This window comes from Micromonospora haikouensis (assembly GCF_000876225.1).
GTDB classification, from domain to species: domain Bacteria; phylum Actinomycetota; class Actinomycetes; order Mycobacteriales; family Micromonosporaceae; genus Micromonospora; species Micromonospora haikouensis.
The window spans coordinates 1,089,928-2,012,673 of the sequence record NZ_JXSX01000001.1 but is presented as its reverse complement, the minus strand read 5'-3'; the positions used below and the strand labels follow the sequence as shown (position 1 = coordinate 2,012,673).

The following is a 922,746-nucleotide window of genomic DNA, read 5'->3' as shown; positions in this document are numbered from 1 at the left end:
GCCCGGTGCCGGGGCGGAGGCCGCCGACGTCTTCTCCGACAAGCACCGGATGCGGCTGCTCGCCGCCGACGCCGGCCTGCCGAACCCGGCGTACGAGCTGGTGGGCGGGCCGGCGGAGGCGGTCGAGTTCGCACGCCGGCACGGCGACCGCTGCGTGCTCAAGCCGACCCGGCGCTCGGGCAGCCTCGGGGTGCGGCTGGTCGCCGACCCGGCCGAGATCCCGGCCGCCTGGGCGGCCACCGCGGCCCCCGAGGCCCCGCCGGAGGCCACCGACCGGGGGCTGCCCACGCAGGTCCTCGCCGAGCAGGTGCTCGACGGCCGGGAGCACAGCGTCGAGCTGCTCGTCGCCGACGGCGAAGTGATCTTCGGCAACGTCACGGACAAGCGGGTGCTCCCCGGTCCCCTGCCGGTCGAGACGGGGCACACCGTGCCGTCGGCGCTGCCCGGGGCGGCCCGCCGCGACCTGCTCGACGCGGCGGGGCGGCTGTGCGCCGCCGCCGGGTTCCGCACCGGGGTGCTGCACAGCGAGTGGATCGTCGTCGACGGCGTGCCGCACCTGGTGGAGTGCGCCGCCCGGCTCCCCGGCGACATGATCACCGCGCTGATCTCGATCGGCTACGAGTTCGGCTTCATCGACGCGTACCTGCGGGTGTTGCGCGGCGAACGGCCGGCGCTGCCGACCCGGCCGACCGGGGCGGCGGCGGTGGAGTTCCTGCTCGCCGACCCGGGCACCGTCACCGGCGTCGAGGGGCTGCGGCCTGCCCGCCGGGTGCCCGGGGTGCTGGAGGTGCAGCTCGACACCGCCGTCGGCGCGACCGTCGCGCCGGTCACGTCGTCGGGCCGGCGCAGCGGGCACGTGCTGGCCTGGGGCGTCGACCCGGCCGAGGCCGAGCGGGCCGCCCGCGCCGCCGCCGCCGAGATCCGCGTCACCGTCGCCTGACGGGCCGCCGCCGCGCAGCCGCCCAGGCGACCGGGGCACGGGCCGACCGGGGCACGGGTTGCTAGGGACACAGGTCGGCGGGCAGCAGCTCGGTCAGAGGGTGCGGCCGAAGGAGAGGCAGCTCGGGTAGTCCCGGTAGAAGCCGAAGTTCGGGATGCGCTCGTAGCCGGCCGCGTGGTAGAGCGCGATCGCCTCGGGCTGCTTGTCGCCGCACTCCAGGACGAGCTGCTTGCGCCCGTGCTCGCGGGCGGACCGCTCGACGGCGGCGAGCACCGCCCGGGCCACGCCCCGGCCCCGCGCCTGCGGGCTGGTGTACATGCGCTTCAGCTCGGCGGTCTCCCCGTCGTCGCCGTGGCTGCGCCAGCCGCCGCACCCGACCGGCTCGCCGGCGAGGTAGGCCACCAGGAACGCGCCGTGCGGCGGCACGAACTCGGCGGCGTCGACCGGGGTGTCGTCGCCGCTGCCCCCGTACCGCCGGCCCAGGTCCGCCAGGGCGGCCCGGATGAGCTCCTGGGCCTGCGGGGAGTCGAAGCGGTCCGGACGGATCTCGATCTCGCTCACGGGGGAAAGGGTACGTCGCCGGCCGGTCCCCTACCGGAAGTGGTCCCAGCCGGTCGGGCCGTCGTACGCCTCGCCGTCGACGGTCACGCCGGTGCCCTCCGTCACCCGGCCGACGACCCGCCACGGGTCGGGCAGCGCCACCGCCGGGGGGAACGTGGCCGCCAGCGCGTGGTCGTCGCCGCCGGCGAGGATCCAGGAGTACGGGTCGACCCCCAGCGCCTGGGCGGCGTCGCGCATCTGCCGGGGCACCTCGAAGGCGTCCCGCCGCACGTCGATGCCGACCCCGCTGGCGCGGGCCACGTGCCCGAGGTCGGCCAGCAGCCCGTCCGAGACGTCGATCATGGCGGTGGCCCCGAGCCGGGCGGCGTGCGGCCCGGCCGCGTACGGCACCTCGGGCCGCCGGTACGCCTCGACCAGGAGCTTCGGCGTGCGGAAGCCCCGGGACAGCACGGTGTAGCCGGCGGCGGCGTACCCGCTGCGGCCGGCGAGCGCCACGACGTGCCCCGGGCGGGCCCCCGAGCGGACGACCGGGGCCCGGCCGCCCAGGTCACCCAGGGCGGTGACGGCGATCGTGAGCGTGGGGCTCGCCGACATGTCGCCGCCGACCACGCTCGCGCCCACGGTGGCGGCCTCGGCCCCGAGCCCGTCGGCCAGCTCCTCGGCCCAGGTCGGGTCGAGGTCCGCCGGCATGCACAGGGCCACCAGCAGGGCGGTCGGGGTGGCACCCATCGCCGCGATGTCGGCCAGGTTGGCCGCCGCCGCCCGGTGCCCGACGTCGCGGGCGGCGGACCAGTCCCGGCGGAAGTGCCGCCCCTCGACGAGCACGTCGGTGGAGGCGACCACCCGGGCGTCCGGCGCGGCCAGCACCGCCCCGTCGTCGCCGGGCCCGAGCAGGCAGGACGCCCCCTGGGGCAGCCGGGCGGTGACCCGGTCGATCAGCCCGAACTCGCCGATTCCGGTCACGCTCATGCCCGCTCCCCGCCGCGCCCGTGCCCATCGTGGACCCGGGACGGCCCCGCGCCCCGCCCGCCGTGGACCCGGGATCGTCCCGCGCCCCGCCCGCCGTGGACGCGGGATCGTCCCGCGTCCCGCCCGCCGTCGCGCCCGTCGCGCTCGCTCACCGCTTCTCCTTGGCCACCGATAGGGATCAGACCTGGTCCGTAAGGTAGTTTCACCCTTCGGGCCGCCCAGCGGCGGCGACGGACGGAGGTCGAGTCGTGGTACAGGCGTACATCCTCATCCAGACAGAGGTGGGTCGGGCGCGTGACGTGGCCGGCCTGATCGGCGACCTTCCCGGCGTGGTGCGGGTCGACGCCGTCACCGGGCCGTACGACGTGGTCGTGCTCACCGAGGCCAACACGGTCGACGAGCTCGGCAAGCTCATCGTCAGCAACGTGCAGATGGTGCCCGGCATCACCCGCACCCTCACGTGTTCGGTGGTGCGCCTGTAAGTGGACGAGATCACTTCCTCCTCCGAGTCCCCCGCCGGGGCGGGGACGAGCGACGACGCCGGCGCGCCGCGCCGGGACCGGGCCAACCGCAGCGCGGCGCTGCTGGCCACGCTGGTCGCGGTGCCGGTCACCGTGGCCGTGGCCGGGTTCACCTTCGCCAAGCTGACCCCGGACGCCCCGGCCGCCGAGCCGGGTCCGGCGGCGACCAGCGCCGGGCCGCGGTCCACCGCGCCGGTCGAGATGGCCGCCCCCCGGTTGGCCGAGCGGCCCGCCACGGTGTGCCGCGCCCTGACGTCGCAGCTCCCGTCGACCGTGCGCGACCTGGCCCAGCGGCCGGTCACCGCCGGCCCCGAGCAGAACGCCGCGTACGGCGACCCGGCGCTCACCATCGCCTGCGGCGGCGCCGAGCCGGAGCCGGGCGACACCGACGACATCTGGGTCGTCAACAAGGTCTGCTGGTACGCGGCCGAGGGCCCGGACGCGACGGTGCTCACCACGCTGGACCGGGAGACGGCGGTGCGGGTGACCGTGCCCCGCACGTACGGGGCGGCCCTGCAGTGGGTCAGCCCCATCTCCGACGTGGTGATCGCCTCGGTGCCCTCGGGCGGCGACGCCCCCGGCGGCTGCACCGGCTGACCAGCAGCCCCCGCCGGCTGGCCAGTCCTCACCGGCTGCGGCGGCTGACCGGCCACCGCCGTCGGCCGCGCCTGCCGGTCGCCCCGGCGGCTGCGCGCGTTCAGTGCAGGCCGACGCCGCGCCGCTGGGCGGTGCGGATCAGTCGGTTGACCAGCTTCGGATACTCCAGCCCGGAGGCGGCCCACATCAGCGGGAACATCGACGTCGGGGTGAAGCCGGGCATCGTGTTGATCTCGTTGAGGTAGACGTCCAGGTCCGGGGTGACGAAGAAGTCGACCCGGGCCAGCCCGGCGCAGTCCAGGGCGGCGAACGCCCGGACGGCGTACTCCTGGACCTGCCGGGTGACGTGGTCGGGCAGGGTGGCCGGCAGGTCGTACTCGGGCTCGGAGAGATACTTCGCCTCGAAGTCGTACCAGTCGTGGTCGCCGCCGGCCCGCACCTCGGCCAGGACGGACGCCTCCGCGCCGCCCCCGGCCTCGCCCTCCAGCACGCCGCACTCGACCTCCCGGCCGACGATCGCGCCCTCGACCAGCACCTTCGGGTCGATCTCCCGGGCCGTGGCGACGGCGGCCTCCAGGTCGGCCCAGTCGTCGACCTTGGTGATGCCGAACGACGAGCCGGCCCGGGACGGCTTGACGAAGACGGGCAGCCCGAGCCGCTGCTTGTCCTCCTCGGACAGGGTGACCCCGCTGCGCAGCACCGCGTACGGGCCGACGGGGATGCCCTCGGCGGCGCAGAGCTTCTTGGTGAACTCCTTGTCCATCGCGGCGGCGGAGGCGAAGACGTTCGCCCCGACGTAGGGGATGCCGGCCATCTCCAGCATGCCCTGGATGGTGCCGTCCTCGCCGTACGCGCCGTGCAGCACGGGGAAGACCACGTCGACGTCGGCGAGCACCCGGGGCCCCTCGGCGGGGTCGAGCACCAGCAGCCCGTTGCCGGTGGGGTCGGCCCGCAGCACGAGGTCGGCGCCGGCCTCGGCGGTGATCTCCGGCAGCCGCCGGGCGCTGATCGCCAGCTGGGCCGGGTCGCCGCTGGTCAGCACCCACTTGCCGGCGCGGGTGATGCCCACGGGGACCACCTCGAACTCGTCCGGGTCGAGCGCGCTGAGCACGCTGCCGGCGCTGACGCAGGAGATGCCGTGCTCGGGGCTGCGGCCGCCGAAGACGAGGGCCACACGGGTCTTGCCTGGGGTGGTCACTCGGTCACCCTTTCGTTCGCGACTGCGAGGCTCGTGGTGCTCGCCGGTGGCGCTCACCCGGATGACCTTACTGTGCGTGGCCGGACAACGGAGTTGATACCCGGGGAGAAGCGGCAGCACTGCGCAACCGGTCAACAGTGCATATACGCTGCGTAATCACACCACGCCGGACAGCGGCTCCCGGCGGGCGGCAGGCGGCGCGTCAGAGGCCGTAGCGGCGGCCGACGGCGATCACCTTCACCCGCTGCCGCCCGGCCCGCACCATGCCCAGCGCCATGAACGCGCCGGCGATCCGGTCGGCCGCCTCCCGGCTGCTCGCCCCGACGACCTGCCGTCGCCGCTCGGGGGCCTGCCGCTCGTCGCGGCGCACGTCGTCCACGGGGCGGACGTCGGTGAGCACCACCAGGAACCGGGTCACCGCCGGCCTCCCGCAGCGCCCCACGCCGCCCGGCCGGGCGACCCCTCCGGCTCCGCGGTGGTCGCCGCCAACCCGCCGGAGCGGTCCCGGCAGACGTACGCCAGGTGGGCGTGGATCCACGCGTCGTCGTTGTCGCGCAGCACGGGGTGTGCGCACCAGCGGCACCTCGACACCCGGGGCCAGCAGGCGGTCACCGTCATCCGAGTCCCTTCCGGTGCGTCCCGGGTGGCGGCACGCGGCGATCGGGTACGGGGGAGAAAACCCGATCGCCACGCGCCCCATCCCCTCCGGTCACTCACCACCGCCGTCGCCACGACAACCGGCAGTGAGGAACTGGTCACAGGTTGACATGTGGACTGGCGTGAATGCAACTCTCATCGCCGTTCTCTCATGTGCACACTCCCGGTCACGTATGTCACCATCGACGCATGGCACCGAAGACGGCCCGGGCCCGACGGCTCGGCATCGCGCTGCGTACGCACCGGGAGGCGGCCGGCCTCACCCTCGAAGCCGCCGCCGACGAGATCAACAGCACCCGGAGCACCCTGTCCCGGTACGAGAACGCCCAGACGCTGATCAGCCCCGCCACGGTGCGCGCCCTGCTCACCCTGTACGGGGTGGGCGCCGACGAGCTCGCCGCCGCCGTCCAGCTCGCCAAGGACGCCCGCAAGCCCGGCTGGTGGGTGTCCTATTCGTACCTGCTGGACCGGCGGACCATCGACTTCATCGCGCTCGAGGCCGAGGCCACCGGCATCGCCAACTTCGAGCCGTCGGTGGTGCCCGGCCTGCTCCAGACCGCGGACTACATCCGGGGGGTGATGCGGGGCGGCCCGCACACCCTCAGCGACGAGCAGGTCGAGCAGCGGGTCCACCTGCGACTCGACCGGCAGCAGCGGATCACCGGCGACGATCCGGCGATCCTCGACGCGATCATCGACGAGGGCGCCCTGCTGCGCCCCGTGGGCGGCCAGGCCGTGATGGAGGCGCAGCTGCACCACCTGCTCAAGATGGCCGAGCTGCCCAACATCACGGTCCAGGTGATCCCCCTGTCCGCCGGCTACCACCGGGGCACCCGGGGGTCGCTGCACATCCTGGAGTTCCCCGACCCGGAGGACCCGCACATCGCGTCGGTGGAAACGGTCGCCGGCCAGATGGTCCTCGACCGGCCCGGTGACCTGCGTACCTGCACCAAGATCATGGAGCACCTGCGGACGGTCGCACTCAGCCCCGCGGCCACCCGGGACCAGCTCCTCCGACTCCTGAAAGGACGGTAGAACATGACCCCGACGACGAGCGCGGCCCTCGCCACGGCGCGATGGCGCAAGAGCAGCCGCAGCGGCGACGAGGGAGCCTGCGTGGAGATGGCGGTCGTACCCGGCGCGGTGGCCGTCCGCGACTCGAAGGACCCGACGGGCCCGGCGCTGCTCTTCCCGCCGACCGCCTGGGCCGCGTTCGCCGCCGCGCCGCCCCTGACCTCCCGGCGCCCCTGACCGCCGCGCGGGCCGGCCGGGGGGTCCCGTCCCGGCCGGCCCGCGCGGCCCCCGTCGTGGTCCACCCGCCGTCCGGTCCGCACCGCCGGCCGGCGGGTGGGCCACCACCTCGTTCCGGCCCGCCGGCACCCCGACCGAGCCGGAGCACCGGGGCGCGGTCCGCCGCCGTCAGCCGGGCCGGCGGGCGGTCACCGCGGTCGCGTCCAGTTCCTCGTCGTACGCCACGGACGGCGTCAGCCCGAGGTCGGCCAGCGCGGCGCACAGCACCTCGACCTGCCCTGCGCCGGCCTCCACGGCCAGGTGCCCGCCCGGCGCGAGCCAGTGCACCGCCCCACGCGCCACCCGGCGCAGCACGGCCAGCCCGTCCGACCCGCCGTCGAGCGCCACCGGCGCCTCGTGCAACCGTGCCTCGGGCGGCATGAGCGCCACCGCCTCCGTCGGCACGTACGGGGCGTTGGCCACGATCAGGTCGAGCCGGCCCCGCCATTCGGTCGGCACCGGCTCGTACAGGTCGCCCTGGTAGACGGGCACGCCGAGGTGGGCGAGGTTGCGCCGGGCGCACGCCACGGCGGCCGGGTCGAGGTCGGCGGCGGCCAGCCAGCGGGGACGCAGCCGCCCGGCGAGCACCAGCGCGGCGGCACCGGACCCGCAGCACAGGTCCAGCACGGCCGCGCCGGGCCCGGTGACCGCCGCGGCGGCCGACACCAGCAACGCGGTACGCGCCCGCGGCACGAACACGCCCGGGTCGACGCCGACCCGCAGGCCGCAGAACTCGGCCCAGCCGAGCAGGTGCTCCAGCGGCAGGCCGGCGACCCGCCGCTCGACCAGGTCGGCGAGCCGCTCGGGAGTGTCGGCGGCGGCGGCGAGCAGCTCCGCCTCCTCCTCGGCGAAGACGCAGCCGGCGGCGCGCAGCCGCGACACGAGCGCGTCCGTGGACGGGGCGTGAGAAGGGGATCCTTCTCTGCCGGATGCGTTGATCGGGGACTTCCTCTCAGGCAGGCAGGGCGGCGGTGACGTCGGCGACCAGGTCGGCGGTGTCCTCCACGCCGCAGGAGAGCCGGACGAACCCGGGCGGCGTGTCGTCGCCCCACTGCGCCCGCCGGTCGGCGGTGGTGTGCAGCCCGCCGAACGACGTGGCGGCGGCCACCAGCCGGGACGCGGCGAGGAAACGGGCCACCCGCCCGGCGTCACCGAGGTCGAACGACAGCACCCCGGGCATCCGACGCAGCTGGGCCGACGCCAGCGCGTACGCCGGGTCGCCCGGCAGCCCCGGCCAGCGCACGCCGGTGACGTCGGGGCGGCCGACGAGCAGCCGCGCGAGCGCCTCGGCGTTGGCGCTCTGCCGGGCCAGCCGCAGGTCCAGCGTGGCCAGCGAGCGGTGCGCCAGCCACGCGTCGAACGCCCCCGGCACCGCCCCGGTCATGGTGCGCCAGGCGGTGACGGGGTCGAGCAGCCCGGCGGAACGGGTCGCCACGTACCCGAGCAGCAGGTCGGAGTGGCCGGTCAGGGCCTTCGTGCCGGAGGCGACGACCACGTCGGCGCCGAGGTCCAGCGGGCGCTGGCCGAGCGGGGTGGCCGTGGTGTTGTCCACCGCCACCAGGGCCCCGGCGGCGTGCGCGGCGGCGGCCAGGGCAGGCACGTCGGCGACGTCCAGGCCGGGGTTGGCCGGCGACTCCAGCAGCACCAGCCGCACCCCCGCGAACGACGGGTACGGCCCGGCGGTCGGCGCGAACAGCACCCGCACGCCGATCCCGGCGAGGGTGTCGGTGGCGAACGCCCGCACCGGGAAGTAGCCGTCGGCGGGGAGCACCACCGTGTCGCCGGGGCGCAGCACGGCCAGCAACAGGCCGGTGATCGCCGCCTGCCCGCTGGCGAAGACGCGCACGTCGCCGCCCTCCAGCTCACCGATGGCCGCCTCCAGCAGCCGCCGGGTCGGGTTGTCGGGCCGGCCGTACCCGTTCGGGGTCGCCGCCGGGCCCTGCCGGGGGTCGAGGTGGTAGGGCGCGGCGAAGACCGGGCCGGGCAGGAACGGCTGCCCCGGGGCGGGCTCGGGCAGGCCGGCCCGCACGCACCGGGTGCCGTCGCCGTCGGTGCTGTCGGTGCCGATGCGTTCGCCGTCGGTGCCTTCGCCGTCGGTGCCGGGGGTCGTCACGCGGGCCGCCTCACTCGTACGACTCGGGCTTGGCGGTGCGGCTCATCAGCGCGTCGACGGCGAGCCGGGGGTCCATCCCCTCGTGGCAGATCCGCTCGATCTGCTCGGTGATCGGCATCTCCACCCCGTGGGCGCGGGCCAGGTCCCGGATCGCCAGGCAGCTCTTCACGCCCTCGGCGGTCTGCCGGGTCGCCGCCTGGGCCTGCTCCAGGGTCTCGCCCCGGCCCAGGTGCTCGCCGAAGGTGCGGTTGCGGGCCAGCGGCGACGAGCAGGACGCCACGAGGTCGCCCATCCCGGCCAGGCCGGCGAAGGTGATCGGGTCCGCGCCGAGCGCCACCCCGAGGCGGGCGGTCTCGGCGAGCCCCCGGGTCATCAGCATCGCCCGGGTGTTGTCGCCGAAGCCCATCGCGGTGGCGATCCCGTACGCGAGGGCGATCACGTTCTTCACGGCCCCGCCCAGCTCGCAGCCGATCACGTCGTCGTTGGTGTACGGCCGAAAGTACGGCGTGCGGATCGACGCCTGGACGAGCTGGGCGCGGCGGTCGTCGGTGCCGGCGACCACGGTGGCGGCGGGCTGCTCGGCGGCGATCTCGGGGGCGAGGTTGGGGCCGGAGACGACGACCACCCGGTCCGGGGTGACCCGGGCGGTCTCCACGATCACCTCGCTCATCCGCTTGGTGGTGCCCAGCTCGATGCCCTTCATCAGGGACACCAGGGTCGCTTCCGGGTGCAGGTCGCCGACCCATTCGGCGAGGTTGCCGCGCAGCGTCTGCGACGGCACCGCGAGCACCACGATCTCCGCGCCCCGGATCGCCTCGGCGGCGCTGCCGGTGCCGGTGACCCGGTCGGGCAGCCGCAGGTCGGGGAGGTACTCCGGGTTGTGCCGGCGCAGCCGGATCGCCTCGGCCACCGGCTGCCGCCGGGCCCAGATCGTCACGTCCCGGCCGGCGTCGGCAAGGATCTTGGCGAAGGCGGTCCCCCACGACCCGGCCCCCAGCACCGCCACGTGGCCGGTCACGCCGCGTCCTCCCGCCCCCGCGTCGGGCGGGCGGCCCCGGCGGCCCGCGCCGGTCGTTCCCACAGCGGCGGCGGCGTCCCGCCCCGGATCTCGGCGAGCTGGTCGCGCAGGCGCAGCATGATGGTGTCGGTCATCTCTTCCAGGGTGGCCTTGGTGGGCGTGGAGCCGGCCCACCGGCTCAGGTCGACGGGCGGCCCGGCGACGACGGTCACCGGGATGCGGGGCCGCAGGCCCAGCCGGTTGTTGCGGGGGTCGAAGAGCCGCTCCGGACCCCACATGGCGACCGGGATCACCGGCGCGCCGGTGGCCAGCGCCAGCCGGGCGGCCCCGGTCTTGCCCCTCATCGGCCACAGGTCGGGTTCCCGCGTGGTGGTGCCCTCCGGGTAGATCACCACCGCGCCGCCCTCGCGCAGGGCGGCGACGAGGGCGTCCAGGGACTTGACGGCGTCGACCGTGCCGCGCTCGACGGGGATCTGGAGGCAGCGGTGCAGGATCCAGCCCACCACCGGCACCCGGAAGACGCTGGCCTTGCCGAGGAACCTCGGCCAGCGCCCGGCGTCGTAGACGAAGTGCGCGGAGACCAGCGGGTCGGCGTGCGAGAGGTGGTTGGGGACGATGATGATGCCGCCGTCGTGGCGCAGGTGCTCCATGCCCCGCCAGGTGCGCCGGGTCCAGACCGTCATGACGGGCTTGACCAGCACCACGGCGAACCGTTGCCAGAACCCCAGCCTGCGCCGCGTCACCCTGCCTCCTCGTAGCCCCGACCCCACGCCGCACCCGCCCGTGCCGCCCGCAGCGAAATCATGCCTGCTCGCCCCCGGTACGGCCAGTGAGGGTACCGCCGGGGTGACTGGCAGGATTGTGCCGTGCGGCAGCGGACCTGGACTGTGGTGGTGCCGGTGAAGCGCCTCGGCGTGGCGAAGAGCCGGCTGCGGGGGGCGCTGCCGGGCGTACCCCATGAGGAGCTGGCGCTGGCCCTGGCGGCCGACACGGTCGCCGCGGTGCGGGCGTGTCCGGCGGTCGCCGGGGTGGTGGTCGTCACCCGCGACGCCCGCGTGGCGGCGGCCGTCCGCGCGGCGGACGTGCGGGTCGTGCCGGACGCGCCGGACGCCGGGCTGAACGCGGCCTTCCGGCTCGGCGCGGTGATCGCGGCCGACGGCGGGGGGTGGGTGGCCGGGCTCACGGCGGACCTGCCGGCGCTGCGCCCGGCCGAGCTGGCCGCCGCGCTGCGCGCGATCGCCGCCGGCCCACCGGGGGTACGCCGGTTCGTCGCCGACGCGCCGGGGGCCGGCACGGTGCTGCTCGCCGCGCCGCCCGGTGTGCCGCTGGACCCCCGGTTCGGGGTCGGCTCGGCCGGGGCGCACGAGGCGGGTGGGGCGCTGCCGCTGGCCGGCGACTGGCCCACCCTGCGTCGGGACGTCGACACCGCCGCCGACCTGGCCGCCGCCGCCCGGCTCGGGCTCGGGCCGCGCACCGCCGCCCTCACCGGCGTGACCCACCTGGTCGACGGGACCGGCGCGACCGAGCCGGCCGGCCGCGCGGGCTGAGCCGCCCCCCGCGCCGGTGTACGGTGCTGGCATGCAGGGCACCGTGGCCACCTACGACGCGGCGACGCGCAGCGGCATGCTGTTGCTCGACGACGGCACCGAGCTGGCGTTCCCCGCGCGGGCCTTCGACGCCTCCGGCCTGCGGCTGCTGCGGCTGGGCCAGCGGGTCCGGGTCGAGACCGACGCCACCGGGGAGATCGTCCGGGTGACGTTGCCGACGATGCCGTGAGCTCCCCACCCAAGTTCATTTTGCGTTAACCCGTTCCGGGACATTATGAGCGGGTGAGCACCCCTCGCGAGCACCCCACCGGCCCGGCCGCCGACCACCGACGCGCCGACGACCGTCCCACGCCCGGCCACGACCGACCCGAGCCCGCCGACGACCGACCCGAGCCCGGCGAGCCGGCGCGACGGCGCAACGGGTCCCGCCGACGCGGCACCGACGGCCGGTTCCGCCCGCACGACACGCCGACCGACCCCGCCGGGACGACCGGAGCGGCGAGCTCCACCGGCCCCGCCGGGACGACCGGCCCCGCCGCGATGACCGGGGGCGGACCGGCGGCGGCAGGTGCCGACCCGGCGACCGGCGACCCGCCGGCGGCCCCGCTGGGCCGGGCGGCGGCGTCCGCCGGGCTGGAGGAGGTGCTCGACGTCGACCCCCTGACGGACGACGAGCCCGCGCCGCCGAAGCCGCTGCCCGAGGACCGGTTCCTCAACCGGGAGCTGTCCTGGCTCGACTTCAACGCCCGGGTGCTCGCCCTGGCCGAGGACCCGCGCACGCCGCTGCTGGAGCGGGCCAAGTTCCTGGCGATCTTCGCCAGCAACCTCGACGAGTTCTACATGGTCCGGGTCGCCGGCCTGAAGCGCCGCCAGTCCGCCGGGCTGCCGGTGCGCGGCGGGGACCGGCTGCCGCTGCGTACCCAGCTGGAGCGGATCGGCGAGCGGACCGCCGAGCTGGTCGGCCGGCACGCCTCCTGCTTCGTCGACGACGTGCTGCCGAAGCTCGCCGCCGAGGACATCCGCATCCTGCGGTGGACGGACCTGGACGCGCCCGAGCGGGAACGGCTGCGCACGTACTTCCGGGAACACATCTTCCCCGTGCTCACGCCGCTCGCGGTCGACCCGGCGCACCCGTTCCCGTACATCTCCGGGCGGTCGCTGAACCTGGCCGTCGCGGTCCGCGACCCCGACGGCGGCTCGGAGCTGTTCGCCCGGGTCAAGGTGCCGAACAACGTGCCGCGCTTCGTCCGGGTCGACCGGGAGTCCCCCGGGGTGCGGGTGCTCCCGGTCGAGGAGCTGATCTCGGTGCACCTGGGGCAGCTCTTCTCCGGCATGCAGGTCGTCGAGTGCCACCTGTTCCGGGTCACCCGCAACGCCGAGGTGGAGGTCGACGAGGACCGCGACGAGGACCTCCTGCAGGCCCTGGAGCGGGAGCTGGCCCGCCGCCGGTTCGGCCCGCCCGTGCGGCTGGAGGTCGCCGCCTCGATCTCCGACCACATGCTGGAGCTGCTCGTCCGCGAGCTGGACATGGACAGCCACGACGTGCTGCGGGTACGCGGTCTGCTCGACCTGTCGGCGCTGTGGCAGCTCTACGGCGACGCCGACCGCCCCGACCTGAAGGACCCGCCGTTCGTGCCGGCCACCCATCCCCGGCTCACCGAGGGCGAGGTGCCGCGCAGCGTCTTCGCCACCCTGCGCGACGGCGACGTGCTGGTCCACCACCCGTACCACTCGTTCGCGACCAGCGTGCAGCGTTTCGTGGAGCAGGCCGCCGCCGACCCGGACGTGCTGGCCATCAAGCAGACCCTCTACCGCACCAGCGGGGACTCCCCCATCGTCGACGCGCTGGTCGACGCCGCCGCCGCCGGCAAGCAGGTGGTGGTGCTGGTGGAGCTGAAGGCCCGCTTCGACGAGGTGGCCAACATCGGCTGGGCGCGCACCCTGGAGCGCGCGGGCTGCCACGTCGTCTACGGCCTGGTCGGCCTCAAGACGCACTGCAAGACCGCCCTGGTCGTGCGCCAGGAGGGCAACCAGATCCGCCGGTACTGCCACATCGGCACCGGCAACTACCACCCGAAGACCGCCCGGCTGTACGAGGACTTCGGCATGCTCACCGCCGACCCGGAGATCGGCGCGGACCTGACGGACCTGTTCAACGTGCTGACCGGCTACAGCCGGCAGACCGCGTACCGGCGGTTGCTGGTGGCGCCGCAGGGCATCCGGCGAGGGCTGATCGAGCGGATCGAGCGGGAGATCAGCCACGTCCGGCTCGGCATGCCCGGGCTGGTCCAGTTCAAGGTCAACTCGCTGGTCGACGAGGAGGTCACCGACGCGCTCTACCGGGCGTCCCGGGCCGGGGTGCACGTGGACCTGCTGATCCGGGGCATGTGCACGCTGCGCCCGGGGGTGCCGGGGCTGTCGGAGAACATCCGGGTCCGCTCGATCCTCGGCCGGTTCCTGGAGCACTCCCGGATCTTCCGCTTCGGCAACAACGGCTCCGCCGAGTTCTGGATGGGCTCGGCCGACCTGATGCACCGCAACCTCGACCGCCGGGTGGAGGCGCTGGTGCAGGTGAGCGACCCGGTGGCCCGCGCCGAGCTGGACCACGTGCTCACGGCCGCGTTCAGTCCCGACGTGGAGGCGTTCGAGCTGCACGGCGACGGCTCCTGGACGCGGCGCACCGGCACGGAGCAGGCCCAGCCGGCCCATCTGCAGGACCTGCTGCTGCGCCGGGTCGGCGGCACGGCCGGATGAGCCTAGGCTGAGCGGATGCCGGAGGGGGAACGCGTGATCCGGGCGGCGGGCGGGGTGGCCTGGCGGCAGGCCGATGGCGGCGTGCTGGTCTGCCTCGTGCACCGCCCCCGCTACGGCGACTGGTCGCTGCCGAAGGGCAAGCTGGAGCCGGGCGAGCACCCGCTGCTGGCCGCCGTGCGGGAGGTCGCCGAGGAGGCCGACGTGCGGGCGGTGCCGCAGGTGCGGCTGCCCACCGTGCGCTACCGCAGCGAGGGCCGGCCGAAGGTCGTCGACTACTGGTCGATGCGGGCCGTCGACACGGGCGGCTTCCAGCCCGACACCGAGGTCGACGGCATCCGCTGGCTGCCCGTCGGGGAGGCCGCCCGCCTGGTCAGCTACCCGCACGACGCCGAGGTGCTGACCGCGTTCGCCGCCCTCCCGCCGGTCACCGCGACGGTGGCCCTGGTCCGGCACGCGCAGGCCGGCCAGCGCGGCACCTGGTCCGGGCCGGACTCCGCCCGGCCGCTCGACGCCACCGGCTGGGCCCAGGCGCACGCCCTCGCGCCCCTGGTGGCGCTGGTCCGCCCGACCCGGCTACTGTCCGCGTCCGCCCGCCGCTGCGTGCAGACCCTCGACCCGGCCGCCGCCCTGCTCGACCTGCCGGTCGAGGTGACCGGTGACCTGGACGAGCCGCGGCCCGGCCAGGACCCGCACGAGCGGGCGCTGGCCGCCGCCGCCTGCCTGGCCGAGCTGGCCGCCGCCGGGGGCGCGGCCGGGGCGTGCAGCCAGGGCAAGGTGATGCCCGGCGCGCTGGAACGCCTCACCGGCCGCGCCGGCGACTTCACCACCTCCAAGGGCGGCGGCTGGCTGCTCGCCTTCGCCGCCGACCGCCTCCTCGCCGCCGACCGCTGGTAAGGAAGGGCCCTACCTGTCGCATCCGGGCGCGGGCGTCACGGCAGGGCCAGGGTCACCGCGACCGGGAGGTGGTCGCTGGCGATGCTGCGGGGCGCCACCGGGTCGGCGGCGCGCATGCCCGCCGAGACCAGCACGTGGTCGATCTGTTCGCGCGGCTCGTCCGCCGGGCTCGTCGGCAGGGGCCGGGCCGAGGCGAGGGCGTCCACCAGCCCCGCACGGGTGAACTCCGCGTAGCCCGGGGCGCCCGGCTCGGTGTTGAGGTCACCGGCGACCACGAGGGGCAGTCCGGCGGCGTACCGGAGGGCGAAGGCCGCCACCGCGCGGGCCTGCGCCACGGGCTCCCGCCCCGGCGGCGGCTGCAGGTGGGTGGCGACCACCGCGAGGCGTACGCCGCCGCCGAGGTCCACGGTGACGCCGAGCGCCTGGGCTCCGGTGGGCGCGCCCGCCGGGGCCAGCCGCTCGCTGCGGGCCGCCGCCAGGGGGAACCGGCCGAGGACCGCGTCGCCCCAGAGCGGATCGGCGGCGGGCGCGAAGACGTACGACATGCGCAGCCGCGCCGCGAGCAGGGCGAGGGTGTCGTGGCCGCCGTTGAGCAGCCAGCCCCGGTCCACCTCGCCGAGGACCACCACGTCGGGGCGCTCGCGCGCGACCACCCGGGCCAGCCCGTCGGGGTCGAAGCGACCGTCCAGTCCGAACCCCATCCGGATGTTGTAGGCCACCACCCGGACCGCCGCCGGGGGCGTGCCGGGCCGCAGCGGGGCGAAAGCGCCCGACGGCAGTCCCGTCGCGACGAGCACGACGAGACCGCCGGCCGCGGCGATTCCCCGCACCCACCGTCGGGGCGGCGTGGACGTCGCCCTCCGGGGCCCACCGAGGGCCACGGCGGCGACGAGGCCGGCCATCGCGACCGGCACGGCGGCGTTGGGGTAGCCGAGGTCGTAGGCGGCGTAGTAGCCGACGGCGGCGACGGCGAAGAGCAGCATGCCCAGCACCGCCGCGAGGCCGGGCCGACCCGGCGCGACCCCGGGGGTGGACGACGCGGCGGCAGACGACGGGACAACGGACGGCGCGGCACCGGCGGACGGCACGGCGGCGACGGGCGGCACAGCGGCGGGTGGTGCGGCGACGGGCGGCACGGCGACGGGCGGTGCGGCGGCGGGCGGCACGGCGTCGGCGAGGGCGAGACAGGCTCCCGTGCCGGCGGCGGTCAGCACGACCGCCGGCCCCAGCAGCCCGGCGTCGCGGGTGGCGAACAGCACCGCCCCGACCACCAGCGCCAGCGGGCCGGCCAGCCGCCAGCGCCCCCGGGGCGGCCGGGCCAGCGCGGCGAGCAGGAAGATGCCGACCGCCCAGGCCGGCAGGGTGGGCACGTCGCCGGCTTCCGGTGGCCAGGAGAGCCCGCCGCCGGGGCCGCGCCAGTAGGAGGCGGCCGTCGCGGCCGCCGCCGGGGAGAGCGCCACGAGGCCGGTCAGCAGCAACGCCGGGCCGGCGAGCAGCCACGCGTGGGCCCCGCCCGGTTCCGCCTGCCGCGCGGGACGGGCCGCGACGACCAGGAACACCGCCACGAGGGCCACGCTGCCGGCCCACCCGACCGGGCCACCCCGCCAGACCAGGTCGTACGTGCCGAACACCGCGTGCACGACCGCGCCGAGGGCGATGCCCAGCGCCAGCCCCGGCACCGGCCGGCCCGTGGTGGTGGCGGTGCCGGCCAGCCAGAGCAGTCCGGCGAGGAGGCCGACGGTGGCCAGCCAGAGCTGCGTACGGCCGCCCGGTGCGGCGGTGAGGGCGAGCCGCGCGCCGCCCAGCGCGACGGCGGCGGCGAGCGTGACGGGCCGCACCCCGAGCCGGCGGACCAGCGGCGGGAACGCGAGCGCGAGCACGAACCAGCCCAGCGCGAACGCGCCGAGCAGCTCGGCGGGGGTGGTGGCGGCCTGCCCGAAGATGGTGATGACCGACGGAAGGAAGACCCGCAGCACGTCGGTGAGCACGACGATGCCGAGGGCGAGCGCGGCGGTGCTGAGGTGGCGGTAGCGCACGGGCTGCCTTTCGCCGACCGTTCGAGGGGTTCGGCGATTCTCCGCGCGGGGCACGCCGCCGGTCAACGGTGGGGACGGCGCGGGCTGTCCGGCCCACGCGCGCCGCGGGGCGCCCACCGTTCGGGTGGGCGCCCCGCGGGACGGTGCCGGCCGGTCAGCGCTTGGTGGCTGCCTTCTTGGCCGGGGACTTCTTCGCCGGCGCCTTCTTGGCCGCCGTGCTCTTGGCCGTGGTGCTCCTGGCCGCCGCCGTGGTGGTCTTCTTCGCCGCGGTCGACTTGGTCGCCGCCGCCGACTTCTTCGCCGGGGCGGCCTTCTTGGTGGCGGTCTTGGCCGCCGTCGTCTTGGTCGCCTTCGCCGGGGCGGCCTTCTTCGTCGCGGTGGTGGCCTTCGCGGTGGTGGCCTTCGCCCCCGTCGCCTTGGCCCCGGCCGCCTTGGCCGTGGTGGCCTTCGCCCCGGCGGCCTTGGCCCCGGCCGCCTTCGCGGTGGTGGCCTTGGCCGTGGTGGCCTTGGTCCCGGCCGCCTTGGCCGTGGTGGCCTTGGCGGTCGTCGCCTTGGTGGCGGCCGTGGCGGTCTTCTTCGCCGCCACCGTGGCCTTCGGCACCTTCCCGCTGGCCACCATCTCCTTGAAACCGGCGCCGGCCCGGAAGGTCGGGACGGATGTCTTCTTGACCTTCACCGCCTCGCCGGTACGCGGGTTGCGCGCTGTTCGCGCACCCCGGACGCGCTTCTCGAACGCTCCGAATCCGGTGATCGCCACCTTCTCGCCCTTGGTGACCGCCGCCTGGACCTCAGCGAGGACCGCGTCGAGCGCGGCCGTCGCCGTCTTCCGGTCCCCCAGGCGAACGGCGAGCGCCTCGATGAGCTCGGCCTTGTTCACGACTTCCTCCCGATTGTGCAACTGACTCGACGCGAGCCATTCTGCGCGCACGGTATGCCCTGTGCTGCCTGGACACAAACATTCGGTGGAAAAAAGCCCTTGTGTCGTAACGGATTCGCCCCCACCGGCGAGGCCGGTGGGGGCGGAAACCGATGCGGGATCGGGCGTACGGCTATGCCACGGAGGGCAGGAACGGCCTCCGGCCGCGCTCGTAGGAGGTGATGTCGGGCTCGTGCCGAAGAGTGAGTCCAATGTCATCCAACCCCTCCATCAGCCGCCAGCGGCTGAAGTCGTCGAGGGGGAAGGACCAGGTGGCGTCCCCGGCCCGGACCTCACGGGACGCCAGGTCGACGGTGACCGGGGTGGCCGGGTCGGACTCGACGAGGGACCACAACTCCTCGACGGCCCGCAATTCCAACTCGACCGGCAGCAGACCCTCCTTGAGGGCATTGCCGCGGAAGATGTCGCCGAACCGGGGCGAGACCACCGCCTTGAACCCCCAGTCGCGCAGCGCCCACACGGCGTGCTCCCGGGAAGACCCCGTGCCGAACTCCGGGCCCGCCACAAGAATCGACGCACCCGAATACGCGGCATCGTTCAACACGAATGAAGGGTCCTCCCGCCACGCGTTGAAGAGCCCGTCGGCGAATCCCGTCCGGGTCACCCGCTTGAGGTACACGGCGGGGATGATCTGATCCGTGTCCACGTTGGAACGGCGCAGCGGCACGGCGGTGCCGGTGTGCACGGTGAACTTGTCCATCTGTGCGGCTGCCCTTCTACAGGTCTGCGGGGGCGGCGAGCCGGCCGACCACGGCGGTGGCGGCGGCGACCGGCGGCGACACCAGGTGGGTGCGTCCGCCCCGGCCCTGGCGGCCCTCGAAGTTGCGGTTGGAGGTCGAGGCGGAACGCTCACCCGGGGCGAGCGTGTCCGGGTTCATGCCCAGGCACATCGAGCAGCCGGCGAACCGCCACTCGGCCCCGGCGTCGGTGAAGACCTTGTCCAGCCCCTCGGCCTCGGCGGCCTCCCGGACGGCGGCCGAGCCGGGCACCACGAGCATCCGTACGCCGTCGGCGACCGTGTGTCCGCGCAGCACGTCAGCGGCGGCGCGGAGGTCCTCCAGGCGGCCGTTGGTGCAGGAGCCGACGAAGACCACGTCGACGGAGAGGTCGCGCAGCGGAGTGCCGGGGGTGAGGTCCATGTACTCCAGCGCGCGGCGGGCGGCGGCCCGCTCGGACTCGCCGGCGAACTCCTCCGGGTCGGGGACGGCCGCGCCCAGCGGCGCACCCTGGCCCGGGTTCGTGCCCCAGGTGACGAACGGCGTGATCAGGCTCGCGTCGAGGGTCACCTCGGCGTCGAACGTCGCGCCCTCGTCGGTGGGCAGGCTCCGCCAGTACTCCACCGCCGCGTCCCAGTCGGCCCCCTGGGGCGCGTTCGGCCGCCCCTTGAGGTACGCGAAGGTGGTCTCGTCCGGCGCGATCATGCCGGCCTTGGCGCCCCACTCGATCGACATGTTGGCGACGGTCATCCGCCCCTCCATGGAGAGCGCGCGGATCGCCTCGCCCCGGTACTCCACGATGTGGCCGCGGCCACCGCCGGTGCCGACCTGGGCGATGAGGGCGAGCACCAGGTCCTTGGCGGTGACGCCGGGGCCGAGCTGGCCGGTGACGTTCACGGCCATCGTCTTCGGGCGGGCCTGCGGCAGCGTCTGGGTGGCCAGCACGTGCTCGACCTCGCTGGTGCCGATGCCGAAGGCGAGCGCGCCGAAGGCGCCGTGGGTGGCGGTGTGGGAATCGCCACAGACGATCGTCATGCCGGGCTGGGTGACGCCGAGCTGCGGACCGATGACGTGCACGATGCCCTGGTTGGCGTCGCCGAGCGGGTGCAGCCGCACGCCGAACTCGGCGCAGTTGCGGCGCAGCGTCTCGATCTGGGTGCGGGAGGTGGGGTCCGCGATCGTGAGCAGGTCGCCGCGCCGCTGCGAGAACGCCGGGTCGGCGTACCCCGTGGGGGTGTTGTGGTCCTCGGTCGCGAGCGTGAGGTCGGTGCGGCGCACGCGGCGGCCGGCGAGCCGCAGGCCGTCGAAGGCCTGCGGGCTGGTGACCTCGTGCAGCAGGTGCAGGTCGATGTAGAGCAGGTCCGGTTCACCGTCGGCGGACCGGACGACGTGCGCGTCCCAGACCTTCTCGGCCAGGGTCCTCGGTCGAGTGTCTCCCACCATCTGGACATCCTAAATTCTGGGAGGTAAATTTCGGCTTGTGGGACACAGTATGAGCGGTGTCGGCGTTCTCGACAAGGCGGTGGTCATCCTGGCCGCCTGTGTCGACGGCGCCAGCCTGGCCGAACTCGTTGAACGCACCAAGCTGCCCCGGGCCACCGCGCACCGGCTGGCACAGGCGCTGGAGATCCACCGGATGCTCGTCCGGGACACCCAGGGCCGTTGGCGCCCCGGCCCCCGGCTCGGTGAGCTCGCCAACGCCGCGCCGGACGTGCTGCTGACGGCGGCGGAGCCCCTGCTGGCCGCGCTGCGCGACGCCACCGGGGAGAGCGCCCAGCTCTACCTGCGCCGCGCGGACGAGCGGATCTGCGTGGCCGCCGCCGAGCGGGCCAGCGGGCTGCGGGACACCGTCCCGGTGGGCTCGGTGCTGCCGATGACCGCCGGTTCGGCGGCGCAGATCCTGCTGGCCTGGGAGCCGCCGGAGGCGGTGATGCCGCTGCTGCCCCGGTCGAAGTTCACCGGACGCACCCTCGCCGAGGTGCGCCGCCGGGGCTGGGCGCAGAGCGTCGCCGAGCGGGAGGCGGGTGTGGCGAGCGTCTCGGCCCCGATCCGTGACCGCACGGGCCGGGTGATCGCCGCGATCAGCATCTCCGGCCCGATCGAACGCCTCGGCCGCCGCCCCGGCGAACGCCACGCCATGGCCGTCGTCCGAGCCGGCCAACGCCTGAGCGGCCTCTAACCCCCACCCTGCCCCCACCCCCACCCCCGCCCCTCCCCCTTTGCCCCCGGTGATCAAGAGATTTGCGTCATCTGTCGCACCGAACCTGACGCAAATCTCTTGATCACCGACACGAAGTGGGCGGGGGCGGGCAGGGCGGGGTGGGTGAAATGGGGGAAGGCCCGGCTCACCGGGGGTGAGACGGGCCTTCCTGGGTGTAGCCCCGACGGGATTCGAACCCGCGCTACCGCCTTGAGAGGGCGGCGTCCTGGGCCGCTAGACGACGGGGCCAGAACTTTGCTGCTTCACCACCCTGCCGGACGGTGCCGCTGTAGTCTAGCGACGGGCCCCGGGGGTGAGCGCACAGGGGTGCGCGTCGCGCCACGGCATCCCGGGCCGGCACGCGACAGGCCGCCCGCACGAGAACGGGCCGCACGAGAACGGGCGGCCGGCACGAGACAGGCGGGCCCGCACGAGGCAGAACGCCGGAACCAAACAGGCCCCGGCACCGAAGCAGGCTGGCACGAAGCAGGCCGGCACCAGGCCGACCGCCGGCACGACGAAGCCTGGGACGCAAATCAGCCCGCCTCACCACAGTGAGACGGGCTGGAGAACCTGTAGCCCCGACGGGATTCGAACCCGCGCTACCGCCTTGAGAGGGCGGCGTCCTGGGCCGCTAGACGACGGGGCCAGAACCTGTCTTGCTCCACCGCCCTGCCGAGCGGTGCCGCTGAAAACTACCAGAGATCATTCAGGCCCGCTTGCGCGGGCCGGAGCGCTCTCCGACTTGATCCAGCGACCGGCACTCTCACGAACGCCGGTTGCTGGGGTACCAGGACTCGAACCTAGACTAACTGAACCAGAATCAGTCGGGCTGCCAATTACCCCATACCCCATTGGCACCTCGCGGTGCCGTTCGGCGCCTTGCGGCACCGGAGAGAAACTTTACCCTCCCGCTCCCCACAGGCCAAATCGGGGGCCCGAAACCGCATCTGGCCTGCGGCTTCGGGCTTCCCGACGACTCAGGTCACCGGGACGACCGGGTTGCTCAGCTCCCCGATCCCCTCGATACGCACGGTGACCGTATCCCCCTCCGTGAGCGGGCTAACCCCGGCCGGCGTGCCGGTGAGGACGACGTCCCCGGGGAGCAGCGTCATCACGTGCGAGACGTACGACACCAGGGCCGGCACGTCGAAGACCATGTCCCGGGTGCGGCCGAGCTGGCGTACCTCCATCTCGTCCGGGTTGCGGCCGACCTCGCAGCGGACCTCCAGGTCGGTCACGTCGAGCCCCGTGGTGATCCACGGGCCGATGGGGCAGAACGAGTCGAAGCCCTTGGCCCGGGTCCACTGCCCATCGGAGCGCTGGAGGTCCCGCGCGGTGACGTCGTTGGCGCAGGTGTAGCCGAAGATGGCCCGCTCGGCGGCGGCCCGGTCGGCCCGGCGGGCCCCCGGCGCGCCGATCACCACGGCCAGCTCGGCCTCGTGCTCGACCTGCTTGGAGAAGATCGGCAGCCGGATGGCGTCCCGTGGCCCGATCACGGAGGTGGACGGCTTGAGGAACAGCAGCGGCTCCTTGGGCACGTCGTTGCCCAGTTCGGCGGCGTGCTCGGCGTAGTTACGGCCGACGCAGACCACCTTGCTGGGCAGGATCGGGGAGAGCAGCCGGACGTCGGAGAGCGCCCACCGGGCGCCGCTGAACTGGATCTGGCCGAACGGGTGACCCTCGATCTCGGCGACGGTCAGGCCCTCCGGGCCCGCCCCCGGTTCGCCCTCGACGACCCCGAACGACATTCCCTTGGCATGAGCGAAACGAGCGATACGCACCAGGCCAATCTAGCCCGCCCGCCCCGGGCGGCACCGGCGCCGGCCGCTTGGCGGCGCGCGGCGGGCCAGCGTACGCCGGATGCCGCCGCCGCGGGCCGGGTTCGCCGCTTCGTACCCGCACGGCGGGGAGCCGCACCTAGCGTCGGCTACCGGAGGTTCGTTCGTATGCCTGCATCGAGACGACACCACAGGGCCCTCGCAGTGTTCGTGCACTGCCTGGGCATTCTCGCCGCCGTGCCGGCGCTGCCCACGGTGGCCCCGAAGCCCGCCACGCCCGCGGCCACCGCACCCGGAGCCGCCCCGCCACAGGGGTCGCTCCGGGCGGCGGCGGCCACGATGGCGCCGACGCCGACGGACACCGCGACCCCGACGGGCACCGCGACGCCCGCGGCCCCCGCGCCGCCGCCGCTGGTCTCCCCGTCCGTGATCGTGCCGACGCGGGGCGCACCGTCCGCCGTGACGGTGGCGGTCACGCCGGCCGGCACGCCGGCCCCGGGCTACCAGGTCCAGGTGCGCAACGCCAGCAGCATGCCCGTGGCCACCACCGTGCGCCAGGAGCTGCCGCCCGGAACGTCGGCGACCTGGGTCACACCCGGGGGGCGGACCAGCCGCTCGGCCACCACCACGGAGGTGACCTGGCAGCTGCGGCTCCCGCCGCGCAGCACCACGACCCTGCACACGGCGCTCACCACCGCCGCGCCGGGCCGCGCCCTGTCCGCACCGGCCTGCGCCTTCGCCGCCGGCGGCGACCGGCCGTACGACTGCGCGACCGCGACCTGGGACCGCTCACCGGTCCCGGTGGCCCAGGCCACGAACGCGCCGGCCTGGCGGCGGCCCGCGGCGCTGCTCGCCGCGCTGGCCGGGGTGTTCCTGCTCACGGCCGGCGGGCTCTGGTGGTGGCAGCGGCACCGCCGCGCCGGGGCCACGGCCGCGTCGACCGGCGGGCGCACCGGATCCGGCGGTGCGGGGAACCGGCCCGCCGGTGCGGGGACCGTCTACGCCGGCACCGGCGCGGGGTCCTCCGGCACGGCCCCGGCGGCGGCACCCGGCCAGGGCGGACAGCCCCGTCCGGTCGCGCCGGTCGCCGTGGCCCGCCGGCGCAGGCCCCCGGTGTGGCTGCTGGTGGGGGCGGCCGCCGCGGTCCTGGCCGGCGTGGTGCTCGCCGCGACGCTGACGGCCACCCGACGGGTCGCCGCGATCGACACCACCAAGCAGCCGAGCACCGGCGCGTGGGTGGGCCACAGCACCACCGGCGTGATCGGTGTGCCCCTGCGGGAGCAGGCGCTGGAGTTCACCGTCTACCGGATCGCCTGCCCCTCGACGCCGTCGACCGCCGGGCGGCAGTGCCAGGCCACGGTCGGGGTGCGCAACCTCACCCCCGAGCAGCAGACCTGGCACGGCGAGATGCAGCGGGCGTACCTGCCGGGCGGCACCTGGGTCAGCGCCGACGAGGCCGCCACCCGACTGGCCAACCAGGGGCGGGACGTCTTCGGCCAGCCCCTGGCCGCGGGCAGCCGGCTGGTGCTGCCGCTGGTGTTCACGGTCGACGGCACGGACCGGCCCAGGCAGCTGGAGCTGCGCAGCGGGGTGTTCTCCGCCGGGGTCCGGGTCGACGTGCCCTGACGCGGGGCCGGCGGGGGCGGCCGGGCGGCGGCCGTACGCTGGTCGGGTGACCGCCGCCCTCGCTCCCGCCGCGCCGCTCGACCTGGCCGACTGGCAGGCGCGGCGGCGGGCCCACGAGGAGCGGGTCGACGCGTGGCTGGCCCCGCACCTGGCCCGCCGCCGCGCCGGGCGCAAGCACCCCGTGGAGGACTTCCTCTTCACCTACTACTCGCACCGTCCCGCACAGCTGCGCCGTTGGCACCCGGGCGCGGGGGTCGTGCTGCGCGGCGCGGACCCGGCCGAGTTCGGCCGGGACTACCGCGCCACGTCCGCCGGGCTCACCCTCGACACCGACGCGGTACGCGCCCGGCGGGCCGAGTCGGTCGACTGGATCCGTGCCCTGCTCGCGGCGACGGCGGGCCGGCCGGCGCACCTGGGCTGCTTCGGGATGCACGAGTGGGCGATGGTCTACCGGCAGACCCAGGAGGAGGTACGCCACAACGCGTGGCCGCTGCGGCTCAGCCCGGCGCGCACGGCCGAGGTCGTGCAGGAGCGGGGCGTACGGTGCAGCCACTTCGACGCGTACCGGTTCTTCACCGCGCCGGCCCGGCCGCTGAACGTGCTCACCCCGACGCGGGAGCGCCAGCACGAGCTGGAGCAGCCGGGCTGCCTGCACGCCAACATGGACCTGTACAAGTGGGCGTACAAGCTCTCCCCGCTGGTGCCGAGCGAGCTGGTGGCGGACGCGTTCGCGCTGGCCCGCGAGATCCGCACCCTGGACATGCGGGCCAGCCCCTACGATCTCGCCGCGCTCGGTTACCCGCCGGTGCGGGTGGAGACGCCGGAGGGAAGGGCCGAGTACGCCGCCGCCCAGCGGGGCTTCGCCGAGCGGGCGGCCGGCCTGCGGGCCCACCTGCTCGCCGCGCTGGGCGCTGCCTGACACACCCCGTTTCGCACCTTTCATCACTTTTTGTGCTCGTCGTTCGTTGGCTCGCTGTACACGCGAGGCCGAGGAAACGGGAGCACCATGACCAGACGATCACTCGCCGGGCGGGCGCGGGGCCTGATCCTGCGCACCGCGCCCGGCATTCCGCGCTCCCGCCGCGAGGCGCGGACGTCGTTGGAGGCCCTGGCCACCCTGCGCGGGCAGGGCTGGCACCGGTCCGTGGGGGCAGCACCCGTCGACGGCGAAGGCCGGCCGCTGCCCTGGCTCAGCTACTCCGCCGTGCGGTGGCTGGACGAGGTGCTGCACCCCGGCGTGCGGGTGTTCGAGTACGGCTCGGGGTCGTCTACGTCCTGGTTCGCCCGGCCCGGCCGGGTCGGCGAGATCGTCTCCGTGGAGCACGACGCGGCCTGGTTCGCCCAGCTCCCCCAGCCGGCCAACGGGGAGATCCGGCACGTGCCCTGCGCCGACGGCTGGTGGGACGGCTCGGCGGACTCCCCGTACGTGACGGCGATCGCCGACGGGGCCCCCTGGGACGTGGTGGTGATCGACGGCGCCTCCCGCACCGTCTGCGCCCGGGTCGCGCCGAAGTACCTGGCCCCGTCCGGCATGGTGGTCCTCGACGACACGGACCTGGCGACGACCGACCCGGCGGCGGCGGAGCTGGCCGCCCACGGCCTCGGCCGGCTCGACCTGTGGGGCTTCAAGCCCGGCGTCCAGCGGATGACCTGCACCTCGGTCTTCAGCTGGGACTTCAACCACTGGCTGCTGCCGGGGCCGGCGCACCACCACACCCGCTGACGGCGGGCCGGCGGCGCCGCGCGCCGACCTCCACCGACCGCCCCATCCACACCCACACCCACCCACCACTTCTCCGCCCTTTGCTCTGCACCCGCGGGCGCAGCGGTCACCGACGGTGACTGTTGCGTATCAAGGTGCAGAGCAAAGGGACGGAAACGAAGGGTGGCGGCGGCGGGGCGGTCAGCCCGAGCGCGCGGCCCGGCCGAGGATCAGGACGTGGCGCAGCTCGTCTGCGGCACCGGGTTGCTGGAGCCGGCGCTGGCGAGGAACCCGAAGGTCGCCTCGGCACCGGGGGCGAGGCCGCCGTTCCAGCCCACGTTCCGCGCGGTGACCGCGGTTCCACTCTGCGTCACGTCGGCGTTCCACGCCTGGTTGATCCGCTGGCCGTCGGCGTAGCCGAACCGGACCGTCCAGCCGCCCAGCGCGGCGGTGCCCGTGTTGCGCACGGTCACCTCGCCCTGGAAGCCGCCCTGCCACTGCCCGACGATCCGGTAGACGGCCGTGCACCCGCCGCCGGGGTTCGAGGTCGGGGTGACCGGCGGCGACAACGTCGGCGTGACGGACGGGGTGGGCGTCGGCGTGGCCGTGGGGGTCGCGCTGGGGGTGGCCGTGGGAGTCGCCGTGGGAGTGGTGCCGGTCAGCGCGGCGACCACCGCCGGGTACCAGCGGTCCGACATCTTCTGGTCACCGGCGGCGTTCGGGTGCACCCCGTCGTAGGTGTCGGCGGCGGTGCTGAAGCCCGTCCACTGGTCGACGACCACGATCGGCGACTGCGCGGTGGTCTTGCCCGCCGCCCAGCCGTCGATCGCGCTGTTGAGCGCCACCACCCGCTGCCCGCACTCGGCGCAGCTCGCGGGGGCCATCGGAATGATCTTCGCGACGATCACCCGCATCGCCGGGTTGCTGGCCCGCATCTGGTCGACCAGCTTGGAGTACGCGGCCAGGATGGTCGCCGGGGCGATGTTGCTCCACACGTCGTTGGTGCCGAAGTGCATGAGCACGACGTCCGGGTCGGTGGCGGAGAGCCAGCCGGGCAGCAGGTTCTGGTTGGCGACATTCGTCACCAGGTACCCGCCGTGGCCCTCGTTGTCGCCGTCGTACGGCTGGCCGCAGCCCTGCGGGCCGAGGGTGCCGACGAAGTCGACGTTCGTGTGGCCGGTGGACTGGAGGCGGTTCCAGAGGATGGAGCGCCAGCAGCCGGGCGAGCCGGTGATGGAGTCGCCGAGGGGCATGACGCGCACCGGGTCGGCGGCGGCCGGCAGGGCGGGCGGCGCGGCGACGAGCCCGAGCAGCAGCGTCAGCGGCACGGCCGCCAGGGCGGCGAGGAAGGCGGAGAGGAAGGGCTTTCGGGGCATGGCGGAGGAACTCCTGTCACGTGGCGTCGTACGCGGTCGGTGACGGCCCTGTTGCTCCCGGAGCCATTCCAGCAGACCCGGGCGTCGCGCTCAACCGCCTCCCACGTTCCGCCCCGAGCCGCCACGGCACGGACGGAGCCGCCACGGCACGGACGGAGCCGCCACGGCACGGACGCCGCAGCGCGCGGCGCGGTCAGTCGCCGTCGACCCGGCGGTCGCGCTTGCGCTGCGCCTGGCGCTTCTTGTCGGCGAGGCGGCGTTCCTTCGCGCCCCGCGACGGGCGGGTCGGGCGGCGCGGCGGGGGCGGCGGGGCGACCGCCTCGCGCAGCAGGGCCGCCATCCGCTCCCGGGCCGCCTCCCGGTTGGCGAGTTGGGCCCGGTGCTCGCTGGCGGCGATGGTGAGCACCCCGTCGACGAGCCGGCCGGCCAGGCGGTCGAGGGCCCGGGCGCGCAACGGCTCGGGCAGGCTCGGTGAGCCGGCGACGTCGAAGCTCAGCTCCACCCGCGAGTCGGTGGTGTTGACGCCCTGCCCGCCCGGGCCCGACGAGCGGGAGAAGCGTTCCCGAAGCTCGGCGGCCGGCACCACCAGCCGGTCGGTCACCCGCAGTCCGTCGTCCACGTGAGCAGGCTAGCGCCCCGCCCGGGCACCGTGCGTGGCCGTGGGGGTCGCCGAGGGGCCCGGCGCCGGTCCCGCGCGGTCGTCACCGGAGCCGGCGGCGTACGCGACCGCACCGACGAGCAGCAGCGCGATCACGCCGACCTTCGTGGTGACGGCCCGGATCAGCCCGAAGGCGGCGCGGCGCGCGCCCGGGACGGTGTTGCGCGCGGTGCGGTAGTCGGCCCATCCGCGGCGGGCCCGCGCGTACGCCGACCCGACGCCGCATCCGACGAGGAGGCCCACCACCAGCAGGGCCGCGATGACTTCTCGCTCCATCCTCGCGAGTATCCATACTCAGCGTGATATTTCCATGGGCCGATGATCCCACGCCCAATATCTGCCAATTCTCCCCTCCGCGCCGCCCGGGAGCGCGGCCCGGCCCAGGTCAGCCGCCCTTTCCGATGATCGCGTCGGCGCTCTGCTGCACCTGCTCGATCGGGATGGCGAAGCCGATGCCGATCGAGCCGCTGCCGTCGATGGTGGCGATGGCGGTGTTCACCCCGACCACCTCACCTCGGGCGTTGACCAGCGGGCCGCCGGAGTTGCCCGGATTGATGGACGCGTCGGTCTGCACGGCGCGGTGCCGGTTCGTGCCGAGGCGTACCTGACGGTCGAGCGCGCTGACGATACCCGCGGTGACGGTCCCGGCCAGCCCGAGCGGGGACCCGACCGCGAGCACCGGCTCGCCGACCCGGGTGGCGCCCGGCTTGGCCAGCGGCAGCGGGGCCAGGCCGGCGTCCGGCGGCACCCGCAGCACGGCCAGGTCGCTGCCGGGCTCCCGGCCGACGACCTCGGCGGCGAACCGTCGGCCGTCCGGCAGTTCCACCGTCACCGCCCCGCCGCCCCCCTTGGCGAGGATGTGGTCGTTGGTGATCAGGTGCTGCTGGTCGTCGATGGCGAACCCGGACCCGGTCGCCGAGCTTCCGGCGGCCCCGCCCACCAGCACCGACACCACCCCCGGCACGGTGCGCTCGGCCGCGGTCACCAGCTCCGCCGGCACCGGCGCGGCCGACGCCGCCTCCGGGCCCGGCACGTCGGGTGAGTCGGCGACCCAGGCGCCGGCCGCCGCACCGGACAGGGTGGACAGCGCCACCACCCCGGCGGCGGCCAGCAGCCGGCCCTGCCAGCTCCGCCGCCGGTCGGCCCCGCCCCCACCGGGTACGTCCCGACGGCCACGCCCGTCGGGGTCGAGCTCGGGCGAGACGAACCACGGCCCGCGCGGCTCGCCCAGTCCGGTCTGTACTGCCATCCGCTGCTCCTCACGTCCACGTCTGTCGGGGAGGTCCGGCCGGCTCGGGCCGGCCGGTGGGGGCCGCCGCGTTCAGGGCAGCCGGGAGAACCACCGCATCGATCCCGCCGCGGCGCCCATGGCCAGCACCAGGCCCAGCCCGATGAACCGGGCGGAGACGTCCTGCCGCTGGGTGCGGTAGCCGACGGAGGTGCCGATGTCGTCGTAGACCGCCCGCAGTTCCTCGCGGCTGGTCGCCTCGTGGAAGCCGCCGCCGGTGGAGTCGGCGACCGCCTTCAGGGTCTGCCCGTCCACCGGCACCTGGATGGGCCGCCCGCCCCGGTCGACGAACCCGGACGGCGTGCCGAACGAGATGGTGTGCACCGGCACCTTCGCGTCGACGGCCTCGGCGGCGGCCTCCATCGGGTCCATGCCGGAGGTGTTCGCGCCGTCGGAGAGCAGGATGATCCGGGCTGGCGGCAGGTCCTTCGCGGCCTGGCTGTCCAGTGCCCGCACCGCGCCGAGGGAGGTGTTGATCGCCTCCCCGATGGCGGTGCCCTGCACGCCGGTGCTGCCCTCGGCGAGGCGTTCGATGCCGTCGTGCAGGGCCTCCCGGTCCGTGCCGGGCGGCACCAGCACGGCGGCGCTGCCGGCGAACGCGACCAGACCGACGTTGAACTCTTCGGGCAGGCCGTCGACGAAGCGCCGGGCCGCGTCCTTGGCGGCGCTGAGCCGGTCCGGTTCCACGTCGGAGGCGAGCATCGAGGTGGACACGTCGACCGCCACCATGACGGTGGCCCGTTCCCGGGGCACCCGCACCTCGGCGCTGGGCCGGGCGAAGCCCACCACCAGCAGCGCCAGCATGGCCAGGAACAGGCCGGCCGGCACGTGCCGCCGCCACGCGGGGCGGTGCGGGGCCACCCGGTCGAGCAGCCGCAGGTTGGTGAAGCGGACCGCGTACCGGCTGTGGCGGCGCTGGGCGAGCAGGTAGCCGACGGCGAGCGCGGCGACCCCGAGCAGCAGCCAGAGCCGCAGGGGCGACTGCCAGGTCACGCGGCACCTCCCGACAGCGCGCCGGGGCGGGCCGTCCGGCCGGTGCCGCTGGCCGCCGGGGCCAGGGCGAGCCGGCGCTGGGCGTGCACGTGCCGGACGATGTCGGCGCACCAGTCGCGGTCGGTGCGCAGCGGCAGGTGGGCCGCCCCGCACCGGCGCAGCACCTGGCGGATCTGGTCGCGCTGGGCGAGGGCCGCCTCGGCGTACCGCTCGCGCAGCCGGCGGTCGCCGGTGAAGACCTCCCGCCGGCGGCCGGTCTCCGGGTCGACCAGGGTGATCAGGCCGACGTCCGGCAGTTCCAGCTCGCGCGGGTCGGTCACCTCCACGGCGAGCACCTGGTGCCGGACGGCGAGCCGGCGCAGCGCCGCCTCCCAGGGCGGCGGGTCGGCCGGGTCGTCCGGTAGCCCGTCGAGGAGGTCGGAGACCACCACGACGAGGCCGCGCCGGGTGGCGGCCCGGCCCACGGCGACCAGCCCGTCGGCGAGGCCGGGCGCGGCGGGCGGGCCGGCGGCCGGGTCGGTCGCGGCGGCGCGCGGCGCGGCCAGCAGGGCCCGCAGCAGACCGAGCAGGTGGGTACGCCCGCCCCGGGCGGGGAACCGGCGCAGCCCGGGCGCGCCGAGCAGTTGCGCGCCGAGCCGGTTGCCCGAGCCAGCCGTGAGGAAGCCGACCGCCGCCACGGCGGCCACCGCCAGCTCGCGCTTGTCCAGCTCGGCGGTGCCGAACTCCATGCTGGGGCTGGCGTCGACCAGCAGCCAGGTGGTCAGCTCCCGGTCGGCGTCGACCTCGCGGACGTGCGGGACGGTGGTGCGGGCGGTGACCGCCCAGTCCATCCGGCGCACCTCGTCCTCGCCGGGCCGGTACTCGCGGCTGCCGGCGACCTCGCTGCCGGGCCCGGGCAGCAGGCCCCGGTGCTCGCCGTGCAGCAGCCCGTCGAGGCGGCGGGTGACGGTCAGCTCCAGTCGGCGCAGCCGCCGGTCCGGCGCGAGGTCGGCCAGGGTCGGGTCCGGCGGCACCGGCCCCGATCCCCCGGCGGCACGCGCTCCCCCGGCGGAGCCGGCGGGCGGGGCGGCCGGGCCCCTCACGCCGCCGCCAGGTCGGTGGCGTATCCGGTGTGGTGGGCGGCGACCCGGGGCGGGGGCACGGCGGCGACCAGCCGGTGGACCACCGCCTCGGCGGCGACCCCGTCGGCGACCGCGTCGAAGGAGAGCACCAGCCGGTGGGCCAGGACGTCGACCGCCAGTTCCCGGACGTCCTCGGGCAGCACGTGGTCGCGGCCCCGCAGCAGCGCCTGGGCGCGGGCGGCGGCGACCAGGCCGAGGGTGGCCCGAGGGCTCGCCCCGTACGCCAGCAGCGGCGCGATCTCGGGCAGCCCGAACCGGCCCGGGTCCCGGGTGGCCAGGATCAGCCGGACGACGTACTCGGCGATGGCGTGGTGGACGAACACGTCGCCGGCCCGCCGCTGGAGCGCGCGCAGCCGCTCGGGGTCGAGGACCCGGCGCGGGGTGGGCCGGTCGGTACTCATCCGGTAGAGGATGGCCAGTTCGTCGGCGTCCCCGGGGTAGTCGACGACGATCTTCATGAGGAACCGGTCCCGCTGCGCCTCGGGGAGCTGGTAGACCCCCTCCGACTCGATCGGGTTCTGGGTGGCCAGCACCAGGAACGGCGTGGGGACCGGAAAGGCGCGCCCGCCGATGGAGACCTGCCGCTCGGCCATCGCCTCCAGCAGCGCGGACTGCACCTTCGCCGGGGCCCGGTTGATCTCGTCGGCGAGCACGAGGTTGGCCATGATCGGGCCGAGTTCGACGTCGAAGCTCTCCTTCGACGCCCGGTAGATGCGGGTGCCGACGATGTCGGAGGGGACCAGGTCCGGGGTGAACTGGATCCGGGAGAAGGTCCCGCCGACCACGGTCGCGAGGGTCTGCGCGGCGAGGGTCTTCGCCACGCCGGGGACCCCTTCCAGGAGGCAGTGGCCGCCGGCGACGAGGGCGGTGAGCAGGCGCTCGACGAGCCGATCCTGCCCGACGATCACGCGTTTGACCTCGAAGAGGGTCTGTTCCAGCTCGACGCCGCTCGGATCGGGATCGACCGCGGTGGGCAGGCTGGCCAGGGTGTCCGAGATGTCCGTCACGGTGCTTGCTTCCCGTGCCGGCACCCGGGCAAACGTCGGAATTCGAGCACCTTACCGGGCCGAACCGGGACGAGGACCGTCATCCGCCACCGAAGGCCGCAGGGGGCGCGGACGGCGCGAGGGTGCCGGCCCCGTCGCCGGGACCGGCACCCTCGTCCCGCGTACGGGTCAGGGAGTGAACACGGCCAGGTGGAACGGCCGGTCGGCCGGAGCGCCGGTGGAGTCGTACGTCTGCACGAAGACCCCGTTCGGCGTGGCCAGCCGCGGCGCGACCGAGATCTCGCCGGCCGGCGGGATGCAGCACGAGTCCGTGGTGCCGATCGTGGCCACGAAGGCAGCGCTGGTCAGGCTGCGGTTGAAGATGACCTGGTACTGGCCGGGGCCGTACTTGGTCGCGGAGACGGCGTCCCGCGAGCGGAGCAGGGTGCCGGCGCTGCTGACGACGGCGAAGGACGTGGAGCCGTTGACGTAGGACGGGCTCACCCCCTTCTTCATCGCCGCCTTGGCCGCCGCCGCCTCGGCCACCGTCGGCTGCGGCTGTCCGGACGGCGCGGCGGCGCGTTCGCCCGGCTGCCCGGACTGGGCCGCGGGCCTGGCCGCCGTGGTGGTCTGGGCGGCGGCGATCCCGCCGCCGGCCAGCGTCAGCACCAGCGCGCCGAACGTGACCGCGACCGCCCTACGGGAAATGATTCTTGCCATGACAGGTCCCCCTTGTTGACCGTGTCGACACGACCGACTCGCGAAACAACGAGCCGGTTTTATCCGAGCCTGCCAACACCGCAAAATTGTCGCCTGAGCGACCGCCGCCAAGCCGGCTGGAGAAGCACCCACACCCGCCTTGAGCAGCCAATATTGCCGTGCACATCGAGGCTGGAACCAGGTGGAAAGTAGCACCGGCAAAAGCGCGTGGTCAATGGCAGACGGCGGCGTTTCAGACTGTTTCAGCCCGCCCCCCGAATTGCGAAACATGAACGCTCGACAATTCATGATGGGGCCTCCCCGGCGCGGGTGGCGTCGCCGGTCGAGCACTGCCGCTACGGTGTCGACGTGCTCACCTACGCCGACACCCGCGCCCGCCCGGCCGGTCGCGCCGCCCGGATCCGGACCTGGCTGTGCTGGCTCGCGGTGACCCCCGGGCTGGTGTGGGCGGCGGTACGCCTGCCCGGCCTCGAACGGGGGCCGGCGGTGCAGGCGGTCGCCTTCACCCCGTACGTCGCGGCCTGGACGCCCGTGCCGCTGCTGCTCGCGCTCGCCCTGCGGCGCCGCTGGCCGGCGGCGGTCGCGGCCCTGGTCGCGGTGGCGCTGATCGCCGTGGTCGCGCCCCGGGCCGTGCCGTCGGCGCAGCCGCGGGCCGGCGGGCCGACGCTGCGGGTGCTCACCGCCAACCTGCTGGCCGGCGCCGCCGACGCCGGCACCGTGGTCGGCCTGGTGCGCGACCTGCGGGTCGACGTGCTGGCCGTGCAGGAGTTCACCCCGGGCGCGGCGGCCGAGCTGGACCGGCTCGGCCTGGCCGGGCTGCTGCCGCACCGGCAGCTCAACCCGCAGGTCGGCACCGTCGGCTCGGGGCTCTACGCCCGCTTCCCCATCGCCGGGGGCGGCATCCGGCAGCACCGCGGCGGCTGGGGCTTCACCCAGGCGTACGGGACGCTCACCCCGCCGGGCGGGCCGCCGGTGCGGGTCGAGTCGGTCCACCCGGCGGCCCCGTACGCGCTGGACCAGGTCGGGTTCTGGCGCACCGACCTGGCGGCGCAGCCGCCGGCCACCCCCGACGCGGGGCTGTCGATCCTCGCCGGGGACTTCAACGCCACCCTCGACCACGCCCCGCTGCGCGACCTGCTCGCCACGGGGTACGCCGACGCGGCCGACGCCACCGGCGCCGGGCTCGTCGGCACCTGGGGCCCGTACGACGGCGACCCGATCCCGCCGGTGACGATCGACCACGTGCTGGTGGACCGGCGGATCGCCGTCCGGTCCGTGTCGGTGCGCGCGGTGCCGGGCAGCGACCACCGCGCGGTCCTCGCCGAGCTGCGCCTGCCCGCCGCCTGAGCCGCCCTACACGTGGGCGCGGTCCAGGCCGTAGGTGAGGGCGTCGACGAGGGCGTGCCAGGACGCCTCCACCACGTTGGGGTGCACGCCGACGGTGGTCCAGTCGCGGCCCGCCCCGTCGGCGGTCTCCACCAGCACCCGGGTCACCGCGCCGGTGCCGTGGCTGCCCTCCAGGATGCGCACCTTGTAGTCGGCCAGCTCGAAGTCGCGCAGCTCCGGGTAGTGCCGGGACAGGCCGACCCGCAGCGCCTCGTCGAGCGCGTTGACCGGCCCGTTGCCCTCGGCCGTGGCGATCAGCCGCTCGCCGCGTACCCGGATCTTGACGGTGGCCTCGGAGACCACCGAGCCGTCCTCCCGGTGCTCGACCAGCACCCGATACGACTCCAGGGCGAACGGTCGGACCGGGGCGGCGTCGGGCAGCTCGGAGCGGACCAGCAGCTCGAACGAGGCGTCGGCGGCCTCGAAGGACCAGCCGCCGGCCTCCAGCTCCTTGACCCGCCGGGTCACCCGGGACAGGGTCTCCGGATGGCCGGCCAGGTCCAGGCCCAGCTCGCGGCTCTTCAGCTCGACGCTGGCCCGGCCGGCCATCTCGGTGATCAGGATCCGCATGTCGTTGCCCACCACGGTCGGGTCGACGTGGTTGTAGAGCAGCGGATCCACCTTGATCGCGCTCGCGTGCAGCCCCGCCTTGTGGGCGAAGGCGGCGGCCCCGGCGTACGCCTGGTGGGTGTCGGGGGCGATGTTGGCGATCTCGGCGATGGCGTGGGAGACCCGCACCATCTGCTCCAGGCAGCCCTCCGGTAGGACCGGCAGCCCGAGCTTGAGCTGGAGGTTGGCGGCGACGGCGAAGATGTCGGCGTTGCCGGGGCGCTCGCCGTAGCCGTTTGCGGTGCCCTGCACGTGGCGCACGCCGGCCTCGACGGCGGCGATGGTGTTGGCCACCGCGCAGGCGGTGTCGTTCTGGGCGTGCATGCCCAGGCGGGCAGGGTCGACGCCGGTGCGGGCGGTCAGGTCGGCGATCGCCGCGCTCACGTGGGAGGGCAGCATGCCGCCGTTGGTGTCGCAGAGCACCATCACCTCGGCGCCGGCGGCCAGCGCGGTCTGCACGACCTCCGCGCCGTACGCGGGGTCGTGCCGGTAGCCGTCGAAGAAGTGCTCGCCGTCGACGAAGACCCGCCTCCCCTCGGCGACGAGGTGGCGCACCGTGTCCCGGATCATCGCCAGGTTCTCCTGCGCGGTGGTGCGCAGCGCCCGCTCGACGTGCCGCAGGTCGGCCTTGGCCACCAGCGCGACGGCCGGGGTCTGCGCGTCGAGCAGCGCCCGCACCTGCGGGTCGTCGGCGACGGCGACGCCGGCCTTGCGGGTGGCCCCGAACGCCACGAGCAGGGCGTGTTTCAGGTCGAGTTCGGTGCGGGCCCGGCGGAAGAACTCGGTGTCCTTGGGCACCGCGCCCGGCCAGCCGCCCTCGATGAAGCCCACGCCGAACTCGTCGAGCAGTCGGGCCACGGCGAGCTTGTCGACCACCGAGTAGGTGAGCCCCTCGCGCTGGGCACCGTCGCGCAGCGTCGTGTCGTACAGCTGGAACGTCATGGAGAGTCCTTTCGGGCGCGGGCGGGACGGGTGGGGTGGCGGAGGGGGACCAACAAAAAGACCCCCCGCGGATGCGGGAGGTCTGCGCGCTCGGCGAGTCGGTTGCCGGGCGCGCTAGTTGCCAATAATGACGACGGTGCTGGTCACGGTCGCCACTCTGCCACCCGCACCCGGGTTTCGGGAGGAACAATCCACATGCCGGGACGGTCACGGAGGGTGGCCATACCGCAGGTGGCGTCGACCGCGGGGCGAAACGCGCCGCTGGTGATCGACTTCACAAGTCATCCGGCCGCTATCGAGCCGAAACACCGCTGCGGCAGTATCTGGAACCGATCAAGTTACCGGCCCCGTGCCGCTGTCAAGGAGGACCCCGTGCTCACTGTCGGTGACCGCTTCCCCGAGTACGAACTGACCGCCTGCGTCTCGCTGGACGCCGACCGGGCGTTCGAGTCGATCAACCACAAGTCGTACGAGGGCAAGTGGCGCGTCGTCTTCTTCTGGCCGAAGGACTTCACGTTCATCTGCCCGACGGAGATCGCCGAGTTCGGTCGGCTCAACGGCGAGTTCGCCGACCGGGACGCCCAGGTGCTCGGCGTGTCGGTGGACAACGAGTTCGTCCACTACGCCTGGCGCAAGGACCACCCCGACCTGCGTGAGCTGCCGTTCCCGATGCTCAGCGACATCAAGCGCGAGCTGACCGACGCCTGCGGCGTGCTCGGCGCCGACGGAGTGGCCCAGCGGGCCACCTTCATCGTCGACCCGGACAACGAGATCCAGTTCGCCATGGTGACCGCCGGCTCCGTCGGCCGCAACGTCTCCGAGGTGCTGCGCGTGCTCGACGCCCTGCAGACCGACGAGCTGTGCCCCTGCAACTGGAACAAGGGCGGCGACACCCTCGACGCCACCAAGCTGCTCGCCGGCGCCGGGGCCTGACGATGGGCCTCGACGCGATCAAGGCGGCCCTGCCCGAGTACGCCAAGGACATCAAGCTCAACCTGGGCTCCACCGTCGGCGCCACCACCCTCAAGCCGGAGCAGGCGTGGGGCACGGCGCTGGCCTGCGCCGTCGCCGCCCGCAACCCGGTCGTGCTGCGGGAGATCGCCGCCGAGGCGGCCACCCACCTCACCGCCGAGGCGGTCGAGGCGGCCAAGGGCGCCGCGACGATCATGGCGATGAACAACGTCTACTACCGGGCCAAGCACCTCATCGGCGACGAGAACTACGCGTCGATGCCGGCCCGGCTGCGGATGCAGATCATCGCGCGGCCGGGCGTGGAGAAGGGCGACTTCGAGCTGTGGTGCCTCGCCGTCTCGGCGATCACCGGCTGCGGGGTCTGCCTGGAGTCGCACGAGAAGACCCTGCGCGCCGCCGGGTTCACCCGGGAGCAGGTGCACGAGGGGCTGCGCATCGCCGCCGTCGTGCACGCCGCCGCCGTGGCCCTCGACGCGCAGGCCGCGCTCGCCTGAGCCGTACGCCCGGGGACACCCGCCGGCGCCGCATCCCCGCGGCCCCGGCGGGTGTCCGCGTGTAGGCGGCCCGGGGCCCGGGTAGGTGGTTGTCCGGAGACGACCCCTCCGAGACGACCACGACGGTCGGGGCAGGAGCACCCATGGACAGGCTCGACCCGCACGCCGCCACCGGCACGCCCGACCCGATGCGGCACGGCGACCAGGGCGCGATCGCCGGCGGCGCCCCCGCCGGGGCGTTCGACCCGTGGAGCTACCGCGACCGGCCCTCGGTCGCCGACGCCGACCTCGTCGGCTACCACGTCGAGGCCACCGACGGCGGCATCGGCAAGATCGACAGCGCGAGCCACGAGGTCGGCGGCAGCTACCTGGTGGTCGACACCGGCCCCTGGATCTTCGGCAGGAAGGTCATGCTGCCCGCCGGCACGGTCAACCACGTCGACCACGACGCCCGCACCGTGTTCGTCGACCGGGAGCGCGACCAGATCAAGGCCGCCCCCGAGTACGACGAGGACAGCCACGGCGACCCGGCGTTCCGCGACCGGCTCGGCGGCTACTACGACGAGAGCTACGGCAACCTGCCCCCGGGCACCGCGCGCTGAACGCCGTCCACCGTAACGGCCGGTGGGGTTCCGGCCCACCGACCGTTACGGTGTCAGCGTGGACGCGACCGAGGACAAGCGCAGGATCCCCTTCACCGCCCTGTTCAACTTCCGCGACGTCGGCGGCTACCCGGCCGACGACGGGCACGCGGTCCGCTGGGGGCGGCTCTACCGCTCCGACTCCCCGCACCGCATCGACGGCCCCGACCGGGAGGCGTTCGCCGCCCTCGGCGTGCGCACCGTGATCGACCTGCGCCGCCCGACCGAGGTGGCCCGGGACGGCCGGGTCCCGGAGCTGCCCGGGCTCGCCTACCGGCACATCCACCCCGAGCACGCCGACTGGGCGGAGGCCCAGTACGAGCCCGGTACGAGCCTCGCCCGCTTCCTCGCCGACCGGTACGCCGACCTCGCCGGCACCGGCGCGGCCGGGCTCGCCGAGGCGGTCGGGCTGATCGCCGACAGCGCCGCCGAGCCGGTCGTCGTGCACTGCGTGGCCGGCAAGGACCGCACCGGCATCGTCTGCGCGCTGACCCTGTCGGCGCTGGGCGTGAGCGACGCCGACATCGCGGCCGACTACGCGCTGAGCACCGAGGCGTCGCAGCGGTTCAGCGCCTGGGTGGCCGCCACCATGCCGGACGCCCGGGACCTGCCGGCGCCCTATCTGGCCTCGCCCGCCGAGGCGATGACGCTGTTCCTGGCCGAGCTGCGGGAGGGGCACGGCTCGGCGGAGGGCTACCTGCGGCACGCCGGCGTCACCGACGCCCAGCTCGCCGCACTCCGCGCGCACCTGCTGGAGTGAGCCGGACCGGCCGGCCGCCCCGCCCAGCCCGGCCTGGTTAAGAAGGGCCCCTCCGCTACGCCAATCGTCAAGAAGGGGCCCTTCCTTGCACCTACAGGCGGGTCACCCAGCCGTGCTCGTCGGCGGCCCGGCCGCGCTGGATGTCGACGAGCCGCTGCTGCAACGCCGTGGTCACCGGGCCCTGCCCGCCGTCGGCGACGAGGAACTCGCCGTCGGGGTACTTGACCCGGCCGATCGGCGTGATCACCGCCGCCGTGCCGCAGGCGAACGCCTCGCGCAGCCGGCCGCTGGCCGCGTCGGCCTCCCAGTCGGCGAAGCTGACCGGCCGCTCCTCGACCCGGTGGCCGGCCTCGGCGGCCAGGGTGAGCAGCGCGTCCCGGGTGATGCCGGGCAGGATGGTGCCGGTCAGCGGCGGGGTGACGAGGGTGTCGTCGTCGTAGACGAAGAAGACGTTCATCCCGCCCAGCTCGTCGACGTAGCGGCGCTCCACCGCGTCGAGGAAGACGACCTGGTCGCAGCCGGCCTCGATCGCCTCGGCCTGGGCGGCGAGCGAGGCGGCGTAGTTGCCGCCGCACTTGGCCGCGCCGGTGCCGCCGGGGGCGGCGCGGGTGTAGTCCGGCGAGACCCAGACCGTGACCGGCTTGACCCCGCCCGAGAAGTACGACCCGGCCGGGGAGGCGATCACCACGTAGAGGTATTCGTTGGACGGCCGGACGCCGAGGAAGACCTCGCTGGCGATCATGAACGGGCGCAGGTAGAGGCTGGCCCCGTCGCCCTCGGGGATCCAGTCCCGGTCGATGTCGACGAGCCGGCGCAGCGAGTCGACGAACAGCTCCGGCGGCAGCTCCGGCATCGCCATCCGGCGGGCCGAGTCGACGAACCGGGCGGCGTTGGCCTCCGGCCGGAACATGGTGATCGACCCGTCGGCGAGCCGGTAGGCCTTCAGCCCCTCGAAGATCTCCTGTGCGTAGTGCAGCACGGCGGAGGCCGGGTCCATCGGGATCGGCCCGCGCGCCTCGACCCGGGCGTCGTACCAGCCCTTGCCCTCGGCGTACCGGATCGTGACCATGTGGTCGGTGAAGACGCGGCCGAACCCCGGGGCCGCGAGCAGGGCCGCCCGTTCGACGGCGGATACCGGCGTGGGATTCGGACGGATCTCGAAGTCGAGCATGTCACCACCGCTCATCGCGCGTGCCTCCCTGGGGAACGACGGCGCGCGGGACCGCACGCCGGAGGAAAGTGCTGCCAGAAACCTACCCCGAACGCTCGTTCAGCGGGTAGCGCCAACCGACGGGCGGTGGCTTCTGACAGGGGTGCCGGCGGTGCCGGCCGCCGGGTGCGCGACGGCTACCCGGTCGTTCAGGCCACCGCGTAGCCGGCGAGCCGGTCGCCTACCTCGGCGGTGCGCAACGGTACGCCCGCGCCACGGTTGGCCAGCTCCGTGCCGACGGCGGCGGTGACCCGGGCGGCGGCCTCGGCGTGCCCGAGCTGGTCGAGCAGCAGGGCGGCGGAGAGCACGGCGGCGACCGGGTCGGCGACGCCCTGGCCGGCGATGTCCGGCGCGGAGCCGTGCACCGGCTCGAACATCGACGGGTACGCCCCGGACGGGTTGATGCAGCCGCTGGCGGCCAGCCCGATGCCGCCGGTGACGGCGGCGGCGATGTCGGTGAGGATGTCGCCGAAGAGGTTGTCGGTGACCACCACGTCGTAGCGCTGGGGCTGGGTGACGAGGAACATCGCGGCGGCGTCGACGTGCTGGTATTCCGTGGCGACGTCGGGGTGCTCGGCGGCCACGGCCTCGAAGGCGCGGGCCCACAGCGACCCGGCGTGGGTCAGCACGTTGGTCTTGTGCACCAGGGTCACCTTGCGCCGCTCGCGGCGCGACGCCCGGGCGAACGCGTCGCGGATGACCCGCTCCACGCCGTGCCGGGTGTTCAGGCTCTCCTCGGTGGCCACCTCGGCCGGGGTGTCCCGGTGCAGGGAGCCGCCCGCCCCGGCGTAGAGCCCCTCGGTGCCCTCGCGGACCACGACCAGGTCGACCTCGCCGGGCTTGACGTTGGCCAGCGGGCCGGCCACGCCGGGCCACAGCCGCGAGGGGCGCAGGTTGACGTACTGGTCGAAGGCGAAGCGGAGCTTGAGCAGCAGGCCCCGCTCCAGCACGCCCGGCGGGACGGTCGGGTCGCCGACGGCCCCGAGCAGGATCGCGTCGTGCCCGGCCAGCTCGGTCAGCACCGAGTCCGGCAGCACCTCGCCGGTGCGGTGGTAGCGGGCCGCGCCGAGGTCGTAGGCGGTGGTCTCCACCCCGGGGAGCACGGCGTCGACGACCTTGAGGGCCTGCGCGACCACCTCGGGTCCGATTCCGTCACCGGCCACCACCGCGATGCGTGCCACGTCCTCAGCTCCCTCGCCTCGTCGTCTTCGCCCAACGGTACGGCCCCGTCCCGCCTCCCGGTACGAGCCTTCCACAATTCGGGAAAGCGGAATGCACAGCAGGCTCCCAGGTGGGATTCATGGTGCGGTCAACTTCCCTGCATAGGGTCGGTGGCGAACGGGTCACGGGGGCCCGGACGGGTGGTCGCCGCGGTGCTGCGGCGCCGTCAGCGAAGGAGCGGCAGCGATGCGCATCGACGAGCAACCCCGGCAGCGCTGGGTCGACCAGCAGCCGCGCACCCGCTGGGTCGACCAGTCCGCCTTCGCCAGCCGCCGCCCCGACCTGCGGCTGGGCACCCGCAGCCACCGCCTCGACGCCGCTGGCGGCACCGCCGTCGACCGGATCGCCGTGCAGCACACCGTCCGGACCGGGACCGCCGAATACTCGCTGCTGCTCAACGCCCCGAGCTGGCTGGGCCGGCGCGGGGTCGGCGAGGCGCTGGCCGACGCCGTCGCCGAGCTGCGCGCCGTCGACCTCACCTACGGTCCGACCCGCCCCGACAGCCTGGTCTCGCGGCTGCGCCGGGGAGAGATCAGCCCCGAGTCGTACGCGCCGCTGGCCGACCTGGTCGACCGGTGCGCCGCGATGCGGGCGGCCACCGACGGCTGGTTCGACGCGTGGGCGGTGCCCGGCGGCTTCGACCCGAGCGGCCTGCTCGGCGGCTGGGCGGTGGAGCGGGCCGCGGCCCGGCTGCGCGCCGCCGGCATCCACGACTACGCCGTGCTCACCGGCGCCGACCTCGTCGTACGCGGCCACGCCCCGCACGGCGGGCCGTGGCGGGTGGCGGTGCACCACCCGACCGACCCCCGACGCGCCCCGCTGGCGCTGGAGATGACGGCCGGCGCGGTGGGGACCTCCGGGGTGACCGGCCGCCGGGGACACGTGGTCGACCCGCACACCGGGGAGCCGGCCGACCAGCTCGACGCCGCCACCGTGATCGGCCCGGACCTGGCGGTGGCCGACGCCTACGCCACCGCGCTCTACGCCGCCGGCCCGGCGGGGCTGGCCTGGTTCCGCAACGGATCGGACTACCGGGCGCTGTTCGCCCACCGCCGGCGCTGAGGCCATCGGGGCCATCGAAGCCACTGCGGCGGCTGGGGCCTGAGCCCGCCGCCGCAACCGACCCGCGCCACCCGCACCGGCCGGCCTTCGCATCCCGGCCGCCGGGTGGTCGGCGATCGGCCCCCACGGTCTCGGCAACGACCGTGGGGGCCGATCAGCGACGAGTGCGCGTGGCTCGCGCAATCGAGGGGTGCGGGACCGGCCGGGCCCGAGGTCAGACCACGCCACCCGAAGACGGGCCGACGACCGAACTCAGCCAGTGACCGCACGAGTACGCTAGCGAATCGACGCAACTCGACGCAAGAGTCTCCACAGCGGACCGTCTCCGGGGGACGGTCGGAAGATTCGCGGTTGACCTGCGGTGGGGTCGCGGTGACTTCCCGGCCACAAGATGGCACGCTGTCCGCCGTGAGTTTCGATCTGAGCGTGTGGGCCCTCCCGGACGGGGCCACGCCCGCGGACGTGCGGGCAGCGGTGCAACGGTGCCGGCAGGGGCAGCACGGCGAACGTTACCCGGACCCGCGGGTCGTCGCCTTCTACCGGGCGATCACGGCCAGCTATCCCGACCGGCCGGCCGGCCCGGGTTCACCGTGGGAGGTCGTGCCGCTGCACGCGGCGAACGACCACATCGAGATGAACCTCAACCCCGCCTGCGAGGACCAGGTGCTGCTCGACATCGAGCGGCTGGCCGGCGAGTACAACCTGATGCTCTTCGACTACCAGGACGGTTCGGTCTATCCGCCGCCCGCCCGCACCCGGCGCTGAACCGGCCCGTCCGCCGAACCGACCCGACCCGATCTGACGCGGTACGACACGACGCGGGGCCCGGCCGATTCGGCCGGGCCCCGCGTCGTCCCAGGTGGACCGTGCGCGACGGTCCACGGTGGACGGAGACTACTCGTCGCGCAGGTCGGCGGCGCTGGCCGAGGTCGCGCCGATCGAGTCGGCAGCCGAGGTGAGCAGGTCGGCGCCGAGGGCCTGGTCGACCGTGAGGGTCATCAGGGTCTCGCCGCCGGCCTCCCGGCGGGCCACCTGCATGGCAGCGATGTTGATGCCGGCCTCGCCGAGCAGCGTGCCGACGGTGCCGACCACGCCCGGACGGTCCACGTAGCGCAGGAAGAGCAGGATGCCCTCCGCGCCGATCTCCACGTCGAAGCCGTCCACCTCGGTCAGCTTCAGCACGTCGCGGGCGCCCGCCGCGGCGACCGTGCCGGAGACGCTGACGGTGCGGCCGTCGGGCAGCGCGCCGCGGACCGTCACCAGGGTCGGGTGGTCGGTCGTCTCGGCCTGGCTGGCCAGGTTGACCTCGACGCCCCGCTCGGCGGCGAGGTGCGGCGCGTTGACGTAGGTGACCTGCTCCTCGACCACCGAGCTGAACAGCCCCTTGGTCGCGGCGAGCTTGAGCACCGACACGTCGTGGGCGACGGCCGCGCCGCGCACCTCGACGGTGACGCTGGCGGCCACCCCGCCGGCCACGGCGGTGAACGCCCGACCCAGCTTCTCGGCCAGCGGCAGCAGCGGGCGGATGTCCTCGGCGACGACGCCGCCGGCCTGGACGTTGACCGCGTCCGGCACGAACTCGCCCTGCAGGGCCAGCTTCACGCTCTTGGCCACGGCGAGGCCGGCCTTGTCCTGCGCCTCGGCGGTGGACGCGCCCAGGTGCGGGGTGGCCACCACGTTGTCGAAGGCGAACAGCGGCGAGGAGGTGCACGGCTCCTTGGCGTACACGTCGACGCCCGCGCCGCCGACGCGGCCCTCGGCGATCGCGTCGGCCAGGGCCTGCTCGTCGACCAGCCCGCCCCGGGCGGCGTTGACGATCCGCACGCCCGGCTTGACGATCGCCAGCTCCTTCTCGCCGATCAGGCCCACGGTCTCCGGGGTCTTCGGCAGGTGGATCGAGATGAAGTCGCTCTCCCGCAGCAGCTCCTCCAGCCCGACCAGGCGCACGCCGAGCTGGGCGGCGCGGGCCGGCTGGATGTAGGGGTCGTACGCGATCAGCCGGGTGCCGAAGGCGGCCATCCGGGACGCGAAGAGCACCCCGATGCGGCCGAGGCCGACGACGCCGACGGTCTTGCCCTGCACCTCGACGCCGGTGTACTTGGACCGCTTCCACTCGCCGGCCTTGAGCGCGGCGCTGGCGCTGGCGGTGTTGCGGGCCACGGCGAGCAGCAGCGCGACGGCCTGCTCGGCGGCGGAGACGATGTTGGAGGTGGGGGCGTTGACGACCATGACGCCCCGCGCGGTGGCGGCCGGCACCTCGACGTTGTCCAGGCCCACACCGGCCCGGGCGACCACCTTCAGCCGCGGGGCGGCGGCGATCGCCTCGGCGTCGATCTGCGTGGCGCTGCGCACGATCACCGCGTCGGCCTCGGAGAGCGCGGAGAGCAGGGCCGGGCGGTCGGTGCCGTCGACGTGACGGACGTCGAAGTCGTGGGCGAGCACCTCGATGGCGGCGGGGGCGAGTTCTTCGGCGATCAGTACGACAGGATTCATCGGTCCTCGTAGAGGTCGTATGGCGGTCGGCCGGGGCGACGGGGCGCCGCGCTGCGCCCTGCGCTGGTTCGTGCCATGGCCGTCAGGTGCCGGCTACGCACCTACCCGCGATCGTAGGGCGCGGGCCGCCCGGCGTGCCCCGGACGCTGGGGTGAGTGCCCTCACAAACCCGACATGTCAAGGGTGTTAAGGCTGGGTGAAATGACACGGCGACCCGCCCGACGCCGGGGAGAGCGTCGGGCGGGTCGCCGCGGTGCGGGCAGTGCTCAGGCGGTCTCGGTGATCGGCCGGTCGACCCAGCTCATCATGGACCGCAGCTTCTGGCCGGTCGCCTCGATCGGGTGCGCCGCGCCCTCGGCCCGCCACTTGGCGAAGTTGGGGCGGCCGTTGTCGTCCTCGGCGATCCACTCGCGGGCGAACTCGCCCGACTGCACCTCGGACAGGATCTTGCGCATCTCCTCCTTGACCCGGGCGTCGACGACGCGCGGGCCCCGGGACAGGTCGCCGTACTCGGCGGTGTCGGAGACGCTGTAGCGCATCCGGGCGATGCCGCCCTCGTACATCAGGTCGACGATCAGCTTCAGCTCGTGCAGGCACTCGAAGTAGGCGATCTCCGGGGCGTAGCCCGCCTCGGTGAGCACCTCGAAGCCGGTCTGCACCAGCGCCGCCGCGCCGCCGCAGAGGACCGCCTGCTCGCCGAACAGGTCGGTCTCCGTCTCCTCCTTGAAGGTGGTCTTGATCGCGCCCGCGCGGGTGCCGCCGATGCCCTTGGCGTACGCCAGGGCCAGGGCGAACGCGGTGCCGCTGGCGTCCTGCTCGACGGCGACGAGGCAGGGCACGCCCTTGCCGTCGACGTACTGGCGGCGGACCAGGTGACCCGGGCCCTTCGGGGCGACCATCGCCACGTCCACGTCGGCCGGGGGCTTGATCAGGTCGTACCGGATGTTGAAGCCGTGGCCGAAGAAGAGCGCCTTGCCCGGGGCCAGGTTCGGGGCGATCGCCTCGGTGTAGAGGCCGCGCTGCGCGGTGTCCGGGGCCAGGATCATGATCACGTCGGCCTCGGCCGCGGCCTCCGCCGGGGTGAGCACCCGCAGGCCCTGCTCCTCGGCCTTGGGCCGGCTCTTCGAGCCCGCCGGCAGGCCGATCACCACGTCGACGCCGGAGTCGCGCAGCGACAGCGCGTGGGCGTGGCCCTGGCTGCCGTACCCGATCACCGCGACCTTCTTGGCCTGGATCAGGCCGAGGTCGGCATCGTCGTCGTAGTACACCTCAACGCTCATTGACTTCCCTTTCGTACGGCGGCCCGGGTATGGCCCGTCGTGGCTTGTGCGGTCGGTAGTGGCGGGGAATCAGGCGGCCCGCAGGGCCGGGCCCGCGGTGATCGAGCGCGAGCCGCGCCCGATCGCCACCGTCCCGGACTGGACCATCTCCTTGATTCCGTACGGTTCGAGGTCGCGCAGCAGCGCGTCCAGCTTGTCGGGGGTGCCGGTGGCCTCGATCGTCAGCGTGTCGGGCGCGACGTCGACCACCCGGGCGCGGAACAGGTTGACCGTCTCCAGCACCTGGGAGCGTGCCGCGCGGTCGGCGCGGACCTTGACCAGCAGCAGCTCCCGGGCGACCGAGACCTGCGGGTCCAGCTCGACGATCTTGAGCACGTTGACCAGCTTGTTGAGCTGCTTGGTGACCTGCTCCAGCGGGGACGACTCGGCGTTGACCACGATGGTGATCCGCGAGACGTCCGGGTTCTCGGTCTCGCCGACGGCGAGGCTGTCGATGTTGAAGCCGCGCCGGGAGAACAGCCCGGAGACCCGGGCCAGGACGCCCGGCTTGTTCTCCACCAGCACGGAAAGCGTGTGCATCGTCATAGTTAGATGTCGTCCTCGTCGAAGGCCGGGCGGACGCCGCGGGCGAACATGATCTCGTCGTTGCTGGTGCCGGCGGCGACCATCGGCCACACCATCGCGTCCTTGCCGACCACGAAGTCGATCACGACGGGGGCGTCGTTGATCGCCATCGCGGCCTCGATGGTCTTGTCGACGTCGGCGGCGTTCTCGCAGCGCAGGCCGACGCAGCCGAGGGCCTCGCCGAGCTTGACGAAGTCGGGGATGCGGTGCTTGTGGGTGCCCAGCTCGGTGTTGGAGTAGCGCTCGTTGTAGAACAGCGTCTGCCACTGCCGGACCATGCCGAGGTTGCCGTTGTTGATCACGGCGATCTTGACCGGGATGCCCTCCAGCGCGCAGGTGGCCAGCTCCTGGTTGGTCATCTGGAAGCAGCCGTCGCCGTCGATCGCCCAGACCACCGTGTCCGGCCGCCCGACCTTGGCCCCCATCGCGGCCGGGACCGCGTAGCCCATCGTGCCGAGGCCGCCGGAGTTGAGCCAGGTGCCCGGCTTCTCGTACGAGATGAACTGCGACGCCCACATCTGGTGCTGGCCGACGCCGGCCACGTAGACGGCGTCCGGGCCGGCGATCTTGCCCAGCCGCTCGATCACGTACTGCGGGGAGAGGGTGCCGTCGGCCGGCTCCTCGTAGCCCAGCGGGTAGCGCTCACGCAGGTCGTCGAGCTGGGTCCACCAGTCGCCCAGGTCGGCCGGTCGCCCGGCGGCCCGCTCGGTGGTGACCGCCGCGATCAGCTCCTCGATCACGTGCTTGGCGTCGCCGACGATCGGCACGTCCGCGTGCCGGTTCTTGCCGATCTCGGCCGGGTCGATGTCGGCGTGCACGACCGTCGCGTCCGGTGCGAAGGAGTCCAGCTTGCCGGTGACCCGGTCGTCGAACCGGGCCCCCAGCGCCACGATCAGGTCGGCCTTCTGCAGGCCGTAGACGGCCGCCACGGTGCCGTGCATGCCGGGCATGCCCAGGTGCTGCCGGTGCGAGTCGGGGAACGCCCCGAGCGCCATCAGCGTGGTCACCACCGGGATGCCGGTCAGCTCCGCCAGCCGGCGCAGCCCCTCGGTGGCCCCGGCCTTGAGCACGCCGCCGCCGACGTAGAGCACCGGCCGGCGGGCGCTGGTCATCAGCCGGGCCGCCTCCCGGATCTGCTTGCCGTGCGGGTGCAGGGTCGGCCGGTAGCCGGGCAGGTCCAGCGTCGGCGGCCAGGAGAAGGTGGTCTGCGCCTGGAGGACGTCCTTGGGGATGTCGACCAGCACCGGGCCGGGACGGCCCGTCGAGGCCAGGTGGAACGCCTCGGCGAGCACCCGCGGGATCTCCTCGGCCGTCTGGACCAGGAAGTTGTGCTTGGTGATCGGCAGGGTGATGCCCTGGATGTCGGCCTCCTGGAAGGCGTCCGTGCCGATCGACGGCCGCGCGACCTGGCCGGTGATCGCCACCATCGGCACCGAGTCCATGTACGCGTCGGCGATCGGGGTGACCAGGTTCGTCGCGCCCGGGCCGGAGGTGGCCATGCAGACGCCGACCCGGCCGGTGGCCTGGGCGTAACCGGTGGCGGCGTGGCCGGCGCCCTGCTCGTGCCGGACCAGGATGTGCCGCACCGTGGAGTCGTAGAGCGGGTCGTACGCCGGCAGGATCGCCCCACCCGGGATGCCGAACACGACGTCGACGCCGAGCGCCTCGAGGGACCGCACGAGGGAACCGGCCCCGGAGAGCTGGACCGGCTCGGGCTGCCGTACGGCCGGGGCGGCCGGGACGGCGGCGGCGCGGCCGGTCGCCGCGGCGTCGGTCGCGGGCTCGGCGCCGGCGCGGGCCCGGCGGGCGGAGTGGGCGAGTGTCTCTGGCGTGGGTCTCGTCATTGCGGTTCAGGCCTTCGGCTGGAGTGGCTGGTGCTCTGCAAGCGTGCGACGCGGGCGGGTGCCCGCCCCGATGCGATGGTCCGATGGCAATAAAAACGGCCCTCGTGCAGACATGCACGGGGCCAGCGCACTCTCGACGACGGAGAGTGCGCTCAGGTAAGTACTCGCGGAGACCGGTTCGACGACATGCGGTCAAGCCTGCCGCATCTCACGCGATGAGTCAACTGATCCCACATTTTGGTTAACGGATGTCGGCGCGTCCTGCCCCGACGCGCCGTCGGCACCCGCCGCGAGCTGCGCGGACCCCTCCCAGCCGGCCCGTTGCGCGGGCCCGTCCCAGTCGGCGCGCTGCGCGGGCAGGCGCGCCGGTCGCACCGGGGCCGGCGGGGCAGCCGGTGCCGACACCGGGGTCGGGGTCGGGGAGCGGCGGGCCCCGGGCGAGGTCGCGGCCTCCAGCATCGCCTCCAGGTGCTCTGCGGGCACCCCCCAGCCGAAGAGCGCGCCCTGGCCGAACCGGCAGCCGGCGGCGACCACGGCGGCCAGCTCGGTGGGATTGGTCACCCCCTCGGCGATCACCTCCAGCCCGAGCTGGTGCCCCAGGCGCATCACGATGTCCACCATCGGGGCGAAGGGCGGGCCGTCCGCGCCGGCCGGACGGACCGGCTCGTGCTCGGCCACCAGCCCGTGATCGATCTTGAGAATGTCGATCGGCAGCCGGCGCAGCTGGCCGAGTGACGAATATCCCGCGCCGAAGTCGTCGAGGGCGATCCGGACGCCGGTGCGCCGCAGCGCGGTCAGCCGCCGGATCAGCTCGTCGAGATCGGTGGCGACGGCGTGCTCGGTGACCTCCAGCACCAGCCGCTGCGGCGGCACGTGGTGGGCGCGCAGCGCGTCGGCGACCTGCACCACGTACTCCGGGGCGTGCAGTTCCCGGGGCGAGACGTTCACCGACACCCAGACGTCGTGCCCGTCGGCCAGCCAGCGGGAGAGCTGGTAACACGCCTGGTGCAGCACCCACGCGCCGAGCTTGGCGATCATCCCGCACTCCTCGGCCAGCGGGATGAACTCGTCCGGGCGCACGTGGCCCAGCTCCGGGTGGTGCCAGCGCAGCAGCGCCTCCGCACCCACCGGGCGCACCGAGGGCAGCGACGCCACCGGCTGGAAGACCAGCCGCAGCTCGTCGCGTTCGATCGCCCCGCGCAGCTCGTGCTCCAGCGTGGTGCGGCGGCGCAGCAGCTTGTCGTACGCGCCGTCGTAGTGCTCGATCCGGTTCTTGCCACGCTGCTTGGCATAGCGCAGGGCCAGGTCGGCGTGGCGCAGCAGCAGCTCCGTGTCCGGCTCGTCGGGCAGCCCGGCCACCCCGATGCTCACCGACAGGAAGACCGGCCCGCCCGGCTGGTCGTACGGATCGCCGAGCACCCCCAGCAGCCGCTCGGCGATCCGCCCCGCCTCGGCCGGGCGACCCGGCACGAGCACCGCGAACTCGTCCCCGCCGAGCCGGGCGGCCAGGTCGTCGGGGCGCAGGTTGCCGCGCAGCCGCCGGCCCACCTCCGCCAGCACCTCGTCGCCCACGTCGTGCCCGCGCATGTCGTTGACGTTCTTGAAGCCGTCGAGGTCCAGCCCGAGCAGCACGCACGGGTCACCGGAGCCGGTGGCCTGGTGCAGGGCGCGCAGCAGCCCCCGCCGGTTGGCCAGGCCGGTCAGCGGGTCGGTGTGCGCCAGCTCGCGGAAGTGCGCCTCCCGCTCGGCCAGCCGGCCCGCGTAGCGGCGCACGTCGTGCAGGGCCAGGTATTGCCGGGCCACCAGGGCGAAGCCCTCCAGGCTGCCGGCGACGATGCCCAGCGCGTCGAACCGGCCGCCCTGGAGCAGGTGGTACATCGCGGAGGCGGCCATCGCGCCCATCGGGACGAAGGCGTACGCGCCGTCGGAGCCGATCAGGTCGACGTCGAGCTGCCCCGGCGGGTCGGCCCGGCGCACGACCAGCGCGGCGGTCAACAGCCCCGCCGCGAGCAGCGCGGCGCCGGCAAGCACCATGCCCGGCACGGCCTGGCAGAGCCCGCCGGCGATGCCGAGCCCGCCGGAGGTCACCGCCGTGATCCCGGTGCCGAGCAGGGCCAACCGGCGGCGGGGCCGGGCGGCGCGCAGGAGCACGATCAGGGTGAGCCCGGCGGTGAGCGCGACGCTGACGGTGGCCAGCAGGATCGGCGCGCAGGCCATCGGGGTGGCGGTGCCGAGCAGCCGGGTCGGCTCGGAGAAGAGCACCCAGCCCACGAACCAGAGCGCGGTGGCCATGGTCACGCTGTCGAGGACCAGGCGGGCCGTCGCCGCGCGGGTCACCCCCGCGCCGGGCAGCCGCAGCAGGCCCGCGCCGAAGGCGAGCGCGCTCGCCGCGACCCCGATCGAAACCAGGGTGGCCCAGCCGGTGCGCTGCCCCTGCCGGTGGGCCAGGTGCTCGCCGGTCAGCGCCACGGTCAGCCCGACCGCGAGGCCGGCCACCGCGAAGCCCCCCGCCACGGCGACCAGCCCGGCGGCCCGCCCGCACTGGCGGCCGCCCCGCCGGGCGGAGGCGACCAACAGGGCGGTCGCGCCGGCGGCGACGAGCCCGCTCAGCACCGCGACGGCGATCATGCCCGGGGGGAAGTGCACGCTCCCAACTGTGCCGGATGCCCGCTGTCCGTGGGGGGCCGGGTGTGCATCTGTTGGGACACGGGGCCGCGCCCCGGCGGCGGCCCGTCCGGCGGTGCAAGACTGGTACCCATGCCTGAGCTGCGGTCGAGGACCTCCACCCACGGTCGGACGATGGCCGGCGCCCGGGCCCTCTGGCGGGCCACCGGGATGACCGACGACGACTTCGGCAAGCCGATCGTCGCCATCGCCAACAGTTTCACCCAGTTCGTCCCCGGCCACGTACACCTCAAGGACCTCGGCGGCCTCGTCGCCGACGCGGTCGCGGAGGCCGGCGGGGTCGGCCGCGAGTTCAACACCATCGCCGTGGACGACGGCATCGCCATGGGCCACGGCGGCATGCTCTACTCGCTGCCCAGCCGCGAGCTGATCGCCGACGCCGTCGAATACATGGTCAACGCGCACTGCGCCGACGCCCTGGTCTGCATCTCCAACTGCGACAAGATCACGCCGGGCATGCTGCTGGCCGCGCTGCGGCTCGACATCCCCACCGTCTTCGTCTCCGGCGGCCCGATGGAGGCCGGCAAGACGGTGGCGATCGAGGGGATCGTCCACTCCAAGATCGACCTGATCGACGCGATGATCGCCTCGTCCAACGAGGCGGTCACCGACGACCAGCTCGGCGAGATCGAGCGGTCCGCCTGCCCGACGTGCGGCTCCTGCTCCGGCATGTTCACCGCCAACTCGATGAACTGCCTCACCGAGGCCATCGGCCTGGCCCTGCCCGGCAACGGCTCGACGCTGGCCACCCACGCCGCCCGCCGGTCGCTGTTCGTCGAGGCCGGGCGCACCGTCGTGGAGATCGCCAAGCGGTGGTACGACGGCGACGACGCCTCCGTGCTGCCCCGGCAGATCGCCAACCGGGCCGCGTTCGAGAACGCCGTCGCCCTCGACGTGGCCATGGGCGGGTCCACCAACACGATCCTGCACCTGCTCGCCGCCGCGAGAGAGGCCGAGCTGGACTTCTCCGTCGCCGACATCGACGCCGTCTCCCGCCGGGTGCCCTGCCTGGCCAAGGTCGCGCCGAACTCCCCGAACTACCACATGGAGGACGTGCACCGCGCCGGCGGCATCCCCGCCATCCTCGGCGAGCTGGACCGCGCCGGGCTGCTGCACCGCGACGTGCACTCCGTGCATTCCCCCTCCCTCGCCCAGTGGCTCGCCGACTGGGACGTGCGCGGCGGCTCCGCCACCCCGGAGGCGATCGAGCTGTTCCACGCCGCCCCCGGCGGGGTACGCACCACCGAGCCGTTCTCCACCACCAACCGCTGGTCGACGCTGGACACCGACGCGGCCAGCGGCTGCGTGCGGGACCGCGAACACGCGTACAGCGCCGACGGCGGGCTGGCCATCCTGCACGGCAACCTCGCCCCGGACGGCTGCGTGGTGAAGACCGCCGGCGTGCCCGAGGAGTGCCTGACCTTCCGCGGCCCGGCCAAGGTCTACGAGTCGCAGGACGACGCCGTCACGGCGATCCTGGCCAAGGAGATCGTCGCCGGCGACGTGGTGGTGATCCGCTACGAGGGCCCGAAGGGCGGCCCCGGCATGCAGGAGATGCTCTACCCGACCTCGTTCCTCAAGGGGCGGGGGCTGGGCCGCTCCTGCGCGCTGCTCACCGACGGCCGGTTCTCCGGCGGCACCTCGGGGCTGTCCATCGGGCACGTCTCCCCCGAGGCGGCCTCCGGCGGCCTGATCGCCCTGGTCGAGCCCGGCGACGAGATCGTCATCGACATCCCGGGCCGGACGATCGAGCTGAACGTGCCCGACGACGTGCTGGAGGCGCGGCGCATCGCGCAGGAGAAGCGCCCCAAGCCGTACACGCCGGCAGACCGGCAGCGCCCGGTGTCGGCGGCGCTGAGGGCGTACGCGTCGATGGCCACGTCGGCCAGCGACGGCGCGTACCGCCGCGTGCCGGAGTGAGGTGAAAGGAGGGGCCCCTTGTTGACGCCTGGCGTCTAGCGGGGCCCCCTTCTCACCGCCCGGCGGTCCCCGCCCGGGCAGGCCCGGGTGCCTGCGGCACGCCGGCCGCGGCCGATCGTGGACAGTTCCCGCACGCAGCGAACGGCAACTGTCCACGATCCACTCTCATGGAAGCGAAGGTCTCCGCTGGCCGGTCGGCGGTGGATGCCGGCTCAGCGGTTCCGGGTCAGGGCGATGAATCGGACCACCTCGGGTCAGAGGCTGGCGAACTCAGGAAAGCCCTCCAGCTCGGGGCGGCGGGCACCCGGTCGAGGATGGCGTCCACGACCTCCAGCAACTCCACCGTGCCGCGCGCCACGTAGACCCCGGGCCGGCCGGCGAACGAGCGCGCCCACTCGTGCGGTGCAACCCCGAGGGTGGCGAGCACCTGATCGTTGCCGGGGGTGATGCCGGAGAGCAGCACCGGGTAGTCGTCGATGAAGGCGCAGATCGATACCCTCGGCCTCCAAGCCGTCGTCACCATTGGCACATCGCCCGCCGGCACCAATAGGCATCGATTCCGTGGGATCCTCTGCATGGCGGACAATTGAACGGCGGTCGATCGGGATGCAGATCAACGACATCGGGCTGTACTACCCGTACTTCCACGTCCGGGACGACACCTGGCTGAAGGCCGCGGCGCTCTACCTGCCGCAGGTCGCGCGAATCCGACCGCCGGGCTATCCGGTACGCGACTCGGAGACAGCCAATGTGCTGCGTGCCGAGCTCGACTTCCTTCTCGACGTCGACCCAGGCCCGCAGGCCGCGAGCACAGCCCGGGAGTTCGGCGAGCTCGTTCAGCAAGACACCGAGGCGCTGGAGCGCTACCTGCTCCCTGACTACCCGGGAGGCGGTGGCTTTGGGATAGAAGTCGATAACCCGTGGTTTCAGGATGAGGCACGTTTCGCGTGGATCCACGCCAGCCAGCTGGGAGACAACAGGGCGTTCATCGAACTGCTGCGCGATCGCGGGCTCGCGACGATGACACGGTTCGATCCCCTGACGGGGATACGGGACGACGCGCAATGGGTGGGAATGCACCCGCGCCTGGTGGCCGTGTACTCCTGTGCCTTGGCGCAGCGGATCTCCCGGGCCAACCAACTGCTACCAGTGACGCACGATCTACGGCTGTTCGCTCTGCCCGAGGACTGGACAGTGCAGGAGTTGGGCGCGGCGCTGGTGAATACCCGGCCGCCCGGTGCCTCCTCATCCAGCAGTTCGGTGCTGTACGCCGGCGCGGCGCTCCAATCCGTGCTGCCCGCAGGCCTGGAACACGTGCCCGCACAGGACATCGTCCGAGCACGGCGGACGTTGGCCGCCGAGTTCGATGCGTTTCGTGTGCACCTGACGGGCTTGGCGGAGGAGTTCGCGCGGCTGGACGGTATCGAGGATCCCGAGATCCTCAGGGCGCGGCTAGCGGCAATGGTCGAGTTGGACCTGCGCAGCTCGGTCCGGGAACTCGAACAGGGCCTACGCGCGCTGCGCATGGAGCCGATCAGGGCGATGTTCGGCTTGAAGTCCCTGGAACTGCCGACGGTGGCGGCCCTTGCCGCGCATGCCCTGAACTTCTCACCGATGATCGGCGCTGGCGGACTGCTCGCCGTCCAGGCCTTCACGGCTGTCCGTGCGGCCCGTAAGTCGGCAGGTGAGCGGCGCTCCAGTGCGGCCGGCTACCTGCTCGGGCTCCGCGCCCAACTCGATCCGCCGAGTGCCCTGGAGCGCGCCCGACGGATCGTGACCGGCAGGGGCTGATTCAGGACTCGTGCTCGGTGCGGCGGAGGGTTCGCCGTACGCCGGGGTGACAGGTGGCGAGGCGGTTGACGGTGACCACGGTGGTGCTCAAGGTCATGTCGGGGAGGTGGGGGTGTCCCGGGCGCGGGATACCCCCACCTCCCCGACATGACGCGTCGCTGAGCGACGCGGCGGCCGGCGGCCGTCAGGCGGTGGCCGCGCCCTGCAGCAGGCCGCGGGCGTACGCGATGGCGGCCGGGGTGTCCGGGAAGACCAGCCCGTCGCGGCGCAGCTCGTCGGCCACCCCCAGCGTGGCGAGCACCTGGTCGTGGCCGGGGGTGATGCCGGAGAGCAGCACCGTGATCCCCCGGCCGCGCAGCCGCCGGATGGCGTCGCCCAGCACGTGTGCCCCGGTGGCGTCCAGCGCGGACACCCGGGACATCCGCAGGATGACCACCCGCACGTCGGCGACGTCGGAGAGCTGGAGCAGGAAGGTGTGCGCGGCGGCGAAGAAGAGCGGCCCGTCCAGCCGGTACGCCACGATGTGCTCGTCGAGCAGCGCGTGCTCCTCGGCGCTGTGCTCGCCCCGGTCGAGGGGCACCTGCTCCAGTCTGGCGCTGCGGGCCACCGCGCGCAGCGCGATGACGATCGCGACGGCGATGCCGACGGCCACGGCGGTCACCAGGTCCCAGATCACGGTGACGGCGAAGGTGAGCACGAGCACCAGCGCGTCGCCCCGGGTGGCGCGCGCGAGGGCCAGGAGCGAGGCGGCCTCGACCATCCGTACGGTGGTGGCGAGCAGCACCCCGGCGAGCGCCGCGAGGGGGATGCGGCCGACGAGCGGCGCGGCGGCGAGCACGATCGCGGCGAGCGCGACGGCGTGGGTCAGCGCGGCCAGCTTCGACGACGCCCCGGCGCGCACGTTCACGGCGGTGCGGGCGATGGCGGCGGTGGCCGGGATGCCGCCGAACAGCGGGGAGGCGAGGTTGGCCAGCCCCTGCCCGAACAGCTCCTTGTCGGGGTCGTGCCGTTCGCCGACGGTCATCCCGTCGGCGACGGTGGCCGACAGCAGGCTCTCCAGGGCGGCGAGGGCGGCGACGGCGAGCGCGGAGGGCAGCAGTACGCCCACCGCGCCGGGGTCGAGGAAGCCCAGCGACGGCGCGGGCAGCCCCTGCGGCAATGCGCCGATGCGGACCAGGTCGACCGGCGCGGTCTCCGCGAGGATCGTCGCGGCGGCGACCCCGAGCAGGGAGAACGGCACGCCGGGCCGCCAGCGGCCGCCGAGCAGCATCAGCGCCGCGACGCCGAGGGCCACCGCGAGGGCCGCCGGCCGGGGGTGTACGACGAACCGGGCGACCGCGTCGGCGGCCACCGCCCACACCCGGTCGCCGTGCGCGTCGGTGACGCCGAGCGCGGCGGGCACCTGTTGCAGGGCGATGACCACGGCGATGCCGGCGGTGAAGCCCTCGATGACGGGGGTGGGCAGGTAGCGGACGTACCGGCCGAGGCGGGCCAGCGCGAGGGCGATCAGGACGAGGCCGGCCAGCGCGCCGACCATCAGCACCCCGGCCGGGCCGAACTGCTGCACCACGGGCACCAGCACCACGGTCATCGCGCCGGTGGGGCCGGAGACCTGGAGGTTGGAGCCGCCGAAGACGGCGGCCACGGCACCGGCGACGACGGCGGTGACCAGCCCCGCCTGTGCGCCGAGCCCGGAGGTGACGCCGAAGGCGAGGGCCAGCGGCAGGGCGACGATCGCCACGGTGAGGCCGGCGAGCAGGTCGCGGCGGGGCGAGCGGCGTACCGCGTGCCAGTCGGCGCGGCCGGGCAGCAGGCCGAGGACGCGCTCGCGGACGGCGACTGCCGCGGAGGTGGCGGCTGTGGCGGCGCTCACCGGGCCGCGCCGGGCCGCGAGCCGGTCTCCCCGCTGGAGGCCGGAGCCGAGCCGGCAGCCGGCACGGCGTCGGCGCGCAGCTCGTCGAGGAGGGCGTCGCGGTCGGTGAGGACCGCGCCGAGGATGCGCCGCCCGGCGGCCAGCAGGTCGGCCACGTCGGGGGTGCTGAGGGAGTACATGACCAGGGGGCCGTCGCGGTGGGAGGCGACCATGCCAGCGCGGCGCAGCACGGCGAGCTGCTGGGAGAGGTTGGACGCCTCGACGTCGATGGCGGCGAGCAGGTCGCGGACGGGCTTCGGCCCGTCCTGGAGCAGTTCGAGCACGCGGATGCGCACGGGGTGCCCGAGGGTGCGGAACAGCTCGGCCTTGGCCTGGTACAGCGGCACGGACACCTGGGGACCCCCGGCTCGACGACCCATACGTGAAGACTTTACCACTTGCAGAAGTCTTCAAGTCGCGAGCCGGGGCACCCCGCGCCCCGGTCAGGCCGTCGGGACGAACCGGACCGCGTCGGCCACCACGTACCCGTCGGTGGCCTCCGTGCGGATCAGCACGCTGCCCGCCGAGCCCGCCGCGAACTCGTACGCCCCGAGCGACACCCACTGGCCGCCCGAGCCGCGCTGGTCCACCGTGCGGGTGGTCACGCCCCCGGCGTGCGCCACGTCCACCGGGACGTTGCTCGCCCGGTTCGGATCGGCCGTCCAGCGCAGGTGGACCGTCCACGTGCCGGCGGCCGGCAGCGCCGGGGTGAAGCGCAGCCGGTTGACGCCCTTGCCGGTGTTGCCGTCGTGCTCGTAGTCGGTGCCGTAGTAGCCGCCGACGGCGGTGCTGCCCACCCAGGCCCCGCCCCGGGTCACCCCGGCCGAACGGTTGTCGACCACGATCTCGCCCTCGGTGACGGGCGGCCAGGTGAGGATCTGCCCGTCGGCGCGCAGCCGGGCCTGGAGTGCGCCGACGTCGACCCGCTGCGCCGGCACGCCCGCGTCCAGGGCCAGCTTCGCCGCCGTCGCGGCGGACTGGGCGAGGATCATGAACACCGGCTCCATCCGGATCGAGCCGTACGCGATGTGGCTGGCCGCCAGGCAGACCGGGACGAACAGGTTCGCGCACTGCCCCTGCGCGGGCACGATCGACCGGTAGCTGACCGGGTACGGCCCCGGCACCCCCACCTGCACGTCACCCTCGTTCTTCACCACCCCGTTCACCACCACCCGCTGGCAGTTGTGCGAGTCCATCGTGTAGCTGGCCAGGCCGACCGAGTCGGCGACCCGCACCGCGCCCCGGCAGTCCCGCTCCGTCATCACGTAGTCGGCGAGCATCCGCCGCGCCTCGCGGACGTACAACTGGGGTGGCCAGCCGCCGGTGGCGGTGAACTCGTCGGCGGCCAGGCCCCAGGCGGCGGTGTCGGCCCGGACCGACGCCGGCAGCCGGGGGTCGTTGGCCAGGAACCACAGCAGGCCCTGCTGGTACGCCCGGTGCTCGGCCACCATGCTGTCCCGCTGCGCCCAGGTGGCCGTCGGATACCCGTGGCTGGCCCCGATGAAGTCGGTGGAGAACGCCCCGGTGTTGTTGGAGTCGGTCTTGCCGCCGCCGACGCTCTGGGTGGTGAAGAACGGGCCGGTGTAGCCGGCCTGCACGTAGCGCAGCAGCAGCTCGTAGTCGGCCGGGTCGTAGCCGGCCGGCTTCGGGAACGGGATCCGGTCGGCGGCCCGGGTGAGGCACATCCGGAAGTTGTACGCCTGGATCCGGTCGTCGCCGGTGCCGTTGGGCGCGACGGGGGCGGCGGAGATGCCGGGGAGCAGGCCGCTCGCCGCGTTGCCCGGCACCACGTACGGGTCGACGGGCAGGGTGAACTGGTGCGCCCCGCGCAGCTGCACCCCGTTGATCGTCTCGCCGTACACCGAGTTGGCCTCCCGGCCCACCGTGTACGACACCCCGGCCGCCGCCATGAGGTCGCCCTCGTACGTGGCGTCGACGTACATGCCGCCCGCGAAGAGCTGCCCGTTGTCGGTGGCCAGGCCGGTGAGCCGGTCGCCGGCGCGGGTCACGGAGGTGAGCCGGGTGTCGAGGTAGACCGGGATCGCGTGCTCGGCGAGCAGGTCGGCGAAGACGGCGGCGGCGACGTGCGGCTCGAAGACCAGCCGCATCGGGGAGGTGGGCGTGACGGCCGTGCCGGCGTACTTCGCGTGGACCCGGCGGTAGAACTCCCCGGCGAGGCCGCCGATGGCGGCGCTGGTGCCGCTGTCGGTGTAGCCGAGGCCGCCGGTGGTCAGCCCGCCGACGTGGCCGCCCGGCTCCACGATCAGCGCGGTGCGCCCCAGCCGGCGCATCTGCACGGCGGCCATGATCCCGGCCGACGTCGCGCCGTAGACGACCAGGTCGGCGGTGACCGTGGCGGCGGCGAGGGCGGGCAGGCCGAGGCCGGTGGCGGGGGCGGCGACGAGGAGGGTGGCGCCGCCGAGGCGCAGCAGGTGGCGGCGGTCGAACGAGAGCGGCATCGCGCAGGCCCTTCGGGGAAAGGGGAAGGCGCGCGCCGCCGCACCTCGGGAACGCATCGACTCTCGTGCATGAACTCGGCCACTGTCAAGCGCCTGCGGGGTGTTTGGAGGGGCCCCTTCCTATACAGGAAGCGTCAACAGGGGCCCCTCCTTGCACCTCAGTTGACCGTGCGCAGGACCGGGCTTGTGGTGAGCGCGGCGGCGTCGAGCGGGCGCGGGGCCCGCACCGTGAACGTCGCCGACTCCCCCGGCAGCAGCGTCACCAGGGCCTCGTCGACCTCGGCGGCCGGGTCGAGCCGGTCCGGGAACAGGGTCAGGTCGCGCAGGAACGTGCGGGCGGTGACGCGTACCCGCTGCCCGCCGTCGACCTCCTCGACCGTGGCGTCGTACTCGGCCGCCGGCCAGTCGGCGTCGCGGTCCTCGGCGAAGAACCAGAACGCCCGCCCGGCGTCGCCGTCGGCCTCGGCGACCAGCAGCTCCCGCCGGGCCTGCTCCGGCCGGGCCAGGTCCGCCGGCAGCGCCAGCTCCACCGTCGCGTACGCGGGCACGTCGAGGTCGTACGTCGACTTCGCCCTCGGCTCGCCGTCCGCCGTGACCCGGGTGACGGCGGCGGGGGCCCGCCACGGCCGCCCGGTCTCGTTGACGGCCACCAGCGCCAGCCCGCCGTCGCGGGGCTGGACGGTGAGCAGCCGGTCGGCGTACGCACGGCGCAGCGCGTACCACAGCGGTTTGCGCCGGCCGTCGCCGTCGACGGCCGCCCAGGAGGTGACCGGCCAGCAGTCGTTGAGCTGCCACACGATGGTGCCCATGCACACCGGCCGGTGCGAGCGGAAGTGCTCCACCCCGAGCTGGATGGCGCGGGCCTGGTTGAGCTGCGTGAAGTAGTGCCACTCGGCGAAGTCGGCCGGCGGGGGCAGGTGCGCGTCCAGGCCCCGCTGGAGCTTCGCGTCGCCGTCGATGGCCTTCTGGTGGTGGGCCATCCCCGGCGAGTCGGGGGCGAGCGGGTCGTCGGAGATCGCCCGGCGCAGCGTCGCGTACGCCGGGGGCGCCTGGTAGCCGAACTCGGCGACGAACCGGGGCAGGTACTCGCGGTACTTCGTGTAGTCGTCGGTGTTCCACACGTCCCAGATGTGCATGCTGCCGCGCGCCGGGTCGTTGGGGTGGACGTCCTCGCTGCCCGACCAGGGGCTGCCCGGCCAGTACGGGCGGGTCGGGTCCAGCTCGGCGACGACGCGGGGCAGCAGCTCCAGGTAGTAGCCCCGGCCCCAGGTGCGGCCGGCGAGGCGCTCCTGCCAGCCCCAGTCGTGCCAGGCCCAGATGTTCTCGTTGTTGCCGGTCCACAGCACCAGCGACGGGTGGGCGGCCAGCCGGGTGACCTGTTCGCGCGCCTCGGCCTCCACCTCGGAGCGGAACGGCTCCTCCTCCGGATACGCCGCGCAGGCGAACAGGAAGTCCTGCTGCACCAGCAGCCCGAGGGAGTCGGCCAGCTCGTAGAAGTCCTCCGACTCGTACCGGCCGCCGCCCCACACGCGCAGCAGGTTGATGTTCGCCCCGACGGCCTGGTCGAAGCGGTGCGCCAGCCGCGCCCGGGTGACCCGGTTCGGGAACGCGTCGTCGGGGATCCAGTTGACCCCCCGGGCGAACACCGGCACGTCGTTGACGACCAGGGTGAACGCGGAGCCGTGAGCGTCGGGTGCGGTGTCCAGGCGCACGGTGCGGAAGCCGATCCGGCGGGACCAGGCGTCCAACTCCCGGCCGTCGGCGGCGTGCAGGGTCACGTCGAGGGGGTGCAGCGGCTGGTCCCCGTACCCCCGGGGCCACCACAGCGCGGGGTCGCGGACCTCGACGGTCAGCACGGCCGTGCGCTCCCCCGCCGCGACGACGGCCTCGGCGGCGGACCCGGCCACCGTCGCGCGGACGGTGACGGGCTCGTCGGCGGCGCGCTCGACCTCGACGACCACCTCGACCCGGCCGACGCCGTCGGCGACGGTGACCAGCGGCCGGACCGTCGCGAGCCGGGCCGTGGACCAGGCGTGCAGGCCGATGTCCTGCCAGATGCCGGCGGTGACGACCGTCGGCCCCCAGTCCCAGCCGAAGTTGCAGGCCGTCTTGCGGATGAAGTTGAAGGGCTCGGGGTACGCGTTGGGCCGGTCGCCGAGCCGGTCCCGGTGCGCCTCGGCGTAGCGGTACGGCGAGTCGAACCGGACGGTCAGCGTGTTGGCCCCCGGCCGCAGCGCGTCCGCCACGGCGAACCGGTAGCCCCGGTGCATGTTCTCGGCGCGGCCGACCTCGACGCCGTTGACGGCGAGCGTGGCGACCGTGTCGAGGCCGGCGCAGACCAGGTCGACCCGGTCGGCGTCGCCGGCCGGCGCGTCGAACGTGGTCTCGTAGACCCAGTCGGTGCGCCCGATCCACGCCAGCGCCGTCTCGTTGTCGTCGAGGTACGGGTCGGGGATCAGCCCGGCGGCGAGCAGGTCGGTGTGCACGCAGCCGGGCACGGTCGCCGGGACCGACCGGCCGGCCACCTGCGGCGGCACCTGGCCGCCGGCGACGGCCCGCAGCAGCCAACCCTCGTGCAACGATTGCCGGATCAAGACTTCACCGCGCCTTCCATGATTCCGCGGACGATCTGACGCCCGCCGACGAACAGCATGACCAGCAGGGGGATCGTGGCGACGAACGCGCCGGCCAGCACCCGCCGGTAGATCACGTAGTTGCCGCTGGCCAGGTCGGAGATGGCCACCATCGAGGTGGGGAAGTCGGTGCCGCTGAGCGTGATCAGCGGCCACTGGAAGTCGTTCCAGGTGGCCACGAACGTGAGCAGGCCGAGCACCGCGAGCGCGGGCCGGATCGCCGGCAGCACCATGCTCCAGTAGATCCGCATGGTGGTCGCCCCGTCCACCCGGGCCGACTCGATTAGCTCGTCGGGGACGGAGTTGACGATGAACTGCCGCATGTAGAACACGCCGAACGCGGTGACCAGGCCGGGCGCGATGACGGCGAGCAGGGTGCCGTTCCAGCCGAGCTTGCCCATCACGATGTAGAGCGCCACGATGCCGAGCTGGTTGGGCACGGTGAGGGTGAGCACCACGAACAGCATCAGCCACCCACTGCCCTTGAAGCGCAGCTTGGCGAACGCGAACCCGGCCAGCGAGCAGAAGAACAGCACCGAGGCGGTGACCACGGTGGAGACGATGAAGCTGTTGATCAGGCCGGCGGCGAAGAAGACGTCCTGGAGGGAGAAGACCTCGTCCAGGTTGACCAGGAACTGGTTGCCGGGCACGACCGCCGGGGGGATCTTCGCGAGGGCCTCGTCGTCGCTGGTGGCGATGACGAACATCCAGTACAGCGGGAAGACCGAGAACAGGATCGTCACGGCCAGCAGCAGGTACGTCCCGAGGCCCGCCGGGGTGTCCTGCGGGGCGCGGCCCATCAGCCGGGCCCGGCTGCCCCGGGGCGCGGGGGCCTGCTCCACGGGCCTCGGCGCGGTGTCGACACTCATTTGCGCCCTCCGGACAGGCGGCTCGTCAGCCAGGTGTTGATGCCGGCGACGACGAGGATGATCAGGAACAGGGCCCAGGACATCGCGGCGGCGTAGCCGAGGTTGAGGTCCTTCCAGCCCACCTTGTAGATGAGCTGGGCGATGGTCTGCCACTCGCCGTTCGGGCCGCCGGTGGCCGCCTGCGCGTTGAGGTCGAACAGCATCGGCTCGGTGAAGAGCTGGAGTCCGCCGATGGTGGAGAGCACGACGGTGAACACGACGACCGGCTGGATCATCGGCACGGTGATCCGCCAGAGCTGCTTCCACGGGCCTGCGCCGTCGATGGCCGCCGCCTCGTAGACGTCGCGCGGGATGGACTGCATCGCCGCCAGGTAGAGCAGCGCGTTGTAGCCGATCCACTTCCAGTTGACCATGGTGGCGACGGCGATCCAGGAGTGCAGCTTGTCGGCCCGCCAGTCGATCGGGGCGTCGCCCCCGCCGAACGGGCCGAGCAGCCAGTTGGCCATGCCGAAGTCGCGGGAGAAGAAGACGCTGAACACCATCGTGGAGGCGACGATCGGCGTGACGTACGGCAGCAGGATGCCGACCCGCCACCAGGTCTGGGCGCGCAGCCTGCGGTTGAGCAGCGAGGCGATCACCAGGGCGAGCAGCAGCTGCGGCAGCGAGGAGAGCAGGAAGATGCCGAACGTGTTGTAGAGGGCGTTCCAGAAGTCCTCGTCGCCGGCGAGCCGGGCGAAGTTGTCGAACCCGGCCCAGTACGGCAGCGTCGGGTCGTCCAGCTCGTAGTTGCGCAGCGACACCACGCCGTTGAACAGCAGCGGGAACAGGCCGAAGACGGCGAACAGCAGGAAGAACGGCGCGATCATCAGGTACGGCATGTAGCGCATGTCGAAGCGGTACAGCCGGTTGCGCCAGGTGAGCCGCCGCTCGTCGGCCCCGGATCCGCCGGTGCCGCGCTCGGGCGCGGAGCGGGGGGACGGTGGCGCGGCGCGGGTCGTGGACATGGGGACGCTCCAGGGCCGGTCGGACTGTCGGGGGTGTCGGGGAGGGCGTCGCCCCGGCCCCGCGCCGGGGGGCGACGCGGGGGCCGGGGCGGCGACCGGTGGCGGGGCCGGGCCGCCCCGCCACCGGTCGCCGGGGCGTCAGGACCTGCTGGCCTTCTCGGCCTCCTTGACCGCCTCGGCCCAGGCGGCGTCCGGCTTCAGCGTCCCGTTCTCCACCCGCCGGATGACGTTCTCCACGTTCACCCGCGTCGGGCCGTTCTTCTTGCCCTGGTACTGCGGGGTGAGGCCCTGCGCCATCTTCGGGAAGATCTGCCCGACCGGGGCGTCGTTGAAGAACGGGTTCTTGAACTCGGCGATCGCCGGGTCGGCGTAGAGGGCCGGCTGCGACGGCAGGTTGCCGACCTTCTTGAAGATCTCGATCTGCTGCTCCGGCTGCACCAGCCACTCCAGCAGCTTGTACGCCTCGTCGACGTTCTTGCTCTGCTTGGGGATGGTCAGGAACGAGCCGCCCCAGTTGCCGCCGCCGCCGGGCACGGCCGCGATGTCCCACTTGCCCTCGGTGCCGGGGGCGGTGTCCTTGATGTGGCCGAGCATCCACGCCGGGCAGGCGAGGACGGCGAACGCGCCGCTGGTGAAGCCCTTGTCCCAGTCGGCCTGGAAGCTGACGAGCTTGGCGGAGATGTCGGCCTGCAGCGCCTTGACGGTGTAGTCGAAGGCGACCTTCGGGCCGCCGTCCATCTGGAGCTGCTCCTGCTCGTTGTAGAAGCCGGCCTGCTGCTGGCCGAGGATCGGGTTGAACAGGTTCGTGCCCGAGTCGATGAACTTCTTCTTGGTCTTGCCGGTGTACTGCTGGCCGACCTCGATGAACTTGTCCCAGGTGGGCCACAGCGCGGAGACCTGGTCGCGGTCGGTGGGCAGCCCGGCGGCGGCGAACAGGTCGGTGCGGTAGCACATGGCCAGGCCGCCGACGTCGGTGCCGAGGCCGATCTGGGTCTTGCCGTCGGCGGAGAGCGTCTGCTTCCACTTCCACGGCAGGTACTTGCTCTCGAACGAGCCGGCGCCCTTGTCGAGCAGGTTGACGAACTTGTCGGACTGGCTGCGGAACTGCACGACGTAGCCCTCGTCGATGGCGGCGATGTCCGCCGCGCCCGAGCCGGCGACCAGCTTCTTCTGCAGGTCCTCGTGCTGGGCGTTGTACTCGCCCGAGTTGAGCTGGATCTTGACGTTGGGGTGCTCGGCCTCGTACTTGGTCTTGAGGTCCTGGAGCCCGAAGTCGCCCCAGAAATTGATCTTCAGGGTGACCGTGCCGCCACCCGCGTCGTCACCGCCGGTGGTGCTCCTGCCGCTGCACGCGGCCACCATGGTCAGGCCGACCGCCCCCACGGCGACCGCGCGGGCCCAGTGGCTCCAGGACCGTCTCATGTCTTCCTCCGAGCAAGATGGAAACGCTCCCGACATCGAGAGACGTTGACTGAACCGGATAAGTGACGCCACCGTACGGGCCGACCCCACCAGTGTCAACGGCCGGTTAACTGGGTGCCTGTTCCGTAACCTTTCGGTGCCCTGCGCAGGCTTAACCGCGCAAGCGCAGCCCCGGGGCCGCGCCACGCACGGGGCCCGGCCCCGACCGCCGGCCCCACCCGGTTGCAGTAGCGTGAGGGCCGCCGGCCACCCCGGCACCGTGCACCCGCCCCGGGGCGGGCCGAGCAAGTGGAGGAACACGCCGGTGAAGCGGCCGACCATCGCCGACGTCGCGCGGCGGGCCGGGGTCTCCAAGGGCGCGGTCTCGTACGCGCTGAACGGGCAGCCCGGCGTCTCCGAGGCGACCCGCCAGCGCATCCTGGCCATCGCCGCGGAGATCGGGTTCAGCCCGAGCAGCGCCGCCCGGGCGCTCTCCGGCGCCAGCGCCAACGCCGTGGGCCTCGCCCTGTGCCGCCCGGCCCGGATACTCGGCATCGAGCCGTTCTTCATGGAGCTGATCAGCGGCGTCGAGGCCGAGCTGTCCGCCCGCTCGTACGCGCTGACCCTCCAGGTGGTCGCCGACCCCGACGCCGAGATCGCGGTCTACCGCCGCTGGTGGGCCGAGCGCCGCGTCGACGGGGTCTTCGTCTGCGACCTGCGCACCGACGACCGGCGGGTGCCGGCGCTGGAGGAGCTGCAACTGCCGGCCGTGGTGATCGGCGGCCCCGGGCACACCGGCGGGCTGGCCCACGTCTGGTCCGACGACGCCACGGCGCTCGTGGAGACCGTGGAATACCTGGTCGCCCTGGGGCACCGCCGCATCGCCCGGGTCGGCGGCCTGCCCTCGCTGCTGCACACCGAGGTCCGCAGCGACGCCTTCACCGAGGTGTGCGCCCGGCTCGGGCTCGACGAGTCGGTCACGGTCTGGTCGGACTACACCGGCGAGGAGGGGGCCCGGGCCACCCGGCGGCTGCTCAGCTCCCCGCACCGCCCCACCGCCGTCATCTACGACAACGACGTGATGGCGGTGGCGGGCCTGTCCGTGGCCCAGGAGATGGGCCTCACGGTCCCCGGCGACCTGTCCATCGTGGCCTGGGACGACTCGCCCCTGTGCCAGCTCGTGCACCCGCCGCTGACGGCGCTGGGCCGGGACATCCCCGCGTACGGCGCGCACGCCGCCCGGCAGCTGCTCCAGGTGATCGCGGGCGAGCCGGTCAGCGGCGTGCAGGGCGAGACGGCGCACCTCACCCCCCGGGGCAGCACGGCACCGCCCCGGGCGCGGTGAGCAGGGCCAGGGTTCACTGAACCGGTTAAGCAGTCACCGGGACGCCGACGGGAACTCCTCGAAGTACGCCTCCACCCGCTCGGCGGTCGCCGGGCGGGCCAGCGCGTGGCCCTGCCCGTACCGGCAGCCGGCCCGCGCCGCCGCGTCCACCTGCGCCGGGGTCTCCAGCTCCGCCGCGACGACCTCCAGACCGAGGCGTTGGCCGAGGCCGACCACCACGTCGGTCAGCGGCGGTCGCACCGGCCCGCCCGCACCGGCCGCGTCGGGTCGGTGCGCGGACGACGCCGCCGGGGCCAGCTTCAACAGGTCGACCGGGAGCCGGCGGAGCTGGGCCAGCGAGGCGTGCTCGGCCCGGAACCCGTCCAGGGCCGTGCGGACGCCGAGCGACCGCAGCCCGGCGAGCCGGGCCACCACCGCCGGCAGCTCCGGGCCGACGCGGGGCTCGGCCACCTCGACCACCAGCCGGTCCGCCGGCACCCCGTGTGTGGCCAGCACCGCCGCCGTGCGGGGCAGGAAGTCCGGCGCGGTCAGCTCCCCCGGGGTGACGTTCACCGACATCCACAGCCGCCGGTCGCCGGCCGACCAGTCGGCGAGCTGACGGCACGCCCGGTCCAGCACCCAGCGGCCCACCTCGCCGATCAGGTCCAGGTCCTCGGCGACCGGCAGCAGCTCGGCCGGCAGCACCGTGCCCAGCACCGGGCTGCGCCAGCGCAGCAGCGCCTCCGTGCCCACCGGCAGCCGGTCGGCCAGCCCCAGCACCGGCTGGTAGACCAGGTCCAGCTCGCCCCGGGCCACCGCGCCGGGCAGCTCCCGCTCCAGGTCGAGCCGGCGCACCAGCTGCTCCTCCAGGTACGCGTCGTACCACTCGATGCGGTCCCGCCCGAGCTGGGCGGCCCGGCGGCGGGCCAGGTCCGCCTGGCGCAGCACGTCGTCGGGCCCCGCGCCGCCGACCTCGGCCAGGCCGACGTTCGCCTGCAACCGGACCGCCTCGTCGCCCGCCATCCGGTACGGCTCCGCCAGCGCCGCCAGCAGCCGGGTGCCCAGCCCGTACGCGAGCACGGGGCCCACGTCGGTGAGCACCGCGAACTCGTCGCCCACCAGCCGGGCCACCAGGTCCTCCGGGCCGGCCACCGCGCGCAGCCGGCGGGCCACCTCGACGACGACCGTGTCGCCGAACGCGTGCCCGCGGCCGTCGTTGACCGCGCCCAGGCCGTGCAGGTCGACCACCAGCAGCGCCCCCGACCCGCCCCGGCGGGCGCGCAGCTCGCGCAGCAGCTCCCGCCGGTTGGCCAGCCCGGTGAGCTGGTCGGTCGCGGCCAGCTGGTGCACCGCGCGTTCCAACCGGCGACGCTCGCCGACGTCGCGCACGTGCAGCACGAGCGCGCGGACCTCGGGCACGCCGCGCTGGTCGCTCACCGTCGACTCGGTCTCCCGCCACGCCCCGCGCCCGTCGCGCATCCGCGCCGGCAGCAGCGTCGGCCGGTCGCCGGCGAGCACCCCGTCGAGCAGCCGCGCGATCCGCCCCGCGTCGTCCGGGTGCAGCAGGTCGGCGAAGTGCCGGCCGAGCACGTCGGCGTCGGTGAGGGCGAAGAGCCGGGCCGCCGCCGGGGACTGCCAACGCACCCGCAGCGCGTCGTCCAGCAGCAGGATCAGGTCGTTGCCGCCGGAGACCAGCGCGCGGAAGTGCGCCTCCTGGGCGGCGAGCCGGCCGGCGTACCGGCGGTTGTCGGTGGCGGAGATCAGCTCCCGGACGACCAGCGGGGGAATCACCGCCAGGCCGATCAGGACCATGCCGGTGCTGAACGGGCCGTATGCGGCCAGGTGCCCGGCGGCGGCCAGGGTGGCGATACCCGCGGGCGCGCTGACCCGGGGCCAGACCGGCGGCGGGCCCCCCGCCCGCCTCGGGTCGCCGGCGGCCACCCGCCGAACCCCGGCTGCGGTGAGCAGCACGCCGGCCACCAGCGGCGGCACGGTCGCCAGGGCCGCCCAATCCGGCGCGCCGTAGGCCAGCAGCACGATCAGCGCGAGCAGGCCGAACTGGGCGGCCCCGGTGCCCAGGAGGCAGATCGCCGCGCCCGGGCGGCGGCGCCAGTCGGCCAGGACCGCCACGCCGACCGCCGCGAAGCCGAACCCACCGGACGCCACCGCGATCCGGGCGGCGAGCGGGGCCTGCTCCGTCGGCAGCAGCACCCAGGCGGCGAAGTGCAGGCTCAGGCCCAGGCTGACGATGTCCGTCGCGTGGCGCACCCGGGCGCGCGCCGCCAGCCGGGACCGGCCGGGCAGCAGGAGCAAACCGACGGTGTGCAGCACGGCGGCGAGACCGAGCCCCGCCGCGCCGACGGCGACGCGCAGGCCGGCGGCGACCAGCGGCAGCACCGCGACGGTCAGCCCGACGGAGAGCACCGCCGCGTGGAGCAGCCCGGCGGCGGGCCGCACCCGCGGGCCACGCCACGGACCGGGTCGCGCGACGTCGTCCCCGGCGGGGTCACCGCCCCGGGCCGGAACGACCAGCCGGGACAGCCGGGCCCCGGCGAGGGCGCTGCCGGCGGCCCCGGCGAGCGCCACCACGGCCAGCGGCGGGACCGCGCCGACCAGCCCGGCGAGGACGAGCAGCACCACCGCCGCCAGCACCAGCAGGTCGGCGGGGCGCAGGCGGACAACGCCTGAGGGGTACGCGACGGGCACGGCGGTCGCCTTCGTGAGGGGGCACGGGCGGATGCGGTACGGCGGTGCGTCCCGGCACGGTGGTTGCGGTCACCGGGCCGGGATGATCGGCGGTGTCGCCCGGTGGACGGGCCCGCCAGCGGCATGGCATGGCGCGGCGGGTGGACCCGCCCAACACGGGAGAACGATTCATCGTCACCGCCGGACGCGGACGCGGCGGACCGGGTGGGCGTGATTCGGGTCACTGCCCCCCGCCGGCCATCCGCCGCCCGGCCGGCGGATCGCACCGGCCGGGTGGGATCATCTCCGGGTGCGTACCGAGACCGTCCGCTTCCGCCACAACCAGGCGATCCTGGTCGCGGCGGTGATCGCCTTCATCGGGGCCCTGCCGCTGGCCAGCGCCGGGTGGTATTTCGTGCCCGTGCTGCTCGTCCCGCTGGCGATCGGGGTCTGGGCCTGGCGGGCCGGCACCGAGGCCGACGCCCGGGAGCTGCGCCTGCGGGCGCTGGCCGGGCAGCGCCGGGTCGCCTGGGACCGGGTCGTCGAGCTGGGCGCCGACGCCCGGGGCCGGGCGGTCGCCCGGCTCGACGACGGCGAGCTGCTCGTGCTGCCCGGGGTGCGCGGCAGCGAACTGCCCCGGCTCGTCGCGGCCACCGGCCAGAACCTGCCCGGCCGGGCCGCCTGACCCCACCGCCGTGGGCCGGTCGGTCAGTAGCCGTCCGACACCGCGTTCACCAGCGGCTCCCCCGCGGCGAAGCGCCGGACCTGCTCGGCCACCAGCCGGTACGCCCGGGGCAGCAGCCCGCGCACCGAGCCGGCGACGTGCGGGGTCAGCAGCACGTTCGGCAGCTCCCACAGCGGGTGGTCGGCGGGCAGCGGCTCCGGGTCGGTGACGTCCAGCGCGGCCCGCAGCCGCCCGGTCGTCAGCTCGGCGACCAGCGCGTCGGTGCGGGCCACCGGGCCGCGCGCCGCGTTGACCAGCAGCGCGCCGTCGGGCATCGCGGCGAGGAACTTCTCGTCGACCAGGCCGCGCGTCGCGTCGGTCAGCGGCACCAGCACCACCACCACGTCGGCCTCGGGCAGCAGCGCCGGCAGCTCGTCGACCCCGTGCACCCCCTCGGCGGGACGCGGCGTGCGGGCGACCAGGGTGAACGTCACCTCGAACGGGGCGAGCCGGGCCCGCACCGCCGCGCCGATCGAGCCCGCCCCGACGATCAGCACCCGCTTGCCGGCCAGCTCGTCGGTCGGGCAGAGCCGGTCGTAGGCCCACTCGCGGCGGGACTGGGCGAGGGCGAAGGCGGGGAAGCCGCGCACCTGGGACAGGATCGCGGCGACCACCCACTCGGCCGTGCCGACGTCGTGCACGCCGCGCGCGTCGCAGAGCGTCACCCCGGGCGGCACCCGGCCCGCCCAGGCGTCCGCGCCGGCCGAGAGGAGCTGCACCACCCGCAGGTCGGGCAACCTCCCGAGCAGGGCGGTGGCGTCCACGCCGGAGAGGAACGGTGGCACCCAGAACCGGACGCCGGCCACCTCGGAGGGCAGCCGCGACGGGTGCTCGGCCACCTCGACGGTGACCCCGGGCGGCAACTCGCCGAGCAGGGCGCGGCCGGCGGGGTGCGGAATCCATACCTTCACGGACGCCGACGATAGCCGGTGCGGGCCCCGTCACGGCACCGCCGGGCGGCTAGGCTGGGCCGGGTGAGCACCGGAGCCCCGTACCCCCGCAAGAGCCCGCTGCGGGCGGTCGTCGCGGCGTCCTGCGCGGCGCTGCTGCTGGCCGCCGCCGGGTGCAGCTTCGGCGAGCCGGAGCCGGACCCGGCCGGCGAGCCGCCCAACCTGCCCACCCCGTCGGCCTCCGCGCCCGCCGGGGCCGGCCAGCAGGTGGTCACCACGGTGCTGGCCAAGGGGCTGCGGGTGCCGTGGGGCATGGCGTTCCTGCCCGACGGCGGCGCCCTGGTCACCGAGCGGGACAGCGGCCGGATCCTCCAGGTCGGCCCCGGGTCCGGGCGCGACGGGCTGACCGTCACCGCCGTGCGGACCGTGCCCGGCGTGGTGCCCGGCGGCGAGGGCGGGCTCATGGGGATCGCGGTCTCCCCCACCTACGCGACCGACCAGACGATCTTCGTCTACCACACCGCCGAGAACGACAACCGCATCGTCAAGCTGGACCTCGACGGGGCGCCCACCCCGATCCTGACCGGCATCCCCAAGGCCGGCATCCACAACGGCGGCGGGCTCGCCTTCGGGCCGGACGGCTTCCTCTACGCGAGCACCGGCGACGCCGGCAACCGGGAGGCCGCGCAGGACCAGAAGAACCTGGGCGGCAAGATCCTGCGGATCACCACCGCCGGCAAGCCGGCCCCGGGCAACCCGTTCGCCGGCTCGCCGGTCTGGTCCCTGGGCCACCGCAACGTGCAGGGCCTGGCCTGGGACGCCGGCAAGCGGATGTACGCCGTCGAGTTCGGCCAGAACACCTGGGACGAGATCAACCAGATCACCAAGGGCGGCAACTACGGCTGGCCCCAGGTCGAGGGCCAGGCCGACGACCGGCGGTACGCCGACCCGCTGGTGCAGTGGCGCACCACCGACGCCTCCTGCTCGGGCCTCGCGGCGACCGACCGGCTGCTGGTCACCGCCTGCCTGCGCGGGCAGCGGCTGTGGCTGGTCGAGCTGACCGACACCGGCACGGTGCTCGGCCAGCCCCGGGAGCTGCTCACCCGCCGGTACGGCCGGCTGCGCGGCGCGATCGCCGCCCCCGACGGGTCGGTCTGGGTCACCACCTCCAACCACGACGGGCGGGGCCAGCCGGCACCTGAGGACGACCGGATCCTGCGGCTGGTCTTCACCGACGGCGGCGCGGGCCGCAGCTGACCCGCCGCCGGACGCAGGCCGGAATCCCGGGTTTGCCAAGATCCTTCACTGGGCAGGTCAGAATCTCAGCATGGACGGGCAGGAGAACGAAGAGCGCAGCGCCGGCAAAGCCGCGCCCCGCACGGCCGGGCGCGGCCGGGTCCGCCGGCTGGGGGTGGTCCTCGCCGTCCTGGTGATCTCCCTGGCCGGGGCGGTCATCGGCACCCTCGCCGGCGGGCGGGTGCACACCGACATCGGGCCGTTCCGCGCGGAGCTGAGCCTCACCCCGTCGCTGGAGGGCGGCACCACCGTCGACATCCCGCCGCTGGGCGCGCTCCAGCTCGACAGCCACGACGGGCCCACCCACCTCACCGTCGGCCTCGGGGCCCTCGACCAGCGGCGCACCGAGGCGCTGATCGACGACCCGGCGAGCATCAGCCGGGCCAGCCAGTCCGCCGTCACCGACGTCCGCAACGGGGTGCTGCGCCTCGGGCTGCGCACCGTCGGCGCGGCGGTGCTGGTCACCCTCGTCCTCGCCGGGCTGGTGTTCCGCGACACCCGGCGCACCGCCTGGGCGGGCGGGCTGTCGCTGCTGGTCACCGCCGGCAGCCTCGGCCTGGCCGCGTCCACCATCCGCCCGCAGGCGATCGAGGAACCCCGGTACGAGGGGCTGCTGGTCAACGCCCCGGCGATCGTCGGTGACGCCCGCCGGATCGCCAACGACTACACCAAGTACGCCGAGCAGCTCCAGCGCCTCGTCGGCAACGTCAGCCAGCTCTACACCACCGTCTCCGCCCTGCCGGTGTACGAACCGGCCCCCGGCACCACCCGGGTCCTGCACGTCTCGGACATGCACCTCAACCCGACCGGGTGGCAGCTCATCCGCACGGTCGTGGAGCAGTTCGGCATCGACGTGGTGATCGACACCGGCGACATCACCGACTGGGGCAGCGAGCCGGAGGCGTCGTTCGTCGGCTCGATCGGCCTGCTCAAGAAGCCGTACGTCTACATCCGGGGCAACCACGACTCGGGCAAGACGGCCGCGGCGGTGGCCCAGCAGCCCAACGCGATCGTGCTGAACAACTCGACCACCACCGTCGCCGGGCTGACCATCGCCGGCATCGGCGACCCCCGGTTCACCCCCGACAAGGAGACCTCCCCGGCCGGCAGCGGCCTCACCAAGCAGGTGGCCGACCAGGTGATCGGGGCCGGCGACCAGCTCGCCGTCACCGTGCGCGAATCGCCCAAGCCGGTGAACATCGCACTGGTGCACGACCCGGCGTCGGCGGGGCCGCTGTCGGGCACCTGTCCCCTGGTGCTCGCCGGGCACACCCACGCCCGGCAGGTCTCCAAGCTGCCGCAGGTGCCGGGCCAGATGCCGACGCAGCTGATGGTGGAGGGGTCCACCGGCGGCGCGGGGCTACGCGGCCTGGAGGGCGAGAAGCCCACCCCGCTGTCGATGACGGTGCTCTACTTCGACAAGGAGAAACTGCTCCAGGCGTACGACGACATCACCGTCGGCGGCACCGGTCAGGCGCAGGTCAACCTGGAGCGACACGTGGTGCAGAACCCGAAGGCCGGCGACCAGGTGCCGGTCACCCCGACCCCGACCCGCTGACCCGGCTGCCCGCCCACCCCGCTCGCCCCTGCTCACCCCCACTCACCCCCGGCGCTCCACTACCCTCGCCGCCCGAGCGCCCGCGCGGGCCGCCGGTACGGGGCAGCACTGGCCCGGCCGCCGGTACGGGGCAGCACGGGCCCCGACCTGCGGGCCGCGGACCTGCCGTGGACCTGCCGCAGGCCCTACCGCGGACCTACGAAGCCACGGTCAACCGTGACAGTGTGTCACCGAGCAGCGCCTGCCGACCCACCCCGTCGCCCCCTTTGCTCTGCACCCATCGACGCAACAGTCACCCTCGGCAATCACCCCACCAGAGGTCGATCGGGGAGTGTCAACCGTTTCCCCTGATCAGCGGCAGTGTTGCGTCGATGGGTGCAGAGCAAAGGGAGGGCAAGGTGAGGTGAGGCCGACGGAGAAGGTCACGGAAAGCTACAGAGCAGCTTGGACCACGGAGCGCAACGAACCGCAGCCGTTGGGCGCAGGACCGGCGGGACCGGCGCGGGGCAGCAGGCGGCGGCGGGAGCGCAGCGAGGGGCAGCGGCCGGGGCGGGGCGGGGCGGGGGTCAGCGCAGCGAGAGGGCGGCCAGGGCCGCGTTGACGATGCTGCCGGGCAGCAGGTCGTGCAGCTCGTACAGCTCGCGGACGCTGCCCGACTGGCCGAACTCGTCCACGCCGAGCGGCACAGCCGGGGCGCCGACGGCCGAGCCGAGCCAGGCCATCGCGTGCGAGGCCGCGTCGTGCACCGTCACCACCGGCACCCGGTCGACGAACGCCGACCGCAGCGCCCCCGGCACGCTCGGCACGGTGGCCGTCCGCACCCCCTGGCGCAGGGTGCGCTGCCACGCCCGGTAGAGGCGGTCCAGGCTGGTCACGTCCACCACGTGCGCGGCCACGCCCTCCTCGGCCAGCTCGGCGGCGGCGGCCAGCACCTCCGGCAGCACCGCGCCGGAGGCGGCGAGCTGCACCACCGGCGCGTCGGCCAGCTCCGGGTGCGCCGCGTGCGCGTCGACCAGCCGGTACGCCCCGGCGACCGCCTGCCGGCGCAGCACCGCGTCGCCGAGCCGCGCCCTGGCCGCCTCGAAGGGCGCCTGGTCGATCGGGCGGGTGCTGAGCCGGAAGTAGTACGCCCCGTCCTCGACCGGCGCGGCCGTGCTGGCCGGCGTGCCCCCGGCGGCGATCTGCCCGAGGGCGTCGCAGAGCAGCCAGTCGAGGGTGGCCGCGTACGCGGGCTCGACGAACGTCACGCCGGGCAGCTCCAGCCCCACCGACGCGGTGATCGTGGACTGGTGCGCGCCGCCCTCGGGGGCGAGGGTGATGCCCGACGGGGTGCCGGCGACCACGAACCGGGAACCCGAGTAGGTGCCGTAGAGGAACGCGTCGAGGCCGCGCAGCACGAACGGGTCGTAGACGGTGCCGACCGGCAGCAGCGGCTGCCCCGACAGGTCCCACGACAGGCCGAGCTGGCCGAGCAGCAGGAACAGGTTCATCTCCGAGATGCCCAGCTCGATGTGCTGCCCAGCGGGGCTCTCGGTCCAGCGCAGCATCCGGTCCTCCGTCCAGGACCGCTGCTCGGTCGGGGCGAACACCCCCGTCTTGTTGATGAACCCGGCGAGGTTCGTCGAGGTGGCGACGTCGGGCGCGGTGGTCACCAGGTAGGGGGCGACGGCCTCGTCGCGGGCCAGCTCCACCAGCACCCGACCGAAGACCTCCTGGGTGGAGACGGGCCGGTTCGCGCGTACCCTCGTGGTTTCCGGGACGGTGACCGGCAGCGCCCGCCCGGCCGGCGGTCGGGACAGCGCCTCCCGGCGCGCGCCGGCCCGGATGCCGGCCGGCGACGCCGGGTCGAGGCGGTCCCACTCGGTGGCGGGGGTCAGGCCGTGGGCCGCGCGCAGCGCGTCGACCTGCTCGGTGGTGAGCAGCGCCGAATGGTTGCGGGGATTGCCGGCGATGGGCAACCCCCAACCCTTCACGGTGTACGCGAAGACGACGCTGGGCCGGTCGGTGACCGCGTCGCACTGGGCGTACGCGTCGAGCATCGCCTGCAGGTCGTGCCCGCCCAGGTCGGTGACCAGCGGGGCCAGCTCGTCGTCGGCGACGTCGGCGATCAGCTCCGCGATGCCGGCCGGCGCGCCGTCGCAGAACCGCTCCCGCAGCGCCGGCCCGGCCAGCCCGAACAGCGACTGGTACTGCTCGTTGGGCATCGCGTCGATCCAGTCGCGCAGCGCCTCCCCGCCCGGCCGGGCGTACGCCTGCGCGAGCCGGCGGCCGTACTTGACCTCGACGACGTGCCAGCCGGCGGCTTCGAACTGGCCGCGCCACTGGTTGATCCGCACCCCGGGCACGACCCGGTCGAGGGACTGCCGGTTGAAGTCGACCAGCCACATCACGTTGCCCAGGCCGGTGGTCGCCGGGTCGGCGACGGCCTCCCAGATGTTGCCCTCGTCCAGCTCGGCGTCGCCGATCAGCGCCACGAACCGGGAGCGGGGGCGCGCGCCGAAGTGCGCGTCGACGTACCGGCGGGTGACGGCGGCGAACAGCGGCGCGGCGGCGCCGAGGCCGACGGAGCCGGTGGAGAAGTCGACGCCGTCGGGGTCCTTCGTGCGCGACGGGTACGACTGGAGGCCGCCCCGGGCGCGCAGCCGCGTCAGGTAGGACCGGTCGAGGTTGCCGAGCAGGTATTGAATCGCGTGGAACACCGGGGAGGCGTGCGGCTTCACCGCGACCCGGTCGGCGGCGTCGAGGTGGGCGAACCACAGCGCGGTCATCGCCGTGACCAGCGACGCGCTGGACGCCTGGTGCCCGCCGACCTTCACCCCGTCGCCGGTGTCCCGGTCGTGGTTGGCCGCATCGACGATGCGGGTGGCGAGCCAGAGCACCCGCCGCTGGATCTCGTCGAGGACGTCGAGGTCGTGCTGGTTCACGGGTTGCTCCATCCGGGCGTCGCCGTTGACGCCCCGCGAGGGGGGTGGGGGTGTGGGGGTGTCAGGAGGGGGCCCTTCCTATGCAGAAAGCGTTAGGAAGGGCCCCTCCTTGCGTCTCAGGCGCCGAGGCGGGAGAGGATCAGCTCGCGGACCGTCTTCGCGTCGGCCTGGCCGCGGGTGGTCTTCATGACCGCGCCGACCAGCGCGCCCGCCGCCGCGACCTTGCCGCTGCGGATCTTCTCGGCGATGTCCGGGTTGGCGGCGATCGCCTCGTCCACGGCGGCGGTGAGCGCGCCGGTGTCGGAGACGACCTCCAGGCCCCGGGCGGTCATGATCTCCGTCGGGGAGCCCTCGCCGGCCACCACGCCCTCCAGGACGCTGCGGGCCAGCTTGTCGTTGAGCTTGCCCGCGTCGACGAGGCCCTGCAGCTCGGCGACCTGCGCCGGGGTGGCCCCGACGTCGGCCAGCTCCACGCCCGTCTCGTTGGCGCGGCGGGACAGCTCGCCCAGCCACCACTTGCGGGCGGCGGCGGGGGTGGCCCCGGCGGCGACGGTCGCCTCGATCAGCTCGACCGCGCCCGCGTTGAGCACCGACTGCATGTCGGCGTCGGACAGGCCCCACTGCTCCTGGAGGCGGCGGCGGTGCAGCCGGGGCAGCTCCGGCAGGGCCGCCTTCAGCTCGGCCACCCAGGCGGCGTCCGGGGCGAGCGGCACCAGGTCCGGCTCCGGGAAGTAGCGGTAGTCCGTCGCGGTCTCCTTCGACCGGCCCGGGGTGGTGTCGCCCGTGTCCTCGTGGAAGTGGCGCGTCTCCTGGGTGATCCGGCCGCCCGCGTCGAGCACCGACGCCTGCCGCAGCATCTCCGAGCGGACCGCCCGCTCCACCGAGCGCAGCGAGTTGACGTTCTTGGTCTCGGTGCGGGTGCCCCACTCCTGACCGGGCAGGTTGAGGGAGGTGTTGACGTCGCAGCGCAGCGACCCCTCCTCCATCCGCACGTCGGAGACGCCCAGCGAACGGATCACGTCGCGCAGCTCGGTGACGTACGCGCGGGCCACCTCGGGGGCCAGCGCCCCGGTCCCGGGGACCGGCTTGGTGACGATCTCCACCAGCGGGATGCCGGCCCGGTTGTAGTCGACCAGCGACTCCGTCGCGCCGTGGATGCGGCCGGTGGCCCCGCCCACGTGCAGGGTCTTGCCGGTGTCCTCCTCCAGGTGCACCCGCTCGATGCCGATGCGGACCAGCTCGCCGCCCACCTCGACGTCGAGGTAGCCGTCGACGCAGAGCGGCTCGTCGTACTGGCTGATCTGGAAGTTCTTCGGCATGTCCGGGTAGAAGTAGTTCTTCCGGGCGAACCGGCACCACGAGGCGATCGAGCAGTTGAGCGCCAGGCCGATCCGGATCGTCGCCTCGATCGCCGCCTTGTTGGCCACCGGCAGCGACCCGGGCAGGCCCAGGCAGACCGGGCAGACCCGGGTGTTGGGCTCGCCGCCGAAGTCCGTCGGACAGCCGCAGAACATCTTGGTGTTCGTGCCCAGCTCGACGTGGGTCTCCAGGCCGATCACCGGCTCGTAGCGGGCGACGACGTCGTCGTACGCGGGCAAGGTCGTCGTGCTCATCGGTGCTCCTGCCTCACAGTGCCGGTGGGGTGAACGTGCCGACCGCGGACTCCAGCGCGGCGGCGACCCGGTACATCCGGTCGTCGGCCATCGTGGGGGCCATGACCTGCAGGCCGACCGGCAGCCCGTCGGAGAGGCCGCACGGCACCGAGATGCCCGGCCCGCCGTACAGGTTGGTCGGGATGGTGTAGAGGTCGGCCAGGTACATCTGGTACGGGTCGGAGGTGCGCGCGCCGATCGGGAACGCCACGAACGGGGTGGTCGGCGAGATCAGCGCGTCGACCCGCTCGAACGCGGCGGTGAAGTCCCGGGTGATCAGGGTGCGGACCTTCTGCGCCTGCCCGTAGTAGGCGTCGTAGTAGCCCGAGGAGAGGGCGTACGTGCCGAGCATGATCCGGCGCTTGACCTCGGGGCCGAAGCCGGCGTCCCGGGTCAGCGACATGACCTCTTCGAGGGACCGGTTGCCGTCGTCGCCCTCCCGCAGCCCGAACCGGACGCCGTCGAAGCGGGCCAGGTTCGAGGAGCACTCGCTCGGGGCGATCAGGTAGTAGGCCGGCAGCGCGTACTTGAAGTGGGGGCAGGACACCTCGACGATCTCCGCGCCGAGCTTGGCCAGGGCGTCGACGGAGTCGCGGAACGCCGCCGCGACGCCCGGCTCCGCGCCCTCGCCGGAGAACTCGGTGACCACGCCCAGCTTCACGCCGGTCAGGTCGCCGGTCGCGCCGAGCCGGGCGGCGGCCACCACGTCGGGCACCGGCTGCGGGATGGAGGTGGAGTCGCGCGGGTCGTGGCCGCCGATGGCCGCGTGCAGCAGCGCCGCGTCGAGCACCGTACGCGCGCACGGGCCGGGGGTGTCCAGCGAGGAGGAGAACGCCACCAGGCCGTAGCGGGAGGTGCCGCCGTAGGTCGGCTTCGCGCCGACGGTGCCGGTGACCGCGCCCGGCTGGCGGATCGAGCCGCCGGTGTCCGAGCCGATGGCCAGGGGCGCCTCGTACGCGGCGAGCGCGGCGGCGCTGCCGCCACCGGAGCCGCCGGGGATGCGGTCGGTGTCCCACGGGTTGCGGGTCGGCCCGTACGCCGAGTATTCCGTGGAGGAGCCCATCGCGAACTCGTCCATGTTGGTCTTGCCGAGCATCACCGTGCCGGCGGCGCGCAGCCGCTGCACGATCGTCGCGTCGTACGGCGGGCGCCAGCCCTGAAGGATCTTCGACCCGACGGTGGTCGGCACGCCCTTGGTGGTGAGCACGTCCTTGACGGCGACCGGCACGCCCGCGAGCGGGCCGAGTTCCTCACCGGCGGCCCGGCGCTCGTCGACGGCGCGGGCGGCGGCGAGCGCGCCGTCGGCGTCGACGTGCAGGAAGGCGTTCACCCGGCCGTCGACGGCGGCGATGCGGTCCAGATGGGCCTGGGTCACCTCGACGGCCGAGGTCTGGCCGCCGGCCACGAGGCCGGCGATCTCGACGGCGGTCAGCTTGGTCAGGTCGGTCATGACGCCACATCCTCGTCCAGGATCCGCGGGACACGGAACCGCTGCTCCTCGGCGTCGGGCGCGCCCGACAGGGCCTCGGCCGGGGTCAGGCCGGGCACCACCACGTCCTCGCGCAGCACGTTGGTCAACGGCACGGAGTGGGACGTCGGCGGGATGTCCGCCGCGGCGACCTCGCCGACCTGGGCGACCGCCTGGAGGATCGTGTCGAGCTGGCCGGCGAAGGTGTCCAGCTCCTCCTCCGTGACGGCGAGCCGCGACAGTCGCGCCAGGTGCGCGACCTCCTCGCGGGAGATGGCGGCCATCAGTGCCCCCTTCTGGCTGTCCTGCTGCATCTGGCGGTGGCTTGCCGCGCGCCGGCAACGACGATGACACGCGGTGACCGCAGCGAGTCTATTGCCCGGCACCGGCCGGGCGTCCCCGACTCCCCCTGCGGCCGGCGCGGCGGCGGGGTCAGCGGGCCTGCGGGGGCCGGCTCTCCGCCTCGCGGGCCGCCGGCCGCAGCGGCCGGTAGCGGGCCAGCCAGTCGGTCAGCTCCCCGGCGGGCATGGGCCGGGCGTAGAACCAGCCCTGCGCCACGTCGCAGCCGGCGGCGTGCAGCAGCCGCCACGTCCGCTCGTCCTCCACGCCCTCGGCGACGACCCGCAGATTGAGCGCCCCGGCCAGCTCGATCATCGACCGGACGATCGCGGCGTCGTCGGCGTCGTCGGCCATCCCGAGCACGAACGACCGGTCCACCTTGACCTCCGACAGCGGCAGCCGGCGCAGGTGCTGCATGCTGGAGTAGCCGGTGCCGAAGTCGTCGAGCGCGATGGCCACGCCGATGGCGTGCAGCCGCGAGATGGTGGCCAGCACCCGCCGGGGGTCGGCCATCAGCGCGCCCTCGGTGATCTCCAGTTGCAGCCGGTCGGGCCGGACGCCGTAGCGGGCCAGCCGGTCGGCGATCTGGTCGGCGATCTCGCCGGTGTGCAGGTCCCGGACGCTGACGTTGAGCGCGGCCCGCAGGGTGATCCCGGCCGCCGACCACTTCGCGAGCTGCTCCACCACGTCGTCGACGACCCGGCGGGTGAGCAGCCGCATCACGGCGCTCTGCTCGGCGACCCGGATCAGCTCCTCCGGGTCGACCATGCCCCGGCGCGGATGCCGCCAGCGCAGCAGCGCCTCGACGCCCACGACCTCGCCGGTGGCGATGGCGACCTGCGGCTGGTAGTACATCGTGATCCGACCGGCGCCGTCGGCGTCGCCGCGCGCCGGCCCGGCCTGCGGCGCCGGCCCCACGGCGTCCGCCCCGCCCGGCTCGACGTCGGGCTCGGCGGCCCGCCGGCGGATCGGGTCGGCGGCGGTGACGATCCGGTTGATCAGGTCGTCGGGGTGGTCCGGCTCCGCGCGTTGCCGGTGCCGGCGGGCCCGCCACCGGCCCGGCCCGGCGGGTGCAGGCCGTCCCGCGTCGACCGGCCCGCCCGCCGCCGCGGGGAGGGCCGCCGGCAGCGCGGCCCCGTCGCCGCCGCGCGCGCCGACCGGCGCGTCGCGCTCCGCCGACCCGACCGGCCCCGCCTCGAGTACGCGCCGCAGGTCGGCCAGGAGCCCCAGCCGCTCGGCCGAGTTGTGGTCGGACTCGGCGGCGTAGACGGCGATGGTGTCGTTGCGGTGCTTGGCGTCGTACATGGCGACGTCGGCGTGGCGCATCAGCGTGGCGAAGTCCTCGCCGTGTTCGGGATACATGGCGATGCCGATGGAGCCGCCGACGTCCAGCGGCAGCCCGTCCAGCGACACCGGCTCGGCGAGCGCGGCGACCAGCCGCTCGGCCGTGGCGCGGGCGGCGTCCACGCCGGCGAGCCCGGTGCTGACGATGGCGAACTCGTCCCCGCCGAGGCGGGCGAGCAGGTCCCGCTCCCCCACCGCGCCGGCCAGCCGGGCGCTGACCTCGATCAGCAGGCGGTCGCCGACGGCGTGGCCGAGCGCGTCGTTGACGTTCTTGAACCGGTCCAGGTCGATCAGCAGCAGCGCGAGCTGGGCGTCCGGTTCGTTGCGCGCGGAGCGCTCGGCGTGCAGGTGGACCTGCTCGGCGACCTCGGCCAGCAGCGCCTTGCGGTTGGGCAGGCCGGTGAGCGGGTCGAGCGCCCCGAGATGCTCCTGCTCGGCGGCGAGCCGGGCCATCCGGTACACCGCGAACAGCGGCACCAGCACCAGCGGGATCAGCGCGGCGCTGGCCCGGGCGGCGGCCACCAGCACCGGGGCGAGCAGCAGCAGCGACCCGGTGGAGATCAGCTCGTACCCCAGGCCGGACCGGACGCCAGGCCACCAGCGGTCCGCGAAGCGCAGCCGGATGGCGGTGCTGACCAGGCCGTAGTTGACCGCGAACCAGACGGCGGTCGCCGCGCCCACCGCCAGCACGTCGACCGCGCGCAGCCGCCCGCCGGCGAAGATGCTCCCCGGCCCCAGGGCGGTGACCGCCGAGGCGGCGGCGAGAGCGCAGGCGTACTGGGCGGCGTTGAAGCCGGAGCGCCACGCGGCGTGCCCCATCCGCCAGCCGGAGACGACCACCGCCACGGTCTGCACGGCGACGGCGGGGCCCAGCCCCCAGCCGAGCAGGATGGCGAAGGTGAAGCAGGTGGACGGGAAGACCGCCGACGACTGCCGCCGCCCGGGCGGCACGAACGGCCGCGCGTCGCAGACGACGGCGAGCGCCGCCATCGTCCAGAACGCCGCCGGCAGCTCGGCGAGCCGGCCCGCCAGCGCGGCCAGCGGCCCGGCGGAGAGCAGCACCGCCAGCGCGGCGACGGCGGCGACGAAACCGAAGAAGGGCGTCGCGCGTCCCGGCGGGACGGAGTTTCGCGGATCGGCGGCCTCCATCGCACCTCCCGGGCAGCGGTCGCGGCGGGCCCTGCGCCCGCCGTGACCACCATGAAACGCCCTGGGTGCCGCTTTTCAGAGATGACAGCCGCGAATCGGTCCTAGTCGTAACTAACTTGGTATACGCGGCCAGGTGCGGTCAAGGTGCACCGGCGGCCGCCCGCTGCGGGCCCGCTCGGGTCACTCGCCGACCTGGGCCACCTCCCGGGCCGCGTCCGGGCCCTGGTCGAGCAGGACCCGGAAGCCGTCCTCGTCGAGCACCGGCACCTTCAGGGTGGCCGCCTTGTCGGCCTTGGACCCCGGGTTGTCGCCCACCACCACGAAGCCGGTCTTCTTGGAGACCGAGCCGGTCACCTTTCCGCCCCGCACCTGGATCGCCTCGGCGGCCTGGTCGCGGGAGAACCCGCTCAGGGTGCCGGTCACCACGACCGTGAGCCCCTCCAGCGGGCGCGGCCCCTCGTCGCCGGCCTCCTCCGCCATCCGTACGCCCGCCTCGGCCCACTTGCGGACCACCTCGCGGTGCCAGTCGACGGTGAACCACTCGACGATGCTGGCCGCGATCGTCGGGCCGACGCCGTCGACCGAGGAGAGCTCCTCCTCGCTGGCGGCCTGGATCGCCGCCATCGACCGGAAGTGCCGGGCGAGGGCCTGGGCGGCGGTCGGGCCGACGTGCCGGATGGAGAGCCCGACCAGCACCCGCCACAGGTCGCGTTCCCGGGCCACGGCGAGGTTGTCGAGAAGCTTGGCGGCGTTGCTGCCGAGGCTGCCGTCCTTGTTGACGAAGAACGGCGACCGGGCCAACTGCTCGGCGTCGAGCCCGAACAGGTCTCCCTCGTCGGTGATGACCTGCGCGTCGAGCAGCGCCGCCGCGCCCTTGTAGCCGAGCACCTCGATGTCGAACGCGCCCCGGCCCGCGAGGTGGAAGACCCGCTCGCGCAGCTGCGCGGGGCAGCTGCGGCTGTTGGGGCAGCGGATGTCGACGTCCGCCTCCTTCTCCGGGCGCAGGGCGGTGCCGCAGGAAGGGCAGTCCGCTGGCATCTCGAACCGCTTGGCGTCGGCGGGGCGCAGGTCGACCACCGGGCCGAGCACCTCGGGGATCACGTCGCCGGCCTTGCGGATCACCACCGTGTCGCCGATCAGCACCCCCTTGCGCTCCACCTCACGGGCGTTGTGCAGAGTGGCGTAGGCGACAGTGGAGCCGGCCACCAGGACCGGCTCGAGCAGGGCTCGCGGGGTCACCCGGCCGGTGCGCCCGACCTCCACCTCGATGTCGAGGAGCTTGGTGTTGACCTCCTCCGGCGGGTACTTGAAGGCGATCGCCCAGCGCGGGGCCCGGCTGGTCGAGCCGAGCCGGCCCTGGATGGAGACCGGGTCCACCTTGACCACGACCCCGTCGATCTCGTGCTCGACGTCATGCCGGTGCTCGGCGTAGTACGCGATGAACTCGGCGACGCCGGCCAGGTCGGGCACGACCCGCCAGCGGTCGCTGGTGGGCAGCCCCCACGAGCGCAGCGCCGCGTACGACTCGGACTGCGCCGTCGGGGTGTAGCCGCGCCGGGCACCGATGCCGTGCACCACCAGCCGTAGCGGCCGGGAGGCCGTGATCCGGGGGTCCTTCTGCCGCAGGCTGCCCGCGGCGGCGTTGCGCGGGTTGGCGAAGGGCGCCTTGCCCTGCTCGACGAGGCTCGCGTTGAGGTCGGCGAAGCCGGCGATCGGAAAGTAGATCTCGCCGCGCACCTCGACGAACTCGGGCACGTCGGGGAAATCGTCGGACGGCGTCAGCCGCGCCGGCACGTCGCGGATGCTGCGGACGTTGGCCGTGACGTCCTCGCCGGTGCGCCCGTCGCCCCGGGTGGCGGCCCGCACCAGCCGGCCCTTCTCGTAGGTGAGGTTGATCGCCAGCCCGTCGACCTTGAGCTCGCAGAGGTAGGGCACCGGGCCGCCCGCGTCCCGCTCCACCCGCTCGGCCCAGGCCGCCAACTCCTCGTCGGCGAACGCGTTGTCGAGCGAGAGCATCCGCTCGGCGTGGGTGACCGGCGTGAAGTCGGTGGAGAAGGTGCCGCCGACCCGCTGGGTCGGCGAGTCGGGGGTGCGCAGGGCGGGGAACTCGGCCTCCAGGGCCTCCAGCTCGCGCAGCTGCCGGTCGAAGTCGGCGTCGGAGATGGTGGGGGCGTCCAGCACGTAGTAGCGGTACTGGTGTTCGGTCAGCTCCTGGCTGAGGGTGGCGTGCCGCTCCCGCGCCTCGGGGGTCGGCTCGGGGCCCGCCGCCGCCTCCTGCGCCGGGCTCACCTGCTGTGGAACGGCTTCCTCGGACATGCTGCCGGCTTCGGACACCGTGTCGACCTCCCTGTTCACGCTACCCCCGCACCGTATCGGGACGGTGGGACAATCCGCGGCCTGGGCGGAGCAGCCGGCGTCACGCGAGGGAACATGGGCAGTTGCGGTGCCTAGGGAGCTGAGTCACCAACGACATCACCCCCGCCACCGGTCCACCCGCCGCCAGCCCCCGCCGCCGAGCCACCCACCGCCCAGGCCACCCGCCACCAGGCCACCCCCACCCCGCCATGATCGTCTGCTGACGATGGAGACGACACGCCGACGCCCGTCTCCATAATCAGCAGACGATCATCGCTGGCTTCGGCACACAGCCTGCCCTGTCGCTGCGTCTCCCCGGGAACGCTGCACCATGTCCGATGCGCTCCGGCCGGCAACGAGTCGGCATCAGCGTGTGCGGGTCGACCTGCGGCCTCCAGCCTGCGCCCGACCCGCCTCAACTGGGAGCGGTCGGGACAACGCGAGCAGCGCGTTCACGCCGCCACATTGCCCCACCGCCCTACCGCCACAACGCTGCCGGGCCGCTGGCGCACCGTCGAGCATGTCGCCGCCCGTGGTCGGGCTGCCTCGCAGGGCGCTGATGTCGTATTCGACTCAGCTCCCTATGTGCCGGCAGCAGTCATCCGCCCTCGACCCGCCGCCGGCTCGCGGGCGGGTCGAGAGGCAGGGGAAGAGAGCAGTCAGGGAAAGAGAGCAGTCAGGGGGAGAGCCGTCGGGGGCGAAGAGAGAGGCAGTCGGCCGGGGAGCAGTCAGTCGAGTCCGGCGGCGAGGGCGGCGAGCTGGTCGGCGTACTCGATGCGGGTGGCCCAGTCGGTCGGCCAGGCCGGCAGGCCGTGCGCCGCGCCGACGAACGCGCCGGCCAGGGCCGCGATGGAGTCGGAGTCGCCGGCGGTGGTCGCGCCGCGCGCCAGCGCACCGACCGGGTCGTCGGCGTGCCACAGCGCGCAGAGCAGCGCGGTCGCCAGCGCCTCCTCGGCCACCCACCCCTCGCCGGTACGCCGGCACGGGTCGTCGCCGTCGTCGGGGCGGGTCAGGGTGGTGGTCAGGCGGCCCAGGGCGCCCAGGCACTCGTCCCAGCCCCGGGCGATGAACTCCTGCGGCGAGTCGACGCCGGGACGCTGCCACAGGTCGCCGAGCCAGTCCGACCGGTAGACCCGGCGCTGCTCCCGGGCCCGGTCGGTGAGCAGCGCCGGGAGCTCGGCCAGCGCCGCGCCGTCGCGCAGCAGGCGGACCGCGTACGCCGTCAGTTCGCTCGCGGCCAGCCCGGTCGGGTGGCCGTGGGTCAGGCCCGCCTGGAGCTGGGCGAGACCGGCCAGGGTGTCCAGGTCGACGGCGAGCAGCCCGACCGGGGTGACCCGCATGTTGGCCCCGCAGCCCTTCGAGCCGGCCACGGTGGCCTCCTGCCAGCGCACCCCCCGGGACAGCTCGGCGCAGGCCCGCAGGCAGGTCATGCCCGGCGCGCGGTTGTTGTCGGGGCTGACCGCCCAGGCCAGGAAGCGCTCGCGGAGCAGCGGCTCGACCGCCGCCGGGGTGAGCGCGGGCGCGTCGTGCAGCGCCCAGGCCACCGCGAGCGCCATCTGGGTGTCGTCGGTGACCAGCGCCGGGTCGCCCTCCAGCTCCCGGGGGCCGGACGGGCCGTAGCGGCGGTGGATCTCGGCGACGGTCAGGAACTCGGTCGGGCGGCCCAGCGCGTCACCGTAGGCCAGGCCGAGCAGCGAGCCGGAGGCCCGCCGGAGCGAGGAGTCGATCACCCGTGTGATCATGCCGCGCCCCGGCGATCCCCGCCATGCGACGGGACACAGGCGGGCGGGTCAGTCCCAGCAGAGGCAGAACGGGTGGCCGGCCGGGTCGGCGTAGACCCGGAACCCCTCCCCCTCGCCGTCGAGCCGGCGCGCGCCCAGCGCCAGCACCGCCCGCTCGGCCGCCTCGACGTCGGTGACGGTGATGTCGAGGTGGAGCTGCTGCGGCCGCTCCGGGTCGGGCCAGGTCGGCGGGCGCAGGTCGGGGGCGCGCTGGAAGGCCAGCCGGGGGTGTTGCCCCACCGGGCCGCCGAGGACCACCCACTCGTCGCCGTCGGAGTCACCCTCCGCCACCGGCAGGCCCAGCAGCTCGGCGTAGAACGCCGCGAGGGCACGCGGATCGGGGCAGTCGACGACCGTGCTACGCAGTTGTCCGATCATGTGCGTCATCCTGCCCGCAGGGTGCGACAGGAAACCTCAGTCCTCGGCGAGCCGCCGGCCCGCGTCGCGGCACGCCGCGAGCACCGCCCGGACGTGCTGCGGCGTGGCCCCGGCCAGGCCGCAGGCGGGGGTGACCACCACCTGCTCGGGCAGCCGGCGACGCGGGAAGCCCAGGCGGTCCCAGAGCTTGCGTACCCGGTCGGCGACCTGGGCGGAGGTCGGCGCGCGACCGCCCGGCGGCGGGGTGGCCGGCGCGGCGCCGGCCAGCAGCCCGAGCCCGGCGTCGATCGCCTCGCCGAGCGGGTCCAGGTCCTTCACCAGGGCGAGGTCGAGCGCGACCCCGGCCGCGCCGGCCGAGCGGATCAGCTCCAGCGGCACGTCCGGCGCGCAGCAGTGCACCACGACCGGCACGCCGACGGCCTCGACCACCGTGCGCAGCAGGTCCGCCGCGTCGGGCTGCGGCACCGGCCGGTACGTGCCGAAGCCGCTCTCGGTGGGCACCCGCCCGGCCAGCACCGTCGGCAGGGACGGCTCGTCGAGCTGGAGCAGCACCGAGGCCCGGGGCAGCCGGCGGGCGACCGCCGCGAGGTGGGCGCGCAGCCCCTCGGCGAGGGAACCGGTGAGGTCCCGCACCGCGCCGGGGTCGCGCAGCATCCGGCCGCCGATCGGCAGGTCGATGCCGGCGGCCAGGGTGTACGGGCCGGCGGCCTGCACCTTGACCGGGCCGGCGTACTCCTCGGCCTGCTCGGCGAGCTGGTCGAGGTCGCGTTCCATGAGGTCCCGGGCCCGGCGCAGGTCCCGCCCCGGGCGGGGGGCGACCCGCCAGCGGGCCGCGTACAGCTCGACGGGCAGCTCGACCAGCAGACCGCCGGTGCGGCCGATCAGGTCCGCCCCGGGGCCGCGCGCCGGCAGCTCGGGCAGGTGGGGCAGGGCGGGCAGCTCCCCGAGGACGATCCGCTGCGCCTCCGCGATGTCGGTGCCGGGCAGCGAACCGATGCCGGTCGCCGCGCCGACGGGCCAGGGCCACGCGCTAGCTGTCACGGGCGAAGGGTAGCCGGTCGGCCGCGGGTGGCACGCGGCGATGGTCGCGAAGCCGGGCAGCGCGCACGCGGCGCTGGTCGCGCGGCCGGGACCGCGTCAGCCGGCGATGGTGGCCGAGCCGAGCACCACGTCGCCGGCCGGGTCCGGCCGGTACGCGACGACGGCCTGGCCGGCGGCGACCCCGCGCACCGGGCGACGCAGCTCGGCGCGCAGCGTGTCGCCGGTCAGCTCGACGGTGGCGGGCACCACGTCGCCGTGGGCGCGCAGCTGCACCTCGCACTCGATCGGCCCGGCCGGGCGCTCGCCGCCGGTCCACACGGGACGCTCGGCGCGCACCGTGGAGACCTCCAGCGCCTCGGCCGGCCCCACGGTGACGGTGTTGGTCTTCGGGGTGATGGAGAGCACGTAGCGGGGGCGGCCGTCGGGGGCGGGCCGGTCCAGGTGCAGGCCCCGGCGCTGCCCCACCGTGTACGCGTACGCGCCGGTGTGGCTGCCGACCACCGCGCCGGTGAGCGCGTCGACCACCTGGCCCGGCGTCTCGCCGAGCCGGCCGGCGAGGAAGCCCCGGGTGTCGCCGTCGGCGATGAAGCAGATGTCGTGCGAGTCGGGCTTGTCGGCGACGGCGAGGCCGCGCCGGGCCGCCTCCTCGCGGACCTGGGCCTTGGTCGAGTCGCCGAGCGGGAAGACCGACCGGTCGAGCTGGGCGCGGGTCAGCACCGCGAGCACGTACGACTGGTCCTTGGCCGCGTCGACGCTGCGGCGCAGCAGCCCGTCGGGGCCGAGCCGGGCGTGGTGGCCGGTGACCACCGCGTCGAAGCCCAGCGCCACGGCCCGGTCCAGCACCGCCGCGAACTTGATCTTCTCGTTGCAGCGCAGGCAGGGGTTCGGGGTGCGGCCGGCCGCGTACTCGGCGACGAAGTCGTCGACCACGTCGGCGTGGAACCGGTCGGCCATGTCCCACACGTAGAACGGGATGCCGAGCACGTCTGCGGCGCGGCGGGCGTCCCGCGAGTCCTCCAGCGTGCAGCACCCGCGCGCCCCCGTGCGGTACGTCTGCGGGTTGCGGGCCAGCGCCAGGTGCACGCCGGTGACGTCGTGCCCGGCCTCCACGGCCCGCGCCGCCGCCACGGCGGAGTCGACCCCGCCGGACATGGCCGCCAACACCCTCACCGCGTCACGCTCCCTTCCCCGGCTTCGAGCCTACCGGGGCGCGCGCAGGGCGGCGGCGCGGCGGGCCCGCTCCACCGCCGCAGGCAGGGCCGCCACGAGCGCGTCGACGTCGGCCTGGCCGCTGGTGTGGCCGAGGGTGAAGCGCAGCGAGGATCGGGCCCGGTCGTCGTCGGCGCCCATCGCGATCAGCACGTGGGAGGGCTGGGCCACCCCGGCCGAGCAGGCCGAGCCGGTGGAGCAGGCGATGCCCTGGGCGTCGAGCAGCAGCAGCAGCGCGTCGCCCTCGCAGCCGGGGAAGGAGAAGTGCGCGTTGCCGGGCAGCCGGTCGTCGGGGTCGCCGTTGAAGACCACCTCGGGTACGGCGTGCCGGACCCGCCGCACGAGGTCGTCACGGAGGGCGGCGACACGGGCCGCGTACTCCTGCTGGCCCTTCACCGCCGCCTCGACGGCGACCGCGAAGGCGACGATGCCGGCGGTGTCGAGGGTGCCGGAGCGCACGTCGCGTTCCTGGCCGCCGCCGTGCAGCAGCGGGGTGGCCGCGACGTCGCGGGCGAGCAGCAGCGCGCCCACCCCCGCCGGGCCGCCGAGCTTGTGCCCGGTGACCGTCAGCGCGGAGACGCCGCTGGCGGCGAAGTCGACGGGCACCTGGCCGACCGCCTGGATCGCGTCGGTGTGGAACGGCACCCCGTGCTCGGCGGCGACGGCGGCCAGCGCGGCCACCGGCTGGAGGGTGCCGACCTCGTTGTTGGCCCACATCGCGGTGACCATGGCGACGGCGTCGCCGTGGTCGGCCAGCTCGGCGCGCAGCGCCTCCGGGTCGAGCCGGCCGGCGGCGTCCACCGGCAGCCAGCCCACCTCGGCGCCCTCGCGTTCGGCCAGCCAGTCGACGGTGTCGAGGACGGCGTGGTGCTCGACGGCGCTGGAGACCACCCGGCGGCGGGCCGGGGAGGCGGCCCGGCGGGCCCAGAAGATGCCCTTGACCGCCAGGTTGTCGCTCTCCGTCCCGCCGCCGGTGAAGATCACCTCGGAGGGGCGGGCGCCCAGCGCGGCGGCCACCCGCTCGCGGGACTCCTCCACCCGACGGCGGGCGCGCCGGCCCGCCGCGTGCAGTGACGACGCGTTGCCGACCTCGCGAGCGGCGGCCACGTACGCCTCCAGTGCCTCGTCGAGCATCGGAGTCGTCGCCGCGTGATCCAGGTATGCCATCGCCGTTCAGCCTACTGACCGGCCTCGCGCCGGCCCGACTCCGGAGGTCACCCGCGCCCCGGGGCGGCAAGACCCCGGGGCGTGACCGCTCACACCGGGACGGCGGTGACGACGATGTTGTCCCGGTATCGGCGGGTCTGCGGGTCGAACGGGCCGCCGCAGGTGATCAGGGTGAGCCGGGGGCTGCCGTCGCGGGCGAAGTACCGGTCCAGCGGGATCTTCGTCTTGGCGTACTCCTCGCGGGCGACGACCCGGTACTCGCGCGTCGTCCCGTCGCCGCCGGTGGCGGTGACGGTGTCGCCCCGGTCCAGCTCCCGCAGCCGGAAGAACGCCCCCTTGCCCTGTTCGGCGCTGTCCACGTGGCCGGCGATCACCACCGACCCGGCGTCGGCGGACAGGCCGGGGCCGTACCGGTACCAGCCGATCCGGTCCACGCTGGGCGGGACCTCGAACTCGTCGGTGCGCGGGTTGACCCCGACCGGGTCGACGCGGGCGGTGACGTCGATCGCCGGGATGCGCAGCCGCACCGGCGGCACGGTCGCGTCGCCGGCGGGCAGCTCGCCGGCCGTGACCGGCACCGACGGGCCACCGGGGGCGCTCGCGCCCGGCGACGGGGTGGCCACGGCCAGGGCCGCCGCGTCGTCCGCGCCGACGTCCTCGGCGGGCTGCGAGCCGCAGGCGACCACGGCGGCGACGGTGAGCGCGGCAGCGCCGGCGGCCATCGCCGCCAGCGCGCCGCGGTTGCGCACCGTCACCGGCGGGACGTCCGGGCCGTGGCGGCCACCCGCGCGCCGCCGCCGACCAGCAGCAGGACGCCGGCACCGGCCAGCACGTACCACCAGGTCTGCACGCCGGTGCCGGCCTGGCCGCCGGTGCCGCTGGGCACGCCGCCCGGGGCGGAGTGCAGGCCGGTGATGGTCTGCGCGACCAGGTCGAGGTTCTTGGCCTCGGCCGAGCCGATCGCGTAGACGATGGTTGCGGTGCCCTCCTTCAGGTCCAGGTCGGCGGGGCCGATCGCCACGGTGTCGGTGCCGGCGAGCACCACGTCGGCGGAGACGGTGCCGGCGTCGACGTCGGCCTTCGCCTCGTTCGGGTTGGTCAGGTCCTCGAAGACGGGCTTTCCGCCGGCCCGCACGTCCACGGCCGGGGCGGCGGCGGTGTGCCGGACGATCAGCCGGGCCTTGCCGGCGTCGACCTTGGCGGTGTCGTTGGCGAACGGCGTGATCTTGGGCTTGCCGGCCTCGTCGAGGTGCGCGGCGAGGCTGATGTTCGCCCCGCCCGGCACCTCGGCGTCGTCGACGGTGAGGATCGCCTTGTCGAGCGCCTCGCCGGGCTTGGTCAGGGCGATGTCGTACGCGCCCTGCTCCAGGTCGAGCGGGCCGGCCACGTCGCCGGGCTTGAAGTTGTCGAGGGTCTTCTTGCCGTTGACGTACACGTCGACGGGGGTGTCCGGGATGCCGTGCACGACGGAGACCTTGCTGGTGGCGGCGTAGGCCGGCGTGGCGGTGAGGGCACCGGCGCCGGCGAAGGTCAGCGCGGCGACCGCGCCGCCCGCGGCGACCCGACGGAAGTACGAGAGCTGCATGTCTGCCTCCTGGTGGTTCATGCTGGTTCGTCAGGCCTGGCTTGCAGAACGGGTTACGCCGGCTCCCGCCGCCCCGGATGCGCCCTCCGCCGACTTCTTTTTCTTTCCGGCGGGCGCATCCACGGGGGCCCTCGACGGCGAAGAGCAGGTGAGACAGGTGCGGACGCACGAGGCGCGAAGGTGGGGCGATGACGGCGGGGGTTACAGTCGGGCATGCTCCACGGAAGGCGAACCGCCCGGTGACAGCGGTGCAACAGGAACCCGAGCCACCACCCCAGGACGACCTCGCCGAGCGGTTCCGCGCGGGTGACGAGGCCGCCCTGCGCCAGGCGTACGACCGGTACGGCCGGGCGGTGCTGCACCTGGCCACCAGCACGCTGGCCAACCGCAGCGACGCGGAGGACGTGACCCAGGCGACCTTCGTCGCGGCCTGGCTGGGGCGGGACACCTTCGATCCGTCCCGGGGGTCGCTGATCGGCTGGCTGCTCGGCATCGGCCGGCGCAAGGTCGTCGACCGGCTGCGCGCCTCCGCGCGGGAGAACCGCGTGGTGGAGACGGTGCGGCAACTGCCCGATCCGGCCCCGACCGGCCCGGACCCGGACACGGTCGTCGACCGGCTGGTGGTGGCCGACGAGCTGGCCCGGCTTCCCGACGACCAGCGTCGGATGCTGGAGTTGGCGTTCTACGACGACCTGACGCACCAGCAGATCGCGACGGTGACCGGCGTGCCGCTGGGGACGGTCAAGAGTCACATCCGGCGAGGTATGGCGAGCCTGAAACGCAGATGGGAGGTGGACGGTGCAGCACCTGGACCGCGACCGGCTGGTCTTCCTGGCGCTCGGTGAGAGCGAGGCGGACGATGGTGAGGCCCGCCACCTCGACGCCTGCGCGCACTGCCGGGCCGAGGTGGACGGCCTGCGGCACGTCGCCGGCCTCGGTGCCGGCACCCAAGGGCTGGGCGACCTGCCCGACCCGCCCGAGCACGTGTGGCAGGGGATCGTCGCGGAGGTCGCGGCGGCCGAGGCGCTGCCGTCGCTCGGCGACCGCCGCGCCGCCGGGCCGCCGGCGACCGCCCCGACGCCGGAGACCGGCGCGGCCCGGCCCGGCCGGGCCGGTGGGCGGCGTCGCCGGTTGCCCCGCTGGGCGGTCACGGCGGTGACGGCGGCGGCCGCCGCCGCGGTCGGCGTGGTGGGCACCTTCGCCGTGCTGTCGGGCTCCGCCGACGAGCCCCGGCCACCGGAGCGCGTGGTGCTGGCCAGCGGGTCCCTGACCGCGTACGGGACGACGCCGCGCGACGCCAGCGGCGACGCCCGGGTGTTCACCGACAACCAACTGCACCTGCACGTGGCGAATCTCCCGGCGGTACCGGGGTACTACGAGGTCTGGCTCATCGACCCGGCGACCATGCGGATGTTCTCGGTCGGCGTGCTGAATGCCGGCACGGGGGACGCGCTGCTACCGTTGCCGCCAAACGTCGACCTCCGGACCTACTCGGTGGTGGACGTCTCCGCTGAGCAGTACGACAACAAGCCCGCCCACTCCGGCGACAGCCTGCTGAGGGGCACCCTGACGGGCTGATCGGCGGGCCGGATCAGCTCCCCGGCCCGCCGATCAGCTCCCCGTAGACAGGCAACTGCGGAAGGGGGCCACCCGATCCCGGGTGGCCCCCTTCGGCGTTGCGCCCGGGTCGCCCCGGGGTGGCTCACTTGCGCTTGCGGATCTCCTCGGCGGCCTGCGGCACGACCTTGAACAGGTCGCCGACCACGCCGAAGTCGGCCAGCTCGAAGATCGGGGCCTCGCCGTCCTTGTTCACCGCGACGATGGTCTTCGAGGTCTGCATGCCGGCCCGGTGCTGGATCGCGCCGGAGATGCCCAGCGCGACGTAGAGCTGCGGGGAGACCGTCTTGCCCGTCTGGCCCACCTGGAACTGGTGCGGGTAGAAGCCGGAGTCGACGGCCGCCCGGGACGCGCCGACGGCCCCGCCGAGCAGGTCGGCCAGCTCCTCGACCAGCTTGAAGTTGTCCGCGTTGCCGACACCACGGCCACCGGAGACGACCACCGACGCCTCGGTGAGCTCGGGGCGGGAGCCCTTCTGCTCGGCGACGCGGTCGACGACCTTGGCCAGCTTGTCGGCGTCGCCCACGGTCACGGTGAGCTGCTCGACGGCGGGGGTGGCGGGGGCCGGGGCCGGGGTGAGCGAGTTCGGCCGCACGGTGACCAGCGGCAGGCCCCGGGTGACCTTCGACGTGACGATGGTCGAGCCGGCGAACGCGACCTGCGTGGCGGTGCCGTCCGCGGCGAGGGCGACCACGTCGGTCAGGATGCCGTTGTCCAGCTTGACGGCCAACCGGGCGGCGATCTCCTTGCCCTCCTGGGCGGAGGCGAGCAGGACGGCGGCCGGCTGCACCCGCTTGACGAGGTCGGCCAGCACGGTGGCCTTCGGGGCCACCAGGTAGCCGTCGATCTCCTCGCTCTCGGCGGCGTAGATCTTCTCCGCGCCGTACTCGCCCAGCTTCGCGCTCAGCGCCTCGGCCGCGCCGGGACCGCCGAGCACGACCGCGCTGGGCGTGCCGAGCTCGCGGGCGAGGGTGAGCATCTCAAGGGTGACCTTCTTGACGCCGAACTCGCGGGTGGCTTCGACGACGACGAGAACCTCAGACATGACCTGCACCCCTCACACGAACTTCTCGGTGGCGAGGAACTCGACCAGCTGCGCGCCGCCGGAGCCCTCGTCGGTGACCTTCGCGCCGCCGGAGCGCGGCGGGCGCTTGCTGTGCTCCAGCACGGTGCTGGTCGCGCCGTCGAAGCCCACCTCGGCCGGGGCGACGCCGAGGTCGGCCAGGGACAGGGTCCGCACCGGCTTCTTCTTGGCGGCCATGATGCCCTTGAAGGACGGGTAGCGCGGCTCGTTGATGGTGTCCCAGACGGAGACGACGGCCGGGGTCGAGGCGGTGACCACCTCGTAGCCCTCCTCGGTCTGCCGCTCGACGGTCAGGGTGGAGCCGTCGACGGTGAGCTTGCGCGCGCCGGTCAGCGCGGCGACGCCCAGGCGCTCGGCGATCATGTGCGGCATGACCTGGACCCGGCCGTCGGTCGACTCGGCGCCGCAGATCACCAGGTCGGCGTTGAGTTGACCGAGGGCGGCGGCGAGCACCTTCGAGGTGGCCACGGCGCAGGACCCGTGCAGGGCGTCGTCGACGACGTGCACGGCGGCGTCCGGCCCCATCGACAGCGCCTTGCGGATCGACTCGGTCGCCCGGTCCGGACCCATGGTCAGGACGGTCACCTCGCCGCCGTGCGCCTCCTTGATCTTCAACGCCTCCTCGATGGCGTACTCGTCCATCTCGTTGATGACGTTGTTCGCCGAACCGCGGTCGACGGTGTTGTCGTCAGGACGCAGGTTGCGGTCCGCGCCCGAATCGGGCACCTGCTTGACGAGTACGACGATGTTCATCGCGCTTCGACGACCCCTCCTGTTGGTGTGGCGATCCCTCGCCAGGTCACGGGCGCAGCCTCCCGCGAAACTTAACGATCGGTCAACCACGGACTGCTGTGCACTTGCCCACGCGCCAATGTTACCCACAAGTAGCATCGGCTCCCGGGGGCCTCAGGGTGACACAGCTCACCGCGCGCCCGGCCTCCGGGGCGCACACCGGACACGCGCGGACTCAGGCCGGCTCGGCCAGCGCGCCCCGGATCCGGTCGATCACCTCGGCCTCGGCCGGCGTCACCCCCCGGTGCGCCCGCGCCACCTGGTCGGCGGCGGCCAGCACCAGCGACCGGTACGCCGCCACGTCCCCCGGCGACTTCGCGCGCAGGATCTCCACCGCCCGGCCCAGCGCCGGCAGCACCACCGCCTCGACCTCCAGGGCCGAGTCCCGGGGCAGCCTCGGCAGCGGGCCGGTCGTCAGCGCCTCCTTCACCGGGCCGCTCGCCCCCGCCATCGCCCCGGACGCGGCGAAGCTCTCCCGCAGCATCGCGAACATGCCCGGGTCGGCGTTCGACACCAGGAAGACCGCGCCGAACGCGCCCGTCTTCAGGGTGAGTCGTTCCTCGTCCGTCAGCGGCTGGCTCATGGTCACGGAGTGTAGATGTAGGGCGTGGTGGTGGTGACCGGGACGAGACCCAACCGCTGCAGGATCGGCCGGCTGTCCTCGGAGGCGTCCACCTGCAGCAGGGTCCGGCCCCGCTGGGCGGCGAGCCGCGCCCGGTAGCCGACCAGCGCCCGGTAGATGCCCCGGCGTCGCCACTGCGCGAGCGTCGAGCCGCCCCACAGCGTCGCGAAGCCGGTGCCCGCCACGTAGCGCACCCAGCCGGCGCTGACCACCGTCTCCCCCGCCTCGGCGACCACCACCGTGATCGACTGCGGGTCGGCGGCGATCTCCTTCTCCAGCCCGTCGGCGAGGTGATCCCGGCTCTCGCCCCAGACCTCCTCCTCCATGGCCATGATCCGGTCCAGGTCGGCGCGGGCCGTGACCTCGCGCAGGCGTACCCCCTCGGGGGCCACCGGGAGCGTGGCCGCCAGCGGCGCGACCGGGCCGATCACGACGGTCTCCCGCTCCTGCGGCACGAACCCGGCGGCCCGCAGCCGGTCCGGCAGGTCGGCGGGCTCGTCGTGGCCGTGCAGCTTCCACTCCACCGACTCGCCCCGGGCCCGGAACAACTCCACCTGGCGGGCGATCAGCGCGTCCAGCGCCGCCCCGGTCAGGCCACCCAGGTCGCGGTACGTCAGGAAGCCCCCGTGGTCCAGGCCGAGGACGCGCACCAGCGGCCCGTCCCGCTCCACCGTCACGCCCTCCGGCAGCGGGTCCGGAGCCCACGCCTTGAGCTGGTTGTCGTACGCCTCGCGCAGCGTCGTCGCATCAAGATCAGTCACCCGTCCAACCTATGCCCTGGACAAAGCGGATAATCGGCTGCGTGTGGGAGACGGTACGGCGGTGGTTCGACCCGCGGGAGCTGCGGTCGGTGGGCAGCACGCCCGACTACCGCTTCTCCCTGGCCAACGAGCGGACGTTCCTGGCCTGGCTGCGCACCGGGCTGGCCCTGGTCGCCGGCGGGCTGGCCGCCGCCCAGTTCCTCCCGCCGCTGCCGCTGGCGCACCTGCGCGAGGCGATCGCCGTCGCGCTGCTGCTGCTCGGCGGCACCGTCGCCGTGCGCGCCGTGGACCACTGGGCCCGCACCGAACGCGCCATCCGGCTCGGCGAGGAACTGCCGGCGTCCCGCTTCCCCGCCGTGCTCGCCCTCGCCGTGGGGCTGGGCGCGGTGCTGCTGGTCATCGCGGTGCTGGCCCGCGCGATCGGCGGCCGGTGACGGTCGGCGGCCGGTGACGGTCGGCGGCCGGTGACGGTCGGGCCGGGCCCGGCCGGCGACCCGGGGCTGCAACCCGAACGCACCCGCCTGGCCTGGCGGCGCAGCCTGCTCGCGCTCACCGCCGTCACCGTGCTGACCGTCCGGCTGGCGCTCACCGGGGACGCCACCGGGGCGGTGCTGGCCGGCGCGGCGGTCGCCGGCTGGGCGGCGGCCCTCGCCCTGTGCTGGGGGCGGGCCGTCGGGTCGGGGCCGGTGCGCGCCACCTCCCGCACCATGCCGGCGCTGGCCCTCGCCGCCGCGTGGCAGGCCACGCTGGGCGTGCTGCTGGTCCTGCGCGGACTGGGGTGACGGGCGCGGGTGCGCCATGATGGGGAGATGGCCCGCCTGTACGTCCTGCTCTTCCTGGTCCAGATCGCGCTCGCGGTGTGCGCGCTGATCAGCTGCCTCTCCGCCGAGGAGGGGGCGATCCGTGGGCTGCCCCGGATCGCCTGGGTGCTGATCATCCTGTTCTTCCCGCTGGTCGGCTCGATCGCCTGGTTCATCGCCGGCCGGCAGCGCCCCGCCCCAGGGCCGGGCGCGACCCGGTCGGCCCCCGGCGGCCCGCGCCGGCCGCTCGCCCCGGACGACGACCCGGAGTTCCTCGACTCCCTGGCCGAACGCACCCGGCGGCAGGACGCCGAGCTGTTCCGCCGCTGGGAGGAGGACCTGCGCAAGCGCGAGGACGACCTGCGCCGCCGCGAGGGCGACCCGCCCCGGGAGGAGAACCGCCCCGAGGTGTGACCGGGCCGCCCCCGGCAGGCGTCAGACGCGACGCCGCAGCGCCCGGACCGCCAGCGGCGCGAAGACGGCGGCGAGCGCGACGGCCCAGATCATCGCCTGGATCGCCGGGCCGACCACCGGGCCGCCCACCAGCAGGCCGCGCAGGGCGTCGGCCAGGATCGTCACCGGGTTGACCTCGACCCAGTGCTGGAGCCAGCCCGGCATCCGGTCGGTGGGGACGAAGACGTTGCTGGTGAAGGTGAGCGGGAAGATCACCGTGAACCCGAAGATCTGCACCTTGTCGGGCTCGCTGACCAGCACCCCGACCAGCACCGAGATCCATGCCGCGGCCAGCGAGAACGCGAGCAGCAGGGCGAACGCGCCGAGCAGCCCGAGCACCCCGTTGCCGAGCCGGAAGCCGAGGATCGCCCCGACGCCGATCAGCAGCGACACCGACCACGCCTGCTTGACGGTGTCGGCGAGGATCCGCCCGGCCAGCGGGGCCCAGCGGGCGATCGGCAGGGCGCGCAGCCGGTCGAACACCCCCTTGGTGAGGTCGTTGTTGAGCCCGAACCCGGTGGTCATCGTGGCGAACAGGGCGTTCTGCACGATGATGCCGGGCAGGGCGAACGTGAGGTACTCCCCCGGCGAGCCGGAGATCGCCGTGCCGAAGACGTACGTGAACAGCAGCACGAACATCACCGGCTGGATGCTGAGGTCGAGCAGCTCCATCGGGTTGTGCTTGATCTGCACCAGGCTGCGCCAGGCCAGGGTGAGGGTGTGCCGCACCCCGGCGCCCACGCCGAGGCGGCGGGCCGGGGTGAGCGGGGCGGTGACGGTGGCGGCGGTCATGCCGGCGTCCTCTCCAGGTCGGCCCCGGACGGGGTGTCGTCGCCGGTCGGCGCGTCGGGCTCGGCACGGTGGCCGGTGAGGTGCAGGAAGACCTCGTCGAGGCTGGCGCCCCGCAGGGCCAGCTCGGCCACGGGGATCTCGGCGTCGTCGAGGCGGCGGACCACGGCGGGCAGCACCCCGGGGCCGTTGACCGCGACGGTCACGGTGCTCTGGGCCACCTCGGGACTGGCGGCGGCGGCCTCCCCCGCGATGGCCACCACGGTCGCCAGGTCGGCCGGGTCCGCCGGACGGATCGCGAGGACCTGGCCGCCGGTCTTGGCCTTCAGCTCCTCCGGGGTGCCCTGGGCGATCACCCGCCCGTGGTCGACCACGGCGATCTCGCTGGCCAACTGGTCGGCCTCCTCCAGGTACTGCGTGGTCAGCAGCACCGTCACCCCGTCGGTGACCAGGCCGCGCACCGTGTCCCACAGGTCGTTGCGGCTGCGCGGGTCGAGCCCGGTCGTCGGCTCGTCGAGGAACAGCACCTGCGGGCGGCCGACCAGGCTGGCGGCCAGGTCGAGGCGGCGGCGCATGCCGCCGGAGTAGGTCTTCGCCGCCCGGTCGGCGGCGTCGGCGAGCTGGAACCGGGCGAGCAGCTCCCGGGCCCGGGCCCGGGCGTCGGCCCGGGACAGCCCGAGCAACCGGCCGATGAGCAGCAGGTTCTCCGTGCCGGTGAGCGCCTCGTCGACCGAGGCGTACTGGCCGGTGAGACCGATGAGCTGGCGCACCCGGTGGGCGTCGCGGCGCACGTCGTACCCGCCGACGGTGGCGTGGCCCTCGTCGGCGGCGAGCAGGGTGGCGAGCACCCGCACGGTGGTGGTCTTCCCGGCCCCGTTGGGCCCGAGCAACCCGTACACGGTCCCGCTGGGGACCGCGAGGTCGACTCCGGCGAGGGCCGTGGTGGCGCCGAAGCGTCGCACCAGGCCCTCCGCCCGGATCGCGTACGTCATGGAAACTCCCGTCGTCTGTGCATGTGTCACGCCAACTGGCCGACGGCACTGACAAACTGCCGAGCCTCGGCTGACGTTACGACGACAGACGCCGGGAGTCCCCCGAATTAAGCGGTGGCGCTCAGGCCAGGTTCGACGAGCGGGGGTACGCGTCGGCCGGGTCGGTGAGCACGTTGACCAGGTACGGCACGCCCGAGGCGAAGGCCCGCTCCAGGGCCGGGGCGAGGTCGCCGGCCTTCTCCACCGTCTCGCCCGCCCCGCCGAGGGCCTCGACGACCTTGTCGTAGCGCAGGCCGGGCTGGAGGTCGGCGGCGACGTCGTAGCCGTACATGGCGCGCATCGGGTGCTTCTCCAGCCCCCAGATGCCGTTGTTGCCGACCACGATCACGACGGGGAGCTTCTGGCGCACCAGGGACTCCACGTCCATCAGCGAGAAGCCGGCCGCGCCGTCGCCCATCAGCACGCAGACCTGCCGGTCGGGGTGGCTGACCCGGGCCCCCATCGCATAACCCAGGCCGGTGCCGAGGCACCCGTACGGGCCCGGGTCGAGCCAGGTGCCGGGCTGCGCGGGCTCCAGGTACTTCCCGGCGTACGAGACGAAGTCGCCGCCGTCGCCGATGGTGATGGCGTCGGGGTCGAGCACCCGGCGCAGCTCGCCGTAGACGCGGGCCGGGCGGATCGGGTCGGTCTCGGCGGCCATCGCCTCGGCGTCGCGGGCCTTCGCGGCGTCCTCGGCCTCGCGCAGCCGCGCGACCCAGTCGTCATGGTCGGCCCGGTCGCCGGGGTGCTCGGCGAACGCGGTGAGGATCAGTCGCAGGTCACCGGCGGGCGAGGCGGCCGGGGTGACGTGGGTGGCCCGCTGGCTGGGCGCGTCCACCACGTGCACCACCCGGGCGTCGCCGAAGTCGCCGAAGGCGAGCCGGAAGTCCAGCGGGGTGCCGACCACGACGACGACGTCGGCGCCGGACAGGGCGACCCGGCGGGCCTTGGCGAAGGCCAGCGGATGCGACGGGGGCAGCGCGCCGCGCCCCATCCCGTTGGTGAACACGGGCACCCGCAGCGCCTCGGCGGCGGCGCGCAGGGCGTCGACGGCGTCCCCGGCGTACACGTCGGAGCCGGCGATGATCACCGGGCGGTGCGCGGCGGCGATCAGCGCGGCGGCCCGGGTCACCTCCTCCGGGTCGGCCTCGATCGGGGCGGGCGCGACCGCCTCGGGCAGCTCGGCGTCGCCGACGGAGAAGATCGCCTCCAGCGGGAAGTCGAGGAAGACCGGGCCCCGGTGCGGGGTGAGCGCGGTGGTCAGCGCCGCGCCGACCGCGCGCGGGATGTCGTCGGCGCCGAACACCGTCTCGGCGTGCTTGGTGACGGGGGCGACCAGCGGCAGGTGGTCCATCTCCTGGAGGCTGCCGGAGCCCCAGCGGAACTGCGGGGCCCGGCCCCCGAGCACCAGCACCGGCGAGGCGTTGAAGAAGGCGCTGGTCAGCCCGGAGACGCCGTTGGTGACGCCGGGGCCGGCGGTGAGCACGGCGAGGCCGGGGCGGCGGTTGAGCTTGGCCACCGCCTCGGCCGCGAACACCGCCGACTGCTCGTGCCGCACGTCGTAGAGCGGGAAGCCGGCGGTGTGCGCCGCGTCGTAGAGCGGGAAGACGTGCCCGCCGGAGAGGGTGAACATCTCGCGTACGCCGTGCGCGCGCAGCGCCGCGAGCGCCAACTGTCCGCCGTGACCCTCGACCCGCTCCGTCATCGCCGCTCCCCTCACCGTGGCCGGAGTCACACGCTACTGGCCGGTAGGCGGAATGTGAACCGGGCTCGGGTCAACGGCCGGTGAAGTCGGGCTTCCGCTTCTCGACGAAGGCGGCCATGCCCTCACGCCGGTCGTCGGTGGCGAACAACGCCGCGAAGAGCTGGGTTTCCCAGGCCAGGCCCGAGGTGAGATCCATGTCCAGGCCGGCGTCGACCGCCAGCTTCGCCGCCCGCAGCGCCTGCACCGGCCCGTTCAGGTACGGGGTGACCAGCTCGACGGCGGCGGCGTACACGTCGGCGGCCGGCACGACCCGGTCGGCCAGGCCGATCCGCAGCGCCTCCTGGGCGTCCACCATCCGGCCCGACATGATCAGGTCCTTCGCGCGGGCCGGGCCGACGAGCCGGGCCAGCCGCTGAGTGCCGCCCGCGCCGGGGATGACACCCAGCTTGATCTCCGGCTGGCCGAGCTTCGCGTCCTCGGCCACCACCCGCCAGTCGCATGCGAGGGCCAGCTCGCAGCCGCCGCCGAGGGCGTAACCGGTGATCGCGGCGACCACCGGCTTGGGGATCCGGGCGAACGCGCCGAGCGCGCTGGACAGGTCCGCCGCCCGCTCCGCCATGTCCACGTAGGACATGACGGCCATCTCCTTGATGTCCGCTCCGGCCGCGAAGACCTTCTCGCCGCCGTACACGATGACGGCGCGGACCTCGGGGTCGGCGGTGGCCTCCGCCGCGGCGGCGCGCAACTCCTCCTGGACCTGCTTGTTCAGCGCGTTCATCGGCGGCCGGTCCAACCGGATGGTGCCGATGCCGTCCTTGGTCTCCAGCCGCACGAACTCGCTCACACTTGCCCTCACTTCCTCGTCGAAGTCGCGTGCCAACCTTACGGCCCGGATCGTTGGGGCAGATAGTCTGATGTCCGCCCCGCCCCACCGGAGTCCGCCATGGTCACGTACTACGACGACAGGTCGGTGCAGGTCACCTCCACTTCCGTGCGGGTGGACGGCCGGACGTACCCGCTGGCCGAGATCAGCATGGTCTGGCACCTGCGCGGCAGCCGGTCCTGGCGGGTGCTCGCCGGCCGCGGCGCGATCGGCGCGGCGCTCGCCGGCCCGCTGGTCGCCGCCGCGCTGGGGGTGGCGCTCGCGCTGTGGCTGCACCGCTCGCTGACCGTCACGATCGCCATCGTGGGAGCCTCCGTGCTGGTCGGGCTCGCCGTCGGGCCGGTCGCCGACTTCCTCTTCGAGCACCTGGACCGCTCGTACGCCCGGGGCAGCCGCCAGTTGGAGCTGTGGGCCCGCTGGCGGGGCCAGCCGGTGCGGCTGGTGTGCACGGGCGACGCGCTGCGCTTCGGGCAGATCTACCGGGCGGTGCAGCGGGCGGTGGAGGCCAGCCCGGCAGGGCAGGCGGAGCGGTTCGGTCAGACCGGCGGCCGCCCGCCGGGGAACGCCGTCAGGCCGTAGCGCCCGGCCCGCACCGCACCTCGCCGGCCGGGGGGAGGCGGCTCCCGCGCCGCCCCGGACCCCCAGCAGGGGCTTCAGCCCGACTAGCGAGCTGATGTCGTGGATGGATCAGGCCCCGGGGCGGGCGGCGCTGTGCGGCGTTGTGTGGTGCCGTGCGGTGCGGTGCGGTGCGGTGGGGTGGGGTGGGGTGCCGTGCGATGCGGGGCGGGGCTGTGCGGTGGGGTGCCGTGCGATGCGGGGCGGTGCTGCGTGGGGCGGGGCTGTGCCGTGCGGTGCTGCGTGGTGCGGTGCAGTGCGGTGCAGTGCGGTGTCCGACCGGGGAGGGATGCCGTGCCCGGGCGGGCGATGTCGTGGATGACTCAGCTCCCTAGGACCCGAACGTCCCTCGCCGGGCTGGGCGAGCGCGCCCGGCGGCGGTTAGGCTTGGTGATGGCCATCTATTACCAGGACGACGCGGTGCAGGTGACCTCCGAGTCGATCCGGGTGGGTGGCCACACCATCGCGCTCGCCGACGTCACGTACGTCTGGCACGCGCGCGGACGCACTACCCTCGCCGTCCGCGGCCGGGTGATCGGCCGGGGCGTGCTGGTGCTCCTGCTGTCGCTGCCGCCGCTGGTGGCGCTGGTCTGCGTGGTGTCGCTCGCCTGGTCGGCGCAGGACCGGGGCAACTGGACCCTCGCCCTGATCATCCTGGCCGCCTGCGCGGTCGGTGCGTTGGCCCTGGTTCCGTTCCTGGAGCTGCCGCTCGGCTGGCTGGACCGCTCGTACGAGCGCGGCAACCGGGTCAACGAGCTGTGGGTGCAGCACCACGGGCGGGAGGTGATGTTGCTGAGCACGCCGGACGCGCTGCGGTTCGGGCAGATCTACCGCGCCGTGCAGCGGGCCGTGGAGCAGCAGGGCGACAGGGGCTGACCGGGACTGACCGGGCGGCACTGGTCCGTCCGACGCACACTGGGAGGCATGGTGATTCCCCTCCCCCGGCCGTCCGCCGTCGTCGGCCTCACCCGCACCGCCCTCGACCAGGCGCTCGGCTCGGCCGCCTCGTTCGCCGCCGTCCCGGCCCGCGCTTTCGCGGTACTGGACGGGGTGGAGGCGCTGCTGCACCGGATCAACGGGGTGGTGGACCGGATCGAGGGGACGCTGGACCGCACCGACCGGGTGCTCGACGACGCCACCGAGGTCGCCGCCGCCGCGGCCGTGGTCGTCGGCGAGGCCGAGCGGGTCTCCGCCGCCGCCGGCACGGTGGTCGCCGAGGCCGACGCGGTGGCCCACCGCGCCGCGGGGACCGTGACCGCCGCCGCCGAGGCGGCCGGCACCGCCGCCGAGCTGCTGGCCGCGTACGAGCCGGCGCTGCGCCGGGGCGCGCCGATGGCGACCCGGTTCGTCGAGCAGCTCAGCCACGAGGAGGTGACCGCGGCCATCCGCCTCGTCGACGAGCTGCCCAAACTCAAGGAGCACCTGACCGCCGACATCCTGCCGATCCTGGCGACGCTGGACCGGGTGGGCCCCGACCTGCACGACCTGCTCGACGTCACCCGGGACCTGAAGCTCGCCGTGGCCGGCATCCCCGGCCTCGGCATGCTCCGCCGCCGGGGCGAGAAGCTGACCGACGAGTGAGTCGCCCCGGCGGGTGAACCGGCCGGACGGTCAGCTCAGGCCGGCGGGGCGTAGAGCTGGTCGATCTCGGCCCGGCTGGGCAGGGCCACGGACGCGCCCAGCCTGCGTACGCAGGCCGCGCCGGCCGCCGCCGCCCAGTGCACCGCCGCCCGCAGGTCCCGCCCCTCGCCCCAGGCCACCGCGAGCGCGGCCGTGAACGCGTCCCCGGCGGCGGTCGAGTCGACCACGTCGACCCGCACCGCCGGGACGTGCACCGGCGCGGCGTCGCGCTCGACGTACCAGGCGCCCTCGCCGCCGAGGGTCAGCACCGCGCGGGGCACCAGCGTGAGCAGGGCACCCGGGTCGTCGCGCCCGGCGCCGGTGAGCGTCCGCGCCTCGTTCTCGTTGACCACCAACAGGTCCACGGCGGCGAGCAGCTCGGCCGGCACGTGCCGGGCGGGCGCGGCGTTGAGGATCACCCGGGTGCCGGCGGCCCGGGCGGCCAGCGCGGCCTCCGTCACCGTCGCCACCGGGATCTCCAGCTGGGCGACCAGGACGTCCGCGTCGCGTACGGCGGTCAGCTCGCCCTCGGTGAGGCCGGTGAACGCGGCGTTCGCCCCGGGGGTGACCAGGATGGCGTTCTCGCCGTCGGCGCTGACCATCACCAGGGCGACGCCGGACGCCCCGTAGACCACCCGGAGGTGGCCCGTGTCGACGCCGGCCGCCGTGATCCGGGCGCGCAGGGTCACGCCGAACGCGTCCGAGCCGATCGCGCCGAGGAAGGCGCAGGACGCACCGGCCCGCACGGCGGCGACCGCCTGGTTGGCCCCCTTGCCGCCGGGCACCATGACGAAGTCGCTGCCGAGCACCGTCTCCCCGGGGCGGGGCAGGGCCCCGGCGGTGGCCACCAGATCCATGTTGGCGCTGCCCACGACGGCGACGCGGGTCTGCCGCACGGTTGCCTCCCTTGCTCCGGCCGCTCCGATGCGCCCAACTCGCGACTCAGGCGGCGCGGGCCGTCCAGCGGGCGCCGTGCCGCTCGACCGTCAGCGGCAGGCCGAAGGTCTTGGCGAGATTGTCGGCGGTGAGGGTGTCGCCGAGCAGTCCCTGGGCCACCACGGCGCCCTCGCGCAGCAGCAACGCGTGGGTGAAGCCGGGCGGGATCTCCTCGACGTGGTGGGTGACCAGGACCAGCGCCGGGGCGTCCGGATCGTGCGCCAGCTCGGCCAGCCGGGCCACCAGGTCCTCGCGCCCGCCCAGGTCGAGCCCGGCGGCGGGCTCGTCGAGCAGCAGCAGCTCGGGGTCGGTCATCAGCGCGCGGGCGATCTGCACGCGCTTGCGCTCCCCCTCGGACAGGGTGCCGAAGGGCCGGTCGGCGAGGTGCCCGACGCCGAGCTGACCGAGCAGGGCGCGGGCCCGCGCCTCGTCGCCGGGGTCGTAGCTCTCCCGCCAGCGCCCGACCACCGACCAGGCGGCGGTGACCACCACGTCGGCGACCCGTTCCTCGGCGGGCACCTGCCCGGCGAGGGCGGCGGTGGACAGGCCGATGCGCATCCGCAGCTCGTTGACGTCGGTGCGGCCGATGCGCTCGCCCAGCACGTGGGCGACGCCGGTCGTCGGGTGCAGCCGGCCGGCGGCCAGGTTCAGCAGCGTGGTCTTCCCGGCACCGTTCGGGCCCAGCACGACCCAGCGTTCGTCCAGCTCGACCCGCCAGTGCACGTCGTGCAGCAGCGCGGTGCCGGACCGGCGTACGCCGACACCGTCCAGGCTGACCACCAGATCCGCGTCCACGGGGGTGGCGGCGGGGGCGGCGCCCGGGGCGCCGGGGATCAGGTCACCAGTCACCCGCCCATCCAACCACGCACCGCCGCACCGCCCCCCCCACGGGCAGCGTCCACACCCTAGGGTGGGGCGCCGTGTCGTTGGTCACCGCACGGGGGAGGCGCGGATGTCACACCGGGAGCACATCGGATGAGCGCGGTCATCGAGATCGCGGGGCTGCGCAAGACGTTCCACGGCCCGTACCGGAGCCGGCACGTCGCCGTGGACGGCTTCGACCTGCTGGTGGGGCGGGCAAGACCACCACGCTGCGCGCCCTGCTCGGCCTGGTCCGGGCCGACTCCGGCCGGATGCGGCTGTTCGGCGAGGACGTCCCGCGTGCGCAGGCGCGGGTGGCCGCCCGGGTCGGCGCGATCGTGGAGACCCCGCAGTTCTTCGGCAACTTCACCGGGCACCGCACGCTGCGGCTGCTCGCCCTGGCCGGTGGGGTGCCGACCCGGCGGGTCGACGAGGTGCTGGCACAGGTGGGGCTGCTCGACCGGGGCGAGGACGACGTGCGGGGCTACTCGCTGGGCATGCGGCAGCGGCTCGCGGTGGCCTCGGCGCTGCTCAAGGAGCCGGAGCTGCTGATCCTCGACGAGCCGGCGAACGGGCTGGACCCGGCCGGCACGAGTGGCTGGTCCGCGTGCCGGAGCCCGACCGGGCGGCGGAGCTGCTGCGCGCCGCCGGCCTGGCGGTGGACGAGCGCCCCGAGCACCTGGTGGTCGGCGGGGTGTCCGACGCCGGCGAGGTCAGCCGGCTGCTCGGCGAGCAGGGGCTGTGGGTACGCGAGCTGGTCCCGCTGCGGCCGGACCTGGAGAACGTCTTCCTGGAGCTGACCGACGGCGGCGTGCGGGACGAGGAGGCGGGGGCGTGAACCTGGTCCGGGCCGAGTGGGAGCGGCTGGCCACACGCCGCTTCGTGCGACTCATGCTGGTGCTGCTGGTGCTGGCGTTCGCGGTCACGGCGGTGACCACGCTGGTGGGTTCGCACCGGCCGTCGCCGGACGAGATCGTCGCGGCGCAGCAGTCGGCGGCGCAGCAGCGGCAGGCGCTGGAGGACACGTTCCAGCAGTGCCTGGCGGCCGTACGCGGGACGCTGCCGCCGGAGGAGGCCCAGGACTACCCGCCGAACTGCTCGGTGTTCGACCCGGGCCAGCGCGACCGGCTGCCCGTGGCCGCCGACCATCTGCAGGGGGTGTTCACCTTCGCCGACCAGGCCCGGCCGCTGCTCTACTTCCTCGTCGCGTTCCTGGTGCTGTTCGGGTTCCTGGTGGGGGCGTCGTACATCGGGGCGGACCTGTCCACCGGCGGGGTGGCGAACCTGCTGATCTGGCGGCCCCGGCGGCTCGCCGTGCTCGGCGCGAAGCTGGGCACCCTGCTGGGGGCGCTGACGCTGCTGTCGGTGCTGGCCTCGGCGGCGTACCTGGGGGTGTTCTGGCTGATCGGGCAGGGCGCCGGGCTGCCCGGGGCGACGGGCGGCGACTTCTGGCCTGGGCTGGGGCTGATCTGGCTGCGCGGGCTGGTGCTGGTGCTGCTCGCCGCGGCGGCCGGCTTCGCCCTGGCCACGCTGGGCCGGCGGACGGCCGCCGCGCTCGGCGCGGTGACCGCGTACGCGGTGGTGTGGGAGCTGGGCCTGCGGGTGGTGGTGGAGGTGGTGGGCCTGCCGCGCGGCGAGGACTGGATGCTCTCCACGTATCTCGACGCGTGGCTGACGGGCGAGGCCCGGCTCTCCGACGCGACCGCCTGTCGGGGGGTGAGCGGCTACTGCGACGGCAACTACCAGATCGGCTGGGTGCTCGGGCTGGCGGTGCTGCTGACGCTCGTCGGCGTGCTTACCATGGCGGCGTTCGGCGCGTTCCGCCGCCGCGACCTCATCTGAGCTGCCGCAAGGTCAGGCAACACCTTGCAGCACCCCGCGCAGTGGTGAAGAATTCCTTCACATGAGCCGCGCGGGGTCAGCCCACGGTGCTGCCGAAGACCTCGTCGCGCACCGCGTCCAGGGCCGTGCGCAGGGCACCGTGCAGGATCGGCTCCTCGGTCAGCCCGGTCGGCACCACCCGGGGGCGCACCAGGGTGATCGCGGCCACCTCGTGCTGCACCCGCTCGGCGAGCGCCGCCCCGCCGGCCTGACCGACCTCGCCCGCGAGCACCACCAGCGGCGGGTCGAGCACCACGCAGGTGCTCGCCACGCCCAGGGCCAGCCGGCGGGCCAGCTCGTCGAGCAGCGGGCCGCCTGCGGTGCCGGCGGCGATGGCCGCGCGCACCGCGTCGGCCGCCGAGTCGGCCGGCAGCCCGTGTTCCCGGGCCACCGCGAGCACCGCGTCCGCCCCGGCGAGCTGCTGGAAGGCCGGCTTGGCGCGGCGCGACACGTCGCGCGGGATGGGCACGCCGGGCACCGGCAGGTAGCCGATCTCGCCGGCCGCGCCGCTGCTGCCGTGGTGCAGCCGGCCGCCGAGCATGATCGCCAGGCCGACGCCCGCGCCGACCCAGACCAGCACGAAGTCGCGGTTCTCCCGGGCCGCCCCCGACTGCGCCTCGGCCACGGCGGCCAGGTTGACGTCGTTCTCGAAGACCACCGGCGTGGCCAGGTCCTCGCGCAGCGCGGCGAGCAGGCCCCGGTGCCAGCGCGGCAGGTTGAACGCGAACGTGATGTCGCCGCTGGCCGGGTCGACCAGGCCGGGGGTGCCCAGCACCACCCGGCGCACGCTGGACAGCTCCGCGCCGGCACCGCTCGCGGCCTGCACGACGGCGTTGTGCACCACCCCGACCGGGTCGTCGGTGTCGCGGGTGGACTGCTCCACCCGGGAGACGACCGCCCCGGTGATGTCCGCGCAGGCGGCCACGACCCGCTCGGCGCCGACGTCCACCCCGACGACGTACGCCGAGCCCGGCCGGACGGCGTACAGCTGGGCGTTCGGGCCCCGCCCGCCGGCCTGCTCGCCGACCCGGGCGACCAGGCCGCGTTCCTCCAGCCGCTCGACGAGCTGGGAGGCGGTGACCTTGGACAGCCCGGTCAGCTCGCCGAGCCGGGCCCGGGTCAGCGGTCCCTGCTCCAGCAGCAGCTCCAGCGCCGCGCGGTCGTTGAGCGCCCGCAACAGGCGGGGGGTGCCGGGCAGCCGGGTCGCACTCATGCCACGTCCTCAATTTTTCGTAAACTTTGCTAACCAAACCGACACGCGGGTGACCGTAGCGTAACGGCCACCCCGAACCTGGGTACTCGGACGACCCGGCACCGGCCGACGCCTCCGGTACGACGGCCGCGCCCGACCGGGCACGGCAGAGGGGAGACCTCCGTGGGGACCGATCCTGGACTGCGCCGGCTCGCGCTGGGCACGCTGCTCGCCGCGTACCCGGGGCCGGTCCCGCCCGGCTGGGCGGTCGACCTGGTCGCCGAGGGCCTCGCCGGGCACACCCTGTTCGGCACGAACGTGCACGACCCGGCCCAGGTGGCGGCGAGCACCGCCGCGCTGCGCGCCGCCCGCCCCGACGTGCTGGTCGCGATCGACGAGGAGGGCGGGGACGTGACCCGCCTCGCCCACGCGACCGGCAGCCCGTACCCGGGCAACGCCGCCCTCGGCGCGGTCGACGACCCGGCGCTGACCGGGCGGGTGTACGCGGCGATCGGCGCCGAGCTGGCCGCCCTGGGGATCACCGTGGACCTCGCCCCGACGGTGGACGTGAACACCGCCGACGAGAACCCGGTGATCGGCACCCGCTCCTTCGGCGCGGACCCGGCCAGGGTGGCCGTCCACTCGGCCGCCGCCGTCGCCGGCCTCCAGTCGACCGGGGTCGCCGCCTGCGCCAAGCACTTCCCCGGCCACGGCGCGACGGTCGCCGACAGCCACCACGAGCTGCCCACCGTGGAGGCGTCCCCGGCGGTGCTGCGCGAACGCGACCTGCCCCCGTTCGCGGCGGTCGTCGACGCCGGCGTCGCGTCGATCATGACCGCGCACATCCGGGTGCCCGCGCTCACCGGCGCCGGCCCGGCCACCTTCAGCCGCGCGGTCCTGGTCGACCTGCTCCGCCGTGAGCTGGGCTTCACCGGGGCGGTGATCACCGACGCGCTGGAGATGAAGGGCGCGGCGCTGGCCGCCGGCGGGGTCGGCCCGGCCGCCGTCCTGGCGCTCGCCGCCGGGGCGGACCTGCTCTGCATCGGCGCGCGGGTCGACGCCGGCCTGGTCGAGCGGGTCGCCGCCGAGATCGTCGCCGCGCTGCGCGACGGCCGGCTCGACCGGGCCCGGGTCGAGCAGGCCGCCGGCCGGGCCGCCGCGCTCGCCGCCGGAACGCGGGCCGCCGCGCTCGCCGCCGCGACCCGGGCCGCCGGCCCGTCGCCGATCACCCCCACCGACCTGGGGTACGCCGCCGCGCGGCGCGCCGTCCGCGTGGAGGGCGACGTCGCCGGGCTGGGCCGGCCCCTCGTCGTGCGGCTGGACGCCGCGACCACGATCGCGCAGGGGCGGGTGCCGTGGGGCCTCGGCCCGCACCTGGCCGGGTCGGAGGAGATCCTGGTGCCGGCCGCCGAGGCGGACGCGGCGGCCCTGCGTGCCCGCGCCGGGGAGCGGCCGATCGTGCTGGTCGGCCGGCACCTGCACCGGCTGCCGGGCGGCGCGGCGCTGGTGGACGCGCTGGCCGCCGCCCACCCGGTGGTCGTGGTCGAGATGGGCTGGCCGGGGCGGTGGCGGCCGGCGGGCGCCCGCGCGTTCGTCACCACGTACGGCGCGAGCCACGCCAACGGCCGCGCCGCGGCACAGGCCCTCGGCCTGACCCCCTGACCGAGCCACCGCCACCGGGACCAGGCCGGGGGCGGAGGGCCATGATCGTCTGCTGTTCCGCGAGAGAAGCCGCGGCGTGTCGTCTCACCAACCGACAGACGATCATCGACTCCACGGCCCACTCTTGAACGTGTTCAAAGTGTGCCCTACGCTGAGGGCGACCTGAATTTGAACGTGTTCAAGGAAGGTACCGGGATGGACGTCAAGGTCTGGATGTACCTGGTCTACCTCGCGGTCAGCATCGGCCTGACCGTCTGGGTGGCGCGGTCGCTGTCCCGCAACGGGCTGGTCTTCCTGGAGGAGGTCTTCGCCGACGAGCGGCTGGCCCGCGCCGTGAACAGCCTCCTGGTGGTCGGCTTCTACCTGCTCAACCTCGGCTACGTGACGGTGGCGATGCGGCACCGCGACCCGGTCACCGGCACCAGCCAGGCGATGGAGGAGCTGTCCCTGAAGGTGGGGCTGGTGCTGCTGGTGCTCGGCGCGCTGCACTTCTTCAACGTGTTCGCGCTCGGCCGCTACCGCCGGGGCCGGCTGCGCCAGCTCGCCACGCACCCCCCGGTGGCACCCGTCGCCCGGCTCGCCCCACCGCCCGCCCAGCCGGGCCCGCACGCGCCGTACCCCGCCGCTCCGCACCCCGCCGGCCCGCACCCCGCCGGCCCGCGGCCTGCCGGGCCCCCGGCCGCTCCGCACGGTGGCGCGACGGGCGCCGGCCCGGTCCCGCCGGCCCGATGAGCGGGCACCCGGCCGTTCCGGCGGGCGACGCCGGTCCCACCGCACACGGGGGCGGTGGGACCGGCGGCCTCACCGTCCTCTACGACGCGCACTGCCCGCTGTGCCGGACCGCCCGACGCTGGCTGGCCACGCGCGCCCAGCTCGTACCCCTGGAGTTCGTGCCGGCCGGGTCGGTCGAGGCCCGGCGGCGCTTCCCCGGCCTCGACCACGACGCCACGCTGCGCGACCTGACCGTGGTGGCCGACACCGGCGAGGTGTACGCGGGCGACGGGGCATGGTTCGCCTGCCTGTGGGCGCTGGCGGACCACCGGGCCACGGCCGAGCGGCTGGCCCGGCCGCACCTCATGCCGCTGGCCCGGCGGGTGGTGGCCGCCGCCTCGTCGGTCCGCGGGCTGGTCCGCGAAGAGTGGGACGGATCGGTCGGCCCCGACCCGGGATACGGTGACGACGATGACCGAGCAGACTGCGCCGACGACCGCTGCGGGCGAGGCGGCGACCGTCCGGGGTGAGCAGACGCGGCGGCTGATCCTGGACACCGCGCTGCGGATGTTCCGCGAACGCGGCTACGCCCGCACCACCATGCGCGCCATCGCCCAGGAGGCGGGCGTCGCGGTCGGCAACGCGTACTACTACTTCGGGTCCAAGGACCACCTGATCCAGGAGTTCTACGCGGGCACGCAGGTGGAGCACCGGGCCGCCGCGGCGGCGGTGCTGGCGCGGGAGACCGAGTTCGGGCAACGGCTGGCCGGGGTGCTGCACGCCGGCATCGACGTGCTCACCCCGTACCACGAGTTCGCCGGGACGTTCTTCAAGACCGCGGCCGAGCCGACGTCGCCGCTGAGCCCGTTCTCCGCCGAGTCCGCCGCGCCCCGGCAGGCGTCGGTGGCGCTGTTCCGCGAGGTGCTCGACGGCTCGACCGCGAAGGTCGACCCCGAACTGCGCCCGGAGCTGCCCGAGCTGCTCTGGCTGGCGTACCTGGGGGTGGTCCTCTACTGGGTGCACGACCGCTCCCCCGGGCAGGCGAAGACCCGGCAGCTCGTCGACGGGGCGGTGCCGCTGGTCGACCGGCTCGTCGGCCTGTCCCGGCTGCGGGTGCTGCGGCCGGCCACCCGCCAGGCGATCACCCTAATCCGCACGCTGCGTCACTGACGCTCGATCCGGCGCCACGCCAAGTCGCAGGTCAAGTCCACTAGACGACACCGCCGACCCGCCGACTACCCTTGCCCACCGCCGATCTCATTACGTAGCGTCATGGGCGGGACGGCGGCCGGCGGGAGCGACCGGCCGCGCCGAGGGAGGACCTGGGGGGAGGCCGCGCGGACCGTGGATCCGGCCCGGGATCCACGGTCCGCGCCCGGCTCACGGGGGATAGACCCCGTACGACCGCCAGCCCCGGTCCGGGAAGCCGGCGGCCTCCGCCACCCGCGCCGACGCGCCGTTGGCCGGGTCGTGCCGGTAGGTCGGCACGGCCCCCTCGTCGAGCACCCGCCGGGCGGCCTGGGCCACCAGCCGCCGGGCCAGCCCCCGGCCCCGGGCCGCCCGCACGGTGCCGACGGCCAGCTCGTGGCCGTGCGCGTCGTGCCGCTTGATCGCCACGCCGGCCAGGTACCGCCCGTCGGCGTCCCGCACCACCAGCACCTCGCGGTCGAACAGCCCCAGCCACCGGGGCAGTCCCGGCTCGGTCGGCGCGATCCACTCCCCCACCTCCGGCAGCGGGGCCGGGGCCAGGGTCCACCGGAACACGTCGTCGTTGGACACCCAGCGGGGGTGCGCGACGGCGACCGGCAGGCCGGCGAGCAGCCGCCGGTGCGACCGGGCGGCGAGCGCCCGGACCTCCGGGACGTGCCGGGGCGCGACCGAGAGCACCGTGCCGCGCCCGTCGCCGACCGCGATCGCCGGGCGGAGCCGGCCGTCCCAGGCGGGTAGGTCACGCCGGTACGAGCCGACCACGTGCAGCCCCGGGCCCGGCGGCCACTGCCCGAGCCAGGTCACCAGGTGCAGGTACAGCCGCCGGTCGCCCACCGGTCGCCTCCCTCCGCAGCGCCCGCCGGGGGGCGCCGACATGATCACGGTACGCCGGTGGGCTCGCGATGGTGCGCGGGTTGGTTGAGGCCCGGGGCGGACGGGTAGACGTGGGGCGGCACCGCCGCCGGCCGGCGGTGCGTCGTCACGCTGCCGACGGCGGGAACCTGAGGCGCTCCGACCACGTCATATCTATTTCCATACATGTACAACTTTATTTGGGACGGTATGGTCATGCCGAAACTGCCTGAGGACCGACACGAGCAGGACGCCGAGCGGCGCTGGCGGGGTACGCGCGGGTGGTTCCCGGCACAGCCGGCATACCGGGAGGCCCGCAACGTGCACGGCGTGCGGCCGGCGCTGTCCTGGGCGGAGCTGAACCGGCTGCCGGCCGGCTTCTCCACCCGGCGCGGCCTCACGGCCCGCTGACCCGCCCCGAACCGACGCGGGCCGGGTGGGCTCAGAGCTGGGCGGCGATGGCCTTCGCGCTGTCCACGTCCGGGCCGGGCAGCGGGACGAAGACCGTCCGCCGGTAGTACTCCAGCTCGCGGATGCTCTCCCGGATGTCGGCCAGCGCCCGGTGGGCCAGCCCCTTCTTGGGCTGCCCGAAGTAGACCCGCGGATACCAGCGCCGGCACAGCTCCTTGATGGAGGAGACGTCGATCATCCGGTAGTGCAGGTGGGCGTCGAGGCGCGGCATGTCCCGGGCGATGAAACCCCGGTCGGTGGCGATCGAGTTGCCGCACAGCGGCGCGGAGCGGGCGTCCTTCACGTGGCTGGTGACGTAGTCGAGCACCAGGTCCTCGGCCTCGGCGAGGGTCACGGTGGAGCGCCGGACCTCCTCGGTCAGCCCGGACTTGCCGTGCATGGTCCGGACGATCTCCGGCATCGCCGCCAGCGCCGCCTCGTCGGCGTGGATCACCACGTCGACCCCGTCGCCGAGCACGTTGAGGTCGGGGTCGGTGACCAGCGCGGCGACCTCGATCAGGGCGTCCCTGCCGAGGTCCAGCCCGGTCATCTCACAGTCGATCCAGACGAGGAGATCAGCCACGCGCACAGCCTACGCGCAGCCCACACCCTCGCGCCTCGGCACCGTACGCGGGATGGACCGCTAGGGTTTCCCCGTGCCAGCTGAACCGATCGCGCCACCCTCCGTGACCGTCGCCGAACCGGGCGGCCGCCGGGTCCGCCGGCTGGTCACGGTGCTGGCGCTGGCGGCCGTGCTGCCCGCGCTGTACCTGCCGGGCCTGAAGCACGACTTCCTCGATCTCAAGATCTACATGCGGGCGATGGACTGGTGGGCCGCCGGCCACCCGCTCTACGACTACGTGCAGCCGGACCGGGTGCAGGGCGAGCTGTACTTCACCTACCCGCCGGTGAGCGCGCTGCTGCTGCGCCCCTTCGCGCTGCTGCCGCTGGGGCTGACGATCGCGGTCTTCACGGTGCTCACCGTGCTCGGCGTGGTGGTGACCACGCGGTGGCTGCTCGCCCCGGTCGTCGCCCGGCACGGGCTGCCCCGGGTGTTCACCGTCACCGTCGGCGTGCTGCTGGTCTTCGCCGTGGAGAGCACCCGGGAGACGATCACCTTCGGCCAGATCAACATGCTGCTGGTCGTGCTGATCCTGGCCGACCTGCTGTTCGCCGTGCCGCAGGGGCGGCGCTGGGCGGGCGTGGGCGTCGGGCTGGCCACCGCGCTGAAGCTCTACCCCGGCATCTTCATCGTCTACCTCCTGGCCACCCGGCGATGGCGGGACGCGGCCGTGGCCTCGGCGACCGCCGCCGGCGCCACGCTGCTCGCCGCGGCCGTGGCACCGGCGGACTCGTGGCGGTTCTTCACCCACGAACTGTGGGCGACCGACCGGGTCGGGCGCACCGACTACACCGGCAACCAGTCGCTGTTCGGTCTGCTCAGCCGGCTCACCGCGCCCGCCGAGCCGAGCCGGGTGCTGTGGCTGGCGCTGGCCCTGCTGGTCGCCGGGTACGGGCTGTGGCGGGCCGCCCGCGCCGCCCGCGCCGGGGACGCGCTGACCGGCCTGACGCTGACGGGCCTGGTCGGGGCGCTGGTCAGCCCGATCACCTGGACCCATCACATCTACTGGTTCGTGCCGGCGGTGGTGCTGCTGGCCGACGCGGCGCTCGGCACGGACCCGACGACGCCGGCCGGGGCGCGGCGGCGACGGTGGCTGGCCGGCCTGGCCGTCGGCACCGGCGCGCTGATCGTCTACGGGGTGGTGTCGTTCCACGACTGGGGGGTGGCCCCGGTGCCCACCGACTCGCCCGGGGAGTTCCTGGCGCGCAACACGTACGTGCTGCTGAGCCTGCTGCTGGTGGTGGCCCTGCCCGTCGCCCGCCCCGCCCCGGCGTCCGCCCACCAGGGCGAAAAATCGCGCCAAATGGACACTTCTCCCGAGTAGCGTCGTTACCGGTTAATCTTACCCATACCTCGGGCATCCCCCGTGGCACCGATCCCCCGGTGCAGGCGGCCCTCCGTGTCGGCAGCACGGAGGGCCGCTCGCTTGCCGCGCAAGGAAGGGCCCCGCTTGACGTCCACGGTCGAGAGGGGTTCCCCTCTCACCTCCCCGCGAAGCCCCCGGATCAGGGGTGCCGGCGGCGGGCGCTGGGCGCGGCGGGGCGGATGCGGCGCGGCTCGACGCGTACCGGACGGGTGGTGGCCTCCGGCGCGGCCGGCGGCCAGGCCGGCGGACCCGCAGGCGCCGACGACGCCGGCCCCGAGGGCGACGCCGGGCGGGCCGGGGCCAGGTCGGCGAGGGTGACCGGGCGGCGGGCCGGTGCCGGCCCCAGCGCGGGGCGGGGCCGCTCGGCCGACGCACCCACCGCGACCAGTTGCCGGTCGGCGACGACGGCCGGGGCCGGCACGGGGCGCGCGCCCAGCCCGCTGAGCGAGGTCACCCCGAGCCGGTCGGCGAGCACCGGGACCTGGTCGGGCTCGACCACGAAGACCACCTCGCGCGGTCGCGCCGGGCGCAGCAGCAGCGCGGCGGACGCCACCAGCAGGACGCCGAGGACGCCCAGCAGCCAGGCGGCCGCCGGGAACCAGTCGGCGGTCGCGCGCGCCTGGAGGGCGACCACCCCGAATCCCACGGTGAACCCGCCGGCGGCGTCGGAGTGCCGGGACAGGACGCCGAGCACACCCGCGGCCAGTAGCGCCGGGAGACCGATGGTGAGCAGCAGCATGCCGGCGAGCGCGCGAGCGATCCGCATCCGTGTCGTTCCCTTCCGTGGCCTGAGTACCCGGCCGACCTTACCGGCGCAAAAGGCGCAATCGGCCCGATATCAGCAGCAACGGCGTACGACGGGGGCCGGAAACGGGCCGGCCCGCCGGGTGGACCGGCGGGCCGACGGGCGGGAGCCCGGGGTCAGCTCGTCGCGGCAGGACCCCGCCGGGTGCGGGCGAACGCGAGCCCGCCGAGGACCAGCCCGGCCAGCCCGGCGACCAGCCCCGCGACGCCGAACGCGAGGCCCGCCCCGCCCTCGGAGTCGTCCTCGTCGTCCGCCGCCGCCGCGGGCGCCGCCGGAGCCGGGGCACCCTCCGTCGGGGCGGCAGCGGTCAGGGTGAGCACCGGGGCCGGGTTCTCCGGCTCCTCCGCCCCGGCGGTCGGCTCCTCGATCCAGCGCACCACCGTGCCGTCGGAGTAGGTCTGGAGCGCCTTGAACACCATCGTGTCCACCTGCGGCAGCGGCCCCATCGACACCGGGAACTCCTGGAACTGGCCCGGCTTCACCGCCGCGTCCCCGGTCGCCGTCCAGGTGATCTTCGCCACCGCCTCGGTGACCTCGCTGCCGTGCACCTGCACCGGCGGGTCGACCTTGCGCTTCTCCACCGCCACCGTCCAGCCCGGCACCGGCATCGTCGACACCGAGCCGACCGGCGCGTTCTCCGGCAGCACCACCTCGACCTTGGTCGTCGAGGCCTCGTCACCCTCGTTCGGCACCCGGAACGCGAACCGGCCGTAGCCGCCCTGCGTCGCCTCCTTCGGGTTGACCGAGACGTGCGCCGAGGCGGGCGCGGCCACGCCGAGCACGACGGCGGCGACGGCGCCGAGGGCCAGGGCGGCGGCGGTTACGGAACGCCGGTGACGGAGCATGGGAATACCTTTCGTTAACGGATCGGCACGGTGGCGCTCACCGTGGCCTGGTCGATGTCCGAGATCCGGACGGTGAAGCGGAACTGCCACTCCCCCGAGGCGGGAAGGTTGATCTCCCCGGATGCGTGGTTGTCGGTCAGCGGCAGCAGCGGGATGTCGATCGGCTCGATGCCCGCCGACGGCAGCGCGGCGGTCGCCTTCCACTCGGCCACCGGCTGCGGCCGGTTGTCCGACGTGTACGCGTACAGGTGCATCGAGTTGTTGCCCCGCCCGGCCGGGTCCAGCTCCACCTGGAGCGAGTAGATCGGGCTGGACAGCGTGGTGGTGAAGAACGTGTCCGGCGTACCGGCCACCTCGGCGGCGCTGCGGGCCGGCGGGGTCTGCACCAGGGTCGCCGTCACGCCGAGCACCACGGCCGTGATCGCCAGCTCGACCCAGACCGCCCGGCGCACCGGGGCCGGGTGGGCCGCGGCGGTGCGCCGGCGCACCAGCGCCCGGGAGTACGCGGCCACGCCGATCACCAGCGCGAACAGCACGATCTTGGCCAGCACCAGCCGCCCGTACGTGGTGTCGACCAGGGCCGACGGGGTGGCCACCTCGATCAGCGCCTGCACGGTGCCGGCGAGCAGCAGCGCCGCGACCGACAGCGCCGCCCAGCGCGACCAGACGGGCAGGATCGCGCCCAGCTCCCGCTCGTCGGCCAGGCGCAGCAGGAAGCCGCCGAGCATCACCAGCCCGCCCAGCCACACGGCCATGCTGCCCAGGTGCACCGCGTCGACCACCACCGACACCGCAGGTGCGGGCGAGGCCGCCGGGTGCCCGGCCAGCGGCCAGGTGAACAGCGCCGCGCCGCCGAGGACCGCCAGGATGATCGCGTCGGTGCGCCCCACCGGCCCGGCGAAGAGCGGGCGGAGCAGGAACGCCGCCGCCGCGAGCAGGCCGAGCCGGACCAGGTGCGCCGTGCCGTACGTGCCGCCGAGCACGTCGCCGAAGCCCGCGCCGGTCACGTCGAACAGCCCGCCGCCGGCGGTGTAGGGCACCTGGAGCCACAGCTCGGCCAGCGTGGCGAACGCCAGCACGCCGAGCCCCACCCAGGCGAGCCGGGCCGGGCCGCGGCGGTCGAGCCGGCGCGGCCACAGCGCGCCGAGCACCAGCGCGGGGCCGACCAGCAGGAGCAGGCCGGCGTAGCCCAGGTACTTGGCGACCTTGACGCCGGTCTCCACCACCGGGTCGGCCCGGGTGTCCGACCCGCTGTCCGTCGGCGGGGTCGACGGCGCGCCCACCGACCAGGTGAACGCGCCGGAGATCGGGTGGTTGTCCGCCGAGATCACCCGGTAGCTGATCAGGTACGTCCCGCGCCCCGCCGACGGGTCCACCGGGATGGTCACCACCGTGTCGGAGAACGACGGCTCGCCCCGGTCGGCCCGCGCCCCGTCCGGGGCGATCACCCGGATCTTCCCGGCCACCTTGCGCACCGGCTCGCTGAACGTCAGCACCACCTCGGACGGCGCGCTCGGCACCACGGCGGAGGCGGCCGGGCTGCTGCTCACCAGCACGGCGTGGGCGCTCACGGGGGTGGCGGGGGCCAGCAGCAGGGCGACGACGGTGACGAGCAGACCGGCGAGCGCGCCGAGGCGCGCGAGCCGGCGGTGGGGCCGGAGAGTGGCAGCAGTCATGCCGGCCATGCTCGCCGATGAACCGGCCGATCGGCGAGCCCCAGCGGGCGGTTCGGCTCGCCGCCGACGCGCCCCAGGGCCCACAGCAGGCCCGCCTGCACGACGGCAGCCAGGTGCCCGGCCTCGTGCACCAGGGCGGTGGTCGAGTTGGCGATGTCCAGCGCGCTGGTGGCCGCCAGGCAGAGCGCCAGCACCAGGGCCACCGGCAGGAAGGCCCGGGCCCGCTCCGGCCGCCACGCCGCGAGGGCGAAGCCCACCGCGAGCGCCACGTCGAACGAGGCCATCTCCCGGCCGGTGTGCGCGTCCGCGCCCACCCCGAAGCCGCCGACCAGGACGGGCAGCGCCACGGCGAGCTGGGCGACCGCGGCCACCGCCACGGCCACCCGCAGGAGCTGGCGTCGGGCGCGCACGGTCGCGGCGGCGGCGGCCCGTGCCGTGGCCCGCTCGGCGGCGACCGCCGCCAGCACGGACGCCGTGAGGTCGGGCACCCGCACCGGGCGCAGCCGGGTGAGGCGGGTCACCTGCTCGGCGCTGGCCAGCCAGGACCGGCAGTCGGGGCAGGAGCCGGTGTGTGCGTCCAGCGCCGCCGGCGACGCCTGCGGGTCCTCGCCGTCGAGCCGCGCCGACAGCGCCACGCGGACGTCGTCGCAAGTCATAGGAGGGTGGTCGGGCAGCGCACCGAAAAAGTTCCCGGAGTGTGCCACGTCATCGGAAGGGTCGAAGGACCCTGCCCACCGCCGGCACGCCGCGTACCGTGGTCTGACGTGATCCCCGCGCCGCGCGAGCCCGCCGCCGACGGTCCCACCGACCCGGCCCGCGGTCGTGCCCCCGACCCGGCGACCGCACGCGAGCCCGACCCGGCGACCGGCTGGGCGCTGGCCGCGCGCGACGGCGACCCGGCCGCCCAGGCGGCGTTCGTCCGGGCCACCCAGGCCGAGGTGTGGCGGTTCGCCGCCGCGCTGGTCGACCCCGACACCGCCGACGATCTCACCCAGGAGACCTACCTGCGGGCGTTCCGGGCGTTGCCCGCCTTCGCGGGGCGGTCCAGCGCCCGCACCTGGCTGCTCGGCATCGCCCGCCGCGCCTGCGCCGACCACCTGCGCGTCGTGGTCCGCCGCCGCCGGCTCGCCGAACGGCTGGCCAGCCACGCCCACACCGACCTGCCGCACCCGGACCCCGCCGGGCAGCTCGGCGCGGCCGACCTGGTGCGCCGGCTGCCCGCCGAGCGGCGGGGGGCGTTCGTGCTCACCCAACTGCTCGGCCTGTCGTACGCCGAGGCCGCCGCCGTGGAGGGGGTGCCGGTCGGCACCATCCGTTCCCGCGTGGCCCGGGCCCGCCACGACCTGGTCGAGGCGGCCGGCGACGCGCTGGCCGGATGACCGGAAACGCCGGCCGTGACCGGGAACTCCTGCGCGACGGGGAACCTCCGTCGGGCCCGGGACGACCAATGACCGTGACCGCATCGAACACCGGGGCCGCCCGTTGGGCCGCCGTCCGGCCCTGGCTCGGCGTCGCCGCCCGGCTCGGCCTGGCCGCCGTCTGGCTGATCGCCGGCGGGGCCAAGGTCGGCGACCTGGCCGCCTCCGGGCGTGCCGTCAACGCGTACCAGGTCATGCCGTACGACGTCGCGACGGTGATCGGCGCGGCGTTGCCCTTCGTCGAGCTGGCCCTCGGGGCGCTGCTGCTGTTCGGCCTGGCCACCCGCCTGGCCGCCGGGATCTCGGCGACACTGCTGGTCGTCTTCGTCGCCGGCATCGCCTCGGCCTGGTCGCGCGGCCTGGCCATCGACTGCGGCTGCTTCGGCAGCGGCGGGCAGCTCGCCGCCGGGCAGGCGCCGAGCTACCTCCCGGAGATCCTCCGGGACCTGGGATTCCTGGCCCTGGCCGGGTTCCTGCTGATCTGGCCCCGCACCCCCGTCTCCGTCGACGGCTGGCTCGCGGGCCCACCGGTGGAGGACGATGATGAGTAGTCGCAAGGGGCAGAAGGACGCCGCCCGGGTGGTCCGCGAGCAGCTGGCCCGGGAGCGCCGGCGCAAGCGCACCCTCTGGACGTCGCTGGTGGCGGTCGCCGTGCTGGTCATCGCCGGCGGGATCGGCTGGGCCGTCTGGTCCAGCCAGCGCTCCGACACCTTCACCGCCCCGCCGGGCGCGAACGAGGCCGGCACCGGCATCGCGTACGGGACGGGCCCGGTCACCATCGACCTGTACGAGGACTTCCTCTGCCCCGCCTGCAACCAGTTCCAGCAGACCAGCGGCGCGACGATCGACCAGCTCGTCAGCGAGGGCAAGGCGCGGGTGGTGTTCCACCCCGTGGCCTACCTCAACCGGTTCTCCACGACCGAATACTCCACCCGCTCCTCCGCCGCCTCCGGCTGCGCCGCGAAGGGCGGCAAGTTCCAGGAGTACGCGAAGGCGCTGTTCGCCAAGCAGCCGCCCGAGGGCGGCGCGGGGCTCAGCGACGACGAGCTGGTCGACATCGGCGCGGGCGTCGGGCTGAACCGGGACGACTTCGCCTCCTGCGTCTCCGACGGGACGTACAAGGCGTGGACCGAGCACGTCACCGACGACGCGAGCCGGGCCGGCGTCACCGGCACGCCCACCGTCAAGGTCAACGGCGCGGAGGTCGCCGACCGGTCGCCCGCGGGCCTCACGGCGGCGGTGGCGGCGGCCAGCAAGTGAATCCCGCCCCGCCCCGCAGCGCCGGGCTGGGCCGCCCGGCCGGGCTGGACCGCCGCGCCGGCGCGGCCGGGCCGGCCGTCGCCCGGCTGGTCGGCGTGCTCGCCGGGCTGGCCGCCGTCCTCGCCACGGCGACGCCGGCCGCCGCGCACGGCGGGGAGTCACCCGACGGCACGGACTACCGGGCCGAGGTGACCGGCGTCGCGCCGGCCCGGCCCGGGTTGACCGCCCGCGTCGTGGAGGGCGGGGCGCGGCTGGAGCTGGTCAACCGCACCGGGCGGCCGATCGAGGTGATCGGCTACACCGGCGAGCCGTACCTGCGCGTCGGGCCGGACGGGGTGTACGAGAACAGCCGCTCCCCGGCGACGTACCTCAACCGGACCCTCGCCGGGGACACGGCCCTGCCCGCCCAGGCGGACCCGGCCGCCGCCCCGGACTGGCGGCGCGTCGGCGACGGGCCGACGGCCCGTTGGCACGACCGGCGGGCCCGCTGGCAGGAGTCGGCCCCGCCGGCGGTGGTGCGCGCCGACCCGACCCGTGAGCAGCGGGTGCGGGACTGGGTGGTGCCGCTGCGCGACGGCGCCGAGCCGGTGGAGATCCGGGGCACCCTCGACTGGGTGCCGCCGCCCGACGCGTACCCCTGGTGGGTGGCGGCCACGCTCGGCTTCCTGCTGGTCGGCTCCGCCGGGCTGCTGGCGGCCGGCACCCCGCTCGGGGCGCGGGCGCTCGCCGGCGCCGGCGCGGCGCTGGCGGCGGGCGGGGTCGCGGCGATCGTGTTCACCGTGGGCCGGGAGCTGGACGCGGGCGCCACGGGCGTCGGCGGAGTGCTGCTGGGCCTGCTCGGCGGGCAGATCTGGGCGCTGCTCACCGGCCTCGGCGCGCTCGCGGCGGGCGGGTACGCGCTGGCCCGCCGCCCCGCCGCCGACTTCGCCCTCGCGCTGGCCGGGGCGTGCCTCGCCCTGTTCGCCGGGGTCACCAACGTCGCCGTCCTCGCCCGCTCGGTCCCCCCGCTCCCCTGGCCCGGCGGGCTGGCCCGCACCCTGCTCGTCCTGATCCTGGCCACGGGGGCCGGCGCCACGGCGGCCGGCCTGCTCCGCCTCCGCGCCGCCGCCCACCCGGCCGTCCCCGCCCCGGCGGAGCCGGTCAGGGGGTGAAGCCGTAGGGCAGCTCCAGGCGGTGCGCCGCCAGCAGCTCCCGGTCGGCCAGCAGCTCCCGGGTGTCGGCGTCGGCGACGATGCGCCCGCCGTCGAGGATCACCGACCGGTCGCACAGCTCCAGCGCGTACGGCAGGTCGTGCGTGACCATCAGCAGGGTCACCGGCAGGCCACGCAGGATCTCGGCCAGCTCCCGGCGGGCCGCCGGGTCGAGGTTGGACGACGGCTCGTCCAGCACCAGGATCTCCGGGTGCATGGCCAGCACGGTGGCCACCGCCACCCGGCGGCGCTGCCCGAACGACAGGTGGTGCGGGGCCCGGTCCCGGTGCTCGCCCATCCCCACCGCCGCGAGGGCCTCGTCGACCCGGGCGGCCAGCTCGGCCCCGCGCAGGCCCAGGTTGGCCGGGCCGAACGCCACGTCCTCGGCGACCGTGGGCAGGAAGAGCTGGTCGTCCGGGTCCTGGAAGACGATCCCGACCCGGCGGCGGATCTCCGCGAGGGTGTCCCGGTCGCGGCTCACCGTCAGCCCGCCGACGCTCACCGAGCCCTCGGCGGCGGTGAGGATGCCGTTGAGGTGCAGCACCAGCGTCGTCTTGCCCGCGCCGTTGGGCCCGAGCAGCGCCACCCGCTCGCCGCGCGCCACGGTCAGGTCGACCCCGTGCAGGGCGACGTGCCCGTCCGGGTACGCGTACCGGACGCCGCGCACGTCCAGGGAGGGGGGAGCCGGGTTCTGCACGTCCCCGATCATGTCAGGGCGACGGCGGTCGCGGCGATCCCGGCCGCGACCAGCGGCACCGTCGCCCCGACCAGCCACTGCCCCGCGCTCGCCGCGCCCGCGCCCTGCCACACCGCCGGCATCCGGCCGGAGTAACCGCGCGACAGCATCGCCAGGTAGACCCGCTCCCCGCGCTCGAACGCGCGCAGGAACAGCGCGCCGACCCCGGCGGCGAAGCCGCGCAGCTGCCACAGGAAGCGCGGGTCGTCGCCCCGGGAGACCCGGGCCACCCGCATCCGGCGGGCCTCGCCGACCAGCACGTCCAGGTAGCGGAGCATGAACGTGGCGATCTGGGTGACGATCTGCGGGCAGCGCAGCCGGTCCAGGCCGACGATCAGGTCCCGCGTCGTCGTGGTCGCGGCCAGCAGGAGCGACGCGAGCACCCCCAGCGTGCCCTTCGCGACGATGTTCCAGCCGCCGAGCAGCCCGTCGACGGACAGGGCCAGCCCGGCCACCTCGACCCGCTCGCCCGCACCGAGGAACGGCAGCGCGACCGCGAAGAGCACGAACGGCAGCTCGATCGCCGCGCGGCTGAGCAGCCAGCCCGGCCCGACCCGGGCCAGCGCGGCCACGGCGGCGACCAGCAGGGCGTACCCGCCGAACGCCCAGAACGCCGTGCGGGGGGTGGCCACCACGGCGAGGGTGAACAGCACCATCGCGGCGATCTTCACCTCCGGCGGCAGGCGGTGCACCGGGGAGGTCGCCTCCCGGTAGAGCACGTGCGCGTGACCGGCCCCCATCGTCGGGTCGCCTACCGGGACCGCGCGACGCGCGACGCGTCGGCGGCCGGGCTCTCTGCGGCCCGGCCCTGCGGCCGGTCGGCGGCCGGCTCGCCGCCGGACACGTCGGCCGTCGGCGGCTGTGGGCCGCGGCGGCGCAGCAGCCAGAAGACGCCGCCGCCCACGGCGAAGGTGAGCAGCACGCCGAGCACCCCGGACAGCCCGGTGGAGAGGAAGTCGTTGTCGAGGCCGCGGACGCCGTAGTCGGCCAGCGGGCTGTCGGCCAGCTCGTGGTCGCGCTCCTGCTGGGCGGGGCAGCTGCCGCCCGTGATCTCCCCCTCGGCGTCGACCGTGCAGCCCTTGAGCAGCGACGAGTCCAGCCCGTCGGGATGCGAGGAGGCGTAGTTGCTCACCACGCCCGCCAACAGCAGGGCGACCAGCAGCCCGCCGACGATGAAACCCCAGGGACGCTTGCTCATCGGGCACCTCCGGCGACCGGGACGACGGGAGCCGGCGCGGCCGGCCTGAGGGCGCGCAGCGCGTACACCAGATCGGGGCGGACCTTGGCGACGGTGACCACCGTGGTCGCGGTGATCAGGCCCTCGCCGATGCCGATGAGCAGGTGGACGCCGGCCATCGTGCCGGCCAGGCCGGCGAGGTTGCCGCCCAGGTCGGTGGTGCCGCCCAGCCAGTACTGGAGCACGAAGCCCTGGGACGCGACCACGACGCTGACCAGCGCCGAGACGAAGGCCGTCACGGCGAGGCCGGCCGGGGTGCGCGGCAGCACCCGCAGCAGCAGGGCGATCAGCAGGTACGCCGCCGCGGTGCCGAGGACCGCCATGTTGGTGACGTTCAGGCCGAGCATCGCCACCCCGCCGTCGCCGAAGACCAGCGCCTGCACGACCAGCACGACCGCCACGCAGAGCGCGCCGACCCACGGGCCGACCAGCAGCGCGGCGAGCGCGCCGCCGAGCAGGTGGCCGCTCACCCCGGCGGTGAAGATCGGGAAGTTGAGCATCTGGACGGCGAAGATGAACGCGGCGACGAGCCCGGCCATCGGGGCGAGCCGGTCGTCGAGGTCGCGCCGGCCGCGCAGCACGCAGAGGGTCAGCACGGCCAGGGCGAACGCGGCGAAGACGGCGGCGACCGGGCCGTTCACGATGCCGTTGGAGATGTGCATCGCCAGGGTTTCCACTCGACCTCCCGGAGGCCCGGCGGGAGCGTCCACGCCGGCTCGGCCCAGCCTATTTCCATGGATGGGCTGTTGCCAATCCCTGGCAACAGCGTCGAGGCGCTGATCACCGCCCGGCCGGGACCGCCGCGCGGGGCCGGGACGCGCGCGGGGCCGGGGCCGCCGCGCGCGCCCCGCCCACCGCGCGCGCCCCGCCCGCCATGTCGGCGACATGGGGCCATCACCTACCCCGGGATCCCGCGATGTCGGCGACATGGCGGGCGGCGTCGGACCGGCAGCCCGGGGCGGCGTCGGACCGGCAGCCCGGGGCGGCGGTAGGGTTCGGCCATGACCGCGCCAGCCCGCCTCAGCCCCGGTGACCCCGCGCCCGAGTTCAGCCTGCCGACCGACACCGGCGAGACCCTCTCCCTGGCCGACCTGCGCGGCCGGACGGTGATCCTGTACGCCTACCCCGCCGCGATGACCCCCGGCTGCACCAAGCAGGCGTGCGACTTCCGCGACTCGCTCGCCTCACTCCGGTCCGCCGGCTACGAGGTGGTCGGCATCTCGCCGGACAAGCCGGAGAAGCTGGCGAAGTTCCGCGAGCGGGACGCCATCACCTTCCCGCTGGTCGCCGACACCGACCGGGCGGTGCTCACCGCCTACGGCGCGTACGGCGAGAAGCAGTCCTACGGGCGCACGGTGACCGGGGTGATCCGGTCCACCTTCGTCATCGACCCCGACGGCAAGATCGAGCGGGCGCTCTACAACGTCAAGGCCACCGGCCACGTCGCCAAGCTGCGCCGCGACCTCGGCCTCGACTGAGCAGCCCGGCGGCCGGGTGACCCGGCGACGCCCCCGCCGGAGGCCCCACACCCCCACGCCCCGCGCCGCACGCCGGGTCACAACGGCAAGCAGCGAGATGGCCGGGGCGCCACCCGCCGTCGATACTTTCCTGGTAGCGATCAGACTACGGCCGGTCACGCCGGGGATCGCGGGCCCGTCGCACGTGGGCACCGGGACGAGGACGGCTGCCGGCATCCGCGCGGGGAAGGGGCAGCTGTGGACTACGCCGAAATCGTGCACCTGGTGAACACCGATCCGGTGGCCCAGACGTTGCTGGAGTCGCCGGTCGCGATGCGGCTCGGCTACGTGGGCCTGGACGGTCACCCGCGCACGGTGCCGGTCGCGTACCTGTGGAACGGCGAGGCGTTCCAGTTCGCCAGCCCGACGACCGCGTACAAGGTGCGGGCGATCGCGGCGCATCCGCAGGTCTCCTTCAGCGTCGACACGTACTCGGCGGAGGTGCGGCGGAAGGTCGCGGCGCAGCTCGGCCCGACCGTCTCCGACTACACGCCCGTCGTCATGCTGGTGCGCGGCACGGCGTCCATCGAGGTCCACCCCGGGGTCCCGGACGTGCACGTCAAGGCGTCCTGGCGGATGTTCGCGGACAAGAGCCTGGCCCCGGGCTGGGAGCAGCAGAAGCGCGCGCACACGACCGACATGGCGGTGATCACCATCAAGCCGACCCACGTCACGCTGTGCGACTTCGTGACGCGGTTCCCGCCGCCGGTCGAGATCAACGCGCCCGCCCACGACCCGGCGCACGGCGGCAGCGGCGGCGCGCCGGTCCCGGTCACCTGAGTCCGGGCGGGATCCGGGCGGTCCGCCTGCCGGACGGTGCTAACACGAGGGACGCCGAACCCTCTAGACTCCTCGGGCAGGCGGGAGTGGTGGAATTGGGTAGACACGCAGGATTTAGGTTCCTGTGTCCGTGAGGACGTGGGGGTTCGAGTCCCCTCTCCCGCACCACGGGTTCCATCACGCGCGTCATCGCGGTCGACGGGTCGGTCGATGCTCCGGCCGGCTCCGTCGCGACCCGCCGGCCCCAGTAACCCGTCCGGCACCTGGTGCGGCTGTTGTGCGTGTCACGATCGTGCGGCCGGCGGGTGACGGCGGGGCCAGGATGGCGACGTGAGCCTGCGTTTCGTCCTCGACCCCGACCTCACCGCCGAGCTGCGCGCACAGATCGTCGCCCTGTGGGTGGACGTCACCAACGCCGGCGGCGCGGTCGGCTTCGTGCCGCCGGTCACCGCGGCCGACGTCCGCCCCGTCGCCGAGGCGACGTTCGCCGGCATCGTCGGCGGCCCGGACCGGCTGCTCGTGGGCTACGACGGTGACCGGCCGCAGGCCGTGCTGGTCTTCGCCGACAACCGGTTCGACCTCAAGGCCCACTGGTGCGTGCTGAAGCGGGTGATGGTGCACCCGGGCACGCAGGGCCGGGGGTACGGGTCGGCGCTGATGCGGGAGGCGGAACGGCTCGGCCGGAAGCTGGGCCGGGAGGCGCTGCACGTGACCGTGCGGGGCGGGCTGGGACTGGAGTGGTTCTACACGCGGCTCGGGTACCGGGAGGTGGGCCGGCTGCCGGGGGCGCTGCGGGTCGCCCCGGGCGACGACCGCGACGAGATCCTCATGTGGCTCGACCTCACCGCCGGCGGCCCCGCTCCTGGGAAGGCGTCGCGGTAGTCCGATCAATGGCCGGTTGCGGTGCAATCGCGGCGGCGTGTCGGGTAGCGGAGCCAGCCAACATCCCCGCCCGGCCAGGTGGGGACGCCGACGAGACTCCGGGTCAGTTGCCGCAGCCGGCGGCGGGCGCTTCGGCGGCGAGCGGCACGACGGGCGCGTCCGGGGCCGACGGGCTGGATGAGGCCGGGGCGGCCGACGGCGACGGGCGCGGGGACGTCGCGCGGGGCGTCGGCGAGGCGCTGGGCCGGGGCGACGCCGAGCGCGCGGCCGGTCGACCGCCGCCGGCCGGCGCGCCGCCGCCGTACATCCTGACCGTGCCGCGCTGGACCTGCCCGGGCGTCAGCCGGACGCCACCGGCGGTGACGCGGTGGCCGTAGACGTCGGTGACCCGGATCGAGTACGGGCCGGGGCCGGCACCGGACTCGACCAGCCAGTAGTTGTAGTCCTGCCGGGCGGCGGCCCGCCACCCGCCCGAGTCGCCCTGGCGCACCTCCACCGCGCGCAGCGGGTTGCCGTGGTCGGCGACCAGCACGGCGAACCAGTACCGCGAGGCGCCCTCCTTGATCCGGAACGTGAGCGGGCCGGGCAGCGGCGGGTCGACCACCGCGCGGTAGCTGACGGAGACGATGCCCTGCACCGGGTCGGCGATCCGCGCGAACGCCTCGCGCGAGAGGTCCAGGTGACCGGGCGCGCACTCGGGGCACTGGTCCATGACGAGGACGCGGACCGTGCCCTTCGGGCCCGTCACGTCGAGGTGGCCCCCGCAGGCCGCGCCGGCGGCGTACTCCGTCGGGCCGAGCGCCACGTAGAGCCGGTTCGCCGGGGCGCTCGGGTAGGAGCAGTTGCCGCCGGCGCCTTTGGAGTCGTAGAAGGTGGCCTTGCCCTTGTGGACGGTCCCGCCGACCGGCGGCGCGGCGGCGACCGGCGCGGCGACACCGAGCGGGACGGCGGCGGGCGGGGCGGCGCAGGCCGGGGTGGCGCCGGCGCGCAGGGCGAGGGTCAGGCCGAGGACGCCGGCGAGGACGGCCACCCCACCGGCGGCGAGCCAGCGGGACCGGCCGGGACGCGGGGCGCGGCGGCGGCCGGGGCCGCCGGCGGGATGGGGGGCGTCCGTGGGCGCGCTTCCGTCGGTCACGCCGGTCGATGCTGCCGGACCCCCGGCGTCGGGGACAAGCCGGCTAAGCCAAAGCTAAGACGCCGGGCGTCACCAGGCGGCCCCGATGCCGTCGCCCGGATACCAGTGCCGGGCCGGGGTCTCCCGGTACGCGAGGAACCGCCGGCCGGTGCGTTCGGCGTGCTCGGCGAGGACGTTGGTGGTGGTGACGTTGTCGGTGAGCAGCAGCGCGCCGGGGGCCAGCTTCGGCTCGACGGCGTCGAACTCGCGCTTCTCGTGGGCACGGCTGTGGTCGCTGTCGTGCAGGAAGAGGTCGACGGGCCGGTCGAGCGCGCCGATCGAGGCGACGGAGTCCCCGACCACCAGGTCGACGACCCCGGACCAGGGCGCGGTGCGGGCCAGGTAGCCGGCCTCGGGGTTGATGTCCAGCGAGGTGACCCGGCCGGGGTGGCCCTCGTCGGCGTTGCGCAGCAGGGCCGCCGCCAGCACGCAGCTGCCCAGCCCCTTGTCGACGCCGGTCTCCACGACGTGGGCGGGGCGGGTGGCGCGGACCATCGCGTACCAGCCGATCCGGCGCGCGTAGCGGACCTCGCGGTCGGCCAGGCCCCGGCGGGCCGCCTCCGCGGTGGCCCGCTCGATGTGCCGACGCAGCTCGTCGTCGCCCTCGATCTCGGCGAACCAGCCGCGCACCCGGCCCACCGGCACGTCGCAGACGACGCTGACGAACCAGGACAGGTGGTGCCGGCTCAGCTTGGTCAGCTCGTACGTGTAGTTGTGGTGCTCCCGGGAGGTGACCAGCCAGCGGGCGGAGGCGCGCAGCACCTTGGCGTCGTGCCGGGCCACCCGGGCGAGCCGCTTGGGGAAGGCGGCGACCGGGGCGAGCCGGGTGCGGGCGATGGCCCGCCGGAGCTTCGTTGCGTCCACGGGAGGGTTGTACCAGGTCCGGGGAAACAACGGGTGGCGAACTTCACGGTCGCCCGGCCCCGGACCGGCCGGTACGGGCACGTGCGGGGCGCGGCGCGTCGATAGCATCGCCGCCATGTCCCGTCCCGAGCAGGTGGCCGCACCGACCCCGGGCGGCCCGCCCGACCCGCCCGCCGCAGCGTCCACGCCGGAGGGTGCCGGGGCGCGCCCGAAGCGCCGCCGGTGGGGGCGGATCGCGCTGGTCGCGCTGCTCGCCGTGGTGCTGCTGGGCGCGGGTGGCGCGGTCGCCGGGGCGCTGTGGCTGCGGTCGGTGGAGCGCGGCGTCGACCGGGTCGACGCGTTCGCCGAGGTGCCGGAGCAGGAGCGGCCGGCGGCGGTGGCCCGGGGCGCGCTGAACGTCATGGTCCTGGGCAGCGACTCGCGGGACCCGGACGGCACCCAGGGGTCGCGCACCGACACGATCATCGTGGCGCACCTGCCGAAGGACCGGTCGAGCGCGGAGCTGATCTCGATCCCCCGGGACACCTGGGTCCCGGTCCCCCGCTCGGCCGACGGCCGGCACGGCGGCCGGGAGGCGAAGATCAATGCCGCGTACGCCTGGGGCGGGGTGCCGCTGATGGTGCGGACGGTGGAGCAGTTCACCGGCGTCCGCATCGACCACGTGGTGCTTGTCGACTTCGCGGGGTTCCGGGAGATCATCGACGCCCTCGGCGGGGTCGAGATCACCTCGGAGAAGACGTTCACCTCCATCCACCCGCCGTTCCGCACCTTCCGGCAGGGGCCGCAGCTCATGGACGGCGAGACGGCGCTGGACTACGCCCGGCAGCGCAAGCAGTTCGCCGACGGCGACTTCGCCCGGATCCGGCACCAGCAGCAGGTCATCAAGGCGATCCTCGACCGGGCCGCGTCCGGCGGCATCCTCGCCAACCCCGGCCGGCTCAACGCGTTCGTGCGGGCCACGTCGGATTCGGTCTCCGTCGACCGGGGCATGTCGCTGCTGGACATGGCGACCCAGCTGCGCGGGCTGCGCGGCGGCAACCTGTTCTTCTTCACCTCGCCCAGCCGGGGCACAGGCACCGTCGGCAGCGAGAGCGTCGTCTTCGCCGACGACCGCCGGGCGCGCACCCTCTACGACGCCGTCCGCCGCGACGCCGTCAAGGAGATCGTCGCCGCCGGCTCGTGACCGCCCCGGCGGAAGGGGTGGACCGGCCGACAAAGGTGGGGCTGGGCCTACCCTCGGAGTGGACCCAGCCGGCTGGGTCGGCCGCTGCCGCCGCCCTAGCGTGACGGCATGACGACGAACCGATCCCCGCACCTGGCGGCGGCGCTGCGCCGCCCCGGATACCTGGTCTCCTGGTGGCCCTGGCGGGCCCTGGCCTACGCCGGCACGACCGTGCCGGTCGCCGGGGTGCTGGCGCTCGGCCTCGGCGTCGTCGTGGCCCCGGCGGTGGCGGTGCTCAACGCGGTCCGCCAGGGTCGCCCGGTCGAGCTGCCCGTCGTCGTCTTCCTCGCCGTGGCGGGGCTGGCCCTGGCTGCCGTGGCCCCGCTGGTGAGCGCCCCGGTGGCCGGGTTCGAGCGGTGGCGCCTCGGCGTGGTCGACTCCCGCCCGCTGCCCGCCCGGCGGCCGTTCTCCGGCGACGTCGTGGGCACCCTGGCCGCCCGGTACACCGACGCCGCCGCCTGGCGGGAGGTGGCGTACGCCTGCTGGCTGGGCGCGGTGGTGCCGGCGGCGTACTGGACGTTCGCGGTGCTGGCCCTGCTCGACCTCACCCTCCTGGCCAGCCCCTGGCTGGTCGACGGCACGAACGACGTCGTCGTGGTGTGGACGACGGTCGACACGCCCCGCGAGGCGGTGCCGTACGCGATCGGGGCCGCCCTGTTCCTGCCCGTGCTCTGGTATCTGGCCGGGCTGCTCGTCGCCGGCCAGGCCACGGTCGCCCGCCGGCTGCTCGCCGGCCCGCCCGCCGAGCCGGCGGCGCTGCGCGAGGTCACCCGCTCCCGGGCCCGCCTCGTCGACGCGTACGAGGCGGAACGCCGCCGCATCGAACGCGACGTGCACGACGGGGCGCAGCCCCGGCTGACCAGCCTCACCGTCCAGCTCGGACTGGCCCGGCTCGACGTACCCGACGACTCGCCGGCCGCCCGGCCGCTGGCCGTGGCGCACGAGCAGGCCAAGGAGCTGATGGTCACGCTGCGGCAGATCGCCCAGGGCATCCGCCCGCAGCAGCTCACCGAGCTCGGCCTGGCCGGCGCCGCCCGGCAACTGGCCGGCGAGGCCGCCATCGGAGTGGACGTGCACGCCGACCTGCCCCGGCCGGTCCCGGAGCCGGTCGAGACCACCGCCTACTACGTGGTGTCCGAGGCGCTGGCCAACGTCGCCTCGCACGCCGACGCGGCCCACGCCGAGGTGCGGCTCACCCAGACCGACCGGCACCTCGTCGTCGAGGTCGAGGACGACGGCCGGGGCGGCGCGGACCCGGCCCGGGGCACCGGGCTGACCGGCCTCGCCGACCGGGTCGCGGCGGCCGACGGGCGGCTGCTGCTGGCCAGCCCGGCCGGCGGACCCACCCTGGTCCGGGTGGAGCTGCCGTGCCGACCGTGACCCGCGTCGTGCTCGCCGAGGACGAGGTCCTGCTCCGGGAGGGCCTCGTCGCCCTGCTGGGCCGGTTCGGCTTCGAGGTGGTCGCCGCCGTCGGCTCCGCTCCGGCCCTGCGGGACGCGGTCGAGGCCCACCGGCCGGACCTGCTCGTCACCGACATCCGGATGCCGCCGCACCACCGCGACGACGGGCTGCGCGCGGCGGTCGCCCTCCGGGGCGGCCGTCCCGGGCTCGCCGTCGTGGTGCTCAGCCAGTACGTGCAGTCCGAGTACGCGTCGGCGCTGCTCGACAGCGGCGACGGCCGGCGGGTGGGATACCTGCTCAAGGACCGGGTGGCCGACGTCACCGAGTTCGCCGGGACCCTGCGCCGGGTCGTCGACGGCGGCACCGCCATCGACCCCGACGTGGTCCGGCACCTGCTGCACCGCCCACGCGACCCGCTGGCCGCCCTGACCGCCCGGGAACGTGCGGTCCTCGCGCTCGTCGCCGAGGGGCACTCCAACGCGGCGATCGCCGCGCGGCTGCACGTCACCGAGGCGGCGGTCGGCAAGCACGTCGGCAACATCCTGGCCAAGCTCGACCTGCCGCCCAGCGACGACACCAACCGCCGGGTGCTGGCCGTCCTGGCCTACCTGCGCGGCACCCCGTCCTGACCGGCCCCGCCCGGCTCGCGCCGCCGGGGAACGGGAACGTCGCGCCGCCGGGGCCGGGGAACGTCGGACCCGGTCCGTAGGCTGCCGCCCATGCCCGACGACCTGCCCCGGCTGCTGGCCGCGCTGCCCGCCGGAAAGCTGCCCCCCGGCCGCCTGATCACGCCGCAGGCGGGCGGGCCGCCGCGCTACTGGCTGAGCGACGCTGCGGCCGAGCCCGAGATGTGGGCGCAGTTCCGGCGCAACCACCCCGGCACGGGGCTGTGGCCGCTGCTGCTGAGCGGCCTGGGCGGCCAGCCGCACCGCCCCTGGGTCGACGGGGAGGTGGCCCCGGTCCGCCGGCCGCCACGGGGCGGCCACGACCCGGCGGAGCTGCTGGCGCACTGGTGGGACGGCTGCGTGTCCGAGGACGACGACCCCGAGCTGGCCGAGGCCACCGCCCCGTTCGGCCGGCGCTGGCCCGGCCTGGCCGCGTCCGGCGAGCCGGAGGGACCGGTCGGCGACGTCGCCGACGACCTGGTGGACTTCCTGCTCAGCGACACCGAATACCTCGGGGAGACCCGGCTGGGGCTGGTGCCGGCCGCCGGCGGCGCGGACGCGCCGGCCGCCACCGGCTGGACGGGGCCGGTGCACCACCTCGACTCCGGTGGCCAGCTCACGGCGGTGCTGCACAGCTGGGCGGAGCGCTTCGGCGCGCTGGTGGTCGGGGTCGGCTTCGACACCCTCCACCTCAGCGTGGCCGCCCCGCCTACCACGCCCGAGCACGCCCTGCGCGTCGCCGCCGAGCACCTCGCCTTCTGCCCCGACAACGTCCGGCAGGGCAGCGGCTCGCTGGCCGCGTACGCGGAGGAGATCCGGGGCATGCAGAGCTGGTCGTTCTGGTGGGACTGACCGTCGGCGGCCCACGTCCCGCGCGGCGTCAGCCGCCGGTGCGCCGCCGGGCCGCCAGCTCGTCGAGCAGCGCCGCGTGGGCCGGCTTCGGCCGGAAGTCGGCGTCGAAGAGGCAGGCCGCGCCATAGCCCTGGTGGTAGCCGGGGATCCAGCTGCGGGCGTCGGTGAACCCCCACACGGTGACCGACGCGCAGGCCGCCACGTCCAGGCAGGCGCGCAGCACCTCCCGGTAGACGGCCGCCTGGCGGCGCAACCCCTCCGCCGTCGCGGGGAGCCGCACCCGCACGTCCAGCTCGGTGACGGCGACGCGCACGCCCAGCGCGGCGAAGCGGCGCAGGTTGCCCCGGACGTCCTCGGGCGGACGCTCGGCGTCCAGGTGCCCCTGGAAGCCCACCCCGTCGACCGGCACGCCGTCGGCGCGCAGCCGCCGCACCAGGTCCAGCAGCGCGTCGGCCTTCGCGGTCCGCCCCTCGGTGCCGTACTCGTTGACGAACAGCCTGGCGTCGGGGTCGGCCTGCCGGGCCCAGCGGAACGCGTCGGCGACGTAGCCGGGGCCGAGCTTGCGCAGCCAGAGGGTGTCGCGCAGGGAGCCGTCCTCGGCGAGCACCTCGTTGACCACGTCCCAGGCCCACACCCGGCCCCGGTAGTGCGCGACGACGGCGGTCACGTGCCGGCGCAGCACCTCCCGCAGCCGCTGCGCCGGCCAGTCCGGGGACACCCAGTCCGGCACGTCGTTGTGCCAGACCAGGGTGTGGCCGTAGACGGCCTGGCCGTTGCGGCGGGCCAGGTCGACGATCTGGTCGCCGCCGGCCCACGCGTACACGCCGGGCGAGGGCTCCAGGTTGCGCCACTTCATCGCGTTCTCGGCGGTGACCGCGTTGAACTCGGCGGCGAGGACCCCCGGGTAGGCGGGGTCGAGGTTGAGGCCCCTCGGGTCGACGGCCGTGCCGATCAGCGTCCCGGCCGGGGCGAGGCCGCGCAGCGTGCCGGCCGCCGACGGGGTGTAGGCCGGGGCGGACCGGGCTGCCCCGGCCCCGCCCGGGTCCCCGGCGCGGCCGGTGCCGACGGCGGCCATGCCGGCGAGCAGCACGGTGGCGACGACCAGCGCCGCCGCCACCAGCAGGCCGGCGGCGGTGAGCGGGCGCGGCCGGGTCACCGCCGGAACCGGCCGGGGCCGGGTGGGCGCGCCGGCCACGGCCTCGGCGGCGGCGTCGTCAGGGTGGGGCAGCGACGCCCGATCGAGGCTCCGGCCGCCGTCACCCACGGGCCCAGGGGGCGGCTGTGAAGTTGCGCCGGGCGCGCTCGGCGTAGATCGCGCGGGGCAGCTCCGGCACCTCCTCGGTGGTGAGCAGGCCGGTCAGCGTGCGGGTCACCGCCGCCGCGTCGCCGGGCACCCGGGGCGTGCGCAGCGCCGCCGGCTGCCCGATCTCGTCGAGGAAGTCGTCGCACTTCTGCTGGTACGGCACGAGCGTGAACGGTACCCCCGCCAGGTAGGCGAAGACGGCCCCGTGCAGCCGCATGTGCAGCCCGAGGTCGCAGCGCTTCATCTCGTCCCAGCAGGCCCGCACGCCGTCGCGGGCGGTGACGACCCGCACGTCGCAGTGCCCGGCGACGGCGGCCCGCAGCCGCTCGCCGACCCGCTCGTCGCCGTGCAGCGGGTGGGTGTTGAACACGAACACGGTGACGTCGACGGGCTCGGCGCGCACCAGCGTGCGTACCCCCTCGACCAGGGCGTCCTCGCGGCGGCGCACGTCGGCGTCGGCGGCCTCGTGGTCGACGCCGAGCAGGGTCACGCCGAGGCGGGCCCGGCCGGTGGGGCGCGGCCGGCGCGGCGGGACCGGCTCGCCGAGCGCCTCCGGCAGCAGGCCGGCGAGGTCACCGGCGGGCACCAGCACGCCCGGGTAGCCGGCCCGTTCGAGGACCTCGGCGGAGGCGATGTCGCGTACGCCGATGAAGGCGACCCGGCGCAGGACGCGCAGCAACCGGCGCTCGGAGGCGGCGGAGACGAACGGGCCGACGGAGACCCCGACGGCGGCCATCGGGTGCCCGGACACCCCGGAGAAGAGCGAGAAGACCTTCTTCTCGCTCAGCGGCCCCATCTCGCGGAACACCGACCCGCCGCCGAAGACCAGCATGGTGGAACGGCGCAGCAGGGCGGCCTTGTTGAGCACCCAGCCGGCCCGGTCGGCGGTGCCGCGCGAGCGGTACCAGCGCGGGTCCATGCCGGTGCGCTCCGGCGGCAGGTCCACCATGGGCGGCGCGGCGAAGACGGGCTCCTCGGCTCCCCAGTAGACCCGCGTCGCCCAGTCCATGACGACGCAGAACGCGTTGTCGCCGACGTTCTCCATGCCGTAGTAGCCGACGACCAGAGGCCGGCGGGCCACGGCGGCCGGCGCGGGACGGGTGGGTGCCGGTTCAGGACGCACGGGGAGCCTCCCTGCTCAGGCGCCTGCGCAGGTCGCGCCAGGTGGGCAGCGGGGCGTCGCCCACGACGCCCCGCCGGGCGGCGACCCAGAGCAGGCAGCAGAGTACCGCCTCCGCCAGCACGGTCGCCCCGGCGGCACCGCGCACGCCCCACGCCGGGACGGCCACCGCCAGCGCCGCCAGCAGCACCAGGGCGCCCACGGCCTGGTACACCACCTTGCGGCGCAGCAGCCCGCCGCTGGTCAGCAGCGCGGCCACGGCGGCGCCGCCGAACCGGAACGGCACCGCCAGCGCCAGCACCGCCAGCACCGGCGCGGCGTCGCGGTATGCCGGGCCGAACACCAGCGGCAGGGCCACCAGGCCGCCGACCGCCACCGCCGCCGCGACGACCGCGCCGAGCGCGACCATCCCGGCGCTGCCCCAGCGGTACGCCAACAGCACCGCCTCGGCGTCCGAGCCGGCCCACCGGTGCAGCTTGCCCAGCAGGTACTGCTGGTAGACGACCCGGGGGACCAGGTAGACGGCGGTGAGCACGGCCATCGGCACGGCGAGCAGGGCCGCCTCCGCCCCGCCGAGCAGCTCGGCGGCGAGCACCGTGCCGAAGTGGATGCCGAGCAGGTAGCAGACGTTGCCGAGCACGTACGGGGTGGCCGCCCCCAGCAGCTCGCCCGGCCGGGGGCCGGCATCGACGTCCCCGGCCGGGACGGCGGGGGCGGCGGGGGCCGGGTGGCCCTCCAGCGGCATCGCGCCGCGCCGGAACTCGCGGGAGGCCAGCAGGCAGGCGGCGACCGTCGCCACGGCGACGACCGCGTACCCGGCCGCCGCGGCGACGACCGACAACCCGGCCGCCCAGACCGCGCCGGTGACCAGCACCCGGCCCAGGTGGGGGGCCAGCTGGAGGGCGGACAGCCCCCGGTAGTCGCCGCGCAGCTGCCGCACCGAGCCGGCCAGGGCGAGCGCCGCCTGGGCCACCACGACGGTGGCGAGCAGGGCCCGCACCGCCGCCGCCGTGGTGTCGGGCAGCTCGGCGGCGCTCCAGGCCAGCACGCCGAGCAGCAGCGCCGCGCATACCGCGCCGGCCAGCCGCAGCGACGGCCCCACCCAGCGGTACGCCCGCGCGCCCTCCTGCCCGAACACCTGCAACCACAGCTCGGACACGCCGAAGACGGCCACCGGGGCGGTCAACGACACCACGGCCAGCACGGCGGTGAACGAGCCGAAGTCCTCCCGGGTGAGCGTGCGGGCGAGCAGCACCTGGCTGCCGAACGCGGCGACGGTGACGCCGGCCTGACTCAGCCCCAGCAGGCCGACCTGGGCCAGCATGGTGGCCGCCCGACCGCCCCCGGGCTTCGGGTGCGGCCCGGGGCCGGAATCCGGCTCCCGCCCGCGCTGCGGCTCTCCGCCGCGCCCCGAGTCAACGGCCGAGGCTGACAAGCCACTTGCCCGTCTCGCTGAGGGTGCGCAGCGCCTTGATGCCCAGCGCCACGCCGGGTGCCCGCGACGGGCGGTACATGTCGACCAGCCGGAACCAGAAGACCAGCCCGCCGAGGCGGCCCCGGGTGATGTTGCCGTCGTGCCGGCGGAACCGGACCACCGGGTGGGGCAGGTGCCGGGGGTGCACGCCGGCGCGCAGCGCCCGCAGCATCAGCTCCACGTCCTCGAAGAGCCGGAAGCTCTCGTCGTACCCGCCGATGTGCTCCAGCACCCGCCGGTCGATGGTGGTGCCGGAGTGCTTGAACGGCAGCCGGGGGCGGGTCAGCACGCCCAGCAGCATGGTGCGCGCCGAGGCGTACTCGGGCAGCCGGATGCGCCGGGAGGCGTCGCCGCGCACCTCGTGGTAGTCGACGTAGACCCAGCCGCCGCCGGTGGCGGTGAGCAGGTCGTGCAGCCGGCCCAGCGCGTCGGCGGAGAGCTCGTCGTCGGAGTCCAGCACCGTGATGTACCGGCCGGTCGCGGCGCGCAGGGCGACGTTGCGGGCCCGGGCGATGCCGCTCGGCGGCAGGCTGAGCACCCGGACCCGCCGGTCGGCGGACACGCCCGCCTCCGCCAGGACCCGGGTGACCGGGACGGCCGAGCCGTCGTCGACGACGACCAGCTCGAAGTCGCGGTGATGGTTGGCTAGCACGCTGCGCACGGCGTCGACCAGCAGTTCGGCGCGGTCGCGGACCACGATGCAGACCGAGAACGTCGGCACCACGGCCGCGTCGTCCCCCGCGTGCGGTGCCCCGTCCGCGTCGTGCTCACCCTGGACGGACGCCGGCAGTGGATGCCTCATCGAGCCGCCCCTCCTCCCCCCGTTCGACATCGGCCGTGACCGTGGCGTCGCCGGACGACGTGCCCGTCGCGCCGCCCAGCGACAGGATCACCAGCTGCCCGAAGAGGAACAGCCACATGAAGTACGGGTACGCCATCGGCTTCTGCGTGAGCCCGAAGAGCACGAAGACCGCGTACAGCACGCCGAGCGCCCAGCGCTGCGCCGGATCGACGCACCACCGCCGGACGACGACGTAGAGGCCGGCGACGATCCCGACGACCGCGACGAGGCCGACGACGCCCCAGACGACGAGGACGCGCAGCAGGTCGTTGTGCATGTCCCACGGCTCGTAGCCGAACCCGAAGAGCCAGACGTCCGGCGTGGACCGGTGCAGGACGCGGGCGACGTCGTTCCAGATGGCACCCCGGCCGTGCATGAACGTGTCGGAGCGCACGTCCAGCGAGCCGACCTCGGTCAGCGCCACCCCGGCCCGTTCCCGGACGGCGTCGCCCGCGAGCGCGACGGCGACCCCGCCGGCCGCGACCAGGCCGGCGGCCACGGCCACGACCCGCCGCCGGCCGACGCGGGTGCGCAGCGTGGCCCGCAGGGCCCCCAGCCGCCGCGCCTCGAAGGCGGCCACGATCACCAGCAGGCAGCCGATGGTGAGCCGGTGCAGCGACACCGCGCCGGTGGCCACGAAGAGGCCGACCAGCGCGTACCGGCGCAGCGGGGTCAGGCGCAGCCGGCCGCCGGGCAGCCCCAGCCGGTCGCCGAGCACATAGCAGAGGAAGACCGAGAACATCAGCAGCCGGCCGAGCGACATCGGGTGGTAGTAGCCCCCCGACGCCCGGCCGATCTTCTGGCCCGGCAGCTCGAAGTAGAACGAGTAGGGCACGACGCCGGCGACCTGGAGCCAGGCCAGCGCGCAGTGGACGACCGCGCCGGCCAGCACGACGGCCGCCACCACGGCCAGGCGGCGGACGGGGAACCGGGCCGGGCGCATCAGCGCCATCCCGATCAGCGCCACGGGGGCGAAGCTGACCAGCAGGCGCACCGCCTCGGCGGGGATCGCCGTGGCGGGGTCGAGCCGCGGGCCGTAGATGGGATAGCGGCGGATGTCGAACAGGGCCAGCAGGTCGGCGCGCGGTCCGGCCGCCAGGTAGCTGAACCCGGAGACGACCAGCAGCAGGGCGAGGGCGAGCAGCATCGCCTGCACGGGGCGCGGCGGCAGCCGGCGGGCCGCGAGCACCGCCGCCGCGAGGGCCGCCAGCATGCAGCCCGCCCCGACGGCGCTGAGTAGGACGCCCAGGTCGACGCCGCCGCCCGCGTCCCGCTCGCCGATGTCGAGCAGGGGCTTGACCGCGATCAGCGCCAGCGCGGCGGTGGCGAGGTGACCGGCGGCCCGGTCGAGCCGCTCCGGCGCGCCGCCCCGAAGCCGGGTGCCGGGGGCGGTGAGCGGCGCGGGACTGTCCACCTTGTCCAACCGTCGGTAAGGAGCAAAACACCAGGACGATACCAACGCGGGGGCCCCGCCCGCTGACCCCACGGCCGTCCGGCGGGGCGCGCGGGCGACGCGACCCCGCCTTGCGGCGCGGTGTCCCGTCCGGCAAGCTGGTCAGCCGTGTCGAGCCCCCCACCCCGCCCCGGCCCGATCGGTGTGGTGATCGCCGCCCACGACGAGGCGAACGTCATCGGCGGCTGCCTGGACGCGCTGCTCGCCGACGCGGGCACCGACGCCGGCGTCGAGCTGGACGTCGTCGTGGTGGCCAACGGCTGCACCGACGACACGGCGCGGGTGGCCGCCGCGCGGCCCGGCGTACGGGTGGTGGAGCTGGCCGAGGCGGGCAAGGCGGGCGCGCTGAACGCCGGGGACGCGGTGGTGCGCGGCTTCCCCCGGTTCTATCTGGACGCCGACGTGGTCCTCGGCCCCGGCGCGCTGCGGGCGATGGCCGCCGCGCTGACCGCCCCGGTGGACCCGCCGCTGGCCGTGACGCCCCGCCGGGAGATGGTCACCACCGGCCGGCCGCTGCTGGTGCGCGCCTACTACGCGATCAACACCCGGTTGCCGATCTTCGCGGACGCGCTGTTCGGCCGGGGTGTGCTGGGCGTGTCGGCGGCGGGACGGGAGCGCTTCGACCGGTTCCCGGCGGAGATCGCCGACGACCTCTTCCTGGACTCCCGGTTCGCCTCGGCCGAGAAGCGCGAGGTGTCGGCGGTGGCGTCGCTCGTGCAGACCCCCCGGACGCTGCGGGACCTGGTCCGCACGCTGGCCCGGGTGCGGGCCGGCAACGCCATGCTGCGCGCCTCGCATGCCGGGATCCGGCCGTCGGTCCCGTCGTCCTGGCTGCGCGACGTGGTGCTGCCCCGCCCCTGGCTCGCGCCGGCCGCCGTGGTCTACGTGGCCGTCACGCTCGCCGCCGCGCTGCGCGCCCGCCGCCACCCGCGCGGCGCGTGGGGCCGGGACGCCTCGACCCGCTGACCGCCCTGGCGCGACGGCACGGGGCGCGGCCGGCACGGCGGCGCGGCGGGCCTGGAGCGCACCCGGCGCTGCGGCGGTTCAGCGGCGCGATCGGCGCCTCGCCAGCAGCACCACGCCGATCGCGAGCGCGGCGAGCAGTGCGCCGCCGAGCCCCGAGAAGAGCACCGTGGGCAGGTTGGACTGCTCCGGTGCCGCCGCCGTGAGCTGCTGCCGGTCGGCCGCGCTCCGCCGGTACGCCTCGGCCAGCTCGTTGCCGTTGCCGCCCCGGGCGACGGCGTCCAGTTGGGACACCGCCGTGGCGTCCCGTCCGGTGAAGTACGCGTCGAGCCCGCGCCGGTAGAGCCGGTCGGCGTCGCCGAGCGTGGGCGCGACCCCGGCCTCGGCGAGCAGTTCCCGGGCGGCGGTGACCGGCACGACGGCCCGGTTGGCCCCGCCCGCCCCGGACCGGTCGTTGGTGAGCACGCCGACGACCCGGCCGGCCGGGTCGAGGGCGACGCCGCCGTGGGAGTAGATGCCGATGTCGTCGCCGATCCGGAACAGCGGCACGGTGCCCTGGCCGGTGTCGGTGGCGGTGACCTGCACGGTCTTCGAACGCAGCGTGTAGGTGGCGTCGCGGAAGTCGGCGTCGACGGTGTGGTAGCCGGCGACCACCACCACGCCGCCCGGCGTCAGCGCGGCGGCGTCGCCCAGCTCGACGCCGGGCAGGTCGGGCCGGGCGACCTTGACCAGGGCGAGGTCCCCGGCGTCGGCGGCGCGGGTGCGGACCACCTCGCCGGCGATCGCGGGGGTGCCGGTCAGCCCGCCGGTGGCCTGGTTGAGCTGCACGAAGACCTGGCTCGACGGGGGGCGGTCCGGCTCCTTACCGGTGAACCGGGTGCCGGCCGTCCGCGACCGGACCCAGCCGTCGAGCGCGCCCGAGGTGAGCTTCTTCCCGGCGACGAGGATCCGGCCGAGGGTGTAGAGGGCCCGCTCCCGGGCGACCGGCTCGTCGGGGGCGACGCACTGGCCGTTGGTGAGCACGTGCCCGGCGGGGTCGACCACGAGGCCGCTGCACCGCCGCTGGAACGTGACGGGCGTCGGGTTGAGCAGCGCCCCGGTCCGCCCGTCGCGCAGGTATCCGTTGAAGACGGCCTCGACGAAGACGAGCCCCGGCGCGGCGGTGGCGAGCGCCCGTTCCTGCGCGCTGTAGGGGGCCGCCTGGCTCCACGGGCGGAAGCCGGCGGCGGGGGTGGCGGTCGGGAACGCCCCGGCGGGGCCGGCCGGCGGCGGCGCGTCCGCGCCCCGGGTGACGGCCCAGACGGCGAGCCCGCCGCCTGCGGCGAGCACGGCCAGGGCCAGCGCCGCGACGCCGAGCCGCAGCCCGGTGCGCGGGCGGGACGGCGGGGACGGCTGGATGCGCCGGGCGGGCGACGCGAACGGGTCGTGCGGCGGCCCGGGGTCGGCGGGCCCGGGGTGGGCGGCCGGCGGGTCCGCCGGTGGGGTCGCGACGACCGGCGAACCGGTGGCGTGCGCCGCCCAGACCGGCGGCGCCCCCGAGCTGGGCGCACCGGACACGGGCACCCCGGAGCTGGGGATCCCCGAGCCGGGCGGGCCCGAGATCGGGACGCCCGAGGCGGGGATACCCGAGGCGGGCTGGCCGGAGGCGGGCACGGCCGAGCTGGGCACGCCCGAGGTCGGGGTGGCCGGGGCGACCGGGGTGGTCGCCGGCATCGCCCGGGTGGCCGGGTCGCCGACGGGCTCCAGGTGGGGCGAGCGCAGCGGCATGCCGAGCAGCCCGAAGAGCTTGTCGGCGGCGTTCTCCACCTCGGCCGGATAGGCCACCCAGGGGCGGGCGGCGGCGAAGTCGGCGTTGACGTAGCGGGGGCCGCCCGGGGTCTGCGCGAGGGTGTCCGCCGCGTTGGTGAACGCCTCCCGCCAGGGCTGGTCGGCGGCGGCGGCGCCCTCCAGCACGGCGACGGTCAGCAGCCGGTCCTGACTGTCCACCGCCCACCAGGCGCTGCCGACCTGGCAGACGCCCGACGCCTCGGTGAACCTGTACGGACCTTCCGGCTGCATGCCCCACTCCTCTGTTCACCCGCCGTGCGGATAGTACCGAGGCGGCACGACGCGGGAGGCCGTCGCGGGGTTGCCCCTGAAAGTTTTCATGCATAGGGTCGAGACATGAATGAAGGAGGCACGGTCGGGGCGTCCGCCGACCGGGTGCTCGACCTCTTCCAGGGCGTCCGGCTCACCCCGACGCAGCGGCGCATCGCGCACAGCCTGGTGCAGCACGCCGCCGCGGCGGCGTACCTGTCGGCGGCCGAGGTGGCCGAGCTGGCCGGCGTCAGCCAGCCGTCGGTGACCCGGTTCGCCGTGGCGCTCGGCCACGACGGCTACCCGGCGCTGCGCCGCCGGCTGCGGGAGCTGACCGGCACCGGCGGCGCCGGCGAGCCCTCCGGCGGCGGCAACGAGCTGCAACGCGCCGTCGGCACCGAGGTGGCCAACCTGGAGCGGCTGGCCGGCGAGCTCGCCGACACCGACCGGATCGCCGCCGTCGGCAAGCTGCTCGCCGCGAGCCGCCCCCTGCCGGTGCTCGGGCTACGGGCCGCCGCGCCGCTGGCGGCGTACTTCGCGTTCTTCGCCGCGAAGGTGCACCCCGACGTGCGGGTGCTCGACGACGGCGGCAGCCTGCTCGCCGACCGCCTGGAGCAGGCCGCGGCGGCCGGCGCGACCGCCCTGCTGGCCTTCGTGCTGCCCCGCTACCCCCGGGAGACCCTCGACGCGCTGGCCGAGGCGCGGGCCGCCGGGCTGACGGTGGTGGCGATCACCGACTCACCGGTCAGCCCCGCGACCGAGCACGCCGAGGTGGTGCTCCCGGCCGCCGTCGGCACCGACCTCGTGTTCGACCTGCACACCGCACCGATGACCCTGGCGATGGTGGTCCTGTCGGCCATCTGCGACGCCGCCCCCGCCGAGACCCAACGCCGGCTGGAGGCGTTCGAGTCCTCCGCCGCCCGCCGCCAGTTGTTCCTCGGCTGAGAGGAGAGACGAGATGCCCCAGCCCGTCCGCGCCGCCCGGGGGGCCGCGCTCACCGCCCGGGGGTGGCCGCAGGAGGCCGCCCTGCGGATGCTGATGAACAACCTCGACCCGGAGGTGGCCGAGCGCCCCGACGACCTGGTCGTCTACGGCGGCACCGGGCGGGCGGCGCGGGACTGGCCGTCGTACCACGCGCTGGTGCGCACGCTCACCGACCTGCGCGACGACGAGACGATGCTGGTGCAGTCCGGCCGACCGGTCGGGGTGCTGCGCACCCACGAGTGGGCCCCCCGGGTGCTCCTGGCCAACTCCAACCTGGTCGGCGACTGGGCCACCTGGCCGGAGTTCCGCCGCCTGGAGTCCCTCGGCCTGACCATGTACGGGCAGATGACGGCCGGTTCGTGGATCTACATCGGCACCCAGGGCATCCTCCAGGGCACCTACGAGACGTTCGCGGCCGTCGCCGCGAAGTTCGCCGGCGCCCGCGGCGACGGGCAGCAGCACGGAGGCGGCACCCTCGCCGGCACGCTGACGCTCACCGCCGGCTGCGGCGGGATGGGCGGGGCGCAGCCCCTCGCGGTCACCATGAACGGCGGCGCGTGCCTGATCGTCGACGTCGACCGGTCCCGGCTGGACCGCCGGGTGCGCGACCGCTACCTCGACGAGGTCGCCGACTCCCTCGACGACGCTCTCGACCGGGTGCTCGCCGCGAAGCGGGACCGCCGGGCGCTGTCGGTCGGCGTCGTCGGCAACGCGGCCACGGTCTTCCCCGAGCTGCTGCGCCGGGGCGTGGCGATCGACGTCGTCACCGACCAGACCAGCGCGCACGACCCGCTGTCGTACGTGCCGGAGGGGGTGGAGCTGGCCGACGCGCCCGACTACGCGAAGGCGAAGCCGGCCGAGTTCACCGACCGGGCGCGGGCGTCGATGGCCAAACACGTCGAGGCGATGGTCGGCTTCCTCGACGCCGGCGCGGAGGTCTTCGACTACGGCAACTCGATCCGGGGCGAGGCGCGCCTCGGCGGGTACGAGCGGGCGTTCGACTTCCCAGGCTTCGTGCCCGCGTACATCCGGCCGCTGTTCTGCGCGGGCAAGGGCCCGTTCCGCTGGGCGGCGCTCTCCGGCGACCCGGCCGACATCGCCGCCACCGACCGGGCGATCCTCGACCTGTTCCCCGAGAACGAGTCGCTGGCCCGGTGGATCCGGCTGGCCGGCGAGCGGGTCGCGTTCCAGGGCCTGCCGGCGCGGATCTGCTGGCTCGGCTACGGCGAGCGCGACCGCGCCGGGGTGCGGTTCAACGAGATGGTCGCCTCCGGCGAGCTGTCCGCGCCGGTGGTGATCGGCCGCGACCACCTCGACTGCGGCAGCGTCGCCAGCCCCTACCGGGAGACCGAGGCGATGGCCGACGGCTCCGACGCGATCGCCGACTGGCCGCTGCTCAACGCGCTGGTCAACACGGCCAGCGGGGCGTCCTGGGTGTCCATCCACCACGGCGGCGGGGTCGGCATCGGCCGGTCCCTCCACGCCGGCCAGGTCTGCGTCGCCGACGGCACCGCCCTGGCCGGGCAGAAGATCGAGCGGGTGCTCACCAACGACCCGGCGATGGGCGTCATCCGGCACGTCGACGCCGGCTACGACGCCGCCCGCGAGGTCGCCGCCCGCACCGGCGTCCGCGTCCCGATGGCCGAGGCGCAAGGAGGGGCCCCTTGTTGACGCATCCCGCAGGTGAAGGGCCCCCTCCTAACCACAACGACAACGAACGCCGGTTCCGCGAGCTGTGGGACCAGATCGCGCCGATCGGCCGCGACGCCGGCAGCGGCGGCTACCTGCGGTACGCGTTCACGACCCCCGAGCTGGCGCTGCGCGACTGGTTCCGGGCGCAGGCCGACCGCCGGGGCATGCCGGTGACCGTGGACGGCAACGGCAACCTCTTCGCCCGCTGGGGCGAGCCCGCCGCGCCCGGGGCGGTGCTGACCGGCAGCCACTTCGACTCGGTGCCGCACGGCGGCGCGTACGACGGGCCGCTCGGCATCGTCAGCGCGTTCCTCGCCGTGGACGAGCTGCGCGCCGCGGGCGTCACCCCGTCCCGGCCCCTCGTGGTGGCCGCGTTCGCCGAGGAGGAGGGGGCCCGGTTCGGCGTACCCTGCCTGGGGTCGAGGCTGCTCACCGGCGCGCTCGACGCCGACCGCGCGGCCGGGCTGCGCGACGCCGACGGGGTGAGCCTGGCCGAGGCGCTGGGCGACCGGCCGGCGGGCCCCCGCCCCGACCTGCTCGGCGGCTGGTCGTGCTTCGTGGAGCTGCACGTCGAGCAGGGCCGCGCGCTGGTCGACCAGGGCACGCCCGTCGCGGTCGCCAGCGCCATCTGGCCGCACGGCCGCTGGCGCTTCGACTTCCACGGCGAGGGCAACCACGCCGGTACGACCCGGATGGCCGACCGCCGCGACCCCATGCTCACGTACGCGTTCACGGTGCTCGCGGCCAACAAGGAGGCCCGGCTGCGCGGCGCGCACGCCACGGTGGGCCGGGTCCGGGTCGAGCCGAACGCCACCAACGCGATCCCGGCGCGGGTGACCGGCTGGCTGGACGCCCGCGCCGCCGACCCGGAGACCGTCGCCGGCCTGGTCGAGGCGGTCCGCGCGAAGGCCGCCGAGCGGGCCGGGCGCGACGGCACGGAGGTGACCGTGACCGAGGAGTCGGCGACCCCGCTGGTCGGCTTCGACGGCGACCTCGGCGGGCGGCTCGCCGCGCTGCTCGACGCGCCGGTGCTGCCCACCGGGGCGGGCCACGACGCGGGCATCCTCGCCGGGCACCTGCCCACGGCGATGCTGTTCGTGCGCAACCCGACCGGGGTGTCGCACTCCCCCGCCGAGGCGGCCACCGACGCCGACTGCGCCGCCGGGGTCACCGCCCTGGCCCGGGTGCTGACGGAGCTGACGGGCCGATGACCGGGGAGCCGCGACGATGACCGCCACCCGCTGGCTCGCCGAACACGCGTGGCTGCCCGACCGGCCCGGGCCCACCGCCGACGTGCTGATCGAGGCCGACGGCGGCCGGATCACCGCCGTCACCCCGCTGTCGGCCGGCGGCGCGCCCACCGCCGGGGTCGAGGTGCTGGCCGACGCCGTACGGCTGCCCGGGCTGACCCTGCCCGGCCTGGCCAACGCCCACTCGCACGCGTTCCACCGCGCCCTGCGCGGGCGCACCCAGGGCGCGGACGGCGGGCCGGGCGGGCGGGGCGACTTCTGGAGCTGGCGCGACCGGATGTACGAGGTGGCCGCCCGCCTCGACCCGGACAGCTACCTGGCCCTGGCCCGCGCCGCGTACGCCGAGATGGCCCTCGCCGGGTTCACCTGCGTCGGCGAGTTCCACTACCTGCACCACGGCCCCGACGGCACCCGCTACGCCGACCCGAACGCGATGGGCGCGGCCCTGGTCGAGGCCGCCGCCCAGGCCGGCGTCCGGCTCACCCTGCTCGACACGCTCTACCTGACCGCCACCGTGGACGGCGCGCCGCTCGCCGGCCCGCAGCGGCGCTTCGGCGACGGCGACGTCGATGGGTGGTCCGACCGGCACGACCGGCTGGCCGCCGCGCCGCACGCCCGGATCGGGGCGGCGCTGCACTCGGTGCGGGCGGTGCCGGCCGACCAGATCGCCACCTTCGCCGCCCGCAACGAGGGGGTGCCGCTGCACGTGCACCTGTCCGAGCAGCCGGCCGAGAACGACGCCTGCCGGGCCGCGCACGGGGTCACCCCGACCCGGCTGCTGGCCGACCGGGGGGTGCTCACGCCCACCGCGACCGCCGTGCACGCCACCCACCTCACCAGCGCCGACGTGACGCTGCTCGGCGACGCCGGCACCGGCGTCTGCCTCTGCCCGACCACCGAACGGGACCTGGCCGACGGGATCGGGCCGGCGCGGCGGCTCGCCGACGCGGGCGTCGCCCTGAGCCTGGGCAGCGACAGCCACGCCGTCGTCGACCCGTTCGAGGAGGCGCGGGCGGTGGAGCTGGACGAGCGGCTGCGCACCCGCCGCCGGGGGCACTTCGCCCCGGCGGAGCTGCTGACCGCCGCGACCGCCGCCGGGCACGCCGCGCTGGGCTGGGCCGACGCCGGCCGGCTCGCCGTCGGGGCCCGCGCCGACCTGGTGACCGTGCGCCTGGACAGCGCCCGCACCGCCGGGGTGCCGCCCGTCGGTGCGTTCTTCGCGGCGACCGCCGCCGACGTCGCCTCGGTGGTCGTCGACGGCCGGCAGGTCGTCGCCGACGGGCGGCACCTCACCGTGGACGTGCCCGCCGAGCTGCGCGCCGCCATCGGGGCGGTGACCCGGTGATCGGCAGCCTGCTGGTCGACGACATCGGCGAGCTGGTCACCAACGTCGCCGGCACCGGCGACGGCGGCCCGCTCGGCCTGCGCCGCGACGCCGCCGTGCTGATCGAGGACGGGCGGGTCGCCTGGGTCGGGCCGGCGCGCTACGCGCCCGCCGCCGACCGCCGTATCGACGCGCAGGGCGGCGCGGTCCTGCCGGGCTTCGTGGACAGCCACGCCCACCTGGTCTTCGCCGGGGACCGGGCCGCCGAGTTCGCCGCCCGGATGGCCGGCGAGCCGTACACGGGCGGCGGCATCCGCACCACGGTCGGCGCGACCCGCGCCGCCTCCGACGGCCAACTGCGGGCCACCGTGCGCCGGCTGGTCGGCGAGGCGATGCGGCAGGGCACCACCACGATCGAGACCAAGAGCGGGTACGGCCTCACCGTCGCCGACGAGGCCCGGTCGCTGCGGATCGCCGCCGAGGTGACCGGCGAGACCACGTTCCTCGGCGCGCACGTCGTCCCCGCCGAGTACGCGGGCCGCCCCGACGACTACGTGGGCCTGGTCTGCGGGCCGATGCTCGCCGCCGCCGCGCCGTACGCCCGCTGGGTCGACGTGTTCTGCGAGCGGGGCGCGTTCGACGCCGACCACGCGCGGGCGATCCTCACCGTCGGGCAGGCCGCCGGGCTGGGGGTGCGGCTGCACGCCAACCAGCTCGGGCCCGGCCCGGGGGTGCAGCTCGGCGTCGAGTTGGGCGCGGCCAGCGTCGACCACTGCACCCACCTGTCCGACGCCGACGTCGACGCGCTCGCCGGCTCGACGACCGTGGCCACGCTGCTGCCGGGGGCGGAGTTCTCCACCCGGTCGCCGTACCCGGACGCGCGGCGGCTGCTCGACGCGGGCGTGACCGTGGCGCTGGCGACGGACTGCAACCCCGGGTCGTCGTACACCTCGTCGATGCCGTTCTGCGTCGCGCTCGCCGTACGCGAGATGCGGATGACCCCGGCGGAGGCCGTGTGGGCCGCGACCGCCGGGGGCGCGCGGGCGCTGCGCCGCGACGACGTCGGGGTGCTGCGGCCCGGCGCGCGGGCCGACCTGGTCGTCCTCGACGCCCCGTCCCACCTGCACCTGGCCTACCGGCCCGGTGTTCCCCTGATCAGCCAGGTCCTGCACAACGGAGTACCGCAATGTCGATCGTGACCGTCCAGCCCACCGGGGTCTCCCCCGCCGACGTGCTCGCCGTGGCGCGCGGCGCCGCGAAGGTCGTCCTCGACCCGTCCACCGTGGCGGCGATGGCCACCAGCCGGTCCATCGTGGACGGCATCGAGGCCGCCGGCCGCCCCGTGTACGGCGTCTCCACCGGGTTCGGGGCCCTGGCCAACACGTTCGTCGCCCCCGATCGGCGGGCCGAGCTGCAGCACGCGCTGATCCGCTCGCACGCCGCCGGGGTGGGCGCGCCGATGCCGCGCGAGGTGGTCCGGGCGATGATGCTGCTGCGGGTCCGCTCGCTGGCGCTGGGCCGCTCCGGGGTCCGCCCGCTCGTCGCCGAGGCCCTGGTCGACCTGCTCAACGCCGACGTCACCCCGTGGGTGCCGGAGCACGGGTCGCTCGGCGCGTCCGGCGACCTGGCCCCGCTCGCGCACTGCGCGCTGGTGCTGCTCGGCGAGGGCTGGGTGCTCGGCCCGGCCGGCGAGCGGCTGCCCGCCGCCGAGGCCCTGGACGCGGCCGGGCTGGCCCCGGTCGAGCTGGCCGCGAAGGAGGGGCTGGCGCTGATCAACGGCACCGACGGCATGCTCGGCATGCTGCTGCTGGCGATCCGCGACGCGGCCCACCTGTTCACCATGGCCGACGTGACGGCGGCGCTGGCCATCGAGGCGATGCTCGGCTCGGAGCGGCCGTTCCTGCCGGAGCTGCACGCGATCCGGCCGCACCCCGGCCAGTCCGTGTCGGCCGCGAACATCCACCGGCTGCTCCAGGACTCCGCCGTGATGGACTCGCACCGCGATGACCTGGCGCACGCCGTGCAGGACGCGTACTCGATGCGCTGCGCGCCGCAGGTGGCCGGGGCGGCCCGCGACACGCTCGACTTCGTGCGGGCGGTGGCCGACCGGGAGCTGGTGTCCGTGGTGGACAACCCGGTGGTGCTGCCCGACGGCCGGGTCGAGTCGACCGGCAACTTCCACGGCGCGCCGCTCGGCTTCGCCGCCGACTTCCTGGCCATCGCCGCCGCCGAGGTCGGGGCGATCGCCGAACGGCGGGTGGACCGGCTGCTCGACGTCACCCGCAACCGGGACCTGCCGGCGTTCCTCTCCCCCGACGCCGGGGTCAACTCGGGGCTGATGATCGCCCAGTACACGGCCGCCGGGATCGTCGCGGAGAACCGCCGGCTCGCCGCGCCCGCCTCGGTGGACTCCCTGCCGACCAGCGGCATGCAGGAGGACCACGTGTCGATGGGCTGGGCGGCGACCAAGAAGCTGCGCACCGTGCTGGACAACCTGACGAGCCTGCTCGCCGTGGAGCTGCTGGCCGCCGTGCGGGGCCTCCAGCTGCGCGCCCCGCTCACGCCGTCCCCGGCCGGGCGGGCGGCCCTCGCGGCGCTCGGCGGGGCCGCCGGTGAGCCGGGGCCGGACGTCTTCCTCGCCCCGCTGATGGAGGCCGCCCGCGCCGTGGTGGCCGGGCCGGAGCTGCGGGCGGCGATCGAGCGGCAGATCGGCCCGCTGGGCTGAGCGTCGCCGTCCCGCCCGGCGGCCCGCCGTCCCATCCCGCCCGCCCAGCGCCCCGCCCCCGCCCCGCGCCGCCTCAGCTCCCGAGGATCGCCACGCCGATCAGGACCGGCACCGCCGCCACGGTGGACAGCAGCACCGCGTCCCGGGCCAGCACGACGCCCCGGTCGTAGCGGACCGCGTAGACGAAGACGTTCTGCGCGGTCGGCAACGCGGCCGTGACAGTGCAGGCCAGCACCGTCGGCTGCGGCAGCCCCAGCGCGTGCCGCGCCACGAGGTACGCGACGACGGGCTGGGCCAGGGTCTTCAGCGCGACGGCCAGCCACACGTCCCGCCCGGTGTCCCCGGAGCCGGGCCGGGGCGCGCCGTGCAGCGACAGCCCGTACGACAGCAGGGCGGCGGGCACGGCCATCGCCGCCACCAGCTCCACCGGCCGCAGCACGGGCTCCGGCGGCAGCCAGCCGGTCAGGTTGACGGCCAGGCCCAGGGCGCAGCCCACCGTGACCGGATTGGCCAGCGGCGCGACCACCGACCGGGCCACCGACCGCCGACCGCCGACCGCCGTGTCCAGCACGGCGAAGGCGACCGGTGCCATCACGACGAGCTGGAACATGATGACCGGCGCGATGAACGACGCGTCGCCGAGGACGTAGACCGCGACGGGGATGCCGATGTTCGCCGCGTTCACGTACGACGACGTGAGCGCCCCGATCGTGGCCTCCGCCGCCGGACGCCGCCACAGCAGCCGCGCGACCAGCACGAACACCGTCGCCACGACGGCGGTGCCCGCGACCGTGACGACCAGGGCGGCCGAGAAGACCTCGCGCAGGTCGGCGTGGGCGACCGTGTCGAACAGCAGCGCCGGGGCCGCGACGAAGAACGCCACCCGGGACAGCACGGTGGACGCCCCCGGCCCGAGCACGCCGAGGCGGCCCACCAGGTAGCCGACGCCGATGACGGCGCCGATGACGGCGAAGCCCGTCAACACACCAGGCACGTCGCCACCCGGCCGACCGCCGCCCGCCCCGCCGTCAGGCCGCCGGCGGCAGCACCTTCGCGACCAGCTTCGCCAGCTCGCGCAGCGCCTTGCCCCGGTGGCTGATCGCGTCCTTTTCCTGCGGGGTCAGCTCCGCGTTGGTGCGGTCCTGGCCGTCGCCGAGGAAGATCGGGTCGTACCCGAAGCCGCCCTCGCCGCGCGGCGCGCGCAGCAGCCGACCGGCCTGGCGGCCGTCGACCAGGTGCTCCTTGCCGCCGGGCAGCACCAGGGCCACCGTGCAGACGAAGGACGCGCCCCGGTGCTCGTCGGGCAGGTCGGCGATCTGGTCCAGCACCAGCTCCAGGTTGGCCCGGTCGTCACCGTGCTTGCCGGACCAGCGGGCGCTGAACACCCCCGGCATGCCGTTGAGCGCGTCCACGGCGAGGCCGGAGTCGTCGGCGATGGTCGGCAGGCCCGTGCGCCGGCAGCCCTCCCGCGCCTTGATCAGCGCGTTCTCGCCGAAGGTCAGGCCGGTCTCGGGCAGCTCCGGGTATTCCTCGACGTCGTCGAGGCCGAGCAGGGCGACCCGGTGCGCGCCGAGCGCGCCGTCGAGGATCCGCTGCAGCTCGACGAGCTTCTTGCGGTTACGGGTGGCGAGCAGAACCTTCGTCATGACAGTGCCTTCCGCTGGGCCTCGGCCAACTCCGCGCAGCCGGCGACGGCCAGGTCGAGCAGGGCGTCGAGCTGGTCGCGGGCGAAGACGCCGGACTCGCCCGTGCCCTGCACCTCGACGAACTCGCCGGTCCCGGTGCAGACCACGTTCATGTCGACCTCGGCGGCCACGTCCTCTTCGTAGCAGAGGTCCAGCCGGGCCTCGCCGGCGATCACGCCGACGCTGACGGCGGCGACGGAGCGGTGCATCACCTTCTCCGGCCTGCCGGCCAGCGCCTTGCGGGCGGCCAGCCAGGTCACCGCGTCGTGCAGCGCCACGTACGCCCCGGTGATGGCCGCGGTGCGGGTGCCGCCGTCGGCCTGGAGCACGTCGCAGTCGAGGACGACGGAGTTCTCGCCGAGGGCCTTGAGGTCGATGGCGGCCCGCAGGCTGCGGCCGATCAGCCGGGAGATCTCGTGGGTGCGCCCGCCGACCTTGCCCCGGACGCTCTCCCGGTCGGAGCGGGTGTTCGTGGCGCGGGGCAGCATCGCGTACTCGGCGGTCACCCAGCCGAGCCCGGAGCCCTTGCGCCAACGGGGCACCCCCTCGGTGACGCTGGCGGTGCAGAGCACCCGCGTCCCGCCGAACTCGACGAGCACGGAGCCCTCCGGGTGGGTGCTCCAGCCCCGGCTCAGGGTCACCGGTCGGAGTTGGTCGGGCCGCCGCCCGTCAGGTCGCGCCATCCCTGCACCCTATGCGGTGCGGCGGACGGGTCCGCCGCGGGTCCCGCCCTGCGCGCTCGCGTCGGCGCACGCCGGATCGGCGCGCTCGCCGGCCCAGCGGTTAGGAGGGCACCCTGTACAACAGAGTGCGTTAACAGGGGCCCTTCCTTACATCCAGGCGGCCGGCAGGACGCCGGCCGGCTCCCCGGCGGACCGCACCGCCCGGTAGTGGCCGATCAGCTCGTCGCCGACGGCCGACCAGCTCCGCCGCGCGACGAGGGCCCGCGCGGCGGCCCCGTACGCGGCCCGACGGGCGGGGTCGGCGGCCAGTTCCGCGACGGCGTCGGCCAGCGCCACCGGGTCGCCGGGCGACACCAGCAGGCCGGTGACGCCGGGCTGGACGAGGTCCACCGGGCCGCCGCTGGCGGGTGCGACGACCGGCACCCCGCTGGCCGCCGCCTCCTGGATCGTCTGGCCGAAGGTCTCGTGCGGCCCGGTGTGCACGAACACGTCGAGGCTGGCGTAGAGGCGGGCCAGCGCCGCGCCCTGCTGCACGCCGAGGAAGGTCACCCCGGGCAGGGCCCGTTCGAGGTGCCGGCGGGCCGGGCCGTCGCCGGCCACCACCACGCGCACTCCGGGCAGCCGCGCGGTGGCCGCGAGCAGGTCCACCCGCTTCTCCGGGGCCAGCCGGCCGACGTACCCGACGAGGACCCGGCCGTCCGGGGCGAGCGACCGGCGCAGCGCCGGGCAGCGGTGGTCCGGCCGGAAGCGCTCCGCGTCGACGCCGCGCCGCCACAGCCAGATCCGCTCGACGCCGTTGGCGATGAGGTCGGCGGCGGCCCGGGTGGACGGGGCGAGGGTCCGCCCGGCCGCGTTGTGGATCTCCCGGAGCCGCCGCCAGGCCGCCGCCTCACCCCAGCCGACCCGGTACGCGCGGGCGTACGCGGCGACGTCGGTCTGGTAGACGGCGACGGTGGGCAGCCCGTGCCGGGCGGCCAGGGTGGCGGCGCGGGCCCCCAGCACGAACGGGCTGGCGAGGTGCACCACGTCCGGCCGGTGGGCCAGCAGCGCCTCCGCGAGCCGCCCGCCGGGCACCCCGAGCCGGAACCCCCGGTAGCGGGGCAGCGGCACGCTCGGGATACGCACCACGGGGTACGGCTGGCGGTCGGCCGCCGCCCGGCGCGCGGCCGGCGGGGCGGGCGCGATGACCAGCGGCTGGTGCCCCCGGTGCAGCAGGTGCTCGGCGCTGCGCACGACGGAGTGCGCCACGCCGTTGACGTCCGGGGGAAACGACTCGGTCACGATGGCGATCCGCATGGCCTCACCGTGCGGGCGGCACGGATGCGCCAGGCGACGGGCCGCTGACGGCCCGGCGAACAGTACGGCACAACCCGGCGGCGGTGCCGCCCGGCGGGTCAGACGTCGTAGCAGGCGCCCGCGCGGACCACTTCCAGCGGCCCGTCGTACGCCGTGCCGGCCGCCTCGACGGTGAGCGCCTCGCTGCCCCACGCGGCGACCAGGTGGGTCAGCAGCAGCCGCCCCACGCCGGCCTTGGTGGCCGCCTCGCCGGCCTCCCGGCCGGTCAGGTGCAGGTCCGGCGGGTTCTCCACCCCGTCGAGATAGCTGGCCTCGCAGAGGAAGAGGTCGGCGTCCTGGGCCAGCCGCAGCAGCGCCTCGCAGGGCGCGGTGTCGGAGGAGTAGCAGAGCACCCGGCCGTCGTGCTCCAGCCGCACGCCGTACGTCTCGATCGGGTGGTTCATCCGGTCGACGGTGACGGTGAACGGGCCGATCGGGAAGGTGCCGGGCTGGAGGCCGTAGAACTGGTAGACGTCCTCGACGGTGCTGTCCTCCTGGCCGTAGGCCAGGGCGAGCCGGTCCGGTGCGCCGGAGGGGGCGTAGACGGGCAGGGCCGGGTACGGGCCGTCCGGGGCGTACCGCCGCACCACCACGTACGAGGCGGCGTCGAGCATGTGGTCGCAGTGCAGGTGGGTGAGGAGGATGGCGTCCGGGGCGTGCAGCCCGGCGTAGCGCTGGAGGGTGGAGAGCGCGCCGGAGCCGAAGTCGACCAGCAGCCGGAAACCCTCGGCCTCGACCAGGTAGGCCGAGCACGGGGAGTCTGGTCCGGGAAAGCTCCCGGCACAGCCGAGGACGGTCAGTCTCATGGAGTCGTCCCGCTGTCACATACCGTAGTCGTCACGTCGGCCGCCGCTCCGTCGATGATCTTTACCGACGCGTACGACACGCTGCGCAGCCTACGCTGACGCACCCCGGGGCAAGAATCATCTGCTGGAAGTTGTCACGAACGTGACACCCCCGGCCCGCCTCCGGGTCAGTGACGACGAACGGGCCGCGCCGGTCACCCGGTCACGGCCCGTCAGCGTCGACACGCCCGTCAGCGCCCCGTCGGGCCCGTCGGCTGGCCCGTCGTCACGCCCAGAGCTGCCCTTCCAGGGCCTCCTCGGCGTCGGCGAGGGTGCCGCCGTACGCGCCGGTGCTCAGGTATTTCCAGCCGCCGTCGCAGACCACGAACGCGACGTCGGCGCGGCGGCCGTCGCGGACCGCCTCGTGCGCCACCGCGAGGGCGGCGTGCAGGATCGCCCCGGTGGAGAAGCCCGCGAAGATCCCCTCCACCTCGACGAGCTGCCGCGTGCGCAGCACGGCGTCCCGGGTGCCGACGGAGAACCGCCGGGTCAGCACCGTGGCGTCGTAGAGCTCCGGGACGTAGCCCTCGTCGATGTTGCGCAGCCCGTAGACCAGCTCGCCGTAGCGCGGCTCGGCGGCGACGATCTGGATGCCGTCGACCTTCTCCCGCAGGTAGCGGCCGGTGCCCATGAGCGTGCCGGTGGTGCCCAGCCCCGCCACGAAGTGGGTGATCGTGGGCAGGTCCTGGAGCAGCTCCGGGCCGGTGGTCTCGAAGTGCGCCCGGGCGTTCGCCTCGTTGCCGTACTGGTAGAGCATCACCCAGTCGGGGTGCTCGGCGGAGATCTGCTTGGCGGTGGCGACGGCCTGGTTCGAGCCGCCGGCGGCCGGCGAGAAGATGATCTCCGCGCCGTACATCCGGAGCAGCTGGACCCGCTCGGTCGAGACGTTCTCCGGCATGACGCAGACCAGCCGGTAGCCCCGCAGCTTGGCCACCATGGCCAGGGAGATGCCGGTGTTGCCGCTGGTCGGCTCCAGGATCGTGTCGCCGGGGCGCAGCCTGCCGTCGGACTCCGCCCGGCGGACCATGAACAGGGCCGCCCGGTCCTTGATGCTGCCGGTCGGGTTCCGGTCCTCCAGCTTCGCCCACAGCCGCACCGGCGGTGCCCCCTCGGGCACCACCGGCGACAGCCTCGGCAGCCCCACCAGGGGCGTGCCGCCGCAGGCGTCCAGCAGGCTGTCGTAGCGCGCCATCGCCGGCCGCCTCAGCGGACGACGGCGCGCGGGGTCACCGAAGGCGGAACGACCGCCGCCGCGGCGCTGTGCGAGGCGATCGCCGCCGCCGCCGCGAAGCCGAACGCGCCGCCGGCCACGGCCGGCAGGATGGTGACGCTGTCGCCGTCGTTGAGCTTGGCGTCGAGCGCGCCGAGGAAGCGGACGTCCTCGTCGTTGACGTAGACGTTGACGAACCGGTGCAGCGCGCCGGCGTCGGTGACCAGGCGGGCCCGCAGGCCGCCGTGCCGGGAGTCCAGGTCGGTCAGCAGGTCGCCCAGGGTGTCGCCGGCGCCCTCGACGACCTTCGCGCCGCCGGTGTACGTACGCAGGATGGTGGGGATGCGAACCTCGATGGCCATGGTGTCTCGTACTCCTTGTTCGGGTGTGCGGTCTGCACGGTGACGGGAAGAGAGGGAATGTCGCGGGGCCGCTGGGTCAGCGGTCGGAACACTCGTAGTCGACCGTCGCCGGGCTCTGCCCGAACATGTAGGACTGGACGGCGTGCGGGTCCACGGCGGCGTCCACGATCTCCACCGGCTCCTCGGTCACCACGCCGTCGACGATCCGGAAGGAGCGGATCTCCTCGGTGTCGGGCTCGCGGGTGGAGACGAGCAGGTAGTGCGCCCCCGGCTCGCCGGCGAAGGAGATGTCGGTGCGGGAGGGGTAGGCCTCCGTGGCGGTGTGCGAGTGGTAGATCACCACCGGCTCCTCGTCACGGTCGTCCATCTCCCGCCACACCCGCAGGTGCTCCATCGAGTCGAACTCGTAGAACGTCATGGAGCGGGCGGCGTTCTCCATGGGGATGTGCCGGGTCGGGGTGTCACTGCCGGCGGGACCGGCGACCACGCCGCACGCCTCGTCCGGGTGGTCCCGACGCGCGTGGGCGACGATCGCGTCGATGATCGACCGGTCGATGCTCAGCACGCCGCCCAGCCTAGCCCCTCGCCGACGCCCGCAGCGAGGTGGCACGGGTCACGGTCAGTCGATCATGGCGTTGAGCAGGGATTCCTGGAGATAGCCGAGATAGGCGTAGACCGAAAGCTGGAACACCCGGCTCGACGACGGGTCGGCGGCGACCGCCTCGTCCAGCTCCGCGCCCAGGTCCGTGCCGTCCTTGATCTCCAGCCGGACGCCCATTGCGAGGCGGGCGTCGTTGAGGGCCCGCAGCCACGCCTCGGCCGCCTCGGCGTCGAGCTGCACCTCTCCACCGGCGGAGTCGGGCAGCGCGGCGAGGATCGCCCCGGCCTGGTCGATCTTGCCGGTCTTCAGGTCGCCCTCGGTGTACTTGCGGAACTCCGCCGTGCCCGCCGAGTCGTCCGGGTAGACCTCGGGGAAGAGCCGGCCGACCACCGGGTCGGTGTGGTCGAAGCCCTCGGTGAGCAGCCCCACCACCTCGGAGGCCACCTTGCGCAGCACCCGGACCTCGTCAACGGCCAGCGTGGCGACGTATCGCTCGCCCCGGCGACGGAACATGCTCACGACCTCTCCACCGTGGCCCACAGCCCGTACGCGTGCAGCTGCGCCGCGTCGTGCTCCATCCGCTCCCGGGCCCCGCTGGAGACCACCGCCCGCCCCTTGTGGTGCACGTCCAGCATGAGCTTCTCGGCCCTCTCCCGGCTGTAGCCGAACAGCTTCTGGAAGACCCAGGTCACGTACGACATCAGGTTGACCGGGTCGTCCCACACGATCGTCACCCATGGCCGGTCGGAGACCGGCACCTCTTCGGTGTCCGGGGTCTCGACCGGCGCAACCTGCGGAGCCGCCATGCCCCCCATCGTGCCACCGGTCGCGGGGAAGCGATGAACCGGAACGCCGGACGGGCCCGGATCGGCCGCCGGGCCGGCGCACCGGGCCGGCCCGGCCGGGCACCGCCGCCGCGCGGCGGGCCCGCCGTCAGGCGAGCAGGATGCCGTGGTCGAGGGCATCGGCCAGCACCGTGGTGAGCGAGAGGCGGACCGCCTCGAACCGCCGGGACACCTCCCGGGTCAGCTCCAGCTCGACCTCGCGCAGCGCCCGCTGCGCCCAGGCCCGGGCACCGCCCGGGTCGTCGTTGCCGGGGCCGCGCCAGCGCTGCCAGCACGGGCCGGAGAGCGCCACGGCGACCGGCGGGAGCACCTCGGCGCGCTCCGCGCCCGGGTAGCCGCGCAGCGCGTCGGCCGCGCCGAGGCCGGCCAGCTCCGCCACCGCGGCGGTGCTGGTGACCAGCAGCACCCGGTCGAGGCCCCGGCCCGCCGAATGGTCGTCGAGCCCGAACCGCACGGCCTCGACGATCCGCCGCCGTACGCCGTCGGAGACCGGGCCGCCGAGGACCCGCTCGGCGGCGTCGTCGCAGATGCCCCGCACAGCCCGGTCGCACAGGGCGGTGGCGAGCAGGGAGAGCGCCTCTAGCTCCCGGTCGAGCAGTTGCGGCAGCCCCGCGCACCCGACCCCGAAGACGATCTCCTGCACCACCCGCAGGTGCGTGTCGGCCAGCTCCAGGGCGACGTCCTGCCGGATCCGCTGGGCGCAGGAGCGGGCCTGCCGCTCGAGCTGCCCGGCCCAGTCGGTCGCCTCCGCGCCGGGCAGCACCGGCACCCGGTCGTGCGCGCCGGGCGGCTCCGGCGGCTGGGCGCTGCCCCGGCGCAGCCCCTCGTCGGCGGCCCACCCCACGATGGCCCGGCGCAGCGCATCGATGTCGTCCGGGCGGGCCGGGTGCCACCGCGCCCGGGCCAGCCCGGGCACGGCGGCGAGCAGCGCGGCGCGGTGCGCGGCGACCACCGCCCCGGCCGGATCCACCGGCCCGGCCAGCTCGGACGGCCCGGCCAGCTCAGCCAGCTCGGGCGGCCCGGTCGGCTCGGGCGAGTCAGCCGGCGCGGGCGGCGCGGCCCAGCCCGACAGCCCCGGGGTGACGACGACGAAGACCTCTGCCGACGAGCCGGCGACCTCGGCCAACAGGTGCCGCTCGGCGGCGGTGAACGCCTGGTCGGCGGCGATCACGAAGAGCAACGCCCCGGCCCGGCCGACCGCGTCGAGCAGCAGCCGCCCGCCGGCGAGGCCGAGGGTCCCGGTGTCGGGCGTGTCGACCACGGCGAAGCGCCGCAGCAGCGGCTCGGCGACGGTCAGCTCGACCCGGCGCGGCGGCCGGGCCAGCGCCGGGCCCGCCGCCGAGCCGTCCGGCGCGTACGCGTGCGGCTGCCGGTAGCCCGGCACGTACGCGGCCCGCGTCGACACCCGGGCGTGGTCGACCAGCAGCCAGCTCCCGGGTGGCACGGCGAGCCGCTCCGGGGCGAGCCCCAGCAGGGCGGCGAGCACGTCCCGGCGCGCGGCGCCGGCCGGGCCGGCGGCGACCACGGCGATGGGCTCGCCCGCCGGCGGCTCGGTGACCCCGAGCCGGGTGGGCAGCGGGGCGCGGCGCGGCAGGGTGGCGGGACCGCCCGGCTCGTCGGGCACGTCGACCCCGGGGAGAGGGCCCGGCTTCATCAGCGGCCTCCCGGTGCGGGCGGCCGCGGGGGACCCGGCCGCGTGGATCATCCGGCGGTGGCACCCGGATGCGGGAAGATTACGCCTTTGGGACAGCCCGACCGCGCCCGTCGGATACTCACCGGTAATCGACAGGTTACTCAACTTCTCCGCGTGACGGTGCCCGCACGGACGGATGACGGTCGATATGCTGCCCGGATGAGTCGGTGGGACTTCGTCGGCCGCCGCGCCGAGCTCGACCACCTGCTGGTCGCGGCGACCGGCGCGGCCGAACGCGGGCTCTTCCTCAGCGGCTCCGCCGGGGTCGGCAAGAGCCGGCTGCTGCGCGAGGCGCTCGCCGCCGTCCCCGCCGACGGGCACGCCGTCTGGTCGGTCTCGGCCAGCGCCACCACCGCTGCCCTGCCCTTCGGCGGCATGGTCCAGGTGCTTCCCGCCGAGCCGCCGCAGGGGCTCTCCCCCGCCGGCGTGCTGCGCTGGGCGGTCGGCCAGCTGCAACAGCAGGCCGCCGGGCGTCGCATCGTGCTGGCCGTCGACGACGCGCACCTGCTCGACCCGCCCTCGGCCGCGCTGGTGCACCTGGTCGCCCGCGCCGAGAACACCACGGTGATCGGGACGCTGCGCGACGGCGAGCAACTGCCGCTGCCCATCCGGGCACTGTGGACCGACGGCCTGGTCGACCACGTGGAGCTGGCCCCGCTGGGGCGCTCCGACACCGTCGGGCTGCTCGCCGCCATCCTCGGCGGCCCCGTCGACGCGGGCTCCGCCGACCGGCTGTGGCGGCTCTCCGGCGGCAACCCGCTGCTGCTGCGCGAGCTGGTCATGGCCGCGCCGGCCGACGAGCTGACCCGCACGTACGGCGTCTGGCGGTGGACCGGGCGGCCGGCGCTGGCCCCCAGCCTCACCGACCTCATCGACACCCGCATCGGGCGGCTCACGCCGGGGGTGCGGGCGGTGCTGGAGCTGGTCGCCTTCGGCGAGCCGCTCGGGCTGCACCTGCTCGACCAGGCGGTGGAGCCGGCCGACGTGGAGACCGCCGAGGAGCGCGGGCTGATCGCGGTGGAGCACAACGACCGCCGGATCGACGTGCGGCTGGCGCACCCGCTCTACGGGGAGATGATGCGCCGCCGCTGCCCCGTCAGCCGCACCCGCCGCCTGCAGGCCCGCCTGGCCGAGCTGCTGGAGGCGGTGGGGGCCCGCCGGCGCGACGACCTGCTGCGGGTGGCCGTCTGGCGGCTCGACTCCGGCACCGCGCAGGACCCGGCGCTGCTGCTCGGCGCCGCCGCGCAGGCGTTCGCCCGGTACGACGTACCCCTGGCGACCCGGCTGGCCCGGGCGGCGCTGGACGCCGACGGCGGCTTCGACGCCGCGGAGCTGCTGGCCACCCTCCTGATGTTCGCCGACCGGCCGGAGGAGGCGATCGCGATGCTCGACTCCGTCGCGCCGGACGCGAAGGAGCAGGCGAGGTGCGTGCGGTGGCTGACCGTCCGCGGGATGGTCAGCTACTGGGGGCTCAGCCGGGAGTCCACCGTCGACGAGATCGCGGCGCGCGGCGCGGAGCTGGGTGACGCCGCCGGCCAGGCCCGGGTGCACGCCTTCGAGGCGATCATGCGGCTGCACCGGCTGGACACGGCGCGGGCGGTGCGGCTGGCCCAGGCGGTGCTGGACCGCCCGGCCGCCGGCGTGGCCGCCCGCGAGCTGGCCCGCTGCACCCTCGCCCACCTCCAGGCCGCGCAGGGGCAGTTCGCCCGCAGCGGCGCGGCCATCGGGCAGGTGCAGGCCGAGGCCGCCCGCTGGCGCGGCGACATGCCCTACCTCCAGCTCGCGCTGGAGCTGGCCCGGGGCACCCGGCTCGCGCTCGCCGGCGACCTGGCCGGCATCGACGCCATCGTGGCCGACGAGTTCGCCGACCTGGCCGGGGCGGGTGACTTCCGGCTCGGCACCGGCTATCTGGCGATCCTCCGGGCGTACGCGGCACGGCTGCGCGGCAGCAGCGGCACGGCGCTGAAGACGGCCCTGGAGGCGTGCGCGGTGCTCGCCACCAGCCGGGTGTACGCGGGCCTGGCGCACGCCGAGCGGGCGCAGGCGGCGGCGCTGCGGGGCGACGCCGCGCACGCCGCCGAGGCGATGGCCGAGGCGGACCGCACCCACGCCCCCGGGATGGCGGTGCTCTACCCCTGGCTGGAGCAGGCCCGGGGCGCGGTGCTCGCCGTGGGCGGCGACCCGGCCGGCGCGACCAAGCACCTCGCCGCCCTCGCCGACCGGCTCCGCGACGACGGGCTCATCGGCCACGAGCTGCTCGTCCTGCACGACCTGGTGCGGTTGGACGCCGCAGCCACGCCCGTGGGGCCGACCTGCACCGACGGCGGCCGGCGGACGGTCGCCCAGCGGCTCGCCGAGCTCAGCGAACGGGTCGACGGCCCGCTGCCGCCGCTGCTGGCCCGGTACGCCCGGGCCGCCGTCGCCGGCCCGGCCGACGACCTGCTCGCGGTCGCCGACGGCCTCGCCGCGCTGGACCTGCGGGTCTGGGCCGCCGAGGCGGCCGCGACGGCGGTGCACCGGCTGCGCGCGGGCCGCTCCGGCGCGGCGGTCGCCGCGCACGAGCGCCTCGGCGAGCTGCTCGGGCTGTGTGACCAGGTCGACACCCCCGCGCTGCGGCTCGGGGAACCCGCCCTGACCGACCGGGAGTGGGAGGTCGCCCGGCTCGCCGCCGAGGGGGTCACCAGCCGCGCCATCGGCGAGCGGCTCTTCCTGTCCAGCCGCACGGTGGACAACCACCTGCACCGGATCTACCACAAGCTCGGCGTGACCGGCCGGGCCGAGCTGCGTGCCGCCCTGCGCTGGCTGCCCGGCTCCGCCGGCGGGCGGATCTCCCCGGGCTCCGCCGGCGGCCAAACCCTCCCCGGCCCCGACGGTGGACGGCCCTTCCCGGGCCAGGAGGGCGAGCCGGGGAGGTGAACTCTAGGCTGGGCAGGTGAGCACCTTTCGCCCCGCGCTGCTGACCGACCACTACGAGCTGACCATGGTCAGCGCCGCCCTGGCCGACGGCACCGCCGACCGCCCGTGCGTCTTCGAGGTCTTCAGCCGTCGGCTGCCCACCGGCCGCCGCTACGGAGTGGTGGCAGGCACCGCCCGGCTGATCGACATGATCCGCGACTTCCGCTTCTCCGCCGACGAGGTCGACTTCCTGCGCCGCACCGGCGTCGTCGACGACACCGGCGCCGACTGGCTGGCCCGTTACCGCTTCACCGGCGACATCGACGGATACGCCGAGGGCGAGCTGTTCTTCCCCGGCTCGCCGATCCTCACCGTCTCCGGCGGCTTCGCCGAGTGCGTCGTGCTGGAGACGCTGGTGCTGTCGGTGCTCAACTACGACTGCGCGGTCGCCGCGGCCGCCGCCCGGATGGTCACCGCCGCGCGGGGCCGCGCGCTGATCGAGATGGGCTCCCGGCGGGCCCACGAGGAGGCGGCCGTCGCCGCGGCGCGGGCCGCGTACCTCGCCGGGTTCCGGTTCACCTCCAACCTGGCCGCCGGCCAGCGCTACGGCATCCCGACCGCCGGCACCGCCGCGCACGCGTTCACCCTGCTGCACGACGACGAGCGGGCCGCGTTCGCCTCGCAGGTCGCCACGCTGGGCAAGGACACCACGCTGCTGGTCGACACGTACGACATCAGCCAGGGCATCCGCAACGCCATCGCCGTGGCCGGGCCCGAGCTGCGGGCCGTCCGGATCGACTCCGGCGACCTCGCGGTGATCGCCCAGCAGTCCCGCGAGCTGCTCGACTCGCTCGGCGCCACCGAGACGAAGATCATCGTCTCCGGCGACCTCGACGAGTACGCCATCGCCGCGCTCGCCGCCGAGCCCGTCGACATGTACGGGGCGGGCACGGCCGTCGTCACCGGCTCCGGCGCGCCCACCGCCGGGCTGGTCTACAAGCTGGTCGAGGTGGCCGGGCGGCCGGTGGTCAAGCGCTCCGAGCACAAGGCCACCATCGGCGGCCGGAAGGTCGCGGTACGCCGGCACAAGCCCACCGGCACGGCGACCGAGGAGGTCATCGTGCCGCAGGGCGTGCCCGACCGGCAGCCGCACGACCGGCTCCTGCAGCGGACGTACGTGGCCGGCGGCGAGCCGGTCGAGCCGCCCACGCTGGACGAGTCGCGGGAACACCTGCGGCAGTGCCTCATCTCGATTCCCTGGGAGGGCCTCAAGCTCTCCGCCGGTGACCCGGCGGTCCCGGTGACCGTCGTCCCCGCCGGCTGACCGCCCCGCCCGCCACCGATCTATTAGCGAAGGAGCACCCCTGGCATGGCGAACGCGCTGATCATCGTCGACGTGCAGAACGACTTCTGCGAGGGCGGCTCCCTCGCGGTGGCCGGGGGCGCCGGCGTCGCCGCGGGGATCTCCCGGCTGCTGGCCGCCGAGCCCGACCGCTGGGACCACGTGGTGGCGACGAAGGACTACCACGTGGACCCGGGCGCGCACTTCGGCAACCCGCCCGACTACATCGACTCCTGGCCCGCGCACTGCGTCGTCGGCACGCCCGGCTCGGAGTTCCACCCCGAGCTGGCCACCGACCGGATCGAGGCGATCTTCCACAAGGGCGAGCACGCGGCGGCATACTCCGGATTCGAGGGGCACGCCGCAGACGGCGAGCGCCTCGCCGACTGGCTGCGCGCCCGCGGGGTCGACCGGGTCGACGTGGTCGGGGTCGCCACCGACCACTGCGTCCGGGCCACCGCCCTGGACGCCGCCCGGGAGGGGTTCGCCACCACCGTGCTGCTCGACCTCACCGCCGCCGTGGCACCCGAGACCCTGGACGTCGCCCTGCGGGCGATGGACGGCGCCGGGGTGGCGATGACCGGCACGCCGGTGATCACGGCCACCTGAGCGGGTAAACCACTGGCGGGTGTCACACCCCCGGTCGAGGATGTCGGGCGGAGGTGTCCCACCGTCGTGAACATGTCGCCCTACCGGCAGGCGCTCGCCCTGCCCGGCCTCCGGTCGCTGCTGCTGGTGTCCGTGCTCGCCCGCGTCCCGCTCACCGCGACCGGGGTGACCATCACCTTCCACGTGGTGCTCGACCTCGGCCGGGGCTACGGCGCGGCCGGCCTGGTCGGTGCGGCGATGACCGTCGGCGCGGCGCTCGGCGGCCCGCTGCTCGGCCGGCTCGTCGACCGGCGCGGCCTACGGCCGGTGCTCGTGCTGACCACCGTCGCCGAGGCGATCTTCTGGTCCACCGCGCCGACGCTGCCGTACCCGGTGCTGCTGCCGGCGGCGTTCGTCGCCGGCCTGCTCGCCCTGCCGATCTTCTCGGTGATCCGGCAGTCCATCGCCGCGCTCGCGCCGCCCGAGCACCGCCGCCCGGCGTACGCGCTGGACTCGATGTCGGTGGAGCTGTCGTTCATGGTCGGCCCGGCCCTCGCCGTGGCGATGTCCACCGCCGTGTCCGCCCAGGTCACCCTCTACGCGGTCGGCGCGGGCATCGTCGCCGCCGGCGTCACCCTCTGGCTGCTCGACCCGCCCACCCGCGCCGCCGACGAGCCCGCCACGCAGCGGCGACGGGTGCCCCGCCGGGAGTGGCTGACCGGCAGGCTGGTCGCCGTCCTCGCCGTGAGCCTCGCCACGACCCTGGTGCTCGGGGGCACCGACGTCGCGGTGGTCGCCGTGCTGCGTGCCGGCGGCGAGGTCGGCTGGACCGGGGTGGTGCTCGCCGCGTGGGCGGTCGCGTCGCTGGTCGGCGGCTTCGCGTACGGCGCGGTCAGCCGCCCGGTCTCGCCCCTGGCCCTGGTCACGGTGCTCAGCCTGTGCACCATCCCCGTCGGGCTCGGCGGGGCGCACTGGTGGCTGCTCTGCCTCGCCCTCGTCCCGGCCGGGATGCTCTGCGCGCCGACGCTCGCCGCGACGGCCGACACGGTCAGCCGGCTCGTCCCCGCCGACGTGCGGGGCGAGGCGATGGGCCTGCACGGTTCGGCGGTGACGGTCGGCATCGCCCTCGGTGCGCCGCTGGCCGGCGCGGTCATCGACGCCTCCGCCCCGCCGTGGGGCTTCGTGGTCACCGGCGCGATCGGGCTGCTGGTCGCCGCCGCCGTGCTCCCCGCCGAACTGCGCCGCCGCACCACCCCGACCGTGGCCACTCCGGCCGTGACCACTCCAACGGTGGCCGCCCCGGCTCCCGCGGCGGACCCGATCCCGCCGCTTCCGGCCGAACCGGTCCCCGCGTCACCGGCTCCTGCTGCACCGGCCTCCGCCGCCACCGGCGTCACCGGTTGACCCGCTGGGCACGGTGACACGGCGTGCACGGTGACACGGCGTGCACGGTGGAGGGCCGGGGCCGACCGTGCCCGGCTCCGGGCGGTCAGGCTTGATCCCTCCGCCGGTCACGGTCGGCCCCGGCCGTCGGTGGTCGCCCCGGGTCGCGGGCCGCGAAGGCCAGTCGGCACCGCCGCCCCGCACCTGATCGCCCCGCCATGTCGGCGACATAGCGGTATCCCACCCCCTCCAACCCCGCCATGTCGCCGACATGGCGAGCGACCCAAGCGGGCTGGCCCGAGAGCTGGCCCGGGACGGGGCAGGCGGGGGCGGGTTGGCCGGGGCCACGCCCGGCTGGAGCTCCACCCGTCGCGCGCCGCCCAGTCGTCCCGGTGATCAAGAGAAAAGCGTCAAAGTTGATCGCGACGATGACGCAAACCTCTTGATCACCGCAGTGGGGGCGCCCGGTGCTCGCCCCTCGCCCGGAAGACGGGTGGCGGGAGGCGGGAGGCGGGTGGGTGGGTGGCGGGTGGGTGGGTGCGCGGCCCGCAGGGCACGCGGCGGGGCAGGCCGTGGGGGCACCGCGGTGGGGCAGCGCGTTCGGGGCAGCGCCTGGCGTCGGGTGGAAGGGCCCGGACGGCGACGGGCGCCGCACCCCTGGGGGTGCGGCGCCCGTCGTACGAGTTGACCGGGCGGGTCAGCGCTGGTCGAGGTTGCCCGCCTTGTCCTCCTGGTAGCTGGCCCCGTTGTCGGATTCGCTGGTCAGCGGCTTGGAGCCGCCCTCCGGCGGGCCGGCGAGGCTCTGGCCGGCGGCCAGCTCGGGGAACTTCGCGTCGAACGCGGGGCGCTCGGAGCGGATCCGGGGCATCCGGTCGAAGTTGCGCAGCGGGGGCGGCGAGGTGGTCGCCCACTCCAGCGAGTTGCCGTGGCCCCACGGGTCGTCGACCTCGACCACCGGGCCGGTCTTGTACGACTTCCAGCAGTTCCAGATGAACGGCAGGGTCGAGATGCCGGTGATGAACGCCCCGATCGTGGAGATCATGTTGAGCGTGGTGAAGCCGTCCTGGGGCGCGTAGTCGACGTACCGCCGGGGCATGCCCTCGTTGCCCAGCCAGTGCTGCACCAGGAACGTGGTGTGGAAGCCGATCATGGTCAGCCAGAAGTGGATCTTGCCCAGGCGCTCGTCGAGCATGCGGCCGAACATCTTCGGGAACCAGAAGTAGATGCCGGCGAAGACGGCGAACACGATCGTGCCGAAGAGCACGTAGTGGAAGTGCGCCACCACGAAGTACGAGTCGTGCACGTGGAAGTCCAGCGGCGGGCTGGCCAGGATCACGCCGGTGAGGCCACCGAAGAGGAAGGTCACCAGGAAGCCGATGGCGAAGAGCATCGGCGTCTCGAAGGTGATCTGGCCCCGCCACATGGTGCCGATCCAGTTGAAGAACTTCATGCCGGTCGGCACGGCGATCAGGTAGCTCAGGAAGCTGAAGAACGGCAGCAGCACCTGGCCGGTGGAGAACATGTGGTGCGCCCAGACGCTCATCGACAGGGCGGCGATGGCGATCGTCGCGGCGACCAGCCCCTTGTAGCCGAAGATCGGCTTGCGGGAGAAGACCGGGATGACCTCGGTGATGATGCCGAAGAACGGCAGCGCGATGATGTACACCTCGGGGTGGCCGAAGAACCAGAAGAGGTGCTGCCACAGCATCGGGCCGCCGGTGGCCGGGTCGTAGACGTGCGCGCCGAGCAGCCGGTCGGCGGCGAGCGCGAAGAGCGCGGCGGCCAGCAGCGGGAAGATCAGGATCGCCAGCAGGCTGGTGACCAGCATGTTCCAGGTGAAGATCGGCATCCGGAACATCGTCATGCCGGGGGCGCGCAGGGTCAGGATCGTGGTGATCAGGTTGACCGCGCCGAGGATGGTGCCCAGACCGGAGATGGCCAGGCCGACGACCCACATGTTCGCGCCGACGCCCGGCGAGTGCTCGGCGGTGCTCAGCGGGGTGTACGCGGTCCAGCCGAAGTCGGCCGCGCCACCCGGGGTGATGAAGCCGGCGGTCGCCATCGTGCCGCCGAACAGGTAGAGCCAGTACGCGAAGGAGTTCAGCCGGGGGAACGACACGTCCGGGGCGCCGATCTGCAGCGGCACCACGTAGTTCGCGAAGGCGAACACGATCGGCGTCGCGAAGAACAGCAGCATGATCGTGCCGTGCATCGTGAACAGCTGGTTGTACTGCTCCGGCGACAGGAACTGCAGCCCCGGGCGGGCCAGCTCGGCCCGCATGATCAGCGCCATCAGGCCGCCGATCATGAAGAACGCGAACGCGGTGACCATGTACATGATCCCGATCTGCTTCGCGTCCGTGGTGCGCAGCAGCCGCGCGATTGCCGACCCCTTGACCGGCTCTCGGACCGGCCAGGGCCGGGTCACGACCGGCTTGGGTGCGACGGTGGTCACGAGTGGCCTCCGGTTCTGGGTTGTCCCGCTCGGCACGCCCTGGTTATCTGCGAGCCGTCATCCGCAAGGAGGATAGTCCCCGGCAGGTGGGGGTGCCGCGTGGGGTGGCCGGCTACGATCACGCCCCGTTCGCGCGCGCTCGCGCCGGCGCGACCGACGGCCCCGCGCGCCCGTCGTCGGCGTCAGGGCAGATGCGGCGGGCGGCGAACACGCGGGCGCGACCGACCGCCCCACCCGCCGGGGCGACCGACGACCCCGCTCACACCGGCTTGACCAGCAACCCGTAGTGCGCGCCGAAGATCTCCGCCCCGCGCCGGCGCAGGAACGGGTCGCGCAGGGCCGGCGGCACGTCGCGGGTGCGGTTGCGGTCCCGGGTCCGGTCCCGCACCCACTGGGTACGCGGCCGACGGCGGCTCTCGTACGCGACCAGCGCCTCCTCGACCGTGTCGGTGGTGGTCAGCGACTCGGCCAGCACCACGGCGTCCTCCAGGGCCATGGCGGTGCCCTGCGACAGGGTGGGCGCGGTGGCGTGCGCGGCGTCGCCGACGAGCAGCACCCGCCCCCGGGACCACCGGCCCAGCTCGACCTCCTCGGTGATGCCGACGTGCACCTGCTCCAGGGCGTCGAGCACCTCGGGCACCGGGCCGGCGTACGCGCCGAACAGCTCGGTCAGCCGCGTGATGGGGTCGGCGGGGGCTACGGTGCCCACCTCGTCGGCGTAGCAGTAGAGCCGGCCGGCCCCGAGCGGCACGACGAGGAAGCCGGCCTGCTGGCCGAGCAGGGCGGTCCACTCGTCGACGCGCGGGCCACCCCGGACGACGCCGCGGTAGACGACGTGCCCGGCCGGGCGGGGCGCACCGCCGAGCGCGGCGAGGGCGCGCACGGTCGAGCGGGGGCCGTCGGCGCCGATCACCAGGTCGTACTCGGCGGTGGTGCCGTCGGCGAAGGTGATGCCGACGGCGGCCGGCAGCGGCTCGACCTCCCGCACCTCGACGCCGTGGCGGACCTCGCCGCCAGCCCCGGTGAGCAGCACCCGGTGCAGCTCCGACCAGGGCAGCGCGCGGCATTCGCCGACGTCCGCCCAGAGCGAGCCCAGGTCGACCTCGCAGAGCGGGTCGCCGGCGGCGTCGAGGAAGCACTGCCGGCGGATGATCTGCCCGAGGGGACGCACGGGGCCGTCGAGGTCGAGCCCGCGCAGGGCGCGGGCCGCGTTGCCGGGCAGGTAGAGACCGGTGTCGACGAGGGCCGAGGCCGGCAGGCGCTCGGTGACGTCGGGCCGGAGGCCCACCCTCCGCAGTGCCCGGGCCACGGCCAGACCGGCGATGCCCGCACCGACGACGAGGATGCGCAGGGGGGAGCCACCCATCGTGGTGTACGCCTCCGGGGGGTAGCGGCACGCGTTGGAGGCAAGACACTACTCGGTGCGATCGACGCACGCCAGGGCCGTTCGTCTCGGGCGGGTCGACCCTCGACGGGTTGCGTCGATTGCCGGGGGACGGCCCACGGACCGGCCGGCTGGGCGAAAAAGTTGTTCCGCGAGGTGAACGCCGTTCCGTCGGTACGCCGATCCATCGACGACCACTAAAGTGTTGGGGGTGACGGCGGACGACGCGCACCGGGCGGTGAAGTCGGCCGGTCGCGCGCTGGACGTGCTGGAGGCGCTGGCGGCGGCCGGCGGCCCGCGCCCGCTGGGCGAGCTGAGCCGGACGCTCGGCATCCCCAAGAGCAGCCTGCACGCGCTCCTGCGCACCCTGCTGTCGCGGGGCTGGGTGGAGACGGACGACGGCGGCGGCCGGTTCGCGCTCGGCCTGCGGGCCCTGGAGGTCGGCGCGGCGTACCTGGGGCGCGACGGCGCGACGGGCCTGCTGGGCGGCGTGCTCGACCGGCTGACGGCCCGGTTCGGCGAGACCGCGCAGCTGTTCCGGCTCGACGGCGGGTCGGTGGTGCTGCTGGCCCGGCGGGAGTCGCCGCACGCGCTGCGCGCGTACCACCCGATCGGCTGCCGACTGCCGGCGCACGCCACGGCGGCGGGCCGGGCGCTGCTCGCGCAGCGGCCGGACGACGCGGTGGACCGGCTACTGAGCTGGCCGCTGCCGGCCCGGACGGCGAGTACGGCGACGGGGCCGGCGTGGCTGCGCGCCGAGCTGGCGGCGGTGCGCGAGCGGGGCTGGGCGGCGGAGGCGCAGGAGTGCGACCCGGGGCTGGGAGCGGTCGCGGTGGCGGTGCCGCTGCGGCAGCCGGCGACGGAGGCGATCGCGCTCTGCGCGCCGGTCGCGCGGCTGGGGCCGCAGACCCGGGCGCGGATGGCCGCCGCGCTGGTCGAGGCGGCCGCGCGGGTGGGCGCGGGGCGCCCACTGCTGGCCGGGGATTCGTGGCCGCCGTTCGACGGGCCGAACGGCGATCCTCCGCTAGCTTAACCGTTTCATTTGCGCAACGGTTTCAAACATGTAAATGTGTCGGCGGAGCGTGGGAGCGCTCCCGCGCCCACCTCCAGACCGCACCGCACCCCCGACCCGTCCCGAGCGTTTCGCCGTCGCAGCAAGGAGCATCATGAAGCGTCCACTCCGCGCACTCGCGGCCGCCGGCCTCCTCGCGGCCGCCTCGATCGTCGCCGTCGCCGTCGGCGGCACCGCCTCCGCCGACACCCAGATCTGCGAGCAGTTCGGCTCGACGGTCATCGGCGGCAAGTACGTCGTGCAGAACAACCGCTGGGGCACCACCGCCCAGCAGTGCATCAACGCCACCAGCACGGGCTTCGAGATCACCACCCTCAACGGCAGCAGCCCGACCAACGGCGCGCCGACCGCGTACCCGTCGATCTTCGTCGGCTGCCACTACACGAACTGCTCGCCGGGGACCAACCTGCCGGTGCAGGTCAGCCAGATCAGCAGCGCCCCCAGCAGCATCAACTACCGCTACGTCAGCGGGGCCATCTACAACGCCTCGTACGACATCTGGCTCGACCCGAGCCCCAAGCGGGACGGGGTGAACCAGATGGAGATCATGATCTGGCTCAACCGGCAGGGCCCGATCCAGCCGATCGGCTCCCCGGTGGGCAACGCCAACATCGCCGGTCGCAACTGGGAGGTCTGGCGCGGCAACAACGGCGGCAACAACGTGATCTCCTACGTCGCGTCGTCGGCGATCCCCAGCCTGAGCTTCGACGTGCTGCACTTCATCAACGACACCCGCAACCGCGGGGCGATCACCAACTCCTGGTACCTGACCAGCATCCAGGCCGGCTTCGAGCCCTGGCAGGGCGGCGCCGGGCTGGCCGTGACGAACTTCTCGCAGAGCGTCAACACCGGCGGCACCCCGCCCACCACCAACCCGACCCCGCCCCCGGGCACCGGCGCCTGCGCGGTGAAGTACACGGCCAACTCGTGGAACAACGGCTTCACCGCCGACGTGCAGATCACCAACACGGGCACGGCGACGCTCAACGGCTGGACGCTCAACTACAACCTGCCGGGCGGGCAGCAGATCACCGGCTCGTGGAACGCCACCGTGTCCCAGAGCGGCTCGGCCGTGACGGCCCGCAACATCAGCCACAACGGCACCCTCGCCCCGGGCGGCACGGCCACCTTCGGCTACCAGGGCACGCTGAGCGGCGCGTACTCGTCGCCGAGCAGCTTCACCCTCAACGGCATGACCTGCACCCGCTCCTGACCAGCCACCGCACGACGGGGGCGGCCCGGTCTCGGGCCGCCCCCGCGCCGTGGGTCGGGCCCGCCCCCGGGTGGACGTCAGCCGCCGAGGGCGTCGATGTCGCGCATCTCCTCGGCGGTCAGCGAAAAGCCCCAGATGTCGGCGTTGGTGCGGATCCGCTCCGGGGTGACCGACTTCGGGATCACCACGATCCCGTGGTCGACGTGCCAGCGCAGCACCACCTGGGCCGGCGACACGTCGTGCGCGGCGGCGATCCGGGTCAGCACCGGGTCGGACAGGTCTGTGGTCTTGAACGGGCTGTACCCCTCCAGCACCACGCCCCGGTCCCGGTGCTCGGCGTGCCGCCGCCGGTCGTACAGCGCGGGACCCCAGCGGATCTGGTTGACCGCCGGGACCTCCCCGGTGGCCTGGATCAGCTCGTCGAGCTGCGCGGTGCCGTAGTTGCTCACCCCGACGGCGCGGGTCAGGCCCTCGTCCCGCGCGGCGAGCAGTTCCCGCCACACCGGGATGCTGTCCGACGCCGCCGACGGCGGCCAGTGGATCAGCCAGAGGTCGACGTGGTCGAGGCCCAGGGCGCGCAGGCTGGCCTCGATCGTCTCGCGCTCCCGACCCACCCGGTCGGGCGGCAGCTTCGTGGTGACGAAGACGTCCTCCCGGCGCAGGCCGCTGTCGCGGACCGCCCGGCCCACCTCCGCCTCGTTGCCGTACATGGTGGCGGTGTCGACGTGCCGGTAGCCGGCGTCGAGGGCCGCGAGCACCGCCGCGTGCCCGGCCTCGCCGGTGGCCTGCCAGGTGCCGAAGCCGAGCAGCGGCATCCGCACGTCGCCGGGAAGCAGAACGGTGGGCTGGTCGAGGGTGTCCATGGCCGCTGTCCTACCCCTGATCGGGCCGGCCATGCCGCCCACGGACGACCGGCACACCGCACCGCGACGACCGGCGCACCGGCACCGCGACGACCGGCGCAACCGCACACCGGCCTGCGCGCCCGTCCGGTTCGACGGAGAATGCGGGGGTGGCCGACCGCCTGGAGGAGTACCGCCGCCGGCGGGACGCGCAGCGGACCCCCGAGCCGGTGCCGCAGCGTCCCCCGCGCCGCCGCCGGGGTGCCGGCGACGGGCGGCGGGCCCGGTTCGTGATCCAGCAGCACCACGCCCGCCGGCTGCACTGGGACCTGCGGCTGGAGCACGAGGGCGTGCTCGCCTCCTGGGCGGTGCCGCGCGGGCTGCCCCGGGAGCCGGGCCACAGCCACCTGGCCGTGCACACCGAGGACCACCCGATGGAATACCTCGACTTCCACGGCGAGATCCCGGCCGGCGAGTACGGCGGCGGGAAGATGATCATCCACGACGCCGGGACGTACCGCAGCGAGAAGTGGCGCGACGACGAGGTGGTCGTGGTGCTCGACGGGCGGCGCACCAGCGGCCGGTACGTGCTGTTCGCCACGGGCGGGCGGGACTGGCTGGTCCGCCGCACCGATCCCGCGCCGCCGGGCTGGAGCAGCATGCCGGAGCTGGTCCGCCCCATGCGCCCCACCCGGGCCGCCGGGCTCCCGCGCGACGCCGCCGACTGGGGGTACGAGCCCCGCTGGGACGGCGTCCGGGCGACGGCGTACGTCTCCGGCGGCCGGCTGCGGCTGAGCGACGACTCGGGCGGGGACGTCACCGGGGCGTACCCGTGGCTGCGGGAGCTGGCCGAGGAGCTGGCACCGACGGAGGCGGTCCTCGACGGCGTGCTGGTCGACATCGACCGGCGCGGCCGGGTGCGGCCGGCCCGACCCGGCGGCGGCCGGCGCTCCGACCCGGCGGGGCAGTACCTGCTGTTCGACCTGCTCTGGCTGGAGGGCGCGCCGAGCGCCGACCTGCCGTACGCGCGCCGCCGCGAGCTGCTCGACGGCCTGGCCCTGGCCGGCGCGCACTGGCAGACCCCGCCATGGTTCCCGGGCACCGGGGTCGAGGCCCTGCGGGCGGCCCGCGAGCAGGGGCTGCCCGGGGTCGTGGCCAAGCGGCTGGACTCGGCGTACGAGCCGGGGCGGCGCAGCCGGCGCTGGCTGAGCATCGACGCGACCACCGCCGCCAGCATCGACGCGACCTGACAGCTCCGAGCCGAGGGCGGGAGAACGCACCGTGTACCTGACGCACCTGGAGTGCCCGCGCTGCGGGCGGGCGTACCCAACCACGGAGCCGCAGAACCTGTGCGCCTGCGGCTCGCCCCTGCTGGCCCGCTACGACCTCGCGGCCGTGGCCGCCGCGGTCACCCCGGAGCGGTTCGCGCTGCGCCCGGCCGACCTGTGGCGCTACCGGGAGCTGCTGCCCGTGGCCGACCCCCGGCACGTCACCACGCTGGGCGAGGGCTGGACGCCGCTGCTGCGCGCCCCGGCGTACGGGGCCCGGATCGGCATCCCCGACCTGATCGTCAAGGACGAGGGGCTCACCCCGACGGGGTCGTTCAAGGCGCGGGGCGCCGCGGTCGGCGTGAGCCGGGCCCGGGAACTGGGCGTACGGCGGATCGCCATGCCCACCAACGGCAACGCGGGCGCGGCCTGGGCGACGTACGCGGCCCGCGCCGGCCTCGCGTCGACCATCGTGATGCCGCTGGACGCGCCGGCCATCTGCCGGCGGGAGGTGCTGGCCGCCGGGGGCGACCTGCGCCTGGTCGACGGGCTGATCAGCGACGCCGGCCGGCACGTGGCCGCGCTCGTGGCGGCGGCCGGCGGCGCGGTCTTCGACGCCGGCACGCTGCGCGAGCCCTACCGGCTGGAGGGCAAGAAGACCATGGGGTACGAGATCGTCGAGCAGCTCGGCTGGCAGGTGCCCGACGTGATCGTCTACCCGACGGGCGGCGGGGTGGGGCTGATCGGCATCCACAAGGCGATGCAGGAGCTGCACGGGCTGGGCTGGATCACCGACCGGCCGCCCCGGCTGGTCGCCGTGCAGTCGACCGGCTGCGCGCCGATCGTGCGCGCCTTCGCCGCCGGGGAGGACCGGGCACGGCCGTGGGCCGACGCGCGCACCGTCGCGTACGGGATCACCGTGCCGGCGCCGCTCGGCGACGAGCTGATCCTGGCCGCGCTGCGGGCCAGCGCCGGCACCGCGATCGCGGTGGACGACGCGGAACTCCTGGCCGACCTGCGGCACTTCGGCGCGGACGAGGGGCTGCTGCTCTGCCCGGAGGGGGCGGCCTGCCTGACCGCCGCCCGGCACCTGCGCGAGGGCGGCTGGATCCGGGCCGGCGAGCGGGTGGTGGTGCTCAACACCGGCGCCGGGCTGAAGTATCCGGAGACGGTGGACGTCTCGGCGGCCCCGGTCGTGGCCTGACCGGCCGGGCGCAGCGGGCCGGGTCAGCTCGTGGTCGGGTCGGTCAGCCGCCACGCGGCGTTGACCAGCCCGATGTGCGACAGCGCCTGCGGCGTGTTGCCCAGGTGGGCGCCGGTGCCCGGGTCGATCTGCTCGGGCAGCAGCCCCACGTCGTTGGCGTGCCCGAGGAGTTGCTCGAACAGCCGCCGGGCCCGGTCCCGCTCGCCGGTCAGCACCAGGCACTCCACCAGCCAGAACGAGCACAGCAGGAAGCCGGCGGGGTCGGTGGACCAGCGCCGCACCAGGCCGTTGCCGGCGCCCAGCTCGCGCTCGACCGCCTCGATGGTCGCGCGCATCCGGGGATCGGTCGCGTCGGCGAAGCGCACCAGGGGCAGCAGCAGCGCCGAGGCGTCCAGCTCCGGCGAGCCGAAGGCCCCCGTGTACGCGCCGACCCGCTCGTTCCAGCCCTCCCGGAGCACGGTTGCGCGGATCTCGTCGCGGGTCGCCGCCCAGCGGCGCGGGTCGGCCCGCCCGCCGAGCTGCGGGGCCAGCGCCACCGCCCGGTTCAGCGCCACCCAGCAGAGCACCTTGGACGACAGGTAGTGCCGGTCGGCGTCCCGGGTCTCCCACATCCCCCGGTCCGGCAGCCGCCACGTCACGGCCACCTGGTCGGCGAGGCCGACCACCATCTCCGCCAGCTCGTCGGCGAGAGTGTCGCCGAGCTGCTCGTGCAGCCGCCAGACCGCCGAGATCACCTCGCCGGGCACGTCGAGCTGCCGCTGCCGCCAGGCGTCGTTGCCGAGGCGGACGGGCCGGCTGTCGGCGTATCCCCGCAGGTGGAGGCAGTCGTGCTCGGAGAGGTCCCGCTCCCCCTCCAGCCCGAACAGCACGGGCACCGGCGCGTCGCCGATGCGGCCGATCGAGCGGGCCGCCCAGGCGAACAGGCGCGACGCCTCCTCCGGGCAGGCCGCCACCCACAGGGCGCGCATCGTCGCCGCGAAGTCGCGCAGCCAGGAGAACCGGTAGTCGTAGTTGCGGTCGCCGCCGAGGCGTTCCGGCAGCGAGGTGGTCAGGGCCGCGGCGACCGCGCCGCTGCGGGCGTACGTGAGGCCGGTGAGCACCACCGCGCTGTGCCGCACCTGCGGGACGTACTCGCCCTCGTAGTGGTGGGACTCGCGGAACGCCTGCCACGCCCGGGTCGTGTCGGTGAGCGCGGCGACCGGGTCGAGGCGCACCGGCGGGTCGCCGTACGCCGGGGCGTACGCGAGGGTGAAGCCGACGGTCTCACCGGCCGCGACCGCGAACTCCTGCCGGACCCGGTCGCGGTCCGCGCGCAGGGCGGGCCCGGTCCCGGCCAGCACCAGCACCGCCGGGCCGGCGGCGGCCAGCACGCTGCCGTCGGCCTGCTCGTGCAGATACGGCGTGAGCAGGCCGTGCTCCGGCCGGGGCGCGAGGTCCAGGCCCATCCGGACCCGGCCGGTGAGCCCCTCGACGACCCGCAGCAGCACGGCCGGGGAGTTCATGCCCAGCTCGTGGCCGCGCGCGCCGGCCTCGGCGGCGAGCGCGTCGGTGACCGCGACGCTGCCGGAGGGGGTGTGGTGGACGGTGCGCAGCACCAGCGTGTCCGGCCGGTACGCCCGCTCGACCCGCGACGGCGCGAGCGGGGCGAGCCGCCAGTGCCCGGCCGCCGGGTCCAGCACCCGGGCGAGGACGGCGGACCCGTCGAACCGGTCCGGGCACCACCAGTCGACCGAGCCGTCCCGGCCCACCAGCGCGCCGGAGCGGCAGTCGGACAGGAACGCGTAGTCGGAGATGGGCGGCTGTTCCACCCGGCCGGGGTACCCGCGCCGGCCCGGATCAGGCAGCGGGACCCGACCCGGGCGGCGGACCGGTCAGGCAGTACGGCGCGGACCGGGCGGCGGGGCCGGCCCGGCGCGCGGGCGGGCCGGGCCCCGGCCGTCGGCTCAGGAGGTGGGCGGCTCGTCCTCGCCGGCCGCCTCCGCCGCGTCGGCCTCCTCCTTGGTGTGGTGGACGGCCTGGTCGGCGTGCTCGGGCGGCCCGTAGACGGTGTAGAGCACCAGCGGGTTGGGGCCGGTGTTGACGAAGTTGTGCTTCGTGCCGGCCGGCACCACCACGAGGTCGCCCTGGGCGACCTCCTTCTTCTCCCCGGCGACGCGGGCCTCGCCCGTGCCGCTGACGAAGGTGAGGATCTGGTCGATGCCCTCGTGGACCTCCTCGCCGATCTCGCCGCCCGGCGGGATCGTCATGATCACCAGTTGGGTGTGCTCACCGGTCCACAGCACCCGCCGGAAATCCGGGCTCTTCTCGGCGACGGTCGCGATCGTGAAATGCTCCATGGCCCGCACATACCCGGTCCCGCCCCGCGTCACGCCGGGAACGACGGATGGTGGAATTTCCCACTGATCCGAGGTTTGGACCCGCCCGGACCGGGCATCGAGGTCTCGACCGACGCACCCGTTCGGTCGAGCCAGGTCCCCGCCGGCGTACCGCCGTACGGCTGCGGTGGTGGGAGACGGCCGGAGCGCGGCGACGTTACGACCCCCGGGTCGCGGCGGCGCCGTGCGCTCCTGTCCGGAGCCGGCCACCGAGCGCCGTCCGATCACGGACTCGGGCCGCCCGCGCGGCCAGCCGGCGCGCGTCAGCGGTCGCGGTGCAGCCAGGCCAGCAGGTCCGGTGGGGCGAGGGCGGCGGTCCGCGCCCGGTAGCGGGCCAGCGTCGCCGCGTCCAGCAGTTCCCGGCCCTGCCCCGAACGGCCCCGCCGGAAGAAGGCGTTCCGGTCCTTCAGCACCCCCGCCGGATCCGGGACCAGCAGGTCCGCCCGCTCGCGCATCCGGTCGAAGGTGGCCGCCTCGACCAGCTCCGGCCAGCGCGGCTGCGCCACCTCGACGCCGAGCCGCCCGGCCAGGGCGCGCATCCGCCCCGCCAGGTCGGCCACCAGGTCGTCGTAGTGCACGAGGGTCACGTTGGGCCGGTCGCGACGCCCCCAGGCGTCGCCCAGGTGCCACAACACCCCCTGGAGCGAGTCCAGCTCCGCGCGCGGGTCGACCTCGCGGTCCACCCACCGTCGCAACGACTCCACCAACGGGGTACGCGGGGCGGGCGGCCCCGCCGGGGCGGGCCGGCCGGTCAGCTCCGCCAGCCGCGCCCGGTCGAGGTTGCCGCTCTGGTGCCAGAGCGAGACCGCCATGTCCAGCGGGTGCCGGGCCACCACCACGTAGTGCGCCCGGTCGTCCAGGGGCACCCCGTCGAGCGGGGTGTGGGTCTTGACGAACCGGCGGTGCCGCTGGGCGGCGAGCCGGGCGTACACCTCGTCGCGGGGTTCGGCCAGCCAGTCCAGCCAGGGCGAGAGGTGCGACAGCGGGGCCGGCAGGTCGGGCGTGCCGAACACCAGCAGGGCGCAGATCATCTGCATCCAGGTGGTGCCGCTCTTGGACCGGGTGCTGATGACGATGTCGCCGTCGCGGAACGGGAATCCGGCCCAGCGGGCGCTGTCTTCTTCGGACGATCGGTAGCGAAAGGGCGCGTCGGGCATCCGGGGATCGTACGATCGCCCCTGGCCGGACGCCCGGCATTTGCCGCAGGCCCTGTGACGAGCGCCGATGTGTCGCTACATTGAAGTATGGTGCCCGCCCACGGGAGCCGGGCGGCGGAACCGGTCTACCATCCCATCCTCGCCTGCCACCGCGGCGAACTGGAGGCGCTCCGCCACCTCGACAGCGCCACGGCCGCCCTGATCGCCCCGGTCCTCGACGTGTCCATCCTGGACCGCGCCCTCGCGGAGGCGTTCACCCGGCTCCCGCCCGGGCTGCTGCCGGCGGTCGACGTCACCGCCCTGCCCGACGGGCCCGACGCCGAGCTGGCCCGGTGGAACGTACCGCTGGTGCCGGTGGCCGGGCTCGCGGACAGCGACGCGCGGCTGGCCGCGCACGGCGTGGCGGCCCGGGCGTACGCCGGGCGGTTGGTGGTGCGGCTGCGGGCCCGCAGCGACCGGTATGGTCCGGACGCCGCGACGGCCTCGGTGGAACGGATCTGGCGGATCACCCGGCTCGTGCCCGAGCAGTGCGAACTCCTCGTAGACGCCGGGGACGTCTGCTGCCCGGCGGACGTCCGGCTGGCCGAGCCGCGCGTCCGACGACTGGTGGACTGGGCGCGGCGGCACGCCTGGCGGTCGGTGACGGTGGCGGCCGGTGGGCTGCCGCCGACCGGGTCCGGGTTCCCCACCGACGAGCCGGTCCGCCTGGAACGCTGGGACTGGCTGCTCTGGCGTCGGCTGGCCGACCTCGGCGTCCGGTACGGCGACTACGCGGTCGGCTGCGCGGTGCCCGGCGGCGAGCCGCTCTCCGACCGCCTGCCCACGGTCCGCTACACCACCGACCGGGAGTGGTGGCTCTACCGCTGGTCGCGGCGGGGCGGCCGGGGCGACGAGCGGGTGGCCGACCTGTGCCGGACGCTGGTGTCGGCGGCGCACTGGCCGGCGGCCGGGGCGGCCTTCTCGTGGGGTGACCACGAGATCCTGCGTCGGGCCCGGCGGGTGGCCGGGGCCGGCTCGACGACGAACTGGGCGGCCTGGAGCACCTCGCACCACCTGGCCCACGTGCTGCACCAGCTCCGGCACGGCGGCGAACGCCGCCCCACCGTACGGCCCGCGCGCGCGGCGGGCCGGCGCGGCGAGGGGCCGGCTATTTCTCGGTGAAGCCGAACTGCACGACCCCCTCGTCGTCGACGGTGGCGTCGACCGAGGTGTCGGTGAGCAGGTCGGCGGCGTCGGAGTCGAGGAAGATCCGGGCGCCCTGGTGGTCGACCACCTGGTCGCCCTGGACGGGCTCGGGCACCAGTTCGATCGTGAGCGAGCCCGCGTCGGTGTCGGCGGCGATGCGCAGGCCACCGCCCTCGGCGACGTCCTCCTGGGCGGCCAGGTCGCGGATCACCAGCACGGCGTTGTCGGTCATGGTCAGCATGGGGCACTCCTCGTGGATTCTCGGTCGCGGTCGGCGCAGACCGGGCTCAGCCCGCGGACGATCACACGGGGGAGCTCGGGTGACGGCAGGGCCGTCACCGGGCGGAACGGGGCTGCTCGGCACACGCCCCTGCACCCACCGTGCCCGCTGCGGCCGCATCCGTCAAATGGAACGAGTTCGATCACCCCTTGCGGCGGAACCGGCTCCGAGCTGCCCGGATGCTCCCTAGGCTGAAGCCATGGACGACGCGAGGCGGTACGCGGCCGAGTTCGTCGGCACCCTGCTGCTGGTCTTCTTCGGCGTGGGCAGCGCGGTCTTCGCCCAGGTCCAGGGCGGCGTGGTGGTGGTCGCCCTGACCTTCGGCTTCATCGTGCTGGCGCTGGTCTACACCATCGGCCCGCTCTCGGGCTGCCACGTCAACCCGGCGGTGACCCTGGGGGTGCTGCTGTCGGGAAAGATCTCCCCGGTCGGCGCGGTGGCGTACTGGATCACGCAGTTCGCCGGTGCCACGGTGTCCGCTTTGATCATCTGGGGGCTGACCCGGTGGGGCGGCGTGGTGGACCAGACCGGCGCGCTCGGCACCAACGGCTACGGCGCGCACATCAACCTGGGCGGCGCGGCCGTGCTGGAGACGGTGCTGACGTTCCTGTTCGTCCTCGTCGTGCTGGTGGTGACCAGTCGGGCCGAGCATGCCGGGTTCGCGGGGCTGGCGATCGGGCTGGCCCTCGCAGCCTGCATCGCCGTCGGCCTGACCCTCGACGGCGCCTCGGTCAACCCGGCCCGGTCGTTCGGCCCGGCGGTGTTCGAGGGTGGCGCGGCCCTGCGGCAGCTGTGGGTGTTCGTCGTCTTCCCGCTGCTCGGTGGCGCGCTGGCCGCCCTCGCGGCACCGCTCGTGGTGCGGCGCAACCCGCACTACCGCGCCGACCCGGAGGAGCCCACCGGCCCCGCACCGAGGACCGCCTGACCCGGCCGACGGGCGCAGGACCGGGACGAAAGACGCCCGCCTGCGCCGCCGGGAACCCCCGGCACCTCCCGATTCGGCACTAACCTTCGCCCGATGGGGTTGGCCGGCAGAATTCTCCATGGCAGCATCAGCGCATGCAGCGTTGCGCCGCAGGCCCCGAACGGGTGGAGGCGTCACCTGTCAGACCGGCCCGGGCCCCTTCCGGGTGCGGAGGAAGGGGCCCGGGCCCACGGGCGCCCCACGGATCGACGGGCGCGTCAGGCGCCGGGGCGGTCCGGCGGGCGCACCGTGGCGGCCGGGTCGCCCCGCTCGATCAGCAGGTCTATCTCGGCGGCCCGCAGGCCGCGCAGGGCGAGCACCCGCCGGCCCCAGCGGTGCAGCCGGCAGGGGTGTGGGCTGGCGTCGTTGCGGCAGACCGTCCCGCCGGACCAGCGCCGGGGGGCGTGCACCACGACCGCCCGCACCGCGAACTGGGCGTCCTCCCCCGTCACGTACGGCGGCAGTGGAATGTCCCACAGCCCGTCCCCGGACTCCTCGCGGGCACCGGGGACGGCTGCGGAACGGACGGCACGGGTGGGGGTGGCGGTGCTGCTCATCGGGCAAGCCTCCACAGAGGACGGACGGACCAGGTCAGCGGACAACCTACGACCGTCCAGAGGCGGCATGACGGACAAACTGTCCCGACCGGCGGGTAGGCGCCGACCACCCGGAACCGGCTCAGCGCAGCGCCACCGCCTGCAGGTTGACGTTGCCGCACCCGCCGAAGGTGGCCTCGACGGTCCAGGTGAGCAGCAGCTTCGCCCCCTTCGGGGCCCGGAACCGCACGGTGAACTCGGCGGTGTGCGTGGTGTGCGGATCCTCCAGCCGGCGGACGGTCGTGGCGCCGCCGCTGGACAGCCGCGCCTCCAGCCGGCCGCGCGCCATCCACAGGCCGGCGTAGAGGCGCACGGTGCGGGCCTCACCCCCGCCGTCCACGGCGAGCGCGAAGCCGCTGCCGACGCCGCAGGCGGAGACGCCGGTCGTGGTCGCCGTGGACGACGTCACCGGCGAACCGTCGCGCCAGCTGAACGTCTCCGGGCTGACGTCGTGGCCGACCCGGTCACCACGGCCGCCCTCGTCGGCGATCTCCCCCGAACCGTCGCGCTTGCGGACCGTCGAGTCGGCCCCCCGCAGTCCCCAGTGGACCCAGTCCCGGGTGCCCGCCGCGGTCAGGTCGACGTCGGCCGGCACGTCGGCCTGGGCGACGTCGAGGTGGACCGCCGCCGGTTGCGGCGCCACCGGACTCGACGGCGACGGCGGCGGGGCGGTCGGGGTCCGCTGCCGGGGACGCAGGCCGGGCGTGGCCGCGTCGGCCGGCGAGCCTGGGCGGTCCACCACCGGGAACCCGCCGCTGGGCCGGCCCGCGGGGGCCGGCAGCACGGCCTCGTCGTCCGGCCCGGCGGCGGGGCCGCCCGGCGCGGCGGCGTACACCCCGAGGGCGACGAGACAGGCGAGCACCACCAGGCCCTCGACCGCCCACCGCCGGCGCTGCCGGGCCCGGGCCAGCCGACGCTGCTCCGAGCGCGTCCGGCCGTCGGCCGGCTCCCCGACCCGGTACGGCGGGTCGGGCACCCCCCGTCCACCAGGGCCGACGCCCCGCGTGAGGTCTTCCTGCGCCACCTGGCCTCCACTCCCCACCCGGTGTCCCGGTCCCGGCGACCGCCGCACACCGGCGTGAGCCGTATCACGTTGGCACCACCCCCGCCCGGACGCCAGGGGTGTCCCGCCGGGCGTTTCCACTTCGTTACCGTCCGGTAGGGACCGGCGCACGACCGGATCACCGGCGACCGGGCGGGCTGCGCCACGGTGCCGGTTCACCGGACGGGCGCGGGAACGTCGGCGGGGGTCAGCCGGACGGGCGCCGACGTCGCGGCGAGACAGGCAGGGCGCACCGCGACGCGCCGAGGCGGTGGTGGCGCCGCCGGCTGCGCTGAGCGTACTGGAGGTCACGTTAAGCGCGAAAGCGGCGAAGTCCACGAACCGGGGCGGGCCCCGGTCGAGCCGCCGGTCAGCCCACCTGGAAGCCGAGGGCCCGCGCCAGCAGCACCGCCTGCTCGGCGTCGATCAGCGCGCCGGCCCGCTGCACCGTCGTCGGATCCAGCGCCGACAGGTCGCTGCCCCGCAGGTCGGCGCGCAGCAGGCGGGAGCCGTGCAACTGGGCGCCGGAGAGGTCGACGCCGGTCACCGTGGCACCGGTCAGATCGGCACCGGCCAGGTCCGCCTCGCGCATCCGGACGTCGGTCAGGCGCACCCCGCGCAGGTCGGCACCGGGCAGCGCCACGAACGACCAGTCGCCGCCGTCGACCCGCAACGGCCGCAGGTCGCACTGGTCGAAGCTGCTGCCGACCAGCTTGCAGCCCGTGAACTCGGCCTCGAACAGGTTGCACCGCTTGAACACGCAGCGGGTGAAGGCCGAGTCGACGTGGCGGGAGGCGTTGAACGCCACGTTGCCGAAGACGCACTCGGTGAAGACCGCACCCCGGCTGACCGCCTCGGTCAGGTCGACGTGGAAGAACTCGCAGCGCACGAAGTGCCGGTCGGCCAGGTCCTCGGCGTACCAGTCGTCGTGGCGGAAGGTCGCGTCCTCGGTGGGCTCCGGCACCCGGCCAGCCTAACGGCGGCCACCGACGTCTTCCGCGCGGCGCGTACCGGCTAGTAGGTTCGGTGGGTGAGCCTGGCCCTGCGCACCGACCCCGACCGCATCGGCTTCGACCCCGCCCGGCTGGCGCGGATCGACGAGCACTTCGGCAGGTACGTCGACGACGGCCGGCTCGCCGGCTGGCAGATCGTCGTCACCCGCCGGGGCGAGATCGCCCACTCCGCCACCTACGGCATGCGCGACCGGGAGGCCGGGCTGCCGGTCGAACCGGACACCATCTGGCGCGTCTACTCGATGACCAAGCCGATCACCTCCGTCGCGGCGATGATGCTGTGGGAGGAGGGCCGCTTCGAGCTCACCGACCCGATCGGCCGCTGGCTGCCCGAGTTCGCCGACGTCCGGGTCTACGACAAGGGGCCGGTGACCAAGCCGTACACGGTGCCGGCGGTCGAGCCGATCCGGATCTGGCACCTGCTGACCCACATGTCCGGCCTGACGTACGGCTTCGCCCAGGTCTCCGTCGTCGACGGGCTCTACCGGGCGGCCGGCTTCGACCTCGGCGTGCCCGTCGGGGCCGACCTGGCAGCCGCCAGCCAGGGGCTGGCCCGGCTGCCGCTGCTGTTCCAGCCCGGCACCGGCTGGAACTACGGGGTCTCCACCGACGTGCTCGGCCGGCTGATCGAGGTCGTCTCCGGGCAGCGCCTCGACGAGTTCCTCGCCGCACGCATCTTCCGGCCGCTGGGCATGACCGACACCGGCTGGTGGGTCGAGGAGGCCGACGCCAAGCGGCTCGCCGCGCTCTACTTCCCGCACCCCGCGACCGGGCAGGCCATCCGCGCCGACGCGCTCGGCCGGCTCGCGCTGACCGCACCCGACTTCCTCTCCGGTGGCGGCGGGCTGGTCTCCACCGCCGCCGACTACCACCGGTTCACCCAGTTCCTGCTGCGCGGCGGGGAGCTGGACGGCGTACGCCTGCTCGGGCCCCGCACGGTGCGCTTCATGACCCGCAACCACCTGCCCGACGGCCGCGACCTGGCCTCGTACTCGCCGACCGGCTTCGCCGAGACGGTCCTCGACGGCATCGGCTTCGGCCTCGGCTTCGCCGTGGTGCAGGACCCGGTCCCGTCCCGGGTGCCGAGCAGCGCCGGCGAATACTACTGGGGCGGGATGGCCAGCACCGCGTTCTGGGTCGACCCGGCGGAGGAGGTCACCGCCATGCTGTTCACCCAGCTCATGCCGTCGAGCACCCATCCGCTGCGGCCCCAGCTGCGCCAGCTCGTCTACTCCGCCCTGGTCGACTGAGCCGGGTCGGTGGGCCCGCCGCCCGCCCCGTCGTCGACGCCGGGGAAGCGCGGCCGGGATCGCCGGAACGGCACCGCCGGGCCCGGCCGGCTCCTAGCCTGGGGCCATGAGCAACGTCGTGGTGTTCGGCGCCGGGGGCACGGCGGGGTCGCGGATCACCGCCGAGGCGGTCGCCCGGGGCCACCGGGTGACCGCAGCCGTACGCCGCCCCGAGGCGACCAGCTACCTGCCGGCCGGGGTCGACCTGGTGACCGGGGACGTCACCTCGGCGCACAGCGTGCGGGAGCTGGCCCCGGCCGCCGACGTGATGGTCGTCGCCGTGGGCGGCGACGAGGGCCGGGCGCTGTGGCGGGACGCGGCCGAGAATCTCGTCACCGTGCTGCGGGAGGTGCCGAACCCGCCCCGGATCATCCACGTCGGCGGCGGGGCGACCCTGCTGACGCCGGGGGGCACCCCGTACCTGGAGGAGCCCGACTTCCCCGAGGAATACCGGGACTCCGCCCTGGGCCAGGCCGACGCCCTGGCCTGGTACCGCTCGGCTGCCGACGGGGTCACCTGGACGTACGTCTCCCCGCCGCCGCTGGAGTTCCACCCCGGTGAGCGCACCGGCCACTACCGCACCGGCCTCGACGAGCCGGTGACCGACGAGCGGGGACGCGCGGCCCTGAGCTACGAGGACCTGGCCGTCGCCGTCGTCGACGAGATCGAGAACCCGCGCTTCGAGAACATGCGCTTCACCGCCGGCTACTGAGCCCGCCGGCTTCAGTCGGCGAGGCGGGCCGGGAAGCCGCCGGTGGCGATCGGGCCCCAGCCGTCGATGGTGACCCGGATCAGCGACTTGCCCTGCCGGACCATCGCCGCCCGGTACTCGTCCCAGTCGGGGTGCTCGCCGGCGATGCTGCGGAAGTATGCGACCAGCGGTTCCAGCGCCTCGGGCAGGTCGAGCACCTCGGCGGTGCCGTCCACCTGCACCCACGGCCCGTCCCAGTCGTCGGAGAGCACGCAGGCCGAGACGCGCGGGTCCCGCCGGATGTTGCGGGCCTTCGCCCGCTCGGGGTAGGTGGAGATCACCAGCCGGCCCTCGGGGTCCACCCCGCACGCCACCGGGGAGGACTGGGGGCGGCCGTCGGACCGGGTGGTCATCAGCAGGACCCGGTGCCGGGGACGGATGAAATCGATCAGGGCGGCCCGGTCGACCCGGGTGTTGCTCGCGATGCTGCGTGCCATACCCGTTTCTACCAGCAGCGCCGTCAGCTCGGCCGGGCGGTGCTCCGCCCGGCCGCCGGCTGGGCGGGCACCCGGGGACGCACCGTGGGCCGCCAGGCCCGGCCGTTGGCGTAGATCACCCGGAAGCCCAGGTACGCCGCCAGCGGCGCCCAGTGCGCCGAGCCCATCCGCAGCTCGGCGGCGTTGTGCCGCTGCCCGTTGGCCAGCACGTCGAGCAGCACGGTCTCGAAGGCCGCAGACTCCACCCAGTCGACCTCCCGGGTGAACCCGCAGATCAGCGCCGCGCCGGTCTCGTCGAGGAAGTCGCGCAGCGCGGCGTCGGACGCCCGCAGCACCGAGCAGCTGCCGAAGTAGAGCCGGCGGCCGTCGCAGCGGCCGGCCATCCGCTCGGCGACGTCGGAGAGGTCGACCGAGTCCCAGTCGGTGAGGCAGAGGCGGCTCGGCTCGCCGTGCATGGCGAAGAAGCCCACCCGGTAGTCGGCGTACTGCTTGAGCAGCCAGCGGTCGAGGAAGTAGAACAGCTCGTCGCGGGTCGCCGCGTCCTTGTGGATGAAGCGGATCTTGCCCAGCCGTTCGAGGAGTTCCAGGGTCGGCAGGACCGAACCGCGTTCGTTGAGGTCACGGTGCCACTGCCCCTCGACACAGAAGACACCACCGCGCGCCACCAGCCACCTCCCCGAGCCCCCGCTGACGTTACCGCCAGCCGCCGCCACCTCGGGGATCACCCTCCGTACGACCCGACGCGACCCCGCATCGTCCTGCCGTGGGATCCCCGATCGCGCTCGATCAGGGGAGAGTGGCGTCACTGGCGGCGGGAGGCCACTCGATCCGTGATCGGGCACGACCTGACCACGCCGCACCCCCGCACTGTCCTGGAGACAAGCGATCCTGGGAGCAGTCGGCCCCTCCGGGGGCGGGATCTTCCAGGGTCGGAGCCGACGGGAGCCTCCGCGAGTCCAGGCCGATCGCGATGCGTACCCGGATGGGGTCTTTCGCAGCGGGTCGGAGCGGAAACGGCCCGGTCGCGAGGGGCAACCCCCACGACCGGGCCGACGCGACGTTCCCCGTCAGCTCGCCCGAGGCCAGCGCGGCGCGGCGGCGTTGGGCGGCACCGGCCGGCTGGGCAGGCCGGGCCGGACCACGGGCCGCCCGGTGGGCACGGAGACCCGCCCAGGCGCAGGGGGCACCCGTCCAGGGGGTGTCGGCACCCGCCCCGGCGGTGTCGGCACCCGCCCGGGAGGTGTCGGCATGCGCCCCGGGGGCGTCGGCATGCGCCCCGGCGGTGTCGGCATCCGTCCGCCGGACGCGGAGACCCGGCCCGGCGGCATGGGCGTACGCCCGCCCGGGTTGGCGGCGCGGCCCGGGGGCGTCGCGCCCCGCCCGGACTGCGTGGCCGCCGGGTGGGCGGCGGGCCGGTCGGCGCGCGACGGACCGGTCGCCGTGAACGGGAACGGCACGTGCACGAACGGGTTCCCGTGCCGGATCAGGGCGTCGATCTGACGCCCGTTGAGGCCGTGGGCCTCCAGCACCCGCCGGCCCCAGCGGTGCAACCGGCAGGGGTACGACGCTCCGTCGTTGCGGCACAACGCCCCCGACGGCCACTCCTCCGCGGTGTGCACCACCACCGCCCGGACCGCGAGCCGGACGTCCTCGGGTGTCAGGGACGCCGGGACCGGCACCTCACCCAGCACTTGGTCGATGGGATCCGTCGACTGCTCACCAACTCGCACGGCAGGCCTCCCGCAGCTCGGCAGCGGTGCGGCCGACCCGCCGCACCACATCCTCGCGCAGTGGTACGGCGCGCGGGGGCGATGAGTTCAATCGCGGTAGGCGGTCAGCAGATCCTCCGCCGACAGCGCCCGCACCCCGTCCACGTCGACCCCGGCGCGCGACACCGCGACCAGTTCCGTCCGCTCGTCCGCGCCGGGCAGCAGCGACCGGTGCAGCAGCAGCCGCCCGAGGTCGTGACCGTCGAACGCACGCCGCTCCAGCCACTTGATCGAGCCCACGAAGGTCACCCGCCGGGCTACCGGCTCCCGGTCCGCGCCGACGAGGCCGATCTCGGGGTTGTTCGTCCGGGTCCAGAACCCGCCGACGGCCGATGTTCCCTCCGGCAGCCGGTCGGCGGGCAGCCGGCGCAACGCCTCCCGGACGGCGGGTTCGATCGCCCGCCCCCGCCAGGTCGTCCAGGAGGTGGTGATCCGGGCCAGCGTCAGGTCGCCCCGCCCCCGTGAAACAACCAAGTTCGACGAACCAGCGGCGATACCAAAGTCATGACGGTCAGGTGGCGGTATCCGGGGCGGATGATCACGCAATGTCGCTGACATGGAGTCGATCAAGGGCGCGCGGCGGCGCCAGATCGGGGCGCGGAGGGCTCAGAGTTCCGCGTCGTGGACCAGGATGGCGACCTGGACGCGGTTGTTCAGGTCGAGCTTGGTCAGCAGGCGGGACACGTACGCCTTGACCGTGGCCACGCTCATGAACAGCTCGGCGGAGATCTCGGCGTTGGTCCGGCCCCGGCCCAGCGCCAGCGCGACCTCCCGCTCCCGCTCACTGAGCACGGCCAGCAGCCGCCGCGCCCGGTCCCGGCGGGGGTCACCCCCGGCCGGTTCGGCCGCCGTGACGTGCCGGATCAGTTGCCGGGTGACCGTCGGCGACAGGGTGGCCTCGCCCGCCGCCACCCGGCACACGGCGCGGACGATCTCGGCGGGCGGGGTGTCCTTGAGCAGGAAGCCGGCCGCCCCGGCCCGCAGCGCCCGCAGCACCTGGTCGTCGGCGTCGAACGTGGTCAGCACCAGCACCTCCGGCGGCCGGGGCAGTGCGCGCAGCGCCTCGGTGGCGGCGAGGCCGTCGACGCGGGGCATCCGGATGTCCATCAGCACCACGTCGGGCGCGCAGGCGGCGACGGCGGCCGGCACCTGGTCGCCGTCGGCGGCCTCGCCGACGACCCGCAGCTCCGGCGCGCCGCCGAGGATCATCGACAGCCCGGCCCGGACGAGGGCGTCGTCGTCCACGATCAGCACCCGCACCGGCTGCGGGGAGCCTTCCCCGCCCGTCATGCCGGCCACGGCAGCCAGGCGGTCAGCCGGAAGTCGCCCGTCTCGTCCCGCCCGTGCGTCAGCCGCCCGCCGGCCAGGCTGACCCGCTCGGCGACGCCGATCAGCCCCGTCCCCGCGCCCGGGATCGCGGCCCGCTCCCCCGCGCCGACCGGCCGGCCCGACTGCGGGTGACCGCCGACCGGCCGGCCCGGCAGCGGGTGACCGCCGACCGGCCGGCGGTTGCGCACGTCGACGGTCAGCCCCGTCCCGGCCGCGCCGGCCAGCCGGACGGTGACGGTGGCCCCCGCCGCGTGCTTGCGGGCGTTGGTCAGCGCCTCCTGCACGATCCGGTACGCCGTGCGCCCCAGCCCCGCGGGCACCGCCCCGGGGTCGTCGACGGCGTCGTCGACCTCGACCCGCATCCCGGCCGCCCGGGACTCCCCGACCAGCGCGGGAACGTCGGCCAGGGTCGGCTGGGGGCGTTCCACCGCCGGGCCGGGCGGCGCGTCCGGGCCGGCGGGGACGGGGGCGGGTTCGTCGGCGCGGAGCACCCCGATCACGTCGCGCAGGTCCGCCAAGGCGGCGTGGGCGCTCTCCCGGATCACCCCGGCCGCCCGGGCGACCTGCTCGGGCGGCGCGTCGGGACGGAACTCCAGCGCCCCCGCGTGCAGGCTGAGCAGCGAGATCCGGTGGGCGAGCACGTCGTGCATCTCCCGGGCGATCCGGGTCCGCTCCAGGTGCCGGGCCTGCGCGACCCGCAACTGCTGCTCGGCCTCGGCCCGGTCGGCCCGCTCCCGCAGGGACAGCACGAGCTGCCGGCGGGCGCGGACGAACATCCCCCAGGCCAGCACGGAGCCGAGGAAGACGATCGCCCAGGCCACCTCGCCCCAGAACCCGAACCCACGCTCGGGGCGCACCGCCGCGTAGCTGAAGCAGGTCAGCACGTTCGCGCCGACCACCAGCGCGGCCTGCGGGAACGGCCGGTGCACCACGACCGTGAACATGATGATCAACAGGGCGACCCCGGCGGTCGCCGAGAACAGCCCGAGCGGCAGGGTGGCCACCGCCAGCCCGACCGGCCACCGGCGGCGCAGCCAGAGCGCCGCGCAGGCGAGCGGGCCGAGCACGTTGTCGAGACCCTGCAACCACTCGTGCGGCAGCGGCCCGGCCAGCGCCGGCTCGGGCTGGGCGGCGTCCCAGGCGACGGCGACGGCCCAGCCGAGGGCGAGCAGGAACATGTGGGTGTCCACCAGCCAGTCGCGGGTGGTCCGCCGGGGCCGCGCCCCGGACGCCGCGTCGGTGAGGGCACCCGGCAGCAGCCAGGGATGATCCGGTACGGCGGCGCTGGTCATCGCCCCATGCTAGGCAGGGCCGCCGGCCGCCCGACAGCTACCAAAGTCGACGCCGGGCGTGGCCGGAGGTCGACGGGCGCTCGACCGCCGGCCGCAGCGCCCCGCCGGGTGGCGCGGGCAGGCTCGACCCATGATCGAAGTAGCGCACCTGACCAAACGGTACGGCGGGCGCACCGCCGTCGACGACGTCAGCTTCACCTGCGCGCCGGGCAGCGTCACCGGCTTCCTCGGCCCGAACGGCGCGGGCAAGTCCACCACGATGCGGATGCTCTGCGGGTTGACCCCGCCGACGGCGGGCACCGCCACGGTCTGCGGGGTGCCGTACCGGCGGCTGGCCAACCCGGGCCGGGAGATCGGCGTGCTGCTGGACGCCTCCGCGCAGCACGCCGGCCGGACGGGGCGGGAGGTGCTGGCGCTCGCCGCCGCCGTCATGGGAGTGCCCCGGCGGGAGGTCGACGTGAAGCTCGACCTCGTCGGGCTGGGCGCGGCCGCCGCCCGGCGCCGCGTCGGCGCGTACTCCCTGGGGATGCGCCAGCGGCTCGGCCTGGCGCATGCGCTGCTGGGCGACCCCCGGGTGCTGGTCCTGGACGAGCCGGCCAACGGCCTGGACCCGGAGGGGATCTTCTGGATGCGCGGCCTGCTGCGCGACTTCGCCGACCGGGGCGGCACGGTGCTGCTCTCCTCCCACCTGCTGCGGGAGGTGGAGGCGGTGGCCGACCGGCTGGTGGTGATCGGCGGCGGCCGGGTGGTCGCCCAGGGCGGCACGGAGGAGCTGCTCGCCGACGCCGGCACGCTGGTGCGGGCGCGCGACGGCGCGGCCCTCGGGCGGGCGCTGGCCGCCGCCGGCCTCGACGCCACCCCCGGCCCCGGCGGCGGCCTGCTGGTGCGGGCCGACCCCGACCCGGTCGGGCAGGCCGCGGCGGCCGCCGGGGTGGCCCTCACCGAGCTGCGCCCCGCCGGTGGCGGCGGCCTGGAACAACTCTTCCTCACCCTCACCGGCGGCACGACCACGAAGGAGACCACCGCATGACCGCGCAGACCGTCCCCACGGCACCCGCCGTCGCCGAGCCGCGCCACCCGGGGGTACGCGGGCCGTCGCTGACCCGGTTGACCGCCGTCGAGCTGCGCAAGCTCGCCGACACCCGGGCCGGCCGGTGGCTGCTGGCCGGCATCGCCCTCGTCTCCGTCGTGCTCGTCGTGGTGCAGCTGTCGGTGCTGGCCGACGAGGAGCAGACGTTCACCGAGTTCTTCGTGCCACAACTGCTCCCCGCCGGCCTGCTCCTGCCGGTGCTGGGCATCCTGTCGATCACCGCGGAGTGGTCCCAGCGCACGGCGCTGACCACGTACGCGCTGGTGCCCCGCCGGGAGCGGGTGATCGTCGCGAAGCTGGCCGCGGTGGTGCTGGCCGCGCTGGCGTCGGTGCTGGTCAGCCTGGCCGTCGCCGCGCTCGGCAACCTGGTCGCCGGTGCCACGGGCGGGGCGGCCGACTGGTCGTTCGAGGGCTCCCGGCTGCTGCACGCGGTGCTGTTCGAGGTCACGAACGTGCTGATGGGCGCGGCGTTCGGCCTGCTGCTGCTGAGCACCCCGCTGGCCGTGGTCAGCTATCTGCTGCTGCCGACGGTGTGGACGCTGCTGTCCGGCATGATCGCGGCGCTGCGCGAGCCGGCCCGCTGGCTGGACACCGCCCGCACCATGGAGCCGCTGCTCGGCCCGGAGGTGACCGCCGGCCAGTGGGGGCGGCTGGGGGTGTCGCTGCTGGTCTGGTTGGCGCTGCCGCTGGCGGCCGGGCTGATCCGGACGCTGCGCCGCGAGGTGTCCTGACCCGGCCCGGCCGGGCGGGCCGGGCGAGCGGGCCGGGCCGGCCGGGCGGGCCGGGCGATGTCGGCGACATGGCGGTGTCCGGGACGGATGATCACGCCATGTCGCCGACATGCAGTCGATCAACCAGCGACGATTTCGGCCCCGTAAAGTTTCCCGGCGCTCTCCCGCTGTTCACGCCGACGCCGATAGCATCGCTGACCATGAATACAAGGAGCGTCACCCGCTCGCGATCCGGGCGGCTGATCACGGCGTTCGCACTGGCCGTCACGGTGCTGACACCCGTCGTGGCGAGCACCTCCGCGTCGGCGGCGACCACGCTGACCGTGGCACAGGCGCTGGCCGCCCAGGACGGCCGCACGGCCACCGTCACCGGGTACGTCGTCGGGCAGCCGACGGCGACGACCACGGTGATCACCTCCGGCTACACGGCGGACACGGCGATCGCCATCGCCGACAGCGCCGCCGAGACCGGCACGGGCAGGATGCTCTACGTCCAGGTGACGGCCGCCTACCGCAGCACCTTCGGGCTGCTGACCAACCCGGGGCTGCGCGGCCGGCAGGTCACCGCCACCGGGGCGCTGACCGCGTACTTCAGCCACGGCGGGCTGAAGAACCCGACCGCGATGAGCCTCGGCGGCGCCACCCCGGGCCCGACGCCGACGCCCACCGCGTCGCCCAACCCGTCGCCCAGCCCGACCGGCGGCGGTGGCCCGTACGACTCGACGTACTACGCCAGCGCGATCGGCAAGACCGGCACCGCGCTGCGCAGCTCCCTGCACGCCATCATCAGGACGCAGACGAAGCTCAACTACGACCAGGTGTGGGAGGCGTTGAAGGACACCGACCAGGACCCGGCCAACGCCAACAACGTGCTGCTGCTCTACAGCGGCCGCTCGCAGAGCAAGACCAGCAACGGCGGCGACGCCAACGACTGGAACCGCGAGCACGTCTGGGCCAAGTCGCACGGCGACTTCGGCACCGCCACCGGCCCCGGCACCGACGTGCACCACCTGCGCCCCGAGGACGTCTCGGTCAACTCGACGCGCGGCAACAAGGACTTCGACGCCGGGGGCAGCGGGGTGTCCGAGTGCACCGGCTGCTACTCCGACGCCGACTCGTTCGAGCCGCGCAACGCGGTCAAGGGCGACGTCGCCCGGATGATCATGTATATGGCGATCCGGTACGAGGGCGACGACGGCTGGCCGAACCTAGAGATCAACAACTCGGTGTCCAACGGCACGTCCCCGTACCACGGGAAGCTGTCGGTGCTGCTCGCCTGGAACCTGGCCGACCCGCCGGACGCCTTCGAGAAGCGCCGCAACCAGGTCATCTACGATCGCTGGCAGGGCAACCGCAACCCGTTCGTCGACCACCCGGAGTGGGCCACCGCCATCTGGGGCTGACCCCGCCCGGGGCCACCCGGTTGTCGCGGATCACCCCGCCCGGTCGTGAGATGGCGACCGGGGCGGGGTAGGACAACCGGGTGGCACGGCCCGGCCGCGCGGCCTCCGCGCGCCCCGGGCCCCTGACGATGGGAGAGACGGCCGACATGGCGAACACGGTTCCCGACATCGCGCTCAACGACGGCAACACCATCCCCCAGCTCGGCTTCGGGGTCTACCAGATCGCGCCGGAGGACACCGCCGAGGCCGTCGGGCGGGCCCTGGAGATCGGCTACCGGCACATCGACACCGCCGAGATGTACGGCAACGAGGCCGAGGTGGGCCAGGCGGTGCGCGCCTCCGGCCTGGACCGGGACGAGGTCTTCGTCACCAGCAAGCTGAACAACGGCTTCCACCGCCCCGACGACGCCCGCCGCGCGTTCGACTCCACCCTCGCCGCGCTGAAGATGGACCACATCGACCTGTTCCTGATCCACTGGCCGCTGCCGACCCTCTACGACGGTGACTTCGTCTCCACCTGGAAGGTGCTGGAGGAGTTCCGGCGCGACGGTCGGGCCCGCTCGATCGGCGTGTCCAACTTCCAGGTGCCGCACCTGGAGCGGCTGGCCGCCGAGGCCGACGTGGTGCCGGCCGTCAACCAGATCGAGGTGCACCCCTACCTCGGCAACGAGGAGGTGCGGGCGTACGGCCACGCGCACAACATCCTCACCGAGGCGTGGTCGCCGATCGCCCAGGGCGCGGTGCTCGACGACCCGACCCTCGTCGACGTCGCCGAGGAGGTCGGGCGCACCGTGCCCCAGGTCGTGCTGCGCTGGCACGTGCAGCGCGGCGACATCGTCTTCCCCAAGTCGGTCAACCCGAAGCGGATGGCGGAGAACTTCCAGATCTTCGACTTCGAGCTGGACGACGCGACGATGGAGCGGATCACCGGCCTGGACCGGGGCGAGGCGGGCCGGCAGGGCCCGAACCCCGACACGTTCGACTACGTGCCCGCCTGAGCGGGCGACCCCAATGGCGGGCCTGCCCCGGCAGGCCCGCCATTGGCGCGTCCGGGCGGGGCCGTCAGCGGTCGAAGGTGTCGGGCAGGTGGATGCGGTCGGCGGGCACCCCGGCGGCGAGCAGCCGCAGCCGCGCGCCGGCCACCATCGGCGGCGGCCCGCACAGGTGCACCTCCTGGTCGCCCGCGTGGTGGCGCAGGGCGACGGTGAGCGCGTCGCCCTGCTCGGCGGGGCCGGCCGCCGGGTCGTGGGAATACGCGGGCACCACCGTCAGCCACTCGTGGGCGGCCTCCAGCTCGGCGAGGGTGGCCCGGTCGTAGAGGTCGGCCGGGGTGCGCGCCCCGGCGACCAGGGTCACCCGCCGACCGTCCGGGGCGGCGGCGAGCTGCTCGACGAGGGCGCGCAGCGGCGCGAGCCCCGTGCCACCGGCGACGAGCAGCAGGTCGTGCCAGGGGCTGGGGTCGAGCAGTAGGCTGATCCCGCAGGGCGGGCCGAGCAGGAGCGGCTCGCCGGGGCGTACCCCGTCGACGAGGGTGCCGGAGACGGTGCCGGCGGCGACGGCGCGCACGTGCAGCTCGACCGTGCCGTCGGGGCGGGGCGCGTTCGCCGGGGAGTACCACCGCCAGGCGCCGGGCCGGCGCGGGGCGCAGACGGGAACCGCCTGCCCCGGCCGGTACGGCAGCGGCCTGCGCGGGCGTACGGTGAGCACGGCCACGCCGTCGGTGGCCCGGTCGTGGGCGACCACCTCGGCCCGCCACCACGCCGGCCCGTCGCCGACTCGGGCGGCGGCCCGGCGCACGGCGGTGACCGCCCGACGCAGCCCGCGTTCCCAGCCGCCGGCGAGGGCGGCCGTCCAGTGTGCCCGGTTCTCCCGGGCGACGGCGGCGAGCAGGGCGTCGCCGAGCAGGTCGGCGTGCTGCGGCAGCAGGCCGACGCCGCGGTGGGCCCGGGCCAGGACCGCCAGCGCGGCGGCCCGCCCGGCCGTGTCGTCGACGCCACCGGCCAGCCGGCCCAGCGCGGCGAAGACCACGGTGTGGTCCCGCTCGGGCAGCAGTCCGGGCAGGCGGTCACTCACGGTGTCCAGGAAGTTGGCGGCCGCCCGGTCGACGGCGGCGGCGGTCGCCGCCCAGGACGGCCCGAGGTCGGCGCTCACCGCCCGGATCGTCTCCGCCACCCTGACTGTCGGCCCCGCTCGCAGCTCGGTCGTCTTCACGGCGATGGGTACGGACGGTGACCATCGATGGTTCACCCCCTTGACCGAGGGTGATCAGTCGATCACCCCTGCGGCGGTTGGCGCTCCCGCCACTCCCGGGCCAGGATCGCGAAGACGAGCCGGTCGGCCCACTCCCCGCGGAACAGGTAGCTCTCGACGTGGCGCGCCTCCTGGCGCATGCCGAGCCGCGCCATCAGCCGGGCCGACGCCTCGTTGCGGGCGTGGCACCGCGCGTAGGCCCGGTGCAGCCCGAACTCGCCGAACCCCCAGTCCAGCAGGGCCGTGGCGGCCTCCGTGGCCAGCCCGCGCCCGTGGTGGTCGGGGTGCAGGACGTACCCGAGTTCGGCGGTGCGGTCGGCCGCGCTGCGCCAGACCAGCTCGACGGTCCCGATCACCCGCGCGTCGGCGACCACGGCGAGGGCCAGGCAGTCGCCCTCGGCGCGCAGCGCGTCCTCGCCCGCCATGGCGGTCACCGAGGCGAGCGCCTGCGCGCGGGTGCGTGGCCCGGCGTCGAGCATCCAGCGGGTGACGTCGGGTCGGCTCTGGTAGGCGTGCACGTCGTCGAGGTCGTCCAGCGCGACCGGGCGCAGGGCCAGCCGCGCGGTGCGGATCGGATAGGTCGGACGGAACATCGACCGATCGTAGGGGCCTGGGCGCGGCCCCGCCGCCCCTGGACGGTCGGACGGCCGCATCGGACCGGTCGGCCATATTCATCGACGGCCATCGACCAATAGGCTGCCGGTCATGCGTGCCCGTCGCGTCACCGCCGCAGCCGCCGTCGCCGGCCTGCTGAGCCTGCTCGCCGTCACCGCCGCCCGCGCCGACGACGGCCCGGCCCTCACCACGCCCGGCGCGCCGGTCGTCGTGGCCAACGAGCCGCACCAGCTCACTCTCACCTGGGCACCGTCGGCGTGGGTGGGCGAGCCGGGTGGCACCGAACCCATCACGTACGAGGTGCTGGTGCCGCTGGGCCCCAACACGTACCGGGGGCTGGGCAGCACGCAGACGCCCTCGATCACGCTGACCGCCCTGCCGCCGGGCACCGAATACCGGGTCGCCATCCAGGCCCACACCATCGGCGGCTACTCCGACACGTCGGCGACCACCGACCTGCGCACCGCGTACGGCCGGGCCAAGGTCAGCTACCTCAACCTCGACTGGGCGCCCACGGACAACCAGATCCAGTTCGTCGCGCAGGTCGTCAACACCGGCACGCAGCCGCTCGACCTGCGCACCGTGCGGGTGGACTACCACCTGACCTTCGAGGGCGGCAACACGTCCCTCGTGACGGAGTGCGACTGGGCGGCGCTGGGTTGCGACAGGATCCAGCGGCAGCTGTTCTTCTACCTGCCGCCCGCGCCGCCGCCCCCGCCCCCGGGCAGCAGCCCCACGCCGGTCCCCACCGCGACGCGGTACCCGGTGCCGGGCACGCCCGTACCCGGCCACGTCCGGCTCACCTTCACCGGCGGGACCCTCGCCCCCGGCGAGTCGAGCGGGCCGATCCAGCTCCGCTTCCACCGGCAGAACTGGACCGCCGTCGACGAGCGGGACGACCCGAGCTGGCGGGCCGCCACCGGCACCTGGACCGACAACAGCCGGATCACCGTCGACGTCGACGGCGTCCGCGAGTTCGGCGACCAGTACGCCGGCTGAGCCCGGCCGGAACTACTTTTAAGTAGGTTGGCAGCCCGCTGCGCGTATCCCCCTGATTCGCCCCGCCCTGAGGTAGCTTCTACTCCGCGCGCGACACCCTTCTTGGACGACGCATCCCGATCGTCCACATTCACTTTCCCTCGTGAAGGGCCCGACGTCGGACATGGGCGAACCCCTCGAACCTTACGTACCCGACCCCACGCTCAGGGCGGCGCTGGAGGACTTCGGGCAGCAGTGCGACCGGGAGATCAGCGTCCCGCCGCAGACGCGCCTCGACCGGGGCTACGGAGGCGGCACACTCTTCGTCGCGCGGCTCACCGAGCCGGCGCCGCCGGGCCGGGAGCCCACCCGGAAGGTCTTCGTCAAGGTCCTGCCGGCCCGCTCGCGACACCGGGAGGTGCGCGGCCCGCAGTGGTCACGGGCCACCGCGCGCGCCACCGTGGGCGACTTCGCCCGGCAGCACCTGGCCGAGCAGATCTTCCCGCCGATCGACCTGCGCGACGGCCGACGGCTGATGTTCCAGGAGCCGACCAGCGACTTCCAGGAGACGACCGACGGCGGCGCCCAGGTGCGGGGCCTCGACGAGCTGGACGGCGAGGACCTGCTCGCCGCGTTCCGGGCTGTGCTGGAGGCGGTGCTGCACGAGTGGAACAGCATCCCACCGGCCCCCGCAACGGCCGGCCCGCCGGCCCGCGAGACCACCCTCGGCCCGTACCTCGAACGGGAGCTGAGGGCCGCCGGCGCGTGGGAGAAGATCCACCACGCGATGAGCATCTTCGGCTTCCACGGTGGCGCAGAGTCGCTGCTCATCGACTCGCGGCCCCTGCCGAACCCGCTGCGGACCGTCGACCCCGCGTCGCCGCACCACCGCCAGCCGGTCCGCTTCCACGCCGGCTTCGCCCACGGCGACCTGCACGGCGGCAACGTGCTCGTGCCCTGCGGGGCCGACGGCCGGCCGCACCCCGAGCGGTTCTCGCTGGTCGGGTTGAGCGCCGTCGACGCGGAGGCCCCGCTGACCCGCGACGTCGCCGCCCTGCTGCTGGCCACCGTGCTTCGGTACGTCCCCGGCCTCACCCGCGACGAGTCCGAGGCGCTGATCGACTATCTCGTCCACCCCCAGCGGGGGCGACCGGGCACGCTACCCGCGCCCGTCGCGGAACTCGTCCGGATCGCCGACGAGGTGGGCACCGCGTACGCTCAGCCGCTCGCGGGCGCGGCGATCTGGCGCAGGCAGGCCCGCCTCTCCCTGATCGCCCAGGCGCTGACCTGCACCACCTTCGAGGACCTGCGGCCCGACCGGGGCCTGTGGTGCCTCCGGCTGGCGGCCCGTGCCATGCAGGCCCACATCGAGGAGAACCCGATCCCGTACGTGGCCGCGACGGCACCGCCCGCTGATCCGGCCGCTCCGGTCACCGCCGTGGGCAGGTGGCCGGTGAGCCCGCCGGACGCCGTTGCTCCCGCCGTCCCGGCGGTGCCGACGGGGTCGCCGGGAGCGTCACCGCGCCAGGTGCTCCTCTGGTGCATGCTCGCGGCAGCGCTGCTAGCCCTGGCAGGCGTCACAGCATGGGCGCTGGCCCCAGGCCACACCTGATAGATCTTGGAAGCGAACGGCCCCTCCAGGGGCCCAGGACTTCCAAGATCTACCCCAATCTCCCGTGCAGGTGGTCGAGGATCGCCTGGTTGGCCTGCCAGCCGTCGGGGAACTTCACCGGCACGTCGAGGTGCACCGGCTCGGTCGACGGGTGCGCGTCCAGCAGCTCCGCGATGCCCGCCCGCGCCACCACCACGCACGCGTGCCGGTGCCGGGACGTCAGCACGCACAGCCGCCCCGACTCCAGGTGGAAGGCGGTCGCGTCCCGCCGGCCCGACAACGGGTGCAGCACGATCGTCACGTCGTACTCGCGGCCCTGGAGCCGGTTGGCGGTGTCCACGGTGATGCCCGCCCCGGCCGCGCCCAGGTGCGCGCGGATGGCGGCGACCTGGTCGCGGTGCGCGGCCCCCACGGCGATCCGGTCGGCGGTGACCGGCGCGCCGGCCGGCGCGTGCTCGGAGACGGCGACCGCGCCGCGCGCCAGCACCCGCAGCGCCAGCGCGGCGCACGCGGCGGCGGCCTCGGAGTCGGTACGCGGGGTGTGCCGCTCCGGCAGTTCGTACAGCGCCCAGCCCGTCGACGCCGCCAGCTCCACCGCCGCGTCGACGGCGTCCCCCGGCCCGGCGTCGGTGAACGCGAGCACCCGGTCGTCGCGGCCGGTGCCCGCCCGGAACCCGGTGAACGGGTAGAACGCCGCCGCGACCACCGGGGCCGCCGACGCGGGCAGCCGCCACGACACCGGCAGCCGGTGCACCGGCAACTGCGGGTTGTGCCGCAGCAGCACCGCCACTGCGGACTGCATCGGGTCCCAGGTCAGGCCCGTCCAGCGCACGGTCTCGACCGTGGAGAACGGGTCGAGCTGCCCGGGATCCCCCACGAACAGGGCCCGCTCGAACCTGCCGGCCACGCGCAACAACGCGTCGGACCGCATCTGGTACGCCTCGTCCACGATCGCCCACGGCCAGCAGCCCTCGGTGACCATGGCCCACTTGGCGGCCGTACCGATGACGACGGCCGGCTCGCCGAGGTCGGCGACCTTCGCGGCCACCTTGACCGTCGGGTGGTCCTTCACCCGGTCGGTCGGCCTGTATTCCGTGGCGGAGAGCCGGCCGATGCGCAGCCCGGGGGCCTTGCGGGCGAGCCGGTCGATGAGGTCGTCGACCTGCTCGTTGGTCTGCGCGACGATGATCAGCGGCTCCCCGGCGGCGGCCAGCTCGACGGCGGCGCGGACGACGAGGGTCGACTTGCCGGCACCGGGCGGCGAGTCGACGACGACCCCCCGGTGGTCACCGGTGCGCAGGTCGGCCAGCACCGCGTTGACGACCCGCTCCGCCTCGACGGACGGCGGCACCTCCAGCCCGAGCATCGACTCTCCCCCCGTGGTTACCGGAGATTACGCCCGGTCAGGCCGCGCAGGAACGCCAGCCCCTCGACGGCGAGGGCGTCGGGGCCGGCGGCGAGGGGCCGCCACACGGACATCGGCACGGCCAGGGCCTCGGCGGTGAACGACTCGACGTTCACCTGGCCGGAGTAGCCGATGCCGGTCAGGGCGTCGAACATCCCCGACCAGTCGAGGTGGTCGCCGCCGGGCACCCCCCGGTCGTTGCCGCACACCTGGACGTGCGCGAGGTGGTCGCCGGCCAGCCGGATCGCGGCCGGCAGGTCGCGTTCCTCGATGTTCAGGTGGAAGGTGTCCAGCGCGAGGCCCAGCCCGGGTACGCCGTCCACCACCTCCAGCGCCTGCTCGACGGTGTTGAGCAGGCTCGTCTCGAACCGGTTGAGCGGTTCGAGGGCGATCGTCACGCCCTGCCCGGCCGCCTCCTCGGCCAGCGGCCGCAGCCGCGCCACGAGGCGTGCGGTGGCGGCCCGCCGGGCGTCCGCGTCGAGCAGCCACCGCCGGCCGGCCGGGGCGTAGAGCGGGCCCGCCACCACGGCGGCACCCACCCGGCCCGCGACCCGCACGCAGTGCCGGACGAATCCTTCCGTACGCCGCAGCACCTCCTCGTCGTCGGCGAGCAGGTCGTGCTCGGGCAGCAGGCCCGCGCAGACGGCGGGGGCCAGCTCCAGCCCGGCGAGCAGGTCGGCCGCTGACGCGGGGTCCCAGTCGCCGGGCGCCTGGACGGTCAGCTCGATGGCGTCGAAGCCCCACGCCCTGATCCGGGGGGCCAGCCGGGCGAGCGCCCGGTCGGTCAGCGGGGCCGCCCACGCCCACGTGTTGATGCCGATCCGCATCCGCACCCCCTCGCCGCAAGATCGTCGGAACCGTCGACTGTAGAGCGTCACCGCCCGGCCGCACGGCCCGGCCCGGCCCCCGATCCTCGCCTCGGTGATCAAGAAGTTTGCGTCATCGTCGAGATCAACTCTGACACTTTTCTCTTGATCACCGAGGCGGGAGGGGGAGGCGGCGGGGTCCCGTCAGCGGGGTCGCCGGGGCTGGCAGGTGGAGACGGTCCTCGGGGACTCCGGCTAGGGGCAGCCAGAGGCGGGCGATGTCGACCATGGCGGGCGGGCCGCAGACGTACACCTGTTGGTGGGGTCGGTGGTTGCGCAGGGCGAGGGTGAGCGCGTCGCCCTGCTCGGTCGGATCGGCGTGCGGATCGTGGGAGACGGCGGGCACGATGGTCAGCCAGTCGTGGGCGCGCTGAAGCTTGTCGAGGGCGATCGCGTCGTACAGCTCGGCGAAGGTGCGCGCGCCGACGACCAGCGTGACCCGGCGACCGTCGGGGGTGGCGGCGACCTGCTCGACCAGGGCGCGCAGCGGGGCCAGCCCCGTGCCGCCGGCCACCAGCAGCAGGTCGCCGTCGCGCAGGTGCAGGCCGGTGTCCCGGGGTGGGCCGAGGCGCAGCAGTTCGCCGGGGCGTACGTCATGGACGAGGCTGCCCGAGACGGTGCCGGCGGCCACGGCGCGGACATGCAGCTCGACGGTGCCGTCGGGGCGGGGCGCGTTGGCCGGGGAATACCAACGCCACTGCCCGGGATGGCGTGGGGTTTGGACGGGGACGGCCTGGCCGGGGCGGCACGGCAGCCGCGCCCAAGGGCGCAGGGTCAGGATGGCGATGCCGGGGCACGGCCGGTCGTGGCCGATCACCCTCGCCGGCACGCCGTCACCGGCCCACACCTCGGCGACGCTCATCGGGCCACCGCCCGGCGCGCGTGGGCAATCCGCTCGCCGGGCAGGTCGGCCGCCCAGCACACCCCGACCAGGTAGTCACCGATCCGCCGGCGCTGCGCCTCCGACAGGCCGAGCCCGCCCCAGGCGTCCGCCGGCTCATCGGCGAGCGCGGCGGTCAGGCTCGCCGTCAGGTGCGCGGCGATCCGGGCCAGATCCACCCCGACGAGGTACGGGGACAGCTCCGCGTCCGCCGCCACCAGCCGCAGCCACCGACGGACGATCTCGGCCGGCGTCACGCCGCGCCGCCCGTCGCCTGGTGGCCCTGTGGGGAGGTCCGCTGCGGTGATGCCCATGATGTCTGCGCCCCTGGATGTTGTGCCGGTCGGAGTGGGCACCGGGGCGGGCGGGGACGAGGTCGCGTCGTTCGGGTCGACACGCCCCGGAACCCAGCACCCGCCCCGGGCCATGCGGTCGACAATCAACGCTGGCCAGGGGTTCTGCCATGTGTTGATGATCGTGAACGCCATACACACTCGGCATTCAGCCAACTACACGCAGCAGCCGAGCGTGTGAGCATCCTCGATATGCGCGCTACGTATACCGATCCCCCACGGAGCGGGTTGACTGGATACGCTCGACTTCGGACTCAGCCGCCCGCGATTGGCGAGGTTCCCGGTGACACCTGCGAACTGCCCACGCTGTGGCGGGCGACTCGCCCGCGACAACGACAGCGGACGCTGCACGCCCTGCCAGGCCGCCGAGCGAGACCGGCTCAGCACGCCGCCGGTGGTGCCCGCTTCCTTCTGGGAGCACCAGCCGGTACGACAGGCGCTCGCCGAGCGGCACCTCGGACGGGTGATCAGGGCGTACCGGTGCCATCCCTACCACGGGCGGCACCCGCTGCCGCAGACCGTGGTGGGGGGATGGATGGGGATCACCCAGGCGCAGTTGAGCCGAGTAGAGAACGGTCCACCGCTGGTGCACCTGGACCGACTGGCCCACTGGGCAGGGGTATTCGGCATCCCTGCGGCCTACCTGTGGTTCACCCCGCCGGGCCGGAGCCACATGACGGGTGCTGCCACCAGCAGGCGGGAGCCACAGCCCCCGGGGCCAGACAAGGGCCGGCGAGCGCTATTGGCTGGCATCGCCGCCGTAGCGGCGGGCGCGGGCCTGACCGGCAGCACGGACATCATGCAGCCCCGACGCATCGGCGCTGCGGATGTCGCGCGCCTGAATGCCGTGCTGACGCTCTATCGATCGGTGGATCGCGAATGCGGGGGCGGCCTGCTGTATCAGGAGGTGGCCCGCTTCGCTGAGTCGGTGTACCGCATGCTCGACTGGACGCACCCGGCCGGGCTCACCCCGCGTCTGGTGGCAGCAGTCGCGGCAGCCCGCCAGTTGGCCGGCTGGACGGCTTTCGACGCGGGTAGGCACGATGACGCCCAACGGCACTTCGTCGCTGGCGAACGGGCCGCCGTCACCGCTGGAGATGCGCCACTGGCTGCGATGATCCGCTATGCGCAGGCCAAGCAGCTTCAACACCTTCGGCACAACCAGGATGCCCTCGCGACGCTTCAACTCGCGCACGCCCAACTCGGATCGCAGGCCACCCCGGCGGTCAAGGCCCTTTTCTGGGGCGCGGAAGCCGCCTCCGTTGCCGCGCTTGGCGATCATCAAACTGCGGTGACCACCTTGGGCAAGGCAAATGATCAGTTCGATCGCATCAGCCACGAACGTGAGCCTGGGTGGATGGGCTTCTACGACCGGGGTGAGCTGCTCGCCCAGTACGGCCGCGTCTACCGGGACGGGGCGCGGCAGGACAGCAGACACGCACCCGAGGCGGTGCGTTGGACCGAAGACGCCGTCGCGGCGTTCGACTTGGCCAACGTGCGCAGCACGGTGTTGAACGAGGTCGGGTTGTGCAGCGCGCTCTTCCTCGCTGACCAGCCGGAGCGAGCCCTCGCAGTGGGTGCCCGGGTGCTGGAGCAGGCACGTGGGATCAGCTCCCGACGGGTGATCGATCGTGTCGTCAACCTGCGCCGAGATCTGGCACGGCATCGGGAGCTTCCGGAGGTGGCCGCGTTCGAGCGAGCGCTCACCGCCCGTGCTGCGGCCGCTGCATGAACGGGCGGTTCTCGGAGCAGGTGATGACGGAGGCAATGCGAGATGTCGCGGGCATCTTGGGTGTTCCCTGCGGGGACGCACAGTTGCTGCGGTTGACCAACAACGCTGTCTTCGCTCTGCCGAGTTCGGGCGTCGTTATCCGGATCGCCCGTACGCACCGGCTCCGCGACCGGGTACCGAAGGTCATCCGGCTTGCACGCTGGTTCGCCGACATCGACGCGCCGACGGTCCGCCTGGCACCGGGCATTGAGCAGCCGATCGAGGTCGGCACCCTGGTCGCTTCGGTCTGGCAGTACGTCCCGCCGGGATCGCCAGCCCCAGCGGTAGAAGACCTCGGCCTGGTGCTGCGGGAGTTTCACGCGCTCGACGTGTCACCGATTTCGCTACCTGCCTGGGACCCTATAGACGATGCTCGCAGGCGACTGGCCGAGGCCGACGGCCTTCATGGCAGTGACCGCGACTTCCTTATGCGGTGGTGCGACCGCCTAGAGCCACGTGTCACCGCGCTGAACCAGCGCACGGAACGGAGCCTGATCCACGGCGACGCGCATGTCGGCAACCTGCTCATGGAGCCATCGGGCCGGACGGTGATGTGCGACTTCGACGCCACCTGTGTTGGTCCATGGCAGGTTGATCTGGCGGCGGTCGCGGTGGGCGAACACCGGTTCGGGCGCACGGGGGCACACGAGACGCTGGCCGTCGCCTACGGCTACGACGTGACCTCCGATCCTTCATGGGCCCTGCTACGGGAGGCACGCGAGTTGAAGATGATCGCCGCCGCTGTGCCGCTGCTAGCCACGTCGGAGGAGATAGCCGCTGAGTTCGGGAGGCGGCTCCGGACCGTCCGCGAGAACGATCACGGGACTCCCTGGACAGCCTTTGCTGATCTCATCACGACGAAGAAGCCGGGAAAACTTCAGCTGGAGGCCGGTCGACGGTCGGGAAAGTGACCTTCCGCTGTCAACGTGTTGCCGAGCGAGGGAATCGCGGAGCAGCGGTGACCTCTACCTGGGTGTTCACGCAAGCGACGGCCCGCTCTACGTTGGGGATCGCTACCGTCGCCAGCTCTCGGCGAACCGGCAGCGTCCAGGATGGTGTTGGTCACCGCCATCCCGCACTACAGCTGGCGCTGTCCGCCGCGAGTGGTAGGAATGACGCGTGCAACAGACATGGTCACCGCGACAGGATGCGGGCGCATGGCGATGATCAGCAACTTCGGGAGGCCGAGAGCTGGTCAACCAGCCCCGTTGAATGAAACGGTTTCCAACCAAATGAAACGGATGCGTCGAGCATCCACCAAACCCGAGCTACTCGTCCGCCGAGAACTGCACCGCCGCGGTCTGAGGTTCCGAATCAATCACCCAGCTCTGCCCGGACGGCCTGACATCGCCTTCACCAGAGCACGCATCGCGATCTTCATTGATGGATGCTTCTGGCACCAGTGCCCGCAGCACGGGATGCTACCGAAGAACAACCGTGAGTGGTGGCAGGAAAAACTGCGCCGCAATGTCGAACGGGATCGGGAGAAGGACGCGGAACTTCTGGCGCTCGGCTGGCAGGTTCGGCACTTCTGGGAACACGAGGATCCTGCAGACGTGGCGGAAGTGATCGAACAGGCATGGCGGCATCCACACGAGCCACGGCAACCTCCCTCATGATCGCGACGTAGGTTGTGACATCCTGGTCCTCAACTGGTAGAGATGACGGAGGTGGCGCATGCCCAACAAGACGTGGTTCGACGTCGCACCGTCGGCCGCACGCCTGACCAGTTCGCTGCGCGACATCGGCTACGACTTCCCGACCGCGGTGGCGGACATCGTCGACAACAGCATCGCCGCCAGCGCGTCCCGGGTCGAGGTGATGATCGAGTTCGCCGGGTCAAGAACGCGGGTGTACATCGCTGACAACGGACGCGGAATGTCTCCCAAGGCGCTGCTGGAGGGGCTTCGGCTGGGCACACGCCGGACTTACAAATCAGGTGAACTCGGACGGTACGGACTCGGACTGAAGACCGCATCCCTGTCGCAATGCCGCTCGGTGGCCGTGGTCTCGCGGAGCAGCCCTGATGTCGTGCGCACCTCGGCCCGGGTTCTCGACCTCGACATCGTCGAGGAGTGGGACCAGTGGGTGGTGGTCGACCCCGGCTCAGATCCGGACGTCGCCAGAGCTCGCCAGTGGCTGACCGAAGGGACGGGGACCGTCGTCCTGTGGCGGAATCTCGACCGCGTACTACCGGAGAACCGCCCCGAGGGCGGCTGGGCGCGCCGGCGCCTCGAAGCGCTGGCATCGAAGACGGCAGAGCACCTGGGAATCGTATTCCATCGATTCCTCGAAGGGGCAGGTAAACGCGATCCGATCATCATCACTGTCAACGGTCAGAAGGTTCGACCTTGGAACCCATTTGCTCCCGACGAAAAGGATCGCTCCGAGCTTCCGCCGCAGCGCTTCGAGATCAACGTCGGTGACGTCTCAGGTCACGTTGACCTGAGACGCTTCATCCTGCCGTCCCGGGACAAGTTTTCCAGCCCAAGCGAGTTCGAGCGACTGTCCGGACCACTGAACTGGAACCGACAGCAGGGGCTCTACGTCTACCGCGCCGACCGGCTGGTGCAGTGGGGTGGCTGGAGCGCCATTCGCGGTATTGACGAGCACACCAAGATGGCCCGCGCCTCAATCGACTTCAGTACCGACCTCGACTCGGCCTTCAACATAAACGTCGCGAAAATGCGGGTATCGCTACCGGCGCAACTGCGTCAGATGCTGGAGACCCCCGTAAATGAACTGTGCGTCTATGCCAACGATGCGTACCGCAAGAGCGCCCGCGCGAAGAAGAAGCCCGTTCCTCCGGACTTGAACACGACCGCGGACGTACGGTCCGCGACCCAGGCGGCGGCGACTGCCGGACTCGCACTGAGAGCTGCGGCTATGCAGTCCGGGGAATGGGCTGCCTGGCAGCGGATCGCAGCGACGCTGCAGAGGGAGGCCCCGGAGATCGCCCAATCGCTGGGGCTGGAACCGTGAACCGCTGCTGCCCGAATCAGAAGAGTCGTAGCGGGTCCGCGCGCGATTCAGCGCAGAGCTTCTGAAGCGGACAGGCGTTGCACTCGGGCTCCACTGGTCGGCACAGGCTGTTGGCCAACTCGACCAGGCCAAGGTGGGCTCGTCGGGCGTCCGAGTCAATCCCGATCATTCGCGCAATCTCCAAACGACCGTCCGTGAGCCGATTCCGGCGATCGACAGGATCACCACTGAAACGCGCGGCAATCCGAAGCACACCCTTCGTCACGAGCACCGGCTCTTCGGAGTTTTCGTCGCCGTGGGCTGGAACCACGAGAATCGCGAGGTCAGCCACCGACTCGGCGAGGCCCGGAACCTGCCGAAGCTGATCATCGTCCTGAAGCAGCTCCGGGTTGTCGGCGAGCCGTCCGGCCAGTTCCAGAATCGCCCCGGCTCGGCCTGGCCGACCTGCCCATCTGCTGATCTCAAGCAGCTCGGCCTCCGCGAGTACGGTCTCCTGCGGCTCACGCCAGCGGGCCAGAAGGGGCCAGATGAAGCGCACCACCTCAGCCGGCGCACGGTCCAGTAACATCTCGGCCTGAATCACCTGCCAACGGGTTGCTGCCCTCAGCCACGGAAGACCACGGACCGCAGCGCTGTCGAACCATGCGGCGAGAAGCGCAGCGATATCCTGCGTCGTCGCGGGAACGGGTCGCGGATCATCCAGGGCTGCACGGACGGCACCAGCGAGGTGTTCCCCGAGTAGCGGAGGAACGGCGTTGCCGATCTGGCGAAATGCCGCCGATGGCGGCCCGGCGAAGCGGAACCAGTCCGGGAACGTCTGAAGTCGTGCGGCTTCACGAACGGTGATGGTGCGGTTCTGCCGCGGATGGATGTACCAGTACCCGTCCTTGGCAATATGCGCAGTGATCGTGCGGGACAGATTGTGTTCGTCGAGTCGCTTGTACTTGTCGTCGAAGATGTCCTCGCGGTAGCGCTTGACCTCGTCCGGAAGGTCCCGGTACCTCGTGGTGGCATCCATCGCCTCGAAGGCCCGAGCGTCGTCTTCCCGGACGGGACGCGTGATGTGGTCGAAGATCTTGTTCGCATCAGCATCCGGCACCGACTTGCGCATGCGCCGTTGGAACTCGCTGTGCGGTTGGTCGTACTCACTCCAGCCCTCGGCACCGCCCGCCGGTCGCCATCCGCCTTCAACCTCCGGCAGGTCGCCGATGGCGTTCCACACAGTCACACGCTCGCGCTGCTCCTGAGGCCAGCTAAAGGCCACGCCGTCACGGAGAGCCACCAGTATGAGCCGCTGACGAAACTGCGGAACGCCATAGCGAAAGGTCTCGACCGAACGCTCCTCCACCGAGTAACCGATCGACTCCAGCTCATGGACCATGGTCCGGAGGATGAACATCTCCTTGTCCAGTGCCATGTCTGGCACGTTCTCCATGAGAACAGCCCGAGGGCGGGCGATGCGAGCAATCTCAAGATAGGAGCGCCACAGGTCCCTGCGCTCGTCGTACGGGTCACGCAGCCCGTGACGCACCCGGTGTCTGATCTTGGAACGTCCCGCCTTGGAGAACGGCTGACAGGGAGGACCGCCAGCAAGAAGCTCCACTCCCGCCGCCTTGATCAGGTCAGCCACCTGCCGAACCCGCTCCGGGTCTCCGAGGTCCCAGTCGACACTCAGCCCACCATGATGGTGCCGGTGGGTCTCGATCGCCTCCTCGTCGTGATCCACCGCGATCACAACCTGGTAGCCAGCCGCTTCCAATCCCAGGCTCAGGCCGCCAGCGCCGCTGAAGAGATCGGCAGCCAGCCGGCCACCGCCGTCCCTGAGCTTGGATGCCAGGAGAAGAAGCTGATCCGGCTCCGAGCAGGCTTCAGGGTGAGGGGCGAGGCGGACAAAAGGACCGCGGACCAGCTTGACCCCGTACCCACGACGACGAACAGGGGCGGCGGTGTGCTGGTCTTCAGTGGTCACGATCAGGCAGATTACCGCCAGGCCGCGCGGGGCGAGGACGCCCCGTCCCGACATTCCGCCGAAACATCAGGCGTTGCTGTCAACCCGACCGTTGGCCCGAGCCACAACCAACCGTCCGGCGGAAGATTCATGGGCAAATCCTGCATATCCATCATAACGCAAGAAAGGATCTTGATGCGCCATATGAGAGCAGCTTCGCTCCCTGTACTCTCGCTGTCCGTCACGCCACAACGCCGCGAGGGGTGACTGGTCCACGGACGGCAACAAGCGTGACGTGCGGCGGCGCCCGAACTCCGTGCCCAACTGGAGCCGACCTGCTTTGAGCTACGACATCGCCAACCCCGACCCCGCGGGAACCATCACCTCGCTCCGGTCCTTTGGGTACAGCGTCGAGGCTGCCGTGGCGGACCTCGTTGACAACAGCGTCTCGGCCGGCGCTCGGCGAATCGACGTCTACTTCACCTGGGCGGGTCCCGCATCATGGGTTGCGGTGGTCGATGACGGCAAAGGCATGACGACCGAAGGCCTCGTCAGCGCCATGACCATCGCCGCGCGGGGCTCCTTCAAGCCTCGCGCATCCGACGATCTGGGTCGCTTCGGGATGGGCCTGAAGAGCGCCTCGTTCTCGCAGGCTGCCCGGCTCACGGTTGCGACAAGCTCCGAGGCGGGTGCGCCCGAAGCTGTCCGCACTTGGGACCTGTCAGTCGTGTCCGCCACCGGCGAGTGGCGCCTGCTGCATGGTACCGATGACGAGACCACCCAGACGCTGGTCCAACTGCGGCCGGACGGAGGCGTTGGCACGACGGTCATCTGGCGGAGCCTGCACCGGTTCGATGTCGGTGGCCTGACTGCGGAGGACACCCGAGCTCAAAGGCAGTTCTACACCGAGGCGACCCGGGTGGAGGAGCACCTCGGTATGGTCTTCGCCCGCTTCCTGTCCGGCCGGAACCGAATCACGATGACGGTCAACGGCACTCCAGTGAAGGCATGGGATCCTTTCCTCAGTGGGCATCCGTCGGTTCAGCGACTTCCCACGGAGGATCTGCCCGTCGGTTCGCACACTGTGCGGATCGAGCCGTTCATCCTGCCGCATCCACGGAAGCTGGACTCCGAGCAGCAGGAACAGGCTTCCGGTCCCGCCGGATGGCTTGACCAACAAGGCTTTTACGTCTACCGGCGGGACCGATTGATCCTCGCCGGCGACTGGCTCGGCATCCGCGGCTTCCGACGCGACGAGCGTTACAATCTCGCGCGGATCGTCGTGGACGTCCCCGCCGAGGCGGATGCAGAATGGGCCATCGACGTACGGAAGTCCGCAGCGGTGCCCCCGGTGGGTGTACGACGCCATCTCCAGCGCATCGGTACCGCCACCCGCAGCAGGGCAGCAGAGGTGCTCAGCCACCGTGGTCGGATTGCCGCCCGCACTCACGGCGCGGAGTTCATCTACGCATGGCGGGTGGACAAGCGCGATGGCTATATTCGCTGCCGCATCAACCGGGACCACCCTTTGGTTCGGGAGGTGATGCAGGGCGGACCTGACTCCGCGGTGAACGCCAAGGCGCTAATCCGGCTCCTAGAAGAGACGATTCCGGTTGCCGCGCTACGGATCATGCATGACGGCGACGTGGCGGACGACCCCGAGCCGTTTCTGGGAGCCGCACCGAAGGAGGTGGGGGACGTGGCGAACCGCATTTACGCCGCCTTCATTACACAGGGCCGGACGCCCCGCGAGGCGAAGGAGCGACTCGCGCTTATGCCGCCCTTCGACCAGTTCGACGGTTTCTGGCAGCAACACTGACAACCCCGCCGCCATCAACTTCAGCATCAGACCAACGGGGAGAGCCACATGACCGCGCAGCCTCAGGACAACGACGATGCCATGGAGCAGGCAATCCGGTTGGTGCTCGCAATGCTGCCCCAGGACCGTCAGGCGAGGCACGAGGAGATCGCAGAGTGCGTTGATCCGATCTGGAGGATGCAGCGCTCTCGGGGGCAGCAGCTTGACCGGGATGTCCTGCTCAAGGAGATCGAGTCTCGGGTTGCGGTGTGGCAGGACGACTCACTTGGTTTGAAGGACGATCGCAACCACGTTGAGTGGCTCACCGAGGCCCAACTGGAGCGCAACTGGGACTTCTGGGAGCGCTACCGCCGCTATCTTGAGGATGTGCGGCTGATGCCACCACGGGTTGTCCGTCGCTTGGACCAAAGCACGGACCGTATTCTGCGCCAGATCGAGGACCCCGGGCGTCCGGGCGCTTGGCGTCGTACCGGCCTAGTGGTCGGCCAGGTGCAGTCGGGCAAGACCGGCAACTACATCGGCTTCGCCTGCAAGGCGGCCGATGCCGGTTACAAGCTCATCGTCATCCTGGCCGGCATCCACAACAGCCTTCGCAGCCAAACCCAGCTCCGGATCGACGAGGGCCTGCTCGGCTTTGACACGCAGTACCAGCAGCGCTCCGACCAAACCACCAACACGGCACGCATCGGTGTCGGCGTGATGCCCGGCGTAAAACGCCTCAAGATCGCCTCCCTGACGAACAGCTCAGAGGGCGGGGATTTCAAGCAACAATTCGCCAGGAACCTGAATCTGCCGATCGGAGACTATCCCGTCGTCCTGGTGATCAAGAAGCACAAGAGCATCCTTGAAAATGTTCGTAAGTGGATAGTCGAGGTTGAAGGTGTGCCCGCAGGGGACGGAAGGTCCAAAGTCGTACGGGACATCCCCCTCCTCGTCATCGACGACGAGGCGGATCACGCATCCGTCGACACGACCAAGGACGACGACACCGACCCTTCGACGATCAACCGATCGATCAGACATCTACTCAACAGCTTCGACAGGGCAGCGTACGTCGGATACACCGCGACGCCCTTCGCCAACATCTACATAAAGCCGAAGGCGGAACACGACACGTTCGGGCTCGACCTGTTCCCGGAGAGCTTCATCGAGAGCCTGCCCGCTCCCTCGAACTACCTCGGACCGGAACGGGTGTTTGGTCTCAAGGCCACGGATCCTGACGACGACGGGATCAAGGCACTTCCGATCTTCCGGCCTGTCGATGACTACGAGGCCTGGATGCCTCGCCGGCACAAGAAGGAATGGGCACCGCCCGAGGATCTTCCTTCCTCGCTGCGCCGAGCGATCGACACCTTCATCCTGACCTGCGCTGCTCGTCGGGTACGGGGACAGGGGACCCAGCACAACTCGATGCTCATCCACGTCACACGGTATGTCAGCGTGCAGAACCGGATTCGCGACCAGATAGACGAATACGTCAGCCTGACGCGTGACCGGCTCCGCGACGGCATGGGCGGTGAAGCGGCTCACACACTCGACCTGCTCCGAAGCCTGTGGGAGAAAGACTTCAGTTCCACCAGTGCGATGTTTCCAGCCGGGGCTGCCTCGCCGGTTCAATGGAGCGAAGTCGAGAAGGAGTTGCGACCGGCGCTCCGTAAGATCGAGGTCCGGGCAGTAAATGGCAGCTCCCGCGATGCACTCGAATACTACGAGAAGCGCAAGGCTGGCCTGTCCGTCATTGCTGTCGGCGCGGAAAAACTATCTCGTGGGCTTACGCTGGAAGGTCTCAGTGTCAGCTACTACCTTCGCGCGTCGAATATGTACGACACGCTGCTACAGATGGGCCGCTGGTTCGGCTACCGCCCTGGCTACGAAGACCTGTGCAGGCTGTACACGACGTCGGACCTCTTCAACTCGTATGGGGAGATCACTGCGGCAGACAATGAGCTCCGTCAGGACTTCGCGGAAATGGCGCGCCTAGGGCAGACACCGGAGAGTTTCGGACTGCGCGTTCGCGCTTCTCCAGCCGGGCTCGCAGTAACCGCCGCTAACAAGATGCGACGCAGCGTCAAGGTGCGGCTCAGCTATTCCGGCGAGCTCCCAGAGACGACGGTCTTCAGCCTTCACCCCGAGGCTGTCCGGCGAAACTTCGAAATCCTCGAACGCTTCATCACCGCCTTAGATGAACAGAGTCCCGAGGTGGACGGGACAAGCCTTGTATGGCGAGGCGTCTCGCCCACGGAGATCATCGACGGATTTCTCGACGGATACATCTCTGACCGCGGCTCCTACCGCGTGCGCCCAGCGCTCATCGCGCAGTACATCCGTCGCTGCATCGCAGTGGGCGAGCTGTCACGATGGACCGTGAGGCTGGTGGGCACACCGATCGGCACGCCGCGGAATATCGGCGCTCATCCACTACGTCTCGTGACCCGTTTCCGGCAGGACGGTCTGGATTCGGAGGCAGGGCGCTACACCATCAAGCGGGTGCTTAGTCCTGCGGATGAGAGCAGGGACCTTCCCGACGAACTCCGAGAACGCGCCTTGGAAGCGACTATTACCGCTCGCCGCCTTGAGGCCGACCGCAAGGGCAAGGCGGAGACGTTCAAGGAGCCTACCGTTCCCACTGGGCAGCCGCTCAGGAGGTTTCGACCTGTGCAGGAACCACTGCTCCTGATCTACCCGATCGAACACCCTGAGGCAAGAGCCAACGCGGACCTTCTTCCATTGGTTGGTTTTGCGATCAGCTTTCCGTTCTCGGAGCACCCGACCGAGACCGAGTACGTGGTCAATGATGTCTGGAGGCAGCTGGAGATCGATATCTATGATGACGAGGACCCCGACGAGTGAGGGTAAGCGAAGAAGACTGGGCGCCTCTTGAGGCTGAGCATCACCCGTACGGCATCATCGCCCGGCGTCTGTTCCCGCGATCCCGGCACGACATCTTCCTGGCGGTCCAGCAGCCGACGGGAAGGCGCGTGCTCCTCGTACGGGTACCAGCGTCCGCAGGGCAACCGGTGGCCCGACGCTATCCGTCATTGCCCAGCACCCGAGGTCTTGCGATCGAGTTCGCGACGGCTCCGGACGGGAGCACCGAGCTTCAGGTAATCCTTACGGCCGACGAGCAGCGCGAGGTGTTCAATCCGTTGATTGCCGACGTCGCCACGACGGCATACACAGCAGAGGGTCCCGCTGAAGCTCTGACTGCGGCTATCGAACGCTTTGAGCACTGGCGCCGTCTCCTCCAGTCCATCCGCGACACCGGGCTCAGCGAAGAGGCACGGCAAGGTGTGTTCGGGGAGCTTGTCGTCCTACGCGACCACCTATGTCCGGTACTACCGTTTGGCGAGGCGGTGTCGGCTTGGCGCGGGCCGATGGGGGCAAATCAGGACTTTGAATTGACAACCTGCGCCATCGAGGTCAAGACCGGGACGGGAAGAAGCCCCCGGAGCATCGCCATTGCGAGCGAGCGGCAACTTGATGAAACCGGCACGGATCTCCTCCTGCTGGCCCACCTTTCACTGGACGAACGTCGGGGCGGCTCCGGTGAGTCGCTCAACGCCGTCGTCGACTCCCTCAGGGAAACGTCGCCATCGATGGCAGCGCGAGCAAAAATTGATGATCTGCTCATCCGTGCAGGCTACCTCTCCGAACATCGGCACCTGTACGACGAAGTCCGCTACACCGTCCGATCAACGGAGTTCTGGCACGTCACCGAAGAGTTTCCGCGCATCACGGAAGCCGATCTTCGGCCGGGGGTCGGGGGCTGCCGCTACCGAATCAGCACGGTCGGACTGGACCACTATGGTGTATCCGCTGAACGGTTCGCCAGCATTGTCAAGGGGGAGGCATGAGCCAGAGCAGTCTGTCGGCCTACGCGCAGGAACTCGTCGCCGACGTGCTCGCCACGGCCGAGGCGGAGAACGCCACTGCTCCAGACACCTTCACCCGCCGGGTGTTGGATGAGCTGGAGCAGGCCGGCGAGGTGGAGAACACCTTCACTGCTTACCACAAGGCGATCGGTCTTGAGGTCAACGGCTACGGGATGAATGATTCCCTTGGGACCTTGGACCTGTTCATCACCCACTTCAGCCTTCAGCCCGAGGGAGCTCGCCTGACCCGAAGCCAGGCGGAAGGACATTTCAAGCGGCTGCAGACCTTCGTCCGCAGGTGTCGTGATGGAATGGCCAAAGACATCGATGAATCGTCTGATGTGCATGACATGTGCGTTGCTGTGCAGAAGGCTCTACCCGATGCTCCGCGGATCCGCCTGTTCCTCCTGACGGACACCGTCAGCGCAGTCTCGACGCTGCCGCCCCGCGAACTGGACGGCCTCGCCGTCACTCATGAAGTCTGGGATCTCACCCGGCTCCACCGACTGGCGTCCTCGGGAACTCTCAGCGAGCCAATCGCAGTCGAGTTCGATCCACCGTTGCCCTGCCTCGCCACGCCCGAGACCGACCGCAACTACTCGGTCTTTCTGGCCATCATCCCGGGACAGAAACTGGCAGACCTCTACGGCCAGCACGGCACGCGGTTATTGGAGCTGAATGTTCGTTCGTTCCTGCAGACCAAGGGCGGGGTCAACAAGGGAATTCGGGATACTCTCCTGCACAATCCGGACCGTTTTCTGGCCTACAACAACGGCATCACCGCCACCGCCTCAACTGTGGAGTTCACTGAACTTCCTGAGGGCGGTCAGGCGATCAGCATGATCCACGATCTACAGATCGTGAACGGCGGTCAGACAACGGCCTCGATTCACTACGCGCACACCCGCGACAAGGCGGATCTCAGTCGCGTTCACGTACAGATGAAGCTGACCCGGGTCTCCCCTGACCGTCTACAGGAGATCGTTCCAGAAATATCCAAGTATTCGAACACTCAGAACAAGGTCACGGTCGTCGACTTCAGCTCCAATCATCCGTTCCACGTGGCCATCGAGCAGGTCACGCGCTCGCTTTGGGCGCCGGCATCCGACGGTAGCGGGCAGGAGACGAAGTGGTTCTACGAGCGCGCCCGAGGGCAGTACACCGATGCTCTAGCCCGCGAACGCACCCCCGCGAACCAGCGCAAGTTCAGAAGCCTGCATCCAACTGGCCAGAAGTTCACCAAGGCTGATGCGGCCAAGTTCATCCACTCCTGGGGCGGCCTTCCCTACCTGGTCAGCCGAGGGGCCGAAAAGAATTTCCGCGAGCTCATGGTACGTATGGGTGAGAGCGTCCCCACCGTCAACGTGAGCTTCGCGCAACGCCTGCTTGCCAAGGCGATCTTGTTCAAGGCGACTGACAAGATCGTCGCGGCGAGAGACTTCGGCGGCTACAAGATCAACATTACGTCGTACACGATCGCCCGCTTGGCAGAGGCCACCAACCGGCGCGTCGACCTGGATCGCCTCTGGCGGGAGCAGGGTCTGTCGCCTGCGCTCGCTGCCGCCTTGGACGATCTGTGCGTGTCCGTTCGCGAGGTGATTGTCAATCCGGTCAGGGGTGGCACGAACATCGGTGAATGGGCGAAGCGCCCGGACTGCTGGGAGGCCGTACTCGCTGTCCCGTGGACCGTCCCCGACGATCTTCTGGCCGAGTTGACGGACCAGCCGCTTGAGGACAGTGCTCCGCCGGATCAGGATGACACCACCGGCGGTGTTGTCGCCCAAGTGATGGCTGTCTCCGCCCCCGAATGGTTCGCCCTGGCCAGATGGGCCAAGGAGACGAGGAATCTCCATCCCTGGCAGCGACAGTTGGCTGAGACCGTCGGCCGCTACATCAACAACAGCTGGCCGATCGTCGATAAGCAGGCTTCCCAGGCAATGCGGGTCCTAGCCGAGGCACAGCGGCTCGGGTTCAGAAGCAACCCTTAAATCGTGGGTAATGAATGAGTATCAGAGGAGCCCTGTGACCAGCGCACCATTCGGCGATCTCCCTCCCGAGGCGTACCACGACGCATCCTGGGTCCAGGTGCTGCCTTGGCTCACTCATCACACTCCCGCAACCGCCCGGGAGCTCATCGAGCTCACTCCCTCCCCAGACTGGTGGCTCACAGAATCACCCGCGGTCACGACGATGACGGCCGAGCACGAGGCCCTCTGTCGTCACCTTGCCCGGCTCTTCCTGGTGCGCCACTCGGACGAGGCTTTCGGGCCAAGCTTTCCGACGGTCCCCCGCAGCTTGCTCCTGTCCGCCCTATCGACAGGAGCTCGGGCCAAGACCGCGTTCCAGAGGCTTCAGGTGCAGACCTTCTCTGACCTGGAGTCAATGTCAGTCAGGCACCTGTATGACGTCCGTGGCACGGGCCAAGGCACAGTCGAGGAGGTCATCTCCGCGCTCGTATCAGCCGCCATCATCCGCTCGGGTGACTTGACCTACGGAGATCTCCGAGTTGACGATGATCAGACGGGTCCTATGTCGGCGACGGCGCTGCCCCCTGCACAGGCTCAATTGCTTGAGGACCTTGGGCAACTGGCAGCGTGGCATCATATTCGACAACGCGGCGAGCAGCCCCTACTGAAGGTCATCATCGAGGACGGCGCGCCTGAGCAGATCCAAGAGGTGGCGCTCCGGCTGAACTCGCTGACCGCCGGAGACATCGCCCTAGTGACCGGAACTTCGGATCCCGTCCTCGAATTCACCGCACTCCTGTCCGAACTCGATGACCGGCAGTTGCGCATCCTGCGGGACAGGTTTTTCGGCAGGCCCCCGAAGACGCTCGCCCAGCTTGCGAGCGAGTTCGATGTTTCACGCGAACGTGTGCGCCAGATCGAGAACAAGATCAGGGAACTGCTCACCCGGACCTTCCACTTTGGCACCAGCATCGGCAACCTCCTCGCCAGTCTCCGAGCTGAGATCCAACCGATTGCTGCCCTTGATCGCTTGATCACGCTGCACCCTGATCTTGCCCGCGACGTTCCAAGCATCAACGTACCGCTCTGGCTTGTACTGGACCGCCTGGATGACTACTTCGAGGTGACCGACGGATGGGCTGCCACGCCCGACGTCAATTCGGCCCGCGAGCAGACACGGACGCTGCTTGAGGATTTCGCAACTGAGCATGGTGTGGTTGACCTCGCCGCAGTCACCGCAGCCACCGCCATGCCTGGAAATGAGCTTCTCGACTGGTTGACCTGGTGCGGCTACACGCTGCACAACAAACAGATCCTGACCCGTATCCGATCACTCAACGACCACGCGGCAGGGCTCCTGGCAGCAATGGGCGAGCCTCTCCACGTCGACGAGCTGCAGCGGCATATAGGACGAGACAACAGCATTCGTAGCCTCGTCAATCAGCTGGGCGAGGACGAGCGCTTCGTCAGGACAGACCGGGCGACGTGGGGGCTAGCCAGCTGGGAGGTGGAGGAGTACACGTCCATCCGGCAGCAGATCGGCCTGGAGCTCGCTGCGGCGGGAGGCGAAATCGAAGTCAGCCGGTTGATCGAGTCCATCACCGGCCGTTTCGACGTGTCACCCAGCAGCGTGCAGGCGTACGCCGGAAACGGCGACTACGAGATTGTGCAGGGCATTGTGCGACGCCGGGAATCGCCCGCCGCACCGCGGAAGACCCCTGCTGCCACCCGCCGCCTCTTCCAGCACGACAACTGGTGGAAGTTTCGCATTACCATCACCCGGGACCACCTTCGTGGTTCCGGCTTTCCTGTCCCCTCTGGCGTGGCCAAACTCGTTGGATGCTCGCAGGGAGAGGTGGTGGAGCTGGAGTCGGACCTCGGCACCCAGAGCATCCGATGGACGGGACTGCAGCCTGCGAGCGGCACCATCAAGCGGTTTCTGGACCGCCTCGAAGCACGCGAGGGACAAACGGCCTTTCTCGAGTTCGGTCCATACGGTCGCTTCAACGTCTCCGTCAAGGATTCTGCCAGCCAGGAGGCCAACCATCTGGACCAGGCTGTGGCGTTGATCGGAGCGGAGAAAGTCGGGACGCCGGAAGAGGCGAGGATGGCGCTCGCCGAAGCAGTTGGTCTTCCCCCCGACGCGAAGCCCCGACGCATTCTTGCAGCCTATCGACAGCGAGGTGACGACGACCTCGCGGGGCTCCTTGAGCAGGTCTGGACACGCCCCAGGCATCGGTGGGCGAACCCGGCAGGAAGTCCTGATCGCGCCGATACCAGGACAGGACAGCACAGCGGATCCGGCGACGCAGTTGACGTAGCCGCAAGCTCGGCTCAGGACAATGCACAAGACGAAGACAGAGACGTGGAAGGACTGAGCGACAGTGGATCTGCGGATCAGGACGATGATCAGCTCTCATCGGGCATCGGTTGGGTGTCGGTTCCAGAGGGATACCGCAGCGTCGGTTGGGTCCGGCCACACGAAGCGGAGGCCGCTGTGCTGGCTTATCAACTGCATGCCGATGTTCCGGTACACGACGGAGAAGACGTGACAGGCTGGGCCAGATACGTCGACGACAGCTACGAAGCCCTGAAGTTCCGAGCGAACGTCAAATTAGTCAGGTCATGGAAGCATGGAGAGCGGGCCGTCTGCTGGATCCGCGAACGGGAAGCCTCCAGCATCACCCAAGCGGCGGCCGAGGAGCGCTCGGTGTCGATTCTCGGCCCTGATGACTCGACGATGGGCCTCGTCGAGTACTTCCCGACGGGCAGCGCAGAGGCCGAAAGATACAGGAGCACGACCCGGCTTCTGCGTGCGCAAGCAGGACCGCAGGGCTGATGTGGAGGGTCGCTGGTGACCCGTCGCGGGACGCTCGAAATATCCAACTGGGCCGCCATCCCCACCCGGAAGTGGAGATGGCGGCCCTCGACGTCCGGTCAGGAGCCCGTAGGAAGACCGTCAGCCATCGCTTGTTCCTCGTCGGGTGAAGAGCTGTGACCAGCCGGCAGGATGAGCCCGCCCGCCTCGCTGCCCTGTGACCGCATCAACCGTAGGCCGCCGCGCCCTGCCTACCCGCTTGGTTGGCTCAGCTGTGCTGCGCCCGGTGGAAGATCGGTTGGGTGATCGTCCTGGTGAACTGCGGGCCCACGAGGTAGCGCTTCCCGGGGAGCCAGCCGTGGGAGTTGTCGCCGACCACGACGCCGAGCCCGGTGTGGCGGTCGAAGTCCGCGAACCGCGGGCCGCCGCTGGAGCCGCCGCCCATCACGCACTCGGTGCCCCACTGGCCGGGCGGCTCCGGCCAGTCCTCGGTCGCCTGCTGCTCCACCGCGGGGCCCGTGCAGTAGGCGAGGCGTTCACCGGTGTATTCGGGCAGGCCCTCGCGGGCCTTGTCCGAGCTGGCCCGTGGGTAGCCGAACTGGTGCACCACCCGCGCGCCGGGCACGTCGTAACCGATCCGCTGGGCCGCGCCGACGGCGTCCTGCACCCGGCGTCCGTCGCTGTTCGGGTGGAGCACCACGAACGCCTGGTCGTACGAGTCGTAGAGGCTTTCGATCTGGTCGTTGCGCAGCCACGTCGAGGGGGCCACCGAGAGACGACCGACGAACATGCCGTACGGCGCCCGGCCGTCCCGGTAGCCGGGGACGAACAGCACGTTGCTCGACCACTGGTTGTCCTCACCGATCAGGTCGGTGTTGTTCACGCAGTGGGCGGCGGTCACCACGGTGCTGCGGTTGGCGCTGTCGAGCACGGTCGCCGTGCAGCTGCTGTCCTCGCCGTGGTCGGTGAAGAAGAGCCTGCCGACGGTACGCGAGACGGCGTTCGCCCGCGTCCACGGCGCGCCGTCCGGCCTGGAAACGGCGGGCACCTCCGCCGACGGGGTCCTGAGCGCGGCGATCCGCTGCGGAGTCCAGTACGCCAGCACGGCCTGCTGCTCCGCCGCGGTCACGGCCACGGCGTGGGTGGCGACGGGACCGGGCTTGGCGGCCACGGGCTGCGGGGCGGTCCCGGCCAGGGTGGTCGTCACGAGCACGGTGATCGCGCCCGCGACGCCGGCGCGGCTGCGCCAGCCAGAAGTTGGCTCAGATGTCATGGCGGGAAGCGTAGGAACGAAATGTCAGGAACTGGTTCGCCAGACGCCTGGCGCGGCGCACGCCCCGGAGTGACAACGAGACCTTGGACAGTTGTCGTCACCGGCGGACTATTCAGTCACCGGCGGACGACAACTGTCCAAGGTCCGGTAGGGGCGGTCGGCGGATGCCCACGGTCCGGGTAGAAGCGGTCAGCGGACCGGGTCGTGGGTGCCCCGGGGCACGTGCGGCTTGCAGCGGCGCAGCCGCTCGGCGGCCATCCGCCCGCCCACGGCCAGGCCGTGCCGCTCGACGGCGGCCAGCCCGTACGCGCTGCACGTCGGGGTGTAACGGCACTGGCCCGGCCAGCGGTGCGACAGCCACCGCCGGTAGCCGAGGATCGCGGCCCGGCCGGCCCGGTCGACGGCCGGCGCGCGGGTCGCCCCGGCGGCCACCGAGCCGAGAGTGAGCAGGAACGAGAAGAGCCCGAAGTCGCAGCAGTCCGGGCCGTCGCAGTCGCAGTCGGTGCAGGAGTCGACGCCGCGCCGCTTCTTCTTGCGGTGGCGGTCCCGCTTGAGGTTGAGCATGCCGACGATGGTGCGACACGCGCGCCACCTGACCGAACGGAGGAGTCAGGACCAGACGGTGCGGCGGAGCCCCTCGTGGGCGGCGCAGACGTCGGGCCGCCCGCCGGTGAGGGTGAGCGCGCCGTCGCGGCACTGCACCAGATAGCCCGTGCCGGCCCAGAAGTCCTGCCCGCAGTCGAAGTAGTCGCAGACCCGCACGTCGGGCCGGCGGATGCGGGAGCCGCCGCAGTAGTCGTACCCGAAGGGGTTGGCCGGCGCGCCGCAGAGCCGGTCGCGCTTCGCGGCCGGCGGACCGGCGGGCGGCGAGGCGGTGGACGACGCGGCGGTGGACGACGCGGTGCCGTGCCGCGGCCTCGGCGACGCCGTCGGGCCGGGCCGGGCGGTAGGGAGCACGGCCGCCCCGGGGGTGGGCGCTGCGGTGGCGGCGGCGGCGACGTCCGAGCCGGGCCGCACCGGCGGGTCCGACTCGAACAGCGCCACGGGCACCAGCAGCGCCGCGGCGGCGGCCACCGCGACGGTACGCCGGCCGCCCGGCACGAGGGAGGTGATCCGGGCCTGCGCGGGAGTGGCGATGGCGGGGCGGAACGGCCGGGTCTGGTCGTGTTCGGCGATCAGCTCGTCGAGCTGGGCCAGGACCGCGCCCCGCTGCTCGATGGCCTCGGCGAAGGCAAGGGTGAGGGTGAACCGGAACTCCGCGGCGGCGTCGGCGGGCAGCAGCAGGCCGGAGGTGCGCCGCCGGTCGAGGACCTGGATCAGCGTGACCGGCGCCGCCGGGTCGTGGGCCAGGCCGGTCATCCTCCCGTACGCCCAGTCGCGCCGGCCCCGCCCGCCGAGCAGCACGAGGCGGCGGTCGGTGAGCACGGCGAGGCCGGCATCGGTGACCTTGACCCCGTCGGGGCGGCGGTGGTGCAGCGCGGACCGGCCGGGGTCGACGCACAGGTCGGGGGCGGGGAGCACGGCGGTGTGCCGCAGCTCGACCAGTTGCACGGCGGGCAGCGCCCAGAACACCCGCTCGCCGGGGGCGAACTCCAGGGGCAGGCCGGCCCCGGCGGTGGCCTGCCGGCCGAAGTCGGCCGCCGCCGCGCGCAGCCGCCGCAGCTCGTCGTCGCGTCGCCGCCAGGCCCGCTCGGCGTCGCGGTACGTCCGCTGCCGCCGCTCGTTCTGCCGGTGCGCCCACCGGTACCGCCACGTGGGGGCCGCCGAAGGCCGCCAGGTAAAACCCGTCGAATCAGTCTTCGCCACGCCGACTCCTTCGCCGCGCGAGCCACCAACCGGGGTGTCACCGGGATCAACGGCAGCGACGAACCAGACGGACCCGCCAAAACAGGCTAATCACCCGATCGGTGGACCAAACAGCACGGTGGGTGGATGACAGCGCGTCGATTCATGTTCCCTGCCGGGGACCGTGTGGGGAGGTGGATCACTGGGTATCGCCTTCCGCAGCCGGGCGCGGCGGGCGTGCCGGCACCGCCGACGCCGAGGAGGAGCCGTGGCCGACCCGGACCAGCACCCGCGCGTGGTGATCGGGGTCGACATCGGCACCACCAGCACCAAGAGCGTCGCGTACGACACCGACGGGCGGCAGCTCGCCAGCCACTCGGTGGGCTACCCGCTGGACGAGCCGCAGCCCGGCTACGCCGAGCAGGACCCGCTGCTGATCTTCGACGCGGTCGTGGAGACGGTCCGCGCGGTGGTGACCGAGCTGCCCGGGCCGGTCGCGGGGCTGTCGTTCAGCACCGCGATGCACAGCCTGATCGGGCTGGACCCCGACGGGCAGCCGCTGACCCCGTCGGTGACGTGGGCGGACTCCCGCGCCAGCCGACAGGCCGAACGGCTGCGCGCCGCCCGGTCGGGGCTGGCGCTGCACCGGCGCACCGGCACCCCGGTGCACCCGATGGCGCCGCTGCCGAAGCTGGTCTGGTTCGCCGAGCAGGAGCCGAAGCTGTTCGAGCAGGTCGCGCACTGGGTCGGCATCAAGGACTACGTGCTGCTGCGGCTGTGCGAGGCGCTGGTCACCGACCACTCGGTCGCGTCCGCCAGCGGCCTGATGGACATCCAGACCCGCGCCTGGGACGCCGAGGCGCTGCGCATCGCGGGCATCACCGAGGAGCAGCTGCCGCAGCTCGTGGCGACCACCACGGTCCTGCCGGGGCTCACCGCCGAGTACGCCGCCGCCACCGGGCTGCCGGCGGACACCCCGATCGTGGTCGGCGCCGGGGACGGGCCACTGGCCAACCTGGGGCTCGGCGCGGTGCGGCCGGGCGTGGTGGCCTGCTCGATCGGCACCAGCGGGGCGATGCGGGTGATGGTCGAACGCCCCGCCGTGGACCCGCTCGGCGGGGTGTTCTGCTATGCGCTGACCGAGGACCGCTGGGTCGTCGGGGGCGCGATCAACAACGGCGGGATCGTGCTCCAGTGGGCCGGCGACGCCCTCGCCCCCGAGCTGGGCGAGGACTCCGAGGAGGAACTGCTCGCCCTGGCCGCCCGCGCCCCCGTCGGTTCCGGCGGGCTGATCATGCTGCCGTACCTGCTCAGTGAGCGCGCGCCGCACTGGAGCGCGCTGCCGCGCGGGGCGTACGTGGGGCTGACCCACGGCCACCGCCGCGAGCACCTGGTCCGGGCGGCCCTGGAGGGGGTCTGCCAGCAGCTCGCCCTGGTGCTGGCGTCGGTGCGGTCCGCCGGCAACGAGGTGCGGGAGGTGCGGGCCAGCGGCGGGTTCGCCCGCAGCCCGCTGTGGCGGCAGCTGCTCGCCGACGCCCTCGGCCTGCCGGTGCGCTTCCCCGCCGGGCACGAGGGGTCGAGCTTCGGCGCGGCGCTGCTGGGCATGCAGGCCCTCGGCCTGATCGCGTCCGTCGACGTCGCCGCCGACCTGGTCCGCATCGACGAGACGGTACGCCCCGACCCGGCCGCCGCCGCCACGTACGCCGCGCTGCTCCCCCTGCACGCCGAGCTGTACGACGCGCTCGTCCCGACGTTCACGTCGCTGCGGCGGCTGGCCCCGAGCCTCCCGCCGGAGCCACCCCCCACCGCCCCACCCATGTGATCGCCCGTGCCGCCGCCGGCACGGACGCCGTCCGAAGGTCGTGATAACCGTGGTCACACTGCTCGCCGCACCGGCGGAACCCCTGACCGACGCCGGTGACGCCCAACTGATCGTCGCGGCCGTGCTGGGCATCGCCGCGGTGGTGGTCCTGATCGCCTGGGGCAAGGTCCATCCGTTCCTGGCACTGATCCTCGGCGCGGGCGTGCTCGGCGTCGCCGCCGGGGTGGGGGCCGAGGCGATCGTCACCTCGTTCAGCGGCGGCGTCGGCTCCACCGTCGGCGGGGTGGGACTGCTGATCGCCCTGGGGGCGATGATCGGCGGCCTGCTCGCCGAGTCCGGCGGCGCGGACGGCATCGTCACCCGCATCGTCGACCGGGTCTCCGGTCGGGGGCTGCCGTGGGCGATGGCCGGGGTGGCCGCCCTGATCGGCCTGCCGCTGTTCTTCGAGGTCGGCGTGGTGCTGCTGGTGCCGATCGTGCTGCTGGTCGCGAAGCGTACCGGCGTGTCGCTGATGAAGGTCGGCATCCCGGCGCTGGCCGGCCTGTCGGTGCTGCACGGCCTGGTGCCTCCGCACCCGGGGCCCCTGGTGGCGATCTCGTCGCTCAACGCCGACCTGGGCCTCACGCTGGGGCTCGGCCTGCTGATCGCCGTCCCGACGGTGATCGTCGCCGGCCCGGTCTTCGGCAACATGATCTCCCGGTACGTGCCCGCGACCATTCCCGAGGCGCTCCTGCCCACCCGCACGCCGGCCGCCGTCGGCGGGGCGGAGCGGGGGGCTGCGGAGCGGGGGGCGGCCGGGCGGCGGCAGGCCGACGTGGACGGCGAACTGCTCACCGAGGACGACCTGGTCAACCCGGGCACGGGCCGCCCCGGCGCGCCGGTGGACGACTCCGGGACCGAGACCGCCCGGCGGGCCCCGAAGTTCTGGCCGGCGGTGATCACGGTGCTGCTGCCGGTGGTGCTGATGCTGCTGCGGGCCATCGGCGAGCTGACCCTGGCCGAGGACACCGCGGGCCGCCGGGTACTCGACATCGTCGGCACCCCGATCGTGGCGCTGCTGGCCGGGGTGATCGTGGCCATGTTCACCCTCGGCTTCCAGGCCGGCTTCAGCCGCAAGCAGGTCTCGTCGGTGCTCGGCGGGTCGCTGCCGCCGATCGCCGGGATCCTGCTGATCGTCGCGGCCGGCGGCGGGTTCAAGCAGGTGCTGGTGGACGCCGGGGTGGGCAACCTGGTCGCCGACGCGGCGAAGGACGCCAGCCTGTCGCCGCTGCTGCTGGGCTGGCTGGTCGCCGTCGGCATCCGGGTCGCCACGGGTTCGGCGACGGTGGCCACGATCACCGCCGCCGGCATCGTCGCCCCGCTCGCCACGACCATGGACCGGCCGGGGGTCGCCCTGCTGGCCCTGGCGATCGGCTGCGGGTCGTTGTTCTTCTCGCACGTGAACGACGCCGGTTTCTGGCTGGTCAAGGAGTACTTCGGGCTGACCGTCGGGCAGACCATCAAGAGCTGGTCGGTGCTGGAGACGATCATCTCGGTGGTCGGCTTCGCGGGCGTGCTGCTGCTCGACCTGCTGTTGTGACCTGATCGCCGGTGCCGGCCGGGGCTCGGATGGTCGTCGCGCGGGGCGCCGAGTGGGCCGCCTCCCCGGTGACCCGGGCCGGCGATCGGGTACGCGCTCCCTGGGGAGCTGATGTCGTGGATGACTCAGATCAGGGTCCCCGGACAGGTCGCCGGCCGGAAGCGCCCCAGCACCCGGGCGCGCGCCCAGTGCCCGACCGTGATGTCGTAAACGACTCAGCTCCCTAGGGGCCGGAAGGACTGAGGCCGGAGGGACCGAGGCCGGAAGGACCGAGGCCGATCCACCATGGACCAGCCCCGGCCTGCGCCGGGCGATGACCAGGCCAACAGCGGGGCGACAGGCGGGCCGACAGCCGAGCGACGGGCAGGCAGACAGCCGGGGGCGGCGCGACGGAAGCCGGGGCGCGCCGGGCGGAAGCCGGGGCGCGCCGGGCGGAAGCCGGGGCGCGCCGGGCGGAAGCCGGGGCGCGTCGGGTGGAAGCCGGGCGGGGTCAGGTGCGGTTGCGGGCCGCCGGGGTGAGGGCGGCGCGCAGGCCGGCGAGGCCGGTGGGGCGGCCGTACCGCCAGCCCTGGCCGTGCACGCAGCCGATCGCGGTGACCGCCTCGTGCTGCCGGTCGGTCTCCACCCCCTCGGCCACCACGGTCAGGTCGAACGCGTCGGCGAGCCGGGTCACCATCTCCACCGTGGCGTACGCGCGGGAGTCCTCGCCGAGCCGGGCCACGAACGACCGGTCGATCTTCAGCTCGGTGGCCGGGATGCGGTGCAGGTAGCTCAGCGACGAGTAGCCGGTGCCGAAGTCGTCGATGGCGATGCGGATGCCCAGCTCGCGGAGCTGGCGCAGCCGGTCGAGCACGGCGTCGCTGCCCTCGATCAGGGCCGACTCGGTCAGCTCCAGGGTGAGCGCGCGGGGGGCGAGGCCGGCGCCGGCGGTGGCCGAGGTGACGGTGGCGATGAGGTCGGGCCGGCGCAGGTGCGCGGCGGCGATGTTGACCGCGACGGTGGCGTCCGGGTTGCGGTCCCGCCAGGTGGCGGCGGCCCGGCACGCCTCGTGGATCACCCAGCGGTCGATCGGCAGGATCAGCCCGGTCTCCTCGGCCAGGGGCAGGAAGCGGGCGGGGGTGAGCAGCCCCAGCCGGGGGTGCCGCCAGCGCACCAGCGCCTCCGCGCTGCGCACCTCGCCGGTGGCCAGGTCGACGATCGGCTGGTATTCCAGGTGCAGCTGCTCCTCGTCGACGGCGCGGCGCAGGTCGGCGATCAGCTCGGCGCGGCCCACCGCCGCCTCCCGCAGCGCGGCCGTGCACGTGCGGTACGCGGACTTGCCGGCCGCCTTGGCCGCGTACATGGCGATGTCGGCGTCGCGGAGCAGGTCGGTGTGGGAGGCGTGCTGCGGGCCGTACTCGGCGATGCCGATGCTGGCCGAGGGGTGCACGCCGGCCTCCTCCTCGCCGGGCGAGGGTTGCAGGGCGTCGAGCAGCCGTTCGGCCAGGTGCTCGGGGCGGACCTCCCGGTCGCCGTCGACGAGGACGGCGAACTCGTCGCCGCCGAGCCGGACGACGGTGCCGTCGTCGGCCACGGCCGCCTTCATCCGGCCGGCGATGCTCGTCAGCAGGTCGTCGCCGGTGACGTGCCCGAACCGGTCGTTGACCTGCTTGAAGCCGTCCAGGTCGAGCAGCAGGACGGCGACCGGGGGCCCGTCGCGCAGCGCCCGGCGCAGCCGGCGGGTGAAGGTCAACCGGTTGGGCAGGCCGGTGAGCTGGTCGGTGTAGGCGAGCCGGCGCAGCCGGGCGACGAGCCGCAGGTTCTCGTTGGCGGCCAGCCCCTGCCGCAGCGCGAGCACCCCCAGCAGGGCCATCATGCCGACGAAGACCAGGTGCGGGGTCTGCCCGGTGGGCCGACGGGCCAGCACCACCGCCACGATCGCGCCGCCCACCGGCAGGTAGGGCAGGGCGACGCGCCACCACGGCGGCAGCGGCGGCTCGACGGCCTCCTCGGCGGCGTCCCAGGCCGGGGGCGACGGATAGTGGGCGGCGACGCCGATCAGCAGGTAGCTCAGCGGCCAGCACACGTCGATCGGATGGCCGGGGGCGTAGCTGCCGTGGGCGAACAGGGAGACGTACGCGGCATCGGCGACCGCCCGGGTGCCCAGGCTCGCCCCGATCGCGGCGAGCGGCCGCCACATCGGGCGGGCCGGGCCGGCCACCGCGACGAGGATGGTCAGCTGCATCAGGTCGAGCATCGGGTAGAGCAGCCCGAAGGTGCGCAGCGGGTCGGCCAGGTCGGCGTCGGCGATGTCCCGGAACACCACCACCCAGCCGATCGGGATGAGGGCGAGCCCGACGATCACCCCGTCGAGCACGGTGCGGGCGCGGCCGACGACGTTGCGGGACGTGGCGGCGCAGCAGAGCAGCGCGGCGGTGCCGGTGCCGATGCCGAGGGTGAACAGCGCGCCGATGAGCACCGTGTGCGGCAGGGCGTCGTCGCCGAGCCGCTGGACCGTCCACACCGTCCGGCCGAGGGCGGCGAGGCCCATGGTGACGGCGAGCAGTACCCAGAACCGGCGCAGCGGCGGCGGATGCCGGCGGGCGGCCCGGACGCAGGCGTGGCCGGCCCAGCCCGACACGGCGATCGCGGTGAGGTCGCTGACCAGGGCCGCGCCGGGCAGGGCTGCGACCAGCCAGGTCAGCTCGACGAGCAGGATCGCCGCGGCCACGGCGAGCCCGGCCCGGCCGGGCCGGGCCGCCCCGGCGGGAGCGGCGCAGGCGGGACGTGCGTCGTGGGGCAGCACAGTGTCGTCCGGCTCTCTCTCCTGCGCGCACCCTCGACGGCGAGGACCGGTGATTGACGGCGAACCACGAAAGCGTAGCCAGCGGCAGGGCGGGCCGCCAGGCGGGTGCACAGAGGACGGTGGCGCGGCCCCGGACCGGAGCGACGGGTCAGGCCCACTCCTCCGCCGGGTCGCCGTCCGCCGGCCCGGCCGCCGGGCCGGGGGCGGGATCGGAGAGGACGGGGACGGCGACCGGCGGGCCGCCGTGCGTCCACGGGGTCTCCTCCGGGGTGGGGAACGACCCCGCCGGCAGGAACCCGTCCGACAGGGTGGTGAGGCAGAGCCGCTCCCCCACCTCCGGCACCGTGCCCGGCGGCGCGGTCAGCCCCCGGCCCATCCCGCCGGAGAGCTCCAGCACCACCTCGGTCTTGCCGTCGGCCGCCGGGGTCAGGAACACCACCCGCGCCTTCTGCCCGGGCCGGGCCGGCGAGTACAGCGTCGCGCCGACCGGCACGGCCACTGGCTCGGTGGTCACCACCTGGATGCGGGGGCGCAGCACCGGGCGCTTGCCGGTGTCGTCGACCCGCGCCGGGTCGGCGAGCGTCACGTCCCCGACGAACGCCTCCCCGGTGAGCCGGTGCTCGGCCATCACCAGCGGGTCGTCGTAGGCGCGCTGGACCGCGTACGAGGCCGCGGCCCGCTCCAGCCGGTGCAGGCGCACGGCCGCCGCCACCGCGCCGTCGCGGCGCGGCTGCGGCCCGCCGCCGGCGTCGACGTGCTCCGCGTGGCCGGTGAAGGCGTCCCGGTCGCCGGCCCACCGCCCCGCCACCCGCGCCCCCGGCGGCAGGGCGGCCAGCAGCCCCAGGCCGCGCCACACCAGCTCCCAGGTGGGCGCGAGCTGGCCGCGCAGCGCCAGCTCCAGCTCCGCGTACGCGGACCGCCGCGCCGCCTCGTCGTCGTACGCGGCGGCGTACGCGGCGATGGCCGGGGCGAGCACCCGGTTGTCGAACTCCGGGTCGGTGGCCGGGCCGGCGGGCGGGCAGCGCGCCGGGTCCTCGGCGCGGGCCGCCGCCTGTGCCCCGGTGAGCCCCGGCGGCGGGTCGAGCCAGCCCAGCACCGCCGGCAGGTGCTGGTCCTCCACCGCGCTCTGCCCGGTGGCCCAGTGCAGGGTCAGCGCGTCGGTCAGCGCCAGCAGCGCCGACGAGCCGGGCTGCTCGGCCCGCTCGGCGAAGAACGTCAGCCAGCGCCCGAGCAGCGGCACCGCCGGGTGCACCGGGTAGTCGCCGTCGGCGCGGCGGAACCGGGTGGAACGGCCGAACAGCCGCAGGAACGTCACCCCGCCCGGGTTCGGCACGACGAGCTGCGGCGCGTCGAGGTACCGGTGCCGGACGTCGCGGCCCCGGTCGACCGCGACCGCCTCCGTGTCGCCCCGGAACGAGTCCAGATAGGGCAGCACGATCCCGGCCAGCTCGGCGGCGAACGCGAACCGCTGGTCGCGGTTGCGCGGCTGCGGCACGATCAGCAGCCGGGCCGCGTCGGGGGCGTCGCCGACCAGCGCCGCGAGGGGGGCGTTCGCCTCGCCCGCCATCGTCAACGGCACCAGCACCAGCGGCCGGTCCGACAGGTGCAGGTGCCGGACGGTGGCCACCGGCTGCGCCACCCCGGCGGCGAGCGCCTGGGCCTTCGCGAGCGCGCGCAGCGTACTCATGCGGGCTGACCGGCCAGGGCGTCGGCGCGCAGCCGGGCCGCGGCCCGCAGCAGCGCGGCGGCCTCCGCCTGCCCGGGCGCGCCCGGGTCGGAGCCGGCGGCCAGCGCGAGGACCTCGGCCACCGTGGCGACCCCGCCGAGCGCCTCGCGGACGGGCCGGCCCAGCGCGGCCGTCTCGGCCCGGGTCTCGTGCCGGCAGAAGTACGCCAGCTCGCAGGCCGCGAGGCAGTCGGGGGCGTAGCGGGCCGGCACCGACGCCAGCGACCGGCGCAGCCGCTCGGGGTCGGTCGACGGGTCGGCGGTGAAGTCGGCGGGCAGCCGGGCCAGCAGGTCGTCGACGCGGGCCATCCGGTCGAGCTGGCGGCGCAGCACCAGCAGTTGCTTGCGCACGTCCACCAGGCTGGCGACGGGCCGGTTGGCGAAGTCGCGCGGACAGACGAGCACCACGTCGGAGGAGACCAGCGCCGCGTCGTGCCCCTCGGCGGCGAGCAGCTCGCGCAGCGCGAGCACGTAGACGGCCGACTGGATCGCGGCGGCGGCCACCTTGCCCGGGTCGGCCTGCCCGTCGATCACCGGGAACGACTTGATCTCCACGACGTGGAACCGGCCGGCGAGGCGGGCCGCCACCAGGTCCGGTTCCAGGTGCACCCGCTGGCCGGCGACGTCGAGGCCGAGCAGCGGGTGGTCGAACAGGGCGGCCGGGTCGTCCGCGCCGGTCGGCGCGGCGGCGGCCAGCGCGGCGCGGGACCGCGCGGCCCGGCCGGGCTGGCCGGTGGCGTCGGGCGGGCCGGGCTGGTCGCCGCGGTCCTCCGCGCCCAGGTCCGTCCAGGTCGCCGGGCCGCCCGGGTCCACGCCCAGCCGCTCGGCGACCAGCCGCAGCAGCTCGGCCCCGCCGTCGGCCTTGACCTGCGCCTCGAAGGCGTTGCCCCGGGTGATCGCGAAGCGGGACTGCCCGAACCGGGCCGGGAACCCGACCCGCTCCGCCAGCCCCGGCTTGTCGGCCCCCGCGCTGTCCAGCACGGCCCGGCGGTCACAGCCGGGGTTGCCGGTCAGCGCGGCGATCGTCCGGGCGTTGTGCCGGCGCGGCGCACCGCCGCCCCGGATCTCGGCCAGTCGCCGCGCGGTGCTCGTCACGACACGCCACCTTAGGCGGTCCGCGCCCGTTCGGCGCGGGCCGCGCCGCGCCAGAGCAGCACGGCCACCGCGACGGTGGCGGCCAGCGCCGCCCCGGCCATCGCCCAGAGCACCGTACGCAGGCCGGAGGTGAAGCCCGGGTCGGCGAGCCGACCGGCGGTGGTGCTGGCCAGCACCGCCCCGACCACCGCGATGGCGATCGTCTCGCTCGCCAGCCGGGCGGTGTTGATCATCCCGGCGCCGGTGGCCGCCCGCCCCGGCTCGACGCTGCCGATCGCGATCGCGTCCAGCAGCCCGATCGACAGGCCGATGCCCACCCCCATCGTCAGCAGCGGCCCGGCCAGCGACGCGGTGCCGCTGTCCGGGGCGATGACGGTGGCCCAGGCCGCCCCGGCCGCGACCACCACCACGGAGCACACGATGACGGCCGGGGCCGGCACCAGCCGGGTCAGCGCGCCGCCGAGCAGGGGCAGCACCAGGGTCGGCGCGGTGAGCAGGATCAGCGTGCCGCCGGCCGCGCCGGGGCTCAGCCCGACGACGGTCGTCAGGTACGACGGCAGGTAGACCAGCAGCGGCACCAGCACCGCGACGATGGTGGCCGCCGCCAGGCAGACGCCGACGAACCGGGGGTTCGCGAGCAGGGCCAGGTCGAACATCGGCGCGGCGCGGCGGCGCTCCACCCGCACGAAGAGCACCAGCAGGGCGACCGCCGCGACGAAGGCCACCACGATCACCGGGGCGGACCAGCCGAACTCGGGGCCCTGCACGAAGCCGAAGATGAGCAGCAGCAACGCGGCCGTGAACGACACGGTGCCGGGCCAGTCGACCCGCCCGGCGTGCGGCTGGCGGGACTCCGGCAGCAGCGGCACGATGCCGAGGACCGCGCAGGAGACAAGCGCGGGGACGACGAACACGGCCCGCCAGCCGAACGCCTCGATCAGCAGCCCCGCGATGGACGGGCCGAACGCGAGGCCGGCGCCGATGGCCGTGCCGAACAGGCTGAACGCGCGGGCCTGCCCCGCCCCCTGGAACGCGCCGGCCAGCAGGGCGGCGGCGCTGGTCGCGGCGGCGGCCGCCCCGATGCCGGCGAGCACCCGGGCCGCGTCGAGCAGCACGATGTCGTCGACGAACGCGCCGGCCAGCCCGGCGACGGCGAAGAGCGCGAGGCCGGTGGCGTAGACGCGGCGGCGGCCGAGCAGGTCGGCGAGCGCGCCGGTGGCGAGCATGAAGCTGGCGAAGGTGGCGTTGTAGCCGTTCACCACCCACTGCACCCCGGCCAGCCCGGCGTCGAGGTCGCGGCCGATGTCGGGCAACGCGACCGACGCGCCGGTCAGCGAGATCGGCAACGAGATGGTGGACAGCAGGACGGCGACCAGCACGACGGCCGGATGGTTGCGCACGATTCTCCCCGTTCTTCGCGGCGGCCCCAGCCTAGGTGTCGCCGGCGGGGCGGTACCGGGTTCGGGGCGGAGATCACAGCGCATCGCCGCAGGCCGGGGGCCAGCGGTCGGCGGTCGGATCAGCGGGCGGCGGCCCGGCCAGGGGTCAGCGGTCGGCGGAGCGGTTCCAGGGCGAGCGGGGCAGGACGGTGCCGGCCAGCGGACGGCGGGCGCGGCGGCGGTGCCGGCGGCCCGGGGTGCAGGGCGGGCGGGAGGCGGTGCGCGCCGGCAGCTCCGGCACGGTGGCCTCGGGCACGGTCACGGGCTGAGGGGCGGTCACGGGGTGGCCGTCGGTCAGGGGACGGCGACCGATCAGCCAGCAGAGGAAGCGGGCCATCGGCGGATCAGCCCACCGGGAGGCGCGCGGCCTCGGCGGCGGAGATGTCGTACTGGGCGCCGCAGAAGGTGCACTGCTGGGCGTAGCGGGTGCGGATCGGGATCAGCGGGATGAAGAAGAGGGTGAACTTCGTCGACCGGCGGCTGATCACCTGGGCGGCGTGGTTGCCGCAGTTGCGGCACACCTGCTGCGCCACGCCCGACCGGTCGACCTTGGTGCGGAGCCCGAATATGAAGAACATCGCCCCGCAGTACCCACCCGCCGCGCTCCTTGCACCTGTGATCCCTGCCAACGGGAGAAACAAGATCGTGCTCAATCCGGGAAAGAGTGGTCTCGCCCGGCATCGGAAGCCACTCGATCCCTGATCGAGCACGATCTTCAGCCTAGGCGGCTGGTCACCACCCGACAGCAGAAGCGGCGGGGCGGCCAAGGGAGCCGCCCCGCCGCCGCTCACCACTACTGCTATGTTGACGCCGCTACCCGGTCGGGTGCGTCAGGAGACCGGGGTCGGGTCCGGGAGCCAGATCGGCCGCCAGTCGGGCAGCTCGTGGAACCGGACCAGCTCGCCGAACCCCGCGACCGTGCCGCTCCACGCCGCGTACGGTGGGTTCTGCTCGTCGAAGCCGCTCTGCACGAAGGTGAGCTTGGTCCTGCCCTGCGACTCGGCCAGCTCCCAGGTGGTGACGCCCGTCGGGCCCCAGTCGATCGACATCCGCCGCCCCGGTTCCAGGTCGACGACCTTGGCCGCGTAGCCGGACTCGAAGCCGCCCATGGCGTACCGGCCGCCGATCCAGGGCTCGATGCCGATCGGGTAGCCGAACCAGGCGCTGGCCTGCGCCGAGTCGGTCAGCGACTCGTACACCTTGGCCAGCGGGGCGGCGATGAGCAGCTCCCCGCGCAGGTCGGCGGAGGTGAAGTCGGTGCGCGGCAGGAGCTGGCGGCCCTCCAGGTGGGCGGCCAGGTTGGCGATCGCCAGCGCCCAGTACGTCTGGAGCACGCCCCGGATCGTGCTGCCGCTCATCGCCTCGGCGAAGTCGAAGTGGCTCTGCCGCAGGGTGAGGATCGTCGCGTCGCCGTCCGGCTCCAGGGTGAACTCGGTGGTTGTCTCCACCCCGTCGAGCAGCCAGCCGAAGCGCAGCGTGCGCTCGTCGGCGTGCAGCAGCCGCTGGTGCGGGGCGTCGCCCTCGGGGGTGTAGCGCCCCCAGAACGCGTACCGTTTGGGCAGTTCCACCTCGGCGTGCTCGGCCAGCCAGACGCGCAGCTCGGCCGGGTCGGTGAGCGCCCGGTGGACGGTCTCGACGGGTGCGGCGAGGCGGGCGCGCACGGTCATCGGTTCAGTCACGGTCTTCTCCCTTGGGATAGCAGGCCACGGCGAGCTTGAAGGCGTCCCCCTCGGCGCCCCCGTAGCGGGTGAACAGGTCTTCCAGGGCGGTGCGCAGGTCGGCGAGGAACTCCTGCCGGCGCTCGGCGGGCACCCGGATCTCCCCGGAGACGCCGATCGACGGCAGCTCGGGGGCCGCCCGGTCCAGCGCCGCTACGTCGGCCTGGACCTCCTCCATGAGGTCGAGCAGGTGGCCGAGGCTCAGCTCGTCGCGGGCCCGGCGCAGCCCGCCGATGCGGCCGACGAGCCGGGGCGAGAGCCAGTAGGAGCGGGCGGCGGCCTGGTAGATGCCCTCGCTGATGCCGCGCACCTTGCGCTCGGACACCTGCTCGGCCAGGCCGGCCGCGACGAGCTGCTTGACGTGGTAGTAGACCCGCTGCGGGGTCTGGCCGAGCCGGGCGGCGACCTCGGTGCAGGTGCCGGGCTCGGCGAGTTCTTGTCAATAGGTTCGACGAAAGGGGACGGCCGCGCGGCCGTCCCCTTTCGTCAGCGCCCGCCGGTCAGGCGGACCAGTCCGGCCGCAGCGGGTAGCCGTTCACCCCGCGCGGGCCGTTGCGCGTGGCCAGCACCTGGTGCAGCTGGATCTCGTTGCGCTCGAACGCCAGCCGCGATCCCGCCATGTAAAGTCCCCACACCCGGGCGGTGCCCTGGCCGACCTCGGCCACACACTCGTCCCAGTGCGCCACCAGGTTGCGGCACCAACCGGCGAGGGTCAGCGCGTAGTGCTGGCGCAGGTTCTCCTCGTGGTGCACCTCCAGCCCCGCGTCGTGGATCTCGCTGATCAGCCGCCCGGGGCCGGCCAGCTCGCCGTCGGGGAAGACGTACCGGTCGATGAACGCGCCCGAACGGTGCGGGGCCCGGTTGTCGGCCCGGGTGATGCAGTGGTTGAGCAGCCGCCCGCCGACGCGCAGCCGGCCGCCCAGCGCCCGGAAGTAGGCCGGATAGTTGCGCACCCCGATGTGCTCGGTCAGGCCGATCGAGGAGATCACGTCGAACTGCTCGCGCGGGGCGTCCCGGTAGTCCAGGTGCCGCACCTCGGCCAGCTCCGACAGCCCCTCCCGCTCGATGGCCGCCTGCGCCCACTGCGCCTGCGCCCGGGACAGGGTCACGCCCAGCGCCTTCACGCCGTATTCCCGGGCCGCGTGCCGGACCATGCCGCCCCAGCCGCAGCCGACATCGAGCAGCCGCATCCCCGGCTTCAGCCCGAGCTTCCCGGCGACCAGGTCGTACTTCGCGGCCTGCGCCTGCTCCAGCGTGTCGTCGGGGCTGCGGAACACCGCGCACGTGTACGTCATCGACGGCCCGAGCACCAGCTCGTAGAAGGCGTTCGACACATCGTAGTGGTGGGAGATGGCGGTGCTGTCCCGGGTGCGGGAGTGCCGCAGCCCGTTGACCATCCGCTTCCAGCGCGGCGCGGCCTCCTGCGGCGGGGGCGGCGGCGGCATCAGCCGCTCCCAGCCCAGCCCGCGCACCAGGGCCAGCCCCTCGGCCAGCGACGGCGGGCGCAACTTCAGCTCGTCCTTGAGCACCCGCAGCGCCTCGTACGGGTCGCCGGGGTGCACGCCGCCCAGTTCCAGGTCGCCGCTGACGTACGCCCGCGCCATGCCCAGGTCGCCCGGGGCGGTCAGCAGGTAGGACAGGCCCCGCTCGGAGCGGACGGCCAGGGTGATCCCGGCGTCGGCCGGGCCGACGGCGCTGCCGTCGTACCCCGTGATCCGGACCGGTAGGGCCCCGGCCGTGACGGCACGGACCACGTCGGCCACGGTCGGGGTCGCGCGCCGGCTCCCGGCCGGCGGGACGGACGGGACGTCGGCCGCCCCCTGTTCTCGGTCAATCAGGCTCATTTTCGCGCTACCGCCTTCTCGTAAAGTCCGGTGAGCCGGTGGTCCGGGTCGTAACGGTCCTTCACCGCGCGCCAGGTGTCCCCGCCGTAGAGCCGGTCGAACGCCTCGCGGTCGTAGTACGCGTCCGAGTAGAGCGACTTGTGGCCGCCCGCGTCGGACACCGCGCGCTCGACCAGCCGGTTGACGTCGCCGTCGGCGGCGCCCCCGGTGATCGGCACGGTCCCCCAGAAGCCGATGTTGACGTAGTTCTGGCCGGGACGCAGCGGATATAGCGGCCAGGCCCGCGCCGAACCGGGGCCGGCCGGCTCGCGCAGCCGCAGCGGGCAGAGCCAGACCGGGGACATCCGCACCTCGCGGGCGAACCAGCGCAGGAAGCCGGCCGTGCCCTCCAGGGGGATCTCCACGTCCTGCACCACCCGCTCGCGGGCCGGCTGGCCGCGAAGCCGGTCGATGCGGGCTGCCACCTGGTGCCGGTGCTCCAGCCGGACGAGGCGGTGGTAGACGTCGCTGCGCCGCAACCGGGCCGGCCAGAGCCTCCGCACGACCGGGTGCTGCGCGCCGAACGCCGCCGAACACCAGAACCAGTCGGTGTCCCACCGCCACAGGTAGTCGTGGGTGGTCAGCCAGTCGCGGGTGCGCCGGGGCAGCGAGCGGTAGTAGATGCCCTGGCCGGTGTAGTCGCTCACCTGCGGCGCGTCGTCGGTGAAGGTCGCCAGCACGAGGTACGCCTCGCCAGGGCTGAACATCACCCCGTCCATCGCGTCGACCGGCTCGCCGGCCCAGGAGCCGGTGGCGGTCACCTCGCCGATCGCCGAGGTCAGCGCGTCGAGGTCGGTGAAGCGGACGTTGCGCAGGGCCACGTACCGGCGGACCGGGGCCAGCTCGATACGCAGCCGGGTGGCGTAGCCGAGGCTGCCCAGCGAGTTGGGGAAGGCCGCGAAGAGGTCGGCGTGCTCCCCGTCGGGCCGGGCGGTGACGATCTCGCCCGCGCCGGTGAGGACGTCCAGCTCCAGGACGGACTCGTGCGGCAGGCCGTGCCGGAACGACGTGGACTCGATGCCCAGCCCGGTGACCGCGCCGCCCAGGGTGATGGTGCGCAGCTGCGGCACCACCAGCGGCATCAGCCCGTGCGGCAGGGTCGCGGCGACCAGCCGCTCGTAGGTGCACATGCCCTGCACGTCGGCGGTGCGGGCGACCGGGTCGACGCCGATCACCCCGCCGAGGCCGCTGACGTCCAGGCCGGGGACGCTCGGGGCGGATCTCGGGCGGAACAGGTTGGAGGTGCGTTTGGCGAGTCGAACGGTCTCGCCGGCGGGCACCGCGGCGTACGACCGCCGCAGCAGGTCCACCGCTCCGTCGTGGTCAACTGCATGATCCACACGGCCTGCGCGCATGAGATCACTCTACGCGCGAACGATCGTTCCGGTGGGGACGCTAACCTGGGGCGCATGCCGAAAGCCGTCTGGAACGACCTGGTGATCGCCGACAGCGACGACACGGTGGTGGTCGAGGGCAACCACTACTTCCCCCGCGCCGCCCTGCGCGACGACGTGCTCCGCGACTCCGGGACGCACACGTTCTGCCCGTGGAAGGGCACCGCCTCGTACTACACGCTGGAGCACGACGGGCGCAGCAGCGCCGACGCGGTCTGGTACTACCCGGACCCAAAGCCGGAGGCCGAGATGGTCCGCGACCGGGTGGCGTTCTGGAAGGACGTCTCGGTCGTCGACTGAGCCGGCCCGCGCCGGCGCAGCAGCAGGGAGAGCCCGGCCGCGCCGATCGACAGCGCGCCCGCGACGTACCAGGCGACGGCGTAGTCGCCGAGCCGGTCGCGGACCAGCCCCGCCCCGGTCGCGGCAAACGCCGCGCCGAGCTGGTGGGCGGCGAAGACCCAGCCGAAGACCACCGCGCCGGACGCGCCGAACCACTCCCGGCACAGCGCCACCGTCGGCGGGACGGTGGCCACCCAGTCCAGGCCGTAGAAGACGACGAACACCAGCATGCTCGGCTCGGCGGTGCCCGCGAAGAGGCTCGGCAGCACCAGCAGCGACGCGCCCCGCAGCGCGTAGTAGGCGCCGAGCAGCAGCCGCGCGTCGAACCGGTCGGTGAGCCAGCCGGACGCGACCGTACCGACGATGTCGAACAGCCCGACCAGGGCGAGCAGCCCGGCGGCGGTGGTCTCGGCCATGCCGTGGTCGTGGGCCGCCGGCACGAAGTGGGTGCCGACGAGGCCGTTGGTGGTCGCGCCGCAGATCGCGAAGCCGCCCGCGAGCAGCCAGAACGGCCGGGTCCGCGCGGCGGCGGCCAGCACGCCGACCGCCCGCGCCGCCGCGCCGCCCGTCGGCGGCGCGGGCGGGACCACCTCCGCCGCGCCGTAGGCGGGCACGCCGAGATCCGCCGGGTGCTCCCGCAGCAGCCACCCCACCAGGGGTACGACCGCCAGCGCGGCCCCGGCGACGACGAGCGCCGCCGCGCGCCAGCCGTGGTCGCGGACGAGCACGGCGACCAGCGGGAGGAAGACGAGCTGGCCGGCGGCCCCGCCTGCGGTCAGCACCCCGGTCACCAGGCCCCGCCGCGCGACGAACCAGCGCCCGGTGACGGTCGCCACGAAGGCCAGCGCCATCGACCCGGTGCCCAGCCCGACCAGCACGCCCCAGCACAGGACGAGCTGCCAGCTCGCCGTCATGAAGACCGTCAGCCCGCTGCCGAGGGCCACCAGCGCCAGGGCGACGGTCACCACCCGGCGGATGCCGAAGCGGTCCATCAGGGCGGCGGCGAAGGGGGCGGTGAGCCCGTAGAGCAGCAGGTTGACCGAGACGGCGGCGGAGACGGTGGCCAGCGGCCAGCCGAACTCGGCGTGCAGCGGGTGCAGCAGCACCGAGGGGGTGGCGCGGAAGCCGGCCGCGCCGACCAGCGCGACGAAGGCGACGGCCGCCACGGCCCAGGCCGGGTGGAAACGACGGGTACGGGTCACGCACCGAGTCTCGGGCCCCGACCACCCGGCGACGAGTGGCCGGAATGCCATGGTGCGCAATAATCGGGCCATGACGTTCGCCCCGCACCGGGTCGCGGTGCTCGCCGTGGACGGGGTGGTCGGCCTCGACCTCGGCACCCCCGCCCAGGTCCTCGGCGCGGCCCGCACCCCCGACGGCGACCGCTTCTACGCGGTAAGCACCTGCACGGCGGGCGGCCACCCGGTCCGCAGCACCGCCGGCTTCCAGGTGCTGCCCGACCACGGGCTGGAGCTGGTCGCCGCCGCCGACACGGTGATCGTGCCCGGGGTGCACGGCGGCGGGCCGATGACCGACGGCACGGTGGACCCGGCCGTGGCGGCGGCGCTGCGCGACGCCCACGCCCGGGGCGCCCGGGTCATGTCGATCTGCACGGGCGCGTTCGTGCTGGCCGCCGCCGGTCTGCTCGACGGCCGGCGGGCCACGACCCACTGGGCGTACGCGGGGCTGTTCCGCCGGCTGCACCCCACGATCGAGCTGGACCCGGAGGTGCTCTTCATCGACTCCGGCGACGTGCTCACCTCCGCCGGGGTCGCCGCCGGGATCGACCTCTGCCTGCACGTCGTGCGCACCGATCACGGCAGCGACGTGGCGAACCGGGCGGCCCGGCGTTGCGTGGTGCCGCCGTGGCGAGACGGCGGGCAGGCCCAGTACATCGAGCGCCCGGTGCCCCGCGACCCGGCCAACGGCACCGCCGCCACCCGCGAGTGGGCCCGGCAGCGGCTGCACGAACCGGTGGCCCTGCGCGACCTGGCCGCACACGCCCGGATGAGCGTGCGCACCTTCACCCGGCACTTCCGCTCGGAGACCGGGCTCAGCCCGGCCCAGTGGCTGCTGCAGCAGCGCACCGACCACGCCCGGCTGCTGCTGGAGACGACGGACCTCAGCGTCGAGCAGGTGGCCCACCGGTCCGGCTTCGGCACCGCCACCGCACTTCGCCAACGGCTGCACGGCCGGGTCGGCGTCTCCCCGTCGGCATACCGCAGGGCCTTCCGGTCCCGCGCCTGACCGGCCCCTCTCGGCCCCTTTCGACCCCTCTCGGCCCGGCCCGCCGGCCCACCTGGACACCGCCCCGCCGGCCACTGGCCGCTGGTCGCCGCCCACCCACGCCGGTCGCCGGCCTGGGCAACGACGCAGCTGACCCAGCTCGGTGACACGGCGTAACTCCCCGACCGCCGCGCACGCCCACCCGGCCGAGCTGACGTTGCGTTACCCTCCTCGCACCTCGCCCCACCGACCTCCTTCCCTTTGCTCTGCACCCACCCACGCAGCACCGCCGTTGAACTGGCCAGACGCCAAAGTCGCCAGCCTTCGGGTGAGGGCGAGCCGATCGCGCAGCGTGAGCGTTGCGTATGCGGGTGCAGAGCAAAGGGAGGCGCACGGGTGTGCGGCCCCGGCGGCTGCGGTTGCGGCGTGTCACCTGCCGGTTGGTGGGGGGGTGGCTAGCGCCGAAGGCGATCCGGCTCGGCGCTCGGGCGCGGCTCCTGGCCCAGCCGAGCCTGCCGGAGCTGCCGGGCCGCCAGGCCGCCGCCGCGCCGTCGCCGGGTCAGGCACGGTGGGCGTGGAACTGCGGGCGCAGGGCCCGCAGTTGGGCCAGGTGCTTCGGCAGGTGGACCCGGGCGTGCAGGTCGAGGGTGCGGGCCCAGGGCAGGGTCTCGTCGACCCGCAGGTCGACGTCCTCGTGCAGCCTGGTCTCGACCGGCGTCTGCGCCGCCGGGCCCAGCCGGTCGACCAGCGCGCAGAGCCGCCGGCTGGTCTCCCGCAGCCGGTCGGCCAGCCCGCCCAGCGCCGCCGAGCCGCCCGCAGTCGGCCCGACGCCGCCTGCACCCGGGTCGGCGTACTCGGCGACGAGGGCGTCGAGTTGGGGGCGGTGGATGGCGTCCAGGTCGTAGTACGCGAACGGGGAGCCGGCGAGCACCGCCTCGGTCGCCTCGCTCATCAGCTCGTCGTTGGCCACCAGATGCGCCACGATCTGCTCGGCGCTCAGCTCCCCGTCGCCGGGCGGCTCGAACCCGCCGGCCGCCACCTCGGCGAGCACCTCGTCGTACGCCCGCCGCAGAGCCTCGCTGTCCACGGTCCCAGTCAACCCCGGTGCCGGCCCGGCCGGGCAGCGCTACCGCACCGGGGTCACCCGGACGGGACCGGGTCGCCGGCGCAGCCGGGCCGGCGGGCGCTCAGCGGCGGCCCCGGCGGGCGCGCAGGTAGTCGCTGACCACGTACTCGCCGAGGTCGTCGAGGTCGGGGGTGAACATCCGGCCCCGGGACCGGCGGGCCACCGCGTCGACGAAACGGCGCAGGCCCGGGTCCTCGCCGAGCATGAACAGGTTGAGCATCGCGCCGGCCCGGGTCAGCCGGTCCACCTCCCGGATCGTCGCCGCGATCGTCTCGGACAGCGGCGGCCAGTGGAAGTACGCCTGGCCGTCGTCCGGGTCGAGGTGGGCGGTGGGCTCGCCGTCGGTGACCACGAGGACCACCGGCTCCGCGCCCGGGTGCCGGCGCAGGTGCCGCCCCGCCAGGCGCAACGCGTGCTGGAGGTTGGTGCCCTGCTGCAGGTCCGGCTCGACGGCCGCCAGCTCCGCCTGGGTCAGCGGCGCCGCCTGCCGGCCGAACCCGATGATCTGCAGCGCGTCCTGCGGGAAGCGGGTCGCCATCAGGTGGGACAGGGCCAGGGCCGTCTGCTTCATCGGCCCCCACCGCCCCTGCGAGATCATCGAGTACGACAGGTCCACGCACAGCGCCACCGCCGCCGACGCCCGGCGCTCCGTCTCCGCCACCTCGAAGTCCTCGGCGGCGAGTTGGACCGGCACCGACGGCCCCGCCCGGCGGACCGCCCGGTGCAGGGTGCGCACCACGTCGATCGGCTGCTCGTCGCCGTACTCCCACTGCCGCGACGCCCCGCTGACCTCGCCGGCCGCGCCCGCCGTACGCAGGTCGTGCTGGCCGCGCGGCCCGGCCGTCAGGTCGGCGAAGACCTGGCGCAGCGCGGTGCCGGCGAGCCGGCGCAGCGCCTTCGGGCTGAGCGTCAGCCCGTCGGCGTCCCGGGTCACCCAGCCCTGCCGGCGCAGCTCCCGCTCCAGCTCCCGCAGCCGGCGCACGTCGTCGGCCGCGTCGCGGCCCAGCGTCCGGGCCACCGCCTCGACGTCCACGTCGTCCAGGGTCGCGCCGGGATGCTCCTGGTCCAGGGCGTCGAGCAGCTCGTCCAGCTCGGCGATCTCGGCGAGCGCCCCGGTCGCCTCGCCGTAGCCGAGCGGCTGCTCGCCGCGGACCCGCTCGCCCCCGCCCCGGTGCAGGTCGGGGCGCAACGCCCGCAGGTTCGCGTCGAGTGCGGCCAGCTCACCGGCCAGCCGTTCGCCGAGGGACTCGCGCATCAGCCCGGCCAGCTCCTCGCGCTGCCGGTCCGACAGCGACCGCATCAGCCGCTCCCCGGCCGCCGCCCGCCGGGCCAGCACGTCGACCAGCTCGTCGACGTCTCTCGGCTGCTCCGGGAAGAACTCGCCGTGGCGGCGCATGAACTCGGCGAACGCGTCGGTGGTGTCCTCCGACCGGGCGTGCCGGGCCAGCAGGTCGTTGAGGTCGCGCATCATCTCCGCGAGCTGCCGCTGGACCTGCGGGCCGCCTGCGGCCCGCGCCGCGTCGCGCAGGCCGGCGAAGCGCTGCTCCAGCACGTCGCCGCGCAGCCCGTCGAGGATCCGCCGGTACGCCTGCCGGGCCTCCTCGCTGGCCCACTCGTAGCCCGCCAGCTCCCGCACGGCGCGGGCGGTGGACCGGGGCAGGTTGTCCAGCACCGCCTCGGCGAAGCGGGCCGCCTCGTCGTCGCGCCCGCGCAGCTCGTCCCGCTCGGCGGCGAGGGCCTGGTCGAGCAGCGCCCGGGCCCGGGTCACCGCCCCGTCGAGGTCGCCCCGGCGCAGCGCCTCGCGGCGCAGCCGGCGGGCCCGGGCGGCGAGGTCGTCGAGGCCGCCGCGCCCCTGCGGGCCGCGCCGCAGCAGGTCGCGCAGCGCCTCGCGGAGGTTGCCGCCGGCCAGCACCTCCGCGCCGACCGAGTCGACGGCGGCCCGCACGTCGTACGGCGGGGCGAGCGGGTCGGGGCCGCCGCGCCACTGGCCGTACCGGAACCGGTTGCCGGCCACCTCAGCCCCGGCCGCCGTAGACGGTGCGCCCGGAGTCGGTGACGTCCTTGCCCAGCCGGCGCGTCAGGTGCAGCCCCTCCAGCACGAACTCGACGCCGGCCGCCGCCTGCTCCGGCGTCGGCGCGTCGCCCAGCCCGAGCCGGTCGAGGGCCTTGGCCAGCCCCGGCACGGTGCCGACCTGGCGCAGCAGCTCGGCCGAGGCGACCAGCTCGCCGGTCTCCACGACCCGGCCGTCGTCCACCAGCGCGGTGAAGCCGGACAGGTCCAGCCCGGCGAGCCGGGCCCGGAACGTGTCGGCGGTCGCGGTACGCAGCAGGTGGGCGAGGATCTCGACCTCCCGCCCGTCCTCGCCGCTCTCGAACTCGACCTTGCCGCGCAGCGTCGAGGTCACCGACACCGCGTCGCCGACCCGGGCGACGGGCGCCTCCTCGCGTACCCCCTCGGTGCTGGCATCGGCCGCGAGCAGGCCGGAGCGGCGCAGCGCGGCGGCGGCGACGGTCTCGGCGGCGGCGATCGCGAACCGGGCCGAGACGCCGGAGCGCTGGTCGACCGACGGTGAGTCGCGCACCGCGCGGGCGAACCGGGCCAGCACCTCCAGCACATGCTCGGGCACGTCGGCGACCAGGTCGGCCTCCTGCCGGATCAGGGCCAGCTCCAGCTCCAGGCCGAGCGGGTAGTGGGTGTGGATCTCCGCGCCGAAGCGGTCCTTGAGCGGGGTGATGATCCGGCCCCGGTTGGTGTAGTCCTCCGGGTTGGCGCTGGCCACCAGGAGCAGGTCCAGCGGCAGCCGCAGCTGGTAGCCGCGCACCTGGATGTCGCGCTCCTCCAGCACGTTGAGCAGCGCCACCTGGATGCGCTCGGCGAGGTCGGGCAGCTCGTTGACGGCGAAGATGCCCCGGTTGGTGCGCGGCACCAGCCCGAAGTGGATGGTCTCCGGGTCGCCGAGGGTGCGCCCCTGGGCGATCCGGATGGGGTCGACGTCGCCGATCAGGTCGCCGACGCTGGTGTCGGGGGTGGCCAGCTTCTCGCCGTACCGCATGCTGCGGTGCAGCCAGGCGACCGGCAGGTCGTCGCCGGCCTCGGCGGCCAGGGCGCGGGACGCGGGGGTGAGCGGGTGCATCGGGTGCTCGTTGAGCACCGAGCCGGCGATGACCGGGGTCCACTCGTCGAGCAGCGCCACCAGGGAGCGGATCAGCCGGGTCTTGCCCTGGCCGCGCTCGCCGAGCAGCACCATGTCGTGGCCGGCGAGCAGCGCCCGCTCGACCTCGGGCAGCACCGTGTCGTCGTAGCCGACGATGCCGGGGAAGCGGTCCCCACCGGCGCGCAGCCGGGCGAGGAGGTTGTCGCGGAGTTCCTGCTTGACCGTGCGGTAGTGGTGCCCGGCGGCCCGCAGCGCGCCGAGGGTGCCGGGCAGGTCGGCGGGCGGGACCGGGAGAACCTGGTTGGGCTCAGTCACCCGACCCACGCTAGCGCGCCCACGTTGCAAGGAGGGGCCCCCTGTTAACGCATCCTGTAGAGGAAGGGCCCCTTCCTAACCGCCGTGAACGGCGGACCGGCGCGACGAGACGGATCACCGATTGACAATCCGATAGGCGCGCATCGATGGTTGGAGCGCTCCCAACCACACCGTTCGCCGCTCCCGTCCCGGAGGCCGCCATGAACCGTCCGCGTCCCAGACTCCGCTCCGGCCTGCTGGCGCTGGCCGGCGCGCTGCTGCTCGCGCCCGTCGCCGGCCTCGCCTCGGCCGCCGAGGCGGCGGGAGCGGCCGGCACCCCCGGAGCCGCCGCCCTGGGCATCCCGGCGCCGCTCTGGACGCCGGCCCCGACACCACCCACGACGCCGACGAGCCCGCGCCCGACGCCGACGCCGACCACGGGCGCACCGCACCCGACGGACTACCCGACTCCCACGCCGACCACGGGCGCGCCGTACCCGACCGACTCCCCGACTCCCACGCCGACGCACCCGACCGATCCGCCGAGCCCCACGCCGACGACCGCCATCCGCTGCTCGGCGACGTGGCGGCTGGTCAGCGACTGGCCGGGGGCCTTCCACGCCGAGGTGACGGTGCACAGCACCGGCACCGCGCCGGTGGCCCGCTGGGCGGTGCGCCTGCCGCTCGCCGACGGCCAGGGCGTGCGCGACATCTGGAGCGCCACGATCTCCTCGACCATCGACGACGTGGTCACCATCAGCAACGCCGACTGGAACGGCCGGATCGCCCCGGGGGCCAGCACCGCCTTCGGGCTGATCGGCACGGGCCCCGCCACCGCACCCGCCCTGAGCTGCATCGCCGTCTGACGGCCGCACGACGGCCGGGGCAGCGCCGACGATCTGTCGCTGTCCCGGCCGCCGGCGCGGCGATAGGGTCGGGACCGTGACCTACCTTGCCTCGGACGAGCGCTACCAGACGATGACCTACCGGCGCAGCGGGCGGAGCGGGCTGCGGCTGCCGGCCGTGTCGCTCGGGCTGTGGCACAACTTCGGGCCGGATCGGCCGTACGAGCGGCAGCGGGACATCGTCCGGCGCGCCTTCGACCTCGGCATCACCCACTTCGACCTGGCCAACAACTACGGCCCCCCGCCCGGATCGGCGGAGGAGAACTTCGGCCGGATGCTCGCCACGGACCTGAAGCCCTACCGGGACGAGCTGGTGATCTCCAGCAAGGCCGGGTACGACATGTGGCCCGGCCCGTACGGCGAGTGGGGCTCCCGCAAGTACCTCATTGCCTCGCTCGACCAGTCGCTGCGCCGGATGGGGCTGGACTACGTCGACATCTTCTACTCGCACCGGTTCGACCCGGACACCCCGCTGGAGGAGACGATGGGCGCGCTGGACGCGATCGTCCGCTCCGGCAAGGCCCTCTACGTCGGCATCTCCAACTACGACTCGGAGAAGACCGAGCGGGCCGCCGCGATCCTGCGGGACCTCGGCACGCCGCTGCTGATCAACCAGCCGTCGTACTCGATGCTCGACCGCTGGACCGAGCGCGACGGCCTGCTGGACACGCTGGAGCGGGTGGGGGCCGGCTGCATCGCGTTCAGCCCGCTCGCCCAGGGGCTGCTCACCGACCGCTACCTGGGCGGCATCCCCGAGGACTCGCGGGTGCGCACCAGCGTCTTCCTCAACGAGAGCGACCTCGACGAGCAGAAGATGGCCACCATCCGGGCGCTCGGCGAGGTGGCGGCGCGACGCGGGCAGTCCCTGGCCCAGCTCGCGCTCGCCTGGGCGCTGCGCGACCCGCGCATGACCAGCCTGATCATCGGCGCGAGCAGCGTCGCCCAACTGGAGGCGAACGTCGCCGCCCTGGACAACCTGGACTTCACCGCCGAGGAGCTGGCCGAGATCGACGGCCACCTCGGCTGAGCGTCACCATCGGGCCCCGCCACGCTCCCCACGGTGGCGAGCACCCGCGCCCGGTCGGGGCTTCGAGTCTTGATCGACGGTTGTCCTACCCGGAGCCTCGCCCCCATCGATCACCGGGCCTGCCACACCCGCCCTGAGCTACAAAACCAGCTTGGAAAAGGCTCATGGTGTGGATGTTCGTATTAAGCGGTGTGACCCCTCCGGCGGGTGGGTGATTGACAACGCCACCCGCCGGAGGACTCGTCACAGTCGAATCAGTGAACTCTGCACGGCGCGAATGGTCGAAGGACTAGCAGTTGGCGCTGTAGCACTTGCAGACGTTGGTCGAGGTACGACAGTCGGATTTGCACGTGTACAGGATCCGCCTCATGCAGGTAATGGTGACAGAACCACTGATGTCGATATAGCAGCCGCAGTAGGAGCCCCACCACTGGGACCCCGGGTCGCATGCACATTCCGAGGCGCGGGCCTCCACCTTGGGTACGACCGCCGACAGGACCCTGTCGCTCAAACGCTCTACCAGTTTGAACATTACTACCCTCTCCCGTGAACGAGACTCCACCTTGCGACAACTGGACAGGCGGAGGGCTGGTCGATGACGCGACTGACCGACATGCACGGCTGAGACAGCCAAGCGGAATCGCTTCGCCTTGGGAAGCCACACGGTGCCGCGAGCCCAGCCAGATATCCCCCGAATCTCAGTGGCGGCTCGGTTAGCCTGTTGCGGTTGTCGATGTGTCGGACCCTAGCAGAGTGTCATACGAGCCGCTGCCCCTCGTGGTCGGCGCTGCGCTGGGCGACGGCGGGCGTGGCTCTGGCGGTATGCTCCCGATCTGTTTGTGGGCGCGTCCTGACGGCCGACGATAAGTGCCGCTCCCACCCAGCCGTCAGCGACGAACGGGTGGCTTCCGGTTCCGCTCAGATCGCCGCCACCCCTACGACAGGCAGGAGCCCACAGTGGAGGACGCCACACCCAAGTCGGGCGAAGCTGCGGAGGAGTCCCCGAACGGGGGTGCGGTCGGGCGCCTCAGGGACGCCTTCTCGCTCGCGTGGGACTCCTCTCGCGGCCTAATCGTGCTCCGCCTGCTCCTCACCCTGGTCGGGGGCGCCATTCCGGTGGCGGCCGCCTGGTTGACCAAATCCGTTCTGGACCGACTCGCCTCGGGCACCACTGTGTCGATGCGAGACGTGCTTCCGATAGTCCTTGCGCTCGCGGGGGTCGGCGTCACCGGCATAATCATCACGCAATCCGGCGGATACGTGCAGGGGCGTATGGGGCGGGCGATCGAACTCGTGGCCCGAGAAAGGTTCTATCAGGCCGTCATCCGGATTCCCGGGCTCTCCAAGTTTGAAAATCCACACTTCCACGACCGCCTGCAGTTGGCCGGCGCCGCGTCGACATCGGGCCCCACGCAGCTTTTCGAGCAGTTGCTCGGCTTCGGTCAGGGAGCCCTCGTGGTAGGTGGCTTCATCGGCACCTTGCTGGTGCTCAGTCCCTGGACGGTCCTGGTCGTGTTGATTGCCGCAGTTCCGACACTGCGCGCCGAACTGATGCTGGGTCGCCACCGCGTCAGGATGATGACGGAGATCAGCAGATCGCAGCGACGCGAAATGTTCTACGCGGACCTGCTAACCAGCGTGGTGGCGGCCAAGGAGATTCGCCTGTACGGGCTCGGCGAGCTGTTTCGCAATCGGATGATCTCCGAGCTTCGGGACGTCAACTCCGAGCACGAACGGATGGACCGGCGGGAACTCCTGGTGCAGGGACTGCTCGGGCTGATGGGGGCGCTGGTAGCGGGCGGAGGCTTGGTGTGGGCGGTGTTGGCGGCACTCGCGGGCGACCTGAGCATCGGGGACGTCTCCGTCTTCATCGCGGCGGTCGCCGGAGTGCAGAGCGGGTTGAGCCGACTGATCCAGAGCGCTGCCGGCGCTCACGAGGCGGGCCTGATGTTCGATCACTACCGCTACATCGTGAGGTCCGAGCCGGAGGCCTCCACCCCGGTCGGCGGAGGGGAAATTCCCGTGCCGACCCTGCGAGGGGGAATCGAATTTCGGGACGTGTGGTTCCGCTACGGCGACGATCTCCCCTGGGTCCTCCGTGGCGTCAATCTCACCATCCCGGCCGGAGCGGCGACCGCCCTGGTCGGACTCAATGGTGCCGGGAAGAGCACCATCGTCAAGCTGCTCTGTCGCTTCTACGACCCGAGCCGGGGGGCTGTTCTCTGGGACGGGATCGACGTCCGGCAGCTGTCCCTGGCGGAGCTGAGACACAAGACGCGTGCGGTGTTCCAGGACTTCATGCAGTACGACCTGACGGTCGCCGAGAACATCGGAATCGGCGACGTCACGGCGATCGGAGACCGGAAGCGGATCGTCGAGGTGGCCGAGACGTCCGGCTGCGACGACTTCATCGCCCGTCTCCCGGGTGGCTACGACACGATGCTCTCCCGGATGTTCTTCGACTTCGCGGACAAGAACGACACGTCGACGGGCGTCGTGCTGTCCGGTGGCCAGTGGCAGCGACTCGCGATCGCCCGGGCTCTGATGCAACGGCAGAGTGAGCTGCTGATTCTGGACGAGCCGAGCGCCGGCCTCGATGCCGAGGCGGAGTACGAGCTGCACTGCCTCCTGCGGAACTATCGGCACGGTCACACCAGCGTGTTGATCGCTCACCGCCTCAGCACGATCCGGGACGCGGACAACATCGTCGTGATCTCCGAGGGGCGAGTCGCCGAGCAGGGCACCCACGAGCAGCTCATCGGGCTCAGCGGCATGTACGCCCGCCTGTTCGGTATGCAGGCGAGTGGTTATGCCGACGACACCGACGTGCCGCCCGGGGAGGGGAAGTACGCCCGCGCGTAACCGCGGCCGCTCACCGTTCCGGTGCCGCAGCCACGCCTCGGGTGAGCACCGGGCGTATCACCACTCCGAGCACCCGACCGAGCGCGAAGTAGCCCGCTTGTTTGGAATCGTAGCTTCGACGGCCGGCATCCCCGACCACGACGATGCAGTCGGGCGGTACCACCTCTTCGGGGACCGTCGTCAAGGCGGGAACTTCCCTACGCGGGACCGGATCGCCGGGGAGGGCGAGAACCCGTTTGATCATCCATCTCCGCGCCAGCGGGTCGACATCGTGCTGGGCCGCTGCCGGGCCATCGTCCCGCGCAGGCTCCTGAATGACGACCACCTCGCCGATCCGCAGCGAGTGCGGAGCTCTCCTTTTCACGAGAACCCTGTCGCCGTCGCGGTAGGTCGGCTCCATCGACCGACCGGTGACCGTGACGAGAGCATAGCGGCGGCGGGCCAGGCTCAGGGTGAGCGTCGCAGCGGCCGTGGCCGCTGCGACGCTCACGAGCCACCACAACCCGTGTCTCACTGAGCAACTGCCTCCGGAAGAGCTGGCAGTTCGTCCGGGGAGACGCTGGCGCCGACGATCCGGGCCCCTGCGGAGAGCAGGATGAAGCTAGGGAACGCAGCCACCTGGAAGGCCTTGCTGACCGGGCCGCCGAACGGCTGGATCGCCACCTGGGCGAGCGGCGACAACTCGGCCTTCATCGTCTCCAGCTTCTCCTCTTCACCGACGAGGAAGACATAGATCAGGTCACGTGGAAGGCTGTAGTTCTTCAGTCTCTCGACGAAGGCCGGAAGCTGCTCTGCGCAGGCAGGGCAGGTGGCCGAGAGGAAGGCGACGAGGGCGCCCTGTTCCAACGAGGCATCGGTGACGTGCACGCCCTCCGTGGTGATCGCCGAGAACTCCCCGACCCTCGATCCCGGTGCAAGCTTGATGGGCTCCATGGCCTGATCGTGGTTCGGTAGGGCGGCAAGTTGTTCGGTGTGCTGGCGGAGGCGGCGGATGACGCCGAGCGTGAAGAGCAGGTTGAGCAGGCACAGCAGCCCAAGAAAGACGACGGCAGCGGCGAGTACGGTCACTTGTTTCTCCAGTCGAAGGGCGGCGAATTCCTGTGTGGCAGGGGCGACTATGGTTTAGCCAGGTCCGCGATCTCTCGTGCGTTGATGATGAGAATGGCGAACACGCACCCGGCCGAGATCATCAGTAGGCTTTCCCAGGAGGCGTACGAGCCCGGTGTAGCCATTTTTGAGGCACCGACGAGCCCGGCCGCCGCCACGGCCAGGACAACAAGGTTTCTGAGCATTTCCAGCCGGCCCGCGGGCTGGGGACTTGCGCCGAAGCAATAGCAAGGCTCCCGCGAATCGCGCCTCATCATCAACAAAATCGACCCGGTGAAGAAGAGCAACAGAATGCCGGCGAGGGCGAAGGCACCGGCTGCGAGCGCCGGCACCATCACGCAGAGCGTGACCATCACCTCGGCCAGCACCACAGCGATGGCCAGCGCTGGGGCAAGGCGCGTCGTCACCGGGAGGCTTCTGGGCAACGAATCACGAAATTGCCGGAACGCGCCCGGTCGCCACACCTTACTTGCCGCCGCAAGCCCGAAGACAAGTGCTATCGAAGCCTGGCAGGCTATCACGATCCCACCTGGCCAGAGTGCCCGCATTGGCGATCACCTTCGCCCAATCAAATTTTTGCCGTCACCCGCCGGGCCGGCAGGCATTGCCGAACATACATGATCACGCCGGATGTCGGGGGGCATGAGGTTCACCCACTTCGACGCCCGTCGCTGTCGGCGGACGTTTCTCGGGATGTGCGTTCGGCGCGACGGGGCAGCGAGCAGGGCGGGTAGGCAGGCAGGTCAGACGGGTACCCCCGCACTCGATCCACACCCGCCCACTGACCGAACCCAGCCCATCGATCACACCCACTGCGCGACACGCGACCAACACACAACGCTCCCCGACTCTCCAGCCATAGCTGGTGGATTCGGCGTCTTCGCTGATAGTGGGCCCGTTCAGCGCGGCACTGATGGCGGCATCACCATCGTGACCATCGATGGATCTGGCCGAAGGGTCGGGTGGTGGTGATCAGGTGTGCCAGGAGACGGCGGACCTCGCCGAGGCCGTGTCGTAGCCCGCCCCCTCCGGCAGGGGTGGCGGTTCTGGATCCAGGAGCGAAAGCTCGCGCTACCGCGCCGATTCGGCCTTGAGCCCGGTCAGGAAGCTGGACCACGAGCTGCCGTCAAAGGCGAGCGTCGGGCCGCTGCGGTCCTTGGTGTCGCGGACGTCGACCGCGCCGCCGACGAACCGCACCTCGACACACGCCGCGTTGTTGGAGCTGCGGGAGGACTTGAACCAGCCACGGTCGGGGGTGGGGCGAGGGGCCATCACGTCATCTCCTTCGCGATCCGCCGGATCAGCGCCAGCGACTCGTCCGAGCCTAGCGCCCGCTCCCGCGCCTCGGCGAAGGTCACCACGTAGTCCGCGACCCGGCTCGACTGGTCGATGATGTCGCTGGAGGTCAGCACCTCCTGCCAGACCAGGTCGGGCAGCCGGGGCGACGGGAACGACAGGATCTGGAACGGGCCGCCGAGCGCGGGGTGCGCCCCGGCGGCGAACGGCATCACCCGGATCTCGATCTGTTCGGGGCGCTCGGTGAGCAGCCGGTCGAGGTGGTCGAGCTGGGCGCGCATCACCTCCGGGCCGCCCACCTGCTGCCGCAGCACGCCCTCGGCGATCACGGTGGTCACGCGGATCGGGTGGTCGTCGCCGAGCCGCCGCTGCCGCGCCATCCGCGCGGCGACCCGCCGGTCCATCTCGGTCAGCCGGACATAGGTGTTGCCGCCCCGGATGACCGCACGGGCGTACCCCTCGGTCTGCAACAGGCCGTGGAGCAGCTCGTTGTCGTAGGTGCGGATGTGCTCCGCGCCCGCCTCGTAGCCGAGGAAGCGGAGGAAGTCGGCCGGGAAGAGCTGCGAATACTGGTGCCACCAGGCCCGCTGCATGGCACCGACCCGCAGCTCCTCCAGCTCGGCGGCGTCGGACGGGTCGATCTCGTAGATCTTGACGAGCTGGGCCAGCCGGTCGCCCGGCAGCTTGACCCGCCCGGCCTCCACCCCGGAGATGTACGCCTGCGTGATGCCGCTGGCGCGGCCCGCCGCGACCGCCGTCATGCCCACCTCCTCGCGGCGCTCCCGCAGACGCAGCCCCAGCTCCCACGCCTGCACCGTGGGCGACGCGAGCGGCGGCGTCGACTTGCGGCGGGTTCTTGCGGCGTTCGTCGTCATCTCAACCCCATCCGTTCACGGTCACAGGCACATCGGCGACCATAGTCCAGAGACTCGCCGCGCGCTATGCCCTTGATATAAGCATCGTGGTCGGCGATGCTCTCTCCGGGACCTTCACCGAGGAGGCAGCATGTTGAACGAGGTCAGGTGGATTGGTCTGGAGCCGGAGGTGCGGCACGCGTTCTCGCTCTGCCGGGTGCTCGAGGCGGGCACGCCCGACGAGTGGTACGACCTGCTCGGGGTCGTCCGGGTGCCCGTCGACCGGCAGGTGCCGGACAAGCTGCGCGACGGGCTGTTGCCCTGGGCCCTGGCCACCCTGGCGGCCGGCGGATACGGCTTCGGGCGCTACCACGCCGGCTACTCGACGCTCGACGAGGACGGCGAGCCGGACAAGTCCTTCGCCAGCGAGGACATCAACTGGTCCGGCAGCGGCGTCCTGGTCCCCGCCGATCAGCCACCCGGCTCATGATCCGCTCCAACGTGGCGGCTGACAGCCCGCCCTTGACCCCCGATATAGGTCGAACATATGTTCGACCGATGGCCCTCGTCGGAGAATCCCACCAGCGACAACGGCCGGGAGGGCCGGGCCAGGAGGGCAGACCAGGGCCTACGATCGTCCGCATGGACACGGCGATGACCGAACGGGCCGCACTGGTCGCCCTACTTCGTCGCCCCCGCGTGAACTGGTCGGAGACGGCCCTGGACATCCAGGACAACGGCAGCGCCAAGGCCGTCCTGGACCGCACGATCGGCCACTCCGACACCCTCTTTCCCGACGATTCGACCACCGACCTGATCGACGCCGCCGCCACCGAGATCGTTGGCTGGCAGGCAGACGGGATCGGCGTCCACGCCTTCTTCGACGCCACCTACCCGGCCCAACTGCTCGGCATCCGGGAGATGCCGCCGCTTCTGTTCAGTCGAGGTGACCTGCGCCTTCACGACCGGGCGGTGGCCGTTGTCGGCAGCCGCAGGGCAAGCGCGGACGGGCTACGGATCGCCCGTGCCGTCGCCACCACCCTCGCCGGGCGCGGGGTGACCGTGGTCAGTGGGCTCGCCAGCGGCATCGACACGGCCGCTCACTCCGCCGCGCTGGAGGCAGGGGGGCGCACCGTCGCCGTCATCGGCACCGGCATCCGTCGGTACTATCCGCCGGACAATCGACGCCTACAGGACCACATCGCCGACGTCGGGCTGCTGATCTCCCAGTTCTGGCCCGATGCCCCGCCCAGTCGGCAGAGCTTCCCCATGCGCAACGCCGTGATGAGCGGATACGCGGTCGCGACCGTCGTCGTCGAGGCGGGCGAGACCAGCGGAGCAAGGATCCAGGCCCGGCTCGCCCTCCAGCACGGCCGCCCCGTCGTCCTGACCAGTCAGGTCATGCGGTGCGACTGGGCCAGGGCGTTCGCCGAGAACCCCGGGGTCTACGTCGTCCACGGCACCGCGCAACTGCTGGAGGCCGTCGACGACATCCTCAGCTATCAGCCCACCGAAGCCGGCTTGGAGAACTTCCCTGACTTCGCCCTCCGCTGACCAACGCTGGAGCACCATTCACCGGTACGTCGAAGTCCAGCGCGGCTACCTACGCAACCCGCTGCCGGCGTACCCCTGGATCTGTCCCACATGCCGGGGGGTGCGCGGCGAGGGTTACCCGCTCTGCTTCCGCTGCCAGTCCCACCTGAGCCGCTCGGCCGGGATCCTCGCGGACCTCGTGCTCCCGATCTCCTACTCGCCACGCACCTGGCAGCACCATCACAACCTCAGGGCGTACAAGGGCACGGCCCGTTCCGAGCAGGCTCGACGAAGCCTGCTCGCCGTCTTGCTGCTCTTCCTGCGCGACCACCTCGCCTGCGTGGCGGCCCGCACCGGCGCACCGCCAACACATGTCATCACCGTCCCCAGCACCCGCCGCCCCGGCATTCATCCGCTCACCGACCTCGTCGGCAGTCGGCTCCACCTGCCCTGGATCGACAGCGCGGTCAACCCGAGGTATGGGGCGGACGACCACGACTTCCACGCCGACTGGTTCGCCCCGGCCATTCCCTCGTCCCCATCGCCGATCCACGCACTGATCCTCGAGGACACCTGGACGACCGGTGCCCGCGTGCAGTCACTGGCCCACGCCCTGAAGGTCGCGGGTGTCGCCACGGTCGCCGCGATCGTTCTCGGCCGCCATGTGGATCCGACCTACACGCCGGCAAAGCGGCTGATGGAGGCCATCGCCGATCCGGTCTTCGACCCCGCCCGCTGCGCAACGGAGAACGGCTGACAGCACGCCGAAGCCCAACCTCGGCTGAGGCAGCTCACCAGACCCGGCGGCGGCCGGCGCGGTGGTTGCGTACTCCGCAGGGGCGGCCGGGTGGCGGGGCGGCGGGCCGGCGCAGACGTACGACCAGGGCGGCCAGCAGCACGACCAGCGTGACCGCCGCGCCGGCCGCGACCGGCCACCCGCCCGGGCCGAGCCGGCTCACCGACGCCACAGGCACCCCGGGCGCGCCCCCGACGGTATCCCCGGCCGGCGCGCCCAGCGTGCCCGCGTCGGCGGCCAGCACCTCCGGGGCGGCGGCCGGCTCAGACTCCCCCGCCGGGGCGACGGCGGCCGGCGCCGGTTTCCCCCCAGCCGGGCCGCCGCCAGGGCCCGCAGCTTCGCGGTAGACCACGTCGGAGCAGGAGTAGTAGGTGTCCTGGGTGTCGGAGTTCTGCCAGATCGTGTAGATGAGGTGCCGCCCGGCGCGGCCCGCCGGCAGCCGGCCCGTCATCTGGTACGCCCCGTCGCGGATCGGCGGGTCGGTCGCCGTGAGGAACGGCTCCGCCTCCAGGTCGACCCAGGTCAGCCGCCGCTTCGCGTCGTAGTCGTCGACGGTCGAGTAGAGCCGGAACGTGCCCCGGTGCGGGATCGTCGTGCGGTAGCGGAAGGTGAACTTCGCGCCCGCCGTCAGCTCGGTCGCCGGCCAGTCGGAGCGCGCCAGGTCCAGCCCCTGGTAGGCGGACAGCCCGCCGCTGCACAGCTCCCCGTCGGGGATGCGCTGCCGGTCCCGCCCGTCGATGCGGGCCACCCGGATGTTGTCCCACTCGCGGACCGCCGCGCCGGCCGACACGGCCGCCCGGCAGGCGGGGGTCGCGGCGTGGGGGCCGCCGGGCCGGCACGCGGCGGCGCGGCTCAGCGGGTCGGTGGGGGCCCCGTGGGCGTATGCCGGGGGCGCGGCGAGCGCCACGGTCGCGGCAGCGACCGCGGCGGCGGCGAACATGCGGCGTACGGCCATGGTGTCGACCTCCCGCACAGTGGTACGGACGCGGGGCGGCAAAGGTTCGACGGGCGCTGCCCCTACCTGCCCGTGCCCGCCGCGCGGAACGGCTGGGCCTGCCAGGCGGCCGGGTCCTCGGGTCGACGGGGCGGGTGGGCGCAGAGGACGTACGAGTCGGGGGCGGTCGCGCCGTGCCGGCCGCCGAGCGTCGCCATGATCGCCCGGTGCACGTCGCGCGGGTCGACGCGCGGGTCGGCCGGGGCGGCGTACCCGACGAGCGACCGGGCGCCGACGGGCCCGTCCCGCAGCACGACCCTGGCGTACGGGTCGCCGGTCGCCTCCCGGAGCACCCGCTCGCTTTCGGCGAGGTCGATCCAGGCGGAGTCGATCTCCACCCAGTTGTCGCCGCGCTCGACCCGGTCGAGTCCGACCAGGTCACCGAGCCGGTCGTAGTCGATGTCCCGCTCCGCCGCCGTCAGCAGGATCCGCTCCATCGACCACAGCAGCTCCGCCGCCTCGTCGGTGGTGACGTGCCGTACGTCGTGGGTGAGGCCGACCACGACGGTGGGCCGGGTACGCAGGATGACGAGCTGCACCGGGCCGGTGGTCTGCGTCTCCAGGCCGCTCTCCACCTCGGTGCCCCGCACCGGCACCCCGGCCCGCCCGTCGAAGACGCCGCCCCGGGAGGTGCTCATGTCGTTGATCACCAGGTCCCGGTGCCGTTGGCAGCCCCGCTGGGAGCCGATCGACTGGACCAGCTCCTCCACGGCGGTCGCGTCGAAGTAGGCGTACTGGTAGGCGTTGAAGATGTTGAGGTGCGTCTGCCGCAGGGTCTCGTGGAACGAGGGGGCCGGCGCGAACGGGACCAGCGCGCTCTGCGCGATGCTGCCGACGAAGTCTTGCATGCGGGGCAGTGCCCGGTTGCTGTAGAGGGCCTCCAGCATCGCCCGGTCGGTGTCGGTCCACCAGCACAGCAGCGTCGCCGTCGTGGTGACGAGGACGCTGGCCGGGGTGACCCTGGCCCGCTTGGCGATCTCGGCGAGGGCCGCGGCGACGGGGGTGGAGCGCAGCGTCGCGAGCCGGTGCTCCGGCGGCCCCTGGCGGCGGGCCGGGGTGGAGACGAGGCAGGGCGGCAGGGTGTGCAGCTGCCGGCGCCAGTAGTCGAGCGTCCTCGCCATCCGGCGGCGGGCCTCGGGGGTCCGCTCGTACTCGGCCTGGTCGGCGGGCTGCCAGGCCGGCGGGGCCGCCGTGCGGTCGGCGGGCGTGGCGACGAGCCCGACGAACTCGTCCAGCACGATGTTCGCCCCCACCAGGTCCGCGACGGTGTGGGAGAACTCGAAGACGGCCCGCACCGGCACCCCGGCGTCGGTGGTGACCGCCATCCGGACGGGGAAGTCGGCACCGTGGTCGAACGGGCGGGGCGGATCGGTGATCCAGGTGCGGTCGCGCGCCTGCGGCCCGAGTTCGAGCAGCGTCACCTCGACGTGGCCGGACCGGGACACCACCTGGGCCCGCTCGACGCCGGGACCCGCCTCGTAGACCGTCCGCAGCCCCTCGTGGCGGGACACCAGCGCGCCGGCCGCTTCGAGCACGTCGTCGACGGTGCGGCCGGCGGGCAGGTCGGCGTGGACGACGAACACGGCGCCGGTGCCCTCGTTCGGCATCCAGTCGAAGACGTTGCTCTGCCCGTGGGGCATCGGCCAGCGGCCCGCGCGGTGCCCCGCGAACGGCACCCGCACCGTCCGGTGGAGGGTCGAGGTCTCGGCCGTGGTCACGGGGCCACCTCCAGCTCGGTCTGGTCGGTCTTCTCCTCGGCGGGCACGGGCGTCGGCTTCGGGCGGGTCAGCAGCCGCAGCCCGGACAGCAGGATCACCAGCGACAGGACGGCCAGCAGGACGCGGTAGTCCACGACGCCGATGAGGACGGCGGCCACCCCGATGCACGCCGTCTGCGGGACCGTCACCAGCATGCCCGCCGTGGTGAAGACCCGGCCCAGCAGCCGCGAGGGGGTGTGCCGTTGCAGCAGGGTGTTCCAGCCGATCGAGAACCAGGTGACCGCGAGCCCGATCCCGATCGCCCCGCCCAGCACGACGGGGGTCGCGCCGACGGCCAGGGCGGCGCAGCCGAGCCCCAGGCCGACCAGCGCCCCGCCGATGGCCCGGGCCTCGCCGGCACGGCGCAGCAGCCACGCGCCGGTGAAGCCGGCGGCGATGGAGCCGATGCCCTGGACGCTGACGATCACCCCGAAGAACGCGGCCGGTCGGTGCAGCCCGTCCTCGACCACCACGAAGATGATCGGCTCCAGGAACCCCACCGCCCCGAACGCGACGGCGCTGACCAGGGTGACCTGGGACAGCAACGGGACCGACCGGATGTGCCGCAGGCCGGCGAGCAGCTCCGTGCCGAACCGTTCGCCGGTGGGTTCCGGCGGCGACTCGGCGACACGTACGGACGCGAGCGCGGTGATGGCGGCGAGGAAGGTCAGCGCGTCGATCAGCGCCAGCAGGTGGCCGCCGAACGCGGCGTAGATGCCGGAGCCGACCAGCGGCGCGAGGATGCGGGTGAACCCGAACAGCGTGCCGAACGCCGCGTTGGCCGACGGCAGGTCACGGTCGGGCAGCAGGTCCTTGAGCAGGGCGTTGCGCCCCGCGGTGAGCACCGTGGCGACGCAGCCGTGCACGATGGCGACGGCGTAGATGATCCAGGTGTCCTCGGCGCTGCGCACCCCGAGCAGCGCCAGCACCACCAGCCCGGCGATGCCGTTGGTGACCATCAGCAGCGTCTTGCGGCGTACCCGGTCGATCTGCCGCCCGGCCAGCGGGGCGAACAGCACCGGCAGGCCCATGGCCAGGAAGACCACGCCGGCGGCCGAGTTGCTGCCGGTGAGGTCCTTGACCCAGATGCCGAGGGCCAGCAGCAGCGCGGTGTCGCCGAAGCCCGACAGTGCGTCGCCGATGTACAGCCGCCGAAACCGGCCGTCCCTGAACGCGGTCACTCAACTCAGCGCCTCTCGGTGGTTGGCGGGGCGGCCGACGGGTTCCAGCCGCACCTGAAGGTGGCGATAGCCGTGGACCAGGTTGGAGCGCAGCGGCACCGGCTCCCCGAGCACGGCCACCGCCCCCGCGAACTCGGCCAGGGCGAGCAGCAGCGCCCGCAGTTCCAGCCGGGCCAGCGCCGCGCCCAGGCAGTGGTGCGGGCCGTACCCGAAGCCCAGGTGGTTGGCGGCGCGGCCGGGGCGGAACTCGTCGGGGGCGTCGAAGTGGCGGGGGTCCCGGTTGGCCGCCGGCAGCCACGCCACGACCGCGTCGCCGGTCGACACCCGCTGGCCGGGCAGGTCGACGTCGTCGGTGGCGACCCGCAGCACGTGCATCGCGGGCGACGTCCACCGGATGACCTCCTCGACGACCGGCCCGACGAGGCCCGGGTCGGCCCGCAGGCCAGCGAGGGTCCCCGGGGACGTGGCGAGCGCGTGGAAGCAGCCGGCGATCGCGTGGCGGGTCGTCTCGTTGCCGCCGACGAGGACGTTGTCGCAGTTGAGGAGCACCTCGCGCAGGTCGAAGCGGCTGTCGGCGGCCAGCGCGCTGATCAGGTCGTCGCCCGGGCTGCGTCGCCGGTCGGCCACCAGGTCGGCGAGGTAGAGGATCATCTCCGAGTGGGCCGCCTCCGGCGACATCCGGTCGAAGGTGCTGTCCGCGCCGCCGAACGCGTGGTTGGTCAGCTCGATGAGCATGTCGCGGTCGTCCGCCGGCACGCCGAGGATCCGGCAGACGACGCTCGCCGGGATCACCGGCCCGAGCGAGGCGGCGACGTCGACACCGCCGGCCGAGACGGCGTCGGCGACGAGCCGGCGCACCTCCTGCCGGACGACGTCGTCGAGGGACTCGGCCATCGCCCGGGACAGGAACGGCATGATCACGCTGCGCAGCCGGCCGTGCTGGGGTCCGTCGGCGACCACGAGCATCCCGCCGCCCGCCTTGTCGGGGTGGTCGCGGTCGAAGCCGATCATCATCCCGTACTCGGAGGTGAACGGCGCCTTCGGCGCGAGGATCGCGCGGCACCCGGCCAGCGAGAACACCGACCAGAAGCCGCCCGGCGACGTGCCGGCCTCGCTCCACAGCACGGCGTCGCTGGCGGCGTGGTCGCGCCAGCGGGCGAACCGGCCGGGGTCGAGGTAGAGGTCAGGGTCGCCCAGGTCCATCGCCGTGCCCCCTCCGCTCGGTCCCGACCAGGTCGGTGGTCTCCCCGGCCGGGTCGGTCGTCTCGCGGGCCAGGTCGGTGCTCTCGCGGGTCAGGTCGGTGATCTCCCGGGCCAGGTCGGCGAAGGCGGGCCGGCGGAACACGGTGACGATCCGCAGGTCCACGCCGAACCGCCGGTGCACCGCGCCGACCAGGTGCAGGGCCTTGATGGAGGTGCCGCCCAGCGCGAAGAAGTGGCTGTCGGCGGCGACGTCGGCGACCCCCAGCAGGTCCCGCCAGATGTCGGCGAGACCGGCGGCGACCGGGTCGTCGGCGGTGGCCGGTGCGCCGGGTGTGGGCGAACCGTCGGCCGGGGCGACCGGCGTGTCCGGATCCGGGGCCGGGGCAGCGGCCGGATCCGGGGCAGCGGCGCGGCCCAGCTCCGCCAGCAGCGCCGGCCGGTCCACCTTGCCGTTGTTGGTCGTCGGCAGCCGCCGCACCCGGTGGCAGCGCGCCGGCACCATGTACGCCGGCAGGTTGGCCCGCAGGAACTCCCGCACCTCGCCCGGGTCGGCCGGGCCGGTCAGCACGGCGACCAGCTCCACGGCGTCGGCGGCGGCGACCGCCAGCACCGCGCCCTCGCCCACCCCGGGGCAGTCGCCGAGGACCCGCTCCACCTCGCCCAGCTCGACCCGGAACCCGCTGACCTTGACCTGGTCGTCGCGGCGGCCGAGGAACACGACGCCGCCGTCGGGCAGCAGCCGCACCAGGTCCCCGGTGCGGTAGAGCCGCGCGCCGGGCTCGACGGCGTACGGGTCGGCGACGAACGCGGCGCCGGTGCGCCCCGGGTCGCCCACGTAGCCGTCGGCCAGCCCCTGGCCGCCGACGTACAGCTCGCCGGTGCCGCCGGGCGCGACGGGGGCCAGCCGGTCGTCGAGGACCCGCAGGTACGTGCCGTCGATGGCCCCGCCGATCGGCAGGACACCCCGGTCCAGGTCGGCGGCGGTCACCTCGTGGGCGGCGGAGAAGGTGGTGTTCTCCGTCGGCCCGTACGCGTTGACGAGGTGCTGCGGCGCGCCGGCGGCCAGCATCCGCCGCACCGGCTCCAGCGCGTACTGGTCGCCGCCGATGAGCAGCACCCGCAGTCCGGCGAACGCGTCGGGCACGTGCGCGACGATGGCGTTGAGCAGCGCGTTCGTGGTGAACATGACGCTCACGCCGGTGTCGGCGAGGAACCGCCCCATCCGGTGCGGCGACAGGGCCACCTCGCGGGGCACCACCGCCAGCGTCGCGCCCGCGCACAGCGCGCCCCAGACCTCCAGGGTGGCCGCGTCGAAGGCGGTGTTCGACAGGTGCGCGACGACGTCCTCCGGGTGCAGGCTCAGGAAGTTGGAGCGCGGCACCAGCCGCAGGATCGCCTCGTGCGGCACCACCACGCCCTTCGGCGTCCCGGTGGAGCCGGAGGTGTACATGACGTACGCGGGATGCCGGACGGTCACCGGCACCGGCGGCGACGCGGGCCGGTCGGCGGCCCCGGCCAGCGCGGCGGCCAGGTCGACGGTCGGCACCCCGGCCGGCACGTGCTCCTGCGCGCCCGGCTGGCACAGGGCGAGCCGCACGCCGCTGTCGCGCAGGATCGTCCGGCTGCGGGCGGGCGGCTGGGCCACGTCGACGGGCACGTACGCCGCCCCGGCGCGCAGCACGGCCAGGAACGCGGTGACCGCGTCCGCGCCCCGCTCGGCGGCCACGGCGACCCGGTCCCCCGGCCGTACGCCCGCCTCGACCAGGTGCCCCGCGAGCCCGGCGGCGGCGGCGTCCAGCTCGCCGTAGCTCAGGCTCTTCCCGCCGTGCCGGACGGCGACCGCCTCCGGGTAGGCGCGCGCCCGCTGCGAAACCAGCTCGTGCACCGGCCGGTCGACGGGCTGGCGGGTGTACCCGCCGGGGACCCGGCCGGCGGGCCGGGACGGGGCCGACGCGACCGACGGAGCCGCCGCGACCGGCGCGGGCGGGGTCTCCGGGACGGACAGCGTCGCCGCGACGGGGGCGTCCGGGGCGGCGCTGAGCCGGGTGAGGTCGGCCAGCAGCCGGCCGTGCAGCTCCTCGGCCCGGCCCCGGGTGAACAGGTCCGCGGCGGCCTCCAGCGCCGACGTCGCCGACGTCGCGCCGGTGGTGACCGTCCACAGCAGCTCGTACTTGGCGGTGCCGGTCGACAGGACGTCGCGGGCGGCGGTGGCCCCGGCCGGGGCCCAGTGCCAGGCGCGGTCGTCGACGTGCGAGATGCTGACCTGGGTCAGCGGGTGCCCGGCCGCACCGGCGGCGGCGGTCGCGTCGGCCACCAGCTCCTGCAACGGCGTCCACTGGTAGGCCAGCGCCGCGCTGACCTGCCCGCGCACCTGCGTGACGAGCTGCCGGAAGGTGGTGTCGGGCCCGACGCGCACCCGGACGGGCAGGACGTTGACGAACATGCCGACCGTGTCCTCGTCGTCGGCCGTCCGCCCGCCCAGCGGCGCGCCGACCACGACCTCCGGCGCATGCGCCGCGCCGCCGGGCGCGGCGACCCGGGCGAGGAACGCCGCGTACGCGGCGAGCAGCACCATGAACTCCGACGCCGCGCAGGCCGTCGCCAGTTCGGTGAGGCGGGCCACCAGCGCGGCGTCGACCGGGGCGGTCACCACCTCGCCGGCCGGGCCCACCACATCGGGGCGCGGCCGGTCGGCCGGCAGCGCCATCCGGCCGCCCAACCCGGCGAGCTGCCCCCGCCAGTGGGCGCGCGCCGCCGCCGCGTCGGGGCGTCCGGCCAGGCCCCGGCGGCGCAGCGGCGGCAGGTCCCGGGCCAGGCCGACGCGTTCGCCGTACGACTGCTGGAGCTGGCGGTCGAGCAGGTCCAGCGAGTGCTGGTCGGCGATCAGGTGGTGCAGGGTGAGCAGCAGGACCGCGCGGTCCCCGGGCTCGGTGACGAGGCAGGCGCGCGCCAGGGGCGGCACGTCGGTGGGCACCGGGCGGCGGGCCTCCTCCGCGACGTACCGGCGGGCCTCGGCGGCGGCCCGCGCGGGCTCCTCCCCGGACAGGTCCACGACCGTCCACGGCAGCGCGGCGGCCGACCGGACCAGCCGCCGGCCGTCCGCCGTGAAGCAGGTGCGCAGCGCCTCGTGCCGGTCCACCAGGTCCTGCAGCGCGGCGCGCAGCGCCTCGGCGTCGACGTCGCCGGCGAACCGGTAGCGCACCGGGACGCAGTACAGCGGCGAGCCCGGGTGCAGCCGGTCGGAGAACAGCAGCCGCTCCTCGGTGGGCGACATCGGGGTCTCCCGCGCCGACGGCGCGTGCCGGGCAAGGTGCGCGGCCACGTCGACGGGCCGCCGGCAGGTGAACAGCAGGTCCAGGTCGACGGCGATGCCGGTCCGCCGGCGCAGTTCGAGGGCCACCTCGACGGCCTGGAGGGACTGCCCGCCGAGGTCGAAGAAGTCGGCGGCCGGGTCGATCCGGTCCCGCCGCAGCACCTGCCCGAAGGCGGCGTGCACGATCTCGGCGTACGGCGCGGCGTCGGCCGTCGCCGGCTGGTTGTCGATACTCACGCGGTCCTCCCCGCGTCGGCACCGGCGTCGCGCCCCGCCCCGGCGCCCGTGCCGGTGCGCCGGACCAGGTGGTCGCCGAGGACGAGCGCGTCCAGGGTGGACCGGGCGAACGTGGCGACCGCCTCGGCGGGGGTGCGGACGATCGGCTGACCCCGCAGGTTGAACGACGTGTTGACCAGCACCGGCAGCCCCGTCCGGCGGCCCATCTCGCGCAGCAGCCCCCAGAACAGCGGCGCGGACTCGCGCTGCACCACCTGCACCCGGGCGGACCCGTCGACGTGGGTGACGGCGGGCAGCCGGTCCCGGTAGGGCTCCCGCACGCCGGTGACCATCAGCATGTGCCGGAACGCCGCCTGCGTCCCCGGCGGGATGTCGAAGTAGGTGGCGGCGTCCTCCACGGGCACCGCCGGGGCGAACGGGCGGAACTCCTCGCGCTGCTTGACCACCGTGTTGAGGTGGGCGCGCATCGTCGGCGAGCGCGGGTCGGCGAGGATGCTGCGGTTGCCCAGGGCGCGCGGGCCGAACTCCATCCGGCCCTGGCACAGCGCCACCGTGGCACCGCCCTCGATCAGCGCCACGGTCTCGCGGACCAGGTCCTCCTCGGCGTGCCGCGCGACGGCGAAGCCGGGGCCGAGGTCGCGCAGCGCCGCCGCGACGTCGGCGGCGGCGAGGTCGTCCCCCCAGTACGGCATGTCCATGCCGGCCGGCGCCGCCGGCCGCGCCTCGCGCAGCGCGGCCAGGGCCGCGCCCAAGGCGGTGCCGTCGTCGCCGGCGGCCGGCTGCACGAACACCTCGTCGAAGAGGCCGCTGCGCAGGATCACCCCGTTGGCGGAGCAGTTGAGCGCGACGCCGCCGGCCAGGCAGAGCCGGCGCAACCCGGTGCGGCGGCGGTACTCGGTGAGCACGTGCAGCAGCGTCCGTTCCAGCGCGTCCTGGAGGGCGGCGGCCACGTCCATGTGGTGCTGCGCCAGCTCGGCGTCGGGCTCGCGCGCCGGGCCGAGCTTCTCCTCCAGCCGGCGCAGCACGCCCTGGTGCGTCTCGCGTTCCATCGGGGACTTGTTGGCCGACAGCAGCGGCACGGCGAACCGGCCGTCGGGGTCGAGCCGGACGAACTCGTCGAGCGGGCCCCGGTAGCGCTGCCGGTCCCCGTACGGGGCCAGGCCCATCACCTTGTATTCGTCCATGCCGGGCTGGAAGCCCAGGTAGTGCGTGAAGACGCTGTAGAGGATGCCCAGCGAACTCATGATCGGGTAGCTGCCGCACTGGTCGAGCGACGCGCCCCGGCCCTCGAACACGGTCAGCGACTCCTGCTCGCCCATGCCGTCGGCCACGACCACCAGCGCCTCGTCGAAGCCGCTGAGGTAGTAGCTGCTGGCGGCGTGGGCCACGTGGTGGCGCACGTGGACGAAGCAGGGTTCGGCGACGGCGGGCGGGTAGTGGGCGCGGAAGGTCTCCCGCTGGACGCGCTGGGCGTACACCTCCTCGTACCACCGGGTGGCGAGGTGGTCGAGCCGCCAGACGGGGGACGGCTCGTACCGGAAGCCGTGGGCGACGACCTCGACGTCGCGCATCGTCGCACCGGCCGCCCGCAGGCAGGCGTCGATCGCGTCGCGGGGGAAGCGGCCGGTGCCCTTGTCGCCGTCGTAGCGTTCCTGCGCGGCGGCGGCGATCACCCCGGTCTCGTCGACCAGGGCCGCCGCAGAGTCGAGGCCCTGGACGATCCGTTGTTCCCGCCGCCACCCGTCGCCGAGTATCGCGCGCTTGAGCGCCGTGCCGCGGTCGAGGCCGCTGAATCCCAGCGTCAGCATTGTCGTCAACCTTCGTTCGCAGGGGTGGGTTCGGGCAGGTGCGCGGCCAGTCGGCCGGGGGTGGGGTGCAGCATCAGTTCCAGGACCTCCAGGTCGACGCCGAGCGCCTCGACGCCGTGCACCAGCCGCATCGCCGTGAGCGAGTCCCCGCCGAGGTCGAAGAAGTCGTCGTCGACCCCGGCGGGCACGCCGAGCACCTCGCCGAACAGCGCGCACAGCCGGGCCTCCCAGGCGGTGACCGCACCGGCATCAGCCTCGGGTCTGGCGGCTTCGGCGGCCGGCGGCAGCGGCGCGGGCAGGGCGGCGCGGTCGAGCTTGCCGTTGGGCGCGAGCGGCAGCGCGGCGAGTTCGACGAGCGCCGCCGGCACCAGGTACGCCGGCAGGCCCGCCGCCAGCTCGGCGCGCAGCCGGGCCGGGTCGAACGGGGTTCCCGGCTGCGGCACCACGTAGCCGACGACGCGGCGGATGCCCGGCACGTCCTCCCGGACCGTCGTCGCGGCGGCGGCCACGCCCGCGCAGCGGGCCAGCGCGACGTCGATCTCGCCCAGCTCGACGCGGAAGCCCCGCACCTTCACCTGCTGGTCGTCGCGCCCGTGGAACACCACCTGGCCGGCGGCGTCCCAGGCCGCCCGGTCGCCGGTGCGGTACATCCGCTCCCCCGGGCCGCCGAACGGGTCGGCCAGGAACCGCCCGGCGGTCAGGGCGGGCCGGCCCAGGTAGCCCCGGGCCAGGCCGACGCCGGCCAGGTAGAGGTCGCCCACCACGCCCGGCGGTACGGGGCGCAGGCAGCCGTCGAGCACGTGCACCCGGGTGTTCCAGATGGGCCGGCCGATCGGCACGTACGCCGGGCGTGCGCCGGCCGGCACGGGCCAGTACGTGACGTCCACGGACGCCTCGGTGGGCCCGTACAGGTTGTGCAGCTCCGCGCCGCAGGTGGCGTGGAAGCGGTGCGCCAGGTCGGGGTCGAGGGCCTCGCCGCTGCAGATCACCCGGCGCAGGCCGGCGCAGTGCGCGGCGACCGGCTCGGCCAGGAACGCGGCGAGCACCGACGGCACGAAGTGTGCGGTGGTGACCCCGTGCCGGGCGATCAGCCGGGCCAGCCGGGTCGGGTCGCGCTGTTCCTCGGCGTCGGCGACGACGACCGCCGCGCCGGTGGACAGCGGCCAGAACATCTCCCACACGGACACGTCGAAGCTGAGGCTGGTCTTGTGCAGGACCCGGTCGGCGGCGGTCAGCCCGTACTCCTGTTGCATCCAGCGCAGCCGGTTGACGATGCCGGCGTGCGGGACGACCACCCCCTTGGGCCGCCCGGTCGAGCCGGACGTGTAGATGACGTAGGCGGGGTGCTGAGGGCGCAGCGGCGCGCGCCGGTCCCGGTCGGTGGGTGCGGTGGCGGGTTGCCGGTCGAGCAGGTCCACCACGGCCGGGTCGTCGACGGCGACGCAGCGGTCGGCGGGGCAGCCGTCGGCGACCAGCTGTCCGGCGGTGTCCCGGGTCGCGACGACGCAGACGGCCGCGCTGTCGCGGACCATGAGCGCCCGCCGCGCGGCCGGGTAGTCCGGGTCCACCGGCAGGTACGCCGCGCCCGCCTTCACGGCGGCGAGGATCGCCACGAGGCTGGCCGGGGAGCGGGGCAGCCCGACGGCCACCACCCGCTCCGGGCCGGCCCCGCGCCCGATCAGCAGGTGGGCCAGCCGGTTGGCGGCGGCGTCGAGGGCGGCGTAGGTCAGCTCCTCGTCGCCGCAGCGGACGGCGACCGCGTCGGGGGTGCGCCGCGCCTGCGCCTCGACCAGGCCGACGAGGGTGCGCGGCGCGGCCGGGTCGTCGGCGGCCTCTACCGGGTGGGCGGTGTCGTTGGCGTCCGCGAGCAGGCGCAGCTCCGCGCCGGTGAGCGGGGCGAGCCGCGCGACCGGGGTGCCCGGTTCGGCGACGACCGCCCGCAGCAGCGCCGCCAGCCGCTCCAGCACCGCCGTCGCCGTCGCCGCGTCGACCAGGTCGGGCTGGTGGCTGACGCGGACGCGCATCCGGGTGCCGGGCAGCACGACGACGGCCAGCGGGTAGTGGGTGGCGTCGCGGCCCGCCACGGCGGTGATCCGGGCCTCGCCCACGGCCGGGGCGCCGTCGAGCGCGACGGGGTAGTTCTCGAAGACGTACAGGGTGTCGAACAGGGTGCCCTGGGTGCCGGCGAGCCGCTGCACCGCGCCCAGCCCGAGGTGCTGGTGCGGCACGAGGGCCGACTGTTCGCCGTGCAGCCGGGTCAGCAGGTCGCCGAACGTCTCCCCCGGGCCGGTGCGCACCCGCACCGGCAGCGTGTTGAGGAACAGCCCGACCATCTGCTCGACGCCCGGCAGGTCCGGCGGGCGTCCCGCCACCGGCGTGCCGAACACCACGTCGGCGCGGCCGGTGAGGTAGCCGAGCAGCACGCCCCAGGCCCCCTGGAGCACGGTGTTCACGGTCACGCCGCGCGACCGGGCCAGGGCGGTCAGCGTTGCCGTCAGCTCCTCGTCCAGCTCCAGGTCGACGTCGCGCGGCAGCGCCGTCGGGTGCGCCGCGCCCGGACCGGCCAGCAGGGTCGGCTCGGCCAGCCCGCCCAGCGCCTCCCGCCACGCCGCCTCGGCGGCGGACCGGTCCTGCCGGGCCACCCACGCCAGATAGCTGCGGAACGGCACGGGCGGCGGCGGGGCGGCGGCCCCCCGGTGGTGCTCGTACAGGGCGATGAGGTCGCGCACCACCAGCGACAGCGACCAGCCGTCGAGGAGGATGTGGTGGTGGGTGAAGTCGAGGCGGTGCCGCTCGGCGTCGAGCCGGACCAGGCTGAACCGCAGCAGCGGCGGCCGGGCCGGGTCGAACCGCCGCCGCCGTTCGGTGTCGGCGATCCGGGCGGCCTCGGCGTCGCGTTCCGCGTCGGGCAGCGCCGACAGGTCGGTCTCCTGCCACGGCAGCTCCACGCCGTCGCCGATGACCTGCACCGGCGGGCCGGCGAGCCGCTGCCGGAACGCCGCCCCGAGGTGCGGATGCCGGGCGAGCAGGCCCTGGGCGGCGCGGCGCAGCGCCTGCGGGTCGAGCCGGCCGGTCAGCTCCAGGGTGAGCTGGGCGGTGTAGACGTCCGCGCCGGCCCCGGCGTACGTGGCGTGGTAGAGGATGCCCTCCTGCAGCGGCGCGAGCGGCAGCAGGTCCGTCAGGCGCGGGTACTCGGCCCCGATGGCGTCGAGTTCGGCCTGCCCGACGTCGACCAGGTCGAAGTCCGACGGGATCCGGCCCGCCGCCGGGGTCGCCGCGCTGTCGGCCAGCACCTGTAGCGCGCGCAGCCACGCGTCGGCCAGCTCGCGGACCCGGTGCTCGGGCACGGCGTCGCCGGCCCAGGTCCAGGTGGCCCGCAGGTGGGGCCCGTCGGCGGCGTCCACGGCCACGGCGTTCAGCGACACGGCGTGCGGCAGCGGCATGTCCGCGTCGACGTCGCCGCCGAGGGCGTCCTGCGCGATGGGGGTCCAGTCGGCCTCCGCCGCGCCGCTCAGCCGGCCCAGGTAGTTGAAGCCGAGCTGCGGGCGGCCCAGCCCGGCGAGTTCGGGGCCGGTGGCCGGGTTGAGGTGGCGCAGCAGCCCGTACCCGATGCCGTTGTCGGGCACGGCCCGCAGCCGCTCCTTGACCTCCCTGACGACGGTGCCGACGCCCGCCCCGGCCGCCCACACGTCCGCCCAGTCCACGCCGGCCGGGTCCACCCGCAGCGGGAACAGGCTGGTGAACCAGCCGACGGTGCGGGCGAGGTCGACGTGCTCGGTCAGCGGCTGCCGGCCGTGGCTCTCGACGTCGACGAGCAGCCCGCCGGGCCGGGCGGACGCGACCGCGATGGTCAGCGCGGCCAGCAGCACCTCGTCGACCCCGGCGTGGTACGCGTCGGGGACGCGGCGCAGCAGCGCCGCCGACAGCTCCGCCGGCACGGTCTGGGCCAGGCTGCGGGCGGTGCGGGCGGTGTCCCGGGCCGGGTCGGCCGGGCGGGTGCCGACGGGCGGCGGGGGTGCCGCCAGCGCCCCGCGCCACAGGTCCAGCTCGGCGGTGCGCGCCGGCCGGGTCGCCTCCTCGGCGAGCAGCGCCGACCACCGCCGGAACGAGGTGGTGACCGGGGCCAGCTCGGGCCGGGCGCCGGCCGACGCGGCCGCCCACGCGGCGGCCAGGTCGGGCAGCAGGATCCCCCAGGAGGTGGCGTCGACGGCGAGGTGGTGGGCGGCCAGCAGCAGCCGGCCCCGGGCCTGCGGGCCGGCGTCGAACCAGACGGCCTGGAGCATGACCCGCGCGGCCGGCGCGAGCCGGGCCTGCGCCGCGCGGGCGTGCGCGGCCACGACCGCCCGCAGGGCCGGCTCCGGATCGGCCGGGTCGACGGGCACCCGGGTCAGCACCGAGGCGGCCGGCACGCTGCCCGGCGCGGCCACGTCGAGCCGCCACGGGCCGTCGGGGCAGGACGGCCGGTCCAGCCGCATCCGCAGCGTGTCGTGCCGGTCGAGGACCGCCTGCACGGCGGCGCGCAGGTCGGCCTCGGTGAGCCCGGCCGGCACGCGCACCACCATGGACTGGTAGTAGCCGTCCACCGGCCCGCCGGCCGCCCGCAGCCACTCCATGATCGGCGTCGGGTCCAGCTCGCCGACCCCGTCGTCGGCGCGGGCGACGGCGGCGTCGCGGGTGCGGTCGGCGGCGACGTCGGCGGCCAGGTCGGCGGCGGCGGCCAGCCGCGCGACGGTCGGGTGGGCGACGACGTCCCGGGGCCGGATGGCCAGCCCCGCGCTCTGCGCCCGGCTCACGAGCTGGATCGACGAGATGCTGTCGCCGCCGAGGCCGAAGAAGCTGTCCCCCACGCCGACGGTGGGCACGCCGAGGACCTCGGCGAACAGGTCGCACAGCAGCTTCTCGGTGGCCGTGCCCGGCAGGTCGTCGCCGGGGGCGGGCTCCTGGCCGGGCGCGGGCAGGGCCAGCCGGTCGACCTTCCCGTTGGGGGTCAAGGGCAGGGCCGCGAGCCGCACGAAGATGTTCGGCACCATGAACTCGGGCAGGTGGGCGGCGACGAAGGCGCGCACGGCCGCCGGGTCGGGGGCGGGTCCGCCCGCCGTCCCGACCAGGTACGCGACCAACTGCCGGCCGCCCGTGCCGACCTCGCGGACGACCACCGCCGCCTGGGCGACGGCGTCGTGGCGGGTCAGCACCGCCTCCACCTCGCCGGGCTCGATCCGGTGCCCCCGCACCTTCACCTGGTCGTCGACCCGGCCGACGAACTCCAGCTCCCCGTCGGGACGCCAGCGCACCAGGTCGCCGGTGCGGTACATCCGCTCGCCCGGCCCCGAGTACGGGTCGGCGACGAACCGGGTCGCGGTCAGCCCCGGCCGGCGCAGGTAGCCGCGGGCCAGCGCCCGCCCCGACACGTACAGCTCGCCGGCCACCCCGGCGGGGACGAGCCGCAGGCTGTCGTCGAGGACGTACACCTGGCAGTTGCGGACCGGGCGGCCGATGGGCACGGCGGCCCCGGCCTCGACCCGGTCGGCGCGCAGGTCGGCGCTGATGGTGGCGCACACCGTCGTCTCGGTCGGGCCGTACGCGTTGACCATGCGGCGGCCCGGCGCCCAGCGGGTCACCAGTTCGGCGGGCAGCGCCTCGCCGGCCAGCACCAGGGAGCGCAGGGTCGGCAGCGGCTGCACGGCGAGCTGGGTGAGCACCGCCGGGGGCAGCGTCGCGTGGGTGACCCCGTGCGCCCGGACGCACTCGGCGAGCGGCTCGCCGACGAGCAGCCGCTCGGTCGGCACGACCAGCGCCGCGCCGCAGGTCAGCGCCATGCACAGCTCCCAGAACGAGGCGTCGAAGCTGGGCGAGGCGAACTGGAGGACCCGGGCCCGCCCGTCGACGCCGAGGTGGGCGGCCTGGGTGGCGGCGAGGCTGCTGACGCCCCGGTGGGTGACGACGACGCCCTTGGGGCGGCCGGTGGACCCGGACGTGAAGATCACGTACGCGGGGTGGGTCGGCAGCAGGGGGACGCGGCGGTCCCCGTCGGTCGGGTCGCGGTCCGGGCGGGCGGCCAGCTCCGCCGCCAGCGCCGGGTCGCGCAGGTCGAGACGGGGCAGCCCGGCGGCCTCGGCGGCGACGCGGGCCACCGGCGCGGCGTCCGCCCCGGCGAACACCACGCAGGCCGGCTCGGCGTCGGCCAGCATCTGCTCGACGCGGGGGCGCGGGTACTCCGGGTCGACCGGCAGGTAGCCGCCGCCGGCCTTGGTGACGGCGAGGATCGCGGTGACGAGGTCGATGCCGCGCGGCAGGGCGAGCGCGACGAGCCGCTCCGGGCCGATCCCCCGGGCGACGAGCGCGTGGGCGAGCCGGTTCGCGTCGGCGTTCAGTTCGGCGTACGTCAGCTTGCGCGCGCCGCAGCGCACGGCGACCGCGTCGGGGGTGCGGGCGGCCCACGCCTCCACCAGGGCCGGCAGCGTCGCCACGGGCACCGGGTCGGGGTTGCGGGACTGGGTCGACAGCCGGTGCCGCTCCTCGACGCCGAGCAGGTCGAGCCGCCCGGTGCGGGTCGCCGTCGCGGCGGGCAGGTCCGTCAGCAGCCGGGTGAACCGGCGCAGCAGGCCCCGGGCGAAGGCCGCCGGGAACAGGTCCGGCCGGTACGACAGCCGCAGCCGCAGCCGGGTGCCGGCCGCCGCGTTGAGGCTCAGCGGGTAGTGGGCGGCGTCGTCCGCGCCCGCTTCGACGCGCAGCGGCCCGCAGCGCAGCTCACCGGACTCGGGGAAGTTCTCGAACGCGACGCAGGTGTCGAACAGCTCGCCCGTCCCGGCGACCTTCTGCACGTCGGCGAGGCCCAGGTGGTGGTGTTCGATGAGGTGCGCCTGCTCGTGCTGGATCCGCGTCAGCAGCGCCGACAGCGGTTCGTCGCGGCGCAGCCGCACGCGCACCGGCACGACGTTCATCAGCAGGCCGACCATGCTCTCCGCGCCGGCCAGCTCGGGGGGCCGCCCGGACACGGCCGCGCCGAACGTCACGTCGGAGCGGCCGGTGAGCTGGCCGACGAGCAGCGCCCACGCGGCCTGGACGACGGTGTTGACGGTGAGGTCGTGCCGGCGGGCGAACGCGACGAGGTCCGCCGTCTCCTGCGGCCCGAGTTCGCCGGGCAGGCTGCCCGGCCAGACGGGGGCGCGGGTGGGGTCGGCGGGGGCGACGAGGGTCGGCCCGTCCAGGTCGGCCAGCGCCGCCCGCCAGGCCGCCTCGGCGCGCGGCCGGTCCTGCGCGGCGAGCCAGGCGAGGAAGTCCCGGTACGGCACCGGCGGCGGCAGCGCCGCGCCGTCGCCGCCGTGCTCATAGAGGGCGCACAGCTCGCGGATCAGCAGGGACGTGGACCAGCCGTCGAGCAGGATGTGGTGGTACGTGACGACGAGCCGGTGCCGGTCGCCGTCGACGCGGATCAGCCGGAACACGATCAGCGGGGCCCGCCGCAGGTCGAACCGGCGGCCCTGGTCGGCCTCGGTGTGCCGGGCGAGGGCGGCGTCGGGGTCCTCCCCCGGCTCGACGGTCACCTCCGTCCACGACAGGCCCGCCCCCGTGGTGATCACCTGCACGGGCGCGCCGGAGCGGCGTTCCCGGAAGCTGGCCCGCAGGTTGGGGTGCCGGCGCAGCAGCCCTTCCGCCGCGGCGCGCAGGGCGGCGGCGTCCAGCCGGCCGTGCAGGTCGAGGATGAGCTGCGCGGTCTGCACCTCCGGGCCGGCGCTGCGCTGCCAGGAGTGGAACATCATCCCGGCCTGCAACGGCGCCAGCGGCAGGATGTCCTCGATGTTCGACGTCGTCATGACACCGCTCCCTGTTCCGCCGCGAGTTCCTGCTCAAGGTCGTCGATCTCGTCCTGGGTCAGCGAGACCAGCGGCAGGTCCGCCGGCGTGTGACCGCCGGCGGACGGTGTCGCCGAGCTGGCCACGACGGCCTCCAGGGCGGCGTGCCAGTCGTCGGCCAGGTCGGCCACGTCGGTCTCGGCCAGCAGCCCCGCCGGCCACGACCAGGTGGTACGCAACTGCGGCCCGGCCGGGCCGTCGACAGTGACGGCGCCGATCTCCAGGGCGTGCGGCACGGGGTCGCCCGGGTCGGCCCCGCCCCGCAGCACGAGGCCCTCCTCCGCCGGACCCCAGTCGTCCGGCTCGGCGGCGGGGAACCGGCCGAGATAGTTGAAGGCCACCTGCGGGGCCGGCATCCGGGCGAGCGCGGGGCCGGTCCGGGGGTCGAGGTAGCGCAGCACGCCGTACCCGCCGGCCGGGGGCAGGGCGTTGAGCTGCTCCTTGACGCGCTTGACGGCGGCGCTGACGGTCGGGCCGCCGGTGCGCGCCTGCGCCCCGTCGACGGGGCCCGGGTCGAGCCGGACGGGATGGATGCGGGTGAACCAGCCGACGGTGCGGGACAGGTCGGCGTCGGGCACGAGCCCGTCGCGGCCGTGCCCCTCCAGGGCGACCAGCACCCCGTCGGAGCCGCCCCGGCCCCGCCGGGCCAGCCAGGGCGGCAGCGCCAGCGCCAGCGCGCTGAGCAGGATCTCGTCCACCCCCGTCCGGTAGGCGGCCGGTGCGGTGGTCAGCGCGGCGGAGGTGCAGGCCGGCGACGCGGTGCGGGTGACGCTGCGCAGCCGCCCGTGGACATCGACGCGGCGGTCGAGGGGCCGGTCGCCCAGGGGCGGGTCGGGCCGGTCCAGCAGCCGCGTCCAGGCGGCCAGCTCGTCGGCGCGGGTCGGCGCATCGACGCGGTCTGGCCCGTCGTCGCGCGTCGGCCCGTCGTCGCGGGTCGGCTCCCCGGCCAGGGCCGCGACCTGCCGCGCCCAGCTGCGCAGCGTGGTGCCCGCCGGCTCCAGCTCCGGCCGTCGCCCCGCGTCGAGCGCGGCGCAGGCCGCGCGCAGGTCGGCCAGCAGGATCCGCCACGACACCCCGTCGACGGCGAAGTGGTGCACGACCAGCAGCAGCCGGTTCCCGACTGCCGGGCCGGCGGCGAACCAGACGGCCTGCACGAGCACGCCGTCGGCGGGGCGCAGCCGCTCGCGGGCGGCCCGCGCCTGCGCGGCGATGAGCGCCGGCCGGTCGGCCGCGTCGGCGTCGGCGAGGTCGACGACGCGCAGGCAGTCGTCGGCGCGTACCGCCCCGGCGGGTGGGATCTCCAGCTCCCACGGCTCGTCGCCCGGCCCGGTGCGGGCCCGCATCCGCAGCGCGGGGTGGTGGTCGAGCAGCGCCTGCACGGCCTCGCGGACCCGCTCGACGGTCTGCCCGGCGGGCACCCGCACCAGCATCGACTGGCTGAACGCGTCCAGCGGGCCGCCGAGTTCCTCCCGGGCCCAGGCCATGATCGGCGTCAGTGGCACGGTGCCGGTGCCGTCGTCGGCGGGGCCGCCGTCGGCACCGTCCACGGTGGTCGCCACGGCGGCCAGGGCGCGCACGGTGCGCTGCTGGTAGACGTCCTTCGGCTTGAGCTGCAGGCCGGCGCGGCGGGCCCGGCTGACGAGCTGGATGGACATGATGCTGTCGCCGCCGAGGCCGAAGAAGCTGCCGTCGATGCCCAGCTCCGGCACGCCGAGCAGCTCGGCGAAGAGGTCGCACAGGATGCGTTCGGCCGGGGTGCGGGGGGCCGGGCCGGTGAGCGACCCGTCGAGTTCGGGCTCGGGCAGCGCCGCCCGGTCGACCTTCCCGGTCGGGGTCAGCGGCAGCGCGTCGAGCACCACGAGCCGCGCCGGCAGCAGGTACTCGGGAAGCTGGTGGCGCAGCCACTCGCGGACCTGCGCCGCCGTGAGGGTGGCGGAGCCGGCGGGGGTGACGTAGCCGACGAGCCCGGCGCGTCCCGCCTCGTCGGGGCGGGTCACCACGACGGCCGCGCCGACGTCCGGGTGCCGGGCGATCGTCGCCTCGACCTCGCCGGGTTCGACCCGGAAGCCCCGGATGTTGACCATGTTGTCGACGCGGCCGGCGTACTCCAGGTCGCCGTCGGGGCGCAGCCGCACCCGGTCGCCGGTGCGGTAGAGCCGGCCGCCGGGCGGGCTGGCGTACGGGTCGGCGACGAACCGCTCCGCCGTGAGTCCGGGTCGCCCCACGTACCCGCGCGCCAGCCGCGCGCCGCCGACGTAGAGTTCGCCGACCGCGCCGAGCGGCACGGGCACGAGCATCGGGTCGAGGACGTGGGCGGTCAGGCCGGCCACCTCGCGGCCGATCCGGCTGAGGCCGTCGCCGACGTCGTCGGGCCCGAGGGTACGCGCGGTGACGTGCACGGTGGTCTCGGTGATCCCGTACATGTTGACCAGTCGCGGGCGGTCCCAGCCGTGCCGGGCGGCCCACCGGCGCACCGAGGCGTGCTCCAGGGCCTCGCCGCCGAAGACCACCCAGCGCAGCGCGTGGGGCCGGTCGGACCGGGAGTCCACGTCCTCGAACTGGGCGAACGAGGAGGGGGTCTGGTTGAGCACGGTGACCCCGGCGTCGGTGACCAGGCGGTGGAAGTCCTCGGGGTTGCGGGAGACCCAGTAGGGCACCACGACGACCCGGCCGCCGGTGCTCAGCGCGCCCCAGATCTCCCACACGGAGAAGTCGAACGACGAGCTGTGGAACATGGACCAGACGTCGTCGGGGCCGGCGGTCAGGAACTCCTCGCCCCAGTGCAGCAGCCGGGCGACGGCGGAGTGCGGGACGGTGACGCCCTTGGGGCGGCCGGTCGAGCCCGACGTGTAGATCACATACGCCGCACTGTCCCCTGTCGCCGGCACCGGCGGCGGGACTTCACCGACCTCGGCCGCAGCCTCCCCGTCGACCTCCACCACCCGCCACGGACCCGACGGCAACCGACCCGCCGCACCCACACCCCCCAACACCACCGACACACCCGAATCCGCCAACATCCACGACAACCGCTCCGCCGGATAATCCACATCCAACGGCACATACGCCCCACCAGCCTTCAACACCCCCAGACACCACACCACCAACTCCACCGACCGCCCACCACACACCCCCACCAACGAACCCCCACCAACCCCCAACCCCCGCAACAACCCCGCCACCACATCCGACCGCGCACCCAACTCCCCATACGTCAACACCACCTCCCCACACACCACCGCCACCGCACCCGGCGACCGATCCACCCACCGACCCACCAACTCGTGCACCAGCAGCGCGCGATCGGCCGGCGCCGGGGGCGGCGCGGCCGCCGCCGACCAGGAGGCGAGCAGGGACCGCTCCGCCGCGCCGGCCAGCGGCTCGCGCAGGTACCGGCGGTCCGGGTTGGTCACCATGTCCCACAGGGCGGCCACGAACCAGTCGCGCAGCAGCCGGACCTGCTCGGCCCGGACGGCGTCGGTGTGGAAGTCCATGGCCAGCAGCACCCGGTCGGAGACCGGGTCGCGGACGACGCCGATGTTGAGCGGGAAGTTCGTCGGCTCGGCGCGGACGGTGGAGAAGCTGCCGATCTTGCCGTCGAGGATCTCGGTGCCCCGGCCGGAGAGCATCTCGGCCATCACGTGGAAGTGGTTGTAGACGAAGTTGACGTTGACCGGCTGGTCCATGCCGAGCCGGCGCTGCATCTCGGCCATGGGGAAGCGGCGGTGCGGCAGCATGTCGCGCTCGGCCGCGAAGACCGCGGCGATCAGGTCCGTCCACGTGCCGTCGGGCAGCGCCAGCCGGAACGGCAGCGTGTTGAGGAACAGTCCCCGCACGTCGTCGCCGCCGGCCTCCTCCGGCCGGCCGTTGGCGGTCACGCCGACCAGCACGTCCGTCGCGCCGGTGGCGTAGCCGACCGTACGCAGGCAGGCCGCGACGAAGAGGGCCTTCAGCGGGGTGCCGCACCGGTTGGCCAGGTCCCCGAGCGCCGCGCAGAGCTCGGGGCTGAGCACGGTCTCCACCGAGCCGTAGCGCTGGCGGGCGTCGGTGGAATACCACCACTCGCCCAGGAAGCGCTGCTCGCCGGGCAGCTCTGGCACGGGCCCGTCGGGCCAGCGCAGCAGGCGGGTGTCCGGCGGTTCGGCCAGCCGCTCGCGCCAGAACCGTTCGGTCTCGGTCGAGGTGAGGGCGGCGCGTTCCAGCTCGACGAAGTCGCGGTACTGCGCGGTCAGCGGCGGGTCCGCCGGCTCGACGCCGTCGCGCAGGCCCTGGTAGACCCGCATGATCTCGCTGAGCGTGGAGTGCAGGCTCCAGCCGTCGAACACGGCGTGGTGCTCGGTGAGCGTCCACTGGAACACGTCGTCCGAGCGGCGGTGCACGTGCATCCGCAGCAACGGCGGGCGGTCGTGGTCGAACGGGGTGACCCGCTGGTGCTCCAGGTAGGCCCGGACGATCTCGTCCTGCGCCGCCTCGTCGAGGTCGCGCAGGTCGTCGCAGCCGACCGGCAGGACCGCCTCGGCGTGCACGAGCTGCAGCGGTTCGCTGTAGTCGGTGAGCGACAGCGCCGTACGCAGGATCGGGTGCCGGCGCACGACGTGCGCGACCGCCCGGGAGAAGGCGTCGGCCTCGAACGGCGCGCGCACCTTCATGCTGTCGACGTTGTGGTACGGCAGCCGCTCCGGGTCGCGGGTCATCTCGTAGACCATGCCGACCTGCAACGCCGTCATCGGGTACGCGTCGACGAGCCCGCCCGGCAGGTGGGCCCGGTCGGCGGCGTCGACCAGCTCGAACGGGCGGCGCGTCGGGGCGTCGGGGACGTCGACGACCGTGCACACGGCGGCGAGTTCGGCGATCGTGGGGCGATGGAACAGCTCCTGCAGCTCGAAGGAGATGCCGCTGGCGCGGGCCGCGCCGAGCACCCGGATGCTGCGGATCGAGTCGCCGCCGAGGTGGAAGAAGTTGTCGTGCCGGCCCACCTGGACGGGGCCGAGCGCGTCGACCCAGATCTCGGCGAGCCGCCGCTCCACCGGGCCCTGCGGGGGGACGTAGTCGCCGCTGCCTGCGGGGCGGGCCTCCTCGACGGGGTCGGGCAGCCGCCGGTGGTCGGTCTTGCCGCTCGGCGTCAGCGGGATCGCCGCCAGCTCCACGAACCGCGCCGGCACCATGTAGTCGGGCAGCCGGTCCGCCAGCCACTGCCGCAGCTCGGCGACCGCCACCGTCGACCCGGCCTCCGGCACCACGTACGCGATGAGCTGCGGGGCCCCCGCGTCGTCGGGCCGGATGGTGACGGCCGTGCCGGTGACGCCGGGGAACTGGTGGGCGACGGCCTCGATCTCGGTCAGCTCCACCCGGAAGCCCCGGATCTTGATCTGGCTGTCGGCGCGGCCGGCGTACTCCAGGGTCCCGTCGGGACGCCACCGGGCCAGGTCGCCGCTGCGGTAGAGGCGCGCGCCCGGCTCGTCGCCGACCGGGTCCGCCACGAAGCGTCCGGCGGTCAGTCCGGGCTGGCCGAGGTAGCCCCGGGCGACCCCGGGCCCGCCGACGTACATCTCGCCGATGACGCCGACCGGGCAGGGCCGCAGGTTCCCGTCGAGGACGTGGATCGCCAGGTCCGCCAGCGGGCGGCCGATCTGGGTGAGGGCGCGGGTCAGGTCGTCGGGCCCGACCTCGCGGAACGTGTTGTGCACGGTGGTCTCGGTGATCCCGTACATGTTGACCAGTCGCGGCCGGTCCCAGCCGTGCCGCCCGGCCCACCGGCGCACCGACCCGTGGTCCAGGGCCTCACCGGCGAAGACGACGTAGCGCAGCGCCAGCGGCAGCGGGTCGGCGAGGCGGGCGTCGGCGGCCTCGAACTGGACGAACGCGGACGGGGTCTGGCTGAACACGGTCACGCCCGCGTCCCGCACGAGCGCGTACAGGTCGTCGGGGCTGCGGGAGACCCAGTAGGGCACCACGACGAGCCGGCCGCCGCTGCCCAGCGCGCCCCACGTCTCCCAGACGCAGACGTCGAACGACGAGCTGTGGAACATGGACCAGACGTCGTCGGGGCCGAAGGTGAAGTCGCGGGCGGCCGAGGCGAACAGCCGGACCGCGTTGCGGTGGGTCACGGTGACGCCCTTGGGGCGGCCGGTCGACCCCGACGTGTAGATCACATACGCCGCGCTGTCCCCCGACACCCGCACCGGCGGAACCTCGTCGACCGGCTCCACAGCTTCCCCGTCGATTTCCACCACCCGCCACGGACCCGACGGCAACCGACCCGCCGCACCCACACCCCCCAACACCACCGACACACCCGAATCCGCCAACATCCACGACAACCGCTCCGCCGGATAATCCACATCCAACGGCACATACGCCCCACCAGCCTTCAACACCCCCAGACACCACACCACCAACTCCACCGACCGCCCACCACACACCCCCACCAACGAACCCCCACCAACCCCCAACCCCCGCAACAACCCCGCCACCACATCCGACCGCGCACCCAACTCCCCATACGTCAACACCACCTCCCCACACACCACCGCCACCGCACCCGGCGACCGATCCACCCACCGACCCACCAACTCGTGCACCGTCAGGTCGGCGTCGTCACCCGCCGGGTCCACCGCCGCCGACGTCTGGGCCGCCGACCAGGACCGGATCAGCGACCGCTCGGCGGCGTCCGTCGCCGCGAGGCGTCCGATCGCCAGCCGGGGCTGCGCGAGAGCGCTCGACAGCAGGTGCGACCAGTGCCGGAAGAAGTGCTCGACCGAGTCGCGGCCGAACAGGTCCGTGCAGTACTCGATCTCGATGTCGAAGCGGTCGCCGACGTCGTAGACGGTGAACGTGAGGTCCAGCTTCGCCGTGTCCGTCGGCACGAACTCGCGGGTGAGGAACGACCCGCCGGCTCCCGCCCCGGCTCCGCCCGCGGCGCCGGCCCCGGCCGCCGGCCCGGTCTCGTGGAACGCGAACAGCACCTGCACGAGCGGGCCGTGGCTGGGCACCCGCTGCGGCACGAGGCGGTTGACGAGCCGGTCGAACGGCACGTCGAGGTGCTCCAGGGCCTCCAGCACCGACTCCTGGGTGCGCGCCACGACGGCCTCGAACGTCGGCTCGCCGCCCAGGTCGGTGCGGGCCACCATCGTGCCGGCGAACAGGCCCACCACGTCCAGGAACCGGGTGTCCCCCCGGCCGGCGACCGGCGAGCCGACGACGAGGTCGGTCTGCCCGGTCTGCCGGTGCAGGAAGACGTGGAAGGCCGCCAGCAGCACCACGTACGGCGTGACGCCGCTGCCCGCCGCCAGGGCCCGCACCCGGTCGCGGACGCCGGGCTCCACGGTGAACCGCAGGGTCTCGCCCCGGTAGGTGAAGTCGCGGGGCCGGGGCCGGTCGCGGCCGAGTTCGAGCAGTTCCGGCGCGCCCCGCAACTGCTCGACGCGCCGGTCGAGGTCCCGCTGCGCCTGCGGCCCGGCCAGCCATTCCTGCTGCCGGGCGCAGTGCTCGACGTACGCGGCCCGGGGCGGGGGCGGGACGGGAGCACCGCCCAGGCCGGCGGCCAGGTCGCGTTCGACGATCTCCAGCGAGAGGCCGTCGACGGCGATGTGGTGGAACGTGAGGTGGAGCAGCCGCACCTGGTCGTCAACGGCGAACACCGCCGCGCGGACCAGGGGCCCGGTGCCCAGGTCGAACGGTCGGCGGGACACCTCCCGCACCACCTCGGCGCACCGGGCGTCGCGCTCGGCGGCCGGGCAGCCGGTGAGGTCGTGCACCTCCAGGGGCAGCTCGCGGGCCGGCAGCAGGCGCTGCACCGGCTCGCCGTCGACCTCCGCGAAGGCCGTGAACAGCGCGTCGTGCCGGGCCAGCAGGCGGCCGACGGTGGCGACGACCTCCGGCAGCGGTACGGCGTCCCGCAGCCGCCACGACACCGGCACGTGGTAGGCGGCGCTGGCCGGCGCCAGCCGGTCGATGAACCACAGCCGCTGCTGCTCGCTGCTCAGCGGCCAGCGCCGACCGTCCTCACCCATGGAACGCGGCGTTCTCGGCCTGGTCCATGGCGAGGGCGAGGCTCTTCGGCCGCATGTCCTGCCAGTTCTCCTCGACGAAGCGCAGCGCGTCGTCGCGGCCGCCCGGCCCCCATGCCACGGTCCAGCCCGCCGGCACCTCGGCGAATTCCGGCCACAACGAGTGCTGCGACTCGGCGTTCACCAGCACCAGGAAAGTGCCGTCCGCATCGTCGAATGGATTCATGATCCGCCTCCGGTCCACATCGATGCCGCAGGGAGTCCACATAGCCCCCGGAAGCGGCCGGGGAGAATCCTGCCGGGCGATAGCGGCGGCGGCCAGAAATTGCCACTTCACCAAGTGGCAGTTGGTGTAAACGGTTTCGGCGAGAGCGCGCGGTCGGACCGGCAGCCCACGGGAAGGCCGAGGTCGGGCGGGCAGGCCGGAATCGCCGACGGCGGAATTCGCCGGAGGGGAAGCGGGGGGTGAAAGGCGGCTACGCCGGGTCGGCCACCGGAATCAGCGAGACGATCTGCAGCTCACTCGCGCTCGGATCGGTGAGGGTCACGACGTCGACCAGCGTCGTCCGGTGGTCGCTGGAGAGCCGGATGCCGCGCCGGGACCGCAGGGTGCACCCGTTCGCGGCGTGGGCGTTCCACAGGCAGCGGGCCTCGGGGTTGGTCGCCAGGCAGGCGTCGACCAGGGCGGCGATCCCCGCGTCCTGGGGGTGCAGCGCCTGGGCGATACGCATCTGGGTGAGCATCGGCGCCGCCCAGTCGGTGTCCCAGTTGACCAGCCGGCGGCGCGCGTCGGCGTCGGTGAACAGCCAGCGGGGATAGCTGGGATCGCTGCGCAGCCAGGGATAGTAGGCCTCGCACACCTCGTTGTGCAGCACCACCCGCGCGTACCGGTCGAGGACGTAGGTCGCCCAGCGCTGCCCCTCGACGAACTGGCGCAGGGCGGGGCCGAGGACGACGGCGGTCGCGCCGACCGGCGACGGCGGCGGCATCCGGCCGACTGCCAGGAGATACAGCAGCTCCCGCTCGTGCCGGTCGAGGCGCAGCGCCTCGGCGACGGCGTCGAGGAAGGCTTCCGAGTAGTTGGCCCGCACCCCGCGTTCGAGGTTGCTGTACCAGACGACGCTCACCCCGACGATCTCCGCGACCTCCTCCTGGGTGACGTTCGACCGACGGGCTCGGCGGCGCCGGGCGAGGAGCCGGTCGTCGGGCACCAGCCGGTGCCGCCAGGCTTTGACGCAGGCGGCCAGCTCGCTGTTCTGATCTGCCGAGACCTGCCGAATGGCAACCATTTCTCCCTCGTCCTGGCGCAGCCGTGAATGATAGTTTCCACGCATCTGGACCTGCACCGAAATGGAACAACGGCCACCGGTCACACGGCTCTCCCGAGAGCCGGAAGCAGGGTGGATCGATCGGTCGACGGCTGCCCGTCGCCGGGACCGAGGGATCCCGCGTACGAGACTTTAGGCCGAATAGGCCAAAGCCCGTTCGCGACGGCACGGACACAATCGTGTCCAGTGACTGTCACGAATGTGGATGCTACCGCTCGGGGACCCGGACACCAATAGCTGAGTATCGCTCGGATCACTGTGCGGTCACCCCCTCCGGCGATTCCCCGCCACCTGCACCCAATCGTCATGGACTTGGCCGCACTGCCCCCTTGGCCACGTCCACGGGAGTGCGCACTACTTGCCCGTGATGGCCCTGTTGCGTAGATAGTGACCCGCACCGCCGCCCGCGCCGCCTGCCCCCGCGCCGACCGAGGGGCAGCAATACATTCAAGTGCGGCTCTCCATTCGCGGGTCGACAATTCGCAGCAGATTGCGTCGACCCGGCGCGCGCCGTTCGGCACGCCGTTTCCCGGCGCGGATATGAGTCGCGAAGAACCCCGGAGTCCCAATCGCCACAGTTGCGGCCGGCTTCCCGTCCGGGGCGCATATCCCCTGGTAGAGGCGGTTTCCGCGCGCCGCGAGACGCACGCCATACGAAACGCGGGAGAAACGAGAGCTGGCTAGCGTCCCCGATCGTTGAACATTTCCACTCCTTTCCGGGGAGACACTTTGAAGGTACGAACATCGAGGAGCATGCGCATTCTCCTCGCGGTGGTCGTCTCGCTGACGGCCCCGGCCGCGCTGGCCGCCCCGGCCGGCGCGGCGTCCCCCACCACAGCCGCACCGCCCCCCGCCGCACCGGCGGGCCTGCCCGACCCGACGGCGCGCGGGCCGTTCGGCTACCAGGCCGTCCAGGAGGCCAAGCTCGGCCTCGCCAGCATCCAGGAACCCAACTCCGCCGGGGCCGACCCGACGCCGGGGACGGCCCAGGCGGCGGAGCAGGTCGAGATCCGCGGCCAGCTCTACACACCGGACTGGGCCAAGCGCACCACCCCGTCGCCGCTGATCGTCCTGGTGCACGGCAACCACGGCTCGTGCGACTCCGGGCAGAACAGCGCCCAGCTCACCTGCGCCCAGTTCAAGCACAACGAGAACGGCTACGCCTACCTCGCGGAGAACCTCGCCACCTGGGGCTACACGACGTTCTCGGTGTCGCAGGACCAGCTGATGATGCGGCAGGACAGCAGCAAGGGCAAAGGCATGCACAGCCGGCGCATGCTCATCGCCGCCACCCTGGACGCGCTCAGCGCCGCCAACCGCGCCGAGGGCCTGCCCGTCGACGAGCACACGACCGTCGGCACCACGCTCTCCGGTCACCTCGACCTCACCCGCATCGGCCTGATGGGGCACTCGCGCGGCGGTGACGCCGTGTCGAGCTTCATCGACTACAACCGCATCCGCACCGACGGCCCGCGCTACCCGCTGCGCGGCGTCATCTCCCTCGCGCCGGTCGACTACGAGCGCAAGGCCCCGTACGGCATGCCGTACCTGACGATCCTGCCGATGTGCGACGGCGACGTGTCCAACCTCCAGGGCGCGCGGCTGTTCGAGCGCAGCCAGTACGTCAACCCCGGCGACCCCTTCCCCCGCATCCAGGTCGAGCACCTCGGCGCGATCCACAACTGGTACAACACCGTCTGGTACGCCGACGGCGGCGCGGACGGCCAGGGCAACAACGACGCGGCCTGCGGCAACTCGGCCCCGTTCGCGACGAACAACATCCACCCGAACAACCTGCGGCTCAGCGGCGCGGCCAGCTACACCGACCCCGACCTGAACTACAAGATCGACAACTCGGATCCGCTGAACCCGGCCGTGAACACCAAGTTCTCGGGCGACGCGGCCCGCATGGGCGACCAGGAGAAGCTGGGCCTGGCCACGATGGCCGCCTTCTTCCGCCGCTACGTCGGCGGCGAGGGCGCGTTCCAGCCCTACCTGACCGGCGAGCTGGCCAACACCGACAGCGGCCTGCAGGTCCCGGCGACGGCCTGCCCGACCAGCCCGTCCGGCACGGCCATCCCCTGCAACGAGCGGGTCAACACCAGCTACTTCGCCGCGCCGCAGGAGCGGGTGGACGTGATCCGCCCCGAGGTGGAGAACCCCCTCGGCCTCAACGCCCTCGGCGGCCCGCTGACCGGCAGCGGCTTCGCCGACCCGTACGCCCAGGCGGCCGGCGTCACACCGAAGCCGGCGGCGACGGCCGGCGGCTACGACTGGTGCAACCCGGAGCCCCAGGACTTCGCGCCCGCCCAGCTCGGCAAGACCGGGCTGCCGACCGCCGCCAAGCCCTGCCCGCTGCCGGCGGCCGGCGCGCTCGGCGGGCAGAACGCCACCCGCGAGAACAGCCCGATCAACCACTCCTACGGCCGCCAGCTCACCCTCGCCTGGGAGCCGACCTCCACCGCCACCCTCACCGCCGCGATCCCGGCCGCGTCCAAGGACGTACGGGGCCTCAAGGCGCTGGCCCTCAGCGCCGCCGTCAACTTCTTCGACACCCGCAACCCGGGCGCCGACAACCGGGGCGACAACACCCGCGACACCACCGTCAACGGCACCCCGACCAGCCCGGTCTGGCCCAACGAACTGCCCACGTCGTACGACCCGGCGTCGACCACGCAGCGCTTCGTCATCGCGCTGAGCGACACGGCCGGGCACGAGGCCACCGTCGACGCCGGTGACCCGCGCTGGGGCAACGCCCTGCACATGTCCACCGGCACGAACACGCCGAACACGCACATCGTCCTCGACCAGATCCGCGTGCCGCTGAGCGAGTTCGCCGCGCAGGGCGTCGACGTCGGCTCCCTGGCCAAGCTCGAACTCCGCTTCGGGGCGGGCGACATGCCGAAGTCCGGCTCGATCCAGCTCGCCGACGTACGCTTCCAGGAGAGCGCGGCCGGGGCGCGGCTGCTGTCGGACGGCAACCACGCCAACGGCGCGGGCTACGGCAAGTCGGCCCTCGGCGGCCCGGACCCGGCGACCTACCTCGCCGCGTACGACAACACCCCCGGCAAGGTGGCGCTGGTCGACCCGGTCGCGAACCCGCGCGGGAACACCACCTGGACCGTCGACGACGACGGGAAGCAGTGCCCCACCGCCCAGTTCACCTCGATCCAGGCGGCCGTCGACCACGCCTCGCCGTGGGACACGATCGTGGTCTGCGCGGGCGTCTACCAGGAGTCCTCGACGCCGGTGAACCACGCGTCCAACCCCGTGCAGGCCGGCGCGCGCAACGGCCTCACCATCACCAAGCCCCTGAAGATCAAGGGCGCGGGCGCGGACAAGGTGACCATCGAGCCGGACCAGTCGCTCGGCACCCTCGCGGGCGACCAGCCCTACCTGCGCGACGGCGGCGGCAACGTGATCACCGTGTCGCGGCAGTCGCTCGGCTCCACCGACACCAACGAGATGTTCGTCGACATCTCCGGCGTGACCGTCACCTCCGGCGACGTCTGGGCCGAGGCGGGCATCGCCTTCTTCGGCGCGGCCGGTCGCGTCGCGAACAGCGTCGTCGGCCCGCTGCGGGCCGCCACCACCGCGCAGGAGTTGGCCGAGCACCCGCACGGCTGGGGCATCGTCAAGACCGGCGTGATCCGGGGGGCGGGCGCCGCCACCGTCGAGAGCGAGGTGACCGTCACCGGCAGCGTCGTCAACGGCTACCAGTCGGGCGGCATCCTGTTCGACGGCGCGCGGGGCACGGACGGCAGCCCGGACAACACCGCCCGGACCGGCATCCGCCACCACGGCTACGTGACCGGCACGGTCGTCGCGGGCGCGTCGAGCAGCGTGTTCCCGCAGGTCGGCATCCGGTACGCCAGCGGGGCAACCGGCTTCGTCAACGACAGCCGGATCACCGGGAACTACCACCCGCCCGCGCCGGAGAAGTCCTACGGCATCCTGCTGACCGACGCCGGCACCGACAGCGTTGGGGCGCTCACCGCCTCCGGCGACATCATCACCGGCAACGGGTTCGCGGTCTACAACGCCAACGCCGACAACACGGGCGTACGCGAGGCAGCCCCGTTCGTGGTGACCGGCAGCTACCTCGGCAAGCGCGCGCCGCTCGCGGGCAGCCCGGCGGACCCGCGCACCGGGGTCGAGGCCGTCTCCGGCCCCGACAGCACGGGCGCGGCCACCGTCACCGTCGCCAAGCGGCTGCCGAAGCCGCCGAAGGCGGTGCCGACCGGGGTGGGCCGAGTCGCCGACCGCGCCCCGTGGGCCCAGGTCGCCGACCCGGGGCAGGGCGCGGTGTTCCAGGTCGGGACGACGGTGCACCCGCTGATCCGGGGCACCGACGACTTCGCCATCGCGTCGGCGACCCTGCTCGTCAACGGCACCAGGGTCGGCACCAGCACCGTCGCCCCGTACCTGTTCGACTGGACGCCCAGCGCCAAGGACGCCGGCCGGCAGGTCAAGCTCCAGGCGCTGGTCGTCGACTCGTCCGGGCGGGCGACGCTGTCCAAGACGGTGGTGGGCACGGTAGCCCCCGTGACGCCGCCGCCGACGGTGCAGCTCGGCAAGGTGACGACCGACGCCAAGGCGGGCACGGCGACGATCACCGCCACCGTCAACACGGCCGGCACGCTCACGCTCACCGGCGACAAGGTGGTCGCGGTGACCAAGCAGGTGGGCAAGGCGGGCACGGTCACGCTGACCGTGACGGTCGCGCCCGCGTACCGGCAGCAGTTGGTGAAGGCGGGGCGGCTCGACGTGACGGTCACGGTCGCGTTCGGCAACGCGACGGGGCAGCGCGCGAGCAAGACCGTGCAGGTGCGACTGCTCAAGAAGTGACGATCCGGCACGTCTCGCACTGACCGGAGGGGTCCCGCACCAGGGGCCCCTCCGGCGGCGTCCGCCGCGGCGGCCTACCCGCCGTCGGGCGTCGGCCCCGGCCGGTGCAGGGCGTCGGCCAACTCCGCCGCCACCCGCTCCGGCTCGGCCAGGCAGCGCCACGCGGGCACCCGACGCACCGGGCCGGAGCCTCCGGTGATGTCGAGCCGGGCGAGCACCTTGCGCAGCACCCTGCCGTCCGGATCGCCGGCCGGGTCGTCGACCACGACGGCCAGCTCGGCGTCTTCGCGGCGTACCACGAGGTCGACAGGCTGCCCCGCCACGGGGACGTCCCGCCGCACCGTGAGCCCGGCGTTCCGCAGGGCCCGGTGCAGGCGGTCCGCCGGCACGTTCCCGGCGTCCGGCTGGGTGTCGGCGGCGTCGCCGGCCAACGCCAGGGCCGTCAGCAGGCCCCGCTGGCCCGACCACCACGACCGGTCGCCGACCACGACGAGCTGGGACCGGGCCCGGGTGATGGCGACGTTCCACAGGTTGGTCTGGTGCGCCAGCCAGCCCCGGGTGCGGTCCGGGACCCCGTGCGCGCCGACCGGCGAGACGACCATGATGTCCCGTTCGCTGCCCTGGAACTTGTGGATCGTCGCGCAGAGCAGGTTCTCGGTGAGACCGGCGGCGCGCAGGACCGCCGCCAGGCGACGCTGGTGCGCGGCGAGCGGCGTGACCACCCCGATCGAGGCATCGGGGTACGCCGCCCGCAGGCCCGCCACCTCGGCGACGACCGCCTCGGCCTCGACCGGGTTGAACCCGGAGCCGGTCGTACCGGGGCTGAACCTGCCGGGCACGTCGCGCCAGCGCACCGCCGGTTCGGCCGGAGCGGCCAGCCGGGCCGGATCGGTCAGCACGGTGAGCCGGCCCTGGTAGACCTCCCGGTTCGGCACGTCCACGATGTCCGGATGGCACCGGTAGTGCTCGTCGAGCAGCTGCGTCGTGGCCGCCGCGGCGGCGAACGCGTCGTACGCGGAGTGGGCCGTGTAGGTCAGCCGCCGCGCGGTGAGCCAGCCGGTGCTCAGGCCGGCACGGGCCCGCTCGGCGACGTCGTCGGACTCGGGCAGGTCCACCACGGGCGCGAGCTGGCGCGGATCGCCGATGAGCAGTGCCCGCTTCGCCCGGTAGAGCATCGGCAGGATCGCGGGAATGGTGCACTGCGCCGCCTCGTCGATCACGACGAGGTCGTACAGGGCGGGGCTCCTCTTCAGGCGGCGGGCCGAGAGCGCGGTCACCGCCCAGCCCGGCAGCACCCGCAGCAGCTCCGGAAAGTAGGACCAGCTGTCCGACTGCGGCCTGGCCATCTCGTCGGCCCGGTCCTGGAGCACCCGCGCCCCGGCGGCCACCCGGCGGGCGATCTGCGCCCGCAGCAGGTCGATGCTGCGGGCGGGCCGTTCGGTGCCGATCAGGTCGACAAGCCGCCGCCAGGAGGCTTCGGCGTCGGGCAGCTCGCCGAGGCGTCGTAGGCGTTCCCGCCAGCGCAACTCAAGCACCGCCCGCTCGGCGAGCGCCGCGACGGCGTCCCGGTCGACGACCTGGTACGACCGCAGCCGCCACCGGTACCACCAGCCGAACCACCGGCTGGCGAGCGCCCGGTCGGTCAGGTGGACGAGGTGCGCCAGCGCCGTGTCGTCGGCCGGCAGCGGGACCGCGTCCGGGTCCGGGACGGCGGCGCGTTCGGTGGCCAGGTCGGCGAGGTCGCGTTCGAGCAGCCGCCGCTCGTCCAGCGCCGCGCGGAGCCCGGTGGCCTCCTCGGCCAGCAGCCGCAGCTCGTGCAGCGGGGTCCGGTCGTCCGGCGCGGTGGCCCGCTCGGCCGACGGGTAGGCGGCCAGGATGTCGGCGAGGTGCTTCGGCTCCTGCATCCGGTGTTCCTTGTTGCCCGTACGCAGCAGCAGGCCCGGGCCGATCAGGCCGGTCACCCGGTCGAGCACCGAGTCGACCGCTTGGTTGCTGGTGGAGCCGATCAGCACGCTCTGGCCGGCGGCGGTGGCGGTCGCCAGCAGTGCGGTGACGAGCTGGCTCTTGCCGGTGCCCGGTGGCCCCTGGGCCACCGTCAACGGCTGCGACATCGCCGCCCGGATGATCTCCTCCTGCGCCTCGTTCGTCGCGCTCATCGCCACCGTCACCACGGGCGTCGAGCCGGGCCCACCCGGGCTCGCCGCTGCCCCGTCCGGGCGGAGCGCCAGCGCGCCCAGCGCCGTCCCCTCGATGAGCTTCGGATTCTTGATCATGGCGCGCAGGTCGTCGGCGAGCTGCCGCTGCGGCGACTCCGCCGCGTCGACGGTGTAGAGGATCGCGGCGTTCTGCACCCCGTTCACCGGCCCCGGCCGGATGGTGCCGCCGAGCAACGCCGGGTCCAGCTCCGTCATTGGGCTCAGCCCGAACGTCTTCACCAGCACGTCGACGGTGGCGGTGAGGGAGGCGGGGTCGCCCGGCACGAACGCCTGCTCGACGCGTTGCAGCAGCTCGTCGCCCTCCACCTCGGAGAGCTGGAACAGGTCGACGAGGGCGGCGCTGGGGCGAGGCGGGAAGGACGCGTGCAGGACGTCGTCCGCGCCGATGGTCACATCGCAGACCAGAAGCGGCGCTAGCTGGATCGCCTTCTGCCGGGCCGGCCGCACGGCGACGACGGGATAGCCGTACTGCAGCTCCCTGCCGTCGGCGCGGGCCCGCGCGGCGAGCCTGGCCGCCGTACCGCCCAGCCGGACGGGCGTCTCCGAGGTGAAGACGGCCTCGGACCCGGGTGGAGCCGCGACGTACGTGGTGGTCGCCCGGGGGTCGATGAACGACTGCAGCACGGTCGACCGCTGCATGCAGTTGACGTAGTAGGTCACCAGGCGACGCCACTGGTCCGCGTCGAACGCCGCCTCGTCGGCAGGGCTCGCCGTGACGGCGGCGGCGCGCGTCGCCTCGGCGGCGGACCCCGGCGCGGTCGCCAGCCGGATCGGCTCGGTGACGCCCTCACTCGACTCGACCGTCTTGTGCTGGCGGCGGCGGGCCATCTCGGTCGGCACGTACCGGGAAAGATCATTGGTGGTGATCCACCCGTCGTCGGACGGCCCTTCGGCTGCGCCCCGCAGACCGTCGAGGAGCACCTCGGTGAAGACCGACGGGCGGTCCGGGCCCTGCGCCTTCGACGCCTTCTGATGGGTGCTGGAGGTCAGGATGAAGGTGCCACGCTGGCGCTTGAGGCGCCGCGGTTCCTCCCGCACCCCGCCCCGGAACCGGTTGCGGGCCGTGAACGCGCCGGAAAAGCAGCAGTCGAGCAGGACGACCTTCTGGCTGGCCTTGGTGTCGTTGAGCAGGTGGCGCAGCATGCCGTCGGTGTCGAACGCGGTCGCGTGCAGCTGCCCGCCGACCGTGTCGGTCGCCGCCAGGAACAGCGACTGCCCGTCGCCGTGCAGCACCCCGTGGCCGGAGTAGTAGAGCAGCGCCAGGTCGCCCGTGCGCCGCGCGCCGTAGAACTCCTCGACGACCTGACGCAGATGCGCCGCCGGCAGATCCAGTGCCGCGCGTACGCTGTCGAACTCGCCGGCACCGTCGAGCAGTGCCTTGAGCTGCGCGACGTCCTGCCGCACGGAGGGCAGCGGCGCGAGCTCGCGGTCGGCGTGGCAGGTGGCCGTGCCGAGCAGCAGGGCGTGCCGACCCATCAGGGGCGCGCCCGCTCGATCGCCGCCCGCACCGTGGCGACCAGCTCGTCGGTCTGCCGGTGGGTCGGCCGGTCGATGGTCAGCTCGATGTCGCCGACCCGCAGGTGCACCCGGCGGCCGGTGTGGCGTTGGAGGAACGCCAGGACCACGTCGACCAGCGCCTGCACGTAGCCGGGATCCGCGCCCGCCAGCACGGTCACCACGCCGAGCGCCAGCTCCGCGACGCCCTTGGTGTGCGGGTCTGTCACGGGCTGCTCGACGCGCTCCACCTCCCCGATCTCGCGGAGGTCGTCCGCCAGTTCGTCGGTCAGCTCGCCGAGGACGAACTCGTCGTCGTCGGTGAGCGGGGTGAAGTCGATCCGGATGCGGACGTGGGACATCCAACCTCCTGGCTGAGCGGTGCCGATCAACCTACGGAAGAAGGGCCGCGTCGGGATCCTGTCTGTCGGTTTGCCGATCAAACGTCCACTACCGACCAGTCAGTTCTGTTGGATGGCCGAGCGCCGCAGCCGCTGCCTCTTGGCCCACGCCGACGCAGCCGTCCTGGTGCCCGACCAGGTATAGCCCGCAGTCAGTCGGCCGCGTCGCTTTGGGCAGCGGAGCCCCGTTCGAAGAGGCGCTGCCGTTCGGCTGCCACCACCGCTCGGACGAGTTCAGCCTCTGACAGGTCCACCGCCTCCGGGCTGGAATCGGCCATGTCGCTGACCCGGGCGAAGTCGTTGAAGATCCGCTTCTTCCCGGCCAGGAGTTCGGTGATCCGCTCGTCGACGCTGTCCTCGGTGAGCAGCCGGTGGACCTGCACCGACTGCACCTGCCCCATCCGGTGCGCACGGGCGATGGCCTGTGCCTCGGTGGTGGGCTTGAGCTGAGGTTCGCAGATGACGACGACGGATGCCGACTGGATGTTGAGCCCGACACCGCCGGCAACGATCTGGGCCACCAGGACGGCACCGTGCCTGGCGGCCGAGAACTGGTCGACCATCTGCTGGCGCTGCGCGGCTGGCACCGACCCGGTGAGTGGCCCGAAGACCGGGCCGGGCAACGACCGGGCGACCAGACTGAGCACCTCCCTGAAGTGGGAGAACACGATGACCCGACGCTCGTTCTCCTCCGCCTCGCGGACGATCTCGATAAGGCGCTGCAGTTTTGTGGACTGGGCTCCCTGGAGCATCGCCGCCTGGCGCATCTCCATGAAGTTGCCGCGCTCGACCGCACCGCGATACCGCGAACTGTCAGCCGCCGACAGGGGAAGCCACTCCTCGACCTCGATGAGCTCCGGGAGTTCGGTCAGCACGTCCTCCTGGTTCCGTCTCAGGTACGCCGGAGCGATCTGCCGGCGAAACGTCCGAGGCGACAGGTCGGTGGCGTCGACGGTGAGATCCGGTCGTACGTAGGAGGCCAGGTTGCGGAACTCGTCGACCTTGTTCTCCAGCGGCGTGCCGGTGAGCAGAATCGCCCTGTCCGCGCGCGTCACGAGTCGCCTCGTCCGCCTCGTCCGCTGTGCCTGCGGGTTCTTGATGTAGTGGGCCTCGTCGACGACGACGCACGCCAGGTCGCGGAGTTCCCCCAGCGCAGGCTCCCACCAGGCCAGTGTCTCGTAGGTCGTGACGGCGACACCGCCGTCGCGCATCCACGTGCGAGCCGCGCGGTCGCGTTCCGGCCCGTGGACCCGGCATACCTTCAGCTTCGACTTGTGGGAGACCTCGCGCATCCAGTTGGTCACCACAGCGGCCGGACAGATCACCAGGAAGTGCGTCTTGCCCCTGCTTTTCAGGTGTGCCAGCACCGCGATCGCCTCGACGGTCTTACCGAGGCCCATCTCGTCCCCGATGATGACCTTGCGCTGCACGAGGGCGAAGCGGGCAGCGAAGCTCTGGTACCCGCGCAGCGACGCCGTCAGATGCTCACCGTTGAGCGCCTGGTCGCGCACCGCCTGGATGATCTCTTCAGGAAGATCACCGTGCACCGCGTTCTCGTCCTCGGTGACGAACCCCAACTCGGCGAGCATGGCGAAGTAGTCGGCGGGCCGGGCGAGGAAGTCTTCCCACGGGTCCGCGCCGACGCTCGTGCGGCCGGATGCGGAAGACATGCCAAGCAACTCGGCTCGCCGCTTGACGGTCTGGATGCTCTCTGTCAGCCCTGCGACGGCAAGCTGCCTGATCGGGACGACGAGCAGGTGGGTGGTTTCGCTGCCGAGCGCTGCCCGCAGTGGCGCGAGTTCGGCAGCCCGTTCGAGGTCCGCAGCGGCTCCCCGGGTCTGGCGACACGCGTCCCAGTCGGCGAGGCGGCGCAGCAACTCGGTGGTTTCCGGACGGCGGCGGTTGATGTCGATGCGGACCGGCATCTCTTCGTACGTCGTCTGCCAGAGGGCCTGCGCCGCCCCGAGCATCCGCCGCGCGGACGTCTCCCCCACGCCCGGCAATGCCTGAAGCGACCGGCCGTGGCTCAGCACCTCCTGCACAGTGCTGATCCCCGCCTCGGTGAGCGCACCCAGTCGGAGACGATCACGGGTAGCTGTCTTCAACGCCTCCGTGGGCATTTCCTGAAGAACCCGTTGCACCTCGGCGCGTCTGACCTTCTCGCCTGCCGCCTGTGCCGCCGACCGGTATGCGGCCTCACCTGCGACGACCTTGGTGATGGCATCCAGCGCCTCCGGCAGGCCGCTGATGACCGACCGATCCAGGAGCTCGGGTGCCGGGCCGCGGTGTCCGGAGACGAGGCCGAAGCGCAGGGCGGGATCGAGCAGCGCCGGGAAACCGAGCCGGCGTGGGTCGACGGATGCGGTGAAGGCACCGAGCCGTTCCAGCCGACGGGGTCCATGGCCCCGGAGGACCGCCTCGTGGTGACGGCGCAGAAGCATGCCCGCCTGCTCCGCCGCGTGCTTCCTCTCCGCCCCGGTGAAGAAGCGACGCATGCCGAGCGCGGGGGCGACCTCGGCGATGAGGCGGGGGATGTCCGTGGCGAGGACGCGCAGCAACGCCTGTTCGCCGCTCGTCGGCACGGGGAGTGTGGCGCGTGCCCAGAGCCGCCCGACCACACCCGCGTCACTCGCCCGGAGTGCGAGCACCTGCCAGGCCGCCTGACCAGCCCGACCCACCATGACGCTGCGCGCCTGCAACGATCGCTCATCGTTGCTGGCCGCGTCCTGCACAGCCCGATGCCAGTTCTGTACTTCCTCGGCACGGTGACTCCACTGCCTGAAGTCGGCCGTGAGGCGACGAATCTCTTCGCGCTCCGTCTTGTTCATGCTCACCGCAGATATCGAGGGGTTTAGGGACGGTATCGTAGTGCACCCCTTACCCGAACGGGCTCTCCGAGGACCGCTGTCGGGAAGCTGACGCACGGCGTCTGTGGCATCTGCCGAGCTGTGCCGATTTCCCGGTCGTCAGTAGTGTCGGTGCTCGCCCGTAGGCTCTACGGGTTGTCGGTCTGGAGGTGACTGGTGCGGCTCGAGGATCTTTCGCCCGGCCTCCGGGTCAGCGGGGTGGTGCCCGGCGAGACAGTCTCGGTGCTCGCGGCGCAGTGGCACGGCCAGACTGCCGTCGAGCTGACCTACAAGACCCTCGACGGCAGTCTGCGCCAGCAGGTGCTCTTCCGGGCCGACGAGACCAAGCTGAGCCTCTCCGACGCGGGCAGCCGCCCGTTCGACGCCGACGCTCAGGACTTTCGGCTGGTCGCCGAGGCCCAGCGGATCTCCCTGGCCGGGTTGTTCGACCCGATGCTGGCGGTGGCCACCAGCGACGTGCGGCCGTTGCCTCACCAGATCCGTGCCGTCTACGGCGAGATGCTCGACCGCATGCCGCTGAGGTTCCTGCTGGCCGACGACCCCGGCGCCGGCAAGACGATCATGGCGGGCCTCTACATCAAGGAGCTCCTGCTCCGCGACGACGTGAAACGCTGCCTGATCGTGGCGCCCGGCGGGTTGGTCGACCAGTGGCAGGACGAGCTGTTCTTCAAATTCGGCCTGCGCTTCGACATCCTCTCCACGGCCATGGTTGACGCCGCCCTCGGGTCGAGCGTGTTCGAGCAGCATCCGCTGCTCATCGCGCGGATGGACCAGCTCGCGCGCAACGACGGCCTGGCCTCGCACCTCGACGACGCCGAATTCGACCTCGTCGTCGTCGACGAGGCGCACCGGATGGGCGCGCACTACTTCGGCGGCAAGGTCAACAAGACCCGGCGTTTCCAGCTCGGCGAGAGCCTGCGCGACCGCACGCGTCATCTGCTGCTGATGACAGCCACGCCGCACGCGGGCAAGGAGGAGGACTTCCAGCTCTTCCTCACCCTGCTCGAACGCGACGGCTTCGAGGGCAGGTTCAACGCCGGCGTCCACAACGCGGACACGAGCGGGCTGATGCGCCGCATGGTCAAGGAGGACCTGCTCACTTTCGAGGGCAAGCCGCTCTTCCCCGAACGCATCGCCCAAACCATCCCCTACGAACTGACCGCTGACGAGCAGGGCCTCTATGAGCGCGTGACTGAATACGTGCGCGAGGGGATGAACCGGGCCGAGCGGCTGGACGACAAGCGCCGTAACACGGTCGGCTTCGCATTGACGGTGCTCCAGCGACGCCTGGCCTCCAGCCCAGAGGCGATCCATCAGTCCCTGGTGCGCCGCGCCCAACGACTCAGGCGACGCCGAGACGACCTGCTCCACGGCCGGGGCGTCGGCGACGAGCCCACCCCGATCGATCCGCAGGACTGGGACGACGACGAGCACAGCGCCGAGGAAGTCGAGCAGCTCGAAGAGGAACTGCTCGACTCCGCAACGGCAGCCCGCACGATCGCCGAACTCAACACCGAGCTGGCCGAGCTCGACGAGCTCATCCGGGTCGCCCGCCGCGTCCGTGAGCTCGATACGGACCGCAAGTGGGTCGAGCTTCGCAAGATCCTGGTGGACAACGACCTCATCAATCCCGACGCCGACACACCACGCAAGCTGATCATCTTCACTGAGCACCGCGACACCCTCGACTATCTGGCCCGCAAGATCCGCTCGCTCTTCGGCAGGCCGGACACGGTGCAGGCCATCCACGGCGGGGTCCGCCGTGCCGACCGTCGGGCCGTCACCGAGGAGTTCACCAAGAACCCGGGCTGCCAGGTGCTCCTGGCTACCGACGCGGCCGGTGAGGGGCTCAACCTTCAGGCCGCCCACCTGATGGTCAACTACGACCTTCCGTGGAACCCCAACCGGATCGAGCAGCGCTTCGGCCGAATCCACCGGATCGGGCAGACGGAGGTGTGCCGGCTGTGGAATCTCGTGGCCGCCAACACCCGCGAGGGCGAGGTCTTCACCCGGTTGTTGCAGAAGGTCGAGGAGCAGCGCAAGGCCTATGGCGGCAAGGTCTTCGACGTCTTGGGCGCAGCCTTCGACGAAACGCCCCTGCGCGACCTGTTGATCAAAGCTATTCGTTACGGCGACCTCCCCGAGACCCGCGCCAAGATGGAGCAGGTCATCGACGCGTCGGTCGCCCACGGCCTCAAGGAACTCCTCGAGGAACGCGCGCTCACCCACGACGCCATGTCGGACGCCGACCTGGCCCAGGTGCAGCGGCTCATGGAGGAGGCCCGCGCCCGCCGGCTGCAACCCCACTACATCGAGTGGGCCTTCCGCCTCGCCTTCCAGCGCCTCGGCGGCCGGCTCGCCAGGCGCGAGCGTGGCCGCTACGAGATCACCCATGTTCCGGCTGCCGTACGTGCCGTCACCAGGCACGGGCCGGTGGCCACCCGCTACGAACGGGTCACGTTCGAGCTCGACTGCATCGAGGTGGCCGACAAGCCCCGCGCCGACCTGCTCGCCCCCGGCCATCCCCTCCACGACGCCGTAGCCGAACTCACCATCACCCAGCTCCGGCCGGTTCTCGATCGGGGCACCGTCCTCGTCTCCCCGGAGATCGAGGAGCCGGCCCTCCTGGTAGGCGTGGTCGAGGAGGTGGTCGACGGCACCGGGGAGTCGATCTCCCGCCGTTTCGGCTACGCCTACGTCGACGCCACCGGCCAGGTCAGGCCAGCCGGACCTGCGCCGTACCTCGACTGCGTGGCCGCCCCGCGAACCCCGGCTGTCGCCGCTGCACTGAAGCTGCCATGGCTTGGTGAGGCCGAGGCCCGGGCCCGCACCTGGATCATCGGGCACCAGCTCAAGGACTATCTGGCCGAGGTCTCGCCCCGCCGCCTCGCCGAGATCGAGCGCACCCGGGCACGGGTCGACCAGCGCTTGGCGCACGAGTCGAACCGGCTGACCGGGGAGGCGATCGCCGCCCAGGAGAAGGAGCAAGCCGGCACGAAGCCGAAGGAGAGCTCCGACAGCCTGATACGCAAGGCGCAGGAGCTCCAGGTCCGCCGGCAGGCCCGGCTGGCGTTGCTCGACCAGCAGGCTCAGTTGGTGACCAAGCCGCCGCGCATCATGACGGCCGCGCTCGTGCTGCCGTTGTCGATGGTCGACGCCGAGATCCCCGCCGAGGCGCCGATCCATGCCAAGGAAACCAAGGCCGTCGAGCGGCGCGGCGTCGAGCTGGTGCTCGCCGCCGAGCGCGCGCTCGGCCGGGAGCCGCGCGAACAGGCATTCAACAACCCGGGGTACGACATCCTGTCCATCCCCACCGACGGCAGCGCCTCGATCCGCATCGAGGTCAAGGCCCGCATCGAGGGTGCTGAGGACTTCTACGTCACCCACAACGAGGTCGTCACCGGCAAGAACGCCGTCCCCCACTACCGGCTCGCACTGGTCACCGTCAGCAAGGCCGGCCCCGAGCACGACCAGGTTCGGTACGTCGCCGACCCCTTCGCGGGCGTCAGCTTCGGCGACCTCGCCGCGACCGGCATCCGGGCCAGCTGGACCAAGGCCTGGGCCGCCGGCTCGGCACCTTTCTGAGTTATAAAGCTAGGGGACACCTCAGTTCGGCGAGGTCTAGTTGTCAGGGCGTCTCGGACTGCAAGGTGGCGACCAGGGATCGACGGGCACCTCGTATACGAGCCGGTAGCGGTCACCGGGAAAGACGATGTCGGCGGTCTCCACTGCGGTCTGCCCGGCGTAGTAGGTGCGCTCGACCGCGATCACCCACATGCCGCCGCGCCGGTCGAGTCCGAGGGCCTCCGCCTCTTCGGGCATCGCCGGCCGAGTGGTGACCTCTTCCACGAACCTGTCGATGGCCACGCCGATGAAGTCCATGCGGGCAACCACACCGATGACCGGACCTTGCTCCGGGTACTCGACCTGCGTGCCGCCGGTGATGGCCAGCGGCTCGTACGAGTAGGCGAGCTGGATGGGGACCCCGTCAGCCAGGTAGCGGTACCTGGTGAACATGACCGGCTCGTCGGGCTGTATGCCGAGCCGCTCTGCGGTCTGCGGTGCTGCCGGGATCCTCTCGCTGTGCGCCTCCCAGCTCGGCCGCCTGTCTGCGGCTTCGCTGTCCCGGGCGAACGGCGAAGTGCTGCCGATGCGCTTGCGCATGTCCCGAGAGTGGGCACGACGCACGAGCTGTGTCCGGTCGCGAACGTAGTTGCCCGACCCGCGCCGCCCCTCGATGAGTCCTTCGCTGCGGAGCAGCGTGAGGGCGTGCTTGACGATCGTGGTGGAGAAGCCCCAGCGCTGCTGGAGTTCCTTCTCGGTGGGGAGCTTGTCGCCGGGGGCCAGCTCGCCAGAGAGGATCCGCCTACGCAGGTCGTCAACGACTCGCAGGTAGTTGGGCGGTTCCTTGCCGGCCATGGATGACCCCTTGGATTTGCCGCACCGGCTTGCGTCAAGACGACCACGGCAATGATTCAGTTACGCGCGGATACCGTCGACCTTGAGGCTGTCAGTGAAGGTCGCCCACGCAACCGGGTCGAAGCTCAGCACGGCGGCCGCAGGGAACTTCGAGTCACGCACGTCGATCTGAGCACCCCGGTCGCGCACCTCGACGCACTGGCCATTGTTCCCGGATCGGGTCGACTTGCGCCAGAGGTCACGCCTCATGCCTGATCAGCTCCTTGACGAACTTGACGGACTCGGCCGGCGAGCGTGCCAGCGTCTTCAAATTGTCGTACGCGTCAGTCAGCCGCGCCAGGTCGCGAGCCGATTCGAGGAACAGTTCACCGGCCAGGGTCTCGACGTAGCCCAATGGTGGCTCGTCCTGCTCGAAGGCGAGCAGGGCGAAACCGCTGCTGACCGCCAGGTGGGCGCCGGCCTCGAAGCGTAGGACCTGGATGGTCACGTTGGGCAGGCGGCTCAACGTGACCAGTTGGTCAAGCTGCTCGCGTAGGACCTCCGGGCCACCGACCTCCGTGCGCACCGCCGCCTCGGACAGGATGGCGTGCAGCCGAAGCGGCGCGGGCTCGCGATGCAACACCTTCTGCCGGGTCATCCGGGCGGCGACGCGTTGGCTGATGGTGTCCTTGTCGGACTCCCGGCCGATCATGTTGACCTCGCGGGCATAGCGCTCGGTCTGCAACAGCCCCGGCACCAACATAGGCTCGAAGTTCTTCAGCTCGGCGGCCTCTTCCTCGTAGGCGATGTACGTCGCGTACCGGCCGCCGAGGCGCTGCCACCATCCTTCCTCGCGCAGGTCGCGGGCCTGTTCGAGCAGGGACGTGGCGGGCTCCTCGTCGATTCTCATGCCGTACGCGACCAGCAGCTCCATGACGTCGCCCGCACGGGGCTTGATCTCGCCGGACTCGATCCGGCTGATCCGTGACGACGAGCAGCGGACGAGCTTCGCCGCGTCCTCACCGGTCAGACCTTTGGCGTCGCGGAGTTTGCGCAGCTCCCGGCCGAGGCGGCGGGAGCGCGGTGTCGCTGGCGTGAATCGAGGCATGTCGCGATTCTGCCTCAGACCCGTCCACTCGTGTGCCCCGAGTCCGATGCTAATCGGAGATTGACGCAGAACAAGGACTTGCCTTGCATCACTTGATGCGCAACCCTGGACACATTACGCCCACGGATCGCTCCGCAGCGTGAGGTTCGCGGAGCAGGTCAAGCTGCACGGCCGAGGGCGGCGCGGCAACGCCCGTTTTCCCGCCCTGCCAGAGGTGAGAGTGATCGTGATGTCCGAAGTTGTGTCGATCGTGTTCGGCGGGTTGGTGCCGGGGTTCCTGCTCGGGCTGCTGGCCTTCCGGGTCAAGTCGCGGTGGTGTCCGCGCTGCGGGGAGTCCACGTTGGCCATGCCGCCGACGGAGCGGGAGCGGTGACCCGGCCTACACGGCGCACCGGCGACGAGCCGCCGATCGGGCGGCGGGTGGCGGAGCTGCGCGTCAGCCGGGGCATGAGCCAGCAGGTCTTCGCCGACCGGATCGGCAGGTCGAAGAGCTGGGTGGACAAGGTCGAGCGCGGCGTCCGTACCCTCGATCGGTTCTCGGTGATCGAGACGGTGGCCGCAACCCTCGGGGTCGCCCCGGCCGTCCTGCTCGGCGGCAGGGCCCAGCGGGGTTCGGCCGCCGGCACCGACACCGGCAGCGCCGTGGAGCGGGTGCGCGAGGCGTTGGCGCGCTACGACGTACCAAGAATCGGTGGCGACGGCCCGCCGGCGTCGTCGCCGCGCCAGCCTGCCGACCAGATCGGGTACGCCTGGACGGCGTACCGCAACGGCCACCACGCCCAGGTGTTGCGGATGCTGCCCGACCTGCTCGCCGACGCCCGCGCGGCTGGCGACGCGTCCGCCGCCGACCTGCCGGTGCGGGTCTATCGGCTCGCCGCCCAGGTGCTGGTCAAGCTCGGCAAGGCCGACCTGGCGTGGCTGGCGGCCGACCGGGCGATGAGCGGGGCCGCCGACGATCCACGGCTGGCCGGCCTGGCAGCGGTCTCCGTCTCCCAGGCGCTCCGGGCGCTACGTCAGGGCAAGCTGGCGATGGGTGCCGCCGCGGCCGCCGTGCACCGCCTCGACCTCGTACGGTCCCGGGCGTTCCTGCCGGAGGAGCCCGCGCTGACAGGAACCCTGCTGACCGAGGCCGCTCTCGCCGCCGCCTCGTGCGGGGCCGTCGCCGCCGCTGCCGAGTTCACCGAGCGGGCGGCCCAGCTCGCCGCCAGCCACGGCGAGCGGCATCACGACGACCACGACGGCATCGGGTTCGGCCCCACCACCGTCGAACTCACCCGCGCACTGACCGCCATGCGCCTCGGCGACCACCATCTGGCCGTCGCCGCCCACCGGCGAGCCACCGGCGACGACGCATGGCGTCTGCTCCCCGCCGAGCATCGGGCCGCCCACCTCGTCGACATCACCCGCGCCCACCTCGACCTCGGCGACCATCATGCCGCCGGCCGCGCCCTTGTCACCGCCGACGGCATCGCCCCGGCCGAGACCCGCCTTCGCCCCGCCGCCCACGCCGCGCTGACCGCCGTGCTCCGCGCCGGCCCCACCGCCGCCGACGTGGCCCGCCTCGCCGCCACCGTCGGCCTGACCCGCAGGTGACCGATCTTCCCGTTCGACGTCGGCCATCTGAAATGAGGGCGGCCTCGGTCACGCGCCTTCACGCACAGGCCGTCGCTGCCTCTGGGCAGGCAGCCGCTGCATCAACTCCTGCCCCAGCGGCCACGACTGGTCCTGGTCGAGGATGGACTGAGCCAGGCAGGCCAGGCCGAGGGCAAGGGGCCATGACGCCGATCCTCTGATCTCTTCCGGCAGCATGGCCAACGGCTTCCTCGGGTTCCATCTCGTGATCGGTGCCAGGTCGACGGCCAGCACCTCGGTGACGTAGGGGCGCTCGACGAGCCGGACAGCCCGATCGAGCACCTCGTCGCTGGTGAGTTGGAGCAGGGTGACCACGCAGAATTCCGGCATGGCACCCCGGCTGACCCACCGACCGTGCCCCACGATCGCGCTGACCTCGATGTCCTGCTCGCTGATGTGGCATTCCTCCCGCAACTCCCGCTCCGCACCGCGGCGGACGATGTCTCCGAGCGTCAGCCCGGTGCCTTCCTGTGGCACGTCGCGGGGTTCAAGAGCGCCAGAGCCGGACGGGGCGATGAGGCCAGGGCTGCCCACATTGTCCTTGGCCTGGGCCACGAGGATCAGTTGGCCGTCCGCCGTGAAGGCCAGCGAGGACACGCCGACAGTGAGCCCTTTCCAACCTGATCTTGCAGGTCAGGCTGGTAGCTCTGGGCCGCCGATCGATGAGGGCGAGGCTCCAGGTAAGACAGCAAATCGACCAAAACCCGATGCCCCGACCGGGAGCCTCGCCTGTGCTGTCTTACCCGTCCACGATCTCGTTGTCCAGCCGGACCCTAAACCACCTGGCCGATCGCATCCGAAGCCACCGCCACCAGCGCCGATCCAGGTGGCGGCGCCTCGACGCGGGACGGCAGGCACTTCTCGCCCTGGCTCATCTGCGCAACGGCGACACCTACACCCGCCTCGCTGCCGGATTCACCGTCGGCGTGAGCACCGCATGGCGGTATGTCCAGGAAGCGATAGCCCTGCTCGCGACGGCCGCCGATGACCTGGCCACCGCCATGCACCGGATCCGCCGACTGGCGTACGCGATCCTGGACGGCACCCTGATCCCGATCGACCGGGTCGCCGACCAGAAGCCGTACTACTCCGGGAAACACAAGCGCCACGGCGTGAACGTGCAGGTCATCGCGGATGCCGCCGGCCGCCTCGTCTGGGCTTCACCGGCGCTGCCCGGCTCGGTCCATGATCTGACCGCCGCCCGCACCCACGGCATCATCGAGGCGCTGACCAGCGCGAACGTGATGACCTTCGCCGACAAGGGCTACCAGGGTGCTCGCGGCAGCGTGCGTACCCCGTTCAAACGGCACCGCTTTCGGCCGAAGCTGTCACGCCGGCAGAAGGCCGTCAACCGGGCACACGCGAAGATCCGCGCCCGTGGCGAACGCGCGATCGCCACCCTCAAGACCTGGAAGGTCCTGGCCAAGCTGCGCTGCTGCCCACGGCGATCGACTCCGATCGTGCAGGCCATCCTCGTTCTGCACCACGTCGAAGCCAACCGCTACGCAGGATGAAAAGGGCTCAGTGTTGGCGAGTCGGCTGCGCCGAAAGGTCAGCAGTTTCCCACCCTGGTCGAGGATCAACTCCCTTCCCCGCAGAAGCGGCAGCTTCCTACCCGTTCCCCATACGTCGAACGGAGCCATCAGGTTGCTGCAAAAGAAGTCGAAATAGCGGCCGGGCCTCAGCTTGACAGCCGCGTCCTCGTCACCGGATGGCACATCGGAGGCCAGGCCGATAATGTCACCGTTGTACATGGCAGCGACGCGGGCACGACGCGCAAGAAAGTCGAACGACCAGATCCTGAGCTCGCGAGGGAGGCGATATGGCGAGGTTTCAAGCTCGGCCCTGACGGGCTGGTCGCGGAGCCGCGCGCACTCTTTCGCCATGACCACGCCGACGTCGTGTGCGCTTTTGACGATGGTCCCCAGACTGCTGAGTTGACTCGACAGGTCGCTGTAGTCGTCGCCGTCCCGCGACTGGAACCGCACCAACCGGGCCCGGCGACGATTGGCACGGATTTCCAGCACGGAAACGAAACAGCCGGCAGTTGCCGCCAGCACGCTGATCGCAACAGGAGGGTTGTGGATCGCGGTGGCGGCCCCGAAGGAGGTCAGCGCAATTCCCGCAGTGGTGACCCGATAGCGCCACAGACTTCTACGCCAGATGCTCATCGTCGTCACGACTTTCCTCGCAATTCCCAGCATCCGCGCCTCTCCCTGGTGCGCCCTGACAGCGGCAGCCGCATTGTAGCTACGCGACGAAAGCACCTCTGGGGCCACGAAGTCCGCTTGAGGAGAGTGGAATGCATTTGTCATGGTTGATAGCAATTCGGGGACACCAACGTTGGTACGTCGCTCTGCTAACGCCGAAAAGGTGCCGGTGGTGACGTGCGGGCGAAACAGCAGGCAGGAGGCTCCACGCGGAGCCCACAGCCGACCGCCGCCCGCAGGTAGGACCGCCCCGCCTCCGGCAACGCCGTGCGTCGACCCTCACCATCGACGGCCACTACCGCCTACCGCCCCCTGCCCCGCGATCTTGCAGTTGCGGCCCCGACAAAAGGAACAACACGCCCTATCGTGGGGCCGCAACCGCAAGATCGTGGGTGGGGCTGGGAGATCTTGGAGCGAAATGGCCCCTCCAGGGGCCGAAATCTTCCAAGATCTGCCGAATCCTCGTCTTCAACCCCGCCAGTTACACCTCACGGGGCGTGGTCGACGCGGCGCGCTGCCGCGTCCGGTGTTCGCGTACCTTGCGTCGGTTGCCGCACTCGGCCATCTGGCACCACACCCCCGTCCGGTTGCGGGCGTGGTCGTAGAAGACCCACCGGCAGTCCTCGGCCGGGCACATCTTCAGCCGACCCCAGGTGCCGTCGAGCGCGGCGACGGCCACCACGCCGAGCAGCCCGGCCAGCACCGCGTCGATGCCGGCACGCTCGGGGACGAACTGCGGCGTCGCGGCGTCGGCGAACCGCAGGTGTACGGGCAGCCGCGCGGCGACGCGGTTGAGCCGCTCCAGAGCCGCCGGGGCGGGGGCAGCAACCCGGGGGGCGGAGGGCCCGAGGGGGACAACAGCGGCGGCCCCGGTGCCGGCGATGGTGTCGCGCAGCGCCTCGCGCAACTCCACCGCCGCCCGCCGGTCCGCCTCGGTCAGCGCGGGCGGCACGCCCGGCCGGGTTGACCCACCAGGCCGGGGCGACCCAGCAGGGAGAGCGGCAAGTGACGAAGCGGCGGCGAGCCAGCCGGCCAGCCCTTCGACCGTGTCGAGCTCGTCGACGCCGCGCTCCAGATCGAGCGTGTTGACGAAGGACCGGACGACCTCCAGCCGGCCGGGTGCCTCCTGGCGCTTCACGGTCCCACCTCCCACATCGTCCCATCCCACACGTCGGTAACCACTCAAGAAGTTTAGAGGTTACAGTCGGCATCGCACCGGGTACCACCGTCCGCAACCGGACCGACACGCACGACGACCACGCCGAGGTGACTCCATGACGGCATCCGCCGACCTGAACCCCTCGTCCGCCGACGAGCGGGACGCCCATCCCGACGAGCGGGAAGCCCACCGCGAGGAGCGGGACGCCCGCCCTGACCCCGACGAGGAAGCGCCCGACCCCGGCGCGCGACGGCTCGGGCTGCTCGCCGTGTGCGTCGCCACCGCGCTGTGGGGCTTCGGCGGCACCGTCGCCAGCGACCTGTTCGACTCCGGGCTGCGCCCCGCCGAGCTGGTCGCCGCCCGTACCCTGATCAGCCTCGCCGGGCTCGGCCTGCTGCTCGCCCTGGCCCGCCGCCGTCCCGGCACGCCGAGGCGCACGGAGCCGATCGACTGGCCGCTGGTCGTCGCGTTCGGCCTGGCGATCGCCGTGGCCAACGCGTGCCTGTTCCTGGCCATCAGCCACCTGCCGGTCGCGGTCGCCATGGTGTTGCAGAATCTCGCCCCGGCGTTCGTGGTGGGGTGGCTGGTGGTGCTCGGCCGGTGCCGGCTCGGCGTCGCGATCGCCCTGGGGCTGGTCGTCGCCCTCGCCGGGGTGGCCCTGGTGGTGGAGCTGCCCACCACGCCGCTGGGCGAGGTGAACCTCCTCGGGGTCGGCTTCGGCATCGCCACCGCCGTCGGCGTGGCCGCCTTCTCGGTGCTGGGCAGCCGGGCCACCCGCAGGTACGGCGCGCTGCGCGCCAACACGTACGCGTTCGCCGTGTCCAGTGTAGCCTGGCTGCTCTACTTCGCGCCGCAGGGCGTGCCGGAGATCGTCGGGCGGCACGACCTGCTGCCCGGGGTGCTCTTCGTCGCGATCCTGGGCACCCTCGCCCCCTTCGTGCTCTTCTCCTGGGGCACGGCCCGGGTCGGCCCGCACGCGGGGGCGGTGAACATCTGCCTGGAGCCGGTGTTCAGCGCGGTCCTCGCCTGGACCTGGCTCGGCCAGTCGCTCAACGCCGTCCAGATCGCGGGTGGCCTGCTGGTCATCGGCGCGGTGGTCCACCTGCAGCGGCTCCGGGTCGGCTGAGGAGGCCGGTTACGCGCCACCGGCCGCCGCCGCTTCGCGCCACTGCGGCGGCAAGTACCCACTGTTAGCCTGAGTGGACACTCGGCGACGGTCAGGGGAAGGTCGTGCAGCTACGGGTCCTTGGGCCAATCGAGATCACCCACGAAGACCGCCGGCTCGACATTCCCGGGCTCCGCGCCCGCACGGTCCTCGCCATCCTCGCCGCCAACCGGGGTCGGGCGGTCCAGGTGGAGGATCTGATCGACACGGTGTGGGACGGCCATCCCCCGTCCACGGCCCGTTCCCAGATCCAGATCTGCGTGTCGCAGCTCCGCCGCCTGCTGGGCGAGGTCGGCCGCAAGGACGCCCTGGAGACCCGCTTCGGCGGCTACCTGCTGCGGCTGGCCCCCACGGAGCTGGACGCGGGGCGGTTCGAGCTGCTCGTCGCCGAGAGCCGGCACCTCGGCGGCGAGGGCCAGGTGGCCGAGGCGGTCGCCCGGCTGCGGGCCGCCGACGCGCTCTGGTACGGCGCGACCCTGGCCGGCGTGCCCGGCGAGCCGGTCGAGGCGTGGCGGCGGGGGCTCGACGAGCGGCGCGGCGCGGCCGTCGAGGAGCGGATCCGGCTGGAGCTGACGCTCGGCCGCCACGACGAGCTGGTGGGCGAGCTGGAGGCGCTGATCGCCCGGCATCCGCTGCGGGAACGGCTGCACGCCCACCTCATGCTCGCGCTCTACCGGGCCGACCGGCAGGCCGACGCGCTGAAGGCGTACCGACGGGCGCGGGCGCTGTTCGTGGAGGAGCTCGGCATGGAGCCGAGCGCGGAGCTGGGCCGGCTGGAGCGGGCCATCCTGTCCCGCGCGCCCCAGCTCGACCTTCCGGCGACGCCCGCCGCGTCCCCGGTCACGCCGCCCGTCGCCGCCACGGGGCCCGCGTCGCCGGGTGCGCACGGTCCGGACGTTCCACACCAGCTGCCGGGGGACCTGGCGGACTTCACGGGCCGGCAGAAGCTCGTCGGCGAGATCCGCGACCTGCTGACCGCCGAGGCCGACCCGGGGCACCGGGGGTTCGCCCCGCTCGCGGTGATCACGGGCCCGGGCGGGGCGGGCAAGACCAGCCTGGCCGTGCACGTGGCGCATTCGCTGGTGGACCGGTTCCCCGACGGCCAGCTCTACGCCAACCTCGGCGGGCCGTCGCCCAGCCCGGAGCGCCCAGCGGAGGTGTTGGACCGCTTCCTGCGGGCGCTGGGCGTGGCCGGTCCGGCGATCCCCGACAACCTGACCGAGCGGATCGGGTTGTACCGCAGTCGGCTCGCCGGGCGGCGGGTGCTGATCCTGCTGGACAATGCCGCCGACGAGACGCAGGTCGCGCCGCTGCTGCCGAACACGGACGGCTGCGCGGTCATCGTGACCAGCCGGGCCCGGCTCGGCACCCTCGCCGGCTCGCACGAGGTCGACGTGGATGCCCTGACGCCGGAGCAGAGCGTGGCCCTGTTGCACCAGATCGTGGGCGACCGGATCGCCGCCGAGCCCGTGCAGGCCGACGAGCTGGCGCGGCTGTGCGGGTGGCTGCCGCTGGCGCTGCGCATCGCCGGTGCCCGCCTGGCCTCGCGGCCGCACTGGCGGGTGAGCCGCCTGGTGGACCGGCTGCGGGACCAGTCGCAGCTCCTCGACGAGCTGGTCCACCGCGACCTGTGCATCCGCACCACCATCGGGTTGAGCTACCACAGCCTGCCGGAGCGGTCCCGGCGGCTGCTGCGGCGGCTGGCGCTGCTCGACTGCGAGGACTTCCCGCTGTGGGTGACCGCGCCGCTGCTCGACGAGCCGCCGTCGGTGCTGGAGGACCTGCTGGAGCAGCTGGTCGACGTGCGGCTGCTGGAGGCGCACGGCCACCCGCAGAGCGGCTCGACCCGCTACCGGCTGCACGACCTCGTCCGGGTCTTCGCCCGCGAGCGCCTCCTGGCCGAGGAGCCGGCCGGGGAGCGCGAGACGCTGGTGCGGCACGTGCTCGGCGCCTGGCTCGCCGTGGCCGAGGAGGCACACCGCCGGGAGTACGGGGGCGACTTCACCATCGTGCACGGCGCTGCCGCCCGCTGGCCGGTGCCCCGTACGGTCACCGACGGGCTGCTCGGGCGGCCGATGGACTGGCTGGAGCTGGAGCGGCGCAACCTGGTCTCCGCCGTGCGGCAGGCCGACGCCCTCGGCCTCGACGAGCTGTGCTGGGATCTCGCGTTCACCCTGGTGACGCTCTTCGAGGCCCGCAGCTACTTCGACGAGTGGGCGGAGACCGCCGACATCGCCCTGTCGGCGACGCGGCGCAGCGGCAATCGGCGCGGTGAGGGGATAACGCTGCACTCCCTCGGCGCGATGCACATGTTCCTGCGGGACCCGGGGCAGGCCGAGCGGATGTTCACCGCCGCGCTGCGGATCCTGCGTCCCCTCGGCGAGCGGCACGGGGTGGCGCTGGTGGAACGCAACCTCGCCTACCTCAACCGGCTGCGCGGCGACGACCGGGCGGCCCTGCGCGGGTACGAGGCGGCGCTGGCCGGGCTGGGCTCGGTCGGTGACCTGGTGGGCCGGGCGCACGTGCTGGTGAGCATCGCGGGGATCCGGCTGGAGCAGGGCGATCCGGCCGCCGCCCAGGCCCTGTTGGGCGAGGCGCTCACCATCTGCCGGGACGCGGGGGCCCGGCGGGTCGAGGCGCAGGTGCTGCACCGGCTCGGGGAGCTGTATCTGCGCTCCGGCGAGCTGCGCCGCGCCGAGGAGTCGTTCCAGGGCACGCTCGACATCGTGCGGGCCGCCTCCGACCGCACGGGTGAGGCGTACGCCCTGCACGGTCTCGGTGTCGTGTACGGCCGCGACGGGCGGCTCGCGAAGGCGCGGGCGATGCTGACCCGGGCCCGGCAGATCGCCGGTCAGGTCGTCGAGCGGGTGGTGGAGGCGCAGGCCCTGTACGAGCTGTCCCAGTTGCCCGACCGGGACCGGGCGGAGGCGGCGGACCAGCTTCGCCGGGCGGCGGACATCTTCGGGGAGTTGCAGGCGCGGGTGTGGCACGCCCGCGCGCTGCGCGCCCTCGCGGACGTGTCCGGGTAGGCGCGGGGCGGGGCCGCCCTGTCCCACCGGCGGCCCCGCCCCGCGCCCACCGCACGGGCCCGCCCGTCTCACCGGGCGGGCCCGTGCGGTCTCACCGCCGTGGTTGGTGGGCGGGCGGCGCTCCCCAGCCGGTCTCGTCCATCGGTGCGACGGTGTGCCCGGCCGGGGCGCCCCAGCCGGTCTCCGGCACCAGGTCGGGCGTCGAGGCGGTGCCGTGACCGGCGGGCACCGCGACGGCGAGGACGGCGGCAGTCGTCGCCAGCAGCAGGCGGATCATCGGTTACCTCCACGGGGATGGGTGCGGATCGCGTCTGTCACCTGTGTCCCCGGCCGGCTATCGAAGTCCTATCCCCGGGCTAACCGATCTGCGGGCCGCGCCGCCCGCCCGCCGGATAGCCGGGCCATAGCCGACCGAAGGGCAGCCGGGGATTTCCTCCGACGTCAGCCGCCACCGCCGACGTGGCGAACGGAGCCGGAGTCGAGGAGACCGCAGTGACGATCATGCAAGAGAGCACCACGATGGAGACGGTCGCGGACGGTTCGGCCGCCCGTCAGGTGGACGCCGTGCTGCCGCCGGCCGGCAGCCTCGCCGGGCTGGACCACGTGCAGGCGCTGACCGCGGTGGCGCTGGAGACCCTGCGGGAGGTGACCCTGGACCGGCCCGGCCCGGTGACCGCCGGTGGTCCGGCGGCGGTGCGGGAGGCCGCCCGGCGTTCCCTCGGCGGGCCGCTGCTGCCGGCGGAGCCGGGCTATCCCCTGGAGACGTTCCGCCGGTTCGTGCGCGACTACGCCACCTGGTCGGTCGACGTCAGCCACCCGGCCGCGGTGGCCCGCATGCAGTGCCCGCCCACCCCGGTCGCCGCCGCCGCCGAGCTGGTGGTGGGCATCCTGAACCAGTCCCTGCACGCCTGGGAGAGCGGCCCGTACGCCCTCGAACTGGAGCGCTACGTCATCCGCGAGCTGGGCGAGCTGGTCGGCTACGGACCGGACGCGGGCGGCACCATCACCGCGGGCGGCAGCATCTCCAACCTGATGGCCGTGCTGGCGGCCCGCGACCGGGTGCTGGCGCAGCGGTGCGGGTGGCGGCCCTTCGCGCAGGGCCTCACGGGGCTCGACAAGCGGCCGGTGGTGCTGGCCACCGACGCCACCCACTTCTCCATCGGCCGGGCGGTGGGCATCGTCGGCCTGGGCGAGGACATGATCGTCCGGGTGCCGTCCGACGAGCTGGGGCGGCTCCTGCCGGACGAGCTGGAGCGCACGCTGGCGGGCCTGCCGGAGGACGTGGTCCCGGTGGCGGCGATCGCCTGCGTCGGCGCCACCGACCAGGGCTGGGTCGACGACGTGGCGGCGCTGGCGGAGGTGACCCGCCGGCACGGCGTGTGGCTGCACGCCGACGCCGCGTACGGTGGCGGGGCCCTGTTCTCCCCCCGGCTGCGCCCCCGGCTGGAGGGCATCGCCGAGGCCGACTCGGTGACGCTCGACCTGCACAAGTTCGGCTGGACGTCAGCGACTTCCGGCATCTTCCTGGTGCGCGACGCGAGCGTCATGACGCCGCTGGCGCAGCAGACCACCACGCTGAACGCCGACGACGACGCCGAGGCCGGCTTCATCGGCCTGTACGGCAACTCGGTGCAGGCGACCCGCCGCGCGGAGGCCTTCAAGATCGCCGTCACGATGAACGCGCTGGGCCGCGACGGGATGGCCGCGATGGTGGACGGCTGCCACGACCTCGCCCTCCACGCCGCCGACCGGGTCGAGGCGGAGCCGGCCCTGGAGCTGGCCGCCCGGCCGTCCATGAGCACGGTGCTGCTGCGCTACCGCCACGACGGCGACGCCGACGCCTTCAACGGCGAGCTGCGGCGGCAGCTCATGACCCGGGGCGTCACGCTGCTGGCCCGCACCCGGGTGCGCCGGCCCGACGGGTCGTCCCCGGTCTTCCTCAAGCTGATGCTGCTCAACCCGGCCACGACCACCGCCGAACTTGACCGCGTCATCGACGACATCCTCGCCACCGCCGCCGACCTGGAGCGGTCGGTGCGGGCGAGCCGCTAGCGCGGCGGGCCCTCCCGCCGCCTTCGAGCAGAGAGAAACAGGGGAGACATGACTACCATCGACGCCTCTGCGCGGCCCGCCGACCCGGACGGTGCCGTCGTCCCCGCGCCGCGCCGCACCGTCGCCACGCAACCGCACGGGCCCGCCGGCGCCGCGCCGCACCGCACCGCACCCGCCGAACCGCACCAGCCGACCGTCACCGCGCCCCGCCGCCCCGGAACCCGGGCCGGCGGGCCGGCGGGGGCCGACCAGCGGCCCGGCCGGCTGACGGTCGCCGAGCGGGACACCCGCGACTCGGCCGACAACAGCGTCCGCGACTCGATGCGGCGGTTGCCCGGCTTCGCCCAGCTCCCGCTGACCTTCCTCACCGGCCGGCCGCACACGGGGCAGCGTCCGCTGCGGCTGACCCCGACCGTCCACCTGGTCACCGCGACCGTGTCCGTCGCCGCCGGCCTGGCGGCCACCGGGGTCGGTTTGGCCCTGTCGGGCTGGTGGCTCGCGCTGCTCCTGCCCGGCTGGGCGAGCACCCTGCACGGCGCGCGCAACCTGCGCATGATGGTGTTCCACCAGTGCGCCCACCGCAACATGTGGGCCCGCAAACGCCCGGACCAGATCCTCGGCAAGATCGTCGCCGGGGTGCTGATGGTGCAGCACTTCGAGCGCTACAGCGCCGAGCACGTGGCCGACCACCACGCGCTGCACCACATGACGCTGCGCGACCCGACCGTGCAGGCGTTCCTGGTCAGCCTGCGGCTGCGCCCCGGGATGACCCGCCGGCAGATGTGGCGGCGGGTGCTGGGCCGGCTCGCCTCGCCGGTGTTCCACGCCCGGTTCCTCTGGGCCCGGATCCGCTCCTACAGCCACGCCGCCAGCCGCACCGAGCGGGCCGTCACCGCCACGGGGTACGCCACCGTCGCCGCGCTCGCCACGGTCGCCCACGCCTGGCCCCTGGTGCTGGTCGGCTGGGTGCTGCCGATGACCGTGTTCTTCCAGATCAGCAACACCCTGCGGCTCTGCGTCAAGCACACGTTCCCGGCCCCCTGGCAGACCCAGCGCCGCGGCAAGGGGTACTTCGCGAGCCTCACCAACGCCATCTTCATCGGCGAGCCCGCCCCGGCGAGCTCCCTGCGGGGCGGGGCCGCGGTGCGCGCCTGGGCCCGCTGGTGGACCCGGATGCTGCTGGTCCACTTCCCCTCCCGCTACCTGGTGCTCACCGGCGACACCGTCTGCCACGACTTCCACCACCGCCGCCCGATGAGCCGGGACTGGGCCAACTACATCTTCGCCCGGCAGGCCGACATCGACGGCGGGCACCGGGGCTGGCCCCCGTACCGGGAGATCTGGGGCCTGATCCCCGCGATCAACCTGGTCCTCGACTCCCTGGCCGAGGCCGACCCGGACGAGTTCGACCCGCAGCGCCTCGCGGAGACCAGCGACCGCGAACTGTTCGCCGCCTTCGACGACTGACCGGCCACGCGGCGGGGCCGGCGCGGCCCCGCCGCCCACCACCCACGACACGAGGGCCCGACGGCCCGGACGGGAGCATCATGGACACCACGCGACACCTCGTCATCCTCGGCGTGGCGGGCAGCGACGCGCACGCCGTGGCCAACCACCTGATCGCGATGCACCTGCGCGAGCACGGCTTCGACGTGGTCAACCTCGGCGTCTGCACGCCGCTGACCGAGTTCGCCGACGCCGTCGACGCGCACCCCGAGGCGGAGGCGGTCATCATCGGCAGCCTCAACGGGCACGCGCACGCGGACCTGCGGGACCTGCCGGCCCTGCGGGCCGCCGGGCGGCTCGCCCGCCCGGTGATCCTCGGCGGGAACCTCTCGGTCGGCAGCCACAAGGCCGACGACGTGCACGACCGGCTGCGGGCCCTCGGAGTCGACCACATCCTGGAGAACCCCTACGAGCTGCCGCTGGTGCTGGACCTGCTGCGCGCGTCCGCGCCCGGCGCGACCCGGCGCGCGAAGAAGCGCAACGCCCGGTCCAGGGCCGGCGTGCGGGCGGCCCACCCGCAGGGCACCGGCACGCGCGCGACCGGCCAGCGGGAGTCCCGGACGGCGGTGGGCAGCCGTGGCTGACTGGGCCGACCTGCACCTGGCGGACGCCACCGCCGACGGCCTGCCGTCCTGGGCGGAGACCGTGGCACACCTGCGCGACAGCGGGGCACCGACCGCCGTGGCGGCGCTGCGGGCGGCCCGGCGCGCCGGCCGACCGATCGTGCAGCCCCGCTGCGGCGTCGGGTCGCACGACGCCATGATCGAGCTGCTGCGTTCGCTCGCGCCCGCCGGTCCGGGCATGCTGACCGTGACGATCGACTCGTTCACCCGGCTGCGGCAGTTCGACCACGCCGCCCGGGTGCTGCGGGAGAACCCCGCCGACCTCAACGGCTATCCCCTGGTGACGCACGGCTGGCAACGCGGCCGGGAGCTGGTCGCCACCGTCGACGTGCCGCTGGAGATCCGGCACGGCTCGCCCGACCCCCGGGACCTGTTCGCGGTGTCGCTCGCCGCCGGCTTCACCTCCTTCGAGGGCGGCGGGATCGGCTACAACATCCCGTACTGCAAGGACGTCCCGCTGGCCACGTCGCTGGAGTGCTGGCGGCAGGTCGACGCGGTCTGCGGCCGGCTCGCCGAGGCGGGCGTGCTCGTCGACCGGGAGCTGTTCGGCACCCTCACCGCCGTGCTGGTGCCGCCGTCGATCAGCCTCGCCGTCACCCTGCTGGAGGCCCGCGCCGCCGTTGCGCAAGGGGTGCGCTGCCTGTCCATCGCCTACCCGCAGGGCGGGGAGGTGCACCAGGACGTCGCCGCCCTGCGGTCGATCCGCGAGCTGGCCGCGCGGTACCTGCCGGCGGACGTCGAGGTCTACCCGGTGCTGCACGAGTTCATGGGCGTCTTCCCGCGCGACCGCCGGGCCGCCGACGCGCTCGTCCTCTACGGCGGCCTGGTCGCCCGGCTCGGCGGCGCCGACAAGGTGATCAACAAGACCAACCAGGAGGCGTACGGGATCCCGGACGCCGCCGCCAACGCCACCGGCATCCACACCGCCCTGCTCGGCGGCTCCGCGCTGCTCGACTTCGTCCGCCTCGACGAGGACCGGGTGCGAGAGGAGATGCACTGGCTGCAGCGCGAGGTCGCCGAGCTGGTCGATCCGGTGCTCGACGGCGACGACCTGGCCGGCGCGATCGTGGCGGCGTTCGACGCCGGCCGGCTCGACGTGCCGTTCAGCGCCAGCGTCCACGCGCGGTCCGAGGTCGTCCCCGGCCGGGACCACACCGGGGCGATCCGCTACCGGGGGGCAGGCAACCTGCCCTTCTCCGCCGAGGTGCGGCGGCACAACGCCGACCTGCTGCGCCACGGGGCGGGCGACCCCGGCCGGTTCATCGAGACGGTCAGCGCCGACATCGACTACTTCCTGCACCACGAGCGGGCGTTCCCGGTGCCGGCCTGAGCGCCCCGACCGTCGACTGCCCTCCCGACAGCCCGCACCCGAAAGCCCGAAAGGACAGCAGAATGCACTCTCCGAACCAGCAGCCGGACCCGGGCGCGGCGGCAGCCGTCCGGGCGGCCGACCGGGCCCACGTCTTCCACTCCTGGTCGGCGCAGGCGCACATCGACCCCCTGCCGGTGGCCGGCGGGGAGGGCGTGCACTTCTGGGACTACGACGGCAACCGCTACCTGGACTTCTCGTCGCAGTTCGTCAACCTCAACATCGGCCACGCCCACCCCCGGGTGGTCGAGGCGATCCAGCGGCAGGCCGCCCGGCTGTGCACCATCGCCCCGCACTTCGCCAACGACCAGCGCTCCGAGGCGGCCCGGCTGATCGCCGAGCACGCGCCGGGCGACCTGAACCGGGTGTTCTTCACCAACGGCGGCACGGAGTCCAACGAGCACGCGGTGCGGATGGCCCGGCTGGTGACCGGTCGCCCCAAGGTGCTCAGCGCCTACCGGTCGTACCACGGGGCCACGCACACGGCGATGCACCTGACCGGCGACCCGCGCCGGTGGCCCACCGACACCGGCACGGCCGGGGTGGTCCGCTTCTTCGGGCCGTACCCGTACCGGTCGGCGTTCCACGCCGAGACCGCCGAGCAGGAGTGCGCGCGGGCGCTGGAGCACCTGGAGCAGGTCATCCAGTTCGAGGGGCCGACGACCATCGCCGCCGTGCTGATCGAGACCATCGTCGGCACCAACGGCATCCTGGTGCCCCCGGACGGCTACCTGCCCGGCGTCCGGGCCATCTGCGACCGGTACGGCATCCTGTTGATCACCGACGAGGTGATGACCGGCTTCGGCCGGACCGGGGCGTGGTTCGGGGTGGACAACTGGGGCGTCGTGCCCGACCTGATCACCTTCGCCAAGGGCGTCAACTCCGGGTACGTCCCGCTCGGCGGCGTGATCATCTCCGACCGGGTCGCCGCGGAGTTCGCCGACCGCCCGTACCCCGGCGGCCTGACCTACTCCGGTCACCCGCTGGCCTGCGCCGCCGCCGTGGCGACGATCCGGGCCATGGAGGACGAGGGGATCGTCGAGCACGCCGCCTGGCTCGGCGAGCACGTCCTGGGCCCCCGGCTGCGCAAGATGGCCGAGTCGCACCCGAGCGTCGGCGAGGTGCGGGGGCTCGGCGCGTTCTGGGCGGTGGAGCTGGTCCGCGACCGGCGGACGCGGGAGATGCTGGTGCCGTTCGCCCCCACCCCGGCCCAGGCCGCGCCAATGAACGAGCTGGCGGCGGCCTGCCGCCGGCGGGGCCTGTGGCCGTTCACCCACTTCAACCGGGTGCACGTGGTGCCGCCCTGCGTCATCTCCGAACAGGACGCCCAGCGGGGGCTGGACATCCTCGACGAGGCGCTGGAGGTCGCCGACCACTACGTCGATGCCTGACCGGCAGGCCCCCACCCCCACCCACCCCCACCCCACCCTCATCGGCACGGTGATCAAGAGGTTTGCGTCATCGTCGAGATCAACTTTGACGCATTTCTCTTGATCACCGAGCCGAGGGTGGGGGTGGGGTGGGGACGGAAATGCCCCGCCCGGAATCGGGCGGGGCATTTCTCGTGTTGAAAGACCACCGGGTCGCACGTTACGTGCGGTCGGTGGAGCCGAGGGGACTCGAACCCCTGACCCCCACACTGCCAGTGTGGTGCGCTACCAGCTGCGCCACGGCCCCTTGCTGTTCGCCCCCGGTCTCCCGGGCACGGAGAGAACTATACACACGCCCGCCCGCATGGTCATCTCGCGGGGCCCCTCCCCCGCGCGCGTCAGTTGAGCGCCACGTCGGGCGGGAAGTGGGCGACGGCGGCCATCATTCCGCCCTGCCGGCGCAGCACCATCGGCCACAGGTCGTCGGGGCGGTCGACGAACGCGTCGCCGGGCAGCGCGTCCAGGACGAACCAGGACCCGTCCTCGATCTCCTGCTCCAACTGGCCCGCGCCCCAGCCCGAGTAGCCGGCGAAGACCCGGATGCCGCCGATGCTCTCCCGCATCCGCTCCGGGTCCACGGAGAGGTCGATCGTGCCCACCGCGCCGGAGACCTGGTGGAAGCCCCGCAGCCGCTTGACGGGGTTGCGCATCCGGGCCAGGCAGATGGCCGAGTCGGGTTGGACGGGACCGCCCTCGAACAGCACCGCCGGCTCCCGCGCCAGGTCGCTCCAGTCGCCGAGGACGTCGGCGACCGGCACCTCCGTGGCCCGGTTGAGCACCACGCCGAGCGCGCCGCCCGGCTCGTGGGCCACGAGCAGCACCACCGTGCGGTCGAAGTTCGGGTCCTTGAGCGTGGGGGTCGCGACCAGCAGCCGTCCGGTCATCGAGTCCATCGCCCGCCCGCCGATCGCCTGGTCCTCTCCCTGCATGTCGGACATCCGTCAGCCGCGCGCCGGGACGCGGAGAAGGCACCCCGGGACGACGACGCCGCCGGGCCGGGCGGAACCGACGTCGTGGCCGGCATGGGGGGTGGCCTGCCCGACCCGGTCGGCACGGGACGCCGGGCTCATCCGTGCTGTCAACGCCATGCCTGGCACCATAGCCTGCGCCCGGGGCGCTGGCTAAGGTCTGACCGGTGGGTGATCGAGTGGGATCGAAGGGGGCGACGATGGGTCCGACGGCGGACATCGCGGTCATCGGCGGTTCGGGGCTCTACGCCCTGCTGGAGGGCGCGACCGAGCACCGGGTCCAGACGCCGTACGGCGAGCCCTCGGACCCGGTCACGATCGCCGAGGTGGGCGACCGGCGGGTGGCGTTCCTGCCCCGGCACGGGCGCGACCACCGGCACCCGCCGCACCTGATCCCGTACCGGGCGAACCTGTGGGCGTTGCGGGCGCTCGGGGTGCGGCAGGTCCTCGCCCCGTGCGCGGTCGGCGGGCTCCGCCCCGAGCTGGGGCCGGGCACGTTCGTGGTGCCGGACCAGTTGATCGACCGCACCAGCGGGCGGGTGCAGAGCTACTACGACCGGGGCGCGGTGCACGTGGCCTTCGGCGACCCGTACTGCCCGGTGGGGCGCCGGACGCTGCTGGACGCGGCGGCGGGCCGCGGCGTGCCGGCCGTCGACGGCGGGACGATGGTGGTCGTGGAGGGGCCGCGCTTCTCCACCCGGGCGGAGTCGCGCTGGTTCACCGCGATCGGCGGGGCGGTGGTCAACATGACCGGGCACCCGGAGGCGGTGCTCGCCCGCGAGCTGGCCCTCTGCTACACCCCGATCGCGCTGGTCACCGACCTCGACGCGGGGGTGGAGGCGGGCGAGTCGGTCACCCAGGAGGAGGTCTTCCGGGTCTTCGCCGAGAACACCGACCGGCTGCGCGGGGTGCTGCTGGACGCCGTCGCCGCCCTGCCGGCCGGGCGGGACTGCCCGTGCGGGCGGGCGCTGGACGGGATCAAGCTGCCCTTCGCCCTCCCGTGAGCCCGGCCGGGCTCGCGGGAGGGCGAATCGCCTGGTAGGTGGGGCTTTTCCCGATAGATTCGGCGGGTGGCAACGGTCCGCGAGACGACGTACGAGCTGCTGCGGGCGCTGGGCATGACCACCGTGTTCGGCAACCCCGGCTCGACGGAGGAGCCCTTCCTCCAGGACTTCCCCGCCGACTTCCGGTACGTCCACGCCCTGCACGAGGCGTCCGCCGTCGCCATGGCCGACGGGTACGCCCAGGCCACCGGCCGCCCCGCCCACGTCAACCTGCACACCGCGCCGGGCACCGGCAACGGCATGGGCAACCTCGTCACCGCCTGGCACAACAAGACGCCGCTGATCGTCTCGGCCGGTCAGCAGAGCCGGGAGATGCTGCTGCTGGAGCCCCGGCTGGCCAGCCCCCGGGCGGCCGAGCTGACCCAGCCGTACGTCAAGTGGAGCCACGAGCCGGCCCGCGCGCAGGACATCCCGGCGGCGTTCATGCGGGCGTACGCCACGGCGGTGCAGCCGCCCGCCGGCCCGGTCTTCCTCTCCCTGCCGCTGGACGACTGGGCCCGGCCGGCGGACGGGCCGCCCGAGGTGCGCACCGTGGCCACCCGGTACGCCCCCGACCCGGCCCGGCTGCGGGAGTTCGCCGCCCAGGTGGCCGCCAGCCGCAGCCCCGCGCTGGTGCTCGGCGGGGCGGTCGACCGGGCCGGGGCGTGGCCGGCGGCGGTGGCGCTGGCCGAGCGGCTGGCCGCCCCGGTCTGGGCCGCGCCCGCCCCCGAGCGGACCCCGTTCCCCGAGGACCACCCGCACTACCGGGGCGTGCTGCCGTACGCGATCGGGCCCCTGGCCGAAGCGCTGGCCGGCCACGACACGGTGCTGGTGGTCGGCGCGCCCGTGTTCCGCTACTACCCGCACGTGCCGGGCGACTACCTGCCCGCCGGCACCCGCCTGCTGCACGTCACCGACGACCCCGACGAGACGGCCCGCGCCCCGGTCGGCGACGGCCTGCTCGCCGACCCGGGCCTGGCCCTGGCCGCCCTGGTCGAGCTGCTCCCGGCGGCCGACCGACCGCCCCCGCCGCCCCGGCCGGACCCGGGGCCGCCCGACCCGGGCCCACCGGTGAGCCCCGACGCGCTGTTCGCCGCCCTGGCCCGGCACTGGCCGCCCGACGGGGTGCTCGTGCAGGAGTCACCGTCCAACCTGGCCGCGCTGCGCCGTCGGCTGAGGATCACCCGCCCCGGGTCGTACTTCACGATGGCCAGCGGCGGCCTCGGGTTCGGGCTGCCGGCGGCGGTCGGGATCGCGCTCGCCGAGCGGGACACCGGGCGGGGCCGGCCGGTGGTCGCGGTGATCGGCGACGGGTCGTTCCACTATTCCGTGCAGGCGCTGTGGACGGCCGCGCGGCTGCGCCTGCCGCTGGCCGTCGTGGTCCCGGTCAACCAGCAGTACGCGATCCTCAAGGCGTTCGCCGAGCTGAAGCACACCCCCGGGGTGCCCGGCCTGGACCTGCCCGGCCTCGACGTCGTCGCCGTGGCCCGGGGGTACGGCTGCGCCGCCACGGTCGTCGAGGAGCTGGACGGGCTGGGCGACGCGTTGGGCGCGGCCCTGGCGGCGGACCGGCCCACCGTGCTGCCGGTGCCGATCAGCACCGAGGTCCCGAAGCTGCTCTGAGCGCCCTCGGGGCCGCGCTGCACCTCGGGGCCGCCCGCATCCTCGGGCCCGCGCTCAGGGGCGCAGGACCAGCGGCGCGCCGGTGACCACGTCGAGCACCGGCCGGTTGCCCAGCGGGGCCTTCAGGGTGGCGGTGACCGGCTCCAGCTTGAGCAGGTCGACGCACATGCCGGTGCCGCGGACGACCCCGCCGCCGACCACCACCACGTCGTCGCGTTCCTGCACGAGCGGGGTGATCCCGGTGTCGCAGGCGCCCACGCCGACCCGCCAGGTCAGCTTCGCCCCGTCGACGGACCGCAGGTCCTGCGCGCTGACCACCCCTTCGGGTGCCCGGCCCGTCGGCGCGACCGGATCGGGCGGGGCGGCGGGCTCGGCGACGGCGAGCCGGGCCACCTTCGTGGTCAACTCGTCGACGGTGAACAGCCACGCCGGCACCTGCGCCTCGCCCCGGCTCGTGCGCACCGGCGCGGTGCCGAGCGTCACGGCGGTGACGGTGAGCGGCACGCAGGCCGACGACGGCGCGCTGCTGACCGGGTCGTTCGGGCCGACGCTGTGGCCGTACGGCCCCTCCCCGACGGTCGGACCGTCGGGTCCCGGCTCCACGACCGGGCCGGAGCCGGGCTTCGCCGGCCGGCCGGGGCCCCTCGGCCGCCCCTCGCACGGCGGCGGGTCCCCCTGGTCGAGCTGCCGGTACGCCTCGGCGGCGCTGAGCAGCCTCACGGTGAGCGTCCCGTCGGGGAAGCGGATCGCGCCGTCGGCCGGCCGGGTGGTGGGCACCTCGATCTGCTCGCGGTACCAGCCGTTGCGGAACGCCTGCTCGGTGTCGGCGCTGAACCCGGGGTCGCCGAGCAGCACGGTGGGCTCCTGCAGCGGCAGGTAGCCGCCGGTCCAGGCAGCACCCGGCCGCCACGCCCCGGCGACCTCGTCGGCCCGCTGCCCGAACTCCGCGAAGCGCTGGTCGGCGCTGCCGGCGGGGCCGCCGCCGGTGGACGGCTCGGAACCGGCCGGCGCGCAGCCGGCCGCGACGACCAACAGGGGCAGCCCCACCAGGGCGAGAACACGACGCATACCGCTACGACGCGCCCGCCCGGGCTGCGGTTCCCCGTGATACGACGATGCGCCCCGGCCGGGTGGCCGGGGCGCATCGCCAGGTGGTGGAGGTGCCGGGAATCGAACCCGGGTCCTTCGCCGGTTTGTCAGGGCTTCTCCGAGCGCAGCTCGCTATGCCTCTACTCGGCCCCACCGCTCACGCGAGCAAGTTGGTGTGACGGGCCCAGTCGCTGATTGATCTCGCCGCACGGACCCCGCGACCGGGTCCGGTTGGCCAGCCTTCTAGCTGATGCCGGCTAACTGGGTCGAAGGCGCTCCCAGGCCGACAGACTTAGCTACTCGCCTCAGGCGGCGAGAGCGAAGTCAGCGCGATTGTTCTTGGCGCTTATTGGTTTCCGACGACCGATTCTCGAGACGACGTCGGCTTCCTCGGCTCGCTTCCCCTGCCGCAACGTACGAAGTCGAAACCAGTCACCCCCTCGACGGGCCGCCGGTGTGGCGGCACCACCAAGACTAACGCCTGCCGCAACGGGATTCATCCCCGAGCCCCGCCCCGGCGCGCCGAGACGGACAAACGGGACGTGTCAGTCGCCCATGCCCTTGCCGCGCCGGCCCGCGGCCCGGGCGATCTCCCGTTCCGCGTCCCGCTTGGCCAGGTCCTGGCGCTTGTCGTACGACTTCTTGCCCTTGGCCAGGGCGATCTCCACCTTGGCCCAGCCGTCGGAGAAGTAGACCTGCAACGGGACCATGGTGAGGCCGCCCTCGCGGGTCTTGCCGATCAGGCGGTCGATCTCCAGCCGCTTGAGCAGCAGCTTCCGGGTGCGCCGGGGCTCGTGGTTGGTCCAGGTGCCCTGCGTGTACTCCGGGATGTGCATGCCGTGCAGGAACAGCTCGCCGTTGCGCTCCTGGGCGAACGCGTCGACCAGCGACGCCCGCCCCGCCCGCAGCGACTTCACCTCGGTGCCGGTCAGCGACATGCCCGCCTCGTACGTGTCGAGGATGGCGTAGTCGTGCCGCGCCTTCTTGTTGGAGGCGACGACCTTGCGCCCCTTCTCCCGTGGCATCGGTGCCCCTCCCCTCGTGCGATACCCGCCCCGGCCCGGACGGCGGGCCGGAAGCGGAGATCATGCTACCCGAACGACAAGGGCCCCCCGGCGCGGATTATTCCGCGCCGGGGGGCCCTCGGCTGTCGCCGGCAGACCCGGTAGGCGACTAGACGCGCAGGTAGAACCGGAGGGTAACCCAGCCGGTGACGGCGCTGACCAGCGCGCCGACGCCCGCCATGATCGGGAACATCAGGAAGATGTCGCTCCAGGTCACCGGGGAGAACAGGCCCTGCAGCGCGCTCAGGGAGCCGTCGAACAGGAAGAACTTCAAGGCGATCAACGCGCCCAGGCCGAGGAACGAGCCGATCAGACCGGCGACCACGGCCTCCAGGACGAACGGCGCCTGGATGAACCAGTTGGACGCGCCGACCAGCTTCATGACCGCCACCTCGCGCCGCTTGCTGTACGCGGCCACCTGGATGGTGTTGGCGACCAGCAGCAGGGCGGCGATGGCCATCGCGATCGCCCCGGCCAGGGCGATGTTCTGGCCGGCGGTGAAGAGGTCGAAGATCTTGTCCAGCAACCGGCTCTGGTCGACGATCTCGTCGACGCCCTCGGTGTCCTTGTACTGGTCGTAGATGCTCTTGTACTGCTCGGGGTTGACCAGCGTGAGCCGGAACGACTCCGGCAGCTGGTCCGGCTTCACGGCGGTGACCAGGTCCGGCGCGTCCTGGTACATCTCCTGGAAGCGCTTGTACGCCTCGTCCTTGTTGACGTAGAGGACCTCCTTCACCAGGGAGTCACTCTTGAGCTTCGTCTCCAGGTCGGTGCGCTGCTGGTCGGTGACGTCGCTCTTCAGGAAGATCGAGACCTGGATGTTCTTGTAGTACAGGTCCTTCATGTCGTCGACCTTGCTGTACACCAGGCCACTGACACCGAGCATGGTCAACGACACGGCCAACGTGATGATCATCGCGATGGTCATGGTGACGTTGCGCCACAGTCCGACCAGTACCTCGGACAGGACGTATTTCACGCGCATCGGGAATTCCTCCGGGTCTCCGGCGTGAGGTGTTCGTCGTCAGGCTGCACAGGGGTGGAGCGCCGGCTCACCCGTAGACGCCGCGGGCCTGGTCACGCACGATGCGGCCGCTCTCGATCTCGACGACCCGGCGGCGCATCTGGTTCACGATGTTCGAGTCGTGCGTGACCATCACGACCGTCGTACCGGTGCGGTTGATCCGGTCCAGCAGGCGCATGATCTCGATGGACGTGTCCGGGTCGAGGTTTCCGGTCGGCTCGTCCGCGAGCAGGATCAGCGGGCGGTTCACGAACGCCCGCGCCACGGCCACCCGCTGCTGCTCACCACCGGAGAGCTCGTGCGGGTAGCGGTGCTCCTTGCCACCGAGCCCGACCAGCTCCAGCACCTCGGGCACGACCCGGCGGGCGACCGCCTTGGTCTTGCCGATCACCTCAAGGGCGAACGCCACGTTCTCGTACGCGGTGCGGTTCGGCAGCAGCCGGAAGTCCTGGAAGACACAGCCGATGGAACGCCGGAAGTGGGGGCGCTTCCACGACCGCATCGAGGTCACGTCCTTGCTGTTCACGATGACGCGCCCCTTGTTCGGGGTCACCTCGTGCAGCAGCAGCTTGATGATGGTGGACTTGCCGGAGCCGGATGGGCCGATGAAGAAGACGAACTCGCCCTTCTCGATCGAGACGGACACGTTGTCGAGCGAAGGCCGGGACGCCTTCGGGTACGTCTTCGTCACTTGCTCAAGCTGAATCACGGGTGGTGAGTCTACGCGGTGTAATCGATGAGCCAAGCCCCGCGCCCCCGTGATGCGGGGCGCGTCGTCAAAACGCCCGGTTAGCAGGAGATCGACGACGCGCTCCGCCCACGGGTGATCACGCAGCGTCGCTGGAGAGCTGACGCTGCTTGCGCCAGCGGATGCCGGCCTCGATGAAGCTGTCCAGCTCACCGTCGAAGACCGCGCTCGGATTGCCCGTCTCCTGCTCGGTTCTGAGATCCTTCACCATCTGATACGGGTGCAGCACGTACGACCGCATCTGGTCGCCCCACGAGCCGGCGGCGTCGGTCTTCAGGCCGTCCAGCTTGGCCTGCTCCTCCTGCCGCTTGCGCTCCAGCAGCCGGGCCTGGAGCACCCGCAGCGCGGACGCCTTGTTCTGCAGCTGGGACTTCTCGTTCTGGCAGGTGACCACGATGCCGGTCGGGATGTGGGTGAGCCGCACGGCCGAGTCGGTGGTGTTGACGCTCTGCCCGCCCGGGCCGGAGGAGCGGTAGACGTCGACCCGCACCTCGTTCTCGGGGATGTCGATGTGGTCGGTCTGCTCGGTGACCGGCAGGACCTCCACGCCGGCGAAGCTGGTCTGCCGGCGGCCCTGGTTGTCGAACGGACTGATCCGCACGAGGCGGTGGGTGCCCGACTCCACGCTGAGGGTGCCGTAGGCGTACGGGACCTTGACCGCGAACGTCGCGGACTTCAGGCCCGCCTCCTCGGCGTACGAGGTCTCGTAGACCTCGGTCGGGTAGCCGTGCCGCTCGGCCCAGCGCAGGTACATCCGCAGCAGCATCTCCGCGAAGTCGGCCGCGTCCACGCCGCCCGCGCCGGCCCGGATCGCCACCAGCGCCTCCCGCGAGTCGTACTCGCCGGAGAGCAGGGTGCGGACCTCCATGTCCTGGATGCTCTTGGTGAGCGCCCCGATCTCGGTTTCCACCTCGGCGAGCACGCCGGGGTCGTCCTCGGCCTCGGCCAGCTCCAGCAGCACCCGGGCGTCGTCGAGCCGGGAGCGCAGGCTGCCCAGCTTGTTGATCTCGCCGTTGACGTAGGACAGCTGGGAGGTCACCTGCTGTGCCTTGGCCTGGTCGTCCCACAGGTCCGGCGCGGAGGCCTGCTCCTCGAGCCTGGCCTTGTCCTCGTGCAGCCGGTCGATGTTGAGCACGGCCTCGATGTTGCGCAGGGTGGCGTCGAGTTCCTTGAGCTGTTCGGCGTAATCGGCAGCGGTCACGACTGACAAGCGTACTGCGGTGGCCCCGGGTGGGCTTGCCAGCCCCGCGGTCACGAGCCAAAACTCTCCCCGGTGCGGGCGGGGAGCAGCCTGGAGACCGACCGCGCGGCCCGGTGGCGGGGTGGCGGGCCGCGCGGTCGACGCCGTCAGCCGACCGGGGCGGTCTTCAGCCAGGACAGGGCGGCCTTGTGGTAGGCGACGGCGAACTCCAGCGCGCTGGCGTCGAAGTTGTCGCCCTCCTTCTTGGCGTTCTTCACCTGTTCCCGCACCCGGGCGAGGGCCTCGGTGTGATATTCGTTGGCAGAGGCCTGCAGATTGCGCAGCTGGTTGGCCGAGTGCAGGCTGCCGAAGGCGATCCGCAGGGCGATCGGGTTGCGGATGGTGTCCCGCCCCGGGTCCTCGGCCAGCCACCGGGAGAACATCCGCTTCCCGGCCGCCGTGATCGCGTACGGCTGGCTGGAGCGGGGGCCGGGCTTGCCCAGCCGCACCAGACCACGCTCGGCCAGCACCGGTAGCTCCCGGTAGACCTGGCTGCGGGTCATCGACCAGTACGGGGCGAGCTTGCGCTCGGCGGCGGCCATCAGCTGACCGCCTGTCATGGGACCCTCGTGGAGCAGCCCGAGGAGGGCCGCCGCCGTGGGGTTCACTCCGGAATCCGCCATGCCCATTACGCTGCCACTTTGCCGACCCGGCGTCCAGGATTTGCCACTTTCGCCACCCGGACGGCTTCCAATGTGCACTGTCGGCCGGCGACAGTCCGTTAAGGGACGGTGACCTGACGCGCGCCGGGGCGGTCGGGAAGGCCCCCCGTACGACGGAAGGCGTCGACAGGGGGCCCTTCCTCACGCTCAGCCCATGTGGGGGTAGGTGTGGTCCGTCGGGGGGACGAAGGTCTCCTTGATCGTCCGGGGGGACATCCAGCGCACCAGGTTGTGCCAGGAGCCGGCCTTGTCGTTGGTGCCGCTGGCGCGGGCGCCGCCGAAGGGCTGCTGCCCGACCACCGCGCCGGTCGGCTTGTCGTTGATGTAGAAGTTGCCGGCCGCGTACCGCATCTTCTCGGCCACCGCGTCGACCACCCGGCGGTCGGTGGCGAAGATCGACCCGGTCAGCGCGTACGGGGCGATCGACTCGGCCTGCGCCACCACGTCGTCGAAGCGGGCGTCGTCGAAGACGTGCACGCCGAGGATCGGCCCGAAGTATTCGGTGGTGAACGTCTCGTGCGCGGCGTCGGAGCACTCGAACAGGGTGGGCCGGACGAACCACCCGACCGAGTCGTCGGCGGTGCCGCCGGCCAGCACGGTGCAGGAGGGGTCGCCGGAGATCAGCTCCAGCGCGGCGGTGTGCCGGTCGAACGCCCTCGCGTCGATCACCGCCCCGCCGAAGTTGGTGAAGTCGGTGACGTCGCCGTAGGTCAGCGAGTCGGCGGTGGCGGCCAGCCGGTCCCGCAGCCCGCCCTCCCACAGCGACCGGGGCACGTACGCTCGCGACGCGGCCGAGCACTTCTGGCCCTGGTACTCGTACGCGCCCCGGATCAGCGCGGTGTGCAGCGCGTCGACGTCGGCGCTGGCGTGCGCCACCACGAAGTCCTTGCCGCCGGTCTCGCCGACCAGGCGGGGGTAGCCCCGGTAGCGGTGGATGTTCTCGCCGACGGTGCGCCACAGGTGCTGGAAGACCTTCGTGGAGCCGGTGAAGTGGATGCCGGCCAGGTCCGGGTCGGCGAGCACCACGTCGGAGACCTCCTCGCCCCGCCCGGTGACCATGTTGATCACGCCGGGCGGCAGGCCGGCCGCCTCGAACAGCCGCATGGTGAAGTGCGCGGCGAACTGCTGGGTCGGGCCCGGCTTCCAGACCACCGTGTTGCCGAGCAGGGCCGGCGCGGAGGGCAGGTTGCCGGCGATGGCGGTGAAGTTGAACGGGGTGACCGCGTAGACGAAGCCCTCCAGGGGACGGTGGTCGAACCGGTTCCACACCCCCGGCGAGGACAGCGGCTGCTCCTCCAGCAGGCCCCGGGCGAAGAACACGTTGAACCGGAGGAAGTCGATCAGCTCGCACGCCGAGTCGATCTCGGCCTGGACGGCGGTCTTCGACTGGCCGAGCATCGTGGCCGCGTTGAGGGTGTCCCGCCAGGGGCCGGCGAGCAGCTCGGCGGCCCGCAGGAAAATCGCCGCGCGCTCGGCGAACGGCAGCGCCCGCCACATCGGGGCGGCGGCCTTCGCGGCGGCGACGGCGGCGCGGGCGTCGTCGTGGGTGGCGTGGCCGGTGACGCCGAGCACGTGCGCGTGCCGGTGCGGCTGGACGACGTCGATCGGGTCGCCGCCGGCCATCCGCTGCTCGCCGGCGATGGTCATCGGCAGGTCGATCCGCTCGGCGGCCAGCTCGGCCAGCCTCCGCTGGAGCCGTTCCCGGTCGACGCCGCCCGGCTCGTAGGTGCGGACCGGCTCGTTGTGCGGCTCGGGTACGGAGAACACGGCGTCCATCAGCGCTCCTGGCGATCTCGACAGCGGTGGCGAAACCGGACCCGCGGGCGGCCGGCCGGGTGACCGGACGCCGGGCACCGCGCGGTGTACCGGTCGCGGCGGCGGGACCTGCGCCGATTCTTCCACGGGCCGGCCCGTCCCCCGCCCCGGCGGCCCGCCGCCCCGCCCGGCCCCGGGAGCGTCAGCCGCCAGCCCTCTGCGCCAGCATGGCCCCGGCCCGGCGGCGGGCCCGGCGCGTACCCTGGATGGCCGGTGACCAGCCCGCCGCGTCCCGGCAGCGCCGGCGCGGGCCCGGGCGCCCGTCGAAGGGGAGACGATGAGCAACCAGCCCGGCAGCTCCACGGCCGAGGAGCCGGACCAGCCGGTGGAGACCGACCCGGCCGCCGAGCGGGAGCCGGCGGCCGAGCCTCTCCAGGCCACCGGGGGCCCGATCGCCCGCGCCCCCGGGGCGGCCGTGCTCGCGCTGCTGGCGGTCGGCTGGCTGGCGGCGATGCTCTGGTCGACCCGGGCGGCGATCACCTCCGCCCAGGCGGGCGTCACCGCGATCAGCCTCTCCGCGTTCGCGCTGCCCGGGGTGATCTCGGCCGCGCTGGTGGCCGGCGCGGCGGTCGCCCTGGCGGTGACGAACCTGCTGGCCCGGCGCGGCGTGGACCGGGCCACCCTGCGGTTCGTCGTCGCCACGGGCGCCGGCCTGCTCGTCGGGCTCGCCGCCGCCGTGGTGATCAACCTGACCTACTTCGACAACGCGACCACCAACGTCATCGCGGGCACCGCCGCGGCGGCGGCGACCATCGGCGGCGCGGTGGCCGGCGCCGGCAACGCCCGGGTGGCCGGGGCGGTGGTCGCCGCCGCGCTCGGGGCGCTGGTGTTCGTGGTGGCGTTCAGCCGGGCCCGGGATCCCCTGTTCGACCTGTTCGGGGCGGGCGACACCCAGGAGTCCCTGGTCACCGCCGCCAAGTGGGTGTCGCGGACGGAGTCGCTGCTCGCCGGCCTGCTGGCGGGGCTGCTCGCCTTCGCGTACCTGACCTGGGCCCGGCGCCGCGCCCGGCGGCGCGACCCGGCGGCGGGCGACGTCCGCTGGCCCGGCTACCTGCTGGCCGGGGCCGGTCCCGGCCTGCTCCTGCTGCTCGCCGAGGTCGTCATCCGGATCGGCGGGCGGTCCCTGCTCGACCTGGCCGGCGCGCTGAGCGAGGCGGACTCCGTCGCGCAGACCTCGCTGGGCACCTCCCGGATCGACAACGGCATCTGGGTGCTCTTCGTCGGCGCGCTCACCGCGCTGATCGCCTTCGGCCGCACCCTCGGCCCGACGCCCGACGACGAGGCCGCCGGGGAGGACGACGAGGCGGAGGCCGTGGAGGCGAGCGCCGACCGCTGAGGGGTGCGCCGGGCGGCAGCGGACCGCCGGGGCGGTCGGGCGCGACGCGGGTCAGGAAGCGGCGCGGAGGAGTTGCTCCAGCTCGGTGACGTCGTACCACTCCAGCTCGTGGTCCTCCGCGCCGTCGACGGTGAACTGGGCGTCCGGGTCGCCGGCCAGGGCCTCGGCGGCCACGGTGGCGGCGGCCGACACGTCGGCGACCGCGTCGTCGCCGTCCACGTGCAGGGCGGCGACGGCCGACACCGGCACCGGGCGCACCAGCCGGACGGCGCTGGAGCCGAGCACGTCGTCGGTGCGGCGCAGCGCCGCCGCCGGCACGTCGACCGAGATCACCACCCGGCGGCGGGGCGCGGCCGGGTCGTCGCGCAGCAGGAGCAGGGCGTCCTGGGCGGCGCGGGTGAAGGCGACGTACTCCAGCTCCTCCTCGTCGCCCTCGGCGTACCACTCGCGCAGGGCCGGGGTGACGGCGTGGGCGTCCGTCTCGGGCAGCCCCTGCTCGGGCAGGCGGGCGAGCATGGGCACGATCGCCGGCACGTACACCCGGACAAGCTCGTCGTTCACCGGTGGTCTCCCTCCGCCTCCGGGCCGACGTGCGTGGGCCCGGGCGCCGATCATGCCGTACGCCGTGACCGTCATACACCGCGCACCCGGCCGGCGGGAAGCTGCCGCGCGGGCCGTCCGGGTGGCGCGTCGGCCGGCGCGGGGCGGCGTTGTCGGCAGTGGGTGGCAAACTGAAGCAAACGATCCCAACCCCGGGAGATTCCGTGGAGCCGAGGTTCCTGCTGCTCTCCGACGTGGCCGCCGAGCTCAACGTGTCGGACTCGCAGGTCTACCACATGGTGCGCAGCGGCGAGCTGCCCGCGATCAAGATCGGTGGCCGGGGGCAGTGGCGCGTCGAGCGGGCCCGGCTGGAGGAGTACATCCAGCGAAAGTACGCCGAGACCGCCGAGTGGGTCCGGGGCAACCCGCTGACCGACCGCGACCCGGAGTAGCCTCCCCCGCACCCCGCGCCATTGACCGGGGCCGCTGCGTGGCCGAGAATCGATGCTGTCGAAGGCAAACGAAGGCAAACGCAAACATCGGGGGTTGCGATGATCGAGTCCCGCCGGCCCGGTCCCGTCCGTCCCCCGGTGCGGGTGCGCCCCGCGCCGCCGCTCGACCCGCCCTTCCTGGAGGAGCCGGCCGAGGGCTTCCCCCGCCCGGTCGCCGCCCAGCTGGCCCTCGACCTGTTCGAGGCGCACCGGCTCGCCCCGCGCCGGCCCACCGGCCGGCCGTACGACCCGCGCCCCACCCCCGGCGGCCCCGGCCGGGCCACCCCGACCGCCCCGCCGCCGTCCGCGCTGGTGACCGCCACCCCGGAGGCCACCCGGGCCGCCCAGCGGTTCGTCGCCACCTGCCTGGAGATCGTCAACGGCTACCGGCCGCCCGGGCAGATCCGCCCGCTGACCGAGCCTGGCCGGGCGGCCGACGTGGCGCAGGAACTGGCCACGGCAGCCGCACACACCGGCCCGGTGCGCCGCCGCTCGACCCGACCCACCGTGCGGCTGCGCCGGCTGCGGGTCTGCGAACCCCGCCCGGCGGCCGTGGAGGCCGCCGCCGTCCTGACCGCCGCCACCGGCCGCACCTGGGCGATGGCGCTGCGCCTGGAGCACCGCCGGGGGCGCTGGCTGTGCACCGCCCTCCAGGTCCTCTGAAGTCAGCGCCGGTGCTTTCGCTCCCCGCCGGGGTGAAGCCCCATGATCGTCTGCGGTTCCTGGCGAACTCGTCCGGCGTGTCGTCTCACAACCAGCAGGCGATCACGCTGGGCGGCGGAGCCCGCCGACGCGGACGGGCCCCGGCGTTCTCGCCGGGGCCCGTCGGTGTCGCGGTGGGTCAGTTGCCGCCGTTGGCCGCGCCGTGGCAGCGCTTGTACTTACGGCCGGAGCCGCACGGGCAGGGCGCGTTGCGGGACGTGTTGCCGGACGAGTCCGCCTGCCCAGAGGCCGTGCGGCGGGTCGAGCTGGCCGCCGTCGCCTGCCCGCTGCCACCGAACGCTGCCGGGGCGCGCTGGGGCTCCGGGGCCGGCGGCGGGACCGGCCGGGCCGGGCGCTCCGCGCGGGGCTTACGCACCGGCGGGGCCTGCTCCTCCGGCCGCTCCACGGCGACCGCGCCGGCACCCGCCTCGCCGTCGATGGTCGGCGCGGAGTATTGCAGACCCTGCTGCTGGGGAGCGCGGCCCAGGCCCTTGGCCTTGATCTCCACCGGCTTCTCCAGCAGCTGCACCTCCTCGGCCTCGGGCTCGGCCTCCTGGACCTGCACCTCCAGGTTGTAGAGGAAGCCGACCGTCTCCTCCTTGATGCCGTCCATCATGGTGGCGAACATGTCGAAGCCCTCGCGCTGGTATTCCACCACCGGGTCGCGCTGGGCGTACGCCCGCAGGCTGATGCCCTCCTGGAGGTAGTCCATCTCGTAGAGGTGCTCGCGCCACTTGCGGTCGATGACCTGGAGCAGCACCATCCGCTCCAGCTCACGGGTGCCGTCGGTGCCGAGCTGCTCCTCGCGCCGGTCGTACGCGGCGTGCGCGTCGTCCTTGAGGCGGGCGAGCAGGAAGTCCTGGTCCATGCCGGCCCGGGAGCCGAGCTCCTCCTCCAGCTCGTCCAGGGTCACGCCCACCGGGTAGAGCTGCTTGAGGCTGGCCCAGAGCTGCTCCAGGTCCCAGTCCTCGGCGTACCCGTCGCTGGTGGCCCCCACGACGTACGCGCCGACGACGTCGTCGATCATGTTGCGCACCTGGTCGGAGAGGTCCTCGCCGTTGAGCACCCGCAGGCGCTCGGCGTAGATGACCTGGCGCTGCTTGTTGAGCACCTCGTCGTACTTGAGGACGTTCTTGCGGATCTCGGCGTTCTGGCCCTCGATCTGGGCCTGCGCGCTCTTGATCTGGCGGGTGACCATCTTCGACTCGATGGGCACGTCCTCCGGGATGTTGAAGCGGTCCATCACCGCCTCGACCGCGCCGGCCCGGAACCGCTTCATCAGCTCGTCCTGCAGGGACAGGTAGAAGCGGGACTCGCCCGGGTCACCCTGCCGGCCGGCCCGGCCACGCAGCTGGTTGTCGATGCGCCGGGACTCGTGCCGCTCCGTGCCCAGCACGTAGAGCCCGCCGGCGGCGGCGACCTCCTCCGCCTCGGCGTCGCAGGCCTGCTTCCACTTGGGCAGGACCTCCTCCATCGCCTTGGCATACTCCTCCTCGTTCTCCGCCGGGTCGAGGCCGCGCTGGCGCAGCTCGTTGGCGGCGAGGAACTCGGCGTTGCCGCCGAGCAGGATGTCGGTGCCCCGGCCGGCCATGTTGGTGGCCACCGTGACCGCGCCCTTGCGCCCGGCCTGGGCGACGATCTCGGCCTCGCGGGCGTGGAACTTGGCGTTCAGCACGGAGTGCGGGATGCCCCGGCGGCGCAGCAGCTGCGAGATGATCTCCGAGTTCTCCACCGAGACGGTGCCCACCAGCACCGGCTGGCCGGCCTGGTGCCGCTCGGCGATGTCCTCCACGACGGCGTTGAACTTGGCCTTCTCCGTCTTGTAGATGACGTCGGCCCGGTCCTGCCGGACCATCGGCCGGTGGGTCGGGATGGTCACCACGCCGACCTTGTAGACCTTGTTGAACTCGCCCGCCTCGGTCTGCGCCGTGCCGGTCATGCCGGAGAGCTTCTCGTAGAGGCGGAAGTAGTTCTGGAGGGTGATCGTGGCCAGGGTCTGGTTCTCCTGCTTGATCTCCACCCCCTCCTTGGCCTCGATCGCCTGGTGCATGCCCTCGTTGTAGCGGCGGCCGTGCAGGATGCGGCCGGTGAACTCGTCGACGATCAGGACCTCGCCGTCGCTGACGATGTAGTCCTTGTCGCGCTTGTAGAGCTCCTTGGCCTTGATCGCGTTGTTGAGGTAACCCACGAGGGGGGTGTTCACCGACTCGTAGAGGTTGTCGATGCCGAGGCGGTCCTCCACCTTGGCCACGCCGCGCTCGGTCACCGCGATGGTGCGCTTGGCGTAGTCGACCTCGTAGTCGCCCTCGCCGTCCTTGCCGGGCTGGAGGCGGGCCACCACGCCGGCGAACTCGCCGTACCAACGGGCGGAGTGCTCGGCCGGGCCGGAGATGATCAGCGGCGTGCGGGCCTCGTCGATCAGGATCGAGTCGACCTCGTCAACCACGGCGAAGTTGTGGCCGCGCTGGACCAGCTCGTCCTTCGACCAGGCCATGTTGTCGCGCAGGTAGTCGAAGCCGAACTCGTTGTTGGTGCCGTAGGTGATGTCGCACTCGTACGCCGCGCGGTGCTCGCTCGCCGGCCGGTTGGGCAGCACCACGCCGACGGTCAGGCCCAGGAACTCGTGCACCCGGCCCATCCAGGCGGCGTCGCGCTGGGCCAGGTAGTCGTTGACCGTGACCACGTGCACGCCCTTGCCGGACAGCGCGTTGAGGTAGACCGCCATGACCGAGGTCAGGGTCTTGCCCTCGCCGGTCTTCATCTCGGCGATGTTGCCGAAGTGCAGCGCCGCGCCGCCCATCACCTGCACGTCGTACGGCCGCTGGCCGAGCACCCGGGCGGCCGCCTCGCGCACCGTGGCGAACGCCTCCGGCAGCAGGTCGTCGAGGGTCTCACCGTCGGCGAGCCGCTCCCGGTACTGGTCCGTGAGACCCCGCAGCTCGTCGTCGGTGAGGTTGACGTAGTCGTCCTCGATCGAGTTGACGGCGGCGGCGATGGCCTTCAGCCGGCGCACCATGCGGCCCTCGCCCGCGCGTAGGACCTTTTCCAGAATCGACACGGATCAACGCTCCCCTAGACAGTCTCGACCCATCGTAGGCGCTTCGTCGGCCCGATGGTCACTGGTGGCGGCGGTCTGATCGGCGAGAAACCGACATAACACTCCGACCGCCGGCCGGGCGGCGGGATATCCGGTTACGCCCAGCGCGAAAGATCCGGCACGATGGCTCGGGTGGAACCCGTGGAGCTCACCGAGGACGGCCTGCTGCTGAGACCCTGGCGGGCGGCCGATGCGGACGCCGTGCACCGGGCCTGCCAGGATCCGGACATCCAGCGCTGGACCACCGTACCGCGACCGTACCTGCCGGAACACGCCCGCGCCTTCGTCGGCGAGATCAGCGCCGGGGACTGGCGGGCCGGGACCCGCGCGCCGTTCGCCGTCTGCGACGCCGCCACCGGCGAGCTGCTCGCCTCGTGCGGGCTGGTCTCGGTGGACCGGACGACGGACACCGGCGAGGTCGGCTACTGGGTCGCGCCGTGGGCCCGGGGCCTGGGCGTCGCCACCCGGGCCACCCGGGCCCTCGCCCGCTGGGCGTTCGACGCGCTGGGGCTGCGCCGGCTGATCTGGCAGGCCGAGATCGGCAACCACGCCTCCCGGCTGGCCGCGCTGCGCGCCGGCTTCCGGGTCTCCGGCGAACTGCGGCTGGCCGACCCGTCGCCGGGCGGGCGGCCGGAGGGCTGGGTCGGCTCCCTGTTCCCCGAGGACCTGCCCGCACCGGGCAGCGCGGGCCCCGCCGGGCCGGACTCCCTCGACGCCCGCCGGGCCGGCGTCTTCGGCCGGGCGCAGCCCACCCTGTTCGCCACCGTCGCCGGGCGGGAGCTGCGGCTGCGGCCGATCGAGGAGGGCGACCTCGACGCGATCACCGAGACCTGCCGGGACCCGCACACGGTCGAGTGGACCACAGTGCCGGCCCCGTACGAGCGGGCGGACGCCGAAGGGTTCAGGCGCGACGTCGCCGACGCGGCCTGGGCGCGCGGCACCGGCGCGTACTTCACCGTCGCCGACGACGAAGACCGGTACGTCGCCTCGGTCGACCTGCGGATCGCCGCCGCCGACCCGGTGCAGGGCATGGTCGGCTTCATGACCGCGCCGCACGCCCGGGGCCGGGGGTACATGCCGGCCGCCACCGCCGCCCTGGCCGCCTGGGGCTTCACCACCCTCGGCCTGGCCCGCGTCGAGTGGCGCGCGCTCGTCGGCAACACCGCCTCCCGCCGGGTCGCCGAGAAGGCGGGGTTCACCATGGAGGGCACCGCCCGGGGCTTCCTGCCCACCCGCGCCGGCACCCGGGCCGACGCCTGGGTCGCGTCGCTGCTGCCCGGGGACCTGGCCGCGACCACGCCCAGGCCGACCGGGAGCGGGGCATGAGCGCGCCCCGCCTGCCCGACACCATCGAGGGCGACGGGGTGCGGCTGCGGCCGTACCGCGTCGAGGACGTGCCGGACGTCGCGGCGGCCTGCGCCGACCCGCTCACCCAGCGGTTCATCTCCGGCATGCCCAGCCCGTACACGGAGGCCGACGCCCGGTGGTGGGTGACCGAGGGCGCCCCGGCGGCCCGGGCTGCCGGCGGGGCCTCGTACGCGATCGCGGACCCGGCCACCGACCGGCTGCTCGGCGGCGCGGGCCTGGGCAACCTGGTGCCGGTGCGGGGGCAGGCGGAGCTGGGTTACTGGGTCGCGCCGTGGGCGCGGGGTCGCGGCGTGGCCACGGCCGCGACCCGGGCGCTCGCGGCGGCGGCCTTCGCGCACGGCACGGCCCGCATGGAGCTGCTCACCCACCCGGAGAACACGGCCAGCCAGCGGGTCGCGCTCGCCGCCGGGTTCCGGCACGAGGGGGTACGCCGGGCGGCGAACCTGGCGCGCGGCGGCGGCCGGCAGGATCTGGTCTGCTGGGTACGCCTTGTCGACGACCCGCCCGGCCCGGTGCCCCGGCTCCTGCCCGACCTGCCCGGCGGCCGGCTCACCGACGGCGTGGTGACCGTGCGCCCGGTCGGGCCCGACGACGCGGAGGCGCTGTTCGCGCTGCACAGCCTGCCCGAGGTCGTCGCGAACCGGGTGCCGCCGCGCGCCCCGACGCCCGCCGAGGTCGAGCGGCGCTGCCGGCTGGCCGGCACCCGCTGGCTGGCCGGGGAGGCGGCCGACCTGGCCATCGTGGACGCGCACACCGGCGAGCTGGCCGGCGGGTGCATGCTCTACCACGACGAGCAGGCGACCGGGCAGGCGATGGTCGGCTTCAGCCTGCTGCCCGCGGGGCGGGGGCGGGGGCTGGCCACCCGGGCGGTGCGCCTGGTCACGGGGTGGGCGTTCGACGGGGTGGGGCTGGCCCGGGTCTGGGCGGGCACCCGCCCGGAGAACGCGGCCTCGCAGCGGGTCCTGGAGCGGGCCGGCTTCACCCGGGAGGGCCTCCTGCGCGGCCGGCTGCCCGGCCCCGACGGCACCCGCGTCGACTCGGTCCAATACGCCCGGCTCGCCACGGATCCGCCCGGCTGACCGGAGCCGCCCCGCCGACCCCGTGCAGGGGTCGGCAGGGCGGCCGTCGGGTCAGGTGTCGAGGGAGATGATGCCGTAGTCGTAGGCGTGTCGCCGGTAGACGACGCTGGGGCGGCCGGACTCCTTGTCGTGGAACAGGTAGAAGTCGTGCCCGACCAGTTCCATCTGGAACAGCGCGTCGTCGACCGTCATCGGCTCGGCGGGGTGGACCTTCGCCCGGGCGATGTGCCACGGCTGGTCGTCGGGTTCCTCCTCGAACCGCTCGGCGACGGCCGTGGCCGTGCCGGCGCCGTCGAGGGCCGCGACGGGCGCCCCGAGGCCGGCGACCGGCAGGTCGGCCGTGGCCGCCGCCACGGAGATCGGCGCGTGCCGCCCCCGGTGGACCCGGCGGCGGTCCGCCGCGCGGCGCAGCCGGTTGTCCAGCTTGGCGATCGCGGCGTCGAGCGCGCTGTAGAAATCGTCGGTGCAGGCCTCGGCCCGAATCACCGGACCACGGGAAACGCACGTTATCTCGACCCGCTGGCAATGGTCGGACTGGCGCGGATTGCGCTCGTGGAACAACTCGACATCGACGCGAATAAGCTTGTGATCGTAACGTTCGATCTTTGCGAGCTTCTCGGCTACGTGCACCCGGTAATGATCCGGGACCTCGACGTTGCGGCCCTTGACCACGATGTCCACGTGACCTCCCTTGTTCGGACGGTCTTCGATCCGGAAATCCCGGTCGGCTCGCCTTCTGGGAGACCCCACGCTCGGCGTCGACCGGGTCAGTGCGGCTACGCCTCCTCTCACCGCCGGGGGCGGGTGGGAATGCCTTCCTACCCCCGACACGAAAACGCTAACCCCTGTTCGCCCGGCAGTCACCCCCCAACGCGCAAAGCCTCAGAATTTTCACAGCTGACACACGGTCGGGTGAATCAGAATTACGTTGGGTCACGGAAGCCGGCGTTTCTCCGTGGCCGCGAGAACGGCGGCGACCGATGGTGACAGTCCGGTCGCGGTGAGCACCCGCGCGGCGGCGGCCAGCGTGACGCCGGTCGTGACGATGTCGTCGAGCAGGACGACCACCGGCGGCGGCGAGCCGGCGCGGGCCGGAGGCGCGGCCACGCCCGGCCGGGCCCGGAACGCCGACTCCGCCGCCCGGGCCCGGCCCGCGCTGTCCAGGGTCGCCGAGTCCGGCCGGGGCAGCGCCCGCAGCGGCCGGACCACCCGGGCGGGCCAGCCGGCCCCGGTGAGCCGGACCGCCGCGTGCCGGGCCAGCCGGCCGAGGTGGTCGCCGTAGCGGGCGCGGGCCGCCGCCGCGGTGTCCGGCACCGGGACCAGCAGCACCGGCCGCGCCGCGCCGACCGCGCCGGCCACCACCTCGGCGAGCAGCCCACCCAGCGGCCGGGCCAGCCCGTGCCGGCCCCGTTCCTTGTACGCCAGCAGCGCCTCCCGCAGCGCCCCGCCGTACGGGCCCAGGGCCACGCACGGGGGCAGCCCCGGCGGGGCGGGGGTGGGGCGTACCGGTCGGGGGCGCAGCGCCGCCAGGGCGGCCACGCAGCCGGGGCAGAACCCGTGCCGGGCCGCCCGGTGCTGGCGGCAACCGGCGCACTCCACGGGCAGCACCAGGTCGGTCAGGTCCGCCCAGAGGCGCATCAGTAGAGGAAGAACGGGGCCGTCGGGTTGCCGGCCTGCGCCCCGGCCGGCGGCGGGGTCACGTCCCGCACCTCGTCCCGCTTGATCGTGTCGAACGGGCTGTTGCGGTAGGCCACCCCGTTCGCCTCGTACATCAGGTTGCCGTTGGGGAACGGCGCCACCGCGTTCAGCGGGTACGACGACAGGTGGGTGACCCGGGCGCCGACGTCGCGGCGCAGCGGCGTCTCCAGGGCCCCGTCCACGCTGATGTCGTAGATCGCCGGACGGCCGGCCGAGCCCGCCAGGTGCAGGGTGTTCTCCCCCGCCCAGTCGACGGCGGAGAGGTCGGTCAGCGAGGTGGCCAGCCGGCGGGCCGGGCCCACGGAGACCACGCCGCCGTTGAGGTTGACCGCCGCGACGTACAGCGCCCCGCCGACGACGACGGCGATCCGGTGCCCGTCCAGCGATGTCGCCACCGCCGTCACCTTGCCCTCGGCGGTCAGCGGGACGGCCCGCAACTGGGCGCCGGAGTCGAAACGGTAGAGCGCGCCGTCGGCCACCACCAGGCCCTGCGGCCGGTCGGGGGCGGGCGAGCGCAGCCACACCGGCTGGCCCATCGCGGTGAACGTGCGGGTGCCGCGCTGGACGATCGACACCGGCGCCGCGCCGACGCCGACCACCAGCCGCTGCCGCTTGTCCGCCCCGGCGGTCACCAGCGCGGCGCGGATCTCGTCATGGGAGCGGCTGAACCCGGCGGCGACGACGCCCTTGTTGACGGCCTCGGTGACCGGTGCGGCGCCGAGTGGCTCGCCGCCGCCGAAGTCGAGCGGGTGCACCGCGCCGTCGTAGACGCAGAACCGCTGCGGGTTGCCGCCGAGCGGGTACGCCGGCCGGTCCCGCCGACGCTGGCCGAGGTCGGGCACGGTCACCCGGGTCTGGTTGTGGATCCGCAGTTCGAGCTGGCCGTCCAGCTCCGGCAGCGACCAGGCGAGCTGGTCGACGAACTCCTCCACCCGCCGGTCGTCCGCGTCCACGGGCATGTCGAGGTTGACCTCCCACCGCCCGTCGGCCCCGGTCGCGTTGTTGATCAGTCGGGTGCCGTCGGGCAGCCGGCTCGTGCCCGGCCCCAGCCACTCCGACGGCCCGGCGGTCAGCCACTTGACCACCTCGGTGACCCGCCGCTCGTCGGGCACGGCCAGCGGCAGGTAGCGCTGGTCGGGCACCAGTTGGGTGCGGCCGGTGTTCCAGAAGTAGACGATGTGGGTCTGGTAGTACTGGCGCAGCGCCTGGTCGCTGAGCAGCAGCACGTTCGGCGGCGGGTCGGCGACGTACCAGCCGGTGTCCGGCTTGTCCTCCTGGGCGGCGGCGCGCAGCTCGAAGCGGTATTCCGTCTCGGTGGCCACCGGCGGCATGAGGGTGCCGTCGGCGCGCAGCAGGCCGATCTGCTGCACCCGCAGCGTGACCCGGGTGCCGTCGGTGCTGTCGGTGATCACCGGTGTCTCGCGCAGCCGCACCACGGTGAGGGCCACCTCGCTGGGCTGCTTCTCCTGGATCCGGCTGCGCCCCTCGGGGGCGACGAACTGCTTGACCCGGTAGTAGGCGCGGTCGGCCTCCCCGGCCGCGGCGGAGAGGAAGTTGGTGACGAAGGCCGCGCGGTCGGTGCCGCTGGCGAGGCGGTTCGGCGGCTCGTCCCGGCGGAAGCTCGACGAGCCGGACTTCGCGGCGGTGACCTGCCCGTCGACCCGGACCTCGGACCGCTCGGGGATGCCGCAGCCGGCCGCCCCGGTGAGCAGGAGCACCCCGGCGAGCAGCCCGGCGAGCCGGCGGCGGGTCACGAACCCACCTCGGCCCGGTCCTCGGCCCCCGCCGCCGGGCCGATGGCCAGGGCGCCGCCGGGGCCCGGGCCGATGGCGAGCAGCCCGCCGGCCCGGGGGCCGCCGAAGGGCAGGGTCGCGTCGGCGGGCACGAGCCGCAGCGGCGACGTGGTCAGCCGGTCGCCGGCCCGGGCCGGCAGGGTGAGCCGGAACTGGGCGCCCTGGCCGGGCGAGCCCCACGCCTCCAGCCAGCCGCCGTGCAGCCGGGCGTCCTCCAGGCTGATGGACAGGCCGAGGCCCGTGCCGCCGGTCTGCCGCGCCCGGGACGGGTCGGCCCGCCAGAACCGGTTGAAGACCAGCTTCTCCTCGCCCGGTTTGAGACCGACCCCGTGGTCGCGGACGGTGACCGCGACGGCCGCCCGGTCCTGGCCGAGGGTGATCCGGACGGGCTTGCCCTCGCCGTGCTCGACGGCGTTGCCGACCAGGTTGCGCAGCACCCGCTCGACGCGGCGCGGGTCCACCTCGGCGATCACCGGGGCGTCCGGCAGGTCGAGGTCGATGGTGACACCGACCCGCTCGGCCAGCCCGGCCAGCCGGTCGGCGACCCGGTGCACGACCGGGACCAGGTCGGTCGGCTCGGCGTCCAGCATGGCGAACCCGGCGTCGAACCGGCTGATCTCCAACAGGTCGGTGAGCAGCTCCTCGAAGCGGTCCAGCTCGGCTTGGAGCAGCTCGGCGCTGCGGGCCACGGCCGGCTCGAACTCCTCCCGCTCGGCGAAGATCAGGTCGGCGGCCATCCGGACGGTGGTCAGCGGGGTGCGCAGCTCGTGCGAGACGTCGGAGGTGAACCGGCGCTGCAACCGGGACATCTCCTCCAGCCGGAGGATCTGCCGTTGCAGGTTGGTCGCCATCTGGTTGAACGAGGCGGCCAGCAGCGCCAGGTCGTCCTCGCCGTTGACCACCATCCGCTGGTCGAGCAGGCCGGCGGAGAGCCGCTGGGCGGTGCGGGCGGCCACCCGCACGGGCGTCACCACCAGCCGGGTCACCAGGGCGGCGAGCAGGCCGAGCAGCAGCACCAGGGCCGCCCCGGTGGCCACCACGGTGGCCCGGGCGTCGGTCGCCGTGGCGTCCTGCCGGGTCAGCGGGACGAGGTAGTAGAGCTCCACCTGGCCGAACCGGGTCGGCACCGGGGAGCCGTACACCAGGTATTTCGTGGTGTCGCCGGTGAGCCGGCCGGTGCGGATCTGGCTGGCGATGTTGCCGTCGGCGACGGTGGCCCGCAGCTCCCGGCTGATCAGCGGGCGGACGTCGACGTCGGGCGAGAAGCGCGGCTCGATGATCCCGGTGTAGTTGTCGGCGGTGATCGCCACCACCACCCCGCTGGTCTGCTGCGGGTCGCCGCCGGCCAGGTAGTTGACCGTGCCGTCGATGGTGTCCTGGAGCTGGGCCTCCTGCGCCTGGCTGAACAGGCTGAACTGCTTGGCCGCGTAGTCGCTGCCGCTGCTGAGCCGCAGCCGGACGTCGGTCTCGGCGTTCTCCAGCAGGATGTTGGTGATCTTGTCGGCGATGAGGTAGGCGAAACCGCCCACGAGCAGGCTGGACGTGACCAGTGTGATGGTCACCACCCGGAGCTGGAGCGAGCGGCGCCACGTCTGGTGCGCGCCCGCCAGCAGCCGCGCCACCCGCCCGGACAGCGCGCGCCACAGCTCCCGCGCGGCGGGTGGCCGGCGGGTGACGGTGGGTGCGGGACCGGGAGGCGGGGAGGTGGTCACAGTGCGACCAAGGCTATCCCGTGCCCGCCTTGTAGCCCACGCCCCGCACCGTCAGGATGATTTCCGGCCGCTCCGGATCCGGCTCGATCTTGGCCCGCAGCCGCTGCACGTGCACGTTGACCAGCCGGGTGTCGGCGGCGTGCCGATAGCCCCAGACCTGCTCCAGCAGCACCTCGCGGGTGAAGACCTGACGCGGCTTGCGGGCGAGCGCGACCAGCAGGTCGAACTCCAGCGGCGTCAGCTTCACCTCCTCGCCGTTGCGGCTCACCGTGTGCGCCGGCACGTCGATGCTGATCTGGTTGCCGGGCGGACCGATGGTCAGCAGCTCGGGGGCCACGTCCTCGCCCCGGCGCAGCCGGGCCCGCATCCGGGCCACCAGCTCCTTGGGCTTGAACGGCTTGACCACGTAGTCGTCCGCGCCGGACTCCAGGCCGAGCACCACGTCCACCGTGTCGCTCTTGGCCGTCAGCATCACGATCGGCACGCCCGACTCGCCCCGGATCGCCCGCGCCACGTCGATGCCGCTCATGCCGGGCAGCATCAGGTCGAGCAGGACGATGTCGGGCCGGTTCTCCCGGAACGCGGCCAGCGCCCGTTCCCCGTCGGCGACGAACGAGGGCAGGAAACCCTCGCTGCGCAGGACGATGCCGAGCATCTCGGCGAGCGCGGGGTCGTCGTCGACCACCAGTACCCGGGCTCTCATGGGATCTATACTTCCATCCCCGTTCCGGTCGGTGGGACCGGCACCGTCCCGGGAGTCGCCGGCGGGCTGCCAAGGGGCCGTTGGCGGGTGGCCGGTCAGCCGAACAGGGCCCGCCCCCAGTGGTCGCCGCCGTCGCGTACGCCGGGCGGGCAGGCGAAGATGCCGCTGGAGACGTGCCGCAGATACTCGTTCATCGCGTCGTTGCGGGCCAGCCGGGTCTGGATGGGCACGAACTGCCTGCGCGGGTCCCGCTGGTAGGCGATGAAGAACAGCCCGGCGTCGAGCCGGCCCAGCCCGTCGGAGCCGTCCACGAAGTTGTAGCCCCGCCGCAGCAGCCGCGCCCCGTCGTTGGCGTCGGGGTGGGCCAGCCGCACGTGCGACGTCGCGGCGATCATCGGCTGGCCGTCGTCGCCCTTCGCGGCGAAGTCGGGCTCGTCGAACTCGTCGCCCCTGCCCAGCGGCGCGCCGCTGCCCTTGGCCCGGCCGACGATCTGCTCTTGCTCGACCAGCGAGCTGCGGTCCCAGGTCTCGACGAGCATCCGGATCTTCCGGGTGACCAGGTACGACCCGCCCGTCATCCAGTCCGGGCCGTCGCCGGGCTGCACCCACAGGTGCTCGCGCAGCAGCCCGCCGTCCTCGGCCTTGAGGTTGGCCGTGCCGTCCTTGAAGCCGAACAGGTTGCGCGGGGTCGCCTGCCCCGTCGAGGTCGACGAGGTGCGCCCGAACCCGAGCTGCGACCAGCGGACGCTGACCACGCCCATGCCGATGCGGGCCAGGTTGCGGATGGCGTGCACCGCCACCTGGGGGTCGTTGGCGCAGGCCTGCACGCAGAGGTCGCCGCCGGAGATCTCCGGCCGCAGCGCGTCCCCGGCGAAGTGCGGCAGGTCGACCAGCGCGGCGGGCCGGCGGTCGGCGAGGCCGAACCGGTCCCGCCCCTGGGCGTCGCGGAACAGCGTCGGCCCGAAGCCGACGGTGAGGGTGAGCTGGGACGGGGGCAGCCCGAGCGCCTCGCCGGTGTCGTCCGGCGGGGCCTCCGGCACGCCGCCGACCGCGCCGATCACCCCGGCGTCCTTCCCGGCGGTCATCCGGGCGGCGGCGGCCGTCCACTCGCCGAGCAGCTCGACCAGGCGGGCCCGGTCCTTGGTGACCACGTCGAAGGCGACGAAGTGCAGCCGGTCCTGGGCCGGGGTGGTGATGCCGGCCTGGTGCTCGCCGTGGAAGGGCACCGCACCGGCCGCCGCGCCCTGATTCGCCGAGGCGTGCTCCGCCCCGCCCCGGACCAGAGCGCCGGCCCCGGCGGCGACGCCCGCCACCCCGGCGACCCCCGCGCCGGCGAGCGTGATCGCCCGCCGCCGGGACAGCCTGCTCGCGCTCATCGCTGCACCCCTCCCTGCTCGTCGGCGCGTGCGCCGGGGACGTACGTCACCGGGCGACGACCGCGGCGACCTTGCTGATCGGCTCGGCCAGCGCGTTGATGCTGTCGGACAACTCCTTCAGCTCGGCCTTGCTCAGCGCGGTGTGCAGCTTCCAGCCGTCGCCGTCGCGGTGCTTGCCGAGCGCCGTCTCCACGTTGGCGAACTCGGCGTCGAGCTGGGTGACCAGCTCGGGGGCGCGCTGCTCCAGGGCCGGGCGCAGCGCCGCGATGGCGGCCTTCGAGCCCTCCAGGTTGGCGTTGAAGTCCCACAGGTCGGTGTGCGAGTACCGCTCCTCCTCGCCGGTGATCTTGCCGCTGGCGACCTCGTCGAGCAGCGCCTTCGCGCCGTTGGCGAGCTGGAGCGGGGTGAGCTTCTCGGCGTTGGCCTTGGCGACGATCGCCTTGACGTCGGTGAGCAGCCGGTCGGCGATCGGGCCGTCGGCGCTGATGTCGCCGGTGGTCCACAGGTCCTTCTCGATCCGGTGGAAGCCGGTGAACTCCATGCCCTCCTCGACGACCTCCTCGCGGCCGTCGATCTTCGGGTCGAGGTCGCCGAAGCTCTCCGCGACCGGCTCGATCCGCTCCCAGTAGGTGCGGGCCACCGGGTACAGCGCCTTGGCCTTCGCCACGTCGCCGGCCTTGACGGCGGCGACGAACTCCTCGGTCTTCGTCAGCAGCGCGGCGGTCTGGCTGTTCACGTACCGCTGGTAGCTCGCGGTGGCCTCGGCCAGCGCGGCGTCGGGGGCGACGGTCGCGGCCGTGCCGCTGACCTTCAGCGCCCCCCGGATCCCCTTGCCGCTCATCCCGGGCTTGCAGGCCGTCTCGTACGTCCCGGCGGGCAGCTCCACGCGCAGCTCGCGCTTGAGCCCGGGGGCGATGTTCTCGACCTCGCCCATCACCCGGTCCCCGGCGGCGTAGACGTAGAACTCGGTCACCTTCGCGCCGGAGTTCGTCACCTCGAAGACGGTCTGGCCGGCGGCCAGCTCGGTCCGGCCGACCTCGCAGGCGGTGTCGCTCGCCTTGACGGCGATCGGGCCGCCGTCGGCCGTGCCGGCGTCCTTCTCCTGCCCGCCGCAGGCGGCGAGGCCGGTGGTGGCGAGCGCGCCGGCGGCGGCGAGCACCAGGAAGCGGGTGGTACGCATCGGGGTTTCTCCTCGGGATGGTCAGGCGCGCGGCGACGCGGGCGCCGTTCCGGTGGGCTCGGTGACGCCGGCGGAACCCGCCGACGGGGTGGGCGCGCTCGCGCCGGCGGGAGGGGCGGGGCGGCGCAGGAAGAGCACCAGCACCGGCACCGCGTACGCGACCCAGGCGACCGTCTCCAGCACGCTCGGGGCGGGGGTGACGTTGAACATCCCGGCGAGCAGGGCGGCGTACCAGGTGCTCGGGTCGAGCGTCGCGCTGATGTCGAAGGCCAGGTCGTTGAGGCCCGGCAGGACGCCGGCCTCCTGGAAGTCGTGCACGCCGTACTTGAGGATGCCGGCGGCGACCAGGATCAGCAGCGCGCCGGTCCAGGTGAAGAACGTCGACAGGTTGATCCGCAGGGCGCTGAAGTAGAGGCCCACGCCGATCGCCACGGCGCTGGCAATGCCGGCGAGCAGGGCCAGCAGCGGGCCGCTGTCGCCGGCCGCGCCCTGGGCGGCGGAGTAGAAGATGAGCGCGGTCTCCAGCCCCTCGCGGATCACCGCGAGGAAGGCCATCCCGGCGACCGCGAGGGAGCCGACCGCGAGCGCCTCGGTGAGCCGGCCGCGCAGCTCGCCGGCGATCGTGCGGGCCGCCCGGCGCATCCAGAAGATCATCCAGGTGACGAAGACGACGGCCGCCACCGAGGTGACCGCCTCGAACAGCTCCCGGTCCTCCGAGCGGGCCAGCAGCGAGGTCGAGGTGTATTCGATCAGCCAGCCGAAGAGCACCGACAGCGCCACCGCGAGCCCGACGCCGCCCCACACCTGCGGCAGCCGGTCCCGGCGCTGCGACTTCACGAGGAAGGCGACCAGGATGCTGACCACGAGGGTCGCTTCCAGGCCCTCGCGCAGGCCGATCAGGTAGGTGGCGAACATCGGTGCTCCGTGATCGATCAGGTTGCCTCGGTTAACTTAGGGCAGCCATACCTTCCTCCCGTCGACCCGGCTCCGTCAAGTTGTTCTTCGCCACGTCACCCGCCCGGCCACGGCGCACCGCGGGGCCGCCGCCGCGGCCCCCGTACGCGAAGGGACCGGGCCCGCCGCCGCGCGGCCGACCCGGTCCCTGTCGTGCTGGCTCAGTACCGGTAGTGCTCCGGCTTGAACGGGCCCTCCGGGGAGACGCCCAGGTAGGCGGCCTGCTCCTTGGTCAACGTGCTCAGCTTCGCGCCGAGCGCGTCCAGGTGCAGCCGGGCGACCTTCTCGTCGAGGTGCTTCGGCAGCACGTAGACGCCGATCGGGTATTCCTCGGTCTTGGTGAACAGCTCGATCTGGGCGATCGTCTGGTTGGCGAACGAGTTCGACATCACGAAGCTCGGGTGGCCGGTGGCGTTGCCCAGGTTCAGCAGGCGCCCCTCGGAGAGCACGATGATCGCGTGCCCGTCGGCGAACCGCCACAGGTCGACCTGCGGCTTGATGTTGATCCGCTCGACGTCGGAACGCTTGGCCAGGCCGGCCATGTCGATCTCGTTGTCGAAGTGCCCGATGTTGCCGACGATGGCCTGGTGCTTCATCCGGGCCATGTGCTCGTTGGTGATGACGTCGAAGCAGCCGGTGGCGGTGATGAAGATGTCGGCCTGCTCGACGACGTCGTCCAGGGTGGAGACCTGGTAGCCGTCCATCGCCGCCTGGAGGGCGCAGATCGGGTCGACCTCGGTCACCACGACCCGGGCGCCCTGGCCGCGCAGCGACTCGGCGCAGCCCTTGCCCACGTCGCCGTAGCCGAGCACGACGGCCATCTTGCCGCCGATCAGCACGTCGGTGGCCCGGTTGATGCCGTCGATCAGCGAGTGGCGGCAGCCGTACTTGTTGTCGAACTTGCTCTTGGTGACCGAGTCGTTGACGTTGATGGCCGGGAAGAGCAGCGTGCCGGCGCGGTGCATCTCGTAGAGCCGGTGCACGCCGGTGGTGGTCTCCTCGGTCACGCCCTTGATGCCGGCGGCGATCCGGGTCCACCGCTGCCCGTCGGAGGCGAGGGAGCGGTGCAGCACCTCCAGGATGACCGCGTACTCCTCGGAGTCGGCCGACTCCACCGGCGGCACGACACCGGACTTCTCGAACTCGACGCCCTTGTGGACGAGCAGGGTCGCGTCGCCACCGTCGTCGAGGATCATGTTGGGGCCCTGGCCGTCGGGCCAGTCGAGCACCCGCTCGGTGCACCACCAGTATTCCTGGAGGCTCTCGCCCTTCCAGGCGTAGACCGGGACGCCGGCCGGCGCGTCGGGGGTGCCGTCCGGGCCGACGACGATCGCGGCGGCGGCGTGGTCCTGGGTGGAGAAGATGTTGCACGACGCCCAGCGGACCTGCGCGCCGAGCGCGACCAGGGTCTCGATCAGCACGGCGGTCTGGATCGTCATGTGCAGGGAGCCGGTGATGCGCGCCCCGGCGAGGGGCTGCGCCTGCGCGAACTCGCGGCGGATCGCCATCAGGCCCGGCATCTCGTGCTCGGCGAGCTGGATCTCCTTGCGCCCGAACTCGGCGAGCGACAGATCCGCCACCTTGTAGTCGCCCTCGGCGAGGGTGCTCGGCCGGGCCTCGGACGGCGTGCCGTGGTGGGCCGCCGGGAGGGTGCTGGTCATGGAAGCTCCTGTCGAACGAACGAAGTGCTGCGCGACCCTCCACCTTACGCGCGGAGACGGACAGCGCACGGGGCGGTCGGTCGCGAGCGGACTGTCCGCCCACGGTCCGGCCGCCCCGTGCATCCCCCCGGTTTGGTTCCCCGCGCGCCGCCGGACCTTCGTCGCGGTGACGCTGCGCACCTAAGAAGTTACCCGGAGACAGCACATCGTCAAGCCATTTCGGAAATTCCCGATTTGTGTCGTCGGATCCGCCAGGCCGGCCCCGCCTCACCCGCCACTGTCGGCCGCCCCGCCGCAGGCAGGCCGGACGAGCCGGAGACAGGCCCGGCCAAGCCGGACCCAAGCCCGGCTTTAGCCGGCCCCGAGGGCGCCTCGGTCCAACCCGCTGGTCGCCACGTACGCCTCGCCCTCGCCGTCGAGGACGAGCGGCCCCGCGTCGGCGGGGCCGATCGCGGCCTGCCCCGGGGCGAGGGTCACCGCGCCCGTCCCGTCGTCGGCCGAGACCTTCCCGGCGCGGCAGAGCACCACGCGGGGCCCCGGCACCGCGAGCCGCACCGGCGCACCGGCCACGACCGCCCGGTACAGCGCGAAGTCGTCGACCGGCACCGGCCAGCGCACCACGCCCGGGGCCACCTGCTCCGGGGTCACCAGAGGGTCGCCGAGCACCTCGAAGCGCAGCACCCGCAGCAGCTCGTCGACGTCGACCCGCTTCGGGGTCAGGCCGCCGCGCAGCACGTTGTCGCTGGCCGCCATGATCTCCACGCCGGTGCCGCGCAGGTAGGCGTGCAGGTTGCCGGCCGGCATCCAGATCGCCTCCCCCGGCGCGAGCCGCACGTGGTGCAGCAGCAGCGCCACCAGCACCCCCGGGTCGCCGGGATAGTGGGCGGCCAGCGCGTGCGCCAGCGCCGCGTCCGGCCCGGCGGCCTCTGCGGCGAGCACGGCCTCCACCAGCCCCGCCCGCTCGGCCTCCGGCCAGCTCAGCAGCAGCCGGACGGCCTCCCGCAGCCCCGCCGGCCCCTCGTGCAGCGCCGCCACCACCGGCTCCAGCGCCCGTACGCCGAAGGCGGCCAGCGCCGCGGCCGACACCGCCGGGTCGCGGAAGCCGCACAGCGCCGAGAACGGCGTGAGCGCGACCAGCAGCTCCGGCTTGTGGTGGGGGTCGGCGTAGTTGCGCTCCCCCACCGGACGCGCCGCGTCGGCCGCGTACCCGGCGCGGGCCTGCTCCGCGTCGGGGTGCGCCTGCAGGCTCAGCGGGGTGTCGGCGGCGAGCACCTTGAGCAGGAACGGCAGCCGGGGGCCGAAGCGGCGCACCGACCGCTCACCGAGCCAGCGCCCCGGCTCAGCCGCCAACACGTCGAGCAGGCTCACCGGCTCGCCGTCGCGCTGCACGCTGGCCGGGGCGCCCGGGTGCGCGCCCAACCACAGCTCCGCCTCCGGCCCGGGGCTCGGCACCGACCGCCCCTGCAACCCGGCGATCGCCGAGCGCGAACCCCAGGCGTAGTCCCGGATCGGGCCGTGCAGCTGTTCCATGGTCAGCCCCCGGCGTGCGACTCGTCCGCGCCGGCCACCGCCGCCTTCGGCGTGGCGGCCTCCGGCGTGGCGACGGCGGTGTGCGCGGCGGCGCCGGTGCCGGCCCGCTGCGCGGTGGCGGACCAGATGTCCGGCTCCAGGTAGATCACCCGGGCGACGGGGACGGCCGCGCGGATCCGCGCCTCGACGGCGTTGATCCCCCGGGCCAGCTCCTCGGCGCTCTCGCACGCCGGCACCGCGATCTTCGCGGCCACCAGCAGTTCCTCCGGGCCCAGGTAGAGCGTCTTCATGTGGATGATCCGCTCCACCTCCGGGCCGTCGGTGACGGCCCGCTCGATGGTCGCCACGTCGGTCGCCTCGGCGCCCTCGCCGAGCAGCAGGCTCTTGGTCTCGATCGCCAGGGTGACCGCGATGACCACCAGCAGGACGCCGATCATCGCCGTGCCGGCCGCGTCCCACATGCCGTTGCCGGTGATCAGGGTCATCCCGACGCCGAACAGGGCGAAGACCAGACCGACCAGCGCGCCGAAGTCCTCCAGCAGCACCACCGGCAGCTCGGGGGCCTTGGACCGGCGGATGAACCGCACCCAGGACTGGTTGCCCCGGATGAGGTTCGACTCCACGATCGCCGTGCGGAAGGAGAAGCTCTCCATCACGATCGCCGCCACCAGGACGACGACCGGCACCCACTGCCAGCTCTCGATCGGGTGCGGGTCGGCCGCCTTGTGCCACGCCTCGTAGAGCGCGAACAGGCCGCCGAGGCTGAACAGCACGATGGCCACGATGAACGCGTAGACGTAGCGCTCCCGGCCGTACCCGAAGGGGTGCTGCGGGGTGGCCTCGCGCCGGGCCCGCTTGCCGCCGAGCAGCAGCAGGCCCTGGTTGCCCGAGTCGGCCACCGAGTGGATCGACTCGGCGAGCATCGACGAGGAGCCCGTCAACAGGAACGCGATGAACTTCGTGACCGCGATGCCGACGTTGGCCAGCAGGGCCGCGACGATCGCCTTCGTGCCGCCGTTGGCGCTCACCGCTGTCCCCGTTCGATGCCGCACGTGCTCACTGGTTTGCCAGCTCCTTCATCTCGGTGATGGCCGGAACCGCCATCGGGTCCAGCCCGTGTGCCAGGGCGAGGTAGACGGAGGCGAAGTCGGGCACCGCCACCAGCGAGGCGAGCCGCTCCAGCGCGGAGCCGCCCTCGGCCGTCACCACGTCGCAGCGGACCCCGCGCCGCTCGGCGAGCGTCTGCACGGCGTCGGCCCGGCGCTCCTCGACCGCCAGCGGCTCGTCGGCGTCGTCCTCGGCGTTGAGCCCGCCGTCGCGCAGCAGCACCAGCCGCAGCCGGGTGCCGTCGCCGTCGGACTCGCCCGGGTCGGCGAAGATGTCCCGCTCCCCCTCGGCCAGCCCGCCGAACACACCGTCGAGCAGGCCGACGCGGCCCCGGCCGGCCTCGCCGAGCGCCCCGCTGACCACCGGGTAGCGGGCGTTGGCCGACAGGGTGTCGCCGAACCGGCGGGCCGCGACGGTCGCCAGCGGCGACGAGCCCCAGACGATCGGCACCGAGCCGGCCAGCCCCAGGGCCAGCGACTTCGCCGGGTTGACGAACGACTCGGCCGTGGGACGGCAGCGGTCGGCGTCGGCGTCGAGCCGCGCCGCCGTCTCCGCGAGATCCGCCTCGTTGACCTTCACGAGCCCGAGCGTACGGGCGGCGAGCAGAACCGGCACGGTGAGCGCCCACAGGCTGGCCCGGGCCGGGGCGCGGCGGGGCACCGGGATGAACGGCGCCCGGGCCCGCTCGGCCACCGACTGCAACTGCGAGTCGGGCGCGCCGACGGCGACCAGGCGGGCCCCCCGACGGTGGGCGGCCTCGGCCGCGCCGAGCGCCTCGGGGCTGCGGCCGGAGGCGCTGACCGCGATCACCACGTCGGCCGCGCCCACCCAGCCGGGCACACCGGCGCTGCGGTGCGGGATGACCGGCACCGGGCAGCGCGGCCCGGCGACCGTGGCCAGCACGTCCCCGGTACGCCCGGCGGTGCCGATGCCGGCGATGACGACCGCCCGGGGGCGGCCCTCGTCGGCGAGCACGGTGAGGTTGGCCTCGGCCGCCAGGGCGGCGGACTCCCGCACCTGCGCCCCGGCCGAGGCCATGAACCGCAGCATGCCGCCCGGGTCGTGCTCGGCGAGGGCGTCCGGGTTGTCCAGCAGGGCCTCGTCGGCGTGCCGGTGCCCGCTGACCCCGGCCGTCCCCTCCATCACGACTGCTGCGCGGGTCCGCCGCGCGCCTCGTCGAGCAGCAGCACCGGCACGTCGTCGCGCACCTCGAAGATCCGCCCGCACTCGGTGCAGGTCAGCGTCTGTGCCCCCGCGTCGTAGTCGAGGGGGGCGTGGTGTGTGTCCGGACAGGCGAGGATCTCGAGCAACTGCGGGTCCAGGGCCACGGTGCGGCTCCTTCCACGGGTGCGTAGGCGGCGGTCGGCGGTGCCGGCCGGCGCAGGGGATCTTATCGGCGAACCCGGTCGAGCACCTCGTCGCGGAGGGAGATCATCCGTTCCTCGGTCGGTGCCTCGACGTTCAGCCGCAGCAGCGGCTCGGTGTTGCTGGCGCGCAGGTTGAACCAGGCGCCGTCGGGGAAGCTCAGGGTCAGCCCGTCCAGCTCGTCGACCGCAGCCTGCGGGTACGCGGCACGCACCTGCGCGATGCTCGCCGCCTGGTCGGCCACCGTGGAGTTGATCTCGCCGGAGGCGACGTAGCGCTCGTACTCGCGGGCCAGCTCGGACAGGGGCAGGGCCTGCCCGCCGAGCGCCGCGAGCGCGTGCATGGCGGCCAGCATGCCGGTGTCGGCAAACCAGAACTCACGGAAGTAGTAGTGGGCGGAGTGCTCGCCGCCGAAGACGGCGTTGGTGCGGGCCATCTCGGCCTTGATGAAGGAGTGGCCGACCCGGGTCACCACCGGCTCGCCGCCGTGCTCGCGGATGATCTCCGGCACCGCGCGCGAGGTGATCGGGTTGTGGATCACCGTGGAGCCGGGGTGCTTGGCCAGCTCGCGGACCGCCACCAGGGCGGTGATCGCCGACGGGGAGACCGGCTCGCCGCGCTCGTCGACCACGAAGCAGCGGTCGGCGTCGCCGTCGAACGCCAGCCCCAGGTCGGCGCCGTGCTCGCGGACGGCCCGCTGGAGGTCGACCAGGTTGGCCGGGTCCAGCGGGTTGGCCTCGTGGTTGGGGAAGGTGCCGTCCAGCTCGAAGTAGAGCGGCACGATCTCCAGCGGCAGCGCGGGCAGCACGGCGTCGCCGAGGACGCTGGGCACCGTCCAGCCGCCCATCCCGTTGCCCGCGTCGACCACGACCTTCAGCGGCCGGATGCCGGACAGGTCGACCAGCTTGCGCAGGTGGGCCGCGTACTCCGGGCGCAGGTCGCGCCGCTGCGTCGGCCGCGTCGGCGCGCCGGCCGGACGGGCGGCCCCGGAGTCGAGCAGGGCCTGCGCCCGGTCCCGGATCTCGGCCAGCCCGCTGTCCTGGCCGATCGGGCGGGCGCCGGCCCGGCACATCTTGATGCCGTTGTACTGCGCCGGGTTGTGGCTGGCCGTGAACATCGCCCCGGGCAGCCCGAGGGTGCCGGAGGCGTAGTAGAGCATGTCGGTGGAGGCGAGCCCCAGCTCGATCACCGAGCGGCCCTCGGCCCGGACGCCCGCGGCGAACGCCTCCGCCAGGCCCGGCCCGCTGGCCCGCATGTCGTGCGCGATCACGACCGCGTCGCCGGGCTCACCGGCGGCGGCGAGCACCTGCCCGAAGGCGGCCCCCAGGGCCTCGGCGACCCGTTCGTCCCATTGGTCCGGCACCGTCCCACGGACGTCGTACGCCTTCACGATCCGGGACAGATCAGACACGCGCTTCGCTCCTTCGCCGCAGGTCGCCAACGGCCTGAGCGTATCGGAGCACCGGGGGGCCGCCGGCCTCAGCCGGGCAGGCGCGGCATGATCGTCGTCGCGTCGCCCCCACCGGCGGGCGCGGGCGGCTCGCCAGGCCCCGACCCGCCACCGCCGGCGGGCTGCGCCGCGCCGCCGCCGTAGACCCCGCCGGTGGGCGGCGGAGCGGCCGACGGACCGGGGCGGGCGCCGTAGACCCCGCCGGACGGTGGCGCGGCCGGCCGGCCGTACACCCCGGGGGTCGGCGGCGTCCGGCCCGGCGTGGGCGGCGCGGGGGTCGCCGACCGGTAGGTGGTGCCGCCGGGGTTGCGCGGCAGCGGGACGCCGGGGACGGCGTCGGCGTCGGCGGCCGGCTCCCGGTCGGCCCGCGACCGGCGCACCAGCAGCACGATCAGGCCGACGCCCAGCACGACCAGGCCGACGCCGAAGAGCATGATCCAGGACAGCCCGCCGGAGCCCTCCTCGGCCGCGGCCACGGTGCCGGGCCCGCCGGCCTCGGCGGCGACGGCGGCCAGGGTCGGCTCCCCGGCCGTCGGCGCGTCCGTCGTGGGCTCCGCCGTCGGGCTCGGGCTCGGGCTCGGCGACCGCGACGGGCTGCGGCTCGGGGTGGGCGACGGGCTCGCGGCCCGCGGCCCGACCACCTTGGCCGCGACGGCGTCCCGGCCGATGGCCCGGCCCCGCCCGTCGAGCGCCTCGCCGACCACCGTGAGCCGGCCGCCCGGTGCCCCCGCCGCGAACGTCAGCCGGTAGCGCATGGTGACGCCCTTGCCCTTGCACAGGGTCGGGTTCGTCGGGGCGGACCGGCCCGTGGCGACCGCTCCCCCGCCGCCGGAGACCGGCACCGGGACCCAGCGGCCCCCGAGGCTCACCTGCGCGGTGACCTGGTTGGCGGCGAGGCCGGCGAGACTCAGGCCCAGCCCGGTGCGCAGCACCACGCAGCCCTCGGTGCGCTTGCGCACCTCGACGTTGACCGCGCCGGGCGAGCCGCCCGGCCGGAAGCTGTCGGTGGCGCGCACCCGCACCGAGTCGCCCTCGGCCAGGGCCGGCGACGCCCCGGCGGCCACCAGGCCGCCCAGCATCACGCAGACCGCCGCGAGCCGCGTCGCGTGCCGACGTAGCGCCATGATCACCGCCGTTTCTCCCTTCCGGGTCCGCGGGTCAGGTTACTACCGGTCGCCGATCGCGGCTCGGCGCGGAAAGGCGGGGCCCCTTGTTGACGCCTGCGGTAGAGAAGGGTTCCCTTCTCACACCCCGCTGCGGCTCGCGAGCGCGGCGCGGCAGAGCCGGTCGGCGGTGCGGGTGGTCTCCGGCAGCCGGTAGTGGGGGGTCAGCGCGAGCACCCGGGCGCACGCGTTCTCCAGCCCCATCCGGTGCCCGACGCTCACGAAGACCGGCTTCACGCCGTCCCTCGTGCGCAGCACCCGGCCCACCACTTCCCCGCCGTCGCACAGCGGGGACCAGGCGCCACGCGCCCCGGCCGGCGGCTCCCACCGGCCCACCAGCGGCGTCTTGCCGACCCCGATCGCCGGCAGGCCGGTGACCACGCCCAGGTGGCAGGCGAGCCCGAACCGGCGCGGATGGGCCAGCCCGTGCCCGTCGCAGACCAGCAGCTCGGGGCGGACGGTCAGCAGCTCCAACGCCGCCAGCAGGGCGGGCAGCTCCCGGAAGGCGAACAGCCCGGGGACGTACGGGAAGGCGGGCCGGCCCACGCTCACCGCCTGGTCCACCACGGCCAGCGTCCGGGCGTCCAGCACGGTGACGGCCGCCGCGAGCCGGTCGCCGCTCTCGGCGTACGCGACGTCGAGGCCGGCCACCGTCGCGGGCGCGGCGGGTCCCGGCCCGGTGAGGTCCACCAGCGGGCGCAGCCCGTCCTGCACGGCGAGCGCCTCGGCCTCGGTCCGGGGCGGCGGGGCGGCGACCGGGGTGTCCACCCGGTGATCGTAGGCGGCGCCCCACGCCCCCGGCGCGGCGTGCCGCCGCGGCGACACACCCGTCCGGTCCAGCCCGTCCTTTCGCACACCTGTCGGGTAATTTCTTCTGGTCCGACAACCGGTCACCGACAGGAGAAGCTCCGCGCATGGGCAAGAAGACGATCCACGTCTCCGACTTCAGCGGCACCGTTCTGCAGCCGGACGACGAGGTGGTCCGCGTCGTGGTGCTGGAGCACCCCGACCTGGTCGCCGGGCCCGTGCAGCTGGACGCCACCGCGACGGAGGTGGAGAGCATCGACGACGCGGCCCTGGACGTCGCGGTGGTCGAGATCCACGACCGGCACGGCGGCGGCGAGCCCCGCCGGGTGGTGCTGACGGCCAGCGAGTTCGACGCGATGGCCACCGACGTGCCGATGGCCCAGTTGCTGAAGACCGCCGAGCGGGTGCGCCCGCCGAAGGCCCGCAAGGGCGCCGAGAAGGTCGACTACGGCACGATCGAGCACGCCGGCAAGCCGCACCGGGGGCGGGTCACCGAGGAGGAGGCCCGGCTGGTCCGGGAGCAGCTCGACGAGGTGAACAAGCGGCTCGCCGACGCCGGCATCCGGCAGGTCGACCCGGCCGACCCGGAGCACGCGGCCCGCTACGGCTTCCCCGCCGAAGACTGATCCCCGCCGCACGTCGGGCACGCACCCCCGTGGCGCGTGCCCGACGCGGTTCAGGCCCGCTTGCGGGTCAGCTCGGCCAGCGCGCCCTCCACGGCGGACTCCATGGCGTCCTTCTTTAGGCCGAGCCCGCCGAGCACGCCGTCGCCGCCCTCCTCCTCCAGCAGTGCGAGTAGGATGTGCTCCGTGCCGACGTAGTTGTGCCCCATACGCAGCGCCTCCCGGAACGTCAGCTCCAGGACCTTCTTGGCCCGCGCGTCGAAGGGGACCAGCTCCGGGACCACGTCGGCCTGCGCCGGCAGGGTCGCGGTGACGGCCTCCCGGACCCGCTCCAGGGGTACGCCCCGGGCCGCGATCAACGCGGCCGCCAGTCCCTCCGGCTCGGCGAGCAGGCCGAGCACGACGTGTCCCGGGGTGATCTCGGCGTTGCCGGCGGCGCGCGCCTCCTCCTGCGAGGCCAGCACCACGTTGCGGGCGCGCGGGGTGAACCGGCCGAAACCGGCGCTCGGGTCGAGCGTGGCGGCGGTCTCCGCCTTGGCGGCGGAACGCTTCTGGGCGGCCTGCTTGCTGACCCCCATGCTGCGGCCGATCTCCGTCCAGGACGCGCCGGAGCGGCGGGCCTGGTCGACGAAGTGGCCGATGAGGTGATCGGCGATGTCGCCGAGGTGGTCGGCGACCACGACCGCGTCGGCGAGCTGGTCGAGCACGTCGGGGCGGGCCTTCTTGATCCCCGCGATGAGGTCGTCGAGCCGGACCGAACTGGGAAGCTGGGCGTATTCCGTCATGCGTCAACCATAGGTTGACGCACCTCGGATCGTCAACCCGAGGTTGACGATCACGCCTCCACGAGCGCGGTCTGGATCAACTGCTGCCCCTCCCGGCGGCGGACCAGCACCCCCCGGCCCGGCGGCAGCGGACGCGGGCGCAGGCTCCCGAGGATCGCCCCCTCCCCCCGGTCGCCCGACATCAGCAGCCCGGCCGAGCCCAGCTCCCGCAGGGTCTGCAGCACCGGCTCGTAGATCGCGCGCCCCGCCCCGCCGCTCCGCCGGGCCAGCACCACGTGCAGGCCGACGTCCCCCGCCACCGGCAGCAGCTCCCGCAGGGCGTTCAGCGGGTTGGTCCCGCCCGCCGCCATGAGGTCGTAGTCGTCCACCAGGACGAACAGCTCCGGGCCCCGCCACCAGCTCCGTTCGCGTAGCTGCTGCGGGGTGACGTCCGGGCCCGGGAGCCGTTCATGCAGGACGGCACGGATCTCCGCGACCGTCTGGGCGAAGGACTGCTCGGAGGGGGCGTAGTCGAGCAGGTGCTCCCCCTCGACGGCGCCGAGCAGGCCCCGCCGGTAGTCGGCGAGCACCAGCCGGGCCTCGGCCGGGGAGTGACGCGCGGCGACCTGCCGGGCGACGAGCCGGAGCAGGTTCGTCTTGCCGCACTCGGCGTCGCCGAAGACGACCAGGTGCGGGTCGGTCGCCGGGTCGAGCACCACCGGGCCCAGCGTCGCCTCGTCCAGCCCGATCGGCAGGCCCCGCTCCCCGGCGGGGCACGCGCGGTCCAGCTCGGCGACCGTCAGCCGCAGCGGCAGCAGCCGCACCGGCGGCGCCGCCTCCCCCGGCCACGCCGCGGCCACCCCCGCCACCAGCTCGGCCGTCGCCTCCGCCAGGTCGGCGACGCCGTCGCGGCCGTCGACGCGCGGCAGGGCGGCCAGGAAGTGCGCCCGATCGCCCGCGAGGCCGCGCCCGGGGGACCGCTCCGGGACGTTCGCCGCCGCCCGCCGGCCCATCTCCGACTCGTACGGGTCGGCGAGGCGCAGCTCCAACCGGGTTTCGAGGCGGTCCCGCAGACCGGGCCGGAAGTCGCCCCAGCGGCCGGAGGTGACGAGCAGGTGCACCCCGTAGGTCAGCCCACGGACGGCGACGTCGGCGACGGCCTCCTCCAGCTCCTCGTGCTCCCGCCGCAGCGTCGGCCAGCCGTCGACCACGAGGAACACGTCGCCGAACGGGTCGTCGGGATGCGCGCCCTCGGCGCGCAGGCGGCGGTAGGCCGCCATGGACTCGATCCCCAGCTCCGCGAACCGGTCCTCGCGCCGGTCGAGGATCCCCACCACCTCGGCGACGGTCCGGCCCACCGCCTCGACGTCACGCCGCCCGGCCACCCCGGACACGTGCGGCAACCCGGCGAGGACGCCCAGCCGCCCGCCGCCGAAGTCGAGGCAGAAGAACTGCACCTCCCGGGGGCTGTGGGTCAGGGCCAGCGCGGCCACCACCGTCAGCACCAGCGTGCTCTTGCCGGTCAGCGGCGCGCCCACCACGGCGACGTGCCCGCCCGCGCCGGCCAGCTCCACAGTCAGCGGGTCGCGACGCTGCTCGTAAGGTCGGTCGACGACCCCGACGGGCACGGCGAGGAACCCCGGCAGGTGGGCCGGCTGCCCGGGGGCGCTCGGGTCGACCGGCGGCAGCAGCCCACCCAGGGTGGGCGAGGCGTCCAGCGGCGGCAACCAGACCTGCCGGGCACGGGGTCCAGCGCCGCGCAGCCGGCCCACCACGACGTCCGCGAGGCTGTGCCCGGCCAGATCGGGCGGCGGCGGCTCCGCGTAGCCGGTGCGCAGGCCCACCGGCCCCGAGACGTACGCCGCCCGGAACCGGACCGGATCACCCGACCCGGTGCGCAGGTAGCCGCTCCCGGGGAGCGACGGCAACCCGTACGCGTCGGGCACCCCGATCACCAGCCGGCTCTCCTGCGCCGTGAACGTCCGCAGGGCGATCCGGTACGACAGGTAGTTGTCCAGCCCGCGCAGCCGGCTCTCCTCGACCCGCTGGCCGGCCAGCAGCAGGTGCACGCCCAGCGCGCGGCCGACCCGGCCGATCCGGGCGAACAGCTCGCCCAGGTCCGGCTGGACGGTGAGCAGGTCGGCGAACTCGTCGCAGACGACCAGCAGCACCGGCAGCTCCACCAGCTCCGCACCGGCCGCCCTGGCCTGCTCGTACGCCCACCAGTTCGGCAGCGTGCCGGCGGACCGCAGCAGCTCCTGCCGGCGGGCCAGCTCGCCGCCGAGCGCGTCCCGCAGCCGGTCGACCAGGGCCGGGTCCTCGGCGAGGTTGGCGACGTGCCCGGCGACGTGCGGCAGCCCGTCCAGCCCGGCGAAGGCCGCGCCGCCCTTGAAGTCCATCAGCAGCACGTTGAACCGGGCGACGGAGTGCCGGGCCGCGAGCCCGAGCACGAGCGCCCGCAGGAGCTCGCCCTTGCCCGACGCGGGCGCGCCGACCAGCACTCCGTGCGGGCCCATCCCCTCCCGGGCGGACTCCTTCAGATCCAGCAGCACCGGCCGGCCGTCCTCCGCCACGCCGATCGGCAGCCGCAGGAAGTCCGGGCCGAGCGGCTCGTCGGCGCCCGCGAAGTCGACCAGCGCCGCGTAGTCCGCCACGCCGATCAGGGCCAGCGCCTCGTCGGTGTGCCCGGAGAACGGCACCCGCCCCCGCCGGCCGGCGACGGCCTCCTCGGGCTCCCGCGCGTCCGACCACGCCTGCGCGATCAGCGACACCATGAGCCCCGCCTCGTCCACCGCGCCGGGGGCCTCGGTCTCCGGATCGGCGTCGCTGACCGTCAGGTCCGGCAGGGCGATGCGGAAGGTGCGCCGGCCGTGGATCGCCCAGCCCGGCAGGTTCGCCGGCAGCCGCCCCGCCAGGTCGGGGCTGACCCGCGACTCCTGCGGCTGGGACAGCCGGGTCTCGATCCTGGCCTGCGGCAGCTCCAGCAGCTCCTCCGGGATCGCCCGCCAGCTGCGCTCGACGACGGCCACGTGCACGCCGTACCCCAGGCCCTTGTTGGCCAGGTCGACCACCCGGGCGGTGAAGTCCGGCAGCAGGGCGGCGAAGTCCTGCCAGCGGTCGACCACCAGGAACACGTCCGGGTACGGCCCGCCGTCCAGGGTGGCGCGCCGGGCGCGCAGGCCCGTCGGCGACTCCAGCTCGTAGCGGCGGAACAGCTTCTTGCGGGCGAGGACGTCCCGCTCCAGCCGGTCCAGCAGCGCGCCGACCTCGGCGACCTCGTCGTCGCCGACGACCTCGCGCACGTGCGGCAGGCGGCGCATCGGGCCCAACCAGTTCCCGCCGGACTCCAGGCAGTGGAAGGCCACCTCCTGGTCGGAGTGGGTCAGCGCCAGCCCGCCGACGATGGTGCGTAGCAGCGTGGTCTTGCCCGTCCCGGCCCGCCCCACCACCAGCAGGTGCCCCTCGGACGAGGCGAGGTCGAGCCAGAGCGGCTCGCCGGCCGGCTGGTCGAGCCGGTGGGCCTGGCCGACCGGCACCTTGAGCAGCCCGCGCCGCCGCCAGTCGACCGCGCAGAGCCGCACGTCGTCGGTCGGCTCCAGCGGCCCGAGCAGGTCGCCGAGGCGCAGGTCCCGGTGGTCGCGGCGCTGCCGCTGGCGGTGGTGGCCCTCCCGCGACAGCGCGATGTGGATCTCGTCGCTGACCTGCCCGAACTGCGACGGCGACTGCGACGTCGTGCGCCTCGGCAGCTCCATCCGCACATACCGCCACAGGTCGTCCGGGGTGATCCGGCCCTGGCCCGTGAGGTCGGCGGCACCGGTGCTGAGGCCCTGGATGACCGTCTCGGTGAACGCCGAGCGCAGCCGGGGCGCGGCCCCCGACGCGGGGCGGCCGTCGTCGGCGCGCTCCACGGAGTTGGTGGCGGTGATCACGTACCGGCCGTACCCGGTCTTCAGCTCGCCGTCGATGGCCAGGTCGTCGGTGGTCTTGAGGCCCTGCCCCTCGAACGCCCCGCTGTAGCAGCAGTCGAGCAGGAGCACGAAGCTCGCCGCGTCCGACTCGTCGAGCAGCTCGCGGACGAACGACGCCGACACCGCGGTGGAGGAGAGCCGGTCGACCTCCGTGTTCGACACCGCCAGGTGCAGCCGGCCCCGCTTGCTGCTGCGCACCCCGTGACCGGAGAAGTAGAGCAGGACCAGGTCCTCCGGGCCGGCCGCGCGCAGCATCGACTCCATGGCCCGCTCGATCGAGCTCTTCGACTCGTTCTCCAGCAGCATGGTCTGGTCGAACGCGCCGATGTCCGCGTCGGCGAGCAGGCTCAGCAGGTCCCGCGCCTCCTCCCGGGGCGCGTACAGGTCGCTCAGCGCCTCGTCGACGTACCGGTCGTTGGCGATCAGCAGGGCGCGGCGCTGTCCCACGGTCAGCCCCCGGCGGCGGCACCGCCGCTCGTCCCCGCCGGCGGCAGCGCGCCCGGCCCGGCAGGCGGGGGCGGGTCGGCCAGCAGCGCGACGAGCTGGGCGACGAGCGCGTCGTCGACCTTCGTCGCCCCGGTGATCACCAACTCCCGGTCACCCCGGCGCAGCCGGACCGACCGGGCCTTGATCCGGTCGGCGTAGGCCACCGCGATCAGCGCGATCGTGCGCATGGTGGCGGCCGAGAAGAGGCCGCCGACGGCCAGCATCCCCAACTCCCAGGCCTGCTGCGACTTGCCGTGGGTGGTCGCGGGCGACTGGGCGTACGCGACGCGTAGCCCCCGCACGGACCGCAGGTCGTCGGCGAGCCCGCCGGTGAGCTGGTCGACCCGTTCGGCGGAGACCGCCGCGGCAGGCTCCACGAGCAGCTGAAGCTCCGACATGCGCACCTCCGTCAGACGGGCGGGATGTCCACATTCAACACCACCGACGCCAGTCCGGTGGGCCCGTGCCACCCGGGGCGGACCCCGGCCCGGCGCGCCCGGATAGGGTCTGGCCCATGCGGCTGCACGTGGGATGCGCGATGTGGGCGCACCGGTCGTGGCAGGGGCGCTTCCTGGCGCACCCGCTGCCCGCCCAGGAGCGCCTGCGGCACTACGCCGGCTGGTGCGACGCGGTCGAGGGGAACACGACGTTCTACGCGACCCCGAGCCGGGACGCCGTGGCGTCGTGGGCGCGGCAGACCGGGCCCGACTTCCGGTTCGTGGTCAAGCTGCCCAAGCTCGTCACCCACGAGCGCCGCCTCGCCGACGCCGACGCCGAGCTGGGCGCCTTCCTCGACGCGATCGAGCCGCTCGGGCCCCGGGCCCACGCGCTCTGGGTCCAGTTGCCGGGGTCGTTCGCCCCGGCCGACGTGCCCGCGCTGGCCCGGTTCCTGCGCCGGCTCCCCGCCTCCCACCGGCAGGCCGTGGAGGTGCGCCATCCCGCGTTCTTCGCCGACGCCCACGCGGCGCGGCTGCTCGAGGAGACGCTCGCCGTCACCGACGCCGAGTGGATCCCGTTCGACACCACCGCGTTCTTCGCGAGCCCGCCGACCAGCGACGCGGAGCGGGAGGCGTGGACGAGGAAGCCGCGCCTGCCGCTGCGGACCCGCGCGCTGACCGACCGGCCGATCGTGCGGTACCTCGGCCGCGACGACCCCGAGCGGACCGTCGACGGCTGGCGGCACTGGGTCGACGTGGTCGCCGGCTGGCTGCGCGAGGGCCGCTCGCCCACCGTGTTCGTCCACACCCCGGACAATGCCGACGCGCCCGCGCTCGCCCGCCGGTTCCACGACGAGGTGCGCGGGCGCGTGCCCGGCGTCGAGGCGCTGCCCGAGCCGGTGCCGGTCGGGCCCCTCACCCTCTTCTGAGTGCCCCGGAGGGCTGCCCGGTGCCGCCGGGCAGCCCCCCGGGACCGGTCAGCGCCCGGTGGGGGTGAGCCTGATCAGCTCCCAGCCGCCCTCCGGCACGTCGTCGGTCGGGTCGGTACGCAGGTTCATCGGGTTGGCCATCCCGAGGTACAGGGTCGAGCCGTCGGCGACCATGGTGCGGAAGCCGTAGTTGAGGTAGTTGCCCAGCCCCTTCGTGTCCACCGCGGTGGCGGGCCGCAGGCTCGACTCGAACACGTACAGGTCGCCGCCGTAGAGCTCCGGGTCGATCTCGATCGGGTCCAGGTCGTCGCTGAGCCCACGCGCCGCGTTGGCGAAGCCCATCTGCCGCGCGGCCTCGGGCAGCAGGTCCTTCGCGAGGTAGCTCCAGTCCATCGTGCCGACGAACAACCGGCCGCCGGCGACGGCCATGGTCCAGGTGTAGTTGGTGTAGACGTTGCCGAACCCGCTGTGGCCGTACTTCGGCTTGTAGCCGGTGGGGGTCCACTTCCAGGCGCCCGCGCCCTCGTTCGCCGCCGGGTCGTACGCCGGCAGCACCCGCTCCCCGTAGAGCAGCTCCACCTTCTCCCGGTCGGTGTCGAACCGCTTGCCCCGGAAGATGCTCACCGGGCGCTGGGTGTTCTCCAGCATCGCCCGCGCCGCGGTCTCGTCGGCCGGCGGGTACAGGTCGGCGACCACGCTCGTCGACTTCATCGGGACGTGCATGGTCCCCCAGTAGAGGTAGCCCTGGTAGGACATCAGCGCACCGAGGCCGTACGTGCCGGCGATGACCGGGTCCGGCTCGTAGGACGCCGCGCTCCAGACCTGCTTCCAGCCGGCGGTGTCCTCCTCCGTCAGGCCGGGCGCGCCGTCGGCCAGCGGCGGGCTCATCCAGACGCCGGCGACGGCGGGGTTGGCCTCGTCGGCCGGCGTGACGCCGGGACGGCCCCAGCCGGCGCGAGCCGTCGAACGCGCGGCGAGCGACCCGCCGGTCGCCGCCGACCAGGTGCTGACGAAGACCCGACCGTCGTGCTCGGTCAGGTCGGCGATCTGGGCCGGCAGCTTGCCGACCTCGACGAAGTTGAACGGGTTGGTCCGGTCGCCGGCCCAGCGCAGCATGTACCCGCCGTCGCGGCCGTTGGCACCGACCCCGACGCCCGCGTAGAGGACGTCGCCGGCCACCAGGAAGTGGCGGATGTTGCCGTACTTGGTGAAGTTGGCCGAGCCGAGGTAGTCGCCGGTGACCGTGTCGAAGGCGAACATGTTGACCGTCTGGCCGAGGGCCGGCCCGGCGAGCAGGACCACGCCCTGGTGCGTTCCGCCGGCCCGCAGGCCCAGCGTCCTCTTCAGCCTGGACGCGTCGTCGGGCGACGCGTTCATGATGACGCCGGTCTTCTCCGTCTGCACTTTGGAGGCCAGGTCGTAGACGTACACCCGGGGCTGCCGGTGGTCGCCCACGTTTGTCGGCATGGTCGGGTTCTGTACGACGATCTGACTGCTCGCGAACTCGCAGACATAGTCGTCGTTCAGCCGCGGGTTCGGCAGGGAAAGAGTCGAACCCGTTACGATGCAGTTAACATTTGCTCCGGTACCGAACCACAGGCGATTGTTGGCCTGGGCGAGCGACCACACGTACGCCTGGTTGACCTTGGCCTGCCCCTGCGCACACGGCGGGCCGGCCGGATAGGGCTGCCCGATCCCGGCGAAACATTCGTCGGGAAGTGCCTTTCCGAGCAACTCGTGCTCGAATGTCGTCGACGCCCGCGGCAGCAGCCCCGGCTCCCCGGGAACCGCCGCCGTGGACGGCGCGGCGGCGAGAACCGGCAGGACGCCGAGCGCAACGGCGGAGAACAGCCGCCATCTAGACATTCTGGGCCGATGCATCAATGCCCTCTCTCTCGACACAATCTCTTCGTCGTGATGCATTGACGATCACCGGACACGACGAAAGCGACACTCACCGTAATCGGAGGATCGCCAACTCGGGCGCGGCAAAACGTCTACGGCATCACTGCCGGGAGTCCGGCAGAAATCCGGCTGAATGACAAAAATGGATATCCGGCTCGGATTCCGAGCGCCCACAGCGTACCGCCGAGGACTGCTCCTGTCAGCCGGTCCCCGGTGGACGCGAATGGCGCCGGCGAATGCCCGGCCACTCCGGGAGAACAGAAGAAGGCCCTGGCCTGGTGATTCACACCCCAGGCCAGGGCCTTTCCGCCGGTACGCCGCCGGGGCCGGGGCCCGCGAGGCGGAGAAGAACGGGACTTCCGGTCAGTCCCGGATCCACTGCTGGTTGGCCCCACCGGCGCACTCCCGGGCCGCCGGCCCGGCCGCCGCGGACGGTTCGGCGGCGCGGGCCGACGGCACGGTATCGATCATGGTCAGGCCGGCACGACCACCTGCGCGGGGGCCGACCGGTTGGTGGTGGTGCCGTCGCCAAGCTGCCCGGAGATGTTGTTGCCCCAGCACCACAGGCCACCGTCGGTGCGGATCGCGCAGCCGTGGTAGGTCACGGCGAAGCCGTCGGTCCAGGTGGTGGCGGTGCCGATCCGGGTCGGGGTGTTCCGGTGGGTGGTGGTCCCGTCGCCCAACTGCCCGGAATTGTTGTTGCCCCAGCACCACAGGCTGCCGTCGGTGCGGACCGCGCACGACGAATCGACGCCGGCGTCGACCCGGGCCCACGTGGTGGCGGTGCCGACCTGGACCGGCGTGGTCTGGAAACCGGTGCCGCCACCGAGCTGGCCGTACCCGTTCTCGCCCCAGCACCACAGGCTCCCGTCGGTGCGGACCGCGCAGGTGTGCGCGTAGCCGGTCGTCACGCCGGCCCAACTGGTCGCGGTCCCCACCTGCGTCGGCGTCGACCGGTAGCTCAGGATGCCGAGGCCGAGCTGGCCGTCCGTGCTGTCGCCCCAGCACCACAGGGTCCGGTCGGTGCGGACGGCGCAGGTGTGCGCGTATCCGGTCGCGACGCTCGCCCAGGTGGTCGCCGTGCCGACCTGCAGCGGGGTGGTCGTCCAGTAGGGAGACGAACCGGTGCCCAGTTGCGTGTTGCGGTTCAGGCCCCAGCACCACAGGGTGCCGTTGGTCCGGACGCCGCAGGTGTGGTTGGCGGCGACGCTGACGCTGGCCCAGTTGGTGGCGTCACCGACCTGCACCGGGGCGGTGCGCCTCGTGGAGGTCCCGTCACCGAGCTGCCCGTTGGAGTTGCCGCCCCAGCACCACAGCGTCCCGTCGGTGCGCACCCCACACGTGCTGCTGGTGCCGGCGTCGATGCGCGCCCAGTTGGTGGCCGCACCGACCTGGACCGGGGTGGTGCGGTTGGTGGTGGTCCCGTCGCCGAGCTGGCCGCTGAGGTTGTCGCCCCAGCACCACAGCCTCCCGTCGGTGGGAATCGCGCAGGTGTGCGCGTTGCCCGCGGCGACCCGGGAGACCGACGCGGCGGCGAGCGAGGTGGTCAGCGAGCCGCGCTCGGTGGAGCCGCTGCCCGCGACGGCCGGGCCCGCCGTGGATCCGATCGCGAGCGCCGCGATCCCGATGGCTGTCGTCGCCGCGGCGACGGCTGTTCTCGCCGCCCGCCCCCAGCGCGCCCACCGGCTGCCGTCCTGATGTTCGATCATGTGCTGTTCTCCCCACAAAACGTCGTTTCCTGCACGGCGGAGGCGGCGTTGCCCCGGCAGGCCGCCAGCGGCCCGCCACGTCGATAAGTTGACCTTATTGATCGGCCAGCGTCAATTTATAGCCTGTCGGGGCACCGCCGGATCCACCGTTTCGTCCGCGACGTTCAGCGGGTCAGCTACGGCTCCACTTCTGGCTGGCCGCCCCGGTGCAGTCCCAGATCTGGGTGCGCGTCCCGTTGGCCGTACCGCCGCTGACCAGGTCCAGGCACCGGCCCGAACCGACGGCGGTGATCGTGCCGTCGGCGTTGAACCGCCACCGCTGGTTGGACTGGCCGTTGCAGTCCCAGATGATCACCGAACTGCCGTTGGCGGTGGCACCGCCGTTGACGTCGAGGCACTTGCCGCCGAAGACCCGCAGCTCCTGAGCCGCGGTCGAGGTCCAGGCCTGGTTGCTCTGGCCGTGGCAGTCCCAGATGATCGCCGCAGCGCCGTTGGCCTGCGAGCCGCCGTTGACGTCCAGGCACCGGCCTGCGGTGGTGTTGCGCACGGCCGAGGTGCCGCCCGGCGGCGGGGTGGTCGGGCTGGCGGTGGGCGACGGCGTCGGACCCGTGCTGTCGAACTGGGTGAAGAACCGCCACACCTCGCCCTTGGTCCAGGTCCGGACCCCGCTGTCGCCGCCGCCGTCCACCGGGCCGGGGGTGTGGCCGCCGTCGAACGCGGCCCACACCACCGGATAGCCGGACCGGCAGCCGGAGTAGGTGGTGGTGACGTGGGTCAGGCTGCCCGCCCTAGGCTCGGGCGGGTTCTGCGCCGTGCACCCGTTGTTGCGCACGAACGTGTCGCGCAGGGACCGGCCGGCGGAGACGTTGAGCACCGGGTCCCCGATGCCGTGGATCCCCATGTAGGCGATCGGCTGGGTGCCGCCGCTGCAGCCGCTGAGCTGCCCGCCGGAGTAGACCGCGACAGCGCGGAAGACGTTCGCCCGGGAGCAGGCCAGGGAGTAGCTCATGCCCCCGCCGTAGCTGAAGCCGAGCGCGAACAGCTGCGTCGTGTCGACGCACAGGTCCGCCTCGATCTGCCTGATCATGTCGTCGACGAAGGTGACGTCCTGGCCGCCGGGGTTGGCCCAGCCGTTGCCGTTGCCCTGGGGCGCGACGAAGATCGTGCTGTTGTTCGCCTGCTGGCGCAGCCCGTAGTAGGACCAGGCCGCCCCGTCCGTCCCGCCGGAGTCGACGTCGTTGGCGGTGCCGCCGTTCCAGTGGAAGCCGAAGATCAACCGGTAGGGGTGGTTCCGGTCGTAGTTGTCGGGGATCCGCAGGATGAAGCTGCGGTTCTGGCCACCGCTCTGGATGGTCCGCTGGCCGCTGGTCAACGTGGGCGCCTTGCCGCACCCCGCGGTGGCCGCGGCCGCCCCGAGGCCCGCGGCCGACGCGGCTCCGCCCAGGCCGCCGGCCAGTGCCGTCGCGCTCACGCCGGCGACGAGGATCGCCGCCGCCGCGATGGTTCCGAGAATTGGTCTGCGCTTCGCCATGATGGGCTCCTGCCACTCGGCATGGACTGATTCAGGTGCGGGGTCCACGGCGCTCCCCTGCCGCCGCTCCTGATGGCGCACACCGCTGGGGAGACGCCGGGAGAGGCGCACGACGTGCCCGCGGTGCCCGGCTCCGCCTCCGCAGGCTCCATCTCCGGTCTCGCTGCCCATGCAGGACCAGATGGTCTTCGAATCGTCGACGGCATCCGTACCGCACGGAGCCGGACGCAGCCCGGACCGTCCGCTGGCGTCGAACCGATTCGGCAAGACCCTAGGACCATCGAGTGAGATATGTCAATGCCATGTCCGGCAGGTTGCGGCCCCGACAACCCCGTACGCTCAGTCCTCCCCCTCGACGAGCGCGAACCCGTGCCCCGGCAGACACCGCGCCCGGCACCCGGTCCGGAACATCCGGCTGCCCTCGGGCGCGCCCAGCGGATCGGGCAGGAAACGGGCCAGGGTCAGCTCCGGCCGGTCGAGGTACCCGACGGCCAGCATCGGGCCGGCCAGGAACAGCTCCCCGACCTCCCCCGCCGGCACGGGCCCGAAGCCGGCGTCGAGAACGTGCCACCGGTGCTGCGGCAACGGCGTCAGCACCTCGCCCCCCGGCACCACCGCCGCCATCATCGAGGTCTCGGCGAAGCCGAACAGTTCCATCTCGTCGGCCCGGCCGGCGTTCCGGTCGATCCGCAGCGACCACCGTGCCGGCCCCGCCGTCTCGTCGTCCCGGGCACCCGCGCCCGGCGCCTGCCCCGCCGGCAGGAGCAGTTCCGCGCCGGTGAGCAGCGCGCGCGTCGCCGCCACCACGCCCACCAGCGGGCCCGTCGACGCCGGCACGCTAACCCGGTCCCCGTGGCCCGACGGCGGCAGGCCACAGGCGCCGGCCAGCCAGCTCAGCTGCGAACCACGCCACACCACACCCACCGCGCCGTCGGCCAGCGGCACCACCAGGGACGGCCCGGGCTCGTCCCCCGCCGGCACGGCCAGCGACTCCTCGGTGCGGCCGTTGGCCTGCCAGAACGCCCCGGTCACGCTCCGCCAGCGCTGCCGGACCACCGGCCACCCGCCGGGCGTCGCCGCCCCCGCCGGGGTCAGCACCAGCTCCGGCTGCGCCTCCCGCACCGCCGCGTCCGGGCGGCTGCCGACACACAGGACACAACTGGCTCCGGCGGCCAGCACCGCGAGGGCCGCCGCGACCAGGTCCTCGGCGCGTTCGCCGACGACGGCGACCCGCCGGCCGGGGCCCGCCCCGGCCGCGACCAGCCGGTCGGCGACGTCGTCGATCGACTCCCACAGTCGTCGGTAGGACAGCCGCAGGTCACCGACACACAGCGCCGGCGCGTCGGGCTGTTCCCCCGCGGCCTTGCGGAGCAGACCGACGAGGCTGACGTCGGTGGCGAGGGAGCGGGTCGGGTCGCCGGCCCGCGCCACGCCGGTCAGCTCCGCCACCTGCCGGCCACAGGCCTGGATGGTGCCGGCGAACGGCATGGCCCGCCACCCCGCGGGCGGCCGTCGACCGATGGGCCAGACCGCGAAATCCCGGGCCTGGCTGACCACCAGTTGAAAGTAGCGGGACTCCCTCCACCCAGACATGCGGCGCTCCCAGTTCCGGAGACTGGCCCGGCATACACCCCGCCGGCGCGAGGCCGGGAGAACACCGGGCGAAACCTCGACGACATCCGACCGAACCAACCTAGGCGACGCCGGTCACGGCCCGGTCATGCCTCACGGTGCGCGCCGCGCGGGTCGTCAGCGGGCGCTGGGCCGGTCGTCCATCGGCTTGATCAGCCGGGCGGCGGTCGCCTTGCGGATCGCGTCCACCCGGGACACCGCCTGCAACTTGGCGTAGATGTTGGTGAGATGCCGCTTGACCGTGGCCTCGGTGATGAAGAGCCGGCTGGCGATCTGCGCGTTGCTCATCGCCTCCGCGGTGAGCCGGAGGACCTCCAGCTCCCGCGAGGTCAACGGCGTGCCGTTCGTCCGCGGCTTCTGCCGGTCCAGCCGCTCCACCGTCTCGCGGGAGACCGCCAGCAGGACGCTCTGCGTGGGCCGGCGGACCACCGAGCGCACCGCGGCGACCAGGTCGTCCCGCAGGATCGTCTTGAGCAGGTACGCCACGGCGCCGGCCTCCAGCAGATCGTGCACCATGTCCGGGTCGTCGTGCATGGTCAACACGATCACCCGGGTCTCCGGTGCCACCCGTCGGGCCTGCCGGATCACCGCCGCCGCGCCCGGGCCCGGCATCTCCACGTCGAGCAACAGCACGTCCGGGCGCAGGCGCATCACGAGGGCCAGCGCCTCCGGGCCGGAGGACGCCTCACCGACCACCGCGAACTCAGGCTCGGTGGAGAGCATCTCCCGGATGCCGTCGCGCAGCAGGGTGTGGTCGTCGGCCAGGCACACCCGGATCTGGGACCGGTCCGCGTCGGTCACAGGCCCGCCTCGGCGAACGGGATCCGCACCTCGACCCGGGTGCCCTGCCCCGGCGCGCTGATCAGCTCGACCTGCCCGTGCAGCAACAGGGCCCGCTCGAACATCGACGGCAGGCCGCCCCGGGCGCGGTCCGGATCTGTCGTGTCGAACCCGCACCCGTCATCGACGACCGTGGCGGCCACCGCGTTGTCTCCCACGTCCACCGCGATGTCCAGTCGGCTCGGCGCGGCGTGCCGCAACGCGTTGCGGGCGGCCTCCCGCAGGATCAGGTAGAGCTCCTCCAGCACGTCGGGCGGGAGCACCTTGAGGTCGCCGTTGGTCACCAGCGAGAACTGCACCGCGGGCGGGACGTTGGCCTCCAGGTAGCCGCGCAGGGTGCGTTCCAGGCCGTATTCGCCCACCGAGCGGCGGAGCTCGGCGGAGAGGCCGCGCACCGTGCGGACCGCCTCGTCGAGCGACTCGATGGCCGAGTCGATCTTCGCGCGGGCCTGTTCCGGGTCGCGGTCGGCGTAGTGCCGGTGCAGGTCGAGCCGGTGCAGGGTGAGCCCCATCTCGTGCAGGACCCGGTCGTGCAGCTCGCGGGCGATCCGGGTGCGCTCCTCCTGCCGGGACGCCTGCAGCTTCTCCATGAGGAAGCCCACGTAGGACAGCGAGGCCAGCGCGACCCGGGCCATGATCGCCTCGTGCAGCGCGCGGCTGAGTCGCAGCGCCCCGGCGCTGTCCGTGGCCGGCAGGCCACGCGTGATGATCGGCAGCATCACCTCGAACAGCGTGGTCGCGGCGCGGAGCGACTGGACCGGGTGGATGCCGCGCCGGGCCCGGTCGGCACCGATGTCGACGGCGAACAACCGGGACTCGCCGACCAGGTCCATCGGTGGTGCGTCCGTCATGGACACCCGGGCCGCGACGTCGCTGAGCACCGCCTGCACCTGGGCCGCGAGCTGCGCCAGGACGTCTGGGCCGTTGGCCAGGTCACTTTCCTGTTGACGCAGTGAGTGTTGAAACGCTTCGACAATCTCGCGCGCCATCGAGGACAGTTCGGCCTCGGCCACGGGCTGCATCGCGTACGGATTCGCCACGGACCCCCCCGCTGTCTCGCCAGAGGCTACCACGGTAGCGCGCCTGTCGCGGAGCGTAGACCCTCGGCGAACAGTGACGAAGATAACCGTCCACTGGTGACACTGCCGGTCGCCCGCCGGCCCCGTCGTCAGCCGGGGAACAGCCCCAGCACGCTCAGGTGCACGGCGTACTGGCTGGCCATGAAGAGCCGGTACGGGCGGCGCTGGAGCCACCGTCCGGTGGCGCCGGCCCCGGTGAGCAGGCAACCGACCACCCCCGTCGCGCCGATGGCCAGCATCACCGCCGGCAGGAGCAGCACCGGAGCCAGCACCAGGGCGCCCGTCAGCAGCACGCCGCCGGCCACCACCACCAGGACGGCCATCAACCGGCGGGCGGGCCGGTCGCCCAGCAGCACCGGCAGGGTGCGCCGGCCGGCCGCCCGGTCACCGGCCACATCGGAGAGGTCCTTGGTGGTGCCGCCCAGCGCCATCCACAGCGACATCGCCACCGACAGCACCACCAGCTCGGGACCCACCGGGCCGCCGGACGCGGCGGCCCCGGCCAGGTAGGTGACGATCCCACCCGAGGCGACCACCAGCACGAAGCCGAACATGTTGCCCTTCTGCGGCCGGGGACCGGCCGAGTAGAGCCAGCCGAGGGCCAGCATCAGCGCCACCAGCCCGGCCAGGCGCGCCGAGACCGCCGCCGCCGACACCAGGGCGAGCCCGGCCAGGGCCACCACGATCCGCCGGGCGACGCCGACGGGGAGCGCCCCGGTGGCGAGCGGACGCGGCGAGCCGTTGCGCCGGTCCTCCACCTGGTCGGACAGCCCGTTCAGCAGGTAGACGAACCAGGTCGCGCAGAGCCAGGCGAACGCGCCGACCAGCAGCGACCCGGGCCGGGTCAACACCGCCTGCGGGGCGGCCACGGCCGCGCCCGCGAGGAAGCGCAACTGGAAGACGACCTGGACGACGGGGCGGGCCTCCCGCCAGCTCGCCGCCACGTGCCGGCAGCCTTCCGCGACCGCCACCGACGACGGCCGTACGACACCGACGGACCGGGAGTACCGGTCGAACCGAATAACCGAGTGGTAGGTCATGTGAATATGGTGGGCGGGAAACGCGTTACCCGGTTCACCCGAGTCACTCACTTACGCCTACGACGTAGGTAGCAGGGCACCTACCACCTAACGCCACTTCCGTCGCCACATTGATAGCGCCACCTTGGCCTCCACCGCGCAGGCAATTTACGGTCGGCAGGGCACCCACAGCCCGTGAACGACAGAGCGTGGTGGAACACTATGTCAGACATCGCAGTCACGTCGAGCGCCGAACTGCTCGGCGGATTCCGGATCACCATCGACGGTCGCACCGTCACCAACTGGCGGGCCGGCAAGTCCCAGGCGCTCGTGCAATACCTGCTGCTGCACCGGGGCCGACCGGTCAGCCGGGACACCCTCCGCTCGGCGCTGTGGCCGCACCTGCCCCCGTCGGCGGGGGCCACCTCGGTGAAGGCCGCGGTGCACGGGGCCCGGCGCGCCCTCTGCCCAGCGGGCGAGCGGCACGCCGCGGTGCGGATCGCCTCGGTGGACGGCGGCTACCTGCTCGAGGCCGACCAGCTCCGGATCGACGTGGCCACCTTCGAACGCCGGATCGCCGCCGCCACCGCCGCGGTCGCCGCCGGCGACCGGTTGCTGGCCGCCGGGCACCTGCGGCGCGCGGTGGAGGTCTACCGGGGCGACCTGCTGCCCACGCAGGACGCGGAGTGGGCGGTGGCCGAGCGGGAGTGGTGCCGCGTCCGCGCCCTGCACGCCCTGCGGCTCCTCAGTGACCTGGCCCTGGAGGCCGGGGACTGGTGGGCCGCGATCCGCTGGAACCGCCGGGCGTTGGAGGTGGACCCGTACGACCCGGCGGCCTTCACCGTCCTGGCCGACTGCCACCGCCAGCTCGGCATCACGGCGGCGGCGCTGCGCTGGGACGAGCTCGCCCAGAGCCGGCTGGCGCAGGTGTGACCCCTGCAAGGACCGACCGCACACCCATGGAGGGAGCAGCATGACCATCACGATTCCGCTGGAGCACCCGGCCCCGATCCCGTCCGCACCGCCCCGGGCCGCCGGTGACCGGCTCTCGGCCGGCCCGCCGGTGACGGACCCGGCGCCGCCCGCCCGCAGCTCGCTGGGCAGCCGGTTCCGGCAGGCCCTGCACCGCGTCCGGCGAAACCTGCTGGCGGTGGCCGACGACTGCCCCCCGATCCTGCTGTACACCGCGCACCGCAACTGAGACCAGCCACACCGTCCCTGTCCGAGGGCGTTCCGCACGTCGTGCCAGACGTGCGGGGCGCCCTTTTTCTCTGCCGATTTCCCACTGCCGAGAAAGCCCATGGGCTGATGGTCGTAGATGCACCTTCCACCTTTGAGGAAATCCCACCCGAATGAGGATGCGCCACCTTGGCCGGAGGAATCGACGTCCCTAACGTCGTTGGCACCGGTATTCATCGACGTCGACCACGGCGTCGGGAGTGAGGGGGAGAGGCCGAATGGCCGCTGATGGGCAGAGAGTTTCGGTCGTCATACCGAACTACAACTACGAGAAGACGCTCGGTGCGTGCCTGGACGCCGTGTTCGCGCAGACCCACCGGCCGTACGAGGTCATCGTCGTCGACGACGGCTCCACCGACCGGTCCCGCGACATCGCGGCCCGGTACCCGTGCCGGGTGGTCGACGGCGGAGGCAACCGGGGTGTGTCGGCGGCCCGCAACATCGGCGCACGGGCGGCCACCGGCGACATCCTCTTCTTCGTCGACTCCGACGTGGCGCTGCGCGCCGACGCGATCGCCAACGCCCTGGCGGTGCTCGCCGCCGACCCGACCTGCGGCTGCGTGCACGGCACCTACGACACCCAGCCGCTCTACGACGACGGGCCGATCGAGCACTACAAGGTGCTGCACGCGCACTGGTGGCGGCGGCGCAGCGTGGGCCGGGTCAACACGGCGATCTTCGCGCTGGCCGCGGTGCGGCGGTCCGCGTTCCTCGCCGCGGGCCCGTTCCACGAGGAGCTGCGCGACGCCGAGGACGTCGAGTACAGCGAACGGCTCGCCCGGGTCACCGGCATCAGGCTCACCGACACCGTGGTCGGCCGGCACGACGACTGCGCCCGGTTCGGGGACATGCTGCGCGAGCAGTACCGCCGGTCGCTGCCGCTGGCGGCGTTCGCCGGGGCGCACCGCATGCGCGCCGGCAGCGTCGCGGTCAATCCCGCCCTCGGCGTGCTGGCCGCCCCGCTGGTGCTGGCCACCCTGCCACTGGGGCTGCTGCACCCGGCGCTGCTCGCCGTGCCGCTGGCCTGCTTCGGGCTCTTCCTGCTCGCCGACCCAGGGCTGCTGCCGTTCGTCCGGCGCGAGCGCGGCACGGCCTTCCTGGCATGGTTCGTCGGCGTACACCTGGTGGCCCAGCTCGCCATCGTGGTCGGCGCGGCGGCCGGCCTGGTCGCCCGGCTGCGCGGCACCGGCAGCCCCCGCCCCCTGCCCCTCGCGGCGGGTCGGTGATGGGCCGGCGGCGGTTGTGGCGCACGGCGCTCACGGCGGTCTTCGTGGTCGCGGTGCTCGGCGGCGTCGCGGTGGCCCTGCGCGGGCAGGAGTGGTCGACGCTGGGCCGGCTGCTGCGGCCGGACACCGCCGGATGGCTGCTGGCCGCGCTGCTGGTCACCGGGGCCGGCCTGCTCTGCGGCATGCGGGCCTGGACGCTGACGCTGGCCTCGGTGGGTGCGGAGGTGCCGTCCCGCACCGGCGTACGGATGTTCTTCGTCGGGTTCCTCGGCAAGTTCGTCCCGGGCCGGCTGTGGGGCCTGCTGGCCCAGCTCCGGCTCGGCGACGCCGCCGGGGTCAGCCGGGGCCGGATGGCCGGCACCTACCTGGTGAACCTGGTCGTGGTGCTGCTGACCGGCGGCGCGGTGGGGCTCCTGGTGGCCCCGGCCGTGCTCGGCACCGGCGCCGGGCTGGCCTGGCTGCTCCTGCCGGTGGCCCTGCTGGTGGTGCTGGCCGTCCGGCCCGGGCTGCTCGACACCCTGGTCCGGCTGGCCGCCCGGGTCGCCCGCCGGCCCCAGCCGGCACCGCTGCACCGGCCCGCCGAGGTCCGACGCTCGATCGGGTGGCAGACCCTGTCCTGGGTGCTCTCGGGGGTGCACCTGTGGGTCGTCGCGGTGCTGCTCGGCGCGGACGCTCGCGCCGCCCTGGCGGCGGCGGTCGGCGCGTTCGCCCTGGCCACCACCGCCGGCACGTTCGCCATCTTCGTGCCGGACGGCGCCGGCGTGCGGGAGGTGCTGGTCGTCGCGGCCCTGTCCACCGTCCTGCCCCTGCCGGCGGCGGTCACCGCGGCGGTGGCCAGCCGGGTGCTCAGCACCCTCGCCGAGGTGCTCACGGCGGGCCTGGCGCTGCTCACGGTCGCGGTCTCGGACCGGCTCGCCGCAAGGGGCCGCGCCGCCACCCCACCCGCCGGGGCGGACGCCCGGCTCACCCCGACCCCCGGCTGACCCCCACCGGGCGCAACCACCCCGACTCCACCACCACTGCTCCACCACCACCCCCGCCCCACCACCACCTCCGTGAAACCCCGCTGAGGAAAGGACCCCTCATGACCGAGCTACTGACCATCGACGACGCGGAGCAGCTCTCCGTCGCCGAGGTGCAGGACCTCTACCGCAAGCACGTCAACAAGAGCCAGGTCAGCCTGATGACCTCGTTCGGCTTCGGCCGGGAGCTGGTCGACCACGCCGAGGGCCCCTGGATCCACACCCGGGACGGCCGGCGGATCCTCGACTTCACCGGCGGCGTCGGGGTGCTCAACCACGGGCACAACCACCCCCGGATCCTGGCCGCCCGGCAGCGCTTCCAGCAGCAGCGGCGGATGGAGGTGCACAAGACCTACTTCTCGCCGTACCTGGCCGCCCTGTCGCACAACCTGGCCGCCGTGTTCCCCGGCGACCTCGACATGTCGTTCCTGCCGAACTCGGGCGCCGAGGCGGTGGAGGGCGCGGTCAAGCTCGCCTACAAGTACCACGGCGGCAAGCGCAACACGATCATGCGCAGCGACATCAGCTTCCACGGCAAGCTGCTCGGCTCGGGCAGCCTCACCGGCAGCTCGCAGAACCACTTCACCTTCCCCGGCATCCCGGGCGTGGTGAGCTTCCCGTACGACGACCTGGCCGCGGTCCAGGCGGCCGTCGACGCGACCCGGGACCGCCGGGGCAAGTGCGACGTGTACGCGATCCTCATCGAACCCTTCAGCGCCTCGACCATGCGCTGGTGCTCGGAGGAGTTCCTGCGCGGGCTGCGTGAGCTGTGCACCCGCGAGGACATCGTGCTCATCTTCGACGAGATCTACACCGGCTGGGGCAAGACCGGCACGATGTTCTACTTCATGCGCTACCCGGGGCTGATCCCGGACGTGGTGACCACGTCGAAGTCCTTCGGCGGCGGCAAGTCCTCGATCTCCGCGTACGTGGCCCGGCGGCCGATCTTCCACAAGGCGTACGAGAGCTTCAACGACGCGCTGCTGCAGAGCACCAGCACCACCTACTACGGCTTCGGCGAGGAGACGGCCACCGCGATCGAGGCGATCAACGTGGCGGTGGAGGAGGACTTCCCCGCCCGGGCCCGCGACATCGAGCGGATCCTGGGTCCCGGGCTGGCCCGGATCGCCAAGGAGCACCCGGACGCGGTCGCCGAGGTCCGCGGCGCGGGCGCCCTGTGGGGGGTGTTCCTCGACGCGCCGCGCGTGCTGGACCTGGTCACCAAGCTGGCGCCCAGCGGCCTGGCCAAGGACCCGCAGTTCGGCACGAAGCTCGTCACCTGCGCGGTCATCAGCGCCCTCTACCGGGACCACGACATCTACACGTACTACACGCTCAACGGCAAGAACCCACTGGTGGTCGGCCCGTCGCTGGTGACCGGCACGGCCGAGGTGGAGCACTTCCTCGACCGCCTGGACCAGACCCTCGCCCAGGGCCTGCCCCGGCTGGTCACCCGTTTCGTCAAGGAGAAGGTGTCGTCGCTGTGGTGAATCAGAACGCAAAGACGGTGGTGGTGACCGGCGGCAGCGGAATGCTGGGCGGGCACCTGGTGCGGGCGCTGGCCGCCGACGGCTGGCGGGTGCGCGGCCTGGACGTGCGCGACCCGATCGAGCCGGTGCGGGGCGTCGAGTACACGGTCGCCGACGTGCGGGACCGGGCCAGGGTCGGTGCCGCCCTGGCCGGCGCGGACGCCCTCGTGCACACCGCCGCCGCCCTGCCCAGCTACCCCGAGGACGAGATCCGCTCGATCATCGTGGGCGGCACGGAGACGGTGCTGGACGCCGCCGCCCGCGCCGGCACGGCCCGGGTGGTGCACGTCTCCTCGACCGCCGTGTACGGCCTGCCGAACGTGGTGCCCACCACCGAGGAGTACCCGCGCGAGCCGGTCGACCCGTACAGCCGGGCCAAGGCCGGCGCGGAGGAGGTCGCCGAGCGGTACCGCGCGGCCGGCATGGTGCTGCCGATGCTGCGGCCCAAGACGTTCCTCGGGCCGGGCCGGATGGGGCTGTTCTCGATGCTCTTCGAGTGGGCCGAGGAGGGCCGCAACTTCCCGGTGCTCGGCAAGGGCGACGTGCGGATCCAGATGCTGGCGATCGACGACCTGGTCGACGCGGTACGCACCGTGCTGCACGCACCGGACGACGTCGCCAACGACACGTTCAACATCGCCGCCGACCAGTTCGCCACCCTGCGGGAGGACTTCCAGGCGGTGCTGGACGCCGCCGGCCACGGCAAGCGCGTCGTCTCGGTGCCGGTGCGCCCCGCCGTCGCCGCGCTGGAGCTGCTGCAACGGCTGAAGCTCTCCCCGGTCTACGGACGCCTCATCCACAAGCTGCGGGCCGACTCCTACGTCAGCGTCGACAAGGCCCGCGACGTGCTGGGCTGGACGCCCCGACTGTCCAACCGCGACGCCATCCTGCGCACCTACGACTGGTGGCGGGCCAACAACCGCACCGCCGCACCGACCTCGTCCGGCCGGACCAGCCGGGACCCCTGGAAGCAGGGCGCCCTCGGCCTGGCCAAGGCCATCTTCTGATCGGCACCGGAGGTTACCGTGACTGTCCTCGTCGACCCGCCGACCCTCGACCGGCCCGCCCCGGTCTCCCCCACGGCCGCCCTGTCCACCGGCTCCCGCGCCACCGACCGCAACCTGGTGCGTGACCTGATCACCCTGATCCGGCCGCACCAGTGGGCGAAGAACCTGCTGGTGGTGCCGCTGGTGCTGATCGACACCCCCCGGCTCGGCCTGGGTGTCCTCGGCCGGGTGAGCTGGGCGGTGCTGCTGTTCACCCTGGTCTCCGCGCTGGTCTACGTCTGGAACGACGTCTACGACCGGCACCGCGACCGGGCGCATCCCACCAAACGCAACCGACCGATCGCCTCCGGCCGGGTGAGCGTGCCCACCGCGTACGCCTTCGGCGCCCTGCTCGCCACCGCGCTGGTCGCGGCGGTGGCGTTCGGACCGGCGTTCCCGTGGTGGCCGCTGGCGGCCTACCTGACGCTGAACGTCGCCTACAGCAGGGGGCTCAAGCACCTGCCGCTGCTGGACGTGCTCGTGGTGGCCGGTGGCTTCCTGCTCCGGGTGGTGCAGGGCTACCTGGCCGCCGGGGTCGCCGTGTCGAGCTGGCTGCTGATCGCCGTCTTCTCCCTCTGCCTGCTGCTCATCCTCGGCAAGCGGCGGCACGAGATGGCCGTCGGTGGCAGCGCCCACCGGCCCTCGCTGGCCGGCTACTCGGTCCAGTACCTGGACCTGCTGATCGTGCTCTGCGCCGCGGTCGCGATCAGCGGGTTCCTCGGCCACGTGCAGGCCACCATCCCCACCCCGTACCAGGCGCTGGCGCTGGTCGGCTCGACCCCGTTCGCGCTCTTCGCGGTGGCCCGCTACCTCCAGGTGGTGGTCGTCGACGGCGACGGCGGCGAACCCACCCGGGTGCTGCTGAAGGACCGGGCGATGCTGGTCAACGCCCTGCTGTGGGGCGTGCTGATCGGCGGCGTCCTGCTCGTCACCCAACACCCGGCCCTGCTCGCCCTCGCCCACTGACGATCCCGACCCACCTCACCCACCCCCTCCTGAGGAGACAGCCCCATGACGACCCCGACCGCGAACCCGCTGGTCTCGGTGATCATCCCGAACTACAACTACGGCAACTCCATCGGCAAGTGCATCGACGCCGCGCTGGGGCAGACCTACCAGCCGATCGAGGTGATCGTGGTCGACGACCACAGCACCGACGACTCGCTCGCCAAGGCCCGCCAGCGGCCGGTGACGGTGCTCCAGACCCCGCGCAACAGCGGGGTGGCCGTCGCCCGCAACACCGGCGCCGCGGCGGCCCGCGGTGAGATCCTCTTCTTCGTCGACTCCGACGTGGCGCTGCGCCCGGACGCGGTGCAGCTGGCGGTCGCCGAGCTGGCCGCCCACCCCGAGTACGGCGCGGTGTGCGGCATCTACGAGGAGGACCCGCTGATCCGCGACAGCGTCGTCGAGGAGTGCCGGGTGCTCCAGGCGTACTGCTGGCGGATGGCGTCCCTCGGCGAGGTCAGCTTCCTGTTCTCGTCGCTGACCGCGATCCCCCGCCGGGTCTTCGAGGAGGTCGGCCCGTTCAATCCCCGGCTGCGACAAACCGAGGAGGTCGACTACGGCGAGCGGATGTCGGCCCGCCACCAGATCATGGTCACCGACCGGGTCCGCGGCTGGCACGACGACGACGACGAGCTGTGGCCGCTGCTGCACAAGCTCTACCGCCGGGCCCGGCTGCGGGTGCCGTTGTTCGCCCGGCGGCGGCGCTTCGCCAAGGGCTTCGAGAGCCCGGCCCGCTCCTTCGGCACCGTGGCCGCCCTCGGCGTGCTCGCCAGCCTGCCGCTGGCCGTGCTGTACCCCGCCTGGCTGCTGCTCACCGCCACCTTGTTCGGCATCTCGCTGTCGGCGGACGCGGAGATGTACCGGCACGTGCGCCGCCGCAAGGGCCTGCCGTTCCTGGCCGTGTTCACCGCCGTCGCCTTCGGCACCAACGTGGCGATCGCCGCCGGCATCGCGGTCGGCGCCCTGCAGTGGCTGGTGTCCCGCGACTTCCGCCGGCTCTACGACGCCGACTGGTCGGCCGCCCGCACCCCGTCGTCCCCGACGATGGTCGGGACCACGGCATGAGCCTCCTGCTCGACCCCGTCCCCGGCGCGGCCACCGCCGCGCCGGGGACCCCCGGGGTCACCACCCCCGCCGCACCACAACGCCACGCCGCGGTCAAGCCGGGGTGGCCGCGCCGGGCCCGCTGGCTCGCCGCGCTCACCGCCTGCTGGGCGGTGTTCCTCCTGACGTTCCTGCTCCTCACCGGTGGGCACTGGTGGTGGCGTCCCGTCGAGCTGATGCCGCCGCTGGTCTTCGTCGCGGTGCCGCTGCTGCTGCTGGCCCTCGCCCCGCTGGCCCGGCCGGCGCGCGCTCGGCTCGCCGTCGCCGCGGTGTGCTGCCTGGTCGTCGGCTTCGACGTGTCCGGCCTGAACCCGGCCGCGCTGTCCGGCGGGCCCACCCCGGCCCCGCCCGGCGCGGTCCGGGTGTTCTCCTGGAACACCGAGTACTGGTACGACGGGTCCGACCCGCAGCGCTTCCACGACTACCTGGCCGCCCAGCAGGCCGACGTCTACCTCCTCCAGGAGTACGTCGGCTGGGACCTGGACCGGCACCGGCCGGTCCGGGTGGACCACGTCGCCGAGCTGCGCCGGCTCTTCCCCGACTTCCAGGTGGTGGCCGTCGGGGAGCTGCTCACCATGTCCCGCTACCCGATCGTGGCCTCGCGGGCCCTGGACGGGCTGCCGTACCTGAGCGACCCGGTGCGGCACGGGGTGCCGGCGGACTCGGACTTCGGCGACTACTACCGGCACAAGGTGCTCCGCACCGACCTGCTCGTCGACGGCCGGGTGCTCTCCGTCTACAACGTGCACGTGCCGGTGCAGCTCGACATCTCGATGGACCCCACCGACCCCGAGTTCACCGAGTTCATGCGGGCCCAGGAGGACCGCCGGCAGGCCCACTACCGGGCACTGCGGGCCGACCTGGCGGGCAACCGGAACGGGCAGCTCGTCGCCGGCGACTTCAACGCCACCTCGGCGATGGGCGAACTGCACGACCTCGCCGGTGGGATGACCGACGTGGCCGAGGCCAGCGGCCTTCTCTACCCGGCGTCCTGGCCGGACAGCAAGCCGTGGTGGCGGCTGGACTGGGCGTTCGTGTCCGGCCCGATGCAGTCCCACGACTACCGGATGGTCGGTCCGCAGGGCCTCTCCGACCATCTCGGACAGCGGTTCACCGTCTCCCTCACCGGCACCGGCTGACCGGCTCGCGCGGCCACCGGCCGGCCCCGTCCCGCTCCCCCGCCCGGGGAGCGGGACGGGGTTTCTGCGTGGACAGACGGCGACCGGGCAGGGATTCCCCTGCCCGGTCGCCGACGCGGGTCCGGTTCAGCAGGCCTCGTCGAGGCGCTTGCGCAGCTCGGTCGGGAGGTCCAGGTCGACCGCGGCGAGGGCCTCGTCGAGCTGGGCCACCGAACTGACCCCGACGATGGGTACGATCGCCGGCTCCCCGCCGATCAGCCAGCTCAGCACCACCTGGTTCACCGTGACGCCCAGCTCGTCCGCCACCTCGCGCAGCGCCTGGAGCCGCCGCTCGGTGCCCGGGTGCTGGTAGTGCTCCGGCAGCGGCTTGTCCGACCGGGTGTACGAGCCCCACAGCAGGGTGCTGTACGCGAACATGGTCAGCTCCCGGCTGCGGACGAGGTCCAGCAGCTCGTCGCTGGCGTGCACGTGCCCGCCCTCGGGCAGCGCCGTCGCCGGGCGGGGCAGCAGGTACGAGTAGCGCTGCTGCACCGCCGTGTACGGCGTCCAGCCCTTCGCCTCGGCCAGCGCCCGGGTCTCGGCCAGCCGCCAGGCGGCGTGGTTGCTGGCCCCCAGCGTCCGCACCTTCCCCTCGGTCACCGCCTCGTGGAACGTCGCCAGGGTCTGCTCGTCGGGGGTGTCGCGGTCCTCCCGGTGCGAGTAGTACAGGTCCAGGTGGTCCACGCCGAGCCGCTGGAGCGAGCCGGCCAGCTGGGTGCGGATCACCTCCGGGGCGAGCCCCTCGGCCCCGCCGTGCGCGCCGGGCCCGGAGCCCACCTTCGACGCCAGCACCAGGCCGTCCCGGCCGCCCCGGCGGGACAGCCACCGGCCGAGCACCGTCTCGCTCTCGCCGCCGACCCCGTTGGGGACCCAGAACGAGTAGCAGTTGGCGGTGTCGATGGTGGTGCCGCCCGCCTCGACGAAGCGGTCCAGGATCGCGAACGAGGTCTCCTCGTCCACTTCGGTGCCGAACGCCATCGCGCCGAGGCAGAGCTGGCTGACCTGGATCCCCGCGCCGCCGGACAACTCGCGTTGCCTCATGAGTCCCTCCCAGAGTGTGACGGTCCGTCGCGCCCAGGATAGGGACGGCAACCCTCCGCAGGCCCGCTGCTGATCGATATCTACGACCTTCGGCGCAGGGTAGATGGCACCCAGGGCGCATCTGTGCCGACGGCGGACGTCGCCACCTTGTTGCCGCGGTTGCCGGCTTCCTACAGTCGCCGCAGGGCACCGGCCACAGCGGTGCGGTGCCCGGAAGGAGGATGACACCATGCGGGTCGGCCTGGTTCCCGGCGTGTGGTCGTACGGCCTCGGCTCGGTCTCCACCGTGCTCTCCGTGTACGAGGCGGTTCGCCTCGCGGGGCACACGCCGGTGCTGTTCGCCAGCCCACACTTCCGGCCCCTGCTGGACCGGCTGGGCGTGCCGGCGGTGCCGATCCCCGGGCCGGAGACCGCGCCGTACCCCGACGCGGCGACCGCCCTGCGCCTGGACGACCTGCTGTCCCGGTCCGCGTACGCCGACCCCGACCTGGTGGAGACCGTCCTGGCCGCGCAGTTGCGGGAGTTCCGCGCCCGCCGGGTGCAGGTGCTGTTCCACGACTACGACCTGACCACGGTGGTCGCCGGGTCGCTCGCCGGCATCCCCGTGGTCACCCCGGTCACCTGGCCGGACCACCGTCTCTTCGGGCGGGGCAGTGACGGCTGGGCGCCGGTGGAAACCCGGGCGCTGGCCGCGTTCCGGCCGGCGCTGAGCCGCAGCCGGGCACCGGAGCCCCAGTCCCTGTCGGAGGTGCTCTTCACCTGGAGCACCCGCCTGGTCTACCCGCTGGCCCCCGAGATGGACCCGCTGGTCGCGCGGCACAGCACCGGCGAGTACGTCGGCCAGCTCACCGCCGCGTCCCTGGACCGGCACCTCGTCACCGGGCCGGTGGACTGGCCCCGGCCGGGGCAGCGCGGGCTGCTGGCCTACACCAGCGGGCCGCCGTTCGACGCCGACTGGTACTACGAGCACTGCCTAGCGGCGTTCGAGGGCTCGGACGTCGACGTGCTGATCGCCTCGGGCAGCACCGACACGGCCCCGCCCCGGGTGTCGCCGCAGGGCAACGTGCAGGCGTGGCCGCTGCTGCCGCTGCGCAACCTGCTCGGGCGGGCCAGGGCCCTGCTCTGCCACGGCGGCCGGGGCACGCTCGCCAGCGCGGTGCACGCCGGCGTGCCGCTGCTGGTCTTCCCCGGCGGGGACCCGGAACGCGAGTACTTCGCCGACATGCTGGCCCGCCAAGGGCTGGCCGCCAACTGCGGGGACGACGACTGGCGTCCGGAGCGGCTCCGGGAACTCGTCGACCGCGCCGGCAGCGTCCGGCCGTCCCGCCCCGGCCGGGCCGCCGCGCCGTCGACCGGTCCGGCCCGCGTCGTCTCGATCATGCAGGAACTGACCGCCGACCCGGTCCGGCTGTTGTCCCGCGCCGGCTGATTCCGCACCGACGTCCGACCGACAAGGAGAACGACCGATGACCGGGCACCCTGGTGACCATCCGATCGACGACCACTACGGCGACGAGCTGACCCTGCGGCTGTCCGCGGTCACCGACACCCGCGCCCTGGACGACGGCGAGGCCCTGCACACCTTCATGCGCGACCTCGTCGCCCGCATCGGCATGACCGTGATCGCCGGGCCGCTGGTGGCCAGCGAGGACGGCCCGCCGCACCAGGCCGGCAAGTCGGCCGTGGTGATCCTCGCCGAGTCGCACGCCGCCATCCACACCTATCCGGGGCTGCGGGAGGTGTTCGTGAACATCTTCTCCTGCAAGCCGTTCCGCGAGGCCGACGTGCTCGACGAGCTGGCCGGGCTGGTCGGCGGGTTCGAGATCAGCGAGCGGTCCCTGACCCGTCGGGGTGAGAACTGGCCCCGTGCGCTCGGGCCGGCGGCCCGGCTGTGGCGCAGCCAGCGGCTCGCGGCGGTGGGTGCCTGACGGGCGGCGCGCGGCGCGGGGTGGTTCCGGAAGTTTCGAGGATCCGGCTCCGGATCACCCCTGCCCGCCCCGCGAGGGCGCATGACCATGCGGAACGCGATCCGCAGGCGCCACGGCCGGCCCGCCGGAGGCCGCCCTCGGCCCGCGCCCCGGGAGGAACAAGTTTCGGGAATATTTCGGAAAATCGTTGACAGACCCAAATTCGGCGTCTTACGTTCGTCATCGACGGTTCTCAATGCTGTCGATGTCACCCCCCGCGACCCCGTCCCGGTCGCACCCGAGGACCGCCCGCCCACCGTGTGGTAGGACGCCGAACGACCGGCTGCCGCGCCTGGCCGCCGACAGCCCGCCGGGTCGCACCGCGGCGCTGGCCACCACCAGCTGTCACGAGGAGGAACACGCTAATGAACCACACCTCGACCAGACCGCGAAGGGGCAGCCGACTGCGGCTGCTCCTCGGCGCCGCGTGCGCCGCAGCGCTGGCCGTCACCGGCACGTTCATCGCCTCGCCCAACGCGTACGCCGAGGCCGACCGGACGCTCACCTCCAACCTCACCGGCACGCACAACGGCTACTACTTCTCGTTCTGGAAGGACAGCGGCAACGCCAGCATGACGCTGCGCGCCGACGGCCGCTACAGCAGCAGCTGGGACAGGAGCACCAACAACTGGGTCGGCGGCAAGGGCTGGGCCACCGGCACCCGACGGACGGTCAGCTACTCGGGCAACTACAACCCGGGCAACAACAACACCTACCTCGCCCTGTACGGCTGGACCCGCAACCCGCTCATCGAGTACTACGTGGTGGAGAACTTCGGTAGCTACAACCCGAGCAGCGGCGCCACCAGGCTGGGCACGGTGACCACCGACGGCGGCACCTACGACATCTTGCGCAGCCTGCGGGTCAACGCCCCGTCGATCGACGGCAACCAGACGTTCTACCAGTACTGGAGCGTCCGCCAGAACAAGCGCAGCAGCGGCACCATCACGGTCGCCAACCACTTCGACGCCTGGGCCCGCGCCGGCCTGAACCTCGGCACCAACCACAGCTACCAGATCATGGCCACCGAGGGCTACCAGAGCAGCGGCAGCTCCGACGTCACCGTCTGGGAGGGCGGCGGGAGCAACCCCACCACCGGTCCGACCAGCGGCCCGACCACCCCGCCCGCGGGCGGCAACTGCACCGCGGTGCTGTCGCCCGCCGAGCAGTGGGGTGACCGGTTCAACCTGAACGTGGCGGTCAGCGGCACCAACAACTGGGTGGTCACCCTCGGCCTCGGCGGGGGCCAGAGCATCCAGAACAGCTGGAACGCCTCGGTCAGCGGCACCACCGGCACCGTCACCGCCAGGCCGAACGGCAACGGCAACAACTTCGGCATCACGATCATGGCCAACGGCAACTGGAACTGGCCGACGGTCACCTGCCGGACCGGCTGACCCCGGCCCGGACGAACCGAGCGGGTGGCGTGCCGGCCGAGCCGGCGCGCCACCCGTCGCCGTACGCGGCACGCTCACCCGGTCGGCGTGGCCCTGGTCTGCAGCCCGACCCGCAGCGCCTCGACGACGAGGTCGAGCAGCTCCTCCCGGTGGGAGACGCCGCCGGGCACCAGGCGGAGCAACTCGGCACCCACCCGGCTGAGCAGTTCGTCGGCGAGCGGCGCGATCGCGGTCACCGAGCCGGCGAGAACGTGCAGCACCTCGGTCAGCGGGGCATCCGGCCGGCTCGCGACTCTCGCGGCCAGCACCGCACGGGCGCCCCGGACGCCGAACGCGCCGTCCGGGCGCGGCAGGAGGACTCCGCTGTCGATCAACGGGCGGGCCAGGCTCGGGTCGGCGCGCAGCACCTGGTCGATCGTCCGCTCCGGCAGGATGAACTTGCCGATCACCCCGTCCGGGTCGAGCAGGGCGCAGATCGTCTCCAGGGAGAGGCCCCGCCCCTGCAGGAGCGCCACGGTCCGCATCCGGTTGAGGTGGGGAAGGTCGTAGTAGGGCGTCCTGCCGATCCGGTTCGGCGGCTGCAGCAGCCCACGGGTGTGGTAGGAGCGGATGGTCCGTGGGGTGAGCCAGACCTCGGCCGCAAGTTGATCAATGGTCATCAATATAATCCCCTGCCTCCACTCGTTGCCGCAACAGCCCGGCATCCAGGTGACGGCCGGCCGGTGAACCTCGGCCCGCCCACTTTCTTCCGAACTGCGGCATCAGGTCCGAGAGATCGACGGATCACCGGTCGTCCGCACGGACCCACCGATGCCGACGGAGAGGTCCGGACATCCCGCCGGGCCCACACCGAGTGGCTTACGCCGGAGCCCGTCGGACGACATTCCCCATCCCCCGGACCGTGATTGTGGCAGCGCCGCTATAAGCAAAACATAAAGGGTTCGACAGGCGTTCGTCGCGCGCGTCGGCCTACGCATGGACGCATGCCGCCAACCGGCCGAGCCGACGATACCCGTAAGGCACCCGGGCCGAGCACAACGCGTCACTCCGCGCCACCCCGACCGGGATGTTCGTGATGCATACCTGGTGGCGCTTCGCGGGCCTAAAGAGGTTCTGCGACGCAATGCCACTTCTGTGGTCACACGCGGACACACCCGGCCCGAGCCGCGACAGCCTCCGGCCAGACGGACGAAGCCGGCACCGAGCCATGGCATCTGGCAGGAGAGACCCGCCGTACGCAGCCGGCCCAGCGTGCGCGCCGTCGAATTCCCACGCCCCAACGATCAACCAGGCGGCGTCAACCCCGGCGGGCCGATTATCCACGCCGAGCAATTTGTGCGTCGCCCGGCCGCCTGCGCCAACCGGGAATCCAGCCGCCCCTGCCGCCGTCGCCAACTCCGCCCCGGCGTCCGAGAATTCACCCCCATTGAATCCGCTCGTCGAATTGGATACACCACCAGCCACCCACCGAACAGTTGTCGGTCGATGGGTTGAAAGGAGAAGCAGACCAACCCTTCGGACCATCCCCGGAGGATGATCGGCTGAGCAGAGAATCGCCTACACATTCACCTTGCCCCATGTCGTGGAAAGGATCGCTTCCATTTATTTGAGCCTCGCCGGTTGCTGCCGATGCTTGTCGGTGTCCGTCCCCCACGAGGGCTCCATGGAGGTCCCAGGATGAACGTTCCGACCAAGCTCCGGCGCGACGGCCAGAGCATCCGCACTCTTCTGCTCCAGCTGACGCTGGCGGTAGCGATGATCTTCGCGGCCACCGCGGTGGCCGCGCCCGCCCAGGCCGGTCCCAAGACGGCGCCCACCACCAGCACCGAGGCCGCGGTCGGTTCGGCCGCCGCGCCGACCGCCGTGCCGTCCGGGGCCAAGGTGCTCGGCAAGGACTCGGTGTTCGGGCCGGCGGCGTCCTACAGCTACAACGTGTACTACTACCCGCCCAACTACGTCGAGGCCTACTACACCGTGTACTCGGGAGCGGTCAGCTTCGGCGTGTACTGCTCGGCCTGGGGCTGGGTCGACGGCCCCTACGTCGGGGTCGGCTCCTGGGTGAGCCGCGTCGACTGCGGCGCGTACGGGCCGGCGACCGCGTTCCGGTTCCAGACCATCGGCTGATCCCGAACCCGCTCGACCGACAGCAGGCGCGGCCCCCCGGTTCTCCCCGGGGGGCCGCACCCGTACCCGCGTCGAGCCGGCCCGCCACCGCCCAGCGGCCGGGGCCGGCGGTCAGTTCGTGCTCAGCGCCTCGGTCGGCGCGAGCCGGGCGGCCCGGACCGCCGGGTAGACACCCGCCAGCACGCCGGTGCCGACCGCCACCGCGAGCCCACCGAGCAGGGCCGTCGGCGGCAGGACGGCCGGCCACCGCTCGACGACGGCGTAGCCGGCGGTGACCGCCGCGCCGAGCAGGATCCCCAGCGCGCCGCCGATGCCGGTGAGCAGCACGGATTCGGCCAGGAACTGACTGGCGACGTGCCCGCGGCTGGCACCGAGCGCCCGGCGCAGCCCGATCTCCCGGCGGCGTTCGAGCACCGAAATGATCATCGTGTTGGCCACCCCGATCCCGCCGACCAGCAGGGCGACCGCGCCGAGCCCCAGGAACAACGAGGAGTACGCCTGCTCGACCAGCCGTTGCGCGGCCAGCGCGTCGGACGGGCGGGAGACGAGCACCTCCTCGGGCCGCTGCGGGTTCGCCGTACGCCCGAGGACCGCCCGCACGTCGTCGACAGCCTCGTCGTCCACCCGGACGAAGATCGCCTGGGGACGCCCGTCGAAGCCGAGGTAGCGCTGCGCCGCCGGCCAGCCGACCAGGACCGAGTTGTCGATCTCCGGAGCGAGCGGGAGCCGGTCGAGCACCCCGACGGTCACGTACCAGCGGTCGTTGATCCAGACCGGCGGGGCCGGTTCCCCCGGGTGCGGCTCGATGCCCAGCAGCTCGCTGGCCCGCGCGCCCAGCACCACGGCCGGGTACTGCTCGGTGACCCGGTCGAGGAACACCCCGGCGCGCATCGTCGACCTCAGCACGGCCGGCAGGTCGAGTCGGGCGGCGGCGACCGCGAGGCCGTTGGTCTCGCCCTCCGGCACCAGGTTGGTCCGCCGCACCCTGGCCGCGGTGTAGCCGATGGCGGAGGCCGACTGCACCGGTTCGATGCGTTGGATCATCGGCACCGACTCCGCGGGAAGCTGCGCCCGTTCCCCGGTGACCAGGTTCTGGCCGGGCGTGACGGTGAGCAGGTTCGGCCCGAGCGCGGCCAGGCCCGCCCGTACCGCCGCCTGGTTGGACGCCGGGATCCCGAGCACCGCGATCAGGGCGGCGATGCCGATGGCGATCCCGAGGGCCGCCAGCACCGTGCGCGCCGGGCGGGCCCGGATGCCGACGGTGGCGAGCCCGAGCAGGTCGGGCACCGACAGCCGGGCGGGCGGTGGGAGTCGTACGGTCATCCGGTCACCGTGCCCGGCCGGGTCACGTCGGCGCGGATCTGCCCGTCGAGCATCTCGACCCGGCGGGGGAACCGGCCGGCGATGCCGAGATCGTGCGTGATCACCACGATCGTGGTGCCTTCGGCGTTGAGCTCCCGGAGCAGGCCGAGCACCTCCGCGCCCACCCGGGAGTCGAGGTTGCCGGTGGGCTCGTCGGCCAGCACGATGCTGGGACGGTTCACCACTGCCCGGGCGATCGCGACCCGTTGCCGTTCCCCGCCGGACAGCTCGGTCGGCAGGTGGTCGGCCCGGTGCGCGAGCCCGACCCGGGCGAGGGCCTCGTCCGCGCGGGCGCGCCGCAGCCGGGCGGGGACGCCCCGGTAGAGCTGCGCCGTGACCAGATTCTCCCGGGCGCTCAACCCGTCGGTCAGGTGGAACGACTGGAAGACGAACCCGATCCACGAGGCCCGCAACGCGGAGAGCCGACGGTCGGTCAGCCGGTCGACCCGGTGGCCGTTGACCGACACCGTCCCGGCCGTGGCCCGGTCGAGGGTGCCCATCAGGTGCAACATGGTCGACTTGCCGGAACCGGACGGCCCGACGACGGCGATCATCTCGCCCGCGTGCACACGGAGGTTCGCCGCCCGCAGCGCGTGGACGCCGCCCGGATAGGTCCTGGAGGCGTTCTCCAACTCCAGCACGGCGGTCATCCCGCGACCACCACCGTCAGTCCCTCGGCGACCCCGTCGCCGGAGACCTCGACCATGCCGTCGGCGAACAGGCCCAGCTCGACCGCGTGGTAACGCTGCTCGCCCTCGGCCGCCTCGATCCCGTAGCCCCCCTCGCGCAACGCCACGAGGGCCTCGATCGGCAGGGCGAGCGCAGCCGCCCGCCTCGCGCCGTCGAACCGGACGGTGACCGGACCGGCGTCCACCTTGGTGGCCAGCGCGGAGTCGGTGAAGTCGATCGTCACCGTGAGCGCGGAGCGGTCCTCCTCGTCGGCGCCGGCGGCGACCGACCTGACCGTGCCGGTCGTGGACCGTCCGTCGGCCAGGTCGAGGCGGACCTCCGCGTCGGGGCGCGCGAACCGGCGCTGCGCCCCCGCCAGCCCCGCCGTGACCAGCCGCCCGACACCGGTCACGTCGAGCACCTCACCCTGGGCCGAGCCACCGAGCTGCCCGGTCACCCTGTCGACCCGCACCTCGGCGGGGAGCACCACGACGTCGCCGAGGGCGAGTCTCCCGGTCTCCGGCAGGCCGAGCTTCCGCTGCCACCTGCCGAGCGCCCGCCGGGTGCCCGACCGGAACGTGCCGTCCACCGTGCCGACGTCGTAGCCGAGCGCGTCGAGGTTGCGCTCCAGGACCAGGACGTCGGGCCCGGAGGACACCCCGTCGCCGATGTCCCGGTACATCGGCGTGTCCCCGACCAGCAGCGGGACCGGGTCGGCGTCCACCGAGTAGAGCCGTTCCCCCCGCCCGACCAGCGCGCCGGGGCTGGGCAGCCAGGTGATCGTGCCGGCCCGGCGGCCGGTCACCGGGCTGCTCCGCCCGTACCCGACGGTGCCGTCGACCACGATCCGCTCGACCAGGTCGGTCCGGACGACCGTCGCGGTACGCCGGGGCGTGGCCTTCCGCGCCGGCTCGGCGGAGACGTGCTGCAGCCGGCTGTACGCCGTGGCGCCGCCGGTGGTGAGCACGGCCATGGCCACGACACCCCCCAGCAGCCAGCGGCGTCGCCGCTCGCGCCGGATCCGCACCGGCCCGCCGCTGCGGTCGGCGGTCGCCGCGCTCACGATCCGGCACCCGGCGTGGCCGGCAGATAGCCCGCCTCCTGCCGGCACTCACGCAGCTTGGCCAGGACGGTCGGATTGTCGATGTCGATGCCCGGCGGGATGGCCAGCGATCCGGAGCCGCCACCGGAGTGCGGATCGGGGTCCGGATAGTCGAACCCGTCGGCGCGCATGCACCTGGCCAGCGCCCGGGCCTGCTCCAACTCCTCCTCGCTGAGCGGCTTCGGATTGCCGCCGTTGGGCAGGTGCTGGCGGCACTGCTCCAGCGCGGCGAGTTCCCGCTGCTGCTGGCCGGGGGGTTTGGTGGAGTCGACCTTGCCCGAGTCGTGCCCCGAGCCGCCGCCCAACTCGCTGCTGTCGCCGTTCGCGTCGAGATCGACTCCCTGATCCCTCATGCACCGCCGGAACTCGTCCTGGTTCGCCTCCTGCGGCGCCTGGGAGACACCGGACACCGACGCGACCTCCCTACCGCCGACCTTGGCGGAACAGCCGGTGGCCAGCAGCGTCACCAGCAGAATGGGCGTCAACCACTCACGACTCATGGCGTTCCTCTTTTCCGGGTCCTCTCCCGATCAGGATCATCTCCAGCTCAGGAAGATGTCATTGTTGCCAACAGGTGTACCAGCGAGCTGATATCGGCGGCGTAAGCGGCACTTCTTATCTCGAACTTAGAATCGAGCGGTGCACACTGGAGCGAGTTTCTACGAGAAGGGATCTCAATGCGCGTGCTGATCGTGGAGGACGAGGCGGTACTGGCTGAGGCGACGGCCGAGGGACTACGCCAGCAGGCCATGGCGGTGGACCTGTGCGCGGACGGCGCGACCGCGCTGGAGCTGATCAGCATCAACCGCTACGACGTCGTCGTCCTCGATCGCGACCTTCCTGTGGTGCACGGCGACGACGTCTGTCGGGCGATCGTCTCGGCCGGTGGCGAGGCCAGAGTGATCATGCTGACCGCCTCGATCGGCCTGGACGAACGGGTGTACGGGCTCAACATCGGCGCCGACGACTACCTGACCAAGCCGTTCGCCCTCGCCGAACTCGTCGCCCGGGTCCAGGCCCTCGGCCGGCGTGCCAGGCCGGCGCTGCCGCCGGTGCTGCGCCGCGCCGGCATCGAGCTCGACGTCCCCCGGCACCAGGTGCTCCGGGACGGACGATTCATCCCGCTGTCCCGAAAGGAATTTGCCGTACTGGAAGTCCTGATGCGGGCCGAAGGCACCGCGGTCAGCGCCGAGGAACTGTTGGAGAAGGCATGGGACGAACACATCGATCCGTTCACGAACGCGGTTCGAGTGACAATGATGACCTTGCGCAAGAAGCTGGGCAGCCCGGCGGTGATCGAGACGTTGTCCGGAGTGGGTTACCGATTGGGCGGCTAGTCCTGCGTCGCCTGTCGGTCAAAGGCCACCTGGTCCTCATGTGCGGGGGGATCTTCCTCCTCAGCGCCGTCGTCCTACTGACGATCAACTACGTCCTGTTCCGGGCGGCGCTGCCTCCGGTCGTCACCGGACGGATCGACACCGCAGGCCCGAACCCGACGTCGTTGGTGCGACCGCTCAACGTCGAGACAGCGACCGAATACCGGATCGACGTCCTCAACACGCTGCTGGTGCAGTCCGGCGTGACGCTCGCCATCACCCTGCTGCTCGCCCTGCTGGTGGGCTGGATCGTCGCCAGCCGCATGCTGCGGCCGGTGCGGGTGATGGCCGAGGCGGCGCGCCAGTTCAGCGCGGAGAACCTGCACGAGCGCATCCGGATGCGGGGACACCGCGACGAGCTGACCGACCTCGCCGACACCTTCGACGAGATGCTCGACCGGCTGTCCGCCTCGTTCGACAGCCAGCGGCGGTTCGTCGCCAACGCCTCGCACGAGCTACGCACCCCACTGGCCGCGCAGCGCACCCTGGTCGAGGTGGCGTTGGCCCGCAGGAGCACCGACCCGGACATGCGGGGCCTGTGCTCACGCCTGCTCGCGATGAACATCCGGATCGAGTCCCTCATCGAGGGGTTGCTGGTGCTGGCGCGCAGCGACCGCGGGCTGGACCACCGCACTCCCGTGCGGCTCGACGAGGTGGCTGCCGGGGTGATCGACGCGCAACGCACCCGCGCCAGCCAGAACGGCCTGCGCATCCACGCCGACCTGACCCCGCAGGTCGTCAACGGCGACCGGGTGCTGCTGGAGCGCCTGGTGATCAACCTGGTGGACAACGCGATCAAGTACAACCACCCGGGAGGGCAGGTCTGGGTACGGGTCGGTTCCCCCGGCCCCGTGCTCAGGGTCGACAACACCGGGCCGGTCGTACCGGTCGACCAGTCCGCGGCGCTGTTCGAACCGTTCCGGCAGCTACGCCGGGGCCGGGACAGCGCGGATCACGGGGTGGGGCTGGGGCTGTCGATCGTCGCCTCGATCGCGCGGGCCCACCGCGGTTCCGTGCGGGCCCAGCCGCGGCCCGCGGGTGGACTCGTCGTCCTGTTCGACGTGCCGGGATCCGCTCCGACCCAGCCACGGACCAAACGGTACGTCGGCGCGTCGACCGCGTCGGACAGGGCCCACCCGGACAGGTCGGCGCGCAGCTGAGCCGGCCGATCCGTTACCGCCGGCCGGCACGACGGAGCCTGCGGCGTACGCCGCCGTCGACCCGGGTCCTGACCCGCGCCAGGATCTCCTCGTACCGGCGGTCCGCGCGCGTGCTGAGCGCCTCGGCCTGCTCCAGCATGGCGACGATCGTCTCGATCGCCGTGGCCAGGACCTGCCCGTCGTCGAGCTCGTCGGGGCTGCGGCTGTTCTTCATGCTGGTCGGCCGGAGCTCCGCCAGGTCTCCCACGACCCGGCACGGATAGTCCCGCAGCTCCTTGATCTGCTGCTCCGCCAGGTCGACCACCCATCCGGCCCGGTCCAGGCCGACACCGAACTTCAGCCCGTCCTCGCGCTGGCGCAGCACGGAGTCGACCAGGTGGCGCTGCACGACCTCCTGGTACGGCCTGCGGAGCGGGTAGCGGTCGCCCAGCGCGAGGTTGACCCGGCGCAGCACCTCGGCCTCGGCCGCACCCAACGAGGGGTTCGAGGTGGGTGCCTCCAGTTCGCACAGGTCGTCGGGGATGCCCATGATGCCCGCGAACCGGTGCCACAGGGTGTCGTACGGGGCCCCGGGAGGCGGGACGGTCACCAGGTGGCGCCGCTCGGCGGGCACCAGGTCGCCCCAGCGACGGAGCATCCGGTTCGCGGTGTAGTTCTCCCAGAACGTCTCGAACTCGCCGCGTTCCACCGCGCCGAGGAAGGCGCCGAAGCGCCAGCCGCTACGGGCCCGGATGCTCTGCTGCCAGGTCGACGGGAGGGTACGCCACAGGTCACGTCCCGCCACCACGACGTGCACCTCGGCGGGCCGCAGGCTCTCCACGGCCCGCGCCGCCTGCGCGCTGCTCGCCCCGCCCAGCCCTTCGTTGCTGATGATCACGTCGCCGGGCCAGTCGCGGGCCTTCGCGGCCAGCCGGTCCCAGGTCCAGCGCAGGTCGGCGTCGCGCCAGGGCACCTGGCGCAGGTCGGTCATGGCCGCGTCCTGCGCCCGGGCGCTGGCCGGCAGCAGGATGCCGGCCCGCTTCAGGGCCCGCCTGTTGCGCCAGAGCACGTGCTGCACGAAGGTGCTGCCCGTCTTCGGGGCGCCGATGTGCAGGAAGACGCGTCTGGCCATGCTGCCTCCCGTGGGCGGATCGGGGGTGGCCGGTGCCGGCCCGGCTCGTGGGCGCCCAGGGTGACATACGAAGGTGGCGAACAGGTGTCGTCGCGAGAGCCCGCGCCCAGCGTCAGCGCTGCGGCAGGACGAGCAGCGTCACGGAGTTCGCCGGGTAGGTCGCGCTGACGCCGCCACGGGTCACCCGGAGGTCCTCACCCCGGACGATCGAGGTGAGGTCGGCCGGGCCGTAGGTGAACCGCTGCGCCGTGTCCCCGCCGCGGAACCCGGCGAGCGCCAACCGGGACGTCAGGTCGCCGCCGGTCTTGTTGACAACCATGACGGTGAGCGCCCTGTCGCACGAGCGTTGCGCGGCGTAGACCGCGAGCTGCCCCTGGTCGCTGCTGACCGCCGACACGCTCACGTCGCCGAACCTGCTGCCGGCCCCGTCGTAGTTCCGGTACATCCGGAAGGCGTACGCACCGGGGTCGGTCGGCTTCGGTTCGCCCCAGATGGTGGCCAGGTCCAGACCCTCGCGCCCGAAGATGCCGAGCACGTCGGCCTGCGCGAGCGCGCCGTTGATGTCGTCCAGCGCACCCCAGTTGTATTCGGTGATGGCGACCTTCGTGCCGGGGTAGTACTGCGCGACCCACGCCTTCATCTGGCGGATGAACTGCAACGGCGGGGCGTTCACCCCGCCGGGGCCGATCCACGACTCGTCCACGTACGTCGGATCCCACAGCGACCGGGTGGACCGCAGCCGCAGCGCGTTGGCCTCCGGGTCCCTGCCGCCGCTGATCTGCGGGTAGTAGTGCTGGTCGAAGTAGTCGAGGAAGCGCTTCCCGCCGTGGGCGTCGCCGAAGTCCTTCATGTTCTTCAGGTACCACTGGGAGAGGTTCAGCCCACCGTGCGCCGCCGCGTCCGCACCCGGCGCGCAGCCGTCCACGCCGGACGCCACCCATTCGCAGTAGCCCCAGCCGGACGGCCCGAGCACCTTCGCACGCGGGTCGGCGGCCTTGATGGCCGCGGCGGTCGCCGTGCCCTTGCCGCCCAACTCGTCGTAGCTCACCGGCTCGGGGTGGACGTCGCGGTGGGTGGAGCTCCACAACACCGGCTCGTTGTCGAGTTCGTAGATCGACACGCCGCCGCGCGCCGCCGGGCCGAACCGGTCGACGAGATGGGACACCATCTCGCCCGCGAACGACGCGCCGGCCGGGATCGACGTGTCCGTGGGGACCGCCCCGGTCAGGTTCGTGTCGGCGTGCCGGCCGTTGCCACAGTTGGGGTCCCACTGGTCGAACGAGTCCTGCTCCGGGAAGCGGGTGGCCGGGAAGCCGCAGGCGAACGGATGCGACGAGGGCGAGTCCTTCGCCACCCATCCGATCAACGGCACGGCGACCACCTGCCTGGTCCCCTGGTCGCGGTTCCGCTGGACGAACGCCTCGACCGTGTTGTCGGGCCCGGCCACGATGTTCTCGAAGTACCAGTCACTGCCCGTGTTGTAGGTGTGGTTCTTGAAGTTGTAGCGGCTGCTCGCGTTGCCGCCCCAGCGGGCCACCGGCGTGCCGAGTTCGGCGACGAGCGCGGGGTCACCGCCGTTCATGCCGTAGATGTCGGGGCTGATCGGGTGCCGGGCAGCGGACACGTCCACGGCCAGGGTGACCCCCTCGGCAGCCGCCGCCGGGCCGGCGACGGCCTGGGTGGTCAGCAGCCCCGCCACGAGAGATCCGGCCACACCGATCGCCGTGGCGGGACGCGGCCTGCGCCGTCGTCGTGCACCCATCAGAGGCTCCCGTCGCCGGTCGGCCCGGGACGGACCGAACCCACATACACATTATCGTCCATCTATACGATGGCCATCGATTCCCGCTGATTGAAATAATCGACGGACGTCTCGCGCCACCACCCACGAGAGAGGAGCAGCCTGTGTACGGGGGCTCTCTGTTCCGCCGCCTGTGGCCCGCCTTCGTGGCCGCCGCCGCCCTGCCGGTCGCGGTGCTGGGCGTAGGCCTGGCCACCACACCCGCGGCCGGCGCCGGCACCGTGTCGACGCTGGCCAGCAGCGTCCCGCCACCGACCCCGGCCAGCACACCGGCGCCACCAGCCCCGCCCGCGCTGCTCACGGCCACCCAGGTGACCTCGACGTCCGTCACCCTGAGCTGGACCGCATCCGTTCCCGGCTGCTGCGCCATCACCAACTACACCATCATGTATCCCGAGCCGTTCAGCGACGTCATCCCGACCACGATGGTCGGAAACGTCACCACGGCCACGCTCAACATCTCGCCGACCCACCAGTACAACATCAGGGTGGCGGCCAGGGATTCGACGGGACACACCTCCCCCTGGTCGAACCAGATCATCGTGGTGGCTCCGGCCACCGACAGCGGCCCGGACACCGTGCCACCGGGCTCGCCGACGAACCTGACCAACCGCAACGGCACGCTGTACTGGACGGCCGCGCCGGACAACGTCGGCGTGACCGGCTACCACGTCTACAAGTTCGACGGCTGGTACACCTCCACGCTGCTCGGCACCGCCACGTCGACGACCTACCAGCTGCCGCCCTCGGCCACGACGGGACCCGGCCCGCACATCCAGTTCTACGTACGCGCCAGGGACGCCGCAGGAAACCTGTCGGCCGCGTCCAACACGGTCGACGCGACCAGCTCGACGCCCCCGGCCGACCTCCCGCCGACCGCGCCGAGGGACCTGGCGGTCAGCCGGATCACGTCGACGTCGGCCACCCTGACCTGGACGGCGGCCGAGCCCGGCTGCTGCGACGTCACCGGGTACACGATCGGATACTTCCAGGCGTTCTACGACCTGGGGGAAACCGTCCGGGTCGGCAACGTCACCACAGCCACGATCACCCTCAAGCCGGCCACGCAGTATCTCGTCGTCGTGAACGCCAGCGACTCGGGCGGGCACAGTTCGCCGTCGTCGAACTCGCTCACCATCGTCACCCCGGCGACCGACACCGGCCCCGACACCGTGCCGCCGAGCGCCCCGGGGACGCTGACCGTCACCGACGTGACCACCACGTCCGCCAAGCTGAACTGGACACCCTCGACCGACAACGTCGGGGTGACCGGCTACAACGTCTACCGCTGGGACGGGGTCTTCAACTCGACGCTGGTGGCCACCGTGCCGGGCACCAGCTATCAGCTGTCGATCGCGCCGTCCGTGCCCAACCGCTACTACGTACGGGCCCGGGACGCGGCGGGCAACGTGTCGATCGCGACCAACGAGGTCCGGGTCAACCCGACCACTCCACCAGCCGACCCCACCTGCGCCGTGACCTACCAGAAGCAGTCGGAATGGCCCGGCGGATTCGTCGCCGACGTCACGATCAAGAACACCGCCACGGCCGCCGTCGACGGCTGGAGCCTGGCCTTCACGTTCCCGGGTGACCAGCGGATCACCACGCTCTGGAGCGCCACCTACACCCAGTCCGGCTCCGCCGTCACGATCCGCAACGCCAGTTGGAACGGCACGCTCGCGGCCGGCGCGAGCGTCTCGTTCGGCTTCCAGGGTTCGTGGAGCGGCAGCAACGCGGTCCCCACGGGCTTCTCCCTCAACGGCACACCCTGCCGGTCCTGACGACGCCGGATATCGTCGGTCGACGGGGACCGGCGAGCCGGTCTCCTCGCACGCCGCAGGTGCCCGGGCGAGGCGCGGGATCGCGCCTTCGAGAGAACGTGGACGGGATCCGGTTCCGTGGACTCCACTACCGAAAGGACATCGCTGACCTCGCCGCGCGCGAGTGGCCGCGCGGTGCCCGGTGGCTTCGTGCTGGGCAGCTACCTGACGGGGACCCTCGCCGCCCGTTTCTTCAGGAGCCACATCCTCGTCGCGGCGCGCGTGCTGACCTTCGTGGGCCTGTCGGCCGGCCTCCTCTTCGCGACGCTGCGCGACCTCCACCCCGTCGCGGTCTTCGCCGTCTGCGTCTTCGTGGGAATCGGAAACGGCCTGACCACCCCCGTCGTGAACCTGGGGGTGATGTCCGACCACCCGAGCCGCGCCGGAACCGCGACGGGCCTGTCCGCCGCGACGGCCATCGGAGGCGGCGCGCTGATCTCCTCCGTCGCGGGTGTCGCCCTGGGCACGTCCGGCTCGCCCCGGACGCTGCTGACCCTGCTGCTGGCCTCGGCGTCGCTCGCCCTGGTGGCGGCGCTCTGGGCGGCGGCGGACACCGACCGCCGGTGGGGCTGGCATGGCGTCGGGCGCGTCACCGTGCAGCCACCACGCCGACACACCATGACAGCCCGCGTCCTCCCGGCGTTACGGTCACCACCGGCTACCCCGACGAGGCGCCGGGCGCACCGGGCTGAGCGGTCACCGGGGATGCTCGGCCAGCCGGTCGCGGAGCCGGGGGTGCCGGAACTGGTACGCGGCACCGACCCGCCGCAGCACGCCCCGGTCGACCGCGTCGTCGAGGAAGGCCATGGTCCGCCACGGCAGGTGCCCCCGGGCCGCGAGGACGACCCGGGCGACCGTGTACCTGGCCCAGGCACCAGCGCCGATCCAGCCGACGATGAACGCGGTCGCGACCATTATCGGGCGGACGGTGCCGAACAGGATCGCCGGCGGTACGCCGAGCAGGATCGTCGGCGGTACGACCATCAGTCCCGCCGCGAGGTCGCCGCGCAACGTCGAGGTCGGACTGACGACGCGGGACGGATCGGCAGGCACCACGAGCTCCCGGGTCAGGTCGCGTTCTCTGCGCCGCCAGTTCAGCCGGACGAATAGGGCGGCTGCCGTCAGCAGCAGGAGCACGCCCGCCGTGATGACCAGCGGGCCGGCCCCCGGCACGGCCAGCAGGACCAGCCCCGCCAGCAGCGGCACGGCCAGCGTCGTGGTGGAGACGAGGGCGTACCAGAGGGTGGCCCCGAGCCGGCGGAAGCTCATCTTCGTGCGGAACGGGGTCTCGCTGGCGACCCAGCCCAGCCGCGTGCGGGCCCGCCGGCTCGCCCCGATCAGGCCCAGGGCCGTCCCCATCGCCAGGCCGGCGGTGAGGCTGTGCCCGAGCCCGACGAACAGTCCGTAGAGCGCGATGAGCAGCGGGGTCCAGAGGGTTCGCTGGTGCCGGACGGCCCGGTCGAGTCGCCACCAGGCGATCTCGTGCGTGTCGGTCCGGCGCAGGTGCCGGGCCAGGAAGGACAGCGCCCGTTCCACATCCTGACGGTGCCACCGTTCGTCGGAGTCCCGGCGGCTCGTCGGGGTCGGCTCGGCCGGATAGACCGCCGGCAGCAGACCGTCGATGAGATGGTCGGCGATGGCGTCCCGGTCCGGAAAACGGGCCCGGTCGCCCAGTTCCCGCGGATCGGCGACGGTGGCGGCCGGGTCGGCGGTGGCGGCCGTGGGTGTCGTCGTCGCGTAGATGGTGTGGGCCAGCCAGGCCATCAGCGGCGTCCGCAGGGCCTGGGCGAGCGGGGCGTCCGGGTCGTTCGCCAACTCGGCGAAGGCCCGATGCCACCGCCCGGTTCCGCCTGCGGGGGCGAGGTAGTTCCGGGCCTCGGCCAGCGTGAGTGGCAGCACCTCCACCACCGCGGCCCGGGACAACCCGCAGCCGGCGGTCCGGACCGCGTCCTGGTACGGCTCGACGCGGCTGGTCACCACCAGCGGCTCTTCGGCGCCGAGGCCGTTCAGCTCGGTGAGCGCTGTGCCGAGCAGCCCGTCGCCGATCATGTCCAACCCGTCGAGGACCGGCAGCACCAGCCGACTCTCGATCAGGTGGGTGGCCATCGTCCGACGGTCGCGCGAGCGGCCCGGGGCCGGGGCCGGTCCCCCCAGGTGGGGATGATCCTGGGCCAGCCGCTGCGCCATCCACTCCCGCAGGTGCTGCTCGCCCGGGTGCCAGGTGTCGGCGGGCAGCAGCACCGGGACCGGCTGGCCGGCCAGGCGGTCCCGCAGCAGATCGCGCACGAGCCGGGTGGCCAGCACGGTCTTGCCCGCACCGGCCGTACCCAGGATCACCAATCGTCGGTGCGGCAGCCGCCGGGCCAGAAGACCGGCGAGGTCGTCCAACCCGCCGGTCGGGAGCCGGTCGTCGGTGAGCCCGACCGACGACCAGTCGACGTCGGCCATCGCCGAACCGGCGGCGGCGGTCACCGCCCAGCGGACCGGCAGCGGGCGGCGCAACACCTGGCTGCGCTCCTCGTCCCGCCGTCGCTCGGTCTCCACCTGTCTCGCCAGGGCCTCCAGGGCCTTCGACACCAGCACGTCGTTGGCGTGCGTGGGCGGGGCGCTCCGGTAGCTGACCTGGTTGACGATGTTGTGGTTACCGAAGGCAGCCGGCCCGTGAGTGGTGATCCCGGAGTAGCTGGCCTGGTGGACGCTGGTACCCGGCTCGGGTGACGGTGCCACCTGGTCGGTACGGGGACGATCCTGCGCCATCGTCAGGGTCGGTGCGGGGTCGCGCCGTCGGCGGAACCGTACGTGGTGACCACGTTGCCGTTGCCGAACGCCGCCGGCCCATGCGCCGTGATGTGCTGGAAGGTCTGACCACCAGCGGAGGACTGGTGCGGGGCGACGGCTGGTGCGGGCTGATCCGGGGTGGCAGCGGGGACGGGCTGTTCTGCGGTGGCTGCGGCGGCGTTCTCGCCCGGCAGGTGGATCCAGGCGACGGCGTCGAAGCTCTTCTCCGGCAGGCTGGCGGTAACCCGCAGGAAGTGCTCTGGCCGCAGGTCACCATAGTGCCGGACGACATCCTGGTAGAGCCGGTCCGACACGATCAGTGCCACCTGCGCGTCGGGGAACCGCCGCAGGGCGGCCTTGAGCTGCGGTGAGTCGACCAGCCGGCAGACCGTGACGACGGCCTCGCCGGGAAAGCCGTTCCCGCCGTCCAGATGGACCAGACCCTCGTGAACGCCCATCCGCAGCCGGATGCGTGCCTCCGGGGCCAGGCCATGGTTGTGCTCGCGGAGCAACCGGTCGACGGTCGGTGCAAGCCGGGTCACGACCGTCCGCTCGCTGGTGCCCTGCGGCAAGATCGCGAGCTGCCCGTCGCCGCTCGGCTGGACCAGCCAGCCGTCCGGGCGTAGGCCCAGCTCCTCCCGGGCCTGCTGCATGATCCTCGGCAGGGCCTGCTGGACACGCCACTGGAGCACGTTGTCCCGCCCGCTGTACCGCTCCACGTCCACGGTGAGGACGAGGTGCCGGCTCGGGTCCGCGATGTCAGACACCCATTTCACCCTCCGCTGGGCACACCGGTCAGTCGCTTTGTTTCTACCACCCCTTGGCGAAGCGAATCCCCGCACAGTGAGGCCTTTTCATCGCGATGGCCTGGTCATGATGGGCTCGGAGGTGAGGTTCCCCCGGTTCACCGGAGGACTTGATATCGATGCCAGGCGGGCGACACCGACAGCCGGGGCCGGTCCTCAGCAACGCCCGCTGCCGCCCGTGGCACCCCACCGGCAGCCTTTCATCAGGTGCACCGCGACGAACGTCATGACAGCCACCGACGTCCACAAGCACCGCGCCGCGTCCCGCCAAACGGCGACCGGGTACAACGGCTCCCGGGCATCCACCGAGCACCACGCCACCGACGCGGAAACGAGAAAGGCCCCGACCCAGGGTGAAACCCCAGGTCAGAGCCTTGCTGCTGGTGCGCCGCCAGGGACTCGAACCCCGAACCCGCGGATTAAGAGGTTGATCTTGATCGAGTCGTCTGGTCCAACGGGGTCACGTGAATCCATCTGTTCACGGTCAGGCCCCAGCTTCAGCGGAACGGCGTCCAGCCCAGTCCATCGCGCGCTGGCCCCGTCCCATCGCGCCCGAGCACCCACGGAGACACCGCATGGATCGTCAACAACCAGCTGGCCACGGACTCACGGTAGGCCCTGGGCCATGCTGACGCAGAACCACTCACACGGACTGGACCCACTCTCACTCACCGATCTGGGGGGTCACACGTACCTGAACGTCCTACAACGACGGTCGGTCGAGCCATGTCTCGACGCAAGGTCGGCACCTAGAGTGTTGCGGTGCTGACCCTCGGCGTCGACCTCGCAGCGGCGGACGAACGTACGGCGATGGCGACCATCGAATGGCTGTCGGACCGCGCAGTGGTGCGAGACGTGGTCCTCGACGTGGGCGACGCCCAGATCGTCAAGGCCAGCCAGGACGCGGACAAGGTCGGGCTGGACTGCCCGCTCGGCTGGCCGGAACCCTTCGTCGCGCTCGTCACCGCCCACCGGTCCGGCCACGTCACCATCGCCGACGGCGATGCCGCACGGTGGCGGCGTCGCCTGGCCTACCGGTTGACCGACGAGGTGGTACGCGAGACGACCGGCATCATTCCGCTCAGCGTGGCCGCGGACCGTATAGCCCATGCCGCCTTCCGGTGCGCCGGGCTGTTGGCGATGCTGGCCGCCGCCGGACACGACGTCGACCGGCGCGGCGACGGCAAGATCGTCGAGGTCTACCCGGCCGCGGCCCTGTGCCGCTGGGGACTGACGTACCGCGGTTACAAGGGACGGGGCCAGAAGGCACAGCATGCCGACCTCGTGACCGCGCTCTGCGCGGCCGCACCGTGGCTGGAACTGGGTGCTTTCGAGGCGCTGTGTCGACGCAGCCACGACGCCTTTGACGCGGTCGTCGCGGCCCTCAACGCACGTGCCGCCGCGATAGGCAGGGCGACCCGGCCCGACGACGAGCAGCGGCAGGTCGCAGGGGTCGAGGGCTGGATCGCCCTGCCCACGGGGCCGCTCAGCGACCTTGTCGACGGCACCGGAGCAGGCGGGAGGCGCTCATGACCTCGGGGCTGAGTTGGCTGGACACTTCTCGCGAGGATCAGCAACGCATGCGCGAGTTGCTCAAGCTCTTCAGCGACACGGAGAGCCGGGACGAGTTGGGCATCGGTCAGGTCCGCGACGCGTTCAGCGACCTGCTGTTTCCCGGCACGTCGGTCCTGCAGAACCGGGCACGGTACCTGTTGATCGTGCCCTGGTGCTACCAGGAGGCGCAGCGGCGTGGGCTACGTAGTGACCGCCTCGCCGCGCGGGTCGACCGCAACGAGCGGAAGGTGATCGCCGCGCTGCTGCGCGGCAGCGACACGGAGGGCATGATCGGCAGGCGTGCCGGAGTCGGGGTTCGCACCCTGCCCTCGAACATCTACGCCGTTGCTCTCCAGGAGTACGGCATCCGCAGCGGTGAGGATGACACGGCACCGGACCGACGGCTGGTATCCCGGCTGGCCGAGGCTGATGAGCTGACCGAGCGGTCGCGCGGTAGCTGGCATCCGACCCTGCCCGGGGCGCCGGCGAACTTTCCGCAGGAGGTCGAGGGTGGGCTGAGGTTACTCCCGGACGAGGCTCGTTGGCTGCGCGAGCGGATCATCGACGCGGTGCCTGGCACCCTGCTGGCGTACTTGCTCGATCCCGCGCATCGCCCTGGGTCGGAGGGTGATGCGCCGTGGGACGAGCCGGTGGCGCTGGCCGCGCCGGAGCCGATCGGTTCCCTGGTTCGGGACGCGCAGCGCTTCTCGCTGGCGATGCATGGTGCGGCGTTGTTGTACAACCTGCTCGTCGCCGAGCGGTACGAACGGGCGGGCCTGTCCGAGCTTGAGGAGCCGGCGGCTCGCTACCGCGACAGGCTGTCGGCATGGAGCGATGGGGTGTCGGCGGAGCAGAGCCTTAAGGGCTGGGATCGGTCGGGGATGTGGACGCGGCTGATCGAGAGGAATCCCCGGATCAGCACGAACGTCAAGGCCCGGCAGTTCATCGAGCGGTGGCTCGACGCGGTGACCAGCGGGGCTGCCGGCGAGGCGGCCAGCGACCCGGCCCTGCGGGATCTCGTCGGCGAGCGGGAGCGGTCGGTGAAGAAGGGCCAGTCGCGGTTGGTCAACGACAAGTTGTTGCGTACGTGGAGTGGCGCGTCCGGCAGCCGACGGCTGGTGTTCCGTTGGCCGCAGGTCCGCCGGATCCTCACCGACATCCACGACGGTTACGCTGCGAGTCCTTCGGAGGCTGCCGGTGCTCGCGCCTGACTCCCGCGCGCTGCTGCTCGACTCGTTGCGCCCACCGCCGGGGGCGCGGTTGTCCCGGGCGATGGCGTTGACGTTCACCCTGGATCTGGAGAGTCTGCTGATCGCACCGTTGGCGTTCGCCGCGCATGGCCTGCGGGAGTCGGCGGACCCGATCGCGGTCATGGAGGGTGTACGGCGCTGCGCGGACCGTATCGACGTGTTCTGTCAGGCGGGGCAGATCGTGGTGCCGTCAGGGGCGTCGGCGCTGTTGGCGTTCGTCGAGCCGATGGTGCACCAGGTGCACCGCCCCAAGCCGGGTCACCTGTTCCACCCCAAGCTGTGGGCGCTGCGGTTCCTCGACGACACGACGGGAGAGGTGTCGCTGCGGCTGCTGGTGCTCAGCCGCAATCTGACCAAGGATCGCAGCTGGGACGTGTGCCTTCGGTTGGATGGCGTGCCCGGCACCCGCCCGAGGAAGGACAACCGGCCTCTGGTCGACCTTCTGCGGCATGCGGTGCGGCTGGCGGTCACGCCGCTACCGGCCGCCCGGCACGCGGCGATCGAGGCGCTGTGCGAGGACCTGCGTCGCGCCGAGTGGAAGCCACCCGAGGACGCACGGGGGATCGTCTTTCACGCCTTGGGGGTGCCTGGTAGCCGCCCGCCAGACTTCGCGGGGACGCGTCACCTGGTCATCTCGCCGTTCTGCACGCCGGGTGGCCTGAACCGGTGCGCGCCCAGCGGGGCGCTGTCGGTGGTGAGCCGGCAGGAGGCGCTCGACCGTCTGCCCGAGGAGAGCCTGGCCGGTTCCGAGGCGTTCGTGGTCAGCGCCTTGGCCGGTCTGCCCGCCGAGGAGGCGCCGCCGGGCCAGGAGGTGCTGCACGGGCTGCACGCAAAGGTGTACGTGGTGGAGAAGGGCCACCAAGCGCGAGTCCTGCTCGGCTCGGCGAACGCCACCGACGCGGCGTTCGGCGGCAACGTCGAGTTGCTGGTGGAACTGGGCGGCAGCCGGAACCGGTGGGGGATCAACGCCCTCCTCGGTCCCGACGCCAGTTTCCGGGAGATCCTCGAACGGCACGAACGCCAAGACGTCACGGAGCCGGAACCCGACACCGGTTTCCTGCGTGATCTCATCCGGGACATCGCCGCAATACCCGTGTCAGCCACCGTCACGACCTCAGCCGACGGCTACGAGATCCGGCTCGACTCGCAGGAAGTCGTTCCTGAGGTGACGGGTGTACGGATCACCGCGCAGTTGCACACCCGCCGTGGGGAAGCTGTGCCGCTGGTTCCGGGCCACCGGGTGTCCGCGGTGTTCACCGGGCTCGCGTTGGCCGACATCACCCCGTTCGTCCTGGTGATCGCTGAAGACGACACGGGTCGGGAGCAGACCGTCGTCCTCGCCACCCTGCTCGGTGACCCGGCCCATCGGCTCGACCACGTCCTCGCCCAGCAGATCGACTCGCCGGAGAAGTTCCTGCGATTCCTGCTGTTGATGCTCGGTCTCGGCACCGAGGCTGCCGCCGCCGTGAGCGGCGACGTCGGCGGGCAGGGCATCTGGCGTACCGGCGGCACCGGCATCCTCGAACTGCTGCTCAACGCTCTCGTGGACCGCCCGGAGCAGCTCGACGACCTGGCCCGGTTGGTCACCCGTATCGAAGCCGACGGCGACAGCAGACGGCTGCTGCCGCCCGGCTTCACCGAGCTGTGGCGGGTCATCGACCAGGCACGGGACGCGAGCGCAGAGGCGGTGGGCCGGTGAAGCGGTACGACGCGGGGCCGGTCATGGCCGGCCTGAAGGACTTCCAGCGCGCCACCGTCGCTCATGTCGTCGACCGGTACTTCGGTGCCGACCCGACCCGCCGGTTCCTCGTCGCCGACGAAACCGGACTCGGCAAGAGCGTCGTCGCCCGGGGCGTCATCGCCCAAACCCTGCAACGACTGCAGGACGACGACAGCGTGGAACGGGTGGACATCATTTACGTCTGCTCCAACCAGGACGTCGCCCGGCAGAACATCGACCGGCTACGGGTCACCGCCGACAAGACCGTCACCCTGTCCAGCCGACTCACCCTGCTCGCCAAGCACGCACACCGGCTCAACGCCGCGACCGCCACCACCGGCAAGCCGCTCAATCTGATCGCGTTCACCCCTGGCACCTCCTTCGACCAGGGCTGGCGCACCGGTGCCGTAGAGGAGCGGGCGCTGATCTTCCTGCTCCTCGAACAGGCCCACTCGTGGGGCGGCTGGCGAACCCGAGCCGCGCTGCGCGCGTTGCAGGCGACCGTCGCCACCCCTGAGAAGTTCGAGAATCAGTGCAACAGGCTCTGGGAGCAGCTCGACGGAAGAATCGACCCGACGATCGCCGAGGGATTCCTGCGTCGTGCCCGCCACGGCGGCCTGCTCGACGAGTTCGACGCGCTACTCGACGGCATCGGTCGACGCCCCGCCCTACCTGACGCTCTGCGGGAGAAGGCCCGCAAGCTCACCGGTGCCCTGCGAACGGCGCTGGCCACCGCCGGTGTCGAGGTCCTCGACCCGGACCTGGTCATCCTCGACGAGTTCCAGCGGTTCCGGGAGCTCCTCGACCCGGACGGTGGCGACAGCGCTGAACTCGCCCGGCACCTGTTCGACCATCGAGCCGCCCGGGTGCTGCTGCTGTCGGCCACCCCGTACAAACCGTTCACCTTCGCCGAGGAAGCCGGCGCCGGCGAGGACCACTACCGCGACTTCCGGCAGGTCCTGCGCTTCCTCACCGACGACGAGTCCTGGCACGCCGACGTGACGAAGACCTTCGAGGCGTACCGGGACGCCCTGGTCCGCGGCGAACCCTGCGGCGACCTGCGCGACCGGCTACGCGCCCTGTTGTTGCGGGTCATGTGCCGCACCGAACGGCCCGCGCTGGGCCAGGACGGGATGCTGAGCGAACACCTCGACCTCGCCGACGACCTCGACACCCGTGACGTGCGCGGCTACGTGGCGATGCGTCGGGTCGCCGACGCCGTCGGCGCACGGATGTCGGTCGAGTACTGGAAGTCCGCCCCCTACTTCCTGAACTTCCTCGACGGCTACCAACTCGGCGACAAGGTCCGAAAGGCGCTCGACGGCAAGCCGGACCCCAACGTCACCGCGCTGCTGGCCACCGCGCAACTGCTCGACGCCGACACGATCGACCGACGAGAACCCGTCGATCTCGGCAACGGCCGCCTACGGCGACTCGCCGCGGACACCGTCGACCGGGGCTGGTGGCGGCTGCTGTGGCTGCCCCCGTCCCTGCCGTACCACACGCTCGACGAACCGTTCGCCACCGCGGCGGCCGAAGGCATCACCAAGCGGCTGTTGTTCTCCTCCTGGAACGCCACCCCCACCGCGGTGGCTGGACTACTCAGCTACGAGGCCGAACGCCGGCTCGGCGGCCACGGGGAGGGACACCGGCACCTCGACTACCGCACCGAGAACAACCGCCCAGCGGCAATGAGCGCCCTGGCAATCTTCTGGCCCCATCCCGCCCTGGCCACGCTGTGCGACCCGCTGGCCCTGGCCCGGCAGCGACCGGACGAGACCGTGCCGCTGGCCGTGTTCGAACGCGAGGTGCGGGAGCGGCTGCTCGCTCGCGCTTCCACCGATACGGCGGTCACCGAAGCGACCCCGGCCGAGCCGTGGGAACTGGTCTTCCGGTGGCCCGGCGCCGGCCCCGGCCCGGACGACGCCGCTGCCGCCCTGGGGACCTCCGCCGACGAGGACGCAACGGCCACCGGCCTGGACCGGCACGTGGAGCGAGCCCGGGAGCTCGCCAGCAACGCCCGCTACCCGGCAGCGGACCATCTCCACGGTCTGCTCGGCAGCGTCGCGGAGATCGGCATGCACGGGCCGGGCAACATCGCCTGGCGGGCGCTGTCCCGACTGATCCACCCCGACGATGCGGTCACGCCAACCGGGCACTGGCGCGCCGCGGCGGTATTGGCCAACGGGCTGCGGTCCCTGTTCAACCGGCCTGAATCCGCCCAGCTGCTCGACAGCCTGTCGATGGGTCCGGTCTACTGGCAGGCGGTGCTGCGGTACTGCGCCGCCGGTGATCTTCAGGCCGTCCTCGACGAGCACCTGCACACCCTACGTAGCGGTACCGCCGACACCCGCCTCGACGACAAGAACCTCTGCCGACTCGCCGACGAGGCACGGCAGGCGATCGCCAGCCGACCGTCAACCTACGAAGCCTTCAACCCACACCGCCCCGCCGAGCGGATCAAACTGCCCGGCCGGTTCGCGCTGCGCTATGGCGGCCGCGGCGAAGAACAAGCCCAGGCCGACCGCAAAGCAGTCGTACGCCGAGCCTTCAACAGCCCCTTCTGGCCGTTCGTCGTCGCCACGACCAGCGCCGGCCAGGAAGGCATCGACTTCCACCAGTGGTGCTCCGCCGTCGTGCACTGGAACACCCCCGCCAACCCCGTCGACTTCGAACAACGCGAAGGCCGGGTCCACCGCTTCGGCGGACACGCCATACGCCGCAACATCGCCACCGCACACCGCGCCGAAGCCCTACGCTCCCCCGAACCCGACGTATGGAAAGCCCTCTACGACGCGACACGAGCAGAATCCGGAGAACTGGGCGACTTCGCCCCGTACTGGGTGTTCCCCGGGCCCGCGAAGATCGAACGACACGTCCTGCCCTACCCACTCAGCCGCGACCAGGCAAAACTCGACCGGCTCAAGTCGGACCTAGCGGTGTACCGGTTGGCGTTCGGCCAGCCACGGCAAGAAGACCTCCTCAACCTGCTCCGACGCCACACCACCGACAGGACCGACACGACCGAAATCCTGAACCTACGACCGGCCCCCGAAAGATTGCCTCAGTGACAGACCAAACCAGCCGGCTTCCTTGACCAGCGGACTTCACAGCATGCAGCGGGGCGAAGCCCCACTGGACCAGCAGCTTCAACACTAACGTCCGCACAGGATCACCAGGTCAGCCCCAGGAGTCTTGGAGTGAACCGCCTGACAGTCGTCGGGGACGTCAGCGGGGCGGCCACTCCCCGCGGTTGAGTCGTGTCAGCACGTCGTTCGCCTCCTTGAAATGCCAATTGCACACCCGTCCGAAACCGCCCACCGCGGAGGACTTGCAGACCTGCAACAGGGACGTCGCGTACTCGATCCAGTTTCGGTGCGGTGACGGGGCCTCCCAGTCGAACGGGTCGGGATCATCGCTGGCCTGGGCCGCGAGCAGGATCGCCCGGCCGCTGAGGAACTTGGTGACGAGCGGGGTCTTGCCGGTGCGGTCCTGCTGGAGGATGCGACAGGCATCGAAACAGTCGAAGGCCCGGCGGGTGCGTTCGGCCACCGCAGTGGCGTCGTGCTGCCCCTCGGTGAGGTCGGCCCGCCTCAGGTAGATCGAGCCGAGCGCCTGCAGGAGATCCACGTCGGTGAAGTTCTCCAACAGCAACTCGCCGAGCATCGAGGAACTCTCGTCCTCCACCACCATGGCGTCCTGCTGTTCCACGCCGTCGCCGTCCGCCGGCTCCGCGACCGGGCCGCCGTGGGACAGTTGCCGTAGCTGGGTTCTCACCTCCGAGCTGAGCTGGTCGGCGACCGATCTGTGGAAGACCGAACCGTACCGTCGGATGGTGAGGTACCGGCCGATGTTACGGGAGTAGTCGTCCCCGATGATCTCGTCGAAGACCCGGTCGACCCGATCCCAGTCGACCTCCTCGTCCAGTTCCAGCGCGACCCGGTGGCGAAGCAGGGCGAAATCGGCGGGAAGCGAGCGCTCCTGGATCTCGTCGTCGAGCAACTGCCGGGCGTCCGTGAGCATCTGTTGGCGCTTCGACCCCGGCAGGCGGTTGTCGTACTGGGCCTGGGTCACCGCGCTCTCCACCGCGCCGTAGACCGCCCGGAGCCGGTCGTGCGCGTTGGTCGCCATCGTCACGAGCTTCTGGTATTCGGCAATCGCCTCGCCGTGCTCCCAGATGTAGCGGTGGAAATCGGCGATGGACGCCACCAGGGCCGGATTGTGTGGCCACCGATCTTCGGCCCGCCGAAGCAGCTCCCAGACCGCGCTGTTGTCGACATTCCTCCGCCAGATCACCGACTGCCACCGCTGGTACTGCCGTTCGAGGTGCACCTGCATCCGGCAGAGTTCGATCGACGGTCCGTACACCCGCTCGTGCCCCAGCAACGACCTCCGGCGCTTGCGGTACGCCTCCTCGAGCCGCTGCTCCTTGATCCCCCGGGGCAGCCGGCTGAAGTCCTCTCCCTCCCGGGCCGACGCGACGGTCAGGTTGCCCTCCTCGGACCACAGCGTGCGCATGCACCACAGGTCGAGCACGGCATGGGCCCGCGTCATCGGGCCGTCCTGGTGACGCAGCCATTCCTGAGCGATTCCGGCTTCCCGCTTCAGCTGCGTCCGGGCGCCGCCCGGCGCATCCCGTGGCGGGCTCCACAGGATGACCGTCCGGAGCGCCTGAAGCCAGAGCAGATAGGCACGGGCAGCGGTCTCGCCGCCGGCGGTGGAGACGCTCAGATCGCGGCCGGTCTCGGCGAGGCTCAGCGCTCGGCGCGCCTCCGTGAGCGCCTCCTGGAGCTGGTCGTTGACCCGCAGGGTACGGGCCAGGAACAGGTGCGCCTCGACCTGCGCGATCAGCAGGGCCTGCTGACCCTCCCGCTCCTCGGCGTCGCCCTGCAACAGCAGCGACAGGGATCGGCGCGCGGCGGTCAGCCGCCGGTCCGTCTCGACCAGACCACGGAAGGTCCCATGCATGAACCGCCAGACCGCGACGCGAACGGCGACCGGCCACGGAGCGTGCGGCTGCCACGCCGTCGTGAGCTGGTCAAGCACCCCGGTGACGAACGCCTCCTGGTCGTCGGCCGCCCGGAGCTCCAGCGCCAGCACCGAGGCGGTGTCGATGTGCCGGGAACACCAGAGCGCGAGTTCGTCGGCGCGCGTGGAGAGGCCGAGTCCGGTCTCCGTACGCGCGAACGCCCGGCGCAGGCCGCTGATCCGGTCGGCGTGACTGTCGGCGCACCGCGCCTGCAGGCGACCCAGGCGATGCTCCATCTGCAGCCGGGTCATCCGCTGCCGGGTGTCCCGCGCCTCCGGGAGGAGCGTGAATATCTCCTCGGCCTTCCCCCAGGTGCCCCGGGCCTGGTCCCGCCGGCCGGCGTCGACCTGGGCCTCCGCGGTGTTGAGCAGCCAGGAGAGCACCACCAGCACGCGGTCCGTCCGGCTGGCGCCGGCGGTGACGGCTCCCTGGTAGAGGGCGTCGGCCGCCCGCTCCCGCGCGGCGAGCAGACTCGTCGTCGACCGGAGCCGCCGGCCGGCCAGGAACAGGGTCGCGTCCACGGACTTGAGCAGGTGATAGGACACCAGGTCGGCAGGACACGCCACGATCGCGTCGGCGACCTCGGACGCGGCCCGCACGAGTCCGTCGAGTATGCCGGCGGCCATGCCCTGCTGCCGTGCGGCCACGGTCAGGCGCGCCGCCGCCGCGAGGAGACGCTCCAGGTCGGCGGTGTCCGGCGAGAGATCCGATTCGACGGCGTCGACGGTCACCGGCGAGGTCGACCGCTCCGGGACGACGCTGAGGTACACCGCGTCACCGTCGTACGCATTGATCACGGAGAGCGCGTCACGCAGCCGCGGTAGCCGGCCGGCGGCGTTCTCGTCGATCCACCCGACCGCCCACCGGACCGCCTGGACGAGTTCCGGGACGCGGTCCGGAATCAGCTGGCTGATCGTGGTCTGGAGCGCCGTGCCGGCCCTGGCCAGTGCCTCGTCCAGCTCGTCCGGAGACGCCTCGCGCTCGGGTCCGGGAAGCGTGCCGATGGTCCGTCGGATCGTCGCCATGCCCGCCGAGTCCATGCCCTCGGCGCTCTCGTCGACACCGAGCAGGACGAGCAGGAGCAGGCGCAGGGTGTTCCGGCTGGCCGGGCCGATCCCGTAGGACGGCGCACCGTCCCGGGCCTCGGTCCGCAGGACTCGGGCGTCCGTGAGCTGCTCGATCTGGGCCCGGAAGCCCACGTCCGCAGATTGCAGGACCTGATGGCTGACCGGCAGCCCCTCGGTCAGCGCCCAACAGATCAGGACAGCCAGCGGCCCGTGCCGGCGCCCGGTCGGCGACGGCTGCCGCAGCTCCAGGCCACCGGCGTCGCGCAGGGCCCGGAGCACCGTCGGCACGGAGCGGTTCAGCAGCGCGTCGACCAGGTTGCCGGCGACGAGTTCGCCGGTGTCGGTCAGCTGATGGTCGGCGATGAACCCGTCCACCCCGTTCACCAACACCCCGGGCAGCCGGACCAGCGGATCATTCAGCCGTCGCAGGACCTCGTGCTTGAGGTCGAGGCCGTCGAGCTCGATCTGCTCCGCGTCGAGCAGGTTGCCGAGCAGCTCGACCGCCTCGTCGTCGGAGAGTTCGCCGAGCGGGATCGGTGGCAGGTCACGAAGTTGACCGTCGCCGGTCAGGTCCAGTTTGGTGCGGGCCTTGACCACCGTGACGGCCCGACGGAAGTAGGGATCCTCCAGCAGGGTGTCCAGTTCCGCCCGCACCGCTGCCGGGTCGGGCCCGAGCCGTGTGCAGTCGATGTGGATGAGCAGTTTCCGGTCGCCCACCTGCTGCATCAGGCTGGTCACCAGCCGTCGGCGGCGCCCGTCCAGGCTGGCCATCGCCGCCGGCTCGATCGCGTCCCGTTCGTCGAGATGTTCGCCCAGCGCCCGGGACAGGCTCTCCAGCACCGGTTCTTCTGCGGTGGCGATGGGGATCTCCAGCCCGAGCAGGAGATCCTCCTCGTCGAACGCCCCGCGGGACCGGACCTCGGCGATCAACTGGTCGGCGAAGTGGTCCTTACCCGCCTTGAGCGGACCGGTGACGGTCAGCACGCCACCCGTGACGACCCGGTTGGCGCCGAGATGGAGTTCGCGCTTCCGCCCGACGAACCGGGCATCCCGCTCCGGCCAGGCCAGCAGGCCGGGCAGCCCTCGTTGTCCACTGAACGGACTGGCGGGTGGCCTGGTGGCCAGGACGTTTCTGGTGACGGGCGGTGGTCGGTACCGACGGTTCCGCAGCCACGGGTCGTCCTCCCAGGCCGCGTGGTTGGTTCTCGGCTCCCCCTCGAGCAAGGTCGCGGCGTGCGCCAGCACCGTATTCGGCGACAGGCTCCGCCCCTCCCCGGGCGAGCCTTCGAAGGCGGCGAGAAGCGCGGCGGTGAACGGGGTGAACTCCTCGTCCAGCCGCGCGTTCCGGGCCGGCACCGCGTCGGTGGCCGCGATCAGCAGCCAGCCGGCCGCCTCGTCCACCGCCTGAATCTCGGCTTTGAGACTGCCGGCGGCGGCCCCGGAATAGCAGCAGTCGAGGATGAGCAGTTTCCGAGCGGCCGCCGATGACGCGGCGGCTTCGGTCAGCTCGGGAATGGACAACAGTGTGCTCGGCTGGCTCCGGTTGGCGTCCGAACCGGCCAGATAGAGCGTGCCGCCGTCGTAGAGGGCGTGTCCGACGAAATAGATGAGCAGAATTCCGTCGTGATCCGCGATCCGGGCCGCGTTGGTGACCGAGTCGAGCATGTCGGCCTTGGGCAGGTCGGCCTCGACGACGAGTCGGTAGCTGCCGTGTAGCCCCCACAGTTCCGGGTCGGCGAACGAACGGCGCAGTGCGCCGGTGTTCCGTGGCGCGGCCGGCACCGGCTCCAGCGACGTGTTCGGGTAGGTCTCGACCCCGAACAGCACCGCCGCCGACTGCGAGGGATCTACCCGATCCGACCCACTGACCATCGGAACCTCCTATCGGCGACCGCCGCCCCCTCTACTCGGCCGACCTGAGCGCCGCCACCACGGCGTCGACGTCTCCACTGATGCTCACCGTCTCGTGGCGGGCGCCATCGGGCAGATCGGTCCGGGTGATCGTCACGGAGATCTGCTGGCCGGCGCGGCCGCCCCACCGGCTCTTCAGATAGTCGTAGAGGGCCTGCACGGTGAGCGGGAGCAGGACGTTCTGCCCGACGAACTCGATCACCTCGGCCGCACCGAGCGTCTCCGGGCGGGGCGGCGGAAAAATTGTCCTGACCCGCGCCTGTCGGGTTCGGGGATCGGCGGCCAGCACCGACACGACGCGGCGGTTCTCGTCACTCTCGCCACCACGCACGTCAATCAATAACCGCATCGCCACCCCTTCACCCCGCCGGCAGAGCCATCGTCCATTCTGGCAGGCGAGGTCAACATCCCGCGATCGGATGATCATTGAGAACCTTCGTGTCGCTGTCCACCGCGACCGCGCACCCGCCGAGCACGCGGATGCACGTTGGCCCGGGGCGTACGCCGACAGGCGATAACCGCCGCCCCAAGACGGAGCCCAATGCTTCGGGCCAATGGTTCACCAAGTTGGTCCGGCGGCAGTCACGAACCCGCCGCCGGACCAGCCGGTTACCGCTGTCGCGCTTTCCTCCACGCCGCCGCGAACACCGGCTCCGGTTCCCACAGCCCGTCGTCGGGTCGCTCGACGAGCACGTCGAAGTACCGCAACGCCTCCACCGACCGCGCACCGCCACATTCGGTTACCTCGAGCCAGGTGGCCAGGTCTTCGCTGCTCATCGGAGCGTTGTAGTCGAGCAGCGAGTCGAACGCGGCCGCCGGCGTCGGGTTGTTCGCCAGTCCGACCTGGTCGACGAACACACCGGCGACTTCGGCGCTGTTGAGCCTTGCTGCGGTGATCGCATCGCACACGCGGCGGGCGGTGCGTTCGGTGACCGCGAGCCGTGCGGCGTCGTCGAGTAGCACCGTCCATCCGCCGGTGGCCTCCAGCAGCATCTTCTGGCTGGCCGCGTCACCGAAACACGAGATCTCGTTGTCGACGACCCACGACCGCAGCCCGCCCGGCGACAGCCGTCGCAGCACGATCACCCGGTCGGTGACTTCCCCCAGCGGCGGAGCGTCGTCCTTGGTGAACAGTTCGCTGACGCTGGCGTCGACGACCGCGACCAGGGAGCGGGTCACCCCTGCTGCCGGCAGCAGGGTGTCGACCTGAAGCAGTTCGTTGAGCGCGTTGTCGAGCCTAGTTGTTGACAGGTCGCTGAGCACGACCCGGTGCCGGTCACCGGGCGCCCCACCGCGCAATTCCCGCCGGTAGCCCGCTGGTCCCCTGGTCACATGCAGGGTGAATCGCGCCCCGATCATGTCCGCTTCCTCGGTCAGCCGTGCCGCGACTCGGTCGATCCCGGTCGCCTGCGTGCCGACGACCACCCACAGGTGGTTGCCCCGTTCGGTCGAGGTGGCCAGCTGCTTCTCGGTCACCGGCGAGATGCGGCCGTCGGTCAGCGTGCGGCGGGCCTGCTCGGCCGACAAGGTGGTGACAACGTTACGCCATTCCAGCGCGCACAGCTCTTCCTCGATGGTCTCCGCGGTGCCGAGAAGACGCAGCACGTTGCTGGACCGCAGCCGCCACCGGCCGCCGGTTTCCGACAGGACCCCGAGGCCGCTCATCTCCGACAGCAGCGACCGGAACTCGTCGGCTCCCTGGTCGGCGAACCCTTCCGGCCACCATGCCAGGCACTCGTCCCGCAGCATGTTCGTGGGGATGGCGTGGTCGGCGCCTTTCTCCAGCGCGGAGAGGGCGACGACGAGCGCGATCAGCTTGTACCGCGAGTCGAGGTTGAGGGTCAGGTGCACTGTCTCACGGATCTTCTGCCGGACGGCGTTGGAGCCGATCACGCGCTCCAGGTCCTCGTCGCGGATGCGGTACCGCGGCCCTTCCAGGCCCCGTCGGCTCAACGCTTCCCGCACAAGCTCCTCGCCGACCATCTGCAGCAGCTTCGGCTGGTAGTTGCAGTAGGCGAGGACCCGGTGGATGAGCTCATCGGAGTCGAAGGAGATCCCGAGGGTGTCCATCGGGGTGAACATCAGATCGTGCGCCGCGGCCGGTGTCAGCGGGCCGATGGCGATCGGGTCGCCGAAGTGCGCGCTGGCGAGCGGCTGGTTGGGTAGGTGCGCGAACCGCTGGGTCTGCTGTACCGATAGGTGACATGTGAGATGGCTTGCCCTGCGGCAGGCTGGAAGGATGTTGCTGTGCCCAAGCCCTACCCCCGAGAGTTCCGTAGCGTCGTGCGTATCGCTCGTGACCGTGAGGCGGGAGTGACGGTCAAGCACATCGCGAACGACTTCGGGGTGCACCCGATGACGCTGTTCAAGTGGCTGCGTCAGGCTGACGTTGACGCGGGAGTCAAGCCGGGTGTCAGCGGCGGCGAGTCAGCCGAGCTGCGCAAGGCCCGCAGGCGGATCAAGCTGTTGGAGCAGGAGAACGAGGTCCTACTGCCAAGGTGTCGCTGGACTGTCGCCATGCCTGGTCCTCGACTTCGACCGGCCTAGCCTACGGTCCACGGCCATCGGGCAGACACGGCAGCACCGGCGAGTCAGCCGGCACCCGGAGCGCCGAGGCCCAAGGCGGGCAACTGACGGCCGATGATCGGCTCGGTCAGGGTGGGATGGTCGAGGTACACCGACGAGTTCAAGACCCAGGGCTCGTTGTTTAGCAGCGCCAGCCGGTCCCGCAAGACCAGCTTTTCCGTCTGGTCCCACGCCGGATTGCGGCTGATGACGGAGAACAGGTCCCACAGGTCGATATCCTGTTCGGCCCGGCAGGACCTGAGCGCACGGTGTAGGTCCCGGTCGGTCAAGGTCGCCGGGCGGGTGGCGCCCAGTAGTTGCTGGAGCGGGGCGGGTGCAGGCTGTCCCGGTCCGAGCCACACCTCGTGCAACGCCTGCCAGGTGGCTGAATTGGAGGTCCTTGCGGCGATTCGCGTGCAGAGGCGGGCGAGGACCGTTGGTTCCGCTAGCAGACCCGCCCGTCGCAGTACCCTGTCCGCCTCGACCTGCTCGTGGTCTTCGCCTGAGATCCATGACCACCGGGTGACTCGTTCGGCGTGGGTCCGGAAGCAGTGGTCGGTCGTACAGGCGGACAAGGCTGCGACGGCCGTCGGGCAGGTGATCGTGTCGGTCACCGAGGACCCGACTGCATAGGTTAGGACCCGGTGGGCCAGATCCGGTGCTATCCCTTCGCCCCCGTGGCGCAATTCGTGGTCGCATATTGGCAGCAACAGCACGCCGGCCACGGTGTCGCGGCGTTGGAACTGGTCGGGCTGGGCCCGATGCAGGATGTCCAGAATCGTGCGGAGCGGGCCGGTGTGCGACCGTGAGGAGCCGGGCAGACACCAGTGCAGCGTAGAGAAGGGGAACCCCTCGTGCCGGATTCGTTCGGTCAACGCGCCGCTCTCCACGTACGCTTCGACGTCGATGAGCGTGACGCCTTGCTCCATCCATCGGTTCTCAGCCTCCAGCCATGGGGCGAAGTCCAGTCGCTGCGGAGCGTTGGTGGCGGAGAGCCGAAGTTCCACGAACGGCCAGGGTAGGAGCTCTAGCCGCTCCCTGCCATGAAAGACTTCAACGACACCGGCGAGCCCACTCGCGTCAACGGCATGCGGAGCGTCCGCACACAGCAGCGTCACGTGATACCAGTCGTGCCATCCAGCGTGCGCCTGGGCGGGCATGCTCCGTAGGTCGCGGTAGTGCGCCATGGCGTCGATACTCCGGGCGCCGGAGAGCGGCCAGCCGGTGCCGTCAAGTTCCAAGTTCGAGACGAGACCGTCACCATCCGTGCCGTGCAGGATGCTCCACATCGCCCGCCCCCAGGACGGGAGGCCGGTCGGGTCCTCGTGGAAACTCGATCGCCGCACGACGTGTGGGTTCGACCGTGCCAGGTACTCGGCCAGCGCGGCTCCGTCAACGACTTGAGGCACCGCCACATCGGGAAGCATCCAAGTCAGTTGCTCCGGGGACGCCTGGTCTAACAGCGCGCGCGCCGCCTCGGCTGACCAACGGAAGTCCCGCTTGGCAAGCAGGTTGAGCAGTTCCCAGCAGGTGTCGTTCGCGACCTCGTCCGTGCGGGATAGGCCGACACGTTCCGCCAGCGCGCTTAGCCACTCCTCGCTGGCCGGTGCTGCGACGGCGAGGTATGCGAGTTTTTTCAGGTCGTTTGTCCACAGCTCCGTGGTCTGCTCCATGCTCGGCCAGAAGTGGTGGAAGTACGGGTCGTTGACGGACAAGCCGCTGTCCGCGACGAGATCGATCGCCAGCCGTAAGCCCCGACCACGCAGCGCCTCGACTCCGCTGTGCGCGCGGTGGTCCAACTCCTGATACGCGACCACCACCGTGTCACGGAGCTCACCGATTCTCTCGTCCTCGCTGCTGAAGATCGCCGCCGCCAAGAAGCGGCACACGTCACGCCAGTACGCCGAGCGGGACACCGCCCGCAGCCGTTGGGCAATCCGGCTTCGGGTCCCCCGGAGCAGGTGGGATGCGGCCAGGAACTCGGCCAAGGGCCGGATCTGAAAGCCGATCGTGTCGCTGTCGACCCCGACTAGCAGCACGAGTCTCTGTCGGGCGAAGCGGATGATCTTCTCAACGACCGCCTCGACATTCCCAGACGCCGGCGCGGCCCCTTCCACGGAGCTATGCACGATGGCACGGAACCGGTCGAGCGAGAGTGCGTTGCTCCTCTGGTCTGACTCACCGCTGAGCTGAAGGACGAACGCCGCCCGCTGGTGCACCACATCGATAAGCGGTCGGAAATCGTCAAGGAACTTACCGAGCTCCCCGCCCCGCATCCGCTCCCGCTGGTAGACGTGGTCGTAGTAGGCCGCGAATAGGTTGTACCGCTCGCGGGGCAGGTCCTGTCCCCCATCGAGGAGGGAGAGGATCAGAGAGACGTGCAGCGGGCTGTAGAGTAGATCCCTGATTTCGGTCTGGAATGCGACGGTGCGAAAGCGCTCCAGTAGCCTACTGTCCTCAAGGGTGGCGGCGATCAACTGCTCGGCGTAGGAGATCGCGTCGATGGGCCCGAGCGGTTCGAGCTGCCAGAGTTTGAAGCCCAGCCGCTCGAGGTCCTTCTCGTAGGACTGGGGTCGGCTAGTCACGACGATCGCTGTGTCGAGCTGGCTCATCCGCACGTCGTCCAGGAACTCTGCGATGTGCTCCGCTGTGGCGGCCTGCCGGAAGAAGGCCATCTCGTCGTAGCCGTCGATGATGAGAAGCGTCGGGTTCGTGTACGCGAACTGCCGCAGTGACGGAACGTCGACCGCTGTCTTGATCAGCGTGGCGTACCGGCGGGCTAGGAAGTGCCAGACGGACCGATCCGCCTCCTGGGACTGCTCGAGGTGCTCTGCGAAGGCTACTGCGTCGACCCAGAAGGGGAACCGGGCGGTGCCGGGCATGGGCAGCGCCAGCCTTCGGAGCGCAGCGGCGACGCGCGAGCTCTCCTGCAACGCCGCTGGGGAGAGCAACTGCGGGTCGACGGCATCCAGGAGCGCGGCCCGGTGCACTTGCGCGAGGGTCTGGACCAGGGTGGTTTTGCCCTGCCCGGGGCCGCCAGTTACAACCACTTTGGTCGCGCCGGTGAGCTCGGTGAGTAACTGGTGGAGGGCGTACCGCGAGTCGTCATAGCCGGTGACCGGGCCTGACGTCCCAGCCAGGCGGACGGGGACGTCAACGTAGACGGACGCGACGCTGGTGGGACTGAGCCGGGGGGTCAGGTAGCTGGTGAGTCGGGCTGCGCTGTCCCGGACGAGTTCACGTTGGAGGATCGCAGGTACCGAGGCTGCGAGGATCGGTTCGGAGTTGAACCGGCGCAGGGTCGCGTGGAGCAGTTCACCCGGTGTGATCAGCCACCGGTACTTCGTGCTCAGCCCGTCGCTCTCGTCGAGCATCGCGCCGAGCTGGTCGTAATCCCAGGGCACTGCGAAGAGTAGGCCGTACCGCTCCCGGAACCCGGCGAGCAGGCCGACCACCTTGTCCTTACCTCCACCACTGCTGGGGCTCAGCACGGCATTGGTGGCGTAGATGTATGCGTCGGGTATCCGCCTGCTCGGGCTCTTCTCGTACGCCGATAGCTCTGACCGGAGGTGCCGGGCGGCCCAAGCTTGCTGCGCTGCGGTGTCGGGATGCGGACGTTGCAGGAACTTAGCCTGGACGACGAGGTAGCCGGTCTTCTCCTCGCCGGTGCAGGGATCGCGCAGCAACCCCTCGAAGGTCGCTTCCCTGCCCCCGTCCGGGCCGTCGCCCCAGATAAGGGCCGTAGCGCCGAAGTAACGCACGGTCAGCGCCTGGACGATGTGTTCGAACTGCCTCGGAGAGAGTCGCTCCCACGCGTAGTCGGCCACGCTCAGGCTCCAGAGAGCACGGCGGACCGTGCGGGCGCTGGAGGCTGCGGGAGAAACATCTCGTCAATCATGGTGATAATCCCGGATCAGATCAACCCGTGCACAGGGAGGGGCAGGCCGGGCCATCGCCTGCCCCTCCCTGTGCACGGGCCAGGAGATCTCGGGCTGCGCGATCGACCGGTGCATACCCGCTCCCGCAGGTGCCGGTTCACCAGCAGGGGCGCCAACGCCCATCGGCGATGGCCGCAACGAATTACGCCTATCTTTTTGCAAAGGTCAAGTCGTTTGACACAGCGGCCAGCCGGCGACGCTGCCGGCTGGCCGCTGCTGATGACGGGCGTGCATGCTCGTGCGACTTATGCCGGCTTTGTCACGCTACGCCGACGCGGGACGACTGATGCCGTTGCTTCCGCTGCGGCGTGTGAGAGTTCGGGGAGGACGGCGCCGTAGAAGGTGGCGGTGAAGTGTGGGCTGGAGTGGCGGAGTCGGTTGGAGATGACTTTCATGTGGACGCCGGCGGCGAGGCCCATGGTGGCGGCGCCGTGGCGGAGGTCGTGGAGTCGGATGGGTGGTAGTCCGGCTTGGGTGGTGAGGTGGTGGAAGTGGTCGGTGACGTCAGCGGGGTGAAGCCGACCGCCGGTCGGGGTGGTGAACACCAGTCCGGTCTTGGTCCAGGTGGTGCCGGCGGCGAGGCGTTCGCGGTTCTGTTGGGCGCGGTGGGTGCGCAGGACGGTGGTGGTTTCGGTGTCGAGGGCGATGGTGGCTTCGCTGTCGGTGGTTTTGGGGGTGTCGATGGTGGTGGCCCAGCCTTGTTGGACGAGTTGCCAGCGGACGGTGAGGGTGTTGGCGTCGAGGTCGAGGTCGTCCCAGTGCAGTCCGCAAGCTTCGCCTCGGCGGAGGCCGGTGAAGGTGATGAGGTGGTAGAGGGCGTAGAGGCGGTCGCCGGCGTCATACGTGTGGTCGAGGAACCGTCCGGTGTGTTCGGGGGTCCAGATCATGACCGGGCTGGGGGTCTTGCCGGTGTCGCGCCAGGTGCGGACGCGTTGGTCGGTCCAGACGGTGGGCTTGGGTGCTCGGGCGGCGGGTAGCTCGACCAGGAGGGCGGGGTTGAGGTCGAGGTAGCGGTGGCGGCGCATCGCGTCGTTGAGGGCCTTGCGGAGGGTGGCGTGGATGAGGTGCATGGTCCTCGGTCCGACGACCCGCTGGTTCTTGACCTGGTCGCGTTTCGCTTGGTCGCGGCTGGCGCGCAGGGTGGCGATGGTGGTGTTGCGTTCGGCGATGGCCTCGTACATGGCGTCGATGTGGCCGGGGCGGAGCCGGTCGATGCGCAGGTGCCCGAGGTGCGGGATGAGGTGTAGGCGGATGTGCCCTTCGTAGGAGCGGACGGTGCCTTTCTTGATGGTGTTGCGGCCGGTGAGCCAGTCGGTGAGGTAGTCGGTCATGGTGGGGAGTTCGGTGGGGGTGATGTCGAGGTGCAGGGTGCGGCGGACCTGGTCGGGGGTGGGGATGGGTGCGCCGGTTTTGACGGCGGTTTCGATGAGGTCGCCGGTTTTGACCATGACGTGGGGGTCGGTGGGGTCGGGGACGGCGAGGGCGGCGCGGATGCGGTCGAGGGTGGTGTCGGCGTCGGTTTGGGTGGGGTAGGGGCCGTGGCGGAGTGTGCGGCGGGTGCCGTTGGCGCGGGCGGGTAGGTCGATCTGCCAGTGCCATTGGCCGTGGTTGCGGGACCAGCCGCCGCCGGGCCGGCGCAGATCGGGGCAGGAGCGTCCCAGCCGGCGGCCCGTGTTGGTGTCGCGGCAGCCGCAGCGTTTGAACGTGGAGCCTTTCATCCGTCGTCTCCGGGGTGCTCGACGTGGTGCCGCCAGCGGTGGCGGGTGTAGTCCGCTGGTGGCGGGGTCGTCGCATCCACGCTCGACACTGCGCCGGGATCAAGTCGCCGACCGCCGTCGGGATCCGGGGCAGGCTGGTCGAGGAGGAGGAGTCGGAGGAGGCCGGCGACGGGGACGATGATGCGGGTGCCGGCGCGGATCAGTGGCGTGGGGAAGGTGTCGGTGGCGGCGAGCCGGTAGGCCTGGGACCGGCTGATACCGAGTACCGATGCGGCGGTGGGCAGGGTGGTAGCGGCGCCGAGCGCGCGGATCCGCTCGACGGTCCACGGCACGTTGGTAGGCGTGTGGTGGCCGGCCGGTTGGGTGTGGGGGTCTGGAGTGGTGTGGGCGTTCATGGGAAGGGGTCTCCTGACTGCGGTGGATGCGGTGCAGAGGTACGCGAGGTGGTAGGCGTGGCGGGTTCCGGTGCTGCCGACGGGGTGCTGCGGTCGGCGGGCTCAAGAATCTGCTGATCGGTGGGTGGGGCTGGTGGGGGTTGGTCGGCTTTGAGGATCTTCAGTAGTTGGGATGCGCGGGTGTTGGACACGGTGTGGCCGGTGGCGCGCAGCGCGGTGGCCAGGGCGGCACGGGTGAGCGGCCGGCCTTCGGCGGCGAGGTCCTCCTGGGCGTGCCTGGCGACCAGGAGCAGGACGTCGGTGTCGGTGGGGTGGATGGACGGTCCGCGCCGCGACGGCCGGTGCCGGCGGACCGGTCCCCCGGTCCAGGGGTGGTCCGGTCCGGTGTGCGGGTGGTCGTTGCGGGTGTCGTGGACGGTCCGCGCGGGCAGACGCCGGTCCCCGGTCGGCAGGGTGGGCTGGGCGTCGGTGCGGTCCGCCGGAAGCTGGCTTGCGGTAGCGGCGGACGGGTCCGCTAGTAGGGCGGTGGACGGATTCGTTCCGGCTGGTAGGGGTTCGGATGGGGTGTTGGTGTAGCCGAGGGCGATCTTGACCATGACCAAGAACCCGAGCGCTGGCACGGCCGCAGCGGTCCAACCGATCGGGGACGGCTCGGCCTCCACGACCTGCGCCGCAAGCGACAACGTCACCGCGCAGGCCAACACCGCCGCCGGGAACACTGTTGAGACCTGGGCTCGTTTGCGGCGGCGCAGTTCCAGGCCGGAGGCGATGGACATCAGCTCCAGCACGATCGCGTCCGCCCACGCCAACCACCCCGGCTGACCATGCGCGGCGGCGACGTTGTGGACGTGGGTGAAGCTGGCCGCACCCGCCGCCCCACCAATCGCCAACATGATCACGACCTGAACGAAACCCTCCACCGGACTCCGTCCCGGACCGGCGTTCGGATCACCGGGTGCGGTCGTGGCCGACCACCTCCCCCGGCCGGACCACCAACACGCCCCGTCCGCCCATGCATGCGGACCGGACCAGCGGACGGGCGGTCCCCGCGCGCCGGACCAGGAACGTGGACCTCTCGGTCCGGGAACGGTCCGCGGACCAGCCACGCGGGCGCCGGGACGATACCTCCGCCCGCTCGCTGTCAGGGCTGTCCGAGGCTGTCACCGGGCTGTCAGCAGCCTCCGGCGAGACGCTGACAGCCCAGTGACAGAACGACCCCGTGGCCGTCGTCTCGCACGCCGGCCACGCGATGAAGGGGTCCGGGGAGGTGTCGTCGGTCATGTCTCCTCCCTTGTCGGGTCACGGTCGTCGAGGACCCACATCGAAAGGTCAGCCAGCGTGGACCGTGGTCTGCCGTCGCCGGCCACCGCCCATACCGCCTCGGCGGGGCACAGGCCCGCCATGGTGGCGTGGTCGCGGGCACCGGTAGCCGCCGGCACCCGCGGCGGCGTCTCGGCCAACATCCGGCGCAGGTTGCGTTCCCGGGCAGCGGAGTGCAGCCAGAACAACACCGGCCACGCCCGCCCCAACGCGGCGAACCACTCCCGGTAGCCGACCAGCTTCCCGGTCAACACCGACAGCGGCTCACCACCGGTGTCGTACTCCACGAAGAACGGCACCCGGCCACCCCGCACCACCCACAGGCCATAGCCGTCCGGACGCACCCGGGGCTGGTAGGCGCGTACCAGAGCCGGATCCCCTGGCCGGGTGAACACCCCCGACCGCCGGCACGCCGCCTCCGACAACCACTCCCCCAACCGCACATCCGGATGAGTGCGGGCGTAGCCGGCGAGGCCGGTGAAGAAGCCGTTCACCCCGAGGCGGTGCTCCAGGGTGCGGCTGGATGTCCAACGGCGCCGCTCCACTCGGGCGTGATCACGCCGAGGCGGACGCTCGTCACGGCCGGCGGCGACGACCTCCGCGCCGAGCTGATCGATGACGTAGTGGTACGGGTACGAGCCACCGTCAGCGCGCTGCGGGCGGAACCGCGCCACCAACCGCAACCGGTACAACGTCCGCAACCGCCGCTGACAGAAATCCAGCGACGGGAACAAGGCATGCGCGATCTGGAACGACGTCAACACACCGTGGTCGTAGAGCCAGCCCAGCAGCACACGGTCACGGGCGGTCAGCTGGGACTGAACCCGAAGAACCGGATCATCCACCGGTCACCACCTCCCCTCCTGTAGGGAATGCCAGCCCCAGGGGGAGAGACCCGAAACCACGCAGGGTCTGTCGCAGGACAAGCCGACAACGCTGACAGCCGGCCTGACCTGCGGTGTAAGACACGACAGGGGGTCCGTTCCGACGTCCGGTCGAAGACTGACCTCAACACCGACACCAACCCGGACCCCGCAACGGGCACTGAAACGGAATCTGTCACCGCCACCGGCACCAAACCGGAGCACACAGAGACGAGATGGGCGACGAACACAACAACTCCTTGATCGAGAACAATGAAGATGGGCGACGACACTCACGACGCCGCAGGAGTACGCAGCCACAGGCGAGCGCGGTGGGCTACGGAAAGACACGCTGTGGAGTTGTCAACGAACACAGGACCCGGCGCACCAGCCGACCCAAGGGGCGGATGAGGACAGCAACGACCGACACGACCACCACAACGGCGGTCGCGGCAGCGGGAACAGCGGTAGCAGGTAGCGGCGGAGCAGGGCGGCAAGCAGCCACACCGACAACGGGCTCGTCTCGGCCTGACGCAGATGCTCTGGCGGCCGCACCATCGCAACGGCCCGATGGAGCGTCGGCTCAACCAGCCGGAGAAAGATCCTTCATCGTGAACCCCCTAACGCCCAGAACCATCGACGGCCCGCCCACCCCGGACCCCGAACGACCGGCAGCGCTCCCAAAGAAGCGTCACCAGACCGGCCGTTCGAACCCGGCGGACAGGCGCCATGCGGTCACGTGCGTACCAGTACGCCTCCGCCAGCAGCACCCTGTCAACCAGCATCACCAGCAGCCAAACGCAACGTTCCCCGGACCCAGCCGGACGCAATGGCACCCGTTAACCCGCGCTGGCACCCAGTAGCACGGAATCCCGGCCGAAACAGGCAGAAAAATCTTGACCAGCCGGATCAGATGTCTCACATCGCGAGACGACGCTCTCGTCAATAGACCGGTCAGAGCCACGTCGCCGCTTCCCAGTTGCCGCAACCGCATGCTGGACCAGCAAGACAGCATGGGCGGGCCGGCGGATGGGGCCCACCCCGGCAGCACCTCCACCTACAGCGTGAAGGCATACTCCGCCGACAGGCCTTCGACCTCAGCCTGATGTGGCACTACCTACCCGAAACCCCGCGACGACCCCGCGCACAGCCGGCGAGATCCACGAACAGGCGAGATCCACGAACAGGCGAGATCCACGAACAGGCGAGATCCACGAACAGGCGAGATCCACGAACAGGCGAGATCCACGAACAGGCGAGATCCACGAACAGGCGAGATCCACGAACAGGCGAGATCCACGAACAGGCGAGTTCACGCCCCCTCATGACCGATGAGGATGCACAGGGAATCGGGCCACCCAATTCGCAGGAGACCCATTCCCCATTAAGACAATACTACCATCCCGCGCTTTGCAACTCCTGCCGTATCCGCTTGGTCAATGCGATCTTTGCCACACCTTCGGCCGGCGCTAGCTCCCCATGAAGTCGGCTCCATTCCCGTGATTCTTGCCCCCCGTCCAGTCGTCTAGATACGGGATCTGCGCCGAGGTCGATCGTTAAGAGACCGAAGGACTTTGCAATATCCTGCACCCGCGTGCACCAAATATCGAATAGCCCGATAACCTCGCTGGAGCCATAGGCTCGTAGCAGCGCATCGACAGTCGGATCAGTTACTAGATGAAGATGCTTGGGGGCATCATCCTTATCCAGCACCCCTTTTGGGTGACTAAGGGATGTCTCGTAACTCGGTGATGGCGTTGCCGGTCAACGGTGTCGGTGTCATCCGAGCAGGATGATGTTGTGGAGGTGGGCGATGCCGGAAGCGGTGTCGGTCAATGTGCTGGCGGCGCGTCGGTAGTCCCGGAGGATCTTGAAGGTCTTCATGCGGGCCAGGGCGTGTTCGACCTGCGCCCGGATCGTGCGGTGGTGCTTGTTCAGGTCCTTCTTCCAGTCGGGTAGTTCGGTGCCGTCGGTGGGTTTGCGGTACGGGATGATCACCTCGGGGTTGCCGCGGTAGGCGCCGTCGGCCATGACGGGCCGTCCGGCCAGTTTCTGGTCGATGCCGGAGGTGCGGTAGGCGATGGTGTCGTTACGGTTGCCCGGCTGCGGGTCACCCAACGCGACGACCAGGCGGGTGTGGGCGTCGATGGCGACCTGCAGGTTCGTCGAGTAGCGGTAGTTCTTGCTCGGGGCGGCCAGCCGGTGGTCCCGGGTCGGGACCAGGGTGCCGTCGACGATGGCGATCTGTTCGATCCGGCGTCGGCGGACCGGGGCCAGGGCGAGCAGGGGGCCGAGGGTGTCGATGACCCGGTGGGCGGCGGAGTGCGACACCCCGAACAGCGGGCCGATCTGCCGCATGGTCAGGTTCGTGCGCCAGTAGGCGGCGACCAGCAGCACCCGGTCGGCGAGGTCGAGGGACCACTGCCGGCCCGGCCGCCCGTCGGCGATGGCGTCCCCGCCACGTTCGGCGACCAGCCTGACCAGCCTGCGGAACTGGGCGGGCTGCAGCCCGGTGAACGGGAAGATCCACTCCGGGCGAGCCGCCGTGATCACCTGCACCACAACATGATCCACCATGGATCCACCGCCGAGTTACGAGACATCCCTTAGCGTTGGCCCAGAAGGAAACCCGGTGAACCTCTTTCAAGATCTCAACATAAGCTAACGCCTGCCGCTCTTGTCGTCGCTGTTCACGGGCCAATCGAAGATCGTGTTCACTCTTCCGCTTGGCCAACTCCTGCTCGTGCCGATGTCTCTCCGTTGCAAGGTTCTCGGCATGCTGACGACTCCTTTCGCTTGTCTTGAAGGATGCGACGATTCCCGATATGCCAACAAGCGCACCGAAGCCGCTCGCCGTAACCGGTACTACCCAGTCCCAGGCCATGTCTCATTCTCACATGGGACGCAATGTTCGGAAGTGCCGTCCCAGGGCGGTCACGCGCCGATCGCGGTGCTCCGGGTAACCGACTTCTCGTCAAGAGGGCCGAGCGGGTGGAAACCTGAGACGAGTGCGCCAGACGACGGCTTATCGCCAGGCGCGAGCAATGGCCGCGACGGGTGCGCAGGGGCTGGTCGCAGATCTGCCATGCCAGTACCGACCGAGCTCACCGTCAAGCTGCACAGGTCTGCCACCGACCAGGCGCGGCGGGAAACTTGCCGTATCACGCAACGTGGCGCTCGTGCCGTGCGGCCTCTCAACGCTTGTCCGACCAGGCTTACGGGTGGTGGTTCGGGGTGTCGAGGATCAGCAGGAACCGGGCTTTGGTGTTGCTGTCGGCAAGCGTGAGCGTTTCGTCCAAGGCGGCTTGTGTGGCCATCGTCGGTGGCGGTGTGGATGTGTGGTGGTGTTCCCAGCCGGCAACCGTCTCGGGTGCCACCCCGAGGTGGCGGGCGAAGTCGTCGACGGTCATCCGGAGCGCCTCGCGGAGCGCGCGGGTCTCCTGTCCGGTCCACTGGCCGACGACCACAGTCCCGCACCCGCAGTCACCCGTCGCCGCGTGACTGGCCCGGGTGGCGGTTCGGCCAGCGCGTCGCTGGCGTTCCTCGTCTCGCGCCTGCGCCTGCTGGGTGTGGAAGTCCCGTACCAGCGCGGCCATCTGGTCGAACGCGGCCAGCAACGCCCCCCGTGCGTCGACCGCCCGGTCAGCGTCCTGCCAGAACCGACGAACACTGGCATCCCGGCCGATCTCGGCGTTGGCGACCGAACTGCGGGAGTAACAGATGCTCCTGGCCAGTTGCATCTGCGTCAGCCCCCGCTCGGCACGCCACGCGGCCAACCGCCGACCGAGATCCCTACGCGCCTCGGCCACCTGCGGCTGACTGATCAGCCCCGGAAAGCGCAGACCCGACGCATACCGACCGTCCATGGCCGGCTGCGTGACCCTCACATTCGTCATCGGGCTCGCCGATCGGAAAGCCGGTACACCTGGCGCAGGCCTGCCCCGGTCGACGGCACACCGGGTCCAGCCGCAGGGCGGCCCTGCAAGACATCCGACGGGGTGATGAGCACTTCGGCGGGCCCCGCGAGGACCGCGACAGCACCGCTCGTGTCGTCGTGACGGACCAGCGCGGTGACAGTCTCGGCGTGGACGCTAACAGTCACCCGCACCGCCGCTCGGGCCATGATGACCGGGCCGGCCGTCGTAGCAACCGATACCGGACGGCCCGGGTCGGCACCGGGAGCCGGTAATATCCGGAGACCTTCTGGTCCGGGTTCCTCCGGGCTCACTTCAGGATCCTGAGCGTGTCCCTGGACGACGGAACACCCGAGATCGGCGTTGGCCGTTTTCCGGGGACCTTGTCCCGCAGCGCCGTGCGGTTCGGCTCGAACGGCCACCGGCGCTCCCCTCGTTCGAGCTTGCCGATGTAGCGGGCGTCGGCGGTGCTGCGGCGTCCCGTGTGCGTGTGGGTGTTGACCGCGTCGGCAAGTTCCTGTCGGGACATCGGCCGTCCCGAACCGGACGGAGACGGCAGCGTCAGGCGAGCCGCGCGCAGCAGGTTGTTCGGCCCTGGGTGATAGGCCACGACGTCGTTCTCCTGATGTGCTCGTGTGCTCTCGTAGCCGGCGACCGGCCGGGGATGAAGACCGGCCTTGTCACCGCTTGCGCACGGTCAGGTGGAGATCCTGAACGGCCAGGTGGGTGAGGTCAGGTAGCTGGTCCTCGTCGAGGGTGACCCCGTGCAGGTTGCCGAGCCCGGTCTTCAGGTCGTGCAGGCCGTTACCTCGCAGGTCCGCGCCATGGAGCTGACAGGAGTCGAGTTCCAGGCGGGCCAGTTGGCAGGACCGCAGGACGGTGTTGGGTAGGCGGCAGGACGACCAGGTGGCGTCGGTAAGAAGGCAGTCCACGAAGGCCACGGCTCCGGCTGCGGCGACCCGGGTGAACGACGCGTAGTCGAAGCGGCATCCCTCGAACAGCACGTCCTTCAACCGGACATCAGTCAGGCGGATGCCGGTGAACCGGGAACCGGTGATGGCGCAGCGCTCGATGCTGATGCCGGACAGAGTGGTGCCGGAGAAGTCGGCACGGGTGATCTCGCAGCCGAAGAGGGACCCGCCCTCCCAGCCACTCTCACTCACATCGACGCCGACGAGCCGGCTACCACGGATAGTAACGCCGTCGAGGGTGCCGCCACGCCAGGAGACGTTCTCGATGGTGGCGTCGCTGAGGTCGTCGGTTGGGTCGCTGATGGTGTCGAGATCGTCTGGGTCCAGCTCCGGGAGCAGTATCCGCAGTTCGCCGACTGTCGTGGTCCGCATATGGTCCTTTACCTGATTCCGAGGGTGGTGCGAGACGGGCCGGCCGCCGCACCACCCGAGTGTCGGGAGTTCGCTGTCAGCGCTTCTTCTTGTTCCAGTTGTCCCAGCCCGGGCGGCTGTCGAATTTGCCACGGTTGTCCCAGGTGGGCCGGTTGTCGAACTTCGCGGCGTCGATCGACGCTACCGCCCGGGAGGTTGCGACACCGAGACGGTCGAGGTGGTGCGGCGGAGCGTTGACGAGTGCGGCGAGGGCGTCGGTCATGCTGGTCCTCCGGTCTGGGTGAGGTGGTCCGCGGCGGCGCGGACGAGGGCCTGTCGGGTGGTGCGGCAGAAGTTGGTCTCGCGGACGGTGAAGCTGCCGTGTTCGAAGTAGCGGTTACCGGCCTGTCCACCACGGCAGAAGTCGTAGAACCCGCACCGGTCGGCGCAGTCGTTGAGCGCGGTGACGAACTCGGTCACGTAACGCAGACCGCCGGCCCGGCCGATCATCGCGATGATCGGTTCCTCGACCACGTTGCCGGCAATGAAGTCCCCGTACTCGGAATCGGTGATGCCGAGCAGCTCCGGTGACAGGAGCACGACCTGGCCGTCCCAGGACACCGTGGGAATCGGTTCATGGGCTGTGTGGTCAACGTGTCCGGCGCGGGCGGCGGTGAGATAATCGGCCAGCCGGTCCAGGTCACGGATACGCAGCCCGCTACCGGCGGTTCGGCGTTGCACGAGCCGCCGCCAGAAGCGGTACGCGGCCTCCTCCGTCACCGGTTGCCGGGCGGCGCCTTCCTGCTCCTCGATGTTGAAGCCCACAGACTGGCACCCAGGCAGGTCGGTGAAGAAGTCAATGAGGTCGTCGGCGTGGTCGATGGTCTCCGGGGTGACGACGCAGATCACCGAGTACTCCAGACCCGCGTCAGCGAGCATCTGAACGCCGCGCATCGTCCGGTCGGCCGTCTGCCTACCAGCGCGGTCGACCCGGTTGCGGTTCAGGGTGCCAGGTCCGTCCACGCTGACACCGATCTCGAATCGGTAAGCGGTGAACAGGTCACACCACCGCTGGTCGACCAGGGTGGCGTTGGTCTGGATCTCGTGACGCACCCGCCCCGTCCGCCGAAGCGGCTCGAAGGCGGTGAGCAGGTTCCGGAAGTGGCCGATCGGCGTGGCAGTGGGCTCACCTCCATGCCAGACGACGCTGACGGGATGCTCGCTGCCCTGCTGCGCGATCGAGGTGGCGCAGGCCCGCGCCACCTCCACGGTCATGAGACGGCGGGACCGGCGGTCAGGCAGGTAGCAGTAGGCGCAGTCGAGGTTGCAGAAGCTTGTCGGCTGCACGACCAGGGTGTGAAACACCTCAGCGATCGCCGACCGCCCTACAGCGGTGATCACACCGATGCCGCTCACCATCACGCCTCCCTCGAAGACACTGGTGCGCCGGTCGTCGCCCCGGCAGAGGTGGCGCGTCGCCTGGCCCAGTCGACGAAGCGGTCGAACAGGTCCTCGCAGTTGCTCGTCTCGCTAACGTCCGGCTGGCTCAGGTCGTCGATGGCCTCGTGCAGACATCCGGCCAGATAAAGGAACAGGCCGATCCGATTGCCCGCGTACTCCGCCAGGAGCGCGCTCCTGGCCCCGTCGCAGGGCCATGGATGGCCGCAGGCGCGGCAGCCCCAGTGCGGACGCGAGGGCACATGCTCGTGGCCCATCGGGCTGCGACGGCCCGCCGCAGTCGCCGGAGGGCTTTGGTCGACGCTCACCGGGGAAGCTCCCGTCGGGTGCGCTGCGCGAAGAACCGACGCCACACGTGGGTCAACAGCGGCGGATCCGCCGTCCTCGCCGGCATGGGTTCTGTCGACGCCGGTGGGCCGGGCCGCTCCTGCTGACCGCTCGCGAAGCGGGAGACGTACACGGTCATGCCCGCTCCCCCGTCACGACGCGTCCTTCGCAGCGGTGGGTCCACCGGGATCCGGTTGACCCACCGCTGCCGGCCGGTGGCTCGGCAGCGAGGTGACCGCCACCCGCCCACGCAGCCCTTCTGGCGGTACGCGAACGAGGAGTCAACGGTGCTGCCGGCGGACTGGCCGGTGACGGCAGTTGCGGAGGCCTCGGGTCGCGCTCCGGCCTGTCACCGCTCGGCACATCCATCCGAAGCTCCCTGCTCTGAGACTGCCGCTGACCTACCGGCGCGCCCTGAGAAGGCGGCCCGGCACACCCACCCTCGCCCGGGGCAGGGCGTGCACGGAATGTCCTGTCGGTGCACCGCCGGTGCACCTGCGGTAACCCCAGGTGCCGCTACGATCACCAGGCAGGAGACGGTCCCTGTCGGGAGGACGTGCGATGGCTCCGATCACGACCTGGACCGGCCGGGATGCCACCGCCCTACGCCAGGCGGCGCGGATGAGCGTCACCGCCTTCGCCGAGCACCTGGGCGCGGCCCGCCGGACGGTGGCCAAGTGGAGCAGCCAGGGCGACAACGTCATTCCCCGCGCCGACATGCAGGCCGCGCTGGACACCGTGCTGGCCCGAGCCACACCCGACGTCCGCGAACGCTTCGCAGCCCTGCGGGCGACGGGCACCAACGGTGCAGCCGCGAGCACCACGCCACCGCGCACCGGCCCGGATGCCGATACTGGTGAGGACAGCCACCACAGCTTGGACCCGGATGGTGACGTGCAACGGCGAGACTTCCTGCGCAGCGCTGCGGTCAGCGTCGCCGCTGCCCCCGGCGTCGCGCCGGTGCTCGACGCGCTCGTCTCGCCCCGGCAACAACCCGCCACGGTGTTGTCCGTGCAGCAGCTCTCCGGCAAGGTGGCTGCCGTCAAACGCGACTACCAGGCCTGCCGATACGAACGGGTCCTCGACCGGCTCGGCACGCTGTTACCTGCTCTCGAACCTGCCAGGGCGGACGCGGAGGGCACGCAGCGAAGGCAGGTCGACGTCCTGGTCGCCGAGCTGTACCACGTCGTGGGTAGCGTCCTGCTCAAGCTGGGCGACCGTGGGATGGCCCTGGTCGCCGCAGAGCGGAGCACCCGCGCCGCCGCAACGAGCCAGGACCCGGTGGCCGTCGCCGCGAGCGCACGGATCATGACCCACGCCCTGATGAGCAACAACCACGACGAGCAGGCCGTGACCCTCGCCGCAGACGCCGCCGGCGTACTCGACCGGGGCACCCGCCTCGCGTCGACCGACGCGGTCGCCGTGTACGGCGCCCTCGTCCTACGCGGGGCCGTCGCCGCAGCCCGCCGCGACGACCGGGACACCGCACACACCATGCTCGACGAGGCCACCCGCGCCGCGACCCGACTCGGCTACGACGGCAACGACCGGTGGACCGGCTTCGGCGCCACCAACGTCCTGCTGCACCGGGTCAACATCGCACTCACCCTCGGCGACGCCGGCACCGCCATCACCATCGCCCGCACCATCCCCCTCGGCAAGGTGACCCTCGCCGAACGCAAAGCCACCCTCTACGTCGACGTGGCCCGCGCCTACACCCAATGGGGACGCCACGAACAGGGCCTCAACGCCCTGCGCACCGCGTACGAGGTAGCACCCGAAGAGATCCGCTGCCGCCCAGCGGTCCACCGCCTCGCCAACGACCTCGCCCACCTCGCCACCGGCCCGGTACGCGCCGCAGTCGTCGACTTCACCCAGACCGCCGGGATCCCCCGGTGACCCCAGGGCACCTCCAGATCGTCGTCTGCGCCGCCGGTCCCGCCCCCGACGTCACCACCCTGATCAACACCGCACACGAGCAGTCCTGGACCACGGCGGTCACCGCCACACCCCACGCGACCAGATTCATCGACATCCCAGCCATCGAAGAACTGACCGGGGCACCCGTGCGATCCGACTACCGGACATCCCCAGGTACCCGCCGCTCGCTACCCACCGCCGACGCACTGGTCATCGCACCCGCGACCTACAACTCGATCAACAAGATCGCCCTCGGCCTCGCCGACAACTACGCCATGACCACCATCGCCGAACTCATCGGACGACACGTACCCACCGTCATCGTCCCCTTCGTCAACACCGCCCTCGCCACCCGACACCCCTACCGCCGCGCCGTAGCCAGCCTCCGCGACGAAGGCGTACACATCCTCCTCGGACCCGACCACGACTGGGAACCACACCCACCCGGCACCGGCAACGACCGCCGGCTCACATTCCCCTGGACCACGGCATTCCACGCAGCCGCCGCACTCGCTGAGAAAGCACAGCCGCAGAAGTAACGGCCGCTGGGCCGGGTGAATCCGGATCACCTCCGTCGACCGACGGCCCGACGCCCACACCACCCGACCAAGCAGCAAGATCATCAAACAGCGGGCGGACGCACCACAGGCGATGCTGGGGTCCGCCGACATGCCGTTCGTCCAGCGGAAGCCGGAACGGTCCAACGGCTCCCGAGCACCCACCGAGACACCGAACCACCGGCAGAAACGCCAAAAGGCTCCGACCCAGGGTAAAACCCCAGGTCAGAGCCTTTTCGGTGGTGCGCCGCCAGGGACTCGAACCCCGAACCCGCGGATTAAGAGTCCGCTGCTCTGCCAGTTGAGCTAGCGGCGCCCGCTGACAACGCAGAGCAGGTTAGCACCTCCCCGGAGCGCACCAGGTCACCCCGCCGACCGGGCCCCGCACGATGGGCCGGAACTGCCCGGGGCCGGGCCGAGTCGGCCCGGCCCCGAGTTGCCGGTCAGTTGCGAAGGCTCCACTGCTGGTTCGTGCCACCGTTGCACGACCAGAGGATGATCTTCGTGCCGTTGGCGGTGGCGGCACCGTTGGCATCGAGGCAGAGTCCGGACTGGACGTTGGTGAGGGTCCCGTTGGCGTTGAGGTTCCACTGCTGGTTCGTGCCGCCGTGGCAGTCCCAGATGATGACCGTGGTGCCGTTGCTCGTGCCCGCGCCGTTCGCGTCCAGGCACTTGTTGCCGTACCCGGTCAGTTGCTTGCCGGCGGTGTAGGCCCACTGCTGGTTCGTGCCGCCGGCGCAGTCCCACAGTTGCACCTGGGTGCCGTTGGTGGTGGAGGAGTTCGGCACCTCGACGCAGCGGCCCGACTGGCCGCCCACGAGCCGGCCACCCTGCTGGCCGCTGCCGGTGCCCTGCTGCCGGACGATCGAGCTGGACTCGGCCGACCGGTTGCCCTGTGCGTCGAGGACGTAGAGCCGGTACTCGCCCTGCGACGTCGGCACGGCGATGGACGTGTCGGTGCCGCCGGCCCTGGTCATCGTCGGGCCGGCGGTGAAGGTGGTGGTGCCGGCGGGAGCCAGCCAGACCGCCCTGGTCGCGTCGCCGGCGCTCCGGATCGGAATCGACGCCGTTCCGCTGGTGACGTAGGTGCTGGCCGGCAGGACGTGGTTCGGCAGGGACAGGTTGGCCGCCGGGACGATGTCCCGGAACGCGTCCTCCAGGCCGGAGTTGGCGGCGATGCCGTACGCCGGTGCCGGCCAGACGTAGTCGGAGGAGACGATGATGTCGTTGACCGTGCTGTTGGGCAGGTTCTTGTTCGAGACCTTGTTGATCGGGCCGTAGATCTGCGTGATGCTCAGGTCGTGCTTGCGCCCGAAGTCGTCGGAGTTGATGAGCCAGGTGACGTTCTTGTCCACGCTCAGGACGTTGTCGCGGAAGGTGATGTACGCCGACCCCTCGTCGGGATGGAGGCCGTACTTGTGCCCGGACGGCACGCCCTGGAGATAGTTGTTGGTGATCGTGGTGCCCGGTTGGCTGCCCAGCGTGTAGATGGGCGCCGTGTCGCTGAGGCGCTGCACCGTGTCGATGATGTGGTTGTGGCTGATGGTGTTGTTCCGCGCCGTCGTGGTCGGCCGGTTCGGCGCGATCGAGCCCGATGACCCGTCGAAGTTCCACCAGCCCCAGCCGAGCGTGATGCCCGACCACGGTGACTTCTCGATCCGGTTCCGCTGCACGGTCAGGGTGTCGACGAAGTACGCCGAGATGGGGCTGTGCCCGTTGAACAGCACCGCGCTGTCGTAGAGGTAGTTGCTCCTGATGTCGATGTTCTTCGGCAGCCCCTCGACCTGCGGCGACCACTTCTCCCGGTTGGTCGACGTCCCGTCGCCGATGTAGACGTGCTGGGGATGGCCGACGGTGATGGCGGAGCCGGCGACGTCGTTGGTGAAGTTGCCGATCAGCTGGCTGTTCTGCACGTCGTTGACCATGTTGATGCCGTCGGCACCGGTGTGCTGGACCCGGTTGCGTTGCAGGAGGATCCCGTCGGCGTTCTCCACCTGGATCATGCCGGGGGTGACGTCGACGTTGCGGTAGTAGTAGTCGTGGAAGTTCCGCTTCGCGTACGCCTGCGCCCCGAGGTTGCCCTGCTGCGCCTGCTTGAACGACGAACCGGCGACGTTGAACAGGTTCCAGTCGGAGTGCTGGACGGTGAGGCCGGAGAACGTGATGTTGCGCGCGTGGCTGCTCGTCGAGGTGCCGGCGACCCGCAGCAGGGTGGTCACGTTGTTCGGCGCGAAGACCGACGCGGTCGCCATGTTCTCGGCGCTGCTCTTGTAGTAGTAGAGCGTCCGGCTGCCCTTGTCGAAGTAGAACTCACCCGGCGCGTCCAGGAACTCGTAGGCGTTCATCACCTTGTGGCTGCCGCCCGTCTGGGCGTTGCCGTTGAACGCGCCCTGCGCGATGGCGGCACCCGGCTGCTGGAACAGCGCCACCCGGTTCGCGCCGTCGGAACTCGTGGTCACCTGGCGGACCCCCACGATCGCCGTGGTCCAGGTCGTCGCCGTCTCGATCTCGATGTCGTCGGCGTTGCGGGCGACGGCGGGGAAGTCGTTCAGGTTGTACTTGGCGCCGTCGCACTGCGAGCCCGACTCCCAGGCCCACGCGGCCTGCCCGGCCGTGATGGTGTACGTCCCGTAGCAGCCCGCCGAGCCGATCGTCTTCGACGCCATGTACGCCCGCTTGTCGTTGACGTAGAGCGCGCGCAGCTTGTTGGCGCGGTCGAGCGGCGCCTTCCAGATGTTGCCGCTGTGCTGGGTCCACCCGGTCACCTGCACCCCACCTTCGAGAACGGGGGTCTCATTGGGGTAGGCGGAATAGCTGACCCGGTATCCATTGGTGCCGGAGTCACCGGCCCCGAACTCGATCGTGCTGTTCACCGGGTAACTTCCACCGCGCAGGTACACCTGGATGTCGCCCGTCATGCTGGAATTCACCGCACGGACGGCGTCCCGCGCACGTTGCAGTGTCCGAAATGGCGATTGGAGCGTTCCCGGGTTGGCGTCGTTTCCGTCCGGGGCGACATAGTAGGTCTGTTGGACGGCGGCCGAAGCGGGCAGCTGGTTCGCGGCGACCGCCGGCAGCGTGGAGGCGACGACCAGCGCCACGGCCAGCAGTGACCTTCGAGCGGTAGAGACGGCTAGCTTCACGTACCATTCCTTTCACTTACCGCCGATAGGACATCTTCGCTGGACACTCGTCCTCGGGGCGCGACGATGGACCACCGCACGAAAAATGGTCGACGGGGGGAGAGAATGCGGGGCGATTCCGACCATGGTGGTTGCTTGACAAAGGAGCAGCAAGAACAGGCGCGAGGCCACGTACGATTCGAGCGAGAAGCACCGACCGGCGGCACCTATCGTGCCGTCGGGAACGCCCGCTGCCCGCTCACGCCCTCTTGCCCATGGTCACAGAATTCTGCCTTGCAGCGTAGACGTCATACGTTTGCGGCGCAACCGTCAGATAGTCCGTCGACTATGCATAATCGTGGTCGGCCCCACCGACTGCCGGAGGGAGCAACGACGAGGCGACGGGCGATGCCGGGCGGGCGGCGAGGAGGCCGTCGCATACCAGGCACGCGGCACCGGCTGGACCCGCCGAGGCGGCGGGCCGCGAACCACCATCGGCGTACGCGAAGAAGGCCCCGACCGGCGGATCAAGAGTCCGCCGCTCTGCCAGCTGGGCCAGCGGCGCTCGGTGGGAACGGGCCGAGACGTCAGCGCGCTCGCACACCGGCCCGGCAGGGCAGGGGCGGCCTGGCCTCAGCGCCGGCGTGACCTGCCCGGTCGCGGCTCCGGACGGGTCCACCACCAGATGTACGCCCCGGGACGCCGGCAGCACGGCCGGCGACTCCCGGTGCGGTGGCATCGGCGAAGACGGTGGTGGCGAGAATCCGGCGGACCGTGGCACTTTCGCCTCTCGTTCCCGGTGGCAGACCTTCCTAGGCTCCCTCCCGACACGCGTCAACGGGAACGCAGAGAGGCTTGATCGTGCTTCGCTATGTCATGCCGGTGGTGATCGGGCTGGTCTACGTCGGGCTCAACTCCCTCGTGCCGGAGCCGCACCGGCGGCGCCTGAACGCGCTCGTCGTCACCGGCGCCGGGGCCGCCTACATCAGCGGTGGTGGGTTCGGGCTGTGGGAGCTGGCCTTCTGCGCGCTGCTGCTGGTGGTGGGCTACGCCGGGCTGACCTCGTACACCTTCATCGGGGTCGGCTGGCTCCTGCACACTGTCTGGGACGTCGTGCACCACCGGCGCGGCACCCCGATCATCCCGTCGCTGCACGACTCATCCTTCGGCTGCGCGCTCTGCGATCCGGTCATCGCGCTCTGGTGCTTCACCGGCGGCCTGTCGGTCACAGATCTCTTCGACCGGGTCACGCGTCGGGCGGCCGACGCGCGCCCGACGGCCACCGCACGGCCCTGACTGGTTGAATTTCCGCCATGCACACCGTGGCCGTGCTCGCCCTCGACAGCGTCGTCCCCTTCGACCTGGCCACCCCGATGGAGGTCTTCCACCGCACCCGCCTGGCCGACGGCCGCGCCGGCTACCGCGTCCTCGTCTGCGCCGCCACGCCGACGGTCACCACGGGGGCGTTCAGCATCACGGTGCCGTGGGGCCTGGACGTCCTCGCCGACGCCGACACCGTCGTCGTGCCGGGTGTCTCCGACCCCGCCGCCGCGACGCCCACCGCGGTCCTCGACGCGCTGCGCGCCGCCGCCGCGAACGGCGCCCGGATCGCCTCGATCTGCGGCGGCGCGTTCACGCTCGCCGCCACCGGCCTGCTCGACGGACGCCGCGCCACCACGCACTGGCTCGCCACCGACCAGCTCGCCGCCCGGCATCCGCGAATCCAGGTCGACCCCAACGTGCTCTACGTGGACAACGGCCAGTTCCTCACGTCCGCCGGCGCCGCCGCCGGGCTCGACCTGTGCCTGCACCTGATCCGCCGCGATCACGGTGCCGCCGTCGCCGCCGACACGGCGAGGTTGTCCGTCATGCCGCTGGAACGCGCGGGCGGACAGGCGCAGTTCATCACGCACGAACCACCGGCCCCCGAGGGGGCGCCCCTGGAGCCGCTGCTGGCCTGGATGCGCGACAACGCCCGGTGTCAGCTGACCCTCGCCGACATCGCCCGCCACGCCGGCATGAGTACCCGGACGCTGAACCGGCGCTTCCGCGACCAGACCGGCACCACCCCGCTGCGGTGGCTGCACTGGGTCCGCGTCCACCAGGCGCAGCACCTCCTGGAGACCACGGCCCTTCCCGTGGACCGGGTGGCGACGCAGGTCGGTTTCGGCTCCACCGCTGCCTTCCGAGACCGCTTCAAGCGGATCACCGGCACCAGCCCGCAGGCGTATCGGCGTAGCTTCCGCAGCGGGTGACCGCGAACGTGGTGCCGTCTCCGCAAGCGGGCCGTCGGTCCACAAGAACCAAGAAGACCCTGGCCGGCTAATGCCAGGTCAGGGTCTTGTCGTTGGTGCGCCGCCAGGGACTCGAACCCCGAACCCGCGGATTAAGAGTCCGCTGCTCTGCCAGTTGAGCTAGCGGCGCTCGTTGGCAACGGAGAGAACCCTAGCACGCCTCCTGAGCGGGGTTCCAATCCGATACCCGGCTCCACCCTTCGGGCACGCTTAACGGACAAAAGCCCCCCAATCTCTCACGATTGGCGGCGCGGGCGGTGGCCGATGGCCGTCATGCGGCACGATGTCCGCCAGGTACGCGAGAACAGAGGTGGGAATGGGCATGTTCGCGCGGGCCGGGGCGACGGTAGGCGCCCTGAGCCTGATGGCGTCGCTGGCACTGACCGGGTGCGGCGACGACCAGAAGAAGGCGGAGTTCGTCGACGGTGCGCCCGCCGTCGGCAGCAGCGTCGCCGCCGAGACAGGAACGGCACCGGCCGATCCGGCCACGAGCGCCGACCCGACGCTCAAGGTCAGCCCGGCGGACGGGGCGAAGAACAGGCCGGTCAGCACCGAGATCTCCGCGAAGATCCCCGAGGGCGGCAAGGTGACCGACCTCACCCTCACCGCCGCCAACGGCGACAAGGTCGAGGGCCGCTGGCGCGCCGACGGCTCCTCCTGGGTGCCGAACAAGCCGCTGAAGTTCGGCACCCGCTACACGGCCACCGTCAACGCCGCCGGCGCGGGCGGCGAGACCAGGCAGGGCACCAGCACGTTCACGACGATGGCCAAGCCGAAGTCGATGATCGCCTCCGGGCTCTACCTGTTCGACGACAAGACGTACGGCGTCGGCATGCCGGTCGTCACCGAGTTCCACCCTGGTATCCCGGAGAAGGACCGGGCCGCGGTGCAGAAGCGGATGTTCGTCCGCACCGACCCGCCGCAGCCCGGCGCGTGGCACTGGGTCTCCAACGGCACCCAGGCCTACTACCGGGCGCCGGAATACTGGAAGCCCGGCACCACGATCAGCGTACGGATCGCGCTGGCCGGCATCCCGCTCAGCAACGGCAAGTACGGCAACGTCGACCGGAGCGCCACCGCCAAGATCGGTCGGGCGTTCGAGATGAAGGTCGACAACGCCACCAAGCAGATGAGCGTCTTCCAGGACGGCCAGCTCCTCCGGAAGATCCCGGTGAGCCTGGGCAAGAAGAGCACCCCCTCCTCCAGCGGCACGATGGTGGTGATGGAGAAGAAAGAGTCCACGGTCTTCGACACCCGCGACGACCCGGACCCGGCCAACCGGTACGTCACCGAGATCGACTTCGCCCAGCGGCTCACCTGGGGCGGCGAGTACATCCACGCCGCACCCTGGTCCGAGCACGTGCAGGGGCGGCAGAACGTCTCGCACGGCTGCGTCAACGTCTCGATGGCGCAGGCGAAGTGGCTCTTCTCCCAGACCCGGGTCGGGGATCCGATCACGATCAAGGGGACCGAGCGCAAGCTCGTTCAGGGCAACGGCTGGACGGCCTGGAGCCTGAGCTGGTCCGAGTTCGTCAAGGGCAGCGCGCTGCCGGTGCCGGAGGGCGGCGCCGGGCCGGCGCTGGCCTGACAGGACCCGGCACGGGGGCGGGCACCGGTATTCCGGTGCCCGCCCCCGTCATTTGCGAGCATCATTCGCCAAGTGCGGCTTTTCGCCAGATTCAGACATCATGGTTCGAGTGTTTCTCTTCACCCCCGGCAACGAGTATCCGTTTCCGTGCGTCAGTGAGAGACGATGGGCAACCGGGGCACCACGACAGTGAGGGAATCATGCGCGCAACCCAGGACCAGTTGACCCGGCGCGGTGGTCGACGCCGCGTCTTCGCGGCGGGGCTGCTCGCCGCCGTGTTGGCGCTCACCAGCGCCTGCACCGACGGCGAGGGGGGCAAGCCGTCGGCCTGGCAGGGGGGCGGCGAGAGCGCACCCAAGGCCGCGGCGACCATCACCGAGCCCGCGGCCGATGCGAAGGACGTGCCGGCGTCCACCGCCATCGCCTTCACCACGAAGGAGGCGAAGGACACGGCGGTCGAGCTGAAGGACTCGGCCGGCGCGCCCGTCGAGGGCGCGCTCGCCGCCGACGGCAAGAGCTGGCTGCCCGAAGGTGTCCTGAAGTACGGCGAGACCTACACGGCCACCGTCACGGCGACCGGCGACGACGGCAAGCCGGCCCAGGCGACCAGCACCTTCACCACCATGGCCAAGCCCGGCAAGCAGGTACGCGTCAGCAGCTTCCTCGGCGACAACCAGGTCGTCGGCGTCGGCATGCCGCTGATCGTGAAGTTCAGCCGCGCCATCCCCGAGGACTACCGCGACGACATCCAGCGGCGGATGACGGTGACCTCCACGCCGGCCCAGGAGGGCATCTGGCACTGGGTGAGCCCCACCGAGGTCCGCTACCGGCCGAAGGAGTTCTGGAAGGCCGGCAGCACCATCTCGTACCGGGTGCAGGCCGGCGGCCTCCCCCTCGGCGACGGCTGGTACGGCCGGGCGGACCTGACCGTCGACATCAAGACCGGCCCGGCGGTGATCATGACGGTCGACAACAAGACGAAGCGGATGACCGTCACCAAGGACGGCAAGGTGATCAAGACCATTCCCGTGAGCCTCGGCAAGAAGAGCACGCCGTCGTCCAGCGGCACGATGGTGGTCATCGAGAAGCTGCGCAAGACGGTCTTCGACACCTTCGAGGAGCTCGGACCCGAAGAGGGCTACCGCACGAAGATCGACTACGCGCAGCGCCTCACCTGGGGCGGCGAGTTCATCCACGCCGCGCCCTGGTCCGAGGGCCAGCAGGGCAGCGTCAACGTCTCGCACGGCTGCGTCAACGTCTCGATGAAGAACGGCGCCTGGCTGTTCGACAACACCCGCATCGGCGACCCGATCACCGTCAAGGGCACCGAACGCAAACTCGCCAACGGCAACGGCTGGACCGACTGGAACATGAGCTGGGACGAGTACGTCAAGGGCAGCGCTCTCCCGTACGACCCGGACGCCGCCGCCTCGCCGAACGCCGAGGACGCCCCCGGCGACACGACCGAGTCACCGAGCGCCGAACCGACCGCCTGACCCTGGCCCCCGGGGCTCCGGCCCTGGGCGGCAGCGCGGCAACGACGAAGGCCCCCTCCGAGCGGAGGGGGCCTTCGTGCTGAGGGTGACTGATGGGAATTGAACCCACGACAACCGGGACCACAACCCGGTGCTCTGCCAACTGAGCTACAGCCACCATGCGCTCCGCTCCGGCGGGCCGGGCGGCGTGCGGGACTAATAATAGCCTCACCCCCGCCACCCACGTCCACCGGGTTCCCTGCCCCCATCCCGCCCCGGACACGTCGACGGGAGATCTTGGTACGAAACGCCCCCTCCTGGGGCCGTTTCGTACCAAGATCCACGATATGTGCGCCTGTCGCTACGGGGCGGCGATGGTCGGATCCGCGCCGGGGTCGCCTTCCCGCTGCAACTGCTCCTCGAACATGACGAACGTCCGCCGCCTGACGCCCTGGACCAAGGCCCGCTCCTCTGCCGTCAGAGCACGCCGCTCAGCGGCAGCAACATCCTCAATGGCCCGCACAGTCTCGTACAGCGCGAAGATCGGCCCTTCGCCCCGCAGATAGTAGCCGCGGTACGCCTCCACCTCCTGAACGAAATCTTCCTGGGAACACGCGAAGACCTCACCACCGACCGCAAAGACTATTTCCGCAAATAGCTCGTCTTCCCTGCTCCACCCGCCATCATCTATGGAAACTCGCCACACGCAAACTCCACCATCAGGCGATGATACGATCTTCACCGGCGATGCGTAATATCTGAAATATGAAGGAAGGACGAGGCCGGGCGTAGGATTCATACACTTTCCTATAAAGTGGAGGCTAACGCGTTCCAGAAGAGTTCCTGCTGGCGCCTGATGATACCACCGGCAATCGCCGACTCTCGCGTCGTCAACACCCGACCCTCCTCAAGCGCCAGGGCCTCGATGTCTCGCTTGACTTCGAAGAGTGAATGCTCCCAAACGGCCACCTCGTCCAACGCAGCCAGGTGCAGCCGAAACTCCGCCACATGATCATTGGACAACCTGAGCAACAATTGAACGTCGCGATAACCACTCCCCTGCGGATTTCGGAAACGGTCGTTGAACTCCACGATCCGCACCGCAGGATGCTCTCGCAGCCGGCCGAGGGCTCGATACAGATCGCCAAGCGAATCGAACTCAACCTTTGCTGCGGCAAGATCGGTAAGCCGCGAGGCCTCCCCCTTGTACTTCTTGATCTTGTCTTCGGCGCGCTGCCTACTCTTGGGCTCGACCCGCCAGCCCGCCACGCCAACCGAGCGATCGCCCTCGTGCGCAAGTTGCTGCGCGAGTACGATCAACTCCTGCTGCGCGACCACTGCTTCCCGATAGAGGCTGTCAAGGTATTCAGACTGGTATGTGGTATCCGTTCGGCGGACATAGTCGAATCCTGGCTGGACCGCGCCACCTGCCTCTGGCGCGAGGCTCTCACTGACCCTCCGCTGCTCGTCGGTAAGAGGCGTCGGATCCGGTTTCGATACGCCCCCGCTCTGGGGAGGTGCGCCCATTTCTTCAACCTCATCCACCACAGACTGGAGCACTTCGACGGCCTGCGGGTGACTTGCCAGATGGTGCAGCGTAATCGGGCGCGCAATCAACGATCTGGCCAACTCCGGCGTCGCCAGTATCAGCCGCACCAACTTCGGGTCCGCCACCAACTGCTTCACCAGCGTCTCGGCCAGACATGGTTCACTGGCCGGTGGGGACTGCCAGGTCTGGTCCAGCATGCGTCGGACGCGACGGTCCTCAAAGAGCGCGGACAGATCTTGCGCTGCCACCTCGGTCAGCTGCGGTACAAGTCGCCGCAGCGTCGGCCCGTCCATTTCTGTCGCCAGTTCGACCGGCGTAACGCCTGTGATGAAGATCTGGTCAAGGTCAGAGTTGGCCGCCACTACCCTTCGCGGAGAGATCCCACGCGACCTCAAGATCGTTCGTGCCTCTTCGCGAGTGCGGCGCACCTGGTCGCCCGCAAGGTTCGATTCAATCGGACCTCGCGAGGGAGTACCGCCGGGGCTACCGATGCCGTCCCCCTGCGCCGGCAGTGGATCGGGCGAACCGGGGCCTTCGAGCAGGTGCAGGCGGTTGACGTACAGCTCGTCGTCCGTGGGGTCGTCGGGGCTGGGCCGCCACTCCCGGGACCGGTCCTCCGGCTGCGGCCGTTGCCGCTGCTCCGTCACCTCGGCGCGCTGGCTGAACTGCCCCGGCCCGACCCCGGCGAACGGCATCGGCCGCCCGTCCGGCCCGCGGACCAGGGCGTCGATGCCGGTCACGTTGTGCGGGGCCGGCAGCCCGCTGTGCATGTAGATCGGCATGTCGGACACGATTCCGCTCTGCGGATCCAGGTAGAGCACGCCGCCGTTCTGGTTGAGCGCCACCCAGGCATGCGACCCGCCGCCCTCGTACGTGGTGATGAGGAACGCGTAGCTGCCGTGCCCTCCGGCGCGTAGCTGCCTCTCGATGCTGCCGAATCCCCGGTTGACCACACTCCACCTGTCGCCGGCGGGAGTGCCGTCGTCGGGGTCGACGAGCTTCTGGAAGCGCCCTCCGGTGGCGTCCTCGACGCGCCCCGGGCCGCCGAGCTCGCCGCCGAGCGGCCGGCTGATGTCCCCTGCGGCGTACGCGTCGAAGGTGCGGGGCGCGGAGACCCGGGGGCGACCGTGCATCCACGTCTCGTACAGGGACAGGGTGCAGTCCAGGCAGTTGATGCCCCGGGTCGGGTCGGCGGCCGGCCCTCCGTCGTTGGCGAGCCGGAACCAGCCGCCCCGTCGGGGGTCGGCGGTGCGCAGGACCCGCCCGCCTGCGTCGCGGGGCATCGCGCGTTCGAGGTCGGACTGGTGCAGCGCCAGCGGGGGCCGGAGCCCGCCCCACTGCCCGTACCGGCGGGACCGGTCGATCGGCGGCGGGTGGTCGTCTCCGGTCAGCGCCGAGGGGCCGTCGGTGTCCACCTCCCCGACGACGAGTGTCGGATCGTCCGTGTTGATCGAGTAGAAGTCGAGGGGGTCGCTGACCTCGACGAACTGCGGCGTGACCGTGCCGGCGAGCACCGCGTCGGCCAACTCCCGCGACTCGTGGGCGGCCCGCTCGTCCGCCACCGCCATCCGGTGCCACGACGTCGCGAGGTAGTCCTGCCCGCGTTGCTTCAGGCTGAGCGCGTAGGCGGCGTACTCGCTGGCGCGCCGCTGGAAGAACTCGTACCGGGAACGTAGCTCCTGGGAGTCGTCATACCGCCGGTTGTCCTCGTGCAGGGCGCGCTGCTGGTGGAAGCGGGCCTGGTAGCGATGCCGGTCGTATGCCTCGCGTTCGGCCCGCTGCCTGGCCTGCCACTCGGGTGACCTGCGCGGCGGCGGGACGGGATGGTCCGCGGACCGCGACCGCGGATCCAGCGAGCGCAGCAGCGGAAAGCGGGGCGGCGGCGGGAGCGGGCCGTCGTGTCCGGGGGCCGCCGGCCTGGCCGGGCCCGCCGGGCCCGTGCCGACCGTCGGCGGGGTCACCGGGGGCGGCGCGACGGTGCCGCTCGTCGAGGCCGGCGGGTGGGGCGTCGTCGGAGTCCCCGGCGCGCCGCCGGTGTGCGGCGCGATGCCGTCGGCGACGGTGGCAGCGGCGACGGGCGCGGGCAGGGCGCCGGCTCCCCGCGTGTCGAGCTGCGGCGGCTCGACCGGGGCGACCGCGGACAGCGTCGGGCTGACCGTCGCGCGGGAGATCCCCGGCCCGTCGGTCGCGCCGGGCGTGGCCGGCGACTGCGCCACCGGCTCCGTCGGCACCTGCGCCGACGCGGTCGACACGTGGCCGAGGTGACCGCCGTCGACCGGGCCGGAGGCGTGGGCGGCCACGAGCGACGACTCGGGTAGGGACGACGGGTGGTGCGTCCGCAGCGCGTCGCCGGCCGCCTCGACCGTGGCCGGGGCGACGGGGCCGGGCCCTCCCCCGTCGCGGGGAAGCGGGACGGGGGGACGCTCCGGGTCCGCGCCGAGGGCGCCGTCGGTCGGGGCCGGAGCGGGCGTCGCATCGGTCGGAGCCGGGGCGAGCGCGCCGAGGTCGGGTGTGGCGAAGGACGCCCCCGCGAGAGCGGCCATCCGGCCGTCGAGGCGATGCTGCAGCGCCGCGTCGGTCTGCGCGGTGGTCGACCCGGTGGCCCCGGACGCGGCGGCCCGCGCCGCGTCCTCCAGCGACACCAGGCCCTGCCCGGTGGCGAGGTTGGCCGCCTGGTCGGCGATCATCTCGCCGGTCATCTCCCGGCCGAAGTGCTCGCCGACCCGGGCCGCCCGGCCGGTCGCGTGCCGCCCGAGGCCGGCCAGCGGCGCCGCCGCCCCGCCCGCCAGGCCGCCGAGCGCGGACATCCCCGCGTCGGTCAGGTCCAGGCCGTGCCGGCGGCCGGTCGAGTTCTGGTACGCCTGCGTGGCGAGCGTGATCCCCGACTCCTCGGCTGCCTCCTCCAACCCGCCGCGCGCCGCCTTCCGGGCGAGGCCGCGCATGCCGCCCTCGGCCACCCGCTTGGCGGCGCGCTCGCCGGCCTCCTTCAGGCCCTGCTTGAGGGTCTTGCGGGCGAGCTGGGCCAGCAGCTTCTTGAAGATCTGCTGCACGACGAAGCGGCTGGCGGCGATCGCGGCACCGGCGGCGGGCGAGGCGGCACCGGCGGTGAGCACCGCCGCCACCGCGAGGGAGAGCAGCTCGACGACGAGGATGCCCAGCTCGATCCAGACTTCGAGCTTGGCGCCCTCGATGTCGCAGCCGCACTCCTCGACGAGCCGGCCGAGGTCACCGCTGACCGCCAGCAGCACCGGCAGCGGGGCCTCGTCGCCCTCGGCCACCCGCTTCCAGGCCGCGTCGAACGCCTCCGCGACCGCACCGATCCCGCCGTACCCGCTGCGGACCTCATCGGCGGCGGCGACCGCGTCGGCGCGCGGACCGGCGAGGGCGTCGGCCACGGCGTACCACTGGTCGGCCAGGTCCCAGACCGCCTTCTCGTTGCCCTCCGGCCACTCGACCCCGATCACCCAGTCGAGCGCCTCGTAGACCCAGCCGGGCAGCTCCCAGGGCGCGTAGTCCAGCGGGTGCGGGATAGGGCTCGGCAGCAGGGTCACGGGGGCCTCCGAGTGGTCAGCGCCCGGCGGGCCGCTGGTCGGAGATCCGGTCGAGTCGGCCGGCGTTGTGCGCGTCGGTGCGCACGGAGTTGTCCACCGAGCGCACGACGTCCTCGCCCAGGTGCTCCAGCGCCCGACCGAGGCCCGCCCAGGCCCGCAGCAGCGTCTCCTCGAACCCCCGGTACTGCTTCTCGAACGCCGCGCCGATGTCGTCGCGCCCCCAGGGGCGGGCGGCGCTGGCCGCCGCGAGCTGGCCCCCCACCTGGGCCCGCCGGTCGGTGACGGCCTCACCGGCGGAGGTCAGGTCGGCCCCGCCGCGCCGCGCGCGGCCCGGATCCAGCCAGAGCTGCCCGTCGGTCACGTCGGTCGCTCCCCGCCCCGCATGACGGCGTCGGCCCGGCCCAGCAGGGTGTCGAAGTCACCGGTGCGGAGGAACTCCATCGCCCCCGACCCGGCCGGCAGGTAGCCGGCCACCAGGTCCTGGGTGGCGGCGACCGCTGCAACGGCGGCGCGGTGCACCGTCGAGGTGATCTTGCGGCTCAGGGCCCTGGCATCGCGGGCCTGGAGAGCGGCGGGGGTGAGCTCCACCGAGACGACGTCGCCCCGGGCACCGGCCACCACGGTCACCTGACCGTCGTCGGAGCGCGCGGTGACCCGCAGCTCCGCGAGCCTGGACCGCAGCTCGTCCAAACCGGAACGGAGCTGGCGGTATTGCCCGTGCACCTCGTCGAACCGGGCTCGCAGCGCCCGGTTGGCCTCCCGGTCCACGCTCTCGGCCAACGCCGACCTCCCCGTCACCCTCGGTACGGCAGACCATACCGGGCGCCACGGATTCCGTGGGGTCCGGTAACTTCGGGTGGGTGATCGACCGTCAGCAGGCCGAACAGCTCGCCACCGTCTGGGCCCACCGGGACTCCCAGCGCCTCGGGCACGAGTGCGCCCCGCTGGTCGAGGAGTTCGACCTCGGTTACCTGATCACGTCGACGGTGACCCCGTCGGCCGCGGTCCCCCCGGGCGACCTGCCGACCACGGTGGTGGACAAGGAGACCGGCGAGGTCTCGACGTGGCCGCGCCTGCCGTTCCCCGCCGTGCGGGAGATGTACCGGCGCAGCCGGCCGGCGCAGCCCGCGCCGCGCACCGTCGACCCGGCGAGTCAGTTGCTCCGCGAGATCCGTCGCCTGCCGACCCCCGGCACGGCCGCGCACCTGACCGTGGGCGGCCGGATGCACCGCGCGTGGGGTGCCAAGGGCGAGGCGGTGCTGCGGCACCACCGGCTCGTCCGGGAATACCTGGACGCGCAGCCGCCCGGCCACCTGGTCCGGGGGGTGGACCGGCACGCCGAGCTGATCGTCGTGTCGGACGTCCTGCACGAACACGACCACCAGCGCGCCGCCGAAGGCCGGGCCCCGGCGACCCTCGACGAGGCGCGGGTCCTCTTCGCGGGCAGCCAGTTCGAGCTGTACTGGGTACGCGAGCCGCGCGACCCGGCGGGCGGGCCCGGCGACCGCCCCTGCGACTCGTGCCTGCGGTTCCTGGTGCACATGAACGTGCTCCCCTGGTCCGACCTGGGATTCCGGCAGCCCCGGGTGCCGGATCCGGCTCCGGCACCCGAGCCGGGCCGCTTCCCCGACGAGGTGGCCCACGCCCTCGTCGCCGCCGGCTGGGCCCCGCACGTCGGGGACGAGATCATGGCCGCCGCCGCCGTGCGGGACGTCACGGCCGTCGCCGGGGCCAACCACACCCACGTCGCGTTCCCTGCGGCGGTGGAGGCCATCACCCGGTTCCCCGGCCTGATCGGGTCTCGACGCGGCCCCGGCCAGCAGGTGTGGATCTCGCGGTTCGACATCATGCCGCACCTGGTCGCCCACAACGCCGACACGCTCGCGGACTTCGCCGCCGTGCTCGGCGTACGGCTGTTCCCCCTCGGCACGGAAAACCAGGAGAGCATCATCGCCGTCGACGAGCGGGGCCGGGTCTTCGCGCTGGACCAGGCCGGCGAGTGGTTCCTCGGCGACGACATCGACGCCGCCCTGACCACCCTGCTGCTCGGCCGGGCCCCCGCCCGCGTCCACGACGACGGCACCTGGTGACGCCAGCCGACGAGAGCGACGCCGCCGGCCGGAGGCGCTACAACTGCACCCCGGTGAGGACGAGCACCCGCGCGTCGGTGTAGTCGTCCATGGCGCTGCGCAGGCCCTCCCGCCCGACGCCGCTGCCCTTCACGCCCCCGTACGGCATCTGGTCGGCCCGGTACGACGGCACGTCCCCGACGATCACCCCGCCGACGTCGAGGACCCGGTGGGCGGCGAAGGCGACGTCGAGCCGGTGGGTGAACACGCCGGCCTGCAACCCGTACGCGGAGTCGTTGACGGCGGCGAACGCGGCGGCGTCGTTCTCGACCCGGGCGACCACGAGCACCGGCCCGAAGACCTCCTCGGCGCACACCTTGGCGTCGGCGGGCACGCCGGACAGCACGGTCGGCGGGTAGGTGGCTCCCTCGCGCCGCCCGCCCACCTCGATGGTCGCCCCGGCCACCACGGCCTCGTCGACCCACGCCTCGACCCGCTGCGCGGCCTGGACCGACACCAGGGGGCCGACGTCGGTCAGCGGGTCGGCCGGGTCGCCGGTGCGCAGCGCCTCCACGGCGGCGACCAGCCTCGGCAGGAAGGCGTCGTAGAGCCACTCGTGCACGTACACCCGCTGCACGGCGATGCACGACTGGCCGGCCTGGTAGTTGGAGAAGGTGGCGATCCGCTGCGCGGCGAAGGTGAGGTCCTCGTCGGTGTTCCAGTCCTCGCAGATCACCGCCGCCGCGTTGCCGCCCAGTTCCAGGGTGACGTGCTTGTCGGGCGCGGCCCGGCGGATGGCCGCGCCGACCGGCCCGGAACCGGTGAACGACACCACCGGCAGCCGCGGGTCGGCGACCAGCTCGGCGGCCCGCTCGTTGGGCAGCGGCAGCACCGCGAACATGCCCGCGGGCAGCTCGGTCTCGGCGAGCAGCTCGCCGAGCAGCAGCGCCGACAGCGGGGTGGCGGGGGCCGGCTTCACGATGATCGGCGCGCCGACGGCGATGGCCGGGGCGACCTTGTGCGCGACCAGGTTGAGCGGGAAGTTGAACGGCGCGATCCCCAGCACGGGCCCCTTCGGCGCCCGCCGGACCAGCGCGATCCGCCCGGTTGCGGCGGGGTCGGTGTCGAGGCGTTGCAGCTCGCCGGAGAAGCGGCGGGCCTCCTCGGCCGCCCAGCGGAACGTCGACACCGCCCGCCCCACCTCGGCCCTCGCCCACTTGACCGGCTTGCCGTTCTCGGCGGTGATCAGGTCGGCGATCTCGTCGGCCCGTTCGGCGAGCCGCCGGGAGACGTGGTCCAGGGCCGCCGCGCGGGCGTGCGCGGGCAGGGCCGCGGCCCGCGCCGCCACTGCGGCCGCCGCGGCGACGGCGGCCTCGACCTGGTCGGGCGTGGCGAGCGTGGTACGCCCCACCGGGCGACCGTCGTACGGGTGGGTGACGGTCAGCTCGCCCTCGCCGTGTGCGGGGCGGCCGGCGACGAAGAAGGCTCTCGGCTCCACACCTCGGCAGCGTAGCCGAGCCGCCGCCGCACGGTAACCAGCAATTCCCACACGGAAACAGTCGCTCATGCCCTTGTCTGCCGCGAATTCAGTAGCGAAGATGGCAGTCAGATTCCGATAACCTCCGCTGTCCGCATCCCCGGCATCCCTCGGAGACACCTGATGAGCGACCAGCAGCAGCTGCGCAACTTCGTCAACGGCGAGTACGTCGATCCTTCCGACGGCGGGTACGCCGACCTGGTCGACCCGTGCACCGGCGAGGTCTTCGCCCAGGCACCGGTCTCCGGCGCGGCGGACGTGGACGCGGCCATGCGGGCGGCCTCCGCCGCGTTCGAGACGTGGCGGGACAGCACCCCCGGCGAGCGGCAGAAGGCGCTGCTGAAGCTCGCCGACGCCGTGGAGGCGCGGGCGGCCGAGCTGGTCGACGCCGAGGTGCGCAACACGGGCAAGCCCCGCCAGCTCACCGCCGAGGAGGAGCTGCCGCCGGCGGTGGACCAGTTCCGGTTCTTCGCCGGGGCGGCCCGGCTGCTGGAGGGCCGGTCCGCCGGGGAGTACATGGCGGGCCACACCTCGTACGTGCGGCGGGAGCCGATCGGCGTGTGCGCCCAGGTCACCCCGTGGAACTACCCGCTGATGATGGCGGTGTGGAAGATCGCCCCGGCCCTCGCCGCCGGCAACACGGTGGTGCTGAAGCCGTCGGACACCACGCCGGTGTCGACGCTGCTGCTGGCCGAGATCGCCGCCGAGTTCCTCCCGCCGGGGGTGTTCAACGTGGTCTGCGGCGACCGGGACACCGGTCGTACCCTCGTGTCGCACCCGACCCCGCAGCTGGTGTCGATCACGGGCTCGACCCGGGCGGGCATGGAGGTCGCCTCCGCCGCCGCGCCGGACCTGAAGCGGACCCACCTGGAGCTGGGCGGCAAGGCCCCGGTGGTGATCTTCGACGACGCGGACGTGGCGGCGGCGGCCGAGGCCATCGCCGTGGGCGGCTACTTCAACGCGGGCCAGGACTGCACGGCGGCGACGCGAGTGCTGGCCGGTCCGGGCATCCACGACGACTTCGTGGCGGCGCTCGCCGAGCAGGCCCGCAACACGCGCACCGGCGCGCCGGACGACGCCGACGTGCTGTACGGCCCGCTGAACAACGCCAACCAGCTCGCCCGGGTCAGCGGCTTCGTCGACCGGCTGCCCGACCACGCGAGCGTGCAGACGGGCGGGTCGCGGGTCGGCGAGCGCGGCTTCTTCTACTCCCCCACCGTCGTCTCCGGGGTGCGGCAGGCCGACGAGATCATCCAGCAGGAGGTGTTCGGGCCGGTCATCACCGTGCAGCGCTTCTCCGACGAGGACGAGGCGGTGCGCTGGGCCAACGGCGTCGACTACGGCCTGTCGGCGTCGGTGTGGACGCGCGACCACGGCCGGGCGATGCGGATGACCCGCCGGCTGGACTTCGGCTGCGTCTGGGTCAACACGCACATCCCGTTCGTGTCGGAGATGCCCCACGGCGGGTTCAAGCACTCCGGGCACGGCAAGGACCTGTCGGTCTACAGCCTGGAGGACTACACCCGGATCAAGCACGTCATGCACAACATCGAGGGCTGACCAATGCCGTCCTCGGAGGAGCTGCACAAGCGGCGGGGCGCGGCCGTGGCGCGGGGCGTCGGCAGCGTCGTCGGCGCGTACGTGGACCGGGCCGGCGGCGGCACGATCACCGACGTCGACGGGCGGGAGTGGATCGACTTCGCCGCCGGCATCGCGGTCACCAACGTCGGAAACTCCGCGCCGCGCGTCGTGGCGGCGGTCCGCGAGCAGGTCGAGCGGTTCACCCACACCTGCTTCATGGTCGCGCCGTACGAGTCGTACGTGGCGGTGTGCGAGCAGCTCAACGCGCTCACCCCGGGCGGCTTCGAGAAGCGCTCCGCGCTGTTCAACTCGGGCGCGGAGGCGGTGGAGAACGCCGTGAAGATCGCCCGGCACGCCACGGGGCGGCCGGCGGTGGTGGTGTTCGACCACGCGTACCACGGGCGGACCAACCTGACGATGGCGCTGACGGCGAAGAACATGCCGTACAAGCACCGGTTCGGGCCGTTCGCCGGGGAGGTCTACCGGGTGCCGATGTCGTACCCGCTGCGCGACGGGGGGCTGTCCGGGGCCGAGGCGGCGGCGCGGGCCATCGAAACGGTGGAGAAGCAGGTCGGGGCGGAGAACGTGGCCGCGCTGCTGATCGAGCCAATCCAGGGCGAGGGTGGTTTCGTCGTACCCGCGCTGGGGTTCCTGCCGGCGCTGCGCGAGTGGGCGACGGCGGCCGGGGTGGTCTTCGTCGCCGACGAGATCCAGACCGGGTTCTGCCGCACCGGCGACTGGTTCGCCTGCGACCACGAGGGCGTCGTGCCGGACCTGGTGACCCTGGCCAAGGGCATCGCGGGCGGGCTGCCGCTGGCGGCCGTGACGGGCCGGGCCGAGCTGATGGACGCGGTGCACGCGGGCGGCCTCGGCGGCACGTACGGCGGCAACCCGATCGCCTGCGCGGCGGCGCTCGCGTCGATCGAGACCATGCACGAGCTGGACCTGGCCGCCGCCGCCCGCCGCATCGGCGCGATGCTGGCCGACCGGCTGCGCGCCATCGCCGCCCGCGACGCACGGATCGCCGAGGTACGCGGCCGGGGCGCGATGCTCGCCGTGGAGCTGGTGCAGCCGGGCACCCTGGTCCCGGACCCGGCCGCCGCGGCGGCGGTGTCGGCGGCCTGCCACGCCGCCGGCCTGCTCACCCTGACCTGCGGCACGTACGGCAACGTGCTGCGCTTCCTGCCCCCGCTGGTCATCTCCGACGCGGAGCTGGCCCGGGGCCTGGACATCCTCGACGCCGCCTTCGGCTGAGCCGGGTTCTGCGGGGCGGCCGGCGACCTGTCATCGGTCGCCGGCCGCCCCGCCACCCGGCCTGAGCGCAGCACCACATTCAGCGCAGCACCTCGACCACGTTGCGCCGTACGACGTTCTTCCCCGGCTCCCGCACCAGCTCCATCGCGGCGGCATTGAGCAGCACACAACTGCCCGACGGGCCGGTAACCACCACGGTCACCGCACGACCGTTGTCCAGGTTGGTCACCCGCAACCGCGTACCCACCGGAAAGCGGTCACTCGTCGCCGCCGGCGCACCACCCTCCGCCGAGAACGTCACCGAACCCTGGCAGGCGCTCGGCCGTGCGGGTGGGGCCGCCGTCGCACCCCCGGGCTGGGCACCGGGCTGGGCCGTTGCCCCGCCGGACTGCGCGGGTGTGCCGCCGCCGTCGAGGCGTTCCACCACGTTGCGCCGCACGACGTTCTTGCCCGGCTCCCGGACGAGGTCCATCGCGGCGGCGTTCAGCAGCACACAACTCCCCGACGGGCCGGTAACCACCACCGTCACCGCACGACCGTTGTCCAGATTGGTCACCCGCAACCGCGTACCCACCGCAAACCGGTCACTCGTCGCCGCCGGCGCACCACCCTCCGCCGAGAACGTCACCGAACCCTGGCACACGCTCTGCCGCGCCGGTGCCGTCTCGGCGAAGCCGAGGCCCGTCCCGACCGCCACCACCGCCGAGGCGACCACGGCCGCCCCCGCCGCCAGGACATGCGTCCGCCGTACCCTCACGTGCCTCTCCCGTCGTCCGATGATCGGCCTACGCCGAGCGGTACGGACTGGGAGCGCTGCCGGGTTCAGCCATCGGTCAGGAAGGTTTCCGATTCCGGGGCCGACGGCGTGTCCGCGCAAGGGCTGTCAGGAAGGGGCCCTTCCTATACCGAAAGCGCTAACAGGGGCCCTTCCTTCTCAGCGTCAGGCGATCTGGCGCAGGTCGTTGCCGTAGTCGAAGATGATCCGGAGCCGCGCACCCAGCGCCGCCGCGTAACGGCTCAGGGTGGCGACCTCGTTGACGTCGAGATCGCCGTTCTCGATCTGACTGACCCGTCCCGGCGTCACCCCCATCAGCTCGGCGACCTGGCGCTGGGTGAGCCCGAGCCGCTTGCGCTCCTCGGCGAGGTGGAAGGCGCTCACCCATGCCTCGGTCCGGGCCCGCTCCTGCTCGTACGCCCCGTCGTCGTCGCGGAGTTCCTCCCGGACGTTCTCCCAGTCGTGGAACTCGGTCACGTCTTCCCCCTTCGCTGACTCTCATGGTGCAACCATGCCTTGTAGGCGATCTCGGCCAGCGGGATGTTCTCCTGGTACCACCGGGTCCAGTTGTGCGCCTTGTTGCCGGCGACGAGCAGCACCGCCTGGGACCACGGATCGAAGACGAACAGCACCCGGACTGCGACGTCCCGCCCGGATCTCGGCCGCAGCTCCTTGAGGTTGCTGATGCTCGACCCGCGCAGGGTGTCCACGAGCGGGCGGCCGAGCGCCGGCCCTACCTCCGCGAGCATGTCGACCGCGACGCTCACGGATCGGTAGGTGTCCAGGTCGGTCCGCCGGAGTTCGCGGAGCCATTCCCGGACTTCCCCGGTGACCCGCACGGACCAACGCCGACTCGCTGCCGCACCCATGCCGAAACTATAGCTCAGGCTAAACAAGCGCAGGTCGCACTTCGGTGCTACCGGGTCACCGGTCCTCCATGCCCCAGGGGGAGCCGTAGCCGGTGAGCAGGTCGAGGAACGGGCGCGGGGGCAGCGCCTCGGGGCCGATGACCCCGGCCCCCGACCACTCCCCCGTGGCGAGCAGTTCCAGGGCGACGACCGGGTTGACGGCGGTCTGCCAGACGACGGCCTGGTGGCCGTACTCGGCCATGGACCACTCGTTGTCGACGACGTGGTAGAGGTAGACCTCGCGGGGCTCGCCGTCCTTCCCGACGCCCGTGACCCAGGTGCCGGCGCAGGTCTTGCCGCGCATCCGGTCGCCGAGGGTGGCCGGGTCGGGCAGGGCGGCGGCGACCACGTCGCGCGGGGACATCCGCACGCCGCGCACGGTGACCGGCTCGGTGGAGTCGAGGCCGAGCTTGTGCAGGGTGCGCAGGACCTCGATGAACTCCTCGCCGAGGCCGTACTTGAAGGTGACCCGCCGGGCGTCGACCCAGCGCGGGATGAGCAGCACCTCCTCGTGCTCGACGTTGACGCACTCGACGGGGCCGATGCCCTCGGGGAAGTGGAACACCTCGGGCTCGCTGAACGGTTCGGTGGTGAACCAGCCCCGGTCGCGTTCCCAGATCACCGGCGGGTTGAGGCACTCCTCGATGGTGGTCCAGATGGAGAACGACGGGGCGAAGTCGTAGCCCTCGACCGTCAGGTTCGCGCCGTCGCGTACCCCGATCTCGTCGATCTCGGCGAACAGCTCGTCGGCGGCGTAGCGGGCGAAGACGTCGGACAGGCCCGGTTCGACGCCGATGCCGCACAGGGCGAGCCGGCCGGCGGACGCCCACCGGTCGGCGACGGCGAACTGCTCGTCGCCGAGCTTCACCCCGGTCTCGGCGTAGGGGCGCTTCGGGTGCGGGTGGGACAGGGACATGGCCATGTCGAGGTAGTCGGCGCCGGCCGCGTACGCGCCGTCGAAGATCGGCATGACGAAGCGCGGGTCGACGGCGTTGAGCACGTGGGTGATCCGGTGTTCGCGGCACAGCGCGGCGACGGCGTCGGCGGAGGAGGCGTCGACGGTCGCGGCGACGAACCGGTCGCCGTGGCCGGCGACGGCCCGCGCGGCGCGGGCGGCGTCGGCGTCGGCGACGACCATGGTGTCGAAGAATGTTCGGCGGGCGGCGATGGCGGCGGCGGCGGAGCCGACCCCGCCGGCGCCGACGAGCAGGATACGCATCAGGAATCGAACCCCAAACCAAGACGATCGAGCGTACGGAGCCACGGGTTGCGCCGGCCGTCGCGCGCGTCGGCGCGGGCCAGCGACCAGCGGGTGAGGTGGATGCCGGCGGCCCGGACGGGCTCCGGCGGGAACGGCAGCGGCTTGCCCCGGACGAGGGCGAGCCGGGTGAGCGGGGTGTCCGTGCCGGCGAGCAGGTCGAGCATGACGCGCGCGCCGAACCGGGTGGCCCCGACGCCGAGGCCGGTGTAGCCGGCGGCGTAGGCGAGCCGGCCGTCGTAGGCGGTGCCGAAGAACGGGCAGAACCGGGTGCAGGTGTCGATGACGCCGCCCCAGCGGTGGCTGAACCGGACGTCGGCGAGTTGCGGGAACGTGGTGAAGAAGTGCTCGGCGAGGGCGGTGAAGGTGGCGGGGCGCTGCTCCAACTCGGGGGCGACCCGGTTGCCGTGGTGGTAGACGGCGTCGTAGCCGCCGAACAGGATCCGCCCGTCGCGGGTGATCCGGTAGTAGTGGAACTGGTTGCCGGTGTCGGCGAGGCCCTGCCGGTTGCGCCAGCCGATCGCGTCGCGCTGGGCGTCGGTCAGCGGCTCGGTCATCAGCGCGTAGTCGTAGACGGGCACGACCCAGGCCCGCAGTCGCCGCAGCAGCGGCGGGAACGCGTTGGTGGTGAGCACGACCCGGCGGGCGCGGACGACGCCGGGGGCCTGCTCGACGCCGCCGGCCGTGCTGGCCGCCAGGGCGGCGGCGTCGCCGCGCAGCCCGGTGACCCGGGTGTGCTCGTGGATCCGGACGCCCAGGTCGAGGCAGGCACGGCGCAGGCCCCAGGCGAGCTTCGCCGGGTCGAGCATGGCCACCCGGTCACGGTCCCACATCCCGCCGAGGTACGTCGGCGAGTCCACCTCGGCGCGCACCTCGTCGCGGCCGAGCAGCCGCACGTCGTGGCCGAAGCCGCGGGCCAGCTCCGCGTCCTCGGCGAGCCCGTCGAGCTGGTACGGCCGCACGGCCACGGCCAGCTCGCCGGTGCGCTCGAAGTCGCAGTCGATGCCGTACGCGTCGACGGTGGCGGCGATCGCGGCGAGGTTCTCCCGGCCGAGGCGTTCCAGCTCGGCGACCTCCCCGGGGAACCGGGCGACGCCGTTGGCGAGGCCGTGCGTGAGCGAGGCGGAGCAGAACCCGCCGTTGCGCCCCGACGCGGCCCAGCCGCAGGTGCCCGCGTCGACGAGCAGCACGTCGGCGTCGGGGTCGGCCTGCTTGGCGAGCAGGGCGGCCCAGAGCCCCCCGTACCCGCCGCCGATCACCAGCAGGTCGGCGGTGTGCGCGCCGGTCAGCGGGGGCAGCGGGTCGGGGCGTTCGGGCCGGTCGAGCCAGTACGGTACGGGCGCCGCGTCGGCGAGCGCCCGGCCGGTATGCGGGAGGATCATGACGGGCTCTTCGCCCGCCGGCCGGTCGCCGGTGCGACCGGGAGGGTGTGCCGGCGGGCCCGCCGCCCGCGCAGCGAGCTGAGCCCGACGAGCAGCAGCGCGATGGCGAACATGGCCGTGCCGATGACGTTGACCTGCGGCGGGATGCCCCGCTGGGCGGCACCCCAGACGTACATGGGGAACGTGACGGTGGTGCCGGCGTTGAAGTTGGTGATGATGAAGTCGTCGAAGCTGAGCGAGAACGCCAGCAGCGCGGCGGCCACGATGCCGGGGAGCACCAACGGCAGGGTGACCAGGCGGAACGTCTGCCACGGGCTGGCGTACAGGTCGGCGGCGGCCTCCTCCAGCCGGCGGTCCATGCCGGCGAGCCGGGCCTTGACGGTGACCACCACGAACGACACGCAGAACATGACGTGGGCGATGACGACGGTCCAGAAGCCCTGCGGCACCCCGGCGGAGACGAACAGCGCCAGCAGCGAGGTGCCCATGACCAGCTCGGGGGTGGCCATCGGCAGGAAGATCAGCACGTTGATCCCGGAGCGGCCGGTGAACCGGTGCCGCACCAGCGCGAACGCCATCAGCGTGCCGAGCACGGTGGCGACGACGGTGGCGATGAAGCCGATCTGCACGCTGCGCACCACGGCGTCGCACATGTCGGAGGTGGCGCAGGGCTGCCGCCAGTTGTCGAGGGTGAACTCGTTGAAGTCGTACGACAGGCGGCTCGACGGGCGGTTGAACGACAGGGCGGCGACCACGGCGATGGGCAGCGACAGGTAGCCGAGGACGAGCAGGGCGACGCCCATCACCCAGTGGTCGGCGAGCCAGCGGGAGACTCTCACAGCACCTCCTCCGTGCCGGCCCGGCGCAGGTAGACGAAGACCACCGCGAGGATCGCCGCCATCAGCAGGAACGACAGGGCCGCGCCCTGCGGGTAGTCCAGCCGGACCAGGAACGCCGAGTCGATGACGTTGCCGATCATGTATTCGTTGGGGGTGCCGAGCAGCTCGGCGTTGATGTAGTCGCCGGTGGCCGGGATGAAGAACAGCAGCGTGCCGGCGATCAGGCCGGGCATCGACAGCGGCAGGGTGACCCGGCGGAACGTCTGCACCGGGCTCGCGTACAGGTCGCCGGCCGCCTCCAGCAGCCGGTAGTCGAGCCGCTCCAGGCTCGCGTACAGCGGCAGGACCAGAAACGGCAGGAAGTTGTACGTCAGCCCGAGCACCACCGCGACGGGGGTGGCGAGCAGCCGGCCGTCGGGGCCGAGCAGGTGCACGTCGCGCAGCAGCCCGACCAGAGCGCCGTTGTCGGACAGGATCGTCTTCCAGGCCAGGGTGCGCACCAGGAAGCTGGTGAACATGGGGGCGACGACGCAGACCAACAGCAGGTTCTTCCACCGGCCGGCCTTCTGGGCGATCGCGTACGCCAGCGGGTAGCCCATCAGCAGGCCCAGCACGAGCGCGATCCCGGCGTAGAGGAACGACCGGCCGAGCTGCGGCCAGTACGCCTGCACCGCGTCGGGGTAGTTGCCGAACGCCCAGGTCAGCGCGTACCCGGTGGAGAGGGAACCGCTGGGGTCGTAGAGGCTGGCGGCGGCGAGTTGGAACAGCGGCACGGCGAAGAACAGCAGCAGCCAGGCCGCGCCGGGCAGGAGCAGCAGGTACGGCAGCAGCCGGTGCCGCCCGCCCCGGGGCGGCGGCGGGGGCGTCGCCGGTTGCCCCGTCGACGTGGGCACGTGGGCCAGCGCGGTCACGAGGACGCACCCACCGGCTCGTCGAGCAGCCCGGCGGTGGCGTCGTCCGCGCCGGGCGGGCGGGGCAGCAGGAACGCGTGCCGGGGGTCCCAGTGCGCCACCACGGACGCGCCGACGGGCACCCGGCCGCCGAGCCCGCTGTTCGCCGCGAACGCGGTCAGTTCGCTGCCCCACCCGGTGCGCACCAGATACTGGGTGCTGACCCCCACGTACGAGGCGTCGGTGACCACCCCGGTGACGTACTGGTGGCCGGCGGGGACCCGGTCGGCGGCGTCGACGAGGTGCAGCTTCTCGGGGCGTACCCCCAGGTAGACCGGGCCCGAGGCGACGCGGGCGCGGCCGGCGGGCACGGAGTAGCGCGCGCCGTGGGCGGTGACCGGCACGTCGGACCCGGCGGGCCCGGCGGCCTCGGCGGCGAGCAGGTTGGACTGGCCGAGGAAGTTCGCCACGAACGCGGTGGCCGGGTACTCGTAGATGTCGGCGGGCGCGCCGAGCTGCTCGATCTTGCCGGCGTTCATCACCGCGACCGTGTCGGCCATGGTCATGGCCTCCTCCTGGTCGTGGGTGACGTGCACGAAGGTGATGCCGACCTCGGTCTGGATGCGCTTGAGCTCGATCTGCATCTGCCGGCGCAGCTTCAGGTCGAGCGCGCCGAGCGGCTCGTCGAGCAGCAGCACCTGCGGCCGGTTGATCAGCGCCCGGGCGAGCGCGACGCGCTGCTGCTGCCCGCCGGAGAGCTGGGCGGGCCGGCGGTGGCCGAAGTCGGCGAGCTGCACCAGGGCGAGCATCCGGTTGACCTCGGCGTCGACCGAGCGGATGCCGCGCCGACGCAGCCCGAACGCCACGTTGTCGAAGATGTCGAGGTGCGGGAAGAGCGCGTAGCTCTGGAACACGGTGTTGACCGGCCGCTTGTACGGGCGCAGCCGGGCGATGTCCCGGTCGCCGAGGAGCACCTGCCCGCTCGTCGGCTGCTCCAGGCCGGCGATCATGCGCAGGGTGGTGGTCTTGCCGCAGCCGGACGCCCCGAGCAGGGCGAAGAACGAGCCCTGCGGGATGGTCAGGCCGAGGTCGTCGACCGCGGTGAAGATGCCGAACCTCTTGGTCAGGTTGACCAGCCGCAGGTCGCCGGCCGGCGCGTCGTGTCCCGTCGTCTTCGCGCTCATCCCCGTCACGCCCCGATGACCTGCTGGAACTTGCCCTCGAACTCCTTCTCCTGCTTCTCGTCCAGGGCCATGAACACCTTGGACTTCGACAGCAGCGCCTCGTCGGGGAAGATCAGCGGGTTGGCGGCCAACTCCGGGTCGATCTTCTCCATCTCGGCCTTCGCGCCCTGCACGGGGCAGATGTAGTTGACGTACGCGGCGAGCTTCGCGGCGACGGCCGGCTCGTAGTAGTAGTTGATCAGCTCTTCGGCGTTCGCCTTGTGGGTGGCCTTGTTGGGCACCATCATGTTGTCGCTGAAGAGCATCACGCCGGAGTCGGGCGCGACAAACTTGATCTTGTCGTTCTCCCCGGAGAGCTGGATGATGTCGCCGGACCAGCCGACGCACGCCGCGATGTCGCCCTTGGCCAGGTCGGGGGCGTAGTCGTTGCCGGTGAACTTGCGGATCTGCCCGGAGTCGACGGCCCTCTTGAGCTTGTTGAGCGCGTCGTCGAACTGGGCGGTGGTGAAGTTCGCCGGGTCGTGCCCGTTGGACTGCATCAGCAGGCCCATCGTGTCGCGCATCTCGGACAGCGCGGTGACCTTGCCCTTGAGGTCGGGCCGCGTCAGCAGCTCGTCGACGGTGCGGATCTCCTTGGTGACCGACCCGTTGTACGCGAGGCCGGCCAGGCCGGACTGCCACGGGACGGCGATCCGGCTGTCCGGGTCGAAGGAGCGGTTGAGCAGCGACGGCAGCAGGTTCGCCGCCACGTTGGGGATCTTCGCCGGGTCGAGCTTCTGGATCCAGCCGAGCCGGATCATCCGGGCGGCCATCCAGTCGGTGAGCACGATGATGTCCCGCCCGGTGCCCTGACAGGCCGCGAGCTGGTTCTGCACCTTGCCGAAGAACTCGTTGTTGTCGTTGATGTCCTCGGTGTAGGTGACCTGGATGCCGGTCTTCGCGACGAACGCGTCCAGGCTGGGGCGCTTCGATTCGTCCTTCTCGTCGACGTCCATGTACTGCGGCCAGTTCGAGAACGCCAGCTTCTTCTCCGTGCCGGAGAGGTCTTCGCTGACGCAGCCGGCCTCGGTCTGCACGGCGCCCTTGGTGCCGCAGCCGGCGAGCGCGCCCGCCGTGGCGAGCATCGCGGCCGAGCCGAGGGTGCCGGTGAGCAGACCACGCCGGGTGAGGGGCCGGAGGGGAGTTCGCATGTGACGACTCCTAGGGGGTCATCGTCGGCGGGCGGGACGGGGGAGGCCCGACGGCGGGAGGGTCTTCAGGCGATGGACGACTGATCCTGACATGAGCCGACCTGCCTCACAAGGGATTCCGTTGCGGGCATAGCAATGCACCACGAATTACGCCAGACTGCGCCGGGGCACTACGATCCCGGAGGAGAAGCGGACATGGGGAGCTGACGATGGTCATCCGACAGCAGGAGAGCGGCGGCGGGGGTCGACGCGTCGCCGTGCGTGAAGGTGCCAGTCACGCTCTGTTGGACGACGTCGCCAAGCAGATCATCGAGCAGCTCCAGGAGGACGGCCGCCGGCCGTACGCGACGATCGGCAAGGCGGTCGGCCTGTCCGAGGCGGCGGTGCGCCAGCGGGTGCAGCGGCTGCTCGACGCCGGGGTGATGCAGATCGTCGCGGTCACCGACCCGCTCCAGCTCGGCTTCCCCCGGCAGGCCATGATCGGCCTACGCACCGACGGGGACCTGGAGACGGTGGCCGACCGGCTCGCCGAGTTCGAGGAGGTCGACTACGTGGTGATCACCGCCGGGTCGTTCGACCTGCTCGCCGAGGTGGTGTGCCGCAACGACGCACACCTGCTGGAGATCCTGCAGCGGCTGCGCGCCGTCGACGGGGTGCTCGCCACCGAGGCGTTCGTCTATCTCAAGCTGCGCAAGCAGACCTACAGCTGGGGCACCGCCTGAGCCTGCCCGACGAAGGCCCGCCAGGCGGCCGGGGCGAAGCTCAGGATGCCGCCGTCGCGATCCTTGCTGTCGCGCACCAGCACCCGGCCGGGCAGGTTGTCGGCCACCTCGACGCAGTCACCGCCGTTGTTGCTGCTGCGGGTCGCGGTGCGCCACCGGGCACCGGCCAGCGCGCCCATGGGTGCGTCCGTCGGCGCGTCGGTCAGCTCCACGTCGTCGCCACCTCCCTGATCAGCTCGATCGACTGGCGGCGGGGCAGCGCCTCGCCGGTGACGCTCTCCCACCTGCGCCCCAGGCTAGCAACGTCGACCGGGTCGCTGACGACCTGACCGCGTAGCTGGTTGTCGATATAAGCCAATTCCGTCCCGTCGGGCAAACCGGCAAGGACGAACGGCCCGGCCAGCCCGGTGTGCCACGGGTTCTCGGCCGGGATCACCCGCACCTGCACGTGCTCCCGCCCGGCCAGCGCCGCGAGGTGGGCGACCTGCCCGGCCATCACCGCCCGGTCGCCGACCACCCGGCGCAGCACCACCTCGTCGATCACCGCGACGAGTCGCGGCGGGGCCTCGGCGTCGAGGATCGCCTGCCGGTCGAGCCGGCCGGCGACGATCCGCCCCACCTCGGCCGGCGGCAGCAGCCCGCCGGTGCTCAGGACCGCCCGCGCGTACGCCTCGGTCTGGAGCAGCCCCGGCACCAGCAACGGCTGGTAGGAGCGGATCGAGATGGCGACCTGCTCCAGCTCGGCCCACTTGCGGAACCAGGGCAGGTCCCGGCGGCGAAACGGCTCCGGCCACAGCTCGGCGGCCTCCCGACCGAGCACCTTGGCCACCGCCAACCGGGTGCGCGCGTGCGGGATGCGTCCCTGCGACACCCACCGGCCGGCCGTCTTCGGATCGACCCGGACCTTGCCCGCCAGCGACTCGGCGGTCTCCCCCACGGCGGCCATCGCCACCCGCAGCGTCTCGTTGCCCATCGCACCTCCTGTCGCGGTCACGTGTAGTGGGCACCATAGCGACGCAGGGTGCCGGCGGTGGGCCCGAAACGGCAGGTGGCGGCGGGACCTGTTCCGCACGTCTCGTGCGCATTCGAAATGGGTGTCGAACGCCCGGCCAACGCCCCGACAACGTCCACCACCCACCGGACTACCGGCCCCGTCCCTACCCACCCGCCCGGCCGCCCCGCCCCCGCCTGGCCGGCCGCCCGACCCTGCCCGCCGGACTGCCCACCCACCCACCCGCCTGCCTGGCCAGCCGGGCCGGGTGGCCGGGCCGGGCGGGTAGGCGGCTGGGTGGCCGGGCCGGGCGGCCGGGCGGGTAGGCGGCTGGGTGACCGGGTGGCCTCAGGGGCGCCCACCCGGCGAGGCGAAGGTCCCTCGCGCCACTAGGGAGCTGATGTCGTAGATGACTCACCCCAGCCCCAGCCCTCACAGCCCGAGGACCGGGACCGGGCGAGGCGGGGGCGGGGGGCGGGGGCGGGGGCGGGTGAATCTTGGAAGATTCCGGCCCCCGGAGGGGCCATTTCGCTCCAAGATCTGCGTTTCGGGGCGGCCGGGGCGGCGGGCGAGGCGCCCGGAGGGTGGCGTGGGGGCGGCCGCGGGTGCGTGGGGATGCGGCTGGGAGCGGAGGATGTGGCCGGGTTGGCGGATGTGGCTGGAGTGGCGGGAGTGGCGGCCGAGGGTCAGTGACGTGGGGATGTGGCGGGAGTGGCGGCCGAGGGTCAGTGACGTGGGGATGTGGCGGGAGTGGCGGCCGAGGGTCAGTGACGTGGGGATGTGGCGGGGTTGCGGGGATGCGGCGGGGGGCGGTCGGGGGCGGGTGATGTCGTTGGTGACTCAGCTCCCTAGGGCCGACCGCTTGCCCGCACCCGGCCGTCCCGCGCAACGTCACCGACCGGGGAACGACAGGACCCGCGCGGCCAGCGAGACCCGCACGGCACGGGAGGGCCGCAGGATCCACGCGGGCCCTAGGACCCGCACGGCCCGGGAGAGCCGCAGGACCCGCACGGGCCGCACGGACCGCGAGAGCCGGAAGAGCCGGGAGAGCCGCAGGGAGCCGGGAGATGCGAGAGATCAATCACGATGCGGATTCCGTTGCCCACAGCGCCACAGCGCGCCGAATCCGTTGCCCAGCGGGTCAAGCGCCACCGATACCACTTGCCTTTCGGCGTGCGGCTATGGGATAACCGTGGGCAGAGCGGCCGGTGTCACCCCTGACCGGCCCGAGACCCGATGGGGCTGACATGGCCAACGCCACCGACCACCTCTGGATGCACTTCACCCGGATGGCCAGCTACTCCGCAGGCGAGGTGCCGACGATCGTGCGCGGCGAGGGCGCGTACGTGTGGGATTCGCAGGGCCGCCGCTACCTGGACGGGCTGGCCGGCCTCTTCGTCGTCAACGCCGGCCACGGGCGCACCGAGTTGGCCGAGGCCGCGGCGAAGCAGGCCGGCGAGCTGGCCTACTTCCCGCTGTGGTCGTACGCGCACCCGAAGGCCGTGGAGTTGGCCGAGAAGATCGCCTCGCTGACCCCGGCCGACCTGAACCGGGTCTTCTTCACCACTGGCGGTTCCGAGGCCGTCGAGGCGGCGTGGAAGCTGGCCCGGGCCTACTTCAAGCGGACCGGCAAGCCCAACAAGTACAAGGTCGTGAGCCGCTACATCGCGTACCACGGCACGTCGATGGGCGCGCTGTCGATCACGGGGCTCCCCGGCATCAAGACCGACTTCGAGCCGCTGGTGCCCGGCGCGGTGAAGGTGCCGAACACGAACCTCTACCGGGCCCCGGAGCACGGCGACTCGCCCGAGGCGTTCGGCCGGTGGGCGGCCGAGGAGATCCGGCGGGCGATCGAGCGGGAGGGGCCGGACACCGTCGCGGCGGTCTTCCTGGAGCCGGTGCAGAACTCCGGCGGCTGCTTCCCGCCGCCGCCCGGCTACTTCGAGCGGGTCCGCGAGATCTGCGACGCGTACGACGTGCTGCTCGTCTCCGACGAGGTGATCTGCTCGTGGGGGCGGCTCGGCGAGTACTTCGGCGCGGTCCGCTACGGCTACCGGCCGGACATCATCACCACCGCGAAGGGCATCACCTCCGGGTACGCCCCGCTCGGCGCGATGATCGCCAGCGACCGGCTGATGGAGCCGTTCCTCACCGAGACCGGCATGTTCGCCCACGGGGTGACCTTCGGCGGTCACCCGGTCTCCTGTGCGGTGGCCCTGGCCAACCTGGAGGTGTTCGCCCGGGAGGACCTGATCGGGCACGTCCGGGCCAACGAGGACGCCTTCCGCGCCACCCTGGAGAAGCTGCACGACCTGCCGATCGTCGGCGATGTGCGGGGCGACGGCTACTTCTACGGCATCGAGCTGGTGAAGGACAAGGCGACCCGGGCGACGTTCGACGAGGCGGAGTCGGAGCGGCTGCTGCGCGGGTTCCTCTCCACCGCGCTGTTCTCCGCCGGGCTCTACTGCCGGGCCGACGACCGGGGCGACCCCGTCGTGCAGCTCGCGCCGCCGCTGATCGCCGAGCAGCAGCAGTTCGACGAGATGGAGCAGATCCTGCGCGCGGTGCTCACCGAGGCGTGGGCCCGGCTGTAACCGCCGAGCCGACGCGAAGCCGGGCCGTCGCATGCGCTACCAGGAGCTGTCGTACTGGCTGTCCACCGTGGACGAACCGTTGACGCCCCGCCCGCCGCTGGGCGGGGACGCCGACGCGGACGTCGTGATCGTCGGGGCCGGGTACACCGGCCTGTGGACGGCGTACTACCTCGCGCTCGCCGACCCGGCGCTGCGGATCACGGTGCTGGAGGCCGAGATCGCCGGGTACGGCGCGTCGGGGCGCAACGGCGGCTGGTGCTCGGCGCTGTTCCCGACCTCGCTGCCGGCGCTCGCCCGCCGGCACGGCCGCGACGCGGCGCTGCGGATGCAGCGGGCCATGCAGGCCACCGTCCGCGAGGTGGGGCGGGTGGCCGACGCCGAGGGCATCGACTGCGACTGGCACCTCGGCGGGACGGTGACGCTGGCCCGCAGCGCGGCCCAGCTCGGCCGCGCCCGCGCGGAGGTGGCGCAGGCCCACGCGCACGGCCTGACCGCCGACGACCTGGTGCTGCTCGACGCGGCCGAGGCCGCCGCCCGCTGCCACGCCGACGGGGTACGCGGAGGGACGTACACCCCGCACTGCGCCGTGGTGCACCCGGCCCGGCTGGCGCGCGGGCTGGCCCGGGCGGTCGAGCGTCGGGGGGTGACCGTCCACGAGCGGACGCCGGTGACCGCGATCCGGGCCGGGGCGGCCGTGACCCCGGCCGGGGCGGTCCGCGCGCCGGTGGTGGTGCGGGCGACCGAGGGGTACACGCCGGGGCTGCCCGGGCAGCGGCGGGTCGTCGCGCCGGTCTACTCGCTGATGGTGGCCACCGCGCCGCTGCCCGAGGAGACGTGGGCGCGGATCGGGCTGGCCGAGCGGGAGACGTTCTCCGACCACCGCCACGTGATCATCTACGGGCAGCGCACGGCCGACGGCCGGCTGGCCTTCGGCGGGCGGGGCGCGCCGTACCACTTCGGGTCCCGGGTGCGGCCCGAGTTCGACCGGGAGCCCCGGGTGTTCGCCGCGCTGCGCCGGACGCTGGGCGAGCTGTTCCCGGCGCTCGGGCCGCAGGTGCCCGTGACGCACACCTGGGGCGGCCCGCTCGGCGTCGCCCGCGACTGGTCGGCGTCGGTGGGGCTGGACCGGGCGACCGGGCTCGCCTGGGCCGGCGGGTACGTCGGCGACGGGGTCGCGACGACGAACCTCGCCGGGCGTACCCTCGCCGATCTGATCCTCGGCGCGGACAGCGACCTGACCGACCTGCCGTGGGTGGGACACCGCTCGCCGCGCTGGGAGCCGGAGCCGCTGCGCTGGCTGGCCGTCAACGCGGGCCTGCGGGTGATGCTCTCCGCCGACCGGGCGGAGCTGCGCACGGGCCGACCGGCCCGGCGGGCCGCCGTGTTCCAGCGTTTCCTCGGCCACTGAGCGGCCCGGCGCGCGCCTCCGCGCCGCGCCGACGGGGGGCACGGTGGATCGGCGGTCAGTGGTTCGGCGGGATCACCCGCAGGTGGCCACGGCGGCCCGTCTGCGGGTTGTGGTGGTGCTGCGGCGCGCCGCCCTGGTCGTCGCTCGGCGGGCGGGGCGGCGCGGGCCGGGCGGCCTCGCGGACGGCCTCGGCGAGGGCGACCAGGTCGTCGGCGCTGGGCGGCGGGGGCTCGAACTCGCCCTCGTGGCGGACCACGTTCCAGCCCCGGGGGGCCGTCAGGCTGCGCGCGTGGGGCTCACAGAGGTCGTACGTGTGCGGCTCGGCGAAGGCCGCGAGGGGCCCGACCACGGCCGTCGACTCGTTGTAGACATAGGTCAATGTGGCGACCGCTTGCCGGGGGCAGCCGTTTCTTGAGCAGCGCCGTGGTGACCTCACGGCGGGAGGGTATCTCCATTACCGGGTCCGGCGCACCGGTTCGCGTTGCGACACGCCCGTCATCGAGATCACAATTCGCAACATCCGACGCGTCGGGCGGTGACGGGCGGGGTCGGCGCGCCGCGACAGCCGCACAGCCGTGGGCGGGGCGACTCGGCGGGCTACCCTGTGCGTCATGACCAGTCCGGAACACCGCCGCCCCGGCCCCGGCCGGCGCGCCCACCGTGACCGGCACGGGCGGGGCCTGCGCGGGCGGCTGGTGCCGGCGACCGTGCCGCTGGCCCGGACCAAGGCCGAGGTCTTCGACGACCTGGTGCTCGACACGGTCGAGACCCTGGAGCGGCGGTTCGCCAAGGAGCTGGCCGGCGTGGAGTTCGCGGTGGAGGACGTGCCGCCGGACCTGAACGTCTACGACTCCGACGTGCTGGAGGACGGCGAGGTGCCGCTGGCCCGGCTGCTGCCGGGGCGCCCCGGCCGGCAGGAGGTCCCGCCCCGGATCGTGCTCTACCGCCGGCCGCTGGAGTTCCGGGCCATGGACCGGGAGGACCTGGCCGACCTGGTGCACGACGTGATCATCGAGCAGGTGGCGAACCTGCTGGGCGTCGACCCGGACGAGCTGGCGTAGCCGACCGGCTCCCGGCCCCGCCCGCCCAGCCGCGCCCCGCAGCCCCGCTGCGCCCCGGCGCGCGCCCCCCGACGCGCGCTCCGGACGCCCGGGCCGGGCGGCCCCCACCGCCCCGGCCCGGCATCGCTCAGGCGGCCCGCCGCTTGAGCTTGCGCCGCTCCCGTTCCGAGAGCCCACCCCAGATCCCGAACCGCTCGTCGTGGCCGAGAGCGTATTCCAGGCATTCGGTCTTGACCTCGCACCGCGAGCAGATCCGCTTCGCCTCGCGGGTCGAGCCGCCCTTCTCGGGGAAGAACGCCTCCGGGTCGGTCTGGGAGCAGAGTGCCTGCTCCTGCCACTCCGGCGCGTTTCCGAGCAGGTCGGCCACCTCAAGCTGGCCGTCCATCTAAAGATGCCTCCTTGTCGCGCACCGGCGTCGTCGCCGCTGCAACCCCCCACGCGAAAGGCGTGCGTGTCCGTCCGGTCCCCATTTGTTGCGTTCCGTGCGAACAACCCCATTCAAATTACACGCGTGTAATGCGTGCGCCGTCAAGCCGAACTTGATAATGGAGTCGCCCTCCCGACACGCCGTGGACGGCCCTTGCGGCCGTCCGGCCTCGCAACCTGCCCTATCGATTCAGACCCCGGACGAGTAACGCCCTCCCCGGCGAGTTGCCCGAGTTTTCTTGCCGCGGCGGCCCGCCGGCCGGCTCCCCGAAGCCGCCGGCGCGGCCCCGGGGGGCGGGGCTACGACGCGATGCTGATCTTGGTGGGGCACAGGTTAACGCGACTTGGCCGAGACTGCCCATCGGGCCCGCAACGCCGACAGCGCCCCGTCCACATGGTGGACGGGGCGCAGCGGTCGGAACTGAGCGGTGGGTCAGATCGCCACCGAAGGTGCGCTGGTGGGCCAGGTGAACTCCGCGACCGTCCCCCCGGCCACGGTGACCGTCCCGGCGGGTGTGTCCTCATCCCACCAGACGGTATAGAGCCCTGCGGCAAGATCCGGGTAGACGGCACTGTGGAAGGTGCCGTCCTGCACGATGCGCTCACGCACCGCGACGTGGGTGCGCGGCGCGTCCGCCCCGTCGACCCGACTGATCTCGATCTCCCGGCCGTGCAGTTCCCGGCCCGTGTAGATGATCAGGGCACCCGTGTCGCCACCCAGATCGAGGACGACGGTGCCGGTCTCCGTCGGCCCGTACGCGTGGTGATGGTGGTGGGAGTGCATCGGTTCGCTCCGTCCGGGTCAGGACGACGCCGGCGGGTTGTTGAACCCGTCGTACGGCGTGCCGAGGAAGGGGAAGTTGCGCAGGAACGGGGCCGTCACGTCGGCGGCGCTCAGGCCCGGGGTGACCGCGCCGGCCGCCGCGTCCGGGGTGAACCCCTTGTCGACCAGCGGCACGGTGACCCCGGCGATGGCCCGCAGCGCGATGCTGACCACGTCGTCGGCGACCCGCCGCCCGTTCGGGAAGCCCGCCAGGTCCCCGCCGAGCACCCCGAACCGGTCCGGCTTGGCGCTGGGCCTGATGGCCGTGTTCAGCCGCAGCATGTCGGCCTGGACGTCGCCGGTGTTGTTGGAGAAGCCCTGGATCAGCCCGGCCGGGATGCCGGTGAGCAGGATCGCCAGCAGGTCCGCGCGCGGCTTCTTCGTCTTGTTCAGCGCGTCCAGCTTGGGGAACACGCCCGGGTAGAGCACCGGGAGCAGGGCGGCCAGCTCCGGCTGCTCGACGAACTTCGCGAACCGCTTGTCCTCGGTGGGCGGCAGCGTGTTCCACTCGTCCTTCTTGGACATCGGCACGATGACCTCGTTGAACAACGGGTTGCCGAGCCGTGACACCTGCACGAACGGGCCGGTGGCGGTGTCCTTCGCCGAACCGTTGCCGAGGATCCGCGCCTGCTGGCGCGACGCCGACGTCCACACGCCGATGACCGAGGCGCGGTCGTGCGTGCCGTACCGGTTGGCCCGGCGGCGCACCCGGCTCAGCGGGACCTGCACGGCGAGGGTGTGCACGTTCATCCGGTCGGTGGCGTTGACCGGCTCCCCCTCGGCCTTGAACAGCTTCTTGCCAGCCACGTGCAACTGCTGGAACGGCCGCAGGGTGCCCAGGTCGAAGATCGCCCCCAGGTCGACGAAGAACCCGTCGGCGCGTTGCCCGGCGAAGACCTTCTCCCCCGTCGACAGGCTGAACGTGGCCTGCCGGGCCAGGGCCGCGTAGTTCGGGGTGGACAGCGGGCCGACGTTGCACGGCGGGCACGCCAGCTTGTTGGCCAGCCGGTGCTCCCTGCCGTCGGCGATGCGGGTCAGCGAGTAGAACTGCTTGCGGTTCCAGTTCTTGCTGTCCAGCGACTCGATCGGCCCCGTGTTGTAGAGAAAGCTGTTCGGGTTCGTGATCTCGGTGGTGAATTCGAACCGGTAGGTGACGTCCGGCTTGCCGTCGCCGTCGTTGTCGATATGGATCTCGTACCGCACGTCGTCGCCGAACTCGAAGAAGTTCGGGCCGCCGGAGGGGAGCTGCAACGGCACGTAGTTGGCGATCAGCGTGACCGAGTCGGGACGGTCGGGGCTGACGAACGCGTACAGGTCGGAGCTGTCGGCGACCGGATCTTTCGCGATCTCCGGGGCCTCGCGGTGGGAAGACATGGCGGACCAACCTCACTGGGCAGCAAGCGATCAGGGGAAGAGTGGAGAGGGCCGGCGCCGGGAGCCGCGCCGGAGAGACGGGACCGGGCCGGCGTCAGCGCTTGCCGGCGGCGCGCCGCAGCCGGTCCGCCAGGCCGCGGTCGCGTACCTCGATCCGGGACGTGCCGACGAAGACGTCCATGGCGTCGCCGCCCCGCAGGTGCACGACGATGGGCTCGTCCTTCTTCCCGCCGGACGACGGGGAGTTCTGCGCCGCGGACAACCCGGGCACGGTGAGCGCGGCGGCCCCGAGGGTGGCGCTCGCCGCGGCGGTCAACGTCTGCCGGCGGGTCAGTCGCGGCCAACGCCGCTTCCGCTGATCACTGGACATGGGCAACCTTTCCGGCGCGCGGCGCGTCCGCGCCCGCGGTGACGAAAGGCGGGGCCGGCCGACCGCCGGGCCCGCAGGGGGCCGCCGACCGCGGCTCTGGCCTCAGCCGCCGCCGGCAAGCAGTGGTACGGCCCGCACGCCGGAAAGGTTCGACGCTACGGCCGAAGGTGACCGTACGCGGTCGTCCGCTTGCGCGCCGGTCGTCCGGCCCGCGCCGCGATTGCCCGCAACTGCTCCTCGGTGCGCGCCGAGCCGTTGCCCGAGCCGGCCATCCGGGAGATCGTCTCCTCCATCAGGGTGCCGCCCAGGTCGTTGCAGCCGCCGTTGAGCATCGCCGCCGTCCCGGCGTCGCCGAGCTTCACCCAGGAGCACTGGATGTTGTCGATCCGGCCGTGCAGCAGCAGCCGGGCCATCGCGTGCACCGCCCGGTTCTCCCGCCACGTCGGGCCGGGCCGGGCGATGCCGGCGAGGTAGATCGGGGCGTTGGTGTGCACGAACGGCAGCGCCACGAACTCGGTGAACCCGCCGGTGCGGTCCTGCACCCCGGCCAGCACCCGGAAGTGGGCCAGCCACTGCCCGGGGTGGTCGACGTGGCCGTACATCATGGTGGAGCTGGACCGGATGCCCAGCTCGTGGGCCGTCGAGACCACCTCGACCCAGGCGGCGGCCGGCAGCTTGCCCTTGGTGAGCACCCAGCGCACCTCGTCGTCGAGGATCTCGGCGGCGGTGCCCGGGATGGTGTCGAGGCCGGCCTCGCGCAGCCCGGTCAGCCACTCCTTCACCGGCACGCCGGCCTTCGCCGCCGCCGTGACGATCTCCATCGGCGAGAACGCGTGCACGTGCATCCCCGGCACCCGGGCCTTGATCGCCCGGATCAGGTCCGCGTACCCGGTGACCGGCAGCTTCGGGTCGATGCCGCCCTGGAGGCAGACCTCCGTCGCGCCGGCGGCCCACGCCTCCTCGGCCCGGTCGGCCACCTGGTCGACGGAGAGCCGGTACGCGTCGGCGTCGCGCTCCCGCTGGGCGAACGCGCAGAACCGGCAGCCGACGTAGCAGACGTTGCTGAAGTTGATGTTGCGGTTGACGACGTAGGTGACGTCGTCGCCGACGGTGTCGCGGCGCACGTCGTCGGCGATCCGGCACAGCGCGTCCAGCGCCGGCCCGTCGGCGGCGAACAGGGCGAGCGCCTTCGCCTCGTGGGCCGGCGTCAGCAGCGCCGCCGGGTCGTCGGCGGCCAGCCGCAGCCCGGCCCGCAGCTCGGCGTTTCCGGCGCCCTCCCCGGCCGTCGCTGCCGCTCCCGCCGCCGCTGCCGCCCCTGCTCCCGCCCGGCTCGCGTCGGCCTGCGCGGCCACCTCCGACCAGTCGCCGTAGACGTTGTCGAAGTCACCGCGCCGGTCGCCGGTGCGGCCGGTGGTGTCGATGGTGGCGTGCAGGTCGGTCCGCCCGCCGCCGAACACCTCCTCCGGCTCCTGCCAGGGCCGGCCCTGCGGACGGGCCGACTCGACGGCGAGGCCGGTCGCCGGATCGGCCAGCGCGGACACGTGCGGCAGCAGGCGCGGATCCAGCCACGGGTCGCCGGCCCGGACGTACTCGGGGTAGATCGTCAGCCGCTCGCGCAGTGTGAAGCCGGCCTCCGCCGTGCGCCGGGCCAGCTCGTCGAGCTGCGGCCAGGGGCGTTCCGGGTTGACGTGGTCGGGGGTCACCGGCGAGACGCCGCCCCAGTCGTCGATGCCGGCGCGCAGCAGCAGGGCGTACTCGCCGGCGATCAGGTTCGGCGGGGCCTGGATCCGGGCGCCGGGGCCGAGCAGCACCCGGGCCACCGCCACCGTGGCGGCGAGGTCGTGCAGCTCGGCGTCGGGCATGCCGCGCATCGCCGTGTCCGGCTTGGCGCGGAAGTTCTGCACGATCACCTCCTGGAGGTGGCCGTACGCGCGCTGGGCCCGGCGGATCGCGAAGAGCGCGTCGACCCGCTCGGCCGGGGTCTCGCCGATGCCGATCAGGATGCCCGTGGTGAACGGCACCCCGACCCGGCCGGCGTCGTCGAGCACCCGCAGCCGCACCGCCGGCTCCTTGTCGGGCGAGCCGAAGTGCGGGCCGCCCGGCTCCGACCACAGCCGCGTCGCGGTGGTCTCCAGCATCATGCCCATGCTCGGCGCGACGGGCTTGAGCCGCTGGAGCTCCGACCAGGAGAGCACCCCGGGGTTGAGGTGGGGCAGCAGGCCCGTCTCCTCCAGCACCGCCACCGCGCAGGCGCGCAGGTAGTCGAGGGTCGAGTCGTAGCCGCGCGCGTCCAGCCACTCCCGGGCGGCCGGCCAGCGCTCCTCGGGCCGGTCGCCGAGGGTGAACAGCGCCTCCTTGCAGCCCTGCGCCGCGCCCTGCCGGGCGATGGCGAGCACCTCGTCCCGGTCGAGGAAGGCGGCCGGCAGCCGGTGCGGGACGGTGGCGAAGGTGCAGTAGTGGCAGCGGTCCCGGCAGAGCCGGGTCAACGGGACGAAGACCTTCTTGGAGTACGTGACGACGTCGGGGCGGCCGGCGTCGCGCAGCCCGGCGTCGCGGATGTCACCGGCGACGCGGAGCAGCTCGTCGAGGGCGGCACCCCGGGCGGCGAGCAGGGCGGCGGCCTCGTCGACGTCCAGCGCGAGCCCGGAGGCGGCCCGGCGCAGGGCGCGCTCAATGCTGGCCGCGGTGGGGCGGGGCTCGGTGCGATCAACCATCCGCCCAGCCTATGCGCCCTGCCGCCGGCCCTGATCCGCTGGCCAGGCCACCTTCGACGCGACGGCCTCCCCGGACACGGCCGGTGACGGGCGAGCGGCGACCCACGGCGGCTCCCCGGGCTGACTGTCCGTCACGTCTGGCTGACCCTGCCAGACGTCCCTCGCTCCCTTTGCTCTGCACCCATGGGCGCAACACCGGGGGCAGGCTGGGCAGATGCAAGGCCATGGATGGCGCGGGTTCGGCGATCCCGTCGCGGTACGTAGTGCGTTGCGTATCCGGGTGCAGAGCAAAGGGGGCGGACCGGGATGGCGCGCTCCGACCTCGGGAAGTGACGCTCTGCCACGCGGCGGTGACCGTTGTGCCCAAAAGCGCGTCGGGTGGGCTCCCCGGCGGCCGCGACCGGCCGGGGAGCCCACCCGACGGGCGGCGGTTCAGTCCTCGCGCGGGAAGCGCTGGGTGCGGTCGGCGTCGGAGTTCCGCTCGCCGCCGGACGCGCCCGGCTCGCCGGGCTGGCGCGGGATCGCCTGGGTCGGGTCGGCCGACGGCGGCTGCCCGAACGGGGGCGCGGCGGGCGCCATGGGCTGCGGCGGGGGGAACGGCGAGGCCGGCTGCGCGCCCGCCTGGGGCGGCGTGAACGGCGGGCCGGACTGCGGCGGGGCCGGGTACGGCGGTGCGGAGGCCGGGGGCGCCGAAGCCGGTGGCGCGGAGGCCGGGGGCGCGGAGGCCGGGGCGGCCGGGGCGAACGGCGAGGTCGGCTGCCCGTGCGGGCCGGACTGGCCGGCGAACGAGCCCGGCTGGCCGGGGGCCGGGAACCCACCCGGCTGGCCGGCGGAGGGGTAACCGGGCTGCTGCCCGGCGACCGGGTAACCGGGCTGCTGCCCGGCGGACGGCCAGCCGCCCTGCTGGCCCGGGCCCCAGCCCTGCGGGCCGCCCTGGCCCGGCTGACCGGGCTGCTGCGGCCAGCCCGGCTGCGGCTGGCCGTACACGCCGGGGGCCGGCTTCGGCTTCGGGGTGAAGTAGAGGGCACGCCAGACCCGGAAGACCACGAACGCCCCGGACGCGAAGATCGCCAGCCAGGCGGCCCGGGTCAGCAGGCCGAGGAACGCGTCGAGCACCTCCGCCTTGGCGAGCCGGTCGACCGTCCAGATCAGCAGGGTGAGCGCGGCGAGAAGGGCGGCGAAGGCGTACTCGCCCAGCGCCACCTGGACGATCAGCTTCGCCCGCTGCGCCACGGGGGCGACGTGCGTGGCGAGCAGCACGGCCAGCACCGGCAGCACGGCCGCCTCCAGGCCGGCGAACGAGAAGAAGCCACTGCCCGCCCGGCTGTAGAAGGTGCTGTAGTCGGCCGGGGCGAGCAGCCGGATCAGGCCGACGAACAGCAGAACGGCGTTCGAGCCGAGCAGCGCGAGCGCGATCAGCTCGCGTAACGGGTCGGTGAGCCGACGGGCCGGGGTGGCGGGGTGGGACGCGGGCGCCGCGTCACCGGACGCGGGCTCGGCGGGGCTGGTCACGAACTCCCCCTCGGGGCGGTAACGGACAGTTGCCGACGTGAGCCTAGTCTCCCCGGGCACCGGCGACCCCGGCGCGGGGCGTGCGGGAGGATGGGCGGCATGCGCATCGTCGTACTGGCCGGCGGCATCGGGGGTGCCCGATTCCTGCTCGGCGTCCGGGCGTACGCCCGCGAGGTGGGCGCCGGGGTGACCGCCGTGGTCAACGTCGGCGACGACCTCTACCTGCACGGGCTCAAGGTCTGCCCCGACCTTGACAGCGTCATGTACACCCTCGGCGGCGGGGCCGACGCCGAGCGGGGCTGGGGCCGGGCCGACGAGACCTGGACGGTGAAGTCGGAGCTGGCCGCGTACGGCGCGGAGCCGACCTGGTTCGGGCTCGGCGACCGGGACGTCGCCACCCACCTGGTGCGCACCACCATGCTCACCGGCGGGTATCCCCTGTCGGCGGTCACCGAGGCGCTGGCGACGCGCTGGCAGCCCGGCGTACGCGTGCTGCCGGCGACCGACGACCGGCTGGAGACGCACGTGGTGGTGAGCGACCCCGACGGCGGCGGGCAGCGGGCGATCCACTTCCAGGAGTGGTGGATCCGGTACCGCGCAGGCATCCCCACCCACCGGTTCGTCTTCGTCGGCGCGGAGGCGGCGAAGCCCGCGCCCGGCGTGCTCGACGCGATCGCCGCCGCCGACGTGGTGCTGGTCGCGCCGAGCAACCCGGTGGTGAGCGTCGCGCCGGTGCTGGCCGTGCCGGGGCTGCGCGAGGCGCTCGCCGACGGGCCGGCCCCGGTGATCGGGGTTTCCCCGATCATCGGCGGCGCGGCGGTGCGCGGGATGGCCGACCGCTGCCTGGCCGTGCTCGGCGTCGAGTGCAGCGCCGCCGGGGTGGGCGCTCTCTACGGCGCCCGGTCCTCCGGCGGGCTGCTGGACGGCTGGCTGGTCGCCCCCGAGGACGCCGACGCGGTGGTGCCGGGCGTGCCGGTCCGGGCGGTCCCGCTGCTGATGACCGACGAGGCGGCGACGGCGGCGATGGTGCGGGCGGCGGTGGAGCTGGCGTGAGGCTGGAGATCCTGCCGGTGCTGGGCATCGGCGACGTGACCGAGGGTGACGACCTGGCGGCGTTGATCGCCACTGCCGCGCCGTGGCTGCGCGACGGCGACGTGCTCGTGGTGACCAGCAAGATCGTCTCCAAGGCGGAGGGGCGACTGGTGGACGTGCCGGCCGACGGGCCGGAGCGGCTGGCCGCCCGCGACGAGGTGCTGGCCGCCGAGACGGCCCGGGTCGTGGCCACCCGGGGCGCGACCCGGATCGTGCAGACCCACCACGGCTTCGTGATGGCGTCGGCCGGCATCGACGCCTCGAACGTCGACAAGACCCGGCTGGTGCTGCTCCCGCAGGACCCGGACGCCTCGGCGCGGGCCCTGCGGGCGGCGCTGCGCGAGCGCTACGACGTGGACGTCGCGGTGATCGTCACCGACACGATGGGCCGGCCCTGGCGTAACGGCCTCACCGACGTGGCGCTCGGGGTGGCCGGGATGCCGGCGATCCGCGACCACCGGGGCGAGGTCGACCCGTACGGCAACGAGCTCCAGCTCACCCAGATGGCGGTGGTGGACGAGCTGGCCGGCGCCGGCGAGCTAATCAAGGGCAAGTGCGACCAGGTCCCCGTGGCCGTGGTGCGCGGGTACCTCACCGCGACCGCACCCGACGACGGCGTCGGCGCGCGGGCGCTGGTCCGCGACGCGGAGCTGGACCTGTTCTCGCTCGGCACGGCGGAGGCGCGCGCCGCCGGGCTGGCCGCCGCCGCGACCCTGCCCGACGGCCCCGGCGCGGCCCCCGCCGAGCCGGCGGCGGTGGCGCGGGCCATCGCCGCGGTGGCCGGCGTGGTCGCCCCCGGCACGGTCTTCACCCCCGTCACCGACGACGAGGTACGCGCCGCGCTGGCCGCCACCGTGCCCGGCTGGCCGCAGCGGGCCACCGGCCTGGTGCTCGGGGAGCCGCCGACGCCGGTCGACCCGGCCGGCCTGGTGCGACTCGGCGCGGACCTGCAACGCCTGCGCACCGCCCTGGCCGCCGAGGGCGTCCCGTCGACCCTGCTGCCGCCCCCGCCGGGCAGCACGGCCGCCGCCTGCCTGGCGCTCTGAGGCCGCCCAGCCCGGCGCTCCGGCTGCGGGGTCGCCCGGGCGGGGTCACGCGTCGAGGATGGCGCGGCCCAGCGGGGTGAGGGTGTGCAGGACGGTGTTGCGGTCACGGTGGCTGACCAGCAGGCCGGCGTTGCGCAGCACGGTGGCGTGCTGGCTCGCCGCCGCCGGGGAGATGCGCAGCCGGCGGGCCACCTCGCCGGTGGTGCAGCCGGCGTCGGTGGCCTCCAGCACCGCCGCCCTGGTGCGGCCGAGCAGCGCGGCCAGCGCCTCCCGCCCGGTGCCGGCCCGGGCCGACGCGCCGCCGCCGGTCGCCGCCGTGACGAGCCCGCCCAGCCGGTCCACCGGGTAGACGAGCACCGGCGGCAGGTCCGGGTCGGCCAGCGCCACGGGGGTGCCGGCGCAGAAGAACGACGGCACCAGCAGCAGGCCCCGGCCGTCCAGGTGCAGCTCCCGGCTCTCCGGGTAGCCGTGGATCTCCAGCACCCCCGACTCCCAGCGGGCGAGCGGGCGGAAGCTGTCGAGCAGCCCTTCGACGCCGCCGTCGAGCAGGGCCCGGGCGCGCCGCATCCGGTCCGAGTCGATCGCGGCCTGGATGTGCGCCCAGTACGGGCTCAGCGCCAGCTCGCGGTACCGCTCCATCGAGTCGGTCAGGTGGCGCAGCATCTCGGGCTCGCCCCGGGCCAGTGCCCCCGCCGAGGCGGGCAACGGGTGTTCCCCGGCCATCCGGGTCATGTCCCGGTGCAGCAGCCGCACGGGCGTGCTGCGGATGGCCTCCAGCCCTTCCGCCAGCCCCTGGAGCCCCTCGTGCGGGGTGAGGAAGTCGGGGAAGTAGCCGCGCCCCGGGTTCAGCGCGAACAGCAGCCGCATCGGCTCCGTGCCGACCTGCCGGCGCAGCTCCCGGGAGACGCCCCGACGCCAGCCGGAGGTCAGCGGGTCCGGGCTGCGGACCTGGAGCACGTGCACGCTGAGGATCAGCTCCCAGAGCGGGTCCGCGCCCGGGGCCACCCGGGTCCGGAGGATGTCGTCGGGCGAGAAATAGATCTTCAGCATTGGATCGCTCCCGTGCGGCGGGCAGAGGGGGGAGACACTGCCGACCGTTCGCACTGTACCCGGGCGGCAGTTATCTCCACTTTTAAGCGTGGGATGAAAAACCTCGACGTCCCCGGTCAGCCTTCGGCATGCTCTGGGTTGTCCCGCACGGGCCGTCCGTCATCGACGCCGGCCCGGCCACCGGGGCCGGGGAGGATCCGGCGGACGGGCGGCACCACGAGGGTCTGCGGCCCTTGCTCCGCAGAGGTGTCCCCGTCCGCCAACCCGGCCGGGCCGAGGCTCGCCCGCCCGGTTCCGCGCGCCCGGTCAGCCGATCCAGAGCGCGACCCGGTGGTCCTCGTCCGTGACGTACCAGCAGCGGCCGTCGGCCTCGGCCAGCCCCTCCACGTGGTGGAACGGCGCCAGGTCCGCCACCAGTTCGCCCGGCACGAGGTGCCCGGCCGCCTTCTCCAGCCGGAACCGGACGTGCCGCGAGGTGACGTCGCCGCCGTGCGGGTGGTCGTCGAGCAGCACCGAGCCCTTGCCCAGCGCGTCGATCGAGCCGACGATCGCCGCGTAGCCGCTGTCGGACAGCGGCACGAGCGCGCGGAAGCCGGTGAGCGCGCCCGGCGGGGTGACGCCGCTCAGGGCGTATGCGCCGAGGGCCCGGGGCCAGTCCCCGCCGTCGAACATCTCCGGCACCCCGGCCACCTCGACCAGGATCGGCTCCCCGTCGGTGGTCACCGGGAAGCGCAGGCCGAGCAGCACCGTCCCGTGCGGGGTGAACGCCGCCGCCTCGACGTTGAGCGGCAGGTCTCCCTCGGCGAGCCGGCTCACCCAGCCCTTCGCCCGGGCGGTACCCCGGGCCACCGTCTCGGCGATGAACCGTTCCCGCACCCGCCGTCCCGGCGGCAGCGTGGTCAGCTCGGCGGCGGCCAGCGCGTCGTTGACCGCCCGGTGCAGCCGGAACCGGTTTCGCACCACCCGCACCGGCAGCCGGCCGCCGATGGCGTCGTCCTCGCGGAACCGGGCCACGAACGCGCGGCGGGGGCGCAGCGGGCCGGCCTTCGAGCCGAAGTGGGAGCCGAAGACGTACACCCAGCCGTCGTGGTGGGCCAGCGCCTCGCCGTCCTCGGTGCGGCCGTTCTCGGTGCCGGCGTCGGCGTCGACGTGGTGGGCGGACCACTCGCCGTCGTCGTGTTCGAGCAGCAGGGCGAGGCACTGCTCGACCGGGCCCTCGTCGAGGACGGTCCAGAAGCCGCGCCGGGCGCGGTGGGCGGCGAGCACGGCCGGCGAGCGCACCGGAAGCAGATCGCTGGCCTCGTTGCCGGCGACGACGAACTCGACAAGTCGCAAGGTCACCCGCATAGGGTGGCACCCGTGCCAGACGCAAGGAAGGGCCCGCAGCCAACGCATCCCGTCGAGCCGGCATCCCCGCTTGACGCCCATGTCCCCAGCTACGCGGCGCTGCACGGCGACGCGACGCGCGTACTCGAAGGGTGGACGCCGACCGGGGCGGCGGCCGGCGCGGCCCGCGACCGCACCCTGGAGTTGCTGGCCGCCGGGCCGGCGGCCCTGGCCCGGGAGCACCGGGCGGGCCACGTCACCGCCAGCGCGCTGGTCCTCGACCCGACCGGCGGGCGGGTGCTGCTCTGCCTGCACGGCAAGTTCCGCAAGTGGGTGCAGCTCGGCGGGCACTGCGAGCCCGGCGACCGGACCCTGGCCGGCGCGGCGCTGCGCGAGGCGGGCGAGGAGTCGGGCATCGCCGGCCTGGTCGTCGACCCGGTCCCGATCGACGTGGACGTCCACAAGGTCGCCTGTCAGGGTGGGTCGCTGCACTACGACGTCCGGTTCGCGGTCTTCGCGCCGACGGGCGCGACGGAGCAGGTCAGCGACGAGTCCGAGGCGCTCGGCTGGTTCCCGCCGGACCGGCTGCCGGAGCCGCTGGCCGGCGGGACCGCCCAGCTCGTCGCCCCGGCCCTGGCCGCCCTGCGCCGCCGCCGCGGCTGACCCGGCCCGCGCCGGCCGGCAGCGGACCCCCAAGCGGCGGCCGGGCGGTCGGACAGCGGGCGGCGGGGCGGCCGGACAGCGGGCGGCCTGGCCGCCGGGGCAGCCGCCCGCCCGGCGCGGGGTCAGACCAGGTTCTCCTCGCCCCGGTCTTTCAGCTCGTCGACCAGGGCCTTCACGTCCTGGGCGCGGTCGCGGGGGCAGACCAGCACGGCGTCGGGGGTGTCGACCACGATCAGGTCGTGCACGCCGAGGGCGGCCACCAGCCGGCCGGAGTGCGGCACCACGACCAGCCCGCTGGCGTCGCGCAGCAGCACGCCCGGCTTGGCGTCGGTGCCCAGGACCACGTTGCCGGCCGCGTCGGCGGGCAGGACGTCGCCGAGGGTGTGGAAGTCGCCGACGTCGTTCCAGCCGAAGTCGCCGGGGACGGTGGCCACCCGCCCGGCGGTCGCCGCGCCCTCCATCACCGCGTAGTCGACGGAGATCTTCGGCAGGGTCGGCCAGACCGTGCCGAGGACGTCGTCCTGCTCGGGGGTGCCCCACGCGGCGGCGATCGCGGTGATCCCGGCGTGCAGCGCCGGCTGCTGGCGGGCCAGCTCCGCCAGGAACACGTCGACCCGCCAGACGAACATGCTGGCGTTCCAGAGGTGGTGCCCGGAGCGGAGGTACGCCTCCGCGACCTCGGCGGCCGGCTTCTCCTTGAACTCCAGCACCGGCCGCAGTGGACCGTCGGCGGTCGGGTCGCCGGTGTGCAGATAGCCGTAGCCGGTCTCGGCGCGCGTCGGGGTGATGCCCACCGTCATCAGCAGCCCCTGCTCCGCGCCGGTCACCGCCTCGGCGACCGTGGCCCGCCAGACGTCGGCGTCGCGGATCAGGTGGTCTGCGGCGAAGGAGCCCATCACCGCGCCCGGCTCGCGCTGCGCGATCACCGCCGCGGCGAGGGCGATGGCCGCGCAGGAGTCGCGGGGCGAGGGCTCGACGAGGATGTTCTCCTCGGGCAGGCCGGCCAGTTGCCGCGCCACCGCCGCGACGTGCGCGGCTCCGGTGACCACCAGGGTGCGCTCCGGCGTGGTCAGCGGCGCCAGCCGGTCTACCGTGGCCTGGAGCAGGGACGCGGGGGTGCCGGTGAGCGGGTGGAGGAACTTGGGATGGCCCGCACGGGACAACGGCCACAACCTTGTGCCGCTGCCGCCCGCCGGGATGACGGCGTAGAGCATCAGCACATCATGCCCGAACCCGCACGCTACGGGCGCATCGTCACGCCGCGCGGCGTCAGGCGCGGGCCCGCGTCCACGCCGCGATGTGCACCTCGGCGCTGGACTCCCAGGTGAACTCCTTCGCCCGGTCGAAGCCGGCCTTGGCCAGCGACAGCCGGCGCTGCTCGTCGTCGAGCAGGGCGGCCAGGTCGGCGGCGATCTGCTCCGGGGCCTCGCTCGTGTACGCCACCGCGTCGCCGCCGACCTCCGGCAGCGACAGCCGCGGCGTGGTCAGCACCGGGGCGGCGCAGGCCATCGCCTCCAGGATCGGCAGGCCGAACCCCTCGCCGTACGACGGGTAGGCGGCGACCAGCGCGCCGCCGAGGAAGCCGGGCAGGTCGGCGTAGCGCAGGTAGCCCGGGCGCAGCAGGCGCAGGTGCGACGGCACCTCGGCGACGGCCCGGTCGATGTCGTCGTCGTGCCCCTGACCGCCGGCGACCACCAGGGCGGGCGGATCCTGCCGGTCGGCGACCGCGCGCGCCCAGCCCCGGATCAGGTTCGGGACGTTCTTGCGCGGCTCCTTCGCGCCGAGGAACGCGACGTAGCTGCTGTCGCCGAGCCCCAGCCGGGCCCGGACCCGGGCCTTCTCCTCCTCGCCGGGCGCGTGGAAGGCGGCGTGGTCGACCCCGTGGTAGGCCACGTCGATGCGGGTCGGGTCGGCGTCGAGCAGCCGGATCAGCTCGTCGCGGGTGGCCTTGCTGGGCACGATCACCCGGGCGGCCCGGCGCAGCGACGTCTTGATCGCGCTGCGGAAGAACGTGCGGCGGGACTTGTCGTAGTGCTCCGGCTCGGTGAAGAAGGTCGCGTCGTGCACGGTCACCGTGACCGGACAACCCGCCCGCAACGGGCAGGTGTAGAAGGGCGAGTGCAGCACCTGCGCGCCGACCTGCTGGGCCAGCAGCGGCAGACCGGTCTGCTCCCAGGCGAGCCGGGCCGGGCGGTGGGCCACGGCGGCGGGGGCGGCGACGATCTCCGCGCCGGGCAGCATCCGGGAGTAGCGCTCCAGGTCGGTGCGCAGGCCGACCACGGCCAGGTCGACCCCTTGGCCGCACACCTTCCCGAGGGCGCCGAGCAGGCCGTCGACGTATCGACCGACGCCGCCCCGGTCGGCGGGGACACTCGTGGCGTCGATGAGTACGCGGGGCGGACGACCGGCGGTCACGGGGCGACTCCTTGCGGTGGCGAATCTGTGGGGAACAACACTCCGGGCAAGCCTACGCCGGAGCCCGGCCCGGTCGCTGACTGCGACCCGACCGTTCGCCGACTTGTCACTGTCGTGGGATACGGACTCCGGCGGCGTATCGTTCGCGCCGATGGCCGACAACATTGCCCGGGTGTTCGCCGCAGCGATCGCACCCGACCCCGCGCAACCCCTGCTGACCTGGTATGACGACGCCACCGGCGAGCGCACCGAACTGTCCGGCGCGACGCTGGCGAACTGGGTGGCCAAGACCGCCAACCTGCTGACCGACGAGGTGGCCGCCGGCCCGGGCGAGTCGGCCGGGGCGCTGCTCCCGCCGCACTGGCAGACCGCCGCCGTGCTGCTGGGCTGCTGGTCGGCCGGGCTGGTGGTGGCCGACGCGCCGGGCCCGGTGGAGGTGCTCTTCGCCGCCGCCGACCGGGTCGGTGAGGCCGACGCCTGGCCGGCCGCCGAACGGTACGCGCTGGCGCTCGCCCCGTTCGCCCTGCCGCTGCGCGAGGTGCCCGCCGGCTTCGCCGACTACGTGGTCGCCGTGCGCGCGCACGGCGACCACTTCACCCCGTACGCCGCCGGTGGGCCGGCCGACGCGGAGCTGCTGAGCCGGGCGGCGGCCCGGGCGGCGGAGCTGGGGCTGGCCCGGGGCGACCGGGTCCTGCTGGACGTGACCGCCCACCCGGACCCGGTCGACTGGCTGCTCGCCCCGCTGGTGGCCGGCGCGTCGACGGTGCTGTGCGCCAACGCGGACCCGGCCCGGCTGCCCGCCCGCGCCGAGACGGAACGGGTCACCCGCACCCTGACCTGACGGGCACCCGACGTCAGGAGCGGGCCGGCGCCTCCGGGGCGGGCCGGCGCTGGGCGAACGCGGCGAACGCCGTCAGCGACTCCGGGTTGGCCAGGGCGCCCTTGGCCGCCGCGTCGTCCACCGGCGTGCCGGTGAGGATCTTCTTCACTGGCACCTCCAGCTTCTTCGCGCTCAGGGTGCGCGGGACGGCCCGGACCTGGTGGATCTCGTCGGGGACGTGCCGGGGCGACAGGGCGGTGCGCAGCTCGCGGCAGATCTTCTTCCGCAGCGCGTCGTCGAGTTCGAGCCCGTCGGCGAGCACCACGAACAGCAGCAGCTCCCCCGCGCCGCCCTCGTCGTCCTCCAGGTGCACCACCACCGAGTCGACGACCTCGTCGAGGCCCTCGACGACGGAGTAGAACTCGGCGGTGCCGAGCCGCACGCCGCCCCGGTTGAGGGTGGCGTCGGACCGGCCGGTGATCACGCAGCCGCCCCGCTCGTTGATCGTGATCCAGTCGCCGTGCCGCCACACGCCCGGGTAGAGCTCGAAGTACGCCTCCCGGTAGCGGGACCCGTCGGTGTCGTTCCAGAAGCCGACCGGCATGCTCGGCATCGGTGCGGTGATCACCAGCTCGCCCAGCTCGCCGAGGACCGGCGTGCCGTCGGCCGAGCGCGCCTCCACCCGCGCGCCGAGCGCCCGGCAGGTGATCTCCCCGGCGTGCACGGGCAGCAGCGGCACCCCGCCGACGAAGCCGGTGCACACGTCCGTGCCGCCGGAGAGCGACTGGAGCTGGAGGTCGGTGCCGACCGCCTCGTAGACCCAGGTGAAGCCCTCGGCGGGCAGCGGCGCGCCGGTCGAGCCGACGCCGCGCAGCGCGGACAGGTCGGCGACCTCGCGCGGCACCAGGCCGGCCTTGCGGCAGGCCAGCAGGAACGGCGCGGAGGTGCCGAAGTAGGTGGTGCCGGTCTCGGCGGCCAGCCGCCACAGCCCGCCCAGGTCGGGGTGACCCGGGTTGCCGTCGAACAGCACGATCGCCGCGCCGACGGCCGGCGCGGAGACCAGGAAGTTCCACATCATCCAGCCGGTGGTGGTGAACCAGAAGAACCGGTCGCCCGGGCCCAGGTCGTGGTGCAGGGCGAGCATCTTCAGGTGCTCCAGCAGGATCCCGCCGTGGCCGTGCACGATCGGCTTGGGCAGCCCGGTGGTGCCGGAGGAGTAGAGCACGTACAGCGGGTGGTCGAACGGCACGCCGGCGAAGGTCAACGGCTCGTCGGTCGGCGCGGCCAGCTCCGCCCACGGCAGCGCGCCGTCGGGGGCCGGGCCGGCCGGGTCGAGGTACGCGACGGCGACGGTGTGCTCCAGCGACGGCAGGGCGGCCCGGATGGCGGCCACCTCGCCGCGCCGGTCGACGGGCTTGTCGCCGTACCGGTAGCCGTCGACGGCGACGAGGACCTTCGGCTCGATCTGCCGCCACCGGTCGGTGACGCTGCGGGTGCCGAACTCCGGCGCGCAGGACGAGAAGATCGCGCCGAGGCTGGCGGTGGCCAGCAGCAGCACGTACGTCTCGGGGATGTTGGGCGCGTACGCGGCGACCCGGTCGCCGGGGCCGACGCCGAGGCGACGCAGCCCGGCCGCCACCCGGCGGACCTGCTCGCGCAGCCCGGCGGCCGTCAGGGTCTGCGGCGCGCGGGTCTGCCCGTGCGCGATCACCACCGGGTCGTCGTCGCCGAGACCCGGCATGCGCAGCACGTTCTCGGCGTAGTTGAGCGTGGCCCCGGGGAACCAGCGGGCGCCCGGCATCGCCGGGTCGGCCAGGGTGGCCGTCGGCTCGGTGTGCGCGACGACGCCGAAGTGGTCCCAGACGGACCGCCAGAACCCGTCGAGGTCGGTGACCGACCACTCCCACAGCGCGGCGTAGTCGGCGAACTCCAGCCCCCGGTGCTCCGCCAGCCAACGCAGGTAGGCACCGATCCGGGACCGCTCGCGCACGTCCGCCGGCGGTGTCCACAGCACGTCACCCACAGCTCCACCCTCCTCCAGGCCCCGAACCGCCCCGTTACATGGGCCGTGATGCCATCTTGCCCTATGTCGCAGCGCCATTGTCCGCCCCGGTACCCACCACCGGGGCGTGCCCGCCCCACACCCCCGCCGCCCGCGCTGTGTGGGCGGCGCCAGGAGGGGCGGATCAGCCCTCGCGGTGGGCCTGGATGGCGCGGCGGCGGGCCAGGCGGTGGGCGCGCCGGATCTCCGCCTCCCGGTAGCGGCGCTCGTCCTCCGGGGTCTCCGGCAGCACCGGCCGGACCGGGCGGGGCAGGCCGCCCACGTCCACCCCCACGAAGACCAGGTACGCCGTGGCGACCGGGACCGGCTCGTCCTCGGCCGAGTCCCAGCGCTCGGCGACCACCCGCACGCCCACCTCCATCGAGGTCTGCCCGGTCCAGTTCACCTGGGCGTGCGCGTGCACCAGGTCGCCCACCCGGACGGCCTCGGAGAACACGATCTCGTCGATCGCGGCCGTCACCGCCGTGCCGCCGCTGTGCCGGGCCGCCGCCGCGCCCGCCACGTCGTCGACGAACTTCATCAACACCCCTCCGTGCACGGTCCCGTACAGATTGACATCGACCGCGGTCATGATGCGACTGAGCGTGACGCGGGAGTACGACGTGGGTTTGCCCTGCGGGGACGCAGCGGGATGCGGCGCGGTGGAGAGGTGATCTGTCATGCCGGAAACGGTACGGTGCGCCAATGCGACATCTCTGGAGCTTCCTCGCCGGGCTGGTGGTGGCGCCCGTCACCTGGGTGCTGCTCGCGCTCGGGCAGGACGGGTCGACCCGCACGATCACCCGGTGGGTGGAGATCGGCACGTTCAACACGGCCAACCTGATCGAGCCGGGCGTCTACCTGGCCGTCGCCGGCGTCCTGCTCGGCCTGCTCGGCACCCTGCGTGTCTCGCCGCTCGGCCCGCTGGTCGCCGGGCTGCTGCTGATCGCCCCGTACGTCGGGATGTTCGTCGCGCCGTTCGAGGTGCGCGACCGCGTCCCCGAGGGCTGGAAGGCGCTGGGCGACCCGCTGCCGCTGTTCCTGCCCGTGCAGAACGGCACGCTCTTCCTGGTCGGCGCGCTGCTGCTGATGGCCACGTTCAGCCGGCAGCGGTGGCGGCGCTGGCCCCGGCCGGCGGCCGGTCCCGTGCCGGCGCAGCGGCCGGAGGACGCCGCGACCAACACGTTCACGCTCACCGACTGGCCGTCGGGCGGCAGCGCGGCGGAGCAGGACACCGCGCCGCTCACCCTGGGCTACCCGGACCAGCCGCCGCCGGAGCCGTTGCCCCGCCGCACGGCCGGGGAGTCCCCCTGGTCGGCCCCGCCGCGCCGCCCGGAGGACACCACCACCGAGCTGCGCTGACGAGACCGCCGTCGGGCACGGGGCGCGGACGGGGCCTCCCCGGCCACCGCACCCGTGCCCGGCGAACCGGGCGGCCCGTGCCGCCGCCGACGGGTCAGCCGCGCAGCAGCTGGCGGGCCATCACGATGCGCTGGACCTGGTTGGTGCCCTCGTAGATCTGGGTGATCTTGGCGTCCCGCATCATCCGCTCGACCGGGTAGTCGCGGGTGTAGCCGTACCCACCGAGAAGTTGCACGGCGTCGGTGGTGATCTCCATGGCGGCGTCGGAGGCGAAGCACTTGGCCGCCGCGCCGAAGTAGGTCAGGTCGGCGTCGCCCCGCTCGGACCTGCCGGCGGCGGCGTACGTCAACTGGCGGGCCGCCTCCAGCTTCATGCCCATGTCGGCGAGCATGAACTGGACGCCCTGGAACTCGGCGACCGCCCTGCCGAACTGCTTGCGCTCCTGCACGTACCCCTTGGCGTAGTCGAGCGCGCCCTGCGCGATGCCGACGGCCTGCGCGGCGATGGTGACCCGGGTGTGGTCCAGGGTCTTCATGGCGGTGGCGAAGCCGGTGCCCTCCGCGCCGATCATGCGGTCGGCGGGGATGCGGACGTTGTCGAGGTAGACCTCGCGGGTCGGCGAGCCCTTGATGCCGAGCTTCTTCTCGGGGGCGCCGAAGCTGACGCCCTGGTCGGACTTCTCGACCACGAACGCCGAAATGCCCTTCGATCGGGCTGTGGGATCCGTCACGGCGAAGACGGTGTAGAAATCCGACACTCCGGCGTTGGTGATCCACCGCTTCACGCCGTTGAGCACCCAGTGGTCGCCGTCGCGGACCGCCCTGGTGGTCATCGACGCGGCGTCGCTGCCGGCCTCCGGCTCGGACAGGCAGTAGGAGAACATCGCCTCCCCGGCCGCCACCGGGGTCAGGTAGGCGCGCTTGAGCTCGTCGGAGCCGGCCAGGATCAGCGGCATGGTGCCCAGCTTGTTGACCGCCGGGATCAGCGAGGACGAGGCGCAGGCCCGGGCGACCTCCTCGATCACGATGGCCGTGGCCAGGGCGTCCGCACCGGCGCCGCCGTACTCGACGGGGATGTGCGGGGCGTGGAAGTCGGCCGAGCGCAGCGCGTCGTAGGACGCCTTCGGGAACTCGCCCGTCTCGTCCGCCTCGGCGGCGTGCGGCGCCACCTTCGCCGCACAGACCTCACGCACCGCCTCGCGGACCGCCTCGTGTTCCTCGGGCAACCGGTAGACGTCGAACGACTGCTCTGCGGCCATGTCGGCCCCTCCCCTTCACGGCTATCATGCCCAGTCTGTAGCGTCTCGGAACCGCCGACCGCGCAGACTGAAGGATAGCGACCAGCGCTCGGTTGATCCTTACCGCCGCGTAGGCTCGGGCCTGACCGAGGCGTCGACGCGACACGGCGCGCGGAGGTCGACGCGGCACGGCGAGCAGAAAACGACACAATTCCCCTTCGGTGCCGGCCAGGCGCCGCAGCCGAATGCGACGCGAGGAAGCGCCGCCAGCGCGAGCGGAGAAGACAGGCGTGACGATCCCGTACCCGAACACCCAACCGATGCCGGCCATCGCCGCGGTCACGCCGCCGTCGGGCGCGGCCCGGCCCCGGGTCACCTTCCTCGGCACCGGGTACCTCGGTGCGACGTACGCCATCTGTTACGCCGAGCTGGGCTACGAGGTGCTCGGCTTCGACGTCGACGCCGACAAGATCGCCAAGCTGAACGCGGGCGAGGTGCCGATCCACGAGCCCGGCCTCGACGAGCTGCTGCGGCGCAACCTGGCCGCCGGCCGGCTGCGGTTCAGCACCGACATCGCCGAGACGGCCGACTTCGGCGACGTGCACTTCATCTGCGTGGGCACCCCGCAGCGGGCCGACGGGATGGGCGCCGACCTGTCGTACGTCGAGGCGTCCGTCACCGGCCTCGCCCAGCACCTGACGCGCAAGGCGCTGATCGTCGGCAAGTCCACCGTGCCGGTGGGCACCGCCGAGTGGGTGGAGCAGCTCGTCGGCAAGCACACCCCGGCCGACCTCGGCGTCGAGGTGGCGTGGAGCCCCGAGTTCCTCCAGGAGGGCTTCGCCGTCGACGACGTGCTGCGCCCCAACCGGATCGTGGTCGGCGTCAAGAGCGACTGGGCCAACGGCATGCTCTACGCCGCCCACAAGGGTGTCTTCGACCTGGCCGCCACCGAGGACCGGGAGGTCCCGCTGGTGGTCACCGACTTCGCCACCGCCGAGCTGGTCAAGGTCGCCGCGAACGCCTTCCTGGCCACCAAGATCTCGTTCATCAACGCGATGGCCGAGGTGTGCGAGGTCGCCGGCGGCGACGTCACCCAGCTCGCCAAGGCCATCGGGTACGACCCCCGCATCGGCAACCGCTTCCTCCAAGCGGGCCTCGGGTTCGGCGGCGCCTGCCTGCCCAAGGACATCCGCGCGTTCCAGGCCCGCGCCCAGGAGCTGGGGGCCGGCGAGGCGCTGCGCTTCCTGCACGAGGTCGACCTGATCAACCTGCGCCGCCGGACCCGCGTCATCGCGCTGGCCGCCGAGCTGCTGGGCCGCCGCGCCGGGCCCGCCGGCCCGGACCTGTCCGGCACCCGGATCGCCGTGCTCGGCGCCACGTTCAAACCCAACACCGACGACGTACGCGACGCACCGGCGCTCGCCGTCGCCGGGCTGCTCGGCAAGGCCGGGGCGGACGTGCACGTGTTCGACCCGCAGGGCGCGGAGAACGCCCGCCGGGTGGCCCCCGAGCTGACGTACGAGTCCACGATGGCCGACGCGGTGACCGGGGCGGACCTGGTCTGCGTGCTCACCGAGTGGGCCGACTTCCGCAACGCCGACCCGGTGGCCCTCGGCGAGCTGGTCGCCGGCCGCCGCGTGGTCGACGGCCGCAACTGCCTCGACGCGACACTGTGGAGCCAGGCCGGCTGGGAGTACCGGGGCATGGGCCGCCCCTGACCCCCGACCGACACCGGTGACGGCCGGCCCCGGACCTCGTCCGGGGCCGGCCGTCGCACGTCGGGGCCCCGGGCCCGTCGCTCCGATCCCCCGGTCGGCCGCTCCGGTCAACCCGGCGGCGGCCCCGGTCGACCCCGGCGGGCTCCCCGGTCACCCATTCGTCACCGCCGAACCGCCGACAGGTGTCGAAATCCGCGCCGGCTCAGGGCATGCTGCGACAGTGGTAGTCCACAGTGCGGGCCGGCCGGGTGGAGGGGTGTCGTGCAGACCTTTCAGTGCTCCTCGTGCAGTCGGGAGATCAAGCCGGCCGCGCAGTGCCCGCACTGCGGCGCGCACCAGCCCCAGTGGGCCGGGCACCTCGCGGAGGTCGAGCGCTCGATCGCGGAGATGAAGGCCCGCGAGGCCGCCATCGCCGCCGAGCAGCGGCAGATCGCCGCGAAGATGCAGGCCGCCCTCTTCCAGCGGGACATCCTGACGCACGCCGGCGAGGAACGCCTCAAGCAGGCCGCCCGCCCCCGGCGGGTGCTGCGCCGCCGCCCCGGCCGCCGCCCGCCGACCGCGACGACGGGAGCCCCGCCCCGGGTGCCCCGCCAGGGCGCCGCCGCGCCCCCGCCGAAGGACCCGCCGCCCCCGCCGCCGTCGACCGCCCGCTGGCTGGACGCCGACGACCCCGAGAATCCGCCGGAGGCGTCGTCCCGCGAGGTGCAGAACATCCCCCTCGGGCTGGGCGCGCTGCTGCTCGCCGTGGCCGCGGTGGTCTTCGCCGTGGTGGCCACCAGCTCGATGGACGCCCTGTCCCGGCTGGGCGTCCTGCTCGTCGCCACGGTGCTGCTGCTGCTCGCCCCGCCGGTGCTGGCCCGGCGGGGGCTCACCTCGACCGCCGAGACGATCTCCGCCGTCGGCCTGCTGCTGGTGCCCCTCGCCGGGTACGCGCTGTGGGCGGTGGACCTCATCGGCGGCGGGGGCGCGTCCGGTGCCGTCTTCGCCGGGGTGATCTTCCTGGTCACCGCTGCCGTCGGGTTCGGCTACGCCCTCTTCACGGGGCTGCGCGCGCCCCGCTTCGCCACGGTGCTGGCCGCGCAGCCGGTGCTGCCGCTGCTGGCGTACGACCGGGTGTCCGGGCCGGCCGGCTGGGCCCTGGTGCTGACCGTGGTCGCCGTGGTCGACCTCTGGCTGGCCCGGTCCCCGGTGACGGTGGAGCGGCCGGTGCGTCAGGACCTGCCGGGCGGCCGGATGGCCCCGCCCGCCCCGCCGCCCCGGCGGCCCAGCGAGGACGACCGGCCCGCCGGAGCCGACCCGTCCGCCGAGGACGCCGTGCAGGACCGGCCCACCCGGGGCGGCCGGCCCGGCGGGGAGCGGCGGCCGGAGGGCGACCCGGAGGAGGCCGGCGAGGTGCTCGACGCCTCCGGCGGGGTGCCGGCCGGCGAGCCGCCCACCCGCCCGGTGCCGGCCCTGCGCGAGCTGACCTGGCTGCTGCACGGCGTCGCGGTGGTGCTGGCCCTGGCGTACGCGGTGACCGCGCTGCTGCGCGCCGCCTCGGTGCCGACGGCGGCCGGGGCGGGCGCGGTGCTGCTGCTGGCCGCCCTGGTGGGGTTGGGCGGCGCGCTGGTGCTGCGCCGGCCGCCCCTGCCGGATGTGGCCGCCGGCGTGCTCACCCTCGCGGTGGTCGGCGCGCTGGGCCGGGTCGCGGCGGTGGCCTTCCCCGGGCGGGCCCTGCTGCTCGTCGCCGCCGTCATCACGGTCACCGGCCTGGCGGTGCGGGCCCTGCCGGAGGCCGCCCGGCGCGGCCCGCAGCTCGCCTCGGCGGCGGCGCTCACGGTCAGCGGCCTGGTGGTGGCCGTCGGCGCGCTGCGCGCCGGGCTGGCCCCGGCCCTCGCGGCCGCCCCGGCCTGGGCGGCCGACCTCGACCGCTACTCCGCCGAGCTGGCCGCCTCCGTCGGCCCGGCGGCCTGGCAGCTCGCCGCCAGCGCCTTCCTGCTCACCGTCGCCGCCGTGCTGGCGCTGCCCCCGCAGATCCGCCGCGAGTTCGCGGTGGCCGGGGCGGCGCTGACCGCGCTGGCCGTCCCCGCGTCGTTCGGCCTGGGCTGGGCGGCGGCGCCGTGGCCGATGGTGGTCGCCGCGGTCGGCATCGGCGCGGTCGGGCTCACCGCCACGACGACCCGGTCCGCCACCGTGCACGCGGTCGCCGCCACCGTCGTCGGCCTGCTCGGCGCGGGCGCCGGGCTGGCCCGGCCGGCGCTGACCGCCGCCGTGCTGCTCGCCCTCTTCGTGGGCGGCGCGCTGGTCGCGGTGGTGCCCCGGGTCCGGATGACCGCCGCAGCCGCCGCGGACACCGTCGCCAACTGGGCCGCGGGCGGGGCGGCGTTCGCGCTGCCGGGGGCGGTGGCGGCGTTCGTCGCCGCGACCGTGCCGACCGACCCGACGCCGACCCCGGCGAGCCTGCGCGTGGTCACCGTGCCGGTGCTGGCGGCGAGCTTCCTCGCGGTCTGTGTCACCCTCGGCTACGCGGCCCTCGTGCAGGTCTCCGAGCGGCGCATCCCCATGCCGCTGGCGTTGGGCACCGGGCTCGGGGCGCTGGTGGTGACGGCCGCCGCGTTCACCGCGCCGGGGGCCACCGCCGCCGACGCCTGGGTGGGCGCGCTGCTGTTCGTGGCCGGACTGCTGGTCTTCCTCGCCCCGTCGATCGACGCGGGGCGGCGTGCAGACCTGACGCTCGACGGCTCCGACCTGGCCACGGCGGCGGTCACCGCGGCGCTGGTCGCGACGCTGGTCCGGGTCGCGGCGGTGCTCACCCCGGGCGGGCAGCTCGTGGTGGCCGCCGCGCTGGTGGCGGCGGTCGCGGCGGTGGCACGGGCGATGCCGGAGGAGTGGCGGCGCGGGCCGATCCTCGGCCTGGCCGTCGGCGGCGCCCTGATCGGGCTGCTCGCGGGCTGGAGCGCGCTGCGCGGCGGCTGGGGCGTGCTGGCCACCCCCGGCCCGATCTGGGCGGGCGACCTGTCCGGCTGGCCGGCCGCGCCGACCGGCGGGTCCACCTGGCAGGCGCCGGTCGCCCTGGCCCTGCTCGGCGTCGCCGCCGGGGTGCTGCTGCCGCATCCGTGGAGGCACGACGTCTCGGGTGCCGCCGCCGTCCTCGCCACCATCAGCCTCCCGGCCGCCTTCGACCTGCCCTGGTGGTCCCCGGTGGTGGTCGGCCTGGCGGTCGCCACCGCCTTCGGGACGGCCGCCGCCGCGTCGCTCGATCCGCGCGCCGGGCTGTCCCGGGCGACCGTGGCCGGGGCGGTCGCCCTGCACGCGGCCGGCGCCGGGCTGGTCCGGCCGTGGACGACCGCGCTGGCGCTGGGCGGGATCGTGCTCGTCGGCGTGGTCGTGGCGGCCCTGTCCCGGGTGTTCGCCGCCCCGCTGGTGGACGACGTGGAAGCGGACGGGATGCCGCCGCACCTGGTGCAGATCGGGGGGATCGCGGCCGGGGCCGCGCTGCTCGCGCTCCCCGGCGCGGTGGCCGCCCTGGCCGCCGACTTCGGCCGGTCACCCGAGGTGGTGCTGACGGCCGCGTTGGCCGCGTCGAGCCTGGGCCTGGCCGCGGTCGCCGCGGTCCGCCGGCAGGTCCCGCAGTATCTTCCGTACGCCAGCGCGGCCGTCGTCGGCGGCGCGACCGTCAGTGCTGCCGCCGCCATCGTGGCCGGGCTGCCCTCCGGCGTGTACGCGGCGGCCGCCGCGCTGCTCGGGGTGCTCGCCGAGCTGGTCCGCGCGTCGACCGTGCCGCCGGCCGGCTCGGCGCAACGGGTCCGGCGCTGGACGGTGCTGCTCGACGGCGCGCTGCGCCGGGCCCCCGACGACGACGGCACGGCGGTGCGCTGGCGGGTCAGCCCGGCGGCGGGGGCGCTGGCCGCCGCGGCGCTGCCCGTCGCGCTGGCCGTGTTCTCGCTCGCGCCCGCCCTGGAGGTGGCGCTGGTCGAGCCGTACCGGGCGCTGAAGCGGGTGTGGCAGGGGCCGCCGCCGGAACTGCTCGCCCCGCCCGCCGACGCGGTCGACCCGACGCACGTGCTGACCGCGCTGCTGCTCACGCTGACCGCGGCGCTGGCCGCCGTCGGGCTCAGCGGCGGGCGACGGTCCCGGGCGGTGCCGGTGGTGCTGCCCGGGGCGGCGGTGACCCTGCTGATCACACCGACCGCCCTGGGCCACGGCTGGCCGGTGAGCGTGCTGGCCGCCCTGTCGGTGTTCACGATCTCGATGCTGGGGCTGGCGCTCAGCCCGCCCCCGCCGATCGCGGAGCGGGCGCGGTCGCTGCGTACCGCCCGGGTGCTGGTCTTCGTGATCGGCCTGGCCGGGGGCGGGGCCGGGCTGGTGGGCAGCCTGGCCACCCGGGAGTTGACCCTGTTCACGCTGGGCGGGGCGGTCGGCGTGGGCGTCGTCGCCGCCCTGTACGGCACCACGCAGCGGGCCCGCATCCTCGGCTGGCTGTTCGCCTCGCTGACGGCGCAGTTGTTCGTGCTGGTCGTCGGCCTGGTGGCGGGCCTGGCCGCGGTCTGGTCCGCGTTCGGGGTGCTGGCCGTCGGGGCGGCCCTGCAGGTGTTCGCCGCGACCCTGCCCCGGCTGCGCCGGCCGGAGGCCCGGCGCGAGGCGGCCACGGTGGAGTGGAGCGGGTTCGCCGCCGCGCTGATCGCCCTGGCGCTGGCCTTCGACTCGCCCCGGCACATCGCCGCGCTGCTGGCCGCCTGGGGCGCCGTGCTCGGAGTGGCGGCGGCCCGGCCAGGGCGGCAGCCGGTGGAGCGACGGATCCTGTTCTGGGCGGTGGTCTTCTGCGAGATCGTCGCCTGGTGGATCCTGATGCGGGTCGCCGACGTGGCGCTGCCGGAGGCCTACACCCTGCCGTTCGCGGCGCTGGCCCTGCTGGTGGGGGTGCTGGAGCTGCGGCAGCGGCCGGACCTGTCGAGCTGGGTGGCGTACGGGCCCGCCCTGGTGGCCGCGTTCGTGCCGACCCTGGCGATCGTGCTGGCCACCGACTCCAGCATGCTGCGGCAGGTGCTGCTGCTGCTCGGCGCGGTGGCGGTGCTGATCTTCGGCACCACCAGCCAGCAGCAGGCCCCGGTGATCGTCGGCGCGACGGTCACCGCGATCGCGGCGGTGCACGCGCTGTTCAGCCTGGGCCCCTGGCTGGTGCTGATCCCGGTGGGGCTGGTGCTGCTGGTGCTCGGGGCGAGCAACGAGCGCCGCCGCCGCGCGCAGGACCGCCTCCAGACGGCCCTGCGCGGCATGAAATGACGATCAGGTCAGGGTGGCGTGGAGGGCGGCTTCCTTGTCGGCGACGAGCTGCTCCAGGCTCGCCTGGTAGGCCACCATGCGCGCCCGCAGCTCCTCGTCGGCGGCGGCGAGGATGCGGACGGCGAGCAGCCCGGCGTTGCGGGCGTTGCCGATCGACACGGTGGCCACCGGCACGCCGGCCGGCATCTGCACGATGGACAGCAGCGAGTCCATCCCGTCGAGGTGCTTGAGCGGCACCGGCACGCCGATCACCGGCAGCGGGGTGACCGAGGCGACCATGCCGGGCAGGTGGGCGGCCCCGCCCGCCCCGGCGATGATCACCTTGAGGCCCCGGTCGGCGGCGGTGCGGCCGTACTCGATCATCTTGCCGGGGGTGCGGTGGGCGGAGACGACGCCCACCTCGTAGCCGACCCCGAACTCGGCGAGGGCCTCCCCGGCGGCCCTCATGGTCGGCCAGTCCGAGTCGCTGCCCATGATCAAACCGACGGTGGTCATGCCGGCGTCCCTTCCGTCAGCCAGTGGGCGGCCCGGGCGGCCCGCGCCCGCACGTCCGCCAGGTCGTCGCCGAGCACCGTGACGTGCCCGATCTTGCGGCCGGGTCGCACCTGCTTGCCGTACAGGTGGACCTTCGCGCCCGGCTCGGCGGCGAAGAGGTGGTGCAGCCGCTCGTCGATGGAGATGCCGCCCGGCTGCCCGCCGAGCACGTTCGCCATCACCACGACGGGGGCGGCGAGCGAGGTGTCGCCCATCGGGTAGTCGAGCACGGCCCGCAGGTGCTGCTCGAACTGCGACGTGCGGGCCCCCTCGATCGTCCAGTGGCCCGAGTTGTGTGGACGCATGGCCAGCTCGTTGACCACCAGCCCGGCCGGGGTCTCGAACAACTCCACGGCGAGCAGGCCGACCACGCCGAGCGCGGTGGCCAGGTCGATGGCGAGCTGCTGGGCGGCCACGGCCAGCTCCTCGGGCAGGCCCGGCGCGGGGGCGAGCACCTCGACGCAGATGCCGCCCACCTGCACGGTCTCCACCACCGGGTACGCGGCGACCTGCCCGAACGGCGAGCGGGCCACCTGCACGGCCAACTCCCGGCGCAGCGCGACCCGCTCCTCGACGATCAGCCGGGTGCCGCCGGCGAGCAGGGTGGTCGCCAGCTCGGCGGCCTGCGCGGCGTCGTCGACCAGCCAGACGCCCCGGCCGTCGTAGCCACCCCGGGCCGCCTTCAGCACCACCGGCCAGCCCTGCGCGTCGCCGAAGGCGACCAGGTCGGCCGGCTCGGCGACGGGCCGCCACGCCGGGTTGGGCGCGCCCAGCTCGCCGAGCCGCTCCCGCATGACCTGCTTGTCCTGGGCGTGCAGCAGGGCGTCGGCGGGCGGAAAGAGCTTCACGCCCTCGGCGGCGAGGGCACGGATGTGCTCCGTCGGCACGTGCTCGTGGTCGAAGGTGACCACGTCGCAGCCCTTCGCGAAGGTGCGCAGGGCGGCGAGGTCGGTGTGGTCGCCGTACTGGACGTCGGCGGCGACGAGGGCCGCCCCGTCGTCCGGGGCCTGCGCGAGCACGCGCAGCGACTGACCGAGGGCGATCGCGGCCTGGTGGGTCATCCGGGCCAGCTGGCCGCCCCCCACCATGCCGACAACTGGCAGACCGGTTCGGGTATCCATCTCGCGGGCCAGCCTAGCGGCGGCTCCGCCGCCGGCGAGGATCGGGGCGAGGGGTGTGAGCGGGGTACCCCGCTATACCGGATGCGTCAACAAGGGGCCCTTCCTTACAGCTGGGCGAGGAGGTCGTCGACGGTCGTGACCGGGCGTTGGCAGACGAACCCCCGGCAGACGTACGCGGTGGGCCGCCCGTCGCGCATCGGCCGGTCGGCGAGCAGCGGCACGCCCGGCTGGTCGGGGCGGCCCGCGACCAGCACCGCGCCCGGCGGGGCGTGCCGGTACGCGGCGGCGACGAGCGGGTCGCCCGCCGGGTCGTCGGTCACCACGGCGATCTCGAACGGGCCGGACAGCAGCGCCTCGCCGGCCGCCGCCGCGTACCCGGTGAACCGGGCGTGCCGGGCGACGATCGGCGCGACGGTGGCGAGGGCCGCCTCGGCGGCCTCCCGGTAGCGGGCCTCCCCGCTCAGGGCCGCGTACGTGACCAGGGCGGCGGCGAGCGCGGACCGGCCGGACGGGGTGGCGTTGTCGTGCGGGTCGGCCGGCCGGGCCACGAGCTGCTCGGCGTCGTCGGCGGTGTCGTAGAACCCGCCGCCGGGGGCGGCGAACCGGGCCAGGGCGGTGTCCAGCAGGTTGCCGGCCAGCTCCAGCCAGCGCCCCTCGCCGGTGAGCTGGTGCATGGCGCAGAACGCCTCGGCCACGCAGCCGTAGTCCTCCAGCACCCCGGCCGGCTCGCCGACCACGCCGTCGCGGGAGACCCGGCGCAGCCGGCCGTCGACGAGGTGCACGCGGGCCAGGTGTTCGGCGGCGTCCCGCAGCGCGCCGTCGGCGACGATCGTGACGCCCTCCAGCAGGTTGGCGTCGGCCTCGTCGCCGCCCGCGCCGGTGCCGGTGCCGGTGCCGAGGGTCTCGACGAGGCGGACGAACTCGGCGAGCGCGGTGATCGCCAGCCCGTTCCAGGCGGCCACCACCTTGTCGTCGCGGGCCGGCTGGGGGCGGGTGTCGCGGGCCGCGAGGAGCCGCCCGACGACGTCGCGCCAGCGGCCCCGGATCGCCGGGTCGGCGTCGTCGACGTCCCGGGCCAGCCGCAACACGCTCGTGCCGTGTTCGAAGGTGCCGGATTCGGTGACCGCGAAGAGGTCTGCGGCCCAGTGGCCGTCGTCCTCGCCGAGGACCTCGACGAGCTGGGCCGGGGTCCAGGCGTACGTGAGCCCCTCGACGCCCTCGGTGTCGGCGTCCAGCGCGGACGCGAAGCCCTCGCCGGGCCGGTGCAGCTCGTCGGCGAGGAACCGGGCGGTGTCGCGGGCGACGCGCCGGGCGAGCGGGTCGCCCGTGAGCCGCCACAGGTGGGTGTAGACGCGCAGCAGCAGCGCGTTGTCGTAGAGCATCTTCTCGAAGTGCGGCACCGTCCAGTGCCCGTCCACGGAGTAGCGGGCGAAGCCGCCGGCCAGCTGGTCGTGGATGCCGCCCCGGGCCATCGCCTCGGCGGTGTGCCGGGCGATCTCCAGGCTCTCGGCGGAGCCGGTGCGCTGGTGGTGACGCAGCAGGAAGAGCAGGTTCAGGTGTGGCGGGAACTTCGGGGCCCCGCCGAAGCCGCCGTTCTCCCGGTCGTACTCCCGGGCGAGCTGGGCGACGGCGGCGTCGAGCAGGTCGGCGGTGAGCGGGGCGGTCGGGCCGCCGACGGCCTGCGCCCCGCCGATCGCCTCGACCACGGCGGAGCCCTGTTGCAGCACGGCCTCGCGCTGCTCCCGCCAGGCGGTGCCGACCGACTCCAGCAGCCGGACGAAGTTGGGCTTCGGGAAGTAGGTGCCGCAGAAGAAGGGGGTGCCGTCCGGGGTGGCGAAGACCGTCATCGGCCAGCCGCCCTGCCCGGTCATCGCCTGGGTGGCGGTCATGTAGACGGCGTCGACGTCGGGGCGCTCCTCGCGGTCCACCTTGATCGCCACGAAGCCGTCGTTGAGCAGCTTGCCGACGGCCTCGTCCTCGAACGACTCGTGCGCCATCACGTGGCACCAGTGGCAGGCCGCGTAGCCGACGGAGACGAGCACCGGCACGTCGCGCCGCTTCGCCTCGGCGAACGCCTCGTCGCACCACGGCCACCAGTCCACCGGGTTGTCGGCGTGCTGGAGGAGGTACGGGCTGGTGGCGCTCGCGAGTCGGTTCACCCGTCGACCATATCCACCGGGCGGCGGTACCGCGCCGGCCGCCCGCAGGTCTTCCCCCATTCACGTTCATGTATTTATATCGGTGCATGCCCGGCGACGGTCGCCGGCCCGCCGAGGAGGCACGCATGCGCCGATCCCGTTCCCTGCCCGCGCTCACGTCGATCGCGGTGCTCGCGGCGCTCGTCGCCGCCGGCCCCGCCGAGGCCGCCGTCGACCCCGGTGCCCGGGTCTCGGCGACCACCGCCGTCGGCACGCACAACGCGTACGACAAGGGGACGTACGACTACCTGGCCCAGGCCCTCGACGCCCGGCCCGGGATGATCGAGCTGGACGTCTGGCCCGACATCGTCGCCAACCAGTGGCGGGTCAGCCACTCCAACCCGCTCGGCAACAACAACAACTGCGTCGCCGCCACCAGCGCCACCCAGCTCTACACCGGCACCCGCAACAAGAACCTCGAACACTGCCTCGACGACATCCGGCTCTGGCTCGCCGCCCACCCCGACGCCGGCCCGCTGCACCTCAAGCTGGAGCTGAAGACCGGCTTCAGCGCCCGCACCGGGCAGGGGCCGGCGCAGCTCGACGCGCTGCTCGCCGCCCGGCTCGGGTCAGCCGTGTTCCGCCCCGCCGACCTCCTGGGCGGGCACGCGAGCCTGGACGCCGCCGCCCGCGCCGACAACTGGCCCACCCGGCAGCAGCTCGCCGGCCGGGTCGTCGTGCACCTCATCCCCGGCACCGTCGAGGAGAGCAACCCCACCGACAAGCTGTGGACCGACATCGAGTACGCCCAGCACCTCGCCGCGCTCGCCGCCGCCGGCACCCTCGGCTCGGCGCAGGCGTTCCCGGCCGTGCACCGCGCCCAGGCCGGCGACCCCCGCACCCGGTACGCCGACACCGCCCTGCGCCCCTGGTTCGTGGTCTTCGACGGCGACGCGTCGGCGTACGTCACCGGCGGCATCGACACCGCCTGGTACGACACCAACCACTACGTGCTGGTGATGACCGACGCGCAGAACGTCCCCCCGGCGGTGGGGAACACCGATCCCGGGGCGGCGGCGGCCCGGGTGGCGCAACTGGCGCGGGCCCACGCGAGCATCGCCTCGGCCGACTGGGCGGCCCTGCCCAGCGTGGTCGACGACGTCCTCCCCCGCGGCTGACCCATCCGCGCCACAACGCTACCGAGGGCAGCCATTCGATCGCTCTGCGCGTAACGTGCGACGTGGTGCCTGTCGACAGTGGCGACGGGCACCACCCAGCCCCCTACCTGGAGCGGTCATGACCGAACAGTCGTTCGCCGCCCGCCTGCGGCAGCTCCGACACGAGCGTGGACTGTCGCTGCGCGGCCTGGCAAAGCTCACGTACCACGGGAAGTCCTACCTGCACGAGCTGGAAACCGGTGCGAAGGCACCCAGCCCGCAGGTGGCTCGCCGGCTCGACGACGCCCTGCGCGCCATGGGAGAACTCGTCGCGCTGGCCGGCACCCGCCCAGGCCTGCGCCGCCGCGAACTCGTCGCCGCCGGCCTGGCCGCAGCGCTGCCCCACTCGTTACTCACCCACGGTCGACGCATCGGCGCGGCCACCCCCGCTCGGCTCCTCGAACGCACCGCACGCCTGCGCCGCCTGGACAACCATCTCGGCGGTGCCGACACCTACCACCTGTACGCGGCCGAGGTCGATGCGACCGCGCGCCTTGTCCGCGAAGGGTCCTACCGCGACGACACCGGCCGCCAACTCCTTGCCGTCCTTGCCGAGCAGGCCCAACTCGCTGGCTGGTCCGCCTTCGACGCCGGCCGCCACGATGACGCCGAGCGGCTCTACCGGCTGAGCCTCTCCGCCGCGCATGACGCGCACGACGCGGCACTTGCGGGCAATGGGCTGGCGTTCCTGGCTTATCAGCAGCTCGCCCTCACCGGCCAGGCCACCGACACCGCCACCGCAGCCTGTGAAAGGGCGGGCACGACCGCCACGCCACGGGTACGGGCGCTGCTGCACCTACGTGCCGCCTGGGCCCATGCTCTCACTGGTGACGATGGGGCCACCCACCGCCATCTCGATCTCGGAACCGCCTGTCTCGCCGAGCACGATGGTCGCGCCGAACCCGACTGGGTGTACTGGGTCGACGCCACAGAGGGCGAGATCATGACTGGCCGCTGCTGGGCGGTGTTGCACCGGCCAGTCCGAGCAGTCCCCGTCCTTGAGCGGGCGATACTGCGCTTCGATGACACGTACGCCAGAGACAAGGCCCTCTACCTGTCCTGGTTGGCGGACGCCTACCTCGACGCCAACGAGGTCGAGCAGGCCTGCGCAACCGCTGCCCTGGCGGCCCGGCTCTCGGCCGACGTCGGCTCGCCCCGGCCTGGGCAGCGGCTGGAAGCCGTCCTCAACCGGTTGTCGCCGCACGCAGCACTGCCCTGCGTCATCGAACTCCGCGCTCTCGTCGCCGAGGCCGCTAAACGGCCACCGAGCGTGCCACCCACGCCAGGTAATCGGTAGAGCCACGCACGATCGGCACAGCGGTCACCTGAGGGTTGCTCCACGAATGCTCGTCGAGCAGATACCGCTCCAACTCCGGGTAGCGGGCGGCGGTGGTGAAGAACAGGATTTGCCACTCCTCGCCGATGCCCCGCTCGCCGTGGTGCCAGAACACGCTGGTCACCGGCCCCACGACCTGAGCGCCGGCGGCGAGCCGGCCGGCCACCGCGCCCTCGGCGAGAAGCACGCCACTATCGCGGCTGTCCGTCGCCGTGGCCACCTGGAGATAGTCAGTCATCAAGCTCACCATATCGGGCTCATTCGTCTGCGGACGGGGCGGACAAGCTGCGGACGCAAACCTCCTGGGCGTGTCCGGGCACCGATCCCAGGCTGAACAGGAAGGCGAGGCACGGCCGACCGAAGGAGCCCAGGTCACATGATCGACAACGCGCCGTCCGGTACGCCGGCCACGTGCCGGAGCCGGGCTCCGCCGCCCGTCGGTAGACTTACCCGGCCCGTGAGCTGCCCGATTCCCGATCACCAGGAGAGCGCAACCATGCAGGTATCCCAGGCCCTGGACATCATGGAAGCCCTCTTTCGTGCCGCCGAGCACCCGGACATCACCGCCGTCGAGCGGTACGGCCGGGACGACCAGCCGGGCGGCCAGTCCCCGCCGGGCGTGAAGGTCGTCCACCGGTCCGGATCGACCGGGATGCTCTGGGCCGCCGTGCCGCCGCGGGACGCCGCGGCGGTGCCGCCGCCCGACGAGATGCCGCCGCCGAGGCTGCGCGCGGCACGGGTGCTCGTGTTCGCCCACCGGCTTCTCGACGCCGCACGGCCAGAGCAGTTCGCCGGCTGGGAGCTGTGCCGTCAGCCCGGCGTCGAAGTGCCGGTTGCCGCAGCTCTCCGGATCACCGCCCACGACAAATCGGTGATCTACCTTCGTGGCACGTCCGCCAGCGGAGCGGGTGCCGAGCCGGCACAGGACCCTCACCCGGACTATCTGATCCCCGAAAGAGTCCAGTCATGGCACCTCAGAGTCAGTGCTCCGTCTGCGGAGCCCGCGTCGGCGTAGCCGTCGGCAAGTCCTGCCCGTCCCACCAGGCGCAGGGCAGCCGAGGCACCTGCCCCGGCAGCGGCCGCTCCACGGTGTGAACATGGCGGCCCCGTGCTCGACGAGCACATGGCCGCTTCATAACCGGGTCAGGAGGCGCCGTCGGCGCGCAGCGGCACGACGTTCGCCTGGGACGTGTCCACCAGTGACCCGAGCACCGCGCTGATCTTGTCGGCCGGCATCGGCTTGAAGAAGTGGTAGCCCTGGGCGGCCGTGCAGCCCAGCTCGGCCAGGGCGAGCCGCTGCTCGGCGGTCTCCACGCCCTCGGCGACCACCCGCAGGCCCAGCTCGTGGGCGAGGCCGACGGTCGCCCGGACGATGGCCGCCGCCTCCGGCGAGTCCGCCATCCGGATCACGAACGACCGGTCGACCTTCAGCTCGTCCACGGCGATGCGGGTCACGAACGCCAGCGACGAGAAGCCGGTGCCGAAGTCGTCCACGGCGAGCTGCACGCCCATCGACCGCAGGGTGGCCAGCACCTCGTCGATGACCTCCAGCTCGCTCATCACCACCGTCTCGGTGATCTCCAGCACCAGCCGGTGCGGCGGCACCTGGTGGCGGCGCAGCGCCTCGCCGATCTCGGCGGGCAGCCGGGGGTCGAGCAGGCTGCGGGCCGACAGGTTCACCGAGATCGGCACGTCGAGGCCGGCGCGGGCCCACTCGGCGGCCACGGTGAGCGCCTTGTCCAGCACGTACCGGGTGAACGTGCCGAGCTGCTCGCTGTTCTCCACCGGCCGGATGAAGTCGCCGGGGCCGAGCCAGCCCCGGCGCGGGTGCCGCCAGCGGATCAGCGCCTCCACCCCGGTCGGCGCGCCGGTGGCGAGGTCCACCGCCGGCTGGAGCGCCAGCACCAGCTGGTCGTCGGCGGCGAGGGCCTCCCGCAGCTCCGCGAGCAGCGCAAGCTGGTCGGTGCTCGCGGCGTCCTTCGAGCTGTCGTACGCGGCGACGCTGCCGCCGCCCTCCTTCGCCTGGTACATCGCGATGTCGGCCCGGCGCAGCAGCTCCGTCAGGTCGGCGGTGCCGGCGTCGGCCACCACCACCCCCACGGACACCTCGACGGACATCCGCACCCCGGCCACCTCGGTCGGGGCGGCGAGCCGCTCGGCGATCTCCCGGGCCTGGCGCAGCGCGTACGCCATGGGTGCGGTCCGGGCACCGACCACCGGGACCGACGTCAGCAGCAGGGCGAACTCGTCGCCGCCGAGGCGGCCGAGCAGGTCCCCGGAGCGGGTCAGCGCGCCGAGCCGGTTGGCGGTCAGCCGCAGCAGCTGGTCGCCGGCGGCGTGCCCGAGGGTGTCGTTGACCTCTTTGAACTGGTCGATGTCGAGCAGCAGCAGGGCCACGGGGTGGTCGTGCGCGCGCTGCCGCAGCGCCTGGTCGCCCTTGCCGAGCATGGCGGCCCGGTTGAGCAGGCCGGTCAGCGGGTCGTGCACCGCCTCGTACGACGAACGGGCGGTGACGAGGCGCAGCTCGCGGTGGGTGGCGGCGTCGTGCAGGGCGGCGGCGAGGGCGTCGGAGTATGCGGCGGCGGCGTCCTGCTCGCGGGCGTCGGGCGGCGCCGAGCCGGGGAACCGGACGCGCAGCTCGCCGACCCGGCTGCTGCCGACGGTCAGCGGGCGGACCAGCTCGTGCGGGCCGGCGGCGGAGCCGGTGGGCGGGTCGATCTCCCGGTCGGTCACCCGACCGCCGCTGTCGCCCCGGTAGCGTCGCCACCGGCCGTCGCCCCGCGCCACGTCCACGTCGACCAGCTCGGCGCCGAAGAGGGTCAGCGCGCCGGTGACGGCCGCGGTGGCGACGCCCCGCTCGTCGAGCTGGTTGAGCGCGGCGGTGGCCTCGGCGAAGGCCCGCCAGGTGCGCCGCTCCTGGTCGGCCCGCAGCCGGTGCCGGTAGGTCTGCTGGAGCAGCCAGAACACGGGCGGGAACGCGAGCAGCCAGCGGGCGTCGAGCTCCAGCAGCGCCACGGCGGCCAGGCCGACGGCCACGTTCCCGACGAACATGAGCAGCTTGCCGCGCAGCGCGGCGAGCAGCGGCGGGCCCATCGGCACGCCGTGCCGCAGGGCGACGGCGACCCCGCCGAGCCAGGCGGTCGCGAGCAGGTACGTCACCGCGCCGGCCGCCAGCGCCAGCGCCAGCTCCGGGGTGGGGGTGGCCAGCAGGGGCGCGCCGAGGGCGCTGGTTACCGCGACGGCGAGGGCGGTGGCGGCGCTCAGCGAGGCGGCGATGCGGACGGTTTCCAGCGGCGGCTGACGGTCGGCGGCCAGGGAGAGCAGCGCCCAGGCCAGCCCGGCGCCGACGAGCGTGGTGGCCGGGAGCCAGCCGGCGGGGACCAGGTGGAACCCGACGACGAGGGCCGCCTCGCCCCAGGTGGTGCTGACCATTCCGGAGGCGGTGCGGAAGCGCAGCCGGGCGAGCTGGGCGACCACGACGACGGCGACGCCGATGCCGAACCGGGCAGGTGCCGGGATCGGGTCGTCGGGCGGCAGGTGGGTGGGGAGGGTGAGGCCGATCGCGGCGGCCACGAGGGCGGTGAGCGCCACGGCGACGGTCAGGACGAGGACCCGGTGCGGGGTGCTCCGTTCCGTCGACCGGTCGGGATCGCCGACGGCGCGCCCCGGCGGGCCGGATTCGGTGTTGGCCCGCACCGGCGGGCCGGGATCGGCGCTGGCCGGCTCCGGCAGGCCGAGCGGATCGTCGGCCCTGGCGGAGGTCACCGACCTCCCCCGTCCGCCGGTCGCCGCACCGCGCCGCGGGCAGCCGGTCGCACCGCACCGCGGCGGGCGGTCCCGCGCACCGCACCGCGGGCAGCCGGGCAGCGCACCGCAAGACGGGCGGCCCGTCGCACCGCACAGCGGGCAGCCGTCGCTGACCCGGTCATCGGTGCCCCCTCCCGCGCGCGGCCCGGGGACTTTTGGTCCCCCGGCGGAAGGCTAAGCCAAAGCCGGGAAGCGCAACAGGGGGCGACGGCCGGCTTCGGCGTGAATCACGCCCCGATCACCCGTTTCCGTGCTGCTGGGGGCCCTTCGGGGCGGTCGAGCGTGAGTCGTGCCCCAAGGTCCCGTCTGTCGGATCGACGACTGTAGCGTCGACCCGCCCCGCGTCGGTGGCCGCTGGCCCGCCCCCGACGGCGGCGTCCACCCGGCCCGCGTCGGCGGGCTCGCCGGGCGCGGGGAAGTGGTCGGGCAGGCGGCGCAGCCGGGAGTTCATGTTGCGGATGAGCAGCACGGTGGCGGTGCCCAGCAGCACGATGAGGAACAGGCCCATCGGGCCGGCCAGGCCACCCGTACGCGTGTCACCGAAGTTGTTCTGCGCGAGCACCTGGGCGGCGGTCAGCATGGTGTTCCTCCGGGTCGTGGCAGGACCCCAGGGTAGCCCGGCCCCGGATCGGCGGTCACGGCCGGCTCAGTGAGCCGCACGGGCCGCACGGCCAGCGCGGCTCCGGCCAGCGCGGCTCCGGCCGGCACGCCCGGCTCAGCAGGCATGGGCCGTCTCGCGGACCCCGGCGAAGAGGTCGGACTCGGGCAGCGGGCTGTCCACCACCGAGCGGGCGAGCTGGAAGTCCTCCGTGGGCCAGGCCTGCCGCTGGAGCTCCATCGGCACGTGGAACCAGAAGCCGTCCGGATCGATCTGGGTGGCGTGGGCGCGCAGCGCGTCGTCGCGGACCGGGAAGTAGTCGGCGCACTCGACGCGGGTGGTGATCCGGGGGCCCTTGTCGGGCCGGTCCTCCCAGCGCTTGAGCCACTCCTCGTAGGGCGACGCGAGGCCGGCGGCGAGCATGCCCTCGTGCAGCGCCAGGATCTTGCCCTTGGAGAAGCCCACGTCGTAGTAGAGCTTCAGCGGCTGCCAGGGGTCGCCGAGGTCGGGGTGACGCTCCGGGTCACCGGCGGCGTCGAACGCGGCCATGGTGATCTTGTGGGTCATGATGTGGTCGGGGTGCGGGTAGCCGCCCTCCTCGTCGTACGTGGTGATCACGTGCGGACGGAACTGCCGGATCAGCCGCACCAGCGGGCCCGCGGCCACCTCGACGTCCTGGAGGGCGAAGCAGCCCTCGGGCAGGGGCGGCAACGGGTCGCCCTCGGGCAGCCCCGAGTCGACGAAACCCAGCCAGGCCTGCTCGACGCCGAGGATGGCGCGGGCGGCGTCCATCTCGGCGCGGCGGATCTCGGCGATGTTGGCCCACACGTCCGGCCGGTCCATCTTGGGGTTGAGCACGCTGCCGCGCTCGCCACCGGTGCACGTCACGACCAGCACGTCGACTCCCTCGGCGACGTACTTCGCCATGGTCGCGGCACCCTTGCTCGACTCGTCGTCGGGATGCGCGTGGACGGCCATGAGACGCAGCTGCTCTGCCACTTGCGGCGCTCCTCGTCTGTGCCCACCGGCGCTGCCTGCCGGCGTCGCCCGCCGACCTGTCATCCTTACCTCAGCGAAGGTGACTGAGGACTCGTCCACGAGCCGGCGCCGGGCTGGAAAGATTGGACTCTGCCATTCTTGCCGATGGGGCCGACAACAACGCCAGGAGACCGCCGCCGGTGACCGAGACGCACGCCACAATCACGCCGGGTGCGCCCGTGTTCCCGCCGGGCCGCTACGGCCGGCGCAGAGAGCCGGGCCGACGCCGGCCGGCGCTGGTCGCGCTGCTCGCGACAGCCCTGGTGGCGACACTCGGGCTGGCGGCGTTCAGCATGTACGGCAAGTACGGCGACCCGACCTACGACGCCCAGGTGATCACGTACACGGACATCACCGACTCCCAGGTGGTGGTCGACTTCCGGGTGACGGTCCCGGCGGGCGGCTCGGCGACCTGCGTGCTGCGGGCCCGCTCGCACGACGGGGCGGAGGTGGCCCGCGAGGAGGTCACCGTGGCCGCCCCGCCGGGCGAGTCCCAGGCCGCCGCCCGGCACCGGCTGGCCACCACGGCCCGCCCTTTCATCGGTGAGGTGGTGCGCTGCCGACCGGCCGACTGAGCTGCTGAGACGCCACCGCGCCACGCGCACCGCGGGCCCCGCCGCCGGCACCCGCGGTGATCGTCCGCACCCGGACGGGCACGGCACTGGTAACTTGGTAGTTCACCCGTCAGCCAGTCCGCACAACCGAGGAGATCGCCTGTGTCCAACAACGGGAACGAGGCGCCCGCCACCTGGCTGTCCCAGGACGCGCACGACCGCCTCCAGGCTGAGCTCGACGAGCTGATCGCCAACCGGCCCGTGATCGCGGCCGAGATCAACGCGCGGCGCGAGGAGGGCGACCTCCGGGAGAACGGCGGCTACCACGCCGCCCGCGAGGAGCAGGGCAAGCAGGAGGGGCGGATCCTCTACTTGAAGGAGCTGCTCCGCACCGCCAAGGTCGGCGAGGCGCCGAGCGCCGACACGGTCTCTCCGGGGATGGTCGTCACGATCTACTTCGACGACGACACCGACGACACCGAGACCTTCCTGCTCGGCTCGCGGGAGATCTCCTCCACCACGGAGCTGACCGTCTACAGCCCCGAGTCGGCGCTGGGCAAGTCGATCCTGGGCAGCCGGCCCGGCCAGACGGTGACCTACACCGCGCCGAGCGGCGCGGACATCAAGGTGACGGTGGTCAGCTTCGAGCCGTTCACCGGCTGACCCGGCGGTCGCGCCGGACAACCGTCAACAAGGGCCCCTTGTGCACCAGAATGCGTCAACAAGGGGCCCTTCCTTGCACCAGCGGCAGCAGCTCAGCGGTCGGCGGCGAAGACCACCTGGTAGCCGCTGGCCCGCAGGGCGCTGATCAGCGTGTCGGAGTGCTCGACGCCCCGGGTCTCCACCGACAGCGCCACCTCGACCTCGCCGAGCCGCAGGTGCGGGTTGGCCCGCTGGTGCTCCACGTCGACCACGTTCGCCCGGTGCTCGGCGATCTCGTGCAGCAGCGAGGCGAGCTGCCCGGGACGGTCCGAGCAGCGCACGGTCACCCGCAGGTAGCGTCCGGCCGCCGCGAGCCCGTGCTCGATGACGCGCAGCATCAGCAGCGGGTCGATGTTGCCGCCGGAGAGCACCGCCACCACCGGTGTCTCGACCTCCAGCACGCCGGCCAGCAGCGCCGCCACCCCGACCGCGCCGGCCGGCTCGACGACCTGCTTGCCCCGTTCCAGCAGCATCAGCAGCGCCCGGGAGATGTCCTCCTCGGAGACCGTGACGATCTCGTCGACGAGCTTGCGGACGTGGTTGAAGGTGATCTCCCCCGGGCGGCCCACCGCGATGCCGTCGGCGATGGTGCTGAACGCCGGGAGGCGTACCGGCTCGCCGGCCGCCAGCGAGGGCGGGTAGGCCGCCGCGCCCGCCGCCTGCACCCCGACCAGCCGCACGTCGGGCCGCAGCGCCTTCGCCGCCACCGCCATGCCGGAGATCAGGCCGCCGCCGCCGACCCCGGTGACGATCGTCCGCACGTCGGGGCACTGCTCCAGGATCTCCAGCGCCACGGTGCCCTGCCCGGCGATCACGTCCGGGTGGTCGAACGGGTGGATGAGGATCGCCCCGGTCCGCTCGGCGAAGGTCTGCGCCGCCACCAGCGACTCGTCGACGGTGTTGCCCATCAGCTCGACCTGCGCGCCGTACCCCTTGGTGGCGGCGACCTTCGGCAGCGGCGCGTTCACCGGCATGAAGACCGTGGCGTGCGTGCCGACCAGCCCGGCCGCCAGCGCCACCCCCTGGGCGTGGTTGCCGGCGCTCGCGGCCACCACCCCCCGGTCGCGCTCCGCCGCCGACAGCCGGGAGATCCGCACGTACGCCCCGCGCACCTTGTACGAGCCGGCGCGCTGCACGTTCTCGCACTTGAGCCACACCGGCCCGCCGAGCGCGGCGCTCAGCGGGCGGGAGGGCTCCAGCGGGGTGGTGCGGGTGACGCCGGCGAGCAGCTCCCGCGCGGCGCGTACCTCGGCGAGGCCGACCAGTTCCGTCATGCCCCGATCGTGCCACCCGACCCCGGCGGGAGCTGCGGCGACGTCGCCGACACCCCGCCCCGCGACCAGCCGGGGTGACCGGGCCAGGCGGGTGCGGCCCGGGCGATCCGGTCCTGCTGGGCGGCGGAGATCCAGCGGAGCAGCACGATGAACGAAACCCCGGCGACCAGGCAGGCGGCGCAGAGGAGCAGCCGGGTGTCGAGCGTGTCCTGGTAGTAGCGGACGTAGCTGCCGAACTCCACGTCGTTGCGGGGCCACTCGGTCAGCCGCTCGTACCGCCGGCTGTCGTCCCGGGCGACGAGGATGTCGCCGACGGTGAACGCCAGCCAGGCAGCCCACCAGACCCCGACCAGGGCTGGCGTGGTCCGGCGCGGCAGGCTGTCCCGGGCCACGTTCGCCACCATCCGGGCCGGTACGACGAGGTTGGCGAGGGGCACCAGCCAGCCGGCGATCGCCCAGCCGGCGCCGAGGCTCGGCAGGGCACCCGGAAACGCGTCGAGGTTCGTCCGAGCCCGCCACGTCCAGATGATCACCAGGACGCCGGCGACCAGCACGGCCAGCGCGTACGGCAGCCCGAGCAGCACCTCGGCGAGGGCCGCGACCATCACCAGGTCGCGGTCTTCCCGCTCGCCCGCGACGCGGGCCATCCGCACGCCGACCAGCGGGAACAACGCGCCCGGCAGATAGAGCACGGTGGCCGCGCCGACGGCGACCGCCGCTGCGGTGCCGAGACCCCGAACGGGGTACGTGGGCACGTTGGGCAGCACCGGGGGCTGACCGAAGGGCGTGCCGCAGCGTCGGCAGTCGGGGTCTTCCGGGGACGTCGGGTCCCCGCAGGTCTGGCATTGCACTTCGGAACCGCCCAGGGGTGTGTGCCTGCGGGACGCACACACGTTAGGCGATCACGCGACGGCTGGTGACCCCGTGCCGACGCGGGGGTAGCCGGGGGCGTGCCGGGCCCACGGGGCCTGCATCTCGAACTGGCCGGCGACGCCGAGCAGCAGCAGTTCCGAGCCGGGCGGGCCGACGAGCTGCACCGCCACCGGCAGCCCGTCGGGACGGCGGCCCACCGGCACCACGATCGCGGGCAGGCCGGCGATGTTCCACGGGGCGGCGAACGGGGCGTACCGGATGCTGGCCTTCATGTTCGCCGCCCAGGACCGGCCCGACCAGCCGGCGGCCTCCGGCGGCGGCCCCGCCAGCGCCGGGGTGAGCAGCAGGTCGACCGAGTGGTCGGCGAAGAAGCCGACGGACCGCTCGCGCCAGGCGACCCGGTCGGACTCGCGGACGTACCCCCGGCGTTGCGCCCACTCCCCCAGCGCGACGTGCCGGCGGCTGCGCCGCTGGAGGGCGCGCGGGTCGAGCCCGGCGGCCCGCACGTCGGCGGCGGCAGCGGCGAACCAGGTGGCGATGCCGGCCAGGCCGAGGCGGGTCGGGTAGACCGGGTCGGCGGGTACGGTGTCGTGGCCGGCGGCGGCGAGCAGCCGGCCGGCGGCGGCGACCGCGTCGCGGTTCGGCGCGTCCGGGGCGACGCCGCGCACCGGGGACCGCAGCGAGACACCCACCCGCAGCCGCTGCGGCGGGACCAGCTTCTCCTGCGGGCGGCCGGCGAGCACCTGGAAGCCGACCGCGGCGTCGGCGACCGTGGACGTCAGCATGCCGTGCTCGGTGAGGCCGAACCAGTCGTCGGCGCCGAGCTGGCAGGGCACCACGCCCCGGCCCGGCTTGAGCCCGACGAGGCCGCAGCAGGCCGCCGGGATGCGGATCGAGCCGAGACCGTCGTTGCCGTGCGCCATCGGCACCAGCCCGGCGGCCACCGCCGCCGCCGCGCCGCCGGACGAGCCGCCGGGGGTGCGCCGCGGGTCCCACGGGTTGCGGGTGACCGCGCTCGCGTCGTCGGTGAGCGCCCACAGGCCCAGCTCGGGCATTCGGGTCACCCCGAGGATCACCGCGCCCGCGCCGCGCAGCCGCCGGACCACCTCGTGGTCGGCCTCGGCGACGGCGCTGCGCACCGCCGCCGAGCCGTGCCAGGTGGGCAGGCCCGCGACGGCGGTGTTCTCCTTGACCGCGACCGGCACGCCGGCCAGGGGGAGGTTGGCCAGCTCCTCCTGCTCGTCGACCTTCTCCGCCTCGGTGATCGCCTCGCCGCCGCGCACCGTGCGGAACGCGGCGAGGTCGGCGTCGGCTCGGGCGATGTGGTCGAGGTGGTCGGCCACGACCTGCGTGGCGGAGACGTCACCCCGGCGTACGCCGCGGGCGATCTGCTTCGCGGTCGCGCCCACCCAGGTCGGCATGAGGTCCTGCACGGCCACCCTCCCTCACCAGCGGTCAGCCCAGTGCCTGCTCCAGATCGGCGAGCAGGTCGTCGACCGTCTCGATGCCGACAGACAGTCGCACGAGATCACCGGGAACTTCAAGCGGCGAGCCGGCGGCACTTGCGTGTGTCATCCGGCCCGGGTGCTCGATCAGGGACTCCACCCCGCCGAGGGACTCGGCGAGCACGAACAGCTTGGCCCGGTTGCAGATCTCGACGGCGTACTCCTCGCCGCCGGCCGCCCGGAACGAGATCATGCCGCCGAACCGGCGCATCTGCTTGGTGGCCACCTCGTGACCGGGGTGCGACGGCAGGCCCGGGTAGATCACCTGGGCGACCTTCGCGTGCCCGTCGAGGTACGCGGCGATCCGCTCGGCGTTGTCGCAGTGCCGGTCCATCCGTACGCCGAGGGTCTTGATGCCGCGCAGCGTCAGCCACGCGTCGAACGGGCCGTTGACCGCGCCCATCGCGTTCTGGTGGTAGCGCAGCTCCTCGCCGAGCGTCCGGTCGGCGGCGACCAGCGCGCCGCCGACGACGTCGGAGTGCCCGCCGACGTACTTGGTGGTGGAGTGCACCACGACGTCCGCGCCGAACGCGATCGGCTGCTGCAGGTACGGCGAGGCGAACGTGTTGTCGACCACCAGCAGCGCGCCCGCGTCGTGCGCGACGGCGGCCAGGGCGGCGATGTCGGCGATGCCGAGCAGCGGGTTGGTGGGCGTCTCCAGCCACACGATCCGGGTCGCGCCGGGCCGGATCGCGGCCCGCACGGCGTCGACGTCGGAGACCTTCGCCGGGGTGTACGCCAGCCCCCACCGCTCGGCCACCTTCGCGAACAGCCGGTACGTGCCGCCGTACGCGTCGTCGGGGATGACCACGTGGTCGCCCGGCTTGCAGACGGTACGCAGCAGGGCGTCCTCGGCGGCCAGGCCGCTGGCGAAGGCCAGCCCGATCGCGCCGCCCTCCAGCGCGGCGAGGCACTCCTGGAGGGCGTCGCGGGTCGGGTTGCCGGAGCGGCTGTACTCGTAACCCTGCCGGGGGGCGCCGACGGCGTCCTGGGCGTACGTGCTGGTCTGGTAGATCGGTGGGATCACCGCGCCGGTGCGGGCCTCCGGGTCCTGTCCGGCGTGGATCGCGAGCGTCTCGAAGCCGTGGTTCATGCCGCAGACGTTAGCCGGTGGGAAGGAGGGGCCCCTTGTCAACGCCTACGGTAGAGAAGGGTTCCCCGCTCACCGCATCCCGAGCCGGCCGCGCCTTCGTGAGGTTGTCCGACCGGTGTTCCATACTTGGCGGGTGACCTCGACCGTGCCGCTGCCCTCGCGCCTGGTCGGCGCAGCAGACCGGATCCCGCCCTCCCTGGGGCTGCTGGCCGGCCCGGAGCACGGGCGGGTCAGCCTTCCGGTGCGGCTGGCCTGGTCCGGTCCGGCCGACTTCGACGTCAGCGACCCTCGTGAGCGCCTGACGCTCTACTGCCTGTTGCTCGACTGCGGCCAGCGGGACGACCTGATCCGGTACGTCAACGCCACTCTGCTCCGACACGACTGGCCCCGCATCCGCCGGTTGACCTCTCGACGCCTGATCGCTCTCTGGGAACACCGGCTGCCCGGTCTCGCCGCCCTCTGATGGAGGAGCTGCACCGCCAGTTGCTGAGAATAGGTTTCGACGCTGGCGACGATCTCGGTCTGGTGTTGGCGGGTGGCTACGCCATGTGCGCGCATGAGCTGGTGAGCCGGCCGTCACAGGACATCGACTTCGCCAACGCCTCGGCGCTGCCGCTTTCGACCGTGGTGAGCCGGCTGGCCGATGCCTATCGGCATGCTGGCTTCTCTGCCCAGGCCATCGAGGTCAGCCCTGCACGATCGAGCCGCGCACCGGGACTTCATCGACATCCACGCCGCGAACGCACAACTCAGCTGGACCGAGCTCGAGGCTCTCGGCGCGCGTCACACCGCAGGATTCTCGCTGGATGAGTTGGCAGACCGGCTCGGTGCTGTCGACGAGCGTGACCCTCGCACATTCCTGACCTACGGCCTGACCGAGCCGGACCTTGATGAGCTGCGACGCTGGGCATTGCGGTGGGAGGCCGACATCAGGGCCCGCCTGGCGAACGGTGAGACCGGCCCGCCAGGCGTTGCCGACGACGAGTGGGACACCTATCTCGATCGGTGGTGACGTGTCTGGGGCAACGTACGGCGCGAAGCCGCAGTTCCGGTGCGGCGGGGGGCCGGGGGCGCGGCTAGCCTGGCCGGATGGGCGGGTGTGTGTTCTGCGGGATCGTGGCCGGTGACGTCCCGGCGTTCCGGGTCGCCGACACCCCGGAGGGGGTGGCGTTCCTCGACACCCGGCCCGTGTTCAAGGGCCACCTGCTGGTGGTGCCGCGCACCCACCTGGTGAGCCTGGCCGACCTGCCGGCGGGCGAGCTGCCCGGCTACTTCGGGCTGGTGCAGCGGCTCGCCGTGGCCGTCGAGGCGGGCCTGGGGGCCGGCGGCACGTTCGTGGCGATGAACAACAAGGTGTCCCAGTCGGTGCCGCACCTGCACACCCACGTCGTGCCGAGGACGAAGGGCGACGGCCTGCGCGGGTTCTTCTGGCCCCGCACGCGCTACGCCGACGACGCCGAGGCCGGGGCGTACGCCGAACGGGTCGCCGCCGCCCTGGCCTGAGGCCCCGCCCGACGGGCGTCGGTTACCCACCGCCGGGGCGGGTAAGGAACCGGGGCCCGGCGGTGTTGCACGCGGGGAGAGGTACGAGAGGAGTTCCACCGTGTTCCTTCGTCGCATGTCCGCCGAGCTGCCCACCCCCGACCGGGCCCTGCCCGGCCGCCCGATCGCGATGCCGATCGGCGACCGCCACGAGGTGCTCGGCTCCTCGCTGAAGGGGCCGTTCCCGGCGGGCGCGCAGGTCGCCGTGTTCGGGATGGGCTGTTTCTGGGGTGCCGAGCGGCTGTTCTGGACCCTGCCCGGCGTGCTCACCACCTCCGTCGGCTACGCGGGCGGGATCACCCCGAACCCGACGTACGAGGAGGTCTGCTCGGGCATGACCGGGCACACCGAGGTCGTCCAGGTCGTCTACGACCCCACCGTGATCAGCTACGAGGACCTGCTGAAGGTGTTCTGGGAGAACCACGACCCGACCCAGGGCATGCGCCAGGGCAACGACGTGGGCACCCAGTACCGGTCGGCGATCTACGCCAGCACCGACGAGCAGCTCGCCACCGCCACCGCGTCCCGCGACGCGTTCGCGCCGATCGTGGCGCGGGCCGGCAAGGGCGAGATCACCACGGAGATCGACCGGCTCGGCGACTACTATTTCGCCGAGGACTATCACCAGCAGTACCTCGCGCCCACCAAGAACCCGAACGGGTACTGCAACCACGGGCCGAACGGGCTGAGCTGCCCGGTGGGCGTGGCCCGCACCGCCGGCTGACCCCACCGACCGAGCGCGCGACGGCCCGGACGCGTGTCGCGTCCGGGCCGTCGTCGCCCCGTCACGCGGGGCGGAGCACGACGGTCCAGGTGGTCGTGGTGGTGCTGGCCGCCGCGGCGGTCGCGCTGAGGCCGCCGTACGCGCCGGTCGGCACCGACGCGCCCGAGTCGGCGAGCAGCCCGGTGACCCGTCCCCCGCCGGTCTGGGAGCTGTTGCTGCGCACCTGCACCCCGGGCGGCGGGGTCAGCGCGGTCGACGTGGCGTCGCCGTGCAGCCAGTACGACACGCCCCACCCGCGCTCGGCGGCGACCGGGGCGGTCGGGGTGACCCGGGTGGCGGAGCTGGCCGGGTCGGCGGCGCTGGCGAACGCGGCCACCGGGGCGGCCGGGTCGGCGCCCCGGTAGGCGGCGAGCACCAGGTTGCCCTTCGACTGCTTGCCGAGGGTGACCCGCAGGGTCGTCCCGGCGTCACCGGCGGCGGCGACCTTCCACCAGGCGGTGGTGGTGGCGTAACCCCCGTCGAGGCGGTCCAGTCGCGTCCAGCCGGTCACCCCGGTGGGCTCCCCGGTGTCGGCGTGGGTGTTCTGGCTGAGGAACAGCAGCAGGGTGTCCCCGGGCCGGACTCCGGCGGGCACGACGACGGAGTGGTTGGTGACGTTCGCGTTGGCGGTGGCCTGCCCGACGTACGAGATCAGCTCGGGCAGCGGCGCGACGGTGACGTCCCGGGTGGCGGTGCCGGTGGCCCCCCGGTCGTCGGTGACGGTGACGGCGACGCGGTAGGTGCCGGCCTGCGCGTACGTGTGGGTGGTGGTGGGGACGCTGGCGGTGCCGGCGGTCGCGCCGTCGCCGAAGTCCCACGCGTGGTCCTGGACCGCGCCGTCGGGGTCGGTGGAGCCGGCGGCGGAGAAGGCGCACACCAGCCCGGAGCAGGACGCGGCGAGGTCGGCGCTGGGCGGGGTGTTGGCCGCGCCGCCGGGGCCCTTGACGAGCCGGATCCAGTCGATGTCCCCGGCGAAGTAGTCGCAGGTGACGTTCACCCCGTCGCAGGAGCTCTTGCCGCCGATCGAGAACTGCCAGTTGTTGGCGATCGTCCCGGTGGGGCCGGTGAGCCGGCTGGTGCGCACGCCGTCGACGTACATCTCGACGTAGCTGGCGGTGCGGTTGCAGGTGACGGTGTGCCACTGCCCGTCGGCGATGGACGTGCCCGTGTAGCCGGTGCGGGTCGACCCGTCGCCGCCCCGGAACATGCACCGGGGCTTGCCCTCGGGGGCCTCGAACTTCCAGTAGCCGCCGGCCGTGCCGCCCTGCCCCTTCTGCATGATGTTGCCGAAGGACTTCGTGGTGCGGTAGCGGATCGAGAACGAGAAGTCGCCGGCCTCGGGGTTGAAGTCGTTGCTCGCCGGCACCAGGTTGACGTGCCCCGGCACGTACTCCTTGTCGGCGGGGTTGTGGTAGGCGAAGCGGTGGGCGGTGGCGCCGTCGTAGCGCGTCCCGGCCACCACCTCGTCGCCGATGCGGCCGTGTCGGCCGTTGCCGCTGCTGTCGGTGAGCACCGTGGCGCCCGCCGGCTCGTCCATGCTCCAGAAGGCCACGGTGCGGGTGGCGACGGCCTGCGCGGGGGCGACCCCGGCCAGCACGCCGGCCGCCGCGACCACCGTCGCCAGCGCCAGCCGGCCGGCGGTACGCACGCCGCGTCCGGTCCGCACGCCTGTCCGTCGCGTCGCGCGCATGGTCATCGCCTCCTCGTGGGCCCGATCTCACCCTGGCACGGCGACGTTCGGCGCTGAATGCCCCGTCCGGGGGACAACGGGTCACCGGCGGCGGGCGGGGCGCGGCCGTCCGGCCGGGTGCGGTCGGCCGTGGGCCCGGCGGCGTCGCACCGATGCGGGGTTTCTCACAACCGGCCGGGCAGGCTGGGCAGGCAGCCACGCGGGGCGGCGGTGGACCGGGCGGCAGCGCCGGCGGGCGGCGGCACGTCGGGGCGCGAGGGCGCGCATCTTAGCAAGCACGTAACGCCGACGACATCATCTCAACAGGCGAGCGGGGCTCACCTCTGGCAGCATTGTCTGGCATGTGCGGACTGGCTGGGGAGTTCCGCCGTGACGGCTCACGGGCCGACGTCGCGGCGGTGGAACGCATGGCGGCCACGATGAGCGACCGGGGCCCCGACGACAGCGGCGTGTGGTCCCAGGGGGCGGTCGCCCTCGGCCACCGCCGCCTCAAGATCATCGACCTGTCGGCGGCGAGCGGGCAGCCGCTGGTCGACCCGGCGTCGGGGCTGACCGGCGTCTTCAACGGCTGCGTCTACAACTACCGCGAGCTGCGCGAGGAGTTGCAGGCCAGGGGGCACCGCTTCTTCTCCTCCGGCGACAGCGAGGTGGTCGTCAAGGCGTACGCCGAGTGGGGGCTCGACTTCGTCGACCACCTGGTCGGGATGTTCGCCGTGGCGATCAGCGAGCGGGACACCGGCCGCCTCGTGCTGGCCCGCGACCGGCTCGGCATCAAGCCGCTGTACGTGGCCGAGTCCCCGGGCGTGGTGCGCTTCGCCAGCACCCTGCCCGCGCTGCTGGCCGGCGGCGGCGTCGACACCGCCATCGACCCGGTGGCGTTGGCCCACTACCTGAGCTTCCACAGCATCGTGCCGCCGCCGCGCACCATCCTGCGCGGGGTCGCCAAGCTGCCCCCGGCCACCGTCCGGGTCTACGAGGCCGACGGCACCACCCACGAGCGGGTCTACTGGGACCCGGCGTTCACCCGGCGCGGGGAGCGGGCCGGCTGGTCCGCCCGCGACTGGGAGGACGCCCTGCTGGAGTCGCTGACCACGGCGGTGCGCCGCCGGATGGTCGCCGACGTGCCGGTCGGCGTGCTGCTCTCCGGCGGGCTGGACTCCAGCCTGGTCGTCGCCCTGCTCGCCGAGCAGGGGCAGCGCGGCCTGGCCACCTTCTCCATCGGCTTCGACGCCGTCGGCGGCCGCTCCGGCGACGAGTTCGTCTACTCCGACATCGTGGCGAAGACGTTCGACACCGACCACCACCAGATCCGGGTGGCCGCCCGGGACCTGCTGCCCCCGCTGGAGGCGGCCGTGGCGGCGATGAGCGAGCCGATGGTCAGCCACGACTGCGTGGCGTTCTGGCTGCTCAGCCAGGAGGTGTCGCGGCACGTCAAGGTGGTCCAGTCGGGCCAGGGCGCGGACGAGATCCTGGGCGGCTACCACTGGTACCCGCCGCTGGCCGGCGTCGACCGGGAGCGGGCCGTCGAGACGTACGCGAAGGCGTTCCTCGACCGGGACGCGGCCGGGCTGGCCCGGGTGCTGGACCCGGCGTGGCTGGCCGACGGCGACCCGGCGCGGGAGTTCGTGGCCGCCCACCTGGCCCGGCCCGGCGCGCAGACCGCCGTCGACGCGGGCCTGCGGATCGACACCCAGATCATGCTGACCGACGACCCGGTGAAGCGGGTCGACAACATGACCATGGCGCACGGGCTGGAGGCCCGGGTGCCGTTCCTCGACCACGAGTTCGTGGAGCTGGCCGCGACCTGCCCGCCCGAGCTGAAGCTGGCCCAGGGCGGCAAGGGCGTGCTGAAGGAGATCGGCCGCCGGGTCCTGCCGCACGAGGTCATCGACCGGCCGAAGGGCTACTTCCCCGTGCCGGGCCTCACCCACCTGGAGGGCAAGCTCCTCGACCGGGTACGCGACGCGCTGCACGCGCCCGCCGCCCGCCACCGCAACCTGTTCCGCACCGAGTACGTCGACGCGCTGCTGGCCGACCCGAACGCCGAACTCACCCCGTTGAACGGAAACAAGCTGTGGCAGCTGGGACTCCTGGAAATGTGGCTCCAGAGCCACGGAATCGACTGACCGTGAGCGACACCCTGGCGACCGGGACGGCGCGCACCGACCGGGAACGGGTGCTGGGCCGCCGCCGCGAGCGGGTGGGGCCGGGCGGTGACCCGGTGGCACCCGCCCCGACCCCGCCGGACCCGGACGCGCCGGACTCCCCGGACGGCTCCGGCGCGCAGCCCGAACGGGACGGCCCGCCGCCGGGCGGCGGCGTGGTGCTCGACTGCGGCTGGGGGCGGCTGGTGTTCGGCCAGACGTTCACCGAGCAGGCCGCCGTGGCGGCGGTGCTGCGCTCGGAGGCGGCCGGGGCGCGGGACATCTGCATCTACCTGCGCGACCCGCACGTGCTGGTGTCCCGGCTGCCCGACGAGTTGTTCATCGACCCGTCGCTGACGTACCGGCTGCGGCTGCCCGCGGCCCCGGCCGCCGCCGACGAACGCGACGGGCTGCCCGGCCTGCGGATCCGGACGCTGCGCGACGCCGACGACGCGGACGCGGTGAACCGGATCTACGCCCGCAACGGCATGGTCACCGCCCCGGTCGACGTGCTTGTCGACAACGCCCGCACCGACCGGTTCCTGCACCTGGTCGCCGAGGACGCCACCGGGGACGTGGTCGGCACGATCACCGGAGTCGACCACGTCGCGGTCTTCGCCGACCCGGACAACGGGGCGAGCCTGTGGTGCCTCACCGTGGACTTCAACACCGCGCCGCCCGGCACCGGCCAGGCGCTGCTGACCGAGCTGGCGGCCCGGCTCACCGCGCGCGGCCGGGCGTTCGTCGACCTGTCGGTGCTGGCCGAGAACACCGGGGCGATCCGGCTGTACGAGCGGCTCGGCTTCTACCGCACCGCGACGCTCTGCGTGAAGCGGAAGAACCCGATCAACGAGCGGCTGTTCCTGCCGGCCGCCCCGAAGGGGTACGACCGGCTCAACCCGTACGCGAAGATCGTCGCGGACGAGGCGATGCGCCGGGGCATCCGGGTGGAGGTCACCGACCCGGAGTGGGGCGAGCTGCGGCTGAGCAACGGCGGCCGGACGATCGTCACCCGCGAGTCGCTGTCCGAGCTGACCTCGGCGGTGGCGATGAGCCGCTGCGACGACAAGCGGGTCACCCGGCGCATCCTCACCGAGGCGGGCCTGTCGGTGCCGGCCGGGCGCACCGCGACCGGCGACGACGCCGACGTCGCGTTCCTCGCGGAGGTGGGCCGGGTGGTGGTGAAGCCGGCGCGCGGCGAGCAGGGCAACGGCATCACCGTCGGCGTACGCACGCCGGAGGCGCTGACCGCCGCCGTGGCGCTGGCCCGCAGCTTCTGCCCGGACGTGCTGATCGAGCAGATGCGCGACGGCGAGGACCTGCGGGTGATCGTCATCGACCACGAGGTGGTGGCCGCCGCCGTCCGGCGGCCCGCCCAGGTCACCGGCGACGGGGTGCACGACGTCGCCGAGCTGATCGAGCGGCAGAGCCGCCGCCGGGCCGCCGCCACCGGGGGCGAGTCGCGCATCCCCGTCGACGACATGACCCGGGAGGTCGTCGCCGAGGCCGGCTACGAGCTGAGCGACGTGCTGCCCGAGGGCACGGTGCTGGCCGTACGCCGCACCGCGAACCTGCACACCGGCGGGACGATCCACGACGTGACGGGCGAGCTGCACCCGGCGATCGCCGAGGCGTGCGTGGCGGCCAGCCGGGCGCTGGACATCCCGGTCACCGGGCTGGACCTGCTGGTCAGCGCCCCGGACGACCCGGAGCACGTGTTCATCGAGGCGAACGAACGGCCGGGCCTGGCCAACCACGAGCCGCAGCCGACCGCCGAGCGCTTCGTCGACCTCCTCTTCCCCGGCACGCGGGCACCGCAACGCCTCTGGACACCGGCGGGTGCGGCAAGCTCTCAGGCATGACCGCACGCAAACCCGTCCCCCTGAAGATCGACCTGGACTACCTCCGCCAGGTGCTGGTGGAGCTGCTGGAGATCCCGAGCCCGTCGGGGCGCACCGACCACGTGCAGCAGTACGTGGGCGAGCGCCTCTCCGCGCTCGGGATCTCCTCCACGCTGACCCGGCGCGGCGCGCTCAGCGCCTGCCTGCCGGGGCCCCGGGAGACCGGGGCGGACCGGGCGATCGTGGTGCACACCGACACCATCGGCGGCATGGTGAAGCGGCTCAAGGAGAACGGCCGGCTGGAGCTGATGCAGGTCGGCACGCACAGCGCCCGGTTCGCCGAGGGCGCGCACGTGCGGATCTTCACCGACGACCTGGACCGGGTGATCAGCGGCCAGGTGCTGCCGCTGAAGGCCAGCGGTCACCGCTACAACGAGGCCGTCGACCTCCAGGGGGTCGGCTGGGAGCAGGTCGAGGTGCGGGTCGACGAGCCCGTGGCCGACGAGGCCGGGCTGCGGGCGCTCGGCATCGACGTCGGGGACTTCGTGGCGTTCCTGCCGAATCCGACGATCACCCCGAGCGGGTACGTCAAGTCCCGGCACCTGGACGACAAGGCCGGGGTGGCGGCGGTGCTGACCGCGTTCAAGGCGCTGGTCGACGCGGGCGTCACCCCGGCGGTGACCGCGCACCTGCTGGTGACGGTCACCGAGGAGATCGGCCACGGGGCGAGCCACGGCCTCGACCCGGACGTCGCCGAGATCGTCTCCGTGGACGCCGCGGTGGTCGCCCCCGGGCAGCAGTCCCGGGAGAACGCGGCCACCCTGGCCATGGGCGACGGGGTGGGGCCGTTCGACTACCACCTGACCCGCAACCTCGCCGCGATCGCCCGCGAGCACGGGGTGGACCTGGTCCGCGACGTCTTCGAGTTCTACCGCTCGGACGTGGCGGCGGCGGTGGAGGCGGGCGCGCACGCCCGGGTGGCGCTGCTCGGCTTCGGGGTGGACGCCACCCACGGCCACGAGCGCACCCACCTCGACGGGCTGGGTCACCTCACCCAGCTGCTCTGCCTCTACCTCCAGAGCGACCTGGTGTTCCCCGAGTGGGACGCCGAGCCGGAGGGCGACCTGGCCGACTTCCCGTCGCTGTCGGTGCAGCCGGCCAGCGAGGAGGGGCCGCGCGAGGGTCCGATCGGCATCGCCGACTGACCGCTCCGGCAGCGCCCGTCGGGGCCGCCCCGGCCGTGCCGGCCGACCGCGCCTGAGCCGCTGGTCGAAATCCGTTGCCGACGCCCCCGGGAAGTGGATAGCGTGGCGGTACACGGGAAAGGAGGTGGTCCAGACTTGTATAGCAATCGGACTCGTGAGGTGGCTGTCCGCTAGCCGCTGTCCTCGACAGTGAGAACCTGCCCGCCGCGAGGCGGGTGCACGATCGTCGAGACCGTGTGGCAGCGGTGCGGCGAAACCACGACAGCCACCCGACCCCCGGGGTGCCGGCCAAGTCCAGCCGGCCCGTGCGCGAGCACGGAAGCCCCGGGGGTCGCTTCATGTATCCGCCGGGGAGAGCGCCGTGTCCATGCGTGAACTGGTGGTGCTCGGGACGGCCAGCCAGACCCCGACCCGGGCGCGCAACCACAACGGGTACGTGCTGCGCTGGGACGACGAGGTGATCCTCCTCGACCCGGGTGAGGGCAGCCAGCGGCAGCTCCTGCACACCGGCGTCACCGCCACCGACCTGACCCGGATCTGCGTCACCCACTTCCACGGCGACCACTGCCTCGGCCTGCCCGGCACCATCCAGCGGCTCTCCCTGGACCGGGTCCCGCGCCCGGTGGCGGTGCACTTCCCGGCCGGCGGGGCCGACTACTTCGCCCGGCTGCGGCACGCCAGCTCCTTCCACGAGACCGCCGAGCTGGCCGTCGAGCCGATCAGCGCCGACGGGCAGCGGGTCGCCCTGCGCGGCGGCGGCATCCTGGAGGCCCGCCGGCTGCGGCACCCCATCGAGACGTACGGCTACCGGCTCGTCGAGCCGGACGGCTGCCGGATGCTGCCGCAGCGGCTGGCCGCGTACGGGATCGCCGGGCCGGCCGTCGGCGAGCTGCGGCGCGTCGGCCACCTCGACGTCGGCGGGCGGCGCGTCACCCGCGACGAGGTGAGCGTGACCCGCCCCGGGCAGCGGTTCGCGTTCGTCATGGACACCGGGCTCTGCGACAACGTGTACGCCCTCGCCGAGCACGCCGACCTGCTGGTCATCGAGTCGACGTTCCTGGCGAGCGAGGCCGCGCTCGCCGCCGAGGTCGGGCACCTCACGGCGGGCCAGGCCGCGCGGGTGGCAACCGAGTCGGGGGTACGCACGCTGGTGCTCACCCACTTCTCCCAGCGCTACGGCGACGTCCGGCGCTTCGCCGACGAGGCCCGGGAGCACTTCGCCGGTGAGCTGGTCGTCGCCGAGGACCTGGCGACCGTGCCGGTGCCGCCCCGGCGGGTACCCTCGGCCGGGTGACGATCACCCTCCGCCACGCCACCGTCGACGACCTGCGCGCCGTGGGGGCGCTGCACCAGCGGTCCCGGGTGGCGGCGTACTCGTCGTTCCTGCCGGCGGAGGCCCTCGCCGACCCGACGGAGGAGGCCATGGGGTGGTACTGGGTCGAGCGGTGGACCTGGGAGCGCGACGACCACCTGATGACCGTCGCCGAGCGCGAGGGCCGGCTGGTCGGCTTCAGCTACGTGGGCCCGGACGACGCGGGCGACCCGGCGACGGGGCTGCTCAACGCCATCCACCTCGATCCCGGCGAGCGGGGCCGGGGCACGGGCCGGGCGCTGATGGACGACGCGCTGGCCACCATGCGCGACCGGGGCTGGGCGCGGGCGGTGCTGTGGGTGCTGGAGGGCAACGTGCCGGCCCGGCGCTTCTACGAGCGGGGCGGCTGGCAGCCCACCGGCGAGAGCCGGGAGGACCGGATCGGCGCGGCCCTCACCCGCCAACTCTGCTACGCGCGTGAAGTGTGAGGAAGGGCCCCTGTTAACGCATACGGGCGGCCTCATGAGCCGTCCTGGTCGGAGTCGACCGAGAAGTTGAGTACGCCGAGGTAGCCGTCGCCGTCCGCGACGACCTTCATCAGCATGCTGTCGGCGTAGATCGTGTCGTTGTCGTTGAAGGTGTCCCGCCCGGTGTGCGCCGAGTACGGCGCGGCGGCGTACACCTTGGTGTTGAGGGCCTCGTCGAACATCATCTGGGTGGTCAGCACCCGGTTGTTGTCGACGTGCACCATGGCGTGGATGTGCGTGGTGCGGCCCCGGTACCAGCCCGGCCAGATGGTGGTGAACTCGACGATCCCGTCGGAGTTGGTGACCTGGGCCCCGCGCAGGTAGCGCTTGTCGTCGGTGGGGGTGAGGTCGGCCGCCGACCCCTCGGAGCCGCCGCCCGGTGCCGCGCCGCCGCCGGGCGCACCGCTCGGCGGGGTCCCTCCGGCCGGGCCGCCGCTGGGCGGGGTGCCGCCGGGCGCGCCGCTGGGCGGGGTGCCGCCGCCCGGGGCCCCGCCCGCGCCGGAGGACTGCGCCTCCGCACCCGAGTACAGCCCCTCGGCGTCGCAGTGCCAGATCTCCACGACGGCGTTGGCCAGGGGCCCGCACTGCTCGCTGTCCTGCACCCGGATCGCCACCCGCAGCCGGGTGCCCTCCCGGTCCTCCCGGATGTCGCTGCGGATCTTGTCGGCGTCGAAGTAGTACGGGCCCTGGGTGGTGCTCGCCGTCAGCGTGCACGTGCCGGCCTCGGCGAACAGCGCGGTCAGGTCGGCAGACGTGCTGGCGGTGGCCTGCGGGGAGACGGTCTCGCCGGTGGACGTGGTGACCGTGCCGCCGCTGTCCCGGCCGCAGGCCGCCAGCAGGCCGGCCAGCCCGACCGAGCCGATCCCGGCGATCAGCCGGCGGCGGCTGACCCGCTGCCCTTCGTGGTGGTCGAGGTCGTGGCGCATGGGTTCCTCCCGGGGTCGGTGCTCGTCGGCTGGTCCCGACGCTAGACACGCCCGGCCGGCGCCCTCTGTGCCCCGCTTGTGGCCGGGCTGTGAATGGTCGACCGGCGGTCGGCCCCGTCGGTCGGCCCGCCGATCCGCCCGAGGGTCGGCCCGACCGGCCGTTATACCGGACGCATACCGGCGGCTCGCATGCTCGCGGCAGTCCGGCCGGCACGGGCCGGGGCAAGGGAGAAGGTTGCATGCGACACCGAGCAACGAGCCGGCTGCTGGCCGGCCTGACCGTCGTCGCCGTGACGGCGGTCGGCACCGGGCGGCCCGCCGCCGCCGACCCGGCCGCCGGGGCGCCGCCGGCCGCCGCCGCGCAGATCACGACCGCACAGCTCTCGGCGACCACCGCGGGCCGGGTGACGACCGCCGTCGCACCGGCGGTCGTCGCCTCCCAGTCGAAGACCGGGTTGGCCGTCATGAGCCCGTGGAGCCTGCGGCCCGCCGTCGAACCGAACCTCACCGACGCGCAGCGCGTCGCGTTCGAGGACCAGATGATCAACGACCTGGTCGAGGCCAAGGTCAAGACGGTACGGCTGGAGATCGCCGCCCCCGGCGAGACGGCCGTCGACTTCACGCTCTACCGCCGGCTGATCGACAAGCTGCCCAGCGATGTCAAGGTCATCGCGGTGCTGAACTTCGCCCTGGTCGAGGGCGGGGTCAGCAACAGCGGGGTGCCCGCGAGCGAGCCCTACCTGTACCAGTTGCAGGATTCCGTGGCGGTCAGCCAGTACCCGGAGTACGGCACCACGACGAAGTTCATGAAGGTGTGGATCGACAAGGCGCTGTCGGTGGTCACCACGTTCGGCAGCCGCCTGGCCGCCGTCGAGGTGCTCAACGAGGCCAACAAGCTGTACCACCCCGGCACCGCCGCCCACCCCGGCCCGTACGTGGTGCCGGGCGACGCGTACGGCCGGCTGATCGGGAAGTTCTACCGGTACTGCCGGCTCGCCGGCAGCAAGCCCTGCGGCAGCACGGTCAAGGTGATCACGCACGGGATGCACCCGGGGATGGACGGCGGCGACTCCGGCACCGCCAACGACGACACCAATCACCTGAGCGGGGTGCTGAGCTCCGCCTCGGTCGCCGCGTTCCGCTCGGCCAACGGCGGGGCGTGGCCGTTCGACGGGATCGGCTACCACCCGTACCCCTTCGCGATGGGGCTGAGTCTGCCCGGCGGCTACGCCAACACCGCCACCTCGACGCTGCTGGCCGGCATCAACGGCCGGCTCGACGCCGTCCGGGCGGTGCTCACCGCCGCGGGCGTGCCGCAGTCCACCTCGCTGTTCTGGCTGACCGAGGTCGGCTTCAACTCCAACGACGTGTCCGCGTCGACGCTGGAGGAGAAGGAGGCCAAGCAGGGCCAGTACGTCAAGGACGTCTTCACCGCCCTGGCCAACCGCGCCGACACCGCCCAGGCGATCTGGTACCGCTACCACCAGGGCAACGCCGACGCACCGGCGGAGAACTGGGGGCTGGTGGCGCACACCGACCGCGTCTACTCGAACCTGCCGCCCCGCTACAAGCGGGCGTACTGCGACTTCGTCTGGGAGCGGGGGGTCGGCGCCACCGAGCACTGCCCGCGCCCGAAGGAGGTCGTCTGGCGCACCCGCTTCAACAACGTGCTCTACCCGGTCAGCTACTGGGAGATGCCGCAGTACGTGGTGGACGCCGGGGCGTCGTACCCGTCGTGGCAGCTCCAGCAGGACATCGGGGGGCAGGTCAAGCAGCTCAGCGGCTACTGCTCGCCGATCGACCCGTACGGTTGCTCGACGTCGGACTACAGCCGGTTCCCGGTGCCGTCCGCCCGGGACGCCTCGGCGCGGTTCCGGGTGCGCTTCACCGGGCTCGGGGGCACCGGCCCCTGGTCGGACTGGCTGTCGTACGCCCCGCTGATCGGCTCGGGGGCCGGGGTCTACGGGCCGGCCTCGGGGGCGACGCTCAACTTCAAGACCCAGTACGTCTCGTTCCCGGTGGCGGTGCCGACCCAGTGGCTGCGTGACAACCCCGGGGGCCAGCCGTTCATGCGCTTCCACCAGAACACCGCGAACGGCGGGTGGGTCCGGCTGTGGAGCCGGCCGAGCATGCCGAGCACGCCGGCCAACTTCCAGGAGACCGCCGACCACGTCCTGTACGTGTTCAACCTCAGCGTGACCGCCGACTCCAGCCGGTCGTTCACCGCCGGCCCGGTGCAGTTCCTGTTCGGCATCGCTCCGGCGGCCTGCGCGACCGACGTCGCACAGTGCCTGCCGACCAACACGGCCGAGACCATCACGTACTCGTTCAACCACTCCTAGCGCCACGGTGGGCGGCGGCGTCGCGCCGCCGCCCACCCGTCGGGACACCGTCGGCATGTCGGCGGGCGGGCCTACAATCATCGACTGGGTTGATCGTCAGGTTGGGCTCGCTCCGCCGGCTGTCGTGGGGGTTCGGATACTCGTTCGCATTCTCGGCCCGGTCGAGGCGGAGCTGGCCGGCGAGCCGGTCCCGCTGGGGCCGCCCAAGCAGCGCGCGGTGCTCGCCGTCCTAGCGCTCCGGCCGGGTCGGCCGACCGCCGTCGCCGACCTGGTGGACGCCCTGTGGCCCGCCGCCCCACCCCGCTCCGCGCTGAAGAACCTGCAGCTCTACGTGCACCAGCTCCGCAAGCTGCTCCCCGGCGGGCTCAGCTTCGGCAACGGCGCGTACCGGCTCGACGCGGGCGCCTACCGCCTCGACGCCGACGAGTTCGACGCCCGGGTCACCGTGGCCCGGCGGCTGGCCGCGGGCGGCGACCTGGCCGCCGCGCGCGACGCGTACCACGATGCCCTGCTCTGGTGGCGCGGCCCGGCGCTGGCCGACCTCGTCGGCCGGGGCCTGCTGTGCGGTGAGGCCGCCGCGCTGGACCAGGGCCGGCTGCGGGCGATCGGCGAGTCGGTGGAGACGGTGTTGCGCCTGGGCGGGCACGAGGACCTGCTTCCCCGGCTCGCCCGCCTGGTGGCCGACCATCCGCTGCACGAACGCTTCCGGGAGCAGCAGGTGCGCGCGCTCCAGGCGGCCGGCCGGCATGCGGAGGCGGTCGCCGCGTACCGGGACGCCGAGCGGGTCCTCGCCGACGACCTCGGCGTGCCCCCCGGCCCGGCCCTGCGGGCGCTGGCCCCCGGGCTGCGCCGCCCGGCCGCGGCCACCCCGGCACGGGTCAGCCGGCCCGTGCCGGCGGAGCTGCCCGCCGACGTTCCCGACTTCACCGGGCGGCACGAGCAGGTCGCCGACGCCGTCGCCTTCCTCGGCCGGCCGCCGGCCGCCGCGATGCGGATCTGGGCGCTCTCCGGCACCGCCGGGGTCGGCAAGAGCTGCCTCGCCGTGCACGTCGCGCACCGGCTCCGGCCGCACTTCCCCGACGGCCAGCTGCACGTGGGCCTGCACGGCCAGGGCGCGCACCGGGTCGATCCGGCGGACGTGCTGGCCCGCTTCCTGCGGGCGCTCGGCATGACCGACCAGCAGCTCCCGGTCGAGCTCGACGAGCGGATCCGCTGCTACCGCAGCCGGCTGGCCGACCGCCGGGTCCTCGTGGTGCTCGACGACGCGGCCGACGAACAGCAGGTGCGACCGCTGCTGCCCGGCGGCCCGGGCTGCGCCGCCGTCGTCACCAGCCGGATGCCGCTGGCCGGGCTGGCCGGGGCGCGGACCCTGCACCTCGACGTGCTCGACCGGGAGCAGGCCGTCGAGCTGCTCGCCGCGGCGGCCGGACCCGCCCGGGTCGCGGCCGAGCCCGCGGCGGCCGGCGCGATCGTCGAGCTGTGCGGCCGGCTGCCGCTGGCCGTCCGGGTCGCCTCCGCCCGGCTGGCGACCCGGGGCCACTGGAGCCTGAACCGGTTCGCCGACCGGCTCGCCGACGGCCGGCGCCGGCTCGACGAGCTGCGCGTCGGCGACCTCGACGTCCGGGCCAGCTTCCAGCTCAGCTACGACGGCCTCGACCCGGCCGCCCGCCGGGCGTTCCACCTGCTCGCCCTGCTCGACCAGCCCACCGTCTCCGGCTGGCTGGCCGCCGCGCTGCTCGACGCCGACCCGGCCGACGCCGAGGACACGCTGGACCAGCTCGTGGACGCCCAACTGCTGCAACTGACCGGCGCCGACCAGGACCGCTACCACACCCACGACCTGCTGCGGGTGTACGCGGCCGAGCAGGCGGCCGTCGCCGAGCAGGCGGGCGACCGGGCGGCGGCCCTGGACCGCGTCTTCGCCGCCTGGGTGGCCGCCGCCGAGCGGTCCGCCGCCGCGCTGACCGGTGCCGCCGGGGCGGGCCGGTTCGGGGCGGAGGCGCGCCGCTGGTTCGCCCGGGAACAGACCGACGTCGTGGCGGCCCTGGGCCAGGCGCACCGGACCGGGCGGTGGGAGGTGACCTGGCGGCTGGCGCGGGCGTTGACCATGTTCCTGGCCGAACGGTCGCAGTGGAGCGCCTGGCAGGTCACCCACGAGCTGGCCCAGGACGCCGCCTACCGGGCCGGCAACGCCGACGTGGCCGCCGACCTGGCCGAGCGGCTCGGCGACCTGTACCGGGACCGGGGCCGGTTCGACCGGGCCGAGACGTACTTCCGGCGGTCGCTGGAGCTGGCCGAGACGATCGGCAGCCCCGTGCGCAGGGCGTACGCGCTGCGCGGCCTCGGCGACGCCCGGTGGGGGCACGGCGACGCCGAGGGGGCCGTCGGCCGGTACGTCGAGGCGCTCCCGCTGTTCGAGGCGGCCGGGGAGCACCAGGGCAGCTCGCACGCGCTGCGCGGGCTGTCGGTGGCGTACCGGGGGCTCGGCCGGCTCGACGAGGCGCTGGACGTCGCCCGCCGCAGCGTCGGCGCGTTCCGGGCCCTCGGCGACCGGTCCGGCGAGACGTACGCGCGACGCACGCTGGGCGGCATCCACCTGGACCTCGGGCACCTCGACGAGGCCGAGGAGTGCTTCCTGCACTGCCACGCCGACTTCGAGCGGCTCGGCGACCGGCTGGGCATGGCGGCGGCCCTGCTCGGGCTCGGCATGACCCAGGTGGACCAGGGCAGGCACGACGAGGCGCGGGAGACGTACCACCGCTGCCGGGAGACCTTCGCCGAGGTCGCCGACCCGCTCGGCGAGGCGTACGCCCGGCGCGGGCTGGGCGACGCGCTCACCGGGTCCGGCCGGCTGGACGAGGCGCAGGCGGAGCTGGCAGCCGCCCTGGCGGTCTTCGTCGCGCACGCCGACCTGCGCTGGGAGGCGTACGCCCGGACCAGCCTCGGCGCCCTGTTCCTGGCCCGGGGCGAGCCCGCGACGGCCCGGGAGCACCTCGACCGGGCGCTGGCGATCTTCGGCCGGATGGGTGCCCGGCTGTGGTCGGCCCGCGCCCGGGAGCTGCTCGCCCGGGCCGGCGGGGACGGGGCCGGGCCGCCGCCCGGCTGACGGCGCGGTCGGCCGCCACCCCGATATACCGGCGCTATACCGGGGGCCGACATCCTCGCCCGGAAGGCGCCCGGCGCACGTGCCGGGGCCGAGTTGCGGAGGCAGGATGAACAGCTTCGGATTCCGGCGTCGCCGCCGGGTCGCCCTGGCGCTCGTGCCGGCGCTGGCCGGCACGCTGCTGGCGGCGTTGGGCCCGGCGGCCCCCGCGCGGGCCGCAGAGGGGGGCGACCTGGTGATCGCCAACGTGCTGTGGCGGGTCGCCGTCGGTTCCCGACCCGACCTGATGACCACCAACAACCCCGCCGAGCGGGACCAGTTCCCCGTCGACGGGCAGACCCACTACGTGCCGAAGCACGCGGGCTCCGGGCGGTCGGCGCTCTACCGGCTGCACAATCCGAACTGGAACGGCGGCTCCGACCACATGGACTCCCGCACCGCCGGCGAGGCCGGCTTCGGCACCGAGTACGCCCTCGGGTACCCGTACACCTCGCAGGCCGCCGGCACGCAGCCGTACCTGCGCACCTTCAACGGGTGCACCGGCGACCACGGCACCCGCTCGCAGAACGAGGGGCCGAAGTCCTGCTACGGGGACGAGTCGGCCAGCTACGGGTACGCCTGGCCCCGGTACCTCAACACCGCGACGTCGCTGGCGTCGCTGAGCGCGGGCGGGGTGACCATCTCGTCCAACCGGGTCACCGGCGGGGCGCTGTGGAACTGGACGCACAACGGCACCCAGTACATCAACAACCTCGACTACGGCCGGCAGCTGCAGTCGTCGCTGTTCTTCTCCCGTGACGGGGTGACGGCCAACCCGACAGAGGCCGGCGACACCTGGTCGAACCCGGCCTGGCCGGCGTACCGCCGGCACGGGTCTCCGCTGCTGGCGCTGAACACGGACACCGCGGCGAAGACCCAGTCCACCCGGTCCGTGCCGATCGACTTCGTCCCGCAGAACTTCGGCGGCGGCGAGCAGAACCCGGCGATCTACCGGGACTTCCAGCTCGGCAAGGACATCACCCTGGACTGGGGTGGGCTCGGCCCGGTCGCCCGGTACCAGACCGTGCTGAACTCGCCCGCCCTGACCTACCCGGGCATCGAGGTCCCGACGGCGTACCTGCGGGCCGAGTTCAACCGCTACTTCACCTACGACGCGGTCAGCCAGACGCTGACCGAGCGCACCAACTTCGGCCAGTGCTCCGACGCGAGCTACTTCTCCTGGACCCCGCCGAACCGGGGCGGGGTGATCATCGCCAACGCCGACCTGACCAAGGCGATGGCGGTGTACGGCGCGAACACCAGCCAGGGCGGCTCGGTGTCGGAGATGCGGATGTACAAGTTCATCGGCGGCGGGTGCGGCACGGGCACCGGCGAGTTCGACATCGCCTCGTCGAAGTTCACCGTGCTGCGGCACGGGAACGTCGGGGCCGGCGAGAAGCGCTTCAACAGCTGGGTGATGACCGGGTCGGTCGGCCAGATCCAGGGGTGGATGAACACGCTGCGGTCCTGGGGGGCGGCGTGACCGCCGCCTGATTGGTAAGGAAGGGCCCCCTGTTAACGCATACGGTAGAGAAGGGTTCCCCTCTCACCCTCACCCCCGGTGCGCCGATCCAGCCGGCCGACGGTCAAGGCGGTGATCCGGTACCCGTTCGGGCTGAAGTTGGCGTGGGTGACGTCGTGGCCGTCCTGCACCCGGTCGGAGGCCGCCGGTGGCGGGCTGGCCGCGGCCGGGCTACTTCACGGAGCTGTTCTTCACCGTGTCGGCAAGGGCCTTCAGTCGACCAGCCCCGCGCGGAACGCGGTGATCGCCAGTTGGACCCGGTTGCCGGCCGCGAGCTTCTCGAAGAGGTGCGTGACGTGGCTCTTCACGGTCGCCTCGCTCATCCGCAGGCACCCCGCGATCTGCGCGTTGGTCGCGCCCCGCCCGATCTCGACCAGGACCTCGCGTTCTCGTCCGGTGAGGCCGCCCAGCCGGGCCAGGGCCTCGCGCCGGCGGCGGGTGCGGTCGTCCGCGGTGATCCGTGCGATGACTTGCCGGGTGACGCTGGGTGACAACATCCCGTCTCCCGTCGCGGCCAGGCGTACCGCGCGCAGCAGTTCGGTCGGCGGTGTGTCCTTCAGCAGGAAACCGCTGGCACCGGCCTCCAGGGCCCGGAACACGTCGTCGTCGGTGTCGAACGTGGTCAGCATGATCACCGGCGGTGGGTTCGTCCGGGTCTGGAGCGCCGCCGTCGCGGCGACACCGTCCATCCCGGGCATGCGGACGTCCATCAGGACGACATCCGGACGGTGCCGGGTCACCGCGTCCAGCGCGGCGCGTCCGTCTTGCGCGTCGCCGACGACGGTTAGATCGTCCGCGGTCTCCAGAATCAGCCGCAGACCCGCACGCACCAGCGCCTCGTCGTCAACGAGCAGGACCGAGATCATCGGGCTTCCACGTCCCGCGGCTCTCCCGCCGGAAGCACCACGAAATCCCTGGCGGACATCACGACCGGCAGCTGCGCCCACAGCCGCCACCCGGTCCCGGCCGGGCCGGCCGTCAGCGTTCCACCGGCCAGGCGCACGCGTTCCGCCAGCCCCACCAACCCCGCCCCGGAACCCGGCAGGTCCAGCGCCGCCTCGCTCACCGGGTTGGCCACGGTCACCGTCACCGCGTCGACCGACCGTACGACGGTCACGGTCACCTCCGCACCGGACGCGTGCTTCCGCGCGTTCGTCAACCCCTCCTGCACGACCCGCTGCACCACCCGCGCCGCCGGCGCCGGCAACGGCCCCGCACTGTCGCGCACCACCACGCGCTGCCCGGCCGACCGGGCGTCGGCGACCACGGAGTTCAGGTCCGCGTACGGCTGCGCGTCGGCCCGCAGAACACCGAGCACGCTACGCAGCTCGACGAGCGCCTCGCGGGCGGTCACCCGGATCAGCCCGGCGCCTTCCCGGACGCGTTCGACGCCACCGTCCACGGTCAGTTCCAGCGCCCCGGCGTGCAGGGCGATCAGCGAAACCTTGTGCGCCAGCACGTCGTGCATCTCCCTGGCGATGCGGTTGCGCTCCACGATACGGGCACGTTCCTCGCGTACCGCCAAGTCGGCGTCGGCCCGCTCGGCCCGCTCGCGCCACGCTTCCCGCAGTGCCCGGCGGGTGCCCAGGTGGACGCCGAGCCCGACGGTCGCGGCGGCCACGACGGCGGCGAACTCGGCGTCCCACCAGTCCAGACGCCCGGCCTTCACCGAGTTCAGGCCGCTCGCCCCGGCCCAGCCGACCACCACCAGCCACCAGACGTGGCGGCGGGATGCGTAGAGCCCGGCGGCGAACAGTCCGACCAGCAGCGGCCCCTCGTTGCCCGACAGCGCGTAACCCAGCGCTGCGATCACCACGACGGCGTACGGGTGGCTCCGGCGCCACCACGTGGCGAGTGCGGCCAGCGTGCCCGCGGCCCCGACGACCGGCAAGGGAAGCGGCGACCACGGCGTCGTGACCGCCAGCGTGGTGAGGACCAGGCAGGCGGCCACGATCAGCGCGTCACCCACCCGCTGGCGGCCGAACCAAGATCGTGTCGTTCGCCAGGACGTCAGCCGCATGGGTCGCAGCATAGGCATGCCGCGCCCCGCGTCACCTGCCCCTCAGGTCTAGGCCGTACTCCGACTTTGATCGCGGTCCGGCCTCGACCGCGCGGCGATGCGCCCGGCTCGGGCCGACCGCGACACTGGCTGCGCCCTGCCCCCGGAGAAGGAGGACCTGTGCGTCTTCGAAGCGACTCGACCCCACCGTCCGCGCCTGGCGGAACACTCCCCCGGCGGCAACAGCCGGCCCGGCGAAGACCGCAGGGCGGTGCCGGCACGGTGCAGGCGCTGGCGGCGGGCGTGGTGGGGCTGGGGTTGGTGGCGGGCGTGTTGGGGGCATTGGTTGCGGGCGTGGCGGGCGTGGTGTGGGCCGCCCCCGCGTACGCAGCCCCGCCCCGTTGTGCCGCACCGACCACGAGCGCGGCCTCCGCGTACTTCGAGTCCGTGATGCCGGAACAGTTGCGTAGGACGGGGACGCCGGGAGCGGTCGTGTCGGTGGTCTCCGGTACAGACGTCGCATACGCCCACGGCTTCGGTCACGCCGACGTGGCTGCCGGCACCGGGATGGATCCGGAGCGGACCCTCGTACGTATCGCGTCGATCACGAAGTTGTTTACGGCGACGGCGGTGATGCAGCAGGTCGAAGCCGGTCGACTGGACCTGGACGCGGACGTGAACTCGTACCTCACCACGTTCCAGATCCCGCAGACCTACCCGCAGCCGATCCGGCTGCGTGACCTGATCGACCACACCGCGGGTTTCGAGGATCGCCTCATCGGCACCGGCGCCCGCACCGCCGACGGCGTCGTGCCGCTGGGCGAGTACCTGGCGAAGAACGTCCCGGCGCGGATCCGGCCGCCCGCAGTGGTGCCGGCGTATTCGAACTACGGGGCGGCACTGGCCGGTTATCTCGTGACGCAGGTCAGCGGTGAGCCGTGGGACGCCTACGTGCAGCGGCATCTGCTGACGCCGCTGGGCATGACGCACAGCACCGCGTCCGAGCCGTTGCCCGCGGCGCTGGCCCCCGACCTCGCGAAGAGCTACGGCGAGGGTGGCGCGCCGGTGCCGTTCATGTTCGACCAGCTCACGCCGGACGGCTCGGTCAGCGCGACGGCATCGGACCTGGCGAAGTTCATGATCGCGCAGCTCGGCCGGGGCGAAGGCATCCTGAAGCCGCAGACGGCCGCGCTCATGCGGACCCGGTCGTTTCCCGCGGATCCCCGGGTCGGTGGGTACGCGCACGGCTTCATGGACCGGGTGCTCAACGGGCATCGGGTGCTCATGCACGGCGGCGACTGGGAGGGGTTTGAAAGCGTGCTAGTGCTGGTGCCGGACTGCCGGCTGGGGCTCTTCCTGTCGGTCAACTCGCTGGAGGGGGCCGGCGCGCTGAACGAGGTCGTTCACGGGTTCCTCGACCGGTTCGCGCCCGGATCGCCGCCGGCGGTGTCCGGGTCGCAGCGCGCCGTGGTGCCGCAGGCGGGCTTCTACGCCCCGGCCCGGCGTAACGTCACCGGCGTCGAGAAACTGCTCACATTGCTCGATCCGGCGCGTTTGACGGTGACCGACGCCGGAGCGCTCCGGTTCAGAGAAAAGACGTGGACGCCCCAGGGTGACGGTTCCTACCGGGCCGGCGACGACCGTCTGGTGGTCGTGGACGGGGGCCGGTACGTGATGACCGACGGGGCCGCGTTCGAGCAGATCAGTGGCGCGCAGACGTTGCCGGTCAACCTCGCGGTGCTGGCCGGATTCGTGGTCGTGGCGCTCAGTGCGCTGGTGGTGCCAGGTGCCTCGGTGGTACGCCGGGTACGTGGCCGTGCCGACGGCGCACGTTCGTGGCGGCTGTCGCGCGGGTTGGCGGCCCTGGCGATGGTGCTGGGGCTCGGGTTCCTGGCCGGGCTGGCAACCGCCCTGTCCGGCAGTACCAGCACGTTTCTGCCCGGCGCGCCGGCGGGCCTGCGCGCCCTGCTCGTCGTACCGATCGTGGTGTTCGCGCTGGGGCTCGGTGCCGCCGGCACCGCGATCACCGGCTGGCGTGAGGCATCCGTCGCGGCACGCGTCCACCAGGGGGTGCTGCTGGCCGGGGTCGGGGCCCTGGCCTGGTTCTGCTGGCAGTGGAACCTGATCGGCTGGCAGTTCGGCTGAGGGGTCGCCGCGGCGGCCGTCCTCCCCGAACGGAGAAGGTCCCCAGCTTCACGCTGGGGACCTTCGGCGGCGTTCGGGGGAATCAGCCCAGCGGGCTGCTCTTCTTCGCCAGGTCGACGAAGGACTGCCAGGTGCCGGGGGTGAAGCGGAGGGTGCCGCCGTCGCGGTCCTTGGTGTCGCGCACCAGCACGACGCCCGGCATGTTGTCCGCGACCTCGACGCAGGACCCGCCGTTGCCGCCGGACCTGGTCGACTTCCGCCACCGCGGGGTCGTCATCGACTCCATGACTTGGCCACCTCCTTGATCAGTTCGATGGACTGCCGGCGGGAAAGCGCCTCGTTCCGCACGATCTCCCACGTCTTCGCGAGCCTAGCAACGTCGGCGGGCGCATCGACGATCTGCGCGTTGAGCTGGTTGTCCGCGTGCGCCACCCGCGCGCCGTCGGGCAGCTCGGCGATGATGAACTGGCCGGCCAGCCCCAGGTACATGCCGGCATCGACGGGCACGACGTGCACCTGGACGTGTTCCCGCGTCGACTGTTCGGCAAGGTGGTCGAGCTGTTCCGCCATGAGCCCCGGCTGATCGAGCACGGGTCGGCGCAGCACGCTCTCGTCCACCACGGCGATGAACTGCGGCGGGCGCTCGCGCTCCAGAATCTCCTGCCGGTTGAGCCTGGACGCGACGATCCGCTCCACCTCGTCGGCGGTGAACCGCCCGCCCGCGAGCGTCGCCCGCGCGTACCGCTCGGTTTGGAGCAGGCCCGGGAGGTACGACAGCTCGAACCACCGCAGCGTGGTCGCCTCGCGCTCGAACTCGATCCATTCGCGCAGCCAGACCGGCTCGGCGTCCAGTTTGGCCAGTTCGCGGAGCATCCGGCCGAAGCGGTCACCGAGCTGGTAGTGGTCGTCGACCGCCTTCATGTACTCCTTCGTCGGCGGGCGTCCCCCCGTCTCGACGGAGCTGACATGCGAGCCGGAGTAACCGATGGCCCGGCCGAACTCTTCCTGGCTGGTCCCGAGCGACGCTCGGAACAGTCGCAGCTCCCCGAGCACGTAGTTCGTGGCAGTGCCCACCCATCCCCCAGTTTCGGCTCGTCCTCGTCGGCGTGTCCCGCACGCCCGCCCGGTCAGGCCGCTGACCTGCGCGGACCGGGCGAGCACGTATCGAGAGTAACGACACCATCACCAGACTGTCACCACGCGGATTCGCTTTCGGCCCGGAGGCGGAGGCCAGTTCTGCGCCGGGGGTCGCCCGGTCCTTCCGCGAGCTGGCGACCCCCGCCTACACCACGAGGAGGAGAGGGAATGAGCCCTGAACGGGGACAGGCGTCGAGAGTGAACCCGCTGGTCACCGCCGGCGACGTGCTCACCCTCCAACCGTGCGACTACTGCATCGGGCAGACGGTGCTGTCGTTGCAGGTCACCTACGTTCCTCGGTACGCGAACTTCCTGGCGTCGCGGTGGGTGCGGCTCGAAGGACTGGAGTTGCGCCCCGACGGAACGCCGTGGCGCGAGCGCGTCGTGATGGTCCGGGTACAGGCCATCATCGACGCCCCGACGGCCCGCCCGGGGCCCGAGGCGCGGGAGCGGTGATGGCCGCACACCCGCCGAGGTACGCGGGCGGCCCGTGCTTCGTCTGCGGCGAGCCGTGGCCGTGCTTCGAGCGGCAACTGTCGACCCTCGTGGAGTTCGCCGGCCGGGGCGAACTGCTCGTGGCGTACATGGGGGATTGGTACCGCCTGGGGGTCGAGGAGCGCCAGCGGCGCGGCCTGCCACCCGACCCGGGCATGGAGCTGCGGCACCTGGGGTGGCTCGACATGGTCCTGCCCGCGCAGGGCGAACAGCGCAGCGGTGATGTCTGAGGCCGCGCCGCCCAGAAGGCCGATGCCAGACGGCCTGAGGCCGATGCCGGGCGACCTTCTGCACGTCACCCGCGCCGCCAGCGTCCAGACTGCGGTGGCTGAACCACGCCGCGAGGGCACCGGCCCCGCCCAGCCCACCGGTCACGCGGACTTCGGCTCAGCCGAGGCGTCGCGCGTGACCGGCGGCTGCCGCTGCCAAGGCCGGCGTTAAGAAGGGGCCCTTCCTCTACCGAAAGCGTTAATAAGGTGCCCTTCCTTACAGCTTCAGCGGGCGCCGAGGTGGGCCAGCAGGTCCTGCCGGGTGAGCACCCCCTTGGGCTTGCCGTCGACCAGCACCAGCGCCGCGTCGGACTTCTCCAGCAGGGCCACCGCCTCGCTCACCGGCTGGCCGCCGCCGATCATCGGCAGCGGGTCGGCGGTGTGCCGCTCGATGGTGTCGTGCAGGTGCGCCTGGCCGGTGAACAGGGCGTCCAGCAGGTCCTTCTCGGCGACCGAGCCGGCGACCTCGCCGGTGACCACGGGCGGCTCGGCCTTGAGCACCGGGAGCTGGGAGACGCCGTACTCGCGCATGTAGTCGATGGCGTCGCGGACCGTCTCGGTCGGGTGCACGTGCACCAGCTCGGGCAGCCCGCCGGGCTTGCCGGCGAGCGCGTCGGCGACGGTCGGCTCGGTGCCGGAGTTGTCGAGGAAGCCGTACCGGGCCATCCACGCGTCGTTGAAGATCTTCGACAGGTAGCCCTTGCCGCTGTCGGGCAGCAGCACCACGATCACGTCGTCCGGGCCGGCGTCGCGCGCCACCTCCAGGGCGGCGACCACGGCCATCCCGCAGGAGCCGCCGACCAGCAGCCCCTCCTCGCGGGCCAGCCGCCGGGTCATCTCGAACGACGCCTTGTCGGAGACCTCCACGATCCGGTCGGCGATGTCCCGGTCGTACGTGGTGGGCCAGAAGTCCTCGCCGACGCCCTCCACGAGGTAGGGCCGGCCGGTGCCGCCGGAGTAGACGGAGCCCTCCGGATCCGCCCCGACGATCTTCACCCGGCCGTCGGAGGCTTCCTTCAGGTAGCGGCCGATGCCAGAGATGGTGCCGCCCGTGCCCACCCCGGCGACGAAGTGCGTGAGCTGGCCGTCGGTCTGCTTCCACAGCTCGGGGCCGGTGGTCTCGTAGTGCGAGCGCGGGTTGGCCGGGTTGCTGTACTGGTCGGGCTTCCACGCGCCCGGGATCTCGCGGGCCAGCCGGTCGGAGACGTTGTAGTAGGAGCGCGGATCCTCCGGCGCGACGGCGGTCGGGCAGACCACCACCTCCGCCCCGTACGCCCGCAGCACGTCCTGCTTGTCCTGGCTGACCTTGTCGGGGCAGACGAACACGCACCGGTAGCCCTTGAGCTGCGCCACCAGGGCCAGGCCGACGCCGGTGTTGCCGCTGGTCGGCTCGACGATCGTGCCGCCGGGCCCGAGGATGCCGGCGGCCTCGGCGTCCTCGACCATGCGCAGCGCGATGCGGTCCTTCACCGAGCCGCCCGGGTTGAGGTATTCCACCTTCGCCAACACGGTGGCCCGGATGCCCTCGGTCACGTTGCGCAGCCGCACCAGCGGGGTGTTGCCGATCATCTCGACGACGTTGTCGTAGTAGTGCACCTCGTTGTGCCCTTCGTTGCGGCGCCGGCGACGGCGGCCGGGCAGACGTTGATTCGACGCCCAGGGTACGTCCCGTCAGGGCACCACATGGCCCGGGATGACGGAGGCCCGGCGGACCTCCCACTCCAGGAACCGCTCGGTCTCCGCGAGCACCGCGCCGGCCAGCCAGGTCACCATCACCGCGTCGTCGGCCAGGCCGAAGACCGCCAGCGGGATCTCCGGGAGCAGATCGATCGGCGAGACGATGTACGCCGTCGCCGCGGTCATCAGGGCCAGCCGGAGGCCGCCGTCGTACTCGCCGCGGGTGGTGGCCCGGATCATCCGGGGCAGCGCCGCCAGCCGGGCCCCCAGCGACGGGCCGCCCCGTGCCCCGGCGGTCAGTGCCCGGGCCAGCGCCGCGAACGCCGCGCCGCGCTTCAGTGTCTTCCCCATCTCCACGCCCCTTCCGACTCCACAGCGTGCCGTGTCCCCGCAAGGGGTACCCGCAACAGTCGCCTCCCAGCCAGAAACCGGGCAGTACGACGACAGCGGCGTGTCGTACCGGCGCGATAATGTCGGTGCATGGGGGTCGCTGGGGTCGCTGGTTCCGTCGCACCGGCCGGTCCGCGCGAGCAGTCCGCTCCGCGCTGGCAGCTCGGCCCACGCTGGCAGCGTGCGCGGCGGGTGGCCCGCGTCGCGGCGATCGGCACGGGCGCCACCGCCGCGGCCGCCGCGGCGACGACGGGCGTCCTGCTCGGCCAGGCCCGGCAGGCCCGCCGCACCATCCCGATGGCCGAGGCGCCCCCGCCCCGCTGCGACGGCGTCTACGGCGCGAAGCTCCCCGGCCCGCCGCTGACCATGGTCGTCCTCGGCGACTCCTCCGCCGCCGGCTACGGCGTGCACCGCCGCCGGGAGACGCCCGGCTCGCTGCTGGCCACCGGGCTGTCCCGCCGGCTGCACCGGCCGGTCCGGCTGCACCGGTTCGCCGTGGTGGGCGCCATCTCCTCCGGCCTGAAGCCGCAGGTGGAGGCCGCGCTGGAGGTGTCGCCCGACGTGGCGGTGATCCTGATCGGCGGCAACGACGTCACCAACCGCACCCCGCCGGCCCTGGCGGTGCGCTACCTGGTCGACGCGGTCCGCGCGCTGCGCGGGGTCGGCTGCGAGGTGGTGGTCGGCACCTGCCCCGACCTCGGGGCGATCCAGCCGATCCAGCCGCCGCTGCGCTGGCTGGCCCGGCGGTGGAGCCGGCAGCTCGCCGCCGCCCAGACGGTGGCGGTGGTCGAGGCGGGCGGCTGGACGGTCTCCCTCGGCGACCTGCTCGGCCCCCGCTTCGTCGCCGAGCCGACCCGGATGTTCGCCTGGGACCGGTTCCATCCCTCCGCAGAGGGGTATGCGGTGGCCGCCGCCGCGCTGCTGCCGACGGTGCTCTCCGCGCTCGGCGGGGTGCAGGAGCGCCGCCCCGGGCTCGCCCGCGGCGAGGGCGTCCGGTCGCTGCCGGAGGCGGCCCAGGAGGCGGCCCGGCACGCCGGCACGGAGGTCAGCGCCACCCAGGTCCGGGGCCGCGACCGCGGGCCGGGCGGGCGGTGGGCGCAGCTGCGTCGGCGGGCCTTCTTCGGCGTCGGCGCGGTGCCGCAGGCCGGCCCGACCGCCGACTCACCCACACTGGAAGGACGGCCATGACCGAGCAGGGCGGCAGGCGCGGTGGTGGTGACCGGGGGCTCGGCGCGGAGCTCGCCGTCCGGCTGGGCCGGGCGGCGGCGGTGTCCCTGGTCGCCGGGACGATCGGCGGCGCGGCCGTCCTGGCCGGCGAGGCGTTCCTGGCCCGCAACCGCCCGTACGCGCAGCCCGAGCTGGGCCTGGCCCTGCGCGCCACGATCGGCCGGGCCGGCGCGCCGCCGCTGCGGCTGGTCCTGCTCGGCGACTCGTCCGCGTTGGGGGTCGGGGTGGCCCGGCTCGGCGACACCGTCGGCGGCCAACTGGCCAACCTGCTCGCCGAGGGGCCGACCGGCCGGCGGGTGCACCTGTCCAGTGTCGGGGTGTCCGGCTCCCGCTCCACCGACCTGGCCACCCAGGTGGCCCGGGCGCTGCTCGGCCCGCGCCCCGACGTGGCGGTGGTCCTGATCGGCGCCAACGACGCGACCGCGCTGCGCAGCCCGGCCGAGGCCGGGGCCTACCTCGGGTCGGCCGTGCGGCGGCTGCGCGAGGCGCAGGTCGAGGTGGTCGTCGGCACCTGCCCGGATCTCGGCGCGGCCCGCGCGATCGCGCCGCCGTTGCGGCAGCTGGTCGGCTGGTCCGGCCGGCGGATCGCCCGCGCGCAGACGGCCGCCGCGCTCGACGCGGGCGGCACGGTGGTCGACCTGGGCACGGAGACCGGCCCGGTGTTCCGGGCCGACGCCGGCACGTTCTGCCACGACGGCTTCCACCCGTCCGCCGACGGGTACCGGATCTGGGCGCACGCCCTGCTCCCGGCCGTCGCCGCCGCCGCGAACGTCGCCTCCCGCCAGTGATCGGGCCGACCCTGGTGCGCGGCGGTCAGGGGTGACATTTCCCGCTGGTCGCTCCGCTTCCCGGTAGGTTACCGCCAAGTTAACGTTGGTTCATGCCGACTGAGTCGTCCCGCGACGCCGTCATCGTCGCCACCGCCCGCTCCCCCATCGGTCGGGCGCACAAGGGTTCCCTGCGCGACGTCCGCCCCGACGACCTCGCCGCCACCATCGTCCGGGCCGCCCTGGACAAGGTCCCCCAGCTCGACCCCACCGAGATCGACGACCTCTACCTCGGGTGCGGCCTGCCCGGCGGCGAGCAGGGCTTCAACATGGCCCGTGTGGTCGCCACCCTGCTGGGCCTCGACGGCCTGCCCGGTGCCACGCTCACCCGCTACTGCGCCTCGTCGCTGCAGACCACCCGGATGGCGATGCACGCGATCCGGGCCGGCGAGGGCGACGTGTTCGTCTCCGCCGGGGTGGAGACCGTCTCCCGGTACGCGCGCGGCAACTCCGACGCGCTCCCGCCGGAGGCGCAGGCGCTGGTCGGCGGCGGCTGGGAGAACCCGCGCTTCGCCGCCGCCCGGGAGCGCTCGGCGCGGCGGGCCGAGGGCGGCGCGGAGGTCTGGGCCGACCCCCGCTCCACCGGGGAGCTGCCCGACATCTACCTGGCCATGGGGCAGACCGCCGAGAACCTCGCCCAGGCGTACGACGTGAGCCGCGCCGACATGGACGCGTTCGGCGTACGCAGCCAGAACCTGGCCGAGAAGGCGATCGCCGACGGCTTCTGGGCCCGGGAGATCACCCCGGTCACCACGCCCGACGGCACCGTGGTCGACACCGACGACGGCCCCCGTCCCGGGGTGACCCTGGAGGGCGTCGCCGGGCTCAAGCCGGTGTTCCGCCCCGACGGCCGGATCACCGCCGGCAACTGCTGCCCGCTCAACGACGGGGCCGCCGCCGTGGTGATCATGAGCGCCCAGCGGGCCCGGGACCTCGGCCTCACCCCGCTGGCGCGGATCGTCTCCACCGGCGTCACCGCCCTCTCCCCCGAGATCATGGGCCTCGGGCCGGTGGAGGCGTCGAAGCAGGCCCTGCGCCGCGCCGGGATGACCATCGGCGACGTCGACCTGGTCGAGATCAACGAGGCGTTCGCCGCCCAGGTCATCCCCTCCTACCGGCAGCTCGGCATCGACGAGGAGAAGCTGAACGTGATGGGCGGGGCGATCGCCGTCGGCCACCCGTTCGGCATGACCGGCGCCCGGATCACCGGCACGCTGCTCAACGCGCTGGAGTGGCACGACAAGAGCATCGGCCTGGAGACGATGTGCGTCGGCGGCGGCCAGGGCATGGCCATGGTCCTCGAACGCCTGAGCTGAGCCGCGCCATGCCTCCCGGCGCTCGCGCTGCCCGCGCGGGTGACCGGGAACGCGGGCCTTAGAGCGCGGGTGACCGGGAGCGCGCGGGTCAGAGCACGGACCGGGTCGCCGTCACCTCGGCGGCGGCCCGGTGCAGCACCGCGTCCGGCGGGGCCGCCGCCAGCAGGTCGGCGGCGACCACCCGGAGCTGGTCGGGCAGGGCGAGGTCGTTGTCGAGCCGGGGCACCGCCCGGCGGGGCTGCCCCTCGGCGTCGGCGGCGAGGTTCGCGATCTCCTGCACCAGCCGGTGCACCAGGTCGGCCCGGGGCACGTTGCCGCCGCCGGCCGAGGCCGCCCAGCGCGGCTGCTGCCAGTGCCCGACCTGACGGACCAGCAGATCCACCGCCCGGCCCAGTTCCGCTGCGCTCACCGCGCCGAGTCTACGGACGCCGGGCCGACGTACCCCCTGCGGTCGCCGCGCGCCCGGCGCAGCCGGCGGCGGCCGGCGGACGCCCGGGCCGGAACACGACGGCGCCCGCCGCCGCGAGATCGCGGGGCGGGCGCCGTCGAGCGACGAGGGTCAGTCGTCGCCCTGGAAGTAGCTCAGCAGGCGCAGGATCTCGATGTAGAGCCAGACCAGGCTGACCAGGATGCCGAACGCCGCCGTCCAGGAGTAGCGCTGGGGCAGCCCCATCCGGACGCCCTCCTCGACCTCCGCGAAGCTGAGCACGAAGCTCAGCGAGGCGACCACGATGCAGACCAGGCTGAAGCCGATGGCCAGCGGGCTGCCGTCGCGCAGGCCGGTGTTGACGCCGAACAGCGCCAGCACCAGGTTGATCAACATGACCGCGAACAGGCCGACCATCGCCGCGACCATGCCCCGGACGAACTTCGGGGTGGCCCGGATGACCCGCGCCTTGTAGAGCATGGCCATCAGGAAGAACACGCCGAAGCTGGCCACCACGGCCTGGAGCACGATGCCGTCGTAGAGCGAGTTGAACGCCTTGCTCACCATGCCGACGAAGACGCCCTCGACGACGGCGTACGCGATGACCAGCGCCGGGTTCGCCATCCGGGAGAAGGAGATGATCAGGCCGAGGACCAGGCCCACGACCGCCGCGCCGATCCAGGCCACGCCGAGCAGCGCGTCCGGGACGAGCACCCAGGCCGCCGCGGCGGATGCGCCGAGGATGCCCAGCAACACGACGGTCTTGACCACCACGTCGTCGATCGACATCGGCGTCACGGTGGGCGGCGCGGCCGGGTAGCCCGTCGCGCCCGGGTACTGCTGCGGATAGCCGGGCTGCCCGTAGGGCCCGGTCGGGGCGTACCCGGTGGCCCGTTCCCGCTCGGCCGCCTGGCCGAGTCGGGCGAGCACCGGGTTCGAAGTCTTCACTGTCAGGCCTCCCTCAGGGGGTCGTCGCACGTGAACGTGCCCTTCCAGGGTAGACGCCCCGCTCGACGCCGTGGAGATCACCGACCGGCGCAGGAGCTGTGAAGAAGCTGAGAGACCCGCCGGTGAGGCCCTCGCCGGCACCGGCGCGGATCACCGTGCTGCGCGTGCCCGGGGCGGGGGTCGAACCCGCACGCCTTGCGGCAGCCGCTTTTAAGGCGGCCGTGTCTGCCGTTCCACCACCCGGGCTGGGCGGCCCCGCGCGTCGCCCACGCGCCGGTGCAGTGTCACCGTAGCGGGTCCGCCACGACCCGGCGTACCCCGCCGGCACTCCCGCACTAGGGTCGACCCGTGAGCAGCGCAGCCCCCACGGCCCCCGACGCCGCCCCCGAGCAGGCAGTCCGTTCCGACGTACCGGCCCGGGCCGCAGGCCGGTGGGTCCGGCTGCGGGCCGCCGTCGCCCGGCACCGGGCCGACCTGCTCGTCGGGCTGCTGTTCACGGCCCTGGCGGGCTGGGTCACCCACGGGCTCTGGCCCGACCCGTCCGGCCGGGTGCTGGCGCTCAACCCCGAGGACCAGACGCTGTACGAGTGGTTCCTGGCCGTCGACTCGCGCGCCCTGCTCGGCGACTTCGGGCTGCTCACCGACCGGCTCAACGCCCCGGACGGGGTCAACCTGATGGCCAACACCACGGTCATCGCACTCGGGGTGGCCTTCGCCCCGGTCACCCTGCTGTTCGGCGCGCCGGTCACCTTCGCCCTGCTCGCCGGGCTCAACCTCGCCGGCACCGCCCTCGCCTGGTACCTGCTCTTCACCCGCGTCCTCGGGGCGCAACGGCTCGCCGCCGCGCTCGGGGCCGGGCTGTGCGGCTTCGGGCCGGGCATCGTCTCGCAGACCAACAGCCACCTGCACATGACCGCCCAGTGGCTGGTGCCGGTGATCGTCTGGCTGGTGGTCCGGCTGCTGCGCGCGGCCGACCCGCTGGGCGGGCCGGACCGCCGCCGCATGCTCACCTCCGCCGTCGGCCTCGCCGTCGTGGTCAGCGTCCAGGTGTTCGTCGGCGAGGAGGTGCTCTTCCTCTGCGCGCTGACGCTGCTGGTGATGGCCGTCGCGTACGCGCTGGCCGACCGGGCGCTGCTGCGCCGGGCGCTGCCCGGCTTCGCCGGTGGGATGCTGGTCGCCGCCGGGCTCGCCCTGCTCGTGCTGGGATACCCGCTGTGGTTCCAGTTCGCCGGCCCGCAGGGCGTCGCCGACGGCATGTTCAGCCCGCACTACTTCTCGGCCGACCTGGTCAGCTGGTGGACGCTCTCCCCGCTGTCGGCGGCCGGCAGCGACGAGGCGGCCCGGCTCACCACCGGCCCGGCCGAATACAACACCTTCCTCGGCTGGCCCCTGCTCGTGGTCACCCTCGGCTGCGCGGTCTGGCTGGGCCGCCGCCCACTGGTGCTCGCCTGCGCGGCCGGGGCGCTGGTCATGGGCGCCCTGTCGCTCGGCCCGGACGTGGTCGTCCGCGGCGACCGGACCAGCATCCCCGGCCCGTACGCCCTGCTGGCGGGCCTGCCCGTGGTGGACGGGGCGCTGCCGATGCGGTTCGCCCTGGCGGTGCTGCCGCTGGCCGGCACCCTGCTGGTGCTGGCCGTGGACCGGGCGCTGCGCGGCACCGGCCGGGCCCGCCGGCTGGTCCCGGCGGCGGTCGGGCTCGCGCTGCTGCCGGTCCTGCCGGCCCCCCTGCCCACGGCCGAGCGGCCGGCGCTGCCGGAGTTCATCTCGGCCGGCCACTGGCGGGAGTGCGTCCGCCCCGGCGGGGTGCTGGTGCCGGTGCCGCTGCCCACGCCGAAGGAGCCGTGGCCGATGCGCTGGGCCACGGCCGCCGACGCCGCGTTCGGCATGCCCGAGGGCTTCTTCATCGCCCCGTACGGCAAGGGCGGCACGGCCGCCATGGGCACCTGGAAGCGCCCCACGTCGTACCTGCTCAGCGAGGTGGCGAAGCGGGGCGGCCGGCCGGCGATCGGCGACCGGGAGCGGCGGCAGGCGGCCCGGGACGCCGACCGCTGGGGCGCGTCCTGTTTCGCGGTGGCCGACGGCACCCGCCACGCCGACGACCTGCGGGCGACCCTGGACCAGCTCTACGGCCCGGCCGAGCGGGTCGCCGACGCCTGGATCTGGCGGGTCTGAGCCTTTCTCACCTCGGCTGGGACGCCTCGGCGAACTCCTCGCGCGGGTCGTGCAGCTGACCGAGCGCGACCACCTCACGCTTGAGGAAGAACGCCAGCGACCAGTCGACCACGACCCGGACCTTGCGGTTGAACGACGGGATCCGCGACATGTGGTACGTCCGGTGCATGAACCACGCCGGCCAGCCGGTCATCTTGATGCCGTAGACCTGGGCCACGCCCTTGTGCAGGCCGAGGCTGGCCACGCTGCCCGCGTGCTTGTGCTTGTAGTCCACCGGCTGACGGCCACGGATCACGTTGGCGATGTTGTCGGCCATCCGGGCGGCCTGGCGCACCGCGTGCTGGGCGCTGGGCGAGCAGAAGTTGCCCGGCTCCTTGGTCAGGTCCGGCACCGCCGCGCAGTCGCCGGCGCTCCACGCGCCCTCGATCACCCGGTCGCCGTCGACGACCTGGAGGGTCGGCAGGCAGGTGACGCGGCGGCGCTCGTCGCGCGGGAAGTCGGTGGCGTCCAGCATCGGCGACGGCTTGACGCCGGCCGTCCAGACGATCGTGTCGGAGCGGAAGCTGTCGCCGTCGGAGAGCTTCACCACCCCGTCGACGCAGGACTCCAGGCGGGTGTCCAGCCGGATGTCCATGTTCCGCTTGAGCAACTGCTGCACCGTGTACGCGCCCATGTCCCGGTCGACCTCGGGCAGCACCCGCTGGGTGGCCTCGACGAGCACCCAGCGCATGTCCTCCGGCTCCAGCTCCGGGTAGTAGCGCAGCGCGTCGCGGGCCATGTCCTCCATCTCGGCCAGCGCCTCGATGCCCGCGTACCCGCCGCCGACGAAGGTGAACGTCAGGGCGCTGCGGCGCACCTGCGCGTCCTGCGTGGCCGCCGCCACGTCGAGCCGGTCCAGCACGTGGTTGCGCAGGTAGATGGCCTCGCCGATGGTCTTGAAGCCGATGCCGTGCTCGTGCAGGCCGGGGATCGGCAGCGTGCGGGAGACCGAGCCGGGGGCCACCACGACGTGGTCGTAGGGGATCTCCCGGGTCGGGCCGCTGATCGGCTGCACGGTGGCGACCTTGCGGTCGTGCTCGATCCGGGTGACCGTGCCGGCCACCACCTTGCACCGCCGCAACTCCCGCCGCAGCGGCACCACGGAGTGCCGGGGGGAGATGTTGCCGGCCGCCGCCTCCGGAAGGAACGGCTGGTACGTCATGTGCGGCTGCGGGTCGACGACGACGACCTCCGCCTCACGCGAGGAGAGCTTCTTCGACAGGCGAAGGGCGGCGTAGAGACCGACGTGCCCGGCACCGACGACAAGGATCCGCTTCGGATTCACGCCTACCATCTTTCCCCGGCCGGCTCCGCTAACCCCTTTCGAGACCCCCCTTTGTGACGGAGCACAACACCTGTGACCTGCACAACGTGCATTCCCGTTCCGTCATTTGCGACGCAGCAGCCACCCCAGCAACGCGGCCACCGCCACCGCCACCAGCAACCCGACGACCGTCACGCCGAGGTGCCCCCGGTCGGGCCCGGCGTCGGCGACCTGGACGAGGAGCACCCCCAGCACCGCCGAGGCGAGCAGCACCCCGCCGGCCCGGGTGAGCCAGCGCACGACCAGCTCCGGGTCCACCACCGCGTCGTACGGCAGCAGCGCCGCCAGCGCCGCCAGCGAGTGGGCGAGGTAGAGGGCAGCCGCCACGGCGAGCAGCCGCCACAACGCGACCGGGCGGCCGTATCCCTCGGTGGCCAGCAGCCAGCCGCCGACCGCGACGAGGGCGGCGAACGTCGGCCAGATCCGGCGCGGCCCGATCGCCGGCAGCAGCGCCACCAGCACGAGGGCGGCCAGCGGGCGGCCGGTGAGGACCTGCGCCGGGTACGCCAGCAGCAGCCCCGCCAGCGTCGCGCCGAAGATCCCGGCGCGCACCAGCAGCGGGGCCGCGCTGACCCGGTTGACCGCCGAGCGGGCCGCCCGGGCGCGTTCGGTCACCACCTCGACCGGGTTCACCGGCACCGCCTCTCGTCACCCGTCGGCCGGGCTGTCCCGTTCACCGGCCGGGCTGTCCCGCTCACCGGCCGCCCACCCTCGGGGCGGTGGCGAGCCGGGCCACGTCGCGCAGCACCTGGTCGAGGCTGCCCGCGCCCGCCCAGCGGACCACCGGCACGCCGTGCTCGCGGAGCTGGCCGATCATCGTGTCCCGGTCGATCCGCCACAGCCGGAACGCCACCTCGGACCAGCCCTGCCGGCCCGGCGGCGGCAGGTCGTCCGGGAGCGTGTCCACCGCCACCACGAACCGCCCGGAACGGGCCATCCGGGCCAGCATCTGGGCGGACCGCTCGTCCAGCAGCGGGGTGAGCACCACCACCAGCGCGTCCGAGGAGAGGATCTGCGGCCCGAAGACCTGGTCGTACGGCTCGTGCGGCGACGCCTCGGCGCGCACGTCGAGCAGCCACTCCAGCAGCGTGAGGTATTGCCGGCGGCCGGTGGCGGGGCGCAGCCGACGGGCCGCCGGGCCGTACTCCAGCAGCGCCACCCGGTCGCCCCGGTGCAGGTAGTGCTCGCCGATCGCGGCGGCGGCCCGCACGGTGGTGTCCAGCACCGACGCGGCCCCGCCGACGCCACCGGAGCGGCCCGCCTCGGCGAGCACATCGAGCAGGACGACCACCTCGGCGTCCCGGTCCGACAGGGTGGCGGCCACGTGCAGCTGCCGGGCCCGCAGCGACACCCGCCAGTCGACGCGGCGCAGCCGGTCGCCGGGGCCGAAGACCCGCACCCCGGCCAGCTCGCCGCCCTCGCCGGGCCGGCGGGAGTGGTGCGCGCCGACCAGGCCGGCGGCGCGGGGCATCGCCTCCACCGCCTCGAACGGCTCCGTCTTCGGGTACACCCGGAACCGGACCGGCTCGGTGATCGCCGCCCGGGAGACCAGCATCCCCCCGGCGGCGGCGACCCGCGCCCCGGCCGGGCCGATCGGATGCCGGCCCCAGCGCCGGGCCTTCCCGGCCAGCTCCAGGTCGACGGCCGTGCCCGTGTCGACGACGGTCACGAAGGGCCGGTCCACGCCGCTGCGGGACAGGTCGACCCGGGCCCCGCCGAAGCCGGCCCGCTCCACCAGCAGCCACGGCGAGACGCGGGTGCGCACCACCGCCACGTCGTAGCCGACCGTGTCCGGGTTGCCGACGCTGACCGTGCCGGTGAACTCGCCGCCCTCGACGAGGTGCCCGTCGTCCGCGGTGATCCACAGCTGCGGGCCCGCCGTGGGCCGGCGGCGCAGCGCGTACGCGGTGCCGAGCGCGAACGGCGCGGCCAGCACGACCAGGTCGACCCGGCCGAGCAGCACCCCGGCGATCAGCAGCAGGCCCGCCAGCAGCACCGCCCGGCCCAGCGCCCGGGTGGGCGCCCAGCCCGCCGCCTGCGGCCCCTCGGGGGTGGACACGGCCGTCAGCGCCCCGGCCGGCCGGCCGCGTAGCTCGGCAGCGCGCCGCTGGCCGGGGCCGGGGTCTGGTCGAGCACCTCCCCGACCACGAAGGACGGGTCGACGCGGCGCAGCCACATCTCCGGGCGCAGCGTGATCCGGTGCGCCAGGGCCGGTGCGGCCACCTCCTTGACGTCCTCGGGCACCACGTAGTCCCGGCCGGCGAAGACCGCCCGCGCGCGGGCCAGCAGCAGCAGCGCCAGCGAGCCGCGCGGCGACGCCCCGACCAGCACCGACGGGTGCTCCCGCGTGGCCGCGGTGAGCGCCACGATGTAGCGGCCGATGGAGTCCTCCACCACCACGTTCTCCAGGGCGACCTGCATGGCCCGCAGGGTGGCGGCGTCGACGACCGGGGCGATCTCGGCCTCCTCGCGGCGGCGGCCCATCCGCCGGCGCAGCACCTCCCACTCCTCCTCGCCGTCCGGGTAGCCGAACGACACCCGCAGCAGGAACCGGTCGAGCTGCGCCTCCGGCAGCGGGTACGTCCCCTCGTACTCGATCGGGTTGGCGGTGGCCAGCACGTGGAACGGCTCGTCGAGCCGGTATGTGACGCCCTCCACCGAGACCTGCTTCTCCTGCATCGCCTCCAGCAGCGCCGACTGGGTCTTCGGCGGCGTCCGGTTGATCTCGTCGGCGAGCAGCAGGTTGGTGAAGACCGGGCCGGCGCGGAAGGAGAAGTCGCCGCTGCGCTGGTCGTAGAGGAAGGAGCCGGTCACGTCGGCGGGAAGCAGGTCGGGGGTGAACTGGAGCCGGCGGAAGTCCAGCCCGAGCGCCTGGGCGAAGGAGCGGGCGGTCAGCGTCTTGCCCAGGCCGGGCAGGTCCTCCAGCAGCACGTGGCCGCCGGCCAGGATGCCGGCGAGGACCAGCTCCAGGGCCTCCCGCTTGCCCACCACGACCGAGCCGACCGCGTCCAGCACCGCCCGGGCCAGGCGGCCGACCTCGGCGGCGGGCACGGTCCGGTCCACGTCCTTCATCAGATCTTCTCCAGTTCGGCGACGATCGCCGCGAGGTCGCGCGGCGACGGGGTGCGGCGGGGCGGGGTGTCCAGGAACGTCGAGAGCCGGTCGCCCAGCAGGGCGCGGGCCCGCGCCGGGTCGGACTCGCGGGTCACGCCGTGCCGCTGGCGCAGCCGCTCGTCGGCCAGCTCGCCGAGGCGGGGCAGGATCCGCTCGGCGAACCGCTGGGGGTTGCCCGACGACCAGTCCAGCGGCCGTTCCCAGCCGTTGATCGCGGCGCGCAGCGCGTCCCGGGCGGCCCAGTGGTAGTGGCCGTCCTCCTCGCCCGCCGGGATGCGGGCCCCCGACCGGGGCGGTGGCGGCGGGGCGAGCGCGGCGGTGACCCGACGCACGGCGAACAGGGCGAGGACCCCGGCGACGACCACCCACAGCGAGAGCTGCAACCCGACGGCCCGCAGGCCGGCTACCACCACGGCGGTCAGCGCCCCGGCGATTGCGAGGGCCTTCAGCGCGCCGCCGACCCGGCCGCCCCGGGCGGCCCGCTCCTGCGCGGGCTCCTCCTCGGCGGAGCCGAGCAGGTCGTCGATGCTGGTGCTCACGCCGGCCCCCCGGCGGCGGTGCCGGCTCCCGTGGCAGTGCCCGCTCCGGCGGCCCCGGCCGCGACGGTCGTCCCGGCCGCTATCGCCGTCAGCTCGCCGCGCAGCCGGCGCAGCGCGGCGCGGGCCTGGTCGCGGGTGCGCTCGTCGACCGGGCGGGTCGCGTACCGGGCCTCCCGGTAGACGTGGGCGAACTCGGCCAGCACGTCGGCGCTGACGATCGCCGGCACCCCCGCGTCGGGGTCGCCGCGCAGCAGGCGGGTCACCAGGTCGGTGGGCGTGTCGCCGGTGTGCCGGGCCACCCCCGCCGCGTCGGCGGCCTCCTCCAGCCGCACCCAACAGGCGATCACGGCCGTGCGCGGGTCGACGTCGGCGTCGTCCAGCTCGACCAGGCCGGCGTCGAGCGCGGCCACCACCTCGCGGGCGGTGCCCTCGGCGGTACGCCGCGCCCGGTCGGCCGGCAGGGCCCGCGAGGTGCGGCGGGCCACCCCGCGCAGCAGCGTCCAGCCCACGTAGCCGAGGGCGACCGCGATCGCCAGACCGAGCAGCACCATCGCGACGGTGCCCAGCCACTCGGGGATGTGCGCGCGGGTGGCCTCCCCGGCGTCGCGCGGCTCCACCGGGATCGACGGCGGCGGCTGCGCCGTCGGGTACTCCGGCACGTACGGGATGTTGTCGGCGGCGGGCGGGATGCGGCTCGCGCCGAGCGACGAGTGTCCGGCGGCCACCGCGGCGGCGGCGAGCAGGGCCGTCACCGCGACGATCGGCCACCACCTGCGCAGCACGCTGAGGTCCATCGGCACCGCCCCACGCCCGTCAGTCCACTCCGGCCAGTTGCTTCGCCCGGGCGAACACGTCGTCCAGCATCCCCGGTGTCAGCCGCCCGGTGAACGTGTTCTGCTGGCTGACGTGGTAACACCCCAGCAGCGCCGGTACGGCCGTGCCGGACCAGTGTGCCCCATGGCCGAACGCCGGTCGCGGGCTGGGCGGGCGCACGCCGTACACCTCGCGGAGCGCCGGCCACCACGCGGCCCACGCGAACGCACCCAGCGCGACCACGACACGCAGGGTGGGCCGGATCAGCGCGACCTCCCGGTGCAGCCACGGCGCGCAGGTGTCCCGCTCCGCCGGGGTCGGCTTGTTGTCCGGCGGCGCGCAGCGCACGGCGGCGAAGATCCGGGTGTCGCGCAGCGCGAGGCCGTCGTCGGCGGCGACGCTCGTCGGCTGGTTGGCCAGGCCGGCGCGGTGCAGGGCGGCGAAGAGCACGTCGCCGGAGCGGTCGCCCGTGAAGATGCGCCCGGTGCGGTTGCCGCCGTGCGCGGCGGGGGCCAGGCCGAGGATGCCGATCCGGGCGTCGGCGATGCCGAAGCCGGGCACCGGCCGCCCCCAGTAGGTCTGGTCGCGGAAGGCCGCCCGCCTCGTGCGGGCGACCTCCTCCCGCCAGGCGACGAGGCGCGGGCACGCGAAGCAGTCGCTGACCGCGCCGTCGAGGTCGACCAGGTCGGTCGCCCGCGCGGCGCGGGCGACCACCTCGTCGGGGGTACGGGCCTCAGCGCCGGGGGCACGGCCCTCAGCGCCGGGGGTGCGGGCCTCAGCCAAGCTTCGCCCGGAACAGCTCGAGGGTGCGGGCCCAGGCGCTGGCCGAGGCCCGCTGGTCGAACGCCTCCGGCCGGTCGTCGTTGAAGAACGCGTGCCGGCTGCCCGGGTAGTCGTAGAGGGTGCAGGTGCCGCCGGCCGCCTCGATCGCGGCACGGGCCGTCTGCACGCCCGGTGCGGCCGAGGTGCCGTCCTCCTCGGAGCAGTGGATGATCGCCGACTTGCCCGCGTAGTCGGCCCACTCGGGGCGCATCTTCTCCCACGGCAGCATCGGATAGAAGCCGGCCGTGGCGACGATCCGCTCCGACAGCGTCGCCGACCACAGGGCCAGGCTGCCGCCCGCGCAGAAGCCGACGCAGCCGACCTTGCCCGCCACCTCGGGCCGCCCCGCCAGGTATTCCGCCGCGCCGGCGATGTCCTTCGCCGCCTCGTCCATCTGCAGGCCCATCAGCAGCCGCCGGGCCTCGTCCGGCTCGCCGGTCGACTCGCCGTGGTAGAAGTCCGGGGCGAGCGCCACGAAACCGGCCTCGGCGAAGCGGTCCGCCACCGACCGGATGTGGGGCACGAGACCCCACCACTCCTGGATGACGATGACCGCCGGGTTGGCCGCACCGCCGGAGGGTATCGCGAGATACCCCTCGCTCGTCCCCCCGTTGCTGGCGAAGCTCACCATCTCGCCCATCGGCCCGTCCTCCTCGCGGTCAGTCATCGTTGGCTGGTCGCAGGGTGTTCCTACGTGCCGTGAGCCTGCCACGCCGCGACCGCCGCCGGAAGACGCCTGAGCAGTGGCGTTCACCTCCTGTTTCGCTGCCGGTGACTCCTGGGTCAGGCCGCCTTGCGGGTGAGGCAGAGCAGGTAGCCGGTGCTGCCCGGCTTGATGTTGTAGAAGAAGTAACCCGCCTGCCCGGGCTGGAGGAACGGCTCGCACGCCTCGCCCGTGCGCGCCTGCGCCTCGGTCTGCCCGTCGAGACGACCGACCACCGTGTACACCGCCTCCGTCGACGTGCAGGCCACCACCTCCGCGCCGCGGGCGTCCTTGCGCTCGCCCTCGGCCACGTCCGGCAGCTCGGCGAGGCAGTCGCCGGCCTTCGCCTTCGCGGTCGCGTCCTCGTCCAGGGCGGCGGCCACGGCACCGCCGAGGCCGAACTTCAGCGCCGCCACCACCCCGACGGCGAGCAGCGCGGCGACCACGCCGACCACCTTGCGGGCCACGGACCGCCTCGGCTCCGACGGCCCGCCCCCGTCCTCGCCCGACCCGTCCTGCTGCTCCGCCGCCGCGCCCGCGCCCTGCCCAGCTCCGCTCCCGCCCTGCCCGGTCTCACCCTTGACCTGCGCGGCCTCGGTCGCCGCCGGCCCGTTCCCGGCCTGCTCGGACCCGGGCTGTTCGGGCTCGGACTGCTCGGGGTCCCGGGCCGCAGGCGGGTCGGCGGGGCGCGGCGCGTCCTCGGGCGGCGCGGCGGGGTGCGGGGCGACCGGCTCTGGCACGGGAGTTCCTTCCGAGGGGATGGACGAGCAGACGACACCGTAGCGACCAAGATCGGAGAACGTGGTCCCGCACGACTCGTCCGTTCAGCCATTTGTAAGGAAGGGCACCCTGTAACGCTTTCTCTACAGGAAGGGCCCCTTCCTGACGCCCCGCACGCCGCCGAAGCACCCACCCGCACGCACGCACGCGCACGTACGTGCGCACCCGCGCCGGTTCCCCCGCACCCGAGGGCACGGGGGAACCAGTGGATCTTGGACGCTTCGTGTTCGTTGAGAACGGAAAGTGTCCAAGAATTGGAGCTGTCGACGCTGGCGGGCGGTCAGCGGGAGGGCGTCGAGGTGGGTGTGGCGGTCGGCAACGGCCCGAGCGTGGCCTCGCCGGGTGGGGCCGGTGCCGGGGCCCGCCCGGCCGGCTCACCGGGCGGAACCGGGGCGGACTGCCCCGTCGTCGCGCCGTCGGTCGGCGTCGGGGCAGGCAGCACGGGCGCCGCGCCGTCGGACGGCGTCGCGCCGCCGGTCGGCGTGGGCAGCGGCGGGCCGGCGGGTGCCGGGCGCGCCCCGACCGGTCCGGCCTGGAACGGGGCGTTCTCCGGGCAGTACGGGTAGACGGGCAGCGCCCGCCCCGACTCGGGCAGCCCCGCGCGCTCGCACTCCGGGTAGCCGATCCGGATCGGGTTGCCGTTCTGGTCGAACAGCCGGGCGTTCTCGACGAGGCGACCCTCGCTGTCGTAGACGAAGACGTCGCCGATGTACGGCGCGTCCACCGAGGTGGACTCGTAGCCGGACTCGTTCCAGCCCAGCCGGTCGTCCGCGTCGACGAAGCCGACGAACGCGAAGACGGCCAGGATCGCCGTGCCGGCCCACAGTGCGATCCGGGGCCAGCGGGTCAGCGCGGCGGTGCGCCTGCCCAGCCACACCGAGGCGACCACGCAGACGCCGAGCAGCAGCAGCGCCGCGAGCGTGCTCCCGCCCAGCCTGGGCAGCAGTCCGAACGGCACACCCGTCGTGACGACGGTGATCAGCATGGCCGCCAGGTAGCCACGCAGCACCCACCAGGCGGGGCGGAGCAGGCGCAGGTACTCGCTCGCCGAGGCGTACCCGAGGATCGGGCCGACCCGGACGTCGGCCGCGCGCAGCCGGGCGCGGACCTGGGCCACGGCGGCGGCCGCCCGCTGGTCCAGGTTGCGCGCGGCGGCCGGACCCCCCGCGCCGGCCGCCGTGCGCAGTTCCATGGCGTACGCCTCGGGCGCGCCCAGCCGGTCGACCAGCGACCCGTCTCCCTCGGCGGCGACCTCGGCGAGGTGCTCCGGAAGGTCTTCGGTCAACTCGTCGCGGACCTGGGGCGGCAGGTCCGCCAGGGCGGCCCGGACCCGGGTCACGTAGTCCGCGATCTCCTGCTCCATGACAGTCACGCTGCCATCCCCCGATCGTCGAGCAGAGTGTCCATGGTGGTGGCGAACGAGCGCCAGAGCTTGCCGGAGCGGGTCAGCTGGTCCCGGCCGGCGGCGTTGAGCGAGTAGTACTTGCGGTGCGGGCCGGACTCGCTCGGCACGACGTACGTGGTCAGCAGGCCGGCGGCGAAGAGTCGCCGCAGCGTGCCGTAGACGGAGGCGTCGCCGACCTCGTCCAGGCCGGCCTCGCGGAGGCGGCGCAGGATGTCGTAGCCGTAGCCGTCCTCCTCCCGGAGCACGGCGAGGACCGCGAGATCCAGCACGCCTTTCAGGAGCTGCGTGGTATCCACGCATCGCACACTACTGTGCAGTGCGAAGTACCGTCAAACGACGCCCCGGGCCTCGGCCGTCCAGGCCAGGAAGCGCTCGAACAACTCCTGGGGAGTCGGGGCCGGATTCGGGTTGAGCCGAACCAGGTCGCCGGTCGCCTCGAACAACTGCCCCGCCAGGTAGACCGACAGCCCGACCCGGTCGCGGCGGTACTCCATGAGCAGCAGCAGCCGGGCCGGCTGACACGGCCAGGGCGCGGCGCACACCCGGCACAGCCAGAGCGGACGCATCGGGGTGTGCGGCCGGACGGCCCGCCCCTGCCGGTCGTGCACGGACGAGCGATTGGAAGTCGACATACCCAATACAGTGACCGACTCGTTGACCCGGGTCAAGGAGTCGGGTCACCTCTCTACCGTCCGTTTCATGGAGCTGGTGGGCGCGCATGAGATCCGGATCATGCTGGGCGGCATCAGCAAGCAGCGGGTCTACGTGATCACCAGCCACCGGAACTTCCCCGAACCGGTGGCGGACCTGATGCAGGGCAAGGTGTGGTTGAAGGCCGACGTGCAGGCGTGGATCAAGCAGCACCGGCCCGATCTCGCGTCGGACTGAACGACCCCCAGCCCAGCGGCGGAAGGCTGCGGCCAAGGTCGCGCTCGAACACGGATCGAGTGGCATCCGGCGCGCGCGAGGCCACTCGATCCCGGATCGAGCACGGTCTTGAAGCTTTTCTTACCTGTCGATTACGCGTTCCGGCCCGGCCGATCGGGACGAGCCGGACGGGCCGTACCCCCGGGCGGACGGCACTTCACGGCGAAGTGTCCGGCACGACGGAGGAACCCGATGGCGGGCAGTAGAAAGCGGAAGAGAGTCCGAGGCAGCCGGGTGGTGGCGGTGGTGGCGGCCGTCGGGGCGGTCGGCGCGCTCACGGTCACGTTCGTCTCCGGAGGCGGCCGGGGCAGCGCCTCGGCGGAGGCCAACCTCAACGACTTCGTCCCCATCGAGCGGGTCGCCGCCAACGTGCCGACACCGCGGCTGGGCCCTGACGCGTCCAAGGGCGTCTTCACCGTGGACTGCGGGACCAACCGCAACGGCAAGTTCAGCCCGGACAATCCGGTCGCCCAGCCCGGGATCCGTAACGGGGCGGAGCACCTGCACGACTTCGTCGGCAACCTGGCGATCGACGCCAACACCCCCGACGCGGTGCTGGCCGCGTCCGGGACCACCTGCCGCAACGGGGACCGCTCGTCGTACTTCTGGCCCGTCGTGCGGATCGACAAGTCGGTGCGGGCCAACCTGGACACCCAGGCGCTGGGCGCGGTGCAACCGGCGGCCTCCTGCCCCCGGGTCGCCGACCGGCTGCCGGCGGTGCCCGCGTCCGCCCGCGACAGCGTACGGCGTGACCTGGCCGCCCTCGACCGGCAGCTCGCCTCGGCCAACGCCCGGCTGGCCGCCAGCCGGGGCCGGATCGACCAGCGCCTCAACCAGTCCGTGATCGGCGCCCTGCGCGCCGAACGGGCAGAGACGATCAAGCGGATCTCCCGGACGATGAGCGGTGCCGGCAGCCGTCCCCGTGGCCTGGTGTCGCTCGTGGACTGCGAGGTCAGCTACGACGGCCTGCACGCCACGCACCGCGCGGTGCCGGCGACGGCCAGCGGCGCGAGCCCCGGCGTGCGCTGCCCGAGCGTCCGCGACAAGCTGCCCGGGGTGCCGGCGTCGGCCCTCGACGAGGTCAACCGCAACCTCGACCTGCTCGACCAGCAGATCGCGGAGGCGAACGAGCGGCTGGTCACCACGAAGGGTCAGGGCGGCCCGAACTTCGCGCTGAACGCGATCGTGGGACCGTTGCAGTCCAAGCGCGTCGCCACCCTCGACCGGATCGCCATCGCGATCGGCCGCACCGCGCCCCGGCCGCAGGGGCTGGAGGCGCTCGCCGCCTGCACGCTCGACGAGCGCCCCGTGGGCGGCCAGCCCGGCGGCAACAACGGCGGCAACGGGAACAACGGCGGCAACAACGGCAACGGCGGGAACGGGAACAACGGCGGGAACGGCAGCGGCAACAACAACGGCGGGGACAGGCCGCTGCCGGAGCCGCAGGGGCCGAACCTGGAGCTGCCGAACAACACCGGCCGGATCGTGCAGCCGTCGAAGGTGCTGATCGAGTACCGGGGCAACCCGGGCGCGAAGGTCACGGCGATGCCGAGGTTCCTGCGGGCGCTGACCGGCGACGCCAAGCCCACCAGCCGGGGCCCGGCCAACGCCCGCGCCACCTGGACCTGTTCGGGCTTCGCCGACCGGCTGTCCGACCGCTACCCGATCTGCCCCGACGGCAGCCAGGTCATGCGGGTGCAGGACTTCCCCGGCTGCTGGGACGGCCGGAACACCGACAGCGAGAACCACCGGGCCCACCTGGCCTTCGCCGACCCGACGACCGGGGCCTGCCCGCAGGGTTTCGTGGCGATCCCGCAGCTGCGGATCAGCATCTCCTACGACATCCCGCGCGCCGTGCAGCTCCGGGGCCAGTACGCGCTGGACTCGTTCCCGGAGGAGAACCACAACCCGTTCTCGGACCACAACGACTTCGTCAACGTCAACTCCGAGAAGCAGATGCGCAGGATCGCGGCCTGCCTGAACGAGGGGCGTCGGTGCTCCTGACCGGATGACCGCCCGAGCGGGCCGGGCGTCAGCCCGGCCCGCCGGCCCGTTACTGCAGGCTCCAGGCGATGCCGTCGAGGATGTCGTGCTCGCTCGCCACCACCGTCGACATGCCCGCCCGCTCCATGATCGTGCGGAGCACCAGGGCACCCGCGCCGATCACGTCGGCCCGGCCCGGGTGCATCACCGGGATCGCCAGCCGCTGTTCGCGGGTCTTCGCCAGCAGGTCGGCGGTCACCTCCGCCACCGCGCCGTACGACACCCGGGCGTGGTGGATGCGCTCCGGCTCGTACTCCGTGAGGCCCTCGGCGATGGCCACGACGGTGGTGACCGACCCGGCGAGCCCGACCAGGGTGGCGGCCTGCCGGCCCGGCACGGCCTCCAGCGCGCGGTCCACCGCGACGGTGATGTCGGCCTGCGCGGCGGCGATCTGGTCGAGGCCGGGCGGGTCGCCGAGCAGGTGCCGCTCGGTCATCCGGACGCAGCCGATGTCCATCGAGATCGCGGCCTCGACGCCGCCGGCCCGGGTGCCGACCACGAACTCGGTGGACCCGCCGCCGATGTCGATGACCAGGTACGGCTCCAGGGCGTCGGCGGGCAGGCCGCGCACCGCGCCGGTGAAGGAGAGCCGGGCCTCCTCGTCGCCGGTGACCACCTCGGGCGCGACGCCGAGGGTGCGCTCCACCATCGCCCGGAAGTCCCCGGCGTTGGAGGCGTCCCGGGACGCCGAGGTGGCGCACATCCGCACCCGGTCGACGCCGAGCGTGTCGATCTCGGCGGCGTACGAGGCCAGGGCCACCCGGGTCCGCTCGATCGCCTCGGGGGCGAGCCGACCCGTCTTGTCGACGCCCTGGCCGAGGCGGACGATCTCCATCCGGCGGCTCAGGTCGACCAGCGGCGCGTCCGGCCCGGCGGACGGGTCGGGCAGGTCGGCGACCAGGAGTCGGATCGAGTTCGTCCCGCAGTCGATGGCGGCCACACGCGTCGTCACGGCAGCAACCCTACGGCAGCGGCCCCGCCGCGCCACCCGCGACGGGGCCACGGGGGTCCCCGGCGGGCCGCCCCGGCAGAGAGCCGTGGCGGGAGCGGCGGAACAGCTCGGGCAGCCAGCCGAGCGCGCCGACCAGCAGCAGCGCCGCCAGCAGGGGCAGCCGCCACCACCAGCGCACGGTGGCCGGGGGCGGGTCCGGCTGGTCGGCCACCCAGGGGCGGGCGGTCTTCGACCAGGCGAGGAACGCGTCGCCGACCGGCAGGACGCCGATCGCGTACCGGCGGGTGGTCGGGGTGTCGACGGGCAGGCCGACGAGGTCGCCGTAGTTGGCCAGCGCGCCGGCGAGCGCGGCGTCGCCCTGGGACTGGGCCGCGCCGAGGGTGACCACGGTCGCCGACAGGCTCACCCCGAGCACCAGCGGTCCGGAGTCCACGTCGGCCGGCCCGGCCAGGCCGTCCGGGTATTCGCGCACAGCCGGGCCGAGCCCCAGCGGGGACGCCACGAACCGGTCCCGGAAGGTCAGGTACTGCGCGCGGGCGAACGCCGGGTCGACGTCCACCAGGAACCGTTGGATGACGCTCTGGGAGGTGGCGCGGGCCACCTCGGCCGGCGCCCCGGTGACCGGGTCGACCCGGTGCGGCAGCAGGCCGGTACGCGGGTCGAGGCGCTGCCGCACGCCGTCCAGCCAGCGGGCCACCGTGCCGGCGAACCGGGGCGGCGGCGGGGCACCGGGCGGGGCCTCGGTGGACGGCGCGCCGGGCGATGGCGCACCGGGCCGCACCGGATCGGGCGGCGGCGCGCCGGAGGGCAGCAGCGCGTCGTGCAGCCGCAGCGAGGCCACCGCCACGGTCGAGTCGACCGGCCACGCCTGCCCCGGGTACGCGGCCAGGTACGGCGTGCCGGACGCGTCGAACGCCGTCCCGATCGCGGCGGACGCCTCGGCGAACCGGGCCACCTCCGCCGGGTCCCGCCGGTCGGCCGGTTGCAGGGCGAGGATGCCGCCGCGCAGCCAGTTCGTCCAGCCCTGCCAGAAGATCCCGTACGCGGGGGTGAGGCCGGGGTCGAACGGGGCGGTGCCGGCGGGCGACTCCAGCCGGGCCAGCGCCCAGCGCGCCTCCCGCAGCTCGCCGGCCCGCCGCCCGGCCGGCTTGCGCAGGCCCAACTCGACGCGGGCCAGCCCGTACAGGGCGTGGGCGAAGAACCAGCCCTCCGGGAACAGCGCCTGGGCGTCCTCGCCCGCGCCGTCGTCGAGGGCGGCGCGCAGGAAGGCGAGCTGCCGGGCCACCCCGGGCGGCTCCCCGTCCGGGCCGGCGGTGGCCGGGACGACGAGGCGGGCGACCCCGAGGAGGGCGGCGGCGGTCAGCAGCACCGCGCACACGCGACGGACGATCCCCATCCCGCCAGCGTGCCCCACGTGATCAAGAGATCAGAGGCGCAGCAGCATGCGGGTGTTGCCGAGGGTGTTGGGCTTGACCCGTTCCAGGTCCAGGAACTCGGCGACACCCTCGTCGTACGAGCGCAGGAGCTGCTCGTACACCGGCTGCGGCACCGGCGCGCCGTCGATCTCGCGGAAGCCGAACGAGCCGAAGAACCGCGTCTCGAAGGTCAGCACGAAGATGCGGGCCACCCCGATCTCCCGGGCCGCGTCGATCAGCTCGCCGACGATGCGGTGCCCGATCCGCCGCCCCCGGTACGCCGGGTCGACGGCCACGGTGCGGATCTCGGCCAGGTCCTCCCACATCACGTGCAGCGCGCCGCAGCCGACGACGGTGTCGGCGTCTGCCGCGACCCGGAACTCCTGCACGTCCTCGTAGAGGGTGACCGTGGCCTTGCTGAGCAGCCGCCGGTCGTCGGTGTAGGTGTCGACGAGCCGCCGGATGCCGCGCACGTCGGAGGTGCGGGCGCGGCGGACGAGAACGGTGTCGGTGGTCATCTCACCCCGCCGCCGGGACGTCCACGCACGGCCCGGCCGCCCACCACTTCTCCACCAGCGCGAGGGTCTCGTCGCCGAACGGGTTGACCCCCGGGCCCGCGCCGAGCGCGTGGCCGAGGTGCACGTGCAGGCACTTGACCCTGCCGGGCATGCCGCCGGCCGACACGCCGTCGATCTCCGGCACGTGCCCGATCGCCTCGCGGCGGGCCAGGTAGTCCTCGTGCGCCGCCCGGTAGCGGGCGGCCAGCTCCGGGTCGGCGGCCAGCCGCTCGGCCATCTCCTTCATCAGCCCGGCCGACTCCAGCCGGCTGCACGCGGCCGTCGCCCGGGGGCAGGTCAGGTAGAACAACGTCGGGAAGGGCGTGCCGTCGGCCAGGCGCGGGGTCGTCTCCACCACGTCGGGCAGGCCGCAGGGGCAGCGGTGGGCCACCGCCCGGGTGCCGCGCGGCGTGCGCCCGAGCTGGGCGGCCACCGCGGCCAGGTCGGCCTCGGTGGCCGGCTCCCGCTTCGGCGGGGGTACGGAGTCCGCCGCCGGGTCGGGCGGGGGTACGACAGTCACGGTGCCCATCTTTCGTCGGTGCGCGGGAACGTCTGCGTGCGGGAACGTCTGCGTGCGGGAAGTGGCACGCTCACTGGCCCGGGCGGTCGGCGTTCGCGGCCCGCACGCTCGACCACAGGGTGTCGTACCAGGGATCGGGGGTCACCGGCCGGGCGGGGGCCTTCCCGCCGCCCGCGTCCCGGGCCGCGCCCGCCGGGTCGTTGAGCACGATCACCGGGACCTCGCCCGGGTAGACCATGTAGAACCGCTCCCGGGCCTGGATGCGGATGTACTCGTCGTCGCGCCACTTGGCCGCCTCGGCGGCGCGCTCGGCGATGAGCTGCCGCTGGGCGGCCTGGGCCGCCTCCATCCGCTCGATGTCCGCCTGCTGGTCCAGATAGACCCGGACCGGATAGGTGTACGCGAGGGCGAGCGCGATGAGCACCGCGAACAGCACGGTGGCCCGGCCGGTGAAGCGTCGGGGGTGGGGTGCGGAGAGCCGCTTGACCGTGCCACCGGCGGCGGTGCGCCGCGCGGCGGCGGGACGGTTCGCGGAGCGTACCGACTCGGTGGCGCGTGCCGAGCCGGGTGACCGGCCGGCGGCGCGTGCCTCCACGCGGACGCCGTCGCGGACCGACGCCCGGGCGCGGGCCCCGCCCGGCCGGCCGGACTGACCCGGCCGGCGGACGGGACGCTGACCACCCGGTGTGCGGCGCTGCTGCATCGTCACACCCCTCCCCCGAGGCCCAATGGGTGTCTCAGGCCGAACGGTAACGCGGGAACGCGCCCGCACCGGCGTACCGCGCCGCGTCGGCCAGCTCCTCCTCGATGCGCAGGAGCTGGTTGTACTTGGCCACCCGGTCCGAGCGGGCCGGGGCGCCGGTCTTGATCTGGCCGCAGCCGGTGGCCACCGCCAGGTCGGCGATGGTGGTGTCCTCGGTCTCACCGGAGCGGTGGCTCATCATGCACTTGAAGCCGGCCCGGTGGGCCAGCTCGACCGCGTCGAGGGTCTCGGTCAGCGAGCCGATCTGGTTGACCTTCACCAGCACGGCGTTGGCGGCCTTCTCGGCGATGCCCCGGGCGATGCGCTGCGGGTTGGTGACGAACAGGTCGTCGCCGACGATCTGGATCCGGTCGCCGATCGCCGCGGTCAGGGTGGCCCAGCCGCTCCAGTCGTCCTCGGCCAGCGGGTCCTCGATGGACACGATCGGGTAGTCGCCGACGAGCTTGGTGTAGTAGTTGCTCATCTCCTCGGCGGACTTCGCCGCGCCCTCGAACGTGTAGGTGCCGTCGTCGAAGAACTCGGTGGCGGCCACGTCCAGGGCGAAGACGATGTCGGTGCCGAGCCGGTAGCCGGCCTTGTCGACCGCCTCGGCGATCAGGTCCAGCGCGGCGGCGTTGGTGGGCAGGTTGGGGGCGAAGCCGCCCTCGTCGCCGAGGCCGGTGGAGAGGCCCTTCTTCTTCAGCACCGACTTGAGCGCGTGGTAGACCTCCGCGCCGGAGCGCAGCGCGTCGCGGAAGGTGGGCGCGCCGATCGGCGCGATCATGAACTCCTGGACGTCGACGTTGGAGTCGGCGTGCGCGCCACCGTTGAGGATGTTCATCATCGGCACCGGGAGCAGGTGCGCGTTGGGGCCGCCCAGGTAGCGGAACAGGCTCAGCTCGGCGCTGCCGGCGGCGGCCTTGGCCACGGCCAGGGACACGCCGAGGATGGCGTTCGCGCCCAGCTCGCCCTTGTTGTCCGAGCCGTCGATGTCGATCATCTTCTGGTCGATCAGCCGCTGCTCGCTGGCCTCGTAGCCGATGAGCTGGTCGACGATCTTGTCCTCGATGTTGGCGACGGCCTTCTCGACACCCTTGCCCAGGTAGCGGTCCTTGTCACCGTCGCGCAGCTCGACCGCCTCGAACGCGCCGGTGGAGGCGCCGGACGGCACCGCGGCGCGGGCGATCGTGCCGTCGTCGAGCCCGACCTCGACCTCGACCGTGGGGTTGCCCCGCGAGTCGAGAATCTCCCGGGCGACGATTCCCTCGATGGTTGCCACTGAGTCGCTCCTCGTTTGTGTGGTTCCGGTCCGGTATGGGCCGCGACGGTGCGGCTGAGGCAGGTGTTGAACGCAGCGTATCGGGCGACGGCGCGGCGCACCGCGTCGCCCGGCGCTTCCGGCGGGACGGTGCGGGTCGGACATTCCCGGATTCTCGGCCCTCAACCGGCAACGGGTTTGCGCGACGTGGACCCGATCGACAAGGCTGGTGGCCATGCCCGCCGCCTCGACCACGTTCCGCGCGCTCGCTCTGTCGGTCATCGCGTCACTCTCGGTCACCGGCTGTCAGGCCCTCGACGACGCCGGTCAGGCGGTCGGGCGGTCGGACCTGGTCAACGACTTCGCCGCCCGGCTGGACCGGGCGCTCGAACTCACCTACTCGGCCGAGTACCAGCTCCCCGGCGGCCGGACCGCCACCATCGCCCAGGCGCAGGACCCGGCCCGGTCGGCGTACACCTGGCCGGGCGGGAAGTTGACCGTCACCGCCGACGCCACCGCCCGCTGCGAGACCGGCACCGCGAAGGCCGTCTGCACGCTGCTCGCCCCGCCCCCGCCGAACGCGCGGCCGTCGGTCGAGCTGTTCACCGAGGCGAAGCGGCGCGGCCTGGTCACCCCGCCGGTGGTGGTCGGGCTGCTCACCGAGGCCGCGCTCGACCCGCAGGCCGTCATCAAGGAGACCGATACCACCCTCGCCGGGCACCACGCCGCCTGCGTGGAGGTCAAGCGCTCGGCCGGCGACTTCACCGCCTGCATGACCACCGAGGGCGTGCTCGGCAGCTTCACCGGCAAGGTGGACGGCACCCCGATGGAACTGGCGCTCGACCGCTACACCGACACGGTCGACGGGGCGAGCTTCGAGCTGCCGGCCGGCGCGGGTGTCGTGGACCGCCGCACCGCCGACTCGTGACGGAACACCCCGCGGGCGCGTTCGTGGCGGGGGCACCGCACGACGGCCCGCCGCAGCCCGGTGACCTCGCCCTCGTGGTCTCCGGGCGGAAGCTGCTGACCGGCCCCGACGGCCACTTCCCCCGCGTCGGCGAGCTGCCCGCCGGCACCGGCTGGGTCCCCCTCGGCACGCTCGACGGCGTGCCCGCCTGGGGCGCGGACGCGACCGACGACCAGCCGCCGGAGGGCAGGTGGCGCAGCTGGCGGTCGCTGGCCGCCGCGCTGCCCGCCCCGCTGGCGGACCTGGCCGGCCGGGCGCTTGCCGTGCTCACCTTCCGCCGCACCCACCGCTGGTGCGGGGCGTGCCGGGCCGAGCTGGCCGACGTGCCGGGCGAGCAGTCCCGCCGCTGCCCCGGCTGCGACCTGTACGTGCCGATCCGGCTCTCCGCCGCCGTCCTGGTCGCCATCACCCGCCCCGGGCCGACCGGCGGCCCCGACGAACTGCTGCTGGTCCGGCACGCGTCCGGGCCGACGGCGCTGTGGGCGCTGGTCGCCGGGTTCGTGGAGGCCGGCGAGTCGCTGGAGGACGCCGCGCGCCGGGAGGTCGGCGAGGAGGTGGGGCTGGGCCTCGGGCGGCTCACCTACTTCGGCAGCCAGCCGTGGGCGCTGTCCGGGCCGGGCGTGCTGCTGGCCGGGTTCACCGCGACCGCCGCCGACACCACCGCCGAGCCGGTCGTCGACGGTCGGGAGCTGACCGAGGCCCGCTGGTTCCCGCTCGACCGGCTGCCGGCGGAACTGCCGCCCGCGTACTCCATCTCCCGCTGGCTCGTCGACCACGTCGCCGCCCGCCCGGCGGGCTGACCGCCCCGGCACCGGGGGCCGTCCGGCCCTGACCGCGCCGGCCCGTCCCGACGGATGCTGACCCGGGCGGCCCGCCCACGGTGTGCAATGGCGGGAGGACGAGGTGGGGGCGGTGGCGGTGCACGCGACCGGAGCGGCACGGGACGAGGGGTGGCTCGCGGCGACCGACGCGGCGGCGCTGACCGTCGCCGACGCCCTCGCCGCCCTCGGCGGCGACCCGCAGGGCCTGACCCCCGACGAGGTACGCCGACGGCGCGACCGGGTCGGCCCGAACGCGGTACGCACCCACCGGGTGTCCGCCGTCGCCGTGCTGGCCCGCCAGTTCCGCTCGGCGCTGCTCGGCCTGCTGCTGGCCGCCGCGACGGTCTCGTTCTTCGTCGGCGAGCGCACCGACGCCGTGGTGATCGGGGTGATCCTCGCGGTCAGCGTCGGCCTCGGCTTCGCCAACGAGTACCGCGCGGAGCGGGCCGGGGCGGCCCTGCACGACCGGGTCCGGCATGTCGCGTCGGTGGTGCGCGCCGGCCGGGTGGAGACGGTGGACGTCGTCGACCTGGTCCCCGGCGACGTGGTGCGGATCGGGCTGGGCCAGGTCGTCCCGGCCGACCTGCGGCTGATCGAGGCCCACCGGCTGGAGTGCGACGAGTCGGCGCTCACCGGCGAGTCCACCGCCGCCGTCAAGGACACCGCTCCGGTGCCCCCCGGCACGCCGCCGGACGACCTCGCCTCCTGCGCGCTGATGGGCACCGTGGTGCGGGCCGGCTCGGGCGTCGGCCTGGTCGTCGCCACCGCCGGGCACACCGCGTTCGGCCGGATCGCCGTCGGGCTGGGCACCCGGCACGGCGAGACCGAGTTCCAGCAGGGGCTGCGCCGGTTCTCGCTGCTGCTGGCCCGGGTGGCGGGCGTGCTCACCGCGCTGATCTTCGTGATCAACCTGGTGCTGCACCGGCCGGTCATCGACGCCGTGCTGTTCAGCCTGGCCATCGCCGTCGGCATCACCCCGCAACTGCTGCCCGCGATCGTCACCGCCAGCCTGGCCGCCGGCACCCGCGCGCTGGCCGCCCGGCGGGTGCTGGTCAAGCGCCTGGTCTGCGTGGAGGACCTGGGCAACGTCGAGGTGCTGTTCACCGACAAGACCGGCACGCTGACCGACGGGCGGCTCACCCTCGCCGAGGCGCTCGGCCCGGACGGCCGCCCCGCCGACCCGCCCGACGCCGCCGCCCCGGACGCCGCCCGGCCGCCCGACGCCGCCGGCCCGCCGGACACCGCCGGCCCCGGGCCGCTGCTCGCCGGGCTGCTGGCCAACGAGTCCGGGCCGGACGGCTCGGACGGCAACCCGCTGGACCGGGCGCTCTGGCAGGCCCCGGCCGCCGCCGCCCAGCCCGTCGACGCGTACCGGCGGGTGGCGGTGCTCCCCTTCGACCACCAGCGCCGCCGGGTCAGCGTCCTCGTCGACGGGCCGCACGGGCGGCTCCTCGTCACCAAGGGCGCGGCCGAGGAGCTGCTGGCGCTCTGTGTGGACGTACCGCAGCAGGCGCGGGACGCCCTCGACGCGCGACTGGCCGACGGCGGCCGGGTGGTCGCGGTGGCCAGCCGGCCCGCGCCCGACCTGGCCGGGCTCGACCCGGCCGACGAGCGGGACCTGCGCCTCGCCGGCCTGCTGGTGCTGCGCGACCCGCCGAAGGCCGACGCGGCGGGCGCGGTGCGCCGGCTCGCCGCCCTCGGCGTCACCGTCAAGGTGATCACCGGCGATCACCCGGCCGTCGCGGTGCGGGTCTGCGAGCAGCTCGGGCTCCCCGTGACCGGGGTGCTCACCGGGACGGACCTGGCCCGGCTGGACGACGCGGCGCTGCCGGCGGCGATCGAGCGGGCCAGCGTGTTCGCCCGGGTCTCGCCGGAGGACAAGGCCCGGCTGGTGCGGGCCCAGCGCACCGCCGGCCGGGACGTGGCGTTCCTCGGCGACGGCGTCAACGACGCGCTCGCCCTGCACGCCGCCGACGTCGGCATCTCCGTCGACACCGGCACCGACGTGGCCCGCGACGCCGCCGACGTGCTGCTGCTCGACAAGGACCTCGACGTGCTCGCCGACGGGGTCACCGAGGGCCGGCGGATCTTCGCCAACACCATCAAGTACGTGCTGATGGGCACGTCGAGCAACTTCGGCAACATGTTCAGCGCGGCCGGGGCCTCGGCCTTCCTGCCGTTCCTGCCGATGCTGCCCGGGCAGATCCTGCTCAACAACCTGATCTACGACCTGAGCCAGATCGCCATCCCCACCGACCGGGTGGACGCCGACCAGCTCGCCCGCCCCGCCCACTGGGACGTGCGGGAGATCCGCCGGTTCATGCTGACCTTCGGGCCGCTCAGCTCGCTGTTCGACTTCCTGGCGTTCGCCCTGCTGCTCGGGGTGCTGCACGCCGGGCCGACGGAGTTCCGCACCGGCTGGTTCGTCGAGTCGCTGGCCACCCAGACCCTCGTCGTCTTCGCCATCCGCACCCGGGCCAGCCCGTTCTGGCGCAGCCGGCCCAGCCGGCCGCTGCTGGTCGCCGCGCTGGCCGCCGTGGCGGTCGCCTGGCTCATCCCGTACCTGCCGGTCGCCGGGCCGCTCGGGTTCAGCCCGCTGCCGCCGCTGTTCGTGCCGGTGGTGGCGGCGCTGACCGTGGCGTACCTGGGGCTGGTGGAGCTGGCGAAACGGACCCTGTTCGCCTCCTCGGACCTGCTCCGCCCGCCCGACCGGGCCCCCGGCCCTGCCGGCCCGCCCGGACTGCCCACGCCGCCCGGCCCGCGCCGCTCGCCGGAGGCGAGCCGACGCCGGCGCACCCACCGGCGGGCGGGTCGCTTCACCACCCGCTGAGCAGGGTGCGGAGGTGGCGTGGGGGCGGGCAGTCGTGGGCGAGCATCGCGTCGTGCCACTCGCGCACCGACACGCCGGCCGGGCGCAGGGCGGCGATCTCGGCGACCTCGCTGTAGCCCACGAAGTAGGTGGAGAGCTGCGTGGAGGTCAGCAGCGCCCGCCGCCACTTGCCGGCCGCCTCGCCCTCCTCCTGGAAGCCCCGGCCCGTCATCAGCGCCATCGCCTCGGCCTCGGACAGGTCGTCGCAGTGCACGAGCTGGTCGAGCAGGGCGTTGATGGTCATCCGCAGCTGCATCTTGAGCTGCTGCAGCCGCACCGGCAGCCCGCCGTAGCCGAGGCCGGCCATCAGCTCCTCGGTGTAGACCGCCCAGCCCTCGACGAACGGGCCGGACCTGGCCAGCGCCCGCACCCGGGTCGGGCCGACGTGCCGGCGGGCGTGGGCGAGCTGGAGGAAGTGCCCCGGCATCGCCTCGTGCACCGTCAGGTTGCGGATCATGTGGTCGTTGTATTCCCGGTAGAACGACTCGACCCGGGCCGCCGGCCAGTCGGCCGGGGTCGGCGCGATGCAGTAGAACGTCGGCACGGGCGCGATCTCCAGCGGGCCGGGCGAGTCGCAGTAGGCCACCGCCACGCCCCGGGCGAACTCCGGCATCTCCTGGATCACGCACGGGTCGTCGACCAGCGTCACCAGGTCGTGCGCCCGGACGAAGTCCGTCGCCTCGTCGAGGGTGACCGAGGCCAGATCCACGATCGTGTGGTCGTCGGGGTGCTCGGCGGCCAGCAGGTCGAGCGCCCGGCGCACGGTCTCGTCGTCGGCCGGGCCGCCGACCAGCTCGACGGCCGCCTCGCGCAGCTCGGCGGTGACCCGGTCGAGGTTGGCCCAGGCGCGACGCTGCACCTCGGCGGCGCCCAGCTCGGTGTCGAGCGTGTGCCACAGCCGGGCCTCCCAGCGCCGCCGGCCCAGCCTCGGGTCCCGCCCCGGGCCGGCGTCGGCGGCCAGCCCGGCGCGCAGCCACGCCACGAACTCGTCCAGCGCGGCGATCGCGGCCGTGGCGGCGGGCTCCACCCGGTCGTGCAGCCCCGGCTCCTCGGCGAGCAGCCGGGGCACCTCGTCGCGGACCAGGGCCGCCGCGCCGGTGAACTGCCCCACCGCCGTCTCGGCATGCACCCGGGGCACGTCCCGCAGCGTCGCGCGCGCGGTCGCCAGCGCGTCCGGTACGGCGGCGAGCCGCCCCGCCAGGCTGGTCAGCCGCACGTCGGCCGGGGCGAACGGCCGGGCGAGCAGGGCGTGCAGCAGCGGGGCCGGGTTGTGCCGCAGCGGGTCCCACTCGTGGCTGCGGATCTCGTCGGACTCGAACAGCTCCCGGTCGACCAGGGCGGTGAGCAGCGCGTGGTCGACGCTCTCGTCGGTGTCGAGGGAGTCGGGGTCGATCTCGGAGAGCACGTCTGCCGCGTCCCTCAGCATCGCCTGGTCGGCGGCGACCGCCTCGGCGGAGACGTCGGGCAGGCGGTCGTCGTAGCGGTGGTCCCCGGCGGAGGTGGCCAACCCGGGCCGGCTCTCCAGCAACGCCTCGACGATCCGCTCGGCGAGCGGCACGAACGCTTCCATGGCCCGAACCCTACCGACCACCCCCGACACCCGCTCCCCGACGAGATCTTGGTGCGGAACGGCCCCGCTGGAGGCACTTCCTATCAAGATTCGCGAGCGGGCCGGGTCAGGGGTGGGTGGTGGTGCGCTCGGCGGCGCGGATCGCATCGGCGTACGCCTGGGTGGCGCGGCGCAGCGCCGCCTCCGGGTCCAGGTCGGCGGCCCGGGCCGCCGCCACCGCGGCCAGCAGCTCCGCGCCGAGCCGTGCCTCCGCGCCGAGCCGTGCCTCCGCGTCCGCCGCCGGCAACGGGACCGTCAGGCCCGCGCGCCCGGCCCGGTCGAGGATCTTGGCGGCCAGGGCGAGGGCGGGCAGGCTCGGCGCGATGCCGTCGAGCACGGAGTCGCGGGCCTTCTCCGCCCGCTTGATCCGCTCCCAGTTGGCGGTGATCTCGTCGAGCGTCGTGGCCCCGTCGTCGGCGAAGACGTGCGGGTTGCGCCGGATCATCTTGTCCACCAGGCCGCCGGCCACGTCGTCGACGGTCCACCGTGCGCCGTCGGGCAGCTCCTCGGCCATCCGCGCGTGCAGCAGCACCTGAAGCAGCACGTCGCCCAGTTCCTCGCGCAGCGCGTCGGTGTCGTCCGCGCCGATCGCGTCGTACGCCTCGTAGCACTCCTCGATCAGGTAGCCGGCGAGGCTGCGGTGCGTCTGCGCCCGCTTCCACGGGTCGCCGCCCGGCGAGGCCAGCCGGTCCATCACCTCGACCGCGTCGAGCAGCCGGGCGCCCGGCGGGTCCCACGAGCCGTACATCAGCTCCAGCTCGGCCAGGCCCGGCTCGCGGGCCAGCCGCAGGCCCAGCTCCCGGGCCAGCGCCTCGTCGCCGGCCGGCCCGGCCAACCAGACGACCGCGCCGTGCGCCGCCGCCGCGTGCAGCAGCGCCGGCACCGCCGGGCCGTCGGGCACGGTCACCTCGGCGCCCGCCGCGCGCACGGCCGCCGTCAGCTCGCTCTCCGCGCCGGCCAGCACCGGGTTGCCGCGTACGACGTCCCAGGCCGCCGCCGTCAGCAGCCCGACCGGGAGCCGGGGCGAGGTGACCAGCAGGACGACCCGGGCGGTCATCCCTGGGGCGCGGCCGGGGCGCTCGGCTCCGCCGGGGCCTGCGGGGTGGAGATGTCGGTCACCGGGCCGTTCTGGTTGATGTACGGCAGCGAGTAGAAGACCAGCGACTGGCCGGTGCTGACCACCGACGGGACGCCGACCGGCCGGAACCGGGGGTTGATCGACGCGCCCGCCTTCTCGGCCTCCTGCTGGAGGGCGTTGCTGAGCGCGGTGGCGGCCCGCACGAAGCCGCCCTGGCTGCCGGGGCCGCCGCTCTCCCCGAACGCCTGCCGGACCTGCGCCACGGTCATCCCCGGCTGGATCGCCCCGGTCTTGGCGATGGCCTGGTAGACCGCCATGACCGCCTCGTCGCTCACCTCGGCCGTGGGCAGCTTCGCGCCGAGCGCGCCGGAGATGTCCACCCACTCGCCCCAGAGCTGGACGTACTCGGTGGAGGCCGGCATCTGGAGCTGCTGCTCCAGCTGCTCCGGCTTGACCTCGTCGGCCACCGTGACGCCCTGCTCGGCCACCACCCGCTTGCCCAGCTCGATGCTGACCAGCAGGTTGAGCACGTCCTGCCGGGTGACCGAGGAGCGCAGCTGCTCCGGCGACGGGGTGGCCCCGCCCTGCCCGGCCTGCGCCCGGATCGCGTCGGCGTACTTGGCCTGGGCTTCGTCGTAGATCTCGTCCACCCGGTCGACGGAGTACTTCGCGTCGCCGACGTACGCGGCGACGTCCGGCGCGGCCTTCCCGCACGCGGCGAGGGAGAGGACACCGAGGGCCGCGACACTGGCGGCGGCGATGAGACGGCGAGCACGCATGACCGTCACTCTCTCATGCGCCCCCACCGGCCGTGACGCCGCCCACCACGCAGTGCCGCCCCGGCCCCGCCGCCCGGCCCTGCCCCCGCCCCCGCTCACCGGGCGCCCGCCCCGGCCGGCTGGGCCACCGGGGCCGGGTCGCCCAGCACGTCCTTCAACAGCTGGGCGCACCACTCCAGCAGCGCCTGGTCGCGCAGCGGCTCGCCGCCGATCCGGCGGGTGCTCGGCCGGGGCACGCTGACCTGGTCGAGCGCCGACTTGTAGACCGAGTCGGGGTGGTAGCGCTTGAGCCGCAGCTGCTTGGAGTCGGGCAGCGGCAGCGGGCCGAACCGGAGGTGCTTGCCCTGCATGCTCACGTCGGTGAGGCCGTAGCGGCGGGCCAGCAGCCGGAACCGGGCGACCGCCACCAGGTTCTGCACCGGGGCGGGCGGCTCGCCGTAGCGGTCCGTCATCTCGGCGACGACCTCGCGCAGCCGGTCGGCGTCGCGGGCCTCGGCGAGCTTGCGGTACATCTCCAGGCGCAGCCGCTCCACGCCGACGTAGTCGTGCGGCAGGTGCGCGTCCACCGGGAGGTCGATCTTGACGTCGGTCTCCTCCTCGGGGCGCTCGCCCTTGAACGCCTGCACCGCCTCGCCGACCATCCGGACGTACAGGTCGAAGCCGACGCCCTCGATGTGGCCGGACTGCTCGCCGCCGAGCAGGTTGCCCGCGCCCCGGATCTCCAGGTCCTTCATCGCCACGTACATGCCCGCGCCCAGCTCGGTGTGCTGGGCGATGGTGGCCAGCCGCTCGTGGGCGTGCTCGGTGAGCGGCTTCTCCGGCGGATAGAGGAAGTACGCGTACGCCCGCTCGCGGCCCCGGCCCACCCGGCCCCGGATCTGGTGCAGCTGGGCCAGGCCGAGCAGGTCGGCCCGCTCCACGATCAGCGTGTTGGCGTTGGGGATGTCGATGCCCGACTCCACGATCGTGGTGCAGACCAGGACGTCGAACTCCTTCTCCCAGAAGCCGACCATGACCTTCTCCAGGGCCTCCTCGCCCATCTGGCCGTGCGCCACCGCGACCCGGGCCTCCGGCACCAGCTCCCGGATCCTCCGCGCCGCCTTCTCGATCGACTCGACCCGGTTGTGCAGGTAGAACACCTGCCCGTCGCGGAGCAGCTCGCGGTGGATGGACGCGGCCACCTGCCGCTCGTCGTGCGCGCCGACGAAGGTGAGCACCGGGTGCCGCTCCTCCGGCGGGGTGGCGATCGTCGACATCTCCCGGATGCCGGTGATCGCCATCTCCAGGGTGCGCGGGATCGGGGTGGCCGACATGCTCAGCACGTCCACGGAGGCGCGCAGCGTCTTCAGGTGCTCCTTGTGCTCGACGCCGAAGCGCTGCTCCTCGTCGACGATGACCAGGCCGAGGGACTTGAACCGGGTCGCCGTCTGGAGCAGCCGGTGGGTGCCGATGACGATGTCGACGGTGCCGTCGGCGACCATCTCCAGCGTCCGCTCGGACTCCTTCGGGGTCTGGAAGCGGGAGAGCTGCCGGATCTGCACGGGGAACTGGCTCATCCGCTCGGCGAACGTGTTGTAGTGCTGCTGCACGAGCAGGGTGGTGGGCACCAGCACGGCCACCTGCTTGCCGTCCTGCACCGCCTTGAACGCCGCCCGCACCGCGATCTCGGTCTTGCCGTACCCGACGTCGCCGCAGATCAGCCGGTCCATCGGGACGGTCTGCTCCATGTCCCGCTTGACCTCCTCGATGGCGGCCAGCTGGTCCGGCGTCTCCTGCCAGGGGAACGCGTCCTCCAGCTCCCGCTGCCACGGGGAGTCCGGGGCGAACGCGTGCCCCTTGGACGCTTTCCGGGCGGCGTAGAGCTGGATGAGCTGGGCGGCGATCTCCTTGACCGCCTTGCGGGCGCGCGCCTTGGACTTCTGCCAGTCCGCGCCGCCCATCTTGTGCAGGGTGGGCTGCTCGCCGCCGACGTAGCGGGAGAGCTGGTCGAGCTGGTCGGTGGGGACGAACAGCCGGTCACCGGGCTGGCCGCGCTTGCTCGCCGCGTACTCGATGACCAGGTATTCGCGGCTCGCGCCGTTGACGGTGCGCTGCACCAGCTCGACGTACCGGCCGATGCCGTGCTGCTCGTGCACCACGTGGTCGCCGGCCTTCAGCTCCAGCGGGTCGATGGTGTTGCGCCGCCGGCTCGGCATCTTGCGCATGTCCCGCGTCGAGGTGCCCCGGCCGCCGGTGACGTCGTTGCCGGTGAGCAGCACGAACTTCGCCGCCTCGGCGACGAAGCCGCCGGTCAGGCCGCCGCAGGTGACCAGCACCTCGCCGGGGGCGGGCGCGGCCGGCACCTGCTCGACGAACCGGGCGCCGAGGCCGGCGTCGCGGATCACCTCGACGGCCCGCTGGGCGGGGCCGTGGCCCTCGAAGACCAGCGCGACCGACCAGCCGTCGCCGGCCCAGCGCTTGAGGTCCTCGGCCACCCGGTCGGTCTCGCCGTGGTAGAGCGGGGCCGGCTGGGCGGCCAGGGTCACCGCGATCGCGTCGTCGGGCGTGACGTCGACCTCGGTCGGCGCGTCCTCCCAGGGCTGCCGGGCGGGGGCCGCCGCGTCGGCGTCGGCCAGCCCGAACGGGGCGAGGGTCCACCAGGGCCGGCGCAGGGCGCGGGCGTGCGCGCGTACGTCGGCCAGGGTCTTGAAGGCGGCGGCCCCGAGGTCGACCGGGGCCTGGCCCCCGACGGCCGCCGCGGCCCAGCTCGCCTGGAGGAACTCCTCGGAGGTACGCACCAGGTCGTGCGCCCGGGTGCGGATGCGCTCCGGGTCGCAGAGCAGCACGTGCGTGCCGGCCGGCATGCAGTCGAGCAGCAGCTCCAGGCTCTCGCCGCCGAGCAGCGCCGGGGTCAGCGACTCCATCCCCTCCACGGGGATGCCCTCGGCCAGCTTGTCGAGGATCTCGGCCAACTCGGGGTGCTCGGTCGCCAGGGCGGCGGCCCGCCGCCGCACGGCCGGGGTGAGCAGCAGTTCCCGGCAGGGCGGGGCCCACAGCAGCGGGGCGGCCTCGATGGTGCGCTGGTCGGCCACGGCGAAGGTGCGGATCTCCTCCACCTCGTCGCCCCAGAACTCGACCCGGGAGGGATGCTCGTCGGTGGGCGGGAAGACGTCGAGGATGCCGCCGCGCACCGCGAACTCGCCGCGCTTGGTGACCAGGTCGACCCGGGCGTACGCCATGTCGGTGAGCCGCCGGGCGACCTCCTCCAGGTCGGCCTCGTCGCCGGCGGCCAGCCGCACCGGCTCCAGGTCGCCGAGGCCCTTGAGCTGCGGCTGGAGCAGCGACCGCACCGGCGCGACGACCACCCGCAGCGGCCCGGTGCGCCCGTGCGCGTCGGCGGCGTCGGGGTGGGCGAGCCGGCGCAGCACGGCCAGCCGGCGGCCGACGGTGTCGGAGCGGGGCGAGAGCCGCTCGTGCGGCAGCGTCTCCCAGGACGGGAAGACGGCGACCTGCTCGGGCGGCAGCAGCCCGCCCAGCGCCGAGGCCAGGTCGTCGGCCTCCCGGCTGGTCGCGGTCACCGCGAGCACGGGCCGCCCCGCGCCCCCGGCGGGCTCGGCGGCGGCTCCCCGACCGGCGGCTCCCGGGTCGGCGGCGACGGCGGCCACGGCGAACGGCCGCAGCGCCGCCGGGGCGGTGAGGTCCAGCCCGTCGACCTGCGCGGCACCGGTACGGGCCAGGTCACGCGCCCGGGCCAGCCCGGGGTCGGCCAGGGCGGCGGCGAAGAGTCCGGTGAGCAATCTGATCACTTCCCAGTGGCACGGTGACGGCACACGGCGGAGCCCCCGCGCCCGGCGGGGACGGGGGGTCGACAGCACCCCAGCCTATCCCCGCTTGACCGGCGACCCGGGCACGTGGTCGAGTCCGGGGCATGACGGGACGGCGACGGCTGGTCGAGTTGAGCCACGTGATCAGCGACGGCATGACCACGCTGCCCGGCTGGCCGGCGCCCCGGGTCACCGAGTGGCTGACCCGGGAGGCGTCCCGGGCGAACTACGCCCCGGGCACGGAGTTCCAGGTCGGGCGGATCGAGATGATCGCCAACACCGGCACGTACGTGGACACGCCCGCGCACCGGTGGGCCGACGGGGCCGACCTCACCGGCGTCGGGCTGGACCGCCTCGCCGACCTGCCGGGGATCGTGGTCCGGGTGCCCGCCGGCACCCGCGCGGTGGATCGCCCGCTGCTCGCCCCGCACAAGGTGGCGGGGCGGGCGGTGCTGCTGCACACCGGCTGGTCCACGCACTTCGGCACCGACCGGTACGCCTCCCCCGACGCGCCCTACCTGACCGGGGACGGCGCGGCGTGGCTGGTCGAGGCCGGGGCGGCCCTCGTCGGCATCGACTCGATCAACATCGACGACATGAGCCCGGCGGCCCGGGGCGAGCGGCCGGCGCACAGCGGCCTGCTGGCGGCCGGCGTCCCGATCGTGGAGCACCTGACCGGCCTGGACGCGCTGCCGCCGACCGGCTTCCGGTTCACGGCCGCCCCGCCGATGGTGGCGGGAATGGGCACGTTCCCGGTCCGCGCCTTCGCCGTCCTCACTGAATAGAACGTCGTCGCCTGGCCTCGCCCCACCGGGCGCGGACCGGGAGATCTTGGTGCCAAACGGCCCCTCCAGGGGCCGAAACTCACCAAGATCTGCCCGATCTCTCCCCGTCAGCGACGTCGCCACGCCGCCATCTGGCACCAGCGCGTCGCCAACGGAGACCTTGGACACTTACGGCTCCCGGGGAACCGGAACCGTCCAAGATTCACGTGGTTCCCGACGCCGCTGGCGGGTCGCCGGTCAGGCGGCCCGCGTCGCCTCCGAGTCGAGGCCGGCCAGCAGCCGGCCGGACAGGTCGACCAGGGACCGGGACTGGGCCAGGTCGATCGGCCAGCGCTCGACGTCCGCCCCGGCCGAGAGTTCGAGCAGCAGGCCGGACGGCGGGGTGGGGCCGACGTCCATCCGCCACAGGCCGAGCCGCACCTTAATGACCTCGTCGCCACGAACCGCGGCGTCGACCAGGCCGGACAGGTGCAGGCCGCTCGACACGGCACAGTCGGGGCCGCGCAGACACCAGGACGAATGGGCGAAGTTCGGTAGGTTACGCATGGGCCGGGGTCCTTCCCGGTCAAGGCCCGGGACTGGAGTGCCACCTCCACCCCGGGCCGCTCTTCATCCGCCGGGCGAACCTGCCACGGAAGTAAGCCCATGCCTGCGTACACGAAGAAACAGCGACTCATCGACGCCCTGACCAGCCGGATCGAGTCGGGCGATAACCCACCGGGAGCCAAGCTGCCCTCCGGCACGGAGCTGTGCGCCGAGTTCGACGTCTCCCGCCAGGTGGTCCGGTCGGCCGTCGACTGGTTGAAGGCGCGCGGACTGGTCGAGGGCGCCCCGGGCGCGGGCGTCTTCGTGCGGGAGCCGGACGGTCAGTAGCGCACGCTGATCCGCCCCTCGACGGCGTCGACGACGACCTCGCCCCCGTACGGGACGATCTGCTGCGGGTCGGTGTGGCCGAGGTCGACGTCGAAGACGACCACCGCGTCCGGGGCGTACTCGGCGAGCGCCCGGGTCACCGCCGCCCGCTGCGCGTCGGCGTACGCCCGGCGCTGCTCAGGCGTGTGCGGGCGGTCGAAGTCCCACGCCTTGGCCCGGCCGACGAGCACCGCCGGGAAGCCCGCGAGCAGCCCCCGCTCCCCCAGGTTGCGCAGGATCCGGTACACCTCGGTCGCCGACGGCAGCTCCTCCGAGGTCTCGACGATCAGCACCTCGCCCGCGTGGTCGGCGACCCCGCCGACCCGGTCGGTGGCCAGCAGCCAGTGCAGGATCTCCAGGTTGCCGCCCCAGGTCCGGCCCCGCACGACCCGCGCCGGCCCCTGCCAGTGCCAGCCGCCGCCTGGGAACATGGGCGGCTCGGCGGCGAGGGTGGCCGGGTCGCGCCAGTCGTTCGGCTGGTCGCCCCACTCGGGGGCCGGCGCGAGGTCGTACCAGCCGGGGGTGAACAGGGCGGCGCGCAGCGAGTCGGCGGTCACCGGGTGCAGCGCGCCGGGCCGGCCGAGGTGCACCAGCACGGACCCGCCGTGGTACGCGACGATCCCGAGCCGGTGGAGGTGGTTGAGCAGGTTGGTGTTGTCCGAGTAGCCGAAGTAGGGCTTCGGGTTGGCCCGCAGCACGGCGTCGTCCAGGTGCGGGGTGACCGTGATCAGGTCGTCCCCGCCGACCGTGGCGAGCACGGCGGTGACCGTCTGGTCGGCGAAGGCGGCGCTGACGTCCCGGGCCCGGTCGCGCGGGTCCGCGCCCAGTGCTCGGGTGGTCGGGTACTCGACCGGTTCCAGGCCGAACTCCTCGCGCAGCCGGCGCAGGCCCAGCTCGTACACGTGGGGGAAGACCGCCGGCAGCCCGGCGGAGGGTGACACGACCGCGACCCGGTCGCCGGGCCGGGGCTTCGGCGGATAACGCAGCGACTCCATGATCGGACGCTACCGGCCGCCACCACCGCTTTTCGGCCTCGCGACGGCGGGGATGGCGAACCACCGCAATCCGCGCATCTTGCCCCTAGGCTGGCCGTGTGGACGAGGAGCCGGACATCCCGGTGCGCGCGTGGCTGCCCCGCACCGCCGCGCTGCTGCTCGGCACCCTGGCCCTGGCGACGGGGTTCATCGCCGCCTACGTGGGGGCGCTGCACGACCCGACCCCGCGCGACGTGCCGGTCGGGGTGGTCCTCGGCGACCAGCGCGCCCAGGCGGTCATGGCCGCCGTGCGCCGCGAGACCGACAAGATCGAACCCATCGAGTACGACGATCCGGCCGCCGCCGACGACGGGCTCACCGGTCGCGAGGTGTACGGCGTGCTCACCTCCACCCCGGAGGGCGGGCTGCTCCTCACCACCGCCAGCGCCGCCGCGCCGGCCGCCACCGAGGTGGTCGACCAGGTGTTCGCCGAGGCCGCCCGGCGGGGCGACCTGCCGCTGACGGTCACCGACGAGGTGCCGGTGGAGCAGAGCGACCCGCGCGGTCTCGTCCCGTTCTACCTCGCGGTCGGGTACGTCCTCGGCGGCTACCTCGCCGCCACCGCGCTGGGCCTGCGCACCGGCACCGCGCCCCGCAGCCTCGCCCGCGCCGGGCTGCGCATCGCCGCGTTCGCGGCGTACGCGGTGGTGCTCGGCGTGGCGGGCGCGCTCGTCGTCGGCCCGGTGCTGGACGTCTGGCACCACGACGTGCCGGCGGTGGCGGCGGTCGGTGCGCTGGCCGTCTTCGCCGCCGCCATGATCGCCTCCGCCGTGCAGGGCTGGCTCGGGCTGCTCGGCACCGGGCTCGTCATCCTGCTGCTGGTGGTGCTCGGCAACCCCGGCTCCGGCGGCATCTACGCCCCCGAGTTCCTGCCCACCTGGCTGCGCGGGATGCACCGGTGGAACGTGCCCGGGCTCACCACCGACCTGATCAAGTCGGCGGTGTACTTCGACCGCCGGTCGATGGGCTGGCCGCTGGCCGGGCTCGCCCTGTGGGTGGCGGTCGGCGTCGTGGGATTGCTCACGGCCACCCTGGTCCGGGGCCGGCGCGCTGCCGCCCGCCACCCGGCCAACACGCCTCCCACCAGCGACGATGCGCCCCCGCGGACCGAGCGCGGTTAGCAGGGGCACCCTGTACGACAGAAGCGATAACAAGGGGCCCTTCCTTTCGAAGGGGGCGGCGCGGATACGATCCAGGGAGTCGGACAGCGCTGTCCTTCGTCCCCGGCGTAAGGAGCGCACCCGTGACCGACCAGCACGACCACGACGGCCCGGACGCCGCACTGCGGGCCGACATCCGCCGCCTCGGCACGCTGCTCGGGCAGACCCTCGCCCGGCAGGAGGGCCGCCCGCTGCTCGACCTGGTCGAGGAGATCCGGGCCCAGGTCCGTTCCGACGCCCCGGCCGCCGCGCAGCGCCTCGGTGGGCTCGATGTGACCACCGGCACGAAGCTCGCCCGTGCCTTCTCCACCTACTTCCACCTGGCCAACATCACCGAGCAGGTGCACCGGGCCCGCGACCTGCGCCGCCGCCGGGCGGTCCAGGGCGGCTGGCTGGACCAGGCGGCCAAGATGATCGCCGAGCGCGGAGTGCCCGCCGAGGAGATCGCGGCGGCGGCCCGCCGGCTCGCCGTACGCCCGGTCTTCACCGCCCACCCGACCGAGGCGGCCCGCCGGTCGATCCTGTCGAAGCTGCGCGCCGTCGCCGACGAGCTGGACGCCGAGACCGCCAACGCGATCCTCTACGGGGCCAGCGACGAAGGGCCGGCCAACCGCCGCCTGGCCGAGCTGCTGGACCTGATGTGGCAGACCGACGAGCTGCGGCTCGACCGGCCGGACCCGACCGACGAGGCCCGCAACGCCATCTACTACCTGCGTGATCTCTACGCCGAGGCCGCCCCGCAGGTGCTCGACGACCTCGCCGACACGCTGCGCACCCTCGGCGTGGAGACGTCCCCGACGGCCCGCCCGCTGACGTTCGGCACCTGGATCGGCGGCGACCGCGACGGCAACCCGTTCGTCACCCCGCAGGTCACCGGCGAGGTGCTGCGCATCCAGCACGAGCACGGCATCGCGGCCACCGAGGCGGCGATGGAGCACCTCATCAACGAGGTGTCCGTGTCCCGCCGGCTGCGCGGGGTGTCGCTGGACCTGTCGGCCAGCCTCGCCGCCGACCTGGACGCGCTGCCCGAGGTGGCCCCCCGGTTCCGCCGGGTCAACGCCGAGGAGCCCTACCGGCTGAAGGCCCGGTGCGTGAAGGCGAAGCTGGCCAACACCCGGGAGCGGCTGCGCCGGGGCACCCCGCACGTGCCGGGGCGCGACTACCAGGGCGCGGCGGAGCTGATCGCCGACCTGGAGCTGCTGCGCGCCTCGCTGGCCCGCAACGCCGGCCAGCTCACCGCCGTGGGCCGGCTCGCCTCCACCATCCGCACGGTGTCCGCGTTCGGCCTGCACCTGGCGACGATGGACGTGCGGGAGCACGCCGAGAAGCACCACGAGGTGCTCACCCAGCTCTACGCGGCCGTCGGCGAGGTGTCCGACTACCCGTCGCTGACCCGCCTGGAGCGCACCAAGCTGCTCGCCGACGAGCTGACCGGCCGCCGGCCCCTGTCGACGCTGGACACGCCGCTGACCGAGAGCGCGCGCAAGACGTTCGACGTGTTCTCCACCATCCGCGACGCGCAGGACCGGTTCGGCTCCGAGGTCATCGAGTCGTACATCATCTCGATGACCCTCGGCGTCGACGACGTGCTCGCGGCGGTCGTGCTGGCCCGCGAGGCCGGGCTGGTCGACGTGCACAGCGGCCGGGCCCGGATCGGCTTCGTGCCGCTGCTGGAGACCCCCGCCGAGCTGAACGCCGGCGGCGAGCTGCTCGACGAGCTGCTGTCGCTGCCGGCCTACCGGTCGCTGGTGGCGGCCCGGGGCGACGTGCAGGAGGTGATGCTGGGCTACTCCGACTCCAACAAGGAGGCGGGCATCACCACCAGCCAGTGGTCCATCCACCGGGCGCAGCGGGCGCTGCGGGACGTGGCCGCCCGGCACGGCGTGCACCTGCGGCTGTTCCACGGCCGGGGCGGCACCGTCGGGCGCGGCGGCGGCCCCACCCACGAGGCGATCCTGGCCCAGCCGTACGGCACCCTCGACGGCGCGATCAAGGTCACCGAGCAGGGCGAGGTCATCTCCGACAAGTACACGCTGCCGGCGCTGGCCCGGGAGAACCTGGAGCTGACCATGGCCGCCGTGCTCCAGGCGACCCTGCTGCACACCGCGCCCCGGCAGCCGGCCGAACAGCTGGAGCGCTGGGACGCGTCGATGGACGTGATCTCCGACGCGGCGTTCCGGTCGTACCGGTCGCTGGTGGAGGACCCGGACCTGCCGGCGTACTTCTGGGCGTCCACCCCCACCGAGCTGCTCGGCGCGCTGAACATCGGCTCCCGCCCGGCGAAGCGGCCCAACACCGGGGCCGGCCTGTCCGGCCTGCGGGCCATCCCGTGGGTGTTCGGCTGGACGCAGACCCGGCAGATCGTCCCCGGCTGGTTCGGGGTCGGCTCGGGGCTGGCGGCGGCGCGCGAGGCCGGCCTGGAGGACGTGCTGGCCGAGATGCACCGGAACTGGCACTTCTTCCGCACGTTCCTGTCGAACGTCGAGATGATGCTGACCAAGACCGACCTCAGCATCGCCCGCCGGTACGTGGAGACCCTCGTGCCGAAGAAGCTGCACCCGATCTTCGAGAAGATCGAGCAGGAGTACGAGCTGACCAAGCGGGAGGTGCTGGCGGTCACCGCCTCGCCGGCCCTGCTGGAGAACTCGCCGGTGCTCCAGCGCACCCTCGCGGTGCGCGACACCTACCTGGAGCCGCTGCACCACCTCCAGGTGGCGCTGCTGCGGCAGTACCGCGACTCCGGCGCGGCGGGCCGGGCGGTGGCCACGGCCCCGGGCGGGCGGCGGGCCCCGAGCGACGGTACGGCGCTGGAGCGGGCGCTGCTCACCACTGTCAACGGCATCGCCGCCGGCATGCGCAACACCGGCTGAGGTGTAAGGAAGGGCCCCCTGTCAACGCATTCCGCATAGCAGGGGGCCCTCTTCAACGCCCGCCGGCAGGCGGGGCCGGTCCCTCGGGAGCGGGCAGCCGGGAGCGGCGTCAGAAGTCGCCGCCACCGAAATCGCCGCCACCGAAGTCACCACCGCCGAAGTCGCCGCCGCCCGAGAAGTCGCCGGCGGTGCCGTAGTCGCCGCCGCCGAAGTCGCCCGCGGTGGCGTAGTCGCCGCCGCCGAAGTCACCCCCGAAGTCCGCGCCGTCGCCGAAGCCCTCCTGGTAGCCGGCCTCGTAGCCGGGGTCGGCGAACGCCGGAGAGAAGAGCGCGTCGGCGATCAGCATGCCGCCGAGCACGCCCGCGCCCGCGCCGAGCGCCGTCTTCCACCACGGGGTGGAGTACCAGCCGGCCGGCACGGGGCGGCCCTGGTAGCGGCCGCCGGGGTAGTAGTAGGGCGTGCCCTGGCCGGGCTGCGGGCCGGCCCGGAACGTCTGCCCCTGCACGTTGACCTCGCGCTCGCGGGTGAGCTGGCCGGTGCCCTCGGCGGAGGCCAGCGGCGGCAGCTCGGGACCGGGGTCGATGCCGAGCGCGATACGGGCCGCGCGGGCGTACGCCAGCCCTTCGAGGGCGGTCTCCCGGGCCAGCCGGTACTGGTGGACGGTGCGGGCCTGCTCCAGCTGGCTGCCCGCCGCGTTGTACCGCTCACCGGCGTCGACGAGGGCCTGGCGCACGGCCGGGGAGTCGCCGTGCAGGTTCATCACCTGGCCGCCGAGTCGCTCGTACCAGCGCTGGGCGTCGGCGCGCACGTCGGCCAGGCTGCGCGCCTCGCGGGCCGCGCTCTCCCGGCGCCACCAGACGAAACCGCCGACGAGCAGCGCCACGAGGATGACCGCGAGCAGAATTTCCATGCCTTGAAAAGTACCCGGGGCGCGCCCGTCGTACGCGTTTGGCAAGCTCTGGTGATGAGCTTCTCGACGCTGGCCGTGGTGGTGCTCTGTCTCGGCGTGGGCGGCGCGCTGGGCTGGTTCGCGGCCCGGTCCCGGTCGGCGGCCGACCTCGCCCGGCTGGAGGCCACCCTGGCCGCGACCCGGGAGGGCGAGGGGCGGCTGGAGCAGTCGATGCGGGCGCTGAGCTACGAGGCGACCGCGCAGTCGCAGGAGGCGGTGGCGCGGGCGGTGGCGCCGCTGCACGAGACGCTGCGCCGCTACGAGTCCCGGGTCGCCGAGCTGGAGCACGCGCGGGTCGACGCGTACGCCGAGCTGCGCGAGCAGGTGCGGGCGATGGGCGCGGTCTCCGGCGAGCTGCGCACCGAGACCAAGCAGCTCGTGGCGGCCCTGCGCGCGCCGCAGGTGCGGGGGCGCTGGGGCGAGCACCAGCTGCGCAGGATCGTCGAGGCCGCCGGCCTGCTGGAGCACTGCGACTTCAACGAGCAGGTCACCGCCGCGACGGACCACCAGGGGGTACGCCCCGACCTGGTGGTCCGGCTGCACGGTGGCCGCTCCGTGGTGGTGGACGCGAAGGCGCCCTTCGACGCGTACCTGACGGCGATGGAGGCCCGCGACGAGCGGGGGCGGGACACCCACCTCGACGCGCATGCGCGGCACCTGCGGGCGCACGTCGACGCGCTGGCGGCGAAGACGTACTGGGCGGCGTTCGACCAGACCCCGGAGTTCGTGGTGCTGTTCGTGCCAGCCGACCCGTTCCTCGACGTGGCGTTGCAGCGCGACCCGACGCTGCTGGAGCACGCGTTCGCCCGCAACGTGGTGCTGGCCACCCCGGCGACCCTGGTGGCGCTGCTGCGCACGGTGGCGTACTCGTGGCGGCAGGAGGCGCTGGCCCGCAACGCGGTGGCGGTGCACTCGCTGGCCCGCGAGCTGTACGGGCGGCTGTCCACGCTGGGCGACCACGTGGGCAAGCTGGGGGCGTCGCTGGGCGGGGCGGTGACCGCGTACAACAGGGCGGTCGGCTCGCTGGAGGCGCGGGTGCTGGTCAGCGCCCGCAAGCTCGCCGAGCTGGGCGTGTCGGACCGGGAGCTGACCGCGCCGCCGCAGGTGGAGGTGGCCCCCCGCCAGCCGCAGGCCCCCGAGCTGCTCGGCGGGGCCGACGGGCCTGACCTGCGGCTCGACCGCCTGACCGGGCCGTCCCCAGTGGACCCGTAGACCCGACCTCGATAGCAGCACACATGTGACAATGCGCGCCTATGCATGTCACGAAGTGGTCACAACGTACCGGCCGGTAGTGACACCAGCCACAGCCAGCACAAAGGATTTCGCTCACGCGCGCCCTGTGACTTCAGGGCCCTGTTCTCTGGAGGAAAAGAGAACGTGAGCAGACCCCGAAACCTGAGCCGGCGCACCTCCGCCGGGCTCTTCGCGTCGGTCGTGGCCGCCGGCGCCATGACCGGCGTCGGTGGCGCCGCGACCGCGAGCGCCGCCCCCGCCACCGACACGGAGGCTCCGCAGGCCACCGCCGTGGAGACGCTGGGCGCACACGACGCCAAGCTACTGAGCGAGGCCGAGGCGAAGCACGCCAAGACCGTCACCCTGATCGTCGCCACCGACAAGGGCGAGGCGAAGGACGTCGCGGACGCGGTGCGGCAGCTCGGCGGCACGGTGAGCCGGCGCTTCGACTCCATCGGCTACGTCCTGGCGAAGGTCCCCACCGCGAAGGTGCTCAAGGCCGCCACGCTCCCCGGCGTCGCCGCGGTCGACCTCGACGAGACCATCCAGCTCCCCGACCCGGCCCCGGAGGCCGCGCCGGCCGGCGCGAAGGTCGCCGCGCAGGGCGAGACCCTGGCCGGGCCGGGCGCCGACACCGGCGCGGTGAACCCGTACATGCCGACCAACGAGACCGGGGCGGAGGCGTTCAAGGCCGCGCACCCGGCGTGGGACGGCCGCGGCGTCACCATCGGCATCATGGACTCCGGTGTGGACCTCGACCACCCGGCGCTCCAGACCACCACCACCGGCGAGCGCAAGATCGTGGACTGGGTGACCGCCACGGACCCGCTGGAGGACGCCACCTGGCGCGCGATGATCACCGAGGTCTCCGGCCCGAGCTTCACCGCGGGCGGCGCGACGTGGACGGCCCCGGCCGGCAGCTACCGGTTCAACACGTTCCGCGAGTCGATCACGGCGGGCAGCGACCCGGCCGGTGACGTCAACCGCGACGGCGACACCACCGACACCTTCGGCATCCTCTACGACGCCACGACCCACGACATCCGGGTCGACGCCAACGGCAACCGGGACTTCACCGACGACCCGGTGATGCGCCCGTACAAGGAGAAGTTCCAGGTCGGGCGCTTCGGCACGGACAATCCGGCCACCGCGGTCCGCGAGCAGATCCCGTTCGTCGTCGAATACCGCGAGGACGTCGACACGACGCCGGTCGGCGGCCCCGGCCTGGTCGACTACGTCAACATCGGCATCGTCGAGTCGACCCACGGCACGCACGTCGCCGGCATCACCGCCGCCAACGACATGCTGGGCAACAGCGCGTTCGACGGGGCGGCCCCCGGCGCGAAGCTGGTCTCGGCCCGCGCCTGCTCCTGGGGCGGCGGCTGCACCGCCGCGGCGCTCACCACCGGCATGGCCGACCTGGTGATCAACCGCAGGGTCGACGTGGTCAACATGTCGATCGGCGGCCTGCCGGCGCTCAACGACGGCTCGAACGCCCGCTCCCAGCTCTACAACGAGCTGATCAACACGTACGGCGTGCAGCTGTTCATCTCGGCCGGCAACTCCGGCCCCGGGCTGAACACCGTCGGCGACCCGTCGGTGGCCGACAACGTGGTCAGCGTCGCGGCGAGCATCAGCAAGGACACCTGGCTGGGCAACTACGGCTCGGTCGTGGCCAAGGACAACGCCCTGTTCAACTTCTCCTCGCGCGGCCCGCGTGAGGACGGCGGCTTCAAGCCGAACATCGCGGCCCCCGGCTCGGCGATCTCCACCGCGCCGACCTGGCAGGCCGGCAACCCCGTCCCCGAGGCCGGCTACCCGCTGCCGCCGGGCTACCAGATGCTCAACGGCACCTCGATGGCGTCCCCGCAGGCCGCCGGCGCCGCCGCGCTGCTGCTGTCGGCCGCCAAGGCGACCGACAAGGGGGTCACCCCGGCCGCGCTGCGCCGGGCCGTCTACACCTCGGCCAAGCCCATCGCGGGCGTCGCGACGTACGCGCAGGGCTACGGCATGTTCGACGTGCCGGGCGCGTGGGCACTGCTGGACAAGGGCGTGCAGACCCGGTCGTACGTCTCCGACGCGCCCGTCTGCACCGAGCTGTCGGCGAACCTGACCCGCTACGACAAGGCCACCGGCACCTTCGTGCCGAACCCGCACCGGGGCACCGGCGTCTACAACCGCTGCGCCGTGGCGCAGGGCGGGCAGCCGCTGAAGAAGTCCAAGACGTACGAAGTCAAGGTCACCCGCACCAGCGGCCCGAACAAGAGCCTGCTGCACACCGTGACGCTGCGCGGCAACGACGGCACCTTCAGCGCGCAGAAGCAGGTGTGGCTGCCGCTGAACAAGACCCTCACGATCCCCGTGAAGGCCAAGCCGACGACCCCCGGGGCGCACGGCGCGCTCCTGGTGATCGACGACCCGGCCACCTCGGTGGTCGACTTCGAGGTCTCCACCGTCGTGGTGGCCGCCACCGACGTGGCGAAGCCGGCCTACTCCTTCTCGGCCGAGGGCTCGGTCGAGCGGAACAGCTCCACCTCGTACTTCGTGACGGTCCCGCCGGGCGCGGGCGCGATCCAGGTCAACCTGTCCGGCATCGCCACCGGCTCGCAGACCCGGTTCATCGCGTTCAACCCGTACGGCGTGCCGGTGGAGAGCACCGCGAGCACCGCCTGCTACACCAACTTCTCCAACGCCGCCGCCTGCAAGCCGCAGGAGCGGGACTACCAGAACCCGATCGCCGGGGTCTGGGAGTTCGAGGTGGAGTCGCGGCGCACCTCGCCCGCGCTGGACAACCCGTACCAGCTCCAGGTGCGGGTCCAGGGCGTCGCCGTCTCGCCGGCCGTGGTCGAGCTGCCGTCGGTCACCGCCGGCGCACCGACCGAGGTCACCTGGGGCCTGACCAACACCTTCGGCCCGGTCTCGGTGACCGGTCAGGGTGGCCCGCTGGCCAGCGTGCACGCCGAGCGGCCGACGATCGCCGAGGGCGCGCAGCAGGAGTACCTGGTCGAGGTGCCGGCCGGCGCGGCCAGCTTCACGGCCCGCATCGGCAACACGGCCGACCTGGGGGCCGACCTGGACCTGTTCGTCTTCCGGGGCACCACCGAGGTCGGCCGCTCGGCCGACGGCGACTCGGAGGAGGCGGTGACGCTGACCAACCCGCCGGCCGGCACCTACCGCGTCCTGGTCGACGGGTACGCCGTCGACGGGCCGGGCACCAGCACCGCCTACGACTACCGGGACTCGTTCTCGGCGGCGTCGCTGGGCACGCTGACCGCTCCGGCCACCCCGCTCTCCCTGGCCAACGGCGCCACCGCCGCCCTCACCGGCACGGTGACCGCCCAGTCCGCCCCGGCCGCCGGTCGGGCGCTCTACGGCGACCTGGCCGTCACCACCACCGAGGGCGCGGTCGTCGGCCGCGGCTCGGTCGCGATCGGCGCGGTCAACTGATCCGCGCCGCCTGACCACCCTCCGCCTCACCACAGGAGCCCGTCCCCGCCCCCGCGGGGGCGGGCTCCTGTCGGTACCGGGCCAGGGGCCCGGCTCGCGGGTCAGGAACGGCGGGCGGACTCCACGACGAACGGGATCCCCTGCTGGCACGTGCTGAGCAGGTCGGGCTTGGCCCGGCCGGTGACCTCGACCTTGGCGCCCGCGGTGAGCACGTCGGCGGGGCCGCCGATGAGCTGGTAGCCGTCCAGCAGGCGGCAGCCGGGCTCCACGCCCGCCTCCACGGTGCCGGTGAGCGTGGTGGCCCCGACGCCCGGCGGGACGCTGGGGCGGCCCGGCTTCGGCGGGAGGCTCGGGCGGCCCGGGGGCACCGAACCGGACGGGGCGGACGGGTCGACCGGGTCGGCGCTGGGCGCGTCGGTCACCGCGGCTCCTCCGGAGGGGCTGGGGGCGGCGCTGCCGTCACCGGTGCCCTGGCCGCCGCAGGCGCTCAGGGCCGCGCAGGTGACCAACGCGGCGACGATGGTCCGAGGAGTCTTCATACCGATCAGACGCTTCCCGCCGCTGATCCGTTCCCGCCCTGGCGGCCCGGCCCGGTCAGGCGCGGGCCGAGGCGGCGGCGGCCTTCATGTCGCGCTTGAGCTCCTGCGGCAGCGAGAAGGTCAGCCGCTCGTTGGCGGTGACCACCTCGTCGACGTCGGTGAAGCCCCGCGCGGCGAGGTGCGCCAGGACCTCCTGGACCAGCTCGTCGGGGACGCTGGCCCCGGAGGTCAGGCCCACCGTGCGGGCCCCCTCCAGCCAGGCGTCGTCGATCTCGTGGGCAAAGTCGACGAGGTGGCCGGCGCGGGCCCCGGCGTCCAGGGCGACCTCGACCAGCCGGACCGAGTTCGAGGAGTTGCGCGAGCCGACGACGAGCACCACGTCGCAGTCGGGGGCGATCTCCTTCACCACGTGCTGGCGGTTGGAGGTGGCGTAGCAGATGTCGTCGCTGGGCGGCGACTGCAGCAGCGGCAGCCGGGACTTGAGCCGGGCCACGGTCTCCAGCGTCTCGTCGACCGACAGCGTCGTCTGGGAGAGCCACACCACCTTGCTCGGGTCCCGCACGGTGACCTTGTCGGCGTCGTCCGGGCCGTCGACGAGCTGGATGTGCGCGGGGGCCTCACCGGCGGTGCCGATGACCTCCTCGTGCCCCTCGTGGCCGATCAGCAGGATGTCGTAGTCCTCGGCGGCGAACCGCTTGGCCTCCTGGTGCACCTTCGTCACCAGCGGGCACGTGGCGTCGATCGCCTTGAGCGAGCGGGCCTTCGCCTGCTCGTAGACCTCCGGGGCGACGCCGTGGGCGGAGAAGATCACGGTGGCCCCCTCGGGCACCTCCTCGTTCTCCTCCACGAAGATCGCGCCCTTGGCCTCCAGGGTCTGCACCACGTGCTTGTTGTGCACGATCTGCTTGCGCACGTAGATCGGGGCGCCGTAGAGCTTGAGCGCCTCCTCGACGGTCTGCACCGCCCGGTCGACGCCCGCGCAGTAGCCGCGGGGCTTGGCCAGGAGCACGCGCTTGCCGGTCCGGGGAGTCGTCTCAGCCTGAGTCACCCGCCCATCGTACTGCCGCACCGACAGGCGGCACCGGCTGCGCGGGCCGCCCTCCCGGCGTCCGTAGGGTGGGGGCGTGAGTGCGGATGAGAGCGGGCGCAGCAGCTCCGACGAGCCGTGGCCGGTGCGGGTCGTCAGCCAGAAGGTGGGCGCGTGGATCGCCCGGCTCGGCTGGGTGTGGGTCGACGGGCAGGTGGCGCAGATCAGCCGCCGACCCGGGGCCAGCACGGTGTTCCTCACCCTGCGCGACCCGTCGGCCGACCTGAGCCTCACGGTCACCACCAACCGGGACGTCCTCGACGCCGGGGCCCCCGAGCTGCGCGAGGGCGCCCGGGTGGTGCTGCACGCCAAGCCCGAGTTCTACGCCGCCCGGGGCACGCTGAGCCTGCGCGCCGACGAGATCCGCCAGGTGGGCCTCGGCGAGCTGCTGGCCCGGCTGGAGAAGCTCAAGAAGCTGCTGGCCGCCGAGGGGCTGTTCGACCGGGCCCGCAAGCGCCGGCTGCCGTTCCTGCCGGGCCGGATCGGGCTGATCACCGGCCGCGCCTCGGCCGCCGAGCGGGACGTGCTGACCAACGCCCGGCGGCGCTGGCCGGCGGTCGAGTTCCGCACGGTCAACGTGGCCGTGCAGGGGCCGGGCGCGGTGCCGCAGATCGTCGACGCGCTGAAGGCGCTCGACGCCGACCCGACCGTCGACGTGATCGTCATCGCCCGGGGCGGCGGCGGCATCGAGGACCTGCTGCCGTTCTCCGACGAGGCGCTGTGCCGGGCGGTCTTCGCCTGCCGTACGCCGGTGGTCAGCGCCATCGGCCACGAGACGGACGCGCCGCTGGTCGACTACGTCGCCGACGTGCGGGCCTCCACCCCGACGGACGCCGCGAAGCGGGTCGTGCCCGACCTGGCCGAGGAGCTGCGCCTGATCCGGCAGGCCCGGCAGCGGGTCGAACGCGCGGTCCGCAACCTGGTCGACCGGGAGGCGCACCGCCTCGACGGGCTGCGGTCCCGGCCGGTGCTGGCCCGGCCGCAGGTGATGGTGGAGCAGCGGGCCGCCGACGTGACCGCGCTGCGCCAGCGGGCGGGGCGCACCCTGCACCACCGGCTCGGCGCGGCCCAGGACGAACTGCGGCACACCCTGGCCCGGCTGCGCGCCCTGTCCCCCGCCGCGACCCTGGAGCGGGGCTACGCGATCGTCCAGCGCGCCGACGGCCACGTGGTGCGGGCGGCCGGAGAGGTGGGCCGGGGCGATGCGCTGCGCGTCCGCCTCGCCGAAGGCGAGCTGGCCGCCACGGTCGACGGCTGAGCCGCGCGTGACCGCGGGGCGGGATGTGCTGGGATGGGACGGATGACTGACGAGAAGAACGCCGGGCCGGACGAGCGGCTCAGCTACGAGCAGGCCCGCGCCGAGCTGGCCACGGTGGTGGAACGGCTGGAGACGGGCGGCACCTCGCTGGAGGAGTCGCTGGCGTTGTGGGAGCGCGGCGAGAAGCTGGCCGAGGTCTGCCAGCACTGGCTCGACGGCGCGCGGGCCCGCATCGACGCGGCCCGGCGGCAGCCGGACGCCTGAGGCGGACGTGGCTGCGGGGCGGCGCTGTCGCCGCCCCGGCACACCCGTCAGTTGAACAGGTTGTACAGCTCCTTCGGGGCCTCGACGACCTGGTCGGCCGGCGGGCGCTGGGCGGCGGTCGCCGCGCCGTAGTCGGCGTACGTGATCCGGATGTCCTGGGCCTTGTTCTGCCCGGACGCCGGGATCTGCACGACCAGCTCGCTGAGCCGGCCCTGCGGGTCCAGCTTCGCGGTGAACGGCACGGACTGGGCCTGCTGCCCGAGCGCCTTGATCAGCTCGGCGTTCAGCGAGCCGGCCTCGGCGGCCTTCGTCACGTCGATGGTGCCCGCGTACGCGCCCTCACCGGTCTGCCGCACCTCGGTGACGCCCTGGGTCAGCACCTCGCTGCCGGCCGGGTCGACCTTCTCGAAGTCGAAGCCCAGGTTGCGGTTGCCCTTGATCCGGCTCTGGTCGAGGTGCTGGTACTTGCCGAGGTTGAGGCCCTGCACACCGGGCAGCTTGGCCGCCTGGCCGCCGAGGTCGAGCTTGACCCAGCTGTCGGGCTTGAGGTGCACCAGGTCGAGCTTCATCGAGACGTCCGAGGAGGCGTCGCCGATGCTCAGCTTGATCTGGGCGCTCTGGCTAGGCTGGTGCACCTGCCCCTCGGCGGTGGTGCCGACGCCGGTCATGGTGAACCGGAAGTTGCCGTTGCGGATCTCGTTCGTGGAGTTGAGCAGGGCCTGCTTGGCGTCGCCCGTGCCGGGCGAGGCGCTGCCGGGCGAGGCGCTGCCTGCTGCCGCGCTGCCGGAGACCGTGGGGGACGCGGAGGCCCCCGCCTCGCCGGTCCCGGTGCTGTTGCAGGCGGCCAGACCAGGAGTGAGCAGCGTCGCGGCGAAGACCGCCGCGCTGAAGCGTCGAATGGTCACGTGAACCTCTCCAAGTGGGTCGTCCGGCCCGCGTGGGCGCCGGAGGGAACGCCTACTTCTGTTCCCTGTTGCCGGGTTCCGCAATCCCCGCGCGGTTCATCCGACCCACCGTCCGCAGGTGGAAGGGTGGCGGACGCCGCCCTCCCACCTGCCCCGGATCAGTTCTTGAACATCTCGTAGAGCTGGTCGGAGGCCTCGACGACCTTGTCCGCCGGCGGCTGCTGCACGGCGGTGGCCGCACCGTAGTCGGCGTACGTGACCTTCAGGTCCTGCGCCTTGGCCGAGCCGGCGGCCGGCACCTTGACGAGGAACTCCGTGAGCCGCCCCTGCGCGTCGAGCTTCGCGGTGAACGGCACGGCGCTGGCCTTGTCCGCCATGCCCTTGACGATGTCGGCGTCGAGGACGTCCGAATCGGTGACCTTGGTCGCGTCGAGGGTGCCCTCGTACGTGCCCTCGCCCGTCTTCTTGACGTCGGTGATCGCCTTGGTCAGCGCCTCGCTGCCGGCCGGGTCGACGTCGGCGAAGTCGAACTGGAGATCCTTGGCGTCCTTGATCTTCGAGCGGTCGAGGTGCTGGTACTTGCCCTTGCGCTCCTTGGCCCCGGGGATCGCGTCGGCCATCGGGCCGGAGATGTCCAGCTTCACCCAGCTGTCGGTGTCGATGAAGACGAAGTGCATGTCCATCGAGAAGTCCTCGGTGGCGGCGTCGCCACCGGTCATCTTCATCTCGGCGCTCTTCGACGGCATGTGCACCGTGCCGCTGCCGTTGAACTCGCCGCCGGTGATGGCGAAGGTGAAGTTGCCCTTGCTGAGCTCCTTGGTGGAGGCGAGCAGAGCCTCCTTGGGGTCGGCGGGCGCGGCCGGGGCGGCGGACGCCCCACCGGCAGCCGGCTCGGCGGCCGTCGAGTTGTTGCAGGCGGTCAGGGCGGGGACGAAAAGGGCGGCGGCGAGGACGCCGACGCTCCACCGTCGAATGATCACGTCGTTCTCTTTCCGAAAGGCTGCCCGGCCGTATCGCGCGGCCGGGGTCGAGCCGGGGCAGCCTAACGGAAAGGTCGGACGCTCGCCGTCCCCCGCCGGCCCCGGCCCCCACCCCGACTTGGCCACTCTCCGTGACGCCTGCGCCGTGGTCCAGGGCGAGCGGCCGGGCTGACTCCCCGTAGCGCCCCGCCGCCCCCACCAGACACCGCACGCCCCCTTTGCTCTGCACCCACGCACGCAACACCTATGCGAACTGGCCAAACGCGCGACGGGTGGAGCGAAGGAGACGGCAGCAGCGTCGCGCTGCGTGCCCGTTGCGTATTCGGGTGCAGAGCAAAGGGGTGCACGGGGCAGGTGCGTCGCCGAGCGGCGAGAGTCACGCTGTGTGATGTGCGTTCGATGGTGGCGCGGACCAGGTCGAGCCGAGAGGGCCGCTGCCGTGGACTGAAGCGGCACGGCACGGCGGACCAAGAGGGCCGTAGGCCGCGGGCCGCGGACGGGTGCGGCACGGCGCACGGTGCAGCGCGGCGCGGTGGCGCTGGCTAGCGAATTGCGTCGGCGAGCCGGCGCAGCTCGTTCTCCCGGGCGTCCCCGACGACGATCACGGTGCGGCCCGGTTCGAGCAGCACCAGGGCCTGCTCGTTGCCCCGGGCGGTGTACCGCTGCCAGTTGCGCCCGCCCACCTCGGTGGGGCCCTGGGGCTGCCCCTCGGCCGTCAGCTCGGCCGGGAGCAGCCGCTCCGGCGGCACGTTGCTCTGCACCAGCTGGGCGCCCCGTCCCTCCGGCGTCAGATAGCCGATCCGCAGGCTGGATCCGCCCTCGACGGTGCGGTAGCTGGCGCTGACCGTCCGCCAGTCGGAGTCGAGCCCGGCCGGCTGGCTCACCGGGAACGCGTTGGCCGCCCGGGCCTGCTCCACGGCGGGGGCCGGGTCGACGGTGCTCGGCTGGTCACCGCCGAGGAATCCCCGGTAGAAGGCGAGCAGCAGGGCGATCGGGACGAGCAGCACCAGCAGGGAGATCGCCATGTCCTTCGGCGACCGCTCGGACCGGGCCTTCTCCCGACCCGGCGGGCCCGGCGGCAACGGGCTCGGCGTCGACGGCATCGACGGAGTCGGCTCGGCGGGGCTGTGCTCGGCGGGCTGGGCGGGATCCACCCGGCCATTGTTCCAGCCCCGGGTCGCCCCGCCACGAACCGCCACCACGCGAGTGACCGGGGTGATACGTCCCACCGCCCGGTTGCCGGGAAGCTGGCCACCAGCGCCCCGGCCCGGCGATAGGTTGACCAACGTGTGAGGATCAGCGACAAAGCCGGCGGCGGCGACGGCCGCATGCCGCCGGTCCACCCCGCAACGTCGCGAGGAGGAGGCCGTCATGACGAGCACGAGGACGCGTACCCCCCAGGATCTCGACCGCAACCTTGCCCTCGACCTGGTCCGGGTCACCGAGGCCGCGGCGATGGCCGCCGGCCGGTGGGTCGGGCGGGGCGACAAGGAGGGCGGCGACGGGGCGGCCGTCGACGCCATGCGCAAGCTGATCAACTCGATCCCGATGCGGGGCGTCGTGGTGATCGGCGAGGGCGAGAAGGACAACGCGCCGATGCTCTTCAACGGCGAGGAGGTCGGCGACGGCACGGGCCCCGAGGTCGACGTCGCGGTCGACCCGATCGACGGCACCACCCTGATGAGCAAGGGCATGCCCAACGCGCTGGCCGTCCTCGCGGTGGCCGAGCGGGGAGCGATGTTCGACCCGAGCGCCGTGTTCTACATGGAGAAGCTGGCCGTCGGCCAGGAGTACGCCGACGTGGTCGACATCAACGCCGGGGTCGCCGAGAACCTGCGCCGGATCGCCAAGGTCAAGGGCACCGACGTGTCCGAGGTCACCGTCTGCGTGCTGGACCGGTCCCGCCACGACGACCTGGTCACCCAGATCCGCCGCACGGGGGCGGGCATCCGGTTCATCTCCGACGGTGACATCGCGGGCGCGATCGCCGCCGCCCGGGGCGAGTCGGACGTCGACGTGCTGATGGGCATCGGCGGCACCCCGGAGGGGATCACCGCCGCCTGCGCCCTCAAGTGCATGGGCGGCGTCATGCAGGCCAAGCTCTGGCCGCGCGACGCGCAGGAGCGGGAGAAGGCCCTGGCCGCCGGGCACGACCTGGACCGGGTGCTGTTCACCGACGACCTGGTCACCGGCGACAACTGTTTCTTCGTGGCGACCGGGGTCACCTCCGGCGACCTGCTGCGGGGCGTGAGCTACCGGGCCGGCGGAGCGTACACCCAGTCGATCGTCATGCGCTCGAAGAGCGGCACGATCCGGGTGATCGACTCCTACCACCGGCTGGAGAAGCTGGCGCTGTACTCGGCCGTCGACTTCGACGGCCGCCCCCTCGCCGAGCAGGAGTGACCGCCACCGGGACGATGTCCCCGCCGACCCTGCCGGTCGCCCGCCGGATCACGGCCGTCGGGCTGGCCACCGCCTCCGGGGTCACCGTGGCCGTGCAGTCCCGGATCAACGGTGAGCTGGGCGTACGCCTGGCCGACGGGATCGCCGCCGCGGTGGTCTCGTTCGGCCTGGGCCTGCTGGTGCTGCTGGTGCTGGTGCCGGCCACCCCGAGCGGGCGGCGGGGCCTGGCCACGCTGCGGGCGGCGCTCGCGGGCGGCTCGCTGCGGCCGTGGGAGTGCCTCGGCGGTGCCTGCGGGGCGCTCTTCGTGGCCGCCCAGGGGCTGACCATCGGCGCGCTCGGCGTGGCGGTGTTCACCGTGGCGGCGGTCGCCGGGCAGTCCGGCAGCAGCCTGCTCGTCGACCGGGCGGGGCTCGGCCCCGCCGGCCGGCAGGCGGTCACGCCGAATCGTCTGGTGGGCGCGGCGCTGACCGTGCTGGCCGTGCTGCTGGCGGTCGGCGACCGGCTCGGCGACCCGGCCACGCTGGGCCTGGCGCTGCTGCCGCTGCTGGCCGGGGTGGGCCTCGCGTGGCAGCAGGCGGTGAACGGGCGGGTCCGGGTGGCCTCCGGCAGCGTCCTGGCCGCGACGCTGGTCAACTTCGCGGTCGGCACCGGGGTGCTGCTCGCCGCGTTCGTGGTGGAGGTGGCCGTCCGGGGCCGCCCAGGCGGCGGCCTCCCGACCGAGCCGTGGCTCTACCTTGGCGGCCCGGTCGGCATCGTCTTCATCGCGGTCGCCGCCGCCGTCGTGCGGTTCACCGGGGTGCTGCTGCTCGGCCTGGCCACCATCGCCGGGCAGGTCGTCGGCGCGGCCCTGCTGGACGTGGTGCTGCCGACCACGGCGTCGCACCCGGGGGTGAACACGCTGCTGGGTGCCGCGCTCACCCTGTTCGCCGCGCTGCTCGCCGCCTTCGGGCCCCCGGCCCGTCGGTAGCTCCCCCCGACCGCAGCTCCCCGCTCACCGCAGCGGGCGACGGGGGCCAGGGGCGGCGCGCAGGGCCGCGACGGTCTGCGCGAGCGCGCTGCCCAGCGGAGTCGGCTCGACGCCGAGGGTCTCGGTGGCCGCGGTCGAGTCCATCAGGAAGGGCCGGTCGAACTGGTACGCCGTCTCGCGTAGCTCCCGCGCGAACGGGTTGGCCAGCCCGCCCAGCCACAGCGCCGGGTACGGCAGCCGGGCGAGCCTCGGGGCGGGGGCGCCGACCAGGGCGGCGGCCCGCACGGCCAGCTCGCGGGCGGAGACGGCGGGCGGGCTGGGCACGTGCCAGGCCCGGCCCCAGGCGCGTTCGTCGGCGGCGGCCCGCACGAGGGTACGCGCGACGTCGTCGACGTACGTCCAGGTGTGCGGGGCGTCGAAGTCGACGGGCAGCACCGCCCGGCGTCCGTCGAGCACCCGGGGCAGCAGCATCATCGGCAGCGACAGCGCGCCGACGCCGAGGTAGTCGGAGCCGCGCACCTCGGTCACCCGGACCCGCCCCGCCCGGTGGGCAGCGACCGCCTCGGCCCACATCCGGTTGCGGACCTGCCCCTTCGTGCCGCCCGCCACCGTCGGGGTGTCCTCGGTCATCGGTCCGTCGACCGGCCCGTACCCGTAGAGGTTGCCGACCGTGGCGAGCACGGCCCCGGCGCGCCCGGCGGCGGTGAGCAGCGCGGCGGCCAGCGGCGGCCAGTCCGTCGGCCAGCGGTGGTAGGCCGGGTTGGCGCAGTTGTAGAGCGCGACCGCGCCGTCGGCGAGGGCGGCGAGCCGGTCCGGGTCGGCGGCGTCGGCGGCGACCCGCTCGACGGCCGGGTGCTCCGGGCCGGTGCCGCGCCGGGTGACCACCCGGACCCGCTCGCCGGCGGCTGCCAGGAGGTGGGCGGTGGCGGTGCCGACGGGTCCGGCGCCGACGATCACATGCAGCGACATCACAGGTCACCCTTCGAATCGGGGGTACGAAACGAGAGCAGCGCTCTCGATCTGGTGCACCCAGCATGACGCCCGGACGGGAGCACCGTCAAGAGCAGTGCTCTCTTATTTGATCCGCGCTCTCCGGCGTGGCAGAGTGGGGGCATGCCCGCTCCCTCGATCCGCGCCCGCGTACGCGCCGAGATGCTCGACGAGATCAAGGCCGTCGCCCGCCGCCATCTCGCCACCGACGGCGCCAACCTCAGCCTGCGCGCGGTCGCCCGGGACATGGGGATGGTCTCCTCGGCCCTCTACCGCTACTTCCCGAGCCGCGACGACCTGCTCACCGCGCTGATCGTCGAGGCGTACGACGCGCTGGGGGCGGCCGTGGAGGCGGCCGACGCGGGCGCGGACCGGCTCGACCCGCGCGGGCGCTGGCAGGCCGCCTGCCGGGCGGCCCGGGACTGGGCCCTGGCCCGTCCCGCCGAGTACGCCCTGCTCTACGGCAGCCCGGTCCCCGGTTACGCCGCCCCGGCCGACACGCTCGGGCCGGCGATGCGTCCACCGGCCGTGCTGGTCGGCATCGTCCGCGACGGGCTGGCCGCCGGCCGCATCGCCGCCCCCGACCCCGGCGAGTTGCCCGAGCCGCTGCGGGCGGACCTCGCGGAGATCGCCGCCGCCCTCGCCCCGGGGCTGCCCGAGGCGCTGCTCGCCCGCTGCATGGCCGGCTGGACGCAGCTCTTCGGGCTGATCAGCTTCGAGCTGTTCGGCCGGATCGACCGCACCCTGCCGCACCGCGCCGAGTATTTCGCGCACCAGACCGGCCTGATGGCCGACCTCATCGGCCTCCCCCGCTGACGGGGGCGTGATCAGGGGGCGTCGGAGGAGTGGCCCGGGAAGAGGTGGGCGGAGGGGTCGATGGCGACGGCGGCGTTGTTGACCGCCGTCGCGGCCTCCCCGAAGCCCGTGGCGATGAGCCGCACCTTGCCCGGGTATTCGGTGATGTCCCCGGCGGCGAAGACCCGGGGCAGGTTCGTCGCCATCGCGCTGTCCACCAGGATGTGCCGGCGGTCCAGCCGCAGCCCCCACTCGGCGATCGGGCCGAGGTCGGCGGTGAAACCGAGGGCGGCCACCACCGTGTCCACGGGCAACGTCTCGGGCGCAGCCCCCTTCACGGTGATCTCCGCGCCGGTCACCGCGCTGTCGCCGTGCAGCCGGGTGACCTCGGCGTTGACGACGATCCGCACGGACGACCGCTGCACCCGGGCGACGGTGGCGGCGTGGGCGCGGAACCGCTCCCGCCGGTGCACCAGGGTCACCGAGCGGGCCAGCGGCTCCAGCGCCAGCGCCCAGTCGAACGCGGAGTCGCCGCCGCCGACGATCAGCACGTCCCGGTCGGCCAGGGCGGCCGGCTCCGGCACGAAGTAGACGATCCCCGTGCCGGTGAAGCTGTCGGCGACCGGCAGGGGGCGCGGGGTGAAGCTGCCCAGGCCACCGGTGACGACCACCGCCCCGCAGGCGAGCTGCTCGCCACCGGCGAGGCCGAGCACCGGCTGCCCGTCGGTGTGCGACAGCTTCTCGGCCCGGGTGCCGAGCAGGTATCTCGGCTGGAACGGCGCGGCCTGGGCGACCAGGTTGGCCACCAGGTCCCGCCCCTTGACGGCCGGGAACCCGGCCACGTCGAGGATCAGCTTCTCCGGGTACATGGCGGTGATCTGGCCGCCGGCCTCCGGCAGCGCGTCGACCACGGCCACGGAGAGCCCCCGGAACCCGGCGTAGTACGCGGCGAAGAGCCCCGTCGGACCCGCACCGATCACTGCGACATCGACCTCGGGCATGGCGTACCGTCGCTTTCCGCTCACGGATCAACGCGTGCTGATGCCGACGGTAGGCGCGCGCCGGGTCCGGATCAAGCACCGTCCCACGTCGGGCGCGGGCCGGGCGCGGCCCGACGCCGGGTGAGAAGGGTGCCCTTCTCCACCGCAGGCGTCAACAGGGGGCCCTTCCTTACGCCCGCAGCGTCGGGGAGCCCAGGTCGTACGGGTCGTCCTCGACCCGGCGGCGCCGGAAGAGGATCGCGGCGACCACGCCGCCGACCAGCCCGAACAGGTGGCCCTGCCAGGAGATCCGCTCGTCGGTGGGGAGGATGCCGAGCAGCTGCCAGCCGTAGAGCAGGCCGACCAGCAGCACGACGGCGAAGTTCCACCAGCTCCGCTCGACCACGCCCCGGGTGAGCAGGACGCCCAGGTAGCCGAAGATGACGCCGCTGGCCCCGACCACGACCGAGTTGGGTGAGCCGGTGAACCACACGCCCAGCCCGCTGACCAGCACGATGACCAGGGTGGACCACATGAACCGGCGGAAGCCGGCGGCGAGCACGAAGGTGCCGAGCAGGATCAGCGGCACGCTGTTGCTGTAGAGGTGGTTGAAGTCGGCGTGCAGGAACGGCGAGAAGAGCACCCCGTCGAGCCCGTCGATGTGCCGCGGGATGATGCCGCCGGCCAGGTCGAGGTCGATGCCGAGGCCGACGTCGAGGGCCTCCACCAGGAAGAGCACCGGCACGACGGCGCACATGGCGACGAAGGCGCGGCCGATCGAGGCGTAGAAGGCCTCGGTGCCGAAGCGTCGCGGGTCGCCGCCCGGGGGGCCGTCGTGCAGGGTCATGCCCAAACAGCTATCAGCAATCCCGCCCGGCCGCCACCCGGGCGGCGGGGCCGTCGGGGGAAACGACGACGGCGGGGTGGGCGTCGGAAACGCGCCCGCCCCGCCGTCGCGGTGCTCGGGAATGCGGTGCTCAGCGGATCAGTACCAGCCCTCGCTCTGCGACTGGCTCCACGCCGAGCACGGCGAGCTGTAGCGGCCCTTGATGTAGCCGAGGCCCCACTTGATCTGGGTGGCCGGGTTGGTCTCCCAGTCGTCGCCGACCGAGGCCATCTTGCTGCCCGGCACGGCCTGCGGGATGCCGTGCGCGCCGGACGAGGAGTTGTGGGCCTTGGGGTTCCAGCCGCTCTCCTTCGTCCAGAGCTTGTCCAGGCACGGGAACTGGTCGATGCCGAAGCCGGCGTCGATCATCAGCGCGCAGCCGATCTTGCGGTTGCCGCCGTACTCGCTGCACGAGGCGGGGATCGGACCGTCGTACGGCTTGCCCGCCTTGGCGGCGGCCGCCTTCTCGGCGGCCTTCTTCGCCGCCGCCTCGCGCTCGCGCTTGCGGGACGCCGCCTCGGCCTCGCGGGCCCGCTCGGCGGCCTCCTTGGCCGCCGCGGCGGCCCGCTTCTCGGCCTGGTACTCGGCGGCCCGCGTCTCGGCGGAGACGATCCGGTGCTGGGCCTGCCGCTCGCGCTGGTAGTCGAACTCGGCCAGGTCCACCTGCAGGCCGACCTGCGCGGTCAGGCCCTGTTGCTGGGTTTCGCGGTCTTCGCCCAGATAGAAGCCGCCGGCAACGCCCACGGAGAGCAGTGCGACGGCGGCGGTACGGGCACCGAACCGGCTCCACAGCCGACTCACGAAGTGGTCCCTTCGTCGGGGGCAAGGACACGGCGCGACCCTGGCCCGAGGAGGGACCCGGCCCGCGCCGTGAGCGCCCCGACCCTGCCGGTCGCAGCCGACGCACTCGCCCCCGCCGCTCCTCGCCGTCGGGTGCCCGACGGGAACGGACGATCTTGGCGGCGCGTGGACGCTCGATGGACACCATCGCGCACAGTGAGGCTGATGGGAAACCACCAGCCCCAATTGTGACCTGGGCCACAGGCAGAATCACGCTAAAGGGTGACTAGACAGGCATGATCTCGGTCAGAATGGGATCTCCTCTAACAGATCCGTCACCATCGCCGCGATCGGCGACCGCTCGGACCGGTTCAGCGTGACGTGCGCGAACAGGGGATGCCCCTTCAGGGTCTCGATCACCGCGGTCACGCCGTCGTGCCGGCCCACCCGCAGGTTGTCCCGCTGGGCGACGTCGTGGGTGAGCACCACCCGCGACCCCTGCCCGATCCGGGAGAGCACGGTGAGCAGGACCCCCCGCTCCAACGACTGGGCCTCGTCCACGATGACGAAGGCGTCGTGCAGGCTGCGGCCCCGGATGTGGGTGAGCGGCAGGACCTCCAGGATCCCCCGGGCCATGACCTCCTCCAGCACGTTCTCGTGCACCACCGCGCCGAGGGTGTCGAAGACGGCCTGCGCCCAGGGCGACATCTTCTCCGTCTCGGAGCCGGGGAGGTAGCCCAGCTCCTGGCCGCCGACGGCGTACAGCGGGCGGAAGACGACCACCTTCTTGTGCCGGCGGCGCTCCATCACCGCCTCCAGGCCCGCGCACAGCGCCAGCGCCGACTTGCCGGTGCCGGCCCGGCCGCCCAGCGAGACGATCCCGATCGACTCGTCCAGCAGCAGGTCGAGGGCGACCCGCTGCTCGGCCGAGCGGCCGTGCACGCCGAACGCCTCCCGGTCGCCCCGGACCAGCCGGACCGTCTTGTCGGGCAGCACCCGGCCGAGCGCGGAGCCGCGCCCGGAGTGCAGCACCAGACCGGTGTGGCAGGGCAGCCCCGCCGCGCCGTCCAGGTCGAGGGTCTCGCCGGCGTAGAGCGCGGAGATGTCGTCGTCGCCCAGCGCCAGCTCGGCCATCCCCGTCCAGGTCGGGTCGCTGGCCTGGCCGTGCCGGTACTCGTCGGCGCGCAGCCCGACCGAGGCCGCCTTCACCCGCAGCGGCATGTCCTTGCTCACCAGGGTCACGTCCCGCCCCTCGGCGGCCAGGTTGAGCGCGACCGAGAGGATCCGGGCGTCGTTGGACTCGTTGCGGAAGCCGGGCGGCAGCACGCCGTCGTCGGTGTGGTTCAGCTCCACCCGCAGGGTGCCGCCGGCGTCGTTGGCGGGCACCGGCCGGTCCAGCCGGCCGTGGCGCACGCGCAGCTCGTCCAGCATGCGCAGGGACTGCCGGGCGAACCAGCCCAGCTCGGGGTGGTGCCGCTTGCCCTCCAGCTCGGAGATGACCACGAGGGGCAGGACCACCTCGTGCTCGGCGAACCGGTGGAAGGCCGCCGGGTCCGAGAGCAGGACCGACGTGTCCAGGACGAACGCCTGGCCGGCTGGTCGGGGCTCCTCGGGCTCGACCGGGGTCGCCGCGCGGCGGCTCCGGGTGGCGCGGCGGGTCGTGGCAGTCGCGGCCGGGGTCTGGTCGGCACCGGCGGGGGTACGGCGAGTCGTCACAGGCCTGCTCCGGCGAATGGGCACCCGGCCATCCGCGTTCCGCCTCGTCCGGTGCCCGGGGACACGGGGTCGGATGCGGGCCCCGTGCGCGAGGTCGCAGATCCGGGCTGGCCGGCTGGCCCGGGGGGAATCCCGCGCCATGACTAGACGCTAGCCGCGCCACGGCGTCCCGGCTAGGGGTTGACCCGTGGATCTCGGGAGTCGGACCGGTGAACGGGCACGGCGGACCGGCCGGGATGCATGCCCCCTGCGCGCATCCCGGCCGGTGGGACCACCGTCACCGGTCTGACGTGGCCCCGGCGGTGCGCGTCCGCCGCGGACGTCGCACCGGGTTCGTCGGCCGGCTCAGTTCTGCCACCGGACCAGGACGGCGGGGTGCCGGCCGCCGACGGCCGCCGTGGTCCCGGCCGTCGCCCGGACAGCGGCGGTCGCCGTGGTGGCGACCGCGACGGCACCGGCCGGGTGCGCCGGCGGGCCGGGGACGGGCGCCGCGGAGACGGCGGGCGCGGCGGAGGCGGCGAAGGCGGAGCCGGTGTACGTGGTGCCCTGCCGCGCGGTCGGGCCACGCCGGACGGCCTGCGGAGGGCCAGCGAGGGCCGAGGCGATGGCGGCCTGGGCCTCCCGGCGGCGGCGGTTCCAGGCGCCCCGGTCGCCGTCGAAGTAGCCCTGCCGGTAGCCGAACCGGTAGCCGATGCGGTAGCTGAGCTGGCCGTGCAGACGTCCGGCGGCGTAGCTGGCCGAGCCGAGGACGAGGACGAGGACGACTGCGACGAAGGGGCTCACCGCTCCTCCGGTCCGGTGCCGGCGGGGTCGGCTCCGGGATTGGTGGGGCCGGCTCCAGGGCCGGCGGGGTCAACCTCGGGGTCGGCGGTCAGGAGCCGCTCCAGGTCGTCCGTGCTGACCTCCTCGACCAGCTCGACGCTGATCCGGCAGCCGTCGAGCACGAGCTCGGCGACGGAGCAGCGGCGGATCTCGCCGCCGGCGTCGTAGACCCGGACGCTGAGCTCCGGGCAGTTGAGGTGGGTCCGCCAGGCGTCCCACTCCGCCCGGTCGCCCACGTTGAGCGACAGGTAGCGGCAGCCGCGGGCGAGGTAGAGCCGCCAGGGGGCGCTCAGCCCCGCGGCCACTCCCTCCGCGACCAGGCCGAACGCCTGCTCACGGGTGGCGAGTTCGGTCACCGCGCCCCCCTGAGGACGGGGAAGGGACGCAGGCGAGCACCAGTCGTCTCGTGCACGTGACACACGGTAAACTGTCCCATGGGCGTGACAGTATCAGCTTTTCGTCCGATTACCCCGCCACTGACGTGCTCCTATCCTGCGCAGGTGATACGCCTTGAAATCGCCCTCACGAAGGGCCGGGAACGGCCAGTTACGCGTGTCTCATTCACGTGACATAGGCGTGCCCGGCGTCCCCAGTGGATCCGGCTGGCCGTACCGTCACGGGGTGACCGAGAGCGCTCACGCCAGGAAGATCGCCTTCGCCGCCTTCGTCCGCCGGGCCCTCGACGACGCCCGGGCCATGCGCGCCTGGAGCGGCACCGAGGTCTCCCGGCGCACCGGGGTCTCCCGGCAGACCATCAACCGCTGGGTGCGCGGCGACTGGGCCAGCGACCCCGAGGCCGAGCGGGTGGTCGCCTTCTGCGAGGGGCTCGGCCTCAACCCGACGGCCGCCTTCGCGGCCCTGGGTTGGGAGCGCGCCGCCACCCCACGGGCGGCCACCGCACCGCCCCCGATGGACCCGGACGTGGAGGCGCTGCTGCGCCGGCTGGTCGACCCCAACGTCTCCGACGCGGAGAAGTTCCACATCCGAGAAACCATTAGATACCTCGCGTATCGCCCAAGTCTCCCGGTAGATGTCCGAAAAAGGGGTAATCGGGCGGGCTAGTTCCTCAGATGGCGAAAGAACGGCAAGCCGTACCCAATCGTTTCGCTCCGGGGCCGGAACGGGCACGCTAGCGTCCTATCCGTACTGCTTGGGCTCGTCGTCGGCGGGGGGACGGGACAAGGCCGAACCCAGCCCTGCGGGACAGAAGGAGGGGTCTGTCGATGACCCTGAAGTGGTTCGCAGTCGTGGTCGCGGCGGTGGCGCTGACCTCGGCCGTGACCGGCAACGTGGTGATCGGCGTGGTCGGCGACGGGGAGCTTCCCGTGGTCGCCAACCTCCTCGCCCTCACCACCGCCGGCACCGCGGTCGTCCTGGCCGTCGTCGCCGAGCTGCACGAACGGCTCAACGACCGGATCAGCGCGCTCACCGAGTTCCTGGTGGCCCGGCTCACCGAGATCGAGACGCGCACCGGCGACCGCAACGCCGGCTTCGTGGAGGGCTACCTGCTCAGCCACGGCCAGGACGCCGAGGTCCTGCCGTTCGGGCGCCGGGGCCGGGGGGCCGCCGAACGCTGACCTAATCCTGGCCGTAGCGCCTCGTCTCGACCACGAATGAGTGGCCCGCGCCGGGGTACGCTGTCGCGCGTGCCGCCGTTGAATCTGGGCAACCAGCAGCCGAAGACCCCGCTGGACGCCGACCAGGCCTGGCAGGCGACCGCCGGCCGGGCGTCCGACACCGTCCTCTTCTTCGACTTCGACGGCACACTCGCGCCCGTCGACGACGACCCGACCGCCGTGCAGCCCGCGCCGAAGGTGCTGGCCGCGATCGAGGCCCTCGCGCCGCTGGTGCGCCGGGTCGCCATCGTCTCCGCCCGCCCCGTGGAGTTCCTCCGCGACCACCTCGGCGGGCTGGCCGGCGTCGACCTCTACGGCCTCTACGGCCTGGAGCACAGCCACTCCGGCGGCGAGACCGTCACCGAGCCCGCGGCGCTGCCCTGGGTGCCGACGATGCAGGAGCTGGCCGACCTCGCCCGCGCCGAGCTGCCGCCCGGCGCGCTGGTGGAGTTCAAGCGGCTCTCCGTGGCACTGCACTGGCGCACCGCCCCCCAGCTCCGCGAGGTCGTGGAGAAGTGGGGGCAGGCCCAGGCCGAGCGGCTCGGGCTACGCGTGCAGGCCGGCCGGATGGTGCTGGAGATCAAGCCCCCGGTCGACCGCGACAAGGGCATGGTGATCGGCGAGGTGGTCCGGGACGCCGGCGGGGCATGGTATTTCGGCGACGACGTCTCCGACATCAAGGCGTTCGCGGCGCTGCGCGCCCGCGCCGCGGCGGACCCGGAGTTCCTCGGGGTCTGCGTGGCCGTGGCCAACCCGGAGACCGGCCACGAGGTCGCCGAGGCCGCCGACCTGACGATCGACTCCCCCGCCGCCCTCGGCGACTTCCTCACCGAGGCCCTGCCGCGCCTGCGGTGAGCCCGGCCCCGCCCGGTCGGGCTCGGGGCCGGGCGGGTCACACGCCGAAGCGGCGCTGCCGGTTGGCGTAGGAGCGCAGGGCGCGCAGGAAGTCGACCCGGCGGAAGTCGGGCCAGTTCAGCTCGCAGAAGTAGAACTCCGAGTGGGCCGACTGCCAGAGCATGAAGCCCGACAGGCGCTGCTCGCCGCTGGTCCGGATGATCAGATCCGGATCCGGCAGGCCCCGGGTGTAGAGGTGCTCGGAGATGTGATCGACGTCGAGGGTCTCGGCCAGTTCCTCCAGCGTGCCGCCGGCCGCCGCGTGCTCGTGCAGCAGCGAGCGGACGGCGTCGGCGATCTCGCGCCGGCCGCCGTACCCGACGGCGATGTTGACCTGCGCGCCGCCGGTGCGCTGCCGGGTGCGTTCCTCTGCGGCCTTGAGCGCCGCCGCGTGGTGCGCCGGGAGCACGTCGAGCGCGCCGACCATGCGCAGCCGCCAGGGGTTGCCCTCCTCGGCCAGCTCGGTCGACAGATCCTCGATGATCTGCAGCAGCGGGTCCAGCTCCTCCGCCGGGCGGGACAGGTTGTCCGTCGACAGCAGCCACAGCGTCACGTGCCCGACGCCGGCGGCGTCGCACCAGCGCAGCAGCTCCTTGATCCGCTCCGCGCCCATGCGGTGCCCGTCGTTGGGGTCGACGAAGCCCATCTCCCGCGCCCAGCGACGGTTGCCGTCGCACATGACGCCCACGTGCCGGGGCACCGGCTTGCCCGCGAGCGTGGCCGTCAGCCGCCGCTCGTACACGGAGTAGAGGAGATTCCGCAGAGTCATCACTTGCAGAGTAGCGACCCCGCGCGCGCTTCAACCCTTCGGTGGCCGATGCCGCGCCGAGAGACCGGCACCGATCATCGCGAGGGTCCGCGCGTCCAGCCGGCCGTCGCCGAGGCCCAACTCGACGACGGTGCCGAAGACCCGCTCGTCGCGCCGGGCCGCCCGGACCGCCGCGTCGACGACCCACCGGCGGCGGGCGAGCCAGGCCGCGGCCGAGCTGTGCCGCAGGTGTACGCCGAGGCGGCGGCGCAGCGCGGCGGCGTAGTCGCGGGCGGCGTGGGCGGGGTCGTCGGCCGCCGCCGCGCCGGCCAGCGCGCCGGAGAGCAGCGCGTAGAAGATCCCCTCCCCGGTGAACGGGTTGATCAACGACAGGGCGTCCCCGGCGAGCAGCAGCCGCCCCCGGCCGGGCGGCGGGCGGTGCGTGGACAGCGGCAGGTGGTGGGCGCGCAGCCCGGTCACCGTCGCCGGGTCGACGTCGGGCAGCAGCGCGGCCAGCCGGTCCAGCAGGTGCGCCCGGGTCAGCGGCTCGCCGCGCAGCACCTCCCCGTACCCGACGTTCGCCCGCCCGTCGCCGATCGGGAACGACCAGGCGTACGCCGGCCAGCGCGGGCCGGAGGTGACGATGAGCTGCTCGGGCGGGCCGGGGCGGGCCGGCGCGTACCCCCGGATCGCCAGGGCCAGGTGGCGGTCCGGGTTCACCGGGTGGCCGAGCGCCCGCCGCAAAACCGACGACGCGCCGTCCGCCCCGACCACGGCCCGCGCGGTGATCTCGCCGTCGAGCACCACCCGCCCGTCGCGCGGCTCGACCCGCCGCACGGCGTGCCGGCGCAGCTGCGCGCCGGCCGCGACCGCCGCCGCCACCAGCCGGGCGTCGAACACCTCCCGGGGCACCGTGTACGCCGGCCGGGGCAGTGCCCGCGCCACCGCGTCCCCGCCGGGGCCGACCAGCCGGATCCGGGGCAGCGGCGCGTACCCGTCGACGGCCCCGGTGACGCCCAGCCCGGCGAGGACGTCCAGCGCGTGCGCGGCGACGCCGTCCCCGCACGCCTTGTCCCGGGGGAAGTCGGCCCGGTCCAGCAGCAGCACCCGGGCACCGGCCCGGCGGGCGGCCAGCGCGGCGGCCGCACCGGCGGGACCCGCCCCGACCACCGCCACGTCGTACTCGTCGCTCATGGCGCCTCCCCTGTCCCCGGGCGGCTCACCCCCGGTGTCGGCGTGGCCTCCGCCCGGCCGGCGCGCCACAACCCGTACAACGCCAGGACGGCGGCGGCGAGCAACGGGGCGCCGTCGCGGACCAGGCCGTCGACGCCGAGCAGCCACCAGCACAGCGGCAGGTCCACGGCGAGCACGCCGAGGGTGACCGCCACCAGCAGGCGGCGGGCCCAGCGCCGGCCGCGCAGCAGGAAGGCGGTGCAGAACAGCACGACGTAGCTGACCGCGATGCCGGCGGCGAACCAGAACAGCACGGCGGGGACGGCGGCCGGCCGGCCGTCGAACACGACGCCGACGGCCACCAGGGCCGGGACGAGCATCAGCGGGCTGTACGTGAACGCGGCGGCCCGGCTGGTGAGCAGCCAGCCGGTGACCGGGGGCCGCTTCGGGGCGACCTCCCGCCAGGCGATCGTGCCGCCCTCGACGACAAGGCCCCTGCGGTGCCGGACGAGGTGGCCGGCGACGGCGTCGGAGCGGTACAGCAGCCAGACCACGGCCACGCAGAGCGCGGCGAGCAGGGCGAAGCCGAGCAGCCCCGGCAGCGGCGGCACGCCCTGCCTCGGCACGACCAGCCGGCCGACGGCGAAGACGGTGGTGACGGCGAGGATCAGCCCGAACGGCCGGGCCACGGTGCGGCCCCGGTTCACGTGCCCGATCAGCAGCAGGAAGCCCAGCGAGCGCAGCATCGCCCAGCCGGTGCGCACGGCCAGCCCGAAGCCCTGCTCCGGGGCGTACCACCAGTTGAGCAGCTCGACCACGACGGTGGCCGCCGCCGTGACGGCCAGCAGGGTGGTCAGGGCCCGGACGGCGGACGGCCGCCGGACCTCGGTGGTCGCGGCGGCCGTCCTCATGGCATCCGATGGTGCCCGGTGCGGGCAAGCGTCACACCTACCGGCGGGGCTGTTCCTGGTCGAGCCGGGCGCGCAGCGCGTCGAGCTCGGCCCAGAGGACGCCGGGCAGCTTGTCGCCGAACTTCTCGAACCACTCGGTGATCAGCGGCAGCTCCTCGCGCCACTCGTCCGGGTCGACCTTCAGGGCGATCCGGACGTCCTCCGGGGTCATGTCGAGGCCGTCGACGTCCAGCGCGTCCTGCGCGGGAACCATGCCGATCGGGGTCTCGACGGCGTCGGCGCGGCCTTCGATCCGCTCGATGATCCACTTGAGCACCCGGGAGTTCTCGCCGAAGCCCGGCCAGAGGAAGTTGCCCTCGGCGTCCTTGCGGAACCAGTTGACGTAGTAGACCTTGGGCAGCTTGGCCTCGTCGCCGTCGGTGCCCTTGCCCATCTCGATCCAGTGCCGGAAGTAGTCGCCGGCGTGGTAGCCGATGAACGGCAGCATCGCCATCGGGTCGCGGCGCACCACGCCGACCGCACCGGACGCGGCGGCGGTGGTCTCCGAGGACAGGGTCGCGCCCAGGTAGACGCCGTGCACCCAGTCCCGGGCCTCGGTGACCAGCGGGATGGTGTCCCGCCGCCGGCCGCCGAACAGGATCGCGTCGATCGGCACCCCGTTGGGGTCGTAGTAGTCGTCGGCGAGGATCGGGCACTGCGTGATCGGGGTGCAGAACCGGCTGTTCGCGTGCGAGGACAGGCCCTCGCTCTGCGGCGTCCAGTCGTTGCCCTTCCAGTCGACCAGGTGCGCCGGCGGCTCGCCCATGCCCTCCCACCAGATGTCGCCGTCGTCGGTGAGGGCGACGTTGGTGAAGATGGAGTTGCCCCGGTCGAGGGTGCGCATCGCGTTCGCGTTGGTCTTCCAGTCGGTGCCCGGGGCGACGCCGAACAGGCCGTACTCCGGGTTGACCGCGTAGAGCCGGCCGTCCGGGCCGAAGCGCATCCAGGCGATGTCGTCGCCGATGGTCTCGACCTTCCAGCCGGGGATGGTCGGCTCCAGCATGGCCAGGTTGGTCTTGCCGCAGGCCGACGGGAACGCCCCGGCGACGTGGTAGACCTTCCCCTCCGGGGAGGTGATCTTGAGGATCAGCATGTGCTCGGCGAGCCAGCCCTCGTCCCGGCCCATCACGCTCGCGATCCGCAGCGAGTAGCACTTCTTGCCGAGCAGCGAGTTTCCGCCGTAGCCGGAGCCGTAGGACCAGATCTCCCGGGTCTCCGGGAAGTGCGAGATGTACTTCGTCTCGTTGCACGGCCACGCCACGTCCTGCTGGCCCGGCGCGAGCGGGGCGCCGATCGAGTGCAGGGCGTACACGAAGTCCGCGTCGTCGCCCATCGCCGCCAGGACCTTCGCGCCCATCCGGGTCATGATGCGCATCGAGGCGACCACGTACGGGCTGTCGGTGATCTCGACGCCGAACATGGGGTTCTCGGCCTCGACGGGGCCCATGCAGAAGGGGATGACGTACATGGTGCGACCGCGCATGCAGCCGCGGTAGAGCTGCGTCATCGTCCGCTTCATCTCGGCCGGCGCCATCCAGTTGTTGGTGGGGCCGGCGTCCGCCTCGTCCACCGAACAGATGAACGTGCGCTCCTCGACGCGGGCGACGTCGGAGGGGTCGGTGCGGGCGTAGAACGAGTTCGGCTTCTTCTCCGGGTTGAGCCGGATCAGGGTGCCGTTGGCGACGAGTTCGTCGGTGAGGCGACGCCACTCCTCGTCGGACCCGTCCACCCAGACGACCCGGTCGGGAGTGGTCAGTTCCGCTACCTCACGGACCCAGGCGAGCAGTTTGGGGTGGGACGTCGGGGCCTGATCGATCCCCCGAACGGTGGCCGGAGCAACCATGACACATCTCCTTGTGGTCGACGCTGACCGGACTGCGGCATGCACGAGTGGTGACGGCGCGAGGCGTCGCCTTCGTGGAAACCTGGGATTGGCCTCAGCGTAAACCGGGCGACGTCGCGAGTCAGTGGGACTGGTTGTGAAGAACTGCACAAGGTGCGGTCACGCTGCGGCATCGCGATCTGATACCCGCTTTCACGCGCAGTTTCACGCAAATTCTTCCGCGACCTTCGCCGAGGTCCGGGCCCTGCGGGAACCGAAGGGCCGCGCGCGACGGGTGGTGCGGATGAGGGTTGCGGTGACATCGGCGAAGTGCCGACGGAATGCGCGAAGCTGTGCGCGGATGCGCATTCCCGAAACGATCCGCGAATAATCACCCGGCCGGTTACGCTCCGCCCGGCCCCGGCCCGCCCGGTCACGCCACCGGCCCGCCCGGTCGCTGCTACCCGCCCGCGCAGCGGGCAACCGGTACGCTCAGCGGGTGGCCGCGACGATGACCGGTGACCAGCCAGGGTCCCCGCCGACCCGACCCGGCATGGTCCGTGCCCTCATCGACCGCTTCGGTCACCTGATCCGCGAGCTGAGCAAGTTCGCCACCGTCGGCAGCGTCGCGTTCGTCGTCGACATCGCGCTGTTCAACTACCTCGCCAACGCCCGGGGCGTCGAGCAGGTCACCGCGAAGACGATCTCCACGGTGATCGCCGCGAGCGTGGCCTTCGTCGGCAACCGGTTCTGGACGTGGCGGCACCGCCAGCGCTCCAACCCCGCGCGCGAGTACGCGCTGTTCTTCTTCTTCAACGGCGTGGGCATGGGCATCGCGGTGGCCTGCCTCGCCATCAGCCGGTACGGCCTGGGCGCCATCTGGCCCGGTGTCTTCCAGACCGCCCTCGCCGACAACATCGCCAGCTTCGTCGTGGGCACCGGGCTCGGCACGCTGTTCCGGTTCTGGTCGTACCGACGGTTCGTCTTCGCCGAAGCGGGAACCCCGAAGGTCGCGGAAGCGGGAACCCGGACGGCCACGGAGGCGGCGACCGACCGGGATCCTCCGGCGTGACCCGCCGCCCATCTCGTCCGGCCGGACCGGCCCGGCCCGCCCACTCGCCTAAGGTGTTGCGCATGCGTCTTGTCCGTCTGCTGCCTGAGCGCTGGCAGAAGTTCATCCACGAGGCGCTCAAATTCGGCGTCGTCGGCGGCATCAACACCGCCATCAATTACGCGGTGTTCAACGCGCTGGCACTCACGGTGTTCCGCGACGGCCAACTCAAGGCGACCGTCGTCGCCACCATCGTGGCGACGATCACGTCGTATCTGATGAACAGGCACTGGACGTACCGGGATCGCCCGAAATCGGCATTGCGTCGCGAGTACGCCCTTTTCTTCCTGTTCAACGCGACCGGCCTCCTCATCGAACTCGGCGTTCTGGCGGCGGCCAAGTACGGCCTCGGCATGACCAGCCTGCTCGCCCTCAACGTGGCGAAGACCGGCGGTGTGCTGCTGGCCACCCTGTTCCGCTTCTGGTCCTACCGGACGTTCGTCTTCCAGCCCGCCCCCGCCGAACCGGCGGCCGACACCTGGCACACCATCCCGCGCGACGAGTGGGACACGATGGCCGAGCTGGACCCGGTGGCCGAGCTGGCCGAGTCCGTCACCGAGCTGGAGGAGTCCGAGCCGAAGCCGGGCCCCGCCGGGCGGCCGGCGGTCGGCCCCGACGAGCCCGCCACCGCGTACGGGGTCCCGACACCCGCCCAGGGCCGGCCCGCGCCGGCCGACGCGGGGCTCGGCAACACGGGGCTCGGCAACGCGCTCGACGGCGAGCTGGCGGCCGAACTCGCCGAGGAGATGCACGCCGGCACCCGCCGACGCCGGCGCTGAGTGAGGTGGCAGAGGTGACGAGGGTGACCGCAGCTCCCGAGCCGACCGCGCCCGCCGGGGCCGCAACCGCTCCCGAGCAGGCCGCAACTCCCGGACCGACCGCACCTCCCGAGGTGACTGCGGCTGCCAAACCGGCCGTGGCTCCCGAGCAGGCCGTGGTTCCCGAGCAGGCCGTGGTTTCCGAGCAGGCCGTGGTTCCCGCACCGGCCGGGGGGAACGGGGCGGTGGCCCCGAACGAGGGGGCGGGCGCGACGGAGACGACGGGAGCGAACGAGGCGACGGGCCCGGCGGGCCCGGCGGAGGTGACCGGACCGGCCCGGTCGGGCACCGGCGCGCCGGCCGAGCTGTTCTTCGAGGACCTGACGCCCGGGCGCACCTTCGACCTCGGCGAGGTGCGCGTCGACGGCGCCGAGATGGTCGCCTTCGCCCGCCGGTTCGACCCGCAGTGGTACCACGTCGACGCCGAGCGCGCCGCCGCGAGCCACCACGGCGGGCTGATCGCCAGCGGCTTCTACACGGTCAGCCTCTTCATGCGCGCGTACGTCGACCACGTGCTGGCCCGGGCCGCGGCGGACGCCTCCCCCGGCCTGGAGGAGCTGCGCTGGCTGGCCCCCGTCCGCGCCGGCGACCGCCTGGCGGCCCGCCTCGACGTGATGGGCGCCCGCCCGTCCACCGCCCGCCCCGGGCTCGGCACCGTCAGCCTCAGCGGCACCATGTTCCGCCTCGGTCCCGACGGCCAGCCGGCACAGGAGGTGCTGCGCACCCGCTTCCGCGGCTGGTTCACCCTCCGTCCCGGCTGACCGCACCCGTCGGGTCGGCGCGCGGGGCAGCCGGATCAGGCCGACGGGTCCCGCAGCGGCTTGCCCTCACGCATGTCCGCGAGGATGTCGCGCATCTCGCCGTCGCCGAGGGAGTGCCGGTCGTGGTGCGCCTCGACCAGCTCGTACAGCTTGGTCTGGACCTTGTCGACGTGCGGGACGTCGGTCAGCACCGACTGGCCCCGCTCCCCGGCCGACTCGATGGTCAGGGTGCCGCAGCCGAGCAGCCGCTCGACGAAACGCTGGCTCATCGCGTGGTCGTTGATCCGGGTGAGCGGGATGTCCCGCCGGTCCCGGGAGAGGACGCCCTGCTGGAGCAGCACCCGTTCGTTGGTGAACAGGTAGTGGGTGCTGCGCCAGACCAGGAACGGCCAAAGCCCGAACCAGAGCACCAGCAGCACCGCCAGCCCCGCGAGGACGTACAGCGCAATGGTCGCGGCGTCACCGTCCGGGAGCAGGATCCAGCCCGCCACCACCGCCGCGACGGCGAGCACCAACACCAGGACCGGACGCACCACGGCCTTCCAGTGCGGGTGCAGGTGCAACACGACGTGCTCGTCCTCGGTGAGCACGTCTTCGGGAAACGCCACGCCGAACCTCCTCGCCAGAAACCGGACGAGCTGACCGTAGCGGGTCGACGCCCCCGCGCGGATCACCCGGTGCGGTGGTTCCCGGACGGGCCGACCTTCCCTTCACCGCAGATGCAGGACGTCGCCCGCCGCCAGGGTGCGCGGGCCGGCCGGCGTGTCGACCAGCAGTCGGCCGTCGGCGTCCACGCCGGTCGCGGTGCCGGTCACCTCCTGCCCGCCGGGCAGCAGCACCCGCACCGACCGGCCGACCGTCGCGCAGGCCGCCACGTACGCCTCGCGCAGCCCGCTGCCCACCGCGTCGCCGCCGGCGCAGCGCCAGCGGTCGTACCAGTCGGCGACGGAGCGCAGCAGGGCGCGCAGCAGCGGGTCCCGGTCGGTGGCGACGGCACCGGCGAGCTGGAGCGAGGTGGCCGGCAGGCCGGTCGGGTTCGCCGGCAGCTCGTCGGCGCGCAGGGTGACGTTGAGGCCGATGCCGAGGACGATCGCCGGGGGCTGCTCCGGTGTCGGGCCGGGCACCGCCTCGGCCAGGATGCCCGCGCACTTGGCGTCGCCGATCAGCAGGTCGTTGGGCCATTTCAGGGCGGCGTCCAGCTCGGCGAGCCGGGCCACCGCCTCGACGAGCGCGACGCCGGCGAGCAGCGGCAGCCAGCCGTACCCGGCGGCGGGGACCGCCTTCCAGCCGCGCTCCGCGACGGCCTCGCCGGGCCGCAGCAGCACGCTGGTCGCGATGCCGGCGCGGGCCGGCGACTGCCAGACCCGGTCGCGGCGCCCTCGGCCGGCGGTCTGCCGCTCGGCGACCACCACGAGGCCCTCCGGCTCGCCGGACCGGGCGGCCTCGGCCACGTCCGCGTTGGTCGATCCGGTCTCGGCGCGCAGCTCCAGCCGGGCCCACGGGCCGTGCGGGGCGGTCAGCGCGCGGCGCAGCCGGGCCGCCGACAGCGGCGGGCGGTCCAGGTCGGTGTACGGCGAGCCGGGCATCCCGCCAGCCTACGGCCCGCCGGTGCGCGGCGGCGCGTGCCGGCCGTTCGGCGACGGGTGCCGGCCGGCTGTTCGGTGGCGGATGGCGGCCGCGGTCGGGTGCGGTGCTGGTCCGGCGCGGTTACTGAGGCGTACTGCACACCGTCGGCCACCTGAACCATCGTTATATTCCGTGGGTGACCAACGAGACCGGGATCAACATCCACAGCACGGCGGGCAAGCTGGCGGACCTGGAGCGACGGGTCGACGAGGCGGTGCACGCCGGGTCGGCGCGCGCGGTCGAAAAGCAGCACGCCCGGGGCAAGAAGACGGCGCGGGAGCGGATCGAGCTGCTGCTCGACGAGGGGTCCTTCGTCGAGCTGGACGAGTTCGCCCGGCACCGGTCCACCAACTTCGGCCTGGAGCGCACCCGCCCGTACGGCGATGGGGTGATCACCGGCTACGGCACGGTCGACGGCCGGCAGGTGTGCGTCTTCGCGCAGGACTTCACGGTCTTCGGCGGCTCCCTCGGCGAGGTGTTCGGCTCCAAGATCGTCAAGGTGATGGACCTCGCCATGAAGATCGGCTGCCCGGTGATCGGCATCAACGACTCCGGCGGGGCCCGCATCCAGGAGGGCGTGGCGTCCCTCGGGCTCTACGGCGAGATCTTCTTCCGCAACGTGCGGGCCAGCGGCGTCATCCCGCAGATCTCCCTGATCATGGGCCCGTGCGCGGGCGGCGCGGTCTACTCCCCGGCGGTCACCGACTTCACCGTGATGGTCGACCAGACCTCGCACATGTTCATCACCGGCCCCGACGTGATCAAGACGGTCACCGGCGAGGACGTGGGCATGGAGGAGCTGGGCGGCGCGCGGACGCACAACGCGCGCAGCGGCAACGCGCACTACCTCGGCGCGGACGAGGACGACGCAATCGACTACGTCAAGGCGCTGCTGTCGTACCTGCCGTCGAACAACCTGGACGAGCCGCCGGTCCTCGACGCCCCTGCGCTCCTCGACATAACGGACGCCGACCGGGAGCTGGACACGCTCATCCCCGACTCGGCCAACCAGCCGTACGACATGCACCGGGTCATCGAGCACGTCCTCGACGACGGCGAGTTCCTGGAGGTCCAGCCGCTGTACGCGCAGAACCTCGTGGTCGGCTTCGGCCGCGTCGAGGGCCGGCCGGTCGGCGTGGTGGCCAACCAGCCGATGCACTTCGCCGGCACCCTCGACATCGCCGCGTCGGAGAAGGCGGCCCGGTTCGTGCGCACCTGCGACGCGTTCAACGTCCCCGTGCTGACCTTCGTGGACGTCCCCGGGTTCCTGCCCGGCACCGGCCAGGAGTGGGACGGCATCATCCGCCGGGGCGCGAAGCTCATCTACGCGTACGCCGAGGCGACCGTCCCGAAGGTCACCGTGATCACCCGCAAGGCGTACGGCGGGGCGTACGACGTGATGGGCTCCAAGCACCTCGGCGCGGACCTGAACTTCGCCTGGCCCACCGCGCAGATCGCGGTCATGGGCGCGCAGGGCGCGGTGAACATCCTGTACCGGCAGGAGCTGGCCGCCGCCGAGGACCCGGCCGCCGTGCGCGCCGAGAAGATCGCCGAGTACGAGGACACCCTCGCCAACCCGTACATCGCCGCCGAGCGCGGGTACGTCGACTCGGTGATCCCGCCGCACGAGACGCGTACCCAGATCGTCCGGGCGCTGCGGGTGCTGCGCACCAAGCGCGAGACGCTCCCGCCGAAGAAGCACGGCAACATCCCGCTCTAGGTGCAAGGAAGGGCCCCCTGTCAACGCATTCTGCAGAGCAGGGGCCCCTTCCTGACGCCCCGGCACCCGCGGGCCGCGCCACCCGCGAGCCAGCTGCGGCGGGGGCGGCGGACGTCAGCAGGCCGGGTTGGCGGCGAGGCACATCCGGCGGGCCGCCGCGCGGCCCAGTTCGAGCAGCTCCGTGTCGCCCGTCCGGCGGTCGGCCGCCGGCAGGTCGAAGCCGAGCCCGCTCGCCGGCACGATCACGGTGACCAGGTCACCGACCCTGACCAGCAGCAGGGTCTCCGTCGACGGCTGCAGATCGAGCGGCTTCCCCGTCGCCACGTCCACGGGAGTCGACGAGGTGCGCTGCAGAACGACGGCCTGGTCGCCGGCGAAGTTGCCCGAGGCGGCCCGCCAGGTGTGCGTCACCGAGACCGTGACAGCCCCACCGACCCACTGCATCGGCCGCGACTCGTGCCAGGTGTCGCACGCCGCCATCGTCGCGGTCAGGTCGACGAACAGCCGGGTGGCGGCCCTCGGGGGAAGGCGGTAGACGTCCTGGGTGAGGACCCAGAGGCCGGCCGGCTGGTCCTGGTCGGGCGCGGCCCTCTGGAGCAGGGTCTGCGACCGGGAGTACCGGGACACGGGCGGCTCCGCCGCCAGCCCCCTTTCCCCGGCGCACGACTGGAGCAGCGGGTCGATCCGTACCGGCTCCTGGAGCCCCGAGTCGCCCAGCCGCACGTTGCTCGGCACGCCCACCTCGGTCGGGTCCAGCAGGGCCTCCTGCGGGATCTCGGCCCGGCCGGCCGGCTCCGCGCCGTTCGAGGAGAGCCGCTGGCCCGCCGGTGGCGCGAGGTGCCCGGCCCGGCCGCCGGCCGCCACGGCGAAGCCCGAGAGCACGGCCAGCACGGCGGTCGCCGCCGCCAACGCCGTACGCCGGCTGCGGCGGCGGGCCCGGGCGCGGATCTCCGCCGGTTCGAGCCAGCGTACGTCCCGCAGGTCCCGCCGCATCCGTTCGGCGAACGTCAGGTCGGTCGGCTGGTCAACGTCGTGGTCGTCAAGCATCGGCGGCCTCCTCCAGGTCAGAGACGGCGAGCAGCCCGGCGAGCGCGGTGCGCCCCCGGGAGAGTCGAGCCTTCACGGTGCCGACCGGGGCGGCGGTCTCCCGCGCCACCTCGGTGACGGGCATGCCGAGCAGGTAGTACAGCGCGAGGGCGGTGCGCTGCTCCTCGGGGAGCTGACGCAGCGCGGCCACCACCGCGACGGTGTCGGTGCTCGGCGCGGGCGTGCTGTCGTCGGCGCCGTGCCGCAGGTACGCCCGCGCGCGGCTGCGCAGGCTGCGCCACCGGCTGACCGCGATGCGGGAGGCGACGACGCGTACCCATGCCTCCGGGTCGTCGTAGCCGGCCACCGTCGACCAGCGTTGCCACGCCCGGATGTACGCCTCCTGCACGGCGTCCTGCGCCTCGGCGAGGTTGCCGGTGAGCGCGTAGACGAAGCCGAGCAGCCGTTGCCGGCTGCCCCGGTAGAACTCGTCGAACCCGTCGACTTGCGGCATTCGTTGTCTCCCCCGCGTCCAATCGCAGGGGACACGCGCGGGACGGGTCGGTCGGTTGCCTGATCGCGCCGCCGGTTCGGGGCGGCACACCTGCCGGTCGGCCCGCCCGTTCCCGGTGGTGCGCCTTCCCGGGCGGGTCGGGGCCGTCAGACGGTCAGGCCGGCGTCGGCGAGGATCGGGCCGGCCAGCAGCGCCGCGCCGACGACCAGGGCCAACAGGTTCACCAGCGCGAACAGCGCGACCCAGAACAGCGGCGGGAACGGGGTGAGCCGGGCCAACTGGTCGGCGTCGGACTCCGGCATCCGGCCCCGGGAGCGCAGCCGCTGGAGCTCGACGACGGGCCGTACGCCGCCGAGGAGCAGGAACCACACCGACGTCCAGGCGAAGGCGGCCTGGACGTCCGGCGAGGCGTACCAGGAGACGGCGAGCACCACCCCGCCGGTGGCCAGCAGCGACACCGCGCCGAAGGCGTTGCGGACCATGACCAGCATCGCCAGCAGCAGCGCCACGGCGATCCAGAGCAGCAGGGTGATTCGGTTGCCGCCGAGCAGCCAGGCGCCGGCGAGGCCGACCAGGGACGGCGCGACGTAGCCGGCGAGCAGGGTGAGGATCATGCCGGGGCCGGTGGGGCGGCCGGCGGAGAGGGTGAGCCCGGAGGTGTCCGAGTGCAGTCGGATGCCGTGCAGCCGGCGGCCGGTGAGCAGGGCGGCGAGGGCGTGTCCGCCCTCGTGGGCGATGGTGACGGCGTTGCGGGCGATCCGCCAGGGCAGCCGGGTGGAGACCACCGCCAGCGCCACCGCGGCGGTGACGACGACGAGCAGCGGTGGCGGGTCGGGCTGCGCGGAGAACAGCTTGTCCCAGAGCGTGCCCAGCTCGTCGATCGCCACCATGGGGCGCGAGCCTACCGGCCCCGGCCGGGGCCGGGTCGTACCGCGTCGAGGGTGAAAGTTTCCTTTGAACATCTTGTGATCTAGGGCAACTAGCTCCAAAGATGGATGTCAATCGAATGGCGTCCCTCTGGAGGAACCCATGATCCGTACCGGATTCACGCTGCGCCGACTGATCGCGGCGGGGATCACCGCCGTAGCGGCAGCGGCCACCGCCCTCGTCGCCACGACGGGCCCGGCGGCCGCCGCCACCACCGCCGGCGTCGATGTCTCCCACTACCAGGGGTCGATCAACTGGACGAGCGTCCGCAACGCGGGCATCGAGTTCGCGTTCATCAAGGCCACCGAGGGCACGAGCTACAAGGACCCGAACTTCAACGCCAACTACGTGAACTCCTACAACGCCGGGGTGATCCGGGGGGCGTACCACTTCGCCCGGCCGAACATCTCCTCCGGCGCCACCCAGGCCAACTACCTGGCCAGCAACGGCGGCGCGTGGTCGGCGGACAGCCGCACCCTGCCGGCCGCGCTGGACGTCGAGGCCAACCCTTACAGCGGCGGCACCTGCTACGGCCTCAGCACGTCCGGGATGCGCAGCTGGATCCAGGACTTCCTGAACACGTACCGGTCCCGCACCGGCCGGTACGCGGTCATCTACACCACCACGAGCTGGTGGAACCAGTGCACCGGCAGCTGGACCGGGCCGTGGGCCAACCACCCGCTGTGGCTCGCCCGCTGGTCGAGCACCCCCGGCACCCTGCCGGCCGGCGCACCGGTCTGGAGCTTCTGGCAGTACACGGCGTCCGGCAGCGTCTCCGGCATCAGCGGCAACGTCGACCGCAACTACTGGAACGGCGACCGCAGCCGGCTCATCGCCCTGGCCAACAACACCTGACCCGCGCCTGATCCGCACGTCTGATCGGCACGTCCGTGGCGGCGGTCGGCGGCAGCGGGATCGACTGCGACCGTACGGTCGACGGTCGGTCCGGCTGCCGCCGGCTCGTCACTGCCCGGCACTCGTCAGCCGGCACTCCCCTACCAGGCCCGGGTGACGGTTCGCGCCGGCAGCGCGTCCTCCCGCACCACCGTGGCCCGTCGCGTCAGGCGCCAGGCGGCCACCCCGGCGACGGTGACCGCCACGACACCGAACATCGCGAACAGCACCGGAAGCCCCACGCTGACCAGCAGCAGCACCACGTCACCGAGCGCGACGAGCATCCACAGTGCCAGCCGGGGCCGCGCGTCCCTGCGTCGGTATCCCATGTCGCACCTCCTTGCGTCGTCCGGGATCAGATACCCCGTTCGACGCAAGGTCATGCGAGCCGCTTTCACGGCGGTGGGAATCGCCTGCTCAGCGGGCCGGGTCGCGGGTCGCGGCAAGCGAACCGGCTCCGGCCGGGCGCTCTGTCCTTCCGGCCGGGCGCTCAGTCGACCCGGTCCGGCTTGAAGCCCTTGGCGATCCGGTCGAAGTCGGCCAGCCGCGCCTGCCAGTCCTTGTTGGCCACCTCCCAGCGGAAGGCGTACCCCCGGTTCTTGGCGGTGACGAAGCCCCGGTTGCGGACGTGGATGCGGGTGTTGTCCCGGGTCTCCAACCACTCCCAGTCCGCGCACGTCTTGTAGTAGTCGCAGCGCTCGATGCTCAGATACTGGTAGCCGTTGACGTAGTTCTTCCGGTTCGGTTCCTGCCGCTTCCAGTCGGCGTAGGCGTCGTCCAGCGGGGTGTTCGTCCACTGCACCAGCAGCTCGCCCACCCCGTCGCGCTCGTCGAACACGATCGTGTTCTGTCCGACGTTGCGCCGCGTCCAGCCCTTCGGCAGAGGCAGCGAGAAGCCCGCCGGGTCCTTGTGCAGGACCCAACCCTCGGGCAGAGCATTCGGGTCGACCGACGGGCTCGCCGACGGCGTCGGGCTGGGCGGTGCGGCGCTGCTGGTGGCCGGCGCGGGCGAGGACGGCGCGGCGGCCGACGGCGTCGCCGAGGACAGGCCCGCCTGCGGGTCGCCGGGCCCCGGGTCGTCGTCGCCGCCCCGGCCGAGCAGCGGCACCGCCACCAGCAGGCCGAGCAGCAGCACCGCGACGAGCGCGCCGACCAGCAGGCTGCGGCGGCTGCGCTCAGGCTTCGTACCCGAAACGACTGCGGCCCGGCCCGTCGACGAGGGTGCCGGGCCGGCGGCCGCCGGCAGCACCGACGTCGGCGTGGCCCGCTCGCGGGCCCGGTCGGCCCACTCGCGCGGCGGCCCGGCCTTCCCGCTCGACGAGCCGGTCTTCTCGCTGGACGGGCCGGCGTCCTCCTGCGGCCGGTCGGCCTGGTCGCGCGACCGGTCGGCCTGATCGCCGGAGGCGTCGGCCTGGTCGCCGGAGGGTTCGGCCCGCTCGACGGACGACGCGGACGACGCGGGCGGCGACACCGGCACGGCGGGGCCCGGGTCGACCCGGGTGTCGTCGACCTGCCCGGCCGGAACGGCGTCGACCTTGTCGACCCCGTCGACCGCGCCCCCGGTGCCCGTGACCTCGCCGGAACCGGCCTCGTCGGCCTCCTCGGCCGGTGGCTCCTCGCCCCCGTCGACCGGTGCCCCCGCGACCCGGTCGGCGCCGGTCGCGGCGACCGGACCGGGGAGCTTCGCCGTGGGGTCGGCCGCCCGTGCGCCGGTGTCCGCGACCTTCGCCGTCGGCGCGGCGTCCGTGCCCGACGCCGGAGGGTCGACCTTCGCGGTCGGCGCGGCGTCCACCCCGGGCGAGGGGACCTTCGCGGTCGGCGTGGCGTCCGTGCTCGGCGGGGAGACCTTCGCGGTCGCGTCGTCGCCGGCCGCCGCCGCCGCGCCGCCGGCGACGAGGCCACCCCCCGGGGTACGCGGCGCGGGCGGCACGGCCGGCCGGCTCGTGCGCGGCTCGGCGGGGCGGGGTGCGGGCACCACCGGCGGTCGCGGCTCGCGCGGCCCGTTGGGCCCCGGCCGGCGTACGCCGTCGAGCAGCGAAATCGTCTTGGAGCGCCGCCCGGCGGCCTTCCGCAGCAGCCGCTCGGCCACCTCGGCGTCGATCCGCTCGGCCGGATCCTTGCGGAGCAGCCCGTTCAGCACCGGCTTCAGCGGGCCGGCGTTCCTCGGCGGCGGCATCGGCTCGGTGGCCAGCGCCGCCAGGGTGGCGATCGCCGACGGCCGGGCGTACGGCGACTTGCCCTCCACCGCCGCGTAGAGCGTCGCGCCCAGCGACCAGAGGTCGGCCTCCGGCCCCGCCGTGCCGTCGCGCGCCCGCTCCGGGGCGATGTACGCCGGGGAACCCAGCACCATGCCGGTGCGCGTCACGTTCGGGTCGCCCGGGATCGTCGCCAGGCCGAAGTCGGTCAGCACCACCCGACCGTCGGTGCCCATCAGCACGTTGCCCGGCTTGACGTCCCGATGCATCACGCCGGCCTTGTGCGCCGCCTTCAGCGCGCCCAGCACCCCCAGGCCGATCTCGACCGCCTTGGCCGGCGTCACCGGCCCGTCCTCGGCGATGGTGTCCTGAAGGGACTTCGACGCCACGTACTCCATGACGATCCACGGATCGCCGTCGGTGCGCAGCACGTCGAAGATGCGGACCACGTTGATGTGGTTGAGCCGCGCGATCGCGCGGGCCTCCCGCAGCGAGCGCTCCCGCATCTCGCGGCGCTCCTCCGGGGTGAGGCTGGGCGGCGGGACCAGTTCCTTGATCGCCACGTCCCGGTGCAGCACCTCGTCGCGCGCCTTCCACACCCGACCCATGCCGCCCTGGCCGAGCGGCGAAATGAGCCGGTACCGGTCGGCGACGAGTTGGGGAAGCGCGTTCGACATCGGTGGAGACGGTACCCGGCGGCGGCCCGCCGCACACCGCCGGCACGCCACTGTGCGACGAAGGTCAAGTTCGCGACGCGTACGCTGGATGGCATGTCTGCCGATGAGCCGCTGTTCCGGGTGACCCGGGGCGTGCCGACCGCCGAGGAACTGGCCGCGCTGGTCGGCGTCATCGTGGCCCGGACCCGCCCCACCGCCGCCCCCGCACCGGCCGCGCCAGGCGCCTGGGCACGCAGCGGCCGCTCCCGCGGCACGGCGCTCGCCGCCGGCCCGGGAGCCTGGCGCGCCTCCGGCCTGCCCCGCTGATCCTCCGGCCGCCGTCCGGCACGCCCCGCCGCCGTCGGGGGCTCCCGGAGGTCGGCGACACCCGTTAGCCTCACTCAGGGAAACGGTGTCGTGACGGGTAGGGAGGGCCGATGATCCCCGAGGAGGACCGCCCAGCGCCCTGGTTGAGCGGCTACGGCAGCATCGAGGCCGACATCCGCCAGATGCGCGAGTTCGCCGACAAGCTCCAGGCGGAGGTCGAGCGAAACTACGCTCCGCACCTGTCGTACATCGCGGACGACATGAAGGCGCAGATCCCCAACCCCGCCGACGCCTTCGTCGAGCTGGTGCAGTTCCTCAAGGCACACAACGAGACCCAGCAGGCCACCGCCACGATGGTCTGGTCCGTCGGTGGGGCCACCGGCCACCTGGCCGCCGCAGCCGGCCGGATCGCCACGCAGTACGCCGACTCCGACGCCTTCTCCGCTGCCCGCGTCTCCGACGTGGAACGGGCCCTCGCCAACCCCGGCGGAGCCGGGCAGGGGCGACCCAGGCCAGCCCTGCCCGATCCGACCGGCCCGGACAGCGGGCCGGGGCGGGCGGTGCTGCCATGATCGAGCGGGGCAGCGGCCGGACGTCCGGCCTCACCGACTGGCGGTTGATGGACCTGCTGAGCATGTGGGCCTGCGTCCAGGACCACGACACCGCCGGGCACTGGAAGCAGGTCGCCGGCTGGCGCAAGGTCTGCGACCTCGCGCAGGCACACCTGGGCCGGCTCAAGGAATACCGGCGCGGCCTCGCCGAGGCGTGGCCCCCGGCGACCAACGCCGCCGCCCGGGCGTACCTCGGCGAACTGGACGACCTGATCGACAAGGTGCAGCGCACCCACGACGCGGCAGCCGCGAACTACGACGCCCTCGCCGCCGCCACCCGAGCGATCAGCAGCGCCCGCGCCGAACTGAAGCCCCTGCACGACGAGTACGTGGAGAAACTCCAGCAGAAGCGGACGTACGAGGCGACCGCCGCCGATCCGAAGGCGGCGATGGGCGCCCGGGTGCCGGACAAGCCGGTGACCGACGCCGACCTGGAGCGACTCAACGTCCAGGCCCGGAACCTGATGTACGGGTTGAGCGGCGAACTACAACAGGCCCAAGTAATGCTCCGCCAACCTCCAACTCCACACCGCCCCGGGAGACAGCCAAACAACCCGGACACTTACGAAAGCACAGGCATTCCTCCAGTTATCCCGCCCGTGTTGCCAGTGTCGATTCCAACAACTAGTAGACCAATACTCCCAAGTGGGCAGCAGACAGGAACCAGTACGGCCTCTGTCCCGAGTGCGCCCCACACTGGCCCCATTCTCGGCGGAATCGGAAATGGACCCGCTACCTCGTCAGCGAACTCCACTTCTCTTGGCGCCACACCACCACTGACATCTAGCCCTCCGGGAGTCAGCGCCACACCTCCGCCAAACTTTCCGCCAGCCATCGGGAACTCAGGACGAGGCGGCATCACCGGATCAACACCTGGCCAACCTCGCCCAACCCCTCCAACACGATCACCTTTCCCAAGCGGCCTAATCGGAGGCACGCCCGGGCTCGGGACCAATCAGCCTTCGAGCAACAGTTCCTCGCGAAGAGTTAATCCGATCGGAGGTGTGATCGGAGGCGGCGGAGCTGGCACTTCGCCAACCGGCGCCGCAGGTACTCGCCCTAGCGCAGGGCGGGGACCACACTTCAACATGACCCACGCGGCACCACCGATCGGCGCTCCGCCAGGCGTAGTTAACACCTCAGGGCTGAAGGGAACATCGCCACATCTACCTCTCCAAGAAACAGATGAGGCCGATGCGCTCCATTGGGACCCTGACCACCCATGGGCGACCGCCGAGGGTGTCCCCCCTGTAGTCCGTCCGTCCGAGAAGGACGGGCCAATTGACCCAGGGCCGGCCATTGGCTTTGACCGGTGAGGAGTCTCTTACTATCGGGCGCCACCATTACGATCCTATCTGCACTGACGGCCACTACCACACATAATCCAACAGCGGCGCACACCGCCCCCCCACCGGCTGGCATGATGCAGATACGAGCGGACCAGTGGCACCTTCGTTACCTGAAGGCTGCAGAGGCCCAGAGAATCACCCAGGGGGAAGGAGTTGTAGTCGCAGTCCCTGACACTGGCGTCGATGCACACCCCGACCTTCGTCGCAACCTCCTCGCAGGAATTGACGCAATTCCTGGAGGCGACGGCGAAGGGCACAGAGATCGCAACAGCCATGGCACCAGCATGGCAGGGCTAATCGCGGCACACGGACAGGGCGCGAATGGCGCACTAGGGATAGCCCCCAAGGCAAAGATCCTGCCGATCATGTCTTCCGATTCGGATAATCTCGGCAACGCAGACGGCCTGGCCGTTGGGATAGAGTTTGCTATTTCGCGTGGGGCGGACGTGATTAATGTTTCCAGCGGAGGCGGCGCCAGCGTCCGACTCATCAAGGCAATCAGAGATGCGATCGCTGCAGACATTGTAGTCGTCGCAGCCGCCGGAAACACCCCCGAAGACATCACAGTTGGCTACCCAGCCAACGAGGAGGGCGTCATCGCCGTTGGCGGAATAGATCGGCAGGGGAATCATGCGTCGATCTCCGTTGTCGGCTCGAAAGTTTCCCTGGTTGCTCCGGCGGTCGATATTTACAGCACTAGTTATGGCGGCAAGTACTCCAAAGGGACCGGCACTTCCAGTGCCACTGCGATAGTCGCGGGGGCCGCTGCTCTTGTCCGGTCCAAATACCCCGACCTGCCGGCCTCGGAGGTCGTCCACCGCCTCACTGCCACCGCCGTCGACAAGGGGCCGCCCGGCCGTGACGACGAGTACGGCTACGGAGTCGTCGACCTGGTGGCGGCGCTCACGGCAGACGTACCCCCTCTGGGTTTCGAGTCGGCGACGGCGGGTGCGCCAGGCGCGGGCGGGCCGACCACGACGGCGGTCGCGGAGCCGGCCGACGATGGTGACGACGGGTCTACGGCTCGTGGCCTGGCCACGTTGGGGGTGATCGTGGCTGCTGCGGGAGCCTGGGCGCTGGTCGCACGGCGCCGACGACTGAGCGACGACCCGCCGCCGCGGATTAGCCGGTGAGCCGTCAGCAGTGACGCCATGTCGGCGACATTGGGGGGTTGGAGCGGGCGGGATACCGCGATGTCGGCGACATGGAGTCGATCAACGGGCAGGGCAGCACCCGCCGACATGGAGTCGATCAAGGCGACAGCGAGGGTCGCGGCCAGGCAGAGGCGGCGCAGGTGGTGGAGGCGGTAGCGTCGGCGGCGTGTCGAACTCGATTGCGCTCCGACTCGTGCTCGCGTCGGCGAGCCCTGCCCGTCGCAAGCTCCTGCATGCCGCCGGCATCGAACCCGATGTGCTGGTCAGCGGGGTCGACGAGTCTCAGGTGGTCAGCGAACGGGCCGAGGACCTGTGCCTGGAGCTGGCCCGGCTGAAGGCGCAGGCGGTCGTCGGCCGGCTGCGGCCCTCCGCCGACGAGCGGACGCTGGTGCTCGGCTGCGACTCGGTGCTCGCCTTCGACGGCGAGATCCTCGGCAAGCCCGCCGACGAGGCCGACGCGACGCGGCGTTGGGAGCGGATGCGGGGGCGCACCGGGGTGCTGCACACCGGGCACTGCCTGATCGACGTCATCCACGAGACGCGCGCCGAGGCGGTCGCTTCGACCACCGTGCGGTTCGCCGAGGTCAGCGACGAGGAGATCGCGGCGTACGTCGCGACGGGTGAGCCGCTCGCGGTGGCCGGCGCGTTCACCATCGACGGGTTGGGCGGGGCGTTCCTGGAGGGTGTCGACGGGGATCCGGGCACGGTGGTCGGGCTTTCCCTGCCGCTGCTGCGTCGTCTCCTCGGCGAGCTGGACCTGCGGATCATCGACCTGTGGACGAAGGTCGCGCCGGGCGGCCAGGAGGTCGAGGCGCTGGGTACGGTCCGGTCATGACGACGAAGTCGCTGCCGCTGACCCCGGAACTGCACGCGTACGTGGTGGCCCACGGCTCCGCCCCGGACGAGGTGATGCGGGACCTGGTCGAGGAGACCCTCGCCGCGCTGCCCGCCGAGGCGAGGATGCAGGTGGCCCCGGAGCAGGCGGCGTTCCTGACGTTCCTCACCCGGCTGGTGGGGGCGCGGCGGGCGGTGGAGGTGGGCACCTTCACCGGGCTGTCCTCGCTGGCGATCGCGCGCGGGCTGGCCGAGGGCGGGCGGTTGACCTGCTTCGACATCTCGGCGGAGTACACGGACGTGGCACGGCGGTACTGGGCGCGGGCCGGGGTCGACGACCGGATCGAGCTGCGGATCGGGCCGGCCGGGGACACGCTGCGGGAGCTGCCGTACGAGCGGCACCTGGACTTCGCGTTCATCGACGCGGACAAGGTCGGCTACCCGGTCTACTGGGCGGAGCTGGTGCCGCGCATGCGCCCGGGCGGGATCGTCGCCGTGGACAACACGCTGCGCGGGGGTCGGGTGCTCGCCCCGAGCAACGCCGACGACCGGGCCGTCGCCGCGTTCAACGACGAGGTGATGGCCGACGTCCGGGTGGAACCGGTGCTGCTGCCGATCGCCGACGGGCTGACGCTGGCCCGGGTGCGCTGACGACGGCCCTCGGCCGACCGATCGCTCCCGCTCACCGACGCTGGGCTGCCCCGCCACACCCCGATCACGGTGGGGTGCGGCGGGGCACGGGTGTTTGGAGGGGGCCCTTCTTTGCAAGTTCAGCGGACGCTGCGGGCGAACTGACGGGCGGCCCAGGCGACGCCGGCGGCGGCCAGCACCGCGATGATGCTCAGGCCCTGCCAGACCTTGTCGTTGCCGAGGTCGCCGGCGAAGAGGGCCCGGGTGCCGTCCACGGCCCAGGAGAACGGGTTCCACTCGGCGACACCCTGGAGCCAGCCGGGGGCGAAGGTGAGCGGCAGCAGGATGCCGGAGAGCAGCAGCACCGGCTGGGCCACGGTGTTCATCAGCGGGGCGAGCGCGTCCTCGCTCTTGACCTTGAGCGCGACGCCGTAGGAGACGGCCGAGGTCATCAACGCGATGAGGGCGAGCATCAGGTACGCCAGGAGCAGGTCGCCGATGAACACGCGCAGCTCGAACAGGAGCGCGAGCACGGTGATGATGACTGCTTGGGCGAGCAGCGACACGACGTCGCGCAGGGACCGGCCGAGCAGCAGCGCGAGCCGGCTGACCGGGGTGACCCGGGACCGTTCGATGACCCCGGCGCGCAGCTCGGCGATCAGGCCGAAGCCCTGGAAGAGGCCGCCGAAGATGGCCAGCAGCACCAGCAGGCCGGGCACGAAGATCTTGTACGCCTCGGCCTGGGTCGGCGCGTTCAGCGCCGGCTTGAGCAGCGGGGCGAAGAGCAGCAGGTACATCACCGGCTGGAAGACGCCGACGAAGACCCAGACCGGGTTGCGGAGCAGGAGCTGCGTCTGGCGCTGGAAGACGAGCCAGGTGTCGCGGGCGAACTTCATGATCGACTCCGGGGAGGTCAGGACTCGCGCAGCGAGCGGCCGGTCTTGGTGAGGAAGACGTCGTCGAGGCTGGGGCGGTGCAGCTCGATGGAGTTGAGCGCGAGACCGGCGTGGTCGAGCCGGCGCAGGACCTGCGGGATGGCGGTCGCCCCCTCGTCGACGGTCAGCCGCAGGCCGCCGCCGTCGACGGTCTCCAGCTTGGCGACGTACGGCTCGGTGTCGAGCAGTTGGGCGGCCTGGCCGGTGGTGGCGACGTCGAGCCCGACGAGCAGCACCTCGCCGGAGATCTCGCGCTTCAGCCCGGTCGGGGTGCCCTCGGCGACCACCTCGCCGTGGTCCATGATCGCGATGCGGTCGCAGAGCGCGTCGGCCTCGTCGAGGTAGTGCGTGGTGATGAAGACGGTCATCCCCTCGGCGCGCAGCCGGCGGATCTCGTCCCACATGTGGGCCCGGCTCTGCGGGTCGAGGCCGGTGGTCGGCTCGTCGAGGAAGACGATGCGCGGGTCGTGGATGATGCCGAGGGCGATCTCGACGCGGCGACGCTGACCGCCGGAGTAGGTCTTGCACTTGCGGTCGGCGTACTCGGTGAGCTGGAAGGCGGCGAGGGCGCGTTCGGCGCGGCGGCGGGCGTCGGCCTTGCTGATGCCGTACATCCGGGCGTGCAGGACCAGCTCCTCGCGGGCGGTGGAGTCGTCCCAGGTGCTGCCGCCCTGGGCGACGTAGCCGATGCGGCGGCGCACCTCGGCGGGGTCGCGCAGCAGGTCGGCCCCGGCGATGGTGGCCTGGCCGCCGTCGGGGGCGATGAGGGTGGCCAGCATCCGCAGGGTGGTGGTCTTGCCGGCGCCGTTGGGGCCGAGGAAGCCGAAGATCTCCCCCTCGGCGACGTCCAGGTCGACGCCGCGGACGGCGTCGACGGTCTTGTGCTGTCGACCGGCGCGGGAGCGGAACGACTTCCGCAGCCCTCTGGTCTCGATCATCTTCGCTCCTGGTCGTCCTTGGCCGGACGGGACCGGCCTTTCCCCCGGGGACGCCACGCGACACGGGTGGCCCCGAAACTCCGGCGAGGCTAACGCGATATAACTTCTCTAGTCAACTTTGATTATTCTCCTCGCGCGCCCCTTCCCCGACGCTCCAGTCGTCCCGCCCGGCCAGCCCCTCCGGCAGGTACGGCACGCCGGCCTCGATCCGGTCGGCGACCCGCTCGCACCAGTCCGCCTCGGCCTCGCCCCGGGCGATCCACAGCTCGTACGTCCAGCTCACGCCCACCGGCTTGGAGTCGCGGATCCAGGCGGACGCCATCGAGGCGCGCATGCTCTCCACGCCGGCCCGCAGCACCTGCCCCCGGCTGCGCAGCGCGGCCGCCGCCTCCGGCCTGGGCAGCGCCGGCAGGAACGCGAACGCCGCCATGAACGGGTCGTTCGTCTGATGATTGCCCCACCACAGGTCGCGCAGCAGGGTCTCGAACTCGTCGACCCCCTTCGGGGTGATCTCGTACGTCGTCCGGGCCGGCCGGACGCCGACCTGCTCGGTGGCGACCTCGCGCAGCAGCCCCTCCTCGCCGAGCTTGCGCAGCGCGTGGTAGATCGAGCCGGGCTGCACGTTGGCCCACTTGTCGGCGCCCCAACTGAGCAGCTCGCGGCGGACGTCGTAGCCGTGCACCGGCTGCATCCACTTGACCAGGCCGAGAATCATCATCCGAGTGGCAGACACCGGAGAAGCGTATTAGGCAAGTTTGACTATCGGCGGCGGGACAGTGCCACATCCCACACTGAGCGATCGTTAGGGTCGCGACCTCGGCCGATAAACTCCCCGTCAGTAACATCCCGGGAGGAGGCACGAGGTGCGCAAGGTACTCATCGCCAACCGAGGCGAGATCGCCGTCCGCGTCATCCGCGCCTGCCGCGACGCCGGCCTGGGCAGCGTCGCCGTCTACGCCGACTCCGACCGGGACGCGCTGCACGCCACCCTGGCCGACGAGGCGTACGCCCTGGGCGGCGACACCGCCGCCGAGACGTACCTGCGGATCGACAAGCTGATCGCCGTCGCCGCGCAGGCCGGGGCCGACGCCGTCCACCCCGGGTACGGCTTCCTCTCCGAAAACGCCGACTTCGCCCAGGCCGTCCTCGACGCGGGCCTGACCTGGATCGGCCCGACCCCGCAGGCGATCCGCGACCTCGGCGACAAGGTCACCGCCCGGCACATCGCCCAGCGGGCCGGCGCGCCCCTGGTCCCCGGCACCCCGGACCCGGTCGCCGACCACGACGAGGTGACCGCGTTCGCGGTCGAGCACGGCCTGCCGGTGGCTATCAAGGCCGCCTTCGGCGGCGGCGGGCGCGGCCTCAAGGTGGCCCGCACCCTGGAGGAGATCCCGCACCTGTTCGAGTCGGCCACCCGCGAGGCGGTCGCCGCGTTCGGCCGGGGCGAGTGCTTCGTCGAGCGCTACCTCGACCAGCCCCGGCACGTCGAGGCGCAGGTCCTGGCCGACCAGCACGGCAACGTGGTCGTCGTCGGCACCCGGGACTGCTCGCTGCAACGCCGGCACCAGAAGCTCGTCGAGGAGGCCCCCGCGCCGTTCCTCACCGACGCCCAGCGCGCCCAGATCCACGACAGCGCCAAGGCGATCTGCCGGGAAGCCGGCTACCACGGCGCCGGCACGGTGGAATACCTGGTCGGCGCGGACGGCACGATCTCCTTCCTGGAGGTCAACACCCGCCTCCAGGTCGAGCACCCGGTCACCGAGGAGACCGCCGGCATCGACCTCGTGCGCGAGCAGTTCCGCATCGCCGACGGCGAGCGGCTGCGGCTGACCGAGGACCCGACGCCGCGCGGACACGCCATCGAGTTCCGGATCAACGGCGAGGACCCGGGCCGCAACTTCCTGCCCGCCCCCGGCACGGTCACCGCGCTGCGGCTGCCCACCGGGCCCGGCGTCCGGGTGGACACCGGTATCTCCGCCGGCGACGTGATCGGCGGCAACTTCGACTCGCTGCTGGCCAAGGTGATCGTCACCGGCGAGACCCGCACCGAGGCCCTGGAGCGGGCCCGGCGGGCGCTGGACGAGATGGTCGTCGAGGGCATGGCCACCGCGCTGCCGTTCCACCGCCTGGTGGTGCGCGACCCCGCGTTCACCGCCGCGCCGTTCACCGTGCACACCCGGTGGATCGAGACCGAGTTCGACAACACCGTGCCGCCGTTCACCGCCGTCGCCGGCCCCGCCGAGGGCCCGGCCGAGCGGGAAACCATCGTGGTCGAGGTGGGCGGCAAGCGGCTGGAGGTGACGCTGCCCGCCGGCCTCGGCGCGGGTACGTCCACCGCCGCGCCCGCCGCGCGGAAGCCGGCCCGCCGGGGCGGCGGGGCCAAGGCCGGCGCGGCGGTCGACGGCGACGCGCTCACCTCGCCGATGCAGGGCACGATCGTGAAGATCGCCGTCGCGGACGGGGACACCGTCGCAGAGGGTGACCTGGTCGTCGTGCTGGAGGCGATGAAGATGGAGCAGCCGCTGCACGCGCACAGGGCGGGCACGGTCAGCGGGCTGTCCGCCGAGGTCGGCGCGGTCATCACCGCCGGCTCCCCCATCTGCACGATCGCCTGAGGCGCACGGAGGAGCCGCGTACCGGCCCGGGGTGTTTTCCGCGACCACCGCGGGCGGCGAAGCCCAGGTCCGGCAATGATGGCCGGGTGCGGTTCCTTCATGGCGCGGTCCCCGCGCACGACCTGACCTACAACGACGTCTTCATGGCGCCGGCCCGATCCGAGGTCGGCTCCCGGCTGGACGTCGACCTGGCCACCTCGGACGGCACCGGCACCACCATCCCCCTGGTGGTGGCGAACATGACGGCGGTGGCCGGCCGGCGGATGGCCGAGACCGTCGCCCGGCGTGGCGCGATCGCGGTGATCCCGCAGGACATCCCGATCGACGTGGTGGCCAACGTGGTCGGCTGGGTCAAGCGGCGGCACCTGGTGCACGACACGGCGATCACCCTCGGCCCCACCGACACCGTCGGCGACGCCATCCACCTGCTGCCGAAGCGGTCGCACGGCGCGGTGGTGGTGGTCGACGAGGCCGGCCGCCCCCTGGGCGTGGTGACGGAGGCGGACACCCTGGGCGTGGACCGGTTCGCCCAGCTCCGGCACGTGATGTCGACCGAGCTGCACACGGTGCCGGCGGATGCGGACCCGCGTACCGGATTCGACCGGCTCTCGGCGGCCCGGCGGCGGCTCGCGCCGGTGGTGGACGGCGACGGCCGCCTGGTCGGGGTGCTGACCCGCAAGGGCGCGCTGCGCGCGACCCTCTACCGGCCGGCGGTGGACGACCGGGGCCGGCTGCGGGTCGCGGCGGCCGTCGGCATCAACGGCGACGTCACCGGCAAGGCCGCCGCGCTGCTGGAGGCCGGGGTCGACACCCTGGTGGTGGACACCGCGCACGGGCACCAGGAGCGGATGATGTCCGCGCTGCGGGCGGTGCGCAAGCTCGACCCGGGCGTCCCGGTCGCGGCCGGCAACGTCGTCACCGCCGACGGGGTACGCGACCTCGTCGAGGCCGGTGCCGACATCGTGAAGGTGGGCGTCGGGCCGGGCGCGATGTGCACCACCCGGATGATGACCGGCGTGGGGCGGCCGCAGTTCTCGGCGGTGCTGGACTGCGCGGCGGCGGCGCGGGAGCTGGGCCGGCACGTCTGGGCCGACGGCGGGGTGCGGCACCCGCGCGACGTGGCGCTGGCGCTGGCCGCCGGCGCGTCGAACGTGATGATCGGGTCCTGGTTCGCCGGCACCTACGAGTCCCCCGGCGACCTGTACACCGACGCGGACGGCCGGCGGTACAAGGAGAGCTTCGGGATGGCCTCGTCGCGGGCGGTGAGCGCGCGTACGGCCGAGGACGGCGCGTTCGACCGGGCACGCAAGGGGATCTTCGAGGAGGGCATCTCGTCGGCCCGGATGTATCTCGACCCCGACCGTCCGGGCGTCGAGGACCTGATCGACGAGATCATCTCCGGGGTACGCAGCGCGTGCACGTACGCGGGTGCGCGCACTCTGGCGGAGTTCGCGGAGCGGGCGCTGGTCGGGGTGCAGAGCACGGCCGGCTACACCGAGGGGATGCCCCTCCCGACGAGCTGGTGAGCCCGCCGAGGTGCGCGCCAGGTGAATTACTCGCCTGTCTAACTATTATCGGGTGCTAACTTTTACCCATGGAGCACGTTTCGCCCGCATCACCGGCGCGGGCAGTCGCGCCCGGCACCCAGGCGAGCCCGGCGGACAGCGGGACGACGCGCAACGGGGCTGCGGGCCGGCCGGCGGCGGACACCGAGACGGTGGCGGCGCTACGCGACATGCTCCGGATCGCCGGGGACACCCGCGCCGCGCTGGCCCGGCGGCTGGGCATCGGGGCGACCGACGCCGCCGCGATCGAGCACCTCGTCGCCAGCACGGAGCCGCTCGGCCCCGTCGAGCTGGGCAACCGGCTGGGCATCCGGTCGGCGTCGGCGACCAGCCTGGTCGACCGGCTGGTGCAGGCCGGGCACGTGGCGCGGGCACCGCACCCGCGCGACCGGCGGCGGCTGTGTCTCCAGGTCACCGACCACGCCGCCGAACAGGTGGTCGAGGCGCTGCGGCCGATGCTCGTCGGGGTGGAGCGGGCGGTCGGTCGGCTCTCTCCGGAGCAGGCGGCGGCGACCGCCGCGTTCCTGCGCGAGATGGCCGAGGTGATGCGCGAGTACATCGACGCGACCCCGGCCGAGCCGGCGCAGCGGCGCGCTCCGCGCTGAGCCGGCGTCAGCCGAAGCCGAAGCCGGGGCGTCGGTCGAAGCCGGGCCGGCGTCAGCCGAAGCCGAGGGGCGTCAGTCGAGGCCGGGCCGGCGTCAGTCGAAGAGGCGGCGGATGACGTTCCGGGCGGCGGCCTCCGGGTCCGGGCCGGTGCGGGGCGGGAGCGCCCCGGCCAGCCAGAGGGTCGCGAATCCGTGCACGATCGACCAGGCGGCGAGGGCGTCCGCTTCCTGGTCCGGGTCGGTGCCGTCGCGCGGGAGGGCGGCCACTCCGGCCCGCAGCGCCACGCCGGCCCGCTCGCGGGCGGCCGCCACCTCCGGGTCGTCGCGGCGGTAGAGCTCCGGGCGGAACATCACCTCGAAGTGGGCGCGGTGCCCGACCGCGAAGCGGACGTACGCGACACCGGCGTCGAGCAGGTCGCCGGCCTCGCGCAGCGCCCCGGCCAGCAGGTCGAAGCCCTCGACGGCGAGCGCGGTGAGCAGCCCCGCCTTGTCGCCGAAGTGGTGGGCGGGGGCGGCGTGCGAGACCCCGGCGCGGCGGGCCAGGTCGCGCAGGCTCAGGGCCGCCGGCCCGGCCTCGGTGATCGCCTCGACGGCGGCGGCGAGCAGGGCGCGACGCAGGTCACCGTGATGGTAGCCACGCTGTCCGGTCATGGCCGAAGCCTAACTTGTCGTTGACAAGATGGCGAGGCGGGCGCAATCTAGCCAGTGACAAGTTACCCCTGACCGAGGAGGTTCCCATGGCACCCCTGATCGCCCTCGTCGCCGGATTCACCCTGGCCCGGCTGGCCGGGCTGCTCGGCGTGGACGCCCTGGACGGCTGGCACCCCGCGCTGCGGGTCGGGCTGGCGGCCCTGTTCGCGCTCACCGCGTTCGCCCACTTCACCGGCCGCCGGGCCGACCTGATCGCCATGGTGCCGCCCCGACTGCCCCACCCGGGGCTGCTGGTGACCGTCACCGGCGTGCTGGAGCTGGCCGGCGCCGTGGCGCTGCTCGTGCCGGCCACGGCGGGGTGGGCGGCGGCCGGGCTGGGGCTGCTGCTGCTCGCCATGTTCCCGGCCAACGCCTCGGCCGCCCGGCGCGGGCTGACCCTGGCCGGTCGACCGGTGACCCCGCTCGTGCCTCGCGCGTTGCTCCAGGTGGTCTTCCTCGCCGCCGCCGCCGCTATTTCGTTTGGGGCCTGACTATCAGGGGGCTAACATGAGCGCATGGACCTGATCGGGCTGCGGGACGTGCCGCTGGGCCGGCTGCTGGTGACCGCCGGTCACATCGTCGGCCAGCGGTGGAACCGCTACCTCGCCGAGGAGCACGGTCTGACCCAGGCGGGCATGGCCACCCTGATGACCCTGGCCCAGCACGGCGAGCTGCCCCTCCGGGCGGTCGCCGAGGCCGGCTTCATCCGCCCGGCCACCCTCACCGGCATCGTCGACACGCTGGAGCGGGACGGCCTCGTCGAGCGGCAGCGCGACGACACCGACCGGCGCAGCGTGCGGCTCGTCCTGACCCCCGCCGGCCGGGAACGGGTCGCCGCACTCATCACCCTCATGCAGTCCGGCCGACCGCTGACCTCGGTCGACGCAGACCCGGCGAAGGCGGCCGTGATCCGGCAGTTCCTGCTCGAGGTCATCGGCAGTGGAGAGGAACCACAGATGACGCCCCACGACACGAGACCGGAGACCTCTGCGTGCTGATCCGGCTGCTCCGCGCGTACCTGCGCCCCTACCATCGGCCACTGGCGGCGGTGCTGGCGTTCCAGTTCGTCGGCACGATGGCCTCGCTCTACCTGCCGAGCCTCAACGCCGACATCATCGACCAGGGCGTGGCCCGGGGCGACACCGGCTACATCATGCGTACGGGCGGCTGGATGCTGCTGGTCAGCCTGGTGCAGATCACCTGCTCCACCGCCGCGGTCTACCTCGGCGCGCGCACGGCGATGGGCTTCGGGCGGGACGTCCGCGCCGAGCTGTTCGCCCACGTCAACCGGTTCTCCGCCCGCGAGGTGGCCCGCTTCGGCGCGCCCTCGCTGATCACCCGCAACACCAACGACGTGCAGCAGGTGCAGATGCTCGTGCTGATGAGCTGCACCATCCTGGCCGCCGCGCCGATCATGAGCGTCGGCGGGGTGGTGATGGCGCTGCGGGAGGACATCGGGCTGTCCTGGCTGATGCTGGTCAGCGTCCCGGTGCTGGCGGTCGCGCTCGCGCTGATCATCCGGCGGATGGTGCCCGGGTTCCGGCTGATGCAGACCCGCATCGACGTGGTCAACCGCGTGCTGCGCGAGCAGATCACCGGCATCCGGGTGGTCCGGGCGTTCGTCCGGGAGCCGTACGAGACGGAGCGCTTCGGCCGCGCGAACGCCGACCTCACGGCGACCGCCCTGCGCACCGGCCGGCTGATGGCCCTGATCTTCCCCATCGTGATGCTGGTGCTCAACGTCTCCAGCATCGCCGTGCTCTGGTTCGGCGCGGAACGCGTCGACGCCGGTCAGATCCAGGTCGGTGCGCTCACCGCCTTCCTGCAGTACCTCATGCAGATCCTGATGGCCGTCATGATGGCCACCCTCATGCTGATGATGGTCCCCCGCGCCGCGGTCTGCGCCGAGCGGATCGTCGAGGTGCTGGACACCGACTCGACGGTCGTCCCGCCGGCCGCACCGGTGACCGAGGTGACCGTCCGAGGCGAGCTGGAGCTGCGCGACGTCCGGTTCCAGTATCCGGGGGCGAGCGCGCCGGTGCTGCACGACATCTCGTTCACGGCGCGCGCGGGGCGCACCACGGCCGTCATCGGCAGCACGGGGGCCGGCAAGACGACCCTGCTGACGCTGATCCCCCGACTGGTCGACGCCACGGCCGGGGCGGTGCTGGTCGACGGGGTGGACGTGCGCGACCTCGCCCCGGACGAGCTGTGGCGGCGGATCGGGCTGGTGCCGCAGCGGCCGTACCTGTTCAGCGGCACGATCGCCAGCAACCTGCGGTACGGCAACCCGGATGCCACCGACGACGAGCTCTGGGCCGCCCTGGAGGTCGCCCAGGCGCGCGACTTCGTCGCCGAGCTGCCCGAGGGGCTGGACGCCCCGATCGCGCAGGGCGGCACCAACGTCTCCGGCGGGCAGCGGCAGCGCCTCGCGATCGCCCGCGCCCTGGTGCGCAAGCCGGAGATCTACCTGTTCGACGACTCGTTCTCGGCGCTCGACCTCGGCACCGACGCCCGGCTGCGGGCGGCGCTGCGGCCGGTCACCAGGGACGCGGCGGTGGTGATCGTGGCCCAGCGGGTCTCCACGATCGTCGACGCCGACCAGATCATCGTGCTCGAGGACGGGGGCATCGTCGGGATGGGCCGGCACGCCGAACTACTGGAGAACTGCCCGACGTACGCGGAGATCGTCGCGTCCCAGCAGACGGCGGGGGTGCCGGCATGACGGCCGTACCGGACCAGCGGCCCGTCGGGGCGGCGAAGGCGGAGCCGGCCACGCCGAAACGGCTGCCCCCCGGCGGCCAGCGCGGCGGCCCGCCGTGGATGGGCGCCGGCATGCCGGCCGAGAAGTCGATGAACTTCGGGCCGTCGGCCCGGCGGCTGCTGCGCCGGTTGCGGCCCCACCGCCTCCAGCTGATCGTCATCGTCACCCTCGCGCTGGTCAGCGTCGGTTTCAGCGTGTACGGGCCGAAGGTGCTCGGCCACGCCACCGACCTGATCTTCAGCGGGGTGATCGGCCGGCAGCTACCGGCCGGGACCACCGCCGAGCAGGCGGTCGCGGCGGCCCGCGCGGCCGGCAACGACAACTTCGCCGACATGCTGGCCCGGATGGACGTGGTGCCCGGGGTCGGCATCGACTTCACCGCCCTGGGCCGGGTGCTGCTGTTCGCGCTCGCCCTCTACCTGGCGGCCAGCGTGCTCATGTGGTGGCAGGGCTGGCTGCTCAACGGGGTGGTGCAGCGCACGGTGCTGCGGCTGCGCGCCGACGTCGAGGACAAGCTGAACCGGCTGCCGCTGCCGTACTTCGACCGGCAGCCCCGGGGCGAGCTGCTCAGCCGGGTCACCAACGACATCGACAACATCTCGCAGACCCTCCAGCAGACGCTGAGCCAGCTGCTCACCTCGCTGCTGACCGTGGTCGGCGTACTGGCCATGATGTTCTGGATCTCGCCGTTGCTGGCGCTGGTGGCCCTGGTCGCGGTGCCGCTGTCGGTGGTGGTCACCGGCGCGATCGCGAAGCGTTCGCAGCAGAGGTTCATCGCCCAGTGGACGCACACCGGCGAGCTGAACGGCCAGATCGAGGAGGCGTTCACCGGCCACGAGCTGGTGAAGGTCTTCGGCCGGCAGCGCGAGGTGGAGGCCGCCTTCACCGCCAAGAACGACGAGCTGTTCCGGGCCAGCTTCGGCGCCCAGTTCATCTCCGGGATCATCATGCCGGCGATGATGTTCATCGGGAACCTCAGCTACGTCGCGATCGCCGTGGTCGGCGGGCTGCGGGTGGCGTCGGGCACGATGAGCCTCGGCGACGTGCAGGCGTTCATCCAGTACTCGCGGCAGTTCACGCAGCCCCTGGCCCAGGTCGCCTCGATGGCCAACCTGCTGCAGTCCGGGGTCGCCTCCGCCGAGCGGGTGTTCGCGGTGCTCGACGCCGAGGAGCAGAGCCCCGACCCGGCCGTGCCGGCCCGGGTCGCCGACCCGCACGGCCGCGTCGAGTTCGACCGCGTCTCCTTCCGGTACGAGCCGGACAAGCCGCTGATCACCGACCTGTCGCTGGTCGCCGAACCGGGCCACACGGTGGCCATCGTCGGGCCGACCGGGGCCGGCAAGACCACCCTGGTCAACCTGGTCATGCGCTTCTACGAGCTGGACGCCGGCCGGATCACCCTCGACGGGGTCGACATCACCACCCTGCGCCGCGACGACCTGCGCGGCCGGATCGGCATGGTGCTCCAGGACACCTGGCTCTTCGGCGGCACGATCCGCGACAACATCGCGTACGGCAGGCCGGGCGCGAGCGAGGCGGAGATCGTGGCCGCCGCGCGGGCCACGTTCGTGGACCGCTTCGTGCGCAGCCTCCCCGACGGCTACGACACCGTCATCGACTCCGAGGGCAGCAACGTCAGCGCGGGCGAGAAGCAGCTCATCACCATCGCCCGGGCGTTCCTGGCCGAGCCGTCGCTGCTGATCCTCGACGAGGCGACCAGCTCGGTGGACACCCGCACGGAGGTGCTGCTCCAGCGGGCCATGGCGGCGCTGCGCTCCGACCGGACCAGCTTCGTCATCGCCCACCGCCTGTCCACCATCCGCGACGCGGACCTGATCCTGATGATGGAGAACGGCCGCATCGTCGAGCAGGGCACCCACGAGCAGCTGCTGGCCGCCAGGGGCGCGTACCACCGGCTCTACCAGGCCCAGTTCAGCCAGCCGGACCCGGTCGCCGTCGGCGACCCGGGGCCCCGGCCCGCCCCGGTCCAGGGCTGAGCGTCGTGACACGGGCGGGCCGCCGGCACGGGACCTGCCGGCGGCCCTGGCGGCCCGGACGTCGGGAACGAGGGCCCGACGTGCGGGGCCGCGCCCCGACAACGGTACGCCGCTCGTCACGGACGCGCCGACCGCCTCCACCCGTACGCCGAGGTTGCCGGCCCGCCGGCCGTGTCGGCGGTCACCACCGGCCGGGGTGGGCTGCGGTGACGCCGGGCACGCCGGCAGGCTCGGTGCATCCGATCGGCCGGACCCGGCGAGGGGGTTGTCGTGCCTGAGCTGCTGACCAACGTCGCCTCGCCGCTCTGGGCCTACCTGGTCCTGCTCGGGTTGCTGGCGGTCGACGCCTTCGTGCCGGTCGTACCCACGCAGGTCCTGATGATCACCGGCGGCGCGCTCACCGTGTACGGCGGGCTGAGCCTGCCGGTGACCATCGGCGTCGGCGCGCTCGGCGTCTTCGCCGGCGACCTCGCCTGCTACCTGCTGGGCCGGCGCGCGCCGGACCGCCGGCCGGCACCGACCGCCGCGCCGGGCCGGGCCCGCCGGATCGCCGGCCGGGTGACCCGGGGGCTGCGCCGGCCGGGGCCGCTGGTGATCCTGCTCTGCCGCTTCGTGCCCGGCGGCCGGATGGCCGCCTGCTTCGCCGCCGGCCGCAGCCGGTACCCGTACCGGCTGTTCCTCGCGTACGAGGCGCTGGCGGCGGCCGGCTGGGCCACCTACGGGACGCTGATCGGGCACCTCGGCGGCACGGCGCTGACCGAGTCGGCGTGGCAGCTGCTGGTGATCGCCGGGGCGGCGGCGGCCGGCTTCGCGGCGGCCGGGTGGGCGATGACCGCCTTCGGCGCCCGCCGCGCCCGCCCCGAACCCCCGACCGACTGACCGTCAGCGGGATGCGAGCTACTACTCCAGCTCGTGGAGCATGAGCTGGCGGGCCGCCTCGGTGATCGAGCCCGACAGGCTCGGGTAGATCGTGATGGTCTGGGCCAGCTCGTTGACCGTGAGGTTGTTCTCCACCGCCATCGTGATCGGCAGGATCAGCTCGCTGGCCTTCGGGGCCACCACCACGCCGCCGATCACCTGGCCGCTGGCCGGGCGGCAGAACAGCTTCACGAAGCCGTCGGCGAGGTCGTCCATCTTCGCCCGCGCGTTGCCCGACAGCGGCAGCATCACCTGGCGGGCCGGGGTCCGGCCCGCGTCCACCTCGTCCTGGGAGACGCCCACGGTGGCCAGCTCCGGGTCGGTGAAGACGTTCGCGGCGACCGTACGCAGCCGCAGCGGCCGGACCGCCTCGCCGAGGGCGTGCCACATCGCGATCCGGCCCTGCATCGCGGCGACGCTGGCCAGCGGCAGCACCCCCGTGCAGTCGCCGGCCGCGTAGATGCCGGGGACGTTGGTGCGCGACACCCGGTCGACGGTGACGTAGCCGCCCCGGGCCAGCTCCACGCCGTACTCCGCGAGGCCGAGGCCGGCGGTGTTGGGGATCGAGCCGACCGCGATGAGCGCGTGCGAGCCCTGCACCAGCCGGCCGTCGGCCAGCTCCACCTCCACCCCGTCGGCGGTGCGCCGCACGCCCTCGGCGCGGGAGTTGTTGAGGATCGTCATGCCCCGGGAGCGGAACACCCGCTCGATCGCCATGGCGGCGTCGGCGTCCTCGTGCGGCATCACCCGGTCCCGGCTGGAGACGAGGGTGACCGGGACCCCCATCGCCAGGTATGCGCTGGCGAACTCGGCACCGGTGACGCCGGAGCCGACCACGATCAGGTGCTCGGGCAGCTCGGGCAGGTCGTACACCTGCCGCCAGGTCAAAATGCGCTCGCCGTCGGGCACGGCCGTGGGGAGCTGACGCGGGGTGGCCCCGGTGGCGACCAGCACGGTCGACGCGTCGATCGTGTGCTTTCCGGAGCCGTCGGCCGGGGTGACGACGACGCGGTGGGTGTGGCCCAGCATGTCCTCGCCGAGCCGGGCCGTGCCGGCGACGAAGGTGACGCCGGCCTTGACCAGCTTGGCGTGGATGTCGGCGGACTGGGCCAGCGCGAGCCGCTTGACCCGCTCGTGCACGGTCCGCGCGTCGACCGTTACCGCCTCCAGCCCGTCGGAGTGCACCCCGAACTCCTCGGTGTCCCGGTAGCCGGTGACCACCTCCGAGCTGGCGATGAACGTCTTCGACGGGACGCAGTCGGACAGCACGCACGCGCCGCCGGCCCCCTCGGCCTCCACCACGGTCACATCGGCGTCCAACTGGGCGGCGACCAGAGCCGCCTCGTACCCGGCCGGCCCACCGCCGATGATCACGATCTGGCTCACAGCTGTCGCCCCTCGTCCATGCTCACAGTGACTTTCTTCTCCCCGACACGTCCGACACGCACCGTCGTATTCTCCCCCACCCGTCCGCCGGGCTATCGTCATCGCCGTGCGTCATTACGCCGCCTACGGCTCAAACCTGGATCCCGCCCGGATGCGCGCCTACTGCCCGCACTCCCCGATGGTCGGCGTCGGCTGGCTGGAGGGCTGGCGGCTCACCTTCGCCGGCGAGGGCGTGATCGGCTGGGAGGGCGCGGTCAGCACCGTCGTCGAGTCCCCCGGTGACCGGGTGTTCGTGGCGCTCTACGACATCCACCCGTACGACGCCGCCCAGCTCGACGAGATCGAGGGGGTGACCTCCGGGACGTACCGGAAGCTGCACGTCCGGGTCTCCACCCTCGACGGGGACGTGACCGCCTGGGTCTACGTCTTCGACGGCTACGAGGGCGGCCTGCCGACGGCCTGGTACCTGTCGGAGATCGCCAACGCCGCCGAGAAGGCGGGCGCGCCCGACGACTACGTCAGCGAGCTGCGGTCCCGCCCCACCGGCACCGCGTCGGCATAGCGCGTCTCCCACGCCCTCAGTCTGCTCTCCCCCGGATCGGGGCGCACGGCGGCCCGGGGCGGGGTCGCCTGGCCCACACCGGCGGGCCGCCCGTCACGCGGCGGCGGGGTTCCTGTCACGCAGCGGCAAGGTTCCTGTCACCCAGCGGCGGCGGGGACGGTGCGCTCGTACATGTCGGCCCAGTGCAGCTCCCGCAGCCCCACCGAGCGGTAGAGCGTCGCCGGGGAGGTCGGGTTGGCGAGGTCCACGCCGAGGCCGGCATGCCGCCGCCCCTTGGCCGCGTAGACCGCGAAGGCCCGGCGCAGCAGCGCGGCCCCCACCCCGCGCCGCCGGTGCGTCGGCAGCACCGACAGGGTGCGCACCCAGCCCATGTCCTGCTCCAGCGCCTGGTCGGACGACTGCAACGCGCCGGCCGGCTCCCCGTCGACCTCGGCGACGAACCACTCGTCCCAGGTCCTGGCGTACGCGGGCAGGTGCTCGCGCCACTGGTCGTACCCGACCGGCTCGTAGTCCGGGGTGTCCCGGAACGACGTGTCGAAGATCCGGTGGAACAGCCGCAGGTCCGCCTCGTCGCCGGCCCGCAACGGGCGGACCGTCACCCCCGGCGGCAGCGGCGGCTCGGCGGGCAGGTCGGCCAGCTCCCGGCTCATCCGCAGGTACCGCTTCACCCGGGTGAACCCGGCCTCGGCCAGCTCTGCCGCCCACCGGGTCTCCGGCCCGTACGCCGACACGCGGACGGTCAGCGCGGGCAGGCCCCGCTCGGCGGCCCGTTCGGCGACCCGGTCCAGCATCCGGGCGAGCAGCGGCGCACGGACCGCCGCGCCGTGCTCCGGGTCGACGAGGACGTCGACGAACTCCCGGCCCACCCCGGTCGGGTTGTCCACCAGCGACCAGGCGACGAGCCGGCCCTGGGGGTCGCTGACCAGCCAGGAGTCGCGCGCCGGGTCGAAGTACGGTGCCGTCAGCGCGGCCTTGACGTCCTCGGCGTCGAAGTCCGGGTGGCCGATCGAGAAGGTGTCGGCGGCGTGCACGACCGCGAGGATCGCGGGTACGTCGTCGAGGGTGGGGCGGCGCGCCGCCCAGCCGGCGGGAAGAGTCACGGGGCGATCCTGGCAGCCACCCCTGCGCCCGCGCCCCCCATTTTCCTCCCGCCGCTCCCGCTCCCCCTGGCGCGCCCGGCGCCCCGCAGCGCCCCGCGCGCCGCTCGGCGCGGGGCGGCGTGGTGAGTCTGCACCTCAGGCGTCAGGAAGGGGCCCTTCCTTGCACCAGGGTGTGCGCGCTGGTCAGCAGGTCGAGCAGTTCGGTGCCCTCGGCCGGGGTGAGGGCCCGGAAGCCGACCGACGTCAGGCGGTCGGTCACCGCGTCGGCCCACAGCCGCCGGCGCACCAGGGGCCCGGCCGGGGGATACGGCGGCGGCCAGCCGCAGGCGAGCGCGGCGGACTCCCCGTCCGGGCCGGACAGCACCGACTCCAGCGGCGTCAGCCCGCCGGCCCGCGACGCCAGCAGGCACGCCCCGATGACGTGTTCCCGGAGCAGCAGCAGCCCGACGGCGGCGCGGGCGGCCGGTGAGTCGGCCGGCGGCGGCGTGGCCCGCCAGGCGGCGAAGAGCGGCATCGCGCTGGCGTCGGCCGCGTCGGCCACCCGGTGCAGCAGGGTCGCCAGCCGGGTCACCCCGGCCATGGCGGCCAGGTGCTCGATGCCCCACCGGCAGCATTCGGCCAGGTACGCCGCCGCCACCTCGGGCGGGCGGAGCACGCGGGCGGCGGCGTCCCACCCGTCGGCGACGGCGTCGGGGGCGACGAAGCCGAGGGCGGCGGTCACCGTGGCGACCCGGACGTCGCCGAGCACCCCGGCCCGGCCGGCGACGTGGAAGGCCCAGCCGGGGATGCCGAGCCGGCCGGCCCGGCGCAGGGTGGCCGGGCAGCGGGTGAACGCCGCCCCGAGCCCCAGCACCAACGGCTTGCTCGCGGCGGCGACCTGCTCCGGCGTCATCGGGATCAGTCTGCCCCGCCGGGGCCCTCCGCCGCAGCCCCCTCTTCGGCGTCCACCGCCTCGATCGCGCCCTCGACCTCGCCGGTGCGGCGGCGGGCGGCGGTGACGGCCCGCTCCGCCGCCCGGCGGGCCAGCTTCCGTCGGCTCAGCTCCTGTTCGGCCCGGGCGCGCCGCCGTTCCAGCTCGGCCAGCGACCGTTCGATGCCGGCCAGTTCCTCGGCGCCGTCGTGCTCGGCCTCCGCCGCGCCGGCCAGCTCCGCCTCGGCCCGCTCCTGGTCGGTACGCGCCCGCGTCAGTTCCCGCTCCAGCGCCCGGCGCTGCCGGGCCCGCTCGGCCCGCGCGGCGCGCTCCGCCTCCCGGGTGGCACGGGCGGCGTCCCGCTCGGCACGGTCGGCCTTCCGGGCGGCACGCTCGGCGCGGTCGTCCTCCCGGGTGGTGCGGCCCGCCTCGCGGGCGGCGTGATCGGCGTGATCGGCGCGGCCGGCCTTCCGGCCGGCCTGATCGGCACGGCCGGCGTGCTCGCCACGACCCGTCCTCCGGTCGGCGGCGCGGTGCCCGGGGCCGGCGGGCGGGCCGGCGGGCGGTGTCGGCTCCTCGCCGCCGGTGACCAGGCGGAGCTGGGGGCGGGGCACCTCGCCGAAGCCGGCGTAGCTGGCGGCCCGCAACAGCCGGCCCGAGCGCACCTGCTCGGCCACCCCCGCGTCCGAGAGGGCGGCGTTGAGGGTTGCCTCCACCTCGCCCAGCGGCAGCTTCCCGGCCGGCGGGCCGCCCTCGACGTCGGCGGCCAGCCGGCGCGCCTCGGCGACCAGTGCGGCGACCGCCGCCCGCCGCTGGGCGGACAGCTCCCGCAGCCGGGGGCCGCGCAGGTCGCGCTGGGCGGCGCGCAGCGCCTCGGCGAGCTGGGTCAGGTCGGCGACCAGCTCGGGGCGGCGCAGGGCGAGCAGGTTGACCAGCCAGGCGGCCACGGTGGGCCGGCGCAGCCGGGCGATCTCGCGGGCCGTGGCCGGGTCGCCGGAGCGCCGGGCCTCGGCGACGGCCGCGTCGCGGGTGGCGACGAACCCCTCCGGCGGCTCGGTGTAGAGCCGCCGGAGGAGGTCCTGCGGGAGCGGCACGGCTCAGGCGTCGAGCCGGCTGCCCGGCTCGAGGCGCTGGTAGTCGGTGCCGGACAGGGCGGCGTACTGGCGGTCGAGGACGGCGAGCCCGTTGTCGTTGAGCAGCCCGTCGTGCAGGGCGAAGGCCCGGCGCGGGGCGACGGCGCGGATGAAGTCGACGACCTCGGAGAACTTCGACCAGGGGGCGTGGATCGGCGCGAAGAGCGTGTCCACCTGGACGTCCTCGGGTGCCACCAGCGAGTCGCCGGGGTGGTAGACGACGTCGTCGAGCAGGTATCCGAGGTTGTCCACGACCGGGATGTCGGGGTGGATGACGGCGTGCCGGCCGCCGTAGGCGCGTACCGGCACGCCCGCGGCCGTGAACGACTGGCCGGGCGCGACCGGTTCCAGGGCCTCGGCCGCGTCGCCGAGGACGCCGGCCAGCGAGGCCGGGCCGTGGATGCGCAGCGGCCGGCGGTCGAGCTGCCGGGTGAGGGCCGCGACGTCGACGTGGTCGGGGTGCTCGTGGGTGATCAGCACCGCGTCCGCCCCGTCCAGCGCGCCCGGGTCGCTGAAGACGCCGGGGTCGACGACCAGCACCCCGCCGTCGTGCTCGACGCGGAGGCAGGAGTGGGCGTACTTGGTGAGCTGCATCGTGACTCCTCGATTGACCTAATCGTGATGTCTCTGAGCGCAGTCTGCCGGAACCGGCCCGGTGCCGCGTCGCGTCTGACGTATCGCCCGATGGGGGGCGCAGACGATCGGAGCTGTTGATGGACGGACACGCGAGACGCAGGTTGTGGACCGCGGTGGGGTTGGTGGCGTTGCTGGCGGTCGGTGGGTGCAGCGCCGACGGCGGCAGCGGCGGCGCCGAGGACTCGGCGGCGGTGGCTCCGCAGCAGGGGGCGCCGGCCGGCGGGGCGAAGGCGGAGCAGGGGGCCGATGCCGGCGGGGCGCGCTCGGGCGCGGGCGGCGGGTCACCGGACCTGCGGGTCGACCAGCGCTCGATCATCTACACCGGAACCATGCGGGTACGGGTGGACGATGTGGACGCCGCCGCCCGGTCGGCCGTCACGGCGGTCACCGGCATCGGTGGCTTCGTCGGCGGCGACGAGCGCAGCAGCGGGGGGACCGCCAACGCCCGGGCGGAACTGCAGCTGCGGGTGCCGGCGGAGCGGTTCACCGCCGTGCTGGAGGAGCTGGCGCGGCTCGGCCGGCAGGAACAGCGGGCGATCCGCACGGAGGACGTGACCGAGGAGACCGTCGACCTCGACGCGCGGATCGCCACCCAGCGGGCCCGGGTCGAGAGCGGTCGCAAGCTGCTGGCGCGGGCCACCTCGATCGGCGACCTGGTGACGCTGGAGAGCGAGGTGGCCCGCCGGGAGGCCGACCTCGCCTCGCTGGAGGCGAAGAAGCGCCGCCTGGCCGACCTGACGGCGCTCTCCACCATCACCCTCACCCTGGTCGGGCCGGAGGCGGACGTCCGGGACCCGGAGCCCGACACCGGCTTCCTGGTCGGCCTGCGCGGCGGTTGGACGGCGTTCGTCGCCTCGCTGGGCGTGCTGCTCACGGTGCTCGGGGCGCTGCTGCCGTTCGCGGTGGCCATCGGCGTGCCGGTGGCCGTGCTGGTGACGGTGCTGAGGCGGCGCCGGCGGCGGGCGCCGGCGCCGGTCGTCAGCGCGCCGCCGCCAGTGCCCGCAGCGCGGTCTGCACCATGACCCGGACGCCGACAGCGATGGCCCGCTCATCGACGTCGAACGAGGCCCGGTGCAGGTCGACGTTCGGGCCGGACCGGCCGACGCCGAGCCGGGCCAGCGCGCCGGGGACGTGCTCCAGATACCAGGAGAAGTCCTCGCCGCCCATGCTCTGCGGGGTCTCGGCGACCCCGTCCGGGCCGAGCGCGGCGTGGGTCGCCGCCGTCAGCACCTGGATCGCCCTGGCGTCGTTGGTGACCGGAGGTCGGCCGCGCAGGTACTCCAGGTCGACGGTGGCGCCGGTGGGGGCGATGACGTCCCGCACCACCTGAGCGACGATCTTGGGGGCCTCGTCCCAGGTGTTGCGGTCCATCACCCGCAGGGTGCCGGACGCCGTCGCCTCGGACGGGATCACGTTGTACCGGGTGCCGGCCGAGGCGTGGCCGAACACCAGCAGCAGCCCGCTGTTGGCCGGCACCCGGCGGCTGACCAGGGCGGGCACCTCGGTGACCAGCCGGCCGAGCGCGTCGACCAGGTCGACGGTCAGGTGCGGACGGGCGGTGTGCCCGCCCGGGCCGGTGAGCCGCACGGTGACGTTGTCGGCGGCGGCGGTGATCGGGCCGACCCGCAGGCCGACCTTGCCGACGGGCTGGTTGGGGTCGCAGTGCAGCGCGAAGATCTGCACGACGTCGTCGAGGCCGCCGGCCTCGATGACCTCCAGCGAGCCGCAGGGCAGGATCTCCTCGGCTGGCTGGAAGATCAGCCGGACCCGGCCGTCCAGCTCGCCGAGGTCGGCGAGCTGGGCCAGCAGCATGCCGACGCCGAGCAGCACGGTGGTGTGCACGTCGTGGCCGCAGGCGTGGCAGACGCCGTCCTTCGTGGACCGGTAGGGCACGTCCTTGACGTCGGTCAGCGGCAGCGCGTCGATGTCGGCGCGCAGCGCGACCACCGGGCCGTCGGGGCGGCCGTCGATGTCGCAGATGACCCCGTTGCCCTTCGGCAGCATGCGGGGCCGCAGGCCGGCGAGGGACAGCTCGCGGGCGATCAGGGCCGCTGTCTCGAACTCCTCGCCGGAGAGCTCCGGGTGGGAGTGGATGTGCCGGCGGGTGGCAACGAGGCCGGGCACCCGGAGGGCGAGCAGATGGTCGAGCTCGAAGGGCAAAGGCTGCGACCCGGACGGCGACTCCGGCCAGGCCGACGACGCCAGGTGGCTGCCGTTCGGCAGCGTCAACGCACTCGTCACGTCGAAATCTCGATCACTAGGAATGGATGGATCTTCGGGGATGACAGCCGCCAGCCTAGACCTTCGACGGTGACTCTGTGCAACATCATTCCCGTAGTGATCGGACCGCGCAGCGTCACGAAAGCCCTGGTGGGAGGGCTCCATAATCTGCGGGACAGCAGGTAGATCGCGGTTGAACGCCGTCATCTGCCCCACACCTCCTACAACCCGTAACCGACTCGGCGGTCACGAAATCACCCTCGATCCGGGGCCGTCGCTACCGAATTGTCGCATTAGTCGCTTCGGCTAACCGCCGCTCAGACAATTAACCGACCGCACTCGGCGGCCGGACGACTCCCGACGGTGACACGACGGGTCGGCATGCTCCCGCACACGCTGTCCGTCCCGTTCACCCGGACGGGTTACCCACTGCCCCGGGTGGCACACACCGGGCCACCCCGGCTGGGCTCACACCGGCGACCCTAGCCCCGCCCGGTTACGCTTCGCGACCCCTCAACCGACGGATCAGGGGTGGGTCAGAACCTGTCGCTGGGGCGGTACGTGCCCCAGACCTGGCGCAGGGTGCCGCAGACCTCGCCGACCGTGGCCCGGGACCGCAGCGCCTCCTTCATCGGGTGCAGCACGTTCGCCGTGCCCTCGGCGGCGGCGCGCAGCTCGCCCAGCGCCCGCTCGACGGCGGCGTTGTCCCGCTCGACCCGCAGCTTCGCCAGCCGCTCGGCCTGGGCCGCCTCGATCGTCGGGTCCACCCGCAGCGGCTCGTACGGCTCGTCGGCGTCGACCGTGAACCGGTTGAGGCCCACCACGACCCGCTCACCCGAGTCGATCTCCTGGGCCATCCGGTACGCCGACTGCTCGATCTCCCGCTTCTGGAAGCCCGCCTCGATGGCGTCGACCACCGAACCGTGGTCGGCCACCCGCTCCATCAGCTCCACCACCGCCGCCTCGATCTCGGCGGTCATCGCCTCCACCACGTACGACCCGGCGAACGGGTCGACGGTGGCGGTCAGGTCCGTCTCGTACGCGAGGACCTGCTGGGTGCGCAGCGCCAGCCGGGCGGCCTTCTCGGTGGGCAGCGCGATGGCCTCGTCGAAACTGTTCGTGTGCAGCGACTGGGTGCCGCCGAGCACCGCGCCCAGCCCCTGGATCGCCACCCGGACCAGGTTCACCTCGGGCTGCTGGGCGGTGAGCTGCACGCCCGCCGTCTGGGTGTGGAAGCGCAGCATCATCGACTTCGGGTTCTTCGCGCCGAACTCGTCGCGCATCAGCCGGGCCCAGATCCGCCGGGCGGCGCGGAACTTCGCGACCTCCTCCAGCAGGGTGGTGCGGGCGACGAAGAAGAACGACAGCCGGGGCGCGAAGTCGTCCACGGCCAGCCCGGCGGCGAGCGCCGCCCGGACGTACTCGACGCCGTTGGCCAGGGTGAACGCGATCTCCTGCGCGGGCGTCGCGCCGGCCTCGGCCATGTGGTAGCCGGAGATGGAGATGGTGTTCCACTTCGGCACCTCCGCCCGGCAGTAGGCGAACGTGTCGGCGACCAGCCGCAGCGACGGCTTCGGCGGGAAGATGTACGTCCCCCGGGCGATGTACTCCTTCAGGATGTCGTTCTGGATGGTGCCGTTGAGCGCCGCGCCCGGCACCCCGGCCTCCTCGGCGACGAGCTGGTAGAGCAGGAGCAGCACCGACCCCGGCGCGTTGATCGTCATCGAGGTGGAGACCTTGTCCAGCGGGATGCCGTCGAACAGCAGCCGCATGTCCTCGATCGAGTCGATGGCGACGCCGACCTTGCCGACCTCGCCGTGGGCGATCGGGTCGTCCGAGTCGTACCCCATCTGGGTGGGCAGGTCGAACGCGACGGACAGGCCCATGGTGCCGGCGCGCAGGAGCTGGTGGTAGCGCGCGTTGCTCTCGGTGGCGGTGCCGAAACCGGCGTACTGTCGCATCGTCCACGGTCGGGAGGTGTACATGGTGGAGTAGACCCCACGGGTGTACGGGAACTCCCCCGGCCCGCCCAGCCGGTCGGGCAGGTCCTCCGGCAGGTCCGCCTGGGTGTAGACACCCTTGATCGGGAAGCCGGACTCGCTCGACCGCGGTTCGCTCATCCCCGGATGGTAGGACGTGCCGCCGCGCCGGAGGGTGAGGGATTCCGCACACCGGACCCCTGTCTTTCCCGGCGCCCCCGAGGGTGAACGCCTGGCCACGTAGGGTCCGGTTCGGTAAACGTCCGTCGCGTCGGGTTTCGCATCGGGCGTCGGAACCAGCAAGATAGGGGTGTTGTGTCCCAGCCCCCTCGATTTCCCCCGGTGGCTTTTCTGTGACTCAGATCCCGACGTGGAGCGGCGGACCAGTCAGCCCACCCCACGGACGTGCGGCAGCCGGCACCACCATCGGTGACCGATACTCCCTCCGGTCCGCGGTGGGCAACGGCGGCATGGGCACGGTCTGGCGTGCCACAGACACCCTGTTGCGGCGCGACGTGGCGGTGAAGGAGGTCGTCCTCCCGCCGGGCCTGGCCCCGAGCGACCGCGACGCCATGTACGAACGCACGCTGCGCGAGGCCCGCGCGGCGGCGGCCATCCAACACCCGGCCGTCGTCCAGGTGTACGACGTGGTCACCGAGGGTGGCCGCCCCTGGATCGTGATGGAGCTGCTGGACGCCCGCAGCCTCGCCGACATGGTGATCGAGGACGGGCCCGTGGCCCCCCGCGCGGTTGCCAAGATCGGCATCGCTCTGCTCGGCGCGCTGGAGGTGGCCCACGCGATCGGGGTGCTGCACCGCGACGTCAAGCCGGCCAACGTGCTGATCTGCACCGACGGCCGGTGCGTGCTCACCGACTTCGGCGTGGCCAAGCTCCCCACCGACGTGCAGCTCACCACGCCGGGGATGGTGCTCGGCTCGCCGCACTTCATCTCGCCCGAGCGGGCCATGGGCCAGGATTTCGGCCCGCCGAGCGACCTGTTCTCGCTCGGCGTGACCCTCTACACGGCGGTGGAGGGCCGGCCCCCGTTCGACAAGGGCGACCCGATCGAGACCATGCACGCCGTGGTCGAGGACCCGCCGGCCACACCGCAGCGCAGCGGCCCGCTGACCCGGGTGCTGATGGGGCTGTTGGAAAAGGACCCGGCCCGCCGCCTCGACGTGCACACCGCCCGCGCGATGCTGCGCGAGCTGCTCGCCGGCCCGCTGACCAGCACCGCCACCGCCGTCAACTCGGTCACCGACCCGTACGCGGTGGTGCCGGTCAAGCCGCGCCCGCCCGTCGTCGCGCCGCCGCCCGCCGAGGAGCCGAAGCCCAGCGGGCAGATCGGCGGCCGGGCGATGCTCGCCCCCGGCGAGTCGCTGACCGACCGGCTGGCCGCGCTGCGCCGGGGCGAGAAGGGCAAGAACAAGAAGAAGACCGCCGCCGCCGCGAGCGCCGCCGCGCTGGACGACACCAGCGCCGACGCACTCGCCGGCCCGCTGCACACCCCCACCGGGGCGATGCCCACGCCGCCCCCGCCGCCGGCCGGCCGCACGTACGGCGGCCCGCCTGCGGCGACCCAGCGGGTCGACGCGGGCGCCGCGCCGGAGGCCACCCAGCGGATGACGTACGGCGCCTCGCCCGACGCCACCCAGCGCGTGCCCCAGGGCGGCGCCTCGCCCGACGCCACGCAACGGGTCTCCGGCCTCGGCGCCTCGCCCGACGCCACGCAACGGGTCTCCGGCTTCGGCGGGGGTGCGGCCGACGCCACCCAGCAGGTGCCCGGCTTCGGCGGCAGCTCGCCGGACGCCACCCAGCAGGTGCCGTTCGGGCCCCGACCGGACGCGACGCAGCGGGTCACCTACGGCAGCCAGCCCGACGCCACCCAGCCGGTCCCCGGCTTCGGCGGCTCCCCCGACGCCACCCAGCGGGTCGGCGGCAGCGCGTACGGCGGCGGCCAGTGGTCGGTGCCCGGCACCGGCCAGCCGTGGACCGCCCCGGCCGCCGGCGCGCCCGCCCCGGCCACCGGCGGCGGCGCAGCCGGCCGCCTCGTCGCCACCGTCAAGGGCTGGCCGCGCAGGACGCAGCTCGCCGCGGCCGGCGGCCTCGCCGTGCTGCTGCTGATCGCCGTGTTCGCCTTCACCGGCGGCGACGACCCGGAGTCGCCGGCCACCCCGCAGGGGCAGCCGAGCGCGGGTGCGCCCGCCGGGCCCGGGGTGGAGATGCAGGAGCAGTCGGCCAAGGGCGTCACCGTGCAGGTGCCGAAGGGCTGGGAGCGCCGCAGCGCCGACGGGGCCGTGTGGGTCGACTACGTCGACCCGGAGGACAACGGCCGCAAGGTGCGCATCCTCTCCGAACGGTGGAGCACCTCGTCGATGCGCTGGGCCGAGTCCGCCGCGAACGGCCTGCGCAGCCGGTCGGCCTCCTGCCAGAAGCCGTACAACCAGGTGTCGATGACCGAGCAGGAGCTCGACGGCAAGGCGGCGGCGGAGTTCGAATACACGTGCGGCGAGGGCGACAGCAAGCGGCACGGGGTGTGGCGCGGGGTGGTGCACGAGGGCAAGGTCTACTCGTTCTACCTCTCCTCGACCGACGCCCGGTTCGCCGAGAGCAAGCCGATCTTCGACCAGATGGTGGCCTCGTTCAAGCTCGGCGGCGGCAGCAACTGACCCCGACGGGGCGACCCGACGCCGGCCGGGCCCGGGCCGGCGCGACACCGGCCCGGCCGGGCCGACGCGACGTGGTGATCCGCCGCCGTGCTATCAAGAGCCATGGCGGCGGAACCCACTGACCTTGACGAGACCCGCGACCGCGACGACGCGCGCGGGCTCGACGACCTTCGCGACCGGGCCCGGCGGTGGCTCGACGACGACCCCGACCCGGCCAGCCGCGACGAGCTGCAGGCCGTGCTCGACGGGCTCCCGGGGAGCGCGCCCGAGCTGGCCGACCGGTTCGCCGGGCCGCTGACCTTCGGCACCGCCGGGCTGCGCGGCCCGCTGCGCGCCGGCCCCAACGGGATGAACCTCGCCGTCGTCACCCAGGCCGCCGCCGGGCTCGTCGCCTGGCTCGCCGCCCAGGACGCCACCGGCCCGCTGGTCATCGGGTACGACGCCCGGCACGGCTCGCGGGAGTTCGCCGAGCGCACCGCCCAGGTCGCCACCGGCGCGGGCCGCGCCGCCCTGCTGCTGCCCCGCCCGCTGCCCACCCCCGTGCTCGCGTACGCGGTGCGGCAGCTCGACGCGGCGGCCGGCGTGATGGTGACCGCCAGCCACAATCCCCCGCAGGACAACGGCTACAAGGTCTACCTCGGCGCGCAGCTCGGCGGCGAGCTGGGCGCGGGGGCGCAGATCGTGCCGCCCGCCGACACCGGCATCGAGGCCGCCATCCGGGCGGTCGGTCCGCTCGCCGACGTGCCGCTGGGCCCGGCCGGTCAGGTCGTCGGCGACGACCTCGTCGTCTCGTACGTCGACCGGGCCGCCGCCGTGGTCGACCCGGCGGGGGCCCGGCGGCTGAAGGTGGCCTACACGCCGCTGCACGGCGTCGGCGCGGCCGTGCTGACCGCCGCCTTCGCCCGCGCCGGCTTCGGCATCCCCGGCGTGGTGCCCGACCAGGCGGTGCCGGACCCGGACTTCCCCACCGTCAGCTTTCCCAACCCGGAGGAGCCGGGGGCGATCGACCGCCTCGTCGGCCTCGCCCGGCGCACCGACGCCGACCTGGCCATCGCCAACGACCCCGACGCGGACCGCTGCGCGGTCGCCGTCCGCGACCGGGGTGCGGCGGGAGCTGCTGGCGTGGCGGGTGTTGCCGGCCCGGCGACCGTTGCCGGCCCGGCGGGCGCGAACGGGTCCGGCGGCTGGCGGATGCTGCGCGGCGACGAGGTGGGCGTGCTGCTCGCCGACCACCTCATGCGCCGGGGCGTGCAGGGTCTCTACGCCACCACCATCGTGTCGTCGTCCCTGCTGCGGGCCATGTGCGCCGCCCGGGGCCTGCCCTACGACGAGACGCTCACCGGGTTCAAGTGGATCGTCCGGGCCGGCGGCGGTTCCGCTCCCCTCGTCTACGGCTACGAGGAGGCGCTGGGCTACTGCGTCGCCCCGGAACACGTACGCGACAAGGACGGCATCACCGCCGCGCTGACCGTCGCCGAGCTGGCCGCCGGCCTGAAGGCGCAGGGGCGTAGCCTCACCGACCGGCTCGACGAGCTGGCCGCCGAGTTCGGCGTGCACCACACCGACCAGCTCTCGGTGCGGGTCGACGACCTGCGGATCATCGCCGACACGATGGCCCGGGTGCGGGCGGCCACCCCGACGACGCTGCTCGGGCAGCCGGTGACCGAGGCGCGGGACCTGCTCCCCGAGGCGGACGTGGTGATCCTGCGCAACGAGGCGGCCCGGGTGGTGATCCGCCCCTCGGGCACCGAGCCGAAGCTGAAGGCGTACCTGGAGGTGGTGGAGCCGGCCGCGGACGGCGACGTGCCGGCGGCCCGCAGCCGCGCGGCGACGGCCCTGGCGGCCCTCCGCGCGGAGATCGCCGCCGCCCTCGGCGTATAAGGCCGCACGCCCGCCCCCTCCGGCCTCCTGACCGGCACCCGCGGCCGGGCCCGCCGCAGCTCGGTGATCAAGAGGTTTGCGTCATCGTCGAGGCCGACGATGACGCATTTCTCTTGATCACCGAGGCTGGGTGGGTGGGTCAGTGCCTCAGGGGCGCTTGCCGAGGGCGGCATCGACCGCCTGGCCGAGGGCGGTGACGACCAGGGCCACCGAGGGGCGCACCACCGAGTCGTCCAGGCTGACGGTGCCGGAGAAGCCGGCCCCGCCCGCGATCTCCTCCAGCCGCCGCCGGGCGTCGACGGCAGCCTCGCCGGTCAGGCCGAGCGCCGGCTCCATCCGCAGCACGGCGACCAGGGTGGCCAGCGCCGCCGTCGCCTCGTCGGGGAGCTGACCGCCGGCCAGCGCCTCGGCGAGCCGCCGCCGGGTGTCCTCCTCCACCGTGCCGTCCGCCGTCGGGTAGCGGTGCACGTGGATGAAGCCCAGCTCCGTCTCCTCGACGTCGCGCACCACGCCTTGGGCGACCAGGGTCGCCAGGATCCGGTCGCGCAGGCCGTGCCGCAGCCGCTGCACCCACGACGACGGGCTGTGCGGGGTGTCGGCGGCCATCCGGCCCAGGACCTCGTCCAGGATCGGCTCGCCGGTGGGCGCCGGGTCCGTGACCACCAGGTTCCCGTCGGCGTACGCGACCCGGCCGGCGAGGGCCAGCTCGATCAGTACGGCGGCGGCCATCCCGAGGTCGAGGCTGATCCGCGGCATGGTCGCCTTGCCGGATTCATCGTCGTACGCGAGGAGCAGCAACTCCTCGGCCAGCGCAACACCAGTCATGGCCGGAGACGGTAGCGCCTGAGCGCACCCCCGCGCGCCCCAACTCGCGCCTCAGAAGCGGGGCATGCCGCCGAACTGGCGGTCGCCGGCGTCGCCGAGGCCCGGCACGATGAACATCTTGTCGTTGAGGCCCTCGTCGATCGAGGCGGTGACCAGGCGCAGCGGCAGGCCGGACTCCTCCAGCCGCCGGATGCCGACGGGCGCGGCGAGCACGCAGAGGACGGTGATGTCGGTGCAGCCCCGGTCGGCGAGCAGCCGGCAGCAGTGCTCCAGGGAGCCGCCGGTGGCGAGCATCGGGTCGAGGACGAGCACGGGCAGGCCGGCGAGGTCGCGGGGCAGCGACTCCATGTAGGCGCGCGGCTCGTACGTCTCCTCGTCGCGGGCGAGGCCGACGAAGCCCATGGACGACTCGGGGAGCAGCCCGAGCGCGGCGTCGGCCATGCCGAGGCCGGCCCGCAGCACGGGCACGAGCAGCGGCGGGTTGGCCAGCCGGGTGCCCTCGGCGCCGGTGACGGGGGTCTGCACCGGGTACTTCTCGACGGGGAAGGAGCGGGCGGCCTCGTACACGAGCATGGTGGTGAGCTCGTGCAGCGCGGCCCGGAAGGAGGAGGAGTCGGTGCGCGCGTCCCGCATGGCGGTCAGCCGCGACTGGGCGAGCGGGTGATCGATGACGTGTACGTCCACGATCGGTCAACCTACCGAACGGTCGGGTCCCGGGACATGGGGAGCGACGCCGCTCACCTCCACGGCCGACGGGGCGGTCGCGTGACCAAGATCACGGGGCGCGCGGGTGCGTAGACTTCCGGGCATGACGGCGACAGCGACGTCGGCCCGGTCGGACCTCTCCGAGCTGGGACGATCCGAGACCGCTCTGCGGACCTTCCTGCACGGCCTGCCGGGCGTGGACCAGGTCGGCGCGGAGCAGCGGGCGGCCCAGCTCGGCACCCGCTCCATCAAGACCACGGCCAAGGCCCAGGCGATCGACCTGGCCATCCGGATGGTCGACCTGACCACCCTCGAAGGGGCCGACACCCCCGGCAAGGTGCGGGCCCTCGCGGCCAAGGCGCTGCGCCCCGACCCGGCCGACCCGTCCTGCCCGCACGTCGGCGCGGTCTGCGTCTACCCGGCGATGGTCCCGCACGTGGCCGAGGTGCTGCGCGGAAGCGGCGTGCACCTGGCCAGCGTGGCGACGGCGTTCCCGTCCGGGCAGGCGCCGCTGGAGGTCAAGCTCGCCGACACCCGGGCGGCCGTGGCGGCCGGCGCGGACGAGATCGACATGGTGATCAACCGGGGCGCGTTCCTGGCCGGGCGTTACCAGGAGGTCTACGACGAGATCGTGGCCACCAAGCAGGCGTGCGGGGACGCCCACCTGAAGGTGATCCTGGAGACCGGCGAGCTGGCCACCTACGACAACGTGCGCCGGGCGTCGTGGCTGGCGATGCTGGCCGGCGGCGACTTCATCAAGACCTCCACGGGCAAGGTGCCGGTCGCGGCGACCCTGCCGGTGACCCTGGTGATGCTGGAGGCGGTCCGCGACTTCCGCGCCGCCACCGGGCGGCAGGTCGGCGTGAAGCCGGCCGGTGGGATCAAGACCACCAAGGACGCGATCAAGTACCTGGTCCTGGTCAACGAGACCGTCGGCGGCGACTGGCTGGACCCGGACTGGTTCCGGTTCGGCGCGTCCAGCCTGCTCAACGACCTGCTCATGCAGCGCACCAAGCTGACGACCGGCGTCTACTCCGGTCCCGACTACTTCACCCTGGACTGAGCGTGATCTTCGAATACGCCCCTGCGCCCGAGTCGCGCGCGATCGTCGACCTCAGGCCGTCCTACGGCCTGTTCATCGACGGCGAGTTCGTCGCCGGCGAGGATCTCCACAAGACGGTCAACCCGGCCACCGAGGAGGTGCTCGCCGAGGTCGTCTGGGCCGGCGAGGCCGAGGTGGACCGCGCGGTCCGCGCCGCCCGCACGGCGTACGAGAAGGTGTGGGGCCCGATGCCGGGCCGGGACCGGGCCAAGTACCTGTTCCGGATCGCCCGGATCATCCAGGAGCGCTCCCGCGAGCTGGCCGTGCTGGAGTCCCTCGACAACGGCAAGCCGATCCGGGAGTCCCGGGACGTCGACCTGCCGCTGGTCGCCGCGCACTTCTTCTACTACGCGGGCTGGGCCGACAAGCTGGCGCACGCCGGGTTCGGCCCGAGCCCCCGGCCGCTGGGCGTGGCCGCGCAGGTCATCCCGTGGAACTTCCCGCTGCTCATGCTGGCCTGGAAGATCGCCCCGGCGCTGGCCGCCGGCAACACGGTGGTGCTCAAGCCGGCGGAGACCACGCCGCTGACCGCGCTGCTGTTCGCCGAGATCTGCCAGCAGGCCGACCTGCCGGCCGGCGTGGTCAACATCGTCACCGGCGCGGGCGACACCGGCCGGGCGCTGGTGGAGCACCCGGGCGTGGACAAGGTCGCGTTCACCGGCTCGACCGAGGTCGGCAAGGCCATCGCCCGGTCGGTCGCGGGCACCCGCAAGAAGGTGACGCTGGAGCTGGGCGGCAAGGCCGCCAACATCGTCTTCGACGACGCCCCGGTCGACCAGGCGGTCGAGGGGATCGTCAACGGCATCTTCTTCAACCAGGGGCACGTGTGCTGCGCCGGGTCGCGGCTGCTGGTGCAGGAGTCGGTCGCCGAGCAGGTGCTGGAGTCGCTGAAGCGCCGGATGGCGCTGCTGCGGGTCGGCGACCCGCTGGACAAGAACACCGACATCGGCGCGATCAACTCGGCCGAGCAGCTCGCCCGCATCCGCGAGCTGTCCGACGCGGGCGCGGCCGAGGGGGCGCAGCGCTGGTCGCCGCCGTGTGAGCTGCCCGAGCGCGGGTTCTGGTTCGCGCCGACGATCTTCACGGGGGTCACCCAGGCGCACCGGGTCGCCCGGGAGGAGATCTTCGGCCCGGTGCTGTCCGTGCTGACGTTCCGCACCCCGGCCGAGGCCGTCGAGAAGGCCAACAACACGCCGTACGGGCTGTCGGCCGGGATCTGGACCGACAAGGGTTCCCGGATCCTGTGGATGGCCGACCGGCTGCGCGCCGGGGTGGTGTGGGCCAACACGTTCAACAAGTTCGACCCGACCTCGCCGTTCGGGGGCTACAAGGAGTCGGGCTACGGTCGCGAGGGCGGCCGGCACGGGCTGGAGGGGTACCTCGATGTCTGAGCGGGTCGCGGTGCGCAAGACGTACAAGCTCTTCATCGGCGGGAAGTTCCCGCGCAGCGAGTCGGGACGGTCGTATCTCGTGCAATCCGCGAACGTGTCGCTGGCCTCCCGCAAGGACGCGCGGGACGCCGTCGTCGCCGCCCGCGCCGCCGTGAAGGGGTGGGCCGGGGCGACCGCGTACAACCGGGGTCAGATCCTCTACCGGGTCGCCGAGATGCTGGAGGGCCGCCGCGAGCAGTTCGTGGCCCTGGGCGTGCCGGGCGACGAGGTCGACGCGGCGATCGACCGCTGGGTCTGGTACGCGGGCTGGTCCGACAAGCTCCCCCAGGTGTACGGCGGCGCGAACCCCGTCGCCGGGCCGTACTTCAACCTGTCGGCGCCCGAGCCGACGGGCGTGGTGGCCGTGGTGGCCCCCGAGTCCCCGGCGCTGCTGGGCCTGGTCAGCGTGATCGCCCCGGCGATCGTCACCGGCAACACGGTGGTGGTGGCCGCCTCCCCGACCCAGCCGCTGGCGGCGGTGACCCTGGCCGAGGTGCTGGCCACCTCCGACCTGCCGGGCGGGGTGGTGAACATCCTCACCGGCGCGCTCACCGAGACCGTGCCGACGCTGGCCGCGCACATGGACGTCAACGCGATCGACCTGACCGGGGTGAGCGACGCCGCGCTCGCCGCCGACCTGGAGGTCAGGGCGGCGGAGAACCTGAAGCGGGTGCTCCGGCCGGCCCCGGCCGACCACGACTGGCACGCCGACCCGGGCGTCACGCGGATGACGACGCTGCTGGAGACGAAGACGGTCTGGCACCCCAAGGGGGTCTAGCGTTCCGGCCTTGGGGTTTTCGGGGAGCCCCGCCCGCTCCGGGCGGTCAGGCTTGATCCCTCCGCGGGCGGGGCTCCCCGGAAACCCTGTCGTGGGCCGGGTCCGCCGGTGGGGTCAGCTCAGGTGTGCTGCCGTGGGAGGGGTCTACTACGGGGGGTAGGATTCATGTCGTGACGCGGTTGGGTGATCTTGAGCGAGCGGTGATGGACGTGCTGTGGGACACCGTCCCGGGCACGTCGGACGGGGTGACCGTGCGCGAGGTCGCCGAGGCCCTCGACGGCCGCGAGCTGGCGTACACGACGGTGATGACCGTGCTGGACCGGCTCGCCGGCAAGGGCATGGTGCGCCGCCAGCGGGAGGGGCGGGCCTGGCGCTACCAGGCCGCGGCCAGCCGCGAGGCGCACATCGCCCAGCTCATGCTCGACGCGTTGGACCTCGGCGGCAGCCGGGACGCCGCGCTGGTGCGCTTCGCCCGGTCGGTGACCGGCACCGAGGCCGAGGTGCTGCGCGCCGCCCTCGGCGCCGAGGCGGGCGCCCCGCCGACCGGGCGCACCGGGGCGGAGCCGCTGACCGGCCGGGTCGAGGGACCGCGTGCCGACCTGGCCGGGCGGCCCGCCCTCGCCGACGAGGCGACGGACCGGTAGGGCCGGCGTCATGGCGTACGCCGTGCACTTCGCCGCGACGGTCCTGGCCTGCTACCTGACCGCGCAGGTCCTGGCGGCGTCGACCTGGACGTGGCGGGCCCCCCGGGTGGCGATCGTCTGCTGGCAGGCGGTCGGGCTGGCGCTGGGGCTCTCCGCGATGGGCCTGCCGATGGCGCTCGGCGTGGCCCCGTACGACCGGCCGACCGGGAGCGCGCTGCTCGCCCTCGCCGACGACCTTGCCCACGGCACCCTGCCGGTCGGCGTGGGGGCGGTGCACCTCGGCCTCGTCGGGGTCGGGTTCGGCATCGGGGCGGTGCTGCTCGGCACGACCGTGCGCAGCGTGCACGCCACCGTCCGGGCGCAGCGGCGGCACCGGGACCTGCTCGCCCTGGTGGCCCGGCGGGACCCGGAGGTGCCGGGGGCGCTGGTGCTGGACCATCCGAGCGCGGCGGCGTACTGCCTGCCGGGGGTCAAGCCCCGCGTGGTGGTGAGCGCCGGGGCGCTCAGCATGCTCGACCGGGCCGAGCTGGCGGCGGTGCTGACCCACGAGCGGGCGCACGCCCAGGAGCGCCACGACCTGGTGCTGCTGCCGTTCACCGCGCTGTGCCGGGCGCTGCCCTGGTTCCGGTGGGTACGCGACGCGCACGAGCGGGTCGCCCTGCTGGTCGAGATGCGCGCCGACGACAAGGCCCGCGAGCTGCACGCCGAGGCTCCCCTGGCGGGGGCGCTGCGCCGGTTCGCGGCGGCCGGCCACCGCATCGCCCCGGCCGGCACGCTCGGCCTCGGCGACCGGGACCTGGACGTGCGGGTCCAGCGGCTGCTGGTCGCCGACCGGCCGCCCCGGCTGCTCGGGGCCGCCGCGCTGGCGGTGGCGGCCACCCTGGTCTCACTGCCGGTCTCCCTCTTCCTGAGCTGACTCCTCGCCTCCCGCCGGACTGACGCCCGCCCGCCCGCCGGCCTCGCCCCTCTCCGGCCCCGGACCCGGCCTCGCCCGCCCCGGCCTCGCCCCGCCCCGGCCCCGCCCGACCCGGACCCGGCCTCGCCCTGCCCGGCCCGCGGCCCGACCCTGATCGACTCCAGGTCGGCGACATGGGGGTATCTGGCTCTCGGGATACCCCCATGTCGCCGACATCGCCAGCGCGCGCCCGGCGCGCCGACATCGCCGGCGCGCGCCCGGCGCGGCGGCGCGGATCGGCCCGCGTCCCCCGTTGCCGGACGCCTCCCCTGGTGCCGGATCGCCGACATGCGGGCCGATATGTAGTGAGCCTACGTGTAGGCTCCCTACGACAAGAGAGCCTACTATCGGAGGGCGGTCATGGATCCCCTGCTCCTCGCCCGACTCCAGTTCGCCACCACCACCTCGCTGCACTTCCTCTTCGTCGTCGTCACGCTCGGGCTGGTCACCCTGCTCGTCGGGCTCCAGACGGCCTGGGCGATCACCGGCAACCCCGCCTACGAGCGGCTGACCCGGTTCTGGGGCCAGCTCTATGTGATCAACTACGTGCTGGGCATCGGCACCGGCCTGCTCATGGAGTTCCAGTTCGGGCTGAACTGGAGCGGCCTGTCGCGCTACGTCGGCAACGTCTTCGGCGCCCCGCTGGCGATCGAGACCCTGGTCGCGTTCTTCCTGGAGTCCACGTTCCTCGGGATGTGGATCTTCGGCTGGCACCGGCTGCGCCGGGGCGTGCACCTGGCGCTGCTGTGGGGCGTGGCCCTGACCGCGTACGCCTCCGCGTTCTGGATCATGGTGGCGAACGCCTGGCTCCAGCACCCGGTCGGCTACGAGGTACGCGACGGGGTGGCCCACCTGACCGACTTCGGCGCGCTGCTGACCAACCCCACCCTCGGCCTGGCCTTCGGGCACGTGGTCGCCGCCGCCCTGCTCACCGGCGGGATGCTGATGGCGGCCGTGAGCGCCTGGCACCTCATCCGGCGCACCCCGGACCACGCGCTGTTCCGCGCCTCGCTGCGGATCGGCCTGGTCACCGCGGCCGTCTCGATCAGCCTCGTGCAGGGCTTCGGCTTCGCCCAGTTCGGGCCCGTCGGGCAGGCCCAGCCCACCAAGTTCGGCGGCGGCGCACAGCGCGACGCCCTGGTCGCCGAGTGGGCCGCCCGGTTCGGGCCCGGCGACTACACCCCGCCCGTGCTCGCCGACGTCGGGCTCGGCTTCATGATCCTGATCGGGTTCCTCCTCGGCGGCCTGTGGCTGCTGCTCCCCCTGCTCTGGCGAGACTGGGTCATCCGGCTGCGGTTCCCCCTCTGGCTGGTGCTGCTGGCGCTGCCGCTGCCCTTCGTCGCGGTGATCCTCGGCTGGATCGCCCGCGAGGTGGGCCGCCAGCCCTGGGTCGCGTACGGGCTGCTCTCCACCGAGCGCGCCGTCTCCCCGGTCGCGCCGGGGGTGATGCTCGCCTCGCTGATCGGCTTCACCCTGCTGCTCGGCGGGCTCGCCGTCGCCAACTGGGTGCTGTTCGCCCGGCACGCCGCCCGGGGCGCCGCCGACCCCGCCCTCGGCCGCCGGCCCGGCCCGGCCGCCGACGACCCCCGTCCCGTCCCCGTCCTCGGCTGAGGAGGCCACCCGTGGAACTCGCCTGGTATGCCCTGCTCGGGCTCTTCCTCGCCGGCTACCTCGTGCTCGCCGGCTACGACTACGGCGTCGGCCTGCTGCTGGCCCGGGGCGGGCCGCCGGCCCACCGGCGGGCGGCGCTCACCGCCGTCGGCCCGTTCTTCCTCGGCAACGAGGTCTGGCTGGTGGCGACCGCCGGCATCCTGTTCGGCGCGTTCCCCGCCCTGGAGGGGGAACTGCTGTCCGGCTTCTACCCCGTCGTGGCCGCCGCGCTGGGCGGGACGATCACGGTGACCGTCGGCGTGCAACTGCGCAGCCGCCCGACCGGCGAGCCGACCCGCGCCGCCTGGGACCGGGTGGTGGCCGCCGGGAGCCTGGCCGCCGCGTTCGGCTGGGGCGCGCTGCTCGCCGGGCTGCTGCAGGGCGTGCCGCTGGCCGCCGACGGGCACGTCACGGGCGTCGGCCACGTGGCCACCCCGTTCGCGGCCCTCGCCGGGCTGGCGATGGCGGCCCTGATGGCGGCGCACGGTGCGACGTTCCTCACGCTCCGGCTGCCGGCCGAGGCCGCCGCGCCGCTGACCCGTACCGCCCGCCGGCTGGTCGCGGCGGCGCTCGCCGCGGTCGCCCTGGCCGCCGTCGCGGGCCTGCTCTCCGATCGGGTACGCGCCGCGACGCAGCGCCCGCTGCCGGCCGTACTGCTGCCGTTGGTGCTGGTGACGGCGCTGCTGGTGGCCCGGACGGCGCTCGAGCGGCGGCGGCCCGGGGTGGCCTTCGCCGCCACCTCGGCGGCGCTGGCGCTGCCGGTGGTGGGGGTCGGCGCGGCGCTGTGGCCCTACGCGCTGGTCTCCACCGGCGCACCGGGGGCGTCACTGAGCGTGGCGGACGCGGCGGCCAGCGGGCCGACGCTGACGCTGCTGGGTTGGCTGGTGCTGCCGCTCCTGCCGGCCCTACTAGGCTTCCAGGCGATGTGCTGGTGGGTGTTCCGGGGACGGACCGACGGCAGGACACCGGTGTACTGGTGAACCGCCGTCCCTTCGACCCGCGTCTGCTGCGCCGGGTCCCCGCGGCCCGGCGCGACCTCGCCGTGCTCGCGGTCCTCGGCGGGCTCACGGCGCTGCTGGTCGTAGGGCAGGCCACCGCCCTGGCCACGGTGCTGGCCAGCGCGCTCGACGGGCGGCTGGCCCGGCCGGCGCTCGCCGGGTTCCTGGCCGCCGTGGCGGGGCGGGCGCTGGTCGCCTGGGCGCAGGGCACGGTGGCGGCGCGGGCCGCCGCGACGGTCAAGGCGGCGCTGCGGGCCGACCTGCTCGCCGCCGTCGGTCGGCACGGGCCCGGCTGGGTCGCCGGGCAGCGGGCCGGGCAGCTCGCCACGCTGGCCGGGCGCGGGCTGGACGCCCTGGACGCGTACTTCACCGGCTACCTGCCGCAGCTCGTGCTCAGCGTCACCGTGCCGGTGGCCGTGCTGGCCCGGATCACGTTCGCCGACTGGGGCTCGGCCGTCATCATCGCGCTGACCCTGCCGCTGATCCCGGTCTTCGGTGCGCTGCTCGGCTGGCAGGCGCAGGCCGCCACCGAGCGGCAGTGGCGGCGGCTGTCCACGCTGGGCGGGCACTTCCTCGACATGGTCGCCGGGCTGCCCACGCTGCGCGCGTTCGGCCGGGCCCGCAGCCAGGTCGAGGTGGTCCGCCGGATGGCCGACGGGCACCGGGCCGCGACGATGCGGACGCTGCGGATCGCGTTCCTGTCCGCGCTGGTGCTGGAGCTGGTCGCCACGCTGTCGGTGGCGCTGGTCGCGGTGCCGGTCGGCATCCGGCTGCTCGGCGGCGGGATCACGCTCTCCACCGCGCTGCTGGTGCTGCTGCTCACCCCCGAGGCGTACCTCCCGCTGCGGGCCGCCGGCAGCCGGTTCCACGCCAGCATGGAGGGGCTCACCGCGCTGGACGAGGCGCTGACCCTCTCCGCCACCGACCCGACCGTCCCCGCCGTCCCCGCCGGGCCCACGGACGCCGCGACGCCCGCCGGGGCGCGGCCCGCCCCCGACGGGCACGGCGAGATCCGGTTCGAGGGCGTGACCGTCGCGTACGAGCGGACCGTGGCGCTGCGGGACGTCACGCTGACGATCCGGCCCGGCGAGCGGATCGCCATCGTCGGGCCGAGCGGCGCGGGCAAGAGCACCCTGCTCAACCTGCTGCTCGGCTTCGTCGCCCCGACGTCCGGCCGGGTCACCGTCGGCGGCGTCGACCTGGCCGGCGCGGACCCCGACGGGTGGCGGCGTCAGGTCGCCTGGGTGCCGCAGCGGGCCCACCTCTTCGCCGCCCCGCTCGCCGACAACATCCGGCTCGGCGCACCCGGCACGCCCGACGCCGCGCTCGCCGACGCGGTCACCGCCGCCGCGCTGGACGAGGTCGTCGCCGCCCTGCCCGACGGGCTCGACACCGTGCTCGGCGAGCGCGGGCACGGACTGTCCAGCGGCCAGCGGCAACGGGTCGCGCTGGCGCGGGCGTTCCTGCGGGACGCGCCGGTGGTGCTGCTGGACGAGCCGACCGCGCGCCTGGACACCGCCAGCGAGGCCGGGGTGCTGGCCGCCACCCGCCGGCTCGTCGCCGGGCGGACCGCCCTGCTGGTGGCCCACCGTCCGGCGCTGCTCGCCGACGCCGACCGGATCCTGCGGATCGACGACGGCCGGGTCACCGAGCTGGCCCCCGCCCCGGCGACTCCCGCAGCAGGGGTGGCTGCCGCGTCGGCCGCTCCCGGCTCCGGTGCGGGAGTGGCCACCGCGCCGGCCGGAGAGGAGGGGGCCCGGTGAGCAGCGGGAGCAGCCGGGCTGGCGACGGGAGCGTCCGGGCCGCCGAGCGGACCGTGCTGCGGCTGGCCCGGCCGTACCTGGGCCGGCTGGTCGGCGCGGGGCTGCTCGCCGCCGCCACCGAGTTCGCCGGGCTGGCCCTGATGGCCACCGCCACCTGGCTGCTGATGAGCGCCGCCGGCCGGCCGCCGCTGGACCGGCTCACCGTGGCGATCGTCGCGGTGCGGGCGCTGGCGATCAGCCGAGGCGTGTTCCGCTACACCGAGCGCCTCGCCGGCCACGACGCCGTGCTGCGGATGATCACCGACGTGCGGGCCGGGGTCTTCGCCGCCCTGGCCGCCCGGCGCGACGCCACCCGGCAACGCACCGGGGACGCCCTGAGCCGGCTCGTGTCCGACGTGGAGGCCGTGCAGGACCTGCTGCTGCGGGTGCTCGTCCCGGGGGCCGCCGCCGCGACGGTCAGCGTGCTGGCCGTGGCCGGGGCCGCCGCCGTGTCGCTGCCCGCCGCCGGGGTGCTGGCGCTGGGCCTGCTCGTCGCCGGGGTGGCCCTGCCGCTCGCGGCCACCGCGCTGACCCGGCACGCCGCCGACCAGGTGGCCCCGCTGCGCGGTGCCCTCGCCACGGACGCCGTGGACCTGACCCACGGCGCGGCCGACCTGGCCGCGTTCGGGGCCACCGGGCACGCGCTGGACGCCGCCGCCGACCGGGCCCGCCGGCTGGCCCGGCTGGAACGGCGGCTCGCCGCGACCGGCTTCGCCGTGGACGCCGCCGGGGTGCTGGTCGCCGGTGCGACCGCCGGCGCGGTGGTGGTCACCGCGCTGCGCGGCGGCGTCGGCGGGGTGCTGGTCGGCGTGCTGGCGGTGGGCTCCCTGGCCGCCGTCGAGGTGGCGCTCGCGCTGGTCGGGGCCGCCCGGCAGCGCACGCAGCTGCGGGCGGGGCTGGTCCGGGTGGCCGCCCTGCTGACCGCTGCGGAGACCGACGCGGCCGTTGCCGACAACGCTGCCGGGGCTGGGGCCGGGGTGGGGGCCGCTCGGGCCGCCGGTGTCGCCGCCGTCGTCCCGGGCTCGCACGACGTGCGCTTCGACGAGGTCACCGTGCGGTACCGGGCCGGTGCCGCCCCGGCCCTCGACCGGTTCACCCTGGACCTGCCGGCCGGTCGCCGGATCGCCGTGGTCGGGCCCAGCGGCGCCGGCAAGAGCACCCTCGCCGCCGTCCTCACCGGCTCGGTGGGCCCGGCGGAGGGCCGGGTCACCCTCGACGGGGTCGACCTGTCGGCGTACCCGGCCGAGGAGCTGCCCCGGGCGGTCGGTGGCCTGCTCGCCGAGGCGTACGTCTTCCACGCCACGGTCCGGGAGAACCTGCTGCTCGGCCGGCCCGCCGCCGACGAGGCGGAGCTGGCCGCCGCGACCCGGGCGGCCGGGCTGCTGGACTGGGTGCACGCCCAGCCGGCCGGCTGGGACACGGTGGTCGGCGAGGAGGGCGGTCAGCTCTCCGGCGGCCAGCGGCAGCGCCTCGCGCTGGCCCGGGCGCTGCTCGCCGCGCCCGGGGTGCTGGTGCTCGACGAGCCGACCGAGGGGCTCGACCCGGCCGCCGCCGACGCGGTGCTCGCCTCGGCGCTGGCGGCGACCCCCGCCGGGCACTCGGTGCTGCTGATCAGCCACCGGCTCAGCGGGCTCGCCGACCTCGACGAGATCGTGGTGCTCGACGCCGGCCGGGTGGTCCAGCGCGGCCGGCACGACGAGTTGGTCGCCGCGCCGGGCTGGTACCGGGACCAGTGGCTGCTCCAGGAGGCGGCCGAGCGCGGGTACCTGGCCCTGACGCCCCACCCCTGAGCCGGCCTCCGGGATTCCCCCGGACGCGCCGCCCGCCGCCGCGTGGCAGGCTCGGTCGCATGGCGCCCGGCGACGACGTACTCGTGGAGGAGCGGCTGCGCGAGCTGGGCGACCGGCTGTACGGCCCGGCGCGGCTGAAGGCCGACCTGCTCACCGAGGCCCGCCACGCGTTGCAGGACGCCGTCGAGGCGTACCGGGACGGGGGTCTGCCGGCGGCGGAGGCCGCGCAGCGGGCGGTGGCCGAGTTCGGCGAGCCGGCCCGGCTCGCCCCGGCGTACCAGGCGGAGCTGGCCACCGGGTCGCTGCGCGGCCTGTCCCTGCGGGTGCTCGCGGTCGCCGGCGTGCTGGTCGTCGCGGGCGACCTGACCTGGCAGGGGTCGAGCTGGAGCGGCGGGCCCGGCCCACCGGTGGCCTACCGCCTGCTGTCGGGCGCGGTGAACGGCATCTGGCTGGGAGCGGCCATTCTGGCGGTGGCGGGGCTGACGGTGGTCGCCGCGTCGGCCCGGTCGGCGCACCCGGCGCTGCCCCGCCTCGCCCGGCTGACCGGCTTGGCGCTCACCGTCGCGCTCGTCCTCGGCGCGGCCAGCGGCGCGGCCCTGTACGGCTGGTCCGTCGGGCTGTGGGAGGCGGCCCGCACCTGGCCACCGATGCTGGTCGGCGCGCTGGCCAGCGGCGCGGGGTTCCTGTGGATCGGCCGGGCGGCCCGGTCCTGGCTGCTCGCGACCCGCCGCCGGCCGGCCGGACCGGCATAGGGTGCGCCCGAGCCGGCTCGCCGACCCGCCGACCCGCCGACCCGGCGTGGGTCCGGCGCTCCGCCGGAGTCGGCCGCGCCCGGACGCACCACGTCCCACGCACCCACGCACCCACGTTCGTCACTCCCCGCAACGGGCTCGCCCAGCACCACCACGCCCACTTCCCCCCTTTGCTCTGCACCCACATACGCAACACCTGACGTAGGGTGACCGCACGTCGACCCGCCCGGCACCGCCGATTCCACATCCGAGCAGCCCAGCCGGGTGTTGCGCGGATGGGTGCAGAGCAAAGGGAAGACGAGTCGTCATGCCGGGCAGGCCGACCGCCACGCGGAGTGACGCACGCTCTCCCGCACCGACGATGGCCGCCGCCATGACAGAAAGTGACATGAGTGCGGCGAACCCGAGGGCGGGCCGCAGGCCCGGGACGCGGGCGTAGGGGCCGCCGGCTGGCGCGGACAGCCGGGCGGGGTCAGGCCGGCGCGGGCGGGGTGTCGCCGAGGAACTGGCCGACGGTCGCGCTGAACTCTTGCCAGCCGGCCCGCTCACCGGCGAGGGCCCGACGACCCGAGTCGGTCAGCTCGTAGGTGCGGCGCTCCCGGCCGTTGACGGTGCTCCAGCTGCTGGCCACGTGCCCCGCCCGCTCCAGTCGGCGCAGCGCCGGGTAGATCGTCCCGGTGGGCAGGTCGAGGGCGCCCTCGCTGCGGGCGCGCAGCGCCTCGATGATGGCGTAGCCGTGCAGGGCCCCCCGCTCCAGCACCGCGAGCAGCAGCGCGTCGAGGTGTCCGTGCAGCGCCTGGGCCTTCATAGGTAGCAAGACTACGTGTGGGCCGCGCGGGCCGCCACCGGGGTGCGGGCATCGGCCTCCCGGAGTCGCCCACTAGGGTATGTGCCCAGAGTCACTCGACGGCCGGAGACGCCGCCGGGTGGGCAGCCCGAAGCACACGGAGGTCAGCGTGGCCCGCCAGTCGCCCCAACGGCCCGACGCCGACGAGCCCGAGCTCGACGAGACCGACGGCACCCTCGAAGAGATCGACGAGGACGCCGAGCGCCCGTCGGCGCGCGAAGCCGACCGCGCGCTCTGGGACGAGCTGCGGATCGACCCGGTCGAGATCGCCCTGCCCGCCGGCACCGGCTTCACGCTGCGGGCGTACCGGCCGGCGCGGGAGCTGACCCCGACCGACGTCGCCGAGCGCGACCAGGACGACCCGTTCCTGGCCCGCAGGCAGGCGGTCGAGACCGACGACGAGGACGACGACGAGGTCGTCATCCTCGACGAGGAACTGGCCGCCGAGTTCGCCGAGGCAGAGGCCGAGGAGGCCGAGAAGGCGGACGGGAAGTCCCGCCGCCGCAAGCCGACCGCCGACGCCGACGCGGCTGACGCCGACGCCGACACCGACGCGGACGCGACGGAGGAGTCGGACGCCGACGACGCCGAGGACGAGGCAGACGACGAGGAGGTGCCGGTCTTCCTCAGCCACCGGGGCAAGTTGCTGCTGTTCAAGACGCCGGAGTCCCTCGTCAGCTTCGTCAGGTCCGGCGCGCCCAACGACATGTCTCAACTGGACAGCTGGAATGAACTGTCCGAACGGGTGGAACCGGCCGACATCGTCCCGCTCGACGAGGACACCTACGAGCTCGACCTGGTCGTGGAGAACCTGCGGGGCGGGCACGACACCTGGGACTCGACCCTCCTGATCGAGGCCGGCGAGGTGGCTCGGGACATCGCGTACGCGCTGCGGCTGCCCGCGGTGCTGGACATGCTCTCCGCCGGCTCCAGCCTCGACGACCTGGACGAGGCGCTGCGTGCCACCGCCAACGGCGGGATCGGGGGCTTCCTCGGCCGGCGTCGGCTGAAGAAGATCGGCGCGCAGACGGCGAGTCTCGGGTGGCGCACCATTGTCGGCAAGATCTCTGCAGTCGTGGACTGGCGCGACTGACGCGTTCCAGGGAGCATCAGTCTCTGGCAGAGAAAGACCTCAGTCCCGGGAGGAGGACGACGCCGTGGCGCTCGTGCGCGTGTACTGCGGTCTGGCCTCGGCGGATCCGGCCGACCGACCGGCCTCGGCCGGTTCGACGCTGACGTCCGCTGTGGTCGACGACGCAGGTCGGCTGCTCCATGTCTGCGAGATCGGCGACGACCCGGCCGGCTATGCCCAGCTGGTCGCGCTGCTCGTGGAGCGGTCGGGCGGGCCGAGCGGGGCCGCGATCGCCGCCGACAGCGACGACCACACGGTCACCTCGCTGCTGAGCGCCGCCGGGCGTCCCCTGGCCATCGCGGACGACGACTCCGTCGACGACTTCGCCGAGCGGTTCGCCGACGACGACTCGCTGGAGGAGATGCAGTCCCCGCCGGCCGAGCGGCGGGCGGTCGGGCTGGCCCGGGCTCTCCAGGCCGGCGCGCTGTCGGCGGTCACCCTGCCGGCGCCCCGGGACCTCGCCGGTTACAAGCAGGTCCTCTCGGCGCACGCCGCGCTCGCCAGCGGCCGGCACTCCGCCGCCGTGGCGCTGCGCGAGGTGCTGCGGGAGCTCTACCCCGCCGCCCTGCGCGCGTACCCGGACCCGGCCGAGCCGGTCGCCCTGGCCGTGCTCGACGCCCTGCCGGAACCCGGCATGCTGGGCGGCACGATCGCCCGGGGCCGGGAGGTGTCGGTGGCGGCGGACGCCATCGCCGCCCACCTCGCGGCCGACGGGGTGGCCGACGAAGGCAAGATCAACGATGCGGTGACCGCGCTGCGGGTCGCCATCGCCGAGACCCCCCGCCGCGCGGCGGTGAGCCGGGCGCTCACCTCCGCCGTCGCGGAGACCGTCCGCCAGGCGGTGGCCTCGGTGCGGGCCTGCGATGCGGGCTGCGAGGCCCTGGTCGGCGCGCTCGACGCCCGGGTCACCACCCCCGTGCCAGCGTCTGGCCGCCGGGCCGCCGCCCGCCGGGGGGAGCCGATCGCCGAGCTTCCCGGCTCGGGTCTGCGCGCGCTGCGGCCCACCGAGCCCGAGCCGGTCGCCGGGCGGCGCAGCCGTCCCGAGCCGGTAGCCGGCGGCGGCCTGCCCGCCCAGCCCCGTCCACTCGGCCCGCCACCGGTCGCGCCGGAGCCCGTCGCCCCGCCGCCGGTCGCCCCGCGCCCGGTCGTCCCGGCCGCCTCGGCCACCCCGCCCGTCTCCGGCCCGCCGTCGCCCGACCCGCGCCGCCTGATGGACGGTCCTCCGTCGCCCGACCCGCGCCGCCTGATGGACGGCCCTCCGCCGCCGGAGCCGCGCCGCCTGATGGACGGCCCGCCCGCGTCCGCGCCGGAGCCGCGCCGCCTGATCGACGGCCCGACCAACCGGCCGGTCTCCGCGCCGCCGCCCCCGCCGCCGGGCATCACGCCGATCGCGCCGAGCCAGCGCGAGCGCGGGTCCGTGCCGCCGGCCGAGGCCGGCGAGCCGTTCCGGCCCACGCTGACCACGGCCGCGATCCAGAACGCGCGGGCGGAGCGGCAGCGCACCATCATCCCGCCCCGGCCCAAGACGACGGGCGAGTCCGCGCCACCGCCCACCGGCGGCTTCAGCGCCACCGACCTGAGCGTCCCGGTGCCGGCCCCGCGCCCCGGCCAGGAGGCTGCTCCCCCCGGCTCGCGGGCGAACTGGCCGCTGGTCAACAACCCCGAGGACCCGGCGGACAGCTCCCCGAACAACCCGGTCGTCCGCCCCTTCGAGGAGCGGGCGAAGCGGCAGATCGACGCCCCGACCGAGGTCGTCCCGGCGACCGAGGGCCGGGTCACCCCGCCGTGGCTCGCCGACGACCTGCCCCAGGAGCCGCCGATGCTGCGACTGGTCGAGCCGCCGCCGCTGGCCGACCGGGCGCTGCGGGAGGGGTCGGGCCCGACCGGGGACCCGCGTCTGGAGCCCCCGCCGCTGCGGCTGGTCGACCGGGGCGAGGCAGCCCGCGCCGAGCGTCCCGCCCCGGAGCCCCGGCCCGAACGGCCAGCGATGGAGCACCGCTCCCCGCTCGGGCAGCGGGTCCCTGCGGAGCAGCGGCCCACCATGGAGCACCGGTCGGCCCCGCCCCAGCCACCGCGTCCCGCCCCCATGGAGCGGCGTACCCCGCCGATCTCCGACGAGGGGGACGGTGACCTGCTGATCTTCGCCGCCGCCAAGTCGGCCTGGTTCGTCGGCCACGGCGACGAGGCCGAGCTGGACTGGTCGAGCACCGCCGACACCGGGTGGCAGGCCGCCGAGCAGGCCGCCCGCCCGGCGGTGGGTGCCGAGACCAAGGCCGGGCTGCCCAAGCGGGTGCCGCAGGCCAACCTGGTGCCGGGCTCGCCCCTGCGCGAGGAGCGTCCCCTGCGGATAGTCCGCGACGCGGCCAGCCTCGCCGAGAACACGACCGGCTACTTCCGGGGCTGGCGTCGCGGGCAGGAGATCGGCGGTTTCGCCGTCGGCGGCCGACCGGGCCGCGAGGCGGCGGGCGGCTGGGACTTCACCCGGGACACCGGCGACCGCGACGACGACCGGGAGTACGAGTACCGCTCCGCCGGCTACCGCTCCTGACCACCGCGCCGGGGCGGCACCGCCGCCCCGGCTTCCCGTCCCGGACACCGGAGCGTCGCAGCCACCGGAGCGTTGCGGCATACGGCCGACACGGCGACGAGAGCTCCCTGGTGGACTCGGGGACCTCGGAGACCGGACCCGGCCGCAGGCACCCCACGCCGACGGCTACGACTGCCCTGCGGCGGCCTGACGTCCCCTGGGGACGGACAACGTCGAGGGACCCACCCTGTCATTAAGACGCAGGGCAGCGCGTCCCGGCGCGGGAGCAGGCGACCGCCAGCAACAGCGGCCGGTCGCCACCCGCGCCCGGACAGCAGGACGCGCCCGACGACCCCGGCGGAATGCCGATCGTCGGGCGCGTCCCGTCGTCGATCAGGCCGGCGCGACCGCGCGCGAGCGACGCATCGTGAGCACGTACTCGACCAGCGAGATCAGCACGTGCTTCGTCGACTCCCGGTTACGGGCGTCGCAGGCCACCACCGGCACCTCGTGCGAGATCGCGAGCGCGTCCCGGACGTCCTGCGGGTCGTGGTACTGCATCCCGTCGAAGCAGTTGATGGCCACCAGGTACGGCAGCCGCCGGTGCTCGAAGAAGTCGATGGCCGCGAAGCAGTCGGCCAGCCGCCGGGTGTCGACCAGGACCACCGCGCCGATGGCGCCCCGGACCAGCTCGTCCCACATGAACCAGAACCGGGTCTGGCCGGGGGTGCCGAACAGGTACAGGATCAGGTCCCGGTCGATCGAGATACGGCCGAAGTCCATCGCCACCGTGGTCGTCGTCTTGCCCGGCACCTGCCGGGTGTCGTCGACGCCCACGCCGGCGGAGGTCATGATCGCCTCGGTGGTCAGCGGCGTGATCTCCGAGACCGAGCCGACCAGCGTCGTCTTGCCGACGCCGAAACCACCGGCGATAACGATCTTCGCCGACGTCACGCGCCCGCTCGGGACGGGCGGGCGGTGCGACATGTCAGAGCCTGCGAAGTCCACTCAGCACCCTCTCCAGCAGTTCAGTGCCCACCGCGTCGTCGGAGTCGTCCAGGATGGTCGGCTCGTGGACCGCGACCAGGCCGTCGGTCGCCATGTCGGCGATGAGCACCCTAGCCACGCCGAGCGGGAGCTGCATCCGCGCCGCGATCTCGGCAAGCGACTGCACCCGTCCGTCGCACAGCGCGGCGATGTACTGGTGCTCCCGGCCCTGGCCGCCGTTGGAACCGGCAGCGGCCCGACCACGCACCGTCGTCTCGACGAGTGCCTCCAGGGCGATGTCCAGCCGGGGTCGGGTACGACCGCGGGTCACGGCGTACGGACGGACCAACGCTCCGGTCGGCTCGTCACGATCCATGTCGCCGCTCACCTCCTTCGTCCCCGACACCGGCTGGACCCGGTGGAACCCGTCGTTTCTGTCGTTGCCGCCCCGCCTGACCCACCGGCCAGCGCGCGGGTCAGCCCATCATCCCCACAGCCGTACGCGGCTGCGGGGTCAACGCGTCGCCCACCCGGTCGACCAGGAGGGCCATCTCGTATCCGACCTGCCCGACGTCGCAGCTGCGGGCGGCGAGCACGGCGAAGGACGAGCCGTCCGAGATGGACATCAGGAACAGGAAACCGTTGTCCATCTCGACCACGGTCTGCAGCACCGCGCCGCCCTCGAAGCAGCGGGCCGCCCCCTGCGTGAGGCTGACCAGGCCGGACGCGATCGCGGCGAGCTGGTCGGCCCGGTCACGCGGAAGGTCTCGTGACGACGCGAGGAGCAGACCGTCCGCGGAGACGGCGACCGCGTGCGCGACACCGGGCACCCGGTCGGCGAAGTTGGCCAGCAGCCAACCGAGATCCTGCGTAGTTGTCATCCTTGTTGCTCCTTCTGCCCGCTCCCGGCCACCGGGCCTGAGCCAGACTGCGAGGATTGCTGCCCACCCGAAGCTTCCTCCGGGTTGGTCGGGTTGCCGTCGGGCTGGGTACGCCCGCGCTGCACGCCTCGATGGTATGCCGAGAGCAGACCGCGGACGCCCTCCGGTGTGCGGCGCTGGACCGACGTGGTGGGCTTCTCCACCCCGCCGGGCACGAGCTGGGCCATCGGCACCCGCTTCGGCAGGCCCTTGCGGGTGGTCTCCGCCACCGGGACCTCGGTCGCCGCCGAGGCGGCCCGCCAGCCGTCGTCCGCGGCCGTCTGCCAGGCGTTGCCCTGCGACGTGGGCCGCCGGCCGGTGAAGGCATCGGCGGGACCGGGGCGACCGCCGCCGTTGGTCGGCGATCCGTTGTCGCGGGGCACTCCTCCGGCCATCGGGGTGTCTGCCATCGGTGCGTTACCTGTCGTCCGGGGTGCTGGTGTCTGGACGGCCCGGCCGGTGACGTCGACCGCGGAGAACTGCTGGGTCACGGCGCTGTTCGCCGAGCTTCCGGCGCCGTTGGTCGCTGCGGGCTGGGTGGGGCCCGCCGCCTCCTCCGCGCCCGAGCGGCGGGTGCGGAACCAGGCCGACTCCAGCTCCCGGAAGATCGGCAGCTCCATCGTCTCGTCCGCGTACCGCTGCTGCCGGGTCTGGGCCTGCGGGGGCGTCGGCCGGGCCGGCGTCGGCGGAGTAGCCGGAGCGCTGGGCACCTCGGTGCGCGGCACCCGGGGCAGCTCCGTGGTCATGTCCAGGGCGGCCGCGAGGCGCTCCGGCACCGGCGGGGTGGCCGGCTCCGGGGCCGCCACCGGAGGCCAGGCCGGGGGTGCCACCGGCGCCTGGGCCGAGGGGACCGGCCTGCTGGGCAGTGGCTGCGCCGAGTACGGCTGACCGGAGACGGGCGTGCCGGCCGGCTGACCGGACACCGGTTGAGCGGAGACGGGCTGACCCGACACCGGTGCCGCCGAGACGGGCTGACCCGACACCGGTGCGGCCGAGACGGGCTGACCCGACACCGGGAAGGCGGAGGCGGGCGGTGCCGAGACCGGCGGAATCGGGGGCGCTGAGACCGGCGGCACCGAAACCGGCGGCGAGGTCCATCCGCGGGCCTCCGGGCTGCTCGGCAGCTGCCGGGGAATCGCCGGCTGCTGGCCGCTGCTGGCCGGGTCACCGTCACCGGGGGCCCGCCGCTGCGGCAGCGGGTCGATCTGCTGCCCGTTGGAGGTGCGGGGGGCCGGGGCGCCGCCTGCGGCACCACCGGCGCCGGTGAGGTCCGACCAGGCCGGCATCGACCGCATGGAACCGGCCGACGCGGGCGTGCCGTGGCCGTTGCGCGAGGCCGGGTCGAAGGAGCGGCCGCCCAGGGTGACCTGGTTGCCCGAGTGCCCCGGCCGCTGGCTGGGCGCGGGGGCGGCGGGGCCGTTGCCGAAGGCCGCGAAGGCGCCCAGGGTCGGGGTGGGCCCGCCCGACTGCGGGCCGGTGAGCTGCGCGGGCGGGGCCGGCAGCGCGCCGGGTTGCTGGACCCGGCCGGAGAGCGCACGGGGCACCAGCACGGTGGTGGGCAGGGTCACGTCGGCGACGGTGCCCCGGTCGTTGCCGGGCCGAAGCTCGACCTTCACCCCGTGCCGGGAGGCCAGGCGGGCGACCACGACCAGACCCATCATCCGGGAGACGGCCACGTCCACCTGCGGCGGCGTGGCGAGGCGCTCGTTGAGCTCGTGGAGCTGCTCGACGCTGATGCCGATGCCCCGGTCCTCGACGTAGAGGCTGGCCCGGTCGCCGACCCGGCGGGCCTCCACCATCACCTGCGAGTCGGGCGGCGAGAAGGCGGTCGCGTTGTCGAACAGCTCGGCGACTAGGTGGACCAGGTCGTTGACCGCGTGCGCGGCGACCTCGATGTCGCGGTCGATCACCCCGAACTCGATGCGGGTGTAGTGCTCGACCTCGGACTGGGCGGCCCGCAGCACGTCGATCAGCGCCGCCGGCTCGCGCTGCACGCGGGTGGAGTCGGCGCCGGCGAGCACCAGCAGGTTCTCGTCGTTACGGCGCATCCGGGTCGCCAGGTGGTCGAGCTGGAACAGCTCGGCCAGCCGGTCCGGGTCCTCCTCGCCGCGCTCCAGCCGGTCGAGGTGGCCGATCAGCCGGTCGACCAGGATCTGCGAGCGGCGGGCCAGGTTGACGAACATTGTCGCGACGGAGGCGCGCAGCGCGGCCTGCTCGGCCGCCGTCCGCACGGCCTCCAGGTGGACCGCGTTGAACGCCTCGGTCACCTGACCGAACTCGTCCTTGCTGCGCACCGGCAGCGGCTCGGCGATCTGGTTGGCCGCCTGGACCGGGGAGAGCTGGCTGGACAGCTGCGGGTCGCGCAGCCGGGCGACGGCCTGGGGCAGGCCGTACTGGGCGATGTTGAGCGCGCCCTGCCGCAGGTCGCGCAGCGACCGGGCCATCGACCGGGCGACGAGGTACGCGAACAGGATGGCCAGCAGCAGCATGCCGAGCAGCAGGCCGGTCTGGAGGAACACCGTGCGCTGCACGTCGGAGCGGAGCGCGTCGGCCTGCTTGACGACGTCGCCGTCCAGCTTGGCCTCGACCGTACGGATCAGCTTGGCGTTGGCGACCATGGCCGCGTCCCACTGGTCCGGCCCGAACGGCGCGTCGGCCATGCTGCCGTTGATGTTGCCGTCGAGCCAGCCGGTGTAGTTCTGCGCCTCGCGCCGGTCGCCGCCCGCGACGGTCTGGTCGTGCAGGTCCGCCTCGGCCTGGCTGGCCACCGCCTTGAAGCTCTGCAGCGCCTGCTGCTGACCGGTGCCGCTGGCGATGTAGTCGGTGCGCAGGATGGGGGTCAGCTCGCGCTGGATGAGCGCCCGGTGCACCACGACCCGGCGGACCGAGAGGTATTCCTTCTCCCGGGCGACGGCGGCCGCGGCGCGCATCCGGTCGCTCAGGTCGTTGTCACCGGCGAGCTGGGTGGCGGAGTCGCGGATGGAGAGCAGGTCGTTGATCAGACCCTCGTACGCCTGCATGGCGTCGATGATCTTGAGCTTGCCGTTGAAGACCTGACTGCGGGTGCCGGGCAGGTCCTTCAGGTTCTGGTCGATGCCGTCGAGGAGGTTCTCCAGGCTGTTCGGCAGGTCCTCGACCTTGGCCCGCTGGCTCAGGTACGGCGCCTTGGCCTGATCGACCCGGCTGTTGACCCGGTTGTACGCCTCCTGGTATTGCGCCTTGGCCTGGTCGCCGTTCGCGCCGAGCAGCAGCACTGCGGAGGTGCGCTCGTCCTGCAGGCTGTTGACCAGGTCGCCCGAGTAGCCCACCAGGTTTGCCAGGTCACCGGAGCGGTTGGCGTTGTTCAGCGTCTCCAGGTTGTCGACGAGGCCACTGGTGCCGACGACGACCGTGGCGATGGTCGGCACGATCATGATGAGACCGAGCTTGGACCAGATCGGCATGTCGCGGAGCCGGCCGGCCGGCCGACGCAGTCGCGACAGGAAGGAACCCGCCGTCTTCGGTCGTTTGCTCACGTCACCGCCCTCGCGATCACAGCGCCCGCGCGTTGCCCCGGGCAACGCCCAGCGACCGACCCGGCGGGTCGGACCTCCGAGATTCCATCACGCCGTGTTCCAAAGAGAAAGCCCAGGCTGGCCGTCGCCGAAGGTGTGATGAGATGTTGATGCAATTTGCTCGCAATCCGTCTGGCCGGAGTGACTGAGAGTAATGGAACACCCCCGTCGCGTCATCCTTCTCGCCGGCCCCTCTGGCTCCGGAAAGTCGTACATAGCCCAACGAACCGGGCTTCCCGTCCTCTGTCTCGACGACTTCTACAAGGACGGTGATGACCCTACGTTGCCGCGCCACGACGGCCTTGTGGACTGGGACTCACCCCGTTCGTGGGACGCCGGGGCGGCCGTGGAAACCATTGCCCGACTGGCCCGCGACGGCAAGGCCGAAGTGCCGGTTTATGCGATCGGCGCGGACCGGCAAGTGGCCACCCGGCCATTCGAGGTGACCGGATCGCCACTTTTCGTCGCCGAAGGGATATTCGCCGCCGAGATCGTCGAGGAATGCCGACGGCAGGGGCTGCTCGCCGGGGCGTACGCGCTGCGCCGGCCGCGCGGCACCACCTTCCTCCGGCGGCTCGCCCGCGACCTGGCCGAGCAGCGCAAGGCCCCCCGGGTGCTGCTGCGGCGCGGCCTGGCCCTGCTGCGGGCGGAGCCGGCGGTGCTGCGCCGCCAGGCGGGGCTCGGCGCCCGTCCGGCCCCCGCCCGTGAGGTGCTGCGCCGGGTGGCCGACCTGCTCGCCGGCCACCCGCACCACCCCTGATCAGCCCAGCAGCTTCGCGTACGCCGGCTTGATCACCTCGTCGATGATGACCAGTCGCTCGTCGAACGGGATGAACGCGCTCTTCATCGCGTTGATCGTGAACCACTGGAGTTCTTTCCAGCCGTAGCCGAAGGCCTCCACCAGCAACGCCATCTCCCGGGACATCGAGGTGCCGCTCATCAGCCGGTTGTCGGTGTTCACCGTGACCCGGAACCGCAGGTCACGCAGCAGCCCGATCGGGTGCTCGGCGATCGACGCCGCCGCGCCGGTCTGCACGTTCGACGAGGGGCACAGCTCCAGCGGGATCCGCTTGTCCCGCACGTACGCGGCCAGCCGGCCCAGCGTCGGCCGGTCGTCGCCGGGGGTGATGTCGTCGACGATCCGCACCCCGTGGCCGAGGCGGTCCGCGCCGCACCACTGGATGGCCTGCCAGATCGACGGCAACCCGAACGCCTCGCCGGCGTGGATGGTGAAGTGGAAGTTCTCCCGCTGGAGGTACTCGAACGCATCGAGGTGCCGGGTGGGCGGGAAGCCCGCCTCCGCCCCGGCGATGTCGAAGCCCACCACCCCGGCGTCGCGGTGCCGTACGGCCAGCTCGGCGATCTCCTGCGACCGGGCGGCGTGCCGCATCGCGGTGAGCAGGGTGCCCACGCGGATCTGGTGGCCGGCGTCGGCGGCGAGCGCCGTGCCCTCGGCGAACCCGGCGACGACCGCCTCGACCACCTCGTCCAGGGTCAGGTCCCGCTCCAGGTGCTGCTCGGGGGCGAACCGCACCTCCGCGTAGACGACGCCGTCGGCGGCCAGGTCCTGGGCGCACTCCCGGGCCACCCGGCGCAGCGCGGGCGCGGTCTGCATGACGGCCACGGTGTGGGCGAACGTCTCCAGGTAGCGCTCCAGCGAACCGGAGTCCGCCGCCTCGACGAACCAGCGGCCGAGCGCCCCGGGGTCGGTGGTGGGCAACTCGTGGCCGACCTCGGCGGCCAGCTCGACGATCGTCGCCGGCCGCAGGCCGCCGTCGAGGTGGTCGTGCAGCAGCGCCTTGGGAGCCTTGACGATGTCCTCGTATGAGATTGCGACCATGCTGAGACCCTAGTGGCCACCGGACGGGCCGCCGACGCGACCGGCTGGGAGGATGGCCCGGTGTTGGACCCCCGCATCGTCGGCCGGCTGCGCTGCCCGGTCTGCGCGGAACCGCTCACCGAGGCCGCCACCGGGACCGCCCGGGCGCTGCGCTGCCCGCGCCGGCACAGCTTCGACGTCGCCCGTCAGGGCTACGTCGACCTGCTCGCCGGCCGGGCCCCGCACGCGGGCGACACCGCCGAGATGGTGGCCGCCCGGGCCGACTTCCTCGCCGCCGGGCACTACGACCCGGTCTCGGCCGCGCTCGCCGCCGCCGCGCTCGCGGCGCTGGGTGCCGCGCCCGTGGCCGACGAGGGGCAGGACGGCCCGGCGGCGGACCCTCCGGCGGTCGGCCACCCGGTGATGGACGCCCCGGCGGCTGTTGCCCCCGCCGCGACGGGCCGGTTGGCTGACGCCCCCGCGACAGGCCGCCCGGCGGCTGACGCACCCATCCCGCAGGCCCTTTGCTCTGCACCCACGGGCGCAGCGGTGACGGTGGGTGACCGCTGCGTATGCGGGTGCAGAGCAAAGGGGGCACACGCAGTCGGTCGCCCCGGCCCGCGACACGCCGGGCCCGCAACGCCCACCGAGCCCGCAACACCCAGCGGAACCGGCCGGGCCGTCGGGGCGTACCCGCTGGTGGTGGACGCCGGGGCGGGCACGGGCCGGCACCTCGCCGCGGTGCTGGCGGCGCTGCCCGACGCCGTGGGCCTGGCCCTGGACGTCTCCAAGCCGGCGCTGCGCCGGGCGGCGCGGGCCCACCCGCGCGCGGCGGCGGCGCTCGCCGACACCTGGCGGCGGCTTCCGCTGGCCGACGGCAGCGTCGCGGTGCTGCTCGACGTCTTCGCCCCGCGCAACGGCGCGGAGTTCCGCCGGGTGCTCCACCCGGCGGGCGTGCTGCTCGTGGTCACCCCGGCCGAGGACCACCTCGCCGAACTGGTCGACGCGCTCGGCCTGCTGAAGGTCGATCCCGACAAGGCGGACCGGGTCGCCGGGAGCCTGGCCGACCACTTCGACCAGGCCGCCGAGAGCGTGCTGCGGGCCCGGCTGGAGCTGACCGCGCCGGAGGTCGCCACGCTGGTCGGGATGGGGCCCAGCGCCCGGCACACGGACCCGGCCGTCCTCGCCGCCCGGATCGCCGCCCTGCCCGAGCCGGTCGGGGTGACCCTCGCGGTCCGGCTCGGCGTGTACCGTCCCCGCTGAGCCGGGTGCCGGCCCCGCCGACCGCGGCGCCGCCGCCTCAGGTGGACAGGTCGACCTCTTCCCAGCCCGGCGGTTCGTCGTGGTAGGGCCCGCGCAGGACCACCGCCCACTCCAGCGCCCACCGGCGCTGACCGATCGCGTTGGCGTCGACCAGGCCGGGCCGCGACCGCCCGTCCCGCTCCAGTTCCAGGTACGCCCAGTCGAGGCAGTAGTGCAGGTCGAGCAGGGCCGCCACGTCGGCCGGGTGCTGGGGCGCGGCCAGGATGCGGGAGCGCCAGTGCGCGAAGGTCTCCCCGCCCGCGATGTGCGGCAGCCGCTCCACCAGCCGCTCGTCGACCGGCAGCGTCGGGTCGAGCTGCTTGGTCAGGCCGAGCACCCAGGCCAGCGAGAACAGCGCGTCGTGGTGCAGCACGAACGACCGGTGGTCGCCCCGGCCGCCCATCACGAACTGCCACTCGGGCGGGGTGACCATGTCGACCAGGTGGGAGTTGAGCAGCCAGCTCATCGCCGCCTGCGCGGGCATGCCGAAGCACCGGGCCAGGATCACGTGCAGCACGGCGATGCGCGCCTCGATCTCCACCGTCGGCCGCAGCTCGATCTCGTCGCCGGGCTCCCACACCAGCGGGAACTGCTCGGGTGGCAGCGGCAGCCCCAGCCGGGACAGCTCGTCCAGGCTGGCGTCACGGACCTCGCGCGGGTCGGGAGCGGGTACGCGCACGGCTCAGACCCCTGTCAGTCGCATCGGCTAAGCGCCGGTCGTCCCCCTGGCCTGGGAGAATAGCGGTTAACGGCGGTCGGCACCACGACAGGTGGGTGCCGGGACGGACGCGGGGACAGGTCAGCCGATCCGCTCGATGACCAGCGGCTTCGCGGCCGGGGCGGTCGGCGAGATGCGTACCGCCCGGGCGGCCTCGGCCAGCGCCGCCGGGATCCGGGCCGCGTGCTCGGCGCGCAGCTCGTACAGCGGCTCGCCGGCCCGCACCGGGTCGCCGGGGCGCTTGTGCAGCACCACCCCCGACGGGACGCTCACCGGGTCCTCCTTGCGGGCGCGGCCCGCGCCGAGCCGCCAGGCGGCCACCCCGATCGCGTACGCGTCGACCGACGCCACGAAGCCATCGGAGTCGGCGCGGACCACCTCCACCTCGGGTGCGGTGGGCATGGGCGCGTCCGGGTCGCCACCCTGGGCGCGGATCATCGCCCGCCAGGCGTCCATGGCGCGGCCGTCGCGCAGCGCCGCACCGGGGTCGGCGTCGGGCAGCCCCGCCGCGTCGAGCATCTCCCGGGCCAGGGCGAGGGTCAGCTCCACCACGTCGGCGGGCCCGCCGCCGGCCAGCACCTCGACCGACTCGGTGACCTCGACGGCGTTGCCGACGGCCAGCCCGAGCGGGGTGGACATGTCGGTGAGCAGGGCGACCGTCCTGACGCCGTGCGCGCCGCCCAGCTCGACCATCGTGCGGGCCAGCTCGCGGGCGTCGTCGACGGACTTCATGAACGCCCCGGAACCGACCTTCACGTCGAGCACCAGCGCGCCGGTGCCCTCGGCGATCTTCTTGCTCATGATCGAACTGGCGATCAGGGGGATCGCCTCGACGGTGCCGGTGACGTCGCGCAGCGCGTACAGCTTGCGGTCGGCCGGTGCGAGGCCCGCGCCCGCCGCGCAGATGACCGCGCCCACCTCGCGGAGCTGGCGGATGAACTCGTCGTTGCTCAGCGCGGCCCGCCAGCCCGGGATCGACTCCAGCTTGTCCAGCGTGCCGCCGGTGTGGCCGAGCCCGCGCCCGGACAGCTGCGGCACCGCGCCGCCGCACGCCGCGACCAGCGGGGTGAGCGGAAGGGTGATCTTGTCGCCGACGCCGCCGGTGGAGTGCTTGTCGACGGTCGGCCGCTCGACGGCGGAGAGGTCCAGCCGCTCGCCGCTGGCGATCATCGCGGCGGTCCACCGGGCGATCTCCGGCGCGGTCATCCCGCGCAGCAGGATCGCCATGGCCAGCGCCGACATCTGCTCGTCGGCGACCAGGCCCTTCGTGTACGCGTCGACGACCCAGTCGATCTGGGCGTCGCCCAGCACCCCGCCGTCCCGCTTGGCGCGGATGACGTCCACCGCCGTGAAGGCACTCATCAGTCTCAACCACCCCACCGAATCGGGATCTCCTGCGGCGGCTCCCCCTCGCCGGCCCAGAAGATGGTGCCGGTCGCGTCCACCACCACGACGCGCGGGGTGCGGGCGAGCCCCCAGGCGACCGCCTCGGCCGCCTCGTCCCAGCTCGGGCCCTCCTCCAGCACGCCGGTCTCGGCGCCCTCGGTGTCCCCGGCCGACCGCTCCCAGTACGCCGTCCACACCTGCCGCCCCGCCGACAGGTCGGCGTGCACGAAGACGGTGCCCCGCCCCCGCCAGGCGGCCAGCCGGTCCGGCACCACGGGCACCGGCCGTTCGCCGGTCACCGCCTCCAGGTCGGCCACGTCGAACGCGTGCGGCAGCAGCTCCGCCATGGTCAGCGGGCCGTCCTTGGCTTCGATCAGGCAGCGCGGGCCGCCCTGCTCCCAGAGCAGTTGCCGGCACCGGCCGCACGGCATCAGCGGCTCGCCGGTGGCGTCGACGCAGGACAGGGCGACGATCCGGCCGCCGCCGGTGGCGTGCAGCGAGGAGACCACCCCGCACTCGGCGCAGAGCACCACCCCGTACGCGGCGTTCTCCACGTTGCAGCCGACCACGATCCGGCCGTCGTCGACGAGGGCGGCGGCCCCGACGGGGAACTTCGAGTACGGCACGTACGCGTGCCGCATCACCTCGGTGGCGGCGGCCCGCAGGCGCTCCCAGTCGATCTCGGTCATCCCACCATTCTGCCCAATTCACGCCGGTCAGGGGCGGGCAGGGCGGGGACGACGGCGACCCGGTTCAGCGGACGGCCAGTTCCGCCAGTTGCTCGGGGGTCACCTCGGTCAGGTGCGCCGCTGCTGCCGCCACGTCGGCGGTGGGGGTATCCGGCCCGGGTCGCAGGAGCACGAGGGCCTCGCCACGGCGGACGAGGTGCACGTCCCCGCTGCTCTCGGCGCGGACCCAGTGCTCGTGGCCTGCCACCCGGCACGGCTGCGGTGCGGGCGCCCCGCGCTCGTCGTCCGACACGGAACTGCCGGCCATGGCCGGCCCGCAGCTCACGGGCGGGGCGAAGTCCGCAGGCAGCGGCACCACGCGGACCATTATCGAGTCCTCCCCTCGCTCGATGCGTACGGAGAGGACCCGTTCCTGGCCGAAGGCATGGGCATTGGCCACCTGGTAGCCCTCCACCTGCGGCACGACGAGCGGAAGCCCGAGATGGGCGAAGCCGTCGCGAAGGGCGTACCGCCTGCCCGGCTCCCGCAGCGCGGGCGCGGCCGCCCACGGTAGGAGCAGCGCCAGGGCCAGCCCCACCCGGACGACCCGGTGACGGGCCTCCATGGCCGCGACACCGGCGGCGAACCCGACCGTGCCGAGCAGCACCGCCAGCCACACCGGCAGCGGCCCCGAGAACGGCCGGAAGGCTTGGGCGACCAGTGCCCCGCCGCCCGAGGCCACCGCGCCGAGCAGGGCCGCCGGAAGCGGCCGCGCGGCCCGTGTCGCCCGCAGCAGGAGCCACCCGATCGCGGTGACGACCACCGGCCCGACGATCAGGGCGGGAAAGGCGAAGCCGAGGCAGGCACCGATGGTGTCGGTCTTGCAGGACCGCTGAAAGCGGACCTGTTCGTGCCAGAGCGCGGCGAGCACGCCGGCCCCGGCCCCGCCGCACAGAGCCGCGGCGGCCATGCCACGGAACAACCTCAAGGGGCCCTCCGGGGTTCAGGCGGAAGGCCCGGCGCGGACGCCGGGCCTTCCGCATCGATCACCAACGGTAGTTGTACAGGTCCATGTAGTCGTTCAGGATCCCGGCGTACGCCAGGTAGCCCGCCTTGTTGGGATGGAACGCCTCCATGCTGACGAACTGCACCGGGTCACCGTCGCCGTCGTCGATCACATCGGGAAAGGAAGGGCCGTTCACGTAATAGTCGCTGCCGCAGACGGTGTGGCCCGCGAAGCTGCCTCGCGCGTCCATGCCGTGGACCTTGTTCGCCGCGTCCGAAGGCAGCACGTTCGCGACGAGCCAGTCGGACATCTCGTTCAAGAAGATGGTCTCGTTCCAGGAGAAGCCGCCGGTCACACCGGGCAGCACCACGCCGAACTCACACTGCGGCTCGAACAGGTGCGGATATCCCATGACGAAGATCCGGGCGTTCGGTGCGCGCAGCCGAACCTGCCGGACGACCTCCTGCACGGAGGCCTTCACCTCGTTCTTGATCAAATCTTCCTGGACCGTCCGCAGGTCGTCGTCGTCACCGTCCATCGTGTAGTTGCCGTCACCGCACTCGAGGGCCTTGACGCAGGCTGTGGCGACATCGGTGAAGCGGGCGTCGTTGCCGCCGATCGAGAACATCACCGCCGTGGTGTTGGCGTTCAGGGACCCCTGGTCGATCTGGCTGATCTCGCCGTACTGGCCCTTGACCTCCTTGTCCTGCCATTTGCCGCCCGAAACCAGGTCGCGGCTCATCACGTTGTGGGCCCGGGCGCCGCTGCACGCCACGAACTGCGCGTCGATGGTGACGTTGTGGCTGGCCGCCAGGCTGCCGATGGTGCCGGGCGCGCCCGGGATGGTGGCCTTCTGGGACCAGGCGTTCGGGCTGCGCCGGCACGAGTTGCGGTTGGCGGCGTCGTCGCCGTACTGGTCGCTCACCCGGGTGTAGTCACCGCTGCCCTCGCCCGAGGAGTACGAGTCGCCCAGCGCGACCACGAAGTGCCGGGGCTTGCTCGGCAACGGCTGGACGGCGATGGCGTCCCAGGCGATGTCCTGCACCCCGGTGCCGTCCAGGGTGAAGTTGCTCAGCTCCACCTTCGGTGTGCCGCTGCCGGTGAAGTCGAAGACGCCCAGGTTGACCCACTTGTTGGCCTCCCACTGGGTGGGGATGGTCCGGTGCTCCGTGGTGCCGTTCGGGCGGCGGACGACGTACTTCGCCTGTCGGGTGTGCGCGCCGTGGTCGGGCAGGTGCACCCACACCCGGGTCCACGCGTTCGTGGGATTGATCGTCCAGGTGCCGGTCACCCGGTAGTTGGGCTTCTCCGCCTGCTTGTAGGTGTGGCTGAACCAGAAGTGGCCGCCGAATCCGGCGCCGATCTGATGGAAGTCCACCTTGCCCGGGGTCACCACGTCGCCGCTGAACTGCGTGTACGTGGCGAAGTTCAGGCCGAACTCACCACCCCTGGTGAAGTTCGGGGTGCAGCCCTCCGCCCCGAGCGGGACGCTCGTCTTGATGTCGTCGATGATCCGCACGCCGCTGGGCAGGCCGTCCACCTTGCACGTTCCGTCGCCGTTGACCGGCGTGGGGTGGATGTTCTCCCCCGGTTCCGTGTAGGGCCGGGGCTCGACGCTGGTGAACGTGCGGCGCTCGACGCCGCACTTCGAGGCGCAACTGGCCCAGGTGACGGGCCCGTGCCACCAGCACTTCAGGTCGTCGCGCTGGCACGCGCCGGCCTTCGTGGTCGGGTAGTCACCCGGAATCTTCGGCGGCAGCGTCTCGTCGCAGTTGTTGACGTTCGGCTCGCAGAACGTGTACCGGGCGGGCTGCCCGTTCGACGGCGCACCGGGCGACCAGGCCGTCTGGTACGTCGGGAGGTACTCCTCCTCCTCGTAGTTGTAGCGGATCAGCGACGTGTAGCCGAAGCCGATCACCCGCTCCGGGTACGACCAGTGGTTGGGATGCTTCGCGTTGTCGTAGGCGATCTCGTCGTCGACGATCAGATGCCCGGACGAGTCGTAGATGTCCAACGGTGCGGTGAGGAACATCGCCCGGTCCGCCGGGTAGTCGGTGTTGGCGGGGTTGTTCGACCAGCCGACGCCGTACGGGGCCGACGGGCTCTGGGGGTTCTGGGGATAGAAGCCGGTGTTGTACGCCCAGATGGCGAACCACCAGTTCTCCAGGTACTGCGGGTCACCGTTGTTGGCGATCAGGCCCGCGTTGCGGGTCTGGTTCCACTTGTCCTGGAGGATGCGCAGGCCGGCGGCGACGTTGACGGCGTAGTCCGTCGCGACCGCCTGCTGCTTCGTCGCGTCCCAGGTCACCCCGGCGATCACCTGGCCGGTGTCGGACCGCTTCATGCCCGACGTGACCTGACCGGCGCCGTAGCCGCAGTCGGTGTGCTCCCAGTCGATGAACTCGTAGTTCGGGTCTTCCAGGTCGAGCCCGTAGTAGCCGAGGCTGGTCAGCGGGTTGCCCACCGAGGCGTCCACGGCGTGGCGGCTGGCCTGCCAGAGGTTCGACTCCTGCGCCAGGATGCCCAGGAAGACCTGCGCGGGCACGTTGCCGCCGCCGGCGAGCGGCAGGGACGGGAACATCCCCTGCGGCGAGTACGCCGACATGCCGTTGTTGTTCCAGTTGGCCGGCCGCTGGAAGGTCAGCATGCCGCGTACCGCCAGGTCCGCCGCCCATTCCATCTGCCGTACGGTCGGCTGGTAGACCTGGATGGTCGGGTCGTTGCGGGACACCGCGCAGGTGCGGTCCGGGTCGGTCGGCACGTTGGGGTCGCCCGTGGAGGCGGTCGCCCGCGACCCGGAGCCCGTCGACGTCCCTGCCCGACCGCCCAGGGCAGGCGAGAGCCGGCGTCCCGCCCCGCTGTCCTCGGGTCGCACGGTGAACGCCAGTGGGCCGCCGTTGGCCGTGCGCCGGGCCGAGATGTCCACCCGGTCCGCCTGACCGCTGTCCGGTCGTTCCGCCGGCCGCCCGGCCGCCTCGCGACCGGTGGTCGCCCGGGACACCACGAGCGCCCCGGTCGTCGACACGTCGCTGTCCGGCAGGCCGTCGATCGCCGACCAGCCCGGAGGCAACTGCTCGGTCATCCGGGCCTCCGCCCGCCCGCCGACCGCGAAGACCCGCCCGCCCGCGCCGGCGCGGAGCTTGATCTCACCCTTCGGTGCCGATCCGTGATCGCTGATCCGGCCGGCGGCGAACCGCTTGAACTCGGTCCGTCCGTCTTGGACGACCTGGAAGGCGACCGCGTCGCGGCCGTCGGCGAGCAGGCGGAACGGGCTGGCCGAAGCGGTCGCCACGGTGGTGGTCCTGCCCTTGGCTCCGATGCGCACCAGGCTCGCGCCCTTGGAGCCGATCAGCTCTTCACCGACGGGCACGGTCGAGGTGACCTGACCGGCGGCCCGGACCGCGCGGATCGCCCGGGTCGGGTGCGCCGCGTCGACGGTGCCGATCCAGGTGTGCGCCGCCCCGCCAGTCGGGGCGGGCATCTCCAGCCGGGAGAGGACGGCCCGCTCGCCGGCACCGCAGCCCGGGTTGTGGTAGGCCAGCGAGACGCGTTCACGCAGCTTCGTGACCGCGCCGGTGTCCAGGTCGACGACGGCGGCGAAGCCGCCCCGCTGCATGAGGGGTTCCCGGTTGGTGAAGGTCCGGGGGCCGTAGACGACCACGGCGCGGCGGCCGGAGCCGGTGACGCACGCCTGGCCGATCCACTGGTCGGCGTCGAGGCCGGGCTCGGCGAGGGTCGCCGCCGTGCGCCAGGCGTAGGCCTGCGCCTCGTCGGCGACGAGCAGGTGCAGGCCGGTCGCATCGCTGGAGGTGGTGACGGCGCGGTCCGTGGACCGCCGCCACCCCGCCCCCAACCGGGCGTCGGGGTCCGGCACCCGGTCGGGGTGGGTCGGCGCGGTGGCCTTCTCCGTGCTGCCGGCGGGTCGGGGCTCGGGCGGTCCGCCGGGGGGCTTGGCGGTCGCGGTGGACGGTGCGGACAGCAACGTGGTGGCGCAGAGCAACGCCGCCAGGGCTGTCAGGGGCCGTTTCATGGTCACCTCACGCAGACGAGGGAATCTGCGCGAAGGGTCGACCATCCCGTCACCGTCAGGTCATCGATACGGCACAGGACGGAGACGCCCGTGCCCGGCGGGCAGGCCGCCGGGCACGGGCAACGGTCAGGTGTCGGCGACCGGGCGTCAGCCCTTGATGTACGGCTTGCCGTCGGCGGCGGGCGCCCGGACCCGGCCGACGAGCCCGGCCACGGCCAGCATGGTCGCGAGGTAGGGCAGCATCGCCAGGAACTGGCTCGGGATGCCGCTGCCGATCGCGCCGAGGTACGTGCCGAGCTGGTCGGCGAAGCCGAAGAAGAGCGCGGCGAGCAGCGCGCCGGTGGGGCTCCACCGGCCGAAGATCAGCGCGGCGAGGGCGATGAAGCCCTTGCCACCGATCATGTTCTTGGTGAACGAGTAGAGCGCGAGCGTGTACGACGCCCCGCCGATCCCGGCCACCACCCCGGCCAGCAGCACGTTGCGGTAGCGCACGCGCAGCACCTTCACGCCTAGGGTGTCGGCGGCGGTCGGGTGCTCGCCGACGGCCCGGGTCCGCAGGCCCCACCGGGTGCGGAACAGCGCGATGTGGATGACCAGCACCAGCAGCAGGCCGAGGTAGAGGAAGAGGTTGCTGCGGAACAGCGCCGGCCCGAGCACCGGGATGTCGGAGAGCAGCGGGATCTCCCAGGTGCCGAACCGGGGCGCGGAGTTGTACTTCTGCGCGTCGGTCTGCATCAGCCGCTCGTAGAGGAAGCCGGTGACGCCGACGGCCAGCAGGTTGAGCACGATGCCCATGACGACCTGGTCGACCAGGTAGCGGATGGCGAACACGGCGAGCAGCAGCGAGATGAACGCGCCGCCGATCGCGGCGGCGACCAGGCCCACCCACACGCTGCCGGAGAGGCTGCCGAACAGGGCGCCGCTGAACGCCCCCATCAGCAGTTGGCCCTCGATGGCGACGTTGACCACGCCGGACCGCTCGCAGAGCACGCCGGCGAGGGCACCGAAGATCAGCGGCAGGGCCAGGATGAACGTGCCCCGCACCATGTTGACCATCGGCATGAAGTTGCGCCCCTCGGGGGCCGCCGAGACCTGCCAGCACAGGAACGACAGCACGAAGGCGACGATGCCGACCCCGAGCAGCGTGGTGAGCCAGCGCTTGGGCACCCCGGCGAGCAGGGCCACGCCGCTCGCCGCGGCGATGACGCCGAACAGGATCGCGCCGATCGTGCCGTCGATCTCCAGCGCCGCGCCGCCGTCGGTCTCGCTGAGGGTGAAGCGGGCCTGCTGGTCGGTGGCGAGGGCCCCGAAGACCACCGTCGCGACGACCCCGAGCGCCAGCAGCACCGCACCGATCTTTCGGGTACGGGTCCAGAAGCCCTCGTCGACCTGGGCCACCGCCACGTCCGGGACAGCCATGGTTGACATGCCTTACCAGCCCTTCGCCAGGCTCGTCTGCAACCGGGCGGCGCGGGCGGCCCGGAGCTGGAAGATCGCCTTCACCAGGGCCGGCGCGGCGATGAAGATGACGATCAGCGCCTGGAGCACGGTGACCAGCTCCAGGGAGATGCCCGCGTACCCCTGCATCCGGTTGCCGCCGGCCTGGAGCGCGCCGAACAGCAGCGCGGCCAGCAGCACCCCCCACGGCTTCACCCGGCCCAGCAGGGCCACGAGGATGCCGTCGAACCCGATCTGCGCGATCACCAGCGGGGTGAGCGCGTTCGCCGTGGAGCCGAGCACCATCTGGCTGCCGCCGAGGCCGGCGAGCAGGCCGGCGATGGCCATCATCAGCACGTACGTGCGGGGGACGCTGATGCCGGCGGTGCGGGCGGCGTCCGGGTTGGCCCCCACGGCGCGCAGCTCGAAGCCGAACGTGGAGCGGTTGAGCAGCCAGGCGACGAACCAGGTGGCCAGCACGGCGAGCAGGATGCCGGCGTGCACCCGCAGGTTGTCGCCGAGCAGCCGGGGGAACTGGGCGGAGGAGTCGACGGGCCGGCTGATGGCGTCGGCCCGGTTCGGGTTCTGCACGCCGCTCTGGACGATGATCCAGGAGAGGAAGTACAGCGCGACGTAGTTGAGCATGATCGTGTTGATCACCTCGTGGGCACCGGTGCGCGCCTTGAGGATGCCCGGGATGAACCCCCAGAGCGCGCCGCCGGCCGCGCCGGCGAGCACGGCCACGATCAGGTGCAGCACCGGGGGCAGCGGCAGCAGGAAGCCGGCCAGCGCGGCGAGGATGACGCCGATGGTGGCCTGGCCCTGCGCGCCGATGTTGAACAGGCCGCCGCGGAAGGCGAGCGCCACCGACAGGCCGGTGAACACCAGCGGGGCCGTGTAGGTCAGCGTCTCCGAGATCGGGCTGAGCGCGGCGGTGAAGCCGGACGCCTCCGGGTCGAAGATCGCGCCCTTGAACAGGTTCGCGTACGCCTCGCTGACCACCGTCCAGCTGGAGTTCAGCGCGTCGGAGGGTCGGGCGGTGATGTAGCCGTAGGTGGCCAGCACGTCCGGGTCCGAGACGATGATCAGCACGGCGCCGACGAGCATCGCCAGCAGCACCGCGAGCACCGTGACGGTCACCGTGTTGGCCGCCCACAGGTTGTCCAGGAACAGCCGGCCCAGGGACGGGCGGGGCTCCTGCGCCGGCCGCTTCGGCGCGGTGGCCGTCGCGGCGCGGTCGACACCGCCGGCCGCCACCTGCGCGGCCTGCGCCTCGGTCGCCGGCTCCTTGTCGGGCGAGCCCGACGCCGGGTTGGGGTTGCTCATGCCTCGTCCTCGCTACCGGGGCCGTCGGGGGCCGGGGTCGCCGCGTCGGGGGCCCGCTTCTCGGCCCCGGGGGCCGGGGTCGCCGCGTCGGGGGCCGCGTCGGGCGTGATGCCGGCCATCAGCAGGCCGATCTCCTCGCGGGGGGTGTCCGGGCCGACGATGCCGATGACCCGGCCGCGGTACATGACCGCGATCCGGTCGGCCAGGCCGATCACCTCGTCCAGTTCGCTGGAGACGACCAGGACGGCGGTGCCCACGTCCCGTTCCCGGATGACCCGGGAGTGGATGAACTCGATGGAGCCGACGTCGACGCCGCGGGTCGGCTGGGCGGCGATGAAGAGCTTCAGCGGCCGGGACAGCTCCCGCGCCACGATCACCTTCTGCTGGTTGCCGCCGGAGAGGGTGCCGACCGGCGCGTCCGCCGAGGGGGTACGGACGTCGAACTGCTCGATCCGTTCCCGCGCCGAGGACGCGATGGCGTCGGGTTGCAGGGACAGGCCCCGGCCGAAGGGCGGCCGATCGTAGATGTCCAGCACCAGGTTCTCGGCGACGCTGAACTCCTTGACGAGGCCGTCGACGCTGCGGTCCTCGGGGACGTAGCCCACCCCGGCGCGCAGCACCTTCTTCGTCGACCAGCCGTGCACCTGCTCACCGTCGAGGGTGACCGTGCCGGCGAGGACGGGCCGCAGCCCCATGATCGCCTCGATCAGCTCGGTCTGCCCGTTGCCCTGCACGCCGGCCACGCCGAGCACCTCGCCCGCGTGCACGGTCAGGTCGACCCCGTCGACGGCGCGGATCTGCCGGTCGTCGTCGACGACCAGGCCGGCGACCTCCAGGATCGGCTTGCCGGGGGTGGCGGGCTGCTTGTCCACGGTCAGCCGGACGCTGCGGCCCACCATCAGGGCGGCCAGCTCGTCGCGGCTGGCGGTCGGCGAGGCGGTGCCGACGGTCTTCCCGCGCCGGATCACGGTGATCCGGTCGGCGATGGCCTTGACCTCGCCGAGCTTGTGGGTGATGAAGACGATCGACTTGCCGGCGGCCTTGAGCGACCGCATGACCGTGAGCAGTTCCTCGGTCTCCTGCGGGGTGAGCACGGCGGTCGGCTCGTCGAGGATGAGCAGGTCGACGTCCCGGGTGAGGGCCTTGACGATCTCCACCCGCTGCTGGATGCCGACCGGCAGGTCCTCGATCACCGCGTCCGGGTCGACGCGCAGGTTGTAGCGCTGCGAGACCTCGGCGACCTCGCGCCGGGCCCGCCGCCGGTCGAGGAACCCGGCGATGCCGCCCTTGACCTGCTCGGCCCCGAGCATGACGTTCTCGGCCACGGTGAAGACCGGCACCAGCATGAAGTGCTGGTGCACCATGCCGATCCCGGCCGCGATGGCGTCGGACGGGCCCTTCAGCTTCAGCGGCGTGCCGTCGACCAGGATCTCGCCCTCGTCGGGCTGGTAGAGCCCGTAGAGGACGTTCATCAGGGTCGACTTGCCGGCGCCGTTCTCGCCGAGCAGGGCGTGGATCTCTCCAGGCTCCACCGTCAGGTCGATGTGGTCGTTGGCGACCAGATCACCGAACCGCTTGGTGATGCCGCGCAGTTCGAGTCTCAGCGCAACCTCCTGGAGTGCGAGCGATGGTGCAGCGTAGCCGCTGCCGAGCCGCCGGTCACCGGGTCCGCCCGGGCGTCGGGTGGTGCGGACCGGCCGCCCCGACCACGTGGGTGGTGTGCCCGCGTGCGTCGAGGCGGCCGGTCGTCGTGCCTGGGGTCCCGCCGGCCCCGCCGCCGGGAGCGCGGCGGGGTGGCGGGGCGGTCACTTGGCCGGCTGGGCCTTCGAGGTGACCGTGATGGTGCCGGCGGCGATGTCGGCCTTGATCTTCTCGACCTCGGCCTTCAGGTCCGCCGGGACCTTGCTGTCGAACTCGTGGTACGGGGCGATCGACACACCGTTGTTGGCGAGCGTGCCCACGAAGCCGGGGCTGGCCTGGAGCTTCTCCCCGCCGGCGGCCTTGACCACGGCCTCCTTGACGGCGTCGGCGATGTTCTTGACCACGGTGGTCAGCAGCGCCGGGCAGTTCGGGGTGCTCTCGCAGCCGTCGGCGTCGACCCAGATGGCCGAGTACTTGCCGCCGGAGGCCTGCGCCGCCGCGGTGGTGCCGAGGCCCGCGCCGCCGGCGACCGGCATGATGATGTCCGCGCCCTGGGCGACGAGGGTGTCGGAGACCTTCTTGCCCTCGTCCTGCTTGACGAAGTCGTTGGTGAAGGAACCCTTCTGGGTCTCCTTGTTCCAGCCCAGGACCTGGACGTTCTTGCTCTTGGTCTTGTTGTAGTACGCCACGCCGTCGGCGAACCCGTCCATGAAGATCGTCACGGGCGGGATCGGCAGGCCGCCGTAGGTGCCGACCTTGCCGGACTTGCTCATCCCGGCGGCCAGGTAGCCGGCCTGGAACGCGGCCTGGGCGGTGTCGAACTGCATCGGGTAGACGTTCGTCTCCGGCAGCTTCGAGTCGACGATCCCGAACTGCTGGTTGGGGTTCGCCTTCGCGATCTTCGAGGTCGCGTCGCCCATCAGGCCACCGACGGCCAGGATGAAGTCGCACTTCTGGTTGACGTACTGGGTCAGGTTGACCTCGTAGTCCGCCTCGGCCTTCGACGCGACGTACTTGATGTCGATGTTGCTGTTGGCCTTCTGGGCCTCCTGCAGGCCCTTCCAGGCGGAGGTGTTGAACGACTTGTCGTCGATGCCGCCGACGTCGGTCACCATGCAGGCGCTGTACTTCTTGGCGCCCGCGTCGCCCGCGCCGTTGTCGTCCTTGGGGGCCTCACCACACGCGGCGGCGCCCAGCACGAGCCCACCCGCCACGAAGGCGGAGGCGATCCGCATCCCACGCACAGAGCGCAAGACGTCTCCTTCCCATTGCACACCGCTCTGCGCGGTGGCAGCCCTTGAGCCGGCCTGCTTTGTGGCCGCCGGCGTCCCACGTTACGGACGGGAGCGTACGCCCGCGCCCACCCACCGGCCGACAATCGTGCACGACTGTTGAGTGCCTGTTACCCCTACGTAACCCTTGGGTGGGGCACATCACTTCTCGTGCCGGTAGTGGACCGGTCGGGCGTCACGAACGTCCGGTTCCCACGGCCTCTCCCCTGGCCAGGGCGTTAGCGCCAGAAGACCGCCACCGCCGCGTTGACCAGGGTCAACCCGACGATCGCGAGGAAGTGGCCGCGGTTGACCGTCTCCCGCTTACGGGAGAAGAAGACCATGACAAAGATCAGCAGCGCGAGCACCAACTTGGTAACAAGTTTGGCGGGGGCCGGTTCGTCGCCGTCGCGCAACGGGGCGGACAGCCCGATTCCGGTCAGCAGGCCGATGACCGACCCCCAGAGCATGGCCGCGTTGATCCGCAGCCGACCGCTGACGTACTGGGCGATCGCGCCGCCGAGCAGCAGCGCGAACCCGATCAGGTGAACGTAGAGGAGTACCAGGCGAAGAGCTTCCATCCGGCCATCCTCCCCTATCAACGACGTCTTGTAGTAGGGGGCTCGCTGGCGGGAACGGCTCAGCCCGCGCCGGGCGCGGCTGCGCCACGTCGGCGGGCCGCCAGCACCAGGGCGAGGCCGGCCAGGGCGTAGCCGGCGAGCACCGCGAGCGACCGGCCGGAGCCGGCCCCGCCGAAGAAGGCGACCGAGCGCAGCAGCGTGCCGCCCGCGCCCAGCGGCAGCCACTGCCCGACCGTCCCCCACGGCTGCGGCAGCAGCTCCGGGGCGGCGGCGACCGCCGAGAGGGGGTTGCCGACCAGGAAGACCAGTAGCGCGCCGAGCCCGACGCCGGGGCGACCGAGCAGCGCGCCGAGGCCCGTCACCGCCCCGGCCACGGCCAGCGCCAACAGGCCGATCGCGCCCGCCTCGGCCAGCGGGTCGCCGCCGAGGATCCCGAGCCAGCCGTGCAGCACCGCCACGCCGGCGAGGCCGGCCAGCGCCGCGTACCCGAGCAGGCCGGCGAGCCGCGCGGCCCGGCCGGGGACCAGCAGGACCAGCAGGGCGCCGGCGAGCATGCCGCTCAGCGCGAGCGGCAGGAACCCGGCGGCGAACCCGGCGCCCCGGGGATCGTCCGGGTCGGCGGGCACGACCTCGGTCACCGGCACGGGCCGGCCGTCGCCGAGCCGCGCGGACGCCTCGGCGAGCAGGGCGGCGACGGTGGGGCTGGCGGCGGGGGCGGTGTGCAGGGAGACGCCGGCGGGGCCGAGGACCCAGGCGGCGTACACCTCGCGGTTGCGCAGCGCCCGGTCGGCCGCCGCGGCGTCGGGCAGCGTGGTCACCGCGAACGCGCCGGGGCCCGCGGCGGCGAGCCGGCCGGCGAGGTCGGCGGCGGCCGGCGCGGGGCCCGCGACGGCGACCGGCAGATCGCGCGGCGCGAGGTGCGTCGCCGGGGCGGCGAACAGGGGTACGAGCAGCGCCTGCACCACCACCGCGAGCGCGGCGAGGCCGAGGGCGAGCAGCAGCGGCGACCGGAGTCGGGCCATCTCCACTCCTTAAAACGAACGTTCGTTCTCTTAAAGACGAGGGTGCGCCCGACGCGGCCGCCACGTCAAGAACGAGCGTTCGTTTTACGCTGAGAGGCGTGCCACGCGTCTCCGACGAACACCTCGCCGCCCGCCGCCAGCAGATCCTCGACGCCGCCCGCCGCTGCTTCCTGCGCGACGGCTTCCACCGCACGTCCATGCAGGACGTGATCGCCGAGGCCGGGCTGTCGGTCGGCGCGGTCTACCGCTACTTCCCCAGCAAGAACGACCTGATCACGGCGATCGCCCAGTCGGTGGTCGGCGGCGCGGACCAGGTCTTCGCCGGGCTCACCGCCACCGATCCGCCGCTGCCGCTGGTCGAGGCCCTCGACCGCGCCCTGACCTACGTCGACGGGCAGGCCGGCCCCGACGGCATCCTCCCCCTGGCCCTGCAGGTGTGGAGCGAGGCGCAGCGCGACCCGGCCCTCGCCGAGTTCGTCCGGGCCACGTACGACCGGCTGCGCGGACACTTCGCGGTGCTCGCCGCGCGCGCCCGGGAAACGGGCGAGTTGCCCCCCGACGCCGACCCGGAGGCCGTCGGTGCCGCCCTGTTCGGCCTGATCCCCGGCTACTTCACGCAGAAGATCCTCACCGGCGCACCGGACCGCGCCACCTATCTGGCCGGGATCCACACCCTCCTCCGCCCGTAAGGAAAGGCCCCCTATCAACGCCTACGGCAGAGAAGGGAACCCCTCTCACGCCGAGTGTCGATAGGGGGCCCTTCCTGCCAACTACAGCCGCCAGAGTTGGAAGGTGGGGCCGTCTGCGGGGAGGGTCACCGCGCCGTCGGCGTCCGGGCACAGTGCCGGGGCACCGCCGTAGGCGTTCTCGGCGGCCGGCAGGCCGGCGATCCGGACCGGGGTGCCGGCCGCGCGCCGGGCCAGCACCAGCACGCCGCCGGTGGGCGTCTCGCGGAGGAAGACCAGCGTGTCCGCGTCGACGTGCACCCAGCGCAGGCCGCCGTGGCGCAGCGCCGGCTCGGCCCGGCGCAGCGCGATCAGCCTCCGGTACGCGGCGAGCGTGCCCGCGTCCCAGCTGCCCGGCCGGTGCCACGGCATCGGGGTACGCGAGCCCTCCCCGTTCGCCCCGGTCAGCCCCAGCTCGTCCCCGGCGAAGATCACCGGGGTGCCCGGCATGGTGGCGAGCAGCCCGGCGGCCACCTCCTGCCGGGCGGCGTCGCCGACCACGGTGCGGATCCGGGCCGAGTCGTGCGAGCCGAGCAGCTGCCACGAGTGCACGTACGACCGCCAGGAGACCAGCGACCGGTAGGTGTCCAGGGTGGCCCGCACGGCGTGCGCGTCGCGCCGCCGCACCCCGCCGGGCGTGCCGAGGAAGTTCGGCACGGGCTCGTCGCCGTGGCGCAGCCAGGACCAGACGGGGTCGGTGAAGCCGACGTAGTTCATCGTGCCGTGCCAGCCGTCGCGGTCCAGGTCGCTGGTGTGGTCGTGGCCGTGCTCGGCGAGCACCAGCCCGTCGGCCCTGGTTTCGGCCACCACCTCGCGCAGCAGCCGCGCCACCTCGTGGGTGTACGCGTCCGCGCCGCGCCGCCCGGTCATGTTCGCCACGTCGACCCGCCACCCGTCGAGCGAGTATGGCGGGCGCAGCCAGCGGCGCAGCAGCGAGTCCTCGGCGGTGGCGAAACGGCGGCGCAGCTCCGCGCTGCCCCAGTTGAGCTTCGGCAGCGACTTCACCCCGTTCCACGACTCGTAGTCCCCGGTCACGGCGTCGAAGTAGTACAGCTCCCGTTCGGGGGCGGTCACGTCGGAGACGGCGGCGGTGAACCAGTGGTGGGCGTCGCCGGTGTGGTTGCTGGTGATGTCGCCGAGCAGCCGCCAGCCCCGGGCGTGTACCGCGTCGGCGAGCCGGGCCAGCGCGGCGTCGCCGCCGAGCAGCGGGTCGACGGTGTCGAAGCTGGCCGCGTCGTAGCGGTGGTTGGAGCGGGCCGGGAAGATCGGGGTGAGGTAGACGGTGTTGACGCCGAGCCGGTCGAGGTGGTCGAGCCGCTCGGCGATGCCGTCGAGGTCGCCGCCGTAGAACTGGCGGGGGGTGTGCGGGCCGCGCCCGATCACGGGGGTGTCCCAGTCGCAGGGGACGGCCCAGTCCGGGGCGGTCCGGCCGTCGGCGGCGGCGGAGCGGGCGAACCGGTCGGGGAAGATCTGGTAGATCACCGCGTCGCGGGCCCAGGCCGGCGGCGGGGCGTGGCTGACCAGCTTGAAGTCGCCGTGGTCGGGCACGTCGTGGTCGGCGAGGCCGGCGGCGGTGAGCCAGCGGTAGTCGCCACGGGCGTCGGTGAGCAGGAACCGGTAGTTGCTGACCGGGTTGCGTACCTCGACGTCGGCGCGCCACCAGACGTCGGAGCCGGTGCGGCGGTCGACGGTGGCCTCGGCGAAGCGCGGCTCGCCGTCGGGGGTGCTGCGCACGTGCACGGAGCGCACGTCGACCCCGACGGGGACCCGGACGAAGACGGGGACGGTCTGCCCGAGGGCGGGTTCCTGCTCGGGGACGTAGGCGGCGGAGCCGTCGTGGTGCGGGCCCGGGGAGACGGTGCGGCCCGGGGCGGCGGTGCGGCGCTGGGACATGGTGCGGCCTTTCGGGTCGGGTCGACGGGGAGTGGGCGGGCACCCGCCGCGGTCGGTCACCCGACCGCGGCGGTCCGCCCGGAAACCGCTCCGGTGTACGTCGACACGACGCCCTTGCCGCAGCGTGAGCCGAGGAGGCTCAGCCCTTGACCGCTCCGGCGGTGAGGCCGGAGACGATGTACCGCTGGAGGAGCTGGAAGACCAGCACGGTGGGGACGGCGGTGAGCAGGGTGCCCGCCGCGAACATCCCGAAGTTGTTGTTGCGCTCACCGGCGACCAGGCCGAACATGCCGACGGCGAGGGTCTTCGACTCGGTGTCGGTCAGGAACACGTTGGCGATCATGAACTCGTTGATCGTGCCGATGAACGACAGCAGGGCGGTCACCGCCAGGATCGGCGCCACCAGCGGCAGCATGATCCGGAAGAAGACCTGGGCGTGCGACGCGCCGTCCATCGTGGCCGACTCGTCCAGTTCCCGGGGCAGCGTGTCGAAGAAGCCCTTCATCAGCCAGGTGTTCACGCCGAGCGCGCCGCCCATGTAGAGCAGGAACAGGCCCCACGGGGTGTTGAAGCCGATCGCCGGCCACAGGTCGGTGACCGTGGTGAAGATCAGGAAGATCGCCACGATCGCCAGGAACTGCGGGAACATCTGGATCAGCAGCAGGGTGAGCAGCCCGACCCGGCGGCCGGCGAAGCGCATCCGGGAGAACGCGTACGCCGCCAGCGAGGACAGGAAGATGGACACGAAGCTGGCCAGCCCGGCGATCAGCAGCGAGTTGACGAACCAGTGCCCGAACGCCGTGTCGGCGAACAGGTTGGCGAAGTTCTCGCCCGACACCCCGCCGGTCGGCACGAGGGAGGTCGACGAGAGGGTGCCGAGCGGGTTGAGCGCGGCCGAGAGCACGAACAGGATCGGGAAGAGGCTGAACGCCACGGCCAGCACCCCGACGACGTGCCGCCAGCCGACCTGGGCCAGCCAGCGGTTGCGCCGCCGGCCGGCGGCGGTGCGGTCGACGGCGGGGGTGTGCGCGTAGGTGGTCACGAGTAGACCTCCTCCTGCTTGCGGGTGTTGCGGAAGCTGATCGCCGACACCGTCGCCACGATCGCGAAGATGAAGATCGACACCGCCGCCGCCATGCCGAACTCCGCGCCCTGCGCGCCGAAGGCCAGCCGGTACGTGTAGGTGATCAGCAGGTCGGTCGCCCCGTTGCGCGGGTTGTCCGCCGGGAACGGGCCGCCCTCGGTGGTCAGCCAGATCGCGTTGATGTTGTTGAAGTTGTACGCGAACGACGCGATCAGCAGCGGCGACAGCGCGACGAGCAGCAGCGGCAGGGTGACCGCGCGGAACGACTGCCAGGGCGACGCGCCGTCGACGGAGGTGGCCTCGGTCAGCTCCTTGGGGATGGCCTGGAGCGCGCCGGTGGCGACCAGGAACATGTACGGGTAGCCCAGCCAGAGCTGCACCAGCAGCACCGCCGCCCGCGCCGACCAGTCCTGGCCGAACCAGTCGACGCCGAGGCCGAACAGGTTGTTGATCAGGCCGAAGTCGGTGTTGAACATGTCCCGCCAGACCAGCAGCATCGCGAACGACGGCATGGCGTACGGGAGGATCAGCAGCACCCGGTAGAGGTTGGTGCCGCGCATCCGGGGCGAGTGCAGGGCCAGCGCGATGGCCATGCCGAGTCCGAAGGTGAACCCGGTGGAGCCGATCGCGAAGGCGAAGTTCCACAGCAGGGTGCCGAAGAACGGCCCGGAGATGTTCGGGTCGGTGAGGACCCGGGAGAAGTTCTCCAGCCCGACGTTGACCTGCCAGCCCTGCGCGAGGCGCTCGCCGTCGGCGGCGACGAACGACCCGGTCGCCTCGTCGGCGGTCCACCGCTTGCCGCTCTCGCTGTCGGTGACGCAGTCGCACCCGGCGTCGTACGCCCGGATGGCCCGGCCCTCGTAGGCGCGGGACAGGCCGGAGGAGCGCAGCGCGCCCCCGGCGGTGGGCACCACCAGGTCGGTGATCTCCTGGCTGCGGGCGCTGGCCTGGCCGAAGTTGAGCACGGTGTAGCCGTCGGCGGCGGTGACCTTGCCGCCGGAGCCGACGGTGACGTCGGCGGCGTCGAGCCGGCGCAGCCCGTCGGCGTCCCCGGCGGAGACGGCGCCGGTGGCCGGATCGGTGACCAGGAAGACCAGCGCGCCGGTGGCAGGGTCGCCCGCGGTGGCGACCGACAGGGCGTACTCGGTGGAGCCGGGGACCTGCTTCACCGAGGAGCTCTGGATCGCGACGACGGCGTCGTCCTTGCTGCCCCGGTGGCCGTCGCCGAAGTTCGTGAAGGCGGTGCTGGCGGTGTAGAGCACCGGGAAGACCTGGAAGGCGATCAGGAAGAGCGTGCCGGGGACCAGGTACTTGGCGGGGATGTGCCGGGGGGTGAGGTAGAGGTAGAACAGGCCGGCGGTGGTGGCCGCGAGCAGGGCCAGCCCGACCCACTTCTCGGCCTCGACGAGCGGGAAGGCCGCCCAGAGCGCGATCCCGGCCACGAGGCCGAGCAGGATCACCTTGACGACGAGGCCGGTCGCGGTGACCGGCGCGTGGTGCCGCGCGGTGCGGGCGGTGCGCGGGAGCCCGGGGCCGACGGGCCCCCGGCCCGAGGTCCGCGTGGACCCCGGGCCGGACAGCTTCGTGCTCATTACTTGATCTGGCCGGAGATCGTCTTGCCGGCCGCGGTGATCGTCTTGGCCGGGTCGGCGCCGCCGATGATCGCGGCCTCGGCCTTGCCGAACGGGTCCCAGATCGCGGCCATGGCCGGGATCGCAGGGAGCACCTGGCCGTTCTTGCCGGCCTCGGTGAACTTGGCCAGGTCCGGGTCGCTGCCCTTGACCTGGTCGAGCGCGGCGGTCAGGGCCGGCGGGCGCGGCTCGGCGTTGTACAGGGCCACGGCCAGTTCCGGCTTGGTGGTGTAGTTCGCCACGAACTCCTGGGCCAGGGCCTTGTTCTTGCCCTTGGCGGCCACGTAGAACGCCTGGACGCCCACGAACGGCTGCGCCTCCTTGCCGCCGGCGAAGCCGGGGACCGGGGAGATGTCGTAGGAGATGTTGGCCTTCTTGGCGTCGGCGATGGCCCACGGCCCGGAGACCAGGAAGGCGCACTTCTTGCCGGTGAAGGTGGCGATCGAGTTCTCGGGGGTGATGGAGCGCTTGAGCGCGCCCTCGCCCTTCTCGCCGAGCTTCGCGATCTTCTGGAACGCGGCGATCGACTCCGGCTTGCCCACGCCCAGGTCCTTCGGGTCGTAGTCGCCGTTGGCGGCGGTGCCGAAGAGGTAGCCGCCGGCCGAGGTGTACAGCGGGTAGATGTGGTAGGCGTCGCCGTTCTGGCCGGACTGGAGGCAGAGGATCTCGCTGGCCTTCTTGTCGGCCTTGAGCTTCTTGCCGGCGGCGACCAGGTCCTCGATCGTCTTCGGGGCCTCCGGGGCCAGCTCGGTGTTGCGGATCAGCGCCAGGTTCTCCATGGCGTACGGCACGCCGTAGAGCTGGCCGTTGAAGGTGACGGCCTTGACGGCGGTCTCGTTGAAGCCGCTCTTCTGGTCGGCGGCGAGCTGCACCGGGTCGATGGCGCCGTTCTGGACCAGGTTGCCGATCCAGTCGTGCGCGCCGACCACGACGTCGGGGCCGCTGCCCTGCTGGGAGGCGGTGACGAAGTTGGTCTGCAGGTCCTTCGAGACGGCCTGGACCTCGACGGTCACGCCGTTCTCCTGGCCGAACTTCTCGGCGAACGGCTTCAGGGCGGCGGTCCGCTTGTCGTCGGCCCAGATCACCAGCTTCCCGCCGGTGGCGCCGGCGGACTCCTTCGCGGCCGGCGCGCTGCTGTCGTCGTCGCTGCCACCGCAGCCGGAGGCGGCCAGCGCCAGGCCGAGGACGGCGACCACACCCGCGGTACGGATGCGCATCGGTACTCCTGTCGTCATGGCGATCCGCCGGGGGAAGGGCGGCCCGCCAGTGGGAACCTCTGTAAGTTCTTTCCTACCGGCGCGGGGATGCTGCGCCGCTGCTCTCGCGTGTTGCCGGGACGTTAGCAAGATGTTGCGGATGATGGAAGGGCTTGCAGAAAGGTACGCAAGAACTTGCCCGTGAGCTAAAGTGCCGCCATGCGCGCTCGACTGTCCGACATCGCCCAACAGGCCGAAGTCAGCGAGGCCACGGTGTCGCGGGTGCTCAACGACCGCCCCGGCGTGGCCCCGGAGACCCGGCAGGCCGTCCTGACCGCCCTCGACGTCCTCGGCTACGAGCGCCCGGCCCGGCTGCGCAAGCGCAGCGCCGGCCTCGTCGGCCTGGTGGTGCCGGAGCTGGACAACCCGATCTTCCCCGCGTTCGCCCAGGTGATCGAGTCGACCCTGGCGCAGAGCGGCTTCACCCCGGTGCTGTGCACCCAGACCCCGGGCGGCGTCACCGAGGACGAGTACGTCGAGATGCTGCTCGACCGCCAGGTCTCCGGAATCGTCTTCGTCTCCGGGCTGCACGCCGACACCGCCGCCAACCACGACCGGTACCGCGCGCTGATCGCCCGGCCGCTGCCCGTCGTCATGATCAACGGGTACGTTCCCGGGATCGCCGCGCCCTTCGTCTCCTGCGACGACCGGGAGGCGACCGAGCTGGCCGTCGCCCACCTGGTCGCTCTCGGGCACCGGCGGATCGGGCTGATCACCGGCCCGGACCGGTTCGTCCCCGTGCAGCGCCGGGTGGCCGGCTGGCGGGCCGCCATGGGGCGCCTGGCGGGCCTGCCCGAGGCCGAGCTGGCCGAGCTGGCCGAGCTGACCCTGTTCGGCGTGGAGGGCGGCGAGGCCGCCGCGGGGCGGCTGCTGGAGCGCGGGGTGACCGGCGTGGTGTGCGGCTCCGACCTGATGGCCCTCGGCGCGATCCGGGCGGCCCGCCAGCGCGGCCTGTCCGTCCCCGGCGACCTGTCCGTGGTGGGGTACGACGACTCGCCGCTGATGGCCTTCACCGACCCGCCGCTGACGACGATGCGCCAGCCGGTGGCTGCCATGGCGGTGGCCGCCGTGCGGGCCCTGGTCGACGAGATCAACGGGCACGCCGCCCCGCACTCGGAGTACCTGTTCCGGCCCGAGCTGGTGGTGCGCGGCTCCACGGCGGTCGTCCGGCAGCCGGCCGCCCGGCAGCCCGCCGCCGCTCTCGCGAGGAGCGCCGGCTGACCGCCGTCATTTCTTGCGCAAAGCCTGCTTGACTCTTGCAGGCGTGGGGCGGCATTCTGCTCTGACCACCCGGTGGCACACCGCCGTGCCACGCACCCCACGCCGTCCCGCGCCACAGAACGGGGATCGCCACCCATGACCGCCAGCACCCCCACGCCGCTGACCTCCGACGACGACTGGTGGCGCTCCGCGGTCGTCTACCAGGTCTACGTCCGCAGCTTCGCCGACTCCAACGGCGACGGCGTCGGCGACCTCCAGGGCATCCGCGAGCGGCTGCCGTACCTGCGCGACCTCGGGGTCGACGCGCTCTGGCTGACCCCCTTCTACACCTCGCCGATGGTCGACGGCGGCTACGACGTGGCCGACTACCGCGACGTCGACCCGATGTTCGGCACCCTCGCCGACTTCGACGCCATGATCACCGACGCGCACGCGCTCGGCCTGCGGATCATCGTCGACATCGTGCCCAACCACACCTCCAGCGCGCACCCGTGGTTCGTCGCCGCGCTCGCCACCGCCCCCGGCTCCCCGGAGCGGGCCCGCTACCTGTTCGCCGAGGGCCGGGGCGAGCACGGCGAGCTGCCGCCCAACGACTGGGAGAGCATCTTCGGCGGGCCGGCCTGGACCCGGGTGCCCGACGGCCAGTGGTACCTGCACCTGTTCGACCCGGCCCAGCCCGACCTCAACTGGCGGCACCCCGAGGTGCGCGCCGAGTTCGAAGACGTCCTGCGCTTCTGGCTCGACCGGGGCGTCGACGGGTTCCGCATCGACGTGGCCCACGGCATGATCAAGGCCGAGGGGCTGCCCGACGTCGGCTTCAACTCGATGACCGGCGGCCGACGCCAGTCCGAGCTGCTCGGCAAGGGCCGGCTGCCGTACTTCGACCAGGACGAGGTGCACGAGATCTACCGGGCCTGGCGGCCGATCCTGGACAGCTACCCCGGCGGCCGGATGGCCGTGGCCGAGGCGTGGGCCGAGACGCCGCAGCGGCTCGCCCGCTACATCGGGCCCGACGAGCTGCACCAGGCGTTCAGCTTCGACTTCCTCGACGCCACCTGGTCGGCCGACTCGTTCCGCAAGGTGATCGACACCGCGCTGGCCGAGGCGACCATCGTCGGCGCGCCGACCACCTGGGTGCTGTCCAACCACGACAAGCAGCGGCACGTCACCCGCTACGGCGACGGCGAGGTCGGCCTGCGCCGGGCCCGCGCCGCCAGCCTGCTGATGCTGGCCCTGCCCGGCTGCGCCTACCTCTACCAGGGCGAGGAGCTGGGCCTGCCGGAGGTGCTCGACCTGCCCGACGAGCTACGCCAGGACCCGTCGTTCCTGCGCACCGGCGAGAGCAGGGACGGCTGCCGGGTGCCGATCCCGTGGAGCGGCGAGCTGGCCCCGTACGGCTTCGGGCCGGCCGGCAGCGAGCTGAGCTGGCTGCCGGCCCCCGCCACCTGGGCAGCCCTCTCGGTCGCCGCCCAGGCCGGCACGCCCGGCTCGACCCTCGAGCTCTACCGCGCGGCGCTGCGGGCCCGGCGCGCCCACCCGGCGCTCGCCCGCGACGCCGACGGCGTGACCTGGCTGGAGACGACCGGCCCCGGCGTGCTGGCGTTCCGCCGCACCGGCGGCGGCGCGGAGCTGACCTGCGTGGTCAACCTCAGCGACGCGCCGGTGCAGATCGACGGGTACGGCCAGCCGGTCGTGGCCAGCGCGGAGCTGACCGGGCAGGGCACCGGGCACGTCCTGCCGGTCGACGCCGCCGCGTGGTTCGAACGGCGCTGACCCGGGTACAGCCCGCAGTGGACCCCTGGTCGTCCGTCGTGCTCCGCGCCGACGGGCGGCCGGGCAGCCGACCCCTTGTGGTGGGGGGTGAAGGTGGCGCCGGCGCCCCGTGGAGTTTCGCTCCACGGGGCGCCGACGTCCGTCCGGGACGGCCCGCGGGGTGTCCCCGATCACCGTCCACCCGGGAAGTTTCGGGGCCCCGGGCGACTTCCTGCATCCAGAAGCGCCAATCGCAGGGACAGGAGCCGGGACAATGGACACCGCATTCGACGCCGTCACCGTCGGCCGCCACACCCTCCGCAACCGGGTGGTCATGGCGCCCATGACGCGTAGCCGGGCGCACGGGCCCGGGGCCGTCCCCACGGAGCTGATGGCCACCTACTACGCCCAGCGCGCCGGCGCCGGGCTGATCGTCACGGAGGGCGTGCAGCCCTCGGCGGTCGGCCAGGGCTACCTGAACACCCCCGGCCTGCACACCGCCGAGCAGGTCGCCGGCTGGCGGCGGGTGACCGACGCGGTGCACGAGCGGGGCGGCGTGATCTTCGCGCAGCTCATGCACGTCGGGCGGATCGCCCACCCGGACAACACCGCCCACGGCTCCGCGCCGGTCGGCGCGTCCGCCGTGCCGGCGGCCGGGACGATCGTCACCCCCACCGGCCCGCAGGAGTTCCCAACCCCGCAGCCGCTGGACGCCGAGGGCGTCCGGGCCACCGTCGCGGACTTCGTCGCGGCGGCCCGCAACGCCGTCGACGCGGGCTTCGACGGGGTGGAGCTGCACGGGGCGAACGGTTACCTGCTGCACCAGTTCCTCTCCACCAACGCCAACCGGCGCGACGACGAGTACGGCGGCGACCCGACCGGTCGCATCCGGCTCGTCGTCGAGGTGGTCGCCGCCGTGGCGGAGGCGATCGGCGCCGACCGGGTCGGGCTGCGGATCTCGCCGGCCAACCCGTACAACGACATCGCCGAGGACGACCACCGCGAGACGTACCTGGCCCTGGTCGACGCGCTGAACCCCCTCGGGCTGGCGTACCTGCACGTGGCCGAGGGGGCGGACACCGAGTTCACGCCCGTGCTGCGCGAGCGGTGGGCCGGGGCGCTGATGCTCAACCCGTACACCCCGGGGGCCTGGACCGGGCCGGAGGCGCTGAAGCTGGTCGAGCGCGGCGACGCCGACCTGGTCTCGTACGGAGCGCTGTTCCTCGCCAACCCCGACCTGCCCCGGCGGCTGGCCGGGGGCGGCCCGTTCAACACCCCCGACTACACGACCGCCTACGGCGGCGGGCACGAGGGCTACACCGACTACCCGGCGCTGCCCGACCAGGGCTGACCCCGCACCCGGGCGCGTCCCCGGCCAACGGGGACGCGCCCGCGACCGGCGCGGGAGAATCCCCGCATGGCGTACCTGTTCCTGGTGCTCGCGATCGCGTCCGAGGTGGCGGGGACGAGCCTGCTCAAGGCGACGCACGGGTTCACCCGGCTGTGGCCGACGCTCGGGCTGGCGGTGGCGTACCTGGCGGCGTTCGGGCTGCTCTCGCTCGCGGTGCGGGAGATCCCGGTCGGCGTCGCGTACGCGATGTGGTCCGGGCTGGGCACGGCGGCGATCGTCGCGGTCGGGGCGGCCTTCCTCGGCGAGCCGCTCAGCGTGACGAAGGTCGTCGGCGTGGCGCTCGTCATCGCCGGGGTGGTGGTGCTCAACCTGGGCGGGACGCACTGAGCGGCGGGCCGCCGGATCCGGCGGCCGACGGTCAGCAGCTCGGCGGGCGGATCGGCACGGCGGGCGGGTCAGCTCCCCTTCTCGGTGAGCAGCTTGGCGATGCGGGCGAAGCCGGCGCGCAGCTCGGCCTCGGCGGGCGCGGGGCGGGGCCCGGCCGGCTCCCCGGCCGCCTCGGCGGCGGCCTCCAGCTCGTCGTCGATGACGTCGTCGAAGTCGCCGTAGAGGTCGGACGCCTCGATCCGGGCCGCCTCGTCGGAGGCGGCGATGCGGGCGGCGGCGATCTCGCCACGGATCTCGTCGGGCGACAGGGCGGGCACCAGGGGCTCCACCACGGCCATGAGCTGCTCCTCGGCCACCACCGACTCGGCGAGGGCCAGCGCGTGCGGGCGCTCGTAGGGGCCGCAGACCACCGGCTCCCACTCGTCGGCGTCGTCGAGCGGGCCGAACGTGATGATCCACGGCAGGCCGAGCATCGGAGAGTCGTCCGGCAGGTCCAACGTCACGAGTGCGCCCACGCGCTCATCATGGCCGGTCCTCACATTCACGTGTGAGGCATTTGCCCGAATTAGCCGGGTGGTTGCGCCGGTCATCCCGCCCCGCCGGGCGTGCCCGGACCGGTGTCGACGTCGGCACCGGCGTCGAGGTCGGCCGGCGCCGCCCCCTCGGCCAGGTCCACCACCCGGCCGTACGGGCTGGTCGCGGCCAGCGCCGCGCCGAACAGGACGAGCTGGTTGAGCAGGTAGAGATAGAGCAGCAGGCCGACCGCGCCGGCCACCACCGTGTACGCCGGGTTCCGCTCGGTGCGCACCACGTAGAACCGCCCGACCGTGTTCAGCAGGGTGATGCCCACCGCCACGGCGAACACCACCGGGCGCAGCCGGCGGCGGCTCATCCGCAGCCGGGGCACCGCCACCAGCAGGGCGGCGGCCAGCACCGCGTTGACCAGCACGCTGAGCACGGCGCTGACCACCGTCAGCCCCACCGACCCGGTGCTGCGCAGCAGGAAGCGCAGCAGCGACTCCAGCGCGTCCACGGCGGCCACCGACAGGCCGAGCAGGACGAACACCCCCACCAGCACGCCCAGGTCGACCAGCCGGCGCACCACCAGGTTGCCGGGCTGCTGGTTGAGCCCGTACATCAGCCGCTGCGACGAGCGGATCGCCTCCACCCAGCCGATCCCGGTGAAGACCAGGATGACCAGGCCCACCACCCCGACCGTGTTGCTGCTCTGCGCGATCTGCGCCGGGTCGAGGAAGGGCAGGTTCTCCTTGAGGAAGCCGGCCGCCGCGTCGCTGACCTCGTCGTTGTCCTCCAGGATCGCCCCGAAGACCGAGTACGCGACCAGGGCTAGCGCGAAGACCGCGAAGAAGCCGTAGTAGGCGATCGCCGCCGCCAGCCGCCCGCCGAGTACCTCCGCGTAGAGGTTGCCGGCCCGCCACAGGTGGTCGAAGGTCCGCGACCGGCGGCGCGCCGCGCTCACCCGCCGGTCGATGCCGGCCTCGATCCGCCCGAAGACCTCCACGCCGTCATCCTCGCCGATCCGCCGCCTGCACGGGAGAGCGTCGCCGGCTCAGGACACGCCCAGCAGGAAGTCCCGGCGCGGCTGCCACCGGGTCTGACCGCTGTGCGAGAAGAGCGTGAACGAGTCGACCTCGAACATCGCCGAGAAGTCGGCCAGGTCCTCGTACGCCCGGTCCAGCGCCTCCGGCGCGACGTCCTGCGCCACCGTGACGTGCGGGTGGTAGGGGAAGCGGGTCTCCCGGTGCAGCTCGGGGGCCGAGTTGATGGCGGCGGCGAGCAGCTCGCACTCGCTGATCCCGGCGGCCACCGCCACGAACACCACCTGCGTCACCGGGCGGAACGTGCCGGTGCCCCGCAGGTGCAGGGTGAACGGCAGGTGCGTGGCGGCCACCCCGGCGAGGTGCCGCTCGACCGCCGGCAGCGCCGCCGTCGGAATCTCGGTGGGCCCGAGCAGCGTCACGTGCGCGGGCACCACGAGGGGGTCGCCGGCCTCGACCCGCCGCCGGGTGAGCATGCCGCCCCACGGCTCCGGGATGTCCACCGCGATCCCGATCTGGATGGTGTCGCCGGCCTGCGGCATCCCGTCCCTGCGATCCACGCTCCGCGCCACCCCTCCGGCCACCGACCCGCCCGTCTCCACCCGTACCCGTCGCGCCGGGCGGTCAGCCGAGGCGGACCGGCGGGAGGAACCCGACCCGCTCGTACGTCTCGTGCAGCGTCGCCGAGGCGACCGCGCGGGCCTTCTCCGCGCCGGCCGCGAGCAGCTTGTCGAGCTGCGCCGGGTCGTCGAGGTAGGCCCGGGTGCGCTCCTGGATCGGCGTGACGAACTCCCGGACCACCTCGCCCAGGTCCTTCTTCAGGTCGCCGTAGCCCCGGCCCGCGTACGCGGCGACCAGGTCGTCGATGCTGCGGTCGGTCAGCGCGGAGTAGATGGTGAGCAGGTTGGACACGCCCGGCTTGGTCTCGCTGTCGAAGACGATCTCCCGGCCGGTGTCGGTGACCGCGGAGCGGATCTTCTTGGCCGAGCGGGCCGGGTCCTCCAACAGGTCGATGATGCCGCTCGGCGAGGACGACGACTTCGACATCTTGGCCGTCGGGTCCTGCAGGTCGGTGATCTTCGCGGTGTCCTTGACGATGTGCGGCGCGGGCACGACGAACGTCTTGCCGAACTGCGAGTTGAACCGCTGCGCCAGGTCGCGGGACAGCTCCAGGTGCTGCCGCTGGTCCTCGCCCACCGGGACGGCGTGCGCCTGGTAGAGCAGGATGTCGGCGGCCTGGAGGATCGGGTACGTGAACAGGCCGACGCTGGAGCGGTCGCTGCCCTGCTTCTGCGACTTGTCCTTGAACTGGGTCATCCGGCTGGCCTCGCCGAAGCCGGTGATGCAGCCCAGCACCCAGGCCAGCTGCGGGTGCTCGGGCACCTGCGACTGGACGAACAGCGTGCTGCGCTCCGGGTCCAGGCCGACGGCGAAGAGCTGCGCGGCGGCCACCCGGGTGCGCTGCCGCAGCACCTTGGGGTCGTGCCCGGCCGTGATGGCGTGCAGGTCGACCACGCAGTAGAACGCGTCGTGGGTGTCCTGCAACGCCACCCAGTGCCGCACCGCGCCCAGGTAGTTGCCGAGGTGGAACGAGTCGGCCGTCGGCTGGATGCCGGAGAACACGCGGGGGCGGGCGGGTACGTCGGACATGCCGGCATTCTGTCAGCAACCCCCGGCGTACGTCATGACGGGCCGGCGGGTCGGCTCTCCGCCGCCGCCAGCGGGCCGGTGACCTCGCGCCGCGGCTCGGGCAGTCGCACCACGGAGACCGCGAGCCGGGACACCCGCCGGCCCTCCAGCGCGAGCACCCGCAGCAGCCACCCGCCGGGCGGGTCGTCCGGGTCCCGGTCCCCGCCGTCCGCCGCCGGCGGGGCCACCGGCACCTCGTCCCCCACCACCGGCAGCCGGCCCAGCGCGGCCATCACGTACCCGCCGGCCGTCTCGTAGGGGCCGGCGGCCAGCCGCACGCCGGTGCGCTCGGCGAAGTCGGCGAGGTTGAGCCGGCCGTCGACCACGGTGGGCAGGCCGGTCGGCTCCGGCTCCGGGTCGCCGTCGTGCTCGTCGTGGATCTCGCCGACCAGCTCCTCGATCAGGTCCTCGCAGGTGACGATGCCGGCGGTGCCGCCGTACTCGTCGACCACCACCGCCAGGTGGTGGCCCTCGCGGCGCATCTCGGTCAGCGCGGCCAGCACCCGCTTGCTGCCGGGCAGCCGCTTGACCTCCCGGGCCAGCTCTCCGACGGTGGTGCCCGGGTCGAGGTCGGGGCGCAGCAGCACGTCGCGCAGGTGCACGAAGCCGACCACGTCGTCCTGGGTGCCGTCGACGACCGGGTACCGGCGGTGCGTCTCGGCCCGGACCAGCCGCTCCGCCTCGGCGACGGTCATCCCGACCGACAGGAACACGACCTCGGTGCGGGGCATCATCACCTCGCGGACCAGGCTCGCCCCGGCGGCCAGCACCTCGTCGATGATCCGTCGCTCGTCGGCGTCGAGGACGGTGCTGGCGGCGACCAGGTCGCGCAGCTCGGCCTCGCTGATCCGCTCCCGGCCGGCGGCGGGGCTGGCCCCGAGCAGGTCGGTGACCAGCCGGGTCGCGCCGTCGGCGGCCCGCACCACCAGCCGGGCGACGGCACGGGCCAGCGGGCCCGGTTCGCGTCGGACCCGCCCCGCCGGCCGCCGGCGGAGCCCGGGACCACCCGCTTCCCGCATGACAACTCATCGTAGGGCCCGCAACGGTTCGGCACAGGTCGTCCACCCGGAGTGACGGTGTGCGTATCTGTTCAGTCATGAAAGATTGTGATGGAATGGCGGTGCGGCGACGCGGAGCGCGGCCACAGCCGGCCGCCGTAGGGTGAGCGCGAACGGCCGCGGCGAGGCGCGGCCAGGCAGGAGGACCCCGACGTGAAACTGCTCGTCACCGGCGGCGCCGGCTACATCGGCAGCGTGGTGACCCGGATGCTGCTCGACGCCGGCCACGAGGTGGTCGTCCTCGACGACCTGCGCACCGGGCACCGCGAGGCGCTCGCCCCGGACGCCACCTGGGTCGACGCGCCGATCCACGAGGCGGCCCGGGTGCTCACCCCCGAGGCGGGCTTCGACGGGGTGCTGCACTTCGCCGCCCTCATCGCCGCCGGCGAGTCCATGGTCCGCCCGGAGCTGTACTGGCAGAACAACACCGTCGGCTCGCTCGCCCTGATCGACGCCGTCCGGGCCGCCCGGGTCCCCCGGATGGTCTTCTCCTCCACCGCCGCCGTCTACGGCAACCCGACCGAGCTGCCCATCCCGGAGACCGCCGTCAAGGCCCCCACCAACACGTACGGGGCCACCAAGCTGGCCGTGGACATGGCGCTCACCTCCGAGGCGATCGGGCACGACCTGGCCGCCGTGTCCCTGCGCTACTTCAACGTCGCCGGGGCGTACCTGCGCGGCGACGTCGCCATCGGCGAGCGGCACGACCCGGAGACCCACCTCATCCCGATCGCCCTCGACGTCGCCGCCGGCCGGCGGGAGAAGCTGCAGCTCTTCGGCGACGACTACCCCACCGTCGACGGCACCTGCGTGCGCGACTACATCCACGTCGAGGACCTGGCCCGCGCCCACCTGCTGGCGCTCACCGCCGCCGTGCCCGGCCGGCACCGCGTCTACAACCTGGGCAACGGCGCCGGGTTCACCAACCGGCAGGTCGTCGACGTGGTCCGCGAGGTCACCGGCCGGCCGCTGCCGGTCGAGGTGGCCCCGCGCCGCGAGGGCGACCCGGCCGAGCTGGTCGCCTCCTCCGCCCTGGCCCGCGAGGAACTGGGCTGGACGCCCGAGAAGCCGACCCTGCACGACATGGTCGGCGACGCCTGGGCCTTCTACCGCACCCACATCCTGGAGCGTCCGTGACCGACCCCGCGCACCCCTCGTCCTCCCCGGCCGACGCTGCCGCCCCCGCGCCGGCCGGTGAGGTCGCCTCTCCCGCGCCGGCCGGGGACGTCGCCGACCGGGCCGCCGCCGGCTTCCGCCAGCGCTACGGCGCACCCGCCGCCGGCCGCTGGGCGGCACCCGGGCGGGTCAACCTGATCGGCGAGCACACCGACTACAACGACGGCTTCGTGCTGCCGTTCGCGCTGCCGCTGCGTACCGTCGTCGCCGCCGCCCCCGACGACGGCGACCGCTGGACGGTCTGGTCGGAACTCACCGGCGACCAGGTCGGGTTCGGCGCCGACGAGGTGGCTGCCCCCGGCCGGGTCCCCGGCTGGGCCGCGTACGTCGCCGGGGTGGTGTGGGCGCTGCGCGAGGCCGGCCACCGGGTGCCCGGGGCGCGGCTGGCCGTCGCCTCCGACGTGCCGCTCGGCTCCGGGCTGTCGTCGTCGGCCGCGCTGGAGGCCGCCGTGCTGGCCGCCCTCGTCGACCTCGGCGGGCTGGACCTGCCGGCCGAGGGGCGGCCCCGGCTCGCCCAGCGGGCCGAGAACGCCTACGTCGGCGCGCCCACCGGGATCATGGACCAGTCCGCGGCGATCCGCTGCCGCGCCGGCCACGCCCTCTTCCTCGACTGCCGCACCGAGGCCGTCGAGCACATCCCGTTCGACCTGGCCGCCGCCGGGCTGGCCGTGCTGGTGATCGACAGCCGGGCCCCGCACCGGCACGCCGACGGCGAGTACGCCTCCCGCCGCGCCGCCTGCGAGAAGGCCGCCGGGCTGCTCGGGGTGCCCGCCCTGCGCGACGTGGCCGCCGCCGACCTCGACGACGCCCTCGCTCGGCTCGACGACGACGAGACCCGACGCCGCGTCCGGCACGTCGTCACCGAGGACCAGCGGGTGCTCGACGCCGTGGCGCTGCTGCGCGCCGGCCGGGTACGCGACATCGGGCCGCTGCTGACCGCCTCCCACGCGTCGATGCGCGACGACTTCGAGATCACCGTGCCGGAGGTCGACACGGCGGTCGAGGCGGCCCTCGCCGCCGGGGCGTACGGGGCCCGGATGACCGGCGGCGGCTTCGGCGGCTGCGTCCTCGCCCTGGTCGACGCCGACCGCGCCGACGCGGTGGCCGACGCCGTCACGACCCGGTACGCCGAGCGCGGCTTCCGCGCCCCCGGCTTCCACCTGGCCACCCCCGCCCCGGGCGCCCACCGCCTGTAAGGAGGGGCCCCTTGTTGACGCATTCTGCATAGCAGGGGCCCCTGTTAACCACGCTGGGCGTCCACCGCGCACCGGTGGACGCCCGCAGGGGTTTCGCATGGCGGCGCAGAAGGTCAGGCGGCCTCGACGATCATGCCCGCGCCGACGGTACGGTTGGTGGCCTCGTCGATGATCACGAAACCGCCGGTGGTGCGGTTGCGGCGGTACTCGTCCGCCAGCAGCGGGATCGTCGTGCGCAGCCGCACCCGGCCGATCTCGTTGAGTTTGAGGTCGGTGGCGGTTTCGTCGCGGTGCAGGGAGTTGATGTCGAGGCGGTAGTGCAGGCCCCGGACGATGGCCCGCGCGCTGCGGGTGGTGTGCTTGATGGCGTAGCGGCCGCCGACGGTCAACGGTCGGGTCTCGTCCATCCAGCAGACCATCGCCTCGATGTCCTGCGCGACGGTCGGGGCGTTGTGGGGGCGGCAGATCATGTCCCCGCGGGAGATGTCGATCTCGTCTTCCAGGCGCACGGTGACCGACATCGGGGGGAACGCCTCCTCGACCGGCCCGTCGGCGGTCTCCACCGCCGCGATACGCGAGGTGAACCCCGACGGCAGCACCATCACCTCGTCACCGGCCTTCAACACGCCCGAGGCGACCTGACCGGCATACCCCCGGTAGTCGGTCACCGTGGTGGACTGCGGCCGGATCACGTACTGCACCGGGAACCGGACGTCCTGCAGGTTCCGGTCCGAGGCGATGTGCACCCGCTCCAGATGGTGCAGCAACGACGGACCCTCGTACCACGGCATGTTCTCCGACCGGGACACGATGTTGTCACCCTGCAACGCCGACACCGGCACCACCGTCAGGTCCGGCACGTCCAGCTTCGCCGCGAACGCCGTGAACTCGTCCGCGATCGCCTCGAACACCTCCCGGTCGAAGTCGACCAGGTCCATCTTGTTCACACACAACACCAGATGCGGCACCCGCAACAACGAACACAGGAACGCGTGCCGCCGCGACTGCTCCACCAGGCCCTTACGCGCGTCCACCAGGATCAACGCCAGGTCCGCCGTCGACGCCCCCGTCACCATGTTCCGCGTGTACTGGATGTGCCCCGGCGTGTCCGCGATGATGAACTTCCGCCGCGGCGTCGCGAAGTACCGGTACGCCACGTCGATCGTGATGCCCTGCTCCCGCTCCGCCCGCAACCCGTCGGTCAACAACGCCAGGTTCGTGTACTCGTCCCCCCGCGCCGCACTGACGGCCTCCACCGCCGCCAACTGATCGGTGAACAACGACTTCGTGTCATACAACAACCGGCCGATCAACGTCGACTTACCGTCGTCCACGCTCCCGGCCGTGGCGAACCGCAACAGATCCATCGGCCGCGTCTCCACCTCGACCGGCGCCATGTCGATGCTCATCAGAAGTAGCCCTCCCGCTTACGGTCCTCCATCGCGGCCTCGCTGACCCGGTCGTCGCCCCGCGTCGCGCCCCGCTCGGTGATCCGCGTCGCGGCCACCTCCTCGATCACCGCCGCCACCGTGTCGGCATCCGAACGCACCGCCGCCGTGCACGAGGCGTCACCCACCGTCCGGTACCGCACCACCTCCACGAACCGTTCCTCACCCGCCCTCGGGGTGAAGAACTCGTTCACCGCATACAACATCCCGTCCCGCTGCACCACCTCACGCTCGTGCGCGAAATAGATCGACGGCAACGGAATCCGCTCCCGGGCGATGTAGTGCCACACATCCAACTCGGTCCAGTTCGACAACGGGAACACCCGGATCGACTCACCCGGATGATGCCGACCGTTGTACAACGACCACAACTCCGGCCGCTGGTTCTTCGGATCCCACTGCCCGAACTCGTCCCGGAACGAGAACACCCGCTCCTTCGCCCGCGCCTTCTCCTCATCCCGACGCGCCCCACCGAACAGGGCATCGAACCGGTGCTTCTCCACCGCGTCCAACAACACCGGCGTCTGGATCCGGTTACGCATCCCGTCCCCGGACTCCCGCACCAACCCCCGCGCCAACGCCTCCGGCACCGACGCCACGATCAACTGCAACCCCAACTCCGACACCCGACGATCCCGATACTCCAACACCTCGGGAAAGTTGTGCCCCGTATCCACATGCATCACCGGAAACGGCACACTCGCCGGCGCAAACGCCTTCTGCGCCAACCGCAACATCACGATCGAATCCTTACCACCCGAGAAGAGCAGCACCGGCCGCTCCATCTCCGCAACCACCTCACGCATCACGAAGATGCTCTCCGCCTCCAGGGCATCGAGGTGGGAGACCTGGTACGTAGCGGGGGCGGTCATGACCCGGCCTCGATCCGCTCGGCTGCGCTCATGGATTCCAGACCTTTCCGGTCGGACACGTGAAGAAGACTGCTCAGGCTACCCGGAATGCCTCTGCAGCGCTGCAAGCAACCGGCTGGCGAGATCCTTGCGGCAGACCAGCAGATCCGGCAGGCGCGGGTCGGCCTCGTTGTATTTCAGCGCAGAACCGTCGATCCGGGAAGCATGCAGGCCGGTGGCCGTCGCCACAGCCACCGGAGCGGCCGAGTCCCACTCGTACTGGCCGCCCGCGTGGACGTACGCGTCGACCTCACCCGTCACCACAGCGGCGATCTTCGCCCCCGCCGAGCCCATCGGCACCAGATGAGCGCCCACATCGTCCGCCAGATCGGTCAGGAAAACCGGCGGACGGCTACGACTGGCCGCCAACCGGATGGTCCTTCCGCCGCCCGAGGTCGCCGCCTCCAGGGTCATCGGCGGGTACGCCGGCGGATGGTCCGTGCCCAGCACCCGGTGCTGCGCCGGCAACCCCACCGCCCCCGCCACCAGGCGGTGCGGCGTCGACGCGTTCCGCGCCCACAACGCCACGTGCACCGCCCAGTCCGAACGGCCCTCCTCGGAGAACTCCCGGGTCCCGTCCAACGGGTCGACGATCCACACCCGGTCGGCGGTCAGCCGGGACACCGCCCCGGCGCTCACCTCCGCCGCCCACGCCAGCCGCGACCCCTCGTCCTCCTCCGAGAGCACCGCGTCCCCCGGCCGCCACTTCGCCAGCTCGGTGCGGATCAGGTCGTGCGAGACCTTGTCCCCGGCCGACCGCAACGCCCCCGGGTCGGCGAACCCCAGATCGGCCCGCACGCCCAGCAGCGCCTGCCCGGCCTGGGCCGCCAACCACCGGGCGAACGCGCCGTCGATCATCGGAGGACTGCCCACCACTCACTCCCGTCGCCTCGCCGCGACCCACCTCGCCGGCCACGGCCACCTGCCGGCCACGCCCACCTGCCGGCCGTGGTCCGCCGGAAAGGCGCAGACTACCGGCCGTACGACCGCCAGCCGCGCCGCCCCGCCCGGCTCAGGCCCCGTGATAGAGGTTCTGGGTCGGCTCCACACCCCGGGTGACCACCGACTCGACCACGTCCGCCGCCCGGTCCACCAGGAACTCCAGCTCCTTGCGCTCCGCCGCCGAGAAGTCCGACAGCACGTAGTCGGCCGGGTCCTGTCGCCCCGGCGGCCGGCCGATGCCGAACCGCACCCGCACGTACTCCTTCGTCCCCAGCGACTTCGACATCGAACGCAGCCCGTTGTGCCCGCCCTCGCCACCGCCGCACTTCACCCGCACCTGGCCGTAGCCGATGTCCAGCTCGTCGTGGACCGCGATCACCCGCCCCGGCGGCACCTTGTGGAACTGCGCCAACCCGGCCACCGGCCCCCCGGAGAGGTTCATGTACGTCAGCGGCTTCATCAGCACCAGCTTCGGCCCGCCCAACCCGAGCCGGCCCTCGGCCACCTCGGCCACCGCCCGCCGGTGCCGACCGAACTTCCCGCCCACCCGGGCGGCCAGCAGCTCGGCCACCATGAAGCCCACGTTGTGCCGGTTACCCGCGTACTCCCGGCCCGGGTTGCCCAGGCCGACCACCAGCCACGGCCCCGACTCGTCCGTCACGCCACACCCCTCCCGCTCGCCCGCCGCACCCGGCGGCCGGCCCAGACCCGGTCCTGACACGACGACAGGCGCCCCCGGGGTCGGGGGCGCCTGTCGCACGGAAAGACTGACCGGTCAGGCCTCGGTCTTCGCCTCGGCCGGGGCCTCCTCGCCCTCGGCGGCCGGGGCCTCGGCACCCTCGGCGGCCTCCTCGCCAGCCTCGGCCTCGGCCTCCTCGGCGGGGGCCTCGACCTCGGGCAGCGTGGCCTCCAGCTGCTCGGCGGTCGGGGCGGCCGTCACGGCGGCGACCGGCAGCTCCGGGTCGGCGGCCAGCTCGACGCCCGACGGCAGCTCCACGTCGGCGGCGGTGACCTGCGTGCCGGCCTCCAGGCCCTCGATCGACGCCTCCAGGTGGTCCGGCACCTTGGTGGCGTCGGCGGTCACCGAGAGGGTGTCGTGGTCGTGCACGATCAGGGTGTCCTTCGCGGCCTCGCCGGTCAGCTGGACCGGGACCTCGACGGTGACCTTCTCGCCGCGGCGGACCAGCAGCAGGTCGACGTGCTCGAAGGTGTCCTTGATCGGGTCACGCTGGATCGCCTTCGGCAGCGCCAGCACCTGGGTGCCGTCGCTGACCTCGATCGCGAACAGCTGGTTGGCGCCGCCCTTACGGATCGCGGCGGCGAACTCACGCGCGGGCAGCGCGATGTGCTTCGGCTTCTCGGCGTGGCCGTACAGCACGGCGGGCACCATGCCGGCCCGGCGGGTACGACGGGCACCACCCTTGCCGAACTCGGTACGGGGCTCGGCGCTGATCTTTACCTCGGACACGGGGAAACTCCTGATGCTTTTCGCTGCGGCGGCTTGTCGTCTTGCGGTGCTGGGGCGAGGGGCTCGCTGGGGCTCATGCGTCATGAACGACTGCCCGGAGCACCGCGTCGATCACGGTGCCTCCGTGCGGTGCTTTTCAGCGGCCCGCCGGGCACCCTCGCCGTGGCAACCGCAACAGTCTACCCGAGCTGAATACGCGCCCGACGGCAGTCCCCGCCCCGCACGCTGTCAGGAGCGAAAACGCCCAACACCGCCGTGCGCCGGCCGCCGCGACGACGGCCGGCGCACGACGATCACCTCAGCTCAGGCCACCGAAGAGGGTCGTCACCGAGCCGTCGTCGAAGACCTCTCGGATCGCCCGGGCCAGCAGCGGCGCGATCGACAGCACCGTGATCTTGTCGAGCTGCTTCTCCGGCGGCAACGGCAGCGTGTTCGTCACCACGACCTCGGTGATCGGGCTGTTCTTCAGCCGCTCGGTCGCCGGATCCGACAGCAACGCGTGGGTCGACGCCACCACGATCTCCGCCGCGCCCGACTCCCGCAGGATGTCGGCGGCCTTGGTGATCGTCCCACCGGTGTCGATCATGTCGTCGACGATCAGGCACACCCGACCCTCGACCTCACCGACCACCCGGTTCGCCACCACCTGGTTCGGCTTCAACGGATCCCGCGTCTTGTGGATGAACGCCAGCGGGCAACCGCCCAGCCGGTCGGTCCACCGCTCCGCCACCCGCACCCGGCCCGAGTCCGGCGCCACCACCGTCATCGGCCGCCCGGCGAACTTGCGCTCCACGTACTCGGCCAGCACGTCCATCGCGAACAGGTGGTCGACCGGGCCGTCGAAGAAGCCCTGGATCTGCGCGGTGTGCAGGTCCACCGTGAGGATACGGTTCGCCCCCGCCGTCTTCAGCAGGTCCGCCACCAGCCGCGCCGAGATCGGCTCCCGGCCGCGGTGCTTCTTGTCCTGCCGCGAGTACGGGTAGAACGGCAGGACCACGGTGATCCGCTTGGCCGAGCCACGCTTCAGCGCATCGACCATGATCAGGGTCTCCATGACCCAGGTGTTGACCCCGTGCGTCACGGACTGCACCACGAAGGCGTCCGAACCACGCACCGAGTCCTTGAAGCGCACGAAGATCTCGCCGTTGGCGAACTCGTACGCGTCGGCGGGCGTCGGCGCGACGCCGAGGACCTCACCGATCTCCCTGGCCAAGTCCGGGAAACCACGTCCGGAGAAGAGCATCAGGCTCTTGCGGTTTTCGGCGACGATGCTGCCCATGGGCCCGTCTGCTCCCGTTGGTCGGTTTGCCCGGCTGCGGTGTGGGGCCGGGGACTATTCGGTTTGCAGTATCTCCCCCGCCTGACGGCCCCCGAACCGCCTCGGCGCCCTCGTGGATTGCCTCACCTTCCCTTGCGCCCACTATGCCCCAGGCGCATCCTCCGCCGCAGCCCGCAAAGCCCGCTCCGCAGCCTCCGCCGACGCCGTGCCGGCCCGCCTCCGGGCCACCCATCCCTCGATGCTGCGCTGCGGCGCGCGGGTCACCCCGAGCGCCCCCGGCGGCACGTCCTGGCTGATCGCGCTGCCCGCCGCGACGTACGCGCCCGGCCCCACCTCGACCGGGGCGATCAGGCTGGTGTCGCAGCCGATGAAGGCCGCCTCCCCCACCGTCGTGCGGTGCTTGTTCACCCCGTCGTAGTTCACGAAGATCGTCGCCGCGCCGATGTTGGCCCGCGCCCCGATCGTCGCGTCACCCACGTACGACAGGTGCGGCACCTTCGCGCCCGCCCCGACCTCGGAGTTCTTCACCTCGACGAACGTGCCGACCTTGGCCTTCTCGGCCAACCGCGCCGCCGGCCGCAGGTACGCGTACGGCCCGACGCTGGCCCCCGCGCCGACCTCGGCGTCGACGGCGTGGCTGCGCAGCACCGTCGCCCCCGGCCCGACCACCGTGTCGATCAGCGTCACGTCCGGGCCCACCACCGCCTCCGCGCCCACCACGGTCCGGCCGCGCAGCTGCGTGTTCTGGTCGATCACCGCGTCCCGGTCCACCGCGACCGTCACGTCGATCCAGGTCGTCGCCGGGTCCAGGATGCTCACCCCGGTGCGCATCCACGCCTCGTTGACGCGGTCGCGCAGCAGCCGGCGCAGCGCCGCCAGCTCGACCCGGTCGTTGCAGCCCAGCGTCTCCACGTGGTCGGTGGCCACGTGCACCCCGACCGGCTCGCCGATGGAGACCAGCAGGGCGAAGACGTCCGTCAGGTACTCCTCGCCCTGGTCGTTGTCGGTGGAGAGCTTGCCCAGCGCGTCCCGCAACCGCACCGCGTCGAACGCGTAGCTGCCGGCGTTGATCTCCCGCAGCGCCCGCTGCTCGGCGGTGGCGTCGCGCTCCTCGACGATCTGCCGCAGCCGGCCCGCCTCGTCCCGGACGATCCGCCCGAGCCCGGTGGGGTCGGGCACCTCGGCGGCGAGCACGGTCGCCGCCGCACCGGCCGCCTCGTGCGCGTCGACCAGCGCGGCGACCGTCTCGGGGCGCAGCAGCGGCACGTCTCCGTTGATCACGACCACGGTCCCCGCGGCGTCGGCGACGGCGTCGAGCGCGATCCGGACCGCGTGGCCGGTGCCGCGCTGCTCGGCCTGGAGCACCGGTACGGCCTCCGGGGCGACCTCGGCCAGGTGCGCCCGGACCCGGTCCGCCCCGTGGCCGACCACGACGACGGTCCGGTCCGCGCGCAGGGGCCCGGTGGCGGTGAGCACGTGGCCGAGCAGGGTCCGGCCGAGCAGGGGATGCAGCACCTTGGGCAGCGCCGACTTCATCCGCTTGCCCTCCCCGGCGGCGAGCACGACGACGGTGCGGAGGTGGGGCTGGGACACGACGTGGCTCCCGTCGGGACGGCGACAGTCTCGCGGCCATGCTAACCACGCAAGGGCGGCGATACAGCGGAAGCTCCCGGGAGAGGATTCGAACCCCTATAATCAGGACCAAAACCTGACGTCCTGCCATTAGACGACCCGGGACGGTCTAAAACGGACAAACCAATCGGTTGGCCGGACTACTACACCTTAGCGCCCCACAGCTTCCACGCCAGCGCCCATTCCCCTCATGATCCCTTCGATCTTCCAGTAGAGCCGCCGCGATCTGGGCACCTCGACCGTCAGGCATCCGCGATAGTCGTCGCCGGTGTTGTGCCGGACCGTCGTAGGGCGGTGCCGCTTGAGCGAGACGGGCCGGAAGTCGCCGGCAGGCACCCCCACCCGCTCCGCCCACCACCGGACCGCCTCCGGGGCATCCGCGGACTCATGGATGCTCACCCGGAACGACAGCGTCCTGCGGGGCACACCCATCGCCTCGACGAAGTGGAGGAAGACCTCGACCAGCGTCGGATCGCTGTTGACGAACCTCACGCGGCAGTCGTGCGGACGCCACGGCTTGGCCTTGGCCCCCTCCGCCCAGTAGAGCGCCGCACCGACCAGGATCAACTCCCGGCGTCGCAGCCGCCCCACCCATGCCGACGTGGCCCTGACGGTCTCCGCGCGGGCCGCGTCCCGTGCCTGCCGGTGGGCGGCCCACTGTGCGTCGGTCATCGCCCGGGAGTGCGCCCGACGCCGCTCGCGGGCAGCCTCGCCCTCCGGCTCCCACGGGACGCCCTGGACCCAGCGGTACGCGGTCGACTTCGCCACCCCGAGCCGGACCGCGATGTCGGGCACGGTGCAGCCCTGGGCGCGCAGTTGCGTCGCCTCGGCCCGGAGGGCGTCCTTGGCGTTGGGCCGGCGGGTCCGCTCCGGGGCGGGCACCCCGCGCAGCAGTTCCTGGACCCGGTTGCGGCCGAGGCCGGTGCGGGCCCGGATCTCGCGCACGCTGAGCTGCTCGACGGTGCGCAGTCGGCGAACCTCTGCCGCCCGGGAGTCGTCCAAGAGCTGGAAGGCGTCCACGAACAGCAGGTTAGTACGGACGTACGACACGCAACGCATCCACGCCGGGAACTGTCCGGTGCTTTTCCCGACGCCCTAAGTTACGGTGACGTAGGCGTAACTTCGTGATCTCTGCAATCCCGCTGCGAGGTGCCATGTCGACCGCTCTGACCGAGTCCCACCCCACCGGTCCGAAGCCGCTGACCCAGGGCCCGCAGTCGCGGGGCATCCTGGTCGCCCTGTGGGCGTTCGTGGTCGTCCCGTTCCTGGCCCTGGTCGCCGCGGTGCCGGTCGCCTGGGGCGGCTGGCTGGGCTGGACCGACGTGGCGGTGGCCGCGTTCTGGTACGTCGTCTCGGGGCTGGGCATCACGGTCGGCTACCACCGCTACTTCACCCACGGCTCCTTCAGGGCGCGGCCGTGGCTGCGGGTGGCGCTGGCGGTCGCGGGTTCCCTCGCGGTGCAGGGCGAGATCATCCAGTGGGTCGCCGACCACCGCCGGCACCACGCGTTCTCCGACCTCGACGGCGACCCGCACTCGCCGTGGCGGTTCGGCCAGAGTGTCCGGGGGCTGGTGAAGGGGCTGTTCCACGCGCACGTCGGCTGGTTGTTCGGCCGGGAACTGTCCAACCGGGAGCGGTTCGCCCCGGACCTGCTCGCCGACCGCGCGACGCGGACGGTGGACCGGCTCTTCCCGGTGCTGGTGGTGGTGACGGTGCTCGGCCCGGCGCTGATGGGCGGCCTGCTCACCTGGTCGTGGCGGGGCGCCCTGACGGCGCTGTTCTGGGGTGGGCTGGTGCGGATCTCGCTGCTGCACCACGTGACCTGGTCGATCAACTCGGTCTGCCACGTCTACGGCGATCGGCCGTTCGCGATGCGCCAGGGCGACCGGGCGACCAACTTCTGGCCGCTGGCGATCCTGTCGTTCGGCGAGAGCTGGCACAACCTGCACCATGCCGAGCCGACGAGCGCCCGGCACGGCGTGCTGCGCGGGCAGGTCGACATCTCGGCCCGGGTGATCTGGCTGTTGGAGCGGACCGGGGCCGCGTGGGCGGTGCGCTGGCCGAAGCCGGAGCGCATCGCGGCCAAGCTGGCCCACCCGGAGCCGCCGGGGCGGGGTCGGCTGCGGTAAACGGGTCGGTCGGGCCGGCCGCCACCTGGCAGGATGGCCGGATGACCGACGACGGCGGCGCGACCAACGACGGCGGCAGCATCCCACGACAGGGCGTCACGGCGCGCCGGCGAGGTGACGGCATGGCAGATGGTCCGGTCGGCGGAGGCGGGGCAGGCGGCGGGCGGCGGCGCGCGGTGCCGGCGGCGGGTAAGCCGCCGTCGCGGGTGCGGATGTCGGCGGCCCAGCGGCGCGAGCAGTTGATCTCGATCGGTCGGCAGTTGTTCGCCGAGCGGGGCTTCGACGCGACCTCGATCGAGGAGGTGGCGGCCCGGGCGAAGGTCTCCAAGCCGGTGGTCTACGAGCACTTCGGCGGCAAGGAGGGGCTCTACGCGGTGGTGGTGGACCGGGAGGTCCGGGCCCTGCTGGACCGGATCACCGCGGCGTTGACCGCCGGTCACCCCCGGGAGTTGCTGGAGCAGGCGGCGCTGACCCTGCTGGGTTACATCGAGGAGGAGACCAGCGGGTTCCGGGTGCTGGTCCGGGAGTCGCCGCTGATGTCGGCGACGGGCAACTTCAGCAGCGTGATGAACGACGTCGCGCACCAGGTCGAGCACATCCTCGGGGCCGAGTTCAAGACCCGGGGGTACGACCCGAAGCTGGCCGAGCTCTACTCGCAGGCGCTGGTGGGGATGGTGGCGTTGACGGGGCGCTGGTGGCTGGAGGTGCGCAAGCCGCGTAAGGAGACGGTGGCGGCGCACCTGGTCAACCTGGCCTGGAACGGGTTGTCGCACCTGGAGGCGAAGCCGACGCTGATCACGCCCCGGGGCCGCTGACGGCGCGGTCGGTCGGCGGCGGGTCGGCGGTCAGCGGCTGCCGGGGACGGGGTCGCGGCGACGCCGGTCCTCGGCCTCGGCGTGGTCGGCGGGGCCGACCTTGTCGTAGAGGCCGGTGGCGAGCAGCACCAGCCCGAACAGCAGCGACACGATGACGGTGGACATCGAGAAGTTGAGGAAGTTCGCGGGGGTCTGAAGGACGGCCATCATCAGGGTGCCGGTGACGAGGAAGACCGCGCCGGCGGTGAGGTTCATGTAGTGGCCGAGGTTGGTGCGCCGGGACGCCCCGATCAGCAGCACAATGCCGAAGGCCACCGAGACGAGCGAGAACGCCAGGTTGGTGCGGAGCCCGAGGGCCCAGTGGCTGCCCCGGTCGAAGAGACCTTCGCCCCAGGTCTCGGCGGTGCCCCAGACGCCGAAGAGCAGGATGTAGAGCCCGACGAGCCCGGCGAGGACGCGGTAGAGCGGCCGGGCCGGGTGGTTGACCGGAAAGTGCGCCATGACCCCTCCGTCCGATTGACACCAGTCGGAAGGATTGTCACCCCGCCGGCCGTCGGACGTGGGCCGAACCGCCGCAGCGGGGGGCGGCGCGTGCCGACCCCCGCTGCGGTGTGCGGGCTACAGGACGAGCCGGGCCTTCTGCCAGGCCTCGTTCTCCTCGTCCGTGCCGACCTTGCCGTACATGCCGGCCATCAGCAGGACCATGGAGAGGGTCAGCACCACGATGTCGGTGGTGATGGTGAAGTTGAAGATGTTGGCGTCGGTCTGGAGGAAGGCCAGCTCGGCGAGGCCGAGGACCATGAGGGCGTACGCCAGCCACTGGTTGATCGCGACGTCGAGGTTGCGGCCGATCACGGTGCCGGCGAGGATCGCGATGCCGAGCACGATGCTCAGCAGCGAGAAGCCGAGGTTGGTGCCCTGCCCGAGCACCGTGGTGTCGTCCTGGGCGAGGAAGTCGTTGCCGGCGCTGGCGACGAGGCCGAGCACGCCGAAGACCAGGAAGTACAGACCAACGAGCCCGCCGATCGCCCGGTAGATCGGCCGCGCGGGGTGGTTGACGGGGGTGTGGGCCATGTCTGAGTCTCCAAGACCGTGCGGGTGAGGGGTCGCCTGCGATTGTCCCGCACGGCGGGCTGTGACGCCGCACACCCCCCGCCCGGTTGCCCTGGTCAGCTGCCGGGCACCTGCTCGGCGAGGGCCAGCCAGCTCTCCTCGACCTGCTCCCGCTCGGCCCGGACGTCCTTGAGCTGGGCGTCCAGCTCGGCGACCCGGGCGTAGTCGGTGGCGTTGGCGGCGAGCTGGTCGAGGAGGGTGGCCTCCCGCTGCTCCAGCTTGGCGATCTGCCGTTCGAGGCGGGTGAGTTCCTTCTTGGCCTGCCGGGCCTCGGCGGCGGACATGCCGCCCGTGGCGGCGGCGGGCGTGCCGTCGGCGGTGGGCCCGGTGGGGGCGGCCGGGGCGGCGGGCTGCCGGTCGGCGGCGCGGGCCAGGTACTCGTCGACGCCGCCGGGCAGGTGCACGAGGCGGCCGTCGCCGAACATCCCGTACGCGACGTCGGTGACCCGTTCGATGAGGTACCGGTCGTGGCTGGCCACGATGATCGTGCCGGGCCAGGAGTCGAGGAGGTCCTCCAGCGCGGCGAGGGTGTCGGTGTCCAGGTCGTTGGTGGGCTCGTCGAACAGCAGCACGTTGGGCTCGGCGGCGAGCAGCCGGAGCATCTGCAGGCGGCGGCGTTCCCCGCCGGAGAGGTCGCCGACGGGCGTCCAGAGCCGGCGGTCGTCGAAGCCGAAGACCTCGGCGAGCTGGGCGGCGGAGACCTCCCGGTCGCCGAGCTGCACGCGGCGGGCGACCTCCTCGACGGCTTCGAGGACGCGCAGGTGGCCGGGGAGTTCGGCCAGCTCCTGGGAGAGGAAGGCCGGCTTGACCGTGGAGCCGGTGTGGAAGCGTCCGCCGTCGGGGCGGGTGATGCCGGCGAGCAGCCGCAGCAGGGTGGTCTTGCCGGCGCCGTTGCGGCCGAGGATGGCGATCCGGTCGCCGGGGCCGACCTGCCAGGTGGTGTCGTGCAGGATCTCCTTGGGGCCGGCGTGCAGCCGGACGTGCTCCAGGTCGTACACCTGCTTGCCGAGCCGGGCGGTGGCGAGCCGTTGCAGCGACATGGTGTCGCGCGGCGGTGGCACGTCGTCGATGAGCGCGTTGGCGGCGTCGATGCGGAACTTCGGCTTGGAGGTGCGGGCGGGCGGGCCGCGCCGCAGCCAGGCGATCTCCTTGCGGAGGAGGTTCTGCCGGCGGGCCTCGGTGGCGGCGGCGACGCGTTCCCGTTCGGCTCGGGCGAGGGTCCAGGCGGCGAAGCCGCCCTCGTACGCCCGGACGGTCTGGTCGGCGACCTCCCAGGTGGTGGTGCAGACGGCGTCGAGGAACCACCGGTCGTGGGTGACCACGACGAGCGCGCCGCGCCGGCCGACGAGGTGCTTCGCGAGCCAGTCGACGCCGCCGACGTCGAGGTGGTTGGTGGGCTCGTCGAGGATGAGCAGGTCGGACTCGCGGACCAGCAGCGCGGCCAGGGCGACGCGGCGGCGCTCGCCGCCGGACATGGGCCCGACGGGCTGGTCGAGGCCGAGGTGGGGCATGCCGAGGCCGTCGAGGATGGCGCGGACGCCGGCGTCGCCGGCCCATTCGTGCTCGGCGCCCATGCTCTGGCCGAGCCAGGCGGTGCCGAGCACCACGTCCCGGACGGTGGCCTCGGGGGCGAGGGTGAGGGCCTGCGGCAGCCAGAGCACGCGCAGGTCGCGGCGGTGGGTGACGCGCCCGTCGTCGGGGTCCTCCTGCTTGGTGAGCATCCGCAGCAGGGTGGACTTGCCGGCGCCGTTGAGGCCGACGACGCCGATGCGGTCGGCGTCGTCGAGGCCGAGCGAGACGTCGGTGAGCAGCGGCCCGGCGGCGCCGTACCCCTTGGACACCCGGTCCAGGTTGACGATGTTGGCCACTACCCCACCTTCCATGATCAAGGCGTCCCGGTGCCGGCGGGCACCTGGGGACGCCTGGCTCCCAGGGTACGCGGACGCGCCCGGCCCGCCCCGGGGGGCGGGTCGGGCGCGGGTGGGTCAGCCGATCCGGGCGCCGGCCACCGGGCCGTGTGCGGTGCGCGCCTCGCGGCACACCCCGGCCGCCTCCAGTTCGGCGGCGATCCGCTCGGCGTCGGCGGCGTCGGCGGCAAGGAAGACGCAGGTGGGCCCGGAGCCGGAGACGATGCCGGCGAGCGCCCCGGCGGCCTCGCCGGCCTTGAGGGTGGCGGCCAGCGACGGGCGCATGGCCAGCGCGGCGGCCTGGAGGTCGTTGCCGAGGGTGGCGGCGAGCACCCGGGGGTCGCGTTGGCGCAGCGCGGCGAGGAGCCCGTCGGTGCTGCCCAGCGGCGGTCCGGCGGCGCCGGCGGCGCGGAGCCGGTCGAGTTCGGCGTACGCGGCGGGGGTGGAGAGGCCGCCGTCGGCGATGGCGACCACCCAGTGCCAGGAGGTGGGGCGGGCCAGCACGGGGCTGACGGCCTCGCCCCGGCCGGTGCCCAGCGCGGTGCCGCCGTGGATCAGGAACGGCACGTCGGAGCCGAGGTCGGCGGCGATCCCGGCCAGCTCGTCGCGGGACAGGCCGGTGCCCCAGAGCGCGTCGCAGGCGACGAGGGCCGCCGCCGCGTCGGCGCTGCCGCCGGCCAGGCCCCCGGCGAGCGGGATCTGCTTGCGCAGGTGCAGCCGGGCGTGCGGCATGACGCCCGCGTAGCCGGCGAGGGCGTGGGCGGCCCGGATCACCAGGTTGGTGTCGTCGAGGGCCAGCTCGCCGGTGCCCTCCCCCTCCATGGTCAGGGTGAGGGTGTCGCCGCGGCGGGCGGTCAGCTCGTCGTGGATGGAGATGGCGTGGTAGACCGTGTTCAGCTCGTGGTAGCCGTCGCGGCGCAGCGGGCCCACCCCGAGGTGCAGGTTGACCTTGGCGGGGACCCGCACCCGGACGGGGCCGGCGGCCCCGCGTCGCTGCTGGTCGTCATCGTCGTCCGGTCGCCAGGCCTCGGTCACGGGACGATGCCCCGCAGGCGCAGGCGGATGTCGAACGGCTCGGTCACGATCAGCTCCTCGGCGGGGTCGGTGGCCGGCGCGGACCGGCCGTCAACCAGGTCGTACGCGTTGCGGGGTCCGGGCACCGCGCCAGCCTACTGCGCGGCCGGCGTGCCGGTCGGAGCCGACGCGGCGACGGCGGCGAACTGCTCGACGGTGAGTGACTCCCCGCGTGCGCCGGGGTCCACCCCGGCGGCGGTGAGGGCGGCGGCGGCCCGGTCGGGGCCGCCGGCCCACCCGGCGAGGGCGGCCCGCAGGGTCTTGCGGCGCTGGGCGAACGCGGCGTCGACGACGGCGAAGACCCGTTCCCGGGGCACCTCGGGGCGGGGCGGCTCGCGGCGGGTGAAGGCGACCAGTCCGGAGTCGACGTTGGGCACCGGCCAGAACACGTTGGGCGGGACCCGGCCGGCGGCGCGGGCGTGCGCGTGCCAGGCGAGCTTGACCGACGGGATGCCGTACACCTTGGAGCCGGGGCCGGCGACGAGCCGGTCGGCGACCTCCTTCTGCACCATCACCAGGCCGTGGCGGAGGCTGGGCAGCGCGGCGAGCAGGTGCAGCACCACGGGCACGGCCACGTTGTACGGCAGGTTCGCCACCAGGGCGGTCGGCGCGGGGTCGGCCAGTTCGGCGGCGGTGACGCGCAGCGCGTCGGCGCGGTGCACGGTGAGCCGGTCGGCGTACGGGCCGGCGTGGTGGGCGGCGGTCTGCGGCAGCGCGGCGGCCAGCGTCGGGTCGATCTCGACGGCGTGGGTGTGCGCGGCGACGGGGAGCAGGGCGAGGGTGAGCGAGCCGAGGCCGGGGCCGACCTCCAGGGCGACGTCGTCGGCGGTGAGCGCGGCGGCGGCGACGATGCGGCGCACGGTGTTGGGGTCGTGCACGAAGTTCTGGCCGAGCTTCTTGGTGGGGCTGACGCCGAGTCGGGCGGCGAGGTCCCGGATCTCCGCCGGGCCGAGCAGGTTGGGGGTCACCACGGGCCGAAGGCGCGTTCGCCGTTGGCCGACAGGGCGGCGCAGAGCGCGTCGAGGTCCGCGCCGGTGGTCGCGGCCAGCGCGCGGACGGTGAGCGGGATCAGGTACGACGCGTTGGGCCGCCCCCGGTGCGGGGTGGGGGTGAGGTACGGGGCGTCGGTCTCCACGAGGAGCTGGTCGAGCGGGGTGAGCGCGGCGGCCTCGCGCAGCGCGGTGGCGCTGGCGAAGGTGACGGTGCCGGCGAAGCTGAGCAGGTAGCCCCGGCGGACGCACTCGCGGGCGAAGTCGGCGTCGCCGGAGAAGCAGTGCAGGACGACGATGTCCGGGGCGCCCTCGTCGTCGAGGACGCGCAGCACATCGGCGTGGGCGTCCCGGTCATGGATGACGAGGGCCTTGCCGTGCCGCTTGGCGATGCCGATGTGGGCGCGGAAGCTCTCCTCCTGCGCGGCGCGGCCCTCGTCGCCGGTGCGGAAGAAGTCCATTCCGGTCTCGCCGATGCCGCGCACCCGGTCGCGGGCGGCGAGGGCCTCGATGGCGCGCAGCGCCTCGTCGAGGTCGGCGAGGCGGGGCGCCTCGTTGGGGTGCAGCGCGACGGTGGCGAGCACCGCCGGGTAGCGGTCGGCGGCGTCGGCGCTCCACGCCGAGGACGCGACGTCGACGCCGACCTGGACGAGCCGGTCCACGCCGGCCTCGGCGGCCACCGCGACGGCCGCGGCGACCGGGTCGTCGGCGGTGGCGTTGCCGCCCGCCCCGCCGGCCGGTACGCCGGCCTCGGTGACGGTGATGTCCAGGTGGGTGTGGCTGTCCGGCACGGGGCCGGGCAGCGGCTCGGGCGCGGGCGGGAACTCGCCGGCCCGGCGGGCGGCCCGCTGCCGGCGGGGTTCGGTCGACTCGGTCATCGCCGCCAGCATCACACACCGCCGGTCGGCCCGGTCCGCCACCCGGCCCCTTCCCGGGTGTCCCGGCGGCGGGGTGGGGAGCGCGCCGACCAGGCACCGGTCATCGGGCCGTCACCGGCCGTTCACCCGCCCGGAACGCGGCGGGCCTAGCGTCGCCGGGGTGAGCGTCTCCCCCCAGGCCCGCGGAGCCGCCGAAGCGCGGGCGGGGCTGCGCGTCACGTGCGGCGGGGTCGCCTACCCGGCGGAGGCGATCGCCCGGGGCGCGGCGTACGAGTTGTTCAGCGCCGAGGAGGCACCCGGCTTCGAGTGGTCGCCCCGGGCGGGGGCACCGCTGCCCTGGCGGCGGTTCGCCCACGCCAGCGAGGTCGACGCGGTGCACGGCGCGGCCGAGCCGACCGAGGAGCCGGACGCGCCGCTGATGGTGCCGCTGCACCGCGAGCGGGGCTGGTCGCAGGTGCAGCGGCTCAGCCAGCAGCCGGCCTCGGCCGGCGATCCGACGCTGGTGGCGGTGCGGGCGTCCGCGGTGGTCCGGCGGGGCACCCGGATGGTCAAGGTGCTCTCCGCGCGGCAGCTCGCCGGGTACGCCCGGGGTTGGCTGCCGCACGGCTTCTGCCACCGCGAGCACGACGTGGCGCATCTGCGCACCCCGGGGGCCCTGGCGGTGCTGCGCACCGACTCGCCGGGCGGCCGCGACGACCTGGAGGTGGCGTACGCGCTGCGCTGGCGGGCGGCGGACCCGGCCGACTACGTGCGGCCGGTCGGCGCGGAGCACCGGGGGTTGACGGCGCTGCCGCCCCGGGACCGGCTCGGCCCGCCGGTGCTGGGCACCGGGTTCGTGCCGAGCGAGGCGCAGCTGGTCCCGGAGTTCGTCACGCGGGACTTCGCCGACCTGCCGATGCCGGCCAACGCCACCCTGCTGGCCTACCCGGCGTCGGGCGAGGAGGTGGTGCTCTACAGCTACCAGGCCGAGCAGCGGGGCTGGCTGCGGATGGTCGGCCCGCAGTGGCGGCACCTGCTGGCCGGGGTGCCGGACCTCTCCCCCGACCAGGAGTGGCTGCCGACCGGGGAGGCGGCCCGGTCGACGCAGCTCGTCGGCGGGTACGCCGGCGCCGCGTACGAGGCGGTCGCCGACCTGCCCGGCGGGTTCCGGGTGCTGGCGATGACCCGGGCCGCGCGGTACCCGGTGGAGGCGGTGGCCCGCCGGTTGCGGCACGCCGCCTGGCGGGGCGTGCCCTGGCTCGTCCTGCGGGAGGAGGCCGGCTGGCTGCGGTTGCGGATGGTCCGGCCCGATCCGGACGCGGTGGCCACGACCGGGGCGCAGTGCCAGGAACGGGGCGTCTACGAGGTGTGGGCCCCGGCGGCCGAGGTGACCGACGACCGGATGGTCGACGTGTCCTATCCGCTCTGACCGGAGCGGCCCCGGCGGCGCGGTCCCGGCGGGACCGCATATCGGGGGGCGGGTCGGGAATGCGCGGGGCGTCCGACGACCCGACCCCGCACCGGGAGACGAGATGCCCTTCATGACCGTCGGCGCGGAGAACACCGCGCCCATCGACCTGTACTACGAGGACCACGGCGCCGGCCAGCCGGTCGTGCTGATCCACGGCTTCCCGTTCAACGGGGCGACGTGGGAGAAGCAGACCAACGCGCTGCTCGCCGCCGGCTACCGGACCATCACGTACGACCGGCGGGGCTTCGGCAACTCCAGCCAGCCGGCCGCCGGCTACGACTACGACACGTTCGCGGCCGACCTGGACGTGCTGATGACCGAGCTGGACCTGCGCAACGTGATCCTGATCGGGCACTCGATGGGCACCGGTGAGGTCACCCGCTACCTGGGCACGTACGGGTCGAACCGGGTGGACCGGGCGGTGCTGCTCGCCCCGCTCGCGCCGTTCCTGCTGAAGACCCCGGACAACCCGGAGGGGCTGGACCGGAGCCTGTTCGACGGCTTCCAGCAGGCGATCCTCGCCGACCGGTTCGCCTTCCTCACCAGCTTCTGCGACAACTTCTTCAACTACGCCGACAACAAGGGCAGGCTGGTCAGCGAGGAGGCGTACCGGGCGCACTGGGACATCGGCGCGCGGGCCTCGGCGATCGGCACGTACCAGAGCGTGGACGCCTGGCTGACCGACTTCCGGCCCGACGTGCCCCGGATCGACGTGCCGGTGCTGATCGTGCAGGGCGACCAGGACCGGGTCCTGCCGTACGGGGTGACCGGCCAGCGGTTGCAGCCGATGCTGCCCGACGGCCGGCTGGTGACGCTGAAGGGCGCCCCGCACGGCATCCCGTGGACGAACGCCGACGAGGTGAACCGGGCGATCCTGGAGTTCGTGGTGGCCCCGGCGATGGCACGGCGCTGAGCCCTTTCGCACGCCGAGCTTCCGCGGGCCGAGCGTTCCGCAGGCCGATGTCGGCGACATGGCGGTGTCCCGGGTGCCGGGATGCCGCCATGTCGCCGTCATTGCGGGCCCTTCGTGGTGGGCCGGCGGGGCGGGTCAGATCGTGGGCCGGCGGGGCGGGTCAGCCGGCGAGCCGGGCCAGCTCCTCCTCGACGATCGACGGGTCGAGCTTGCGGAACACCGGCTTCGGCGCCGCGAGCGGCCGGCCCACCTCCAGCGGCACCGACTCCCAGCGCGCCCCGACCGTGTAGTCGCCGGTCAGCACCGGGTACGCGGGCCCGCCGTCGAGGTCGTCGACCTCCTCCAGCACCGGCATCGGGGCGTGCACACCCGTGCCGCCGAGCAGCTCGTGGATCTGCTGCGCGGAGTGCGGCAGGAACGGCGTGAGCAGGGTGTTGGCGTCGCTGACCACCTGGAGGGCGACGTGCAGGATGGTGCCCATCCGGGGCTTGTCGGCCTCGGCCTTGAGCTTCCAGGGGGCCTGCTCCGACAGGTACTTGTTGGCCTCGGCGACGACCCGCATCGCCTCGCCGATGGCCTGCTTCTGCCGGTGCCGGCCGATCAGGTCGCCGACGGTGTCGAAGCCGGCGCGGGCGGTGGCCAGCAGCGCCTCGTCGGCCTCCGTGAGCCCGGCGGGGTCGACCGGCGGGATCGCGCCGAAGTTCTTCGCCGCCATCGACACCGACCGGTTGACCAGGTTGCCCCAGCCGGCGACCAGCTCGTCGTTGTTGCGGCGGAGGAACTCGGCCCAGGTGAAGTCGGTGTCGTTGCTCTCCGGCCCGGCGACCGCGATGAAGTAGCGCAGCGCGTCCGCGTCGTAGCGTTCGAGGAAGTCCCGCACGTAGATGACGACCTTGCGGGACGAGGAGAACTTGCGGCCCTCCATCGTGAGGTATTCGCTGGAGACGACCTCGGTGGGCAGGTTGAGCCGGCCCAGCGCGCCGGGCTCGCCGTCGTGGTCGCCCGCGCCGGAGTAGCCGCCGAGCAGCGCCGGCCAGATCACCGAGTGGAAGACGATGTTGTCCTTGCCCATGAAGTAGTAGCTGCGGGCGTCCCTGCCCTCGGCGTCGGCGGACCACCACCTGCGCCACGCCTCCGGGTCGCCGGTGCGGCGGGCCCACTCGATGGACGCCGACAGGTAGCCGATGACCGCGTCGAACCAGACGTAGATCCGCTTGTCCGGGCGGTCGCGCCAGTCGTCGAGGGGGATCGGCACGCCCCACTCCAGGTCCCGGGTGATGGCCCGGGGCTGGAGGTCGTCGAGGAGGTTCCGCGAGAACCGCAGCACGTTGGGCCGCCAGCCCTCGCGGCCGTCCAGCCATTGCCGCAGGGCGTCGGCGAGGGCGGGCAGGTCGAGGAAGAAGTGCTCGGTCTCGACGAACTCCGGCGTCTCGCCGTTGATCTTGGACTTGGGGTTGATCAGGTCGACCGGGTCGAGCTGGTTGCCGCAGTTGTCGCACTGGTCGCCGCGGGCGCTGTCGTACCCGCAGATCGGGCAGGTGCCCTCGATGTACCGGTCGGGCAGGGTCCGGCCCGTCGACGGCGAGATCGCCCCGGTGGTGACCCGGGGCACGATGTAGCCGTTGCGGTGCAGCCCGGCGAACAGCTCCTGCACCACCGCATAGTGGTTGCGGGTGGTGGTGCGGGTGAACAGGTCGTACGACAGCCCCAGCGCCCGCAGGTCCTCGGCGATCACCCGGTTGTAGCGGTCGGCCAGCTCGCGGGGGGTGACCCCCTCGGCGTCGGCCTGCACCTGGATCGGGGTGCCGTGCTCGTCGGTGCCCGAGACCATGAGCACGTCGTGGCCGGCCATCCGCATGTACCGGGCGAAGACGTCGGAGGGAACGCCGAAACCGGAGACGTGGCCGATGTGGCGCGGGCCGTTGGCGTACGGCCAGGCTACCGCCGCGAGAACGTGACTCATGACCAGCAAGCCTAGTGACCGGCGCGGGGCCACCGCGAACCAATAGGCCGGCTCGCCACGAGCACCCCGGGCTTCTCGCCCGATTTGTCGCCGACACGCGGCCTGACCTGCACTGCTGCCCTCACCTGCCGGTGTCCAATGAAACCGTGACTGGCAGACGAGCCGCCCAGGGGCACGAGGAGCCGCCCGGCGGATCGGCGCCCGCGCCGCCCGCGCAGGCGGCCCGGCCCGCCCAGGCGGGCCCGACCACGCAGCCCGGCCCGCCCGCCCAGGCGGGCCCGCCCACCCAGCCCGGCCCCACTGCACAGCCCGGCCCATCCGCGCTGCCCGGCCCGACCACCCAGCCCGGCCCGACCACGCTGCCCGGGCAGGCGGTCGGCCCCGACCAGCCGGTGGAGGTGGAGCCGACCACCGGTGCCCCGGTCGACGCGGTGCCGCGCCGGGTTCCGGTCCGGCAGCCCGGCGGCCGGCTTCGCCGGGCCCCGGCCCCCGACGAGGACGCGCAGGGCGACGACGACGGGCTGTTTTGGGCCCCGATCGAACAGGTGCACTGGGACGGCACCCCCCTGCGCGAGGAACACGGCCGCCGCCGCTGGTGGTGGCGGCGCGCCGCCGACGCGGACCCCCGGGGCGGCACCCGCCGGCGGCGCGCCGCCGACCGGCCCGCCCACCCGCCGGACCCCTGGCAGGGCCTCTCCGCCCTGCTGGCGCTCAGCCTGCTCGCCGCCTTCTTCGCCTGGGTGAGCGTCGGCCCGTTCTGGCTCGCCCTCGGGCACGCCACCACCGGCACCGTCGTGATCGGCGAGTGCACGGGCGCCGGATTGACGCAGCGCTGCCGGGGGGTCTTCACCGCCGAGGGCGAGCGGTTCATCGCCTTCGGGGTACGCGTCAGCGGGGTGCCCGCCGAACGCACCGCCACCGGCTCCACCCTGACCGCCCGGATGACCGGCCCGTCGGGCGACACCGCGTACGCCGACACCGGCGCCGGTCGGCACCTGCGCTGGCTGCTCGGGCTGCTGCTGGTGCTGGCCTGCGGCGCGGGGATCGCCCGGTACACCGGTGCGGCCCGGCTGGCCGACCGGCGGGCCCGCCGCTGGGCGGTGACGGTCGCGGTGGCCGGCCCGCTCGTGATCAGCGCCGGCTTCCTCGCCGCAGCCTGGTAGGCGCGCCCGCCCCGGCCCCCGCCGACCGGTCACCTCAGGCGTGGACGGTGGTGTAGACGTCGCGGCGGCGCAGGCCGTACTCGGTGGCGACCTCGGTGATCGCGTCGCGCCGGGACAGGCCGGCGGCCTCCCGCTCGGCGACGGCCGCGCGCAGGGTCTCGTCGTCGGGGCGCTGCGCGGCGGCCGGCGGCGCGCCGGCCACCACGAGGGTGATCTCGCCGCGCGGCTCGTGCTCGGCGGCCCAGGCGGCCAGCTCGCCGAGGGGGCGGCGGACCACCTCCTCGTACGTCTTGGTCAGCTCGCGGCAGAGCGCGGCCGGGCGGTCGGCGCCGAACCCGGCGGCCAGGTCGGCGAGCGCGCCCGCGATGCGGTGCGGGGCCTCGAAGAGGACCAGGGTGCGTTCCTCGGCGGCCAGGGCGCGCACCCGGGACCGCCGCGCGCCGGGGGTGCGGGGCAGGAAGCCCTCGAAGCAGAACCGGTCGCTGGGCAGGCCGGACAGGGCCAGGGCGGTGGTGACGGCGCTGGGCCCGGGTGCGGCGGTCACCGGGACCCCGGCGTCGAGAGCCCCCCGGACCAGCCGGTAGCCGGGGTCGGAGACGCTGGGCATGCCGCCGTCGGTGACCAGGGCGACGACGTATCCCTCGCGGAGGATCTCGACGAGTTCGGGAGTGCGCCGCTCCTCGTTGCCCTCGAAGTAGGAGACGATCCGGCCGCCGACGGTGACGTCGAGGTCGCGGGCCAGCCGGGTGAGCCGCCGGGTGTCCTCGGCGGCGACCACGTCGGCGGCGGCGAGCACCTCGCGGAGCCGGCCGGACGCGTCGGCCGGGTTGCCGAGCGGCGCGCCGAGGAGGATCAGGCGTCCGAATTCGGACATTTCACCCAAGAGAAGCGCTCCTTCATCGACAGTTGTACCGATATCGGGGACGACGGACGCCACCGGGCACCTCCGCAGCCTACGATCGCTGCGTGACGAGTGCGTCGACAGCGCAGAGCGCGAGCGCGGGCCAGGCGGGACCGGAGCAGGCCGGGTCCGCCGGCGACGCGACCGAGGAGTCCGGGCCTCCCCCCACCCCCGACGCCGGCGGCGGGGGCGTTTCCGCGATCGTTCGGCGGCGGCTCGCCACCGTCGACGCCCGGCTGGACGTCAACTCGTGGATCGCCACCGCCGTGGTGGTGGCGATCGCCGCGATCCTGCGCCTGGTCGGCCTCAGCTACCCCAAGGGCAAGATCTTCGACGAGATCTACTACGCCCGCGACGGCTGGGGGCTCGTCGACAAGGGCGTCGAGTGGAACTACAAGGACAACGGCCCGTCGTACGTGGTGCACCCGCCGCTGGGCAAGTGGCTGATCGGCCTCGGCGAGTGGGCGTTCGGCTACTCCGACGCCGAGCACAACATCTCCGTGCCCGGGCACCTGATGACGACCGCACCGGAGTTCGGCTGGCGGTTCGGCGCGGCGCTGGCCGGCATCGTCTCGGTGCTGCTGCTGGTGCGCATCGGCCGCCGGCTGTTCCGCTCCACCACGCTCGGCTGCGCCGCCGGCCTGCTGCTCGCCCTCGACGGCTTCCACCTGGTGCTGTCCCGCACCGCCCTGCTCGACATCTTCCTGCTGCTGTTCGTGCTGGCCGCGTTCGGCGCGCTGGTCCTCGACCGGGACGCCCGGCGTCGCCGGTGGAGCCGGGCGCTGGACGCCGGCCTCGACCCCACCGCGCCCGGCCGCGCCGGCCGGCCCGCCGGCGGCTGGCGGAACTGGCCGTGGTGGCGGCTGGCCGCCGGGGTGCTGCTCGGCCTCGCCTGCGCGGTCAAGTGGAGCGCCCTCTACTTCCTGCCGGCCTTCGCGCTGCTGGCCCTGCTGTGGGAGGTCGGCGTCCGCCGCTCCGCGGGGGTGCGCCGGCCGTGGCGCGACGCGCTGCTCGACGAACTGCCCTGGCTGGTGCTGGCCGGCGTCCTCATGGTCGTCGCCTACGTGGCGACCTGGTCGGGCTGGCTGCTGACCGACGACGGCTACTACCGCCTCGCCGCCAGGTACCCGAACGTGCCGGGCCTGAGCGACACCCCGATCATCGGGGCGCTGAACAACCTGTGGGAATACCACAAGGCGGCGTACGGCTTCCACAAGCAGCTCGACGACCCGCACAAGTACCAGTCCTGGCCCTGGCAGTGGCTGCTGCTGGGCCGGCCGGTGGCGTTCCACTGGTCGGGCGAGGGTGCCTGCGGCGCGCCGAGCTGCGCCTCGGAGATCCTGTTGCTGGGCACGCCGCTGCTGTGGTGGTCGTTCCTGCCCGCCCTGTTCGGGGCGGCCTGGATCGGCCTCGCGCGGCGGGACTGGCGGGCTGGGGCGATCCTGCTCTGCGTGGCCGCCGGGCTGCTGCCCTGGTTCTGGTTCGCCCTCGACGGCCGGACGATGTTCTCCTTCTACACCGCGCCGGCCCTGCCGTTCCTGGTCCTCGCGGTCGTCTACGTGCTGGGCGCGATCGTCACGCCGGCCACCGACGGGGCGCGGGCGCCGGCCGCCAAGGGGGCCTCCGCCGACGGCGAGGACGAGGTGGCGGAACGCCGGCTGGTGGGTGGCGTCATCGTGGGCGCGTACGTGCTGCTGGTGGCGCTCTGCTTCGCGTACTTCTATCCGATCTTCGTGGGCAAGGTGCTGCCGTACGCGGAGTGGTCGGCCCGGATGTGGTTGGACGGCCGCTGGATCTGACGCGCCGGCCGTCGGATATCGGACAACCGGGCCCCGGGGCGGGCCCGGTTGCCGGGCCACCGGGGCGGGAAACGGCTCCTGGGCACAAAGACGCGCGCCCCGATCGCCTGCCACGGGGGAAGCGGGCGATTGGGGCGCGCAATAGGAGCTTAACCACCCGGCACCACCGGCACAACGGGTGGACTCGGGTCAGATTTCCGACGGAGCAACACCAGCCTAATGGTTTACATGCGGCAGCTAACCGTCAGTCATCCAGCGGGGACCTTACGGAGCTTTCCGGCCGCGCCGAGGGTCCGGCCCACCCCGCCGCCGGGCGCCTGAGGGCCGCCTGAGCCTCCAAAGTGGATCTCACTACACTCGCCCCGGTGATCAACAAGAGACGATGGACAACCGTCTTCCGCGGACTGCTGGCGGCAACCGTCCTGGTCGGTCCGGCGGTCGCGCTGGGTGGTCCCGCACCCGCGCGGGCGGACGAGGAGAACCCCGCCGCCGAGCCGCCCCGGGTCGAGCTGGTGCTCGACGTCAGCGGCTCGATGCGGGCCCGGGACATCGACGGTCGCAGCCGGATCTCGGTGGCGCAGCAGGCATTCAACGAGGTCGTGGACGCGCTGCCCGAGGAGACCCAGCTCGGCATCCGGGTGCTCGGGGCCACCTACAAGGGCAAGGACAAGAAGGTGGGGTGCCAGGACACCCAGCAGATCGTGCCGGTCGGCCGGGTGGACCGGGCCCAGGCCAAGGCGGCCGTGGCCACCCTCCGGCCCACCGGGTTCACCCCGGTCGGGCTGGCGCTGCGCTCGGCCGCCGCCGACCTCGGCACGGGCGCCACCGCCCGCCGGATCGTGCTGATCACCGACGGCGAGGACACCTGCGCCCCGCCGGACCCGTGCGAGGTGGCCCGCGAGCTGGCCGCCCAGGGCACCAAGCTGGTGGTGGACACCCTCGGACTCGCCCCCGACGAGAAGGTGCGCAGGCAGCTGCTCTGCATCGCCGGCGCCACCGGTGGGACGTACACGGCCGCGCAGAGCGCCGAGGAGCTGACCGGCCGGATCAAGCAGTTGGTGGACCGGGCCCGGGACACCTACACCGCCGCACCGACCGTGGTGGGCGGCTCCGCCCGGTGCCCGGACGCGCCGCTGCTCGCCCCCGGCGTCTACACCGACCGGGAACAGTTCTCCGAGCACCGCTGGTACCGGGTGCCGGTGCGCCCGGGTCAGGAGCTGCGGGCCTCGGTGAGCATCGCGCTGGACCGCCCGGTCAACCCCGACCACGCGGTGCTGCTGCGGGCGACCGCCCCCGACGGCCGGGAGCTGGTCCGGGGCGTGGACGCCGGCAGCGGCCGCACCGACGTGGTCTCCGCCGGCCTGCGCTGGTCGGCCGCCGCCGACGACGACGCGGACGCCGACGACGGGGACGGGGACGGGGAGACGCCGAGCCCGGCGGCCGGCGACACGGCGGCCGCCCCGACCACCGTCTGCCTGGTGGTCAGCAACGCGTTCGCGCCGCGCACCGGCACCCGGGCCAGCCCCGGGATGCCGATCGAGCTGACCGTCGACGTGGTCGCCTCGTCGCCGGACCCCGGCGGGCCGGACCTGGGCCGGGGCTGGGTGCTGTTGCTGCTGCTGACCCTGGCCGGCCTGGTCACCGGGCTCGTCGCCGGGCTGCTCACCCGCTGGTGGGTCGCCACCTGGAGGGAGAACTGACGATGCGTACCCCGTTGATCCGGTCCTCGGCGGCGCTGGTCGCCGCCGCCGCGCTGACGCTCCCGGCCGCCCCCGCGCTGGCCGCGCCCACCCCCTCGCCCGGTGCCGCGACGGTCACCAAGGCCGGCACCTCGTTCCTCACCGCCACGCCGATCACCGCCGGCCAGCCGGTCCGGGTCGGCGCGTCAGGCGGCGACTACCTCTACTGGTCGTTCTCGGCCAGCGCCGGGCAGGTCCACGAGATCGCGGCGACGGTCACCTTCCCGAAGGGCCGCACCGGCGACTCCACCTGGACGGTCGAGGTCTTCGACGGCCTGCGCCGCCGGCAGGCGTGCACGGCGGGGGCGCAGACCCCGACCGCCGGGGCGTCGGCGACCAGCGTGGCGCTGGGCTGCACCCTGCGCCGGGTCCGGTCGTGGGCCGAGCCGTGGTCGGCCGACCCGCTGCCCGGCACGTACTACGTGCGGCTCTCCGTCGTGGAGCTGCCGGAGCCGGACCTCGGCCTGCCGGTCGACGTGGACCTGCTGGTCGCCGAGGTCGGCGACGGCGACGCCCCCGGCGACGACGGGGAGCTGAAGGCCCCGCTGGTGCCCAACACGAAGGCCGGGACCGTGCTGACCGGTGACCCGGCGGCGGCCCCGGCCGACGAGGAGGACGACGGGAGCCTCCTCGCCGGGTGGCTGCCGGACCTGTCGTCGCGGTGGGTCTGGACCACGGTCGGCGGGGTGCTCGCGGCGGTGGCCGGCGTCGTCGGCTTCGCGCTGACCCGCCGTCCCCGCCGGCCCTGACCCCCGCCGGCCCGGCCCTGCCGTGGACCGTGGGATCGGCGCGTGCCGACCGCCGATCCCACGGTCCGCCGGCGCGGGGACGGGTGCGGTACGTTCGACGGCGATGAGCGGCGTGCGGGGCGGTCGGGGCCGCGACGGGGGCGGCGGGGGCCGGGATGCGTGACCTGCTGCCGCCCGAGGTCGCGGTGGCCGTCGCCGGTGGGGACGACTGGGACGGCCAGCTGCTGCCCGCCGAGCGGGCCTGCCTGGGCGAGCGGGCGGTCGAGCGCCGCCGGCGCGACTTCACCGCCGGGCGGGTCTGCGCCCGGCGGGCGCTCGCCCGGCTCGGCGTGCCGGCCGTCGCCGTACCCGCCGCGCCCGACCGTTCCCCGGTCTGGCCGCCCGGGGTGGTCGGCACCATCACCCACACGCCGGGCTACTGCGCCGCCGCCGCGGCCCGCGCCGACGAGATCCGGTCGGTCGGCATGGACGCCGAACGGCACCGGGAGCTCAACCCGGGGGTACGCCGGCTGGTCGGCCTGCCCGAGGAATGGGACGACTGCGCCCGGCTCCCCGACACCGCACCCTGGCCCGTCGTGCTGTTCAGCGCCAAGGAGACCGTCTACAAGGTGTGGCACCCGGTCGTCGGCACGTGGCTGGACTTCCACGACGCCCGCGTCGAGCTGGACCCGGACTCCGGCCTGTTCACGGCCCGGATCTCCCCCGCCAGGCTGGACGCGGCCCCGGTGCCCGACCCGCCCGCGACGGTCACCGGGCGGTTCGCGGTCGACGCCGACGTGGTCCGTACCGCCGCCATCCTGTTACCCCGCTGAGACGGTCGGGGTGATCCGCGACTTGGCCAGGGGCGATACCGTCAGGGCGTTCGAGATCGCGATGAGGTGCCGAGGAGTACGGTGAGCCACCCCCAGGACCCTTACGGGCCGCCGCAAGACCCCTACCAGCCGAACCAGGATCCGGCGACGGCACCCATGCCCTCGTGGCCGGCCGATCCGACCGCACCGCCGCCCCTGCCGCCGACCACCCCGCAGCCCCCGGTCTCGGGCGCGGGGTACCCGCCGCCGCCGGTCTCGGGTGCGCCCTATCCGCCGCCGCCGGTGTCCGGCGCGCCGTACCAGCCGACCTCGGGCTCCCCGTACCAGCCCACGTCGGGTTCGCCGTACCAGCCGGGTGGGTTCACGCCGCCGCCCGCCCCCGACCCGACGTACCAGCCGGGCGTGGAGGCGGCCTACCCGCCGCCGCCCGGTCCGGCCTACCCGCCGCCCCCGGGTGGGTCGTACCCGCCCGGCCCGGGCTACGCGCCCGGCCAGGGTTACCCGCTCGGCCCGCCGATGGGGGCCAAGAAGAGCAGCAAGAAGCCGATCGTCATCATCGTGGTCGTCGTGGTGGTGCTCGCGCTGCTCTGCTGCGTCGGCGGCATCGTGGCGCTGGTCACCGGGGCCAACGAGGCGGCGAAGGAGGCCGAGCGGCAGTTCCCGGACCTGCCCCGGGTCACCACCGCTCCGAGCGGCCTGCCGAGCGCCGGCCCGACCTCCTCGTCGTCGTCCGCCCCGGCCGACGGGGAGACCTTCAACATGAAGGCCGGCGACACCCTGGTCATCAACGACGAGGACGGCACCCTGGAGATCACGGTGCTGCGGTTCCGCACCTCGACGAAGGGCTGCAAGTCGTACTCGCCCGACCCCGACAAGGGGCTCTACCTGATCGCGGACGTCACCGCGACGGTGAAGAAGGGCAACATGTCGATCAACCCGTTCTACTTCCAGTGGGTGGCCGAGGACGGCACCACCGCGAACGGGATCGCCGGCGCGCTGGCCGGCTGCGGCGACCTGCTCGACTCCGGGGTCAACCTGCGGGAGGGCAGCAAGCGCACCGGCAGCGTCACCTTCGACGTGACCAACAAGAACGGCGCGCTGGAATACCGGCACAAGCTGGAGACCGCCGGCTCCTGGAAGCCGTAGGCGCACCACCTCGCGTACGTGGGGGCCGGCCCGCCGCCGCGGGCCGGCCCCCCGTCCGTCCCCACCCAGTGGGTGGCGGGACCACGGTCACCCCCGACCGGGGCCCGGCCCTTTCGGGCGGCGGCGTGCGGCGGGCCGCAGCAGGTCGACCAGGCCACGCCAGGCGTGCCCGATCGTCAGCCCGGCCCGGATGGTCGCCAGGGGGTTCCAGAAGTCCCGGAAGTGGACGATCCGCCCGTCCCGGAACCGCACCACCGAGATGTAGACCTGGTGGAACGGCCGGCCGGTGACGACGCCCCGGCCGGCACCGACGAACTCGGCGATCACCAGCTCCGGGTCGGTGGTCTCGTGGAAGGTCAGGCCGGAGAAGCGCACGTCGAACTGCTTCGGGAAGTCCTTCATGTGCTCGTACAGCTCGCGGTGGCCGGTGAACCGCGCGGGGATGCCCGGCAGGGGGTAGGGGAACTCCAGCACCCCCTCGGGGTCGAACAGCTCCACCCACTCCGTGATCCGCCCCTCGGAGATCAACTCCAGGTTGCGGGCGAACAGGGCCTGGGCCTGGGTCCGGGCCTGCTGGTCGGCGTCCATGCTGGTCAGTCCTCACTGCTGGTCGGGGCGAGGGGCGGGACCGCACCGCCCGGCGCGGGGCGGGACCGCACGAGCGGGGCGAAGTTGCGGTCGAGCAGGGCGTCGGGCAGCAGGCGCGCGGCCAGGCTGCCCAACCGCACGTCTGCGCCGACCGGGTACCGGGTCCTCGGCCGCGCGGCGGTCAGCGCCCGGGCGACCGCCCGCGCGAAGTCCGCCGGGGTGGTCCCGCTGCGCCGGGCCTGCGCGGCCAGCCGGGCGAGGAAGCGACCGAACGGCTCCGCGTACAGGTCGCCGGCCCGCCCCGCCGCCCGCGCCATCGTCTCCGTCCCGGCGTCGACGACCTTGTCCCAGATCGGCGTCTGGATCGCCCCCGGCTGGACCACCGACACCGCGATCCCGAACGGCCGCAGCTCGCGCCGCAGGCTGTCGCTGACCGCCTCCTTGGCGAACTGGGCCGCCGCGTACGCGCCCAGGTAGGGCAGGGCGACCCGGCCCAGGCCGGAGGTGACGTTCACGATCCGGCCCCGGCCGGTGCGCAGCAGCGGGAGGAAGCCCTGGATCACGGCGACCTGGCCGACCACGTTGGTGTCGAGCTGCCGCCGCAGCTGCTCCGGCGGTACGCACTCCAGGGGGCCGGGCAGGCTGATGCCGGCGTTGTTGACCAGCCCCCAGAGGCCACCGGCGCCGACCTGCCGGGCCACCTCGTCGGTCGCCCCCCGGATCTGGTCGGCCCGGGTGACGTCGAGGCGGAGCGGGGTGAGCCGCCCGGCCGTGGCGGCGGCCAGGTCGTCGGCGGCGGCCCGGTCACGCACCCCGGCGAAGACCCGGAAACCGACCCGCTCCAGGTGGAGCGCGGCCTCCCGGCCGAGCCCCGACGAGGCGCCCGTGACCACCACCGCCCGGCCCCGCGCGTCGATCCGCCGTCCGGCCCCGATCATGTTCCCGCCCCTCTGTCGGTTCCGGCCGGCACCGCCGCGGCCCCGGCCACCGTCTCCTCGGTCCCGGCCGCCGACTCGCCGATCTCAGCCAGCACCGCGTCGACGCAGGCGGCGACGAGGCGGGCCGCCCTGGCGTCCGGGACCGCCTCCGGCACGTGGACGAAGTTCCAGGCCAGCTCCCCGTGGCTGGTGTTCGCCGTGGCGACGAAGTAGCCGCAGACGGAGAGCCCGGCGACGAACTGCGCCCCGCCGAGCCGCCAGGCCCCGATCCGGTCCGGGAAGTCGTACCGGCCGAGGTTGGACAGGCAGAGGTTCACCGGCCCGGTCCGCTCGGTCAGCTCCACGAACCGGCCGCTGGCCGCGACCGACGGCGGGCAGGAGAGGCGGACGAGGTCGACCATGGCGAAGTGGCTGCCCCGGCGGCGACGGCCCGCGAGGTCGCCGCTGATCGACCGGGCGACCTGCCACAGCGACACGCCCGGCCGGTAGGGCACGAACGAGGGGACGGTGGCGACGTACGCGCCGACGGCCCGCTCGGGCACGGGGGGCGTCAACGCGGCCCGGAAGTCCACCGGGGAGCCGATCGCCACGTGCCCCGGGGCGGGCGGGGGTGTCTCGGCGGCGACCGCGAGGACCATGGCGGCGGCGAGCGCACCGTGCACCGTGGTCCGTTCCCGGCGGCACGCCCGGGCCAGCGCGGCGACCTGCTCGGCGGTGAGCGTGCGGTGCAGCAGCCGGCTCCGGCGCTCGGTGAACGGCACGAACCGGCTCGGCGTCACCCGGGTCGGCCGGTGCCGGCGCACCGCGTACAGGTCCCGCAGCAGTTGCCCGCCGAGGCGCAGCGCGCCGGTGACGCCCCGGTACCGGCGGGGGAACATCCGCTCGGCCGGTGGCAGGGCCGGCTCGGCGCTGACCGGGGTTCGGCCGTCCGGGCCGGGCGGGCCCTGGGCGGCCAGCCGATCGGCGTGCTCGATCCACTGGCGCAGCAGCGACAGGGCGGTCGTGCCGTCGGCCACGCAGTGCGGCAGGGTCAGGATCAGGTCGTGCACGTCCCCGGGCGCAACACCCGTCGTCAGCACGACGGCCCGGCAGAGCGGGCCGGCCCGCCAGTCGACCCGGTCGGCCAGCTCCCGCTCGTTGACCTCGCGCAGCCAGCCTGCGTCGGGGTCGGCGGAGGCGGCGTGGGCGGCGGGATCGGCGGGCACGCCGGGGGCGGCGGGCAGCCCGGCGTCGGCGGCACCGTCGGGGCCGGGCGCGGCCCGCCGCAGCGGGATCGGCCGGTCCGTCGGCACGAACCGGGGTCGCCGGCCGTCCGGCCGGGTCGCGATGGCCACCCGCAGCAGCGGATGGCGGGCCTGGAGTTCGTCCAGCGCCGCCCGCAGCAGCTCCGGCGGCAGCTGCCCGCTCACCCGGACCCGGGCGATGACGTTGAGCGGGGAGACCTGGTCGGCGATCCAGTACCAGCGCTCCAGCGGGCTGAGCGCCCGGTGGGCCCCACGCGCGGGGCTCACCGCCCGGCCGCCGGCAGGGCGTCGGGGAAGGTCAGGTCCGCCAGGTTGCGGCGGTCGACCAGACGCGTGGGCAGCCACCGCAGGTACGCGCGGCGGGCCAGGTCCCCGGCGGGGCTGGCGAGCTGCTCGATCCGGCTCAGCGAGTGCGCCTGGCGGATCATCCGCCGGGTGCGGTCGCGGCGGGCCGCCTCGTAGCGGCGCAACGCGCCCGGCAGGTCGGTGGCCCCGGCCAGGCACCGGGCCAGCACCACCGCGTCCTCGACCGCCATCGCCGCGCCCTGCCCGAGGCTCGGCAGCATCGGGTGCGCCGCGTCGCCGAGCAGGGTGACCGCGCCGTCGCCCCAGCGCCGCAGGGCGGGGCGGTCCCGGGCGGGGACGCTGATGACCGCCGCGTCGGCGGTGGCGGCCACGGTGGCGACCACCTCGTCGGCCCAGCCCGCGTACGCGTGGAGGATCTCGTCCCGGCCGCCGCGCCAGTCGCGGGCCGCCTCCGGCGGCATGTTGCGGGTGCCCCACCAGTAGACGTGGTCGCCGCCGAGGTGCACCAACCCGAACCGCTGGCCCCGCCCCCAGTAGTGGGCGGCGTACCCCTCGCGGACCAGGTGGTGCCGGTACGCGACGGTCGCCAGCCAGCACACGTACCCGGGTTCCCGGGGCCGCTCGGGGCCGACGAGCTGCCGGCGTACCGCCGATCCGAAGCCGTCCGCGCCGATCAGCAGGTCGCCGTCGGCGCTGGTGCCGTCGGCGAACTCGACCCGGATGCCACCGTGGTGGCGGTGGAACCGGCGGGCGGCGGACCCGAGCCGGATCGGCGGGTCCCCGGCCTCGGCGAGCAGGGCCCGGTGCAGTTCGCCGCGGTGGATGGCGACGTTCTGCGCACCGACCCGGTCGCCGAGGTGCGCGAACCGGACGGTCCTGATCGGCCGCCCGGTGGCGGTGCGGAAGTGCAGCTCGGGGTAGACCTGGCCGCGCCGCTCGACGTCGAGGTCGATGCCGAGGCAGCGCAGCGCGACGCGCGCGTTGGCGGTGAGGGAGAGCGCCGAGCCGGCCGCCCGGAGCTCCGACGCCTGCTCGTGGATCTCCACGTCGACCCCGACGCGGCGCAGCGCGCCGGCCGCCGCGAGGCCGCCGATGCCCGCGCCGACGATGATGGCCTTCGGCCGACGGCGGCCCGAACCGGCGGCGCGGCCCGAACCGATGGCCTGCACCGAGCCGGCGGCGCGGGCCGGGCCGCCGGAGCCGGCGGGGGCGATCATCGCGCGTCCCCGACCGGCCGGCGGGCCGGGGTGTCCCCCGCCAGCAGCCCGGTGATCCGCCGCCCCACCTCGGCCACGTACGGCTCGTCCATGAGCACCAGGTGGTCGCCGGGTACGTCGATCACGTCGACCCGGCCGGTGGTCAGCTCGCCCCAGCCGTTGCGCGGGTCGAGGTGCAGGGTGCCGGCGAGGTCGTGCATCGGCTTCAGCACGGCGGGCAGCGGGTCGGCGGCCCGCAGCAGGGTGAGGTCCTGGTCGACGACCTCGGGCCGGTAGGAGATGATCGCCTCCCAGTTGGCCCGGAAGACCGCGAAGAGGCGGCGCACCGAGCCGCGCGGGCTGCCCGGGCGCAGCACCCCGCTCTCGCCGGCCCGGCCCGCGATGAAGCCGAGCTTCGCCTCGGGTGTGGTCAGCTCGGCCGGCACGCCGCGCGTCGGCACCCCGTCGTGGCCGAGCCGCATCAGCTCCCAGAAGAACCAGTCGAGCAGGACGTCGTCGGCGACCGGCACCGGGTCGCCGGACCGGCGGGCGATCGGGTCGAGCAGGATCAGCCGGTCGACCCCGGCCCCGCTCTCGCGGAGCTGCCGCGCCATCTCGAAGGCCACCACCCCGCCGAACGACCAGCCGCCGATGGCGTACGGGCCGTCGGGCTGGACCCGGCGGATCGCGTCGAGGTAGGCGCGGGCCAGCTCGGGCACGGTACGCAGCGGCTCGGTGCCCGCGTCCACCCCGGCGGCCTGCAACGCGTACAGGGGCTGGTCGGGGCTGAGGTGGCGGGCCAGCGGGACGTAGCAGAGCACGTTACCGCCGAGCGGGTGCACCAGGAACAGCGGCGGCCGGTCGCCCCGGGCGCGGATCGGCACCAGCGGGTCGAACGTGAGGTCCGCCCCGCCGGAGCGCAGCAGCGCCGCGACGCCCGCCACGGTCGGCGTGGCGACGAACGCCGAGACGGGCACGGCCACCCCGAACCGCTTCTCCAGCATCACCACCAGCCGCATCGCGGTCAGCGAGGTGCCGCCCAGCTCGAACAGGTTGTCGTGCGCGCCGACGGCCGGCAGGTGCAGCAGGTCGGCGGCGATGTCGGCGACGACGCGCTCGTACCGGTCGCGGGGGGCGACGCGGGGCGCCTCGGCCAGCTCCAGCGGCAGCTCCCGCAGGGCGCGGTCGTTGCGCTTGCCGCTGGGGGTCAGCGGCATCGCCGGCAGCCACTGCCAGCGCGCCGGCACCAGGTGCTCGGGGAGGGTGGCGCGCAGCCGGCCGCGTACGTCGGCCAGGTCGACCGCGTCCGGGTCGCCGACGAGGAACACGGCGAGGTAGGAGTCGACGCCCTCCCGGCGGCGGGCGACGACGGCGGCCTCGCGGATGCCCGGGTACTCCGCGGCCAGCTCCATGACCGCCATCTCCACCTCCAGGGGTTCCACCCGGAAGCCACGGATCTTGGTCTGGGTGTCGGTGCGGGCCACCCAGATCAGGTCCCCGTTGGGCAGGTAGCGGGCCAGGTCGCCGGTGCGGTAGAGCCGGCTGCCGGGCGGGCCGAACGGGTTGGGCACGCAGCGCTCGGCGGTGAGGCCCGGCCGGCCGTGGTAGCCCCGGGTGACCTGGATCCCGCCGTAGTACAGCTCGCCGGTCACCCCCGTCGGCACGGGCCGCATCCGCTCGTCCAGCAGGTGCATCTCGACCCCGTCGATGGCGGGCCCGATCGGCGGCAGGTTGGGCCACCGCGCCGGGTCGCCGGTCATCGGGTACGCGGTGACCAGGTGCGTCTCGGTCGGCCCGTACTGGTTCTCCAGGACCGCGCCGGCCGGCAGGGCGGCCAGGAAGCGCCGGATCTCGGCGGTCACCCGCAGCTGCTCGCCGGAGGAGATCACCACCCGCAGCGCGCGGGGGTGGATGCCGAGCAGCTCCGCGGCCTCGGCGAGCTGCTGCAACGCGACGTACGGCAGGAAGATCCGGGCGACGGACTCGCGGTCGAGCAGCCGCAGCAGGGCCGGCACGTCCCGCCGGAGGTCCTCGTCGATGATCCGCAGGGTGCCGCCCGCGCTGATCGTGGTGAGGATCTCCTGGAACGACACGTCGAAGCTGAGCGGGGCGTACTGCAGCGTGGTGCCGCCGGCCGCCGCGCTGGCCGCCCGGATCTGCCACGCCTGGTAGTTGTCGAGCGCGCCGTGGGTCATCGCCACGCCCTTGGGCACCCCGGTCGAGCCGGAGGTGAACAGGACGTAGAGCAGGTCGTCGGCGGTGACCCGGGGCAGCACCACGGCCTCGTCGGTGACTGCGGGCCCCGCGAGGAGGTCGGCCACGTCGAGGACGGTCGACGGGTCGCCGACCAGGCCCCGGTGCCGCCGGTGCGTCACGATCCGCGCCGGCCGGGCCTGCTCGACCATCGCGGCGATGCGCTCCGCCGGATACGTCACGTCCAGCGGGACGCAGGCGGCCCCGGCCCGCGCGATGCCGTAGATCGCGGCGATCATCTCCGGCGACCGGTCCAGGGCGATCCCGACGAGCTGGCCAGGCCGTACCCCGGCGCGCAGCAGCCCGACGGCGATCCGGTCGACCATCTCGTCGAGCCGCGCGTAGGTCCACCGCTGCGGCGGGCCGTCGGAGGCAGCCTCGGCGTCGAAGGTGATCGCGACGGCGTCCGGGGTGCGCCGGGCGTGCGCGGCGAGGCGGCGTCCCACGTCGCCGGGGGTTTCCAGGGGCGGGCCGGCGGGCCGCGGCGCGGCGGCGAGGAAGCCGAAGTCCGGCTCGCCCTGCGGGTCGGCCACGATCCGGGCGAGGATGCGCAGGTACGCGTCGATCAGCAGGTCGGTCTGCGCCGGGGTGAGGGTGCGCCCGTCGGCGTCGACGCGCAGCGACACGCGCCGGTCGACGGGGCTGACGAACACGTTCACCAGCAGGGTGAAGTTGGTCTCCTCCCAGGTGTCGAAGCCGAGCAGCTCGACCTCGGGCAGCTGGAGCAGCGGGGTCAGCACGTGCATGTGGACGTAGTTGAAGGCCGTCTCGAAGACCGGCTCGCCGCCCCGGTCGCCGACGATGGCGTGCAGCGGGTAGCGCCGGTGCGGGTGGCACTCCCGCTCCTGCCCGTGGACCTGCCGGACCAGTTCCAGCCAGGTACGCGCGCCGGGGGTGACCCGCAGCGGCACCGTGTTGAGGAAGAGCCCCGCGACGAGTTCCGCCCCGGGCCGGTCCGGCCGGCCGTGGGTGACCAGGCCGGTGGTGACGTCCGCCGCACCGGAGTACAGCCGCAGCAGCAGGCAGTGCGCCGCGAGCAGGACCGACTTCACCGGCAGCCCGTGGGCGGCGGCGAAGCCGCGTACCCGGTCCTGGAGGTCGTCGGGCAGCGGGACGTGCCGGATGATCGTCTCCTCGTCGCCGGGCGGCTCGTACTGGCGGCAGCCCTCGATCTGGGTGAGTTCCGCGCCGTCGAGCCGGGCCCGCCAGAAGTCGCGGGTGGCGACGGAGTCGACCGCGCGGCGTTCCTCGACGACGTACGCCGCCGGGGAGGGCAGCGCGGCCGCCCGGGGCGGGTCGATGTCGACGCCCACCAGGCGCAGGTAGGTCCGCAGCAGGTCACCGACGACGGTGGCCACGCTCCAGCCGTCGAGGAGCACGTGGTGGAAGCTGAACACCAGGTCGACGGCCCCGGACGGCAGCAGGTGCACCCGCATCAGGTGCAGCGGGGCGCGGTCGAACGCGTACCGGTGGCGGCGCCGCTGCCGCATGTGCGCCAGCACCTCGGCGTCGGCCGTGGCGGCGTCGAGGTCGCGCAGGTCGGCGACGTCGAGGCCGCCGGTCACCCGGGCGTGGACGACCTGGAGCGGCTCGGAGCAGCCGCCCAGGTCGAACGAGGAGCGCAGGGCCGGGTGGCGGTCGAGGAGGCGGGCGTGGGCGGCGCGGAACGCGACCTCGTCCCACGGCAGCCGCAGCGAGTAGCGGAACACATCGTGGTAGGCGGTGGCGTCCTCGCGTTCGCTGCCGTGGAACAGCAGGCCGAGCTGGAGCCGGGTCGCCGGGAAGGCGTCCTGCGCGTCGCCCAGCGCGGCCCGGTCCAGGTGCGACACCAGCCCGAACGGCTCCGGCGGGGCGTCCTGCCCACCGGCGGGCGGCGCGGCGGCGCGGGTGTGGGCGGCCAGCGCCGCCACGGTGGGCCGGGCCACCAGGTCGGCGACGGTGACGTGCAGGCCGTGCCGGGCCGCCTCGGCGCCGACCCGCAGGGCGAGGATGGAGTCGCCGCCGACGGCGAACCAGTCCTGGTGGATGCCGACGGACGGCACCCCCAGCACCCGTGCCCAGATCGCGGCGAGGGTGCGTTCCACCTCGTCGCGGGGGCCCGGCCCGGTCCCGGCGTCGGCGCGGGCGGCACCGGCGGGCGGGCCGCCGGCGATGGGCCCGACGGCGGGGTCGGGGGCGGAGTCGGTGGCGGACCCGGCGGCCGGGTCGGGCAGGGCGGCCTGGTCGAGCTTGCCGTGGGCGGTGAGCGGGATCCGGTCGAGCCGGCGGAAGAGGGCGGGGACCAGGTAGTCGGGCAGTCCGTGCAGGAGCTGGGCGCGCAGCCACGCCGGGTCGAGGTCGGCGTCGGCCCGGTAGTAGCCGACGAGGTGGGTGCCCCGGGCCGGGTCGGTGCGGGCCACCACGACCGCCTCCCGCACGCCGGGCACGGCGGCGAGGGCGTGCCGGGCCTCGCCGGGTTCGACCCGGTTGCCCCGGATCTTCACCTGGTCGTCGAGACGGCCCAGGTATTCGATGGTGCCGTCGGCCAGCCAGCGGGCGAGGTCGCCGGTGCGGTACAGCCGGCCGCCGGTCACCGGGTCGACGCCGAACCGCTGCGCGGTCAGCTCGGGCTGGCCCAGGTAGCCCCGGGCGACGCCGATCCCGGCGACACAGAGCTCGCCGGGCGCGCCGACGGGCTGCGGCTCGTCGCCGGGGCCGAGCACGTAGAGCTGGATGTTGTCGATCGGGCGGCCGATCGGCACGCGGGCGGTCCGCCCGGCCGGGTCGGGCCGGCACTCGTAGTGGGAGACGTCGACCGTCGCCTCGGTCGGCCCGTACAGGTTGACCAGCCGGGGTGCCGGCGGCCCGGCGGGCAGCAGCCGGTGGAACCGGTCGACGTGCCGGGGCGGCAGCTCCTCGCCGCTGGCGAAGACCAGCCGCAGGCCGGCGGCGTCCGCGCGGGCCGCGGGCGTGTCGGCGAGCAGGTCGAGGAAGGGCCCCAACATCGACGGTACGAAGTGGACGACGCTGACGCCCTGCCGGGCGACCGTACGTCTCAGCGCGGCCGGGTCCCGCCGCACCTCCGGCTCGGGCAGCACCAGCCGGGCCCCGGCGAGCGCCCACCAGAACAGCTCCCACACGGAGACGTCGAACGACACGGGCGTCTTCTGCACCAGCACGTCGTCGCCGGTCAGCGGGTAGCGCCGCTGCATCCAGGCGAGCCGGTTGACCACCGAGCGGTGCTCGATCAGCACCCCCTTGGGCCGGCCGGTGGAGCCCGACGTGTAGCACACGTAGGCGAGGTCGGCGCCGTCGGCGACCGGTGGCACGGGCGTCGTCGGCCAGTCGGTCATGGCCTTGAGGTGGCAGACGGCGACCCCGGGGCCGACCGGCGGAGGTGGCGTGTCGCCGGTCACCACGAGCACCCGGGCCCCGCTGTCGGTGAGCAGGTGCCGCAGCCGCGCCTGGGGATGGTCGGGCTCGATCGCGACGTACGCCCCGCCCGCCTTCAGCGTGCCCAGGATCGCGGTGAGCAGCCCCGGCCCCCGGTCGGCGAGGACCGCGACCCGGTCGCCCCGGCCGACGCCGGCGTCGTGCAGGGCGTGGGCCACCTGGTTGGCGCGGGCGTCGAGGTCGGCGTAGCTGACCGTCTCGTCGGTGCCGTCGACGACCAGCGCGGTCCGGTCCGGGGTGCGGGCGGCCCGCCGGGCGAACAGGCCGTGCACCGTCAGGTCGTCGGGCAGGTCGGCCCGGGTGTCGTTGAGCCCCCGGGTGAGCCGGTCCCGTTCGACCTTGGGCAGCATCGGGGTCTGCGCGAGCGGCCGGTCGGGTCGGTCGAGGGCGTTGCGGAGCAGCGTGACGACGTGCCGGCCCAGGGCCTCGATCGGGAAGTCCGCGTCGAACACGTCGGGGGCGTAGTCGAGGTCCACCGTCAGCGGGCCGTCGTCGAAGTCGTTGACGAGCACGGCGAGGACGTGCCCGTCGTGCAGCCGGCTGCGCACCATCGTCCGCTGCGCGACGCCGGGGACCGGCTCCGGGCGGGGCCAGCGCATCCAGGACAGGGTCACGTCGTAGAGCTGCCGCCCGCCGTCGGGCAGGGCCACGCCGCGCAGCAGCTCGCCCCGGGACAGTCCCTGGTGGGCCCAGAGCGCGCGCAGGGTCGTCTGCACCTCGGCGGCCAGGTCCGCCAGCGGTCGCGCGCCGTCGATCCGGACCGGCAGGGGCAGTTCGTTGGCGAAGTGGCCGACGGTGCGGCGTTCGACGTGGGTCCGGCGGTTGAGCAGGGGTACGCCGAGGACGACCCGGTCGGTGCGGTGGATCCGGGCGAGGTAGGTGGCGAGGACGGAGGCGACGACGGTGAACGGGGACTCGCCCCGGGCGGTGATCCGGTCGACCAGGGCCCGGTCGATGGAGAAGCTGTGCCGCCCGCTGGTGGCGGGCCGGCCGCCGGCCGGGCCGCTCGCACCGGCCGGGGCGCTGTCGCCGGCCGGGGCGCTGTCGATCGGGCTGTCGCCAGCCGGGCCGCCGGTCGCGCGGCGCGGGAACAGGGCCGGCGCGACGCCCGCCAGCGCGGCGCGGTAGTGCTCGCGGTCCCGTTCCCCGGGGGCCGGTCGCGGGCGCTCGGCTCGGGCGCGGGCCACGGCCAGGTACGACGACGACGGCGGTTCCTCGGCGCCCGCCCCGGCGCGCAGGAGGCGGGCGTAGTCCTCGCTCGCCTGCTGCAGCAGCAGCCGCCCGCCCCAGCCGTCGGTGACGAGGTGATGGGCATTGAGGTACGCGTAGGTGACCGATTCGCTCTCCACGAGCAGCGCCAGTTCGTACATTCGACTCCGGCGCAACGGAAACGGGCGGTCGAACGACCGGGCCATCCAGGAATGGCAGGCCGCGCGGGGGTCGACGTCTTCCGAGAAGTCGATGGTGGCAATTACCGGCGGTTCGTCCTCGACCCACTGATAGGGCTCACCGTCCTCTTCCTCGAAACGCAGCCGCAACGCGTCGTTCCGCAGGACGGCCCGATTCATGCAGGTACGCATCAGTTCGAGGTCAACGGGCCCGGTGAACCGCAGGTATCCCCCGACGTTGAACTGGGGCAGCTCCGGACATAGTCGACCAGCTACCCAGATGTCGGCCTGAACTGTGGTCAACGGTGCCCGGTCGACATTCTTCACTGCTCACCCCTCACGACCGCACCGCACGACCGACGCGCCGTCACATGACAATATTGATCGACTTTCGTCGCTGCCATGGCGCTGGACAGTACCGGAGTTACGACGTTTACGTCAGCGAGTTCGGCACCTTCACATCGAATTCTCATGCAAAGAAAGAGGTCGTTGCGCCGACGTCTCCGGCTAGGGTATAAGTTCTTTTCGAGATCACCTCGGCAAATCCCCCGCGCTGATAGGAATTGACGCGCGCCGTGGCCATGATGGGAATTGCACGGGCGTCCGACATGGCCGATGGCGGGAGGTTCGGGTGGAGCTGACCAGACCGGGGACCCTCGTGCGCTGGGTCGACCGGCACGGCCTGGCCCGGCTCGGCATCGGCCTCGCCGCCCGCCGGGGCGACGCGCAGGCCCGGCTCTTCTTCGACCCGGCGATCCGCGACGACCCGTACCCGTTCTACCGGGAGGTCCGGGAGGCCGGCGCGCTGGTCCGGGGCCGGCTCATGTGGAGCACCACCCGGCACGACGCGGTCGTCGCGGTGCTGCGCGGCGAGGCGTTCAGCAGCGACCCCGGCTCACTGCCGGCACCCGGCCCGCTCGCGGTGCTGCGCCGCCTCGGCCGCAGTGGGCGGCCCATCGGCCCGGCCGACCCGCCCTCGATGCTGGTCGTCGACCCGCCGGCGCACACCCGCTACCGCCGCCTGGTCGCCAAGGTCTTCACCCCCCGGGCCATCGAGGGGCTGCGGCCACGGATCGAACGGCACGCCTCGGCCCTGCTGGACGACCTGTCCCCGGACGCCGCCGGCACCGTGGAGGTGATCGGGCGCTACGCGAGCCTGCTGCCGCTCACCGTGATCGCGGAGATCCTCGGCGTGCCGCAGCACCTGCGGCAGCGGTTCCTGGCCTGGGGCGAGGCCGCCACCCCGACGCTCGACCTCGGGCTGACGCTGCGGCAGTACCGTGCCGCCGAGGCCGCCATCGGGCAGCTCAACGGGTGGCTGCGCGGGCACTTCGCCCGGCTGCGGGCCGACCCGGGCGACGACCTGCTCAGCCGCCTCGTGCACCTCGACAGCGACGGCGAGCGGCTCACCGAGGAGGAGCTGCTGGCCCTCGCCGGCCTGCTGCTGGTGGCCGGGTTCGAGACCACGGTCAACCTGCTCGGCACCGGCATCCACCTGCTCGTCCGCCACCCCGACCAGCTCGCTTCGCTACGCGGGCGGCCCGACGGGTGGGCCAACGCGGTGGAGGAGATCCTGCGGTACGACTCGCCCGCCCAGACGACCGCCCGCTACTGCCTCACCGACACGGAGGTGGTCGGCGTACGGGTGCGCGCCGGGGAGGTCGTGGTGCCGATGATGGGCGGCGCGAACCGGGACCCCGCCGTCTTCGCCGACCCGGACCGCTTCGACGTCACCCGCGCCAACGCCCGCGACCACCTCTCGTTCTCCAGCGGCGTGCACTACTGCCTCGGCGCGGCGCTCGCCCGGCTGGAGGGTCAGCTCGGGCTGGCCGCGTTCTTCGAGCGCTACCCCGACGCGGCGCTGGCCGGGGTGCCGCGCCGCCGCCCGACCCGGGTGCTGCGCGGGTACGACCAGTTGCCGGTACGGCTCCGGCCGTAGGAGGGACACCCATGCGCTCCGTCCTCTTCGCCAGCCCCGCGCACCCGGGGCAGCTCAACCCCCTGCTCGCCATCGCCGGGGAGCTGTCCCGGCGCGGCGAGCCGGGCCTGTGGTTCGCCGCCGAGGAGGAGGCGCGGGACCGGGTGGCGGCCCACGCCACCGGCAGCCCGCTGCGCTTCCGCTCCACCGGCGACACCGTGCTCCGCGTCGACGACGAGTTGTACGCCGCGATGACCCGGGGGCCGATGACCACCGCCGGCCTGGTCGCCCTCGCCCGGCAGATCCGGATCCCCGAGGTGGCCGACCGGGTGCGGGCGCGGACCCTCGAACAGATCGACGAGATCCGGCCCTCGCTGATGGTGATCGACATGCTGAACCTGGGCGCGCTCGACGCGGCGCTGGCGCGGGGCGTGCCGTACGTGCTGAGCCTGGCGTTCCCGCCCAGCAACGTCTACCTGAGCCGGCTGCCGTGGGACTATCCGACGCCCACCTCGGGGCTGCCCCGCCGGCTGGGCCCCCGGCAGCGGTGGACCAACCTGACCTTCCGCGCCCGCCTGCGGCTGTCGCTGCTGCGCGCGCTCGCCGGGCAGGCCCGGCACCGCCGCGCCCAGCGGATCGACAACGCCTTCGGCGACCCCGAGAAATACAGTGCCGCCGCGACGGCCGTCTTCGGCTACACGGTGTTCGGGCTGGAATATCCCTTCCCCGCGCCGGAGCACCTGCACCTGCTCGGTCCGATGGTGCCGCCGCGCGAACCCGCGCCCCGCCAGACCGCGCCGGGCGGACCGGCGGCGGGCGGGCTCGCGCCCGGCGCGGAGCTGATCGGCTGGCTCGACCGGCAGACCTCGGTCGTCTACGCCTGCCTGGGCACCCTGGCCCGGCTCACCGGCCCGCAGGTGCGGGCGTTCGCCGAGGCGCTGGCCGCGATCGGGCCCGAGCACCAGGTGCTGTGGAAGCTGCCCGCCGCGCAGCGGCACCTGCTGCCCGGCCCGCTGCCGCCGCACGTGCGGATCGAGGAGTGGATCCCGTCCCAGCTCGACGTGCTGGCCCACCCGAACGTCCGGGCGTTCGTCTGCCACGGCGGGGCCAACGGCTTCCACGAGGGCGTCCACTTCGGGCAGCCGATGCTGATGACCCCGTTCTGGCTGGACTGCTACGACATCGCGGCCCGCGCGGTCGACGCCGGCGTCGGGCTGGCGCTCGACCGCCCGCCGCACGTCGACGCGGGCGAGGTGGCCGCGAAGCTGCGCCGGCTGCTCACCGAGGAGAGCTTCCGGGAACGCAGCCGGCACTGGGGCGAGCAGTGCCGCCGGGCCGGCGGGGTGGGGCGGGCCGCCGACCTGGTGCTAAAGCTCGCCGCCAGCCACTGACGCCGCCGGGGCACCCGCCGCGCTGGCCACCGACGCCGCCGGGGCACCCGCCGGCGCTGCGGCGGCCGGGGCGGCGAGCTTGGCCCGGGGCCGGTCGGCGTCCGGATGGCGCAGCTCGTCGAAGATCGCCAACGCCTCCCGCCACGCCCGGCGCGCGGCGTCCAGGTCACCGGCGGCCCGCAGGCTGTCACCCAGGTTGTCCAGCACCTCCGCCTCGTCGTACCGGTCGCCGAGTTCCCGGTGCAGCGCCAGCGCCCGCCGGTAGCAGTCCGCGGCCCGGTCGTGGTCGCCGAGGCCGTGCTGGACGTAGCCGAGGCTGTCCCAGGTCAACGCCGCGCCGTGCCGGTCGCCGTTCTCCTCGTGCAGGCGCAGGGCCGCCCGGCAGCAGCGCAGCGCCGGCCCCGGCTCGCCCAGCCTGGCGTGCATCCAACCCAGGTTGTTGAGCGCCTTGGCCTGCCCGACCCGGTAGTCGGCGGCCCGGTACAGGTCGAGGGCCAGTCGGGTCTCGGCCAGGGCGGCCCGCAGCCGGCCCTGCCGCGCCAGCACCCAGCTCACCCCGAGGTGCGTGTGCGCCCGGCCGGTGTCGTCGCCCAACTCCCGGTAGAGCTCCAGGTCGCGGCGGTAGTGCCGGTGCGCCGCCTCGTGGTCGCCCGACCAGGTGCAGGCGATGGCCAGGCCCCGGTGCGCCAGCGCCTGCCCGGCCAGGTCACCCCGGCGCAGCGCCGCCGCCAGGGCGGTCCGCTGCGCGGCGGCCAGCTCGGGCCAGTGCCCGCTGCGGTCGAGGTACGTGGTGAGGGCCGCCGCCAGCGTCCACGCGTGCCGGTCCAGCCCGGTGGCCGCCGTCTGCTCCACGCAGGCCAGCAGGACGTGGTGCTCGGCGGCGAACCAGCCGGTCGCCCAGGCGTGGTCCGGCCGGTCGCCCACCGTCACCCCCTGCTGCGGCGGCGGCAACGCGGCGGGCCGGGCCAGCCGGTACGGGTCGAGCAGGTGGTCCGCCGCGTGCGAGGCGTGCAGGTAGTGGTCGAACAGGCGACGCCGGGCGGCCTCCCGCTCCGCCTCCGGGTCGAGCCCGTGGCACAGCTCCGACGCGTACGCGCGGAGCAGGTCGTGCATCGCGTACCGGCCGGGGGTGCGCTCGGTGAGCAGGTGCACCCGGGTCAGCCCGGCCAGCAGCGGGCCCACCCGGGACGGCGGCAGGCCGGTCAGGCTCGCCACCGCCGGCCGCGCGGCGTCGGGACCCGGGTGCAGCCCGAGCAGCCGGAACAGCCGGGCGGAGTCGGCGTCCAACGCCCGGTACGACCAGGAGAAGACCGCCCGTACGTCGGTCGCGGGGTCGCCGGTGGCCAGCGCGGTCAGCCGGTCCGGGTCGGTGTCCCGCAGCTCGGCGGCGAGGGCCGCCAGCGGCGCGGCGGGCTGCCCGACGGCCCGCGCCGCCACGATCGCCAGCGCCAGCGGCAGGCCGGCGCAGCGACGGACGATCTCGTCCCGCGCCGCCGGCTCGCGGTCGGCGCGGCCCCGGCCGAGCCGGCGGCCCAGCAGTTCCCGCGCCTCGGCCGGCGGGAGCAGGTCCAGCGCCACCGGGTGGGCCCCGTCGGTGACCATCAGGCCGGTGAGCCGGTTGCGGCTGGTCACCACGACGAGGCTGCCCGGCGAGCCCGGCAGCAGGGGGCGCACCTGCTCGTCGTCGCGGGCGTTGTCGAGCAGCACCAGGACCCGCCGGTCGGCGAGCAGGGTCCGGAACAGGGCGGCCTGCCCGGGCAGGTCGGTGGGCACCCGCTGGGGCGGCACGTGCAGCGCCTCCAGGAAGCCGCGCAGCGCCTCGCCCGGCGGCACCGCCCGGCCGTCGAGGTCGAACCCGCGCAGGTTGACGTAGAGCTGCCCGTCGGGGAAGCGGTGCGCGATCCGGCGCGCCCAGTGCACCGCCAGGGTGGTCTTGCCGACCCCGGCGGTGCCGGCGATCGCGGAGATCACCACCGCCCGGCCCGCGCCGCCGCCCGGGTCGGCGTCGGCCGCGTCGGCCGGCAACAGGGCGTCCAGCTGCCGCAACGCCGCCGCCCGCCCGGTGAACCAGGCGGGCTGGCCGGGCAGTTGCGTCGGGGGCGGCCCGGCGGGCGGCGTGGGCTCCGGGGGCGCGGGCCCGGCGGGCGGCGGTTCCGGGGCTGCGGGCCCGGCGGGCGGCGGCGGTTCCGGGGGTACGGGCCCGGGCGGCCACTGTCCCCGCAGGACCCGCAGGTGGGCCCCGCTCAGCTCGGGGCCGGGCTCCACGCCCAGCTCGTCGACGAGGCGACGCCGGGTCTCGGCGTAGACCCGCAGCGCGGCGGCCCGCTGGCCGCAGCCGGCCAGGGCGAGCAGATACCCGGCCACCAGCGGTTCCCGCAGCGGATGCTCGGCCACCAGGGGGCGCAGGGCGCGCGCGGTCGCGGCGAACCGGCCGAGGCCGAGTTCCACGGTGGCCAGCCGCTCGCAGGCGAGCAGCCGCTGCTCGTCCAGGCCGGCGGCGGCGGTGTCGACGAAGGCCCCGGCCGCGCCGGCCAGCGCCGGCCCGCGCCACAGCGCCAGGCCCGCGCGCAGCAGCCGCGCCGCCTCCGCCGGCCGCCCGGCCGCCTCCTCGGCCCGGGCCCGCTCGACCGCCTCCGCGAACTCGGTCAGGTCCAGCTCCGTCCCCCGTACGGTGAGTCGGTAGCCCCCGCCCTGGGTGACCAGGAGGTCGCCCGCGCCCGCGTCCCGCAGGGCCGACCGGATCCGGGAGACGCAGACCTGCACCTGGGTCCGGGCGCTGGCCGGCGGGTCGTCGGCCCAGAGCGCCGCCACGAGCTGCCCGGCGGGGACCAGGCGGTCGGCGTTGAGGAGCAGCAGCGCGAGCACGGCACGTTGCTGGGGGCGGTCGATGGGAAGGACCCGCCCCCCGGCGGTCACCTGGACGGGGCCGAGGAGGGACCACCGCATGGCTTTCCTCGTCAGTCGTGATCGGACGACCACAGTCTATGGACGGCGGGGGCGGCGCGGCCGGCGACAAGCGGTCGGATAGCGGACGACAAGCGGCCCCGCCCAGGCTCTCCCCATCGCCGGCCCACGGGTGCGGCGAGAGGCGAACCGGCACGACGCCGGCCACGGTGGACAGGGAGAGCGACATGCGAGTAACCAGGGGACAGGGCGCGCTGACGGTCGTCGCGTCGACGGCGGCCGTGATCGCCGCCATGGGCTGGGCGGCGCCGGCCTCGGCGACGCCGGCCGGGCTGGAGACGGTCACCCAGTCGGCGGCCGAGAGCAGCGTGGACAAGTCGGCGCTCGCGTCCTGCCCGGTCGGCAAGGTGGTCACCGGGGGTGGCGGATACCTCCCCGCCGGCTCGTCGGCCGCCGGTCGGGTCGGGCTGGACCGGCTGGAGCCGCTGGCGAACGGCACCGGCTTCATCGCGACGATGCGGGAGGTCGGCCCGGTCAACTTCGCCGGTGACTGGGGGCTCCAGGCCCTCGCCCAGTGCGCCACCGCGCCGGCCGGCTACCAGGTCGTGGCCACGACCGGGGCGGCCGGGACGGAGTACGTCACGGCGAGCTGCGGGACGAAGAAGGTCATCGGGATGGGCGGGCGGGTCAACAGCGGCCTGGGCGACGTCGTGCTCGACCAGGTGGTGCCGTCGTTCGACCTGACCTCGGTGACCGTCCGGGCGGTCGCGGTGCAGGACACCTCGCCGGCCGGCTGGAGCGCCACCGCGATCGCGGTCTGCGCCACCGCGCCCGCCGGGCTGGAGCGGATCGTGGTGACGGGGACGGGCGCGAGCAACCCGTCCGACAGCACCTTCAAGTCGTGCCCGGCCGGCAAGGGGCTCTACAGCGCGGGCGCGGACATCAATGCCGGCAACGGTCAGGTGCTGCTCAGCGCCGTCAACATCACCGGGGGCACCACCGTACGGGTGGGGGCGCACGAGGACGCCGACGGCTTCGCCGGCTCGTGGAGCCTCAACGCGTACGGCATCTGCGGTAGCTGACCCGGCGGGCCGGGGCCACCGAGCCTGGTGGCCCCGGCGGTTCCGGCCCGCCGGGCGTGGCCTTGTTGCGCCCCGCCCAGTATCGTCTCGATGTATCGATGCGATACATCGGATACAGGCTTGACGGGCGAGGGAGCGCGGCGGATGAGGCGGGTCGACTACGACCGGGAGCAGCACCAGCACTACGCACGCGCCCGGGCGCTCACCGAGCAGCAGTCGAGGGCATGGCTGAGCGCGTTCGCCGCCGCGCTGCCGCAGCGGCGCCCCCTGGTGGGGCTGGACGTCGGGTCGGGGACCGGCCGGTTCACCCCCGCGCTGGCGCACGCGTTCGGGCCGGTCACCGGCATCGAACCCGCAGTACGCATGCGCGAGGTGGCCCAGGCGCAGCCCCCGCACCCCGACGTGCGCTACCTGGCGGGCTCCGCCGAGGACCTGCCCGTGCCGGACGGCAGCGCCGACTACGCGCTCATGTTCCTGTCCTGGCACCACGTCCAGGACAAGCCCCGCGCGGCCCGGGAGCTGGCCCGGGCGCTCAGGCCGGGCGGGCGGCTGCTGTTGCGCGGCAACTTCAGCGACCACCACCCCGAGCCCTGGTGGCTCGACCACTTTCCGCGCGGCCTCGCCGCGGACCTCGCGCAGTTCCAGCCGCTGCACGAGGTCGTCGCGATGTTCACGGCGGCCGGCTGGCGGGTCACCGGCTTCGGCACGGTCACCCAACCGTCCGAGGGCACCCGGGCCGACGTGCTCGACCGGCTGCGCCTGCGCGCGCTCTCGTTCTTCTCCCAGCTCGACCCCGACGAGGTGGAGGCCGGCCTGCGCAGCATCGAGGAGGCCGTGGCCGCCGACCCCGACGCGCCGTCGCCGCCGCTGTCCGAGCCGCTGCTCACGCTCGAACGGCGCTGACCGGCGTGGCCGGGTCCGCCGATCCCCTGGCCGGGCTCGACCAGGTCCCGTGGGGGTCGCTGCACCACGCGTACGGGCCGGCCACCGACGTACCGGGCCAGTTGCGGGCACTGCGGTCGGCGGACGCGCCGACCCGGAGCCGTGCACGGTCCGAGCTGTCCGGCACCGTCCACCACCAGGGCACGCGGTGGGAGGCGAGCCGCCATGTGGTGCCGTTCCTGGCGGCGCTCGCCGACGACCCCACCACCGGCGACCGGGCGGAGGTGGTCGGCCTGCTCCGCGCGGTGGTGCTCGGCGACCGGCGCGACGACGCGCTGCCGTTCGACCCGCGCCGGGCCTTCGCCGCCGCCGACGGCATCACCGACGACCAGGCGACGCTGGTGGCCCGCCACCTGGCGGCCGGGGACCTGTGCGAACACGACGAGGTCGCGGGCCTGGCCGGCGACGCGGCGGTCCGCTGGGCGGCCGATGCCTTCCACGCCGGGGCAAGGCACACCGACCGGTACGTCCGCTGGCTCGCCGAGCCGGACCCGCAGCTCGCCGGGCACGCCGCCGAGCTGCTCGCCTGGTTCGCGCCCGACGAGGCGGCCCTGGCCGGGCTCGTCGCGGTCCCCGCCGACGGGGCCCACGCCGCCGCCCGGGCCAGCGCCAACCTCACCCTCGGCCACTGTCCGGTCGACTCGGCGCGGACCGACGCCCGCCTGAGCAGGCTGCTCTCGGCGAACACCGCGGTCGTCCGGGTCACCGCCGCGGTCGCACTGGCCCGTCGGCTCGGCGACCGGCTGCCCGACCGGGCCCTCGACGTCCTCGTCGAGGCCCGCGGCGCGGACTTCGACGCCGAGGTGCCCGGCTGGGACCGGTCGGTACGCGGGTTCGTGGCGCTCGCCCTGCACCGGCTCGGCCTCGGCTGACGCGGCGTCAATCAATGGGAGTTGCGCTTCCCGCAATACCGAAGACATTCTTCCCACGCGCCGCAAGTGCAATCCGAAACAACCAATCGATGAACTCGGACAGAATGGCGACACTCGGATCGGCGGTCGCATTCTTGCGCGGCGGTCGGGGCCACTGCGAGACTCTGACCAGGCGGATTCGACGAGCGGCACGACAGCCGACCATCCACTATGCCCTTTTCCCCGAAGCATTCCTGGGCATGTGCGTGCCCAACTCCGGCCGCCGCGGAGAGTCGCCGCGGAAAAGAGCGACCGATCTGCCGCATTCGTCGAACCCGACTGGCTCCAGCACCTCCCCGACCTGCTCGATCACGACGCACAGAAGGACGCGTAATGACGAAAGTACGTCCAGGCTGGACCCTCCGGGCGTTCGCCGCACTGTCGACCGTCGCCCTCTCGGCCGCACTGCTCGCGGTGGCCGGGCCGAGCCAGGCCGCGGGCAGCGCGGCGAAGAACCAGGGCTCCCCGCTTTCCGCCGGCACCGCGACCTATTCCGCGCAGGCCACGACCGCTCGCGGTCCGCTCGTCGCGACGGCCAAGGTGGGCGCGTTGGACATCACCTGCACGCTGACCCCGTCCAAGCCCTTCGTCTACTACGGCGGCCCGTACGGCGGCGGCGAGGAGGGCATCGCGACCGTGCGGTGCACCCAGCCCGTGTACGCGATCCAGGTCGAGGTCGCCCTGTTCCGCTACAGCAGCCAGGTCACGTACAACACCCACACGAGCTACAGCACCACCACCGCGAGCGCCGACACCGAATACCCCCGGATGTCCGGCGAATACCGCACCGGCGCGGACGCCTACATCACCTGGACCTACGGCGGCCCCACCAGCTTCATCCCGCTCACCTTCAGCGAGATCGCCTACCTCTGACGAGTCAGCCGGGTCGCAGCGCGGCGTCCAGCGCCGCCAGCTGATCCGCGACGGGGCCGACCGTCAGTGCCCCGCTCGACGCGCCGGCCCACTCGACCGCCGCCGGGGCGAGCGCCCGCCTGGCCCGTACCATGGCGGCCCGGTCGGCTGCGGCGGTCGCGGCCCGCCCGAACAGGCACCACAGCGCCTCGGCGAGCAGGTCCGCGGGTGGGTCCGGCACGTCGGCGAGCGCGGTCCGACCCGGTTCGAGCAGGGGACGCACCCACGGCTCGTAGGGCCCCCACTGGTCGTCCGCGGAGGCGAGCGGCAGGCCACGGCGCAGGCGCAGGCCGAGCAGCGCCAGCGGCAGCAGGCCGTCGCGCATGCCGGGCATGCCCGCCTCGTCCAGCCGGGCCGCCGCACCACGGTACAGCGCCTCGGCCCGCGCGACCGGCGCCCGCTCGGCGACGTCGGCACGCAGTGCCCGATACCACTGGGTGAACACGCCGACCAGGGGACGCTCGTGCCGACCGGCCAGGTCGTCGGCGGCCTCCGCGTGCCGGTCGGCCCGGTCGAACGCGGCCGTCGCACAACTGGACTGCAGCCGAATCAGGTGGCCGAGTACCTCCGCGGAGGCCAGGCCGTGCCGGTGCGCCAGGCGCACCAGCTCGGCGCCGATCCGATCGCGATGCACGGAGCCACCGGTGTGGTGGCAGCTCTGCATGAACACGCCGTTCAACGCGAACGCGAGCAGCGCGGGGTCGTCCAACTCGCGGGCGATCGCTTCGGCCTGCCGGGCGTACTCGCGTGGCCGCAGGTCACGGGTGCCGCGCGACTCGATCGCGATGGTGGCCAACAGCCGGGCCCGGACGGGGTCGGGGCCGCCCGGGGGGAGGACCGCGAGGGCCCGTTCAGCGGCGGCGACGATGCCGGCGGCATGCGCGGGGTCGTCGGCGCGCGGCCAGATGGCCGGCACGTCGTACGCGCCGATCACCCGCGCGGTCACCGCCGGGTCGCCGAGCTGCTCGGCGGCGGCGATCGTCGCCGCGCGCTGCTCCCGGGCCGCCACCAGGCCACCCGCTCCGGTCACCGCGAGGTTGCGCAGCAGGCCGACCGCCGACTCCAGCCGCACCCGGGCACCACCGGCGAGCACCCGGTCGTAGGCGGCGACGGCCCGCATCAACACCTCGCCGGCCGGATCGGGTCGGGCGGGCCCGGCCAGGCGCGGCTCCTGCCGCAGGATGTCGGTCTCCAGCTCGCGCAGGGCCGGGCCGGGCTCCACGCCCAGGTGGCCGGCGAGCAGCTCACGGGCCCGACGCAGGACGGCCAGGGCATCGCCCTGCCGACCCGACCGATACAGGGCCAACGCCAACAGCCGCCACCCCTGCTCCCGCCACGGATGCGCGATGACATGCTCGTCGAGGTCGGGGACCGCCTCGGCGGCCCGCCCCAGGTCGAGCCGGGCCTGGGCCCGCCCCTCGACGGCCTGCAGGCGCAGTTCGGCGAGTCGGGAGCGGTCGGCCCGCGCCCAGGCGGCGTCCGGGAAGTCGGCGTACGCGGGACCGCGCCACCAGGCGAGCGCCTCGTCCAGCCGGACCAGCGCCGCGGCCGCGTCCATGGTGCCGGCGTCGGTGACGGCCCGCTCGAACCGCCAGGCGTCCACCTGGTCGGGCTCGCAGCGCAGTGCGTACCCGAGGCCCTGGGTGACCAGCAGTGAGGCCGGTGCCCGCGGCGGACGGTCCGGCTCGACCGCCCTGCGCAGCGCCGCGACGAAGGTCCGCACGGCGGACACCGCGCCATCCGGAGGCGACACCCACAGATCATCGACAAGATCACTGACGGGTACGACCCGGCGGCGGGCCACCAGCAGTCGGGCCAGTACCGCACGATGCATGGGGCCCTTCAACGCGACGGGACGCCCCTGTGCGTCCTCGGCGACCACCGGGCCGAGAACGCCGAACGTGACAGGCCCACGGCGCACGGAGCCACGCTATCCCGGCGCTCATCCGCTGCTCATCCGAACCTCGGACAGTGGTTGTCGACCCGCGAGCGAAAGGTGCGAATCATGAAGTTCGACTACGTACGCGTCCCCGTCGCCGACGGCGTGGAACTCAACACCGCCGTGGCCGGCTCGGGCAGCCCGATCGTCCTGCTGCACGGCTTCCCGCAGACCCACCTGATGTGGCGGCACGTCGCCGCCGAGCTGGCCGTGGAGCACACCGTGATCTGTCCCGACCTGCGCGGGTACGGCGCCAGCGACAAGCCGGCCGAGGACGGGCCGGACACCTACTCCAAGCGGACCATGGGCGCCGACGTGGTGGCCGTCGCGAAGGCGCTGGGCCACGACCGGTTCGCCCTCGCCGGGCACGACCGGGGTGCGCTGGTCGCGATCCGCACCGGGCTCGACCACCCGGAGCACGTCACGCACCTGGCGTCGCTGGACGTGCTGCCGACGCTCGACATGTGGAACGTCATGCACGGAGTCAGCGCCCAGGTCGGCTTCCACCTCTACCTGATGGCCCAGCCGCCCGGCCTACCCGAGAAGATGATCGCCGGGGCCTCCGACGACTTCTTCGGCCACTTCCTCGATCTGTGGACCAACGACCCGCAGGCCATCCCCGCCGACGTCCGCCGCGCCTACCTCGACGCCGCCCGCGCCGCCATCGGTTCGATCGTCGCCGACTACCGGGCCTCGGCCGGCATCGACATCGAACACGACCAGGCCGACCGCGACGCCGGTCGCACCCTGACCATGCCGGTCACCGTGCTGCAGCAGGACTGGGGTTCCATGCTCGGCTTCGACGCCGCCGGGCTGTGGAAGGCGTGGGCCCCGGACCTCCACCACGTCCCGGTCACGTGCGGCCACTTCATGGCCGAGGAGGCTCCCGGCCTGGTCGCCCGGGAGATCCGCGCGTTGCTGACCCGCTGAGCGAGCGCCGGCACCCGGGCCCCGGTTCCCGTCGACCACCCGGCTTCACGGGAGGGTCGTCGGGAAGCCGGGGGCCTCGGCTACGGCCAGCGGGCCGATCCGGTCCGCCACCTACGAGGTGTGGCCGTTGTCCCGGTACTCCGCCTCGCACTTCAGCGAAGGGCCGAGGTCGACGCAGACCTGCAGCCCGGCCTTCATGATGTCGCGGGAGGTGTTCAGCTCCTTGCCGTCGTACGGGCCCCAGGCGTCGCTGTCGCACGTGCCGTCGTCCTCGTGCCAGGTGCCGTTGGCCCACGAGCCGTCCCGGAGCTGGGCGCGCGCCCGCGCGATGACGCGGTAGTTGTCACCGGGGCAGATGTCGTTGATGGTCCAGTTGTTGTACGTCACCGAACGTGCCGAGGTGAAGTTCAGGTCCGCCCGCGTCTCGCCGCCCTCGCCGCTGCCGCCGGACGGGTACGTCCACACCCGCGTGTAGACGGGGCCGTCCTCGGCCATGGCGGGCATCGGGCTGGCGACCAGCAGCGCGGCCGAAGCCACCCCGACACCGAAGATCCTGACAGAAACGCGCATACCGGAGCCTCTCCTCACGCAGCGATGCCCTTTTGCTCACGGACGGCGTTCATGCTTCCGGTCCGGAGCTGCGGCGTCCAGCCCACAGATCGAAACCGGTCAAACCCCGACCGCCGCCGGGGAAGGTTGCTCGACCGCAATACGCACCCTGGGCGCCGCCGGAGGCGGCCGTGATGCACAAGATCGAAAAAGGCCGTCTCCGAACTACGGAGACGGCCTTTCAACTGGGTGGAGCTGAGGGGATTTGAACCCCTGACCCCCTCGATGCGAACGAGGTGCGCTACCGGTCTGCGCCACAGCCCCTCCGCCGGCGAACCGGCTTTGGTCCCACCTGGCTTGCACCAGGCGGGCCGGCGACAAGACTAACAGCACACCCGCCCGCCATGCGAATCCACCCCGCCGACCCGGCCGATGCCTGCTCACGGGGCCCGGTCGACGCTCGCCATGTCGGCGACATGGCGAGGTCCAAGGGGCCGGGATACCGCCATGTCGCCGACATGAAGCCGATCAAGCGCGAGTCGATCAAGCCGGGCCCGGCGGGAGAGGCCGGTCAGGCCGAGTGGGAGGTGCGGCCCGACTGGTACGGGCGGCCCCGCAGCCCGCCCGCCCGCCGGTACGACACCGAGCCGCCGCCGCTGGCTGCCGGCGGCAGGTCGGCGGGACGGTCCAGGCCCATCGCCGTGCGGCGTACCGCCTCGCGCTGGGCCGCCAGGCGGCGCTGGGCCTCCCGGCGGGCCGCTGCCCGGCGGGCCTGCTCCCGGCGCACCTCGGCCTGCCGGGCGGCCAGCCAGGCGGCTTCCCGGGCGTGGGCGCGTCGGCGGCGGCGCTCGGCGAGGGCCCGCTTGCGCAGGTGCACCACGTACGTCACCAGGAGGGTGGCCGTGACGGAGGAGCCGATCCAGAAGCCGGGGCCGACGACGGCGACCCCGATCAGCTCGACGACGTTGAGCAGCAGCAGGGCGGCGAGCACCCGCCGCCTGCGGTAGATCGCCGGGGTGTGCGGCCGGCGGCGGGGCGCGGCCCGTCGACGGGACTTCGCGGCCGGGGGCACGGCGCGCAGCCGGCCCCGCCGCCGCGTCGGGGCGGGCGGAGCGGAGACGGGGGCAGAGAGACCGCCCGTGTTCGCATCTTCACTGAGGGTGACAACGAGGGAGCGGGAGGGGTTGACCGGCCGGCGCCCGGGGACAGTGCGTCGCCGCCGGCGGCGCTGGAGCACCCGCGCCGTCGACTGCGCCCGCTCCGCCACCAGCCGCTCGGTGGCGTCGTACCGGCGAACGAGCGCCGGCGCGAGGGCGAGCAGACCGGCGGCGGCGAGGACGGCGAGGAGCACCGAGGTCGGCACCCTCACCCCTCCCGTCACCAAGTTCGGGGCAACCGCCGTACGGCCGCAGGATCTTCGACGGACCCCGTTCCGGGCGGTCGAACATGCGGTCGTGCAGCGCTTGCCGCAGCTTGCAGTTACTTGAGGTTACGGGCCGCCGACCGCGTTGATTGTGCGCCGCGCCGATCAGGCGGGGGTGGGACGGTTCACCCCGCGGTGGCGCGCAGCCGGTGCCAGCGGGCCAGCAGGCCACCCTCGGCCGCGACTTCCTCGCTGGTCATGGCGTATCCGATGTGGTCGCGCCACGCACCGTCGATATGCATGTAACGCACGTGGTACGACTCCTCGCGGAAGCCGAGCTTCTCCACCACCCGGCGGGACGGCTTGTTCTCCGGCCGGATGTTGACCTCGATCCGGTGCAGCCCGCCGGGGCCGAACGCGTGGTCCACGGCGAGCGCCAGCGCGGTGGGGATGACGCCCCGCCCGGCCACCCGGGAGTCCACCCAGTATCCGACGTACGCCGAGCAGAACGCCCGCCGGACGATGCTGCCGACGTTGAGGTGCCCGACCAGCCGCTCCCCGCCGTGCTCACGCAGGCAGACGGCGAACGGCATCCCCTCGCCGGTACGCGCCGAGCGGCGCTGGTCCTTGTGGACCCAGCGGAACGCCGCCGGGGAGTTCAGGTCGTCCCAGTTGCCGGGCAGCGCAGACTCCCACGGGGCCAGCCAGGCCCGGTTGGTGCGGCGCACCTCCGACCAGGCCGCCGCGTCCGAACGTCGGTAGGGTCGCAGCAGCACCGGACCGTCCGCGAGCACCACCGGCCACCCTGGCGACCGCCCCGACCACAGTCCACTCACCGGGCCAGCCTTCCGCTCGCGACTGCGGGGCTCGCAAGCTCACTCCTCGCGCTCACCGAGCCGACCTTCCGCTCGCGACTGCGGGGCTCGCAAGCTCACTCCTCGCGCTCACCGGCGCCGGTCCAGCAGGAGGACGTCCACGGTGGAGCCGGCGGCGGCCGTGGTGACCCGCTCGCCGAGCACCATCAGCCCGTTGGCCTCGGCCAGGCCGGACAGGGTGAACTTCCCGCCCGGCAGCGGCTGGACGGTGTAGCCGCCGCCGCGCCGCTCGGCGACGTGCGCGGGGCGGAACTCGCGCAGCCCGCCGGGCGAGGTGATGGTCTCCAGCAGGTGCGCGCGCACGCTCGGCCGGAACACGGGCTCGGCCCCGGCCAACAGGTTGATGGCGGGCCGGGCCAGCACCTCGAAGCCGATCAGCGCCGCGCCGGGTTCACCAGGAAGACAGACCACCGGCACCTCCTCGGCGCCGACCGTACCGAACCCGAGAGCGGTGCCGGGATAGAGGGCCACCTCGGTGAAGGTGACCGGCCCGGCCCGGCCGCCCTCCCGGCGGGACAGGATGCGGCGCACCATGTCGCCCGGCCCGGTGCCCGTGCCGCCGGTGGTGATGATCAGGTCGGCCCGCAGGGTCTGGTCCTCCAGCAGCCCGCGCAGCCCCTCCGGGTCGTCGTCGCAGATCCCCACCCGGTACGCCAGCGCGCCCACCTCGGCGGCGGCGGCGGTCAGGGCGTGCGAGTTCGCGTCCACCACCTGGCCGGGCTGGCTGCCCCGGCCCACGTCGACCAGCTCGTCGCCGGTGGCCACGATGACCACCCGGGGGCTGGGCCGCACCACCACGTGCCCGATGCCGGTGGCGGCGAAGACGGCCACCAGGGCCGGGGAGACGTACGTGCCGGCGCGGGCGAGCAGCGTGCCGGCCGGCAGTTCCTCACCGGCGCGGCGCACCCCGTACCCCCGCTTGGGGGTGCGGAAGATCTCCACGGCGGCCATGCCCTGGTCGGTCCACTCCACCGGCACCACCACGTCGGCGGCGATCGGCAGCGGGGCGCCGGCGGCCACCGAGAAGCAGGCCCCCGGGGTGAGCCGCACCGGCCGCCAGCTCGCCGCGCCGAGGTCGCCGACCACGTTGAGCCGTACGGTGCGGGACCCGGACGGGCCGGAGCGGCCGGCGTATCCGCCCGCCGCCCGGCCCGCGCCGGAGAGGTCGTCCCAGCGCGCCGCGTACCCATCGACGGCCGCCTGGTCGAAGGCCGGGTAGGAGTGCGGCGCGACGACGTCCTCGGCGAGGACGTTGCCGTACGCCTGGGTGAGGTCGAGGTCGAGCGGAGGCAGCGCGCGTAACCTGCGCAGCACGCTGCCCAGGTAGTCGGCGAGCGGCGTCAACTCGTTCGCGGCCGCCTCGGCGTCGGCCGTCGCGGTCATGTATTAGGACCGCCCGACGCCTCGCGCATGCCGTTGAGGATCGCCTCGGTGACGGTCTCGTCGCCGTTGTTGACGAACTCGGCGAGCCACTTGCGGAACTCCGCGCCGAGGTCCTCGCGCTCGCAGGCGAGCTGCACCACCGTCTGGAGGTAGCCCAGCGGCATCCCCGTGTCGTAGCGGGTGCCCCGGTAGACGATCGCGTGCACCGGGACGCCCTCGGTGCGCAGCAGCTCCATCGCGTCGGTGAGCTGGATCTCGCCGCCGCTGCCCGGCTCGGTGCGCCGGATCGCGTCGAAGATCCGCCCCGGTAGCACGTACCGGCCGAGGACGGCGAGGTTGCTGGGGGCGTCCTCCGGCTTGGGCTTCTCGACCATGCCGGTGACCTTCACGACCTCGCCGATGTCGGTCAGCTCCGGCTCGGCGGCCTCGACGGAGGCGATGCCGTACCGCTTGGTCTCGGCCGGGTCGACCTCGAAGAAGGCCAGCACGATGCCGCCGGTGCGGGCCTGCAGCTCCAGCATCGCGGGCAGCAGCGGCTCGGACGGCTTGACGAACTCGTCGCCGAGCAGCACCGCGAAGGGCTGGTCGCCGACGTGCGACTCGGCGTAGCCGACGGCGTGGCCGAGGCCGAGCTGCTCCGGCTGCCGGCAGGTGTAGATCTCGGCCAGCTCGCTGGGGCGGCGCACCGCGGCCAGCCGCTCGGCGTCGCCCTTGGACTCCAGCCGGGCCTCCAGGTCGGGCCGGCGGTCGAAGTGGTCCACCATCGATGTCTTGCCGCGCCCGGTGATCAGCAGCACGTCGCCGATGCCCGCCTGGGTGGCCTCCTCGACGATGTACTGCAGGACCGGCCGGTCGACGACCGGCAGCAGCTCCTTGGGCACCGCCTTGGTGGCCGGCAGGAACCGGGTGGCCAGGCCGGCGGCCGGGATGACGGCCTTGACCGCGCGGGAACGACCGGTTGCGGTGGCCGCTGAGGGGTTCGCTGAGTGCTCCGACATGTCGCGAGACTATCGGCCAAGGCCGTGTTGCGACGGGTGAGGACCGGAAGACGCGCCGCCGGCCCGGGGCAGGCCGTCGGCCGGGCTGACCGAACCGGCCGGCACGGCCAGCTCCTCCACCGGCGGCCAGGGCCGCGCCTCGGCCAGCCGCCAGGTGTCCCGGCCCGCCGCCTTCGCCGCGTACAGGGCGTCGTCGGCCGCGTCGAGGACCTGCTCGCCGGTGGAGGCGTGGTCCGGGTAGACGGCGATGCCGACGGAGACGGTCACCCGGATCCGCGCCCCGCCGCCCGAGTCCACCGGGACGGGGGTGTCCCGGGTCGCCGCGCCGAGCCGTTCGGCGACGATCGCCGCGCCCCGCGCGTCGGTCTCCGGCAGCAGCACCACGAACTCCTCCCCGCCCTGGCGGAAGGCCAGGTCCACCTCGCGGATCTCGCCCCGCACCCGGCGGGCGAACTCGACGAGCACGGCGTCCCCGGCGGCGTGCCCCCAGGTGTCGTTGACCTCCTTGAACCGGTCCAGGTCCAGGGCGAGGACGCTCAGCATCCGGCCGAACCGGCTGGCCCGCTCCACCTCGCGGCGGATCGACTCGCGCAGGTAGCGGTAGTTCCACAACCCGGTGAGCGGGTCGGTCAGCGACAACCGCTGGGCCTCCTCGTGCACCCGCACGTTGTCGACCGCCACCGCCGCGTGCCCGGCGAAGGTCCGCAGGGTCTCCAGGTCCGCGTCGTCGAACTCGTCCCCGCCGAGCCGGTCGTAGAGGACCAGCACGCCGAGCGCCGCCGCCGGGCCGCCGGGCGTGCCCGGGTCCACGCCGGACCGGATGCCCGGGTCGGCCGGGCCGCCGGGGGCGGCGAAGGGCACCGCGACGTACGTCTCGCAGCGCGGCTCCCCGGCGGCCTCCGCCACCGGGTCGGCCCGTCCCCGGCGCGGCTGGCCGGTCGCCGCCACCGCGCCGACGATCCCCGCGCCGACGGGCACCCGCAGGCCGGCCGCGCCGGCGGCCTCCGCCTCCACACCGGCGTCGGGCGACCAGCGCCCGTCGAGCCCCTCGGCGCACCGGCCGACCAGGACGCCGCCGTCGACCAGCAGCACCGCACCGGCCCGCGCCCCGGTGGCCGCGATCGCGCTGTGCAGGATGACCCGCAGGATCCGTTGCAGGTCGTGGGTGCTGGCCAGGGTGTCGCCGAGCACGGCGAGGTGGCCGCGCAGCTGGTCCCGGCTGCTGGTGAGCGCCTGCACGTAGATGCCGGTCTCCCGGGTCATCCGGTTGAACGCGCCGGCCAGCCGGCCCAGCTCGTCGCGGCTGCGCACCGGCACCCGGGTGGCGAGGTCGCCGTGGGCCACCCGGTCCGCCGCGCCGGCCAGCTCCACGAGCGGGCGGGTGGTGACCCGGGCCAGCCGCCATGCGGCGGCCACCGCCAGCAGCCCGGCCAGCAGCACCGCGCCGACCAGCGCCGCGTACAGGTCGGGGGGCTGCTCGCTGGGGACGGAGAGCACCAGCGGCAGCGGCTGGCCCGGCGCGGGGAGGACGCGGCGGACGTACCGGCCGTCGCCCGTGCCGGTGACCTGGTCGCCGGCGGCCCGGCGTGCGGCGGCGAGCACCCCGTCGCGTACGGCCGGGGCCTCGGTGGTCTGCGCGACCCCGACGGAGCCTGGCGCGCCGTCGAGGAGGGTGACCGCGACGCCGGTGACCGCCGCGAGCCGCGCGACGAGGCCCGGGTCGACCGGCTGGGCGGTGACGACCGCGCCCAGGTCGCCGCCGGCCCGGTCGCGCAGCGCCACCCGGGCGGCGAGCGCCGCGACCGGCCCGGCGGCCGGGTCGGCGGCGCCGCAGTCCCGCCAGGGCGCGGCCGGGGCACCGGGGGTGGCGTAGGTCGGGACGCCGGCCACGTCGGTGACGAGCACGGCGGCGGCGAGGCCCCGGCCGACCACCTGCCCGGCCGTGCCCGCCCGCCCGGCCGCGTCGGGGGCCAGGGCGACCGCGTCGGCCGCCGCGCGCAGCTGCTGGCAGAGGGCGTCGACCGAGGTACGCACGGTCGCGGCGGCCAGGCCGAGCCGCTCGGCCGCCCGGTTGCGGTCGACGGTCGTCATGGTCAGGCCGACGAAGAACGCCCCGAGCAGGACCGGGCCGAGCACCACCGTGAGGAAGGCCGCCGTCAACCGCCCGCGTAGCGTCAACGCTCCCCCCGGAAGTTCCGCGCCCGATGTAGCGATGCTGACACAGTGCGACCGCGAGACAAACGTTGCGTCAGGAGTGTTGCGTGCCGGATTTTTCTGATGAAGCGGAAGTGACCCACGAGGCGAAGCGGCAGGCGCGGGTGGAGCTGCTCGCCCGCCGCCGCGCGCTGCCCGCCCCGGCGCGGGCGGAGGCCGCGGCGCGCGTCCGGGCCGCGCTGACCGATCTGGTACGCCGGCTGCGCCCGGCCCGGGTCACCGCGTACGTCCCCGTCGGCTCGGAGCCGGGCGGGCCGGAGCTGCCGGAGGCGCTGCGCGCGGCGCTGCCGCCGGGTGGCGAGCTGCTGCTGCCGGTGCTCCGGGACGACCTCGACCTGGACTGGGCGGCGTACACCGGGCCGGGCTGCCTCGTCGCGGCCGGACGGGGCCTGCGGGAGCCGACGGGTCCCCGGCTCGGCCGGGCGGCGGTCGCCGACGCGCGGCTGGTGGTGGTGCCCGCCCTGGCGGTGGACCGGCGCGGGCGGCGGCTGGGGCGCGGCGGCGGCAGCTACGACCGGGCGCTGGCCCGCGTCGGCACGGACGCCCTGACGGTGGCCCTGCTGCACGACGGCGAGCTGGTCGCGCGGCTGCCCGCCGAGCCGCACGACCGGCCCGTCCGCGCGGTGGTGAGCCCCTCCGGCGGGCTGCGTACGCTGACGGGCGACTCCGTGTCGGTCCGGGCACTTCCGCTGGACGAACCCGGGTCCGATGACGCACCATTGGCACTCGAATGAGTCGAGTGCCAACCGGCTGTGCCAGATCCGGAGGAGACCGTGCCCACGTACCAGTACGCCTGCACCGAGTGCGGCCAGCAGCTCGAGGCGGTGCAGTCCTTCTCTGACGAGCCGCTGACCGAGTGCCCGGCGTGTGCGGGGCGGCTGCGCAAGGTGTTCAACTCCGTCGGCATCGTCTTCAAGGGCTCGGGCTTCTACCGCACCGACTCCCGCTCCGGCTCGGACGCGGCCAAGAACGGCTCGGGCAAGCCGGCCGCCTCGGAGTCGTCCTCCGGCGGCGACTCCGGCTCGTCGGGCACGTCGGGCGGCTCGTCCGCCGGCTCCTCGGCGTCGTCGGGCTCGTCCGGGTCGTCGGGCTCCTCGGGTTCGTCGGGGGCCTCCGGTTCGTCGGGGTCGTCGGGCTCGTCCTCGTCGAGCGGCACGGCCAAGGCCCCCGCCTCCAGCGCCTCCTGACGGCAGCGGCTCCGGGCATAGGAGATCTTGGAAGAAACGGGCCCCTCCGGGGGCCGGAATCTTCCAAGATTCACGCCGTGCCCGTGCCATAGCAGATCATCGGCCCCGGTGGGCGTTGTCCACAGGCGGCCCGGTTGTCCACAGGTTCCGCCCCTGGCCGGGCGGGACGGCCCCCGCGCGGCCTAGCCTGCTGCTCCCGGCACCGCACTGGTGCCGGGGGTGGGCGGGAGGGCCGGATGGGGAACGCCGGGGCGGACACGGGATCACTGCGGCCGCTGCGCCGGCCCCGGCTGCCGGGGCGGGCGACGCTGCTGCGCGCCGCGCTGGTCGCCGCACTTCTCGGGCTCGCCGCGGCGGTCCTGCAGACCCCGTCCGGCTGCCCGCCGCCGGCCGGCGACCGCTCCCCCGGCCCCGCCGCGCCACCGCCCGCCGAGGCGGCTTCCGACCCCGCCGTGCCGCCGGCTGCCCTGCCGCTGCCCGACGGGGCGGTCGGGGTGCCGATCCGGCTGGCCGAGCCGGCCGCGCTCGCGGTCGTCCGCCCCGGGGCCCGGGTCGACCTGCTCGCCGTACCGGCCGGTCGGCAGGCCGGTGACGCCGACCTGCTGGCACCCCGGGCGCTGGTGCTCGACGTGGTCGGTGCCGGCGCGACCGACGGCTCCTCGGCGCTCTACCTGGCGCTGCGGCCCGAGCAGGCGCACCGCGCCGTCGGGCTCCCGGAGGGCAGCCGTTTCGCGATCGTGGTGCGGGGATGACGCTCCTGCTGGCCGACCCCGTCGGGCACGGCCGGCCGGCCCGCGAGCCCGGCGAGGGCTCCGGTGCGAGGGTGAGCCGCCGTCACCTCCGAGGGAGTCGCGGCTGGCGTACGGGTGGGAGGGCCATGCGGGGCCTCGGCGGCGCTCAGCTCCAGTGCGGGGGGCGCTCGGCGAGGAGCCAGTCGTCGTTGCCGCCGGACGTCTCGCCCCAGCCCCGGTCCGTGTCGTCGGCCGTCTGCTCGGGCAGCACCACGAAGTCCTCGCTCAGGTCGACGGCGCGATCGTCGTCGCCGCGCGCCTGCGCCCCCGGGTCGATGCTCACGAACGGCAAGACTACCCGGGTTCCGGCCCGCGTCCGACCGGCCACCCGCCCGGACGGTTGGTAGCGTCGGTCGGCGTGACCACGCCCAGCGGTGACCGCCCCGAGGACGACTACTGGCGTCGACCGCCCGACCCGGCCGACGGCGGCATGACCGACGACCCGCCGCGCCCACCGGGGCCCGGCCCGTCCGGCGTCGACCCGCCCACCGGCTACGGCGGGCCCCCGCCCACCACGCCGCCGCCGCCCGGGTGGCGTCCCCCGCTGCACGTGCAGGCCGCGCCGCCCCGCGAGCTGCCGCCGCAGGACATGGCCGGACTGGACGCGGTCGAGCAGCGGGCTCAACACGTCACCTGGGGCGTCGGCGCGGTCGCCGGCGTGGTGCTGCTGGTCCTGCTCTGCCTGCTGTGCTCCAGGGCGTTCCGCTGACTGCGGCTCCCGGGCGTCCGCTGACCGTTCGCGTGGTCCGGGCCGGCTGACCCGCGCCGTCCGACCCGGGCCGCGTCGGCTCAGAGCACCCGGCCCCAGGCCGCCTCGGCGCCGGAGTCCCCGGTGAGGAAGACGTAGACCAGCGAGGCCACGCCCAGCACGACCACCACCACCGTCAGCAGCAGGGGCGCCCAGGACGGCAGCCGGGAGACCCGGTCGTCGTTGCGGGTCACCAGCAGCAGTGCGATGGCGGCCACGGCGAGCCCCACGGTGAACCAGAGCAGCGTCTCGGCGTACTCCGAATGCTCGTGGATCTGCGCGAGCAGGGCCTGGTCGAAGCCCTTCTCCTCGAACGCCTCCTCCAGGGCCTCGCCCGTCTCGGTCGACACCCAGGTGACGATCGGGGTCAGCACCGCGAGGCCGGCCACCGCCCAGCCCAGCCGGGGACGCCACCTCGGCACCAGCCCGTACGCGCTGGCCAGCAGCGCGAGCAGCGGCACGAACACCACCGCCGCGTGGATCACCAGGATGTGGCTTGGCAGCCCGTTGATCTCCCTGAACACCGACACCTCCGGCCGTGGACGCGATCCCCGCGGCGTCAGCGTACGCCGCCCCGGCGGCTGTGGCCCGGACCACCCAGGTCAGGAGCTCGCTTGTCGCCCGGTGCACCCCGTGCTGTCATTGACTTCATGTCCGGTGGCGAGGAACTGCTGCGGTCGAGGGGCCTGCGGGTCACCCGGCCGCGCCTCGCCGTGCTGGACGTCCTCTCCGCCGGCGGTCACCTGGAGGTCGACGAGATCACCCGGCGGGTGCGGGAACGCCTCGACTCCGTCTCCACCCAGGCCGTGTACGACGTCCTCGGCGCGCTGTCCCGCGCCGGGCTGTCCCGCCGGATCGAGCCGGCCGGCAGTCCCGCCCGGTACGAGGCGCGGGCCGGCGACAATCACCACCACGTGGTCTGCCGGGGCTGCGGCGAGATCGCCGACATCGACTGCGCGGTCGGCGAGAAGCCCTGCCTCGACCCGAACACCGCCCACGGCTTCGAGGTGGACGAGGCGGAGGTCACCTTCTGGGGGCTCTGCCCCACCTGCCAGGCCCGCCGCAGCGCCGACGACTGACACCGCCGTCCCGCCCCGACCGGGCACACGGCCGGGCGTGGCACCCTTGGTCGGGTGGACTCCGATGACCTCGGCCTGTTCGGTCCGGGATCGGTCACGTGGAAGGTGCACGAGGAGCCGATCCTGATCGTCGCCGGCCTGCGCTCGCTCTACCTCCAGGCGCTGCACCCCCGGGCCATGGCCGGGGTGGCCCAGAACAGCAACTACCGCACCGACGCGTGGGGCCGGCTGGTCCGGACGGCCACCTACGTCGCCACCACCATCTACGGCACCACGGCCGAGGCCGAGGCCGCCGGGGCCCGGCTGCGGCGGCTGCACGGCCGGATGCGGGCCACCGACCCGGACACCGGGGAGGAGTTCCGGATCGACGAGCCGGAGCTGCTGCGCTGGGTGCACGTCACCGAGGTCGAGTCGTTCCTGAGCACCGCCCGCCGGGCCGGGCTGCCGCTGACCGACGCGGAGGTCGACGGCTACTACACCGAGCAGCGCCGGGCGGCGGCCCTGGTCGGGCTGGACCCGGCGGACGTGCCCGGCACGGCAGCCGAGGTCGCGGACTACTACCGGCAGGTCCGGCCGGCGCTGCGGATGACCCGGGAGGCGGCGGAGACGGCCGTCTTCCTCACCGCCCCGCCCCTGCCGTGGAAGCTCAACCTCCCGGCCCGGGTCGGGATGAACCTCGGGCCGGCCCGGCTGGCGTACTTCGGCGTCGCCGGCACCGCGTTCGCGCTGCTGCCGCCCTGGGCCCGCCGGCTGTACGGCGGCCTGGGGCTGCCGACCACCGAGCTGTCGGCCGACCTGACCGTCCGCGCCCTGCGGCTGGCGCTGACGGCCCTGCCGCAGCGCTGGCGGGAGGGGCCGTTGCAGCAGGCGGCGAAGGAACGGGCCGCCCGCCTGACCCCGCGCTGACCGGGCGGGGCCCGTCCGAGGCCGGCCCGCCCGGGGCCGAGGGCTCGGCGTCATGTCGCCGGCATGGCGGCATCCCGCCGCTCGGATACCGCCATCAGCCCGACATGACACGCCCGCCCCGCCGACCCCACACCCGCCCCGCGCGCCCGAGGCCGCCCGGGGGCCGGCCCGGGGTCGGCAGGCCGGCGGGGTCAGTCCCGGCGGTCCAAGGCCGCCCAGGGATCCTTCCCCGGCGTCTGCGCGCCAGCGGGGCAGGTGCGGCGGTAGTCGCACCAGCCGCAGCGCGGCCCCGGCTCGGCCGGGAAGGCGTCGTCCGGGTCGGACCCGTCGGCGACGGCCCGCTCGGCGCCCATGATGTCCCGCGCCGTCTCCTCGGCGCGGGTGACCTGCCGGGCCAGCGACTCGACGGTGTGCTCGTGGGCGGCGATCGTGCCGGTGGGCAGGTGGTGCAGCTCGACCCGGCGGCACGGCCGACGGAACACCCGCTCGGCGGCGTACGCGTAGAGGGCCAACGCCTGCGAGCCGCGCGCGTCGTCGGCGTCCAGCCCTGTGCGGCCGGTCTTGTAGTCGACGATGACCAGCTCAGGCCCGCTCGCGCCGGGGCGGAGGTCGATCCGGTCGGCGCGCCCGTTGAACGCCAGCACCGCCGTCCTGACCGCCACCACCCGCTCGACGCCGACCGGGTCGGCCTGCGGGTCCAGCGTCTCGACGTAGGACTCCAGCCAGGCCAACGCCCGCCGGTACGCGTCGCGCTCCTGCTCGTCGTCGCGGAACCCGTCGCGTACCCAGGTGCCCCGCAGCAGCCCGGCCAGCGCCTCCGGGCGGCGGCGGTCGGCGGGCAGGGCATACCAGTTCTTCAGGGCGTTGTGCACGCTCGCGCCCAGCGAGTTGTGGGCCCACGGCGGGCCCTTCGGCGGCGCGGGCCGGTCCACGTACGAGTAGCGGTAGCGGCGGGGGCAGTCCGCGTACGCGCCGAGCTTGCTGGGGGTGCAGACGAACAGCCGCTCCGGCATGCCGTCGAAGCCGAGCTGCTCGGGCTGGGCGGCCGGGCGGGACTGGGCGGGCTGGCCGGCGCGGGGGCGCGGGGTCCGGCCCGCCCCGGCGGCGGGTCGACCGGCGGGGCGGCCGGATGAGGAGGCTGGTCGCACCCCGCGATCCTGCCACCCGGCTACGACAGCCGCTCCGACCCGGCCGGCGGGTCGCACCGCCGGATCAGCCACGCCCGGCACCGGCTCCGGCCGGGCGCGGGCACGGATCGGGCCCGCCCGCCGCCCCGGCTGACGCCACGCCCGCGTCCCGGGGTCAGGTCGCGCTCGTGTACTGGGTGACGAAGGCCGCGATGGCGTCGGCGATGAGCTGCACCGCGATCGCGGCGAGCAGCAGGCCGGCGATGCGGGTGAGCACCTCGATCCCGCCCGGGCGCAGGATCTTGACGATCCCGCCGGAGAAGCGCAGCACCACCCAGACGGTGAGCATCACCGCCACGATGGCCGCGGCGATGGCGCCGTAGTCGAGCGCCCGGTCGGCCTGCTGGACGAAGAGCATGGTCGCCACGATCGCGCCCGGTCCGGCCAGCAGCGGGGTGCCCAGCGGCACCAGGGCGATGTTCGAGGTGGCCTGCTGGGTGGGGTCGTCGGCCTTGCCGGTCAGCAGTTCCAGCGCGACGAGGATCAGCAGCAGCCCGCCGGCCGCCTGGAGCGCCGGCAGGTCGACGTGCAGGTACGCGAGCAGGGTCTGCCCGGCCACGGCGAAGACCACGATCACCCCGAGCGCCAGGGCCACCGCCTGCCAGGCGGCCCGGTTGCGGTCCCGGGCGGCCAGGGGGCCGGTGAGCGCAAGGAAGATCGGCATCATGCCCGGCGGGTCGACGATGACCAGCAGGGTCACGAAGACCTCACCGAAGAGCTTCAGATCCACCCGGAGAGGGTAGCCGCGCAGGTGGAGGCGGATCAGGCCGAAGCGACGGGGGTCACGCCGGTGGCCTCGGCCACGATCCGCCCGTACGCCTCGGGCGAGGTGGTGAACGCGCCGAGCCGGACGGTCTTGTGCGTGCCGTGGAAGTCCGACGAGCCGGTGACGAACAGGCCCAGCTCGGCGGCGAGCGCCCGCACGTGCGCCCGCTCGGCGGGGGAATGGTCCTCGTGGTCGGCCTCCAGGCCGGCGAGCCCGGCAGCCGCCAGCTCGACGATCAGCTCGTCGGGCACGATCCGGCCGCGCCGGCTCGCCCTCGGGTGGGCGAACACGGGCACACCGCCCGCGGCCCGCACCAGCCGGACCGCCCGGAACACGTCGATGTCGTCCTTGGGCAGCCGGTACCGCTCACCCAGCCACTCCGGCCCGAACGCCTCGGTGGTGGTGGCCACCAGCCCGGCGCGGATGAGAGCCTGGGCGATGTGTGGGCGACCCACCGTCCCGCCGCCCGCCCCGGCCAGGATCTCCGGCCAGCTCAGCTCGACGCCGTCGGCGCGCAGCAGCGCCACGATGCGTTCCCCGCGCACCTCACGGGCGGCCCGCACCCGGGCCAGCTCCGCGCCCAGCTCCGGCTCCGCCGGGTCGAAGAGGTACGCGAGCAGGTGCAGCGCCACCGGCGGGTCCGCCCCGTGCCAGCGGCAGGAGATCTCCGCGCCCCGGACCAGGGTGAGGCCGGGCGGCAACGCGGCCACCGCGGGCGCCCACCCGGTGGTGGTGTCGTGGTCGGTGATCGCCACGACGTCCAGGCCGGCCTCGCCGGCCGCCCGGACCAGCTCGGCCGGCGTGAGGGTGCCGTCGCTGGCCGTCGAGTGGGCGTGCAGGTCGATCCGGGCGGCGGCCGGCACCGGGGGCGGGGTCATCGCCCGACGCTATCGGTGCCGCCGGCCTGCCAGAGTGCCGGGTCGGTGACGCCGGCCGGTCAGGGTGCCGGGTCGGTGACGACCACCGGCCGGCCGGCCGGCTCGACGCCGGTCAACGGGCTGGCGGCGGCCCGCTCTCCGGCGACCACGCGGTCGGGCCGCACCGGCACCAGCCCGCCCCGGGCGTCGGCATACCAGGCGGTGCCGGCCGGCGTCCAGCACACCGCGCCGGCCAGCGTCGGGCCGGCGGGACGGGCGACCAACGTGCCGCCGAGGGTAGCGAGGTCGACCAGGAGCGCCCCGGTGGCATCGGAGGAGCCGGTGCGGCCGTTCAGCAGCAGCCAGCGGCCGTCGGCGGAGACCCCGCCCAGCCCGTCGGAGCTGAGGGTCGGCCCGCAGGCCGAGCGGATGGTCGCCAGCGCCCGGGTGGGGTCGAGCAGCGCCAGGCAGGGGCGTCGGGGCGTGCCGGCGGAGACGAGGCCGACGAGCCGGCCGTCCGGCAGCGCCCCGTGGACGGCGAGGACGTCGCGCCAGCCGGCGGTGGGAAGCCCGCCCGCGGCCGGATGCCAGAGCGCGTACCCGGGTCGGGCCGGATCGCGGCGCACCAGGACGGAGTTGCCGGCGAAGCCGACCGGCACGGCCGCGCCGGGCGCCGTCGTGCCGGCGACCGCGACGAGCTTGTCGCCGACGATCCCGGCGATGGAGAGCCGGTCGCCGTCGCGCCAGGCGACCTGGCCGCCGTCGGGGGCGACGGCGATCGCCTCCGCGCCGGCGAGCAGCACCCTGGTGCTGCCGTCGGCGTGCACGGACAGCAGGGCCCGGCCGGCGACGGTGGGCGCGCCCACCACCAGCCAACCCCCCTTGTCCGGTACGCGCTGCGCCCGGTCGGCGTCGGCCACCCCGAGGGGGATGTTCGTGTTCCCGGCGGTGTAGAGGGTGCCGTCGACGACCAGGTCGACCGCGCCGCCGGCCGGCCCGAGGGCCGGTCGGGGTGATCCGCCCGACGGGCTCGGCACCGGTTCCGGGACCGTCCAGGAGGAGCCGCGCGGGTCGCCGAGCACCACGGTCGGCGGGGTGGGCTGCGTTGCCTGGGGGCTGAGCTGCACCATGCCGGCGCTGACCAGCACCGTGGCCATCCCGGCCAGGGCGGTGCCGGTGACGACCCGGCGGCGGCGTGTCCGGGTGGCCCGCCGGATGGCCAGGCTGGCCGGGTCCACGGTGCACGGCAGCGGCACGGCGGCCTGCCGGGAGAGGGTCTCCCGGAGCGCACGCTCCAGCTCGTCCGCCGTCACGACTGTTGGACGCGCGGGAACGGGCGTCCGGTTGTCACCGGGACCGGCCACCCCGCTCACCTCCGCTCCGCGCCGACGGCCTCGGCCGGCACCGGGGCACCGACGGGCTCGACGCGCACCGGGAGCGGCGCGCCGCCGGCCGGGGCGGGACGAGGGCCGGCTCCGCTCGTGGTGGACGCGGCGGGCACCCCCGCCCGGGCCGGGCGCGGCGTAGCGGGCACCGTCGGGGCGGGCCGGGGCGGGGTCGCCGGGGCGGGACGGGCGGCGGCGGGGTCGGCCTGTCGGGCGGGCCGGAGGCGGGCGGCCTCCGCGGGCCGCGTCCGGGGGGCGGGACGGTTGCCCGCCCGCCCGTCGGGCTGCGGCTGCGGCGCGTCGGTCAGGTCGAGGGCGGCCTGTGCGCCCAGCCGTCGGCGCAGGGTGGCCAGCGCCCGGGAGGTCTGGCTCTTCACGGTGCCCGGCGAGATCTCCAGCAGCGCGGCGGTCTGCGCCTCCGACATGTCCTCGTAGAAGCGCAGCACCAGCACCGCGCGCTGCCGGCTGGGCAGCGCCCTGAGCTGCCGCCACAGCACGTCCCGGTCGAGCTGCTGCTCGATCTCGTCGACCCCGGCGCGTTCGGGCAGCACCTCGGTCGGCCGCTCACCGTGCCAGCGCCGCCGCCACCAGCTCGTCGACGTGTTGACCATGACGCGACGCGCGTACGGCTCGATCGCCTCGATGCCGCCGAGCCGTTTGCAGGCGAGGTAGGTCTTGGTCAGCGCGGTCTGAAGCAGGTCCTCCGCCGTGGCCCAGTCGCCGGTCAGCAGGTATGCGGTGCGCAGCAGCGCCCCGGAGCGGGCCGCGACGAACTCGCGGAACTCCTCCTCCAGCGGGTCTTTCGCGGCCACCGCTCACCTCCCGCACCCCCGTGCCTGCATGGCAGGTTGTCATGCCGGGGGCGGACCGGGCGACGGCGAAAGGTGCGGGCTTCCTCCGATGTTCGGACGGAAAGTTTCACGCCCCGTCGTCGGCCTTGGCCTCGTCCGCCTCCTTGCCCAGCCGGGCCTCGACTGCCTGCGGCTCGTACATCTCCTCGACGACGCGCAGGTAGAGCTCGTTCGGGTTGGGCAGGTTCTTGATCTCACGGAGCGCCTGGTCCTGGCCGGCGGACTCCAGCACGAACGTGCCGTAGTTGAGGGCGCGGCCGGTGGGGCTCTGCTCGTATTTCATGTCGGTGACCCGGGCGAGCGGCATCATCGCCACCTTGCGGGTGACGATGCCGTTGACCACCATGACCCGCTTGTTGGTCAGGATGAACCGGTCGTACCACCAGTCGGCGACCTTCCAGGCCACCCAGCCCATCACGGCGAACCAGAGCAGCACCGCGATGGTGGTCAGCGCGCCCACGTCCCGCCCGGCGAGGAAGCCGGAGAGGTAGCCGAGGACGAAGGTCGCCCCGATGCCCACCAGGATCGGCGTGGTCAGGTGGATCCAGTGCCGCTTCCACTCGCCCCGGTAGCGCTCGGTGGGGAAGAGGTAGCGCGCCACCAGCGAGCTGGGCTCGTCCTCCAGCGGCAGGACCCGTCGGGGGCCGAGCGGCATGCCGGAGGCGTCGACCCGCAGCCCGGCAAGCTCCTCTTCGGAGATCTGCGGCGGCTGGTAGTCGGCCTCCGGATCGCGGACCCAGGCCCGCCCGGAGCGCGCCTGGCCGCCGAAGGGACCGTCGCCGTAGCCGGCGTCGTCGGAGAAGGGCGGACCGTCGGAGAAGCCCTGCCCCGGGCCTGGGCCCGGAACGTCGTCGGGCCTGACCCGGGGGATCGGCTCCGTGTCTCGGTCCCGGCGCTCCCGGTCGGGGTCGTCGGGGTCGAACGGCGGACCGGAGGGGCTGCCCATCGGCGGTTAGGCGATGAGGCTGGTGAAGAAGTCGCCGAACCCCTGGGCGATGTCCATGATGCCGCCGCCGATCGACTTGAAGACGTCTGCGGCGGAGTTCGGCCGGTACGCAACAAAGAAGATCAAGAATGCGATACCGGCCCAGGTGAGGACCTTCTTGACCATGGCGGGCCATCCTCTCGCGCGGCGCCGGGTCCATTTACCGCAGCGGCACCCAGAGTATCAGTAAGGTGTCGTACAGTGAATCTCTGCGTCCGTTCTCCGACAGAACGGGAGACTTGCCAAGCCTCTCGGCTGGTCAGGCCTTCCCGTGCAGGTACGGAGACGGAGCGCCGTACACGAGCTCGGACGGCGTCCACTCTGTGAGGTCGTGCAGCTCCACGTCCTCGGCGAGCAGATGCCCCGCACCCGCCGGCCAGGCTATCGCATGAAGCCACAATCCCCGAGCCTCGCCGGCGTACGCGCTTCGATCCGTCGGAGAATTCACGAGCCACAGTGGAGTCGGGTGGCCGGCGACACGGATCCTGGCCTGCCCGACATGCCCCGGATGCCCGGGGCCGGGATCGTCCAGCGCCTCGGCGAGTTGCGGGCCCGGGTCGGGGCCGGCCATGCCGGCGAACCGGGTGCCCAGCCCGACGCCCGGCTCCTCGGCCACGAACACCAGGTCGGCCGGGCCGCCGCCGAGCGGCTCGGGCCCGGCGAAGGCCACGACGGTGGCGCGCACCCCGGCGCGCTCGTCCCCGGCGTACGCCACGCCGGTGAGGGTCCAGCCGGGCGGCATGGGCCACGGGCACCAGACCGGCGTGGCGGGGCCGTCGGGGGGCCCGGCGGCGGCGACCCGGCCCACGACGCTGGCCACGATCTCCGCGCCGATGTGCTCGGGCACGTGCAGCGGCGGCACGGGACCGCAGCGCGCGCAGCGCCACTCCGTGTGCATCAGGTCCGGCTCCCGGACGGATCCACCACACCTGGGGCAACTCACCGCGACACTCACGTTTCCACCGTCGCCCCGGCTCGCCGCCCAGTCAAGTGGAGCGGCCGAATCCCCCGGCGCGTCGCCCCCGCCGGCCTGCCCCGGTCCGGAAGGGAACGGGCGCCGCCATGTCGCCGGCATCGGGCGGTCCGGGAGCCCTGGACACCGCCATGTCGCCGACACGGCGGGACGACCGACCGACACACGACCGACCGACACACGACCGAGCGGCGCACGACCGACCGACGCGCGGGCGGGGCGGGGTGGGCGCGGAGGTCAGGCGGGCGGCGGGCCGGCGTGGGCGCGGATCCAGGCGTGCATGGCGATGCCGCTGGCCACCCCGGCGTTGATCGACCGGGTCGAGCCGTACTGGGCGATGGAGAAGAGCTGGTCGCAGGCCGACCGGGCGGCCTCGGACAGCCCCGGTCCCTCCTGGCCGAACAGCAGCGCGCAGCGGCGCGGCAGGCTCGTCGTCTCCAGCGGCCGGGAGCCGGGCAGGTTGTCGATGCCCACCACCGGCAGGTCCCGGTCCGCCGCCCAGGCGGCGAACTCCTCGATCGTCTCGTGGTGCCGGACGTGCTGGTACCGGTCGGTCACCATGGCACCCCGCCGGTTCCACCGCCGCCGCCCCACGATGTGCACCTCGGCCGCCAGGAAGGCGTTGGCGTTGCGGACCACCGTGCCGATGTTGAGGTCGTGCTGCCAGTTCTCGATCGCCACGTGGAAGTCGTGCCGACGCCGGTCGAGGTCGGCCACCACGGCCTCCCGCCGCCAGTACCGGTACCGGTCCACGACGTTGCGCCGGTCGCCCTCGGCGAGCAGCTCCGGGTCGTAGCGCGGGTCGGCCGGGGGGTCGCCGGCCCACGGCCCCACGCCGACCTCAAGCTGATCACCGGTCACGGTCTCCAGAGGGTACGGACCCCCCGGTCGCCCCGCACGGCCGGGTGCGCCGGGGCCACCCGGTCGGGTCGGGCGGGATCAGCCCAGGCCGAGGGCCCCGCCGAGCCGGTCCAGGAACCGCCGGTCGGTCGGCGTCACGTCCCCGCCCGCCGGGGCGCCGGCGGTGGCCCGCCGGACCCGGGCCGCCACCGACTGCACCCACTGCCGGTACGCGGCCGAGTCGGCGGGGTCGGCCCGCCGACGCAGCACCCGGACCGTGGCGCGACAGGCGGCCAGCAGGTCGACCAGGTCGGTGAGCCGGTCCTCGGGGGCGGTCGCCCCGTCGTGCCGGGCGTAGATGGCGGCGACCACGGCGCGGACCAGGTCGCTGTCGGAGGCACGCCCGGCGGCCACGGCGTCGAGGCCGGCCAGCCCGGCGGCGACGCCCCGGGACGGGCCGCCGGGGTCGGGGGCGGCGGCGGCCACGAGCACCCGGCCGGGCAGGCCGGTCAGCAGGTCCCACTCGGCGGCGGAGTAGGCGGCGGTGGTCAGCGGTGCGGCGCGGCGGCCGGCAGAGGGCGGCTCTCCGGCGACGGAGTGGCTCATGGGGACCTCCGGCGCCAGCATATGACCCCGTACGGCGCGTCGGGCCCCTTCACCGCAACCGCGCGGCGCGGGGCCGCCGGCGCCCGGGTGGGGTCAGCGCGGCTCGGGGAAGCTCGGGCGCTCCGGGTCGACGCCCTCGGGCACGGTCTCGGCCGCGTACGCCCGCTTGGGGACCATCACCCGGCGGCGGAAGACGCAGACCATGGTGCCGTCCTGCTTGTAGCCGCGGGTCTCCACCGACACCACGCCCCGGTCGGGCTTCGAGGAGGACTCGCGCTTGTCCAGGACGGTGGTCTCGCCGTAGATGGTGTCGCCGTGGAAGGTCGGCGCGACGTGCCGCAGCGACTCGACCTCCAGGTTCGCGATGGCCTTGCCGCTGACGTCGGGCACGGACAGGCCGAGCAGCAGGGAGTAGACGTAGTTGCCGACCACCACGTTGCGGCCGAACTGGCTCGCCGACTCGGCGTAGTGCGCGTCGAGGTGCAGGGGGTGGTGGTTCATGGTGAGCAGGCAGAAGAGGTGGTCGTCGTACTCGGTGACGGTCTTGCCCGGCCAGTGCCGGTAGACCGCGCCGACCTCGAACTCCTCGTAGTAGCGGCCGAACTGCATCGGGGTCCCCTCCACGGGCGGGCGACGGAGTTCGGGCCAGCATGCCTTATCGAGGGTTAAGGCGAGGCCGGGGGCCGCAGCCGGGCGAGGAAATGTCACACCGGCCGCGCTCCCGGGGGGAGACGCAATGAGCGGCGGGGCCCTCCCCGGCACCCGCCGCCCACGCTCTGATGGGGAAGATTCTGCCGCACGACGAGGCCCGGTCAACAGAGACCGGCGTCACATTTATCTTTTCGTAACAATACGAAGAGTGACGATCATGAAGTGTGGGAGCGATCACCGCAGGTCGAATCGCCGCTAGTCAGGCATCAGATCATCGAAGTTGATCAGCAATCAGGGCCCCCACCTGTGGAAACGCTCCCATCACGTCCCGTCACGCAAATGCGTCATGCAAGTGCACACGGCAAGGCTGCCGGCAACAGATATGAATCGATACGCTGACACCCCGTCCCCCGGCCCCGCCGGGTTTCGGGGGCGGACGCCCGGGAATGCGCCGGGTCCCGTCCTGGTTCTAGGAGGCGTACGTGATTCCGCGGTGATCGGAGAGTCCACATGGCAACCGTTGAGCTGACCACGGCGAACTTCGACGAGGTGGCGGGCGGCGACGGCATCGTCCTCGTCGACTTCTGGGCGGAGTGGTGCGGCCCGTGCAAGCGGTTCGCCCCGGTCTACGAGCGCTCCTCCGACAAGCACCCCGACATCGTCTTCGGCAAGGTCGACACCGAGGCCCAGCAGGAGCTCGGCGCGAAGTTCGACATCCGCTCGATCCCGACGATCATGGCGATCCGGGACGGCGTGATCGTCTTCGCCCAGCCGGGGGCGCTGCCCGAGTCGGCCCTGGAGAACCTCATCGAGCAGGTCCAGGGCCTCGACATGGACGACGTCCGCAAGAAGCTGGCCGAGCACAAGCACTGAGCGCCGGGCACCACCGAGCCCGCGCAGCCGGCGGCCGGACCCCACCCGGGTCCGGCCGCCGCCGCGTCACCCGCCCTCCGGCGGGCGTCACCGGCCCCGCGTCACCGGTACGGTTGGGGCACGCCACCCGACGGAGGGACCCGAAGGGCGCCCTTCATCCCGTACCGTCGGAAACCGATGGAAACGCTGACCCGCCGGGGCCGGGGGGCCCGACTGGCCGCCACCGCGCTCGGCCTCGTCGTGTTGCTGGCCGGCACCGTCTGGGGCAGCGACGACGACTTCCCGTTCGGGCCGTTCCGGATGTACTCCACGTCCGACCCGCCGGACGCCGCCGCCCCGGACACCCGCATCGAGGGCGTCGACCGCACCGGCGCCGTGGTCGACCTGGGCCAGGACTCCACCGGCATCCGCCGGGCCGAGATCGAGGGCCAGCAGAGCCGGTACGTCGAGGACCCCGCCCGGCTGCGCCGGGTCGCCGACGCGTACGCCGAACGCCACCCCGACGCCGCCGCGCTGGTCGAGGTGCGCATCGTGATCCGCTGGTACGGCATCGCCGACGCCCGGCCGACCGGGCGCTGGACCGACGAGACCGTGGTGAGCTGGCGGGCGGACGGGTGACCCGCTGGCTGACCGAGGCGGTCCCCCGGGGCCGGGTGGCCGCCTTCCGCACCCTGGTCTACCTCTTCGTCGCCGCCGACCTGGTGTTCTTCACCCCCTGGGTACGCGCCCGCGCGAGCGTCCCCGGCGACCTCTACCAGCCGCTGCTCGTCGGGCGGGTGCTCCCGCTGCCGACCCCCACCCCGGCGCTGGTCGGCGTGATCTTCTGGGTGCTGCTGGCCCTCGCCCTGCTCGCCGCGACCGGCCGGGCCCACCGCCTGCTCGGCTGGTCGGTCTTCGCGCTCTACCTGGAGTGGATGATCATCGCGATGAGCTACGGCAAGGTCGACCACGACCGGTTCGGCCTGCTCGTCGCGCTCGCCGCGCTGCCCACCGCCGGCCGGGCCCGGCACGGCGACCCGACCCGCACCGAGGCGGGCGGCTGGGCGCTGCGGGTCACCCAGATCGCGGTGATCTGCACCTACTTCCTGGCCGCCTTCGCGAAGTTCCGGTTCGGTGGCCTCGACTGGGCCACCGGCTCGGTGCTCGCCAAGGCGATCATCCGGCGCGGCACCGACCTTGCCGACCTGATCGCTGGCGTGCCCCACCTGCTGCTCGTGGCGCAGTTCGGCATCCTCGCCTTCGAGCTGCTCAGCCCGGTGGTCTTCGTGCTGCCGGCCCGCGCCCGGCTGGCCACGGTGGGCTTCTTCTACTCGTTCCACCTGGTCACCATGGCGACGATCACCATCTCGTTCGCCCCGCACCTGGTGGCCATGGCCAGCTTCCTGCCGCTGGAGCGGGTGCGCCCCGTCGCCTGGCTGCGCCGGCTCGGCGGGGGCGGGCCGGCGGGACGGCTACGCCGGGGTGGACCGGCGGGGCGGCCCGGCCAGCTCGACGATCAGCCCCTCGCAGCTGCGGGCGACGACCTCCGCCCCGCGCCGCTGCACCAGCCGTAGGGTCGGGTCCTCCGCGCGCTCCCGCCACCGCCACTGCGCGTCGATGGCCAGCTCCCACAGCTGCCGCGCGGTCGCGTCGTGCTCCGCCCCGAGCCGGGCGGCCGGCGCGGTGCCCTCGCCGCCGACCAGCCGCTGCGCCTCGGCAGCCGGCTCTGCGGCGAACCCGACCCGGCCCGCGCGCAGCGCCGCGAGCAGGCGCAGCTCCGCGAACTCGTGCGCGCCGGCCACGATGCGCTCCACGGCGCCGAGCAGTTCGCCGGTGCCGGGGCCCGGCTCCGCGCGCAGCAGCCCCTCCACGGCCACCAGCGCCGACCGGGCCTTCAGGGTGCCCTGCCGGTCGACGAAGAGGCGGTTGACCGACTCCCGCAGCTCGGTGAGGCCGCTGCGCCGGATCAGCTCGGTGGAGAGCTTCACCCGGCTGTCGCAGCCGGTGCGGACCAGCGTGGTGGCCAGCCGGACGCCGAACAGCCCCAGCCGCTCCAGCAACGCGGCCCGCGCGTCGGCGGAGAGGCCCACGGGCAGCCCGGCCCGGACGAACCGGTCGGCGGAGAGGAGGTGTGCGTCCAGCTCCGGGCGCGGCACCCGGGCCAGCTCCGCGAGCGCGGCGAAGTCCGCCTCGCCCAGCATCCGGCCGGCCAGGCCCACGGTGCCGCTGCACGCGAGCGCGTGCACGCAGCGGGCGGCCACCCGGGGGTCGCGCTGCTGCCGCCGGACGAGCTGCCGGGCGGTCAGCAGCGCGTCGATCCGCCCGCCGCCGGTCTCGTCGGCGCGCGAGCGCACCAGGAGCACGTGCACCGCGCCGGCCTGGCCGACGATCCCGTCCCGCTCGGAATCCAGCGCCCGCAGGTCGCTGTCGCGTCCGTCGCGGGTCAGGTAGAGCAGGGCGTCGGCGTCGCGCAGGGCCCGCTCGACCACCGGGGCGCGCCCCCGCTCGTCCGGGTCGGCGACGGCGGGCGTGTCGATGAGGGTGAGCTGGCGCAGGGCCCGCGTCGGCCACCGCACGACGAGGTCGCGCAGCTCGCCGGGCCGCCAGCCGGGCCCGTCGACCCGCAGGCCGGTCGCCGACCGGGTCACCGCCAGCTCCTGCGGCACGCCGTCGGTCGACCAGGCGGTGGCCCCCGGGGCGGGCCCGTCCTCGTACCAGGTGAAGGTGTCCTCGCCGTCGACCCCGGCGACCGGCGCGACCTGCTCCCCCATGATGGCGTTCAGCAGCGTCGACTTCCCGGACCGCCAGCCGCCGGCGACGGCGACCCGCAGCGGCTCCTCCAGCCTGGCCAGCTCGTGCCGCAGCCGGTCGGCGGCCCAGGGGTGGTCCCGGTAGTGGTGCAGGGCCTCGTGCAGCAGGGCCCACACCGCGTCCTCCAGCCCCCGCCCGGACGTCATGCCGGCTGCTCCAGCAGCACCGGGCCGGCGCCGCGCCCGGCTGTCAGCCCCTGGGCTTGCTCGTGCAGCCGCGCCAGCCGGGCCATCCTCGCCCGGATCTCCCGCTGCCGGCGGTCGCGGGCCGCCGCGTCGGTGTCGGCGGCCTGCTTCGCGCTGCGCAGCGACTGGACGATGCCCTCCTGGAGCTCCTCGGTCAGTGCGGTGAAGTGGTTACGCAGCAGCCGCTGCACCTGCCGGGCGGTGTCCCGGCAGTCCTTCGTCACCCGGAGGAAGAACTCGTCGACGTGCCGCTGGACCGCCGTCTTCGCCGCCGACTGCCGGTGCCGCAGGTGCTGCCGGCTCTCGTCGCGGATGGCCTTGCCCCCGAGCAGTGCGCCGAACCCGACCGACACCGGATTGATCATCGGCATCCCCGCCAGGGTCAGCGCGAGCCCGCACATCAGCATCCCGCCGTACGAGCCCTTCATGCCGCTGAGCACCTTCTGGGTGACGGTGAACCGGTCGATCGCCGGCCGCTCGAAGTGCGGCAGCCGCTCGGCGGGGTCCTCCGGCACCGCCGTCGACCACTCCGGCAGCGCGTCGTGGCCGTACCGGCCGAAGTGGGCGGCCAACCGGCGGGCGGTCCAGTCGCAGCGGCGGACCAGCCACTCGCGGTTCTCCCGCGCCGCCGCCGCGAGGCTGCGCTCCAGCCACTCCTCGAAGACGTCCCAGCCGGTCAGCGGGTCGGCCGTGTCGAACGCCGTGTCGACCTCGCGCAGGATCTGCCGGGTCCGCTCCCGCAGGTCGTACTCGATGTCGGAGAGCAGGTCGGTCATCTCGTCCGACAGCGCGTTCTGCCAGCGGGTGGAGCAGCGCCGCAGCTCGTCCACCTCGCGCTGGGCGGCGTGCAGCCGGGAGATCGGCCCGGCCTGCTCCTCGACCTGCTGGCTGTCCAGCTCGGCGCGCAGCGGGGCGGCGAGCTGCTCGACGACCGTGCGGGCGAGCATGGTGACGGCCGTACGGGCCAGCGCGTCGCCCTTGCCGGCGAGGTCCCGGCGGAGCCGGGCGATCAGCACGGGAAAGCCCGACTCGGCGTTGAGCGGGTGGTCGTCGGCGACGGCCGCCCGCAGCCGCAGCGCCGCCGAGACCGGGATCAGCGCGGCCGGTACGCCGGCCTCGTGCAGGTGCCGCCGGTTGCGCTCGGCGACCGCCCGCCAGTCGGGCACCAGGTCGGTCTTGGTCTGCACCACCGCCACGTTCGGGTGCGACCGGGTGAGGTGCAGCAGCAGGTTCAGCTCGGCGACGGAGAGCTCCCGGGTGGAGTCGGAGACCAGCAGCACGAGGTCGGCCCGGTGCAGCGCGGCCTCCGGCGTGCCGGAGGCGGGGATCGTGCCGTCGCCGGCCGGGGTGTCCACGAGCACCAGACCGTCGGCGAGCAACGCCCGGGGGACGCCCACCTCGACGTGGGCCGGGCCAGCGCCGCGCGGGATGATCCCGGCGACCCCGGCGGCGAGCCGGTCCAGCGGCAGCGGCGTCCGCTCGGCGGCCGGGGACACGGCCGGGACCGCCGCGTAGGGCGCGACGGAGGACCCGGCGGAGGCCAGGGCGGCGGCCCCGTCCGAGCCGGCGGGCCGCTCCCGCTGGACCGGGTGCCGGACCACGGCGGCGCAGGCCGTCTCGGCGTGCCGCACCACCGTCGGCAGGACGGTGGTGCGGCCGTCGCCGACCGGGCAGACCTGCGCGGTGACGACGGCGTTGACCAGTTGGCTCTTGCCCTGGCCCGGCTCGCCGACGACCAGCACGCGCAGCGCCGGGTCGAGCAGTTGGACCCGTTTGTGGTGGACCGTGCGGAGCAGGTCGGCACGCCCGTGGGCGGTGCAGGTCCGGGCGATCTCGTCGAGCACGTCCAGCCAGATTCCCGCCATCACGGGACCAAGTGTGCCGATTGCGGAGAAATTATCAAGAGGTGATGAACGATGGACCGGGCCGGGGCACCCCCTCGTGCCCCGGTCCCGTCCGCCGCCGGGGCCGCTCAGAACAGCCCGTCGCCCAGCCCGAGCAGGCCGGAGTCGGTGCCGGCGGGCGCGCCGCCGTGGCCGCCGGTGATGCCACCGACCGCACCCGTGACGCCACCCAGCGTCCCGGAGACCGTGTCGTCCACGTGGTCGGTCACCCCCGACACGGCGCCGGGCACGTCGACCGGCGGCACCACGCCGCCCGCGCCGCCGGGCAGGCCCAGGCCACCCAGGGCGTCGTCGACGCCGATCGAGTCGACCAGCCCACCGACCTGACCGTGCACGCCGGGCAGGACGCCGCCGAGGTCCCCGTCGAGCAGGTCGGAGTCGTCCAGGCCCCCCGCGTCCGGCGCGCCCGGCAGGCCGTCGACCGCGCCGGTGACGCCCCCGACCACCGGGTCCACGGTCGCGTCGAGGCCCGGCACCACCCCGTCGTCGAGGGTGTGCGCCACGTCGCCGACCCCGGTCAGGTCGGTGTCGAGGCCGCCGCGGCCGACGCCCAACCCGACCCCCGGCAGCACGGTCACCCCGGCCGAGACCGTGGCCGGGTCCACGGCGATGGTGCCCAGCACCCCGGCCTTGACGTCCACCCCGGCCGAGGAACCGGTGACGCCGATCTGCTGCGCCACGTGCTGCAGCTGGCCCACCGCGTCGGTGGGGTCGGCCGGCAGCGGGTCGAGGCCGAACTGCGCCGCCGGGGCCAGCGAGGTGAGGCCCTGCACCGGCGCGTAGTCGACCACCAGCGGCACCACGTCCTGAACGTCGGCGGCGGTGATGTCCTGCAGCCCGGCCGCCTGCAACGCACCCTCCGGGTCCAGGTCGAAGGCCGACCGGGCATCGGGGTCGGTCAGCAGGTTGAGCACGAAGTCGTGCAGGGTCTGGTTCGGTTCCATGAGCCGCTTCTCCTCGGACGTGTCGCCGGCGTCGACAGGGCGTCGACAGTGACCGGCGTCGACGGACGTCGACCGTGACCGGTGACGCTACGGACGGAGTCGACGACGGGCATCGGGGAACGACCCGAAACCGCCCCCGCCGGATCGGGGCCCCACCCCCGCCGTCCGTTAGGGGGATGGGGGGAATCCGGCAGCCTGAAGTTAGGGTCCCGGTTCAGCTTCGATCTCTGGTACGAACGTATGAACCCACGGGGTCCGCCGGGCCGGGTCACCGCACGTCCCGACACCGTCGCCGCCGGTCGGCCAACTCCTGGTGAGGAAGAGACGATGCCGTACGTCCTGGGAATAGACATCGGGAACACCACGACCACCGCCAGCGTCGTCCGGCGACGGGGCATCGACTGGACGCACGCCGAGGCCGTCGCGCTGGACGCCGGGGCGACCACCGTCCCCTCCGCGCTGTGCCTGTCCGCCCACGGTGGCCTCACCGTCGGAGCGTCCACCTCCGACGGTGGCGGCCGGACCGTGCGCGGCTTCGTCCGCCGCGTCGGCGACGACGTGCCCGTGGTGCTCGGCGGCGAGGCGTACCCGGCGCAGACCCTGACGGCGATGCTGGCCGGCTGGGTGGTGGAGCAGGTACGCGCCACCGAGGGCGGCCCGGCCGAAGCCGTCGTGGTCAGCCACCCGGCGGGCTGGGGCCCGCACCGACGGGAGCTGCTGCGGCGCGCGCTGTGGGAGTTCGAGGTGCCCGGGGTGACGCTGCTGCCCTGCCCGGTGACGGTCGCCGAGGGGCACGCCGCGCGGGGGTTCGCCGGCGACCTCGCGGCCGTGTACGCGCTCGGCGGGGAGACCTTCGAGGGCGCGCTGGTCCGGCGGAACGACGACGGCACGTACGCGCCCCTCGGCCTGCCGCTGGGCCTTCCCGGCTGCGGCGGGGCGGAGTTCGTCGCGGAGCTGACCGACCACGTCCGGGCCGTGCTGGCGCGGGAGCTGTCCGCCCTCGACGGGCAGTGGGCCGACGCCGCGGCGCGGGAGCTGCCGTCGGCGTGCGAGCGGGCCGCCCACGAGCTGTCCGTCGCCCCGCAGGCCGACGTGGTGCTGGACCTGCCGACCGGGCCGGCGCGGGTGCCGGTGAGCCGCGCGGAGTTCGAGGAGATGATCCGACCCGCCGTACGGGGGACCGTCGATCTGCTGCTGCGGGCCGTCCACAGCGCCGGGCTGGAGCCGGCGCGCCTCGACGGCGTCCTGCTCGCCGGCGGCGCCACCCGGGTTCCGCTGGTCGCCGAGCTGCTCGGCGCGGCCCTGCCAGGCCCGGTGCAGGTCGCCCCCGATCCGCAGCTGGTCGCGGCGGCCGGGGCGGCGCTGGCCGCGCGCCAGGTGGTCGCGCCCCGGCCCCGCGTGCCGGCCACACGACCCGGGGCCGAGCCGGTGGGGGTCGCCGGGGTCCGGGTGGGCAGGGCGACGGCGGTCGCCCGGGTGCCGGCCGGAGGGCGCGGTCCCCGGCACGACGAGCACGGCGACGACGGGTTCCCGGGCACGCCACCGCCCCGGCCCCCGGTCCGGATCGCCCCACTGGAACTGCCGAGAGCGTCCCGCCTGGCGTCGCTGCGCCGGCGTGGCCGCGAGGGAAGCGTACGATGATCATGACTATCGAGCGCCCGCTGCTGCTCAGCCGGGAGCGGCGGTCCCTGCTCGACCGGCTCGCCGCCGACCCGGCCGTGCCGTTCGCGCTCGCCGTGACCGGCCCCGGCGGCCACGGCAAGACCGCCCTGCTCGGCGAGGTGGCGCGCCGCTGCCGGCAGGCCGGGCAGACCGTGCTGACCACGGTGCCGGCGGCCACCGAGCCGCCCGAGCCCGGCACCGTGCTGCTGGTCGACGACGCACACCTGCTCGACGACACGCGGCTCGGTGCGCTCCGCGCGCTGGTGGACACCGGTCGGCACCGGATCGTCGTGGGATACCGCCCCTGGCCACGGTGCGCGGCGCTGGTCGAGCTGGCCGACGCCCTGCGCCGGCACGCCGACCCGTTGCTGCTCGTCCCCTTCACCCCGGAGCAGACCGCCGCGCGGTGCGCCGCCGCACCGGAGGCGGCCCGCCTGGCCGACCACGTGCACGCGCAGACCGCCGGGGTGCCCCGGGACGTGGACCGGCTGGTACGCGCGCTGTCCGCCGCGCCGGGCTCGACCCTGTCGGCCGCGTCGGCTCTGCTTCCGTCGGCCGCGCCGGGGCCGGGCGGGGCGGCGTCGCCGGGCGAGCCGCCGCAGTCCGCCCTCGTGGAGTTCGGGCCGGACCTGGACCGGCTGACGCCGGACGCCCGGTGCCTGCTGCTCGCGCTCGCCGCCGGCGTGCCCCTGACGGTCGACCTTCTCGGCGCGCTGCTCGACCGGACGCCCGGCGCGGTGGCCGAACTCGTCGCCGCGACCCGGGCGGCGGGCCTGCTCACCGCCGACCACCGGATCACGCCGCTCGCCCGGCGGGCGGTCGTCGCCCTCAGCCCGCCCACCGACCGGACGGCGGTCTGGCACCGGCTCGTCGACCAGCGGCTCGGCCGGGGCGGCCCGGTCCTGCCGCTGGTCTCCGCGCTGCGGGCCGTCGGCGCTCTCGGCGACTGCCCCGCGCCCGCGCTGCGGGCGGCCGCCGAGGAGGCGCTGGCCGAACAGCCGGCGCTGGCGGCCGAACTGTTCGCCGCCGCCACCGCCGCCGGCTCGTCCGCCCCCGGCCGCCAGGCCGTCGCCGCGCTGCTCGCCGGCGACCTGGACACCGCCCTGCGGCTGGCGGACCGGCTGCTCGCCGGTGCCGCGCCGGACGACCGGGCCAAGGCGGCGGCCGTCGCCGCGACCGCCCTGGCGCACCGGGGACAGACCGGCCGCAGCGTGGAGCTGTACCAGTGGTCGGGCACGCCCGCGGCGGCGGCCTTCGCCGAGGTCGGGTCGCTCGCCACCGCGACGACGACCGGCGACGCCGGGCCGGTGGGCCCGGCCACCGGCGGTCCGCCGACGCTGGGCGCCGGCGCGGCCCGGCTGATGGCCGAGGGGGTCCGGGCCAGCATCGACGGCACGCCCACCACCGCCCTGTCCACCCTGGTGCAGGCGGCGGCCCTGCTGGAGCCGGACGGCCGCACCGTCCTCCTGCCCGACAGTCCCGCCGCGCTGGCCGCGCTGACCGGAGTGCACTGCGCGGAGCTGGACATCGCCGAGCGGGTGCTCGACCGGGCCACCGCCAGCGGGATCGGCGGTCCCCTGCTGGCCCGCCGCCACCTGCTGCTGCGGGCGTGGATCCTGATGCTGCGGGGACGCACGGCCGCCGCGGCCGACGCCGCCGCGGCGGCGACCGCCTCGGGTGGCCCGCTGGAGTCCCGCGACCTGCTCTTCGCCACGACCCTGGAGCTGGGGGTGGCCCGCCGCAACAGCGACCTGGGCGCGTTGCAGCGCGGTTGGGGGCACGCGCTGGACGCCGTGGTCCGGCACCCCGTCGACCTGTTCACCCTGCTGCCCCTCGGCGAGCTGGCGATCGCGGCGGCCCGGCTGGGCGAACTCGACCGGCTGGAACCGCACCTGCACCAGGCCCGGACGTTGCTGGGCCGGCTGGGCGACCCGCCGTTGTGGAGCGCGCCGCTGCACTGGAGCGGGCTGCACGCCGCGATCCTCGCCGACCGGCCCGGCGCGGCCGAGGAACACGTGGCGGCCCTGACCGCCGACGCGGACCACAGCCGGTACGCGGCGGTGGCCGCCACCGCCGCCGCGAGCTGGGTGGACGTCCTGCGGGGCACGGTCGACCCGGCCCGGGTCGAGGCCGCCGCCCGTGGCCTGTACGACGCGGGGTTCTGCTGGGACGCCGCCCGGCTCGCCGGGCAGGCCGCCATCCGCACGGCGGACCGGCGGGCGATGACCGCCCTGCTGGACTGTGCCCGGGTGTTCCAGGGTCGGCACGCGGGGGCGAAGAGCGGGCCCGCCGGCGGGAAGGGCGGGGCCAGGGGCGGGCAGCGTCCCCCGGGCGGGGCGGCCCCACCGGCCGCCGAGGTCGACGCCGTGCCCCGCAGTGAGCTGAGCGAACGCGAGCACGAGGTGGCCGAGCTTGTGCTGGCCGGGTTGACCTACCGCGAGATCGGCGACCGGTTGTTCATCTCCGCCAAGACCGTGGAGCACCACGTGGCCCGGATGCGGTCGCGACTGAACTGCGCCAACCGCACCGAACTGCTGGCCCTGCTGCGCACCCTCGTCGCGGAGCGGATGGCCGTCGCAGGCGGTGGGGCCTGGCGGGAACGGCCGACCAGATGACGACGACCTGCCCGGACGCACCACCCGGCACCGGTCCGGCAGCGGCCGGGGCGGCTGCCGCCACGCCGAGCGGCACCGCGCCGGTCGTCGACGGTCCGGCGGCGGCCACCCAGCCCACCGCCGGACCGGCCGCCCACGCCACCCGGCCCGCAGGCGCGGCGGCCGGGAGCGACGCGCTCATGCGGGCCCTGGACGCGCTGATCGACCGGGTGCCCGGGGCGCGCCTCGCCGTGCTGCTCTCGCCCGACGGGCTCCGGCTCGGCGCCTCCCGGGGCACCGACGCGGCGGTGGCCGAACAGGTCTCGGGCATGGTCGCCGGCCTGTGGGCGCTCGGCGCGGCCACGGCCCGGTTCTGCGCCGACGCCGAGCCACGACGGATCGTCACCCGGATGCCCGAGGCACTCCTGCACGTCACCGGCATCCGCACCGGCGTCGTCCTGGCCCTGCACACCTGCGAACAGTCCCGGGCGGCCGACATCGAGTTCGAGGTGGCGCGCTTCGTGACGGAGGCCGACCGGCACCTGCCCGCGCAGCCGCCCCCACCGCCCGACGCGCCCGCACCAGGGGCGACGCACCCGTCGCCCGGCGTCCCGCCCGGGTCGGGGCCGGTCGTCCGGGCCGGGACCACCGCGCCCGGCCGGATCCGGCCGGCCCTCCTCGCGGCGGCCGCCGCGCCGCCCGCCCCGGGCGCGGCCGGCGGGGCGACCGAGGCCGAGCAGCCCGACCTCGCCTCCCTGGTGCTGGCCCGGCCGGGGACGGGCCGGCTCCCCCGCCTCACCCCCGAGCAGGCGCGGATCGTCCGGCGGTGCCGGCGTCCGCTGTCGGTCGCCGAGATCGCCACCGACCTGGACCTGCCGGTGGGTGCCGTCCGCGTGCTGCTCGACGGGCTGCGCCGGGCGGGGCTGGTCGAGGTGCGGGACCTGCCGTCCCACGACGGGCGGCCCTCGCTGGAGCTGCTGGAGCGGCTGCTCTCCGCGCTGCGGGCGTGGTGAGGATCAGTCCCGCTGGGCCGAGGGCACGGCGCAGGCGGCCGTGCCGCCCGGCAGCCGGTGCCGGTTGCGGGCCACCCAGCGGTACGCGGGCCAGGCCGCCGCGCGGGCGGGCGGGAAGCGCAGCCCCGCCCCGGCGACCCGCCACAGGGGCCCGCTGTCGCCGAGCAGCCGCGCGATCGCGTCCGGCCCGGCGGCCCGGGAGCCGTCCGCGCCGACCCACTGCACGGCCTCGGTGCACTCGGCCTCCGTCAGGCCCAGCGCGTCGAGGTCCGCGAACTGCCAGGGCAGCACCCGCGCCCGGGTGGGGATGCGGCGCTCGATGAACTCCGCGCACTTCGTGCAGAACGCGCAGTCGCCGTCGTAGACGAAGGTCGACCTCTCCATGCCCCCATCCTCCCCCGGCGCCCGTCCCGCCGTGCGCCGGTGTCCGGCACGTCACTTGCACTTCGTTCGTACGCGTGTTCGAATGGGGTCCATGCGCTGGGACAACCTCTCCGCTCCCCCGGACGAGGCCGGTTCCGAGCGGGCAGCGCCGGCGGCTCCACCCCTGCCGCTGGCGCTGCCCGGCGCGGTCACCCGCACCTTCGACACGCCCGGCTTCGCGGGATGACCTCCACTCGGGGCCGCTCGCATGCCTGCGTCCACCGCCTCCCGGGAGACCGGCGCGGCCTGCTCCGAGCCGGGCGCCGGGCTAGAGTCGCGGGATGCGCAGCGCCCAGCAGATCCTCGCCGACTCCGCCGTGATCGCCGTCGTGGGCGCGTCCCGCGACCCCGGCAAGGCCGCGCACCGGGTGCCGGCACAGATGCAGCGGTACGGCTGGCGCATCATCCCGGTCAACCCGACGGTCGACGAGCTGTTCGGCGAGCGGGCGTACGCGTCGCTGGCCGACATCCCGCACCCGGTGGACCTGGTGGACGTGTTCCGCCCGGCCCGCGACGCCGTCGGGGTGGTCCGCGAGGCGGTGGCGATCGGCGCGCCCGCGGTCTGGTTGCAGCTCGGGATCGTCTCGCCGGAGGCGCGGCGGATCGCCGAGGAGGCCGGCGTCGACTACGTCGAGGACCGCTGCCTGATCATCGAGCGGGCCGCCGCCGACCTGACGCGCCTCGGCTAGCCGGCGGTTCGCAGGGGCCCTTCCGTGCGCCGTCAGAGCTTGTAGTCGCGCAGGAGGCCGCGGGAGATGATGGTCTTCTGGATCTCCGAGGTGCCCTCGCCGATGAGCAGGAACGGGGCCTCCCGCATCAGCCGCTCGATCTCGTATTCCTTGGAGTAGCCGTAGCCGCCGTGGATGCGGAACGCCTCCTGGACGACCTCGGCGCAGTATTCGGAGGCGAGCAGCTTGGCCATCCCGGCCTCGACGTCGTTGCGCTGGCCGGCGTCCTTGAGCCGGGCGGCGTTGACCATGAGGGCGTGCGCGGCCTCGATCTTCGTGCCCATCTCGGCGAGCTTGAACGCGATCGCCTGGTGCTTCGCGAGCGGCTGGCCGAAGGTCCTGCGCTGCTGGGCGTACGCGACGGCCAACTCGAACGCGCGGATGGAGATGCCGCAGGCGCGGGCGGCGACGTTGACGCGGCCGACCTCGATGCCGTCCATCATCTGGTAGAAGCCCCGGCCGACCTGCCCCTCGCCGCCGAGCACGGCGGAGGCGGGGACGGCGACGCCGTCGAGCACCATCTCGGTGGTCTCGACGCCCTTGTAGCCCATCTTGTCGATCCTGCCGGGGATGGTGAGGCCGGGCGCGGTCTCGCCGAAGCCGGGCTCCTTCTCCAGCAGGAAGGTGCTCATGTTGCCGTAGACCGAGTCGGCCCCGGTGTCGGTCTTGACCAGCGTGGCGACCACCGAGGAGTACGCGCCGTTGGTCAGCCACATCTTCTGGCCATTCAGGACGTAGGTGTCGCCGTCGCGGACCGCCTTGGACCTGATCGCCGAGACGTCCGAGCCGCACTCGGGCTCCGACATGGAGAACGCGCCGCGCACCTCGCCGGTGGCCATCTTCGGCAGCAGCCGGGCCCGCTGCTCGGCGGAGCCGTGCTGCGAGATCAGGTACGCCACGATGAAATGCGTGTTGACGATGCCGGAGATCGACATCCAGCCCCGGGACAGCTCCTCGACCACCAGGGCGTAGGTCAGCAGGGACTCGCCCAGGCCGCCGTACTCCTCGGCGACGGTGAGGCCGAACAGCCCCATCTCGCGCATCCCGTCGAGGATGTCGGTGGGGTACTCGTCGGCGTGCTCCAGCCGCTGCGCGTGCGGGATGATCTCCCGGTCGGCGAACTCGCGGACGGTCTCCAGGATCGACCGCTGCACGTCGGTCAGGCCGGGCGTCTGGGCGAGTCTGGCCATCTCAGCCTCCGGGGATCACTCATCGACGCGTTACTCGTGGGTAACTGAACGCCCGGTAAGTATCGACCCGCCGGGCCGGCGAGGCCAAGGCGACCAGTCCACCCAAGCGCTGTGAAAAGGTTCACCGCTGCGGGTAGCGTCCGCAATGGGCCAGGTCACGACGGGTAGCGGGAGGTGCCGGATGAGTTATCCACCGCGCGAGCCGGACGAACCGCCATCCCCGTACGAGCCGCCGCCCGGCCAGTACGAGCCGCCGCCGCCCGGCCAGTACGGCGGCCCGCCCCCGGGCTACGGGCAGTACGGCCCGCCGGGGCAGGGCCAGTACGGCCCGCCTCCCGGTCAGGGACGGGGCACCAACGTCCTCGCCGTGCTGTCGCTGGTCTTCGCGTTCGTCTTCGCGCCCGCCGGCATCGTGCTCGGCCACGTGGCCAAGCGGCAGATCCGGCGCACCGGCGAGGACGGCGACCAGCTCGCCACGTGGGGCCTGATCCTCAGCTACGTCTTCACCGTGATCGGCCTGATCGCCTGCTGCGGCTGGATCGGGCTGGCCTTCTGGGGCGGCTCCATGGACGGCAGCTCCTACAACTGAGCCCGGACGCGGTCAGCGGAACTGCGCCTCCCGGACGCTGTTGCCGCCGTCGACCACCAGCATCTGCCCCGTGATGTACGACGCGGCCGGCGAGCAGAGGAAGGCGATCGCGGCGGCCACCTCGTCCGGGGTGCCGGGGCGGCCCACCGGCGTGCCGAGGCCCTGCCGGATCTCCGCCACCGTGGACGCGGCGGTGTGGATGGTGCCGGGGGCCACCGAGTTCACCGTCACCCCGTCGGCGATCATCTCCATCGCCAGCGCCCGGGTCAGCCCCACCACGCCCGCCTTCGCCGCCGCGTACGCCGCCTCGGTGGGCAGGGCGTTCACCGGACCGGCCGTGGCCGCCAGGTTGACGATCCGCCCCCAGCCGCGCTCGGCCATCCCACCGATGAACGCCCGACTGCACAGGAACGCCGTAGTCAGGTTCCGGTCGATCTCGCCGCGCCACTCGTCGTAGCTGAGCTGGGCCACCGGGCGCAGCACCTCCGGGCTGGCCCGGCTCGCCAGGCCGGCGTTGTTGACCAGCACCTCGACGTCGCCGAGCTGCTCGGCCACCGCGTCGGCGAGCGCGCCGACCTCCGACTCGTCGGTGAGATCGGCGACGAACCCGGTCACCCCCAGCTCGCCGGCCCGCTCGTGGATGCGCCGGGTGGTGGAGACGATGGCCACCCGGGCCCCCAGATCCGCCAGGCGGCGGGCGGTGGCGTACCCGATGCCGTCGGGGCTGCCGGCACCCGTGACCAGGGCGACCCGGCCGTCGAGCCGCATGGTGACCGGCTCCGGCAGCGCCACCGGGGCGTCCTCGTCGGCCGGGCCGGCCCCGCTGGTGGGGCGGCTGCGCCGGGCCATGCCCGGGCGGCTCACGTCCCGTCGTGGTCGGCTGCCGGAGCGGTCCGCGGCGCGCGCGTCGATTGCCATGCCGCGATCCTGCCGGTTCGCCCTGCTCCGGGCAACGCGGCACCCGGTGACGGACGCCGCGTTTTGGGTGGTCCTGGCTACCCTGACCGCGCACCCTCGACGAGACGCGGAGAGAACCCATGACCTACCCCCCACCGGCTGACGGTCCGAGCGACCCCTGGTCCCAGCCGTCCACGCCGCCGGTCGACCCGACGCTGCCGACGAGCGGGCAGCCGACCGGCGGCGACCCGTACGCGCCGGCCGACCCGTACGCGGGGATGAAGATGGAGCAGGCCGCGCCGGTCGCCGACCCCTACGCCGCGCCCGGCTACGCCCCGGCCGGCTACCCGGCGGCGGGCTACCCGGGGTACGGGTACCCGCCGCCGCCGAGGACCAACGGGATGGCGATCGCGGCGCTGGTGCTCGCCCTCGTCGGCATCGGCTCCTGCATCACCGCGCCGATCGGCGCGATCCTCGGGCACGTGGCCCGCAAGCAGATCCGCGAGACGGGCGAGGGCGGCGAGGGAATGGCGAAGGCGGCCATCATCGTCGGCTGGATCCTGACCGGCCTGCTGGTGCTGGCGATCCTCTTCTACGTGGTGCTGATCGTCATCGCCATCAGCACGGGCGATTCCGGCAGCGGCGACTACAACTACTGACCGGCCCGGTGCCGCCCCGACCGGGGCGGCACCGCAGCCCGCCGGTTCTCAGCTCACGGGGTGTCGGGTCACTCGGCGGGCGGCGTGAAGCGCGACGTGCGGGTCATGCCGGCCGCCCGGCCCTTGGCGGCGATCACGAGGGCCATCTTGCGGGACGCCTCGTCGATCATCTCGTCGCCGAGCATGACCGCGCCGAGCCGGCCGCCGGCCTCCGAGGTGTAGTGCTCGTACGCGTCGAGGATCAGCTCGGCGTGGTCGTAGTCGGCCTGGGCCGGCGAGTAGACCTCGTTGGCGGCGTCGATCTGGCCGGGGTGCAGCACCCACTTGCCGTCGAAGCCCAGGGCGGCCGAGCGCTTCGCCACCTCGCGGAACGCGTCGGTGTCCCGGATCTGCAGGAACGGGCCGTCGATGGCCTGCAGGTCGTGCATCCGGGCGGCCATCAGGATGCGCATCAGGATGTAGTGGTAGGGGTCGCCCGGGTAGTCCGGCATGAGCCCGCCGACCACCAGCGACCTCATGTTGATCGAGGCCATGAAGTCGGCCGGGCCGAAGATGATCGTCTCGACGCGGGGCGAGGCGGCGGCGATGGCGTCGATGTTGACCAGCCCGGCCGCGTTCTCGATCTGCGCCTCGATGCCGATCCGGCCGACCGGCAGGCCGAGGGTCTTCTCCAGCTGGGTGAGCGTCAGGTCCAACCACTGCACCTGGGCGGCGTCCTGCACCTTGGGCAGCATGACGCAGTCCAGGTGCGCGCCGGCCCCCTCCACGACGTCGATCACGTCCCGGTACGTCCACGGGGTGGTCAGGTCGTTGACCCGGACCACCCGGGTCTTGCCGGCCCAGTCGCCCTCGTTGAGGGCGGCCACGATGTTCTTGCGCGCGTCCGGCTTGGCCAGCGGGGCGACGGCGTCCTCCAGGTCGAGGAAGACCTGGTCGGCGGGGAGGCCCTGGGCCTTGCCGAGCATCTTGACGCTGGAGCCCGGCACGGCGAGGCAGGACCGGCGGGGACGACCGGCGGCGGTCATGGGGCCTCCTTCCGGCGCGGCGGGCGGGCCGACGCCACCTGTTCGGCAAGCGGATTACTGAACGATCACAAAGGTGCTTGTGACGCCACGGTAACCTCGTGCCGTGACTGGGGTGAATGGGCCTGTGGAGGATCTCACGGGGCGACGGACCGTGGTGGTGACGGGCGCCAGCTCCGGCATCGGCCTCGCCGCCGCGGTGGAGCTGGCCCGCCGGGGCGACCGGGTGGTGCTGGTCGGGCGGGACCCGGCCCGGCTCCAGGCCGCGGGCGAGCGGGTGCGGGAGGCCAGCGGCGAGCGGCCCGAGCTGTTCCGGGCCGACTACGCGGTCCTCGACGACGTGCGGGGGCTCGCCGAGCGGCTGCGCGCCGCGTACGACCGGATCGACGTGCTGGCCAACAACGCCGGCGCGATCGTGCTGCGCCCGGCGACCACGGTCGACGGGTTCGAGCTGTCCATGCAGGCCAACCACCTCGCGCCGTTCCTGCTCAGCACCCTGCTGCGGGACCGGGTGGGCCGGCTGGTGGTGACCGCCTCCGGCGCGCACCGCAGCGGCGTCCTCGACCCTGACGACCTCAACGCCGCCCTGCGCGGCTACCGCTCGATGCGCGCGTACGGCACCAGCAAGCAGGCGAACATCCTGTTCACCGGCGAGGCGGCCCGACGCTGGCCGGAAATCCCGGCGTACTGCTTCCACCCGGGCGTGGTGCGGACCCGGTTCGGCGCGGACAGCCGGCTGGTCGCCCTCGGCATGCGGATCATGCCGTTCCGCAGCCCGGAGAAGGGCGCGGAGACCCTGGTCTGGCTGGCCAACCAGGATCCTGCCCGGCTGGTCGACGGCGGCTACTACGCCGACCGTCGACCCCGCCGACCGCTGCGCAAGGCCACCGACCCGCAGCTCGCCGCCCGGCTCTGGGAAGCCAGCGCGAAGGCGGTCGGCATCGAGCCGTGACGGCGTCCGGCCCGGTCCGGCCGGCTGACCACCGGGCGTCCGGGTAACGGTCAGGGCAGCCGGGCACGTCGGTGGCGCAGCAGCAGGCGGCGCAGCGCCCACGCCGGGGCGGCCACGACCAGCGCCCCGAGCAGCCCCAGCGCGATCAGCCACGGCGGCAGCGTGCCGAAGTCTGGCGGTCCGGCCGGGCGGACCCCGCCGTCGAGCGCGACGTCGGCGGCGGTCCAGGCAACCGTGGCCAAAGCACTAGCCGCCGAGCGCGGCCGCCGCGAGGGCCGTTCCCTCGATGCGGGCTTTGATCTTGGCGAAGGCGGTGTCGCGGGAGGTGGACACATCGTCACCGAACGGCGAGAAGCCACAGTCGTCGCAGGTGCCCAGGCGGTCGGTGCCCAGGTAGCGGGCCGCGAGCAGTACCCGGTCGCATACCTGCTCGGGTGTTTCGACGATGGGGTTGATCGGGTCGGTGACGCCGACGAAGATCCGCTGACTAGGTCGTGCGTGATCGGCGACGATCTCCAGCACCCGTTCGGGGTCGGGTTCGCTGGCGAGCTGAATGTAAAATGTGCCGACAGGTAGCTGGAGCAGGCTCGGCAGCAGGTCGGCGTAGTCGATGTCGGCGCTGTGCGTCGAATCCTGATCGCCACCCGGACAGGTATGCACCCCGATCCTGGCCCGTTCGGCCTCGCTGAAACGGTCAAGTACGGCGTTGTTGAGTTCGATGAACGACCTGAGCACACCGCCTGACGGGTCAAGTTTGAGCGACAGCCGTCCCTCCGTGAAATCGACCTGCACTGAGGCCGCGCCGGCATCGAGCGCTCCCCGGATGTCGGCTTCTGCCTCGTCCATCAGGTCGGCGAGAAATTCCTCCCGGGAGTATCCGGCGATACCGCCGGTCGGATACAGCAGGCTCAGCGCCGAGGGAGCAATGACAGCCTGCTTCACCTGGCTGGTCGTCAACGCCCGAGCCGCGGTCACGTACGTCGCGGAGCGGACTCCGTACCGGAAGGGTCCGGCTGTGAGGCGTGGAAGCTGTCGGGTGTGTCCATCGGCGAACGGGATGACCGCACCATCGGGGGCAAGCATGGTCAAGCCCTGCAATGGGTAGGTGGCGAAGCTTGGCTTGGTCTGCTCACCATCCGTGATCACCGAGGAGCCGGTCGCCTCGAAACGAGAGATTGTGTCGCGAAGGGCGGCGTCGCAGAGATCCTGAAGTTGCTCTGGTCCGATGCGACCGGCGGCATGGTCGTCCAGCCCGGCAAGGAGCGATGCGGGACGGGGGATGCTGCCGATTGGTTCGGAGGGAATCACCATGTAGGTAACGTAATAAGAATACTGTTACCGATCAATGGCAGCAGGCGACCGCCGTGTGAAGAGCGTCGATGACCCCAGGTCGGTGCGCAGGTGGGTGTTGAGCCCGGGCGCGGTCCTGGTCAGTCGCCCTTCTCACCGGTTCAGACGCCGGGCGGGGCGTGCGAGGAGGGGGGCATCAGGCCGGTCAGCCGATCGCGGGGTCGGGCAGCGTACGCCGGTCAGCTCGGCCGCGTCGCGCGGGCCCCGCCGGGCGGGATGGCGTCGGCCAAGCTCGGGGCGGGGACGGTGCGGCGGCCGGCGCGGGACCCGCCGAGCACCACCACCGTGACGCCGGCCAGGATCAACGCGAGCCCTGGCAGCGCGCCGACCCGGGGCAGCTGGCCGAGCCAGGCCCAGGCGATCAGGGCCGCCCCGGGCGCCTCCAGCAGGATCAGCATGCTGACCGTGGTCGCGGAGACCCGCCGCAGCGCGTAGTTGAACATCGAGTGGCCGAGCAGCTGCGCCCCGGCCACCAGGCCGAGGATCGCCAGCCAGGTGCCGGTGTCGTAGCCGCCCAGCGGCACGCCGCCGACCAGGCAGACGACCAGCAGGATCAGCGCGCACACCCCGTAGCAGATGGTGGTGTAGGTGGTGGTGCTGACGGTGACCCGGGCCCGTTCCCCGAGGGCGGTGTAGACCGCCGCGAACAGGCCGCCGGCCACCGCGAGCAGGTCACCGGCGAACGCCCGGCCGGAGACGGCGAAGTCGGCCCCGGAGGCGAGCACCGCCCCGGCGACCGCCACCGCGATGCCCACCCAGACGGCCGGCGGTAGCCGCCGGCCCTGGCCCCGGGCGATCAGCCCCTGCCAGGCCGGCTGGGTGGCGACCAGGGCGACGGCGGCGGCGACCGAGGTGAGCTGGACGCTCGGCATCCAGGTGGCGAAGTGGGCGGCCAGCGCCACCCCCGACAGCACGCACAACCAGCCCTCGCGCCGGCCGGCAACCGCCGGTGCGCGCCCGTCGCGGCCCGTGCCCACCGGCCCGTCGCGGCCCGTGCCCGACCGCGCCAGCGCCCGGAACTCCGCCCGCCGCCGGGCCAGCGCGAACGGGCCCAGCACCCCGACGGCGAGCAGGTTGCGCCAGAAGGCGATCGCCAGGGCGGGCGCGGCGGCGAAGGCGACCAGCGGCGCGGACGACGAGACCGCGAGGACGGCCAGGGCGAGGACCCCGCCGGTCAGCGGGCCCACCGGGCGGTGGTGGTGAGGGACGGGCACGGGAAGCAATCCTTACACGAGCATCGCGCCGACCACCCGCCACCACAGAACGTCAGCGTTCGATTACGATCGTCGCATTCCGCCGGCGACCCTCCCCCTCGACGTCCGGAGGCACTCCCCCATGCCCGTTTTTCGTGCGGTGCTGTTCGACTTCTTCGGCACGCTCACCCGTTGCGTGCAACGCGGTGCGGCCCACCGGTCCACCGCCGAGCTGCTCGGCTGCCCGGTCGACGCGCTCGTCGACGTGCTCGACCGCAGCTACTACCAGCGGGCCAGCGGGCGGTTCGGCGACGCCGTGGCGACCCTGCGCTGGGTGTGCGCGCAGGCGGGCGTACACCCGCCGGAGAGCGCGCTGCGCGCGGCCGTCGCCTCCCGGCAGCGGGCGGTCCGCGCGGACACCCGGCTGCGCGACGAGGCGGTGCCCGTGCTGACGGCGCTGCGCGCGGCGGGCGTACGCACCGGCCTGGTCAGCGACTGCACCCACGAGCTGCCGGAGTTCCTGCCGCAGCTGGCCGTGGCCCCGCTGCTCGACGTGCGGGTCTTCTCGGTGCAGCTCGGCCGCTGCAAGCCCGACCCGGCGCTCTACCTGTCGGCGTGCGGCCCGCTCGGGCTGTCCCCGGGCGACTGCCTGTACGTCGGCGACGGCGGCAGCCAGGAGCTCACCGGCGCGCGGCGGGCCGGCATGACGGCGGTGCGGCTGACCGCCCCGGACCTCGCCGAGCACATGGTCTTCAACGCCGAGCCGGCCTGGGACGGGCCGGAGCTGGGCTCGCTGAGCGACGTCCTCGATCTGGTGGACCCGGTCGCCGTGCCGGCCTGACCCGACCTGCGGCGGGCCGGTCAGCGGCGGCGGACGCGGTGCAGCCGGAACGGTCGGCGGGTGGCCCGGACCACCGGGGTCGCCCGGGGCGGCTCCGCCAGCGAGGCGTCCGGCAACCGGTCGCCGGCGGCCGGTTCGCCGGCCGGGGTGAGCCGGACCAGGGCGCAGCCGTCGGCGGCCCACCGCTGCACCAGGTCGGCCGCGGAACCGGGGGCGTTGAGCCGCTTGGCGGCGACCGCCGGGGCCAGGGCCGTCCACTCCTCGGTGCCCGGGGCCAGCCGGGTCACCCGGGCCGGCCAGGTGACGATCCGGCCGCCGTGGTCGCCGCGCAGCGTCACCTGCGCCTCGGCCGCCTCCGCGAGCCCGGGCGCGGCCTGCTCGCCGGGGCCGCTCACGACCAGGAGCGACCCCTCCGACGGTACGCACCACAGCGCCCGCGCCGGCCCGCCCGCGACGCCCACCCAGGCGACGGCGGCCTTCTTCACCGCCTCGTCGACCAGGGCCGTGCCGAGCCGCCCGTCCACCTCGTCAGTCACCCCGGCATCCTCCCGCATGCCCACCGGCCCGCGCGAGCGTACGGCGACGCCCGGACCTTCCCTGCGCCCCGGCGGGGCGGCTCAGCCGACGAAGGGCGGGACGGCGATCTCGCCGCGCGCCACCGGCATCACGTCGCCGCGCACCGTCGCGCCGACCGCCGCACCGCCGGCCGCGGTGACCGTGCACGCCAGCAGGGACGGGCGGCGCAGCTCGGCGCCCTGCCGGACGGTGTAGGAGGAGCGCCCCTCGCCGGGGAGCAGCCCGCTGGCGACCAGCCACACGCCGAGCCCGAGGGCGGCCGAGCCGGTCGCCGGGTCCTCCGGCACGCCGTGCCCGGGGACGAAGACCCGGGCGTGCGCGGTTTGCGAGTCGGCGTCCCAGGAGAAGACGCTGATGTGTTCGAGGCCGTACCGCTGCGCCGCCGCCGGGTCGACCCGGGCGCGGGCCACCGCGTCCGGCCGCACCGGCAGGTACGGGAACTCCAGCCCGCACCCGGCGACCCGGGGCGGTGGGCCGGCATGGTCGGCGGCGGTGAGGCCGGCCATCTCCAGCAGCGGCTCCAGGTCCAGCTCGGGCCCGAGCGTCGGCACGCCGCCGGTCAGCGTCGCGCCGTGCGCGGTGACCTCGATCGGCAGCACCCCGGCCCCGCACTCCTGGGTGATCTGCCCCACGCCGAACAGGCCCCGGCGACTCGCGGTCACCGCCGCGCCGACGCTGGGATGGCCGGCGAACGGCAGCTCGTCGGTGGGAGTGAAGATCCGCGCCCGGTAGGTGGCCCCGACCTGGGTCGGCGGCAGCACGAACACCGTCTCGGACAGGTTGAACTCCAACGCGAGCGACTGCATCTGTTCGGTGGCCAGCCCCTCGGCGCCGAACACGACGGCAAGCGGGTTGCCGGCGAACGGGCGGTCGGTGAAGACGTCCACGATCTCGTAGGCCAAGGTCGACATGTTGATAAACAGTAGGCGCTTAGGCTGGTGCCCGTGAGCACGCCGAACCGGGTCTACATCGCCCGACTCGCCGGAGTCGCCGTCTTCGACCCGAACGGCGACCAGGTGGGTCGGGTGCGCGACGCGGTGGCCCGGCTCCGGCCCACCCAGCGCCCGCCGGAGGTGGTGGGTCTGGTCGCCGAGATGCCGATGCGCCGGCGGATCTTCCTGTCCATCAACCGGATCACCACCATCGACGCCGATGCGGTGGTGCTCGGCAGCGGCACGCTCAACCTGCGCCGGTTCGAGAAGCGCCCCAACGAGCTGCTGGTGCTCCAGGAGCTGCTGGACCGGCGCGTGCAGCTCGACCCGGGCGGCCAGCCCGGGTCGGTGGTCGACGTGGCCATGGAGTGCAGCCGGGGCGGCGAGTGGTCGCTGGCCCGCGTCGCCGTCCGCGAGCACACCGGTCGGCTCACCCGCCGCGGCCACCTGCACCAGGTCGAGTGGGACCGGGTGCGCGGCCTCAGCGGCATCGGCGAGAACCGGGGTACGGCGAACCTGCTCGCCGTCCTGGAGGACATGCGCCCGGCCGACCTGGCCAACGCCCTGCAGGATCTGCCGGACACCCGGCGCAACGAGGTGGCGGCGGCACTGGACGACGAGCGGCTGGCCGACGTGCTCAGCGAGCTGCCCGAGCACGACCAGGTGGAGATCCTCGCCGCGCTGGACCGGGAGCGGGCCGCTGACGTGCTGGAGGAGATGGACCCGGACGACGCCGCCGACCTGCTCAACGAGCTTCCCCCGACCGAGCAGGACGTGCTGCTGGACCTGATGGAGCCCGGCGAGGCCGACCCGGTCCGTCAGCTGCTGAAATACTCGTCGGGCACGGCGGGCAGCGTGATGACCTCCGAGCCGGTGATCCTCCCGCCGGACGCCACGGTCGCCGAGGCGCTGGCCCGGATCCGGGAGGAGCAGCTCTCCCCGGCCGTGGCCGCGCAGGTCTTCGTGACCCGTGCGCCGCTGACCACCCCGACCGGCCGCTACCTGGGCATGGTGCACTTCCAGCGGCTGCTGCGGGAGCCACCGGCCGACCTGCTCGGCGGGGTGGTGGTCAACGACATCGACCCGCTGCGCCCGGCCACCCCGCTGCCGGAGATCACCCGCCGGATGGCCACGTACGATCTGGTCGCCATGCCGGTGGTGGACCGCAACAACCGGCTCGTCGGCGCGGTGACCGTCGACGACGTGCTGGACCACTCGCTGCCGCGCGACTGGCGGGACCGGGACGCCCCGACCGCCCCCGCGCCCGTGCACGAGGTGCTGGACGGCGCCGATGAGTGAGCAGCGGCGGGCGGAGCGGCTTGACCAGCCGCGCGAGCCCCGGGGCGTGAAGCTGCCCCGGTTCGACCCGGAGGCGTTCGGCCGGTGGTCCGAGGGGATCGCCCGGGGCATGGGCACGGCGAACTTCATCGTCTACATGACGGTGGTGATCGCCGCCTGGTTCGGCTGGAACACCCTGGCCCCGGCGGACCTGCGCTTCGACCCGTACACCTTCACGTTCCTGACCCTGGTGCTCTCCCTCCAGGCGTCCTACGCGGCGCCGCTGATCCTGCTCGCGCAGAACCGGCAGACGGACCGGGACCGGGTGGCGCTGGAGGAGGACCGGCGGCGCGCGACCATGCAGAAGGCGGACACCGAATACCTGGCCCGGGAGGTCGCGGCGCTGCGGATCGCGCTGGGCGAGGTGGCGACGCGGGACTTCCTCCGCTCGGAGCTGGCCCGGCTGGCCGAGGAGCTGGACGAGGCCGCCCAGCGCCGGCAGAAGCTGGAGCGCCGGCAGCAGGAGCGCCCGCCGCCGCGCGGGGGTGGGGCGCACCTCGACGAGCCCCTCGACGAGCTGGACGGCGACTTCGCCCGGGGCGGCCGGCCGGAGGGGTCGGCCGGCGGGCGCTGACCAGCCTGCCGGGCATGGTGACCAGGGCTGGTGGGCGCGCTGACCAGGCCGGGTGGGCCATCGATTCGCTCACACCGGGGCCCGCCGACGGCCGGCACCTATCGCCCCCGACGTAGCATTGCGGGCATGTCAGCACCCGTCAGCACCGTCGAGGACGCCGTCCAGGCCTCCCTGGCCACCGTCGACGACCCGGAGATCCGCCGGCCCATCACCGACCTCGGCATGGTCCGCTCCGCCCAGATCGGCGACGACGGCGTGGTCCGGGTCGAGCTGCTGCTCACCGTGGCCGGCTGCCCGTTGAAGGACAAGCTGCGCGCCGACATCACCGCCGCCGTGGGCGCGGTGCCCGGGGTGACCGGGGTGGAGATCGAGTTCGGGGTGATGAGCCCCGAGCAGCGCCAGGGCCTCCAGGCGAAGCTGCGCGGCGGTTCCGCCACCGAGGAGCCGGTGATCCCGTTCGCCCAGCCCGGCTCCCGCACCCGCGTGTACGCGGTCGCCAGCGGCAAGGGCGGCGTCGGCAAGTCCAGCGTCACGGTGAACCTGGCCGCCGCGCTGGCCGCCCGGGGCCTCAACGTGGGCGTGGTCGACGCGGACATCTACGGCCACTCGGTGCCCCGGATGCTCGGCGCGGACGGTCGCCCGACCCGGGTGGAGGACCTGATCATGCCGCCGCAGGCGCACGGCGTGAAGGTGATCTCGATCGGCATGTTCACCTCGGGCAACGCGGCCGTGGTGTGGCGCGGCCCGATGCTGCACCGGGCGTTGCAGCAGTTCCTCGCCGACGTCTACTGGGGCGACCTGGACGTGCTCCTGCTCGACCTGCCCCCGGGCACCGGCGACGTGGCCATCTCGCTGGCCCAGCTGCTGCCGAACGCCGAGATCCTGGTGGTCACCACGCCGCAGGCCGCCGCCGCCGAGGTGGCCGAGCGGGCCGGCGCGATCGCCCTCCAGACGCACCAGCGGGTGGTCGGCGTGATCGAGAACATGTCGTGGCTGGAGCTGCCGGACGGCTCCCGGATGGAGGTCTTCGGCTCCGGCGGCGGCACGACCGTGGCCGAGTCGCTGACCCGGACGATCGGGGCGCAGGTGCCGCTGCTCGGGCAGATCCCGCTGGACACCCGGGTCCGGGAGGCCGGCGACGCCGGCAACCCGATCGTGCTGGCCGAGCCGGATTCGCCGGCTGCGAAGGCCCTCGGTCAGGTCGCCGACCGGCTCGCGGTGCGGCGGGAGTCGCTGCTCGGTAAGCCCCTCGGCCTGAAGCCGGCGGGCCGCTGACGGCGGGCCGCTGGCCGCTGATGGCCCGCCGTTTCCGCCGGTGGCGATGGCCACCCGGCGGGCCGGCCCCTCGGCGCTCCCGGCGGGATGACTCGTCTCGCCGCATAGGGAGCTGAGTCGAATACGACATCAGCCGATCTCACCGGGACAGCGTGGGTCGACCGGCGGAACGCCGGCACGATCCTCCTGATCACCCGGTCCCGGCGGCAGGGCGGTGATGTCGTATCTGACTCAGCTCCCTATGCGCCGACCTGTGCATCGGCCGCCACGCGGGCCGGAGGCCGGGGGCGGGGTTCCGACCGGGAGGCGCGCCCCACCAGCGACGAAGGCGCGGGGTCAGGTGGCGTCGTCGTAGCTGGCCGTGCGGGGGGCCGGGGCCGTGCCGCCGGAGGTGGCCGTGACCGCGCCGCCCGGGGCCGTCGACTTCAGGTCGACCGCCTTGGCCACGTCCTTCAGGTCGTCGTGCACGGCGGTGACGTCCGCGCGGAGGCTGTCGTAGACGCCCTGCAGCGGCTTCCGGATCGCCTGCTCGTCCTCCTCGCTCAGCAGGTGCTTGCGGATGAACGCCTTCGGGTGCAGGTCCTCCAGCTGGATGTCGGTGCCCAGCTCACGGCTCAGGTCGCCGGTCGCGTTGCGGGCCATGGCGCGCAGGTTACGGACCATGCGCAGCCCGTCGCTGATCACGTTGGGCAGCCGGTCACCGAAGATCAGCAGCGCCAGGAGCAGCAGCGCGGCGATCTCCCACCAGTTGAGGTTCTCGAACACTGCTGGGCCTCCTCGTGGGCATCAGGCCAAGCGTACGCAGGTGAAGGCTCCTCGGGGAGGGGCCGGTGGGTCTCACTTGACGTCCGCGGCAAGCGTCACCGAGGCGTTCTGCCGGCTCGAACCGCGCCGGTACTCCACGGTCACCACGGACCCCGGCGCGAACTTGCGTACCAGGGCGATCAGGTCGGTCGGGTCGGTCATCGGGCGGCCGGCGAGCCGCAGGATCACGTCCCCCGCCCGCAGCCCGGCCCCGGCCGCCGGGCCCGACGGCTCCACCGACGCCAGGCGTACGCCGCCGGTGCCGCCGCTGGCCGCGCCGGTGCCGCCGACCTGGGCGCCGATCACCGTACGGCGGGCCTTGCCGGTGCCGATGATGTCCTGGGTGACCCGCTTCGCCTGGTTGATCGGGATGGCAAAGGCGAGCCCGATGTTGCCGGCCTCCTGCCCGTCGGCCACCAGCGACTTGATCGTCGAGTTCACCCCGATCACCCGGCCGGCCGAGTCCACCAGCGGGCCGCCGGAGTTGCCGTGGTTGACCGCGGCGTCGGTCTGGATGGCCGCGTAGTAGCGGGTCGGCCCGCCCGGGTCGCCCGCCTGCATCGTCCGGTCCAGGGCGCTCACGATGCCGGCGGTCACCGTGTTGGCCAGGGACAGCGGCGAGCCGATGGCCAGCACCGGGTCGCCGACGGCGAGGGCGTCGGAGTCACCGAACTCCACCGGCCGCAGGTTTGTGGCGGAGGCCACCTTGATCACCGCGATGTCGGACTCCGGGTCCTGGCCGACGACGCTGGCGGCGGCGGTGCTGCCGTCGTTGAACACCACCGACGCCTTGCCGGTGCCCCCGGCGACGACGTGGTCGTTGGTGATCACGTAGCCGTCGGCGCTGACGATGAAGCCGGAACCCTCGCTCGTCCCGCCCAGGCTGGCCACCCGGACGGTGACCACGCTGGGCAGGACGCGTTGGGCTACCCCGGCCAGCGACTCCGGCTTGCGCTGGGCCAGCGCCGGGGCCTCGGCGGAACCGGCACCGAGCACCGGGCCGCCCGCCGCGCCGCCGCGCACCGCGAAGGCGTACCCCAGGGCACCGCCGAGGGTCCCGGCGAGCAGCGCGGTGATCAGCGGGATGAGCAGCAGTTGGCGCAGCGTCGGCCGGCCCGGCGCGTCCGGGTCGACGACCGGCTCCGGCTCCGCGGCACCGTCGACGGGGCCGGGCACCACCACCGCCGCCGGGGCGTACGGGTCGCGCCACGGGTCGGCGAGCGCGTCGGACCACCAGGGCGAGGTCGCGGAACCCTGGTGGACGCCGTCGGGCGCCGTCGGCGGCCCGGCCGGCGGCGCACCGGCCCCCGGCGGTGCCGCCGGAGTCGGAGCTTCCCCGGGCTGGCGCCAGTCCCAGCCGTCGGTCACGTCGGTGCCTCCCAGTCGTCCCCGGCCCCCTCGCCCCGGGCCGGCAGGGCTGGCCGGTCCGACGACGGGGATACCGCATCCAGGATTACACGAATGCCGCGAGTGCAGTCAGCGGTTGCGGTGCGTGACCGCCCGGTGGGAACCGCCCGATCGGGCACGTTCCACCGTGATCGTCGGGCACCGGACTCGCGGCTGCGCCCGTTCGCCCCCGCCTCTAGGCTCATACCCGCCAACCCGCCCCCGACGGAGGTGTCCCATCGCCACGGCCGCCAGTTCCGGCAGCTCGACGACCCCGGCGTCGCAGTTCGCCGAGTCGTACGTCACCGAGGACCTCGTGCTGCGGACCGCTCGCAGCCTCGCCCGCGAGGTGGGCCTCGACGCGGTGACCCCGGGCACGGGGGCGGCCCTGCGGCTGCTCGCCGCCGCCGGGAGCGCGCGGGCGGTGGTCGAGATCGGCACCGGCACCGGCGTGAGCGGCGTGTGGTTGCTGCGGGGAATGCGCGCCGACGGCGTCCTCACCACCATCGACGTCGAGGTGGAGCACCAGCGGATCGCCCGTCGGATCTTCGCCGAGGCGGGCTTCCCCTCCGGGCGCACCCGCATCATCACCGGGCGGGCGCTGGAGGTGCTGCCCCGGCTCGCCGACGGCGCGTACGACATGGTCTTCGTCGACACCGAGGCCACCAACTTCAGCTCCTGCGTGGCCGCGGCGCTGCGGCTGCTGCGCCGCGGCGGGGTGCTCGCCCTGCACGGCACGCTGGCCGACGGCCGGATCGGCGACCCGGCGGCCCGGGACGTGGAGACGGTGACCACCCGGGAGACGATCAAGGCGCTCCGGGAGTCCGAGGACTGGACGCCGGCGCTGCTCCCGGTCGGTCACGGCCTGCTCGCCGCCGTGAAGTGCTGAGTCACGCCGCCCGCCGCGCGAAGCCCTGAGCCGCCCCCGCCGCCGGGGAGGCACACGTCACCCGAGCGTGGCCAGCCAGCGCAGCAGGCCGCGCACCCCCCAGCCGGTGGCGCCGCGGGTCAGCTCGGCGGCGTCGCCGTCGGCCCACGAGGGCGCGGACATGTCGACGTGCAGCCAGCGCTGCCGCAGGTCGCCGGTGAACTCACGCAGGTAGAGCGCGGCCAGCACCGACCCGCCGCCCTGGTTCGGGGCGCTGTAGAGGTCGGCCACGTCGCTGCCCAGGTATTCGACGTAGTCGGCCGGCAGCGGCATCCGCCAGGCCGACTCGCCGGCCGCGTCGATCGCGGCCAGCACGTCGGCGGCCAGTTCGTCGTTGTCGGAGTAGAGCGCGCCGGTGCGCTTGCCGAGCGCCACCATGTTCGCCCCGGTCAGCGTCGCCAGGTCGATCAGCAGATCGGGCTTGAGCTCGGCGACGGCGTACGCCAGCGCGTCGGCGAGCACCAGCCGCCCCTCGGCGTCGGAATTGGTGGTCTCGCTGGTCACGCCGCCGTAGTGGGTGATGACGTCGCCGGGGCGGAACGCCGACCCGCTGACCGCGTTCTCCGCCAGCGGCGCCAGGGTGGTGATCCGGACCGGCAGCCGCAGCGCGGCCGCGCCCAGCGTGGCGGCCACGACGGCGGCGGCCCCGGCCATGTCCTTGCGCATCAGCTTCATGGCGGGCACCGGCTTGATGGAGATGCCGCCGGTGTCGAAGGTGATCCCCTTGCCGACCAGGACGACGTGGGTGCGCGCGTCGGCGGGGTGCCAGTCCAGCTCGACCAGGCGCGGGCCGCTGGCGGAGCCGCCGCCAACGGCGAGGATGCCGCCGAAGCCCTCGGCGGCCAGTTCGTCGGGCTGCCGGACCCGCAGCCGCAGGTCGGGTCGGTCGGCCACGGCGGCCTCGACCTGCTCGGCGAACCACTGCGGGTTCTTCACGGAGGACGGGGTGTTGGTCAGGTCCCGGGCCAGGCGGGTCATCCGGGCGGTGACCTCGGCCCGTTCGACCACGTCCGCGTACGCGGTCGGGTCACCGACGGCGACGTCGACGCCGGCCAGCGCCGGGGACTCGCCGGCCTCGGTGAGCCGGAAACGGTACGACGCCAGCAGCAGCCCCTCGACGAGGCCGCGCACCGCGTCGGGCTCGACATCGACCGGCATCATGATCGTGAGATGTGTCTCACCGGACGCCGACCGGGCCAGCGCGGCCCCCGCCGCCCGCCATCCGGACTCGTCGCCGTCGCCCGCGCCGACCAGCAGCAACCGCGCCGGGACCCGTCCCGGCCGCAGGTGGACGTGCACCTCGCCGGCCCGCCCGGTGGCCCGGGCCGCCGGGGCCAGGGCGGCGGCCTCGGCCAGCACGTCGTCGGCGAGCGCCGGCAGGCCGGGCAGCACCGTCGCCCCCTGCGCGCCGTCCTCGGCCGTGCCGGCGGGTCGGATGGGCAGGGCCAGGGCCTCGGACCGCTCGGGCCCACCCACCAGGCGGATGGCAAGCACGCTGGAACGACCTCCAGATGGGTCGGAAGAGGGCCCGGACGCGCCCCGGGCCCAGGGTGAAGCCCTGAGCCACCGGCGGGGCCGGTGGCTCAGGGAGGTGTGAACCGCCCGCGCGACGAGCGCCGCGCGGACCGTGCCTCGGTCAGCCGGCGGCTGCCTTCAGTGCGTCACCGAGCGCGTTGGCCTCGTCGGGAGTCATCTCGACGACGAGCCGGCCACCACCCTCCAGCGGGACCCGCATGACGATGCCCCGGCCCTCCTTGGTGACTTCCAGCGGACCGTCGCCCGTCCGCGGCTTCATCGCCGCCATGTTGTCTCCCCTCAGACCTGCAACAGGGTCGGTGGGTTGCCCCACAGCCTCTTCGCCATCACCCACCGCGACGTGCACGGCGGTGTCGACCAACGATTTTCCCTGATGAACACCGCCGGACCCAAACCGAAGAGGCATTGATGTAACAGGACCTAGCTTATCTTGAGAAGGCCTGTCACAATGTGCGGTCATGCAGGCACGGTCGGCACTCTTCGACCTGTACGGCGACCACCTCCGACCCCGGGGTGGCCGCGCGCCGGTCGCCGCCCTGGTCAAGTTGCTCGCGCCGCTCGGGATCGCCCCACCGGCGGTGCGCACGGCGGTCAGCCGGATGGTCCGCCAGGGCTGGCTCGACCCGCTCCGGCTGGCCTCGGGGCCGGGCTATTCGATCACACCGAAAGCCGCACGACGACTCGACGAGGCGGCCGCCCGGATCTACCGGACCGGTCGGATCAGCTGGGACGGACGGTTCGACATGCTCGTCCTGGACAGCCCCGCCTCCCGCCGGGAGCGGCAGCGGCTCGCCGCCAACCTGAGCTTCCTCGGCTACGGCGCCCTCGACGAGCAGACCTGGGTGGCCACCCGGCCGGCGGAGGACGTCGACGTCCTGCTCGAAGAGGCCGGTGTGCGGTACGAGCGGTTCACCGCCGCGCACGCCGCCGGCACCCCGGGCGCGATGGGCGTGGTCCGCCGCGCCTGGGACCTCACCGAGATCGGCCACGCCTACGAGCAGTTCGTCGCCGAGCAGCGCCCGCTGCTGGCCGCCGTCACGGTGCGCAGCGACGACGAGGAGGCGTACGCGGCCCGGTTCCGGCTCGTGCACGCATGGCGTACTTTCCTGTTCCGGGACCCGCAGCTCCCCCCGGCGCTGCTGCCCGAGCGCTGGCCCGGCACCGCCGCGGCCAGTTTCTTCGACCGACACGCGACCCGGCTGCGGCCGGCCGCCGACCGGTACGTCGAGCAGTGCCTCGACGCCACCAACCGTGAGAGAAGGGTCGTCAAGACGTGACCGAGCCGCTGCTCGTCGACCGCACCGACGCCGTCGTCACCCTGACCCTCAACCGCCCGACCGCGATGAACGCGCTCGACGTGGCGCTCAAGGAGGCGCTCCGGGACGCCCTGGCCGAGCTGGAGGCCGACCGGTCCTGCCGGGCCGTGGTGCTGGCCGGGGCGGGCGGCTCGTTCAGCGCCGGCCAGGACCTGCGCGAGCACGTGCAGGTCCTGGAGTCGCCGGACGCGAACCCGCTGGACACCGTCCGGGCCCACTACAACCCGATCGCCGCCCGGCTGGCCAACCTGCCGAAGCCGGTGGTGGCCGCCGTGCGGGGGATGGCCGCCGGGGCCGGGGCGTCGCTGGCCTTCCTGGCCGACTTCCGCATCGGCGGGCCGAAGACCCGGTTCCTGATGGCCTTCGCCGGGGTGGGGCTCGCCGCCGACACCGGCGCCTCCTGGACGCTGCCCCGGCTGGTCGGCCACGCCAAGGCCGTCGAGCTGCTGATGCTCGCCGAGCCGGTCGCCGCCGAGGAGGCCAGCCGGCTGGGCCTGCTGACCCGCCTGCTCGACGACGACGAGCAGGTGCTGCCGACCGCGCAGGAGCTGGCCGCCCGGCTCGCCGCCGGCCCGACCGTCGCGTACGGGGCGATCAAGCGGCAGCTCTCCATCGCCGACGCCGGCACTCTCGCCGACGCCCTGGCCGCCGAGGCGCAGGCCCAGTCGATCTGCGGGGGCACCGCCGACCACCGGGCCGCCACCCTGGCCTTCGTCAACAAGCAGAAGCCCGTCTTCGAGGGCCGCTGAACCCGCGCCCGGTGCGGGCTCGTCAACACGCTGCTCGCCCGCCTTCGGCCGCCGCACCCGCCGTCGGACGCAGCCGGGACGCGGCCGGGGTCGCCGGGGCCGGGTCAGTCGTCCTCCTCCGGGTCCTGGTTGGCCTCGGCCCCCAGCACGAACGCCTGCATCGCCAGCTCGTCGCCGGACGGCGAGACGAAGGCGGGCAGCTCGCGGGGGCCCAGGTCGCGCACGTAGGACCAGAAAAGCCGGACGGCCTCCGCCGGCGTGGCCGCCTCGATCGGGAGGTCCAGGCTGACCAGCCAGGACCGGCGGGCCGGCGGCGGGCCGAGCCGCCCGACCAGCGCCCGGTAGGCGTCGGCGGGCAGCGCGGTGACCGGCCCGTCGAGCGCCAGCCCGTCGGCCGGCACCGGCTCGTCGAAGACCCGCCGGGTGTACGCGACCACGAACGCGCCAGAGGCCGGGTCGGACTGGGGGTCGTCGGGGTCCTCGCGGCGCTCGGCGGTGGCCCGGGCGACCCGGCCGAGGGCCACCAGCCGGAGCGGGTCCTCGGTCAGCACGGCCACGGCGTCACCCGGCCGGGGGCCGGTGGTGGCGGTGGCGGCCCCGGCCCCGGTGGCGGGACCGCCGGCCGCGGCGTCGCCGTTCAGCCCGGTCAGCTCCAGCGTGTCGTGGTGGACGAGCCGCTCGGCGTCGTAGCGCCCCGGGGGGAGGAGCACGGCCCAGGCGGCGGCGCCCCGCCCGGGGTCGGGCCCGGCGGGGACCGTGCCGTCGGGGCGCTCGGGGACCGTGCTGTCGGGGCGGTCGTCGGTGTCGGTCATGGGGTCGATCCCATCACGTCGGTGACGTGGCAGCCGGCCAGGTGGTCGTCGACCATGCCGGTGGCCTGCATGAGCGCGTACGCCGTGGTGGGGCCGACGAACCGGAACCCGCGCTTCTTCAGCGCCTTGGCCAGGGCCGTCGACTCCGGGGTCAGCGCCGGAACCTCGGCGAACGAGGCCAGCCGGGCGGCCCGGGGCGGCGGCGCGTAGGACCAGAGCAGGGCGGAGAGCCCCTCGGGCAGCTCCAGGGCGGCCCGGGCGTTGGCGATCGCCGCCTCGACCTTGGCCCGGTTGCGCACGATGCCGGCGTCGGCCAGCAGCCGGGTCACGTCGGCCTCGCCGTAGGCCGCCACCGCCTCGATGCGGAAGTCGTCGAAGGCCAGCCGGAACGAGGGGCGCTTGCGCAGGATGGTCAGCCAGGACAGGCCCGACTGGAACGCCTCCAGGGTCATCCGCTCGTAGAGCGCGTCGTCGCCGCGCAGGGGTCGCCCCCACTCCCGGTCGTGGTAGGGGACGTAGTCCGGGGTGCTCGCCCCCCACGCGCAGCGGGCCAGCCCGTCCGCGCCGATCACCAGGTCAGTCACGGCTCACACGCTAGCCGGAGCCGCCGGCCGGGCAAGGGCGTGCCGGCGTGGTGGCGGTATCCGACCCCTCGGGACCCCACCATGTCGGCGACCTGGCGGTAACGCCCCGGCCGTACCCGGCAGCGCCCGACCCGCACCCGCCCGCACCGGGCGGCGCGGTGGCGGCCGTCAGGGCAGGCGACCCTGCTCGACCAGCCGGCCGAACTTCCTCAGCGCCTGGGTCAGGCTGACCTTGGAGCCGGGCCAGAGCACCGGCCACGCCACCCGCCCGGCCGCGCCGCCCGGCACGTGGAACCACTCGTGCCAGACGACCTGGGTGCGCCCGCCCTCGATCGGGGTGCAGCGCAGCACCCCGGGGCCGCGCAGCAGGCGACCGCAGTGCACCACGCCGATCTCGTACGGCGCGTCGACCCGGACCACCCGCATCTCGTCGCGCAGGACCGCCGGCCCGAGCGAGGTGACCGCCTCCACGAGGCTGCCCTCGCCGCCGTCGCCCTCGACGACCCGGACGGTGGTGAACGGGATCCAGTCGGACTGCCGCTCCCAGGCCAGCAGGCCGGCGAACACCCGCTCGGCCGGCGCGTTGACGATCACCGTGGCGGTGACCTCGCCGGCGCCGGGCTGGGCCGCCTCGCGGAGGCCCTCGGCGTCCGCCGAGCCGGTCACGCCGGCTCCGACCCGACGGGGCGGTCGGTCGGCTCGCGGTCGCCGGCCTCGGGGGCGGCGGCGGTCACCGTGAGGTCGGCTCCGGTGGCGGGGACGGCGGCCGGGGCGGCGTCCCCGGTGGGGGCGTCGGCGGCGGCAGCCGCACCGGTAGCGGCTGCGGCGGTGGGGGCTGCGGCGGCGGTGGGGGCGTCGGCCCCCGCTGCCTGCTCGGCGGCGGCAGCCGCCGCCTGCTCGCGGGTGTGCCGCAGCGCGTCGGCGTCGGCGACCCGTCCCTCGCGCAACGCGGTGACCTCCGCCTCCAGCACGCCGATCAGCTCGGACTTGTACCCGATGTCGTAGGCCGCCCGGCGCATCGCCTGGTCGACCTGGGACATCCGGTACCCGCGCGGCGCCGTGTCGAAACGGACGTCGCCCACGTCGGACTCACGCAGCGGCCGGCTGACCGGCAGCGGAACGGCCCGCCCGTCCGGCTCGACCGGCGCGAGGCCGGGATCGCGGCCGGTGACCAGCACCGTCACCCCGAAGACCACTGCCGCGACGGTGAGCGCGACGACCAGCAGGAGCAGCACCTGACCCATGCAAGAGATCGTGGCACGCGAACGGGCCCGGAGCGACCCCGCCGGGCGGTCCTCCCACAGATCGGTGCGGATCTGTGCCGTCGTACCGCCAGGAAGGACCACCGGGCGACCGGCTAGCGTCGGAGGCGGCCGGGGCGCCCGGCCGGCTACGGAAGACCGGCGGCCGCAAGGATCGACGGCCGCGACAGACCGGTGGCCGCGACGGATCGGCGGCTGCGGGAGATCGGGAGGCGACATGGCCGGGGCGCTTCGGCTCGGAAGCCGGACCTTCGCGCCGGGCGAGCTGGTGGTGATGGCCATCGTCAACCGCACGCCCGACTCGTTCTTCGACCGGGGGGCGACCTTCGCGCAGGACAGCGCGCTGCGCGCGGTGGAGCGGGCGGTGGCCGAGGGCGCGGAGATCATCGACATCGGCGGGGTCAAGGCAGGCCCCGGCGACGAGGTGGACGTGGCCGAGGAGATCCGCCGCACGGTGGACACGATCGCCGCCGTGCGGGCCGCCTTCCCGGACGTGGTCATCTCCATCGACACCTGGCGGGCCGAGGTGGCGGTGGAGGCGGTCGCGGCCGGCGCCGACCTGCTCAACGACACCTGGTCGGGGGCGGACCCGGCGCTCGCCCGGGTCGCGGCCGAGACCGGGGCCGGGCTGGTCTGCTCGCACGCGGGCGGGCTGGAGCCGCGCACCCGACCGCACCGGGCGGCGTTCGCCGACGTGGTGGCCGACGTGGTCGCGACGGTCACCGGCCTCGCCGAGCGCGCGGTCGCCCTGGGGGTACGCCCCGACGGCGTCCTCATCGACCCGGCGCACGACTTCGGCAAGAACACCCGGCACTCCCTGGAGATCACCCGCCGGCTCGACGAGCTCTCCGCCACCGGCTGGCCGCTGCTGGTGGCCCTGTCCAACAAGGACTTCATCGGCGAGACGCTGGACCTGCCCGTGGCCGAACGGCTGGAGGGGACCCTCGCGGCGACCGCGCTGTCGGCCTGGCTGGGCGCACGCGTGTTCCGTGCCCACCAGGTGGGGCCCACCCGGCGGGTGCTGGACATGGTGGCGTCGATCCGGGGCGACCGCCCGCCGACCGCCACCCGCCGCGGGCTGGCCTGACCGTCGGCCCCGGCCCGCCCGGGTGCCCGCCGCACCGTCGGCCAGGCCCGGCGTCGGCGTTCAGGTCCAGCGGAGGATGTTCTTGCGCCAGGCGTAGAGGATGCCCAGCGCCAGCACGCCCACGAAGACGCCCATCTCGGCGACCGTGACGAGCCCGAAGCCGGGCCGGTCGAAGACCACCGCCCACGGGAACAGGAAGACCGCCTCGACCGCGAACAGCACGTACAGGTAGGCGTACACGTAGTAGCGGATCTGCATCTGGGCCCAGTCGCCGCCCACCGGGTCGAGGCCGCACTCGTAGCCGGCCCGCTTCCCCGGCGGGTCCGCCGGACGGGCGGGACGCAGCACCCGGTTCGCGGCGAACGCCACGACGAAGAAGAGGGCGGCGGCGAGCAGCAGGAGCCCGAGCGTCGCGTACGAGCCCAGGTAACCGGTCACGGTGGGTCAGCCTACCGTGCCGCGCCCGGCGCACGTTACGGAACTGTTTCCCGGCGGGACTAGTGCCGCCGGGCAAGTGTTACCGAATAATGAACCGTCACCGACTGTTGGCGGAGGAGCTGACCCGCGTGGACGTACGCCCCGTTCGGCGGGCAACCGACCGACGTCTCGTGACGCTGCTCGCCGCGTCCCTGACGGTCGGGCTGCTCGCCGCGGTCGCGGCGCTGCCCGGCTGGGCCACGGCCGCGCCGCCCCCGGCCCGCGCGGCGGCCGCGCCGGCGGACCCCCCGGCGGGGCCGGCCGGCGACCCCGGCGACGAGACCCCGCCGGTCGAGCCGACGTCCGCCGAGCCGACGCCCACCGAGGCCCCGCCGACGCTGCCCCCGCCGCCGGAGACCACCGCCCCGGCCCCCACCACCACCGGGCCGGCGCCCAGCACGCCGGCCGGCCCCGCCGACCCGCCCACCACCACGGCGCCGGCCACCACCGCCGGGCCGTCGGCCCCGACCACCACCCCGCCGGTGCGCACGTCGGCCCCCGGTCCGGGCGCCCCGGCACCGGGCCGCCTCGGCGTGCGGGTGAGCACCGACGACGTCGTGCTGACCGACGCGTACTGGAACGCGGCCGGGACCACGACCACGCTGCGGATCACCGTGACCAACACCGGCGACGTCGCCGAGCAGGTCCGGCTCTCGTACACGCTGCCGGCCGGCCTGACCGACGCGGGCACCGCCGGTTGCGCGCCGGCCGGGGGCGGCGGGCACCGCTGCGGCGCGTGGACGACGGCGGCCGGTGCGCGGTTCAGCACGCTGATCTCGGTGCGGGTCGACGGCGACGCGTGGCGGCGGATGCCGCTCAGCGGCGCGGTGCGGGTGAGCGCCACTGCCCCGGGGGTGGTGGCCGGGTCGGTCGACGACAACGAGGGCTTCGCGGTGCTCTTCCCGCCGGGCCCGCCGGTGCCGGGCATCGCGCTGCGGGCCGACGGGGTGGCGTTCGACATCAGCGGGAGCGCCAGCGAGCTGGCCGTCCGGCTGGGCAACACCGGCACGGTCGACGCGGACGGGCGGATCGAGGTGGTCCTGCCCGACGGCGTCACGATCCCGGCCCCGCCGGCCGGCTGTGCCGCGCTGAGCGCCACCCGCACCAGGTGCGACGTCGGCGCGGTGCGGGCCGGCGGGGCCGCCACCCTGCGGCTCACGGTCAGCGCGACCGCCGAGGCGCAGCGCGACGCGCCGCTGGCCGGCGCCGTGGTCGGCCGCCTCGACCCGCGCAGCGGGCAGGCCCGGCAGTTGCAGATGAGCTTCCGGATCACCGCGGCGGCCGCGATGGCCACCCCGATCGCGACGCCCGCCCCGGCCGGCTCCCAGGGGGTGCTCGCCGCCGCCGGGGCCGGCGACCGACCCGGCGGGGGGCTCAGCACGGCGCAGCGGGGCGCGGTCGCCCTGATCGTGATCTCGGTGCTGCTGGTGGTGCTGGCGCTCGCGTTGGCCACCGTCTCGCTGCGTCGCCGGCTCACCGACCCGTCCGGCGGCCGGTGATTCTGATTACGGCGGGCGGGGCAAACAGCCCCAAATCATGACGTAAGCGCCCGGAATCTGTTCCCAGTCGGCGGACCACTGGGCAAGCTCGACATCCCATCCGACGTAGGCTCTCGGGTAGGAACCCAGACCGGACCGGACCACCCACGGGCGGTGCGGGGCAGCGCTGTGTCAAGGAGGTCATGTGGCCGGGCAAGGCGAGGTCACCATCATGTTCAGCCGCCCGCGCGACCGCGCCGAGCGAAGCGAGGGGCAGGCGTGACGAAGCAGATCCGTCAACTCGACCGGGTGGTCATCCGGTTCGCCGGCGACTCCGGCGACGGCATGCAGCTGACCGGCGACCGGTTCACCTCGGAGACGGCCCAGCTGGGCAACGACATCTCCACGTTGCCCAACTTCCCCGCCGAGATCCGGGCCCCCGCCGGGACCCTGCCGGGCGTGTCGAGCTTCCAGGTGCACTTCGCCGACTACGACATCCTCACCCCGGGCGACGCGCCGAACGTGCTGGTCGCGATGAACCCGGCCGCGCTCAAGGCCAACCTGGCCGACCTGCCGCGCGGCGCGGACATCATCGTCAACACCGACGAGTTCACCAAGCGCAACCTCGCCAAGGTGGGCTACCAGGCCAGCCCGCTCGACGACGACTCCCTCGACGGCTACGTGGTGCACCCCGTCGCGCTCACCTCGATGACCGTCGGGGCGCTCGCCGACCAGCAGGTGTCCAAGAAGGACGCCGAGCGGGCGAAGAACATGTTCGCCCTCGGCCTGCTCTCCTGGATGTACTCCCGCCCGTACGAGTCGACCCTGCGCTTCCTGGAGCGCAAGTTCGCCAAGCGCCCCGAGCTGGTCGCGGCGAACGTCGCGGCGTTCCGGGCCGGCTGGAACTTCGGCGAGACCACCGACTCCTTCTCGGTGCGTTACGAGGTGAAGCCGGCGAAGATGGTGCCGGGCACCTACCGCAACATCACCGGCAACACGGCGCTCTCCCTCGGCCTGGTGGCCGCGGGCGTCCGCTCCGGCCTGCCGGTGTTCCTCGGCGCCTACCCGATCACCCCGGCGTCGGACATCCTGCACGAGCTGAGCAAGCACAAGCGGTTCGGCATCGTCACCATGCAGGCCGAGGACGAGATCGCCGCGGTCGGCGCGGCGCTCGGCGCGTCGTACGGCGGGGCGCTCGGCGTCACCACCACCAGCGGGCCCGGCGTGGCGCTCAAGAGCGAGACGATCTCCCTCGCGGTGGCGCTGGAGCTGCCGCTGGTCATCGTGGACGTGCAGCGGGCCGGCCCGTCGACGGGCATGCCCACCAAGACCGAGCAGGCCGACCTCAACATGGCCCTGTACGGCCGGCACGGCGAGGCCCCCGTCGCGGTGATCGCCCCGAAGTCCCCGTCGGACTGCTTCCACGCGGCGATCGAGGCGGCCCGGATCGCGCTGACCTACCGCACCCCGGTGCTCCTGCTCTCCGACAACTACGTCGCCAACGGCTCCGAGCCGTGGCTGCTGCCCGACGTGGAGTCCCTGCCCGACCTGCGGGTCGAGTTCGCCACCGCGCCCAACGGCGACGACGGCACGTTCCTGCCCTACCTGCGTGATCCGCAGACCCTGGCCCGGCCGTGGGCCATCCCGGGCACGCCGGGGCTGGAGCACCGCATCGGCGGCCTGGAGAAGGCCGACAAGACCGGCGACATCTCGTACGACCCGGCCAACCACGACTTCATGGTGCGCACCCGGGCGGCCCGGATCGAGGCGATCCCGGTGCCGGACGTCGAGGTGGAGGACCCGGACGGCAACGCCCGGCTGCTGGTGCTGGGCTGGGGCTCGACGTACGGCCCGATCGGCGCCGCCTGCCGGCGGCTGCGTCAGCGCGGGCTCCCCGTCGCGCAGGCGCACCTGCGGCACCTGGCCCCGATGCCCGCCAACCTCGGCGAGGTGCTGCGCTCCTACGACCGGGTGGTCATCCCCGAGATGAATCTCGGCCAGCTCGCCCAGGTGATCCGGGGCAAGTACCTGGTCGACGCCATCGGCTACAACCAGGTCCGCGGCCTGCCGTTCACGGCCACCGAGCTGGAGACGATGCTGGAAGAGGTCCTGAAGAATGTCTGAGCCCGTCGCCCTCAAGCTCACCGCGAAGGACTTCAAGTCCGACCAGGAGGTGCGCTGGTGCCCCGGCTGCGGTGACTACGCGATCCTCGCCGCCGTGCAGCAGTTCATGCCGGAGCTGAACATCCCCCGGGAGCGGATCGTCTTCGTCTCCGGCATCGGGTGCTCGTCCCGGTTCCCGTACTACATGAACACCTACGGGCTGCACTCGATCCACGGCCGCGCCCCGGCGATCGCCACGGGCCTGTCGGTGTCCCGCCCGGACCTGTCCGTGTGGGTCGTCACCGGCGACGGCGACGCGCTGTCGATCGGCGGCAACCACCTCATCCACGCGCTGCGCCGCAACGTCAACCTGAAGATCCTGCTGTTCAACAACCGGATCTACGGCCTGACCAAGGGGCAGTATTCTCCGACGTCCGAGGTCGGCAAGGTCACCAAGTCGACGCCGGCCGGTTCGGCCGACGCGCCGTTCAACCCGATCTCGCTGGCCCTGGGGGCGGAGGCGAGCTTCGTCGGCCGCACCATCGACTCCGACCGCAAGCACCTCCAGTCGGTGCTGCGGGCCGCCGCCGAGCACCAGGGCTCGGCGTTCGTGGAGATCTACCAGAACTGCAACATCTTCAATGATGGGGCGTTCGACCAGCTCAAGGAGCCGGCCACCCGCGACGACTTCCTGATCCGGCTGGAGCACGGGCAGCCGATCACGTTCGGTGCCGAGGGCCGGTTCTGCGTCGTCCACCCGCCGGGCGGCTTCGGCCTGGAGGTGCGGGAGACCGCGTCGGTCCGCCCGGAGGAGATCGTCGTGCACGACGCGACGGTCGCCGACCCGGCGTACGCGTTCGCGCTGTCCCGGCTGCCCGGGCTCGACCTGAGCAACACCCCGATCGGCGTGTTCCGGTCGGTCGACCGCCCGTCCTACGACAGCGTGGTCCAGGCCCAGGTCGAGGAGGCGAAGGCGAAGGTCACCGAGACCCCGGAGCAGCAGCTCGCCGGCCTGCTGGGCAGCGGCGACACCTGGACGATCCTCTGATCCGTCCCGCGTAGGGGCGACCCGTCAGGCGACGAAGGGGCCCGCCACCGAATGGTGGCGGGCCCCTTCGTCGTGGTCGTCGGTAGGGAGCGCGGCGAACAGCGCGCGGCGGGCGGCAGGCGGTCAGCCCGGCGTGCCGGCGGGCTGGGGCCGGTCGTCGCGGACGTGCACGAGCATGTCGCCGGTCTCGATGACCGCGCCGGCCCGGTCGGAGAGCGTGACCACCTTGCCCCGGCGGACCAGCGCGATGACCAGGGTGTCGTCCAGCTCGCGCGGGGAGCGGCCGACCTCGTTGCGCTCCGCCGAACGCATGGCCAGGGCCATGCCCTGGCCGGGGGTCAGCAGGTCCTCCACCACGTCGATCAGCGGCGGCGCGGAGGTGGACAGGCCGAGCAGCCGGCCCGCCGTGGCGGAGGAGACGATCACGTGGTGCGCGCCGCTCTGCTTGAGCAGCGGCGCGTTCTCGGCCTCGCGGGCCGCCGCGATGATCCGCACCTGCCCGGCGGTGAGCTGCCGGACGGTGAGCGCGACCAGCACCGACGCGTCGTCGCTGTCGGTCGCGATGATCACCGCCTTGGCGTTGCGCACGTGCGCCTCGTTGAGCACGGAGGAGCGGGTCGCCGACCCCTCGATCGCGACGAGCCCCGCCGAGGTGGCCTGCCGCAGCGACGCCGGGCTGCGCTCGACCACCACGATCCGGGACTTGTCGAGGCCGTTCTCCAGCAGCGCCGAGACCGCGCTGCGGCCCTTGGTGCCGTAGCCGCAGATGATGACGTGGTCCTTCACGCTCTTCCTCCACCGCGTCAGACGACGGCCGGTCCGGTACTGCTCGGTCAGGACTTCCAGGGTGGTGCCGACCAGGATGATCAGGAAGAGCACCCGGGCCGGGGTGACGAACAGGACGTTGACCAGCCGGGCGGACGGTGCCGCCGGCGTGATGTCGCCGTACCCGGTGGTGGAGAGGGAGACCACCGCGTAGTAGAAGCAGTCGAGGAGGGTGAGGCCGTCCTCGTTGACGTCGCGGTAGCCGTCGCGGTCGAGGTAGACCGCGGTGACGACCGCGAGGACCAGGCCCAGGGCGGCGGCCAGGCGCAGGCTCAGCGCGCTCAGCGGGCCCCGCCGCTGCGCGGGAAAGTGGATCACCGCGGAACCTGCTCCGCCGCCGTCGCCTGCACGTGCACAACATAGCGGGTACGCGCCGGACCGGCCCGGCAGGCCGGGACAACGCCGGTGGTCGGGAGCCGGTCGCCGCACCGGAAGGCGTCGGCGCAGCCGCCGTAGGGGCGGCGGGGTCGGTGTGTCGCCCGCCGAACCGGCATGATGGGAGCAGGAGCGCCCATCACGAGGAGGCCCGGATGTCGTTGCTGCGACGGGTGATCGGCAGCGTGCTGCGCCGGGTGCGGCAGCGCCAGGGCCGCACCCTGCGCGAGGTGGCCGAGGCGGCGGGGGTGTCCCTGCCCTACCTCTCGGAGGTCGAGCGCGGGCGCAAGGAGGCCAGTTCCGAGGTGCTGGCGGCGATCTGCCGCGCCCTCGGCATCGACCTGTCGGACCTGCTGGAGGAGGCCCGCGACGACCTGCGCCGGGTCGAGCGGCGGGTGCCCGCCGCGCCCCGGGTGGCGCTGGCCCGCCTGGACGAGGTGGTGTCGGTGGGCGGCGAGCCCGGCCCGCGCCTGCGCCTCGGCTTCCACGCCGACCCGGTCGGCCCGCAGCAGGGCGGGCCACTGGTGGAGTGCCGGGTGCCGGTGGCCGCCGGCCGGGTGCTGCGGCTCGGCGGGGTCACCCCGACCGCGGGCGGCCGGCTGCTGCACGTCGGCGGGGCGGGCCTCGGCACGTCCGTGGTGTCCGTGGGCGGGGCGGTGGCGCACCCCGGCCCGGCCGTCCACGTCCTGCCGGTCCGGCTGTTCGCGTCCGCGCCGCTTCGGCGCCCCGCCGCGCGTACCGCGAGGGTGCTGGCCCGGCGGCGGGCCCGGGCGGGCCTGCGGCGGCTGACCGCCCGCTAGGCCCGGCCGGTTTCTGCTGTCGGCGGATCTGCCGCCGGCAGAAGCGCTGGGACCGCGCGCCCGGCCGGGCGGACGCTGGGGGAACCGGTTCCCCTGGGCGGAGTCCGTCGCCCACCGGCAGCGTGGAGGTCGATCACGATGATCAGGTACGACGTGTGGATGCGGGACGGCGGCCAGCCGGCCTTCGGCGACCAGGTCTTCCAGCGGCTGCTGAAGGAACGGATCATCTTCCTCGGCACGGAGGTCACCGACGAGTCGGCCAACCAGATCTGCGCGCAGCTCCTGCTGCTGGCGGCCGAGGACAGCGAGCGCGACATCTACCTCTACATCAACTCGCCGGGCGGCTCGGTCAGCGCCGGGATGGCCGTCTACGACACGATGCGGTACGTCCGCAACGACGTGGCCACCCTCGCGCTCGGCATGGCCGGCTCGATGGGTCAGTTCCTGCTCTGCGCGGGCACCGCCGGCAAGCGGTACGCCCTGCCCCACTCGCGGATCATGATGCACCAGCCGTCGGGCGGGTTCGGCGGCACGGTCGCCGACATCACCATCCAGGCGGAGAACATGCTGCACGTCAAGCGCACGATGCAGGAGTTGATCGCCCGGCACAGCGGGCGCTCCGTGGAGCAGATCCAGCAGGACTCGGACCGGGACCGCTGGTTCACCCCCGAGGAGGCCCGGGAGTACGGCCTGATCGACCGGGTGCTCAGCCGGGTCGACGAGCTGGCGGCCTGACCCAGGGCGGGTGACTGATCGCCGGGTGGGTGCCGGGTGGGCGGCGGCCGGTGCCGGGTGGGGCGGCGGCCGGACACGCCCCCTCGAACCCGTGTCCGACCTCCGACCTCGCGAAGCCTATGTCCGGAGTGCGCCCGCCCGGGCGCTTCGGGGGCGCAGCGCTTTACCGCCGATTCCCGTTACATCGCAATCCCACCGGGCGCGCCGCCCGCCATCGGGCCTGCCACGGGCGGGCCCTCAGCCGGCGGCGTCGTAGCGGGCGCGGGCGGCCTCGACCTCGCCGAGGTGCGTCGTCGCCCACGCCTCCAGCCCGCCCACCAGGTCGAGCAGGCTGCGCCCGAGGCCGGTCAGCGCGTAGTCGACCCGGGGCGGGACGGTCGCGTACGCGGTGCGGGTGATCAGGCCGTCGCGTTCCAGGCCGCGCAGCGTCTGGGTGAGCATCTTCTGGCTCACCCCCTCGATGCGCCGGGCCAGCTCGCTGAAGCGCTTTCCGCCGTCGGCGAGGGTGAGGACGACGAGCACGCTCCACCGGTCGCCGATCCGGTCGAGGACCTGCCGGCTGCCGCAGTCGCGGGCGAAGGGAGTGGGTTCCACGCTCTGACTCTCCATCAGATAGTGCCTTACTTCAAGGTGCCTACTCTCCAACGGGAAGTGGCAGCGGAAGCTTCCCGTTGCACCGGACGACGGATCGTCCGACCCGGAGAACGGCCCCCGACCAGGGGATCGTCTCCGGTATCGAGAGGGAGCACACCATGTCCATCGTCGTCACCGGAGCCACCGGCCACCTCGGCCAGCTGATCGTCGCCGCGCTGCTGCGGCGGGGCGTGCCCGCCGGGGAGATCGTGGCGCTCGGCCGGGACGCCGGCAAGCTCGCCGACCTCGCCGGGCACGGGGTGAACACCCGGCAGGTCGACTACACAGACCCCGAGTCGCTGCGCACAGCGTTCGCCGGGGCCGACAAGCTGATGTTCGTCTCCGGCAGCGAGGTCGGGCAGCGCGTCACCCAGCACCACAACGTCGTCGCCGCCGCCCGCGAGGCCGGCGTCGGGCTGGTCGTCTACACCAGCATCGCCAACGCCGACCGCTCCGGCATGGTCCTCGCCGGGGAACACCTCGCCACCGAGCGGGAGATCGCCGCGTCGGGCCTGCCGTACGTGATCCTGCGCAACGGCTGGTACCTGGAGAACTACACCGGCCAGCTCTCGACGTACCTCCAGTTCGGGGTGACCGGCGCGGCGGGCGACGGGCGGGTCAGCGCCGCGACCCGCGCGGACTTCGCCGAGGCCGCCGCCGCGGCGCTCACCGGTGCCGCGGAGACCAACCGGGTGTACGAGCTGGGCGGCGCGGCGTTCACCCTGACGGAGCTGGCCGAGGAGGTGTCCCGGCAGACCGGTCACGCCGTCGGCTACACCGACCTGCCGGCGGAGAAGTTCACCGAGGTACTGGTCTCCGCCGGCCTGCCCGAGGGCTTCGCCGCCGTCCTCGCCGACAGCGACCTGGGCCTGGCCCGGGGCGAGCTGTACGTCGAGGGCGACGACCTGGCGAAGCTGATCGGCCGCGAGCCGACCACGCTCGCCGAGGCGCTGCGCGCCGCGCGCTGAGCCGCCGCGCCGAGTCGCCGCACCCGGGCCGCCGCCCGGCCCCGTCCGCCGTTCGCGGGCGGGGCCGGCGCGGCTCAGGCCGGGACCCGCTCCACCGGGACCCACAGCTCGGCGTCGGCCCGGGAGCCGTCGGAGGACACCCGGGCCCGGAGCATCTCCGGGCCCGGCCGGCTGCGGTACGGGTTCGACGGGAACCACTCCGTGAAGACGTCCCGCCAGAGGTGCTGGAGGGCCTGCGGGAACTCGCCCGAGCTGGAGAAGACCGCCCAGGTGCCGGCGGGCACCGGCATGGCGTCCAGGTCCCGCGGCGGGATGGCGGCGGTGACCACGGCGTGCCAGTAGTCCAGCTCGGCGCCCTCCTCCCGGTTGACCCCCAGCTTGTCGCTGACGTTGACGATGCCCTGCGGCTCCTGGTCGGAGAGGGCCGCGATCCGCTCGGTCGTCCCGGCGTCGATGCTCTTGACGAACGCCACGATCGCCGGGTTCAACCCCTCGTGCACGAGCGGGACGCGGGCCTTCCGCCCGACCAGGTGAAAGGCGTCCTTCTCGGCGATGCGGTACCGCATGCTGGATCTCCCCTCGACGACGAGCCGGAAGGACATCCGGGGCTGCGACCGCAGGGCGGCGCCGTTGCGCCGGGCCTCGCCGGGGCCGACCCCGTGCACGGCCTGGAACGCCCGGGCGAACGCCTCCCCCGACCCGTACCCGTACCGGAGCGCGATGTCGAGCAGCGTCCGCTCCCCCGCGAGCACCTCGGCGGCGGCGACGGTGAGCCGGCGACGCCGCACGTACTCCGACAGCGGCATCCCGGCCAGCGCCGAGAACATCCGCCGGAAGTGGTGCTCCGACGTCACCGCGATCCGCGCCAGCTCACCCACCTCGATCCGCTGGTCGAGATGCCCCTCGACGTACGCCATCGCCTCGTTCAGCCGGTCCAGCACCCGGATCTCCCCTTCCTGCCGCCAGAAACCACGGGATCACGCGTACCCGACATCCTGTGCCCGACCCGCCGTGACGGCCGACCCGCCCCGGGCGGTCCGTGCGAGATTCCCTCACCGTCGTGGCTGCCGCCGCACCCGCGCCTGCTGGTACGGTCGCGAGGTGATCGTCGAGGAGCACTGGTGGAACGGGGACGCGACCAAACGAGGACGTCGCGACGTCTACATCCGCACCGATGGTCAGCGCTGGGAGGTCCAGGCGCAGATCGGTGGTGAGCAAGGCCGCTCGAAGGTGCTGGAATGCTCCAGCCACAGTTCCGCGAGCATCCTCGCGGGGGCGTGGCGCGGAGGCAGCTCGGGCTGGCGGGAACTGCGGCGCTGAGCGTCGCCCGGCGGGGCTCTGGCGGCCGGGCCTGACCCGCCGGCCGCCAGCAGGCGTGCGCGGCGGCAGCGGCGAACGCCTATGCTCTGCGGGGGAGTCGGACGGCGTGACCGGGGAGCAGTGAGCGGACCGAGAGCGGACAAGCTGCCGCACGCGAGCAGCAAGGCCGCGGTGCTGGACGCCATCCGGGCGGCCGGCACGATCAGCCGGGTGGGCCTGATCAGCGTGACCGGCTTCACCGCGCCCACCATCTCCAACCTCGTCCGCAAGCTCATCGACGAGGGCCTGGTCGTCGAGACCGACCACGCCGAGTCGACCGGTGGGAAGCGGCGGGTCCTGCTCCGGCTCAACCACACCTCCCGGTACGCCGTGGGCGTGTGCCTCGGCCAGGGGGTCATGACGTACGTCCTGACCGACCTGACCGGGGTCGTGGTGGCCCGGATCTCCCGGCCGGGCGTCGGTGCCGAGGCGCCCGCGACGGTCGTCTCCCGGATCGCCGCCGAGATCCCGACCCTGGTCGACAGCGTCGGAGTGGACCGGGCGCGGCTGGTCGGGGTGGGCCTGGTCTTCCCCGGCCCGCTCACCGGTCGGGGGGTCGCCGGCCTCAACCCCGAGCTGCGGCACTGGCGGGAGTTCCCGCTCGGCTCGGCCCTGGAGCAGGCGACCGACCTGCCGGTGGTGCTGGACAACGACGCCACCGCCGCCGCCCTGGGCGAACACTGGGCGGGCGGGTTCGGCACGGCGAGCGCCGCCGCCGCCCTCTACATGGGCAGCGGCCTCGGCGCCGGGCTGGTCATCGACGGGATCACCTACCGCGGCCCGAGCGGCAACGCCGGCGAGCTGGGACACGTCTGCGTGGACGCGGACGGCCCGCGCTGCTGGTGCGGGGCCCGGGGGTGCGTGGAGGCCGTCGCCGGGCCCGCCGCCGTGGTCGCGGCGGGGCGGGCGGACGCGGGCCTGGCCGGGGCGCTCGGCCTCGCCACCGGCACCGGCCCCGCGGCGGTCGCCCGCGACTTCGCCGCGATCGGCCGCGCCGCCCGGCGCGGACAGCGGCGGGCGCTGGCGCTGTGCGAGAGGTCCGCCCGGTACGTCGCGGCGGCCGCCCGCACCCTCGCCAACGTGATGGACCTGGAGGTCATCGTCCTGACCGGGCCCGGCTTCGCCGTCGCCGGTTCGGTCTACCTGCCCGTGCTGCGCCAGGAGCTGCACACCGTCTTCTCCCGCTCCGCGCACGCCGTCGACGTACGGCTGTCCCGGTCCGCCGCCACCGCGTCCGCCGTCGGGGCCGCCGCCCTGGTCCTGGAGTCCGAGCTGGTGCCGTTCCACCGCGGGCTCCGGGTGTCGGAGAGCCTCGACGGGGAGTTCGCGCCGCCGACCGGATCGGCCCGCTGACCTGCGATGGGGGCGCGATGAGCACGACGAGCGCGGTCGGCCTGGTGCTCGCCCGGGCGCCCCGCCTGCTCGGCGCCGAGCCGTTCTTCATGGAATTCATCTCCGGCATCGAGGAGCGCCTCGCCGAGCACGGGCGGTCGGTGCTGCTGCACATCGTCGCCGACCACGCCGCCGAGATCGCCGCCTACCGCCGGTGGGCGCAGCTCCGGCTGGCCGAGGCCGTGGTGCTGGTGAACCCGACCGCCGGGGATCCCCGGCCGGCGGTCCTGCGCGAACTCGGCCTCCCCGTGGTCGTGGCCGGCGAGCCCGACGGCGACGCCCCGGCCGTCCGGCGGGACGACGTCGGCTCGGTGCGGGCGGCGGTCGCGCACCTGGCCGGCCTCGGGCACCGCCGGATCGCGCGGATCAGCGGGCCGGACACGCTGCGGCACACCCGCACCCGCACCGCCGCGTTGCTGGCCGCCGCGGGCCCGGCCGGCATCGACGCCGTGGTGCTGACCGGCGACTACTCGGAGGAGTCGGGCGCGGACTTGACCGCCCGGCTGCTGCGCGACGGCGACCCGCCCAGCGCGATCATCTACGACAACGACCTGATGGCGGTCGGCGGCTTGGACGTGGCCGGGGAGCTGGGCCTCACGGTCCCCCGCGACCTGAGCCTGCTCGCCTGGGACGACTCCAGCCTGTGCCGCCTGTCCGCCCCGCAGCTCACCACGATGAGCCTCGACGTGCACGACTTCGGCGAGCTGGTGGCCGGCTCCGTGCTCGCGCTGCTCGACGGCGCGCCGGTCAGGGAACGGTGGTGCCCCACCGAGACGGTGATCGTGCGGCAGACCACGGCCCCGCCGCCCGGCGGCCCGGAGTAGGGCCGCCCGAACGCCCGCCTGCCGCCCGGCGGGCGGCGCAGTCGCCAGCTTGACTTAGTGAGGTAAATAAACAAAGCTCTTCGATGCGCTCCCATCGACGATCCCCTCTCGACCACGAGGAGATCAGATGAGACATCGTCATGCCCTGATGGCCGTCGGCACCACCGCGACCCTGGTCGCGGCCGGCCTGGCCGGGCTCACCTTCCCCGCCTCGGCGGCGGCCACCGGCTGCTCCGTGGCATACACCGTGCAGAGCCAGTGGACAGGCGGGTTCAGCGGGAACATCGCCATCACCAACCTCGGCTCCGCGGTCACCGGCTGGACGCTGACCTTCGACTTCCCGACCAGCGGCCAGCAGGTCACCCAGGGCTGGAGCGCCACCTGGTCGCAGTCCGGCACCCGCGTCTCGGCCGCCAGCCTGGGCTGGAACGGATCGCTGGGCACGGGCGGGTCGACCGCGATCGGCTTCAACGGCTCGTGGAGCGGCAGCAACCCCGTGCCGACGTCGTTCGCGCTCAACGGCACGACCTGCACCGGCTCGGTGACGTCGCCGACCCCCGGGCCGACCACCACCCCGCCGCCCACCACCCCGCCCCCGACGACCCCGCCGCCCACCACTCCGCCACCCACCACCCCGCCGCCGACCGGTGCCGCGCCCGCCCTGAAGGTCTCCGGCAACCGGCTGGTGACGGCGAGCGGGGCGACCTACCGGCTGCTCGGGGTCAACCGGGCCAGCGGTGAGTTCGCCTGCGTGCAGGGCAAGGGCATGTGGGACAGCGGCCCCGTCGACCAGGCCTCGGTCAACGCCATGAAGGCGTGGAACATCCGCGCCGTGCGGATCCCGCTCAACGAGGACTGCTGGCTCGGCCTCTCCGGCTCGCCCAGCGGCGCGACGTACCAGCAGGCCGTCAAGGACTACGTGAACCTGCTCGTGGCCAACGGGATCAACCCGATCCTCGACCTGCACTGGACCCACGGGCAGTACACCGGCAACATCTCCGCCTGCGCCGACGTCAACGCCACCTGCCAGAAGCCGATGCCCAGCATGCAGCACACGCCGCAGTTCTGGACCGGCGTGGCCAACGCCTTCAAGGGCAACAACGCCGTGGTGTTCGACCTGTTCAACGAGCCCTACCCGGACGCCGCCAACAACTGGTCGGACATGGCCGCCGCGTGGCGCTGCCTGCGCGACGGCGGCACCTGCACCGGCATCACCTACGAGGTCGCCGGCATGCAGGACCTGGTCGACGCCGTACGGGCCACCGGCGCCGGCAACGTCCTGCTGGTCGCCGGCCTGACCTGGACCAACGACCTGAGCCAGTGGCTCAACTACAAGCCGAACGACCCGCTCAACAACATCGTGGCGTCGTGGCACTCGTACAACTTCAACGCCTGCGTCACCGTCAGCTGCTGGGACAGCCAGATCGGCGCCGTCGCCGCGCAGGTGCCGGTGCACGCCGGCGAGATCGGCCAGGACACCTGCGCCCACGACTACATCGACCAGGTGATGACCTGGCTGGACTCCAAGCGCATCGGCTACACGGCGTGGACCTGGAACCCCTGGGGATGCAGCGGCGGCAACGTCCTCATCCAGGACTACAACGGCACCCCCACCAGCACCTACGGTGAGGGCTACAAGGCCCACCTGCTCTCCGTGACCCCGTAACGGCGACAGCACCCCGCCGGCCGGCGCGCCCCGCGAGTGGGGCCGTGCCGGCCGGCGACGTACGTGGTTACCGGGCCGTGCCGGCGGGGTGGCGGGGTGGGCCGACCACCCCCGGTGGAACGCTCACGCCGGCCGGCAACGACGCAGCACACCGTCGGCGACGGCGGCGAGTTCGCCGGTGCCCCGGTGCAGGCAGGTCGGCACGAAGCCGGGCACCGTGCCGGTGCGGTGACCGGTGAGCGGGTCCCAGACGTGCAGGCCGTCGGTGTGCGCCGAGTAGAGCCGCCGGCCGTTGGAGAACCAGTCCCCGGCGGGGCCGGTGAAGGTGGCCAGCTCGCGGCCCGAGGCCACGTCGAACAGGCGTACGCCGGGCAGGATCGTCTCGTCGTCGTCGCCGATCCCACCGACGGCCAGCAGGCCGTCGCCGACGAAGCAGAGCGGCCCGTTCCAGTAGTAGTCGCGGAAACACAGCCGCTGGCGGGTCGGCCCGTCCTCGGACTCCCACACGTTGCCGTCCAGCCAGGGGCGAAGCTCCCACACCGAGGGCTCGCCGACCGGGTGCCAGATCCAGCCGTCGTCGGCGAGCACCCGGCTGCCGGGCGAGCAGAGCAGCCGGCCGTGGAAGTAGTCGAGATGGTGCGCCGGCCGTTGCTGCTCCGACGTCTTCTCGAACTCACGCGCGGTCAGCAACTCCCCGGTGGCCGGGTCGCTGACGTCGAGCCGGTTCCAGCGGGTGCGGTGCACCACCAACGGCCGGTCGTCGACCCGCGCGAAGGCCAGCGAGAACGGCACCGTGTTCGCGTGGTAGTCCCCGCCGTCGAGCGCCAGCGTCACCACACCACCCCGACCGAGGTCCACCACCCGCCCGTACCGGCCGTAGTCGTCGACCACGGCGGCGAAGCGGCCACAGGCGGAGGCGTGCAGCCTGCGCCGAAGTTGACGGTCCATCCATGGGGTGTGCCCCGGCTCGTCGACCAGCTCGACGGTCGCCAGCACCGCGACCCGGTCGTTGTCCGGGTCGAGCTCGGCGATGGCGCCGTCGGCGGTGAGCGCCAGCCATCGGGAGCCGTCGGCGTCGTCGATCGGAGCGAGGTCGACCACCTGCCCCAACGACGGCGGCAGTGACCAGCACGACACTGTCGCGTCGAGCGGCTCCGGCCGTTCCAGGATCTCCGGCTCGCCGCGCCAACCGAGCATCTCCCCGTCCTCGACGAGCCGGTCGACGCATCCCTCGCACACCACGACCAGCACGGGCGGCTGGCCGGCCTCGTCGCACGCCCGGCAGACCAGGTCGAACTCCATCCCGCGCCCGGTCAGCACCCGGAGGCACGCCACGTCCTGGTCTTCGGGTACGGCGACCAGGTGGGAACACACCCGGCTGGTGGCCGCGTCCGCCGGATGTCCGCAAGAGAGTGTCAGCACGGCAGCACGATATCCGCCCTCGTCGGCGAGTACTTCTCAGCGACGCACTTGATCAATCCGTGCGGGTTCCGAAGAGTCCGTCACCCCTCGTCCGGCGTCGACCCGACCTCGCTGCCACCTGCGGTAGTCGGAACTGGCGCGCGTCCCGTAGCGTTGATGACATGACAACACTGGTGGTGACGCTCGCGATCCTCGTGGTGTTGTTGCTTGCGGTTGTTGTCTTCGTGACTCGACGGGACCGTGCGAAGCTCTCGTCGGATCAGGATTCGGCTGCGGTCCGTCAGGCACGTGCCGACCAGCACAGGCACGAGGCAGAGCGTCACTTCGCGTCGGGCATGGCAGCGAGACACCACAATCCGTCCAGTACGTAGCGCAGGCTGCCCCGATTCGAGCAGCGCCCGTCGCCTTGTGCCATCCCGTTTGCCGCCGACCCACCGACCCGGAGAGCGGCCGTCGCCCGGCCCGCCGCGTCAAGCAGACCTTGACGGACGTACGAATGGACGGCTCCTGCTGGAAAGGCCGAGTCGGCATTCGTGGCGCGGACCGTGCCCCCAGCGGACACCGCCACCTGGCCGGGAGCGACTGCAGAGCCACCGGCAGCGGCGAAGGTCCACGACGACCGGGGGTTGAAGCACCGGAGCGAGGCTGAGGCGCGGGAGGCGCCGGTCCCGCCGGAGCTGGTGGCGATCCTGCGGGCGAACGTCGACCGGTTCGGGGTGGGGGCCGATGGGCGGCTGTTCCGCAGTGACCGGGGCAACGCCGTGGCGTCGTCGATGCACCACCGACGCGCAGTGGGCGCTGATCGTCCGTTCCTGCGAGCCTGGAAGGCCAAGCGAGCATCGTGCAGAGCTGACGCCGGAAGAAGCTTGACGCGCCAACGCCCATCGCGCATGGTCGATACATATCGATAACTTCGGATGTCTCGACATGGGAGGACTGATGAAGACCCTCGTCACCACCGCCTTGGCTGCGACCCTGCTGCTCCTCGCTACGGGCGGCGTGTCCGACGCCCGACCGGCGGCCGATGGGCCCTGCACCGGGCAGATCCACGCAAACCCGGGGTTCGAGCTCAGCGCCACCGGCTGGACAGCCGGCCCGCGCATGGTCGTGCTCGGCGACGCGACCCGGCCCGCACACACCGGCCTCGCGTACGCCACCTTCGCCGGGCTGGACGTGACGCGTTCCGATTTGCTACGCACCACCGTCACGGTGCCAGCCGGCTGCGACCTGACGGTCCGCTTCTGGGTCCGGACCATCACCACCGAGACCAGCCGCAGCGATTACCTGAACGTCGGGCTGGCAGTCACCGGGATACCCCCGAAGACGAGGTTCTCCCTGGCCTTCGACGGCGGGTCGCAGTGGCGGCAGTACAGCATGTCGACCGGGACGGCCACGACCGAGCGCACCGCGACGGCCAGCTTCATCGCCAGTGAGACTGCCGGCAACGGCGTCACGGCCTTCGACGTCGACGACGTGACCTTCACCTTGAGCTGACCACGGCGGGACCCCGAGAACCGCCATCGCGGCCGCAGGGGCCCATCCTCGGGCAACGCGGACCCGCCGCAGCACCGCGCGGCGTCGAACGCGGCATTCGCCGCCGTGCCGCTGGTCAGACCGGGCCGGATGAGCTCCACCCGCCGCACCGCGAGTGGCGAATACGGGTGGCATCCGGCTGCACAGATTGATCAATCGATGCGGGAACGTATCCGCTGTTCAGGTGGCGTTTCTGCTGATCTTCGAGGTGCCCCCGGCAGGATTCGAACCTGCGACACACGGTTTAGGAAGGCGACAGTGGCAGTGTGACCACTGCGGCCGTGACCTGGGCGGGCTGGCTGCTCGCCGGCTTCGTACGCCAAGATCGTTGCACGCACTCTGCACGGGGCCGCTGCGGACGCCCGAGGACGGCCGGAGGCCGCCCGCAGGGCAGGCCGCGAGCGCGGCGCTTAGGTCTGTTGCAGAGTCAAGATTCCTGTCGGCCGGCGGCAGTCCCTGTCACTGACTTGCCGGTCGTGTCGGCTTCCGTCGACCCTGAAGCGGCGTCCATCGGTCGGCCACCTCGACTCTGGCCGGCAGCATCCTCACACGTCGTAGCGATCCAGTCTCCACTGCTTCTCTTGTGTCGTACCCAGCGTTTAGCCTCCCCAGTCATGGCAGACAACCAGAGCACCTCATCACCTGATGCGGTCCGCGATGCGCTCCTCAAGGCCATCAAGCGGGGCGCGGAGCGCTATGACCCGGGCGTCCAGAGCGCCGGCATGGTCCGGGATCTTGCGGAGGCGTACGCGTTCGTCCTGGGGACGCGTGACTCGGGCCCCTCGGCGAAGGGAACGGCTAAGCACTAACGGCACCCAGCGTGGGGAGCCCAGCCCCGCCGCGCCGGGCTCCCACCTACCCACGCACCCTGAGCTGCAAGAGCAGTCAGGAACGACATACCGGTTACTCAAGGCGAAACGGCATCGCTGTCGCAGCCTGCAGGTACTCTTGAAGGCAAGCCGCTACCCTTGGGCACCGACGCGGGCACGCCCCCTCTACCCGCCGGGAGTGATCAAAATGGCTAACGTTCACGACGTGGCCGCCTACATTCTGTCCCGCCACGGACAGATGTCGGCCATGAAGCTGCAGAAGCTTGTCTACTACTCGCAGGCTTGGCATCTGGTCTGGGATGACAAACCGCTGTTCCCCGAGCGCATCGAGGCGTGGGCGAACGGGCCTGTTGTGCGTGACCTGTACGACGTACACCGCGGGCAGTTCTCGATCAGTGACTGGCCGCTGGGCGATCCGGGTAACCTCACTGAGTCGGAGCTGACCACCGTTGACGTGGTCCTGGACAACTACGGCCACCTAGACGGGCGCAAGCTCAGCCACCTGACGCACGGTGAGGACCCGTGGCGGGACGCGCGCGGCGGCCTTCCGGCAACAGCTCGATCAAGCACGGAGATCACCCCGCAGGCAATGCAGAACTACTACGCGAGCGTTGACACCGCAGAAGACGCAGTGCCGGTCGATGAAATCGCCTGGGATGATTGGGCGAACGAAGAGACCCCGCAGAAGTAGGCCCCTCTTCCGCATGTCCCCCCGCAAACCAAAGGCGAAGGCAGCAGCCCTCCCCAAGCATGCCGGCGAACGTCAGCCGAAGGCCCTCCCACGCCCTGACGGCAACGATCGACGCCTGACCTTGTCATTCCACCACGTTGACCGCACCTTTCAAGGCCCATGGCGATGGCCAGTGTCAGGGGAACCGGACGCGTGGGAGATCCTGGACTTCCTATGCCAGATCAGCACCCTCACATGGGGCGAGATCATGGCCCAAATGACCGGGCCTAGCCACAAGCGACACAAGAAGCATCACAGCTACCCAATCGATAGTGTGGGTGCGACGGCCCAGGCCCGGCTGACGCACCTACACCTAGACGAGGTGACCGACGAACTGTTTCGGTTCCGGCTATCAGGCGTCAAGCGACTGTGGGGCTTCCGGGCTGACGAGGTCTTCCACGTGTTGTGGTGGGATCCCGACCATCAGGTATGTCCGACGGATCGCAATTAGCGCGTCTGCAGCGGACCACTCCGCCATGAACGCCAGCATGACGCACCGTAGTTTGTTTTCCGCCGCCGTCCCATGCCGCTGAGCACGACCGCTACGCCGACCAGTGGCAAGCGTTGTCGGCAGCTTGCGGTCTCGCTGCCTCTGCATTGCAAAGATCAAGACTGCTGTCGGCCAGCGTCGGTCACTTGCGGCTAGTGCCGTGACCACGAACGTTGACGGTGTTGGGGTCAGGCTGCGCGGGTGGTGGGTTGGCCCCAGCGTCGTTGGCGTTCGCTGCGGATGCGGGCGCGTTCGCGGCGTTGGGCGGCCAGGACGTCGGGGTGGCGGGCGTTGGCGTTGCGCCAGCGCAGGTAGGCGTGCAGTTTCCGGGTCAACGCTGGGTGGTTCGGGTGGTTCGAGCCGGCGATGACGAAGGTGCGTAGCGGTCCGAACTGGGCCTCGATCGGGTTGGCCCAGGAGGCGTAGGTCGGGGTGAAGCAGAGCTCGACCTTGTTCCGGGCCGCCCATCTGCGGATCTTGAGGCCTTTGTGCGCGGACAGGTTGTCCAGGATCACGTAGATCGGTGCCCCGTCCGGGCGGGCGGCGCGGATCGACTTCAAGGCGGCGAGGCTGTTCGCGGCGCTCTTGCGACGCCGCACGACGCCCCAGAGTTGGTCGTCACCGACGGAGTAACAGCCGTGGAACTGCCGCACGCCGTGCAGCTTATGGTAGTTCGCCGGTAGCCGGTGCGGATGGCCCGCGGGCGCCCAGCCGGTGCCGGCCCGCGGGCGGATGACCAGGGGCCCGAACTCGTCGAAGGCAAACACCCGCTGCGGGAAGTGGCTGCTCACCTGCTCGATCCGGGCGAGCTTGACGTCCCGGTCGGGGTCGGTGGACTCCTTCCACGTCTTCGTCCGCTGGAACGTGATCCGATGCCGGTGCAGGATCTGCCGCAACCTCTCCCGCCCCACCCGGACCCGCCGAACGGCATGCGAGCCCAGGTGCTCGGCGAGTTTGCGGACACTCCACCGGGTGAAGGGCCGCCCCAGCTTCTCGGGGCGAGTGTTGGCCGTCTCGACGATGAACGCCTCTTCATCGAGACTGATCTGGCGGGGACGGCCACCCGCCCACCGAGGGTCCAGGCTGGCCATCCCCATCTCGTTGAACCGGTGGACGACCAGCCGGATCGTGTCCTCGTCGGCCTGCACGAGACGGGCGATCGCCGGCACCGTGTTCCCACCGGCCGAGGCGAGCACGACCATCGCCCGCCGAAGGCGGATCGGCGAGCCGGTACCCCGGCGGGTGATTCTGAGCAGCTGCTGACCCTCCTGGTCACTGAGCCGCCGAACGCGAACGGATTCTGCCACCGCCACAGCCTGACCGCCACGACCCCGCCCAGCCGACAGGCCAGACGGCGTGTCACCCAACACCGTGAACATTCGTGGCCACGGCACTAGCCTGCTCGTCGTGTCGTCTCCCGTCGGTCTCGGACCGAGTCCGTAGGCCGACTTGGCTGTACGGATGGCCGTACAGCCAAGGCAGCAGCACCCTACGGCGACTGCATTAGTGACGAACCGAGACTGCGAACCCTGACGCAGCCTAACTAGCCATCAGTGGAACTGCGACAGCCGATTAACAGTCTGCTGCATATCCCTCAGTATGCCCGGCAAGACGTCTGCGGCATGAGCCAACCCCTGAGCACTTTGCCTAAGGTCGCTTGATGAGAAAATCTCTGCGGAGTACGCCAACGCCCTCGCCGTGTGGGTGTCAACCCCACTGTCAGACATCGCAGCAATAATCTGCTTTAGCTCCCGTACTGTCTCCGCACTTGCCGTTCCGGTCTCCTCCAACCGCTTGGTGATCTCCTCAAGACGATCGAGCGGCGGGGTTGCAATCTCGGCCAGAAAATTCATCAGCACGTCCCCACTTGGCACTATCAGCCGGTTGAGGACCGCGTTGTTTTCTCCCTCATGCGCGACCTTCCACTTTTTCAGCACCTGCGGCGAATAGCGCAACTCATCGCCATCAACTTCTTCATGATGGGCGAGGCACAATAGGAGAAGGTTAGCGAACGAGTCCCGCTCCTCGGGGGTCATCTCGGCCCGATAACGGGCGGCTTTGGGCTTAACACCGTATATATGCGCAATCTGCGCGTTTTTCTGATACACCCCAGGACGCACCTCCAACAAGACGGGGATCGAGCAGCCCGGCGCGTAGCACTTACCGCTGCTGACGGCCCAAAGGGCGGCTTGGGTGGCTGGGGGAAGGTTCTTACGCGTGCCCGCACCATTGGCGGGCTGTCGAGGGGCATTGACCATGCTGACATAGTGTCAGAGAGGTGTGACACTGAGCCACAGAAGGCGGCTTCGCATCCCTGCTCTCCCGTCTTGCCGCCGACCCACACACCGTGGAGCAGGCCAGGGCCGGGGTGACAAGGTGGAGCGCCCTACCGGACGAACCACCTTGTCACCCCGGCCCTGCTCTGCTCGGCTCTGCCTGGGTCGGTGGCGGACGGGATGGCATCCCTCCTCAACCACCCAACCACCGGAACCGTTCGGCAACTCCATCCCGGAGTCGTCCGCCCCCGCCGGAGGCGCTCCAACCCCGCGTCCGCCCCCGCCCGCCCCCTCCATGAAACCGATCGGCAACTCCACCTCGGGCCAGACCAGCCACCGAATGACCACCCCGACGTACCCGGCGACCGTCCGACCAGCGCGAGGAGTCACCTCGACCGCCCCGCAGGGTGACCACTCCTCACGGTTCTTCAAGCCGGACACCTCCACCACCAAGCGGTGACGCTCGGGCAGCTCCCCACACCCGCCCTTTCCCCCTCCCTTCACCTCTCTCCACCCTGGAACCCCGAGCGGCCTCGCGCTCCGTCCGGCAACTCGCCGCGGGCGTCCCCCGGTACGGCTTCGAGGCTCGTCGGGTGAATGCGACCGGCGGTGGGGCTTCGTCGTGTCGCCCTGGTCGAGCCAAGCTCGTCACCGGGTCACTCACTGACCCAGGGATGACGCGCGGGACGTGGTTGCGGGCCGGCTGACTTTCCGCCCCGGCGCGATCAGCGCCGGGCGGCGGCTCCGCAGGAGCCGGTTGCCGCACCCCGCGCCGCGCGTCAGCGCCTTGATCCTTCAGAGGGCAATTCGGCAACGCTGATCACTTGGCGCGCGCCGGTCCGTCGTACGCCGTCCCCGCGAGGGTAGCCCCGTCAAAGTGCGCGGTGCCGTCGAACTTCGCCCCGCCAAACCACACTTCACCGTCGAACTTCGCCCCGTTGAACCAGGCGGTGCCCTCGAACTTCGCCCCGCCGAACCACGCTTCGCCGTCGAACTTCGCCCCGTTGAACCAGGCGGTGCCGTTGAGTCTTGCCCCGTTGAACCTGACGGCACCGTTGAATATCGCCTTGTTGAACCTGGCGGCACCGTTGAACATCGCCCCGTCGAACCTGGCGGCACCGGTGAAGTGGGCTTTGGTGAATGTGGCTTTGTGGAGATGGCAGTAGGTGAAGTTGAGGTCGGTGAGGACTGCCTCGCTCAGGTCGAGGGTCACCTCCGGGCCCCAGTACAAGGGGTGGGTCTCTCCTTCTGGGGTCGTTGGTCGCAGATGACGGGCGAGGATGCGTTGGGCGGCGAGGCGAACCTGGCGTTCTTCTCGAGAATCTACGGCCGGTTTGCCGCTGTCACCGGTGGAAGCCGTTGGTTCGGCTAGAGCGGGACCGCCTGCAGATTGTTCGTCGGGTTCCGGGGCGAACTCGTCGGTGGTGGGGGTGTAGGGCATGCGCAGGTAGGCACAGATCACCTCCACGATGCTCTGCCGGTGGGTCGGATTGTCGTGGGCGAGACGTTCCAGGGCGTACAGGCCTGCGAGGCGGACCGGGGCCTTGTCCGAGCCGAGCTGCTCGGCGGCCTTGACATACAGCTCGGTGACGCGTTTCTCCCCGGCGTCGTACTCGGTGGCCTGCTGGGTGCGCTCGGCCAACTGCTGCCGGCGAAACGCCAGCAGCAACGCGAACGCGGCGGTCACCGCCGCGCCGATGGTCAGCCCGGTCCGGATGGACTCCACCCGCAACTGCGCCCGCTGCACCCCATCGCCCATCACCGGCACAGAGCCTTGCAGCCAGGTGACCGCAGCCCAGGTGACCGCTCCCACCACGGCCAACCCGACCGGGACTACCCACGACCGTAGGGGCTGCACCTGCCGGTCCGGCGGCGTCGGCGCGGCAGACACCTCATGCTCCACGCTGTCCCGCCGCCACAACACCACCCCTGCGGCCAGCGCCGCCACGCCTCCCGCCACTGGTGCCAGCACCGGCCAGCCGGACGCCAGGACCCCCCACCACGACCGGGGAACCAACACCAGCACGACCGACAGCAGAACCAGCCCGCCGACCGCCATCAAGGCGACACTCAACCGTCTCATCACACTGCGCAATCGTGCCCGTACAAGGCAACCCATCTCGTGCCCGTCGACGGGCCACCGGGCGCGGCTGGTGTGGAGCACACGCGGAGCGACCGGCCGCGTGCCCTGTCGGCCGACACGGGCGGCCCGCCGTGGCGGGCCACCATGAACACGTAGAGGGAGTCTGAACCAATTGCCCCAGCAGTACTGTGTCCTCCAGTGCGATCGGCTCCTACGTGCTGGTGTCGATCGTCCGGCGGAGGCGTTCTACTGCTGCGTAGATCGACTGCTCGGGGCCTGGCCGGCTGGGGCGCCATTCCACGATGACCGGGCGGACAGCGTCGGCCAGGCTGGCTACGGCCTCCTCGGTGTTAGGGTCGCGTAGCTGGCCGAGGGCATCGATCGCGCCAACGGTCGTTTCGTAGCGGTGGCTGTTGGTGGGGGTGTTGCGCCAGTTCGGGCTATCGCGCCATTCCTGCACGCGCTCGCGCACCTCGGCGGCAGCCGCACGGATCAGGTCGGCGCACTGCTGGGGTGTGAGTGTTACGGGGTGCGGTCGGTCGTCGGTGGGTTCTTGCGGCGGCGTGTCGGCGTCGCGCATGGCGGCGATCGTACCGGCGCGCTGTCGAACAGTTCCGCGCCCCGGACGTCACGTCAGCCGGCGGTGGGGGGCCCATTCCTCGGCGAGGATGGAGTAGAGCAGGGAGTCGCGCCATGCGCCGTTGGTGTGGACGTGGTCGCGTAGCCGGCCTTCGTACTGCATGCCGAGTCTTTCGGCAACAGTGATGGAGGCGGTGTTGTCGGGGCCGATGGCTGCGGTGATGCGGTGGAGCTTCAGGGTCTGGAAGCCGTAGTCGACGATGGTGCGGGCGGCGTCGGTGGCGTAGCCGTGGCCCCAGTGGTCGGCGCTGATGGCGTATCCGAGTTTGGCGGCCTGGTGGCCGGTGAAGCCGAGCCGCGCGAAGCCGATCATGCGGTCTGTGGCGTCGGTGACGGCTAGGTAGTACTCGGTGCGGGGGGTGTGCTGGGCGCGTTGGATGGTGCCTTCGACCATGGCGACGGCGGCGGCCTGGTCCCGGCTGTCGAAGGAAAGCCATCGGGTGACGCGGTCGTCTCCGACGATTGCCCACGCGTCGGCCGCGTCATCGGAGCGCATATCGCGCAGGGTGATGACGCGGCCGGGGATGGTGATCGGGTCCATGCTCCCGATCGTGCCCTATCGAGGCAGGGCGTTGGCCGGGGTGTGGGTGAAGTGTTCGATGCCGTCGATGAGGTCGCGGGCGTCGCCTGCGTGGCCGGCGCGGGTGATGGCCTGGTGAACGCGGCGCACGGAGTGGATGATGCCGTTGATGCGCTGGTCGGCGGGCAGGTCGAGCACGGGGGCCAGGGCGTCGGCGGCGGCGTCCAGGTCGCCGCTGGCCACGCGGGCAATGGCAAGGTTGGCGTGTGATCCGGCCTGGTCGCCGAACGCCCATGCGGGGTCGTTGGGGTCGGCGTACGCCTGGGTGGCGCGCAGGGCGTATCGCTCGGTGGCGGTGGCTTCGCCGGGGAGCCAGGCGAGGGCGTCGCTGGCGTAGTAGAGGGTGCGGGGTTGGTTGAAGGTGCAGATGCCGCCCATCTCGTCCATCTCGTCGGGGCGTACGCGGGACCAGGCGTCCTCGGCCTCGGTGATGGCGGCCTTGGCCTGCTCGGCGTTGCCAAGGGCGGCGTAGGCGCGGGCGGCGCTGGCGGGCAGCCACACGGCAGAGGTGCCGCCGGCCTGGGTGGCGTGCTCGCGGCCGGCTTCGGCGTAGCGGACCGCCTCGGCGTAGCGGCCGGCCCAGTAGGCCACGAGGGATTGCAGGCCCCGCAGCCACGCCTGTAGCCCGGGGTGTCCGGCCTGCTCGGCGCAGAGCACGGCGGTGCGGGCCTGGAGCATCGCCGAGTGGGGGTCGGCCATGTCGTGGGAGACCTTGGCGAGCAGGCCGCTGGTGATGCCGGCGAGGAAGTGCAGGTCTCTGGACTGGTTCGGGGCCTGGCGGCGCTCCAGGAGGGTAAACAGGGTGTCCTGTGTCTCGACCAGGTCGGGCAGCACGTGGCTGACGGTGCGTTGCGGGTAGGCCAGGGCGAGGCGCTGCACGTCCTCGGCGAGCTGTTCGATGGCGGCGGGGCTGGTGGACTCGGCGGCGAGCATGGCGTACTGACGGGCGCGTTGTGCGGCCATGGCGAGGAGGTTCCTTTCCGGGCCGGCGCCGGTGGGGTCGACAACAAGGTGTCGCTCCGGCGCAGGGGTCATCTGGTGGGGAGCCCAGGGGCGCTGTAGTTCGTCGATGGACTTGTTGAACATGGCCTGTAGTGCCCGCCGGGTGGCGGGGGTCGATGAGGCCAGGTCGCGTTCGCCGCGTGCCAGTCGCCCGAGGTGCCGGGCGCTGATCGCCGCCCGGGAGTCCATCCGGGAGAACTCGTCGGCCAGTTCCTCGTACGTGCGGTCGCTCTGCTGGATCAGGTGCTCCAGCATCGTGCGAGGTTCGCGGCGTTCTCGTGCCATCCGTCTACGCCTTCCTGATGGGCTGTCTCCACGCTCGCCCGGGTGAGGTCCTTACGGCAATGCAGGTCCTCGTGGTGTCCGCTCGATGTCCGCCAGAGGTGTACGTACGGGTCCTCGATCGGTCCCGTAGGTCCCGGGCAGTCTCTCCTACATGGACGGCTCACCCACCGCAATTGTGCATGTGCATCCCGCTGATGCCCATGGGCAGCCGCGTCGGCGCGCACACCGGGAGGTGAGCTCAGCGAGGAGGGGCGCTGAGCAAACCGGGGTTCGCGTCGTGCGGTGCGTGGAGGGGTCGCGCCCACAGCAGGGACCGCATCGGTCCTCGCCGTCCGCGCCGGCTGTGTGTCCCGCATGCTAGGGGCGGGGCTGGAAGATGGCCAGCCCTCGGCGCTCGCTGCGGGCACCGGGTGACCCGAACCGGTTGCAGCGGCGCGACTGCCTCGACTGCGCAGGCACCGGCGCACAGGGGCAGTGGGCGGGGCTGGCGGTCGTCGCCTGACCGGTGACGGCCGCCGGCCCTCCGATGATCACGCGGCGTTTCGCCGTGTCCTGAGTTGGCCCGGGGCGGGTGCTGGTGGAGGCGCGGTGTCGGCCGTAGCGGAAGCCCGCCCGCCTCGGCGCCCCGACCAATCCAAGGTAGGGAAGGCAGGCGGTCGTGGTTCCGAAGCCGGGAGACGTGCTGTACGTCAACCGGCACGCGTCGGTGCAGTTCGGCGGCGACCGAGCGTTGATCTTCCGGGTCATTAAGGTCCCCGACCAGCCCACCTACTACGGGTGGATCTGGCTCACCGGCTACGTCCTCGATCCCAAGGGCAACGCCCTGGACCGCCGGGAGATCTACGTCCAGAAGGCGGGCCTCCAACGGGCCACCCCGCCGGCCGCTACGGTCCGCCAACCCGACCGGAAACCAGCGGTACGTACGACGGCCAGGAACGCCGTGCGGAAGTGAGCACGGGAGGCGGCCCGATGGGAGGGTTCGATGGCGGTGGGAGTCTTTCGAGCGGCCTCGCGGCTGGCTCCGATGGTCCCCGAGCAGGTGCGCCGGCTGCGGTTCCGGCGCTCCGGGTTCGGGCGGCGCGGCCTGGCCGAGGAACACGTCTACGCCTTCCTGCGGCGCGTCGTTGACGAGCTGATCGCCAGGGACGCCGCCGAGGCCAGCCTTCGGGAGGAGAACGTCCGGTTGAAGAACGCGCTTCGGGACTGGCAAAGCCAGTTCACGCCGAGGCCGGGTCGGGACGACGACAGCGCATGGACAGGAGATCAGCAGCGCAGATAGCCTGTTGACAAGCCAAGTTGCCGTCTGGGGTGAAACGGTGCCGATCGAGGTTGCGCCGCCGAAGTACGTGGTGATCGTCAACGCGGTGCAACAGCGCATCGAGGACGGGACCTACCCGCTAGGTGCCATGCTGCCCAGCGAAACCGAACTGATCCGCGAGTTCCGCGCGTCCCGGCCCGTCGTGGTCCGCGCGTTGGACCTGCTGCGGCAAGGTGGCTGGATCGAGAGTCGCCAGGGCAAGGGCCGCTTCGTCCTCGGCCCTCCGGGCGGCACCGAGCAACGCTCGCAGGGGCGTCGGTACGGCCTCCTCGACGACGACGAACGGGCCGGATCAACGCTGCTGGCGGCCGGCACCGTTCCCGCCCCGCCGCGAGCGGCTGTCGCCCTGGGCGTGCAACCGGGGACACCGGTCGTGGCGCGTCGGCGGCTCATCACGGTCGACGAAGTCGGCCCGGTGGAGCTGGGCACAGCCTTCCTGTCCGTCGAGATGGCCGAGGGAACCGGCGTGGGCGTCCAGGACGCGATGCCGGAGGGGCTGCTTCGGCACGTGGCCTCCCGCAAGCGACTCAAGTTCGACCACGTGACCGAACGCATCTCGGCGCGGCTGCCCAGCGCGGAAGAAGCCAAGCTGTTGCAGGTGCGCGAGAGCGATCCGGTGTTGACGGTGCTCCTGGTCATCTGCGACCGCAGCGCCACGCCGCTGCTCGCAGTGGACGTGCTCCTTCCCGCCTCGCGGCACGACCTGGAAGACGTCTACCCGCTCGACTGACCAAAGTGGATTAGCCACTTGACAAGTCAAGTTGGCACTCTCTACCTTCGATCTCACTTAACAAGTCAACTAGTCGAGTTGTCTTGTGGAACTGGAGGTCTCGTCGTGGTTCCGATGACGTTGAAGGTGCCGGTCCCGTCCGAGTACGTCTTCCCCGCCGGGGCGCTCTGCCTGGGTGTCTCGCCGCAGATCGACTTTGAGCGGCGGGGTGAGGCGGACAACCAGGCGCGAGACAAGGACACCGGGGAGCGGGTCTGGGTGGTGCGGGTGATGGACCTGGACCCGGAGGCGGGGAAGTTCGGCCGGTCGACGGAGGTGAAGGTCAAGGTGGTCGCCGGACAGCAGCCGGTGCCGCCGCCGTCCATGGTGCCGGGGTATCCGCCGGCGGTGGAGTTCGAGGGCCTGACCCTCACCCCCTACGTGGACTCGCAGCGGTGCAAGCCGGGCCGGTCCTCGGGTGACTGCCGCTCGCGGATGGCGTACTCGCTGCGGGCGACCGCGATCCGTCCGGCGTCGGCGGTTCCCGGCTCGGTGGCGGCCTGACCGCTGCTCGCTGTTGCGCGCGGGGCGGGTCGTTTCCCCGCCAAGAGTCCCGACCCGTCCCGCGCTCTCCCATCCCTCATCTGGTGAAGGAGGGCGTGATGCCCACCGTAGTTCCCCCTGCCCTGATCATCGCCGCGCCCCTGCTCCTCGGCGCGGCCCTCCTACTCGCCCGAACGCGTTCTCTCCTAGCCGGTCTGCGCCACGCCTACCGGGAAACCGAGGCTGCTCTCCGGTCGGTATTGCGGTTGCCGCCGGCCTCGGGGCGGGTGTGCGCGATCCGCTGCCCCCGGTGCTGCCGGTGGGTGAAGCCGCGCAGGTTCGACCTGCGCCGCATGTCGTGCCGCTCGTGCGTCTCGACGTTGGCGCGTCCGGGTCGGGGTGGTGACCTGTGCCTCTGATCAACGTCATCCCGGGGGACAAGATCCCCCTGGCGCCGATGAACGTGCGTCTTCCGGCGTGGCGGGTTCCGGGTTGGCTGCTGGTGTTCTGGTGGCTCGCCCGGGGCCTGTTCCGCCTCACCGTCCTCGCCGTCCGCTACTGGTGGCTCACCGGTCCGGCCGCGCTTGCCCTGTGGATCCGCGTCGAGCTCGGGGGCCTGGCCCTGGCCGGCGTCGCCCTGACGGTCGCCGCTGGTTGTCTGGGCTGGTGGCGGTGGCACCCGTCGTCATGGCTGCGCTTCGGCTGGTACCCGCTCCTCGCTCGGGTCCGGGCGCTGGTGATCTACCGGCGGCGGTGGGCGTCGGTGATGGCCACCTGTGGCCTGGCGACGGCGTTCGCCGGTGACCGGTACGTGCCGCAGCTCCTACGGGTGCGCTGTGACCGCTACGGCGACGAGTTGACCGTCCGCCTGTTGCCGGGGCAGATCCCGGATGACTGGGGGCAGGCCGCGGAACGCCTCGCCTACGCCTTCCGCCTACGCACCGGCCAAGCACGCTCCACCAACCGGCCGGATCGGGTGGTGCTGCGCCTCGTACGCCGCGACCCCCTCGCCGAGGTCGTCGGGCCGTTGCCGGTGGCTGAGGTGCCGGACTTCGACGGGCTCGCGCTCGGTGTCGATGAGGAAGGGCAACCGTATCGGCTGCGGCTGTCGGGGTCGCATGTGTTGATCGCGGGGGCGACGGGGTCGGGCAAGGGGTCGGTGTTGTGGTCGCTGATCCGCGCACTGGCCGCCGGCATCCGCTCGGGGCTGGTGGAGGTGTGGGCGTTCGATCCGAAGGGCGGGATGGAGTTGGCGGCGGGGGTGCCGCTGTTCGCCCGGTTCGCCTACGACGACCCCGACAGCATGGCCGGCGTCCTGGAAGAAGCCGTGAAGCGGATGCGGGTGCGGGCGGCCCGGCTGCGCGGGGTGACCCGTCAGCACGTGCCGACCCCGCAGGACCCGTTGCTTGTCCTGGTCGTCGACGAGCTGGCGGCGTTGACGGCGTACATCACCGATCGGAAGGTCCGCGACCGGATCAAGGAAGCCCTCGGCCTCCTCCTCTCCCAAGGCCGGGCAGTCGGCGTCCATGTCGTCGCCGCGCTTCAGGATCCGCGTAAGGACGTGCTGCCGTTCCGGGACCTGTTCCCCACCCGCATCGGGCTGCGGCTGACCGAGCCCGAGCAGGTGGACATGGTCCTCGGCGATGCCGCCCGCGACCGGGGCGCGCTGTGCGACCGCATCCCCGAATCGTCGCCCGGGGTGGGGTTCGTGGTCCTCGACGGCGTCCGCGAACCCGTCCGGGTCCGCTTCGCCTACCTCACCGACGACGACATCCGGCAACTCGGCCACGACTACCGCCACCACAGCGACACCGACACCGACCAGGGGGTGAACCCGTGAAGACCAACGCAGACCGGGTGGAGGGCGTGGTCCTGGTGCTCATCGTCCTCACCGTGGGCGGACTGGCCGGAGCGGCGTCGTTCACCCATGTCCACGACTGGACCATGGCCAACTCCCCCACCGGCACCGGCGACTGGTTCGGCTGGGCCAACGCCGCCATCTCCGAACTCCTACCCCTGGCGGCACTGCTGACCATCCGGCGGCGACGCCGCACCGGCGGGCCGGTCGGATACCCGCTGTTCCTGCTCGTCTGCGCCGTCGCGCTGTCCCTCGCGGCGCAGCTCGCGGTGGCGAAACCGAGCCTGTCGGGCTGGCTGCTGTCGGCCGTTCCCGCGCTGGCGTTCCTCGGCCTGTCCAAGCTCGTCTTCTCGGTAGCTCCGGCGGTGCCCCTCGTCGACCAGCCGACCGACGCCGCTGACTGGGGCCAGTGGTCACCGGACGACGCCGCAACTGAGGACCGGCCGTCCCTGCGCCTCGTCGACGACCAGGCGGCGACCGCCGAACCGGTCCCACCGCCGCCGGTGTCGGTGCAGCGGCCGGGGCTGGTGCCCGTTCCTGCGGCGGCGTTCGCACCTCGTAACGGCACGTCGTACGGCTCGGAGCGTGACCAGTGAGCCAACAGGAACTCCTGCCCACCGCGACACCGGCCGAGGTGCAGCGGCCCCGGCCGGGGTCGCGGGCCGACCGGATGCGCAAGCCCCTGGCCAAGGACGCGCTCAAGCAGCTCGCCGAGCAACACGGCGTCTGCGTCCGCCCCCTCGCCCTACGCCGCACCGACACCACCACCGGACTCACCGAAGTCGTCGAAGTCCCCTGCGGCGCCACCCTCGCCGCGAAGTGCAAGCCGTGCGCCGAACGGGGTCGGCGGCTGCGCATCCAACAGATCCGGGAAGGCTGGCACCTCGCCGACGAACCCGCCGTCCGCCCCGACAAGCCGGGTGAGGACGTGCTCGCCCTGGTGCGGGTGCGGGCGCATCTGGAGTTCGAGCGCGAGGCACTCCAGTACCAGCCGATGACCCCGGATGAGCGGGCTGCACAGGTGGCCGAGATCGATGCCGCGATCGCGGAGCTGGACGAAGCGCTTGGCGAAACCAGCCTGCGCGGGCACCTCACCCCGAAGGATCGCGACGAGCGGCCTCGCCGCAAGCGGTCCACCCGGCGGCGGCAGGACACCCCCGACCTGCCCCGGCTGCCCGTCGACCCGCGCACCGTCGGCCGCGCCTACTCCGGCAAAGCGGGCAAGACCTATCGACCGTCGATGCTGATCACGCTGACCCTCGGCTCACACGGCCCCGTCCACTCCCACCTACGCCGGGGCACCTACGTCGCACCCTGCGAGTGCGGGCAGCGCCACGGCCCCCATGACGACGTCCTCGGCACCCCCGTCGACCCGGGTAGCTACGACTACCGGCGGGCCGCCCTCGATGCGATCCACTTCGCCCGGGTCCTCGACCGGTGGTGGCAGAACGTCCGCCGCGCCGCCGGCTGGAACGTCCAGTACGCGGGCGCGGTGGAGCTGCAATGCCGGCTCGCCCCACACGCGCACTTCGCCATCCGGGGCACCCTCCCGCGCCGGCTGCTCAAGCAGATCGCCGCTGCCACCTACCACCAGGTGTGGTGGCCACCCTTCGACGAGCTGGCCTACTCGGTAGAGAAGCCGCCGGTGTGGGACGTCGACCGGCAGGCGTACGTCGACCCCAAGACGCGCGACCCGCTGCCCACCTGGGGCGAGGCTCTGGACGCCCTGGAGGAACCCGACAGCCGACCCGCGTACGTCGCCCGCCTCGGCCGGATCGACGCCCGGGGCATCGAGCAGGGCACCCGCGACGCGGAACGCTCCATCCGGTACGTGACGAAGTACGTCACGAAAGACCTGACCGACCAGGCCAAGCCCCGATCCGACGCACAGAAGGCACACTTCGACCGGCTCCACGCGGAACTGTCCGTGCTGCCCTGCTCGCCGACGTGCGCCAACTGGCTGCTCTACGGAGTTCAGCCCGACGGCGTCAAGGCGGGCTTGACCCCCGGCCGGTGTACCGGGAAGGTCCACCAACGCTCCACCCTCGGCTTCACCGGCCGGCGTGTGCTCGTCTCCCGCCAATGGTCCGGAAAGAGCCTCGCCGACCACCGCGCAGACAACCGCGCCTGGGTGCGCGCCATCCTCGCCGGAGGCATGGCCGACACGGAGGAACACGACCAGGCCGACGACGCGGACGGGTCGAAGCGGTACCGGTTCGAACTCGCCCGCCCCGAAGACCCCGACGTGCCACCGCTGGAACACCGTCTCCTCCGCGCGATATCCGCACGCATCCGCTGGCGCACAGACCTCGACACCGCGCGCCTGCGAACAGCCGCCGTCGCGCCGGCAACCGCCGTTCCCCCCTCCCCTGCCGCTTGATCTCTGGAGAAAGGACCCCTCATGGAAAGCGAGTTGTTGACCGTTCCGGAAGTCCTCGCCGTGCTCAACGGCGTGTCGCGGCGGACCTTCTACCGCTGGCGTGAGCTGGGCGTCGCCCCGGACTGCATCAAGCTCCCCAACGGGGAACTGCGGATCGAGCGGCGCAATCTGCGGGCGTGGCTGGAACAGCACCGGGAGGCGGCGTGAAGTCGCGTGAGGTGCGGATCCGCAGCATTCAGGTCAACGCGCTGGCGGGTCGCAAGAAGTCGTACACCGTCCGATGGTTGGTGGGGACGGGGCCGAAGTCGCGGACGTTCGCCACCCGGGCGCTGGCGGACAACTTTCGGTCTGACCTGATGCAGGCGGCGAACCGGGGCGAGGCGTTCGACGGTGACTCCGGGTTGCCGGAGTCGATGATGGCGCCGAAGGAGTCGGTAAGCTGGCTCGGGTTCGTCCGCCGCTACGTCGACATGAAATGGCCGGGCGCGGCGGCCAAGTCCCGGGAGAGCACGACGGACGCGCTGGCGACCGTGACGGCCGCGCTGGTCGGCGAGGTGGCCGGGCGTCCTGATCCGGGCGTGCTGCGGCGGGCGTTGCGGGAGTGGGAGTTCCCGCCTGCGTCCCGGCACCTCGACCGGCCGGCCGATGTCGCTGCGGCGCTGCGGTGGTTGGACCGGGCTTCGCTGCCGCTGTCGGCGTTGGCGGAAGCTGCGATCGTGCGGCCGGCGTTGGACGCGCTCGGACTGACGTTGGACGGGCGACCAGCGGCGGCGTCGACGACCAGGCGGCGGCGCTCGGTCTTCTACAACGTCCTTCAGTACGCGGTAGAGCTGGAGCTGTTGGAGTTCAACCCGGTCGACAAGCTGCGGGTGCGGTCGAGCCGGCGGAAGGTGGCCGGCGAGGTGGACCGGCGCGTCGTGGTGAACATCCGCCAGGCGCGGGAGCTGCTGATCGGGGTGACGTACGTCGGCCAGCGGGGGAAGAACGGCCGGCGTGGTGAGCGCCTGGTCGCCTTCTACGCCTGCCTGTACTTCGCGGCGCTGCGGCCGAGTGAGGCGCTGGGCCTGCGGGAGCGGGACTGTCATCTTCCGGCGACGGGTTGGGGGCTGCTGACGGTGGAGAAGTCCCGTCCGGCGGCGGGGAAGCGGTACACCGACAGCGGTGAGGTCCACGACGACCGGGGGTTGAAGCACCGGGGCGTGACGGAGGCGCGGGAGGTGCCGATCCCACCGGAGCTGGTGGCGATCCTGCGGGCGCACGTCGACCGGTTCGGGGTGGGCGTCGACGGGCGGCTGTTCCGCAGTGACCGGGGCAACGTGGTGGCGTCGTCGACGTACTCGCGGGTCTGGGAGGAGGCGCGGCGGTTGAGCCTGCCGCCGGACCGGGTGGCTTCTCCCCTGGCCGGTCGCCCGTACGACCTCCGGCACGCCGGGGTGTCGCTCTGGCTCAACGCCGGGCTGCCGGCACCCGAGGTGGCGCAGCGGGCCGGTCACTCGGTGGACGTGCTGCTCAAGGTGTACGCGAAGTGCCTCGACGGGGACCGTAGCCGGATGAACGAGCGGATCGAGGCAGCGTTGCGCTGATGATCACCGGTAGCGTGGGAGAGGCCGTGGCGAGGGCTGCGGCCTCTCTGCCGTGCACGGCTATGAACTGCGGAAACTGGCACTCCAGAGCCGTCAAGATCATTGCACGTACTCTGCACGGACGGCTACAAACGGCGGCTCAGGGTGGCATCCGGCTGCACGGGATGATCAATCGATGCGGGAACGTATCCGCTGCTCAGGTGGCGTTTCTGCTGATCTTCGAGGTGCCCCCGGCAGGATTCGAACCTGCGACACACGGTTTAGGAAACCGATGCTCTATCCCCTGAGCTACGGGGGCGCGAGGGCCTAGTCTAGCGACCTGCGGGTTCACCTGGGGTGGCAGGGAGTGGCCCACGTTCACCCACGTCATCCGGACCCCCGTTTGCGCAGCCCAGGAGCACAGCTCGAGCACACGAACCCCCGTTTGCGACCACGACCGGCTGTGGTGACCCGTGTTGGCTCCGGTTGACCCGGGTTGGCATCCGCTGGGGAGCACACGTCGCGCACATCATCGGAGATCATCTGGAGGGGCTCCCGCTGCAGCGGGCCGGCCAGAGGGGGTCGGATCTCGCTCGACGTGCTGTGATCGGTCGGGAGACTGGCGGTCGTGGAAGCCGAGGTGGTGTTCCCGGAGGGCGCGTGGCACAAGGTCAGGTTCGGCTTGTTCGTGCCGACCCTCGATTACGGCGGCAGCGCGTGGGGCCGGGATGTCCTCGATCCGTGGGTGTCCGCCCACTTGTCGATCTTGGCGGCGTTGCGGCAGGTCGGCGAGGCGAGGATGGCCGCCGTCGCGTTGGCGCGTGAGGACCTGTGGGCGTTGTACGCGTTGAGCAGGGTGATGGAGTTGCTGAGCCTCCCCAGTCAGCCGCCGGCCACCGATCCCGGCGACCCTGCGGACTGGCTTGCGTCCTCGGCGTACGCCTTCGACCGCGCCATTCGTCACGGGTCCGTACGAGCGAACGCCGACGGGCACCCGCTGCGGGGGCAGTTCTTCCTCCGCCGAGCGCGGGTACTCCTCGACAAAGTGGTGCTGCTTTCCCGCCCCCAGCCGGAAGGCACGCCGGGCTGCGGGCCGTGGACATGCCCCCGAGGTGAGCCGACACCAGACGTGGGGAGGCGGCATGAGCAGTGAGCATGCCCATGCCTCCGTCCCACGCGTCGGTTCCCTCTGCAGCGGATACGGCGGACTCGACCTGGCCGTCGAGGTGGTGCTCGGCGGCCGCCTCACCTGGTACGCCGAAACCGACCGACGCGCCGCCACCGTCCTGGCCCACACCGCTGGCAGACACAGGCATGACAGCCGGCTGGCGGTTTGCGCGACGCGCCTCAGGCCAGCCCACCCACCCGATATGCGTATGGCCATGCGGGCGTCCGTCTGCCGTCTCGGCGGCTGTCCTCTTCCTCTCGCCAATAGGTGCTGCACTGACAGGCAGGCCAGCCGACCCGGTCTCTCACCGCCGTAGGTCGCACCGACGACCAGAGCTCCATCTGAGCACCGTTCCAAAGAGATGGGAAGACCCGATCAAGGCCGTGATCTGCGTTTCCGCAGGTCACGGCCCTGATCGTGAAAGGCGTTCGAAGGGATTCGAACCCCTAGCCTTCTGGATCCTCAGGAGGACCATGGGTGCGCCGAGGTGAAATCGCCCGCCCGGTCATGCTGTAGCCGGCGGGTTCCCTGCATTGGCGGCCACGAGCAGGGACAGTTCGCGGACCAAATCGTCCATGGCTTGGCCGCTCTGGGCGCGGACCAATCCGAGTGCGAGGTCGGCCAGCAGGTAGAAGCCGAGGGTGCGGGCCTGCTCGCTGGGGAACGCGGCGAGCAATTCCTCGGCGCCGCCGAGGTCACCGCGGTGCTTGGCCGCGATGACTCCGGCGGCGCGTTGGAGCAGTTCCGCCGCCGCGGGGGTGGCTTCACTCACCCGGGTCAGACCTTCGGACTCGTGGCGCGGGCGGCGTCGAAGCGGGCGATCACGTCCGACCAGTTGACCAGGTTCCACAGTCGGTCGACGTAGTCGGGGCGCACATTCTTGTACTGCAGGTAGTAGGCGTGCTCCCAGGCGTCGAAGACCAGCAGCGGCGTGGAGCCCTGGCCGACGTTGCCGTGGTGGTCGTAGACCTGCTCGACGATGAGTCGCTGCCCGAGCGGCTCCCAGGCCAGCATGCCCCAGCCGGAGCCCTGCACGCTCTTGGTCGCTGCGGACAGTTGCCCGGCGAACGCGTCGAAGGAGCCGAAGTGCTCGTCGATCGCCGCCGCCAGTTCGCCATCGGGCCGGTCGCCGCCGTCCGGGGAAAGGTTGCCCCAGAAGATGGTGTGCAGCACGTGGCCGGACAGGTTGAACGCGAACGTCTTCTCCAGCCCGACCAGGGTGCCGAAGTCGCCCTTGGCGCGGGCCTCGGCGAGCTGCTCGATGCCGTCGTTGGCACCCTTGACGTACGCGGCGTGGTGCTTGCTGTGGTGCAGCTCGAGGATCTGTCCGGACATGGCCGGCTCCAGCGCACCGTAGTCGTAGGGCATGTCGGGCAGGGTGTAGACCGCCATCAGGATCCCCTCCAGTAGTACTGCCGTAGTTTTGTTGTTGCCAACATCTTGCAACAAGACGGCGGCTGTCGTGGAGAGCGGGGCACCCTCGCGCGTTGCTTGCAACACAAGGTCGACCACCTACACGGCCTCGCCCAGCAGCGCTCGGTGGCGAATCGGCTCGGGACGGATCATCAGGGTTTAGAGCTGTTCGTGATGACCTCGATGTGGAACACCACGGCTCCCCCGTCGTCGACGCCCACGCGGAACATACCGATGACCAAATCTGGACACCCCGCGCCGACACGGCTCCTCACCGCGGTCTTCTCTGTCGGGCCGCAGCCGGATGCCGGGGGTCGGTCAGCTGTGTGCCGTCATGCGTGGATACCGCCCGGTGAGGAGGTGGTCGCCGAGTTCCCGGGCCTTATATGCGACGGGGTCGTGCAGGGTGAGCGTGCGGGCGTCACGCCAGAACCGGTCGAGGCCGGTGGCGCGGGCCGTCGCGCGCGCGCCGGTGAACTCGAAGATCCGGCTCGTCGCATCCGTGGCCAGCCGGCTGGACACGACCTTCGCGGCGGAGACGGTCAGTGCCGTCCGGCCGCGTTCGGCCGGGGTCAGGGCAGGGCCGCGGGTGTCGGCCTCGGTGAGGGCGTGGGTTGCCTGGTCGGCCAGGAGACGCGCTGCGGCCAGGACTGCGGTGAACTCTCCGTAGCCCGTCAGCACGTGGGGATCATCGACGGCTTGCCCGAGTCCGCTCGCGGGCCAGGGGCGCGAACGCTCGCGTGTGTATCTGGCGGCCTCGTCGATCGCGCCGGCAGTGATGCCGACGAGGACCTGCGTGAGGACTGCCTGGAAGGCCAGCGACACCAGGGACAGGCGTAGGTGGCGGGGGCTGGACTCGTCTTCGTCGGCCGGGAAGGTGCCCAGCACGTCGCCCTGGCTGACCCGGACGTCGTCGAAGGCGACGCTTCCACTCGCCGTCAGGCGTTGGCCCAGATTGTCCCAGTCCGGAGGGTGCGAGACTCCACTGCAGCTGCCGTGCATGACGACGACGAGACGTGCCGTGTGATCGTCGCGGATCGCGCTGACGAGCAGGCGGTCGGCGACGGCGCAGCCGGTGGCGAACGCGCCGCGGCCCGAGACGCGGAGTCCGTCGCTGGTCGTGGTGGCCGTGATGGTGTCGCGTGGGTTGCTGACCGCGGCTACGAACACCCGGCCGGTGGCGGCCTCCTGGCGTAGCGAGGTCGCCAGCTCGGCGTTGTCGTAGAGCGTGGCCCGCCACAGGTGCAGGTAGTGGTAACCGAGGAGGTGACCGATCGACGGGTCGGTGGCCGCCACGATCCGGGTCACGGCGTGTGTGGTGGGGTGGTCGTCGGGGTCGAGGGCGAGCAGGCCGCTGTCACGCAGCAGTTCGATCTCGGCGTGCGGGGGTTGGTTGGCGTGGTCCCGCTCGACGGCGTCCGCGCGGAGCCGCTCGGCGACGGTGTGGGCGGTGGTGATCGCTTCTGCCGGGTTCATGACACCCCTGTCGGTTCGGGTGTGGGGCGGCGGAGCATCCGGTCCGCGAGGATCACGACCGGTGGCAGCAGCAGGCACTGGGCGGCGATGGCCAGCCAGAAGCCGGCGAGGTTCCCGGCGGACTCGAACAGCTGGTAGAGGCCCCCGCCCGCGACGCCGCTGAGGAACGCGCCGGCGCCTTCGGCGAGCCGCTGCTGGCCGAAGACGACCGTGGGGGATCTGTCGGTGCGGGCGAGCGCTTCGAGGGTGTTCTTGAGGAAGATCACGGAGTTGCCCGCGCCGATGGCGAGGACGCCGGCGGCGACCGCGATCTCGTTGCCTCCGGTGAAGGCGAGCATGCCGACGGCCAGGCCGCCGAAGCCGAGGGCCATCGCGTGCGGGTACCGCATCCGCTCGACCCGCTGGGAGATCAGCGGCTGGATCACGGCCAGGAGCAGCGAGTACGCCATCATGGCCGACCCGTAGAACACGGCCGGCACCCGGCCCTCGGCGTACGACGACAGGTACTGGTAGAAGTGCATGTGCAGGTAGAGGGTCAGGGCGGTCACGGCGAACGGCAGCACCGCGATCCCGTGCAGGGCGCGGCGCAGCGGCTCGACCACCTCGTGGTCGGCTCGTCGTTCCCGGGGCAGGAGGGCGTGCCCGATCGTCATCGCCAGGTGCAGCACGGTGGCGACGGCGAACATCACGGTCGGGTCGTGGATGAACAGCGCACCCGCCACCGGCCCGAGGGCGATGCCGACGTTGCCCGTGGCGTAGCTCGCGGAGACCAGCCGTGGCCGTTCGTCCGGGGTCGCGCCGAGCACTGTGTAGCCCCGCACGCTGGGCGAGTAGACCGCCGAGGCCGCCGAGCGCAGGAACAGCGCGGCGATCGTCAGCGCCGGCCAGGCGCCGCCGGCGAGGAAGCCCAGCGAGCCGAGCGTCTGCAGCACCATCGCGGCGAGCAGGCACCGTTGGAGGCCGAGCCGCTCGGCGAGGGCCGCGCCCGGCAGCCCGCCGGCGAACTGCACGAACGTGGCTAGCCCGAGGATGACACCCACCTGGTCCATGCCCAGGTTCATCCGGTCGCGGAGCAGGACCGCCAGGTACGGGTACACCGAGAAGTTGATCAGGTTGACGAGGAAGCCGCTGCCGAGCAGCGCGAGTTGCACCCGGGTGAACCGGCGGATGCCGGTCACGCCTTGGTTCCCCGGACGATCAGCCGGGTGGCCCCGCCGTCGTACGGCCCGCCATCGAAGTCGCCGAAGCACTCGACCTTTTCGAACCCGGCCTGCGCGACCATGTCCGTCAGCTCCGCGGCGCTGTAGACCCAGCAGGTGAGCGAGGTGTGCTCGGCGCGGTCGCCGCGGACCAGCGTCCAGTCGGTGCGGTACCGGGTCCAGTCGTCGAGGATCGTGTCGCGCATGACCACCATGCCGCCGGGCACGTCGACGATCTTCGGGGGCCCCACCCAGGAGGCGTAGACCTCCTTGCTCAACAGGTCGACGATCAGCGTTCCCCCGGGCACCAGGCAGCGGTACGCGTTGCGCAGGACTTGGAGGTTGTCGTCGTGCTCGTCGAAGTACCCGAAGGACGTGTACATGTTCACCACGACGTCGAACGCGTCCGGCGACACGTACTCGCGTACGTCCGCGCGGACGAACGACGCCCCGGGCCCGGTCCCGGCCGCCTCGGCTTCGGCCCGGTCGAGCAGCTCGCGGTGGAGGTCCACGCCGGTCACCCGGTGGCCCTGACGCGCCAGCGGCACCGCGAAGAAGCCGACGCCACAGCCCTGATCGAGCACGCGGCTTTCCGGCGGGAACGCCAACAGCGGCGAGGTGGTCACCAGGTCGGCGGCGTGCCGGGCCCGCTCGGCGGAGAAGAGCACGTCCGAGAAGCCGGACCACAGGGACAGATCCTCGTACCAGCTCACCGTGGCCTCCCATCGCGCGGCGCCCCGCGTTTTGTCGACATGTCGTATCGATGACCGGGAAAGTTCCTCACGACGGCACGACGCCCAGTCCGGGTGCGTCGCCCAGGACGATCCGACCGTTCTCCAGACCGAGGCCCCGGAAGGGTGGTTCCCGCAGGTACAGGTGGCCGTCTAGGTCGATGTGGTCGGCCAGCGGTGCGAGCTGCGCGGCCTGGCTGATGGCCAGCTCCGACTCGCACATGCAGCTGATCATGGTGCCGAGCCCGGCCCGCCGGCCGGCCTGCATCACCCGCCGGGCGCCGCGGATCCCGCCGGCCTTGCACAGCTTCACGACGAAACCGTCGGCGTACGACCGGGCGGCATGGACGCTCGCCTCGTCGGTGCATCCCTCGTCGAGGAAGACCGGCAGCCGGTCGGGCACCTCCCGGTAGCGGTGGTAGTCGTCGATCGCGGTCACCGGGAACGGCTGCTCGATCAACTGGATGCCGAGCCGCCGCAGGTGGGGGGTGAGCGCGCGGGCGGTGTCGAGGTCCCACGCCTCGTTGGCGTCGATGCGGACCGGCAGCGGGGTGACCGCCCGGATAGCTTCGAGGGCTGCGATGTCGCCGGGGCCGCCGACCTTCACCTTGAAGGCGCCCACCGCCGGAGCGTTGCGGACCGCGTTCGCCGCCTCCTCGGGTCCCGCCATGGAGATCGTGTAGACGGTCGGTCCGAGCGTTCGGGCCGCGCCGGACAGCTTCCAGGTCGGCTGCCCGGCGGCTTTGCCGATCCAGTCGTGCACGGCGCCGTCGAGTGCCATCCGGGCACCTGCGGGCGCGTCCCACCGACCGATCCGGTCGAGGACGTCCTCCGGGTCCCGCAGGTCCCGTCCGAGCACCGCCGCCGCGTCGGCGTCGATGGCCGCTACGACGTCGTCGGCGGTGACGCCGTCGTAGCCGGCCGGTGTGCCTTCGCCGAAGGCGGTGATCCCGTCGTGCGTCAGGGTGACCATGCAGGTCCCGACGGAGTCGATCTCGCCCCGGGAGCTGCGCACCACCTCGATGAGCCGCAGTGTCTCGCGGCGGACGGACAGTTCCATGGGCGAGTCCTCCCGATTGTGCGGCTTGCCGGAACCAGAGCAGGCCCGGCGACGACTATCAGACGCGGCGGACATCAACGGTGGCGGATGGAGTGGTGATGGAGTGGTTCGAGGACGAGACGTTGTGGACCGGGTTCGGGGAGGTGATGTTCTCCGCCGAGCGTGCCGCCGAGGCCGAGGCGCGGGTGTCGATGTCTCCGCTGCTGCGCGTGCCGGCCGGGGCCGCCGTGCTGGATCTGGGGTGCGGGCCGGGGACGTACACGATTCCGCTGGCCCGCCGGGGCGCGGCGGTCACCGGCGTGGACCTCAGCGCGGCGCTGCTCGACCGGGCCGTGACGGCCGCGTCCGCCGCGGGTGTCGGCATCCGGCTCGTCCGGGCCGACATGCGTGAGTTCGTCGAGCCGGACCGGTACGACCTCGCGATCAGCATGTACACGTCGTTCGGGTTGTTCGCCGACCACGACCAGAACATGCGGGTGCTGCGCAACGTCCTGGCCAGCCTCAAGCCCGGCGGTCGGGCGCTCATCGACCTGTACGGCAAGGAGATCGCGGCCCGCGACGGCCTCGCCCCGAAGATCGTCGACGTCGATGGTGGCACGCTCGTCGTGCGCGGCACGGTCCTCGCCGGCTGGACCCGGTTCCGGGACGACTTCCTCCTGGTCCGGGACGGTCAGGCGCGCACGGCCGTCGTCGAGCACGCGCTCTACAGCGCCGCCGAGCTCAAGGGGATGCTCCGCGAGGCGGGCTTCACCGACGTCGACTGCTTCGGCGGCTTCGACGGGGAGCCGTTCGACAACCACGCCCGGCGGCTGATCGTCCGCGGCCGACGCGGCTAGCACGACTGGCGGGTGCGGACGTGGACCGCGCCCGCCGCGGCGACGGCACGGTGGGTGGCGATCTCCGCCGTCGGTCCTTCGGCGAGCACGATGCCGGCGTAGCCACGCCCGTCGGCGACGTGCGCGATGCGGGTGCCGATGGCCTTGGTCGGATACCAGCGCGGCCGACCCGGATAGCGGTGCAGGTCATCGATCCCCTGCACGGCGACGAGCTCACCGGCCCGCTGCGGGTAGGCCAGGACGAACGCCACCGCCGGACCGCCGGGCAGGGCCGCGTCGAGCAGGCGGGGGCGACGGCCGAGCGCGAGGTCGACGAGGCCGGCGTAGACGTTGACCCCGAGCGCGCGGCACATCGCCTCGCCGACCAGCGCGCCGCCGATGCGGGGGTTCACCTCGATCAGCTGCGGACCGTCGGTGGTCATGGCGATCTCGATGTGCGCGAACCGGTCGGTGTAGCCGAGGGCCGCCAGCACCGCGCCGGCCCACGCCTCGATCTCGCGGAGCTCGTCGGGTGGCAGCGCCACGGGGAACGCCGTCACGTCCTCCCGGAACCACGGCTGGGCCGACATGAGCCGGCTCGACAGTCCCAGCAGCCTGGTCTGCCCGGCCCAGGTCACGGTCTCGGCGCTGTAGACGGGCCCGGGTAGGAACGGCTCGGCGAACAGGCTCCCGAACAGCGCCGCGTCCGTGGCCTCGCGGCGGAGGCGGGCGAGGTCGTCGGCGTCGCGGACGAGCCACACGTTCGCGCTGCTGGTGCCGGCGGTGTCCTTGACCACGGCGGGCAGCCCGACCGCCGACGCGAGCCGGTCGAGGCTCACCGTGGCCGCGTCGTCCACCGGGAAGGGCACGACCCGGCTCAGGTTCCTGCGGTGCAGCAGGTCGCGGACGCGGGCCTTGTCGCGGACCAGCCGGATCGTCGCCGGGTCGATGCCGGGCAGGCCGAGCTCGGCGGCGAGTTCGGCGCCGGTCACTCCCCAGGTGTCCGTCGAGCTGATCAGCCCCCGCAGGTCGCCGATCGCGCGCAGGGCCTTGCCGACCGCCTGGCGGTCGTGCGTGTCGACCGGGATGACGTCGATGGTGCCGGGCGGCAGCGTGGCCAGCTCGTGGAGGTAGAGCGGCTCGACGCCGGTCAGCAGCGCCAGCCGCTCACTGCAGGAGTGGGCGGCCCTGGCGAGGTGGGCGAGGCCGAAGGAGAGCATCTCGATGCACGCGATGGTCACGATGGATAGGTCGGGCGGGTGGGGCGAAGGGTTCCCATTGATCGACATCCATCGTTGATGCCGAGGGCGAGCAGGGTCTGCGTGTAGGGGTGGGCGGGCTGGTCGGTGACCTGGTCGGTCGGGCCCTGCTCGACGATCCGACCGCCCCTCATGACCGCGATCCGGTCGGCGAGCTGCGCGACGACCGCGAGGTCGTGGGTGATGAACAGGCAACCGAACTCAAGCTGGTCCCGCAGGTCGCAGAGCAGGTTGAGAACCTTCGCCTGCACCGACACGTCGAGCGCGGTGACCGGCTCGTCGCAGATCAGCAGCCGCGGTCGCAACGCCAACGCGCGGGCGATCGCCACCCGCTGCTGCTGCCCTCCGGAGAGTCGCGCGGGGCGGCGGTCGCCCAGCGCGGGGTCGAGCCCGACGAGGTCCAGCAGCTCGTCAACCCGCGCGGACCGGGACCGGGTGTCACCGATCCGGTGGATCTGCAGCGGCTCGGCGATCGCCTGCCGGATCGTGTGCCGCGGGCTGAGCGTCAGGAAGGGATCCTGGAACACCATCTGGATCTGACGACGGTGTGCCCGCAACGCCCGGCCCCGCAACGCGTGCACGTCGACGCCCGCGAGGTGCACCGTCCCAGTGCGGGGGCGGTGCAGGCCGGTGACGACCCGCGCCAGTGTCGTCTTGCCGCAGCCGGACTCGCCGACCAGCCCGACGATCTCACCGGCCGCCACCCGCAACGTGACGTCCTCGACGACCGTCCGGGTGGCACCGTAGCCGGCGGTCACCCGATCGACTGCTAGCACGAGTCCTCCCTGGTCGGCGGGTGCAGGCACGCCGACCGGTGCGCGGTCGCCGGAAGCAGCGGTTGCAGGGCCGGGGGCTCGTGCTCGCAGCTGTCCTGGCGTGATGAGCACCGGGGCGCGAAGCCGCAGCCGGCGAGGTCGTCCGGGCCGCCTCCGGCGAGGCCCGGCATGGTGCGGAACCGGGTGCCCGGCGCCGTCCTGGGACGCGGCACGGCGTCCAGCAGCCCGCGCGTGTAGGGATGGTCCGGCTTGTCGATCACGTTGGCGGCCGGGCCCGATTCCACGATCCGGCCGCCGTACACGACGGCCACGGTGTCGGCGACCCGCGACACCACCACCAGGTCGTGACTGACGATGATCATCGCCATGCCCAGCTCGTCGCGCAGCCGCGCCAGCAGGTCGAGCAGCTGCGCCTGCACCGTCGCGTCGAGGGCGGACGTCGGCTCGTCGGCGACCAGCAGCTCCGGCTCACCGGCGAGCGCGATGGCGATCTGCGCCCGCTGACGCATGCCGCCGGACAGCTGGTGCGGGAACTGACGGGCGACCGCCACCGGATCCGGCAGGCCGGCCAGCCGCAGCAGCTCCCCGCTGACCCGGCGGGTCGCGGCCCGCCGTCCGCCCCGGCCGGCGTTGCGGACGGCCTCGTCGACGTGCGCACCGATGGTCCGCAACGGGTTGAGGAACGCGCCGCTGTCCTGGAAGACCACGCCGACCCTGCGGCCGTTGATCCGGCGCCGCTCGCCCGGGGGGAGACCGATCAGCTCGTGGGTACCCAGCAGTGCGGAGCCGGTCACCGTCGCGCTCGGGTCGAGCAGCCCGAACGGCGCGAGCGCGGCCGTGGTCTTGCCGCTGCCGGTCTCGCCGACGAACGCGAGCACCTGCCCGCGCCGCACCTCGTAGGACATGCCGGCGACGATGCGCCGGGAAGCGCTGCCGTCGGGGTACGTGACGGACAGGTCCCGCACCCGCAGCACGGTGCCCGGATCGGGGGACGCGGCCGACCGGGTGGCGCGGCGGATCCGTCCCGGGCGGACCAGACGGATGATCGACGGTCGTTCCGCACCGGCCGCGAGCCGTTCGCCGAGCAGGTTGCTGGCGAACACCACGGCCGTGATCGCGACACCGGGCGGGTAGGCCAGCCACCACGCGGAGGCCAGGAACGGCCGCCCCTCGATGAGCATCTGGCCCCACTCCGCGTACGGCGGGGCGACCCCGAGGCCGAGAAAGCTCAGCGTGGCGACGGCGAGCACGACGGTGCCGACGTCCGTACTGGCGTAGACCAGGCAGGGCCCCAGCGCCAACGGCAGCAGGTGCCGGCCGATGATCCGGCCGTGACCGGCGCCGAGCAGGCGCAGGGCGTCCAGGTGCGGGCTGCCGCGCATGCCGGCGACGCGAGCCCGCGCGATCCGGGCGTACGGCGCCCACGACCACAGCGCGAGCGCGAGGATCAGGTTGTCCACGCCCGGGCCGCGCACCCCGATCACCGCGAGCGCCACCAGCATCCCCGGCAGTGACACGACCACGTCGATCACCCGGGAGACCACGCGGTCGACCCAACCGCCCGCGTAGCCGGCCACGGTGCCGACGACCGCACCGGCGGTCAGGGAGATAGCCAGCACCGCCGCCGTGATCGCCAGGGAGATCTGCGCGCCGTAGAGCAGCCGGCTGAGCTGGTCGCGGCCGAGCTGGTCGGTGCCGAGAAGGTGCTCGGCAGACGGCGACGCCAGACCGGCCGCGAGGTCGTTGGCGGTGGGGTCCGCCGGGGCGATCAGCGGCGCCAGCAGTCCCGCCACCGCGAACACGACCAGCGGCACCGCGACCAGCGTCGTCCGCACCCTGCCGCGGTTCACGACGAGCTCCGGCGGGCGCGCGGGTCGATGAGGCCGTGCAGGACGTCGGCGCACCGGTTGGCCAGGATGAACCCCCCGCCCATGACGAGCACGGCGGCCTGCAGCGCCGGTACGTCCCGCGCCCCGGCCGCCTGCACGAAGTAGGCCCCGAGGCCGGGCCAGCCGAAGATCTTCTCCACCACGACGGTGGCCACCAGGAGGCTGCCGATGCCGAACCCCGCCACCGACAGGATCGGCCCCGCCGCGTTGGGCAGGCCGTCCCGGAGCACGATCGACAGCGGGCTGCTCCCCCGCGCCTGCGCCGCGCGCACGTACGGCCGGTCCAACGCCTCGCGCAGCGTGACCGCGACGACCCGGCTGAGCACTCCGGCCGCCGGCAGGCCGAGCACCGCCATCGGCATGATCCACGTCCGCGGGCCCGCCATCCCCGACGTCGGCACCAGGTGCAGACGCAGCGCCAGGAACAACACCAACAGGTAGCTCAGCCAGAACGCCGGCACCGACGTGACCAACAGCGCGCCGACCCGCAGGCCACCGCGCAGCGCGCCACGCCCCAGCACCGCCCCGGCGACGCCGACCGCCACCCCGACCACGAGCGCCACCGTCGCGGAGCCGGCGACCAGCCCGAACGTGACCCCCAGCCGGTCGGCGACCTCGGGTCCCACGGGCGTGTTCGTCCTCAGCGACAGCCCGAAGTCGCCGGTGCTGGCATGGGCGAGCCACCTCAGGTACCGCACCGGGGCGGGATCGTCGAGGCCGAGCTCGACGCGGACCGCCTCGATCTGCTCGGGCGTGGCCGGTCGTCCGGCCCGGGTCGCCGCGAGCACCGCCGCCGGGTCGCCACGGGCGAGCAGCACCAGGGCGAACGTGCCGACCGACATGGCCAGCAGCACCCCGACGGTGTCGGCGGCCCAGCGTGTGACGTATCCACCGGCGGCGACCAGGCGATCGGGGACCCTCACTCGACGGTGACTCCGGTCAGCTCCAGGTCGACGTCGGTGGGCGGCACCGCGAAGCCCTTGACGGCGTCCCGGGCGGCCCACAGGCGCGGCCGGTAGACCAGCGGCACGAAGCCCGCGTCGGCGGCCACCGCATCGTAGAGCGCCTGGTATGCCGCGCTGCGGGTGGCCGGGGCGGTGGCGTAGAGCGCCTTGTCGACCAGGTCCTCGGTGGCCGGGGTCGCCCACAGCGGGGCCCGGGCACCGGAGGTGAACAGCGAGACGATCGACCCGGACGGGTCGTACGGCGCGCCGAGCCCCTCGAAGAACGTGATGTCGTACGCGCCCTCGGCCCGCTCGTCGTAGTAGGTGGCGGAGTCGACCGGGGCGATCTCGACCGTGATACCGACCTCATTGAGGGACGCGGCGATCGCGGCGGCCATGGCGCGCGGGTCGAGCTGCCCCTCGGCCGGGGCGGCGGGGATGAGCATCTTGAGAGAGAGCTTCTTGCCGTCCTTGACGCGGGCGTCGCCGCTGGGCGTGTAGCCGGCCGCGTCGAGCGTGCGGCGGGCGGCGTCCTGGTCAACGACGACCGGCAGGTCGGTGCCGGAGTCGGGGACGCCCGGCGGGAACACCCGCCGGGCCGGCTCGCCGTAGCCCAGCAGCAGCGCCTTCGCCAGGGCGGCGGTGTCGACCGCCTGCCGGACCGCCTCGCGGACGGCACGGTCACCGGCCGGGCCCTTCGCGTTGAACCCGAGGATGATCGAGACGTCCGGCGCGCCGGTGAGCAGTGCGACGTCGGCGCGGTCGGCCAGCGACCGGGCCTCCACCGGCGTGATCGGGGCCAGGTACGAGCCGCCGATGAGATCGAGCTCGCCGTTGCCGAGCGCGTCGATGCGGGCCTGCGAGTCGGGGATGACCTTGAACTCGAGCTTCTCCAGCTTCGGCTTCGCCCCCCAGTAGGCGTCGTTGCGGGCCAGTGTGACACCGGTGGCTGACTGAGATTCCACCTTCCAGGGCCCGGTGCCGACCGGGTTGTGGAACTCGCCGCTCGCGGTCGCGGACTTCGGGCTGAGCAGCCGCACCGGCCGCACGATCGACATCTCCTGCAGCAGCGGCTCGTACGGCTCGGACAGCGTCAGCCGCACGGTGTCCGCGTCCGGGGTGTCCACGGCCGAGATGATCTGCGAGGCGCGGAAGAACGTGAACTTCTTGTTGCCGATCCACCGGTCGAAGTTCCACTTCACGGCGGCGGAGTCCAGTGGCGTCCCGTCGCTGAAGGCGACCCCGTCGCGCAGGTCGAACGTGACCTGCTTGCCGCCCTCGGCGACGGTCCACGACTGCGCGAGCCCCGGCTCCAGCTTGCCGCCCTCCGCGTAGGTGACCAGCGGCTCGTAGATCGCGTCGAGCAGCAGGAAGTTGCCGGTAAACGCGTGCGGATCCAGCGCGCCGGACTCCCCGCTCAGGCCGATGCGCAGCACCGTGGAGCTGGCGTCGTCGGCACCGGCGTCGACGGTGCACGCACTGACCAACATGATCGACGCTACGAGGGGGGCGAGCAGGCGTAGTCGTGACACGGGCTCTCCTGGGCGGACGCTGACCAGACGGCTCGGCGGCGATTCGTCGGCCACCGCTGAAGTAGTCGGCGGCACAATGCCCCTGGTTCCCCCGAGATCGGTCAATTCGTCATTCGCGAAGATTCCCTGTGCACCGGAACCGGCACGGCCGTGGACGCGACCTGAACGAAGCGCTAGACATCGACCTAGATGACTGGCCTTGGATGCCCGCGCTCCGCCGCCCCCACCAGCGGCACAACACGAGGGACGACCACCCATGCCATTCACGGTCCCGCCCGAAGCCGTCACGACCGTCCACAGCCATGTCACCGACGCCCTCAGGACGCCACGCCTCATCCGCCTGTCGGACAACACCATGCTCGTCCGGTTCGAGACGCTGAAGATCTACGCCGCCCTCGGCGCCGTCCGGGCCCTGCTCGCCGACGGCACCGTGCGGCCGGGAGACACCGTCGTCGACAGTTCGAGCGGCATCTACGCCCTGGCCCTGGCGATGGTCTGCCACCGCTACGACCTCCGCTGCCACATCGTCGCCTCGACCACCGTGACACCGACGATCCGGTCGCAGTTGGAAATCCTCGGCGCGACAGTGGACCAGATGCCAGCCGAATCCGATCTGCGCCTCGATCAGGACCGCAGGGTCGCGCGGGTACGCCAACTGCTGCACGACCACCCCGAGATGCACTGGATGCGCCAGTACCACGACCCCAACCACTACCTGGGATACGCAGAACTGGCCGGCCTCGTACGCATCGCGCTTGCCGGAAGGCCCCTGACGGTAGTGGCCAGCGTCGGCACCGGCGCGTCGAGCGCCGGCCTGATCCAGCCGCTACGCCAGCACGACCCGTCGACCAAACTCGTCGGAGTCCAGCCGTTCGGCAGCGTCAGCTTCGGCAGCGAGCGCTTCCAGGACCCCGAGGCCATCATCGCCGGCATCGGCAGCGCCATCCCCTTCGACAACGTCCGCCCCGACCTCTACGACCGGTTGCACTGGCTGACGTTCCACTACGCCATGGCCGGCACGGTCGACCTGATGCGGACACACGCCGTCTTCGCTGGCCTGTCCACCGGAGCGGCCTTCCTGGCAGCAGCGTGGGAGGCACAGCGTCACCCCGAACGCGAGCACCTCGTCATCGGCGCCGACACCGGGCACCGATACGTGGACCGGGTATTCGCCCGGCACGAGGAGGCCCTAGACCCGGCCCCGCTCAAACCCACCGAGATCGACGCCCTCACAGACCTGGCATTCCCATGGTCAACCATGGACTGGGACCGGCGCGCCCACCCGGACCATGCACTACCCACCCGCACCGTTTCACGTCCCTACCCGGAGATATACCGAGCACCCGATCATGAACAGGGATGCTGAGGAGTCATCAGCCCGGTTGGCACGGACAGGTCGCCGTCGTGCAGGACCTCGACAGTGGAGATCTGACGGATCCCTGGAACCCGTGGCCTGGAAGGTGAGAGCGGTGATGGGAGGACGCTGCAGCAGCTTGCCGTCGGCGGTGCCGGCCCGTCGACGCGACCCGCCGCAAGGACTTCCTGCCGACGCCGTCCGGGCGGGTCTGCAGCGGTAGGAGCGGTGCTCTCACCGGGCCATCTCTTGCCATAGACAGCTCGCGGCGACGATGAGGATCACCAACAGCACCTCGATCCAGGCGAGAGGGCCGTTGGCAACGATCAGCCGAGCAGGCGCACCACCAGCCCCTCCACGGCGAGGATGATGGACCACAGGATCAACGCCCTGTCCAACGGACCACACCCAGGCCAACACGGAGAACTACGCAGTCCTAGGGCACGGAAAGAACTGTCGCCCAGACGCAGTCGCTCGAAGGTCGCCTCGCCGCCGAGGGTCAGATCCCCACGGCCAGTCCGGCGACGCCGGCAGTTTGTCGGCTCCGATAACGGACGGCTACGCGGTTCTGGGCCGGTTCTGTTGGATCTTCTCGGCGACGGCGTCGGCGGCGTCGTGGCGCATCTTCCTGGTGACGCTCTGGTAGGTGTCGCGGGTGAGGGTGGTGGTGGAGTGGCCGAGTTGTTCGGAGACGACCTTGATGTCCACTCCGGCGTCGAGGGCGATGGTGGCCGCGCTGTGCCGCAGGTCGTGCAGGCGGATCGGTGGGAACCCGGCCTGGCGGACGAGCCTGCGGAAGCGTTGGGTGACTCCGCTGGGATGCCACGGCCGGCCGTCGGGGCGGACGAAGAACAGGCCGGTGTCGGGCCACGCCTCGCCGGCGGCGAGGCGCCACTGGGCGCGGCGGGCCCGGTAGGCGGCGAGGACCCTGACCGTTTCGGCGTCGAGGGCGAGGTCGCGGTTGCCCGCCCTGCTCTTGGGCTTCTTGCGCACGGCGGTGTAGCCGTGGGTGGCGATCTGGTGGTTGATCGTCATCTCGCGCTTGTCGAGGCGGACCTCGGCGTCGAGCAGTCCACAGGCCTCCCCGCGGCGGGGGCCGCGGTAGGCCATGAGGTGCCACATCGGGTACAGGTCGGGCGTGTGTTCGCGGGCGTGGTCGAGGAACGCGACGATCTGTTCGTCGGTCCAGACCATGACCGGTCCGGGGACCTTCCCGGTGGTCTTCCACCGTTGTACGCGTTCGGCCTCCCACACGATCGGCACCGGCCGGTCGGCGGGGACCTTGACCAGCGCGGCGGGGTTGGAACCGACGATCACCTCCTCGGCGAGGGCGTCGTTGATGGCCTTGCGCAGGCAGGCGCGGATACGCTGTCGGGTCGACGCGCCGGTGGGCCGCACACCCACGACCGAGGCGCGCACGTCCGGGTCCGCGCTGGCCTTCGCCGCAAGGATGTCCTGGTTGCGGCGTTCGATCGCGGCGAACATGGTCTTGATGTGGCCGGTGCGCAGCCGGTCCAGCGGGATCTCCCCGAGGTGCGGGATCAGGTGCACGCGGGTGAGCGACTCGTAGCCGACCGCGGTGTTGTCATCGACGGTGAGGTGGGTGAGCCACTCGGTGAGGTACTCGCCGACGGTGACCATGTCGGCCAGCGAACCGTCGCCGCGCAGCCGTTGCCGGATCCGGTCCACCTCGGGCAGCGGCCGGCCCGCGCGCACGCAGGTCTGCAGCAGGTCGGCGATCTCGGTGCGGCGGCGCCGGTCCCCGACGGCGAGGGCGAGCAGGGCCCGCGCGTGGTCCAGCTCGGCGGCGGCGTCGCGGCGGGTCGACAGCCCGGACCGGCGCAACTGCCGACGCCGGCCGTCACTGGTAGCCGGCAGTTCCACCTGATAGGCCCAGTGACCGTGCTCGAAGCTCCAGGCCTTGTTCGGACGACGAAGCTTCGGGCAGTCGTTGCCCAGCGGCCTGCCGGTATCGGGATGGCGGCAGCCGCAGCGCTTGAAGATGCTCCCGTCTGGCATAGCGTGTGGTGCTCCTCGGGTTGGGGGTGCGGCATCGGTTTGTCGATCGACATCCACGCGTGACACGCCGCGACGATCAAGTCATCGACGGACCGGCCGCCGACAGGGTCGGCGCCGCGCTTGGCTGGGTCCGCCGCTGGGGGTGCCCGCGAGGCGGGGCCAAGGGCGTAGAGAAGACGTGGGCTGACACAGTGGGCGGTCAGGGCGGGTCACCACGGTTGTCAGCGCCCCCTGCGTCCGGCCCGGTGTCGGCCGGATGCGGAAGGTGCAGCATGGCCAGGATCGGTGCGGTCGGTACCCGGTAGTGGGCACCGACCCGGTACAGCGGCGTGGGGAACGCGTCGCGGCGCGCCAGCTTGTAGGCGGCCGACCGGGACATGCCCAGGATCGCGGCGGCCGTCGCGAGGTCGGTGCTCGGACCCAGCGCGCGGATCCGCTCGACGGTCCACGCCTGCCGCTCCTCACAGCGGGACGCCTCACCGGCGGCGGGCGTAGCGGTTCGGGTTCGTCGTGGCGATCGCATGATCGGTCTCCCTGATGAAGAAACTCGCGGTGACGTGGTGACAGACAGACCCGGCGGCGAAGCACGCCGGGTCCGAGCGGTGCGAGGCGTGTCCCGGCGTACGGGCCCGTGACGCGGCGGTAGCGTGGTCGGCCAGCGGCAGCGGGAGGTCAACGGTGGCCAGGACGTGGTTGTCGATCCGGGTCGAACTCGTCTCCGGGCGGGGCGAGGACTACTGGCCCCGACCGGGCCGGATCCTCGCCGCCGCCAGGTCGCACACGTTCGAACAGTTGGGTGCCGCCATCGACCTGGCCTTCGCCCGCTGGGACCTCGCGCACCTACGTCTGTTCACCCTCGCCGACCAGACCCCCGTCTGCTCCTTCCGCACCTGGGAAGACATGCCGGACGGCGCGGTGGACAGCGACAGGACCACACTGAGCCGACTCACCCCGGGCGACCAGTTCGCCTACGTGTTCGACATGGGCGACGACTGGACCCACCTGTGCGCCGTCGCCGACCACCGCATCGACCCACTCGACGAACTCGGCCTCGTGGCCGCCCAGCCCACCCCGTACCAGGGCTGGGGCGACCTACCGGACCAGTACGGCCGCCGCTGGGACGGCGACAGCGGGTCCGCCGCGCCAAGACGACCCCGCAACCCCCTGGCCGACCTGCCACCCATCCTGCCCTGGTGGGGACCCCGACAGCCGTAGCCACAGTCGGCAACCCGTCGTACCCGAACACCACACATCCGCGCAGCGCCACGTGTCGCAGGCGATGCGGCGGACGACGGGGACTAGATCGGACGCTCTCTGCCCGTGACCGCAGAGCTATGGGACGGCGGTCGCAGGAACGAGGGCACTCGCTGCGGCAACTGACCAAGCGAGCTGAGGCGATCCACATCGGCCCGCCGGCTGCCGGCCAGCTCGCCGGCCACGATGCGCTCACACCCCCAAACCGGGCCCTGTCAGCTCCGGCGAACACTTCCCAGCCTCACAGCCCTCTCAGAGGGCGGTTCGAGGATCTTTGAGTTGATCTGTGCTGTGCGTTCGGTTGGGGGTCTTTGATCGGGTCCGCCGTTGATAGCCGCCCCTCGATGCCGTGGAATGTGAATCGGGGTCGTGACCTTCGGGTCACGGCGGCGTTAGCCCGGTCATGGGTGATCGGAAGCCGTACCCCAGTGATGTCACCGACGCGCAGTGGGCGCTGATCGGGCCGTTCCTGTGGGCGTGGAGGGCCAGGCGGGTCTCGGTCTCGGGCCATCAGGGCGACTACGACCTACGGGAGATCGTGAACGCGATCTTCTACCAGAACCGGACGGGTTGTCAGTGGGCGTACCTGCCGCACGACCTGCCGCCGAAGTCCGCGACCTACTACTACTTTGCCCTGTGGCGGGACGACGGCACCGACCAGGCGATCCATGACCTGCTGCGCTGCCAGGCCCGGGAGAAGGCCGGCCGGACCGAGGATCCGACCGCGGTCGTGTTGGACAGCCAGTCGGTCCGGGCGGCGAACCACGTCCCGGCCGCCACGACCGGCAAGGACGTCGGCAAGAAGGTGTCCGGCCGCAAGCGTGGCCTGGCCGTGGACACCCTCGGTCTGGTCATCGCGGTCGTGGTGACCGCCGCGTCGGTCACCGACAACGCCATCGGCATCCGGCTGCTCGACAAGGTCGTCGAACACACCCCGACGGTGACCCAGGCCTTCGTCGACGCCGGGTTCAAGCAGGACTTCGCGCTGCACGGCGCCGTCCTCGGGGTCGACGTCGAAGCCGTCAAGCGATCCGACTCCCGCCCCGGGTTCGTGCCGGTACGCAAGCGGTGGATCGTGGAACAGACCTACGGCACGCTGATGCTGCACCGTCGTCTCGTCCGCGAGTACGAGAGCCGACCAGAATCGGCGGTGTCCCGGACATTGTGGGCGTCCATGGCGATCATCGTGCGTCGGCTGACCGGCACCAGCACCCCGTCCTGGCGGCACGGGTGAACCTCACCGTGATCCTCGACCTGATCACCGCACGTGAAGCCACCGCCGGTCAGACGGCCGACCGGCTGCGCGAGCAGATCACCGCCCTCACCACGGACCTCGCCCGCGTTGAGGGCGAACTGGCCGCCCTGGCGACCACCCGCACCACCCTGAGCGCCCTCACCGCCGCCGAGTTCACCGCCGACGACCCGACGATCGCCAGCGCCCCCTACCAGCAGATCCTGGACGTCCTCACCACCGCGTCCGCCGGCATGCGTGCCAAAGCCATCTGCGTCGCACTCGACGTCGAGCCCTCACCGAACCACGTCGAGAGCATCCGCGCGAAGCTGAAACGCATGGTCCACCGCAATGTCCTGACCGAAGACGAACCCGGCGTATTCACCCTCGCATCGAAACGGACCTAAACCTTCGAACCACCCTCTGAGCAGCGGGCTCTACGGTCAGGTATGGCCCATCGGGCGGTCTAGGGCGGATCGATGTCGCCGCCTGTACCTATCCTGGGGAGGTGAACGGTGTAGCGAAGGACTTCTTCATCTCGTATACGGCCGCTGACAAGGCGTGGGCTACCTGGATCGCCTACATCCTCGAGGCGGACGGCTTCGCCGTGACGATTCAGGAGTGGGACTTCCGGCCAGGCAGCAACTTCGCCGTCGAGATGGACAAGGCCCTCAAGCAGTGTCCGCGGATGATCGCTGTGCTCTCCCCGGCCTACCTGAAGGCACCCTTCCCAGCCTCGGAGTGGGCAGCCGTCTTCGCTAGCGACCCGGAGGGCGCGAAGAACGCCCTCGTACCGATCATGGTGCAGGAGTGCCAACCGGAAGGGCTGCTCAGCCAGGTGGTGCAGATCCGCATTCACGGACTCGACGAGACCGCTGCGCAGAAGCAGATCCTCGAAGGCGTCCGCCGCGAACGGAACAAGCCCGCCACACCCCCGCCGTTCCCGGGTACGTCGGCGACGTCCACCGAGGTGCCCGCCCAGGCTGTGCCATATCCGACAGCCCGCACTGCCGCGCCGGCCAGCCCATCACGGCTGCGCTGGCAGAGCCCGGCACCACCGGTCAACATCTCCTGGCGCAGCGACCTCGACCAACGCACGCAGGACCGCAGGCTAGGCGCCGCAGCCGTCGAAGTGCACCTGGCCTTCGCCGCCGACGAGGCGCGACTGCAAGTGAGCGAGTTGGCCGCCCTCGCCGACCTGCTGCCCGACCATGGCCGACAGCACGGCATGTTCACCCGGCTGGAAGCCCTGCACGCGCACGCCGACTCCACCGTCGCCCGGGCGACGAGCAGCGGCCGGGACAACGAGAAGGGGCTTGTGATTACCCGGTCGGGCCAGCGGTCGGCGTGGGCCCCTCTGCCCCAAGGCCAAATGGGCGCGGTGCTCGACCGTGACGACCTGATCAAGCAGCTCGCTGCCATGCTCAACACGCTGACGGCGCTGGAACTGCCTTACAGCGACCTCGTCGTACCCGCCATCGGACTCGACCCCGCCACCATGATCTCCTACGGCAAGGTCAACGTACCGAGCAACACCGCCACCTACGGGTTCGCGCAGGCAGACCACATCCACGTCTCACCGGACGAAGCCATCGGCTACGGCAGCGTCGTCACCCGCCCCACCGACGTAGCCGCCGAACTCGTCGCACGTCTCATCGCCGACCACCGGACCGCCACAGGCCTACGCTGACAACCTACTGATCCACGCCCCGCAAGGACGAGTCTTAGCAGGAAGCCGCCACCGACCACCGGTCGGAGCGGTGCTCCGTTCGTGCTCGGCGACACGGTTCTCTCCGCCGCGCCACACGCATCGCGGACGCCAACGACGGTCCCCGTTCTCTACGCTGCTCTCATGGCAGCGTGTCCCGAGCTGACCAGGCCGCCCCCGCGTGGGGTGCAATCACGGTCTCTCCGGGGCAACCCCGGGGACGCGATACTCACCTCGGCACCACACCACAGGTGCGTCGGCACGCTCCGCGAGCCTGTGCACCCGCACGACCGGGCATCGTCGGGACACGCTGCCACCACCGGCCCGCTCGTGACCACCCTTCACGCCCTCGCCACCGCGCTCGCCGACGCGTTCCTCGCCGGCTACGGCTGGCGCCGCGCCGATCTCGTCGACCAGGGTGGGCTGTCCTCGAGGTCCGGCGGCGCTGCCTGTGGCCGGTCGCCGACGCGGTGCTGGTCGCCTACCCGCGCCCACCCACCGACCGGCCACGCGAGCTCGCCGAGTTCCTGAGCACCCTCGACCCGCTACGCGCGGCAGTCGCCACCGCCCGCCAGCATCAGCGGCCGATCGTCATCCACGCGCGGCCCGTGACGCCGACCCGCACCGTCCGCCGTCCCTGGCACACCCCTGTCATCGACACCGTCGGCGACCTGGCCGGGATGCTCGACCTGAGCATCGCCCACCTCGACTGGTACGCCGACCGGCGCGCCATGAACCGACGCGCCACCGCCCACCGGCTGCACCACTACCACTACCGATGGACCGACCGGGGCCGGCTGATCGAGGCACCCAAAGCCCGGCTCCGCGCCCTGCAACGCAGGCTGCTCACCGAGGTCCTCGGTCCGATCCCGGTCCACCCCGCCGCCCACGGCTTCGTACCCGGCCGATCCGCACACACCATCGCCGCCACCCACACCGCACAGCCGGTCGTCGTCCGCATCGACCTGCTCGCCTTCTTCACCCACATCCCCGCCACCCGCGTCCACGAACTGTTCCGCACCGCCAGCTACCCCGAACCCGTCGCCCACACCCTCACCGGCCTCTGCACCACCCGCACCCCGCCCGCCGGCCTCCGCCGCACCCACCGACCCACCGGAGCGGGCGGAGCGGCTCGCCGCCCTGCGAACCGGCCACCTGCCACAAGGCGCACCGACCTCGCCCAGCGCTGGCGAACCTGTCCGCCTACCGACTTGACCGACGCCTCACCGGCCTCGCCGATGCCCTCGAGATCACCTACAGCCGGTACGCCGACGACCTCGGCTTCTCCGGCGACCTCACCCCACGCCGCATCCACGACCTGATCGCCGACGTCACCGACATCGCCCGCGACGAGGGGTTTCGAGTCCATCCAGCCAAGACCCGCGTCCGCGGTCGGGCCGACCGGCAACTCCTCGCCGGACTCGTCGTCAACCACCACCACCCCGCCGCACCACGCGACGAATACGACCGGCTCCGCGTCGTCCTGCGCAACGCCGCCCGCACCGGCCTCGCCGCGCAGAACCGGAACGGCCACCCCGACTTCGCCCAATACCTCATCGGACGAGTTACCTGGGTCGGCCATCACCATCCGGCACGCGCAGCCAAACTCGCCACGCTGCTGGCCCACGCTCTCGCGGCACCGTAAACTGACGCGGTGCGGCACCTTCACCGGATCTCGGTGAGGACGCGTCGAAGCGACCGAAGCATGACCTGAGCAGGACTTACGCCCGTCCTGCTGGTCTTCAGCAAGCGAGCACAGCAACGCGCGTGTGCGACCCACTAACACGAAAACAAAATATGAACCGGCAGGTAGTCAGCCTCCGGATGCAGATAGAGCGACGTCTTAGGAAACCGATGCTCTATCCCCTGAGCTACGGGGGCGCGAGGGCCTAGTCTAGCGACCTGCGGGTTCACCCGGGGTGGCAGGGAGTGGCCCACGTCCACCCGCAGCACCCGGACCCCCGTTCGCCCAGCCCAGGACCACAGCTCGAGCACACGAACCCGCGTTTGCGACCACGAGCGGCTGCGGTGATCCGCGTTGGTACCGGTTGACCCGGGTTGGCATTCGCTGGCGAGCACACGTCACGCACATCATCGAAGATCAACTAGACCTCGCCTGTATACCCACTCCGACAGTCGTCACGAGAGGAGCACGGAGCGCTCACCCCGGGAACCTCGACCGGCACCCCGCCACATGCGGCCGCGTACATAGCGCTTGCGTCTCCACCGGCTACCGCTGGCCGCTGTGTAACCCCTGTTGATCGTTGGCGGCATCCGCCAGCACGGAGCGGTAGTGGGCCAGCTCTGCCTCCAACGCCGCGCCCGCTCGATGGGACGACGCCACGTAGTGGCCGACATCAGGAAGAAGCAACACCCTGGGCACCCCCCTCAAGCCGGCAGCTCAAGCCCTGGGACCGACTTCGACACAGGGCCTAGATCTCCGTAGCGCTGTCACCTCGGCGCCCCCGTCGCGCCTATCGGTCGACGGTTGGTGTCGCTCCCGGCCGCGGTGGGGCGCTGAGTCCGGTGCTCGGCGAGCTGATCGCCTTCGGCCTCGGTCTCCTGGTTGTCGTCGTAGTGGGGAGGGTCGAGCGCTGCTGTCATGAGGGGGGGTTGCCGGCGGCTGTCGCACGACAGCCGATGTGCCGCGCCAGCTCCAGGGTCGTCTTGTTGATCTTCTTCAGAGCGCGAGGGCTGTCGTAGGCGGTCGCGAGGTCCTTCGCGTACTCCACCGGCAGCACGGCGACGTTGTTGATGACGACGATGCGGTAGCTCTTGCCGACGCCGTCACCGCCGTCCGGGCCCTCGGTGACCTGCCCGACCTGCTGATCTCCACGGCGAAGGGCAGCGGCGCCACGGCGGGCCGACCCCGACCGCCGGTCCCGACGGCGCCCCCGGTCAGGCGGTGACTGCCGCCTCGAACACCACCGGATAGTCCGCCCAGCGGGTCCACCGGGTCGAGAAGGTGTCGGGCACCGCTTCGGCCGTGGGATCCGGTCGCATCCCGGCGCGCAGCAGTGCCTGGACCATGAGGGGCACGATGCCGAAGAGGTGGTTGTCGGGCGGCGGCTGGTCGCCGCGCAGCGAGAGGCCGACGGCGAGGTTGCGGCCGATGCAGGAGTGCACGCCGCCGCCGAAGGCGTGCGCGTAGCGCGGCACCGTGGCGGGGACCTCACGCCAGGGGTCGAACTCGTCGGCGCTGGGCCCGAAGACGTCCACGTCGCGGTTGGCCGCCGTCGTGTCGAGTTCCACGAGGGTGTCGGCGGGTACGACGGTGCCGTTCAGCACGGTGTCGGTGAGGGTACGCCGGCGGATCCGGGGAACCGTGGGGCGCAGCCGTACCGCCTCGTGCACGAAGCGCTGTACCAGGAACGTGTCCTGCGTTAGCCGGGACAGCGCGGACGGGTCGCGTCGGGCGTGGTCGAAGACGAGGTCAATGGAGTTGGTGAGCGCCTGGGCGCTGGTGTCGGCGCTCGCCTCCAGATAGAACGCCGTTTCCCGGATCACCTGGCCGTCGTCGAGCCCATGTGCCTCGCGGTGCCGCAGCAGCGTGGTGAGGAGATCGCGCGGAAGGTAGCTCTCCACCCTCTCGCCGGCCTTGACGGCGGCGATCAGCGCCGCCCGCCGATCCCAGGAGGGGCGCAGGAAGGTGCTGGTGAACCCGGCGAGCGCGGCGTCGGAGGCGCTGCGCAATTCGGCTTCTGGCACGACGGCCACGTCGATCGCGACCGCCCGGGTGAATGCCGCGGCGTACCGGATGAGCCGGCGGCGCTGGTCCAGCGAGTCGACGTCGAAGTCGATGCCGACCATCCGCGCCGACAACACGACAGCGAGCAGCGCGCCCGTTTCGACGAGGTCCGCCTTGCCCTGCCGGACGATCGGGGCGAGTGTTTCTTCGATGACCACGGGAAACAGTTTCTGTTCGTATTCGGTCAGCACCTCGCGGCGGAAGAGGGTGTTCTCGATTCGACGCCGGTCGCGGTGCTGGGAGCCGTTCAGCATCATGACGACGCCTTCGAGGATGTTGCCGCGTTCGAACCGTTCGGCGTCGATGCTGCGGGTCAGCGCGCCGTTAGACAACGCTTCCTGGACGTCGCGGTAGGTGCTCAGCACTAGGCTCGGCTGCGCGGCGTTCACTCGACTTCTCCATCCGGCGCACGGCCGACGGAGATGGCGGAACTAGGACAGTTCATCGCCAACTCCCTTGCCCGCGCTGCGGGCATCCGGTGCAGGGCTGGGCCGGGAAGGACACGTGCCGTCTGGTCCGCTTCGAAGGCGAAGACGTCGGGTTCCGCCAATACGCATTCGCCGCTGCCGATGCAGATCTGCGCATCCACCGACAGTCGTGCCGGCGCCTGGCCATCGCCCCCGAAAGGATGCGGATCACTCCGGTCGCTCATCGCTGCTCACGCCCCCGTGTCAAACGACGCTACGGTACCTCGACGCGAGTCTATGCACACGTGCCTCGACAGCCAAGAGCCTCGCGCCGCCCGGCCTTCGCGAACCAGGCCGACGAAACGGGTTCGGCCCCCCGGTCGGCCCTCATTATCAAGTAACATGACCCCGATCGATGGGATGCCGGCCAGCGGGGCAGTTCCAGGAAGGCAGGCTCGCGGTGACGAAATTTCGGGTGCAGTCGGCTTTCAATGAGCGACTCCGGCGGCCGGGCTCGGCGACGCGGCTGTCGCGGCTGCGCCGGGAGATGGAGGCGCGGAAGGTGCTAAGCACCCGCGACGACGTGCGGTTGCCGCCGATGGCCGCCCCGCTGCTGCTCGACCGTGAACAGTCGGCATACCTGCGGCACGCCAGCGAGCGCCTGGTCGCGCTGCTCACCACGGAGCTGGGCCGCTACGTACCGCACGAGCCCGACCTGCTGGACGCGCTGCGGATCGGCGCGGAGCTGCGGCCCTTCCTCCGCGACGCGCTGTCGACGAACGTCACCGTGGCACGCTGCGACTTTCTCTGGTCGGCCGAGGGCTGGAAGGTCGTCGAGGTGAACATCGGCGGCGCGGTCGGCGGCCTGGACGTCCTGGACTACAACGAACTCGCCGAGGCCGATCCGGCGATCGGTCCGTTCCTCCGGGAGCACGGCCTCTCCGCCGGCTCGCCCATCGCGGCGCTGGCCGATGCCGCCCTGGCGGCCTGCGCGCGCCTGGGCACCGCGTCGTCCCGGCCGGTGCTGGCCATCGTCGACAGTCCGACGTACGAACCGCTCTTCCATCTCGCCCACCGCACGCTCGCCAGGCACTACGCGGCCAGGGGATTCCGAGTGGTCATCCGCCACCAGAGGCGGTTGTCGCTGCGCGACGGCCACCTCTACGCCGACGACACGCACGTCGACCTCGTCCATCGCCAGTTCATCATCGAGGACATGCTGGAGGAGCCGGCGGCGGCGGTGCCGGTCTTCGAGGCCGCGCGCGCGGGCAACGTGGCTATCGTCACGGGTTTCCGCGAGGAGTTCCTCGGAGGCAAGGGCATGCTGGCGATCCTCCGCGCCGCAGCCGAGCGGGGCGTGCTCCCCGCCGACGACGCGCGGCTGATGCGCGCGGTGGTCCCCGAGACCTATCTGCTGCACCGGCCGGCCGGGCGGGCCTTCGCCGGAAGCGGCGACGGCCATGACCGGCTCCGCCACCCGGGAGCGGCGCGGGAATGGGTAGTCAAGCCCTCCATAGGCAGTTCCGGCGGCGAGGTCACGCTCGGCCCGGCCGTAAATGACGAGACGTTCCAGGCGGCGGTCGCGGCAGCCACCGTGTCGAACCAGGCGTGGGTGGCGCAGCGGTACGTGCCGAGTGACCTCGTCGACCTGCCGTTCCTCCAGGGGCAGGAGTTGACCTTCCGCGGCTGCCAGATCCACCCGAGCTTCTTCGTGACGCAGGGGCGGACGACCGGCGCGTGGACCCGGGTCGTCCCGGGCCGCAAGCCCGGGCTCATCGCAATGGCTAACGGGGCGCTGTACGGCGGGGTGTTCCTGGAGGACTGAGCCACCCCCGGGCCGCCAGAACGCTCCGAACGGCGGTCATACCCGACCGGCGGTGTGGTCGTCGGGTTCGATCGCCTGCGTCGCCCGGGCGCCGAGTCGGCGTACCGCCCAGATGCTCGTGCCGAGCACGAACGGAATGCCCAACAGGAACGCGGCCCGCACGTCGACCGTCGCGGCCACGACACCCCCGAGGACGGCGCTGACGGCCGCCGCGAGCGAGGTGATGCTACGCGAGAGGCCCATGACCCGGCCGAGCGTGTCGGGCGGCGCCACCCGCTGCCGGATCGTCACCGCCGCGATGTTCCACACGGCGAGCGCCATGCTGCTCAGGACGAGCAGGGCGCCCACGACGAACTCGCTGGTCGCGAGGACGAGGCCGACCTGCGACGCGACGATGCCGGCGGTCGCCGCCACGAGGGCCTTGGCGTCACCGATGCGGTTGCCGGCGCGCTCCATCACCAGCCCGCCGACGATGCCGCCGATGGAACTGACGGCGAGCAGGATACCGAAGACCGACGCTGGGGCGCCGATGTCCTCGGTGACGTAGATGACGAGTACCGCGTACCAGGCACTGTCGGCGGCGGCAACCGCAGCGCCGGCGAGGATCACGGACCGCAGCACCGGATCCCGCCGGACGACGCGGAAGCCGTCGGCGAGCAGCTCGGCCATCGGCCTGCGGACCTTCGGCGGGGGCCCGTCGTCTGACCGCTGCGTCCCAGAATAGCCGGGGTACTTGCCGACCAGAAGCGCCGACGAGAGAAAGAGGGCGGCCGAATGAAGCACGAATGGCAGCGTCCGGGCAACCTCGAACAGCCGGGCGCCGAGGAACGGGCCCACGAACTCGTTGCAGGTGATCCAGGCCGTCGAGAGGAGGCTGTTGGCCCGCGGGAGATTTTCGGACGACACGACCTGCGGCACCGCCACCTGGGACGCCGTGTCGTAGAGGCATTCGCCGAGGCCGATAACGAGTGCCGCCGCGTACAGCCACCAGAGTTCGGCCGTGCCCGCGTAGATGGAGATTGCGACGGATGCCAGCACCAGCGCGCGCACGAGGCTCACTGCCAACATCAGCCGTCGATGATTGACGAAGTCCACCACCGCGCCGGCCACCGGACCGAACAGGATCCACGGGACGAACTCCATGGCGGCGAGCCCGGCGATCGCGGTGGGATCGCGGGTCAGCGTCAATGCCAGCAGAGGAAACGCGGTGATACGGATGCCGTCACCGAGATTGGCGAAGCTGACCGACCCCAGCAGCCGCCAGTATCCGCGTCCCAGGGCAGCCCTTTCCCGCTGCTCAGGCGCTGATATTTCGCCCACCTCCCCGTGCCTCGGGTATACACGTGGCCAGTAGCCTCATGCTCCGGCGATGGTCAGATCGACCCGGCGCCAACCCACCTTTACGTAGTCGACGCCGGATGGCAAGCCCGCCATCGAAGGCGTCGCGCCACCCGGCTCCACCCTGGTTTGGTCCGGCCGCGACAGCCGATTTCGCGCCGCATTGCGAACGCGCGCCCGTCCGCAATCGCCGTTCGAACGGCACGGTCACGGCAACGCCGGCGCGGCCACGGTGGCAACTCCCGTTTCAGCGACGAGGCGCCCCGCGCCGAACGTCATTCGCTCACTGCGACGTCGGCTTGCCCGCTTCGGGCGGTGGCCGCAGTCGCAGGGGGCAGCGCCAGTCGGAAGGCACCGGTGCGCCCGCGAAGCCGGGCACCTGTGAGTCGTCCAGCGTCTTGGGCAGCGAGGGGTTCACCTGCCCTTGGAGGCGAGCGTCGCGTAGCCTGATCTGGTCGCGGAACCGCAGGAACGCCTCGTCCTCGGGGAATTGTGCCCTGTCCTGCTCCAGCGGGTTGAATACCAGGGTGGGCCAGGCGAACCGCCGCGAGAACCGGCTCGCCCCCGGGTAGAGCGTCACGACGAGGTGACCAAGACCGGCGAACGAGAAGGCGAAGTCCGGGCTCTCTGGATCCCGGGAGAACCGATGGTCCCAGGCGTCCTCGTCGATTTCGTGCAGGCGCTGCATCAAGGCCCAGAAGCAGCTTGCCCAGGCCGCCTCGTCGCCAGGGACCCGCGGCTCGACGAAGGATGCGACGTAGCTGTAGAGGTCGCCCAGTTCCAGCCGCACCTGAGCGAAGTGGCGCAGGTCGGCTGCGAGATCACGCAGGCTCTCCGAGGAGCCCATGTCTTCGTGGAGGTTGAAGAGATAACTGCCGTTGGCGAGGGCGGAACGCGCGCCGAGGCAGGGAAACGGTTGGGCCGAAACGAGGGCGTGTAGTTGGCCCCGCACCAAGTCCTTGAGCGCTCCGGGAACCGGCCCGGTGTCACGTCGGGGACGCTCTCGCGGCACCCCTCGAGCTGCCCTTTCCATGGTCAGTACCCCCGCTCGCCAAAAGCATAGAACGATTACCACAAACGTTCGGCGCGACGCTTCGGACCGCACTTCCGAATTGCCGGTGGCGGACCGGCACCGTGGCCCGGCACGATGGCGTGTCGGTCACGGGCGGCTCTGCAGTTCTGGTGAGCCAAGGGTCGGGTGCGGCCGCGGTCGCCCCCCGTCCCGGTCCACCAGAATGCTGGACGATCACAAACATCGCAACCCATCTTGGCGAATACGGTCGACCGTCGCGGACCGGTGAGGGCGTCCCAGCAGCGGTGATCAGCGGGAACTTCCCGCTACGCAACGTAGCCCTTGTGTTACGCCTTAGTGTTCGGTAAGTTGCAGAAGGCACGACAGCAGCGGTGTCTGTGAATGTATAACGGACCGGGCGGGGCACGTTCCCGCGCCAGGCACCATTGATCGAGCTGATCTTGTATTACGGGGGTAAGGTGACGGCTCTTGTCGAACGATGTCAAAATTTCGTGTTCACCGAGGACGAGGTCGCGCAGCTGTGGAAAGGCACGGCGGCCTGTCTCGGGACGGATCTGTCCAAGGCGGACGCCGACCAGTTGGTTTCGGCAGCCGCGCCGCTGATGTCCGCCCTCCCCGCGCGACTGCACCGGCACCTGCACGCCTACCGCACGGGTGCCATCGGCGGGGACGCCCTGCTGCTGCGCGGCCTTCTGCCGTCGCTCGACTTCGGGCCCAACCCCGTCTCCTCCGCCGCGCCGCTCGACACGGAGCTGGTGCAGCGCGTCGCCCTGTGCCTGCTGGCCGTGACGATGTCGCTCGGGGAGCCGTTCAACTTCCGGAGCCTCTACGGCGGGCGGGTCGTGCAACACGTCGTACCGGTGCCCGACATGGAGTACACCCAGACCAGCGAGAGCAGCAGCGGCAGCCTCGACTGGCATGTCGAGGACGGTTTCACCCCCGACCGCTGCGACTACTTCGCCCTGTTGTGCCTGCGGGGAGAACCAACCGCCGTCACCCGGTACGCCGCCGCGCGTGACGTGCGCCTGCCACCCGACGTGCGCCGGGTGCTCGCCGAGCCGCGCTTCGAGATGTTCGCCGACTCGGCGCACGTCTCGCCGCACCTCACCAGCTCCCGGACCCCGGTGCTGTTTGGGCCTCCGCACAACCCGGAGATCTGCTACGACGACCACTACCTGCGCGCGGCCGAGGGCGACCCGGAGGCCGCCGAGGCGCTGGTGGTACTGCGTACCGCGCTCTCCGACGCCGTGGTCGGGCACGTCCTGGAACCCGGCGATCTGCTGCTGCTGGACAACCGGCGGGTGGTGCACGCCCGCACTCCGTTCCGGGCCCGGCACGACCGGCGTGACCGGTGGCTCCTGCGCACGATGATCTGCTCGTCGCTGCCGCGGTTCCGGCAGCACGGCGCCCGCGTCATCTGACCCGTTGAAGCCGTCCGCCACGCGCGTGTGGCGGACGGCAACCCATCGCGATACGGGGAGTCCGTCCATGACGTCCTTACGAGGCGCTGCTGCCCTCTGCCCGAAATTCACGCCGTGGCAGTTCATGCTCGCTGTCGACGAGGTGAACTACGATCTGACCGAGCAGGCGGACTACGTCGAGCGTTCCGGCGACGAGCGTCCCCTCGTCAACCTCTCCTCCGGCGTCAACTTTCAGCAGCCGGCCTGGGAGTTCGTGGACTTCGTCCTCGGCGCGGCGCGGGATCCGCTGCTGTGGCACGACTACGACGGGCCGAACGGTCACGTCCTCGGGCGCGCGGCGGTCGCGGCGTACGAGACGCGACGCAGCGCCGGCCTCACGACGATCGGCCCGGAGAACGTCATCGTGACGGCGGGGGCGAGCGCGGGGATAGCCCTCGCCGCCCGGGTGCTGGCCGCCCGCGTCCGGCCGGGACTCCAGCGACCGCACGCCGTCCTGCCCGCGCCGACCTTCCCCCTGGTCGGGGCGGCGCTGTGCGACGCGGGATTCACGGTCTCCCAGGTGGTCTCGTGTCTTCCGGAACGTTGGCTGCCCACCGTCGAGGAGTTGACCGCCAGCGCCCCGCCGCAGACGACGGTGATCTATGTCAACACCTTCAACAACCCCACAGGCGAACGGTACAGCGAGGCCGAGTTGCGGCAGTTGGCCGTCTGGGCGAGGGACCGCTCCGTCGTGATCCTGCACGACGTCGTCTCGTCAGACCTGGCCCCGGAGGGACACCTGCCGCACCTGCCGTCGATCGCGGCGAAGGAGGGGTATGCCGACGGCGTGCTGACCGTCGGCAGCCTGTCCAAGTCCCGGGCGCTGCCCGGATTCCGGATCGCCTGGCTCATCGGCGACGCGCAGACGATGCAGGCGGCTGCGGCGGCCAACGAGCTGATCGCCCCGTCGTCACCGGGTCTGGCCTCACCGGCGCTGCTGCTGGACCGCCTGGCGATGCTCGAGGCCGAACGCCAGTACGGGTCCGCCCGCGATGGCGCCGAGCAGGTCGTCGATCTGATCGAGCCGCACTTCGCCACCTTCCCCGGGCTCCGGGAACTCACCTCGCGGCTGATCGACGAGGCTCACACGAGCGGCGCGATGGCTGGCCTGCTCGCCTGGCGACAGGACCTGCGGCAGCTCCTAGCGGCAAACGAGGCGATTCTGCGCACCCGGTTCGGCGACCTGACCGGGTGGGTTCCAACCTGGCGGGGAGACTTCAACACCTTCATCCACCTGCCGGCCCTGGACGGCAGGGACTACCTGCAGACCACCCACACGCTCTTCCGGCGGTTCGGACTACAGACACTGCCCGCACCCGCCTTCGGGCACACCGCGCAGTGGTGGCGGCAGCGGGGGTACTTCACCCGGCTGTCCTTCGCGCTTCCTCCCGCGCAGTGGGTGCGCGGTCTGGAACGACTGGCGGACGCGTGCGCCGCACTGGGTCGACCCACCGTCGGCGTCGGCCACCCGACAGCCACGGCCGCACCGACGAATGGAAGAGGGTGAACCATGTCGGCGTCCTATCCGGATTGTCCGAACGGATGGCGGATCTTCCCCACCGGCCTCCTTCGCTCCGCCGGACTGCCCTTCCGCTGGCTGGACATGCTCGCCGACGCCCGGCTCGAGGATCTGGCCCGGTCGGTGCTGGTGGCGGAGGAAACGGTACTCACCGCCCGGGCTTCGACGCTCAACCAAGTCAAGGCGCTGATCATGAAGACCGACGGGGACGAACGCCGCGCACTGCGCCGGGCCTCGCGGCGGGTGATGACCCTGCGACCGGTGCCGGTGGAACAACGGCCGGCCGAAGCCGCGCCGGCGCTCGCGCAGTGGGCCGACGCGCTCGACGCGTTTTCGACCGTCGAGGCGCGGGTCGAACAGGAGCTGCACGCCGCGGCCAGCCGCGAGCTGGAGATCCTCATGGCCCATGTCCGGCAGGGGTACTTCACCGACACGGTGATGCTGAGCAGCCCGGACGTGTACGACGAGTTGCGCCGCACTGCCGCCCGCAACGGCTTCCGCCGGGGCCGGGAGACCGTCGCGTACCGGTTCCTGCAACGGTTCTGCGGCAAGAACGAGACGGGCGGGCAGGTCGGGCCGTTGAACCTGGTCACGATCGGCAGCCCGGCCGATGGATCGTCAGTTCCGGCGACCGTCGTCCACGAGGACCCGGTCCTGGGCCCGCTGACCTATCTGCCGCGCGGCGACGGTCGGGCCGCGAACCGCCGCACCTTCATGGCCTACTGGGCCGCCACCGCCGTCGGAAACGCCGTGCTCACCGAGAACGGCACGGCACACACGATCCCCCGTCGGGTGATCGGCCCCGCCCCGGACGACCTCGACGACGTGGACGCGCGGGTGCTCGCCGCTGTCGACGGCACGGGCGGTCGCAGCGCCCTGGCTGCGGCGCTGGGCCTCGGCGAGGACGTCGTCGAGGCGAGCCTGGCCCGGCTGGTCGAGCGGAAGCTGATCCTCGACGACTGGCACGTCTCCGACTTCACCACCGACGCGGGCGCCGAACTGCGTGCGCTCGTCGGCGGCCTCGACGGCGAGAGCGCCCGCCAGGCGGGCGAGTTGCTGGACGGGATCGAGCGGTTCGCGTCGACCGGCCTGGTCGACCGGCCGGCGATGCTCGCGGAGATCACCAAGAAGTTCTCGGCGCTGACCCGCTGCTCCCCCTGGCGGGGCGCGGGCGGGTTGATGACGGACCGCGCGGTCTTCTACGAGGAGGCCGTCGGCAACATCGAGAATGCCCGGATCACCGCTGACGGGGCGGCCCGGCTGGTCGAGTGCATGTCGACCGCGCTGGACCTGCTGGCGTCCCTGGCCGTCGAGTCCCGCCTCGAAGGGCAGCGGCTGTTGGCGGACGAGCTGCGTCGGCGAGGGCTGTCGGGCCTGCCCGCGGCGGAGGCACGGGCGGTGCCGACCGGCGGCGCGGACGCGGAGCGACGCTACGAGCGACGGCTCGTGGACCTCCTGGACGCCCGCAAGACCGTCGTCGAGCTCGACCGGGCGGATCTCGTCAGGGCCGGGCTGATCCGCGACGACCTCGACGACTGGCCGCTCTTCGGCGCCGTCGACCTGATGCTGACCGGGGACCGGCCCGGCGACGAGCCGCAGATCATCCTCAGCGAACTGCACCACATCTGGCCGACCCTGGCCTGCCAGGTACGCGCCCTGTACACCGACGAGCAGCTCGGCAACGACGAGTTGCACAGGATCGTCACCCGAGAGCTGGCGTCGGCCCTGCCGACACTCCAGCAGGTCAGCCGGGACCAGAAGGGCACCGACTCGTCCCCGTACGGGCATCGGGTCCTGTGCCTGGACACCGACACGCCGGTCCCCGGGGCCGTCACGGTCCCGCTCGACCGGGCCGAGGTCCGGCGGTGGCCCAACGGCTTAATCGGCCTGCACGATCCCGCCGCGGGCACCGACCTGTGGCTGCTGCCCGAGTACGAGGACACCTATGTCGAGATCGGCGGCCTGATGAACTGCGCCCTGCCGGCGCTGGAGCTGCCGAGGCTGACGGCGGGCGCGCACACGCCGCGGATCGTCATCGACGGGGTGGTGCTGCAACGCCGCCGCTGGCATGCCAGCTCGGCCGAGGTACCGGGAATCCGGGGGCACCATCCCAGCGTCGGGGAGTGGCGGGCGATCATGCGGTGGCGCCACGACCGGGACCTGCCCCGCCAGGTCTACTTCATCGTCGACACCGAGGAAAAGCCGGTGTACCTCGATTTTGCCTCGATCGTCTCCGTCCGCAACTTCTGCCGGATGGTGGCCCGGGCGCGGCACGTCGTGCTCTCGGAGGCCCTTCCGGATCCCGACCAGCTGTGGTTGCGGACCCTGGACGGCCGCCTGACCTCGGAGCTCAGGTTCCAGGTGTGGCGTGACCGGGCCGTTGGCGGCACTCGCGTGGGCGCTCCGGGCGGGTGGCAGTCATGATCTACGCGTCCGCGGCGCGCATCATCATCGACGACGTGTTCCTCGCGGTACCGGACTTCCTCGGCCGCCCGGACGTCGAGCTCTACCTCAAGGTGGAGGGGCTCAACGTCGCCGGCTCCATCAAGCTGAAGACCGCCCTGTCGATGGTCGAGTCGGCGGAGCGGGAGGGCCGGCTGAAGCCCGGATCCCGACTCATCGAGTCCTCCTCGGGCAACCTCGGCATCGCGATGGCCGTCGTCTGCGCGTCGAAGGGCTTCTCGCTGACCGTCGTCACGGACGTGCGGACCACCTCGGCGGCGATGGCGATGCTGCGCAGTCTCGGCGCCCGGCTGGTGGTGATCCGGACCGAGGACGCCAACCTGGGCTTCCTGCAGAGCCGCATCGACTACATCCGGCGGGCACTGGAGCAGGACCCGGAACTCGTGTGGCTCAACCAGTACGCGAACCGGTCGAACCCGAACGCCCACCGCCAGCACACGGCGCAGAGCGTGCACAAGGAGCTCGGCCAGGTCGACGTGCTGGCCGTGGGGGCGGGAACGACCGGCACGCTGATGGGTTGCGTCGAGTACTTCCGGGAGCGGAGCCCGCGTACCCGCATCATCGCCGTCGACGTCGAGGGTTCGGTGACGTTCGGCGGCCCGCCGGGGCCCCGGCACGTTCCCGGACTGGGTACCAGCCGGCGCCCCGAGATCATGCGGGACGACGGCAGCTACGAGAAGTGCATCGTGTCGGAGTACGAGAGCATCGCGGTCTGCCGGGAACTGGCACTCCGCTACGGCGTCCTCGTCGGCGGCTCGACCGGCAGCGTCCTCACCGCCCTGCGCCGGATCGCGGGAACCCTTCCCCGGCAGGCCCGGGTCGTGGCCATCAGCCCGGACCTGGGCGACCGGTACCTGGACACCATCTACGACGACCAGTGGATCGCCGCGCGCTACCCGACGTTGGCGGGCGCGTGGCCGGAGGGCCGGCGTTCCCCCGAAGCAGCGCAGAAGCCGCGCCCCCACCAGCGAGGAGTGACCGGATGAGCAGCTTCCACCTGGTGCCGGGCGCCGTCGTCGCCGACGTCCTGGCGCGGTCGCGTCCGCTGGTGCTGCAGACGGTCGCCGACGCGTACGTGGCGCACGAGACGGGCGCCACCACGCTCGGACCGAGCGCGTTCCTGCGTTTCCCGGAGCGGCACGCGCGGATCATCGCGCTCTCCGCGCACGTACGCGTCCCGACGCAGCGGGTCGGCATGAAGTGGATCTCCAGCTTCCCCGAGAACCTGGCCCGCGGCGAGAAACGCGCCTCCGCCGTGATCGTGCTGAACGACCACGAGACGGGGCGACCCGTCGCTTGCCTGGAGGGGGCCCGGATCAGCGCCGCCCGCACCGGCGCGGCGGCGGCCGTGGCGGCGCGGGCCGTGCTCGGCGCGGGCGCCACGGAACGGCCGCGTCGCGTCGGCTTCGTCGGCTGCGGGCCCATCGCCAGTTCAGTGCTCGAATACCTCCTCCAGACCCCGATCGAGGTCGGCGAGATCCACTGCCACGACGCCGACTCGGCCACGGCCGACGCGATGGTCGGACAGGCCAGGCGGCTGGTGGCGGCGCCGGCGCGACGGGTCGGAAAGGCGGAGGCCCTCGACGCGGACGTCGTCGTCCTGGCGACGAACGCGCTGCGCCCGCACATCGGACCCGAGACGACGCTGCGTCCCGGCCAGGTCGTGCTGAACATCTCGCTGCGCGACCTGGCGCCGGAGGTCATCCTCGACGCTCAGAACGTGGTGGACGACGTTGCGCACTGCCTCCAGGCCGACACGTCGCCCCACCTCGCCGAACAGCAGGCCGGATCGCGGGGCTTCATCTCCGCGACCATCGGCCAGCTCCTGCTGGGCGAGGCCGAACTCGACGATCGCCGGCCGGTGGTCGTCTCCCCGTTCGGCCTGGGGGTGCTGGACGTGGCCGTGGCGGGAACGGTGCTCGACCGGGTGCTGGCCGAGGGGGCCGGCCTCGCCGTCGACGACTTCCTCGGCGACGTCCGGAACGAACGGTGACGGGGACGTATCGATGACGATCCAGAACCCGACCGATCCGCTGCGGCGGATCCACCGGCCAGAACTCGTGACCGAACTCCTTGGCTGGGCAGCGGCGGGCTGTGGCCTCGGCACCGTACGCGGACACGTTGTCTGCGACAGCGGCTACGACGACTGCAACCTCACGCTGAGCACCACACGGGGCCGCTACCACGTGAAGATATTCACGACCGAGCGCCCGCGGGAGCTGACCCTGCGCTACGTGGACCTGCTCCGGTGCGTCATCGCGGCCGGGGTGTCCCACCCCGCCCTGCACCCCGCCGGGGGTGCGGACCTGCTGCACCACCGCGCCTCGGGAAACCTGCTCGTCGTGATGGACCACCTCGACGGTGGCACCTTCTTCGACCGCGGCGGGCACCCGAACCCGGCCCAGCTCGCCGACCTGATACGGCAGGTGCGGCTCGTCCATTCGATCGAGCGCGACTTCGCGCCGTTGCACGACTGGTGGGCGACGCCGAACATGCCCGTCCTGGCGCACGAGGTGCTGCCGCTGCTCCCGCCCGAGGACCAGCGGACCGTCACGGAGGCCCTGGAGTCCTTCGCCACGATCGACCTGGCCAACCTGCCCCGGGCGCTGGTGCACGGCGACCTCACGAAGGCCAACGTCGTACCGACCTCGGACACGACCGTGGCCGTCCTCGACTTCGCCGTGGCGAACCGCTATCCCCGCATCCACGAGCTGTCCATGATCGTCGTCAACCTCATGCACGGCGACCCCCGGGACCTCGACGAACGCCTCGCGGACCTGACGCGACGGTACGGCTCGCCGCCGCTGACCGACGCCGAGCTGGCCGCGCTGCCCGCCTACGTGTACGCGACGGCGGCCATGGAACTGCTGGGCGCGGCCCGCGAGGCGATCCTCAAGGGCAACGACGGGAGAGAGAACACCTACCTGCTTTCGCTCGGGCGCGCCGCCACGGCCGCCGCCCGCCGGATCGTCCGCCGAGAACACCGAATCCCTGGAGAATGAAGATGACCACCTCCCTTCCCGCCCCCGTCAGCCCCGGCACGCTCAGTGACGTGCGTCGACCGGTCAACTCCTGGGACGAGTTCACGCAGCTCCGGGAGATCCTCATCGGGGACGCCACGACGTCCCGGGTGCCGAGGATGACGGACCCCTCCGCCTGGCTGGCGTGCTACCCGACGCTGACGCCGGCGGAGATCGAGCGCGTGCACCAGGGCGAGTTCCCGAAGCAGGTCATCGAGGAGTCCAACGAGGACCTAGCCGAACTCGAGCAGACGCTGCGCGAGCTCGGCGTGACCACGCACCGGCCGCCGGCCGTGGACCACTCCCGCAGCTTCAGCACGCCCTACTGGGACGCGGACGGCTACATCTCCTACTGCCCGCGCGACATTACCCTGATCCTCGGTTCCACGATCATCGAGGCGCCCAGCCCGATGCGCTCGCGGTACTTCGAGATATTCAACCTGCGTCCGCTGTTCCAGCGGTACAGCGACGAAGGGGCCACCTGGATCTCCGCCCCACGCCCGCAGCTGCGCGACGAGCTCTACGCGCGCGACCCGCTGGGACGCCCGCTGCTGGCTGAGGGCGAGCCCGTCTTCGACGCCGCCAACGTCCTGCGGCTGGGGCGCGACATCTTTTATCAGGTGTCGCGCAGCGGCAACGAGACGGGAATGCGGTGGCTGGCGTCGATCCTGCCCATGCTGGGCTCGGATTTGCGCCTCCACCCGCTGCGTGACGTCTACGGCTACACCCACATCGACAGCACGATCGCGATCCTGCGGCCGGGCCTGGTCATGCTCAACCCCGACCGCATCGACCCGGACAAGGTGCCCGCCCCGTTCGACTCCTGGGACATCGTCTGGTGCCCTGAGCCGACCGTGCACCCGACCGCGCTGCCGCACACGCTCAGCGAGCGGTGGATCAGCATGAACCTGCTCATGGTGAACCCCGAGACGGCCATCGTCGACGCGTTCCAGCCGGACCTGCTGCGGGCGCTCGAAAAGGCAGGCATCACCGTCATCCCCCGCAAGCTGCGCCACGCCAGGGTCCTCGGGGGTGGCTTCCACTGCGTCACCCTCGACGTCCTTCGCGACGGTGGGTGCCAGACCTACCTGTCCTGATGCCCCGTGCGGCGCCGTCCGGTACCGGTCGACGTGCGGCCCGGCGGGCCGCCCGAAGGCAGGCGCCAGGCCAGGAACCTCCCGCCGTCCGGACGGCGCCGCAGGCCGGGTTCCAGCCGCGGAACAAGATTCCAGCCGCGGAACAAGAAAGGACCACCGTGCCCACACGTGAAGACACCGGCCAGGTCGTCCCGGCCAACGGTCACACGTTCGCCGTACACGACATCGACTACATCTGGCAGGCGGCGCACGGGCAGACCGCTCTTGTGCAGTTCGGCAACACGCGGCCGGAGCCCGATTCCGCGTTCCCCTTCCAACTGCTGCACGAGAACCTGCCGCCCGACGAGCCGGACGGTGACGACGTCACCTACGAGGTCACCTTCGGGCAGGGAGCCGACGTGCGGCGGTTCCGCCTGCGGCACCTGCTCAACGCGTCCGCGATGAGCCTCGGCGGGATCAACGACAAGCTCGTCGAGGCGGTCGCGCAGGGGCAGCGGGGACTCGGCCTGGTCAACACGGGCGAGGGCGGCCCGAGCATCCATCTCGGCACCGGCGCGGACCTCGTGTTGCAGATCGGCACCGCGAAGTTCGGCCTGGGGGTGCCGGCCCCAGCACACGGGCGGATGTTCGCGCGGCTCGACCTGGACCGGCTGGCCGAGTTGGTCCGGACCCACGAGCACGTGCGGCTGGTGGAGTTGAAGCTGTCCCAGGGTGCGAAGCCCGGGGTGGTCAGCCTGCCCGGCAGCCGGGTGTCCCCGCTGGTCGCGAAGGCGCGGGGCGTCCTGGCCGGTGTGGAGGCCGTGTCGCCGCCGCAGCACTATGAGCTGCTGGGCCGGACCCGCGAGGAGAAGTACGACAAGCTCTGCGCGTGGATCCACGACGTACGCGTCGCCACCGGTCTGCCCGTCGGCATCAAGCTCTGCGTCGGCCGGCCCCAGGAGGTGGTGGCGCTTGTCGAACGGTTCCGGCGCACCGGCTGCCCGCCGGACTTCATGACGATCGACAGCGCCTACGGCGGCACGTCCAGCGCCCATGCCTGCACCGCCAACTACGTGGGGTACGGCGACGTCTACGAGAGCATCGGCCTGGTCGACGACGCGCTACGGGCCACAGGGCTGCGCGAGCGCGTGGTGTTGTGCGCCTCCGGCGCCCTGCACACCCCCGCCTACGCCGTCGCCGCCTTCGCGCACGGCGCCGACGCGGTGTTCGTCGCCCGTGGATTCCTCTACGCTGCTGCCGCCGCCAATGGCGTCGCCGTACGACAGGGCGTCTCGCCCTACTCGCTGACCGACCAGGCCCGGGAGACAGCCGAGGCCATCGACGTGGCGCGGACGGCGCAGGGGCTGCGCAGCTACTCGGTGCAGTACGACCAGGACGTCCGGCTGCTCACTTGGCTGCTCGGCCACCGGTCACCGCGCGACCTCGACCGGTCGTGCCTGCGTCGTCGCCACGACCGGGCGGTGGAACGTGTCGCCTGAGCCCTCGTACTACGAGCAGCGGCTGCGAGGCCTGGCCGACGAGCTGCACCGCCTGCTCGGCTACGCCCAGGACACGTGGCGGCAGTACCTGCGGCTGTGCGAGCGCACCGGGATGCGGACCAATCCCCTGGTGGTGCCGGCCGCGCAGCGACGTCTCGCCGCCCTGGTTGAGGAGGTGGACGCCTTCCGGCGCACGGCGCACGAGAGCACCGACTGGTCGGCCTACCTGGACCGGTGCGAGGTCTTCCGGGTCCTCGTCCGGGACCTGGCGAACCTGGCGACCCTGCACGACTGGCAGTCGCCGGCGTACGAGAGCAGCAACCGTCCCCACCTGTTCCACGTCGACGACCACGGCTACCGCGGCCTGCTCGGCTACCGGCGGGTCCACCACCCGATCCTGACCCGCTTGGAGCAGCAGTACCGCTGCGAGCTCGGGTACGGGCAGCTGGGCCCGGCCTGCTTCCTGACCAGCTCGGGGATGGGCGCCTTCACGGCGGTCGAGAACTGGCTGGTGCGCGACCGGCTTCGCGCGGGCGACCGCATCGGCTACATGGCGCGCACGTACTTCGAGTCGCGCGACCAGCTGTCGAAGCTCAAGGGGGTCACCGTCCAGGGGGTGGAGGTCGAGCGCGCCGCCGACGTCGTCGAGTACGTGCGCTCCGCCCGTCCGGCGGCGTTCTTCGTGGAACCCATCAACAACGAGGACGAGACGACCCTCATCGACGTGGTGGAGATGCTGCGGTCGCTCGGCCGGCTGCCCCTCGAACAGGATCTCTTCGTCGTCCTCGACACCTCGATGTCGGCCGGCGGCGAGGGCGCGCTGTTCGCGATCCCGGAGCTGCGCGACAACCCGCGGTTGCACCTCGTGCAGATCGAGAGTCTGCTCAAGTACCGCCAGCACGGCCTGGACCGGATCAACGGGGGCGCCATCCTCGTCGACAGCCAGTTCGCCCGCGAGGTCTTCGTGCAGCGGGAGCGGTGCGGGGCCTTCCTGCCCGACCTGCAGTCCTTTGAGATGCTGGGCTACACCGCGCACGCCCACGACGAGCGGATGCTGCGGATCAAGCAGAACAGCGAGACTTTCTGCCGCGAGCTGCTGGCGGCGATGTCCGAGCCGCTACGCAAGCTGATCGTCCTCGGCACGCCGATCGCCACCACCCACGCCGACCACACCGTCTACCGGCACGCCTACCGGTACCTGGGCGGCGTCGTCCCGCTGGCGTTCACCCGTGAGCTGGGGCTGGACGTCCTCCAGGAGGTCATCTCGACGACCGTGACCGACTGCCGCCGCAGCGGCGTGACCCTGCACCACAGCACCAGCTTCGGTTTCACCTCGACCCACATCGGCATCGCCGCGACAGGCGGGGCCCGCCTGACCAGACCGTTCCTGCGCGTCAGCGTGGGGGAGGACCCGGTCGCCTGTATCGAACACATCGCAGGCGCTCTGGCGGCGGCCCTGGCCGAACACCTGTTGACGCCGACCTACGCGGGCGCGTCCGGCCAGGCCACCGTGCCGGCCACCAGCTGAGCCGCCCCGAGGATGCCGACGGCTATCGCGAGGAGTCCCTGCCATGGCCGAACCCGCCACCACCCCCCGCCGAGTGGTCCTGTCGACCGTCCGGTCGGACGCGCACACGTGGAACCTGACGTACCTCCAGCTCCTGCTGGAGGAACACGGCCACACGGTGGTCAATCTCGGGCCCTGCGTCGTCGACGCGACGGTGGTCCGGGCGGTCCGCGACCACGCCCCCGACGCGGTTGTCGTCAGCACCGTCAACGGCCACGGTCGGCTCGACGGGACCCGGCTCGTCGCGGCGCTGCGCGCCGATCCGGGCACCCGCCGGGTGCCGGTCGTCATCGGCGGGAAGCTCGGCATCGCCGCCGGTGAGATGGACGACGACGCCGCGCTGCTCGACGCCGGCTTCGACGCCGTTTTCCCGGACGACGCCGAGGCCGGGGAGCTGCTTGGATGGCTGGCCGGCCTGCCCGCGCAGCGCCCGGCCGACGGCTGCGCGACCGCGGTACGGGCCGTCCCCGATCTGGCGGACCACGTGGCGCGCGCCCGCGCGGCCGGGCTGCTGGTCGTGCAGCCGAGGATGGGCATGGCGGACCCGGGCGCGATGGCCGAGGGCCTACGCGCGGTGGCGCAGGCCGGGGCCAGCACCGTCGGCACGATCACGCTCGACAGCTACACCAGGGTCGGCGACCATGCCTCGGCACGGCAGGCGCTGGCGGCCGGGCAGCCGCTCAACGGGTTCCCGCTGGTCGTGCACGGCGCCGCCGTCACCGCCGAGGTGGTCCGCGCCGGTCAGGCAGGGCCGTGCCCGGTCCCCGTCCAGGTCCGGCACGGCTCCGCCGTTCCCCAGGAGATCTTCCGTACGGCCGTGCGCGCCGGCCTGAACGCCAGCGAGGGGGGACCGGTCTCGTACTGCCTGCCGTACGGCCGGGTTCCACTCGCCGAGTCGGTGCGGCACTGGGACGAGGCCACCAGGGAACTGGCCGCGACCGCACCGGGTCGGGCGCATCTGGAGACGTTCGGCGGCTGCATGCTCGGGCAGCTGTGCCCGCCGTCGATGCTGGTGGCTATCAGCGTGCTGGAGGCGCTGTTCTTCGTCGAGCGCGGCATCCCCACCGTCTCGCTGAGCTACGCGCAGCAGACCGACGCACGCCAGGACCTGGAGGCCCTGGCGGCGTTGCGCCGACTCGCCGAGGAGCTCCTGCCGTCGTACGTGCGGTGGCACGTCGTCCTCTACACCTACATGGGCGTGCATCCACGCACGCCCGCCGGTGCCGAGCGGCTGCTCAGAGCCAGCGCGGCACTCGCCGTACGGGGCGGGGCGGAGCGGCTCATCGTCAAGACGGCGGCCGAGTCGAGGCGGATCCCCACGGTGGCCGAGAACGTCGCGGCACTGGAGCTGGCGGCAGCCGCCGCCGCAGCGACCCGGCCGTCTCGCTCCGAGCAGTTGGACGGCTCGATGGTGCTGACCGAGGCGCGGGCCCTGGTGTCGGCGGTGCTCGACGGGGGCGACACGGGCCGAGCGCTCGTGCGCGCCTTCGCCAGCGGCACCCTAGACCTGCCGTTCTGCCTGCACCCGGACAACATGGGCCTGACCCAGGCGGAGATCGACGCGGACGGAAGGTTGCGGTGGACGCGGGTGGGGCGGCTGCCCCTGCCCGCCATCGGCGGCGGCACCCGCCGGAAGGTGCGCGCGAACGAGCTGCTTGGCATGCTCCGGCACACGGCGGACACCTACGACGGCCTGGCCACGTCCGGTCCCGCGCCGGACAGGCCGTCGCCACGTACGCCCACGGTGGACGCGGTCGCCTCTCCGGCGGTGCCGCCGGGCCGGGGCCCGTACACGGTGGCGATCGTGGGCAGCGGGCCACGGGGCCTCGCGGTGCTCGAACGTCTCGCCGCCCGCTTCGCGGCGGACCCGCCCCGGCGGCCGGTGGACGTCTGGCTCGTCGACCGGCGCGAGGTCGGCTGCGGTCGCGTCTGGCGCACCGACCAGCCGCCATGGTTCGTCATGAACACCGTCGCCGACGAGGTGACCATGTTCTCGGGGGCGGCGGACGACGGCCCGGCCAGGCCCGGCGCCGGCCCGACCCTGGCCCAGTGGTGGGGGCGGGTCGACCCGGCCGCTTCGGGCGACGGGTACGCGCCCCGAGCGCTCTATGGCCGGTACCTGCGGTTCCTGCTGGACGCCGTCGAGCGCGACCTGCCGGCCGGGGTTGCCCTGCGCCGCCTGGGCGCCGAGGTCACCGACCTGACCACCGGCCACGGCGGGTACGTGCTCACCACGGCGGACGGCCACCGACTGAGCGCGGACCGGGTCGTGCTGGCCACCGGGCACCCGCGTCCGTTGCTCGACCCCGAGCAGCGGAGATTCGCCACCTTCGCCCGTCGCCACCCAGGGCTGCGGTACGTACGCGGCGACTCGGCAGCGGATATGCCGCTCGACGCGCTGCCCGCGGGGTCGACGGTCGGAGTGATCGGGCTCGGACTGTCGTTCTACGACGTGATGGCGGCCCTCACCGTCGGCCGGGGCGGCAGCTTCGCCACTGAGGCGGATGGCACGCTGCGCTACCAGCCTAGCGGGGACGAACCCCTCCTGGTCGCCGGCTCTCGCAGCGGCGCCCCCCTGCCGGCTCGGGGCCACAACCAGAAGCCTCCCGACTTCTCCTACCCGAGCCGGATCTGCACCGTGCAGCGTGTCGAGAGAATGCGCCGGGACGGCCTACTCGACTTCCGCCGGGACGTGCTGCCGCTGGTGCTGGCCGAGATGCGGCTGGTGTACTACGCCGCCGAGGTGCGCCGGCGGTTCGGCGGGGACGTCGCGGAGCGCTTCGCCGCGCAGCTGCTCGCCTCGACCGACGACCCCCCGTCGCGGGAGGCCGTCGAGCGGCTGGCGGCGGCCTTCGGCGTCACCGACCTGCCGCCGCTCGACCTCACCGCCTGGCGGGAGCCGTTCGGCGACCGGTCGTTCGGCGACCGCGCCGGCTTCCGCGCCGCGCTGACGGAATTCCTCCGGGCCGACATCGCCGAGGCGCTGGCCGGCAACGTCGACGGGCCACGCAAGGCCGCCTGCGACGTGCTCCGCGACGTTCGGCACGTACTTCGGGCCGCCGTCGACTTCTCCGGGCTGACGCCGCAGTCGCACCAGCGGGACTTCCTGGACTGGTTCACCCCGCTGAGTTCGTTCCTGGCCGCCGGGCCGCCGCTGGTCCGGCTGCGGCAGGTCGGCGCGCTCGTCGACTGCGGGCTGTTGCGGGTGCTCGGGCCGCGGGCCCGCTTCGACACCGACGTGGCGACGGGCCGTTTCGTGGCCTGGTCGCCCCAGGTCGCCGGCAGCCGGGTGAAGCTCGACACGCTGGTGGACGCCCGGATCCCCCAGGCGGACCTGCGTACCGACGTCGCCGCCCTGACCACCCGGCTGCGGGCATCGGGGCTGTTGACCTGCTACGCGAACCGGTCCGGCGGCTCGGTCTTCGACACCGGCGGGGTCGCCGTGACCGAGGCCCCGTACCACCCGGTGCGGGCCGACGGCGGTGCCGAGCGGGGCCTCTACGTCCTCGGCATCCCCACCGAGCACACGCGCTGGTTCACCCAGGTCGGCAGCGGTCGACCAGGCCACTGGACCCAGTTCACTCGGGACGCCGACGCGATCGCTGCCGACATCCTGGCCGGGCTGGCCGCGCCCGCGCTGGTGCCGACGGCCGGGAACGAGCCGGGGGCGCCGCGCCGCGCCGTTGACGAGGTGGCGCAGTCGTGACGGGTCCGGACGAGGCGTACTGGCGCCTGCGGCGCACCCGGGCGCACCAGCGGTTCCGGGCCGCCCGCGACCTGCTGCTGCGGCACCGCACGGACTACGACCGGGCGTACGAGGAGTTCCGTTGGCCCCGGTTGCCGCACTTCAACTGGGCACTCGAGTGGTTCGACGTGATCGCCGCCGGAAACGACGCCCCGGCGTTGGTGCTGCCCACCAACGAGGAATCCGCCGACGAGATCGGCTTCGCGGACCTGGCCGCGAGGTCCGACGCCGTCGCGTGCTGGCTCACCCGACTCGGCGTACGCCGTGGGGAGCGCGTGCTCGTCGCCCTGGGTCCTCGGCCGCAGCTGTGGGAGACGATCCTCGCCTGCCTGAAGACGGGCGCGGTCGTCATCCCGGTCAACGTCACGCTCGGCCCGGCGGACGCCCGCGACCGCGTCACCCGGGGCGCGGTGCGCCACGTCGTCTGCGAGTCGGACCTGACCCGGCTCTTTCCGCCCGGCCCCGGCCTGCGGACGAGGATCGCGGTGGGCGCGCCGCCCCCGGGCTGGCACGACTACCGGGACAGCCTCGCCGTCGCCGGCCCCTACCTGCCGACCGAACCCACCCTGGCCGACGCCACCGCCTTCTGTTATTTCACCTCCGGCACCACCTCGCTGCCGAAGCTGGTGGCCCACACCCACGTCAGCTACCCCGTCGGCCATCTCTCCGGCATGTACTGGTCAGGGCTGATGCCGGGCGACCGGCACCTCAACGTGTCCGCGCCGGGCTGGGCGAAACACGCGTGGAGCAGCTTCTTCGTGCCTTGGAACGCCGAGGCGTCGATCGTGGTGCCACCGTCGGGGTGCCCACCCACGCGGCTCCCCCGCCTGATGGCGCGCCACCGCGTCACGACGCTCTGCGCGTCACCGAGCACGTGGCGGGCGATGCTGCCCGCGCTCGACACCGGATCGCCGGCGCTACGCGAGGCGCTCAGTGCGGGTGAACCCCTTGACGAGCGCGTCGCCGCCGCCGTGCGCGCCGCCTGGGGGGTCCGCGTCCGCGACGGGTACGGGCAGACGGAGACCACCGGACTGGTCGGGACCACGCCGGGCCTGCGTCCCCGGCCCGGCTGGCTCGGCAGGCCCCTACCCGGGTACCACATCCGGCTGCGGGGCTCCGACGGCGGCACGGCCGGCCAGGGTGAGGTGTGCGTCGACCTGACCGACGACCCCGTCGGCGTCGCACCCGGATGCGTACCGCCCGGACCGGCGACGCCGGGGCGTGAGTATCGCACCGGCGACCTCGCCGAGCGCAGCCCGGATGGCTGGATACGGATCCTGGGCCGGCGGGACGACGTCTTCAAGTCGTTCGGGCACCGGGTGTCGCCGTACGAGTTGGAGGCGGTGCTGCGCGCGCATCCCGAGGTAGCCGATGCCGCCGTCGTGCCCCGGCGGCTGCCGGACGAGGAGACCGTCGCGCACGCCGTGGTGGAGCTGGCCCGGCCCGCTCGCGCCACGGCGGAGCTGGAGCGGGCACTCGTCGCGTACGTCGCGGGCCGGATGCCGCCCGAGGCGCGCGTGCACTCCGTGAGCTTCAGTCGCGGCCTGCCGCGTACCGCCTCGGGAAAGGTCCGCCGGTCGGACCTACGGGTGCCGAGGGCCGAGCCGTCCCCTGTTGAAAGGAGCGACATGCCCGAGACGACGAGCCGTCCCCCCGTCCCGCAGAGCCGGGACGTCACCGTGCTGCGAGGGCTGATGACCCCGGACGGGCGCGACGCGGTGCCCTGGCAGGAGTGGATCCAGCCGGGCCGCGCCGGTGCCGAAATCCACCATCTCTACCGCTGCGACGGCCCGGCCGGGGCGGCGACAGCCTTCCTCGTCCGGTTCCGCCCCGGCGCCCACGGCGACCTGCACGAGCACCTTGACTACGAACTCATGTTCGTGATCGACGGCGAGCTGCACAACGACAACGGTGACAGCTACCGGCCCGGCGACGTGATCGTCGAGAAGCCACACAGCGTGCACCGGGTCGACTCGCGCGAGGGCTGCACGCTCCTGGTCGTCCGACAGGGACCGACCCGACCCGTCGACCAGTAACCCACCACCACGCCATCGGCCGGAAGGATCCCAACATGCCACTCGTAGAGATCAATGTGTTGCAACGATGTGACCCGAAGACGCTCCAGGCCCTGGGCGACGCCGTCCACCAGGCCATGACCGAGACGGTCGACGTACCCGCCGACGACCTGTTCCAGGTGCTCCGCCGCAACGACGATGGGATGCTGCGCTACGACGCCGGCTACCTCGGCATCCGCCGCGACGACGACGTGGTCTTCGTGCGGATCACGATGCGCGGCGGTCGCAGCGTGGAGCAGAAGCGGGCGCTGTACCGCCGCGTCGTCGAACTCGCCGCGGAACGCGCCGCCGTCGAACCCCGCAACGTCCTGATCACAATCGTCGAGAACGAGCTCTGCGACTGGTCCTTCGGTGAGGGCGTCGCCCAACTCGTCGAGCCGGGCCGGTAGACCGTGGAGCAACTTGCGCCGTACGACCTCGTGCTCACCGGCGGCCGGATCGTCGACCCCCAGGCGGGGACCACGTACGCCGGTGACGTCGCCGTCCGGACCGGTCGGATCGCCGCCGTCGGCCCCGGCTTGGGCGCGGACGCCGGCAGCCGGATCGACCTCGGCGGGCGGTTCGTGGCTCCAGGCTTCGTCGACCTGCACGGCCACTACTTCGCCAGCGGGTCCCCGATCGCCACCGAACCCGACCCGTTCGGCGTCGATGTCGGCGTGACCACCGTCGTCGATGCGGGGACCACCGGTTGGGCGAACTTTCCCGCCTTCCGCGCCCTGGAGATGGCGCAGGCGCGTACCAGAGTGCTCGCGTTCCTGCACGTGTGCAGCATCGGGTTGCAGACCCTGGCCTCGGGCGTCGGCGAGCTGCACGACCTGAGCCTGGCGGACGTAGCCGGGGCGGTACGCCGGGCGGCGGAGTTCCCCAACGAGGTCGTGGGCTTCAAGGTGCGGCTGACCCCGCGGGTCCAGGCGCCGCCGATGGGGGTGCTGAGCCGGGGCCTCGACGCCGCCGGGCGCGCCGGGCTGCCGCTGATGGTGCACGTCACGGACCCGCCGGTGCCGGTCGCGCGAATCTTTGAGCGGCTGCGCCCGGGGGACATCGTCACGCACGCCCTGCACGGCGGCGCCCAAGGCCTCCTGACCAGCGGCGGACGACCGCAACCGTGGTTCGTGGAGGCACGTGAGCGGGGCGTCCTCTTCGACGTGGGACACGCTGGCACGCTCTTCTGCGCGGAGACCGCCCGCCGGGCGGCCGACGCGGGCTTCTGGCCGGACACCCTCAGCACGGACGCCTACCGGACGGGGCCGGGCGAGTGGGTGCCCACCCTGCCGGAGCTGATGTCCGTGTTCCTCACGATGGGGATGCCGCTGGAGCGCGTCGTCGCGTCCGTCACGACGAACTGCGCCCGAGCCCTCGGGGATCCGCACTGGGCCACCCCGTGGCGCCCCGGCGCCCCGGCCGACGTCACGATCTTCGAGGTACGCGACGGCGTCGTTCCGGCCGGGCCGGACGGGCCGCCCGGCGAGGGGCGGCAGGTGACGGTCGTGCACGTGCTGCGCGACGGCGTGCTCCTGCCCGTGGGCGGGAAGGAGGCGACGGTCGATGCCTGACCAGCGGCTGCTCGTGCTGGGGTTCGTGGAGAATCGGGAGTTCGCCATCCGGACCCTGCTCCGCAGCGGCGTACGGCTGCTCCTGGTGGACTTCGTCGACGCTCCCCACCTGCGGCTGGCCGACGACTACCGCAGCGTGGCGGACCTGTTCGACGAACGGCAGGTACGCGCCGCGGTCGCCGATCTCCTCGACGGCGAGGTGCCCAGCGGCATCATGACCTTCTTCGACGAGTGCATGATCCTCGCGGCCGACCTCGCCGCCGAGTTCGCCGTGCCCTTCATGAGCCGGGACGCCGCCGCAGCCGCCACCATCAAGAGCCTCCAGCGCTCCGCGCTGCGCGCTGCCGGGGTGCCGCAACCCCGGTTTCGGGTGTGTCCCTCCCTGGCGGAGGTGCGCGAGGCGGCGCACGACTTCGGGTTCCCGGTCTGCGTCAAGCCGGTCGACCAGGCCGGCAGCATCGGCGTCGGGATGGCCGCCTCGCCCGCCGCGCTCGAGGTCGTCGCCGCGAGGGCCTGGGAGAGGCGGCTGCGGCCGGACTCGCCGGTGCTCGTGGAGGAGCGGGTCACCGGGCAGGAGATCAGCGTCGAGTCGCTCACCTGCGACGGCGAGACGACGGTCCTCTGCCAGGTACGCAAGGAGGTGGTGCCGGGCGACTATCCGATCGTGCGCGGCCACGCCCTGCCCTTCCGGCACGCCGACGCGGACGCCGCCGAGGCGGCTGTGCGTACCGGGCTGACCGCCCTGGGCGTCGACCGCTGCTTCAGCAACTCCGAGCTGATCCTGACCGAACGAGGGCCGGTGGTCATCGAGATCAACGCCCGGACGCCCGGCGACGTGATCATGGACATGATCTGGCACGCGTCCGGCTTCGATCCGTACCGGGCGGCCCTGGAGATGGCGTTGGGCGGCCGGCCCGACGTGCGCCTGCGGTGGCGGCACCACGAGGCGATGCGCTTCCTCTGCAGCAGGAAGGGCCGGCTGCTGCGGCTCGACGGCGTCGAGCGGGCGAGGCGGATGGCCGGCGCGGTGGAGACCCGACTGATGACACCCATCGGGAGCGAGCTGCGAGAGGCCCGCGACAACATGGACCACATCGCCTTCGTCGTCGCCCGGGGCGCCCTGCTCGAGGAGTCGAGCGAACGGGCCGAGGCGATGCTGCGGGAACTGACGGTGGTCACCGGCTGACCATCGCCGCTCCCGCCCCTGCGCCCGCCACCGGCTGAGGCGCTGCCGCGCCGACCCCACCGCCGCCGGTCGGCGGGTAACCGGTCGGGTCACCCATTGCGCCGACGGCGCGGTCGGCCTCAGCGTCCGGAGAGGGCGGCTCGACCGACCTGACCTTCGATACCTACCTCAAAGTGCCCCGGGACGAACCCCTGCTGATCCGTTGGAACATCGACCTCACCGACGACCAGCGCGCCGATCCGAGCCCGGATGCCGCGCCCAGCCCGGTGAAGGTGCGGTCGGCGGGGCGTCGGGGATGGGGGTTGATCCGGCGCCACAGGACAACGGCGATGAGGAACACGCCGAGGGTCCGCTTGAGTGGTTCCAGTGGAGCGTGGGCGAACAGGAGAGCTCCGACGACGGCGCACGGCACCGCCCCGAGGGTGAACCAGCCTACGAGCGGCCAGTTCAGGTCCCGCCGGTTGAACCACACCCGGGCGCCGTTGCTGGACAGCTGGGTGAGGGTCAGCATCGGCACCGCCACCCGCAGCCCGAACAGGGCGGTGAACATGGGCAGCAGCAGGACCCCGCCGCCGAATCCGGCGACGGCAGACAGCCAGGCCAACGCGAACGCCGCTGCTGACGCCGCCGCGAGCGTGCCGAGAACGTCGCCGTTCATTCAGGCCCCCGGGGGTGGGGGTTGCTCCGGTGCCGAACCGACGGGCCGGGAGAGAGATCACGGAGCCCATTGCGGGATGCTCCCCTCGTCTCGGACCGGCGCCACGTACGGCGTGGGATCCGGCACGTACGGCGCGACGGTACGCCGGCCCTATCGCGGCGGAATAACGGCACTCGGTGCAGCCGTTCCCCCAGGCCATCTCAGCCTGGCATGGGCCTACTCGGGCCGCGGCCCCCGCTACTGCTTTTCGTTCTGCCGGAGGGCTTCCTCAAGTTGGTCCTCCAGGATGATGATCCGGCAGGCGGCCTCCAGGGCGGTGCCCTGGTCGACCATTTCGCGGGCCCGGGCGGCCAGGCGCAGCTGGTAGCGGGAGTAGCGGCGGTGGCCGCCGCTGGAGCGGTGCGGGTTGATCAATTTCGCCTCGTCCAGGCGGCGCAGGAAGTCCTGCGTGGTGCCGAGCATCTCCGCGGCCTGGCCGATGGTGTAGGCCGGGTAGTTCTCATCGCCGAACATGTCATCGGGGTTCTGCCCCATGTCACCTCCACGTCGAGGGCCCCGGCGCTGACGCGCCGGGGCCCAGGGTTACGGGTCAGAACACCATCTGCCGACAGGAACGTCGGCTTGTCGTATCCGCACCAGCCGTCAACGCCGGCTTCGGGTGCGAGGATCGCGTATGCGTGACCGGAGACCACCTCTCGTTCGATGGAAACTGCGGTGTCCGCCGAGCCTGGCATGACGGCTGCCGGCGGGCGATCCAACGGTGTACGGCCCTCCCTTTCCTCTGCGTCTCTCACCTTGCGGTCGTACGGTCCACCGGTGCCGGAGCCCACGCGACTTCATGGCCCCGACACGTGCGGTGGACATCAGCTGGAGCCCCGAAGAGAACCCTGGCCCCACCTGCACCCCGGCGTGCGTTCCGCCGGGGCTGACGTGCTCCTACTGCCTACTGCTTCTCGGGAGGGAACGGTGAAGCTTGTCCCTCTCCTCGCCGCCCGTCGTGACCTCACGGCCGGACGGCCCGTCTGCGTCTTGACGGATCTTTCCCCTCGACTCGAAGAACAGTATGCCACGCTGCCGAAGATGTCTAGGCTCCGAAGCCTAGATTTCCTGTCCGCCGGCCATCAGGAAGTCGCGGTCGACGCGAGACAGTTTCCGCCGGTCGGGAAACGACGCGATCCAGCGGATGCGGCCGTCAGCGATTCAGCACGTCCCGCCGACGCGCCTGCAACAGGCGCGTCGGCGCCGTCAGAAGTGGACTGGTGCGGGCGTCAGAGGTCGAGGATGAGGTTCGCGGCCACCGCGGCGCCGTCCGGGCGGATGGTGGCGGCCGTCGCGGCGGCGCGGGACCGGGTCTCGGGCGACAGGGCCTGCCCGAGGGCGGCTGCCAGGGACTCGACGGTCGGAGACGGGCCGGAGTGGGCGGCGCCGATGCCCAGGGCAGCGACGCGGGCGGCGAAGTACGGCTGATCAGCCATCTGCGGAATCAACACCTGGGGTGCGCCCGTCAACGCGGCCGTCGTCGTGGTGCCGGCGCCGCCATGGTGCACGACGGCGGCGCAGCGCCGGAACAGCGCCCGGTGGTTGACTTCGGCGACCACGCGGACATCGTCTGCGCTGGCGGACGGGGTCAGGCCAGCCCAGCCGCGGGAGACGACGGCGCGACGGCCATGGGCGCGGATCGCGGCCAGGGCGACCTCCGCGGCGTGCTGCGGTGCGGGCATGCTGCCGAAGCCGACGTACACGGGCGGGTCGCCGGCGTCGAGGAATGCCTTCAGACCGGGGTCGAGCGGACGCGGGTCGGGGACCATCCAGGCGCCGGTCTGCACCACGTCGACGGGGTTTGCGGCGTCGGCTGGCCACGGGGCCAGGGTCGGGTCCGCGGCCAGCCACGGGTCCGCGGTGAAGACGTGGTCGCGGACGTTGTCGACCGGCGACAGGCCGATCGCCGCCCGTTCACGGTTGAGGGCGGCGCCGAAGACCGCGTTGTAGCCCTCGATCGCCAGCGCGTCGAGCTCCTTCCAGTCCGTGACGTCCGGCGGCAGCGGCCGGGTCGGCGCTGACTGCGGGCGGTGGGCGGGCGACGGCAGGAAGATCGGACAGTACGCGGCGTAGACATAGCGGATGCCCAGCCGCTCCGCCACCGACTGCACGCTCGCCGTGACCGGGAACAGGCCCGTCGCCACCATGACATCGGAGCCCTCGGCGGCCGCTGGGAGCTCGGCGAACTGCTCGGCCATTAGCTCGGCGGCCTTGCGCGGCACGTCCGGCACCCTGGTCGGGGCCGGCCCGTGCACCATCTCGCGCACCGACTGGCCGATCGGCACCAACTCCACCCCGAACTGGTCCAGCCGCTCGGCGCAGTCCGGCGGGGCGCACACCCGCACGCCCGCGCCCGCCTCCCGCAGCGCGATCGCCAGCCCGACCAGCGGCTCGACATCGCCACGGCCACCGAATGTCGACAGCAATACCCGCATGTCGCAACCCCCATCTCCACGCGGATTCCAGTTACGGACAGCGATTCTGCGCCCACCCCCGGGCCTTGCCGCAAGCCCCCGGGTGCGGTATATGTTAGTTATGGCAAGGGGATGCGACTCCTTGCCGTTTTTGTTGCGCTCCTCCTTGCCGCGGCTCCCCCTGTCGCCAGGACCGGCCCTGCGATGATCATGGGCGTGACAGTGCGCGGCACCGGCTGATGTTCAAGCCGAACGCGTTATGGGTCACCGACATCACCCAGCAACGCACCCAGGCCGGCTGGGCGTACTGCGGGGTCGTGCTGGACGTGTTTGCCCGCCGGGTCGTGGGCTGGTCGAGCGCCGACCCCTGTGCTCGGAGCTGGTCATCGACGCCCTGGACATGGCCCGCTGGCGAGGCCGCCCCACCGAGGGACAAGCCGTGGTCCACTCCGGCCACGGCAGCCAATACACCGGCTGGGCCTTGGGCAGTGACTCCGCTCGGCGGGGGTGCTCGGCTCAATGAGCTCCATCGGCGACTGCTACGACAACAGCATGGCCGAGTCGTTCTTCGGCTCGATGCAGCTGGAACTGCTCGAACGTCAGCCGTGCGGCTACCCGCCAGGAGCTGGCGAACGCCATCTTCGAGTGGATCGATACATGGCACAACCCGCGCCGACGCCACTCAAGTCTTGGCAACCTGGTCCCGATCGACTACGAACGACAGCACACCCCGGTCATGGCCGCGTCCTGACCACCACACGGAAGCCGTCCGGGAAACCGGGAGAAGCTCGATGCCTCATCGGGCGAGTGCTCTGGGCCGGTCATCACCACCCAGCACGCGCGGCCAAACTAGCCACGCTGCTGGCCGGGCTCTCACGGCACCGTAAACTGACACGGCGCGGCAA

At 73.4% G+C, this 922,746-nt stretch carries 785 protein-coding genes, 12 tRNA genes, 1 other RNA gene and 8 pseudogenes (1 of these 806 only partly in view); 338 read left to right on the top strand and 468 right to left on the bottom strand.

The window, feature by feature from the left end; all coding sequences use genetic code 11:
- Positions 1-940, top strand: the 3' portion of a protein-coding gene (locus tag TK50_RS08920; protein WP_043962307.1) for an ATP-grasp domain-containing protein. The gene continues 317 nt to the left of window position 1, outside the view; 940 of the gene's 1,257 nt are visible here — the last part of the coding sequence; its start codon lies off the left edge, out of view; its stop codon occupies positions 938-940.
- Between the two features lie 93 nt (positions 941-1,033).
- Here TK50_RS08920 and TK50_RS08915 read toward each other — a convergent pair whose 3' ends face one another.
- Positions 1,034-1,501 carry a GNAT family N-acetyltransferase gene (locus tag TK50_RS08915; protein WP_043962305.1) on the bottom strand — a complete coding sequence of 156 codons (468 nt, stop codon included), beginning with the start codon at positions 1,499-1,501 and terminating at the stop codon, positions 1,034-1,036.
- Positions 1,502-1,531: 30 nt separating this feature from the next.
- Positions 1,532-2,470 (bottom strand): thiamine-phosphate kinase, encoded by a 939-nt coding sequence (locus tag TK50_RS08910; RefSeq protein ID WP_043962304.1) that lies wholly within the window; start codon positions 2,468-2,470, stop codon positions 1,532-1,534.
- Between the two features lie 248 nt (positions 2,471-2,718).
- Between TK50_RS08910 and TK50_RS08905 the strand changes: the two genes are divergently transcribed.
- Complete coding sequence (locus tag TK50_RS08905) at positions 2,719-2,952, top strand: Lrp/AsnC ligand binding domain-containing protein (protein ID WP_043962303.1); 234 nt, start codon at positions 2,719-2,721, stop codon at positions 2,950-2,952.
- Complete coding sequence (locus TK50_RS08900; protein WP_082106224.1) at positions 2,953-3,588, top strand: DUF3515 family protein; 636 nt, start codon at positions 2,953-2,955, stop codon at positions 3,586-3,588.
- 100 nt (positions 3,589-3,688) lie between these two features.
- Here TK50_RS08900 and TK50_RS08895 read toward each other — a convergent pair whose 3' ends face one another.
- The 3 genes from TK50_RS08895 to TK50_RS08885 all read right to left on the bottom strand — a co-directional run bounded on the left by TK50_RS08895 (position 3,689) and on the right by TK50_RS08885 (position 5,404).
- On the bottom strand, positions 3,689-4,786 hold the full coding sequence (locus TK50_RS08895) for a D-alanine--D-alanine ligase family protein (RefSeq protein WP_043962302.1): 1,098 nt from the start codon (positions 4,784-4,786) through the stop codon (positions 3,689-3,691).
- Between the two features lie 202 nt (positions 4,787-4,988).
- Positions 4,989-5,228, bottom strand: a complete 240-nt coding sequence (locus tag TK50_RS08890) for a hypothetical protein (RefSeq protein ID WP_374199575.1) — start codon at positions 5,226-5,228, stop codon at positions 4,989-4,991.
- Positions 5,201-5,404, bottom strand: coding sequence for a hypothetical protein (locus TK50_RS08885; RefSeq protein WP_043962300.1), 204 nt, complete (start codon positions 5,402-5,404; stop codon positions 5,201-5,203). Before TK50_RS08885 ends, TK50_RS08890 begins: the two co-directional genes overlap by 28 nt.
- Positions 5,405-5,632: 228 nt before the next feature.
- Here TK50_RS08885 and TK50_RS08880 point away from each other — a divergent pair, with 228 nt between their 5' ends.
- The gene (locus TK50_RS08880; protein ID WP_043962299.1) at positions 5,633-6,478 is read left to right on the top strand and encodes a helix-turn-helix domain-containing protein; all 846 of its coding nucleotides are present in this window, start codon (positions 5,633-5,635) and stop codon (positions 6,476-6,478) included.
- 3 nt (positions 6,479-6,481) lie between these two features.
- Positions 6,482-6,694, top strand: coding sequence for a DUF397 domain-containing protein (locus tag TK50_RS08875; protein ID WP_043962297.1), 213 nt, complete (start codon positions 6,482-6,484; stop codon positions 6,692-6,694).
- 168 nt (positions 6,695-6,862) lie between these two features.
- Here the strand turns inward: TK50_RS08875 and TK50_RS08870 are convergent, their stop codons facing one another.
- The 4 genes from TK50_RS08870 to TK50_RS08855 all read right to left on the bottom strand — a co-directional run bounded on the left by TK50_RS08870 (position 6,863) and on the right by TK50_RS08855 (position 10,607).
- Positions 6,863-7,615, bottom strand: coding sequence for a putative protein N(5)-glutamine methyltransferase (locus TK50_RS08870; RefSeq protein ID WP_241773961.1), 753 nt, complete (start codon positions 7,613-7,615; stop codon positions 6,863-6,865).
- Positions 7,616-7,685: 70 nt separating this feature from the next.
- Positions 7,686-8,801, bottom strand: coding sequence for a cystathionine gamma-lyase (locus tag TK50_RS08865; RefSeq protein WP_043964135.1), 1,116 nt, complete (start codon positions 8,799-8,801; stop codon positions 7,686-7,688).
- A 55-nt stretch (positions 8,802-8,856) separates the two neighbouring features.
- Positions 8,857-9,864, bottom strand: coding sequence for an NAD(P)H-dependent glycerol-3-phosphate dehydrogenase (locus TK50_RS08860; RefSeq protein ID WP_043964134.1), 1,008 nt, complete (start codon positions 9,862-9,864; stop codon positions 8,857-8,859).
- On the bottom strand, positions 9,861-10,607 hold the full coding sequence (locus TK50_RS08855; protein ID WP_043962296.1) for a lysophospholipid acyltransferase family protein: 747 nt from the start codon (positions 10,605-10,607) through the stop codon (positions 9,861-9,863). The genes TK50_RS08860 and TK50_RS08855 overlap by 4 nt, the downstream gene beginning before the upstream one ends.
- A gap of 123 nt (positions 10,608-10,730) precedes the next feature.
- On the opposite strand from TK50_RS08855, the gene cofC reads away from it, so the two are divergent.
- The 4 genes from cofC to TK50_RS08835 are packed head-to-tail and all read left to right on the top strand — an operon-like array spanning position 10,731 to position 15,059.
- A complete protein-coding gene (gene cofC, locus TK50_RS08850) occupies positions 10,731-11,411 on the top strand; it encodes a 2-phospho-L-lactate guanylyltransferase (protein ID WP_043962295.1) in 681 nt (226 codons plus the stop codon).
- 31 nt (positions 11,412-11,442) lie between these two features.
- A complete protein-coding gene (locus TK50_RS08845) occupies positions 11,443-11,640 on the top strand; it encodes a cold-shock protein (RefSeq protein ID WP_043962293.1) in 198 nt (65 codons plus the stop codon).
- Between the two features lie 53 nt (positions 11,641-11,693).
- Complete coding sequence (locus TK50_RS08840) at positions 11,694-14,165, top strand: RNA degradosome polyphosphate kinase (protein WP_241773960.1); 2,472 nt, start codon at positions 11,694-11,696, stop codon at positions 14,163-14,165.
- Between the two features lie 15 nt (positions 14,166-14,180).
- Positions 14,181-15,059, top strand: coding sequence for an NUDIX hydrolase (locus TK50_RS08835; protein WP_043962292.1), 879 nt, complete (start codon positions 14,181-14,183; stop codon positions 15,057-15,059).
- Between the two features lie 35 nt (positions 15,060-15,094).
- Here TK50_RS08835 and TK50_RS08830 read toward each other — a convergent pair whose 3' ends face one another.
- The 4 genes from TK50_RS08830 to leuC all read right to left on the bottom strand — a co-directional run bounded on the left by TK50_RS08830 (position 15,095) and on the right by leuC (position 20,191).
- Entirely contained in the window at positions 15,095-17,095 is a 2,001-nt protein-coding gene (locus TK50_RS08830; RefSeq protein ID WP_043962291.1) for an endonuclease/exonuclease/phosphatase family protein, read from the bottom strand.
- Between the two features lie 154 nt (positions 17,096-17,249).
- The gene (locus tag TK50_RS08825) at positions 17,250-17,972 is read right to left on the bottom strand and encodes an HU family DNA-binding protein (protein WP_043962290.1); all 723 of its coding nucleotides are present in this window, start codon (positions 17,970-17,972) and stop codon (positions 17,250-17,252) included.
- Positions 17,973-18,144: 172 nt separating this feature from the next.
- The gene (gene leuD, locus TK50_RS08820; protein WP_043962289.1) at positions 18,145-18,732 is read right to left on the bottom strand and encodes a 3-isopropylmalate dehydratase small subunit; all 588 of its coding nucleotides are present in this window, start codon (positions 18,730-18,732) and stop codon (positions 18,145-18,147) included.
- A gap of 16 nt (positions 18,733-18,748) precedes the next feature.
- Positions 18,749-20,191, bottom strand: a complete 1,443-nt coding sequence (leuC, locus tag TK50_RS08815) for a 3-isopropylmalate dehydratase large subunit (protein ID WP_043962288.1) — start codon at positions 20,189-20,191, stop codon at positions 18,749-18,751.
- 49 nt (positions 20,192-20,240) lie between these two features.
- Here leuC and TK50_RS08810 point away from each other — a divergent pair, with 49 nt between their 5' ends.
- On the top strand, positions 20,241-20,927 hold the full coding sequence (locus TK50_RS08810; protein ID WP_013284529.1) for an IclR family transcriptional regulator: 687 nt from the start codon (positions 20,241-20,243) through the stop codon (positions 20,925-20,927).
- A 197-nt stretch (positions 20,928-21,124) separates the two neighbouring features.
- On the opposite strand, the gene TK50_RS08805 is transcribed toward TK50_RS08810, so the two are convergent.
- From TK50_RS08805 to TK50_RS08790, 4 genes are all read right to left on the bottom strand, one after another.
- Positions 21,125-21,197, bottom strand: a tRNA-Glu gene (locus tag TK50_RS08805).
- A gap of 327 nt (positions 21,198-21,524) precedes the next feature.
- Positions 21,525-21,597: transfer RNA gene (locus tag TK50_RS08800), tRNA-Glu, on the bottom strand.
- 133 nt (positions 21,598-21,730) lie between these two features.
- Positions 21,731-21,802: transfer RNA gene (locus TK50_RS08795), tRNA-Gln, on the bottom strand.
- Between the two features lie 126 nt (positions 21,803-21,928).
- Positions 21,929-22,732 carry a fumarylacetoacetate hydrolase family protein gene (locus TK50_RS08790; RefSeq protein WP_077936592.1) on the bottom strand — a complete coding sequence of 268 codons (804 nt, stop codon included), beginning with the start codon at positions 22,730-22,732 and terminating at the stop codon, positions 21,929-21,931.
- Positions 22,733-22,897: 165 nt separating this feature from the next.
- On the opposite strand from TK50_RS08790, the gene TK50_RS08785 reads away from it, so the two are divergent.
- The 3 genes from TK50_RS08785 to TK50_RS08775 all read left to right on the top strand — a co-directional run bounded on the left by TK50_RS08785 (position 22,898) and on the right by TK50_RS08775 (position 26,078).
- Complete coding sequence (locus TK50_RS08785) at positions 22,898-24,355, top strand: hypothetical protein (RefSeq protein ID WP_043962284.1); 1,458 nt, start codon at positions 22,898-22,900, stop codon at positions 24,353-24,355.
- Positions 24,356-24,401: 46 nt separating this feature from the next.
- A complete protein-coding gene (locus tag TK50_RS08780; RefSeq protein ID WP_043962283.1) occupies positions 24,402-25,274 on the top strand; it encodes a hypothetical protein in 873 nt (290 codons plus the stop codon).
- Between the two features lie 87 nt (positions 25,275-25,361).
- On the top strand, positions 25,362-26,078 hold the full coding sequence (locus tag TK50_RS08775) for a class I SAM-dependent methyltransferase (protein ID WP_052503666.1): 717 nt from the start codon (positions 25,362-25,364) through the stop codon (positions 26,076-26,078).
- A 209-nt stretch (positions 26,079-26,287) separates the two neighbouring features.
- Here the strand turns inward: TK50_RS08775 and TK50_RS08770 are convergent, their stop codons facing one another.
- The 8 genes from TK50_RS08770 to TK50_RS08735 form a co-directional block, all read right to left on the bottom strand.
- Positions 26,288-27,433 carry a cellulose binding domain-containing protein gene (locus TK50_RS08770; protein WP_043962282.1) on the bottom strand — a complete coding sequence of 382 codons (1,146 nt, stop codon included), beginning with the start codon at positions 27,431-27,433 and terminating at the stop codon, positions 26,288-26,290.
- 193 nt (positions 27,434-27,626) lie between these two features.
- A complete protein-coding gene (arfB, locus tag TK50_RS08765) occupies positions 27,627-28,052 on the bottom strand; it encodes an alternative ribosome rescue aminoacyl-tRNA hydrolase ArfB (RefSeq protein ID WP_043962281.1) in 426 nt (141 codons plus the stop codon).
- A 9-nt stretch (positions 28,053-28,061) separates the two neighbouring features.
- Positions 28,062-28,367 carry a hypothetical protein gene (locus TK50_RS08760; RefSeq protein WP_043962280.1) on the bottom strand — a complete coding sequence of 102 codons (306 nt, stop codon included), beginning with the start codon at positions 28,365-28,367 and terminating at the stop codon, positions 28,062-28,064.
- Positions 28,368-28,476: 109 nt separating this feature from the next.
- Entirely contained in the window at positions 28,477-29,340 is an 864-nt protein-coding gene (locus TK50_RS08755) for a S1C family serine protease (protein WP_043962279.1), read from the bottom strand.
- Positions 29,341-29,412: 72 nt separating this feature from the next.
- The gene (locus TK50_RS08750) at positions 29,413-30,372 is read right to left on the bottom strand and encodes a VWA domain-containing protein (RefSeq protein WP_043962278.1); all 960 of its coding nucleotides are present in this window, start codon (positions 30,370-30,372) and stop codon (positions 29,413-29,415) included.
- The gene (locus TK50_RS08745; RefSeq protein WP_043962276.1) at positions 30,369-31,385 is read right to left on the bottom strand and encodes a DUF58 domain-containing protein; all 1,017 of its coding nucleotides are present in this window, start codon (positions 31,383-31,385) and stop codon (positions 30,369-30,371) included. Before TK50_RS08745 ends, TK50_RS08750 begins: the two co-directional genes overlap by 4 nt.
- 65 nt (positions 31,386-31,450) lie before the next feature.
- Complete coding sequence (locus tag TK50_RS08740; RefSeq protein WP_043962275.1) at positions 31,451-32,500, bottom strand: AAA family ATPase; 1,050 nt, start codon at positions 32,498-32,500, stop codon at positions 31,451-31,453.
- A gap of 168 nt (positions 32,501-32,668) precedes the next feature.
- Complete coding sequence (locus TK50_RS08735; RefSeq protein WP_043962274.1) at positions 32,669-33,199, bottom strand: hypothetical protein; 531 nt, start codon at positions 33,197-33,199, stop codon at positions 32,669-32,671.
- A gap of 399 nt (positions 33,200-33,598) precedes the next feature.
- Here TK50_RS08735 and TK50_RS08730 point away from each other — a divergent pair, with 399 nt between their 5' ends.
- Positions 33,599-34,546, top strand: a complete 948-nt coding sequence (locus TK50_RS08730) for an endonuclease/exonuclease/phosphatase family protein (RefSeq protein WP_043964131.1) — start codon at positions 33,599-33,601, stop codon at positions 34,544-34,546.
- A 6-nt stretch (positions 34,547-34,552) separates the two neighbouring features.
- Here the strand turns inward: TK50_RS08730 and cimA are convergent, their stop codons facing one another.
- Positions 34,553-36,136: a citramalate synthase gene (cimA, locus tag TK50_RS08725; protein ID WP_043962273.1), complete on the bottom strand. Its 1,584-nt coding sequence runs from the start codon at positions 36,134-36,136 to the stop codon at positions 34,553-34,555.
- Positions 36,137-36,508: 372 nt separating this feature from the next.
- Here cimA and TK50_RS08720 point away from each other — a divergent pair, with 372 nt between their 5' ends.
- The 4 genes from TK50_RS08720 to TK50_RS08705 all read left to right on the top strand — a co-directional run bounded on the left by TK50_RS08720 (position 36,509) and on the right by TK50_RS08705 (position 39,003).
- A complete protein-coding gene (locus TK50_RS08720; RefSeq protein WP_043962272.1) occupies positions 36,509-37,069 on the top strand; it encodes a peroxiredoxin in 561 nt (186 codons plus the stop codon).
- Between the two features lie 2 nt (positions 37,070-37,071).
- A complete protein-coding gene (gene ahpD, locus TK50_RS08715; protein ID WP_043962271.1) occupies positions 37,072-37,602 on the top strand; it encodes an alkylhydroperoxidase, AhpD family in 531 nt (176 codons plus the stop codon).
- A 143-nt stretch (positions 37,603-37,745) separates the two neighbouring features.
- Positions 37,746-38,204 (top strand): hypothetical protein, encoded by a 459-nt coding sequence (locus tag TK50_RS08710; RefSeq protein WP_043962270.1) that lies wholly within the window; start codon positions 37,746-37,748, stop codon positions 38,202-38,204.
- Between the two features lie 58 nt (positions 38,205-38,262).
- Complete coding sequence (locus tag TK50_RS08705; RefSeq protein ID WP_043964129.1) at positions 38,263-39,003, top strand: tyrosine-protein phosphatase; 741 nt, start codon at positions 38,263-38,265, stop codon at positions 39,001-39,003.
- A gap of 91 nt (positions 39,004-39,094) precedes the next feature.
- On the opposite strand, the gene TK50_RS08700 is transcribed toward TK50_RS08705, so the two are convergent.
- Both TK50_RS08700 and TK50_RS08695 read right to left on the bottom strand, forming a co-directional pair.
- Complete coding sequence (locus tag TK50_RS08700; RefSeq protein ID WP_043962269.1) at positions 39,095-40,189, bottom strand: branched-chain amino acid aminotransferase; 1,095 nt, start codon at positions 40,187-40,189, stop codon at positions 39,095-39,097.
- Between the two features lie 173 nt (positions 40,190-40,362).
- Positions 40,363-41,394, bottom strand: a complete 1,032-nt coding sequence (locus TK50_RS08695; protein ID WP_043962268.1) for a 3-isopropylmalate dehydrogenase — start codon at positions 41,392-41,394, stop codon at positions 40,363-40,365.
- 226 nt (positions 41,395-41,620) lie between these two features.
- Here TK50_RS08695 and TK50_RS08690 point away from each other — a divergent pair, with 226 nt between their 5' ends.
- A complete protein-coding gene (locus TK50_RS08690; protein WP_043962267.1) occupies positions 41,621-42,496 on the top strand; it encodes an FAD:protein FMN transferase in 876 nt (291 codons plus the stop codon).
- Between the two features lie 408 nt (positions 42,497-42,904).
- On the top strand, positions 42,905-43,261 hold the full coding sequence (locus tag TK50_RS08685) for a hypothetical protein (protein WP_199485989.1): 357 nt from the start codon (positions 42,905-42,907) through the stop codon (positions 43,259-43,261).
- Between the two features lie 129 nt (positions 43,262-43,390).
- Here the strand turns inward: TK50_RS08685 and serA are convergent, their stop codons facing one another.
- The 5 genes from serA to TK50_RS08660 all read right to left on the bottom strand — a co-directional run bounded on the left by serA (position 43,391) and on the right by TK50_RS08660 (position 51,365).
- Positions 43,391-44,989 carry a phosphoglycerate dehydrogenase gene (serA, locus tag TK50_RS08680; RefSeq protein ID WP_043962265.1) on the bottom strand — a complete coding sequence of 533 codons (1,599 nt, stop codon included), beginning with the start codon at positions 44,987-44,989 and terminating at the stop codon, positions 43,391-43,393.
- Positions 44,990-45,255: 266 nt separating this feature from the next.
- A complete protein-coding gene (gene ilvC / locus TK50_RS08675) occupies positions 45,256-46,269 on the bottom strand; it encodes a ketol-acid reductoisomerase (protein WP_043962264.1) in 1,014 nt (337 codons plus the stop codon).
- A gap of 69 nt (positions 46,270-46,338) precedes the next feature.
- Positions 46,339-46,854, bottom strand: coding sequence for an acetolactate synthase small subunit (ilvN, locus tag TK50_RS08670; RefSeq protein WP_043962263.1), 516 nt, complete (start codon positions 46,852-46,854; stop codon positions 46,339-46,341).
- A gap of 2 nt (positions 46,855-46,856) precedes the next feature.
- Positions 46,857-48,737, bottom strand: coding sequence for an acetolactate synthase large subunit (locus TK50_RS08665; RefSeq protein ID WP_043962262.1), 1,881 nt, complete (start codon positions 48,735-48,737; stop codon positions 46,857-46,859).
- Between the two features lie 192 nt (positions 48,738-48,929).
- The gene (locus tag TK50_RS08660; protein WP_043964126.1) at positions 48,930-51,365 is read right to left on the bottom strand and encodes a putative bifunctional diguanylate cyclase/phosphodiesterase; all 2,436 of its coding nucleotides are present in this window, start codon (positions 51,363-51,365) and stop codon (positions 48,930-48,932) included.
- A 129-nt stretch (positions 51,366-51,494) separates the two neighbouring features.
- Here TK50_RS08660 and ilvD point away from each other — a divergent pair, with 129 nt between their 5' ends.
- Complete coding sequence (gene ilvD / locus TK50_RS08655) at positions 51,495-53,342, top strand: dihydroxy-acid dehydratase (protein WP_082106222.1); 1,848 nt, start codon at positions 51,495-51,497, stop codon at positions 53,340-53,342.
- 226 nt (positions 53,343-53,568) lie between these two features.
- Here ilvD and TK50_RS08650 read toward each other — a convergent pair whose 3' ends face one another.
- The gene (locus TK50_RS08650; RefSeq protein WP_043962259.1) at positions 53,569-53,865 is read right to left on the bottom strand and encodes a hypothetical protein; all 297 of its coding nucleotides are present in this window, start codon (positions 53,863-53,865) and stop codon (positions 53,569-53,571) included.
- 83 nt (positions 53,866-53,948) lie between these two features.
- On the opposite strand from TK50_RS08650, the gene TK50_RS08645 reads away from it, so the two are divergent.
- Positions 53,949-55,133 carry a DUF6236 family protein gene (locus tag TK50_RS08645; protein ID WP_043962258.1) on the top strand — a complete coding sequence of 395 codons (1,185 nt, stop codon included), beginning with the start codon at positions 53,949-53,951 and terminating at the stop codon, positions 55,131-55,133.
- 184 nt (positions 55,134-55,317) lie between these two features.
- Here the strand turns inward: TK50_RS08645 and TK50_RS08640 are convergent, their stop codons facing one another.
- The 7 genes from TK50_RS08640 to TK50_RS08610 all read right to left on the bottom strand — a co-directional run bounded on the left by TK50_RS08640 (position 55,318) and on the right by TK50_RS08610 (position 65,432).
- The gene (locus TK50_RS08640) at positions 55,318-57,006 is read right to left on the bottom strand and encodes a SulP family inorganic anion transporter (RefSeq protein ID WP_043962257.1); all 1,689 of its coding nucleotides are present in this window, start codon (positions 57,004-57,006) and stop codon (positions 55,318-55,320) included.
- Positions 57,003-57,398 carry an ArsR/SmtB family transcription factor gene (locus tag TK50_RS08635; protein WP_043962256.1) on the bottom strand — a complete coding sequence of 132 codons (396 nt, stop codon included), beginning with the start codon at positions 57,396-57,398 and terminating at the stop codon, positions 57,003-57,005. Before TK50_RS08635 ends, TK50_RS08640 begins: the two co-directional genes overlap by 4 nt.
- Positions 57,399-57,488: 90 nt before the next feature.
- Positions 57,489-59,504, bottom strand: coding sequence for an FAD-dependent oxidoreductase (locus tag TK50_RS08630; RefSeq protein ID WP_052503665.1), 2,016 nt, complete (start codon positions 59,502-59,504; stop codon positions 57,489-57,491).
- Positions 59,505-59,662: 158 nt separating this feature from the next.
- Positions 59,663-62,098 (bottom strand): glycoside hydrolase family 2 protein, encoded by a 2,436-nt coding sequence (locus tag TK50_RS08625; protein ID WP_043962255.1) that lies wholly within the window; start codon positions 62,096-62,098, stop codon positions 59,663-59,665.
- Positions 62,095-62,937: a carbohydrate ABC transporter permease gene (locus TK50_RS08620; protein ID WP_043964122.1), complete on the bottom strand. Its 843-nt coding sequence runs from the start codon at positions 62,935-62,937 to the stop codon at positions 62,095-62,097. The genes TK50_RS08625 and TK50_RS08620 overlap by 4 nt, the downstream gene beginning before the upstream one ends.
- Positions 62,938-63,002: 65 nt before the next feature.
- The gene (locus TK50_RS08615; protein WP_043962254.1) at positions 63,003-64,010 is read right to left on the bottom strand and encodes a carbohydrate ABC transporter permease; all 1,008 of its coding nucleotides are present in this window, start codon (positions 64,008-64,010) and stop codon (positions 63,003-63,005) included.
- Between the two features lie 138 nt (positions 64,011-64,148).
- The gene (locus TK50_RS08610) at positions 64,149-65,432 is read right to left on the bottom strand and encodes an ABC transporter substrate-binding protein (RefSeq protein ID WP_043962252.1); all 1,284 of its coding nucleotides are present in this window, start codon (positions 65,430-65,432) and stop codon (positions 64,149-64,151) included.
- 304 nt (positions 65,433-65,736) lie between these two features.
- Between TK50_RS08610 and TK50_RS08605 the strand changes: the two genes are divergently transcribed.
- On the top strand, positions 65,737-66,756 hold the full coding sequence (locus tag TK50_RS08605) for a LacI family DNA-binding transcriptional regulator (RefSeq protein ID WP_043962251.1): 1,020 nt from the start codon (positions 65,737-65,739) through the stop codon (positions 66,754-66,756).
- Positions 66,757-66,789: 33 nt separating this feature from the next.
- Here the strand turns inward: TK50_RS08605 and TK50_RS08600 are convergent, their stop codons facing one another.
- The gene (locus TK50_RS08600) at positions 66,790-69,441 is read right to left on the bottom strand and encodes an EAL domain-containing protein (RefSeq protein WP_241773959.1); all 2,652 of its coding nucleotides are present in this window, start codon (positions 69,439-69,441) and stop codon (positions 66,790-66,792) included.
- A gap of 289 nt (positions 69,442-69,730) precedes the next feature.
- On the opposite strand from TK50_RS08600, the gene TK50_RS08595 reads away from it, so the two are divergent.
- A complete protein-coding gene (locus tag TK50_RS08595; RefSeq protein WP_199485988.1) occupies positions 69,731-70,105 on the top strand; it encodes a PH domain-containing protein in 375 nt (124 codons plus the stop codon).
- Positions 70,106-70,128: 23 nt separating this feature from the next.
- Here TK50_RS08595 and TK50_RS08590 read toward each other — a convergent pair whose 3' ends face one another.
- Complete coding sequence (locus TK50_RS08590) at positions 70,129-71,055, bottom strand: 2-hydroxyacid dehydrogenase (RefSeq protein WP_043962249.1); 927 nt, start codon at positions 71,053-71,055, stop codon at positions 70,129-70,131.
- Between the two features lie 63 nt (positions 71,056-71,118).
- On the opposite strand from TK50_RS08590, the gene TK50_RS08585 reads away from it, so the two are divergent.
- Positions 71,119-72,291, top strand: coding sequence for a PQQ-dependent sugar dehydrogenase (locus TK50_RS08585; protein WP_043962248.1), 1,173 nt, complete (start codon positions 71,119-71,121; stop codon positions 72,289-72,291).
- A 70-nt stretch (positions 72,292-72,361) separates the two neighbouring features.
- Positions 72,362-73,888, top strand: coding sequence for a metallophosphoesterase (locus TK50_RS08580; RefSeq protein WP_043962247.1), 1,527 nt, complete (start codon positions 72,362-72,364; stop codon positions 73,886-73,888).
- Positions 73,889-74,454: 566 nt separating this feature from the next.
- Here TK50_RS08580 and TK50_RS08575 read toward each other — a convergent pair.
- The 13 genes from TK50_RS08575 to TK50_RS08515 form a co-directional block, all read right to left on the bottom strand.
- Positions 74,455-76,812 (bottom strand): transketolase-like TK C-terminal-containing protein, encoded by a 2,358-nt coding sequence (locus tag TK50_RS08575; RefSeq protein WP_043964119.1) that lies wholly within the window; start codon positions 76,810-76,812, stop codon positions 74,455-74,457.
- 116 nt (positions 76,813-76,928) lie between these two features.
- Positions 76,929-78,425, bottom strand: a complete 1,497-nt coding sequence (gene gatB, locus TK50_RS08570) for an Asp-tRNA(Asn)/Glu-tRNA(Gln) amidotransferase subunit GatB (RefSeq protein WP_043962246.1) — start codon at positions 78,423-78,425, stop codon at positions 76,929-76,931.
- Between the two features lie 13 nt (positions 78,426-78,438).
- Positions 78,439-79,914: an Asp-tRNA(Asn)/Glu-tRNA(Gln) amidotransferase subunit GatA gene (gene gatA, locus TK50_RS08565; RefSeq protein WP_043962245.1), complete on the bottom strand. Its 1,476-nt coding sequence runs from the start codon at positions 79,912-79,914 to the stop codon at positions 78,439-78,441.
- Positions 79,911-80,216 (bottom strand): Asp-tRNA(Asn)/Glu-tRNA(Gln) amidotransferase subunit GatC, encoded by a 306-nt coding sequence (gene gatC, locus TK50_RS08560; RefSeq protein ID WP_007075103.1) that lies wholly within the window; start codon positions 80,214-80,216, stop codon positions 79,911-79,913. The genes gatA and gatC overlap by 4 nt, the downstream gene beginning before the upstream one ends.
- Positions 80,217-80,364: 148 nt before the next feature.
- Positions 80,365-82,764, bottom strand: a complete 2,400-nt coding sequence (locus TK50_RS08555; RefSeq protein ID WP_043962243.1) for a putative bifunctional diguanylate cyclase/phosphodiesterase — start codon at positions 82,762-82,764, stop codon at positions 80,365-80,367.
- Positions 82,765-82,944: 180 nt separating this feature from the next.
- Complete coding sequence (gene ligA / locus TK50_RS08550) at positions 82,945-85,080, bottom strand: NAD-dependent DNA ligase LigA (RefSeq protein ID WP_043964117.1); 2,136 nt, start codon at positions 85,078-85,080, stop codon at positions 82,945-82,947.
- Positions 85,081-85,847: 767 nt separating this feature from the next.
- The gene (locus TK50_RS08545) at positions 85,848-86,861 is read right to left on the bottom strand and encodes an ADP-ribosylglycohydrolase family protein (RefSeq protein WP_043962242.1); all 1,014 of its coding nucleotides are present in this window, start codon (positions 86,859-86,861) and stop codon (positions 85,848-85,850) included.
- A 48-nt stretch (positions 86,862-86,909) separates the two neighbouring features.
- The gene (locus TK50_RS08540; RefSeq protein ID WP_199485987.1) at positions 86,910-87,278 is read right to left on the bottom strand and encodes a VOC family protein; all 369 of its coding nucleotides are present in this window, start codon (positions 87,276-87,278) and stop codon (positions 86,910-86,912) included.
- A gap of 36 nt (positions 87,279-87,314) precedes the next feature.
- A complete protein-coding gene (locus TK50_RS08535; protein ID WP_043962240.1) occupies positions 87,315-88,319 on the bottom strand; it encodes a uroporphyrinogen decarboxylase/cobalamine-independent methonine synthase family protein in 1,005 nt (334 codons plus the stop codon).
- 96 nt (positions 88,320-88,415) lie between these two features.
- Positions 88,416-89,489, bottom strand: coding sequence for a tRNA 2-thiouridine(34) synthase MnmA (mnmA, locus tag TK50_RS08530; RefSeq protein ID WP_199485986.1), 1,074 nt, complete (start codon positions 89,487-89,489; stop codon positions 88,416-88,418).
- Between the two features lie 30 nt (positions 89,490-89,519).
- The gene (locus tag TK50_RS08525; protein WP_043962237.1) at positions 89,520-90,695 is read right to left on the bottom strand and encodes a cysteine desulfurase family protein; all 1,176 of its coding nucleotides are present in this window, start codon (positions 90,693-90,695) and stop codon (positions 89,520-89,522) included.
- 89 nt (positions 90,696-90,784) lie between these two features.
- Entirely contained in the window at positions 90,785-91,450 is a 666-nt protein-coding gene (locus TK50_RS08520; protein WP_043962236.1) for a class F sortase, read from the bottom strand.
- The gene (locus TK50_RS08515) at positions 91,447-92,280 is read right to left on the bottom strand and encodes a DUF4397 domain-containing protein (protein ID WP_043964116.1); all 834 of its coding nucleotides are present in this window, start codon (positions 92,278-92,280) and stop codon (positions 91,447-91,449) included. Before TK50_RS08515 ends, TK50_RS08520 begins: the two co-directional genes overlap by 4 nt.
- 188 nt (positions 92,281-92,468) lie before the next feature.
- Between TK50_RS08515 and TK50_RS08510 the strand changes: the two genes are divergently transcribed.
- Both TK50_RS08510 and TK50_RS08505 read left to right on the top strand, forming a co-directional pair.
- Positions 92,469-93,125, top strand: a complete 657-nt coding sequence (locus TK50_RS08510) for an RNA polymerase sigma factor (protein WP_176734048.1) — start codon at positions 92,469-92,471, stop codon at positions 93,123-93,125.
- A complete protein-coding gene (locus TK50_RS08505; protein ID WP_043962234.1) occupies positions 93,079-93,858 on the top strand; it encodes an anti-sigma factor in 780 nt (259 codons plus the stop codon). The genes TK50_RS08510 and TK50_RS08505 overlap by 47 nt, the downstream gene beginning before the upstream one ends.
- 124 nt (positions 93,859-93,982) lie before the next feature.
- On the opposite strand, the gene TK50_RS08500 is transcribed toward TK50_RS08505, so the two are convergent.
- From TK50_RS08500 to TK50_RS08485, 4 genes are all read right to left on the bottom strand, one after another.
- Complete coding sequence (locus tag TK50_RS08500; RefSeq protein WP_043964114.1) at positions 93,983-94,942, bottom strand: electron transfer flavoprotein subunit alpha/FixB family protein; 960 nt, start codon at positions 94,940-94,942, stop codon at positions 93,983-93,985.
- Between the two features lie 12 nt (positions 94,943-94,954).
- Entirely contained in the window at positions 94,955-95,734 is a 780-nt protein-coding gene (locus TK50_RS08495; protein WP_043962233.1) for an electron transfer flavoprotein subunit beta/FixA family protein, read from the bottom strand.
- Positions 95,735-95,948: 214 nt separating this feature from the next.
- Positions 95,949-96,362 (bottom strand): hypothetical protein, encoded by a 414-nt coding sequence (locus TK50_RS08490; RefSeq protein ID WP_043962232.1) that lies wholly within the window; start codon positions 96,360-96,362, stop codon positions 95,949-95,951.
- A complete protein-coding gene (locus tag TK50_RS08485; RefSeq protein ID WP_043962231.1) occupies positions 96,359-97,156 on the bottom strand; it encodes a GNAT family N-acetyltransferase in 798 nt (265 codons plus the stop codon). The genes TK50_RS08490 and TK50_RS08485 overlap by 4 nt, the downstream gene beginning before the upstream one ends.
- A gap of 11 nt (positions 97,157-97,167) precedes the next feature.
- Here TK50_RS08485 and TK50_RS08480 point away from each other — a divergent pair, with 11 nt between their 5' ends.
- From TK50_RS08480 to TK50_RS08470, 3 genes are read left to right on the top strand one after another with little or no spacing between them, the layout of a single operon-like run.
- Positions 97,168-97,590 carry a YidH family protein gene (locus tag TK50_RS08480; RefSeq protein WP_255704076.1) on the top strand — a complete coding sequence of 141 codons (423 nt, stop codon included), beginning with the start codon at positions 97,168-97,170 and terminating at the stop codon, positions 97,588-97,590.
- A gap of 30 nt (positions 97,591-97,620) precedes the next feature.
- The gene (locus tag TK50_RS08475) at positions 97,621-97,938 is read left to right on the top strand and encodes a DUF202 domain-containing protein (RefSeq protein ID WP_043962229.1); all 318 of its coding nucleotides are present in this window, start codon (positions 97,621-97,623) and stop codon (positions 97,936-97,938) included.
- 27 nt (positions 97,939-97,965) lie between these two features.
- On the top strand, positions 97,966-98,370 hold the full coding sequence (locus TK50_RS08470) for a PLD nuclease N-terminal domain-containing protein (protein ID WP_043962228.1): 405 nt from the start codon (positions 97,966-97,968) through the stop codon (positions 98,368-98,370).
- Between the two features lie 21 nt (positions 98,371-98,391).
- On the opposite strand, the gene TK50_RS08465 is transcribed toward TK50_RS08470, so the two are convergent.
- The 4 genes from TK50_RS08465 to TK50_RS08450 all read right to left on the bottom strand — a co-directional run bounded on the left by TK50_RS08465 (position 98,392) and on the right by TK50_RS08450 (position 102,778).
- The gene (locus tag TK50_RS08465) at positions 98,392-99,201 is read right to left on the bottom strand and encodes an ABC transporter permease (protein WP_043962227.1); all 810 of its coding nucleotides are present in this window, start codon (positions 99,199-99,201) and stop codon (positions 98,392-98,394) included.
- Positions 99,198-100,190, bottom strand: coding sequence for a daunorubicin resistance protein DrrA family ABC transporter ATP-binding protein (locus TK50_RS08460; protein ID WP_043962226.1), 993 nt, complete (start codon positions 100,188-100,190; stop codon positions 99,198-99,200). The genes TK50_RS08465 and TK50_RS08460 overlap by 4 nt, the downstream gene beginning before the upstream one ends.
- A 121-nt stretch (positions 100,191-100,311) precedes the next feature.
- Entirely contained in the window at positions 100,312-101,934 is a 1,623-nt protein-coding gene (locus TK50_RS08455) for an acetolactate synthase (protein WP_043962225.1), read from the bottom strand.
- Between the two features lie 70 nt (positions 101,935-102,004).
- The gene (locus TK50_RS08450) at positions 102,005-102,778 is read right to left on the bottom strand and encodes an enoyl-CoA hydratase/isomerase family protein (protein WP_043962224.1); all 774 of its coding nucleotides are present in this window, start codon (positions 102,776-102,778) and stop codon (positions 102,005-102,007) included.
- 99 nt (positions 102,779-102,877) lie between these two features.
- Here TK50_RS08450 and TK50_RS08445 point away from each other — a divergent pair, with 99 nt between their 5' ends.
- The 3 genes from TK50_RS08445 to TK50_RS08435 all read left to right on the top strand — a co-directional run bounded on the left by TK50_RS08445 (position 102,878) and on the right by TK50_RS08435 (position 105,013).
- Positions 102,878-103,396 carry a DUF6232 family protein gene (locus TK50_RS08445; RefSeq protein ID WP_043962223.1) on the top strand — a complete coding sequence of 173 codons (519 nt, stop codon included), beginning with the start codon at positions 102,878-102,880 and terminating at the stop codon, positions 103,394-103,396.
- 429 nt (positions 103,397-103,825) lie between these two features.
- Positions 103,826-104,308 carry a DUF6232 family protein gene (locus tag TK50_RS08440; protein WP_043962222.1) on the top strand — a complete coding sequence of 161 codons (483 nt, stop codon included), beginning with the start codon at positions 103,826-103,828 and terminating at the stop codon, positions 104,306-104,308.
- 48 nt (positions 104,309-104,356) lie between these two features.
- Positions 104,357-105,013, top strand: coding sequence for a hypothetical protein (locus tag TK50_RS08435; RefSeq protein WP_043962221.1), 657 nt, complete (start codon positions 104,357-104,359; stop codon positions 105,011-105,013).
- Positions 105,014-105,048: 35 nt separating this feature from the next.
- Here the strand turns inward: TK50_RS08435 and TK50_RS08430 are convergent, their stop codons facing one another.
- Together TK50_RS08430 and TK50_RS08425 are read right to left on the bottom strand one after the other, a co-directional pair.
- A complete protein-coding gene (locus tag TK50_RS08430; RefSeq protein WP_043962220.1) occupies positions 105,049-105,948 on the bottom strand; it encodes a ribokinase in 900 nt (299 codons plus the stop codon).
- Between the two features lie 46 nt (positions 105,949-105,994).
- Positions 105,995-106,837, bottom strand: a complete 843-nt coding sequence (locus TK50_RS08425) for an ABC transporter ATP-binding protein (protein ID WP_043962219.1) — start codon at positions 106,835-106,837, stop codon at positions 105,995-105,997.
- 126 nt (positions 106,838-106,963) lie between these two features.
- Here TK50_RS08425 and TK50_RS32850 point away from each other — a divergent pair.
- Both TK50_RS32850 and TK50_RS08415 read left to right on the top strand, forming a co-directional pair.
- Positions 106,964-107,687 (top strand): annotated as a pseudogene (locus TK50_RS32850) (ATP-binding cassette domain-containing protein).
- Complete coding sequence (locus TK50_RS08415) at positions 107,684-108,691, top strand: ABC transporter permease subunit (protein WP_043962218.1); 1,008 nt, start codon at positions 107,684-107,686, stop codon at positions 108,689-108,691. Before TK50_RS32850 ends, TK50_RS08415 begins: the two are co-directional and overlap by 4 nt.
- Positions 108,692-108,767: 76 nt before the next feature.
- Here the strand turns inward: TK50_RS08415 and TK50_RS08410 are convergent, their stop codons facing one another.
- Positions 108,768-109,943, bottom strand: a complete 1,176-nt coding sequence (locus tag TK50_RS08410; RefSeq protein ID WP_043962217.1) for an ROK family transcriptional regulator — start codon at positions 109,941-109,943, stop codon at positions 108,768-108,770.
- 162 nt (positions 109,944-110,105) lie between these two features.
- Between TK50_RS08410 and TK50_RS08405 the strand changes: the two genes are divergently transcribed.
- The 4 genes from TK50_RS08405 to TK50_RS08390 all read left to right on the top strand — a co-directional run bounded on the left by TK50_RS08405 (position 110,106) and on the right by TK50_RS08390 (position 113,465).
- On the top strand, positions 110,106-111,584 hold the full coding sequence (locus TK50_RS08405) for a glycoside hydrolase family 3 N-terminal domain-containing protein (protein ID WP_043962216.1): 1,479 nt from the start codon (positions 110,106-110,108) through the stop codon (positions 111,582-111,584).
- Between the two features lie 195 nt (positions 111,585-111,779).
- Positions 111,780-112,316 (top strand): hypothetical protein, encoded by a 537-nt coding sequence (locus TK50_RS08400; protein ID WP_043962215.1) that lies wholly within the window; start codon positions 111,780-111,782, stop codon positions 112,314-112,316.
- The gene (locus tag TK50_RS08395) at positions 112,313-112,825 is read left to right on the top strand and encodes a thiol-disulfide oxidoreductase DCC family protein (protein WP_043962214.1); all 513 of its coding nucleotides are present in this window, start codon (positions 112,313-112,315) and stop codon (positions 112,823-112,825) included. Before TK50_RS08400 ends, TK50_RS08395 begins: the two co-directional genes overlap by 4 nt.
- Positions 112,767-113,465: a TetR family transcriptional regulator gene (locus tag TK50_RS08390; RefSeq protein WP_043962213.1), complete on the top strand. Its 699-nt coding sequence runs from the start codon at positions 112,767-112,769 to the stop codon at positions 113,463-113,465. Before TK50_RS08395 ends, TK50_RS08390 begins: the two co-directional genes overlap by 59 nt.
- A gap of 210 nt (positions 113,466-113,675) precedes the next feature.
- On the opposite strand, the gene TK50_RS08385 is transcribed toward TK50_RS08390, so the two are convergent.
- The gene (locus TK50_RS08385) at positions 113,676-114,338 is read right to left on the bottom strand and encodes a GNAT family N-acetyltransferase (protein ID WP_199485984.1); all 663 of its coding nucleotides are present in this window, start codon (positions 114,336-114,338) and stop codon (positions 113,676-113,678) included.
- Positions 114,339-114,572: 234 nt separating this feature from the next.
- Here TK50_RS08385 and TK50_RS08380 point away from each other — a divergent pair, with 234 nt between their 5' ends.
- Positions 114,573-114,767: a hypothetical protein gene (locus TK50_RS08380; protein ID WP_043964112.1), complete on the top strand. Its 195-nt coding sequence runs from the start codon at positions 114,573-114,575 to the stop codon at positions 114,765-114,767.
- Between the two features lie 31 nt (positions 114,768-114,798).
- On the opposite strand, the gene orn is transcribed toward TK50_RS08380, so the two are convergent.
- Positions 114,799-115,395: an oligoribonuclease gene (gene orn, locus TK50_RS08375; RefSeq protein WP_082106218.1), complete on the bottom strand. Its 597-nt coding sequence runs from the start codon at positions 115,393-115,395 to the stop codon at positions 114,799-114,801.
- Between the two features lie 67 nt (positions 115,396-115,462).
- Between orn and TK50_RS08370 the strand changes: the two genes are divergently transcribed.
- Positions 115,463-116,752, top strand: coding sequence for a glycosyltransferase 87 family protein (locus TK50_RS08370; protein ID WP_043962210.1), 1,290 nt, complete (start codon positions 115,463-115,465; stop codon positions 116,750-116,752).
- 181 nt (positions 116,753-116,933) lie between these two features.
- Here the strand turns inward: TK50_RS08370 and TK50_RS08365 are convergent, their stop codons facing one another.
- The 4 genes from TK50_RS08365 to TK50_RS32075 form a co-directional block, all read right to left on the bottom strand.
- Positions 116,934-117,560, bottom strand: a complete 627-nt coding sequence (locus TK50_RS08365) for a hypothetical protein (protein WP_043962209.1) — start codon at positions 117,558-117,560, stop codon at positions 116,934-116,936.
- A gap of 155 nt (positions 117,561-117,715) precedes the next feature.
- Positions 117,716-118,444 carry a YcnI family copper-binding membrane protein gene (locus TK50_RS08360; protein WP_043962207.1) on the bottom strand — a complete coding sequence of 243 codons (729 nt, stop codon included), beginning with the start codon at positions 118,442-118,444 and terminating at the stop codon, positions 117,716-117,718.
- A 14-nt stretch (positions 118,445-118,458) separates the two neighbouring features.
- On the bottom strand, positions 118,459-120,120 hold the full coding sequence (locus TK50_RS08355; protein ID WP_043964110.1) for a copper resistance CopC/CopD family protein: 1,662 nt from the start codon (positions 120,118-120,120) through the stop codon (positions 118,459-118,461).
- Positions 120,117-120,776, bottom strand: a complete 660-nt coding sequence (locus TK50_RS32075) for a zf-HC2 domain-containing protein (RefSeq protein WP_082106217.1) — start codon at positions 120,774-120,776, stop codon at positions 120,117-120,119. Before TK50_RS32075 ends, TK50_RS08355 begins: the two co-directional genes overlap by 4 nt.
- Positions 120,777-120,884: 108 nt before the next feature.
- Between TK50_RS32075 and TK50_RS08345 the strand changes: the two genes are divergently transcribed.
- The 4 genes from TK50_RS08345 to TK50_RS08330 all read left to right on the top strand — a co-directional run bounded on the left by TK50_RS08345 (position 120,885) and on the right by TK50_RS08330 (position 123,949).
- Complete coding sequence (locus tag TK50_RS08345; RefSeq protein ID WP_043962206.1) at positions 120,885-121,499, top strand: sigma-70 family RNA polymerase sigma factor; 615 nt, start codon at positions 120,885-120,887, stop codon at positions 121,497-121,499.
- Positions 121,500-121,567: 68 nt separating this feature from the next.
- Positions 121,568-122,089: a MauE/DoxX family redox-associated membrane protein gene (locus tag TK50_RS08340; protein WP_043962204.1), complete on the top strand. Its 522-nt coding sequence runs from the start codon at positions 121,568-121,570 to the stop codon at positions 122,087-122,089.
- On the top strand, positions 122,082-122,798 hold the full coding sequence (locus TK50_RS08335; RefSeq protein WP_043962203.1) for a DsbA family protein: 717 nt from the start codon (positions 122,082-122,084) through the stop codon (positions 122,796-122,798). The genes TK50_RS08340 and TK50_RS08335 overlap by 8 nt, the downstream gene beginning before the upstream one ends.
- A complete protein-coding gene (locus tag TK50_RS08330) occupies positions 122,795-123,949 on the top strand; it encodes a hypothetical protein (RefSeq protein WP_241773958.1) in 1,155 nt (384 codons plus the stop codon). The genes TK50_RS08335 and TK50_RS08330 overlap by 4 nt, the downstream gene beginning before the upstream one ends.
- Here the strand turns inward: TK50_RS08330 and TK50_RS08325 are convergent.
- Genes TK50_RS08325 through TK50_RS08310 form a run of 4 tightly spaced genes read right to left on the bottom strand, consistent with a single transcriptional unit; the run spans position 123,939 to position 126,638 of the window.
- Complete coding sequence (locus tag TK50_RS08325; RefSeq protein WP_043962202.1) at positions 123,939-124,697, bottom strand: energy-coupling factor ABC transporter ATP-binding protein; 759 nt, start codon at positions 124,695-124,697, stop codon at positions 123,939-123,941. The two genes, TK50_RS08330 and TK50_RS08325, sit on opposite strands and share 11 nt — an antisense overlap.
- A complete protein-coding gene (gene cbiQ / locus TK50_RS08320) occupies positions 124,694-125,464 on the bottom strand; it encodes a cobalt ECF transporter T component CbiQ (protein ID WP_043962201.1) in 771 nt (256 codons plus the stop codon). The genes TK50_RS08325 and cbiQ overlap by 4 nt, the downstream gene beginning before the upstream one ends.
- A gap of 11 nt (positions 125,465-125,475) precedes the next feature.
- On the bottom strand, positions 125,476-125,922 hold the full coding sequence (locus TK50_RS08315; RefSeq protein WP_043962200.1) for a PDGLE domain-containing protein: 447 nt from the start codon (positions 125,920-125,922) through the stop codon (positions 125,476-125,478).
- A complete protein-coding gene (locus TK50_RS08310; protein WP_043962199.1) occupies positions 125,919-126,638 on the bottom strand; it encodes an energy-coupling factor ABC transporter permease in 720 nt (239 codons plus the stop codon). Before TK50_RS08310 ends, TK50_RS08315 begins: the two co-directional genes overlap by 4 nt.
- A 324-nt stretch (positions 126,639-126,962) precedes the next feature.
- On the opposite strand from TK50_RS08310, the gene bcp reads away from it, so the two are divergent.
- The 4 genes from bcp to TK50_RS08290 all read left to right on the top strand — a co-directional run bounded on the left by bcp (position 126,963) and on the right by TK50_RS08290 (position 129,140).
- The gene (gene bcp / locus TK50_RS08305; RefSeq protein WP_043962198.1) at positions 126,963-127,439 is read left to right on the top strand and encodes a thioredoxin-dependent thiol peroxidase; all 477 of its coding nucleotides are present in this window, start codon (positions 126,963-126,965) and stop codon (positions 127,437-127,439) included.
- A 237-nt stretch (positions 127,440-127,676) separates the two neighbouring features.
- Entirely contained in the window at positions 127,677-128,258 is a 582-nt protein-coding gene (locus TK50_RS08300; protein ID WP_043962197.1) for a pyridoxamine 5'-phosphate oxidase family protein, read from the top strand.
- Between the two features lie 80 nt (positions 128,259-128,338).
- A tRNA-Leu gene (locus TK50_RS08295) sits at positions 128,339-128,426 on the top strand.
- 162 nt (positions 128,427-128,588) lie between these two features.
- Positions 128,589-129,140, top strand: coding sequence for a GNAT family N-acetyltransferase (locus TK50_RS08290; protein WP_043962195.1), 552 nt, complete (start codon positions 128,589-128,591; stop codon positions 129,138-129,140).
- Between the two features lie 103 nt (positions 129,141-129,243).
- On the opposite strand, the gene TK50_RS08285 is transcribed toward TK50_RS08290, so the two are convergent.
- Positions 129,244-130,275, bottom strand: coding sequence for an expansin EXLX1 family cellulose-binding protein (locus TK50_RS08285; RefSeq protein ID WP_043962194.1), 1,032 nt, complete (start codon positions 130,273-130,275; stop codon positions 129,244-129,246).
- A gap of 69 nt (positions 130,276-130,344) precedes the next feature.
- Positions 130,345-131,178: a class I SAM-dependent methyltransferase gene (locus tag TK50_RS08280; protein WP_043962193.1), complete on the bottom strand. Its 834-nt coding sequence runs from the start codon at positions 131,176-131,178 to the stop codon at positions 130,345-130,347.
- Between the two features lie 115 nt (positions 131,179-131,293).
- Between TK50_RS08280 and TK50_RS08275 the strand changes: the two genes are divergently transcribed.
- From TK50_RS08275 to TK50_RS08260, 4 genes are all read left to right on the top strand, one after another.
- Positions 131,294-132,361 (top strand): LCP family protein, encoded by a 1,068-nt coding sequence (locus tag TK50_RS08275; RefSeq protein WP_082106216.1) that lies wholly within the window; start codon positions 131,294-131,296, stop codon positions 132,359-132,361.
- A 108-nt stretch (positions 132,362-132,469) separates the two neighbouring features.
- Complete coding sequence (locus tag TK50_RS08270) at positions 132,470-133,780, top strand: sensor histidine kinase (RefSeq protein WP_043962192.1); 1,311 nt, start codon at positions 132,470-132,472, stop codon at positions 133,778-133,780.
- Positions 133,768-134,430, top strand: coding sequence for a response regulator transcription factor (locus TK50_RS08265; protein WP_043962191.1), 663 nt, complete (start codon positions 133,768-133,770; stop codon positions 134,428-134,430). Before TK50_RS08270 ends, TK50_RS08265 begins: the two co-directional genes overlap by 13 nt.
- A 90-nt stretch (positions 134,431-134,520) precedes the next feature.
- Positions 134,521-135,318: a DUF4253 domain-containing protein gene (locus tag TK50_RS08260; RefSeq protein ID WP_043962190.1), complete on the top strand. Its 798-nt coding sequence runs from the start codon at positions 134,521-134,523 to the stop codon at positions 135,316-135,318.
- A 28-nt stretch (positions 135,319-135,346) separates the two neighbouring features.
- Here the strand turns inward: TK50_RS08260 and TK50_RS08255 are convergent, their stop codons facing one another.
- From TK50_RS08255 to TK50_RS08235, 5 genes are all read right to left on the bottom strand, one after another.
- Positions 135,347-136,582, bottom strand: a complete 1,236-nt coding sequence (locus TK50_RS08255; protein ID WP_199485983.1) for an endo-1,4-beta-xylanase — start codon at positions 136,580-136,582, stop codon at positions 135,347-135,349.
- Entirely contained in the window at positions 136,575-137,744 is a 1,170-nt protein-coding gene (locus TK50_RS08250; protein WP_144420193.1) for a polysaccharide pyruvyl transferase family protein, read from the bottom strand. Before TK50_RS08250 ends, TK50_RS08255 begins: the two co-directional genes overlap by 8 nt.
- Entirely contained in the window at positions 137,734-139,065 is a 1,332-nt protein-coding gene (locus tag TK50_RS08245; protein ID WP_043962188.1) for a lipopolysaccharide biosynthesis protein, read from the bottom strand. The genes TK50_RS08250 and TK50_RS08245 overlap by 11 nt, the downstream gene beginning before the upstream one ends.
- A gap of 91 nt (positions 139,066-139,156) precedes the next feature.
- Positions 139,157-140,017, bottom strand: coding sequence for a glycosyltransferase family 2 protein (locus TK50_RS32070; RefSeq protein ID WP_052503662.1), 861 nt, complete (start codon positions 140,015-140,017; stop codon positions 139,157-139,159).
- Complete coding sequence (locus tag TK50_RS08235; protein ID WP_144420192.1) at positions 139,983-141,470, bottom strand: hypothetical protein; 1,488 nt, start codon at positions 141,468-141,470, stop codon at positions 139,983-139,985. The genes TK50_RS32070 and TK50_RS08235 overlap by 35 nt, the downstream gene beginning before the upstream one ends.
- 147 nt (positions 141,471-141,617) lie before the next feature.
- On the opposite strand from TK50_RS08235, the gene TK50_RS08230 reads away from it, so the two are divergent.
- Positions 141,618-142,475, top strand: a complete 858-nt coding sequence (locus tag TK50_RS08230; RefSeq protein WP_043962186.1) for a glycosyltransferase — start codon at positions 141,618-141,620, stop codon at positions 142,473-142,475.
- Between the two features lie 78 nt (positions 142,476-142,553).
- Here the strand turns inward: TK50_RS08230 and TK50_RS32065 are convergent, their stop codons facing one another.
- Positions 142,554-144,530 (bottom strand): trypsin-like peptidase domain-containing protein, encoded by a 1,977-nt coding sequence (locus tag TK50_RS32065; RefSeq protein WP_052503661.1) that lies wholly within the window; start codon positions 144,528-144,530, stop codon positions 142,554-142,556.
- Positions 144,531-144,635: 105 nt separating this feature from the next.
- Between TK50_RS32065 and TK50_RS08220 the strand changes: the two genes are divergently transcribed.
- From TK50_RS08220 to hutH, 6 genes are read left to right on the top strand one after another with little or no spacing between them, the layout of a single operon-like run.
- Positions 144,636-145,493 carry a MurR/RpiR family transcriptional regulator gene (locus tag TK50_RS08220; protein ID WP_043962185.1) on the top strand — a complete coding sequence of 286 codons (858 nt, stop codon included), beginning with the start codon at positions 144,636-144,638 and terminating at the stop codon, positions 145,491-145,493.
- 13 nt (positions 145,494-145,506) lie between these two features.
- Positions 145,507-147,204 (top strand): urocanate hydratase, encoded by a 1,698-nt coding sequence (gene hutU, locus TK50_RS08215; RefSeq protein WP_043962184.1) that lies wholly within the window; start codon positions 145,507-145,509, stop codon positions 147,202-147,204.
- Positions 147,198-148,436, top strand: coding sequence for an allantoate amidohydrolase (locus TK50_RS08210; protein ID WP_043962183.1), 1,239 nt, complete (start codon positions 147,198-147,200; stop codon positions 148,434-148,436). Before hutU ends, TK50_RS08210 begins: the two co-directional genes overlap by 7 nt.
- 16 nt (positions 148,437-148,452) lie before the next feature.
- Positions 148,453-149,820 (top strand): formimidoylglutamate deiminase, encoded by a 1,368-nt coding sequence (locus TK50_RS08205; protein ID WP_043962182.1) that lies wholly within the window; start codon positions 148,453-148,455, stop codon positions 149,818-149,820.
- Positions 149,820-150,998 (top strand): imidazolonepropionase, encoded by a 1,179-nt coding sequence (gene hutI / locus TK50_RS08200; protein ID WP_043964096.1) that lies wholly within the window; start codon positions 149,820-149,822, stop codon positions 150,996-150,998. The genes TK50_RS08205 and hutI overlap by 1 nt, the downstream gene beginning before the upstream one ends.
- Positions 150,986-152,524 carry a histidine ammonia-lyase gene (gene hutH, locus TK50_RS08195; protein ID WP_043962181.1) on the top strand — a complete coding sequence of 513 codons (1,539 nt, stop codon included), beginning with the start codon at positions 150,986-150,988 and terminating at the stop codon, positions 152,522-152,524. The genes hutI and hutH overlap by 13 nt, the downstream gene beginning before the upstream one ends.
- Positions 152,525-152,597: 73 nt before the next feature.
- Here the strand turns inward: hutH and TK50_RS08190 are convergent, their stop codons facing one another.
- The 11 genes from TK50_RS08190 to TK50_RS08140 form a co-directional block, all read right to left on the bottom strand.
- Complete coding sequence (locus tag TK50_RS08190; RefSeq protein WP_043962180.1) at positions 152,598-153,518, bottom strand: AEC family transporter; 921 nt, start codon at positions 153,516-153,518, stop codon at positions 152,598-152,600.
- Between the two features lie 34 nt (positions 153,519-153,552).
- Positions 153,553-154,170, bottom strand: coding sequence for an RdgB/HAM1 family non-canonical purine NTP pyrophosphatase (rdgB, locus tag TK50_RS08185; protein ID WP_043962179.1), 618 nt, complete (start codon positions 154,168-154,170; stop codon positions 153,553-153,555).
- The gene (gene rph, locus TK50_RS08180; protein WP_043962178.1) at positions 154,167-154,892 is read right to left on the bottom strand and encodes a ribonuclease PH; all 726 of its coding nucleotides are present in this window, start codon (positions 154,890-154,892) and stop codon (positions 154,167-154,169) included. The genes rdgB and rph overlap by 4 nt, the downstream gene beginning before the upstream one ends.
- A 147-nt stretch (positions 154,893-155,039) precedes the next feature.
- On the bottom strand, positions 155,040-156,188 hold the full coding sequence (locus TK50_RS08175; protein WP_043962177.1) for a glycosyltransferase family 4 protein: 1,149 nt from the start codon (positions 156,186-156,188) through the stop codon (positions 155,040-155,042).
- A gap of 98 nt (positions 156,189-156,286) precedes the next feature.
- Entirely contained in the window at positions 156,287-157,033 is a 747-nt protein-coding gene (locus TK50_RS08170; protein ID WP_043962176.1) for an MBL fold metallo-hydrolase, read from the bottom strand.
- A 265-nt stretch (positions 157,034-157,298) separates the two neighbouring features.
- Complete coding sequence (locus TK50_RS08165) at positions 157,299-158,264, bottom strand: PLP-dependent cysteine synthase family protein (protein ID WP_043962174.1); 966 nt, start codon at positions 158,262-158,264, stop codon at positions 157,299-157,301.
- Positions 158,265-158,275: 11 nt separating this feature from the next.
- Positions 158,276-158,644, bottom strand: a complete 369-nt coding sequence (locus tag TK50_RS08160) for a MoaD family protein (protein WP_043962173.1) — start codon at positions 158,642-158,644, stop codon at positions 158,276-158,278.
- 76 nt (positions 158,645-158,720) lie between these two features.
- Positions 158,721-159,209 (bottom strand): M67 family metallopeptidase, encoded by a 489-nt coding sequence (locus TK50_RS08155; RefSeq protein ID WP_043962172.1) that lies wholly within the window; start codon positions 159,207-159,209, stop codon positions 158,721-158,723.
- A gap of 54 nt (positions 159,210-159,263) precedes the next feature.
- Positions 159,264-159,758: a DUF2017 domain-containing protein gene (locus tag TK50_RS08150; protein WP_198956472.1), complete on the bottom strand. Its 495-nt coding sequence runs from the start codon at positions 159,756-159,758 to the stop codon at positions 159,264-159,266.
- A gap of 2 nt (positions 159,759-159,760) precedes the next feature.
- Entirely contained in the window at positions 159,761-160,051 is a 291-nt protein-coding gene (gene clpS, locus TK50_RS08145) for an ATP-dependent Clp protease adapter ClpS (RefSeq protein WP_043962170.1), read from the bottom strand.
- A 127-nt stretch (positions 160,052-160,178) separates the two neighbouring features.
- A complete protein-coding gene (locus TK50_RS08140) occupies positions 160,179-161,744 on the bottom strand; it encodes a hypothetical protein (protein ID WP_043964094.1) in 1,566 nt (521 codons plus the stop codon).
- 198 nt (positions 161,745-161,942) lie between these two features.
- On the opposite strand from TK50_RS08140, the gene TK50_RS35395 reads away from it, so the two are divergent.
- The 4 genes from TK50_RS35395 to TK50_RS08120 all read left to right on the top strand — a co-directional run bounded on the left by TK50_RS35395 (position 161,943) and on the right by TK50_RS08120 (position 168,012).
- Positions 161,943-164,699 (top strand): LuxR C-terminal-related transcriptional regulator, encoded by a 2,757-nt coding sequence (locus TK50_RS35395; protein ID WP_082106215.1) that lies wholly within the window; start codon positions 161,943-161,945, stop codon positions 164,697-164,699.
- Between the two features lie 16 nt (positions 164,700-164,715).
- A complete protein-coding gene (locus tag TK50_RS08130) occupies positions 164,716-166,002 on the top strand; it encodes a nicotinate phosphoribosyltransferase (RefSeq protein ID WP_043962169.1) in 1,287 nt (428 codons plus the stop codon).
- 45 nt (positions 166,003-166,047) lie between these two features.
- Complete coding sequence (locus tag TK50_RS08125) at positions 166,048-166,629, top strand: isochorismatase family protein (RefSeq protein ID WP_043962168.1); 582 nt, start codon at positions 166,048-166,050, stop codon at positions 166,627-166,629.
- Between the two features lie 72 nt (positions 166,630-166,701).
- Positions 166,702-168,012, top strand: a complete 1,311-nt coding sequence (locus TK50_RS08120) for an MFS transporter (RefSeq protein WP_082106214.1) — start codon at positions 166,702-166,704, stop codon at positions 168,010-168,012.
- A gap of 676 nt (positions 168,013-168,688) precedes the next feature.
- On the opposite strand, the gene ctaD is transcribed toward TK50_RS08120, so the two are convergent.
- Complete coding sequence (gene ctaD / locus TK50_RS08115; RefSeq protein WP_043962167.1) at positions 168,689-170,446, bottom strand: aa3-type cytochrome oxidase subunit I; 1,758 nt, start codon at positions 170,444-170,446, stop codon at positions 168,689-168,691.
- A gap of 259 nt (positions 170,447-170,705) precedes the next feature.
- Positions 170,706-171,812 (bottom strand): FAD-dependent monooxygenase, encoded by a 1,107-nt coding sequence (locus tag TK50_RS08110; protein WP_043962166.1) that lies wholly within the window; start codon positions 171,810-171,812, stop codon positions 170,706-170,708.
- Positions 171,813-172,041: 229 nt separating this feature from the next.
- Between TK50_RS08110 and TK50_RS08105 the strand changes: the two genes are divergently transcribed.
- Together TK50_RS08105 and TK50_RS08100 are read left to right on the top strand one after the other, a co-directional pair.
- Positions 172,042-172,863: an IclR family transcriptional regulator gene (locus tag TK50_RS08105; protein WP_043962165.1), complete on the top strand. Its 822-nt coding sequence runs from the start codon at positions 172,042-172,044 to the stop codon at positions 172,861-172,863.
- Between the two features lie 133 nt (positions 172,864-172,996).
- Positions 172,997-174,115, top strand: a complete 1,119-nt coding sequence (locus TK50_RS08100) for a glycoside hydrolase family 12 protein (RefSeq protein WP_043962164.1) — start codon at positions 172,997-172,999, stop codon at positions 174,113-174,115.
- A gap of 77 nt (positions 174,116-174,192) precedes the next feature.
- Here the strand turns inward: TK50_RS08100 and TK50_RS08095 are convergent, their stop codons facing one another.
- Entirely contained in the window at positions 174,193-174,978 is a 786-nt protein-coding gene (locus TK50_RS08095; RefSeq protein WP_043962163.1) for an aldo/keto reductase, read from the bottom strand.
- Positions 174,979-175,127: 149 nt separating this feature from the next.
- On the opposite strand from TK50_RS08095, the gene TK50_RS08090 reads away from it, so the two are divergent.
- Positions 175,128-176,207, top strand: coding sequence for a DNA polymerase ligase N-terminal domain-containing protein (locus TK50_RS08090; RefSeq protein WP_043962162.1), 1,080 nt, complete (start codon positions 175,128-175,130; stop codon positions 176,205-176,207).
- Between the two features lie 31 nt (positions 176,208-176,238).
- Positions 176,239-177,429, top strand: coding sequence for a threonine synthase (locus TK50_RS08085; RefSeq protein WP_043962161.1), 1,191 nt, complete (start codon positions 176,239-176,241; stop codon positions 177,427-177,429).
- A 23-nt stretch (positions 177,430-177,452) separates the two neighbouring features.
- Here the strand turns inward: TK50_RS08085 and TK50_RS08080 are convergent, their stop codons facing one another.
- From TK50_RS08080 to TK50_RS08070, 3 genes are all read right to left on the bottom strand, one after another.
- On the bottom strand, positions 177,453-179,237 hold the full coding sequence (locus TK50_RS08080; RefSeq protein ID WP_043962160.1) for a glycoside hydrolase family 15 protein: 1,785 nt from the start codon (positions 179,235-179,237) through the stop codon (positions 177,453-177,455).
- 135 nt (positions 179,238-179,372) lie between these two features.
- Positions 179,373-179,765, bottom strand: coding sequence for a cupin domain-containing protein (locus TK50_RS08075; protein ID WP_007075021.1), 393 nt, complete (start codon positions 179,763-179,765; stop codon positions 179,373-179,375).
- 302 nt (positions 179,766-180,067) lie between these two features.
- Positions 180,068-180,961 carry a sulfotransferase domain-containing protein gene (locus tag TK50_RS08070; protein WP_043962159.1) on the bottom strand — a complete coding sequence of 298 codons (894 nt, stop codon included), beginning with the start codon at positions 180,959-180,961 and terminating at the stop codon, positions 180,068-180,070.
- An 87-nt stretch (positions 180,962-181,048) separates the two neighbouring features.
- Between TK50_RS08070 and TK50_RS08065 the strand changes: the two genes are divergently transcribed.
- Positions 181,049-182,122 carry a beta family protein gene (locus TK50_RS08065; RefSeq protein ID WP_199485982.1) on the top strand — a complete coding sequence of 358 codons (1,074 nt, stop codon included), beginning with the start codon at positions 181,049-181,051 and terminating at the stop codon, positions 182,120-182,122.
- On the opposite strand, the gene TK50_RS08060 is transcribed toward TK50_RS08065, so the two are convergent.
- On the bottom strand, positions 182,109-182,387 hold the full coding sequence (locus TK50_RS08060) for a HesB/IscA family protein (protein WP_043962158.1): 279 nt from the start codon (positions 182,385-182,387) through the stop codon (positions 182,109-182,111). The two genes, TK50_RS08065 and TK50_RS08060, sit on opposite strands and share 14 nt — an antisense overlap.
- 238 nt (positions 182,388-182,625) lie before the next feature.
- On the opposite strand from TK50_RS08060, the gene TK50_RS08055 reads away from it, so the two are divergent.
- On the top strand, positions 182,626-183,351 hold the full coding sequence (locus TK50_RS08055) for an MIP/aquaporin family protein (protein ID WP_043962157.1): 726 nt from the start codon (positions 182,626-182,628) through the stop codon (positions 183,349-183,351).
- Between the two features lie 257 nt (positions 183,352-183,608).
- Here TK50_RS08055 and TK50_RS08050 read toward each other — a convergent pair whose 3' ends face one another.
- The 3 genes from TK50_RS08050 to TK50_RS08040 all read right to left on the bottom strand — a co-directional run bounded on the left by TK50_RS08050 (position 183,609) and on the right by TK50_RS08040 (position 185,992).
- The gene (locus tag TK50_RS08050) at positions 183,609-183,947 is read right to left on the bottom strand and encodes a hypothetical protein (protein WP_043962156.1); all 339 of its coding nucleotides are present in this window, start codon (positions 183,945-183,947) and stop codon (positions 183,609-183,611) included.
- Between the two features lie 121 nt (positions 183,948-184,068).
- Positions 184,069-185,010, bottom strand: a complete 942-nt coding sequence (locus TK50_RS08045) for a hypothetical protein (protein WP_229403917.1) — start codon at positions 185,008-185,010, stop codon at positions 184,069-184,071.
- 388 nt (positions 185,011-185,398) lie between these two features.
- Positions 185,399-185,992, bottom strand: coding sequence for a pentapeptide repeat-containing protein (locus TK50_RS08040; protein WP_043962154.1), 594 nt, complete (start codon positions 185,990-185,992; stop codon positions 185,399-185,401).
- A gap of 72 nt (positions 185,993-186,064) precedes the next feature.
- Here TK50_RS08040 and TK50_RS08035 point away from each other — a divergent pair, with 72 nt between their 5' ends.
- Both TK50_RS08035 and TK50_RS08030 read left to right on the top strand, forming a co-directional pair.
- Positions 186,065-187,291: a serine hydrolase domain-containing protein gene (locus TK50_RS08035; protein ID WP_374199614.1), complete on the top strand. Its 1,227-nt coding sequence runs from the start codon at positions 186,065-186,067 to the stop codon at positions 187,289-187,291.
- Positions 187,292-187,397: 106 nt separating this feature from the next.
- The gene (locus TK50_RS08030; protein ID WP_043962152.1) at positions 187,398-188,042 is read left to right on the top strand and encodes an NAD(P)-dependent oxidoreductase; all 645 of its coding nucleotides are present in this window, start codon (positions 187,398-187,400) and stop codon (positions 188,040-188,042) included.
- Between the two features lie 11 nt (positions 188,043-188,053).
- Here TK50_RS08030 and TK50_RS08025 read toward each other — a convergent pair whose 3' ends face one another.
- From TK50_RS08025 to TK50_RS08000, 6 genes are all read right to left on the bottom strand, one after another.
- Positions 188,054-188,518 carry a PPOX class F420-dependent oxidoreductase gene (locus tag TK50_RS08025; RefSeq protein WP_043962151.1) on the bottom strand — a complete coding sequence of 155 codons (465 nt, stop codon included), beginning with the start codon at positions 188,516-188,518 and terminating at the stop codon, positions 188,054-188,056.
- Positions 188,519-188,541: 23 nt separating this feature from the next.
- Positions 188,542-189,183: a DUF6642 family protein gene (locus TK50_RS08020; protein WP_043962150.1), complete on the bottom strand. Its 642-nt coding sequence runs from the start codon at positions 189,181-189,183 to the stop codon at positions 188,542-188,544.
- A 402-nt stretch (positions 189,184-189,585) separates the two neighbouring features.
- Positions 189,586-190,209 (bottom strand): ribosomal eL19 family protein, encoded by a 624-nt coding sequence (locus TK50_RS34785; RefSeq protein WP_229403914.1) that lies wholly within the window; start codon positions 190,207-190,209, stop codon positions 189,586-189,588.
- Positions 190,210-190,335: 126 nt separating this feature from the next.
- A complete protein-coding gene (locus TK50_RS08010; RefSeq protein ID WP_043962148.1) occupies positions 190,336-190,761 on the bottom strand; it encodes a DUF234 domain-containing protein in 426 nt (141 codons plus the stop codon).
- A 132-nt stretch (positions 190,762-190,893) separates the two neighbouring features.
- Complete coding sequence (locus TK50_RS08005) at positions 190,894-191,595, bottom strand: response regulator (RefSeq protein ID WP_043964088.1); 702 nt, start codon at positions 191,593-191,595, stop codon at positions 190,894-190,896.
- Entirely contained in the window at positions 191,574-192,908 is a 1,335-nt protein-coding gene (locus tag TK50_RS08000; RefSeq protein WP_043962147.1) for a sensor histidine kinase, read from the bottom strand. Before TK50_RS08000 ends, TK50_RS08005 begins: the two co-directional genes overlap by 22 nt.
- A gap of 130 nt (positions 192,909-193,038) precedes the next feature.
- Between TK50_RS08000 and TK50_RS07995 the strand changes: the two genes are divergently transcribed.
- The 4 genes from TK50_RS07995 to TK50_RS07980 all read left to right on the top strand — a co-directional run bounded on the left by TK50_RS07995 (position 193,039) and on the right by TK50_RS07980 (position 197,130).
- Entirely contained in the window at positions 193,039-193,938 is a 900-nt protein-coding gene (locus TK50_RS07995; RefSeq protein ID WP_043962146.1) for an ABC transporter ATP-binding protein, read from the top strand.
- Positions 193,935-194,729 carry a hypothetical protein gene (locus TK50_RS07990; RefSeq protein ID WP_043962145.1) on the top strand — a complete coding sequence of 265 codons (795 nt, stop codon included), beginning with the start codon at positions 193,935-193,937 and terminating at the stop codon, positions 194,727-194,729. Before TK50_RS07995 ends, TK50_RS07990 begins: the two co-directional genes overlap by 4 nt.
- 200 nt (positions 194,730-194,929) lie before the next feature.
- Positions 194,930-196,132 carry an endonuclease gene (locus tag TK50_RS07985; RefSeq protein ID WP_043962144.1) on the top strand — a complete coding sequence of 401 codons (1,203 nt, stop codon included), beginning with the start codon at positions 194,930-194,932 and terminating at the stop codon, positions 196,130-196,132.
- 146 nt (positions 196,133-196,278) lie between these two features.
- On the top strand, positions 196,279-197,130 hold the full coding sequence (locus tag TK50_RS07980; protein ID WP_043962142.1) for an aldo/keto reductase: 852 nt from the start codon (positions 196,279-196,281) through the stop codon (positions 197,128-197,130).
- Positions 197,131-197,194: 64 nt separating this feature from the next.
- On the opposite strand, the gene TK50_RS07975 is transcribed toward TK50_RS07980, so the two are convergent.
- Positions 197,195-198,283 (bottom strand): FAD-binding oxidoreductase, encoded by a 1,089-nt coding sequence (locus TK50_RS07975; RefSeq protein ID WP_043964087.1) that lies wholly within the window; start codon positions 198,281-198,283, stop codon positions 197,195-197,197.
- Between the two features lie 122 nt (positions 198,284-198,405).
- Positions 198,406-198,975 (bottom strand): GNAT family N-acetyltransferase, encoded by a 570-nt coding sequence (locus tag TK50_RS07970; RefSeq protein ID WP_043962140.1) that lies wholly within the window; start codon positions 198,973-198,975, stop codon positions 198,406-198,408.
- 112 nt (positions 198,976-199,087) lie between these two features.
- On the opposite strand from TK50_RS07970, the gene TK50_RS07965 reads away from it, so the two are divergent.
- Together TK50_RS07965 and TK50_RS34110 are read left to right on the top strand one after the other, a co-directional pair.
- The gene (locus TK50_RS07965; protein ID WP_229403906.1) at positions 199,088-199,996 is read left to right on the top strand and encodes a cellulose binding domain-containing protein; all 909 of its coding nucleotides are present in this window, start codon (positions 199,088-199,090) and stop codon (positions 199,994-199,996) included.
- Positions 199,997-200,138: 142 nt separating this feature from the next.
- Positions 200,139-201,587, top strand: coding sequence for a hypothetical protein (locus TK50_RS34110; protein ID WP_043962138.1), 1,449 nt, complete (start codon positions 200,139-200,141; stop codon positions 201,585-201,587).
- A gap of 49 nt (positions 201,588-201,636) precedes the next feature.
- Here the strand turns inward: TK50_RS34110 and TK50_RS07955 are convergent, their stop codons facing one another.
- From TK50_RS07955 to TK50_RS07940, 4 genes are all read right to left on the bottom strand, one after another.
- Positions 201,637-202,953: an AAA domain-containing protein gene (locus TK50_RS07955; protein ID WP_043962137.1), complete on the bottom strand. Its 1,317-nt coding sequence runs from the start codon at positions 202,951-202,953 to the stop codon at positions 201,637-201,639.
- Between the two features lie 17 nt (positions 202,954-202,970).
- A complete protein-coding gene (locus TK50_RS07950) occupies positions 202,971-203,819 on the bottom strand; it encodes a sugar phosphate isomerase/epimerase family protein (protein ID WP_043962136.1) in 849 nt (282 codons plus the stop codon).
- 148 nt (positions 203,820-203,967) lie between these two features.
- A complete protein-coding gene (locus TK50_RS07945) occupies positions 203,968-204,720 on the bottom strand; it encodes an FAD-binding oxidoreductase (RefSeq protein WP_082106213.1) in 753 nt (250 codons plus the stop codon).
- Entirely contained in the window at positions 204,717-205,052 is a 336-nt protein-coding gene (locus TK50_RS07940; protein WP_241773957.1) for a globin family protein, read from the bottom strand. Before TK50_RS07940 ends, TK50_RS07945 begins: the two co-directional genes overlap by 4 nt.
- A gap of 574 nt (positions 205,053-205,626) precedes the next feature.
- Between TK50_RS07940 and TK50_RS07930 the strand changes: the two genes are divergently transcribed.
- From TK50_RS07930 to TK50_RS07920, 4 genes are all read left to right on the top strand, one after another.
- Positions 205,627-206,823: an NsdA family TPR-like regulatory protein gene (locus tag TK50_RS07930; protein ID WP_241773956.1), complete on the top strand. Its 1,197-nt coding sequence runs from the start codon at positions 205,627-205,629 to the stop codon at positions 206,821-206,823.
- Positions 206,820-207,773, top strand: coding sequence for a phosphotransferase (locus tag TK50_RS07925; RefSeq protein WP_043962132.1), 954 nt, complete (start codon positions 206,820-206,822; stop codon positions 207,771-207,773). Before TK50_RS07930 ends, TK50_RS07925 begins: the two co-directional genes overlap by 4 nt.
- A gap of 246 nt (positions 207,774-208,019) precedes the next feature.
- The gene (locus TK50_RS32845) at positions 208,020-208,481 is read left to right on the top strand and encodes a very short patch repair endonuclease (RefSeq protein ID WP_241773955.1); all 462 of its coding nucleotides are present in this window, start codon (positions 208,020-208,022) and stop codon (positions 208,479-208,481) included.
- A 58-nt stretch (positions 208,482-208,539) separates the two neighbouring features.
- Positions 208,540-209,844 (top strand): ATP-binding protein, encoded by a 1,305-nt coding sequence (locus TK50_RS07920; protein WP_043962131.1) that lies wholly within the window; start codon positions 208,540-208,542, stop codon positions 209,842-209,844.
- A 16-nt stretch (positions 209,845-209,860) separates the two neighbouring features.
- On the opposite strand, the gene dcm is transcribed toward TK50_RS07920, so the two are convergent.
- Positions 209,861-211,813, bottom strand: a complete 1,953-nt coding sequence (dcm, locus tag TK50_RS07915; RefSeq protein WP_052503827.1) for a DNA cytosine methyltransferase — start codon at positions 211,811-211,813, stop codon at positions 209,861-209,863.
- A gap of 319 nt (positions 211,814-212,132) precedes the next feature.
- On the opposite strand from dcm, the gene TK50_RS07910 reads away from it, so the two are divergent.
- The 5 genes from TK50_RS07910 to TK50_RS07890 are packed head-to-tail and all read left to right on the top strand — an operon-like array spanning position 212,133 to position 222,289.
- A complete protein-coding gene (locus TK50_RS07910; RefSeq protein WP_043962130.1) occupies positions 212,133-213,611 on the top strand; it encodes an ATP-binding protein in 1,479 nt (492 codons plus the stop codon).
- A 48-nt stretch (positions 213,612-213,659) separates the two neighbouring features.
- A complete protein-coding gene (locus tag TK50_RS07905; RefSeq protein ID WP_043962129.1) occupies positions 213,660-216,461 on the top strand; it encodes a Z1 domain-containing protein in 2,802 nt (933 codons plus the stop codon).
- A complete protein-coding gene (locus TK50_RS07900) occupies positions 216,458-217,465 on the top strand; it encodes a PD-(D/E)XK motif protein (RefSeq protein ID WP_043962128.1) in 1,008 nt (335 codons plus the stop codon). The genes TK50_RS07905 and TK50_RS07900 overlap by 4 nt, the downstream gene beginning before the upstream one ends.
- Entirely contained in the window at positions 217,462-219,471 is a 2,010-nt protein-coding gene (locus TK50_RS07895; RefSeq protein WP_043962127.1) for an AIPR family protein, read from the top strand. Before TK50_RS07900 ends, TK50_RS07895 begins: the two co-directional genes overlap by 4 nt.
- A 34-nt stretch (positions 219,472-219,505) precedes the next feature.
- Positions 219,506-222,289 (top strand): sigma factor-like helix-turn-helix DNA-binding protein, encoded by a 2,784-nt coding sequence (locus tag TK50_RS07890; protein WP_052503659.1) that lies wholly within the window; start codon positions 219,506-219,508, stop codon positions 222,287-222,289.
- Between the two features lie 247 nt (positions 222,290-222,536).
- Here TK50_RS07890 and TK50_RS07885 read toward each other — a convergent pair whose 3' ends face one another.
- The 3 genes from TK50_RS07885 to TK50_RS07875 all read right to left on the bottom strand — a co-directional run bounded on the left by TK50_RS07885 (position 222,537) and on the right by TK50_RS07875 (position 225,347).
- On the bottom strand, positions 222,537-223,541 hold the full coding sequence (locus tag TK50_RS07885) for a trypsin-like serine peptidase (RefSeq protein WP_144420187.1): 1,005 nt from the start codon (positions 223,539-223,541) through the stop codon (positions 222,537-222,539).
- Positions 223,542-223,730: 189 nt separating this feature from the next.
- Entirely contained in the window at positions 223,731-224,105 is a 375-nt protein-coding gene (gene yidD, locus TK50_RS07880) for a membrane protein insertion efficiency factor YidD (protein ID WP_043962126.1), read from the bottom strand.
- A gap of 45 nt (positions 224,106-224,150) precedes the next feature.
- Positions 224,151-225,347, bottom strand: a complete 1,197-nt coding sequence (locus TK50_RS07875; RefSeq protein ID WP_043962125.1) for a hypothetical protein — start codon at positions 225,345-225,347, stop codon at positions 224,151-224,153.
- A gap of 247 nt (positions 225,348-225,594) precedes the next feature.
- On the opposite strand from TK50_RS07875, the gene TK50_RS07870 reads away from it, so the two are divergent.
- Together TK50_RS07870 and TK50_RS07865 are read left to right on the top strand one after the other, a co-directional pair.
- On the top strand, positions 225,595-227,148 hold the full coding sequence (locus TK50_RS07870; protein WP_043962124.1) for a gluconokinase: 1,554 nt from the start codon (positions 225,595-225,597) through the stop codon (positions 227,146-227,148).
- Between the two features lie 49 nt (positions 227,149-227,197).
- The gene (locus TK50_RS07865; RefSeq protein ID WP_043962123.1) at positions 227,198-228,727 is read left to right on the top strand and encodes a GntT/GntP/DsdX family permease; all 1,530 of its coding nucleotides are present in this window, start codon (positions 227,198-227,200) and stop codon (positions 228,725-228,727) included.
- A gap of 490 nt (positions 228,728-229,217) precedes the next feature.
- On the opposite strand, the gene TK50_RS07860 is transcribed toward TK50_RS07865, so the two are convergent.
- The 11 genes and pseudogenes from TK50_RS07860 to TK50_RS07815 form a co-directional block, all read right to left on the bottom strand.
- Positions 229,218-231,512, bottom strand: a complete 2,295-nt coding sequence (locus TK50_RS07860) for a putative bifunctional diguanylate cyclase/phosphodiesterase (RefSeq protein ID WP_199485981.1) — start codon at positions 231,510-231,512, stop codon at positions 229,218-229,220.
- A 148-nt stretch (positions 231,513-231,660) separates the two neighbouring features.
- On the bottom strand, positions 231,661-233,199 hold the full coding sequence (locus TK50_RS07855; RefSeq protein WP_043962122.1) for a hypothetical protein: 1,539 nt from the start codon (positions 233,197-233,199) through the stop codon (positions 231,661-231,663).
- Positions 233,196-234,332 (bottom strand): hypothetical protein, encoded by a 1,137-nt coding sequence (locus TK50_RS07850; RefSeq protein ID WP_043962121.1) that lies wholly within the window; start codon positions 234,330-234,332, stop codon positions 233,196-233,198. Before TK50_RS07850 ends, TK50_RS07855 begins: the two co-directional genes overlap by 4 nt.
- Positions 234,333-234,343: 11 nt before the next feature.
- Positions 234,344-235,732: an MFS transporter gene (locus TK50_RS07845; protein WP_043962120.1), complete on the bottom strand. Its 1,389-nt coding sequence runs from the start codon at positions 235,730-235,732 to the stop codon at positions 234,344-234,346.
- 145 nt (positions 235,733-235,877) lie between these two features.
- Positions 235,878-236,033 carry a hypothetical protein gene (locus TK50_RS34105; RefSeq protein ID WP_158499159.1) on the bottom strand — a complete coding sequence of 52 codons (156 nt, stop codon included), beginning with the start codon at positions 236,031-236,033 and terminating at the stop codon, positions 235,878-235,880.
- A gap of 82 nt (positions 236,034-236,115) precedes the next feature.
- A complete protein-coding gene (locus TK50_RS07835) occupies positions 236,116-236,349 on the bottom strand; it encodes a zinc-ribbon domain-containing protein (protein ID WP_043962118.1) in 234 nt (77 codons plus the stop codon).
- 252 nt (positions 236,350-236,601) lie between these two features.
- Complete coding sequence (locus TK50_RS07830; protein ID WP_043962117.1) at positions 236,602-237,450, bottom strand: SRPBCC family protein; 849 nt, start codon at positions 237,448-237,450, stop codon at positions 236,602-236,604.
- On the bottom strand, positions 237,443-237,814 hold the full coding sequence (locus TK50_RS07825) for a hypothetical protein (protein WP_241773954.1): 372 nt from the start codon (positions 237,812-237,814) through the stop codon (positions 237,443-237,445). Before TK50_RS07825 ends, TK50_RS07830 begins: the two co-directional genes overlap by 8 nt.
- Positions 237,815-237,823: 9 nt before the next feature.
- Positions 237,824-237,913, bottom strand: a pseudogene (locus tag TK50_RS35390) (helix-turn-helix domain-containing protein); the annotation flags it as partial.
- 76 nt (positions 237,914-237,989) lie between these two features.
- Positions 237,990-239,333 carry a class I SAM-dependent methyltransferase gene (locus tag TK50_RS07820; RefSeq protein WP_043962116.1) on the bottom strand — a complete coding sequence of 448 codons (1,344 nt, stop codon included), beginning with the start codon at positions 239,331-239,333 and terminating at the stop codon, positions 237,990-237,992.
- Positions 239,330-240,727 carry an FAD-binding oxidoreductase gene (locus tag TK50_RS07815; protein ID WP_043962115.1) on the bottom strand — a complete coding sequence of 466 codons (1,398 nt, stop codon included), beginning with the start codon at positions 240,725-240,727 and terminating at the stop codon, positions 239,330-239,332. The genes TK50_RS07820 and TK50_RS07815 overlap by 4 nt, the downstream gene beginning before the upstream one ends.
- Positions 240,728-240,781: 54 nt before the next feature.
- Between TK50_RS07815 and TK50_RS07810 the strand changes: the two genes are divergently transcribed.
- Entirely contained in the window at positions 240,782-241,066 is a 285-nt protein-coding gene (locus TK50_RS07810) for a DUF427 domain-containing protein (RefSeq protein ID WP_043962114.1), read from the top strand.
- Here the strand turns inward: TK50_RS07810 and TK50_RS07805 are convergent.
- Positions 240,988-242,307, bottom strand: coding sequence for an MFS transporter (locus TK50_RS07805; protein ID WP_241773953.1), 1,320 nt, complete (start codon positions 242,305-242,307; stop codon positions 240,988-240,990). The two genes, TK50_RS07810 and TK50_RS07805, sit on opposite strands and share 79 nt — an antisense overlap.
- 70 nt (positions 242,308-242,377) lie before the next feature.
- On the opposite strand from TK50_RS07805, the gene TK50_RS07800 reads away from it, so the two are divergent.
- Positions 242,378-243,352, top strand: coding sequence for a GlxA family transcriptional regulator (locus tag TK50_RS07800; protein WP_241773952.1), 975 nt, complete (start codon positions 242,378-242,380; stop codon positions 243,350-243,352).
- Between the two features lie 538 nt (positions 243,353-243,890).
- Here the strand turns inward: TK50_RS07800 and TK50_RS07795 are convergent.
- From TK50_RS07795 to TK50_RS07785, 3 genes are all read right to left on the bottom strand, one after another.
- On the bottom strand, positions 243,891-244,418 hold the full coding sequence (locus TK50_RS07795; protein WP_043962113.1) for a hypothetical protein: 528 nt from the start codon (positions 244,416-244,418) through the stop codon (positions 243,891-243,893).
- A gap of 100 nt (positions 244,419-244,518) precedes the next feature.
- Positions 244,519-246,471, bottom strand: coding sequence for a VWA domain-containing protein (locus tag TK50_RS07790; RefSeq protein ID WP_043962112.1), 1,953 nt, complete (start codon positions 246,469-246,471; stop codon positions 244,519-244,521).
- 1 nt (position 246,472) lies between these two features.
- Entirely contained in the window at positions 246,473-247,936 is a 1,464-nt protein-coding gene (locus tag TK50_RS07785) for a magnesium chelatase ATPase subunit I (RefSeq protein WP_199485979.1), read from the bottom strand.
- Positions 247,937-248,127: 191 nt separating this feature from the next.
- On the opposite strand from TK50_RS07785, the gene TK50_RS07780 reads away from it, so the two are divergent.
- From TK50_RS07780 to TK50_RS07770, 3 genes are all read left to right on the top strand, one after another.
- On the top strand, positions 248,128-248,772 hold the full coding sequence (locus TK50_RS07780; protein WP_052503657.1) for a cellulose binding domain-containing protein: 645 nt from the start codon (positions 248,128-248,130) through the stop codon (positions 248,770-248,772).
- Positions 248,773-248,848: 76 nt separating this feature from the next.
- Entirely contained in the window at positions 248,849-249,838 is a 990-nt protein-coding gene (gene mgrA / locus TK50_RS07775; RefSeq protein ID WP_043962110.1) for an L-glyceraldehyde 3-phosphate reductase, read from the top strand.
- A 957-nt stretch (positions 249,839-250,795) separates the two neighbouring features.
- On the top strand, positions 250,796-252,700 hold the full coding sequence (locus tag TK50_RS07770; protein WP_043962109.1) for an ABC transporter ATP-binding protein: 1,905 nt from the start codon (positions 250,796-250,798) through the stop codon (positions 252,698-252,700).
- Between the two features lie 10 nt (positions 252,701-252,710).
- Here the strand turns inward: TK50_RS07770 and TK50_RS07765 are convergent, their stop codons facing one another.
- The 5 genes from TK50_RS07765 to TK50_RS07745 form a co-directional block, all read right to left on the bottom strand.
- Positions 252,711-253,190, bottom strand: coding sequence for a S26 family signal peptidase (locus tag TK50_RS07765; protein ID WP_043964069.1), 480 nt, complete (start codon positions 253,188-253,190; stop codon positions 252,711-252,713).
- A gap of 20 nt (positions 253,191-253,210) precedes the next feature.
- Positions 253,211-253,768: a TlpA family protein disulfide reductase gene (locus tag TK50_RS07760; RefSeq protein WP_043962108.1), complete on the bottom strand. Its 558-nt coding sequence runs from the start codon at positions 253,766-253,768 to the stop codon at positions 253,211-253,213.
- Positions 253,769-253,815: 47 nt separating this feature from the next.
- Complete coding sequence (locus tag TK50_RS32060; protein WP_241773951.1) at positions 253,816-254,355, bottom strand: MauE/DoxX family redox-associated membrane protein; 540 nt, start codon at positions 254,353-254,355, stop codon at positions 253,816-253,818.
- Positions 254,356-254,878: 523 nt separating this feature from the next.
- A complete protein-coding gene (locus tag TK50_RS07750; protein ID WP_043962107.1) occupies positions 254,879-255,079 on the bottom strand; it encodes a DUF397 domain-containing protein in 201 nt (66 codons plus the stop codon).
- Positions 255,079-255,978, bottom strand: a complete 900-nt coding sequence (locus TK50_RS07745; RefSeq protein WP_043962106.1) for a helix-turn-helix domain-containing protein — start codon at positions 255,976-255,978, stop codon at positions 255,079-255,081. The genes TK50_RS07750 and TK50_RS07745 overlap by 1 nt, the downstream gene beginning before the upstream one ends.
- Positions 255,979-256,108: 130 nt before the next feature.
- Between TK50_RS07745 and TK50_RS07740 the strand changes: the two genes are divergently transcribed.
- The 3 genes from TK50_RS07740 (at position 256,109) to TK50_RS07730 (ending at position 258,247) form a co-directional block, all read left to right on the top strand.
- The gene (locus TK50_RS07740) at positions 256,109-256,447 is read left to right on the top strand and encodes a hypothetical protein (protein ID WP_043962105.1); all 339 of its coding nucleotides are present in this window, start codon (positions 256,109-256,111) and stop codon (positions 256,445-256,447) included.
- Positions 256,448-256,599: 152 nt separating this feature from the next.
- Positions 256,600-257,511, top strand: coding sequence for a DNA-processing protein DprA (locus tag TK50_RS07735; protein ID WP_043962104.1), 912 nt, complete (start codon positions 256,600-256,602; stop codon positions 257,509-257,511).
- A 100-nt stretch (positions 257,512-257,611) separates the two neighbouring features.
- Positions 257,612-258,247, top strand: coding sequence for a hypothetical protein (locus TK50_RS07730; protein ID WP_043962103.1), 636 nt, complete (start codon positions 257,612-257,614; stop codon positions 258,245-258,247).
- A 34-nt stretch (positions 258,248-258,281) separates the two neighbouring features.
- On the opposite strand, the gene TK50_RS07725 is transcribed toward TK50_RS07730, so the two are convergent.
- From TK50_RS07725 to TK50_RS07685, 10 genes are all read right to left on the bottom strand, one after another.
- Complete coding sequence (locus TK50_RS07725) at positions 258,282-259,241, bottom strand: lytic polysaccharide monooxygenase auxiliary activity family 9 protein (protein WP_043964067.1); 960 nt, start codon at positions 259,239-259,241, stop codon at positions 258,282-258,284.
- A gap of 62 nt (positions 259,242-259,303) precedes the next feature.
- On the bottom strand, positions 259,304-260,998 hold the full coding sequence (locus TK50_RS07720) for a condensation domain-containing protein (protein WP_043962102.1): 1,695 nt from the start codon (positions 260,996-260,998) through the stop codon (positions 259,304-259,306).
- Positions 260,995-262,218 (bottom strand): MFS transporter, encoded by a 1,224-nt coding sequence (locus tag TK50_RS07715; protein ID WP_052503655.1) that lies wholly within the window; start codon positions 262,216-262,218, stop codon positions 260,995-260,997. The genes TK50_RS07720 and TK50_RS07715 overlap by 4 nt, the downstream gene beginning before the upstream one ends.
- Entirely contained in the window at positions 262,219-263,421 is a 1,203-nt protein-coding gene (locus tag TK50_RS07710) for a cytochrome P450 (protein WP_043962101.1), read from the bottom strand. It lies immediately after the preceding gene.
- On the bottom strand, positions 263,402-266,971 hold the full coding sequence (locus tag TK50_RS07705; protein WP_043962100.1) for a non-ribosomal peptide synthetase: 3,570 nt from the start codon (positions 266,969-266,971) through the stop codon (positions 263,402-263,404). The genes TK50_RS07710 and TK50_RS07705 overlap by 20 nt, the downstream gene beginning before the upstream one ends.
- Positions 266,968-268,779: a carbamoyltransferase family protein gene (locus TK50_RS07700; RefSeq protein ID WP_063838557.1), complete on the bottom strand. Its 1,812-nt coding sequence runs from the start codon at positions 268,777-268,779 to the stop codon at positions 266,968-266,970. Before TK50_RS07700 ends, TK50_RS07705 begins: the two co-directional genes overlap by 4 nt.
- A gap of 5 nt (positions 268,780-268,784) precedes the next feature.
- The gene (locus TK50_RS32055; RefSeq protein ID WP_052503654.1) at positions 268,785-276,593 is read right to left on the bottom strand and encodes a non-ribosomal peptide synthetase; all 7,809 of its coding nucleotides are present in this window, start codon (positions 276,591-276,593) and stop codon (positions 268,785-268,787) included.
- Positions 276,590-284,644: a non-ribosomal peptide synthetase gene (locus TK50_RS32050; RefSeq protein WP_052503653.1), complete on the bottom strand. Its 8,055-nt coding sequence runs from the start codon at positions 284,642-284,644 to the stop codon at positions 276,590-276,592. Before TK50_RS32050 ends, TK50_RS32055 begins: the two co-directional genes overlap by 4 nt.
- Positions 284,637-284,867, bottom strand: a complete 231-nt coding sequence (locus tag TK50_RS07690; protein WP_199485978.1) for an MbtH family protein — start codon at positions 284,865-284,867, stop codon at positions 284,637-284,639. The genes TK50_RS32050 and TK50_RS07690 overlap by 8 nt, the downstream gene beginning before the upstream one ends.
- A 250-nt stretch (positions 284,868-285,117) precedes the next feature.
- The gene (locus tag TK50_RS07685) at positions 285,118-285,930 is read right to left on the bottom strand and encodes a helix-turn-helix domain-containing protein (protein WP_052503652.1); all 813 of its coding nucleotides are present in this window, start codon (positions 285,928-285,930) and stop codon (positions 285,118-285,120) included.
- A gap of 792 nt (positions 285,931-286,722) precedes the next feature.
- Between TK50_RS07685 and TK50_RS07680 the strand changes: the two genes are divergently transcribed.
- A complete protein-coding gene (locus tag TK50_RS07680; RefSeq protein WP_043962099.1) occupies positions 286,723-290,817 on the top strand; it encodes an alpha/beta hydrolase in 4,095 nt (1,364 codons plus the stop codon).
- Between the two features lie 74 nt (positions 290,818-290,891).
- Here TK50_RS07680 and TK50_RS07675 read toward each other — a convergent pair whose 3' ends face one another.
- From TK50_RS07675 to TK50_RS07665, 3 genes are all read right to left on the bottom strand, one after another.
- Positions 290,892-294,509 (bottom strand): caspase, EACC1-associated type, encoded by a 3,618-nt coding sequence (locus TK50_RS07675; RefSeq protein ID WP_043962097.1) that lies wholly within the window; start codon positions 294,507-294,509, stop codon positions 290,892-290,894.
- On the bottom strand, positions 294,509-294,889 hold the full coding sequence (locus tag TK50_RS07670) for a hypothetical protein (protein WP_043962096.1): 381 nt from the start codon (positions 294,887-294,889) through the stop codon (positions 294,509-294,511). Before TK50_RS07670 ends, TK50_RS07675 begins: the two co-directional genes overlap by 1 nt.
- Positions 294,890-295,080: 191 nt before the next feature.
- Positions 295,081-297,756 (bottom strand): DEAD/DEAH box helicase, encoded by a 2,676-nt coding sequence (locus TK50_RS07665; RefSeq protein ID WP_043964058.1) that lies wholly within the window; start codon positions 297,754-297,756, stop codon positions 295,081-295,083.
- A 195-nt stretch (positions 297,757-297,951) separates the two neighbouring features.
- Here TK50_RS07665 and TK50_RS07660 point away from each other — a divergent pair, with 195 nt between their 5' ends.
- On the top strand, positions 297,952-301,380 hold the full coding sequence (locus TK50_RS07660; RefSeq protein WP_043962095.1) for a helicase-related protein: 3,429 nt from the start codon (positions 297,952-297,954) through the stop codon (positions 301,378-301,380).
- Between the two features lie 36 nt (positions 301,381-301,416).
- On the opposite strand, the gene TK50_RS07655 is transcribed toward TK50_RS07660, so the two are convergent.
- Genes TK50_RS07655 through TK50_RS07645 form a run of 3 tightly spaced genes read right to left on the bottom strand, consistent with a single transcriptional unit; the run spans position 301,417 to position 303,301 of the window.
- Complete coding sequence (locus TK50_RS07655) at positions 301,417-302,214, bottom strand: GntR family transcriptional regulator (protein ID WP_043962094.1); 798 nt, start codon at positions 302,212-302,214, stop codon at positions 301,417-301,419.
- A 60-nt stretch (positions 302,215-302,274) separates the two neighbouring features.
- Positions 302,275-302,463: a DUF397 domain-containing protein gene (locus TK50_RS07650; RefSeq protein WP_043962093.1), complete on the bottom strand. Its 189-nt coding sequence runs from the start codon at positions 302,461-302,463 to the stop codon at positions 302,275-302,277.
- Positions 302,453-303,301, bottom strand: a complete 849-nt coding sequence (locus TK50_RS07645; protein WP_043962092.1) for a DUF5753 domain-containing protein — start codon at positions 303,299-303,301, stop codon at positions 302,453-302,455. Before TK50_RS07645 ends, TK50_RS07650 begins: the two co-directional genes overlap by 11 nt.
- Before the next feature lie 229 nt (positions 303,302-303,530).
- On the opposite strand from TK50_RS07645, the gene TK50_RS34360 reads away from it, so the two are divergent.
- Positions 303,531-303,674, top strand: coding sequence for a hypothetical protein (locus TK50_RS34360; RefSeq protein WP_199485977.1), 144 nt, complete (start codon positions 303,531-303,533; stop codon positions 303,672-303,674).
- Positions 303,671-304,894, top strand: a complete 1,224-nt coding sequence (locus TK50_RS07635; protein ID WP_241773950.1) for a helix-turn-helix domain-containing protein — start codon at positions 303,671-303,673, stop codon at positions 304,892-304,894. Before TK50_RS34360 ends, TK50_RS07635 begins: the two co-directional genes overlap by 4 nt.
- A 48-nt stretch (positions 304,895-304,942) precedes the next feature.
- Here TK50_RS07635 and TK50_RS07630 read toward each other — a convergent pair whose 3' ends face one another.
- Complete coding sequence (locus tag TK50_RS07630) at positions 304,943-305,530, bottom strand: hypothetical protein (protein WP_052503651.1); 588 nt, start codon at positions 305,528-305,530, stop codon at positions 304,943-304,945.
- Positions 305,531-305,664: 134 nt separating this feature from the next.
- Here TK50_RS07630 and TK50_RS07625 point away from each other — a divergent pair, with 134 nt between their 5' ends.
- On the top strand, positions 305,665-306,447 hold the full coding sequence (locus tag TK50_RS07625; RefSeq protein ID WP_043962090.1) for an IS5/IS1182 family transposase: 783 nt from the start codon (positions 305,665-305,667) through the stop codon (positions 306,445-306,447).
- Positions 306,448-307,624: 1,177 nt separating this feature from the next.
- On the opposite strand, the gene TK50_RS07620 is transcribed toward TK50_RS07625, so the two are convergent.
- A complete protein-coding gene (locus tag TK50_RS07620; RefSeq protein WP_043962089.1) occupies positions 307,625-308,281 on the bottom strand; it encodes a CGNR zinc finger domain-containing protein in 657 nt (218 codons plus the stop codon).
- A gap of 136 nt (positions 308,282-308,417) precedes the next feature.
- Between TK50_RS07620 and TK50_RS07615 the strand changes: the two genes are divergently transcribed.
- Positions 308,418-309,428, top strand: coding sequence for an EamA family transporter (locus TK50_RS07615; RefSeq protein WP_043962088.1), 1,011 nt, complete (start codon positions 308,418-308,420; stop codon positions 309,426-309,428).
- 104 nt (positions 309,429-309,532) lie between these two features.
- Positions 309,533-312,496: an AfsR/SARP family transcriptional regulator gene (locus tag TK50_RS07610; protein ID WP_043962087.1), complete on the top strand. Its 2,964-nt coding sequence runs from the start codon at positions 309,533-309,535 to the stop codon at positions 312,494-312,496.
- A 91-nt stretch (positions 312,497-312,587) separates the two neighbouring features.
- On the opposite strand, the gene TK50_RS07605 is transcribed toward TK50_RS07610, so the two are convergent.
- Positions 312,588-312,773 (bottom strand): hypothetical protein, encoded by a 186-nt coding sequence (locus tag TK50_RS07605; protein WP_043962086.1) that lies wholly within the window; start codon positions 312,771-312,773, stop codon positions 312,588-312,590.
- Positions 312,774-312,997: 224 nt separating this feature from the next.
- Here TK50_RS07605 and TK50_RS07600 point away from each other — a divergent pair, with 224 nt between their 5' ends.
- From TK50_RS07600 to TK50_RS07580, 5 genes are all read left to right on the top strand, one after another.
- Positions 312,998-314,548, top strand: coding sequence for a pyridoxal phosphate-dependent decarboxylase family protein (locus TK50_RS07600; RefSeq protein WP_241774019.1), 1,551 nt, complete (start codon positions 312,998-313,000; stop codon positions 314,546-314,548).
- A gap of 48 nt (positions 314,549-314,596) precedes the next feature.
- Positions 314,597-316,015, top strand: a complete 1,419-nt coding sequence (locus tag TK50_RS07595) for a fatty acid desaturase (protein ID WP_241773949.1) — start codon at positions 314,597-314,599, stop codon at positions 316,013-316,015.
- An 80-nt stretch (positions 316,016-316,095) separates the two neighbouring features.
- A complete protein-coding gene (locus tag TK50_RS07590) occupies positions 316,096-316,638 on the top strand; it encodes a cobalamin-dependent protein (RefSeq protein ID WP_063838556.1) in 543 nt (180 codons plus the stop codon).
- Complete coding sequence (locus TK50_RS07585; RefSeq protein ID WP_043962085.1) at positions 316,631-318,007, top strand: methylaspartate mutase; 1,377 nt, start codon at positions 316,631-316,633, stop codon at positions 318,005-318,007. Before TK50_RS07590 ends, TK50_RS07585 begins: the two co-directional genes overlap by 8 nt.
- Before the next feature lie 62 nt (positions 318,008-318,069).
- Entirely contained in the window at positions 318,070-319,437 is a 1,368-nt protein-coding gene (locus TK50_RS07580; protein WP_043962084.1) for an aspartate aminotransferase family protein, read from the top strand.
- A 213-nt stretch (positions 319,438-319,650) separates the two neighbouring features.
- Here TK50_RS07580 and TK50_RS07575 read toward each other — a convergent pair.
- Together TK50_RS07575 and TK50_RS07570 are read right to left on the bottom strand one after the other, a co-directional pair.
- A tRNA-Ala gene (locus TK50_RS07575) sits at positions 319,651-319,723 on the bottom strand.
- 91 nt (positions 319,724-319,814) lie between these two features.
- On the bottom strand, positions 319,815-320,405 hold the full coding sequence (locus TK50_RS07570) for a YqgE/AlgH family protein (protein WP_043964045.1): 591 nt from the start codon (positions 320,403-320,405) through the stop codon (positions 319,815-319,817).
- A 239-nt stretch (positions 320,406-320,644) separates the two neighbouring features.
- On the opposite strand from TK50_RS07570, the gene TK50_RS07565 reads away from it, so the two are divergent.
- Together TK50_RS07565 and mdlC are read left to right on the top strand one after the other, a co-directional pair.
- On the top strand, positions 320,645-321,448 hold the full coding sequence (locus TK50_RS07565) for an S-methyl-5'-thioadenosine phosphorylase (protein WP_043962083.1): 804 nt from the start codon (positions 320,645-320,647) through the stop codon (positions 321,446-321,448).
- A 66-nt stretch (positions 321,449-321,514) separates the two neighbouring features.
- Positions 321,515-323,110, top strand: coding sequence for a benzoylformate decarboxylase (gene mdlC / locus TK50_RS07560; protein ID WP_043962082.1), 1,596 nt, complete (start codon positions 321,515-321,517; stop codon positions 323,108-323,110).
- A 54-nt stretch (positions 323,111-323,164) separates the two neighbouring features.
- On the opposite strand, the gene TK50_RS07555 is transcribed toward mdlC, so the two are convergent.
- From TK50_RS07555 to pruA, 8 genes are all read right to left on the bottom strand, one after another.
- Positions 323,165-324,178, bottom strand: a complete 1,014-nt coding sequence (locus TK50_RS07555) for a hypothetical protein (protein WP_043962081.1) — start codon at positions 324,176-324,178, stop codon at positions 323,165-323,167.
- An 84-nt stretch (positions 324,179-324,262) separates the two neighbouring features.
- Positions 324,263-324,639, bottom strand: a transfer-messenger RNA (tmRNA) gene (ssrA, locus tag TK50_RS32500).
- Positions 324,640-324,744: 105 nt separating this feature from the next.
- Entirely contained in the window at positions 324,745-325,224 is a 480-nt protein-coding gene (smpB, locus tag TK50_RS07550; RefSeq protein ID WP_043962080.1) for an SsrA-binding protein SmpB, read from the bottom strand.
- Between the two features lie 148 nt (positions 325,225-325,372).
- Entirely contained in the window at positions 325,373-326,248 is an 876-nt protein-coding gene (gene ftsX / locus TK50_RS07545; protein WP_043962079.1) for a permease-like cell division protein FtsX, read from the bottom strand.
- Positions 326,249-326,315: 67 nt separating this feature from the next.
- The gene (gene ftsE, locus TK50_RS07540; RefSeq protein WP_043962078.1) at positions 326,316-326,996 is read right to left on the bottom strand and encodes a cell division ATP-binding protein FtsE; all 681 of its coding nucleotides are present in this window, start codon (positions 326,994-326,996) and stop codon (positions 326,316-326,318) included.
- Between the two features lie 118 nt (positions 326,997-327,114).
- Positions 327,115-328,236 (bottom strand): peptide chain release factor 2, encoded by a 1,122-nt coding sequence (gene prfB / locus TK50_RS07535; protein WP_043962077.1) that lies wholly within the window; start codon positions 328,234-328,236, stop codon positions 327,115-327,117.
- 146 nt (positions 328,237-328,382) lie between these two features.
- Complete coding sequence (locus TK50_RS07530) at positions 328,383-328,898, bottom strand: PadR family transcriptional regulator (protein WP_043964044.1); 516 nt, start codon at positions 328,896-328,898, stop codon at positions 328,383-328,385.
- A gap of 186 nt (positions 328,899-329,084) precedes the next feature.
- Entirely contained in the window at positions 329,085-330,713 is a 1,629-nt protein-coding gene (gene pruA / locus TK50_RS07525; protein WP_043962076.1) for an L-glutamate gamma-semialdehyde dehydrogenase, read from the bottom strand.
- Positions 330,714-331,029: 316 nt separating this feature from the next.
- Between pruA and TK50_RS07520 the strand changes: the two genes are divergently transcribed.
- Positions 331,030-332,088 carry a hypothetical protein gene (locus TK50_RS07520; protein WP_043962075.1) on the top strand — a complete coding sequence of 353 codons (1,059 nt, stop codon included), beginning with the start codon at positions 331,030-331,032 and terminating at the stop codon, positions 332,086-332,088.
- A gap of 51 nt (positions 332,089-332,139) precedes the next feature.
- Here TK50_RS07520 and TK50_RS07515 read toward each other — a convergent pair whose 3' ends face one another.
- On the bottom strand, positions 332,140-332,649 hold the full coding sequence (locus tag TK50_RS07515; RefSeq protein ID WP_043962074.1) for a DUF6912 family protein: 510 nt from the start codon (positions 332,647-332,649) through the stop codon (positions 332,140-332,142).
- Between the two features lie 203 nt (positions 332,650-332,852).
- On the opposite strand from TK50_RS07515, the gene TK50_RS07510 reads away from it, so the two are divergent.
- Together TK50_RS07510 and TK50_RS07505 are read left to right on the top strand one after the other, a co-directional pair.
- Positions 332,853-333,080, top strand: coding sequence for a helix-turn-helix domain-containing protein (locus TK50_RS07510; protein WP_007074927.1), 228 nt, complete (start codon positions 332,853-332,855; stop codon positions 333,078-333,080).
- 99 nt (positions 333,081-333,179) lie between these two features.
- Entirely contained in the window at positions 333,180-333,782 is a 603-nt protein-coding gene (locus TK50_RS07505) for an Rv3235 family protein (protein ID WP_043962073.1), read from the top strand.
- 178 nt (positions 333,783-333,960) lie between these two features.
- Here TK50_RS07505 and secA read toward each other — a convergent pair whose 3' ends face one another.
- Positions 333,961-336,879, bottom strand: a complete 2,919-nt coding sequence (gene secA, locus TK50_RS07500; protein ID WP_043962072.1) for a preprotein translocase subunit SecA — start codon at positions 336,877-336,879, stop codon at positions 333,961-333,963.
- Positions 336,880-337,041: 162 nt separating this feature from the next.
- On the opposite strand from secA, the gene TK50_RS07495 reads away from it, so the two are divergent.
- Positions 337,042-338,244 carry a GNAT family N-acetyltransferase gene (locus TK50_RS07495; protein ID WP_199485976.1) on the top strand — a complete coding sequence of 401 codons (1,203 nt, stop codon included), beginning with the start codon at positions 337,042-337,044 and terminating at the stop codon, positions 338,242-338,244.
- Positions 338,241-339,365 (top strand): GNAT family N-acetyltransferase, encoded by a 1,125-nt coding sequence (locus tag TK50_RS07490; protein ID WP_043962070.1) that lies wholly within the window; start codon positions 338,241-338,243, stop codon positions 339,363-339,365. The genes TK50_RS07495 and TK50_RS07490 overlap by 4 nt, the downstream gene beginning before the upstream one ends.
- A gap of 51 nt (positions 339,366-339,416) precedes the next feature.
- Here TK50_RS07490 and hpf read toward each other — a convergent pair whose 3' ends face one another.
- The 16 genes from hpf to nfi form a co-directional block, all read right to left on the bottom strand.
- On the bottom strand, positions 339,417-340,046 hold the full coding sequence (gene hpf / locus TK50_RS07485; protein ID WP_043962069.1) for a ribosome hibernation-promoting factor, HPF/YfiA family: 630 nt from the start codon (positions 340,044-340,046) through the stop codon (positions 339,417-339,419).
- Positions 340,047-340,298: 252 nt separating this feature from the next.
- Complete coding sequence (locus TK50_RS07480; RefSeq protein WP_043962068.1) at positions 340,299-341,003, bottom strand: ComF family protein; 705 nt, start codon at positions 341,001-341,003, stop codon at positions 340,299-340,301.
- Positions 341,003-342,817 (bottom strand): LpqB family beta-propeller domain-containing protein, encoded by a 1,815-nt coding sequence (locus tag TK50_RS07475; RefSeq protein WP_043962067.1) that lies wholly within the window; start codon positions 342,815-342,817, stop codon positions 341,003-341,005. The genes TK50_RS07480 and TK50_RS07475 overlap by 1 nt, the downstream gene beginning before the upstream one ends.
- Positions 342,814-344,568 carry an MtrAB system histidine kinase MtrB gene (gene mtrB, locus TK50_RS07470; protein WP_077936377.1) on the bottom strand — a complete coding sequence of 585 codons (1,755 nt, stop codon included), beginning with the start codon at positions 344,566-344,568 and terminating at the stop codon, positions 342,814-342,816. Before mtrB ends, TK50_RS07475 begins: the two co-directional genes overlap by 4 nt.
- A 13-nt stretch (positions 344,569-344,581) precedes the next feature.
- Positions 344,582-345,271 (bottom strand): MtrAB system response regulator MtrA, encoded by a 690-nt coding sequence (mtrA, locus tag TK50_RS07465; RefSeq protein ID WP_043962066.1) that lies wholly within the window; start codon positions 345,269-345,271, stop codon positions 344,582-344,584.
- A 95-nt stretch (positions 345,272-345,366) separates the two neighbouring features.
- On the bottom strand, positions 345,367-346,647 hold the full coding sequence (efeB, locus tag TK50_RS07460; protein WP_043962065.1) for an iron uptake transporter deferrochelatase/peroxidase subunit: 1,281 nt from the start codon (positions 346,645-346,647) through the stop codon (positions 345,367-345,369).
- Positions 346,648-346,693: 46 nt separating this feature from the next.
- Complete coding sequence (gene efeO / locus TK50_RS07455; RefSeq protein ID WP_043962064.1) at positions 346,694-347,827, bottom strand: iron uptake system protein EfeO; 1,134 nt, start codon at positions 347,825-347,827, stop codon at positions 346,694-346,696.
- Between the two features lie 21 nt (positions 347,828-347,848).
- On the bottom strand, positions 347,849-348,742 hold the full coding sequence (efeU, locus tag TK50_RS07450; RefSeq protein WP_043962063.1) for an iron uptake transporter permease EfeU: 894 nt from the start codon (positions 348,740-348,742) through the stop codon (positions 347,849-347,851).
- Between the two features lie 200 nt (positions 348,743-348,942).
- A complete protein-coding gene (gene ahcY / locus TK50_RS07445) occupies positions 348,943-350,442 on the bottom strand; it encodes an adenosylhomocysteinase (protein ID WP_043962062.1) in 1,500 nt (499 codons plus the stop codon).
- 351 nt (positions 350,443-350,793) lie between these two features.
- Positions 350,794-351,972 (bottom strand): mannose-6-phosphate isomerase, class I, encoded by a 1,179-nt coding sequence (gene manA / locus TK50_RS07440; RefSeq protein WP_043962061.1) that lies wholly within the window; start codon positions 351,970-351,972, stop codon positions 350,794-350,796.
- 2 nt (positions 351,973-351,974) lie between these two features.
- Positions 351,975-353,000 (bottom strand): cation diffusion facilitator family transporter, encoded by a 1,026-nt coding sequence (locus tag TK50_RS07435; protein WP_043962060.1) that lies wholly within the window; start codon positions 352,998-353,000, stop codon positions 351,975-351,977.
- Between the two features lie 28 nt (positions 353,001-353,028).
- Positions 353,029-354,225 carry an SIS domain-containing protein gene (locus TK50_RS07430; protein WP_043962059.1) on the bottom strand — a complete coding sequence of 399 codons (1,197 nt, stop codon included), beginning with the start codon at positions 354,223-354,225 and terminating at the stop codon, positions 353,029-353,031.
- Positions 354,222-354,407: a Trm112 family protein gene (locus TK50_RS07425; RefSeq protein ID WP_043962058.1), complete on the bottom strand. Its 186-nt coding sequence runs from the start codon at positions 354,405-354,407 to the stop codon at positions 354,222-354,224. The genes TK50_RS07430 and TK50_RS07425 overlap by 4 nt, the downstream gene beginning before the upstream one ends.
- Before the next feature lie 62 nt (positions 354,408-354,469).
- A complete protein-coding gene (locus tag TK50_RS07420) occupies positions 354,470-355,855 on the bottom strand; it encodes a phosphomannomutase/phosphoglucomutase (RefSeq protein WP_043962057.1) in 1,386 nt (461 codons plus the stop codon).
- A gap of 68 nt (positions 355,856-355,923) precedes the next feature.
- Complete coding sequence (locus tag TK50_RS07415) at positions 355,924-357,018, bottom strand: hypothetical protein (RefSeq protein ID WP_043964040.1); 1,095 nt, start codon at positions 357,016-357,018, stop codon at positions 355,924-355,926.
- A gap of 120 nt (positions 357,019-357,138) precedes the next feature.
- Positions 357,139-357,825 (bottom strand): deoxyribonuclease V, encoded by a 687-nt coding sequence (gene nfi, locus TK50_RS07410; protein ID WP_043964038.1) that lies wholly within the window; start codon positions 357,823-357,825, stop codon positions 357,139-357,141.
- A 146-nt stretch (positions 357,826-357,971) separates the two neighbouring features.
- Here nfi and TK50_RS07405 point away from each other — a divergent pair, with 146 nt between their 5' ends.
- Positions 357,972-358,490 (top strand): hypothetical protein, encoded by a 519-nt coding sequence (locus tag TK50_RS07405; RefSeq protein WP_043962056.1) that lies wholly within the window; start codon positions 357,972-357,974, stop codon positions 358,488-358,490.
- Between the two features lie 50 nt (positions 358,491-358,540).
- On the opposite strand, the gene TK50_RS07400 is transcribed toward TK50_RS07405, so the two are convergent.
- Genes TK50_RS07400 through TK50_RS07390 form a run of 3 tightly spaced genes read right to left on the bottom strand, consistent with a single transcriptional unit; the run spans position 358,541 to position 364,103 of the window.
- A complete protein-coding gene (locus tag TK50_RS07400; RefSeq protein WP_043962055.1) occupies positions 358,541-359,272 on the bottom strand; it encodes a Clp protease N-terminal domain-containing protein in 732 nt (243 codons plus the stop codon).
- A 50-nt stretch (positions 359,273-359,322) separates the two neighbouring features.
- On the bottom strand, positions 359,323-363,666 hold the full coding sequence (gene eccCb, locus TK50_RS07395) for a type VII secretion protein EccCb (RefSeq protein ID WP_043962054.1): 4,344 nt from the start codon (positions 363,664-363,666) through the stop codon (positions 359,323-359,325).
- A gap of 2 nt (positions 363,667-363,668) precedes the next feature.
- Positions 363,669-364,103, bottom strand: coding sequence for a hypothetical protein (locus tag TK50_RS07390; RefSeq protein ID WP_043962053.1), 435 nt, complete (start codon positions 364,101-364,103; stop codon positions 363,669-363,671).
- A 140-nt stretch (positions 364,104-364,243) separates the two neighbouring features.
- Between TK50_RS07390 and TK50_RS07385 the strand changes: the two genes are divergently transcribed.
- A complete protein-coding gene (locus tag TK50_RS07385) occupies positions 364,244-365,071 on the top strand; it encodes a DUF72 domain-containing protein (RefSeq protein WP_198956461.1) in 828 nt (275 codons plus the stop codon).
- A 48-nt stretch (positions 365,072-365,119) separates the two neighbouring features.
- Here TK50_RS07385 and TK50_RS07380 read toward each other — a convergent pair whose 3' ends face one another.
- From TK50_RS07380 to TK50_RS07350, 7 genes are all read right to left on the bottom strand, one after another.
- A complete protein-coding gene (locus TK50_RS07380; RefSeq protein WP_241773948.1) occupies positions 365,120-366,937 on the bottom strand; it encodes a hypothetical protein in 1,818 nt (605 codons plus the stop codon).
- 512 nt (positions 366,938-367,449) lie between these two features.
- Positions 367,450-368,685 carry an RCC1 domain-containing protein gene (locus TK50_RS07375; RefSeq protein WP_043962050.1) on the bottom strand — a complete coding sequence of 412 codons (1,236 nt, stop codon included), beginning with the start codon at positions 368,683-368,685 and terminating at the stop codon, positions 367,450-367,452.
- Between the two features lie 172 nt (positions 368,686-368,857).
- Positions 368,858-370,216 carry a lectin gene (locus TK50_RS07370; RefSeq protein WP_043962049.1) on the bottom strand — a complete coding sequence of 453 codons (1,359 nt, stop codon included), beginning with the start codon at positions 370,214-370,216 and terminating at the stop codon, positions 368,858-368,860.
- A 339-nt stretch (positions 370,217-370,555) separates the two neighbouring features.
- Positions 370,556-371,809 (bottom strand): AMP-binding protein, encoded by a 1,254-nt coding sequence (locus tag TK50_RS07365; protein ID WP_082106207.1) that lies wholly within the window; start codon positions 371,807-371,809, stop codon positions 370,556-370,558.
- A gap of 156 nt (positions 371,810-371,965) precedes the next feature.
- Positions 371,966-372,649, bottom strand: a complete 684-nt coding sequence (locus tag TK50_RS07360) for a response regulator (RefSeq protein ID WP_043962047.1) — start codon at positions 372,647-372,649, stop codon at positions 371,966-371,968.
- Complete coding sequence (locus tag TK50_RS34775) at positions 372,646-373,728, bottom strand: sensor histidine kinase (protein ID WP_082106206.1); 1,083 nt, start codon at positions 373,726-373,728, stop codon at positions 372,646-372,648. The genes TK50_RS07360 and TK50_RS34775 overlap by 4 nt, the downstream gene beginning before the upstream one ends.
- Before the next feature lie 128 nt (positions 373,729-373,856).
- On the bottom strand, positions 373,857-374,807 hold the full coding sequence (locus TK50_RS07350; protein ID WP_082106205.1) for a UbiA family prenyltransferase: 951 nt from the start codon (positions 374,805-374,807) through the stop codon (positions 373,857-373,859).
- 201 nt (positions 374,808-375,008) lie between these two features.
- Here TK50_RS07350 and TK50_RS07345 point away from each other — a divergent pair, with 201 nt between their 5' ends.
- The 9 genes from TK50_RS07345 to TK50_RS07305 all read left to right on the top strand — a co-directional run bounded on the left by TK50_RS07345 (position 375,009) and on the right by TK50_RS07305 (position 384,096).
- Positions 375,009-375,719 (top strand): AfsR/SARP family transcriptional regulator, encoded by a 711-nt coding sequence (locus tag TK50_RS07345; RefSeq protein ID WP_052503648.1) that lies wholly within the window; start codon positions 375,009-375,011, stop codon positions 375,717-375,719.
- Between the two features lie 40 nt (positions 375,720-375,759).
- Positions 375,760-375,987 (top strand): hypothetical protein, encoded by a 228-nt coding sequence (locus TK50_RS07340; RefSeq protein ID WP_043962046.1) that lies wholly within the window; start codon positions 375,760-375,762, stop codon positions 375,985-375,987.
- 256 nt (positions 375,988-376,243) lie between these two features.
- Positions 376,244-377,251: a glycosyltransferase family 2 protein gene (locus TK50_RS07335; protein ID WP_043962045.1), complete on the top strand. Its 1,008-nt coding sequence runs from the start codon at positions 376,244-376,246 to the stop codon at positions 377,249-377,251.
- Positions 377,251-378,234 (top strand): lysylphosphatidylglycerol synthase domain-containing protein, encoded by a 984-nt coding sequence (locus TK50_RS07330; protein WP_052503647.1) that lies wholly within the window; start codon positions 377,251-377,253, stop codon positions 378,232-378,234. The genes TK50_RS07335 and TK50_RS07330 overlap by 1 nt, the downstream gene beginning before the upstream one ends.
- A 200-nt stretch (positions 378,235-378,434) precedes the next feature.
- On the top strand, positions 378,435-379,763 hold the full coding sequence (locus TK50_RS07325; protein ID WP_198956460.1) for an aspartate aminotransferase family protein: 1,329 nt from the start codon (positions 378,435-378,437) through the stop codon (positions 379,761-379,763).
- Entirely contained in the window at positions 379,760-380,809 is a 1,050-nt protein-coding gene (locus TK50_RS07320) for an NAD-dependent epimerase/dehydratase family protein (RefSeq protein WP_082106380.1), read from the top strand. Before TK50_RS07325 ends, TK50_RS07320 begins: the two co-directional genes overlap by 4 nt.
- A gap of 18 nt (positions 380,810-380,827) precedes the next feature.
- Positions 380,828-381,814, top strand: a complete 987-nt coding sequence (locus TK50_RS07315; protein ID WP_229403828.1) for a UbiA prenyltransferase family protein — start codon at positions 380,828-380,830, stop codon at positions 381,812-381,814.
- 45 nt (positions 381,815-381,859) lie between these two features.
- Complete coding sequence (locus TK50_RS07310) at positions 381,860-382,918, top strand: glycosyltransferase family 2 protein (RefSeq protein ID WP_043962043.1); 1,059 nt, start codon at positions 381,860-381,862, stop codon at positions 382,916-382,918.
- The gene (locus TK50_RS07305) at positions 382,915-384,096 is read left to right on the top strand and encodes an endonuclease/exonuclease/phosphatase family protein (RefSeq protein WP_052503646.1); all 1,182 of its coding nucleotides are present in this window, start codon (positions 382,915-382,917) and stop codon (positions 384,094-384,096) included. Before TK50_RS07310 ends, TK50_RS07305 begins: the two co-directional genes overlap by 4 nt.
- 126 nt (positions 384,097-384,222) lie before the next feature.
- On the opposite strand, the gene TK50_RS07300 is transcribed toward TK50_RS07305, so the two are convergent.
- On the bottom strand, positions 384,223-385,176 hold the full coding sequence (locus tag TK50_RS07300; RefSeq protein ID WP_043962042.1) for an aldo/keto reductase: 954 nt from the start codon (positions 385,174-385,176) through the stop codon (positions 384,223-384,225).
- Between the two features lie 229 nt (positions 385,177-385,405).
- Between TK50_RS07300 and TK50_RS07295 the strand changes: the two genes are divergently transcribed.
- The 3 genes from TK50_RS07295 to TK50_RS07285 all read left to right on the top strand — a co-directional run bounded on the left by TK50_RS07295 (position 385,406) and on the right by TK50_RS07285 (position 388,540).
- Positions 385,406-386,605 carry a nucleotide disphospho-sugar-binding domain-containing protein gene (locus TK50_RS07295; RefSeq protein WP_043962041.1) on the top strand — a complete coding sequence of 400 codons (1,200 nt, stop codon included), beginning with the start codon at positions 385,406-385,408 and terminating at the stop codon, positions 386,603-386,605.
- Between the two features lie 37 nt (positions 386,606-386,642).
- Entirely contained in the window at positions 386,643-387,104 is a 462-nt protein-coding gene (locus tag TK50_RS07290; protein WP_043962040.1) for an S-adenosylmethionine decarboxylase family protein, read from the top strand.
- Positions 387,105-387,508: 404 nt separating this feature from the next.
- Positions 387,509-388,540, top strand: a complete 1,032-nt coding sequence (locus tag TK50_RS07285; RefSeq protein ID WP_043962039.1) for a glycoside hydrolase family 11 protein — start codon at positions 387,509-387,511, stop codon at positions 388,538-388,540.
- A 74-nt stretch (positions 388,541-388,614) separates the two neighbouring features.
- On the opposite strand, the gene TK50_RS07280 is transcribed toward TK50_RS07285, so the two are convergent.
- Positions 388,615-389,199: a MerR family transcriptional regulator gene (locus tag TK50_RS07280; protein WP_043962038.1), complete on the bottom strand. Its 585-nt coding sequence runs from the start codon at positions 389,197-389,199 to the stop codon at positions 388,615-388,617.
- Between the two features lie 1,018 nt (positions 389,200-390,217).
- Between TK50_RS07280 and TK50_RS07275 the strand changes: the two genes are divergently transcribed.
- Positions 390,218-390,664, top strand: coding sequence for a hypothetical protein (locus tag TK50_RS07275; protein WP_043962037.1), 447 nt, complete (start codon positions 390,218-390,220; stop codon positions 390,662-390,664).
- Between the two features lie 111 nt (positions 390,665-390,775).
- Here the strand turns inward: TK50_RS07275 and TK50_RS07270 are convergent, their stop codons facing one another.
- Genes TK50_RS07270 through TK50_RS32045 form a run of 4 tightly spaced genes read right to left on the bottom strand, consistent with a single transcriptional unit; the run spans position 390,776 to position 394,297 of the window.
- A complete protein-coding gene (locus TK50_RS07270) occupies positions 390,776-391,987 on the bottom strand; it encodes an ABC transporter permease (RefSeq protein WP_043962036.1) in 1,212 nt (403 codons plus the stop codon).
- Positions 391,984-392,676 carry an ABC transporter ATP-binding protein gene (locus TK50_RS07265; RefSeq protein ID WP_043962035.1) on the bottom strand — a complete coding sequence of 231 codons (693 nt, stop codon included), beginning with the start codon at positions 392,674-392,676 and terminating at the stop codon, positions 391,984-391,986. Before TK50_RS07265 ends, TK50_RS07270 begins: the two co-directional genes overlap by 4 nt.
- Entirely contained in the window at positions 392,673-393,758 is a 1,086-nt protein-coding gene (locus tag TK50_RS07260) for a peptidoglycan-binding domain-containing protein (protein ID WP_043962034.1), read from the bottom strand. The genes TK50_RS07265 and TK50_RS07260 overlap by 4 nt, the downstream gene beginning before the upstream one ends.
- On the bottom strand, positions 393,755-394,297 hold the full coding sequence (locus tag TK50_RS32045) for a hypothetical protein (RefSeq protein WP_144420181.1): 543 nt from the start codon (positions 394,295-394,297) through the stop codon (positions 393,755-393,757). Before TK50_RS32045 ends, TK50_RS07260 begins: the two co-directional genes overlap by 4 nt.
- A gap of 177 nt (positions 394,298-394,474) precedes the next feature.
- On the opposite strand from TK50_RS32045, the gene TK50_RS07250 reads away from it, so the two are divergent.
- Together TK50_RS07250 and TK50_RS07245 are read left to right on the top strand one after the other, a co-directional pair.
- Positions 394,475-395,134 (top strand): response regulator transcription factor, encoded by a 660-nt coding sequence (locus TK50_RS07250; RefSeq protein ID WP_043962033.1) that lies wholly within the window; start codon positions 394,475-394,477, stop codon positions 395,132-395,134.
- A gap of 38 nt (positions 395,135-395,172) precedes the next feature.
- Positions 395,173-396,333 carry a sensor histidine kinase gene (locus TK50_RS07245; protein WP_043962032.1) on the top strand — a complete coding sequence of 387 codons (1,161 nt, stop codon included), beginning with the start codon at positions 395,173-395,175 and terminating at the stop codon, positions 396,331-396,333.
- A 13-nt stretch (positions 396,334-396,346) separates the two neighbouring features.
- On the opposite strand, the gene TK50_RS07240 is transcribed toward TK50_RS07245, so the two are convergent.
- Both TK50_RS07240 and TK50_RS07235 read right to left on the bottom strand, forming a co-directional pair.
- Positions 396,347-397,444, bottom strand: coding sequence for a hypothetical protein (locus TK50_RS07240; protein WP_043962031.1), 1,098 nt, complete (start codon positions 397,442-397,444; stop codon positions 396,347-396,349).
- Positions 397,445-397,556: 112 nt separating this feature from the next.
- Positions 397,557-399,158, bottom strand: coding sequence for a glycoside hydrolase family 44 protein (locus TK50_RS07235; RefSeq protein ID WP_241773947.1), 1,602 nt, complete (start codon positions 399,156-399,158; stop codon positions 397,557-397,559).
- Positions 399,159-399,349: 191 nt separating this feature from the next.
- Between TK50_RS07235 and TK50_RS07225 the strand changes: the two genes are divergently transcribed.
- The gene (locus tag TK50_RS07225; RefSeq protein WP_229403814.1) at positions 399,350-401,026 is read left to right on the top strand and encodes a cellulose binding domain-containing protein; all 1,677 of its coding nucleotides are present in this window, start codon (positions 399,350-399,352) and stop codon (positions 401,024-401,026) included.
- A gap of 735 nt (positions 401,027-401,761) precedes the next feature.
- Here the strand turns inward: TK50_RS07225 and TK50_RS07215 are convergent.
- The gene (locus tag TK50_RS07215; RefSeq protein WP_043962028.1) at positions 401,762-403,822 is read right to left on the bottom strand and encodes an NACHT domain-containing protein; all 2,061 of its coding nucleotides are present in this window, start codon (positions 403,820-403,822) and stop codon (positions 401,762-401,764) included.
- 2 nt (positions 403,823-403,824) lie between these two features.
- Positions 403,825-404,601 carry a hypothetical protein gene (locus tag TK50_RS07210; RefSeq protein WP_043964016.1) on the bottom strand — a complete coding sequence of 259 codons (777 nt, stop codon included), beginning with the start codon at positions 404,599-404,601 and terminating at the stop codon, positions 403,825-403,827.
- 810 nt (positions 404,602-405,411) lie between these two features.
- Between TK50_RS07210 and TK50_RS07205 the strand changes: the two genes are divergently transcribed.
- The 4 genes from TK50_RS07205 (at position 405,412) to TK50_RS07190 (ending at position 412,244) form a co-directional block, all read left to right on the top strand.
- Positions 405,412-406,182 carry a DUF429 domain-containing protein gene (locus tag TK50_RS07205; protein ID WP_043962027.1) on the top strand — a complete coding sequence of 257 codons (771 nt, stop codon included), beginning with the start codon at positions 405,412-405,414 and terminating at the stop codon, positions 406,180-406,182.
- Positions 406,179-407,414, top strand: coding sequence for a DUF6361 family protein (locus TK50_RS07200; RefSeq protein ID WP_043962026.1), 1,236 nt, complete (start codon positions 406,179-406,181; stop codon positions 407,412-407,414). Before TK50_RS07205 ends, TK50_RS07200 begins: the two co-directional genes overlap by 4 nt.
- Positions 407,415-407,475: 61 nt before the next feature.
- Positions 407,476-409,152 (top strand): phospholipase D family protein, encoded by a 1,677-nt coding sequence (locus TK50_RS07195; protein ID WP_144420180.1) that lies wholly within the window; start codon positions 407,476-407,478, stop codon positions 409,150-409,152.
- Positions 409,149-412,244, top strand: a complete 3,096-nt coding sequence (locus TK50_RS07190; RefSeq protein ID WP_052503644.1) for a C-terminal helicase domain-containing protein — start codon at positions 409,149-409,151, stop codon at positions 412,242-412,244. The genes TK50_RS07195 and TK50_RS07190 overlap by 4 nt, the downstream gene beginning before the upstream one ends.
- A 157-nt stretch (positions 412,245-412,401) precedes the next feature.
- Here TK50_RS07190 and TK50_RS07185 read toward each other — a convergent pair whose 3' ends face one another.
- The 3 genes from TK50_RS07185 to TK50_RS07175 all read right to left on the bottom strand — a co-directional run bounded on the left by TK50_RS07185 (position 412,402) and on the right by TK50_RS07175 (position 419,532).
- Positions 412,402-417,141, bottom strand: coding sequence for a caspase family protein (locus tag TK50_RS07185; RefSeq protein WP_144420179.1), 4,740 nt, complete (start codon positions 417,139-417,141; stop codon positions 412,402-412,404).
- 31 nt (positions 417,142-417,172) lie between these two features.
- Positions 417,173-417,607, bottom strand: coding sequence for an effector-associated constant component EACC1 (locus TK50_RS07180; protein WP_144420178.1), 435 nt, complete (start codon positions 417,605-417,607; stop codon positions 417,173-417,175).
- A gap of 182 nt (positions 417,608-417,789) precedes the next feature.
- Positions 417,790-419,532: a hypothetical protein gene (locus tag TK50_RS07175; protein WP_199486082.1), complete on the bottom strand. Its 1,743-nt coding sequence runs from the start codon at positions 419,530-419,532 to the stop codon at positions 417,790-417,792.
- Here TK50_RS07175 and TK50_RS34355 point away from each other — a divergent pair.
- Positions 419,428-419,727, top strand: a complete 300-nt coding sequence (locus tag TK50_RS34355; RefSeq protein ID WP_043962021.1) for a transposase — start codon at positions 419,428-419,430, stop codon at positions 419,725-419,727. The two genes, TK50_RS07175 and TK50_RS34355, sit on opposite strands and share 105 nt — an antisense overlap.
- Positions 419,728-419,771: 44 nt before the next feature.
- Here the strand turns inward: TK50_RS34355 and TK50_RS07165 are convergent, their stop codons facing one another.
- The 13 genes from TK50_RS07165 to amcA (TK50_RS34350) all read right to left on the bottom strand — a co-directional run bounded on the left by TK50_RS07165 (position 419,772) and on the right by amcA (TK50_RS34350) (position 435,139).
- Positions 419,772-423,572 (bottom strand): NACHT domain-containing protein, encoded by a 3,801-nt coding sequence (locus tag TK50_RS07165; RefSeq protein WP_043962020.1) that lies wholly within the window; start codon positions 423,570-423,572, stop codon positions 419,772-419,774.
- Positions 423,573-423,928: 356 nt separating this feature from the next.
- Positions 423,929-425,401, bottom strand: coding sequence for a tyrosine-type recombinase/integrase (locus TK50_RS07160; RefSeq protein ID WP_043962019.1), 1,473 nt, complete (start codon positions 425,399-425,401; stop codon positions 423,929-423,931).
- Positions 425,398-425,796 (bottom strand): helix-turn-helix transcriptional regulator, encoded by a 399-nt coding sequence (locus TK50_RS33560; RefSeq protein WP_043962018.1) that lies wholly within the window; start codon positions 425,794-425,796, stop codon positions 425,398-425,400. Before TK50_RS33560 ends, TK50_RS07160 begins: the two co-directional genes overlap by 4 nt.
- The gene (locus tag TK50_RS07150) at positions 425,793-426,689 is read right to left on the bottom strand and encodes a DUF2637 domain-containing protein (RefSeq protein ID WP_241773945.1); all 897 of its coding nucleotides are present in this window, start codon (positions 426,687-426,689) and stop codon (positions 425,793-425,795) included. The genes TK50_RS33560 and TK50_RS07150 overlap by 4 nt, the downstream gene beginning before the upstream one ends.
- Before the next feature lie 384 nt (positions 426,690-427,073).
- The gene (locus TK50_RS07140) at positions 427,074-427,961 is read right to left on the bottom strand and encodes a replication-relaxation family protein (RefSeq protein ID WP_043962016.1); all 888 of its coding nucleotides are present in this window, start codon (positions 427,959-427,961) and stop codon (positions 427,074-427,076) included.
- A 1,797-nt stretch (positions 427,962-429,758) separates the two neighbouring features.
- Positions 429,759-430,538 (bottom strand): transposase family protein, encoded by a 780-nt coding sequence (locus TK50_RS07135; RefSeq protein WP_082106342.1) that lies wholly within the window; start codon positions 430,536-430,538, stop codon positions 429,759-429,761.
- A 656-nt stretch (positions 430,539-431,194) separates the two neighbouring features.
- Positions 431,195-431,866: a helix-turn-helix domain-containing protein gene (locus TK50_RS07130; protein WP_241773944.1), complete on the bottom strand. Its 672-nt coding sequence runs from the start codon at positions 431,864-431,866 to the stop codon at positions 431,195-431,197.
- A gap of 337 nt (positions 431,867-432,203) precedes the next feature.
- On the bottom strand, positions 432,204-432,503 hold the full coding sequence (locus TK50_RS33555; protein ID WP_144420177.1) for a hypothetical protein: 300 nt from the start codon (positions 432,501-432,503) through the stop codon (positions 432,204-432,206).
- 70 nt (positions 432,504-432,573) lie between these two features.
- A complete protein-coding gene (locus tag TK50_RS07125) occupies positions 432,574-433,236 on the bottom strand; it encodes a pentapeptide repeat-containing protein (protein ID WP_043962015.1) in 663 nt (220 codons plus the stop codon).
- A gap of 76 nt (positions 433,237-433,312) precedes the next feature.
- Positions 433,313-433,498 carry a multiple cyclophane-containing RiPP AmcA gene (amcA, locus tag TK50_RS07120; protein WP_043962014.1) on the bottom strand — a complete coding sequence of 62 codons (186 nt, stop codon included), beginning with the start codon at positions 433,496-433,498 and terminating at the stop codon, positions 433,313-433,315.
- Complete coding sequence (amcB, locus tag TK50_RS07115) at positions 433,495-434,631, bottom strand: cyclophane-forming radical SAM peptide maturase AmcB (protein ID WP_043964006.1); 1,137 nt, start codon at positions 434,629-434,631, stop codon at positions 433,495-433,497. Before amcB ends, amcA (TK50_RS07120) begins: the two co-directional genes overlap by 4 nt.
- A gap of 2 nt (positions 434,632-434,633) precedes the next feature.
- Complete coding sequence (locus TK50_RS07110; protein WP_338390896.1) at positions 434,634-434,981, bottom strand: hypothetical protein; 348 nt, start codon at positions 434,979-434,981, stop codon at positions 434,634-434,636.
- Positions 434,978-435,139 (bottom strand): multiple cyclophane-containing RiPP AmcA, encoded by a 162-nt coding sequence (gene amcA, locus TK50_RS34350; protein ID WP_199485975.1) that lies wholly within the window; start codon positions 435,137-435,139, stop codon positions 434,978-434,980. The genes TK50_RS07110 and amcA (TK50_RS34350) overlap by 4 nt, the downstream gene beginning before the upstream one ends.
- 422 nt (positions 435,140-435,561) lie before the next feature.
- Here amcA (TK50_RS34350) and TK50_RS33550 point away from each other — a divergent pair, with 422 nt between their 5' ends.
- Both TK50_RS33550 and TK50_RS07100 read left to right on the top strand, forming a co-directional pair.
- The gene (locus tag TK50_RS33550; RefSeq protein ID WP_043962012.1) at positions 435,562-436,899 is read left to right on the top strand and encodes a hypothetical protein; all 1,338 of its coding nucleotides are present in this window, start codon (positions 435,562-435,564) and stop codon (positions 436,897-436,899) included.
- Positions 436,896-437,459 carry a flavoprotein gene (locus TK50_RS07100; protein ID WP_043962011.1) on the top strand — a complete coding sequence of 188 codons (564 nt, stop codon included), beginning with the start codon at positions 436,896-436,898 and terminating at the stop codon, positions 437,457-437,459. The genes TK50_RS33550 and TK50_RS07100 overlap by 4 nt, the downstream gene beginning before the upstream one ends.
- A gap of 258 nt (positions 437,460-437,717) precedes the next feature.
- On the opposite strand, the gene TK50_RS07095 is transcribed toward TK50_RS07100, so the two are convergent.
- Both TK50_RS07095 and TK50_RS07090 read right to left on the bottom strand, forming a co-directional pair.
- Positions 437,718-437,793 (bottom strand) — tRNA-Lys (locus tag TK50_RS07095).
- A gap of 127 nt (positions 437,794-437,920) precedes the next feature.
- Positions 437,921-440,395, bottom strand: coding sequence for an RICIN domain-containing protein (locus TK50_RS07090; protein ID WP_241773943.1), 2,475 nt, complete (start codon positions 440,393-440,395; stop codon positions 437,921-437,923).
- A gap of 1,065 nt (positions 440,396-441,460) precedes the next feature.
- Here TK50_RS07090 and TK50_RS07085 point away from each other — a divergent pair.
- Both TK50_RS07085 and TK50_RS07080 read left to right on the top strand, forming a co-directional pair.
- Complete coding sequence (locus tag TK50_RS07085; RefSeq protein WP_229403810.1) at positions 441,461-441,895, top strand: DUF6010 family protein; 435 nt, start codon at positions 441,461-441,463, stop codon at positions 441,893-441,895.
- Between the two features lie 17 nt (positions 441,896-441,912).
- Positions 441,913-442,854 carry a GlxA family transcriptional regulator gene (locus TK50_RS07080; RefSeq protein ID WP_043962008.1) on the top strand — a complete coding sequence of 314 codons (942 nt, stop codon included), beginning with the start codon at positions 441,913-441,915 and terminating at the stop codon, positions 442,852-442,854.
- 93 nt (positions 442,855-442,947) lie between these two features.
- Here TK50_RS07080 and TK50_RS07075 read toward each other — a convergent pair.
- A tRNA-Lys gene (locus tag TK50_RS07075) sits at positions 442,948-443,023 on the bottom strand.
- Positions 443,024-443,209: 186 nt separating this feature from the next.
- Between TK50_RS07075 and TK50_RS07070 the strand changes: the two genes are divergently transcribed.
- Complete coding sequence (locus TK50_RS07070) at positions 443,210-444,481, top strand: L,D-transpeptidase (protein WP_043962007.1); 1,272 nt, start codon at positions 443,210-443,212, stop codon at positions 444,479-444,481.
- 200 nt (positions 444,482-444,681) lie between these two features.
- Positions 444,682-445,977, top strand: a complete 1,296-nt coding sequence (locus tag TK50_RS07065; RefSeq protein ID WP_043962006.1) for a L,D-transpeptidase — start codon at positions 444,682-444,684, stop codon at positions 445,975-445,977.
- A gap of 84 nt (positions 445,978-446,061) precedes the next feature.
- Here the strand turns inward: TK50_RS07065 and TK50_RS07060 are convergent.
- The 5 genes from TK50_RS07060 to TK50_RS07040 form a co-directional block, all read right to left on the bottom strand.
- A tRNA-His gene (locus tag TK50_RS07060) sits at positions 446,062-446,134 on the bottom strand.
- A gap of 183 nt (positions 446,135-446,317) precedes the next feature.
- Positions 446,318-446,698, bottom strand: coding sequence for a hypothetical protein (locus tag TK50_RS07055; protein ID WP_241773942.1), 381 nt, complete (start codon positions 446,696-446,698; stop codon positions 446,318-446,320).
- A gap of 65 nt (positions 446,699-446,763) precedes the next feature.
- Complete coding sequence (locus tag TK50_RS07050) at positions 446,764-451,056, bottom strand: toxin glutamine deamidase domain-containing protein (protein WP_043962004.1); 4,293 nt, start codon at positions 451,054-451,056, stop codon at positions 446,764-446,766.
- A 16-nt stretch (positions 451,057-451,072) separates the two neighbouring features.
- Positions 451,073-451,417, bottom strand: coding sequence for a hypothetical protein (locus TK50_RS07045; protein ID WP_043962003.1), 345 nt, complete (start codon positions 451,415-451,417; stop codon positions 451,073-451,075).
- Complete coding sequence (locus TK50_RS07040) at positions 451,414-451,836, bottom strand: YbaB/EbfC family nucleoid-associated protein (protein ID WP_043962002.1); 423 nt, start codon at positions 451,834-451,836, stop codon at positions 451,414-451,416. Before TK50_RS07040 ends, TK50_RS07045 begins: the two co-directional genes overlap by 4 nt.
- An 80-nt stretch (positions 451,837-451,916) precedes the next feature.
- Between TK50_RS07040 and TK50_RS32040 the strand changes: the two genes are divergently transcribed.
- Positions 451,917-453,146, top strand: a complete 1,230-nt coding sequence (locus TK50_RS32040; RefSeq protein WP_052503823.1) for an SUKH-3 domain-containing protein — start codon at positions 451,917-451,919, stop codon at positions 453,144-453,146.
- 37 nt (positions 453,147-453,183) lie between these two features.
- On the opposite strand, the gene TK50_RS07030 is transcribed toward TK50_RS32040, so the two are convergent.
- Complete coding sequence (locus TK50_RS07030; protein WP_043962001.1) at positions 453,184-454,623, bottom strand: aldehyde dehydrogenase family protein; 1,440 nt, start codon at positions 454,621-454,623, stop codon at positions 453,184-453,186.
- Positions 454,624-454,785: 162 nt separating this feature from the next.
- On the opposite strand from TK50_RS07030, the gene TK50_RS07025 reads away from it, so the two are divergent.
- Together TK50_RS07025 and gabT are read left to right on the top strand one after the other, a co-directional pair.
- Complete coding sequence (locus tag TK50_RS07025; RefSeq protein WP_043962000.1) at positions 454,786-456,222, top strand: gamma-aminobutyraldehyde dehydrogenase; 1,437 nt, start codon at positions 454,786-454,788, stop codon at positions 456,220-456,222.
- A 3-nt stretch (positions 456,223-456,225) separates the two neighbouring features.
- On the top strand, positions 456,226-457,497 hold the full coding sequence (gene gabT, locus TK50_RS07020; RefSeq protein WP_043961999.1) for a 4-aminobutyrate--2-oxoglutarate transaminase: 1,272 nt from the start codon (positions 456,226-456,228) through the stop codon (positions 457,495-457,497).
- Between the two features lie 79 nt (positions 457,498-457,576).
- Here gabT and TK50_RS07015 read toward each other — a convergent pair whose 3' ends face one another.
- The 9 genes from TK50_RS07015 to TK50_RS06975 all read right to left on the bottom strand — a co-directional run bounded on the left by TK50_RS07015 (position 457,577) and on the right by TK50_RS06975 (position 465,923).
- A complete protein-coding gene (locus tag TK50_RS07015) occupies positions 457,577-458,254 on the bottom strand; it encodes an RlpA-like double-psi beta-barrel domain-containing protein (RefSeq protein ID WP_043961998.1) in 678 nt (225 codons plus the stop codon).
- Positions 458,255-458,437: 183 nt separating this feature from the next.
- Positions 458,438-458,749, bottom strand: a complete 312-nt coding sequence (locus TK50_RS07010) for a helix-turn-helix domain-containing protein (RefSeq protein WP_043961997.1) — start codon at positions 458,747-458,749, stop codon at positions 458,438-458,440.
- Positions 458,746-459,039 (bottom strand): type II toxin-antitoxin system RelE/ParE family toxin, encoded by a 294-nt coding sequence (locus TK50_RS07005; RefSeq protein ID WP_374199554.1) that lies wholly within the window; start codon positions 459,037-459,039, stop codon positions 458,746-458,748. Before TK50_RS07005 ends, TK50_RS07010 begins: the two co-directional genes overlap by 4 nt.
- 157 nt (positions 459,040-459,196) lie before the next feature.
- Positions 459,197-460,399, bottom strand: a complete 1,203-nt coding sequence (locus TK50_RS07000) for a saccharopine dehydrogenase family protein (protein ID WP_043961996.1) — start codon at positions 460,397-460,399, stop codon at positions 459,197-459,199.
- Entirely contained in the window at positions 460,399-461,820 is a 1,422-nt protein-coding gene (locus tag TK50_RS06995; protein WP_043961995.1) for an NAD(P)/FAD-dependent oxidoreductase, read from the bottom strand. The genes TK50_RS07000 and TK50_RS06995 overlap by 1 nt, the downstream gene beginning before the upstream one ends.
- Positions 461,817-462,659 (bottom strand): ABC transporter permease, encoded by an 843-nt coding sequence (locus tag TK50_RS06990; RefSeq protein WP_241773941.1) that lies wholly within the window; start codon positions 462,657-462,659, stop codon positions 461,817-461,819. The genes TK50_RS06995 and TK50_RS06990 overlap by 4 nt, the downstream gene beginning before the upstream one ends.
- Positions 462,656-463,570, bottom strand: a complete 915-nt coding sequence (locus TK50_RS06985) for an ABC transporter permease (RefSeq protein WP_052503643.1) — start codon at positions 463,568-463,570, stop codon at positions 462,656-462,658. The genes TK50_RS06990 and TK50_RS06985 overlap by 4 nt, the downstream gene beginning before the upstream one ends.
- Positions 463,567-464,733, bottom strand: coding sequence for an ABC transporter ATP-binding protein (locus TK50_RS06980; protein WP_043963996.1), 1,167 nt, complete (start codon positions 464,731-464,733; stop codon positions 463,567-463,569). The genes TK50_RS06985 and TK50_RS06980 overlap by 4 nt, the downstream gene beginning before the upstream one ends.
- Before the next feature lie 5 nt (positions 464,734-464,738).
- Positions 464,739-465,923: a polyamine ABC transporter substrate-binding protein gene (locus tag TK50_RS06975; RefSeq protein ID WP_043961994.1), complete on the bottom strand. Its 1,185-nt coding sequence runs from the start codon at positions 465,921-465,923 to the stop codon at positions 464,739-464,741.
- Positions 465,924-466,132: 209 nt separating this feature from the next.
- Between TK50_RS06975 and TK50_RS06970 the strand changes: the two genes are divergently transcribed.
- A complete protein-coding gene (locus TK50_RS06970; RefSeq protein WP_043961993.1) occupies positions 466,133-466,645 on the top strand; it encodes an Lrp/AsnC family transcriptional regulator in 513 nt (170 codons plus the stop codon).
- Here the strand turns inward: TK50_RS06970 and TK50_RS06965 are convergent.
- Positions 466,624-466,824, bottom strand: coding sequence for a DUF397 domain-containing protein (locus tag TK50_RS06965; protein ID WP_043963994.1), 201 nt, complete (start codon positions 466,822-466,824; stop codon positions 466,624-466,626). The two genes, TK50_RS06970 and TK50_RS06965, sit on opposite strands and share 22 nt — an antisense overlap.
- Positions 466,825-466,847: 23 nt before the next feature.
- A complete protein-coding gene (locus TK50_RS06960) occupies positions 466,848-467,618 on the bottom strand; it encodes a DUF5753 domain-containing protein (protein ID WP_043961992.1) in 771 nt (256 codons plus the stop codon).
- A gap of 1,265 nt (positions 467,619-468,883) precedes the next feature.
- Between TK50_RS06960 and TK50_RS06955 the strand changes: the two genes are divergently transcribed.
- Together TK50_RS06955 and TK50_RS06950 are read left to right on the top strand one after the other, a co-directional pair.
- Positions 468,884-470,230 (top strand): aspartate aminotransferase family protein, encoded by a 1,347-nt coding sequence (locus TK50_RS06955; protein WP_043961991.1) that lies wholly within the window; start codon positions 468,884-468,886, stop codon positions 470,228-470,230.
- A gap of 31 nt (positions 470,231-470,261) precedes the next feature.
- Positions 470,262-471,638: an NAD(P)/FAD-dependent oxidoreductase gene (locus TK50_RS06950; RefSeq protein WP_043961990.1), complete on the top strand. Its 1,377-nt coding sequence runs from the start codon at positions 470,262-470,264 to the stop codon at positions 471,636-471,638.
- Positions 471,639-471,693: 55 nt separating this feature from the next.
- Here TK50_RS06950 and TK50_RS06945 read toward each other — a convergent pair whose 3' ends face one another.
- Entirely contained in the window at positions 471,694-472,074 is a 381-nt protein-coding gene (locus TK50_RS06945) for a DUF3499 domain-containing protein (RefSeq protein WP_043961989.1), read from the bottom strand.
- 175 nt (positions 472,075-472,249) lie between these two features.
- On the opposite strand from TK50_RS06945, the gene TK50_RS06940 reads away from it, so the two are divergent.
- Positions 472,250-472,699, top strand: coding sequence for a metallopeptidase family protein (locus TK50_RS06940; protein WP_007455785.1), 450 nt, complete (start codon positions 472,250-472,252; stop codon positions 472,697-472,699).
- Between the two features lie 127 nt (positions 472,700-472,826).
- Here the strand turns inward: TK50_RS06940 and TK50_RS06935 are convergent, their stop codons facing one another.
- From TK50_RS06935 to TK50_RS06910, 6 genes are all read right to left on the bottom strand, one after another.
- The gene (locus TK50_RS06935; RefSeq protein WP_007074725.1) at positions 472,827-473,084 is read right to left on the bottom strand and encodes a WhiB family transcriptional regulator; all 258 of its coding nucleotides are present in this window, start codon (positions 473,082-473,084) and stop codon (positions 472,827-472,829) included.
- Between the two features lie 474 nt (positions 473,085-473,558).
- A complete protein-coding gene (locus tag TK50_RS06930; RefSeq protein ID WP_043961988.1) occupies positions 473,559-473,909 on the bottom strand; it encodes a hypothetical protein in 351 nt (116 codons plus the stop codon).
- 18 nt (positions 473,910-473,927) lie between these two features.
- A complete protein-coding gene (locus TK50_RS06925; protein WP_043961987.1) occupies positions 473,928-475,322 on the bottom strand; it encodes a DUF4331 domain-containing protein in 1,395 nt (464 codons plus the stop codon).
- 94 nt (positions 475,323-475,416) lie between these two features.
- Positions 475,417-475,692 carry a hypothetical protein gene (locus tag TK50_RS06920; RefSeq protein ID WP_043961986.1) on the bottom strand — a complete coding sequence of 92 codons (276 nt, stop codon included), beginning with the start codon at positions 475,690-475,692 and terminating at the stop codon, positions 475,417-475,419.
- A 155-nt stretch (positions 475,693-475,847) separates the two neighbouring features.
- Positions 475,848-478,406: a bifunctional FO biosynthesis protein CofGH gene (locus TK50_RS06915; protein WP_043961985.1), complete on the bottom strand. Its 2,559-nt coding sequence runs from the start codon at positions 478,404-478,406 to the stop codon at positions 475,848-475,850.
- A gap of 432 nt (positions 478,407-478,838) precedes the next feature.
- On the bottom strand, positions 478,839-479,918 hold the full coding sequence (locus TK50_RS06910) for a hypothetical protein (RefSeq protein WP_043961984.1): 1,080 nt from the start codon (positions 479,916-479,918) through the stop codon (positions 478,839-478,841).
- 99 nt (positions 479,919-480,017) lie between these two features.
- On the opposite strand from TK50_RS06910, the gene cofD reads away from it, so the two are divergent.
- Both cofD and TK50_RS06900 read left to right on the top strand, forming a co-directional pair.
- Positions 480,018-480,971: a 2-phospho-L-lactate transferase gene (cofD, locus tag TK50_RS06905; protein WP_043961983.1), complete on the top strand. Its 954-nt coding sequence runs from the start codon at positions 480,018-480,020 to the stop codon at positions 480,969-480,971.
- On the top strand, positions 480,968-482,056 hold the full coding sequence (locus tag TK50_RS06900; protein WP_043961981.1) for a coenzyme F420-0:L-glutamate ligase: 1,089 nt from the start codon (positions 480,968-480,970) through the stop codon (positions 482,054-482,056). The genes cofD and TK50_RS06900 overlap by 4 nt, the downstream gene beginning before the upstream one ends.
- A gap of 45 nt (positions 482,057-482,101) precedes the next feature.
- Here the strand turns inward: TK50_RS06900 and TK50_RS06895 are convergent, their stop codons facing one another.
- Together TK50_RS06895 and TK50_RS06890 are read right to left on the bottom strand one after the other, a co-directional pair.
- Positions 482,102-483,106, bottom strand: a complete 1,005-nt coding sequence (locus TK50_RS06895; protein ID WP_043961980.1) for a winged helix-turn-helix domain-containing protein — start codon at positions 483,104-483,106, stop codon at positions 482,102-482,104.
- A 306-nt stretch (positions 483,107-483,412) separates the two neighbouring features.
- Positions 483,413-484,447, bottom strand: coding sequence for a hypothetical protein (locus TK50_RS06890; protein ID WP_043963991.1), 1,035 nt, complete (start codon positions 484,445-484,447; stop codon positions 483,413-483,415).
- Between the two features lie 105 nt (positions 484,448-484,552).
- On the opposite strand from TK50_RS06890, the gene TK50_RS06885 reads away from it, so the two are divergent.
- Positions 484,553-485,095: an NUDIX hydrolase gene (locus TK50_RS06885; protein WP_043963988.1), complete on the top strand. Its 543-nt coding sequence runs from the start codon at positions 484,553-484,555 to the stop codon at positions 485,093-485,095.
- A 122-nt stretch (positions 485,096-485,217) separates the two neighbouring features.
- On the opposite strand, the gene TK50_RS06880 is transcribed toward TK50_RS06885, so the two are convergent.
- Both TK50_RS06880 and TK50_RS06875 read right to left on the bottom strand, forming a co-directional pair.
- Positions 485,218-486,309, bottom strand: coding sequence for a mannose-1-phosphate guanylyltransferase (locus TK50_RS06880; protein ID WP_043963986.1), 1,092 nt, complete (start codon positions 486,307-486,309; stop codon positions 485,218-485,220).
- A 55-nt stretch (positions 486,310-486,364) separates the two neighbouring features.
- Positions 486,365-487,510, bottom strand: coding sequence for a glycosyltransferase family 4 protein (locus TK50_RS06875; protein WP_043961979.1), 1,146 nt, complete (start codon positions 487,508-487,510; stop codon positions 486,365-486,367).
- A 151-nt stretch (positions 487,511-487,661) separates the two neighbouring features.
- Between TK50_RS06875 and TK50_RS06870 the strand changes: the two genes are divergently transcribed.
- Positions 487,662-488,351: a TIGR03089 family protein gene (locus TK50_RS06870; RefSeq protein ID WP_043961978.1), complete on the top strand. Its 690-nt coding sequence runs from the start codon at positions 487,662-487,664 to the stop codon at positions 488,349-488,351.
- A 13-nt stretch (positions 488,352-488,364) separates the two neighbouring features.
- Here TK50_RS06870 and TK50_RS06865 read toward each other — a convergent pair whose 3' ends face one another.
- Positions 488,365-490,353: an acetoacetate--CoA ligase gene (locus tag TK50_RS06865; RefSeq protein ID WP_043961977.1), complete on the bottom strand. Its 1,989-nt coding sequence runs from the start codon at positions 490,351-490,353 to the stop codon at positions 488,365-488,367.
- A gap of 163 nt (positions 490,354-490,516) precedes the next feature.
- Positions 490,517-491,053 carry an acyl-CoA thioesterase gene (locus tag TK50_RS06860; RefSeq protein ID WP_043961976.1) on the bottom strand — a complete coding sequence of 179 codons (537 nt, stop codon included), beginning with the start codon at positions 491,051-491,053 and terminating at the stop codon, positions 490,517-490,519.
- 23 nt (positions 491,054-491,076) lie between these two features.
- On the opposite strand from TK50_RS06860, the gene TK50_RS06855 reads away from it, so the two are divergent.
- Entirely contained in the window at positions 491,077-491,733 is a 657-nt protein-coding gene (locus TK50_RS06855; RefSeq protein WP_043961975.1) for a hypothetical protein, read from the top strand.
- A gap of 94 nt (positions 491,734-491,827) precedes the next feature.
- Here the strand turns inward: TK50_RS06855 and TK50_RS06850 are convergent, their stop codons facing one another.
- Positions 491,828-492,991, bottom strand: coding sequence for an acyl-CoA dehydrogenase family protein (locus tag TK50_RS06850; protein ID WP_043961974.1), 1,164 nt, complete (start codon positions 492,989-492,991; stop codon positions 491,828-491,830).
- A 269-nt stretch (positions 492,992-493,260) separates the two neighbouring features.
- On the opposite strand from TK50_RS06850, the gene TK50_RS06845 reads away from it, so the two are divergent.
- Positions 493,261-494,688: a UDP-glucose dehydrogenase family protein gene (locus TK50_RS06845; RefSeq protein ID WP_043961973.1), complete on the top strand. Its 1,428-nt coding sequence runs from the start codon at positions 493,261-493,263 to the stop codon at positions 494,686-494,688.
- Positions 494,689-494,949: 261 nt separating this feature from the next.
- Positions 494,950-499,950, top strand: coding sequence for an SCO7613 C-terminal domain-containing membrane protein (locus TK50_RS06840; protein ID WP_043961972.1), 5,001 nt, complete (start codon positions 494,950-494,952; stop codon positions 499,948-499,950).
- Between the two features lie 3 nt (positions 499,951-499,953).
- Here TK50_RS06840 and purE read toward each other — a convergent pair whose 3' ends face one another.
- From purE to TK50_RS06825, 3 genes are all read right to left on the bottom strand, one after another.
- A complete protein-coding gene (gene purE, locus TK50_RS06835) occupies positions 499,954-500,445 on the bottom strand; it encodes a 5-(carboxyamino)imidazole ribonucleotide mutase (protein WP_043961971.1) in 492 nt (163 codons plus the stop codon).
- Positions 500,442-501,605, bottom strand: a complete 1,164-nt coding sequence (locus tag TK50_RS06830) for a 5-(carboxyamino)imidazole ribonucleotide synthase (RefSeq protein ID WP_043961970.1) — start codon at positions 501,603-501,605, stop codon at positions 500,442-500,444. The genes purE and TK50_RS06830 overlap by 4 nt, the downstream gene beginning before the upstream one ends.
- A gap of 104 nt (positions 501,606-501,709) precedes the next feature.
- Positions 501,710-503,764, bottom strand: coding sequence for a thioredoxin domain-containing protein (locus TK50_RS06825; protein WP_043961969.1), 2,055 nt, complete (start codon positions 503,762-503,764; stop codon positions 501,710-501,712).
- Positions 503,765-503,889: 125 nt separating this feature from the next.
- On the opposite strand from TK50_RS06825, the gene TK50_RS06820 reads away from it, so the two are divergent.
- Positions 503,890-504,921, top strand: a complete 1,032-nt coding sequence (locus TK50_RS06820) for a phosphatidylinositol-specific phospholipase C domain-containing protein (protein WP_043963985.1) — start codon at positions 503,890-503,892, stop codon at positions 504,919-504,921.
- Positions 504,922-505,039: 118 nt separating this feature from the next.
- Positions 505,040-506,257 carry a helix-turn-helix domain-containing protein gene (locus TK50_RS06815; protein ID WP_043961968.1) on the top strand — a complete coding sequence of 406 codons (1,218 nt, stop codon included), beginning with the start codon at positions 505,040-505,042 and terminating at the stop codon, positions 506,255-506,257.
- Here the strand turns inward: TK50_RS06815 and cutA are convergent.
- Positions 506,214-506,534: a divalent-cation tolerance protein CutA gene (gene cutA, locus TK50_RS06810; protein WP_043963983.1), complete on the bottom strand. Its 321-nt coding sequence runs from the start codon at positions 506,532-506,534 to the stop codon at positions 506,214-506,216. The genes TK50_RS06815 and cutA overlap by 44 nt on opposite strands.
- A gap of 258 nt (positions 506,535-506,792) precedes the next feature.
- Between cutA and TK50_RS06805 the strand changes: the two genes are divergently transcribed.
- The gene (locus TK50_RS06805) at positions 506,793-507,311 is read left to right on the top strand and encodes a hypothetical protein (protein WP_043961967.1); all 519 of its coding nucleotides are present in this window, start codon (positions 506,793-506,795) and stop codon (positions 507,309-507,311) included.
- A gap of 128 nt (positions 507,312-507,439) precedes the next feature.
- On the opposite strand, the gene TK50_RS06800 is transcribed toward TK50_RS06805, so the two are convergent.
- The 3 genes from TK50_RS06800 to mca form a co-directional block, all read right to left on the bottom strand.
- Complete coding sequence (locus tag TK50_RS06800; protein ID WP_043963981.1) at positions 507,440-509,992, bottom strand: putative bifunctional diguanylate cyclase/phosphodiesterase; 2,553 nt, start codon at positions 509,990-509,992, stop codon at positions 507,440-507,442.
- A 349-nt stretch (positions 509,993-510,341) separates the two neighbouring features.
- Positions 510,342-510,683, bottom strand: a complete 342-nt coding sequence (locus TK50_RS06795; protein WP_043961966.1) for a hypothetical protein — start codon at positions 510,681-510,683, stop codon at positions 510,342-510,344.
- Between the two features lie 135 nt (positions 510,684-510,818).
- A complete protein-coding gene (mca, locus tag TK50_RS06790) occupies positions 510,819-511,700 on the bottom strand; it encodes a mycothiol conjugate amidase Mca (protein WP_043961965.1) in 882 nt (293 codons plus the stop codon).
- A 179-nt stretch (positions 511,701-511,879) separates the two neighbouring features.
- Here mca and TK50_RS06785 point away from each other — a divergent pair, with 179 nt between their 5' ends.
- Both TK50_RS06785 and greA read left to right on the top strand, forming a co-directional pair.
- Entirely contained in the window at positions 511,880-512,314 is a 435-nt protein-coding gene (locus tag TK50_RS06785; RefSeq protein ID WP_043961964.1) for a DUF4307 domain-containing protein, read from the top strand.
- A gap of 141 nt (positions 512,315-512,455) precedes the next feature.
- Positions 512,456-512,956, top strand: a complete 501-nt coding sequence (gene greA, locus TK50_RS06780; protein ID WP_043961963.1) for a transcription elongation factor GreA — start codon at positions 512,456-512,458, stop codon at positions 512,954-512,956.
- A 92-nt stretch (positions 512,957-513,048) separates the two neighbouring features.
- Here greA and ilvA read toward each other — a convergent pair whose 3' ends face one another.
- The 4 genes from ilvA to TK50_RS06760 all read right to left on the bottom strand — a co-directional run bounded on the left by ilvA (position 513,049) and on the right by TK50_RS06760 (position 517,740).
- Positions 513,049-514,269, bottom strand: a complete 1,221-nt coding sequence (ilvA, locus tag TK50_RS06775; protein ID WP_043961962.1) for a threonine ammonia-lyase — start codon at positions 514,267-514,269, stop codon at positions 513,049-513,051.
- Complete coding sequence (locus tag TK50_RS06770) at positions 514,266-515,024, bottom strand: DUF4328 domain-containing protein (RefSeq protein WP_241773939.1); 759 nt, start codon at positions 515,022-515,024, stop codon at positions 514,266-514,268. The genes ilvA and TK50_RS06770 overlap by 4 nt, the downstream gene beginning before the upstream one ends.
- Before the next feature lie 147 nt (positions 515,025-515,171).
- Entirely contained in the window at positions 515,172-516,581 is a 1,410-nt protein-coding gene (locus TK50_RS06765) for an amidase (protein ID WP_043961960.1), read from the bottom strand.
- A 16-nt stretch (positions 516,582-516,597) separates the two neighbouring features.
- Positions 516,598-517,740: a cystathionine gamma-synthase gene (locus TK50_RS06760; protein ID WP_043961959.1), complete on the bottom strand. Its 1,143-nt coding sequence runs from the start codon at positions 517,738-517,740 to the stop codon at positions 516,598-516,600.
- 133 nt (positions 517,741-517,873) lie between these two features.
- Between TK50_RS06760 and TK50_RS06755 the strand changes: the two genes are divergently transcribed.
- The 4 genes from TK50_RS06755 (at position 517,874) to msrA (ending at position 520,006) form a co-directional block, all read left to right on the top strand.
- Positions 517,874-518,203: a hypothetical protein gene (locus TK50_RS06755; protein ID WP_043961958.1), complete on the top strand. Its 330-nt coding sequence runs from the start codon at positions 517,874-517,876 to the stop codon at positions 518,201-518,203.
- Between the two features lie 192 nt (positions 518,204-518,395).
- Positions 518,396-518,752: a hypothetical protein gene (locus tag TK50_RS06750; protein ID WP_063838553.1), complete on the top strand. Its 357-nt coding sequence runs from the start codon at positions 518,396-518,398 to the stop codon at positions 518,750-518,752.
- A 77-nt stretch (positions 518,753-518,829) separates the two neighbouring features.
- Complete coding sequence (locus TK50_RS06745) at positions 518,830-519,243, top strand: HIT family protein (RefSeq protein ID WP_043961956.1); 414 nt, start codon at positions 518,830-518,832, stop codon at positions 519,241-519,243.
- 100 nt (positions 519,244-519,343) lie between these two features.
- Positions 519,344-520,006, top strand: a complete 663-nt coding sequence (gene msrA / locus TK50_RS06740) for a peptide-methionine (S)-S-oxide reductase MsrA (RefSeq protein WP_043961955.1) — start codon at positions 519,344-519,346, stop codon at positions 520,004-520,006.
- A gap of 61 nt (positions 520,007-520,067) precedes the next feature.
- Here the strand turns inward: msrA and TK50_RS06735 are convergent, their stop codons facing one another.
- Positions 520,068-521,711: a PKD domain-containing protein gene (locus TK50_RS06735; RefSeq protein WP_241773938.1), complete on the bottom strand. Its 1,644-nt coding sequence runs from the start codon at positions 521,709-521,711 to the stop codon at positions 520,068-520,070.
- Positions 521,712-522,076: 365 nt separating this feature from the next.
- Between TK50_RS06735 and TK50_RS06730 the strand changes: the two genes are divergently transcribed.
- The 5 genes from TK50_RS06730 to TK50_RS06710 all read left to right on the top strand — a co-directional run bounded on the left by TK50_RS06730 (position 522,077) and on the right by TK50_RS06710 (position 528,725).
- A complete protein-coding gene (locus TK50_RS06730) occupies positions 522,077-523,861 on the top strand; it encodes an N-acetylglutaminylglutamine amidotransferase (RefSeq protein WP_043961954.1) in 1,785 nt (594 codons plus the stop codon).
- A 2-nt stretch (positions 523,862-523,863) separates the two neighbouring features.
- On the top strand, positions 523,864-525,741 hold the full coding sequence (gene ngg, locus TK50_RS06725; RefSeq protein WP_043961953.1) for an N-acetylglutaminylglutamine synthetase: 1,878 nt from the start codon (positions 523,864-523,866) through the stop codon (positions 525,739-525,741).
- Positions 525,738-526,925 carry an osmoprotectant NAGGN system M42 family peptidase gene (locus TK50_RS06720; RefSeq protein ID WP_043961952.1) on the top strand — a complete coding sequence of 396 codons (1,188 nt, stop codon included), beginning with the start codon at positions 525,738-525,740 and terminating at the stop codon, positions 526,923-526,925. Before ngg ends, TK50_RS06720 begins: the two co-directional genes overlap by 4 nt.
- Before the next feature lie 361 nt (positions 526,926-527,286).
- Positions 527,287-528,219 carry a ribonuclease Z gene (locus TK50_RS06715; protein WP_043961950.1) on the top strand — a complete coding sequence of 311 codons (933 nt, stop codon included), beginning with the start codon at positions 527,287-527,289 and terminating at the stop codon, positions 528,217-528,219.
- On the top strand, positions 528,216-528,725 hold the full coding sequence (locus TK50_RS06710; RefSeq protein WP_043961949.1) for a GNAT family N-acetyltransferase: 510 nt from the start codon (positions 528,216-528,218) through the stop codon (positions 528,723-528,725). Before TK50_RS06715 ends, TK50_RS06710 begins: the two co-directional genes overlap by 4 nt.
- Positions 528,726-528,757: 32 nt before the next feature.
- On the opposite strand, the gene TK50_RS06705 is transcribed toward TK50_RS06710, so the two are convergent.
- Positions 528,758-529,690, bottom strand: a complete 933-nt coding sequence (locus tag TK50_RS06705) for an intradiol ring-cleavage dioxygenase (RefSeq protein WP_043961948.1) — start codon at positions 529,688-529,690, stop codon at positions 528,758-528,760.
- A gap of 239 nt (positions 529,691-529,929) precedes the next feature.
- Here TK50_RS06705 and TK50_RS06700 point away from each other — a divergent pair, with 239 nt between their 5' ends.
- From TK50_RS06700 to TK50_RS06690, 3 genes are all read left to right on the top strand, one after another.
- Positions 529,930-532,032 carry a hypothetical protein gene (locus tag TK50_RS06700; protein ID WP_043961947.1) on the top strand — a complete coding sequence of 701 codons (2,103 nt, stop codon included), beginning with the start codon at positions 529,930-529,932 and terminating at the stop codon, positions 532,030-532,032.
- 124 nt (positions 532,033-532,156) lie between these two features.
- Positions 532,157-535,138, top strand: coding sequence for an AfsR/SARP family transcriptional regulator (locus TK50_RS06695; RefSeq protein ID WP_052503642.1), 2,982 nt, complete (start codon positions 532,157-532,159; stop codon positions 535,136-535,138).
- Positions 535,139-535,244: 106 nt separating this feature from the next.
- Entirely contained in the window at positions 535,245-536,657 is a 1,413-nt protein-coding gene (locus TK50_RS06690; RefSeq protein WP_043961946.1) for a hypothetical protein, read from the top strand.
- Positions 536,658-536,908: 251 nt separating this feature from the next.
- On the opposite strand, the gene TK50_RS06685 is transcribed toward TK50_RS06690, so the two are convergent.
- Together TK50_RS06685 and TK50_RS06680 are read right to left on the bottom strand one after the other, a co-directional pair.
- Entirely contained in the window at positions 536,909-537,643 is a 735-nt protein-coding gene (locus TK50_RS06685; protein ID WP_374199552.1) for a response regulator transcription factor, read from the bottom strand.
- Positions 537,559-538,716 (bottom strand): sensor histidine kinase, encoded by a 1,158-nt coding sequence (locus TK50_RS06680; RefSeq protein WP_158499158.1) that lies wholly within the window; start codon positions 538,714-538,716, stop codon positions 537,559-537,561. Before TK50_RS06680 ends, TK50_RS06685 begins: the two co-directional genes overlap by 85 nt.
- Before the next feature lie 261 nt (positions 538,717-538,977).
- Here TK50_RS06680 and TK50_RS32035 point away from each other — a divergent pair, with 261 nt between their 5' ends.
- The gene (locus TK50_RS32035; RefSeq protein WP_158499157.1) at positions 538,978-540,840 is read left to right on the top strand and encodes a serine hydrolase domain-containing protein; all 1,863 of its coding nucleotides are present in this window, start codon (positions 538,978-538,980) and stop codon (positions 540,838-540,840) included.
- An 82-nt stretch (positions 540,841-540,922) separates the two neighbouring features.
- On the opposite strand, the gene TK50_RS06670 is transcribed toward TK50_RS32035, so the two are convergent.
- Both TK50_RS06670 and TK50_RS06665 read right to left on the bottom strand, forming a co-directional pair.
- On the bottom strand, positions 540,923-541,117 hold the full coding sequence (locus tag TK50_RS06670) for a DUF397 domain-containing protein (RefSeq protein WP_043963970.1): 195 nt from the start codon (positions 541,115-541,117) through the stop codon (positions 540,923-540,925).
- Positions 541,114-541,914, bottom strand: a complete 801-nt coding sequence (locus TK50_RS06665) for a helix-turn-helix domain-containing protein (protein ID WP_043961944.1) — start codon at positions 541,912-541,914, stop codon at positions 541,114-541,116. Before TK50_RS06665 ends, TK50_RS06670 begins: the two co-directional genes overlap by 4 nt.
- A gap of 231 nt (positions 541,915-542,145) precedes the next feature.
- On the opposite strand from TK50_RS06665, the gene TK50_RS32030 reads away from it, so the two are divergent.
- Together TK50_RS32030 and TK50_RS32025 are read left to right on the top strand one after the other, a co-directional pair.
- Positions 542,146-542,433, top strand: a complete 288-nt coding sequence (locus tag TK50_RS32030; RefSeq protein WP_144420173.1) for a hypothetical protein — start codon at positions 542,146-542,148, stop codon at positions 542,431-542,433.
- The gene (locus TK50_RS32025) at positions 542,433-542,702 is read left to right on the top strand and encodes a hypothetical protein (protein WP_144420172.1); all 270 of its coding nucleotides are present in this window, start codon (positions 542,433-542,435) and stop codon (positions 542,700-542,702) included. Before TK50_RS32030 ends, TK50_RS32025 begins: the two co-directional genes overlap by 1 nt.
- A gap of 264 nt (positions 542,703-542,966) precedes the next feature.
- Here the strand turns inward: TK50_RS32025 and TK50_RS06655 are convergent, their stop codons facing one another.
- Complete coding sequence (locus tag TK50_RS06655; RefSeq protein ID WP_043961942.1) at positions 542,967-544,337, bottom strand: cystathionine beta-synthase; 1,371 nt, start codon at positions 544,335-544,337, stop codon at positions 542,967-542,969.
- Positions 544,338-544,412: 75 nt separating this feature from the next.
- Positions 544,413-544,769, bottom strand: coding sequence for a YkvA family protein (locus tag TK50_RS06650; protein ID WP_043963969.1), 357 nt, complete (start codon positions 544,767-544,769; stop codon positions 544,413-544,415).
- Positions 544,770-544,898: 129 nt separating this feature from the next.
- Between TK50_RS06650 and TK50_RS06645 the strand changes: the two genes are divergently transcribed.
- From TK50_RS06645 to TK50_RS06635, 3 genes are all read left to right on the top strand, one after another.
- Positions 544,899-545,996, top strand: coding sequence for an SGNH/GDSL hydrolase family protein (locus tag TK50_RS06645; protein WP_241773937.1), 1,098 nt, complete (start codon positions 544,899-544,901; stop codon positions 545,994-545,996).
- Entirely contained in the window at positions 545,993-546,823 is an 831-nt protein-coding gene (locus TK50_RS06640; protein ID WP_043961940.1) for an SGNH/GDSL hydrolase family protein, read from the top strand. The genes TK50_RS06645 and TK50_RS06640 overlap by 4 nt, the downstream gene beginning before the upstream one ends.
- A 92-nt stretch (positions 546,824-546,915) precedes the next feature.
- Entirely contained in the window at positions 546,916-548,178 is a 1,263-nt protein-coding gene (locus TK50_RS06635; protein ID WP_043961939.1) for an acetyl-CoA C-acetyltransferase, read from the top strand.
- 88 nt (positions 548,179-548,266) lie between these two features.
- On the opposite strand, the gene TK50_RS06630 is transcribed toward TK50_RS06635, so the two are convergent.
- From TK50_RS06630 to TK50_RS06620, 3 genes are all read right to left on the bottom strand, one after another.
- On the bottom strand, positions 548,267-548,587 hold the full coding sequence (locus TK50_RS06630; protein ID WP_043961938.1) for a hypothetical protein: 321 nt from the start codon (positions 548,585-548,587) through the stop codon (positions 548,267-548,269).
- Positions 548,588-548,737: 150 nt separating this feature from the next.
- Complete coding sequence (locus tag TK50_RS06625; protein ID WP_043961937.1) at positions 548,738-549,553, bottom strand: Bax inhibitor-1/YccA family protein; 816 nt, start codon at positions 549,551-549,553, stop codon at positions 548,738-548,740.
- A gap of 165 nt (positions 549,554-549,718) precedes the next feature.
- A tRNA-Leu gene (locus TK50_RS06620) sits at positions 549,719-549,799 on the bottom strand.
- Between the two features lie 102 nt (positions 549,800-549,901).
- Between TK50_RS06620 and TK50_RS06615 the strand changes: the two genes are divergently transcribed.
- Positions 549,902-551,725, top strand: coding sequence for a hypothetical protein (locus tag TK50_RS06615; protein ID WP_043961936.1), 1,824 nt, complete (start codon positions 549,902-549,904; stop codon positions 551,723-551,725).
- 7 nt (positions 551,726-551,732) lie between these two features.
- Here the strand turns inward: TK50_RS06615 and TK50_RS06610 are convergent, their stop codons facing one another.
- The 12 genes from TK50_RS06610 to TK50_RS06555 form a co-directional block, all read right to left on the bottom strand.
- On the bottom strand, positions 551,733-553,049 hold the full coding sequence (locus TK50_RS06610; RefSeq protein ID WP_043961935.1) for an NAD(P)/FAD-dependent oxidoreductase: 1,317 nt from the start codon (positions 553,047-553,049) through the stop codon (positions 551,733-551,735).
- 102 nt (positions 553,050-553,151) lie between these two features.
- Positions 553,152-553,721, bottom strand: a complete 570-nt coding sequence (locus TK50_RS06605) for a hypothetical protein (RefSeq protein ID WP_043963967.1) — start codon at positions 553,719-553,721, stop codon at positions 553,152-553,154.
- 61 nt (positions 553,722-553,782) lie between these two features.
- Positions 553,783-555,156 (bottom strand): DUF58 domain-containing protein, encoded by a 1,374-nt coding sequence (locus TK50_RS06600; protein WP_043963966.1) that lies wholly within the window; start codon positions 555,154-555,156, stop codon positions 553,783-553,785.
- Positions 555,153-556,160 carry an AAA family ATPase gene (locus tag TK50_RS06595; protein WP_043961934.1) on the bottom strand — a complete coding sequence of 336 codons (1,008 nt, stop codon included), beginning with the start codon at positions 556,158-556,160 and terminating at the stop codon, positions 555,153-555,155. The genes TK50_RS06600 and TK50_RS06595 overlap by 4 nt, the downstream gene beginning before the upstream one ends.
- Positions 556,160-556,741 carry a hypothetical protein gene (locus TK50_RS06590; RefSeq protein ID WP_043961933.1) on the bottom strand — a complete coding sequence of 194 codons (582 nt, stop codon included), beginning with the start codon at positions 556,739-556,741 and terminating at the stop codon, positions 556,160-556,162. Before TK50_RS06590 ends, TK50_RS06595 begins: the two co-directional genes overlap by 1 nt.
- Positions 556,738-557,535, bottom strand: a complete 798-nt coding sequence (locus TK50_RS06585; RefSeq protein WP_043961932.1) for a DUF4129 domain-containing protein — start codon at positions 557,533-557,535, stop codon at positions 556,738-556,740. The genes TK50_RS06590 and TK50_RS06585 overlap by 4 nt, the downstream gene beginning before the upstream one ends.
- A 19-nt stretch (positions 557,536-557,554) precedes the next feature.
- On the bottom strand, positions 557,555-558,268 hold the full coding sequence (locus TK50_RS06580) for a uracil-DNA glycosylase (RefSeq protein WP_043961931.1): 714 nt from the start codon (positions 558,266-558,268) through the stop codon (positions 557,555-557,557).
- A gap of 61 nt (positions 558,269-558,329) precedes the next feature.
- Positions 558,330-559,016 carry a dienelactone hydrolase family protein gene (locus TK50_RS06575; RefSeq protein WP_043961930.1) on the bottom strand — a complete coding sequence of 229 codons (687 nt, stop codon included), beginning with the start codon at positions 559,014-559,016 and terminating at the stop codon, positions 558,330-558,332.
- 143 nt (positions 559,017-559,159) lie between these two features.
- Positions 559,160-559,819 carry an LppU/SCO3897 family protein gene (locus tag TK50_RS34770; RefSeq protein WP_241773936.1) on the bottom strand — a complete coding sequence of 220 codons (660 nt, stop codon included), beginning with the start codon at positions 559,817-559,819 and terminating at the stop codon, positions 559,160-559,162.
- Positions 559,820-560,139: 320 nt separating this feature from the next.
- Positions 560,140-561,231: an HAAS signaling domain-containing protein gene (locus TK50_RS06565; protein WP_043961929.1), complete on the bottom strand. Its 1,092-nt coding sequence runs from the start codon at positions 561,229-561,231 to the stop codon at positions 560,140-560,142.
- Positions 561,228-561,560, bottom strand: a complete 333-nt coding sequence (locus tag TK50_RS06560; RefSeq protein WP_036374274.1) for a PadR family transcriptional regulator — start codon at positions 561,558-561,560, stop codon at positions 561,228-561,230. The genes TK50_RS06565 and TK50_RS06560 overlap by 4 nt, the downstream gene beginning before the upstream one ends.
- A 33-nt stretch (positions 561,561-561,593) precedes the next feature.
- Positions 561,594-561,896, bottom strand: a complete 303-nt coding sequence (locus TK50_RS06555; RefSeq protein WP_043961928.1) for a hypothetical protein — start codon at positions 561,894-561,896, stop codon at positions 561,594-561,596.
- Between the two features lie 67 nt (positions 561,897-561,963).
- On the opposite strand from TK50_RS06555, the gene TK50_RS06550 reads away from it, so the two are divergent.
- Together TK50_RS06550 and TK50_RS06545 are read left to right on the top strand one after the other, a co-directional pair.
- Positions 561,964-562,152, top strand: coding sequence for a hypothetical protein (locus TK50_RS06550; RefSeq protein WP_043961927.1), 189 nt, complete (start codon positions 561,964-561,966; stop codon positions 562,150-562,152).
- A gap of 231 nt (positions 562,153-562,383) precedes the next feature.
- Positions 562,384-564,195: a DUF1996 domain-containing protein gene (locus tag TK50_RS06545; protein WP_043961926.1), complete on the top strand. Its 1,812-nt coding sequence runs from the start codon at positions 562,384-562,386 to the stop codon at positions 564,193-564,195.
- A 49-nt stretch (positions 564,196-564,244) separates the two neighbouring features.
- On the opposite strand, the gene TK50_RS06540 is transcribed toward TK50_RS06545, so the two are convergent.
- The 6 genes from TK50_RS06540 to eno form a co-directional block, all read right to left on the bottom strand.
- The gene (locus TK50_RS06540; protein WP_043961925.1) at positions 564,245-565,174 is read right to left on the bottom strand and encodes a Ppx/GppA phosphatase family protein; all 930 of its coding nucleotides are present in this window, start codon (positions 565,172-565,174) and stop codon (positions 564,245-564,247) included.
- A gap of 22 nt (positions 565,175-565,196) precedes the next feature.
- Positions 565,197-566,582 carry a hypothetical protein gene (locus tag TK50_RS06535; protein WP_043961924.1) on the bottom strand — a complete coding sequence of 462 codons (1,386 nt, stop codon included), beginning with the start codon at positions 566,580-566,582 and terminating at the stop codon, positions 565,197-565,199.
- 30 nt (positions 566,583-566,612) lie between these two features.
- Entirely contained in the window at positions 566,613-567,119 is a 507-nt protein-coding gene (locus TK50_RS06530) for an amino-acid N-acetyltransferase (RefSeq protein WP_043961923.1), read from the bottom strand.
- A 1-nt stretch (position 567,120) separates the two neighbouring features.
- Entirely contained in the window at positions 567,121-567,678 is a 558-nt protein-coding gene (locus TK50_RS06525) for a DUF501 domain-containing protein (RefSeq protein WP_043963962.1), read from the bottom strand.
- Positions 567,679-567,748: 70 nt separating this feature from the next.
- A complete protein-coding gene (locus tag TK50_RS06520; protein WP_043963959.1) occupies positions 567,749-568,381 on the bottom strand; it encodes an FtsB family cell division protein in 633 nt (210 codons plus the stop codon).
- Positions 568,382-568,415: 34 nt separating this feature from the next.
- A complete protein-coding gene (gene eno / locus TK50_RS06515) occupies positions 568,416-569,699 on the bottom strand; it encodes a phosphopyruvate hydratase (RefSeq protein WP_043961922.1) in 1,284 nt (427 codons plus the stop codon).
- 214 nt (positions 569,700-569,913) lie between these two features.
- Here eno and TK50_RS06510 point away from each other — a divergent pair, with 214 nt between their 5' ends.
- The 3 genes from TK50_RS06510 to TK50_RS06500 all read left to right on the top strand — a co-directional run bounded on the left by TK50_RS06510 (position 569,914) and on the right by TK50_RS06500 (position 574,296).
- Complete coding sequence (locus TK50_RS06510) at positions 569,914-570,606, top strand: hypothetical protein (RefSeq protein ID WP_043963957.1); 693 nt, start codon at positions 569,914-569,916, stop codon at positions 570,604-570,606.
- Complete coding sequence (locus TK50_RS06505; protein WP_043961921.1) at positions 570,603-571,445, top strand: NAD(+) diphosphatase; 843 nt, start codon at positions 570,603-570,605, stop codon at positions 571,443-571,445. Before TK50_RS06510 ends, TK50_RS06505 begins: the two co-directional genes overlap by 4 nt.
- 112 nt (positions 571,446-571,557) lie before the next feature.
- The gene (locus TK50_RS06500) at positions 571,558-574,296 is read left to right on the top strand and encodes a cation-translocating P-type ATPase (protein WP_199485974.1); all 2,739 of its coding nucleotides are present in this window, start codon (positions 571,558-571,560) and stop codon (positions 574,294-574,296) included.
- Here the strand turns inward: TK50_RS06500 and TK50_RS06495 are convergent.
- The 4 genes from TK50_RS06495 to mfd all read right to left on the bottom strand — a co-directional run bounded on the left by TK50_RS06495 (position 574,283) and on the right by mfd (position 581,577).
- Complete coding sequence (locus TK50_RS06495) at positions 574,283-575,905, bottom strand: DUF885 domain-containing protein (RefSeq protein WP_043961919.1); 1,623 nt, start codon at positions 575,903-575,905, stop codon at positions 574,283-574,285. The two genes, TK50_RS06500 and TK50_RS06495, sit on opposite strands and share 14 nt — an antisense overlap.
- A 106-nt stretch (positions 575,906-576,011) precedes the next feature.
- Positions 576,012-577,001, bottom strand: coding sequence for a nucleoside triphosphate pyrophosphohydrolase (locus tag TK50_RS06490; protein ID WP_043961918.1), 990 nt, complete (start codon positions 576,999-577,001; stop codon positions 576,012-576,014).
- Positions 576,998-577,801: a SurA N-terminal domain-containing protein gene (locus tag TK50_RS06485; RefSeq protein WP_043961917.1), complete on the bottom strand. Its 804-nt coding sequence runs from the start codon at positions 577,799-577,801 to the stop codon at positions 576,998-577,000. The genes TK50_RS06490 and TK50_RS06485 overlap by 4 nt, the downstream gene beginning before the upstream one ends.
- A 95-nt stretch (positions 577,802-577,896) precedes the next feature.
- Positions 577,897-581,577: a transcription-repair coupling factor gene (gene mfd / locus TK50_RS06480; RefSeq protein ID WP_043961916.1), complete on the bottom strand. Its 3,681-nt coding sequence runs from the start codon at positions 581,575-581,577 to the stop codon at positions 577,897-577,899.
- A 131-nt stretch (positions 581,578-581,708) separates the two neighbouring features.
- Here mfd and TK50_RS06475 point away from each other — a divergent pair, with 131 nt between their 5' ends.
- On the top strand, positions 581,709-582,389 hold the full coding sequence (locus TK50_RS06475) for a cyclase family protein (RefSeq protein WP_052503636.1): 681 nt from the start codon (positions 581,709-581,711) through the stop codon (positions 582,387-582,389).
- A 237-nt stretch (positions 582,390-582,626) separates the two neighbouring features.
- Here the strand turns inward: TK50_RS06475 and TK50_RS06470 are convergent, their stop codons facing one another.
- Positions 582,627-582,935, bottom strand: coding sequence for a hypothetical protein (locus tag TK50_RS06470; protein ID WP_144420171.1), 309 nt, complete (start codon positions 582,933-582,935; stop codon positions 582,627-582,629).
- 99 nt (positions 582,936-583,034) lie between these two features.
- On the opposite strand from TK50_RS06470, the gene TK50_RS06465 reads away from it, so the two are divergent.
- Positions 583,035-583,262, top strand: coding sequence for a winged helix-turn-helix domain-containing protein (locus TK50_RS06465; RefSeq protein ID WP_043961914.1), 228 nt, complete (start codon positions 583,035-583,037; stop codon positions 583,260-583,262).
- Here the strand turns inward: TK50_RS06465 and TK50_RS06460 are convergent.
- Positions 583,256-584,296 (bottom strand): S66 family peptidase, encoded by a 1,041-nt coding sequence (locus TK50_RS06460; protein ID WP_043961913.1) that lies wholly within the window; start codon positions 584,294-584,296, stop codon positions 583,256-583,258. The genes TK50_RS06465 and TK50_RS06460 overlap by 7 nt on opposite strands.
- 98 nt (positions 584,297-584,394) lie before the next feature.
- Here TK50_RS06460 and TK50_RS06455 point away from each other — a divergent pair, with 98 nt between their 5' ends.
- Complete coding sequence (locus TK50_RS06455) at positions 584,395-585,456, top strand: hypothetical protein (protein WP_043961912.1); 1,062 nt, start codon at positions 584,395-584,397, stop codon at positions 585,454-585,456.
- Positions 585,457-585,578: 122 nt separating this feature from the next.
- On the top strand, positions 585,579-588,365 hold the full coding sequence (gene ppc, locus TK50_RS06450; protein ID WP_043961911.1) for a phosphoenolpyruvate carboxylase: 2,787 nt from the start codon (positions 585,579-585,581) through the stop codon (positions 588,363-588,365).
- 109 nt (positions 588,366-588,474) lie between these two features.
- On the opposite strand, the gene TK50_RS06445 is transcribed toward ppc, so the two are convergent.
- Positions 588,475-589,275 (bottom strand): hypothetical protein, encoded by an 801-nt coding sequence (locus tag TK50_RS06445; protein ID WP_043961910.1) that lies wholly within the window; start codon positions 589,273-589,275, stop codon positions 588,475-588,477.
- Between the two features lie 54 nt (positions 589,276-589,329).
- Here TK50_RS06445 and rmuC point away from each other — a divergent pair, with 54 nt between their 5' ends.
- Positions 589,330-590,526: a DNA recombination protein RmuC gene (gene rmuC / locus TK50_RS06440; protein ID WP_043961909.1), complete on the top strand. Its 1,197-nt coding sequence runs from the start codon at positions 589,330-589,332 to the stop codon at positions 590,524-590,526.
- Positions 590,527-590,691: 165 nt separating this feature from the next.
- Positions 590,692-593,994 (top strand): S8 family serine peptidase, encoded by a 3,303-nt coding sequence (locus tag TK50_RS06435; protein WP_043961908.1) that lies wholly within the window; start codon positions 590,692-590,694, stop codon positions 593,992-593,994.
- Between the two features lie 101 nt (positions 593,995-594,095).
- On the opposite strand, the gene TK50_RS06430 is transcribed toward TK50_RS06435, so the two are convergent.
- Together TK50_RS06430 and TK50_RS06425 are read right to left on the bottom strand one after the other, a co-directional pair.
- Complete coding sequence (locus TK50_RS06430; RefSeq protein ID WP_043961907.1) at positions 594,096-594,533, bottom strand: hypothetical protein; 438 nt, start codon at positions 594,531-594,533, stop codon at positions 594,096-594,098.
- Positions 594,534-594,588: 55 nt separating this feature from the next.
- On the bottom strand, positions 594,589-595,581 hold the full coding sequence (locus TK50_RS06425; RefSeq protein WP_043961906.1) for a 4-hydroxy-3-methylbut-2-enyl diphosphate reductase: 993 nt from the start codon (positions 595,579-595,581) through the stop codon (positions 594,589-594,591).
- A 76-nt stretch (positions 595,582-595,657) separates the two neighbouring features.
- Between TK50_RS06425 and xseA the strand changes: the two genes are divergently transcribed.
- Both xseA and TK50_RS06415 read left to right on the top strand, forming a co-directional pair.
- Complete coding sequence (xseA, locus tag TK50_RS06420) at positions 595,658-596,878, top strand: exodeoxyribonuclease VII large subunit (RefSeq protein ID WP_043961905.1); 1,221 nt, start codon at positions 595,658-595,660, stop codon at positions 596,876-596,878.
- A 42-nt stretch (positions 596,879-596,920) separates the two neighbouring features.
- Positions 596,921-597,142, top strand: a complete 222-nt coding sequence (locus TK50_RS06415) for an exodeoxyribonuclease VII small subunit (protein ID WP_043961904.1) — start codon at positions 596,921-596,923, stop codon at positions 597,140-597,142.
- 47 nt (positions 597,143-597,189) lie between these two features.
- On the opposite strand, the gene TK50_RS06410 is transcribed toward TK50_RS06415, so the two are convergent.
- From TK50_RS06410 to TK50_RS06400, 3 genes are all read right to left on the bottom strand, one after another.
- Entirely contained in the window at positions 597,190-598,047 is an 858-nt protein-coding gene (locus TK50_RS06410) for a hypothetical protein (protein WP_043961903.1), read from the bottom strand.
- 158 nt (positions 598,048-598,205) lie between these two features.
- Positions 598,206-599,027 carry a hypothetical protein gene (locus TK50_RS06405; protein ID WP_063838552.1) on the bottom strand — a complete coding sequence of 274 codons (822 nt, stop codon included), beginning with the start codon at positions 599,025-599,027 and terminating at the stop codon, positions 598,206-598,208.
- 542 nt (positions 599,028-599,569) lie between these two features.
- Positions 599,570-600,226: a DUF4245 domain-containing protein gene (locus TK50_RS06400; protein ID WP_043963951.1), complete on the bottom strand. Its 657-nt coding sequence runs from the start codon at positions 600,224-600,226 to the stop codon at positions 599,570-599,572.
- Positions 600,227-600,398: 172 nt separating this feature from the next.
- On the opposite strand from TK50_RS06400, the gene glpX reads away from it, so the two are divergent.
- Positions 600,399-601,430 (top strand): class II fructose-bisphosphatase, encoded by a 1,032-nt coding sequence (gene glpX, locus TK50_RS06395; RefSeq protein WP_043961901.1) that lies wholly within the window; start codon positions 600,399-600,401, stop codon positions 601,428-601,430.
- Between the two features lie 14 nt (positions 601,431-601,444).
- A complete protein-coding gene (locus TK50_RS06390) occupies positions 601,445-602,398 on the top strand; it encodes a DMT family transporter (RefSeq protein ID WP_043963949.1) in 954 nt (317 codons plus the stop codon).
- Between the two features lie 24 nt (positions 602,399-602,422).
- Here the strand turns inward: TK50_RS06390 and TK50_RS06385 are convergent, their stop codons facing one another.
- Positions 602,423-603,367: an NAD-dependent epimerase/dehydratase family protein gene (locus tag TK50_RS06385; RefSeq protein WP_043961900.1), complete on the bottom strand. Its 945-nt coding sequence runs from the start codon at positions 603,365-603,367 to the stop codon at positions 602,423-602,425.
- A gap of 144 nt (positions 603,368-603,511) precedes the next feature.
- Here TK50_RS06385 and TK50_RS06380 point away from each other — a divergent pair, with 144 nt between their 5' ends.
- Positions 603,512-604,204, top strand: a complete 693-nt coding sequence (locus TK50_RS06380) for a TetR/AcrR family transcriptional regulator (protein WP_043961899.1) — start codon at positions 603,512-603,514, stop codon at positions 604,202-604,204.
- An 11-nt stretch (positions 604,205-604,215) separates the two neighbouring features.
- Here the strand turns inward: TK50_RS06380 and TK50_RS06375 are convergent, their stop codons facing one another.
- The 6 genes from TK50_RS06375 to TK50_RS06350 form a co-directional block, all read right to left on the bottom strand.
- A complete protein-coding gene (locus TK50_RS06375; protein ID WP_043961898.1) occupies positions 604,216-605,184 on the bottom strand; it encodes an NAD(P)/FAD-dependent oxidoreductase in 969 nt (322 codons plus the stop codon).
- Between the two features lie 169 nt (positions 605,185-605,353).
- Complete coding sequence (locus tag TK50_RS06370) at positions 605,354-606,010, bottom strand: rhomboid family intramembrane serine protease (RefSeq protein WP_043961897.1); 657 nt, start codon at positions 606,008-606,010, stop codon at positions 605,354-605,356.
- Between the two features lie 138 nt (positions 606,011-606,148).
- The gene (locus tag TK50_RS06365; protein WP_043961896.1) at positions 606,149-606,850 is read right to left on the bottom strand and encodes an aggregation-promoting factor C-terminal-like domain-containing protein; all 702 of its coding nucleotides are present in this window, start codon (positions 606,848-606,850) and stop codon (positions 606,149-606,151) included.
- 285 nt (positions 606,851-607,135) lie between these two features.
- On the bottom strand, positions 607,136-608,545 hold the full coding sequence (locus tag TK50_RS06360) for a PhoH family protein (protein WP_043961895.1): 1,410 nt from the start codon (positions 608,543-608,545) through the stop codon (positions 607,136-607,138).
- A gap of 345 nt (positions 608,546-608,890) precedes the next feature.
- Complete coding sequence (locus TK50_RS06355; RefSeq protein WP_043961894.1) at positions 608,891-609,328, bottom strand: hypothetical protein; 438 nt, start codon at positions 609,326-609,328, stop codon at positions 608,891-608,893.
- Positions 609,325-609,723, bottom strand: coding sequence for a hypothetical protein (locus TK50_RS06350; protein WP_241773935.1), 399 nt, complete (start codon positions 609,721-609,723; stop codon positions 609,325-609,327). Before TK50_RS06350 ends, TK50_RS06355 begins: the two co-directional genes overlap by 4 nt.
- Before the next feature lie 265 nt (positions 609,724-609,988).
- Between TK50_RS06350 and TK50_RS06345 the strand changes: the two genes are divergently transcribed.
- The 3 genes from TK50_RS06345 (at position 609,989) to otsB (ending at position 611,838) form a co-directional block, all read left to right on the top strand.
- A complete protein-coding gene (locus TK50_RS06345) occupies positions 609,989-610,429 on the top strand; it encodes a helix-turn-helix domain-containing protein (RefSeq protein WP_043961893.1) in 441 nt (146 codons plus the stop codon).
- A 161-nt stretch (positions 610,430-610,590) separates the two neighbouring features.
- Complete coding sequence (locus tag TK50_RS06340) at positions 610,591-610,944, top strand: hypothetical protein (RefSeq protein WP_043961892.1); 354 nt, start codon at positions 610,591-610,593, stop codon at positions 610,942-610,944.
- A gap of 69 nt (positions 610,945-611,013) precedes the next feature.
- Positions 611,014-611,838, top strand: a complete 825-nt coding sequence (gene otsB / locus TK50_RS06335) for a trehalose-phosphatase (protein WP_043961891.1) — start codon at positions 611,014-611,016, stop codon at positions 611,836-611,838.
- Positions 611,839-611,875: 37 nt separating this feature from the next.
- Here the strand turns inward: otsB and TK50_RS06330 are convergent, their stop codons facing one another.
- The 4 genes from TK50_RS06330 to TK50_RS06315 are packed head-to-tail and all read right to left on the bottom strand — an operon-like array spanning position 611,876 to position 616,591.
- Complete coding sequence (locus TK50_RS06330) at positions 611,876-612,646, bottom strand: isoprenyl transferase (protein ID WP_043961890.1); 771 nt, start codon at positions 612,644-612,646, stop codon at positions 611,876-611,878.
- A 30-nt stretch (positions 612,647-612,676) separates the two neighbouring features.
- Positions 612,677-613,819: a geranylgeranyl reductase family protein gene (locus TK50_RS06325; RefSeq protein WP_043963946.1), complete on the bottom strand. Its 1,143-nt coding sequence runs from the start codon at positions 613,817-613,819 to the stop codon at positions 612,677-612,679.
- Positions 613,816-614,709, bottom strand: coding sequence for a hypothetical protein (locus TK50_RS06320; RefSeq protein WP_043961889.1), 894 nt, complete (start codon positions 614,707-614,709; stop codon positions 613,816-613,818). Before TK50_RS06320 ends, TK50_RS06325 begins: the two co-directional genes overlap by 4 nt.
- A gap of 37 nt (positions 614,710-614,746) precedes the next feature.
- Positions 614,747-616,591, bottom strand: a complete 1,845-nt coding sequence (locus TK50_RS06315) for a phosphoenolpyruvate carboxykinase (GTP) (RefSeq protein WP_043961888.1) — start codon at positions 616,589-616,591, stop codon at positions 614,747-614,749.
- 436 nt (positions 616,592-617,027) lie between these two features.
- On the opposite strand from TK50_RS06315, the gene TK50_RS06310 reads away from it, so the two are divergent.
- From TK50_RS06310 to TK50_RS06300, 3 genes are all read left to right on the top strand, one after another.
- Complete coding sequence (locus TK50_RS06310) at positions 617,028-617,642, top strand: GtrA family protein (protein WP_377536805.1); 615 nt, start codon at positions 617,028-617,030, stop codon at positions 617,640-617,642.
- 62 nt (positions 617,643-617,704) lie between these two features.
- A complete protein-coding gene (locus TK50_RS06305; RefSeq protein ID WP_043961887.1) occupies positions 617,705-618,460 on the top strand; it encodes a GtrA family protein in 756 nt (251 codons plus the stop codon).
- Between the two features lie 137 nt (positions 618,461-618,597).
- Entirely contained in the window at positions 618,598-619,260 is a 663-nt protein-coding gene (locus TK50_RS06300; RefSeq protein WP_199485973.1) for a MaoC/PaaZ C-terminal domain-containing protein, read from the top strand.
- Between the two features lie 35 nt (positions 619,261-619,295).
- Here TK50_RS06300 and TK50_RS06295 read toward each other — a convergent pair whose 3' ends face one another.
- Together TK50_RS06295 and TK50_RS06290 are read right to left on the bottom strand one after the other, a co-directional pair.
- A complete protein-coding gene (locus tag TK50_RS06295; protein ID WP_043961886.1) occupies positions 619,296-619,868 on the bottom strand; it encodes a PH domain-containing protein in 573 nt (190 codons plus the stop codon).
- A gap of 102 nt (positions 619,869-619,970) precedes the next feature.
- Positions 619,971-620,846 (bottom strand): biotin--[acetyl-CoA-carboxylase] ligase, encoded by an 876-nt coding sequence (locus TK50_RS06290; protein ID WP_043961885.1) that lies wholly within the window; start codon positions 620,844-620,846, stop codon positions 619,971-619,973.
- Between the two features lie 176 nt (positions 620,847-621,022).
- Between TK50_RS06290 and TK50_RS06285 the strand changes: the two genes are divergently transcribed.
- The gene (locus TK50_RS06285; protein WP_043961884.1) at positions 621,023-622,606 is read left to right on the top strand and encodes an acyl-CoA carboxylase subunit beta; all 1,584 of its coding nucleotides are present in this window, start codon (positions 621,023-621,025) and stop codon (positions 622,604-622,606) included.
- Positions 622,607-622,720: 114 nt separating this feature from the next.
- Here the strand turns inward: TK50_RS06285 and TK50_RS06280 are convergent, their stop codons facing one another.
- The 3 genes from TK50_RS06280 to TK50_RS06270 form a co-directional block, all read right to left on the bottom strand.
- On the bottom strand, positions 622,721-623,653 hold the full coding sequence (locus TK50_RS06280) for a hypothetical protein (RefSeq protein WP_043961883.1): 933 nt from the start codon (positions 623,651-623,653) through the stop codon (positions 622,721-622,723).
- On the bottom strand, positions 623,646-624,146 hold the full coding sequence (locus TK50_RS06275; RefSeq protein WP_043961881.1) for a SigE family RNA polymerase sigma factor: 501 nt from the start codon (positions 624,144-624,146) through the stop codon (positions 623,646-623,648). The genes TK50_RS06280 and TK50_RS06275 overlap by 8 nt, the downstream gene beginning before the upstream one ends.
- Before the next feature lie 146 nt (positions 624,147-624,292).
- Positions 624,293-625,036 (bottom strand): M50 family metallopeptidase, encoded by a 744-nt coding sequence (locus tag TK50_RS06270; protein ID WP_043961880.1) that lies wholly within the window; start codon positions 625,034-625,036, stop codon positions 624,293-624,295.
- A gap of 139 nt (positions 625,037-625,175) precedes the next feature.
- Here TK50_RS06270 and TK50_RS06265 point away from each other — a divergent pair, with 139 nt between their 5' ends.
- On the top strand, positions 625,176-625,928 hold the full coding sequence (locus tag TK50_RS06265) for a GH25 family lysozyme (protein ID WP_043961879.1): 753 nt from the start codon (positions 625,176-625,178) through the stop codon (positions 625,926-625,928).
- A 140-nt stretch (positions 625,929-626,068) separates the two neighbouring features.
- Here TK50_RS06265 and TK50_RS06260 read toward each other — a convergent pair whose 3' ends face one another.
- Both TK50_RS06260 and TK50_RS34765 read right to left on the bottom strand, forming a co-directional pair.
- The gene (locus TK50_RS06260; protein WP_043961878.1) at positions 626,069-626,296 is read right to left on the bottom strand and encodes a hypothetical protein; all 228 of its coding nucleotides are present in this window, start codon (positions 626,294-626,296) and stop codon (positions 626,069-626,071) included.
- A gap of 161 nt (positions 626,297-626,457) precedes the next feature.
- Entirely contained in the window at positions 626,458-628,839 is a 2,382-nt protein-coding gene (locus tag TK50_RS34765; protein WP_043961877.1) for a serine/threonine protein kinase, read from the bottom strand.
- A gap of 93 nt (positions 628,840-628,932) precedes the next feature.
- Here TK50_RS34765 and TK50_RS06250 point away from each other — a divergent pair, with 93 nt between their 5' ends.
- The 5 genes from TK50_RS06250 to TK50_RS06230 all read left to right on the top strand — a co-directional run bounded on the left by TK50_RS06250 (position 628,933) and on the right by TK50_RS06230 (position 633,744).
- Positions 628,933-629,145: an acyl-CoA carboxylase subunit epsilon gene (locus TK50_RS06250; RefSeq protein ID WP_043961876.1), complete on the top strand. Its 213-nt coding sequence runs from the start codon at positions 628,933-628,935 to the stop codon at positions 629,143-629,145.
- 110 nt (positions 629,146-629,255) lie between these two features.
- Positions 629,256-629,717 carry a hypothetical protein gene (locus TK50_RS06245; protein WP_043961875.1) on the top strand — a complete coding sequence of 154 codons (462 nt, stop codon included), beginning with the start codon at positions 629,256-629,258 and terminating at the stop codon, positions 629,715-629,717.
- A 1,381-nt stretch (positions 629,718-631,098) separates the two neighbouring features.
- Positions 631,099-632,238 (top strand): type VII secretion-associated serine protease mycosin, encoded by a 1,140-nt coding sequence (gene mycP, locus TK50_RS32830; RefSeq protein ID WP_422119936.1) that lies wholly within the window; start codon positions 631,099-631,101, stop codon positions 632,236-632,238.
- A 187-nt stretch (positions 632,239-632,425) separates the two neighbouring features.
- Positions 632,426-633,094, top strand: coding sequence for a Maf family protein (locus tag TK50_RS06235; protein WP_043961874.1), 669 nt, complete (start codon positions 632,426-632,428; stop codon positions 633,092-633,094).
- The gene (locus tag TK50_RS06230) at positions 633,091-633,744 is read left to right on the top strand and encodes an O-methyltransferase (protein ID WP_043961873.1); all 654 of its coding nucleotides are present in this window, start codon (positions 633,091-633,093) and stop codon (positions 633,742-633,744) included. The genes TK50_RS06235 and TK50_RS06230 overlap by 4 nt, the downstream gene beginning before the upstream one ends.
- Positions 633,745-633,863: 119 nt before the next feature.
- On the opposite strand, the gene TK50_RS06225 is transcribed toward TK50_RS06230, so the two are convergent.
- The 3 genes from TK50_RS06225 to TK50_RS06215 form a co-directional block, all read right to left on the bottom strand.
- Positions 633,864-634,619, bottom strand: coding sequence for an ABC transporter permease (locus TK50_RS06225; RefSeq protein ID WP_043961872.1), 756 nt, complete (start codon positions 634,617-634,619; stop codon positions 633,864-633,866).
- A gap of 17 nt (positions 634,620-634,636) precedes the next feature.
- Complete coding sequence (locus TK50_RS06220; protein ID WP_043961870.1) at positions 634,637-635,596, bottom strand: daunorubicin resistance protein DrrA family ABC transporter ATP-binding protein; 960 nt, start codon at positions 635,594-635,596, stop codon at positions 634,637-634,639.
- Positions 635,597-635,708: 112 nt separating this feature from the next.
- On the bottom strand, positions 635,709-636,314 hold the full coding sequence (locus tag TK50_RS06215; protein WP_043961869.1) for a PadR family transcriptional regulator: 606 nt from the start codon (positions 636,312-636,314) through the stop codon (positions 635,709-635,711).
- A 145-nt stretch (positions 636,315-636,459) separates the two neighbouring features.
- On the opposite strand from TK50_RS06215, the gene TK50_RS06210 reads away from it, so the two are divergent.
- The 3 genes from TK50_RS06210 to TK50_RS06200 all read left to right on the top strand — a co-directional run bounded on the left by TK50_RS06210 (position 636,460) and on the right by TK50_RS06200 (position 640,381).
- The gene (locus tag TK50_RS06210) at positions 636,460-638,211 is read left to right on the top strand and encodes an acetyl/propionyl/methylcrotonyl-CoA carboxylase subunit alpha (protein ID WP_043961868.1); all 1,752 of its coding nucleotides are present in this window, start codon (positions 636,460-636,462) and stop codon (positions 638,209-638,211) included.
- Between the two features lie 86 nt (positions 638,212-638,297).
- Positions 638,298-639,737: a GuaB1 family IMP dehydrogenase-related protein gene (locus TK50_RS06205; RefSeq protein WP_043961867.1), complete on the top strand. Its 1,440-nt coding sequence runs from the start codon at positions 638,298-638,300 to the stop codon at positions 639,735-639,737.
- A 209-nt stretch (positions 639,738-639,946) separates the two neighbouring features.
- Positions 639,947-640,381 carry a MarR family winged helix-turn-helix transcriptional regulator gene (locus TK50_RS06200; RefSeq protein ID WP_043961866.1) on the top strand — a complete coding sequence of 145 codons (435 nt, stop codon included), beginning with the start codon at positions 639,947-639,949 and terminating at the stop codon, positions 640,379-640,381.
- A gap of 93 nt (positions 640,382-640,474) precedes the next feature.
- On the opposite strand, the gene TK50_RS06195 is transcribed toward TK50_RS06200, so the two are convergent.
- Positions 640,475-641,032: a TetR/AcrR family transcriptional regulator gene (locus TK50_RS06195; RefSeq protein WP_043961865.1), complete on the bottom strand. Its 558-nt coding sequence runs from the start codon at positions 641,030-641,032 to the stop codon at positions 640,475-640,477.
- Positions 641,033-641,118: 86 nt separating this feature from the next.
- Between TK50_RS06195 and TK50_RS06190 the strand changes: the two genes are divergently transcribed.
- From TK50_RS06190 to TK50_RS06170, 5 genes are all read left to right on the top strand, one after another.
- Positions 641,119-641,562, top strand: coding sequence for a DoxX family protein (locus tag TK50_RS06190; RefSeq protein ID WP_043961864.1), 444 nt, complete (start codon positions 641,119-641,121; stop codon positions 641,560-641,562).
- Between the two features lie 24 nt (positions 641,563-641,586).
- Positions 641,587-642,069, top strand: coding sequence for a MarR family winged helix-turn-helix transcriptional regulator (locus TK50_RS06185; protein WP_043961863.1), 483 nt, complete (start codon positions 641,587-641,589; stop codon positions 642,067-642,069).
- Entirely contained in the window at positions 642,063-643,796 is a 1,734-nt protein-coding gene (locus TK50_RS06180; protein WP_043961862.1) for an ABC transporter ATP-binding protein, read from the top strand. Before TK50_RS06185 ends, TK50_RS06180 begins: the two co-directional genes overlap by 7 nt.
- A complete protein-coding gene (locus TK50_RS06175) occupies positions 643,793-645,832 on the top strand; it encodes an ABC transporter ATP-binding protein (protein ID WP_043961861.1) in 2,040 nt (679 codons plus the stop codon). The genes TK50_RS06180 and TK50_RS06175 overlap by 4 nt, the downstream gene beginning before the upstream one ends.
- Before the next feature lie 270 nt (positions 645,833-646,102).
- Positions 646,103-646,711, top strand: coding sequence for a DedA family protein (locus TK50_RS06170; RefSeq protein ID WP_043961860.1), 609 nt, complete (start codon positions 646,103-646,105; stop codon positions 646,709-646,711).
- Positions 646,712-646,732: 21 nt separating this feature from the next.
- On the opposite strand, the gene TK50_RS06165 is transcribed toward TK50_RS06170, so the two are convergent.
- On the bottom strand, positions 646,733-648,136 hold the full coding sequence (locus TK50_RS06165; protein WP_043961859.1) for an NAD(P)H-quinone dehydrogenase: 1,404 nt from the start codon (positions 648,134-648,136) through the stop codon (positions 646,733-646,735).
- Positions 648,137-648,242: 106 nt separating this feature from the next.
- Between TK50_RS06165 and TK50_RS06160 the strand changes: the two genes are divergently transcribed.
- The gene (locus TK50_RS06160; protein WP_043961858.1) at positions 648,243-648,698 is read left to right on the top strand and encodes a gamma-glutamylcyclotransferase; all 456 of its coding nucleotides are present in this window, start codon (positions 648,243-648,245) and stop codon (positions 648,696-648,698) included.
- A gap of 137 nt (positions 648,699-648,835) precedes the next feature.
- Here the strand turns inward: TK50_RS06160 and TK50_RS06155 are convergent, their stop codons facing one another.
- The 4 genes from TK50_RS06155 to TK50_RS06140 all read right to left on the bottom strand — a co-directional run bounded on the left by TK50_RS06155 (position 648,836) and on the right by TK50_RS06140 (position 652,435).
- Entirely contained in the window at positions 648,836-649,798 is a 963-nt protein-coding gene (locus TK50_RS06155) for a GNAT family N-acetyltransferase (RefSeq protein ID WP_043961857.1), read from the bottom strand.
- A gap of 142 nt (positions 649,799-649,940) precedes the next feature.
- The gene (locus TK50_RS06150; RefSeq protein WP_043961856.1) at positions 649,941-650,690 is read right to left on the bottom strand and encodes an SCO6745 family protein; all 750 of its coding nucleotides are present in this window, start codon (positions 650,688-650,690) and stop codon (positions 649,941-649,943) included.
- Positions 650,691-650,695: 5 nt separating this feature from the next.
- The gene (locus tag TK50_RS06145) at positions 650,696-651,802 is read right to left on the bottom strand and encodes a coiled-coil domain-containing protein (protein WP_043961855.1); all 1,107 of its coding nucleotides are present in this window, start codon (positions 651,800-651,802) and stop codon (positions 650,696-650,698) included.
- Positions 651,803-651,805: 3 nt separating this feature from the next.
- On the bottom strand, positions 651,806-652,435 hold the full coding sequence (locus TK50_RS06140; protein ID WP_043961854.1) for an MBL fold metallo-hydrolase: 630 nt from the start codon (positions 652,433-652,435) through the stop codon (positions 651,806-651,808).
- Between the two features lie 119 nt (positions 652,436-652,554).
- On the opposite strand from TK50_RS06140, the gene TK50_RS06135 reads away from it, so the two are divergent.
- A complete protein-coding gene (locus tag TK50_RS06135) occupies positions 652,555-653,499 on the top strand; it encodes a DUF4349 domain-containing protein (protein ID WP_043961853.1) in 945 nt (314 codons plus the stop codon).
- Here the strand turns inward: TK50_RS06135 and TK50_RS06130 are convergent.
- Positions 653,456-654,718, bottom strand: coding sequence for an amidohydrolase (locus tag TK50_RS06130; RefSeq protein WP_043961852.1), 1,263 nt, complete (start codon positions 654,716-654,718; stop codon positions 653,456-653,458). The genes TK50_RS06135 and TK50_RS06130 overlap by 44 nt on opposite strands.
- A 515-nt stretch (positions 654,719-655,233) precedes the next feature.
- A complete protein-coding gene (locus tag TK50_RS06125; RefSeq protein WP_043961850.1) occupies positions 655,234-656,817 on the bottom strand; it encodes an acyl-CoA mutase large subunit family protein in 1,584 nt (527 codons plus the stop codon).
- A gap of 212 nt (positions 656,818-657,029) precedes the next feature.
- On the opposite strand from TK50_RS06125, the gene TK50_RS06120 reads away from it, so the two are divergent.
- Together TK50_RS06120 and TK50_RS06115 are read left to right on the top strand one after the other, a co-directional pair.
- Positions 657,030-659,345, top strand: coding sequence for a serine/threonine-protein kinase (locus tag TK50_RS06120; protein ID WP_043961849.1), 2,316 nt, complete (start codon positions 657,030-657,032; stop codon positions 659,343-659,345).
- 102 nt (positions 659,346-659,447) lie between these two features.
- On the top strand, positions 659,448-661,226 hold the full coding sequence (locus tag TK50_RS06115) for a phospho-sugar mutase (protein WP_043961848.1): 1,779 nt from the start codon (positions 659,448-659,450) through the stop codon (positions 661,224-661,226).
- 147 nt (positions 661,227-661,373) lie between these two features.
- On the opposite strand, the gene TK50_RS06110 is transcribed toward TK50_RS06115, so the two are convergent.
- The gene (locus tag TK50_RS06110) at positions 661,374-662,051 is read right to left on the bottom strand and encodes a GOLPH3/VPS74 family protein (RefSeq protein ID WP_043961847.1); all 678 of its coding nucleotides are present in this window, start codon (positions 662,049-662,051) and stop codon (positions 661,374-661,376) included.
- A gap of 51 nt (positions 662,052-662,102) precedes the next feature.
- On the bottom strand, positions 662,103-662,735 hold the full coding sequence (gene upp / locus TK50_RS06105) for a uracil phosphoribosyltransferase (protein ID WP_043961846.1): 633 nt from the start codon (positions 662,733-662,735) through the stop codon (positions 662,103-662,105).
- A 124-nt stretch (positions 662,736-662,859) separates the two neighbouring features.
- On the opposite strand from upp, the gene deoC reads away from it, so the two are divergent.
- From deoC to TK50_RS06055, 10 genes are all read left to right on the top strand, one after another.
- Positions 662,860-663,819: a deoxyribose-phosphate aldolase gene (gene deoC / locus TK50_RS06100; protein WP_043961845.1), complete on the top strand. Its 960-nt coding sequence runs from the start codon at positions 662,860-662,862 to the stop codon at positions 663,817-663,819.
- 5 nt (positions 663,820-663,824) lie between these two features.
- Positions 663,825-665,249, top strand: a complete 1,425-nt coding sequence (locus TK50_RS06095; RefSeq protein WP_043963942.1) for an aldehyde dehydrogenase family protein — start codon at positions 663,825-663,827, stop codon at positions 665,247-665,249.
- On the top strand, positions 665,242-666,066 hold the full coding sequence (locus TK50_RS06090) for an aldehyde dehydrogenase family protein (RefSeq protein ID WP_043961844.1): 825 nt from the start codon (positions 665,242-665,244) through the stop codon (positions 666,064-666,066). The genes TK50_RS06095 and TK50_RS06090 overlap by 8 nt, the downstream gene beginning before the upstream one ends.
- A gap of 170 nt (positions 666,067-666,236) precedes the next feature.
- On the top strand, positions 666,237-666,710 hold the full coding sequence (locus tag TK50_RS06085) for a BlaI/MecI/CopY family transcriptional regulator (protein WP_043961843.1): 474 nt from the start codon (positions 666,237-666,239) through the stop codon (positions 666,708-666,710).
- Positions 666,711-666,720: 10 nt separating this feature from the next.
- A complete protein-coding gene (locus TK50_RS06080; protein WP_043961842.1) occupies positions 666,721-667,626 on the top strand; it encodes a M56 family metallopeptidase in 906 nt (301 codons plus the stop codon).
- A 399-nt stretch (positions 667,627-668,025) separates the two neighbouring features.
- A complete protein-coding gene (locus TK50_RS06075) occupies positions 668,026-669,276 on the top strand; it encodes a cytochrome ubiquinol oxidase subunit I (protein ID WP_043961841.1) in 1,251 nt (416 codons plus the stop codon).
- An 11-nt stretch (positions 669,277-669,287) separates the two neighbouring features.
- Positions 669,288-670,295, top strand: a complete 1,008-nt coding sequence (locus TK50_RS06070; protein ID WP_043961840.1) for a cytochrome d ubiquinol oxidase subunit II — start codon at positions 669,288-669,290, stop codon at positions 670,293-670,295.
- Complete coding sequence (gene cydD, locus TK50_RS06065; protein ID WP_082106196.1) at positions 670,292-672,076, top strand: thiol reductant ABC exporter subunit CydD; 1,785 nt, start codon at positions 670,292-670,294, stop codon at positions 672,074-672,076. The genes TK50_RS06070 and cydD overlap by 4 nt, the downstream gene beginning before the upstream one ends.
- On the top strand, positions 672,073-673,905 hold the full coding sequence (gene cydC, locus TK50_RS06060) for a thiol reductant ABC exporter subunit CydC (RefSeq protein ID WP_043961839.1): 1,833 nt from the start codon (positions 672,073-672,075) through the stop codon (positions 673,903-673,905). Before cydD ends, cydC begins: the two co-directional genes overlap by 4 nt.
- Positions 673,906-673,964: 59 nt before the next feature.
- Positions 673,965-674,657, top strand: coding sequence for a permease prefix domain 1-containing protein (locus TK50_RS06055; RefSeq protein WP_043961838.1), 693 nt, complete (start codon positions 673,965-673,967; stop codon positions 674,655-674,657).
- Between the two features lie 472 nt (positions 674,658-675,129).
- On the opposite strand, the gene TK50_RS06050 is transcribed toward TK50_RS06055, so the two are convergent.
- A complete protein-coding gene (locus tag TK50_RS06050) occupies positions 675,130-675,465 on the bottom strand; it encodes a PadR family transcriptional regulator (protein ID WP_043961837.1) in 336 nt (111 codons plus the stop codon).
- A gap of 118 nt (positions 675,466-675,583) precedes the next feature.
- On the opposite strand from TK50_RS06050, the gene TK50_RS06045 reads away from it, so the two are divergent.
- Together TK50_RS06045 and TK50_RS06040 are read left to right on the top strand one after the other, a co-directional pair.
- Positions 675,584-676,597 (top strand): hypothetical protein, encoded by a 1,014-nt coding sequence (locus TK50_RS06045; RefSeq protein WP_043961836.1) that lies wholly within the window; start codon positions 675,584-675,586, stop codon positions 676,595-676,597.
- Positions 676,598-676,661: 64 nt separating this feature from the next.
- Positions 676,662-679,184 carry a transposase gene (locus tag TK50_RS06040; RefSeq protein WP_043961835.1) on the top strand — a complete coding sequence of 841 codons (2,523 nt, stop codon included), beginning with the start codon at positions 676,662-676,664 and terminating at the stop codon, positions 679,182-679,184.
- A gap of 372 nt (positions 679,185-679,556) precedes the next feature.
- Here TK50_RS06040 and TK50_RS06035 read toward each other — a convergent pair whose 3' ends face one another.
- The 4 genes from TK50_RS06035 to TK50_RS06020 form a co-directional block, all read right to left on the bottom strand.
- Entirely contained in the window at positions 679,557-680,150 is a 594-nt protein-coding gene (locus TK50_RS06035) for a GTP-binding protein (RefSeq protein ID WP_043961834.1), read from the bottom strand.
- A 1-nt stretch (position 680,151) separates the two neighbouring features.
- On the bottom strand, positions 680,152-680,526 hold the full coding sequence (locus tag TK50_RS06030; RefSeq protein ID WP_043963940.1) for a DUF742 domain-containing protein: 375 nt from the start codon (positions 680,524-680,526) through the stop codon (positions 680,152-680,154).
- Between the two features lie 100 nt (positions 680,527-680,626).
- Complete coding sequence (locus TK50_RS06025; protein WP_013283992.1) at positions 680,627-681,031, bottom strand: roadblock/LC7 domain-containing protein; 405 nt, start codon at positions 681,029-681,031, stop codon at positions 680,627-680,629.
- Positions 681,028-684,585, bottom strand: a complete 3,558-nt coding sequence (locus tag TK50_RS06020) for a sensor histidine kinase (RefSeq protein ID WP_043961833.1) — start codon at positions 684,583-684,585, stop codon at positions 681,028-681,030. The genes TK50_RS06025 and TK50_RS06020 overlap by 4 nt, the downstream gene beginning before the upstream one ends.
- Positions 684,586-685,045: 460 nt before the next feature.
- Between TK50_RS06020 and TK50_RS34755 the strand changes: the two genes are divergently transcribed.
- A complete protein-coding gene (locus tag TK50_RS34755) occupies positions 685,046-685,384 on the top strand; it encodes a hypothetical protein (protein ID WP_228987028.1) in 339 nt (112 codons plus the stop codon).
- On the opposite strand, the gene TK50_RS06010 is transcribed toward TK50_RS34755, so the two are convergent.
- Positions 685,385-686,464, bottom strand: coding sequence for an adenosine deaminase (locus TK50_RS06010; RefSeq protein ID WP_043961831.1), 1,080 nt, complete (start codon positions 686,462-686,464; stop codon positions 685,385-685,387).
- Between the two features lie 63 nt (positions 686,465-686,527).
- Here TK50_RS06010 and TK50_RS35595 point away from each other — a divergent pair.
- Both TK50_RS35595 and TK50_RS35590 read left to right on the top strand, forming a co-directional pair.
- Positions 686,528-686,794, top strand: a pseudogene (locus tag TK50_RS35595) (putative RNA methyltransferase); the annotation flags it as partial.
- A gap of 72 nt (positions 686,795-686,866) precedes the next feature.
- Positions 686,867-687,706 (top strand): methyltransferase domain-containing protein, encoded by an 840-nt coding sequence (locus TK50_RS35590; RefSeq protein ID WP_422119935.1) that lies wholly within the window; start codon positions 686,867-686,869, stop codon positions 687,704-687,706.
- 37 nt (positions 687,707-687,743) lie between these two features.
- Here the strand turns inward: TK50_RS35590 and TK50_RS06000 are convergent, their stop codons facing one another.
- The 11 genes from TK50_RS06000 to TK50_RS05950 form a co-directional block, all read right to left on the bottom strand.
- Positions 687,744-688,424 carry a DUF4272 domain-containing protein gene (locus TK50_RS06000; RefSeq protein WP_043961830.1) on the bottom strand — a complete coding sequence of 227 codons (681 nt, stop codon included), beginning with the start codon at positions 688,422-688,424 and terminating at the stop codon, positions 687,744-687,746.
- A 120-nt stretch (positions 688,425-688,544) separates the two neighbouring features.
- Positions 688,545-689,825, bottom strand: a complete 1,281-nt coding sequence (locus TK50_RS05995; RefSeq protein WP_043961829.1) for a thymidine phosphorylase — start codon at positions 689,823-689,825, stop codon at positions 688,545-688,547.
- 5 nt (positions 689,826-689,830) lie between these two features.
- On the bottom strand, positions 689,831-690,538 hold the full coding sequence (locus tag TK50_RS05990) for a cytidine deaminase (RefSeq protein ID WP_043961828.1): 708 nt from the start codon (positions 690,536-690,538) through the stop codon (positions 689,831-689,833).
- Positions 690,539-690,602: 64 nt separating this feature from the next.
- Positions 690,603-691,487 carry a hypothetical protein gene (locus TK50_RS05985; protein WP_052503635.1) on the bottom strand — a complete coding sequence of 295 codons (885 nt, stop codon included), beginning with the start codon at positions 691,485-691,487 and terminating at the stop codon, positions 690,603-690,605.
- 76 nt (positions 691,488-691,563) lie between these two features.
- The gene (locus TK50_RS05980) at positions 691,564-695,553 is read right to left on the bottom strand and encodes an SGNH/GDSL hydrolase family protein (RefSeq protein ID WP_241773933.1); all 3,990 of its coding nucleotides are present in this window, start codon (positions 695,551-695,553) and stop codon (positions 691,564-691,566) included.
- Between the two features lie 147 nt (positions 695,554-695,700).
- Positions 695,701-696,981, bottom strand: a complete 1,281-nt coding sequence (locus tag TK50_RS05975) for an ABC transporter permease (RefSeq protein ID WP_043961824.1) — start codon at positions 696,979-696,981, stop codon at positions 695,701-695,703.
- A gap of 3 nt (positions 696,982-696,984) precedes the next feature.
- Positions 696,985-698,316 carry an ABC transporter permease gene (locus TK50_RS05970; RefSeq protein WP_043961823.1) on the bottom strand — a complete coding sequence of 444 codons (1,332 nt, stop codon included), beginning with the start codon at positions 698,314-698,316 and terminating at the stop codon, positions 696,985-696,987.
- Positions 698,313-699,860 (bottom strand): ABC transporter ATP-binding protein, encoded by a 1,548-nt coding sequence (locus tag TK50_RS05965; protein ID WP_338390903.1) that lies wholly within the window; start codon positions 699,858-699,860, stop codon positions 698,313-698,315. Before TK50_RS05965 ends, TK50_RS05970 begins: the two co-directional genes overlap by 4 nt.
- A gap of 261 nt (positions 699,861-700,121) precedes the next feature.
- Positions 700,122-701,192, bottom strand: coding sequence for a BMP family lipoprotein (locus TK50_RS05960; protein ID WP_043961821.1), 1,071 nt, complete (start codon positions 701,190-701,192; stop codon positions 700,122-700,124).
- A 275-nt stretch (positions 701,193-701,467) separates the two neighbouring features.
- A complete protein-coding gene (locus tag TK50_RS05955; RefSeq protein WP_043961820.1) occupies positions 701,468-701,809 on the bottom strand; it encodes a hypothetical protein in 342 nt (113 codons plus the stop codon).
- Positions 701,810-701,868: 59 nt separating this feature from the next.
- Positions 701,869-702,831: a hypothetical protein gene (locus TK50_RS05950; RefSeq protein WP_043963938.1), complete on the bottom strand. Its 963-nt coding sequence runs from the start codon at positions 702,829-702,831 to the stop codon at positions 701,869-701,871.
- A gap of 98 nt (positions 702,832-702,929) precedes the next feature.
- On the opposite strand from TK50_RS05950, the gene TK50_RS05945 reads away from it, so the two are divergent.
- Positions 702,930-703,520: a TetR/AcrR family transcriptional regulator gene (locus tag TK50_RS05945; protein ID WP_043961819.1), complete on the top strand. Its 591-nt coding sequence runs from the start codon at positions 702,930-702,932 to the stop codon at positions 703,518-703,520.
- Between the two features lie 81 nt (positions 703,521-703,601).
- Here the strand turns inward: TK50_RS05945 and TK50_RS05940 are convergent, their stop codons facing one another.
- From TK50_RS05940 to TK50_RS05925, 4 genes are all read right to left on the bottom strand, one after another.
- Complete coding sequence (locus tag TK50_RS05940) at positions 703,602-705,449, bottom strand: glycoside hydrolase family 13 protein (protein ID WP_043961818.1); 1,848 nt, start codon at positions 705,447-705,449, stop codon at positions 703,602-703,604.
- 139 nt (positions 705,450-705,588) lie between these two features.
- Entirely contained in the window at positions 705,589-706,491 is a 903-nt protein-coding gene (locus TK50_RS05935) for a sugar ABC transporter permease (protein ID WP_043961817.1), read from the bottom strand.
- A complete protein-coding gene (locus tag TK50_RS05930; protein WP_043961816.1) occupies positions 706,488-708,125 on the bottom strand; it encodes an ABC transporter permease subunit in 1,638 nt (545 codons plus the stop codon). The genes TK50_RS05935 and TK50_RS05930 overlap by 4 nt, the downstream gene beginning before the upstream one ends.
- A complete protein-coding gene (locus TK50_RS05925; RefSeq protein ID WP_043961815.1) occupies positions 708,125-709,381 on the bottom strand; it encodes a sugar ABC transporter substrate-binding protein in 1,257 nt (418 codons plus the stop codon). The genes TK50_RS05930 and TK50_RS05925 overlap by 1 nt, the downstream gene beginning before the upstream one ends.
- A gap of 198 nt (positions 709,382-709,579) precedes the next feature.
- On the opposite strand from TK50_RS05925, the gene TK50_RS05920 reads away from it, so the two are divergent.
- The 4 genes from TK50_RS05920 (at position 709,580) to TK50_RS05905 (ending at position 714,131) form a co-directional block, all read left to right on the top strand.
- Positions 709,580-710,641 carry a LacI family DNA-binding transcriptional regulator gene (locus TK50_RS05920; protein WP_043961814.1) on the top strand — a complete coding sequence of 354 codons (1,062 nt, stop codon included), beginning with the start codon at positions 709,580-709,582 and terminating at the stop codon, positions 710,639-710,641.
- Positions 710,642-710,776: 135 nt separating this feature from the next.
- On the top strand, positions 710,777-712,414 hold the full coding sequence (locus TK50_RS05915; RefSeq protein WP_043961813.1) for a glycoside hydrolase family 13 protein: 1,638 nt from the start codon (positions 710,777-710,779) through the stop codon (positions 712,412-712,414).
- A gap of 253 nt (positions 712,415-712,667) precedes the next feature.
- On the top strand, positions 712,668-713,744 hold the full coding sequence (locus TK50_RS05910) for an alkene reductase (protein ID WP_043961812.1): 1,077 nt from the start codon (positions 712,668-712,670) through the stop codon (positions 713,742-713,744).
- Between the two features lie 66 nt (positions 713,745-713,810).
- Positions 713,811-714,131: a DMT family transporter gene (locus TK50_RS05905; RefSeq protein WP_043961811.1), complete on the top strand. Its 321-nt coding sequence runs from the start codon at positions 713,811-713,813 to the stop codon at positions 714,129-714,131.
- Positions 714,132-714,199: 68 nt separating this feature from the next.
- On the opposite strand, the gene TK50_RS05900 is transcribed toward TK50_RS05905, so the two are convergent.
- From TK50_RS05900 to TK50_RS05880, 5 genes are all read right to left on the bottom strand, one after another.
- Positions 714,200-714,646, bottom strand: coding sequence for a hypothetical protein (locus tag TK50_RS05900; RefSeq protein ID WP_043961810.1), 447 nt, complete (start codon positions 714,644-714,646; stop codon positions 714,200-714,202).
- A 71-nt stretch (positions 714,647-714,717) separates the two neighbouring features.
- On the bottom strand, positions 714,718-715,653 hold the full coding sequence (locus TK50_RS05895; RefSeq protein WP_043961809.1) for a YhjD/YihY/BrkB family envelope integrity protein: 936 nt from the start codon (positions 715,651-715,653) through the stop codon (positions 714,718-714,720).
- Between the two features lie 48 nt (positions 715,654-715,701).
- Positions 715,702-716,232 (bottom strand): 2'-5' RNA ligase family protein, encoded by a 531-nt coding sequence (locus TK50_RS05890; RefSeq protein WP_043961808.1) that lies wholly within the window; start codon positions 716,230-716,232, stop codon positions 715,702-715,704.
- A gap of 82 nt (positions 716,233-716,314) precedes the next feature.
- Positions 716,315-717,340, bottom strand: a complete 1,026-nt coding sequence (trpS, locus tag TK50_RS05885; protein WP_043961807.1) for a tryptophan--tRNA ligase — start codon at positions 717,338-717,340, stop codon at positions 716,315-716,317.
- Positions 717,341-717,372: 32 nt separating this feature from the next.
- Complete coding sequence (locus tag TK50_RS05880) at positions 717,373-718,398, bottom strand: hemolysin family protein (RefSeq protein ID WP_043961806.1); 1,026 nt, start codon at positions 718,396-718,398, stop codon at positions 717,373-717,375.
- Positions 718,399-718,590: 192 nt separating this feature from the next.
- Between TK50_RS05880 and galE the strand changes: the two genes are divergently transcribed.
- Complete coding sequence (gene galE, locus TK50_RS05875; RefSeq protein WP_043961805.1) at positions 718,591-719,574, top strand: UDP-glucose 4-epimerase GalE; 984 nt, start codon at positions 718,591-718,593, stop codon at positions 719,572-719,574.
- On the top strand, positions 719,571-720,809 hold the full coding sequence (galK, locus tag TK50_RS05870) for a galactokinase (RefSeq protein WP_199485972.1): 1,239 nt from the start codon (positions 719,571-719,573) through the stop codon (positions 720,807-720,809). The genes galE and galK overlap by 4 nt, the downstream gene beginning before the upstream one ends.
- 113 nt (positions 720,810-720,922) lie before the next feature.
- Here the strand turns inward: galK and cysN are convergent, their stop codons facing one another.
- The 9 genes and pseudogenes from cysN to TK50_RS05825 all read right to left on the bottom strand — a co-directional run bounded on the left by cysN (position 720,923) and on the right by TK50_RS05825 (position 729,539).
- The gene (gene cysN, locus TK50_RS05865; RefSeq protein WP_043961803.1) at positions 720,923-722,218 is read right to left on the bottom strand and encodes a sulfate adenylyltransferase subunit CysN; all 1,296 of its coding nucleotides are present in this window, start codon (positions 722,216-722,218) and stop codon (positions 720,923-720,925) included.
- Positions 722,218-723,129, bottom strand: coding sequence for a sulfate adenylyltransferase subunit CysD (cysD, locus tag TK50_RS05860; RefSeq protein ID WP_043961802.1), 912 nt, complete (start codon positions 723,127-723,129; stop codon positions 722,218-722,220). The genes cysN and cysD overlap by 1 nt, the downstream gene beginning before the upstream one ends.
- Positions 723,130-723,207: 78 nt before the next feature.
- Complete coding sequence (locus TK50_RS05855) at positions 723,208-724,026, bottom strand: inositol monophosphatase family protein (protein ID WP_043961801.1); 819 nt, start codon at positions 724,024-724,026, stop codon at positions 723,208-723,210.
- Positions 724,027-724,180: 154 nt separating this feature from the next.
- A complete protein-coding gene (pth, locus tag TK50_RS05850; protein WP_043961800.1) occupies positions 724,181-724,771 on the bottom strand; it encodes an aminoacyl-tRNA hydrolase in 591 nt (196 codons plus the stop codon).
- Between the two features lie 114 nt (positions 724,772-724,885).
- The gene (locus TK50_RS05845) at positions 724,886-725,578 is read right to left on the bottom strand and encodes a 50S ribosomal protein L25/general stress protein Ctc (RefSeq protein WP_043961799.1); all 693 of its coding nucleotides are present in this window, start codon (positions 725,576-725,578) and stop codon (positions 724,886-724,888) included.
- A gap of 298 nt (positions 725,579-725,876) precedes the next feature.
- Positions 725,877-726,857 (bottom strand): ribose-phosphate diphosphokinase, encoded by a 981-nt coding sequence (locus tag TK50_RS05840; RefSeq protein WP_043961798.1) that lies wholly within the window; start codon positions 726,855-726,857, stop codon positions 725,877-725,879.
- A gap of 64 nt (positions 726,858-726,921) precedes the next feature.
- A pseudogene (gene glmU / locus TK50_RS05835) lies at positions 726,922-728,393 on the bottom strand (bifunctional UDP-N-acetylglucosamine diphosphorylase/glucosamine-1-phosphate N-acetyltransferase GlmU); the annotation flags it as partial.
- Positions 728,394-728,523: 130 nt separating this feature from the next.
- Positions 728,524-728,594, bottom strand: a tRNA-Gln gene (locus tag TK50_RS05830).
- Between the two features lie 45 nt (positions 728,595-728,639).
- Positions 728,640-729,539, bottom strand: coding sequence for a helix-turn-helix domain-containing protein (locus TK50_RS05825; RefSeq protein WP_241773932.1), 900 nt, complete (start codon positions 729,537-729,539; stop codon positions 728,640-728,642).
- Between the two features lie 104 nt (positions 729,540-729,643).
- On the opposite strand from TK50_RS05825, the gene TK50_RS05820 reads away from it, so the two are divergent.
- Both TK50_RS05820 and TK50_RS05815 read left to right on the top strand, forming a co-directional pair.
- Positions 729,644-730,618: an acyl-CoA desaturase gene (locus TK50_RS05820; protein ID WP_043961796.1), complete on the top strand. Its 975-nt coding sequence runs from the start codon at positions 729,644-729,646 to the stop codon at positions 730,616-730,618.
- Between the two features lie 122 nt (positions 730,619-730,740).
- Positions 730,741-731,433 carry a TetR/AcrR family transcriptional regulator gene (locus TK50_RS05815; protein WP_043963936.1) on the top strand — a complete coding sequence of 231 codons (693 nt, stop codon included), beginning with the start codon at positions 730,741-730,743 and terminating at the stop codon, positions 731,431-731,433.
- 30 nt (positions 731,434-731,463) lie between these two features.
- Here the strand turns inward: TK50_RS05815 and TK50_RS05810 are convergent, their stop codons facing one another.
- From TK50_RS05810 to TK50_RS05785, 7 genes are all read right to left on the bottom strand, one after another.
- Positions 731,464-731,934, bottom strand: a complete 471-nt coding sequence (locus TK50_RS05810; RefSeq protein ID WP_043961795.1) for a DUF4383 domain-containing protein — start codon at positions 731,932-731,934, stop codon at positions 731,464-731,466.
- Positions 731,935-732,051: 117 nt separating this feature from the next.
- Entirely contained in the window at positions 732,052-732,507 is a 456-nt protein-coding gene (locus TK50_RS05805; RefSeq protein WP_043961794.1) for a DUF4383 domain-containing protein, read from the bottom strand.
- Between the two features lie 95 nt (positions 732,508-732,602).
- Complete coding sequence (locus TK50_RS05800; protein ID WP_043961793.1) at positions 732,603-734,414, bottom strand: ABC-F family ATP-binding cassette domain-containing protein; 1,812 nt, start codon at positions 734,412-734,414, stop codon at positions 732,603-732,605.
- A gap of 117 nt (positions 734,415-734,531) precedes the next feature.
- Positions 734,532-735,488 carry a 4-(cytidine 5'-diphospho)-2-C-methyl-D-erythritol kinase gene (locus TK50_RS05795; RefSeq protein ID WP_043961792.1) on the bottom strand — a complete coding sequence of 319 codons (957 nt, stop codon included), beginning with the start codon at positions 735,486-735,488 and terminating at the stop codon, positions 734,532-734,534.
- Complete coding sequence (locus TK50_RS35385; protein ID WP_255378720.1) at positions 735,485-735,613, bottom strand: hypothetical protein; 129 nt, start codon at positions 735,611-735,613, stop codon at positions 735,485-735,487. The genes TK50_RS05795 and TK50_RS35385 overlap by 4 nt, the downstream gene beginning before the upstream one ends.
- 9 nt (positions 735,614-735,622) lie before the next feature.
- Positions 735,623-736,495: a 16S rRNA (adenine(1518)-N(6)/adenine(1519)-N(6))-dimethyltransferase RsmA gene (gene rsmA / locus TK50_RS05790; protein WP_144420283.1), complete on the bottom strand. Its 873-nt coding sequence runs from the start codon at positions 736,493-736,495 to the stop codon at positions 735,623-735,625.
- The gene (locus TK50_RS05785) at positions 736,492-737,406 is read right to left on the bottom strand and encodes a TatD family hydrolase (protein ID WP_043961791.1); all 915 of its coding nucleotides are present in this window, start codon (positions 737,404-737,406) and stop codon (positions 736,492-736,494) included. The genes rsmA and TK50_RS05785 overlap by 4 nt, the downstream gene beginning before the upstream one ends.
- A gap of 148 nt (positions 737,407-737,554) precedes the next feature.
- Here TK50_RS05785 and TK50_RS05780 point away from each other — a divergent pair, with 148 nt between their 5' ends.
- Both TK50_RS05780 and TK50_RS05775 read left to right on the top strand, forming a co-directional pair.
- A complete protein-coding gene (locus TK50_RS05780) occupies positions 737,555-738,802 on the top strand; it encodes a hypothetical protein (protein WP_043961790.1) in 1,248 nt (415 codons plus the stop codon).
- A 103-nt stretch (positions 738,803-738,905) separates the two neighbouring features.
- Positions 738,906-739,757: an alpha/beta fold hydrolase gene (locus TK50_RS05775; RefSeq protein WP_043961789.1), complete on the top strand. Its 852-nt coding sequence runs from the start codon at positions 738,906-738,908 to the stop codon at positions 739,755-739,757.
- 160 nt (positions 739,758-739,917) lie between these two features.
- Here the strand turns inward: TK50_RS05775 and metG are convergent, their stop codons facing one another.
- Entirely contained in the window at positions 739,918-741,720 is a 1,803-nt protein-coding gene (metG, locus tag TK50_RS05770) for a methionine--tRNA ligase (RefSeq protein ID WP_043961788.1), read from the bottom strand.
- A 146-nt stretch (positions 741,721-741,866) separates the two neighbouring features.
- On the opposite strand from metG, the gene TK50_RS05765 reads away from it, so the two are divergent.
- Entirely contained in the window at positions 741,867-742,883 is a 1,017-nt protein-coding gene (locus tag TK50_RS05765; RefSeq protein ID WP_229406800.1) for a hypothetical protein, read from the top strand.
- 34 nt (positions 742,884-742,917) lie between these two features.
- On the opposite strand, the gene rsmI is transcribed toward TK50_RS05765, so the two are convergent.
- Positions 742,918-743,757 (bottom strand): 16S rRNA (cytidine(1402)-2'-O)-methyltransferase, encoded by an 840-nt coding sequence (gene rsmI / locus TK50_RS05760; protein WP_043961787.1) that lies wholly within the window; start codon positions 743,755-743,757, stop codon positions 742,918-742,920.
- Positions 743,758-743,849: 92 nt separating this feature from the next.
- On the opposite strand from rsmI, the gene TK50_RS05755 reads away from it, so the two are divergent.
- From TK50_RS05755 to TK50_RS05735, 5 genes are all read left to right on the top strand, one after another.
- Positions 743,850-745,583: a dolichyl-phosphate-mannose--protein mannosyltransferase gene (locus tag TK50_RS05755; protein ID WP_043961786.1), complete on the top strand. Its 1,734-nt coding sequence runs from the start codon at positions 743,850-743,852 to the stop codon at positions 745,581-745,583.
- A 365-nt stretch (positions 745,584-745,948) separates the two neighbouring features.
- On the top strand, positions 745,949-747,283 hold the full coding sequence (locus tag TK50_RS05750) for a VWA domain-containing protein (RefSeq protein ID WP_043961785.1): 1,335 nt from the start codon (positions 745,949-745,951) through the stop codon (positions 747,281-747,283).
- A gap of 2 nt (positions 747,284-747,285) precedes the next feature.
- Complete coding sequence (locus TK50_RS05745) at positions 747,286-748,071, top strand: hypothetical protein (protein WP_043961783.1); 786 nt, start codon at positions 747,286-747,288, stop codon at positions 748,069-748,071.
- A gap of 155 nt (positions 748,072-748,226) precedes the next feature.
- On the top strand, positions 748,227-748,883 hold the full coding sequence (locus TK50_RS05740; RefSeq protein WP_043961782.1) for a 4'-phosphopantetheinyl transferase family protein: 657 nt from the start codon (positions 748,227-748,229) through the stop codon (positions 748,881-748,883).
- 81 nt (positions 748,884-748,964) lie between these two features.
- Positions 748,965-750,029, top strand: coding sequence for a DUF4352 domain-containing protein (locus TK50_RS05735; protein WP_043961781.1), 1,065 nt, complete (start codon positions 748,965-748,967; stop codon positions 750,027-750,029).
- An 87-nt stretch (positions 750,030-750,116) separates the two neighbouring features.
- On the opposite strand, the gene TK50_RS05730 is transcribed toward TK50_RS05735, so the two are convergent.
- From TK50_RS05730 to TK50_RS05710, 5 genes are read right to left on the bottom strand one after another with little or no spacing between them, the layout of a single operon-like run.
- Positions 750,117-750,617 carry a nuclear transport factor 2 family protein gene (locus TK50_RS05730; protein ID WP_063838550.1) on the bottom strand — a complete coding sequence of 167 codons (501 nt, stop codon included), beginning with the start codon at positions 750,615-750,617 and terminating at the stop codon, positions 750,117-750,119.
- 5 nt (positions 750,618-750,622) lie between these two features.
- Positions 750,623-751,555: an SDR family oxidoreductase gene (locus TK50_RS05725; RefSeq protein WP_043961780.1), complete on the bottom strand. Its 933-nt coding sequence runs from the start codon at positions 751,553-751,555 to the stop codon at positions 750,623-750,625.
- Positions 751,552-753,066, bottom strand: coding sequence for a phthiocerol/phthiodiolone dimycocerosyl transferase family protein (locus tag TK50_RS05720; RefSeq protein ID WP_052503634.1), 1,515 nt, complete (start codon positions 753,064-753,066; stop codon positions 751,552-751,554). Before TK50_RS05720 ends, TK50_RS05725 begins: the two co-directional genes overlap by 4 nt.
- Positions 753,063-754,322 carry an FAD-dependent monooxygenase gene (locus TK50_RS05715; RefSeq protein WP_082106195.1) on the bottom strand — a complete coding sequence of 420 codons (1,260 nt, stop codon included), beginning with the start codon at positions 754,320-754,322 and terminating at the stop codon, positions 753,063-753,065. The genes TK50_RS05720 and TK50_RS05715 overlap by 4 nt, the downstream gene beginning before the upstream one ends.
- Positions 754,319-761,701: an amino acid adenylation domain-containing protein gene (locus TK50_RS05710; protein ID WP_043961779.1), complete on the bottom strand. Its 7,383-nt coding sequence runs from the start codon at positions 761,699-761,701 to the stop codon at positions 754,319-754,321. The genes TK50_RS05715 and TK50_RS05710 overlap by 4 nt, the downstream gene beginning before the upstream one ends.
- A gap of 304 nt (positions 761,702-762,005) precedes the next feature.
- On the opposite strand from TK50_RS05710, the gene TK50_RS05705 reads away from it, so the two are divergent.
- Complete coding sequence (locus tag TK50_RS05705; protein WP_052503633.1) at positions 762,006-763,313, top strand: cytochrome P450; 1,308 nt, start codon at positions 762,006-762,008, stop codon at positions 763,311-763,313.
- A gap of 11 nt (positions 763,314-763,324) precedes the next feature.
- On the top strand, positions 763,325-764,683 hold the full coding sequence (locus tag TK50_RS05700) for a glycosyltransferase (protein ID WP_043961778.1): 1,359 nt from the start codon (positions 763,325-763,327) through the stop codon (positions 764,681-764,683).
- Here the strand turns inward: TK50_RS05700 and TK50_RS05695 are convergent.
- Complete coding sequence (locus TK50_RS05695; protein ID WP_052503632.1) at positions 764,660-767,629, bottom strand: AfsR/SARP family transcriptional regulator; 2,970 nt, start codon at positions 767,627-767,629, stop codon at positions 764,660-764,662. The two genes, TK50_RS05700 and TK50_RS05695, sit on opposite strands and share 24 nt — an antisense overlap.
- Positions 767,630-767,814: 185 nt before the next feature.
- On the opposite strand from TK50_RS05695, the gene TK50_RS05690 reads away from it, so the two are divergent.
- The 4 genes from TK50_RS05690 (at position 767,815) to TK50_RS05675 (ending at position 771,395) form a co-directional block, all read left to right on the top strand.
- Positions 767,815-768,669 (top strand): hypothetical protein, encoded by an 855-nt coding sequence (locus TK50_RS05690; RefSeq protein WP_144420168.1) that lies wholly within the window; start codon positions 767,815-767,817, stop codon positions 768,667-768,669.
- 144 nt (positions 768,670-768,813) lie between these two features.
- On the top strand, positions 768,814-769,572 hold the full coding sequence (locus TK50_RS05685) for a class I SAM-dependent methyltransferase (protein WP_043961776.1): 759 nt from the start codon (positions 768,814-768,816) through the stop codon (positions 769,570-769,572).
- Between the two features lie 5 nt (positions 769,573-769,577).
- Positions 769,578-770,483, top strand: coding sequence for a hypothetical protein (locus TK50_RS05680; RefSeq protein ID WP_043961775.1), 906 nt, complete (start codon positions 769,578-769,580; stop codon positions 770,481-770,483).
- Positions 770,484-770,855: 372 nt separating this feature from the next.
- On the top strand, positions 770,856-771,395 hold the full coding sequence (locus TK50_RS05675; RefSeq protein ID WP_043961774.1) for a hypothetical protein: 540 nt from the start codon (positions 770,856-770,858) through the stop codon (positions 771,393-771,395).
- A gap of 4 nt (positions 771,396-771,399) precedes the next feature.
- On the opposite strand, the gene TK50_RS05670 is transcribed toward TK50_RS05675, so the two are convergent.
- Positions 771,400-773,268: an AfsR/SARP family transcriptional regulator gene (locus TK50_RS05670; protein ID WP_082106193.1), complete on the bottom strand. Its 1,869-nt coding sequence runs from the start codon at positions 773,266-773,268 to the stop codon at positions 771,400-771,402.
- Positions 773,269-773,439: 171 nt separating this feature from the next.
- Between TK50_RS05670 and TK50_RS05665 the strand changes: the two genes are divergently transcribed.
- Positions 773,440-774,303, top strand: a complete 864-nt coding sequence (locus tag TK50_RS05665; RefSeq protein WP_043961772.1) for an alpha/beta hydrolase — start codon at positions 773,440-773,442, stop codon at positions 774,301-774,303.
- A 111-nt stretch (positions 774,304-774,414) separates the two neighbouring features.
- On the opposite strand, the gene TK50_RS05660 is transcribed toward TK50_RS05665, so the two are convergent.
- The 7 genes from TK50_RS05660 to TK50_RS05630 all read right to left on the bottom strand — a co-directional run bounded on the left by TK50_RS05660 (position 774,415) and on the right by TK50_RS05630 (position 781,649).
- The gene (locus TK50_RS05660; RefSeq protein WP_043961771.1) at positions 774,415-774,873 is read right to left on the bottom strand and encodes a hypothetical protein; all 459 of its coding nucleotides are present in this window, start codon (positions 774,871-774,873) and stop codon (positions 774,415-774,417) included.
- Between the two features lie 229 nt (positions 774,874-775,102).
- Positions 775,103-775,176, bottom strand: a tRNA-Ala gene (locus TK50_RS05655).
- Positions 775,177-775,423: 247 nt separating this feature from the next.
- Positions 775,424-776,221, bottom strand: coding sequence for a divisome protein SepX/GlpR (gene sepX, locus TK50_RS05650; protein ID WP_199485971.1), 798 nt, complete (start codon positions 776,219-776,221; stop codon positions 775,424-775,426).
- Positions 776,222-776,400: 179 nt separating this feature from the next.
- On the bottom strand, positions 776,401-777,009 hold the full coding sequence (locus tag TK50_RS05645; RefSeq protein WP_043963925.1) for a GNAT family N-acetyltransferase: 609 nt from the start codon (positions 777,007-777,009) through the stop codon (positions 776,401-776,403).
- A 150-nt stretch (positions 777,010-777,159) separates the two neighbouring features.
- On the bottom strand, positions 777,160-778,473 hold the full coding sequence (locus TK50_RS05640) for a molybdopterin molybdotransferase MoeA (protein WP_043961769.1): 1,314 nt from the start codon (positions 778,471-778,473) through the stop codon (positions 777,160-777,162).
- The gene (locus TK50_RS05635) at positions 778,470-779,471 is read right to left on the bottom strand and encodes a UTP--glucose-1-phosphate uridylyltransferase (RefSeq protein ID WP_043961768.1); all 1,002 of its coding nucleotides are present in this window, start codon (positions 779,469-779,471) and stop codon (positions 778,470-778,472) included. The genes TK50_RS05640 and TK50_RS05635 overlap by 4 nt, the downstream gene beginning before the upstream one ends.
- Positions 779,472-779,480: 9 nt before the next feature.
- Positions 779,481-781,649 carry a GGDEF domain-containing protein gene (locus tag TK50_RS05630; protein WP_199485970.1) on the bottom strand — a complete coding sequence of 723 codons (2,169 nt, stop codon included), beginning with the start codon at positions 781,647-781,649 and terminating at the stop codon, positions 779,481-779,483.
- 83 nt (positions 781,650-781,732) lie between these two features.
- On the opposite strand from TK50_RS05630, the gene TK50_RS05625 reads away from it, so the two are divergent.
- The 3 genes from TK50_RS05625 to TK50_RS05615 all read left to right on the top strand — a co-directional run bounded on the left by TK50_RS05625 (position 781,733) and on the right by TK50_RS05615 (position 783,624).
- Entirely contained in the window at positions 781,733-782,419 is a 687-nt protein-coding gene (locus tag TK50_RS05625) for a 5-formyltetrahydrofolate cyclo-ligase (RefSeq protein ID WP_082106192.1), read from the top strand.
- An 18-nt stretch (positions 782,420-782,437) separates the two neighbouring features.
- Positions 782,438-782,872, top strand: a complete 435-nt coding sequence (locus TK50_RS32825; protein ID WP_241773931.1) for an FmdB family zinc ribbon protein — start codon at positions 782,438-782,440, stop codon at positions 782,870-782,872.
- Between the two features lie 236 nt (positions 782,873-783,108).
- A complete protein-coding gene (locus tag TK50_RS05615; protein ID WP_043961766.1) occupies positions 783,109-783,624 on the top strand; it encodes a hypothetical protein in 516 nt (171 codons plus the stop codon).
- Between the two features lie 145 nt (positions 783,625-783,769).
- Here the strand turns inward: TK50_RS05615 and TK50_RS05610 are convergent, their stop codons facing one another.
- Complete coding sequence (locus TK50_RS05610; protein WP_043961765.1) at positions 783,770-783,955, bottom strand: hypothetical protein; 186 nt, start codon at positions 783,953-783,955, stop codon at positions 783,770-783,772.
- A 66-nt stretch (positions 783,956-784,021) separates the two neighbouring features.
- Between TK50_RS05610 and TK50_RS05605 the strand changes: the two genes are divergently transcribed.
- Positions 784,022-784,372, top strand: a complete 351-nt coding sequence (locus TK50_RS05605) for a hypothetical protein (RefSeq protein ID WP_043961764.1) — start codon at positions 784,022-784,024, stop codon at positions 784,370-784,372.
- A gap of 80 nt (positions 784,373-784,452) precedes the next feature.
- Here TK50_RS05605 and TK50_RS05600 read toward each other — a convergent pair whose 3' ends face one another.
- The gene (locus TK50_RS05600; protein WP_043963920.1) at positions 784,453-784,935 is read right to left on the bottom strand and encodes a DUF2231 domain-containing protein; all 483 of its coding nucleotides are present in this window, start codon (positions 784,933-784,935) and stop codon (positions 784,453-784,455) included.
- Between the two features lie 126 nt (positions 784,936-785,061).
- Here TK50_RS05600 and TK50_RS05595 point away from each other — a divergent pair, with 126 nt between their 5' ends.
- Entirely contained in the window at positions 785,062-785,490 is a 429-nt protein-coding gene (locus tag TK50_RS05595; protein ID WP_043961763.1) for a Fur family transcriptional regulator, read from the top strand.
- A gap of 54 nt (positions 785,491-785,544) precedes the next feature.
- Positions 785,545-786,396 (top strand): oxygenase MpaB family protein, encoded by an 852-nt coding sequence (locus TK50_RS05590; protein ID WP_043961762.1) that lies wholly within the window; start codon positions 785,545-785,547, stop codon positions 786,394-786,396.
- A gap of 191 nt (positions 786,397-786,587) precedes the next feature.
- On the opposite strand, the gene TK50_RS05585 is transcribed toward TK50_RS05590, so the two are convergent.
- The 11 genes from TK50_RS05585 to TK50_RS05540 form a co-directional block, all read right to left on the bottom strand.
- Positions 786,588-787,409 carry a RecB family exonuclease gene (locus TK50_RS05585; protein WP_043963918.1) on the bottom strand — a complete coding sequence of 274 codons (822 nt, stop codon included), beginning with the start codon at positions 787,407-787,409 and terminating at the stop codon, positions 786,588-786,590.
- Positions 787,410-787,698: 289 nt separating this feature from the next.
- Positions 787,699-788,313: a MarC family protein gene (locus TK50_RS05580; RefSeq protein ID WP_043961761.1), complete on the bottom strand. Its 615-nt coding sequence runs from the start codon at positions 788,311-788,313 to the stop codon at positions 787,699-787,701.
- Positions 788,314-788,345: 32 nt separating this feature from the next.
- Positions 788,346-789,227: a PHP domain-containing protein gene (locus TK50_RS05575; protein WP_043961760.1), complete on the bottom strand. Its 882-nt coding sequence runs from the start codon at positions 789,225-789,227 to the stop codon at positions 788,346-788,348.
- A gap of 59 nt (positions 789,228-789,286) precedes the next feature.
- On the bottom strand, positions 789,287-790,570 hold the full coding sequence (locus TK50_RS05570; RefSeq protein ID WP_241773930.1) for a hypothetical protein: 1,284 nt from the start codon (positions 790,568-790,570) through the stop codon (positions 789,287-789,289).
- A gap of 5 nt (positions 790,571-790,575) precedes the next feature.
- Complete coding sequence (locus tag TK50_RS34750) at positions 790,576-791,403, bottom strand: SigE family RNA polymerase sigma factor (RefSeq protein WP_043961758.1); 828 nt, start codon at positions 791,401-791,403, stop codon at positions 790,576-790,578.
- A 106-nt stretch (positions 791,404-791,509) separates the two neighbouring features.
- Positions 791,510-792,388, bottom strand: coding sequence for a PH domain-containing protein (locus TK50_RS05560; RefSeq protein WP_043961757.1), 879 nt, complete (start codon positions 792,386-792,388; stop codon positions 791,510-791,512).
- A gap of 6 nt (positions 792,389-792,394) precedes the next feature.
- Positions 792,395-792,553, bottom strand: a complete 159-nt coding sequence (locus TK50_RS34345; protein WP_165878125.1) for a hypothetical protein — start codon at positions 792,551-792,553, stop codon at positions 792,395-792,397.
- Between the two features lie 133 nt (positions 792,554-792,686).
- Entirely contained in the window at positions 792,687-793,370 is a 684-nt protein-coding gene (locus tag TK50_RS05555) for a DUF6758 family protein (protein ID WP_338390902.1), read from the bottom strand.
- 267 nt (positions 793,371-793,637) lie between these two features.
- The gene (locus TK50_RS05550) at positions 793,638-794,261 is read right to left on the bottom strand and encodes a TrmH family RNA methyltransferase (RefSeq protein ID WP_043961755.1); all 624 of its coding nucleotides are present in this window, start codon (positions 794,259-794,261) and stop codon (positions 793,638-793,640) included.
- Between the two features lie 78 nt (positions 794,262-794,339).
- Complete coding sequence (locus TK50_RS05545) at positions 794,340-794,867, bottom strand: hypothetical protein (protein ID WP_043961754.1); 528 nt, start codon at positions 794,865-794,867, stop codon at positions 794,340-794,342.
- Between the two features lie 72 nt (positions 794,868-794,939).
- Positions 794,940-795,455: a MaoC family dehydratase gene (locus TK50_RS05540; protein ID WP_043963916.1), complete on the bottom strand. Its 516-nt coding sequence runs from the start codon at positions 795,453-795,455 to the stop codon at positions 794,940-794,942.
- 552 nt (positions 795,456-796,007) lie between these two features.
- On the opposite strand from TK50_RS05540, the gene trxA reads away from it, so the two are divergent.
- The 3 genes from trxA to TK50_RS05525 all read left to right on the top strand — a co-directional run bounded on the left by trxA (position 796,008) and on the right by TK50_RS05525 (position 797,923).
- On the top strand, positions 796,008-796,370 hold the full coding sequence (gene trxA / locus TK50_RS05535) for a thioredoxin (RefSeq protein WP_043961753.1): 363 nt from the start codon (positions 796,008-796,010) through the stop codon (positions 796,368-796,370).
- Positions 796,371-796,547: 177 nt separating this feature from the next.
- The gene (locus TK50_RS05530; RefSeq protein ID WP_043961752.1) at positions 796,548-796,988 is read left to right on the top strand and encodes a hypothetical protein; all 441 of its coding nucleotides are present in this window, start codon (positions 796,548-796,550) and stop codon (positions 796,986-796,988) included.
- Positions 796,985-797,923, top strand: coding sequence for an MFS transporter permease (locus tag TK50_RS05525; protein ID WP_228986385.1), 939 nt, complete (start codon positions 796,985-796,987; stop codon positions 797,921-797,923). Before TK50_RS05530 ends, TK50_RS05525 begins: the two co-directional genes overlap by 4 nt.
- Here the strand turns inward: TK50_RS05525 and TK50_RS05520 are convergent.
- The 3 genes from TK50_RS05520 to TK50_RS32020 form a co-directional block, all read right to left on the bottom strand.
- Complete coding sequence (locus tag TK50_RS05520) at positions 797,822-799,306, bottom strand: hypothetical protein (protein WP_043961751.1); 1,485 nt, start codon at positions 799,304-799,306, stop codon at positions 797,822-797,824. The genes TK50_RS05525 and TK50_RS05520 overlap by 102 nt on opposite strands.
- Positions 799,303-801,210 (bottom strand): dynamin family protein, encoded by a 1,908-nt coding sequence (locus TK50_RS05515; protein WP_052503630.1) that lies wholly within the window; start codon positions 801,208-801,210, stop codon positions 799,303-799,305. The genes TK50_RS05520 and TK50_RS05515 overlap by 4 nt, the downstream gene beginning before the upstream one ends.
- Positions 801,211-801,317: 107 nt before the next feature.
- Complete coding sequence (locus TK50_RS32020; protein WP_052503629.1) at positions 801,318-802,193, bottom strand: IniB N-terminal domain-containing protein; 876 nt, start codon at positions 802,191-802,193, stop codon at positions 801,318-801,320.
- Between the two features lie 327 nt (positions 802,194-802,520).
- Here TK50_RS32020 and TK50_RS05505 point away from each other — a divergent pair, with 327 nt between their 5' ends.
- Genes TK50_RS05505 through TK50_RS35375 form a run of 3 tightly spaced genes read left to right on the top strand, consistent with a single transcriptional unit; the run spans position 802,521 to position 807,462 of the window.
- Positions 802,521-803,834 (top strand): Hsp70 family protein, encoded by a 1,314-nt coding sequence (locus TK50_RS05505; protein WP_043961749.1) that lies wholly within the window; start codon positions 802,521-802,523, stop codon positions 803,832-803,834.
- Between the two features lie 2 nt (positions 803,835-803,836).
- Complete coding sequence (locus TK50_RS35380; protein WP_043961748.1) at positions 803,837-806,470, top strand: helix-turn-helix transcriptional regulator; 2,634 nt, start codon at positions 803,837-803,839, stop codon at positions 806,468-806,470.
- Positions 806,467-807,462, top strand: a complete 996-nt coding sequence (locus TK50_RS35375) for a DUF742 domain-containing protein (RefSeq protein WP_052503628.1) — start codon at positions 806,467-806,469, stop codon at positions 807,460-807,462. The genes TK50_RS35380 and TK50_RS35375 overlap by 4 nt, the downstream gene beginning before the upstream one ends.
- Before the next feature lie 3 nt (positions 807,463-807,465).
- Here the strand turns inward: TK50_RS35375 and TK50_RS05485 are convergent, their stop codons facing one another.
- Entirely contained in the window at positions 807,466-807,846 is a 381-nt protein-coding gene (locus TK50_RS05485; protein ID WP_043961747.1) for a thiol-disulfide oxidoreductase DCC family protein, read from the bottom strand.
- A 91-nt stretch (positions 807,847-807,937) separates the two neighbouring features.
- Here TK50_RS05485 and TK50_RS35370 point away from each other — a divergent pair, with 91 nt between their 5' ends.
- Both TK50_RS35370 and TK50_RS05480 read left to right on the top strand, forming a co-directional pair.
- Positions 807,938-808,072: a hypothetical protein gene (locus tag TK50_RS35370; RefSeq protein WP_255700264.1), complete on the top strand. Its 135-nt coding sequence runs from the start codon at positions 807,938-807,940 to the stop codon at positions 808,070-808,072.
- Positions 808,073-808,166: 94 nt separating this feature from the next.
- A complete protein-coding gene (locus TK50_RS05480; protein WP_043961746.1) occupies positions 808,167-808,574 on the top strand; it encodes a CoA-binding protein in 408 nt (135 codons plus the stop codon).
- 32 nt (positions 808,575-808,606) lie between these two features.
- Here the strand turns inward: TK50_RS05480 and TK50_RS05475 are convergent, their stop codons facing one another.
- Positions 808,607-809,803: an acyl-CoA dehydrogenase family protein gene (locus TK50_RS05475; RefSeq protein WP_043961745.1), complete on the bottom strand. Its 1,197-nt coding sequence runs from the start codon at positions 809,801-809,803 to the stop codon at positions 808,607-808,609.
- Positions 809,804-809,984: 181 nt separating this feature from the next.
- On the opposite strand from TK50_RS05475, the gene TK50_RS05470 reads away from it, so the two are divergent.
- A complete protein-coding gene (locus tag TK50_RS05470) occupies positions 809,985-810,392 on the top strand; it encodes a DUF4190 domain-containing protein (protein WP_043961744.1) in 408 nt (135 codons plus the stop codon).
- Positions 810,393-810,404: 12 nt separating this feature from the next.
- On the opposite strand, the gene TK50_RS05465 is transcribed toward TK50_RS05470, so the two are convergent.
- The gene (locus TK50_RS05465; RefSeq protein WP_374199730.1) at positions 810,405-811,241 is read right to left on the bottom strand and encodes an SDR family NAD(P)-dependent oxidoreductase; all 837 of its coding nucleotides are present in this window, start codon (positions 811,239-811,241) and stop codon (positions 810,405-810,407) included.
- 188 nt (positions 811,242-811,429) lie between these two features.
- On the opposite strand from TK50_RS05465, the gene TK50_RS05460 reads away from it, so the two are divergent.
- Positions 811,430-811,948, top strand: a complete 519-nt coding sequence (locus tag TK50_RS05460; protein ID WP_043961742.1) for a DUF4190 domain-containing protein — start codon at positions 811,430-811,432, stop codon at positions 811,946-811,948.
- A gap of 68 nt (positions 811,949-812,016) precedes the next feature.
- Here TK50_RS05460 and TK50_RS05455 read toward each other — a convergent pair whose 3' ends face one another.
- Entirely contained in the window at positions 812,017-812,973 is a 957-nt protein-coding gene (locus TK50_RS05455; protein ID WP_043961741.1) for an HpcH/HpaI aldolase/citrate lyase family protein, read from the bottom strand.
- A gap of 124 nt (positions 812,974-813,097) precedes the next feature.
- Here TK50_RS05455 and TK50_RS05450 point away from each other — a divergent pair, with 124 nt between their 5' ends.
- Positions 813,098-813,922, top strand: a complete 825-nt coding sequence (locus tag TK50_RS05450; protein ID WP_082106189.1) for an SDR family NAD(P)-dependent oxidoreductase — start codon at positions 813,098-813,100, stop codon at positions 813,920-813,922.
- A gap of 50 nt (positions 813,923-813,972) precedes the next feature.
- Here the strand turns inward: TK50_RS05450 and TK50_RS05445 are convergent, their stop codons facing one another.
- The 3 genes from TK50_RS05445 to TK50_RS05435 all read right to left on the bottom strand — a co-directional run bounded on the left by TK50_RS05445 (position 813,973) and on the right by TK50_RS05435 (position 816,486).
- The gene (locus TK50_RS05445; protein WP_043961739.1) at positions 813,973-814,164 is read right to left on the bottom strand and encodes a hypothetical protein; all 192 of its coding nucleotides are present in this window, start codon (positions 814,162-814,164) and stop codon (positions 813,973-813,975) included.
- Between the two features lie 4 nt (positions 814,165-814,168).
- A complete protein-coding gene (locus TK50_RS05440; RefSeq protein ID WP_043961738.1) occupies positions 814,169-815,233 on the bottom strand; it encodes a cobalamin-independent methionine synthase II family protein in 1,065 nt (354 codons plus the stop codon).
- 218 nt (positions 815,234-815,451) lie between these two features.
- Positions 815,452-816,486: a DMT family transporter gene (locus TK50_RS05435; RefSeq protein WP_043961737.1), complete on the bottom strand. Its 1,035-nt coding sequence runs from the start codon at positions 816,484-816,486 to the stop codon at positions 815,452-815,454.
- A 121-nt stretch (positions 816,487-816,607) separates the two neighbouring features.
- Between TK50_RS05435 and TK50_RS05430 the strand changes: the two genes are divergently transcribed.
- Positions 816,608-817,306 (top strand): HAD family hydrolase, encoded by a 699-nt coding sequence (locus TK50_RS05430; RefSeq protein WP_043961735.1) that lies wholly within the window; start codon positions 816,608-816,610, stop codon positions 817,304-817,306.
- 20 nt (positions 817,307-817,326) lie between these two features.
- Here TK50_RS05430 and TK50_RS05425 read toward each other — a convergent pair whose 3' ends face one another.
- Entirely contained in the window at positions 817,327-817,860 is a 534-nt protein-coding gene (locus TK50_RS05425) for a hypothetical protein (RefSeq protein WP_144420167.1), read from the bottom strand.
- A gap of 63 nt (positions 817,861-817,923) precedes the next feature.
- Positions 817,924-818,793: a PhzF family phenazine biosynthesis protein gene (locus TK50_RS05420; RefSeq protein ID WP_043961733.1), complete on the bottom strand. Its 870-nt coding sequence runs from the start codon at positions 818,791-818,793 to the stop codon at positions 817,924-817,926.
- Between the two features lie 33 nt (positions 818,794-818,826).
- Between TK50_RS05420 and TK50_RS05415 the strand changes: the two genes are divergently transcribed.
- The 3 genes from TK50_RS05415 (at position 818,827) to TK50_RS05405 (ending at position 822,001) form a co-directional block, all read left to right on the top strand.
- The gene (locus tag TK50_RS05415; RefSeq protein WP_043963906.1) at positions 818,827-820,113 is read left to right on the top strand and encodes a magnesium transporter MgtE N-terminal domain-containing protein; all 1,287 of its coding nucleotides are present in this window, start codon (positions 818,827-818,829) and stop codon (positions 820,111-820,113) included.
- The gene (locus TK50_RS05410) at positions 820,106-820,726 is read left to right on the top strand and encodes a DUF1003 domain-containing protein (protein WP_043961732.1); all 621 of its coding nucleotides are present in this window, start codon (positions 820,106-820,108) and stop codon (positions 820,724-820,726) included. Before TK50_RS05415 ends, TK50_RS05410 begins: the two co-directional genes overlap by 8 nt.
- A 126-nt stretch (positions 820,727-820,852) precedes the next feature.
- A complete protein-coding gene (locus TK50_RS05405; RefSeq protein ID WP_043961731.1) occupies positions 820,853-822,001 on the top strand; it encodes an Mrp/NBP35 family ATP-binding protein in 1,149 nt (382 codons plus the stop codon).
- Positions 822,002-822,337: 336 nt separating this feature from the next.
- Here the strand turns inward: TK50_RS05405 and TK50_RS05400 are convergent, their stop codons facing one another.
- Both TK50_RS05400 and TK50_RS05395 read right to left on the bottom strand, forming a co-directional pair.
- Positions 822,338-822,766, bottom strand: a complete 429-nt coding sequence (locus TK50_RS05400) for a twin-arginine translocase TatA/TatE family subunit (protein WP_043961730.1) — start codon at positions 822,764-822,766, stop codon at positions 822,338-822,340.
- A gap of 72 nt (positions 822,767-822,838) precedes the next feature.
- Positions 822,839-824,173: a S1C family serine protease gene (locus TK50_RS05395; RefSeq protein ID WP_043961729.1), complete on the bottom strand. Its 1,335-nt coding sequence runs from the start codon at positions 824,171-824,173 to the stop codon at positions 822,839-822,841.
- Positions 824,174-824,429: 256 nt separating this feature from the next.
- Here TK50_RS05395 and TK50_RS05390 point away from each other — a divergent pair, with 256 nt between their 5' ends.
- Complete coding sequence (locus tag TK50_RS05390) at positions 824,430-825,080, top strand: O-methyltransferase (protein ID WP_255378719.1); 651 nt, start codon at positions 824,430-824,432, stop codon at positions 825,078-825,080.
- Between the two features lie 57 nt (positions 825,081-825,137).
- Here the strand turns inward: TK50_RS05390 and TK50_RS05385 are convergent, their stop codons facing one another.
- Both TK50_RS05385 and TK50_RS32815 read right to left on the bottom strand, forming a co-directional pair.
- Positions 825,138-826,613, bottom strand: coding sequence for a leucyl aminopeptidase family protein (locus TK50_RS05385; RefSeq protein WP_043961727.1), 1,476 nt, complete (start codon positions 826,611-826,613; stop codon positions 825,138-825,140).
- Between the two features lie 142 nt (positions 826,614-826,755).
- A complete protein-coding gene (locus tag TK50_RS32815; RefSeq protein WP_007455245.1) occupies positions 826,756-826,923 on the bottom strand; it encodes a DUF3117 domain-containing protein in 168 nt (55 codons plus the stop codon).
- A 190-nt stretch (positions 826,924-827,113) separates the two neighbouring features.
- Between TK50_RS32815 and TK50_RS05380 the strand changes: the two genes are divergently transcribed.
- On the top strand, positions 827,114-827,932 hold the full coding sequence (locus TK50_RS05380; protein ID WP_043961726.1) for a PaaX family transcriptional regulator: 819 nt from the start codon (positions 827,114-827,116) through the stop codon (positions 827,930-827,932).
- The gene (locus tag TK50_RS05375; RefSeq protein ID WP_043961725.1) at positions 827,929-828,720 is read left to right on the top strand and encodes an enoyl-CoA hydratase/isomerase family protein; all 792 of its coding nucleotides are present in this window, start codon (positions 827,929-827,931) and stop codon (positions 828,718-828,720) included. Before TK50_RS05380 ends, TK50_RS05375 begins: the two co-directional genes overlap by 4 nt.
- A gap of 104 nt (positions 828,721-828,824) precedes the next feature.
- Here the strand turns inward: TK50_RS05375 and TK50_RS05370 are convergent, their stop codons facing one another.
- The 4 genes from TK50_RS05370 to TK50_RS05355 all read right to left on the bottom strand — a co-directional run bounded on the left by TK50_RS05370 (position 828,825) and on the right by TK50_RS05355 (position 831,360).
- Positions 828,825-829,532, bottom strand: a complete 708-nt coding sequence (locus TK50_RS05370; RefSeq protein ID WP_043961724.1) for a hypothetical protein — start codon at positions 829,530-829,532, stop codon at positions 828,825-828,827.
- On the bottom strand, positions 829,529-830,116 hold the full coding sequence (locus TK50_RS05365) for a DNA-3-methyladenine glycosylase I (RefSeq protein WP_043961723.1): 588 nt from the start codon (positions 830,114-830,116) through the stop codon (positions 829,529-829,531). Before TK50_RS05365 ends, TK50_RS05370 begins: the two co-directional genes overlap by 4 nt.
- 168 nt (positions 830,117-830,284) lie before the next feature.
- Positions 830,285-830,782: an SRPBCC family protein gene (locus TK50_RS05360; protein WP_043961722.1), complete on the bottom strand. Its 498-nt coding sequence runs from the start codon at positions 830,780-830,782 to the stop codon at positions 830,285-830,287.
- Positions 830,779-831,360 carry a DivIVA domain-containing protein gene (locus TK50_RS05355; RefSeq protein ID WP_082106188.1) on the bottom strand — a complete coding sequence of 194 codons (582 nt, stop codon included), beginning with the start codon at positions 831,358-831,360 and terminating at the stop codon, positions 830,779-830,781. Before TK50_RS05355 ends, TK50_RS05360 begins: the two co-directional genes overlap by 4 nt.
- A gap of 235 nt (positions 831,361-831,595) precedes the next feature.
- Between TK50_RS05355 and folP the strand changes: the two genes are divergently transcribed.
- Positions 831,596-832,465, top strand: coding sequence for a dihydropteroate synthase (gene folP, locus TK50_RS05350; protein ID WP_043961721.1), 870 nt, complete (start codon positions 831,596-831,598; stop codon positions 832,463-832,465).
- A gap of 60 nt (positions 832,466-832,525) precedes the next feature.
- Here the strand turns inward: folP and TK50_RS05345 are convergent, their stop codons facing one another.
- Positions 832,526-832,903 (bottom strand): NADH-quinone oxidoreductase subunit A, encoded by a 378-nt coding sequence (locus TK50_RS05345; RefSeq protein ID WP_043961720.1) that lies wholly within the window; start codon positions 832,901-832,903, stop codon positions 832,526-832,528.
- Between the two features lie 89 nt (positions 832,904-832,992).
- Between TK50_RS05345 and TK50_RS05340 the strand changes: the two genes are divergently transcribed.
- The 3 genes from TK50_RS05340 (at position 832,993) to TK50_RS05330 (ending at position 837,571) form a co-directional block, all read left to right on the top strand.
- Positions 832,993-834,441, top strand: coding sequence for a hypothetical protein (locus TK50_RS05340; RefSeq protein ID WP_144420166.1), 1,449 nt, complete (start codon positions 832,993-832,995; stop codon positions 834,439-834,441).
- A 258-nt stretch (positions 834,442-834,699) separates the two neighbouring features.
- Entirely contained in the window at positions 834,700-836,544 is a 1,845-nt protein-coding gene (locus TK50_RS05335; RefSeq protein ID WP_043961719.1) for a 2-oxoacid:acceptor oxidoreductase subunit alpha, read from the top strand.
- Entirely contained in the window at positions 836,537-837,571 is a 1,035-nt protein-coding gene (locus tag TK50_RS05330; RefSeq protein ID WP_043961718.1) for a 2-oxoacid:ferredoxin oxidoreductase subunit beta, read from the top strand. The genes TK50_RS05335 and TK50_RS05330 overlap by 8 nt, the downstream gene beginning before the upstream one ends.
- Before the next feature lie 123 nt (positions 837,572-837,694).
- Here TK50_RS05330 and TK50_RS05325 read toward each other — a convergent pair whose 3' ends face one another.
- Positions 837,695-838,714: a potassium channel family protein gene (locus TK50_RS05325; RefSeq protein ID WP_043961717.1), complete on the bottom strand. Its 1,020-nt coding sequence runs from the start codon at positions 838,712-838,714 to the stop codon at positions 837,695-837,697.
- 212 nt (positions 838,715-838,926) lie between these two features.
- Here TK50_RS05325 and TK50_RS05320 point away from each other — a divergent pair, with 212 nt between their 5' ends.
- Together TK50_RS05320 and TK50_RS05315 are read left to right on the top strand one after the other, a co-directional pair.
- Entirely contained in the window at positions 838,927-839,571 is a 645-nt protein-coding gene (locus TK50_RS05320) for a helix-turn-helix domain-containing protein (RefSeq protein WP_043961716.1), read from the top strand.
- A gap of 138 nt (positions 839,572-839,709) precedes the next feature.
- Positions 839,710-840,306, top strand: coding sequence for a ClpP family protease (locus TK50_RS05315; RefSeq protein WP_043961715.1), 597 nt, complete (start codon positions 839,710-839,712; stop codon positions 840,304-840,306).
- Positions 840,307-840,543: 237 nt separating this feature from the next.
- Here TK50_RS05315 and TK50_RS05310 read toward each other — a convergent pair whose 3' ends face one another.
- Complete coding sequence (locus TK50_RS05310) at positions 840,544-840,915, bottom strand: winged helix-turn-helix transcriptional regulator (protein ID WP_082106187.1); 372 nt, start codon at positions 840,913-840,915, stop codon at positions 840,544-840,546.
- A 143-nt stretch (positions 840,916-841,058) separates the two neighbouring features.
- Here TK50_RS05310 and TK50_RS05305 point away from each other — a divergent pair, with 143 nt between their 5' ends.
- On the top strand, positions 841,059-841,907 hold the full coding sequence (locus tag TK50_RS05305; protein ID WP_043961713.1) for an SDR family oxidoreductase: 849 nt from the start codon (positions 841,059-841,061) through the stop codon (positions 841,905-841,907).
- 74 nt (positions 841,908-841,981) lie between these two features.
- Here the strand turns inward: TK50_RS05305 and TK50_RS05300 are convergent, their stop codons facing one another.
- Positions 841,982-842,848 (bottom strand): AraC family transcriptional regulator, encoded by an 867-nt coding sequence (locus TK50_RS05300; protein WP_043961712.1) that lies wholly within the window; start codon positions 842,846-842,848, stop codon positions 841,982-841,984.
- Positions 842,849-843,008: 160 nt separating this feature from the next.
- On the opposite strand from TK50_RS05300, the gene TK50_RS32810 reads away from it, so the two are divergent.
- The 4 genes from TK50_RS32810 (at position 843,009) to TK50_RS05285 (ending at position 847,148) form a co-directional block, all read left to right on the top strand.
- Entirely contained in the window at positions 843,009-843,227 is a 219-nt protein-coding gene (locus TK50_RS32810; protein ID WP_077935977.1) for a hypothetical protein, read from the top strand.
- A 120-nt stretch (positions 843,228-843,347) separates the two neighbouring features.
- Positions 843,348-844,619 carry an ROK family transcriptional regulator gene (locus TK50_RS05295; protein ID WP_043961711.1) on the top strand — a complete coding sequence of 424 codons (1,272 nt, stop codon included), beginning with the start codon at positions 843,348-843,350 and terminating at the stop codon, positions 844,617-844,619.
- Between the two features lie 17 nt (positions 844,620-844,636).
- Positions 844,637-845,482 (top strand): LacI family DNA-binding transcriptional regulator, encoded by an 846-nt coding sequence (locus tag TK50_RS05290; protein ID WP_043961710.1) that lies wholly within the window; start codon positions 844,637-844,639, stop codon positions 845,480-845,482.
- Positions 845,483-845,609: 127 nt separating this feature from the next.
- Entirely contained in the window at positions 845,610-847,148 is a 1,539-nt protein-coding gene (locus tag TK50_RS05285; protein ID WP_082106185.1) for a cellulase family glycosylhydrolase, read from the top strand.
- Positions 847,149-847,271: 123 nt separating this feature from the next.
- Here the strand turns inward: TK50_RS05285 and TK50_RS05280 are convergent, their stop codons facing one another.
- Positions 847,272-848,570, bottom strand: a complete 1,299-nt coding sequence (locus TK50_RS05280; protein WP_241773928.1) for a WD40 repeat domain-containing protein — start codon at positions 848,568-848,570, stop codon at positions 847,272-847,274.
- A 161-nt stretch (positions 848,571-848,731) separates the two neighbouring features.
- On the opposite strand from TK50_RS05280, the gene TK50_RS32805 reads away from it, so the two are divergent.
- From TK50_RS32805 to TK50_RS05265, 4 genes are all read left to right on the top strand, one after another.
- On the top strand, positions 848,732-848,941 hold the full coding sequence (locus TK50_RS32805) for a hypothetical protein (protein ID WP_082106184.1): 210 nt from the start codon (positions 848,732-848,734) through the stop codon (positions 848,939-848,941).
- Between the two features lie 568 nt (positions 848,942-849,509).
- Entirely contained in the window at positions 849,510-850,064 is a 555-nt protein-coding gene (locus tag TK50_RS05275; RefSeq protein ID WP_043961708.1) for a hypothetical protein, read from the top strand.
- A 653-nt stretch (positions 850,065-850,717) separates the two neighbouring features.
- Positions 850,718-850,912 (top strand): hypothetical protein, encoded by a 195-nt coding sequence (locus TK50_RS05270; protein WP_043961707.1) that lies wholly within the window; start codon positions 850,718-850,720, stop codon positions 850,910-850,912.
- A 226-nt stretch (positions 850,913-851,138) separates the two neighbouring features.
- Positions 851,139-851,624: a Panacea domain-containing protein gene (locus TK50_RS05265; RefSeq protein ID WP_063838549.1), complete on the top strand. Its 486-nt coding sequence runs from the start codon at positions 851,139-851,141 to the stop codon at positions 851,622-851,624.
- A 717-nt stretch (positions 851,625-852,341) separates the two neighbouring features.
- On the opposite strand, the gene TK50_RS05255 is transcribed toward TK50_RS05265, so the two are convergent.
- The 6 genes from TK50_RS05255 to TK50_RS05230 all read right to left on the bottom strand — a co-directional run bounded on the left by TK50_RS05255 (position 852,342) and on the right by TK50_RS05230 (position 858,988).
- A complete protein-coding gene (locus TK50_RS05255; protein ID WP_199486049.1) occupies positions 852,342-853,460 on the bottom strand; it encodes an IS630 family transposase in 1,119 nt (372 codons plus the stop codon).
- Between the two features lie 243 nt (positions 853,461-853,703).
- A complete protein-coding gene (locus TK50_RS05250; protein WP_241773927.1) occupies positions 853,704-854,261 on the bottom strand; it encodes a hypothetical protein in 558 nt (185 codons plus the stop codon).
- Positions 854,262-855,249: 988 nt separating this feature from the next.
- Positions 855,250-856,503: a pentapeptide repeat-containing protein gene (locus TK50_RS05245; RefSeq protein WP_241773926.1), complete on the bottom strand. Its 1,254-nt coding sequence runs from the start codon at positions 856,501-856,503 to the stop codon at positions 855,250-855,252.
- Positions 856,504-856,723: 220 nt separating this feature from the next.
- Positions 856,724-857,092: a hypothetical protein gene (locus TK50_RS05240; RefSeq protein WP_043961704.1), complete on the bottom strand. Its 369-nt coding sequence runs from the start codon at positions 857,090-857,092 to the stop codon at positions 856,724-856,726.
- Between the two features lie 48 nt (positions 857,093-857,140).
- A complete protein-coding gene (locus TK50_RS05235) occupies positions 857,141-857,692 on the bottom strand; it encodes a GNAT family N-acetyltransferase (RefSeq protein ID WP_082106182.1) in 552 nt (183 codons plus the stop codon).
- A 15-nt stretch (positions 857,693-857,707) separates the two neighbouring features.
- Positions 857,708-858,988 carry an NsdA family TPR-like regulatory protein gene (locus tag TK50_RS05230; protein WP_241773925.1) on the bottom strand — a complete coding sequence of 427 codons (1,281 nt, stop codon included), beginning with the start codon at positions 858,986-858,988 and terminating at the stop codon, positions 857,708-857,710.
- Between the two features lie 406 nt (positions 858,989-859,394).
- Between TK50_RS05230 and TK50_RS35365 the strand changes: the two genes are divergently transcribed.
- From TK50_RS35365 to TK50_RS34730, 10 genes are all read left to right on the top strand, one after another.
- A complete protein-coding gene (locus TK50_RS35365; protein WP_255700280.1) occupies positions 859,395-859,520 on the top strand; it encodes a hypothetical protein in 126 nt (41 codons plus the stop codon).
- A gap of 156 nt (positions 859,521-859,676) precedes the next feature.
- Positions 859,677-859,970 carry a hypothetical protein gene (locus tag TK50_RS05225; protein WP_082106181.1) on the top strand — a complete coding sequence of 98 codons (294 nt, stop codon included), beginning with the start codon at positions 859,677-859,679 and terminating at the stop codon, positions 859,968-859,970.
- Positions 859,971-860,042: 72 nt separating this feature from the next.
- On the top strand, positions 860,043-860,297 hold the full coding sequence (locus TK50_RS05220) for a DivIVA domain-containing protein (protein ID WP_043963890.1): 255 nt from the start codon (positions 860,043-860,045) through the stop codon (positions 860,295-860,297).
- Between the two features lie 37 nt (positions 860,298-860,334).
- Entirely contained in the window at positions 860,335-861,066 is a 732-nt protein-coding gene (locus tag TK50_RS05215) for a GntR family transcriptional regulator (protein ID WP_043961703.1), read from the top strand.
- A gap of 114 nt (positions 861,067-861,180) precedes the next feature.
- Positions 861,181-861,609, top strand: coding sequence for a hypothetical protein (locus TK50_RS05210; protein ID WP_232290211.1), 429 nt, complete (start codon positions 861,181-861,183; stop codon positions 861,607-861,609).
- A 388-nt stretch (positions 861,610-861,997) separates the two neighbouring features.
- Positions 861,998-863,428, top strand: a complete 1,431-nt coding sequence (locus tag TK50_RS05205) for an FtsK/SpoIIIE domain-containing protein (RefSeq protein ID WP_043961702.1) — start codon at positions 861,998-862,000, stop codon at positions 863,426-863,428.
- Positions 863,425-864,042 carry a hypothetical protein gene (locus tag TK50_RS05200; RefSeq protein ID WP_043961701.1) on the top strand — a complete coding sequence of 206 codons (618 nt, stop codon included), beginning with the start codon at positions 863,425-863,427 and terminating at the stop codon, positions 864,040-864,042. Before TK50_RS05205 ends, TK50_RS05200 begins: the two co-directional genes overlap by 4 nt.
- Positions 864,039-865,826, top strand: coding sequence for a replication initiator (locus TK50_RS05195; protein WP_043961700.1), 1,788 nt, complete (start codon positions 864,039-864,041; stop codon positions 865,824-865,826). The genes TK50_RS05200 and TK50_RS05195 overlap by 4 nt, the downstream gene beginning before the upstream one ends.
- Positions 865,827-865,847: 21 nt before the next feature.
- On the top strand, positions 865,848-866,033 hold the full coding sequence (locus TK50_RS05190; protein WP_043961699.1) for a helix-turn-helix transcriptional regulator: 186 nt from the start codon (positions 865,848-865,850) through the stop codon (positions 866,031-866,033).
- Entirely contained in the window at positions 866,030-867,409 is a 1,380-nt protein-coding gene (locus TK50_RS34730; RefSeq protein WP_043961698.1) for a tyrosine-type recombinase/integrase, read from the top strand. Before TK50_RS05190 ends, TK50_RS34730 begins: the two co-directional genes overlap by 4 nt.
- Before the next feature lie 225 nt (positions 867,410-867,634).
- Here the strand turns inward: TK50_RS34730 and TK50_RS05180 are convergent.
- Positions 867,635-867,707: transfer RNA gene (locus TK50_RS05180), tRNA-Arg, on the bottom strand.
- Positions 867,708-868,016: 309 nt separating this feature from the next.
- Between TK50_RS05180 and TK50_RS34725 the strand changes: the two genes are divergently transcribed.
- Complete coding sequence (locus TK50_RS34725; protein WP_052503627.1) at positions 868,017-868,541, top strand: hypothetical protein; 525 nt, start codon at positions 868,017-868,019, stop codon at positions 868,539-868,541.
- Positions 868,542-869,061: 520 nt separating this feature from the next.
- Here the strand turns inward: TK50_RS34725 and TK50_RS05170 are convergent.
- From TK50_RS05170 to TK50_RS05145, 6 genes are all read right to left on the bottom strand, one after another.
- Entirely contained in the window at positions 869,062-869,328 is a 267-nt protein-coding gene (locus tag TK50_RS05170; protein ID WP_052503626.1) for a hypothetical protein, read from the bottom strand.
- A gap of 5 nt (positions 869,329-869,333) precedes the next feature.
- Entirely contained in the window at positions 869,334-869,948 is a 615-nt protein-coding gene (locus TK50_RS05165) for a superoxide dismutase (protein ID WP_043961697.1), read from the bottom strand.
- 339 nt (positions 869,949-870,287) lie between these two features.
- Entirely contained in the window at positions 870,288-871,445 is a 1,158-nt protein-coding gene (locus TK50_RS05160) for an acyl-CoA dehydrogenase family protein (RefSeq protein WP_043961696.1), read from the bottom strand.
- Positions 871,442-872,623 carry an MFS transporter gene (locus TK50_RS05155; RefSeq protein WP_043961695.1) on the bottom strand — a complete coding sequence of 394 codons (1,182 nt, stop codon included), beginning with the start codon at positions 872,621-872,623 and terminating at the stop codon, positions 871,442-871,444. Before TK50_RS05155 ends, TK50_RS05160 begins: the two co-directional genes overlap by 4 nt.
- Positions 872,620-873,357 carry a class I SAM-dependent methyltransferase gene (locus tag TK50_RS05150; RefSeq protein ID WP_043961694.1) on the bottom strand — a complete coding sequence of 246 codons (738 nt, stop codon included), beginning with the start codon at positions 873,355-873,357 and terminating at the stop codon, positions 872,620-872,622. The genes TK50_RS05155 and TK50_RS05150 overlap by 4 nt, the downstream gene beginning before the upstream one ends.
- Positions 873,358-873,424: 67 nt before the next feature.
- A complete protein-coding gene (locus TK50_RS05145) occupies positions 873,425-874,435 on the bottom strand; it encodes an enolase C-terminal domain-like protein (protein ID WP_052503625.1) in 1,011 nt (336 codons plus the stop codon).
- A gap of 98 nt (positions 874,436-874,533) precedes the next feature.
- Here TK50_RS05145 and TK50_RS05140 point away from each other — a divergent pair, with 98 nt between their 5' ends.
- Positions 874,534-875,271: a class I SAM-dependent methyltransferase gene (locus TK50_RS05140; protein ID WP_043963881.1), complete on the top strand. Its 738-nt coding sequence runs from the start codon at positions 874,534-874,536 to the stop codon at positions 875,269-875,271.
- Here the strand turns inward: TK50_RS05140 and TK50_RS05135 are convergent.
- From TK50_RS05135 to TK50_RS05115, 5 genes are read right to left on the bottom strand one after another with little or no spacing between them, the layout of a single operon-like run.
- Positions 875,268-876,491 carry an ATP-grasp domain-containing protein gene (locus tag TK50_RS05135; protein ID WP_043961693.1) on the bottom strand — a complete coding sequence of 408 codons (1,224 nt, stop codon included), beginning with the start codon at positions 876,489-876,491 and terminating at the stop codon, positions 875,268-875,270. The genes TK50_RS05140 and TK50_RS05135 overlap by 4 nt on opposite strands.
- Complete coding sequence (locus TK50_RS05130) at positions 876,488-877,285, bottom strand: ABC transporter ATP-binding protein (RefSeq protein ID WP_082106177.1); 798 nt, start codon at positions 877,283-877,285, stop codon at positions 876,488-876,490. Before TK50_RS05130 ends, TK50_RS05135 begins: the two co-directional genes overlap by 4 nt.
- Positions 877,279-879,135, bottom strand: coding sequence for a dipeptide/oligopeptide/nickel ABC transporter permease/ATP-binding protein (locus TK50_RS05125; RefSeq protein ID WP_052503624.1), 1,857 nt, complete (start codon positions 879,133-879,135; stop codon positions 877,279-877,281). The genes TK50_RS05130 and TK50_RS05125 overlap by 7 nt, the downstream gene beginning before the upstream one ends.
- Positions 879,132-880,097: an ABC transporter permease gene (locus TK50_RS05120; protein WP_052503623.1), complete on the bottom strand. Its 966-nt coding sequence runs from the start codon at positions 880,095-880,097 to the stop codon at positions 879,132-879,134. The genes TK50_RS05125 and TK50_RS05120 overlap by 4 nt, the downstream gene beginning before the upstream one ends.
- Positions 880,094-881,608: an ABC transporter substrate-binding protein gene (locus TK50_RS05115; RefSeq protein WP_043961692.1), complete on the bottom strand. Its 1,515-nt coding sequence runs from the start codon at positions 881,606-881,608 to the stop codon at positions 880,094-880,096. Before TK50_RS05115 ends, TK50_RS05120 begins: the two co-directional genes overlap by 4 nt.
- A gap of 298 nt (positions 881,609-881,906) precedes the next feature.
- On the opposite strand from TK50_RS05115, the gene TK50_RS05110 reads away from it, so the two are divergent.
- Entirely contained in the window at positions 881,907-883,016 is a 1,110-nt protein-coding gene (locus tag TK50_RS05110) for a pyridoxal-phosphate dependent enzyme (protein WP_043961691.1), read from the top strand.
- A 546-nt stretch (positions 883,017-883,562) separates the two neighbouring features.
- Here the strand turns inward: TK50_RS05110 and TK50_RS05105 are convergent.
- Both TK50_RS05105 and TK50_RS05100 read right to left on the bottom strand, forming a co-directional pair.
- Positions 883,563-885,023, bottom strand: coding sequence for a tyrosine-type recombinase/integrase (locus tag TK50_RS05105; protein ID WP_043961690.1), 1,461 nt, complete (start codon positions 885,021-885,023; stop codon positions 883,563-883,565).
- A gap of 199 nt (positions 885,024-885,222) precedes the next feature.
- Positions 885,223-885,546 (bottom strand): helix-turn-helix domain-containing protein, encoded by a 324-nt coding sequence (locus TK50_RS05100; RefSeq protein ID WP_043961689.1) that lies wholly within the window; start codon positions 885,544-885,546, stop codon positions 885,223-885,225.
- A gap of 155 nt (positions 885,547-885,701) precedes the next feature.
- Between TK50_RS05100 and TK50_RS05095 the strand changes: the two genes are divergently transcribed.
- From TK50_RS05095 to TK50_RS32010, 4 genes are all read left to right on the top strand, one after another.
- A complete protein-coding gene (locus TK50_RS05095; protein WP_043961688.1) occupies positions 885,702-886,238 on the top strand; it encodes an IS1096 element passenger TnpR family protein in 537 nt (178 codons plus the stop codon).
- 442 nt (positions 886,239-886,680) lie between these two features.
- Positions 886,681-887,511: an IS5 family transposase gene (locus tag TK50_RS05090; RefSeq protein WP_043961687.1), complete on the top strand. Its 831-nt coding sequence runs from the start codon at positions 886,681-886,683 to the stop codon at positions 887,509-887,511.
- Positions 887,508-887,915, top strand: a complete 408-nt coding sequence (locus tag TK50_RS05085) for a hypothetical protein (protein ID WP_043961686.1) — start codon at positions 887,508-887,510, stop codon at positions 887,913-887,915. Before TK50_RS05090 ends, TK50_RS05085 begins: the two co-directional genes overlap by 4 nt.
- A gap of 101 nt (positions 887,916-888,016) precedes the next feature.
- Positions 888,017-889,198, top strand: coding sequence for a toll/interleukin-1 receptor domain-containing protein (locus TK50_RS32010; protein WP_052503622.1), 1,182 nt, complete (start codon positions 888,017-888,019; stop codon positions 889,196-889,198).
- A gap of 563 nt (positions 889,199-889,761) precedes the next feature.
- Here TK50_RS32010 and TK50_RS34100 read toward each other — a convergent pair.
- The 5 genes and pseudogenes from TK50_RS34100 to TK50_RS32780 all read right to left on the bottom strand — a co-directional run bounded on the left by TK50_RS34100 (position 889,762) and on the right by TK50_RS32780 (position 893,616).
- A complete protein-coding gene (locus tag TK50_RS34100; protein WP_158499156.1) occupies positions 889,762-890,265 on the bottom strand; it encodes a hypothetical protein in 504 nt (167 codons plus the stop codon).
- Positions 890,244-890,843 carry a hypothetical protein gene (locus tag TK50_RS33505; protein WP_144420163.1) on the bottom strand — a complete coding sequence of 200 codons (600 nt, stop codon included), beginning with the start codon at positions 890,841-890,843 and terminating at the stop codon, positions 890,244-890,246. The genes TK50_RS34100 and TK50_RS33505 overlap by 22 nt, the downstream gene beginning before the upstream one ends.
- 599 nt (positions 890,844-891,442) lie before the next feature.
- A pseudogene (locus TK50_RS35585) lies at positions 891,443-891,590 on the bottom strand (prolyl oligopeptidase family serine peptidase); the annotation flags it as partial.
- Positions 891,591-892,114: 524 nt separating this feature from the next.
- Complete coding sequence (locus tag TK50_RS05070) at positions 892,115-893,353, bottom strand: cytochrome P450 (protein WP_043961685.1); 1,239 nt, start codon at positions 893,351-893,353, stop codon at positions 892,115-892,117.
- Positions 893,350-893,616, bottom strand: a complete 267-nt coding sequence (locus TK50_RS32780; protein WP_082106173.1) for a ferredoxin — start codon at positions 893,614-893,616, stop codon at positions 893,350-893,352. Before TK50_RS32780 ends, TK50_RS05070 begins: the two co-directional genes overlap by 4 nt.
- A gap of 215 nt (positions 893,617-893,831) precedes the next feature.
- On the opposite strand from TK50_RS32780, the gene TK50_RS05065 reads away from it, so the two are divergent.
- The gene (locus TK50_RS05065) at positions 893,832-895,196 is read left to right on the top strand and encodes a circularly permuted type 2 ATP-grasp protein (RefSeq protein WP_144420162.1); all 1,365 of its coding nucleotides are present in this window, start codon (positions 893,832-893,834) and stop codon (positions 895,194-895,196) included.
- A 36-nt stretch (positions 895,197-895,232) separates the two neighbouring features.
- Here the strand turns inward: TK50_RS05065 and TK50_RS05060 are convergent, their stop codons facing one another.
- On the bottom strand, positions 895,233-896,516 hold the full coding sequence (locus TK50_RS05060; protein WP_082106172.1) for an MFS transporter: 1,284 nt from the start codon (positions 896,514-896,516) through the stop codon (positions 895,233-895,235).
- Positions 896,517-896,817: 301 nt separating this feature from the next.
- Positions 896,818-897,567: a guanitoxin biosynthesis heme-dependent pre-guanitoxin N-hydroxylase GntA gene (gntA, locus tag TK50_RS32000; RefSeq protein WP_082106171.1), complete on the bottom strand. Its 750-nt coding sequence runs from the start codon at positions 897,565-897,567 to the stop codon at positions 896,818-896,820.
- Positions 897,568-898,058: 491 nt separating this feature from the next.
- Here gntA and TK50_RS05050 point away from each other — a divergent pair, with 491 nt between their 5' ends.
- The 16 genes and pseudogenes from TK50_RS05050 to TK50_RS04980 all read left to right on the top strand — a co-directional run bounded on the left by TK50_RS05050 (position 898,059) and on the right by TK50_RS04980 (position 918,730).
- On the top strand, positions 898,059-898,988 hold the full coding sequence (locus TK50_RS05050) for a TauD/TfdA family dioxygenase (protein ID WP_052503618.1): 930 nt from the start codon (positions 898,059-898,061) through the stop codon (positions 898,986-898,988).
- 67 nt (positions 898,989-899,055) lie between these two features.
- Entirely contained in the window at positions 899,056-900,534 is a 1,479-nt protein-coding gene (locus TK50_RS05045; RefSeq protein WP_082106170.1) for a pyridoxal phosphate-dependent aminotransferase, read from the top strand.
- A 3-nt stretch (positions 900,535-900,537) separates the two neighbouring features.
- The gene (locus TK50_RS05040) at positions 900,538-902,970 is read left to right on the top strand and encodes a hypothetical protein (RefSeq protein WP_144420161.1); all 2,433 of its coding nucleotides are present in this window, start codon (positions 900,538-900,540) and stop codon (positions 902,968-902,970) included.
- Complete coding sequence (gene sbnA, locus TK50_RS05035; RefSeq protein WP_063838548.1) at positions 902,967-903,995, top strand: 2,3-diaminopropionate biosynthesis protein SbnA; 1,029 nt, start codon at positions 902,967-902,969, stop codon at positions 903,993-903,995. Before TK50_RS05040 ends, sbnA begins: the two co-directional genes overlap by 4 nt.
- Positions 903,992-905,002 carry a 2,3-diaminopropionate biosynthesis protein SbnB gene (gene sbnB / locus TK50_RS05030; protein WP_043961680.1) on the top strand — a complete coding sequence of 337 codons (1,011 nt, stop codon included), beginning with the start codon at positions 903,992-903,994 and terminating at the stop codon, positions 905,000-905,002. The genes sbnA and sbnB overlap by 4 nt, the downstream gene beginning before the upstream one ends.
- A gap of 13 nt (positions 905,003-905,015) precedes the next feature.
- Entirely contained in the window at positions 905,016-906,011 is a 996-nt protein-coding gene (locus tag TK50_RS05025) for a phosphotransferase (RefSeq protein WP_043961679.1), read from the top strand.
- A 2-nt stretch (positions 906,012-906,013) separates the two neighbouring features.
- The gene (locus TK50_RS05020; RefSeq protein WP_043961678.1) at positions 906,014-907,126 is read left to right on the top strand and encodes a scyllo-inosamine-4-phosphate amidinotransferase; all 1,113 of its coding nucleotides are present in this window, start codon (positions 906,014-906,016) and stop codon (positions 907,124-907,126) included.
- A 158-nt stretch (positions 907,127-907,284) separates the two neighbouring features.
- Positions 907,285-908,604 carry a glutamate synthase-related protein gene (locus TK50_RS31995; RefSeq protein WP_052503616.1) on the top strand — a complete coding sequence of 440 codons (1,320 nt, stop codon included), beginning with the start codon at positions 907,285-907,287 and terminating at the stop codon, positions 908,602-908,604.
- Positions 908,594-910,132 carry a PLP-dependent aminotransferase family protein gene (locus TK50_RS05010; RefSeq protein WP_043961677.1) on the top strand — a complete coding sequence of 513 codons (1,539 nt, stop codon included), beginning with the start codon at positions 908,594-908,596 and terminating at the stop codon, positions 910,130-910,132. Before TK50_RS31995 ends, TK50_RS05010 begins: the two co-directional genes overlap by 11 nt.
- Before the next feature lie 43 nt (positions 910,133-910,175).
- A pseudogene (locus TK50_RS34720) lies at positions 910,176-910,463 on the top strand (cobalamin B12-binding domain-containing protein); the annotation flags it as partial.
- 180 nt (positions 910,464-910,643) lie between these two features.
- Positions 910,644-911,861 (top strand): annotated as a pseudogene (locus TK50_RS34715) (methylaspartate mutase); the annotation flags it as partial.
- A gap of 54 nt (positions 911,862-911,915) precedes the next feature.
- Complete coding sequence (locus TK50_RS34710) at positions 911,916-913,877, top strand: FAD/NAD(P)-binding protein (RefSeq protein ID WP_229406633.1); 1,962 nt, start codon at positions 911,916-911,918, stop codon at positions 913,875-913,877.
- Positions 913,874-915,952 (top strand): AMP-binding protein, encoded by a 2,079-nt coding sequence (locus TK50_RS04995; protein ID WP_052503615.1) that lies wholly within the window; start codon positions 913,874-913,876, stop codon positions 915,950-915,952. Before TK50_RS34710 ends, TK50_RS04995 begins: the two co-directional genes overlap by 4 nt.
- A gap of 35 nt (positions 915,953-915,987) precedes the next feature.
- Positions 915,988-916,380 carry a tautomerase family protein gene (locus TK50_RS04990; RefSeq protein ID WP_043961676.1) on the top strand — a complete coding sequence of 131 codons (393 nt, stop codon included), beginning with the start codon at positions 915,988-915,990 and terminating at the stop codon, positions 916,378-916,380.
- 3 nt (positions 916,381-916,383) lie between these two features.
- Positions 916,384-917,544, top strand: coding sequence for an amidohydrolase family protein (locus tag TK50_RS04985; RefSeq protein ID WP_052503614.1), 1,161 nt, complete (start codon positions 916,384-916,386; stop codon positions 917,542-917,544).
- The gene (locus TK50_RS04980) at positions 917,537-918,730 is read left to right on the top strand and encodes an ATP-grasp domain-containing protein (RefSeq protein ID WP_043961675.1); all 1,194 of its coding nucleotides are present in this window, start codon (positions 917,537-917,539) and stop codon (positions 918,728-918,730) included. Before TK50_RS04985 ends, TK50_RS04980 begins: the two co-directional genes overlap by 8 nt.
- Positions 918,731-918,893: 163 nt before the next feature.
- Here the strand turns inward: TK50_RS04980 and TK50_RS04975 are convergent, their stop codons facing one another.
- The 3 genes from TK50_RS04975 to TK50_RS04965 form a co-directional block, all read right to left on the bottom strand.
- Positions 918,894-919,388, bottom strand: a complete 495-nt coding sequence (locus tag TK50_RS04975; protein WP_082106168.1) for a sulfite exporter TauE/SafE family protein — start codon at positions 919,386-919,388, stop codon at positions 918,894-918,896.
- A 237-nt stretch (positions 919,389-919,625) separates the two neighbouring features.
- The gene (locus TK50_RS04970) at positions 919,626-919,922 is read right to left on the bottom strand and encodes a helix-turn-helix domain-containing protein (RefSeq protein WP_043961674.1); all 297 of its coding nucleotides are present in this window, start codon (positions 919,920-919,922) and stop codon (positions 919,626-919,628) included.
- 734 nt (positions 919,923-920,656) lie between these two features.
- The gene (locus tag TK50_RS04965; RefSeq protein ID WP_043961673.1) at positions 920,657-921,862 is read right to left on the bottom strand and encodes a glycosyltransferase; all 1,206 of its coding nucleotides are present in this window, start codon (positions 921,860-921,862) and stop codon (positions 920,657-920,659) included.
- 598 nt (positions 921,863-922,460) lie between these two features.
- Between TK50_RS04965 and TK50_RS35680 the strand changes: the two are divergent.
- Positions 922,461-922,592: pseudogene (locus TK50_RS35680) on the top strand (IS3 family transposase); the annotation flags it as partial.
- Between the last annotated feature and the right edge of the window lie 154 nt (positions 922,593-922,746).

What these genes read in the sequence shown, in the direction of transcription:
- TK50_RS08910 (WP_043962304.1), bottom strand. Translation starts at nt 2,470, where the DNA reads ATGAGCGTGACCGGAATCGGCGAGTTCGGGCTGATCGACCGGGTCACC.
- TK50_RS08885 (WP_043962300.1), bottom strand. Translation starts at nt 5,404, where the DNA reads ATGACGGTGACCGCCTGCTGGCCCCGGGTGTCGAGGTGCCGCTGGTGC.
- TK50_RS08880 (WP_043962299.1), top strand. Translation starts at nt 5,633, where the DNA reads ATGGCACCGAAGACGGCCCGGGCCCGACGGCTCGGCATCGCGCTGCGT.
- TK50_RS08875 (WP_043962297.1), top strand. Translation starts at nt 6,482, where the DNA reads ATGACCCCGACGACGAGCGCGGCCCTCGCCACGGCGCGATGGCGCAAG.
- TK50_RS08845 (WP_043962293.1), top strand. Translation starts at nt 11,443, where the DNA reads ATGCAGGGCACCGTGGCCACCTACGACGCGGCGACGCGCAGCGGCATG.
- TK50_RS08835 (WP_043962292.1), top strand. Translation starts at nt 14,181, where the DNA reads ATGCCGGAGGGGGAACGCGTGATCCGGGCGGCGGGCGGGGTGGCCTGG.
- leuD (WP_043962289.1), bottom strand. Translation starts at nt 18,732, where the DNA reads ATGGACAAGTTCACCGTGCACACCGGCACCGCCGTGCCGCTGCGCCGT.
- leuC (WP_043962288.1), bottom strand. Translation starts at nt 20,191, where the DNA reads ATGGTGGGAGACACTCGACCGAGGACCCTGGCCGAGAAGGTCTGGGAC.
- TK50_RS08810 (WP_013284529.1), top strand. Translation starts at nt 20,241, where the DNA reads ATGAGCGGTGTCGGCGTTCTCGACAAGGCGGTGGTCATCCTGGCCGCC.
- TK50_RS08785 (WP_043962284.1), top strand. Translation starts at nt 22,898, where the DNA reads ATGCCTGCATCGAGACGACACCACAGGGCCCTCGCAGTGTTCGTGCAC.
- TK50_RS08775 (WP_052503666.1), top strand. Translation starts at nt 25,362, where the DNA reads ATGACCAGACGATCACTCGCCGGGCGGGCGCGGGGCCTGATCCTGCGC.
- TK50_RS08770 (WP_043962282.1), bottom strand. Translation starts at nt 27,433, where the DNA reads ATGCCCCGAAAGCCCTTCCTCTCCGCCTTCCTCGCCGCCCTGGCGGCC.
- TK50_RS08760 (WP_043962280.1), bottom strand. Translation starts at nt 28,367, where the DNA reads ATGGAGCGAGAAGTCATCGCGGCCCTGCTGGTGGTGGGCCTCCTCGTC.
- TK50_RS08755 (WP_043962279.1), bottom strand. Translation starts at nt 29,340, where the DNA reads ATGGCAGTACAGACCGGACTGGGCGAGCCGCGCGGGCCGTGGTTCGTC.
- TK50_RS08735 (WP_043962274.1), bottom strand. Translation starts at nt 33,199, where the DNA reads ATGGCAAGAATCATTTCCCGTAGGGCGGTCGCGGTCACGTTCGGCGCG.
- cimA (WP_043962273.1), bottom strand. Translation starts at nt 36,136, where the DNA reads ATGACGTTCCAGCTGTACGACACGACGCTGCGCGACGGTGCCCAGCGC.
- ahpD (WP_043962271.1), top strand. Translation starts at nt 37,072, where the DNA reads ATGGGCCTCGACGCGATCAAGGCGGCCCTGCCCGAGTACGCCAAGGAC.
- TK50_RS08710 (WP_043962270.1), top strand. Translation starts at nt 37,746, where the DNA reads ATGGACAGGCTCGACCCGCACGCCGCCACCGGCACGCCCGACCCGATG.
- TK50_RS08700 (WP_043962269.1), bottom strand. Translation starts at nt 40,189, where the DNA reads ATGAGCGGTGGTGACATGCTCGACTTCGAGATCCGTCCGAATCCCACG.
- TK50_RS08690 (WP_043962267.1), top strand. Translation starts at nt 41,621, where the DNA reads ATGCGCATCGACGAGCAACCCCGGCAGCGCTGGGTCGACCAGCAGCCG.
- serA (WP_043962265.1), bottom strand. Translation starts at nt 44,989, where the DNA reads ATGAATCCTGTCGTACTGATCGCCGAAGAACTCGCCCCCGCCGCCATC.
- ilvC (WP_043962264.1), bottom strand. Translation starts at nt 46,269, where the DNA reads ATGAGCGTTGAGGTGTACTACGACGACGATGCCGACCTCGGCCTGATC.
- ilvN (WP_043962263.1), bottom strand. Translation starts at nt 46,854, where the DNA reads ATGACGATGCACACGCTTTCCGTGCTGGTGGAGAACAAGCCGGGCGTC.
- TK50_RS08665 (WP_043962262.1), bottom strand. Translation starts at nt 48,737, where the DNA reads ATGACGAGACCCACGCCAGAGACACTCGCCCACTCCGCCCGCCGGGCC.
- TK50_RS08660 (WP_043964126.1), bottom strand. Translation starts at nt 51,365, where the DNA reads ATGATCGCCGTCGCGGTGCTGAGCGGGCTCGTCGCCGCCGGCGCGACC.
- ilvD (WP_082106222.1), top strand. Translation starts at nt 51,495, where the DNA reads ATGCCTGAGCTGCGGTCGAGGACCTCCACCCACGGTCGGACGATGGCC.
- TK50_RS08650 (WP_043962259.1), bottom strand. Translation starts at nt 53,865, where the DNA reads ATGGTGACGACGGCTTGGAGGCCGAGGGTATCGATCTGCGCCTTCATC.
- TK50_RS08645 (WP_043962258.1), top strand. Translation starts at nt 53,949, where the DNA reads ATGCAGATCAACGACATCGGGCTGTACTACCCGTACTTCCACGTCCGG.
- TK50_RS08630 (WP_052503665.1), bottom strand. Translation starts at nt 59,504, where the DNA reads ATGCCGCTCTCGTTCGACCGCCGCCACCTGCTGCGCCTCGGCGGCGCC.
- TK50_RS08620 (WP_043964122.1), bottom strand. Translation starts at nt 62,937, where the DNA reads ATGGGCCGCGCCCCGCAGGACACCCCGGCGGGCCTCGGGACGTACCTG.
- TK50_RS08615 (WP_043962254.1), bottom strand. Translation starts at nt 64,010, where the DNA reads ATGTCCACGACCCGCGCCGCGCCACCGTCCCCCCGCTCCGCGCCCGAG.
- TK50_RS08610 (WP_043962252.1), bottom strand. Translation starts at nt 65,432, where the DNA reads ATGAGACGGTCCTGGAGCCACTGGGCCCGCGCGGTCGCCGTGGGGGCG.
- TK50_RS08580 (WP_043962247.1), top strand. Translation starts at nt 72,362, where the DNA reads ATGGACGGGCAGGAGAACGAAGAGCGCAGCGCCGGCAAAGCCGCGCCC.
- gatB (WP_043962246.1), bottom strand. Translation starts at nt 78,425, where the DNA reads ATGAGCACGACGACCTTGCCCGCGTACGACGACGTCGTCGCCCGCTAC.
- gatA (WP_043962245.1), bottom strand. Translation starts at nt 79,914, where the DNA reads ATGACCGACCTGACCAAGCTGACCGCCGTCGAGATCGCCGGCCTCGTG.
- gatC (WP_007075103.1), bottom strand. Translation starts at nt 80,216, where the DNA reads ATGGCCGCCATCTCCCGCGAGGAGGTCGCGCACCTGGCGCGACTGTCG.
- TK50_RS08555 (WP_043962243.1), bottom strand. Translation starts at nt 82,764, where the DNA reads ATGGAGGCCGCCGATCCGCGAAACTCCGTCCCGCCGGGACGCGCGACG.
- ligA (WP_043964117.1), bottom strand. Translation starts at nt 85,080, where the DNA reads ATGTCCGAGGAAGCCGTTCCACAGCAGGTGAGCCCGGCGCAGGAGGCG.
- TK50_RS08545 (WP_043962242.1), bottom strand. Translation starts at nt 86,861, where the DNA reads ATGATCACACGGGTGATCGACTCCTCGCTCCGGCGGGCCTCCGGCTCG.
- TK50_RS08540 (WP_199485987.1), bottom strand. Translation starts at nt 87,278, where the DNA reads ATGATCGGACAACTGCGTAGCACGGTCGTCGACTGCCCCGATCCGCGT.
- TK50_RS08525 (WP_043962237.1), bottom strand. Translation starts at nt 90,695, where the DNA reads ATGGCATACCTGGATCACGCGGCGACGACTCCGATGCTCGACGAGGCA.
- TK50_RS08515 (WP_043964116.1), bottom strand. Translation starts at nt 92,280, where the DNA reads ATGCAGCTCTCGTACTTCCGTCGGGTCGCCGCGGGCGGCGCGGTCGCC.
- TK50_RS08510 (WP_176734048.1), top strand. Translation starts at nt 92,469, where the DNA reads ATGACGGCGGGGGTTACAGTCGGGCATGCTCCACGGAAGGCGAACCGC.
- TK50_RS08500 (WP_043964114.1), bottom strand. Translation starts at nt 94,942, where the DNA reads ATGTCTGAGGTTCTCGTCGTCGTCGAAGCCACCCGCGAGTTCGGCGTC.
- TK50_RS08495 (WP_043962233.1), bottom strand. Translation starts at nt 95,734, where the DNA reads ATGAACATCGTCGTACTCGTCAAGCAGGTGCCCGATTCGGGCGCGGAC.
- TK50_RS08480 (WP_255704076.1), top strand. Translation starts at nt 97,168, where the DNA reads ATGCCCTGGACAAAGCGGATAATCGGCTGCGTGTGGGAGACGGTACGG.
- TK50_RS08470 (WP_043962228.1), top strand. Translation starts at nt 97,966, where the DNA reads ATGGCCCGCCTGTACGTCCTGCTCTTCCTGGTCCAGATCGCGCTCGCG.
- TK50_RS08465 (WP_043962227.1), bottom strand. Translation starts at nt 99,201, where the DNA reads ATGACCGCCGCCACCGTCACCGCCCCGCTCACCCCGGCCCGCCGCCTC.
- TK50_RS08460 (WP_043962226.1), bottom strand. Translation starts at nt 100,190, where the DNA reads ATGACGTACGCGATCCGGGCGGAGGGCCTGGTGCGACGCTTCGGCGCC.
- TK50_RS08455 (WP_043962225.1), bottom strand. Translation starts at nt 101,934, where the DNA reads ATGACGGAGCGGGTCGAGGGTCACGGCGGACAGTTGGCGCTCGCGGCG.
- TK50_RS08445 (WP_043962223.1), top strand. Translation starts at nt 102,878, where the DNA reads ATGGTCACGTACTACGACGACAGGTCGGTGCAGGTCACCTCCACTTCC.
- TK50_RS08440 (WP_043962222.1), top strand. Translation starts at nt 103,826, where the DNA reads ATGGCCATCTATTACCAGGACGACGCGGTGCAGGTGACCTCCGAGTCG.
- TK50_RS08435 (WP_043962221.1), top strand. Translation starts at nt 104,357, where the DNA reads ATGGTGATTCCCCTCCCCCGGCCGTCCGCCGTCGTCGGCCTCACCCGC.
- TK50_RS08410 (WP_043962217.1), bottom strand. Translation starts at nt 109,943, where the DNA reads ATGAGTGCGACCCGGCTGCCCGGCACCCCCCGCCTGTTGCGGGCGCTC.
- TK50_RS08400 (WP_043962215.1), top strand. Translation starts at nt 111,780, where the DNA reads ATGGACGTCAAGGTCTGGATGTACCTGGTCTACCTCGCGGTCAGCATC.
- TK50_RS08395 (WP_043962214.1), top strand. Translation starts at nt 112,313, where the DNA reads ATGAGCGGGCACCCGGCCGTTCCGGCGGGCGACGCCGGTCCCACCGCA.
- TK50_RS08390 (WP_043962213.1), top strand. Translation starts at nt 112,767, where the DNA reads ATGACCGAGCAGACTGCGCCGACGACCGCTGCGGGCGAGGCGGCGACC.
- TK50_RS08380 (WP_043964112.1), top strand. Translation starts at nt 114,573, where the DNA reads ATGCCGAAACTGCCTGAGGACCGACACGAGCAGGACGCCGAGCGGCGC.
- TK50_RS08365 (WP_043962209.1), bottom strand. Translation starts at nt 117,560, where the DNA reads ATGCGGATCGCTCGCGCGCTCGCCGGCATGCTGCTGCTCACCATCGGT.
- TK50_RS08360 (WP_043962207.1), bottom strand. Translation starts at nt 118,444, where the DNA reads ATGCTCCGTCACCGGCGTTCCGTAACCGCCGCCGCCCTGGCCCTCGGC.
- TK50_RS08355 (WP_043964110.1), bottom strand. Translation starts at nt 120,120, where the DNA reads ATGACTGCTGCCACTCTCCGGCCCCACCGCCGGCTCGCGCGCCTCGGC.
- TK50_RS32075 (WP_082106217.1), bottom strand. Translation starts at nt 120,776, where the DNA reads ATGACTTGCGACGACGTCCGCGTGGCGCTGTCGGCGCGGCTCGACGGC.
- TK50_RS08340 (WP_043962204.1), top strand. Translation starts at nt 121,568, where the DNA reads ATGACCGTGACCGCATCGAACACCGGGGCCGCCCGTTGGGCCGCCGTC.
- TK50_RS08335 (WP_043962203.1), top strand. Translation starts at nt 122,082, where the DNA reads ATGAGTAGTCGCAAGGGGCAGAAGGACGCCGCCCGGGTGGTCCGCGAG.
- TK50_RS08325 (WP_043962202.1), bottom strand. Translation starts at nt 124,697, where the DNA reads ATGATCGGGGACGTGCAGAACCCGGCTCCCCCCTCCCTGGACGTGCGC.
- cbiQ (WP_043962201.1), bottom strand. Translation starts at nt 125,464, where the DNA reads ATGGGGGCCGGTCACGCGCACGTGCTCTACCGGGAGGCGACCTCCCCG.
- TK50_RS08315 (WP_043962200.1), bottom strand. Translation starts at nt 125,922, where the DNA reads ATGAGCAAGCGTCCCTGGGGTTTCATCGTCGGCGGGCTGCTGGTCGCC.
- bcp (WP_043962198.1), top strand. Translation starts at nt 126,963, where the DNA reads ATGACCGCGCCAGCCCGCCTCAGCCCCGGTGACCCCGCGCCCGAGTTC.
- TK50_RS08275 (WP_082106216.1), top strand. Translation starts at nt 131,294, where the DNA reads ATGTCCCGTCCCGAGCAGGTGGCCGCACCGACCCCGGGCGGCCCGCCC.
- TK50_RS08270 (WP_043962192.1), top strand. Translation starts at nt 132,470, where the DNA reads ATGACGACGAACCGATCCCCGCACCTGGCGGCGGCGCTGCGCCGCCCC.
- TK50_RS08260 (WP_043962190.1), top strand. Translation starts at nt 134,521, where the DNA reads ATGCCCGACGACCTGCCCCGGCTGCTGGCCGCGCTGCCCGCCGGAAAG.
- TK50_RS08245 (WP_043962188.1), bottom strand. Translation starts at nt 139,065, where the DNA reads ATGCTGGCCCAGGTCGGCCTGCTGGGGCTGAGTCAGGCCGGCGTCACC.
- TK50_RS32070 (WP_052503662.1), bottom strand. Translation starts at nt 140,017, where the DNA reads ATGAGGCATCCACTGCCGGCGTCCGTCCAGGGTGAGCACGACGCGGAC.
- TK50_RS32065 (WP_052503661.1), bottom strand. Translation starts at nt 144,530, where the DNA reads ATGCAGCCGGAAGGTCCGTACAGGTTCACCGAGGCGTCGGGCGTCTGC.
- TK50_RS08220 (WP_043962185.1), top strand. Translation starts at nt 144,636, where the DNA reads ATGAATGAAGGAGGCACGGTCGGGGCGTCCGCCGACCGGGTGCTCGAC.
- hutU (WP_043962184.1), top strand. Translation starts at nt 145,507, where the DNA reads ATGCCCCAGCCCGTCCGCGCCGCCCGGGGGGCCGCGCTCACCGCCCGG.
- TK50_RS08205 (WP_043962182.1), top strand. Translation starts at nt 148,453, where the DNA reads ATGACCGCCACCCGCTGGCTCGCCGAACACGCGTGGCTGCCCGACCGG.
- hutH (WP_043962181.1), top strand. Translation starts at nt 150,986, where the DNA reads ATGTCGATCGTGACCGTCCAGCCCACCGGGGTCTCCCCCGCCGACGTG.
- rdgB (WP_043962179.1), bottom strand. Translation starts at nt 154,170, where the DNA reads ATGACGAAGGTTCTGCTCGCCACCCGTAACCGCAAGAAGCTCGTCGAG.
- rph (WP_043962178.1), bottom strand. Translation starts at nt 154,892, where the DNA reads ATGGCGCGACCTGACGGGCGGCGGCCCGACCAACTCCGACCGGTGACC.
- TK50_RS08175 (WP_043962177.1), bottom strand. Translation starts at nt 156,188, where the DNA reads ATGCGGATCGCCATCGTGACCGAGTCGTTTCCCCCGGACGTCAACGGC.
- TK50_RS08170 (WP_043962176.1), bottom strand. Translation starts at nt 157,033, where the DNA reads ATGAGACTGACCGTCCTCGGCTGTGCCGGGAGCTTTCCCGGACCAGAC.
- TK50_RS08165 (WP_043962174.1), bottom strand. Translation starts at nt 158,264, where the DNA reads ATGGCGCGCTACGACAGCCTGCTGGACGCCTGCGGCGGCACGCCCCTG.
- TK50_RS08160 (WP_043962173.1), bottom strand. Translation starts at nt 158,644, where the DNA reads ATGGCCATCGAGGTTCGCATCCCCACCATCCTGCGTACGTACACCGGC.
- TK50_RS08150 (WP_198956472.1), bottom strand. Translation starts at nt 159,758, where the DNA reads ATGTTCCGTCGCCGGGGCGAGCGATACGTCGCCACGCTGGCCGTTGAC.
- clpS (WP_043962170.1), bottom strand. Translation starts at nt 160,051, where the DNA reads ATGGCGGCTCCGCAGGTTGCGCCGGTCGAGACCCCGGACACCGAAGAG.
- TK50_RS08140 (WP_043964094.1), bottom strand. Translation starts at nt 161,744, where the DNA reads ATGAAGCCGGGCCCTCTCCCCGGGGTCGACGTGCCCGACGAGCCGGGC.
- TK50_RS35395 (WP_082106215.1), top strand. Translation starts at nt 161,943, where the DNA reads ATGAGTCGGTGGGACTTCGTCGGCCGCCGCGCCGAGCTCGACCACCTG.
- TK50_RS08125 (WP_043962168.1), top strand. Translation starts at nt 166,048, where the DNA reads ATGGCGAACGCGCTGATCATCGTCGACGTGCAGAACGACTTCTGCGAG.
- TK50_RS08120 (WP_082106214.1), top strand. Translation starts at nt 166,702, where the DNA reads ATGTCGCCCTACCGGCAGGCGCTCGCCCTGCCCGGCCTCCGGTCGCTG.
- TK50_RS08110 (WP_043962166.1), bottom strand. Translation starts at nt 171,812, where the DNA reads ATGGGTGGCTCCCCCCTGCGCATCCTCGTCGTCGGTGCGGGCATCGCC.
- TK50_RS08100 (WP_043962164.1), top strand. Translation starts at nt 172,997, where the DNA reads ATGAAGCGTCCACTCCGCGCACTCGCGGCCGCCGGCCTCCTCGCGGCC.
- TK50_RS08095 (WP_043962163.1), bottom strand. Translation starts at nt 174,978, where the DNA reads ATGGACACCCTCGACCAGCCCACCGTTCTGCTTCCCGGCGACGTGCGG.
- TK50_RS08075 (WP_007075021.1), bottom strand. Translation starts at nt 179,765, where the DNA reads ATGGAGCATTTCACGATCGCGACCGTCGCCGAGAAGAGCCCGGATTTC.
- TK50_RS08070 (WP_043962159.1), bottom strand. Translation starts at nt 180,961, where the DNA reads ATGCCCGACGCGCCCTTTCGCTACCGATCGTCCGAAGAAGACAGCGCC.
- TK50_RS08065 (WP_199485982.1), top strand. Translation starts at nt 181,049, where the DNA reads ATGGTGCCCGCCCACGGGAGCCGGGCGGCGGAACCGGTCTACCATCCC.
- TK50_RS08060 (WP_043962158.1), bottom strand. Translation starts at nt 182,387, where the DNA reads ATGCTGACCATGACCGACAACGCCGTGCTGGTGATCCGCGACCTGGCC.
- TK50_RS08055 (WP_043962157.1), top strand. Translation starts at nt 182,626, where the DNA reads ATGGACGACGCGAGGCGGTACGCGGCCGAGTTCGTCGGCACCCTGCTG.
- TK50_RS08050 (WP_043962156.1), bottom strand. Translation starts at nt 183,947, where the DNA reads ATGAGCAGCACCGCCACCCCCACCCGTGCCGTCCGTTCCGCAGCCGTC.
- TK50_RS08030 (WP_043962152.1), top strand. Translation starts at nt 187,398, where the DNA reads ATGAGCAACGTCGTGGTGTTCGGCGCCGGGGGCACGGCGGGGTCGCGG.
- TK50_RS08025 (WP_043962151.1), bottom strand. Translation starts at nt 188,518, where the DNA reads ATGGCACGCAGCATCGCGAGCAACACCCGGGTCGACCGGGCCGCCCTG.
- TK50_RS08000 (WP_043962147.1), bottom strand. Translation starts at nt 192,908, where the DNA reads ATGACCAGCGCCGCCGTACCGGATCATCCCTGGCTGCTGCCGGGTGCC.
- TK50_RS07995 (WP_043962146.1), top strand. Translation starts at nt 193,039, where the DNA reads ATGATCGAAGTAGCGCACCTGACCAAACGGTACGGCGGGCGCACCGCC.
- TK50_RS07990 (WP_043962145.1), top strand. Translation starts at nt 193,935, where the DNA reads ATGACCGCGCAGACCGTCCCCACGGCACCCGCCGTCGCCGAGCCGCGC.
- TK50_RS07985 (WP_043962144.1), top strand. Translation starts at nt 194,930, where the DNA reads ATGAATACAAGGAGCGTCACCCGCTCGCGATCCGGGCGGCTGATCACG.
- TK50_RS07980 (WP_043962142.1), top strand. Translation starts at nt 196,279, where the DNA reads ATGGCGAACACGGTTCCCGACATCGCGCTCAACGACGGCAACACCATC.
- TK50_RS07970 (WP_043962140.1), bottom strand. Translation starts at nt 198,975, where the DNA reads ATGTTCCGTCCGACCTATCCGATCCGCACCGCGCGGCTGGCCCTGCGC.
- TK50_RS07965 (WP_229403906.1), top strand. Translation starts at nt 199,088, where the DNA reads ATGCGTGCCCGTCGCGTCACCGCCGCAGCCGCCGTCGCCGGCCTGCTG.
- TK50_RS07955 (WP_043962137.1), bottom strand. Translation starts at nt 202,953, where the DNA reads ATGCTCGGGCTGGAGGTGCCGCCGTCCGTCGAGGCGGAGCGGGTCGTC.
- TK50_RS07950 (WP_043962136.1), bottom strand. Translation starts at nt 203,819, where the DNA reads ATGCGGATCGGCATCAACACGTGGGCGTGGGCGGCCCCGCTGACCGAC.
- TK50_RS07945 (WP_082106213.1), bottom strand. Translation starts at nt 204,720, where the DNA reads ATGAGCGTCGCCGAGGTGTGGGCCGGTGACGGCGTGCCGGCGAGGGTG.
- TK50_RS07940 (WP_241773957.1), bottom strand. Translation starts at nt 205,052, where the DNA reads ATGGGCATCACCGCAGCGGACCTCCCCACAGGGCCACCAGGCGACGGG.
- TK50_RS07930 (WP_241773956.1), top strand. Translation starts at nt 205,627, where the DNA reads ATGGGGATCACCCAGGCGCAGTTGAGCCGAGTAGAGAACGGTCCACCG.
- TK50_RS07925 (WP_043962132.1), top strand. Translation starts at nt 206,820, where the DNA reads ATGAACGGGCGGTTCTCGGAGCAGGTGATGACGGAGGCAATGCGAGAT.
- TK50_RS32845 (WP_241773955.1), top strand. Translation starts at nt 208,020, where the DNA reads ATGGCGATGATCAGCAACTTCGGGAGGCCGAGAGCTGGTCAACCAGCC.
- TK50_RS07920 (WP_043962131.1), top strand. Translation starts at nt 208,540, where the DNA reads ATGCCCAACAAGACGTGGTTCGACGTCGCACCGTCGGCCGCACGCCTG.
- TK50_RS07905 (WP_043962129.1), top strand. Translation starts at nt 213,660, where the DNA reads ATGACCGCGCAGCCTCAGGACAACGACGATGCCATGGAGCAGGCAATC.
- TK50_RS07895 (WP_043962127.1), top strand. Translation starts at nt 217,462, where the DNA reads ATGAGCCAGAGCAGTCTGTCGGCCTACGCGCAGGAACTCGTCGCCGAC.
- TK50_RS07885 (WP_144420187.1), bottom strand. Translation starts at nt 223,541, where the DNA reads ATGACATCTGAGCCAACTTCTGGCTGGCGCAGCCGCGCCGGCGTCGCG.
- yidD (WP_043962126.1), bottom strand. Translation starts at nt 224,105, where the DNA reads ATGCTCAACCTCAAGCGGGACCGCCACCGCAAGAAGAAGCGGCGCGGC.
- TK50_RS07855 (WP_043962122.1), bottom strand. Translation starts at nt 233,199, where the DNA reads ATGAGTACGCTGCGCGCGCTCGCGAAGGCCCAGGCGCTCGCCGCCGGG.
- TK50_RS07835 (WP_043962118.1), bottom strand. Translation starts at nt 236,349, where the DNA reads ATGTTCTTCATATTCGGGCTCCGCACCAAGGTCGACCGGTCGGGCGTG.
- TK50_RS07820 (WP_043962116.1), bottom strand. Translation starts at nt 239,333, where the DNA reads ATGAGCCTGATTGACCGAGAACAGGGGGCGGCCGACGTCCCGTCCGTC.
- TK50_RS07815 (WP_043962115.1), bottom strand. Translation starts at nt 240,727, where the DNA reads ATGCGCGCAGGCCGTGTGGATCATGCAGTTGACCACGACGGAGCGGTG.
- TK50_RS07810 (WP_043962114.1), top strand. Translation starts at nt 240,782, where the DNA reads ATGCCGAAAGCCGTCTGGAACGACCTGGTGATCGCCGACAGCGACGAC.
- TK50_RS07800 (WP_241773952.1), top strand. Translation starts at nt 242,378, where the DNA reads ATGACGTTCGCCCCGCACCGGGTCGCGGTGCTCGCCGTGGACGGGGTG.
- TK50_RS07780 (WP_052503657.1), top strand. Translation starts at nt 248,128, where the DNA reads ATGAACCGTCCGCGTCCCAGACTCCGCTCCGGCCTGCTGGCGCTGGCC.
- TK50_RS32060 (WP_241773951.1), bottom strand. Translation starts at nt 254,355, where the DNA reads ATGCGGGCACTCTGGCCAGGTGGGATCGTGATAGCCTGCCAGGCTTCG.
- TK50_RS07750 (WP_043962107.1), bottom strand. Translation starts at nt 255,079, where the DNA reads ATGGCCCCTCGCCCCACCCCCGACCGTGGCTGGTTCAAGTCCTCCCGC.
- TK50_RS07745 (WP_043962106.1), bottom strand. Translation starts at nt 255,978, where the DNA reads ATGACGACGAACGCCGCAAGAACCCGCCGCAAGTCGACGCCGCCGCTC.
- TK50_RS07740 (WP_043962105.1), top strand. Translation starts at nt 256,109, where the DNA reads ATGTTGAACGAGGTCAGGTGGATTGGTCTGGAGCCGGAGGTGCGGCAC.
- TK50_RS07735 (WP_043962104.1), top strand. Translation starts at nt 256,600, where the DNA reads ATGGACACGGCGATGACCGAACGGGCCGCACTGGTCGCCCTACTTCGT.
- TK50_RS07725 (WP_043964067.1), bottom strand. Translation starts at nt 259,241, where the DNA reads ATGGCCGTACGCCGCATGTTCGCCGCCGCCGCGGTCGCTGCCGCGACC.
- TK50_RS07710 (WP_043962101.1), bottom strand. Translation starts at nt 263,421, where the DNA reads ATGGACCTGGGCGACCCTGACCTCTACCTCGACCCCGGCCGGTTCGCC.
- TK50_RS07700 (WP_063838557.1), bottom strand. Translation starts at nt 268,779, where the DNA reads ATGCTGACGCTGGGATTCAGCGGCCTCGACCGCGGCACGGCGCTCAAG.
- TK50_RS32055 (WP_052503654.1), bottom strand. Translation starts at nt 276,593, where the DNA reads ATGACGACGTCGAACATCGAGGACATCCTGCCGCTGGCGCCGTTGCAG.
- TK50_RS32050 (WP_052503653.1), bottom strand. Translation starts at nt 284,644, where the DNA reads ATGGGTGAGGACGGTCGGCGCTGGCCGCTGAGCAGCGAGCAGCAGCGG.
- TK50_RS07690 (WP_199485978.1), bottom strand. Translation starts at nt 284,867, where the DNA reads ATGAATCCATTCGACGATGCGGACGGCACTTTCCTGGTGCTGGTGAAC.
- TK50_RS07685 (WP_052503652.1), bottom strand. Translation starts at nt 285,930, where the DNA reads ATGGTTGCCATTCGGCAGGTCTCGGCAGATCAGAACAGCGAGCTGGCC.
- TK50_RS07680 (WP_043962099.1), top strand. Translation starts at nt 286,723, where the DNA reads ATGCGCATTCTCCTCGCGGTGGTCGTCTCGCTGACGGCCCCGGCCGCG.
- TK50_RS07675 (WP_043962097.1), bottom strand. Translation starts at nt 294,509, where the DNA reads ATGGGTCGGCACGCCCTGCTGCTCGGCACGGCCACCTGCCACGCCGAC.
- TK50_RS07670 (WP_043962096.1), bottom strand. Translation starts at nt 294,889, where the DNA reads ATGTCCCACGTCCGCATCCGGATCGACTTCACCCCGCTCACCGACGAC.
- TK50_RS07665 (WP_043964058.1), bottom strand. Translation starts at nt 297,756, where the DNA reads ATGAACAAGACGGAGCGCGAAGAGATTCGTCGCCTCACGGCCGACTTC.
- TK50_RS07655 (WP_043962094.1), bottom strand. Translation starts at nt 302,214, where the DNA reads ATGGCCGGCAAGGAACCGCCCAACTACCTGCGAGTCGTTGACGACCTG.
- TK50_RS07650 (WP_043962093.1), bottom strand. Translation starts at nt 302,463, where the DNA reads ATGAGGCGTGACCTCTGGCGCAAGTCGACCCGATCCGGGAACAATGGC.
- TK50_RS07645 (WP_043962092.1), bottom strand. Translation starts at nt 303,301, where the DNA reads ATGCCTCGATTCACGCCAGCGACACCGCGCTCCCGCCGCCTCGGCCGG.
- TK50_RS34360 (WP_199485977.1), top strand. Translation starts at nt 303,531, where the DNA reads ATGTCCGAAGTTGTGTCGATCGTGTTCGGCGGGTTGGTGCCGGGGTTC.
- TK50_RS07615 (WP_043962088.1), top strand. Translation starts at nt 308,418, where the DNA reads ATGACGGCATCCGCCGACCTGAACCCCTCGTCCGCCGACGAGCGGGAC.
- TK50_RS07605 (WP_043962086.1), bottom strand. Translation starts at nt 312,773, where the DNA reads ATGATCCGCCTGCTGCTGGCGACGACTGCCGCCGTCCTCGCCGTCGCG.
- TK50_RS07600 (WP_241774019.1), top strand. Translation starts at nt 312,998, where the DNA reads ATGCAAGAGAGCACCACGATGGAGACGGTCGCGGACGGTTCGGCCGCC.
- TK50_RS07595 (WP_241773949.1), top strand. Translation starts at nt 314,597, where the DNA reads ATGACTACCATCGACGCCTCTGCGCGGCCCGCCGACCCGGACGGTGCC.
- TK50_RS07590 (WP_063838556.1), top strand. Translation starts at nt 316,096, where the DNA reads ATGGACACCACGCGACACCTCGTCATCCTCGGCGTGGCGGGCAGCGAC.
- TK50_RS07580 (WP_043962084.1), top strand. Translation starts at nt 318,070, where the DNA reads ATGCACTCTCCGAACCAGCAGCCGGACCCGGGCGCGGCGGCAGCCGTC.
- TK50_RS07570 (WP_043964045.1), bottom strand. Translation starts at nt 320,405, where the DNA reads ATGCAGGGAGAGGACCAGGCGATCGGCGGGCGGGCGATGGACTCGATG.
- TK50_RS07565 (WP_043962083.1), top strand. Translation starts at nt 320,645, where the DNA reads ATGGGTCCGACGGCGGACATCGCGGTCATCGGCGGTTCGGGGCTCTAC.
- TK50_RS07555 (WP_043962081.1), bottom strand. Translation starts at nt 324,178, where the DNA reads ATGCGTCGTGTTCTCGCCCTGGTGGGGCTGCCCCTGTTGGTCGTCGCG.
- smpB (WP_043962080.1), bottom strand. Translation starts at nt 325,224, where the DNA reads ATGCCACGGGAGAAGGGGCGCAAGGTCGTCGCCTCCAACAAGAAGGCG.
- ftsX (WP_043962079.1), bottom strand. Translation starts at nt 326,248, where the DNA reads ATGCGCGTGAAATACGTCCTGTCCGAGGTACTGGTCGGACTGTGGCGC.
- TK50_RS07530 (WP_043964044.1), bottom strand. Translation starts at nt 328,898, where the DNA reads ATGGCGGATTCCGGAGTGAACCCCACGGCGGCGGCCCTCCTCGGGCTG.
- pruA (WP_043962076.1), bottom strand. Translation starts at nt 330,713, where the DNA reads ATGGACGCCGTGTTCTCCGTACCCGAGCCGCACAACGAGCCGGTCCGC.
- TK50_RS07520 (WP_043962075.1), top strand. Translation starts at nt 331,030, where the DNA reads ATGAGCAACCAGCCCGGCAGCTCCACGGCCGAGGAGCCGGACCAGCCG.
- TK50_RS07505 (WP_043962073.1), top strand. Translation starts at nt 333,180, where the DNA reads ATGATCGAGTCCCGCCGGCCCGGTCCCGTCCGTCCCCCGGTGCGGGTG.
- TK50_RS07495 (WP_199485976.1), top strand. Translation starts at nt 337,042, where the DNA reads ATGGCTCGGGTGGAACCCGTGGAGCTCACCGAGGACGGCCTGCTGCTG.
- TK50_RS07490 (WP_043962070.1), top strand. Translation starts at nt 338,241, where the DNA reads ATGAGCGCGCCCCGCCTGCCCGACACCATCGAGGGCGACGGGGTGCGG.
- TK50_RS07480 (WP_043962068.1), bottom strand. Translation starts at nt 341,003, where the DNA reads ATGCGCCTCTGGGCGGACCTGACCGACCTGGTGCTGCCCGTGGAGTGC.
- mtrA (WP_043962066.1), bottom strand. Translation starts at nt 345,271, where the DNA reads ATGAGAGCCCGGGTACTGGTGGTCGACGACGACCCCGCGCTCGCCGAG.
- efeB (WP_043962065.1), bottom strand. Translation starts at nt 346,647, where the DNA reads ATGAGCGCGAGCAGGCTGTCCCGGCGGCGGGCGATCACGCTCGCCGGC.
- efeO (WP_043962064.1), bottom strand. Translation starts at nt 347,827, where the DNA reads ATGCGTACCACCCGCTTCCTGGTGCTCGCCGCCGCCGGCGCGCTCGCC.
- efeU (WP_043962063.1), bottom strand. Translation starts at nt 348,742, where the DNA reads ATGTTCGCCACCTACCTGATCGGCCTGCGCGAGGGCCTGGAAGCGACC.
- ahcY (WP_043962062.1), bottom strand. Translation starts at nt 350,442, where the DNA reads ATGACCAGCACCCTCCCGGCGGCCCACCACGGCACGCCGTCCGAGGCC.
- manA (WP_043962061.1), bottom strand. Translation starts at nt 351,972, where the DNA reads ATGGAACAGCTGCACGGCCCGATCCGGGACTACGCCTGGGGTTCGCGC.
- TK50_RS07415 (WP_043964040.1), bottom strand. Translation starts at nt 357,018, where the DNA reads ATGGCGCTACGTCGGCACGCGACGCGGCTCGCGGCGGTCTGCGTGATG.
- TK50_RS07405 (WP_043962056.1), top strand. Translation starts at nt 357,972, where the DNA reads ATGGGCAAGAAGACGATCCACGTCTCCGACTTCAGCGGCACCGTTCTG.
- TK50_RS07400 (WP_043962055.1), bottom strand. Translation starts at nt 359,272, where the DNA reads ATGACGGAATACGCCCAGCTTCCCAGTTCGGTCCGGCTCGACGACCTC.
- TK50_RS07390 (WP_043962053.1), bottom strand. Translation starts at nt 364,103, where the DNA reads ATGTCGGAGCTTCAGCTGCTCGTGGAGCCTGCCGCGGCGGTCTCCGCC.
- TK50_RS07385 (WP_198956461.1), top strand. Translation starts at nt 364,244, where the DNA reads ATGTGGGCGCACCGGTCGTGGCAGGGGCGCTTCCTGGCGCACCCGCTG.
- TK50_RS07380 (WP_241773948.1), bottom strand. Translation starts at nt 366,937, where the DNA reads ATGTCTAGATGGCGGCTGTTCTCCGCCGTTGCGCTCGGCGTCCTGCCG.
- TK50_RS07375 (WP_043962050.1), bottom strand. Translation starts at nt 368,685, where the DNA reads ATGATCGAACATCAGGACGGCAGCCGGTGGGCGCGCTGGGGGCGGGCG.
- TK50_RS07370 (WP_043962049.1), bottom strand. Translation starts at nt 370,216, where the DNA reads ATGGCGAAGCGCAGACCAATTCTCGGAACCATCGCGGCGGCGGCGATC.
- TK50_RS07365 (WP_082106207.1), bottom strand. Translation starts at nt 371,809, where the DNA reads ATGTCTGGGTGGAGGGAGTCCCGCTACTTTCAACTGGTGGTCAGCCAG.
- TK50_RS07350 (WP_082106205.1), bottom strand. Translation starts at nt 374,807, where the DNA reads ATGACCTACCACTCGGTTATTCGGTTCGACCGGTACTCCCGGTCCGTC.
- TK50_RS07345 (WP_052503648.1), top strand. Translation starts at nt 375,009, where the DNA reads ATGTCAGACATCGCAGTCACGTCGAGCGCCGAACTGCTCGGCGGATTC.
- TK50_RS07340 (WP_043962046.1), top strand. Translation starts at nt 375,760, where the DNA reads ATGACCATCACGATTCCGCTGGAGCACCCGGCCCCGATCCCGTCCGCA.
- TK50_RS07335 (WP_043962045.1), top strand. Translation starts at nt 376,244, where the DNA reads ATGGCCGCTGATGGGCAGAGAGTTTCGGTCGTCATACCGAACTACAAC.
- TK50_RS07330 (WP_052503647.1), top strand. Translation starts at nt 377,251, where the DNA reads ATGGGCCGGCGGCGGTTGTGGCGCACGGCGCTCACGGCGGTCTTCGTG.
- TK50_RS07325 (WP_198956460.1), top strand. Translation starts at nt 378,435, where the DNA reads ATGACCTCGTTCGGCTTCGGCCGGGAGCTGGTCGACCACGCCGAGGGC.
- TK50_RS07310 (WP_043962043.1), top strand. Translation starts at nt 381,860, where the DNA reads ATGACGACCCCGACCGCGAACCCGCTGGTCTCGGTGATCATCCCGAAC.
- TK50_RS07305 (WP_052503646.1), top strand. Translation starts at nt 382,915, where the DNA reads ATGAGCCTCCTGCTCGACCCCGTCCCCGGCGCGGCCACCGCCGCGCCG.
- TK50_RS07300 (WP_043962042.1), bottom strand. Translation starts at nt 385,176, where the DNA reads ATGAGGCAACGCGAGTTGTCCGGCGGCGCGGGGATCCAGGTCAGCCAG.
- TK50_RS07295 (WP_043962041.1), top strand. Translation starts at nt 385,406, where the DNA reads ATGCGGGTCGGCCTGGTTCCCGGCGTGTGGTCGTACGGCCTCGGCTCG.
- TK50_RS07290 (WP_043962040.1), top strand. Translation starts at nt 386,643, where the DNA reads ATGACCGGGCACCCTGGTGACCATCCGATCGACGACCACTACGGCGAC.
- TK50_RS07285 (WP_043962039.1), top strand. Translation starts at nt 387,509, where the DNA reads ATGAACCACACCTCGACCAGACCGCGAAGGGGCAGCCGACTGCGGCTG.
- TK50_RS07280 (WP_043962038.1), bottom strand. Translation starts at nt 389,199, where the DNA reads ATGACCATTGATCAACTTGCGGCCGAGGTCTGGCTCACCCCACGGACC.
- TK50_RS07275 (WP_043962037.1), top strand. Translation starts at nt 390,218, where the DNA reads ATGAACGTTCCGACCAAGCTCCGGCGCGACGGCCAGAGCATCCGCACT.
- TK50_RS07270 (WP_043962036.1), bottom strand. Translation starts at nt 391,987, where the DNA reads ATGACCGTACGACTCCCACCGCCCGCCCGGCTGTCGGTGCCCGACCTG.
- TK50_RS07265 (WP_043962035.1), bottom strand. Translation starts at nt 392,676, where the DNA reads ATGACCGCCGTGCTGGAGTTGGAGAACGCCTCCAGGACCTATCCGGGC.
- TK50_RS32045 (WP_144420181.1), bottom strand. Translation starts at nt 394,297, where the DNA reads ATGAGTCGTGAGTGGTTGACGCCCATTCTGCTGGTGACGCTGCTGGCC.
- TK50_RS07250 (WP_043962033.1), top strand. Translation starts at nt 394,475, where the DNA reads ATGCGCGTGCTGATCGTGGAGGACGAGGCGGTACTGGCTGAGGCGACG.
- TK50_RS07245 (WP_043962032.1), top strand. Translation starts at nt 395,173, where the DNA reads ATGTGCGGGGGGATCTTCCTCCTCAGCGCCGTCGTCCTACTGACGATC.
- TK50_RS07240 (WP_043962031.1), bottom strand. Translation starts at nt 397,444, where the DNA reads ATGGCCAGACGCGTCTTCCTGCACATCGGCGCCCCGAAGACGGGCAGC.
- TK50_RS07215 (WP_043962028.1), bottom strand. Translation starts at nt 403,822, where the DNA reads ATGGCGCAGGATCGTCCCCGTACCGACCAGGTGGCACCGTCACCCGAG.
- TK50_RS07200 (WP_043962026.1), top strand. Translation starts at nt 406,179, where the DNA reads ATGACCTCGGGGCTGAGTTGGCTGGACACTTCTCGCGAGGATCAGCAA.
- TK50_RS07195 (WP_144420180.1), top strand. Translation starts at nt 407,476, where the DNA reads ATGGCGTTGACGTTCACCCTGGATCTGGAGAGTCTGCTGATCGCACCG.
- TK50_RS07185 (WP_144420179.1), bottom strand. Translation starts at nt 417,141, where the DNA reads ATGGTCAGTGGGTCGGATCGGGTAGATCCCTCGCAGTCGGCGGCGGTG.
- TK50_RS07180 (WP_144420178.1), bottom strand. Translation starts at nt 417,607, where the DNA reads ATGATCATCCGATCGCGGGATGTTGACCTCGCCTGCCAGAATGGACGA.
- TK50_RS07160 (WP_043962019.1), bottom strand. Translation starts at nt 425,401, where the DNA reads ATGAAAGGCTCCACGTTCAAACGCTGCGGCTGCCGCGACACCAACACG.
- TK50_RS33560 (WP_043962018.1), bottom strand. Translation starts at nt 425,796, where the DNA reads ATGAACGCCCACACCACTCCAGACCCCCACACCCAACCGGCCGGCCAC.
- TK50_RS07150 (WP_241773945.1), bottom strand. Translation starts at nt 426,689, where the DNA reads ATGTTGGCGATTGGTGGGGCGGCGGGTGCGGCCAGCTTCACCCACGTC.
- TK50_RS07125 (WP_043962015.1), bottom strand. Translation starts at nt 433,236, where the DNA reads ATGCGGACCACGACAGTCGGCGAACTGCGGATACTGCTCCCGGAGCTG.
- amcA (WP_043962014.1), bottom strand. Translation starts at nt 433,498, where the DNA reads ATGACCGACGCCCTCGCCGCACTCGTCAACGCTCCGCCGCACCACCTC.
- amcA (WP_199485975.1), bottom strand. Translation starts at nt 435,139, where the DNA reads ATGACCGTGTACGTCTCCCGCTTCGCGAGCGGTCAGCAGGAGCGGCCC.
- TK50_RS33550 (WP_043962012.1), top strand. Translation starts at nt 435,562, where the DNA reads ATGGCTCCGATCACGACCTGGACCGGCCGGGATGCCACCGCCCTACGC.
- TK50_RS07090 (WP_241773943.1), bottom strand. Translation starts at nt 440,395, where the DNA reads ATGACGGGCGACATCCAGGTGTACCTGCGCGGTGGAAGTTACCCGGTG.
- TK50_RS07080 (WP_043962008.1), top strand. Translation starts at nt 441,913, where the DNA reads ATGCACACCGTGGCCGTGCTCGCCCTCGACAGCGTCGTCCCCTTCGAC.
- TK50_RS07070 (WP_043962007.1), top strand. Translation starts at nt 443,210, where the DNA reads ATGGGCATGTTCGCGCGGGCCGGGGCGACGGTAGGCGCCCTGAGCCTG.
- TK50_RS07065 (WP_043962006.1), top strand. Translation starts at nt 444,682, where the DNA reads ATGCGCGCAACCCAGGACCAGTTGACCCGGCGCGGTGGTCGACGCCGC.
- TK50_RS07025 (WP_043962000.1), top strand. Translation starts at nt 454,786, where the DNA reads ATGAGCGACCAGCAGCAGCTGCGCAACTTCGTCAACGGCGAGTACGTC.
- gabT (WP_043961999.1), top strand. Translation starts at nt 456,226, where the DNA reads ATGCCGTCCTCGGAGGAGCTGCACAAGCGGCGGGGCGCGGCCGTGGCG.
- TK50_RS07000 (WP_043961996.1), bottom strand. Translation starts at nt 460,399, where the DNA reads ATGCGTATCCTGCTCGTCGGCGCCGGCGGGGTCGGCTCCGCCGCCGCC.
- TK50_RS06995 (WP_043961995.1), bottom strand. Translation starts at nt 461,820, where the DNA reads ATGATCCTCCCGCATACCGGCCGGGCGCTCGCCGACGCGGCGCCCGTA.
- TK50_RS06980 (WP_043963996.1), bottom strand. Translation starts at nt 464,733, where the DNA reads ATGAGCGCGAAGACGACGGGACACGACGCGCCGGCCGGCGACCTGCGG.
- TK50_RS06975 (WP_043961994.1), bottom strand. Translation starts at nt 465,923, where the DNA reads ATGCGAACTCCCCTCCGGCCCCTCACCCGGCGTGGTCTGCTCACCGGC.
- TK50_RS06970 (WP_043961993.1), top strand. Translation starts at nt 466,133, where the DNA reads ATGGTCATCCGACAGCAGGAGAGCGGCGGCGGGGGTCGACGCGTCGCC.
- TK50_RS06965 (WP_043963994.1), bottom strand. Translation starts at nt 466,824, where the DNA reads ATGGGCGCGCTGGCCGGTGCCCGGTGGCGCACCGCGACCCGCAGCAGC.
- TK50_RS06960 (WP_043961992.1), bottom strand. Translation starts at nt 467,618, where the DNA reads ATGGGCAACGAGACGCTGCGGGTGGCGATGGCCGCCGTGGGGGAGACC.
- TK50_RS06955 (WP_043961991.1), top strand. Translation starts at nt 468,884, where the DNA reads ATGGCCAACGCCACCGACCACCTCTGGATGCACTTCACCCGGATGGCC.
- TK50_RS06950 (WP_043961990.1), top strand. Translation starts at nt 470,262, where the DNA reads ATGCGCTACCAGGAGCTGTCGTACTGGCTGTCCACCGTGGACGAACCG.
- TK50_RS06940 (WP_007455785.1), top strand. Translation starts at nt 472,250, where the DNA reads ATGACCAGTCCGGAACACCGCCGCCCCGGCCCCGGCCGGCGCGCCCAC.
- TK50_RS06935 (WP_007074725.1), bottom strand. Translation starts at nt 473,084, where the DNA reads ATGGACGGCCAGCTTGAGGTGGCCGACCTGCTCGGAAACGCGCCGGAG.
- TK50_RS06930 (WP_043961988.1), bottom strand. Translation starts at nt 473,909, where the DNA reads ATGCACTCCCACCACCATCACCACGCGTACGGGCCGACGGAGACCGGC.
- TK50_RS06925 (WP_043961987.1), bottom strand. Translation starts at nt 475,322, where the DNA reads ATGTCTTCCCACCGCGAGGCCCCGGAGATCGCGAAAGATCCGGTCGCC.
- TK50_RS06920 (WP_043961986.1), bottom strand. Translation starts at nt 475,692, where the DNA reads ATGTCCAGTGATCAGCGGAAGCGGCGTTGGCCGCGACTGACCCGCCGG.
- TK50_RS06915 (WP_043961985.1), bottom strand. Translation starts at nt 478,406, where the DNA reads ATGGTTGATCGCACCGAGCCCCGCCCCACCGCGGCCAGCATTGAGCGC.
- cofD (WP_043961983.1), top strand. Translation starts at nt 480,018, where the DNA reads ATGCGCATCGTCGTACTGGCCGGCGGCATCGGGGGTGCCCGATTCCTG.
- TK50_RS06895 (WP_043961980.1), bottom strand. Translation starts at nt 483,106, where the DNA reads ATGCTGAAGATCTATTTCTCGCCCGACGACATCCTCCGGACCCGGGTG.
- TK50_RS06880 (WP_043963986.1), bottom strand. Translation starts at nt 486,309, where the DNA reads ATGCTCTACGCCGTCATCCCGGCGGGCGGCAGCGGCACAAGGTTGTGG.
- TK50_RS06870 (WP_043961978.1), top strand. Translation starts at nt 487,662, where the DNA reads ATGGCCGACAACATTGCCCGGGTGTTCGCCGCAGCGATCGCACCCGAC.
- TK50_RS06860 (WP_043961976.1), bottom strand. Translation starts at nt 491,053, where the DNA reads ATGACAGATCACCTCTCCACCGCGCCGCATCCCGCTGCGTCCCCGCAG.
- TK50_RS06855 (WP_043961975.1), top strand. Translation starts at nt 491,077, where the DNA reads ATGCGACATCTCTGGAGCTTCCTCGCCGGGCTGGTGGTGGCGCCCGTC.
- TK50_RS06850 (WP_043961974.1), bottom strand. Translation starts at nt 492,991, where the DNA reads ATGGCCGCAGAGCAGTCGTTCGACGTCTACCGGTTGCCCGAGGAACAC.
- purE (WP_043961971.1), bottom strand. Translation starts at nt 500,445, where the DNA reads ATGACCACCGTCGGTTTGATCATGGGCAGCGACTCGGACTGGCCGACC.
- TK50_RS06830 (WP_043961970.1), bottom strand. Translation starts at nt 501,605, where the DNA reads ATGGATACCCGAACCGGTCTGCCAGTTGTCGGCATGGTGGGGGGCGGC.
- TK50_RS06820 (WP_043963985.1), top strand. Translation starts at nt 503,890, where the DNA reads ATGCGCCGATCCCGTTCCCTGCCCGCGCTCACGTCGATCGCGGTGCTC.
- TK50_RS06815 (WP_043961968.1), top strand. Translation starts at nt 505,040, where the DNA reads ATGACCGAACAGTCGTTCGCCGCCCGCCTGCGGCAGCTCCGACACGAG.
- cutA (WP_043963983.1), bottom strand. Translation starts at nt 506,534, where the DNA reads ATGACTGACTATCTCCAGGTGGCCACGGCGACGGACAGCCGCGATAGT.
- TK50_RS06805 (WP_043961967.1), top strand. Translation starts at nt 506,793, where the DNA reads ATGCAGGTATCCCAGGCCCTGGACATCATGGAAGCCCTCTTTCGTGCC.
- TK50_RS06795 (WP_043961966.1), bottom strand. Translation starts at nt 510,683, where the DNA reads ATGCTGACCGCCGCCCAGGTGCTCGCGCAGAACAACTTCGGTGACACG.
- ilvA (WP_043961962.1), bottom strand. Translation starts at nt 514,269, where the DNA reads ATGACGGAACTGGTCGGCCTCGCCGAGGTACGCGCCGCGCGGGAGCTG.
- TK50_RS06760 (WP_043961959.1), bottom strand. Translation starts at nt 517,740, where the DNA reads ATGAACCACGGCTTCGAGACGCTCGCGATCCACGCCGGACAGGACCCG.
- TK50_RS06750 (WP_063838553.1), top strand. Translation starts at nt 518,396, where the DNA reads ATGCTGGCTTCTCTGCCCAGGCCATCGAGGTCAGCCCTGCACGATCGA.
- TK50_RS06745 (WP_043961956.1), top strand. Translation starts at nt 518,830, where the DNA reads ATGGGCGGGTGTGTGTTCTGCGGGATCGTGGCCGGTGACGTCCCGGCG.
- TK50_RS06730 (WP_043961954.1), top strand. Translation starts at nt 522,077, where the DNA reads ATGTGCGGACTGGCTGGGGAGTTCCGCCGTGACGGCTCACGGGCCGAC.
- TK50_RS06720 (WP_043961952.1), top strand. Translation starts at nt 525,738, where the DNA reads ATGACCGCACGCAAACCCGTCCCCCTGAAGATCGACCTGGACTACCTC.
- TK50_RS06705 (WP_043961948.1), bottom strand. Translation starts at nt 529,690, where the DNA reads ATGCGCCACGACCTCGACCACCACGAAGGGCAGCGGGTCAGCCGCCGC.
- TK50_RS06700 (WP_043961947.1), top strand. Translation starts at nt 529,930, where the DNA reads ATGCGACACCGAGCAACGAGCCGGCTGCTGGCCGGCCTGACCGTCGTC.
- TK50_RS06690 (WP_043961946.1), top strand. Translation starts at nt 535,245, where the DNA reads ATGAACAGCTTCGGATTCCGGCGTCGCCGCCGGGTCGCCCTGGCGCTC.
- TK50_RS06680 (WP_158499158.1), bottom strand. Translation starts at nt 538,716, where the DNA reads ATGCGGCTGACGTCCTGGCGAACGACACGATCTTGGTTCGGCCGCCAG.
- TK50_RS06670 (WP_043963970.1), bottom strand. Translation starts at nt 541,117, where the DNA reads ATGACGACCCCGCGGTGGCGGAAGTCGACCAGGTCCGGCGGCAACGGC.
- TK50_RS32030 (WP_144420173.1), top strand. Translation starts at nt 542,146, where the DNA reads ATGAGCCCTGAACGGGGACAGGCGTCGAGAGTGAACCCGCTGGTCACC.
- TK50_RS32025 (WP_144420172.1), top strand. Translation starts at nt 542,433, where the DNA reads ATGGCCGCACACCCGCCGAGGTACGCGGGCGGCCCGTGCTTCGTCTGC.
- TK50_RS06650 (WP_043963969.1), bottom strand. Translation starts at nt 544,769, where the DNA reads ATGGGGAAGACACTGAAGCGCGGCGCGGCGTTCGCGGCGCTGGCCCGG.
- TK50_RS06645 (WP_241773937.1), top strand. Translation starts at nt 544,899, where the DNA reads ATGGGGGTCGCTGGGGTCGCTGGTTCCGTCGCACCGGCCGGTCCGCGC.
- TK50_RS06640 (WP_043961940.1), top strand. Translation starts at nt 545,993, where the DNA reads ATGACCGAGCAGGGCGGCAGGCGCGGTGGTGGTGACCGGGGGCTCGGC.
- TK50_RS06635 (WP_043961939.1), top strand. Translation starts at nt 546,916, where the DNA reads ATGCCGACTGAGTCGTCCCGCGACGCCGTCATCGTCGCCACCGCCCGC.
- TK50_RS06595 (WP_043961934.1), bottom strand. Translation starts at nt 556,160, where the DNA reads ATGAAGGACGTGGACCGGACCGTGCCCGCCGCCGAGGTCGGCCGCCTG.
- TK50_RS06585 (WP_043961932.1), bottom strand. Translation starts at nt 557,535, where the DNA reads ATGGACCTCAGCGTGCTGCGCAGGTGGTGGCCGATCGTCGCGGTGACG.
- TK50_RS06575 (WP_043961930.1), bottom strand. Translation starts at nt 559,016, where the DNA reads ATGGGCGAGATGGTGAGCTTCGCCAGCAACGGGGGGACGAGCGAGGGG.
- TK50_RS06555 (WP_043961928.1), bottom strand. Translation starts at nt 561,896, where the DNA reads ATGTCGACTTCCAATCGCTCGTCCGTGCACGACCGGCAGGGGCGGGCC.
- TK50_RS06550 (WP_043961927.1), top strand. Translation starts at nt 561,964, where the DNA reads ATGGAGCTGGTGGGCGCGCATGAGATCCGGATCATGCTGGGCGGCATC.
- TK50_RS06545 (WP_043961926.1), top strand. Translation starts at nt 562,384, where the DNA reads ATGGCGGGCAGTAGAAAGCGGAAGAGAGTCCGAGGCAGCCGGGTGGTG.
- TK50_RS06535 (WP_043961924.1), bottom strand. Translation starts at nt 566,582, where the DNA reads ATGGGGATCGTCCGTCGCGTGTGCGCGGTGCTGCTGACCGCCGCCGCC.
- TK50_RS06530 (WP_043961923.1), bottom strand. Translation starts at nt 567,119, where the DNA reads ATGACCACCGACACCGTTCTCGTCCGCCGCGCCCGCACCTCCGACGTG.
- TK50_RS06520 (WP_043963959.1), bottom strand. Translation starts at nt 568,381, where the DNA reads ATGCAGCAGCGCCGCACACCGGGTGGTCAGCGTCCCGTCCGCCGGCCG.
- TK50_RS06510 (WP_043963957.1), top strand. Translation starts at nt 569,914, where the DNA reads ATGCCCGCCGCCTCGACCACGTTCCGCGCGCTCGCTCTGTCGGTCATC.
- TK50_RS06495 (WP_043961919.1), bottom strand. Translation starts at nt 575,905, where the DNA reads ATGGAAGCGTTCGTGCCGCTCGCCGAGCGGATCGTCGAGGCGTTGCTG.
- TK50_RS06490 (WP_043961918.1), bottom strand. Translation starts at nt 577,001, where the DNA reads ATGACCGCCCGGGTCGTCCTGCTGGTCACCTCGCCCCGGCTCCCGGTC.
- TK50_RS06485 (WP_043961917.1), bottom strand. Translation starts at nt 577,801, where the DNA reads ATGCGTGCTCGCCGTCTCATCGCCGCCGCCAGTGTCGCGGCCCTCGGT.
- TK50_RS06475 (WP_052503636.1), top strand. Translation starts at nt 581,709, where the DNA reads ATGACGGGACGGCGACGGCTGGTCGAGTTGAGCCACGTGATCAGCGAC.
- TK50_RS06470 (WP_144420171.1), bottom strand. Translation starts at nt 582,935, where the DNA reads ATGCGTAACCTACCGAACTTCGCCCATTCGTCCTGGTGTCTGCGCGGC.
- TK50_RS06465 (WP_043961914.1), top strand. Translation starts at nt 583,035, where the DNA reads ATGCCTGCGTACACGAAGAAACAGCGACTCATCGACGCCCTGACCAGC.
- TK50_RS06460 (WP_043961913.1), bottom strand. Translation starts at nt 584,296, where the DNA reads ATGGAGTCGCTGCGTTATCCGCCGAAGCCCCGGCCCGGCGACCGGGTC.
- TK50_RS06445 (WP_043961910.1), bottom strand. Translation starts at nt 589,275, where the DNA reads ATGGAAATTCTGCTCGCGGTCATCCTCGTGGCGCTGCTCGTCGGCGGT.
- rmuC (WP_043961909.1), top strand. Translation starts at nt 589,330, where the DNA reads ATGAGCTTCTCGACGCTGGCCGTGGTGGTGCTCTGTCTCGGCGTGGGC.
- TK50_RS06430 (WP_043961907.1), bottom strand. Translation starts at nt 594,533, where the DNA reads ATGAAGACTCCTCGGACCATCGTCGCCGCGTTGGTCACCTGCGCGGCC.
- TK50_RS06415 (WP_043961904.1), top strand. Translation starts at nt 596,921, where the DNA reads ATGACTGACGAGAAGAACGCCGGGCCGGACGAGCGGCTCAGCTACGAG.
- glpX (WP_043961901.1), top strand. Translation starts at nt 600,399, where the DNA reads ATGACGAGCACGAGGACGCGTACCCCCCAGGATCTCGACCGCAACCTT.
- TK50_RS06390 (WP_043963949.1), top strand. Translation starts at nt 601,445, where the DNA reads ATGTCCCCGCCGACCCTGCCGGTCGCCCGCCGGATCACGGCCGTCGGG.
- TK50_RS06385 (WP_043961900.1), bottom strand. Translation starts at nt 603,367, where the DNA reads ATGTCGCTGCATGTGATCGTCGGCGCCGGACCCGTCGGCACCGCCACC.
- TK50_RS06380 (WP_043961899.1), top strand. Translation starts at nt 603,512, where the DNA reads ATGCCCGCTCCCTCGATCCGCGCCCGCGTACGCGCCGAGATGCTCGAC.
- TK50_RS06375 (WP_043961898.1), bottom strand. Translation starts at nt 605,184, where the DNA reads ATGCCCGAGGTCGATGTCGCAGTGATCGGTGCGGGTCCGACGGGGCTC.
- TK50_RS06370 (WP_043961897.1), bottom strand. Translation starts at nt 606,010, where the DNA reads ATGACCCTGCACGACGGCCCCCCGGGCGGCGACCCGCGACGCTTCGGC.
- TK50_RS06340 (WP_043961892.1), top strand. Translation starts at nt 610,591, where the DNA reads ATGACCCTGAAGTGGTTCGCAGTCGTGGTCGCGGCGGTGGCGCTGACC.
- TK50_RS06330 (WP_043961890.1), bottom strand. Translation starts at nt 612,646, where the DNA reads ATGACTCTGCGGAATCTCCTCTACTCCGTGTACGAGCGGCGGCTGACG.
- TK50_RS06325 (WP_043963946.1), bottom strand. Translation starts at nt 613,819, where the DNA reads ATGAGCGACGAGTACGACGTGGCGGTGGTCGGGGCGGGTCCCGCCGGT.
- TK50_RS06320 (WP_043961889.1), bottom strand. Translation starts at nt 614,709, where the DNA reads ATGAGGACGGCCGCCGCGACCACCGAGGTCCGGCGGCCGTCCGCCGTC.
- TK50_RS06315 (WP_043961888.1), bottom strand. Translation starts at nt 616,591, where the DNA reads ATGGTTGCTCCGGCCACCGTTCGGGGGATCGATCAGGCCCCGACGTCC.
- TK50_RS06305 (WP_043961887.1), top strand. Translation starts at nt 617,705, where the DNA reads ATGCGTCTTGTCCGTCTGCTGCCTGAGCGCTGGCAGAAGTTCATCCAC.
- TK50_RS06290 (WP_043961885.1), bottom strand. Translation starts at nt 620,846, where the DNA reads ATGCCCGGCTCGCCGTACACCGACCTGGACCGCCCGCCGCTGTCGGCG.
- TK50_RS06280 (WP_043961883.1), bottom strand. Translation starts at nt 623,653, where the DNA reads ATGCTTGACGACCACGACGTTGACCAGCCGACCGACCTGACGTTCGCC.
- TK50_RS06275 (WP_043961881.1), bottom strand. Translation starts at nt 624,146, where the DNA reads ATGCCGCAAGTCGACGGGTTCGACGAGTTCTACCGGGGCAGCCGGCAA.
- TK50_RS06270 (WP_043961880.1), bottom strand. Translation starts at nt 625,036, where the DNA reads ATGGTGGCGATCGACGAGCTGGGCACGCTCTGGGACAAGCTGTTCTCC.
- TK50_RS06265 (WP_043961879.1), top strand. Translation starts at nt 625,176, where the DNA reads ATGATCCGTACCGGATTCACGCTGCGCCGACTGATCGCGGCGGGGATC.
- TK50_RS06260 (WP_043961878.1), bottom strand. Translation starts at nt 626,296, where the DNA reads ATGGGATACCGACGCAGGGACGCGCGGCCCCGGCTGGCACTGTGGATG.
- TK50_RS34765 (WP_043961877.1), bottom strand. Translation starts at nt 628,839, where the DNA reads ATGTCGAACGCGCTTCCCCAACTCGTCGCCGACCGGTACCGGCTCATT.
- TK50_RS06250 (WP_043961876.1), top strand. Translation starts at nt 628,933, where the DNA reads ATGTCTGCCGATGAGCCGCTGTTCCGGGTGACCCGGGGCGTGCCGACC.
- TK50_RS06245 (WP_043961875.1), top strand. Translation starts at nt 629,256, where the DNA reads ATGATCCCCGAGGAGGACCGCCCAGCGCCCTGGTTGAGCGGCTACGGC.
- TK50_RS06230 (WP_043961873.1), top strand. Translation starts at nt 633,091, where the DNA reads ATGACGACGAAGTCGCTGCCGCTGACCCCGGAACTGCACGCGTACGTG.
- TK50_RS06225 (WP_043961872.1), bottom strand. Translation starts at nt 634,619, where the DNA reads ATGAAGTTCGCCCGCGACACCTGGCTCGTCTTCCAGCGCCAGACGCAG.
- TK50_RS06220 (WP_043961870.1), bottom strand. Translation starts at nt 635,596, where the DNA reads ATGATCGAGACCAGAGGGCTGCGGAAGTCGTTCCGCTCCCGCGCCGGT.
- TK50_RS06215 (WP_043961869.1), bottom strand. Translation starts at nt 636,314, where the DNA reads ATGATGATTCTCGGCCTGGTCAAGTGGATGCAGCCGGTGCACGGCTAC.
- TK50_RS06200 (WP_043961866.1), top strand. Translation starts at nt 639,947, where the DNA reads ATGCTCCGGATCGCCGGGGACACCCGCGCCGCGCTGGCCCGGCGGCTG.
- TK50_RS06195 (WP_043961865.1), bottom strand. Translation starts at nt 641,032, where the DNA reads ATGACCGGACAGCGTGGCTACCATCACGGTGACCTGCGTCGCGCCCTG.
- TK50_RS06190 (WP_043961864.1), top strand. Translation starts at nt 641,119, where the DNA reads ATGGCACCCCTGATCGCCCTCGTCGCCGGATTCACCCTGGCCCGGCTG.
- TK50_RS06185 (WP_043961863.1), top strand. Translation starts at nt 641,587, where the DNA reads ATGGACCTGATCGGGCTGCGGGACGTGCCGCTGGGCCGGCTGCTGGTG.
- TK50_RS06175 (WP_043961861.1), top strand. Translation starts at nt 643,793, where the DNA reads ATGACGGCCGTACCGGACCAGCGGCCCGTCGGGGCGGCGAAGGCGGAG.
- TK50_RS06150 (WP_043961856.1), bottom strand. Translation starts at nt 650,690, where the DNA reads ATGACGCCGGAGCAGGTCGCCGCCGCGAGCAAGCCGTTGGTGCTGGGG.
- TK50_RS06140 (WP_043961854.1), bottom strand. Translation starts at nt 652,435, where the DNA reads ATGCAGCTCACCAAGTACGCCCACTCCTGCCTCCGCGTCGAGCACGAC.
- TK50_RS06135 (WP_043961853.1), top strand. Translation starts at nt 652,555, where the DNA reads ATGGACGGACACGCGAGACGCAGGTTGTGGACCGCGGTGGGGTTGGTG.
- TK50_RS06125 (WP_043961850.1), bottom strand. Translation starts at nt 656,817, where the DNA reads ATGAGCGAACCGCGGTCGAGCGAGTCCGGCTTCCCGATCAAGGGTGTC.
- TK50_RS06115 (WP_043961848.1), top strand. Translation starts at nt 659,448, where the DNA reads ATGGCGGCGGAACCCACTGACCTTGACGAGACCCGCGACCGCGACGAC.
- TK50_RS06110 (WP_043961847.1), bottom strand. Translation starts at nt 662,051, where the DNA reads ATGACTGGTGTTGCGCTGGCCGAGGAGTTGCTGCTCCTCGCGTACGAC.
- deoC (WP_043961845.1), top strand. Translation starts at nt 662,860, where the DNA reads ATGACGGCGACAGCGACGTCGGCCCGGTCGGACCTCTCCGAGCTGGGA.
- TK50_RS06090 (WP_043961844.1), top strand. Translation starts at nt 665,242, where the DNA reads ATGTCTGAGCGGGTCGCGGTGCGCAAGACGTACAAGCTCTTCATCGGC.
- TK50_RS06080 (WP_043961842.1), top strand. Translation starts at nt 666,721, where the DNA reads ATGGCGTACGCCGTGCACTTCGCCGCGACGGTCCTGGCCTGCTACCTG.
- TK50_RS06075 (WP_043961841.1), top strand. Translation starts at nt 668,026, where the DNA reads ATGGATCCCCTGCTCCTCGCCCGACTCCAGTTCGCCACCACCACCTCG.
- TK50_RS06055 (WP_043961838.1), top strand. Translation starts at nt 673,965, where the DNA reads ATGGCGCCCGGCGACGACGTACTCGTGGAGGAGCGGCTGCGCGAGCTG.
- TK50_RS06050 (WP_043961837.1), bottom strand. Translation starts at nt 675,465, where the DNA reads ATGAAGGCCCAGGCGCTGCACGGACACCTCGACGCGCTGCTGCTCGCG.
- TK50_RS06035 (WP_043961834.1), bottom strand. Translation starts at nt 680,150, where the DNA reads ATGTCGCACCGCCCGCCCGTCCCGAGCGGGCGCGTGACGTCGGCGAAG.
- TK50_RS06030 (WP_043963940.1), bottom strand. Translation starts at nt 680,526, where the DNA reads ATGGATCGTGACGAGCCGACCGGAGCGTTGGTCCGTCCGTACGCCGTG.
- TK50_RS06025 (WP_013283992.1), bottom strand. Translation starts at nt 681,031, where the DNA reads ATGACAACTACGCAGGATCTCGGTTGGCTGCTGGCCAACTTCGCCGAC.
- TK50_RS06010 (WP_043961831.1), bottom strand. Translation starts at nt 686,464, where the DNA reads ATGGTCGCAATCTCATACGAGGACATCGTCAAGGCTCCCAAGGCGCTG.
- TK50_RS35590 (WP_422119935.1), top strand. Translation starts at nt 686,867, where the DNA reads ATGGACGCCCCGGCGGCTGTTGCCCCCGCCGCGACGGGCCGGTTGGCT.
- TK50_RS05995 (WP_043961829.1), bottom strand. Translation starts at nt 689,825, where the DNA reads ATGAGTGCCTTCACGGCGGTGGACGTCATCCGCGCCAAGCGGGACGGC.
- TK50_RS05990 (WP_043961828.1), bottom strand. Translation starts at nt 690,538, where the DNA reads ATGACCGAGATCGACTGGGAGCGCCTGCGGGCCGCCGCCACCGAGGTG.
- TK50_RS05985 (WP_052503635.1), bottom strand. Translation starts at nt 691,487, where the DNA reads ATGGCCGCCGCGGCTCTGTGCGGCGGGGCCGGGGCCGGCGTGCTCGCC.
- TK50_RS05980 (WP_241773933.1), bottom strand. Translation starts at nt 695,553, where the DNA reads ATGAAACGGCCCCTGACAGCCCTGGCGGCGTTGCTCTGCGCCACCACG.
- TK50_RS05975 (WP_043961824.1), bottom strand. Translation starts at nt 696,981, where the DNA reads ATGTCAACCATGGCTGTCCCGGACGTGGCGGTGGCCCAGGTCGACGAG.
- TK50_RS05970 (WP_043961823.1), bottom strand. Translation starts at nt 698,316, where the DNA reads ATGAGCAACCCCAACCCGGCGTCGGGCTCGCCCGACAAGGAGCCGGCG.
- TK50_RS05960 (WP_043961821.1), bottom strand. Translation starts at nt 701,192, where the DNA reads ATGCGGATCGCCTCCGCCTTCGTGGCGGGTGGGCTCGTGCTGGGCGCC.
- TK50_RS05955 (WP_043961820.1), bottom strand. Translation starts at nt 701,809, where the DNA reads ATGGAAGCTCTTCGCCTGGTACTCCTCTACGTTCACCTGATCGGGTTC.
- TK50_RS05950 (WP_043963938.1), bottom strand. Translation starts at nt 702,831, where the DNA reads ATGGCCCGACTCCGGTCGCCGCTGCTGCTCGCCCTCGGCCTCGCCGCG.
- TK50_RS05940 (WP_043961818.1), bottom strand. Translation starts at nt 705,449, where the DNA reads ATGTCCCAGCGCCGCACCGCCGCCCCGGGCCGCACCGTCTCCCCGGGC.
- TK50_RS05930 (WP_043961816.1), bottom strand. Translation starts at nt 708,125, where the DNA reads ATGAGCACGAAGCTGTCCGGCCCGGGGTCCACGCGGACCTCGGGCCGG.
- TK50_RS05925 (WP_043961815.1), bottom strand. Translation starts at nt 709,381, where the DNA reads ATGCGCATCCGTACCGCGGGTGTGGTCGCCGTCCTCGGCCTGGCGCTG.
- TK50_RS05920 (WP_043961814.1), top strand. Translation starts at nt 709,580, where the DNA reads ATGCGCGCTCGACTGTCCGACATCGCCCAACAGGCCGAAGTCAGCGAG.
- TK50_RS05915 (WP_043961813.1), top strand. Translation starts at nt 710,777, where the DNA reads ATGACCGCCAGCACCCCCACGCCGCTGACCTCCGACGACGACTGGTGG.
- TK50_RS05910 (WP_043961812.1), top strand. Translation starts at nt 712,668, where the DNA reads ATGGACACCGCATTCGACGCCGTCACCGTCGGCCGCCACACCCTCCGC.
- TK50_RS05905 (WP_043961811.1), top strand. Translation starts at nt 713,811, where the DNA reads ATGGCGTACCTGTTCCTGGTGCTCGCGATCGCGTCCGAGGTGGCGGGG.
- TK50_RS05890 (WP_043961808.1), bottom strand. Translation starts at nt 716,232, where the DNA reads ATGCCGCAGGCCGGCGACACCATCCAGATCGGGATCGCGGTGGACATC.
- trpS (WP_043961807.1), bottom strand. Translation starts at nt 717,340, where the DNA reads ATGTCCGACGTACCCGCCCGCCCCCGCGTGTTCTCCGGCATCCAGCCG.
- TK50_RS05880 (WP_043961806.1), bottom strand. Translation starts at nt 718,398, where the DNA reads ATGCGGGAAGCGGGTGGTCCCGGGCTCCGCCGGCGGCCGGCGGGGCGG.
- cysN (WP_043961803.1), bottom strand. Translation starts at nt 722,218, where the DNA reads ATGAGCATCGACATGGCGCCGGTCGAGGTGGAGACGCGGCCGATGGAT.
- cysD (WP_043961802.1), bottom strand. Translation starts at nt 723,129, where the DNA reads ATGACCGCCCCCGCTACGTACCAGGTCTCCCACCTCGATGCCCTGGAG.
- TK50_RS05855 (WP_043961801.1), bottom strand. Translation starts at nt 724,026, where the DNA reads ATGATCGACGGCGCGTTCGCCCGGTGGTTGGCGGCCCAGGCCGGGCAG.
- TK50_RS05840 (WP_043961798.1), bottom strand. Translation starts at nt 726,857, where the DNA reads ATGGGCAGCATCGTCGCCGAAAACCGCAAGAGCCTGATGCTCTTCTCC.
- TK50_RS05820 (WP_043961796.1), top strand. Translation starts at nt 729,644, where the DNA reads ATGTCGACCGCTCTGACCGAGTCCCACCCCACCGGTCCGAAGCCGCTG.
- TK50_RS05815 (WP_043963936.1), top strand. Translation starts at nt 730,741, where the DNA reads ATGGCAGATGGTCCGGTCGGCGGAGGCGGGGCAGGCGGCGGGCGGCGG.
- TK50_RS05810 (WP_043961795.1), bottom strand. Translation starts at nt 731,934, where the DNA reads ATGGCGCACTTTCCGGTCAACCACCCGGCCCGGCCGCTCTACCGCGTC.
- TK50_RS05805 (WP_043961794.1), bottom strand. Translation starts at nt 732,507, where the DNA reads ATGGCCCACACCCCCGTCAACCACCCCGCGCGGCCGATCTACCGGGCG.
- TK50_RS05785 (WP_043961791.1), bottom strand. Translation starts at nt 737,406, where the DNA reads ATGCTGGCGGCGATGACCGAGTCGACCGAACCCCGCCGGCAGCGGGCC.
- TK50_RS05775 (WP_043961789.1), top strand. Translation starts at nt 738,906, where the DNA reads ATGCCCTTCATGACCGTCGGCGCGGAGAACACCGCGCCCATCGACCTG.
- metG (WP_043961788.1), bottom strand. Translation starts at nt 741,720, where the DNA reads ATGAGTCACGTTCTCGCGGCGGTAGCCTGGCCGTACGCCAACGGCCCG.
- rsmI (WP_043961787.1), bottom strand. Translation starts at nt 743,757, where the DNA reads ATGTCCGAATTCGGACGCCTGATCCTCCTCGGCGCGCCGCTCGGCAAC.
- TK50_RS05745 (WP_043961783.1), top strand. Translation starts at nt 747,286, where the DNA reads ATGCGTACCCCGTTGATCCGGTCCTCGGCGGCGCTGGTCGCCGCCGCC.
- TK50_RS05740 (WP_043961782.1), top strand. Translation starts at nt 748,227, where the DNA reads ATGCGTGACCTGCTGCCGCCCGAGGTCGCGGTGGCCGTCGCCGGTGGG.
- TK50_RS05730 (WP_063838550.1), bottom strand. Translation starts at nt 750,617, where the DNA reads ATGGACGCCGACCAGCAGGCCCGGACCCAGGCCCAGGCCCTGTTCGCC.
- TK50_RS05725 (WP_043961780.1), bottom strand. Translation starts at nt 751,555, where the DNA reads ATGATCGGGGCCGGACGGCGGATCGACGCGCGGGGCCGGGCGGTGGTG.
- TK50_RS05715 (WP_082106195.1), bottom strand. Translation starts at nt 754,322, where the DNA reads ATGATCGCCCCCGCCGGCTCCGGCGGCCCGGCCCGCGCCGCCGGCTCG.
- TK50_RS05700 (WP_043961778.1), top strand. Translation starts at nt 763,325, where the DNA reads ATGCGCTCCGTCCTCTTCGCCAGCCCCGCGCACCCGGGGCAGCTCAAC.
- TK50_RS05695 (WP_052503632.1), bottom strand. Translation starts at nt 767,629, where the DNA reads ATGCGGTGGTCCCTCCTCGGCCCCGTCCAGGTGACCGCCGGGGGGCGG.
- TK50_RS05690 (WP_144420168.1), top strand. Translation starts at nt 767,815, where the DNA reads ATGCGAGTAACCAGGGGACAGGGCGCGCTGACGGTCGTCGCGTCGACG.
- TK50_RS05685 (WP_043961776.1), top strand. Translation starts at nt 768,814, where the DNA reads ATGAGGCGGGTCGACTACGACCGGGAGCAGCACCAGCACTACGCACGC.
- TK50_RS05675 (WP_043961774.1), top strand. Translation starts at nt 770,856, where the DNA reads ATGACGAAAGTACGTCCAGGCTGGACCCTCCGGGCGTTCGCCGCACTG.
- TK50_RS05670 (WP_082106193.1), bottom strand. Translation starts at nt 773,268, where the DNA reads ATGCATCGTGCGGTACTGGCCCGACTGCTGGTGGCCCGCCGCCGGGTC.
- TK50_RS05665 (WP_043961772.1), top strand. Translation starts at nt 773,440, where the DNA reads ATGAAGTTCGACTACGTACGCGTCCCCGTCGCCGACGGCGTGGAACTC.
- TK50_RS05660 (WP_043961771.1), bottom strand. Translation starts at nt 774,873, where the DNA reads ATGCGCGTTTCTGTCAGGATCTTCGGTGTCGGGGTGGCTTCGGCCGCG.
- TK50_RS05640 (WP_043961769.1), bottom strand. Translation starts at nt 778,473, where the DNA reads ATGACCGCGACGGCCGACGCCGAGGCGGCCGCGAACGAGTTGACGCCG.
- TK50_RS05635 (WP_043961768.1), bottom strand. Translation starts at nt 779,471, where the DNA reads ATGTCGGAGCACTCAGCGAACCCCTCAGCGGCCACCGCAACCGGTCGT.
- TK50_RS05615 (WP_043961766.1), top strand. Translation starts at nt 783,109, where the DNA reads ATGGGGAACGCCGGGGCGGACACGGGATCACTGCGGCCGCTGCGCCGG.
- TK50_RS05595 (WP_043961763.1), top strand. Translation starts at nt 785,062, where the DNA reads ATGTCCGGTGGCGAGGAACTGCTGCGGTCGAGGGGCCTGCGGGTCACC.
- TK50_RS05585 (WP_043963918.1), bottom strand. Translation starts at nt 787,409, where the DNA reads ATGCCGGAGCGGCTGTTCGTCTGCACCCCCAGCAAGCTCGGCGCGTAC.
- TK50_RS05575 (WP_043961760.1), bottom strand. Translation starts at nt 789,227, where the DNA reads ATGACCCCGCCCCCGGTGCCGGCCGCCGCCCGGATCGACCTGCACGCC.
- TK50_RS05560 (WP_043961757.1), bottom strand. Translation starts at nt 792,388, where the DNA reads ATGGGCAGCCCCTCCGGTCCGCCGTTCGACCCCGACGACCCCGACCGG.
- TK50_RS34345 (WP_165878125.1), bottom strand. Translation starts at nt 792,553, where the DNA reads ATGGTCAAGAAGGTCCTCACCTGGGCCGGTATCGCATTCTTGATCTTC.
- TK50_RS05545 (WP_043961754.1), bottom strand. Translation starts at nt 794,867, where the DNA reads ATGCTGGCGCCGGAGGTCCCCATGAGCCACTCCGTCGCCGGAGAGCCG.
- TK50_RS05540 (WP_043963916.1), bottom strand. Translation starts at nt 795,455, where the DNA reads ATGCAGTTCGGCCGCTACTACGAGGAGTTCGAGGTCGGCGCGGTCTAC.
- trxA (WP_043961753.1), top strand. Translation starts at nt 796,008, where the DNA reads ATGGCAACCGTTGAGCTGACCACGGCGAACTTCGACGAGGTGGCGGGC.
- TK50_RS05530 (WP_043961752.1), top strand. Translation starts at nt 796,548, where the DNA reads ATGGAAACGCTGACCCGCCGGGGCCGGGGGGCCCGACTGGCCGCCACC.
- TK50_RS05520 (WP_043961751.1), bottom strand. Translation starts at nt 799,306, where the DNA reads ATGACGTCCGGGCGGGGGCTGGAGGACGCGGTGTGGGCCCTGCTGCAC.
- TK50_RS05515 (WP_052503630.1), bottom strand. Translation starts at nt 801,210, where the DNA reads ATGGCGGGAATCTGGCTGGACGTGCTCGACGAGATCGCCCGGACCTGC.
- TK50_RS32020 (WP_052503629.1), bottom strand. Translation starts at nt 802,193, where the DNA reads ATGGAACCGAACCAGACCCTGCACGACTTCGTGCTCAACCTGCTGACC.
- TK50_RS05505 (WP_043961749.1), top strand. Translation starts at nt 802,521, where the DNA reads ATGCCGTACGTCCTGGGAATAGACATCGGGAACACCACGACCACCGCC.
- TK50_RS35380 (WP_043961748.1), top strand. Translation starts at nt 803,837, where the DNA reads ATGACTATCGAGCGCCCGCTGCTGCTCAGCCGGGAGCGGCGGTCCCTG.
- TK50_RS35375 (WP_052503628.1), top strand. Translation starts at nt 806,467, where the DNA reads ATGACGACGACCTGCCCGGACGCACCACCCGGCACCGGTCCGGCAGCG.
- TK50_RS05485 (WP_043961747.1), bottom strand. Translation starts at nt 807,846, where the DNA reads ATGGAGAGGTCGACCTTCGTCTACGACGGCGACTGCGCGTTCTGCACG.
- TK50_RS35370 (WP_255700264.1), top strand. Translation starts at nt 807,938, where the DNA reads ATGCGCTGGGACAACCTCTCCGCTCCCCCGGACGAGGCCGGTTCCGAG.
- TK50_RS05480 (WP_043961746.1), top strand. Translation starts at nt 808,167, where the DNA reads ATGCGCAGCGCCCAGCAGATCCTCGCCGACTCCGCCGTGATCGCCGTC.
- TK50_RS05475 (WP_043961745.1), bottom strand. Translation starts at nt 809,803, where the DNA reads ATGGCCAGACTCGCCCAGACGCCCGGCCTGACCGACGTGCAGCGGTCG.
- TK50_RS05470 (WP_043961744.1), top strand. Translation starts at nt 809,985, where the DNA reads ATGAGTTATCCACCGCGCGAGCCGGACGAACCGCCATCCCCGTACGAG.
- TK50_RS05465 (WP_374199730.1), bottom strand. Translation starts at nt 811,241, where the DNA reads ATGGCCCGGCGCAGCCGCCCCACCAGCGGGGCCGGCCCGGCCGACGAG.
- TK50_RS05460 (WP_043961742.1), top strand. Translation starts at nt 811,430, where the DNA reads ATGACCTACCCCCCACCGGCTGACGGTCCGAGCGACCCCTGGTCCCAG.
- TK50_RS05455 (WP_043961741.1), bottom strand. Translation starts at nt 812,973, where the DNA reads ATGACCGCCGCCGGTCGTCCCCGCCGGTCCTGCCTCGCCGTGCCGGGC.
- TK50_RS05440 (WP_043961738.1), bottom strand. Translation starts at nt 815,233, where the DNA reads ATGGTGATTCCCTCCGAACCAATCGGCAGCATCCCCCGTCCCGCATCG.
- TK50_RS05430 (WP_043961735.1), top strand. Translation starts at nt 816,608, where the DNA reads ATGCCCGTTTTTCGTGCGGTGCTGTTCGACTTCTTCGGCACGCTCACC.
- TK50_RS05425 (WP_144420167.1), bottom strand. Translation starts at nt 817,860, where the DNA reads ATGCGGGAGGATGCCGGGGTGACTGACGAGGTGGACGGGCGGCTCGGC.
- TK50_RS05420 (WP_043961733.1), bottom strand. Translation starts at nt 818,793, where the DNA reads ATGTCGACCTTGGCCTACGAGATCGTGGACGTCTTCACCGACCGCCCG.
- TK50_RS05410 (WP_043961732.1), top strand. Translation starts at nt 820,106, where the DNA reads ATGAGTGAGCAGCGGCGGGCGGAGCGGCTTGACCAGCCGCGCGAGCCC.
- TK50_RS05405 (WP_043961731.1), top strand. Translation starts at nt 820,853, where the DNA reads ATGTCAGCACCCGTCAGCACCGTCGAGGACGCCGTCCAGGCCTCCCTG.
- TK50_RS32815 (WP_007455245.1), bottom strand. Translation starts at nt 826,923, where the DNA reads ATGGCGGCGATGAAGCCGCGGACGGGCGACGGTCCGCTGGAAGTCACC.
- TK50_RS05380 (WP_043961726.1), top strand. Translation starts at nt 827,114, where the DNA reads ATGCAGGCACGGTCGGCACTCTTCGACCTGTACGGCGACCACCTCCGA.
- TK50_RS05370 (WP_043961724.1), bottom strand. Translation starts at nt 829,532, where the DNA reads ATGACCGACACCGACGACCGCCCCGACAGCACGGTCCCCGAGCGCCCC.
- TK50_RS05355 (WP_082106188.1), bottom strand. Translation starts at nt 831,360, where the DNA reads ATGGGTCAGGTGCTGCTCCTGCTGGTCGTCGCGCTCACCGTCGCGGCA.
- folP (WP_043961721.1), top strand. Translation starts at nt 831,596, where the DNA reads ATGGCCGGGGCGCTTCGGCTCGGAAGCCGGACCTTCGCGCCGGGCGAG.
- TK50_RS05340 (WP_144420166.1), top strand. Translation starts at nt 832,993, where the DNA reads ATGAACCGTCACCGACTGTTGGCGGAGGAGCTGACCCGCGTGGACGTA.
- TK50_RS05330 (WP_043961718.1), top strand. Translation starts at nt 836,537, where the DNA reads ATGTCTGAGCCCGTCGCCCTCAAGCTCACCGCGAAGGACTTCAAGTCC.
- TK50_RS05320 (WP_043961716.1), top strand. Translation starts at nt 838,927, where the DNA reads ATGTCGTTGCTGCGACGGGTGATCGGCAGCGTGCTGCGCCGGGTGCGG.
- TK50_RS05315 (WP_043961715.1), top strand. Translation starts at nt 839,710, where the DNA reads ATGATCAGGTACGACGTGTGGATGCGGGACGGCGGCCAGCCGGCCTTC.
- TK50_RS05310 (WP_082106187.1), bottom strand. Translation starts at nt 840,915, where the DNA reads ATGGAGAGTCAGAGCGTGGAACCCACTCCCTTCGCCCGCGACTGCGGC.
- TK50_RS05305 (WP_043961713.1), top strand. Translation starts at nt 841,059, where the DNA reads ATGTCCATCGTCGTCACCGGAGCCACCGGCCACCTCGGCCAGCTGATC.
- TK50_RS05290 (WP_043961710.1), top strand. Translation starts at nt 844,637, where the DNA reads ATGAGCACGACGAGCGCGGTCGGCCTGGTGCTCGCCCGGGCGCCCCGC.
- TK50_RS05285 (WP_082106185.1), top strand. Translation starts at nt 845,610, where the DNA reads ATGAGACATCGTCATGCCCTGATGGCCGTCGGCACCACCGCGACCCTG.
- TK50_RS32805 (WP_082106184.1), top strand. Translation starts at nt 848,732, where the DNA reads ATGACAACACTGGTGGTGACGCTCGCGATCCTCGTGGTGTTGTTGCTT.
- TK50_RS05275 (WP_043961708.1), top strand. Translation starts at nt 849,510, where the DNA reads ATGAAGACCCTCGTCACCACCGCCTTGGCTGCGACCCTGCTGCTCCTC.
- TK50_RS05270 (WP_043961707.1), top strand. Translation starts at nt 850,718, where the DNA reads ATGGCAGACAACCAGAGCACCTCATCACCTGATGCGGTCCGCGATGCG.
- TK50_RS05240 (WP_043961704.1), bottom strand. Translation starts at nt 857,092, where the DNA reads ATGCGCGACGCCGACACGCCGCCGCAAGAACCCACCGACGACCGACCG.
- TK50_RS05235 (WP_082106182.1), bottom strand. Translation starts at nt 857,692, where the DNA reads ATGGACCCGATCACCATCCCCGGCCGCGTCATCACCCTGCGCGATATG.
- TK50_RS05230 (WP_241773925.1), bottom strand. Translation starts at nt 858,988, where the DNA reads ATGCTGGAGCACCTGATCCAGCAGAGCGACCGCACGTACGAGGAACTG.
- TK50_RS35365 (WP_255700280.1), top strand. Translation starts at nt 859,395, where the DNA reads ATGGCCAGCCCTCGGCGCTCGCTGCGGGCACCGGGTGACCCGAACCGG.
- TK50_RS05220 (WP_043963890.1), top strand. Translation starts at nt 860,043, where the DNA reads ATGGTCCCCGAGCAGGTGCGCCGGCTGCGGTTCCGGCGCTCCGGGTTC.
- TK50_RS05210 (WP_232290211.1), top strand. Translation starts at nt 861,181, where the DNA reads ATGACGTTGAAGGTGCCGGTCCCGTCCGAGTACGTCTTCCCCGCCGGG.
- TK50_RS05190 (WP_043961699.1), top strand. Translation starts at nt 865,848, where the DNA reads ATGGAAAGCGAGTTGTTGACCGTTCCGGAAGTCCTCGCCGTGCTCAAC.
- TK50_RS05165 (WP_043961697.1), bottom strand. Translation starts at nt 869,948, where the DNA reads ATGGCGGTCTACACCCTGCCCGACATGCCCTACGACTACGGTGCGCTG.
- TK50_RS05160 (WP_043961696.1), bottom strand. Translation starts at nt 871,445, where the DNA reads ATGAACCCGGCAGAAGCGATCACCACCGCCCACACCGTCGCCGAGCGG.
- TK50_RS05145 (WP_052503625.1), bottom strand. Translation starts at nt 874,435, where the DNA reads ATGGAACTGTCCGTCCGCCGCGAGACACTGCGGCTCATCGAGGTGGTG.
- TK50_RS05140 (WP_043963881.1), top strand. Translation starts at nt 874,534, where the DNA reads ATGGAGTGGTTCGAGGACGAGACGTTGTGGACCGGGTTCGGGGAGGTG.
- TK50_RS05115 (WP_043961692.1), bottom strand. Translation starts at nt 881,608, where the DNA reads ATGTTGGTCAGTGCGTGCACCGTCGACGCCGGTGCCGACGACGCCAGC.
- TK50_RS05110 (WP_043961691.1), top strand. Translation starts at nt 881,907, where the DNA reads ATGCCATTCACGGTCCCGCCCGAAGCCGTCACGACCGTCCACAGCCAT.
- TK50_RS05105 (WP_043961690.1), bottom strand. Translation starts at nt 885,023, where the DNA reads ATGCCAGACGGGAGCATCTTCAAGCGCTGCGGCTGCCGCCATCCCGAT.
- TK50_RS05100 (WP_043961689.1), bottom strand. Translation starts at nt 885,546, where the DNA reads ATGCGATCGCCACGACGAACCCGAACCGCTACGCCCGCCGCCGGTGAG.
- TK50_RS05090 (WP_043961687.1), top strand. Translation starts at nt 886,681, where the DNA reads ATGGGTGATCGGAAGCCGTACCCCAGTGATGTCACCGACGCGCAGTGG.
- TK50_RS32780 (WP_082106173.1), bottom strand. Translation starts at nt 893,616, where the DNA reads ATGAGCGACCGGAGTGATCCGCATCCTTTCGGGGGCGATGGCCAGGCG.
- gntA (WP_082106171.1), bottom strand. Translation starts at nt 897,567, where the DNA reads ATGGAAAGGGCAGCTCGAGGGGTGCCGCGAGAGCGTCCCCGACGTGAC.
- TK50_RS05045 (WP_082106170.1), top strand. Translation starts at nt 899,056, where the DNA reads ATGACGTCCTTACGAGGCGCTGCTGCCCTCTGCCCGAAATTCACGCCG.
- TK50_RS05040 (WP_144420161.1), top strand. Translation starts at nt 900,538, where the DNA reads ATGTCGGCGTCCTATCCGGATTGTCCGAACGGATGGCGGATCTTCCCC.
- sbnA (WP_063838548.1), top strand. Translation starts at nt 902,967, where the DNA reads ATGATCTACGCGTCCGCGGCGCGCATCATCATCGACGACGTGTTCCTC.
- sbnB (WP_043961680.1), top strand. Translation starts at nt 903,992, where the DNA reads ATGAGCAGCTTCCACCTGGTGCCGGGCGCCGTCGTCGCCGACGTCCTG.
- TK50_RS05025 (WP_043961679.1), top strand. Translation starts at nt 905,016, where the DNA reads ATGACGATCCAGAACCCGACCGATCCGCTGCGGCGGATCCACCGGCCA.
- TK50_RS05020 (WP_043961678.1), top strand. Translation starts at nt 906,014, where the DNA reads ATGACCACCTCCCTTCCCGCCCCCGTCAGCCCCGGCACGCTCAGTGAC.
- TK50_RS04990 (WP_043961676.1), top strand. Translation starts at nt 915,988, where the DNA reads ATGCCACTCGTAGAGATCAATGTGTTGCAACGATGTGACCCGAAGACG.
- TK50_RS04980 (WP_043961675.1), top strand. Translation starts at nt 917,537, where the DNA reads ATGCCTGACCAGCGGCTGCTCGTGCTGGGGTTCGTGGAGAATCGGGAG.
- TK50_RS04975 (WP_082106168.1), bottom strand. Translation starts at nt 919,388, where the DNA reads ATGAACGGCGACGTTCTCGGCACGCTCGCGGCGGCGTCAGCAGCGGCG.
- TK50_RS04970 (WP_043961674.1), bottom strand. Translation starts at nt 919,922, where the DNA reads ATGGGGCAGAACCCCGATGACATGTTCGGCGATGAGAACTACCCGGCC.
- TK50_RS04965 (WP_043961673.1), bottom strand. Translation starts at nt 921,862, where the DNA reads ATGCGGGTATTGCTGTCGACATTCGGTGGCCGTGGCGATGTCGAGCCG.